We start from the raw sequence: 922,746 nt of genomic DNA on the forward strand, positions 1-922,746 counted from the left end.
GGTCCCGTGCAGGACGAGCACCGGAACGTCCAGCGCGCGCAGTGTCCCGGTGTTGTCGACGGTGCGGTAGAACAGCGCTTTGCGCACCGCGGGCGGGGTGGCGAGACTGGCCCCGAACAGGCGCTGCGCGTCCGGCCCCTTGTCCGCGCCCGGTCCGGTGTTGGCATTGCCGAACGCACCGAAAGCGCGCAGGGCCCGCCCCGCGCTCTCCTCGAAGACGCCCGGTATCGCCTCCTGCATCATGCTGCCGGTCGCCGCACCGGGCACGCCGGGGCCGATGTTCGCCATCGAGCCGGTGTAGACGACACCCGCGACGGCGTCCGTGCCGTACGCGGTCAGGTAGTCCGAGAGGACGATCCCGCCGTAGGACCAGCCGAGCAGCGCCGCGCCGGAGTCGATGCCCTCGGCGGCGAGCACGGCCGCGACGTCGGCCGCCCAGTTCTTCGGATCGTCGTAGCCCGTCGCGGGCGCGTCGGAGTAGCCGTGGCCGCGCAGGTCGACGGCGATCACCCGGAAACGCGCGGCGAGGTCGTCGGCGGCCCCGCCCCAGCAGCGCAGGTTCGCCGACCAACCGTGCAGCAGCACCAGTGGGCGCGCCTGCGCCGGACCGCTCACCCGGTAGACGATGTTCGTTCCGTCCGCGCTGACCACGTCCCGAATAGCCATGCCACTCAGGCTAACGGTGATCCGGGTGACCGCACCGGGCCCGGCAAACCTCGCGCACCTAGGATCTAACGGCATGAGCACTCGCACCGCCGTCGTCACCGGAGCCAGCTCGGGGATCGGCGAGGCCACCGCCCGTGAGCTGGCGAAGCAGGGATTTCACGTCTACGTCGGCGCTCGCAGGCTGGATCGCCTGCGCCGCCTCGCCGACGAGATCGGCGGCACCGCACTGGAACTCGACGTCACCTCGGACGAGTCGGTGCGCACGTTCGCCGAGGCGATCGAGCGGGCCGACGTGCTGGTCAACAACGCGGGCGGCGCCAAGGGCCTGGCCCCGGTCGCCGAGGCCGACCTGGACGACTGGCGCTGGATGTGGGAGACCAACGTGCTCGGCACGCTGCGCGTCACCAAAGCCCTGCTGCCCAAGTTGATCGCCTCCGGCGACGGGTTGATCGTCACCGTCACGTCGGTGGCCGCGTTCACCGCCTACGACAACGGTTCCGGCTACACCTCGGCCAAGCACGCGCAGGCCGTGTTGCACCGCACGCTGCGCGGGGAGCTGCTCGGGCAGCCGGTGCGGCTGACCGAGATCGCCCCCGGCGCAGTGGAAACCGAGTTCTCGCTGGTTCGCTTCGGCGGCGACGCGGAGCGGGCGGCGAAGGTGTACGAGGGCATCGACCCGCTGGTCGCCCAGGACATCGCGGAGGTCATCGGCTTCGTCGCGTCGCGGCCCGCGCACGTCAACCTGGACCAGATCGTCATCAAGCCGAGGGATCAGGCGGACGCGGGCCGATTCGCGCGTCGCGGCTGACCATTTCATAGCCGACGCAAATCAATCATATTTCGCGGTCGTTCCGGCCGCGAATTGCTGGGACTTCGCTGTTCGATTCGAACCGTTAGCATCCGAGATGCCGTAAGCGTAGAGACATCGGATGGGAGTGGTTCGGCTCATGTTCAAGGGCTTCAAAGAGTTCCTGATGCGCGGGAACGTCATTGATCTCGCGGTCGCCGTCGTCATGGGCACCGCGTTCACCGCCGTGGTGACATCGGTGACGAAAGGCGTCGTCAATCCGCTGCTCGCGATTTTCGGCAACAGCCACGAGCTGGGCCTCGGCGTGCAGCTCATCTCCTCCAAGCCCGCCACCTTCATCGCCGTCGGCCCGATCATCACGGCGGTCATCGATTTCGTGATGGTCGCCGCGGTGCTGTACTTCGTGCTGATGCTGCCGATGAAGACGATCAAGAACCGCTTCGGCACCCCCAAGGCCGCCGAGCCCACCGAAATCGAGCTGCTGACCGAGATCCGCGACCTGCTCGCCGAGCGGCACGAGGCGGTCCGCGCCGAACGCTCGGCCGACCGCGAGGCCGAACAAGAGGACGTGAGGGTCCGCTAGGACCGCTCAGCGCGCGCCCGCCGGCTGCGGAGGCAGCGGGGTGGCGGAGACCACGGTCGACGGCGCACCCTGCAACGCCGACATGGTTTTCCAGGTGTTCCAGTCGATGGTCCAGTCATAGAGGTCGCCGTCGGCGGCCGAGAGCGGGATCGAGGTTCCGGTCACCTCGACCGGATCGCCGTACAGGGCCGTGGGGAAGTACGCCTGCGCGTCGCCGGGAGACAGATTGATGCACCCGTTGGTGACGTTCGCCGAGCCTTGCGCCGACAGTGATTCCGGATTGGCGTGGATGAATTCGCCGTTGTTGGAGATGCGTACCGCCCAGCGTTCGCGGACGTTGGTGTAGTACGGCGGATTCGACATCATGAAGTCCTCGTACTTCTCGGTGACCACGTGGATGCCGGATCGGGTGACGTTGCGCGGCTCGTTGCCCTCGCCGTAGCTGACCGCGAAATCGAACACCGTCCGCCCGTCGCGGACCACCTGCATGCGGTGGCTCGGGGCGTTCGCCTTGACGATCTGACTGCGCCCGATGCGGAAATCCGTGGTCAGATCGGAATCGCCGTAATTGCCGCCGCCCAGGTCGAGTCCGTAGAGCCGGGCCGACACGTGCACGCTCGTGCCCGGGGCCCAGTAGTTCTTCGGACGCCAGTGCAGCCGCGAGCCGTTGTCGTCCGGGAACCAGGCCCACGCGCCTTCGGTCGGCGGGTCGGTGGTGATGGTGAGCGCCTTCTCCACCGCCGCCTTGTTCGTGACGGCGGACTTGAATTGCAGGATGATCGGCGCCGCGATGCCGACCTCCTGGTTGTCGCCGATGTTCACCGTCGCGGGAACGGTGCTCTTGGGCGCGAGCGTGTGGAACGAGCCGTCGATCGGTATCGGCTTGCCGTCGGTGCCGACCGCGGTGCCCGACCAGGTGTAGGTGGCGTCGTAGCCGAGCGGCTCGGTGATGGTGTAGCCGCGCTTGTCCGGCGCGAGCTCGCCACGCACCTGCTTGCCCGCGGCGTTGGTCAGCGCGACCTGATCGATCGCGCCGTCGCTGATCGCTACGGAGACCGGCGCGGTCGGGTTGACGTTCTCGGCGTCGTCGGCTGGGGTCAGCGTCACCTCGGCGATCGGACCGGCGTCGGAGCCCGACCGGCCCGCGTCACGGTCGATCGTGCAGCCCGCCGCCAGGGCGACGACCACGAGCAGGACAGCCGACACCACGGCAACCGATCGGTGGATCATCGGGCGGTGGTTCACTTCGTCGAATCTACGCGCGGCGCGCGGTCCGATCCGTCGCCGCTGCGTGTGGTGTCGACCTCAGCGCCTCAGAGCGTGACACCGACGGTGACCGGTTCCGGCTCCAGCGTGATCCCGAAACGCTCGGCCACGCCGTCGCGCACCGTCCTGGCCAGCGCCACCAAGTCGGCCGCTGTGGCGGCGCCGCGATTGGTCAGCGCCAGTGTGTGTTTCGTCGACAGCCGGGCGGGCGCCTCGGCGCCGGGGAAGCCCTTGGCGAAACCCGCCCGCTCGATCAGCCAGCCCGCGGAGAACTTCACCCCGTCCGGCGCCGGGTAGGTCGGCACCGTGGCCTCGCCCACGTGTGCGGCGATCGCGGCGCGCACCTGCGCCACCCGCTCCGGCGCGACCACCGGGTTGGTGAAGAACGAGCCCGCGCTCCAGGTGTCGTGGTCGGCGGCGTCGAGCACCATGCCCTTGCCCGCGCGCAACCGCAGCACCGCGTCCCTGACCTGTGCGGCAGGCCGGGACTCGCCATCCGCCGCGCCCACCGCCGAGGCGAGTTCGCCGTACCGCAGCGGCATGCTGGAACCGTCGGCGCGCAAGGCGAAGTCGACCGCGAGCACGACGGCGTCGTCGCGGTGCTTGAGCACGCTGGTGCGGTAACCGAACCCGAGTTCGCCGGGCTCGACCCAGCGGATCTCCCCACTGGCCCGGTCCAGCAGGCGCACCCGGCGCAGCAGGTTCGCCACCTCGGCGCCGTAGGCGCCCACGTTCTGCACCGGCGTCGCGCCCGCGGAGCCGGGAATGCCGGACAGGCACTCCAGTCCGCCGAGTCCGGCGGCGACTGTGGCGCCCACCACGTCGTCCCAGTTCGCCCCCGCCTCCGCGACCACACCGCCGTCGAGGATCTCGACGCCGGTGGTGGCCACCCGGACCACCACACCGTCGAAGCCGTCGTCGCCGACGAGCAGATTGGAGCCGCCCGCGAGCAGCAGCACCGGGACGCCCGCCGCGTCCAGCGTGCGCACTGTCGCGACCAGCGCTTCGGTGGTCGCGCATTCGGCGAGCAGGGCGGGGCCGCCCACCCGCAGCGTGGTCAGCTCCGCCAGCCGCACGTCGGCGCGCAGCCGCGCACCGGTGCCCGCGAGGAGGTCCGACGGCACCACTCGTGAAGTTCGCACGCCACACGGTAGCGTGCAGTGCACCGCACGAGGACGGCTGCTGCCGCTCGTGCAATTCGTGCGGCGCACGGTAGCGTGTGGAGCCATGGCTACACCGCTGGCGTACACGGCCCGCTACTCCCATCCGCCCGCCGCGGTACGCGCGGCATTCGCGAACGACCAGTTCTGGAAGGATCGGATCGCGGAGGTCGGCGGCCCCAACGCCCGGCTCGAGTCGATCACCGTCAGCGGCGACCAGGTGCGTGTCGAGATGGTTCAGGCCATCGCCGCCGAGAAGCTGCCGCCCGCGATCACCGCGGTGCGCCCCGGTGATCTGACCATCCCGCGCGTCGAGGACTGGACCGGGGATCACGCCACCTTCGAAGCCCGCGTGGACGGCGCGCCCGCCGAGGTCCGCGGGACCATCACGCTCACCGCCGACGGCTCCGGCGCCGTCGCCACGACCGAGGGCACCATCGAGGTGAAGATCCCGCTGTTCGGCAGCAAGATCGAAAAGGCGATCGCCGAGCACCTCACCGAGCTGCTGAAGAACGAGGCGGAGTTCACCGACAACTGGCTCGCGTCGCACTGATCCGGCCCGCGCGGACGCGCACTGTGCGACGTCACACCGTGCGGTCCGCGCCTTCGTGTCCCGTCCGCACTCCACCCGCCCGCCGAGGTCGGCGCCACCGGACCCAGTAACGTGTGAGCCCATGGCACGCCGATTGGACTACTCCGCCCGCTATCCGCTGCACACCACAAAAGAGCTGTACGCGGCGCTGTCGAACCGCGACTACTGGGAAGCGCGGATGGAAGAGATGCGGAAGTACTCCCCCGGCAACCAGGTGGTCCGGCTGGAGGCGGGCGACGGCGGCATCGACGTCGAACTGCACCACATCCTGCCCAGGGAGATGCTGCCGGAGATCGCCCAGACGGTCATGCGCAAGGACATGGTGATCACCCGCAAGGAGACCTACAGCCCGTTCGCCCCGGACGAGATCACCGGCAAGTACTCGGCGGCCATTCCCGCGGGGCCGGGCAGCCTCGGCGGCACCATCCGCCTGTTCCCCACCGAGACCGGCTGCACCATGCGCTTCTCCTCGGAGGCGAAGGTGTTCATCCCCATGGTCGGCCCACGCCTGGAACAGCTGATGCTGGTGAACCTGGTCGACCTTTTCCGCGGCGAGGCCGAGTTCACGGTCAAGTGGCTGGAAGAACAGCACCCCACTCGCTGACCAAACCGGTCGGCACCATCACCCGTGGCACCACCGCCGTCAACCGTCTCCGCCGCAGCGACCGCTGGCTGATCAACGACGAACTCGTCGCAGGCCTGCTGGGCGGCGCGCCCGATCCGCTGGTGGTCGACCTCGGATACGGCGCGAGCCCGTGGACCACGTTCGAGCTGGCCGCGCGGCTGCGCACAGTGCGCGCGGACGTGCGGGTGGTCGGACTCGAGATCGACCCGCAGCGCGTGGTGCCGGGCCGCGACGGCGTCACCTTCGCACGCGGCGGATTCGAGTTGGCCGGGCTGCGGCCCGTGTTGGTGCGTGCCTTCAACGTGCTGCGGCAGTATCCCGAATCAGCGGTCCCTGAGGCGTGGTCGACCGTCCTGGCCGGGCTGGCGCCGGACGGCCTGCTGATCGACGGCACCTGTGACGAACTGGGCAGACGCTGCGCGTGGGTGCTGCTCGACCGGAACGGACCGCGCTCGCTCACGCTGGCCTGGGATCCGTTCACCGTAGAGCGCCCCTCCGATCTCGCCGAACGCTTGCCGAAGGCGCTGATCCACCGAAACGTTCCCGGTGAACCCATCCACGCACTGCTCGCCGCCGCGGATCGGGCCTGGGCGCACGCCGCGCCGATGGCGCCGTTCGGTCCGCGCGTCCGCTGGCGCGCGGCGGCGCAGACGCTGCGCGCGGAAGGTTTCCCGATTCGCCACTATCGTCGCCGCCTGCGCGACAACGTGCTCTCGGTGCCGTGGCCGGCCGTCGCACCACTCGGAACGAGCTGACCCAGCGCACCTCCGAGCGTTTCGTCACGCTACGGCAAGCGCTCGGTACACCCGCTTCGCGGCACGCGGCGACAAGCGCGCCCCCGCGTCGGTGATCTCCGCGCCCGCACACCGGTGGATGGCGACCGCGTCGGCGACCACCTCGTTCAAAGCGGCCTGCCCGATGTCGCCCTCGGCCAGGTCGAGCACCGTGCGCACCGGTGTCGTCACCAGGAAGGGGCCCGCCGACTCCACCTCGGCGCCGGCCAGCGCACGGCGCACGATCACCAGCCGCGGCGTCACCGGCGGACGTCCCGCGCGCACCGACAGGTGCAGGAAGCGCGGGCACAGGCTGCCGAGTCCGTGCAGCTCCGCCGCGCTGTGATGGGAGACCACCGACGCGCCGTCGAACCAGGCCGCCCACATCGCGTATTCGTCGAGCGGACCTTCCGGCCACCCGGCGAACCGCAGCATGCCGACCCCGGCCCTGGTCACCGAACCGTCGCCGAGGGCCGCCCGGACGCGCGCCCCGCACCCCGTGCGCAGCACCTGCCGAGTCGTGAAGAAACCGGCGTGCCGACCGGCCCAGCGGCGCAGAACGCGCCATCCTTGTTCCGCGGATCCGATCGCGCGGCTTGCCACATCGCCAGCCATGGGCATCAGGCTACGCTCGGTTTTTGTGCCTCATGTCACATTCGAACCCCTCACTGCCTCCACAGAGACGGCTCAGAAAGGTCGGGAAGAATTTTCGCCATGAGTACGAACGCAACCTCCACCTCGACGATCAACCGGCGGCCCCTGCTGATCGCCCTGACCGTGGTAGCGGTTCTGCTCGCCACGGTCCTGGTCGGCGGCGAGGCATACGCCAGGCACACGGTGTCGAACTGCATCAGCTCGCAGTTCGAGAAAGAGATGGGGTCGAAGATCGACGTGAGCTTCGGTCCCAAGCCGATGCTGGTCACCTGGATCGATGGCAAGGTGCCCTCGGTGCGGGTGAACAGCGACGACACCAAGTTCGGCCCTGCCGTCGGCATGGTGGTGCACGCCGACTTCCGCGACGTCGACGTCGCCGACTCCAACGGGACCGTGATCGGCCATTCCTCCGCCGACGTCACGTGGAGCAACGAAGGCATCAAGGAGACCCTCGGCGGGATGGTCAGCAGCGTGAGCTCCTCGGCGAGTTCGGGCATGCTCACCCTGTCGGTGCTCGGCGGCCTCGCCGAGCTCCAGCTGAAGCCGCAGATCGTGAACGGGGCGGTGCAGGTGGAGACGATGTCGGCCGAGCTGCTCGGCATCGGCCTGCCCTCCGACCTGGTGCAGAGCATCGTCGACGTCTTCACCGAGAGCCTGCAGAGCTACCCCCTCGGCATGACGGCGACGAAGCTCGAGGTCACCGACTCCGGCGTCGCGGTTCAGCTGGCGGGTGGACGTACCCAGCTCGAGCCCGCGAACAACAGCTCCGACGCGCGCTGCTGAACGCGCACCGGCGCAACGGCTTCGAACCTCGCGCGGGCGCTGGGGGGCGAACCGGATGCCCGTCAACGGATTCCGGCTGGCGGTCAGGACGGGAAACCGTCGAGCACCTCGCGAGATTTCGACAGCCCGAGCCGGGTCGCGCCCGCGGCGATCAGCTCCGCCGCGGCCTCGGCGGTCCGGATGCCACCGCTGGCCTTGACGCCGAGCCGGGCACCGACGGTCTCGGCCATCAGCCGCACCGCGTGCACGCTCGCTCCGCCCGCGGGATGAAATCCCGTGGAGGTCTTCACGAACTCGGCTCCCGCGCGCTCGGCGACCCGGCACACCTGCACGATCGCCTCGTCCGGCAGCGCGGCGGATTCGATGATCACTTTCAACAGCGCCCGATCGCCGATCGCTTCGCGCACGGTGACGATGTCGGCGAGCACCGCCGTGTAATCGCCCGCGCGGGCCGCTCCGACGTCGATGACCATGTCCACCTCGGCGGCGCCCTGGTCCACCGCGAGCCGCGCCTCGGCGCCCTTCACCAGCGAATGATGTTTCCCCGAGGGGAATCCGGCGACCGTCGCGACCACGAGCCCGGGCGCGCGCACCGGCAACATGGACGGCGACACACAGATCGCGAGCACGCCCATCGCTCGCGCGTCCTCGATCAGCGTCTCGACCTCGGCGCGGGACGCCTCCGGGGCGAGCAGGGTGTGATCGATCATGGCGGCCACTTCGGCCCTGGTCAGCGACGTGGAACTTGCCATGGGGTGAGAGTCTGGCACACCGGACGCGAATTCCGTTGCGCGCCTGGCTGCACTTCCCGCACACTCGTAGCTGATGGCGCATCGGAGAACGTGACGCCACGGTCGACCGACCGACCGACGTGTGCGGATGGGCCTACTTCGTTCGGGAGGAGACGACCGTGCTGATCCGTCGCGAACGCGCCGACGACACCGCTGCGATTTCGGCGGTGCATCGCAGCGCATTCGCACCGCACTATGCCCGTGCCGACCACCCCGACGGCGCCGGCGTGTCCGGCGACCGCGGCAGCGCGGATCCGCCGGAGGTGGGTCTCGTCGCGCAGTTGCGCAGTGACGAGGGCTGGATTCCGACTCTGTCGCTGGTCGCGATCGAGCACGACAGCGTGGTCGGCCACCTGTGCCTGACCCGGGCCACGGTCGGCCCGTTCCCCGTACTGGCGCTCGGCCCGATCGGCGTCCTCGCCGACCATCAAGGCGCCGGAGTCGGCTCAGCTCTCATGCACGCGGCCCTCGGCGCCGCCGACGCGCTCGACGAACCGCTGATCGGCCTGCTCGGCAGCCTGGAGTTCTATCCACGCTTCGGTTTCGTCCCCGCCGCCCGCCTGGGCATCACACCGGACGATCCCGCCTGGATCAGCCACTTCCAGGTCCGGTCCCTGTCGGCCTACGACTCCCAGATCGCCGGCGAATTCCATTACGCGGAGCCGTTCTACCACCTCTGAGCGCTACCGCCGGGCACTGATCGCGGGCCGCCCGGCCGGTCGGCGTCGCGGACGGCCCGACCGTGCGTTCCCTCGGCGCCTCCCGAGCGTGCGCGAAGGTGCGGCAAACGCCGCGCAGCGCACCTGGGAGGATGAGCTCATGAGTTCCGCTCCACCCGTTCAGGACGACCGCCGCTACGTGCTGACTCTCGGCTGCCCGGACCGTCCCGGCATCATCGCCGGGATCACGTCGTTCATCGCCGAGTTCGGCGGCTCGATCGTGGAGGCGGGATATCACTCGGACCCGGATACCGGCTGGTTCTTCACTCGCCAGGCGATCAAGGCGGGCACGGTGCCGTTCGGGCTCGCGGAACTGCGCGACCGGTTCGCCGCGGTGGCGGCCGACCTCGGTCCGGCGACCGAATGGCAGCTATTGGACTCCGGGGCGCGCCGACGCGCGGTCCTGCTGGTCAGCAAGGACGGTCACTGCCTGCACGACCTGCTCGGACGCGCCGCCAGCGGTGAGCTGCCCGCCACCATCGAGGCGGTGATCGGCAACCACCCGGACCTGGCGGCGATGACGGAGGCGCACGGGGTGAAGTTCCATCACGTGCCGTTCCCGAAGGACCCCGCCGAGCGCGGTCCCGCCTTCGAGGAGGTCCGCGCCCTGGTGGACGCGCACGACCCCGACGCGGTGGTGCTGGCGCGGTTCATGCAGGTACTGCCCGCCGAACTGTGCGAGCACTGGGCGGGAAAGGCGATCAACATCCACCACAGCTTCTTGCCCTCGTTCGTCGGCGCTCGCCCGTATCACCAGGCGTTCGCCCGCGGCGTGAAACTGATCGGGGCCACCTGCCACTACGTGACCGCGGAGCTGGACGCGGGCCCGATCATCGAGCAGGACGTGATCCGCATCGATCACGCGGACGAAGTGCGCGACATGGTCCGCCAGGGCCGCGACATCGAGCGGGTGGTCCTGGCGCGCGGGCTGCGCTGGCACCTGGAGGGCCGCGTTCTTGTGCACGGCCGCCGGACGGTCGTCTTCTCCTGACCGGCGTGCGAACGCGGCGGCGGCCGGTCAGGCGGCGGCCGGTCAGCCCGCGAGGTCGGCGCGGGAGCGCTCGCCCACCGCGGTGAGCAGGCGCCCGAGTTCCTCGTTGAACCGCTCGTAGGCCTCGACATTGCCGAGATGGCCGGTCGGCAGCACCTGGTAGCGCACGAGATTGCCGTTCTGCCGGAGCAGGTCGACGATCCGCTCGGAGTGGACCGGCGGCGTCATGTCGTCGAACTGTCCCGACAGCACCGTCGTGGGGACCACGATGTTGCGCGCCGACTCCCCCACATCCATCGTGGCGAGCAGGAAGCCGAACTTGGAGCGCACCCAGGCGGGGCACGACCGCACGATGGCCATGCTGAATTCCAGCAGCTCGCCCTTGGCCGCGGTGCTGAGGATCTGGCGCGCGAACAGCCACCGCACCGGCGCGATGGGCGGGAAGACGATCGGTGCGCCCAGCCCCAGCCTGCCGAACAGGAACGGCAGCGGCACCTTCAGCTGCAACAACCGCCACGGCCGGTTCAGCAGCGGCACCACCGTGGTCTCCAGGATCAGCCGGTCGGCCGCGGTATTGGTGAGCAGCATCGCGAGCGCCTGCCGCGCGACCCGCTCGGGATAGCGTCCGGCCCACGCCTGCAGGGTCATGCCGCCGAGACTGTGGCCGACCAGCACGGCCCGCTGTCCGGGCGCGAGCGCGGCGTCGAGCACCGCGGCCAGGTCGTCGGCCAGCAGGTCCGTGGTCAACTCGCTCGAACCGTATTCGCTCTCCCCGTGGCCGCGCTGATCGTAGGCGATCACCCGGTAGTCGCCGGCGAACGCGTTGATCTGCGGATTCCAGTATTCGAGGCAGCAGGTCCAGCCGTGGACGAGCACGATGACCGGGCGATCGGACGGCCCGTAGGCATGTACGCGCAGCTGGGCTCCGTCACCGGTCCGGACCGGGATCACCTCGCGCGGCGCGGTCGGGGGATTGAACGCCGCGGTCCGGTAGGTACGGGAACGCAGGTCGGCGCTGTGCGCGTCGCGCAAGCTCCGGAGCAGTCCCGGGAAGCTCGTCAACGCGGTCGGCAGCAGGGCACGCATCGGACACTCCTTTGTGTTACTGCTAGATACAGTAACCCCGATTCGCGCCGCTTGCTAGTGCAAGCACCCTTACATGACGACGAACTACGCCCTCACCAGCGCGGACCCCGCTGCACCTCGTCCACCTTCGGCCGGACGTCGGCCAGGTAGACGCCCGTCGCGATGATGGCCGCGAAGGAGAGCAGGCCCAGACCCGCGGGGAAGAGGACGAGCACGAGCACAGCCGCCCCGAGAATTCCCAGCCAGATCGGCTTGGTCAGCTTGTCCACCGCGGTAAACGCGTCCGGACGCTGACGCACGGCGTGGATCAGCGCGAAAATCGTCGCACCGAGCGCCGCCAGCCACAGCACCAGCAGGATCATCCCGGTCAATCCGTGCACCATATTCACCCCACCCATCATAGAAGCAACGCCCCCGCACACCAGGGGTGTACGGGGGCGTCGGGCAGCGTCAGCCGCGGACGGTTCAGGCCTTCTTGGGAGCGGCCTTCTTCGCGGGAGCCTTCTTGGCGGCGGTGGGGGCGGCCTTCTTGGCCGGAGCCTTCTTCGCCGCGCCGTTCGTGTCGGGAGCCGGGGTGGACTCGGTGGTCACCTCGACGACCTCGGCCTCGACGACCGGCGCCGGGACGACCTGCGCCTCGGTCTCGGTCTCGACCTTGGCCGGGCGGCCGAGCAGCCCGTTGACGCGCTCGAACACGTCCTCGGCGCGACTCACCGCGTCGCCGTAGATGGTCTCGACCTTGCCGATCCGATCCTCGACGAGGTGGTTGGCGCGCAGCCGCTCGATGGCCTCCTCACCGCGCACGGCGAGGTCGGCGTAGATGTCGAGCGCCTGGCGGTAGTACTTCTCGGCCAGCGTCCGCAGCTCCTCGGCGGTGAACTTCTCGCGCAGCTCGGCGAGGTCGTCGGGAAGCTCCGACGGCAGCCCGGCCAGCCGCTCGCGCAGCGACTCGAACTGGGCCTGGACGTCGGCGGGAACGTTGGCGAAGCGCTCGCGCGCCTCTTCCACCCTGGTCTGCACCTCGGTCGCGGCGGCACGCTCGCGCACCTGCGCGACGACGTCGTTCACGGCGGTGTAGAGAGCGTCACCCGCGCCGACGGTGGCGAGCAAGGGCTTGGTGACGGTGGCGTTCTTCTCGGTCATGGTGTTTCGTTCTCCTGGCGTGGCGGAGTTTCGGTTGTCGTGCGCGGAACGTCGCTGTCCCATACGTCCCCCCCTGCCTCGTTTCCTCCGTTTTCCCGGCGAAACGATTCATAGATGTCCAGCAGCACCTGCTTCTGCCGCTCACTGATCGATGTGTCGGCAAGCAGGGCGTCCCGGACCGGACTGTGCGGCCGCTGCTCGAGATAGCCAGCCCGTACGTACAAGACCTCCGAGGAGACCCGCAGCGCTTTCGCGATCTGCGTGAGCACTTCGGCGGACGGATTGCGCAGTCCGCGCTCGATCTGACTGAGGTACGGATTGCTCACCCCCGCCAGTTGTGCGAGCTGACGCAACGAGACCTGCGCGGCTTCTCGCTGCGCCCTGATGAAGCCTCCGATGTCGTGCGCCGCACTGACGACGCGACCTCCTCGTTCGCCGACTCCGGACGAGTACTCGTCCGGTCTGTCGGTGTACTCGGCGGAAACCTCGGGCTGGTCTGCCATCACTCACCTTCTGGCGGTTGTACGGGTTCGAGTCTAGGTCAGGGTGCTAGCTATTGCAAGCAGTCTGCTAGCAGTGTTTCGGCAAACGTTCCGCGCGCCGGAGATCAGCCGCCGAACATGAGATGGGAAATCGTGTAGATCGCCAGTCCGGCAAGCGAACCGACGACCGTTCCGTTGATCCGGATGAATTGCAGATCGCGGCCCACTTGCAATTCGATCTTCTTGCTGGCTTCCTCGGCATCCCATCGGGCAACCGTGTCGGTGACCAGGGTGCTGATCTCACCCGCGTAGTTTTCCACCAGGTAGCGAGCACCACGGTCGATCCAGCCGTCGACTTTGGCGCGCATGTCCGCGTCGTCGCGCAATCGCTCGCCGAGCTGCTGGACGTTTTCGGCGACCTTGCGCCGCAGCGTGCTGTTCGGGTCGTCGGCGGATTCCAGGATCAGTCGCTTCGCCGCGCGCCAAGTGGCCGAGGCCAGTCCGGTGATCTCCTCACGACCCATGATCTGCGCTTTGATGCGCTCGGCCTTCTTGATCATGGCGTCGTCGAATTGCAGGTCCTCGGCGAATTCCTCCAGGAACCGATTCGCGGCGAGGCGGACCTCGTGCTCCGGATCGGACCGGACTTTCCAGGTGAATTCGACCAGTTCCCGGTAGATCCGTTCGGAGAGCAGAATGTTGACGAATTTCGGTGCCCATTGCGGCGCGTCCCGCAACACGATCCGATCGATGGTCTCCTGTGAGCCGAGCGCCCACTGGTGCGCGCGCTCGGCCAGCAGATCCAGCAGCGCCAGTTGCCGGTTGTCGGCGAGCAGCTCCGCCAGCACCCGGCCGATCGGCGGGCCCCACAGCGGCTCGGCGATCCGCTTGACGATGGTGTTGTCGATGACCTGCTCGACGTCCTCGTCGCGCAGCACCCCGACGACGGCGCGCAGAATCGTCGAACTCTCCTGCGCCACCCGCGCGGCATGACCGGGATCGGCCATCCACCGCCCGACCCGCCAGGAGACCTGCGCGGAGTTCACCTTGGCCGACACCACTTCCGGCGCGAGGAAGTTCGTGCCGACGAAGGTGCCGAGACTGGCGCCGAGCTGATCTTTCTTGCGGCGGATGATCGCCGTGTGCGGAATCGGCAGGCCGAGCGGGTGCCGGAACAGGGCGGTCACCGCGAACCAGTCCGCCAGCGCGCCGACCATGCCCGCCTCGGAGGCGGCGCGCACGTAGCCGACCCAGTCGCCGCCCGCGCCGCGCGATTCGATCCAGCGGCAGAACAGGTAGATCGCGGTGGCGAGGGCGAGCAGGCCGGTCGCGAGCGCCTTCATCCGCCAGAGGTCACGACGCTTGGCCGCCTCGTCGAGCACGGCGGACAAGCCGAAGGGCGCGGCGGCAGGCGCGGCCGGGGCGTCCAGCACCGCGGTGTTGCCGGGAGCTTTCTCCATACCTCCCATTCTGCTGTGCGCGGCGAAGTGGGCGAGCGGGCGAGTGGATATGGACACACCCGACGCGCCCCGCGCTGTGGTTCCTACCGCATCCGGGCTCAAACGCGCATATCACGGGTAGCGGGGACCTAAGCTGGTAGCCACCGGAGAAAAACATACGAACGAGGGAGCCCACGCTGTCCACCGAAGACCTTGTCGATATCGGCGAGCGACCGTCGGCGGTGCGCGGCGGCCGGATGGACGGCCGCAAGCGCCGGTGGCGGCAACACAAGATCGATCGGCGCGAAGAACTCGTCGACGGCACCCTGGCCGCGGTGCGCGCCCGGGGCAGCAACGCGGGCATGGACGAGATCGCCGCGGAGATCGGCGTGTCCAAGACCGTGCTCTACCGCTACTTCTCCGACAAGAACGACCTGGTCCACGCGACGATGCAGCGGTTCATCGAGACCACGCTGATGCCCCGGGTGTACGGCGCGATCAGCCTGGACGCCGACGAGTACCAGCTGGTGCGCTCGGCGCTGGCCGAGTACGTCGGCACGGTGGACGAGGACCCCGAGGTCTACCGGTTCATCATGGGCAACGGCTCGGCGGACCAGTCCTCGCTCGCGGAGTTCGAGAAACTCTTCGCCGAGGTGGTGTGCGCGGTGATCACCGAGCGCGCCAAGGAGCGGGGCGTCGAGACCGAGGGTGCTGCGCTGGCCTCGTACGTGCTGGTCGGCGGCATCCAGCTGGCTACGCACTGGTGGACCACGAACAAGTCGATGTCGCGCGAGCACGTGATCGACTACCTCACCATGCTCGCCTGGAGCGCCATCGAGGGCATGGCCCGCGCCGGCGGCTCTCCCGCGGTGTTCAACGCGCAGACGCATGTGCTGCCCGACCCCGAGGCGCCCGCGCAAGGCTGATCCGGCCCACGGGCACGGGTGCTAGCTGGACTGCTTGCAGAAGTTCACGCGCGCTCTCGACTTTGCCGAAACGTTGGTTAGTCTGAACCCGAGCGGTGCGCCGAGTGCGCTGCGTCACCGCAGGCGCCGTACGCACGGCGGTCCACGCCGGACCTCATGGTCGGCGCAGGCCACCGCCCGCGCGTCCGTCGCTCCGACCGCGGCACCAACGGAGGTACCTCGATGGCGAAGCAAGTACCGACCTCTCGGCTTGCTCGTGGCACCAAGCTGGGTGCGGTAGCAGCCAGTTCCGTGCTTCGCACCCAGCGCACGCGGTTGACCATGCGGGGCAGATCCGAGGCCGTCCGGGCGAAGATGGCCGAGGAATCGATGATTCGCACCACCGAACAGGTGGTCATGGTGCTGGGCACCATGAAGGGCGTCGCCATGAAGCTCGGCCAGATGATGTCGGTGCTCGACCTGGACCTGGTGCCCGAGGACCACCGGGAGCGTTTCCAGAAGCGCCTGGCAGTACTGCGCAACGCGGCGCCGACGGTCTCCTTCGCGGCCATGCGCCAGGTGATCGAGGAGGATTTCGGCAAACCGCTGGACGTGATCTTCGCCGAATTCGACGCCGAGCCGGTCGCCGCCGCCTCGATCGGGCAGGTCTATCGGGCACGGCTGCACGACGGCCGCCAGGTCGCGGTAAAGGTGCAGTACCCGGGCATCGACGTCGCCGTGCGCGCGGATCTGAAGAACCTCGCCATGTTCCGGCGCGTGCTGCAGTCCGCGATGCCGTGGGTGACGCCCGCGGTGCTGGACGAACTGCGGCTGAACATGGAGGCCGAACTCGACTACCGGGCCGAGGCGGCCACCCAGTTGCAGATAGCCGAGATCTACGCAGCGCACCCGTTCGTCATCGTGCCGCGCTCGCTGCCGGAGTTGTCCACCACGCGGGTGCTGGTCACCGAGTACGTGGAGGGCAAGGGCTTCGAGGAGATCCGGCAGTTGCCCCAAGAGCAGCGCAACCGGATCGGCGAGATCATCTACCGGTTCTACGTGGGGTCGCTGTTCACCTTCAACGAGTTCTGCGGCGACCCGCACCCCGGTAACGTGCTGCTGGCCGCGGACGGCCGGGTGGGCTTCCTGGATTTCGGGTTGTTCAACCGGATGGACCCCGAGCACGTGCAGTTCGAGCTGGTCTGCCTGCGCGCCGCCGCGGAAGATCGGGCAGAGGATCTGCGCGAGTTGATGATCCAGCGCGGCGTGATCGATTCGCCGCAGGAGATCGGCGCCGAGGAGTGCCTGGAATACGTGCTGGCCGCCTCGGAGTGGTGTCTGGTCGACGAGGAACTGACCATCACCCCCGAGCTGGCCAGCGGCGCGTTCCTGCTCGCGGTGGACCCGAGGGCCAGCGAGTTCACCGGCATGAAGCAGCAGAATCTGCCGCCCGAGCACCTCTTCTCCCGCCGCGCCGATTTCCTGACCTTCGGCATGCTCGGCCAGCTCGGCTGCACCGCGAACTGGCATCGCATCTCCCGGGAATGGCTCTACGACGAACCACCGGTCACCGAGCTGGGCCGCGCGCATCACGCGTGGCTCGCCGACCGGCCGCGGGCCGCGCCGCAACGAGCGCGCAAGAAGACCACGAAGTAGCCGCCGACCGGCGACACGACCGCAGAACGGAAGACCATGGCAGACACTCGGGAATTCGACCTAGTCCTCTTCGGCGCCACCGGCTTCGTCGGCAAGCTGACCGCGCAGTATCTCGCCGGGGCCGCACCGGAATCCGCGCGGATCGCGCTGGCGGGACGGTCGCTGGACAAACTGACCGCCGTGCGCGACGGGCTCGGGCCGAAGGCAGCGAGCTGGGGCCTGGTGGTAGCCGATTCGACCGACCGGACCGCGCTGGACGCGCTGGCCGCGCGCACCAAGGTCGTCGTCACCACCGTGGGCCCCTACCTGCGCTACGGGATGCCGCTGGTGGCGGCCTGCGCCGCGAAGGGCACCCACTACGCCGACCTCACCGGTGAGCCGCTGTTCATCCGGGACGCCATCGACGCCCATCACGAACAGGCCGCCGCGACCGGCGCGAAGATCGTGAATTCCTGCGGTTACGACTCGATTCCGTCCGATCTGAGCGTCTACCGGCTCTACCGCCGCACGGTCGAGGACAACACCGGTGAGCTCGTCGACACCACGCTGGTGGCTTCGCTCAAGGGCGGCGTCAGCGGCGGCACCATCGATTCCGGCCGCGCCATGATGGAGGCGATCGCCGCCGACCCGGCCAAGGGCGCCGTGCTGTCGCACCCGTATTCACTGAGCCCGGACAAGTCGATGGATCCCGACGTCGGCCGCCAGTCCGATCAGGCGTTGTCCCGGGCGAGTGCCATCGACCCGAGTCTGGACGGGTGGGTGAGCACGTTCGTCATGGCCGCGCACAACACCAAGATCGTGCGCCGCACCAACGGGCTGCTCGGCTGGGTGTACGGCAAGAACTTCCGCTACCGCGAAGTGATGAGCGCGGGGAGGTCGCGGGTGGCTCCGCTGGTCGCGGCGGGCATGGCGGGCGGCATCGTGGCGGGCCTGACCGCGGGCGCGCTGCTGTCGCGGGCGTCGGCGGGCCGCAAGCTGCTGGACCGCGTGCTGCCCAAGCCGGGCACCGGGCCCAGCGAAAAGGCCCGCACCAGTGGCTGGTTCAGTATGAAGACCTTCGCCCACACCACCTCGGGCGCGAAGTACGTGGCCACCTTCGCGGGTACCGGTGACCCGGGCTACCAGGCCACCGCGGTACTGCTCGGCGAGAGCGGCCTGTGCCTGGCATTCGACACCGACAAGCAACCCGAGCTCGCGGGCGTGCTCACCCCCGCCGCGGCGATGGGCGACGCGCTCACCGACCGGCTGCGCGCGGCGGGCATGACCATCACGGTCGATCGCGCCTGAGCAACGCGATGCCGGTGAACCTCGCACGGAAGACGATGAACGCCCCGGCGCTCGCCGCGGTGTACGAACGAGCCTGGCGGCCGACGCTGTTCTATCTCGCCAGCGGCCGCACCACCGCGGCGGACCGGCGCGACGCGGTCGCCACCCTGCGGCTCGGCGGCGCGCAGAAGGTGCTCGACATCGCCTGCGGGCCGGGCAATTTCACCAGGCACCTGAGCGAAGCGCTGTCCGGCGACGGCTACGCGATCGGCTTGGACTACTCCGAGCCGATGCTGGCGCGCGCCGTCGCCGACAACGCCGGACCGCGCGTCGGGTATCTGCGCGGCGACGCGCGCACCCTCCCGTTCGCGGATGGGACCTTCGACGCGGTCTGCTGTTTCGGCGCGCTCTACCTCATTCCCGACCCGCTCGTCGCCGCCCGCGAGATGATCCGCGTGCTCGCCCCCGGTGGCCGCATCGCGATCACCACCAGCCACCGGGCCGCCAACCCGTTCGGCGACGTCAGCCGCGTCGTCGGCGGGTGGAGCGGACTGCGGGTGTTCGGCACCCGCACTTTCCCGGCCCTCTTCGCCGAGCACGGCTTGGTGGAGATCGACCAGCGGGTCCATCGCCTGCTCCAGTACGTCAGCGCGACGAAACCCGCTGCCACGACCGGGCACTGAGCTGTCGCACGCGATCGGTCCGCTCGGGCGCACCCGATCCGGGGGATGATCAGCCCGCGGTGACGGCCCGGATCAAGAATTCGAGTCTGTCCACGGTCTGATCGAGCGGGCGGGTGCTGCGTTCGGCGCGGCACATCGCCACCGTGCCCTCCACCGCGGCCACGATCAGGGTGGCGGTCTGCTCGGCGTCGATGTCGCTCGCGCCGTGCTCGCGCAGCGACCGCGCCAGCAGCCCGGTCCAGTTCTCGAACGCGGCAGCGGCGGCCCGCTGCGGCCGGTCGTCGTCACCCGGGTCTTCGACCGCGACGGCGAGCACCGGGCAGCCCGCCTGGAAATCGCTGTCCAGCACGATTTTTCGCCACATGTCCGCGAACGACCGCAGCCCGGCGACCGGCCCGGCCGACAGGCCCTTGGCGAGTTTGCGGGCGGCCAGCGCGTCGGCGAACCGCACGGCTTCGGCGGCCAGCTGCGCTTTGCCGCCCGGGAAGTAGTGGTAGGTGGAGCCCAGCGGCGCCTGGGCGTGCTTGGCCAGCTCCCGCACACTGGTCGCGTTCAGGCCGCGGCGGCGGATCATGTCGGCCGCGCCTGCCACCATCCGCTCCCGCGCCTGCGGCGTCTCGGCCATCGCTTCTCCTCCCTTGCTCATGACGACTGTCATAGCGTACCGTGCAGGACTTATAACAGTCGTTATAGACGCCGGTTTCCGTTCCCGAATGGAGTTCGACATGCCGATGATCCAGCTGACCCTGCCCGCCGGGGTTCTGCCCGCCGATACCCGTGCCGCACTGCGCAAGACGCTCGCGGCCACCTTGCTGAAGTGGGAGGGAGCGCCCGACACGGCCTTCTTCCGCGCGCTGGCGTGGACCCGCATCGATGAGGTCCCCGCGGATGCTTTCGGCAGCGCCGAGGACGAGTTGCCCCGATTCCGGGTCGACGTCACCGTGCCCGCGGGCGCGCTGTCCGATCGCCGCAAAGCGGGCCTGATCCAGGAGGTGACGGCCGACGTCTCGGCTGCGGCGGGACTCGGCGATACCGAAGGCTTGCGGGTGTGGGTGCTCGTCCACGAACAGCCCGAAGGCACCTGGGGCGCGGCCGGGAACGTAGTTCGCTTCGCGGAGCTGGCCGCCTTGGCGAAGGGACAACACGCCGATGCGTGAGCTGCATCCTCCGCGCCTGACGGCTGGAATGGCGGGAACGCGCGGAGATCCGGTGCTGCGGGACGCGCGAGACGCCCTGGTTCGCCCGTTCGTCGCCGGGCGCTGCGACGGTGACACCCTGCCCATCCACCGGCATGTCTCCCGGGCGATGCAGATCGGGATGCGAGCCGGCCTCGTCGATCCGGTGGTCGCCTCGATCTGCGGGCCGGTGCCGTTTTCAGCGTCTCCCGTCCGCCGCACCGGCTTCCCCGCCGAACAAGTCACCACCCTGCTCGCCGACTGGGAAAACGCTCCGGCGGCCTATACCGCCCACACCACGAAACTGGTCCTGCACCGCCCACCTGTCACAGTCGGCTGACAACGCCGGTCCGGAAATAGTCTTGGAGCATCTCTGTGGATAACGGCGTTCGTGGGAATCGTTGGTGTCTCGGTCGGCCACGCGAACATGTCGAACGGCTGAGTCAAAGCGCGAAGAAAACGAGCGCCGATAGAAGCACTACAGCACCGAAGAACCCAACGGCAATGGATGTGAAGAGCTTACCGAGATCCTCATCACCATAGAGGTCGTCTTCGTTTATGAGATCCGTATCCACGATCTCTGCTTCGACAGACTTGCGAGGGGTTCCGTCGATCATGACGGTGAAGGCGTATCGCTGGCCCCTCTCGAGCCGTCTCGGGCCGATATCGAGGCCGGATCCCTCCGAACGACCGTCGACGATCTGGGCTGGATGAACGCTCAGCAGGTGCAGAATCGGCATACCGAACTCCACTCGCAAAGGCTTACCGTCATCGAAATCTGCGGCTTTGATGTCCTTGGGGCCACGGTTGACCAAGGACACGTGCACAAGGCAGGGACTCTCGGTCCACGGCTTGCCGGAGCGGATCTTCTCATGCCCTTCGCGATAGGTCAGTGTCGCGTCTATTCGCTCCCAAGAGAACCTGTACAGCAGTATCCGCCGCCGATGGTTGACTCGATAGTAGAAATAGATGGTCGCCAAGAGGCTCAGAACACCGGTGGCGAATGCGCCGATCTTGATCCAGTCCATGGCCTTCAAGTGTGGCGCATCCCGGCCCACATCGCAGCGCCACACGCCTGCAACATATTTCGCATCCGAACCCGTATATGGGCACATCGCGAGACAGCGTTCGGAAACGTCAAGATGCCGGCGGGGCGGAGCCGAGGTCGACCATGCGATGGAGGATTGCGGGGGCCAGGGCCAATTCGAATTCCGTACCGCTGCTTTCGAAGACGAAAGCGAGGTAGTCGTTATGCGGTAGCGGGGCCCGGCGGACCGAGCAGTGCTCCCCCACGATCACCCAGCCGCCGATGGTCAACTGATCGGACATCGCCACTCCCCACCCCTTCGACACTTCCGACAAGTGGACTATGCCAGTCGCGGCCGAGCGGTGTCAACGGCGGAAATCGGCCGCTGAGCTGGTGAAATACTCCTGCTGGATGGTTCCGTGGCCGGGCGGGTGGACGATCTCGCGGTACTCGAGCGCGGCGCCGCGGGCATCCAACCCGACGCGGTGCACGATCAGCACCGCCGATGGACTCGAGAGCCCGAGATGGCGGCGCTCGTCGGCGGCGGCCAGCCGAGCGCCGACGCTCTCGCGCACGACCGCTGTGGCGCGTCCGATCGCGGCTTCCACGTATCGCGAGACTCCACCGGGTACTGGCTCCGAGCGGAGCAAGGGGGCGGCGGCCTCGGCGAACGCGCCGGGCAACCAGCAGGTGATGAGCCTTGCCGACCGAGAACCCGCCGCGCACAGCGTCTTTCGCACGATCACCGGGCTCGCCTCGGGTAGGCCGAGCGCGTCGGTCACCTCCCGCGGTCCTTCGACCATCTCCGCTCGCAGCACGGTAACCGATTCGCCTGCGGCAGAAGGCGCTCCGTATCGCGGGGCGCGCTCCCGGATCAGCGCGGAACGTTCGGCCACATAGGTGCCCGATCCACGACGCGACCGCACGATTCCTTCCTGGCGCAACGCATTCAGCGCCTTGGCCGCGGTGGGGCGGGCCACCTTCCAGCGTGCGGCGAGTTCGCGCTCGGACGGCACCTCGGCGCCGGGAGCCAGCTCGCCGCGCTCGATCAGCTCGCGCAGATGTCCCGAGATCTGCAGGTATTTCGGCACTGCGCCGGGGATTTCGGTCACCGGTCGCCCCTTCCCCCGCGGACACCGCCCCTCGGACCGCCGGTCAGTGTAACAACGGCAGGCCGGGTCACCGGGGATGCCACACAACCCTGCGCCGACGCGGTCCGCCGTCTTGTACCGACCGGTAAAGTGCGAGTCCAGTACAGCGCGGTACGAACAGGACCGAGCGGAAGGGGGCTTCCACGTGGCGGTACCGGATACCGGACAGGGGACGGCACGAGAGCTGTACGCGGCGGCGGTCGGAGCGGGCGGGGGCGAACCGTTCGAACTGGACACCGCGGTCGCGGAGAACCTCGCCGCCGCCTGCGACAAACTGGTCGACGATCTGCGCCGCGCGATGACCGGCGAACATCTGGTCACCGAGGTGACCGGCTTTCCCGACCTACCCACCGGCCACGGGCTCACCCGCGGGTTCGCCGACAAGGGACGGCAATACCTGGACACCCTCACCGCCTTCCAGGAGACCGCACTGCTGTTCAAAGCCGCGTATCTCGCCGCGGCCAACCGGCTGGCCGACGCCGAGGCGGCCAATCAGGCCGCGCTACGGCTGATCACCGAGTACCTGGAGCCCCGGTGAGCACATGCCCGCGCGCCGGGACCGACTGAGGGGGGCGAGGATGGCAGACTCCGCGGCACGCGCAGCCGCCGATGGCATCCGGCAGGAGCTGGCCGGTTTCACCGACGGGGCGACCGATCCCGCTTACGCACCGGACCGGGAGCTGTTCGGCGCCTATACCCATCAGCAGATCTGGGACCTGGTGCACGAAACGCTCGATCCGGCCGCACTCGGCCGGATCGCCGAGGCCTGGCAGGCCAACGCCATCGCGGTGGCCGAAGCGTTCCAAGCCTTCTCCGATGCCACCAACCGGGAATTCGCCCGCTGGTCGGGCCGGGCAGCCGACGCGGCGGTGGGCGCGACCAGGCAGTTCGTCCGCGCGGGCGGCGACGCGCAGGACGTGTGCCGGGTGGTGGCGCGGCTGATGGAGTTGAATAGCGATGCCGCGCAAACGGTCCGGGGCGCTATCGCGCCGCCGCAGCGGTACCGGCCGCTCGCTGATCCGGCCGCCGAAGCGGTTTACGGTGGAAAACGTAGGATGGAACACGACAGTGCGGCGGCAGACATCGAGGCGGATGTCCGGGACACGATGACCTACGTCTACACCCCGACTATGCCCGCCACCGGCGATCACGTACCCCAGTTCCCCCGGCCGCGCGAAGGTTCGGCGGCCGAGGATGCCACACCGGCCGACCCGGACTCCGTCCGCGGAGGCGGCGCGCGGTGAAATGGGTGCTCAGCCCGGACGAGTTCACGCATGTCTGGACGAACGAAACGAGCCTGGACCGCAGGCCCTACCCGGTCAATATGGTCCCCTCGGCCACGGTGCGCACCGAATCGGAGCACCACGCCCTCCGTCTGCCGCAGCGCTTCGCCCGGCAAGCCGATCCGGACCTGGCCGCCGCGCTGATGCTGTGCGCGCGCAACGACGCCACCACCATCACCGTCTCCGGCGAGCGCACCGCGCTCCCGCGCATCGGCAGCGACCCGGAAACCGAACGGATTCTCGCCTTCGCCGCGGTGGTGCACAATCACGCGGGCATCCTGGTGGCCACCCCCGACCGGGTGACCGTGCAGATGTGCCACGCCCGCGCCGTGGGCGAACGCCTGGTGCACATCATCGGGTCCGCGCGGCCGGGCAAGCTCGCCCCGATGCGCGAGCCGCAGGATGCCGTGCTGAGTCCGGACCGCACCGAGCCGTTCGTCACCAATGGTCACCGCGGCGCGGCGAAATTCCGCCAAACCCTGCGCAAGCCGGTGGACGGACGCGGCTTCATCACCGTCACGGTGGAGCCGGAGAATCCCATGTCCCCGCCCACCCGCCACCGCACCTGGCTGGACTTCACCGGCGACGGGCGCTACCTGCTCACCACCGCGCACGATCTCACCCTCGCCCCCGTGTCGGACGAGGAGTTCGCCGCCCACCTACTACGCCTCGCACAAGTCTGACCACCGGGAAGTGTCGCGTGGTTAGGTTTACGGCATGCCGAAGCACTGGACCGTCCCGCCTACCGAGGCGCTGAGAGCCGACGGCCTGCGGGTCGCCGAGCTGGACACCTCCGCGATGCCGGGATTCACCGGCGCCAAGAAGGCGGGGGCCGCACTGCTGGCCGAACGCAGCATGGTGCTGTCGGATCTCCAGGAGAAGCTGTACGCCAACGGCCGCTCCGGCGGTGACCGGCGCAGCGTGCTGCTGGTACTGCAGGGCATGGACACGGCGGGCAAGGGCGGCATCGTCCGGCACGTCATCGGTTCGGTCGACCCGCAGGGTGTCGACCACGCCGCGTTCGGCGTGCCGACGCCGGAGGAACGACGGCATCACTTCCTGTGGCGCATCCGCAAGGCACTGCCGCGCGCGGGTCAGATCGGTGTCTTCGATCGCTCGCACTACGAGGACGTCCTGGTGGTGCGGGTGCACAACCTCGTGGCGACCACGGTGTGGGGGCCGCGCTACGACGAGATCAACGCGTTCGAGCGCGAATTGGTGGACGAGGGCACCACGCTGGTGAAGGTGGCCATGTTCGTCTCGCTCGGCGAACAGAAGAGACGCCTTGCCGAGCGACTGGAACGACCGGACAAATTCTGGAAGTTCAACCCGTCCGACATCGACGAGCGCGCGTTCTGGCCCGCCTACCAGGAGGCGTACCAGGCGATGCTGGACCGCACGTCCACCGAGTACGCACCCTGGTACGTCGTGCCCGCCGACCGCAAGTGGTTCACTCGCCTCGCGGTCACCGAACTGCTGATCACGGCGCTGGAGCGGCTCGAACTCGACTGGCCCCCGCCGCGGTTCGACGTCGCGGAGCAGCAGCGGCGCCTGGCCGAGGCCTAGGTGGCCGCCGCGCCGCGCGCTCAGGAGACCAGGGGCCGGACTCGCTCGGCGACGAACCGGAGATAGGCGGCGGGATCCGGATCGTCGGCGGTGGTCTGCAAGACGACGGTGTCGGCGCCCGCTTCGGCCAGCATGGTGACGGCCGCGGCGATCGCGTGCGCGTCACCCGCCACGCCCGCCCCCGGCGCATGCGCGGGGGTGCGTTCGGCGGCCAGGCGGGCCTCGGCATCCGGGCCGGTGACCGCGAGCAGGTTCGCCACCACGTGGTGGCGGTCGGTGCGCCCGGCCGCGGCGCGCCCCTCATCGATCAGGGTGCGTGCGGCCCGGACGCCGTCGGCGTCGGTGATCGAATCGAGCAGCGTGCCGTCGGCGTGCTCACCGGACAGCCGGATCGAGCGCGGACCGCGCGCGCCCGCGTAGACCTTCGGCGGGGCCGCGGGCGGCCAGTCCAGCGCGACGGCGTCGAGATGCACGTAGCGGCCCGACACGGTGACCTGCTCACCGGCCAAGAGAGCACGCAACGCGGCAAGGTGCTCACTCAGCAAGGTCACCGGCGACTCGACGCGCGCCCCGACCTGTGCCATCCAGCTCTGCACGCCGTGTCCGACGCCGAGGATCAACCGGTCGGGAAACAGACGATGCAGCGTGGCCGCCTCCATGGCGGTGAGCGCGACATTGCGCAGCGGCACGGGAAGCAGCCCGATACCGACGCGCACCCGGTCGGTCCAGGCGAGTGCGGCCGCGGCGGAGGCGATCCCGCTCTCCAGAAAGCAGTCCTCCCACAGCCACAGCTCCTCCAGTCCCGTCGCTTCGGCCACCTCGGCCGCCGCACGCAGCAGTTCGGGCGGATTCTGCGGACGGAACACGGCGCCGAGAACAGTCATCCCACCTTCCTACCCGCTGCGCTCGGCGGATGCGGATCCATCGCGCGAGGACGTCCGGCGCCACGCCGGAAGTCGTCCCGGGCGCCGCGCGGCCGGTGCCGCACAGCTCGCCCGCCTCCTACGAGACGGCCCGCGCCGACGAGCCGGGCCGACGGAGGGGCGCGCTCAGGGCAGCTGCCGGACCGAACGCGAACCCGGCCGGTGCGGCGTCCAATCGCCGTCGGCGATCTGTCCGGTGCGCACGAATTCGCCCCAGTAGCCGCGGGTCCGGCGGCCGAGCGCGTCGATCTCCGCCGCCGTGAGGGGCGCGAGCATCGGGGCGGTGTGCCAAGTGTGCCCGTCGGCGAACAGCAGCGGCAGATCGATGCAGTGGCAGGCGCCGTACGGATTCGCCGGATGAAGCTGCCCCATCCGATAGCAGTACACGCGCGCCCCGGCATCGACCAGTTCGTCGGCGAAGCGGAACAGCCCGTGCTCGAACGCCTTTCGCCCGATCAGGCGCTGCACCGCCACGTCGAGCCGGGCGCCGAGCACCGGCAGCCGCCGCAGTCTGCCGAAGACCGGATGCGGGCCGCCGTAGAACGCCCGCGCCTCCTCGGCCGTGCACCCGAGCAGCACCGGCAGATCGGTGGCCGCGTCCCGGACCGCTGCCCGCCACGCGTGCTCGCCGGGCAGCGGTCCCTCGTCGGCCACGGGCAAGAAGGGGGGCGCCGGGTTCACCGCGCCGGGCCCGGCGGACCGCCGCGCCGTGCGGCCCTGCGCGGCGAGTAGTTCGGGCACCGGCGCGGTGAAAGGATCGGCGTCGAGTTCGGCGAGGAACATCGCGCCCACCCGCTCGGCCTGCCGGTGACTGCGGAATCCGACGCCGAACGGCGCGCTCTGCACGATCGCCCCGGCGAACAGCGGCCGCGCCTCCGTGATCCCCAGCAGCGCGACGACCGACTGCGCGCCCGCCGACTGTCCCGACACGGTGACGCGCCCGGAATCGCCGCCGAACTCGGCGATGTGCTCGCGCACCCAGCGCAGCGCCGCGATCTGGTCGCGCAGGCCGAGATTGCCCGCCGAGACGCCCGGTGCACGCAGGTATCCGAGCACGCCCAGCCGATAGCTCACCGAGACCACGACGACGCCGGTCTCGCCGACGAGCCGGTCCGCGTCGTACAGATTCCATTGCCCGCTGCCCGCCAGATAGGCGCCGCCGTGCAACCACACCAGCACCGGGCAAGTGCCCGGCTGCGCGCCCACGGGGGTGGTGACGGTGAGCGCGAGGCAGTCCTCCGACTGCTCCAGCGGCTCCGCCCGACCCATCACGCTTTCCAGCCGCCCCGGCGACTGCGGCGCCATCGCGTACCGGCGCGTCGCGTCGTACACCCCGTCGGGCGCCGCGACGGGCTCCGGCGCGGCGAATCGCTTCGCCCGCGCGTAAGGAATCCCGCGAAATACCGCGACCTCGCCACGGGCTTCGCCCCGCCAGCGTCCGGAGACCACGTACTCCATGCACTCCCCTCTCACATCGCAAGTGAACTTGCGATATCGCCACGCTAGAGGCCGGGCCGACGCAACGCAAGAGGAGTTGCGATAATTGCCGGATGGGTGACTCTCCCGCACAGATCCGCGGCGCACGTCTGCGCAAAGCCGTACTCGACGCGACCCTGGCCCGCATCGAGTCGGCGGGCATCGCCACCGTGCGGGTCGCCGATGTCGCCGCGGACGCGGGCGTGCACGAGACCTCGATCTATAGGCGGTGGAAGACGCTGCCCCGATTGCTGCTGGACGCACTGCTGTCCCGGGTGGCCGAGGAGATCCCGCTACCGGACACCGGGTCGTTGCGCGGCGATCTGGAGCGGTTCATGACCGATCTCATCCGTTTCGCCCGGACGCCGTCCGGCCGGGCCCTGATCCGCGGCACCGTGATCGCCGAGTCCGACCCCGAGGTCGATGCGATCCGGCGCGAATTCTGGGTGCGGCGGCTGTCATCGTCGGAAGAGATCGTCCGGCGCGCCATCGCCCGCGGCGACGTGGCGGCGACGGTGGATCCCCGGCTGACCATGCTGACCCTGGGCGGCCTGGTCCATCTGCACGTCACGCAACTGGGCGCGGAACTGCCGCCCGGCCTGGCCCGCGACGCCGTCGATCTGGTCCTCACCGGCATCACACCGCGCTGAACGTGTCGCCGCCGCCTGCGACGCGGCCGAAATCATCGGCGGCGGCCCGGATGTTTCGGAATCTCTCAGGTAGGCCGACCATGATGACCCGTGTGGCCCGATCACGCGGGGACGTGGTCGGCGGATCTACGATCGTGGCGGCAGGAACCGTCCGGCGAGCGAAAGGCGTGGTGAACGCACGGTGAGCAAAAACCAGGGTGGGAAGTCGAACCCGCTGCTGGCGGCGGAACGCGCCGACCGCAACCGCAAGATCTTGATCCAGGTGGCCGTCGCCGCCGTGCTCGTCGCGTTGATCGCGGCCATCGGCATCGGCATCGCGGTGCAGAAGGCCCGCAAGGACGATCCCGGCGCCGCTCCGTCCATCGCCGCGACCACGAACGCGGGCGCAGTGCCCGCCTCGATCACCGAGAACGGCGCCGTCCGGATCGGCAAGCCGGACGCGAAGGTCAGCGTGCGCGTGGTCGCCGACCTCCAGTGCCCCGCCTGCAAGGCCTTCGAGGCGGCCAACGGCCAGGTGCTCGAAGACGCGGTGAACAACGGCACCGCGGTGGTCGAGTACAACGTGATCGCGTTCCTGGACAAGGCGTCCACCACGCGGTACTCCTCGCGCGCGGGCAGCGCCTCCTACTGCGTCGCCGAGGCCGACCCGTCGAAGTACCAGGCCTGGCTGAACACGATGTTCGCGCAGCAGCCTCCGGAGGGCGGCGCGGGCCTGTCCGACGACCAGCTGGTCCAGATCGCCAAGAGCGCAGGCTACACCGACGAAGCGGTCGCCAAGTGCATCACCGACCACAAGTACGACAAGTACATCCAGGCCCGCACCAAGGAAGTGCTGGACAGCGGCATCCAGTCGACCCCCTCGGTGTTCGTCGACGGCAAGAAGGTCGAGTCCAGCCAGGAGATCTTCGGCCCCGGCGGCCTCGCACCCGTGATCAGCGCCGCCGCGGGCCAGTGATCACCGCGGGGCCCAGGGCCGCCTGGGTCCTGTTGATCAGCGGGCTGGCCGGCTGGCTGGCCGCGGTGGCCCTGACCGTGGAACGGTTCAAGCTGTTCACCGATCCGGGCTACACCCCGTCGTGCAGCATCAACCCGATCCTGTCCTGCGGGTCGGTGATGGTGACCGACCAGGCCTCGGTCTTCGGGTTCCCGAACCCGCTGATGGGCGTCGTCGGGTTCTCCGTCGTCGTCACGCTCGGCGTGCTCTCGGTGGCCGGGGTCGGCTTCCCGCGCTGGATCTGGGGCGGAGTGTGGCTGGGTACCCTGTTGGGCGTCGGCTTCGTCTGCTGGCTGATCTTCGAAAGCCTGTACCGGATCAACGCGCTGTGCCCGTACTGCATGGTGGTCTGGGCGATCATCACGCCGCTGCTCGCGGTGGTCACCGACCAGCTGTGGGGCCGCTCCCGAGGCCCGCTCGGTGTGCTCGCCGAGTGGCGCTGGACGATCGTCGCGCTGTTCTTCGCGGTGGTGCTGCTGCTGGTGTTCCTGCGCTTCCAGGACTACTGGCTGTCGCTGGTCTGATCCCCGCTCCGATCAGTTCGGCGGCCCTGCGACCAGCACCACCGGCACCGTTCGCTCGCCGCCCGCGCCGGTGACGCCCAATCGCACGGTGTCGTTCGGCTTGCGCGTGTTCAACGCCGCCCGCAGCGACTGCGCGCTGGTGACGACGTGGTCGTCGAGCGAGGTGATCACGTCGCCCGCGGCCAGCCCGGCGGCATAGGCGGGCATGCCGTAGAGCGCCACGTCCACGCGGGCGCCGGTGCCGACGGGCAGGGCGTTGGAGATGAGCACGCCCAGCGTGGCCGTCGGGCCGACGTGCACCGTGTCGGTCGGGGTGCCGGAGCGTATCTGCTGGACCACCCGCATCGCCGCGTCGATCGGCACCGCGTAGCCGTTCGCCGGCTGGTCGTCCGTCCGTGTCCCGTCGCCCGACGCCGCGGCGATGACACCGACCACGGACGCGTTCCGGTCCACCAGCGGCCCGCCGGACTGTCCCGGCGTAACCGCGGCCGCGACCTCCAGCATGCCGCTGAGCGCCTTGCGGGACAGATCGGCGGCGTTGACCGCCACGATCGCGCTGTCCAGGTCGGTGAGGGGGCCGTGCACGGCGGTCGGCGTACCGCCGGTCCCGCCCGCGTTGCCGATCGCCAGGACCTCCTCCCGCAGGCGCAGCCCGGCCGAACTGCCGATGGTCGCGGTCGGCAGCTCGGCGGCCGCGGCCAAGTCCAGCAGCGCGATGTCGGCCTCGGAGTCGTAACCGAGCACCACAGCGTTGTAGACGTTGCCGTTGCCGACGTCGGTGACGGTCACGGTGTCCGCGCCCTTGACCACGTGATGGCTGGTGAGCACCTCGCCGTCAGCGGTCAGGACGATGCCGGACCCGGCCGCGCCGGGCCCGGACCGCTCGGCCGAGGCGTTGATGTTGACCAGTGCGGGTCGCACCGCCGCGGTGACCAGGCCGGGATCGAGCGGCGCGGGTGGAGCGAATCCGACCGAGGCGACGGTCTCGGCGGGATCGGGCCGGTCGCGGGCCGGTAGCTCGCCGCGGTACCCGAGAAAAGCGGCCATCGCGAGCACGAGGGTGACCACCAGGATGAACGCTCGGCCGCGCCCCGGCCTGCGTCGCACCCCGGTCCACTGCTGCCGTTCTTCGTCCATGGCTCTCCCGCCTCGGCCGAACCGCTCACCGACTCCCGCAACTCCATTGTCGCCAAGAACGCCGCCGAAGATCATCGAACCGGTGACCGCGCCGGAAAAATAGCCTGTGAGCATGTCTTTTTCGTGTCGCAGTTGGCAACGGCACCCATGCGACGGTAGGCATGTCCTCATGAGCACCGCCGCCGCCTACGCCCTGTCCGCCTCCGATGGCTCGTTCGAGAAGATCACGATCCAGCGCAGGGAGCTGGGGCCGCGCGACGTGCTGATCGACATCAAGTTCGCGGGCATCTGCCACTCCGACATCCACACCGCGCGCAACGAGTGGGGCAGGACCAGCTACCCCTGCGTGCCGGGCCACGAGATCGCGGGCGTGGTCGCCGCGGTCGGGTCCGCGGTGAGCAGGTATCGGGTCGGCGACCAGGTCGGCGTCGGCTGCATGGTCGGTTCCTGCGGGGTGTGCGCGCCGTGCCTGGCCGACGAGGAGCAGTACTGCACCGCGGGCGCGACCATGACCTACAACACCGTGGTCGACCCGGCGGTGCAGCCCGGCGGCCACACCCTCGGCGGATACTCCACGCAGATCGTGGTGACCGAGAACTTCGTGGTCGCCATTCCCGAAGGGATCGGCCTGGACGTCGCCGCGCCGCTGCTGTGCGCGGGCGTCACGTTGTACTCGCCGCTGCGGCACTGGGGCGCCGGACCGGGCAAGAAGGTCGCGATCATCGGCATGGGCGGGCTCGGCCACGTGGGGGTGAAGCTCGCGGCCGCGATGGGCGCCGAGGTCACCGTGCTGAGCCACTCGCTGAGCAAGCAGGAGGACGGCAGGCTCTTCGGCGCCAGCGGCTACTACGCGACCAGCGACAAGCAGACTTTCCGCGAGCTGCGCGGCCGGTTCGACCTGATCCTCAACACGGTTTCGGCCGACCTGCCGGTGGACGACTATCTGCGCCTGCTGAACCTGGACGGCACCCTGGTGATTCTCGGTCTTCCCGAGAACCCGGTGAGCGTCAAGCCGTTCAACCTCGCCGGGTACCGCCGCTCGCTGGCGGGTTCGATGATCGGCGGCGTCGCGCAGACCCAGGAGATGTTGAACTTCTGCGCCGAGCACGGCATCGGCGCCGAGATCGAGCTGATCGCCGCCGACGAGATCGACGGCGCCTACGACCGGGTCGTGGCCAGCGACGTGCGCTACCGGTTCGTCATCGACGTCTCGACCATGTGAGCCTGCTCGCCGGGCGGCACGGTCGCGCGGTGTCCACCCGCTAACCGGTCGTGGCGTGGGTACCTTGACCTTGTGTCTGCGGAGGACGAAGACGAGACGCCGGATCCGGCCAGCGCCGCGCGCGGCATGCCGCCGTGGCTGCCGCGCGCATTCCTGCTCGCCGCGGCGACGATCACCGGGCTGCTGGCGGCCTTCTGGGTGCTCGAGCGCCTGCAGGGCCTGCTGACGGTTCTGCTGGTCTCCCTGTTCCTCGCCTTCGCGATCGAGCCCGCGGTGAACTGGCTGGCGCGGCGCGGTATGCGCCGCGGTCCCGCCACCGGATCGGTGTTCCTCGTCCTGACCGCTCTGGTCGTCGCCTTCCTCTGGACGCTCGGCGCGCTGCTGGTCGAGCAGGTCACCACGTTGGTCAAGAACGCTCCCGAATACGCCGATCGAGGCGTGGAGTGGATCAACAACACCTTTCACCAGGACCTGTCCAGTACCGACATCCAGAAGTACGCCACCGACTGGAGTTCGACCCTGGAGGGCTATCTCACCGGACTGGCGGGCAACGTCTGGGGCATCGGCACGGCCGCGATCGGCGCGATCTTCCAAGGTCTCGGCATCCTGCTGTTCACCTACTACTTCGCCGCCGACGGCCCCCGGATCCGCACCGCCGTCTGCTCGCTGCTGCCGCCGCGGCGCCAGCGACATATATTGCGCGCCTGGGACATAGCGGTGGAGAAGACCGGCGGCTACATCTATTCACGCGGACTGCTCGCGCTCGCCTCGACGCTGGCGCACTACGTGGTCCTGCGGATTCTGGACGTGCCATCGGCGTTCGCGCTCGCGCTGTGGGTCGGCGTGGTCTCCCAGTTCATCCCCACGGTCGGCACCTATCTCGCCGGCGCGCTCCCGGTGATCGTCGGGCTGGTGCACGGCCCGAGCACGGCGTTGTGGATTCTCGGCTTCATCCTGCTCTACCAGCAATTCGAGAACTATGTGCTGCAACCGCGGATCACCGCGACCACCCTGGACATGCATCCGGCCGTGGCCTTCGGCGCCGTACTGGCCGGCGCCGCGCTGCTCGGCCCGACCGGCGCACTGCTCGCCATTCCGGTGACCGCGACGGTGCAGGCGTTCTCGGGCGCCTACATCCGCCGCTACGACGTGGAGGCCGACCTCGACCGCACCGGCACGCCCAAGCGCCGCCGGAAGTTGGCCAGGCAGTTGACCCTTCGTCTGGCCGGCCGCCACAACCCGCCGCCGGATTGACGTGCGCGGTCACGCGGCGTGCACGGAGGTCAGCGCCCCGGTCAGTGCCTGTCGCACCGCGCCGAGCTGGTCCCTGCTGTGCAGCGCGGTGTCGTACTCCACCTGAATGGTCATCCTGCCGCCGACCGTGAACACGGTCAGCTTGGGCGGCATGCCCGCCGACATGGCGAATATGTCGTCCCGGATGATCCGCACGCCCGGCGGCGTCGAATGCGCGGGCACGCGGCCGATATTGGAGATGGCGAACGTGTTCTGCGCCGACATCAGCGCGGCCGTCGCCGGGTCGGTGGCCCGCTGGGCGGCGAGCATCATCCCCAGTGCTTCCTTGCGATCGACCGAGGCCCGCATGCCCGCCGCTACCGTCCGCGCGAGCGCTATCGGGTCCGCCCCGGCCTCGACCAGCGCGAACGTGCCCACTCCCGACACGCAGTTGAGCACGGTGTTCGCGGGCAGCGGCGGCACCAGATCCGCGCGGACGTCCACCGCGTGGCCGCACACCATCGGCAGCGCGCCCGCCGCCGGCGCCAACTGCGTGCGGAAGGCGGCGAACGCCGCCCCACCGAGCAGGCTGTTCACCGAGAGACCATGGGTGCGGGCCGCCGCGATCACCGCGGCGGTCTCCGCGCTGTCGAGTTCGATTCGGTCCAGGGTCAACCGGCCCGGCGGGTACGCGCCGACGCCGTCGCCGAACTGGGGCAGGTGCCGTGGCGCGAGCTCCGGGCTCATCATCGCGGCGCCCGCCCGGATCAGGTCGAGCAGCGCCTCGACCTCCGCGTCGGAGACGATCCGCGCCAGCCGGGTGTCCATCGCCTCGGGCAGGCTCTGATCCGGTTCCGTTTGCGGCGCGGGCGAATTCGTCACCTGCGCGGTGTAGCGTGCCCACAGCTCGGCGAGCAGCGCGAAAGCGGATCTGCCGTCGGCGATTCCGTGGTGCAAGACCAGCACGATTCGATCGCGGTCGCCTTCACGCAGCAGACACGCGTGGAAGAGCCCGTCGTTCCAGTCCTGCGGGGTATTCACCAATGCCGCGTACTCGGGCTCCCCGCCCTCGGCGATCGCCAGGCGCGGTAGGTAGGAATCGTCACGCCGGAAACACCTCACCCCCTCGCTGTTCACCACCTGCCTGCTGCGCAGCAACGGATGCGCGGCAGCGAGTTCCCCGAGCACCCGGCGCAGAGCGGGGACGTCGAGGGCACCCTCGACGGTCGAACCGATGAACAGCGGCATGCCGCCGACCGGAATGCTGCCGATTCTGGTCTCGGAGCCGAAGTAGTTGGTTTCGAAGGGCGACAGGGCGCGCAGCGCAGTCATCATCTCGTTCTTTCCTCGTGGGGGCGACGACCCCGAACATACGCGCGTTTCAAACGCTTGTCACATACAAATGTTTGAAACAGACGTAAGAAACATGTGTATGCCGCGCTGCTAAGGTGCTGGAGTGGGAACCCGGGAAGACCTCCTCGCCGCGGCCAAGCAGTGCCTTGCCGAGCGCGGCTACGCACGGACCACCGTGCGCGAGATCGTCGCCGCTTCCGGCAGCAATCTGGCGGCGATCAACTACCACTTCGGTACCCGCGACAAGCTGCTCAACCAGGCGATGATCGAGTCCAGCTCGGAAGCGGTGCAGCGGATCGCCGCGGCGCTGCCGAGCGACGACTCCGCTGCCGCGGCGACGCGCCTGGAAGCGTTCTGGCGCGAGCTCATCGCATCGTTCACCGCGGATCGGCCGCTCTGGTCGGCGAACATCGAAGGCATGGCGCAGGCGCTGCACTCCCCCGAGGTGCGCGCGGAATTGGCGATCGCCCAAAGACGCGCGCGCGAGGAGATCTGGCAACTCGTCGGCCCCAGCCGCGGCGCCGAAGCCGACCGCGCCATCGGTGCGGTCTTGCACGCGCTCATCGGTGGTCTCATGGCCCAGTGGCTGATCGATCCCGAGCAGGCCCCCTCGTCCGACGACCTGATCGCCGGGCTGCGCGCACTCGCCACCGAGAGCGGCACCGACTGAATTCCAGCGCCGGGGTGCGGGTCTTCGCCTTCCGCAAGTCGGCCCGCGACATGGCCTATCCCACGGTATGGGTAGCCATGGGTCGCGCGCCGATGTAGAACTCTCGGAAAACGATTCGCACCACTCGGTGCCGAGGCTGGATGGGAACAATGCTGAAGCGGCCGCCGGATCTGGCCTTCGACCTCGGCAAGATGCACCGCAGGCGAAACGACGTGGTAGCCGCGCGCGAGGCGTTCCAGATCGCCATCGCCTCCGGTCATCCGAACTGGGCGCCGCTGGCCGCCGCGGAGCTGGGCGGACTGCTCAGCGCGGCGGGTGACAAGCCGGCCGCGGAAGGCGCCTACCACGTGGCGGTCGATTCCGGCCACGAAGACGCCGCGCCGCGCGCCGCCTACAATCTCGGCCTGCTGCTGGCCGAGCGCGGCGACATCGCGGCGGCCGAAGCGATGTACGAGCGCGCCGCCGAGTCCGGGCATCCCGATGCCGCGCCCAGGGCCTGGATCAATCTCGGCTACTCGCGAGCCAAGCGCGGCGACTCGGACGCGGCGCGCACGGCCTACGAGCACGCGATCGGCTCCGGTCCCGGCGACATCGCCCGGCTCGCCCTGTCCAACCTGGCCTACCTCCTGCGCACCGAGGGCGACCTGGACGGTGTGAAGGCCGCCTACCGCGCCGTCATCGACGGCTGGCCCGGGGATCAGTCCCTGGTCGCCGCGGGCGATCTGGTCCAGCATCTCAGCGAGGCCGGTGATCTGGTCGGCGCCAGGGAGGTCAGCCGGTCGATGGCCGAATCGGACGATCCCGCGGTCGCCGCTCGGGCCAGTTTCGACGTCGGGGTGTTCAGCGACCGACTAGGCGAGCCGGAGGTGGCGCTGGCGGCCTTCCAACGCGCGCTCGATTCGATCGATGCCGAAGCCCGCACGCGGGCGGCGGCCGCCCTCGCCCCGATCTACCACGAGCGCGCCGCGACCGTGCTGCGCGAGACGGACTGGGCGGGGCTGGCGCACGCCCACGGATCCGCGGGCGACGCTCCCGCCATGCTCGCCGACCTGATCAGCGCGGCCGTCGAGGATCAGGCGCGCGGCACAGTCTTCCTGTTCTCCTCGGTCCTGCACCAGGGGTCGATCTACTCCGTCACCGCGCCCGCCGCCGAGGTCGTGCTCGGCGCCCTGCTGCACGAGCGCACCGACGTGAGTTACACCCGCGCTTGGCTGCGCGAGCCGCAACCGCTGCGCTTGGAGTTGCTGAACTGGCTGCACGAGGTGATCGCCACCGCCGCATGGCAATCCGCCGCGCAGGACGACGCGGAGCTCACCCGGGCCGATCGTGCCGCCACGGCGGCCTGCTTGGCGCTGGTGCCGCATGTGCGTGCCGCGACGTCCGCCGCGCTGGCGATGGCCGAGGTCGACGCGGTCGCCGATGCCGCCACCGAGGTGCTCGCGACGCTCAGCACCTTGGCCGCCGTCACCGAGTGATCGCGCTCAACACCCCCGTCACCGAGTGATCGCGCTCAGCACCGCCGTGACCGACTGCTCGGCGAGTTCGTCCGACAGCGGCAGGTGCCCGAACAGGGCCCGGTAGTAGATCGGCGCGGCGATCGAGTCCAAGACGAAATCGACATCGATGCCGGGATCCACTTCACCGCGTGCGATGGCCGATCGCAGCGCCGCGGCCGTGGTCCGCCTCCGCGGTTCGAACACGGTGGCCAGGAAGTGGGCGCGCAACCGCTCGTCGCTCGCCAAGTCCGCGACCAGCGCGGGCAGCACCCGGTGCAGCGAGGTATCGCGCAGTGCGGCGACGAGTTCGCGCATCGCGCGCACCAGGTCGGCGCGCAGGTCGCCGGTGTCCGGGGTCGGCCGCAGGCCGAGCAGGTCGGCGACGACGTCGACCACCAAGTGCCGCTTGGACGGCCATCGGCGGTAGATGGCGGGACGGTGCAGGCCCGCCCTGGTCGCGACCCGGCCGATGGACAGGTCGGCGTATCCGACCTCGTCGAGCAGTTCACGCGCGGCGCTCAGCACAGCGGCGTCGATCCGGTCGTCGCGGGTTCGTCCCGCCATCAGAAGACCGGCCGCGGCATCAGGACGACCCGCCAGCCGTCCGGGTCGGGAAAGGTCAGGCCGCCGTTGGCCGCCCAGAACGGATTCTCGGCTTCCACCGGTTCGACGCCGAACTCACCGAGCCGCTGCGCCGCGTCGTACATGTGCGACTCGCCCTCGAAGTAGAGCACCAACAGGTTCTCCGCGCTCGGCGCATCGCCGGGGCTGCCGTCCACGTGCGTGGTGAATTCCAAGTGGTATCCGGCCCCGGGCAATCCGAGCATCACCCCGTCGTACCCCGCGTGGTCGTGGAATCGGTAGAGCTCGCGCAGGCCCAGCCCTTCGACATAGAACCGCACCACCTCATCGAGCCGGTCGGTCGGGCGAGCGATCCGGACCTGCGCGACGCGCAGCGCGTCCGGCCAGCCGTTCTCGATGTCCATAACCTCAACGATACAGTACGTACTGTACCGAAATCGTGACGGTGGACAGCCCGAGGGCCGCCCCCGTTCGGTCGAACGAGGACGGCCCTCGGTGCGCTGATCCCGCCCTACCTCACTCGGCGGACTCCGCCCGCCTGCGGATGCGTCGAGCCGCGGCGACCAAGTTGCGCAGCGACGGCTCGAGCTGCCAATAGTGGCGAGTCTTCAGGCCGCCGTCCGGATTGGCCCACAACCGCTGCGGCGTCACCGCTTCCGCGGCCGCGGTGAGCAATTCGTCCAGCTCGTCGATGTCGGGGATGCGCGCGGACCGGCTCTCGTACACACCGGGACCGACGCCATGGCTCAGGCCGTGCCCGGAGGCGCAGTCCTCCTTCAGCGCCCGCAGCACCCACTCGATGGAGCGGGTCGCCACGATGGCGGTGACGTCGGCGTCGAGTTGCTCGATCGCCTCGACCACTTCGGCGCGGCCGGAATAGCCGATGTGCGTGTGGATCTGCGTCTCGGCCTGCACGCCCGAGGTGGCCAGCCGGAACGCGCCGATCGCCCAGCGCAGGTACTCCGCGCGGCCTTCCGGGCGCAGCGGCAGCATCTCCCGGATCGCGGGCTCGTCGACCTGGATGATCGAGATGCCCGCCTTCTCCAGGTCCACCACCTCGTCGCGGATGGCCAGCGCCACCTGGTCGGCGGTCTCGTGCAGCGGCTGGTCCTGCCGGACGAAGGACCGGGCGATCATGGTGACCGGCCCGGTGACCATGCCCTTGACCGGCTTGTCGGTGAGCGACTGCGCGTAGCTGATCCACTCCACCGACATCGGCGCGGGGCGCGACACGTCGCCGTAGATGATCGGCGGTCGCACACAACGGGATCCGTACACCTGCACCCAGCCGAAGTGGGTGGTCGCGAAGCCGTCGAGCAGCTCGGCGAAGTACTGGATCATGTCGTTGCGCTCATGCTCGCCGTGCACCAGCACGTCCAGGCCGATGTCCTCCTGCAGCCGGATCGTCGCCTCGATCTCGGCCTCGATCCGCTTGCGGTACTCCTCGTAGGACAACCGGCCCTCACCGAGTTCGTAGCGCGCCTGGCGGATCCGGGCGGTCTGCGGGAAGGACCCGAGCGTGGTCGCGGGCACCGGCGGCAGGTTCAGCTTGCGCTGCTGAGCTTCGCGGCGCACCTCGTAGGGCTCCCGCGAGCGCATGTCCGGGGTGATCGCGTAGACCCGCTGCCGCACCGCGTGCTTCTGCTTGAAGTGCACCTCGGTCGGCCGCTTGCGCCACTTGTCGGACGGGCCCTCGGTGAGCGCCTTGGCGAGCGAGACCACCTCGCCCACCTTCTGCTTCGCGAAAGCGAGCCGATCGGCGACATGCCCCTCGATGTCGTATTCGATCAGCAGGTCGTAGGGCACGTGCAGCAGCGTCGTCCCGGTCGAGACGACCAGGTCCGGGCACACCTTGGCCAGCTCGTTGAGGTATTCCAGCGTGACGTAGCGGTCCGCGCGCCACACGTTGCGGCCGCTGATCACGCCCGCGTACAGGCGCTTGCGGCGGATGCCGGGCACCGCGGCCAGATCCTCGGGACGCATCCGGTAGCTGGCCAGATCGAGGCCGATCGCCTCGACGTTGGTGCTCGCGAGAATGGTCAGCGCCTCACCGAAATCGCCGTACTGTCCGGTGACCAGGATGCGCGGGCGCAGCGGAGCCTTGCTCAATCGGTGATAGGCGGCCTCGAACGCGGCCAGCTCGGCGGGCGTGCGCTCGCTGGTGAACGCGGGCTCGTCCAGCTGCACGCAGGTCGCGCCGCGCTTGGCGAGGATCTCGAACAGTTCCTCGTAGACCGGTAGCAGCTTGTCCAGCAGGCTCAATGTGTCGAATCCGCCCGACTCACCGGGGATGTGCCCGGCCTTGGACAGCAGCAGCAGCGACACCGGCCCGAGGACGACCGGACGCAGTTCGATGTCGACCGCCTTCGCGCGGTCGAACTCGTCGAGCAGGGCCTCGGGGTGCAGCGAGAACTCGGTCTCGGCGTCCACCTCCGGCTGGCGGTAGTGGTAGTTCGTGCCGAAGAACCGGACCAGCTCGAGCGGCGGCAGGTCCGGGCGGCCGCGCGCCATCAGGAAGTAGAAGTCCAGCGGGTGCAGGTCGTCGCGGTAGGGCTCGAACCGGCGGGGCACCGCGCCGAACAGCAGCGCGTTGTCCAGGACGTGGTCGTAGAACGAGAAGGTGTTGCCGGGCACCTGGGTCAGGCCGGTGGCGGCCAGCTCGTTGAACTGGGTCTCCTGGATCTCGCGACCGACCGCCAGCAGTTCCTCGCGGTCGAGCGAACCGTGCCAGTAGGCCTCCAACGCCCGCTTGAGCTCGCGGTGCGGTCCGATCCTGGGATAGCCGAGAATGCTCGACCCGTAGCCGTCGGTCACGTTCACCATGAGCGGGATACCTTCTTTCGATCACCTGCGCGGCCGGCCGAGATCGACTGGTCGATTCAGCGCTGCGCTCTGGATACCCAGCCGAGCCGTCGACATGGCCCGGCTGTTGTGCAGCTTATGCCGATCGCCGTCACCGGCTCGGCAACACCAACTTCTGGTCGATTCTCCGCATCGAAGGTCGGCCGCCGTCTACCGCGTGCGAGTATTGCCGCACCTTGATGGCAATCGTCGGGTGCTCGCCTCTCGCAGCCCGTCGAGTGCGAGTCTTACGAGCACCGTTCGCGGCCCGTCTCACGCCCGAGTGTCCGTTGCGCATGCGCCCGCAAGGCGCGAGCAGCGGACGCTCGGACGCGAGACTCCCAGCGGCCGCGAACACGCAGCGCCGCAGGCGCTGCGGATCAGGCCCTGTACTGGTAGAAGCCCGCTCCGGTCTTCTTGCCGAGCAAGCCTGCCTCGACCATGCGCATGAGCAGCGGCGGCGCCGAGTACAGCGGCTCCTTGAACTCGCCGTACATCGAGTCCGCGATGGACTTCACGGTGTCCAGGCCGACCAGGTCGGTCAGCGCCAGCGGGCCCATCGGGTGGGCGCAGCCGAGCACCATCGCCTTGTCCACGTCCTCCTTGGTCGCGAAGCCGGACTCGACCATGCGGATCGCCGACAGCAGATACGGCACCAGCAGTGCGTTGACCACGAAGCCGGAGCGGTCCGCCGACCGCACGACCTGCTTGCCGAGCACGTCGCCCGCGAAGGCCTCGGCCCGCACGGAGACCGACTCACTGGTCTTGAGCGTGGTGACCAGCTCGACCAGCGGCAGCACCGGGACGGGGTTGAAGAAGTGCATGCCGACCACGCGCTCGGGGTTCGCCGTGGCGACCGCGATCTTCATGATCGGGATGGAAGAGGTGTTGGAGGCCAGCACCGCCGAGGGGTCGGTGACGACCTTGTCGAGCTCGGCGAAGATGCTCGTCTTCACCTTCTCGTCCTCGAGCACCGCCTCGACCACCAGCTGGCGGTCGGCGAAGTCGCCGAGATCGGAGGTGAACCGCAGACGCCACGCGGCCTGTTCGCGTTCGCGCTCGGTGATCTTCCCGCTGCTCACGCCGCGATCGAGGGACCGGAGGATGCGGGCGCGGCCCGCAGCGGCCAGTTCCCGGGTCTGCTCGAACACCAGCACGTCGATGTGCGCCCTGGCACACACCTCCGCGATTCCGGCGCCCATCTGGCCGGCGCCGATAACACCGACGCGTTGGATCTTTTCGCTGCTCACGTCCCGCTCCTGCTGGGTTGTCTGGCTCTGGGGTGGCTGGTCTGCAAAGGTGTCGCTCCGGTGTGAGCGTGGCCTTCGATGGTCCAAGGTATAGGGATGCCCTCCCCGCCGGGGCTGTTCAGCGGGGAGGGCAGTACACCCCTACCGGAGTAGAGGAATGTCGGTTTTCACGTCGGGAACCTCACTTCCCTCGGCAAGCACCTGATGAGGTTTTCAGTGGAACTGGCCTTCTTCGGTCGAGCCCTTGAGCGCGGCCGTCGAGGTGTTCGGGTCCACGGTGGTGGCGATGGTGTCGAAGTAGCCTGCGCCGACCTCACGCTGGTGCTTGATGGCGGTGAAGCCACGCTCGGCGGCGGCCTTGAACTCGCGCTCCTGCAGGTCGACGAAGGCGGTCATGCCCTCGCGGGCGTAGCCGTAGGCCAGGTCGAACATGCCGTAGTTGAGCGAGTGGAAGCCGGCCAGGGTGATGAACTGGAACTTGAAGCCCATCGCGCCGAGCTCACGCTGGAACTTCGCGATGGTCGCGTCGTCCAGGTGGGCCTTCCAGTTGAAGGACGGCGAGCAGTTGTAGGCCAGCAGCTGGTCCGGGAACTCGCCACGGACGGCCTCGGCGAACTTGCGCGCGACCTCGAGGTCCGGCACGCCGGTCTCCATCCAGATGAGGTCGGCGTAGGGGGCGTAGGCCTTGGCACGCGCGATGCAGGGCTCGATGCCGTTCTTCACACCGAAGAAGCCCTCGGGGGTGCGGGTGCCGTCCAGGAACTCACGGTCGCGCTCGTCCACGTCCGAGGTGATCAGGGTGGCGGCCTCGGCGTCGGTGCGGGCGATGATCACCGACGGCACGTCGGCGACGTCGGACGCCAGACGCGCGGAGGTCAGGGTGCGGATGTGCTGCTGGGTGGGGATCAGCACCTTGCCGCCCAGGTGGCCGCACTTCTTCTCGGAGGCGAGCTGGTCCTCCCAGTGCACGCCGGCGGCGCCGGCGGCGATCATGGCCTTCTGCAGCTCGTAGGCGTTCAGCGCGCCACCGAAGCCGGCTTCGGCGTCGGCGACGATCGGGGCCAACCAGTTGGAGACGGCGGTGTCGCCCTCGACCTTGGCGATCTCGTCGGCGCGCAGCAGCGCGTTGTTGATGCGGCGGACCACGGCCGGAACCGAGTTGGCCGGGTACAGCGACTGGTCCGGGTAGGTGTGGCCGGACAGGTTCGCGTCACCGGCGACCTGCCAACCCGACAGGTAGATGGCCTTCAGGCCGGCGCGGACCTGCTGGACCGCCTGGTTGCCGGTGAGGGCGCCGAGGGAGTTGATGTAGTCCTCGTTGTTGACGAGATCCCACAGGATCTCCGAGCCGCGGCGGGCGAGGGTGGCCTCCTCGACGACGGTGCCCTGGAGCTTCGACACCTGCTCCGCGGTGTAGTTACGGGTGACGCCCTTCCAGCGGGGGTTGGTGTCCCAATCCTGCTGGATTTCCGCGGCGGTCCTCGGGGTGCCGGTGGTCGACATCTGTGACTCCACTTCTTCGTTCGGGATACCGCCCGGTCGAGCTACGAGGCAGCTCGTACTGCTGGAGCGGCAATTTGCAGGCTTGCTAGGCCCTTGGGGTGTACTTCCACACGATGGCACACGAAGAAATGGCCGTCTACCTGTTGTTAGTGTGAATCTAAGCTAGGTTTTCAGCGCTCTTTGCTAACCCTGCAAAATTTGCCACTTAATTGCAAAGGTGCAATCTACTGACCGGTAGTCCTGACGTGCGGTTTTAGCGTAACGCTTGTACTGTTAGCGGCCGCGGCCGGGCCGCCCGCCACCCACCCCGGCCATTCCCAACTGTGAGGACCTTCACAACTCCTGGCAGCCGCCTTTCGTGTGGGCCACGACACCGGGGCTGCCCACGAGCGACCGCCTCCACGCGTGCTTCGCCCCCGACGCGAGTGGCACATCGGCGAGAGCCCCTCCCGCGTTTTGCCACAGCCTTGTGCCACTCGCCTACGGGGCTCAGGGGGTGGGGGGCGGGTGTACCGCGCGCCAGTGTTCGGCGATTTCGATGCGGCGGGTGATCCAGACTTGGTCGTAGGACTGGATGTGGTCGAGTAGGCGCTCCAGGGCGGCGGTGCGGGCCGGGCGGCCGATGAGGCGGCAGTGCAAGCCGATGGACAGCATTTTCGGGCTGCCTTCGGCGCCTTCCCGGTAGAGGACGTCGAAGGCGTCGCGCACGTGCGTGAAGAATTGGTCGCCGGTCGGGAAACCCGCGGGTGAGGCGAATCGCATGTCGTTGGTGTCCAGGGTGTAGGGCACCACCAGGTGGTCGTGGCCGTGTACGCCCACCCAATAGGGCAGGTCGTCGGCGTAGGAGTCCGCGTCGTAGACGAAGCCGCCGTGCTCGACCACCAGTTCCCTGGTGTTCGGCGAATCGCGGCCGGTGTACCAACCCCGCGGCGCGGCGCCGGTCAGGCCGGTCAGGATTCGCACCGCCTCGGCCATGTGCGCGCGCTCGGTGTCGCGATCGGTGAGCTGGTAGGACTTCCAGCGCAGACCGTGGCAGGCGATCTCGTGGTCCAGTTCCCGGAAGGCCGCCACCGCCTCCGGGTTCCGCTGCAGGGCGCGGGCGACGGCGAAGATCGTCAGCGGCAACCCGCGTCGCTCGAAGACGCGCAGTACTCGCCACAGCCCGGCGCGCGAGCCGTACTCGTAGAGCGACTCCATGCTCATATGGCGGTTCGGGAACGCTTCGGCGGGCGTCATCTCCGACAGGAACGTCTCGGAGAACTCGTCGCCGTCGAGGACGTTGTTCTCGCCGCCCTCTTCGTAGTTGAGCACGAACTGGACCGCGATCCGCGCCTGCCCCGGCCATTTCGGATCCGGCGGCCGGGAGCCGTAACCGACGAAATCCCGTGAGCCTTTCGACGCGCTCATGCGCCGAGCTCGCCGTACAGTCGCAGTCGCGCCAGTCCGCCGTCCGGGAAGATGTCCAGGCGGACCTCTTCCACCGACGCGGCCATCGGCGCGATCGGGAACCGGTGCCTGGTATCGGGCTGTAGCGCGGTGCGCGGTAACAGCTCCAGTTCCGTGCCGTCGTTGGTGCGGCCGGTGAGCCGGGCCGCGCCGGGACTGTTGCCCAGGAAGTAGGAGGTGTCGAGTTCGGCCAGGCGGATCAGTCCCGGTCCGGCCAGGCGAATGCGCACCCAGTCGTTGCCGTCGTCCCTGCGCCGGGCGGTCTCCCAGCCCTCGCCCATGGACCGGGCCCAGCCGGGATAGAGCAGCTGGTTGGGCGAGCTGTAGAAGCGGTTGGAGCAGTCCAGCACCAGCGCGCCGTTCTCCAGCGCGGCCAGATCCAGCGGGCCGAGGCCGAGCAGCCGCGGATCCGGCCGCCCCTCGCCGTGCACTCGCAGCCTGGCCACGCCGCCGTCCGGGTGTATGGTGAGCTTCACGTGTGTCCAGCGCTTCTCGTTCTCGACGGCGAACAGGTTGCGGCTGTCGCCGGCCACCGGAGAGCGATCGACCAGCATCACCCAATCATCGCGCGCGGCAATGGTTTCCGCGGGCGGATAGTCTTCGATCTCCAGCGCGGACACCGAGACGGCCGGTGGGTAGTTGCCCTTGAACCACGCCGTGTCCACGACGATCCCGCGGATCACGCCCGGCACACCCAGCCGCACGATCGCGGAGTCGTCGCCTGGCTGCCCGCGGTGCCTGCGTGTCTCCCAGCCGTCGTAGATCTGGCCCTTGTGCCCGAAGCTGGACGGTTGATACTGGGCGGGGCCGGGGTTGATCAAATTCTCCTTCTCCGCGAAGAATTCGTCGTTCGCCCAGATCACCGAGCCGCCGAGCGGCCGGACCGCCAGATCCGGCAGCAGCGTGAACTCCTCGTCGTCGCCCCGGTCGCGCATCGCGCCTCCTGTGTCTTTCGGAACCGCGTCTTCCGGAACCGCCCCGTTCGGATGACCGATCACGTCACCTCCGTCGGGATCGGCGCGCGTGCCGCCAGCGCGCGCAGGACCGCCTCGGTCAGTTCCGGAGCCCCTGAGTCCGGGCGGGCGCCGCAGTCGATCCCGCGCAGCACGGTGACGGCCAGCGCTTCCGCGGTGGCGGGCTCGTCGACGACGTCGCCGCCGCGCCTTGCCAGATAGTCGCGCAAGCGCGGCACCGCCACATCGATCGCCCGGCGGAAGAAGTCGTAGGTGGCGAGCCAGCGTGTGACCAGGTGACCCGGATGCATGTCCCAGCCCTGGTAGTACCCCCGCCGCAATGCCCTGGCGACCAGCCGGTGGTGGTTGCGCAGCGCGCCCTCCGGGTCTGCGCCGGGCACGATCTGGGTGGAGCCGTCACACAGCCACACCCCGGTCTGCGCGGCCGCCACCTGCATGACCGCCTTCGCGTAATCGGCGGCCGGGTGGTCGAGCGCTTGGTCCGGCGCGGCGACGCCACAGGCGGCGGTGTAGTCGTAGGTACCGAAATGCAAGGCACTACAGCGGCCTTCGGAAACAGTGAGCATAGGGGCCACCGGAGCGGTGCCGTCCGCCGCCAGGATCGCCTGCGGGCTCTCGATCTGCAGTTCGAAGCGCAGGCTGCCCTCCGCTATGCCGTACGCGCGTTCCAGCCCGACGCACAGCTGAACCAGAGCCGTAACCTGGGGCACAGCACGAATTTTCGGCACGGTGAAGACGAACCCCTCCGGCACTCCGCCCGCGCTCTCCAGCACGAGGTCGAGCGTGCGCAGCGCACGACGACGCTCGCCGCCTGCCAATCCCTTCATCCGGATGCCACTGCGGGCCGGGCCTTCGCAGCGCCGCGCCCAGGTCGCGAGCACGGCGCCCGCCGCCGAGGCCGCGCGATCCTCCTCGGCGTCGGCGCGGATGCCGTAGCCGTCCTCGAAGTCGATACGCAAGTCCTGGACCGGGTCCGCTTCCAGCCGCTTGCGCACGTCGGGCAGCGAGCCGGTCTCGTCCAGCGTGGCCAGCAGATCGTGGTGGCGGTCGAGCAGTTCGACCGCGGTCGCGCCCCATTCCCACGGCGTCTCCTCGGCGACCCGGTCGGCCGGGACGTACACGGTATGGATCGGCTGCGACCGGCCATTCGATCCGGGATATCTACGGCGCAGCTCGGCGTCGACCGCGTCGAGCGTCGACTCGATCCGCGCGCGAACGTTCTCCGGAACCTTCATCGTGACCCCTTCTCCCGCAGCGCGGCCCAGACCCGGTCCGCGGTCATCGGCAAGCGGTCCAGCCGCACGCCCACCGCGTCGCGGATCGCGTTGGCCAACGCGGGTGCGACCGGGTTGTACGGCGACTCGCTCATCGACTTGGCGCCCAGCGGGCCGAGCGCGTCGGCCGTCTCGGCGAAGTACACCTCCGTGCGCGGCACGTCGGCGAACTGCGGCACGTGGTAGTGCCGCAGGATTCGCGCACCCACCACCCCGTGCGCACTGCGCATGTCCTCGTACAGCGCCGTGCCGATGGCCTGCGCGGCACCGCCCTCCACCTGCCCGCGACACTGCACCGGGTTGAGCACCGTGCCCGCGTCGGCGGCCTGGATCGACTGGAGGATGCGCACCGAACCGGTGCCGGGGTGCACGGCGACGCGGAAGGCGTGCACGTTGAAGCTCACCGACCTGGGGCTGCCCCCGTGCTCGGCGTGGGCGGTGAGCTCGCCGCCGGTCAGCAGTTCCGCCGCGCCCAGCAGCCGGTCACCGCAGTACACGCCGTCGGCGGCGAGCACGCAGTCCCGCTCCGGAACGCCCGCCAGCTCGGCCGCTCTGGCCAGCACGAGCCCGCGCAACGCGCACGCCGCCGCGTACACGGCTTTGCCCGCGACCACGATGCCGGTGGAGCCGAAGGCGCCGGTGTCGTAGTCCACCAAGTCGGTGTCGGCGTGCCGGATCACGATGCGGGCGACCTCGGTGTCCAGCGCGGTGGCCGCGAGCTGCGCGTGCACCGTCGTCGTTCCGTTGCCGAATTCCGCCGTGCCGACCCGGATCTCGTAGCGGCCGTCGGGCAGCAGCGACACCGCCGCCGCCGACCGGTGCCCGCGCGGCGGGACGGTCGCGATCATCGCGGCGGCCATGCCGGTGCCGACCCGCCACTCCGGGCCGGGCGCGTGCACGTCGTTGCCGCGCAGCAGTGCCCGCTCGGCGAGATCGAGACACTGGTCCAGGCCGTAGCTGCCGAAGATCAGGTCGCCTTCGTTCACCGCGGCGCCGACGAACCGGTCGCCGGGCGCCACCACGTTGCGGCGGCGCAGTTCGAACGGGTCCATGCCGATCGCGTGCGCGAGCTCGTCCAAAGCCGACTCGACTCCGAAGATCACCTGGCCGAGGCCGTAACCGCGGAACGCGCCGGAGGGAACGTTGTTGGTGTAGACCGCCTGCGCGTCGACCCGCTTGTTGGCACAGCGATACAGCTCGACGGACTCACCGACGCCGTGATACATCACCCCGCCGCTGTGATTGCCGTAGGCGCCGGTGTCGGCGAGCACGTCGACGGCCAAGGCGGTCAGCACACCGTGGGCGTCGGCTCCCGCCGTCACCGCGACCCGCATCGGATGCCTGCACGTCGCGGAGGTGAACTCGTCGGAGCGAGAGAACTCGTACTGCACGGGACGGCCGGTCCGCAGCACCGCCAGCGCGATCAGGTCCTCGGCCAGCATCTCCTGCTTCGCGCCGAATCCGCCGCCGACCCTGGCCGCGAACACCCGCACCTGTGCCGAGGACAAGCCGAACAGGCGGCACAGTTCGTCGCGCACCAGGAACGGCACCTGGGTGCTGCACCGGATGACCAGCCGCCCGGCGTCGTCCAGCCATCCGACTCCGCCGTGCGTCTCCAGGTGCACGTGCTGTGCGCGCGGCGAATACCAGACGCCGCGCACCACGTGGGCGGCGGCGGCCAGGCCGGCCGCGACGTCGCCCACCTCGCCGTGCAGCTCGGCGACCAGGTTGCGGCCGGGATCGGTGATCCGGGCCGAGGCCGGTTTGTCGCCGTGCAGTTTCGGGGCATCGGCGCGCAGCGCGTCCTGCGGATCGAACACCGCGGGCAGGGTCTCGTAGTCGACGACCAGCAGACGGCATGCCTCGCGCGCGATCGCCACGCTGTCGGCCACCACCGCGGCCACCCGCTGCCCGACGAATCGGACGGTCCGGTCGAGCACGTAGGTGTCGTCCGGGTCGTCGGTGCGCAGTTCGTGCCGCGCGGTGGAGAACGGCACGTCCGGCACGTCGGCATAGGTGAGTACCGCGTGTACGCCGGGCAGTGCCTCGGCGGCGGCGGTGCCGATCGCGCGGATGCGCGCATGGGGGTGCGGACTCGTCAGCACCGCGAGGTGCAGCGGGGCGGTCGGCGGCGCGGAGGCTTCGCCCGATCGCGGTCCGCCCTCCTCGCGGGATTCGACCGGCGGCAGGTCCAGAGTGAACGGCTCGCTACCGCAGACGATGCGCGGCCCGGCCGGAGCGCCGACACCGGCGCCCGCGGCGGTCGTCTCGGCTCGTTCGGGGGCGACGGCGGCAGGATCGTCCGGGGTGATCGGCTCGCCCAGCGCGGCGCGGATGGCGCGGTACCCCGTGCAGCGGCAGAGATTTCCCTTCATGAGTTCGGCGAGTTCGTCGCCGGACATACCGGCCTGCTCACCGGCGGCGCATCCCAGCCCGGCCGCCGTGACCACCATGCCCGCGGTACAGAACCCACATTGGAACGCGGCCTTGTCGACGAATCGGCGCTGCACCGGGTGCGGGTGCTCGGGGGTGCCCAGCCCGGCCGCGGTGGTGACGGAACGTCCGGCGGCGCGATAGGCGGGGAAGACGCAGGAGTGCACGGTCATTCCGTCCACCAGCACCGAGCAGGCCCCGCAATCGCCTGTGTCGCATCCTTTCTTCACCGCCAGGGCGCCGCTGTCACGCAGCGCGGTACGCAGGCATTGACCCGGCCGCGCGTCGATCTCGACGGACCTGCCGTCCACCTCGAATCGCATCACGGCCCCCGCAGTTCCCCGGCGACCTCACCGGCGAGCCGCCCCGCGACGTGGCTGCGCCACTGCGGCGACCCGTGCGGATCGTCGAACCAGAGCGCGGGATCGATCGTGGCCATGGCGTCGCGCAGCGCGCCCTCGCTCGGCGGCGCGGCGAAGTCCAGCACAACGGGCCTCGTGGTGGCGGCCGTGATGGTGATCGCGCTGCGGCCGCCGCGTTCGCGCCGCCCCATCACCACGGCGCCGGAGCGGCCGAGCGGAGCGAGCGCGATCTTCCGGAAGCTGGTGTGCGCCAGCAGGCTCGACCGCGGCAGGCGAATCGATCGCAACACCTCCCCGGGCCGCAGCACCGTGCGCCCGGCACCGATGACGAACTCGCGCAACGGGATATTCCGATCGCCCCCGCCCGCTGCCCACACCACCGCCATCCCGTCCAGCGCGACCAGCGCGCCGAGCACCGCGCCGGCGGGCAACGCGAGACAGACGTTGCCCCCGACGGTGGCGGTGCGCCAGATCTTGTGCGAGGCCAGCAGTGCCCGGCAGGACTGCGCGAACAGCGCGGTCCCCGGCCACAGCTCGCGCAACACCGGCATCCCCAGCTCACGTCCCGGTCCGGCCCCGGCGAACTCGGCCAGGGTGCAGGTGGCGGCGATCTCCAGTCCGTCGTCCACGATCTCGAACGCGGGCCACCCCAGGCCGGTGATGTCGACCAGGCGCACCAGCTGCTCCTGCGGCTCGGAGAACAGGAAGGTCCCTCCGGCGAGCACCGCGGTCGAAGGGCCGAGCACCGCCAGGTCGTCGCGCTCGCGCGCGAGCACCACCTCGCGAATCGTGTCCAGGTCCACGTCTCACCTCGTTCCTGCCTCTCCGTCACCGTAGAGCCAGTCGGTTGCCGCTGTATTGCGCGCGACGCATGTCAGATTGCGCGGCCGTTACCTCGCCGCACGACGACCACCCGCGGCCCGGAACCATCCCGGCCGACCGCTCCGCGGGCGGTGCCGTCCACAACACCACGGCTCCCGCCCGCCTCGACGGGCAGTGCGAGCCGACACCGCTTCAGTATTGCGCGTCCCGCCTGACCAGGCACGACACCTCGCCCACATCCGGAAGCACGATCTTCGGCCATGCCGACCGGAGCGGCGGCGCGCGATTCGCCGCCCAGTTCGCCCGCGCTCTGCGATCGGCTTCGAGCACGCCGACCGCGGTCGAGTCGCTCACCCCGCTTTCGCGAGCAACGCCGCCTGGGCCCGTGCCACCTCGGCGGCGACCACGTCCGTGTCGACCGTCCTGACCTCGCCGTCGCGCACCACCTCGCGCCCGTTGACCAGCAGCGCGGCCAGCGGCGGGGCCGAGCCGAGCACCAGGGCGGTCACCGGATCCTCGATCCCGGCGTGCGCGGCCGTGTCCAGCCGCCACAGCGCCAGATCCGCCAGCTTGCCCGCCTCGATCGAACCGATCTCGGCCGCCCGGCCCAGCACTCGCGCGCCGCCCATGGTGGCCAGTTCCAGCGCGGTGCGCACGGTCATCGCCCGCGGTCCGCCCCGGTTGCGCGCCCACAGCAGCGCGTGGCGTGGCTCCTCGATCATCGAACCGGCCTCGTTGCTCGCCGCTCCGTCGACGCCGAGCCCCACCGGGACGCCCGCGCGCACCAGATCGGCGGTGCGGGCGACGCCCGCGCCCAGCCGCGCGTTCGAGGTGGGGCAATGCGCCACACCGGTACCGGTTCGCGCCAGCGCGTCGATCGCGTCGTCGTCCAGGTGGACGGCGTGCGCGTACCAGACGTCCGGACCGAACCAGCCGAGCCGCTCCAGGTATTGCGCGGGCGTGCAGCCGAAAGTCGCCGCGCAGTAGTCCTGCTCGTCGACGGTCTCGGCGAGGTGGGTGTGCAGCCGGACCCCGGTGGCGCGGGCCAGCGCCGCCGACTCGCGCAGCAGTTCCGGCGTGACCGAGAACGGCGAGCAGGGCGCGAGCGCGATCCGCAGCATGGCGTCGAACGACGGGTCGTGCCAGCGTGCGACGGCCTCCGCGCTCGCGGCGAGGATGTCGTCGAGACGCTCCACCAGGTGATCGGGCGGCAACCCGCCCGCGCTCACCCCCAGGTCCATCGATCCGCGACAGGGGTGGAAGCGCAGGCCGACCTGCGCCGCCGCGGCGATCTCGGCCGCGAGCGGGTCACCGCCGTCGCGGGGGAACACGTAGTGGTGATCGGTGGTGGTGGTGCACCCGGTGCGCGCGAGCGCGGCGAGCGCACCCGTGGCGGCCACGCGCACCCCGTCCTCATCGATGCCCGCCCAGGCCGGGTAGAGCGTGGTGAGCCATTCGAACAGTGTGTGGTCGGTGGCCAGGCCGCGGGTGATCCATTGATAGAGATGGTGGTGGGTGTTCACCAGCCCGGGCGTCAGCAGGCAGCCGCGCCCGTCCACACGCCGCGCAGCCGGGTCGAGTTCCGGCGCGTCGCCCGCGCCGACCGCGTCGATCCGGTTGCCCCGCAGCACGACGTAGCCGCGGTCGTACTCGGTCCCGTGCGCGTCGACGGTCGCGACGGCGCAGTCCGCGATGACGGTCACCTGGTCCACGCGGGACCCGCTTCCGGCGCGTCGGCACGCGCCACGGTGGCGTGGATCAGCCCGTAGGGCCGGTCGTCGGCGTGGTAGACCTCGCCGCGGTTCTCGATACCGAAGCGGGCGAGGTCGTAGTCGAAGTGGTGCTTGTTCGGCGCCGCGAGCCGGATCTCGGCCAGCACCGGGCACGCCGTCAGCGCGGCCTTGCCCATCTCGAACAGCGTCTGCTGCAGCGCCTTCGAGTGCAGCGTGGCGAAGGTCTCCACCAACCGGGCCCGCACGCCGGTGTAGACCTCGTCCCAGTCGACGCTTTCGCTGCCCGCGAAGCGCCACTCGGCGATCAGCGAGGTGGCCAGCATTCGATCGTGGGTCGGCGCGAGCACGGTGAACTCGTCGGTCAAGAAGTCCGCGAACTCCGAGCCGGTCGACTTCAAGATGGTCAGGTCCTTCACCCCACCGACCACCCAGGCCCGCCGATCGACGCCGCTACCGGCCACGGTGACCGCGGCGGTGCGCACCTCGGGCCCTCGGCGCACCCAGGTGTGGTCGTGCTCGACGCCGCCGACCGACACCCGCTCCCAGGCGTACTCGTCGACCTCGACGCGCGCGCTGCGCACCGGCTCGATCTCGGCGACGAAATGATCGGCCAGCGCCAGCGCGTAGTCCTCGATGCTCCGCAGGCCGGCCTGCTTCGCGAAGGCGTAGGCAGTCTGCTTCTGCGAGTCGGTGGGCAGCACCTTCGCCTGGTCGCCCGTGACATACGCGTCGGCGAAGTCGCCGCGCAGCACCGTGGAGACGTTCACGTCACGGATCTCGTGCCGCGCGCCCTCCCGGTGGATCCGGACGATCCGGTTCTCCGCCTTGCCGTATCGGTGGTCGGTCAGCACGATCGGCCCGGTCAGTTCCATGCTCGGCTCAGCTCCCTCGATAGGTGGAAAAAGCGAAGGGCGACAACAGCAACGGGACGTGATAGTGCCGCTCCTCGGTGACGGCGAACGCGATGGCCACCTCGGGATAGAAGGTTTCGACATCCCGGCCCGCGAAGTAGGCGCCGGTGTCGAACACCAGGCGATAGGTTCCGGGTGCGAGCGCATCGCCCAACGCCCCGACCCGGCCGTCGACATCCGTTTCGCCCGAATCGAGTCGCCGATCCTGCCGGTACAACGTCACCGTGACGCCCGCGGCGGGCGCACCGAGCACCGCGTCCAGCACGTGGGTGCTCAGCGTGCTCATGACCGCTGCTCCAGCAGCGCGCGCAGCCGGATGCGGTTGATCTTTCCCAGTTCTGTTCGCACGACACGCCTTTCGGTCTCGGGATCATTGCGCAGCCGGGCGTCGAGCAGCGCGAGCAACTCCTCGGCCGACTTTCCGCTCGCACACACCAGGTAGATGTGCCCGAACCGTTCCTCATACGCGCGGTTGCCCGCGGCGAGCGCCGCGCGTACCGCGTCCGCCGCTCCCGCCACCCCCGCCTGCTCCCGGGCCGAAGCGGCGGAGTGCGGCCGCTCCCCGATCCGGGGATGCCCCGCGAGCGCCAGGTCGAGTTCGGCCTCCGGCAGTCGCGCCGACGCCGCGTCCGCCGCGTCGAGCAGCGCCGCCACGCTGCGGTACGGACGGCCCTCGACCAGCGACCGCGCGAAGCCCGGCGACGAGCAGCAGCCGAGCACCGCCCGGTAGGCCGCGTCGTCGGACAGCGCGTCGAACGCCGCGATTCCGGCTCGCTGATCCGTCATCGGACCAGCATCGAATACGACCCGGTGAGCCGCCACCGGAACGGGATGGATCACCATCGGCGTGTCGCGCACGCCGACACGACGGAACCACGCCTGAGCACCGGATTTCCATCGTGCGGCGCAGACCGCCCGGTATTACCTTCTTAGCTATGGCTGACCCTGATCGCCCGGTCGTCGCACCGTGCGCGGGCATCGTGCTCGCCGCAGGCGCCGGGACCCGCTACGGACGACCCAAAGTGCTCGCCGAGGGCGGCGCCTGGCTGCGCGCGACGGTCGCCGCGCTGCGCGACGGGGGCTGCGATCCGGTCATCGTGGTTCTCGGTGCGACCGGCCCGAAACCACAGATCGTCGACCTGCCGCCGAACGTGCGGCATGTGTGGGCAGCCGACTGGGCCACCGGGCTGAGCGCCTCACTGCGGGCGGGGCTGATCGCCGCGGCGAGCACCCCCGCCCGCTACGCCGCGATCATGCCGGTGGACACCCCCGATGTCGGCGCCGACGTGGTCGCCCGGGTGCTCGCCGCCGCGCTCGGGGCCCCGAGCGGTCTGGCACGCGCTGTGTTCCACAACACACCAGGGCACCCCGTTGTTATAGCCCACAAGCATTGGAATGCGATTTCTGGGTCGGCAGCAGGAGATTCCGGAGCCCGCACCTATTTGACCGGCAGAAACGATATGGTGTGCGTCACGTGCGACGATTTGGCGACGGGCGTCGATCGTGACTTCCCGGCCACGACCGCACGGTGATCGGAGCTAGCTGATGCGGGACATCGTCGACGACCTGTTGCGGGTGTGGCACTCGGGCCGGACCGGCGGACTCGGCACCGTTGTGCGCACCGTGGGCGCCGCCCCCTTGCCGGTGGGCTCGGCGATGCTGGTCGACCCGGAAGGGGGCGTCTACGGCTCGGTGGCCGCGGGCGGGCTGGAGGAGATCGCGTACGAGGCGGTGCTGCAGGCAGCGCGCACCGGCCGTCGCGCGATGCACCGCTTCGGCGTGGCCAGCGGCCTGGAGTCGGGCGCGAACGGCGAGGGGATGATGGACGTCTTCACCGAACCGTTCTCTCGAAGACACTTCCCGGAGTTCCCGGATGTCGCCGCCGAGATCGCGGCACACCGTAGGGTCACCGTCTTCACGGTGGTGTGGAACTCCGATGCCGACCTGATCGGCCAGCACCTGATCACCGACAAGAAGCACGCCACCGAACTGGTGGCGCTACCGGATTCGGACGTCTTCGTCTCCTCCTTCGCCCCGCCGCCGCGACTGATCATCTTCGGCGCCAATTCTTTCGCCGCCGCACTGACCGTGCAGGCCGAGTTGCTCGGCTACCGGGTGACGATCTGCGACTCGCGCCCCAATTTCGCTACGCCGGAGTCGTTCCCCGGCGCCGAGGTCGTGGTCGACTGGCCGCACCGCTACCTCAACACGCTGTCCGCGGCCGGTGAAATCGACAGCAGCACGGCCATAGTCCTGCTATCGCACGATCCCATGTTCGAGATCCCCCTGCTCACCGTGGCGCTGCGACTACCCGAGCTCGGCTATCTCGGCGCGATGGGCTCACGTCAGGTGCACATCCGGCGCATGGAGGATCTCCAGGCAGGCGGTTTCGGCGCGGAGACGCTCGCGCGGCTGCATTCGCCCGCGGGACTCGACATCGGCGCGCGCACCGCGCCCGAGATGGCGGTCGCGATCGCGGCGGAACTGCTGGCCGCCCGCGCCGCGCAACCGGTGCGAGCGGCCGACCCGTACAGCGGCGAAATCCCGATCACGCCGAAAACCGCTGTGGGCATCTAGTCATTTCAGGCCGGGGTTCTCGGCATACACCTCGCGCAGCACGGACAGGTCGAACAGCTGCGCGGCTTCGATATCTATCTTCGCGGTGCGCAGCGCGGCGATATTCTGCTCGATCAGCGCGTCGGTCATGGAGAGCAAACCGCCCGTGGCCGTGTCCGCCGAGACCACTAGATCGTTCTGCGCTATCGCCTCTTTCGTCTGCTCGGCGAGATCGAGCTTCTGATCCTTGCCGTACACCTCGACCGCGAGCCGGGCCGACTCGGCCGGGTCCGCCACCGCGTCCTTCCAGCCCTTGATCTCGGCGGTCAAGAACGCCTTCAATTTGTCGCGCTCATTGTCGATGGTGGACTGCGCGACCGTGAGTGTCTCCGCGACCAGCGGCAAGTTGAAGTCGGCGAACAGGAAGTGCGTGTTCTGGAATCCCTTTGCCGCCAGCGTGATCGGCTCGTTGGTCACATAACTCACCCACCCGTCGACCTCGCCGTTGGCCAGCGGGGTCGGGTCGAATTGCGCGGGCACGACGGTGACGTCGCCGGGCTTCATCCCGTTGGCCGTGAGCAGCGCGTTGAAGATCAGCTGATTGGTGTCCTGCACACCGATCTTGCGGCCCTTCATGTCCGCGGGCGTCTTGATCGGTCTCGCCGCGGAGGAGACGATCGCGAACGGATTCTTCTGATACGTGGTGGCGACGATCTTGGCCGGAAGCCCCTCCAATATCGCCGGTGCGGTGGTCTGCGGGGCGGACAGCCCCAGCCACACCTTCCCGGTGTCCAATCCGGCCTCCACCGACGTACTGGCCGCGCCACCCGCGATCAGGTCGACCGAGCCGAAACCGGCCTCCCGGAAATACCCTTTCGCGTCGGCGAAGTATTCGCCCGCGAATTCGATGTTCTTCAGCCAGGACAGCTGCACCGCGACCCTGCCGTATTTCGAACCGTCCGCGGTGGTGCCGCCCGAGGAGTCGCCGGAGTTCCCGCCGCAGGCGGCCAGCGCCCCCGCGCCGCCCAGCGCAGCGCCGGCGAGCGCGGAGTAACGGAAAAACGAGCGTCGGTTCAGGTGCCCGAACGTGGAGCGTTGCACGGGTGTCATGGGCCGAATCTAGGTGCAGCGCGTTTCATTTTCTTTACTTTGACGTTCCGAGCGCGGATTCGCGCGATTTCGCCTGCACCGGCGGTGCGATCACAGCGCTGCGATCACAGTCGTCCGGCTTCCGGTCCGAACCGGGCGAGCACCAGGTTCTCGATGACACCGACAATCGCGTAGAGCACCACCGAAACCAGCGTGACGAGCACGATCGAGGCCCACAGCTTGCTGTATTGGAAGGTGGGGATGGCCCGGATCAAACTGGCTCCCAGTCCCGTTCCGCTGCCGAGCCACTCGCCGAGCAACGCGCCGATCAGCGCGCCCGGCACCGAGATCCGCGCGGCGGCGAACACCGAAGGCAGCGCCGCGGGCACGGCCACCATGCGCAACCCGGTCCACCGGGACCCGCCGTAGGCGGCCACCAGCTCCAGCGCCTGCCGCGGCGCGGCGCGCAGTCCCGCCATGATCATGACCAGGGCGGGGAAGAACACCACGATCGCGGCGAGCACCGCGACCCCGGCCAGGCCACGGCCGAACACCAGCACGATGATCGGCGTCAGCGCGACCAGCGGCACCGAGCGCAACAGCATCGCCACCGGCAGGAAGGTCTGCTCGACCGCGGCGAACGACACGAACAGCGCCGCCACCATCAGCGCGGCCAGCATGCCCGCGCCGAATCCGATGGCCGCGTCGCGCAACGTGATCTGCAGGTCGTCCAGGATCGCCTGCCGCGCGGTGGCGGCGTTCGGCGCCGTCACCAAATAGGTCCAGATATCGCCGGGTGTCTTACCGACCCGTGGACCGACCTGTGGGAACGCCTTCAGGAAGACGTACCAGATCACCAGCATCAGCAGCAGCGAGGTGCCCAGCGGGAACAGGAAGATCCCGATCCGGCGCAGGAGTTTCATCGGGCCTCCTCGACCTGGTTGCGCGCGACCCGCTTCGTCCCGGAGCTTCTCATCGCGCCTCCCGCGCGGTCCACGGGGCCGCGAACCGCGCGGCCAGCGCCACCAGCGCGTATCCGAGTCCGGCCAGCGCCGCGGCGGCCAGCGCCATCCCCCAGGTGCGCGGCACGTTGTAGGAGGTCTGCGCGGCGGTCAGGGCCACCCCGATGCCACTGTCCACGCCGCCGAGGTACTCACCGATGATCGCGCCGAGCACGGCCGAGGGCGCGGCGATCTTCAAGGCCGCGAAGGTGCTCGGCAGCGCCGAGATCGCCTGCACTCGGTACAGCTGCTGCCAGCGTCCGCCGCCGTAGGCGCGCACCAAGTCCAGGCTGGTCCGGTCGGCCGAGCGCAATCCGGCGACGGTGCCGACCATCGTGGTGAAGAAGCAGTACATCGCGGCCAGGAACACCGTCGGCGTGCGTCCGCCGAAGACCACCAGGATGATCGGGCCCAGCGCGAGCAGCGGCGTGCAATAGCTCAGGATCGCCAGCTGGGTGGCCAGCGACTCGATCGGCGGGACCAGCATGATCAAGACGGCCAGCGCGATGGCGAGACCGTTGCCCCAGACGAATCCCTGCAGCGCGCCGAGCGCGGTGATCCGGAAATTGGGGCCGTAGAGGTCCCATCCGTCGGTGTGCATGGTGTGCAGCACCTGCCAGGGGCTGGGTATGGTGCCGCCCGCCACCTCGAACGCCGCCAGCGCCCACCACACCGCGACGAGCCCGAGGACGCCGAGCACGCCGCCGAAGCGCTTCACTCCTCACCTCCGGACCGACGGACCCCGCATGCGAACGCGCGCCGCCGCACCGGCCCGGTGCGTGCGCTCGACCGCCGGCTCGGCTTGCAGCGCGGGCAACGTTCCGGGTGTGACGCGTTCATGCGACGCCTCCTTTCCCCGAGGTCCCGAACAGTAGCTCCGACAGGTAGTCGTGCAGCTTGTGGAACTCCGGCGTTCGCATCATCTCCGGCAGCCGCGGGCGCGGCAGGTCGATCTCGACCAGCTCCAGCACCCGGCCCGGCCGCGGGCTCAGCACCGCCACCACGTCGGACAGGAACACCGCCTCCGCGATGCCGTGGGTCACCATCAGCGTGGTCGCGGGCTTCTCGGTCCAGATTCGCAGCAACTCCAGATTGAGCCGCTGCCTGGTCATGTCGTCGAGCGCGCCGAACGGTTCGTCCAGCAGCAGCACGGTCGGCTTCACCACCAGCGCCCGCGCGATCGAGACGCGCTGGCGCATACCGCCGGACAGCTGAGCGGGCTTGGCCTTCTCGAAACCCTCCAGCCCGACCAGCCGGATCAGCTCATCGATCTGGCCCGGTTCCGGGGCGATGCCCGCGACTTGCAGCGGCAGCTTGATATTCGACTCCACCGATCGCCACGGCAGCAGCGCCGAATCCTGGAACGCGATACCCAGCGCGTGGTGGCCGCGCAGTTCGGCGGGCGTGGCGCCATCGATCAGCGCCGTACCGGCGGTCGGGGTCTCCAACCCGGCGAGTATGCGCAGCACCGTCGACTTGCCACAACCGGACGGGCCGAGCAGCGACAGGAACGCGCCCTGCTCGGTGTGCAGATCGACGCTCGCCAACGCCTGCACGGTTTTCCGTCCGACCCGGAAGGTCTTGGTCAATCCGCTGAGATGAATTCCGGTCCCCCCGGCGGTACCGCTCTCCGTCCTCATGACGGCCACGATAAGAGCACCCCATTGCACGGACATTGCGAATCGCGTCGCCAGATTGCGCAATCGTTACGGTCCGCACCGCGGCGGCGGCGTGGATTTCGAATCGCGGCGAGCCGATCGGATGAGATACGCCCCGCCGCGGGTTACACGACAGGTGAACCCGATCCTCACGCTGCTCGACGCCAAGCTGCACATCGCGGGCTCGGAGATCCTCTGGCGCGAAGTGATCGGCAACGGCTTCGGCTTGGCCTCCGCGATCGGCGGCATGCGGCGGCGTGTCTGGGCGTGGCCGGTCGGCATCGCCGGGAACGCGCTGCTGTTCACCGTGTTTGTCGGCGGCGTGTTCCACACGCCACAGCAGCTCAATATGGCCGGACAGGCCGGTCGGCAGCTGATGTTCGTCGCGGTCAGTGTGTACGGGTGGTGGAGCTGGCATCGCCACTCCGCGCGCGAGACCGGACTCGAGCATCGCGGCGTCGACCCGCGCTGGGCGGGTCCGCGCGAACGCGTCGTCCTCGTGGTGGCGATGCTCGCGGGCACGGCGGTGTTCGCCCAGCTGTTCGCGTGGCTCGGCTCCTACGGTCCGTGGGCCGAGGCGTGGATCTTCACCGGATCGGTGCTGGCCACCTACGGCATGGCCCGGGGGCTGGCCGAGTTCTGGTTGATCTGGATCGCCGTCGACCTCGTGGGCATTCCGCTGCTGGTACGAGCGGGGTACTACCCGTCGGCCGCTTTGTATCTCGTCTACGCGGGCTTCGTGGCCTGGGGCTTCCTCGTGTGGACCCGCAGCATGCGGCCGGAAGCAGGGATCCCGCGGCCGCTGGAACCGGCCGCCGCGGAGTAGCTCCGGCACACGCGGTCCGGCGTGCCTACACCACGTCGACCCGCACGCCCGCGGCTCGGATCTTCTCCACCGCGGCCGGATCGGCTTCGGTGTCGGTGACCAGCACCTGCACCTGCTCGATGCCGCAGATGCGGGCCAGCGCCGTGCGCTCGAGCTTGTCCCCCGTGGCCACCACCAGCACCCGCCCGGAACGCCGCACCATCTCGGTGGTCACCCCGGCCTCGTCGATGTGCCTGCACTGTGCCCCGCCCTCGGCGGAGATCGCGTTCACGCCGAGCACGAGATCGTCGAGCCGCAATTGCGCCAGCGCCCGTTCGGCCAGCGGCCCGTGCAACTCGTAGGACTCCCGCCGCGCTACCCCACCGAGGACGATGGTGCGCATGTGCGGCCGCAACACCATCTCGCCCGCGATGTTCAGCGCGTTGGTGACGATGGTCAGCTGTTCGTCACCGGCGGGTCCGAGGTCGGTGCGCCCGGCCAGCGCCCTGGCCACCGCCGTGGTGGTGGTGCCGCCGTTCATCCCCACCACCGCGTGCGGATCGACCAGCGACGCGGCGTGTTCGGCGATGCGCTGCTTGGCCTCGCCTCCGGACTGCCGGTACCGCGCGGGCAGGTCGTAGGCCACCGCGGTCGCCACCACGCCGCCGTGCGTCCTGGTCGCCAACTGCTGTTCGGCGAGGGCGGTGAAATCGCGGCGCACCGTCGCGGCGGACACGCCGAGCCGCTCGGCGGCCTCCTCCACCGAGAGCCGCCCGGATTCGGCGAGCAGTTCCAGCAACCGGTTCCATCGTTGCGGACGATCCGTCGGTCCGGTCATCTCACACCGCCCGTTCGCCGCACACGGCGGACGTCGTGCGGGAAACCTGCTGTTTCGGCGAGCACGCGAACAATATGAACACACGCACCCGCCGACCGTAGAGATTCCCCACGTCCGATGCCAAGCCGGGCCGGGTCAGGACACATCGGCCTCTGCTGTCGGTCTCGGCAGCAGCCGCGGTGTCCCGTTTCCGCGCCCTGCCTCTTCCTCCGTCCCCAGGTCGAGGCGCGTATGGGACAGACCGGAATTCACGAAATACGCGATTTCCTCGCAGATTTCGTCCAGCCCCACCACCGAATCCGGCGCTGTGCTCTGCACGGTTTCCTGGGCGAGGGAGGTGACCGCGCCGATCACGGCCAGCGCGAAGAGATCGAAACGCCGGGGTTCGGTCTCGCCGCGGCCGACGGCGCGTTCGGCCTCGCTGATCAGCAGCGCCGACAGCAAGCGGCGCTGCTGCCTGCGCCACTCCTCCACCGCGGCGCTCACGCCGACCACCTCGACGTAGCACACTCGGGCGCACCGGGCGTCGGCACACGTGACGCCCAGATACGCGCGGAAACTCGCCACCACGCGCGTGGGCAGAGGCTCGTTCTCGGTGGCCGCCAGCGCCGCGAGCGCGCGCTCGAGGGCACGGGAGGTGATGCGATTGGCCAAGGCGATGAGCAGCGCCTCGCGACTGCCCATGTCCTCGTAGAAGCTGCGTGTGGAGACGTTCGCCACGGTGCAGAGGCGTTCGATGGAGGTGGCCGCGTAACCCTGGGTGCCGAATAGTTCGAGGGCGGCGTCGATCAACCGGGTCTGCCGCTGGGCCACCCGCTGTTCCTTGGACAGCCCGCCGTAGCTGCGACCGTCCTTGGGTCCGTGATCCCGCAGTGTCACCGTTCGATGCTACCGCGCGGCTACCTTCCGGCAGCGCGCCGAACGGCGGTTGCCGGACGATTCGATCGCGCCGGCGCTCCTGCGCTCGGGTCATGGGCGGCAACGGATTCGATCGTGTCCGAGCTATTTCACACTGCCCGCCGTCAGTCCGGCCACCAGACGCTTCTCGATGACAGCGAACAGCAGCACCACCGGAATGATGCCGACGGTGGAGATCGCGAACACGTACTGCCATGCCGTGTCGTACTGGCCGACGAACTTGGTCAGCGCCACCGACAGCGGCTGATTCTCCGGTGTGGTCAGCACGACCAGGCTCGCGGCGAATTCGTTCCAGCACGCCACCACGACGAAGATGGTGGCGGTGACGATGCCGGGCCAGACCAGCGGCAGGCTCACCCGGGTCAGCGTCTGCCAGCGGCCGAGTCCGTCGAGCATGGCGGCCTCCTCGATCTCCACCGGGATCGCGGCGAAGAAACTGTGCAGGATCCACACCGCGAAGGACAGGTTGAACGCGGCGTTCACCAGAATCATCGCCAGCCAGGTGTCGTTGATGCCGAGCACGAAGAACTCCCGGATCAACCCGGTGACCAGCACCGTGGGCTGCAACATCTGGGTCACGAGCACCACGCCGAGAAACGCACCGCGCCCCGGAAAGCGGTGCCGCGCCGTGTAGTACCCCGCCGGAATCGCCACGACCAGCACCAGCGCTGTGGCGCAGACCGCGATGATGATCGTGCTGGCCAGATTGAACGGCAGCGGCGTCTCCGGGGTGTCCCACATCGTCGCGTAGTTGTCCGGATGCCAGGTCTGCGGCAGATACGTCGGCGGAATGCGCAGGATCTCGGCCCTGCTCTTCAGCGAACCGAGCACCATCACGACGAACGGCAGCAGGAACACCACGGCGAGCACCACGCCTACCGCGGTGAGTTCCCAGCGCCGTCGTCCGGCGCGTTCGGACGACGGCGCGGCGGCCGAGGTGCCCTGCTCGAGTACCTCGGGCTGCGCGGTCATCGGTCGACCTCCCTGGTCGGGCGGACCAGCTTCACGTAGATCGCGATGATCACCACGATCAGCCCGAAGTTCAGCACGCTCATCGCGGCGGCCGTGTCGATCTGCTGGTTCTGCCGGATCAGCTTGAACGTGAGCGTCGTGGTGGTGTCCGCCGAGAATCCGGCGATGCTGCCCGTGATCACCTGCAGGATGGGCAGCGAGTTGAACACGTTGATGATGTTGATGATGGTCGCCACCGCGATCGCCGGACGCAGCTGCGGCAAGGTGAGATGGCGGTAGCGCTGCCACGGGCCCGCTCCGTCGACGCGACCCGCCTCATCGATCTCGGCCGGAATGGATTGCAGTCCCGCCAGAATCGTGTAGGTCGTGAACGGCACCGAGACGAACACCGCGACGCCCATCGCCACGAGGAACGCCTGCGTGGGCTGTTTGGTGAAGCCGTAGCCGCGGTCGAGCAGGCCGATGTCCACCAGGAACCGGTTGGCGATGCCCACGTCCGGATCGAGCATGTAGTAGAAGATCGTCGTCGTCATCACCACCGACGCCGCCCACGGCACCAGGATCGCCATCCGCACCGCGGTGCGTCCGGGGAAGTCCTTGTTCAGGAACTGCGCCAGCGCCGCGGACAGCACCAGGGTGAGCAGCACGACGCCGACCACCCAGACCACGGTGTGGGCCAGCACCGAGCCGAGTTCGGAGATCCCGAACAGGGTGCGGTAGTTGGCCAGTCCGGCGCTGCCCCGGTCCTGGCCGTAGGCGCTGAGGTCCCTGGTGCTGGTCCACACCATGTAGCAGGCCGGGAAGGCGACGATGGCCGCGATCAGGACCAGCGAGGGCCCGATCCACGGCAACGCCGCCAGTATTCCTCTGCGCCGCACGTCAATTCGCGGCTTCCTGGATTCGGCGCAATACCTGCGCCGGGTCCGCGCCCTGCCCGATGGTGCCCATCTGCTGGCGGATGGCGCCCTGCGCCGCGGCCCACTTCGGGTTGTTGCTCGGGTAGAACCGCGCCACCGGCAGCGTGGCGGCGAACGCCTTGGTGACCGGGTCTTCGGCGAGCGTCGTCGCCGCGCTGAGGGTGATCGGGATGAAGCCCTCGTGCTTGACGAAGTCGGCGTACACCGCGGCCGAGTAGAAGTAGTCGAGGAACTTCTTGATCGACTCGGCCTTCGTGCCGTCCTTCTTGAACGCCATCAGGTGATCGGCCACGCCGAGGGTGACCGGCGTGCCGGTCTTGGTGGGCGAGGGCGCGGTCGCGTACCGCAGACCGGGGTTCTTCGCGGTGATCTGGCCGATGGTGGGCGGCAGCGCCTCGATCATGCCGATCTTGCCCTGGATGAAGGCGTTGATCACGTCCTTGCGGTCGGTCGCGCCCGGATTCGGTTGGGTCGCACCGGTATCGATGAGCTCACGCATGGCGCGCACCCCCTCCAGGTTCTGCGGGGTGTCCACGGTGATCCGGTCGCCGTCGGCCCAGGAGCCGCCCGCGCCGAAGGTCCAGATGGAGGTTTCGCCCTGCGCCTCCTCGCTGCCCAGCGGCAGGCCGTACCCGGAGACGCCGCCGCCGAGCGCCTGGATCTTCTTCGCCGCGTCGGTCAGCTCGGCCCAGTTCTTCGGCGGCCGGACGATGCCCGCCTTCTCGAACAACTCGGTGTTGTAGAACAGGGTGCGGGTGGAGGCGAACAGCGGCAGCGCGTACTGCGTACCGTTGAGCGCCGCGTTCTGCGCGAAGGCAGGCTGGATGTCGGCCAGCACCGGCGCGGAGACGATCTCGGTGGCCGGGTAGAGCAGGCCGTCACTGGCGAAGCCTGCGTAGGCGTCGATGTTGAGGATGTCCGGGGTGGTCGACTTCGACTGCAGTTTGGTGCGCACCACGTCGTTGATCGAGTTCCACGACTCCATCTGCACATTGACGGTGATTCCCGGATTCTGCTTCTGGAACTCGGCGACGATGCCTTCCCACAGCGCCTTGGTGCCCGTGGCACCGTCGCTGTAGACCGGGGCGAGGAAATTGATCGTGGTATCGGAGTCCGCGGCGTCTTTCGAACCGAACCCGCAGGACGAGACGGCCAGCACGACGCCGGTGACCATCGCGACTCCGGCAAGCACGCGGTGGAATGGTCTTTTCACGAGCGAAACCTTTCAGATTTACCCACCCCGCGCCAGCGCAGGCGCCGATGATGGGAGGACGCACCGTCCGTGCAGCTGAATGTAGCTCGAATCGTGATCATATGTGACCGATTTGATCGTAAATTTGACATGAACGATCACATGGGGTGAAGCTGTTCCGGTGCCAACGCCTGCCGACCACACGCCGGAACCGCATCTGGCCACCGAGGTAGCCACCCAGCCGGACGACTGGACGCACGCCGCGACCGTCGCCGCCGACCACCACGCCGCACTGCCGAGACCGGGCGAGCGAGTAGCCGTGATCGGCTGCGGCACCTCCTATTTCATGGCCAGCGCGATCGCGGCGCTGCGCGAGGGCGCCGGCCTGGGAATCACCGACGCCTGGCCCGCCAGCGCGGTCCGCGATCGCGGATACGACCGCTACCTGGTGATCTGCCGCTCCGGCACGACCACCGAAGTGGTGCGTGCCATGCGGGACATCCCGGCGCGCACGCCGCGCGCGGTGATCTGTTCCAGCCCCGGCACACCCGTCCTCGAACTGGGCGATCCGATCCTCATCGACCAGGTCGACGAGCGATCGGTGGTGCAGACCCGCTTCGCGACGACCACCCTGGCCATCCTGCGCAGTCACCTGGGTGAGGACCTGACGCCGGTGATCGCCCAGGCGCGCGCGGTGCTCGCCGAGGATCCCGCCGAGTCACTGGCCGCGGTTCGCGGCGCCGAGCAGATCAGCTTCGTCGGCATGGGATTCGCGGCGGCCATCGCCGAGGAGGCCGCGCTCAAGCTGCGCGAATCCTGCCAGTCCTGGACCGAGGCGTACCCGGCGACCGAGTACCGCCACGGGCCGATCGCCATCTCGGCGCCCGGCCGCGCGGTCTGGGCCTTCGGCCCCCTGGAGCCGGACTTCGCCGACGACGTCGCCGCAACGGGAGCGCATCTGGAACACCGCGACATCGACCCGATGGCGGACCTGCTCCGGGTGCACCGGCTCTGCCTGCTGCGTTCCGCCGACCTGCGACTCGACCCCGACCACCCACGCGGCCTGAATCGCTCGGTGGTCCTGAAGTCGTGATCGCGGGCGTGCGGTGAATACCGGTCGGGGCTCGCCCGCCACCACACCAAAAGCCACCACCACACCGAACACGGCCGACACCGCCCCCACATCGGGGCCGACCACCCTGGCCAACACGGCTGGCATCGCCGCGACCCCATGGATCGCGGACCGATCCGAGCTCGTAGCTGCCCTGGACACGGCGGAGCCCCAGCCCTGTGGCACGACATCACCGCAGGCCGCGCGTGCACCGGCGCGGGAGTTGCCACGAACTACTGTGCCGAGAATGGGAATCGAACAGCCGCGGACGCCGCCTGGTTCCGGCGGATCCGGACCGCGCGCCGCGGGAACGGACTGCGCGTGCCGCGACGACCGCCCGGCCGCGCACCAGGGGTCGACGGTGCAGTCCGCGGCCGCGCTGGGCACAGCGGCGATCCCGGAGGCGCTGCCGGACGACGCGCTCGTCCTCGGCTTGGATGTCGGCGGAACCACCATCAAAGGCGAGGTCACCGACGCCACGGGCGCGGCGCTGACCGTGGCCGCGGTCGCCACGCCGTACGGCCCGGCCGCGTTCGACGCGATGGGCGAGCTGGGTGAGCGGTTGCTCGCCGAACTGCCGGAATCCGACCGGTGTCGCGTCCGCCGCGCGGCCGTCGTGCTGCCCGGCATCGTCGACACCGCCCGATCGATCGCGGTGTTCAGCAGCAATGTCGGTTGGCGGGACGTGCACGTCGGCGACCGCTTCACCCACCGCTGGGGTCTGCCGACGCTGATCGAACACGACGTCGCCGTGGCCGGTTGGGCGGAGTGGCGGTACGGCGCCGGTCGGGGCTTCGACAATGTGTGCGTCGTCATTCTGGGCACCGGCATTTCGGGGACCCTGTCGGTCGGCGGAAGGTTGGTGCGCAGCAGCTACGGGCAGGTCGGCGAGTACGGGCACGTGCCGGTGCGGCGTGCGGGCGGGTTGCCCTGCCCCTGCGGCAATACCGGGTGCGTCGAGACGGTCGCGTCGGGCGCGGCCATCGCACGGGCCTACACGCGCCGCACCGGCCGCGAGATCGCGGGCGCCGCGGACGTTTTCGCACTGGTATCGGCAGACCCCGACGCGGCGGCCGTGGTCGAGGACGCGGTGGACGCGCTGGCCGACGGACTGGTCGGCATCGTCCACGCGGCCTGCCCGGAACTGGTCGTCCTCGGCGGCGGACTGGCCGGAGCGGGCGCGGCGCTCACCGACCCGCTGCACCGAGCACTGGCCGCCCGCCTCCGCCTGGTCCCTCCACCCCGAGTGGTGCTCGGCCGATTCGGCGCCCGCGCGGGCCTGGCGGGCGCCGCCCTGTTCGCCCGCCGAGGGGCACTGACATGACGCCGCGTGCGAAACCGCCGATCCGACGACACATCGTGCCGCCGTGCGCCATCTTCCACAGTCGCACGGCGCTGATAACCGGCACCGGCTCGATGACGTGCGATCGTCCACACGACGCCCCGCCGACAGCACAGCCGAACCGCGTACCCGCCGACCCGGAGCCGCCCGTCGGGCATCACCTCGTTCGCACCCGAGGAGGACCCGGCATGAACAGCGCGTGTGAAACCTGCGATCCGGGGACGCCTCCCGTCGGCGCGTGTGACGCTCGACGACGTGGTGACGACTCTCGCGACTCGAACCCGGGCGGTGCCATCTCGCACCCGGCGATCCACCGCCGCGGGCCCCTCGCGGCCGCCGCACTCCAGTTCACCGATCGTCGCGCACGGTGGGCGCGTCCTGCGAGCTCGCAGCCGAACCCCGTACTTGCCGACCGGTCCCGCACGGCGGGCACCCAATCTCGGGCCGGGAGGCACTGACATGACAGCAGACACCGAGCTGATGATCCGGGGCCGCATCGTCTCCGCGAGCGTCGCGTTGGACGACGGCGTGGTGATGGTCTCCGGGGACCGGATCGAGGCGGTTCGGTCGTTCCCGCAATGGCGCGCGGTGCATCCCGATTTACCTGAGCCGCCATTTTCTGGAACCGTGCTGCCGGGGCTTGTGGACATTCACAATCACGGCGGGTTCGGCTATCGGTTCGACAGCGTGCACGGCGCACAGGCCCGGAAGGCGGCGCAATCGCATCATGCGCACGGCTCGACCACGGTGGTGGCGAGCGTGGTCACCGGTCCCCCCGCGGAGATGGTGGCGCAGACGGCTGCCCTGCGCGAACTCGCCGAGGAAGGCGTGCTCGGCGGCATCCATGTCGAGGGGCCGTTCCTGTCGCAGGCGCGATGCGGGGCGCAGGACCCACGATTTCTGCGCGACCCCGATCTCGGGCTGACCGACGAGCTGCTGGCCGCGGGAGGCGCGCACCTGCGCGCGATGACGCTCGCGCCGGAGCGCCCCGGTTACGCGGCGGTCGCGCGGCGGCTGGTCGACAACGGGGTGGTGGTCGCGCTCGGCCACAGCGACACCGACTACGCCTCCTTCCGGAACGCCCTGCTACCTCGGGGATCGGGCAGCCTGGTGACGCACTTGGCGAACGGCATGCCGCCGCTGCACCATCGGCGCCCTGGCCCGGTCGCCGCGGCGCTGGTGGCCGCCGCTGCCGGGGACGCGATCGTGGAGCTGATCGGCGACGGCGTGCACGTGGATCCGGGCTTCGCCGCGCTGGTGTTCGCGACCGCGCCGGGCCGAGTCGCGCTGGTCACCGATGCCATGCAGGCGGCGGGGCTCGGCGACGGCGAATACCAGCTGGGCCCGCAGCCGGTGACGGTCCGCGACGGGGTGGCGCGGATCGCCGACGGGTCGATCGCGGGCGGCGTCAGCACCCTGCTGGAGTGCCTCGCGCGCGCGGTGCGCGTATCCGGTGTCCCGTTACGGGACGCGGTGCTCGCCGCCACCTCGGTTCCGTCCGCCGCGCTCGGGCTCACCGGCGTCGGTGACCTGCGGCCCGGTCATTTCGCCGACATATTGACAGTCAGTGACAATCTCCACTTGCGCGGGGTGCTCAGACGTGGACAGTGGTTGAGGTGATCCTCACCGTGACAATGAATCCCGCGTACGACATGACCTATCGCGTCGAACGCTTCGAACGCGGGCAGGCCCACCGTGTCCGGTCGGTGGAGCAGCGCATCGGCGGCAAGGGCATCAACGTGACCCGGGTGCTGAATCAGCTCGGCAAATACGCGAGGGCCACCGGATTCTCCGACCACGCCTTCGCAGCCGCCGCCGAACTGGAGATGCCGGTCGACTTCGTGCACGCACTGCCCTGGGTGCGCCGCACGGTGGTGATCAGCGAATCCGAGGACGGCACGGCCACCGCACTGTGGGAGCCGGGCGCCCGCGTCTCCAATCCACACGCGGCCGAGCAGTTGGCGGTGCGGGTGGCGGGGCTGCTGCCCGATATCGCCGGTCTGGTCATCTCCGGTTCGCTACCCGGCGGCATCGAACCCTCGCTGCCCGCCGAGATCGCGCGCACCGCCATCGCGGCCGATGTGCCGACCATCTGCGACATCGACGGCGAGGCGCTGCGGTTGGCAGCCCAGGTGCCGGGCATCGTGCTCATGCCGAACGAGGCCGAATTGCAGTGCCTCACCGGCGCGGAGCCCGAGACCGCCGACGAGATCGTCGCCGCCGCGAATGCGGTCGTCGAGAACGGGGCGCGCGCCGTGATCGCGACACGTGGTCACGAGGGAATCACCGCGGTGACCGCCGAGGGCGCGTGGTCGGCGGCGCTGCCCGAACCGCTCGCCGGGAATCCCACCGGCGCGGGCGATGCCGCGGTGGCGGCGGTGATCGCCGCCCTCTCGTCCGATCCGCGCGCGGATTGGCCCGCCCTGCTCGCCGACGCGGTCGCCACGTCCGCGGCGGCCGTGGTCGTCCCGGTGGCCGGTGAGATCGACCGCTGTCTGCGCACCCGCCTCACCCCGACGGTCCGGGTTCGAGAACTGGATTTACCTACACCGCAGAAGGCTTCCCCATGACTGTCGCCCACCACACCGAGCCGGTCGGCCGCCGTTGCGGTCCACCATGCAGCCCGATAACACAGCGCGCGACCGGGCGGGATGCCCGGATGTCACGGCCGGGCCGCGGGTTCCAGCCGCCCTGGTCCCGAGCATCGCCCGGATGGCGAACCCGGCACAACGTCGACATTCCGACGGCCACCGTCGCCCCAGGTGGCGAGCCGCTCATGGCAGGCGAGTCCGCACAGGTGCCGCTGCGGTTCCGTTCGACGGCGCGCAGCACCGGCCGGGTGAGCGCGAAGACCGAAGCGCTTTCCCACCCGCTCGACCGAGTTCCGCCCGACGCCGCCGGTGCCGGAAAACCCCTGTACAACAGACACATCGCGGTCTCGCGAAAGCAGTCACTATGCCGCTGACCTCGATTCCGGAGCTGATAGCCGCGGCCCGCCCGGGCGGACTCGGCGCGTTCAACGTGATAACCCTCGAGCACGCCGAGGCGATCGTGGCGGCCGCGGAATCAGCGAACCGGCCGGTGGTGCTGCAACTGTCGGAGAACACCGCGATCTATCACCGGGGCATCGCCCCTCTCGCCCTCGCCTGCCTGCGCATCGCCGCCGACAGCCGTGCCGCCGTCGCGGTCCATCTCGACCATGCCACCAGCGCCGGATTGATCCACACCGCAGTCGATCTCGGTATCGAGTCGGTCATGTACGACGGCTCCGCGCTCGATTACCCCGACAACCTCGACAGCACCGCCGCGATCACCGCTTGGTGCCACGAACGCGGCGTGCACATCGAGGCGGAACTCGGTGAGGTGGGCGGCAAGAACGGCGCGCACGCACCCGGCGCGCGCACCGATCCCGACGAGGCGGTCGAGTTCGTGCACGCCACCGGCGTCGACGCCCTCGCGGTGGCGGTCGGCTCCTCGCACGCCATGCACACCCGCACCGCCGAACTCGACAACGATCTGATCGCCCACTTGGCCGCGAAAGTCCCTGTCCCCCTCGTGCTGCACGGCTCCTCCGGCGTCCCCGATCAAGGCCTGCGCGCCGCCGTCGAGCACGGCATGACGAAGATCAACATCGCCACCCGCCTCAACATCCGGATGACAACCGCCATCCGCGCGTGCCTCACGAACGACTCCCGCCTTTCCGATCCCCGCAAGTACCTCATCCCCGCCCGCGTCGCCATCCAATCGGAAGTCGAACACTTCCTCCACCTCCTCACCTGACAAGCCGCACGCAGCCGCTGACCTACGCGGTTCGCCGCGGCCATGTGCCACTCGTGGAAGAGTTACCGGCCGGCGGCGCGTGCGAGGGTTTGCGCGCCGCCGGCCTGTGGTGGGCAGGGCAGTTGCCCACCGGTTGGGCTGTCGATGGATCGCTTCGCACCGACGGGGACACTCTTGCGAATGAAGCTGGGTGCCAGGTGTTGTGAAGCTGAGAGTCGGCTGGGAGACGCGCGCTCGCGCGTGGTTGCCGCTCGGTCAGGCGGGTTCGGAGGCGCGGATCGCGGCGGTGAACGCTGCCCACTGGGTGGGCGTGAACGCCAGGGTGGGTGATGCGTTGGGCGGACCCTGGAACTTGCTGTCTCGGACCAGCACTCGGCCGCCGTCGAAGCACACCTCTACGCACGCCTGACTGTCGCTGGAGTAGGACGACTTGAACCAGCCCGGCACAGGGAAATTCGAGCTATCCACAATCTCGAGTTTACAAGCCGCCCGTCTTGGCCTCGATCAAGGCGAGCGAATCGGTCCTGGACATGGCTTGCTCGGCAAGCGCGCTGTCGAACATCGTGTTGAGATGCCGCACCGGCTCGGCATCCTCGATCAGCCCGAGCTGGACGAGAGTCTCACTCCACGCGACGTCCGGCAGCAGTGCGCTCCCGAAGCCGAGCACGTGAAAGGTCGCCCCGCCGAGTAGAACTCCACCCGGAGCATCGAACGGGATGACCCTGATGTCCACGGTTTCCGGGTAGCGCTCGATCAGTGCTGTGAGATGGCGAAGTTGCCCCCGGAGCACCTCGACGCCACCGGTGCGCTGTGTAATCGCCGCTTCGCCGATCACGGCGACGAGGCGCAGCGGATCGGGCTCGGTCAATCTTTCCTGGCGGCGCATGCGGACCTCGACCCACCGGTCGATCTCGACCCTACGAACCCGGGCCAGGTCATTGGTGAAGACTGCGCGTGCGTACTCGCGCGTTTGCAACAACCCAGGAATCAGGACGCTTTCGTAGGTGCGGATGCGCTCGGCTCCGTGCTCCAATCCGTAGAGGCGTATCACTTCCTCCGACAGCAACCCCGCGTACTCCGACCACCAGCCGCGCCGCTTCGCGATCTCGCGCAGGCGCAGCATCTCCGCACGCTCGTCCGGGTCGAATTCGAGCAGGCTCATCAGTTTTCGCAGCTTGTCCTCGGCCAGGATTCGTTCCTTCTCCACCTTCGACCAGTACGACAGCGTGAAGCCGAGTTCCTTGGCGATGACCGACGCGGAGACGTCGAACTCGGTGCGGCGGCGCTTGATTCGGAGCATGAGCTCCCAGCGCGCGACCGTGGGCGAGAGTGGTGCCATCGTCCGATGAATCCTTCCGGCTCCGGCTGTTCGTGCAGATGACCGTACCTGCATCCACGGCGGGCCGAGTTTGTCAAATTGACTGGTCAACTTGACTTATCCAGCGTCCGGCACCTACGCTGCGTGTGCTGTGCATCACAGGCGGGGGCTATGCACTGCCCCCGCTCGGCGGGGATGGAGGGGGTTCTGATGTCCGTGCATGTCGTCGACCGGAATTGGATCGTGAGCGATCGGACGCCGCATCAGGCGCGGCGGGTCAGCGACGACGCGTGGGTGGTGTCCTATCTACGCGGCCGGATGGTCACCACGGAGCAGGCGACGGCGGCGATCCAAGCGGCGGAGATGGTTTCGCTGACGGAGGAGCTGGTGCGCCGGTTCGGGCTCACGGCGCTGGAGGCGGTCGGCCTCGTCGTCCTCGAATCGCCGTGGGACACCGGGCCGATACCCGATCGGCACCGATTGCCGCGCCCGGGCGGGCGGCATCGTCGATGATCTTCGCGTCCCGCGTGACGCCCGGTACGACCATTCGATCCAGGGGGTTATCGCAGTGGAACCACTGCCGACCAAAGAGTTCGTCCTGCACGCGTGCCGTAGCGTGCCGAGCCGCGACCACCCGATACTGGCGTCCGCCCACCTACTCGCGGGATTACACAAGCGCCGCCTGCGCTGTGAACTGGACGGGGCCGACGACATCGACCGGCAACGCGCCCGGCTCGTCCTCGCCATCGACCGCTGGGTCGCCACCGAGGCCCCACTGCCGCACGGCGGCGCGCACATGCACACCGAAACCGTGGGCATGGTGGTCGACCGGCTCGCCCAGTTCTCCGCCTGCGCGTACGAAATCCTCTCCGGCGCACCGGAATGGGCGGTGCACAACGCCTGGGAACGCCTCGCCGAACTGGCGCTCGGCTACGAGGATCTCGCGTACGAGGTTGCGGCGGGCCTGCGCCGCCTGCCCTACCTCAGCGGCCCACGCGAACACCCGTGACCCGGTCCTCACCCCGGCCTGGCCGACCATCGCCCTCGATCCGCGCGAACAGCCCCGGCTCGGGCGCGACCGACGAAGACGTCGACCGCGGCGAGGAACCGTGCTCACGCCTCATCCGGGTCCGGCCAGGCGTTGGCCTCGACGCGGGCGCGCACCCGGGCCACGTCGGCTTCGGAGGGCAGGTTGTTGGTGATCTTGGTGATCATCACCTGGATGTCGGTCGCATCGATGTCCGCCTTGGCGGAGCCGGTGAGCGCGGCGGCGATCCGGGCCACCTCCTCGTCGGAGAGACGGCGGCGCAGCAGCGCGAGCAGCGGGATGTAGTCGGATTCCGGGACGCCGTCCGGGTATCCCACCCGCAGCCAGCCGATGATCGCGTTCAGAAAGGGAGGCATCGGCGGCGGCTCGGTCAGTCGGAATCGGCGGGCGGATCGGCCAGCGGCCAGCCGCCAGCCGCCAGATGGGAGGCGACGCGGGCGACGTCCCGCTCGTCCGGCTGCTCCAGGGCGAACCGAGCGATGGCCTGCTCGATCTCGGCGTGGCTGATCTGGCTGTCCGGATTCGACGCGACCAATTCCTCCGCGATGGCGACCACTTCGTAATCGGTGAGATGCCGGTGCAGAACCGCGAACAGGGCGACGTAATCCGACTGCGGCACACCTTGCGGGTAACCCGCGCGCAGCCAGCCCACCACCTTGCCGAGCAGCTTCGGCCGGGTCGGGGCGGGTTTCACTGGATCGGTCACGCTGGCACTCCTCAGGCCTGTCCGAACAGATGGATGCCGAATCTGGCGGCGAGGAACGCCTTCGCCGTGTACAGGATTCCGCTGACGATGGCCGCCACGACCAGCACGAAGCACGTCAGCGCGATCGCGAGCGCGGGGTAGTTGCGCCGCACCGTGCCCGTACTCGCGTCGGTCGTCACGGTCATCGACCAGAACCGCACTCCGATCGCGAAGATCATCGGCAGCCCCGCTCCGAGTATCAGCCCGGCCACGGTGACTTTCCACAGCGCGTTCAGATTCGTGACGAGTGTGTGCACGGGTGATCCTCCTACACCTGGGCCGAGTGGTTCGAGTCCGCCGACGTGGCCCGGTCGCCCGGGGCGGGCGGATCGGTCCCGTCGCCCGGCCATTCGTTGACATTGCCCGTGTGCACCGGATCGCGCCGCGACCGCAGGTACATCAGTGCCGAGAGTCCGAGCAGAATGCCGAAGACCACGAGCACCCCGGCCAGCCCGCCGATCAGGTGGGCGATCGCCCAGCAGATCGCCCCGGCCACCGCGGCCAGCGGCAACGTGAGCAGCCACGCGACCACCATCCGCCCCATCACGCCCCAGCGCACCTCGGCGCCCTTGCCGATGCCCGTGCCGAGGATCGCGCCGGTCGCGGTCTGGGTGGTGGACAGCGGCAACCCGAAATGGGCCGAGGTCAGAATGATCGCGGCCGAGGCGGATTCCGCCGCCAGCCCCTGCGGCGAGTCGATCTCGACCAGGCCCTTGCCCAGCGTCCGGATGATCCGCCAGCCGCCGAGGTAGGTGCCCGCCGCGATGGCGACGGCGCACGCGGCCATCACCCACAGCGGCAGCTCGTCGTCCTTGGTGAGCGTGCCGTGCGCCACGAGCGCGAGGAAGATCACGCCCATCGTCTTCTGCGCGTCGTTCGTGCCGTGCGCCAGCGAGACCAGCGAGGCGGAGCCGATCTGACCCCAGCGGAAGCCCTCGGTGACCTTGTCCTCTTCGGCGGCGCGGGTGATCCGGTACACCAGCCAGGTGCCGATCGCCGAGACCAGTGCGGCGACGACGGGCGCGAGCACGGCGGGAAGAACGATTTTGGTGAGCACGCCGTCCGACCCGGAGGCCCAGATCACGCCACTCCAGCCGAGCGCGGCCAGCGTCGCACCGATCAGGCCGCCGAACAGCGCGTGCGAGGAACTCGACGGCAGCCCCAACAGCCAGGTGAGCAGGTTCCACAGGATCCCGCCGACCAAACCGGCGAACACGATCACGAGCAGGTCGTGGCCTCCGACGGCGTCGAGCCGCACGATCCCTTTCGCCACGGTGGCCGCCACGGCGACCGACAGGAACGCGCCGACGAGGTTCAGCACCGCCGAGAGCGCGACCGCCACGCGCGGCCGGAGCGCTCCGGTGGCGATCGAGGTCGCCATCGCGTTGGCTGTGTCGTGGAAGCCGTTCGTGAAATCGAATGCGAGCGCCGTGACGATGACGATCAGGAGAACCAGTAATTCGACGGTCACGCCTCCAGTGTGCTGTACCCTCGATCGCCACAGCCAGGCCGGTGAGCGAAGTTCCGTCGACCGGCATGGACTAGTGTGGTTCGCCCGGTATCAGCCGGATCGGGTGCAGTGCGCGGCCACCGGACGACCGGCGAACCGATCATCGATCCAGGAGTTCGCGCCGGGGATGCCGCTGAGGCCGACCAGGAAGTGTTCGCCGAGATAGACCTGGAAATCCACCGGCGTTCCGGCGCCGCACCAGTCGGCGTAGAGGTTTTCCGCGCCGGCCAGCGGCACCCACGGGTCGTGCGTGGCGTGATAGAGGAAGACCGGTACCGTCGGCGCGCTCGCGCCCAGCCGATTGGCGGCCAGGATCTCCTTGACCATCGGCAGCTCGGTGGGCGCCGCGGCCTGGGTGAGCGCCTGCACCGGGATCGGCGCGACGACACCGGCGAATTCCTCCGCGGTCATGCACAGATCCTTGCCGATCTGGGCCAGTCGCCAGCCGTTGTCGTTCATCAGGTCGAGCAGCTCGGGGTATTCGCGCGCCAACCCGAGCGTCGCGGCCAAGAAGACCCCGGAGGCGGCGTTGCGGCCGTTCATGGTGGACAGCAGCATGCCGAAGTCGGCGGGGACGCCGCCGAACGCCGCGCCCACCAGGTTCAGCTCGGGCGCGTACTCCGGCGCCAGCTGGGCGGCCCATCCGCTGGCGATCGCGCCACCGGAATATCCGGTGACCACGGTCGGCGCGTCCGGGCGCAAACCGAGGTCAGGCGTTCCCACCACGGCCCGGATCGAGTCGAGCACCGCGTGCCCGGCCATCAGTCCCGCCCCGTATGCCTGCCGCGGGCCCTGATGGTCCGGGATGAGCACCGCGTAGCCCTTGGCCAGCGGGATCTGGGCGGCCCACAACTTGGCCGACAGCTCGGTCCTGAGCTCATAGGAAGGTGCGCACCGATGCCCCAGCGAGTCGATCGCGGCGTTGAACGACAGCACCGGGCGTGGACCGGGCCCGGTCCACGGCGCGCGCGGCACGAGCAATGTCGCCACCACCGGCACCGGACGACCCTTGGCATCGGTGGACCGGATCAGCAGTTCGGTCGACTGCAACGGGAAGACGGTCAGACCGGTGCCTCCGGGGCGGGACGCGAGAATCGTTCCCGGAGGCAGGGTCTCGAATTCCGGCGGCGGCGTGTAGAACGGATCGTTCAGCGGCGTCGGCAGAATTCCCGAGTATTCGCGGGACGGCGTGAGGAACTGCTCGATCGGATTCGCCTGTGCGGGCGTACCGACCGCGCTCACCGCCAAGGCGGCGAGCAGCGCCACCATCAGCCGGACATACCGCCCGCACAGCAAAATTCGCATAATCCCACCCGCCCGCCGATTCCTTGTCCGGAAGTACGAACCGGCCGGACCATGTGCATTGTGGCGGCCATCCGGAACCTTGCGCTGCCCATACTTACAGTGGCTCGACGCGCTCCGCACGCCCGACACGCGCCCGGCGCGGGAGCGAGCGCGCTTCACATCGCTGCGCCTATTACGGCAGCAACGCGCGGACGGTGTCGATGGTGTCCGCTTCGGCGGGTTCTTTGTCCGGGCGGTAGCGCACCACGCGGGCGAAACGCAAGGCGACGCCGCCGGGATAGCGCGGGCTGACCTGTACGCCGTCCAAAGCGATTTCGACGACGAGCGCAGGCCGCAGATACACGGTGTGCTGATCGCGGGAGCGTTCGTGACGCGGGAATTCGGCCGTCTGCCATTGCAGCAGCGCGTCGGTGAGGCCCTTGAAGGTCTTGCCGACCATGACCGGCTCGCCGGTCTCCGGGTCCCGCGCGCCCAGGTGCAGGTTCGACAGGTAGCCCGTGCGGCGCCCGTAACCCCACTCCGCCCCGAGCACGATCAGATCGAGGGTGTGCGTCGGCTTGATCTTCTGCCAGGCCCTGCCCCGTCTGCCCGCGGCATACGGCGCGGTCAGCGACTTGATCATGACGCCCTCGTGCCCCGCGGCCAGCGCGCCGTCGAAGTATTCGGCGGCCGTCTCGGCGTCCGGCCGCAGCAGCGCGGGAATGGCGTGTTCGCCTGCCACCTTCGTCAGCGCGGCGCGCCGCTCGGACAGCGGAGCGTCGAGCAGGTCCCGGCCGTCCAGGTGCAGGCAGTCGAAGAAGTACGGGTGCAGCAGCAGTTCCCGGGTGGAGCTCACCTCGGCGAAGCGGCTCATGGTCTCCTGGAACGGGCGCGGGCGCCCGGAGTCGGTGAGCGCCAGCGTCTCCCCGTCCAGCACGACGCTCGTGCAGTCCAGGGCCGCGACCAGCTCGACGAGTTCCGGGACGCCCTCGGTGATCTCGCGCAGCGTCCTGGTGAACACCCGGATCCGGTCACCGTCCCGGTGCACCTGGATGCGGGCGCCGTCCAGCTTGTGCTCGACGCTCACCTCGCCCTCGAACTCGATGAGCGCCTCGTCCAGCGTCGCACCGGGTGAGGCGAGCATGGGCTGGATCGGACGGCCGACTTCGAGCCGGAACTCCGCGAGCGCGGGAGCGCCGCCGGTCAGAGCCGCGACGGCGGTGACCGGCAACCGGCCCGACAACATGTACGCCCGGCGCACCAGATCCGCCGGCACGCCCGCGGCGACCGCCACGGCTTCGGCGACCACGGCGGTGAGTGCGCCCTGACGCAATTCGCCGGTGAGCAGGCGCACCAAGAAGTTCTGCTCCTGCGCCGTCGCCGCGGACCACAGCGCCGCGAGCAGTTCCTTGCGCCGGGCCGCGGAACCGGCGCCGGAGGTACCGGCCAGATCACTCAGCGCGGCGTGCACCGCCGGAACCGACAGCGTCGCCACCGGCGCGGGCGCGCTGTCGAGCGCGGTGAGCGTGCGCCACCCCGTGCCGATCCGCCCCTGCGGTAGCTCACCGGACGCCCACGCGACCACCGGGGCGAGCTCCTCGGGCGCGGCCGAGGTCAGCAGTTGCGCCAACGTGGCGATTTTCGTCTTGCGTGACCTGGTCGCGCGCACGGTCTCCGAGGCCACGACGACATCCGAGAACAACACCCTGCCGACGGTAGCCGCCGGGTACGACACCGTGGCGGAACCGAGTGTTAATCGCCGATTGGCACAGATGTGAAAGCGCCCATAAACTGGACGCATGGCCAAGACCTACGTCGGCGCTCGGTTGCGTCAGCTGCGAACCGAACGCGGGCTGAGCCAGGTCTCCCTGGCCCAGCAGCTGGAGATCTCGGCGAGCTATCTCAACCAGATCGAGCACGACGTGCGCCCGCTCACCGTCCCGGTGCTGCTGAAGATCAGCGACGTGTTCGGCGTCGACGCCACCTTCTTCTCTGCCCAGGACGACACTCGCCTCATCGCCGAACTCCAAGAGGTGGTGATGGACCAGGAGCTGGGCATCGAGGCCGACGCCCAGGAGATCGCCGACATGGTCTCGGCGCACCCGAGCATGGCCCGCGCGCTGGTCAACATGCACAACCGCTACCGCAATACCTCCGCGCAGCTGGCCGCGGCCACCGAGGACCGGTTCGCCGACAGCGCGGGCAGCGGGGCGATCAGCAAGCCGCACGAGGAAGTGCGCGACTACTTCTACCAGCGGCAGAACTACATCCACGAGCTGGACACGGCCGCCGAGGACCTCACCGCGCGCATCCGTTTCCACGGCGGCGACGTGAACAGCGAGGTCGCCAGGATGCTGCGGTCGCACGACGTGCGGATCACCGAGCGCATCGACCTCGGCGAGGGCGTGCTGCACCGTTACGACCCGCTGACCCGGAACCTGGAGATCGCCCCGCATCTGTCCGGCGGGCAGCGGACCTTCAAGCTGGCCGCCGAGCTGGCCTACTTCGAGTGCGGCGAGCTGCTGGAAAAGCTGGTCGAGGAGGGGAATTTCGCGTCCGAGGACGCGCGCAAGCTGGCCATGCTCGGCCTGGCCAACTACTTCGCCGCCGCGACGGTGCTGCCGTACACGCATTTCCACGAGGTCGCCGAGGACTTCCGCTACGACATCGAACGGCTGTCGGCGTTCTTCACCCAGAGCTACGAGACCATTTGCCACCGGCTGTCCACGCTGCAACGACCGTCACTGCGCGGCGTTCCGTTCTCGTTCGTGCGGGTGGACCGGGCGGGCAACATGTCGAAGCGCCAGTCCGCCACCGGTTTCCACTTCTCGGCCAGCGGCGGGACGTGTCCGCTGTGGAATGTCTACGAGACCTTCGCCTATCCCGGCAAGATCATGACCCAGATCGCGCAGATGCCCGACGGCCGCAAATACCTGTGGGTGGCTCGCACGGTGGAACGTCGCGCCACCCGCTTCGGACAGCCGAGCAAGACGTTCGCCATCGGTCTCGGGTGCGAACTGCGGCACGCGGCCCGCGTGATCTACGCCGACGGCATCGATCTCGACGAAGTGCAGCCGACGCCGATCGGTGCGGGCTGCCGGGTCTGCGAACGCGCCAACTGCCCCCAGCGCGCCTTCCCGCCCTTGGGCAAGGTGCTCGACATCAGCGAACACCGCAGCTCCGTGTCGCCGTACGTGCTGAAGTAGTCGCACGGACGGTTCGCGCCCCAGCATCCTGGCCGACGGCTGACCAGAACGGCCGGCCGGTATCGGTGTACCGATACCGGCCGGAGGTCGTGTCGGTCAGGCGGCTTGCGCCCCTCGCTGCATCCGGAGACCGGCCACCGTCATCCCCAGCGCGGCAACCAGCAACAGCGCGAGTATCCAAGCGAGAGTCGCGAAGCCGTGCGGCGCCGCGGCGGCGGCGACCAGCGGGCCGATGGTCGCGCCCACATAGAAGCTGAACATGGCGACCGACATGGCGGCGGCGCGCGATTCGCCGCCCAGTTCGCCCGCGCTCTGCAGCACGGCCGGAGCGATGATGCCGAGCCCGCCGACCAGAACGGCGAGCAGGACGGCCAGCACGGCCGGGTGGGTTCCCTCGAAGGTGGCGATCACCATCGCCGTCGCGGCTATCAGCACGCCCAGCACGATCTGACCGTGCTTGGACAGCCGGGCCAGTGGCACCGCGAGCAGCGGAAGCGCGAACATCACCGGCAGCGCGCCCGCACGCAGCGCGAGCAGTTCGCCCGAACCGCGCACCACCCCGGTCAGTTCGAGGCCGGTGTACACCCCGACCATGACCGCCATGCTCATCGCGCCCGCGATCAGCATCGGCAGCAGCGCCCGGATGCGCAGCACCGCGGGAATCGCGGCGTAGCTGTGCCGCAGCGGCTGGTCCCGACCGGTGGGCGTGTCCGACAGCAGCGCGGAGCGCAGCACCAGCGCGAGCACGGCGAAGACGATCGCGGAAGCGACGAATACGGTGCGCCACGGGAACGCGCCGACCATCCACTGCGAAACGATCTGCGCGATCACTGTCGCCGCGAGGAACGACGTGGCCACCGACATCGTGGCCACGGCCCGGTGCGCAGGGGTGATGCGGGTGGCCACGTAGGCCATGATCGCGGGCGGGATGGAGCCGACCACCAGGCCTTGGGCGACCCGGAGGGCGATGGCCAGCGGCGCACTGAACGCCAAACCGGTCAATAGTGTGACCACGGAGGCCACCAGCATCCCGGTGACCAGCACCCGGCGGTGACCGTAGCGATCCGACAGCGGCCCGAACAGGACGAAGCCGCCGGCGTAGCCGAAGGCGAACGCGCTGATGATCCAGGTCATCGCGGCCGAACCGACGCCCCAATCGGCCTGCATGGCGGTGAAAAGCGGGATCGGAACGTACATCTGGCCGGTGGCCAGCAGCGCGGAGAGAACGAAGAAGGGCAGGGTGCGCCCGGTGTGAGCACGCGAAGAGGTGTCCCGGGTGCGCGTCCGGGCCGGAGCCGCGGACTGGAAGGTGGGCATTGCCATGGATCGAAGGTAGGCCCGCAGCGGTCCGATTGTCAACCAAATAGTTGGTTTAATGGAATGGTAAAGTGTTCGCCATGACGGCCACGATGAAACGCAGTGACGCGACCAGGCAGGCTCTGTTGCGCGCCGCCCGCGACGAATTCGCCCGGTACGGGCTGGCCGGCGCGCGGGTCGACCGGATCGCCGAGGCGGCGGGCGTCAACAAGGAGCGCATCTACGGCCTGTTCGGCAGCAAGGACAAGCTGTTCGACGTCATCCTGATCGACACGCTGCGCGAGTTCATCGACGTGGTGAAACCGCTGGCCGACACCGAACCGGGGGCCTACGTCGGCAAGCTGTTCGACTACCACCGGGACAACCCGCAACTGTTGCGGTTGATGCTCTGGGAGGCGCTGCACCGCGGCGCGGACGCGCACGACATCGACGGCTGGCGCGCCGCGCACTACGTGCGCAAATCCGACCGCGCCCAAGAGCAGTTCGACGTGGACTCCGCGGACGCGGGCCGCCTGCTGCTGGCGCTGTGCGGCCTGGCCAACTGGTCGCACGCCGTTCCGCAGACCACCAGGCTGCTGCTCGGCGAGGCCGCCGCCGAGGACAAGAACGCCACCCGCGCGTTCCTGATGGAGTTCGCCAGGGCGGCGATGCGGCGCGACACGGCCCCCGGCGAGCCGCAAGCATGCCTTCCGGAAGTCGAACTGGTCAATGATTTGACCGCCACCGACCAGCAGTCCGAGGTGGACCGGGCCGCTCAGCGACTCCGCGACGCCCAGGCCGCCGCCGAAGCCGCCCGCACAGAACTCGCCACCGCCCTCCGAGCAGCCCACACCGCGGGCGCGAGCGCCAACCAGCTCGCCAGGCAGGTATCCGGCACGCTGTCGCGACCAGTGGTACTCAAACTGCTGTCCGATCCCGATAGCTGACGCAGCGTCCGATAGCTGACGCGGCGTCTGCTTCCGGGCGTCGCACAGCTAGAGCGACGCCTCGTCCAGATTCATGATGTCGTTGTCGAGCGCGGCGATGATCCCGCGCACCGCGGTGAGGTTCGGTAGCACGTTTTTGGCGAAGAAGCTTGCGGCGGCGACCTTTCCGGCGTAGAAGGGGCGATCCTTCTCCGGGGCGTCGGTGGCCAGTGCGGCGGCGGCGATCTCCGCCTGCACCAGCAGCCGCCAGCCGATGAGCAGGTCGCCTACCGCGAGCAGGAAGCGCACCGAACCGAGGCCGATCTTGTAGAGCTCGGCGGGCGTCTGCTGGGCGGCCATCAGGAAGCCGGTGAGCGTGGCCGCCATGGCCTGCACGTCCTCCGCCGCCGTGCGCAGCAGTTCGCGCTCGGTGGCGAAACGACCGGTCTTCGCGTCCAGGAACGCCGCGATCCGAGCGTTGACATGGCCCAGCGCCACACCTTTGTCGCGGATGATCTTGCGGAAGAAGAAGTCCTGTGCCTGGATGGCGGTGGTGCCCTCGTAGAGCGAGTCGATCTTCGCGTCGCGGATGTACTGCTCGATCGGGTAGTCCTGCAGGAAGCCGGAACCGCCCAGGGTCTGCAGCGACTCGGTCAGGTATTGGTAGGCCCGCTCCGAGCCGACACCCTTGACGATCGGCAGCAGCAGATCGTCCACTCGATGCGCCAGATCAGGGTCGGCGCCCGAAACGAGCTGGGCCACATCGGCGTTCTGATGCGCGGCGGTGTACAGGTACACCGCGCGCAGACCCTCCGCGTACGCCTTCTGCATGGCCAGCGAACGACGAACGTCGGGATGCTGCGTGATGGGGACGCGGGGCGCGGCCTTGTCGGTCATCCTGGTCAGGTCGGCGCCCTGGACCCGCTCCTTGGCGAACTCCAGCGCGTTGAGATACCCGGTCGACAGGGTGCCCGAGGATTTGACGCCGACCATCATGCGCGCGTTCTCGATCACCTGGAACATCTGCGCGATGCCGTTGTGCACCTCGCCGACCAGCCAGCCCTTGGCGGGGACGCCGTGGCCGCCGAAGGTCAGCTCGCAGGTGGGCGAGGACTTCAGGCCCATCTTGTGCTCGACGCCGGTGACGTACACGCCGTTGCGCTCGCCGAGTTCCAAGGTCTCGGGATCGAAGAGGAATTTCGGCACGTAGAACAGCGACAGGCCCTTGGTGCCCGGTCCTGCGCCCTCGGGCCGGGCCAGCACCAGATGGAAGACGTTCTCGGCGGTGTCACCGACCTCGGCCCCGGAGATGAACCGCTTGACGCCTTCGATGTGCCAGGAGCCGTCTTCTTGGCGGATCGCCTTGGTGCGCCCTGCGCCCACGTCGGAGCCGGCATCCGGCTCGGTGAGCACCATGGTGCCCTGCCAGCCCTTCTCGAAGCCCAGCGTGGCCCAGTGCCGCTGCTGCTCGGTGCCGACGTTGTACAGCACTGACGCCATCACCGGCCCCATGTTGAAGAACGACGCCGACGGATTGGCGCAGGTGATCATCTCGGCGACCGCCCACACCACTACGGCGGGCGCCGGGGTGCCGCCCATGCCCTCCGGCATGCCGAGCCTGCTCCACTCCGCCTCGCGCACGGCGGCGACCGTCCTACGGAGCGGCTCCGGAACAGCGATCGAGAACGTGGTCGCGTCGTAGACCACCGGATCGCGATCGGCCGCCGCGAAGGAGTCCGCCACCGGGCCCTCGGCCAGGCGCTTCACTTCGGACAGGATCTCCCGGACGGTGCCGGAATCGAGATCGCCGTAAGCGCCCGTATCGAGGAGCTTGTCCAGCTCGAGCACCTCGAACAGGTTGAACTCGATATCCCTCAGGTTCGCCTTGTAGTGGCCCACCGGGTCCTCCTCGACTCGAGTCCGCGGCCCGCCGCCGCGGCATAGGACGGTTCAGGCGTCGTACGAATCGAAGCGTGCCGCATCGCGGCGACGCTACGCAACCGTAGCCACATCCGCCCCGGCCAGCGGGTTTGCCACAACCTCACAACTGTTCACCGTCCGTTTACGGAAAAGGTTCACACAAGCGAAACAGACGAAACGGACTTGTCATCGAGAGATATTCCGGCGCAACAACTTCTGTCTACCGTTCGCATCACGAATACAGCCGTTGTATACAGCCCCGTCTACAGCCGTGACCGGGGCGAAGACGGCGATATTCGATGCGGCGCCCAGCCGACGCCGCCGCAACACCTGATGAGGAGAGGGTTCGCCCCATGCCAGATTCCCGTGCCACCCATCGCTCCAGGCGCTTGATCCGAGCGGTGGCGGCGCCCACCGCGATCGCGCTCGCCGGCCTGTTGCTGACCGCATGTGGCGCCAAGGACGACGCCTCGACCACCGGATCCGCCGCCGCCTCCTGCGTCGACACGTCGAAGGACACGATCAAGATCGGTTCACTGCACTCGCTGTCCGGCACGATGGCCATCTCCGAGGTGACCGTCGCCAACTCGACCAAGCTGGCCGTCGACCAGATCAACGCCGCGGGCGGCGTGCTCGGCAAGAAGATCGATCTGGTGCTCGAGGACGGCGCCTCGGACCCGAAGACCTTCGCGGAGAAGGCGGAGAAGCTGATCAGCTCCGACTGCGTCGCCGCGGTGTTCGGCGGCTGGACCTCGTCGAGCCGCAAGGCGATGAAGCCGAAGTTCGAGAGCCTGAACTCACTGCTCTACTACCCGGTGCAGTACGAGGGCCTGGAGGACAGCAAGAACATCTTCTACACCGGCGCGACCACCAACCAGCAGATCGTCCCGGCGCTGGACTACCTCAAGCAGAAGGGCATCACCTCCCTCTACCTGGTCGGCAGCGACTACGTCTTCCCGCAGACCGCCAATCGCGAGATCAAGGCGTACGCCGCCGCCAACGGCATCGAGATCAAGGGCGAGGACTACACCCCGCTCGGGTCCACCGACTTCTCCACCATCGTGAACAAGGTCCGCACCGCCAAGGCGGGCGCGGTGTTCAACACCCTCAACGGCGACTCCAACGTCGCGTTCTTCCGCGAGTACAGCAACGCGGGCCTGAAGGCCACCGAGATGCCGGTGGTTTCGGTGTCCATCGCCGAGGAGGAGGTCGCGGGCATCGGCGCCCAGCACATCGCCGGGCAGCTCACCGCGTGGAACTACTACCAGACCGTGGACAACCCGGTGAACAGGAAGTTCGTCGCCGACTACAAGGCCGCCTTCGGCGCCGACAAACCGACCTCGGACCCGATGGAGGCGGCGTACGCGTCGGTCTACCTGTGGAAGAACACCGTCGAGAAGGCGAAGTCCTTCAAGGTGGAGGACATCCAGGCCGCCGCCGACGGCGTCAGCTTCGACGCGCCCGAGGGCCTGGTCACCATCGACGGCTCCAACCACCACATCACCAAGACCGCCCGGATCGGCGAGATCCGTCCCGACGGGCTCATCTACTCCGTATGGGACTCCGGCAAGGCCGTGACGCCGGACCCCTACCTGAAGTCCTACGACTGGGCCAAGGGCCTGAAGTAGTCCGCCGCTGTCCGCGGCCCAGCTACGGGTGTCCACCCAACGACACAGTCGCAACGGCGGTCCCCGAAGTGAGTAATGAGGGGGGCCGCGGACAGCAACGGACCAGCAGGCAACTCGGTCACGGCGCCACCGCTCGTTCAGCGTGCCGCAGACCCTGGCGAAACCCGGCTCACGCCCAGAGTGGCCGCCGAACGAACACACGGCGGCCACACCGAGCGCCCCGAACGCTCGGCACGACAGAACCCGACAACCACAACTCGACTCGAGGGGGCCGCAAAGAACCACGCACGAACACGGCCAAGCGAACCATCAGGCCACACGCACGAGCCCCCGTGCCCACCGAAACCCAGGTTTCGAGCGAAGCCAGACCGAGCATGCGCCGTTCGAGCCTCACAGGGGTCGCGAACACGCCGCGCTCGACCCGACGATCAGCCGCTCCAAGCCACCCGCACTATGTCCAGTGCTCGAAGACCAACGCGCCCGGCGCACCCCAACCCCAGGTTTCGAGCGAAGCGAGACCGAGCATGCGCCGTTCGCGGCCCGGCTCGCGTCCGAGTGGCCGACGCGTCCGCGACGAAGGAGCAAGCGGCGGTCGCTCGGACGCGAGCCACAAGGGGGCCGCGAACACGCCGCGCGAAGGCGCGGCAATTAGATACAGGAGCCTTCTCCATGGAAGTTGTGATCGGACAGCTCTTCACCGGGCTGAGTCTGGGATCGATTCTCTTGCTCGCCGCGCTCGGGCTCTCGCTGACCTTCGGTCAGATGGGCGTGATCAACATGGCGCACGGCGAGTTCATCATGGCCGGTTGCTACACGACCTACGTTGTGCAGAAGGTCATCTCGTCGGCGGGCGTCTCGCTCGTGGTCTCCCTGCTGATCGGTTTCCTCGTCGGCGGCCTGCTCGGCGCCGCGTTGGAGATGGGCCTGATCCGGTGGATGTACGACCGGCCGCTGGACACCCTGCTGGTCACCTTCGGTGTCGGGCTGGTGCTGCAGCAGCTGGCCCGCGACATGTTCGGCGCGCCGGCCAAGAACGTCATCGCGCCGGAGTGGCTCAGTGGCGGCGTCACGATCCTGGGCGCGGTGGTGCCGAAGACGCGCATCTTCATCCTCGTCCTGGCGGTCGTCGCGGTGAGCGCGCTGGCCGCGGTGCTCAAGGCGACTCCGCTCGGTCGCCGCATCCGTGCGGTGGTGCAGAACCGCGGATTGGCCGAAACCTCGGGCGTGTCCAGCCGTTTCACCGACATCGGCACGTTCTTCATCGGCTCGGGCCTGGCGGGCGTGGCAGGCGTCGCGCTCACCCTGATCGGCTCGACCAGCCCGACCATCGGGCAGAGCTACCTGATCGACGCGTTCCTCGTGGTGGTCATCGGCGGGCTCGGCCAGATCAAGGGCACCGTGATCGCGGCGTTCGCGCTCGGCCTGCTCAATTCCTACATCGAATACTCGACCACCGCGTCCATCGCGAAGGTCATCGTCTTCGTCGTCATCGTGATCTTCCTGCAGGTCCGTCCGCAGGGTCTGTTCACCGTCCGGACAAGGAGCCTGGCATGACCACGCTCGTACAACGGTGGCGCGCGCACGCATCGGTCGGCGCGCCGGCCGGATTCGCCGTCGCCGCCGTGCTGTTGTTCGCGGTCGCGCCCGCCGTGCTCAGCGATTTCCGGCTCAACCTGCTGGCGAAGTTCCTGTGCTTCGCGATCGTCGCGGTGGGCATCGGATTGGCCTGGGGCCGGGGCGGGATGCTCACCCTCGGTCAAGGCGTGTTCTTCGGGATCGGCGCCTACATCATGGCCATGCACCTACAGATGGCCGACGCCGCCCGGCTCGGCAACGACGTGCCGGAGTTCATGGAGATCGCGGGCATCCGCGAATTGCCGTCGTTCTGGACGCCTTTCGCGTCGGCTCCGGTGGCACTGCTGGGCATCCTGGTGCTGCCCGCGCTGATCGCCGCCGCGCTCGGCTACGGGGTGTTCAAGCGGCGCGTGAAGGGCGCCTACTTCGCCATCCTCAGCCAAGCGCTGGCCGCCGCGCTGGCCATTCTGCTCACCGGCCAGCAGGCCATCGGCGGCTTCACCGGCCTGTCGGACTTCCGCGCCTTCTTCGGCTTCAAACTGTCCGACCCGGTCAACCGGCGCATGCTGTTCTTCATCGCCGCGGGCACGTTGCTGGTGGTGGTCGCGTTGGTGCGGCAATTGATGCACAGCAGGTACGGCGAACTGCTCGTGGCGGTGCGCGACCAGGAGGAGCGGGTGCGCTTCCTCGGATACGACCCGGCGAACGTGAAGATCGTCGCCTACGTGGTGGCCGCCTTCTTCGCGGGCATCGCCGGTGCGCTGTTCACCCCGATCGTGGGCATCATCTCCCCCGCCGACATCGGCGTGGTTCCGTCCATCGCGTTCCTGATCGGCGTCGCGATCGGCGGCCGGACCACCCTGCTCGGGCCGGTGCTCGGCGCGATCGGCGTTGCCTGGGCGCAGACGGCTTTCTCCGAGGAATTCCCCTCGGGGTGGACGTATTTGCAAGGCGTGCTGTTCATCGTGGTGGTCGGTTTCGTCCCGGCGGGGCTGGCCGGGCTGTGGCCACTGGTGAAGGGCCTGCGGGACAACCGGTTGCGGCGTCCCGCCGCGCCCGCGGCCGTGGTGGCCGAGGCGCTGCCGGAACCCGCGACGGAGAAGGTGGAATCGCGATGACCGAGACGACGCACGAACCGAAGCTCGGCGGCAATGCCGGAATGTCCAGCGAGTACCTCGAGATCCGCGGTCTGTCGGTGAGTTTCGACGGTTTCAAGGCCGTCACCGAGGTGGATCTGACGGTGTTGCAGGGCGATCTGCGCTTCCTCATCGGTCCCAACGGCGCAGGCAAGACCACCCTCATCGACGCGATCACCGGGCTGGTCCCGGCGACCGGGTCGGCGCAGAAGACCGGCGTGGAGCTGCTCGGCAAGAAGGTGCACCAGATCGCCCGGCTCGGCGTCGGACGAACGTTCCAGACCGCGAGCGTGTTCGAGCAACTCAGCGTGCTGCAGAACCTCGACATCGCCGCGGGCGCGGGCCGCTCGGCGCTCACCATGCTGCGCCGCCGCCGATCGGTGCTGCCCGCGATCGAGGAAGCGTTGGAGATCACCGGTCTGGCCGAGCTTCGCGACCAGCCCGCCGGGGTGCTCGCGCACGGACAGAAGCAGTGGCTCGAGATCGGCATGCTGCTGGTGCAGAACGCGTCGGTGCTGCTGTTGGACGAGCCGGTGGCCGGAATGAGCGCCGAGGAGCGCGAGGAGACCGGGAACCTGTTGCGCCGCATCGGCGGCGACCGGGTGGTCGTGGTGGTCGAGCACGACATGGACTTCATGCGCGCCTTCGCCAGCTCGGTCACCGTCCTCGCGGGCGGCAAGGTGCTCAGTGAGGGGACCGTCGAACAGGTGCAGGCGGACCCGAAAGTTCAGGAGGTCTATCTCGGCACCGCCGCGGCCGTCGGCACCGAGCTGGAGGACGCCACGACCGCGCCGAGCCCGGAGTCACCCCAGAAAGGGGACAGTGATGCTTGAACTCACCGATATCCACTCCGGTTACGGCCGCACCGAGGTGATCCACGGCGTCTCGGTGACCGTCCCGGACGACAGCGTGGTCGCCGTCATGGGACACAACGGCGCCGGGAAGACCACGCTGCTGCGCACCGCCGTCGGACTGATCGGCACGAAGTCGGGACGGATCGCGTTCGACGGCGAGACCATCACCAAACTGTCGCCGTCGCGGCGGGTGCGCCGCGGGATCGCGTATGTACCGCAGGGACAGCAGAGTTTTCCGCAACTGACCACAGCGGAGAATTTGCAGGTGGTCGCGGACGGCCGTAAACGCGGCAAGGCGCTGCTCGATGAATCGCTCGATCTGTTCCCCGCGCTGCGCGAGTTGCTCGGCCGCAAAGCGGGCCTGCTGTCCGGCGGTCAGCGCCAGCAGCTCGCCATCGCGCGGGCGCTGATCACCGAGCCGAAACTGCTCATCCTCGATGAGCCGACCGAGGGCATCCAGCCGTCGGTGGTCGCCGAGATCGAACGCACCATCATCGATCTCACCCGGCGCGGCGGACTGAGCGTGCTGCTGGTCGAACAGCACATCGGCTTCGCCTTGCAGGCGGCGCAGCACTACTACGTGCTGCGATCCGGCCGAGTGAGCTCCTCGGGCGCGGGTGGCGCGGGCGCCGAGAGCGACGTCCGCTCGGCGATGGCGATCTGAGCGCCGCCATGACCCGCAACAGGGGTCGGATTCCGTTGCGCGAGCAGGTGTACGACTCCTTGCGCCGGGATCTGGCCACCGGAGCCATCGTGCCGACCGAACGGCTCGGCGAAGAACGCCTCGCCGAGGCTTACGGTGTCTCGCGTACCCCGGTGCGTGAGGCGCTGGCCCGATTGCAGGCGGACGGGTTGGTCGAACGGCTCTCCGACGGGCTCTACCCGTACCGTCCCAGGCTGGACGAACTCGATCACCTCTACGAGTTGCGGCTCGTGCTGGAGGCCAGGGGCATGCAGCGGGTGGGCCCGGCCGGCGAGGCGCCCGCGCACGATCTGGATCTCGTGGGCGCCGAACTCGAAGCCTGGCGCGCATTGCGGGACGACCCGCCCGAGCCGGGCCCCGCGCTGGTGGCCGCAGACGAACGGTTCCACACCACCTTGCTCACGGCCGCCGGCAACGCCGCACTCGCCGAGGCGCTCACCGCCGTGCACATCCGGGTTCGCCCGGTGCGCACGCTGGACATGCCGACCCCGGAGCGGATCGCCAGGATGACCGCCGAGCACATCGCGGTCGCCGAGCACCTGATGTCCGGTGCGGTGGACGCGGCGTCGGCCACGCTCACCGCCCATATCGACACGTCGCGAACGCATGTGCTGGCCCGCGCCCAGCACGCGCTGCGCCTGACCAAATTGGGCAGCGCCGTGCGGGATTGACGGGTCAGCAGTTCTGCTGGAACGGATAGCAGTCGGTGGGCCGGTACACGGGCGGCGACGGGGTCACGCTGGTCGTCGGATCGGTCGCCGGCCCCGGCTGCGCCGAGTCGTGCGCCAGCGCGGTGGCGATCACGCCGAGCACGAACAGGATCCCGATCACGCCGATCACGACGACGGACCAACCCGCGTAGGCCTGGCTCTTCGTCGCGGCGCCCGGCGTCGGCTCGACCCGCGGCTTGGGTGTGCGCGGGATGGTCGTGACCGGCTCCGGCGCGTTCTCCTCGAAGCCCGCTTCGAGCAGTTCGGCGCGGGACGGGGCGAGCTGCGCCAAACCGAGCGCGCCGCACGCCCCGATCACCCGGTCCGCGGTCCAGTTGCGCGGCCCCGCGGAGAAGCCCTCCAGGTAGATGCGCAGCTCGGTCGCGTCGGTGACGTTGCCGACGACGACGTCCAAGCCCGGTCGCAGATTCGTGCGCGCCGGGCGCACCACCGCGCCGCGGAACGGGACGAGCACGACGGCGCCACTGATGTGTCCCGGGTCCTGCAGCGCCCGCTGGAGCATGTGCTTGACCGCGTACATGCCGTGTTCCACGCGGTCGGCGGGGCTCCCGGATTCCGGATCGTCCAGTTCCACCGGCGCGTCGCTGATCTTCCACGGCCCTTCGGCCGGTGTGCTCAGAATGCCGCTCTGCCTGCGCTGGAACCCGTGCACCTCCAGCACGGTCAGGCCACGTGGCGTCCACACCACCGCGTCGACGCGCCGGTTGTCGGCCTCGAGATCGATCACGGCGAGGCCGGTCGTCGGATACGACCGCAGGCACGCGACGAATTCCTGCTCAGCGCCGGAAAGCTCCGCTCCGGGCCTGATCCTCACCAGCATCTGTTCCCCTGCCGACCTGTTGTCCACACCTGTCGCCGCGAAAGCCCACTGCGGCTGCGGCCACCCGCACCGGTACTGATGATGACGGGGTACCCGGCCGAAAACCACTCCGAAAACAAAAGAATGGTGGCCGCTGCGCGGGATACTGCCAAGTAGGCTTTTCTCTCGGTCGGCACCGACGCCGGCCGCACAGACCACGCGGAGGTGGCAACCAGCATGGTTTCAGCGCTGCAACCACGCATCTCACCCGGACGGCTCCGGGAACTCGGCCCGCTCAACTGGGTTGTCTGGCAGGTGCTTTCCCGTGCGGCGGGCACCGGCGACGCCCACTTGTTCAGCACGCTCGGCCGCACCCGCGGCCTGTTCCGCGGCTGGCTGCACTACTCGGGCAAGCTCATGCCCGGCGGGCGGCTGCCCCGCCACGAGTCCGAGCTGGTCATCATTCGCGTCGCGCATCTGCGCGACTGCGACTACGAGATGGACCACCACATCCGGCTCGGCAAGCGCGCCGGGGTGACGGCCGAGATTCTCGAGCGGGTGCGCACGGGGCCGGGAGCGGCGGGCTGGTCGGACAAACACCGCGCGCTGCTGGCCGCCGTGGATCAACTGGTGCAGAAGCGCGACCTAGACGACGACACCTGGGCGGAGCTGGCGAAGCACTACGACGAGCGCAGCCTGATCGAGATCGTCCTGCTGATCAACCAATACGACGGGCTGGCCTCCACCATCACCGCGCTGCGCATCCAGCGCGACGGCGTCTAGGCGCCGGGCCCCTCGATGCGGCGCGCCAATCCGTCCAGCACCAGCGCCAACCCGAAGTCGTAGGCGTGATCGGCGCTGTAGGCGGCGTCGTACGCCTGGCCCGCGGCCGCGCCGACGCGGGCGGCGAGCGGGTAGCGCTCGGCATCGAAGACCTGCGCCAGCACCGGTGCGGCCCGTTCCCACCACTGCCCGTCGGACATCGCGCTGTCGGACGCCGCACGCTCGCTGTCGATGGCGATGCGGGCGGCCGAGGTGACGAAGCCCAGCACGTACGTCAAGGCGGCGTCCATGGCGAGGTCGTCGAGCCCGAGGTCCGCGAAAGCACGCAACTCGTGGTCGTATTTCGCGGCCAGGCCGGGGCCCAGCGGCGGCCGGGTGGTCGGTAGATAGGCCACCCAGGGATGCCGCGCCAGCATGGCGCGGTTCTCCGCCGCGACCCGGGTGACCCGCTCGCGCCAGGGCAGACCGGTGAGGTCGGCGCGCTCCATCCGCGCGTACACCGTGTCCAGCATCAGATCGATCAGCTCGGCTTTGCCCGGCACGTAGGTGTAGGTGGCCATCGGGGTCAGGCCGAGCCGGGTGGCGACCGCGCGCATCGTGAGCGCGCCGATCCCCTCCACGTCGGCGATCTCGATCGCCGCGGTGACGACCGCCTCGACGCTGCTGCGCTGCTTCGGGCCACGGCCGGAGCCGGGCGGAATCCGCCATAGCAACTCCAGCGTGCGCACCGGATCGCCCGCACCGCTGCGTTCTTTCGGCTGTCCCACCGCCGCCTCCTCACGCCCTCGAAGCACTGATGGTATCGATGTGACCCAGCTCATAGTGCAGTCCGTCGAAAAACTCTCTACAACATACAGTGTACCTAGTACAGAGTTTCTCGCCCGAGGAGGACCATGAACATCACCGCTTCCGTCATCTCGCTCAATGTCCCCGACCCGCTCGCCTCGGCGAAGTTCCTCATCGACCACTTGGGCTTCGAGGAGAAGATGTCCGCCGACGGGTTCGTCTCGCTGGGCCGCAGCGATGCCGGACTGAACGTCGTCTACCTGCGCACCGGATTGGCGAGTTTCAAACCGAAGAGCGCGGCGGGCAGCGCGGGCGAGGGCCTGCTCGTCGCCTTCGTCGTCGATGACATCGATGCCGAATACGCCCGGCTGCAAGGCGAGGGGGTGCCGATCGTGACGCCCATCGAGACCGAAGAGTGGGGCGAGCGGTACTTCCAGATGAGCGATCCCAACGGGATCATCATCCAGCTGGTGCAGTGGGTGTGAGAACGAGCGAACGGCGCGGATCCCGGAAGGGATTCGCGCCGTTCGGTTTCGATGTCCGGCAGGCCGTCAGCCGAGCGCCGCGCGAAAGACTTCGACAGCCGAGGTAGCCGGGCGGCCGAGCAACTTCTCCAGATCCCCGGAGCGCACGTCGAGAATGCCGGTGGCGATGCCGGCATCGGCGTCGGCGAGCGCCTTCGCGTAGACCTCGGGCAGCCCCGCCTGGATCAGCGCGGCGGCGTAGTCCGCTTCCGGCAGGTCCTCGTAGCGCACCGGCTTGCCCGCGGCTTCCGAGATCGCCTGCGCCAGTTCGGCATAGGTGAGCCGTTCGCCGCCGCCCAGTTCATATACCCGGCCCGCACGACCATCGGTGATGAGCACTCGCGCGGCCGCCTCGGCATAGTCCGCGCGCGCGGCGCCCGCCACACGACCCGCGCCCGCGGCTCCGTGCAGCACGCCCGACTCCACCGCGTGCGCGAGGCCGCCCGCGTAGTTCTCCCAGTACCAGCCGTTGCGCAGCAGGACGTACGGCACCGCCGATTCGGCGAGCACCGCCTCGGTGGCCCTGTGCTCCTGCGCGAGGATCAGCGGGTTGTCGGTCGCGCTCGGAATACTGGTGTAGGCGAGCAACTCGATACCCGCGCGCTCGGCCGCGCGAATGACATTGGTGTGCTGGGCTACTCGCGCGCCGAACTCGTTGCCCGAGATCAACAACACCCGGTCGACGCCGTCGAGCGCGCGCTCCAGCGCAGCCGGGTCGCCGTAATCGGCCTGGCGGACGTCCACGCCCCCACGGTCGGCCAGGTCGGCCACCTTGCGCGGGTCACGCACGATCGCGACGACCGACGTCGTCCCCGCGCGCACCAGTTCCTCCACCACGAGTCGACCCAGCTGCCCACTGGCCCCGGTCACGGCGACGGTCATGACTACCTCCCAAAGTATGTACGAATCCACAAGCACTAACTATTCGTAAGTACTATGCATTCAGCAGCCACTGCGGTCAAGTTGGGTACGATGGCTGTCATGACCACCCAGCACACTGTCTCGGCCGAGGCCGACGACCCGACGCTGGAAGCCGACGTCTTCGCCCGTAACTGCACCTCGCGGCCGGTTCTGCAGAATGTCGCCGGTCGCTGGGGCACCCTGGCGCTGGTCGCGTTGCGCGAAGGCCCGTACCGGTTCAGCGCCCTGCGCAGGCGGGTCGACGGCGTGAGCGAGCGCATGTTGTCGCAGACCCTGCAGGCATTGGAACGCGACGGCATGGTGCATCGGGAGGTGCTGGAGACGATTCCGCCGCGGGTCGAATACACCCTCACCGAACTGGGCGCGGAGGTGGCCGCACACCTGGAGGCGCTGATCCGTCTGCTGGAGATCAACATGCCCCGTGTGCGCGAGGCGCAGGCGGCCTACCACCGCGACTGAACCGGGACCGGGAAGAGACCGGCGTCACCACGGGTTACACGGGCATGGAACTCGCCGCCGCAGTCGATTTCGCCCGCGACCACCGCAGGTCCGTGCTCACCACGATCCGCCGCAACGGACGCCCGCAACTGTCCAACGTGCTGCACGTCGTCGGCTCGGACGGCCGCATCCGCATCTCCATCACCGCCGACCGTGCGAAGTATCACAACCTCGTCCGGGATCCGTGGGCGGCGCTGCACGTCACCCGCGCGGACTTCTTCGCCTACGCCGTCCTCGAAGGCACGGTCGAACTCACCCCCGTGGCCGCCGCGCCCGACGACCCGACGGTCGACGCGCTCGTCGACTACTACCGCACCGCCACCGGCGAGCATCCCGACTGGGACGAGTACCGCAACGCGATGGTCACCGACCGCCGCGCCTTGGTGCTGTTCACACCGACCAACGCCTACGGCATGCTCCCGACCGCCGGCTGACCTCGCACAGCTGCACGGTCGCGGCACGCGGAACGAACGCCGGGCGACAACGCCCTCGCCTGGGTGGCCGGACTGCCCGGCTTTCGATCGACTCGCCGCACCGGGCGGATCAGCGCGACATCAGGTCGGAGACGGTGACGAATTCGTATCCCGCGGCCCGCAATTCGGCGACGATGCGAGGGATGGCGGCGATCGAGGGGTCGGCGTGCCCGTGCATGACGTGCAACAGGACGATCGACCCGGGGCGGACTTTGCCGAGGGTCTCGGCCACGATGTCGTCCGCGGTGGCGTCCGCCCGGCCCGAATCGGGCTCGACGTCCCACGTCACGGTGACCCGGTCGTGCTCGGCGAGATAGTGCGGCAGCGCCCACAGCTTCTTGCCGTAGGGCGGACGGAAGGTGATCGGGCCCGCGTAACCGGTTTTCCGGATTTCGGCGTCCGTGCCCTCCACTTCGTCGCGGACCGTGCCGGGCGTGACGAAGACCATCCGTCGATGCGTATAGGTGTGGTTGCCGATCTCGTGGCCCGCCGCGGCGATCGCCCTGCCGTGCTCCGGGTGCGCGGCGAGATCACGGCCGTTCAGGTAGAAGGTGGCCGGAACCTGCGCATCGGCAAGGACTTTCAGCACTTCCGGCGCCCGATCGGACGGCCCGTCGTCCAGGGTCAGCGCGACCACCCTTGCGTCGGTGTGCACCCGGCTGACCACGTGCCCGGCCAACTGGAAGGTGCGCGCTTTCATCAGGTAGAAGGTGCCCGTCCCCAGGAGCACCACCACGACGAGCACCGGCACACTTCCGATCAGCCACCTGCGAAACATGCACGCTGTATAGCAGATCGTCCGCGCCCGCGCCGACCGCCGACCGCCCTACCGGCGCGGAAACCATTGCCCGACAGACGAAAAGGGCGTGCGATCGATGATCGCACGCCCCTTCTCCGCGACCGGATCAGAAGTTGATCATGTGGCCGGCCAAGCCGTGGAAGGCTTCCTGGAGGGCCTCGCTGAGCGTCGGGTGGGTGTGCACGTTGCGCGTCAGCTCGTTGACCGTCAGGTCCCACTTCTGCGCCAGGGTGAGTTCGGGCAGCAGCTCGGAGACATCCGGGCCGATGAGGTGCCCGCCGATCAGCTCGCCGTACTTCGCGTCGGCGACGAGCTTGACGAAGCCGGTCGGATCGCCGAGGCCGTGCGCCTTGCCGTTGGCGGTGAACGGGAAGGTCGCGACCTTCACGTCGTAGCCCTCGTCGCGCGCCTGCTGCTCGGTCAGGCCGAAGCTGGCGACCTGCGGCTGGCAGAAGGTGGCGCGCGGCATCATCCGGTAGTCGCCGAGGGTGACCGTCTCCGCACCCGCGATGGTCTCGGCCGCGACCACGCCCTGCGCCTCCGCGACGTGCGCGAGCTGCAGCTTGCCGGTGACGTCGCCGATCGCGTAGATGTGCGGCACGTTGGTGCGCATGTAGTCGTCGATCCCGATCGCGCCGCGATCGGTGACCTGCACACCGGTGGACTCCAGGCCGTAGCCGTCGACGCGCGGCGCGAAGCCGACGGCCTGCAGCACCTTGTCGACGGTGACGGTCTCGACCGAGCCGGACTTGTTGTCCTTGATCGAGACGGTGACCTTGGCGCCGTCGTCCTCGATGGACTGCACGGCCGCACCGGTGGTGATGGTGATGCCGAGCTTCTTGTACTGCTTGGTGATCTCCTTGGAGACGTCCGCGTCCTCGTTCGGCAGCGCGCGGTCGAGGAACTCGACGATGCGCACGTCCACGCCGTAGTTCTTCAGGACGTAGCCGAACTCCATGCCGATCGCGCCCGCACCGACGATCAGGATCGAGCCGGGCAGGTCACGGGTGAGGATCTGCTCCTCGTAGGTGACCACGTTGGCGCTGAGCTGGGTGCCGGGCAGCAGCTTGGTGACGGTGCCCGCCGCGATGATCGCGTTGTCGAACGTGACCGTCTCGGTGCCGCCCTTGCTGAGCTCGACCGACAGCGAGTTCGGGCCGGTGAAGGTGCCCTTGCCGTCGAACTCGTCGATCTTGTTCTTCTTCATCAGGAAGTGGACGCCCTTGACCCGGCCGTCGGCGACCTTGCGGCTGCGGTCGAAGGCGACCCCGAAGTCGAAGTTCACCTCACCGGAGATGCCGAAGGTCTTCGCCTCCTTGGTGAAGATGTGGGCGAGTTCGGCGTTGCGCAGCAGCGCCTTGGACGGGATGCAGCCGACGTTCAGGCACACACCGCCCCAGTATTTCTGCTCGACGATCGCTGTTCGCAGGCCGAGTTGAGCGGCGCGGATCGCGGCGACGTATCCGCCGGGACCAGCACCGAGAACGACGACATCGTAGTGGGAAGTCACGAACCGAGCCTAACTCTGTAGCGGTAAGTTCACCCACCCATCCCCCACCACAGTGAGGCGTGGGCCACACCCGACCGGCGGACTCCCCCGAGCGGGAAGAACGGGGTGCACCTGGGCGGTTAGCATGCCCCGTGAACAGCCGTGTCGATCCGGTCTCGGAGCCGTCTTCCCGCGGCAGCGCGACGCCGCCGAACGCACTGGACGGGACCGCCTCCACGCACCTGACCCGGCTGGTCCGCGACACCGCCCGAGCCGCCGGAGTCCCGGCCGACCGGTTGGCCGCCGTCCCCGGCACCGATGACGCGGCGCTCGCGAGCGAACTGAACCGGATACCCCTGCACTCTCTGGCGCGGCTGTGGGACTTGCTCGCCGGGACGAGAACCGGACCGGGCGCCGGGCTGGCCGTCGCCGCCGCCGCACCGCTGGGCACCCTCACCACCTGGGACTACCTCATCGCCAATGGTTCGACGCTGGCGGATTCGCTGCGCACGGCACAGCCGTATCACCGCCTGGTCACCGCGGCCGAGGAGGGCTTCGACCTGGCGCACGACCGCGCCCTGACCGTCGGCTTCCGCACCACCGCGCCGGACCCGGCGGCGGTCGCGGTGATCAACGAATACGTGCTCGCCTATTACCTGCGCAGGGCCCGCGAAGCCACCGGTCGCCCCGTCATCCCGGAGCGGGTCACCTTCAGCCGCCCCGCGCCGCCCGACCACCGCGTCCTCGCCGAGGCGTTCGGCACCGACCGCATCGACTTCGGCGCCCCGGTCGACGCGATCACCTTCACCGAGGCCGACGCCACCGCACCCTTGGTCCGCGCCGATCCCCTGCTGGCCGACCTGCTGCGCAGCCACGCCGACCTGGTACTGGCCAGCGCACGAGCGATCCCAGGACCACTGGAGTCCTTCCGGCTCGCACTCGAGTCGGCGATCGCCGACGGCGAAGCCTCGCTCGGCGCCGTCGCCCGCCGACTGGCGGTGAGTCCCCGCACTTTGCAACGCCAACTGGCCGAGCAGGGCACCACGTGGCGCGAGGAATACGATCGCGCCCGCTACGAACAGGCGCGCACCTTGCTCGCAGCGGGACGATTGACCACCGCCGCGATCGCGGGGCGGCTCGGGTTCACCGACGACCGCGCATTGCGCAAGGCCTATCGACGGTGGAGCGGCTCGCCGCCGTCTCGGGCCAGAGCGCGATAGCGCCTCCTGCCGGATCCCGCGGTCGCCCGGCCGCCCCGCGACAGACCTGCCATGCCGCGCGGCGGTTCGGCGCGCCAGGACCGGTTGGTGGCGGCGCAGGACCTGGGAACGGATGCGCAGCGCTCATAGCGTCATCTGCACCGGATCGCACCCGTGCGAGTCCCGAAGAAAGTCGCTCCGCGGAGCTTCGGAAAGGCACCGTCATGACCGAGACCACCTCGACCCTCCCGATCACCTCGCGTGAGTACCAACTCGCCGCGCGGCCGGTCGGCGCACCGACCGCCGCGAACTTCGCGCTGGTCGAACGGCCGATACCCGAACTCGCCGAAGGACAGATCCTGGTGCGCAACACCTGGATGTCGGTGGACCCGTACATGCGCGGACGGATGGACGATCGTCCGTCCTACATTCCCCCGTTCCAGGTGGGCGCGGCCCTGGAGGGCTCGGCACTCGGCGAGGTGATCGCCTCGGCGTCGAGCATTCCGGTGGGCGCGACGGTGACCCATTTCGCGGGCTGGCGCGACTACGCGGTGGTCGATGCCGCCACCGCCACACCCGTGGACACCTCGCTCGCCGCACCGCAGCACTACCTCGGCGCGCTCGGCACCACCGGCCTGACCGCGTACGCGGCGCTGACCGATGTGGCGCGGGTCGAACCCGGCGACACCGTGTTCATCTCCGCGGCGGCGGGCGCGGTCGGCAGCGTCGCGGGGCAGATCGCCAAGGCGCTCGGCGCGGCACGGGTCATCGGGTCGGCGGGCGGCGCGGCCAAGACGGCGCTGCTGCTCGACGAGTTCGGCTTCGACGCCGCCATCGACTACCGCGCAGGCGACCTCGCGGGCCAGTTGACGTCGGCCGCTCCCGGCGGCATCGATGTGTATCTCGACTCCGTCGGAGGGGAACACCTGCGCGTCGCGGTGGAGGCCATGCACCCCAAGGGCCGCATCGCGCTGGTCGGCGCCATCAGCGGCTACAACGGAGCCACTGACGGCGCCGCCCCCGGCCCGGACCTGTACCTCGCCGCGACCAAGGAACTATCCCTGCGCGGCATGCTGGTCACCAGCTATTTCCCGATCTTCGGCGAGTACATCGCCAAAGCGACCGGATGGCTCGCCGACGGCACCCTGCGCACCAAGGAGACCGTCTACGACGGTCTCGACCAAGCACCCGCCGCCTTCCTCGGCGTCCTCGCCGGCGCCAACATCGGCAAGATGCTCGTACACCTGTCGTGAACGTGAGTGGCACATGGCTGTGGCAGAACGGGAGTAGACCTCTCGGCCATGTGCCACTCACGGAGGGGCTGTGGGGGTGTGGGTTCAGGGGCGCCAGACTTGTTGGGCGACGCGTAGGAAGTTTCCGCCGAATACCGCTGTTCGGTCGGCTGGGGTGAAACCGCGTCGGGCCAGCACTTCGTCGAGGCCGGGTTGATCGGCGGTGCCGGTCAGGTCCTCGGGTGGGACCCATTGCAGCGGGCCCCATTTGGTGTACGCCTCGGAGAAAGCGTCCGGGTTGTTCCGCATTTCGGCGTTGAAGTCCTCGGCGTCGAAGGAGTAGTCCGAGCCGATCCCGATGTGCTCGATCCCGACCAGCTCGGCGCCGTACTCGATGTGCCGAGCCATCGCCTCGATCCGCTCGGCGCGCTCGTGGACGGCATTGCGGCCCAGGAAGATTCCGACGCCGTTGATTCCGATCACGCCGCCGGTCGCCGCACAGGCTCGCGCCTGTTCGTCGGTGATGTTGCGCGGGTGTTCCCACAGTGCGGCGAAGTTCGAGTGGCTGTAGATCATCGGGACCACGCTCAGCTCGGCCAGCTCCAGCCCGGTGCGCCGGGAACAGTGGGAGCCGTCGGCGAACATCCCGACTTCGTTGAGGGTGTGCACGAGGTCGCGCCCGTATCCGGTGAGCCCGGTGTCCTCGGTGTCCAGGCATCCACAGCCCGCCGCGTTGGCGTGGTTGTAGGCGGGCAGCAGCGATCGCACGCCGAGGTCGTAGAACCGCGCGACGTTGTCCAGGTCGCCACCGAGCGGGCCGGAGTCCTCCAGATCGAACGCGAGCGCGATGGTGTCGGAGGCTCCGATGTCCTCGACGCCGCGGACGAGACGAAACCGACCGTCCGCCGACGCGTCATGGCGAAAACGATCCAGCAGCGCCATGGCGTCCGCGGTCGATTGACGCGAATATCCGACGTTCACCGACAGGTACGATCCGGCCGGATAGCGCGCGAGGTCGCCGATGCGCGCGGCGGGCGACAGCGGTAGACAGCAGTGCTGTTCCCAGAGAAACGGCGGCAACCTGGGACCTCCTGGTCGGATCGGCATCGGAGCAGCGATCCTACTGTCCGAGCCGTGCGGGTGTAGGAACGCAGCAAACACCGAGCCGACGAGGGCCCGTGCACTGCCCGAGTTGCCCCGCTCACCAACACTTTTCGGTGTTCCGGCGCGCGTAACAGTGCGTTCCCGGCGTGCGATGCACGTTATACATCAATCCCCTGTGCCCCGAAGGCGGTGCGGCCATGCGTCGCTTGCTTCTGCTGTTGGTTTCCTCCGTGACATTCGCCGGTCTCTGGATCGCGCCCGCTCCCGCGTCCGCCGCCCCGGACTGCGCCTCCGGATGGGGTTCGATACCCAAGGTGAGCCGGGCCCAGACGCTCGCGCCGCTGACCGGCGTGCGCGCCGGGCGGCACGACTGCTTCGACCGCCTGGTCTTCGACGTCGCCGGACCCGTGCCGGGCTACCACGTCGGCTATGTCGAGCGAGTGGTCATGGACGGCTCCGGCGCACCCGTTCCGCTGCGCGGCGGGGCGTTCCTGAGCATCACCGTCAACGCGCCCGCCTACGACGACGCGTTCACTCCGACCTATGACCCCGCGAACCGGGCCGAACTCGCCGACGTGCGGGACTACCGGACCTTCCGTCAGGTGGCCTGGGCCGGTTCCTTCGAAGGCCAGACCACGGTCGGTTTGGGCACGCGCGCCCGGTTGCCGGTCAAGGTGCACACCCTCGACGGACCGGGCGCCGGATCCCGCGTCGTCGTCGACGTAGCACACTCCTGGTGAACCCGCTGCGCGCCGCTGGGCCACAATGTGGGGATGAGCGGCGTTGAGCGGAATGTGACCGACCCCTACCTCTGGCTCGAAGAAGTGTCCGACGAGCGCGCCCTGGACTGGGCGCGCGCGCACAATGCCGTCGTGCGCGCCCGCTTCGCCGACTCCGATCGCTTCCGTGAGCTGGAGCGGCGCATCCTCGACATGCTCGACACCGACACGAAGATCGCCTACCCGGCTCGCCGCGGCCCCTGGCTCTACAACTTCTGGCGGGACGCCGGACACCCACGCGGCCTCTGGCGGCGCACCACGTTCGCCGAGTACGCCGCGGACGCCCCGAACTGGGACGTGCTGATCGACCTGGACGCGGTGGCCGCCGCCGAGGACGAGAACTGGGTGTGGGGCGGGGCCGCGGTGCTGCGTCCGGAACAGTCCCGGGCGCTGATCAGCCTGTCGCGCGGCGGTGCGGACGCGAAGGTGGTCCGTGAGTTCGACCTCGAACGCAGGGTGTTCCTCGAGCCGGCCGACGGCGGCTACTTCCTGCCCGAGGCGAAGTCCGAGATCCGCTGGATCGACATCGACGCGGTGTACGTGGGCACCGACTTCGGTCCCGGCTCACTGACCGATTCGGGCTATCCGCGAATCGCGAAACTGTGGCGCCGCGGCACCCCCTTGGACGAGGCGGAAACCGTCTTCGAGGGCCAGCCCGGCGACGTCGCGGTCTCGGCGGGCTACGACCGCACCCCGGGTTACGAACGACACTATGTCGGCCGGGCCACCGACTTCTTCAACGAAGAGGTCTACCTGCTGGCCGACGACGGCACACTGCGCCATCTCGACCTGCCCAGCGACGCCAGCGAATCCTGGTACAAGGACTGGCTGCTGGTGCGGCTGAAGTCGCCGTGGGAGATCGGTGGCGCGAGCTACCCCGCGGGTGCGTTGCTGGCCACCGACTTCGAGAAGTTCCTGGCCGGCGCACGGGATTTCGAGGTGATCTTCACCCCGGACGCGCACACCTCACTGCACGGTTACGGCTGGACCGAGAACCACCTGCTGCTGGTCACCCTCGAGGACGTGCAGACCAAGCTCTACGTGCTGACCCCCGACGCGGACGGCTGGCGTCGCGAGCCGCTGGCCGACACTCCACCGATGGCGACCACCAGTGTGCTGAATCTCGACCCGCTGGAGGGCGGCGACGAGTTCATGCTGAACACCAGCGGTTTCACCACCCCGTCCACCCTGCTGGCCAGCGCGGTCGGCGGGCGCACCGAACGACTCAAGCAGGAGCCCGGATTCTTCGACGCCGACGGGGTCGAGACCGAGCAGTTCTTCGCCCGATCCGACGACGGCACGCCGGTGCCGTACTTCGTGATCCGCCACCGCGACCGCGAGGACGGTCCGGGGCCGACGGTGATGTCCGGCTACGGCGGGTTCGAAGTGTCGCGCACCCCGGGCTACAGCGGTGCCTCGGGCATGGGCTGGCTGGAGCGCGGCGGAACCTGGGTGATGACGAACATCCGCGGCGGCGGCGAGTACGGGCCGCAATGGCACACCTCGGTGCAGAAAGCCAACCGGCACAAGGTGTACGAGGACTTCTCCTCGATCGCCGCAGATCTCGTCGCGCGCGGTATCACCACCGCCGACCAGCTCGGCGCGGTCGGGGGCAGCAACGGCGGACTGCTCATGGGCGTGATGCTGACCCGCTACCCCGAGTTGTTCGGTGCGATCGTCTGCCAGGTGCCGCTGCTGGACATGAAGCGCTACCACCTGCTGCTGGCGGGCGCGTCGTGGATGGCCGAGTACGGCGACCCCGACGAGCCGGAGGAGTGGGATTTCATCGGCAAGTACTCGCCCTACCAGAACGCTCGCGCCGACCGTGCCTACCCGCCGATCCTGCTCACCACCTCGACCAGGGACGACCGGGTGCATCCCGGCCACGCCCGAAAGATGGCGGCGCTGCTGGAGGAGCAGGGCCACGAGTTCTGGTACCACGAGAACATCGAAGGCGGCCACGGCGGCGCGGCGGACAACAAGCAGTCGGCCTTCCAGGCGGCACTGATCTATGAGTTCTTCACCCAGATGCTGATCGAGCGACGCGCCTGACTTCGACCCGCGCACGGCCGGAGCGAAGGCGGAGGGTACGCCCGGACGCGATCGGTCCTCAACGGTCCCGCAACCACTTCTCGATCTGGTCAACCGTGCTGCCGCACTGCCTGATCCAGCCGTTGTGGCCCAGCGGTTCCGGTTGCCGCCAGCGCGTCACCTCGGCGTTGGGCAGCTTCTCCAGCAGGTGCTCGGCGGAGCTGGGCGGGGTGAGGTCGTCGCCGGTCATCGTGATGGACAGCACCGGCAGCCGCAGCCGCGCGATGCGCTCCTCGTAGTCGATGTCCGCGCCGACCGGCACGAACCGGCCGGTGCGCGCCAACCGGGCCCAATCCGAGATCAGCACCTTGGACTGACGGCCGAAACCCATCGCGACCCGGTCACCGGGCCAGAAGCCGGCCAGGTTGGCCGTCAGCGACATCGCGGCGGTGCCCACCAGCATGCCCGGACTCGAAAGTCCGCGATAGCCGCGGTAATACGGGGTGCCGGACGCGATCAGGATCAGCCCGCCCAGCCTGCCCCGGATGCGCGCGGCGTACATGACGCCGAGCTGGCCGCCCATACTGTGACCGACCAGGTACGGCGTACTGTCCGGGAACTGCTCGCGGACCACCTCGAAGATCGCCGGGAAATCCACCGAGACCAGCTCGTGGTAACCGAAGGTGCTGTTGGAGCTCGGCTTCGGCCTGCTGTCGCCGTTGCCGCGCATCTCGCCGACGGCCACGTCGAACCCGCGCTTGGCCAGGGTCGACGCGAACAGTTCGTAGTAGCCCGCCGGAACGCCGAGCCCGGGCACGATCACCAGGACCGGGCGCGGTGCGTCCGGGGTGACCGGATGCCGGTGCGCGCCCTCGGCGGGGACCAACCGCACCGGAACAGTGGTGCCGTCCGGCATCTGGATCGGAACTGTCTGCATTCCCGCACGTTACCGCGCTCCCGGCGCGCGGTCCCGCAGGCCGGAGCGCTATGCGCGGACGGCGCCGATGATCACCCTGCTCAGTACCCGGATCACGTCGTCGAGCGGCGGGCGCGGGTCCGCGCCGCTCCACGAGTCCACCACGTAGTTGACCGCGCCGATGATGGCGAGCATCCGCATCTCGTAGTCGCCGGTGGGTATCTCACCGTGCAGCGCGGCGTCCTCGGCGGCCCCGGCCAGCAGCGAACCCCATTCCCGGCGCACCGCCAGGCGGAACTTCTCCACCTTCGGGCCCGCGCCGACCACTTCGACCAAGGCGACGCGCGCCTTGCGCGGATCGGATCCGATGGATTCGACGTAGGCGCGAACGGCGGCGTCGATGACCTCCAGCGACTTGGCGCCGGACTTCGCGTCCAGCGCCTTCTTCACGGCGTCCCGCGACTCCCGGTCGATCTGCTCGTAGAGCTCCAGGAGTAGGGACTCGCGACCGGTGAATTCTTCGTAGAACTGCCGCGAGGACAGTCCGGCGTCCTTGCAGATGGCGCCGACCGAACTATTGGCGTAACCGTCCCGTGCGAAGACCGTCAGGCCTGACTCCAGAAAACGCGCACGCCGCTGACGCTGCCGGTCCTCCACGGGTTGCCCGGCATACATTCGACCCGTATTCGCATCCTGTGACATTGGGGCAGACAATACAGAAGGGCCCGAACTCATCGTCATCGATCGGGCCCTTCGTTACAACCCTCGGCCGACATCGAGTTAGCCGAAAGTTGGCTGAGCAGTTGCTACCTCATTGATCGGTCGCCGGGCCGAAACCCGGCGACCATAGTAGCTTGCACACAAGCACGCTCATCAACGGATCGAGCATTCGGCAACTCCGATCTGACCGTAGGACATTACTTGTCACTGGCTATTTGCCGGAACAGACGATACCCAGGGCCCTCGTGATTACGGGCAATTTTAGAGGGAAACTGTAGAATTTTTTGTGGGGTTCCGATTCGCCGGTTACGGTAGGTTCGCCCGCTCTGTCGCGGCGGCCAGTAATTCCGGCAGCGCGGCCACCGAATCGATGACGTGATCCGGCGCGCGGTCGGCCGACGCGAGCACCGCGGGCCGGAATTTGCCGGTGCGCACCAGAACGCCGGTCAAGCCCGCGTCTTGCGCCGCAAGCACATCCGAGTACAGGTCGTCACCGATCATCAGGACCTCCGCCGGGTCCAGCCGCATCAGCGCCGCCGCGGTCCGGAAACCGGACGCCGCGGGCTTGCCCACCACCTCGATGCGCGCATTGCCCGCCGCCTCCAAGCCGGGCAGATACACGCCCGCGTCGACGAGCAGCCCCTCCGCCGTCGCCCAGGTCAGCCCGCTGTGCATGGCGACGACGGGTACACCGTCCAGCATCAGTTCCACCACCCGGCTCAGCGCCGAGTGGGTGAATTCCGGTCCGGCACCGCCGATCACGACCACGCCCGGATGATCGGCGTCGAGCGTCAACCCCGTGAGGTCGGTCTCGATGTCACCGTGATTGAGCACCCAGACCGCGGCGTCCGGGTAGCGACTGCGCACGAACTCGGCGGTGAGGCGTGCGGCAGTGACGATCTCGGCGGAGTCGACTTCGATGCCGGTGTCGCACAGGCGTTCCGCGATCTCGGCGCAGGTGCGCGAGGTGGTGTTGGTCAGGAAGGCCCGGCGCAGACCGCGCTCGCCGATCCGGCGCACCGCGGCGGCGGCGCCCTCGACCTCCTGCCAGGAGGTCACCAGGACGCCGTCGATGTCGTAGAGCACGCCTCGAATCCGACCGCGGTCAGGCATGGCTTCAGCGTACGACCGACCGGCGGCCCCGGCAGGCCGACCTAGGGTGATCCCATGCCGGAAGCGCTGCTCTATGGACTCGGAACGGCCGTGCCGCTGATCCTGGGCGCCGCGATCGGATTGCACCGGCGACTGCCGAAGGCGTTGCTCGCCTCGCTGATGCCGGAGGCCTACCGAGAAGGCGGCTGGTGGGTCGGGATGGCCACGGCCGCAGGGTTCCTCGTGGCCTTCCTCCTGCCGGGCTGACACCGCGCCCGACGGCCAGGGTCAGCGTTAAACTCCGGCGATGACGGCGTCCAGCAGGCCGGGGAAACGCTCGTTCAGGTCGGCGCGGCGCAGTTGCACCAGCCGGTTGCGGCCGGAGGCGAAAGTCGTCGTGACGCCCGCGTCGCGCAACACCTTCCAGTGGTGCGAAGCGGTGGCCGCCGTGATCTCCACGTCGAACTCTCTGACGTTGCAGCTCAGCGGTTCTCGCTCCCCGGCAAGCGCGCGCACCAGTTCCAGCCGGACCGGGTCGGCCAGGGCGCTCAGCACCCGGACCAGGTCGATGTCGGCGGTACTCGGCTGCGGCAGCGGGCGCATCTCCATTATCCGATCGTTTGACAACAATCGAATCATAACTCACGCTCATCCTATGATGCTTCGACAATCATCGAACAATCTGTACCGCTCCCTCCTTCCGCTCGCAGTGGGCACTTTCGTGCTCGGCACCGACGGCTTCGTGCTCAGCGGCCTGCTGCCGCTCATCGCCGCCGATCTGCACGTCTCGGTGCCCACCGCGGGGCAGCTGACCACGATGTTCGCTTGGACCTACGCCATCGCCTCGCCGTTGATCGCCGCCGCCACCGGGTCCTGGGATCGCCGCTGGCTACTCGGCGGCGGCGCCGTACTTTTCGTGATCGGCATGATCGGGCAGGCCGCGGGCGAAAGCTTCGCCGTCATGGCCGCCGCGCGCGTCGTCGCGGCCATCGGGGCCGCCGCCTTCCAGGCCAACGCGTTCGCCGTCGCGGGCGTGATCGCCGATGACGCGCACCGGGGACGAGCGCTGTCGATCGTGACCGCGGGTATCACGCTGTCCAGCGTCGCGGGCGTGCCGATCGGCATTTTCGCCGAGCGCTGGATCGGCTGGCGCGGCGTGCTGTGGGGCATCGCGCTGGGCGGCGCGCTCGCAGCGCTGCTGGTGCTCCTGCTACCCCGAGTGACACTGTCGAGCACAGGGCTGCGCGACCGGATCGGCGTGCTGACCCGGCCGCCGGTGCTGCGGGTACTGCTCGTGACGACACTGCAGATCACGGCGGTCTACACCACCATCGTCTATCTGCCGGTGGTCGTCGCGGCATCGGTACCGCAGAGCATGCTCGCCTGGTTGCTGCTGGCCATGGGCATCGGCCAGGTGATCGGTAACGCGCGGGCGGGCCGGGCGGTCGACCGCTACGGCCCGCAGCGCACCCTGACGGTGGGGCTGGTCGGCGCGCTACTCGGCCTCGCGCTGCTCGGCGTGGCCATCCATACCGCCTGGGCGGTATTCGTCGCGCTCGCCGTCACGGGGTTGTTCGGTTCGGCGATCCTGGTCCCCCAGCAGCATCGCCTGTTCGGCATCGCGCCCGACGCGCCGACCGTCGCGCTCGGCCTGAACGGTTCGGCCATCTACCTGGGCGCGGGAATCGGATCGATAGTCGGCGCGACCGTGCTGGATTCGTCCGGCAGCGCGTGGCTGCCGTGGACCTCCACACTCATCGCCTGCCTGGCGCTCGCCCTCGCGCTCCAGAAGGCCCAGTCCCCCAGCAAGACTCCAGCCCCCACCCCTGCTTGATCCGTGCTCACGCGGTGGCGCATCCCCGGGCAATGCGCCACTGCTCGTGCGACTCAAGCGGCCGGATCGGGACGGATCGAGTCCAGCCGGTCGGCACACCGAGTGAGCAACTCCTGCAGGGTGTCTCGCTCGGCGGCGGTGAACTCCTCGGCCAACGCGCGTTCGACGCGGATGGCGCGCGCGTCCGCATCGTGCATGAGCGCCGCGCCCTTGTCGGTCAGCGTGGTCTCCAGGACGTTCTTGTGCCACGGATGCGGTGTGCGCTCGATGAGACCGCGGTCCTGCAGATTGCCGAGCACCGTGTTCATCGACGGCGGGGTGACGCCGCAGAGCCGGGCCAGGGCGGCGGCCGAGATACCGGGGTTCTCGGCGAGGAACAGCAGCGCGGCGTACTGCGGGACGGTGACGCCCGCCGGCTTCAACGCGGCGTTCTTGGCCGTGTTGAGGGACTGCTCGGCACGTTTGAGATACGAGCCGATCCGTTCGGCGGCGGGCATCGACGTCATAAGCGCATGGTATCCGCGCGTTCACTAGTTTCAGCCTTGACTGTTATTAGAGTTCTAACATAGATTCATGCCCGTTGTTTGATGTGAACACATTTGATCGCATGATCTCGAAGAGGTGCCCGATGCCCCACGCCCTGTCCCGCCGCCTGCTGTCGAGCCTCGCCGCTGGAAGCGCCTGCCTCACGGTCGTCGCCTGCGGCACGAGCGACGCGCCCAGCACTGCCGTCCACACCGTCTACGAACTGCCGGGCGATCGCGTCTACCCCGAGGGCATCGCGGTGGACGCACGCACCGGAGACAGCTACGTCGGCTCCTACAGCACCGGCGCGGTCTACCGCGCGTCACCGAACGCGCGACGGGCCGAGGTCTTCCTGCCCGAAGGCGCCAACGACCACAAGACCGCCAACGGCTTGAAGGTCGACACGGCAGGCCGGCTCTGGGTCACCGATTCGACCACCGGGGTCGCGGTCTACGACATCGCGACGCGCGCCCTGCTCGCCGACTTCACCGTGCCGGGCACCGAGCCGCGCTTCGTGAACGATCTCGCCATCACACCGGACGGCACCGCGTACCTCACCGACAGCATTCGGGCAGTCGTCTATCGCGTCACCCCGGACCAACTCGCCGCCGCTCGGGCACAGGGCGGGCGCGGCGAACTGACCCCGCGATTCGACCTGCGCTCCGCCCTGCCGCCCATCGAGCCGGGCGCCTTCACGCTGAACGGCATCGTCGCCGATCCGGCGGGCCGTTATCTGCTCACGGTCGACATGCCGCGCGGCGAGCTGTACCGCATCGCCTTGACCCAGGAGGCGAGCCCCATCGGCAAAGTCACCCTGCGCGGCGGCGATCTGCGGCAGGGCGACGGACTCGAACTGCGCGAGGGCACCCTCTGGGCCGCGCACAACACCACCAACACGATCAGCCGCTGGACCATCTCCGACGACGGCGCCACCGCGACGCTCGCGCAGCAGCGCACCGACGAGACCCTGGCCATTCCCACGACCCTGGCCCGCGCCGGTGACCGGACCCTGATCGTCTCCTCCCAGTTCGACAAGGGCGGTCCGATGGGGCCGGGCAGCCCGGAGACGCCGTTCGCCGTCGTCACCCTCGACGGAATCTGATGCCGAAACGCCGACAGCCGGCCCACCTCGCGGTGGACCGGCTTCCGGTTCGAACTGTGCTGCCGGGTGGCCGGACTCAGAAGTCCATGCCGCCCATGCCACCGGTCGGGTCGCCGGCGGGAGCGGCGGCCTTCTCCGGCTTGTCGGCGACAACGGCCTCCGTGGTTAGGAACAGGGCCGCGATCGAAGCCGCGTTCTGCAGCGCCGAACGGGTGACCTTGACCGGGTCGGCGACGCCGGCGGCCAGCAGGTCCTCGTACTCGCCCGAGTCGGCGTTCAGGCCGTGGCCCGCGGGCAGGTTGGACACCTTCTCGGCGACCACGCCGGGCTCGAGGCCCGCGTTGAACGCGATCTGCTTCAGCGGAGCCGAAAGCGCGACCTTCACGATGTTCGCGCCGGTGGCCTCGTCACCGGAGAGCTTCAGCTCGTCCAGCGCCGGAGCCGACTGCAGCAGGGCCACGCCACCACCGGCGACGATGCCCTCCTCGACGGCCGCCTTCGCGTTGCGAACGGCGTCCTCGATGCGGTGCTTGCGCTCCTTGAGCTCCACCTCGGTGGCCGCGCCCGCCTTGATCACCGCGACACCGCCGGCCAGCTTGGCCAGACGCTCCTGCAGCTTCTCCCGGTCGTAGTCCGAGTCGGAGTTCTCGATCTCGCCACGGATCTGCTGGACCCGGCCCTTGATGGCCTCCGGGTCGCCCGCGCCCTCGACGATGGTGGTCTCGTCCTTGGTGACGACGACCTTGCGCGCCTGGCCGAGCAGCTCGAGGCCCGCGTTCTCCAGCGACAGGCCCACCTCTTCGGTGATGACCTCGCCACCGGTCAGGATGCCGATGTCGGCCAGCTGCGCCTTGCGGCGATCGCCGAAGCCGGGCGCCTTGACGGCGACGGACTTGAAGGTGCCGCGGATCTTGTTCACGACCAGGGTCGACAGGGCCTCGCCCTCGACGTCCTCGGCGATGATCAGCAGCGGCTTACCGGCCTGGATGACCTTCTCCAGCAGCGGCAGCAGGTCCTTGACGGTGGAGACCTTCGAGCCGACCAGCAGGATGTACGGGTCCTCGAGGACCGCTTCCTGACGCTCCGGGTCGGTGACGAAGTAGCCGGAGATGTACCCCTTGTCGAAGCGCATGCCCTCGGTCAGCTCCAGCTGGAGGCCGAAGGTGTTGCTCTCCTCGACGGTGATGACGCCTTCCTTGCCGACCTTGTCCATGGCCTCGGCGATCAGCTCACCGATGGACGCGTCGCCTGCCGAGATACCGGCGGTGGCGGCGATCTGCTCCTTGGTCTCGACCTCCTTGGCGGTGTCGAGCAGCTTGGCGGTGACGGCCTCGACGGCCTTCTCGATGCCACGCTTCAGGCCCAGCGGGTTCGCGCCGGCCGCGACGTTGCGCAGGCCCTCGCGCACCAGCGCCTGGGCGAGCACGGTCGCGGTGGTGGTGCCGTCGCCCGCGACGTCGTCGGTCTTCTTGGCGACTTCCTTGACCAGCTCGGCGCCGATCTTCTCGTACGGGTCCTCCAGCTCGATCTCCTTGGCGATGGACACACCATCGTTGGTGATCGTGGGGGCGCCCCACTTCTTCTCCAGGACAACGTTGCGACCCTTGGGGCCCAGCGTCACCTTGACCGCGTCGGCGAGGCTGTTGAGGCCCCGCTCGAGGCCGCGGCGGGCCTCTTCGTCATACGCAATTGTCTTGGCCATGGCGTTGTTGAGATCCTCCATGTGTATGGCTGACACACAGGACGACCGCCGGTTGGGTCGCCCCAGTTACGCTGGCCAGGTTCGGTGCCCGCGACGGACGACCGAGGGTGTCTACGGAACCCGGTCTCACCGTCCCGACCTGGCACTCACAGGTCGAGAGTGCCAAGAGCATTTTTAGCACTCAGGGGTGTCGAGTGCAAGGTCCGCCCGCGCCGCCGCGCCGCTAATGGCGGTCGTCGACGCGCAGGACCAGCGCGACGAAGGCGTCGGTGCGGCGTTCCTCGGGCGTGCGGGGCTCGCCCTCCTCGACGGTGACGAGTTCGGCGTCGTGCAGTAGCAACTCCGCCTCCACCCGCATGATGGCGCGAATGAACGGCGGCGCGACGTCCGGCGGCAGGTCGCCGTTCACCACATAGCTGCCGTCCGGTTGGGACTCGGTGGACACATACGAAAGCGCGCGCAGCAGATCTGCGCGCCGTTCCCCCGCTATTAGGTCGGAATCCATTTCATCCGCCATTGCTATAGCTTAGCCGCCAGGGGTTCACATCTTCGGCCGGAAGATTCGCCGTCTCTGGCCCGTGCGACGAAATCGCAGGTCAGCGGGTCATTTGTCGGACAGCCGGGAATTCGACGCCGCGCCACCGCGCCCGCCGGGGCGTAGATTCCGACTGGACCATGATCAACCTCATCCCGGAAGGGGACGCAGGGTGGCCGACCTGCCGTTCGATTCGCTGTACCGGCACGGCTTCGCCCGGGTGGCGGTCGCGGTGCCCCGGGTACGGGTGGCCGACCCCGCCTACAACGTGGAGCAGACCGTGGAACTGGCCGCGCAAGCCGCGGCGGCGGGCGCGGTACTGACGGTGTTCCCCGAGTTGGGCTTGTCCTCCTACACCGCCGACGACCTGTTCCAGCAGGACGCGCTGGACGCCGCGGTCGAGGCGGCGCTCGAGCGCGTTGTCGCGGCGAGCACGGACATCGACACGGTGCTCGTGGTGGGCGCTCCGGTGCGGACCCAAGGCCGGTTGTTCAACTGCGCGATCGCCATCTGCCGCGGCCTCGTGCTCGGCGTAGCGCCGAAGAGCTACCTGCCGAACTATCGGGAGTTCTACGAGACGCGCCAGTTCGCGGCGGCGCGGGAGGTGCTGGAGGACCATGTCACGGTGGCCGGGCACCGGGCGCCGTTCGGGTCCGATCTGCTGTTGCGCGCGAACAATCTCGACGACTTCGTCTTCCACCTGGAGATCTGCGAGGACGGGTGGGTGCCGTTGCCGCCGAGCGGGTTCGCCGCGCTGGCCGGGGCGACCGTGCTGGTCAACCTGTCCGCGAGCAATATCGTGATCGGGAAGGCCGACTACCGGCGGTCGCTGTGCACCTCGCATTCGGCGCGGTATCTCGCGGCCTACCTGTACTCCGCGGCGGGCCACGGCGAGTCCACCACCGACCTCGCCTGGGACGGGCAGGCGCTGATCTGCGAGAACGGCGACCTGCTCGCCGAGGGTGAGCGGTTCTGCGATCATCCCCAGCTGGTCACCGCCGACCTGGACCTGCGCCGCCTCGCCGCGGATCGCTTGCGCACCACCAGTTTCGCCGACAATGTGCACGACCACCGGGACCGGCTGGTCGCGATGCGGCGCATCGACGTCCGGCTGCCCGTCCCCGAGGTCTCGGTCCCGCTGCGCCGCGAGATCGAGCGCTTCCCCTACGTTCCCGCCGACCCGGCCGTGCGCAACGAGCGCTGCGCCGAGGTGCACCACATCCAGATCGAGGGCCTGAGCACGCGTTTGCGCGCCACCGGGCTCGAGCGGGTGGTGATCGGGGTGTCCGGCGGGCTGGACTCCACCCAGGCGCTGATCGTCGCGGCCAAGGCGATGGATCGGCTCGGCCTGCCGCGGTCGAACGTGCTGGCCTACACCATGCCCGGCTTCGCGACCAGCACCAGGACCAGAACCGACGCACACCGCCTGATGGCCGCCCTCGGCGTCACGGCGCGCGAGATCGACATCCGCCCCTCCGCCACCCAGATGCTGCGCGACCTCGGCCATCCGGCCGCCGACGGCGCACCGGTGTACGACGTCACCTACGAGAACGTGCAGGCGGGCGAGCGCACCTCGCATCTGTTCCGGCTGGCCAACCTGCACGGCGCGCTCGTGGTCGGCACCGGCGACCTCAGCGAGCTCGCGCTCGGCTGGTGCACGTTCGGCGTCGGCGACCACATGGCGCACTACAGCGTCAACGCCTCGGTGCCCAAGACGCTGATCAAATACCTGATCGCCTGGGCGGTGGACACCGAGCAGCTCGGCGCCGAAGCGGGTGAGGTGCTGTCCTCGATCCTGCGCACCGAGATCTCCCCCGAACTCGTTCCGAACGCCGATCCCTCGGCGCCGTCGCAGAGTTCGGAGGCCGCCGTCGGCCCGTACGAGTTGCAAGACTTCCACCTCTACTACGTGCTGCGCTTCGGTTACCTGCCCAGCCGCGTCGCCTATCTGGCCAGCCACGCGTGGTCCGATCCCGCGACCGGCCGCTGGCCCGACCTCGTCCCCGCCGACCAGCGCAACGCCTACGACCTCGCGACGATCAAGCACTGGCTCGGCGAGTTCCTGCTGCGCTTCGTGCAGACCAGCCAGTTCAAGCGCTCGACGCTGCCGAACGCGCCGAAGGTCGGCTCCGGCGGATCGCTGTCGCCGCGCGGCGATTGGCGCGCGCCGAGCGACGCCTCGGCGGCGGCCTGGCTGGCCGAACTCGCCCGCAATGTGCCCGATGCCTGACCCGTCCTGAGCGTCGGACGCCCTCGCGTACAGCCGGACACGCCGTGCCTATGGTGGCTGGGTGAGTGAGAAACCCGGCTGGGATGCCATCGACGGGGCATTGCGGCCGCTGTACGGCGATATCGAGCCCTTTCACTGGGCGTCCGACCACCCGTGGTCCCTGGGTGGGTCCGACCCGCTCGACGGGATCAGCGCGTACCCCCGCACCGACCCGGTGCCGCACTGGCACTACGTCAGCTACGGGATGACCGAACTGTACGAGAAGGAATGGGACAACCCGGCGGAGTCCGGCTGGGGTTTCGAATTCACCTTCCGGTTGGCGCGCGAGCCCGGCGACACCGAACCGCCCGTGTGGCCGGCGAACTTCGTGCAGAACCTCGCCCGCTACGTCTTCCAGTCCGGCAAGTGGTTCGAACCGGGACACACCATCAAAGCGAACGGGCCGATCGCGGCGGGCCACGCGGACTGCACCAATCACGCCGTCTGCTTCACGGCCGACCCGGAACTCGGCGCCATCGACAGCCCGCACGGCCGCGTGCTGTTCCTGCAGATCGTCGGGCTGACCATGCGGGAATACCGTGCCGCACAAGGCGGACGCGGCCTCGCGCTGCTCGCCGAGCTGGAACCGCGACTACCCCTGTACGTCACCGACATCCACCGTGAGTCTTTGGTCGCCGAGCCGAAGCCGCAGGCTCGGTGGCCGCGATGGGGCGGCGGCCTGGCCGGACGGGCGTGATCAGGCCGCTCGACTCGCCGGTAGGCCGGTCGTAGCGGTCCGGCGTGGCCCGGGGTTCCCCGCGCCCCGGGTGCGCAACGCCCGCCGCCGCCGCGCCCGTGCCGCCCGCGCACCGCGGAACCCGTTGACGAGGTTGTGGATACGGTGCAACGGCACCGATCGCCGAGGCAGCCCGATCACCAGCAAAGACACCGCGAAAGCGAGCGCGATCCCCGCGCGGACTCTTCCGCCGCCCATCGGGACTCAGGGTTTCCCGGTCGTGATGGACGCGAGCACCTCGACCAGATGCGTTTCGACACTGGCCTTGTCGACGCCGAGGTCGCTGAGCAGGCCCGCGCCGTTCTCCTGTTCGAGCAGGGCGAGCAGGATGTGCTCGGTGCCGATGTAGTTGTGCCCCAGCCGAAGCGCCTCGCGGAAGGTGAGCTCGAGCACCTTCTTGGCCTCCGCGCCGAACGGGATCAGCGGGGGGACTTCCCCTTCGCTCGGTGGCAGGGACGCGGAGGCCGCGGCGGAGAGCACGTCGAGGGCCACGCCACGAGCGACGAGTTCGTGCACCGCGAGACCCTGCGGTTCGGTGAGCAGGCCGAGCACCACGTGCCCGAGGGCGATTTCGCGGTTGCCCGCCGCGCGCGCGGCCTCCTGCGCCGCCATCACTACCGCCCGCGCCCGCGCGGTGAAACGAGCGAAGCCCGTGTTCGGGTCCATGGCCGCCGCGGCGCCCGGATCGGGCACTTTGGGCACGAACCGCTTCTGCGCGGCCTGCTTGGTGACGCCCATGCTTGCCCCGATGTCGGTCCACGAGGCGCCGGAGCGCCGGGCCTGGTCGACGAAGTGGCCGATCAGGTGGTCGGCCACTTCATCGAGATGATTCGCCACGACCACGGCGTCGGACAGTTGCTCGAGCACGTTGTCGGGACGGGCTTTCTTGATGCCCTCGATCAGGTCGTCGAGGCGGAATTGTGAAGTCATGCGTCAACGATAGGTTGACGATGCCCAGTCGTCAACGACTGGTTGACGTTTAGTTCAGGGGCGCGCCTGCCAGGCCGCGCCCCGCACGATGCGCTCCTTCACCCACGCCGCCGTCCGCCCGGTCAGCACCGTCCGCGCCGGTGCGTCGTCAGCCCGCACCGCCTGGACGAGCCCGTCCCGGCGCCCCAGGCTGAGGCACTGGAGCACATACCGGAACTCGAACTCTTCCGGCTCGCGACCGCGCATCCGGGCGACGACGGCATCGGCCGCGTGCTTGCCGGTGGGCAGCGCCGTGGCGCACGCCATGCGCAGATCGCGACCGCCCGGCCCTGCGATGACGGCCGCGTCACCCGCCGCGTAGACGTCCGGGTGCGACACCGAACGCAAGGTCGAGTCGGTCAGCACCCGGCCGTGCGAATCCACCGCCAGGCCGGACCGGGCGGCGAGATCGGGCACGCGAAACCCCGTGGTCCACACCGTTATCGCGGCCTCGACCAGCGAACCGTCGGCCAAGCGCGGGCCATCGGGCGAAACCTCGATCACCTTGGCGCCGGAGCGGATCTCGACTCCGAGACGCTCCAGTGTCCGCCTGATGTGCGCCTGCGCCCGCGCCGACAGCCAGGCGCCCGGCTCCTCCGACCCGAGCAGCAGCACCCGGGTGCCCGGATGCGATTCGGCCAGTTCCGCCGCCAGTTCGATGCCGGTCGCCCCGGCTCCGACGACCGCCACCGGTCCGCCCGGCACCGGCAGCGAGTTCACGTCCTCCTGCGTCGCGACCGAATAGGCGTGTGCGGCCACCCCGGGAACGCTCTCGACATCGGCGATGCTGCCGAGGGCGTAGATCAGGGCGTCGTAGTCGAGGGCCTGCGCCGCGTCGAGCACCACGCGCTTTCCGGCCGTATCGATGTCCGTCGCCCGTGCGTTCACGAACTCGATCCGCTTGCTCTCCAGCAATTCCCGCAGATCCCAAGCGGGGATGTGCTGGCCGGACGCCTGCTGGTGCAGCCGTACCCGCTCTACGAACGACGTGTGGGCGTCCACCACGGTGATCCGCGCGTCCCGCGCCGTGCGAGCCAGCCTGCGGGCCGCCGCCAATCCCGCGTACCCCGCGCCGAGCACGACGATCCGATGCTGTCCGGTCATGATGTGGCTCCTTTCGATCGGCCATCACCCTTCAGACCGGACAGGCCCCCGGAACCTGACAAATCAGGGCCGTGAAGCGCGTCACACCGGGCGTCGACGCCTGTCCGGCAGCGCGCCGACGACGCCATCCGGCCCGGTGGACCGCGCGAAATAGGACAGTTTCTCCGGATTGACGATCAACCGCAGCGCGGTGACCGCACCGTCGGCCGCCTCGATACCCACCACGAGCAGCGGCGCGCCGTCCACCCGCGCGACCGCGGCGGGGGCGCCGTTGACCTCTTCCACGAGCAACCGCATCCCGGGTACCTCCCAGCGCAACAGACCCGCCAGGTACCGCGCCACCTGGTTCGCGCCGAGCACCGGCCGCCGAGCCGCGTTGACCTGGCCGCCGCCGTCGGCGGTCGCGCTCACGTCGGCGGCGAGCATCCGCTCCAGCGCCTCGATGTCGCCGTCGCGCGCCGCCTTCAGGAACCGCTCGATCAGTTCGTGAGCGTGCCCGGCCGGAATGCTGAAGCGGGCCCGGCCTTCTCGCACGCGCCGGCCCGCCCGGCGGAAGATCTGCTGGGAGTTCGCCTCGGTCACGTCGAGCATGTCGGCGATCTCACGGTGGGCGTAGCCGAAGGCCTCGCGCAGCACGAAGACGGCGCGCTCGACCGGGGTCAGCCGCTCCAGCGCGCTCAGCAGGGCCAGCGAGACCAGTTCGCGCTCTTCCACGGTCTCCAGCGGACCGAGTTCGCCGCGCGCGGTCGGCACCGGCTCGGGCAGCCACGGGCCGACGTAGGTCTCCCGCCTGGCCCGCGCCGAAACCAACCAGGTACGGCACAGATTCACCAGCGCGGTGGTCAACCATGCCTCGGCGGAACGGATTCGGGCGCGGTCGGCGCCGTCCCAGCGCAGATAGGTCTCCTGCACCGCGTCCTCGGCCTCGGTGGCCGAGCCGAGCATCCGGTAGGCGAGCGCGAACAGCCGCGGTCGATGCCCCTCGAATTCCCGCAGGCACTCCGACCTCTCCGGGTCTTCGGGCCGTACCGGTCGGGTGACGCGAGACATGCGTCCAGGTCCCGCGTTCAGTGCCGCTGCTGGTTTGGGCGTGCCCGACGAGTTACCAGTGTGCTCCCTAAACGCATCGCCGCTGGTCATGGGGACGACAGTACCGTGTGTTGAGCGGCCAATTGCCATCTAGTTGTGCTACTGACGATGGCCCGTTGACAGTGTGGGCCTGCGTCTTCTATGCAGCCTCTCATAGGGCGTCTGCCCTGCGAGGCCGCCGTGGGGGCGGTGGAAGTCGTAGTAATCCTCCCATTCCTCGAGCTTGTCATTGAACAACCCGGTGTCGTCGATGACGACACCATCGAGGAGGCGGTAGGACTCTTCGGCGTCGATGCGGTGCGAGCGCTCCACCTTGCCGTTGAGGCGCGGGGTTGCCGGTTTGATGTAGGTGTGGCCGATGCCCTGGTCGATCACGTGCCAGTGGATGGCCGACTGGAACTCCGCACCATTGTCGGTCTGGATCTTCTCGACCTGGAACGGCAGCCGGGCGAGGACGTAGTCCAGGAACTGGATCGCGGTCTTCTGGTCCGAGCGGGGTAGACACGCAGCACCCGCAGCCGGGTGCAGTCGTCGATGGCGGTGTACTGGTAGACGCGCTTGCGCCGCCCGGCCGCGGCGGTGATCGGTTCGATGAACTTCACATCGATCTGCACATGGTGGCCGGGGCGCTGCTTCTCGTAGCGCTTCCAGCGCTGCTTGTGGCGTTTGTAGCGCTGCGAGGCCGGCAGACGGTTCATGCACACGGTCGGACCGCAATCGCCGGCGCTGCCGGGCCGCGTCTCCGCCTCCGTCATGATGTGGCGCGTCGAGGACTCCGAAATTTGTTGGAACCGTTTGGAACCCCAGCGCGTCCTACCTAGTGACCAATCAAGAATCGAGGAAGGAGCGGACCGGTAGCCTGGCGTGCGCGACCGGCGGATCGTTCCGAAACCGAGAGACTGGCGGTGGAATCCGTTGTTCCCCAAACGGAGGGCTGGACCATGCATGCCCCGAGCGGCGATTCCATCGGAACAGGAATAGCTGTTGCAACCATCGACACGATTGCGGTGCAGGGCACCGCGACGGATCTGGCCGTCTCGAGCCAAGACCGTACTGGATCTGGACTCGGCAGCGCCATTCGCTGCCGCACAGAGGAATCCGTCCCAAGTAGGCCAAAAACTATCGACAGTTCGGCGACCGCCTGTCGCTGGCGTGCTCGGATGCCGCGAGCATTCTGGCGCGTTGGGGTGCGAGCATCGGTGACTGCACAACGGCCCTCAACCGTTGCGCTACGGCCTACCAGGCGCAAAGCAGGACAATCGAACCTCGATCGTCACCTGCCGACTGAATATGGCTGCGTGATGGACACTTTCGAGCCGAGCGCCAACGCCCTTGTCCGACCGCGGCGAATCCGGACTGCAGCGACTGCCGGGAGCTCGTCGAGTCTCGGGCGTGGCAACCGGCGAAAAACGTTGTCCCTCAAGCGAACAACTACAACGCACCCTGTTGCGCAACGTCAAATTGCGTACTATGCTCACATGGGAGGCTGGGGAGGCATCATCTGCTGGGAGGGGTTCTTCAATATAGTTGCACACCGATCTGTTATCGGCATAACTACTGTTTGAGCAGTTGATAAGAAACCCGAACCGAGCGCGGTTTGGTACGTCGGTGTACTTCTATTCACATCCAATACAAAGAGGCATTTTCAGACAAGGCGCGACGCTGGGCGGCCCCGTGGTCGCTACCAGCGGCGATGCTAAGTGCCACCTGAATTAGCCTTGAGATTGACATCAACTATGCATGCGACTCGCACGAGCAAACGTCGGGGAGGGTTTCCGTGTTCGTTAAGGTTGTTGGTTTGGTTGTGATCGTTACAGCCGTTGTCACAGGAGAATCGGCTGCTGCTGCTCAGTATTTTCCGCAGCCTTCCGGGGATGAATGCGAAATCATTGCCCAAGAGCCGGAGTGCTGTATAGGAATCTCCGGCGATTGGTATCGAAATCCAAACTATCCCAATCCGTGTCCGATCTCCTGATCAAAGTGAGTCCGAGATGATCTTAGAGCAGTATTGCATGCGGGACCGTGAATTCTTCAGCACACCGTCGGAAGCCGGCGTAGACGATGCTGACAGGGTTTTCGCTGGGGAGATTCCAGGATATACATCACAAACCGGCAAATATTGGACATATTGGACTCCCGACGTTGGTCCGGACGCTCCTCATCAGGGTTGGAAAATCCATCTCAGCGCCGCACTGGGTATAGAGCGAAAAGTAGCAGAAATCGCCGCAGATCTTTGTCGAGATATGGGCTTGCACTTCAAGGTTGCTGCATCGATCGCACAGTATCGTGCGACGAACTCCAAGAATGCCGACCGGGTATCCTCCGGAAAGCTAGTGACTATATATTCCGATTCGGATCGGCTTGAGCGGGCGGTCGTCGAGTTGGGTAATCGTACTGCCGATTTCGACGGTCCGCACATTCTGACCGATCTGCGGTGGAAGCGTGGACCCGTTTTCGTCAGATACGGTGGATTCCGGCGGCTGGAGGTCGACGGAAAGCTGTGCATCATCGACCCGGATGGACGACCGGAGGAGGACCAGCGGCTGCCCTGGTTCAGCCCACCTCCCTGGTTGGAAATACCGGAATTCTTGCGGGGCGTCATGGACCGACCTCGGGGTGGACCTGTTCCATTCACTATCGAATCTGCTATCAGTCATTCCAACGCAGGCGGAGTTTACCTCGCCACGATGCTGGAAAATGGCGAGAAAGTCGTCGTCAAGGAGGGACGGCCGAACGCAGGTTACACGCCGGACGGCCGCGATGGCTATCGAAGGATACGTGATGAGGTGACGACCATCCGCCGGCTAGGCAATCCGGACCTCTTTCCGCGAGTTCTCTGGAGCGGGGAGGTGGGCGGTCATTACTTCATGGCGATGTCCCGTGCTGCCGGTATCACACTGCAATCATGGATAGTCGACAATATGCCGCTTTACGCGGCGGACGGCGCCGATTGGGATCGGTATGGGAAAGACTGCGGCGTGATTCTGGACAACGCGGAGCGTGGGGTCAAACATATACGAAAAGCAGGTCTGGTTCACGCGGATCTCCATCCCCGAAACATCATTGTCGATCCCGATACGCTGGCTGTCACAATCATTGATTTCGAAACCGCCAAGGACATCACCGGTTGGAAATCGAGCGGTATACACGCACCGGGGTTCGCCCCGCCGCCCGGTGTTGCCCCTCAGGACATAGATTCGTATGCCCTCGCGCAGACGATCACGCAGATGCTCACGGCAAGGGTGGAGCACGCCGAGATCACGTCGAATCGCTTCAATTGGGCGCTTCCAGGATTGATGGAAGTCCTGGAGCGACATAACGGTCGCGTGCCGGACGGCGTAGCCGAGAATGTGATCAAACGGGACGGCATCATGGCGGAGCTGTCCTTGCCGGCAACTATGCAACAAAAGCCTCCTCCGAAGGACTTTTTGGCTGCTCTTCGCGACGATCTCCCTGCGGTTCTCGGGGCGGCGCACGATCGGCTGAATCGATTACCCGTCCATGCCGAGGCGCTGGAGGACTCCCTCTTCGGCCTGGCCTTCGGCGCCGCGGGCCACGCACTCGCTTTGCCCGACATGTTCGGTGATTCGGCCATCCGACAAGTGGTCGCCGAGGCGGGCCGGGTCACTAGGTCCGGACTCTTCGATGGATTGTGCGGGTCGATTTATGCCCTGCTCGTCCTGAACGAGGCCGTGGCCGCGGAAAAGCTCGCGAGAGATACGAATCTGCTGGATCGCGCGGACGGATGGCGCATCTTCGACGGGAAGGCAGGCATTATGCTTGCCGCTCTGCGGATGGAGCATTTCCCCGACGTCGAGTCGGTGCTCGTTCCCGATTTGGCGGCACAGCTGGCGGATGCTGCGCAGCGATACTGCGCCGGTGTCCCGTTGCTTCCTCCTCCGGAAAGCAAGGTGATGACCAACAGATTCACCGCGCAAACATCGGGTCTGATGTACGGCCACCTGGGGCTGGCGTGGTTGTTCGCGGAGGCACACCGTCGGTTCGGTGATGATCTCTTCGTCGATGCAATGAATCATGCTCTGCTCACTGAATTGGACCATTACGAGAGAGACGACAGAAACATACTTCATTACAAGCAGGGAAAGCGGCTGATACCGTATCTTGCGACGGGATCCGCGGGATTCGGTGTGGCGTTGAACAATGTCGATGTCAAGCGACTCGACGGCAAAGTGACGTCGTGCCTAGAGGATCTCGCCAGGGTAGATTCTACGTTATTCACCGTCAATTGCAGTTTGTTCAATGGATATGCTGGTCTACTCTACGGCACAAATGGTTTGAAGATGGTGATGGACCTTCCCGTGCGGCCCGTTTCCGATCTCAATCGGATGGTCCGAAGTATGGCGGTCCGGATGTCGTCAGATACCTGGGCTATTCCTGGAGATTCGAATTTCCGCATCACAACGGATCTCGCCTCCGGCTCCAGTGGAGTGATGCACGTGGAGTCCATGATGAAACGACGCGACTATGGGCTTCTGCCTCCTATACCGGAACCAACCCAAGGACTTGGCTCGCGAACCGCGTGATCAAGGCGGCCATGCTCGGCCACAAGCGACGATTTGAAAAGAGAGGAGGATGACATGACTGTACTTGACGTTCTCGAGCTCCAGAAGCTGGAGATTCCCGAACAGTGGCTGGAAGCGGACAATCTGCGAAGCACTCTGAGCCACAACGAATGCGGCACACAAGGTACTAGCTACATCAGCTGGCACGGATGCGTCGTTCCGTCGTAGCCGAGAGGAGAACACGCTGCCGCGGTATCGTGTCGGTCAAGAATTTCAGCAGACACGATACCGCGGCAGGTTTACTCGGAGAGCATGCGGTGTGACCAGACCACTTTGTCGGTGTAACCGTCGTCTCTGTCCGAGTAAGTGGACGCCAGGTGCGCTGTCACCCCGTCAGCGATGTGGGTCAGCTGAAGGTGGATTGGGTCGTCACGGTTCTGGTTGATGACGATCCGATGATGAGTCCGTGGCCCAGCGTCCTTTCCGGGGTTCCGGGCGAACCACTCTTTGCTCAGCTCGTGTTGTTCCGGTGAAAGAGTGGTGGAAGCGATGTCGAAGGTGCCCTGTTCGGCATATGCGTCGACAATCTCTTCGACGTAGGACCGAAGGTCCTCGAACTCTTCGTCGGTGCTGAAGATCACAATCTCCAGCTTATTGAATAGGCTGGTCATTGGATTCCTTTTGTGGTCTCGGGTCGGACGGTTTCGGCATCAGAGTACCGGTTGAGCGGTTGATGAGCCACCGAAATTTCATTGGTGGGGGAGGTAACTTCGAGAATCATTCGATAAGACCTGTGCAGTTTGTTTCATATCGATCCGGTCGCAGATGACGAAAACCGTGGCCGGTTGACAAAGGGAGAACGGAATGAAATCGAAATTCGGCAGGAGCCTGGGCGCCGCTATCGTGAGTGCGGGTGTCGTGGTATCGGCGCTCGTCGGAACGGGGGTGGCGGAGGCGGCAACCGTTACCGCTAAGGTCAGGTGTGACAAGGTTGAAAACAAGGGCGGCGCCACCGTTGGCTGGCTGGAAGCAGAGGGGACCGGCAACAACGTGGGAGAGGCGCTCGCGAACGCCGAGAAGAATGTCCAGGTGCCGGAAGGCTACTACAAGCGCCACTGCCGTCCGACAAAATAACCATCCTGATGCCGGTAAGCAACAGGCCTCGGCCTTCTGAAGGCTCCGTGCTTGGTAGCGGCAGCGGCCGGTCGGAACACCGTAGGTCCGGTCGCCCGCTGCCCCGGCTGACCGGGACCATCGGAGGCGATCAAATGGTGACGCGCTGCTCTTCGGGAAGCCACAGTTTGTCGGTGGGTTGCACAGTGAAGGTGGCGTAGAACTCGGGCAGGTTGCGGACGGGCTGGTTGCAGCGGAACTCGTTGGGAGAGTGGGGATCAGTGGCCACCTGGTCGGCAGTCGCCTCGTGGCGCCGTTTCTCCCGCCAGGTGCGGGCCCAGGCCATGAAGACGGCGGTGTAATCGAGGGCAGCGCCGCGCTTCTGCATGGCGATCCGGTAGGCGGCCAGCGAGGTGGCGAAACCACGGAGATCCGCCAGGTTCTCACCGACCGTGAACTTGCCGTTGACGTGCTGATCGGGTGGGACGCCGTCCGGCACGAGCTTGTCGTACTGGGCGATGAGCATGTCGGCGCGCTCGACGAAGGCGGCGCGGTCTTCGGGGGTCCACCAGTCGTGCAGGATACCGTCACCGTCGTATCTGGAGCCCTGATCGTCGAAACCGTGGCCCAATTCGTGACCGATCATCGCGCCGATGCCGCCGTAGTTGACAGCAGGGTCGGCTTCGGGGTCAAAGAACGGCGGCTGCAGGATGCCTGCGGGGAAGACGATCATGTTCATGCTGGCCGTGTAATAGGCGTTGACGGCCTGCGGAGTCATCCCCCACTCGCCGCGGTCCACAGGTGTGCCCAACTTGGCGAGCTGACGCCTGCTTTCGAAGACGTTCGCGGCGCGGATACTGGTAACGAGCTGGTCCTTGGTGACGGAGAGATTCGAGTAGTCGCGCCACTTGTCGGGGTAGCCGATCATCGGCTGGACCTTGTCGAGCTTGGCGATGGCGGCGTCGCGAGTCGCCTTGCTCATCCATTCGGTGCGCTGGAACCGCTCGCGGTAGGCCTCGCGCAGGTTGGCGACGAGATCGAGCGCCTGCTTCTTGGCCTCAGGTGGGAAGTGCTCGGCGACATATTTCTGGCCGAGCAGCTCGCCCGCCGTGGTGTTGATCAGGCGGACCGCCAGCTTCCACCGGTCCTCCGGCTGCTCGAGTCCTTTCAGAGTCTTGCCCGCGAAGTCGAAGTCGGCGTCGGCGAAATCCTTCTTCAGGAAGGCGGCGAATGCGCGGACGATGGCCAGTGTGAAGTACTCGCGCCAGACGGCGATGTCGGTATCGACCCACAGCTGCGCAAAAGCCGTGACGTACGAGGGCTCGTCGACCACCACAGTGGCGAACTTGGCGGGGCTTTCGGATATCGCCGCGAGCCAGCTGTCCCAATCGAATCCCGGTGCCTGCGTGCGCAACTCAGCCCAGCTGCGGATATTATAGGTCCTGTCGGCGTCGCGGGTGTCGACCTGGTTCCATTGTCCTGCAGCGATTCCTGTCTCCAGGTCGAGCACGCGTTGTGCCGTGCCCACCGGGTCTGGTAGTCCCGCGCCGGCGCCGAGGCGTTGCAGGTACGTGCGATAGGCGTCGCGGATCGGGGCTTTCCGCAGGTCACGGTAGTAGGCCTCGTCCGACATGCCGAGGCCGGACTGAGCCATCCTCGGCAGGTAGCGGGTTGAGTCCTTGGGATCGACGCCGACGTACAGCTGGAGCGGAGTGGTCTGAAACTGGGTGCGGAAACCTCCCGTCATGACCAGCTGACCGGCGACGTATGCAAGGTCCGACTTGGTCACGGCGTTGTCCACGGCCGCGAGCAGGTCGGCGATCGGCTTCGTGCCCTGAAGCTCGATCGTGTCGATGTCGAGACAGCCGCGGTAGAGGTCGCGCAGCTTCTGCTCCGGTGAGCCCGGCGCAGCGTCGTCGTCGATGCCCTCGAGGATGGCGTTGAGGTTATGGCGGGCGCGCTCGTCCATCTCCTCGAATGAGCCATAGCGGGACTTGTCCGGCGGTAGCTGGTAGGTCCGCAACCAGGTGCCGTTGACGTGAAGATACAGGTCGTCCTGAGGCCGGATTGTGTTGTCAGCCTTGGACAGATCGGGCCCGTCCGGCTTCGTGGACTCCGACGTACACGCTACGGGCGCCACGCCGAGAGCGAGCAGAAAAGCGCGGCGGCCAAACGGCGTTACAGTCAAAGAATCCCCCTCATTTTACGGCCCGGCGCCCGAGCGTACCGGAGAGAGTCGTACGGCCCAATGGGGACTCACGCGCCTGGGTTCGGCTGGACGGCCGCATTACTGCGGCGGTCCAGCTGCGCCAGCGAGAATCTGGCGGACCTCAACGGTCCGCGGATCGCGGTTGCTGCGTACGCCGCCGCTACGCGCCGCAGAGGTGAGACCCCGGACCTCCGTACCCTGTTCCTCTCGTGGGCGCGCTGCTGGCGAATGAACAGAGCCGACCGTTCGCCGAATCCGCCCTTGCCGCCATCACGCAGCACGCAGCACGCAGCACGCACCCAGCAGGTTTCGGACGAATCAGGTGGTGTGCAACTTCCCCGAGTTCTACTCGGCTTTCGGCACCGCAGCAGGAGATCGGATGTTCCTGCTAGCCAGCGGCTCGAACTGTCGACGTGCCATTCGCAGACCACGCGACATGAAAGAGCCTGATACGCACACGATTACATTGAGTACCTGATCTGGCGACGAAGCAAACAACGTGGCATACCTGACGCTTAGTGGTCCTGCCCGTAGGTTTGTCGTGCTGTTTGCGTGTCCTGCCAGGACACAACCTACGACAGGGCCAACTGCAAGGGGTCGACGCCCATCCGATGGCAAAACTGCACTCTTGTCCGATCGCTCATGTCCGGCATAGTTGCTGGCCAGCCGTCGAGGCTTGTCATCGAACCCGCCATTTAATGGCTGACGTCAACCACAACACCCGCGCGCGCCAACGCTGGTAATCGATAGCACAGCCAGAACTGAGCAGAATTTCCAATATATCCGCAGTTCAGAGGTTCACTGAACCAACGACACCTGACGCCGCCAACGCTTGACAAGACACCCATCGCACGCTCGTTCGATGCGAGTACATGGAGCTACCCATGTACTCACGAAACCAGTTGTCACCCCGAAAGAGCTACCTGCGATCCGAACTCGGGGACGGATGACCGTTCTGGCGCTGTTTCGCCCCGGGTCGGCGCAATCGCAGACGAGCCGACGAGCCACGGATGGCCGGTCGCCGGATCGCGGGAAGCCGCCGGTCGGCCCGGCGTTGCGCCCGGCGTTCGGCGGGTTTGTGTGTCCAGGTCTCCGGGCGCGCGGCCACCCAGCGCTGGGAATGCCAGGCGAACGGGATATGACCCAGGTACAGCGCGACCAGCACCAGCAGCAGCACGATCGGATAGGTGACCAGCGCCGCCGCGGCGAGCGCGACCAGGAACAGCAGTCCCGCCGCCGCCTGGGGGGCCACCGACACCGACTTCATGGCGAGCGTCGGAATGGTGCTGACGCACAGCGCGGCGGCGAACACCGTCCATGCCGCGACCTCGTAGAAGCCGACCCACCAGCCGTCGCCGAACTGCACGAACAGCGCCACCGGCACCATCGCGATGAGCGCACCGGCCGGAGCGGGCACGCCGACGAAGTACTCGCGCGCCCAGTCCGGCCTGGTGTCGTCGTCCATCAGGGTGTTGAACCGGGCCAGGCGCAGCACGATGCTGACCGCGAACAGCAGCGCGACGATCCATCCCACGCTGTTGCTGCTGAGCAGGGTCACGTACAGCACGAGCGCGGGGGCGACGCCGAAGGAGATGGCATCCGACAGCGAATCCAGCTCGGCGCCCATCTTGGTGGTGGCGTCGAGCATCCTGGCCAGCCTGCCGTCGAGGGTGTCCAGCACGGCCGCCGCGCCGATCATGGCCAGCGCGATGTCGAGCTTGCCGTCGAGGCCGAACTTCACCGCCGACAGCCCGGAGCACAGCGCCAGGATGGTGACGATGCTGGGCAGCAGGCGGATGCTCCGCCGCCTGCGCCGCTGGGTGGGTACCGCCGCTTCCATCACGAGTCGGCGGTTGAGCCGAGCACGGCGAGCACGGTCTCGCCGCCGATGGTGCGCTGACCGGGCTGCACGAGTAGCTCGGTGCCCGGCGGGAAGTACGTGTCGACCCGCGAGCCGAAGCGGATCAGGCCGTAGGTGTCGCCGATGGTCAGCACGTCGCCGGCCTGGGCGTCACAGACGATGCGCCGCGCGAGTAGGCCGGCGATCTGCACCACGACGACCCGGCTGCCCTCCGGCGTCTCCAGGAGCATGGTGTTGCGCTCGTTCACCGAACTCGCCTCGGGCAGGTCCGCGGAACGGAACTGGCCGGGCTGGTGCTGCACCGTGCGCACGATGCCGGAGACCGGCGTGCGCTGCACGTGGACGTCCAGCACGGACAAGAAGATGCTGACCCTGGGCAGCGGCTCGTCGCCGAGACCGAGCTCGGCGGGGGGAGCGGCGGTGTCGACCAGGGCGATCTCGCCGTCGGCGGGCGCGACCACCACACCCGGCCGGTTCGGCGGCACGCGATGCGGATGACGGAAGAAGGTCGCGCACGCCGCCGCGGCGAACAGGCCCGTGCGCCGCACCCATCTGCGCTTGCCGCCGACGACGGCGACCGCGAGGGGCGCGGCGACGAACGGGAGCCCGGCGGGATGCAGCGGAGGGATCGCGTTGCGGACCAGGTCGACGACGTGGCCGACTCCGGTTCGTTCAGGCGTGCCGGGCGGGGTGGGACGGCGGGCCACAGGCTCCTCTTTCGTGCTCGATGCAAACGGGTTGCGCCTCCTCAACGATAGGACGGGCGCAAGCGTTCACACCTTACGGGAAAGGAGCCTGTGGCACGCGGGGTCAGGACCTGACTCGGGCCCCCGTGACCAGTCGAACCAGGAACAGCAGGATGACCGCGCCACCCAGGCAGGTGAAGAAGCTGAACCAGAGCCCGGCGCCGTCGACGTCGACTCCGAACAGCTTCAACACGAACCCACCGAGCAGACCACCGATCACCCCGACGACGATATTGAGCAGAATGCCCTGCTGGGCGTCCGTCTTCATGATCTTGCTGGCGATCCATCCGGCCAGACCGCCGATGATGATCCATCCGATAATCCCGAGACCGAGCATGGTGTCCTCGCATCCTAGTTGGGCCACGCCTCGTGCAGCAGTGGCGTGCTCCGACGAGATACCCAGCGATTGTCGGAATACGCGCGGCGAATTAGCGACTTTCGGGCTAATATGAGGAAGCCTCATGTCTATCCACCGATGGGCGGGGGCTGATGAGGGACCGATTTCGATGCTTCGGGGAACACCCGGCGGCGCCGCCGCAGGTACATAGGAGACGCAGATGGCTGCTCGAATCGCCCAGACCACCGGGGCTGAGCACACGGCGCTTCTCGGGCTCGGCGTTTACCGCCCCGCTCGAGTGGTCACCAACGACGAGGTGGCAGGTCCGATCAACTCCAGCGACGAGTGGATCCGCACCAGGTCGGGCATCAAAACCCGGCGGTTCGCCGACGAATCGGAGACGATTCAGAGCATGAGCGTCGCGGCCGCGCGCGGCGCGCTGGAATCGTCGGGCCTCGCGGTCGACCAAGTCGATTGCGTGATCGTTGCTACGTCGACCCATCTGTTGCTGACGCCGGCCGCCGCGCCGCGCATCGCCACCGAACTCGGCATGAACGGCGCCGCCGCCTTCGACGTCTCGGCCGGCTGCGCGGGCTTCTGCCACTCGATAGCGCTGGCATCGGATCTGGTCCGCGCCGGCACCGCCGCACACGTGCTCGTGATCGGCGTGGAGAAGCTGACGAACACGGTCAACCCGACCGACCGCTCCACCGCCTTCCTTTTCGCCGACGGCGCGGGCGCGGTGATCGTGGGCCCCGCCGACGAGCCGGGCATCGGCCCCACCGTGTGGGGCTCGGACGGCACCCAGCACCACGCCATCCGGCAGGACAAGGACTGGATGGAGTACTTCCACGAGATCGATGAGAAGGGCCTGGAGGCGGTGCGGCCGTATCTGGCCATGGAAGGCACCGCGGTGTTCCGGTGGGCCGCGCACTCGCTGGAGAAGGTGTGCCGCGACGCGATCGACCGCGCAGGCCTGTCCCCTGAGGACCTGGACGCGATGATCCCGCACCAGGCCAACGGCCGCATCATCGAGATCATGGCCAGGGTGCTGAAGCTGCCCGAGCACTGCGCGCTCGCCAACGACATCGAGGAGGCGGGCAACACCTCCGCCGCCTCGATCCCGCTGGCCATGGAGGCGCTGCTGCGCAAGGGCGAGTCCAAGCCCGGCGACACGGCGCTGCTCATCGCGTTCGGCGCGGGTCTGTCCTACGCGGCGCAGGTCGTGACGCTGCCCAACTGGAAGTAACGCCGCACTCGCGGTCGCTCGCCGCGGCGCTGATCACAGGCTTCCCGTGACAGCACCGCGGCGAGCACGGCTCAGGCGCCCGCCTCGACCGCCGTCTTGATCTTGCCCAGCGTCTCGTTCATGCCGCGCACCAGCTGCTCCTCGAACGAAAGCTCACCGCCGAGCACCGCCTCGATCGCCTTGCGGGAGAACCAGGTGGTGCCGTTGGGGACGTCCCGCCGCTCGATCAGCCGCGTGCCGGACTCGGTCGGCTCCAGGGTGTAGCTCCACACCGTCCGGTTCTCGGTGACCCGGAACGCGAACGCCTGGTTCGGCTCGAAACGCACGATCCGGGAGGTGGTCGGCCAGTATTTCTTGCCGTCGCGGTTGAGGTTGATCGTCCAGGCGCCGGCCCGGAGCGAGCCGAGCGCCACCATGCGCACACACTGCGGGCTGAACTCCGGCATCCGCTTCAGATCGGAGACGACCGCCCACACCCGCTCAGGGGGTGCGGCGATGTCGATGGTGGCTTCGAGATTTTTCGGCAACGCTGCCTCCGGGATACGAGCGACGGACCGATGGCCTTGGTTGTCCGAACGCGTGTGGACGATGCGCGCACATTTTAGACGGGAAGACAGTTACGTCACATTTTCGCTACCGACCCACCGGCCGCTGTAATGCGCGGCGGGCAATAACAGATAGATGAAGCAACAGACACTGCCTCCAACTTTCGGCGTCCCAACGTGAGGTGATCGGCCGTGAAACTGCGCGCCCTGCTGCATCGTCGACCCGCGGAACAGGTTCCGCTACTGCCCGCCATCGAGCCCGAGAACGGGCGAAGAACCCGCGGCGCGGCGGCATCCCCGCGCACCGCCCGCGCGGCCGCACAGGAAGAACGTCTGGAGCGCCTGCTCACTCCGCGTGAGCTCGATCTCGTCCTGCGTCATCGGCTCTGAATCATCGGCTCTGAGCCCTGGGCGAACGCCCACGACAGACCGCACCGACAGGCTCCATACTCGTCAGGTGACTTCACCCGCTGCTACGAAACCGGCCATCCTGAGCGTCGACGACGATCCGGGCGTTTCCCGGGCGGTCGTGCGCGACTTGCGCCGCCGTTACGGCGCCGACTACCGGATTCTGCGCGCGGAATCGGGTGCGCAGGCGCTGGAGGCGCTGCGCGAGATGAAGTTGCGCGGGCAGCCGGTCGCGGTGTTGATCGCCGACTATCGGATGCCGGGCATGGACGGCATCGAATTCTTGGAGCAGGCGATGGACCTGCACCCCTACGCGCGTCGCGTGCTGTTGACCGCCTACGCCGACACCAACGCCGCGATCGACGCGATCAACGTCGTCGACCTGGACCATTACCTGCTCAAGCCGTGGGACCCGCCGGAGGAGAAGCTCTACCCGGTGCTGGACGGCCTGCTGGAGGCCTGGCGCGGCAGCGAGCATCGGCCGGTGACCGAGACCAAGGTGGTCGGCAATCGCTGGTCGCCCCGGTCGTCGCAGGTACGCGAATTCCTGGCGCGTAACCAGCTGCCCTACCGGTGGTACCTGGCCGACGAGCCGGAGGGCGCGCGCCTGCTGGAGGCGGCGGGGGCCGACCCCGAGCGCTGTCCGGTGGTGATCACCTCGGCGGGCGAGGCGCTCGTGCAGCCCTCCGACAGCGAACTGGCCCAGAACGTCGGCCTGACCGTCGCTGCGGCCGGCGAGTTCTACGACCTGATCGTGGTCGGCGGCGGTCCCGCCGGTCTGGGCGCGGCGGTCTACGGCGCGTCCGAGGGCCTGCGCACCGTGCTCGTGGAACGGACCGCTACCGGCGGGCAGGCCGGGCAGAGCTCGCGCATCGAGAACTACCTCGGCTTTCCCGACGGCCTGTCCGGCGCCCAGCTGGCCGACCGGGCGCGGCGCCAAGCCGCGAAGTTCGGCGCCGAGGTGGTCACCACGCGCGAGGTGGTCGCGCTGGAGGTCAACGGGTCGGCGCGCACCGTGCGGTTCGCCGACGGCGGCAGCCTGTGCGCGCACACCGTGATCATCGCGACCGGCGTCGACTACCGCCGCCATCCGGCGCCCGGCGTCGACGATTTCACCGGACGCGGCGTGTACTACGGCTCGGCCATGACCGAGGCCTCCGAGTGCGCCGATCACGACGTCTACATCGTGGGCGGCGCGAACTCCGCGGGCCAGGCCGCGGTGTTCCTGTCGCGCAACGCGCGCACCGTGCACCTGCTGGTCCGGGCGGATTCGCTGGAGCAGTCCATGTCGCACTATCTGATCCAGCAGATCGCGCAGATCGGCAACATCGAGGTGCACACCAACACCGAGGTGGTCGCCGCCGACGGCGCCGATCACCTGCAACAGATCGTGCTGCGCGACAACCGGACCGGCGCCGAGGAAAAGGCCGACGCGGAGCGGCTGTTCCTGTTCATCGGCGCGGCGCCGCAGACCGAGTGGCTCGACGGCGTCGTCACCCGCGACGACGCGGGTTACGTGCTCGCCGGGCCGGACCTGATGGTCGACGGCGCGCGCCCCGCCGGCTGGGAGTTGTCCCGGCCACCACACCATCTGGAGACGAGCGTGCCAGGCGTGTTCGTGGCGGGCGACGTGCACGCCGAGTCGGCCAAGCGCGTCGCCTCCGCCGTCGGCGAGGGCGCGATGGCCGTCATGCTCGTCCACCGTTATCTCGCCTGATCAGGAGGCCGCAATGACTTCGAACCAGACCGCGGACCGCAGCAGCAGGCTGGTGTGCGACCCCGCCGAGCTGCGCACCCTGTTCCTGTTCGAGAAACTGAACGACGAGCAACTGGAATGGCTGTGCGCCGACGGCCGGATCGAGACCATCGAACCCGGTCTCGTCTTCCGCGAAGGCGAACCGGCCACCTGCTTCTACGTGCTGATGGACGGCGAGGTGGTGCTCACCAAGCAGTCCGCAGGCGCGGAGATCGAGCTGGTCCGCACCGAGCACCACGGCTCCTACGCGGGCGCGTGGATGTCCTACATCGGCGACAAGGTCGACCAGACCTACAGCGGCTCCATGTACGTGACGCGACCGTCGCGGTTCTACGTCCTGGACGCCGAGGTCTTCGCCCGGATGATGCACGAGTGGTTCCCGATGGCCGTGCACCTGCTCGAGGGCGTGTTCTTCGGCAACCGCAACACCAACGCGCGCATCGGTGAACGCGAACGGCTGCTCGCGCTCGGTTCGCTCTCGGCTGGTCTCACCCATGAGCTGAACAATCCGGCCGCCGCGGCGGTGCGCGCCACCGCGGGCCTGCGCGAACGGGTCGCCGGCATGCGGCACAAGCTCGCGATGATGGCGGAGGGCAAGTTCGATCCGTCCTCCCTCGGCGCCTTGGTGCGCATGCAGGAGGAGGCGGCCGCCCAGGTCGCGAAGGCGCCGGAGCTGTCGCCGATGGAGGCCGCCGACCGCGAGGACCTGCTCGGGGAGTGGCTGGAGGAGCACGGCATCGCCGACGGCTGGAACCTCGCGCCGAACTTCGTCCAGGCCGGTTTCGACACCGACTGGCTGGAACGGGTGGCCGCCACTCTGGAGGGCGCTCCGGAACAGGTGTTCCAAGGGGCCATCCGCTGGCTGAACTACACCATCGAGACCGAGTTGCTGATGAACGAGATCGGCGACTCGACCACCCGCATCTCCTCGCTGGTCGGCGCCGCGAAGCAGTACTCGCAGATGGACCGGGCGCCGTTCCAGGTGGTCGACATCCACGAACTGCTCGACAGCACGCTGGTGATGCTCAGCCGCAAGATCGGCGACGGGGTGCGCGTGGTCAAGGAGTACGACCGCACCCTGCCCCAGGTGCCCTGCTACGCCGCCGAGCTGAACCAGGTGTGGACCAACCTGATCGACAACGCGGTGTACGCGATGAACGGCGAAGGCACCCTGAGCATCCGCACCAGGCACGAGAACGACTGCGCGGTCGTGGAGATCGGCGACACCGGCTCCGGCATCTCGCCGGAGGCGCGCAACCGGATCTTCGAACCGTTCTTCACCACCAAGCCGATGGGCGAGGGCACCGGGCTCGGACTGGACATCTCGTTCCGCATCGTGGTCAACAAGCACAACGGTGACATCCGGGTGGACTCCGAGCCGGGCGACACCAGGTTCACCGTCTGGCTGCCGCTGCACCGCCCCGGCCCGGAGCAGCTCGACGGCGCCACTCCAGCGAACACGGAAGGACAGTCATGACCGAGCGACTCGCGGGCATCGATCCCGCCGTACCACCCAGCGGTCCCGGCTGCGCGGAGTGCGAGCAGAACTCCGGCTGGTGGGTGCATCTGCGCCGCTGCGCCCAGTGCGGGCACGTCGGCTGCTGCGACACCTCCCCCGCGCAGCACGCGACCGGTCACGCGAAGAGCACCGGTCACCCGTTCATCCAGAGTTTCGAGCCGGGCGAGGACTGGTACTACAACTTCGAGACCGGAGAGATGTACACCGGCGGACCGGAATTGGCGCCACCGCACAGTCATCCGGCTGATCAGGGCGTGCCTGGCCCGCGCGGCCGCGTCCCGGCGGATTGGCAGGCACACATCCACTGATCACGGGAGAACCGGTACGCTGCTGCGAACGCCGGGGCCTCCGGCACCGAGATCCACCCGGGAAAGCACGGTATGAAACGAACTTCCACCATCGTCCTGGCCGTCGGGACGGTGGGTTTCCTGCTGGCAGGCTGCGGCGGAGCGGACGAGTCCACCGACGCGAACGGATTGCGCAAGGGCTCCGCGAGCGCGACCACGTCCGCCTCGGCCGCGCGCACCACGACCGCTCCCGACACCGCGACGCCGGACACCCCGGCGGGCACGGAGGCGCAGGCCACGACGAAGCAGAGCGACCCCTCGCTCGGCCCGGCGTCCAGCACCACCTGCGGTGAGTTCCGGAAGCTGGACACCGACGGCGAGAAGGCGCTGATCGAGCAGATCCTCGCGGAGAACCCGGGCGGCCCGTTCGACGGCAGCCCGAACGTCGCGCTGGGCACCGCCAAGCTGGTGTGCCTGTCGCCGAGCGTCGCAGGCACCTCGGTCGCGATCGCCGCCGGAATCGTGAAGAAGTAGGCGGACGACCCTTCTCCACGGGCCCGGGAACGATGAACCGTGACCGATGCCGTGCCCACGCGGCAGAATGGCACAGTGGCAGAACTGGCACTCACCGCCCGCTTGAATCCCTCCGCCGCTGACGCCCGGCGCGGGGTGGTCCGGTTGCATCCGGAGGCGCTGACCGCGCTGGGGCTGCGGGAGTGGGACGGCATCATGCTGGTCGGCTCACGGCGCACGGCCGCGGTGGTCGGCGTGGCGCGCCACGGAACGCCCGCCGGTGTCGCCCTGCTCGACGACGTCACGCTGTCCAACGCCGGGTTGCGTGAAGACGCGACAGTGGTGATCTCCCCCGCCACGGTCTACGGCGCCAAACAGATCACGGTGAGCGGCTCGGTACACGCCACCCGGACGATTCCGGGCGCGACCCTGCGGCAGGCGCTGCTCGGGAAGGTCGTCACGGTCGGCGACGCGGTCTCGCTGTTGCCGCGCGACCTCGGCCCCGACATCAGCTCCACGGCGGCCACCCAGGCGCTGTCGCGGACTTTCGGCATCGCCTGGACAACGGAGTTGCTGACCGTCACCGCCACCGATCCGCGCGGGCCGGTGAGCGTGCAGCCGAATACCGCCGTCGTCTGGGGCGCGGGAGCGGTCGCCGCACGCGACGCCGCCGATCTGGCCTCGGCCGGAACCCCGATCCCGGTGGGCGAGGCCTCGCGCGGCGCCATCGAGGCCGCCGTCTTCGACACGGCCGCGGGCACCAACGGCGCCACGGTGGGCCGGATCGCGGCGCCCGGGGAGGCCACCGCGATCATCTCGGTCGAAGACCTGGCCGGCGCGCGCAGCCAGGCCGCGAAACTCGGCGAATGGCTCAGCCTCGCCTTGGACGAGCCCGAATTGCTGCGCACGCTCGGTGCGCGCCCGCACCTCGGCGTGCTGATCACCGGCCCCGCCGGTGTCGGCAAAGCGACGCTGGCCCGCTCGGTCGCGGCCCCGCGTCGCGTGGTGGAACTGGACGGCCCCACCATCGGCGCGGCTGAGAGCGGGGCGCGGCTGCGCGTGGTCGCCGAGGCGGTGGCCGATATCGGCTGCGGCAGGGGCGGCGTCCTGCTGATCACCGACATCGATGCCCTGCTGCCCGCGGCCGCCGAGCCGGTCGCCACGCTCATCCTCGACCAGTTGCGCGCCGCGATCGCCGAACCGTGCGTCGCGTTTCTCGCGACCACGGCGCACCCCGCCGGGATCGACCAGCGGCTGCGGGCGCCGGATCTGTGCGACCGCGAGCTCGCGCTGCCGCTGCCGTCGGCCGCCGTGCGCAAGGCGCTGCTCGAGCAGCTGTTGCGCCGGGTGCCGACCGCGGAGCTGAAGCTCGACGAGATCGCCGCCCGCACGCCGGGATTCGTGATGTCGGATCTGGCGGCGCTGTGCCGGGAGGCGGCGCTGCGCGCGGCGTCGCGGGCCAGGGAGCAGGGCGAGCCACAGCTCACCCAACCCGACTTGCTCGGTGCGCTCGAGGTCATCCGGCCGCTGTCGCGCTCGGGCATGGAGGAACTCGCCATCGGCAGCCTGAGCCTGGACGACGTCGGCGACATGGTGGAAACCAAGCAGGCGCTGACCGAGGCGGTGCTGTGGCCGCTGCGGCACCCGGACTCCTTCGCCCGCCTCGGCATCGAGCCGCCGCGCGGGGTGCTGCTCTACGGCCCGCCCGGTTGCGGCAAGACCTTCCTGGTGCGCGCGCTGGCCGGTACCGGTCAGCTCAGCGTGCACGCGGTCAAGGGCGCCGAACTGCTGGACCGGTGGGTCGGCTCGTCGGAGCGCGCGGTGCGCGAATTGTTCCAGCGGGCGCGCGATTCCGCGCCATCGCTGATCTTCCTGGACGAGGTGGACGCGCTGGCCCCGCGCCGCGGCCAGAGCGCCGACTCCGGTGTCGGCGACCGGGTGGTCGCGGCACTGCTCACCGAACTCGACGGCGTGGAACCGCTGCGTGACGTGGTGGTGCTGGGCGCGACCAACCGGCCGGAGTTGATCGACCCGGCGCTGCTGCGGCCGGGCAGGCTGGAACGACTGGTCTTCGTACCGCCGCCGGACGCCGCCGCCCGGCGGGAGATCCTGCGCACCGCGGGCCGCGCGGTGCCGCTGGCCGCCGACGTCGACCTGGACGCGCTCGCCGAGAAACTGGACGGCTACTCCGCGGCCGACTGCGCGGCGCTGCTGCGCGAGTCCGCTCTCACGGCGATGCGCCGGGACATGCACGCGGCCGACGTCACCGCGGCCGACGTGCTGGCCGCCCAGGCGGTGGTGCGGCCCTCGCTCGACCCGTCGCAGATCGACACGCTGCGCCGGTACGCGGACAGCCGCGGCTAGATCACGAGCAAGACGCGAGCTTCAGCCAATCCCTGGTAATTCGGCTTGAACCGCGGTTTTCCGATCGGAGACATTTACTGGCGAATTTTCGGCAATCACAAGATCGCGTGCGCACCACGGGTATGTTCGACAATCGTGCGCAAGGTCGGCGAGATTGTCGATGCGACCACGGCCTTCACGGGAGCCGCGGTCGCGGGCGTCACGCTGTTCCTGCCGGTCACCGTCAGCGCCCAGAGCCAGTCCTCGTCGTATCGGATCGTCGGCCTGCTCAACAGTGTGCCGCGCAGCGCGGCGCTGGGGGTGATCGTCGCCGTGGCGGTCGCCGTGCTGGTCTCCACCACCACACGGCCGCTGACCGGATGGGCGACGGCGACGGCCGCGGCCGCGGCGCAGCTGATCAACCACTTCGCGGGACGCGACGCGTCGACGGCCGAGATGCTCACCACGCAGAACTACATCGACTCGGTGTGCGCCGCGGTACTGCTCGGCGGACTGGGAGCCGTCGTGTTGCGCCGCCCGCTGCCCGGCGCGGCCTTCGCCGTGGGCGGAGTCGGATTCTTCGGCTTCGGCGATCTGGCGGAACTGCTGAACATCAACGTGGACGCGTACTCGGTGCTGGAGACCCCGACGCGCTGGATGCTCGGCGCGGCGCTGGCCCTGCTGGTGATCAGCACCCTGCACAACTGGAAGCGCACCGAGGAGCCGAAGACGCCGCGCATGGCGATCGCGCTGCCGGTAACGCCGATCCTCGCCGCCATGGTGCTCGCGCTGGTGGTCCTGGCCGGCACCGAGTGGCTGGGCCGCCAGTACAGCAAGCTGCCCGCCGAGAGTCACGCGGTCGAGATCGGGATCGTCGTCGCCGCCACGATCGTCAGCGCGACCGCCGCGGCCATGCTGCTGCCCGGCCGCGACGGCACCGGCGTGTACCTGGCGGTGAGCCTCACCGCGGCCGTCGACGCCGTGGGTTACGCGGTCCGGCCCGGCTGGACCTCCGCGGTGCTGATCGCCTTGACCGCCGCCGGACTCGCCATCGGCGCTCGCATGCCCTCGGCCGCCCTCGCCATCCTGCTCCTCGCGGGTATCGCGGTCTTCGCCATCGTCACCTCGACCTCCGCGGGAACCGTCGCCTTCACGGTGATCAGCGGCGTCATCGCGTTGACCGCGGGTTACTGCTGCGGCACGGCGCGACCGCACTACGCGCCGAGCGGCGTGCTCGCGATCACCGCGCTCTACCTTCCCTCGGCGGTGTCGGTGATGCCGGACAAGTTCAAGGACTGGCGCGAGGACGTGGCGGTGCACGACGCCACCCCGGGCCGCACCGCCCTGGCCATCGTCATCGGCAGCGCGATCGGACTCGTCGTACTGCGCAAATTCCGGCCGCGCAGCAAGCGTCGAGCAAAGGGGCAATCGGAAAGCGAATCATTAGCGGATATATAGCCGCTGTTCCAGGGGATGGCGGACGCCATACTTGCCGCTTCCGCGATAAATGCAGGCTTTACGTAGGATTGTCCCGGACACCCCGCCGCCCCTACCCGACGGAGTGAAGTTTGCTCGCAATCCTGCTCGCTCATGCCGCTGCCGCCTTGACGGCACCGCTGTGGGTGCGGGTACTGGGGCGCAACGCTTTCTACCTGCTGGCCTCGGTGCCGCTCGGCTGTCTCGGCTGGGTGATCGCGAATTGGTCCGAGCCGCAGCGCGTTCGCCTGAGCTGGGCGCCGAGCATCGGGCTGAACATCGATCTGCGCTTCGACACGCTCGCGGCGGTGCTGTGCGCGCTCGTGCTGGGCATCGGAGCGCTGGTCCTGGTCTACTGCGCCAGGTACTTCGAGAACGACCAGGCGCGGCTCGGGGTGTTCGCCGCCGAGCTGGTCGCCTTCGCAGGCGCCATGTTCGGCCTGGTCACCAGCGACAACATGGTGCTGCTCTATGTGTTCTGGGAAGCGACGACGGTGCTGTCGTTCCTGCTGATCGGTCACAACGCCGAGCAGGCGGCCAGCCGGAGGTCCGCGATCCAGGCCCTGCTGGTGACCGGCGCGGGCGGATTGGCGATGCTGGCGGGCATCGTCGTGCTGGGCACGGCGAACGGCAGCTATCTGCTGTCGGATCTGCTCGCGGGAACGCCGCCGAGCGGGGTCGCGGTCGACGTCGCGGTGGCGCTGCTGCTGGTGGGCGCGCTCACCAAATCCGCGGTGGTGCCGCTGCATTTCTGGCTGCCCGGCGCGATGGCCGCGCCGACGCCGGTGAGCGCCTACCTGCACGCCGCGGCGATGGTGAAGGCGGGCGTGTACCTGATCGCCCGGCTCGCACCGGTGTTCGCGCAGAACCCGGTGTGGCATCCGCTGGTGCTCACCCTCGGCCTGGCGTCGATGCTGCTGGCGGGGTTGCGATCACTCCAGGTAACCGACCTGAAACTGGTGCTGGCCTTCGGCACGGTGAGCCAGTTGGGCTTCCTGATCGTGCTGGTCGGCATCGGCACGCCCGACGCCGCGCTGGCGGGCGTGACGATGATCGTCGCGCACGCGCTGTTCAAAGCGTGCCTGTTCCTGGTGGTCGGGATCATCGATCACGGTGCGGGAACGCGCGACCTGCGCAGGCTGTCCGGCCTCGGCCGCCGCGCTCCGGTGCTGTACGGCACCGCGATCCTCGCGGCGCTCAGCATGGCGGGCATCCCGCCGCTGCTCGGTTTCGTCGGCAAAGAAAGCGCGCTGAGCGCCGTCATGGACGCGGACGTACTCACCGCGCCCGGCCGCGGCGCGGTGCTGGCCTGCGTCGTGCTCGGTTCGATACTGACGGTCGCTTACAGCATCAGGTTCGTCCAGGGCGCCTTCGCCGACAAGGGTGTCGAAGCACAGCCCGCCGCCACACCGCCGGCCCACCACCCGAGCGAACTTCCCGTCGCCGCGGGCCGGGAACCCGAGGATCGTCTCCGCTGGCATCCGCCGGGTGCGCTCTTCCTGGCGGCACCGGCGCTCCTCGCCGTCGCGGGCGTGGTGGCCGGTCTCGCGCCGTCCTGGTTGGACGCACGGTTGCGCCCCTACGCCGAAACGCTCGCAGGCACGCCGGTTTCCCATCTCGCGCTGTGGCACGGCTTCGACCCCGCCCTGGCGGTGACCCTGTTGATCGTCGTCGGCGGTGTCCTGCTGTACCGGCTGCGCGACCGCTTCCCGGAATCGGCGCACCCACGCCTGGGCAACGCCGACCGCGCCTACGACGCCACGCTGCGCGCGATGGACACCCTCTCCCTGCGGATGACCGGCGCCGTGCAGCGTGGGTCGCTGCCGCTGAGCCAGGCCACGATCCTGGTCACGCTGATCGTCCTGCCGACCGTGCTGCTCGCGCTCGGCGCCCGCACCGGAGTCACGCTGCGCCTGTGGGATTCGCCGCTGCAACCGGCCATCGGGGTGATCATGGTGGTGACGGCGATCGCCGCGACGGTGCTGCGCAACCGATTGGCGAGCGTGCTGGTCGTCGGTGTGACCGGCTACGGCAGTGGTGTGATCTTCGCGCTGCACGGCGCGCCCGACCTCGCGCTCACCCAATTCCTGGTGGAGACGCTCACGCTGGTGATCTTCGTTCTCGTGCTGCGCGCTTTCCCCGCGCGGATCGAGGCGAGCCGCAGGACCGCGTTCAAGGCGCGCAGGGCGCTGCTGGCCGTGGGAACGGGAACTGTGGTCGCGGTGCTGGCCGGGTTCGCCGTCGCGGCCCGTACCGCCGAACCCGTCTGGCCCCGGATCCCCGACGCCGCCTACGAGTTCGGCGGCGGCAAGAACGCCGTCAACGTCTTGCTCGTCGACCTGCGGGCATGGGACACCCTCGGCGAGATCTCGGTGCTCGTCGTCGCCGCGACCGGCGTGGCCTCACTGGTCTTCCGCAGCAGGCGTTTCGGCAGCGCGCCACGAGCGGCGGACTCTCCCGACTACGATCCGGCGCTGGTGAGCTGGCTGCCCGCGGGCCGGTTGGTCGACCGGGCCGAGCGGTCGATGGTCCTGCAGATCACCACGCGCCTGGTGTTCCCCACCATCATGGTGCTGTCGGTCTACTTCTTCTTCTCCGGCCACAACGCCCCCGGTGGAGGATTCGCGGGTGGGCTCACCGCCGGGCTCGCGCTGACCCTGCGATATCTCGCGGGTGGCCGCTACGAGCTGGGTGAGGCGCTCCCTGTCGACGCGGGCCATGTCCTCGGGGCGGGCCTCCTGCTGGCGGCGGGCACCGCGATGTCGTCGCTGCTGCTCGGCGCGCCTCCGCTGTCCTCGGCGATCATCGAGGTTTCGCTGCCGGTGGTCGGGCACGTCAAGGTGGTCACCGCACTGCTGTTCGATCTCGGCGTCTATCTCATCGTGGTCGGCCTGGTGCTGGACGTGCTGCGCAGTCTCGGCGCGCGGCTGGACAGTGAGCTGGCCGACGCCGAGGCCCCTTCGGCGAACGGCGGTTCCGGCGCATGACGGCCAACCTGACCTTGCTGGTGGTGATCGGCGTCCTGGTCGCCTGCGGGGTGTACCTGATCCTGGAACGCGCGGTATCGAAGATGCTGCTCGGGTTGATCCTGTTCGGCAATGCGGTGAACCTGCTGATCCTCACCGCGGGCGGCGGCGACGGTGAGCCGCCCATCCACGGCGCCGCCGACACCGAGGAGATGGCCGATCCGCTCGCCCAGGCGATGGTGCTCACCGCGATCGTGATCACCATGGGCATCGCGGCATTCGTGCTCGCCCTCGCCTACCGCGCCTACATGCTCACCACCAGCGACGACGTCGCCAACGACGAGGAAGACGCGGAGGTCGCCCGGCGGCGGGCCGGAGAGGACCCGGAGACGTGAGCCCCGCTTCCGGCCTACTGCCGATCCTCATGCCGCTGCCGGTGCTCGTTCCGCTGCTCGGCGCCGCGGCCACGCTCGTCTTCGGCCGCAGGCCCCGCATCCAGAGCGCGGTCAGCGTCGGCGCGCTGTCGTGTGTCGTCGTGATCTGTGGCCTGCTGCTGTTCCTGGCCGACCGGGACGGCACCACCGCGTTGCAGGTCGGCAACTGGGCGGCGCCGATCGGCATCACGCTGGTGGTGGACCGGCTCTCGGCGGCGATGCTGCTCGTCTCGTCCATCGTCCTGCTGTCGGTCGCGCTCTACGGCGCGGGCCAGAACATCCGCGACGGCGACGCGCGGCAGCCGACCTCCATCTACCGGCCCACGTATCTCGTTCTGACCGCCGGTGTCTCGGCCGCCTTCCTCGCCGGTGACCTGTTCAACCTCTTCGTGGGCTTCGAGATCCTGCTCGCGGCGTCGTTCGTGCTGCTCACCGTGGGCGCGACCACCGAACGCATCCGGGCGGGCGTGGCCTACGTGATGGTGTCGATGGTCTCGTCGCTGATCTTCCTCACCGGCATCGGACTGACCTACGCGGCCACCGGGACGCTGAATCTCGCCCAGCTCGCCGTCCGGTTCGGCGCCGTGCCGGAGGGCACGCGCACGGCCGTGTTCGCGGTGCTGCTGGTGGCGTTCGGCATCAAGGCAGCCGTCTTCCCGCTGTCGAACTGGCTGCCCGACTCCTACCCGACCGCCCCGGCCCCGGTCACCGCCGTGTTCGCCGGCCTGCTCACCAAGGTCGGCGTCTACGCGATCATCCGGACGCACTCGCTGCTGTTTCCCGACGGCGGCTTCGACTCGGTGCTGCTGGTGTGCGGCCTGCTCACCATGCTCGTGGGCATTTTCGGCGCCATCGCGCAGAGCGACATCCGCCGTCTGCTGTCGTTCACGCTGGTCAGCCACATCGGATACATGGTGTTCGGGGTCGGGCTGGCCAATGCGGCCGGGCTGGCGGGCGCGGTGTTCTACGTGGCGCACCACATTCTGGTGCAGACCGCGCTGTTCCTGGTGGCCGGACTGATCGAGCGGCAAGCCGGATCGACTTCGCTGCGCCGATTGGGCGGACTCGCCGCCGCCAGCCCGCTGCTGGCCGTGCTGTTCCTGGTTCCCGCGCTCAATCTCGGTGGCATCCCCCCGTTCTCGGGGTTCATCGGCAAGGTGGCGCTCCTGCAGGCGGGCGCCGAGAAGGGCAGCGTGCTGGCCTGGGTGCTGGTCGGCGGCGCCGTGCTCACCAGTCTGCTCACCCTCTACACCGTGGCCCGGGTATGGAGCAAAGTGTTCTGGCGACCGCGCGAAGACGCGCCCGAGGGGCATCTCACCGCGGCGAAGCCGCCGACGTTGATCGAGGACACGACCGACGTGCACTACGACGAACGCACCGATCCCGGCCGGATGCCGCCGCTGATGGTGCTGTCCACCGCGGCGCTGGTCGCGGTCGGTCTGTGCCTGACGGTGCTGGCGGGCCCGATCCTCGCGATCGCCGACCGGGCGGCGATCGACCTGCGTGATCCCGGCGTGTACATCGGCGCGGTGCTGGGCGGCTCGCCCGGCGATCCGGGAGGTCCGCGATGAGCGCCGAGCAGACCTGGCGGGGCCCGCGGCGCGACACGGTGATCCGGGTCGGCATTCTTTTGTGGCTCACCTTGGTCTGGCTCGCCCTGTGGGGCGACCTCAGCGTCGCGAACATCCTGGGCGGGCTGGTGGTCGGCGCACTGATCATGGTGGCGCTACCCCTGCCGAGAGTGCCGGTGACCGGTCGGTTGAATCCGCTTCCGATGGTCGAATTGATCGTGGTGAGCTCGTATTACGCGCTGAAGTCGAGTCTCCAGGTCGCGTGGTTCGCGATCCGCCCCGCCGGAACGCCGGTGTCCGGGGTACTGCGGGTGTACTCGGCCACCCGGTCGGATCTGGTGCTGGTGCTGTGGACCGACCTGCTCAACCTGATCCCCGGCACCATGGTGCTGGAGATCGACCGCGGGCGCTGCGTCGTCTACGTGCACGTCCTCGACGTGGGCAGCGACGCGGCCGTGGCCGAGTTCTACCGGACCACCCGGCGGTTGGAACGCCTGCTGATCGAAGTGTTCGAACGTCCCACCGGATGGCCGCGCTCCCGGCCGACCACGCCACCGGAGGTGGCATCGTGACCGTCGTCGCTGTCCTCGCCGCCGTCATCCTGGCCGCGGCCGCCCTGCTCACGACCTATCGCGTCGTAGTGGGACCGAGCACCCTGGACCGCGTCGTCGCCGTCGACTCGCTGATGGCCATCGCCGCCTCCGGACTGGCCGTGTGGGCGGCCTACAGCGCCGACACCACCGTGGTGCCCGCGATCGTCGTGCTGGCGCTGGTGGGCTTCCTCGGCTCGGCAGCGGTGTCCCGATTCCGAGTGCGGGACGACACATGAACCTCTGGCACGTGCTCGCGGGCGCCCTGATCCTGTTCGGTTCGACGCTCGCGCTGACCGCCGCGATCGGGATCGTGCGCTTCCCCGACACGCTGACCCGGATGCACGCCGCCACCAAGCCGCAGGTCGTCGGACTGATCCTGGTGCTGGTGGGCGCCGCGATCCAGCTGCGCGGCCACGGCAACGTCTGGGCGCTGGTACTGGTCGGGCTGTTCACCCTGCTCACCGCCCCCGTGATCGCCCACATCATCGGCCGCACGGCCTACCGGGAGCAGCGCCACCGCGACGGGCTGCTGCGCGTCAACGAGATGCGCGACGACGACGTCGATTAGCCCGCCCGACCGGCCTCAGCTCGTGGCCGGCTCGACTTCCCGTTCCACCTGGCGCGCCTCTCGCACCGTCGCGAACCACGTCGCGTGGAAGGCCGCCGCCAGTCCGGCCAGCAGCCCGAGCACGACGGTGCCCGCGAGCACCGGGTACTCGGCCATCGGCACGGCGAGGTACCGGTAGGACAGCAGCAGCGCCGCCAGCACGACCGCACCGGAGGCGACCAGCCGGACGCGGAACCATCCCCAGCCGCGCTCCGGCTCGCGCAGCGCCGATTCGACGGTGAGGCACAGCACCGCGCCCGCGACCAGGTCGACGCCGTAGTGGTAACCGAAACCGAGGGTGGCCGTCAGGGTGGCCAGCAGCCAGAACGCGCCGCCCCAGCGCAGCCAGCGCGGAGCGGGCTCGCCGTCGATGCCGCGGCGGGTGTGCAGGAATACCGACAACGCCCAGGCCGTGTGCATGGAGGGCATGCAGTTGCGCGGGATCGCCGCGTCGAACGGCAGCGGCATCGGATTCCGATCGATCGGCGGCACTACGCCCGGCCAGTAGTTGCCCAGTTGCAGCCCGTTGCCGTCGGGTCCGTAGGCGAACATCGGCCCGACGACCGGGAACAGCACATAAACGAGGGGGCCGATCAGCCCGAGCACGAGAAAGGTCCGCACCAGATAGTGCGACGGCCACCGGCCCGACGACACCACTCGGCGCAGCTGCCACACAGCCACGACGATCGCCGCCACGGGCAGCTCGATATAGACCCAGTGCAGCACCGCGTAGACCACCGGCCCCAGCGCGTCGACCGCGCGGCCGAGCACCCATGACGGGTCGCCCAGCGCATGGTCGGCGAGCATCACGTACTCGTCCAGCACCGTGGGCCTGCCGATCACGGTGACGTGCAGCCACACGTCACCGACCTTGGTGGCCAGGACGAGCAGCGCGCCGAGCGCGACCGCGTGCAGCGCGTCGCGCCGTTCGCGACCGGACCAGCGCAGCCAGGCCACCAGCGCCAGGCCGGTCAGCACGATCACCGGACCGTTGCCGACCGCGAACGGCTCCCCCGCCAGCAAGCGGGCGCCCGCCCACACCACGTCGACGGCCACCGCGACGCCGACCGCGACCCATCGCCGCCGGGCCGAAATGCCCACCAGCGCAAGCACCAGCCCGGCCCAGGGCACGGACATGGATTTGGGTGTACCGACGTAATCCCGCGCCACACTCTCCAGCGGGCCTTCGAATCCCTGCCCCACGGCGACGACCTGCAGCACGAGCAGCAGGACCGGCACCGCGGCCACCGCCGCGGCGACCCGAACCCGGGTCTGTGGCGCGCGGCGGCTCGGTGCCGCGCTTCCTACTTTGGAACCCGGGTCTTCGACTAGCATCCGACCATAGTAAACGGGGGGTGAACGCCGTCCCCCTGGCCAGCTGAACGGCAACCGACCTATCCGCGGCCGGACGTTACTGTTTCAGCTCCTCGACCAGCGCGTCCACCACCGCGACCAAATCGCCCTGCGATGCCGCGGCAACCCGGCGCTGCCGCTGATAGGAGGCGCCCCGCTTGGGGATCTCGGCCACCAGCGCGAGCTCGTCCGCGCAGTCCAGCCGCGCCGCCGTCGGCTCCAGCCGGTTCAGCAGATCGTTCAGGTCGTCGGTGACCAATCGCTCGTTGCTGTCGGCGTCGGTGATGATGATCGCGTCCAGCCCGTAGCGGGCGGCGCGCCACTTGTTCTCCTGCACATGCCACGGCGGCAGCGTCGGCAGGTCCTCGCCGTTCTCGACGCGGTGATCGAGGTCGACGATCAGGCAGTGGATGAGCGCGGCCATCGCGGCGAGCTCGGCGCGGGTGGAGATGCCGTCACAGACCCGCACCTCGATGGTGCCCCACTTCGGCGCCGGGCGGATGTCCCAGTGCATGCCGCCGAGCTGCGTGAAGACCCCGGTTTTGAGCTGATCGTGCACGAAATGCTCGAACTGGGTCCAGTTCTCGAACTGGAACGGCAGGCCCGCGGTCGGCAGCTGCTGGAACATCAGCGTCCGATTGCTGGCGTAGCCGGTGTCGGACCCGGACCACATCGGCGAGGCCGCGGAGAGCGCGAGCAGATGCGGGTACGACAGCAGCAACGAGTTGAGGATCGGAAAAACCTTGTCGCGGTGGGAGACTCCGACGTGCACGTGCACGCCCCAGATCATCATCTGGCGGCCCCACCACTGGGTGCGCTCGATCAGCTCGTCGTAGTGCTCCGACCGGGTCAGCTGCTGGGCCGACCACTGCGCGAACGGATGGGTGCCCGCGCAGAACAGGTCGACCCCGAGCGGGTCGGCGGCGCGGCGCACCGTGTTCATGGTGCCGGTCAGGTCTTCCACCGCCGCGCCCACGGTCTCGTGCACGCCGGTGACGAGTTCCACGGTGTTGCGCAGCAGCTCCTTGGTCACCTGCGGGGTGCCGTCGTGGGCACGCAGGTCACCGAGCGAATCGAAGACCTCCGCAGCGGTATTCGACAGATCGCGGGTCACCTTGTCGACCAGCGCGATCTCCCATTCGACCCCGATGGTGGGCCGGGGCGAACCTTCGAAGGGAACGTGCTCGATTCCTGCCCCGGCCATATGCCACCGCGCTACTGGATCACGCCACAGGCGACACGGCCACCCGCGTCGCCCGTCGCTAGGGTCGATTCGTCGGGGCCCGCGACGCCATCGGCACGGACGTAACGGTTGGGGATGTTGCCGAAATTGTCGGCGTCGGCGTGGATGATCAGGGCCTTGCCCTTCACGTCGTCCAGCGTGACCGTGTCGGTGGTGGTGACCAGCTTGGCGGCGCCGTCGGAGCGCACCTCCAGCGAGGTCAGATCACCGCTGGCCGGGTGCGCGTTGGCGCTGCCGACCTGCAGATGACCACCGGCGGACAAGAAGTCGCCCGCCGGGCCGCCGGTCGGCGCGACCGAGTTCGCCTCGCACTTGCCGATCTGATGCACGTGCAGGCCGTGGAAGCCGGGACGCAGCCCGCGTGCCTCGACGGTGACCTGCAGGTGGCTGCCGTCCTCGGTGAAGTTCGCGGTGCCGACCGAGGCGCCCGAGGGGTCCTTGAGCTCCACGTTCGCCCCGGACGCGGTGTGCGGCATGCCGTGCTCGGTGCTCGACTGTCCGGCCGGAGCGGGGGACCCGGTCCACACCGGCGGGGTCGTCCCCTGGACGTCACTCGACTCCTGGCTGTTCGAGCAGGCGGCGAGGCCGAAGACCGCGACCGCGAGCACCGGGGTCACAGTCCGCCAGGACGGGCGTCGGGTTGTGGACGGGGCCATCGGGGAACTCCTTTACGAGTACCGAGTTTACGAGTAAAGCTGGGTGGACACGTTCGTTACCGGACAAGATGATGCCACGACCGCCGTGTCACGCCCTCGACAGGGCGGCGCGCCCTCATCCGGTCTCGGCCGGTCCGCGCGTGCGCGGCGGCCACACGGGTCAATTACCCGTGACGATCACCGTTACACCCGGCCCGGAGTCCCCGATCCCGCTCGACTTCGGCGCGACCGACGCGCCCAGCTCGTCGGCGACGGCCTGCGCCGCCTCCTTGTCGCCGGGCGAATTGCCGTAGTACACCGTGGTTTTCGCGATGTTGGCGCCCGGGTAGTTGCCGGTTTCCGCGATCGTCCAGCCACTCGCCGAGAGCTGGTCGGCCGTCTTGGCGGCGAGACCGGGCACCATGCTGTTGTTGAGCACGCGCACCGGCACCGAACGGGCCGCGGCGGTGGTGGTGGTCGCCGCGGCGGTGGTGGTCGCCGCGGCGGTGGTGGTCGGCGTCCCGGTCGCCACCGCGGTGGACGAGGACGCGGCCGAGGTCAGCGCCTTGGGCACGGTGGTGCTCGCCGGGACCTGGGGCGCGGCCGACGCGCTCGAGGTCGGCGTTTCGCTGGTTCCCGAGGCGTCGGTATCGGCATCGGAATTCGACAGCGACATCGCGCCGAGGCCCGCGAAGACGATGGCCAACGCGATCAGCACCATCGCCAGGGCACGCAACGGTGGCCCACCGGAGGTGGGATTCGGGTAGCTCACCCTCGCGAGCCTAGTCGCACCGGGCGGGTCCGGGTCGGCATCGCCGGGTCAGACCTGGAATCCCAGTCGCCGTGCCGCCCGCGCCTTCTGTCTGCTCGCGCGCAGCCTGCGCAGCCGCTTCACCAGCATCGGGTCGGCGGCCAGCGCCTCCGGCCGGTCGACCACCGCGTTCAGCACCTGGTAGTACCTGGTCGGCGACATGGCGAACAGCTCGCGGATCGCCTCTTCCTTCGCCCCCGCGTACTTCCACCACTGTCGCTCGAAGGCCAGGATGTCGAGTTCGCGCCGGCTCAGTGCGTCGCCGTCGGCCTGCTCGGCCGCGGCGTGCTCAGCCGTGCCGTCTTCGCTCGCGGCGAGGCCGTCCTGGATCGCGGAAAGATTCCGTGCCGCTGCGCCGTCCATCTCGCTCCCTCGCCGAGTGACCACCAGACGAAAATGGTGCTTGTACGTCGCGGGATATTCAACCACGCGCACCGGGAATCGCCCGGTCCACGGCGCGGCGTGTTCGCTACCTGCCGGTAGTTTCGGTGCCCGCCCTGGCACCCGAGGCGGTGTGACGTGGCACCCACGGCAATAATTGGCCCATGGCAATCCTCCCGATCGTGATAGTCGGCGACCCGGTTCTGCACAACCCGACCGAGCGGGTCACCCAATCGCCGGAGGAATTGGCTCCGCTCATCGCGGACATGTACGAAACGCTCGACGCGGCGCACGGCGTCGGACTCGCGGCCAACCAGGTCGGCGTCGGGTTGCGCCTGTTCGTCTACGACTGCCCTGACCTCGGCCCGGACGGCACCGCGACCCGGCGCCGCGGGGCGGTGATCAATCCGGTGCTGGAGACCTCGGACATTCCGGAGACCATGCCCGACCCGGACGACGACGAGGAGGGCTGCCTGTCGGTGCCCGGCGAGCAGTTCCCCACCGGCCGCGCCGAATGGGCCAAGGTGACCGGCACCGACGAGCACGGCGAGCCGGTCGAGGTGGAGGGCAAGGGCTTCTTCGCCCGCATGCTCCAGCACGAGGTCGGGCACCTCGACGGGTTCCTCTACGTAGATGTCCTGATCGGCCGCAACGCACGGGCCGCCAAGAAGGCGATCAAACGGAACGGCTGGGGCACACCGGGTCTGAGCTGGCTGCCCGGCACCGACCCCGATCCGTTCGGGCATGACGACTGACCCCGCCGCCGGCCTGCCGGATATCCCGCTCGGCCGCCGCGTGGTGCTGCGCTATCAACTGCCCGCGGGTTATCCCCAACCGCTGACCGACGTGATCGGCGAACTGGTGTCATTGGACCCGCCGACCGTGCGCGGCGCCGACGGCGCGGTCGTCTCGGTCGCGCCGGACCGCGTGATCGCGCTGAAAGCCATCGGCCCCAGGCCGATTCGCACGAAGGAGATCCGCGCGCTGGAGGCCGCGGCCGCCTACGCCTGGCCCGGCGTCGAGCACACCTGGATCGACGGCTGGCTGGTGCGGGCCGGTCACGGGTACACCGGTCGCGCGAATTCCGCTGTGCCACTGGGCAGCTCCGGCAGCCCGGCCGTCCTGTCCGCGGAGACGCTGCACCGCATCGGCGAGTGGTACACCGCGCACGGCCTGCCGCTGCAACTCGCGTTGCCCGATCGGCTGGCCCCGGCGCCGCCCGGCTGGCACAGCTGGCGAGAGACGCTCATGCTCGCGATCGATATCGACAATTTCGTTCTGCCCCAAGGCCCTCCGATGGTGCGGATCGCGCCCGCACCGGACGCCGACTGGCTGGAGATGCACCGCTACGACGGCGAAGATTCGGCCGCGCAGGCGATTTCCGCCCCCGCGCCGCTTCCCGAGGTGCTGACGGCGGTGCTCGACGGCGAACTCGGCTTCGCCTCGCTCGGCCTACCGCGTCCCATCGCGATCGGCCGCGGCGCGCTCACCACCGCACCGGACGGCCGCCGCTGGGTCGGGCTCACCTGCGTGGCCGTCGCCGCCGCGCACCGCAGGCACGGGCTCGGCTCGCTGGTCTGCGCCGAACTGGTGCGCTGGGGCCGCGACCGCGGTGCGACGCACGCCTATCTCCAGGTGGAGGCCACCAACGAGCCGGCCCGCGCGATGTACCGGGACCTGGGTTTCGTCGAACACCACGCCTACCGCTACGCCGCGCCGGAACCCCTCGCCGGGCCCGGCGGCCTGCGGTAGAACAGACCTGTCAACAGTCCGAAGGAAGGCCGCAGTGCGTCTCGCCACCTGGAACGTCAACTCGATCCGCTCCCGGCTCGACCGTGTCGCGGACTGGCTCGACCGCCAGGACATCGACGTGCTCGCCCTCCAGGAGACCAAGTGCCGGGACGACCAGTTCCCGTTCGAGCGTTTCGACGAGCTCGGCTACGAGGTAGCCCACCTGGGGATCAACCAGTGGAACGGGGTGGCGATCGCCTCGCGGGTCGGCCTCACCGACGTCGAGTTCGCCTTCCCCGATCAGCCCGGATTCGACAAGGACGCGGGCGAGTCGCTGATCAGCACGCCGGTCGTCGAGTCCCGCGCGATCGGGGCCACCTGCGGTGGCGTGCGCGTGTGGAGCCTGTACGTGCCCAACGGCCGCACCTTGGGCGATCCGCACTACACCTACAAGCTGGAATGGCTTGCCGCGCTGCGGGACAACGGCGCGCGCTGGCTGGCCGAGGACCCGCAGGCCAAGATCGCGCTGGTCGGCGACTGGAACATCGCGCCGACCGACGACGATGTGTGGTCTGTGGAGTACTTCGCCGACAAGACGCACACTTCGCGGCCGGAGCGCGATGCCTTCCAGGCCGTCGTCGAGGCCGGGTACGCGGACGTCATGCGTCCGTTCGCACCGGGGCCGGGCGTCTACACCTACTGGGACTACACGCAGCTGCGTTTCCCGCGTAAAGAGGGGATGCGCATCGATTTCGTTCTCGCCTCCCCCGCCCTGGCCGCCACCGTGACCGACGCGATGGTCGACCGCGAGGCGCGAAAGGGCAAGGGCGCCAGCGACCACGCCCCGGTGATCGCCGAATTCGCCGACGGATCCGGGCGCCCGTGACCCGCCCGGCACAACCGCCTTTCCCCCGTCGCAGCAGTGGGAACCGGACAGCGAGCGCCAGGCTGGGCGGCCTGAACGGCGATCCGTCGGTGGGACCACGGCAGCGGGCGCAACACCTCGGCCCGGAGCGCCGCCGCCCGCAGGTACTCGACACCGCGCTCGCCATCGCCGTGGAGCACGGCGTCGCCGCGGTGACCATGGCCGCGATCGCGGAGCGGATGAAAGTGACCAGGCCGGTGGTCTACGCCTGCTTCTCCGATCGGGTCGAACTGATCGAGGCGCTGATCCAGCGCGAGGAGGGCTACCTGGTCAGCGGGGTGTTCGAGGTGGTGACGCCACGCGACGTGGACGCGGACGAGACCGTGTTCGTCGAAGGTTTTCGCGCGCTGCTGACCAAAGCAGCGAGCCGGCCCGAGGCATGGCGGCTGGTCTACGGCAATCCCGACCCCGCCGTGGCGAATTCGTTCGGTCGTGGTCGCGCGCTCGTCCTCGAGCGCTGCACCAAGCTCCTGCGTCCGACGTTGCGGGCCTGGGGCACCGTGGACGCCGAGCGCAAGCTGCCCGTGCTGGTGGAGCAGTGGGTTTCCGCCGGGGAGGGGGCCGTGCGCGCGCTGCTCGCGGACCAGGACGGCTGGACACCGGCGGATCTCGGCGCGTTCGTCGGGGCCTCGGTCTATCGCGCCCTGCGAAACGCCTGATCAAGCGGAATTCCCGCTCCGCACGGCCGGGCCGGTCACTACGATGGTGATCAACTATCCGACCACCGGCTGGCGGAGGAACGGTCATGGCGTTCTATCGGCAAGTGGGTGCGGTACCGCCGAAGCGGCACACCCAGCATCGTGACGAGCAGGGCCGGCTCTACTACGAGGAGCTGATGGGCGAGGAGGGCTTCTCGGGCGACTCCTCGCTGCTCTATCACCGCGGCCTGCCGCCCGCACTGGTCGACTCGACGGTGTGGGAGCTGCCCGATCAGCGGACGACGCCTAATCATCCACTGCGCCACCGGCATTTACGCCTGCACACCCTGTTCCCCGGCGACACCCCGGCCGAGTCCGATCCGGTCACCGGGCGGCGCCTGCTGCTCGGCAACGCGGACGTGCGCATCTCCTACGTCGTCGCCAAAGGCGGATCACCGCTGTACCGCAACGCGATCGGCGACGAGCTGGTGTACGTGGAATCCGGCTCCGCGATGGTCGAGACCGTGTTCGGCGCGCTCCCCGCGCGTCAGGGCGACCAGGTGCTCATCCCGCGTGCCACCACCCACCGCTGGCGGCCGACCGGCCCGGAACCGTTGCGGGCGTATGTGATCGAGGCGACCGGCCACATCACGCCGCCGAAGCGCTACCTGTCGAAGTTCGGCCAGTTGCTCGAGCATGCCCCGTATTGCGAGCGCGACCTGCACGGGCCGGCCGAGACGATCAACGCCTCCGGCGCCGAGGTGGAGGTACTCGTCAAGCACCGGCCCGGCGGGCAGGTCGTCGGCACCCGGATGATCTACGCCACCCACCCGTTCGACGTGGTGGGCTGGGACGGCTGTCTGTATCCGTTCACCTTCAACATCGCGGACTTCGAACCGATCACCGGGCGCATCCATCAGCCGCCGCCCGTGCATCAGGCGTTCGAGGGCGGCAACTTCGTCGTCTGCAACTTCGTTCCGCGCAAGGTGGACTACCACCCGCTATCGATCCCGGTGCCCTACTACCACTCCAACGTCGATTCCGACGAGGTCATGTTCTACTGCGGCGGGAACTACGAGGCGCGCAAAGGCTCGGGGATCACCCAGGGCTCGGTGTCGGTGCACCCCGGCGGCTACGCCCACGGCCCGCAGCCCGGCGCCTACGAGAACAGCATCGGCATCGAGTACTTCGACGAACTGGCCGTCATGGTGGACACCTTCCGCCCGCTGGAACTCGGCGAAGGAGCTCTGGCCTGCGAGGATCCGACCTACGCGTGGACCTGGTCCGGGCGGGGCCCCGAGTGAGGACCAGGGTCGAGGTACCGCCCGACTCACTGTTCGGCAGGGACAACCTGCCGTACGGGGTGTTCGCTCCGGAGGGCCGAGCCCCCCGGGTTGGGGTGCGGCTCGGTGACCAGGTCATCGACCTGGCCGCCGTACTGGATGACCCGGTGTTCGCCGCACCGAACCTGAACGCCTTCCTGGCCCAGGGGCCCGCACGCTGGCGCGCGGTCCGCGATCGGGTCCGCGAATCGGTCGATGGCGAGATCGACGTCGCCGCGGTTCACCGTCTGGCCGACGTGGCACTGCGGCTGCCCGTGCGGATCGGCGACTACGTGGATTTCTACGCGAGCATCGATCACGCGACGAACCTCGGCCGCCTGTTCCGCCCGGACGGTGACCCGCTGCTGCCGAACTGGCGTCACCTGCCGGTCGGCTATCACGGGCGGGCAGGCACCGTCGTGGTCTCCGGCACGGCAGTGGCGCGGCCCTGCGGTCAGCGCGGAACGGATTCCGGCGCACCGGATTTCGGCCCCTCGCGGCGGCTGGACATCGAGGCGGAGCTCGGCTTCGTGATCGGTGTCGGCTCGCGGCTCGGCGTACCGGTCGGGATCGACGAGTTCGGCGACCGGGTCTTCGGCGTCGCGCTGGTCAACGATTGGTCCGCACGCGACATCCAGGCTTGGGAGTACCAGCCGCTCGGCCCGTTTCTCGGGAAGTCGTTCGCTACCTCGATATCGCCGTGGATCACCCCGCTGGCCGCGCTCGAGGCCGCGCGGATACCGCTGCCCGAGCAGTCACCCGCGCCACTGCCCTACCTGCGGGGAACCGAGCCGTGGGGCCTGGACATCGAGCTCACCGTGGCGTGGAACGGTCAACCGGTCACGTACCCGCCGTACGCCCGGATGTACTGGTCACCGGCGCAGATGCTCGCCCATCTCACCGCGAACGGCGCGTCCACCCGCACCGGCGATCTGTACGCCTCCGGCACCGTCTCCGGCCCCGGGCCGGACCAGCGCGGCTCGTTCATCGAGTTGTCCTGGGGCGGCAGCCGACCGCTCCTGGTCGACGGTCGACAACGCACCTTCCTGGAGGACGGCGACGAAGTGACGATCACCGCGTCGGCTCCCGGTCCGGGTGCGGCCCGGATCGGATTGGGCGATGTCACCGGGCGCATCCTTCCCGCAGACCCCACCGAAGACCCCTGAATCGAGGGCTTCGCAGAAAATCCTACGGCCAGTAGCGTTCCCTTCCGGAGGAGAAACTTACCGGGGGCGTACTGAGAGAAGGATTATGAAGCGCTCGATAGCCGGATTCGTCGTCGCCGGTGCCCTGCTGGTTCCCGCGCAACTCGCCCCCGCGGTGGCCACCGCCGCTCCCGCGACGGTCGCCGACTCCGGATCGTCCTCGACCGGCTCGGGAGGCTGCACCTCCAGCCAGCCTCCGACCTGCAGCTCTCCCTTGGCCTACCTGATCTTCCAGCTCGTCAACGCCATCACCACCGGCTCCGCCAACGCCCGCTGACGGGTTCCGGCGAACTCGCATCTGCCGTGAACTCCTCACATCGGTGACGCCGGTGCGAGGAGTCAGCCGTCGGTGCGAAGTTCGCCGGGTCGGCGGCCGGACTCCACGACGGTCACGAAGTGGGTGAGGTCATCGATCAGGGTGCCGGGGGATGGGGCCGGGTCGGTGTGCAGCCAGTCCGCGACGAGTTCGAAGATGCCGCCGATGGTGGCCAAGGCCAGCTGCGGGCGATCGCCGGGAGACCACTGCCGATCGAGAAACGCCGCCGCCCAGCGGCGATTGGCGCGGCGTTGCCGTTCGACCTCGGGTGAGATACCGCCCGCCGCGCCGAAGGTCACTCTGCCCAACCTCGGATCGTCGGTGATGGCGTGCACGAACGCGCCGACGATCGCCTGCACGCGCTCCGGCCAGGCCGCGTCGGCGGTGGTGGCCGCGATATCCACGACGCGTTGCTGAATCTGTGCCGTCACCTGCTCGAGCAAAGCGATGTAGCACGCTTCCTTGCTCTCGAAGTGGTCGTAGAAGCCCTTGGTCCCCACGTACGCGCGCTGACAGATCTGCTCGATCGAGGTTCCGGCGAAGCCCTGTTCGGCGAAGAGTTCGGTGGCGGCGTCGAGAAGCTGGCTGCGCCGCTGGGCGCTGCGCTGCTCGGCGTCGAGTCCACGGATCCGGCGCCGCGCCGGGCTCGCGGCAGGCCGCGCGGCGGAGGTGCTGCGGGTCATGCCTCGACGATAGCCGGGAAGCGCCAGGCCGCGCCGGGCGCCGCAGCGGCCTACCGACGCTTGGGCGCGACCCTATCCGGGTACGCCGCCGCTACAGCCGCCACATATGCCGGACAAGGAGCGAGGTCATGACCGATCGCCCGGACGTTGCGCACCGCCGCCCCGACGGCGTCGACGACGCCACCGTCGCCGCCACCGGCAAACTTTCGGAAGCTCTGGAAACCGTCGAACGCGCCCGTGGCCACCTCTACGCCTTCCATCAGCTGACCGGCGGGGCCGACCTGGCGCTCGACGAAGCGGTGGAACTGTTCCGCGAGGCCGGTCACGCTCGCTTCGCCGATCGGATAGCCACCGAGCTGATCGGCCGCAACGTCCTGACCGGGCGCTGGACCTTCCAGATCGTCGAGGAATACGACGACGGTTACTACGGCCTGTTCCGCGACATCGAACGAGCCGCCCGGGACGAATTGCTCGACGGCCGCCGCCACATCTTCGAAGCCGAGATGAAGGAAGCTCGCCGCACCCACGGCGCGCCGGGTCATTCGGCTCGGCCGGAGACCACGGACAACCCGTAAAACCGCCGAGATTTCCACCCCGAGCGGCCGTGCACGTTTTCAACAAGAACTCTTGTTGGTAAACAGATGCCGTGCTGTAATCACTGTCACGTCGATGAGGAAGGACCGGGACGTGGCGGTGAGCATCGAGGAGCGCAGCGGCCACCGCGGCGTGCGCGCGCTGGCGGCGGTAGTGGTGACGGTGGTGGCGGCGGGCTACGCCCTGCTCGCGGGAATGCCACCCGCGGCGGCGGTGCCACTACCGCAATCGGATTCGTTCTACGAAACGCCGGAGGGACTCGAGTCCCGCGAACCGGGCGAGATCTTGCGCGCACGAGAGGTACGTCTGGCGGTGCTCACCGCGCTCCCGCTGAACGTGCGGTCCTGGCAATTGCTGTACCGGACCACCGATCTGTTCGGGCAACCCGCCGCGGCGGTGACCACGGTGTTGTTGCCCGCGGGGGCCGATCCGAACCGCTCCCGCCCGCTGGTCTCGCTGCAGTTCTACTACGACAGCGCGAGTCCGGATTGCGCCCCGTCGTTCGTCCTGCGCCAGGGCGCGGGTCTGCCCGGCCTCGAAGGCATCCACTCCCAGAGCGAACTGATCGCGATCGCGGCCCTGCTCAGTCAGGGCTGGGCGGTGTCCGTCCCGGACTACGAGGGGCTGGAAGGGCATCTCGCGGTGGCCGAAGAACCTGGATACATGACGCTGGACGGCATCCGCGCCGCCGAGCGCTTCGAGCCGTTGGGCTTGGACGGCCCGGACACCCCGGTCGCGCTGTGGGGGTACTCCGGCGGCGGGATGGGGTCGGGCTGGGCGGCCGAGATGCAGCCTGCCTACGCGCCCGAACTGAACGTCAAGGGCATCGCGCTCGGTGCGCCGACCTCGGACGTGGTGTCCCTGCTGCATGTCAACGGCTCGATGTTCGCGAGTCTCATCGGCATCGGCATCTCGTCGCTGCGCAAGGCGTACCCGGCGTTCCGCGCGGCATCCGACCGCTACTTGACGCCCGAGGGCAGAGCGCTGATGGACCGGACCGCGACGCAATGCCTTCCGCGCAACGCGCTCACCCAGATGTTCGTCGACTATCAGCGCGTGCTGACGATTCCGATCGCCGACTTCCTCGCCGTACCGGAGATCGCAGAGGTGTTCGACGCGACCGTGCTGGGCCGCAACATTCCCACCGCGCCGATCTTCCTCTACCACGGCGTCTTCGACGAGGCGGTGCCGATCTGGACCAACGAGCGTCTGGCACAGCAGTATTGCGCGGGCGGCGCTTCCGTGCTGTTCAAGCGCGATCACCTGAGCGAGCACCTGACGCTGCCCTCGCTCGGCATGGCGGACACCTTCAATTGGCTGAAAGAGCGCCTGGCGCCGAACGCACCGGATCAGGTCGGCTGCCGCACCGAGGACGTCGTGTCCATGCTCGCCGAGGCCGACGCGTTGGTGTCCCAGCTGGAGATCAATCTGAACGCGACCTTCGGCGCCCTCGGATTCCCGATCGGTCCGCACGAGCGCTGACGCCGCTGCCTGGGAGTTCACTCGATCCCGGCCGATCGCCGGGCACGCGTCCGGGCGGTCCGGGTATGGTCGGGCGGGAAAATTCCACAACCAACGGGGGCTCGCACCAGCGGGCTGAGAGGACGGCTAGCCGAGAGGCGTCAGGGCCGTCGACCGTATGAACCTGACCGGGTAATGCCGGCGTAGGGAGGAACAAGATGGCACTCGCCAATGCGTCCGACGGCCGATCCGCACCCGTCGACAGCGTCACCACCGGCCCCATCGAGGGCAGCGTCAAGCACTATCTAGAAGTCGACGACCTGCGCATTCCGGTGCGCCGGATCAACCTGACCAACGGGGAGCACTTCGACGTCTACGACACCTCCGGCCCGTACACCGACCAGACGGCGGCGATCGATCTCGAAGCCGGTCTACCGAAATTGCGCGACACGTGGACCAAGCCGCAGGGCGCGGGTCCGCGCACCCAGCTCGCCTGGGCCCGCGAGGGCATCGTCACGCCGGAGATGCGCTTCATCGCAGCGCGCGAAGGAGTCGCGCCCGAGGTGGTGCGCGAAGAGGTGGCCGCGGGCCGCGCGGTGATCCCGGCCAACCACAAGCACCCCGAGCTCGAGCCGACCATCATCGGCAAGAAGTTCCTGGTCAAGATCAACGCGAATATCGGCAACTCGGCCGTCTCCTCCTCGATCGCCGAGGAGGTGGAGAAGATGGTGTGGGCGACCCGCTGGGGCGCGGACACCATCATGGACTTGTCCACCGGCAAGAACATCCACGAGACCCGCGAGTGGATTCTGCGCAACTCCCCCGTCCCGGTCGGCACCGTGCCGATCTACCAGGCGCTGGAGAAGGTCAACGGCGATCCCACCGCGCTCACCTGGGAGATCTACCGCGACACCGTGATCGAGCAGTGCGAGCAGGGCGTGGACTACATGACCGTGCACGCGGGCGTGCTGCTGCGCTACGTGCCGCTGACCGCCAAGCGGGTGACCGGCATCGTCTCGCGCGGCGGTTCGATCATGGCCGCCTGGTGCCTGGCGCATCATCAGGAATCGTTCCTGTACACGCACTTCGAGGAACTCTGCGAGATCCTCGCGCGCTACGATGTCACCTTCTCCCTCGGCGACGGCCTGCGGCCCGGCTCCATCGCCGACGCCAACGACGAGGCGCAGTTCGCCGAGCTGCGCACCCTGGGCGAACTGACCAAGATCGCGAAATCGCACGGTGTGCAGGTGATGATCGAGGGCCCCGGTCACGTGCCGATGCACAAGATCGTGGAGAACGTCCGGCTCGAGGAGGAATGGTGCGAAGAGGCGCCGTTCTACACCCTCGGCCCGCTCGCCACCGACATCGCACCCGCCTACGACCACATCACCTCGGCCATCGGTGCCGCCATCATCGCGCAGGCGGGCACCGCCATGCTCTGCTACGTCACGCCGAAGGAGCATCTGGGCCTGCCCAATCGCGACGACGTGAAAGTGGGCGTGATCACCTACAAGATCGCCGCGCACGCCGCCGATCTCGCCAAGGGGCACCCGCACGCACAGCAGCGCGACGACGAGCTGTCCAAGGCGCGTTTCGAGTTCCGCTGGCGTGATCAGTTCGCGCTGTCCCTGGATCCGGACACCGCGCGGGAGTACCACGACGAGACACTGCCCGCCGAACCCGCCAAGACCGCGCACTTCTGCTCCATGTGCGGCCCCAAGTTCTGTTCGATGCGGATCTCCGCGGACGTGCGCGAGTACGCCGCGCGCCAGGGCCTGAACGAGGCCGAGGCGCTGGAAGCGGGCATGGCCGAGAAGTCCGCCGAGTTCGCCGACCGCGGCAACGCCGTCTACCTGCCCGTCGTCTCCTAGCGACCTGCCGCCGCCCGCCGCGTTCCGGCGGGCGGCGGCAGCGCTCCACTTTTCCCCTGCGCTCTACTCTTCCCCGCGCAACAAGGCGGTCACCCGCAACGACGTCTCGTGCAGCCGGTCGAACACCTCGAGCACGAGTTCCATCTGCTCAGCGGTGTAATCCGCCATGGCCGCGCCGAATTCGTTCGCCAGTACTTCGTAGTGCGGCGCGATCTGATCGATCTTCTCCTGGACCACGCTGACGATGACCCGCCGCCGGTCCTGCTCGTCGTGTTCCCGGCGGACATAGCCCGCTTTCAACAGCCGGTCGATCATCCGCGTGATGGCGCCGGTGGTCAGGCCGGTCTGGGTGGCGAGTTCGCCCGCCGTCGCCGGGCCGCCGATGCGCAGCAAGTTCAGACAACGCAGGTCGGTGACGTGCAAACCGAGTCGATCGGCCACCGCCTGATGCATCATCACGGCATCGGTGGCACTGCGCTGGGCGGCCATCGTCAGCGCGACGTCCAACTCCGCACGGTTCGACATGTTGACAACCTTGCCTTACTCGGTAAGTATCTTACTCAGTCAACTATTTACTCGATCAGTTATTGATCGATTCATCTTACGGGAGATGGCATGTCCGTGGACCAGCGCACCGACGAGCACGCAATCCGTGACCTGCTCGATCGCCAGGCGGAGGCGTGGGCCGCCGGCGACGCCGAAGCTTTCGCCGCCGTGTTCACACCGGACGCGGACTACGTCACCTGGGTCGGCACGCATTTCAAAGGCCGGGCAGACATCGCCGCCTCGCACGTATCGCTGTTCGAGAAGTTCCTGAAGGGCACACACCTGGACGGGGAGATCACCCAGCTCCATTTCCTCACCCCGGACGTCGCGGTCGTCCACGGCAAAGGCGCGGTACTCAAAGGCAAGCAGCGGCGCACTCGGCGCAACACGAAAGTGCAGACCGCCGTCGCCGTGCGGCGAGACGGCAGATGGCAGATCGCCGCCTTCCAGAACACCAAATACCACTGGCTGCTGGAAACCTTCGCGAAGAAGTTCGATTCACGCCAAACGCCGTCCACGCTGCGGAGCTGAGCGGCGCTCACCGCACCGTCTGGTCGATGAGGCGGCGGGCCGCGCGATCGGTGCGCTCGATTTCACCGGTGATCAACCGGTCCTGGAGAATGCCGCGCAGTCCCGAGACGAGCAGGGTCGCGACGACTTCTGGATCATCCACCTCCAAGCCGCGCAGCCCGTCGGCCAGCGCCGACACGAACACGGCGATGGCCGAGGTGGCGTAGTCGAGATACGGGCTGCGCGGAGCGCACGCCGCGCCGAGGACCTGGAGCATCACTTGGACGCTCGTGCGGCCGTCACCCGATGTGTTGGCGGTCCAGAAGTCCCAGAGCCGGTCGCGGAGTTCGGACGCGTCCCGGATGTCGGCGAAGAGGGCCGCGATGTCGGGGCGCTGTGTCGCCAGCGCTTGGACCAGCAACTCCTCCTTGGTCGTGAAGTAGTAGATCAACATGCGCGAGCTGGTGCCGAGCTCGGCGGCCAGCGGGCGCAGCGACAGGTCCGCGAGGCCGTGATCGGCGATGTAGCGCACGACGGCGGCGAGGAGTTCGGCGCGTTTGGCGTGGTCGAGAGGGCGAGCCATGGGTTGACTGTAGCGATTGGTACAGGTATTCATGACATCGTGACTGTAACAATCGCTTCAGAAACTCGGGATTCGGTCGTGGTCACCGGATACGCGGCGACCACGTCGCTGGCCGACGACATGGATACGACCTGGTCCGGATTGCTGGCGGGGCACAGCGGAATCGGCGCGCTGGAGGACGATTTCGTGGCCGAGTACGACCTGCCGGTCCGTATCGGCGGCAAGCTGAAGTCACAGCCGGGCGCCGAGCTGACCCGGGTCGAACAGCGCAGGCACTCCTATGTCGAGCAAATGGCGCTGGTACTCGGCCGCCGGGTGTGGCGCTCGGCGGGCGCGCCAGAGGTGGACGGCGACCGCTTGGCGGTGGCCGTCGGCACCGGGCTCGGCGGCGGTGACGCGCTGATTTCGGCGGTCGACGCGATGCGCACGGGCGGGTACCGGAAGGTGTCGCCGATGTCGGTGCCGATGGTGATGCCGAACGGGCCCGCCGCCACCGTCGGCCTCGAAATCGGGGCCAGAGCCGGGGTTTTCGCACCGGTCTCGGCGTGCTCGTCGGGATCGGAGGCGATCGCGCACGCTTGGCGGCTGATCACCACCGGCGAGGCGGACGTGGTGGTGGCGGGCGGCGTGGAAGGACACATCGACGCCGTGCCCATCGCGAGCTTCGCCATGATGCGCGCCATGAGCACCCGCAACGACGATCCGGAACGCGCGTCCCGCCCGTTCGACCGGGACCGCGACGGGTTCGTCTTCGGCGAGGCGGGCGCGCTGCTGGTGCTGGAGTCGGAGCGGCACGCACGCGCGCGGGGGGCCACCGTGCACGGGCGCGTGCTCGGCGCGGGCATCACCTCCGACGCCTATCACATCGTCGCGTCCGAGCCGGAGGGGATAGGCGCGGCTCGCGCGATGCGCAAGGCCATCGAGACCGCCGGGCTGCGGCCTTCGGACATCCAGCATGTGAACGCGCACGCCACGTCGACCTCCATCGGCGACGCCTCGGAGGCCAACGCGATAGCGTCCGTCGTGCCCGAGGCCTCGGTCTACGCCCCGAAATCCGCGCTGGGGCACTCGATCGGAGCGGTCGGCGCTCTGGAATCGCTGATCACCATGCTCACCCTGCGGGACCAGGTCGTCGCGCCCACCCTGAACCTCGACAACCGTGATCCGGCAATCGACCTGGACATCGTGGCGGGTGCGCCGCGTCCCCAGCGCATCGACTTCGCGCTGAACAACTCGTTCGGCTTCGGCGGGCACAATGTGGCCCTCGCGTTCGGGCGGGCCTGACGGCGGCGCGGCTCAGCAGCCGGGCTACCGTCGAGGAAAGACCGATCGGCCCGGAGGACGTACGGCGTGGGTGAGCACCAGCGAAGCAATCGAGGACACATTCCGTGGTCCCATACGACCGAGCCGGGCGCCGGAGAGGCACAGCTGTGAGCGACGCCTTCTACCTCCCCGACCCGGACCAGCCGGATCGCTTCCTCTCGACCGAGCTCACCCGCGGCCCCTGGTCGCCGGATGCCCAGCACGCGGGCCCGCCCTCGGCACTGCTCGGTCACGTGATCGAGCGGTGCGAGCCGCGCGCGGGGTTCCAGGTGGGCCGGGTGGCGGTCGAGATCCTCGGCCCGGTGCCGCTGGAACCGCTCACCGCGGTGGCGCGCGTCGTCCGCCCCGGCCGCAGCGTGGAACTCATCGAGGCGACGCTGTCTTCCGAGCGCGGGCCGGTGATGCGGGCGAATGCTTGGCGGTTCAAGCTGGCCGCGCCGGAATTGCCGCTGCCGGAACGTTTCTTGCCCACGGGCACGCGCCCGGGCCCCGAGCAGGCGGACGTGCCCGCGCCGTTCCCGTCCACCCAGCCGGTCGGCTTCCACACCGCCATCGAATACCGCTTCGTCAGCGGATCTTTCACCGAACCCGGCCCCGCGGTCTGCTGGATCAGGATCAAGCACCCGATCGTCGCGGGCACCGATCCCAGCCCGCTGGAGCGCACCCTCGCGGCCGCCGATTCCGGCAACGGCGTCAGCGCGATCCTGGACTGGTCGAAGTACCTGTTCATCAACACCGATCTGACGGTCACCCTGCACCGCCAGCCCGCAGGCGAATGGGTCTGCCTCGACGCCGTCACCTATCCCCAACCCCATGGCATAGGCATGGCCGAATCGGCGCTCTACGACGAAAAGGGTCCGTTGGGCCGCAGCACGCAAACCCTCTTCCTCGGCACCCGCTAGCCGAGGCAGACCCACTCGGCGTTCGTCACCGACCGGCTCGCGGACGGGTCGGGCCGTGCTGAACGCGGCCTCATCCACTCGTTCCAGCGCACCGAGGAGTTGCGGGCACCTTCTCCGTGCCCGGCGTGCTGGGGCAGGATGATCTGCGAAACGATGTGTCCAGCGTCCGGGAGGTTCCGTCGGTATGACAGTGAGTCGAGACGAACTGCTCGAAATCGCCCGTTCGGCAGTCGACGGAGGCGCCGAACTTCTACGCACCGCCGAGCGGGGAAGCATTCGGACCAAGAGCGACCGCGACTACGCCACCGACTTGGACCACCGAATTCAAGACCACATCGGACGATATCTGGCCGAAGCGACACCCGGATTCGGTTTTCTGGGTGAGGAACTGGAAGAGGTGTCGCTCGGTAGCGCTGGCCGGTACCTGTGGATTCTCGACCCGATCGACGGAACTTCCAACTTCATCCATGGGCTGCCGCTCTGTGCCGTGTCGCTGGCTCTGGTCTGCGACGGCCAACCGGTGATCGGCGTCGTCAGCGCACCGTTCCTCGGACTGGAGTACTACGCTGCGGCCGGCCAGGGCGCGTGGAGCAACGACAAGCCGATCAAGGCGAGCAACGCCGAAACGCTCGACCGAGCCATCGTTTCCGTGGGCGACTACGCGGTCGGACCGGACGCGGAGCCTGAAAACGAACGCCGCATCGCACTCACCGCTGCACTGGCGGCAACCGTCGAGCGGGTGCGAATGTTCGGATCCGCCGCGCTCGACCTCGTCTGGGTCGCCGAGGGACGGACCGATGCCTGCGTCATGCTGTCCAACAAGCCCTGGGACACGGCCGCCGGTGTGCTCATCGCCCGCGAGGCGGGGGCGGTCGTCCTCGACTCGGCCGCCCGCGGGCACAGCCTCGACTCTCCCGATACGATCGCCGCGACACCCGCCATCGCCGACCAACTCATGGTCCTGATCGACGAATCGATTCGCTGAGCGTTCACTGAGGCGACCGCAGGACCGGCCCCGGCCCTTCGGCGCCGAATCTTCTTCACCGGCTCCAGGCAGTCGGCGCTGTTGCCGGTATCAGTTCGCTCACGGGCGGGTGGAGATCTGCTGGACGCCCCAGCCGTTGCCGTCGGGGTCGGTGAAGAAGAAGAATCCGACGTTGTCCAGGGGGTCGGGCATGGGGGTCGGGTTCTCGCCGACGGATTGGATTTCGGTGACCTCGACGCCGCGGGAGGTCAGTTCCTCGTGGGCCTTGCGCAGGTCGTTGACCACCAGTTGCAGGCCCTGCAGGGAGCCGGGGGGCATATCCGGTACCGCGCCCTTGCCGATCACGATCGAACACCCGGAGCCCGGCGGGGTGAGTTGCACGATTCGCACGTTGTCGTCGATCTCGGTGTCGTGGTCGACGGCGAAGCCGAGTTGCTCGGCGTAGAACTGCTTGGCCCGGTCGATATCCGACACGGGCACGATCACTACCTCGAGTGTCCAGTTCACGGCACATCCTTTCGGTGCGGACAGCGGTATTCGTACCAGTGCGGACCGGTTGGGGCGGGGAAATTCATCGCCGCGCCCAACGCCAGCTGAACTCGTCCGGCGCGGGCGGCGGGCCGGGCAGATCACCGTCCGCGCTCGACCCGGCCACGAGCATCGCGAGCACGCGGCGACGCAGCTGGACGGTGCGCTCCGGGCTGGGCACCGCGACCGCAGCACAGGATTCCAGGATCAGGCCGAGATCCTGCGGGGTCACGTCCGGACGCAGCTTGCCGGTGGCATGGGCGCGGCGCACGATCTCCTCCGTCACCTCCGCGGCGTGCCGAACATCGGGCAGCAGCGATTCGTCGGGGGTGAAGGTGCCCGCGAGGTGCACGGTGAGCGAGTGCACGTCGGCGTCCACCACGCGCTCCAGGAAGCCGACCAGGCCGCTCCAGCCGTCCGGATCCTCCAACGCCGCATCGGCTTCCGCGTTGTACCGGCGCAGGCCGTCGTGACAGAGCGTGCGCAGCAGCACCTCTTTGCTCGGATAGCGCCGGTACAGCGCGCTGATCCCGACGCCGGCGCGTTCGGCGACGGCGGAGATCGGGGCCGTGGCGTCGGCGAGGAACACCGCACGGGCGGCCTCCAGGATCAGGCCGTCGTTGCGGGCAGCTTGGGCCTTGCGGCCGGGTAGGCCCTTCTGAGCTGGGGCTTCGGATGTCTTCGGCATGCGTCGAGAATAGCACTTGAAACGGAATAATCCGTTCTGTTACAGTTCAATCAGAACAGAGCATTCCGTTTCAAAAGGAGCAGGACATGACCGCCATCACCCCCTTCCGCATCGACGTCGACCAGGCCGACCTGGACGACCTGCGCGATCGGCTGGCCCGCACCCGCTGGGCAGAGCAGATCCCCGGCTCCGGCGACACCTACGGCGTGAGCGTCGAGCGGGTGCGGCACCTGGTCGGGTACTGGCGCGATGGGTTCGACTGGCGCGCGGTCGAGAACTCGCTGAACGCCTACCCGCAGTTCACCACCGAGATCGACGGCCAGAACGTCCACTTCCTGCACGTGAAGTCCGCGCAGGACAACGCTTTCCCGCTGATCCTCACGCATGGCTGGCCGGGCACCTTCGTCGAGTTCATCGGCGTCATCGAGCCGCTCACCGCGGCCGGATTCGATCTGGTGATCCCCTCCGTGCCGGGATACGGATTCTCCGGCCCCACCACCGAGGCGGGCTGGCACGACGGCCGCATCGCCCGCGCCTGGGCGGAGCTGATGCGGCGGCTCGGCTACACCCGCTACGGCGCGGTGGGCAACGACGGCGGAGCGCAGATCTCCCCGGAACTCGGGCGGGTGGCTCCGGACAACGTGGTCGGGGTGCACGTCACGCAGGTGTACTCGTTCCCGTCCGGTGATCCGGCCGAGTTCGCCGATCTCGACGAGGGCGAGCAGCAGTCGCTGGCCACCCTGGACTGGTTCGTGAAGAACAAGATGGGCTTCAACGTGCTGCAATCGCAGCAGCCGCAGACGTTGGCGCACGCGATCACCGACTCGCCCGCCGGATTGGTCGGCTGGAACGGGCAGCTGCTCGGCCCGGACCTGGACGACGACTTCGTGCTGACCAACATCGCGATCCACTGGCTCACCGGCACCGCGGGCTCGGCGATCCGGCACTACTTCGAGAAGGACAAAGCCGAGCACCCCTCGGCGCCGTCCACGGTTCCGCTGGCGCTGTGCGGCTCCACCGGCGATTTCCACGGCATCCGCCGCTTCGCCGAGCGCGACCACAACATCGTGTCCTGGCGCACGCACGACGTGTTCACCCACTACCTGCACCACGTCGCGCCCGCGCTGATGGCGGAGGAGATCACGGAGTTCTTCGCGAAGCTGCGCTGAGACAGTCTCTTATGTCATCGAGACTCACGGCCATGGTTCGTCTCGCTTCCCGCTGATGTACTGAATTCACCAACAACACAACAGCTTTTCGACCGGAAGAGGGAAAACCATGAGAATCGCAGTCTTCGGCGCCACCGGTACCGTCGGTCGTCTCGTCGTCGAGCAGGCTCTGCGGGAGGGGCACGAGGTCACGGCCTTCACCCGCAGCGCCGCGAGCGTCGGGCAGCGGCACGAGCGGTTGCGCGTAGTGGAAGGCGATGTGCTGGACACGAATTCGGTGCAGCGAGCGGTGGAGGGGCAGGACGCGGTGCTGATCTCGCTCGGCAACGGCCGCAAGGGCGTGGTCCGGGCGGGCGGCACCAAAGCGATCATCGACGCGATGAATCGCACCGGGGTCGAGCGGCTGATCTGCCAGACGACGCTCGGCGTCGGCGACAGCCGGGGCAACCTGAACTTCCTGTGGAAGTACGTGATGTTCGGGCTGCTGCTGCGCCCGGCCTACGCCGACCACGTCCAGCAGGAGGAGTACGTGCTGGCCAGCGACCTGGACTGGACGATCGTACGACCGAGCGCCTTCACCGACGGCCCGGCCACCGGCAGCTACCGGCGCGGGTTCCCGGCAGGCGAGCGTGGTCTCGCCCTGAAGATCGCCCGTGCCGACATCGCCGGCTTCATGATCGAGCAACTGACCGACACCACCTACCTCCGCCAGGCGGCCGGCATCTCGAACTGAGGACGGCGCACCATGCGGTGGCGCGGAAGCGGCCCACGCCCCGAAACCGGGAGCGTGGGCCGCGGCCGTTGTCGCGGGTTTCAGGCGTGCTCGTGCAATTCACCCCAGGCCGGGAAGGGGTCGGAATACTCGGCCCACGCACCGGGACCGGCGGCGAACTCCGCGTCGGTGAGCAGGGCGGCATCCAGCAACGCGCGCACCTTGTCGCAATCCAGTTTTATCCCGATGAAGACGATCTCCTGCCCCGGCGGCACTTCCAGCGACGACCACCAGGCGGCGGGTTCGAACACCAGATTCGGCCCCGCTTGCGACCACACCGCGGCCAGCGTCGACCGGCTCGCGATCCAGCAGAATCCCTTGCTGCGCAGCAGACCGCGCAACTGCTCCAGCGCCTCGGACAGGCGCAGCGGATGGAACGGCCGATCGGCGGTGTAGGTGAGGCTGCGAATGCCGTACTCCTCGGTTTCCGGCGTGTGCCCGCCGGCCAGCTCCTCCGCCCAGCCCTCGGCCTCCGCGGCGACCACCGGGTCGTAGCGCCCGGTGTCCAGGACCTCGGCCAGATCGACCACGCCGTTACTGGTGCGCAGCACCCGGGCGCGCGGATTCAGGCGGCGCACCGTGGCTTCCACCGCACCCGCCGCGGCCGCGCCGACCAGGTCGGTCTTGTTGACCAATACGACGTCGGCGAACTCCACCTGATCCACCAGCAGGTCGGCGATGGTGCGCGCGTCGCCGTCGCCCGCTTGCAGGTTCCGCTCGGCGAGCGCCTGGCCGCGCGCCACTTCCGCGAGGAAGGTCGAGGCGTCGACCACGGTCACCATGGTGTCCAACCGGGCGATGTCACCGAGCCGGAACCCGTCCTCGAACTCCCAGTCGAACGTCGCCGCCACCGGCATCGGCTCGGAGATGCCGGTCGATTCGATCACCAACTGATCGAATCGTCCCTCGCGAGCGAGCCGGGCGACGGCCTCGATCAGGTCCTCGCGCAGTGTGCAGCAGATGCAGCCGTTGGTCAGCTCGACCAGCTTCTCTTCGGTGCGGTCGAGGTGGCCCTGGCCCGCGACGAGCGCGGCATCGATGTTGACCTCGCTCATGTCGTTGACGATCACCGCCACCCTGCGCCCCTCACGGTTGGCGAGGATGTGGTTGAGCAGCGTCGTCTTGCCCGCCCCGAGAAAGCCGGACAGCACGGTGACGGGAAGCAGATCGGAGTCCATACACTAATGATAACGATTTTCATTTGCTGGCAACCGGCGGGTTCCGGTTGCCGGTGGCGAGCGAACAGAACCGCCGTAGGGTTTGTGGCGTGAAATTGCTGCCATTGCCCGCCGAGGGGCAGACCCCCGTCCGGGCGCTCACCATTGCCGGTACCGATTCCGGTGGAGGCGCCGGAATCCAAGCCGATACCCGCACCATGGCGCTGTGCGGCGTGCACGCGCTGGTGGCCGTGGCGGCGGTGACCGTGCAGAACACGGTGGGCGTCAGCGGCTTTCACGAGATTCCGCCGCAGGTCGTAGCCGATCAGGTGCGCTCGGTCGTGGGCGACATCGGGGTGGGCGCCGCGAAGACCGGCATGCTGGCCTCCACCGCGATCATCGAGGCGGTCGCGGCGGTCTGCCAGGAGGTCGGCATCGGTCGCGACGGCGACATCCCGCTGGTCGTCGATCCGGTCGCGGCCTCGATGCACGGCGATCCACTGCTGCACGCCGAGGCGCTCGACGCGGTGCGCACCACGCTGATTCCGCTCGCGACCGTGGTGACGCCGAATCTGGACGAGGTCCGCCTGCTCACCGGAATCGACGTCGACGACGACGATTCGGCGCGGCGCGCGGCCGAGGCGCTGCACAAGCTGGGGCCGCGGTGGGCGATCGTCAAGGGCGGGCACCTGCGCTCCTCCGAGTACAGCACCGACCTGCTGTTCGACGGCGACCAGTTCCTCGAGTTCTCCGCGCCGCGCATCGCGACCGGCAACGACCACGGCGGCGGCGACACGCTGGCCGCTGCCATAGCCTGCGCGTTGGCGCACGGCTATCCGGTGCCCGAAGCGGTCGAGTTCGCCAAGGAGTGGACCTACCGCTGCCTCGCGGCGGCCTACGATCTCGGCGCAGGCCACGGGCCGGTGTCCCCCCTGTGGCGGTTGCGCCAGAGCTGACCGGCAACCGCTCGGCGCACACGATTTCTTGTCGGTGGGCGCTGCCATACTGAGAACGTCGCCGACAAGGATGGCTTCAACGGCGAGGCGATCGGAACAACGACGTTCGGCGTTGTCGCGGCAAAGACCTCGGCGCCCGTCCCGGGGGGCGCTCCGGTCACAGACTGGAAAAAGCCATGTGCAGCGGAAGATCGGCCGTGATCGCGATGCCGTGCAGCCGAGCGCTCGCCGCCACCAGCGCGAAGATGATCTCGCTCAGGTAGCCGGCGAACTGTTCGACCGGCATCGCGGGCGGCTCCAGCCGGTTCGTCCCCAGCCACCAATCGGTGGCCGAGGCCACCGCGCCGAAGATCGAATAGATCACCAGTTCGGTGTCCGCCACCCGCACCGATTCGTCGTCCACCGCGCCGGCGAACAACGCGGCGGCGCGTTCGGCGGATTGCCTGGCCGATTGCAGGGCGCGGCCGGTGTCGTCGGAGCGCTGCGTGAAGTGGCTGTGCAGCATGAACCGGAAGACGTTCGGCTGCCGCGCCACCACCAGCGCGTACTCGGACGCAGCCCGGCGCACCAGTTCACCGGCCGAGTCGCCGGTCAGGTCGAAGCTGGTCATGATCTGTTCCCAGAGCATGTCGCGAACCCGGTCGACGATCGCGTTGTAGAGGTCGGCCTTGTCCTCGAAGTGGCGATACAGCTTCGGCTTGGCCGCGCCCGCCTCCTTGGCGATGTCGCCCATGCTGACGCCGGGGCCGAACTTGTCGAGCGCGCGAAACGCCGCGTCCACGAACTCTTCGCGCACCTTCTTGCGATGCTCGCGCCAGCGCTCGGTGCGCGCGTCCACACGTTTGCGCGGCAGGTCCTCCTCCGTCCCGCCGCTGAACATCACGGATCCGGATGCTACCTGTTACCTCCGGTACGACACCGCACCCGGCCGACCCGAACGAGCCGTGAATGGCGCGAACCTGTACGCAGCCGAGCTGATCGAGGCGAAATAGAGCCTACTGGCCGGCTCCAGACGAGCCGCTCGCCGCGACAACCCTGGAACTGCTTGCTACTCCCCCTGGCCGGGCCGCTGAGCGAGTGGTTCTCGCTCAGCGGCACGGTCAGCGCTTCTTGACGTCGATGACGGGATCGGCTGCGGACTTGGCCTTCTTCTCCGCTCGCTTCTCCTTGAGGGACTTCCCGGATTTCTTGGACATCGAGCTGCGCGGAGATTTGTCGGACAAACGTGGTCCTTTGCTCGGAGAACCTGAATGGTCCCGCTGCTGTCGACCGTACGCTATGGAGACCCGTCCGGGTGCGACCGCCGAATTCGGCTTCCAGGAACCTCACAGCTGAGGCCCAGCTCCGTGGCAGTGTGGCCGTCGAGGGTGGTTCGCATGACCGAGACTCTGACCGTCGCGGCGGCGGAACGAACCGAGACCACGGGTGCACCCGTGCTGGACGTGGTGATACCCGTCTACAACGAAGAGACCGACCTCGGCGTGTGCGTCCGCAGACTGCACGCCTACCTGCGCGACGGATTCCCGTTCCCGGCGCGTATCACGGTCGCCGACAACGCGAGCACCGACGACACGCTGCAAGTCGCACAGCTGCTCGCCGAGAAACTGGACGACGTGCGGGTCGTGCATCTGTCGGCCAAGGGGCGCGGGCGGGCGCTGCGAGCGGTGTGGGAACGCTCGGACGCGCAGGTGGTCGCCTATATGGATGTCGACCTGTCCACCGACCTGAACGCATTGCTTCCCCTGGTCGCACCACTGATCACCGGGCATTCCGACCTGGCGATCGGCACCCGGCTGGATTCGGCGTCCCGCGTGGTGCGCGGCCCCAAGCGGGAGATCATCTCGCGCTGCTACAACCTGCTGCTGAAAGCCTCACTGCGCGCGCACTTCTCCGACGCCCAGTGCGGCTTCAAGGCGATGCGCACCGACGTGGCGCGCCGCCTACTGCCGCTGGTACGCGACGGGGAGTGGTTCTTCGACACCGAATTGCTCGTACTCGCCGAGCGGGCCGGTCTGCGCATCCACGAGGTCCCGGTGGACTGGATCGATGATCCGGACAGCCGGGTCGACATCATCGACACCGCGCGCAAGGACTTGCTCGGCATCTGGCGACTCGGGCGGGCGCTGGCCACCGGCGCGCTGCCGCTCGACGAGCTGCGTCGCGCGGTGGGCCGGGAACCGCTGGTGGCCGGGGTGCCGCTGGGCATGGTCGGACAGCTCGTGCGTTTCGCGATCGTCGGCGTATCGAGCACGCTGGCCTATCTGCTGCTCTATGTGATGCTGCAACCATTGACCGGCGCGCAGGTGGCGAACTTCGCGGCGCTGCTGATCACCGCGGTGGGCAATACCGCGGCCAACCGGGCCTTCACCTTCGGCGTGCGCGGCTCGAACGGCGCCGTCTCGCACCAGTTCCAAGGTCTGGTGATCTTCGGGATCGGGTTGGCGCTCACCAGCGGATCGTTGTTCGCGCTGCATCGGTGGGCGCCGGACGCCTCGGTGCACCTGGAATTGTTCGTGCTGGTGGCGGCCAATCTGGTGGCGACGCTGTTGCGGTTCGTCGGGCTGCGGTGGGTGTTCCGGGAAAGCGGAGGACGCGATCGCTCGGCCGAGCCGGTGGCGTCGGCTCTCGCCCCCATCGGTCGTGAGGGGGACCGTCGATGACGGCGACACTGTCCGCGCAGCCGGTCGCGACCGAAACGCGGCCGCAGAACAGCCGGAAGTGGGAGTATCCGGCGCTGGCGACGCTACTGGTCGGCACGGCGGTGGCCTATCTGTGCAACCTGAGCGCCAACGGGTGGGCGAACTCCTTCTACTCGGCTGCCGTACAGGCGGGTTCGGTGTCGTGGAAGGCGTTCTTCTTCGGGTCTTCGGACGCGGCGAACTCGATCACCGTGGACAAACCGCCCGCCTCGCTGTGGTTGATGGAGCTGTCGGTACGGGCGTTCGGGCTCAACAGCTGGAGCATCCTGGTGCCGGAGGTGCTGCTCGGGGTGGCCACCGTGGCGCTGCTGTGGGCGACGGTGCGCAGGCCGTTCGGGCCCGCCGCCGGATTGCTCGCCGGGTTGGCGCTGGCGGTGACGCCCGTCGCGGCACTGATGTTCCGGTTCAACAATCCCGAGGCGCTGTTGGTGTTCTTGATGGTCGCCGCCGCCTGGGCGATGACGCGGGCGGTGGCGGACGGCCGCTGGCGCTGGCTGGTGCTGACCGGCGCGCTGATCGGATTCGGTTTCCTCACCAAGCAATTACAGGTGCTGCTGGTGATTCCTGCGCTCGCACTGACCTATTTGATCGCGGGTCCGCCGAAGCTCGGCAAGCGCATCGTGCAACTCTTCGCGGCGGGAGTCGCGATGGTGGTCGCCGCGGGTTGGTGGTTGCTGGCGGTGGAGTTGTGGCCCGCCTCGTCACGCCCGTGGATCGGTGGCTCGCACGAGAACTCGATCCTGGAACTGACGCTCGGCTACAACGGCCTCGGCCGGCTCAACGGCAACGAGCGCGGCAGCGTCGGACCGGGCGGTGAACTTCCGGCGGGCGGCAACGGCATGTGGGGAAGCACCGGCATCACGCGGATGTTCGAACCGGCGCAGGGCGGTCAGATCGCCTGGTTGATCCCCGCCGCGCTGGTCGCGCTCGTGGCGGGAATCCTGCTGCGCGGCAGAGCGGTTCGCACCGATCCGCGGCGCGCTTCGCTGGTCCTCTGGGGCGGCTGGCTGCTGGTGACCGGGCTGGTGTTCAGCTTCATGGCCGGCATCTTCCACCAGTACTACACCGTGGCCCTCGCTCCGGCGATCGCCGCACTCGTCGGCGCGGGCGCGGCGCTGCTGTGGCGGGCACGGCATCGGCTGTGGGTGCGGCTCGTGTCGGCACTGGCGGTGGGCCTGACCACCGCGACCGCGTGGATGCTGTTGTCCCGCAGTCCGGAGTGGCAGTCGTGGCTGCGCTGGACAGTGCTGGTCGTGGGCATCATCGCGACGCTGGCCGTGCTCTTCCCCGCACCGCGCAAGCTGGCCGTGGCGTCGGCGCTGGCGGTCGCGTTCACCTTCCTGGCCGGGCCGGTCGCCTACGCCGTGGACACGATCGCGACGTCACATGCCGGTTCGATTCCCTCGGCGGGGCCGAACGTCGGGATGCACGGACGGCCACCGTGGGGCGAGGGAATGCCCGGAACGGGCCGCCGCATGCAGGACGGCGCGGGTACCACCAACGGCGACGGGCAAGCCCCGGGCGGTACGCCACCGGGCCTCCCGCCTGGCATTGCGCCGCAGGGCAATTCACCGGGCGCGCAAGCGCCGGACGGCGCGATGTTCCCGCCCGGCACGGTGCCCGATGGGCAGACTCTCGGCACGCCGGGAGACGCCGGTGCGGGACCCGATGGCGGCGGCATCGGCGGTCTCCTGGGGGCGGGCGAGCCGAGTGCGCAAGTCGTGTCCCTGCTCGAGCAGAACGGCGGTGACTACACGTGGGTGGCCGCGGCCATCGGATCGAACAGCGCCGCGGGCTTGCAGCTGGCCACCGAACTCCCGGTGATGCCGATCGGCGGCTTCAACGGCAGCGACCCGTCGCCGACGCTGGAGCAGTTCCAGCAGTACGTCGCCGAAGGGAAGATCCACTACTTCGTCGGCGGCGGCCGTGGCGGGCCGGGTTCGTCCAGCTCCTCACCCAGCGCTCAGATCACGCAGTGGGTCCAGGAGAACTTCACCGCCATCCAGGTGGACGGGGTCACCCTGTACGACCTGACCGCCACCCACTGAAGCCGCGCGATCGGTTGCGGCGCCCTGCATCCCCGCCCACCGCATCGCCTTCCAGTGTTCAGCGCGACTCCCTGCGCCCGCTGAACACCGCATCCGCACCGACGCCCTACCTCGGCGTCGGTGCGGATCGCCTGTGCGGCCTTCGCGCGCTCCGGCGGCTCCGCACACCGATCCGATGTGCAGAGCCACCCGAGTGCGCGAAGTAGTCGATCAGGCCGAGACCTCGGCGTCGAGCCATTCGGCGAAGGTCGGACCGGCGAGCTTGGCGTGCGGGCCGGCGAGGAGCCCACCGTTCTCGAAGACGTCGCGGTCCGGGTTGTCTCGGTCGTTCACCTCGACGACGTGGGCGGGGGCACCGCGGCGGGCGGCGAGCAGTGCTGCGGCTCCGGCCATTGTTTCCGGCTGCGGACCTGCGATTTCCGGGAAGGGGGCCGCGGTGGTTTCGGGAACGGGCCCGAGTGCGAGGCGGACCAGTTCCTCGGCGACGGTGCGCGCGGCGACCAGTTGGGTACGCATCGCGGCGAGGTAGGCGGTGTCACCCTGAGTGCCCCACTGCGTCATCAGCTCGACCAGCTCGTGGAACTGCGCGGCGCGCAGGATCCGCACCGGCAGCGGACCTTCCAGCAGCGCCTGCTCGTGGGCCAGCTTGGCCGCGTTGTATCCGGCGGTGGTGCCGTCGATGCCGATGATCGACGCCACCACCAGTTGCTCGACCCCCGCCTTCCGTCCCGCCTCGTGCAGATTCCGCGCGGCGGCGGTGAAGAACGCCGTCGCGACATCCTTGTCCGGCGAAGGCGTGCTGGAGACGTCGATCACCACCCGCACACCCTCCAGCGCCTCGACCAGTCCCTGCCCGGTCTCGATGTCGATGCCGTCGGCGCGGGAGAAGGCGACCACATCGTGCCCTTGCTCGTTCAGCACATTCACTACGTGCTTGCCGAGCCGCCCGGTCGCCCCTGCCACCGCGATCTTCGTGCCGTTCGTCATGGTCCTCGCTCCTCGTGTCGCCGCGTTGTTGCGCGTTCACAGAAGAGACGACACCGGATCGGCGAGTGTGACATCGCCGCACACCCCTGTATTCGCCACCCGGCCGGAGTGATTCGGGGGCAGCCCTTGGCATCCCGCAAAACGCCAGCGATGATGATCGGGATGTGTGACGGCTCCCAGCGGGGAGCCGGGGCCCCGCCACCATCAGGTCACGCGTCCACCGCGAACATTCAGGGAAACAGTTGAACGCTTTCATGAAGCTGGCCGTGACGGTGGTCAGCGCACTGGTCGCAACCGCGCTCACCGTCGGATTCGCCGCCACCGCGTCGGCCGCCCCCGCCGACCGAGCCGAACCGATCGCCGCTGCGACCAGCGAACCCCCGCAGGTGACCTACATCAAGGCTTGCCTGCCGCCCGGCGACACGATCGAACTGCGCACGGGAATCGGCGCGGCGATCGGGGCCGCGATCGGCGCGCTCGTCGGCCTGCCGGTCTTCTTCGTCGGCGCCATCCCCGGCGCGATCATCGTCGGCCTGATCGGTGCCGCCATCGGAGCCTCCTCCTACGCCATTGATTCCGGCCGCCTCGAGCAGCAAGGACTTTGCTGATCATCGCGGTGTAGGGCGTGCCGGTAGCCGGAGGCCATTCGGCTACCGATGCCGATTCCTCGCGCCCGGCGGGCGCACCGAGCTGTGCGGGCGTGCCCGCCGAAGTACCGGCTGACGCAAAATGATTCCCGTCGAGTTGGTCGACCCGGATCCGTGACGACGCCCCTCCCGCGCCGATACCCGCCATCGACATCGCGGGCCACTCGAGTCGCCGCGGACGCCCGCGACGGACGGTCTCTCGCAGCGCGGGAAGGGACTTCGCCTCCAGAACAGGGCTCAGCGGGCCACGGTTGCACGCACGGCGGAGGCCGCCGAGCCCTCCACGAGTTCGCTTGCCGGGCACAGGATTACCGATCCCACGTCTCCCGAACCGCGTAGTCGCGTGTTCGAGGCGCTCGGGCAATGCCGGTCGACGGCGCTTCCGAGGGACGGAAGTATCCACCGGCAAGCATTCCGCTCACGTAGTGACACAGGTTACAGTTCCTTCTCCTGACACTACATTCGTAGTTTACGTATCGTAGACCCGCTTACGGTTTCAGCGTTGCCCTGGGAACCGTGCCGGTGACGTCCTCCGGCTCGGCGCCCGCCCGATTCACCCACCTGATGAAGGAAAGTTCATGGCAACTGTCGCACCGGCGACAACTGTCGTTGTCGCGCCTGCGACGGAACTATCGACCGCGCGCAGCCACCCGCGAGCCGGGCTCGCGCTGGGCGCGGCCATCGTCTGCACAGCGGCCTCGCTCGCCCTCTGGTTGCTGTTCTTGCGCCCCCACTGGGAGATGTACTGGCACCAAATAGATTTGCAGGTCTACATGTGGGGCGGCAACGCGGCGGCGCTGCACCCGGCCCAGTTGTACACAGCCCGCGGCCCACTGTTCCTGCCGTTCCTCTACCCCGTCTTCGCCGCGTGGATCTGCGCCGAATTGGCGCGATTCCCGATCAACTACGTCGGCACCGCCATGGTGGTCACGACCCTGATCGCCTTGTACGCCGGCGTGTGGTGCACCGCCGTGCTGATGCGGTATCGGCGTGGGTTCGGCATGGCCGCGGCGACATTGGCGGTCGGCAGCGTCGCGCTCTGGCTCGAGCCCGTCCAGCAGACTTTCCGCTTTGGACAGGTCAGCATGATCCTGATGGCAATGGTCCTGGCCGACCTCGCCCTTCCGAAGCAGCGCTGGAGTCGCGGCATCCTCATCGGCATCGCCACCGGCATCAAGCTCACGCCCGCGGCGTTCATCGTCTATCTGTTCGTCACGCGCCAATTCAAGGCCGCCGCCGTCGCCATGGGCGCCTTCGCGGCCACGGTCGCGGCCGGTTTCTGGTACCGGCCGACCGAGGCGGCCCAGTTCTGGATCACGACCGTGGCCTCCCAGAACCGGATCGGCTTCGCCTATGTGCAGAATCAGTCCCTCAACGGCCTGCTCGGGCGTATGCAGTGGACCACATGGGACAACCACGTGCTGTGGCTCCTCGGCGCGGGCGGGCTCGGTCTGGCCGGGCTGGCCGCGGCGCGGATCGCCCACCAGCGAGGCGACGAGATGCTCGCCATCCTGCTCGTCGCCGGTGTGACGCTGCTGTGCTCACCGATCTCCTGGACCCACTACTGGGTGTGGGTGGTGCCCGCGCTCGTCTGGGCCGTCCACGCACTGTCGCACCGATCGCGCACGGCCGCGATCGCCGTGCCCGCCGCGATCGCCCTGTTCGCCTTCGCCTGGCCGATGCAGGTCGACTCGATCGGATCATGGGATCGGGATCTACCGCTGCTACCGCAAGGCCTGATCTGGTTCGTGCCGCAGACCAACGGACGGGAATTCCATTGGACCGCCGCGCAATTCCTGATCGGCAACTCGTACGCGCTGCTCACCCTCGCCGCCATGGTCGCCGCGAGCGTCCTGCTCCTGCGCACACCACGACCGGCACTCGTGACGCTCGCGGGCTCCCGCTCAGCGGGGTGCGTGCAAGGCGGCGTGTAGCGTGGCCGCCCATTGCTCGACGATCCGCTTGCGGCGGGCCGAGTCGTCGGTGAGAACGTCGGCGAGACCGAGACCACGCGCCATGTCCAAGGTCGCCTGCACCAGGTGATGGGCGACCGGATCGGAGTCGTCGACCCGCAGCGCTTCGACCGCGCGACGGTGCGACGCGCGCCCGAAGCGGGCCTCCAGCGGAACGATGCGTTCACGCAGCACCGGATCGGCGGCGGCGTGCGTCCACACTTGCAACGCGGCCTTGAACAGCGGGCTGGTGTAGGACTCGACCAGCCCCGCAACCACCGCCTCGGTGCGGGCGATGCCGTCGCCGAGTTCCACCAGGGTCTCGGCCTCCTGCACCGCCTGCCCGCTGCGCGTGTCGAACATGTACTCCAGCGCGGCGGTGATCAGATCCTCCCTGGTCGGAAAGTGATGCTGCGCCGCGCCGCGTGACACCCCGGCCCGTTCGGCGACCACGGCGACCGTCGCGGCAGCCCAGCCCATCTCGGCCAGGCAGTCGATGGTCGCCTCGAGCAGGCGCTGCCGGGTGGCTCGGCTGCGGTCCTGCTTGGGTTCGTGGGGTGTCGCCATGGTGGTTATTCTGCCCAGCTCGGCGTGCGGCGCTGCAAAAAGGCCAGCATGCCCTCGTGGACCTCCGGGGTGCCGAAGAAGCTCGCCGAGCGCCGCGCGAGTTCCTCGGCGGAGGCGTCGAACTCGGCGAGGATGCTCGCGTTGACCAACCGCTTGGCCTCGGCCAACCCCTGCGGGGAGCCCTTGCGCACTTCCCCGCACAGTCGAGCGACCTCGGCCGCCGGATCGTCGGCGGTGACGGTGACCAGGCCGATCTCCTTCGCCACGGCGGCGTCGAACTTCTCGCCGGTCAGGTAGTACCGGCTGGCCGCGCGCGGGCTGAGCCTGGGCAACAGGGTCAGCGAGATCATGAACGGCGCCAATCCGATCCGCACTTCGGTGAGCGCGAAACTGCTGCCCGGCCCGGCCACGACCACGTCGCAACCGGCCACGATGCCCATGCCGCCGGCCCGCACGTTGCCGTCGATCCGCGCGATCACCGGTTTCGGGATCTCCACCAACCGGCGCAGCACCCCGATCATGACCCGGGTGCGCTGGTCGGCGGCCACGGCCGGATCGGCGTCGCTGGCCTCGCTGAGATCCGCGCCCGCGCAGAAGGTGTTGCCGGTGTGCGCGAGCACGATGACGCGCACCGCGTCGTCGGCGGCCGCGTCGTCGAGCCCGCGCAGCAGCTCGGCGACCAGCTTGGACGACAGCGCGTTGCGGTTGTGCGGCGAATCGAGCGTGAGCGTCGCGACGCCGCCGCCGACCTCGTAGCGGACGAACGGACCCGTCTCGGTCATGCGCGTCCTCTCAGTACGACTTGGGCAGGCCCAGCGAGTACTGGGCGACGAAGTTCAGGACCATTTCCCGGCTGACCGGCGCGATGCGGCCGATGCGCGCGGCCGCGAGCATCGCGGCCAGCCCCACGTCCCTGGTCAGGCCGGAGCCGCCGTGGGTCTGGATGGCCTGGTCGAGTGCCTTGATGCTGGCTTCCGCCGCCGCGTACTTCGCCATGTTGGCCGCCTCGGCGGCGCCCATCTCGTCACCCGTGTCGTAGAGGGTGGCGGCCTTCTGCATCATCAGCTTCGCCAGCTCCAGCTCGACCTTCACCTGCGCGAGCGGATGCGAGATGCCTTGGTGCGCGCCGATCGGCGTCTTCCACACCGTGCGCTCCTTGGCGTATTCCACCGCGCGATCGATGGCGTAGCGGGCCAGGCCGATGGCCATGGCCGCGCCCATGATGCGCTCCGGGTTCAGGCCGGCGAACAGCTGCATCAGCGCCGCGTCCTCCTTGCCGACCAGTGCGGTGGAGGGCAGCCGGACGTCGTCGAGGAACAGGTTGTACTGGTGGTCGGGCTCGATGATGTCCATCTCCTGCGCCGTCTTGGTGAAGCCTTCGGCGTCGGTCGGCACGATGAACAGGGCGGGCTTGAGCTTGCCGGTCTTGTGATCGGAGGTGCGGGACACGATCAGCACGGCCTCGGCCTGGTCCACGCCGGAGATGAAGATCTTGCGGCCGTTGAGGATCCAGTCGTCGCCGTCGCGACGCGCGGTGGTGGTGATCTGGTGGGAGTTGGAGCCCGCGTCCGGCTCGGTGATGCCGAAGACCATCTTGCCGGAGCCGTCGGCGAGCTTGGGCAGCCATTCCCGCTTCTGCTCGTCGGTGCCGTACTTGGTGATGATGGTGCCGCAGATGGCCGGGGAGACCACCATGAGCAGCAGGCCCGCACCCTGGGCGGACAGCTCCTCCATCACCAGCGCCAGCTCGTACATGCCCGCGCCGCCGCCACCGTACTCCTCGGGCAGGTTCACCCCGAGGAACCCGAGTTTGCCCGCCTCCTGCCACAACTCGTCCAGCGGCTCGTTATTGCGCGCCTTCGGCAGAACGTAGTCGCGGTAGTTGTATTTCGCGGCCAGCGCGGCGACGGCGGCCCGCAGCGCCTTCTGCTCGTCGGTCTCGATGAAGCTCATCAGTTCTCCTGTATCTTGCGGGGGCTCCCGCACCCCGTCGGCTCGATGAGCGCTGCGCGATGGCGACTCATCGCTCCTCCTGTGTTTCTTCGGGTTCGACGACCGCGAGCACGGCGCCGACGTCGACCTGCTGGCCGACGGTGACATTGACGGCGCTGAGCACGCCCGCGGCGGGCGCGGCGATGGTGTGCTCCATCTTCATCGCCTCCAGCCACAGGATCGGCTGACCCTGTTCGACATGGCTGCCGACCTCGGCGCCGAGCCGGATCACGCTCCCCGGCATGGGCGCCAGCAGCGAGCCGGTGGCCACCTGGTCGGCCGGGTCGCTGAAGCGCGGCAGCCTGCGCAGGGCCACCGGGCCGAGCGGCGAATCGACGTAGACCTGGTCGCCGTAGCGCGCGACCTCGAATCGCCTGCGCACCGGGCCGCGTTCGCCCGGCACCGACAGCACGACGCGATCGGGAGCCGACTCGACGAGTTCGAGACCGTCGTGGCCGTCCACGGTGACGCCGGTCCGGCCGAAGCGGTAACCGACCTCGTGCGTCCCGGTGGCGCGACTCTCGTAGGACTTGCGCTGCGACCGCGAGGGCAGATTCCGCCACCCGCTGGGCAGCCCGCCGCCCGCTCGCGCGCTGTCGCGGTTCGCGGCGGCGTCGGCGAGCGCGGCGGCCACGATCGACAGCGCCTCGTCGGACTCCGCCACCAGTGGCGCGGCGAGGGCGTCGAGCCCGTGCGTCGCGAAGAACGCGGTGTCGGTGTCACCGGCCAGGAACGCCGGATGACGCAACACGCGCACCAGCAGGTCCCGGTTGGTCACCAGGCCGTGGATCTTCGCCCGGTGCAGGGCGGCGGCCAGCAAACGCGCTGCCTCGCCGCGGGTCTCGGCGTAGGAGATGACCTTCGCCAGCATCGGGTCGTAGTGCACGCCGACCACCGAGCCGTCCACCACGCCGGTGTCCAGGCGCACACCCGGCCGGTCGAGCAGGTCGAATTCGGTACGCACCGCGTGGATCTCGATGCGGTGCACCGTTCCGCTCTGCGGCTGCCAGTCGTGTGCCGGGTCCTCGGCATAGAGCCGGACCTCGATCGAATGTCCGCGCATCGCGGGCGGTTCGGCGGGCAGCGCGCCGCCCGCGGCCACGTCCAGTTGCAGGCGGACCAGATCCAGGCCGGTGGTGCACTCGGTGACCGGATGCTCCACTTGCAGACGGGTGTTCATCTCCAGGAAGAAGAACTCGCCCTGCTCGTCGGCGAGGAACTCGACGGTGCCCGCGCCGGTGTAGCCGATCGCGCCCGCCGCGAGGCGCGCCGCCTCGAACAGCCGCGCCCGCATGCCGTCGGTGCGTTCCACCAGCGGCGAGGGCGCCTCCTCGATCACCTTCTGGTGGCGGCGCTGGATGGAGCACTCGCGCTCGCCCACCGCCCAGATGGCGCCGTGCGTGTCGGCCATCACCTGGACCTCGATGTGCCTGCCGGTCTCCAGGTAGCGCTCGCAGAAGACCGTCGGGTCGCCGAACGCGGACTCCGCCTCGCGCCGTGCTCCCTCGATCTGCGGGGCCAGGTCGGCCAGCTCGCGGACCACGCGCATGCCGCGCCCTCCGCCGCCCGCCGACGCCTTGATCAGCACCGGCAGGTGCGCCTCGGTGACCTCGGCCGGGTCCAGTTCGGCCAGCACCGGCACTCCGGCGGCGTCCATCATCTTCTTCGAGGCGACCTTCGAGCCCATCTGCTCGATCGCCTCCACCGGCGGGCCGATCCAGACCAGTCCGGCATCGAGCACGGCCTTGGCGAATTCGGCGTTCTCGGAGAGGAACCCGTATCCGGGATGGATCGCGTCGGCGCCCGCCGCCACCGCGGCCTCGATGATCAGCTCACCGCGCAGATAGGTTTCCGCGGGCGTGTTGCCGGGCAGGCGCACCGCGGCGTCCGCCTCGGTGACGTGCGGTGCGGCGGCATCCGCGTCGGAGTACACCGCGACGGTGCCCAGACCCATCCGGCGGCAGGTGGCGAAGACGCGCCGGGCGATCTCGCCCCGATTCGCCACTAGAACGTTCGTGATTTCCATCCGCGGCCTCACATTCGGAAGACGCCGAAGCCGTCGGCGCCTTTGATCGGGGCATTGTGAATGGCCGAGAGGGACATTCCCAATACGGTGCGGGTGTCGCGCGGGTCGATGACGCCGTCGTCGTAGAGCCGCCCGGACATGAACATCGCCAGCGATTCCGCCTCGATCTGCGCCTCCACCATCGCGCGCATCCCGGCGTCGGCCTCCTCGTCGAACGGCAGGCCCTTCGCCTCGGCGGCGGCCCTTCCGACGATCGAGATGACGCCCGCCAGCTGCGCGCCGCCCATGACGGCGGATTTCGCACTGGGCCAGGCGAAGACGAACCGCGGATCGTAGGCCCGGCCGCACATGCCGTAATGACCCGCGCCATAGGACGCGCCCATCAGCACCGAGATGTGCGGCACCTTCGAATTGGAGACGGCGTTGATCATCATCGCGCCGTGCTTGATGATGCCCTTCTGCTCGTACTCCTTGCCGACCATGTAACCGGTGGTGTTGTGCAGGAACAGCAGTGGCGTGTTCGCCTTGTTGGCCAGCTGGATGAACTGGGTGGCCTTCTGCGACTCCTCGGAGAACAGCACACCGCGGGCGTTGGCCAGGATGCCGACCGGATACCCGTGCAGCTCCGCCCATCCGGTGACCAGGCTGCTGCCGTAGAGCGGCTTGAACTCGTCGAAGTCCGAGCCGTCCACGATGCGGGCGATCACCTCGCGCGGGTCGAACGGGATCTTCAGGTCCGACGGCACGATGCCGAGCAGATCCTCCGGGTCGTAGAGCGGCTCGATCACCTCGGCGCGCGGGGCCGGGCCCTGCTTGCGCCAGTTCAGCCGCCTGACGATGGAGCGGCCGATGCGGATCGCGTCCTGCTCGTCCAGCGCGTAGTAGTCCGCGAGGCCGGACACCCGGGCGTGCATGTCGGCGCCGCCGAGCGATTCGTCGTCGGACTCCTCACCGGTGGCCATCTTGACCAGCGGCGGACCGCCGAGGAACACCTTGGAGCGCTCTTTGATCATCACCACGTGGTCGGACATGCCGGGAATGTAGGCGCCGCCCGCGGTGGAGTTGCCGAACACCAGCGCGATGGTCGGGATGCCCGCCGCCGACGCCTGGGTGAGGTCGCGGAACATCCGGCCACCGGGGACGAAGACTTCCTTCTGCGTGGGCAGATCCGCGCCGCCGGATTCCACCAGCGAGATCACCGGCAACCGGTTCTCCCGCACGATGTCGTTGATCCGCAAGGTCTTGCGCAGCGTCCACGGGTTGGAGGTGCCGCCGCGCACGGTCGGGTCGGGCGCGACGATCATGCACTCGACGCCCTCCACGATGCCGATACCGGCGATGGTGCTGCCGCCGACGTGGAATTCGCTGCCCCAGCCCGCCAGCGGGCACAGCTCCAGGAACGGCGAGTCCTCGTCGACGAGCAGTTCGATGCGCTCGCGCGCGGTCAGCTTGCCGCGCTTGCGATGCCGGGCCAGTTTGTCCGGCCCGCCACCCGCGATGGCCTTGGCGAACTCCGCCTCCACCTCGGCGAGCTTGGCCGTCATGGCATCGGCGGCCGCTTCGTACTCGGGCGCGGCGGTGTCCAGGGTGCTGCGCAGGATGGTCATGACTGGTACCCCAATCGCTTCGCCGCCAGTCCGGTGAGGATCTCGGTCGTGCCGCCGCCGATCCCGAGGATGCGCATATCCCGGTACTGGCGCTCGATTTCGGATTCGCGCATGTAGCCGAGGCCGCCGAACAGCTGGACGGCCTGGTTGGCCACCCACTCGCCCGCCTCCACCGCGGTGTTCTTGGCGAAGCACACCTCGGCGATCAGGTCGGTCTCGCCTTCGGCGCTGCGCTGCACCACGTCGCGGGTGTAGACGCGGGCGACGTCGATGCGCCGCGCCATCTCGGTGACCGTGTTCTGCACCGCCTGCCTGCTGATCAGCGGACGACCGAAGGTCTCGCGGTTGCGCACCCACTCCAGGGTCAGGTCCAGGCAGCGCTGCGCGCTGGAATACGCCTGCACCGCCAGGCCGACGCGCTCGCTGACGAACGCGCCCGCGATCTGGTAGAAGCCGGAGTTCTCCGGGCCCACCAGGTTCGCCACCGGCACCCGGACATCCACGTAGGACAGCTCGGCGGTGTCGGAGGCCAGCCAGCCCATCTTGTCCAGCTTGCGGCTGACCGTGAAGCCGGGGGTGTCCTTGTCGACGATGAGCAGCGAGATGCCGCCGGAGCCCGGTCCGCCGGTGCGCACCGCGGTGACCACGAAGTCGGCGCGGACGCCGGAGGTGATGTAGGTCTTGGCGCCGTTGACGATGTAGTGGTCGCCGTCGCGGCGCGCGGTGGTGGTGAGGTGCCCGACATCCGATCCGCCGCCGGGCTCGGTGATCGCCAGCGAGCCGATCTTCTCACCGGCCAGCGTCGGCTTCACCCAGCGCTCGATCTGCTCGGTGTCGCCCGAGGCGATGATGTGCGGCACCGAGATGCCGCAGGTGAACAGCGAGGCGAACAGTCCGCCGGACGCACCCGCCTGGTGCATCTCCTCGCAGACGATCATGGCGTCCACGCCGTCGCCCCCGGAGCCGCCCGCGGATTCGGGGAACTGCACGCCGAGCAGGCCCAGCGCACCCGCCTTCTTGTGCAGCTCGCGCGGGATCTCCCCCACGCGCTCCCAGCCGTCCAGGTAGGGCAGGATCTCGCGTTCCACGAAGCCACGAACCGTGGCACGCAATTCGCGTCGTTCCGGCGTTTCCCAGAGTTTCGTCATGCGGTGTCCTTTCTCGCATGACCGGGGGCCCTGCGTGGTGACGCGAGCTGCCGCCTCCGGGCCTGACCGGTCATGCGAAAAGCTCCACTGGAATGTCGAGGTGACGAGACCGCAGCCATTCGCCGAGTCCCTTGGCCTGCGGGTCGAAGCGGGCCTGATAGGCCACACCCTGACCGAGCAGGCCTTCGATGATGAAGTTCAGTGCCCGCAGATTGGGCAGCACATGCCGGGTGACGGTCAGCGAAGCCGCCTCCGGCAGTAGTTCTTTCACCCGTGCCACGGTGAGTGTGTGCACCAGCCAGCGCCATTGCGCGTCGGTGCGCACCCAGAGCCCGACGTTGGCGTCACCGCCTTTGTCGCCGCTGCGGGCCAGCGCGATCGTGCCCAGCGGCACGCGGCGGGTTTCCCCGGCGGGCAACGGTTCCGGAGCGGGCGGCTCGGCGACCTCGGCGAGGTCGGCCGTCTCCGAGGCGGGCGCGACGCCGACCCGGGTGCCATCGGACAGCACCGCCGTGTGCGGCACTTCGGCGGCGTCGACGAACCCGGGCGTGAATACGCCGTACGGAGATCCGTTGCCCGGCAGGGTCGTGAAACTGCATCCCGGGTAGCTGGCCAGCGCCAGTTCCACGGCGACATTGGAGAACGCGCGCCCGACCTTGTTCGGGTCCGGGTCGCGGACGACGCAGCGCAGCAGCGCGCTGGCCTGCTCCTCGGTCTCCGCGTCCGGCCGGTCCAGGCGCGCCAGCGTCCAGGTCAGCTCGGCGGGGCGGGTGGGCAGCCAGGCTTCCAGCTGGCGTTGCGCCAGTTCGGCTTTGGCTTCGATGTCCAGACCGGTGAGCACGAACTCCATCTCGTTGCGGAAACCGCCGAGGGTGTTCAGCGAGACCTTGAGCCGGGGCGGCGGGGCCTCACCGGTGACGCCGCTGATCCGCACCCGGTCCGGGCCGTCCTGGTCGAGCCGGATGGTGTCCAAGCGGGTCGTCACGTCGGGTCCGGCGTAGCGGGGCCCCTGGATCTCGTACATCAGCTGGGCCTCGACGGTGTCCACGGTGACCGCGCCGCCGGTGCCCGCGTGCTTGGTGATGACGCTGCTGCCGTCGGCGCGGATTTCCGCGATCGGGAAGCCGGGCCTGCCCAGATCGGCCAGCTCGGTGAAGAATGCGTAGTTTCCGCCGGTGGCCTGAGTGCCGCATTCGATCACGTGCCCGGCCACCACAGCGCCGGCCAGCCGATCGTAATCCGTCCGGCCCCAGCCGAAGTGGGCGGCGGCGGGACCGACGATCACCGACGCGTCGGTGACCCGGCCGGTGACCACGATGTCCGCGCCCGCGTTCAGGCATTCGACGATGCCCCACGCGCCGAGATAGGCGTTGGCGGTCAGCGGCGCGCCGAAACCGAGCTCGGCGGCGCGCGCCACCAGGTCGTCGCCTTCCACGTGCGCGATCTTCGCGTCCAGCCCGAGGTCGGCGGCGACTTTGCGCAGCTTTTCCGCCAGGCCCGCCGGGTTCAGGCCGCCCGCGTTCGCCACGATGCGCACCTTGCGCTCCAGCGCGAGGCCGAGGCATTCCTCGATCTGCTTGACGAAGGTCTTGGCGTAACCGAGGTCCGGGTCCTTCATCCGGTCCCGGCCGAGGATCAGCATGGTCAGCTCGGCCAGATAGTCGCCGGTGAGCACGTCGAGCTGCCCGCCGTCGAGCATCTCGCGCATGGCACTGAGCCGATCACCGTAGAAGCCGGAACAGTTGCCGATCCGGAGCACATCCGGGTCGGCGGCCAGCATACTCATCAGCGGGAATGCCTCCTGTACGGCGAACCGTCAGGATGAGCCGCATGCCGCACCCGTGAAGTCCGCGTTCCGCGACCAGCATCACACCGCGGCTAGAAAAAAGCAAGCATGCGTGCTTGTTAATTGACTTGTGAACGACTTACTCACCCGCAGGGCAGTGACCGAGCAGGTTGGAGCAAGATGGGCACAGTGTCCAGCGACGTGACCGTGATCATTCTGTTCGCCCTCGCAGGTTTCCTGCTCGGCGGCGCGTACACCACCTGGAAGACAGCCCGGCCGCTGTCTATAGCACTGGGCGTCTGTGCCCTCCTGGCGGCGGGCGGCGCGCTGACCTGGTGGCTCGGATAGGGGCTGCGAGCCGAGCGAGGGCGAGGCAGCCGCTCAAGCCCTCGACAGGCGGAAGATCCGCAGGTCCTCGGGGACGCCGTTGAGCGGAGCCGCGAAGAAGCTGCGGCGATACGGTTTGACCGCCAAGCCCAGTTCCGCCAGCGTCTCCGGCCGCAACCCTTGCAGCGTGGCCTCGGACAGCATGGTGTTCCCGTTGCCTCCCGCCTCCATGACTCGGGCCGCGATCGTGACGTCCACGCCGAGCCAGTCTCCCCCGATCTCCCGCGGAGAACCGGTGTGCAAACCGATCCGCATCTGCGGGGTGTAGCCACGCACCTGCACGTCGGCCAGGTTGCGCCTTGCCGTCACGGCGGCGCGTATCGCTCGGTCCGCCGAGGGGAACACGGCCATCACGCCGTCGCCCATGCGCTTGACCACTTGTCCGCCGCGCTCGGCGATCGGCGGCTCGATGGCCTTGGCCACCTTGCGCAGCAGTTCGAGAGTGGCCTCGTCACCGGCCGAGAGCGACCAGCGCGAGAAGGCCACCAGGTCGGTGAACATGACAGTTATTTCCTGGCTACCCTTGCCGCGGCCGACCCGCTCCAACGCCGCCTGCCAGACCTGCAAGGCGCCGAAACCGATCTCACGGGCCGCGCTGGGTGTATCGCCCACCAGTTTGTCCGCCGCGCGCGCGACCGCACGCGCGCCGCCCGGCCCGGAAACCGACAAGGGGTCACCGAAAGCGGGATCACCCGGCAACTGCTGGCGCGCCTTGCGCAGCATGCCGATCAGATCCGCCCGCTGATTCGCCGCGCTCACCAGCGCGGACAGCTGGCCACGACGAAAGCCGCCAGGACGGCGGGGAGGATCGAACTCGTCGGACGGCTCCAACGGAATGACCACCTCGGGCGGTACGCCTCCCTCGGCCTGCGCCCCCGACCCCGGCTCGGCGCCGCCGGAAGGTGTTTCACTCACGCCCCGAGGGTATCTCAGCCGACCAGACGTGGACGTGTTACCGATCATCACCATCTGCCACCTCCGCTGCGAACCTCCGCGAGCACATCGTCGGGCCCGGCGATGGATAACGAGCTGGTTGCTGAATCGAGGCTACTCGGACGAGAACAGGTCTCGGAACCCGCGAGCGGCATAGTTTCCTCGATGTTCACACGCACGATCGGCCCGGTGCGAGTTCTCGCACCGGGCCGATCGCAGCACCGTCCGCCGGGCAGTGGCGGGCGGTGGGCGGAGCGCCGGACCTCCCGACAAGGTCGGCGCCCCTACCACCCGAGTGGCGAGGGAGGGCGACTCGGGTAGCTGGGCGGCTGCCTCGCAGCTGGTCAGGCGTCGCGCTGGTTCACCACGACCAGGGCCGCGCCGAAGACGATCGCGACGAAGGCGGTGAAGTACAGCAGGCTGCCCCAAGGCCCCCAGTGCCAGTTGGCCGTGGACGCGGCGGAGCTGAAGAAGTGGTTCGCGTTCGCGAACGGGAGGAACGGGGTGACATTGCGGCCGAAGCTGCCGAACGCCCCGAGCAGGCCCTCGATGAGCAGCGGCCACAGCACGATCAGCGAGATCGCGGCGGCGGATTGGCGCACCAGCACGCCGACGCCGACCGCGAGCAGCACGCACAGGAACGCGTAGATCGGGATGCCGTAGACCTCGCGCCAGTCCTCCGCGCTGGACAGGGTCAGCGACGCGCCCGCTTCCGGACCGCCGAGGGCCTTGGCCACCAGGTAGGCGAGGAACACCAGGACGAAGGTCAGCACCGCACCGTACACGCCGACCAGCCCGGCCTTGGTCAGGATGACCTTGGCCCGATGCGGCGTGGCCTGGAACGTCGTGCGGATGATGCCGAAGCGATATTCGCTGGTCACGGTCAGGGTCGCCATGATCATCAGGACCATCACGCCGAAGCCGCTGATGCCGGCCACCGCGGTGGAGACGGTCAGATCGATCGCGCCGTCGGTGCCGTAGGACGCGCGCGCCACCGAGGCGAGCAGCGCGGCCATGCCGAGCGCCAAGGCGACCACGATCGCCGAGCACCACCAGGGCGACCTGGTGGAGGTGAGCTTGATTCGTTCCGCTGCCAGCACGCCCATCAGAGCGCACCTCCCATCACCTGATCGAAGCCTTCGCCGTGGTACTGCACGGCCCCACCGGTCATCCGCATGAACGCCTCTTCCAGCGAGGCGCGCTGCGGGGCCAGCTCGAACAGCGTGATCTCGTTCGCGCCCGCCAGCTTGCCGACCGCGTCACTGGTCACGTTCGCCACCACCAGCGCGGGGCCCTCCGTGCCCGCGCCGTCCTCGCGGACGGTCATGCCGTTCGAGGTGAGCACGCTGCGCAACTGGTCGAGCTGCGGGCTGCGCACCCGCACCGACTGCTCGGAGGCGCGTTCGATGAACTCCTGAGTGGTCGAGTCCGAGATCAGCTTGCCGCGCCCGATCACCACCAGGTGCTCGGCGGTCTGCGCCATCTCCGACAGCAGATGGCTGGAGACCAGCACCGTGCGGCCCTCGGCGGCCAGCCGCTGCATGAACCGGCGGATCCACAGGATGCCCTCCGGGTCGAGGCCGTTGACCGGCTCGTCGAACAGCAGCACCTGCGGGTCGCCCAGCAGCGCGCCGGCCAGGCCGAGGCGCTGCGACATGCCCAGGGAGAAGCCGCCCGCGGACTTGCCCGCCACCTCGGACAGGCCGACCAGCCGCAGCACCTCCTCCACCCGGGACTTGGCGATGTCGTTGGACGCGGCCATCCACTCCAGATGGGCGCGCGCGGAGCGGTTCGGATGCACCCACTTCGCGTCCAGCAGCGCGCCGACGGTGCGCAGCGGATGGTCCAGTTCGTGGTACGGCTTGCCCTGGATCAGCGCCGTGCCCGAGGTGGGTTTGTCCAAGCCGAGGATCATCCGCATGGTGGTCGACTTGCCCGCGCCGTTCGGCCCGAGGAACCCCGTCACCTGTCCGGGGCGAACGGTGAAGGTCAGATCCTGCACCGCTACGGTTTGCCCGTAGTGCTTGGTCAGGCCTCTCAGCTCGATCATGCCGCCCAGCATTCCGTAAATCGCGTCGGTGCGCGTCGGTAATTAGTGGCGAGTCGGATCATCCTCGAGGATGAGGGCGGCCCCCGAGTCCGCCTCCGGCGCTCCAGGGGCATCCCCCATCCGGTCAGGACTCGCCGCCGGATCCGCCACGAGAGCGAGCACGGCGCCGAGCGCCGCCGCCGCGTCGAGGAGGGCACGCGAGCGGGCCGTGATGTTCGCGTCGCGGGCTGCCAGCGCGGCGGTCACGTCCTGGGACCGCTCGCCGCGCGGCAGGCCGGGCAGCAGTCTGCGCAGCATGTCGACGCGGTATCCGGCGCTGCGGAGCTGGTGGACGATCCGGGCGTCCCGGACCTGAGCGGGCGAGTACCGCCTCGTTCCCTGGGCGGAGACACGATCCGGGACGACGAGCCCCTCGGCGTCCCAGTGCCGCAAGGTCGAAGGGCGCACGCCCAGCGCGGCGGCGAGTTCGGACACGTTCATCGCATCCGACGGGCGCACGTCGGCGAGCGGCTCGGCGGAGATCGCCGCCGCCGCCCGCCGGGCGAGTTCCAGATCGGTGCGCTCCCGGTCCAGCCGGGCGTGTGCCGCGTCGAGCAGGGCGAGCACCTGGGCGAACGGTCCTTCGTGGACGGCACGAACGATTCGCTTGGCTTCGACCGGGCCGACACCCGCTGCCAGCGCTCGGTAGGCGAGCGCGGAACGCAAGTGCGGCTCGCCGTATCTGCGATAGCCCGTGGCGGTGCGTATCGCCATAGGCAGAACGCCATCGCGCTCTAGGTTGCGTATCTGCTGCACGGAGTACCCGGCACGCCGCGCCACATCGACCGTGCGCATTGTCGAGTTGCGAGTTTCCACCTGATTTCCCTGTACATCTCGCTCGAAGTCTCCACAAGCACCTTAATGAAACGCTGGAGCACATGACCATCGACGAGATCATCGGATTCGTCTCCGCCCTCGACGGAGTCCTAACCCTCACCCCCGGCCCCGGCGACGGCTCACCGGAGATCAGCTGGGGCGATAAGTTCTTCTACTACTCACCCGACGGCGTCGTACCGACGACGACCCAACCCTTCGCGACGATCGTCACGAAGAACTACCCGGGCGACGAGGAATCCCACCTGGACCGCCCGGACACCTTCCGCGTCAACATCAATGCAGGCAAAGAAGCCTTCATCCAGTGGACCGGCCACACCCCGCGCGAACCATCCCCCCACCACGATCCGAGCGCGACAGATACGGTCATCCCCCACCCGGTCTACAAATCCGCCGGTTGGCTCGCAATCGTAAACCCGGGCCCGCGGACCACCACCCCCACCCGCGAACTCCTCCGCACCGCATACGAACTGGCGCGCTCCCGCCACAACCGACGTACCCCCACCCACCCCTGACATCCGAGACCGCGAGTGGCACATGATTGCGGCGAAGTGCGAGAAGACCTCTCCACCATGTGCCACTCGCGGGGCATTACGCGGCTGGGCGCGGGTTGTCGATTTCGTCGGGTACCGGAGTGAAGTAGCCGAGCGCAGCGCCGATGCCTGCTGCCTGGCCCGCGCGCCGCAGGCGGTACTGGTCACCCGCGTAGCTGATGTCCGCGCCGGTCGGCACGGCGGAGTTGGTCGGCTCCAGGCGACGGCCCCTCGTCGGCGACGACGGGCACCAGCGCGATCTTCTGCTCTTCGCCGCGCTTCGGTGCGGTCCCTTCCCGCCGTGCACATCGGTGACGGCATTCGCGCGGTTGACATGGAGTGCGCTCCAGGACCTAGCGTCGGGGCCGACCGAATCCGAAATGCAGGAGGTAGCAGCATGATCGATATTTCCACTCGGCAGCTGGGCGAACTGACGGTCTCCGCGCAGGGGCTCGGGTGCATGGGGATGAGTCACGCCTACGGCGCCGCGGACGACGCGCAGTCGATCGCGACGCTGCACCACGCCCTCGACCTGGGGGTGACCTTGCTGGACACCGCCGACTTCTACGGTGCCGGGCACAACGAGGAGTTGATCGGGCGGGCCATCGCGGGCCGTCGTGACGAGGTGGTCCTGGCCACGAAGTTCGGCTTCGCCAACCGCCTCGGTGAGGCCACCCGGATCCGCGGCGACGCCGCTTACGTGCGGCAGGCTTGCGAGGCATCGCTGGATCGGCTCGGTGTCGACCACATCGACCTCTACTACCTGCACCGGGTGGACCCGGAGGTGCCGATCGAGGAGACCGTCGGCGCGATGGCCGAGCTGGTCCAGGCCGGGAAGGTCCGCTACCTCGGGCTGTCGGAGGCCGGCGCGCAGACCATCCGGCGGGCGCACGCGGTGCATCCGATCGCCGCGTTGCAGAGCGAGTGGTCGCTGTGGACCCGGGATCTGGAGGCGGAGATCGCCCCGGTCTGCCGGGAACTCGGCATCGGCCTGGTCCCGTTCTCTCCGCTCGGGCGCGGATTCCTGACCGGCCGCTACAGCTCGGTCGAGGGGCTGGCGGAAACCGACGTGCGGCGCAGCCAGCCGCGTTTCGCCGAGGGCAATCTCGAACGGAACCTGGCGATCGTCGCGAAGCTGAACGAGCTGGCCGCGGCGAAGGGAGTCACCGCGGGTCAACTGGCGTTGGCGTGGGTGCAGCACCGGGGCGAGGACGTGGTGCCGATCCCCGGCACCCGGAGGCAGCGGTATCTGGAGGAGAACCTCGCGGCGTCGACCCTCGAGCTGTCCCCCGACGACCTCGCCGCCATCGAGGCCGCCGCCCCGCCCGAGCAGGTCGCGGGCACCCGCTACGACGCGACGAGCCTCACCTTCGTCAACGGCTGAGCTTGCCGTGTGACGCGGTTCGGCCCGTCACAGCGCCGGTGACGACGCCTGCGCCCAGAACCGTTTCGGGATGCGCCCGGCCAACCGGGCGGCGTATCCGGCGCGAACCGCGTCCGCCATGGCGGCGGCCATCAATTCGGGACGGTGCGCCCTGGTCACGGCGGTGGCCAGCAGCACAGCCGAGCAGCCCAGTTCCATGGCGAGCGCGGCGTCGCTCGCGGTGCCGATGCCCGCGTCCAGGATGACCGGGACCTTCGCGTCCGCGACGATCATCTCGATGTTGTGCGGATTGCCGATGCCGAGGCCGGTGCCGATGGGCGCGCCCAGCGGCATCACCGCCACGCAGCCCGCGTCCTCCAGGCGGCGGGCCAGGACCGGGTCGTCATTGGTGTAGGGCAGCACGACGAACCCGTCGTCGACGAGTTGTTCGGCGGCGGTGAGCAATTCGATCGGGTCCGGCAGCAGGGTGCGCTCGTCGGCGACCACCTCGAGCTTCACCCAGTCGGTGTCCAGCGCCTCGCGCGCCAGCTGCGCGGTGAGCACCGCCTCGGCCGCGGTGCGGCAACCCGCCGTGTTCGGCAGGGGCGCGATGTCCAGCCGCTTCAGCAGGTCGAGCACGCCGGTGCCGCCCGCGGCGTCGATGCGCCGCATGGCCACGGTGGTCAGCTCGGTGCCGGAGGCGATCAGCGCCTCCTCCAGCACCGCGAGGTTCTCCGCGCCGCCGGTGCCCATGATCAGGCGGGAACCGAACTCACGGTCGGCGATCCGCAGCGGGGCGTCGGCCCGCCCGAATGCCGTCGCTGCCTCAGCCACCTTGGACCGCCGTCAGCACCTCGATCTGCCAGCCGCGCCCGACCGGTTCGTCCCAGCGCGACTTGGGAAACACGGCGCCGTCCACCGCGAGCGCGACACCCCGGCACGGCAGGCCGAGGCGGTCCAGCAACTCGCGCACGGTGAGCGGCTCGGCGAACTCGTGCTCGTCGCCGTTCACCGTGACACCGATGGGAACGGATGACAGCGTCATCGGCTTCCTCCTACAGTCGTCGAAAAGCGTTGCGGGTCGGCTACTTCCGCTTCGGGCAGCGTTGCCCCGCCGAGCAGGCTCGCCACCGCGTCCACCGTGAGCGGCAGTGTCAACATGCCGTTGCGGCCGTGTCCGGTGGCCGCGACGATCCGGTCGGTGAGCCGGCCGATCAGCGGCAGGTTGTCCGGACTGCCCGGGCGGGAACCTGCACTCGCCTCGGCGAGTTCGTATTCGCCGATGCCTGGGAACACCGCCTCCGCGTCGGCGATCAGGTCGCGAACGCCCGCGACGGTCACCGCGGTGTCGAAACCCGCTTCGTATTGCGTGGCGCCGACGACGATCCCGTCCGCGCGCGGCACCAGATACACCGGCCGTCCGTGCACCCGTGCCCGGATCACCCTGCGCGGCGCGGGTGCGACCCCGGGCCGCTGTCGCAGGCGCAAAATCTCACCCTTGACCGGGCGGACCGGCAGCTCGGGCCACAACGCCGCCGAAGCGGCCCCGGCGGCGAGCACGACCTGGTCGTGCGGAAGTTCCGTCAGCGAGTCTACGGATTCGGCGCGCACCGTGACGCCCGCCGCCACGGCCGCCTGCCGCAGCGCGCCGACGAGCTTGCGATTGTCGACCGCGGGTTCGGTGGGTGCGAGCAGCCCCGCGCGCACCGTCCTGGCCAGGCTCGGTTCCCGCTCCCGAACTCCGGCGCGGTCCAGAACACGCAGCTCGTGCCCGTGTTCGCCGACCCAGTCGGCCACGGTGCGCAGGTCGGCGGCATCGGCCGCGTCCAGCGCGACGGTCATGGTCTCGTCGGCCACGAAGACCGGCACCGCGGTCGCGGCCTCCAGCCGGGCGGCGAACTCGGGCCAGCGGGCCAGCGAGGCGGCGCCGAACGCGAGCACCCGCTCCTCGCCGGGCCAGCCCTCCGACAGCGGTGCGAGCATGCCCCCGGCCACCCAGGAAGCGCCGGCCGCGCCGGTCGCGACGGCCGGATCGAACAGGGTGACCGACCAACCGGCCTCGGCGGCCCGCCAGGCCACGGCGAGCCCGACGGCGCCGCCACCGACGACGGCCAGAGTCCGCATCCGATCCACCTGCCTCCTGTTTCGCATCCCCACGGTAGCGCGGCTACCGTCGAAGGCGTGCAACCCTCCCACCCGAATCGACCCGCCTCGCCGCGGGAGCGTCTGGCGAACGCGCGGCTGTATCTCTGCACCGACGCACGCCGGGAGAAGGGCGATCTGGCCAAGTTCGCCGAGGCGGCGTTCGCTGGCGGAGTCGACATCATCCAGCTGAGAGACAAAGGCTCGCCGGGCGAGGCGAAATTCGGCCCGCTGGAGGCCAAGGCCGAACTCGGCGCGCTCGCCGAACTGAAGGCCGCCGCGCGCAGGCACGGCGGGCTGGTCGCGGTGAACGACCGCGCGGACATCGCGCTCGCCTCGGGCGCCGACGTGCTCCATCTCGGGCAGGGCGACCTCCCGCCCTGGTACGCGCGCCGGATCCTGGGGCCCGACGTGGTGATCGGACGATCCACACACAATCGCGCGCAGGCCGGGCTCGCCGCGATCGATGAGCACATCGATTACTTCTGCACCGGCCCCATCTGGGCCACGCCCACCAAACCCGGCAGGCAGGCGGCGGGCCCCGAACTGGTCCGCTCGACCGCGGAGGCCCATCCCACCCGGCCGTGGTTCGCCATCGGCGGGATCAACGCCGACAACCTCGCGCAACTGCTGGAAGCCGGGGCGAAGCGGGTCGTCGTGGTGCGCGCGATCACCGAGGCGCGCGATCCGGAGGCCGCGGCGCGCGAGCTGAAAACGGCGCTGCTGGCGAACGCGTGAACGCCTCGCTCAGGAAAACAGCGGTCAGGAAAGCACCTGCCCGCGGGTGAACGAAAGCGCGGTCTCCACCGCCGTGGTTCCGTTCGACGCGGGCTCCGCGACCTGCGTGCCCGGCTCGTCGACGATCCTGGCGTAATCGCCCGGCCCGGCCGGATCCGAATGCAGCCAAACGAAACCGAGGTCGGCGAGGTCGAGCGTGCGCGGCAGCGCGGCGGCCACCGCGCGGTCGTCACCGATCTCGGCGAGCAGCACCCGCGCGGGCGCGGCGCGCAGCGTCGGCCAGGACGCGGCGAAGCCGGGATGCAGCGGACGGGCCTCGACCTCCTCCTCGGGAATCCAGGCCAATTCGGTGCTCTCGCGATTGCCGGTGGTCGGGAGGGTCATGACCGCGTCGGCGACGACGGTCGTGTAGGTCCAGCCGCTCAGGGCCGACGCCGTCACCCGCTCGCCGCGGACCCGGACGTCGGCGGGCTCGATGCCCGCCTCCTCCCACGCCTCGCGGACCGCCGCGTGCACCGGCGTCTCGTGACTGTCGCGCGCCCCGCCGGGCAACGCCCAGGTACCGCCCTGATGACTCCAGGGAGCGCGGTGTTGCAGCAGCACCGCCGAGCCGCCACCGGCGAGCGGAGCGCGCAGGAGAAGTCCGGCGGCGCCGAAGCGACCCCAGTGCCGCAATCCGTCCGGGCCACGCGACCAACCGTCACCGTCACCACGCATCTCGTACCTATCCTCGTCCAGCTACGGCAGTGCCCCACCCCTGTTTCCTCCCAACCGGGGGTGTTTCACACGCCGCGGCGCCCGTACGACCACAATAAACTCCGCACCAACACGCACGGGTCGATCGGATTCTCGGTCCAGCCGTCGAGAAATCCGCGCAGGCGGCCCAAACTGGGGAGGTGGACATGGCTAGCTCCGAGCCGACGACGGCCGAAATCCGGCCGTCGTCCGCGCCCGAGCCCGCCGGTCGGGACATTCCGGGCGGGCTGAGCGTCGCGGTGGTGCGCGAACGTCTCGACCTGGCCAACCTGCGTTCGTTCGCCAATTCCTCACCGGGGCGGCTGATCGCGCTCGGCCTGCTGCTCATCGGCCTGTGCCTGGCCGCGGGTTCGGTCACCGCCGCGACGGTGGGTGACCGGCAGCAGGGCCTGGACGTGCTGCTCTACGACACCGAGCCGGACGCGCACTCGGCACATCGGCTCTACACCTCGCTGTCGATCGCCGACGCCGCCGCCAGCACCGCCTTCATCGCGGGCGGGCTGGAACCGCAGGCGGTGCGCGACCGCTACACCCAAGCCATGGGCGAGGCGGCCGCGGAGTTGGTGACCCAATCCGACCGCGCCGTCGGGCCGAACGCGGGGATGGATCCGGATGCCCGGCTGCGCACCGGCATAGTTACCGGCCTTCCGGTGTACTCGGGTCTGGTGGAAACCGCACGAACGAACAATCGCAGCGGATATCCGGTCGGGGCCGCGTATTTGAGTGAGGCGTCCAACCAGATGCAGACGACGCTGCTACCGATGGCCGAGGAATTACACAATCATCGCTCGGCGGCGGTCACCGACGCGCAGCGCAACCACGTGCGCCCACCGTGGTCCGCGATCGGCCTGCTCATCCTCACCCTCGGCGTGCTGGTCTGGGTGCAGCGGGATCTGGCGCACCGCTGGCGGCGAGTGCTCAATCCGGGCCTGCTGCTCGCGTCGGCGGCCATGCTGATCCTGCTGGCGTGGACGGTGATCGCGGGCTCGGTGTCGGCGACGTCGATGATCAGCGCCCGCGACGACGGCGCGGTGCCCTCCTCACGGCTGACCGAGAGCCGGATCCTGGCGCAGCAGGCGCGCGCCGCGGAGACGTTGAAACTGGTGCGCCGGGACGCCACCGGCGACTACGACCGCACCTACGACGCGGACATCGAGCGGCTGGCCGATCTGCTCGGCAACTATCCCGATTCCGCGCCGGCGGCGGGCGAGGTACGCAACGCCGTTCCGGCGCTGGCTCGCTGGCGGGTGGCGCATCAGCGCATGAACGACGCGCTGGCCAAGGGCGATTTCAACAGCGCGGCCGTGGTGGCGACCGGTCCCGGCGCCGCCGACGCCACCGTGCAGGTGGAGGCGCTGGACCGTTCGCTCGAGCAAGGTATCACCGCGACCAGGGACACGCTGCGCGACGAGATCTCCCAGGCGGCGCGCGTACTGGACTTCCTCGGCGCCGGAGCGATGGTGCTCGGCATCCTGGCCGCATGCTATGTGGGACTGGGCATGTGGCCCCGGCTTCGGGAGTACCGATGAGATCCGCGCGTGGCATTCTGGTGGCCGTCCTGGTGGCGACGGCGCTGGCGAGCGGCTGTACGAGCGATTCCAGCGCGCCTGCGCCGACCAAGTCGCCCGTCTACACCGATCCGCCGCTGCCCGCCAAAGCCGTTCCGGTGTTCACCGATTCGCCCGTCCCGCTGCCGCCGCCGGGCACACCGCGATGCGGAGACCCGACCGCCAGCCTGCGTCCCAGCGGAGCGGGGGCCGCCGCGCGGGGCCCGACGATCGATGCGATCCGGGCGCGCGGCCGGCTGCTCGTCGGCCTGGACACCGGCAGCAACCTGTTCAGCTACCGCGACCCGGTCTCCGGCGCCATCGTCGGCTTCGACGCCGACATCGCCAGGGAGGTGGCCCGCGACCTGCTCGGCAGCCCGGATCTGATCGAGTTCCGCAGCCTCGGCTCCGCCGAACGTGAGGCGGCGTTGCAGAACCGCACCGTCGACCTGGTCGCCAAGACCATGACGATCAATTGCGAGCGCCGCGAGAAGGTCGCCTTCTCCACCGTCTATCTGCACGCGAACCAGCGAGTGCTCGCGGTGAAGAACTCCGGTATCCGCAGTCTGGCCGATCTCGCCGGTCGACGGGTGTGCATCGTTTCCGGCACCACGTCGCTGGAGCACATTCGCCGCGACCAGCCCGCCGCGACCATCCTCACCGTGCCGAGCTGGGCCGACTGCCTGGTCGTCCTGCAGCAGCGCCAGGTGGACGCGGTCAGCACCGACGACGCCGTTCTCGCCGGCCTGGCCGCGCAGGACCCGTACACCGAATTGGTCGGCGGCAGCATCAGCGAGGAGCCGTACGGCATCGGCATCCCCAAGGGCAACGACGATCTCGTCCGTTTCGTCAACGGCACGCTGGAACGCATCCGCAATGACGGCACGTGGGTCGGTCTATACCAGCGATACCTTCCCTCGCTCGGCCCCGTTCCCGCCCCGCCCGCCCCCACCTATCAGGACTGACGGGCGAATGAGCACACGGCCCGCCCCCGAGCCCGACCCGGACGAGACCGCCACGGGACGGCCCGGTACGGCCGACGTGTTCGAGGGCGGACTCCTCGGGTCGGCCGGCCATCGCCCGGGTGGCGCCATCCCGAAAGGACCGCGCGGAGACTACGAGCCGACCGTGAGCGCGGACGACAGCCCCACCGGGCCGCCCGGCCGGAGCGAACCGAACCCGGTACCCGCGGAGGACCGGGACGCCACCCGCATGCAGGTCGGCCGCACGGAATCGTCATTCGGCACGGTCGTGTGGAACCGGGACGCCGACACGACTGGTGGGGACCAGGAACCGCGAAGGTCGGCCGACCGAGATTCCCCGAGAGCGACATCGTCCGGAGACGACGAGGCAAGCGAACCCGGCACACCGGGTAACGCCGAATCGAGCGCTCGAGCAGCGGAAGAAGACCCGGACGCGACCCGCATGCAGGTGAGGCGTACGGACACCGCCGCGGGCGCGGTCCCGGGAGCCCTCGACCCGCCCGGACGTCAGGAAACACCGCCGCCCGACGCGAACCGGGATGCCGCGGAACCGACCCGCTCCACCGGCGACGACGGTCCCGGCACGGTGGCGGCAGACGCACCGGGGACGACGTCGTACACCGAGGACGAAGAGCAGGACGGGACTCGACGAGCGACGTCCGAACCCACGTCCGCCCCATTGCGCACCTCCGGCCGCAGTGTGCGCACCGCGCGGACCCGGCCCGCGGTGCGGCGGCTCGGTGCGGGACTGGTTCCGATCCCGACCGTGACGCCGGCGGACCCTCGCGACGCCGTCCTCACCGACGCGGTGGTCTCCGAGGGCAGGCGATTCTGCTGGCGCTGCGGCAAACCGGTCGGCCGGGCGACGGCGACCAGGCCCGCGACCACGGCGGGCACCTGCGCGACCTGCGACGTGCCGTTCGACTTCCGCCCCACGCTGCACCCCGGCGAGATGGTGGCGGGACAGTACGAGATCCAAGGCTGCATCGCCCACGGCGGACTCGGTTGGATCTACTTGGCGATCGACCGCAACGTCAGCGACCGCTGGGTCGTGCTGAAAGGCCTGCTGCACAGCGGGGACGCCGAAGCGCAGGCGGTCGCCATGGCCGAGCGCCAGTTCCTCGCCGAGGTGGCGCATCCCAGCATCGTCAAGATCTACAACTTCGTCGAGCACACCGGCGCGGACGGCACACCGGTCGGCTACATCGTCATGGAGTACGTGGGCGGCCGGTCGCTGCGCGACATCCTCGACGCCTACGAACGCCCGAAGCGCATGCCGGTCCCCGAGGCGATCGCCTACCTGCTGGAGATCCTGCCCGCGCTGGACTACCTGCACTCGACCGGGCTGACCTACAACGACCTCAAGCCGGACAACATCATGGTCACCGAGGACCAGGTCAAACTCATCGACCTCGGCGCCGTCGCCACCATCGAGGCGTACGGAAACCTGTACGGCACCAGGGGCTTCCAAGCCCCGGAAGTCGCGCGTACCGGCCCGACCGTCGCCTCGGACATCTATACGGTGGGGCGCACGCTGGCCGTGCTCACGCTGAACATGCCTTCGGAGCACGGGCGCTATCTCGACGGTCTGCCCGACCCGGCCGACGAACCGGTGCTGGCGCGCTACGAGTCCTTCCACCGTCTGCTGCTCTGCGCCACCGATCCGGATCCCCAGCGCCGCTTCCCCTCCGCCCGCGCGATGTCGGCCCAGCTGTCGGGCGTGCTGCGCAAGATCCTCGCGCTGGAGACCGAGACCGAGCACCCGCAGCTGTCCACCGTATTCACTCCGCCCCGGGCGAGCTTCGGCACCGAGGAGCTGATCAGTCAGACCGACGCCTACGCCGACGGCCGGCCGCGCAGCAGCTTGCTCGACGCACTCGATGTGGTGGCGGCATTGCCGATCCCGCTGCTCGATCCGGCCGAGCCGTCCGCGCCCCTGCTCTCGGCCGCGGTGCATCCCGAGCCCGAGCACGCGCTGGAGGCACTGCGCAACGCCCGCGATCGAGCCGACACCGATCCCGCCAACGCCCCGGAAACGCTCGATCTGGAACTCACTCTCGCCGAGGCGCGCGTGCGGCTCGATCTGCGCGAGTCGGCCACGGTCCTGGATCTGCTCGCCCGGCTACCCCAACGGGAGTGGCGGGTGAGCTGGTATCGCGGTATGGCCCAATTGCTCGACCGGGAGTACGAGCGCGCGTTCACCAATTTCGATGAAGTCTTCCGGGTGCTCCCCGGCGAGCTCGCCCCCCAGCTCGCACTCGCCGCCACCGCCGAACTCGTTCTGCAGCACTGGGATTCGGCGGACCCCGAACAGTGGCGCGCCTACGCGGAAAAGGCGTACGAGACCGTCTGGCGCACCGACCGCACCGTGGTGAGCGCCGCCTTCGGGCTGGCCAGGCAACTGGCCACGGACGGCCGGGTGAACCAGGCCGTCCAGGCGCTGGACGCAGTGCCCGCCGCGTCGCGGCATTTCACCACCGCGCGGATGACCGCCGTACTGCTCATGCTCACCGCCGCGCCGGTGGCCGAACTCGACGAGGCCACCCTGCACATCTCGGCATCGCGGGTGCGCAGCCTGCCCGCGGGCGAGAGTCGCGCGGTCCAGATGCGGGTGCTGGTGCTCGGCGCCGCCTTGGCGTGGCTGCAGGCGGGCAACGTGCCGAAGCGCCCCGATGCCACGCTGTTCGGCGCGCCGTTCACCGAACGCGAACTGAGGGCGCGCACCGAGAAGAATCTGCGCACCCTGGCTCGCGGGGCGCCCGACCGCAAGCATCGATACGCCCTCGTCGACCTGGCCAATTCGATTCGCGCGAAGACCTGGATCTAGTCGAGCCGGTCGACCACCCGCCGCGCGGCACGGGCGATGGCCAGTTCCTCGTTCGTGGGCACCACGAGCACCGCGACCGGTGCGTCCGGCGGGGAGATCCGCCGTGCGGCACGGTTTTCCGCCGTGTTCGCCGCCGGGTCGACCTCGATGCCGAAGCGGGCCAGGCCCGCCAGGGCGTCGGCGCGAACCCGCGGGCTGTTCTCCCCGACCCCGGCGGTGAAGGTGATCGCGTCGACGCCACCGAGTTCGATCAGGTACGCCCCGAGATAGCGCCGCAGCCGATGGACGTACACGTCGTAGGCCAGCCGGGCGGCTTCGTCCCCGCTCTCGATGAGGCGCCGCAGTTCGCGGAAATCGTTCACGCCGGACAGGCCCTTGATGCCGGAATCCCGGTTGAGCAGCGCGTCGATCTGATCGATGTCCAGGTGCGCGGACCGCGCGAGATGCGCGACGATGCCGGGATCGAGATCACCCGGCCTGGTGCCCATCACCAGACCTTCCAAAGGGGTGAGGCCCATGCTGGTGTCCACCGGATGCCCGCCGCGGATGGCCGAAGCCGACGCGCCGTTGCCCAGATGGAAGACGATCTGGTTCAGCTCACCCGGGTCGCGCCCGAGCAGTTCGGCCACCCGGCCGGACACGTACTCGTGCGAGGTCCCGTGGAATCCGTACTTCCGGATGCCGTGCGCGGCGGCCACTTTGGCATCAATGGCGTAGGTCTTGGCAGCGGCAGGCAGCCCATGGAAGAAGGCCGTGTCGAACACGGCGACCTGCGGCACGTCCGGCAACAGCGCACGCGCGCTCTCGATTCCGGCGAGGTTGGCCGGGTTGTGCAGCGGCGCCAGCGCGGACAGGTCCGATATCGCGGCGGACACGCCGTCATCGATCAGGGTGGGCCGGTAGAACACCTCGCCGCCGTGCACCACGCGGTGCCCGACCGCCCGCACACCCTCCCGCTGCAGATCGTGGCCCGTCGCGGCGAACATCTCGAAGACCAGCCGCAACCCGGCGGTGTGGTCGGCGATCGGCTCGCGGCGCTCGGTGGTCTCGCCGTCGGCGCGATGCTGGATCACGCTGTCGTCCTCGCCGATGCGCTCCACGATCCCGGAGGCCGCCACCACACCCGAATCCGGATCCAGGAGCTGGTATTTGATGGACGAAGAGCCGGAATTGATCACCAGCACCATGCCCTCGGCCGTCTCGCTCATCACGCCTCCTGTATCCCGCGCGGCGACCGCACCCGGCGGGGCCGCCACACTCGCGCCCGCATCAGCCCTCCTGCGCCTGGATGGCGGTGATCGCCACGGTGTTGACGATGTCGGCCACCAGTGCGCCGCGGGACAGATCGTTGACCGGCTTGCGCAAGCCTTGCAGCACCGGTCCGATCGCGATAGCGCCCGCGCTGCGCTGCACCGCCTTATAGGTGTTGTTGCCGGTATTGAGATCGGGAAACACGAATACGGTCGCGCGCCCGGCGACCTCGGAATCGGGCAGCTTGGTATCGGCGACGGTCGGTTCGATCGCGGCGTCGTATTGGATCGGCCCCTCCACCGGAAGCTCCGGCGTGCGCTCCCGCACCAGCTTGGTCGCGACGCGCACCTTGTCCACGTCCGCGCCGCTGCCCGATTCACCGGTCGAATACGACAGCATCGCGACCCGGGGTTCGATGCCGAAGCGTTCGGCGGTCGCCGCGGAGGAGACCGCGATGTCGGCCAGCTGCTGTGCCGTCGGGTCCGGCACGACCGCGCAATCGCCGTACGCGAGCACCCGGTCGGCCAGGCACATGAGGAACACGCTGGAGACGGTGGCGACACCCGGCACCGTTTTGATGATCTCCAACGACGGCCGGATGGTGTGCGCCGTGGTGTGCGCCGCGCCGGAGACCATGCCGTCGGCGATCCCCTTGTACACCATCATGGTGCCGAAATACGAGATGTCGGCCACGGTTTCGCGGGCCCGCTCCACCGTCATGCCCTTGTGTTTGCGCAGTTCGGCGTACTCGGCGGCGAACTCGTCCAGGTAGCCGGAGCTGCGCGGGTCGAGCACCTCGGCGGCGGAGATGTCCACCCCGAGCTCGGCGGCGCGGGCGCGCACGGTCGTCTCGTCGCCGAGGATGACCAGATCGGCGATCTTGCGCTGGAGCACCCGTCCGGCCGCGCGCAGGATGCGGTCGTCGTCGCCTTCGGGCAGCACGATGCGCTTGCGATCGGCTCGCGCGCGCTCGATCAGCTGGTATTCGAACATCTGGGGCGTGATCACCGAGCTGGGTGGAACGTCGATGCGCCGCAACAGCTCCACCGCGTCGACGCGTTCCTCCATCAAGGCCAGCGCCGTGTCGACCTTGCGCGGGTTGCCCGCGGACATCCGGCCACGGGTGCGGTAGGCCGCGCCCGCGGTGTCGTAGGTACCGAGATCGGTGGTGAGAATCGGCAGCTTCGGCTTGAGACCGGTCATCAGCCGCGCCACCGCGGGATGCGGCAGCAGGCCACCGTTCATGATGATGCCCGACAGCGACGGAAAGCCTTCCGCCTCATGCGCGTTCACGACGCTGAGCAGCACATCGGACCGATCGCCCGGCGCGATCACCACGACGCCCTCGACCAGCCGTTCCAGGATGTGCTCGGCCGTCATGCCGCCGACCATGATCTTCAGCGCCTCGCGGTGCAGCAATTCCGGGTCGCCGCTGTACATCTCGCCGCCGATGGCGGTACACAGCTCGGCCATGGTGGGCGCGATCAGCAGGGGGACCTCGGGCAGCGTCCAGGACGGGACGTCCAGCGCGCCCAGCACCGCGGCCACCTCGTCCAAGCGCTGCGGCTCACAGCGGTTGGCGATGATCGCGACCAGCTGCGCGTGCTCGTGGGCCAGCTCGGAGGCGCACAGTTCGGCCAGTTGCCGCACCTCGTCCGGGGTGCGGTCCGCGCCGCGGACCACCAGCAGCACCGGAGCGCCCAGATTGACCGCGATCCGCGCGTTGAAACGCAGCTCGCTGGGGCTGGCCACGTCGGTGTAGTCGCTGCCGACGACGACCACCGCGTCGCACAGCTTGGCGACCTCGTGGAAGCGCAGAACGATCTCGCTGATCGCCGCGTCCGGGTCGGCGTGCACTTGCTCGTAGGTGGTGCCGATCGCCTGCGCGTAGTCGATGTCGGCCGTACTGTGCTCGAGCAGCAACTCGAGGATGTAGTCGGGCTCGGTGGTCGAGCGCGTGATCGGGCGGAACACTCCGACCCGCGCGGTCGTCGCGCACAGCATCTGCAGTACCCCGAGGGCCACCGTCGACTTACCGGTGTCGCCTTCGGGCGAGGCGATGTACACGGCGGATGGAGCGTTGTCGGCCATGTCCGAGAGCTTAGTGAACCAGGGGCAACCGAGCGGCGCGTGCGAGCCTCGTCACCGGCCGTGCGGCAGAGCGTCGCCCGGCCGCAACGCAGAGCGCGGTCTCGGCCCTCCTCGCCGCGGACAGCGGCTGAAGCCGCCGTGGCCCGTCTCCCGCGCCGCTATAGTCCGGGCATGGCTGAGCATTTTCCGGATCGGCAGTGGGGTTCGCGCACCAACCTATTCGCCCGCACGGCAAGTAGATTTGCGGCTACCAAGGCCGGGTCCCGGCTCGTCCGCGCCATCACCCCGCTGGACCGGGCGGTCCTGGAACGCACCGACGCCAAGTACACCCTGCTCGGCCCGATCGGCGCGCCGGTCATCCTGCTCACCACCATCGGCCGCAAGTCCGGGCAACCGCGCACCCAACCCTTGCTGTACGTGCACGACGGCGACACGCTCTACGTGATCGGCAGCAATTTCGGCCAAGCCCACCACCCGGCCTGGACCGCCAATCTGTTGGCGAACCCGACCGCGACGGTGGCCATCGCGGGTGAACGCATCCGAGTAACCGCCACTCCCGTCGAAGACCCCGACAAGGACGCCATCTTCGAGCGCTTCGTCGACATCACCGGCGCCTACGCCGCCTACCGCACCCGCACCACCCGCGACCTCCGCATCTTCGCCCTCCAGCGGGCGTGACCCACGAGTGGCACACCACTGCGGCATCGGTCGAGCAGACCTCTGCGTGTGTGCCAGTCGTGGACGTCAGGACAGGGCGCGCAGGCGGGGGGCCAGGTCGCGTTGGAAGAGGTCGAGGAAGCGGCGCTGGTCGTGGCCGGGGGCGTGGAAGACCAGGTGGTTGAGGCCGGCGTCGAGGTAGGGCTTGATCTGGGCGACGGCTTCGTCGGGGTCGTTGGCGACGATCCAGCGCTTGGCGATCTGCTCGATCGGCAGCGCGTCGGCGGCGGTCTCCATCTCGATCGGATCGGTGATGCTGTGCTTCTGCTCCGCGGTGAGCGAGAGCGGGGCCCAGAACCGGGTGTTCTCCCTGGCCAGTTCCGGATCGGTGTCGTAGGAGAGCTTGATCTCGATCATCCGGTCGATGCCGTCGACGCTGCGACCTGCCTTCGCCGCGCCCTCGGCGACGGCGGGCAGCAGCTTCTCGGTGTAGAGGTCCATGCCCTTGCCCGAGGTGCAGATGAACCCGTCGCCCGCACGGCCGGCGTACCGCGCGACCAGCGGACCGCCCGCGGCGACGTAGATCGGGATGCCGCCCTTGGGCACGTCGTAGATGGAGGCGCCGACGGTCTTGTAGTACTGGCCGTCGAAGTCGACGCGGTCGCCGGTCCACAGCGCGCGCATCAGGTCGACGGCCTCCCGCAGGCGCGCGAACCGCTCCTTGAATTCGGGCCATTCGCCGGTGTATCCGGTGGCGATCTCGTTGAGCGCCTCACCGGTGCCGACCCCGAGCATGACGCGGTCCGGGTACAGGCAGCCCATGGTGGCGAAGGCCTGGGCGATCACCGCCGGGTTGTAGCGGAACGTCGGGGTGAGCACCGAGGTGCCGAGCTGAATGCGCTTCGTGCGCTCGCCGACCGCGGCCAGCCAGGCCAGCGAGAAGGGCGCGTGCCCGCCTTTGTGCCGCCACGGCTGGAAGTGGTCGCTCACGGTGGCGCTGTCCAGGCCGTGTTCCTCGGCCAGCACCGCGATCTCGACGAGTTCACGGGGACCGAACTGCTCCGCCGATGCCTTGTATCCGAGCTTGAGTTCGCTCATCTGCCACGCTCCTCGCGTTTCGTTTCGCCGCCATCGCGATCCGTCCTCGACAGTAGCCAACCCTGCCGCCCTCCGCGCCGACGGCCTGGCGCGGATGATCTTCGTAGCGGCGCGGTCACGGGGCTCGCTGGACCGGCCACAGCAGGAGAACACCACCCCCGGCGGAAATGTTTCGCCGGCGCAGCAATGCGAGCGGCCACCTGCACATACCGGTCGTTCCGGTTTCGGTCACGCAGTGATAGCGGATAATGGCCGCGTGACCGCAGACGACGAGCCGATCCTGTCCTACTTGACCGATATGGACGGCGTGCTGGTGCACGAGGACCACCTCATCCCGGGCGCCGACAAGTTCCTCGCCGAACTGCGCGCCAATGAGACGCCGTTCCTCGTGCTGACCAACAATTCGATCCGCACCCCGCGCGATCTGCAGGCGCGGCTGCGCCACACCGGGCTCGACATCCCGGAAGAAGCGATCTGGACCTCCGCGCTGGCCACCGCCACCTTCCTGAACGATCAGCGTCCCAACGGAACCGCTTACGTGGTGGGCGAATCCGGGCTCACCACCGCACTGCACGAAATCGGCTACGTGCTGACCGACAGCGACCCGGACTACGTCGTCCTCGGCGAGACCCGCACGTACTCCTTCGAGGCGATCACCACCGCGATCCGGCTGGTCGAGCGCGGCGCCCGTTTCATCGCGACCAACCCGGACCCGACCGGGCCGTCCCGGGACGGCTCACTGCCCGCGACCGGCTCGGTGGCCGCGCTGATCACCCGCGCCACCGGTCGTGACCCGTACTACGTCGGCAAGCCGAACCCGCTGATGATGCGCTCGGCGCTGCGCCGTATCGGCGCCCACTCCCAGTCGACGGTGATGATCGGCGACCGGATGGACACCGACGTGATCTCCGGCCTGGAAGCGGGCATGCGCACCATCCTGGTCACTTCGGGCATCTCCACCCGCGCGTCCTTCGAGGCCTACCCCTACCGCCCGACCATGGTCGTCGACTCCGTCGCCGACCTGATCGGTAAGACGAAGTCCCCGTTCACGGACTGAGCGGGGCGTCCGCGGTGATCGCCTCCATCGCCGCGGACAGCTTGGTGAGCACCTCGACCGTGAGCGCGAGCTGCTCGAGGCCGAGTTCGTCCACGAGCCGTTCGGACATCACCTTGTGCTGCGGGTCGATGCGGCGGACCGCGGCCAGGCCCGCGTCGGTGACTGCGACGAGTTTCGCTCGGCGATGGGCTGGGTTGGGACGGTATTCGGCAAGCCCCTTGTCCACCAGCAGATCCGCGATGCGCTGCACGCTCTGACGGGTGATGCCCATCTCGCGGGCGATCCCGGCGACCGGCAACGGCGTCCGCAACACCGCGCCGAGCACCTGCCACCAAGCGGCGGTCAGACCCGCCGGTCGCGCCAGTTCCTCGGCCACCGCGAGGAACTGGCCGTTCAAACGGAACGACGTGATCGCCGCCGTGGCGAACAGCTCCTGTTCGCCGGTCATACCGCACCTCCCGAGATTCGCGTCGGTGACCCGGCCGAGCGGATCACCGACGATTCTCGCTCACGCATGCTGCGCGTCGTATTCCGCGAGCACCGCCCATCCGGCCGGGTCGGCGTGCGCGAACAACCGGTACCAGCCGTCCAGTACATGCGGCTCGTACACGCCGAGCAGGCCGAGCACCTCGCGCGCGAATTCGAACGGCGCGCTCGCGCTGGCGGTGATCACGTCGCCGTCGGTGACGGCAGGCGCCTCGACGTAGTGGTCGGCGCCCGAATACCCGCTGTAGAGCAGGAATTCCGCGACATTGCTAGTGTGCTTGCGGGTATCGAGCAACCCGGCTTTGGCCAGCCCGAACGTCGCGCCGCAGATCGCGGCGACCGGGACACCGGCGGCCACGAATTCGCGCGCCTTGTGGGTGAACGGATCCAGTTCCGCACCCTCCCAGGTCTCCGCCCCCGGCAGGATCAGCATCGCGCTGTCGGCGGGCGTGAGATCGGCGAGCACGACGTCCGGCACGATGCGCATCCCACCCATCGTGGTGATCGGCTCCGCGCTCGGGCCCACCGTCTTCACCTGCCACGTTCCCGGCTCCCGATGCCAGCTCGGCTTGTTGATGTGCGCGGTGGCCGCACCCACCTCCCAGTCGGCGAGGGTGTCGTAAACGGCCATGTGCACTGTCTTCGTGGTCATGACAGTATGCTGTCATATTTGACAGGATGCTGTCAATAGCTCGATGGCGATGCCAGGCCGACCACGAAGCGGGACGACACGGCGAAGCGGCAACTACGCTGGGGGCATGCGGATCTCGGTGGCGGCGGACGAGCGGGTCGGGGTGGCCGAGGAACTCATCGGCGAGCTGGGCAAGCGCGGTCACGAGATCGTGCTGCACGGCGCGCTGTCCGCCGAGGAGCGGGACGACTGGGCATGGGCCAGCGAAGCGGCGGCCCGTGACGTAGCCCGAGGTCACACCGACCAGGCGATCGTCTGCTGCTGGACCGGCACCGGCGCCTCGATCGCGGCCAACAAGGTCCCCGGCGTGCGCGCCGCGCTCTGTGCGGACGCCTCGACCGCGGCGGGCGCCCGCACCTGGAACGACGCCAACGTCCTGGCCCTGAGCCTGCGTTCGACCTCCAGCGCCGAACTCCGCGAAATCCTCGACGCCTGGTTCACCACCGAACCGAGCGCCAGTCCCGGCGACCGGGCCAATATCGCCCATCTCGCCGACATCGAACGCGCCACCAACGCCTGACCGAGCTGCCGGACCGAGCCGCCAAACGAAGCCGCCAGACGAAGCCGCCGGACCGAGCCGCCGGACGCTCCGCGTCCACAGCGTGTGCAGCGCGACCGGCCCGCCTGCGCTGGCGACGAAACCCGGCGATACGGTCGAGGCATGGTCGTGCAGAGCCCCGGCGGCACGTTCGGGAACTATTCTCTCGAACGCTTGCTGGGTCGCGGCGGCATGGGCGAGGTGTGGTTGGCACACGACCACGCCGGGCGCGCCGTCGCACTCAAGGTGCTGTCCGCGGCGTACACCGCCGATTCGCTCTATCGACAGCGCTTCGAGCGCGAGGCGCGATTGGGCGCCCGGGTACGCAACCCGCACATCGTGCCTCTCCACGCCTTCGGCGAGGTCGATGGCCACCTGTTCTTGGAGATGGCTTATATCGAGGGCGTCGACCTCGGCACACGCCTGAAATCGGGCGCGCTGCCACCGGATCGGGCCGTCGACGTCATCGTCCAGGCCGCCGAGGCGCTGGACGCCGCGCACGCGGCCGGACTCGTGCACCGCGATGTGAAGCCGGGCAACATCCTCCTGCACACCAGCGGTTTCGTGTATCTGATCGACTTCGGTATCGCCCGTGCCGCCGACAGCACCGCGCTCACCGCTACCGGGCTGGTGGTCGGCACGCTGGGGTACATGGCGCCGGAGCGATTCACCGGCACGGTCGACGCCCGGTCCGATATCTATTCGCTGGCCTGCGTGCTCTACGAAACCCTCACCGGGAAACCGCCCTACGGCGAAGGCGATCCGGCTCAGCAGATGCACGCGCACCTGACGAGCGAACCGCCGCGTGCCGCGCGGGTTGCCCGCGACGTCCCGGCCGCACTCGACGCCGTCATAGCCCGGGGGATGGCCAAGGAGCCGGACGCGCGCTACAGCAGCGCGGGGAATTTCGCCGCGGCGGCCTCGGCTGCCCTGGCCCGGTCCGCACCATTGCTACCGCCCCCGCCTGTCACGCGTCCCGCGGCACCGGCCGGCCACCCGGCTACTCGGATGCTGACGGCCGCCACCCCGACGCCTCCGACGGCCGAGGTTCGTGCTGTCGCTCCGGCCGGGCGACGCGATCATCGATTGCGCCGATGGATACCCGTCGCCGCCGGAGCGGCGCTCGTCGCCGCGGTGGGGTTGTGGCTGCTCGGAAGCGGCATCGACTTCGGGTCCGCACCTGTTGCGGGTCCGACGCCCAGCGAAGCCGCCACGTCGACCGATGCTTCGCTGCCCTCGACCGGCGGGCAGGCCGCGAATCCGGGTCCTGCCGTGCGCGACGGAAACTTCGCTTTCACCGTGACCGGCGTGGCCTCCGACGCGACAACCGCGGCCGGTTCCCACACGATCGTGACACTGACTGTCACCAACGTGTCCGACCGCGAACAGACCCTTGTCGTAGCCGATCAACGGCTGGTCACCACCGGCGGCCGCTCCGTCCCACCCGACGCGGCGGTCACCGCCGAACTCAACCCGCCCGGCGACGACTCCGCGCGCCTGGCTCCCGGCCGCGCCAGTACGATCCGGCTGGCCTTCGACCTGCCCGGCAAGAACAAGAACGGCAAGAAGAACGACAAGAAAGACGACGTCGCGAGCCACTTGATCCTGCACGGCGCACCGTCGTCACCCGGCGTCACCGTGCGGATCGGCTGACCGATCGCGCGCCGGTTCCGCGGTCAGGAAAGGGCGTGGTCGAGGTCTTCGAGGAGGTCTTCGACGTCTTCGAGGCCCACCGAGATGCGCACGACGCCGTCGGTCAGGCCGATGGTGGCCCGGCCTTCGGGGCCCATGGCGCGGTGGGTGGTGGTGGCCGGGTGCGTGATCAGGCTCTTGGCGTCACCGAGGTTGTTGGAGATGTCGACGATGCGCAATCTGTTCAGGACTTCGAAAGCGCGCTTCTTCGCCTCGTTTTCGGGGGCGTTCAGCTCGAAGGTGACCACGGTGCCGCCCCCGCTCATCTGACCGGTGGCCAGCGCGTGCTGCGGATGCGATTCCAGGAACGGGTATCGCACCCAGCCGACAGCCGGGTTGTTCTCCAGGAAGCGGGCGATGCGCAGGGCGGACTCCGTGGAATGGCGCACCCGCAGCGGCATCGTCTCCAGACCCTTGAGCAGCGTCCACGCGTTGAACGGGCTCAGCGCCGGACCGGTATGGCGCATCAGCGTTTTCACCGGCCCGTCGATGTAGTCCTGCGCGCCCAGGATCGCGCCGCCCAGCACCCGGCCCTGCCCATCGATGTGCTTGGTGCCCGAGTAGACCACCACGTCGGCGCCGAGCTCGAAGCCACGTTGCAGCAGCGGAGTGGCGAACACGTTGTCCAGCACGACTTTCGCACCCGCCGCGTGTGCCAGTTCGGTCACCCGGCGCACGTCGACCAACGTCTGCATCGGATTGGCGGGCGTCTCGAAGAACACCGCCTGGGTCGGCACCGACAGTGCCTGTTCCCACTGGTCGAGATCATCGCCGTCGACGAAGACGGTCTCCACGCCCCACCGCGGGAGGATCTCGTTGCACACCACGAAGCACGAGCCGAACAGGCTGCGGGCGGCGACGAGCCGGTCGCCCGCGCTCAGCAGCGCGCCCAGCGCGGTGAACACCGCGGACATGCCACTCGCGGTCGCGAAGCACGCTTCGGCGCCGTCGAGCAGACGCATCCGCTCCTCGAACATGGCCACGGTGGGGTTGCCGTAGCGGGAGTAGACGAAGTGCTCGACCTCGCCGGTGAACGCGGCCTCGGCGGCCTCGGCGCTCTCGTAGACGAAGCCGGAGGTCAGGTACAGCGCCTCGGCGGTCTCCTCGAAACCGGAGCGCCGCAGCCCGCCGCGCACGCCGAGCGTCGCGGGGCCGACGCCTTCGGGCAGCGGCTTGTCGAACGCGCCGCCGGTGATCACGACTGCCGCCAGGGCAGTCCCAGGGCACGCCAGCCCGCGCCGCCGCGATGCCCGAATTCGTCGAGCGGGCCTTCGAAGCCCTCGAGCACGTTGTAGGAGGTGCGGTAACCGGCCGACGTGGCGGCGATCGCCGCGCCCACCGAACGCTGGCCGGAGCGGCAGAGGAAGACGACGGGAGCATCGGGGTCGTGACCGTCGAGCGCCTGCTTCAACTGCTCGACGAATGCCTCGTTGCGCCCACCCGTCGAGTCGACCCACTCGATCAGCACGGTCGGCCGTTCGATCGAGCTCGTGTCGGGGACGCCGACGAACCTCCATTCCGCTTCCGTCCGCACGTCCACCAGGACGGCTTCGGGATTGTCCCGCAACAGTTCCCATGCCTGCTGCGGAGTGATGTCACCGGCATAACTCATGTGCACCTCCTGCGAATCCGCACTTGCCGCGCCCGGGACCGGGGCGCCGCCAGGTCGTCACCCGGAGCACCCCACCGCGGAGGAGGGTTGCCGACCAGTAATGCCGGGGCTTGACACTGGTTCTCATGACCTTCGACTGAGATTGCACCGACCCGGGTCACCCTGTCAAACCCTGGCGCACACTGCGCGAACACTCAGGTGCAGACCAGCCACTTGCTGCCGGACCTGGTGAGATTCCAGGTCGAGGTCGCCTCCCGCCCGTCCACCTTTGTGGTCACGGTGGCCTTGCCCCGGTCGCCGTCCACCATGGGGTTGTCGATTTTCGTGATCTCGACCGGCTTTCCGGCGCCGTCCTGGCCCGCCAGCGGCGAGCGGCTCGCGTCGAAACCTTGGCACGCGGTGCCCGGGGGCGGTACGACGTCGCTGCGGTTGGATCCGTCGACGAAGTTGCGGACGGCCGCGGTGATGCGGTCGGCTTCTGTGACATTTTTCTCAGCGGGCGACAGCACACCGCCGAGCACGATCGCGATCAGCACGATCGCCGCGACCACCGCGGCCGCGATGAACGGGGCCGCGGAGCGCTTGTCGGTCTGATCGACCCGGATGATCTCGTCCTCGCCCGGGGTCGGCTGCTGTTCGGTCATGGCTCGATGATCCCTGGTCGGCGCGGGTATCGAGCGCTCGGCCCCCTGCTCGGGACCACGGCGATCACGACACGGTCCGGGCGGCCGCGATAGGCGGCGCGCAACCGGGTAAGCGACGGATGTGGCTTGCGATGGCATCCGCCGAGTTCACGCACCGCCGCGGGATGGGATCGACCATCCCGATAGAATCGCGGGACGGCGGCCTGCTGTCATAGCGAATCGGCAGCTCCACGCCGCGGCGAACGGAGCACCGTGCAGCCACGAGCCGGCAACGCCGGCGTCCGCACCGAACGGGTGCGACCGAGCCGGTGCGTCAACTTAGCCTAAGCTAAGCCAGACGTCATTAATTGTTTCGACCATAAGGGTGCGCGTAAGAGATGACCGAACAGAGTGCAGTACCGGATGGCGGTGTTCGCGAGCCCTCCGTGGTGACGCAGGCTTCCTCCGCCGGGCTCGACGCGCACACCGCGAAGACCCGCCCGCTCCGCATCGCGATCGTGGGCGCCGGACCGGCCGGGATCTACGCCGCGGACGCGTTGATGAAGTCCGACGCCGAGGTGAGCATCGACCTGTTCGAGCGCATGCCCGCGCCGTTCGGGTTGATCCGCTACGGCGTCGCGCCCGACCACCCGCGGATCAAGGGCATCATCACCGCCCTGCACAAGGTGCTGGACAAGCCGCAGGTGCGCCTGCTGGGCAACATCGACTATGGCACCGACATCACCCTCGACGACCTGCGGGCCTTCTACGACGCGGTGATCTTCTCCACCGGCGCCAACGCCGACCGCGCCCTGCCGATCCCCGGCATCGACCTGGACGGCTCCTTCGGCGCCGCCGACTTCGTCTCCTGGTACGACGGCCACCCCGACGTGCCCCGCACCTGGCCGTTGGACGCGGAGAAAGTCGCGGTCCTCGGCGTCGGCAACGTCGCGCTGGACGTCGCCCGCGTGCTGGCCAAGACCGGCGACGAACTGCTGCCCACGGAGATCCCGCCGAACGTCTACAAGGGCCTGAAGGCCAACAAGGCCGTCGAGGTGCACGTCTTCGGCCGCCGCGGCCCGGCGCAGGCCAAGTTCACCCCGCTGGAGCTGCGCGAACTCGACCACTCGCCCACCATCGAAGTCATCGTCGACCCCGAGGACATCGATTACGACGAAGGCTCCGAAGCCGCGCGCCGCCACTCCAAGCAGGTCGACATGGTCGCCAACACCCTCGAGCAGTGGGCCATCCGCGACGCAGGCGACCGGCCGCACAAGCTGTTCCTGCACTTCTTCGAATCGCCCGCCGAGGTGCTCGGCGAGAACGGCAAGGTGGTCGGCCTGCGCACCGAGCGCACCGAGCTCGACGGCACCGGCAACGTCAAGGGCACGGGCGTGTTCAAGGACTGGGACGTGCAGGCGGTCTACCGCGCCGTCGGCTACCTGTCGCAGAACCTGACCAACCTGCCGTTCGACGACCAGGCGGGCACCGTGCCGAACGAAGCGGGTCGCGTGATCGCCGACGAGAACGCCGACGGCGCGGCGCGGTACATGCCCGCCACCTACGTCACCGGTTGGATCAAGCGCGGCCCCGTCGGCCTGATCGGTCACACCAAGGGCGACGCCAACGAGACCATCGCCTGCCTGCTGGACGACGCTCCCGACTTCGCACCGGCCGAGCGGCCCGAACCCGAGGCCGTCACCGAGTTCCTGGAGAGCAAGGGCATTCCGTTCACCACCTGGGCCGGCTGGTACCGCCTCGACGCGCACGAGCGCTCCCTCGGCGAGCCCGAGGGCCGCGAGCGGGTCAAGGTCGTGGAGCGCGAGGACATGCTGCGCGCCAGCGAACCGCACAAGGTCTGATCACCCCGGCTGCGAACGACTCCGCTGCCACCGCGGCACCCCCGCTGTGGCAGCGGAAAATCCGACACTGAGGCATTCTGTACAAGTGTTCGATGCCCACCTGCACATCTTCGACCCGCGGTTTCCGTTGGCCGAGAACGAGGGCTACCTGCCCGACCCGTTCACCATCGCCGATTACCGCAAGCGCATGTCGCGATTCGACATCGGCGGCGGCGCGGTGGTCAGCGGGTCGTTCCAGGGCACCGACCAGACCTACTTGAAGGCCGCCCTCGCCGAACTCGGTGAGGGCTGGGTCGGCGTCACCCGGCTCGACCTCGACGCCACCGACGAGGAAATCCTCGAACTGGACCGCATCGGCGTGCGCGCGCTGCGCTTCAACCTCAAGCGCGCGGCCGCCGACATCACCGGGATGACGTTGCAGGCGCTGCGCGCGTACGAATTGGCGGGCTGGCACGTCGAGGTCTACATCGACGGCACGATGCTGGCCTCGCTGCAACCCGTCATCTCCAAGCTGCCCGCGCTGTCGGTCGACCATCTGGGCATGTCCGCGGAGGGCGTGCCTTTCCTGCTCGATCTCGTCGATCGCGGCGCCAAGGTCAAAGCGACGGGTTTCGGCCGGGTCGCGATGAACGTCGCCGACACCCTGCGCCGCATCCACGCGGTGAATCCCGAAGCCCTGATGTTCGGCACCGATCTGCCCGGCACTCGCGCCGGGCGCCCGTTCGAGGACTCGGACGTCGATCTGCTCTGTGACGTCGTGGGCACCGACATGTACGCGGTCCTGGAGGACAACGCGCGCGCGTTCTACCGTCTCCCGGCCCGCGTACGCACCGTCAGCACCGACCACACCCCCACACTGCCGCTGTACCGCCCGGAACCGCCGACCCTGCGGCTGCGCCGCGACGAACTGCCCGACGAAAGCCGTGCGGGAGACACGATTCCGTTCCCCGCCATCGATCGGTAGCGCTCAGACGGCGAAGACGCCTGCCACCCAGACACCGACGGCAAGCAGCGCCCCGAAGAGCTCGATCATGATGGACAGGCCGACGCCCTTCAACGCGTGCACCGTCGCCTGCCATGCCTGCCGGTTGACGCGCAGCCGCTGGAGTTCCGAAAGGTACACGCCGAGAACGAACCCCACGAACAGGCCGACAACCGGGATCACGAAGAAGCCGACCACACCGAGTACCGCACCGAGGAAGAGCGCGCGGTTGGACACCCCCGCGTCCTTCATCCTGCGTCCGGGCCAGAGGTATTTGACGACGCCGGAGAGCACCAGCAGCACCGTGCTGATCGCGAAAACCGTCCAGGCCGTGACGCCCCCGGTCAGGAAGGCCCAGACGGCGATGGCCCCGAAGATCAGGATGACGCCCGGCAGGATCGGCACGACGACCCCGACGAGGCCGACCAGAATCACGAGGCCGGTGAGAAGGTTGTACCACCCCTGATCAGACAGCGCGTCCACACGTGCAGCCTATAGCGGCGAGCACTCCCGCGCTGTCAGGAGATTTCGCCATCGCGCAGAAACCCGGCGAGTACTTCGTTGAAGCGCTCCGGTTCCTCCGAGAACGGCGCGTGACCGCTGTGCTCGAAACGCACCACCTTCGCGTTCGGCAATTGCGCCGCGAGCCATTCGTCGAGCGGGCCGGGGAAGATCTTGCTCTGCGCCCCGTAGATCAGCAGTGCGGGCACGGTGACCTCGGGCAGGACCTGCCGGAAGTCCGCGAAGGCCATGTCGTACCAGACGGCGCAGGCCGCCGCGGTCGGCGTTTTCGCCGTCTCCGCGTAGACCGCGTCGATCACCTCCGATGGCGGGGTATCGGCGAAGCATGCCGCGATGAACGGCTTGATCACCGACGGCCGCGCATGCTTCACCGCCTGCACGAAAACTGCGAGATCACTCTGGGAGTAGCCGCCCTGGAGCGGAAAGTCCCAGCCCGGCGCGTCGAGAAACCGCGGCGACTGATCCACGAAAACCACCGAATGCAGCCGCTCGGACCCGAACTGCTGGATGTAGTCGAGGATCACCGCTGTGCCCATCGACCAGCCGACCAGGCATACGTCCTCGAGTGCGAGGTGATCGAGCAGACTGCGGACGTCCCTTGCGTACTGCGCGAGGGTATGGCCGTCGTCGGTCTTACCGGAGGCGCCGTGCCCGCGGAGGTCGAGATTGATCACCCGGTTTCCCTCCGCCAGGGCGGGCACGTTCTGTGCCCAGAAGGTGGTGTTCATGGTCCATCCGTGAATGAGCACGACGGGACGCCCGGCACCGTGATCCTCGTAGTACATCGGCACACCATCGGGCAGTTCGAAGAAGGGCATCGACAACCTCCAGTTCACGAGAAGTGGTTCGCACACGATGGCGCGCTTTCGTCGCGCGGAGAAGGCACCGAACGGGGGTTGCATGAACGTTGCAGCGCAGCGCAACTCGTTGTCAGGGCGATGCGCGATGCTTACGCTGGTCCCGACGCCGGGATGTCTCCGGGCGGTAGGACACTGCGGCCGATCGAAATATCACGAGGCACACGCTTTTGGTGACAGGGCAGACTCGCTTGACGCGCGCGGACGTCCGCGCCTCGTGGGATCGCGCCCGAGGTCGCGGCCTGCATCCGGACCGTCATCTCCCCGAAGTCGGCCTGACCGACGACGAGGTGCGCACCTGGCGCAAAGATCATCGGATGGCCTCGGTCTGGCCGGTGCTGTTCGCCAGCCTGGAGGGCGCCGCGTTCGAACCGGGCCACGTCCTGTTCGGGGCCGATGCGGACGGCCATCTGCTCTGGGTGCAGGGCGATCCCGCGACCAGACGTGCGGCGGGACGAGCCAATCTCGTCCCTGGAGCGCGCTGGCACGAAACCGAAGCGGGGACCAACGGCGTGGGCACCGCTCTGGCCCTGGGGCGCGCGTTCCAAGTCCGGGGCACCGAGCACTACCTGTCCGTCGCCGCGGACTTCACCTGCTCGGCAGCACCCATCAGGGATCCGGTGGGCGGCGCTGTGATCGGCGTTGTGGACGTCACCTGCCGACTTCGCGACACGAATTCGCTGGCGTTGCCCCTGGTCACGACGGCGGCGCGGCTGGCCGAGGCGCATCTTCGTGAACTCACCAGGCGGCGTGACGCCGAGATACGGACCCGATACCTCGATCGTCTCCTCAGCCGGGTCGGCGACCGAGGCGCTCTGCTGTCGCCCGAGGGACGGCTGTTGCATGCGTCGCCTCCGGGCTGGCTGCCCGACGTCTGGCCCGCACCATTGGTCGAGGGCGAAACCGAACTGCCCGATGGTCGTCGCGTGGTGATCGAAAGGCTCGCGCCGGGCGGACCGTTCGCCGTCTACGCTCTGCCGGGCAGCGTTTCGGACGAACGAGCGCCCCGCCTGAGCACACTGGGCCGCGCCCGCGCCCTGCTGTGGATGGACGGCATCGTCCACGAACTCAGTCCTCGGCACAGCGAGCTGGCGGTTCTTCTGCTCGACAATCCAGCTGGGCTGACCGCTGCGGTGTTGGCCGAACAGCTGTACGGCACCGGCGGAAAGGCGGTGACGGTACGAGCGGAACTGGCCCGGCTCCGGCGGATCGTCGGATATCGCCTGGTGTCGGACCCGTACCGTCTCGACCCGCGAATCCGCGCCGACTTCCGGCAGGCGGAAGCCGGTCTCGGGCAGGAATCCGTGAGCGAGCTCCGGAGCCGATATCCGGGCCCTTTGCTGCCCGGTTCCCAGGCACCCGGTATCCGGAAGATACGACAGCGATTGCACAACCGGCTGGTATCCGCTGGCCCTTGGTGACAGCCCCGGCGCTCGGCGCCTCGCGATTCCCAGTGATGAGGACCGCGCGGTAACACCAGACATCACAATTGATCTCGGCCACAGCGCTGGGCGAGAGGCGTGCCGGATGGGCTTGTGGGCATGCGGAGGTGATTGTGACCAGCGGGGAAGTGGCTCACCTCGTGGAGGAAGAGTCAGCGAGCGAGGGCGGACCCGCCGAGGACTCGACCGGCATCCCGGGGCCCGCGGCCCCGGCGCTTGAGCGGAAAGACCCCGGCACCGCTGCCCAGGCAGCCCGTGTTCTGACCGATCTGGCACGACACGCGCCCGGCGGAACCACCGGGGCGCCCACGTCGAACTCACGAGCGCAACCCGTTTCCGCACCCGCTACGACCGCTCCCGCCCCCAATGGCGCACAACCACCACCGGCTACCGGCACTGCCGTCCCCGGCGGAGCTCTGGCACCGCAGCCCGGTGGCGTGGTGGCACCGCCCGAGGGCGCCGCACCGCCGTCGAACGGCACCGCGCCACCAGCGAGCGGCGAGCCCGCCGCACCACCGCCCGGGATCGACCCGGAGATGATCGCGACGCTCGCTCCGGCTGCCATGATGGCCGGGTCGATGGCCATGATGGCGCTGCCGATGCTGGCGTCGGCGCTGTCCGGCCTCGCAGGCGGCGGATCCGGCGCGGGTTCGGGCGGGTCGAATGCCCCCACCCCCACCGCCGCCGACGGAGCCGCGCTCACACCGGAGGCGCAACAGGCACTGGAAGCGTTGCGGAAACTGGAGGCGCTGTACGGCACCGACGGCGATGCGGCGGGCACCCCAGGTCTGGGCGCACGACCCAGTGGATCGGTCGGCTCGGGCGCGGGAGCGACAGCGATCAAGGCGCGGGCGCTGTTCCAGAAGAACGCGGCGAAGGCGTTCGACAACCTGGACAACGACCTCGCGCGATACATTTCCGGCCTGGCCGGGAACAGCCGAGCCGACCGGAAAGCGGTGGTCCGGCTGATCCGGGAGGTCAACGTGCAACTCGCCGAACTCGGGCCCAGCGCCTACACCAAGGAAGGTCAGCGGAAGGTACACCAGATACTCTCCGAGGCTCTGCGGAAAGCCCAGACCATAGTCCGGGGAGGACAGGCCAAGGCGACCGAAACCGCCGCGATGGTGGACCGCCTCACCGCGCAATACCTCAACGGCATAGCCGGAAAACACACGAGGCTCGCGAGCGCGTTGCCGGGCGACGGCCGCCCCCGCTCGCCCCTCGACCCGGGGAAATACCGGATCACCTCGCACTACGGTCCCCGGGGCGGCAAGCACCACGGTGGGCTCGACCTCGCCGCCCCCTCCGGCACGCCCATCTACGCCGCCACCGGCGGCACCGTGGTCAAAGCGGGCAACTTCGGGGACGGGTACGGCTATCAGGTTCGGATCCGTTCCGCCGACGGCACCGAGACCATCTATGCCCACCAGACCCCGGGCAGCATCCGGGTCCAGACCGGCCAGCGGGTCGCCGCGGGCACCGTGATCGGCGCCGTCGGGTCCACCGGCAACTCCACCGGCCCGCACTTGCACTACGAGGTGCGGCGCAACGGCCGCGCCGTCGAGCCCGTCGCCTATCTCGCGTCGCAGGGTGTTCGAGTATGACCCGGCTCCGGCCGCAGCGTTATTGTCATACTGTCAATACACTCTCCCGGTTCCCTCCGGGAGGACGCACCGGCCAGCGGTGCGCTGGATCAACGACGAACCGAGGTAGCGCGTGAGCACTCCATCCACCGCCGAGCAGGGCCCGCTCGCGGGCATCAAGGTCATCGAGTTGGCCGGTATCGGCCCTGGCCCACACGCCGCGCTGCTGCTCGCCGATCTGGGCGCCGACGTGGTGCGGGTACAGCGGGCCGGACAGCTGCCCGGCGGGTTCGACCGGCCGCAGCTGCGTGGCCGGACCATCGTCGAGGCCAATCTCAAGGACCCGGCCGACATCGAGAAGGTGCTGGGTCTCATCGAGAAGGCGGACGTGCTGATCGAGGGCTTCCGCCCCGGCGTCACCGAGCGGATGGGCCTCGGCCCGGACGACGCGCTCGCCCGCAACCCGCGCCTGGTCTACGGACGGATGACCGGGTGGGGCCAGCAGGGCCCGCTGGCCGACCGCGCCGGGCACGACATCAACTACATCTCCATCACCGGCGTGCTGCACGCCATCGGCCGCAAGGGCGAACGCCCGGTTCCGCCGCTGAACATGGTGGGCGATTTCGGCGGCGGCTCGATGTTCCTGGTGTTCGGCATCCTCGCCGCACTGGTCGAACGGCAGCAGTCCGGCAAGGGCCAGGTGATCGACGCGGCCATGGTCGATGGCGCCCTTGCCCTTTCGCACATGATCTGGGGCATGCGCGGGGTAGGCGCCTGGTCCGATGAACGCGGGGTGAACCTGCTCGACACCGGAATGTCGTTCTACGACACCTACGAAACCGCCGACGGCAAGTACATGGCGGTCGGTGCGATCGAACCGCAGTTCTACGCACAGCTGCTCGCCGGCCTGGAGATCGACGCGGACGGCCTGCCCTTCCAGCTCGACCCCGCCGGGCAGGACACGCTGAAAAAGTTGTTCACCGAACGTTTCCGGACCAAGACCCGGGACGAGTGGGCCGAGATCTTCGTCGGCACCGACGCGTGCGTCTCGCCCGTGCTCACCTTCGAGGAGGCGACGCGCAACGAGCACATCGCCGCCCGCGGCTCCCTGGTCGAGCTGGACGGCATCACCCAGCACGCCCCCGCCCCGCGATTCTCCCGCACTCCGAACGGGATTCCGACCCCGCCGCCGACCACCGCCACGCCGATCGAGGCGGTCTGGGCCGACTGAGCACGGACCGGGGTGTCGTGGCGCACCGCCGCGGCACCCCTGGGCGCTGATTGAAAGTTGTAACAAACCAACCGGTTCGACAGTTCGGCACCGTACCTGCCATACTGTCCGCGAGCTGGCGGCCTTCGAGAACAGCGGATCTCATCGAACCCGATCCGGTCCGCCCCTTGACCGCAGCTCGAGCTGGAGGCCTCGGCGCCGTGCGAGCTTTCCGCACGCCGCCCGAGCACGACGAGGGCCAGCCCCGAGGGGTGGCCGGCCAATCGTGCCCGGCGGCGCTCGGAGGGGAAGTGCCGCCGGCGGAGGCTCTCCCCAAGCGGCGGCGAGATCCCCTCAGTAGCAGGTCAACGGCGTCAACGGGTCCGCCGCGCGCGGCGTGAGCGCCACATAGGCGGAGGCAATCGCCTTGACCGCCAGTCGCAATTCCGGTTCCCGATGGGTGAACGGCAGCCGCAGGAACCGTTCGAACGCGCCCTGCACACCGAATCGGGGCCCGGCCGCGAGCAATACACCGTGGTTGGGCGCCGTGGCGGCCAGCGCCGTTGAGACCGAGGCCGGCAGCTGCGCCCACACCGACATGCCACCCGCGCCGACGGTGACCCGCCAGTCCGGCAGTTCCTCGGCGAGCGTGTCGAGCAGAGCGGCACGCTGCGAACGCAATTGGCCGCGCCTGCGGTCGAGAATGACGTCCGCGTGCTCGAGCAGGTGCACGGTGGCCAGCTGGTCCATCACGGGGGTGCCGAGGTCGACCGTGGAGCGGATGCCGAGCAGCTTGGTGATCAGCGCCTGATTGGTCCGGATCCAGCCGACGCGCAGACCGCCCCAGAACGACTTCGAGGCCGACCCGATGGTGACGATCTCGGCGCCCTTGGCGAAGGCCGCGACCGGCGGCGGCGCGAGGTCCTCGCTCAGCCCGAGATCCGCCATGGACTCATCGATCACGACGGTCATCCTGGTATCTCGTGCGATCGCGGCCAGTTCGGCGCGGCCGTCGGCGTCGAGCAGCAGGCCGGTCGGGTTGTTGTAGTCCGGCACCAGATAGGCCAGGCTGGCCGCGGTCTGCCGGGCGGCGCTGCGGATGCCGTCGAGATCCCAGCCGCCCGCCGGGTCCTCCGGGCGCAGCGGCACCGGCACCGGCCGGGCGCCGACGTCGCGGATCGCCTCGATGGCGTTCGGATAGGTCGGATGGTCGATGAGCACGCGGGCGGCGGGCGCCGTGAGCACGTTCAGCAACAGCCGCAGGCCGTGCTGGGCGCCGAGGGTGACCAGGATCTGGTCGGGCTCGGTCGGCAGGCCGCGCGCGGTGTAGCGGCGGGCGATCGCCTCGCGCAGCGCGAGCACGCCGACCGGGTCCATGCCGTGGGTGCCGAGGTATGCCGGAATCCCTTCCAGAGCAGCCGAATACGCGTCCTGCATCTCCAGCGGGGCGGCCATGGCGGCATAGGTCATGTCGATGGTGGGCAGCTCGGGCGAGCCCATCATCGCGAGGATGCTCCTGGCCGGTTTGACGCCGTCGTGCTGCACGTCCCGGGGGAGGGCCACCGTGCTGCGCGACCCCTGACGGCTGATCAGGTAGCCGTGCTCGCGCAGCAGCGCGTAGGTGGAGGTGATGGTGGTGCGACTGACTCCGAGGGTGGCGGCGAGATCGCGTTCGCTGGGCAACGCGACACCCAGCGGCGCGCGACCGTCGTGGATCAGCAGCCGGATGCCTTCGGCGAGCGCCAGATACGCCGGGCGGGCGGACCGCCGCCCGGCCGCGTCCGCCTCGCCGTCGTCCGCGTGCCGCCAGCGGCCCAGATCGCGAGCCAGGCTGCCCGCGCCGATCACTCTCGTCGCCATGCGGTCCAGTATCGGCCGATTGGATATTTCTTGGCAAGGCCAGTGGCGCGCACGCTGACGGACATGACCGTCCTCGCCACACTGTTCCTGGTCGCCCTGTCCGGCTACCTGATCTACCGCTACGCACCGAGCCGCGACGAACGCGCGTTCCGGCTCGAACGCTTCCATCCGGGCACGCCGATGTCCGACCAAACCCTCTCCTACTACGACCACCAGCGGCGATACTCCGATCTTGCCGCGATCTACGGCCACAGCGACGTGCCGGACCCGGACTTGCCCAGCGTGACGAAGCCCACGGCGCTCGCCCCTCGGCCGCCGGCCTCCGCGCTCGGCCCGTCGTCGCGGAAAGCCGGCTCGCCGGCACCGGTCCAGTGTGGCGGCAGCACGCGCCCCGGCGCTTCCGCCCAGGTCGCCCGCCGCGCCGAACCCGCGAACGCTCGACGCGCCGAAGGCACATCAAAGGCCAGTTCGAAATAACTGGACTGCCCATTGCGAACTTGTCGGTCCGGCGGTGCAGACTTGGCTCATGAGTGACGCCACTCGCCTCACCTCCGCGACCGATCGCCCCACCACGGAGCCCGTGGCCTCCGGCCGTGCCGCGGCGGCGCTGTTCGACACCGCGATCGGCTGCTGCGCCATCGCGTGGAGCGCTGCGGGGGTGATCCGATTCCAACTCCCGGAGGCGGGCCCGGCGGCCACCCGCGCGCGCATCACCCGCCCTCGCGCAGGGGAAGAAGTCCCCGAGCGAACACCCACCGGCGCCATCGCGGAGGCAGTCGCGGGCATCCGCGCCCACCTCGCGGGCGAGCTCGATGATCTGCGCTGGATTCCTCTGGACACCAGCGGAATTCCGGAATTCCACCGCGCCGTCTACACCGTCACGCGTGCCATCGATCCCGGCCACACCCTCAGCTACGGCCAGGTCGCCGACCGGGTCGGCGCACCGGGCGGAGCCCAGGCGGTCGGACAGGCCCTGGGCCGCAATCCGATTCCGTTGATCATCCCGTGCCACCGCGTACTCGCCGCCGACCACGCGCTACACGGATTCTCCGCCCCCGGCGGAATCGATACGAAGCAACGCTTGCTGACCATCGAACGCACTTCAGGATTCGGCGAGCCCACGTTGTTCTAGCGCCGAACACACTCAGCGCCCGCAGGTGCCGGATTTCACAACACCGGATGCGCGCGGAAGAACTCGCAGGCGTCGCCGGTGATGTACCCGTCCGCGCAGCCGAAGTACGTTTGGATGCAGGCGTTGGTCGAGCAGCCGAGTTCGATCAGTTTCTGCCTGATCCGTGCGTTGCGTTCCTGTGGCGTCTCGGTCTTCGTGGCCACCGGCGCGGAGGACTGCACCGAGCTGGTGACCGGTTGCGGCTCTCCGTCCGAGCATCCGGCGGTCAAAGCCAATCCGGCCGCCAGCACACCCGCCACTATGGTCGATCGCACGGCCGTCACCCGCTCCCGGTCTCGCCGCGCATCAGCGCTCCGAGGGACTCGCGATCGGTGACGTCCATTTTGATGCAGGCCCGGTAGAGATGACCCTCGACGGTGCGCACCGAGACGGTGAGCCGGTCGGCGATCTGCCGGTTGGACAGGCCGGCGGCGACGAGGTTCGCGATCTCGCGTTCCCGGGCGGTCAGGGGCAAGGGCTGCGCGGCCTGCCGCAGTGCCGGAGTGCTCGCTCCACCGCACGCGGCGGCGAGCCGGTTCGCCGCGGCGGCGGACTCCAGCAGCCTGCGCCGATCGCCCGCTCGCTCGTGTGCCGAGGCGGCCTGCGCCGCGGCGTCGGCGGCCGACAGCGACACGCCGATGCGCTCGAATTCGGCGGCGGCCGCGTCGAGCCCCGGTCCGTCATGAGCGGCCAGTGCCACCGCGTGCCGCGCTTGCACCTGCACCAACCGCCCGTCCACCCGGGTGGCCAGCTCGGCGAGGCGTCCGGACACGGAATGGTCGCCGAAGCGGGCCGCGGTGTGCAGCGCGAAGGCCTCGATCGCGTGCTGATGCGAACGCGCTGCCGCGTCGGCCGCGTTGACCGCGATCCGGATGGCCGGGGTCACGGTTCCCTCGGCGGCGGCCAGCCAGGCGCGGGCGACTTCCAGCTGCGGCTCGTACACGGCGCTGTGCCTGCCACCCCGCGCGGTGGCGTGCGCGATCGACTCGGCGGCCTCGCCGGGGCGACCGAGCGCCGAATACGCCTCCGCCAAACGAATTCTCGCTGGGAACATCCAGGCCGCTGCGCCCTCCGCGGCGAGTGCGGCCAGCGCCTGTTCCAGATTCTCGATGCCGTCCAGGAACCGGCCCTGCGCCACGTCGACGGTGCCCTGCAAGATTTTCGACATGCCCCAGGCCAGGTACTGGCCCGGCGAGGAGTATCCGACGAACGCCCCCGCGCGGCGTCGTGCGGCCTCCAGATCGCCGGTGAAGGTCAGGGCGAGCACCTCGGCGTGCGTGGACATGAAGCGGTTGAGCCCGTCGATGTGCTCCTCCACCTCGTGCCCGCGGGCCGCGTACTGCCTGGCTGCCTCACCCTTGCCCATCAGCGCCAGCGCCAGCCCGCCGCCGAACGCCGCCCACCACACCGCCCACGGCGGGGCGCCATCGGCGGACATCACCGTTTCCGCCTCGGCGATCGCGTCGTCCACCCGGTTCTCGTTCACCAGACTCGCGGAGGCCAGACCGGTGAAGATGGCCGCGATCTTCGGATGCCGCACCTTTCCGCGCACCAACTTCAGCACCTCGTCGGCGCGGTCGGCGTCACCCATGGCCCACAGCAGATTCGCCACCCGGGTACTGCCCCAGCGCGCCAACTGCACCTCGTCGAGCTGGTCGGGGTCGAAGCTGGCCAGGGTGCGCTCGGCCTCGATCCGGTGGCCCTGCCAGAGCAGGGCACGCGCCAGCAGGTCGGCTGATTCCACGCCGCCACGCCGCTCCACCGCGGCCCGCGCGAAGCGCTCGCCCAATGGCAGGTTCGCCAATCCGATCGCGTCGGCGGCGGCCGCCTCGAACAATTCCAGATCCGCGGATTTGTCGCTGTCCAGGGCCAATTCGGCCAGCCGGATACGGTCGGCGGCGGAATTGATCCGGCGTTCCTTCAGCGACGAATACAGCCTGCCGCGCAGCCGCCGCGCCGAGGCGATACCGAGTCTGCGCCGGATCACCTCACCGAACAGCGGGTGGTTGTAGCGCACGATCAGTTCTTGGGAATTCTCCACGACGCGAATCACGCCGCGCGCTTCCGCGGCCTCGACCGCGTCCTCGCCCGCCAATTCGGCGAGGACGTCGAGATCGATCGGCTCACAGAAGGTCAGCAGTTCCAGCACCCGCAACACCGGCTCCGGCAGCTGCTCGACCCGGTCTTCCAGCAGCGCGGCCAGCTCCGAGGTCACCGCGGCGCGGCCGCGCAGCTGCCAAACCCCATTGACCTGACGCAGCGTGCCCGCCTCCAGCGCTCCCTCGACCAAATGCCTGAGGAACAGTGCGTTTCCGGCGGAGGACTCCCACATCAGATTGGCGGTGAACCCCTCGAGCTGCCCGCCGAGCATCGACTCCACCAGCTCCACGCTCTGGCGCTGGGTGAACGGGCGCAGGTCGATGCGCGTCAAATGGCCGTCTTTCCACAGTGACGTGACGGCGTCCGGCACCGGGACTCCACTGCGGACGGTCACCACGATGTGCGCGGCCTTGTCGATCGCCAGCTGTAGCAACAGCGTGGCGGAGAGCTGATCGAGCAGATGCGCGTCGTCCACGCCGATCACCGTGTCCCCGTCGGCGAGCAACGCCTCCCGCGCCGCCGACATGAACGTGACCGGATCGTGCGCCGTGTAGACACCGACCATATGCGCGAACACTCCCAGCGGGATGCTGCGCGCCGATTCGGTGCCCGCGACCCAGCGCACATTGCCACCGATAGCGGAGGTGGCATGCCTGGCCAGGGTGGTTTTACCCACCCCGGCATCGCCGGTCAGCACCACACCGACGTGCTCCGGACCGGTCAGTGCCGCGCGGATCGCCTCGAATTCGCTCTCGCGCTCGATCATCGGCCAGTTCCGAGCCATGCTCTAACTGTAGTTCTTCACCGATCATGATCGAAGCCGAGCGAGCACGATCGATGTGGCTAATTTGTGGTGATCGTGCTGAATTTCCGCTGGACCGCGCGGAATTCGAACAGGTTCTAGCCGAGTACGTCGTGCCGGACGATGGTCTGATCCCGACCGGGACCCACGCCGATGCACGAAATACGGGCGCCGGAGAGTTCCTCCAAACGCAACACGTACGCCTGGGCGTTGGCGGGCAGCTCCTCGAAGGTGCGCGCGCCGGAAATATCCTCCCACCAACCGGGCATTTGCTCGAAAATCGGCTTCGCGTGATGGAATTCGGTCTGCGTGGTCGGCATCTGCTCCACCCGCTCGCCATCGACCTCGTAGGCGACGCAGATCGGCACCGTGTCCAGACTGGATAGAACGTCCAGTTTGGTGAGGAAGTAGTCGGTGATGCCGTTGACCCGGGTGGCGTAGCGCGCGATCACCGCGTCGAACCAGCCGCAGCGGCGAGCCCGGCCGGTGGTGACGCCGACCTCGCCGCCGGTCTTGGCCAGGTAGGCGCCGAACTCGTCGAACAACTCGGTCGGGAACGGGCCGGAACCGACCCGGGTGGTGTAGCACTTCAGGATGCCGAGCACCGTGTTGATCCGGTTCGGCCCGATGCCCGCGCCGACCGCCGCGCCGCCCGATGTCGGGTTCGACGAGGTGACGTACGGATAGGTGCCGTGGTCGACGTCCAGCAGCGTGCCCTGCGAGCCCTCCAGCAGCACCGTCTCGCCGCGCTCCAACGCCAGATTCAGTTTCAGCCGGGTGTCGGCGATCCGGTGTTTGAAGCTGTCGGCCTGGGTGAGCACCTCATCGACCACCTGCTGCGGATCCAGCGCGCGGCGGTTGTAGATCTTGACCAGCACCTGGTTCTTGAACTCCAGCGCCGCCTCGACCTTCTGGGTGAGGATCTTCTCGTCGAGCACGTCCGCCACGCGCACGCCGACGCGGGCGACCTTGTCCTGGTAGCACGGCCCGATACCGCGGCCGGTGGTGCCGATCTTCTTGTTGCCGAGGAAGCGTTCGGTGACCTTATCGATGGCCACGTGGTACGGCATGATCAGGTGCGCGTCGGCCGAGAGCAGCAGGCCGGTGGTGTCGACGCCGCGCTCTTCCAGACCCGCCAGCTCGTCGAGCAGCACGCCGGGATCGACGACGACGCCGTTGCCGATGACGTTCGTCACGCCCGGGGTGAGGATGCCGGAGGGAATCAGATGCAACGCGAAGTTGTCACCGTTCGGCAACACCACGGTGTGACCGGCGTTGTTGCCGCCTTGGTAACGAACCACCCATTGCACCCGGCCGCCGAGCAGGTCGGTTGCTTTGCCCTTTCCCTCGTCACCCCACTGGGCGCCGATGAGGACGATTGCCGGCATGGTCGTTCTCCTACGTTCGACAGGCAACACTGACGTGTTGCAGCTACCTGCCGTACTGAGGCGGTGGCCGGAAGCACAGTCTAGCCGACCCATCCGCGGCGGCATCGCAGCGGATCTCGTCGTAGGCTCGACAACCGTGTGGTCGCGGCCGGGCAGGGCTATGGTTGCACGGCACGCCGAGCGGCAGCGCGGCGTGGACGGGAGAGCCCAGTGGGTTCGCCCGCGATCGTGAGGGGCCCGACGGTGTCGGCTCGAACCGAGGAGGGTGTACGGCAGCTTGAGTACCCATGTTCTCCGCTGCGACGGCGCCCCCGTACCCATCGCGCTCGCGGCACTGCCGACCACCCAGACGGCCGCCGTCCCCGATCCCACCGTGATCGACGAACTGCTTCCCGTGCTGGCCGCCGACAGCCTGCCGCGGCTGATCGTGCTGGGCGAGGACGCCGCGCTGGCCGCGGTGCTCACCCACCTGATGCGCACCGAGCGCCTGCACGTCGAGATCGGCTACGTGCCGGTCGAGAAGACCTACGCTTCGCGGGCGTACCAGACCGGTACCGGTAACGCCGCCGCCAAGCGCGCCATCGAAGGCCGTGCCGTCGAGACGCCGCTGATTCGCGACGACACCGGCAAGGTGCTCGCGGGCCGAGCGGTGATCACCGGCGTCGGCGGCGAGAAGCTGGAGGGCGAAGCGTACGTCGACGACACACTGCTGTTCTCCGGAAAGGTGACGGCCATGCTCGTCTCGCCGTGCCTCGGGCAGCCCGGCGTGCGGGCGACCGTGCGGAAAGGGTTCCGCAAACGACGCTGGGTGGAGGGACGAGCGGCACAACTCGGCACGCCCGGCGCGATCGTGACCAGGGACGGCGTCCGCGCCGATCGCCCGGTGCCGCGCTCGAGCTTCTACCGCCACCACGAACCATGGCTGCTGGTGCGATGAACGCTCCGTTCCCGATCGACCGCAGATCGCGCGCGGTCCGGCCCAGCCCGGTGTTCCTGCTCGTCATCGCCGTGACCGCGGTCGGCGGCGCGCTGGCCTGGGACGCCCCGCTGGACTCGACCAGAGCCAAGGCCGGGGTATTCGTCTTCGTGGTGGCCGGGTGGGTGGTGACGCTGTGCCTGCACGAGTTCGCGCACGCGTACACGGCCTGGCGCGCGGGTGATCGCGAGGTCGAGTTGCGCGGCTATCTGACGCTCAACCCGTTGAAGTACAGCCATCCCCTGCTGTCGATCGTGTTGCCGATGGTGTTCATCGCGCTCGGCGGCATCGGCTTGCCGGGCGGCGCGGTCTACGTGCACACGCACAATGTCGCGCCGCGCACGCAGCGGATCATCAGCGGCGCCGGTCCCGCGGTGAACGCGCTGTGCGCGGTGCTGCTCTTGGTGATCGTCCGGATCTGGGGCGGCACCGACCACCACCCCGCGTTCTGGTTCGGCGTCAGTTTCCTTGCGTTCCTGCAGATCACGGCGACGCTGCTGAACCTGATCCCGCTGCCGGGCCTGGACGGTTACGGCATCCTCGAGCCCTCGCTGAGCTACCAGACCAGGCGCTCACTCGACCAGTTCAAGCCGTTCGGCATGCTGATCCTGTTCGCGCTGCTGTTCACTCCCGCCATCAACGAGGTGTTCTTCGACGCGGTGTACGCGCTGTTCGGACTGTCCGGCGTGCCGTCGAATTGGTCGCGCTACGGCGGCTACCTGACGCGATTCTGGACCTGATCGCCGGGATCGGTTCCCGGCGAGGCGCGAAGCCGCCCGGTCGGGTCGGCCGGGCGGCCCCGCTTCTTCGCCCGCTTCGGATCCGCCCCACCCTCCAGCCACCACACCCCTTGGCCGGAGGGTCCTTTCGTCCACGAGCGAAGCGATCGACCGCGATACCCCTCGAACTCGCGGTCACATCGCAAAACTACGGCGGGCAGACGCCCGCGACACGAGTAGCGCACTACTTGAAGATCAACTTTTCGGCGTGCCGCGCCCGGCGCGGACCACGGTCCCCGGCGCGAATGTCCGAATACCGCTGAGTAGTCCGGCGTCAGACCTCCGGCCGCACGTACGGATTCTTGACCGTCGGCGGCAGCAGGGCAATCGCCGAGATACGCTGCACGCCGCACACCTGCATCAGGTCTACCAGCGTCGAACGTACCTGCGCGAAGACGACGTGCGCCGAGAGCCCCGCGCCCGCTACCAATTCCGGGCGCGCGCCCTTCGCGACCGAGCGCAGTACGCGGGCGGCCTCGGCCCGGTCGGGCTGCTCACCCGGGTCGGTCAGCATCATCCGGCGCACCACATCGACGGCCTGACCGAGCCGCTCCACCTCGTCGATCAGTCCGGGATCGAGGATTTCGTCGTCGCGCACCAGAGTCAGCGAGCGGCGCAACAGCACCCGGGTGTTGCGGATGGCGTTGTCCAACGGATCCGCCGTGGCCCTGATGCGATCGAGGCGGGGACGGGAGTTCCAGTACAGCGGTGAGATCCGGCTGATCTCGCGGCCGCCCTCGAGGGTGGCGCGCAACGAATCGATCTGCGGCTGGGTGGCGCGCATCGCGGTGAGCGCGCGGTGCAGCTTCTCCGGATCCTGTTCGAGCAGTCCGTCGGCACAGTCGGTGATCGACTTGCCCATCACGCCGAGGATGTCCGCGGCCAGCGTCCGCGCCCTGCGCACTGGGTGCAGCGGTATCGCGGCGACCACCACAACGCCGACCAGACCGCCCACCAAGGCGTCGATCATGCGGGACAGGCCGCCGCCCGCCGAAGGCGGCAGCAACGTCGCGACCAGCACGGCGGAACCCGCCGCCTGCATGGTGATGATCGAGCCGCCGTCCAGGAACACCGCCGCGGCCATGGCGACCGCGACCACCAGCGCGATCTGCCACACGCCGGTGCCCGCACGGGAGATGAACAGGTCGCCGATGCCGATGCCGACCGCGACGCCGACCACGAGTTCCACCGAGCGGCGCAGCCGGGCGCCGAAGGAGATGCCGATGGACACCACGGCGGCCGTGGGCGCGAAGAACGGCAGCGCGTGGCCGATCACGTGATGGGCGAGGAACCAGGCCAGCGCGGCGCCGACCGAGCACTGGATGATCGGCAGGACCGACCGGCGCAGCCGCGCCCACGAGGCGCGCAACCTCGCCATGCTGCTCGCGCGGGCGCTGCCGACACGGGAATCCGAGTCGAGCCCACCCGTCACCCGGCCACCACCCGTCGTCGAATCGCTACGCGGTGCTCCGATCACTACGACTCAGTCGAGGCCGAGCTCCGCGGCCGCCCGGGGGTCGCAGTCTTCCAGCAGGTCGAGGCAGCGTGCGTACTCGTCGGTCTCGCCGATCACCTTGGCGGCGCGGGCCAGCGCGCCGACGCTGCGCAGGAAGCCCCGATTCGGCTCGTGACTCCACGGCACCGGGCCGAAGCCCTTCCAGCCGTTGCGGCGCAGGAGGTCGAGGCCGCGGTGATAGCCGGTGCGGGCGAAGGCGTACGCGGCGACGATGTCGTGATTGACCGCCTCGTCCTGCGCCTCCCCGCGGGCCAGCGCCGCCTCGGCGAGGTGCGCCCAGGCGATCGAGGCGGCCGGATGATCGGCCGCGACCCGCACCGGATCGGCGTTGTCGAGGAGCGCGTCCTCGGCATCGGAGATTTCGGGTAGCAGTACCGGTTGCGGTCCGAGCAGGTCACCGAACGAGGTCATGCGCTTCATTCTGCACCGCAGGCCGCTCCGGTCGACAAGCGGCCGCCTCGCCCCGCTCGCCCCAGCGCACAACAGCAGACAGACTCCGCCCCACCGCGTTCGTTATGCAGCTGCCGACCCTCCACTTGCCCGGCGCAAATCCGAGGAGGACTTCGCACCAGCCACTGGCGTGTTGTGCGGTGTCGGGGTTCGGTTGAGAACTCGACCACGGCCTGGAAGTTGAAGTCACGGGGCGATGTGTAGCGCCCGGGCAGGCTGGCCCCCTGTGTTCGCCGAGTTCGAGGCGGCCCACCGTCTGGTGCTGCACCCCCGGTGCGCGAGCCGGTTCATGCCGCGAAATGCATGGATTTCGGGGCGGCCGCGGGTCGTCGAGCGGGGGACTCGGCGTTCGTTCGGCTCGGCGTGGGCTGATGGCGGACTTCGCCGGGCCGCGCCCATTAGGCTGGCCGTCGAGTTCAACAGTTCCGCCTTAGCGAGGGGTGTGCGTGTCCGACCCGAACGACGAGAAGAACACGGCGCGGGATAGCGCCGGACCGGCCGACGCAGCCGGGGCCGACGCACGCCCTGACGCCGCCACCGAACGTATTCCGGCAACGGGAAAGGGCGCCCCCGCTTCCTCGGCCGCCCCCACCGAGCGCATCGCCAAGGCGCAGCGGCCGGGTGAAACGACGTCCGGTGGCACCGGCCGATCCGCCTCGGGCGCAGACACTTCCGCTGCGAGCCCGAACCCGGACGCGGGCACTCGCGGTCCGGCTCCCAGCGCGCCGCGCACCGCGGAGCCGAGACAGGCCCCCGGCGGCGGTCCGGCCTCGTCGCAGGACACGAACTCGACGCCGTCGAACACGGCGGGCGCGAAACCGGCGAACGGCCCCGCAGGCAGGACGAACTCACCGACTTCCACCGCGCCGAATGCCGGCGCTTCCGCACCGGCGAAGGGCGCGGGCACCGCACCGCATCCCAGCGCGTCCAGCGGCACGAAACCCGCTGCCACGGATAACCGGACGAACTCCACGAACCAACCTGCCCCCGCGAATTCCCCGGCGGCCCGGCCCTCGAGCGCAGCTGGCACAGCAGGCGGCCCAGGCACAACCGGGGGCCCGCGCGCAGCCGGTAGCCCAGGCACAGCCAGTGGTCCCGGCATAGCCGGTAGCCCAAGCACAGCCAGTGGCCCCGGCACAGCCAGTGGCCCGGGCACAGCCGGCAGCCCAGGCGGGGCCGGTGGCCCGAGCGCGGCAGGCGGCCCGAGCGCGGCAGGTAGGCCAGGCACAACCGGGGGCCCGGGTGCGGCCGGTAGTCCGCGCGCAGCCGGTAGCCCAGGCACAGCTGGTGGTCCGCGCGCAGCCGGTAGCCCAGGCGCAGCAGCCGGTGGTCCAAGCGCGACAGGTGGTCCGGGCGCAGGAGCCGGTGGTCCAAGCGCGGTGGGTGGTCCGGGCGCAGCAGGCGCCAAGGGCACACCCTCCGGCCCGGTCGGCGGAAAGGCGCCGACGTCGAACGCGCCTGCGGGCAGCGCACCCGGCTCGGCGGCGGGCGGGGTACCGGTCGGCACCGGTAAACCGAACCCATCTGTGTCCGGCTCTGGCCCCGCCAAGACCCCGGCGCCCCAACCAGCCGGGAAATCCCCTGTTGCGCAGCCTGAAGGCAGGCCGAACACACCGCCCCCGTCCGGGCCACCCGCTTCGAACGCGCCCGGTAGCAAGGGCGCGGCACCATCCGGACCGGCCGGTCCCGGCACGGCTAGCGACGCGCGTGGGAATGCCGGCGGCGAACCGGCACGCTCCGGTGGCGGCACGTCCGAAGCAGGCCGGGGAGCCGATGCGAAGACGGCCGCGGCCGATCGGGAATCCGCACCGAAGCAGCCGGAAACCGGCGGCGGCACGCCGAAGACCGGTTCCGCACCGGAGGGGTCGGCCGCAGCGCGCACCGTGGTGATCAAGCGGGATCAGACGCCGCCCGGTACACCCCCAGGTTCCGCACCGGGCACGTCCCCGGCAGGGGGTTCCACTGCGAAAGGCTCCGGAGCGCAACCGAGCAGGCCCGCGCAAAACCGGACAGCGCCCGAATCCGGCGCACAAGCGGCCGGTGCCGCCGCAGCCGTCCCGAAGCCAGCGGAGCCGGCGGCGGGCTCCTCGCCGAAGACCATCGCGGGCGGTAAGACCCCGACGGGTGATTCCGCTGCGCCGAGCGGCACCGCCGAGACCGCCGCGATTCCACAGGACGGTCCGGCCCCGGGCGCAGAATCCGCGACCGTCGTGATGCGCAGGCCGCAGCCGCCGGCCGGACCGGGCGATGCCGAGTCGGCGACGACCGACAAGTCCACCCCGGGTGACGACCAGAATCCGCCCGGTTCGGATGACGTCACGATGGCGATGCGGGTGGTCGACGCGGACGACGCGAAGACCGTCGCGCTCCCCATCCAGCGCCCCGCCGACGGCGGCAGGCCGGGAACCGATCGCGTCGTCGCGTCACCAGCGGGACCGGTTCCGATCACGAAGCCACCGAGCACCCCGCGTCCCGCTGCCGGGCCCAAGCAGCCCGGACCGCACGGCCCGTCCGGGCCGCCGCAGCACGGTCCGGGAGTCGAGGAGACCCGCCCGTCGCCGCCGCGCGCGGCGGGCAGACCGCGTCAGGTGTCTACCGCGCCGTCCCCCGCGGACGTCCAGCAGACCGTGCCCGCGCAATCGATGGCCGGTCCGCGCGCGCCGCAGACCCGTCCCGTCCCACCCCCGCAGCGGATCGCCCCGGCGGCGCAGCCAGGCGCTGGGGCATCCGCCGCGGACACTGGTCGGCCCAACCGCAAGCTGATCCTGGTGGGCGCGGCAGGCGCGGCGGTGATCGCACTCGTCGCGGTGATCGTGGCGCTGGTCACGATGACCGGCGAGGATTCCCCCGAGACGCAGGTGCGCGGTGCGATCACCAGCTACACCGAGGCACTGCAGACCGGCGACCTGGAGGCGCTGCGCTCCTCCACCTGCGGCCCTCTGCACGACTTCTACCAGGGCATTCCGAGCGACCAGTTCGCCGGCGTGCACAAGCTGTCGGTCGAGCGCAAGAACATCCCGGTGGTGGACAGCATCGACGCCATCCGGATCACCGACGACACCGCGATCGCGCAGGCCACGGTGTACACCGAAGCCGACCCGGCGAAGCGGTCCGCACGCACCTTCGACCTGCAGCGCACCGACGACGGATGGAAGGTTTGCGACCCGCCCTCCGGCACGCAGTAAACGCCCGGCGGCGTGATAGCCGCCACGCATCGATGCCGGTCGCGCGCGTCACACTCACCTGGTCAATGGTCCGGTTCGGCAGTAGCATGGCCCGGATCATGAGCAGGGAGCAGACGATGGCGCGGCCGGATGTCGATCTCGTTCCGGTGACGCCGACCGGACAGCGATTCCGGGTCCGCGACCACTACGAGGTCGGCCGGGAAAAAGTCCGGGAGTTCGCCCGCGCGGTACAGAACCACCACGCGGCGCATCAGCGCGAGGGCGACGCACGCGCGCTCGGTCATCTCGGCATCATCGCGCCGCCGACCTTCGCCTCGGTGATCGGGATGACCGGCACAAGAGCGCTGCTCGACTCGGTGCTCACCCAGTACGACCTGTCCCAGTTCCTGCAGACCGACCAGGTCTTCGAGATCTACCGGCCGATCCTGGCCGGCGACCGGGTGCGCAGCGAGATCGTCATCGAGTCGATCCGCCAGTTCGGCGACAACGACTTCATCGTGGTGCGCTTCGCGCTGAGCAACCAGCACGGCGAGGTCGCCATCGTCGGGTCGACCACGATCGTCGCGCGCCGCGGCGTCGAGGTCGACGCGGGCCTGAACGACGTGGTCGAGAACATCATGATGCACGGGCGTCCGGTGGAATCGGCCCAGGCGAGCGCCGATCTCGCCCGGAGCGACGCGCTGGTGCCGCTCGGCGTCAGCCCGCTGGTCGAGCCGGACCGACACGAGATCGCGCCGGTGCACACGGTGCCCGCGTTCGACGAACTCGCCCCCGGCGACCAGCTGCCCGTCGGCTCCTTCCGGCTGACCCGCGGCGACCTCGCGAACTACGCGGGCGTGTCCGGTGACGCCAATCCGATCCACTTCAGCGACCACGCCGCGCAGCTGGCCGGGCTACCGACGGTGGTCGCGCACGGCATGCTGACCATGGGGCTGGCCGGCGGCTATCTCACCGACTGGCTGGGTGATCCGACCGCCATCCGGAAGTTCAGTGTGCGGTTCTCCGGTTTCGTCCCGGTCGCCGCCGACGCGGCGAGCACGGTCGAGTTCACCGGCAAGATCAAGTCGCTCGACTCGGCCACGCGCACCGCGACCGTCCTGCTCGGCGGCTCCGCCGAGGGACGCAAGCTGTTCGGTCGCGCACTGGCCGAGGTTCGGCTCCGCTAGCGCGACCGGATCACTCGGTGAAGACCGAGTGCATCAGGTAGACGTTGTAATCACTCCAGGTCGACATGGTGAAGTAGAAGTCCGATCCGGATGACCAGGGGTGGATGAACCCGCCGTACAGCTCCGGATAGTTCAGCACCGACACTGTCGGCGTGCTCTCCGACCACGCGCCCTGCGGTGTGTCCGCCTCACGGACGACGATGGCGGCCTTCGTCGTGTCCAGATAGCTCATCTGCCAGACGTTCCGTGCGGCGTCGTAGCGCACGGACAGTTCGCCTGCGGGGCCGTTTACGATCGGTGTGGCCGAAGCGAACCCACCCACCGGTGTCCACGCGCCGTCGCGCCAGTACTGGTAGGCGGTGGTGTTGAGGAGTTGCTCCTCGGGCACCCTGGCCAGGCCGACCGCGCCGAGCCGAGTGTTGGGCGTGCCGAACATGTACACATGGCCGCCGTGCGGGACCATCGCGCTCACCTGGAAATTCGCCAGGCCGAAGATGTTGTCCCAGCGGGCGTGCGGGTCCTTCGTCCAGGTCTGGCCGTGGTCGTCGGAGTAGGCGATGCCGCCGTAGTTGGTGAAGAACGTGCCGGGCAGGCTGTTCCAGGTCCGGATGGACATATAGCTCAGATACTGTCGCTCGCCGAGCGCGAAACCCGAGGTGGGAATGGTGGTGACCTCGACATTGTCCAGCTTGCGGCTGGAGAGCACCTCGGCCGCGTGACAGCGGTCGTCGGTGACCATCCGGTCGAAGGTCACCCCGTCGGCGAGTTCACGGTCGGTGCTGAAGGCGAGCACGTTGCTGCGCCAATCCAGTCCCATGCCGCCCGGTGGATGGAAGCCGCGACCGACGGTGTCGCCGAACGCGGTCGCGATCTCGCCCGGTGCGCTCTCCCACATGATCCCCAGGTCGGTGCCGTCCACCTGCCACCGCTTGTCGGTGCGGTTCACCGAGTTCGCGCCGGTCAGCTTCGCCACCTCACGGGCGGGACCGAGCCGCGGCGCAGGCCGGGCGGGCGACTGCGCCGCGGCTTCGACCGGCGGCTGCACCGGCGCGGGAGGCGGCGGCACCGGGCCGGGGTCCGGACCCGGGCCGGGAATCGCGAAGTGGAAAGGTTTGGGGTTCAACAGGATCTCCGGAATCCCCAGTTGCGCGGCGAGTCCGGGTGGCGCGCCGGGCAGGTCGGTGAGATCCGGGCAGGGATTGGTGCACGGGTCCGGTGGAAGCTCCATCCGCGTTCGCTTCGGCGCGGGTTCCGGTGCCTGCGCCGGGAGCACGGTGATCACCGGATAGGGAATCGGCACCTCCAGCGTCTTCGGCACCAACGGCTCGTGGGTCGCCACCGGATCGGTCGCGCACGGCCCCACTCCGGCAAGGCCGTCGGTCGCTTCGGGCGCGGCGGCGGCGGGCCCGTCGGCGTAGACGAGCATTCCCGCGCCGACCACGACCGCGCCCACCGCGGCCAGCATTCGCATCGCCATAGCAAACCCCTCGAAATCCGTTGCGGACACGAACCTTGCGGACACGAACCAGCGGAACGACACTACCGCGTTCGCCTTTCAGGCACCGGCAGACCGACACGCTCGATAAAGACGTCTGCTCACCGCCGCAGCGCTCACCCTCGCCCCGCCCGTGGCCACGGCGCAGCCGAACGCCACCCAGCCCAATGCCTACTACAAGAACTGTGCTGCGGTGCGCGCCGCGGGCAAAGCGCCCTTGCTGCGCGGCGAGCCGGGGTACGCCCCGCACCTGGACCGGGACGACGACGGGGTCGCCTGCGAGTGAATCTCTCCGGCGCACCGGCCGATCCGGGAGCAGGATGGAAGGCGTGACCAAGATAGTTCTCCGCGTCGTACCTGCGATCGGGGCGACGCTGCTGGCGGCCGGAGCGATCGCGCTCGTGCCGCCGGCGGCGTCCGCCGTCGCTCCCCGGGCCGCCGCGATCGCCGGACCGCACGAAGACCATCCGATCCCGCACAATCGGACCGGCCCCAAGGGCGAAAGCCAGCGGCCGGAGGAATCCGGTGAGCGGTCGCGGAAGATCTACACCGATTGCGACCAGGTGCGCGCGGAGGGGGCCGGGCCGCTGTACCGGGGACAGCCTGGCTTCAACGCGCATCTGGATCGCGACGGCGACGGGATCGCCTGCAACTAGCGCAGCGCCTGGAAGGTCAGGATCGTCCCGCCGATGCGGATCTGATCGCCGTCGGCCAGCAGTACGCCGCTGTCGATCGGATCGTCGTTGACGAAGACGCCGTTGGCCGAGTGCAGATCCTTGATGAGCAGGCCGGCACGGCTCGGCATGATGTGCGCGTGGTAGCGGCTCGCCCGCGGGTCCTCCAGGACCAGATCGTTGTCGGTCATCCGGCCGATCCGCAGACCGCCCTGCGCGATCGTCACCGCACGACCGTCCGGCAGGCGCAACTGGCCGCTGCGCACCGCGCGCGGCATCTCGGTGACCGTCTCGGTCATCGCCGCGGCCAGACGCTCGACCTGCCGGAACTCGACCGTGCTCAGCGGCTCCTGCCGCAGCACGCGCTGCTCCAGATCGACCAGCGCCGGGCCCGGGTCGATGCCCAGCTCGTCGGCCAGCACCCCGCGCACCTTCCGGCATGCCTCCAGCGCGTCCGCCTGGCGTCCGGACAGATACAGCGCGGTGATCAACTGACCCCAGAGCGGTTCGCGCAACGGGTGCTCGGTGGTCATCGCCACCAGCTCGCCGATCACCGAGGACGCACGCCCGCAGGCGATCTCGGCGTCGATCCGGGCCGAGGCGGCCAGCAGCCGCTCCTCGTCCATGGCCGTGGCGAAGCCGTCGGCGAACTGCAAACCGGCCAGATCGGCCAGCGCCCGGCCGCTCCACTCGCGCAGCGCGGAGCCGAACAACTGCGCCGCCCCGGCGTGATCGCCCGCCTCGGCGGCGCGGGCTCCCGCTTCCCGCGCCGCCTCGAAACGTCCCAGATCGCAGGCGGTCTCGTCGATCTCCAACCGATAGCCCGCGGACTCGGTGCGCAGCACCGTGGCCGGGTCGACCCCGGAATTCCGCAGCGCCTTGCGGATGTTCGAGACGAAAACCTGCAGGCTCGCGGCGTAGGAGTCGGGTGGTTCCTCGTTCCACACCAGGTCGGCGAGCGCGGCGGAGGACACCGCGCGCCGCCGATTCACCGTGAGCGCGGCGAGCAGAGCTCGCGGCTTGGGCCCGCCGACGGCCACCGGTTCACCACCGACGAGCAGTCGAACGGGCCCGAGCACACGCACATCCAGACTCATGTGCGCCAAGCCCCTGACGGGTGCACCAGGGGTCAGGCGCTGATCGAGCGCCCGGCGGAGTGCAGGTCGTTGCACGCCTCCACCACACGCGCCGCCATCGAGGCCTCGGCCTTCTTCAGGTAGCTGCGCGGGTCGTAGGCCTTCTTGTTGCCCACTTCACCGTCGATCTTCAGCACGCCGTCGTAGTTGGCGAACATGTGCCCGGCGACCGGCCGCGTGAACGCGTACTGGGTGTCGGTGTCGACATTCATCTTCACCACGCCGAACCGCAGCGAGTCCTCGATCTCCGATTTCAGCGAGCCGGAACCGCCGTGGAAGACGAAGTCGAACGGCTGCGCGTCGCCGGCGAGGCCGAGTTTGGCGGCGGCGACGCGCTGGCCCTCGGCGAGCACCTCGGGCTTGAGCACGACGTTGCCCGGCTTGTACACCCCGTGCACGTTGCCGAAGGTGGCGGCGAGCAGGTACTTGCCGTTCTCGCCCGCGCCGAGCGCGTCGATGGTCTTCTCGAAGTCCTCCGGCGAGGTGTAGAGCTTTTCGTTGATCTCGGCTTCGACGCCATCCTCTTCACCGCCGACGACACCGATCTCGACCTCGAGAATGATGTTCGCCGCGTGCGTGGCCTTCAACAGCTCCTTCGCGATCTCGAGGTTCTCGTCGATCGGGATCGCGGAGCCGTCCCACATGTGCGACTGGAACAGCGGGTTCTGGCCGGCGTTGACCCGCTCCTGAGAGATCGCCAGCAGCGGCCGGACGAAGGTGTCCAGCTTGTCCTTCGGGCAGTGGTCGGTGTGCAGCGCGATGGTCACGTCGTACCTGGCCGCGACCACGTGCGCGAACTCGGCCAGCGCCACCGCACCGGTGACCATGTCCTTCACACCCTGGCCGGAACCGAATTCCGCGCCGCCGGTGGAGAACTGGATGATGCCGTCGCTGCCCGCGTCCGCGAAACCCTTGATGGCCGCGTTGATCGTCTCCGACGACGTGCAGTTGATGGCCGGGAAGGCGAAGGAGTTGGCTTTGGCCCGACCGAGCATCTCGGCGTAGACCTCCGGAGTCGCGATGGGCACAGTAAGACCTCCGTGTTGTGCGGCAAAGACCTATTTTGTCAGCCCTTACCCTAAGGCAGCAGTGTTTCGCCTGGTATGCAGGGAGGGAGTGCGCAGGGGACCCACCGGTAATTTTGCGCACAGCGCGAGCATTCTCAGGCGGAGCCGGTACTGTGGGGCCGGTAATTTGCGCTGGCAGCTTCCGACGCGGTGGCAAGCGATGCAGGCCAGCCGTATCGGGACAGGAGGCCACGTGATTCTGCAGGCAGCGACAGAATCGGTGACGAGCAACCTCGCGCTTACCGAGTTGCTCGATCCGATGCACCTGCTCACGGAGACGTGGCTGAAGAACGCGGTGCTGCCGGCCATCCTGGTGATCGTCTTCATCGAGACCGGCCTGCTCTTCCCCATCCTGCCCGGCGACTCGCTGCTGTTCACCGGCGGCCTGCTCGCCGCGCAGCCCAATCCGCCGGTGTCGATCTGGGTGTTGGTGCCCGCCACGGTGGTGGTCGCGTTCGCCGGCGACCAGTGCGCCTACTGGATCGGACGGGCGATCGGGCCCGCGCTGTTCCACAAAGAGGACACCCGCTTCTTCAAGAAGCACTACGTCACCGAGACGCACGAATTCTTCGAGAAGCACGGGCCGAAGACGATCATCCTGGCCCGGTTCGTGCCGATCGTGCGCACCTTCATGCCGGTGCTGGCGGGCGTCTCCAAGATGGATTACCGCAAGTACGTCGCGTTCGACATCGTCGGCGCGCTGCTGTGGGGCGGCGGCGTCACGGTGCTCGGCTACTTCCTGGGCAACGTCGCGTTCATCCGGGACCACGTCGAGGCGATCTTCCTGCTCATCGTGTTCGTGTCGATTCTGCCCGGCATCACCGCGGTGGCGAAGAAGCTGCGCAACCGCGGCGGCCCTGCGGTCGAGCCCGCCGAGGCCGAGCTGACCGTTTCGACCAGCGAGCCCACCCGCTGAGCCGGTGACGACCGAATCGTCGCCCCTAGCCGTGGGCAGTTTCGATCCCCTGCTGTCGGCGGGCCCCGCGCTCGTCTGGACAGTGGTGCTGACATTCGTCTTCCTCGAATGCGCTGTGATCCTCGGGCTGTTCCTGCCCGGCGACTCGATGCTCATCACCGCGGGCATCGTGATGGCATCGCACGCCTCCGGTGAGGCGCACGTGTGGGCGCTGTCGCTGGGCGCGATGGTCGCGGCCATCGCGGGCAACCAGGTCGGCTACGTCATCGGCCACCGGGCGGGACAACACCTGGTCGCGCGGAAGAACGGCAGATACATCAACGTCCGCAACCTGCAGCGCGTCGCGGAACTGCTGCACCGGCACGGGTTCCTCGCGGTGCTGATCGCCCGCTGGATTCCCTGGGTGCGCACGCTGTGCCCCTCGGTCGCGGGCGCCGCGCGGATGGACCACCGCAAGTTCACCGTCGCCAGCACCATCGGCGCGATCGTCTGGGCGCCGGTGCTGTTGCTCATCGGCTACTACGCGGGCAGCTTCCTGCAGCGCGTGCCCTGGCTGATGCCGATCGTTATCGGCACGCTGGTGGTGGGCCTGATCATCGGGACGGTGCTGGGCGTGCGGCACTATCGGCAGGAAATGTCCCAGCCTGCCGAGGACTTCGCGTTGGAGACCAGCCCGAGCGTGATGCTCGATTCGGAGAGCTGACCCAGGTCACAGGCCCGCGGCGCTGACCTGGAAGGCCGCCTCCATGAGCAGCCAGCCCGACAGCTGCACGGACAGATCGCGTTCGGGCACTTTCGACGGGGTCACCGAGCCGCCCGCGGTGAAACGGCCCGCTCCCGCGCTGCCGCCGGGCAGTTGCGCGGGTTTGCTCCAGTCGTGCCCGAACAGCGGCTCGCCCTCGACCTGGAGCCGGTTCGCCCATGCCGCGGCGGCGGACGCGTGGACGATCGCGGCGGCCGACCGGCGGTCGGCCACCTGCTCGGCGTCCTCACCGGGCAGCATCACCGCGACCAGCGCGAGATAACGAGCCAGGATGCCGTTGAACAGGCCACCATCGCCACCACCACCGCCGCTGACGACACCGCCGGTGGTCATGTGCTGCTCGACGGCCGCCAGCAGCCGATGCACGCGTTCGGTGTGCCTGGGCTCGCCGGTCTGCACGGCCAGTTCGGTCTCCAAGGCGAGCACCACGCCCTGGCAGTAGGTGAACACCGGACGCTCGATCGCCCCGGACGGTAGATGGATACCGTCCAGGATCAAACCGGTCTCCGGGTCACGCAGTGTCGCGTCCAACCAGTCCGCCATCTCCTGGGCGCGCTGGATCCGCCCGAGCCGCAGCAACGCGATCGCGGCGGGACCGTTCGCGGGCGCGTTGAAATAGTCCGAGCCGATGCGCCAGGGCAGACCGCCCCCCGCCTGCGGCTGCCAGCCGTCGTGCAGTTCCTTCTCCAGCGCCGCGAGCGCACTGCGCACGTCGGCGCCCTGTGTGCGCTCGGCGCGTTCCAGGGCGATGGCCAGCCACGCCATATCGTCGTAGTACCGGTTGGTCCAGCCGGTGAGATTGCGGAAGCGATGCGAGCGCGCCAGCGCGGCGATTCGCCTGCGGCGCAGCGGAGTCGGCGCCCGGTTCGCGGCGTCGACCGCGCAATCGATGAGATGCGACTGCCACCAGTAGTGCCACGAACCGAAGACTCGCTCGCGCTTGGTGGCAGGCCAGCCGACCACGCCGAGTTCCGTGCCCGGCAACGCCCACAGCGCCCGCAGGTGCCGCGAGACGACCGCCGATTCGGCCATGTCGGCTCGTTCGGACCACAGCGTCGCCGAGGCGACGCCATCCCGGCCCGCCGCTGCACGGCCGGCCGGCGGACGCGGTGCCGCGGAGCCGTTTTCGGCGTGTTCCGCGCGCGGCACCTCGATATCGTCGCTCCGCGAGGTCATGAATCAATGGTGCCAGGCAAGAACGGATTTACGCGCCCGATTTGTTACGAAAGCGATGTGAAATCGTGCCGGTGCACTCCGGCACAGGAAGATCTCCTGTTCACACGGTCGACGAGTCGTCCGGCACTCACCACGCGGCGGTCAGATCGGCGTGTTGCCGGACCCAGGCGTGCATGGCGATCCCCGCGGCGACGCCCGCGTTGATACTGCGGGTGGAGCCGAACTGCGCGATCGACACCGTCATGGCCGCGGCCTGCTTGGCGTGGTCGGTGACACCAGGGCCTTCCTGGCCGAACAGCAGCAGGCACGCGCGCGGCAACGTGGCCGTCTCCAGCGGGACCGAGCCAGGCACGTTGTCCACCGCGACCACCGTCAGCCCGGCCCGCTCGCTGAACGCCAGCAGCTCGCCGATATCGGTGTGGTGACGGATGTGCTGGTAGCGGTCGGTCACCATGGCGCCGCGACGATTCCAGCGCCGCCTGCCGACGATGTGCACGGCCGCGGCGGCGAAGGCGTTGGCCGTGCGGACCACCGTGCCGATGTTGGCGTCGTGCCCGAAATTCTCGATCGCGACGTGGAACGGGTGCCTGCGCCGGTCGATGTCGGCGACGATCGCCTCGCGGCTCCAGTACCGGTAGGCATCGACCACGTTGCGGCGATCGCCGCCGGCCAGTAGCTCGGGATCCAGGCGCGGATCGTCCGGCGGCGGCTCGGCGTGCTCGCTCGCCCACGGGCCGACGCCGTTCGGGTGTTCACCCCACTCCGTCGGCCCGGGTAGGTCCTGCTCGGCCGCGTCCGGCACTGGATGACTCACCCCGATGATGCTAATTCGGGCCGCCGCGCCCGAGCCGGGTGGCTCAGTAGCTCGACGAGCTTCCCGCGAACGCGCCGACCAGGCCGAGCACCACGAACAACGCGACGAACACCAGGCTCAGGCACAACAGCGCGGTCGCGATGATGCCGCAGATGTACCCCGCGTTGACGTTCCCCCTGCCACCGATGGTTCCGCCGGAGGTGTCGATCTCGTTGAGCGCCCGCTTGCCCATCACCCAGGCGAAAGGTCCCATGAACTGGCACAGCACGAGGCTCAGGATGCCCAGGATCAGAATCGTGGTGGCTTGCGGATGGTCCGGGGATCCGTAGGCGCCATAGGCTGGGTAGCCGTACGGCGGCTGCTGCGGCGGGTAGCTCATCAGCAGGATCGTAGTGGGTGTAGCCCGCTACACCACACCTACGGTGGGCAGCTCCATCGAATTCCGGAATCGCCGCGACAACCATGGGATCCATGACCGAGACACACGCCGAAGCGACCCTCGTGCTCGACCCGCCGGGGGCGGCCGAACCGCGAGAGCACGTGCTGCGCACGGTGTTGCTCGCGCCGGTGCGCGCCCGGTTCTGGAAGGAACTCGTCTACGTTCTCACGGTTTTCGTGCTCGGCTGTCTGGCGGTGATGTACCTGTTCTTCGGCTTCGGCGGTGGGTTGTACCTCGCGATCACCATCGTCGGGCTGCCGGTACTGGCACTGGTGCTGCTGGGCGGACGAGTGTGGGGCCGCGTCTACCGCGCACTGGCCAGGGACCTGCTCGGTGTCGCCGTTACGCCGCCTCCGCCGTTCGCGCCCGCGCCCGGCCCGATCGGATTCCTCAAAAGCGCTTTCACCGATCGGGCGAGCCTGCGTGCGGTGGTTTTCCTGCTCGCCCAGGCCGTGCTCGGCGTCGCAGTCGGATATCTGGTGCTCGTGACGGTCGCGATGACGATGTTCACCGCGATCTCCCCGCTTCCGTGGGCGCTGATCCACCCGACCAACGTCGACGAGAACGGCGTCGAGCACCAGTCGATGATCCAGTTCGGCGAGTTCTACCTCGACAGCTGGCCGAAGGTGCTGGGGCTCGCGCTGGTCGGCGTGCTCGGCTGCCTGGTGTTGCCCTGGCCGCTGCGCGGCGTCTGCTGGTTGCACCGGCTGCTGACCATCGCCCTGCTGAGCGCGACGGTTCGCGACCGCCGGGTGACCGAGCTGCAGGAGAGCAGGCGCACCGCGGTCGAGGACTCCGCCGCGACGCTGCGCAGGCTGGAACGCGACCTGCACGACGGCACCCAGGCCAGATTGGTCACCATCGCGATGGCGCTGGGGCGGGCCGAGGACCGGCTCGCGGCGGGCGGGAACCCGAGCGACCTGATCGCGGACGCGCACGCGAGCTCCAAGGAGGCGCTGACCGAACTGCGTGAGCTGGTGCGCGGAATCCACCCGCCCGCACTGGAATTGGGACTCGAACCGGCCCTGGAGACGCTGACGGCGCGCTGCTCGGTGCCGGTGCAGCTGCGGGTGCACCTGCCCGAGCGGCCGAGCCCGGCCATCGAGGCGATCGCGTACTTCTCGGTGGCCGAGCTGCTGACGAACGTGGTGCGGCACGCGGAGGCCACCGGCGCGTGGGTCTCGGTGCTGCCGAGTGACCGGCGGACCATCGCGGTGACGGTGCGCGACAACGGGATCGGCGGCGTGGTCGCGCCCGTGAACGGCGCGATCGGCGCGGGTAGCGGGCTGTCCGGCCTCGCGGCACGGGCTCGCACCGTGGACGGGACGCTGACCGTGCAGAGCCCGGCGGGCGGACCGACCGTGGTGACCATCCTGCTGCCGCTGGCGGGTTCCCGATGAGCGACGGACTGCGCATCGTGATCGCCGAGGACAGCGCCATCCTGCGCGACGGCCTCGCCGGACTGCTCACCGAACGCGGCCACGAGGTGGTCGCCATGGTCGGCGACGCGACCACCCTCGCGGACGTGGTCGGCAGGCACGATCCCGACGTCGCCGTGGTGGACGTGCGGATGCCACCGAGCTACACCGACGAGGGGCTGCTCGCCGCCATCGAGCTGCGCCGCAAATACCCGATGACCGGCGTGCTGGTGTTCTCCCAGTGGGTCGAGACCCGTTACGCCACCGAGCTGTTGGCCGGTGGCGCAAGCGGCGTCGGCTACCTGCTCAAGGACCGGGTCGCCGACGTACGGGACTTCGTGGACGCGCTGCACCGCGTGGCCACCGGCGGCACCGCGCTCGACCCGGAGGTAGTGAGCCAGTTGATGGGCGCATCGCGTCAGCAGGACTCCCTGGCCCGCCTCACCCCGCGCGAACGCGAGGTGCTCGAGCTGATGGCCCAAGGTCTGTCCAACAACGCCATCGCCGCCGCCCTGACCGTCACCGAGCGCGCGGTGGAAAAGCACATCGGCAATATCTTCATCAAGCTCGACCTACCGCCCTCCGAGACCCACCACCGCCGGGTCCTGGCGGTATTGCGACTCAAGGGCTGACGACGCTGTGGTTTGTCGGCGTGCTGTGCCAGACTGGCCCCAACGCGGTATCCGTGCGGGGAGGGGAGGAAGCGATGACCGTCGACGTGACCTGGCCTGATCATCTGCTGACCCTGGAGGACTGGATCGCGCTGCCGGAGGACAGCAGCCGTAGCTACGAGCTCGTCGAGGGGGTTCTGGTCGTGTCACCGAAACCGGTGTCGCAACATCAGCGCGCTATCTTGCGGCTGGGCGCGCAGCTGGAACCGCAATTGCCCAGCACCCATGGCGTGCTGGCCGATACAGAAGTGTTGATCGATGAGGGTCCGCTGCCGACGATACGGGTCCCGGACGTTCTCGTCGTACCCGAAGCCGGCATCCAGGCCAACCTGCCGCGCTATGACGCGGCCGACGTGTTACTCGCCGTGGAGATCCTGTCGCCCGGTTCACGACGTACCGACCGGGTGACGAAATTCTTCGAGTACGCCGAGGCAGGTATCGAGTACTACTGGATGATCGACCTCGACAAGCCCACGAGCCTCGCCGCCTATTACCTCATCGGCGGGGACTACGAACTCGTCGCCGAACAGTCCGGCACGGTGACACTCGACATCGCCGGAACCCCGGTCACGGTCGACCTTGCCGCGCTGACCAGCAGTCGCGCGCACCGATAGCCCGCACCGCCGGGTGCGCTGGGCCTATCCTGGAGGTCTGGCACTCGGGGTGGAGGCTGGCATGGAACACGAGCGGATATTGCGCACGGTGCTCGGGGTGACCGCCGGGTATCTGATCCTGCTCGCGTTGTGGCTGGGATGGGTGGTGCACCGGACGCCGCCGGGAACCGTGCCGTATCAGATCGTGGCACTGGTCGGGCTGTTCGGTTCCGGTGTCGGCATCGGGATGATGCTGGCCGCCCGACCGTCCAAAGCGGATCGCCAATTGTGGCGGCACGGCTTGGAAGGCTGGGCAACGGTCGAGGGCGTGCATCCGCTGCAGCGCACCGACCATCAGACCGAACTCACCGAGCTGGATCTGGAACTGACCGTGCCCGGTTCGGAAAGCTACCGGGGCACCGTCGTTTTCGATGCCACGCCGGCCGACAAGCCCCGGCTCGCGGTCGGCGAGATCCTTTCCATCCGCGTCGACCCGGCGAACCGGGATCGCATCATTCTGGTGCTGTGATTACCGGCTTCACGTGCGCTTTCGGGTCGGCGAGCAGATACTGCGCGGCCGCGTAGGTCGCCAGGATCACGCCTTCGGTCACCCGGCGGGCCCGCTGACCGCGCGCGAACAACCGCCGCAGCACGATGAGCCCGTCGGAGACGGTGAACAGCAGTGCGCCCAGACCGAGCCGACTGCGCGAATCGGTCCCGGGAACATTAACGCCCGCAACGTTTTTCGTGGCGGGCGCCAGCGCCGGATCGGACGCCAGCACGGCCGCGGCGCCCAGGGTGACGCCGTAGGCCGTCAACGGCGTGGCCACCGACGGCGCCTTCGACCGCAGCAAGCCGGCCGCCCCCAGCCAGGCGGCCACCCGAGGCAGGGTGACCGCGGCCGTGGGCCTGCCGCCCATCCGCCACCACAGCGTGGAGTAGCCGGCCTGCATCACCGCGAACGACGACGCCCCCGCGATCAGTTTGCGATCGTCGTCCGGGTCGATGAGCAGGATGTCGCCGACAGTGGCCGCGCCGAGCGAACCGATCAGCACGGTGCGCTCGGTAGGCGGCAGCTCCCTGCCTTCGGTCGCCACGTCGGCCGCCAGCAGCGGCATCAGCAGCGGCTTCGCCATCCACTGCGCCTTCTCCCGCCCGGTGACGGCGCCGTAGACGGTGACCGCCGCCGCCGCGAGATACCCGGCTCGAAACGGGCGCATCGGCTAGAAGCTCGGCTCGGCGGGCGCGGGGGGCAGCGTGACGACCTGGCCCGCGTAGCTCAGGCCCGCGCCGAAGCCGAGCAGCAGCGCCGTCTGGCCGCCCTTCGCCTTGCCGGTGACCAGCATCTCCTCGATGGCGAGCGGAATCGACGCCGCCGAGGTGTTGCCGGTGTTCTCGATGTCGTTGGCCATCGGGATCTCGTCGGCCAGGCCGAGGTTCTTCTTCATCAGCTCGTTGATCCTGGCGTTGGCCTGGTGCGGGACGAAGACCTCGATGTCCTCCTTGGCCACGCCGGACACCTCCAGCGCCGTGGACAGCGCGCGTGGCAGGGTGACCGCGGCCCAGCGGAAGACGCGCGGACCTTCCATCCGCAGCGACATCCGGCCGACCGGGTCCACCGCCGGGTCCATCCCCTGCATGGACTGGGCGCGCTGCATGTACTCCAGGAAGTCGATGTCCTGCATGATCGCGGCGGCGTTCTCGCCGTCGCTGCCCCAGACGGTCGGAGAGATGCCGTTCTCCTCGCTCGGGCCGACCACCACGGCGCCCGCGCCGTCACCGAAGATCATCGCGGTGCCGCGGTCGGTGGGATCCAGCCCCACCGTCATCGTCTCCGCCCCGATGAGCAGGACGTACTCGGCGGAGCCGGACCGGATCATGTCGGCGGCCACACCGAGGCCGTAGCCGAAGCCGCCACAGCCGGAGGTCAGGTCGAAGGCGGGGACCCCGTTAATCCCGATGTCGTAGGCCACCTGCGGCGCACCGTGCGGGGTGAGGGTCAGCCAGCTGGACGTGGCCAGGATGACGGCGCCGATCTCGGACCGATCGACGCCGCTGTTGACGATCGCGCGCTCGCCCGCCGCCGCGGCGATCGAGCGGAGCGTTTCGTCACCGCTGATCCAGCGCCGGTTGCGGACGCCGGTGCGCTCGAAGATCCACTCGTCGGTGGAATCCAGGACCTCGCAGACCTCGGCGTTGCTGACCAGGCGCTTGGGTCGGTAAGCGCCGATTCCGAGCATCGCAACGTTTTCGCGACTTCTGTTGACTGCAATGCTCACCACTGGTGACTCACACGACCCTTCACCTTCGAAGACTTAGACCTTCATCCAGGCTATCCCAGGGCGAGATCCTTCAAGCCGAGGATCGACCGGTACTCCAGTCCCTCCGCGGCGATCACCTGGTCGGCGCCGGTCTCCCGGTCGACGACGGTGGCGACGCCGACCACGGTAGCGCCCGCCGCGCGCAGCGCGCGCACCGCGGTCAAGGGGGAATTCCCGGTCGTCGTGGTGTCCTCGACGACCAGCACCCGCTTACCCACGATGTCGGGGCCTTCGATCTGGCGCTGCATGCCGTGCGACTTCGCGGCCTTGCGCACCACGAACGCGTCGATCGGGCGGCCGGGCGCGTGCATCACGGCCAGTGCCACCGGGTCGGCGCCCATGGTCAGGCCGCCGACGGCGTCGAAATCCCAGTCCGCGACGAGCTCGCGCAGCAGCTTGCCGATCAGCGGGCCCGCGCCGTGGTGCAGGGTGGCGCGGCGCAGGTCGACGTAGTAGTCGGCCTCCTTGCCCGAGGACAGGGTCACCCGGCCGTGCACCACGGCGAGCTCGCGCACCAGGGCGGCCAACCTGTCCCTGTCGTTGGTTATCACGTCGATCATGTCTAAGTCCTTCCGCGTGCGTCGAACAGCCCGCGATTGAGCCGGGCCCCCAGGGTTCGCGGGATCAATCCGGCGACGGTGGTGAGCGCTTTGTACTGCATACCGGGCACGCTGAGCACCCGGCCCTTCTCCAGATCACGCAGTGAGCCGGCGACTACCCGGTCGACGCTCAGCCACAACGCTTTCGGCAGCGAGGACATCTCGATGCCGGCTCGCTGATGGAATTCCGTGCGGACGAATCCCGGGCACAGGGCTTGGACCCGTACTCCGGTTCCGGCCAGTCCCCCTGCCAACCCTTCGGTGAAGGATACGACGTAGGCCTTCGACGCCGAATACGTCGACCCGCGTCCGGGGATCAGACCCGCCACACTGGCCACGTTGACGACGCACCCGTTCGCCGCCGCGATCATCGGCGGCAAGGCGGCCCTGGTGAGCTGCACCACCGACGTGACGTTGACGTCCAGTTGCGCCTGGAGCTGATCGGGCGGCACGGTCCAGAACTCTCCCGAGTGCGCGAAACCCGCGTTGTTGACCAGGAATTCGACGCCGCCGGCCAGTCGCGCCACGACCTGCTCGCGGTCCTTCGCCCGGGCCAGATCCGCGACGAGTACCTGCGAGCGAGTGCCGAAGCGATGCTCCAGGTCGGTCGCGAGGGCAGCGAGACGCTGCTCGTCGCGGGCGACCAGCACCAAGTCGTAGCCGAGCGAGGCCAGGCGAGTGGCGAAGCCGTGGCCGATGCCCGAGGTCGGCCCGGTGATCAAGGCCACAGGGCGGGTGGCGCCGGGCAGCCTCGAATGTGGATGCTCGATCATGACCGCGCGATCGATCGCAGTCGCGCGGACCCGACTGCGGTGGGCGCGCGGCCGGTCACTTCGGCACGGGTCCCTGATAGGGGCGGAATCCGGGATGGAACGGTCCGCCGGGCGCGTCGGACGGCCGACGGTGCGACTCGGCGTCCGGCCGGCCTTCGGCGGCGGCACGCTCGTCGTGCTCCTCGCGCGGGCGAGCCTGTTCGTCATCGCGCACCCGGGCGCGCGCGTTCGGCACGACGGCGAGCGAGGGGCGGCGTACCGGTTCCGAGTCGTCGGCGCGATCGTGGGCGTAGGAGTCCTCGCCGGGCAGTTCGTCGTCCTCGCCCTCTTTGCGGGCCTCTTTGCGCAGTCGCGGCCGGTCGGCGTCGGCATCGACGTCCCTGGCGTTCTCGCCGCGCTGCCGATCGCGGGGCCGCGGCCGACTCGTCGAGTCGTGTGCGCCTTCCGAGCGCGGCTCACTGACCGGCGGCAGCACGTGCAGCAGGCCGGACAGGCGCAGCACCGCGTCGATCGCGCCTTCCCAGTCCTTCGAGGTGGTGCCGACCAGCAGCATGCCCAGCGTCCAGTTGCCCTCGCTCCAGAGCATCTGCACGGTGTCGGGCAGGGCCTCGATGAAGGCGACCATGCGCTGATCGACGGCGTGCCTGGCGATTTCGGGATTGGTCGCGAACACCACGCGGTCGCCGATGGCGCCGAGCAGTTCCAGATCGTGGTCCTTGGGCGGAGAGGCCGTCTTCAACCGCATGTCCACGTCGATGTCCGAACCGATCTGGCGTCGCACCGCGACCAGCGTCGCGGAATCCTCCAGGTCGAACAGCACGAACTTCTCGCCCTTACGAATGCCGGAGACCACGTCGACCGCGGAGAGATAGCCCAGTTTGGCCAGCGCGCCACGCCGCCACGTGGACGGCAGCGCGGGTTCCACGGACACGTAGGTATAGCCCTGCGACTTCGCCCAGACCTGTCGCGCGTGACCGGTCCGCTGCCGCTGGAGCCGATCGAAATACAGCAGCACGATCGCGCCCACGAGCGCGATCGCCGCCAACCCGAACCACATTGCCGTCATCGCCGCCTAGCCTAATAGGCCCGGCCGGACATGGTCCGTCATTACCCCCGCGCCAGGCCGAGCGAAAGCCGAGCGGACGTCGATCCCGCTTGACGGCCGGATGCGCGCCGCAGCGCGCACGGCCCGGCTCATCGTCCGCCGCCGGGCAGCGAGGTACCGATGATGATCTTGGCCTGGATCGAACCGTCCGGCGCCTTGTCGCCCTGGATCAGCACGAGTTCGCCGGCAGCAAGGTCGGACACCTTGCTGCCCGACAACGCGATCACCTGGGTGTTCGCGTCGGTGCGCACCGTGATGGACTCGCCCATCACCGAACTCACCGTCAGCGTGCCCGCGTCGTTGGCCGTGATGGTGCCCATCGTGGCGCCGAGTCCGTCGACATCGCCGAGACCGGGCACGCCCGGCAACCCGCTGGGCGGGGTCGGTTGCGCGCTCCTGGTTCCGGGCAGGGACCTGGTCGTGACGGGCGCGGTCGAGGCGGCCGCGGTGTCCGCCGGACCGGAATCGCTGCCGCCGAGCAGCACACCCGCGACGACCCCGATCGCCCCGATCAACAACACGACGCCGATGGCCAGGGCGATCCACAGACCGGTATTGCGCCGCGGCGGCGGCTGCGGCGGCGGGCCGGGGGGCATCGCCCCACCGGGCGGCGCCCCCGCACCCGGCCACTGACCAGCGCCGCTGTCCTGATAGGCCGCCCATTGGGAGTCGTAGGGCTGGAACTCGCGCGTCGCGTTCGGCCCCGGTGGCCCCCAGCCTCCGTACTGCTCCGTGGGCGGATACGCCGACGGCGCGCCGGTGCCGTACGCCTCCAGGTACTCCGTGGTGTGGGTCGGGTCCCCGTACCCGGACTTGCCCGGACCCAGGTGTTCGGTCGGCGCATCCTCCGGCCGCTGCCCCCATGGATCGTTCGGGTTGGTCATGCGTTCCAGCGTAGGCTCTCTTCGTTCCACCGCGCTCGCACCCGGTGCACCGGTGTGCCTTCGGTGCGAAACTCCCTCTGCCCCCGAAGGACTCTGCCCCCGAAGACCCGAGACGGGCGATGAAGAAGGTCCGCTCCGGCGCTACCCGGAGCGGACCGCTCGCCGCACACGCCCGCACGGGCGTAGGCGCGGAACATCAGCTCCGCGCGGCGCCCGCGCGGTTCATCTCCCGACGATCAGGCCGTCGCCGTCGGGGCTGACGGTCACCTTGACGCTGTCACCGTCGGAGACCTCGCCCGCGAGCAGTTCCTTGGCGAGGGTGTCGCCGATGGCCTGCTGGATCAGCCTGCGCAACGGGCGCGCGCCGTAGGCGGGGTCGTAGCCGCGCACGGCGAGCCAGAACCGGGCCGAATCGCTGACCTCCAGCTTCAGCCTGCGCTGCGCCAGCCGCTTCTGCAGCTGGTCGAGCTGGATGTCGACGATGCTCTCCAGCTGCTCCTCGTCCAGCGAGTGGAACATGACCACGTCGTCGAGGCGGTTGAGGAACTCCGGCTTGAACGCCGAACGCACCGCGTTCATGACGAACTCGCGGTCACCGCCCGCACCCAGGTTCGAGGTCAGGATGAGGATGGTGTTGCGGAAGTCCACCGTCCGGCCCTGGCTGTCGGTGAGCCTGCCCTCGTCGAGCACCTGCAACAGGATGTCGAACACGTCCGGGTGCGCCTTCTCGATCTCGTCGAACAGCACCACCGTGTAGGGCCTGCGCCGCACCGCCTCGGTGAGCTGGCCACCCTGGTCGTAACCGACGTACCCGGGCGGAGCGCCGACCAGCCGAGCCACCGAGTGCTTCTCGCTGTACTCGCTCATGTCGATGCGGACCATGGCGCGCTCGTCGTCGAACAGGAAGTCCGCCAACGCCTTCGCCAGCTCGGTCTTGCCGACGCCGGTCGGGCCGATGAACATGAACGAGCCGGTCGGGCGGTTCGGATCGGCGACACCGGCGCGCGCCCGGCGCACCGCGTCCGACACCGCCTGCACCGCCTCGGTCTGACCGACCACGCGGCGAGCCAGCTCGTCCTCCATGCGCAGCAGTTTCTGCGTCTCCCCTTCCAGCATCCGGCCCACCGGGATGCCGGTCCACGAGGACACCACCTCGGCGATGTCGTCCGGGCCGACCTCCTCTTTGAGCATGACCTCGCCGTCTCCCGCGGTGGCGGAAGTCTTTTCGGCCTCCGCGAGCTGCTTTTCCAGCGCGGGGATCCGGCCGTAGCGCAGCTCGGCCGCCTTGCCGAGGTCGCCGTCGCGCTCGGCGCGTTCGGATTCGCCGCGCAGCGATTCCAGTTCCTCTTTGAGCGTGCGCACCTGGTCGATGGCGTTCTTCTCGTTCTGCCACCGGGTGGTCAGCTGGTTGAGCTTCTCCCTGCCGTCGGCCAGTTCCGCGCGCAGCTTGTCCAGCCGCTGCTTGGATGCCTCGTCGGTCTCCTTGGCCAGGGCGACCTCTTCGATCTCCAGCCTGCGCACCGCGCGCTCCACCTCGTCGATCTCCACCGGGCGGGAGTCGATCTCCATGCGCAACCGCGACGCCGACTCGTCGACCAGGTCGATCGCCTTGTCCGGCAGGAACCGGGAGGTGATGTAGCGGTCCGACAGCGTGGCCGCGGCCACCAGCGCGGAGTCGGTGATGCGCACGCCGTGGTGCACCTCGTAGCGATCCTTGATGCCGCGCAGGATGCCGATGGTGTCCTCCACCGACGGCTCGCCGACCAGCACCTGCTGGAAGCGCCGCTCCAAGGCGGCGTCCTTCTCGATGTGCTTGCGATACTCGTCCAGCGTGGTCGCGCCGACCAGGCGCAACTCGCCGCGGGCCAGCATCGGCTTGATCATGTTGCCCGCGTCCATCGCCGATTCCCCGGTGGCGCCCGCGCCGACGATGGTGTGCAGCTCATCGATGAAGGTGATGATTTGGCCCGCGCTGTTCTTGATGTCCTCCAGCACGGCCTTGAGCCGTTCCTCGAATTCACCGCGGTACTTCGCGCCCGCGACCATCGCGCCGAGATCGAGCGCCACGACGGACTTGCCGCGCAGCGATTCCGGCACGTCGCCCGCCACGATGCGCTGGGCGAGTCCCTCGACGATCGCCGTCTTGCCGACGCCCGGCTCACCGATCAGCACCGGGTTGTTCTTGGTGCGACGGCTCAGCACCTGGACCACCCGGCGGATCTCGGTGTCGCGGCCGATGACCGGGTCGAGCTTGCCGGAGCGGGCGGCGGCGGTGAGATCGGTGGAGTACTTCTCCAGCGCCTGGTAGGTGCCCTCCGGGTCGGGGCTGGTCACGCGGGCGCTGCCGCGTACCGCGGTGAACGCCGCACGCAACGCGTCGGCGGTGGCGCCGTACTTGGTGAGCAGCATGGTCACGTCGGAGTCGCCGTCGGCGAGACCGACCATCACGTGCTCGGTGGAGACGTACTCGTCACCGAGCTCGGTGGCGAGATGTTGCGCCGCGGTGATCGCGGCGAGTGCCTCACGGCCCAGCTGCGGTGAGGTGGTGGCGCCGGTCGCCCGGGGCAGCCGGTCCACGATGTCCTGTGCCTCGCGCCGCACGGTCGCCGGATCCGTTCCGACGGCCTTGAGCAAAGGCGCGGCGATGCCGTCGGTCTGGTCCAGCAACGCCACCAGCAAGTGCGCCGGACGAATCTCCGGGTTGCCCGCGGCGGAGGCCGCCTGCAGAGCGGCCGTCAGAGCCGCCTGGGTCTTGGTGGTGGGATTGAACGAGTCCACGAGTCACCTTCCTACTAGTCGATTCGCACGGCGCCGAGCACCATCGTCCGGTGCCGTTCCTTACCGTCCAACGTCCGAAAGGTTGAGTCTGTTCCGCTCAAGTTTCAAATTCTTCGCCGCGCCCGGTCCGACACCGCCGAATCGTGTCGAACGCTACGCCCAGACACCGGCGAATGCGACGATTCGCGACACCGCCGATGCGATGATTCCGCACGTCGGCGGGCTTCGAGTGCCTACGATGACCACGGCCGTCACTTGTTGCATCACTCTTTCAGCCCGAATCAAGGAGCGAATGGATGCGCGCGATCGTGGTACGGAAGTTCGGAGCGACGCCGGAACTGGCCGAGATGCCGATGCCCGAGCCGGGGCCGGGAACCGTGCGGGTCCAACTCCAGGCGGCCGGGGTGAACCCCTTCGACCGGAAAGTGGCCTCCGGAATCCTGGACGGCAAACTGCCGCACGACTTTCCGATGATCCTCGGAGTGGACGGCGCGGGCACCGTCGCCACGATCGGCGCGGGCGTCAGCCGCTTCGCCGTCGGCGATCGGGTGGTCGGCAAGTTCCTCACCCCGCCGGTCGGCCACGGCAGCTTCGCGGAGTACGCCGTGTTACCGGAAGGCGGCACGCTGGTGCCGATCCCGCCGGGCGTGCCGACCGTCGCGGCCGCGGCACTGCCGACCGCGGGCGTCACCGCGCAGGACCTCGTGGATGCCACGCACATCCAACCGGGCCAGACCGTGCTGATCGTGGGCGCGACCGGCGGCGTCGGCTCCTTCCTGGTGCAACTGGCCAATATCGCGGGTGCGCACGTCATCGCGACGGCGCGCGGCGGCTCCGCCGATCAGATGACCCGCCTGGGCGCGGCCGAGACGGTCGACTACACCGCGGGCCCGGTACGCGACCAGGTCGCCGCCGCGCACCCGGACGGCATCGACGTCCTGTTCGACCTGGTGAGCCCGCCGGAAGCGCTCGCGGAGCTGACCACGCTGGTCCGAGACGGCGGCACCGTCTACTCCACCACCTTCGCCGCCGACGAGGACGCGTTGCGCGCTCGGTCGATCAAGGGCGGCAATATCGAATCGCAGGGCAAGGCGCCCGAGTTGGCCCGGCTGATCCAGCGGGTCGCGGCGGGTGACGTGGTCGTGCCGATCGACGCGACCGTCCCGCTCGCGCAGGGACCGGCGGTCATCGGGGCGCCCGGCGCACGCGGCAAGACCGTGCTCGCCATCTGAGCCGGCCCCGCCGGCGCAGCGTCGGTTCGGCCGTCCCCCGAGACCACCCGGAGGTGTGCGATGGGCACCCGACCGCCCGAGTTCGGCTTGTTCCTGATCCCCGAGGCCGACGACTTCCGCAGGCTCGCCGAGCTCAGCGTGTACGCGGACGTGTCCGGGCTCGACCTGATCGGCATTCAGGACCACCCCTACCAGCGTCGTTTCCTGGACACCTGGACCCTGATCACCGCTCTCACCGGGCGGACCGAACGGATCACCTTCTTCCCCGACGTGGCGAACTTGCCGCTGCGCCACCCCGCGCTGCTGGCGAAGGCGGTGGCATCGCTCGACATCATCAGTGACGGCCGAATCCAGCTCGGCCTCGGCGCGGGCGCGTTCCGGGACGCCGTCGCCGGGATGGGCGGGCCGCGCCGGACCGGCGGTGCGGCGGTGCGGGCGCTGGCCGAGGCGATCACTGTGATCCGCGCGCTGTGGTGGAGCGACGCGCGATCGGTCCGGGTGCCCGGGGACTACTACTCCCTGGCGGGCGCGCATCCCGGGCCCCGCCCGCGGCATCATCCCGGCATCTGGGTCGGCGCGAAGGGCCCGCGCATGCTCGAGCTCACCGGACGCGTCGCCGACGGCTGGGTGCCGTCGTCCGCGTGGGCGCCGCCGGAGTTCCTCGCCGAGGCGGGCAGGCGGATCGATGACGCCGCCGCGGCGGCGGACCGGGACCCGCTGTCGGTGCGGCGGGTGTTGAACGTGTCCGGGACCATCACCGCGGACGGGGCCGATCACGGCTTCCTGGAGGGCCCGCCCGAGCGCTGGGCCGACGATCTGCTGGCGCTGCACCGCGACCAGCGGATCGACGGATTCGTCTTCTGGCCGACCGAAGGGGAACCGGTCGAGCAGATCCGTCGTTATACCGAGCAGGTCGTGCCTGCGGTCCGCACCGGCGCCGGGACCTGACGGGCCGGAATCCGGCGCCTTTCCGTCCAGGATGGGTCTCCCAGTTCCGGCGCGGCTCGCCCGCGGCGCCGGCTCGTGGCGGGTCAGCGACATCCGTCGTTTGCCCACCGATTACCGTTTGGCCGGGTCTTACGGCACTGGCGGGCGCAGTCGGACGTAGTCCGTCTCCTGCCCGCGCACGGCCGCAGCGGAGGCGGAGGACGTCTTGCGCACGGCCGCAGCGGAGGCGGAGGACGTCTTGCGCACGGCCGCAGCGGAGGCGGAGGACGTCTTGCGCACGGCCGCAGCGGAGGCGGAGGACGTCTTGCGCACGGCCGCAGCGGAGGCGGAGGTACGCCTTTACCCACACGACCACGGCATTTTCGGGAATACTTGTCGGCGGGAGACCGCCGGTAACGGATATGTCCCCGGGCAGAACTGAGGGAAAGGAAGCTCCACGTCGTGGATGCGCGTTCGGCTGCGCTGGTCCGCGCCAATTTCCGTTCGGTGATCGAGTCGCCGAATGGACCCGAGCGGTTGGTCAGTGCGTTCTACGGACATTTGTTCGCCGAGAACCCACGGCTGCGCGAATTGTTCCCGCCCGCCATGGAGATGCAGGCCAAGCGGATCGCCACGGCCATTCAGTACGTGCTCGATCACCTGGAGGACTGGGATCGGGCGCAGAAGTTCTTGGAGCAACTCGCCCGCGACCATCGCAAGTACGGCGTGGAGGCCGCGCACTACGACGTGGCGGGCCGCGCGCTGCTCGCGGCGTTCCGCGCCTACAACGGCGCGGCCTGGAACCGGGGCTTGGAGGAGGGCTGGCGCGACATCACCATCCTGATCTCCGCGTCCATGGCCATCGGGGCCAACTCCGACAAGTCGCAGCCGGTGTGGGAGGCCACCGTGGTCGGCCATCGCCGCGTGCTGGAGGACCTGGCCATCGTGCGCCTGCAGTCCGACGGACCGGTGCCCTACCAGGCCGGGCAGTACGTGCCGGTCACCATTCCGCAGCGCCCCAAGATGTGGCGCTACTTCTCCCCGGCGATCCCGTCCAACCCGTACGGCGAGATCGAGTTCCACGTGCGCAAGATCCGCGGCGGCTGGGTGAGCCCGGCGATCGTCAACGAGACCAGGGTCGGCGACCGGTGGCGGATCGCGGGCCCGCTCGGCGGACTGCGCGTCGACCGGGACAGCGGCCGCGACGTGCTCATGATCGGCGCGGGCACCGGCATCGCCCCGCTGCGCGCCCAGCTGATCGAAATGGGTCAGCGCGGCATCAACCCGCGGGTGCACTTCTTCATCGGCGGCCGCTACCCCTGCGACCTGTACGACGTGGAGAACATGTGGCAGCTCTCGCAGAGCAACCCGTGGCTGACCATCGTCCCGGTCTGCGAGCAGAAGACCAACCCGTGGTGGTATCCGCATCCACCGCAGGACGCACCGTACGGCATGCACCGGCGCCTGATCGGTAACCTTGGCGCCGTGGTCGCGAGCTTCGGCGCGTGGGCGGACCGCCAGATCCAGATCGCCGGCTCAGCCCGGATGATCGCGGACACCCGGCGCGCGCTCATCGCGGTCGGCACGCCGGAGCAGAACATCAGCTGCGACCCTGTGTAACGAAGGAGGCCCCGTTGGGGGATCCGAGCATGCTCGGTAACGGTGCGCATCAGGCGCCCGAGTGGACCTCGACCGTCGTCGGTCATCATCGGCTGCGTCACGATCTCGCGGTGATCCGCCTGATCGGCGAGTTCGTGCCGTTCGCCGCGGGTCAGTCGGTCGAGGTGCGGGTGCCACAGCATCCCGGCGTGCGGCGCAGGCTTTCGCCCGCGCTGCCGCCCTCACTGGACGGCAAGCTGGAGTTCCACGTGCGCACCGTCCCGGGTGGCTGGTGCAGCGGCGCGATCGTGGCCGACACCCAGCCTGGCGACGAATGGCGGATCGGCGCTCCGCTCGGCGGGTTCTGGGTCGACCCGGACGGCGACGAGGTCGTGATGATCGCGGGCGGCACGGGATTGGCGCCCATGCGCGCGCAGATCCTGGAACTGGCGCGCAAGCCTTCGCCGCCGCCCACTTACCTCTTCGTCGGCGGGCGGTCCCCCCGCGACCTGTACGCCTCGGACATGCTGTTCCTGCTGGCCGGTGAACTGCCGTGGCTCACCGTGATTCCGGTGGTGGAGACCCCGCACGACCCGGACTGGATCGATGAGTGGTACGAGCAGTCCCGCGTCGACATCGGCTTCCCGCCCGACGACCTGCTCTACGGCACACTCGCCGACGTCCTCGGCTCGCACGGCGCGTTCCGCGAGCACCAAGTGCTCGTCTGCGGCTCCCCCGCCATGGTCCAGACCACCGTCGACCGCCTCCTCGAAACCGGAACACCCCCGGAACGAATCCAATTCGAAGGGCTCTGAACTCGAACGCGGCGGTCAGGCCCCGCCGCGTCGGCCCAACCCCGCGTTTCGACCGGACGAGACCGAGCATCCGCCGTTCGCGGCCCGGCTCGGTTCGAATGGCCGCCCAGGTATCAGGCCCCGGAAAACGCCGCCGTTCGACGGATATCCGACAACGGCGCACACCCGGCCCCACGCATACCATCCCACGCGACCACATCAGCCCAGCCACCGGTTTCGAGCGAAGCGAGACCGAGCATGCGCCGTTCGCGGCCCGGCTCGCGTCCGAGCGGCCGCCGCGTATGGCGACGAAGGAGCAAGCGGCGGTCGCTCGGACGCGAGCCATAAGGGGGCCGCGAACACCCAGCGCCGCAGGCGCTGGAAAAACAAACACAGCCGATCAGAACAGCGGGTCGTGCCGGATGTTCTTCGCGAGCGTTCCCGCCGCCATGAGGCGGAACTTGGTGGTCTGCACCATCGATGGTGATCCGACGATCTGTACGTCGCGGTCGGACCAGGCGCCGAAGCTCGCGACGATCTTGCCGATCTGGCCGGTGACGCGGGGTTCCAGGCCGGGCCACGTGGTGCGGGGCTCGTCGGGTTCGGGGTACCACCACGGGTTTTCGTCGTGCTCGCTGACCGGCGTGACGGTGAGCCAGCGGTTGGCCATCGCCAGTTTGCTCAGCGTCTCCAGGTCGTAGAGGTCGCACGGGTGGTGGCCGCCGATGAACAGGTGCACCTTCGGATTGGTCCGCCGCATCGCCATCGCCATGAGCTGCGCACGCAGCGGCGCGATTCCGGTGCCGCAGCCGACCATCAGCATCTTGCGTTTGGTGTTGCGCGGGATGCCGAGGCCACCGAGTGGTGAGCCGAGCAGCCATTGGTCGCCGACGACGGTCTGGCCGACGATGGCCGAGCTGACCCAGCCGCCCAGCACACCGCGGACGTGGAACTCGATCTCACCGTTGGCGTTCGCGGGCACGGCGGGTGAGAGGTAGCGCCACATGCGCGGCCGCGACGGGATCTGCACGCTCAGGTACTGGCCTGCGGCGTAGCGCATCGGCTGGTCCAGTTGCAGCCGGACGATGACCAGGTTGCGCAGCACTTCGCGGCGCTCGATCACGGTTCCGGTCCATGCCGAGGGCGTGGTCTCCTTCTCCGCGGCGCCGATCATGGTGTCGGCGATGATCTTCAGGCCCTCATCCCAGGCCCGGTCGACCTCGTCGGTCCACATCTCGGTGCCCGCGAAGACCTTGACGGCGGTCTTCAGCGCAGTGGACACGGCGGTGTAATGCGCGGGCTGCACGCCGTACTTGCGGTGGTCCCTACCGAGTTGCGCGAGGAACGGCAGCAGTTTGTCGGGCTCCTCCAACCGGTCCAGCGCGTAGGAGATCGCCTTGACCAGGCGATCGCGCTGGGCGTCCATCGCGGCCGGGAAGAAATCGCGGACGTGCGGGTAGTCGGTGAACAAGATCGCGTAGAACGATCTCGCCAGTTTCTCCGGCCCCCCGTCTTCCGCAGCAACCGCCTTGAACGTCGTTCTGATCAAAGCGACAGTGCGTGAATCCATTGATCTCACAACCCCATTTCGCACTCGTTCACCAACCATGCCGACGAGTGAGGTGCTGCGGGGCCACTCGACAGCAGCCGATGAGAAGGAGTGTAGGCGAGGTTTGCCAGCTACGGAATCTTTCGATCGGACATCACGCGTGTAATTTCGTCAAAACGAGGATATCCAGCGAGACACGCCAGAGAAACCGACTGCAAGACGGTAGATATCCCGCAAAATCAGTCGCGAGATCACCGAATTCGCAAGGGTTGCTTAGGAATTTACGTCCCGATTGGTCTGTTCTAGCGACATCAGGGCAACACTGCTGCGGCCGAATAGAGTTCGAACCGGGCAAACCGCGCCGATACCATCGGCCAATCTATGGTGAAAATGTCCAGTTGATTCGACAACGAAATAACCTCTGCCGTACCGCTTCCGCCAAACATGTTCCGGTTTACTGTCAGCAAATAATTGGTGGTAGCGCCCGGTGAAACGACGACGGCCCCGGCCTCGGATCGCGATGTGCGACCGGAGGCCGGGGCCGTCGTCGTCGTGCCGTTATCGCCGGTGCCGGCCGTCTTCACGACGATGGCGCGGCTGCCAGACGACCAACGCGGTACTGCGTTGCGGCGGGGCGAGATCGGGACGGTATCCGGCCCGCGTCCGCTCCAGCTCGGCGGACAGTTCCGCCACCTGCTGGCGCAGTTCCTCCACCTGATTGGTCAGTTCGATGATGCGCTTGATGCCCGCCAGGTTGACACCCTCGTCCTGGGACAGCCGCTGCACCTCGCGCAGCAGCTCCACGTCCCGGGCCGAGTAGCGCCGCCCGCCGCCCGAAGTACGTTGCGGCGTGACCAGTCCCAGACGGTCATACGTGCGCAGCGTCTGCGCGTGCATGCCGGCCAGCTGGGCCGCCACCGAGATCATGAAGAACTCGGCGCGCGCCCCGCTGGACGCGTTCTTCGGTTCCGAGGACATCACGCACCTGCCCATCCCGCACGTGGATCGAAGCCGCCGGCCCGCTCGGCCTCTTGGTAGCGCTTGAGGGCCTCGACGGCGTCGCCGTCCAGCTTCTGCGGCACCGCGACCTTCACCGTCACCAGCAGGTCTCCGGCGCCGCCCCCGCGCTTGGGCACGCCGCGGCCGCGCACCCGCAGGATGCGGCCGTCGGCGGTACCCGGAGGCACCTTGACGCCGACGCGCCCGTCCAGCGTGGGCACCGAAACCGTGGTGCCGAGGACCAGTTCACTGTAACTGACCGGAAGCACCAGGGTCAGGTCGTCGCCGTTGCGGCCGAAGACCTTGTCCTGGCTGACGTGGACGGTCACGTAGAGGTCGCCCGACGGCGCCCCGCGCAGGCCCGCCTCACCCTGACCGGCCAACCGGATCCGTTGCCCGTCACCGACTCCCGGGGGAATCCGCACTGTGATGGTGCGCGTGCGGTTCTGGATGCCGCTGCCGTGGCAGTCGACGCAAGGGTCGTCGATGATCGAACCGCTGCCCCGGCACTCGTCGCACGGCTCACTGAAGCCGAACGCGCCCTGGTTGCGGCTGACGACGCCGGTCCCGTTGCAGAGCGGGCAGACCCGCGGGCTCGTGCCCGGTTTGGCCCCGCTGCCGTGACACGTGGTGCACGGCGACGGGCTGGTCATCCGCAGCGGAACCGTGACGCCCTGGGCCGCCTCCCGGAAACCGAGCGTCGTCTCGGTCTCCACGTCGGCGCCGCGCCTGGGGCGGCTCGACGTCCGCGTGCCGCCCCGGTTGAACAGACCGCCGAGCAGGTCACCGAGGCCACCGTCGCCTGTGGTGGCGCCGCCGAAGATGTCCCCGATGTTGAATTCCTGCGAGAAGCCGCCGCCCGCACCGGTACCGAACCCACCGCGACCGTAGCCGCCACCCGCGAAGAGCTTGCGGGTGTCGTCGTACTCCTTGCGCTTGGCCGGATCCGACAGCACGGCGTGCGCCTCGCTGACGGCCTTGAACCGCTCCTCGGCTTTGGTGTCACCGGGGTTGGCGTCCGGGTGCAGGTCGCGCGCGAGCTTGCGGTAGGCCTTCTTGATCTCGTCCTGCGAGGCGCCGGAGGAAACACCCAGCTCCTTGTAGAAGTCCTTTTCGATCCACTCCCGCTGGCTCACCGAGCATCTCCTCCTCTCGCGTCCTTATTGTTCGTTCGCGCCGGCATCAACATCCGATGCCTCTTCGGTCGGTTGATCCGCGTTTTCCGTCAGATCGGCTACGCCGTCGGTTACCCCGACCAGCGCGTGCCGAAGTACCCTATCGCCGAAGCGATAGCCTTTGCGCATCACAATGCCGATCACCGGATCGTGGCCGGAGCCCTCGTGCTGCACGGCCTCGTGCAGGGTCGGGTCGAAAGGCTCGCCTTCCGAACCGAACTCCTCGAGGCCCTGCTTGAGCAGCGCGGCCGACAGCTTGTCGGCCACCGACCTCAGCGGACCGGACTCCAGATCACCATGCGCCCGCGCGCGGTCGAGATCATCGAGCACGCCGAGCAATTCGGTGACCACCGACGCCTTGGCGGAATCGATCGCGGCCTTGCGGTCGCGCTCGACCCGCCGCCGGTAGTTGGCGTACTCCGCCGTCAGCCGCTGCAGGTCGGCGGTGCGCTCGGCGAGCTCGCCGCTGATGGTGTCGGCGAGCGCCTGGGCGTCGCCGCCGTTACCGGTCTCCGCACCGTTGCCCGACTCCGGGGCCTGCGCGGCCGCGGCGCCGTTGTCCGCGGCCGGCTGGCGGATCTCACCGGTCTCCGGGTCGATCTTCCGGTTGTCGACGAAGGTGATCGGCTCCTTCTCAGAGTTGCCCTCGGTCACTTCTTCTCCGTGTCGACCGGCTCGTCCACGACCTCGGCGTCCACGACCTGGTCGTCATCCTGCGCGCTGCTGGACGCGCCGTTGCCCTGCGCCGCGGCGTCCGCGGCGGAGGCCTCGTAGATGGCCTGGCCGAGGGCCTGCGACTCGGTCGCCAGCTTCTCGACAGCCGCCTTGACCGCGGCGATGTCGGTGCCCTTGAGGGCCTCGTTCGCCTCGGCGATGGCCGCCTCGACCTTGGTCTTGACGTCCGCGGGGACCTTGTCCTCGTTCTCCTTGATGAACTTCTCGGTCTGGTGCACCAGCGACTCGGCCTGGTTGCGGGTCTCGGCCTCCTCGCGGCGGGCCTTGTCCTCGGCGGCGTGCGCCTCGGCGTCCTTGACCATCCGATCGATCTCCTCCTTGGACAGGCCGGAGCCGTCCTGGATCTTGATCGTGTTCTCCTTGCCGGTGCCCTTGTCCTTCGCGGTGACGTGCACGATGCCGTTGGCGTCGATGTCGAAGGTGACCTCGATCTGCGGCACGCCGCGCGGAGCGGGCGGGATGCCGGTCAGCTCGAACGAGCCCAGCAGCTTGTTGTGCGAGGCGATCTCGCGCTCACCCTGGAACACCTGGATCTGCACCGACGGCTGGTTGTCGTCGGCCGTGGTGAAGGTCTCCGAACGCTTGGTCGGGATGGTGGTGTTGCGCTCGATGAGCTTGGTCATCACGCCGCCCTTGGTCTCGATACCCAGCGACAGCGGGGTCACGTCGAGCAGCAGGACGTCCTTGACCTCACCCTTGAGCACACCGGCCTGCAGGGCGGCGCCGACGGCGACGACCTCGTCCGGGTTCACGCCCTTGTTGGGCTCCTTGCCACCGGTCAGTTCCTTGACCAGGTCGGACACGGCGGGCATACGGGTGGAGCCGCCGACGAGCACCACGTGGTCGATGTCGGCCACCTTGATGCCCGCGTCCTTGATCACGGACTGGAACGGCGCGCGGGTGCGGTCGAGCAGGTCCGAGGTGATCTTCTGGAACTCGGCGCGGGTCAGCTGCTCGTCCAGGAACAGCGGGTTCTTGTCCGCGTCGACGGTGATGTAGGGCAGGTTGATCGAGGTGCTCTGCGAGGAGCTCAGCTCGATCTTGGCCTTCTCGGCGGCCTCGCGCAGCCGCTGCATGGCCATCTTGTCCTTGGTCAGGTCGATGCCCGAGCTGGCCTTGAACTTGTCGACCAGCCACTGCACGACCCGCTCGTCCCAGTCGTCACCACCGAGGTGGTTGTCACCGGAGGTGGCGCGGACCTCGACGACGCCCTCGCCGATTTCCAGCAGCGAGACGTCGAAGGTGCCGCCACCGAGGTCGAAGACCAGGATCGTCTGCTCCTTGTCGCCCTTGTCCAGGCCGTAGGCGAGCGCGGCCGCGGTGGGCTCGTTGACGATGCGCAGGACGTTCAGGCCCGCGATCTGGCCTGCCTCCTTCGTGGCCTGCCGCTGGGCGTCCTCGAAGTAGGCGGGCACGGTGATGACCGCGTCGGTGATCTCCTCACCGAGGTAGGACTCGGCGTCGCGCTTGAGCTTCATCAGCACGCGCGCGCTGATCTCCTGCGGGGTGTACTTCTTGCCGTCGATGTCCACCGACCAGTCGGTGCCGATGTGCCGCTTGACGGAGCGAATGGTGCGGTCGACGTTGGTGACGGCCTGGTTCTTGGCCGGCTGGCCGACCAGCACCTCGCCGTTCTTCGCGAAGGCGACGATCGACGGGGTGGTGCGCGATCCTTCCGAGTTGGCGACGACGACCGGCTCGCCGCCTTCGAGAACGGCGACGACCGAGTTCGTGGTCCCGAGGTCGATTCCGACCGCACGAGCCATAGTGGTTCCTCCTAGTTGACGTACCGATGTGTGTAGGTGCCGGGCGAACAACCGCCCTGCGACGCCCGGTGAGGGACGCCGCGAGACCTCGCCCCTAGCACCTCACGGAGCACGGCCCCAGCAACACTGAGCGTGGTCGGCTCAATCCTGCACCGCAGGAGTCTCGGAGTCAACCGAAACTTGAGCCTTACACACTCAATCTTGTCGAAAAGCTCAACGGGCGACTCGCGCGATTAATTCCCGACAGGCGGCACGAATGTGCGCGGGCGGTTCCCCACGGTGTCGTCGGTTCCCTCTTGATACCGGCGGCTGTCCTGGCAGAATCGGCGTTCATGGACGCATCGGCGACGCCTTACCACTGCGATGGCGAGGGCGACTACGACGTTTTGCAGTGGGACACCAGAGCGGACTGTGAAGTGCGCCAGATCCTCGACCGGGTCGCCGACAAGTGGTCGCTGCTGGTGATCGCGCTGCTGGATCAGCGCAGTCTGCGGTTCACCGAACTGAAGCGTGCGATCGACGGCGTCAGCCAGCGGATGCTCACCAAGACCCTGCGGCACCTGGAACGCGACGGCCTGGTGCGGCGCACCGTGTACCCGTCCATCCCGCCGCGGGTCGACTACGCGCTCACGCCGCTGGGCGCGAGCCTGCACACCACGATCAACGCGCTGGTCACCTGGACCGAGACGCATCAGAACGAAATCGCCTCGGCCCGTTACGCCTACGACCGCCGGGCGGCAGAGGAAGCCACGGGAAGCCACGGTGGGCGTTACCGCGCAGTAGGGTGACGGCGAGCGGCCCGGCCGGGCCGCCGTGCGCCGTCGAGCCGAGGAGTCGCAATGAGGGCCGCCGTCGTCACCGCCGCCGAGTTCGAGGTCGCGGAGCTGCCCACGCCGCGGCCCGGCGCCGGTCAGCTGCTGATCGACGTGTCGCGCTGCGGTATCTGCGGCTCGGACCTGCACGCCCGCACCCACGCCGACGAACTGGCCGACCTGGCCGTGGCCACCGGCTACGAGCACTTCATGCGCTCGGCTCAGAGCGTGGTGCTCGGACACGAATTCAGCGGCACCGTCGTCGATTACGGGCCGGACTGCCGCAAGCGATGGAAGACGGGGACCGCCGTGGTTGCCCTGCCGATCGTCCGGCACGGCAAGCAACCCCACTTGGTCGGACTGTCGACCGCGGCGCCGGGCGGGTACGCCGAACAGGTGGTGGTCCAGGAGTCGATGACCATGCCGGTGCCCAACGGCTTGTCCGCCGATCATGCCGCGTTGACCGAGCCCATGGCGGTGGCCTGGCACGCCGTCCGCAAGGGCGGCGTCGGCAAGGGCCGCACCGCCTTCGTCATCGGCTGCGGGCCGATCGGCCTGGCGGTGATCAGCATGCTGAAGGCGGCAGGCGTGCGCACGGTGGTCGCGAGCGATTTCTCACCGCGCCGCCGAGAACTCGCCACCGCCTGCGGCGCCGATATCGTGGTCGACCCCGCGACGGAGTCGCCCTGGGCGGCCGCCCCGAAGAAGGGACGGATCAACGGCGTCACCGACATCCTCGGGCTCGGCTTCGACACCATGGAGCGCCTGCGGCGGGTCCCGAACCTGCCGTGGTGGTACGTCTTCCGGCTGGCGCACACGATGAACGCGGGCCCGGCCGGTCCGGTGATCTTCGAATGCGTCGGCGTACCGGGGATCATCGATCAGATCCTGGCGGCCGCACCGCCGCTGTCGCGCGTGGTCGTGGTGGGGGTGTGCATGGAAACCGACCGCTTCCATCCCGCCATGGCGATCAACAAGGAGATCGAACTGCGGTTCGCGCTCGGCTACGACCCCGGCGAGTTCCGCGACACCTTGCACATGCTCGCCGAGGGAAAGGTCGACCCGAGCCCGCTGATCACCGGGACCGTCGGGCTGGACGGCGTGGCGGACGCCTTCACCGCCCTGGGCAACCCGGAGCGGCACGCGAAAATCCTGATCGACCCGCGCGGCAGCGCCACTACGCCTACGCCGGTCTGACGGCAGCCGCTCAGGGCGCGGCGGCGAGGACCTCGTCGGCGATCTTCTCGTCCAGCGTCACCCGCACCAGGGCCGCGGCCAGCTCCGCGGTGTGATGGTCCGGTGCCAGACGCGCCAACCGGTCGGGATCCTCCGGCAACTGGACGCGCTTGGCGCCGCGCAGGGCGCGTTCGTCGAAGTGCGGCCGCACCCACGCCCAGGTGTCCTGCACCTCGCGCAGGAAGATATCGGCGCCGGTGGGGCCGATGCCGTCGAACTCCTGGAGCAGTTCAGCCGCGCGCTGGGGGTCGTTGTCCGCCTTCTTCGCCAGTTCGCGCAGGTCACCGTGATAGCGGTCGAGCACTCGCGCGGCGTTGTGGCCCAGCCTCGTGGCGGTGCTCTCGTCGTAGCGCCGATAGTTCGCCCGGCCCAGCGCGTCGACCAACTCTTGCCAGTCGGCGTCCGCGACCCGGTGCGGCGTTCGGTAGCCGCCGCCGATCAGCTCCCGTGTGGCCGCGATCGCGATCTCGGCGGCGATGCGGGTACTGAGCAGCTGGGAAAGCATGAGCAGCTGGAAAAGTGCGGCCGGTTTGTCATCGAGCGTGATACCCGCTTCCTCGGCATACCCCGTGCCCGCGCGGACGAGCAATTCGTGTACGACGTCCTCTTGGCTCATCGTTGACTCCTCTCGCTACCAAGCCGCATACCCGGGCACACGTCGCCTACACCGCCGGTGCGGCGGCGGTTCACCGCAGGTCACGACGCCGCTGGAGCAGGCGGCGGATCATTCCGGGAGCACGCTCAAGGCACCTTCGGCGCTGCGGGCCGCGGTCAGGCAGGCCGTGGCGGTGAACTGGTCGGCGAGCGGGTGGCGGGCCCTGGCGCGCCACTTGCGGACCGCGGCGACCGCGCGAGCGCGCTGCGCGGTGAGCGGCGCGTCGATCGGGAGGCCCAGACGCAGATGGGGTGCGATGCCGGAGCCGCCGATGAGGCGGTGCAGTTCGGGGAGATCGTCCGCGGGCAGCGCCAATTCGTCGGTGCGCAGGCGGCCGAGCAGACGCAGTTCCGCGAAACCGTGCACGTCCGCGAGCAGCGTGCGCACCCTGGGCAGCAGACGGTCGGCCTGGGTGCCACGGTAGGCGGTCAGCACTCGGGCCAGCGCCGTGAGCGCGGAGTGGGCTTTGAGCTGGTCGGCGCGCTGACCGAACTGCACGTCGAGTACCGAGCGCAATTCGTCCACGCCGCTGCGGCTGGTCAGTTCGGCGGCGAGCGTGGCCGAATCCCGCACGCCGAGCCGGATCAACGTGACCGCCATGCGAATGCCGAACAGCCCGAACCGCTCGGCGAGCTGCGCACGCAGTTCCGGCGGCACCGGAAGCGGCACGTCGGCGCGCGCGAAACGGTCCGCCGACAGCAGCGCGGCGCTCAGGTCGTCGACCGGGACGCGCGCCAGCGTCTCGAAAGCCGCGAACTCCTGCTGACGCAGCGTCGCCGCGGCGAACGCGAGCAGCCCGGCGACCGGGATGACGGCCTGGCACAGACCCGTTCGTTCCAGTTCCCCGGCGAATCGCGTGGCGACGTCACGGGCCGAGTGCAGCGCGTCGATGCGGCCGGCCCCGATCTCGTCGGCCCGCGAGACCACGCCGACGATACCGAGCGGGCCGGGCGCTCCAGGGCCGCCGTTGGCCGCCGCGGTTCCGGCGCCCACGCGTTCGAGGAACTGCACGTCGGTCGCGTCCAGCCTGCGCAGCAGATACACCACCGCGTCGGCGCCCGGGATGGCGATTCCTTGCTCGGAGCGCTCGTCGTCAGCGCCCGGAGTCAACAGACGCGCGGTGCGCCGGGACACCTCGCGCGAGAGCGACGACGTACCCGGGGTATCGATGATGGTGGTGTGGGCGAGCGTCGCGGCCGGCCACTCGACCTCGAGATGGTCGACCTCACGCGGGGCCGGGGCGTTCCAGTTCAGCCGGTCCAGGTCGAAGGTCAGCCCGTGCGTCCCGCTGCCGCGCCGGACCACGACGTGCGCGCGGGCGCCGTCGGGCGCGTACGCCGTCACGCTGGGTGTCGAACCGTATCGATACCAGGTGACCACCCTTGTGCACTCGGTGGCGTCGGTGGGAGCGATGTCCTGTCCGACAAGCGAATTCAGCAGGGTCGACTTGCCCGCCTTGATCGAACCGGCCAGCGCCACGCGCAACGGCTGGTCCAGTCGCCGCGCGCAGTCGGCCAGCAGAGCACGCGGGCGCGGCTCGCCCGCCAGCGCCGTCTGCGCCGCGCCGACCAGCCGATGGGCCTCGGCGACGATACCCGGCACCGGGCCACCATCACGTCTCACGGTGCTACCGTACCGGCGGGTCCCATCGGTAGTGCGGTCTGCATGGCGTCGGCGTATCGGCGCAGCTCGGCGACCACGCGCAGTTGCTGATCCAGCTGTGCGCCGCGTTCGGCGCGGCGGGTGGCGACCATGCTCGCCGCCTCCTGCGCGGCCCGCAGCGACTCATCGATCGAGCGCAGGCTGCGTTCGGCGACGCCCGCGTAGTGGTCGCGCAACGCACGATGGATGCGGTGCAGCCGGTCCTTCGACTCCTTGCCCGCCTGGAACGCCACGTCGTCGACGAAACGGCGCACCGCGGCCTTCGCCTCGTTGCGCCGTTTGGCCAGCCGGGCCTGCTTGTCGTCACGGAAGGCTTTGCCGCCCACGATCAATCCCGCGCCGATCGAGATCGGGTTGAGCAGCGCCAGCCCGGCGAACGTGCTGGCCAGCCCCACCATGAGGACGCCGCCGTAGGAGCCGCGCATGCCGACGAGCAGCTTGCTGCCGAAACCGATGTCGGGTTCCAGATCGGCGAGCGTGCCGGAGATGGCGCGGCCGGTGTCGGCTCCCGCGCCGGGGCGCACGTCCGGCAGGTCGACCGCGCCGAGTTCGGAGAAATGCTCGGCGACGCGTTCGGCGAGCTGAATCGCCCGGGAGTGGGTCCACAGCAGGTTGTCGCCGAGGGCGGTGTCGACGGTGCCGGTGAGGTGTTCGGCGATGCGGTCCCAGTGCCTGCCCGGGTCGTGCTCGTCGATCCATTCCTCGGTGCTGCGCGCGATGTTGCGCAGGCGGTCGCGCAGGTCGTGGTCGACGTCACCGGCCAGGTCGGTGATGCCGTCGGCGAGCGTCTGCTGCCAGGTGGCGGTCCTGCGGTGCAGTTCCTCGGCCGCGGAACGGGCGGATTGCAGTTCGCGCACCGCCGCCGCGCCCTGCGCGGGATCGCGGACCGCGACCAGCTCACTGCCCAGGGCCAGGGCGAGATGCTCGGCCGCGGAGCGGATATCGCGGGCCACGGCGGCGCGGGTGGCCAGCTGATCGCGCGCCACCACCTGGTCGCGCAGGAATTCGTAGAGCACGCCGAAGCCGGATTCGACGCCCAGCTGCCGGTCCTGCAACCGCATGGCGTGCCCGCGCAGCAACGAGGACACCGGGATCATCGGCACGTCGAGCCCGGCCCGCGCGAGATGGCCCAGATCGGCCTCGTGCACTTGCCGCCAGTGCGGATACAGGTCGGTCTTGGTGAGCAGCAGGGCGACCGTCGGGCACAGTTCCCGCACCTGTCGCAGGAAGGCCAGTTCCGGTTCGGTGAGTTCGGTCGACGCGTCCGACAGCACCAGCACCGCGTCCGCGGCGGGCACCAGTCCCAGCACGCCCGCGGCATGGGCATTGCCGTGCCCGCCGACGCCGGGGGTGTCGACCAGCACGATGCCGTCGGCCAGCAGCGCGTTGGGCACCTGGACCTCGAGACGCACGATCCGCCGTCCCTGGGCGTGCGGTGAGCGCGGGTCGATCGCGCCGATCTCCGCGATCGGCACCTCGACCCTGGTCTCCGCGCCGCTGGAGTCGCCGTGCGCCGCGAGCACCAACTCCGCGCGCGACTGCTGGCCGTGTGCCAGCAGCATCGGCACCACCGTGGTGGCGTCGTCCCCGACCGGGCAGACGTCCAGGTTCAGCAGCGCGTTGACGAAACGGCTCTTGCCCTGGTCGAGCTGTCCGGCGACGACGATGCGCCGACGCGGGTCGCGGACCCGGTCGGCCGCCACTTCGAGGCGGCCGACCAGATCGTTGCGACCCGCGGCGCGGGCTGCCGCGATGGTTTCACCGAGTACCGACAGCAGCGGTACCGCCGGTGGAGTGGCGTTCGGCGCGGGCGTCCCCATCGCGGTATGGACCTCTTTCCGTATTACTGGGCAACTGTCAGTGCAGGAATGTATCGCCACCCAGGTCGGCGTTCGCCGAACCGCTGAACTCGGTGCTCGCGTTGGTCTCGCCGAACAGGCCCGAGTCGGCGTGGCCGCCGGTCGTGCTGTCCAGGCCCGAACCGAAGGCGCTCGACACGTCCAGCGAGGACCAAGTGTGCGCGGTCGAGCCGACGCTGCCACCGAGACCGGCGCCCATGTCCACCGCACCGTGCGCCGCGCCGCTCGCCGAGCCCGCCAGACCGGAGGTCGCGTCCGCCGCGCCGCCGAGACCGGCCGTGGCATCGAGGCCGGAAGTCGCGTGCGAACCCGCGCTGCCGCTGATTCCGCTGTCCAGGCTCGAACCGAGGTGCGTTCCCGCGCTCGACGCGCCTTCGAGACCGGTCGACAGACCCGAACCGACGCTGCCCGCCGCGCCGAGACCGGTGGACAGGCCGGTCTCCAGGCCCGCGCCCGCGCCGACCGCGCTGTCGATTCCGGTGGAGAGGCCGGAGCCCAGTCCGGCGCCCGCCTGCGCACCGGCATCGAGTCCGGCCGAAAGACCGGAGCCGAGTCCGGCGCCCGCCTGCGCACCCGCGTCGAGACCAGCCGAAAGACCCGAACCGATCCCAGCACCCGCCTGCGCACCCGCGTCGAGACCAGCCGAAAGACCCGAACCGATCCCAGCGCCCGCCTGCGCACCCGCGTCGAGACCAGCCGAAAGACCCGAACCGATCCCAGCACCCGCCTGCGCACCGGCATCGATAGCGCCGGTGAGACCGGTACCGGCCTGCACAGCGCCGTCCACGCCGGTGGACAGGCCTCCACCGAGACCGGTGGACAAGCCCGTCTCCAATCCGGTCGTCGCCTCGATTCCGGCATCGAGTGCCGCGCCGAGACCGGTTTCCAGACCCGTGCCGAACTGCCCGCCGGTGTTCAGCGAACTCTCCAGTCCTCCACCGAGTTCCGCTCCGGTGCTCACGGCCGCGCCGAGACCGGTCGCGAGACCTGCCTCCAGGCCGGTCGCCGCTTGTGTTCCGAGGTTTCCGGCACCGCCGATGGCGGATGAGAAGTTGCCACCGAGTCCGGCGGTCAGATTGCCGGAGCCCTGTGTCGCGGTGTCGATTCCACCGGTGAGCCCGGTCGCCACCTGGCCGGTGGCGTCGAGCGCACCACCGAGGCCGGTTTCCAGACCGGAGCCGATCTGAGCACCCGCGTCAGCAGCCCCGTTCAGTCCGGTGGACAGCCCGGCACCGGCCTGCGCACCGCTGCCCACGGCTGCGTCCAAACCGGTGGTCACTCCGCCAGCTCCGTTCACCGCGCCCTCCAAACCAGCGCCCAACCCGGCACCCGCCTGGCCACCGGCACCCAGCGCCGCATCCGAACCGGCGCTCAGACCACCGGTCGCATCGAAGGCCCCGTTCAAACCCGCGCCCGCACCGGCACCGAGGCCCGCGGTCGAATCGGTCGCCGCACCGGCGGCACCCTCCAGACCTGCCCCCAAGTCCGTGGTCACACCGGCAGTGCCATCCACGGCGCCCTCCAGGCCCGCGCCGATACCCGCCGTCAGGTCATCGGTCGTACCCACCGCGCTCTGCAGACCGGCGCCCAGGCCCGTAGTCACACCGGCGGTGGCATCCAGCCCCGCTCCCAGGCCGGTTTCCAGCCCGGAGCCGATCTCAGCGCCAGCGCCGGCAGCTCCGTGCAGACCGGTGGACAGCCCGGCACCGAGATCGGCACCGGCCTGCGCACCGCTGCCCAGCGCGGCATCCAAGCCGGTAGTCACCTCACCAGCTCCGTTCACCGCACCGCCCAGCTCGGCCCCGATGCCCGTCGCCAGATCGCCGACCGCACCCGCGGCACCCTCCAGACCCGCTCCCAGGCCCGCAGTCGAATCGACCGCCGCGCCGAGACCACCCCCGAGACCGGCATCCAAGCCCGTGGTGAGGTTCGTCGCGCCGTCCACAGCGCCTTCCAGCCCTGCGCCCAAACCCGCGGTCGCGTCCAGACCCGTGGTCAGACCACCCGCCGCGTCGACAGCGCCTTCCAGACCGGCCCCGAGGCCCACTCCCGCACCAGCGCCCAGACCCGCCGTCAGATCCGTGGCCGCACCCGCGGCAGCCTCCAAACCAACGCCGAGGCCCGCGGTCGCGTCGACGGCGCCCTCCAAACCTGCGCCCAAGCCCGCAGTCGAATCGACCGCCGCGCCGAGACCACCCCCGAGACCGGTCGTCGCGTTCACAACCCCACCCAGGCCCGCGCCGAGCCCGGCGCCGAGATCAGCCCCCGCCTGCGCACCGGCGCCCAGAGCCGCGTCCACACCGGTGGTCAGTCCGGCTGCCGCGTCCACCGCGCCCTGCAGTCCCGCGCCGAGCCCGGTCGTCAGACCGGTCGTCGCGTCGACCACGCCCTCGAGGCCGGTCGTCAGCCCGGTCGCCCCGTTCACCGCGCCCTCCAGCCCGGCACCCAGTCCGGTGGTCAGGCCGGCTGCCGCGTCCACTGCGCCCTCGAGGCCTGCTCCGAGACCTGCGCCGCCACCCAGTGCCGCGTCGATGCCGGTCGAGATGCCGGTCCCCAGACCTGCGCCGATGTCTCCCGCGCCTTCGAGGTCGACGCCCGCGCCGATCCCGCTGATCACCTGGGCGCCCGCGCCGAGCAGGCCGCCAACGGCGGCGGACAGATCGGCGCCCGCGTTCACCACGGTGTCGAGGCCCGCGGCCAGTCCAGCGCCCAGCCCGGCGCCGATCTCGAGCCCGGTTTCGATAGCGGTGTTCAGGCCCGCGCCCACATCGACACCCGTGCCGAGGTCTACGCCCGTGCCGACGCCGAGGTCGACGTCGACGCCGCCACCCGCACCGGCGCCCAGATCTACTCCGAGATCCGCCCCCAGGTCGACCCCGGCGCCGGCCACCGCCGCCGCGCCCACGGTGCTCGCCGCGCCGACAGCGGCCGCCGCACCGGTCTGCGCGCCCGCCGCCACGATGGCTTGCAGCTGCGACCCGCCGGTGACCAGCGCCGACTCCGCGACCATCGGAGCGCACAGCGTGATGTCCTCGGGGGTCACCGCGCTCAGGCCCGCGGCGGCCAGCGCCTGGGTCGGGTTGGCGCAGTAAGCGACCGCGGCCTCGTGGTTCCGCAGCAGATCGAGGATGAACTCCAGAATCGCGTTGGGTGTCATGAGAATCGTCTCCTGAGTCCCGGCGGACCTCGCTGATCCGCAGTCGTTGGAATGCAAATCACGCTAGGAGCGCATCCCGTTACGCCGAAACGGGGCGAACCCCTACGACCGGCCGGGGGCACCCGATAGGGGTGGGAGCGTAATTAGGGGAATTTCCCTAAACGATCCCCTAACGAGGTAACGGCTGATGGCCAGCAACCGACAGAACGGTTGCGTCGGCAACTACAACGCCCAGCGCACCATCTCGCATACACAGCAGCGACACCGGACCAGACAGCTTTTCGAACGGGGTTCTGAATGACACAGCGCCTGGCGCTCGGCATCACTGTCGGGACGTCGAATTCGGTCGCCGTGGCGGCTACGGAAGATGGCGACGACGGCATCGGCCCGTCCGGCGGCGGTTACCTACGCTCGCATCCCAGCGTGTTGCGGCTGTCGGACGACATGGCGCCCACGCTGGGCGCGGGCGCTCGCTCCACCGGCCGCCATTCCAGTGACGTCCTGCTGGAGGGCTTCCTCGCCAGGGTCGGCGACCCGGTCGGCATCTTCGCCGAGGACGGGTCCTCGTATTCCGCGCCCGACCTGGTGGCCACCGCGATCGGCTGCCTGGTCGACGAGATCGCCGCCGAGACTGGACAAGACGCCGGCCGGGCGATGGTCGCCTGCCACCCGGCGTGGTGGTCGCGGCACACCGTCGACATCCAGCGCGACGCGCTGGAGCGAGCCGGACTCGGCGAGGTGACCCTGGTCCCGGAGCCGACCGCCGCGATCCGCTGGCTCGACGCCGCGCACGGCAGGACCGATGACGGCGCGGTGATCGTCTTCGACCTCGGGGCGAGCGGCTCGACCGTCTCGGTGGTGCGCACCGGCGAGCACGCCAGCCTGCTGGGCACGCCGCTGCGCAACACCGAGGTCGCCGGGGCGGAATTCGATCTGCTGACCATGCGCTATGTCCTGGCAAATGCCGTGCTCGCCGCGGATTTCGATCCGTTCGATCCGGTGGTGGAACGCGAATTATCGGCTTTGCGGGAGCGCTGCAGAAAAGCGAAAGAAGAGCTTTCCATAAATACCGCGACGGTTGTTCCGGTTCGGGTCGACCCCGCGGATCCGCACGGCAGCACCGTGCGGCTGGTACGCGGCGAACTGGAAGACCTGCTGCGCGGACCGCTGTTGAGCTCGATCGACCTGATCCGCGACGCGGTGCACCGGGCGGGTCTGGACATCGGCGATGTCGGCCGCGTCCTGCTGACCGGAGGCGGCGGCGCCATCCCGCTGGTCGCCGAACTGATCTCCTCCGAGTTCGGCTTGCCCGTCGTGGCGGCTCCCGACCCGGAGCACACCACGGCACGCGGCGCCGCACTGCTGGCGGCCGACCTGCTCGCCGCCGAGACCGATCAGCTCCCCATTGTCGACCCGGGCGTCGAGGACGAAACCGTGCCGCAGCCCAGAGCGCTACCCTCCTCGGGTCTGGCGGCCTTGCCCGAGGACCAACCCGCGCGCCGTCGCGCGCCGATCAGCAGGCGGCACATCGCGGTGGTGGCGGGCGTCGCGGTCGCCATCGGCCTGCTGACCACCGGAACCCTCGCCATGGGCACCGGCATCCAATCCGGCCCGAGCAGTCCCGCCTCGACCGAACAGTCCCCGACCGGCGCCGCACAGGTCGCCGCGACGACCGGAGCGCAGACGGGCGACCCGTCCGCGCCGTCCGGGGTCGCCGCCACGGACTCCGCCGGCGCCACCGGCCGACCGAAAACCGAGGCGCCTCGAAGCGGCTCGCCCTCGTCCCCGGCCCCGGGCACCACCGTGGCCGTGGCGAACAGCGAGCCGAGTGCCGATCAACCCGCCCCCGCCCCGGCGGACTCCCCGGCGCCGCAACCCGCGCCGCAGCCGCAGCCTTCTCCCGCTCCCGCTCCCGCACCGCCGCCGACCAACCCGTCGCCCCCCACCCAGCAGCAGCCGCGCCCCACGCCACCGAGCGCGCCCAGCCTGCCCACCGGCGTGCTCGGCGACCCGCTCGGCACGGTGCTGCGCGCTCCCGGGGAGATCCTGGGAGGCTCCGGTGGCTGATACCGCCTTCGACACTCTCCCGTGCGCCCGCGACATCTTCCGCGAGTTGGACTCCACCGACGACCAGCCGGTGGTCTACCTCATCCGCGGCCGCTCCCAAACCGGCAAGTCGACCTTGCTCGCGGAGATCCGGGCTCGTCTTCGCGCCCGGGGCATCCCACTACAGGACGACACCGCCGCCCTCCAGCACGCGCACGCGCGCAACGGCTCGCACACGGCGACCCGCACGCCGATCGCCGGGGCCACGGCAGGCGTGACGACCGAGACCGCCCGCCCGGCTCTGATCATCGACAACGCTCATACGCTCGGCCGGCTCGATCTGGAATACCTCTGCGCCGCCGTGGAATCCGGGCACCGCACCGTGGTGGTCGCCGCCCAGCCGCGCCCGCACGACCCGCGGCTGCGGATGCTCGCGGAGGCGGTCGCCCGGCGCGGTCGCGTCGTGGACCTGCGCCCGCTCGGCGTCGCGGACATGGCGCCGTTCGCCAGGGAGCTGGGCATGATGGTGCCGCGCCAGGTCGCTCAGCACATCCACGTGCAGACCGCGGGTATCCGCGGCGGCGTGGTGGCCGCGCTCACGGCGGCCTGCTCGGCGCGTCTGGACGCGGGCATCACGGCGGTCGACACGGCGGTCGCCGCGTGGGCGCGCGGGTTGCTGGACAACCTCGAGCCCGACCTGCTGGAGACCCTGGTCGTCGCCACCACGGGAACGGGTCTGGATTCCACCGAGCTCACCGAGGTGCTCGGCGTGGAGCATGGCGTCGCGCAAGAACTCATCGACCGCGCCAGGGCCAGTGCCCTGGTGACCGATGCCGACCTGCTGCTCGAACCCGCCGTCGCCCCGCTGCGCACGCTGCTCGGCGATCGCAGGTTCGTCGCGGTCGAGCGCCGTTTGCTCGGCGCCCGGCTGGAGGCGGGCCTGCTGCGTGACCGCACCGCACTGCAGTTGGCCGAGTCCGGCGTCCGCGACCCGCGGCTGGCCGATTTCCTCGTCACCGCCGCGGAGCAGGCCGGTCGCGAAGCGGTTCGCTACTACGCCGCCGCGGCCGCCGCGGGGGCCGAACTCGATCCGATCGCGCTGCGCTGGGCCGAGGCGGCCGCGCGGACCGGCGACGGCGACACCGCCATGCGGCTGGCCGAGCCGATGCTGGCACGTGCGGGCAGCACGGGCGCCGAGCTCGCCACAGCCGTGCGGATCTGCGCCGCGGTGCTCACCCGCCGCGGACTGGTGGGGCGCGCGGCGCAGCTGTACACCTGGCTCGGCGGCGACCGGGTGGGCCCGGACTGGGCGGTCGGCGCCACGGTGCTGTGCCTGGCGGGTGACGTGGCAGGCGCCGGGGAGATGTCGTCCTCGTCGACGCAATGGCCCCCTACCGAGGCGGGGGCGCACGCGCGGGTGATCGCGACCGCGCTCGCGGACACCATCGCACCGGGCAACAGCACCGCTGCGGCGGTATCGGCGCTGGTACAGGCCGCGCACGCGGACGCGGGCGTGGACCGTTTCCTGCCCTGCACGGCGGCCTCGATCGCCACGATGCTCTCGCTCGGCACCGGTGAGCCGCGCCGCGCCCAGGACGCCTTGCGGCGGGCCACCGCGAGCGGGCTGCGCTGCCACCAGCTCGACGTGCTGGCGGCCTGGACGGCGATGCTCGGCGGCGACGAGCGCGCCGCCGCCGCCACGGTGGCCACGCTGGACCACGACCAACTCGACGTCCGCGACCGGTTGCTCGCCCACGGTGTCGCGGTGGGCTTGGGCCGGCGCAGCGGCGACCACACCGCGCTGGCCCGCGCGTGGCAGGCGGCGTATCCGCTGTTCGACGACGTACAGGCCGACCTGCTCGCGCTGCTGCCGATCGGCGAGCTGTGGCTGGCCGGTATCCGGATGCGGGACGAACGGCGGATCGCGCCGCTGGTGGACGCCGCGCTCGCGCTGCTGCGCCGGTTGAACGATCCGCCCGCCTGGTCCAACGCCTTCCACTGGTACGGCGTGCAGGCCGCGATCGCGCACGAAAGTCCCGAGGAACTGCTGCCGCACGCGCGAGCGCTGAAAGCGGCGGCCGAAGCGGGTGACCGGCACGCCGCCGTGCTCGCCGACGCAGGCCGCACCTGGGTGCTCGTACTGCGCGGCCAGGTCGCGACCACGCCGGTGCACGCGGCGGTCGCCGCACTCACCGAGATCGGCATGACCTGGGACGGCGCCCGGCTGGCCAGCGAGGCGGCGCTCGCCGCGGCCGACTCCACGACCGCCACCGCGCTGCTCAAACTGGCCCGCACGGTCCGCGCCGACGCCCGGCCGCAGGAGCCGCAGGCCCGGCCGTCCACACCGGTCTCGCACAACGGCGACGCTCCCCCGCCGGCGCCCGCGCCGCCGCAGGCCGCGATCCTCAGCGAACGGGAACGCGAAGTCGCCGAGCTGGTTCTGCTCGGGCTCACCTATCGCGAGATCGGTGCGCGCCTGTACATTTCCGCGAAGACGGTCGAGCATCACGTGGCGCGCATTCGACGCCGGGTCGGTGCCCGTTCCCGTTCGGAGTTATTGTCGATGCTCCGCGCCATGGGACACGGCTCGCTTCTGGTGTGACCGGGTGCGGTTCCGTCAGCGGAAACGCCGAAGCGAGGTAGGTGAGATGGCCACTGGGGTTGGCCTGCGCGTCGCCGAGGACGCGTGCACTGCGGTGATCGTCACCGATGGCGACGAGGAACCGCGGTACATCGTCCGTGAGTCGATCCTGCACATGTCCGAAGACGGTGACGCCGAACTGGGCGGTCCCGCACCGGCCGGGCACGCGCATTCGATCACCGGATTCGTGCCCGCCGTCGGTGACCCGGCGGGCATCTCGGTCGACGACGGCGAGGCGTACCGCGCCGAAGACCTCGTCGCGACCGCCCTGTTCTGCCTGATCAACCTGGCCGCCGAGCATCTCAGCGGTCCGGCCGAGTTCTACGCGACGCATCCGGCCGATTGGACCGCCGAGCACGTGCGGTCACTGCGTGACGCGCTGGACTACCTCGGTCTGCGCTCGGTGCTGCTGGTCAGCGAGGGTGAGCTGCCCAGCGCCGAAACCGGTGCGGGCGGTGACTCGTTCGCCTACGACGCGGCCCGCGGCGCGCTGGCGGCCGTGCTGGCCACCCCCGCGGGCGCCACCCCGCCGGACCCGTCCACCGCGGAGAACTCGACGGTGGACACCATCGTCATCCCGGCGGTGCCGAGCACCGAGGCGCAGCCGCAGGCGTATTCGGCGGCCTTCCCGATCGCCGAGCCGATCGGGGCCGTGGCCGCGGAACCGGAGCCGTCCGAGAAGCCAACGCAGGCAGCGGTTCCCGTGAAAGATCCGAGGCGCATGCCGTTGCTGATCGCAGGCGCCGCCGTGATCGGGTTGGTGCTCGGCGGCATCGTGGTGGCCCTGCTGTTCCGCGACAGCGGCGAGACACCGGTGCCGCCGCTGCCCGACGCACAGTCCGAGCAGACGTCGGTCCCCGCCCCGCCCCTGCCTCCGGTCGCGTCCGCGACGACGCCCACCACCACCGAGCCGCCCGAGCCGCCGGTGGTGATCACCGAGACCACCACACCGGAGACCACCACGCCGCCCCCGCCCACCAGCGAGCCGCCGTCCACCACCACGACGCCGCCCACCACCACCCGTTCTTCGACGGTGCGCAGCACGACGACAACCGGGTACCCGTTCCCGCAGCTACCGCAGATTCCCACCATCCCCGGAATGGGAATACCGAGTAGTCGGTGATTAGTAGCGTCCTTCCCGGGTTTGTGGCCTAGAGTGTTGCGCTGACCGGGTTGTCGGATGAATTCCCTCACCGGTCGGTTGCTGGACGAAGACTGTGCGCCAACGGATTCTGCCCGTGGCCACGGATTTAGCTGGCACGTGCGTGCCGACGAAGGGACTTCATGCGCAAGTTGGTGGCGCGTCGCGCCGCGGTCAAGGCTGTCGCCATCGCTTCGACCGTTCTCCTGGCTCCCTTGTTCGGCACGACGACCGCAGCGGCGGTCCCGGACGCGCCCGCGCAACTCGCCGCGGACAATCTGCCACCGGAACTGGTGCAGGCCATCGCGCGGGATCTGCAGATGACCCCGACGGAATACCTCGACCGCGCCGCGCGCGCCCAGCAGCTGCGCGACTACGCGCGCGACTTCCGTTCGGAGCGACCGGATTCCTACGCGGGCGCCTGGATCGGCGCCGACGGCAAGCCCGTCGTCGCGGTCACCTCACTGGACGCCGCCAAGATCGCCGCGGCCGACGGCTACCAGACCAGGCTCGCCCCGGTGTCCGCGGACAGCTTGGAGACCTCGCTGGTGCAGCTCAACCAATGGGTCACCGGCCTGCCGCGCGAGATCTCGCAGACGATCAACTCCGTGGCCATCGACTTCCTGAACAGTCAGCTGGTGCTCAGCGTCGCCAACACCCCCGCGGGTCACATGCTCAACCTGCCGACCCTGCTGGCGAACATCAAGGTCATCCTGTCGCCGAACAACGGAGGCCCGGTCGAGCGCAGGCCGATGGGCGGCGACACCTACATCAGCGCGCCCGGCCCGCTCGCCGACTCGTCGCTGCGCGCCGTCGACGTGTGCTCGTTCGGGTTCAACAGCATCGACGCGTCCGGCAACGCGCTGAACATCAGTGCGGGCCACTGCGATCCGAACCTGGGCAAGGGCAACCAGGAGGCCGGCGTCTACCTGCCCAACGTCCGGGACATCCCGGCCAGCCCGGAGCTGGGCACCTTCGTGCGCGCCTCGCTGGGCGGGCAGTCCGCGCTGGACTACTCGGTGATCAAGCTGAACGAGCGCGCGGTGCGTGCGGGCATGGACCAGCCCTCGGTGCGCGGCGCCAACGGCACCACGCTGGCGATTACCGGCACCGCCGACCCGATCACCGGCGCCCCGGTGTGCAAGTCCGGCCAGTCGTCCACCTTCACCTGTGGCTTCGTCGTGGCCGACCGGGTGGAGACCCAGCTCTACACCGCCGAGGGCGAGAGCAAGACCGTGCGCGGGTTCGCCAGCTCGGCCTGCACGCTCGGCGGCGACAGTGGCGGCGCGATCGTGTCCGGCACGCTGGCGCTGGGCATCACCAGCGGTTCCAACGCCGCGGACGCGCCGAACTGCAACGAGGCCAATATCGCCCTCGCCCAGTACGGCGGCACCGCTTCGCTCGGCATCCCGATCCGGGCGATCCTGGCCGATGTCGACGCCTCTTCCGGGGGCGGGATCGGCAGCGGCATCGCCGTGCGCACCAGGCCGAACGCGGGCTGAGCGCGCGCCGGAAGATGTGGTGATCCGCATATCCTCGGTCGACGGGCTATGAGGGAGTCGAGAACCACTAGATGAGTAGGCATACCGCGCGAAACCCCATATAGTCTGCTCATGCTCCTGCCACGTATAGGTCCTCTTCGATCAGCTGCGCGACAGACCGGAATCCGAAAAACAGTGATCGCCGCCTCGGCGGCGATACTGCTGTTCGGGCCCACGGCGGCAGTTGCGACGGCGGAACCCGACCAGGCTCCCGGCCTCCCCGCCGAACTGGTCGCAGCGGTGACCCGCGATCTGAAGATCTCGCCCGCCGAGTACCTGCACCGCGCGGAGCTGGCGCAGCAGGTGGCCGCGTTCGCCACCACCGTGCAGCGGCAGTACCCGTCGGTGTTCGCCGGCTCCTGGCTGGACGACGCGGGCAAGGCGGTCGTGGCGCTGGCACAGGGCCCCGGCGCCGAGGAGGCGAAGAAGGCCGCCGAGTCGGCCGGTTTCGAGGTCCGCAACGTCGCCAAGAGCGAAGCGGCCCTGCGTGGCGAGAAGAGCGCCTTCGAGCGGTGGCTGGAGGGCCAGCCCGAGGCGGTGCGATCGCTGGTGCGCGGCGCGGTGGTGGACACGGTGAACAACGCGATCGCGGTGCGCGTCGACCAGGCCGGCCTGCCGATGCCGAACTTCATCGACCCGGCGCGCGTCATCGTGATGGCCCCGCCGGTGGCGGGCGAGCAGGGCACCCTGCAGGCCGGTGAGATCGCCGGTGAGGCGCGCGGCCCCCTCGCGGGCGGCGACGGCTACGCCTCGGTCGCCGGACGCAGCTCGCTGCGTTGCTCGCTCGGCTTCAACGGCACCGACCGCAACGGCAACACGGTGAACATCACCGCGGGCCACTGCAACCCCGACATCCCGTCCGCGGGCAGCGGCAACGCCGCCGGCGTCTACGAGATGAACGGCGAGCGCCTCGGCGCGCAGCTCGGCGTCTTCCAGAAGTCGGTGCTCGGCGAGCAGGACTACTCGATCATCCGGGTCAACGACCAGGCCAAGGACCGCTTCGCCAACAACGGCGTCCGGGCGCCCGGCGCGGCTCCGATCGCGGTCGACGGCGTGGCGACCCCGGTCGTCGGCGCTCCGGTGTGCAAGTCCGGTGCGCGCACCGGCTTCAGCTGCGGCGTGGTCAACGCCGTCGACCAGACCGTGCAGGTCGGCGACCGGGAGCTCACCCAGAGCTTCTCGGCCAACATCTGCGCGCTGCCCGGTGACAGCGGCGGCCCGATCGTCACCGGCCGCTTGGCCCTCGGCATCTCCAGCGCGTCGTCGGTGGCGGATTACCCGATCTGCGAGATCCCGAATCTGATCGGCGCCCTGACGGGTAACGTGCCGCAGCTGTTCGCGCAGCCGGTGCACGTGGTGCTCTCCGACAACCCGGGGCTGCGCGTACGCACCAACTGACAGCAGGAACGCGAAAGGCCGACAGCCATTGAGCTGTCGGCCTTTTCGCCGTCTCAGGGGCTTTCCACTGCCCTTACGCGGCCCCCTGTGCGGGAAACGCCGCATGCGGGGCGGTACCGGTCCGGCATGCTGGTCGGCATGTGTTTGGTGTTGATCGGCTGGCGCGCACACCCGGACTACCGGTTGATCGTGGCGGCCAACCGGGACGAGTTCTACACCCGGCCGACCGAGTCCATGCGCTGGTGGCCGGAAGCGCCCGGTCTGCTGGCCGGACGCGATACCGGCGCCGTCGGCCGTGCCGCGGGCGAGCCTCCCGGCACCTGGCTGGGGCTGAGCACCCACCCGCACGGCGACAATCGCTTCGCCGCGGTCACGAATGTGCGCAATCCCGCCGATCAACGCGCCGACGCCCGTTCCAGGGGGGCGCTGCTGATGGACTTCCTGCGCGGGGCCTCCGACCGCGGTCCGGCAGGCGAGTTCCCCGGACCGGAGAAGTACGTCCTCGACGTCGCCACCGCGCCCGACGACTACAACGGCTACAACCTGGTGGTCTCCGACCTGCGCACGCTGTGGTGGCATTCCAATCGCAGCGCCGCCGAACCACGCGAGTTGAATCCGGGCTTCCACGGCCTCTCCAACGGCACGTTCGTCACGTCCGGAGGTCCGACCCTGGCGGACGCGGATTTGACCGCGCCACAGCCCATCTGGCCCAAAGTCCGGGCCGGGGTGACGGAACTGCGCGAGGTCGTGCAGACCGAGCCCGGTGCGGTGGACCGCTACTTCGAAGTGCTGGCCGACCGCACCGAAGCCCCCGACGAGCTGTTGCCGCGGACCGGGGTCCCGGACGAGATGGAGCGGGCGCTCTCGGCGAGGTTCGTCGCGCACACCGTGCACGGCACCAGAGCGAGCACGGTGCTGGTCGTCGGTGAGGACGGGACGTTCGAGATGGTCGAGCGCTCGTTCGGCAGGCTGGGCGAGGAGCTGGGTGAGGTCGTCGTCCGCGGCCTGCTCGATCTCACCGGGTAAACGACCGGCGGCCCGCCCTCCGAGGAGAGCGGGCCGCCGATGTTCTGACGAGCAGGGTCGGACCGAAGGCTTACTTCGGCTTGTCCGCCCACTTCGTGGTGCCTTCCGGCGCCTGCAGCGTGTTGATCAGGTCGATGCCCGCGACGGCCAGCATCGGGCCACCGACGGCAACGGTGCCGAGGATGCCGCCGATACCCGCGCCCGCGATCGCGGCCGGGATGCAGCCGACGCCGAGGAACGGGAGGCCGAGGATGCAGCCGATCACCGCACCGCCGATGACACCGACGGCGGTGCCGAGGAAGCCGCCGACCGCGGTCGCGATGCCGAACTGGCTGGCGAACTCGTTCTGCGCGCGCTGGTTCTCGATCGGCGAGGCGATCGGCTGCGCGACGACGTTGACCGCGTTGGCCGGCTTGTCCTTGGGCACGGTGACGCCCTGCTCAGGCGTCAGCTCGAGCACCGTGTCGTCTTCCTTCACGACCGGCTTCACCGGAACGACGGTGTCGGCGACCTTGAAGGCGATCGGCAGCGTGAGGACCGCGTTGCCCTGCGAGTCCTTGATCCGGTAGACGTCGTCTTCCTTGACGTCCTCGGAAGACTTCGCCAGTTCGAACGTGCCCCCCTTGAGCGTCGTCACGACGGTCTTCTCCACCAGCTTGACCGAGTACCGGATGGGGTCAGCGGCCGGCTCGGCATCGGCATGGGCGGTCACCGATCCGATGGTCATCGCACCGATGACCATCGCGGCCGCCGCGGTGGTTCTGCGGAGTTTCATTCAGTTTCCAATCCATCATCAGGTCGTACGTTGCCGCTGGTCTTCAGCACGCGAGAGCTCTATCCAGCAAATCCGGGTGGTCGGCTCCGGATCCTCCCCGAGCAGTGTGAAGACAGTCGCAGCTAACAGAACGTCGTGAGCCTAATAGAACGCCGCGTTTTAAGCGAGATCCCTTATCAGCCATGGGGACTAAGCCAATCCTTACCGACTGGACGGGATGCTTGGCCGTTTACGGTGGTGATCGGCCACCCACCAGTGGGATCGGTGCGAATTACTGTGAGATTGATCACAGGTAAATAGCGGGTCAAGCCCCAGCATATGGGGCTATAGCCGAAAAGCCGATCGTACGATGGACATGGTTGTTACTGGCGGGTAACTTACCTCCGGTTAGGATACGAGCGAACCGAGCGGTAGCGAACGCAACCGCACCCGGGGTGCCTCTAAAGAAAGGTCGCGACATGAATGCCCTGACAGTGACGCTGGGCACGATTGGGGCGGCGCTCAGCCTTCTGTGTTGGGCGTCGTTCATCGGCGGCGTCCGCAATATCGCGCGCGCCATCATGATCGGACAGCCGGCGCCGGACCGTTGGCGGCCCTTCTTCCCGCGCTTCAAGCAGATGCTCGTGGAGTTTCTCGCGCATACGCGCATGAACAAATTCCGCACCGTCGGCTGGGCGCACTGGCTGGTGATGATCGGCTTCATCGGCGGCGCGATGCTGTGGTTCGAGGCGTACGGGCAGACCTTCGACCCGGCGTTCCACTGGCCGATCATCGGCGACCTCGCGATCTACCACCTGTGGGACGAGATCCTCGGCATCGGCACCGTGGTCGGCATCGTGACGCTGATCGTGCTGCGTCAGCTCAACCACCCCCGGTTGCCGGAGCGCCTTTCCCGGTTCAGCGGTTCCAAGTTCGGCCCGGCCTACGTCATCGAGGCGATCGTGCTGCTCGAGGGCCTGGGCATGGTCTTCGTGAAGGCCGGCAAGATCGCCGCCTACGGCCACGCCAACCCGGCCACCGATTTCTTCACCATGCAGGTGGCGAAGCTGCTGCCCGCGAACACCACCATGGTGGCGCTGTTCGCCTTCGTGAAGCTGATGTCCGGCATGGCGTTTCTGTACTACGTCGGCCGCAACGTCACCTGGGGCGTGGCCTGGCACCGCTTCTCGGCGTTCCCGAACATCTACTTCAAGCGGGAAGAAGACGGCGGTGTCGCGCTGGGCCCGGCCAAGCCGATGATGTCGAAGGGCAAGCCGGTCGACATGGAGACCGCCGACCCGGACACCGACACCTTCGGCGCGGGCCGGATCGAGGACTTCTCCTGGAAGGGCTGGCTGGACTTCACCACCTGCACCGAGTGCGGCCGCTGCCAGTCGCAATGCCCCGCCTGGAACACCGGCAAGCCGCTGTCGCCCAAGCTGCTGATCATGTCGCTGCGCGACCACGGCTACGCCAAGGCCCCCTACCTGCTGGCCGGCGGCCGTAAGGATATGGGCGGCGACGAGGTCGGCCTGGTCGACGCCGAGGGCAACCCGGACGAGGCGAAGCTGGCCAAGATCGCCGAGGCCGCAAAGGCCGAGGCGGAGCGCCCGCTGGTGGGCGGCGCGGACGTCAACGGCATCATCGATCCCGAGGTGCTGTGGAGCTGCACCACCTGTGGCGCGTGCGTCGAGCAGTGCCCGGTGGACATCGAGCACGTCGACCACATCATCGACATGCGCCGCTACCAGGTGCTGATCGAGTCGGAATTCCCCTCCGAGCTCGCGGGCCTGTTCAAGAACCTGGAGAACAAGGGCAACCCCTGGGGGCAGAACGCCAAGGACCGGCTCAACTGGATCAACGAGCTCGATTTCCAGATCCCGGTCTTCGGTCAGGATGCCGACAGCTTCGACGGCTACGAGTACCTGTTCTGGGTCGGCTGCGCGGGCGCCTACGAGGACCGCGCCAAGAAGACCACCAAGGCGGTCGCCGAGCTACTGGCCACCGCGGGCGTGAAGTTCATGGTGCTCGGCGCGGAGGAGACCTGCACCGGTGACTCCGCCCGCCGCGCGGGCAACGAGTTCCTGTTCCAGCAGCTGGCGCAGCAGAACATCGAGCTGCTGAACTCGGTGTTCGAAGGCGTCGAGGATCGCAAGAAGAAGATCGTCGTCACCTGTGCGCACTGCTTCAACGCGTTGAACAACGAGTACCCGCAGGTCGGCGGCAGCTACGAGGTCGTGCACCACACCCAGCTGCTCAACCGCCTGGTGCGGCAGAAGCAGCTGATCCCGGTGGCCTCGGTGTCGCAGAACGTCACCTACCACGACCCCTGCTACCTGGGTAGGCACAACAAGATCTACAACGCGCCGCGTGAGCTGATGGCCGCGTCCGGCTCGAACCTGGTCGAGATGCCGCGCCACGGCGAGCGATCCATGTGCTGTGGCGCCGGTGGCGCGCGGATGTGGATGGAAGAGCAGCTCGGCAAGCGCGTCAACATCGACCGGGTGGACGAGGCGCTGACCACCTCGCCCGCCAAGATCGCAACCGGCTGCCCGTTCTGCCGAGTGATGCTCACCGACGGCGTCACCGCGCGCCAGGAGAAGGGCGAAGGCGAAGGCGTCGAGGTGGTGGACGTCGCGCAGCTCATGCTGGACGCCATCGAACGCGTCGAGCCCGCGGTGCTGACCGAGAACCTGACCGTCATCCAGGAGCCGAAGGCGCCCGTGGCCGAACCCGAGCCGGAGCCCGAACCCGCCCCGGCCGCCGAGGCCACCGCACCGGCCAAGGCAGCCCTCACGGGTGGCGGTCTGGCCATGAAGGGCCCGGCGAAAGCGCCCGGCGGCGGTCTGGCCATGAAGGGCGCCAAGGCGCCCGGTGGCGGCGGTCTCGGTATGAAGGGCGCCGCCAAAGCGCCCGGCGCGAAGGCTCCGGCAGCGGAACCGGCGGAGACCGAGGCCACCTCGGCGCCTGCCGCTCCGGTCAAGGGCCTCGCCATGAAGGGCCCGGCCAAGGCGCCTGGTGGTCTGGGGATGAAGGGCGCGGCGAAGGCGCCCGGCGCCAAGGCCGCCGCGGCCCCGGCCGCCGAAGCCACGGCCGAGGCTCCGGCAGCCGAAGCTCCCGAGGCCAAGCCGGTCAAGGGGCTGGGCATGAAGGGTGGCGCCAAGGCGCCCGGTGGCGGTCTCGCCATGAAGGGCGCGGCGAAGGCGCCCGGCGCGAAGGCGCCGGCCGCGGACGCGGCGGCGGCCGAGGCGTCAGCGGCTCCGGCTGCGGCTGCGGCTGCGGCGATCGCCGAACCTGCCGCCGCGGAGCCGACCGAAACCGAGCCGACCGAAACCAAGCCGACGGTGCCCGCCAAGGGCTTGGCCATGAAGTCCGGCTTCAAGCGGCCCGGCCCCAAGGCGCCCGGCAAGGCGGCCCCGGCCGAACCTGCCACCACGGCTGCGGCTCCCGCGGCGGAAACTCCCGCGGCGCAGCCCGAATCCGCGGCGGAAACTCCCGCGGCCGAATCCGCGGCCGAGCCGGAGCAATCCAACGGCGAAAGCGGCAACGGCCGGCACGAGGTCGCGCCGCCCGCCGCCAAGCCGGGTGGCCTCGGCTTCAAGTCCGGCGCCAAGGCGCCGGGTCGGAAGAACTAGCCCCGACGTCGGCGATAAGAGCCCGGGTCCTTCGGACCTGGGCTCTTTCGTTTCCAGCCCTCGCAACGAGAGTCACGGCATGCGGGCGAGGCAGCGGTCGTTCCGCGGACGGTCAGCGTGTGCCGGTACGCGCCGCGGTGATCGCCACCGTCGTGTAAGGCAAGGTGAAACCGCCACCCATCGCGTCGATCGCCGCGCCGACACCGTCGAGCACTTGCGCCACATCGTCCTGCGGGAGGCGAGTGAGCGGGCCGTGCGTCGGAAGTTGATCGAGCCACTCGTCCCGGGTGTAGGTCCGCTCCCACTCGAAATTCGACTCGAGCGGGTCGTCGAATCGGCCTGCCTCCCGGATCCCGTCGGCGGTTCTGGCCAGTATCGGCCGGTAGCCGTCCAAGGCTCGGATGCTCGGCTGGATGGCGATCGGCGAGTTGGGCGCCACCCTCCGGTACACCGCGCCGTATGCTTCCGCGACCTCGGCCGGGAGGTGGAACACATGCCAGAACGCGGCCAGCAGACCCCCGGGGCGCAGCACCCGCGCCGCCTTCGCCGCCCCGGCGACCGGGTCCACCCAGTGCCAGGCTGTTCCCGCGACGACCGCATCGAAGACGCGGCCCGCGGCATCCCAGTCTTCGAAGGTCGCCACCTCGACCGCCAATCCCTGACGCCGTGCGAAATCGGCCATCCGCGGATCCGGTTCGACGCCCAGCACCGTGCAACCGGTTGCCCGGAACTGCCGAGCTTCGACACCCGTACCGCAACCGACGTCCAAGACCTCGGTCCCGGGGCAGGCGGAAACGATTTGGTCGATCATGGCTTCGGGGTAGCTGGGCCTGGCTCGGTCGTAGCGTTCGGAATCCACGCCGAACGACTCGGCGATCTGCCTCTGCCGGTGCGGCATTTCCTCGGGCGACGATATAGTGGGCATGCGCCCACCTTAAGTGGGCAGATGCCCACTATGCAACAGTGGGCTCGATCGAACGGAAAGGACGCCCGTATGCCGACAGGAGTGGCCATCCGCGACGTGCGCGAGCAGCTCTTCGAGGCCGCCGACCGGATACTGCTCCGAGATGGGGCGAGCGCGCTGACCAGCCGAGCGGTCACGACGGAGGCGGGCTGCGCCAAAGGCGTCCTGCACCGCCACTTCGCCGACTTCGACGACTTCCTCGCCGAGCTGGTGACCGCCCGGATCGCCGATGTGGAGCGCCGCGCAGCCGTGTTGCGGGAGACCGCCGGAAGCGGTGCGGTGGTCGACCACCTCACCGCCGCGCTGACGGATCTGTTCGGGCCGGTCACCACGGCTATCGTCAGCCTGATCACCTTCCGGGACGAATTGCGCGCGCGCCTGCGCCGCACGAGGCCGACCGGCATCCCCGTCCTGGCGGAAGCGACCGAGATGATCGCCGCCTACCTCACCGCCGAACGCGACCTCGGCCGGATCGCCGCCACCGCCGATATCGACGCACTCGCCCCGACGCTGATCGGGACCGCGCATCTGCTGTTCGCCGACCGGGAGTCCGGCCCGCCGGAGCGCGAAGCGGTCAGCAGCGCCGTGCGGGCGGTCGTCGCATCGGTCCTGTCCCGCTAGTGTGAGCCAGGACCGATGCCCCGCTTCACGGCCTGGTCAAGGCCGCGTACCGCGCGAGATGTTCGTCGGTCGAGCCGAATTCGTGCTCGACCACGGTGAGCCGCTTGAAGTAGTGGCCGATGGCCAGCTCCTCGGTCATGCCCATCGCGCCGTGCAGTTGCACGGCGTTCTGCCCGATGAACCGCGCCGCCCTGGCGACGGTGACCTTCGCCGCCGAGACGGCGCGCGCCCGCTCCTCGGCTGCGGCGCGCAGCGAATGGACGGCCAGATGCACCGCCGCGATGGCCTGTTCGAGTTCGATGTACATGTCGACCATGCGGTGCTGCAGTACCTGGAAGCTGCCGATCGGCTGACCGAACTGCTGGCGCTGCTTGGCGTAGTCGATGGTGTCGGCGAGCACTTTCCGCATGCAGCCGACCGCCTCGGCGCAGATCGCCGCGGTCGCCTCCGCGATGGTCGGCTCGATGACGGTCCAGCCGTCGGACTCCGTGCCGAGCAGCGCGTCGGCGGGCAGACGCAGGCCGGTGAACACGAGATCGGACGCGGTCCGGTCGTCGATGGTGCGGTAGGAATGCACTTCGACTCCGGCCGGGGGATCGCCCGCGTCGAAATCGACCCGGAACAGCGAGATGCCCGCCCTGTCCCGTCGTTCACCGGACGTCCGCGCGGTGATCAGCAGGTGGGTGGCCAGCGGGGCGCCGGTCACGACGGTCTTCGCGCCGTCGAGCACCCAGGCGTCGCCGTCGCGGCGGGCGGTGGTCGTCACGTCGTGCAGCGCGTGCCCGGAGGTCGGCTCCAGCGCGGCTAACGCGATGCGCGCGTCGCCGGAAACGATCCGCCGCAGCACGGCGTCGGCCTGTTCACCACCGGAACGCTCGAGCAATCCGGCGCCGATCACGACCGTGTCGACGAACGGCTCGACCACCAGCGCCCGGCCGAGTTCCTCGGCGATCACCATGAGCTCGACCGGACCGCCGCCGGTGCCGTCCACCCGCTCGGGCAGGGTCGCGCCGAGAATGCCCAGCTCGTCGGCGAAGCCGCGCCAGACGGCGGGCTGCCAGCCGGTCTCCGATTTCGCCGCGGCGCGGCTCTTCTCCAGGTCGTAGCGGGCGCCGAGGTATCCGGCGATCGCGGAGCGGAGCATTTCCTGCTCGTCGGTAAGCGTGAAGTCCATCAGAGCCCCAATGCTGCTTTGGCGAGGATGTTTCGCTGAATCTCGTTGCTGCCCGCGTAGATCGAGCCCGCTCGGTCGTTGAAGTACCGCAGCGGAGCGACGGCCTGCCAGTCCGCGCCACTGTGATAACCGTCGGCAGGCGGTGTGAACTGGGCGATCGGCCCGCCCGGCATCGTGACGTGCGGCTGATAGACGCGACCGCTCGGACCCGCGGCCTCGAGCGCCAGTTCGGTGAGCTTCTGGCTTAGTTCGGTCGCGAGAATCTTGAGCATGGACGACGCCGGTCCGGCGTTCTTGCCCTGCGCCATCGCGGAAATCGTGCGGAACTCCAGGATTTCCAGGACCTCGGTGCGAATCCGCAGGTCCGCCAGCTTCGCCGCGAACGTGCGGTCGTCGAGCAGCGGAGTGCCGTCCGGTCCCGGCTGCTGCGCCGCAGCGGTCGCGATGTCCTGGGCCATGACCTGTAGCCACGGGGCCGCCGCGCCGCCGCGCTCGTGCACCAGCAAATACTTCGCGACGGTCCACCCGTCATCGATCCGACCGAGCACGTTGGCCTTGGGCACCCGCACGTTGTCGAAGAAGACCTGGTTCTGCACCTGCTCGCCCGAGGTCATCACCAGCGGCCGGATCTCGATGCCCGGGGAGGTCATGTCGATCAGGAGGAACGTGATGCCCTGCTGTTTCTTGCCGGTGCGCGAGGTGCGCACGAGACAGAAGATCCAATTCGCCTCGGTGGCGTGGGTGGTCCAGATCTTGCTGCCGGTGCACACGAAGTCCTCGCCGTCGTCGACGGCGGCCATGGTGAGCGCGGCAAGGTCCGATCCGGCCTCCGGCTCGGAGTAGCCCTGGCAGAAGAAGACCTCGCCGGTGAGGATGCGCGGCAGATAGAACGCCTTCTGCTCCTCGGTGCCGAACGCGATGATCGCGGGCGCCACCATCTTGATGCCCATCGGCGACAGTGCGGGCGCGCCTGCCAGCGCCGATTCCCGCTGGAAGATGTAGTGCTGGGTCAGGCTCCAGTCGCATCCGCCGTGTTCCACCGGCCACGCGGGCGCCGCCCAGCCGCGCTCGTGCAGGATCTGCTGCCATTCCGTGCTCGCCTCGTGGTCGGGATACACGCTCGTCGCCAAGCGCCCGGCCCGCCGCAATTCCGGCGTCAGCTTCGCGGCGAGGAACTCACGCACCTCGTCCCGGAACGCCAGATCCCCCGCTGACCAGTCGTATTCCATCTGCCCTCCCAGAGGGTGTGCACCGTTGCTTCGATGGCGAACATCCCGCCACCACGAGACAGAATGTACGGCCGCTTCTCTCAGCGAGTCAAACTGACGTCATGCGCCCGCAGATCCTCGGCCTGCTGCGACCGGCGCTCCCGACAGCCGGACCCGCATCACGGACCCGGCTACCGGCCGGCACACGTCGAGCGGACCGCTCAGCAGTCCTCGAAGAAGGCTTTCGCGTAGCCCACGGATTGGTAGGCGTAGTCGTAGGCCCAGCGGGGGATGGAGAGGTTGGGTTCTGGGTCGGCGAAGAGGAGCTCTCCGTCCCAGCACTTGCGCAGGATGTAGCGGGCTCGGGAGATATGGGGAGTGAAGGTGACGACGATGACTCGGCGCCAATTGTGGGCGCGGGCGAGGCGGGCGAGTTCGCGGCCCTCGCCTCGGGTGGTGCGCGGGGACGGGTCGAAGCACAGGACCTCGAAGCTGTAGCCGCCGTGACAGATGCGGTTCAGCATGGGGCTGTTCTCATAGGGGTTGGAGAACACCACCAGAGGCGCGTACCCGTCGTGCGCCAGCCGCAGGCCCAGTTGTTCGCGTCCGTCGTGCGCCCCGCCCAGGACGAGAACGGCGTCCGCTGGCGCGGGCGGCTCGGTCCGCGGACGCACATAGACCGGCCACAGCGCGATCGTGGCGACGACGACCGCCAGACCGGCGCCGAGCGCGGTCAGAGCCCACCGATGACGTCGCACCACGCCGATGCTAGCCGGGCGCCACGAACATTCCGCCAGGTCAGCACGCCCGCTCCGGCTATGTCGCCGCATGTACATCTGCTGTTGCCCGGACCCTTGCCTCGCTGACGTGGCGTGGCCATCGGCGGGGCTTACCAATCGATCATGCGATGCACAGTCTTCGGAACCGGGTATCTCGGGGCCACGCACGCGGCGTGCATGGCCGAACTCGGGCACGACGTCATCGGGGTGGACGTGGACCCGGGCAAGGTCGCGAAGCTGTCCGACGGAGTGGTGCCGTTCTACGAACCGGGCCTCGAGGATGTGCTGCGTCGCAACCTCGATGCGGGCAGGTTGCGGTTCACCACCTCCTACGCCGAGGCGGCCGCACACGCGGACGTGCACTTCCTCGGTGTGGGCACTCCACAGAAGAAGGGCGAGTACGCCGCCGACCTGAAGTACGTGCACGCGGTGGTGGATACGCTCGCCCCGCTGCTGGAGCGTCCCTCGGTGATCATCGGCAAGTCGACGGTTCCGGTGGGCACGGCGGCCGCGCTCGGAACCCGAGCTCGCGCGCTCAGTTCCACCGATGTCGAGGTGGCCTGGAATCCGGAGTTCCTCCGGGAAGGCTTCGCGGTCAAGGACACCTTGCGGCCGGACCGGCTGGTCCTCGGGGTCGACCGCGAGCGCGCGGCCGCCGGATGGGTCGAGGATCTGGTGCGCGAGATCTACGCCGATCTCATCGCCGCCGAGGTCCCGTTCCTGCTGACCGACCTGGCCACAGCCGAATTGGTGAAAGTCTCCGCCAATGCTTTTCTGGCGACCAAGATTTCGTTCATCAACGCGGTGTCGGAGGTGTGCGAGGCCACCGGCGCCGACGTGACCATGCTGGCCGACGCCCTCGGCTACGACGCCCGGATCGGCCGCCGATTCCTGAACGCGGGACTGGGTTTCGGCGGCGGATGTCTGCCCAAGGACATCCGCGCTTTCATGGCCCGCTCCGGCGAACTCGGCGCCGACCACGCCGTCGCCTTCCTGCGCGAGGTGGACAACATCAATATGCGCCGCCGGGCGAAGGTGGTGGACATGGCCGCGCGCGCCTGCGGAGGCTCGCTGCTCGGGGCCAACGTCGCGGTGCTCGGCGCGGCGTTCAAACCGGAATCCGACGACGTCCGCGACTCCCCCGCCTTGAATGTGGCAGGCATGATCCAGCTGCACGGGGCAGTGGTGACCGTGTACGACCCCAAGGCGCTGGAGAATTCGCGCCGGGTGTTCCCCACCCTGAACTACGCGACCTCGGTCGCCGAGGCGTGTGAGCGCGCCGACGTGGTGCTCGTCCTCACCGAGTGGGACGAATTCACCGCCCTGCGCCCCCAAGACCTGGACCGCGTGGTGCGCGCCCGCTCGATCATCGACGGCCGGAACTGTCTCAATCGTGCCACTTGGAGAGCAGCCGGATGGGTGTACGCGGGACTCGGCACACCGTAGAGTTGCGGAGCGAGGCGGGCTACTGCCAGACAGACGACCAGTCCGCCTTAAGCACAGCTGATCGCCGACGGTAGGGTCCGTCCAGCGGGTCTCCGCCGACGGAGGGCGCAGGCTCGCATGTCGTGAAGTGTGAAACGAGATGGGCAGCTGATGAGTTCGGTACTGGGAGTTTCGGTGGGGGCCGGCGCTGTCCGTATGGCGCGACCACACGCCGGTAACCCCCACGGGCATGTCTCCCCGCATTCCTTCGATCTGCAGGCCATTCCTATCGTCGACCAGAGTGTGGAAGAAGTGGCTGCCGAAGCCATCGGAGTCACCCTGGAAGCCACGCCGGGGATCGGCGCCACCGCGATCGCGTACCGCAGTGAGCAGCACGCTCGCGCCATTCGCGCGGCCTTGGCCCGCCAGCAGGTGACCAATTACGAACTCGTACCCGAAGTCGCGGCCGCACTCGAGTTCGCGCAGGCCACGGGCGATATCCGGGGTATCTCGTCGCTGGTCGTCTATGACCTCGGCAGCTCGGGCCTGACGGTGAGCGTGGTCGACACGCAGACTCGTGAAGTACGGCACAGTGAGCGCACCAGCGACATCAGCGGTGACTATCTCGATTCGTTGATTCGTGAGCAGCAGATCGCGTCGGGGCGGATCGCCCACCCCCCGAACGCCGCGGGCCTGGCCGCCCTGGACGCGTTGTGCCGGGAAGCCAAGGAACAGCTGACCACCAACACCGCGGTGGCGCTGCCCAGCGAGCAGGGGTTGGTCCTGCTGGCGCAGGAGAACTTCGAATCGCTCATCATGCTGGCGATCGAGTCGTCGGCGCGGATGGCGCGTGACGTGATCGTGCGCTCGGACCGCCCGGTGCACGGCGTGCTCGCCATCGGCGGCTGCGCCCGGATCCCGTTGGTGGCCAAGGTGCTCGAACGCTGGATGGGCGTGCCGGTGGTCGTGCCGGACAGCCCCGAAACCGTGATGGCGCGCGGCGCCGCCCTGTTGGCCAGACCGGTCCGTAAAGAGGCCCCGGCCGCGAGCGCCGCGATGGACGACGATCTGTCGCCCGCATGGTTGTCGGCGCCCGCGCAAAGCGGCAAACGTGAGATCAGCGGCGCCGTGCTGACGGTCAGCGCGCTGGCCGTGGTCGCCGCGATCGGGCTCGGCCTCGGCTACGGACCGCAGGTGCTGGAACGAGATTCGCACACCAGCGAGGGCTCGCCGTCGTTATCGCCGACCACCACGCCGCGCACGACCAGCCTGGATCCGCAGATCGCGGTCGCGCCCGGCACGACGGAGTCGCCCGCGCACGAGTCGGTCGCCGCGCCGCCGCCGAACCGGCGGCAGACCACCAGCGAGACGCCGCCGCCCCCCGGCCCGAACACCATTGTGGTGCCCGGCCTCCCGCCGATCGTGGTTCCCACGATCCCGCCGGAAGTCTTCCCCTTCCCCCCGCCGCCGCCACGCTGAAGCCCGAGATGCCCAGGGGCGTCTCCCAGCGTCACGACCGAACTCAGACCCTGGCGTGCCGGGCGCGGCGCGGAGGCGGGGGCGGACTCGATTCCTTGGCCTTGAACGGGCGGGCCAGCAGCACCGCGATGCCGGTGGTCAACGGCACCGACAGGGCCAGCGCGATGCCGCCGACCGCCGAGCGCGTGATCTCGATGGCCACCGCGTCGCCGGTCAGCACGTCGCGGATGGACCGTCCCGCCACGCTGAACAGCAGCAACAGCGGCAGCGCCCCACCGGCGTAGGCGAGCACCAGGGTGTAGACGGTGCTGGCGATGTGGTCGCGCCCGACGCGCATGGCGGCGGCGAAGACTTCGCGCCGCGAGGCCGACTCGTCGAGGGCGGCCAGTTCGAACGCGGCCGACGCCTGGGTGATCGTGACGTCGTTGAGCACGCCGAGCGAACCGATGATGAACCCGGCCAGCAACAGGCCGGTGATGCTGACGTGCTCGATATAGGTGGCGACGTTCGTGTTCTGTTCCTCGGAGAGCCCGGTGAGGCTCGTCATCTCGATCGTGAGCCAGGACAGCACGGCGGCGAGCAGCATCGAGGTCAGCGTGCCGAGCAACGCCGAACTGGTGCGCAGATTCACCCCGTGCGCCAGGTACAGCACCGCGTACAGGATCAGGGAGCCCGCGACCAACGCGACCGGGATCGCGGGTTTGCCGTCCAGCAAGGCGGGCAGCAGGAACAGCACCAGGACCGCGAAGGCGAACACCAGGCCAAGCAGCGCGCGGACGCCACGCCAGCGCGCCACCGCGATGATCACCACCACGAAGGCCACGACGATCAGCGTGAGCGGCAGCCCGCGCGAGTAGTCCTCGAACGAGTACATCGGCGTTCCGCTGGGATCGGTCTGGCGCACCAGCCGCAGCTCATCGCCCGCCTGCAGGTCGGGTTGTCCTGGGCCGGGGGCGATTTCCAGCAGAGTGTGGTTGCCCTTGTGCGGACCGGACTCGATCGCGATCACGCTGCGCTGACAGGTGTAGGCATTGGAGCGCGGCGGTTCGGGCTTGTCGACGAACACTTTGCCGAGCGACGCACTGCCGCACGGCCCGATGTCCTGCAGAATCACGGTGCCGGCCTCGGTCTGCACCGCGCCGCCGCCCGCGTTCTGCATCGGCAGCGGGATATCGACGTGCTGCTTGCTCGGCCACAGCGCGATCGCCGCGATGACGACGGCGACCCCGATCACGGTGAGTAGCCCGATGACCACGCGCGCCGCGGTCGCGCCGATCGCGATCGGTCCCGAGTGATCGTGGTGATGATGGTGGTCGCTCACCGCGCTCCTACCTGTCTGATGTGTTTCCGCCCGGAGCGAGCCTAAAGGATTTCATTTTCAAGACCCGCGCGGCGGCTACCGAACACAGCGGATACACGGTCAGAGCGATCCGATCGCAAAAGAAACGGGATTTGGAGGGGGCGGCGGAGAGCAGGGGGATGTCTCCGCCGCCCGCAGGGCAGGCGGCCCAGGGGGGTAGGCGGCCTAACCCAAGGCCGGATGTGCCCAGGGGGGGTAGGCAATCCGGCCGGGCACTCAAAGTGCCGAGGACCACTGTACACAAAAGTACTTCTTTTGCGCTAGTTAGTCGCCAAACCCGACAGATATCCGTACGCCGAGTTTGTTTCCGGGCCGGAAGCGGGGCGATTATATGGCCCGCAGGTTACCTTCCCACTACTGGCGATAGCTGGCGAGGAAGTTGCCGAAGCGTTCGATGGCGACCGCGAGATCCCGCGCCCAGGGCAGGGTGACGATCCGGAGATGGTCGTGATTCGGCCAGTTGAAGCCGGTGCCCTGCACCATCAGAATCTTCTCTTGCAGCAGTAGATCCAGGATCAGCTTCGAGTCGTCGTGGATCTCGTACACGTTCGGATCCAGCTTCGGGAACGCGTACAGCGCGCCCTTCGGCTTCACACACGTCACTCCGGGGATCATGTTCAACCGCTCCCAGGCGACGTCGCGCTGTTCGAGCAACCTGCCGCCGGGCAGGATCAGATCCTCGATGCTCTGATGACCGCCGAGGGCGACCTGAATCGCGTGCTGCGCGGGCACATTCGGACACAACCGCGACGAGGCGAGCAGGTCGATGCCCTCGAGGAAACCGGCCGCGTGTTCCTTGGGGCCGGTGATCGCCAGCCAGCCAGAGCGGTAGCCCGCGACGCGGTAGGCCTTGGACAGTCCGTTGAAGGTCAGGCACAGCAGGTCGGGCGCCACGGTGGCCAGCGAGATGTGCTTGGCGTCGTCGTAGAGGATCTTGTCGTAGATCTCGTCGGCGAGCAGCAGCAGCTGATGTTTGCGCGCCAGGTCGGCGAGTTGCTGAAGCACTTCGGCCGAGTACACCGCGCCGGTGGGGTTGTTCGGGTTGATCACCAGCAACGCTTTGGTCTTGTCGGTGATCTTCGATTCGATGTCGGCGATATCGGGCTGCCAGCCGTTGGCCTCGTCACACAGGTAGTGCACGGGAGTACCGCCCGCCAGGCTGGTCATGGCGGTCCACAGCGGGTAGTCCGGCGCCGGGATCAGCACCTCGTCCCCGTTGTCCAGCAGGGCCTGCATGGTGATGGTGATCAGCTCGGAGACGCCGTTGCCGAGGTAGACGCCGTCCACGTCGAGCTCGGGGAAGCCAGGAACGAGTTCGTAGCGGGTGACGATCGCGCGCCGCGCCGAGAGGATGCCCTTGGACTCGGAGTAGCCCTGGGCGTACGGGAGCGCCGCGATGATGTCGCGCATGATCACGTCCGGCGCCTCGAACCCGAACGGCGCGGGATTGCCGATATTCAACTTGAGGATGCGGTGGCCCTCGGCTTCCAGCCGTGCCGCGTGCGCGTGTACCGGTCCACGGATCTCGTAGACGACGTTCTGCAACTTCGTGGACTGCTCCAGAACACGCGGGGGGCGGTGCGGATGATGAGGACTCACCCGTCCCATGGTGCCATCCGTCGCAACCGGATAAATCGCGTGTCCGAGCTCGTCACCGAGGCTCGTGCCCACTACGGCGGCTGCGGCGTCGCCAGGTGTGACGCGTCACTCAACCAGCCGAGCCGCCCGGTGGGATGCTCTTGGCCGCGGTGGCGCCGCAGAACTCCTCGATTCGCTCGTCCAGCCGGCGGGCCTCGATCGAGTCACGGAAGGCCGGGGCCGCGATCCGCCTGCGGACACCGGTCAGCCGTTCCTCGAGCTGCGCGATGCGCTTGTCCTCGTCGAGGCCGAGCACCGGCTGCAGCGCCTCGGCCGCGCCGTCGAGGCTGCCGTTGATCAGGTGGGCGGCCGCGCAGTCGACCCTGGCCAAGGCTTCCGCGCCGTAGGAGCGCTGGGCGGACGGCCCGTTCGAATACAGCTCGATGGCCCGCTGCGTGGCGCTGAGCGCGGGCTCGGCCTGACCGAGATGGATGTAGGTGGCGCCCGCGTAGTAGTTGGCCTTGGCGTCGTTGAACCCGAAGACGCCGCCCACCTCGTCGTGCAGGGCGTCGGTGGCGGCGATCTCGCGGGCGTCGTCGGCCGCCCGGACGCAGCGGTCGGTGTCCGCGGCGCTGCCCAGCGCGGACCAGATCCGCGCCTCGATATTGAGCAGTCGCAGGTGCGCGGTCGCGGACTCGGCGAACTCCTGCCCGCTCTGGGCGAGCTGGACCGCGCGGCGCGGGCGCTGCGACCAGTACTCGATCAGCGCGTGCATGCCACGCGTCCAGGCGCGAAGCCCGTTGTGCCCGCACAACTCCGCGTAGGCCCACGCGGCCCGGATCTGCTCACCCGCCGCGTCGTAGTGGCCGAGATCGGTGCTGGCGTTGGCGAGCAGGCCCGAGAGCGTGCCCGCCAGGAGATACAGATGACTGGTGTCGGTGGGCCGCTGATGGCCTTCCAGCAGCCGGTACACCCTGCGGCGCACCCGCACCATCTCCACCATCATCGGGACCGGCGGAATGTGCACGTAGTCGTTCGCGATGCGGGTGACATCCGCGTCGAGCTGTTCCAACGTGCTGGCACCGACATTGGTGCTCTCGGCCTTGCCGGCGTGCTCGCTGGCCTCGTGGGCAGCCGCCATGATCAGATCCCTCTCCGAAATCGCTGCTAACGCAACACCTCTCATCGCACCGGCGTCTATGAGAGCCAAAAGGTCCGCGTCGCTCGAATAATGAACGCGCTCCGGGGCGTCGGCACGCGCATCGAATTCCGGCGGGACGGCTCGATCGACCAAGGGCTGATCGATCAATGCCGCGAACCGTGCCCGCACCACATCGTCGGACCTGGCCAGCGAGGTATCCAGAGCGGCTTGGTTGATCGGTCGTGGATGGACCCGGACGCCCCCGGCTTCCCACTTCGAGACCAAGCGTTCGTGCACGCCCAAATGGGCGGCGAATTCCCTGATGCTCATCCGCTTGGCATCGCGAAGGGCGCGGGCCTCTTTGCCTGACCAATGCCTGACCACGGTGCCATCCCTTCCGAACGAACCCCTTCCAGAGTACGAGCGGTTTGTGAGCGCGGCCACAAGTGAAATGCGTTTTCTATCAAAGGCAGCGGAAGGGCAGCGCAAGGCGGGTAGGCGGGCGATGCCGAATCCGGCGGCGGGCCGAGACCATTGAATCGGAAGGCAAGGAGTTCGCCGTGAATGTCGAAAAACTCAGGACCGTGGACGATTGGGTGGCGTTCTATCGGCACGAGTTCGGGTTGCCGGTCACCGAGCGTGGCGGTTTCGCCATGCTGCCGATCACCGGACGCGTCTGCGTCGTCCACCTGCCGACCGTGCGGGCCGAGAAGGTCCGCGCCGCATTGGAACAACAGGGAACGAGGGGTCCCATGTTGGCCAGGCAGATCCGATGGAGTTTCCTCGCCGAGCCCGACAGCCGACCGGGGCCACAGGTGCTCGAGGTGCTCAATCGGCTGGATATCGGCCTGCCCGCCGTCGGCAGCGCCGTGATGTTGCCGACCGGCCTCGGCCGCTGGACCCGGGAAGGGTGCTTCTGGGTCAGCCCGCCGAACCGCGGTGACACGCTTCCGCCGCTGTCCGTCATCCTCACTACGGCGCTTGCGGTGGGAGCGGGCGGCGGGGACTGATCACCTCCGCGATCAGTTCCCGCTGCCGCCCGCCGGGTCCGCCTCTCCCCCACAGTCGACGAGGCGGACCCGGTTCAGGCTCAGCGTGATTCGGCGGCGTCGATCGCCACGGCCGGAATCGGGAAGTTGAGGTAGGACCGCGACGGGGTCGGTCCGCGCTGGCCCTGGTACTTCGAGCCCGCCACGGCACTGCCGTACGGATGCTCGGCCGGGCTGGTCAGCCTGAGCAGGCACAACTGGCCGATCTTCATACCCGGCCACAGCGTGATCGGCAGATTGGCCACGTTGGACAGCTCCAGCGTGATGTGCCCGCTGAAACCGGGATCGATGAAACCCGCGGTCGAGTGGGTCAGTAGGCCCAGTCGGCCCAGGCTGGACTTGCCCTCCAACCGTCCGGCCAGGTCGTCCGGCAGCGTGCACACCTCGAGGGTGGAGCCGAGCACGAACTCGCCGGGGTGCAGCACGAACGGCTCGCCCTCGGTCGGCTCGACCAGGCTGGTGAGTTCGTCCTGCCGCTGCGCGGGATCGATGTGGGTATAGCGGGTGTTGTTGAACACCCGGAACATCCGGTCCAGGCGCACGTCGATGCTCGACGGCTGGATCAGGTTCTCCAGCAGCGGCTCGACGCCGAGACGCCCAGCGGCGATCTCCGCACGGATGTCACGATCGGAAAGCAGCACGCGACGAGCGTAGCGCCTGCTCGGCGCGGCTCCTCAGGCGCACAGTGATAAATAGAGAGCGATATCCTCGCATTCATTCGGGCGACGTCGCCCGCCACCGAAGGGACCGACCATGACCGAGGGCTCGCTGTTCGACTTGACCGGCCACGTCGCCGTCGTCACCGGAGGAAATTCCGGCATCGGTCTCGGGTTCGCCCGCGGGCTCGCGCGGGCCGGGGCCGATCTGTGCATCGTCGGCCGCAACGCCGAACGCAACCAGGCCGCCGCCGCCGAATTGAGCGCGTTCGGCGGCCGCGTGCTCGCGCTGAGCTGCGACGTGGGCGAGGAACAGCAGGTGATCGACACCTTCGGCCGCGCGGCCGCCGAACTCGGCCGCATCGACTCCTGCTTCGTGAATGCCGGTGTCCCGCAGGGGTTCATCCCCTTCGTGGAGACCGATCTCGCGGAATTCCGCCGGGTTACCTCGATCAACCTCGACGCCGCGTTCGTGACCCTGCGCGAAGCGGCGAAGGTGCTGCTCGCGCAGGGCGAGGGCGGCAGCCTGGTCGCCACCGCGAGCCTCGCCGCCCGGCAGGGCGTTCCGCGCGGCCAATCCTATGCCGCGAGCAAGGCGGGGTTGATCGCCATGGTCAACTCGATCGCGGTGGAGCTGGCCAAGCACGGCATCCGCGCGAACTCGGTGCTGCCCGGGTGGGTCGAGACGCCGATGACCGAGGGGGCCTTCGCCTGGGACCGTTTTCGCGAACGCGTCCACCCGAGGATTCCGGTCCGCCGCTGGGGCCAGCCGAGCGATTTCGAATCCGTCGCCGTCTACCTCGCCAGCCCTGCCAGCGCCTATCACACAGGCGATACCCTCCTGATCGACGGCGGTTACAGCATGTTCTGACGTCTCCGCGCTGGTCACCGTGACGCGCGCGGACGGCCCGCGCCCGCACCGCGATGTCCGCCGCGAACGAAGTGTCATCCGGCCGCAGCGTCGTCGTCTGTCCCGCCGTGCCGTCGCCCCACCATGCGCGGCATCAGCCCACCATGCGCGCGGCATCAGCCCACCATGCGCGCGGCATCAGCGCACCATGCGCGCCGTCGCCCACCGTGCGCATCATCGCCCCACCGTGCGCGGCATCGCGCCAGCGGATCGCTGCGGCCGGTTCGGCGCCGGGGGCACCTCGCGGAGGTGGGAAGCGACGGGGGTCCACTCGTGGCCTTCGACATGGGAACGTGGAATGGTGACCTCCCTACGCATCCGGAACATCGTCGGGGTGCTCACCGCGTTGCTGGTGGTGTGCGCCGCAGTTCTCACGGCAGGCGTGGTCGGTGACGGCGGTCCCGGCAGGATCGATCGCGGCATTGCCGATTGGGCCATCGCACAGCGCAACGATGCGCTGACACCGATCGCCGTGGTGGTCAGCGTGCTGGGCGGCACGCTCGCCATGACGGCCCTGGCCACCGCGGCCTGCCTCGTGCTGTCCTGGCGGAGGCGCTGGACCTCGGCGGCGCTCGTCGCGATCACCGGGCTCGGCGGCGGGCTACTGGTCCGCGGCGGCAAACGGCTGACCGACCGCGACCGCCCGCCCGTCGAGGACCACCTGATCAGCGTGTCCAACCAGGCCTATCCCTCCGGACACGGCATGGGCTCGTTCGTCGTGGTCGGCATCGTCTTGGTGGTCGCGCTCCCCAGCATGCACGGTCCCCTGCTGCGCGCCTGGGCCACGATCGCCGCCGCGGTGTTCGTCGTCGCGGTCGGCCTGTCGCGCGTCTACCTCGGCGTCCACTGGACCACCGACGTCCTCGGCGCCTGGTGCTTCGGCGCGCTGTGGCTCATCCTCTGCCTGACCGTGTATCGCTATTTCGTACCCGCCGGTGGGCCGGTGGGCGGTCACGGCCGGCGAGATTCCACCGACGGAAGCAGTCAGGACACGACACCGGACGCGTCCGCGCCTGGTGACGCCGAAACGCCATCCGAGTACCGGCGGGCGTAGTTCGCGGAATCGACCCGGTCGTTCACACACGACGTGGTGCCGACTCACGGGCAGGCGGACCGGGTCCGGGTACCCGCCGGCGTCCGGCTGCCCGCCGAGGTCGAAGGCTTACGTCCAGCACCGGCGCGAGCCTGCTGAACGGGGCACGAGCACCGAGTTGCAAGGCGCGGACTTCCCCGGCCCGGGCGATCTGGACGCAGCTCACCGGCGTCGATACCAGCCTTGTCACGGCCTGCCTACCGCCCCGAATGCGATGCAGACTGCTCGCATGATGCGATACCGACTGTTCGGCCGAACCGGTCTGCGTGTGTCCGAACTCGTGCTCGGCACCATGGCGATCAGCGACGTCGACGAGTACCGGCGGATTCTGAACGTCTTCTCCGATGCTGGAGGCAACTTCATCGACACCGCCTCGGCCTACGGTGCGAGCGAGGAAATGCTCGGCACGGTGCTCGACCGCCGCGACCGATTCGTCATCGGCACCAAGTACACGCTGACCCGCGACGGGAGCGACCCGAATGCCTCGGGCAATCACCGCAAGAACCTGATGAAATCGCTCGAACAGAGTTTGCGACGACTGCGCACCGACTACATCGACGTGTACTGGGTGCACGTATGGGACCGGCACACCCCGATCGAGGAGACGGTCCGCGCGCTCGACGAGGTGATACGCACAGGCAAGGTGCTCTATATCGGCATCTCCGACGCCCCCGCATGGGTTGTGGCCCAGGCCAACACACTCGCCCGGTGCCGGGACCAGACACCGTTCGCCGGCTTGCAGGTGCCCTACAACCTGCTGCAACGCGACATCGAACGCGAACTGCTACCGATGGCCGAAGCGTTCGGGATGAGCGTGACCACTTGGGCGCCGCTGGCTCGGGGAGCGCTCTCCGGGGCAACGGGTCGACGCGCCGACCCCGCCCATTTCACCGATCGGGAACGCGCCGCGGCCGCAGCAGTCGACACCGTCGCGGCCGAACTCGGTGTGCCCCCGGCCCATGTGGCGCTCGCCTGGACCCGGCATCGGTCACCCGCCGTCCTGCCGCTCGTCGGCGTCAGCACCGCGGCCCAGCTCGAGCAGAATCTCGGCGCCGTCGACCTCACGTTATCCGATGAGGCGGCGGCCGTTCTCGAGGCGGCAGTCCCCTTCGAACTCGGTTTCCCCGGCGACTTCATCTCCGAATGCGACCGGTCACCCCATGTCTACGGCGACACGGTGCGGCGTGTCGATACCGACCACCGGCGCAGCGGGATACCGCGCTGACCGCCGGCACCCGGAGCCGCCCAGGGGGCGTCGGCCGTCGGCGCTCCCCATGTCTCACCCGGCATACGGCTCGGGCCGTCCCTCGGCGTCCTGTTCGATGCGGACGACTTCGATCACCCGGAACCCAGGTCTGCCCGCGCCTGCTCAGCGATCTCATCGATGCTGGTCTGGCTCACGTACTTCTCGATCGCCGCGAGGCCGACAGCCGCGACCCGACGCCATTCGTCATCGTCTGTGAGTACGCCCGGCCGTTGATCGAGGTGTTTTCTGACAACCATCAGGGAGGAGTCGGCGGGTTCGAACATCAGTGCGCTCAGCTCGCGGTCCCGGCGGGCGAGGGTGGGACCCATCTCGCTCCCCACGATCCGCACGGCAGCTTCGGCACGCATGTGCGCTCGCAGTGGTTCCTGAAGATTGCTCAGCTCCCCGGCGACGGTGGCGTGGTTGGGCGGGCGGGCCTCCAACGCGGCACGAATCCGACCCAGTTGGGCGGCGACGTCCATAAAAGACGCGACATAAGCGACATATACTTCGCGGCGATCCTTACGCACGGCCTGCGCAGCCGTGAAGCGCTCCTGTCGGTTCATCTCCGTGCTGCTCACATGGGTGGATGCCCACGCTGATACCCCAGCCGATATCACCGCCGCAGCCACTGCGGTGACCAGCGCGTATCGGCCGTTCCGTGTCGCGATTCGCAGACTGTGCTGGAGTTCTGCCAAGTCGAACGAGGACGCCGGCGCCGAAGGTCCGGCCGGCCCGGCAGCCTGTTGAAGCCTCTTCGGCGTAGAGGTCTCGTCGTCCATGAGCCCAAATTACGTGGCACGAGGTCTTCGAAGGGGTAGACGCGCAGATAGCCGAGGAGGCGCCACGCTACCGGGGAGGCAGGCTCGTGAGCGGTCGACGCCGTGGGTGCAGACCCTCGCCGACGCGGACCGGCTCTATCGTGGCGTCTCGGCTCTTTCCTCTAGAAAACGCGCGATTCCGGCCTCCGCGATCTCTTTCGCGCGCCCGATGTCGTCGGTTGTCTCGGAATACGAGCGGATCAACCGACCTGTGTCGTCGCCCAGCGTGACCCGCAACGTGCCATCGGCGTGGATGACCCGGATGACGGCACGCCCGCCATCGAATGGCTTGGTCAACCAGTGGTCCATTGCGGGGCCGCTCAGCCGCCAACCGTCGGTGGCATCGACACCGCGAATCCGGGACCACCCGGAATGCTCCATGTCAGCCCGCCATCGCGGTCGACGTATGCGAAGTGCGGGGATGCTCGCCGCCCGCCCTCGGCCGAGCGGGTGCGCCCACTGCTCCCCGCGCACGCTCGGCGACGGTCGCACTGGATGCATACGGACGCAGGCACCGTACGCAGCAGGAATCCGAGGCGTTCCGGGTGATCGGGTGAACCAGCAGCCTCGTCCCGCCGAAGTAGCACGCCATTGTCCAGACGGCGGCGGCGGCTGCCGCGACAGTGGCCATCACTGATCACCCCCGGTCGAGTAGTCATCGGGCATGGACGCTCGGGGCCGCCGCCTGCCGTGTACCTGATCAGCCCAAGCGCGCACCGCAGCGATCACCACCTGCCCCGAGGGACGAAATGGGTTGCGTGGAGGAACTATCCAGTGGCGGATCGCTCCAGCTGACGCCGTGGGCGATGGGAGCGCGATGCTCGCCCCGGTCCGTGCGACGTTGACATCCAGACGGAACATCTCGGCGAACAACTTCACGTCGCCCAGCTCGATGTCGGGGCGAATCAGGAAGGTCCACCTTCCGGACCGTGGGTGCCCCACTATCGGCCCGCCCCCGTTCCCGCGACTGTGCAAGTGAGCCTTCACCGCCTGACCGAGCCGCGGCGGCATCGTGACTCCCCACACGCTGCCCGCGCGAAGGATGATCCGGCCCAACTCGGGCGGATCGATGACGACGGGTAGATCGCAGGTCCGCCGGTAGTACTGACAACGGGACAGTGGGGTGTCCCCGAACGCTCCTTCGTCCATCAGTAGACCTCTGCTCACGTCGAAGACGGTGGGGTGCGCCGAGCCTCGGTGGACTAGCTGGAACGTGGAACCGAGGCGAGAAGTGGGGCGATCAGAACTGCCTCCCCACCGGCACAGAACTAGGAGACCACCGCGCAGATGCCGCAGGCATATCAGTTTGAAATTTTCAGGATTCCTTCATGAATCCCCAGTTCAACTCTCAATGCCGTGGCTAATATCTTTCAAACTGAAAGTCAGGAGAAACGATGAGTGGAGAAGGCACGCCCCCACCCCCGTCGCTGCCGAGGCGACGGTTCGGCAATCACATCCGCGACGCCCGGCACGCAGCGAACCTCAAGCAGCCGGATGTGGCCAAAGCGATGCGATGGAGCGTTCCGACTCAATCTCGGATCGAGCGTGGCTATCTCGGCACGTTGAACGACCGAGACGTGCGGGACCTGTGTGCCGTCCTCGGTATCGAGGACGAGGAGGAAGTCGCGGCGCTGATCGGCATGCTCGAAGAGGCGACTGCGCAACCCAAGAAGTGGTGGCAGCAGCAGTACGGCGAGGTCATGCAAGAGCGGTTCGACGTTTACGTGGGACTCGAGTACGAAGCTCGCGCGATCGACATCTACCGCTCCGAACTGGTACCCGGCTTGTTCCAGACCGCCGACTACGCACGGGTGCTGAACCACTTGTTCTTCCCACATGAATCTGAGGAACAACAAGCGCGCCGGATCGAGCTGAAGCTGAAGCGACAGGCGAGTCTGACCCGGAAGACCAAGCCCCTAGAAGCGACGATGGTTCTGGACGAAGCGATTTTGCGGAGGATCGTCGGAAGCGCGCGGATCATGGGGCCGCAACTGCGCCACCTCGCCGACATGAGTACGCGAGACAACATCACCATCCGGGTGCTGCCGTTCAGTGCTGGATATCCCACGGGAACCGCAACAGGCGCGTTCTCGATACTTTCGTTCGAAGTCGACGCGTCTGTGGTGTACGTCGAGTCCTTCACAAGCAACATGTACCTTGAGGATGAGACGGACGTCGCGACGTACCAGACCGCGTCTACGATCATCCGCCGCTCCGCATTGGATGCGGCAGCGAGCAGGAGTCTGCTGCGGCAGATGGCTAAGGAGTTTGCAAGGTGAGCGCCGATCTACCGGGGGCACGGTGGTTCAAAAGCAGCCACAGCGGCGGGCATGGCGATTGCGTTGAGGTCGCATTCCTGGACGGGGACAGGGTTGGTGTCCGAGACTCCAAAGACTCGGCCAGCGTGGCGCTCGTATTCACTCCCAGCGAGTGGGACGCTTTCACCGCGGGCGTCGCGGCGGGAGAATTCGACCGGCGCTAGCCGCCCCACACGCCCATCCATCCTGGTCACCAGCATCTAGCTGGACTTTTCCCACCCCGCGCGCGGCTCTGCTACAGTCTCGGTTGGCACATCTGCCTCTCGCCGATGTAGTTCAATGGTAGAACTTCTGCTTCCCAAGCAGACAGCGCGGGTTCGATTCCCGTCATCGGCTCCACGAGAAAGGCCCTGGACCGGCACCCGCCGATCCAGGGCCTTTCTCCTATTCCGGCCCCTAGTCACGAGTGGCACAGGGCGGAGCGAATCGCGAGAAGACCTCTCCGTCATGGGCCACTCAACGAGGTACCAGGCGGTAGAGGGAGGTTGTTTCCGCGGCGCGGGCGGTGGCGAAGGGGGAGTTCGGGTCGTTGGCTCGGGTGTGGGTGGGGCGGGTGTCGAGTTGGGCGGTGATGTGGAGACCTGCGGTGGTGATGCGGTCGAATAGTTCGCTTCGGGTGCGCAGGCCGAGGCGTTCCGGGAGGTCGGAGAGGATCAGCCAGCCTTCGCCGCCGGGCCGCAGGTGGGCGCGGAGGCCGGAGAGGAAGTCGTGCAGCATGGACGAGTTCTCGTCGTAGACACCGCTTTCCAGTGCCGAGGTCGGCGTGCCGGGGAGCCAGGGTGGATTGCAGACTATGAGGTCGGCCTCGCCGTCCGGGAAGAGAGCCGGGCCGTGCACGTCGACGGACGACAGGCCCAGTCGATCGAGATTGGCGCGGGCGCAGGTCAGTGCGCGAAGGCTGTTGTCCGTGGCGGTGATTCGACTGCATCCGCGGCGGGCCAGCAGGGCGGCGAGCACACCGGTGCCGGTGCCGAGATCGAAGGCGATATCGGCTCGTCCGGGTAGTGGCGCGGCGGCGACGAGGTCGACGTACTCGCCGCGGACCGGGGAGAACACGCCGTAGTGCGCATGAATGCGGTCATCGAGCGCGGGCACGTACACGCCCTTCTCCCGCCACTGCGCCGCACCTAGCACACCGAGCAGGCCGGTTAGCGGGATCACCGTGCTCCCCTGCGGCGCGCCATACGCCTCGGTGCACGCGCGCCGCACGTCAGGAGCGCGACGCAACGCCAGCGAGTGGTCGTCCTCGAGCAGGACGAGCAGCTTGCCGAGCACGTGCGCCCGACGACGCCGCGACGCCCGATAGCGCCGGAACGCTTCGGCCGGGTCGTCGTCCAGCGGACCCTGCCGCTCTACCCGACGCCCCATCGCACGCAATAGTTGCCGCGCATTGTGGAAGTCACCGCGCCACAGCAGGCCGGTCCCTGCGCGCGCCAACCGGCAAGCCGCGTCGGCGGTCGTCGCGTCGTTCACCACCACGATCGAATCAGGCGCCGACGCGCCGTTTTCGGAATGCCAGCGGGCGGTTCGGGATGTGTGGTCTTCGGTCCAGGAAACGGTGGACACCGCGTACTCCTCGTGATCGAACGTGCATGGGCACGACGAGCACTTCGCCGCGGAATCGCGAAAAACTGTGCGGTTATCGCACAGGGGTCAGTCGAGTTGTCTGCCTACGCCCGCGTCGAAGTGCGCGGGAAGTCACCGAGGACCATGCCGAGCGTCATGACCGGACCTTTCCGTGAGAGACCCTCCGAGTCTCCCACAACCCTGATCGACGCCGAATTCCGGTCCACGGCGATGACCGGTGCACGGCCGTGTGGATCGGCGGTCTCGAAACCGTGCACGCGTCCGCTACCTCAGGCCGCCCCGTTGGCCGGTTCGGCGTGCAACCGGCGGAAGCGGCTGCCCTGGAAGACCAGGGGGTCGACGTCGGCGCGGGTGGCGATGCGGTGGACGCGCAGGATGACGACGGCGTGGTCGCCCGCCGGGACGTGGGCTTCCTGAACGCCCTCGATCCAGGCGGACGCGCCGTCGATGAACACGGCGTCGCCCGAGCCGCGGTGCAGCTGGATATCGCGGAAACGGTCGCCGTCGCGGGTGCCGAGGGAGCGGGCGGCGGCCTGCTGGTCGGTGCCGAGCAGGCTCAGGCCGAGGTGGCTCGCGGCGGCGAGCTTCGGCCACGTGGCCGAGGAGTTCTGCACGCAGAAGGAGACCAGGGGCGGGTCGAGCGAGACGGGAACGAACGTGCTCACCGCCAGACCGTGCGGGGTTCCGTCGATTTCGGCGCACACCGCGACGACGCCGCTGGGGAAATTCGCGAACGCGCGACGCAGACCGGCTCCGTCGGCGGGAAATTCGAACAGGTCATGCATGATTCGCAGCCTTCGAGCTGTGGGCCAGTGCCTGGGCGACCGAACGCCACCGACCACTGTACCGGTCGATGACGCCGTCCTCGGCGAAAGTGCGATCGGACAGGTAGAGCCCGGGCAGCGCGGCGGTGGCCCCGATTTCGACGAGCACGGGCTTCAGCAACAGGTCGGGCGCCAGGGCATGCGCAGGTCCGGCGCCGAGCATGACCGGCACCGCGAGCACGCCCTCGAGCCCCGTTCCGCCTTCGAACTGTTCGAGGAACAGCTTCAGCAAACCGGTGTAGGTCGCCTTGAAGGTGGGGCTGGCGAAGACCACGAGTTCCGACCCGGCCACGGTTCGCACCGCCTCGGCCACGGCCGGGTCACCCCAGCTGAGCAGACCCGGACCGAACTCGACCAAGTCGATCACGGCGGGCTCCGCCTCCGGCCGCAGTCCCCGCGCGACCAGCGTGGCGGCGGTCAAGGTACGCGAGGCCGGTTTCGGATTTCCGACGACGACAGTGACCGTCATTTCGTCTCCTTTCAGATCACACCGTGCAGCGGCGGCGCGGCGTCGTGCAGCAGAGCCCGGCCGATGTGCTGGTACTTCCAGCGCACCGGGTCGTGCAGCGTGTGCGTGCGCGCGTTGCGCCAGAAGTGGTGCAGGTTCAGATCCGCGGCGACGCTGCGTGTTCCGCCGACCTCGAACAGCGCGGCGGACACGTCGTTGGCGGCGCGGTCGGCCAGCACCTTGGCGGTCGCCACGGCCAGTGACGCCTGGGCGACGCTGTCGACGCTCGGATCGACCCTGGTAGCCGCGTCCACCGCCCATCCGGCCGACGAGAGAGTCGCCTCCGCGGCGGTGACCGCGACCGACAACTCACCGAACCGCTGGATCAGCAGCGGGTCGTCCACCGCGTTCGCCACCCCCGCCTCGAACCAGGGACGACTTTTCGTGCGCACGAACTCCGTGGCCGCGCTGAGCGCGCCGCGGGCGATGCCGGTGTCGATGGCGGCGTGCAGAAGCTGCGCGAACGCGCCGTAGCCGGTCGGTGCGCGCACCGCGCCGGAGCGGGGAATCACCTGGTCGTGGTCGACCAGCACCTCCTCGAAAGACACCGTTCCGCTGCCGGTGGTGCGCTGCCCCAGCCCGTTCCAGTCGTCCACCACGCGCACGCCGGGCGTGTTCGCGGGCAGATAGGCGATGTACTCCCCGGGCTCGAGGCCACTGTGGCCCTCCGGATCGTCGAGCCGGGTGAGCACCGCGAACAGGTCGGCGAACAGCGATCCGGTGCAGTAGTACTTCACGCCGTCCACGCGGAATCGCTCGCCGACCGGTCGCAACGTGGTGGAGATGTCGGCGACGGTCGCGCCGCCGCGCTCGGACTGCGCGTTGGCGATGCGCCCACCGTCGAGCACCCGCCCGAAGTATCGCCCGCGCTGCCGCGCCGTACCCGCGAGCCGGAGCAGGTTCACATAGACGAAGTGGCTGTGCGGAATCTGCGCGATGTTGGGGTCGGCCGTGGCGAGGATTCGCGTCACTTCCGCGACCGCGCTCGGCGGCAGATCCGCGCCACCGTAGGCCGCGGGCACGGTGATCGCGAGCAGACCGCTGGCCGCCAGCCGATCGACCTCCGCGTACGGCAGCGCACGATCCCGGTCGCGCTGCGCGGCCCCCGGCGCGAACTCCGCCGCGAGCCGCTGCGCCACCGCGAACGCCTGTGCCGCCGAGAGGATGCGATCGGCGGCGACCGCGGTCATCAGTTCACCGCCGCGACAGGCCGCTGCGCGGCTTCCAGCTCACGCACCAGCGGGAGCACCTTCGCGCCGAAGTACTCGATCTCCTCCTGGAAGTGCAGGAAGCCGCCGAGGATCAGATCGACGCCGAGCTGCTTGTAGGCGACGATCCGCTCGGCCACCTGCTCCGGCGTGCCGATCAGCTGGGTGCGGAAACCGTCGTTGTACTGCACCAGGTCTTCGAACGTGGAGTCGGCCCACATGCCCTTGCGGTCCTTGGTGGACGCGCCCGCCTGCTGCACCGCGTCGCGGAAGCCCTCGACCGCGGGCTTGTTCGCCTTCTCGATGATCTCGCGCAGGGTGTCGCGGGCTTCGGTCTCGGTGTCGCGGGCGATGATGAAGCCGTTGAGCCCGAATTTCACTTCGCGGTCGTGGGCGCGGGCGATGCCGCGCAGGTCTTCGAGCTGCTCGGTGACACCGTCGAAGTCCTTGCCGTTGGAGAAGTACCAGTCGGCGTAGCGCCCACCGTTGCGCCGGGCGGCGGTCGAGTTGCCGCCCTGGAAGAGTTCGGGATTCGGGCGCTCGGGTGTGTTCAGCGGCTTCGGCTTCAGGGTGAAGTCCCGGATGCGGTAGAAGTCGCCGCCGTAGTTCACGTTGTCCTCGGTCCAGATCTTGCGGATCACCTCGAGGAATTCCGCGCTGCGCCGGTAGCGCTCGTCGTGCTCGAGCCACGGCTCCCCGAGTGCGGTGAATTCACCGGCGAACCAGCCGGAGACGACGTTGATGGCGAACCGGCCACCGGACAGGTGGTCGGCGGTGGCGCCGAACTTGGCCAGCACGGCCGGGTGCCACAGCCCGGGATGCACGGCCGCGATGACCTTCAGCCGTTCGGTGGCGCCGAGCAGCGCGAGGCTGAACGAGGTCGATTCGTGCTGGTACTCCGCGCCGTAGGAGGCGGTGTAGCGCACCTGGGAGAGCGCGTAGTCGAAGCCGTTGTTCTCCGCGGTCTGCGCGAGCTTCTTATTGTACTCGAAATCCCAGCTGGTGCGCTGCTCGATTTCGCTGGTGACCAGTCCCCCGCTGACGTTGGGCACCCAGTAGGCGAACCGGATCTGCTCGGCGATCTGCTCCGTGGTCATAGCTGCTCCATGGTTTTTCGGGGGTAGCCGTCGGATCGGAGGCCGGACGCCACGCATGCGTCCGGCGCTCCTTCCACTCCAGCACCGGGCCCCGGTGGGGACGAGGTTTTGAATCTGTGCGATTCGGATCAGGCGTCGGCGAGCGCAGGCGAGTAGCTCGACCTGGTGAACGTGCCCGCGGGCGCGAACCGGCCGAGCAGCGCGGCGGCGTCCTCGCCGGTGACCCGAGTGATGAACTCGCTCGCCGCTTCCGCTGAGTCGACCGGCAGGAACGGCTGCGGGCGATGCAGCAGGCCCACCAGCGCCGAGGCGAACGCCGGTTCCACGGCCGCCGCGGCGAAGAAGGCGTTGCCGATCTCGGCCAGCTCGGGATCGCTGAGGAACAGCCTGGTCACCTTGTTGGCCGCGTCGCCGCGCGCGGCCAGGAACGCCGCGTACTGGCGTGCGATCCACGCCTCGTCGAACGGGCCGTCGTGCACGGCGGCCGCCGCGACCAGCCGCTGCGCCTGGATCAGGCCGCTCTGCGCGCCCTGCCCCGCGATCGGGTCGTAGGCGATGGCGGTGTCACCGAGCGCGGCGACCACGTGCCCGCCCGCGGTGCGCCCGACACCGGACCGCACGACCGGCCGCACCGCGCCCTTCAACCACGAGTGCGGGTCCTCGGGGATGGTCTTCGTGGCCAGCACCTCCGGCAGGTCCCAGTCGATGTAGTCGCGGTAGAGGTCCTGCACGATCCGGTGCGCCGATTCGGCGGAGTCCGCGGCGGCGAAACGCTTCTCCCAGTCGCTGCCCGGACGCGCCCAGCCGAGGAACGCCCAGCTCGGCCCCGCGTCCTTGTGCAGGTACGGGCCCCACCACCCTTCGCCCTGGTCGGCGAGGATGGAGAAGCCGCTGTGCGCACCGCCCGCGACGCTGCGATGGGCGAAAACGTTCTCGTCGTAGCCGATTCCGGTCACGGTGACGGTGAGCAACGAGCGCTGCGGCGCGTCGTACGGGGTGCGCTGCGCGTCGACGGGGAACAGGTCCGACAGACCACCGCGACCGGTCGCGACCAAGGTGAGGTCGTTGGCGGCGGCGATGCCGTCGAGCGTCTCCGGCGTCACAGGCTCGACCACGAACCGGCCGCCGCGCTCCAGGAACGCGGTGAGCCGCTCGTCGGCCTTGAGCCGCGTGTCCACCGCGACGCCGACGAATCCGTCGAAATGACCGTCGAATTGGATCAATTCGGCGCGGTCGGGACCCGCGATGCGCACGCTCAGGCCGCTGTGCCGGGGCGCACGCGCGGTGTAGCTGTCCAATCCGAGAGCGGCCTCGGCCTGCTGGGTCTCACCGAATTCGAGCGCGGTGCCGGTGGCGGGCACGTCGTCGCGCAAGGCGCGCTGATCGCGCTCGCTGTAGAGGGTGACGTCGAAACCGGCGTCGAGAAGTCCTAGCGCCGCAGTGACGCCGGTCTGTCCGGCGCCGATGACCGCGGCCGAACGAGTGGAACGGGATACGGATTGCTGCGATGTCATGCAGGGATGATGCGATGGCCGCATGGCGCTCGCAGAGTGTTGCGATCACCGAGAATCAATGGGCAGACAGCGAATTCCCAGCGCGTACCATTCGGGCCATGTCGTTTGTCGTCGCCGATCCGACCGGAGACCGCACCGAGCAGTACCGACAGCTCGCCGCGCAGGCGCGGGCGCTGGTCACGGGCGAAACCGACCGTATCGCCAATGCCGCCAATCTCTCCGCGTTGGTCTTCCACGCGTTATCCGATGTGAATTGGGTGGGTTTCTATTTCTACGACGGGCGGGAACTGGTGGTCGGCCCCTTCCAGGGCAAACCGGCGTGCGTGCGCATAACGCTCGGAAAAGGCGTATGCGGCACCGCCGCGCAAACCAGGGAAACGCAGCTCGTGCCGGATGTGCACGCGTTCGACGGCCATATCGCCTGTGATGCCGACACACGTTCGGAAATCGTCGTACCGCTGGTTCGAGACGGTGCGCTCGTCGGGGTATTCGACCTCGACAGTCCACGCCCCGCCCGCTTCGACGAAGTCGATCGCGCGGGTTTGGAAGCGGTAGCCGAGATATTCCTCGCGGCGAGCTGATCGTTCGCCGCGCTGGAAACCGGACGGCGTCGGCGAAGTGGGCTCCGACGCCGCCCGACGATGTTACGAGTGCGCCTCGGCCGTCGCTCCGGGCCGCGAAATCGCATCCGGCAAGGCGGTCGATCCCGAGCCGCCCAGCCGATAGCTCGCGCCGCGATGCTCCGGAGGCAACCGGTCGCCCGCGCCGAACAGCGCGTTGCGCAACGTGCCGGGCGCGTACTCCTCGGCGTACGCGCCTCGGGCGGTCAACACCGGAACGACGTGCCGGACGATGTCCTCGAAGGTTCCCGGCGTGATCGCGTAGGCCACGTTGAAACCGTCCAGATCGGTTTCGGCGGCCCATTCCTGGAGCAGGTCGGCCACCGTCTCACCCGATCCGACGAATACCGGGCCCATGCCGCCGATGCCGGCCCATTTACCGATATCGCGGACCGTCCACTCCCGCCCGTCGTCGTCGAATTCCTGGAACGCCGCCACCGCCGACTGGATCGCGTTGCTCTCCACCTGACCGATCGGGGCGTCGAGGTCGTAGCGGGACAGATCGATGCCCATCCAGCCGGACATGAACACCAAGCCGCCCTCGACACTGGCGTAGGACAAGTACTGCTCGTGCTTGCGCCGCGCCGCCTCGTCGGTCGCGTCGGTGATGATCGTCGCGAGGGCGTAGACGCGCGCCGCGTCACGGCCACGGCCTGCCGCTTCGAGCGCATCCCTGATCCGGGAAACCGTCTGCGCCAGCACCCGTTTCGAGGGACCGGCGATGAAGACGGCCTCCGCGTTCTCGGCCGCGAACCGCACGCCGCGCGGTGACGCCCCCGCCTGGTAGATCACCGGCGTACGTTGCGGCGACGGCTCCGAGAGATGGATGCCCGGCACGGTGTAGTGCGTGCCGCGATGACCGATGTGGTGCACCTTGGCCGGGTCCACGTAGACGCCCGCGGCCGCGTCGCGGACCACCGCGTCGTCCTCCCACGAGCCTTCCCACAGCTTGTACAACACCTCGAGGTACTCGTCGGCCTGGTTGTAGCGCTCGTCGTGGTCGAGCTGGTCGGCCGCGCCGAAATTGCGCGCCGCCGACGGCAGGTATCCGGTCACCACGTTCCAACCGAGCCTGCCGTTGGTGAGATGGTCGAGCGTCGACAGACGCCGCGCGAACGGGTACGGGTGCTCGAATCCGGTGCCGGTGGTGATGCCGAACCCGAGATGCTCGGTGACCGCGGCCATGGCGGAGACCAGCAGCAGCGGGTCGGCCACCGGGATCTGCGCGCCCTGGCGCAGGGCGGCGATGTCGTTGCCGCCGTAGACGTCGTAGGTGCCGAGGACGTCGGCGATGAAGATGCCGTCGAAGCGGCCGCGCTCCAGCAGCTTCGCCAGCTCGGTCCAGTAGCCCAGCTCCTTGTAACGGTGCGACTGGTCGTCCGGATGCCGCCACAGCCCGGGTGACTGGTGGGCGACACAGTTCATGTCGAAGGCGTTGAAGCGGATCCGGCGGGTCACTGCGCGGCTCCGGCCGCCGGTGTGCGTTCGCCCGCGCTCCACGCGAACGGCAGATCGGCGCCGTTGAGCAGGTGATCGCCGATCGCCCGCGCCTTCTGGATCGCCGGGTTGTGCACCGAGATGGTTCGGGCGTTGCGCCAGTGCCGATCCAACCGCAACTGTTCGGAGACCACCGAAGCGCCGCCCACTTCGAACAGCAGCGTAGTGGCGGGCAGCACCAGGTCGATGACGGCGAGCTGGGCGCGAGCCGCGGCGAGTTCGGCCGCCACCAAGGCGCTCTCCTCCTGCGCGCCGCTCGCCAGCACGTCGTCGAGCACGTCGGCGACGGCGAGCACACTGGCTTCGGCGGCGAACGCGGCCGCCGACAGCCGCCCGATCACCTGCTGCACCAGCGGGTCGTGCCGGGGCAGATCGGCCGCGGAGTGGGTGTAGCCGCGGGTGCGCGCCGCGACCCAGTCCCGGACGTCGCGCTCGGCGCGCTTGGCGATGCCCGCGAGCACCGAGAGCTGGACCAGTTGCAGGTACGAGGTCGCGTAGGTCGGGCCGGGTGCGCCGTACCCGGGACCGAGAATCCGATCCTCGGTCACCACCACGTCGGTGAATTCCGTGGTGCCGCTGGCCGTCAGCCGCTGCCCGAAGCCGTCCCAGTCGTCGTGCTGGCGCACACCCTCGGCGTTCGCGTCCACCAGCACCCCGACGCGCTCGCCGTCACGGTCGGCGGCGGCCAGGATGTAGTCCGCGTACAGCGACCCAGTGCTGTAGTACTTCACGCCGTTGAGCAGCCACCGGCCGCCGTCCTCGGTCAGCGTTGTGCGGTAGCGGTCCACCGCGCCGACGCCCGGTTCGGTGATCGCGTTGCCCACCAGCGTGCCCTCGGACACCGCGCGCAGCCAGCGCTCCCGCTCCGGTCCCCGCTCCGCCAGCAACTGGTCCTCGACGAACGAGAAGTGCACGCGCAACGCCTGTGGCAGGTTCGACTCGGCCGCGGCGAGTTCGATGAGCAACCGGAACAGCTGCCGGACGGTGACGCCGTATCCGCCGAACTCGACCGGAACGCGCAGTGCGCCGAACTTCGCCGTGCGCAGCAGACCGACCTCGTCGTACGGCAAAGAGCGATCGATTTCCCGCGCTACGGCGCCCTGGGCGATCCGGTCGAAGATCGGGCCGAAGATCGCATCCAGTTCGGAGTCGGTGGTGGATTTCGCCTCGGTGGTCGTCATCAGCCCACGATCGCGCACCCCGGCCCGGGGCTCACGGGTTGCGCGCAGTGCGATCGAAAATGAGGACTCCCGTCTCCGGCCGGGCTACCGGACCGGTCGCTCAATGCTGATCGGTTCGGCAATGCTGATCGGTTCGGCCCTCCGAGGCCGGTGGGAGCCCGGCGAGGTTCTGCAGCAGAGCGAGTGCGCCGGCGTGGTCATCCGGGTCGAGAGCCTCGAACAGGATGCGCTGGACCTCATCGGCTTTCGGAAGCAGCTGCGCGTACTCGCGGCGTCCGGTGCGGGTGAGGGCGATCCGCCGTTCCCGCTTGTCGGCGGGGTTGACGGATCGCTTGATCAGATTCTTGCGTTCCAGTGAAGCGGCCGCCTGCGCCATTGTCGAGGTATCGGTCCGGACGCGGACGGAAATCTCGTGCTGCGGCGAGGGCCCGTCGGTGTAGACGACATTGAGAATGGCGAACTGGATCGGCGTGATCGAGTCTCCCACGGTGGCATGCCAGATGGAGTTGTGCCGCTGGTAGAGCAGCCTGATCAGGTGTCCCGGCGTCGCCGCGAAGACGTGCGGCGACGGCGCCGAGGTGAGTGACTCCATTCGCTGATTAGATCACGGCCCCACCGCGAGGCGGTTCGGATCGGTCGGTTGACCAGCACGGCTTCCGGCCACTGACGCTCGGTCAATAGTACGTTTACGGACTAATCTTCCCGCACCAGTGAGCGCACGAAATATGTTGTGTCCCAGCATATTTGACTGACACAGCGACGTACAGCCTCCGACCCCCTAACGTTTTGGGGTTGCCACCCCTGATCGAGCAGGGGTACTGTTCGGAATCGATCGAACTGACGCTTCCAGGTCTGAACCGGAAGCCGGAAGCACCACATAGTCGCTGTGCGACTGTGCCGCATAGATCGATTCTCGGGGGGAATGAGGGGTGGCATACCAATTTATTCGACGTGCCCTGCTCGATGAATGCGTACCGCGCATTCACGGGTAATCAAGGTCCGACTTACTGCCGTCGGCAGGCTCCGCCGCTCCGAATGAACGAGCGGCGGAAAAGCATCGCATTTATCGGTCTTCCGCGGCCGCACAACCGCGCGCCTCCAAATCAGCACAGGAACTGAGCATGACGACCATGAGCACCGCCCGGGTCGAAGCACTCGAGCCGAATCTACGTATCCATCCCCCGCAGGCAGCCACCGCACCGAAGTTGCTCGGAGTGGCCACCGCCAACCCGCCGGATCGCTACAGCCAGCGCGAACTCATCGATCTGCTGAGGATCACCGACCCCAAGATCCGTGGCGTCTTCCTCAACGGCGGTATCGAGCAACGACATCTGACCCTGCCCCCACGTGGCGACGACGGCGAATTCCGCGTCGAGACGCAAGCCGAACTCCTGGAGAAACACCGCAGCCAGGGCGTGCGCACCGGCGCCGACGCGATGCGCCGGTGCCTGCGCGACATCGGCCGCGACCTGCACGACGTGCGCTATCTGGTAGCCGTCACCACCACCGGATTCCTGACCCCCGGATTCAGCGCGCTGCTGATCAACGAGGTGGGCCTGGATCCGGATACCGCCCGGCTGGACGTCGTCGGCATGGGCTGCAACGCCGGGCTCAACGGCCTCGCGGCCGTGGCCAACTGGGCCGCCGCCCATCCGGGCGAACTCGCGCTGCTCGTCTGCTCCGAGGCCTGCTCAGCGGCTTACGTTTTCGACGGAACGATGCGCACCGCCGTGGTGAACAGCCTTTTCGGCGACGGCGCGGCGGCGCTGGCAGTACAGGCGGGCGACGGCCCCGAGCCCGATGAGCGGTCGAGGTCGAGCCTGACGCCCACGCTGTTGACCACCAGCAGCTACATGATCCGGCACGCGGTCGGCGCGATGCGCTACGACTGGGACGAGGAAGCGGGAAAGTTCAGCTTCTACCTCGACAAGGAAGTGCCCTACGAGGTCGGCGCGCACGCGGAGATCGTGATCGACAAGTTGCTGCGCGATACCGGCCTGCGGCGCAAGGACATAGCGCACTGGACCGTGCACTCGGGTGGCAAGAAGGTCATCGACGCGGTCAAGATCAACCTGGGCCTGACCTCGTACGACCTGCGCCACACCACGGGGGTGATGCGCGATTTCGGCAACCTGTCCAGTGGCTCGTTCCTCTTCTCCTACCAGCGGCTGCTCACCGAAGGCCGAGTCCGTCCCGGCGACTACGGCGTCCTCATGACGATGGGTCCGGGTTCGCAGATCGAAAGCGCTCTGCTCCGCTTCTGACTCACCTCGATCGAACTACACACAGGGGGAACGATGACTACATCCAACGGGTCCGGCACCAACGTCCTGGCCACGGTGATACCGGCCGATCAACCGTTGTCCACCGACCTGATCGACGCCGTGACGGCTATCGCCCTGCGCGCCGAAGACGCCCCACGCGACCTGCCACACGGTGTCGTGCTGTACATCTCCGGTCCGGAAGCGGGACAGAGTTTCTCGTGGCCGGGCGCCGTGGACATCGGCACCGTCGGCAAGTGGGAAGCCGCCTTGCGACGACTGGAACAGGTACCGGCGCCGATCGTCGCCGCCATCGACGGCGACGCCTATGGTCCCGCGGCCGAACTGCTGCTCGTCGCCGACTACCGGATACTGCGCTCCGGGTCTGTGCTCGGATTCGCCACCGCCGACGGAGGCACCTGGCCGGCGATGGCGCTGCATCGGCTGGTCACCCAGCACGGTGCGGGGCTCGCCAGGACACTCGCGATACAGGGCCGCAGCCTATCGGCAACCCAAGCGCTGGAGCACGGCTTGGTGGACGCGGCGATCGATGACGACGCCGAAGCCGAAACCCGCGCGGTCCAAGCAGGTCTGGCCCTGTTCGAGGCGACCGTGGGGACGGAGATCGCCATCAGCAGGCGTCTGATCCTGGACGCGGCGGTCACCCGATTCGAAGACGCGTTGGGCGCGCATCTGGCCGCCTCCGACCGAGCACTGCGGCGACTCGGGAGCGCGCTGTGACCGCACTGCCGCAGTTCATCGGCGACCTCGAATACGACCGGGCCGCGCTGCAGGCCGCTGCCGCCGAATGTGACCGCGTCCTGGACGAACTCGCCCCCGTCACGGAACGCGACGACGTGCAGGCCGCACGAGCCGCGCAAGCCCTCGACACGCTGCGAGCCCTCCGGCGGGCGTTCTTGCGCACGCATCTGTCCGCCGTGTACCGCGCCGCCACCGACAACCTGCGTGCTTCGCCACGGTTGACCGAGCTCGCCGCCGCGGTCACCACCGAGTTCCCCGGCCTGCTCCCCGAGCCCGGTCAGCTCGCCGCCGACGCCGCCGCGACGCAGGCGCACAAGGAAGGCTGGGAGATCGACCAGGGGATCTTCTTCCACGCGGTGTTCTCCGACCTGATCGCAGGCAACCATTTGCTCGACGCGATGCGCAGGCCGATCGGTCGCGCGCAGGCGCTGCTGCCGGACTTCGAGCGCACCGGCCGGATCACGCTACCCGCGGCGACGCTGACCCGCTCCGGCCACACCGCGACCATCACCATCACCAATACGCACTGCCTCAACGCCGAGGACAACCAGCACGTCGCCGACATGGAGACCGCGGTCGACCTGGTACTGCTCGACCGGCGATCCGAGGTCGGCGTCGTGCGGGGCGGTGAGATGACCCACCCGCGCTACCGCGGCAAGCGGGTGTTCAGCGCGGGCATCAATCTCACCGAACTGCACCTGGGCAAGATCTCCTACGTCGAATTCCTGCTCGGCCGGGAGACCGGATACCTCGCCAAGATCCTGCGCGGCCTCTCCACGGTCGATGATTCCGGCGATTGGCCCCCGCGGCTGCACACGAAGCCGTGGATCGCCGCGGTGGACACCTTCGCGATCGGCGGCGGGGCACAACTGCTGCTCGTCTTCGACCGCGTGATCGCCGCCGCCGACAGCTATTTCAGCCTCCCGGCGGCGCAGGAAGGAATCGTGCCCGGCGCGGGCAATCTCCGGCTCGGGCGTGGCTCGGCCCACCGGTTGTCGCGCGATGTGATCCTGTGGGGCAGGCGGATCCGCGCCACCGAACCCGACGCGCGATATGTCTTCGACAGCGTCGTCGAACCCGACGCGATGGACGTCGAAATCGACCGCGCTGCCGAGCGACTCGCCGCCGACGCGGTGGTCGCCAACAAACACATGATCGTGACCGCCGAGGAACCGCAGGACACGTTCCGCTCCTACCTGGCCGAATTCGCCCTGCACCAGGCGCTGCGCCTCTACGGCGTGGACGTGCTGGCGAAGGTGGGCAGGTTCAGCACGGGAGCGCGCCGGTGACCGCGCTGCCGGAGCCTGCCACCGTCGTCTATCGCAAGCAGGGTCGCGTCGCCACCGTGGAACTCGATCGCCCGGAAGTGTTGAACGCGATGAACTCGCGAATGCACGCCGAACTCGGGCGGGTGTGGGACGACATCGACCGCGACGACGAGATCTGGGTGGCCGTGCTCAGTGGCCGCGGCGGTCGCGCGTTCTCGGTCGGCCAGGACCTGAAGGAACTGTCCCAGCGCATCGGCAACGGCGACGGCTACTCCACGTTCGGCAGCGCGGGCAAGCCCGGGCACCCGCGGATCACCGATCGGTTCGGCTTCGCCAAGCCGCTGATAGCCAAGGTGGCCGGATACGCGCTCGGCGGTGGTTTCGAGCTCGCTCTCGCCTGCGACATCGTCATCGCCGCCGACAACGCCGAGTTCGGGCTCACCGAGGCCAAGCTCGGCCTGATTCCGGGTGCGGGAGGGGTCTTCCGGTTGCCGCGCCAGGCGCCCTATCGGATCGCGCTGGGCCATCTGCTCACCGGTCGCCGGATGACCGCGGCCCGCGCCGCCGAACTCGGCCTCGTCAACGAAGTGGTTCCCGCCGCGGACCTCGACGCGTGCACCGATGCCTGGGTCGCCGACATCCTCGCCTGCGCGCCGCTGTCGGTACGCGCCATCAAGGAAGCCGCGGCCGCGGCCCTGACCATGCCGCTGCCCGAGGCGTTCACCGCCCGGTACCACTGGGAAACCCTGCGCGCCGGCTCCGCCGACGCCCGCGAAGGGCCACGGGCGTTCGCCGAGAAACGACCACCGATCTGGACCGGCCGCTGAGCCGCGTCACGACCGGGTGCAGACCTATCGAGAAACGAAGGGCCATGACATCTACACCGCCCCGCAGGCTGGGCCGCGACATCATCTTCGACTATCTGCGTGACGTCGGCACCGAATACGCCTTCGGTGTTCCCGGCACGCACGAGATTCCGTTGCTGGACGGCACGACCATTCCCGAAAACGGCGTCGAGTACGTGCCGTGCCTGCACGAGAACATCGCGCTCGGCGCGGCCATGGGCTATGCCCGGATGTCGGGGCGGCCCGGCGCGGCGATCGTCCACATCACCCCTGGCACGGCCAACATCATCGGCAACCTGTTCAACGCCTACCGATCCAATATCCCGCTCATCGTGTTCTGCGGGCAGCAGCACAGCGAGCTACTGATCCAGGAACCGATTCTGGCCTCCGACCTGGTCCACACCGCCGAGCAGTACACGAAGTGGGCCCACGAGATCCGCAGTGTCGACGAAATGCCGCTGGTGTTGCAGCGCGCTTTCAAAGAACTCCTGGTTCCGCCGTTCCGGCCGGTATTCGTCTCGTTGCCGTGGAACTTCCTGCTCGAAGCGCCCGCCGTGCAGGAGCCGGGACGGGTGACGCGCATCGCGCACGCCGTAACCGCCGACCCGTCCGGTGTCGCCGAGGCGGCGCACCAGCTGGCGAACGCGAAGAACCCGGTGGTGCTCGTCGGGGACGGGGTAGGCGAGGCGGACGCATGGCCGGAGATCGAGCGCCTGGCCAACGTGCTCGGCGCGGCGGTGTACTCGGAGAACCAGGCCAGCCGGATGAACTATCCGAATGATCTGCCGCACTGGCAGGGCGAGCTCGTACCCACCCAGGACGGGGTGCACATGCAGCTCGCCGATTTCGACACCATCTTCCAGGTCGGGGTGAATTCCCAGGCACAGATCCTGGTGTTCCGCTGGGAGAAGGGCCCGATCATCCCGTCCACGCTCACCCAGGTGACACTGCACAACGATCCGTGGGAGATCGGAAAGAATTCCTATGCCACGGTCGGTGTGCTCGGCGACGTCAAACGCAGTCTGCCGCTGATCATCGATGCCGTCGTGGGACACGCCGCGTATGACGAAGCCGCGGCGGCACAGCGCAATCGGCGGCTGCTGGAGCTCGACGCCCGGCGCGACAAGGCATTCACCGAGGCAGGAGCCACCGCCGCCGGCCACGAGCCCGCGATTCCGGACTACATCGTGCCGATGAAGCTCGCCGAAGTGCAGAAGACGCTCGACAAGCCGCTGACCGTGATCAACGAGGACTTCGCGATCTCGGCGGCGATCCAGAAGGCGATCGCCTACGACGCACCCGACGCCTACTTCTGTACTTCCGGCGGATCCCTCGGGTTCTCGCTGCCCGCATCGATCGGCATCGCCCTAGCCCTGGGCACGCGCCGCTACGTCGTGACGATAGTCGGCGATGGTTCGGCCCTGTTCCACACCAATTCGTGGTGGACGACCAGCAAATTGGCACTGCCCGTGCTCTATCTGGTGATGAACAACCACGAGTACAAGACCCTCATGACCGGCCTTTCCGCCATAGGGCAGATCTACGGCTGGCAGCCGACCGGCGACGCCTGGTACCTGCGGTTGGGCAGGCCTACCCAGGACTTCGCGGAGATCGCCGACACCTTCGAGATCGACGGCGAAGTGGTGACCAGGACCGCGAAACTCGCCGATGCGCTGCGGCGCGGGTTCAAGGCCCTCGACAAGGGCGAGCCCTACGTGATCGACATCCGTATCGCCTCGGCGTCCGCGCCACCGATCGACATGCTGCTGGCCGAGAACCCGGACGTCGACCCGGTTCTGATCGAGCGACTCCAGTCCATGGGCCCGCCGTGATCGGCCGGACCGTCCAGCCGCGCTCGCGCGCCCGCTCGATGAGCGGGCGCACCGCACACGGAGAAAGGGAAACATGACCGAGGCAAGCCGGCATTCCTTGCAACTGAATCGCCGCACGCTGCTCGGCAGCGCCGCTGTCGCCGCGCTCGGCGCAGCGGGAATCGGAGGATTCTTGCTCACCGAGAGCGTCGTCGGGCCATGGCGGCTGACGGCGCGCAGATTGGTGGATCGTCTGCAGAACACCGCGGGCGGCTCCTTCCCCGGTTGCCGGCGCAACCACGCCAAAGGGCTCGCGGTCGCCGGGTATTTCGAAAGCAATGGCAACGGCGTCGAACTGTCGAAGGCATCGGTATTCCGGACGGGCCGCTACCGGCTCGACGGCCGGTTCTCCCTCGCAGGCGGTAACCCGCATATGCCCGACGCACCGACCGCCCCCCGCGGACTGGGGCTGCGATTGTTCCTCCCCGGTGGGGAGCAGTGGCGGATGGCGATGATCAACATCCCCGTCTTCCTCGATGCGACACCCCAGGACTTCTACGACCGCACGCTCGCTTTCGCGCCGGATCCGGCTACCGGCAAGCCCGATCCCGCCGTGATGAGCCGATACGTAGCATCGCGCCCGAAGACGGCCGCCGCGCTGAGCGTCATCGAACAGGGCGCTCCACCACCGACTTTCGCGGACACCGCGTTCTTCGGGCTGAACGCCTTCGAGTTCTCCGACGCTCGCGGCGGCACCGTACCGGTGCGGTGGCGACTGGTACCGGACAATCCACCTCGAGTCGCACCGCCCGCGACCGGCGAGAACGCGCTCTTCGACGGTTTGATCGCCGCCGTGCGGACAGCGCCGCTGCGCTGGAAATTCCTGGTGACAGTGGGCGAGCGTGGCGTCGACCCCACCGACGACGCCACGAAGGCGTGGCCGCCCGATCGGCGTGAAGTCCAGGTCGGCACCGTTGTGCTGGAACAGGTGCACACCGAATCCGGGCACAACGTGCAGAACGTGAACTTCGATCCGCTCGTGCTGCCCGACGGCATCGGGCCGTCCGATGATCCGCTCCTGCAGGCTCGTTCGGCGGCCTACGCCGAGTCCTACCGCCGCCGCGCGGGTGAAGCGAAGCCCACCGGAGCCGTCGTGGTGAGGGAGGCCTGACCCGATGGCGCTCACCGAACGCACCGCCGACACCACCCGATTCGGCGTCACCGCGCGAATCCTGCACTGGACGATGGCGGCCTTGATCGTGGCCATGATCGGCATCGGCGCGGCGATGGTCGGCTACCTCGGCCCTTACAGCCGGTTGTTGTCCTGGCACAAGACCATCGGGCTGATCATTCTGCTGCTGGCGGTCGTCCGTCTCGTCTACCGCGTCCGGCACCGGCCGCCACCGCAGATCGAAACCATGGGCCGACCCGAACGGCTCGTCGCGATCGGATCCGAGATCCTGATGTACGCGCTGTTCCTGGCGCAACCGCTCGTCGGGTGGGCACTGGTTTCGGCATCCGGGATCCCCATCCAGATCCTCGCGGGGCTGCGTGTCCCGGCGATCGCCCCGGCCGATCCCCAGCTGTACGCCACGTTGCGAACACTGCACAGCGTGCTCGCCTATCTGCTGTTGTTCGCGCTGGTGGCCCACGTCTGCGCGGTCGTCTTCCATACAGTCGTCCTGCGCGACAAACTACTGCGCCGCATGACCTTCCCTCGCAGCGATAGATGAGCAGAACGGCCGGCCAGGGAATCGTGCTCGTCGGCACGACTTTGCGTGCCCCTTTGACCTGTGTGGGACCGCTGATGCCGGTGATCACCGGCGACACCGGCCTATCGGACACCCACGCGGGGCTGCTCACGGCCCTGCCCCTACTGATCTTCGCGGTCGTCCCCGCGGCGGTGCTGCGAACCGTCCATCATGGCCTCGACCGGCTCGTGCGGCTGGCGCTGGTCGCGATGCTGGTGGGGCTGGTGGTTCGCTCGACGCCGGGCCAGCTGTGGCTTTTCACCGGAACGGTGGTGCTCGCGGTGGCGATCGGGTTCGCGAATGTGCTGCTGCCCGCGATCGTGCGCGACAGCGTCTCCTCCGCGCGGGTCACGGCGGTCACCGGCGCCTGGGTGGCCGGGATGTGCGCCGCGGCCGCGGTCTCGTCCGGAATCGCGGTTCCGCTGGCCGATCTGCTGCCCGGCGGGTGGCGCTCCGCGCTGGCCTCGGCAACGCTGCTGGTCGTGGTGGCCTTGCTGGTCTGGCAGACGCGCGAGGGACCCGTATCGGAGCCGGAGCTCACCGAGCGCCGGGTATCCGTGCGCCGGGTCTCGATGCCGTGGCGTTCGCCCTTGGCCTGGCAGGTCAGCGCGTTCATGGGCTTGCAGGCGTTGGGGTTCTACACGACGCTCGCGTGGCTGCCCACCGTCCTCCAGGACAACGGCGTGACCGCCGAGACCGCCGGTTGGTCGCTGTTCGCGTACCAGATCCTCGGTCTGCTCGTGATCAACACGATGCCGTGGCTCGTCCGCACCACCGTGGCGAAACGCCGCCTCGCCGTCGCCGCCTCGGTGCTCGCCGCCGCGGGCTTCCTGCTCCTCGCCGTCGACCCCGACTCGGCTCCCGTGGCCATCCTGCTGCTCGGCATGGGCGCCGGTGCCAGCTTGGCCCTGGCCATGGCATTTCAGAGCGAACGCGCCGGCGATGCCATCCAAGCGGCCGCGCTGGCCGCGATGGCTCAGACCGTCGGTTTCGCCATGGCCGCTCTCGGCCCACCCCTCCTGGGCATCCTGCACACCCAGACGAGCGGCTGGGCAGTAGCACTGTGCGTGCTCACGGCGCTGACCCTCCTACAGGCAGGCGCCGCGGCCGGAGCCGGTCGGCCCCACCTCGTTCGATCGGCCGAACAGGCGGTCTAGCGCGATGGCCGCCATCCCCGGTCGCGTGGGCGCGATCGAACCGCCGCCGCCTCGAGCACGGTGATCCGGTGGTCGGTGGGCTCGGCGAGGCGTTGCCGGAGCGCGGATTGCCACGTGACGGTGTGGTCACCTGCAACCGGCCGCACCACCCCGCTGCTCGCGGCTGTGAGCGCCGCCGGGCGTTCTCGGCACCGCGCCACCGAGCCCGATGCGCGCGGTGCTCGACCGGCTGCGAAGCCACGGCGGCGTGCTCGTCGTCACCGGAGCAGGATGGGCAGCGCGGACGGATCTGGAAATCCGCAGTGCGCGGTAGTGAAACGGGCCACACCCCATCACATCGTCGGGTGCTGTCTCGTCCTCTGGTCGAAGACATCCATCTGCCACGGAGTACTCATGCGATCCGAATTCCGAATCCGCCGCCTGGCCCTAGGGCTCGCCGCCACACTGTCCGCGCTGTTCGCACCGACGATTCCGGTCGCCTACGCCGGGGAGCCGCCGAGTTCGGCCCCGCCCTCGCAGTACCTGACGCGCGTCGAATCCCGGTATGTCGAAACCGATCTCGCTCGGTTCCACTACACGGTCTCGGGTAGCGGATCACCCGTAGTCCTAGTCGCCGGGGGCGGCCTGTGGGGGTACTCGTGGCGGGAGGTGGCCCCCGCGCTCGCCCAGCAGCACACCGTCTACGCGGTCGACCTGCCCAGCCAGGGCTACACCGAATTGCACGACGCCGGTTTCGCCTTCGACCTGCCCGCCATGGCGGACGCCATCGCGACCTTCCTCGACGCCGTCGGCTTGAATCGCACCGCGCTGGTCGGGCACTCGTGGGGTGGGGCCTGGAGCCTGTACTTCGCCGAACAGCATCCAGAACGCGTCGAGCGGCTCGTACTCCTGGACTCTCCCGGCCTGGACGCCGAAAAAGCCCCGATCACACCACTGTTCAAGACGCCGGTCATCGGTGAGATAGCCACCGATCTCACGACCCGGTCCTTCTACGCCGACAGTATCCGCGGCACGTTCACAAACCAGGCTCTCGTCACCGACGAACTGATCGACGAGTTCTACCAGCCGTTCTCTCGGCCCGCCAACCGCAACGGTTTCCTGGCGCTGTGGCGAAACCTCGACTACCGCCTCACCGACGCCGCACTGAACCAGGTGACCGCACCCACCCTGGTGCTCTGGGGCGGCGACGACCAATGGTTGCCGTCCTCACAGGCCACCCGACTGGCCGACCGCATCCCCCGCGCCGAAGCGGTCATCCTGCCCGGCTGCGGCCACACCGTGCACGAGGACTGCCCCGCCGCAACCATCCCCCGGATCACGACATTCCTGAACTGATCACCTGAACGAGAGCAGCCGCGCATCGAAAGCCGGGGTCCAGTTCGACCATGGTCGTTTCGGAGAGCCGCCTGGCCGCAACGCGCAGTCCTAGGTGGTGCAGCTGCACGGAATCCGGCGCTGAGCCGGTCCGGCAGCGGTTCCGAAAAAATCTTGGCCGACAGCGATGAGTTCTCGGACGGTGCTGCGTCCTATCTGTTGAACGCGCTACCAACCCGGCGCGACCGACCAGAAGGACCAGAAATGACCACTGCCAACGCCACCGCCGACTTCTCCGCCGACGTCACCGACCGTCCCGGCAAAATCCGCAACCGCGTCCTGTGGACCCTGCAGATCCTGCTCGGCCTGTTCTTCATCATCGCCTCCGGCGGACCGAAGCTCGTGATCCCGAACACCCTGGCGGACAACGCCCCCGAGAATCTGACCATCCCCCTCGGGCTGCTCATCTTCATCGGAGTCGCGGAGGTCGCCGGCGGTATCGGGCTGATGGTGCCACGGCTCAGCGCCCTGGCTGCCGCGGGTCTGTCCGTTCTCACCGTGCTCGCCGCCGGGACTCAGGCCTTCATCGCCGACAAGCCCGTGATGGGGATCTTCCCCCTGGTACTCGCCGCGATCTTCGCCTGGATCGCCTACGAGCGCCGCGCCACCATCACCGATCTGCGCAACTCGCTTTCGCGATGACCAATCCCTGAGTACGACCGGCGATCGGTGGCCCACCCACCGATCGCCGCTCGTGCGTTCCCGGATCGATCGCCCGTCGGGTTGGCGGCAATCGATCCAGCGGCCATCTGGTCCGCGGCCCCCAGACTCGGGCGCCGTGCCAGGTGGCCGTCGTCGCGTCCGTGCACAGAGGCCCGATCCGGCTGAGGAGTCAGCACAGATAGCTGTGATAGCCCCTGGGCATCTCGTCATCGACGATGTGGTTTCCAGAGGTGGGAAAGGGGAAGCGGGATGGTCGTACCGGGACGTTAGCGTGGGAATCTCCGCCCCAACGGGGGTGGTGATCCGCCTCTGGGACGGGTCAGTGGATGCGGCGCTAAGGCAAGGTGTGGATGTCGGTACCCGAGGAGCGGACTGCGCAGCGGCAGTTCGCGTTGCAGGTCTATCAGGAAATGATGAAGGCCGGCGCCACCCGAGTGTCCTATGACCCGGATGAGTTCGTCATCCGGTACAACGGCGAAATGGTGCTCAATCTGAGCAACATCTTCCAGCAGGTGCGGGATTCCCCTGCCGAGGAACGACGAGCCGAGGTGGAGCGGTTCGTCACCGCGATGATCGCTCCGGCTCCGACACTGTCGAGCTGGGACCAGGTCCGTCCGCTGTTGCGACCCGTTCTGCGGCCCTGCACCTACGGGCTCGAAGACTCCGTTTCCCAGTTGCGCCGACCGGCTTTTCCGTTTTTCGACGAGATGGTGGCGATCGATGAGCCGGGCCGGATCCGGCTCCCGGCACAACAGCAGCTGGTCGAATGGGGCGTGGACGCGGACGAGGTGTTCGACACCGCGCGGCGGAATCTCGCGGAGACGGTCATCACCACCGAGTTCGAGGAGGATGCCATAGTCCGCATCGTCGTCGACGACCCGAGCTATCTCCCGTCGTGGCTGCTGGTCCCGGGCTGGCTGGCGGCGTGCACCAGCAGCTACCGGCACCGGCCGGTGGCGTTCATTCCGGATCACACGTCGTTGATCGTCGCACCGGGTGATCCGGAACTGCTCGAGCATCTGTACCAGACCGTGGAGCAGCAAGTCCGTGAAGCCGCCCGCCCCCTGTCACCGCAGGCCTACACAGTCGACGACAACGGGAGGGTGGTCCCACTGGATCGGGCGATCACCGGACCGTTGCCGCCCGCCGTCGACCGGGCCCGTACGCTGCTGGCCTGCACGGGATACGGAGAGCAGCGGGAGTGGCTGGAGAGCAAATACGACCTGGCCGCGGACTTCGACGATGACGAGTCCGCCGATCTCTATTTCGCCGACATCATGGTGCACCAACAGGATGAGGATAGTTCGCCGCGAATGGTGACGGTGTGGGGGGAAGGGGTGCGCACGTCGCTGCCCGAGGCGGATTACATCGCTTTCGTACGTGAGGACATGGAACAGACGCTCATGGTCCCGTTCCGGACCGCGGTCGAGATCACCGGCATCATGCCGATCCGCGAGCTTCGCCCGACTCGATACCGCGCGGTCGACTGGCCCGACCGCGTTGCATGGTCCCGCCTTTCGGAGGCGGCTGTGACGCTCGAGCCGGCAGACCGAAGCTGAGGACGGGGTCACGACGACCAGACGGGCGGCCCGAAACGGCCGGATGATCGGTGTCGAGCTACGGCGCCCACACGTCGAGGCGGATCCGATGTCGGTGCCCGCCGCTACAGTCGCGGCGTGACTGGTTCGCGGTACTCGTTCACGGCGGAAGTGTGGGAACACCAGGGGGATGCCGCCTGGTACTTCGTCTCGCTGCCCGAGGACGTGGCCGACGAGATCGAGGAGCGGTACGCGCATCGTTCGGGTGGATTCGGTGCGGTGCGGGTGCACGTGGTCGTCGGCGGCAGCCGGTGGTCCACTTCGCTGTTCCCGGACAAGTCGCGGGCCACCTACGTGCTGCCGGTCAAGAAGGCGGTGCGGGTCGCCGAGGGGCTGGAGGCGGGATCGGCTGCGCGAATCGAGCTCACCGTCGCACTCTGAGGCGCGAATCCGCGGCGACATCGAACCACTTCGCTCGACGTTCGTGCGCCGGTTCGGGATTCAGTACTGGACCGTGCGCCCCGGAGGCGGCACCCATCCCGCGGCGGCACTGCGCTTGCTCGCGCTCCGCTTGACCGCCACCACCACGATCACGAGCACACCGAGCACAACGCCACCGAAACCGAGGGCGAGCGCACCGAGCAGGGTGCCGACGAACGACGAACCGAGGCCTCGGCCGACGGCGACCGTCACCTCGGAGCTACCCGCCGTGGTGACGCGGTAGGCGCCCGGCTCGGCGGCATCGAACGAGAACCCGGCCCGTCCCTCGTGCTTGCCGAAGGAATAGGTGACGGAGGCGTCGTACTTCCGCAAGTCCACGTGCTTGCCGTCCGGACCGAGCACCCGGAGGTTGACCGTGCCGGAGCTGCCCCGGGACGACGCGCCCGGGTACTCGAAGTACACGGTGTAGCCGCCGGACTCCGCCAAGTTCACCACGCCGGAGCCGGGCACCCCGACCCGCTGGAAATCATCGATCCGGCCGGAGGTCTGCAGGAAACCGACGGCCCCGAGCACGATGCCGCCGATGATTCCGAGGGCGATCAGCGCGCCGCCCAGCACGAACCAGCGGCCGGAGGGAGTGATCGGTTGCGGTGTCGGCGATCCCATCGGAATCGGCGACGTCGGGAAAGGCGGCTGTGACACGGTCGAATCCTCGGCTTTCGGTCGACTCCCGCGTCGACGTAGCGACAGCGTACGGCCTGCTCCGCCGCCCCGCTACGCGAATCGTGGACTACCCGGCCGAGACCGCCGTCCAGCGACGATCGCCTGCGCTCAGCGCGGCTGGGCCGCCGACATGCACTCGCCGGCGATGCGACCACTGGCGGCGCGCGCCTTGTCCGCGTCTTCCTTGCTCATCCCCAGCGTCTCCTGGTTGGGAGCCTTGGTGTCGTACTCGTCGCTGATCATGATCCGCAGTCCGGCCTGCGAGATTCCCTGGTCGACGAACACCTTCGCGGCGCAGTCGGCCAGTTGCTTGTTCTTGAGGCCCTTGTCCTGCAACGACTTGGCGAGATCGGCCTGCGTCACCGTGGGCGCCGCCGTGTCCTTGTCGCTGCCGCATGCCGCGAGCACCGGCAGCGCGATCAGCGCCGCGGCGATCATGCAGATCCGCACCTGACTCCTCTTCCTCGACTGACCACCGTCGGTGGCGTGGCCACCATAATGCCGCGCGGCGTCCAGCGGTAGTCGTTCCGCTCCTCAGGCATGGGATACGTTGCGGCACAGCGATTCACCAGGGAACAGATCCTAGAGGTCCATCGCGGCGCGCAACGCGGTGTCGAGCCGCTCCAGGGTGTCGGTGTCCACCACGTCGACCCGCTCGGCCAGCCACCCGCGGAAGATGCGCCCGATGTTCCCGGCATGCACCCAGCCGTGTTCCTGCACCGGAACCGCGAGGATGTCGTGCGGATCGTCCTCGATGACCTCGGCCGCGATCAGCCAAGGGCGAGGCGATTCGTTGATACCGTCACTGCTGATGAGCACGACCGTTCGGCGACGCGGCGAACCATGCGGGTTGTAGATCCACAGTTCACCCCGACGCACGCATCGCCTCCTCGGCGGCCGCCAGCTCGGCCGCGTCGGCGGCGGCCTCGGCGGTCACATCCGACACCGGACCGACCCCGGTGCGCACGGCTTCCCGTCGCGCGGCCTTCGATATCCACGCCGACGGCGACATCCCCGCGCGAGCCGCCGCCTGCTCAGCGTATGACCAGGCGGCTTCATCCAGCGAAAGGGTGACCTTACGCGTTGCCATACCAATTATCGTACCGGCGCGATCGTGCGCTGCGCCAGCCCTCGGCCCACCCCGGTTCCAGCCGCCACGACACCCGCGTGATCCCAACTGATGACAGGTGACTGCTGTTAGGGTTGGCCCATGACGACGTTGCACCATCACCGCGTCGGCGCGGGCGAGCCGCTCGTGCTGGTCCACGGAGTCGGAAGCCGGTGGCAGGTGTGGGAGCCGATCATCGCCACCCTGGCGGCGTCGTACGAGGTGATCGCGGTCGATCTGCCCGGCTTCGGCGGATCGACGCACCCGCTGGCGCACACCACGGTGCCCAACCTCACCGAGGCGCTCGCCGAATTCCTGGCCGCGCAAGGGATCGAGCGGCCACACCTCGCGGGTAATTCGATGGGCGGGCTGATCACGCTCGAACTGGGCGCTCGCGGACTGGCTCGCTCCGTCACCGCCTACTCCCCGATCGGGTTCTGGGACAACGCGGGTCGCGTGTGGTGCCAGCAGTCGCTGGGCAAGTCGCGGGCGCTCGCGCGCCTGTTGCGGCCCGCCCTGCCATCGGTCCTCGGCACCGCCGCGGGCCGGACCGCCTTCCTCTCGCTGGTCTTCGGCAAGCCGTGGGCACTGGACAAGCAGGTGGCGCTGGAGACCGCCATCGGCGCGGCGGACTCGGCCGGATTCGAGGAGGCGCTCGCCTCGTTCACCGACGTCCGGCTGCCGGAAACCGGCGCTCTGGCCGACATTCCGGTGACGATCGCCTGGGGCACCCGCGACATTCTGCTCACCTACGCGACCCAGAGCCGTAAGGCGCGCAGCGCGCTGCCGCACGCCGAACACGTCACGCTGCACGGCAGTGGGCACACGCCGTTCTTCGACGACCCGGCCGGCTGCGCCCAGGTCTTGCTCGAGACGATCACCCGCACGCGGTAGGCGTCCGCCCGTTCAGCGTGCGGGCGGATCGAGCAACGTGTCCGCGGCCGCCGTGCCGAGCAGGACGCGTACGGCGTTGCCCCACCGGTGCCGCAGGATCTGATTCCGGCTCGCGTCTCCGGTGAGCAGCACCCGCAAGGCCAAGCCGGTCATGATCTCGATGGTGAACTCGGTGATGGTCGGAACCCGTGGGTCGTCCGGGAATTCGCGACGGAAACTGTCGCGAATGCTGGTGTGCATCAGTTCGAACAGGCGGACCTCCAGCGGCAGGAACGCCGCTCGCAGTTCCGGGTCGGTGCGCGCGCCGACCCACATCTCCAACGCAGCCCAGAACGACGGCCCGCTGAGCATCCGCATGGTCAGTTCGACGGCCGTCTCCAACCGGTCCGCCTGGTCGGGGATCGCCTCGAATTCGCTGGTCAGCTGGTCGAATCGGCGCTGTGCCACATGCTCGACGGCACCGGCGAGCAAGTCGGCCCTGGTCGGGAAGTAGTGCTGCAACGTCCCGCGCGGCACGCCTGCCCGTTTCTGCACCTCGAGCGTGGTCGTGCCCGCGTAACCGACCTCGACCAGACTCTCCACCGCCGCGTCCAGCAGCCGCGTGCGCATGCGCTCCCTGCGCTGCGCCTGCGGCTGCCGGACCGGTCGCGGCACGCCCCTCAGCGTCCCTGCCACCGAGGCTCGCGCTTCTGTGCGAACGCCAGCGCACCCTCGGCGGCATCCTTGGACAGCAGCGCGGGCAGGGCGATCTCGCCCTGCTTCGCGAAGGCCTCCCCGACCGGCCAATCCGGCGACTCGTCGATGATGCGCTTGCTCGCGGCCACGGCCAGCGGTGCGGCGGCGGCGATCTCGGCCGCGAGTTCGAGCGCCGCCGACAGCGCCGCACCCGGCTCGGTGACCCGGTTGACCAGGCCGAGCTGATAGAGCCGCTCGGCGCCGATCCGCCCGCCGGTCAGCGCGAGTTCGGCGGCCGTGCTGCGCGGCAGCCGCTGGGTCAGCCGCAGCACACCACCGCCCGCCGCCACCAGACCGCGCTTGACCTCGGGGATGCCGAACTGCGCGTCGCGGGCGGCGACGATGAGGTCGCCCGACAGCGCCAGCTCGAAACCACCGGCCAGCGCGAAGCCCTCGACCGCGGAGATCATCGGTTTCGCCGGGGGCTTCGCCGAGATACCGAGTGGACCGCGGCGCTGCGTCATCGGCATCTCGCCTTTCGACGCGGCGACGAGATCCATACCCGCGCTGAAGGTTCCGCCCGCACCGGTGAGCACGAGCACGCGCGCCGCGTCGTCGGCCTCGAACGCGTCGACGGCGGCTTCGATGGCCTGCGCGGTGGCCAGATTGATCGCGTTGCGCGCCTCCGGACGGTTGACCGTCAGCACGGTGATCGCGTCGCGCCGCTCGACAAGGACGAAGTCGGGCCTGCCCGCCTCGGTCATTTGACGCTCCTCTCGGTGAGCAGGGTGAACGAGTCCGCGGCGATCTCGGCGTCCGCGCCGAGCGGATCGCCCGCGGTGAACGCCGCGAGGGTGTCGGCATCCGACGCCCGGACCAGTATGCGGGTCCCCGCCGGTGTCAACGCGCTCACCACAACGGCTTCCGGCTCGTCGGCGCGGTCCGGCGCAGGGCCCTTGCGGTAGGCGACGGTGTACGCCTCGACCGAGGCGGGGCCGGTGTACCCGGGCGCCGGTTCGCGCCGGGCCCGCGGCACTTCCGCTTCGACCGCACGGAACAGCCGCTCGGGTGGCCTGGCCGAGTACACGCCGACGCCGTGCTTGGTGCTGTACCAGCCGAGCGCCGTCGCCAGGCCGTAGGCGTCCGGGTCCGCGCGCAGGAGGCCGAACAGTGTCGCGATCGAATGGGTCGTGTAGTTGTTGCCCGGCCCGCCCGCGAAGGTGAGTCCGCCGGTGACCGACAGCGGCCGTGCCGGATCGTCGATCGGCAGGCCGAGTTCCTCGGCGGCGATCTGCACCGCGACCGGGAAGCAGGAGTAGAGGTCGATGTGGGCGACGTCGTCTATCGCGATCCCGGCCGCGCCGAGCGCCGCTTTCCCCGCCGCCGCGATGGCGGGCGAGCGGGACATGTCCATACGCTCGGAGACGAACCACTCGTCGGTCGCGGTGGCGCCGCCGTGGGGGAACACCCACCGGTCGCGCGGCACCCCGGCGGCGTCGGCGGCCGCCGCGCTGCACAGGATCAGACCGGCGCCCAGGTCGACGGTCAAGTTCGCGACCATCAGCTTCGGATACGGCGTGGACACCATTCGGTTGGCGGGCGCGGGCGTCACGAGGTCGGCGGCGGTGTGCGGGACGGGCTGCCACGCATACGGATTGCCTGCCGCGATCTGCGACAGCCGCGCCCAGAGTTCACCGATCCGCTCCCGGTGCGCCGCCTCGCTCGATCCGAGCCTGCGGCGCAACGCCGTCTCCATGAGCGCGTAGAAGTACACCGGACCCCATAGGCCGGCGGCGGTCTCCATATCCGAGTTCGGCCCCCGATCGGAGCCGATGACCTCGTCGGGGCCTACGTCCTCCGGCTGCTCCGGCCAGTCCACCGCCGCGCCGGTGCGGGTGGCGGCGTTCCAGGAGGACACCGCTTCGGCTCCGGTGAGCAGTGCGATGTCCGAGCGGCCGTCGGCGATGGCCTGCGCGACGGTGTTGAGCAGCCGCTGCGGTGCGTCGCCGCCGAAGCGCGCCGATTGCACGGTCCTTCTCGGGGTGGCGCCCACATCGGCGGCGACGAGCGCGCCCAAGTCACCGTAGGGACGGCTGACCGGGGCGACGGCGGCGATCAGATCGGCCGATCGCAGCAAACGGTCACCGACACCGCTGTCGGCGCCCGCCCGGCGCAGCGACTCGGCGGCGAGTTGGACCGGGCCGGGCAAACCGGGCTCATCCGGGCGATGTACGACCTGCCCGGCGCCGATGAGCACCGGCGTCCTCGGGTCCATTCCGGCTGGCAGCATGCGTCCTCCGCTCCATAACCGTCAGCATTGACGGTAACTAGAGTCCGATTAGAACAGAGCCCGAGTGATCGGGCAACAGCGCGCGAGCAGAACTGACTCATGAGTAAGATTCCGGAATGGGCACCAACATCGCACTGCGGTTCGACGAGCACCGCGCGTACGTCACGCTCGACCGGCCGGACAAGCACAACGGCCTGACCGTCGACATGCTCAGCGGACTGGTTGCCAGCGCTCGGACCATAGCCCGCCGCAGTGACGTACGCGCGGTCATCCTGTCCGGCAACGGCCCCAGCTTCAGCAGCGGCCTGGACATCGCCGCGGCAACTAGCAATCCATTGGCTATCGTGCAGAACTTCGTGCCACGCCCTTGGCGAGGCACCAACGCCTTCCAAGAGGCGTGCTGGGCCTGGCGCCGCCTGCCCGTGCCGGTCATCGCCGCGGTCCACGGACGCTGCTACGGCGGCGGCCTCCAGCTCGCGCTCGCCGCGGACTTCCGTTTCGCGACCCCCGACGCCGAATTCTCCGTCATGGAGACCAAGCACGGCCTCGTTCCCGACATGACCGGCGCGGCGACGCTGTCCAGACTGATCGGGATCGACAAAGCCCTCCTGCTCACGATGACCGCGGACACCGTCGACGCGGCCTACGCCGCGAAGATCGGCTTGGTCACCGAACTGACCGCGGACCCTGTCGCCGAGGCCGAGAAACTCGCCGACCATCTCGCGACGCGGTCGCCGCATGCCGTCGCCGCCGCCAAACGGCTGTTCGAGAAGTCGTGGCAGGCATCCGCTCGGCGAACCTTTGCCGTGGAACGCGCGACCCAACTCCCGCTGATCCTCCGCAAAGCGCTCGGCAGCACCACAGATAGATAGCTGAAAATTCGCCAGAATTGGGCATAAGCCCTCCGCCGACCGGTTGCGCTGTTAGCATTTGCACGATTTGCCAGCCAGTCGACTAGTGGTGCACGGCACACTGCGAAGGGTCTGTGTATCGCGGGAAGTCCGTGGTTCGCACCGCTCTCGGGAAGAAACCGGAGGGCTCACAGACAGTGATCAAAACCGCATCCTTCCTACTTTCGGCGCTGGCGGGTGTCTCGGCCCTGCTCTTCACGGCGACTACCCCCGCCATCGCCAACCCGAACGCCATCAATCCGATTCCAGTGCTCAACGGAACGACAGGGTTGCCGCATCTGCTCGGCCGCACCAAGGCGGTCTTCCAGGTGACCGGCATGGCCAGCCCGAACAACACTCAGACCTACAACGTCCTCGGCACCGATCTCGGCATCATGTGGGACAACGGGCACGGCGAAATGCTCACCGCTTTCGGCGACACCGCGGGCGTCGGCTTCCCGAATCTCCTCGCGGGCAGCATGTGGTCCTGGCGCAGCAATATCCTTCTCCGCAGCCACACCACCGATCCCGCCGAGGGCATCTTCTTCGACAGCGTGGTGCGCGATGTATTCGGCCAGGCGCGCGACCTGATTCCCAGCCCGAAGATTCCGTTCCTGGAGATCAGCCGGATCCCCACCGCGGGCATCTCGGTCGACGGCGTGCAGTACATGAGCCTGATGTCGGTGAAGACCTGGGACGACGTCGGTCAGTGGAGCACCAACTTCTCCGGTCTCGCCGTCTCCGGAGACAACGGCGAGACCTGGGCCGAACTGCCCGAAACACGGCGGACCAACGAGGGCGGGAACGCCAACTTCCAGATGAACGCGTTTCTCGCGGACGGCGGATACATCTACGAATACGGCACCCGGTCCGGACGCGATCACACCGCGCACGTGGCCCGGGTGCGCGCCCAGGACATCGGTAATCTCGCCGAGTACGAATACTGGGACGGCCGCGCGTGGCGAAAGAACGACGTGAATGCCGCCGCGCCGATCATGTGGGGCGTCGGCGAACTGTCGGTGATGTACAACGCTTATCTCGGACAATACATTTCACTCACCACCGACCGATTCAATTCCGTGGTGATGCGGCGCGCTTCCTCCCCGGTCGGCCCGTGGAGCGACCCGGAAGTACTGATCGATACCAGGGAATTGCCCACCGCCTACGCGCCTTCGATCTTCCCGTACCAGACAGGCCGGGATCTGTATTTCCTCACAACCGTGCACAGCCAGTACAACGTCGTGCTCATGCGCACGACGCTGTAGCCCGTGGCGACGATCCGACGCGGCGCTTGACCTCAACAATGGTTGATGTATGAGGCTGAGCCGCGTCGGATCTTTCACATTCACGGGAGGCACCATGCTCAGCACCACCGCCGACGTCCGCGCCTGGCTGCGCGACAACGCCGTCGCGATCGACAGCTCCGATCCGGATGCTCCCGGCCCGGAGCTCGACACCTTGATCGCGCGGCTCGGCGCCGCCGGTGTGGTGGGGCTGGGTGAGTCGACGCGGTTCTCCCGGCAGACCTTCGGTGTGCGGGAGCGGATATTCCGCGGACTCGTCGAACGGCATGGCTTCCGCGCCTTGGCGATTCAGGACAGCGCACGTTCCGGCGAGCGCTGGGACCGGTTCGTCACCACGGGTGAAAGCGACCCGGAAACAGTGCTCGCAGGCGCCTGGCGCCCGTGGCGTACCGAGGAATCGGTGGCCACCCTGCGTTGGATCCGCGGATACAACCTGGCGCATCCGGAAGACCCGGTCCGCATCTTCGGTGTCGAACCGCCCCGTGCCGAGCCGAGCGACTACGACGCGGTGCTGGACTATGTGCGCCGCGCTGCGCCCGACCGGTCCGCCGCGATCGAGGCGCACCTCGCACCGATCCGCACCGCGCACCAGGTCGACGAGCACGTCCAGCGCCACCAGGGCATCCATCCCGGCCGCCCGTTCGCCGAGCACGCCGAAGACGCCCTCACGCTGCTCGCGCAGTTGCCGGACACGAAGGAGCGCGCCGCGGCGTTCGCCCATGCCCGCCTGATCCTCGACTTCCACCGGCACAGCGTCGCGAGCCAGGGATTCGCCCGGGACGAACGGCCTTCCGCGGAGACCGTGCTGCGGTGGCGGCGCTCGACCGGCGCCAAGATCGTCTACTGGGACGGGCTGGCGCACACCACCAATCTCCCGATCGTCTACGACACGGCCGAATTCCGCGGTGCGGGAAGCCATCTTCGTGCCGACCTCGGCGACGGATACCTGTCCGTCGGCATCGGCTTCCACCACGGTGATCTCGGTACGGCCGTGGCGCCCGACCCGCTGCCCGACCTGGTGGACGCCGCGCTGGGCGAGGTCGACCTGCCCGCGTACTACGTGGACCTACGGGCCGAGGCGCCGGAGCCGGTGCGCGGCTGGCTCGACGGCCCCGCCAAGTTGCGCACCATCAGCGGCGTCTACGACCCGGCCGCGGACGCCACGGCGAACGTTCGCCTCTCCTCGCTCGCCGACGCCTTCGACGTGCTGATCCACGTGCGCGAGACCACGCCGGTGCACTGGCTGTCGCAGGTATCGGCCTAACTCGCGCAACCCCCGGGGGCGCGGGCCACGCGATCAATAGACTCGAAATATGGATGCGGCCGACTGGGACGAGCGCTACGCGCAAACGGAATTGGTCTGGGGCGCACCGCCGAACAACACCGTGGTGGAGCACGTCTACGGGTTGGAACGCCGTGCGCCGCTACCGGCCGCCACACCGGAGGGCGAGGCGCCGGAGTTCCCCCGCGCCCTCGACCTGGCCTGCGGGGAGGGGCGCAACACCCTCTGGCTCGCCACGCACGGTTGGCAGGTGCACGCCGTCGACTACTCCCAGGTGGGCATCGACAAAGGCCGCACCGTGGCCTCGCGCTTGTCCCGGTCGGTCCGTAATCGCATCACCTGGCAGTGCGCCGACGTCACCGACCTGGACGAGGCGGGGGTCACCGGACCGTTCGAGCTGGTCTTGATGGTCTTCTTGCATCTGCCCGCCGAGCAGCGCCGCGCGCTGGTGCGCAAGGCGGCGGGATTGCTGGCTCCCGAAGGCACCCTGCTCGTGCTCGGCCACGACACCACCAACATCACCAATGGCTGCGGTGGGCCGCAGGACCCGGCCATCCTTTTCACCCCCGACGACGTCGTCGCCGACCTCGGTCCCCTCGCGGCGGCGAGCCGGATCCGCGTCCGCATCGCCGACCGCGTCTACCGTCCGACGGAAACCGGCGACGCCATCGACGCTCTGGTCATCGCCACCCGGCCCGCCGAATAGGGCCGCGGTTCAGGACCAGCGCTCCAGCCACGGGGTGACGGTCTCGGCGATCAGGTCGAAACCGGCGCGGAAGGCGTGCGGCTGCCCGGGAATGACGCGCACCTCGGCGGCGTCGGCTGGATCGGGAATGCCGAAGGGGTCGTTGGCTCCATTCACGACCACCACGTCGATGTCGCCCGGGGCGAGCAGCTCGTCCCGGCGCGAGTTCTCCGGCTTGCCCGGCGGATGCAGCGGGAAGGACAACGCGAGCACGCCGCGGGCCCGCGCCGCGACCGCCGTTCGACAGGCGACCCGCGCCCCATTGCTGCGCCCGCCCTGGATCAGCGGAATGCGCTTGCGGCCGCGCAGCTGAGCGACGACCTCGAGCCAAGCCTCGTCCTGCTTGACCGCCGACCCCGGCGCACGCCGCCCGGCGACCCGATACGGCTGCACCACCCGCGCTACCGCACCCCCCAGCCGCAGCGCGACGTCACGCACCGCGAGCAGGTCCTTCGCGTCCACCCCACCCCCAGCGCCATGCGTGAGCAGCAGCAGGAACGCGGGCCTGCGCGGCTGTTCGAGCTCTACCTCAGCCGCCCCAGCACTCGTCTCGATGCGCATGTGTCGATTTTGCAGCGCCTACGGCGCTGCGCGTTCGCGGCCCTCCCGTGGCCCGCGTGTCCGAGCAACAGCTGCCGCACACCACGAGCGCCGATCGACCGGACGACCGCCCACCGAGCCACGCGCAGTTCATCCCCAGCTCATCCCCAGCGCGAATTGCCACCGCGCCCGGCGCACCCCAACCCCGACTTTCGAGCGAAGCGAGACCGAGCATGCGCCCGTTCGCGGCCCGGCTCGCGTTCGAGTGGCCGCCGCGTACGCGACGAAGAAGCAAGCGGCGCTCGCTCGGACGCGAGCCACCAGGGGGCCGCGAACCCGCCGCGCGAAGGCGCGGCCATCAAACACTGTAAAACGCGTCACATTGCCTGCTCAGCTCTTTGCGCAGTCATTACCGGCCGGTAATATGGCAGATAAGTTACCCGCGAGTAGCATGCGGAAAACCGGCACGACTACCCCGGTGGAGCGAACAACGGGCGGGAACGGCAACAACCGACCGCACCAACTCAACGGAGAGTGAGTACTGACAATGGGTCACTACAAGAGCAACGTCCGCGACCTGGAGTTCAACCTCTTCGAGGTTCTCGGCCTCGGGTCGATCCTGGACAGCGGCGCCTACGGCGATCTCGACACGGACACCGTGAAGGAGATGCTGAACGAGGTGCGTCGCCTGGCCGAAGGCCCGCTCGGCGAGTCGTTCGCCGACGCGGACCGCAACCCGCCGGTCTTCGACCCCGAGACCCACACGGTCACCCTGCCCGAATCCTTCAAGAAGAGCTACCGCACGCTCCAGGACGGCGGTTGGGACAAGCTGGGCATCGCCGAGGAGCTCGGCGGCCTGCCGATTCCCCGCGCGGCCTACTGGGCCGTCGCCGAACTGATCCTGGGCGCGCAGCCGGCCGCCTTCATGTACGCCGCAGGCCCCGGCTTCGCGAACATCTTCTACAACAACGCCACCGAAGAGCAGAAGGGCTGGGCGCAGATCGCCGCCGAGCAGGGCTGGGGCGCCACCATGGTGCTGACCGAGCCCGACGCCGGTTCCGATGTCGGCGCGGGCCGCACCAAGGCGATCAAGCAGGAAGACGGCACCTGGCACATCGAGGGTGTCAAGCGATTCATCACCTCCGCCGACTCCGACGATCTGTTCCCGAACATCATGCACCTGGTGCTGGCTCGCCCCGAGGGCGCAGGACCGGGCACCAAGGGCCTGTCGCTGTTCTTCGTGCCGAAGTTCCACTTCGACCACCAGACCGGTGAGCTGGGCGAGCGCAACGGCGTCTTCGTCACCAACGTCGAGCACAAGATGGGCCTGAAGGTCTCGGCCACCTGTGAGGTCACCTTCGGCGGCCACGGCATCCCGGCCAAGGGCTGGCTGGTCGGCGAGGTGCACAACGGCATCGCGCAGATGTTCGACGTCATCGAGCACGCTCGCATGATGGTGGGCACCAAGGCCATCGCGACCCTGTCCACCGGTTACCTGAACGCGCGGGACTACGCCAAGGAGCGGGTCCAGGGCGCCGACCTGACCAAGATGACCGACAAGGCCGCCCCTCGCGTCACCATCACCCACCACCCGGACGTCCGTCGTTCGCTGGCCACCCAGAAGGCGTACGCCGAGGGCCTGCGCGCGGTGTACCTGTACACCGCCGCCCACCAGAACGCCGATGTGGCCCAGCATGTTTCCGGCGCGGACGCCGACTTGGCCGCGCGGGTCAACGATCTGCTGCTGCCGATCGTCAAGGGCGTCGGCTCGGAGCGGGCCTACCAGTACCTGACCGAGTCGCTGCAGACCCTGGGCGGTTCCGGCTTCCTGCAGGACTACCCGATCGAGCAGTACATCCGCGACGCGAAGATCGACTCGCTCTACGAGGGCACCACCGCCATCCAGGCACAGGACTTCTTCTTCCGCAAGATCGCCCGTGACCGTGGCGTCGCGCTGGCGCACGTGGCCGGTCAGGTGCAGAAGTTCATCGACGCCGAGGCGGGCAACGGTCGCCTGAAGGCCGAGCGCAAGCTGCTGGCCACCGCGCTGGAGGACGTGCAGGCCATGGCCGCCACGCTCACCGGCCACCTGATGGGCGCCCAGGAGCAGCCGAGCGAGCTGTACAAGGTCGGCCTGGGTTCGGTGCGCTTCCTGCTCTCCGTCGGTGACCTGCTGATCGGCTGGCAGCTGCTGCGTCAGGCCGAGATCGCCATCGCGGCGCTGGACAACGGCGCGACCGGCGCCGACGAGGCGTTCTACAACGGCAAGATCGCGGTCGCGCAGTTCTTCGCGCGCAACGTCCTGCCGGAGCTGACCGCCACCCGCGCCGTGCTGTCCAACCTGGACAACGACATCATGGAGCTGGACGAAGCCGCGTTCTGATCCTCGCCCAACCACAGCCGCACAACGGCCCGGAGATCTTCTCCGGGCCGTTGTCGTCTAGATTTGTCGATTCGTGACGTTCGATCACCGCTCGACGCCGATCCTCTCCGGTAGATTGCGTGCTCCCGGGGGGCAGCAGGAACCTCCCGCTTCACACAGTTCGACACGAGAAATGTCGGCAGGGGTGCCCGAGGTGACGCGCAACGCAACTGGCATCGGCGCTTATCTGCGCGAACGACGCCTCGCCGCGGGGCTGACGCCCGCCCATCTCGCCCAGCGCGCCGATCTCACCGAGGCGATACTGGACCAGGTCGAGAGCGGTGCGATGGCGCCGAATCACGCACTGCTGCAGCAGTTGTTCGACGCGCTCGAGGTGCCGCTCTGGTACCGCAGGCACATCGTCGTGCTGAGCCTGCCGAGCTTCTGCACCGCCGCCTACGGACCGGGCCCCGCCGCGCCGACCCCGGACGACCGAGCCGATCTGCACAGCCTGCCCGACCCGGCCTGTTTTCAGCGGATGCCGACCCAGGATCTGGTGGACGCCAATTCCGCCTACGAACGCGTCTTTCCCGGGGCGGTCGCGCGGGCGAACGTGCTGGAGTGGATGTTTCTCGACGCGGCAGCCCGGCGGGTGATGGTGGACTGGGCCGTGGAGGCGCACCTGCTCGTCGACGCCTTTCGCATCCTGTCGCCGCTGGCCCCGCGTGAGCGCGTCGAGGAGATCGCCGAGCGCTGCCGCCGCTCCCCCGACTGGGACCGCATGTGGACCACCGAAGTGCGCGCCGCGGACATCCCGCGCGGCCGGTTGCAGGTGCGCGATCTGCGCACCGGCCGGGTCCGCTCGATGAGCATGCGCGTCTACAGTCCCGAACTCCCGGAACGGCCGTGGTGGCTCTACCGGCTGGTGACGATCGGCGGAACGCGCGCAGCGCACGCGTCGATGTAGGCGACATCGCGGCGGCGAGCGGGCAGAATGACCGAGCAGACTGCGTCCCAGAGGAAGGGAATGTCCGGATGACTCGCTCGCTGTCCGCACTCGCCGGAGCCGGTGCGCTCGCCGCGGTCCTGGCCTTGGCCGCGTCCGCGGCCGCGCCCGCCGGAGCCGACCCGAACAACGTCATACCGATCCCGGCGCTCAACGGCATCCACGGGCTGCCCGACCTGCCCGGGCCGACCGAAGCGGTGTTCCAGGTGACCGGGATGGACAGCCCGAATCGCACCCAGTCGGTCAATGTGCTCGGCACCGATCTCGGCATCATGTGGGACGACGGCAACGGCCGCATGATCACCGCGTTCGGCGACAGCGCGGGCATCGGCATCCCCAACCTGCTCGCGGGCAGCGTCTGGGCCTGGACCAGCAACGTGCTGTTCCGCAGCTCCTCGCACAACCCGGCCGAGGGCATCATCTTCGACGACGTGGTGCCGAATCCGTTGCCGAGCCCCAAGATTCCCGGCATCGAGATCAGCCTGATTCCCACGGCGGGCATCTCGGTGGGCGGCGTGCAGTACATGAGCATGATGTCGGTGCGCGAATGGGGCGATCACGGCAAGTGGAACACCAACTTCTCCACTCTGGCCGCCTCCGGTGACGGCGGCACCACCTGGTCGCAGCTCACCCACACTCGTCGCGCCAACGTCGACGGTCACGAGAACTTCCAGCAGAACGCCTTCCTGAAGGCAGGCGGCTACGTCTACCGCTACGGCACGCCCGCGGGCCGCAACAATGCCGGATTCGTCTCCCGCGCGAAGGAGTCCGATATCGCGAATATCGACGCCTACGAATACTGGGACGGCAAGGAGTGGAAGCCCACCGACGCCAAGACCGCGACCCCGATCGTCGGCGGCGTGGCCGAGCTCTCGGTGATGTGGAACGAATATCTGGGCCAGTACGTCATGCTGACCACCGACCCGGCCAACAGCGTCGTCCTGCGCACCGCGGCCGCCCCCGAGGGACCGTGGAGCGAGCCCCGCGTCCTCATCGAGGCCCGCTCCCTCCCCACCGCTTACGCGCCGATGATCTACCCCTACCAAACCGGCCGGGATCTCTACTTCCTGGTCACTCAGCACACCCAGTACAACGTGCTGCTGATGCGAACACCGTTGTGAGCTCGCTCGACCGGTGAGGGCCCGCCGGGGAGTTCGGCGCCGCTCACGCCCGGGATCGGGGTTCCTTCCCTACTCGCACTTCACGACTGGGATCGGGTCGTACTTCACCGTGCGGGTCTTGCGGGAGACCTCGCGGCCTGTCTTGCGGTCGGTGATGACCCGGGTGTCGGAGATCGTGAAGCCAGGTGCGCCTTCGGAGGCGATGCAGTCCTTGCCCTTGGGCAGGGTGATGGTGTTGGGTTCGGTCGGTTTGGTCTTCTCGCCGGTGATGGATTCGACGTCGACCGTCTTGGTGCCCCACAGGCGGACGGTGATCTCGGAGTCGGTCGCGAAGGTCTCGATGTAGACACCGGTTTGGCCGTTGTTGCGGAATTTCAGATCGATCGCGCCGTCGAAGACGGTGGCCTCCCGGGCAGCGGGGTAGCGGGAGATGTAGTAGCTGTGCTCGGTGTGCCCCGCGTCCTCGAGACCGGCGAAATACGCCGCGTTGTAGAGCGTGGTGGCGAACTGGCTGATGCCACCGCCGACGGCGGTGCTGGGACGGCCGTGGTCGATGATGCCGGACTCGACATATCCCTCGGCGGTGCCGCGCGGACCGGTGAACTCGTTGAGCGAGAAGGTCTCTCCCGGCTTCACGACAGCGCCGTTGACCTTCCTGGCCACGGTGCGGATGTTGACGCCGGAAGGGCCACTGAAACCGCTGGTGGTGAACGATCCGACGGTCTCGATCACGCCGAGACCCTGCGCGGCCTCGGTGGTCAGTTTCGGCTCGATCCGCTCATAGACCACCTGCGCGGTCCGCTCGCCCGGTGCGACCAGCAGCGCGGTGAACTGTTCGAAGGTCTTCGGCCAGTTGATCTTGTCACCGACCACGGCGGGCACGACCGACGGCTTACCGCCCGAGACGGCGAACGTCGCGTCCTTCGGCTCGACTTCCGTGGTGGCCAGTTGCGGCGCGAGCAGACCGATCGCGGCGTCCTGATTCACCGACATGGCCAGACCGCCCTGTCCGTCCGGCGCGAAGGTCAGCACGGACGCGATCTGCTCGGGATCGAGGCTGCCCGCGGCGCCCTTGCCCGCGAACGAGATCGGCGCCCGCACGGCGGGCTGGGCGATCTCGCGCAGCGCCGCGTCGACGGCTTCCGGACGCACGCGCAACGGCGCCGGAACGACCGGAAGATCCACCGTCGTCCCGGTGATCCAGCGGTCGGCCAATTCCGTTCGCGCGCCGGCGGCGTCGAGCACTCGTCCCGGCACCGGCGGCACCGCGACGGGGCTCGCCTTGTCGAAGGTGATGGTGCCCTCCACCGAGGGGCGGTCGTGCACCCGCAGCTCGGACAGCCGGCGGTCCAGCGCCGGCTCATCGATCGCGCTGACGATCGCCACGTCGCGCGTGGTGAAGAAGGAAGCGAGCCGGGTGAAGGGGTTGAGCGGCTGGGAACCGATCCGCGACCAGGTGGCGTCCCAGTCCACCGACAAACCGGCGGCGCTCGGCACGATGCTGGTCTGCACGTCTCCGATGCGCAGCGGCAGTTCCCGGCCCGCCCTCGGGTCGAGCTCGGCGCGCAGGCGGGCGTCGGCGGCCGAGGTATCCATGCCGCCCACGTCGACGCCCGCGACGACGGTGCCGCGCGGCACCTCACCAGAGGACAGCGCCCAGTCCACCGCGTATCCGAGACCCGCGACCGCCAGCACCGCGCCGACCGCGATACCTGCCCGGCGCACGGCGGCACTGTCCAGGCGCTTCGGCGGTGGCGTCGAGATCGGGCGACGCGCGGGCGCGCGGCGGGGTGCGGGTGGCACGGGCCTGCGTCGGGTAGTTTGCAGGGGCTGTGTGAGCTGCGCGTCGCCGCCCCATTCGACCGACCGGTCCGATTCCTGGGGTCGCTCCGACCCGAGGAGCTCGCGCCATCCGACTTCGCCACCAGGTTGTGGGCCGCGTCCTCCGGTGCTCGGCTGGCTCGTCACGAACCCGTCCTCCCCGTTCGATTGAGTTGTGGACCCGCACGATGCGAGTCCCCACCAACGATAGTGGTCCTTACCGACAGCGGTCGGCACAGCTCGGGCGTAGAGCAAATCCCGCGCGAAGAACCGGGTACACCACACAAAGAGGCCCGCGCAGTTGCCGGGTCGGGGGTCTGGCAACTGCGCGGAGCCGACCTGTTTATCGGACTACGCGCAGCCGCGTTACACGCGCACGACGAACCGTGATCGATCCCACGCGGGAGAATCGGAAGGACCACCCGCCGCAAGACTTCGCATACACGAGGGAGATGGATGGCATGCAGCTGGGAATGATCGGCCTCGGCCGGATGGGCGCCAACATCGTGCGCCGCATCGTCGGGGACGGGCACACCGCCGTCGGATACGAACGTCACTCCTCCCACATCGACGAACTCCGCGCGGAACTCGGGGACGGCTTCCGGGGAACCACCGACCTCACCGAGTTCGTGGGCATGCTGGAGACGCCGCGCGTGGTGTGGGTGATGATCCCGGCCGGCGCGACGGGGGCGGTGATCGAGCAGGTCGCCGAGCTGCTCGAACCGGGCGACATCGTGATCGACGGCGGAAACAGCCGCTACCACGAGGATCTCGCGCGCGCCGAGCAGTTGCAGCCCAAGGGCATCCACTACGTGGACATCGGCACCTCGGGCGGCGTGTTCGGCCTCACCCGCGGCTTCTGCCTGATGATCGGCGGCGAGTCCGAGCCGGTGAAGTACCTGGATCCGCTGCTGAAGTCGATCGCGCCGGGTCTCGACGCGGCGGAGCGGACGCCGGGACGCACCGGCGAACCGTCCACCGCCGAACTGGGCTATCTGCACTGCGGACCGGTCGGCGCGGGCCACTTCGTGAAGATGGTGCACAACGGCATCGAGTACGGCGCGATGGCCGCCTACGCCGAAGGTCTGAACGTGCTGCACCGAGCCAACTACGGCGCCGAGCACGCGGGCGAGTTCTCCGCCGAGGAGACACCGCTCGAGCACCCCGAGCACTACCGGTACGACCTCGACCTGCCCGAGATCACCGAGGTGTGGCGACGGGGCTCGGTGGTGGCTTCCTGGCTGCTCGACCTCACCGCGGCGGCGCTGCACGCCGACCCGAACCTGGACTCCTACAGCGGCCGGGTGTCCGATTCCGGCGAGGGCCGCTGGACGATCGATGCCGCCATCGACACCGGCGTGCCCGTACCCGTCCTGGCGTCCGCCCTGTTCGCGCGATTCTCCTCCCGAGGCGATTCGCTATACGCGGACAAGCTGCTCTCGGCGATGCGCAAAGCTTTCGGCGGACACCTCGAGCTGCCGGGCAAATAAGCGCGAAGGTGGTCCGACCGAGAATCTCGATCGGACCACCTTCTACGGTGCGACTACCTCAGCCGTCAGCGCTCGAGGATGGCGACGACGCCCTGGCCGCCCGCCGCGCAGATGGAGATGAGCGCGCGGCCGGAACCCTTTTCGGCCAGCAGCTTCGCCGTGGAGGCGACGATGCGGCCGCCGGTCGCGGCGAAGGGGTGGCCCGCGGCCAGCGACGAGCCGTTGACGTTGAGCTTGCTGCGATCGATCGAGCCGAGCGCGCCGTCGAGACCGAGGCGCTCCTTGCAGTAGGCGTCGGACTCCCACGCGGCCAGGGTGGCCAGCACCACCGAAGCGAAAGCCTCGTGGATCTCGTAGTAGTCGAAGTCCTGCAGGGTCAGGCCGTTGCGGGCGAGCAGGCGCGGCACCGCGTAGGTCGGCGCCATCAGCAGGCCGTCGGGGCCGTGGATGTAGTCGACCGCCGCGACTTCGCTGTCGACCAGGTGGGCCAGCACCGGCAGGTTGCGCTCGGCGGCCCACTCCTCGCTGGACAGCAGCACCGTCGAGGCACCGTCGGTGAGCGGGGTGGAGTTGCCCGCGGTCATGGTCGCGTCGCCCGCCTTGACCCCGAAGACCGGCTTCAGGGTGGCCAGCTTCTCGACGGTGGAGTTCGGCCGCAGATTGTCGTCGCGGGTGAGGCCGAGGAACGGGGTGATCAGATCGTCGAAGAAACCGCGGTCGTAGGCGGCCGCCATGTTCTTGTGCGACAGGTAGGCCAGCTCGTCCTGCGCCTCCCGGGCGACGGCGAATTCCTTGGCGGTGATGGCGGCGTGCTCACCCATGGACAAACCGGTGCGGGGCTCGGCGTTGCGCGGGATCTCGATGCCGAGCATGCTCGGGCGCAGCTGGCCGACCAGCTTGAGGCGCGCGGCGTTGGTCTTGGCGCGGTTGGCGTCGAGCATCCACTCGCGCATTCCCTCGCTCACGCCGATCGGGGCGTCCGACGTGGTGTCGGTGCCGCCGCCGACGCCGGCCTCGATGCGGCCCGCGGCGATCGCGTCACCGACGGTGACGATCGCCTGGAGTCCGGTGCCGCAGGCCAGCTGCAGATCGTGCGCGGGGGTGTAGGGGCTGAGCTTGCTGCCGAGCACGCTCTCCCGGATCAGGCCGTGCTCGCCGACCCGCTTCAGCACGGCGCCGCCGACGACCATGCCGAGCCGCTCGCCCTGCAGGCCGAAACGGCTGACCAGACCGTCCAGCGCGGCGGTGAACATGTCCTGGTTCGAGGCGTGCGCGTACGCCTTGTCCGAGCGGGCGAACGGAATCCGGTTACCGCCCACGATCGCGACCGGGCGGGTGGTCTTGCCGGTCTTGGCGGCGCTCTTGGCCGAACGGGCTTTGCTAGTCACTCGAGTCTCCAAGGTCTCGTGGATGGATGCCCCGGCGGCCCGGTCCGGCGCGGAATTCCACGCTGATCGGCGCCCCGTCGCGGTTGTTTACATTAAACTTACTCTGGAGTAAGTTTAATGTCGACACGTACCCCGCAAAAGTGCGCCAGCAGACCACGCCGGGGCTACCCCCAACCACCCCCAACCCGAGAGACTGAACTCAGAAAAGGTAGGAACAGTGGCAGCCAGCAAGAGTAAGGGTGCTCCCAACCTCTATGGATCGTTCGTACACTCCGCCCCTGGCGCGTTCCTGGCAGGCAAACTCGGCCTCCCGCAGCCTGCGACTCTGCGCCGCTACGTCAAAGGCGAGCCGCCGCTGTCCGGTCCGGTGCTGATCGGCGGCAAGGGCCGGGTCGCCGAGCCGGTGCGCGCCCTGCTGTCGGACTACGATTTCGCCGACGCGCTCGGCCAGGAGACCAAGTACGGCGCCCTGGTGTTCGACGCCACCGGCATCGGCACCGTCGAGGATCTCTCCCAGCTGTTCGAGTTCTTCCAGCCCGCCATGCGCAGCCTCACCCCCTCCGGGCGCATCGTGGTCATCGGCACCACGCCGGAGCTGGCTTCCGGCGTGGACGAGCAGATCGCGCAGCGCGCGCTGGAGGGCTTCACCCGCTCGGTGGCCAAGGAACTGCTGCGCGGCTCGACCGCCCAGCTGGTGTACCTGCATCCGGAGGCCTCGGCCACGGCCACCGGCTTGGAGTCCACCCTGCGCTTCCTGCTCTCGGCCAAGTCGGCGTTCGTCGACGGCCAGGTCATCCGGGTCGGCAAGGACGACGCGAGCGCACCCGCCGACTGGGACCGCCCGCTGGACGGCAAGGTCGCGGTGGTCACCGGTGCGGCGCGCGGCATCGGCGCCACCATCGCCGAGGTGTTCGCCCGCGACGGCGCCCAGGTGATCGTGGCCGACATCCCGGCCGCGGGCGAGGCGCTGTCGCAGACCGCGAACAAGGTGGGTGGCACCGCTCTCGCGCTCGACGTGACCGCGCCCGACGCGGCGGAGAAGCTGGCCGAGTTCGCCACCGAGCGTTTCGGCGGCATCGACATCATCGTGCACAACGCGGGCATCACCCGCGACAAGCTGCTGGCGAACATGGACGAGGGCCGCTGGAACTCGGTCATCAACGTCAACCTCGCAGCGCCGCACCGGATCACCGAGGGCCTGGTGGCCAGGGGCGCGCTGAAGGAGGGCGGTCGCGTGATCGACGTGTCCTCGATCGCGGGCATCGCGGGCAACCGCGGCCAGACCAACTACGGCGCGTCCAAGGCGGGCGTCATCGGCATGGTGAACGCCGAGGCGCCGAAGCTGGCGGAGAAGAACATCACCATCAACGCCGTCGCGCCCGGTTTCATCGAGACCGCGATGACCGCCGCGATCCCGCTGGCCACCCGGGAAGCGGGCCGGCTGATGAGTTCGCTGCTGCAGGGCGGCCAGACCGTCGACGTCGCCGAGACCATCGCCTACTTCGCGAGCCCGGCCTCGAACGCGGTGACCGGCAACGTCGTGCGCGTCTGCGGGCAGAGCCTGATCGGAGCATGATGACGCAGGCTCCGGGCCGGGAGAAGACACAGGTGATCACCCTCACCGAACCGCCGAAGAACAGCCGCCTGTTCGTCAAGGCCGCGCTCGGCGCGGTGCCGCTGCTGTCGGCGCGCAAGCCGACGCTGCCGGACCGGGCCGTTCGGCTCGACGGCCTGCGGGTGGATCCGGATCATCTGGCCGCCTACTGCCGGGCGACCGGTTTGCGGTTCGGTGACGCGCTGCCGCTGACCTATCCGTTCATCCTCACCTTCCCGCTGGCCATGCAGCTGGTGGTGGCGCGGGACTTCCCGTTCGTCGCGGTGGGCGCGGTGCACGCGCAGAACGTCATCGAGCGCACCCGGGACATCTCGGTGAGCGAGCCATTGGATATCCGCACGCACATCGAGAACCTGCGCGAGCACCCGAAGGGCCTGCTGGTGGACGCGATCAGCGATGTGAAGGTGGGCCGGGAGCTGGTGTGGCACCAGGTCACCACGTTCCTGCACCAGCAGCGCACCTCGCTGTCGGGCGGGCCGAAGCAGGAGCCGAAGCCGGACGAGGTCCCGCCGCCGCCGCTGCGCACCCTGCGGGTGGATCAGAAGACGATCACCCGCTACGCCGCCGCGTCCGGCGACCACAACCCCATCCACACTTCGGCACTGGGCGCCAAGGCATTCGGCTTCCCGCGATCGATCGCCCACGGCATGTGGTCGGCGGCGACCGTTCTCGGCGCCGTCGAGGGGCGCATTCCGGAGCAGACCACGTACTCGGTCAAGTTCGGTAAGCCGATTCTGCTGCCTTCCGCCGTCAACCTGTATGCCGACCAGGTCGAAGGCGGTTGGGATCTGGCGCTGCGCCACCCGAAGAAGGGGTACCCGCATCTGACGGCGACCCTGCGCTGAGCAAGCCGAAGCCGCATCCCGATTTCCGCGAATCGGGGTGCGGCTTCGCGCATTCCAGCGAGCTTCTCCGGGTGCCGGTCAGCAGTCGCAGCTACAGCAGCCGCAGTCGCCGCAATTGCAACAGCCGCAATCGCATTCGCCGCAGTCGCAATTCTTGATCCAAGCGTCCTTGCGTTCGCCGGTGCACGGTTGCGTGTGGTCGGCGCAGCACGCGTAGCCGGTGCAGTAGCCGCCCAGGATCAGCGCGAGAGACTCACCGACACCCGGGCGACGGGTCGGCCGACGGTGCCCGGTTCCGTGCCGTTGGGCGCGGACCTCGGCGCGTGGAGCTCCTTCGGTATCGGGCGACACCGAGCACGTATGGGCGGCGAAGGTTCCGAGCCCGCCGCCGAGCCGCCGCAGCACCGCGGTCAGCGGGTCGAGCAGCATCCAGCGGACGGTGGGCACCCGGCTGAGCTCGGCCTCCGCCACGGCCGCGCGCAGGCGTGAATTCGATTGCCGCAGCAGGTCATAGGCCTCGGGCACGGTGGTGCCGGTGGCTGCGAGCGGGTTGAAGCGGCCGTGAGTGGCGTCGTCGTCGTAGTCCGCGACGGCGTCGGCCAGGTGCGCGATCCGGCCGAACTGCCATCCGGCCGCACGCAACGCCTCGATATTGTCCGGGCGCTCGGCCAGCACGGCGGTGTGCGCGAAGAAGGCCGACGCGCACAGCTGAGTGGGGGCGGTCAACCGGTCCAGCGGGTCCGCCGAAGGCGCCATTGCCGAGAGCCAATGCGGCGAAGCGGCAAGCTGTTCCGGCACCAATCCGGCCGATCGCGTCCCCGCCCCGCGCGAACCGCCAACGGCGACCAGCTCTTTCGCCTCGTGCTCCAGTCGCACCTGCGCGACGAGCGCCGCGACGAGCGGGTCGACGTCGAGACCGATCCGCGCCGCGCCCGCGCGGGCCTCCCTGCCCCATCGCGCCGCGGCTTTCGCCAGCGGCCTGCGCGCGAGACCGGCCACGTCGCCATCGTCCACGTGGTCGCGAATCTTGGCCGCCGCCAACAACAGCGAGGCGGTGGTGGCGAGCTGAACGCCGGGCGAGTCGGCGGTGACCACCGACGCGCGGCGCATCCCGCGCAGCGGACACGGCGCAGCGGTGGCACGTGCGGCCGAACCGGACTGTGCCTCGGTGAGCATGCTCAGCACCAGCGCGTCCTTGTTGGTGGTGGCGCGAGCGAGCTGACCGTGCCCGTCCCGCAGCCCGAGACACAAACCGCACAGATGCGCCTGCCACTCGGCCGCATCGATTCCATACTTCTGAGCGCCGTGTGCACACGGCCTGAGCAACCCGAACACTTCCGCCCCGTTCCTCCCCGGCTCGATCGAATGAGCCGGTCCGCGCTATGCGAACTCACGCACTGTGGCAAAAGGGCGGCGCGGAAGCAACCGGGATGGGCAAAAGGCGGGTTACTCGGTTTTCTTCCGGCCCGCGAGCCCGCGCCAGGCCAAGTCGTCGAGCAGATCGACGGCCTCGGCGACCTCGATCCGGCCACTGGCCAGCCGGTCGGCGATGGCTTCGCCCGCACCGATCACGGCGACCGCGACGACGTCGAAGTTCGTTCCCGGCTCGGCGTGCTTGGCGCTGGACTCCAGCAGTTTGGCGGTCAGCTCGATGACGCGTTCGCGCGCGTTCTCGATCTCCGAGGCGAACGCCTGCTGGCCGATGGCCTGCCGGTAGAGCACCTGCCAGGAGCGCCGGTTGCGGTCGACGAAGCCGAGGAAGCCCTCCAGCGCGGTGCGTACCTGCTCATGCGGCGTCAGCAGGGGGTTTCCCGCGGGCGCGACGGATTCGATGAACCGCATCCCCTCCCGCTGGATGCACGCGCGGAACAATTCGTCCTTGGAGCCGTAGTACAGATACAGCATCGGCTTCGAGATCTTCGCCTCGGCGGCGATCGCGTCCATCGACGTGTCGTGGAAGCCTCTACGCGAGAAGACCTCCACGGCGGCGTCGAGCATCTGCTGCTCGCGTACCGCCCGCGGAAGCCGCTTCGTACCGCCCGCCATCAACACTCCTACCACAGGTGAATCTCATATATTACTCCAAGGTAAGTTCCGGCGGTCCGATTTGCTCACCAGTCGCCCGACTCGGCCGTGCGGCCCGCCTCAGCAGCGCGGTAGCGCACCCTTGTACGCGGCCACGCGCAACACCGAGGCATCCACCTGCGCCATCGGCAGTAGTCCGCTCGACACCGCCTGCTCCAGCCGGTCCAGCACCCGCGGCACCGCGTCGGTGGTGATCCACAGGGCATTGTCGGCCCCGGCGACCAGCGCGGCCTCGACGGCGTCCTCGATCGACATCCGGCTGGTGATCGCCGCCATGCCACCGAGATCGTCGGTGAAGATCGGGCCCTGGAACGGCGCGGCGCCGTAGCCGCTGCCCTCCCGCAGCAACCGCATGGCCTCCGGACTGATGCTGGCCGGGACGTTCGGAGTGGTCAGTCCGGGCACGTCCAGGTGGCCGACCATCACGGCCGCGCCCGAGCCGATCAGGTTCCGGAACGGCACCAGGTCCACTTGCTGCAACTGGTCCAGCGGCGGGGTGCGCACCGCCCCGGTGTGCGAGTCGCCCGAGCCGGAGCCGTGGCCGGGGAAGTGCTTCATCACCGTGCCGAGGCCGACCTCACGCATGGCGCGGATGTAGGCGTCCGCGTAGCGGGTGACCTTCTCCGGGTCGTCGGAGAAGGAGCGGTCGCCGATCACCGAGTCGTCCGGCTGGGAGCTGACGTCGATATCGGGGGCGAAATCCACCGTCACGCCCAGATCCTTCAGTGCACGGCCCCGGACGAGCGTCGCGCTGTAGAACTGCTCGGGACTCATGGTCTGCGCCGTCTCCCGCGCCGACGGAGCCGCGCCGATCAGGTCGCGCACCCGCGAGACGCGGCCGCCCTCCTCGTCGATGGTCACCATCAGGGGCACTTTGGCGGCCTGCTGAACCTGCGTGATCTGTCCGGAGGCGAGCAGCGCCTGGTCGGTCCATCCGCCCACGAAGATGCCGCCGATCTGCTCGTCGCGCACCACGTTCGTGGCGTCGTCGGCGCCGGTGACGCCGACCGTCAGCAGTTGGGCGAGCTTCGCGCGGGTGGTGAACTGCGCGAGATACCCGGCGTTGCAGTCCGGCGGCGCCGAACCGGTGGCCGGGATCGCGGCGGTGGTCGCTTCCCCTGTCGCGGTGGTGGGACTCGACGAGGCCGACTCGGTGGAGCCGCCGTTCGAGCAGGCGGTCGCGACGGCGGCGAGAACGGCGAGGACGAGCAGAGGCGTCTTCCGCATAGAGGCCAACCGTACTCGCAGCGACGTGCGCGACCGCAGTCGCTACGTGGCTACCGGGCGGGTAACTCACCCACCGGTATCGAATCGTTGTCTCGGGTCGGGCCGCATCGGACCGATCGCACACACGGACACGTCTGCTCGCGCCCCCGTCGCGGGCCACCGAGCCGCTCGGCGTGGTTCCGATCGCATGCGCCGGATCGGCCGCGCCGCTGGGCGCGTGCGGCCGGATCATCGGCGCCGATGGGTTCGGGCACGCTCGCCTTTGCGCAGGTCATACCCGGAAACAAGCCGGTTCGAGCGGGCTCGGGCGGGGTAATCTCGAGGTGTCGCCGTGCGTCTCCCTCAGGAGGTCATCGTGCCCTGCGATTCGATGCTCATCGCCTACGACGGCTCCGAGAACGCCAAGCGCGCCGTCGAATATGCCGGGCGCTTCCTCACCGCGAATCGAGCCGTCGTGCTGACCGCGTGGGAACCCATGGTGCGTCAAGCCGCTCGCCTGTCGGGGCTGTCGGGTGTCATGCAACCGGAATGGGTGCCGGACGACGAGATCGAGGACATCGCCTACGTCGACGCGCGCGCCACCAACGCCGAGGGGGTGCGGCTGGCCGAGCTGGCGGGCCTGCACGCCGAGGCGCGCACCGCCGAATGCACCACCACCATCTGGAACGCCATCGTCGATTGCGCCGACGAGCTGGACGTCGACATCATCGTCGCGGGCACCCGTGGCGCCACCGGGCTCCGCGCGCTCCTGCACAGCAGCGTCGCCGACGCCGTCCTCAAGCATTGTCACCGCCCGGTCCTGCTCGTCCCGCCCGGCAAGAACTCGTGACCGCGCCCCTGTGAGATATGGATCGCTCCCGCGCAGCGGGGAGCTGCGACGGGGCTAGGTTGGGGTGATGGATGGGTTCCTGCTTGCTCGGGCCGACGGGGTTGTTCGGGGTCATGGGAGCCGGGTCTGCTTCGACGACGCGCGACGAGCGGGGGCCGCGCTGCGCGAGGGCCGCGCCGACCTGATCGTCGGTGCACTGCCCTTCGATCCGCGCGAGCCCGCCGCACTGTGTGTGCCCGAGCGCGCCGAGCACACCGCCGGTCCGTGGCGGCCCGCCGCACTGCCCGACCTGCCCGAGGTGCGCGTGGTGACCGAGATACCGAGCCCGGCAGAGCATGTGGCGCGCGTGACGAAGCTCGTCGAGCAGCTCAACGACCCCGCGCAACCGCTGCGGAAGGTGGTCGCGGCGCGTTCGGTGCTGGCCGAGGCGCGTTCCGCGCTCGATCCGGAAGTCGTCGCCGGGCACCTGCTGACCAGGCATCCGCACGCGAACGTCTTCGCCGTAGACCTCACAGCCGCCGGACGCGCCGGTGCGACCCTCGTGGGCGCATCGCCGGAGGTACTGGTCGACCGGCAGGGCGAGGTCGTGACGCTGCGACCGCTGGCGGGCACCCTGCCGCGCCTGGCCGACCCGGACGCCGATGCCGCCCAAGCCCGAGAACTGCTGGCCAGCACCAAGAATCGCGACGAGCACGCGTTCGTTATCGACTGGATCCGGGAGCGGCTCGCGCCGGTGTGCGCGCAGCTGTCGATTCCCGCGAGCCCGGAACTGATCAGCACCCACGAGGTGTGGCACCTGGCGACGCCGATCCGGGGCCGCCTGCGCAACACCGAGACCACCGCGCTCGACTTGGCGCTGCTGCTGCATCCCACGCCCGCGGTCTGCGGCACTCCCACCGATCTGGCACTGGACACCATCGCGCACGTCGAGGACGACCGCGGGTTCTACGGCGGCGCCGTCGGCTGGTGTGACGCCGACGGCGACGGCGCCTGGGTGGTCGCGATCCGCTGCGCGGAACTCGCGGCCGACGGCCGAACCGTGCGGGCGTACGCGGGCGGCGGTATCGTCGCCGCCTCCGATCCGCAGGCCGAGCTGGACGAGACCACCGCGAAGCTGCGCACCCTGCTCGGTGCGCTGGCCTGCGCTCTCCCCACACGCTGAAGCTCCCACCCGCACCGGATCGACCCGCGGATCGAGTGGTCGCGAAGCTGGTCGGTGCGTGCTCGCGGGCGGCCCGCCGGAGAAAGTCGACGGGGTTTCCACGGCCTGAACGCATACAAATACCGGACGCCCTGCTAGGTTGACCGGGAACGTGCCTGCATCGACGTATTGGAGTGCCGCGATGAAGTTTGCTGTCCCGGGTGTTGCGAGTGCTGTCGCGGGCGCCGTGCTGGGCGTACTCGGAGTTTTCCTCATCACCATGGCGATCCAGCAGAACTCGCGCCCGGACATCGACCGCAGCGGCGACAAGGACTCCTCGCTGCTGAACAACGTTGAGTACGGCAGCCGCTGACCCGCTGACCTCCGCTTCACCCGCCGACTCGCTCGGATACCCAACGGCGCCGGGGCAGAGCAGCACCGCGCCGCTGGGCAGACGCTGGTTCGCCGCGACGGTCGTCGTGGCGTTCCTGCTGACCTTCGCGCAGGCGCCCGGACTCACGGTCGCCGACACGAAATACGACCTGGCGCAGAATCCGCTCGGCTTCCTCGAACGCGCGAGCCATCTGTGGAGCAGCCAGGCCCCTATGGGCCAGGTGCAGAACCAGGCCTACGGCTACTTCTTCCCGCACGGCGCGTTCTTCTCGCTCGGCCATGTGCTGGGCGTGCCCGCCTGGGTGACGCAGCGGATCTGGTGGGCGCTGCTGCTGCTCGCCGGATTCTGGGGGATTGTCCGCCTGTGCGAGGCGCTCGGCATCGGCACGCGCGGGTCGCGCGTCGTCGCCGCGCTCGCGTTCGCGCTGTCGCCGCGTGTCCTGACCACCGTCGGATCGATCTCCTCGGAGACGCTGCCGATGATGCTCGCGCCGTGGGTGCTGCTCGCGCCCGCCGCGCTCGGCGTCGCGCGGCGTAACCGGCGACCGGGCGCGGCGGCCTCGCCCGCGGTCAGCGCGCTGGCGCTGGCCCTGATGGGCTCGGTCAACGCGGTCGCAACGGTGGCCGCCTTCCTGCCCGCACTGCTGTGGTGGCTGGCCTACCGGCCGAACCCGCGCTGGTGGCGTTTCACGGCAGCGTGGATTCCGCTGCTGGTGCTGGCTACCTGCTGGTGGGTGGTGCCGCTGCTGCTGCTGGGCAAAGTGAGCCCACCGTTCCTGGACTACATCGAGTCCTCGGGCGTGACGACGCAGTGGGCCTCGCTCGGCGAAGTGCTGCGCGGCACCGACAGCTGGACGCCGTTCGTCTCGCCGGAACGCATCGCGGGCGCGGTGCTGGTGACCCAGCCCGCGGCGGTCCTCGCGACGGGCCTGGTCGCGGCGGCGGGCATGGCGGGCCTGGCGCTGCGGTCCATGCCGTACCGGGGCAGGCTGGTCCTGATCCTGTGTGTCGGGCTGGTCGGCATCTGCGCGGGGTTCGTGGGCGAGCTGGGCGGACCGTTCGCCGAGTCGGTGCGCGTCTTCCTGGACTCCGGCGGCGCCCCGCTGCGCAACGTGCACAAGCTGGAGCCGCTGATCCGCATACCGCTCGTGCTCGGCCTGGCTCAACTGCTCGCCCGGGTCCCGCTGCCCGCCTCCGCTGCGCTGCCGGTCTGGCGTGGGGCGTTCGCGCACCCGGAACGGGACCGCGCGGTCGCGGTCGCGGCGCTGATCCTCACCGCGCTCGCGCTGTCCACCTCGCTGGCCTGGACCGGGAAGCTCGCACCGCGCGGCGCCTACGATCACGTGCCCGGATACTGGCACCAGACCGCGGACTGGCTGAAGGACAATGCCGCCGACACGCGCGCCTTGGTGGTGCCCGGCGCGCCCTTCGGCAGCCAGGTCTGGGGACTCACGCGCGACGAACCGCTGCAAGCGCTGGCCGAAACCCCGTGGGCGATCCGCGACGCGGTGCCGCTGAACCCGCCCGGCACCATTCGCGCGATGGACTCGGTGCAGCGGCTCATCGCCGACGGGAGGCCCTCGGCAGGCCTGGCCGCGACGCTGTCCGCCCAGGGCATCGGCGTGGTCGTCCTGCGCAACGACCTCGACCCGGACACCTCCCGCTCGACCCGGCCGATGCTGGCCCACCAGGCGCTCGACTATTCGCCGGGCCTGCGCAAGGTGGCCGAGTTCGGCAACCCGATCGAATCGCTGGTGATCGCCGACGGCCTGGTGGCCGACGGTGACCTGCGCCCGCCGTACCCGGCGGTCGAGATCTACCGGGTGGACGCGCCGGGGCGCGGGACACCCGCCGAGGTGCGCGGCGGTACCGGCGCGCCGGAGGCGTTCCCCGGCGCGTACACCGTTCCGCTCGGGGATGTTCCGGTCATCCAGGGCGGACCCGAAGTGCTCGAGCGGATGCACCGTGATCCGGGGGCCGCCCGGACCCCCACCTTGCTCGCCGCCGACGCGACCCGGGCCGGGTTGCCGACCGGACCGGTGACCGTCACCGACACACCGATGGATCGCGAGGCCGATTTCGGCCGGGTGGACAACCACAACTCGGCGCTGCGTGCTCCCGACGACGCGCGCCGTACCCACAACCTGGTGCCCGACTATCCGGTGCCCGGCGCCGAGCTGGTGCGCGGCGAGTGGTCCGGCGCCACGATCACCGCGTCGAGTTCGGCCGCGGACGCCACCCAGCTCGGCGGCGCGGCTCCGGGCAGCTCGACCGCGGCTGTCGTCGACGGCGATCCGGCCACCGCGTGGATCAGCAACGGCACCGAACGCGCCTTGGGACAGTGGCTGCGGCTCGATCTCGATCGCCCCATCCAGACCGGGCAACTGAACCTCACCACCAGCTCGGCCGCCATCGGCGACCCGATCAAGTGGATCGAGGTGCGCACCGCCAACGGCACCGTCTCGGTCCGGGTGTCCGAACCCGGTGCGTCGGTCTCGGTTTCGCTGCCCGCCGGTCGCACCGAATGGCTGACCATCACCGCCATCCGCACCGAAAACGGTTCCGGAGGCGGGCAATTCGGCATCAGCGAACTCAGGCTGGACGACTATTCGCAGCGTAACGCGCCGGTCCGCGTCGACATCCGGCATCGGACGGTGGTGCCGGCCGCTCCGGCGGGCGCGCAGGTGCGGGGCTGGGATCTCGGCCAGGAATTCCCCGGCCGCAGTGCGTGTTTCGATGCGCCCGATCGGGTGCGGTGCAGCAAGGGGCTGGCCTTGGCGCCCGAGGAACCGGGTACGTTCCAGCGCACGCTGACGGTTCCGGAACCGATGTCGGTCACTCCGGAACTGACCGTCCGCACCAGGCAGGGCCCGGCCCTGGAGGCGCTGCTCACCGACAGCGCCCGCCCGGTGGCGCGGGGTAAGGCCGACGTCGGCGACTTGCGTGGGGCCGCTTTCGCCGCGACCGACGGCGATCCGCGCACGAGCTGGACCGCGCCGGAGGACTCGGTCCGCCAGACCACCGGCGGCAGGCCGACGCTCACCATCGAACTGCCCGAACCCACGCTGGTGACCGGCCTCGAGCTGACCCCCTCGCTCGGCGGCCTGCCCGCGGCGCCCACCTCGGTGACGGTGAATCTCGGAGAAGGCCCGCAGGTGCGGGAGCTGGACGACGAGGATCCGGGCACACCCACGCGGATCTCCCTGCACCCCACCGTGACCGACCGGATCGAACTCAGCTTGCGGACCTGGCGGCCGGTGCTCGACCAGACCGCGCTCGGCTTCGCCCAGACCCAGCCTGCCGGACTGGCCGAGGTGACGGTCCTGGGACCGGAATACCCCGCGGCCGCACCGGTGGACCGCGAGATCACCGTCCCCTGCGCACTGGGGCCGACGATCGACGCGGGCGGGCGGACGCTGCGCACCACGGTGACCGCCACGGTCGGCGAATTGCGCTCCGGCGCACCCGTTCCCGCGCGCGTCTGCGCCGACGACGCGACCGAGCCGCAGGCAGGCACACCGGACGAGCTCGCGCTGCCGCAGGGCCGGGCCGACGTGGCGGTCGGGCCCACCGACCTGTTCTTCGTGGATCGGCTCCGCTTGCACCGCGCCGGGACGGAAACTCCCGCTCCGCCCGCTTCGGATACGGGGACCCGCCTGCTCGTGCTGCCGCTGAGCACCAACGTCGGATGGCGTGCGACCAGCGCGGACGGACGCGTGCTCGAACCGGTGGTGGTCGATGGCTGGCAGCAAGCCTGGCTGCTGCCTGCCGACGTCACCGGACCGGTGACGGTCTCTTTCCCGGTCGACCGCTGGTACCGCCTCGGCATCTTCGGCGGCCTGCTGCTGCTCGTGCCACTCGTTGTCCTCGCCATTCCTCGTCGCAAGCGTCGGGATGCCGCCCATGCCGAGGCCGGCGGAGCCGATCAGCCGGATCGGCGCACCGACGTGCCCCGCACCTGGGGCAGGCGCTGGATGGGCGCCGTGGGGCTCACCGGCGCGGCCACTGTCATCGCGGGTCCGGTGGGCGCGGGCGCGACGGTGATCGCCTTGGCCGCAACCCGTTTCACGCCGTACCTCACGCCCCGGGTGCTGGTCGTCGTGGCGGGCGTGGGCACCACACTCTCCGCCGCGGCGCTGTCCACCGGTCCATGGCGCTCGGGTGACGAATATATGGGTGGGTCCGTGCTGGTGCAGTTGCCCGCGCTGATCGCGGTCATCGCGGTGGGCATCGCGGCGCTGCCGCGACGCGCCGAACGCCCCCGTTCGAACCGGTCCCACGACCCGGGTTCGATTCGCCGTGCGCCGCAATAGCACTCGTTGCTAACGTGACCACGCGTGAACACCTGTGCCGAATGCGGTTTCGTCTACGACTTGGCTTCGGCGGCCGACGTGCCGTCGCTGGCGCGGGAGCACGCCGTGGAATACGCCGACCTGCTCGGCGCCGACAGCGGCAAGTTACGACAGCGCGGCGAACCCGATGTGTGGTCGCCGCTGGAATACGCCTGCCACGTGCGGGATGTGCTGCTGGCTCAGCGGGAGCGAGTGCTCGTCGCCCGTCGCTCGGACAATCCCACCATCACGCCGATGGGCCGGGACGAGCGAGTCGAGCACGACGGCTACGCCCAGCAGAACCCCGCGGACGTGGCCCGCCAGATCCGCGACGCCGCCCTGCTGTTCGGGAACGTGCTGGAGCGACTCGGCGACGACGACTGGGAGCGGACCCTCGGCTTCCCTTACCCTGAGCCCGCGGATCGTTCCCTGCGCTGGCTGGCGGTGCACACCCTGCACGAGCTGCGCCACCACCTGCTGGACATGCACCGGCAACTCGACGGCTGACCTCGCACAGGCCGCCGATCAGGGCGCGGGCTCGGGTTCGGGAGTTCGCCGCACCCGGTCCCTGTGCCGGACCCAGCGCCGCACCGGCTCCTCCACCAGTGCGTAACTGGCCGCGGCGACCGGCAGGGTGATGGCGACCGTGAGCACCAGGACGTAACCGAAGTCCCCCTGGAAGGGCAGGATGCCGAACACCGGGAACACGATCGACAGCACCGCGAGGTGCCAGATGAAGATGCCGTACGACCAGCGTCCGAGCGTCGCGGCCACCGGCGACTCCAGCCAGCGGTGCCCGCGCGCCGCCGGGTCGCGCAGCACCAGCGGTGCGAGCAACGCGAACCCGATGACCGCGCCCAGGCCCATCTTCACCACGTACTGCCAAGGCTCGGCCCGGGTGAGCCCGGCGGGACCGGCCAGATCGGTCGCCGCGAGCAGGAACGCGACGGTCGCGACGGTCCACATCAGCGGTTGATTCGCCCCGATTTTCCACCAGCGTGATAGCCGAACGCTATGTTCGGCGAGTTCCGCGAGGAGCATGCCCGCGGCGAACCAGGGCAGATAACCCGGCAGCCAGTTGTCCGCGTGAATCGCGTCCGGAGTCGGCACCGGAATGAAATTCCAGCCGAGACAGATGACGGCCAACGCGAGCAGCACCGGCACCCGAAGGCGCGCCGCCGGTCCGCGCAGGCGCACCAGCGCGAAGGCCAGCAACGGCAGCACCAGATAGAAGGCCACCTCCACCGAGAGACTCCACATCTGGGTGAGTCCGTCGGTGAGCGTCAGCGGTACGAACACCTGGAGCAGCGCCAGGTTCGACACCCAGACCCGCAGGCCCGCGGTCCCGGCGGCGCTGGGCAGCAGCACCAGGACCGCGCACACCACGACCCAGTACGCGGGCAGGATGCGCGCCGCACGATGCCGCAGGTAGTAGCCCACGGGCGGTGCCGTGTCGAGCCCGCGCGCTGCCGCGGCGTGCGGGCGCCAGAGCAGGAATCCGGACAGTGCGAAGAACACCGCCACCGCCATGTCGAACCGCCCCCACACCCGGCCGAGGACCGGCGTGCCCGACGCGCCGGTCTGGAAGGCGACGTGGGTCAGCAGCACGCCGAGCGCGGCCATCCCGCGCATGCCTTCCAGCGCGGGCACGAACGAACGCGGGCGCACCCGTTCGGTCGCGGGCGCGGCGGTGGGCAGGGTGGCGGTCATCGATCTCCAGTCTGCCGTGCGAATCCACAGTTGATAACCCGACGTTTCAGATTTCGCGTTAGACTCGGGCGATTTCTCGGCCGTTTCCGGCCTCGACGCCGCATGGTACGACATCGGACTGTTAGTGTCGGGGCTCACGAGTGCCGCGGCATGCCCGCAGTGCTCGCCGGAGCGACCTGCTGTTCTACGACGAGGAGAGTTTGCATGGCACTGAGTGCCGGTACCAGAAGGACGGTGGCCTGCCTGCTCGTGGGTCTCGGCGCGTTGCTGATCGTCGCCGCAATCATGATCCCGACCTACACCGTCGACAAACTGGCGAAAACTCCCCTCGATCTGGAGATCACCACGATCGCGACGAACCAGCCGGGTGAGGACAGCCTCGTGCTCGACTCCAAGTCGCTGACCGCCCCGGAGGGCTCGGCCAAGGTCGACACCAACGTTCCCCTGGTCTCGCAGCGCTTCCTCACCGTCGAGGACCCGGCCGACGCCGAGCAGATGACGGTGCAGGCGGGCCAGACGCTGCGGCGCATCGACAAGCAGGGCGACACCGGCCTGCTCACCGCCACCATCGACCGGGTGACCATCGACCGCGTGACCGGCGAGCCGGTCGCGACCGACCCCAACGGCTCGATCGCGGTGTCGGCGAACCTGGAGGGCCAGAGCATCGCCGAACCGGTGCAGCACACCGGTCTGCAGTACCGGTTCCCGATCGGCACCGAGAAGAAGACCTACCCGTACTTCGATCTCAACGTGCGCAAGACCTTCGACGCCAACTTCCTCGAAGAGACCGAGATCAACAACACGAAGGTCTACCACTTCCAGATGTCGGTGCCGGCCACGAGCCTGTGGGACGTCGTGCAGGCGCCGACCAACCGGCTGAGCCTGCCCGCCGCCAAGTGGGGCGTCGAGGGCGGCGAGGCCCCGGTGACCATGACCCGCTACTACACCAACACCCGCGACCTGTGGGTGGAGCCGGAGACCGGCACGGTGGTCAAGGGTGGCGAGGCGCTGCACATCTACTACTCGCGCACCGCCGACAAGCCGGAGGTCACCGCGCTGAAATCGCACATCGTGTTCGACGAGAACACGATCGAGTCGCAGCTCGCGGTGGCCAAGGAGAACATCGACAAGCTGTCGCTGTACGGGCGGGTCATGCCGATCATCCTGGGCGTCCTCGGTGTGATCGCCCTGATCGCCGGTGTGGTCCTCGGTATCCGGGGCGGCTCGGCTCCGACGCCCGCGCGTGCGGGCGGCGCTCCGGGCCAGCGTCCGAGCGGCGCGGCTCCCTCCCGCCCGGCCCCGCGCGGCGGCGACGACGCTCCGACCGAGCAGATTCGCATCAACAAGCAGCCCTGACCGGCTGAGTGCCCCTGAATTCGGCTCCCCCGCCCTCCGGCTGGGGAGCCGAACTCGTTGCGGGGACGCTATTACTCTGCGGACGCGAACAGCAGCCAGCCCTCGCCCGCCTCGAGGTTCGGCAGGCGAAGGACGTCGCGGAAGAACGCGCGGGCCGCGTCTGGATCGTCCGCGTAGACCAGGGTGTGCACCGCGGTGATCATGCGACGATCCTAGGCGGTGCCGGTCAGCCGACCGGGCGCAACGGCTCCGGACGCGTCGAGTGGTCGGCCGCCCGCAGGACGATGACGGCCACCAGGACGGTGGTGGTGGCCGCGACCGATACGGCCGTGATGATCAGCGCCGGGACCGAGCCGGCCAGCGACAGCATCAGGGCGACTTCGACGGCCAGTCCCAGCCAGGTGACCAGCGCCAGGGATGTGCGATCGACGGCGATGGCCGAGAGCACCGCGCCCTGCAACACCGCCAGCAGCGCGCCGTGCAGCGCGAAAACCCACAGCAGGCTCTGGATCGGCGCGTAGTCCTCGCCGGCCAGCAGCGGAGCGACCGGCGCGGCGAGCGCGGCCCCGAGCACCGCGATGAGGCCGATCCCGCTGAGTACCGCCAGTGCCGCCCGGATCGCGCTCGCCGAGTGCGTCGGCTGGGCCATGCGCGGGTAGAGCACGACGCCCACCGCCTGCGGCAGCCAGAAGGCGATCTTGGTGGCGATGGTGCCGAGCGCGTAGCGGCTGGCGTCCACGTCGTCGAGCACGATCCGGACCACGATCAGGTCGGCCGACGACAGCGCCATCAGCGCCGCCTGCACCTGGGCGGCCCGCAGCACCGGCAGCACGCCGGGGGCGGCGGCAACCTCGCCCTGGTCGATCGCGGCGCGGGGGCGCGCGGACTGCGCACCGGCGACGATCCTGGCCAGCAGCGCCGCCACCGCGATCCCGCAGGCCGCCGCCCAGAGCGCGAGCGTCGCGCCGCCGCCCAGCGCCAGGACCACCAGCGCGGGCGTGACCCGGGCGATGCCCGCGGCGCCGAGCACCACACCCAACGCGCGAAACCGTTTGCCGCCCTGTAGCACTCCCTGCTCACCGGACAACAGCACCAGCGCGGGCGCCGCACCGAGCGCCGCGGCCGTGGCGGCCACGCCGACGTTCAGCGTGAGGGCTACCAGCGGCACCAGCACCGCCGCCACCGCGGCAACGATCACCGCGCACCGCCATTCAAGCCCGCGCAGCGCCGCCGTCCCCGCACCGCGCACCAGTTCCCGGGCGATCACGTTCTGCAACGCCAAGGCGGGCACCGCGCACAGCAGCTGCACCGCGAGCAGACTGGCGAACTCGCTGTACCCGGTGACGCCCAGCCATCGTCCGGCCAGCAGTTGCAGCAGGTACCCGGCGACGTTGGCGGTCATCGCTCCCGCCGTCACCCACGTCAGATCCGCCACCACAGGTAACCGACGGACAGCAGACACGCTCCCCCGCCTCTCCGGGTCTTCGGGCCGTACCGGTCGGGTGACGCTGTCGTCGGCCACTCTCGGCGCGAGGGCGGCCGGCCGCACTGTCGTCGAACCATCGACCGATGACGCCCGGCACACAATACAGCGTGAGGTCGGCGTCCTGGTAGGCCGGCTCGAGCTGGGCGAGGGCCGCCGCCGATTCATCGGGCGGGCCGGGGGCGGTTCTGAACATCCGCGTGTCGGGCCGAATCGGACTCCCTGGTCACGCTCCGCTCCGCGGCGGCGGGGATCGGGACGTACAGTGCTCAGGCGTGAGTGGGAGCGGTCGAGACCGGGCGGTAGCTGCGGGATACAGCGCGGCTGGGGCACTGCTGGTGACCGCGCCCCTGCTGGCGCCGGGATACCTGCTCCTGCGGGATGCGGTGAGCACGCCGCGCAGCTATCCGACCGACTCGGCGCTCGGTCTCGGCGACGCGGCGCCGCGGGCGGTGCCGCAGGACGCGCTGCTGGCCGTGCTGTCGGCGTTCGTCGACGGCGGACTGCTGGTCAAGGCGATTCTGGTCGTCGCGCTGTGGGCCGCGGGGTACGGGGCGGCGATGCTGGCCCGCGACCTGCTGCGCGCTTCGCTCGGGCCGCAGTTGGTCGCCGCGACGGTCGCGCTGTGGAACCCCTACGTCGCCGAGCGGCTCTTGCAGGGGCACTGGAGCCTGCTGGCCGGATATGCCGCGCTGCCGTGGACAGCGCTGGCCGCCTATCGCCTCCGATCCTCCGCCACCGCGAAACGGCGTCGGCGGACTCTGTCGAACGCACCGGTACAGCCCGGAAACGGCCTGGCCGGACCGCAGGAGGCCGAACCCTCCGAAAATGCCCCGCCGATCACCAGACAGCACGACCGGCAGGCCGGACCCACCGGCCGAGCCGAAACACCGCTGGCTACGCACGGCGCATCCGAGCCACCCGATAGCCCTGCCCCAGCCGACACTTCTGAACACCCCGGCGGCTCTACGCCAGCCGACACCCCTCAACACCGCCACGGCGCTACACCAGCCAACGCCCCTGAACACTCCCACGGCGCTACATCAGCGGACACTCCGGCCAAGGGCCAGGTAGATCAGCCCCTCGTCACCGCGCCAAACGACACACCGGGCAAGGACCAAGTAGATCAGCCCCTCGTCACGGCGGCACGGCGCAGGAGTATCCGGACGGTGTCCGCTTGGGCGGCCCTGGCCGGATCGCTCGCCGCCGCGGGACTCACGCCGACCGGAGCGCTGCTGGCGGGGATGACCGCGTTCGCCCTGGTCCATCGACGCCAGCTGGTCCCGGCGCTCGTCGTCTGGGTCGCGGCCTCCGCGCCATGGCTCGCCGCGACCGCGCTGTCGGGTGCGGGCGCCGAGCCGTCCGATCCCGCGGGCATCGCGGCCTTCGCCGCACGGGCCGAGCCCGGCCTCGGCACCCTCGGCAGTGTGGCCGGCCTCGGCGGCATCTGGAACGCGGAGGCGGTTCCCGGTTCCCGCACCACACCGCTGGCCGCGATCGCGACCCTGGCGCTGCTGGCGATCGTCGCGCTGGGCGTGCGCGCCGTCGCCACGGGCGGCGCCGACCCGGACAATCGCCACGTGCGCCGCGCACTGCTGCTGCTCGCGGCGATCGCGGTGCTGTTCCCCGCGCTCGGGGCGACGGAGTGGGGCATGCACGCACTGGAGTGGCTGGTCGCCCACGTGCCCGGTGCGGGTCTGCTGCGGGACACGCAGAAATACGTGGCCTTGGCCGTGCCCGCCTACGCCCTGTGCGCGGCGGCGGGCTGCATGGTGGCGGCCCGGCGTCTTTCGTCCGCGCCGACCGATCGGCCCGGCACGGCACACCCGGCCGTGCGGTCCGCGATCGCGGCGGTATTCGTCGCGCTTCTCGTGCTGCCGCTCTACGACCTCGCCTGGGGTGCCGGTGGAGCCGTCCGGGCGGTGCGCTACCCCGCTGGATGGCAGCGGGTCGCCGAACGGATCGACGGTCCCGGCGACGTCGCGGTGCTGCCGGGTGGGATGTTCCGCAAGTTCCGCTACAGCGGCCCGGCGCCCGTGCTCGACCCGGCGCCGCGCATGCTGCCCAACGACGTATTGCAGACCGGCGAGCTTCCGGTGCGCGGGCGTACGGTGTCCGGCGAGGGAGCACGCGCGAGAGAGGTGGAAGCCCTTCTCCTGCGGGGCGGTTCAGCTCCGGACCTGGCCCGTCTCGGAGTCGGCTGGGTGCTCGTCGAGCGGACCACTCCCGGCCCGCTCGGCGCATCGGCGACGATGTTGGCCCAGCTCGAGCGAAGCTACGAGGACGCCGACCTCACGCTGTATCGCGTGCCCGGCGTCGTCGAGCCCCGCCCATCGACGTCGGCACAGCGCTCCGTCATCGCCACGGCCCACTTGCTCTGGGGCGCGTTGCTCGTCGCGAGTCCGCTTGTCGTCTTCGGCCTTCGGGCACGAGAACGCACGAGAACGCGGCGCTGAACCGAGCGGCGCACGGCAGCCGCGCGCAGTAGTTCAGTCGACCGTCCGGGGCGCGATCAAACCGGTGACCTGTTCGCCACGGGCGGCGGCGGACAGCACCTCGTAGACGCCGATTCCGGTCTGCTCCCAAGAGAATTCGCGAGCGCGGGCGCGCGCCTTCTCGCCCATGACGGTGCGCGCGCCCGGATCGTCCAGCAGATCGCCGACGGCATCGGCCAACTGCGCGACGTCGTCGACCAGAATGCCGGTGGCGCCGTCGACGATGGAATCGGTGAGACCGCGCGAACTCCGGTAGCCGACCGTCGGCACGCCGTGCTGGGCGGCCTCGATCACCGCGAGCCCCCACCCCTCTTTCCGGGACGGAAGCACGTGCACCCAGGCGCGGGCGAGCAGTTCGTGCTTACGGCGCTCGTCCACGTGGCCGTGGAAGGTCACTGCGTCGGCGATGCCGAGTTCGCGAGCGTTGTCGCGCAGGTTGTCCGCCCACCAACCGTCGCCGATCACGTCCAGGCGCAGGCCGGGGATGCGGTCGCGCAACCGGGCGACGGCCGCGAGCGCGTCCTCGATCTGCTTGTGCGGCACCAGGCGGGACAGCACCACGACGGTGGGCGCGGAAGTGCGGGTCTCCGCGGCGCCGGTGGGCGCGCCGGCTGGAACCGGTTCGGCTCCGTTGCGGACCACCGCGATGCGCGAACCGTCCACACCGAGCGCGGCCAGCTCCTCCGCCGAGGGCAACGAAACGGTCAGATATTGGTTACGCCGGTGCACGCGGGGCGACAGCCGCGACTCGATCCACCAGCCCACGCGACCGACCAGCCTGCCCGCCACCGGCCACTGCTCGCGGTGCCCGTGGTGCACCAGCAATACCGACGGCGCCTTGGTGACGGTGGTGGCGAAGAAGGGGATGCCGTTCTGGGTGTCGATCACCGCGTCCGGGCGCACTCCGCGCAACGAGCCGAGACCGATCTTCCCGAGCAGGATCGCGGCGAGCGCCCGCGGATACACGGTGTAGCGGCCGCCCGCCCGGCTGATGTCGATGCCGTCGACGCGCTCCCGCCGCGGCGCCCCGGGGTAGCGGGCGGTGCGCAGGGTGACTTTGACCCCCCGGGCCGCGAGGTGCGCGCCGACCTGCTCGAGGTACCGCTCGCTGCCGCCGCCCTGCGGGTGCCCGGTGTCACGCCAGCAGAGCAGGAGGACTTCGCGCACGGTGGAGCTTCTCTCGGTCAGTAGGTCCCGGTGGGGAACGTCGGATGTCGCGGTACACCCTAACCCGAGCACCCGCCCGCGATGCCCAGCATCGGGGTTGTGCGAGACTCGGCGCCGTGCTCAAAGCCGAAAAGACGCCTGCACGCGGCAGCTCGCCCCGGTTCGCCCGCCGGGCGACCCTGCGCCGGTCGCTGCGACTGCTCGGCAGCTTCCGGTTCGAGCAGACCGATCCGGCGCTGTTCTACGGCGGGCTGGCCACCGACAGCGCGGCGATGATCGCCGATTTCTACGCCGACCTCACCGGCCGGTCGCTGGACGGTGCGACGATTCTCGACGTCGGCGGCGGACCGGGCTACTTCGCTGACGAGTTCGCCCGCACCGGCGCGCGCTACATCCCGGTGGAGCCCGACCCGTCGGAGATGCACGCCGCAGGCCTCTCGGTAGCCGGCGCGGTGCGCGGGTCCGGGATGGCGCTGCCGTTCCGTGACGACGCACTCGACATCTGTTTCTCGTCGAACGTCGCCGAACACGTCTCGAAGCCCTGGGTGATGGCCGACGAGATGGTGCGGGTGACCAGGCCGGGCGGGTTGATCGTGCTGTCCTACACGGTGTGGCACGGCCCGTTCGGCGGGCACGAAACCGGACCGTGGCACTACCTCGGTGGCGAGTACGCCGCGCGCCGGTACCTCCGCAAGCACGGACGCGAACCCAAGAACAGGTTCGGCAGGTCGCTGTTCGCGGTGCGGGCCGCGGACGGATTGCGCTGGGCGGCAGGCACTCCGGCCGAGGTGCACACCGTCTTCCCGCGCTACCACCCCCGCTGGGCGTGGTGGTTGGTCCGGGTACCGCTGGTGCGCGAGTTACTCGTGAGCAATCTGGTCGTTGTGGCAACTAAAAGTTAGCCGAGGTAAGGCTCCAGCCATCCCCGACGCCAGTGCCGCTTCCCGCACGGCGCGTGCACAGGCTCGCTCCACGGCGATTCCCGCATAGCCAACCCGACGGTCTCGAGCGTGGTCAGACCAACCATGTCGGCCAGCATCCCGACGGCGGCGACTGCCTCCGCAGCCTGCATAGCCGCGGTCGCCTGCTCGATCGTCAGGGTACGGCCGGGTAGGAAGGAGACCACCCATCCGCCGCTGCCGACACACTTAGCCTGATGCTCGGTTTGATCACTGGTCATCAGCGACCGGCCGATCACTTGCACCGCCATGACTCGGACTCCCCAGTTTGCGGTAACGATTCGGTAATGGAGCGAGCTGATATGTCGCTACAGCATCCCCCCTCCAGCAACAGAACGCAATAGTGCGTTCTGCGAAAAGCGAACCGAGAGGTCGGGATTCACACTGGCCAGGGCGTCGCGCGTACGCAAAACTGGAACAGGTTACAGACAGAAGGCGGGCAAAACTGTAACGTGTTCTCATGCATTACGAGAGCTTGTTCATCGGCGGCCGCTGGACCGCGCCAGCCACCGCCGAGCGCATCCAGGTCATCTCGCCGGCCACGGTCGAGCCGGTGGGCAGCGTCCCCGCGGTGAGCCGGGCCGACGTCGACGCCGCGGTCGCCGCGGCCAGGCACGCTTTCGATCACGGCCCGTGGCCCGCCACGCCGCCGAAGGAGCGCGCCGCGGTGCTCACCCGCGTTGCCCGGCTGATCGAACAGCGCTCCGCCGACCTGCTCGCCGCGCTCACCGCCGAGGTCGGCGCGCCGCAGATGATCGCGATGACGCTGAACCAGATCCCCGCGGTCGCCACGCTCGACGCCTACGCCGCCCTGGCCGAGACCTTCCCGTGGCAGGAGACCCGGGTGGGCGGGTTCGGCACCACGCGGGTCACCCGCGAGCCGCGCGGGGTCGTCGCGGCGGTCACCGCGTGGAATGTCCCGCTGTTCCTCGCGGTCAACAAGCTCGCGCCCGCCCTGCTGGCCGGCTGCACCGTGGTGCTGAAGCCCGCCCCGCTGACGCCGATCACGGCCAACATGGTCGCCGACATCTTCACCGAGGCAGGACTGCCCGAGGGCGTGCTCTCGGTGCTGCCCGCCGAGCCCGACGCGGCCGAGTACCTCGTCTCGCACCCCGGCGTGGACAAGGTGACCTTCACCGGAAGCACCGCGGTCGGCCGCAAGATCGGCGCCATCGCCACCGGTCAGCTCAAGAGCGTTTCGCTCGAACTCGGCGGCAAGTCCGCGGCGATCCTGCTGCCCGACATGGATGTCGCGGCCGGCATCCCGGTGCTCGCGTTCTCCGGCTTGATGAACAGCGGCCAGGGCTGCGTCGCGCAGACCCGCATCCTCGCCCCGCGTAGCCGGTACGACGAGATCCTCGACGCGCTGGTCGAACACGTGAAGACGATGAAGGTGGGCGACCCGAACGACCCGAGCGTGCAGCTGGGCCCGCTGATCTCCGAGCGGCAACGCGAGCGGGTCGAGGGTTACATCGCCAAGGGCAAGGCCGAGGGCGCGCGACTGGTACTCGGCGGCGGACGCCCGGAGGGCCTGGACCGAGGCTGGTTCGTCGAGCCGACGATTTTCGCCGACGTGGACAACAAGTCGACCATCGCCCAGGAGGAGATCTTCGGGCCGGTGCTGTCGGTCATCCCGTACGAAACCGAGGACGAGGCCGTGGCCATCGCCAACGACTCGGTCTACGGCCTCGCCGGCTCGGTGTGGACGGCCGACATCGAACACGGCGCCGAAATCGCGGCGCGGGTGCGCACCGGTACCTACGCGATCAATTGGTATGCGTTCGACCCGAGTTCGCCGTTCGGCGGCTACAAGGCCTCCGGGCTAGGACGCGAAAACGGCCCGGAAGGTCTCGATGCGTTCTGCGAGCAGAAGTCGCTGCTCATGCCGCTCGGCTGGACCGGGTGATCAGTCGGGTGGCATGACCACCCGCAGCAGCGGCGCGCGGTTGCCGTAGCGCCGGGGTGGCGCGTCGACGATTTCGACGCGCCATCCGGGCGGCAGCACCGCAAGCAGCCGCCCCGCGGCCCGGCGCAGCGGCGTGCTCGCGGTCCCGATCTCGAATTCGGCAACCATGGGGGCAAGGGACCTCGCCGTCTCCAGATCGGCCATGCTCCAACCACCTCTCGCGCGTCGATCTCGCCGTACGCCGCGGGCATCGCGGGTCCGATGTCGGTAGGGAAGTAGTTCAGTCGATCAGTTAACCGTTGGTAATCCGACTGTGTGATGGGAAGGGAAGAACACGCCAAGCATAAGTCACGAGTACACGAAATCTCTCGACAAGATCATTACCCCGTTCCGAACGCGGCTAAACCCATCGAGCCGTGCAAAATTCGCACATTCCCGCCGCACACTGACAAGCCCCTGCGCGGTCCCCGAAAAGCGCCCTCCCGCACGACATTCGAATGACCTGCTCCACAACGGCATTCGCCCTCGGGGACCGTTGACCCGCCGGGCTCACGTGCCGAGCGACCGGCGGTACGCGGCAGGTGTGGTGCCGGTCGCCGCGCGCAGGTGCACCCGCAGCGCGGTGACGCTGCCGAAACCTGCCTTGGCCGCAACGACTTCCACTGGCAAACGTGTGGTTTCCAGAAGTTCGCGCGCACGCGCGGTGCGCTGAGCGTCCAGCCACCGCCGCGGCGTGGTGCCCACTTTCGCCTTGAAGCGGCGGATGAAGGTGCGCTCGCTCATCAGTGCGTGCGCGGCCAGCGCCGAAACATCCGCCGCCGCAGCGGGTTCGGCGACCGCCCAGGCCAGGGTGGCGGCGAGTCCGCCGTGCTCGGCCGCAGCGCCCGGCGCGTTCGGAACGTACTGCGCCTGGCCGCCCTCTCGATGCGGCGCGGTGACGTTCCACCTGGCCAGCTCCGCCGCCGCGTGGGCGCCCAGCTCCCTGCGCACGATGTGCAGGCACAGATCGAGCCCCGCCGACAGACCGGCCGAGGTCAGCACGTCACCGTCGTCCACGTACAGCGCCGTCGGGTCCAGCCGCACCGCCGGATACAGCTGCGCGAACTCGCCGCAGTAGGCCCAGTGCGTGGTCGCCGGTCGTCCGTCCAGTAGTCCGGCCTCGGCCAGTATGAACGCGCCGACGCAGATGCTCACCATGGTCGCGCCGCGCGCCGCCGCGCCGCGCAAGGCGATCAGCGCCTCCCGCGGGGTAGGCAGCGTCGGGATGCCGATCCCGGGCACGACGACCACATCCGCCTCCGCCAGCGCCTCCAGCCCGTGCTCCACCCGCAATTCGAAGCCGTTGGGCGTCCACACCGGCCCGGGGCGCACTCCGCAGGTCCGCATCTCGAACCCGGACGGCTCGCCGGTCTTACCCGGTCCGTGCCGGAACGCCTGAACAGCACAGGCCAGGGCTTGCGTGAGTTCTGCTCGCAGGCAAGGGGCAACACGGGAGAACAGTACGCGGGACTGTTCAGCCTCACCGACGAAGGCGGCCGGCTCACGTGGGCAATTCAAGCACCCCGCGAAGGCGAACAAATTCCTGCCCGTAAAGCTCCCGTCTCCAACATTGCTGACTGGGTGCAAAAAATTGCCGAACTCGATCCACCTGCCAAATCCGGAACCGACGCTTATAAGCGTCTGGGGGGCAAGAAAGCAGATGTCATGGCCGCATTCAAGCAGTATCGCGAAATCAGTCAAGCGGCGTAGTTATGTCCTCCCGTGCGGCAATTAGTTACTTGGCCATGTTCCATTGAACCCGAGGTCCGGCCAGATTGATTCCAAGGCCCGATGAATGACGGTCTTGTGCATTTCGCTCCTGGCGTCCAAATGACGATCCGGAACCAATCAACCCATGGGCAGGGCGAAAACGAGTACACCGAGCAGGAAGCATTGGAACGACTGGCAGCGCTCAGTTTGCTGGCCCGATGGACCGATGCATGCAACGTCGAGAAAGCCGAAGGCGAGTAGACGGGCATCCGGGCATCGAGGCGTCGAGCCATTCCCGCCATTCAGCGGTTCCCCAGTTCCGGAACCGCTGTCGGGAACCGGGAACCGGTCGGCGCAAGGACCCCTCCCCCCTCTCCGCATGAATATTGGCCTGTATGCCTCAGGCGTGGGCACCCTAGAACAGGGAAGGGAGGTACCCCTACGCCTACGCGCCGGGATAGCCGTGTCCTGCCGACTCATCTGCCAGGGAGTGGACCGGGGGTTTGTACCTCGATGACGCCAAAACCCCCCTCAGCGTCGAATCTGAGGAGGTTTCTGCCGTCTCGACGGTTCACATACCCATACGTTCCAGCGCCCAGTCCGTCGCAGCATCCTCGTCGTTGGCACGGATCTTGCGCGTGTAGTGCAGGGGCGGCGTGATCCATCGAACCCCACGCCAGCCGCGCGAAGGCCGGATAGTCCAGCCTCCGAACTCCCGCCGCACGGGGTAGCTGGTGCCTGTGACCTCATGCTGACGTGGCGGCGGCAGCAGCCTAAGCAGCAGGCGGCGGAAGCGGTGCCAGTCCGATGTCCACGCGGGAAGTCGCCCGTACGCGACGAGTGGGTCTTGGCGAAGTTTCATGTTTGTCCTCAGCAGCTGAGAATGTGTGGCGGAGTCTTGTCGGTGAACTGACGCGGTTCGCCGTACTCCGTCAACCAGATCGTAGCGACAACCCGCCACGCACCGGGCTCACACGGAGCCCACGCCGCGATGTTCAGCCGAGGGTTGGGGATCCGACTGTCGCTTTCCGCGCCGCGGACCACCCAATCGCTACCCGACTTCTTGAACTCCAAAGTCAAGCTGACGTGGAACTGCTCGGGCGCGGGCACACAGTCCGCGTAACCACCACCGATGACGGCAGGTTCGCCGCGCCCCGTCTGTACCCATGGTCGGCCGTCTTGGAAAGCGAAGCTGCACGATCTGGAACGGTTGGGCTCAGCGGCGGCAGAGGGCGCTTGAACGGCCACTCCCGCGCTGACCAACGCCACCGCGGCGAGTCCCGTGGTCGCGATGTGGCGAATCTTCATAGTGTTTCTCCTTCTTCTCGATACAGAAAAAGGCGCGCACCCAGGATGGATGCACGCCATGAAATGAAGCTCAATGCGAAGGTGCGCAGGGCACGAAAAACCGCGAACCGAACACCTGTCCCCACCCCGTGATGTCACAAGCCCCCCAGCCGCGCCGTTGCCCTAGCCCGCGCCGCGATCCTCCCCCGCAAACGCCGCCATCCCCACCAGGGCCAACGCAGCGATCATGCGTTCCATGTCTCCTGCACAGGGCGCAAACGATTTTGAGCCGTCATCGCTCTAGGTACAGCCGTTCCCCCGGCAGCCTCGGTAAGTGGCCGGGGGCGCCCTTCGCTACGTACACGCCCTCCGTGTGACGCCGTTCCCCTTCGTCCTGAACGAAGATCAACGCGGCAGTCAGACATGCCGCGAAATGCAGATGTAAGCCGCGCAGCCACACGACGAGATGCACGTCCGGTTCGTTCGGCATCGGCGACGTCATCGCTCGCCCCGAGCCCGGAAATACCGGTAGTTCTCCGCGAAACGATGTCCGCGGCTACCCGCGTCGAGCACTCCAACGGGTCGCAATCCTCATGCATCATGAACGCTTGAGCGGCTGCCTTACGGCTCGACACCGGCCATGCCGGGTTGTCGTGCGCCCAGCGTCGATAGAACTCTTCTAACCCGATTTCAGCGTCGTACTTGTCGGACATGCCGCCCTGTAACAGCTTCAACCGGTGACGCATGCGAGTTCCGCTGTTACGCATACGTTCGCGCCCATCCCCGGTGCCGCGCTGCATTCTCGGCACGGATCGCGCGGATAGCTTCAACGATCACGTGACCGGATGAACCTACATGGCTGTCCGGGCGCACGATCCACGCACGGAACATGGTCCCTCGATCGGCGGGACTCGGCAGCCCGATCGTTCCGTCACGCGCAATCGACACATCCAACCGAAACATCTCAGTGAACAATGGAGTCTCGTCCGGGATGTCCGGCCGGATAATGAATGTCCACCGTTTCGACCGTGGGTGCGACAGGACCGGCCCCAGCTTGTACCCGCGCTGTTGCATCCACGCCTTCACGTGCTGCCCCAACACAGCGGGCATAGTGATCGCCCACACCGGGCCACGATCCGGCCCACGTGGGGAGGGTCCACGGTGGCGGGTATGTCGCACACGTTCCGGTAGTAGGCACAGCGGGACATCGGTGTGTCCCCGAACGCTTCTCGACGCATCGCGCTCCCCTGATCGCACTATTCGTCTGGGCTGCGCCCGGTCTCCGCCTCCGAGCGGAGTGCAGGCGTTGGGCGGCAGCCGCACCAACCGGGCACCAATCAACATCAACACGCGCAACTGCATCGGTGCAGGACTAAGCTGTTTTCAAAGCGACAGGGCCACATTTGAAAACACATGGGTGGGTGTGAGATGGCTTCAGCGAGTCAACGATTGTGCGGGATGGAACCAGACAGAACCGGCCGGACACTCAGGCAGCAACGGACCGAACGCGGAATCACCCTGCGGGAGCTTTCAGGGCAGACTTTTTGCGACTACTCCCAGCTCGCGAACATTGAAGCGGGCCGACGTTGGCCCAAAGATCGCGGATGGGCCGAACGGGTAGACCGTGCACTCAACGCAGGCGGAACACTGATCGCGGCCTGGGACGCGGACCAGGCGGAACGCGCACGGCGTGATGACACGTTGCGGATGCTGGACAAGCGCGGCGGGAGTCGGAAGCACTTCTCGCCACTCCGGACGCGGCACCGCTGGACGACGTGCAGGGCGGCATCATCGACATTGCCCGCAACGCACGGTTCGAGTCCTACGACCGCACTCTCAGCCGGGCAATGGACATTCGCGCCGAGTTGATGCGCCGTATCAAGATGGGCGCACACCGCCCGGACGAGAGTCGTACCTGACGCTCGACCTAGGGCAAGCGGACACAGCGCGCGTCCACGCACAAGCGTCGTTTCAACTGGGTGATCGTGCGGACCACGACCAGTTGAGGGCATGGGCGCGCGGCACACAGGCGTTGGCATTTCGGTTCGTGAAAGATTTCGAGCGCGCACGGGACGCCGCCACAGACGGATTGAAGTACGTCACGCATTCAACTGGCACAGCCGAACCCAGACTGTTGTGTGGTCTGGCTGCGTCCGTCGCGAACCTTGGCGACTCGACACGTGCGCTAGAACTGCTCGATCAAGCTGAGCGTGCCCGAGAGGCAGCAGGACCAGACGAGATACCCGGCCTGTTCACGTTCACGCCAGCGAAGCTGACACGAATCCGAGCATCACTGTCATTTGCGCCACTCGCCGCCGACCTCATCGCACACTTGACTCCAAGGGCACACCGATTCGATGAGAAGGAGGGCAACGTGGCAGGACCGACGGGCCTCGATTGGGCATGGGCCACCCGCACCGGTGGTGCGCTGTCGGGGGCGCAACGCCGCCGATTGGCCGTTGCGACCGCTCGCACGCTGCCCGCCATGGCGCCCAACCGGGTCCGCCTCGCGCTGGGTCGGCGGGGGCGCGGGAAATTGGAGTTCGCCGGTCTGCGATTACCGGATTCCAAGCTCGCCGTCGCGGCGGAAACCGAGGCGCGCGAGGTGCTTTCCCCGCACGTGCTGGACCATTCGCTGCGGACCTACTACTTCGGACGGGTCCTTGCCGACCTCGACGGCGCCGCCTATGACGACGAACTCGTCTACGTCTCCTGCCTGCTGCACGATCTTCAGCTCGAACACCCCACGCCGGGTAGATGTTTCGCGGTGGTGGGCGGGGAGCGGGCCGCTACCGTCGCACTCGGCGCGGGCGCCACGCCGGAACGGGCCGACGCGATCGGCGCGGCCATCGCCGCCCACATCACACCCGGCGTCGCCGACGATCTCAGCGACCCGGGGGGCTTCGTCTCCGCGGGGGCTTCAGTGGACGTGCTCGGGACGCGGCTGGCGGAGCTGGACCGGGATTGGGTCGCCGAACTGCTGCGACGTCATCCGCGCCAGAAGTTCAAGCGGCACGTCGTCGCGGCATTCCGAGCCGAAGCGAAGGCGATGCCTGCGGGCCGGATTCACTGGCTCAACCGCGCAGGCTTCCTGATGATGATCCGGATGGCCCCGTTCCCCGAATAGCGCCGGCGGATTCCGGAGCTGAGCGGAAACATTTGTCGCGCAGAACAAATCGCCCCGCACCATCTGTCAGATGGTGCGGGGCGATGCTACTTTGGGTGGAGTGTCAGCCCAGACGCTGCTTGAGCGCCTCGAACTCGTCGCGCACGCCGGACGGCAGCTTGTCGCCGACGAACTCGAACCACTCTTCGATCAGCGGGATCTCCTTGCGCCACTCCTCGGCGTTCACGGCGAGCGCCTCGTCGACGTCCGTGGGATCGACGTCCAGCCCGTCCAGGTCGAGCTGGGTGGCGGTCGGCACGTTACCGATCGCGGTCGCCTCGGCCTCGGCGGAACCCTCGATGCGGCCGACGATCCACTCCAGCACGCGGGAGTTCTCGCCGAAGCCGGGCCACAGGAAGCGGCCGTCCTCGCCGCGGCGGAACCAGTTGACGTAGAAGATCTTCGGCAGCTTGGTCGCGTCGGCGTTCTTGCCGAGGTTGATCCAGTGACCCAGGTAGTCGCCGACGTGGTAGCCCAGGAACGGCAGCATGGCCATCGGGTCACGGCGGACGGTGCCCACCTTGCCCTCGGCGGCCGCGGTCTGCTCGGAGGACAGCGTCGCGCCCATGAACACGCCGTGCTGCCAGTCGAAGGACTCGGTGACCAGCGGGACGGTGGTCTTGCGGCGACCGCCGAACAGGATCGCCGAGATCGGCACACCCTGCGGGTCGTCCCACTCGGGCGCCAGGATCGGGCACTGCGCCATCGGCGTGCAGTAGCGCGAGTTCGGGTGGGCGGCCAGCGTCTCGGTCTCCCGCAGGTACCAGTCGTTGCCCTTCCAGTCGATCAGGTGGTCGGGTTCGCCCTCCAGGCCCTCCCACCACACGTCGCCGTTGTCGGTCAGCGCGACGTTGGTGTAGACGGTGTTGCCCGCTTCCACGGTGGCCATGGCGTTGGGGTTCGAGCTGCGGTTGGTGCCAGGCGCGACGCCGAAGAAGCCGTATTCCGGGTTCACGGCGTAGAGGCGGCCGTCCTTGCCGAAGCGCATCCAGGCGATGTCGTCGCCCAGGGTCTCGGCGCGCCAGCCCGGCACGGTCGGCTGGATCATCGCGAGGTTGGTCTTGCCGCAGGCGCTCGGGAACGCGGCGGCGATGTAGTACGCCTTGTTCTCCGGGGAGATCAGCTTGAGGATCAGCATGTGCTCGGCCAGCCAGCCCTCGTCGTGGGCCATCGCCGAGGCGATCCGCAGCGAGTAGCACTTCTTGCCGAGCAGCGCGTTGCCGCCGTAGCCGGAGCCGTAGCTCCAGATCTCCCGGTCCTCGGGGAAGTGGGTGATGTACTTGGTGTCGTTGCACGGCCACGGCACGTCGGCCTGGCCATCGGCCAGCGGCGCGCCCACGGAGTGCAGCGCCTTCACGAACGGGCGGTCGGCGCCCAGCTTCTCCAGGGCGGCCGAACCCATGCGGGTCATCACGCGCATCGACACCACGACGTATTCGGAGTCGGTGATCTCGACGCCGAGCTTCGGGTCTTCGGCGCCCAGCGGGCCCATGCAGAACGGCACCACGTACATGGTGCGGCCCTTCATCGAGCCGCGGTACAGCTCGGTCATGGTGGCGCGCATCTCGGTGGGGTCGACCCAGTTGTTGGTCGGGCCCGCGTCGGCCTCGGACTTCGAACAGATGAACGTGCGGGATTCCACCCGGGCCACGTCGGAGGGATCGGAGAGGGCGAGGAAGGAGTTCGGCTTCTTCTTCTCGTCCAGGCGCTTGAACGTCCCCGCCGCCACGAGCTGCTCGGTGAGCCGCTCCCATTCCTCGTCGGAGCCGTCCGCCCACACCACACGATCCGGCTGGGTGAGTTCGGCGACTTCTTGTACCCAGGCGAGTAGTTCGCTGTGCTCGGTCGGCGCCTTGCCGTCGGATCCACGAAGACCAGGAATGGTCGCTGACGTCATGAAAACTCTCCTGAGATGGGCGACTACTCGCTGCTTCGCCGCCTGGCCCTAGGCCCATGACCAGCGCGAATGCACCGAGCGCCACCGTTGGCGGGAAGGCGCCCGCTCCGACCGGTCGAATGCGCACCCTCAGGAGGGCGGCAGATCAGGACTTAGCGGACGCCCAAGTTCCTGAATAGAGGTTAACGCGATGTGACGGCCGGTACGGTATCGGGTTCCTCACTGTGTACCCAATTGGTCGTTCGTTCCAACAGGTGAGAGCCAGCGATCGAGAACCCGGATATCGCGCTCGCATGCGGCGAGTTGACCGGGCTGCGCGGCCGTGGTCCGGCGCAATTCGGCCTCCAGCTGGGCCACCCGGCGATCGGTCTCGACCATTCGCGCGGCGCTTGCCTGGACCACGTGTTCGGCCAGAACGGTCTCGGCTTCCACGATGGCAGTCGCCACTCGCTGCTCGAGCTGGGCTTTTACGTTGACCAACGCGTCGGCCACCCATTGCCGGATGTGCGCCCGCTCGGCCAGCTGGCCGCGGGCGCGGACCACCCACGCCGCCGCACCACCGCCGAGCAGCAGGGTGACGGGCACGGTCGCGACGTCGAGAGCGGGGACGAGCGAGAACGGAGCAACCAGCAGGCGACCGAGGCCGACACCCGCCGACGCGCCGAGCGCGATCATAAGGTGATCTTCGACACCCCGATGACGGGGCTCGGGATCCGGTCCCACCCGAGGGGCCGGGTCGCGCCGTCGCGGCGGTGTACCCCGATCCGCGCCCGCGATCCGGGCGCTCAGTTCGGCGAGGCGCTGATCGATGCTGTGGTCGAAAGCGCCGGTCAGTTCTGTGACGGTGCGCTGGAGCCGTGCGGGGTAGCCGGTGATTTCGGCGGTGCGCAGCCGGTCCAGCTCGGCGCGTGCGGTGGCGTGCAATGCGCGGACTCGCGCGCCGATGTCGGTCATCAAGTCCACCCGGGCCAGGTGCAACTGCCCGCGCAGGGTGGACATCGCGGTGGCGCGTCCGCCGTCGCGGCCGGCCAGGAGAACGGCGCGTTGCTCGCGCAGCCGCGCCGGTTCGGCGCCGGAGCGCAGCGCGGCCACCTGCTCGACCACCCGCTGACGGGTGTCGGCCAAGACCCGCGCGGCGACCGCGGCCGGCTGGTCGCCTCCTGCGGCGGCCGCCGCGGTGAGCCGCGCGTGCAGATCCCCTAGACCGGAGCGATCGAGCAATCCGGCGTCGCCCGCGGTGCGTGCGGCCGCCGCCAGCCGCGCCGAGACCGGGACGATGTCCAGGTCGGCGGCACCCTGCTCGGCGAGCAGCTCCAGGTCACGCGTCCGCACCGCACGCCAGTCCCGGTAGGCGTGGATGCCGTTCATCGCCAGCAGCAAGTGGGTGCCGTCGGCGCGCAACCGGTGGATCACCCCCAGCAGGTCCGCGCCGAGGGTGGTGCCCGCGTCGAGCAGGATCAGCGCCACCGCGGGCGCGGCGGGCGCGGCGGTCTCCGCCGTGTTCGGGTCGGCGACGGGTTCGGACAGCGTGACGCGCGGTTCGAAACGGGCCAGCTCGGTGCGCAGCAGGGTCGTGTTGACGTCGGCGGGGCCGATCACCGCGACCGCGCCCGCCGCACCGGACCCGTGTACCGCGCGCAACAGCGCCATACCCTGCGGGTTCCAGCGCTCCACCACGGCCGCGAGCTCGGGCGACGCGGCGACCGCCGTCGCCAGGGCCGGGCGATCGGATCCGCCCTCGATGGCCGGGCCTCGGTGGGACATCTCAGGTCCGGCTGCCGAGACCGGATCCGCCGCGGCAGGCGCGGCCGCCGTCGATGATTCCGGTGGCTCAGAGACCGGCACTACTCATCCGTTCCCATAGTCGGACGTACCCGTTGTGCACGCGCAAGGCGGCGCGGCGGGCCGCAGGAGGCATATCGCTGGTGACGACGGCGCGCCAGCGGGATGCTCGGGTCAGCGCGTCGTCGGCGTCGGAGGGCGCGGGAGCGGGATATCCCGCCGCGAGGTGGGCCACCTCCGGCCCGGCGAGCCCCGCGCAGAGCCCGAGCCAGAGAGCGTCGTCACTGAAGAGATAGGACTCCAGGAGGTCGCGGGCGCGACCGCCCTCCTCCGGGACCGCGCGGGCCGCGAGCCGGGCCAGCTCGTCGAGCAGTTCGCCGCCGCGCAGCGCGGACACCTGCTCGTAGCGGCGCTGCAACAGCTGGTGCAGCGCATCGATGCCGCTGGCCGCGTGCAGTATCTGCAGCAGCGCCTGCGGGGTGAGGTGCGGATCATGGCGAAGGGCCGCGCACGCGCAGGCCACGCCGTACAAATCCCAGCGGCGCAGCAACTCCTCGCGCTGCTCGGCGTCCGGTCCCGGCGCGACGAACAGATCCGGGGACAGGACCAGCGCCGGGTCGGCTTCGCCGGCGAGTTTGCGCAGCAGGTCCAGTTCGGCGCCGGTCAGCACGCCAGCCCTGGTGCGCGTCGCCAGCGACGCGACCACCGGCACCACCGGAATCCGCAGTTGGCCGCCGTACTGCTCGGCCGCGGCCACCGCGTCGCCCCAGCGGGAGCCGATCGCGTCGGCCTTGTTCAACACCGCGATCGTGCGCTGCGGCGGCAGCGTGGCAAGCACCCTGCGATCGGCGGGCGAGGGCGCGGCCGACAACACGTAGACGACGATGTCGGCGTCGAGTTCCGGATCGGCCGCCCCCGGCTGGTCCACCGGATCGGTCTCCACCGCCGACATGAGCGCGAGCGCGTGCAGCACCGTGGTCCGTCCCGCGTGCGCACGCCCGGTCACCTGGATACGCGGCGGTTTGCGCCAAGCGCTGACGGCCGCTGCTGCGGCGTACCCGATCTGGGGATCGCGCCCCGTCCCGAAGCGCAGCTCGGCGAGCAGCTTGTCGAGCTGATCGTGACCGGACGTGGGAACACCGCGCTCCCGCAACGGCCCGTCGGACTCAGTGGCTGTCGGCATGCTGCACACCCCCTCTTACGGTGCGCAATTCTGTCAGAAGTCCGGTCGCGGGACAGGCTCGACCGCTCAGCTGCCGCTGAAGTACTTGTTCGCGGTGCGCACCGCCCAGTTCGGCGCGTATTTCGCCACCGTCGCCAGTACCTTCGCCTGCGTGCCCACCTCGTAGTGCACCTTCGGCAGCCGGGCGCGCTTGCGCGTGGCCTCCCAGATCCCGGTGGCGACATCCTCCGCCGACAACCGCACACCCAGCGACTTCGTCGTTCCGGTCGTCACACCGTCCACCATGGCCGTGGCCACGAACAACGGCCAGATCGCCAGCACCCGGATGTCGTAGTGCTCCCACTCCAGGTCCAGCGCCTCGGTGAGGCTCTTGACCGCCGACTTCGTCGCTCCGTAGCTCGCGAGTTCGGCTTGGCCGTAGATCGCCGAAGCCGAGCAGAGGTTGACCACCTGGGCGCCCGGGGTGTCGCGCAGGTAGCGGAACGCGCTGTGCGTTCCGGCGAGCACCCCGACCAGGTTGACCTCGACGATCGCTCGATGGGCGGCGAGGTCGAGCGACTCGAACGGCCCCGCTCGCAGGATGCCCGCGTTGTTGACCAGGATGTCCAGCCGTCCGGTTGCGGCGTGGAACTCGGCCAGCCGCTCCGCCCACTGCGTGTCGTTCGTCACATCCAGCACCCCGGTGTGCACGATGCCGCCCTTGTCGGCGATATCACCGGAGAGCCTGGTCAGGCCGACTTCGTCGATGTCGTAGGCCCCGACGTGGTACCCCTGCGCAGCGAAAAGCAAGGCCGTGGCTCGCCCGATACCGGCCGCCGCGCCGGTGATGAACACTGTCGGTCTGCTCATGCCGGGGAGTCTAGTGCCGCGGACGCCGTGTACTCCGGGGTTCCCAGACGCCCGGTCGGTCACTTACCCTGCTGAAGTGGTCGGCACCACAACCGGTGCGCAGCTTCAACTTTCGCGTGCGGCAACCGACCTCGACGATGAGGAGGTTGCGATGACCGCGAATGTCATCGGCGCTGCCGACCCGGAACCCAGCTGTCCCGCGGACCGCAAACCCTTGCTGCCCAGCCTGGACCCGTTCCATCGACCGCCGAAGGGCTTCGCGGCCAAGGCGCCCGGCACCATCCTGCGCAGCAGGAAGATCGAGGTGGCGCTGTTCGGGATAGTGCCGCAGCAGGTGTCGGCCTGGCAACTGCTGTATCGCAGCAGTGACCTGCACGGAGCCCCGGAAGCCGCGATCACCACGGTCCTGTTGCCGCTCGGTGCGGAGCCGGACGAGGATCGCCCGCTGCTGGCCTTCCAGACCGCGATGGACGCGGTGGCCGAGAAGTGCTCCCCGTCCTACGCCCTGCGCTACGGCGCGCGGGCGCTCGGGTCGGTCACCCAGCTGGAATGGCTGCTGGTCGCGAACGCGCTGCGGCGCGGCTGGGCGGTCAGCATCGCCGACCACGAAGGTCCGCACGGAAACTTCGGCGCTCCGCGGGAGCCCGGCTACCGCGCGCTCGACGGTATCCGCGCAGCGCTGCGCTTCGGCCCGCTCGGGCTCGGCCCCGAAACCCGCGTCGCGGTGTGGGGCTACTCCGGCGGCGGCATGGCCAGCTCGTGGACGGTCGAGATGGCCCCGACCTACGCCCCGGAACTCCATATCGTCGGCGCGGTGCTCGGCGCTCCGGTCGGCGACCCGCGCCAGGTCTTCGACCGGCTCAACGGCACTCCCTTCGCGGGCCTGCCCGCCATCGTGATCGCCGCCCTGCGCAGGCTGTATCCCGCGCTGAGTTCGGTGATCGATGACGAACTCGACTCCGACGGCCGCCGGTTCGTCGTCCGCGCGGAGAACGCGACGCCGCTGGGCGCGATCCTCGGGCTCGCGGGCAAGAAAGTGGACGACTTCCTCAGCCGCCCGCTCTCCGAGGTGCTCGACACCCCCGAACTGCGGGCGATGTTCGATGATCTGCGGCTCGGCAACGCGGCGCCCACCTGTCCGCTGCTGGTGGTGCAACCCATCCACGATCAGGTCATCCACATGGACGGCATCGACGGTCAGGTGGCTCGGTACCGCCGCGGCGGCGCGGCGGTGACCTACGTCCGCGACCGGCTCAGCGAGCACTTCTCCCTGCTGCCGCTGTCCACGCCCATCAGCCTGGACTGGCTGGCCGACCGGATCGCCGGGCAACCGGTGAGCGATACCGGCGACAGCACCGTCTGGTCGGTCGCCGCCTCGCCATCGGGCGTGCGCGGCCTGCTGGAAATGGCGGTGACCGCGGCCAAGGTCGCGCTGGGTCGTCCGCTGCGTCAGCAGCAGCCGACGGCCGCCAGAATCGCGCCCGCGCGCGCCGCCTGACCTCCTGCTCAGCGGTCCGTGCACAACCGCTTGCCGCACGGATCGCCGGATGCTGGACAATGGACGCCGTGAACGACGCCGCGAACCATACTGCCGAGTCAGTTCCGGGCCCGCCGTCCACAGCTTCGGCCCCGGCCGAGGGCGGGCCCAGGCACAAGACCGGCTCCCGCCTGTACCCACGAGTCACCAGCTTCCGGTCGCGCAGGGGCGCGCTGACCGCGACCCAGCAGCAATCCTGGGACCGGATGTGGCCCTCGATCGGCCGCGAGGTCGCCGACGAGCCGCTGGACGCGGCCGCCTGGTTCGGCCGCGACGCGCCGCTGGTCATCGAGATCGGCTGCGGCACAGGCACCGCGACGGCCGCCATGGCGCAGGCCGAACCGCACCTGAACCTGATCGGCATCGAGGTCTACCAACCCGGCCTCGCGCAGTTGGTGCAGCGCATCGAGCGCGAAGGGATCGACAACATCCGCCTGCTGCGCGGAGACGCGGTCGACGTGCTGGAGAACATGATTGCTGAACAGTCGCTCACGGGCGTCCGCGTATTCTTCCCCGACCCGTGGCCGAAGGCGCGCCACCACAAGCGGCGGCTGTTGCAGCCCGCGACCGTGGCGTTGATCGCCAGCCGCCTGAAGCCGGGCGGTGTGCTGCACGTCGCGACCGACCATGCCGGCTACGCCGAGCACATTCACGAGGTCGGCATGGCGGAGCCCCTGCTCAAAGGATTGAACGAGACCACGGGCGGAGTCAGCGAACAGCATCGCGCCACGGCCCCCATCGGTTTCGAACGCCCCGTCACGAAATTCGAAGGCAAGGCACATCGCGCCGGTAGCGCCATCACCGAGCTCATATGGGGGAAGATCGACCAATGAGCGTCAGTGAGATGGCCCACGAAGTGGTCGATGTTGCCGGGGAGGTGCACGGAGGCGGAGCGGAAGGTCTGGGCGGCTCGGCGCCGGACGTGCGCCGCGTCCTTTTGGTGTGGGACGCCCCGAACCTCGACATGGGTCTCGGCGCCATTCTGGGCGGTCGCCCGACCGCGGCCTACCGCCCCCGGTTCGACGCGCTCGGCCGCTGGCTGCTGGCCCGGACCGCGGAACTCTCGGTAGGCGCGGTGCATCGGGTGGAACCCGAGGCCACCGTCTTCACCAACATCGCGCCGGGCACCGCCGACGTCGTCCGGCCCTGGGTGGAGGCGCTGCGCAACGTCGGCTACGCGGTCTTCGCCAAACCCAAGATCGACGAGGACTCCGACGTCGACGCCGACATGCTGGGGCACATCGCCCTACGCAGCCGTGGCGCGGGTCTGGCAGGCATCATGGTCGCCTCGGCCGACGGTCAGGCGTTCCGCGAACCGCTGGAGGAACTGGCCGCCAAAGGAGTGCCGGTCCAGGTACTCGGGTTCCGTGAGCACGCGAGTTGGGCCGTCACATCCGATACTCTCGAATTCATCGACCTCGAGGACATTCCGGGCGTGTTCCGTGAACCACTGCCCCGCGTGAGCCTCGACTCGCTGCCCGACGAGGGTGCCTGGCTGCAGCCGTTCCGGCCGCTGTCGGCACTGCTCACCTCTCGCCCCGCCCAAGGAGTCGCTTAGTGTTCACACGCTGGGGCGATCTGGTATACCGGCTGCGTTTTGTCACCATAGGCATCGTCGTGGCCGGTCTTCTGGCTCTCGGCGGCTACGGCCTCGGGTTGGAGGACCACCTCAGCTCCAGCGGGTGGGATGACCCGACATCCGAATCGGCGCGCGCGGCGCGGATCAAAGACGCGGCCTTCGAACGCGATCACAACTCCGACGTCATCGTGTTGTACACGGCGCCGGAGGGCAAGACCATCGATGATCCGGAGTTCAGCGGCAAGATCGTCGAGAATCTCGCCGCCCTGCCCCGCGAGCACCCGGACGAGATCACCAAGATCAACGGAATCTACTGGCGCAACGACGCGAACATTCCGGTGCAGACCAGCGTTTTCGGGTCGAAGGACAAGAAGTACGCCTTCGCGTCCATCGCCATCAAGGGCGACAACGACACCGAGATGGTGCGCAACTACCGCAAGGTGAAGAACGTCTTCTTCATCCCCGGCGTCGACGTGCAGGTCACCGGGTTGCAGGCCGTCGCGGGCACGCTGAACGACACCATGGCCGACGACCAGAAGCGCATGGAGATCCTCGCCATCCCGGCCGTGGCCGTCCTGCTCTTCCTCATCTTCGGCGGCGTCGTCGCCGCCGCGCTCCCGCTGATCGTCGGCGGCCTCACCGTGGTCGGCGCCTGGGGGATCGTCCGCTTCATCACCGAGTTCACCGAGGTGAATTCGTTCGTCTCACCGGTCGTCTCGATGATCGGCCTCGGCCTGGCCATCGACTACGGCCTGTTCATCGTCAGCCGGTTCCGCGAGGAACTGGCCGAGGGATACGACACCAGGGCGGCCGTCCGCCGATCGGTGATGACGGCAGGCCGCACCGTGGTGTTCTCCGCGACGATGATCGTCGCCAGCCTCGGCGGCATGCTGCTGTTCCCGCAGGGCTTCCTGAAATCGGTCGCCTACGGCGCCATCGCGACGGTGACCCTCGCGGCGCTGACCTCGATCACCGTGTTGCCCGCGATGCTGGCGGTGCTGGGCAAGCGCGTCGACATGCTCGGCCTGAAGTGGTTCCGCAAGACCAAGACCGCCGACGAGGTGGAGAGCGGTTTCTGGGGGCAGTCCACCCGGTGGGTGATGAAGCACCCGCTCAAGATCGCGATCCCGCTGTGCATCGTTCTGCTGCTGCTGATCATCCCGGTCAAGAACCTCAGTTTCGGCGGCATCAACGAGCGGTATCTGCCGCCGGACAACCCCACCCGGCTGGCGCAGAAAGAGTTCGACACGGTCTTTCCGTTGCGCAAATCGGACCCGATCGAGCTGGTTTTCGTGGTCGACGATCCCAGTCTCGCTCCCGCCGTGGGCAAGGTGGTGAAAGAGGCGAGCCAAGCGCCCGGCCTGGCCGGCGAATTCGCTTACCCCCCGAGCACGGCGCCCAACGACAAGACCATCTTCAAGACTTCCACCCCGTTGGCCGATTCGGAGGACTACGACCCGACCATCGACTTCCTCCGCGCGATGGAGGTACCCGACGGCGTCACGATGCTCGTGGGCGGTCAGCCGACGATTCAGAAGGACAGCATCGACGCGCTGCTGAGCCGGATGCCTTTGATGATCGCGCTGGTGCTGTTCGTCACGACGCTGCTGATGTTCCTGACCTTCGGCTCGCTGGTGCTGCCGATCAAGGCCGCGCTGATGAGCGCCCTCGGTCTCGGGTCGACGCTGGGCATCTTGACCTGGATCTTCATCGAGGGCCACGGCGCCGGTCTGTTGAACTTCACTCCGCAGCCGATCATGTCGCCGGTGCTGGTGCTGATCATCGCGATCATCTACGGTCTGTCGACCGACTACGAGGTCTTCCTGATGTCGCGCATGGTCGAGGCGCGTGCCCAGGGCGCGAGCACCACCGAAGCCGTCCGGATCGGTACCGCGCAGACCGGCCGGATCATCACCGCGGCCGCGTTGATCCTGCTCGTCGTCACCGGCGCGTTCGCCTTCTCGGACTTGGTGATGATGCAGTACATCGCCTACGGCATGATCGCCGCGCTGTTCATCGACGCGACGGTGCTGCGCATGCTGCTCGTCCCGGCCACCATGAAGCTCCTCGGCGACGACTGCTGGTGGGCGCCGGCCTGGATGAAGAAGGTGCAGGAGAAGGTCGGGCTCGGCGAACCCATCCTCGATGACGAGCGCGTCGGCGGCGGCGACGTCGTCGACCTGGTCAAGACCACCCCGATCACCGACCCGGTGACCATGCAGATCCCCGCCATCGCCGCCGCCAACAAGGTGCCGCGCAGGCGCAAGCCGCGCACGGTCGCCGAGATCGAGGCCGAGGCGCCGACCAGGCGGCTGGACCGGCTCCCGCCGTCACCCGCACCGCAGGCGACGCCCGCACCGCCGCCGCTCGATCCGACCAGGCAGCGCCCGGAACCGCCGAGGAATTCCACTCCTCCGCAGGGTGAGCCGATTCGTCCGCGGCGAATTTCGCAGCCGCCGAATACGCCCCGTCCGGACCAGGCGGAGCTGTGGCCACAGTCGAATCCCTCGCTCCCGCAAGATCCCCCGGCGCCGCGACCGGCGCCGCCCACGGGTCTCCCTCCGGAGCAGAACGCGCCGCACGTCAGTGTGCCGTCGGTGATCTTTCCCGAGCACAGCCCGGGAGCCGCCGTCTCGCCGGTTACGCCGCCCGCGCCGCGACCGACTCACACTCCGGAAGTCCGCCCACTGTCCGCCATTTCGCAGGACCCGACCGTCGACCTGGCTCAGCAGCCCGCTGCGTCCCGCGAGGCGCGGTACTTGCCGCCCGAAGCGCCGGTCGCTCCCGCGCATCGCGCGCCCGAGCCCGAGCCGCACGTCGAGCCGAACAACGGACCGGACACCACGAATCGCAGCAGTATCGAAAGCTGGATGGCCGAACTGCGCTCCTCCCGTCGCCACATCGGCAGACCCGAGGAAGGCAGGCACCACGGCGGCGACGGCCGCACGGTGAGCGTGAACGAACTCCTGCGCCGCCGCGACCGCGAGTGAACGCTCGCCACTGACCCACGAAAAGCCGCCGCACCAAGTCGGATTCATCGAATCGACCGCGGTGCGGCGGCTTTTCTCACTCAGCTCGTTCCCGCGTCGGCGAAAGCGCGGGCGTAGCGGGTTCCGGCCAGGAGCAGCAGGATGCCGACGACGAGGAAGGCGGCGACGCGAACCAGGCCGTCCAGGGTGGCCAGGTCGAAGAGGAACAGCTTGGCCAGAGCGGCTGCCGTGACCGGTAATCCCGAACCCAGGGCGAGTTTGGCTACGGCGGGTGCGGCGGCGAGCCTGCGCAGTCCGAAAAGGAGGGCGCCGGTCGCGGCGGCCATCCACAGGATGGTCGCGGCGCTGTGGCCGATGACGAACCCGTTCGGCGTACCGGTCGCGACGCCGATGGAGACGGTCGTCGCGGTCACCGCGTAGAGCCCGGCGACGCTCGCGGTGATCCATTGCCACTCGGTGCCTGCGGCCGAACCGGCCAGTCGTCGCGCGCACCACAGCGCGACCGCGACCACCCCGAGCGCGAGCACCGCGCCGAGCACGGTCGCCACACCCAGGTTCGCCTCCGAGCGATGCTGCGAGGCGAGGACTTCCGGGCCTGCGATATTCAGCAGCGCGAAGCCACCGAGCACTGCGAACGCGGCGCCGATGCCCGCCGCCGGGCGGGAGATCCGCTGGCCCGCGACGCCGAGGAAGGTCAACGCGACCAGGAACAGCGCCGTGGGCAGCGTCCGGGTCTCGGTCGCGCCGACGCACGCCTCGAGCAAGGCGATCGAGCCCGCGACGGCGGCCACGAGTGCGGTGTGCCCGGGAATGCGCGCGGCGGCATTCAGTTTCGGCACCGTGCTCACCGCGGCGACCAGGATGAGCACCGCGGCGGCGATCGACGCCACCGCTACCGCGACGGCCCGTTCCTCGAACATCCCCGGGGCGATCAGCACCGGCACGAGCGCTGCCGCCATCGTCAGTGCGGCGGTGAGATCGTCCGGCCGGTGCCGGACGACAACGATCGTCCCGGCGAGTCCGACCAGCGCGACCGCCGCCGCGGCCACGAGCAGCGTGGCGCGCTCCCCGGCATCGGGTGTACCGACGACCGCTGCGGTGATGAACGCGAACGTCGCCAGCACGGCGGGCAAGGTCCGCGCCACATGCAGATACGGCCAATTCCTGGTCAACTGCACCGGCACGCAGGCCGACTGCAACACGATCAAGAACGCGAGCAGCACCAGCCGTGTGGTCAACACCGGGGACAGCGCCGCCGCGGCGAGCACCACCAGCACCGCGAAAGGCTGTGAGCGCCACTGCATCGCCAACGCGACGCCCGTTGCCGCGACACCGAACGCGACGGCGAGCCCGAGCACCGGATGCAGCCAGTGGTAGATGGCGGTCACCGCGACGACATCGAGATAGGCGCCCGCGATGCCGGTGGCCGCCAGTGCGATACCGCCGACCCGCCCGCCGGACCGCCCGAAGACCCGCATGCCCGCACCCACCAGCGCCACCGAGAAAACCGCCCCGGCCACCACTCTCGGCACCGGCCCGAAGAACCCCGCCTGCGCGGCCAGGACCAGCAGCATCGCGACGCCGATCAGCGTCACCCCGACACCGGCCAGTGCCAGGATCCGGCTGATCACCCCGTCGCGCTGCCACCATGGAGTGTGCGGCGCCGATGGCGTCGCGCGCGGGGGGACGGGCGGACGCGGCGGCACCGCTCCCGGCATCGGCCCCTGCGCGTTCGGCGGCCACGGAGCGCCACCCCATGCGCCGCCGGGTGGGGCGAAACGTGGTGCGTAGGCGGGTTGTGGCGGGGGAACGGGCATGCCACCGGTCGGTGAATGACCGGGCCAAGGTGGCATGACCGGTGGTACGGCGCCGGAGGGCGCGGGCTCCGATCCTGCGAACTCGCCGCGCGCGGGCGAATCGGGCGCACCCGTCGACGGCCCCGCGACGGGGCGGCCGGTCGCACCGGATGCCGACTCCCCAGGCACACCCCACGCCCCGCCGCTCTTACCTGGTACCGAACTCCCCGCGACCGGGGCGCCACCGCCCGCGCCGGATGCCGATTCCACAGGCACACCCGACGCCCCGCTGACACTCCCGCCAGGTATCGAACCGCCCGCAACCGCAGCACCACCGGATGGCGATTCCGCAGGCGCACCCGACGCCCGGATACCGCCCCCACCTGGTACCGAGCCGCCCGCAACCGCAGCGTCCGTGGCACCGGATGCCGAACCGCGTGCTTCCCCGGTCCCGAACGCACCGGACGCCACCGATGGGCCGGAATCCCTGCGGACGCCGGCCGAATCCGCGGCCACCTGCTCACGCAGCAGCTCCAGATCCCGCCCGAGCACGCCCAGCTGTGTCCCCAGGGTGGTGAACTCACCGGAGAGCCGCGCGAGCAGCACCGGATCGATGGAGGTAGTCATGACTCAATGCTGGTTTCCGCGCCGCGCACGAGCATGAGTAGTTACCCCTGGTAGACAGCCGAGTTCTACCCGGCTGTCCAGGTCGCCCCGCCCGACCGGCCCGCACCCGTGCAGTCGGATGCGGGCCGGCCGCGCCAGGTGGTCAGTGAGCGCGCAAACCGATGACCTCGTGGACGGCGTCGATCACCGCCGAACGAGGGGGCATGCGCAGGACGCCCGGCGCGGGCTCGCCCGCCCAGTGCCAGCCGAGTGCCGAATCGGAGCTCGGAAGCAGGACGATGCGACCGCCGGGGATCACGGTGACCTCGTGGCTCGCGAGGCAGCGCCGGACCGGGACCTCGACCGGCCGAGCGGGGCTCGGTGGCGTGACGAGAAAGGTCCACGTGCGTTCGCCGGGGTCGGCGATCACGGGTGCGGTGTGGGTGCGGCCCAACTGGGACAGAACCTTCCGCCCCAGTTCCGGCGGCATGACGATCGCCCCGATGATCGAACCGGTGGTGACGGTCGGGCGTCCGGCGAGAAGCTGGACCGGCAGCCCGTAGGTATGCCGCAGCAGATGCGCGATTTCATGCGGAGTGTGACAGCCTTCGAACATCGCCCTACTCCGCATCGCAGAAGCCGAATTCGGTCGAGACGACGGGCTTTCGGCGTAGCAACCCGCGCTGGTCGCGCACCGGTGTTCTGGTGTTCGCGGACAGAGCGCTGACCTGGGTTAGCGATCGAACAGCGCGGTGGCGCGCCGGTCGCGTGGTCTGTGCACCGGGCCGCCACGCGCGATCGGCGCGCCCGGCCTGCACGGTGGTATTCGGCATGATTTTCATCGCCGCCGCCCTTTGCAGTCAAAGTTGCAGAAAGGCAACGGTATTCCAACCAGCAGCGAACGAGTCGTACGCAATGTCCCACTTCGTTCGTACCGGATAACATAGCGTCGTACTCTGAAACCCAGATTTAACAAAAGGACTTGGGTATGGACGAATCGTCGATCGGAGTTCGGATCCGCCAGTTCCGCGGCAAGGCGCTGACCCAGCGCCAGCTCGCCGACCAGGCCGGAGTCAGTGTGGATCTGGTGCGCAAGCTCGAGCAGGGCGGCCGCCAAACCGCCTCCATCGCCAGCTTGCAGAAGATCGCGCGGGCCCTGGACGTGGATATAGCCGATCTGATCGGCAAGCGCCACGGCGTGCCGTCCGCCAATCCGGCCGCGGGCATCGTGGCCATCCGCCGCGCCCTGACGCCGGTCGACGACCTGCTCGGCGAGACCAAGGAGGAGGCGGCGGTCAGCCTCGACGACGGTCGCCGCGCCGTCGAATACGCCTGGGGCGCCTACTGGTCGGGTCGCTACGAACTGCTGACCTCGATCCTTCCGCCCGGATTGACCCAGCTGCGCGCCACCGTGCACGCCGCGCGCAACGGCTCGGTCGCGCCCGCCAACGAGTTGCTGGCCAGGATGTACTGGGTGACCGGCTGCACGCTGGTGCATCTCGGGCAGACCGATCCGGCGTTCCTGGCGATCCGGGAGGCGCTCGCCGCAGCCGAGCTGGGCAACGACCCGCTGCTGCTGGCCACCATCCGCGGATCGGTCGCCTGGCAGTTGCTGATACAGGGCCGCTACGACGAGTCGCGCGGCGTCGCGTTGAACGCTGCCGCGACCCTGGAGCCCTCCGGCGAGGTCACGCCGTCGCACCTGTCCGCCTACGGCTCACTGGTGCTGCAAGGCGCGACCGCGGCGGGCCGGGCGCAGGACGTGCACGACGCGCTGTCGCTGGTCGAGACGGCGAGCGAGGTCGCCCTGCGAATCGGCGCGGATCGGCAGGATTACGAAACCTATTTCGGCCCTTCCCAGGTCGTCATGCAGACGGTGGATGTCAACGTCTCCTCCGAGCGCTACCCGGAGGCGCTGGCCGCCGCCAAGGACATGCCGGTCAACGGCAGTCTCCCGCAGGCGTCGCGGGCACGACACCTGGCCGACACGGCGGTCGCACTCACCCGCACCGGAAGGCACCAGCGCGCGCTGGACGCCTTGCTGACCGCGGAACGGGTGGGCGGCGCGGACTGGTTGAAATACCAGACGCTGCCCCGCCATATCGTCACCGAACTGCTCGACCACGACCGGAAGGTGCCGCTGCGCGCGTTCGCCCGCCGGATCGGGGTCAACACCTAGGTCGCCGGCCGGTCGCCGGCGCGTTCGATCACCTCGTCCAGCACCTCGCGCGACCGCACGAGATCGGCGATGGTGCGGGTGATCCGCTCCCGCTCGGTCCGCAGCTCGGTGACCAGTGCGGGCGTGGCGTACTCGTTCGGACCGCCGTCCGCGTCGCGCATGCAGGGCAGAATCCGCGCGATCTTCTTGCTGGTGAGCCCCGCCGCGAGCAGCTCCTGAATGTGGATGACCCGGTCCACCGCCCGCTCCGGATAGTCGCGATGACCGCCGGGCGTGCGCTGGGAGGCGAGCATGCCCTGCTCCTCGTAGTAGCGCAGCGACCGCTCACTCACCCCGGTACGCTCGGCAAGCTCTCCGATCCGCATCTGTGACCTGGCCTTTCACGTCCGGGCTCGAATCTCACATCTATGTCAAGTTTTACCGTATGGCCCATGACGAACGCAGCGGACTCCGCCCTTTCCATCCCGCGCGGCTCCCTCGAGCTGCCGCACCGTCTCGTGATGGCGCCGATGACCCGCAACCGCGCGGCGGCCGACGGCACGCCGACCCGCTCATGGCGACCTACTACGCACAGCGCGCGAGCGCGGGCCTGATCATCGCCCAGGCGACCACGCCGAACCGAGTCGGTCGGATTCGCCGACGCGGATCATGCGCTGTTCCAGCGCATTCGGGCGCTGTGGCGGGGCGTCCTGATCGCCGACCGAATCTCGGCCGGGGCGTTCCCTGCCCGAGGACGGCGGCAGGTAAGCCGCCCAGCGCTGGATACACCGACCCTCGGCACTCGCTACGGTCCCCGCGGCGGGCTGATTCCCGGGCTCAGCGCCCTATCAACCGGCGCCACTGCGCGATGAACGGATGCTTCGCGGTGACCGATCCGAATCGCATCCGGCCGTGCACCACCAGGTGCAGCGGGCCGAGCGGTGGCCCGGTGCGGACCTTGTTGTTCACGCTGGAACCGATCAGCTCCAGCCCGTTCAGGTCGACGGTGGCCTCCGCGGGCACGATCAGGGTGATCGATCCGCAGAAATCGTCGACGCGGATCTCCACCACCTGGGTCGACATGATCGCCTCGGTGAAGTCCAAGGTGACCCCGGACATCCAGTTGTTCAGATACAGCGTGGGCGCCACCTGCCACGGACCGCGGCGGTTCACCCCCGACATGCGCGAACGGATCACGTTGCCCGCGGAGTTCGCGCCGGGCGCCGGATGGGCGCGCGCGGCGAAAGCGGGCGCGGCGTTCACGAACGTCGATCGCGGTGCGGCGGGCTGCCCGACCAGGCGGACGCCGGGCAGATCTATGAGTACGGCGTTCAGTTCGCCACGGGTCTTGGCGGCCAGCGCGGTGTCCATCCGCTCGGTGAACTCGCCGAGCGAGAGCATGCCGAGGCCGACCGCGCGCTGCAACAGCTGACCGACGTGTTCGCGCTCGGCGTCGGACACGCGCAGTTCCCGGTCGCCCACCGCGCCGCCGGAGCCGACCGCATTGGATACCGATTCGGGGCCGCCCATGCGATCGAGGTTACCGAGCGCGCGGCTCCGGCCGCATCAGGGCGATCCCTGATTCGGGGTGCTCGCCCGGGCTACTCCAGCCCCTGTTCGATGGCGTAGCGGGTCAATTCGACCCGGTTCGCCAGCTGCAGTTTGCGCAGCGTCGCCTGCACATGATTCTCCACCGTGCGATGGCTCAGACCCAGCCGCGCCGCGATCTGCTTCGCGGACAGCCCTTTCGCCACCATGCGCAGGACGTCGGTCTCGCGCTCGGTGAGCGCGGGCCGGTGCGGCTCGTCGGGTCGCGCGGGCGTGGTCGCCATTCGCCGGTACTCGCCGAGCACCAGGCCGGCCAGGCCCGGCGTGAACACCGCTTGACCGGCGGCGGTGGCGTGCACGGCATCGATCAGCTCGGCCGCCGACGCGCTTTTGACCAGGTAACCCGAGGCGCCCGCCTTGATCGCGTCGAGCACGTCGTCGCGTTCGGCCGACGCCGACAGCACCAGCACTCGGCTCTGCGGCGACACCCGCAGCACCTCGGCGGTGGCCTGCGCCCCGTTGCCGTCGGGCAATTGCATGTCCATCAGCACCACGTCCGGGCGCACGGCCGCGGCGCGCCTGGCCGCCGCGCCGACCCCGTCGGCCGTGGCCGTCACCTGGAATCCGGCCTCGGTGAGATCGCGGGAGACGCCGTCCCGCCACATCGGGTGGTCGTCCACCACCATCACCGAAATGGACCCGGCCGCTCGGTCCGTCATCCGCGCCTCCCGTCTGCGCTCATCTCGGCACCCGGAATTCCCATTCGGTGCCGAACCCGACCCCGCCGTCGATCTCGGTGAGCAGGTCCGCGCTGCCGCCCAGGGCCGCGATCCGCCCGACGATGGACCGGGAAACCCCCATCCGTCCTTCGGCTTCCGCCTCGGCCAAGCGGCCGGGCGGGATGCCGACGCCGTCGTCGCGCACACTGATCACCAATTCGTCGCCGGTGTCCTCCAACAGCACATATGCTCTCGCATCCGGCCCGGCGTGCAGTGCCACATTGGACAGCGCCGTGGCCACGGCCGAGGCGATCTCGTTCGCCATCCAGCGGCCGACCGGTACCGGGTCGCCCGGCGTGGACACCGACACGGTGGGCGTGGACTGCGCGGTCAACAGTGGCCGCAGGTCGACCTCGGCTCCGCCCGCGTCCCGGTGATCGGCCTGCTCGGTGATCAGCACGCGCAGCGCCACCTCCTGCTCACCGGCGCGCAGGGCCAATTCCTCGGTGGGGCCGCCGATCTCGCTGCCACGGCGCTTGATGTAGCTGAGCACCTGCAACACCCCGTCGTGCACCTCGCGGGAGAGTCGTTCGCGCTCCTCGGCCGCCGCGGTCAGGCGCACCGCCTGCTCCAGCTGGTCCTGGGCTCGGCGCGCGGTGTTGGCGGCCAAACCGAGCGCCAGACCCACCGAGACGAGCACCGGCACCGTCGCATCCGCCCACACGTCCTCACCCCACTGATCGCGCACGGTCAACGACACCGCGGCGATGATCGCGCCGGACAGCACGCCCGCGAACGGTCCGCGCAGGATCGCCGCGCCGATCACCGCGTTGGTGGCCCACAGCGTGGTCGGCAGCGTCTGATGCCCGTGATACCAGCCGTAATCGGCGACCAGGCGCGTAGCGGCCATCAACCCGATCACGACCACGTGGTCGCCGATCACCACCCAGGTGCGCAGCCGGGCCACCTCGGGGAAACGCCACTGCGAGAGCATGATCGCCGAAGCGCCCGACCACACCGCCATCAGGGCGACGAGCACCCAGCTCAACCGCTGATTCGTGTAGTACGGCACCGAGGCGATCTGCTGACCGACCGCGTACAGCAGCGTGACCAGCCGCAGCGCCTGCGCGGCCCGCCACAGCGGGGTGGTCGCCACGTCGGCCGAGCGCAGCTCAGTCCTTCGCCGTGCCGTCGTCGGCTTGCGCGTCGTCATCGGCCTCCGCTTTCTGCTGCGCCGCTTTCCGCTCGACCGCCCGCTTGTGGGAGGCCTCCATGAGCGTCGCGGCCAGGTCGAACCGGCCGGGATCGGGTCGATCCGGAGCGGCCGAATACAGCCCGCGATGGTCGTCGCCGGTCTGTAGTTCCTCGTACAACTCCTCGGGACCTTCCAGCAATGACCGGATCGCCGTGTTCATCACCGCGACGATCGGCACCGCGAGCAGACCGCCCGCGATCCCGCCGATCACCAGGCCCGCCGTGATCGCCAGCACCACGGCGAGCGGATGGATGCTGACCGCCCGTCCGAGCAGCAGCGGTTGCAGCACATGGCCCTCGAGCTGCATCACCGCGATGATGATGCCGAGCACGATCAGCGCGGTGACGAGCCCTTTGGTCACCAGCGCGATGAACACCGCGATGAACCCGGCCAGAAACGCGCCGATGATCGGGATGAACGCGCCGATGAACACCAGCGAGGCCAGCGGAAGCGCCAAGGGCACCCCGAGAATGGCCAGCCCGGCGCCGATGCCGATGGCGTCCACCGCGGCGACCACGACGGTCGCGCGGACGAATCCGACCAGCGTGCCGAACCCGAGCTGCCCGGCGGTGCGCACCCGCTCCCGGTGGTCGGTGGGCACGATCCTGGTGACGAACTCCCAGATCTGGTCGCCGCCGTAGAGGAAGAAGATCAGGATGAACAGCGTCAGGAAGGTGCCGGTGAGCAGTTCGCCGATCACGGTGGCCGTGGTGAGCGCCCCGCTGGTCAAGCTGTCCTGATTGGACTGGATCGCTTTGACGATGGCGTCGCCCGCGTTGCGGATCTGCTCGTTGCTCAGATGCAGCCTGCCGTTGATCAGCCAGTCCTGGATCTGATGGATGCTGTCGGTGAACTTGTTCGACAGCTGCGGCACACCGGCGACGAACTGTTCGACGACGAAGGTCATGATGCCCGCGACCACGCCGATCGACCCGACCAGCGCCACGAAGACACCCACCCCGCGCGGCACGCCCAGGCGCTGCATCCAGTCCACCAGCGGTGCGAGCAGGGCCGCCGCCAGCAGCGCGATGGCCAGCGGGATGACCACGGTCGCCAGCTTCTGCACGATCGCGGTCACCGCGATCGCCAGCGCGAACAGGACGAGCAGCCGCCAGCCCCACTCCGCCGACACCCGGACGATGGGATGCACCGTATCCGCGGCGGGCCGTGCCAGCGTGATTTTCCGCTCTGGACTTGACTTCGGGTCGGTCACCTTCGTGAGCCTAACCGGCTCGGCCGGAGCCCGTCCGCGATCAGCGGCGGCGCGACCGGCGGCCAGCGCCCCGGACATGCCGACATGATCGAAACGCTAGATTGGACCCCGTGTCGGCGCCTCTGGAAGCGGTCAAACAGACCATGCGAACGCGCTGGCCGCTGTACCTGACATCGATGCTGCTGGCGAACGCTTTCGGCGCGGTTCTGTTGTGGGCCTTCATCCAATACGGACTACCCGTCCCCGAGGGCGAGCCCTCCGGTGCCAGGCGCGCCGGCCTGCTCATCCCGGCCGTGGTCTTCGTGACCGGCGGCCTGCTCAGTATGGCCGCGTCCGCGTTGATGCTGCGCCCGGTGATGCGCTGGCAGATGCGTGGCGGACCGCCGAGTCGCCAGGAGCAGATGGCCGCGCTGCACGCACCGCTGCGCCAGGCGATCCTGCATCTGGCGTTGTGGCTGATCGGCGGGGCCGTGCTGGCCACCCTGATCATCAAGGACACTCCCGCGCTCGCGGGCGCGGTCATCGTCACCGAATGCATGGCCGCGACCATCGTGTTCGGTTTCACGTACATGCTGGGCGAACGCATCCTGCGTCCGGTCGCGGCCCAGGCGCTGACCGAAGGCACCTTCGACCACACCCTCACCCCCGGCGTCGGCACCAGGATGGCGATGACCTGGGGCATGGGCACCTTCGCGCCCACCATCGCCATCGTGCTGCTGTGCGTCACCCAGATCTCCTCGGACGTGAAGTTCTCCGCGCAGTCGCTGGCCATCTCCATCCTGCTGCTGTGCGGCGTGGTGATCATGCAGGCCCTCGCGCTGTCCATGCTCACCGGCTCGAGCATCTCCGACCCGGTGCGCCAGCTCAGCCAAGCCATCGACCGGGTCCAGGCCGGGGCGCGCGACGTGCAGGTCGAGGTCTTCGACGGCAGCGAGATCGGCCTGCTGCAGGTCGGCTTCAACCGGATGATGGAGGAGGCGGCCAAGCGCCGCCAGCTGCAGGAGCTGTTCGGCCAGCACGTCGGCGAGGAGGTGGCGCAGCGGGCGCTGGACTACGGCACCGAACTCGGCGGCGAGACCCGGTTCGTCGCGGTGCTGTTCGTCGACATGGTCGGGTCGACCGCCGCCGCCGCGGAGCGGCCGCCCACCGAGGTGGTGAGCCTGCTCAACGAGTTCTTCCGCATCGTGGTCGACGTGATCGACCGCCACCACGGCTTCGTGAACAAATTCGTCGGTGACGCGGCACTGGCCATCTTCGGCGCCCCGCTGGACCGGCCGGACGCACCGACCGCCGCGCTCGCCGCCGCGCGCGAACTGCGCGAAACCCTCCGAGAAGTGCCCGGCCTCGACATCGGAATCGGCGTTTCCGCGGGCTTGGCCGTCGCGGGAAACATCGGCGCCGCCAACCGCTTCGAATACACCGTGATCGGAGATCCGGTCAACGAGGCGTCCCGCCTCACCGAACTGGCCAAAGAACGTCCCGGACGGACGCTTGCCTCCGGCAGCGCGCTGTATTTCGCCGAGGAAAGCGAGCAGGACCAGTGGGAGACCGGCGACGAGGTGCAACTGCGCGGCAGACGCAGGAAAACGCTCCTGGCCTGGCCACGGGAACGGGCCGACGCGCCCGACGATACCGATGTCGAAACGGCGCGTTCGTTAGGCTGACCGCGTGACGGCCGACGGGGAACTGGCAGGAGATCCTGCGCCGCCGCCCACGGCGGGTTCCCGCCGTGGCAGATTCCGCTGGCTGAAATGGGTGCTGGGGGCCGCTCTGCTGGCCCTGCTGATCGCCGAGGGCGTGTATCTCTGGCCCCGCCTGCACGAATCCTGGCGCAAGCTCACCGAGATCCACTGGGGCTGGCTCGCGGTCGCGATCTGGCTGCAGGCGTTGTCGATGAGCGGCTTCGCCAGGGTGCAGAAACAGCTGCTCAGCGCGGGCGGCGTCGCGGTGGGTCAGCGCAAGTCCGTCGCGGTGGTCTACGGCGCGACGGCGATGTCGGTGACGCTGCCCGCCGGACAGGTGTTCTCCACCGCGTTCACCTATAGGCAGACCAGGCGCTGGGGCGCCAGTCCGATCGTCGCCTCCTGGCAGCTGGTGTTCTCCGGCGTGGTCGCCGCGGTGGGGCTGGCGCTGCTCGGCGTCGGCGGCACGCTGCTGGCGGGCGGGCGGGTCGGCCCGCTGAAGCTGATCCTCTCGCTGGCCGCCGTCGTCGCCCTGGTGTGGGCGGGCAATCACGTCTCGCGCAACCCCGGTTCGCTCGAGGCGCTGCTGCGCAAACTGCTGGCGCTCGCCAACCGGTTGCGCAAACGCCCGCCCGACCACGGCGTGAACAAGATCGCCGACGTGCTCGACCAGCTGGAGTCGGTAGAGCTCGGCAAGCGCGACGGCGTCTTGGTCACGCTCTGGGCGCTGGTGCACCGTTTCGCCGACGTGGCCTGTCTCGGCGCGGCCTGTTACGCGGTCGGCGCCGATCCACGCATCGCCGGTCTGCTGCTCGCGTTCGCCGTCGGCAAGGCGGTCGGATCCATCCCGTTCGCGCCCGGCGGCATCGTCTACGTCGACGCGACGCTGATCTACGGTCTCACCGCCGCGGCGGGCCTGCCCGCCGCGCAAGCGGTCGCGGCGGCGTTCGTCTATCGGGGGGTGAGCTTCATCCTGGTCGCGATCGTCGGCTGGATCGTCTTCCTGTTCCTGTTCCGCACCCCGCAGGCCGACGACGCGGAGTTCGAGAAGGAATTCGAGCAGCGGCGGCTGTGACCGAGGCCGCGCCGCCGGCTCCCGTTACGCTGGCCCGCGTGAGGAAACTGTGGCCGTTCCTGGTCGATGCGCTGCTCGTCGTCGTGTTCTGCGCGATCGGCAGGCGCAGTCACGACGAGGCGGTGCTGGCCGGACTGCTGCGCACCGTGTGGCCGTTCGCGGTGGGATCGGTGGCAGGCTGGCTCGTCGTCGTGTCACTCAGGTCCCGCGCCGCCGTGGGCGACGCGCGGTTCGACATCACCGCCCTGTGGCCCAGCGGGGTCGTGGTCTGGGCCTGCACCCTGGTCGTGGGCATGCTGCTGCGCCTGGTCAGCGGTCAGGGCACGGCGGTCAGCTTCGTGCTGGTCGCCGGGGTGGTGCTGGCCGTGTTCCTGCTCGGCTGGCGCGCGGTGTACAAAGCCGTGCGGTGATCACGGTTCCGGAGTCGCCAGCGCCTGCAGCATCCTGGCCGCCATCCGCGCCGTCGCGTCCTTGCTGTCCACGTCGTTGATGTGGATCGCGAAGACCAGATCGCCCATCGACCCGATCAGCCACCCGTCCGGGCCCGCCGTCGCGGCGAACGCGTCGACGTCCCGATAGCGACGCACGCTCGCCAGTTCCGGCGCGTTCGTGGCGTCGCGCAGCATGCCGCGCAACCGGTCGGCGGTCTGCGGTGGCAGCGGGTCGAGCTTGGCATCGGTGGCGCTCGGGCGTCCGGCTTCGATCATCGGCGGCGGCACCGCACCACGCACGATCGTCGCCGCGGCGATGGCCATGCCGAACGGGCTGGCCAGCACGGCGTCCGAGCCACCGCCCTGGAGTACCTGCTCGGCGCTACGCCCCGCGGTGGCCAGGCGGCCCGTCACCTCGTCCAGCCCGGGCACCTTGAAGTCGATGCCGACGCCGAGCGCGGTCGCCGCCTCGGTCACGTCCTGCACGGAGACGTCCTGCGGAGCCTTGCCTTTCGCCGACGCCGCGACGGCGCGGAACAGCTCCATGTTGCCGCCCACCGGATACAGGCCGGTGAACGCCACCGAGCCGTGCTCGCTGGCCTGGCTGTTCTGCGCGACCGCGACCACCGCTCCGCTGGACGGCTGGATCGCCACGATGGAGGCCTGCGTGGCCACGCTGACCACCGCGTCCTCGGCGGCACGCTGTAAGCGCTGGTCCATCGTGCCCGCGATGTCCGGTCCCGGCGGCCCCTGCTGACCGGCGAGCTGGGTGATGAATCGCCCGTCCTGCTCGAACAGCTGGACGCCCCATCCGGAATGCGCCTCCTGGCTCTCCTGCTGCACCTTGCGCAGCGCGTCCAGCATCGGCGACCAGACCCGGCGGTCGGCGGAGATCAGTCGCGGTTGCTTCTCCATCACCACACCGGGAATCGGCGCCATCCGCGGTTCCAGGATCGCGAAGTCGCCCTCGCGCAGATTCACCGCGACGATCGGCTTGCCCTGCGAGGTGGCCAGCTGCTGCATCAACGCGGGCCCGGTGATCAGCGGCGCGACCGGTTCGATGGCCTTGGCCAGCGCGTCGGTCGACGCGACCGGGTCCGGCATTTTGGTGGGATCGAGCTTGACGACGTTGATCACCTGCTCGGTCATCAACGGCCCACCGGCGATGTCGTTGACTCGTGGCGCGGGCGTCGGGTACGTGCGGGCCAGCCGCACCGTCCGGTTGTGCGCGAGCTGCGGCATCACGACCGCGGGCTCCCAGGAGATCCGCCAGCCGATGGCCAGCTTGCGCACATTGCCCTGCACGCTGTAGTTCCAGTTCTTCCGCTCGCCGAAGCTCCACTCGACGTCCATGCTGAAGATCGCCGACTGCGCGTCCAGACCGATGAACTGGGTCTTGCGGTAGTCGACCTTGCCGCTCTGCAGGCCACTGAACATTTGCTTGAGGGTTGCCGAGGCCGCAGTGGGGTACGACGTCAGGTCTGCCGCCTTTGTGTAGTCCTGATCGTCGAGCAGATCCGTGAAGCGCTCTACCACCGCTTCGGCTTCATTCTGCTTCTCGTGTATCCCGCACGACCCGATCCCGAGCGCGAGCGCCGCCACCCCCATGAGTGCCATTGCGCCGCGAACACGAAAGCGGCGGGATCCCCACACGTCCATGTCGCCCACTCTTCACTCTTGTCACTCCAGTAACAAGACCACCGTACCCGAAAAAGACCAGACCGCGATGCCTCCGTAGCGAGGACGTTACCCATGCTCAGCATCCCAATTGTGCCCCGGGATCTCGCATCTCGGGTGGCCTTTCATGATCATCGTCCAGCCGGTCGGCGGCAACCGGCGCCGCTACCGTACCGGCCTTCACGAAAAGTCGCGCGGTTACCACCGCAGTCGACGTTTCGAATCAATAAATACCCCGAAGCGTGCGGATCGAAGCAATCGGACCCCTGTTCGCACACAGCGGAACCGGCGTACCGGGTTGCGACGTAATCTTGTAATCAATGAAAGCAACGCACCACAGTAAGTAGGTGACCCATCATGAGAAACGCACACCGCGGCGGCCGGGGTTTCGGGCGCACAGGCGGCTGGCAGCAGGCCGACCTGCCGGACCCCTCGGACGTGCCCGACTGGTTCGCCGGAAGATTGCCAAATGACTGGTTCACCGGTCCGCCGGTGATCGAGATCGACCGGGACGAAATCGTCGTCATCGGCGAGCTGCCGATCCCGCAACCGGAGAAGCAGGCCACCGACGACGCCGAGGCCCCGACCGACGAAGTGCCACGCGCGACCAAGGAGGGCGCGGTGGCCCGGTTCCGCGAGTCCACCCGGGCCGCCCGGATGCAGATCGCGAACGAAGCGCAGCACCGCTACCGGCGCAATGTGGCCTGGGGCGTCTCCGTGGACGGGGAACGGATCCTGTTCACCCACCTGGCCGTCCCCGTCATGACCCGCCTGCGCCAGCCGGAACGCAAGGTCCTCGACACCTTGGTCGACGCCGGCGTGGCCCGTTCCCGCGCCGACGCGCTGGCCTGGACCGTGAAGCTGGCGGGCAAGCACGCGGAGACGTGGCTGGAGGAATTGCGCGAAGCCATGCGCAAGGTCGACGACCTGCGCTCGGAAGGTCCGCAGGGACTGTAGGCCGGTCGGGCCCGGTCGAGGCGGCGCGGTACGGCGCGGTATCTTGCCGTGCATGGCTGTGACCGCGGACGCGACGCCGGGCCCGATCCTGGTTCTGAACGGCCCGAACCTCAACATGCTCGGCACCCGGCAACCGGAGGTGTACGGGTCGGCCACCCTGGACGACGTCGTGGAGTTGTGCGAGCAGACCGCGGCGAGGTTCGACCGGGAGATCGTCGCCTTCCAGTCCAATTCCGAGGGCGCGCTGATCGATCGCATCCATCGAGCGCGCGGCGCCGAGTCGGGCATCGTCATCAATCCCGGCGGCCTCACCCACACCTCGGTGGCGCTACGGGACGCGCTGGTGATCCCGGAACTTCCCATCGTGGAGGTGCACATCAGCAACGTGCACGCCCGCGAGGAGTTCCGGCACCACTCCTACATCTCTCCGATCGCGACCGCGGTGGTCGCGGGAATGGGCATCCAGGGTTACGCCGCCGCCGTCGAATTCCTGGCCCGCTCGGCCTGAGTTCACCGCAGCTGGAAGACCGGAAACCCCGGCGCGATGGCGGCGAGTTCCTCGTCGGTGGCGTCCTTGGTCACGCCCTCGAAGAATCTGCCGACCTCCCAGCCCCATTTCTGCAGGTAGAGGCGCAGCAGCGGCACCTTGTCGGCATCGGCCACCTCGGTGGCGGTGAACGTCTCGACCTTGCGCCCGAGCCGCAACTCGCCCCCGCCCGCCGCGCGGAGGTTGCGCACCCACTGCGTGTGCCCACGCGGCGCGACGAGGAAGCGCTCACCGTCTTCCCGCACCATCAGGTTGACCATCGTCGTGCGCCACTCCCCGCTCTTGCGCCCGCGCACCGCCAGCAGTCGTGACCCCATCACACTGATGCCCAGCTTGGGCAGCAGATTGGCGATCCGGTTGAAGATCGGGTCGAATCCGGCGGGGCCGATGTAGCGGGTGCTGAGGTCCATGACAACTCCTTTGTGAGCACTGCTCTCTTTGGAGAGAAGTGTTCCACGGAGTGTGCGATGAAGTCAAGAGCAGTGCTCTCTGAAACCGACCTCGCGAAGGCGGTGAGTTCCGCACTTGCGTGCGAGGAACCGACCGGCTTTGCGAGGTCGGACTGCCGGGATCGGATCAGGGGTTGCGAAGGAGGGCGTAGGTGGAAACGGGGGTTCCGGCCTCCTCGCTGGCGGCGATGGCTTTACGCCAGAGCGCCTGGGCGGCGTGCGAGAGGACGGCGTCGACGCCGACTTCTTCACTCGCGTCGATGACGTGCTGCGCGCCCGCGTCCATCATCTTCAGGCTGGCCAGCGAAGCCCAGCCGCCGTTCTGGTTGGCGACCGAGAACTCCTCCATGAAGTAGGGGAAGGCCGCGGCCGAGCGGATCGCGAACGGGACGAACGCGGCGATGTCGTGACCTGCGCGGTCGATCATCGCGGTGGCCTGGTCGAAGGCGAGCAACCAGGGATGGAAGATGGTCAGCAGCCCCTGGTAGAAGACCTGCGCCAAACCGTCGTCCGCGCCGAGGTATTCCTGCGGGCTCAACGGCCGCAGCAGCTCGGCGTGCGCGTCGAAGACCTCGCGAGGACCGCTGTAGAAGATGTAGGACGCCGGGTGCACGATATTGTCCCCCGCCGACATGACGCCGCCGGAAAGGAACTGCGCGCCGTGCGAGCGAACCCACTGCGCACCCTTGCGCGCCTTCTCCGGCGAATCGGAGGACAGGTTCGCGATCACCTTGCCCTTCAGGTGGCCGGTGGCCTGGCCGAGCACGTCGTACATGGCCGCGTAGTGGGTGAGGCTGAGCACGGTGACCTCGTTGGCGTCGAGCGCGTCGGCGACGGTCGCGGCGCGCCGGGCGCCGAGTTCGACCATGGCGTCGACCTTTTCGGGGCTGCGGTTCCACACCGTCACCTCGACGCCGGCGTCCAGGAAGGCTCGGACCATCGCCTGACCCATCGGCCCCAGGCCGACGACGGAGACAGCACGGGCGGTGGTCTGCTCGGACATGATGGGTCCCTTCGGTTCTCGTTCGATATTTGTGTCGGCGCCGGAATCCATCGTCGTTCTCGCAGGTAGAGTCGGGAAGACCGAACGTCGAGGTGCGGTTGCTTACCTCGAGGTTCGAAACGAGGTCAAAGGAGCGCGGTGGGCATGAACGGTGACGCGGATCACGATGTATGTGGCATGACGGTCGCTATCGATGTCGTCGGCGGCAAGTGGAAGATGCACCTGATGTGGGTGCTCGGCACCGGCCCCCAGCGCTTCGGGCAGATCCGCAGGCTGCTCGACGGAGTCAGCGAGAAGGTTCTCGCCGAGAACCTGCGCCAGCTGGAGTCCAGCGGCGTGGTGCACCGCGAGGTCTATCCCGAGGTCCCGCCCCGGGTCGAGTACTCGCTCACGCCGCTCGGCAAGGAGCTGGCGGTGGCGCTGCGCCCGCTCGAGGAATGGGGCGATCGGCACCGGCACGAACTGGCCGCGAACCTCTTGGCGTCGGCGAGCTAATCCACCCACTCGGCGGCGATTCGCACGCCCACCCGCTCGAGCAGCGCCGCCGCCTCCGCCATCGAGCGTTCCGGGTCGGGTTCCAGCTCGGCGAGCGCATAGCAGTCCGCGAAGCCCGCGGCCCGGATCTCGTCGGGCACGAGCAACGTGCGGCCCGCCACGGCGACCACGGGCACGTCCGCCTTGCGAGCCGCCGCGCATACGCCGATCGGCGCCTTGCCGTGCAGGCTCTGCCGATCGAGTGAACCTTCACCGGTGACCACGAGGGTGGCGTCGGCGAGCAGGGTGGGGAAATCGAGCAATTCGATTACCACCTCGATGCCGCTGCGCACCTGCGCGCCCAGCGCGGCGAGCGCGCCGAACCCGGTACCGCCCGCCGCGCCCGCGCCGGGGTACCGCGCGAACTCGGGGCCGACGAGTTCCGCCCAGGTCGCGAGCGCGGATTCGAGGACGCCGACTTCGGCGGGCCCCGCGCCCTTCTGCGGCGCGTACACCGCCGCCGCTCCGGTCGGCCCGAGCAGCGGATTGTCGACATCGCAGGCCAGCGTGAACCTCGTACCGGCGACAGCTGGGTGCAGTGCCGAACGGTCCAGTCGCGCGGCACGGGACAGAACCACTCCGCCGCGCGGCAGCTCCTGTCCCTCGGCATCCGAAATACCGACGCCGAGTGCCTGCAACATGCCCGCGCCCCCGTCGGTGGAGGCGCTGCCACCCAGACCGAGCACGATCTCGGTGGCCCCGTGGTCCATCGCGTGCGCCAGCACGACCCCGAGCCCGAACGTGCTCGCGTGCAATGGATCGAGCCGCCCCTCCGGCAGGATCGCCAATCCGACGACGACGGCCAGTTCGACGACCGCGGTCGCACCGTGCCGGGCATACGACGTGCGGCGCGGCACGCCGGTCGGTCCAGGAGCCGTCAGCTCCACGCGCGTCCAACCGGCCGCGACGAACGCCTCGACCGTGCCGTCCCCACCATCGGCGACCGGCACCTGCCGGATCTCCGCATCCGGTGCGCTCCGCCGCAATCCCGCCGCCAGAGCCGCCGCCACTTCCGGCGCGGCGAGCGACCCCTTGAACTTGTCCGGAGCGAGGATCACTCGCGCAGTGGATGCCCGCGTCATCCCCACATTGTCGGCCGTGACCGGACCCGCCGCACCACGACACATCCGCCACGAGCTGCCCTCATGCAAGCCGCTGGCCTCCGGCGACCGCGGAATCCACACCCAGCCTCAGGAGGAGGGCCCAGTCCGCTCAGCTCGCGGGCAGTGGAGCCTGGGCGGCCTGGGTGATCGCGACCTTTCCGGTCCGCAGGTAGGTGACCACGGCCTCGTCCACCGCCGGGTTGCCGCGACCGAACGTACCGTGGTCGCCGCCCTCGACGACGACCAGCGCGCCGCCCAGCACCGCGGCCATGGCGGGACCGCCCTCGTACTTGGTCAGCGCGTCGTGGCGGCTCTGTAGAACCAACGGCGGCGTGCGCAGCCCGACGCCGGTGATCGGCACCGGCTTCGTCACGGGTTTCCACGACCCGCACGCCATTCCGGAGCGCACCAGATCGGCCCGCGCGTCCATGGCGTTGCCGCCGGAGGCGATGGTGCCGACCGCGGCGCCGAGCAGCTCCGGCCTTCCCGCCACGGCGTTCTCGTTGCAGGTGATGGCGCTGAATACGAAGCGGCCAGTGGGATCGGTCGAGGTCGCGCCCTCGATGGCCCGCAGGCGCTGCACGTTCGCCGGATCGGCCGCGGCGTCGGCCATCGCACGGGCGAAGGTGGGCCAGAACGTGCGGGTGTAGGTGGCCACGGTGGTCGCGCCGAGCAACGGCACCTGCGCGGAGACGCCGCCGCTCACCAAGGTGCGCAACAGGTTCTGCACTTTACCGAGTTGCTCGACGCTGCCGGTGTAGCCGTCCCGCGCGATCTCGGCCAGCGGCTCGGGCAGCGCGCCGGGCAGGTCGGCGAGGCTGGCGGGCGGTGGGGTCAGGTTGGCGTACCAGCCGCCACCCTGGGCGGCCGCCAGCCGGACCCAGTTGCGATAGACCTGCAGGGCGGTGTCGCCGAGGTGGTATTCGTCGTCGTGTTCGGCGATCCAGGCGAACAGATCGTCCAAGCGCTGTTTGCCCGCGGCCTGCTGCTGGGCGAATTCCTCGGTCCACACCCAGTCCGGGTTGACGTTGGAGTCCAGGATCATTCGGTCCACCCGGTCGCCGAACAGCGCCGCGTACACCGCGCCGAGGTAGGTGCCGTAGGACGTGCCGAGGTAGCCGATCCGCTCCAGACCGAGCGCGGCGCGCACCGCGTCGAGGTCGCGCGCGGTGTTCTCGGTGGTGATGGTGTCCAGGTAGCCGGGCTGCGCCGCGTCACAGGCCTTCTTGATCTCGTCGCGGTTTCCGCCGCCCAGCGAGACCTGTTGGCCCTCCTGGTTCTTCGTGCTCCCGCATGCCAGCGGCGTCGCCCAGCGCAATCCACGCGGCTGGACGGCGATGCGGTCGTAATGCTCGGCGAGCGCCGCGGGGAACACCTCCACCCGGCGCGCCCAGAAGTCCAGAGCGTCCGCACCGGGGCCGCCGGGGTTGGCGAACAGGACACCCTCCCGCTCGCCCGTCGCCGCGATCCGGCTGACGGTCAGCTCGATCTCGGCGCCGTTCGGGTCGGCGTAGTTCATGGGCACGCTGACGACGGCGCACTGCACGCCCCGATCGGCGGGCACGGCGCCCTCGGGACACTTACCGAAGACGACTCCCGGCGCGGCCTCCGCGACGCCGGTGACGATCGATCCCCCGAGCAGGCCGACGGCGACGACGGTGGCCGCGACCCGCGAAACCCGCAGTGTCCTCATCATGTTCCGTACCTCCCCGAGCCTGCCCACTCGCGCGCGACGACGGACCCGACCAAGAGCATTCTGCGCAGGCCCGCCGGGACAGACAAGTCGGTGGCGGGATTCCGCCCCGACCGGAGTGGGATTTACCGGGACAACGGCGCACAGAGTAGCGTCGAGTCATGTCGACCGAGGTCAGCAACAACACCGCCCTGGAACGCTTCGAGATCTACGTCGACGGTGCGATCGCCGGCTACGCCGAATACCAGGACACGGCCTCCGAGCGCGCGTTCGTACACACCGAGATCTACCCCCGGTACGAGGGCCAGGGCTATGCGCGGCTCCTGGTGGAGACCGCACTCAACAGCACTCGCGACGACAAGCTCGGCGCGCTGCCCATGTGCCGGACGGTCCATCACTTCATCGAGACCCGCCCCGAATACCTCGAGATGGTGCCGCACTGGGCGCGCGACCGGCTGAACCTGCCGCAGTAGCCGTTCAGTACGCCGCGACGGCGCCGTCGAGCGCTTTCTGCAGATCGGTGCGCACCAGCCGGGCGATGTCGCCGGGCCGGGGCGGCAGCTCGAGCACGGGAACACCGAAGTGGAAACTGGCCCCCTTCGCCTCCTCTTTCGTCGGCTGCACCGTCGGGTCCGTCCGCGGTCCGTAACTCAGCGCCATGGAGACCAACACGGGCTCGGCGCCGAGCTTCATCGCGCGGAACGCGATGTGCCCGATACCGCTGCCCACCGTCTGCACGCGGGCCGGGTCCACGTCGTTGCAGGTGCCCTCGGGGAAGACCGCGATGCCGTCGCCGCGAGCCATCCGCTCCGCGCAGACGTCCATCATGCGCTGGCCCGCGGCGTTCACCGCGCGGATGCCGTGGTCCTTGCCACGGAACACCGGGATGCCGCCCATCATGTCGATCTTGCGCCGCTGGTCGGGGTCGACGAACAGTTCGTCCTTGGCCAGCACGCGCACCCGGCCGATCACCCGCCGTAGTCCGCTGCGCCACGCCGCCGCGGCCACGGTGTAGGGATCGCTCTCGGAGAGATGGTTGATCGCGAGCAGCAGCGGCCTGCCCTGCGCGACCACCGCGCGGAGCGCTTCGCGGGCGCCATCGGCGTAGGTGACGCGCGGGTGGTAGCGGCGGCCGAGAATGGCGTAAGCCCCCCATGCCTTCAGGCGGTTCTGGCGATGATCGCGGTAGAAGTCGTACACGGTGTCGCTGTTCTCGAGGCGCACCTCGGGCGGTTCCATGACCTGGACTCTACGATGTCGCGCCGGTAGCGCAACGGGGCCTCCGGTGTCCGGTCCGCGCTGCGGCTCGGCAAATCCGGAACACAGAAGTGGGCCGCAGAAGGCGCATTGTGAGCGAACAGCTGCGATGATGTCGGAGTGGCACGCGCAGAAGACCCGGACGATCGGAAGACTCGCGGCGGGCACGGCGACCGCAGGCGGCGCGATTCCCGGCACGGCGAACAGGTGGTTCGTGCCGGAACGCTGCTGGTGTCGGCCACCGAATTGGTCGAACCGACCTTCCGGCGCACCGTCGTCTACATCATCGAGCACAACGAGGCGGGCAGTCTCGGCGTCGTGCTCAATCGCCCGAGCGACACGGCGGTGCACGAGGTGCTGCCCCGCTGGACGGACGCCGTCGCGGCGCCACGCACGCTGTTCATCGGCGGCCCGGTGAAACGGGACGCCGCGCTGTGCCTGGGCACCGTCCGGGTGGGCGCCCGGATCGAGGGCGTGCCGGGGCTGCGCCGCATCGACGGACGCGTCGTCCTGGTCGATCTGGACGCCGATCCCGAGCAGGTCGCTCCGCTCGTCGAGGGCATCCGGATCTTCGCGGGCTACGCGGGCTGGACCTTCGGGCAACTGGAGGGGGAGCTGGAGAACAACGACTGGATCGTGCTGTCGGCCCTGCCGTCCGACCCGATCAGCACGGGCCGTCCCGACCTGTGGGCGCACGTACTGCGCCGCCAGCCGCTCCCGCTGTCCCTGCTCGCGACACACCCGATTGAACTCGAACGCAACTGAGACCGTGTACTCCTCGAAGGGACCGAAGGAGACACGGCATGAGACACGACAACTGAACCGGCGAGAGCATGGGTGACTCATCGGGTGCGCCCACCGACCGGCCCCGCAACTCGAGCGGAGAGGTATCCAGTTGTGCGCAAGATACGCGGCGAGACGGGCCAGCCCGACGACCAGTCCGACGAATTGATGCGGGCTCTCTATCGCGAACACGCCACCCCGCTGTGGCGGTACACGCTCGGCTTGGTTCGGGACCGGGGCCGGGCAGAGGACATCGTGCAGGAAACATTGCTGCGAGCCTGGCAACGCCCGAACGTCTTGGATCAGTCCACCACGTCGGCGCGGGCGTGGTTGTTCACCGTGGCGCGCAATCTCGCCGTGGATGAGCACCGCAGCGCCCGCAGCAGGCGCGAGTTCCGCACCGACAGCCCGCCCGAACGGGCGGCCCCGGACCAGTCCGATCGCGCGCTGGACGGCTGGCTGGTCGCGGACGCCCTCGGCAGGCTCAGCGCCGACCACCGCGAGGTGATCGTGCGGGCCTACTACCGGGGACTGTCCACCCAGCAGATCGCCGAGGAGCTCGACGTCCCGGCGGGCACGGTGAAATCCCGGATGCACTACGGCATGCGCGCATTGCGCCTGGCACTACAGGAGATGGGGGTGACGAACCAATGACGGATATCACCGACGACTACACCACGTGGGACGCGGCGTACGTGCTCGGCTCCCTCACCCGCGACGAGCGCCTCCAGTACGAGAGCCACCTCGCGGGCTGCCCCGACTGCCGGGCTGCCGTAGCCGAACTCGCGGGCCTGCCGGGCATGCTCGCCCTCGTGGAGACCGACATCGCGAACGCGATGATCGAGCCGCCCGCCCCATCGGGCGAGTTCGCGGCGGAATCGGCTCCACCGCCGATGCCTTCGCTCCCACCGCCCCCGCGGCTCGCCGACGCGGCCGAACGACGCCGCCGCCGCAGCGGGTGGACGTCGGTCGGCATCGCGGTGGCCTCGGCCGCGGCCGCCGCGGCGATAGCGGTGCCGATCGCCGTCTCGCTGTCCGGATCGGATGATTCGCCGGGGCCGGGCACCAGCGAGCAGGCGTTCGTCGAACGTCAGATGACTCCGCTGGAACCGACGCCGGTCTCGGCGAGCTTCAAACTCGTCCCGGCGGGTGATCGCACGCGGGTCGTGATGTCCTGCAGCTATCCCCCGGGGGAGCAGCTGCGCTACAACTGGGATCTCGCGCTGTACGTCACCAGCACCAGCGGTCAGCAGCAGAAACTCGACGAGTGGCCGGCCGGCCCCGGCACCGAGCTGACCATCGACCGGACCATCGACGGCACGCCCGACCAGGTCCGCTCGGTCGAGATCCGCGCGGCGAACACCGGGAAGGTGCTGCTCACCGGCACGATCTGAGCGGACGGACGATCCCCCGCCGGGCACTGCCCGCGGGGGATCATTCGCGCACGCCGAGATGTTCAGCGCGCCTGCCGCCGGAAGATCGAGGACGACCACAAGTAGCCGACCACCGTGAGGCCGACGCACCAGGCGAGCGAGATGACGCCGTTGTTGCCGATCTCGGTGCCCATCAGCAGACCGCGAATGGTCTCGGTGAACGGCGTGAAGGGCTGGTACTCGGCGAACTGGCGCAACCCGGCGGGCATGGTGTCGGTGCCGACCAGGCCGCTGCCGAGGAACGGCAGCATCACCAGCGGGAAGGGTGTGTTGCTCGCGCTCTCCGGGTTCGGCGCGAGCAGGCCGAGCGCCACCGACAGCCAGGTGAGCGCGAACATCACCAGCGCGAGCAGACCGAATACGGCGAGCCACTCGACCGGATTCGCATTCGGGCGGAAGCCGATGAGCAGGGCGACGCCCGTCATCCCCGCGATGCCGAGCAGCGCCTGGATCAGCGCGCCGACCACGTGACCGGTCAGCATGGCCGACTGCGTGATGTCCATGGTGCGGAACCGGTTCACGATGCCCTTGGTCGCGTCGGTGGCGACCGACACCGCGACCGAGACCGTCATGTACGCCGGAATCATCAACAACATGCCGGGCGCGAGGTAGTCGATGTAGTTACCACCGGAAGACTTCTCCAGCGCGCCGCCGAAGACGAAGTTGAACACCAGCATCAGCACCGTAGGCATCAGGATGACGCCGAAGGTCATGCTCGGATAGCGCTTGGCGTGTACGAGATTGCGCCGCAGCATGGTCGCCGAATCGGCGAGCGCGTAGGACATGGTGCTCATCGCACGGTTTCCTTTTCGGTGGTCGGGTGTCCGGTCAGGGTCAGGAAGACGTCGTCGAGGTTGGGGGTGTGCACGGAAAGGCCCTCGACCTCGATCTGCTCGTAGTCGAGCCGATCGAGCACGGCGCGCAGCGATTTCACGCCGCCGTCGCTCGGCACCGCGAGGGTGAGCTTCTCCTCGTCGTCCGGCGGCGCGGCGACGGCGCCGAGCGCGTCGGCCGCCGCGGTCAGAGCGGCGCGGTCGGCGAACTCCAGGCGGATGTGCCCGCCGGGGACCAGTCGCTTCAGTTCCGCCGCGGTGCCTTCCGCGACGATCTTCCCGCGGTCGAGCACCGCGATGCGATCGGCGAGCTGGTCGGCCTCCTCCAGGTACTGGGTGGTGAGGAAGACCGTGACGCGGTAGTCGTCGACCAGCCCGCGAATGATCTCCCAGATCGCTCGCCTGCTGCGCGGGTCGAGGCCGGTGGTCGGCTCGTCGAGGAAGATGATGCGCGGATCGCCGACCAGCGTCATGGCCAGATCGAGCCGCCTGGTCATGCCTCCGGAGTAGGTGGACGCCGTCTTGTCCGCCGCGTCGACCAGGTCGAAGCGCTCCAGCAGATCCGCTGCCAGCCTGCGGCTCTCGCGCCGCGGCAGATGGTGCAGATCGGCCATCAGCTGGAGGTTCTCCCGGCCGGTGAGCAGTTCGTCGACCGCGGAGAACTGCCCGGTCACCCCGATCTGCCCGCGTACCTGCTCGCGCTCTGCCCCGAGATCGTGACCGCCGACCCGCACTTCGCCCGCGTCCGGATGGATCAGCGTGGTCAGGATCTGCACGGTGGTGGTCTTGCCCGCCCCGTTCGGCCCGAGCAGCGAGAAGACGGTGCCCTCCGCGACGGTGAGGTCGATCCCGTCGAGCACCACCTGCTCACCGAATGATTTACGCAGGCCCCGTGCCGAAACGGCGGGTGCGCGATGGCCGTTGACCATGGTTTTCCCTTTCTGAAATACATTTCAATATGCGAATGTGAGCATGTTTTATCTACACCGCCCCCAGGGGTGCGGTGCCAGTCGGATTTCGGTTGTCGCGCCCGAGCGCGGCGGTTAGATGTCCAGGTCCTCGATCTTCGGCCCCTCGGCCAAGTCGGCCACCCGTCGATAGAGCTTGTCGGGCAGCTTCCCCTTCAACTCTTCGAGGGAATCCACCACCACGAAGATGAAGTCACCCCAGTCCTGCTGCCCGACGCCGAGCAGGCGGCGCCAGCTCTTCGGGTCCTTCCAGTCCTTCAACCAACTCGAACCCGCGTCGGCGGGATATTCGTCCCAGTTCGAATACTGGGCGTGCATCACGTACTTACCCTTGCGGCTGCGATACACCTTGACGTGCTCGATCCGCGTATCGTTGACGTCGTGCCATTCCCCGAGCAGGGCGCCGGAGAAGCGCACCTGCCGCACACCATCGCGACCGACATTGAGCACAATCTCGTCGTGGCCCTCCAGCCGGCCCTCCTCGAGTTCGATGAACCGGCGCAGCGCCGTGACCACCGCCCCCGAGAGGTTGCCGCCGACCAGTTCCTGCGCTCGCTGAAAAAGCGGCAGATCGTCGTCGGCTACGTAGATCGTCTTGTTGGGCATGTTCTAACTATACGTAGATGTATACGTACATGCAACACCTAGGGTGAATCTTCAGCCACCCTTGAACCGTTTGACGGCCGACGACGTATATCACAGGTGTACGCAGTCGAATTTCGTCAGCGGAAGGGAGGGCCGATGCGGACTCGGGCCGTGGACTATCTGGTGCGAGCGGTTTCGGCACTGGGGGTGCGACACATCTTCGGAGTGGACGGCGCCAACATCGAGGACCTCTACGACGCGATCTTCGACGCGCCGGACCACGTGACCGGGGTGATCGCCAAACACGAGTTCTCCGCGGCCACCATGGCCGACGGTTACGCCCGTACCACCGGCGGACTCGGCGTGGTCGCGGCGACCTCGGGCGGTGGCGCGATGAATCTGGTCGCCGGACTCGCCGAATCTTTCGCTTCGCGGGTGCCGGTCCTCGCACTGGTCGGGCAGCCCCCGACCCTCCTGGAGGGCAACGGCGCGTTCCAGGACACCAGCGGACGCGCGGGCGCCATCGATGCCGTCCGCCTCTTCGGCGCGGTCAGCAACTTCTGCGCCCGCGTGGAATCGGCCGCCGACCTGCCGGATCAGCTGGACCGCGCGGTGCACGCCGCCCGGCGCGGCGGCCCGGGGGTACTGCTGCTGCCCAAAGACGTCCAGCAGGCCGATCTGAGCGGCGTCGCGCCGCTGCGTCCGGCCCCGGGAAGGCATCGGTCCGACCAGGCCGCGATCGGGCGCGTTCGCGCCGCGCTGAGCACCGCCCGGCAGACCGGGAAGATCGTGATCGTCGCGGGCGATCAGGTCGCGCGCGACGACGCGCGCGCCGAGCTGGCTCGCCTGGCCACCGCACTGAACGCCGCCGTGGGTGTCGCGCCGGACGCGAAGGACACCTACGACAACACCGATCCGGGCTTCTGCGGTGTCGCGGGCACCATGGGTCACCCCGAACTGGCCGCGGCCATCCGGTCCTCGGCCCTGTGCCTGCTGGTCGGCACCCGAATGCCGGTCCCCACCCGCGCCGGCTTGGAGACTTCGCTCGCCGACCGCACGGTGGCGAGCATCGGCGTGGCGCCGCCGTACCTGCCCGCCATCCACGCGACCAGCACCGATCTGTCGCGGACGCTCGCCGACCTCGCCGACGCCCTGGACGACGGCAGCACCGGATCCGAACACGTCCGTGCGGCGCAACCACCGACCTCCCTGCGCGTGCCCGCCTCCACCGGTCCCGGTCTGCGCTACCGGGAGGTCGTCGAGACGATCGATGCCGCGCTGCCGGAAGGCACCGATGTCTTCGCCGACGCGGGCAATACCGGCGCGGCCGTCGTGCACCATCTCCGGGTCCCACGGGACGGGCGGTTCGTGGTCGCGCTCGGCATGGGCGGAATGGGTTACGCGTTCGGCGCGGGCATCGGGTCCGCGTTCGCGCGGCACGCGAGAACAAATGGCGTGCGACGCACGGTCGTCATCGCCGGTGACGGCGCGTTCTATATGCACGGGATGGAGTTGCACACCGCGATCGAGCACGCCCTGCCGGTCACCTTCGTCGTGCTGAACAACAACGCGCATGCCATGTGCGTGACCAGGGAGCAGCTGTACTACCGGGATCGCTACAGCTTCAACCGATTCCGTCCGGCGCACTTGGGCTCGGGCGTCGCCGCGATGTTCCCCGGCCTGCCCGCGTTCTCGGCGCACACCGTCAGCGATCTCGACGCCCTGCTGCGCCGCTGCCTGGAAACCGAAGGGCCGTCGTTCCTTTCGATCGAATGCGACCCGGACGAGATCCCTCCGTTCCTGCCGTTCCTGACCACCGTCGAGCAATCCCGGAACCCCAGATGACCGCCCGCTTCGCCGGCAACGGTGCCGCGACCATGCCTGCCAAGAGGAGTACCACCATGACCACGAATTCCCTCCCCGCCCTCGGCGACATTCCGGAAGGAGGGTTGCCGGGCGTGCTCCGCATCGAGAACTCCGACAAGGAAGCCACCGAGCCGATCATCATCGACAGGCTGCGGTCGGTGTATCCGCACGACCAGATCTACGGCGAATACTGTCCGGTGCAGGGATACATCAACGCGCCGCCGCGGGAGGTCTACGAATACCTCGCCGATCCCCGGTCGATGGAGGAGTGGACCTACGGCTTGCGCGAATTCGTCGAGACCGACGAGCCCGGGCTCTGGTTGGCCTACGACCGGCTGGGCGCGGATACCAAGATCTACACCCGCACCGTCGCGAATCCCGACGCGATGACGGTCGACTACCACTGCGCGTGGGACCAGTCGAAGCACCTGTGGATGATCTACCTGCTGCGCGTGATCGATGCGCAAGTGGTGTTCGACAAGCCGGGTTCGGTGGTGCTGTGGGTGAACTGCAAGCACCCCTTCTACGACGAGAACCCCTATCCCGAGACCGCGCCGCCGCAGCGGCCGGAGTGGGTCGGCGACTTCTGGGAGATGTTCTCCGCGGGTCACCAGCTGGAGATGGACAACCTCGAGGCCATCTGCGAGTACCGGGCCGCGCACGGCCTGCCCGTCAAGCCCGACTGGATGAAGTGAGAAGCGAGTGATTCCTCCGATGCACCAGAACATCCCCGGCTTGCCGCAGGTCAGCCTCGTCGACGTGGCCTCCTACCTGCCCGGCGAACCGGTCGGCACCGAATATTTCACCCAGTTCGCCCGCTCGGACCGGATGGCGAAGAACGTCATGTTCCGCGCGCCCAAGGGCCGCCACCACATGGCGCGCGACGAGACCGCGGTGGACATGGTCGAACGCGCCGTCGCCCCGCTGATCGAGCGCAACGGCGCCGACGCGATCGCCGAAGTCGACGTTCTCATCACCCACACCCAACTGCCGGACAATCCGGTGCTCGGCTGCGGGCCCGAGGTGGCGCGACGGCTCGGCATCCGTCCCACGTTCGTCTACGACGTGCACAACGGCGGGTGCGCGGCGTTCGTGCACATGCTGGCGATGGCCCGCATGATCCTGCAGACCACCGCCGCCCGCACCGCGCTGATCGCGGCCACCCAGAACTGCGCGGGGCCGGTGTTCACCCAGACCGAGATCCGCAAGCTGGCCCAGGCGCCGGTGCCCGGCGACGGCTGCGGTGTGGGACTGCTCCGCAAGGACGACAGCGCGCCGATTCTCGACCTCGAATGCCGCACCTATCCCGAATTCGCCGGAGACATGGCATTTTCCACCCACGGCGAGCGCAAGTACTGGGAGCCGGGCGAGGGCCAAGCGTGCGTCAGCTTCACCGAATCCAAGGTCAGCAAGGTGTTCGCCCGCGGCAACCGGCTGGTTCCGGAAGTAGCCCTCGCGGTATGCGATCGGATCGGCGTCCGGGGACGCGACGTCGACACGTTCGTCACCAACCAGCCGAACCGGCTGTTCCTGCGCAACTGGCACGACGCGCTCGAGCTGCCGCCCGAGCGGCACCCGGACACCTTCGACTCCTGCGGGAACCTGTTCGCCGCCGGCATCCCGGTGACCCTGGACGTGGAGAACCGGGCGGGACGGCTGCCCAACGGATCGCTGGTCCTGATGGCGGCGTTCGCGCACGCGGGCGACTTCGCGGGCGCGGCCGCCGTCCGCTGGGGGGCCGCGCGATGAGTCTGCTCGTCGACGGCACCCGGCCCTCCCGCAGGCTCCGAGCGCCCCGGGTGCCGCCGCGGTTCGACCTCACCCTGAGCGAGAATCCGTTCCCGCCGCTGCCGTCGGTGCTGCGGGCCGTGCACATGACGCTGGCCCACGCCAACCGGTATCCGGAGTTCCTGCCGCGTCGGCTGCCGTTGCTGATCGCTCGGCAGGTGGGTGTGCGGGCGGATCAGGTGGTGGTCGGCTCGGGCGCGACCGGCGTGGCACTGCAGATCATGCAGACGCTGGCCGCCCCGGGAGCGGAGATCGTCTACAGCGCGCCGACATTCGACGGGTATCCGATCATGGCCGAGATGGCCGGCGTCGAAGCCGTGCCGGTGCCGCTGGACGCGGCGGGCAACCAGGATTTGCGGGCGATGCGCCGCGCCATCGACCGGCGCACCGCACTGGTCGTGGTGTGCCGTCCGCACAATCCCACCGGAACGGTGATCACGGCGGACGAGTTGAAGGCGTTCCTGTCCGACATGCCCGCCCGGATTCCGGTGATCCTCGATGAGGCGTACGTGGAATTCCTCGGCGCCGCCGAGTGCGTCGACCCGCTGGCCCTCATCGCCAGACACCCGAACCTGCTGATCCTGCGTACCTTCTCGAAGGCGTACGGCTTGGCCGGGCTGCGGATCGGTTACGCCTTCGGCAGGCCCGAGCTGATCGCGCGGGTGGGCAAACTGCAACTGCCGTTCGGGCTGAGCGCCGCGGCGGTGGCCGCGGTCACCGCCTCCTACGCCGCCCAGCCCGAACTCGCCGCACGGACCCTCCGCATCACCGAGGAGCGAGACGCGCTCCGTGGCGCACTGGTGGCTCGCGGATTCGCGATACCGGAGAGCCGCGCGAACTTCCTCTACATTCCCGGGCCCGGCACGAGCACCGCCCTGCGCCGCGCGGGCATCGCCGCGAAGTCCTATCCCGACGGCAGCGCCCGGATCGCTGTCGGCGACCCCTCCGCCGACGATGCGGTCCTCCAGGCGCTCACATCAGGTCCGGCTGTCGGAACGTCATAACCGCGCCCCGTCGAACAGGCGGGCAACCATCGGGGTTCCGCTCGACATGTCTCGATCCGCAGTGCGGTACCGGCACGATGTCGGCGTGCACCAGAGCGGCCCGCTGAGTGATCGGACACATGAGCAGCGGGCCTCGGGTTGCCCCGTGCCGGGGCGGCGCTGGTGAACGTCGCGGTCAGCAGCCCGACCGACGCGACCACGGCGGCCCGTGGCACGAGCGTCGAATGGGTGGTTCGATCGAAGGGATGTGGCCCGAATTCGAGGTGAACGCGGCGCCCGCCCGGGGGACCGCGAGCCGAGTGCTGTTCCGGTTCGCGCTGGGGCGGCGAGCGTTCGTGCTGCGCCAGACGATCATCGAGCCCGGCGGCAGCAGTGGCTGGCACTATCACGACGGGACGCTGTTCGTGCTGGTCGCGCGGGGCATGCTCGACCATCCCGGCGCGGATTGCACGCCGGTCACCTATCGGCGCCTGCGAGTCTTCCGAGAGCCGAGCGGGCCGCGCTACCCGCACGTGGCTCGCAACGTCGCGGCGGTGCCGGTGCTGCTGTGGGTGCTCTACATCACTCCGGTGGGCAGTCCGCTGTCGCACAGCGTCGCGCCGCCGCCCTGCGCTGCCGACATGCGGTGACCTGCGTTTCGCTCGAGTGCAGGCAGTAGTTCAGGCGCAGGTCGAACGCGGACGCGGCGTGGTCAGGGGAGCGGCGAGGTCAGAGGAGCAGAGCGTGAACGCGCGCCAGAGGAACCGCGGCGATCGACTTCAGCTCGCGGGCTGGCAGGCGTCACGGAGTGAGCAGGCGCCACAGGAGCTGCCGCAACCGCCGATCTCGGGAGGCGGGGCGATGGCGTCGGCCGCTTGCGCGGCGGCATTCGCGCCCGCGCCGAGGGTGAACAGCGCGACCACCACGGCGCCCGCCGCGACAACGAGCGCGACGATCCCGCTGGCGGCCAGCGCGACGAGACCACCGGCGAACAGCAAGGCGCCTGCCGCGATCGACGTGGGCGCGGCGACCCGGTTGGCGACGCGGAACGTGTCGTCGGTGGACAGCGCGGCCTCGGTGTGGACCCCGAAGAAACGATTGCGGGGCAACCGCCCGGTCAGCCCGAGCGCGCCGGTTGTGACGGCCACGACAGCCGGCACGAACAGGACGAGAGCGACGACGAACACCCATGCAGGCTAGCGCATCGGCGCCGAGCGGCCGCCGACGGGCGGCCCCGGCGGGGAACCGGGTCCAAGTCCAGGCCAGCCCGATTTTCGGTCCTGCAGCGGGGACGTTCTACCCTGATAGACGAAGTTTGTCGGGGATCGGCGACCACAAGAAGGCAGGACCGTGCAGGACACACGTGCAACCGAAAGCGATGTACCAGAGCACCGGTACAACGCGGAGCTTGCCGGCCGCATCGAGCGCCGGTGGCAGCGGGCGTGGGACGAGCGCGGAACCTTCCATGCGCCGAACCCGGTCGGGCCGCTGTCGGGCCCCACTCCGGCCGACAAGTTGTTCATCCAGGACATGTTCCCGTACCCGTCGGGCGCGGGCCTGCACGTCGGGCATCCGCTCGGCTACATCGCCACGGACGTCTTCGCGCGCTACCACCGGATGCACGGCCGCAACGTGCTGCACGCCCTGGGTTACGACGCCTTCGGCCTGCCCGCCGAGCAGTACGCGGTGCAGACCGGCGCGCACCCGCGCGACACCACCGAGTCCAACATCGCCACGATGCAGCGCCAGCTGGACCGCCTCGGCCTCGGTCACGACCGCCGCCGCTCGTTCTCGACCACCGATCCGGAGTACTACCGCTGGACGCAGTGGATCTTCCTGCGGATCTACAACGCCTGGTACGACACGGAACTGAACCGGGCGCGCACGATCGCCGAGCTGGCGGCCGAATTCACGTCCGGCGCACGGGCCGTCCCCGGCGGCAAGTCCTGGGACACGATGTCGCCCGCCGAGCGTGGCGCGCTGCTGGACTCGTATCGCCTGGTGTATCAGACCGATTCGGTGGTCAACTGGTGTCCCGGTCTCGGCACCGTGCTGGCCAACGAAGAAGTCACCGCCGACGGCCGCAGCGAACGCGGCAACTTCCCGGTGTTCCGTAAGCGGCTGCGGCAGTGGATGATGCGCATCACCGCCTATTCCGATCGACTGGTGGACGACCTGGACCGGTTGGACTGGCCGGAGAACGTGAAGGCCATGCAGCGCAACTGGATCGGACGATCCCGCGGCGCGCAGGTGAAGTTCGACGCCGACGGCGAGCAGATCGAGGTATTCACCACCCGGCCCGACACCTTGTTCGGCGCCACCTACGTGGTGCTCGCCCCCGAACACGAGTTGGTCGACAAGCTGACCGCGGCCGCGTGGCCTGCGGGCACCGACCCGCGGTGGACCAACGAGGGCGCCGCCACACCGGCCGATGCCGTGGCCGCCTACCGCAAGTCGATCGCGGCCAAGTCCGATCTGGAGCGCCAGGAGAACAAGGAGAAGACCGGCGTCTTCCTGGGCAACTACGCGATCAACCCGGCCAACGGCAAGGCCGTGCCCATCTTCATCGCCGACTACGTGCTCAGCAGCTACGGCACCGGCGCGATCATGGCCGTGCCCGGCCACGATCACCGCGACTGGGAATTCGCGACCGTCCTCGGCCTGCCGATCATCGAGGTCATCAGCGGGGGCGACCTGGAGAAGGGTGCGCATGCCGGCGAGGGCGCGCTGGTGAACTCCGACTACCTCGACGGCATGCCCGTCGAGGAGGCCAAAGCGGCGATGATCGCCCGGCTCGAGGCCGACGGCCACGGCAAGGGCACCATCCAGTACAAGCTGCGCGACTGGTTGTTCGCGCGCCAGCGCTACTGGGGTGAGCCGTTCCCGATCGTGTACGACGAGCATGGCGCCCCCCACGCGTTGCCGGAGTCCATGCTGCCGGTGTCGCTGCCGGAGCTGGACGATTTCGCCCCGGTGACCTTCGATCCCGACGACGCGGATTCCGAGCCGTCCCCGCCGCTGGCCAAGGCGACCGACTGGGTGGAAGTCGAACTGGACCTGGGCGACGGGCCGAAGCGCTACCGCAGGGACACCAATGTCATGCCGCAGTGGGCGGGCAGTTCCTGGTACGAGATCCGCTACGCCGACCCGACGAACGCGGACACCTTCTGCGCCAAGGAGAACGAGGCGTACTGGCTGGGCCCGCGCCCGGAGGTCGGTGGGGAGAACGATCCGGGCGGCGTCGACCTGTACGTCGGCGGCGTCGAGCACGCGGTGCTGCACCTGCTGTATGCCCGCTTCTGGCAGAAGGTGCTCTACGACCTGGGTGACGTCTCCGCGAGCGAGCCGTACCGGCGGCTGTTCAACCAGGGCTACATCCAGGCGCACGCCTACACCGACGAGCGCGGCGCGTACGTGCCCGCCGCCGAGGTGCTCGAGCGCGACGGCAAGTTCTTCTGGACCGACGCCACCGGCAGCGAGATCCCGGTGTTCCAGGAATACGGCAAGATCGGGAAGTCGCTGAAGAACGCCATCTCGCCGGACGAGATGTGCGATCTGTACGGCGCGGACACCTTCCGCTTCTACGAGATGGCGATGGGTCCGCTGGACACTTCGCGGCCGTGGGCGACCAAGGACGTCGTCGGGGCGCACCGGTTCCTGCAGCGCGCATGGCGCCTGGTGGTGAACGAGGAGACCGGCGCGCTGCGGGTCACCGACGCCACGCCTAGGGAGGAGACGCTGCGCCTGCTGCACAAGACGATCGCGGGCGTGGACGAGGATTTCGCCGCGCTGCGCGACAACACGGCGGGCGCCAAGCTGATCGAGCTGACCAACCACCTGACCAAGAGCTACCCCGACGGCGCGCCGCGCTCGGTGGTGGAGCCGCTGGTGCTGATGCTGGCGCCGCTGGCCCCGCACATCGCCGAGGAGCTGTGGGAGCGGCTGGGCCACACCAAGTCCCTGGCGCACGGCCCGTTCCCGGTCGCCGATCCCGCGCTGCTGGTGGACGAGTCGGTGGAATACCCGATCCAGATGAACGGCAAGGTGCGCAGCCGGATTCAGGTGCCCGCGGACGCCGACAACGCGACGATCGAGGCGGCCGCACTGGCGGACGAGAAGATCGCCGCGCTGCTGAACGGCGCCGCGCCGCGCAAGCTGATCGTGGTACCGGGGCGGTTGGTGAATATCGTCGCCTGAGGGCGAATCACACGGCCTGAGGGCGAATCACACGGCCTGAGGCGGATCCCTTGCTCGCTCGTCCCTCCCCGTGCCGTACGGGGACGGGGAGGGACGGTAACGAGCGAACTCGACCGGGATCTGAACCGGTGTGGTCGCTCCGGCGAAGCACAGGTAGAAGGCGACGTCCGTGAGCCGGAGGCCGGACGCGACCGGATCGATCCGAGCGACGAATACGACGGCGACCGGATATCGCCGCAGCACGCACGTGTGGGCGGAGTTGGGTGCGAGGCGCTCAGTAGGGCCGGAGCACGACCTCGGTGGGGTGCGCGTCACGCGGGGTGTCGATGGCGGAACGCACCGTGTAAGCCACCGTTTCGGGGGTGAGGAACTCCTCGGCTCGGTATTCGCGTCCCTCCCCCGCGATGATCTCCCGCTGCATGTCGGTGTCGATGCGGCCCGGATGGATCGAGGTCACCCGCAGCTGCGGCTCTTCCAGCCGCAGCGCGTCACCGAAGGCGCGCAGCCCGAACTTGCTCGCGGCGTACGAGGCCCAGCCCGCGTTCGCGCGCAACCCCGCACCCGAGTTGATCAGCACCACATGACCTTGCCCTGCCCGCAGCGCGGGCAGCAGCAACCTGGTGAGTTCGGCCACCGCGATGAGGTTCGCTTCCAAAGTATTCCGCCACTGCTCCACCGTGGAACCGGCGATCGTGCCGAGATCGGCGATGCCCGCGTTGTGCACCAGGACGTTCAGGCTCCGGATCGGCGCGACCGCCGCGGCGACAGTGGCGTAATCGGTCAGCTCGACCGGCCAGCCCTGCGCACCGGGCAGCTCCGCCAGAATGTCGCGCAGCGACTCCCCCGATCGCGCGCCGAGCAGCAGGTCGTGCGTGGGTGCGAGTTCGCGGGCTATCGCGGCGCCGAGGCCGCGGCTGGCACCGGTGATCAGGGCGGTCGGTTTCGGGGTCGCGGCCGAAGTCATGGGCCCCACCGTAACCGGCTGTGTGAGTAAGGCGTAAAAACCCGTAGCACTGGACGAACGACTGGCGATGCGGGCTGAATCGAGGTGAGAATCTCGAGCAGCGAATCACGGACGGGGTATTCGAGAGTGCGAACCGCCGAACACGAACCGGCCACGGGCCGATGGGATGGGGACGAAACGGATGCCGCTGAGCGGGCATATCTGCGAGTGACATCGCAGAATAGGGGGATGGCACATCCGGGCTTCACCCCGACCCAGCTCGCGGCCCGCGCTGCCTACCTGCTGCGCGGGAACGATCTGGGCACGATGACCAGCGCGGCGCCGCGGCTGTACCCGCACATGTGGAGCTGGGACGCGGCCTTCGTCGCGGTCGGGCTGGCGCCGCTGAGCGTGGAGCGGGCGGTGGTCGAGCTGGACACCCTGCTCTCGGCGCAGTGGAAGAACGGCATGATCCCGCACATCGTCTTCGCCAACGGTGTGGACGGCTACTTCCCCGGCCCGGCCCGCTGGGAGTGCCGCAGGCTTGCCGCCAACGCGCCGGACGGCCCGGACACCTCGGGAATCACCCAACCGCCCGTGCATGCCATCGCGGTGCAGCGGATTCTGGATCATTCGCGCAGGCACGGCCGCAGTACCAGGGCCGTGGCCGAAGAGTTCCTCAACCGGCGGTGGCCGGATCTGGTGCGCTGGCACCGCTGGCTGGCGCATGCCCGCGATCCCAAGGAGACCGGCCGGATCACGCTGTATCACGGCTGGGAGTCCGGGATGGACAACTCACCGCGCTGGGATCGCGCCTACGAGCACGTGGTCCCTGGCGACCTGCCGCCCTACCGTCGCGAGGACGTGCTGGTGGTGTCCGATCCGACCCAGCGCCCCACCGACCGCGAGTACGACCGCTACCTGTGGCTGGTCGAGCAGATGCGCCGGGCAGGCTACGACGACTACCAGCTGGCCTCGACCATGAGTTTCGCCGTCGAGGACGTGTTCGTCACCGGGATCTTCGCGCTGGCCTGCGAGGTCCTGGCCAATATCGGCGAGGAGTACAAGCAGCCCCATGCCGACGTGCGCGATCTCTACACGTGGGCCGACCGTTTCCGCGCGGGCGTCGTCGCGACCGCAGACGCCCGCACCGGCGCGGCCCGCGACTTCGACGTGCGGTTGCAACGGTGGATCAACACCGAGACGCTCTCGATGTTCGCGCCGTTGCTGTGCGGTGGCCTCCCGCGCGACACCGAGCGCAGCTTGCTGCGGTTGTTCGAGGGCCCGCGCTTCTGCGGGCACCCGGACCTGCGCTACGCGCTACCGCCCTCGACCTCCCCGGTGTCCAAGGATTTTCGCTCCCGGGAGTATTGGCGCGGGCCGGTCTGGCCGGTGATGAGCTGGCTGTTCTCCTGGGTCTTCGCCAGGCGCGGCTGGGCGGAGCGCTCGTTCATGCTGCGCGCGGAGGGCTTGCGCCAGGCCAGTGACGGCAGCTTCGCCGAGTACTACGAGCCGTTCACGGGCGAACCGCTCGGCAGCATGCAGCAGTCGTGGACGGCGGCGTCGGTGCTGGATTGGCTGGGGTGAGCTCCGCGGATAGTTCTGACACCCCATTTGTCACACTGGTAACAATCAGAGCGAATGGCTATCGTCGTCCGGCATGGACACCTGGAGGTCGACCACCCGCCGCGTTGCGGCGCTGTCACTGATCACGCTGTCCGGTATCCTCGTCGCCACGCCCGCGGCCGCCGCTCCGACCGGCCCGGACGTCTCCTCCTGGCAGCACACCGGCGGAAGCATGATCGACTGGTTCGCGGTCAAGCGTTCCGGCCACGGCTTCGCCATGGTCAAAGCCACCGAGGGGCTCAGCTATGTCAACCCGTACTTCGTGCCCGACAGCCTGCTGATGCGCGCGGCGGGCCTGGCGCGCGGCACCTACCACTACGCCCGGCCCAACCTGCCGCCCGAACCGCAGGCCGCGATGTACGCGGCGGTGGTGCTGGGCCAGAACGGACCACTCGACCTGCCGCCGGTCCTGGACTTGGAGGACTCCGGCGGTCTCGGCCCAGCCGCCCTGATCGACTGGACCCGCCGCTACCTGACCACCGTGCGAACGCTCACCGGGCGCGTCCCGATCGTCTACACCTATCCCAACTTCTGGCGCACCGCGATGGCCGACACCGCCGAGTTCGCCGACTACCCCCTCTGGATCGCCGACTACCGCGGCAACGATCGACCCGAGGTCCCCGGCGGATGGTCCACCTGGACGTTCTGGCAGACCACCGACAGCGGCAGCATCCCCGGCATCGCGGGTCGCGTCGACGTCAACGTATACAGCGGCGCCCAAGGCGATTTCGCCCGATTCGCGAACATGAGCGGCGTCACCGGCAGCGGCTGACCGCCTGCCACACGAGTGGAGCCGCTACCCGCCCAGTCGGGTAGCGGCTCCACTGTGGGAAGAGCCGCGGATCGGTGTCGGCCGTGGTTGCAGGGGCCGGTCGGGCGCCGCGGCTGTGGTATCAGGCCCCGATGCGACCGCCGGCCTTCTTCCACACCGCCACGACCGAGGCGCGCGGCTGGGACGTGCCGCCGTCGGGCCAGTGCGACAACGGGTTGTCGGGAGTGGCGTCGTCGGCCTCGCCGGGGTGCTGCACGCACACCAGCACACGCGACTCGGTGACCACCGGGCCGCAGGTCTCCGCGCCGCGCGGAACGGTGAGGAACTGTTTGGTCTGGCCACGGTTCGGACCGTCGAGCACCACGGCGAACAAGCCGTCGTTCGACTTCAGGGCATTGCCGTCGGTGGAGATCCACAGGTTGCCGTACGGATCGAAGGCCAGGTTGTCCGGGCAGGAGATCGGGCTGACCTTGGTCTTGTCGTATCCGGCGAAGTAGGTGTCCGCCGCATTGGGATCGCCGCAGACCAGCAGCAGCGACCAGGTGAACGTGGTGCCGATGTGGTTGTCGTCGATCTCCAGGACCTGGCCGTTCTTGTTGAGCTTGCGCGGGTTCGCCTCGTCCGGCCCCTGCTTGCCCTCCGCGCCGCGGTTGTCGTTGTTGGTCAGCGCCACGTACACCTTGCCGGTGTAGGGGTTGGCCTCGAAGTCCTCCGGGCGGTCCATCTTGGTGGCGCCCACCTTGTCGGCGGCCAGACGGGTGAAGACCGCGACCTCTTCCGCGCTCATGCCGTCGACCAGCGACTTGCCCTTGCCGTCCGCGCCGGTTTCCAGCAGCGGGATCCACTGGCCGGTGCCGGTGAAGCCCTTGTCCGACGGCTCGGCGCCGGTGCCGTCGATCTTGTCCGCGTGATCGCCGGTGAGCTTGGCGACGTACAGGGTGCCCGCGTCCAGGATGGTCAGGTTGTGCCGCATGCTGGCCGCACCGGTGCCCGACTGGATCTTGCGCGAGGACACGAACTTGTACATGTAGTCGAACTTCTCGTCGTCACCGGTGTAGGAGACGACGTCGCCGTTCTCGGTGACGTAGATGTTGGCGCCCTCGTGCTTGAGCCGCCCCATCGCGGTGTGCTTGATCGGCGTCGAGTTCGGGTCCCACGGGTCGACCTCGACCACGTAGCCGAATCGGTTGGCCTCGTTGGGTTCCTGGGCCAGATCGAAACGCTTGTCCGCGCGCTCCCACAAGTTGGCGGTCTTGCCGGTGGGGAAGCCGTAGCGCTTGAGCCGTGCGGCGGCGACCGGGTCGGTCACCTTGTCGCCGTTGGCGAAGTAACCGTTGAAGTTCTCCTCGCCGGATAGCACGGTGCCCCAAGGCGTCACGCCACCGGCACAGTTGGCGATGGTGCCCAGCACCTTGGTGCCGGTCGGATCGGCCGAAGTCTTCACGAAGTCGCTACCCGCGGCGGGACCGGTCAGCTTGAACTCGGTGGTCGCGGTGATCCTGCGGTTGTACTTGCCGAAGGCGGGAACCAGCTTGCCCGAACCGGCTTCGCCGTGAACCTCCACGACGGTCAAGCCGTGGGCGGCCATGGTGACCGCCAGCTGCTCCTCGGTCGGCGCGTCCTTGTTGTAGCCCCGGAACATGTGCGGGCCGGTGGTGTACTCGTGATTGACCACGAGCAGGTAGCCGTTGGCCTGGCCCTCGATCGGCAGCAGAGCGGCGAAGTCGTTGTTGTAGCCGAACTGCTTGGCCTGCGCGGCGGCGGTCTGCTTGTCGAAGTCGAAAGCGGGCGCGTCCGGGAACAGCGGATCGCCCCAGCGGATGACGACGGACTGCTCGTAGCCGTCCGGGATCACCACGGCGTCTTCCTTGTTCGGCGCTACGGCGGTGAAATCGGTGCCGGTTCCGGGCGGGCCCGCGGGCGTGGTGGACACCACGGCGGTCGGCTCGTCGTCACCGCAGGCCGCCAGCACGCTGCCCGCGCCGACCGCGAGCACGGCGGCCGCGCCGCCCTTGATCAGCCCGCGCCGGTTCAGCGAGCTGACGATGTCACCGAAATAGGCGCCAGCGGAGGTATTCGGCGCTTCGTGGAAGCACGCGTTCGCGCACTTGTACTCACAGGTGACGGCGGCGCGCGACGACTGTCCGTCGTGCTGCACGAAAAGGGCGAGTGGCTGAAGACTCACGGTGACTCCTGGGTTGGGCCGACGGCCGCACGGTAAACCATCCGGACAATGCGGAAAAGACGGCAAAGTGAACAGCCGCCCAATTAGGTAACCCTCAAATTGCCCGGCCGCCAGACCTGGGAACAACGAATGCCGCGCCGACTCGATGATCTCGAATCGACGCGGCATTTGTGTCTCCCGGCGGTTGCCTCGTTTCCGGTCGGCCGTGCGCGGAGTTCGTCCGGCTCGCCCATCAGGCGTTGACCGGAAGGGCGATGACGACCTCGCTCTCGTTCTCCGGCAGGTAGTGCGCCCGCAGCACGCGGCCCACCTGCACTTGGCCGACGCTGGCGGGTGCGAGGAACTTCGTTACCCGGGTCGCGAAGGTCGATCCGTCCGGCCGGGTGACCACCAGGCCGAGTTCGACCTCGGAGTGCCCCTCGCGAATCGTGCCGGTGACCGACAGCGACTGCACCACCGCCTGGGTGGCGATGCCGCGCTCGGCGATGTCGAGCTTGTGCCGGGTGGTCATGCCCTTGCGGATGAGGGACTCGTTCATCGCGCGCTGCGCGGCGGACGCGTCGCCGGACAGGTCGACCTCGACCCGGTCGGTCCGGCCGGGCAGGTAACGCACCGGAAGCACGACTCCGGCACGCAGCAGGGCCAGCTCGGTGAACGGCACGATCATCTTCGCCGAGGAGTGGAAGATCTTGCCGTCCGCGCCTTCGACGCTGAACTCGATGTGGACCTGCGGCTGGTCGTTGACGGTGACGCCGGTCTGCCGCACCGATCGGACCGTCCCGAGGCCGGTGAGCCCGTCACGGAACTCCGCGCTGTTGCGGCCGGTCAACGCGCTCATGATGCCTTCGCCGGTGAAGGCGAAGACCATGGGCACCAGGGTGAGCGCCATGATCGGCAGCGCCATCTCGAAGCCGAGCCAGCCCATTCCGGAGGGCTCCCATTCGCTGGTGGGGACGTAGGTCACCGCGTGGTAGACGTAGTAGCCGATCGCCGCGGCGGCGAGGGCGAGGGTGAGCAGGCGGATCTTCTTCACGACATTTCCTTTTCGGTGCGTAGGTTCGAGGTTCGCCGCGCCCCGTCATCCCTGAGGTTCGTGCGGGATGACGGGGGCGGAGCGGGGGACATGCGGCGATCAGGCGCCGACGATGGACGAGCAGGCGAAGGTGATCTCGAACTTCGAGGACTTCGGCCCGGCCAGCGGGTTGGTCAGGTCGGGAGCGCTCACGCCCTCGCCGGTGACCTTGTAGGTGTTGCCGTCCTTGACCACCGTGGCGGAGCCGCCCGGCATGCCGTTGCCGAAGCCGACCGCGTAGGGCAAGCCATTGTCGCCGCCCTTGCTGCCCGCGATCCCGACCGCCTGCACGGTGTTCGCGTCCGTGATGGTCGCGCTCACCGAGAGGTTGCCGTAGGCGGCGTTCTCGGTGTCGGTCAGCGCCAGCGCGAGGGTGCCGCCCTGCTTGGCGCAGGTGGTGGTGAACTCGGCGTCGAAGGCCTTGCCGTCGACCGATGCGATCGACTTGCCCGCCGGTGCGGACGGCTGCGCCGAGGACGGCGCGGGCGCGGCGGGCGAGCTGCCCTTGCTGTCACCGCATCCGGTGAGCACCGCGACGGCGGCGGTGGCGGCGAAAGCGGCGGCGGCGAAGCGGAGCGAAGTGGCGTTCATGGTGTGTGTCCTTGTCGTTCGCGGGGCGGCGCCCCTGGTCCTTGTTTCTTCCGGCCCCTCCGTGTGGGGCCGATGAGAAAAAGGTAGGAACGATTCGCGCCCTACCGATCCCAGGTTTTCCGCATTTGCGCAGGTAGAGAACGTGCGACCACCGCAATGGGACCGACTGCCGCTCTCGAACGCGACGACACCTGCCTATCCGCAGGCCCAGGCCAGAACGCAGAGGGGCCGGTCCGTTTGGACCGGCCCCTCTGGATTCACTGATACAACGAAAACGGCCCGGCCCCTGTCCATTCGAGGACAGGGGCCGGGCCGCGGTAGTCGTACTGCTACGGGCGCTTGAACTCGCCGTCGTTCATGCCAGCGGTGAACGCGTCCCACTCACCGGGGGTGAACACCAGCGCCGGGCCGGTCGGGTTCTTCGAGTCACGCACGCCGACGTGGCCACCGGCAAGAAACGCCACCTCTACGCATTCCTTGCCTCCCGAGCTGCGGCCGCTCTTGAACCAACTTGCCTCGGACGAATCAACGGTCACTGCGAAACCCCCTCGCCACCCGTCGGAGCATGTTCCGGCTAGTCACGGCGTCCAACGCAGCACGTTGGACCTTGTAGACGCCTCACGGCATATCTTCTCACGCTCAAGTCTTCTCACGCTCAAGGTACATGTCCATAGTGAAAGTTCTCGATGTGAGATCACAGTCGGTGAACGCCTATGCATCACTCGGCGATACGACGAAACGGCCCGGTCTCTGTCTATCAGGAAACCTTGCACATAGACCACGGGTGGCACCGTCAAATCTGCGGTCGGGTGGCGCGGAAACTCCAACAGCACGAACATGCCGACCAGAAGATCGCGGTACGCGCCAACTGTCGCCGGAACAACGCGGATCGATACGTTCGGCAACTCTCCAACCTCCAACAAGTGTCGGAGCTGGGCAGTCATGATTTCGGTGTTTCCTGTCGTGCGTCGAAGCACACTCGCCGCCTGCCTCACCTCGGCACTATGGTTCCTCCAAGAGCAGCACCGGCGGCCGTTCGTCGACTCCGTCGAGGTAATCCCGGGCGACACGACCGGCTTACGGCGATTGCCGAACGAGAGACTGTACGACGGGCCGTGAAAACCAGCTACTCACACTTTCTGGTTCCATCCTCTCGGTTGCTGACACGGCAGTGCCGCTTGTGATACCCCCGCGGCATCATATTGTCGACGTCATGCTCGGCGAGCTTCTCGGCGTCTTTGCGGTTGAAGGCCCGGCCGATCCCCTCGATCTCCTCGCCGAAGTGCCCATTGGGGGCGTGCCGTTCTTGGCTATTCCTATGCCGCTCCCAGCCGTCCCTCTTGTGGCTCGGGGCTATTCGGGTGCGTAGAGCTCGCGCTCGAACAGCGCTTCGGCGCCGGCGCGGGTGTGAAGTTTCCGTTGCAGGGAGCGCAGGATTGTGATCGCTTCGGTGTCGCGTATCGCGTTGACGAGTTGGAACTCGACGCCCGCGCCGAACAGGTCGCTGCCGAAGGCCAGTTCGCTGAGGAACAGCACTCTGGCGGTCTCGACCTCGCTCAGCACGGCTCCGTCGTGGACCGCACGACGGAGCCTGATGGTCTCCTCCTTGAACCGGTCACGGTCGGGAAAACCCAGTGCGAGCACAGGGATCGGCGCGCTTGCCGACACCCCGACCCAGCTGGCCAGAGCCCCGTCCACGAAATCGCGTTCCGCGGGCGTCAGCGTCGACATATCGAATTCCAACGGTATCTCTCCTGAATCGGAGTACTGAGCCGCCTCGACTACGGCTGAGCTGGTCGGACTTCGCTTGCCTTGCGGAACTTTCCGTGTCGGCCCTCGCCGATGAGCCATGTCACCGGCATGCCCGGCGCGATGCGTTGTTCGTCGCCCTGGTATTGCCAGATGGAGAACCATACGTCGCCGGACTGGCTGGCGATGAGGCCGTCGTAGCTGTGGGGAAGCCACCATCGGACCACTCCGTCGAGCATCGGATCGGGGTCCTTCACCGCCTTGACCTGCCCGTACGGTATCGAGCCGCCCGGCCCGCGCCATCCGTCATAGGTGGGGAGCAACGGTTGGTCCCCGCCGTCAGGGTCGGCAGGCCAGATCATTCCGCTGCGAGCCAAGACATCGTCGTGGATGCGCTGGGCGAGTCCGCACGCCACACCGCTGGGGGTGTGCTCGCCGGGGGTACAGCCGACAAGGACGTTCAAGGCCGGGATGGTTAATTCGATCCACCACCCCGGTGGGGAATTTTGTCGAAGGAGGTGCTCGGGGATCGTTTCATCGATGTGTACCTCGAAGCCGAGAGCGGACTCGATGTCGGTCGCCAGCAGGTCGGCGCCTTGCCTCGATGTCTCCTGATCCATGTAGCCATCCTGCCGAACAGGGGGACGGCGCAACCGTTGAACGCAGAGGGGCCGGTCCGTTTGGACCGGCCCCTCTGGGCGTTCACTCGACAGAGACAACGAAACGGCCCGGCCGGCGGCGAGCGAGACCCACTATGTACCCGGACATTCTGTGTCGCGGACCACCAAGCCGCTATTTCACCTGCCCTAGTTGGTGACGAACGCCTGTAAATGTGATGCATTTCACGTCCGATTTGTCCGATTACCGGTGTCCGCGGGTCAGCGATGATGCCGTCACGTATTCGATCCACGAGACGGAGGGCATGTGACGACAAAGCGAAAAGCTACGTCCTGGAAAGACTTTCGCGATCATCTCGGTGTGGTGAGCGTGATGGCGGGCGGAGTGCTCGTCGGTGCGATCAACATCTATCTGGTAGGGAGCTTGTTGCCGAGCGCGGTCGCCGACATCGGCGGCGAACGACTATATGCGTGGAGTACAACGGTCTTCTCGATCGCGCAGGTGGCCGGCACGCTGGCGGTGAGCCGGATGCTGTCTCTTCGCGGCACGGTCGGCTCGTATCTGATCGGATTCGGGGTATTTGCGACCGGTTCGGGGGTGTGTGCGGTGAGTCCTGTCATGGCGGTGTTCCTGATGGGCCGCGGGGTACAGGGGCTGGGCGCTGGGCTGCTCACCGGATTGGGTTTCGCGGCAGTGTATGTGGCACTGCCACAGTCGCTGTGGGTACGCGGGACCGCATTGATCTCGGCCATGTTCGGCGTAGGCACTATCGTCGGCCCGGCTATGGGGGGATTGTTCGCCCAGTTCGGTGTGTGGCGGGTCGCGTTCGTTGTCCTCGCCGTTGCGGGCGTGGCGGCAGCGAGTTACGCACCGCGGGTCCTGCCGAAGAGTGACGGCCGCCAGACTCCGGCACCTGTTCCGGTCGTGTCGCTGGTGCTGGTGGTCGGTGCAGCCACGGCGGTGAGTGTGGCCGGGGTTGTCTCGGATGCCGCGGCGATGGCGCTCGCGCTCGCGGTGGCCGTGGCGTCCGTGCTCATGTTCCTGGCATGGGAAAGGCGTGCGAGGCAGCGAATTCTCCCGCTGGCTACGTATCGGTCCGGCAGTTCGTTGCGGTGGGTGTATCTGACGATCGTCGTGCTGTCGGCCGGTGTGGGCGTGGAGATGTTCCTGCCCTTGTTCGGGCAGCGCCTGGCGAGCTTGCCTCCGGTCGTGGCCGGATTCTTCGGTGCCGCCCTGTCTCTGGGCTGGCCGGTGAGTCAGATGCTCGTCGCCTCGGTGCAGCAGGAAGCCACGATCCGGCGGCTTCGAATTGCCGGTCCGCTGCTGCTGGCGATCGGCTTCCTGAGTTTGGCGCTGCTACAACGCGCCCACGTCTCTCTGCCGATGGTTTTGGCCTGGTTGCCGCTGCTTTTCCTCGCCGGGGCCGGCATCGGCATTGCCTGGCCACACCTGTCGGTAGCCGCGATGACCAGCGCGCCGGATCCAGAAGAAGGCCAGAAGGCCGCGGCGGCGATAGCAACGATCCTGACCATGTCGACAGCCTTCGGAGCCGCCGTCGCCGGTCTGCTGGTCAACCTCGGTGGATCCGTGCTGGTCGATTCCGCCCGCTACCTACTGGTGGGATTCACCGCCATCGCCGCACTCGGCGTCCTGACCGCTGTTCGCGTGAACCACACGACGCACATTCCGGACCTCCGCAAAGACACCACAGCGTTATAGCCCAGCACAACGCGGACCCCCTAGAGGTTCGGCGCGTCGGTTGGTCTCCTTGCCCCTGCCGACCTGCATAGCTCGTTCGGCAGAAGCGATTCGTTACCCCGGATAACGTGCGGTTATCCGGGGTGATCTCGCCTGCGGCGATCCCGCCAGGGCGGTGCAGTGTGCAGGGTTCGCTGGAAGGCCGGCGTATTTCACCTGCCCTGGTTGGCGACGAACGCCTGTACGGCGTCGAGGAACTCCGGGCCGCCCATGGCGTAGCCGCCGACGGTTCCACCGATCAGCGCACCCACGGGGACGCTGACCCCCCAAATCAGGGGCATGCACGCCCCGAGGAGGCCGCCCACGACGGCACCGCCGACGACGCCGGGCAGGTTCTTGTTGATCTGCTCCTTCAGCCGGTCGTAGGAGCTGATGTCCTCCAGTTGCGGCACTTCGGTCATTACCACCGCGTCGCCGGACCCGAGCGCCACCGCACCGTTCTGCGTGATCTCGAACTGGCCGTTCTCGGCGGCGGTGGCAAGGACCCTGTCCCCCACGGTCACCACGGTCGGCTGCTCCGTCACGGCCGATTCTGCGTGGGCGGTTGCCGCGGTGATACCCACGGCCGAGATGGCCATGAAAACGGCAGCGGTGATTTTCTCGAACTTCATTTCGAATCCCTTCACTCAGCTGCCCCTGATGGGCGGACCGATTCCGACCTTAGGCGCGAAGTTCGACATATCCCCTGCTGCGCAGACGTCCGCGACAGCGTGTCGCCGGTCAACTCGGTTGAGCTTCTCGACAGAGGCAGAGCCGCCTTCGGCGATCAGGGCCGTGAACACGCCGGGAGTAAGTCGCGGCAAATACACTGCACCCATGCGACGACCGCGCGCCATGGTGCTCGATGAGGTGTGGCGCAGGCTCGATGGCGTGGAGCCGCTCAGCGGCCCGCACGGCGGTCCGCTGCGCCGGACCGTGAAGCTCCTGCTCGACCCGCTGGTGATCCGCCCCGTGCAGCATCCTTCGTGCGCGGGGCCCATCCTGACGGCCGACGGCGCGGTGCTGCTCGAGGCGCGTATCCAGGCCGCGGCCGACGTGCTGCGCGCGACGGCGGCGTGGTTCACAGTCCTCAAGCAGGTGCGGCGGACGCTGCGGATCACCGAGGGGCACCCGCAGGACCTGTACTTCCAGCGCTGTTTCGAGCTGGCGACCACTTCGGGTATGCCCGACCAGGCGCGGGCGCGCACGGTCGCGGAGGACGCACTGCGCGAGATCCACGAGTACACCGCGGGGCGCACCACCCAGGCGTTGAAGGAATACCTGACCGACCGCGCCCGGGAGCGCGAGCTGGCCGGGCTGCTCGAGCTGGCCTGGCGGCGACGCCCGCCGACCGGGCCGCAGGGCGCCGACCATGCCGTTGAGGTGGACGCGCTGCTGGAAGCCTGCGCCGCGGCACGACTGGGCCGAGACGGCGCCGATGGACAGCCCGCGCTGGATCGGCTGGTCGACGCCCATGCCGGTACCCACGCGGGAATCCGGTTGTGGCAGGACACCTCCGGTCATTCGGCCCAGGAACTCGGGCTGACCACGCACCCGGTGCCGCTGCGTCCGGCGATCGGCTCCTCGGCCTCGAAATCGACCCTCGGGCTTCCGTTCGATCGCACCGTCTACGAGCGTGTGTTCACCGTGCTGCAGGCATCCGCCGACCGGGCGGAGCTGCCGCCGATCCCCGAGCTGGTCGACGCCGAGATCGCCAGGAGTTGCGCGCCATGGGCGCTGCTGGAGGAGTCGCTGCGCGTGGCCGCGACGGCGGGGACCGCACTGGCGACCGGATTGTCGCCCATCGAGCACGGTCGCGGTCGGGGGGTCCGACCGCGGCTGCGTCTGGCCGAAACGGATTCGGAGGCGACAGGTTCCACGGCGCATCACGTGGTCAACAGCCGCTGGCAGCGAGAGGCTTACGTGCTGCAGGCGCGACGGCTGGTGGTGAGCGCCGACGCCACGGAATCACCCACGGGTCCATTGGCCGCGATCGCAGCCGAGTTGATCACGCCTTGGCGGCCGTACCTGCGCCGATTGTGGGTTCGCCTGCACGGCAGGGATGTCCGGGAGTTCGCGATCCACGATCCGGACGAACTGTGGGACCTGCTCGACGGTGTGGCGCGGTCGGTCATCCTCGACCATCGCACGCGGGTCAAGCGGGCGCTCAATGTGCGCGCGAGCGCGATTGAGCCGGACGCGGCGGAATCGAGGGCGAGCTGATGAGCACGACCGTACGCATCCGCAGGCGCGACGATCTGTGGATCATCGCGCCGGACGACGCTCCGACCGTGGTGGACGACACGGCCGGGGTGGACGTACTCGTGCTCGAGGTGGCGGGCGGACACTTGACCTGGAGCCTGCTCGCCGGGCAGGTGACACCGGCGGCGGTGATCGATGATCTCGCCCTCGCGCAGGAGTGGATCTGGGCGGTGTACGGCCCGGAGGTGTCCGTCGCACTCGACGAATCCGCCGCGAGCGAGGGGGAATTCCCGTCCGAGCCCGCGCTGCCGGACCTCGCCGCCCGCGCGTGGCGGCTCGGCTACGCCCGCTGGGCGGCGCGCTGGTGGCCCGCGTCGACCTTGGACGGCATCGCCCCGCTGGACGAGAGCCTGCTGGACGACGAAATCGCCACGTTGAGCGAGGAATGCGACCTGATCGTCGACGGGGCCGACGCGGTGGCCGAGCAGCGCACGCCCGCCGCGGCGCTCGGCCGCGCGGAGGACTACGCGCTGGCAGCGGGACCGGCCACGATCGTCGCGCCCGGCGCCCTCGTTATGGCCAGAGGCACTGCGGGCTGGGACTGGAATCGCTGCCCGCCCGGTTTGCTCGACGCCTCCGAACGCGCTGTGTCCTGGGAGGTGGTGCGCGAGGCGGGCACGACGATCGTGCGGGTGAGCGCGGTCGCCGCGCCGCTGTCGGCCGAGGACGTCCCGGCACACCTGCATCCTCGTGTCGCGATCGGCACCGCGGCCGATGCCACGGACGTGCCGCTGATCCGCGAGGGCGACCTGTGGCAGGCCGAGACCACGGCGCCGGCCGGTGCGGAAGCGGGCGTCACCGTGCGCGTCTACGTGCCGGGCGTCGGCGTGGACGAGCAGGAGCCGGACGCCGCGGCCCGCCGCGCGCGGATCCGCGAGCTGGTCACGGCACGACTGCGACGCACCTCAGACACACCCGACACACCCGACACCCCCGTCGACGCGCCGCTGCTGGCGGAAATCGCCGCCGCCGCCTCGGATTCGGACTTCTGAGATGGCCGACGAGACCGCGGACGACGGCCGTGAACTGCTCGCCGTAGGCGCCGACGCGTACGCCCGAGGGGACACGGTCGAAGCGAAGCGCCTCTTCGAAGATGCCGCCGAACGAACCACTGGCGACATCCGGCTCGGCGCGATCATCAATGCCGCTAGCATGGCCGACGAACTCGGCGACCACGCCGCCTCGCTCGCGCTCTACCGCTCGGCGCTGGCCGAAATGTCGGACGACGCACCGCGATTGCGTCCGAATGCCCTGGTCAACATGTCGCAGGCGCTTCAGCATCTCGGTGAGCTCGACGAAGCGCAAGCGGCTCTGGAGCAGGCGCGGGCCTTGCTCGCCGACAACACCGACAGCGATCTGGGCGTGCTGCGGGTGGCTTGCCTGCTCTCCCTGACCGCCGTCGCGCTGCACCGGCAGAACTGGGCCTACGCCGCCGAGCTGGCCACCGAATCGCTGGAGGCGGCACGGCGTTTCGCGCCGCAGCTGGCCGGCCATCCGCTGATGAATCTCGCCGCCACCTATTTCGAGACCGGACGCCGCGACTTGGCCGTGGATTTCGCGCGGCAGGCACTGGCCGCGTTCGAGGACGCGGGCGATCGGAACGCGGTCGCCGAGACCGAACAGAACCTCGCCATCATGCTCGTTCGCATCGAGCGGTACGACGAGGCGGAGGCGCCGCTGCGATCGAGTCAGCAGTATTTCGAGCGGGCCGGTCTGGGGCACCGAGCCGGAGTCGGCCTCAAGACCATGGGTTTTCTCGCCGAGGGGCGAGGCGATTTGGCGGTCGCCGAGGACTGCTACGGACGGAGTCTGGCGTATTTCGTCGCGTCCGGCGCCGTGCTCGACGCGGCCGACCTGCGCATCCGGTTGGCTACGGTGGCATTCCGGACCGGCCGGGCCGGCGAATCCGAGCAACTGCTCGCCGCGGCGTTCGCGACCTATGCCGAGCGTGGGCTCGGCCTGCACTGCGCTCAGCTCGATTTCTGGCACGCGACGCTCTTGGAAGGCGCGATCAGCGCGACCGAGTCGCCACCCGCGCAAATGCTCGCGCAGGCGGTCGGGATCGCCGTTCCGGCGGCTCTGGCCATCGACGCCGTGCGCTACACCCTGCCGAACGGCACGCAACGCGAGCAGTGGAACCGGCAGATCGCCGACCCTGCCATGCGGCTGGCGTTTCGCTTCGCCTACCTGGCCGGCAATGGCGTGCTAGTCGCCGATTTGATCGAAACACAGTGCGCTGGGACTACTTTGGCCATCGATAGAGCCGAGCGGGATACTCCTGCGCGACTTCCGCTCGATTTACTGGACGCACCGGAGGATTTCACCGATCATCCCGGCAGCGCCGCCCTGCAATTGGGCGCCGCCCTGGCCGAGGTCGCGGCCGGAGCGGGACTGCCGGTCGCGCCGCCGCCGCGCTTGGCGTTGGCCGCGGAAGGCCGGATCGCGCTCGCGCCGTTCATCGTCGCCGCCGAACAGCGCTACGGCCGGGTGATCCGTGACGATCGGGTGCTGACGGTATGACGCGACCGACCGTGCTCGTCCGCATGGCGGACGCGGGAGACGTCTACGTGTCGTGGCGGTGGGTCGATGACAGCGCACCCCGCGGCGCGGGCGTGCTTCCGGAAGACGCGGCCGTGCGGGCGGTGGGACTGCTCGCCGAGGCGCTCCCGCGGCCCGCCGAGACCGGTGGTCTCACGCACGCCCTCACCACCGGCGCGTTCGCCGACTACGAGCGGGAATACGCCGTCGCGCAAGCACTTTCCCAGGCACTGTTGCCGTACGGACTGGCCGCACAACTCTACGAGCTGTGGCAGGGCGGCGTGCGCCCGCATATCCGGCTGCAACCGTCACCGCGTCTGGCGCAGGTGCCGTGGGAACTCATCGCGCCGGACCGCGAGGTCCGGCTGATCGACATCGCCGACGTCAGCCTGCTCGCACCGGCGAGTGTCGTGCAAGCGCCGGGACGGATCGCGCGCGCATGGACCGAGAGCGCCGCCCTTCCGGTCGTCGCGGTGCTGGACCCGCGCATACCCGGCTTCCGCGCCGATTCGACGCTCGGTTCGGTCCTGGGCCGGATGACCGCCGAAGCCCCGCTCGCGCAACGGATCGCGACTTACGCCGCGGAGGACCGATTGCGTCCGGCGGTACCGAATCCGGTGGACGCCTTCCGGCGCACCGATGTGGACCGCGCCTGGCTCGGCGCCACCCTGCGGGCGGGCGCGAGCCGCCTGGTCTACGTCGGGCACGTCACCGCCGCCGCGCCCGAATCCGGCCGTAGCGAGGACGCCGAGTTGCACCTCGCCTGCACCGCCGACGCCGTCGGCTTCGCCGAGCCGTCCCGCACGCACCGGCCGCTCTCGGCCAAAGACCTACTGCTGGGCACGCACACCATCGACGCGGATCCCGTTGCCGGACCGCAACTGTGGCCGATGCCGAGCCGGGTCGCGCTGATCGCCTGCGAGAGCGGGGGCGACCTGCGGTTCAGCGAGGCGCTCGGTTTGACCGCCGCGATGATCACCGGCGGTGCGGAACTGGTCACCGCGAGCAGGTGGGCGCTGCCCACCGATTTCGCCTTCCAGCGCGTCGCGGGCGCGCCGCCGCAGGCCCAACCGCTACAGCAGGCCGTCTGCGCCATCGACGGCGCGCACGAACAGCCCGACCCGGTGACCGCACTCGCCGAATGGCAGCGCGAACGCCTGAGCGCTTGGCGCGACACCGGCCGGATCGAGCATTCCCCGGTGTTGTGGGCGGCATTCGCGACCGTGTGCACCTGACCCCGGCAAATCCCGCTCCACAGTCTCCATACACCGCTCTACGTGCGGCGATGCCGAGAGATTCGCGGAAAAACGGGTAACGCTACTCCTGCGCAAACCGACACTCAGCATCGAACGTATGGATAAGCTCGAACGCCGTCGGCCATTACGAGTTCTGAGCAGGAGACGTAGCTACACCAGTCGGATCACCGCCTCGACCGGCCTCTGAGGAGCCCATCAATGCGCTACTACGCCGTCTACGACAACGACGGAAACCTCGCCACCATCCTCGGACAACCTGACGACGCGCCGCCGCTGCGCCCCGCCGCCTTTCATCGGGGGCAACGGCTCACCGAATTGGCCCTACCGGAAGGGGCCCTCGACCCCACCGACCCGGACAACCTGAACGCCCTGCTCGACCTGGTCGCCGACCGCCGAGTCGACGCGACGACTTCCCGCACCGACACGGCTGCCCGCTGATCGGTCACCGGTCGGGTAGCGCGGTGCCGGACCGCATCCTCACGCCCGCGTGAGGGCGACCACCGGAATGACTCGGGCGGTGTTCATTTCGTGCTCGGCGAAGAACGGATAGGTGTTCTTCAGCATCGCCCAGGTGCCCGCACGGTCGTCGCCGGTCAGCGGGGTGGCCAGCGCCGGATAGGTCTCCTCGCCCACCTCGACGGTGACGTGCGGGTCTTTCCGCAGGTTCAGGTACCAGTCGGGGTGTCTGGGTGCGCCGATGTTGGAAGCGACGATCAACAGCCGGTCGCCGTCACGGTGGAACATCATCGGAGTGGTGTAGGGGGCGCCGGTGCTGCGGCCGGTCGTGGTCAGCAAGATCAGGCGGTCGCGCTGCATGCCGTCGATCTCGCCGCCCGCTCGGAACTGCGCGATGGTTCGCCGATTGATTTCCTTGACGTCCACGGTTCACCTCCCTCGGATGTGTGGACGAGCCTCAGCTTTCTCTCTGCTCGCACACCCTGTCCGGGAAACGCCGGGATCGGCGGCGGCGCCGACGCATTCAGTCGCGATGGGAGAGCAGGTGCTGGATCAGCAGCCGGGTGAGCGCCTCGGGCGCCTCCTCCGGGATCCAATGCGAGACGTCCTCGAGCATCTCGAATCGGTACGGGCCGGATACGTATTTCTGGGTGGCCAGCGCCGCGGTGGATCCGACGGTCGCGTCCTCGGTCCCCCACACGTACAGGGTGGGAACGTCCACCGGGCCGATCGGACCCGCGAGACGCATGCCGCGGTACCAGTTCAGCGCCGCGGTGAGCGCACCGGGCTCGGCCAGCCTGCGCGCATAGTCCTCGACGCGTTCCTCCGGAACCTTCCACTCGAAGATCCGGCGCAGCGCGGCCCCGTCGTCGGCGAGCAAGATCCGCTCCGCGGTACGCGGCTCACGCAGCGTGGTCAGGTGGTGCGAGCGCTGCGCTTGGTCCTCGTCCTCGGCCATCGCCTGCGCGAGCGCGGCGGGATGCGGATGCGACACCGCGCTGAAGGTGCGGACCCGCTCCGGCAGCTCCGCGGCCACCGCCCACCCGACCATCGCCCCGCAGTCGTGGCCGATCAGGTCGAAGCGCTCCCACCCCAGCGCGTCGGCGATCGCCACCACGTCGCCGACCAACTCCTCGAGCCGGTACTCGGCGGCCCGCTCGGGCCGCACTCCCGGTGAATATCCGCGCTGGTCGGGTGCGACGGCACGGCAACCGCCGCCGCCCAGCACGCCGAGCTGGAACTCCCACTCGCGCGCGCCCTGCGGAAACCCGTGCAGCAACAGCACCTCACGGTCGCCGGGAGCCCCGGCGGCCAGTACGTCGAAGGCGCCCGCCCCGGTGCGAATCTCGAGTTCTTCGATCACCCGCTCGACTCTAGAACCGGGTACCGACGCGATCAGTGCTCGTCGAAGTGTCCGTCGTGGGCGGCGTGGCGGTGTCCGTCGTGCAGGTAGTCGACGTGGTCGCCGTGCTGGACGGCCTCGTGGCCGCAGTTGGGACCGTGCTGATGCGGATGATCGGCGCACTCGGTGTGCCCCGCCCGCTCGCATTCGTCGTAGTGCCCCTGGTGTTCGCGGTGCAGATGACCATCGTGGGCGTAGTCGATGTGATCGCCGTGCTGGAACGCCGCGTGCCCGCAGTCCGGGCCGTGCACATGGTCGTGGCCGGTGTGCTGCGCGTGTGCTGTGGTCATCGAGTTTCCCTCTTTCCTTGATCGGATAGCTGGAATCGTGATGATCGATACATTAGCAGATGCGCATCAATCGAGATTGCCCTGCGTGTGCTGGACTGTCCCCCGCGGTTCAGAGCACCTGGGAGAGGAACCTCTGCAAGCGCGGCGTCCGCGCGTCGTCGAACAAAGCGTCCGGCGTGCCGGTCTCCACGACCTGCCCTTGGTCCATGAACACCACGCTGTCGGACACCGAGCGGGCGAAGCCCATCTCATGGGTCACCACGACCATCGACATGCCACCGGAGGCGAGGTCGGCCATCAGCGCGAGCACCCCCTTCACCAACTCGGGGTCCAGCGCCGAGGTGGCCTCGTCGAAGAACATGATCTCCGGCTGCATCGCCAACGCCCGCGCGATGGCGACGCGCTGCTGCTGCCCTCCGGACAGGTTGGCCGGCCGGGTGTCGGCCTTGTCCGCCAGACCGACGATCTCCAACTGCTCGACGGCCAGCGCCCGCGCCCGATCCTTGCTCAGCCCACGCAGCTTGCGCGGACCCAGCGCGACGTTCTCCGCGACGGTCTTGTGCGGGAACAAGTTGAAGTGCTGGAACACCATGCCGATGCGCTGGCGCAGCCGGTCCGGATTCTCGGTGAGCACGGACTTGCCGTCCAGCAGCACGTCGCCCTGGTCCGGCTCGTACAGCCGGTTCAGCACCCGCAGCAGGGTCGATTTACCCGAGCCGGACGGCCCGATGACGGTGGCGGTCTTGCCCGCGTCGACGTGGATGTCGATCCCGCGCAGCACGTGATTGTGCCCCAGCGTCAAATGCAGTCCGGTACCGGTGAGGGAGGCACTCATCTATCCGCGCCCTTCCGTGATCGTGGCCGCCTCGACCTGGTCGATCGGCCGGTCCGGCCGGCCGGTCCGCATCCGGCGGTCGATGTAGTTCACCAGGTGGGTGAGCGGGATGGTGAGGATCAAATAGACCAGTCCGGCGGCCACCAGCGGCGACAGATTCCCGGTCTGCGCGTTGAGATCGCGGCCGACGGCGAACAGCTCGCGCTGGGTGGCGAGCAGGCCGAGGAAGTAGATCAGCGACGAGTCCTTGATCAGCGCGATGAACTGGTTCATCAGCGCCGGCAGCACCCGGCGCACGCCTTGCGGGATCACCACCAGCGTCATCGCCTGGCGGTAACCGAAACCGATCGCGCGCGCCGCCTCCAGCTGCCCGGCCTCGACCGATTGGATGCCGGAGCGGAAGATCTCGCCGATATAGGCCGACGCGAGCAATGCCAGCGCCACCGCACCGAGCCAATACGGGTTGTTGCCGGTGAGGTTGCGCACCACCGGGCCGACCCCGAGACCGATCAGCAGGATGATCACCACGGCGGGCAAGCCGCGGAAGATATCGGTGTACACCCTTGCCGGCCAGCGTAACCAGCGGGTCCGTGAGATCCCGGCGACCGCGAGCAGCATGCCGAGGACGGTGCCGAGCGCACCCGAGACCACCGCGAGGATCAAGGTATTCGGCAGACCGGTCTTGAACAGGTCAGGGAATGCCTTGCGGTACAGCGACCAGTCGAAGAACGTGTCCTTCAACTGCTGCACGGTGGATTTCGGCGCGTTCTGCTCCGACTCGCCCGTTTGCTTGCCCGCGGCCAGCGCGGCGAAGTCCGGCAGCTGCGGGGCGGGCGCGGCCTTGGAGCCCGGCTTCCAGCCCGGCGGCAGCTGCCGGGGCACCCACTGGGCGTAGAGCTCGGCGTAGGTGCCGTCCGCGATCACCGCGTCCAGACCGCTGTTGAGCGCGTCGATGAGCGGCTGGTTGTTCTTGGCGACCGCGTAGCCGACGAAGTTGTCCAGGCTGAAGGTGTTCTGCGACACCGATGTTCCGTCACCCGGCTTGATCGCGCCTTCCGCTTGAGCGGACGGGGCGACCCAGGCGTCCACCTGGCCGGACTTCAGGTTGGCGTAGGCGGTGTTGTAGTCCGGGAACTTCACCGGGTCCAGCCGCAGCTGGTTCACCACGAATTCGTCCTGCACCGTGCCCTGCACCACGGCGATGCGAGTGCCCCGGTTCAGGTCGGAAAACCCTTTGATCGGACTGCCGTTCGGCACGACCAGGGAGAAATAGCCGAAGTCGTAGCCATTGGTGAAGCCGACCAGCTGGCGGCGCGCGTCCGTAGTGGTGATGTTGGACGAACCCACGTCGAAACGGCCACCGGACACCTGGGCGAGCAGCCCGGCGAACTCGGTGCCGGAGAACTCCACCTGGAGGCCGAGCTTGGCGGCGATCACCTTCAGCAGCTCGTTGTCGAAGCCGGTGAACGTGCCCTGCTGGTCGACGCAGATGCTCGGCGGGGCGTCGGAGAGCGTGCCGACGCTGAGCTTGCCGGGGGTGATCAAGCCGAGCTTCGAGACGTCGATCGATGCCGGCGCCGCGGTGGTCGCGGTGGTGTAGCGGTCGCTGCCCGCGGCGGCCGATTCGGCCAGGTTGGTGGGTGCGGCGGAGGCGGCGGCCAGGCCGGGCGGTGCGCAGAGGTTGCGCTCGGTGGCCGCGTCGTCGGAGCCGGTACCGCACGCCGTCGCGCTGAGACCGACGGCAAGCAATAGCACGGCGATCAACGCACGAGACCGCACAGCGGGCAGAACAGCCATGACGGACAACCCTAGCCGCGAGAATCTGCTAATTCACAGCTACCCCGAGGCGGGCGGCCCGCGCGGCCATGCCCGGCCTGCGGTCGAGATTTCGATCAGCCTGATCCTAATTCCGCGCCATGGTGCGACGGCCGCCAGGCAATCCCGGCTCAGGCCAGTCCGCTGACCGGCTCCGGGTTGACCTCGTCGCGCCACCGGACGGCCGTCGCGACCTCGCTCAGGTCGTAGTCCGGCCCGCTGACCCCGATGGTGAAGGTCGTCACGCCCGCCTCGACGAAGGCCGGGGCCTTCGCCAGGCCCGGCCACTGCACCGAGCGCTCGATGCGCGCCTGGTCGGTACCGACGGCGGCGCAGTGCTCGGCGAGCACCTTGTTCTTGTGCGCGAGCACGTCCAGGTCGGCGAAGGTGTGCCACATGTCGGCGTACTGCGCGACCAACCGCAACGTCTTCTTCTCGCCACCTCCGCCGATCAGGATCGGAAGGTCGCGGGTGGGCCGCGGATTCAGCTTCGGCAGCCGGGCGCTGATCCGGGCCAGGTTCTCCTTCAGCAGCTCGAGCCTGCTGCCCGGCGTGCCGAAGTCGTAGCCGTACTCGTCGTAGTCCTTCTGGAACCAGCCCGCGCCGATACCGAGGATGAGCCGGCCGCCGCTGATGTGGTCGACGGTGCGCGCCATATCGGCCAGCAGGTCGGGATTGCGGTAACCGCCACCGGTGACCAGCGCGCCGATCTCCACCCGCTCGGTCTGCTCGGCGAACGCGCCCAGCATCGTCCAGCACTCGAAGTGCGCACCGTCGGGGTCTCCCGTGAGCGGGTAGAAGTGATCCCAGTTGAACACGATGTCGACACCCGCGTCCTCACAGCGCAGCACGGCGTCGCGGATGAGCCCGTATTCCGGCGCGTGCTGCGGCTGCAGCTGAACTCCGATACGAACTGGACGACTCATGACATGCTCCTCGTCGCTCGGCCTGCCCCCGCTCCGAGGCTACCGGCGCGGTCGGATGCCCGCAGGTAGCCGCTCGGTGCGAGCTAGGTTGGGGCGCGTGCCGAGGTGGCGGATGGAGGTGTCGGTGTGGCCGACGGCGACGACGAGGTGGTTCGCGCGGTCGTCTCGGCGATCCTGCGCGATCGCGACCAGCTGATCGCCGAGCTGTCGGCGGTCATCCGCGCGCAGGTGACCGCGCTCGACCTGGACGCCCGCCTGCGGGGCTTGTTCGAAGCGGGCACCACCGACAACCTGATGGCGGTGCTCGACTTCGTACAGAACGACGCCGCCGAGCACGACGTGCACGCCCCGGCCCGGGCGCTGGTGTACGCGCGCACGCTCGCCCAGCGTGACGTACCGCTGTCGGCGTTGATTCGCGCGTACCGCGTCGGACACGCCGGTTTCCTCGAACTCGCGATGCGCTACGCGGTGGACCTGGGCGGTTCCGGCAGCGCGGCGGCCATCATCCGGCTCGTCAATCGCAGCGCCGTGTACATCGACCAGGTGTGCGAGCACGTCGGCGTGGCCTACGAACAGGAGCGCGACCGGTGGGTGGGCAGTCGCAGCGGGCTGCGGCAGGAGTGGGTGGCACGGGTACTCGACGGCACGGTCGAAGACATCGGCCAGGCCGAGCGAGTGCTGCGCTATCCCCTGACCGGGCGCCACGTCGCGGTGAATGCCTGGACCGATCCGCATATCTCGGCGCGAGCCGCGGTGGACGTCCTCGATGCCGTTCGGGCGGCGCTGGTCCCGCTGTTCGGCAACCCGCGCAGGGCGTTGCTGGTGCCGACCGACGAACGCGAAGTCCGGCTGTGGTTCGCCATTTCCCGTGACACGAAGATCGACGTCGACGCCGTCGAGCGCGCGCTGTCGGCCTTGTCGCTACCGGCGCGGGTCGCGATCGGCGGGTGCGGCGCGGGCGTCGCGGGATTCCGTCGAAGCCTGCGCCGAGCCGACCGGGTACGCGAACTCGTGCTGCTCGCCGGACCGGAGGCGCCGCGGGCGGTGTCGCACGACCAGGTGGCGGCCATCGCGCTGCTGGGCGGCGACATCGATGAACTGCGCCACTACGTGGCCGATTACCTGGGTGCACTCGCCACCGACACCCAGCGCAATCTCTGGCTGCGCGAAACCCTGCGCGTCTTCATTGCCAACAACCGCGGTTACGCCGCGGCCGCGCAGGAACTTGCCGTGCACCGCAACACCGTTCAGTACCGAGTGGCGCAGGCGCTCGACCTGATCGGCCACGCCTTCGACGATCACGACCGCACGCTGCACCTGCACCTGGCGTTGGAAGCCGCGCGCTGGCTGGGGCCCGCGGTGCTGCGGCCGGGCCCGTCGGTCTGAGCAACCGATTGTGCGCTCCGCACGAAAGTTGTACGAAGTTTCAGCCTCGCCGAATATGGCCCACCTCACATTCCGGTTCGTAGCATTCCCCCGAATGTGGAGCTCAGATGAGGAGAAACCGCTGTGGCACAGCTGGAAACCGCGCGCGGCCCGATCGACACCGCTGATATCGGAGTGACATTGATGCACGAGCACGTTTTCGTGCTCACGGGGGACATCCAGCAGAACTATCCGGCCGAATGGGGGTCCGAGGACGAACGCGTCGCCGACGCCGTACGGCGGTTGCGCGTCGCGTACGACGCTGGTGTGCGCACGGTCGTCGACCTCACGGTGGTCGGGCTGGGCCGCTACATCCCGCGGATTCAGCGGATCGCCGAGCAGTTGCCGCTGAACCTGGTGGTGGCCACCGGGGTCTACACCTACGGCGACGTCCCGTTCTTCTTCCACTACCGTGGCCCCGCCTTGAACGAGATCGTCGGCGCGCAGGTCCCCGACCCGATGGTCGACATGTTCGTCGGCGACATCCGCGACGGCATCGCCGGCACCGGGGTGAAGGCGGGGATGCTCAAATGCGCCATCGACCGGCAAGGGCTGACTCCGGGCGTCGAACGGGTGATGCGCGCGGTCGCCGCAGCCCATCTCGAGACCGGCGTCCCGATCACCGTGCACACTCATCCGGAGTCCCGCACCGGGCTCGACGTGAAGCGCGTGATGTGCGACGAGGAAGGCGTCGATCCCGGCCGCATCGTGCTCGGTCACAGCGGCGACACCACCGATTGCGATCACCTCGCCGAACTCGCCGACGCCGGATTCGTGCTCGGCATGGACCGCTTCGGCATCAACCTCGACACCACCTTCGAAGCCCGTGCGGACACCCTGATCGAAATGGTGCGCCGCGGCTACACCGACCGGATGGTGCTCTCCCAGGACGCGAGCTGCTACCTCGACTGGATCGAGCCGGCCGCCATGGCCGCCCTGCCGCAGTGGCACTACACCCATCTGTTCGACGACGTGTTTCCCTACGCGCTACGACAGGGCGTCACCGAGGAGCAGATCGACACCATGCTCGTCGAAGTCCCGCGCGCGTTCTTCGAGGTTCGAACACGCTGACGTGGCTCATCCTCGCCCGGCCGGATAGGATCGCCGCTCAACCCTTACTCGGATCGTCCGGCACGTTCCTGCCGGGATGGGATGTGAATTCGGCATGGCCACGGTGACCTTCGACAACGCGACGCGGCTCTACTCCGGCTCCGCCAAACCCGCGGTGGATCGGTTGAATCTGGAGATCGAGGACGGCGAGTTCCTCGTGCTGGTCGGCCCGTCCGGCTGCGGAAAATCGACCTCGCTGCGCATGCTCGCCGGACTGGAGGAAGTCAACGGCGGCCGCATCCTGATCGGCGACAACGATGTGACGCACGCCGAGCCGAAGGAACGCGATATCGCCATGGTGTTCCAGAACTACGCGCTCTATCCGCACATGACCGTCGCGGAGAACATGGGCTTCGCGCTGAAACTGGCCAAGGTCGCCAAGGCGGAGAAGCAGAAGCGGGTCCTGGAGGCCGCCAAACTGCTCGACCTGGAGCCCTACCTGGATCGCAAACCGAAGGCGCTGTCCGGCGGTCAGCGCCAGCGGGTCGCGATGGGCCGCGCCATCGTGCGCCAGCCGCAGGTGTTCCTGATGGACGAGCCGCTGTCCAACCTGGACGCCAAGCTGCGCGTGCAGACCCGCACGCAGATCGCCCAGTTGCAGCGCAGGCTCGCCACCACGACGGTGTACGTCACCCACGACCAAGTCGAGGCGATGACCATGGGTGATCGCGTCGCGGTGCTGAAGGACGGTCTGCTCCAGCAGTGCGCCACGCCGCGCGACCTCTACCGCGATCCGGCCAACGTGTTCGTCGCGGGTTTCATGGGCTCACCGGCCATGAACCTGTTCACGCTCCCCGTGGCCGATGGCCGGGTGGAACTGGGCGGGCACGCACTCGCGCTGCCGCGGACGGTCGCGGATGCCGCGGGGGCCACCGTGACGGTCGGCATCCGGCCGGAGCACTTCGAGCTCGGCGAAGGCTCCGGCATCGAGATGGAGGTGGACGTGGTGGAGGAACTCGGTTCCGACGCCTACATCTACGGCCGCACCGTCGCCGAGGGCGCGACCAACGGCGCCGGGGAAACCATTGTGGCGCGCGCGGATTGGCGCAACCCGCCGGCGAAGGGTACGCGCCTGCGGCTGTCCACCGACGCCGAGCACATCTACTTCTTCAGCACCGACGGGAGCAGGCTCAACTAGCTCACCGCCGGGCCGGCGCGCCGATGGCGCTGAGCTCGGCGGTCTCGCCGCCCGCACTCCGGCCGGGGTGCGCCGCGGCTCGGCGCCTGCGTCCGGCTCGCGCCGTGCGCGGGCCCGGCGCGATCAGTCCGTCGCGTTCGATCGGCGGCGTTCGCGCCGCCGGTGCCCATACTCCTCGTTGAGCCGCACGCCCAGTTCCTCCAGTTCGATCTCGCGGCCGGATGCGCTGCGCACCTGCACCCGCACCGGAGCGCCGGTCGCCTCCTCGACCAAGAGCAGCGGCGCGGGGCCCGGTTGCAGGTAGGCGTCACCCCACTGCATGAGCGCGAGCACGGCGGGCAGCAGATCCCGTCCCATCCGGGTGAGCACGTATTCGTGCCGGGTGCGTTTGCCTTCCTCCTGGTAGGGCTGTTTCGTCAGCAAGCCCGCCTCGGTGAGCTTGCGCAACTGCGCCGCGGCGGCCGCGTCGGTGATGCCGACCCGGCTGGCGAACCCGTCGAAGCGTCGGGTCCCGTAGTACGCCTCGCGCAGGATGAGCACCGCCGAGCGCGTGCCGACGATGTCCATCGCCTTCGCGATCGAGCATTCATCGGCCTTCCACGCGCTGAGATCGGCCAACGGTCCTTCCATCACGGCTGCCATGACGAACATCATACCGATGCTGACTTGCCTCAACTATTGTCAGATGTAATCTGACTATGTGTTGATAGAGCCAGGCATGGCGGCCGGGCTCTCGGTCCGGAAGGAAGCACCATGAGAGACGCGGTGATCGTCGAAGCGGTACGCACCCCGATCGGCAAAGGCAAGCCGAACGGCGCACTGCACAATGTCAACGCGGTGGATCTGCTTGCCCACAGCCTGCGCGAGGTGGTGGAGCGCAGCGGGATCGATCCCGCCCTCATCGACGACGTGATCGGCGGCGTCGTCACCCAATTCGGCGAGCAGGGCGCGAATATGACCAGGCGGGCCGCGCTGGCCGCCGGATACCCCGAATCCGTTCCCGCCACCACCGTCGACCGGCAGTGCGGCAGCAGCCAGCAGGCGATCCACTTCGCCGCGCAAGGCGTGATCGCGGGCGCCTACGACATCGTGGTCGCCGCGGGCGTGGAGTCGATGGGCCGGATTCCCATGGGCGCCAATCTGGTCGGCTCGGACGACATCTCCGGCGTCGGTTTCACCGAGCGATACCCGGAGGGCTTGGTGTCGCAGGGCATCAGCGCCGAGCTGATCGCGGCCGAGTGGGGGCTCACCCGTACCCAACTGGACGAGTTCGCGCTCGCCAGCCACGAGAAAGCGGCACTCGCCACCAAGAACGGCTTGTTCGCCAAGGAACTCGCGCCGATCAACGGACTCGCCACCGACGAGGGCATCCGGGTCGGCAGCACGCTGGAGACCCTGGGCGCACTCCGTCCCGCCTACTACGATCCGGCCATGGCCGCCCGCTTCCCGCAGATCGGCTGGGCGATCACGGCGGCGACGGCCAGCCAGGTCAGCGACGGCAGCGCGGCGGTGCTCATCATGACCAGCGAGCGCGCGAAGGAACTCGGCTTACGACCGCTGGCCCGGCTGCACAGCTTCGCGGTGGCCGGTGACGACCCGTTGCTGATGCTCACCGCCGTGATCCCGGCGACCGCCAAGGTGTTGCGGCGCGCCGGTTTGCAGCTGTCCGACATCGATCTGATCGAGATCAACGAGGCCTTCTCGCCGGTGGTGCTGGCCTGGGCGCAGGACACCGGCGCGGATCTGGCGAAGGTCAACGTCAACGGCGGCGCGATCGCCATCGGCCACCCGCTCGGCGCGTCCGGCGCACGCCTGATGACCACGCTGGTACACGCCATGCAGGAACGCGGCGCCCGCTACGGCCTGCAAACCATGTGCGAAGCAGGCGGATTGGCGAACGCCACCATCATCGAAAGGTTGTGATCCCGACGCCACCGGCGTGTGTTCGTCGAGCTCCCAGACGAACACATGACGGACGGCGGGCATCAGCACACCGAGTACTACGAGGACTTCGGCTATCTGCGGAAGGGTTCGGCGCCTCTGGTGCTCAACAGTCCGCACGGGGGCATGCCGCAGCCGTAGAGCCACCCGGGGCCGCTCCGCGCTTCCCCGGGGCGGTCAGGTTTTCGAGGTGCGAGCTGGGCGGTGAACACGCCGCGACGAAGTCGCGGCCGATCAAAGCGACACGAGCACCACCGCGATCAGAAGGCCGACCAACCACGACTCGATGATCAAAGGGACTGCGATGAGCGGAGTCCAGGCGATCGGCCTTTTGTCGCGTACTCTCTCCAGCACCGCGGCGACCGCCGCGAGCACCGACGCCGCGATGCCGGTCCACGCGATGACCTGTGCCCACGGCAGATACTCGACGCCGCGGCCGTCGCGGCCGTCGCGCGCGAGCACTTCGTAGAGCGGGACGAAAGAGGCGATCAGCCAGCCGAATCCGAGGACGATCACCGAACCCAGCGCCACGCGCAAGGCATCGGTCATTCGCCGCCGGAACCGCCACGCCATACCTTCAGCATGACCGCAGCGAGGCCGTCCGGCATTTCGACGGATCAGGCTCCCGGGTAGACCTCGGACGCGAGCGCGAGGCCGCCGCAGAACGAGGCGATGATCAGCGCCATCGCCAGCACCGGCCAGTACCACATGTACCAGCGCTTGACGGCGGCCAGGATGAGCATCCCGGTCGCGCCGACGATCGCGAACGCGGTCCCGCCCCACGACACCGCGAAGGCCCAGCCCAAGTAGTCGGTGCGGCAGTTGTCCGGCCCACACGGATCGGTGGCGAAGGCGAAGAAAACGGTGAAGTAGGCGGCGGCCAGGCCGAGCACGGCCGCGACGCAATACAGCACGACGGCGAGCACGACGTCCCAAGTCCGCACCGGCCGCTGCCCCACGGGCCCCGTGGGCGTGCCGTAGGGCGGCCAGGGCTGTGCGGTACCGGTCTGGATCATGCCTCGACGATCCCGCTCCGGCCGCCATCCCGACTCCGGGAAACTACTCGAGTCCGCATGCGCAATCCCCCGATCGGTTGCGGCGGCCGAATAAGCTGGGCGGCGATGAGCGACTCCGCAGAGCAGAACGTCGTCTACGCCATCCCGATGCGCACCCGTTTCCGTGGCATCACGGTGCGCGAGGGAATGCTGATCCAGGGACCGCTCGGGTGGGGCGAGTTCTGTCCGTTCCCCGAGTACGACGACCGGGAGTCCGCCGCCTGGCTGGCCACCGCCATGGAGCAAGTGACGACAGGCTGGCCCGAACCGGTGCGGGATCGCATTCCGATCAATTGCACCGTGCCCGCCGTCGAGGCGGAGCAGGCGCACGCGATCGTCGCTCGATCCGGCTGCCGCACCGCCAAGGTGAAGGTCGCCGACCACCCCGAATCGCTCGCGGAGGATCTGGCCAGGGTGGAGGCGGTGCGCGACGCGCTCGGCCCGAACGGCGCGATCCGGGTCGATGCCAACGCGGTCTGGGATGTCGACACCGCCGTGCGCCACATCGAGCGCATCGACAAGGCCGCGGGCGGCTTGGAGTACGTCGAACAGCCGTGCCGGACCATCGAGGAACTCGCCGCGGTGCGCCGCCGCGTGAACGTGCGCATCGCCGCCGACGAATCCATCCGCCGGGCCGAGGACCCGCTGCGAGTCGCGGTCGCCGGTGCCGCCGACATCGCCGTCCTCAAGTGCACGCCGCTCGGCGGCGTCCGCCGCGCCCTCCAGGTAGCGGAGGCGGCGGGACTGCCCTGCGTGGTGTCCTCCGCCTTGGAGACCAGCGTCGGCCTCGCCGCGCAACTGGCTCTGGCGGGCGCGCTCCCGGAACTCGACTTCGCCTGCGGTCTCGGCACTTTGAGCCTGCTCACCGGCGACGTGACGCCGGGCTCCCTGCGCCCGTCGGACGGTTATCTCCCGGTCCTGCGCACCCCGCCCGCACCGGACCCGGACCTGCTGGAACGCCACCGCCACCCCGACCCCGAACGTACCGAGTGGTGGCAGGAGCGGCTGGCCCGCGTCACCGCCCTGCTCTGACAGCCCGGCGCCGTAGCGCGCGGACCGCTGCCATCCGCACCGGCAACCGCACGCGCGGCACTCCATCGCGATAGACCACGCCGCAACCGGCGGCACTGCCGCGCGTACATATCGGCAACTCACCCGATCCGAACACCACAGCCCAGCATGGTGGTGCGCAAGAGCAACGCCGCCTCGGGACCGACGACGCCGTCGACCAGTTCCAGATATCGATCGCAGAATTCCGGGCCGTGCGCGGCCACCGATCCGGGCGCGGGCTCCAGGTGATGCGCGAGTTCGTGCAGGATCACCAGTTCCCGCAGCGCCCAGGCGGTGCCGCCGGTGTGCAACGGAACCGCGAGGACGGCCTCGGCCGCCTCGTAGTGCGCCGCCGTGGTCCCGACGCGCGAGCGAACGCGCACCGAGACGGCGGCCCGATCCCAGCGCGCCCGTACCCAATTGAGGCCCAGCACCTTGTCCGTATAACTCTGTACGGATTCCACTGACGCGAAGCGGCGCTCGATCGGCAGTGTGAGATGCGAACCGTAGAGCTCGACGGTGCGCGTTCCGTGCTCGTCGGCGCGATCGAACACCCCGCGCACCAACTGCTCGGCGTCGTACACCTTGGCGCGCTGACCATCGCGCACCGTCATCGCCGCGACGCCGATCGCACCGCGGCGAGGACCGGCCGGCTGTCGACCCGCGCCGCCACGACGGCCGGCCGGACCCGGTCGTGGCGACCCACCCGCACCGGACAGTCCGCGATGCGCACGTCGATCAGCCGCCCTCGGAGGTCAATTTCGCACGGGCGGCCGGGAGTTCGGGTGACGTCCCGATCCGCGCGGCCCGGCCCGCGCGATCACCCGCCGCCCGCGCCGCCGCCGAATGTCCCGTCGACGCCTGCGGCCCGCGCCAGGTGCCACGTGCCTCCGACGTACGAGCGTAGAAATCCGTGAGCTCGATCTCTTTGTCGCGCAATGCCAGCGCGGTGCCGCTCGCGCGCCCGGCCTCGGGCAACACCTCGGCTTCGACCTCTGCCTTCACCTCGGCCAGCCGCCGCCCGATCCGCGCCGCGAACGCCATCTGAAAGTTCAGCCGCGCCGTCACGCCCGCCACCGGCGCCTGCACCCGCCGCCGGACCTGGCGGCCCCACCGCTTCTCCACCACGATCTTCTCCACGGTGGCCGATCGATAGGCGCCGGACTTGATGTACTGATCGGACGCGCGCACCATCTGCACGATCAGACTGGCGTAGAGCGCCTCGCAGGTATCGATGTCGGAGTCGAAACCGTAGGCGTAGACCTGCGTCGATGTCCTGGCAACGTCGCAGCGTACGTCGTTGGCCGTGGCGATCGCGACGAACAACTGGACGTAGGTGCGCAACCCGCGTTTGCCCGGCTCGCCGATCGGGATGATCCGCTGCACGGGGGTGGGCCTGCGCTCGCGTCCCGCGATGTGCGCCCGTGCCACGGCGAGGTCGATGGACGACTTTGTCGCCAGTCGCTGAGCCGCGGCGAGGAACGCTTCGGCCTCGTGTTCGTTGTCCGTGGATTCGGCCTTGCGCAGCAGCCCACCGATGCGTGTGAGCATCCGATCGGGAACCGCGTTCGGCGAAGTCATCGCGGTCAGCCTAATGGGCGACTTCGCGCCACTGTCCCGCACGCCGGATCGACACCATGTATCTTGCCTTGTGCACCGGCAGGGTGTGCTGCCGCTCACGAACGATCCTGGAGTGTTTGCGATGGCTGTGAAGAAGGTGTCGTCCCTACGTGCGACGCTCGTGCCACGGGCCGCGGTCGCGGTCGCGTCGGTCGGGCTGCTGACCGCGACGTTCACCAGTGCCTGCTCCAGCGACAGCGGCGGCAGCCCCACCAGCCAGAATCTCACCGGACGTGGTCCGATCACCTACGTCGAGGGCAAGGACACCACCGAGACCGGCGCGGTCAAGCAGCTGATCGAGCGCTGGAACGCCGCGCACCCGGACGAGCAGGTGACGTTCAAGGAGCAGTCGAACGACGCCTCGCAGCAGTACGACGACCTGGTCGAGCACATGCGTTCCAAGCAGTCCAACTACGACGTGGTCGCCTTGGACGTGCCCTGGACCGCCGAGTTCGCCGCCAAGGGCTGGATCCAGCCGCTGAAGGACTCCTTCGCCATCGACACCAGCGCGCTGCTCTCGCCGCCGGTCGCGAGCGCCACCTACAACAACACGCTCTACGCCGCACCCCGGAACACCAACGGCGGCCTGCTGTTCTACCGCAAGGACCTGGTGCCGAACCCGCCCAAGACCTGGAACGAACTGCTGGCCCAGTGCCCCATCGCACGCCAGCAGAACATCGGTTGCTACGCGGGCCAGTTCGCGCCCTACGAGGGCCTGACCGTGAACGCGGCCGAGGTCATCAACGCCTACGGCGGCAGCTTCGTCGGCGCCGACGGCAAGACCCCGACGGTGAACAGCCCGCAGTCGCGCGCCGGACTGAAGGTGCTGGTCGACGCGTTCAACAACGGCGACATCCCGAAGGAAGCGATCACGTTCAAGGAGCCGGAGTCCAGCAACGCCTTCGCTCAGGGCAAGCTGCTGTTCCTGCGCTCGTGGCCGTCCACCTTCGGTGACGTCGGCGGCGAGGCCTCCGCCGTGAAGGACAAGTTCGCGGTCGCTCCGCTGCCCGGGGACAACGGCGTCGGCGCCTCCACCCTCGGCGGCTACAACGCGGCGATCAGCTCGTACTCCAAGAACAAGGCCACCGCGCTGGACTTCCTGCGCTTCCTGATCAGCGAGGACGCGCAGCACATCGTCGCCTCCGGCGCGCTGCCCTCGGTGCGCGCGTCCATGTACGACGACCCGGCGCTGATCGCGAAGATGCCCTACCTGCCCGCGCTCAAGGACTCCATCGCCAGCGCGGTCCCGCGCCCGGTGACACCCTTCTATCCAGCGGTGAGCAAGGCCATCCAAGACAACGCCTATGCTGCGTTGAACGGAACCAAGTCCGTCGACGACGCGATCACCGGTATGCAAAAGGGCATCGAGACCGCCGGATCGTAAGTGATCGAGCGCGATGGACCCGACGAACCCGCAGGAGAGAGAAACGGTGTCGGATCCTTCGGGAACGGCGACTAGCGTGCCGAAAGACGACGAAGTTGTTCCGGCCCAGCGCGGCTTCGCCGCACGGCTGGCCCTGGACCTGCGACGCTCCGGGAAAGCCTGGGTGTTCGTCACGCCGGTGCTGATCGCGCTAGCGGTCGTCATCGGGTATCCGGTGTTCCGGGCCCTGTGGATGTCCTTCCAGAAGGATCCCGGGCTCGACCCGGCGACCGGCATGTTCGTGGAAGGCGGCAGCGCCGGGTTCTCGAACTACACGCACTGGCTGCTGCAGCAGTGCCAGATCGTGACCGGTGAGACGGTGCCGTGCCCGACCGGCAACCTCGGCTCGCAATTCTGGATGGCCATCGGGGTCACGCTGTTCTTCACGGTCGTGACCGTCGCGCTGGAGGCGACGCTCGGCCTCGGCATGGCCATGGTGATGGGCAAGACCTTCCGCGGCAGGGCGCTGCTGCGCGCGGCCGTGCTGATTCCGTGGGCCATCCCCACCGCCGTCACCGCACGGTTGTGGGAGTTCATGTTCCAGTACGACGGCGTGGTCAACCGCGTTCTCGGCACGCACATCCTGTGGACCTCCGACGCCTGGCCTGCCCGCTTCGCGGTGATCGCGGCCGACGTCTGGAAGACCACGCCGTTCATGGCGCTGCTGCTGCTGGCCGGTCTGCAAGTGATCCCGGCCGACGTGTACGAGGCGGCTCGCGTCGACGGCGCGTCGGCCTGGCAGCGGTTCACCCAGATCACGCTGCCGCTGCTGAAGCCGGCCCTGCTGGTCGCGGTGCTGTTCCGCACCATGGACGCGCTGCGCATGTACGACCTGCCCGCGATCATGACGCTGGGCAATCCGTCCACCCGCACGGTGTCGATCCTGGTGGTCGACCAGGTCCGGCAAGGCCCCAACAGTGCGGCCGCGTTGTCCACCATCACCTTCCTTTTGATCTTCGCGGTGGCGTTCGTGCTGGTGAAGATCCTCGGGGCCAACGCCGTTCGCACCCAGGAAGAACAGCGGGAGGCGCACTGATGTCCGTGCAGACAGCGGAAAAGCCCGTGACCGGGCAGCCTGCCGCGCAGCCGGTTCCGTGGACCAAGCGCCTCGGCTCGGTACGGCTGTACCTCGGCGCGCTGATCGTGCTCGTGTGGGGCCTCGCGCCGTTCTACTGGATGGCGGTCACCGCGTTCCGCGACCCCGACTACACCTTCGAGAACACCCCGTGGCCGACGCACGTCACGCTGGAGAACTTCCGCAACGCGTTCGACACCAGCCGCGGCAACAACTTCGGCAAGGCGCTGGTCAACAGCATCGTCATCGGCTCGATCACCACGGTGATCGCACTGGCGGTCGGGGTGCTGGCCGCGTACGCGCTCGCCCGGCTCACCTTCCGCGGCAAGTACGTGGTGTCCGGGCTGATCCTCAGCGCCTCGATGTTCCCCGTCGTCGTCCTGGTCACCCCGCTGTTCCAGCTGTTCACCAACCTCGGCTGGATCGGCGAGTACCAGGCGATGATCATCCCGAACATCTCGTTCGTGCTGCCGATGACGGTCTACATCCTGGCGTCCTTCTTCGCCGAACTGCCGTGGGAACTCGAAGAAGCCGCGCGGATCGACGGCGCCACCAAGATGCAGGCGTTCCGCTTGGTGATGCTGCCCTTGGCCGCCCCCGCCGTGTTCACCACCGCGATTCTCGCGTTCATCGCGGCGGTCAACGAATACTTGCTGGCCCGTTTGCTTTCCAGCGACAAGACCGAACCGGTCACCGTCGCGATCGCCCGCTTCTCCGGCAACAACCCGCTGGTGCAGCCCTACGCGGCGATCATGGCGGCCGGCACGATCGTCACCATCCCGCTGGTCGTCATGGTGCTGCTCTTCCAGCGCCGGATCATCTCGGGCCTCACCGCGGGCGGCGTGAAGAGCTGAATCATTGGCAGCGCCTGCGGCGCTGCGTGTTCGCGGCCCCCTTGTGGCTCGCGGGGCCGCGAACGGACAATGCTCGGTCTCGCTTCGCTCGGAACCGGGAGTTGAGCTGGTGTGGTGGCGTTGCCGAGGAAGCACCGGCATGGGGTTTCGCCGTCCTTTCGCAGTACCCGGCCCAGCGGCCCACGTGCTCCGGCAGATGTCGGGGCCACGCGCGGGTAGAGCGACTGTGTCGGACGGCCGGAAGTGGAAAGCCGCTTGTGAACGAACGCGGTAAACTCTGGCTTTCGATGCTCTTTTCCGTTCGTTCGTGCAGGTGAGTTCGTCCGGCGCTCCGGGAGGAGATGATCGTGAGCTCGTTCCGCGGATCGCGAGAACGTAGGCGCGGCGGCAAGGGGGCTCCCCCGCCCGCACCGTATGCCTCGATCGCGGGCTGGACCGAGCGGCCGGAAGCGGCGAAACGCGACTCGCGGAGCCGACGCGAACGCATGGCGGACCGCAGGAAGACGCGACCGCCCGTGCCGCGACCGGCGCCGGAGGAGAATCGGCCACCGCGCAGCAGAGCCGAACGTATCCGCCGCCTGCTGCTCGCCTTGTTCATCCTCTTCGGCGTGGTGCCCGCGCTGCTGTCGGTCCTGGCGTACTGGAGTGCCGAGATCCCGGATCCGAGTGCGGTGCAGACGAATAAGATCGCGACCATCCTGGCGGCCGACGGCAGGACGGTGATCGCGAAGATCGTGCCGCCGGACGGCAATCGCATGCCGGTGCCGCTGTCGGATGTGCCGCAGCCGGTGCGCGACGCGGTGCTGTCGGCCGAGGATCGGAATTTCTACACCAATCCCGGCTATTCGACTTCCGGCTTCTTGCGGGCCGTGCGAGACAACTTGCTCGGCAAGGACAACGCGGGCGGCGGCTCCACGATCACCCAGCAGTACGTCAAGAACGCGTTCCTCGGCTCCGAGCGCACGGTCACCCGCAAGATGCGCGAGCTGATCATCGCGGCGAAGATGGCGCGGCAGTGGAGCAAAGACGACATCCTCGCCGCCTACCTCAACACCATCTACTACGGCCGGGGGTCGTACGGCATCGCCGCGGCGGCCAAGGTCTACTTCGACAAACAGGTGAACCAGCTGACCCTCGCGGAGGGCGCGGTACTCGCCGCGCTGATCCGGACGCCCTCGATCCTGGACCCGGAAACCCATCTCGCGGAGTTGAAAGCGCGCTGGCGCTACGTGCTCGACGGGATGGTCGAGATGGGCGTGCTCGCGCCGGGTGATCGTGACGCGACCACCTTTCCGCTGATCATCCCGCTCACCCAGATCCCGGACGACGACGTGGCCCGCGGCCCGGAGGGACTGATCCGCAACCAGGTGGTGCGCGAGCTGCGCGACTCCGGCATCAGCGAGCGCGACCTGAACAAGGGCGCGCTGCAGATCACCACCACCATCGACGCCAGGGCCCAGCAGGCGGTTCTGGGCGCGGTGCGCGACCGGCTCGGTGCCCAGCCACCGGAATTGCGCGCCGCGGTGGTGTCGATCGATCCGCGCTCCGGCGCGGTGCGCGCGTATTTCGGCGGCTACGACGGCATCGGCTTCGACTTCGCCCAGGCGCCGTTGCAGACCGGATCGGCGTTCAAGGTCTTCGCGGCGATCGCCGCGCAGCAGCAGAGCATCCCGCTGTCGCGCGTGCTGGACAGCTCCCCGGTGACCGACCGCGGTACCCGGATCACCAACGTGGACGGCGAATCGTGCGGCAAGTGCACCATGGCCGAGGCGCTGAAGCGCTCACTGAACACCAGCTTCTACCGATTGACCATGACGATGTTCGACGGGCCGCAAGCCATCGCGGACGCGGCGCACGCAGCCGGTATCCCGGAAGAGCTGCCGGGCGTCGCGGGCAAGACCCTCAGTGAGGACGGCGGTAAACCGCTGAACGGGATCGTCCTCGGGCAGTATGTCGTTCGGCCCATCGACATGGCCTCGGCCTACGCCACGATCGGTGCGGCGGGTGTGCACCACCAGCCCTACTTCGTGCAGCGGGTGGTGACCGGCGACGGGCGGGTGCTCCTGGATCGCGGCGGCGACCCCGACCAGCAGGTCGGCGAACAGCTGCCCAAGGGGCAGCAGCGCATCCCGAGGAAGATCGCGGAGAACACCACCGAGGCGATGCTCCCGATCGCGGCCTACTCCAACGGGCACGCGCTGAAGAACAACCGCCCCTCGGCCGCCAAGACCGGCACCACACAGCTCGGCGAGAGCGATTTCAACAAGGACGCCTGGATGATCGGCTTCACCCCGTCGCTGTCCACGGCGGTGTGGATCGGCACCGAGCAGTCACAACCGATCCGCACCGCGCGCGGCGCCGACATCTACGGCTCCGGCCTGCCCGCCGACATCTGGAAACAGGTCATGGACGACGCCCTCGACAGCACCCCGATCGAACAGTTCTCGGGCACGCGGGCCCCGGCCGGGCCGAATCAGAGCAAGCCACCCTCCGGCGGGCCCTACGACATCCTGAATCCACCGCAGCCGTCGCCGCAGCGCGAACCCGCCGTCGTCATCCCGCCCAGCGCGCAACCGCCCAGGGAGGTGGAGATTTTTCCGGGGCTGAGCATTCCGGTTCCTGGATAGCGATGATGCTGTGACCTTCCGTCGCCCGGTGGAACGCATGACGTGGCAGCATCGTTTGCCAGAGTGAGAGCGAACAGCGAGTGCGTCGGTACGGGCCGACGCCGAAACCGCGGAAACGATGCGGAAGGATATGCGCTCGAGCGACGGCAGCGCGGCGCGAGCGACGGGCCCGGAGGCGGTAGCCTGCGTCACCATGGAGGGCACCGGGAGCGACGCCGATTGAAGACAGACGAGACATAGGGGCTACGCCGGTGGATTTCAATGTCGTTGACCAACCCGAGACGCTGGTGGCGGGAACAGTGCTTCGCAGCCCCGCGCTCGCGGTCGAAGGACCGCGCCGCGCGAAAGTCGAAGAGGCGTGGAAGCGCAACCTGGCCCGCAAGCTGCCCGGACCGCCGACCACGGCGTACGTCGACCACGCGCCGGAGATCAATTCGTACCTGACCCACATCGTCGGCTACCGCTGCCACAGCCTGGCCGACCTGCTGCCCGGCGACGTGCTCGCCCGGGTGCCCGCCGGGCGCTTCGCCCGGTTCATCGCCAGCGGCGACAATCTCGGCGACACCATCGTGAGCATCTGGCGAGCGGTGTGGGACGCGGAGGCCGCGGGGCGGCTCGTGCGCGCCTACACCGGCGACTGGGAACACTATCCGGACGCACGGACGGTGGAAGTCTTCGTGGCATTGGCAGACGATCAGGGCAACGGGTAGGAACAGACAGTGGACTTCGAGATCGTCACTTTGCCGCAGAGCATGGTCGCGGGCCTGACCGTGCCGCTGGCCGGCCGCGAGGTGACCGCGCGTGACCTCGACCTGGTGAACTTCACCTGGGATCGGTACCTGGCACGGGAGAAGAACGTGCAGCGAGTGGCCGCCTACATCGGCCAGAACGATCACGCCGTCGCCGTGCTGGGCTACGAGATCGGCGCGATGGGCGAACTGGACCCCGGCGACGTGCTGACCATCATCCCGCAGGGCCGCTACGCCAAATTCGTCGTGGCCGACAAGCCCTACGACCTGCTGCGCACCGCATGGGCACAGGTGGCGAAGGCCGAGAGCGCGGGGACCATCACCCGCTCACACACCGCCGAGGTGGAGCGCTATACCGGCCCCGCGTCGGTCGAGGTCTACGTCTCGCTGGACTAGCGGATCGCGCGGAAAACCCGGTAGGTGTCGTTCGCAGCCCGGCTCGTGTCCGAGCGGCCGACGCGTATGCGACGAAGTCGCAAGCGGCGGTCGCTCGGACACACGAGCCACAGAGGGGCCGCGAACACGCAGCGCCGAAGAGCGCTGCCGATCGGATCAAGCCCCGATGATGAAGGCTTCCAGCTGGGTGCGCGCGATGTCGTCGGCCAGCTGCTGCGGCGGGGACTTCATCAGGTAGGCCGAGGCCGGGATGACCGGTCCGCCGATACCGCGGTCCTTGGCGATCTTCGCCGCGCGCACCGCGTCGATGATGATGCCCGCGGAGTTCGGCGAGTCCCACACCTCGAGCTTGTACTCGAGGTTCAGCGGCACGTCGCCGAACGCGCGACCCTCCAGGCGGACGTAGGCCCACTTGCGGTCGTCGAGCCAGCCGACGTGGTCGGACGGGCCGATGTGCACGTCGTTGGCGCCGAGCTCCTTCTTCAGGTTGCTGGTGACGGCCTGGGTCTTGGAGATCTTCTTGGACTCCAGGCGCTCGCGCTCGAGCATGTTCTTGAAGTCCATGTTGCCGCCGACGTTCAGCTGCATGGTGCGGTCGAGCTGCACACCGCGATCCTCGAACAGCTTGGCCATCACGCGGTGGGTGATGGTCGCGCCGACCTGGCTCTTGATGTCGTCGCCGACGATCGGCACGCCCGCCTTGGTGAACTTCTCCGCCCAGACCGGGTCGGAGGCGATGAACACCGGCAGCGCGTTGACGAACGCGACACCGGCGTCGATGGCGCACTGCGCGTAGAACTTGTCGGCCTCCTCCGAGCCCACCGGCAGGTAGGACACCAGCACGTCGACCTTGTTGTCCTTCAGCACCCGGACCACGTCGACCGGCTCGGCCTCGGACAGCTCGATGGTCTCCGCGTAGTACTTGCCGATGCCGTCGAGGGTCGGGCCGCGCTGCACGACGACATCGCTGGGCGGCACGTCGGAGATCTTGATCGTGTTGTTCTCGCTGGCGAAGATCGCCTCGGCCAGATCGAAGCCGACCTTCTTCGCGTCCACGTCGAACGCGGCGACGAACTTGACGTCGCGAACGTGGTAGGGCCCGAACTTCACGTGCATCAGGCCGGGAACGGTCGAGGTCTCGTCCGCGTCCCGGTAGTACTGCACGCCCTGGACCAGCGAGGAGGCGCAGTTGCCCACACCTACGATGGCGACGCGTACTTCTGTGGCGTTGTCAGCCTTGTCGATGTCACTCATGGCCGATATTTCCCTCTTTCTGTGGTGCCGCCTTCGTCGATTGCTCCGCCGCAATCAACTCGTTGAGCCAGCGCACTTCGCGCTCGCTTGATTCGAGTCCGAGTTGATGGAGCTGCCGGGTGTAGCGATCCAACGACCCGCTGGCCTTCTTGATCGCCTCCCGGAGCCCCTCTCGGCGCTCCTCGACCTGACGCCGCCTGCCCTCCAGGATCCGCATCCGCGCTTCCGCGGGGGTGCGGCTGAAGAAGGCCAGATGAACGCCGAAGCCGTCGTCGGTGTAGTTCTGCGGTCCGGTGTCGGCGAGCAGCTCGCTGAACCGCTCCCGCCCGGCCGGAGTCAGTTGGTAGACCCGTCGCGCACGGCGTGTCGTCGCGCCCGCGGGGATCTCCTCGGCGATCAACCCGTCCGCCTGCATGCGGCGCAGGGTGGGATAGAGCGACCCGTAGGAGAAGGCCCGAAACGCCCCGAGCAGGCCGGTCAGCCGCTTACGCAGCTCGTACCCGTGCATGGGCGCTTCGAGGAGCAGCCCGAGGATTGCCAGTTCGAGCACCGGGCTTCACCCCCTGACTGTGTACAGACCTAACCGATGGATGCGACTTTCCACTATATCGGAGCGATACATCTGTGCACAGTCGTCGGCCGGTTACGGTCGACCTGTGGATGCGGTATCTCAGCGGGAGGGCGGATAGACCGCGAGCGGCTCGCCCGCGAACGTGATCACCGAGTACCCCGACGAGCCGCCTTTGTCCTTGACGTGAACATGCAGCACAGGACCGCGGTCGACCGGGCCGTACGACTCGAATCGCACGATGACATGGGTGATCGTGCCGTTCGGGAGTCGCACCGTCTGCGGCGCACCGGCCAGAAGTCGGGCGATCACCGGCACGTCGACCGTCGCGAGATCGAAGGCGCGCGTATCGGACTTGCGCTCGGACGTCGTCGAGGTGCGGAAGTCGCCGTCGTAGTGATAGTCGCTGGTCCGCGTGGAATTACCGGGCGTCTGCCGGTCCGCCAGGGCGTATGTCGGATACAGCGTGACCTCGTCGGCGAGCAGGTCGCCGAACTCGGCCCGGTACTCCTCGAGGAAGTAAGCCAGGCCCGCACCGGTGGTCATATCGGGAACGTTCTCCGACGACCCGGGCAGATCGATGCCGCAACGGCTGAGCGCGCCCACCATCGCACCTACTACCAAAGCCGCGACGACGGTCGAGACCGGCGGGAGCCAGCGCCGGGGACGACGCCGGTCCACTCGGACCACGGGGGCGTTCACCAGTTCTTCCGGAATTTGCAGGTCGCCGATCAGCGCGTCGAGTTCGCCGAAGGACTTGGCGCGCATCGCCGTGGCGGTCCGCGCGGCGTGCTCGGCGGCGGTCAGCTGGCCTTCGGAGAGCGCGGTGTCGAGCAGTCCGCACACGTCGGCGCGGTCCGTGTCACGGGCGCGGATGCCGCTGTATCGGGTTGCCGCCATTGCCTCATCCCTCGAACGGCCAGACACGGCGTACCTCGCCGGCCGGGGTCATCAGGAAGTGGCCGTTCTCCTTGACGGAGTTGCTCACGTGAACCTCGACTATGGGTTGCCCGGCGGGAATGCCGTATTGGGCGTAGAAATTGACGTCGTTCACGCTCACCGCGAAATGCGTCACGGCGCCGCCGGGAACTCGGGTGATGGTGGCCGCGTCGGCGAGCGCCCGGCCGATCGCCTCCACATTCAAGCCGCCCAGATCCACCGACGGGGTCTCGGCCTTGCGAGTGGTGATCTCGCGGGACTGCGTGAAACCCCCGCGGTAGTCGTACTCGACCTTCCGGTTCGGCTGGCCGGGCACCGCCCGGGCGAACGAGGCATGCTCGGCATGCATGGTCAGTTCGTCTACTCGGAGGTCCCCGAATTTCCGCTGATAATTCCGCAGGAACGTAGCGACTCCGTCGGCGGTGACCAGACTCGGCGTGGGGACCACCAACGGCTGTACCACGCCGAGGTCCATCACGGGCGCGGCTTGCGCCGCGTGTGGCGGTTCTTCCGCCACCCGGGTGACCGCGAGAAACCCCGCACAGGCGGCCACCACCGCGGCCGCGGTGACCGCGCCCAGGTACCACTGGCGGCGGCGCGAGCGTGGCGGACGCGGTGCGGGGGCGACGTTGCCGGGCCGCTGCAAGTCCGCGACAAGATCGTCCAGGTCTCCCAGGGTGCGCGCCTCCGCGACGAGTTCGGTGAGCGTGTCGTGCTCGTCTTCGGACAGCTGGCCGTCGGCGCGGGCGCGGTCCAATAGCTCCCGCGTAGTGGCGCGATCGGCATCGCGGGCCCGCGTGTGAGCAGGATAACTTCCACCGGATCCCGCGCGGCGCAAGGCTTTTCGCCTCGCCGACGATCGGTCCGCGGTGAACCCCCGCGTAACGGCGGAGGTTTGCAGATCGGCGGTTTGGGCGGCCAACTCGCCGAGCGTTTTCGCCGCCGCGGCCTGCGCGATTCGGTCGTGATACTCGTCGGCGCCGAGCTGGCCCTCGGCGTAGGCGGCATCCAGCACACTGGACGCGGCGGCGCGGTCGAGGTCACGCGCTCGCGTGCGCCCGGATGCTGCGGTGGACACAGACGGATCGTAATCGGGATAACGGCGCGGCGCGCTGGTTCGGGCACTGATCCGGACCGGTCAATCCGCACAGCCCGGGGCGGCGGGATTCCAACACCGCTACTCTGGTTCTCGTGCGAATTCAGCGGCAAGTTGTCGACTACGCCCTCCGGCGCCGGTCGCTGCTGGCTGACGTCTATGCGGGCCGGGTCGATGTCGCCGAGGTGTGTGATGCAAATCCTTATCTCTTGCGTGCGGCGAAGTTCCACGGCCGGGGGAGCGAGGTCACATGCCCCATCTGCCGGAAAGAACAACTGACCCTCGTATCCTGGGTCTTCGGCGACGGCCTCGGGCCGGTCGCCGGATCGGCTCGCACGCCCGAGGAGCTGGTGCGCCTCGCCGAGACTCGCGAAGAGTTCTCGGTCCATGTCGTCGAGGTATGCCGGACCTGCAGCTGGAATCATCTGGTGCAGTCCTATGTGCTCGGTTCCGCGCCGGCGCCGCCGCGCCGTCGCACCGGGACACGCGCGAACCGGCGCACTGCCGCCGAATGAAGTGCCTGGTCATCTGCCCGTCGGGTGACTCACGGAGCCGGCCCGCGTCCGCTCCGGCGACGACTACCGCTGATCGCCACCTGGACCGCTACGAGTTATGGAGATCTTGTCAGTGAATTCGCCCTACGAGACTTCCCCCTACGGCGATGAGCCACATGGCGGCCGTCCTCCACGGAGTTCACGTCCAAGTCCCAACCCGTACCAGAATCCTCGCCCCGGCCCTCCGCCGGGCGCCCGTCCGGTCCCGCCGCCCGGTGCGCGGCCCGGCGCGCCCTTCCCGGGCGAACCGCGCGGTCCCCAGCCGCCACGCCGTCCCGGCCCCCCGCCGCAAGGCCCCCAGCCGCAAGGCCGACCGCCGCAGCAAGGCGGCCGTCCGTCCCAGCCTGGCCGACCGCCGCAGCCGAACCGTGGCGCGCCCAACGGCAGCGCCCCGCAGTCGACCCAGAAGATCCAGCGCCCCGGCTCACTGACCGAGGCGGTGGCCGAGCGCAACCGCCGCGGTCCGGCGACCGGGCCGCGTCCGGTTACGGGCGCCCGCCCGGCCGTGGACCGGGAGGGCCGTCGCGTCCCCGGCAGCGGACCCACCACCGGCGAGCGCAGGCAGACCGCGGGCGGCCCGCCGTCCGGCCCGCCGCCGCGCCGTGGCGGCGGCAACGGCGACGGATCCGACGGACCCGGCCGCCGCAGGCCCGCCCAGCAGAAGAAGTCGCCGTGGCGCATCGTGCGCCGCACCCTCTACGTCCTGGTCGCGTTGGCCATCCTGGTGCCCAGCGGCATCTTCCTTGCCGCGTACACCACGGTGTCGGTGCCGCAGCCGGGCGATCTGAAGACCAACCAGGTCGCGACCATCCTGGCCGCCGACGGCACCACGGTGCTCAGCAAGGTGGTTCCACCGGAGGGCAACCGGACCGACGTCACCATCGAGCAGATCCCGCCGCACGTGCGCAACGCGGTGATGGCGGCCGAGGACCGGGACTTCTACACCAACCCCGGCTTCTCGATCTCCGGCTTCGCGCGCGCGGCCAGGGACAACGTCCTCGGCAAGGAGAGCGCGGGCGGTGGCTCGACGATCACCCAGCAGTACGTGAAGAACGCGCTGGTCGGTGACGAACGCTCGTTGACGCGCAAGATGCACGAGCTGGTCATCTCCGCGAAGATGGCGCGGCAGTGGAGCAAGGACGAGATCCTCGCCGCGTACCTCAACACCATCTACTTCGGTCGCGGCGCCTACGGCATCGACGCGGCGGCCAAGGCGTACTTCGGCAAGCCGGTGCAGGAACTGACCGTCGCCGAGGGCGCGGTGCTCGCCGCCACCATCCAGCTGCCGTCCAGCCTGGACCCGGAGAAGAACCCGGAGGGCGCGAAGACCCGCTGGAACTACGTGCTCGACGGCATGGTCTCCGGCGGCAGCTTGAACGCCGCCGAGCGCCAAGGCCTGCAGTACCCGCAGGTCGTCCCGCTCGCCTCGACCCGGGACAAGGAGCAGGACTCCGGCCCGGAAGGCCTGGTCAAGACGCAGGTGCTCAAGGAACTCGCCGCGGCGGGCATCAGCGAGCAGCAGCTGAACACCTCGGGCCTGCAGATCACCACCACAATCGACCCGAAGGCGCAGCAGGCGGCGGTCGACGCCGCGACGCAGAAGATGCAGGGCGAGCCTGAGCAGCTGCGCACCGCCGTCGTCTCGATCGATCCGCGCACCGGCGCAGTGCGCGCCTACTACGGGGGCCCGGACGGCCAAGGCTATGACTACGCCAACGCAGGACTGCAGACCGGTTCCTCGTTCAAGGTCATCGGCCTCGCGGCCAACCTGGAGCAGGGGATCCCGCTGTCGCAGCTGTACGACAGCTCGCCGCTCACCGTGAACGGCATCAAGATCACCAACGTCGAAGGCGAGCAGTGCGGCATGTGCACCATCGCCGAGGCGCTGAAGCGATCGCTGAACACCAGCTTCTACCGCATGCAGCTGGACATGCAGAACGGTCCGCAGAAGATCGCCGAGATGGGTCACAAGCTGGGCATCCCGGAAAGCATCCCGGGCGTCGGCAAGACGCTCACCGAATCGGACGGCTCCGGCCCCAACAACGGCATCGTGCTCGGTCAGTACCAGGCCCGGCCGCTGGACATGGCCTCCACCTACGCGACGCTCGCCGCGTCCGGCGTCTACCACGCGCCGCACTTCGTGTCGAAGGTGGTGACCGCCGACGGCCAGGTCCTGCTCGATCGCGGTGAGGTGGCCGGCGAGCAGCGTGTCTCGGCCGCCGTGGCCGACAACGTCACCGCCGCGATGAAGCCGATCGCCGGCTACTCCCGCAACCACGGGCTGGCCAACGGGCGCGAATCGGCGGCCAAGACCGGTACCGCGCAGCTGCTGGACACCGGCGAGAACAAGGACGCCTGGATGGTCGGCTACACGCCGTCGCTGTCGACCGCGGTGTGGGTGGGCAGCGTCGACAACTCGCCGCTGCGCAACTACAGCGGCGGCATGATCTACGGCTCGGGTCTGCCCTCCGACATCTGGAAGGCGACCATGGACGGCGCGTTGTCGGGCACCCGCAACGAGACGTTCCCGAAGCCCGCCCCGATCAAGGGCCAGGCCGGTGTCCCCGAATGGTCGGCGCCCTACACGCCGCCGTCCACCGTCGACTCCCCGCTCCTGCCGCCGGTCGTGGTCGCGCCGACGCAGGTGGAGATCCTGCCCGGCATCACCATTCCGGTACCCGGCGTCCAGCCCGCGCCGCAGCAGCAGCGCCCGCAGCAGCAGCGTGAGTCGGATGCGGGCCCGCTGCCCGGCCAGCCGGTCGCACCGACCGACGGTTCGTCCCCCACAGTCACCAACGCGCCACGCGCGGGCAACAACGGGAACGGCAACGACTCGGGAACGACCGGAGCACCCCCGACCCGAGGCCGGTAGCCTTCGGAATCCGTGATCGATAGGGCAGTCGGCGAAGAACGAAATTCGCCGACTGCCCTATCGGTCCAGATCGGCGAATCCATATCCAGCCCGAACTCACTCTCTGCGGCGGGCATATGTTCACCGCACTTCGGCGGCACTTTGCGAGACCAGAATTTTCTTCGCTCGCGAGTGCGCGGCAGACCGAGCCGACTCGATCCGAACGAGCAGCCACATCCCAGGTAGCCTCGGGTTCCGTGACCGATCAGCAGCTGGTGGAGCTACGGAGGAGCGGGAGGGCGCCGCTGTCGGACCAGGCGGGGCCCGGTGGGGCGTACTACGCCGCACCTGCCCCGCTCGCGTCCGATCTCCGCTCGGCGGATGCGCGAGACCGGCCGAGTCGCAACGATTCCCTCGCGGCGCAACTGTCGACGGTGATCGGGGGGCCGGTCGGGGATCACGCCTTGATCGGGCGAGTGCGGTTCTGGACGCCCATGCGGGTGCTGCTGGCGTTCACGGTGATATTCCTGGCGCTGGGCTGGTTCGGCAAGGCGGGGTGCATCCAGCAGACCGACGGCGCGGACGGCCCGACCCTCGACTGGAACAACGGCCGCCAGTACGTGGCGATGTGCTATTCGGACACTGTGCCGCTCTACGGCGCGGAACGACTGAACGAAGGCGCCTTCCCGTACAAGAAGCAGTGGACCGAGCAGACTCCCGACGGTGGCCGGGAGACGCGATACATGGAGTATCCGGTGCTCTCGGGCCTGTACCAGTACTTCGCGATGCGGATCGCCAAGAGCTGGGACGCGTCGCCGCTGCCAGGCGCGTTGCAGGTGGTGATCTACTTCAACGTAGTCGCGTTCGGTCTCGCGCTGGCCTGGCTGACCACTGTGTGGGCGTCGGCGCTGCTGGCAGGCCGCCGGGTATGGGACGCGGCGCTGATCGCCTGTTCGCCGCTGGTGATCGTGCACGCGTTCACCAATTTCGACGCGCTCGCGACGGCCTTCGCCGCGACCGGCCTGCTCGCCTGGGCCCGGCGCAAACCCGTGCTCGCGGGCATCCTGCTCGGGCTCGGCGGCGCGGCCAAACTGTATCCACTGCTGCTGCTCGGCCCCATCGTCGTGCTCTGCCTGCGTACCGAGACCATGCAGCGCACCCCGCGCACGCATCTCGGCCTGCGGATGCGCGACATCGACGGCTGGCCGGCCTTCCTGGCGTGGGTGCGCGAGACGCCCTACCGCATCCAGTTCCTCGGTGCCCGTCCGCTCGGCGCCGCGTTCGTCACGGTGTGCGCCGCGCTCGCGACCTGGCTCGCGGTGAACCTGCCGATCGCCGCGCTGTATCCGAACGGCTGGCGAGAGTTCTTCCGGCTGAACACCACCCGGCATGCCGACCCGGACTCGATCTACAACGTGATCTCCTCGTTCACCGGCTGGCCCGGCTTCGACGGCGTGCTCGCGCACGGGGAGCAGCCCGCCATCCTGAACGCCGTCTCGCTGCTGGCGTTCGTCGCGGCGTGCGCGGTGATCGCCTACATCGGCCTCACCGCGCCGCGGCGGCCGCGGCTGGCGCAACTGTGCTTCCTCGTGGTCGCGGCGTTCCTGCTGACGAACAAGGTGTGGAGTCCGCAGTATTCGCTGTGGCTGGTTCCGCTCGCCGTGCTGGCGCTGCCGCACCGGCGCATCCTGCTGGCCTGGATGACCATCGACGCGCTGGTCTGGGTGCCGCGCATGTTCTACTACCTCGGCTTGGACCGCAAAGGCCTGCCCGAAGAGTGGTTCACCGGCACTGTGGCGCTGCGTGACCTGGCGGTGCTGGGGCTGTGCGCGCTGATCGTGCGCCAGATCTACCGCCCGGAGGAGGACCTGGTGCGCCGCGACTTCGTCGACGATCCCGTCGGTGGGATCGTCGACCGCATGCCCGATCCCCTGCTGGCCTGGCTGCCGGAGCCGCTGCGGCCGCGCGTGGCGGTCGCACGCGGCTGACCGGCCGCTGCGGGGGATTCAGGCGCTCACCTGGTGCGCAGGAAGCGCGCCTGGCGTTCCGGCTCGTGCGGCAAGAGATCCAGATCGAGCTCCCACGCGCTACCGGTCCACGGGTCGAACAGCGGCATGCCGCCGACGGTCGGGAGGTGGCGGCACGACTGCGACAGCATCGCCACGGTGGTGTCGGCCGAATCGGATTCGTTGGCGCCCACGATCACGATGGACAGTCCGATCAACTCCCCACGCGTGATCAGCACCCCGATCCGCTGCGCGTCCGAACTCTGGTAGCCGTGCGGGAAATCCGCGGCCAACAGCACCCGATGCTCGCTGGGCGGGCTGAACGCTCCGCTCGCGTAGGCCAATTCGGCCAGCTCGGCCGCGTCCACCAGGGTTTGCAGCCGCGCGGAGATGTCGGCGTGGTCGGTGATCGGCGGGCCGTTCAGCACGGGAGCGAGCAGGCCGGTGATGCCGCTGAACGCGTCGGTCAGATCGATGATGTCGACCAGCGTCCTGCGCTGCGGCGCCGCGGCGAGCAAACGAGCCAGTAGCGCGCCCACGACGGGCGCGACCGCACGGGTCGATTCGGCATCGATCCACAGCGGTCTGTTCAGCGGAACCGGAACGCAATACGGGATTCGCAACCGACCACGGTCGAGCGCGTACAGCTCGCCGAGCCGGATGCCGTCGCTGGGCGCGGGCGGCTTGTCCCAGGCGGGCGAGTCCCAGGACGCCAAGGCGGGCGGCAGCACCTGGTCGGCCTCGGCGAGTTCGCGCATCAGCTGTTCGGCGTCGCGCTCGTGGTTGTGCTCGGCGGTGCCGACCAGTTCGTCGTGCCGTTGCTGCGCGGCACGACGAGCCTGCTCTGCTTCCGGAGTATTCCTGGTCGCGGGATCGGAGACGGCCTGCGACAGTTCGTGATCCAACCGCTTGGCCGCGTACTCGCGCGCCGAGACCAGCGCGGCGGCCGACCGCGCGGCGTCCTCGAACACCATCCACAGCCGTTCCAGGCCGTGACCGACCTCCAGCGGCGCGCCTGCGGTCGCGATCTGCGCGTCACCCGCCAGAGGACCGGCCATGGTGTGCGTACCGGGCTGGGCAGCCTGATCCTCACCGTCCACCTCGACGCCGTGCGCCGTGAGCAGTACGGCGAGCCCGCCCGCGTAACCCTGGCCGACCGCGCGCAACTTCCAGGCCGGGCCGCGCCGGTAGACCTCGAAACAGATCAGCGCCGTCTCGCCGGACAACGGGGTGATCGCGAATTCCGCGGTCACGCTGTCGTTCTCGGACATCGTGGCGGTGACCGGACCCAGCCCGTCGGCCCGTGCGGGGGCGGCCGGGTCGGCGCTGACCACCAGGAGCACGGCCTTCGCGTCGGCGCGTACCTCGGCGAGGGTGATCGTGACCCCGTCGGCGGCCAGGGCGACCCCGGCCGCGGCGGGCTGGTTGTAGAACACGAAATCGTCGCTGGAGAACACCTTCAGGTTCTCGGCGACCACCAGCGCGGAAACGTCGAGGGCAGCCTCGGCTTTCGCGCTGAAACGAACGACCTCACCGGTCAACGGAATGTTCTGACCGGCCTGCAGTTGAATCACGATGTCCGCCCCGCTGTCCCGCCGCCGGTCAACCGTTGACGAGGAACCGGCCGAGCTGCGGCACCGCCTCACCCGGATGCTTGGCCTGGAAGCCCTCGCCGAGCGCCTGCAATTTCCAGTCGTTGCCCACCCGGTACAGCTTGGACATCGCCATCGCGGTGAACGGCATGCCACCGGCGAGGGTGTACCTGGCCAGCTCGCCATTGTTGGTCCCGTCCACCAAGCGACAGAACGCGTTCTGCACCTGCTCGAAGGTGTGGCCCTTGTAGGAGGTCACGATGAACACCAACGTGGTGATGTGGACGGGGATGCGGGTCAGGTCGACCAGGATCATCTCGTCGTCGCCCTCGCCCTCGCCGGTGAGGTTGTCGCCCTGGTGACGGATGGAGCCGTCCTTGGAGGTCAGTTGGCCGTAATAGGCGACGTCGACCGGGTTCATGTCGGCGAACAGGATGACCGACGCGTCCAGGTCGATATCGACCGTGCGGCTGCCGAACATGCCGCGGCTGCGCACCGGATCCCAGCCAAGGCCCATCTTGACGAAGGTCAGCGCGGCGCCTTCCTTCCGCAGGGTGACCCGCTGGCCCTTGACCAGGCTGACCGGACGGTCCTTGCTCAAGCTGACCTCGGCCGGCGGCTGCTGCGGCTGCGGCGGCGCGGGCTGGCCGGGCGGCGGATAACCGGCCTCGGGACCGGGCGGCGGCGGGTAACCGGGGCCGGGCGGGGGGTAACCTGGGCCGCCCTGCGGCGGTTGACCGGGAGCGCCCTGCGGCGGGTGACCGGGGCCGGGCGGCGGGTAGCCACCCGTCGGCGCGTACTGCGGCGCCTGCTGCTGGGTCGGGTACGCCGGGGTGGTGGGCGGCGGGTAGTTCGGCGGCTGCTGCTGAACCGGCTGCTGCGGCGGCGGTGGCGGAGCCTGCGCGGGCTGTGGGGCTTGCGCGGGCTGGGCGGGCGCGTCGTCGACCGAGACCCCGTGGTCGGTGACCAGCGCGGCGAAACCGCCCGCGTAGCCCTGTCCGACCGCACGCACCTTCCACGCGCCCTGGCGGCGGTAGAGCTCGAGCGCGATCACGATCGACTCGGTGTTCAGCCCGTCGATCCGGTACTCGTACAACTGGTTACCGGCCCCGTCCGACACGATCGCGGTCGGAGCGGGGAACCTGCCGAAATTGCTGTTCGCGTCGTCCAGCGTGATCACCGCGCGGATCTGGTCGATGTCCGCGGGCACGGCATTCAACGACACCGCCAGCGACGCGGGCTGACCGGCCGGTGCGGGCTGCAGATTGACGCCGGGACCGCTGGGCTGGTTGAAGAAGACGAAGTCGGCATCGGAACGGACCTTGCCCCGCTCGGTGACCAGTAGTGCCGACAGATCCGCCGGCGCCGAGAGCTGGACGGAAATCACCACGTCGTTGGTGGCCAGCGGACCGTTCTGGCCCTTGGCGAGAGTTGCGGACAAGTTCGACCCTTCGCTTGTCGGTGCGTTCGCCTGACACTCTACGAGAAACGCGCTCGGCGCCGCTCGGACTGAACGGACGCGCTGCCCCGACACCCCCGCGAGCATCGGTTAGGGTGACGGCACGCAGATGGAATGCGGCGATCCCACCGTGTTCCCGAACGAGACAGCAGGCAAACTCCATGGCGCAACTGTTCGAGCAATCGAAGAAGGTGATCGAGGCCCATCTGGCCGGCACCAGCCTCCGCGCGATCTCCGGCTCGATGATCGCCTACGAAGGCAATGTGCAGTTCAAGGCGGCCGGTTTCGGCGGTGGCGACGGTGTGCTCGCCGGGCTGAAGCGCCGGGCCACCGGCGAGAAACTGTCGCTGATGGAGTGCGCCGGGCACGGCCGGGTGTTCTTCGCGGTCAACGGCCAGCACGTCACCGTCGTGAACCTGAACAACGAGACGTTGCAGGTGGAGTCGCAACAATTGCTCGCGTTCGCCGGAAACCTGCGCACCGACGTGCGTTTCGCCGGGTTGCGCGGCGCGTCCAGCGGGCAGGGCCTGTTCACCACGACCGTCTCCGGCCAGGGCCAGGTCGCGCTGCTCTCGGCGGGCGGTCCGCTCATCCACCTGGAGGTCTCCCCGCAGTACCCGCTGACCGTGGATCCGGACGCGTTCGTCGCGGCGCGCGGCAACCTCAACCAGTCCTTCGTCTCCGATGTGTCGTGGCGCAGTTTCGTCGGCCAGGACGCGGGAGAGGCGTTCTCGCTGCGCTGGGACGGCCAAGGCGTGGTGTTGATCCAACCGGCGGAACGGTAGGGGCGAGCGGTGTTCGAGAAGGTCAACGGCAAAGTCGTCAAGGTCAACGTCGGGATGGCGGGCGGAGTGGTCGCCCGCAACGGCGCGATGCTGTTCTACACCGGCGACGTTTCCTTTGCCCCCCACCAGATTCCGGGCGCACAGGGGATGGGCGGTATGGGCGGGCTGATGGGTCTCGCGGGCCGGGCGATGGCGGGTGAGCACGAGCGCACCATGCTGGCGCAGGGCAACGGCGAGGTGCACTACGGTTTCGCGGGCCTGGAGGTCCACGTGGTGCAGATGCAGCCGGGCGCGGCGCTGCGCGTCGAGGCTTCGCGGTTGCTGGCCAATACCGCCGGGTTGCAGAGTTCGGTTGTCTCGGTGATGAGTTCGGGCGGTGGAGGCGGCGGTGGCGGCGGCCTGATGGGTGCGCTGCGTGGCGCCGCCTCGGGCGCGTTGACCGGCCAGGGCATGTTCACCACCCAGCTGTCCGGGCAGGGCGCCGCGGTGCTGCTCGCGCACGGCGGATTCCTGGAATTGCAGGTGGGCGGCCCGAATCCGATCGTGGTCGATCCGCAGGCGTTCGTCGCCGCCTACGGCAACGTGCAGACCGAACTGAAGTCGGCGTTGAGCTGGCGCGACGCCGTCGGGCGCGGTTCCGGGGAGGCGATGCAGCTGCATTGCGTCGGGCAGGGCGTCGTCTACGTGCAGGCCTCCGAAGAGAAGTTGTGAGATGTCCCAGATCCTCAATCCCATGAATCTCGGTGAGAGCGACAACATCCCGGGAAACAGCTACGCGTACTGCATCGACCTGAACAAGCCGTGGTTCATGCGCAAGGGCGCGATGATCGCCTACTACGGCGACATGCGGTTCCAGACGCTCACCCACGGGTTGCACGGCGGGCTGCTGCACATGGTGTCGCAGCAGTTCTCGGCGCCGCTGTTCACCGGCGACTACGTCGTCGCGGAGGGACACGGCAAGCTGATCATCGGCGACCGCGGCTACGACATCAATTCCTACGACCTCGAGGACAACGGCAACCTGACCATCCGGGCGGCGAACCTGCTGGCCTTCGAGCCGGGCCTGTCGCTCAACCAGTCCATCGTGCCGGGATTCCTCACCCTCATCGGCACCGGCAAGTTCCTCGCCTCGTCCAACGGGCCGGTCATGTTCGCCGAGCCGCCGCTGCGCGTGGACCCGGAATCGCTGGTCGGATGGGCGGATTGCCCCTCCCCCAGCCACCACTACGACCAGCGGTGGGTCACCGATTTCCTCGCCGCCGGTGCGGCGCGCCTCGGCGTCAACTCCGGTGAGGAGCGTCAGTTCGACTTCACCGGCGCGGGCACGGTGCTGATCCAGTCCAGCGAGAAGGTGCTCAGCGACTCCGCGCTGGTGCGCACCATCGAAGGACAGATCCAGAGCGGCATCACCGTCGGCGGCCTGCAACGGCTGCAAGGGCTCATCGCGCAGCAATTGGCCGGGCAGCAGCAGTACTGATCCCGCGCAATCACTCGCGTGGTCGGCTGGCGTCGATGCGCGAACCGGGCAAACCGCGTCAGGGCAACTCGGGGTGACGGGCGAATCGCGTACGGACAGCGAAGGATTCGCGACAGTACGGTGAACTCGTATCGATGTGTGCAGGCGCCGGTACACGGTCGGCGCAGAATCGGGTCATGGCTGACTTGGCGCTCTCGCCGCAGCGTCGCACGGCGCTGACGAACCTGCTCCAGGACGAATCCACCTTCGCGACAGCGTATCCGCGGGTGGCCGACTACTGGTCCACCGCGTGCCGGTTGCCCGGCACCGGAGACGACATCGCCGATGCCACGTTCGACCTACACCTGCTGCACTATTTGACCGGCGGCGCCAGCACGAATCCCTACTGGGACATCGTCGCCGGCGCGGTCTCGCCCGGGCCGCGCGAGCGCGCCAACCGTCCCGAGGTGAACGGCGGAAACCCGAAAGGCAGTGCGCGACTGGCCTATGCGCAGATCGTGCTGCAAGCAGCCTACGCCTACGCGATTCCCTCCCCTGCGACGCTGCGTTGGGTGGCGGATGCCGCGCAGGGCAGGCCGGTGCTGGAAGTGGGTTCGGGCCGCGGCTACTGGGCGCATCAGCTCACCCGAATCGGCGTTCCGACAACCGCTTTCGACTCGCATCCACCCGATCGGGCGACCAACGCGGCGTTCCCGGCCGCCGCCGGGCAAACCGCGACGTGGCATCCCACCGCCACGCCGCCTTCCTCCACAGCCGATCTGGTCGCCGCCCACGGCGAGGACGTCTTGTTTCTCTGCTGGCCGCCCGGCTGGGAGAACCCGATGGCCTCGACCACTCTCGCCGCCTATCAGGAGGCAGGCGGCTCGTCGCTGGTCTACATCGGCGAACCGCGCGGCGGGCGCACGGCCGACAGCACGTTCTTCGACACGCTGGAGGCCGGATGGACGCTGCTCGACCAAGACCCGGACTACGTCTCGTGGTGGAATCTCGGCGACACAGCGCAGTGCTGGCAGCGGCGATGATCCTGCGGCTCAGCGAAAGCGCTCGAATTCCCAGGGATCGTGCGCGCTGAGCAAGGTGACTTCGTGACCGTGGTCGCGGTGTAGTTCGCGCAACCGCGCCTGGGTGCCCACTCGCAGATCGTGATGGACCTCGGAGGAGGTTTGCACGATGTCCAGGAGCGGGTGCGGCTGCGGCTGCGGGTCGAGTTCGCGATGGTAGTAGTAGGCATCGCCACAGTGCAGCAGCCACCGTTCACCATCGCGGACGGCGACCCCGGTGTGGCCCGCGGTGTGTCCGCCCAGCGGGATCAGTTGGAAGTCCTCCGGCAGGTCTTTCGGTTGGATCGCGTCGAAGCCGAACCACTTCCCGGTCGGGTCCGACGGGTAGGTGACCCAGTGCGGATCGTGTGCCCAGTGCGCTGAGCGGTAACGGAAACTCGGGGCCTCGGCCTGCGCCGCCGCGAGTTCGGCGGCGAGGACATGGACCCGCGCGTGCGGAAAGTCGGGCAGTCCGCCGCAGTGATCCACGTCGAGGTGGGTGAGGATGACGTGCCGTACGTCCGCGGGGTCGTAGCCGAGGCGTCGCACCTGCCGGACAGCGGTCTCGTCCTCCGACAGGACCGGCTGCGATATGGCGACCCAGTCGGCGCCGAGCGTGCCCGCCGGGTCGCGAACGTCATCGAGCCCGATGCCCGTCTCGACCAGGACCAGCCCGTCGGATGCCGTCTCGACCAGCAGGCAGTGGTTCACGGCATGGGCCGGCGCGAGTCCGTCGTAGGTGGCTTCGATCTGCCGCACCGAGCCGCAATTGAGGTGATGAACTGTCATGCGAGCTAGTCTGTGACTTGAAGCGCGGTTCAAGTCAAGGAGACGAAATGACCGACCTGCTCGATATCGCCGAGGTGGCCGAGCACGCCGGCCTCGCCCCCTCCGCGCTGCGTTTCTACGAGAAGCGCGGCCTCATCGCCGCGACCGGCCGCAACGGCCTGCGCCGCACCTACCACCCCGACATCCTCGGCCGCCTCGCCCTCATCACCTGCGCCCGCGGCGCCGGTTTCACCCTCGCCGAAATCGCCCGCTTCCTGCGCGCCTCCCCCACCGACGCCGAACTACGCACCCGCATGGCGGAAAAAGCCCGCCAACTCGACGACGACATCACCCGCCTCATCCGCATGCGCGACAGCCTCCGCCACGCCTCCACCTGCACCCACGACCCCCTGGTCGAATGCCCGGACTTCAAATCCACCTTCGAACCCGCCACCGACCCGGTATGAGTTCCCGAAGTACAGGATCGATGGACGGATGCGCCCCTATTCGCCAATCGAGTCGATCGGGAATGCCTTCCCATCGATGACTATGAAGGGCTCGCTGGCGAATCCGTACTCATCAACGACCGACCACGTCCCGTCAAGGTGCTCCATCCATGCTGCAGGAGCATCTCGAACGTCCCGTCCCTGCCTGCACATCGCTAATCCTCCGCCAATCCGGAGCTATAGGCCGAGGCAGACAAGTACTGCTTGCAGCCAGGGCCGTGGCAGGACTGGACATCCGCAACGAAGCGAGCTTGCTCCAGTGATCGAAATGAGCCGTCCGTCGCACAATCTCGGTGCACCATGCGCCATTGATCGGTGTCGGCCGGCGAGATGGTCATCGATCGGTCTCCCGCTCGACGCGCCGGATGATCTCGTACGCATCGACCGATTCATCAGCTCCGCATTCACGGTCGATGAGCCACGGTAGGACGAACCAGATGATCCATAGTCCGAACAGGACTGCGACAACAACGACAGCGGTGGTAGCGAGATCTGCGAGCATCACACAACCTCTCGGCGGACTGGTAGTTGTCACCGCCCGTTCGACATAGCCGTAGGCAGAGCGACGATTACAAGGAGATTGTGGTTTCGGCGGTGTCCTTCACTCGATATCTCGACGGGTATCTCATTGTGAGATATAGGGTTAACGCCATGGCGACCGAGTACGGGGGAATCGAGGTCCCTGCGGCGGTCTGGCACAAGCCCGAAGTGGGCGCGCTCCTGCGGCGACGTGATGTATCGGCGCTACTCCGCTCAGTTCAGCGGTACACCGGGGCGAGCCAAGCACGCATCGCGGCGGCAGTAGGACTCGGCCAAGGTCGGGTCAACGAGATCATCAACAGCAGGCGCACTGTCACACGCTTCGATGTGTTCGAACGGATCGCGGACGGCGTCTCGATGCCGGACCACGCACGAGTCTTGTTCGGTCTCGCTCCACGTCACGCGCAGACGCTCACCGGCCACGCCGAGATCGCGCAAGCATTTACGGTTCAGGCCGAGGCCGATGCCGAGCTGCGCCGACAGTCGCTGATCGCAGATCGAATCGATCTGTTGGCTGTGCGCGGCCTGGGGCTGCTCGCGCTCAATGAATCGTTGCTGCGTGGCACACTGCTGCAGCGAACCGACAGGGTCGGTGTCCGAGCCCTCCTACTGGATCCGGATTCCGAGGCCACAGGGATCCGCGCAGCAGAAATCGGCGAATCGAAGCAGTCCTTCGCTGCGGGAATCAAGCTCGCCCTGGCGCGAGTATCGGAGTTCCACGATCATCCCTGTGTCGAACTGCAAGTCGCTGTTTACAACACTCTGCCGACATGGCGGATGCTGGTTTTCGACCAGACGTTGTATCTGTCCGCTTTCGGCTCGTCCGCGGAAGGCCATCGCTCGGGAATGTACAAACTCACGGCAGCGACCAACGGCGTCTTGCATGCCGGATTCCTACGGCAGTTCGAGCAGATGTGGCTCCAGGCGCGTGTGCTCGAGAGAGGATCGGTCACATGATCGAGGCCGAACTGAAGGCTCGTGTGCAGGACGTCGAGTCCGTGCAAGCTGCGCTGTCGGCGCGAACCGCGGGTAAGCGCTCGAACTATGAAGACACGTACTACGACCTGGCCAATGGTCGATTATCGTCGGAAGGCCGCGAGCTGCGTTTGCGGACGATCACGGCGAATGACGAGCGGCGATCCCTGCTGACCTATAAGGAACCCGCAGTCGACGCGGCCAGCGGGTCCAAACCGGAACAAGAGACCGAAGTGGCCGACGCTGCGGTGATCGATTCGGTGCTGCGCGGTCTCGGGCTCACGTACCTGGTCCGCTTCGAAAAACATTGCGTCAATTATCGATTCGCATCGCAGGGACACGAGCTGCTGGCCACGCTGGTGACGGTTCCTGAATTGGACGGCACGTTCATCGAGCTGGAGACCATGGTTCCCGAATCGGAGCTGGCAGAGGCGCTGGAGATCGTTCGGACCACGCTCTACCAGCTCGGCATCGCAGATGGTGATCTCACCACCGAGCAGTACACGGATGCCGTGCTGGCTACTCGGAGGACGGTGGGGCTCCCTTGATGAACCAGTTGATGATTTCCTCGCCTGCCAGGATGCCGGTGGCTCGGGTGATGGTGAGGTTCGGGTGGGTCCAGTTGAGTTGTTCGAGTTCGCCGTGGCGGGGGCGGATGGCCGAGTCGGCCGCGCGGAGCATCTCGGCGTCGAGGGCGCCGTCGCCCGCGGCGAGGGTGCGGGCGTCGTCGGCGAGTTCGCCGCTTTCCCAGAGGCGCTTGCGCACCTCGGCGACCGCGCGGCTCTTGCAGACCGCGAGCGGCATCGTGTAGATCTTGCGGCCTTGCTGTGAGGCCGACCAGCCCCGGGGACGGCACCAGTCGTCCCACTCGGCCAGGAATCCCTCGGGGACATCCTTGGGCTTCACCACCAGGTAGCAGAACAGATGGTCGGCCACGCGGAACTTGGTGACCCACGAGTCATCGATGCGTTCGTGCAGTTCCTTGGTCACTTCGGAGAGGGTGGCGCCGCCCGCGCGGACCTCGGCATCGATGTCGATGCGCCAGCTCAGGTCGGGCACGCCGTCTACCAGGATGTTCCCGCCGTTACTGGTGATCGCGTAGCGCCACGGCGCCCCGGGTAGTCGAATACGGTCGAACTGTTTGATGGTGCGGGTGGTGGTGGGAACGACGGCGGCGGGTTCGGTCAGGGTCTGCATCCGCAGGGCCGCGGTGGTGGTCATGAACGACAGCGGCGCCCCCTCCAGATGCTCCACGCAGACCGTCGGCACGTCGGCGGTGGTGCTGAAGGCGTTACGCGAGTAGATCATCGTCCGGTCCAGGTCGGTCGCGATCAGCGCATGTCTTCGGTGTGCTCTCGGAGATAGGTTCACTGCTGCACGTCCTTGATCAATCCCATGCACGAATATGCCAGGTCGGCGACGACCTCGACCGGGACACCCCGGGCCGCGGCGAGCATCCGGATGTGCGCGTGCTCGGGCGCGTCCGCCTCGCGCACCAGCACCATCCACGGCACCCGCCGCAGCAGCACCCGCGTGGTCTCGCCGACGCCGGGCTTCACGAAGTTCACCCCGGCGATGCCGTACTGCTCCCGCACCTGCTCTACCGACGCCCATCCGGTCCAGGTGGGCGTCCGGTCACTCGCGCGGATCGCGGCAACTTCGGCGGGCACCTGTTCGCGGATCGCGTCGAAAGCGCCGCTCACGGTGTCCAGCAGACGCCCGGACACGTCGTCACCGGCCAGTTCGCGGTAGAACTTCGCACCGTGGAAATCGCCGGGGCCGATCAGCGTGTCGTTCAGGACAGTGCGCGAGATCAGTCCGGAGACGGTCGAATTGAGACAAGCCGAGGCGATCAGGAAGTCGTCGCGGGTGCCGTAGGTGCGCACGCAGTGCCCGGGATCGGCCAGCACCACCAGTTCGTCGTCGAACCTGGCGCCACCGGCCGCGTGATAGGCGTCCAGCGCCTCGGTCAGTTCGCGGGTGATCGCGCCTTTGCCGGTCCATCCGTCCACGAACACGACGGAGGCCGGGTCGTGCTGCTCGGCCAGGTAGTCCAGCGCCACCGCGTCGATGCCGCGATCCCGCACGATCGACACCGCGTAGTGCGGCACCTCGAGGCTCGGGCGCCGCGACCGCAGCCAGCGGCGCATCAGAATGCCGACCGGCGTACCCGCCCGCGCCAGCGACACCAGGACGACGTCCTCGCCGCGTTCGGCGACGACCAGTTCCGAGACGGTCGCCACGGCGAGCGCGAGCCGCTCGGCGCTGGCGGCGAGCACCTCGTCGAACAGCGCCCGGTACGCCGTGTCCGGCTGATACTCGATCGGCAGCGACTCCGCGTAGTGCGCTTTTCCGGCCTGGATCTCGCGTTCCCGCTCGGCGACATCGGCCTCGAGGTCGACGTCCGACAGGTCCTTGAGCAACCAGGAGACCTCGTCGGCCGCGTATGACCCGAACGCCGGACCGTGCAGCGGGGTGGGTAGCGCACCCACTGTCCTACTCCTCACACCGCACTCCCGTCCGTTGCCTGCGGCGACGCGGCGCGTTCGGCGTGCAGCCGCCGCGGGTCGGCCCCCGGCAGCACGGCGAGCAGCACGTCGGCGCCGGAAGCGGTCAAGACGTCGATCAGTCCGTGCTCGGCCATCAGCTCCGTCGTGTCGGCGGGCGAGTCGACCACGACGACGAGCACCGGATCGGCCGGCCGACTGTCCGCCGCATCGCCGCCGTCGTCCTCGGCGATCGTGCCGACGGCATCACGCGCCGCGGCGGCCGGTCCGCCCACCTCGGCCTGGAGCAGGTCGAGTGGATCGACAGGCCAATGCGCGTTGTACAGGTAGCGCGGCGCGACGTCGTCCGGCTCCGGCGCGACGAACCGGAACCCGCGCCGCAACGGATAACCCGGCTCGTCCAGCACGTACGCGGGCGATCGCGTGGTGGTCTGGAACCGCGTGGGGGTCCCCGACTCGGCGAGCAGCGCCGCCAACCGCAGTGGCAGGTACATCAGCTCCTCGTGCCCGAGCACGATGGCGGCCCGGCCCGGGAAATCGGCGGCGAGCCGCGCGGCCAGCACCTGCCCCGCGTCCAGCAGCGCGGCCTCGAACGCGCCGGTCTCGGAGGCGAGTATGCCGTGCCTGCCGCCCTCCGGAACGAAGTCCGGCCAGGGAAGTTCCATTCGGCGGAACGAACCGGGATATCCGGCGGTCGGATTCAACCGCGGCTCGGGAAGAGCGCCGACGGCCTCGACCAATTCCTCCGGCAGCGACGCCCGGCCGGTGGCGAGACAGACCGTGTCGATGCGCGCCCCGAGTTTCGCCGCGGCAGCGTCGAATTCGGCGCGATCGGCCTCGTTGCGCAGGTCGACCAGCGACGCCAGCACGTAATGGGCGCGCGGCGAGAACGCGTGCAGCGCACGCACCGCATCGATCGCGGTGGCGCCGGTGGAGATCTCGTCGTCGACCAGCACCAGCGGCAGGTCGTTGACGAAGATGTCGGCCGGCGCGGGTTGCAGCAGGTGCGAGGTGGCGTGCGAATGCCCCTCCTCGAACCCGGCGAGCGTCTGCGCGTGCGGCACCTCGCGCCGGGTCGAGTGCAGATAGCAACTCGCGCCGATCCGCGCCGCCACGCAGTGACCGAGCCCCGTGGCGGTCTCGGCGAACCCGAGCACGACGGCTTCGCGCTCACCGAGCACCGCGCGCACCAGATCGCCCAGCTGATCGCCCGCGCCGAGCACGACCCGCGGATCGGTCGGCAGGTGCTTGCCGAGCACGGTGGACACCAACAGGTGCGCCCGGCGCGGATTGTTGTGCCGGATACCCGGCCGCACCAGGGCCGTGATCGGCAGCTGAGCCGAACGCAGACGATCCGAATCGCGTTCACGCACCGGATCACGATGCAGCGCTATACCGAGATTTCTTGTCGCCCACGGAATTTCGTTGTTGTCGAGTTCGGTAGCTCGCCCGCTCATACGGTGACCAACGCCGTCAGCAGATCCACGAACGACACTCCCTTGTTGGCCACACCGAACACCCGCGCGCGCAACAGGGTCTGACGCGCCCAGCTGCGATGCGGCCGCATCTCGTTCATCTTGTTCCGGTACCCCGAGGCCGCAACGCCGCCGACATCCTCCCGGAGGATGTCCAGCGCGTCGGAGTACTCCTCGTGCGTCACCACCGACAGCGCATGCACGGCGGCCACGTGCGACGGATGGATCACCGTCTTGCCCTGGATGCCGTTGGCACGGTCCAGCGTGATCTCGCGCAGCAAGCCGTCCAGATCCCGGCTGACCAGGTATTGCCGGAACGGCACCGCGTCGGACTCCTCGAACGGCGCGGTCCGCAGCAACGGCCGGAACATCCGCTCGTGATCGGCGAAGTACTCCCACACCGGCCCGGTGATCACGAAACCCGTTCCGTCCGCACGCCCCAGGTAGTTCACGATGTCGGCGATGACATCGGCGACCACGCGCACGTCGTAGATGGTCAGGTCGCGGTCGCGCCGGATACCGAAGGTCGAGCACATATCGGTCGCACCGACCCGTACCGCGAGCACCCGGTCCCGGTGCGCGGCCAGCAGCGCCGCGATCTGAGTGAGTTCGTAATCGCGAGTCTCCCGGTGTACGAGCCCCGGCGACTCCAGCACCGGCATCCCGTACAGCGGCCGCTCCACCCGTTGGGCCGCCACGTTCAGCGCGTTGAGGTACTTCGGCCCGGTGACGCTGTCGAACTTCGGGAACACGAACCCGGTCAGCACCTTGGCGCCCGGTCCGAGCTGCTCGATGAGTTCGGTGACCGTGTCCGCGTCGCGCACCCGGACGAACAGCAGCGGGTTGGCGTCGTGACTGCTCGCGAGCAGATCGAGAGCGGCGACGGTCTGCTGCTTGGCGTACTCCACCTCGTGATCGGCGACGGCGTCCTCCAGGTCGATCACCATCGAACACACACCGTGCGCGGCGCGCCTGCCGATCGTCAGCGCGAGGTCGGGCCTGGTCGCGGGCGCGTACAGCGTCGCGCCGAGCCCGATCGCGAGCAGCTCGCGGTCGGTGTGGTCGTCACCGAACGGCTCCGGCTCCCGGTGGAAAAGTCGCCTCGCCTCTGGGCCGTGCAACTGCCGGAAGTGGCGCAGCGGCATTCGCTTCCGCAGGGAAACCTCCTGCTGGACGGCGATGCCTGCGGTCATCGTTGCCCCATCCTCATTCTCGTCGTGGTCCTGCTTGTTTTCTCATTCGATCCACTACCCCGGCTATGAATTCGGTGACGGCATCCAGTTCCGCCACATAGGCCCAGTAGTCGGGGTGACGCCCCGACAGTGTTTCGCTGATTCGGTCGATCCGTGCTGCTTGCGCGTCGAGCACCGAACCCCATTCGGCGACCAGCCCGCGGCTCACCGCGAGCATCTGCGCGTCCCGCAGCCGGAATCGTACGGCCTTGGCCTGTTCTTGCGGGTCGGACCGGATCGCACGCAGCAGGGCGAGCCGCTTGGTCACGGCGTCGACCCGCTGCTCGGCCTCGGTGAGGGACCCGCGCGCGGATGTGGTCAGATCAAGTGCAAACTCCGGATTGTTCTCGGCCGCCGCCGCACGCGCCCTGCCCAGGGCCGCGTCCGCGGCCTCGATGGCTCGCTGACTTTCCCGCTCATTGTTAGCCAGATCGGCCGAACTCGCAGCATTGAACTCACGCAGCAGCGCCGAGAACGCGGGCGCAACTCCTTCGGCCCTGGTCCGGACGGCGGCAAGGCGGGTTGTCACCGACGAGATCGCGGTGTTTGCGGCCGCGGCCCGAGATGGAGCTTGCGCCAACGCATCAGCCAGCTCCTTGGTCAGCGCCGCCAGCCGGTTGGCAGCCGCCCGCACCGTGCCCGCGGGCGTGTCCGCCCCCGCCGCCTCCAGTGTGACCAGCGCCTCATCGACCGCGGCGGCGCCTGCGCGCACCGAGGGATAGTTCGCGAACTCCGACTCGGCGGCCTGGGTGCGCACCCCCGCCGCGGCGACCTTCACCTGCTGAACCAACTGGGGCACCGCGCCGAGCACGGCCACCGCCTCTTCGAGCCTGCTCTGGTCGCCGCGATAGAACTCGTCGACGGCGTGCGCCGCGGCGGTCAGTTGGCCGACCGCGGCGTCGACGCGTTGCCGCCCCTGCGGAATCGGCGGGCCGCCACGCTGGGCGGCCTCCAGCTCCGCGCTCAGCGTCAGGTAGACCTCCGCCGCGCCATAACATCTGTGCCGCACCGGTTCCCAGCGCGCGCCCGTGCCCCGCTCCGGGAAGACCTGATCGGCGGCATGCACCGCCGCGTCGGCCGCGCTCTGACGACGGTCCATGTCGAGGAACGCGGTGGCCAGCCTCGCGCGGGCATGCTCGATCCACTCGTCGTTTCCCGACGAACGGAACCATCCGCGCCTCCGGCCTGCCACGCTGCGATGGTAGGAGATCTTCCTGTTCGGCGAGGGTTACGCCGGTTCCTACGCAAGTTCGCGGAAACCTACTACTGTCGTATGACGTACCCGGCGATTCGGACATGCTGGGAACCAATGACGGACTATTGAAAGGGAATCCCGCATGGGTGTCAGTTTGTCCAAGGGCGGCAATGTCTCGCTGACCAAGGCGGCGCCTAACCTCACTGCTGTTGCAGTCGGCCTCGGCTGGGACGTCCGGACCACCACCGGCACCGACTTCGACCTCGACGCGAGCGCCATCGCGACCGGCGCGGACAAGAAGGTCGTGTCCGACCAGCACTTCGTCTTCTTCAACAACCTGCGTTCCCCCGAGGGCTCGATCGAGCACGCGGGCGACAACCGGACCGGCGAGGGTGAGGGCGACGACGAGGTCATCAACGTCGACCTGGCGAACACCCCGCCCACGATCGAGAGCATCTTCTTCCCGGTCTCGATCTACGACGCCGACTCCCGGTCGCAGTCCTTCGGGCAGGTCCGCAATGCCTACATCCGCGTCGTGGACCGCAGCAACGGCGAGGAGCTGGCTCGCTACGACCTCAGCGAGGACGCCTCGACCGAGACCGCCATGGTCTTCGGCGAGCTGTACCGCAACGGCGCGGAGTGGAAGTTCCGCGCGATCGGCCAAGGCTATGCCTCCGGTCTGTCCGGCATCGCCCGTGACTACGGCGTGAACGTCTGAAAACACTTCGCTGTTCGCGGGGGGCCCGGCGACGGGCCCCTCGTCGTGTGGCCCAGGCATGCCGGGCGCCCCGGGGGGCAGCGTTGGACAACCGGCGATTCAGCAGCCACGCTGGTAGCAACCGTCGCCGCCTCGTCTTCACTTCATGAAAGGTCCCAGCGTGGTCCTGCGCATATTCGGCATGTCCTTCATCGTCACGGTGGTCTCCCTCGTCGTGGCGGTGTTGTACGGCGGACCGACCGCCCTCGCGCTCGCCGCGATCCTCGGCATCCTCGAGGTGTCGCTGTCGTTCGACAACGCGGTGATCAACGCCACCGTGCTCGAACGTATGAGCGCGTTCTGGCAGCGGATCTTCCTCACCATCGGCGTGTTGATCGCCGTGTTCGGCATGCGGCTGGTCTTCCCGCTCGCCATCGTGTGGATCACAGCCGGACTGAACCCGGTGGAAGCCTTCGACCTGGCCCTCAACCCGCCGCCCGGCGACGCCCTGACCTTCCCGGACGGCAGCCCGAGCTATGAGAAACTGCTCACCGACGCGCATCCGCAGATCGCGTCGTTCGGTGGCATGTTCCTGGCGCTGCTGTTCCTCAACTTCATCTTCGAAGAGCGCGACATCACCTGGCTGAGCTGGCTGGAGCGGCCCCTGGCCAAGGCGGGCAAGCTGGACATGCTCTCGGTGGTGGTCGCGGGCACCGGCCTGATCCTCACCGCGGAGTTCCTCGCCGACGAGGCGCACCGCTCGACCGTCCTGGTGGCCGGCCTGCTCGGCATGATCACCTACATCGCGGTGGACGGGCTCGGCTCCATGTTCCACACCGAGGAGTACACCGAAGGCGGCCCGTCCGAGCTGGCCAAGGCCACCGGTAAGGCGGGCTTCTTCCTGTTCCTCTACCTGGAAGTGCTCGACGCGTCGTTCTCCTTCGACGGCGTGATCGGCGCGTTCGCCATCACCTCCGACCCGATCATCATCGCGCTGGGCCTCGGCCTGATCGGCGCCATGTTCGTCCGATCGATCACGGTGTACCTGGTGCGCAAGGGCACCCTGGCGGAGTACGTCTACCTGGAGCACGGCGCGCACTGGGCGATCGGCGCACTGGCGGCGATCCTGCTCGTCTCGATCGGCGTGCACGTCAACGAACTCATCACCGGCATGATCGGCGTCGCGTTCATCGGTGCGGCGTTCGTCACCAGCATCCTGCGCAACCGCGGAGCGGACGAAGAGGAACTGGACAGCGAACGGGAACCCACGCCGGTAGGCTGATCCACGGCAAGCAGCCGAAGACCTGTTGCGGCAGCGGCCCCATCCCGACGGATGGCCGCTGCCGCTCTCGTTTCCACAGAGGGGGGATCGCGCCCATGGCGATCGACGGCAACCCCGGCGGCGTCAACCTGTCCAAGGTGACCCTGTCGAAAGCGACACCGAGCATCAACCTGACCAAGCCGGGTGAGCAGCAGGGCACCATGCGGGTCAACCTGAACTGGTCGAGCGGATCCCGGGGATTCTTCCGCCGCTCCAAGCCCGTCGACCTGGACCTCGGCTGCCTCTACGAACTCGCGAACGGCGCCAAGGGCGTCGTCCAGTCGATCGGCGGCAATTTCGGCGCCCTGGACGCCGAGCCGTACATCGTGCTGGACGGCGACGATCGCAGCGGTTCGGGCACGACCGGCGAGAACATGCACATCAACCTCGCCAGGCCCGAACTGTTCAAGCGCATTCTGATCTTCGCCTTCATCTACGAGGGCGTGCCCAACTGGGCTGCCGCGGACGGCGTGGTGACGCTGTACCCGACCTCGGGCCCGCAGATCGAGGTCCGCCTCGACTCGCCGGTGGACGGCGCCCGTTCGTGCGCCATCGCGCTGCTGCAGAACCAGGGGGCCGGCATCACCGTGCACCGGGAAGTGCACTACGTCCACGGCGCCCAGCGCGAACTCGACCAGGCCTACCAGTGGGGCATGCAGTGGCACAGCGCGCGCAAGTAGGTCAGCGCACCGCGGGTACCGGCTGCGGCGCCGCGACCGCGCGTCGCGCCGGGGCGCCAGCGGCGAACACCAGACCGACCAGGCCGATACCGAGCCCCGCGACCGTCGGCAACCGCAACGGCTGATCGATCAGCAGCCAGGCCAGCAGCGCCGTCACGGCGGGCGTCGCGAAGAACAGCTTGCCCACCCTGGTCGCGTCCCACCGCCGCAACATCGCGTTGAGCAGCAGGAACGCGGCCATGGAGTTGACCAGCACCATCCAGGTGAGCGACCCGGCGAATCGGCTCACATCCGACACGTATACCTGGCCGGAGAGCAAGGCCAGCGCGCCCGCGATCGGTGCGCTGACCATCACGTGCAGCGCTGTGGAGGCCCGGGGATCGACGGCGGGTACGAACCGTTTCTGGTACACGGTGCCCACGCTCAGGCCAAGCAGCCCCACCACGCACAGCAGCAATCCGGTCAGCGAGAAGTGCGATCGGTCGAAGACCGCCAGCATCACGCCGATTCCGCCGATGCCGAAACCGAACCACTGCCGCACAGTGACGGTTTCGCCGATCAGTCCGGCCAGCAGCGCGATGACCACCGGATTCAAGCCCTGGACCAGTGCGATCACCGCGGCGGGCACGTGCTCGGCCATCGCCGTGTAGAAGGCGCCGAACTGGACCGCCTGCATAGCCAGTCCGGCGACGAGCACATGGCGCAGCTCGCCTCCCCGCGGCCAGGTGACCCGCGCCGCGAGGGCGTAGGCCGTGAGCAGAACTGCTGCGATGGCGAAACGGGCGAACAACACCAGTAGCGGCGGCGCGGCACCGACCCCGATCACCCCGGCGATGAACGCACTGCTCCACAACATGACGAAAAGCGGCTGAGCGGCCACCATCGCGAATCGACTCTGCACGGGACCTCCCAGAAGTAACCGCCTCGGGTGGTTATCACGGTGGCATCTACCCAACTAACCTGTCAAGGCAGTTACTATGTGGACGTGTTCACCTTCGTGAGCGGCAACCTCGCCTTGGATTTCGCCGGCACCGTCAAGGCGCGCTCGACCACGTTCGACGACGTCCTCACCACTCCCGCCGCGCTGGCCGACTGGATCGTCGCCGCACGGCTGCTCGACGATCCCCCGCCCAGCGACGCGGAGACCCTCGCGCGGGCGGTGCGCCTGCGCGAGGCGGCCTATCGCATGGCGCTCGCCACCGCACAGGCAAGCAACGGCACCGACACCGACCGCCGGACCGTCAACGAGTTCGCCGAGGGCGCACCGCCCTCGGTCTGCCTGCGCGCCGACGGCACGATCGTCCGTTCCGGCGGCGCGGACGCGGCCTTGGCCGCTGTCGCCCGTTCCGCGATCGAGTTACTGGGCGGCCCGGCGCTGGTCAAGGAGTGCGGGCGCCCCGCATGCACCCGGCTGTACGTGGACACCTCGCGCGGCGGCTCGCGCCGCTGGTGCGATATGACGCTGTGCGGGAACCGCGCCAAGAGCGCCGCCTTCCGCGCCCGGCACGGAGGTCTCTAGACCACCGGGACCAGATCGGCGGGGTCGGATCGCCGCACCGGCGGCGACGCCGAGCGATACCCGCGCGGCAACGCCCACAGGAACACGAAGAACAGCACGATCAGCAGGGTCGCGCGCCCCCACACCCCGAACAGGACGATGTTCTCCATCAGCTCGACCGAGTTACCCGACCCCATCGAGTAGAAGTAGCGGAACACGCCGACCCCGATGGCCGCGTCGGCGACGAGATAGCTGCCGATCAGCCACCAGGGCACCTCCAGCAGCACCAGGAACGGCACCAGCCAGAGGGTGTACTGCGGCGAATGCACCTTGTGGAACAAGAGGAATCCACACAGCATCGCACCGCTCACACCTACCCACGGGAAGGCGCCGGTCGTCAGGTAGCGCCGCCAGCCGAGCCACATGGCCAGCGCGAACGCCACGAGCACGAGCACGGGCGAGGCGATCGAGACCAACTGCTGGAACGCCGCCTCACTGTGCGCATCCGGACCGAACATCGGCCGAATTCCCCAGTACCAGACGGAATTCGTGGTGATGTCGGCCTGCCGCAATTGCTGGAAGGTGATCGACGCGCGCCAGCCCTCGTACCCCAGCAGAGCGAACGGCAGGTTCACCGCGACGACGGTGCCGATCGCCGCGGCCGCGGTGAGCAGAGCGCCGCGCACGTCCAGTGCCCGATCCTCGGGATCACGCTCGACGCCTCCGGTCAGCACATACGCCAGCAACGGCAGCACGAAGATGCCCGGGTACAGCTTCAGACAGAACCCGAGACCGAGCAGCACCGCGGCCACGATCCCTCTGGTGCGCACGGAGTAGCGAGTGAGCGCCGCCATCACGTAAACGGCGGCGACCGCGGTGCACACCACCGGGAGCTCCCAGTTGTGGAAGGCGTAGAGCACCAGCGGAGTTCCGGCCGCCCACAGCAGCGCGGCGGGGCCGGCCAGACGAGCGAGCATCCAGGCGGTCAGCAGCGCGAACGGCGCGAGCAGCAGCGCGGAGTACCGCAGGAAATCGGCGTCGTTGTCCGCCTCGACCGCGCCGAGCCACATCAGCACGCCGGTGAGCACCGGATACTCCACCGCGCCGCCGACCAGCGCGCCGTCTTCGGTGATACCGCCGCTCACATACGGAAAGACGTGCTCATTGATGTCCCGGCCGAGCCATAGGAATTGGATGTCCGAATAACAGACGTCCGAATCCTTGATGACATCGAAAACCGTACTGCGGCCGTCCCCGTCGAACGGCTCCCCCGCACAGCGCGCCTTGTTCGCGTATGCCAGCGCCAAGACCACGGCACAGAGCAACACCACCACCGCGGCCAGCGCCGCGCGGCGTCGCACACGGCCTGCGGGCAGGTCGCGGGCGGCGAGTCCGGTCGGCATGGATCCACCCTAAGCCGACCGGCCGGGCGATGCCGCCGTTCCCCTCCCTACGAAGGCGAACCCGAGGGCCGAATCTCGTGCGCGCACGACTGGCCGCCGGGGCGATTTCTCTGCTCAGGTGCCGCTCATGTAGCCTGTTCGGGTTGCTGACGCAACGACCCTCCTGCCACGGACCGTCCGTGGCCGTTTCCTAGTCCACAGGAGGTGATTGGTCCGTGCGTCATTACGAAGTGATGGTCATCCTCGATCCGAGCCTGGACGAGCGCACTGTAGGTCCGTCGCTGGACAACCTGCTCAGTGTCGTTCGCACCGAGGGCGGCAAGATCGACAAGGTCGATATCTGGGGCCGCCGCCGGCTCGCCTACGAGATCGCCAAGCACGCCGAGGGCATCTACGCCGTGGTCGATCTGACCGCCGAGCCCGCCACCGTGAGCGAACTCGACCGCCAGCTCGGTCTCAACGAGTCGGTGCTGCGCACCAAGGTTCTGCGCCACGACAAGTAGTCCGGCAACCCTCGTTTGCGTCGGAGCCTGTGCCTAGGCTCTAGCGCAACAGCGAGACGCGGACTGCACACCGAGCAGGAGGAACCACATGGCAGGCGATACGGTCATCACCGTCATCGGCAATCTGACGGCCGACCCGGAGCTTCGATTCACACCAGCGGGAGCGGCGGTGGCGAATTTCACCGTCGCGTCGACGCCTCGTGTATTCGACCGTAATTCGAACGAATGGAAAGACGGCGAAGCGCTGTTCCTGCGCTGCAATATCTGGCGCGAGGCCGCGGAGAATGTCGCCGAAAGCCTGACCAGAGGTTCCCGTGTCATCGTGAGCGGACGACTCAAGCAGCGCTCCTACGAAACCCGCGAGGGTGAGAAGCGCACGGTCGTCGAGCTCGAGGTCGACGAGGTCGGTCCCTCGCTGCGCTACGCCACCGCGAAGGTCAACAAGACCAGTCGCGGTAGCGGTGGCGGCGGCTTCGGGTCCGGATCCGGATCGGGCAGCGGTGGCAACTACGCCTCCTCCGGTAACAGCGGTGGGCGTTCCGGCGGTGCCGAGGACGACCCTTGGGGCAGTGCGCCCGCGGCCGGCTCCTTCGGGGGCGGCGGCCGCATGGATGACGAACCGCCGTTCTGAGAACGGCCACAACGGCCCTCGATCAGGGCCATCACTGATTACGGAGTACAAGACCATGCCTAAAGCGCCCGCGCGCGAAAAGGTGCTCAAGAAGAAGGCCTGCTCGTTCTGCAAGGAGAGCAAGACCGGAACCGTCACGATCGATTACAAGGACACGGCGTTGCTGCGCAAGTACGTCAGCGACCGCGGCAAGATCCGCGCCCGCCGCGTCACCGGCAACTGCGTGCAGCACCAGCGCGATGTCGCGGTTGCCGTCAAGAACTCGCGTGAGGTCGCGCTGCTGCCTTACGTGTCGACGGCTCGCTGAGAAAGGGAGGCACGCAAATGAAGTTGATTCTGACTGCTGATGTGGACAACCTCGGTGCCCCCGGCGACACCGTAGAGGTCAAGGACGGCTACGGCCGTAACTACCTGCTGCCGCGCGGCCTGGCGATCGCGGCCAGCCGTGGCGCGCAGAAGCAGGTCGAGGGCATCCGCCGGGCGCAGGAAGCCCGTCGGGTCCGCGACCTCGACCACGCCAACGAGCTGAAGCAGGCCATCGAGAGCCTGGATGCGGTCACGCTGTCGGTCAAGACCGCGGGCACCGGCAAGCTGTTCGGCTCTGTGACCCAGTCGGACGTGGCGGCGGCCGTCAAGGCTGCGGGTGGCCCCGTGGTCGACAAGCGCAGCATCGAGCTGCCGAAGGCGCACATCAAGACGACCGGCAAGCACGCCATCGTGGTGCACCTGCACCCGGATGTGGTGGCGAAGTTCGACCTCACCGTCGACGCCGCCTGATTCGAGCACCGCGTCGAGGACCGCTCCCGCCTCCTGTCGGGAGTGGTCCTCGGCTGTGCTCTGTTGCCTCGGGCCGAACTAATTGCCAATTGTTTGCCGAATGACGGAGAGCGTCATTCGGGACAATTCGAGCGTTTCACCGCCCGCAATGGCGCCACATTTCCCAAGCCTGTGGATTACCGGCCAAACCGACCGACCGCAATGTGATTCACGTCATATGCGGCTCACGTGCTGTTAACCCAACACGCCCGGCTGTTCAACTTGGCCGACACGCCGGAACTTCATTAATCCACACGTGGAAAACTGCGGAAGCTGCTATCTATCTGCGGCTTTGACCCCGCCGACCTGGGTTTTCCCCAAGTTGTACACAGGGGCTGCACACGGTTGGGTGAACTCTCCCCAAGTTATCCACAGCTGTGTGCACAGCACGGTTTGGCGCATCCCCATGGGGTCGCCTAGGTTCGTCGCAGTGCCGTGCGCGGGCCGCTCCCAACGGTGTGCACGAGCGGGTGCCGCGCTGGTAGCTGAGCCCCTGGCCACCGGTTATGCCGAAGGTGTCGGTACCAGGGAGTAGAACGAGTCAACAGGGTGGAACCCGGTCGTGGGGTAGAGAGGACGGTCGAGTCTGGTGACAGCCACCGATGACCGCGGGCACACGAATTTCCCACCCGAACCTCCCGGTGAAGACTTCGGCCGCCAGCCCCCGCACGACATGGCGGCCGAGCAGTCGGTGCTCGGCGGCATGCTGTTGAGCAAGGACGCCATCGCCGATGTCGTCGAAGTGATTCGTCCCGGCGATTTCTACCGTCCCGCCCATCAGGCGGTCTACGACACGATCCTCGATCTCTACGGTCGTGGGGAACCCGCCGACCCGGTCACCGTCGCCGCAGGCCTCGACCGCCGCGGCGAACTCAAGCGCATCGGCGGCGCGCCGTACCTGGTGACGCTCACCCAGACCGTGCCGACCGCGGCCAACGCCAGCTACTACGCCGAAATCGTCGCGGAGAAAGCCATTCTGCGCCGCCTCGTCGAGGCGGGCACCCGCATCGTCCAGTACGGCTACGCAGGCGCCGACGGCCAGGACATCGCCGAGGTCGTCGACCGCGCCCAGGCCGAGGTCTACGAGGTCACCGAACGCCGCACGAGCGAAGACTTCCTCCCCCTCGAAGAATTGCTCCAGCCGACGATGGACGAGATCGACTCCATCGCCAGCCGCGGCGGCATATCCCTCGGCGTCCCTACCGGTTTCACCGAACTCGACGAAATCACCAACGGCCTTCATCCAGGCCAGATGATCATCGTCGCCGCGCGCCCTGGTGTGGGCAAGGCGCTGGCCCTGGACACTCCGCTGCCCACGCCCACCGGATGGACCACTATGGGAGAGGTCCGGGTAGGCGATGAATTGCTGGATGCCCATGGCCATCCCACCCGTGTGGTGGCCGCCACCGAGGTCATGTCGGGACGTCCCTGCTATGAAGTCGAGTTCTCCGATGGCGCCGTACTCGTCGCGGACGAACAGCATCAATGGCTTACGGAGACGAGAGCGTCTCGCCGATCCAAGCGCGCACGCGCCGAAGTGCGTACCACCGTGCAGATCGCGAAGACGCTGCGATGCGACACCGCTGATCGCAGACTGAACCACTCGGTCACCAATACCGCCCCCCTTCAGCTGCCTCCACGCACGTTGCCCGTGCCGCCCTACACGCTGGGCGCCTGGCTCGGCGACGGCACCTCGGCTGCCGCACAGCTCACCTGCGCCGATCCGGAGATCGTCGCGCGGATCGAAGCCGAGGGGATCGTCGCGGTCCCGTCGCGCTCGGCTCGGCTGCGTTACCAGCTCAGACTGCCCGCCGACGAGCCGATCGCCGCACGCGAGTGCGTGATCTGCGGGAAGGAATTCGTTCCCTTCACCAGCGAGGTCCGCACCTGTGGACGGTCCTGCGGCGGAAAGGCCCGGTTCCATTCGGCTCCGGTACCACCGCCGCACTGCCCGAATTGCGGCGAGCGTTCGATCGGTCTTCGCCTGTGCCAGAAATGCCGGAGCACCGTCGGGAGCGTGCAGGCGCGTCTCCGGTCGCTCGGCGTGCTCGGTGACAAGCACATCCCGACCGACTATTTGCGGGCATCCGAACAGCAGCGCCGCTCCCTCCTGGCCGGCCTGTTGGACACCGACGGAACTGTGACACACGGCGGCTCCGTCCAGTTCTCTGTCACCAACGCCCGGCTCGTCCGAGACGTGCACGAGCTGATCGTCAGCCTCGGCTACCGCTGCCAGATCTCCACCAAGCGAGCTGCCGGTCGCTCCGAGGAATCGTCCACCGCGTACACCATCACGTTCGCCACCGACGACGTAGTGTTCGGTCTGCATCGAAAGGCCGTACTGCAGAAGGAGCGGCGGGCCGGCCGCAGCACCGTGCGATCGGACTCGCGGTTCATCGCCGACGTGCGCCGGATCGACAGCGTGCCGGTGCGTTGCCTCGAAGTGGACAACGCCGAGCACCTGTATCTGGCCGGACGCTCGATGATCCCGACGCACAATTCCACCCTGGGCATGGATTTCATGCGCAGTTGCTCGATCAAGCATGGCTTGGCGAGCGTTATCTTCTCCTTGGAGATGAGCCGGACCGAGATCGTCATGCGGTTGTTGTCGGCGGAGGCGAAGATCAAGCTCGGGGATATGCGCTCCGGGCGGATGAGCGATGACGACTGGACCAAGCTGGCGCGGCGGATGAGTGAGATCAGCGAGGCGCCGCTGTTCGTGGACGATTCGCCGAACCTGACCATGATGGAGATCCGCGCCAAAGCACGGCGTCTCAAGCAGCGCCACGATCTGAAACTCGTCGTGGTGGACTACCTCCAGCTGATGACCTCCGGAAAGAAAGTCGAATCTCGCCAGCAGGAAGTCTCGGACTTCTCCCGGAATCTGAAGCTGCTGGCCAAAGAGCTCGAAGTGCCGGTGGTAGCGATCAGCCAGCTCAACCGCGGTCCCGAACAGCGAACCGACAAGCGGCCCATGGTGTCCGATCTCCGCGAGTCGGGAAGTTTGGAGCAAGATGCGGACATGGTCATCCTGCTGCATCGTCCCGATGCCTTCGAACGCGACGACCCGCGCGGCGGTGAGGCGGACCTGATTCTCGGCAAGCACCGTAACGGTCCGACGGCCACGATCACCGTCGCCCATCAGCTGCACTTGTCGCGCTTCGTAGACATGGCCCGCGGGTGATGTGCCGCTCCTGATCGATCTGCCCGAGTAACGCTCGGGTCCCCAACTGCGACGTCCTCGGTGACGTATGGCCCGTCGGGGGGCTTGTCCGTCCACTTTGTCGGTGTATGGAATGGGGATCAGGACATGGCTCTTCGCGAGTTCTTCGCGCGGCATCGCATCGCTTCGGCGGTCGCCGCGCCGGCAGTGCTGGGGGTGGCGGCGGTCGTCGCCGCCTCACTGGCACTGACAGCTACGCCGGAAACCAGGGATACGCAGCTCACTTCGTCGGTCACGGAATGCCACGACATGGTGACCATCTCGGTGGCCGGTCGTAATGACACTCCTGTGGCGGGGACCACGAAGATGCTCGTCGACGCCAACGGGCAACCGTTGCCCGCCGCGCTGTCCGGTGACCACAGCAGTGAATGGGTGGATCCGGTCGTGAACGCACCGGCCGACGACGTCGATCCCGGCGCGTACGCCGCGGTCTACATCGCGTACCCGGCGAACATGGCCACCTACGAGGACGCCGTCAACGCGGGTGTCGCGAACACCGAGCAGGTGATGCGGGAGATCGCGCAGGCTTGCCCCGACACCAAGTTCTCCATCGTCGGTTACAGCGAGGGCGCCGACGTGGTTCGTCGCGTCGCGATGAAGATCGGCCATCAGGAGCCGGGCCAGGACGGGGAGTACGGGATCGTCGATCCGGAGGATGTCGTCGGTGTCGTCATCCTCGCGGACTCGGGTCGCTCGGCCGGAGACGGGCCGTTCCCCGGATCGAAGGATCCTTTCGGCAACCCCGACGGCTTCGACCAGCAATATCAGAACGGCACGAAACCGGTTCCCGGTCAGGGTGCGGTGCAGGGGACCAGCGGTGACTTCGGTGCGTTGAACGGCAAGATCGCCTCATTCTGCTCCGACGGGGACCTCACCTGCTCGGCGCCGGAGAACATCTCGCTGCTGCAACTGGTGGTCAACGTGGGCAGGCAGTTGAACGTCGACGCGCTGGAACGAGACGGGCTCACGCCTGCGACCGGGCAGGACGTCGCCGTGGTCCTCAGCCGGATCGCGTTGGCGGCGTTCGCGGACATCCAGTCGCAGCCGAACTGGATGCAGAGCGACGAGACCTTCCTGCAAGTACTGCTGAGGGTGTCGGATCCGGCGTACAAACCGGGCGGGCAGCCGAAGACCCCGGCGAAGGCGGACTCGATTTCGACCGAGCAGATGTCGCCGCTGGCCTACCTGCCGCAGAAGGTGCTCAACGAGATCATCGGCCTCATCGTGACCAACCAGAACACGATCCCCGTGATCTTGAGCGATCCCTACAATCTCACGCTCGGCCCGAACCACACCGGTCACCACTTCGACTACTGGCACGACGCCGACCCCGACGCGGGCAAGCCGCTGACCTCCGCCGAGTACGCGGCCGCTTGGCTCACCCACCTGGCGAAGCAGGCGCAGGCCGGTAAGCAGGTCGACCCGACGTCCAAGCCGCAGGAGGCCGACCTCGCCGCGGTGTACAAGGCGGTGACGACCTCCTCGGCGGCGCCGACCACCGAACCCGCCAAGGAATCGACCACGGCACCGAGGACCACGAGCGCCGCGCCCACGACCACCGGCGGCGCGACGACTGCGACGCCGCCGTCGGAAACCTCGAGTGCGACGACGACACCGCAGGTCACCACCACCACGCCTGCGCCGTCTTCGGTCGCGGCGCCGGTCGAGGCCCCGAAGACGACCACCGCCGAGCCGACCACCACGACAACGCAATCCGCGGCGGCGAGCACCAGTTCCACCGCGAAGGCATCGAACTGATCGACCCACAGGCTCGCGATCACCGCCGAGGGGGGTGATCGCGAGCCGCGGTGTCGTCGGTCAGACCAGGCCGCCGTTGGCCCGAATGATCTGGCCGTTTATCCAGTGACCGTGCGGGCTCGCCAGAAATGCCACCACGGCGGCGATGTCGGCGGGTGTGCCGAGTCGCTGCAGAGGTACGGCGTCGGCGAGTCGCTGAATGGTGGCGTCGTCTTTTCCGTGCAGGAAGAGGTCGGTGGCCGTCGGTCCGGGCGCCACCGCGTTGACGGTCACGTCCCGGCCGCGCAATTCGCGGGCCAGGATCATGGTCAGCGCCTCGACGGCGCCTTTGCCTGCCGCGTAGGCGCCGTAGGTCGGAAATGCCGCGCCGACCACCGACGTGGAGAAATTGACGATCGCCCCACCCGGTCGCAGGCGCCGCGCCGCCTGTTGGTCCACGACGAAGGTGCCGCGAATATTGGTCCGGTACATGCTGTCGAGCACCGCCAGGTCCAGATCGACCAGCGGCGCGAGCTGCATCCGGCCCGCGGCGTGTACCACCACGTCGACACCGCCGAATTCGCTTTCCGCTCGATCGAATACCGCCGCCATCGCGGACTCGTCGGCGACGTCCCCCTGAGCGGTCACCGCTATGCCCCCCGCGCCGCGGATGGCTTCAGTGGTGTTGTCGGCTTCCGCGGCATTCGAGGCGAAGTTCAGGACCACCGCGAACCCGTCACCGGCGAGCTTTTCGGCGCACGCGCGGCCGATGCCACGAGAACCGCCGGTTACCACCGCTACCCGCGCAGACCCACCGTTTGTGGTTGCCACAGGATGCTGTTCCTTCCGTTCGTCGAAGTAACTCCTGAGCTGCTGAACCTATCGCGACGATCCGAGTTCGCCGGATACGGCCGAAGGCAAGCGACCATCCCTATCTCAGCACCAGCGTCGCATTCCGTTGAAGTGGCCGGCCATAGCCGCGCGCATTCGTCGGCCATCGACCGGTGAGCAGCAGCCTGATCGAGTACCGCCGAGAGCGGGAGTCCGGCAGCGAGTCCGGTCGCGCCGTCAGGAATGCGCGCCGCGCAGATGGCGCTCCAGCACTTCGATGCGGCGGCGCTGCAGGTCGGTGAATTCCTCGGGGTGGTGGATCTCCACGCTCAGCCGTCCGTCGAAGGTGCTGATGACGCAGGTGCCGCCGCCCGGTTGCTGGGGACGGCGGCCGGTCAGGTCCGGTTTCGCGAGCATGGTGGAGTGGAAGTCGTCGATGCGCAGCGCGTCCTGCTCGGGTAGCGGCGGGATGTTGCCCCAGTTGGTCGCGATGACCACACCGGGCAGGGCGGGCCTCGGCGCGGCCGCCATGTCCGGGATGCTCAGGGGAGTGCGTTGCACGATGCCCGCGGTCAAGCCCGCGTGCAGCGCTTCGCTGATGCCGCGGGCCGATTCCACCAGCGTCACGTCGGCCGCGGGGGAGAGGTAGTTGGCGAAACCGAGGACGTTCGTCCCTTCGGTGGCGGCGATTTCGGGGCTCACCCTGGTCCGCAGGTCCACGGAGTACAGGTAGAGCAGTCCGGTCAGCGGCAGTTCACGAATCTCGGCTTCGGTCCGCAGCAGAGCCGCCGACACCAGACCGTGCACCGTCACGTTCTCGCGATGCCCCAGTGCGACCAGCGCCGCGGTCTCTTCCTGGGTGAGCAGACAACGGGTGGTGCGCAGTATCGGGTACTCGTCGTCGCGCGGCTGTGGAATCGGCGTCTCGGTGGCGGAGGTCTCAGCGGCGGGCACGGAGCCGGGCAGCGCCATCTTCTCGATGCCCCGCGCCGCGAGCAGGTGCTCCACCGGTTCGGGGAACGCGTGCACCGGCAGCTCGAGCGCACGACCGCCGAGCACGTCCCGGTACCCCGTCCAGAGTTCGGCGACGATGGCGAAGGCGTGATAGGCGTCGGCGATGCTGTGATGGATCATCAACGTGACACCGGCGGTATCGCCGTCACGCACCACGCACAGCGCGCAGACACCCGCGCGCTGGTCGAATTTGGCGCCGGTGAGCGGGAATTCGGGATCGGCGTCGGTGACGAACATCTCGGGCGTGGCGTCCGTGACGGCGAAGACGTGACCGCCCTCGCCCGACACCTCGATGCGGGCGCGCAGGATCGGATGCGCCCGGGCGACGGCCTCGAAAGCGGCCGTCAAGGCGGGCAGGTCCAGCCGACCGGATACCCGGGCCGAATAACCGATGAAGACCTCGCCCGCGGCGAACATTTCCTCGCTCGGGGCAAGCCGGCGGATGACGTCGACCACGATGATGCATTCCCTTCGCTCCCGGCGAGACTAGCCCGAACATCTTGCCCGCGCGGATCATTCGTCGAAATCGGGCGAACAGGACAGGTTCAACCGTCCAGAATCGGCCTTGTCACCTGCGGGAACTGGATCTGTCGGATGATCGGATCACTTGGATAGGCTCCGAACGGTGGGAAGCGAGCGGAGTATGTCCCGAACCGAGCAGATCCAGTCCGGGCCGGCCGGTGCGCGCCGAACGGCGGTCCGGCGATGACGCGCCGGGGGTGGACGCTGTTCCTGGCGATGGGCGTGATCTGGGGCGTGCCGTACGCGATGATCCGGATCGCGGTGGAGGATCTCGACCCGATCGTGGTGGCGTTCGGCCGCACACTGATCGGCGGCCTGCTGCTGTTGCCGATCGCGCTCTACCGCGACGTGCTGACCCCGGTGCTGCGGCGGTGGCGGCCGCTGTTGCTCTACACGCTGGTGGAGATCACCGGTCCGTGGTTCCTGATCGGATACGCCGAGACCACGCTGAACAGCTCGACCGTCGGCTTGCTGATCGCGGCGGTGCCGCTGATCGCGGTGGTGATCGTGACCGTGCTCGGCCACGACCGGTTCGACGCACGCCGGGTGGTCGGCTTGCTCGTCGGATTCGCGGGTGTCACCGCGCTCGTCGGCTTGGACGTCGACCTGGGTAATCCGGCGGCCATCGCCGCGATCGGTTTGACCACGATCGGATACGCGGTGGGTCCGATCGTCATCAGTCGCGCGCTGGCCGATCTGCCTCCGCTGGGCGTGGTGACCGGGTCGCTGCTGCTGGCGGCTGCGATCTACGCGCCGTTCGCGGGCTGGCTGTGGCCCGCGCACATCACCGCCGATGCGGCCTGGTCGGTACTCGGCCTCGCGGTGATCTGCACGGCCGCGGCATTCCTGTTCTTCTTCGCGCTGATCGCCGAGGTCGGCCCCGCCCGCGCGACGGTGATCACCTACATCAATCCCGCGGTGGCGATCCTGCTCGGCGTCACGGCACTCGACGAGCCACTGACCGCGGGCATGGCGATCGGCTTCCCGCTGGTCATTCTCGGTTCGGTGCTCGGGACCGCGCGCAGCCGCGAGGAGCGGGTGGCCGCGGACCGGCCCGCGCCGCCCACACCGGAGGCGGCCGTCCAATTACCCGAGAGGTAATCGCCACGGGGCACGCGCACACCGAGAATGGGGAACGCGCCGCACGATCGCGCGGCAGAGCTTCGAAAGGACCCCTCGTGTCAGTCACCGTGCCCGCCACTCGAGCGGTGGTCGAAGAGTTGTTGCGGCGAATCGGTTCCGGTGACGCGGAAGCGGTGGCCGAGTTGTACGCCGAACACACTGATTGGCAGCTCAATTGGCCGGAGGCGGAACACGGCCGGACGGCGACGCCGTGGATCCGGCACCGTCGCACCCGCGCCGAAGCCGCTGAGCATTTCCGCTCGATCGCCGAACACCATGTGCCGGAGGAGGTGGCCACGCGGGTCGACCGCGTGCTCGTCGACGGTGCCGACGCCGTGGTGCTCGGGGAGATCCGGCAGACCGCGCGCCGCACCGGCCGCGCCTATCGCGCGCGGTTCGCTCTGCACCTCACGGTGCAAGGCGGTCTGATCACCCGGCACCACGTCTACGAGGACAGTCTCGCCGTCGCCCAGGCATTCGATCCGGGAGTATGAGCGCGTAATACGCTGTTCAGGGTGCTGGATTCAACCGAAGACTTCGCAGACGAACTCGCCGATGTGGCCGCCACCCGCGCCGCCTACGACGACATCGCCGAGCTCTATACCGAGCTTTTCCGGCACCACCTCGCAGGCGCGACGCTCGACCGGGCGATGCTCGGCGCGTTCACGGAATCGGTGGCGGGCAACGGTTCCGGGCCGATCGCCGATCTCGGCTGCGGGCCCGGACGGATCACCGGCCATCTCGCATCGTTGGGTGCGCGGGTGTTCGGCATCGATCTCTCGCCGCGAATGGTGGAGCTGGCTCGCGTTGACTATCCACAGCTGTTCTTCGCGCAGGGTTCTGTGGAACAGCTACCACTGGGCAATGAGGTGCTCGGCGGCATAGTGGCGTGGTATTCGTTGATCCATACTCCACCGGAGCGCGTGCCGCACGTGTTGAACGAGTTCTACCGGGTACTCGCGAGCAAAGGGCACGTATTGCTGGCTTTCCAAACGGCCGACCTGCCCGATGCGGTGGAAGCTTTCGACCATAAGGTGGTTCGCGCGTACCGGTGGGCGCCCAAACGGCTCGCGCGGCTGCTCGGCGCCGCCGGGTTCACGATGATCGCTCGCATGGTGCGCGAGCCGGGACCCGAGGAGCGGTTCGGGCAGGCCTACCTGCTGGCTTCGAAGGATCGGTGATTCACCGAACACGGTCCATCCCGTCCGGGTAAGTTCGTCGTGTCGCGGCGGTTTCCTGGCTGCACGAGCCCACCGACAACGTGGTCGATCTGAAATCCAACACTTGCACCATGTCGTCAGGGGGCGACTCATCATGGAATTCATCGCGCCGGTCGATGCCGTCTTCTTACTCGCCGAATCCCGCGAACAGCCGATGCACGTCGGAGCGCTGCAACTATTCGAGCCACCAGAGGGCGCCGGAGACGACTTCGCCGCGCAGGTCCACGACAAACTCTTGGGCAGCACGGACGTCGATCAGAGGTTCCGCAAGCATCCGGCAACGATCTTCGGAGCGCCACAGATGGCGTGGACATATGCCGAAGAGGTCGAGCTCGACTACCACGTGCGGCGGCTGGCCCTGCCCGGGCCAGGGCGGATGCACCAGCTCGTCGATCTGGCCTCCGGGCTGCACAGCACTTTGCTCGACCGGCATCGCCCGCTGTGGGAGTTCCATCTGATCGAGGGCCTCGCCGACGGCAGGTTCGCGCTGTACTCGAAGATGCATCACGCGCTGATCGACGGCGTCTCCGCACAGCGCCTGCTGCGCCGCACGCTGACCAGCGATCCGGCCTCCAGCGCCACCCGGGTGCCGTGGCATCTGCCGCATGGCAGGCGCAGGGCGGCGACCGGCGCCGGGGGCGCGGCCCGGAATCTGGTCTCCGCGGCGGCGTCCGGCGCCTCGCTGCTGCGCGCTGCCCGTACCGCTCTGCTGCGGCAGCAGCTGAGCTTGCCGTTCGCGGCTCCGCGCACGATGTTCAACGTGCCGATCGGGGGCGCGCGCCGATCGGCGGTCCGGTCCTGGTCGCTGGATCGGCTGCAGCAGGTCAAGAAGGCGACCGGCTCGACGCTCAACGATGTGGTGCTCACCATGTCGGCGGGCGCGTTGCGGCGGTACCTGATCGAGCGAGACGCCCTGCCCGACAAGCCGTTGATCGCGATGGTGCCGATGTCGCTGCGCGCCGAGGACGACGACGACACCAACGGCGTGAAGGTCGGGGCGGTGCTGTGCAACCTCGGCACCGACATCGCCGATCCGCTCGACCGCCTGCAGGTGGTCAGCGCGTCGATGCGGGACGGCAAGGACGTCTACCGCACGCTGTCGTCCAACCAGACGATGGCGCTGTCGGCGCTGATGCTCAGCCCGCTCGCCCTCAATCTCGTGCCCGCGCTGATTCCGTGGACCAATCCGACCTTCAACATCGTCATCTCGAACGTACCGGGGCCGCGCGAACCGATGTACTGGAACGGCGCCCGGCTCGACGCGAGCTATCCGCTGTCGATCCCGTTCGACGGCCAGGCGGTGAACATCACGCTGACCTCCAACGCGGATAATCTCGACTTCGGCCTGGTCGGCTGCCGCCGCAGTGTGCCGCAACTGCCCCGCCTGCTCGATCACCTGGAGTCCTCGCTGGCCGAGCTGGAGCGCGCCGCCGTCTGACACTCGACGCATTCCGCAGAAAACTAGAACGTGTTACTGTCGATGCATGGTGCGCAGGCCCGTTGCGGACGCCGCAGCCGCTTCATGGCGATATCAGCGGCTCGCGGCGAACTCGACGTGTAGCGGCCCCGTCGTACCCACCGGCAATTATGCAACTCGTTCTAGTACACCTGCGCCGCGCCGTTCGCGGCGGAGCAGTTAGGGAGACCAGCACGCCATGCGTACCGAAATCTGCGAACGGCTCGGGATCGAATTCCCCATCTTCGCCTTCACCCACTGCCGCGACGTGGCGGCCGCGGTCAGCAACGCGGGCGGACTCGGCGTGCTCGGCGCCGTCGGCTTCACCGCCGAGCAGCTCGAGGTCGAACTGGCCTGGCTGGACGAGCACGTACAGGGCGTGTACGGCGTCGACCTGGTGATCCCCTCCAAGTACGAAGGCAAGGGCATCGACGGCCTGTCGCCCGAGGAACTGGAAGCCAAGCTGGCCGAGATGGTCCCGCAGGGACACCGTGATTTCGCCGAGAAGATCCTCGCCGACCACGGCGTGCCCCAGCTGCCGGACGGCGAACACCACAACCAACTGCTCGGCTGGACCTCCACCACGGCGGGGCCGCAGGTGGAGGTGATTCTCCGGCATCCGAAGGCGAAGCTGGTCGCCAATGCCCTCGGCACCCCGCCCGAGGACGTGGTCAAGCAGGTGCAGGACTCCGGCAGGCTGATCGGCGCGCTGTGCGGTTCGGTCAAGCACGCGCTCAACCACAAGCGAGCGGGCCTGGACTTCGTGGTCTGCCAGGGCACCGAGGGCGGCGGCCACTGCGGCGAGGTCTCCTCGCTGGTGCTGTGGCCCCAGGTCATCGACGCAGTCGGCGACCTGCCTGTGCTGGCCGCGGGAGGTATCGGCAACGGCCGCCAGGTGGCCGCCGCGATGGCGATGGGCGCCGCGGGCGCGTGGACCGGTTCGGTCTGGCTGACGGTGGAGGAGGCCAACGTGCCGCCCGCGCAGATGCAGACCTACATCGACGCCACCAGCCACGACACCGTTCGTTCGCGCGCGTGGACCGGCAAGCCCGCCCGCATGCTGCGCAACGACTGGACCGAGGCGTGGGAGCAGGCCGACACCCCCGATCCGCTGCCGATGCCGCTGCAGATGATGGTCGCGCTGGACGGTGTGAAGCGTGGCCACCGCTACCCGGAGGCCGCCAAGGACGTGAACTTCAATCCGGTCGGCCAGATCGTCGGCATGATGAACCGGGTCGAGCGCTCCGCCGACGTGGTCAATCGGCTGATCCAGGAGTACGTCGAGGCGTGCGAGCGCCTGAACAAGCTCAACGGCGGGATCTGAGGCCCGAGCGCCGAGTCCGGGGCGGCGATGCCATGCGGGACGCCCGCAGGCATCCCACCTGGTTCCCTCGCTCTGCTCGTGCGATCACCGACCTTCACCGTCGGCGTGATTTCGCGGCAGCGCAGGTGAATTCGCTGGGGCCGGAATCGATCTGGGCAGCGCGGCCACCCGTGGGTCGCCCACCGTCGCATCCGGGTTTCGACCGGCATTGTCTGGGACAGACGATGCCGACGAACTATGCGGCCATGTCGACTTCCTGGCATCGCCTGGACAGATCACGGACAACTGACCAAAACCGTCTCAGACGCACTGTGCGGTGTACGAGAGCTACGCGGTGGCGGCGTGGGACCGGCCGTCGCCCTCCTCGGCCGCGGCCACCAATTCGTCGAACCGCGCGATGACCTTCTCGTGGTACATGCCGAACAGATCCTCGAACAGCGCCAACTGCGCCTCGCTCGGGCCGGAGCCGGAATCCCACACCGCGGCCAGTGCCCGCCAGACCAGCACGTGCAGGTCCGGCGCGCCCGCGAAGTACGCCTCGACCGCCTCCGGCACCTCGAGCACCATCTCGCCGATCGAGTTCATGATCGCGCGCTGCATAGGAAGACCGAGCACGGTAAGCAACCTGCGTACCAGCGCGACCTCGAGCGCCAGAATCTGACGCAGGTCCGGAACATCTTGACGAGCAATCGATTCGAGTTCGTCGATGATGGCTTTCATTTCGGCCGAATCGATCCGCTGCGCGTGACCGGTGTAACCGAGCAGCGCCTCGAGCACGAGATTGCGCTCGACGTCGACGATGTCGCGGAACATCTCTATCGCGATGTCCGGCATGGGAATCGAGAACCGGAACAGCTGGCGGTACACCTCGACGCCGCCCGCCTCCCGGACATCACGAATCGTGAATCCCTTGCCGCGCCGGGCTTCGACGAAGCCGTACGACTCCAGCCGGCCCAAGGTCAGCTGCGCGGTCGCGCGGTTCATGTCGAATTCCTCGGCTACCTGACGAACCGACGGCATGAGATCCCCCGGCTGATATTCCCCAGCGGCAACCCGGCGCGCCAACTCGTCGGCAACGTCGGCGACCACCGTTTGGGATCCCATCGAAGTCACCTTTCGACTGCTTTCGAACACGTCCCAGACAGTCTAGGCCCTACTGTGCAGTACTGCACGTGTGTCACACTGGTCCGCGCGACTGTGAGGTGAGTCATGACCATCCGGCCCTTCGGAGAGCGCCCCGAGGAGGGGGCGACGGGGAGGCGATCCCGGCTTTTCGCGTCGCGGTCGCACGGTAAACCTCCTGTTCACGGCGTTGTTCGTGGCGCGAAGCTCGCCGCGCTGCCGATGGCGTTCGCCGGGCGGCAGGCCGCGGGCGTCGGCAAACGCGCCCTCGGCAGATCGGCCGAAGAAGTCAATCGCGACATCCAGCTCCGCACCGCACAGCACATTTTCGAGGTGCTCGGCGAGCTGAAAGGCTGCGCCGCGAAGCTAGGGCAGCTGTTGGCCATCTACGAGCTGGCGCTGCCGCCGGACCTGGCCGAGCCGTACCGGATCGCGCTCAGCAGGCTGCAGGACGCCGCGCCCGCCATGCTGCCGCACACGGTGCATGCCGCGATGGCCGACAGCATGGGCGCCCAATGGCGTTCCCGTTTCCGCGAATTCGACGATCGCCGCGCCGCCTCGGCCTCGCTCGGGCAGGTGCACAGAGCGGTGTGGCACGACGGCAGGCCGGTCGCGGTCAAGGTGATGTACCCCGGCGGCAGGCAGGCGGTGGAGCGCGATCTGGACCACCTGCGCCGGATCTCCTATCTCGCATCGGTATTCCTGCCCGGCGCGGACGTGAAATCGGTGACCGAAGCCATCTGCGCGTCGGTCACCGGGGAACTCGATTACGCGGCCGAGGCCGATCATCAGAGAGCTTTCGCCGCCGCCTATGCCGGCGATCCGGACCTCTATGTGCCCGATGTCGTTGCCCAGCACGGTGACGTCCTGATCAGCGAATGGATCGACGGCACGCCGGTGCCCCGCATCGTCGCCTCCGGCACGCAGGCCGAGCGCGACCGGGTGGGCATGCTCATGGTCCGCTTCGTGACCTCGGGCTGGGGCAGGCACGGGCTGCTGTACGCCGATCCGCATCCGGGCAACTTCCGCGTGCTGCCCGACGGCAGGCTCGGCGTAATGGATTTCGGCGCGTGCTGTGCGTGGCCGCCCGCGGGTTTCGACGAACTGACGCTCGACTGCTGCAAGGCGATCTTCCGGGGTGGGCCAGGGGATCTGGCGGCGGCCACGCGCAGGCACGGCTTCGTGGAAACGGGGCGGGCCTTCGACAGCGAGGCGCTCTACGCCGCGATCACCCCGTGCGGTGAGCCGCTCCGGCACACGACCTATCGGCTCACCACGCGCTGGCTACGCCGACAGGTGCTGCGCACCACGAACCCTCGCCTGACCAACGTGATCCGGCAGATGACCATGCCCGCCTATTTCACGCCGTTCGCGCGCTCGTTCCTCACGCTGGTCGGCGTGCTCGGCCAACTGGAGACCGAAGGCTCCTTTCGCGACGAAATCGTGCGCTGGCTACCGCAATTGAGCGAAGCGCTCACCGTGGTCGAGGAGCCGGATACCACCCCGCCGACGGTTGACCTGGCCGCCGTACGGAGGCAGCGGCTCGATACGGGCGAGCGGGAGCTGCCGATCGGGTGACCCCGATCAGCAAGGCAGGCAAGCGTATTCGATATGCTGCGTAGCGAGCGGGATGAACACTGGAAAGATCACCGTCCCATACCGTCCCAGACAGTTGACTCCGGCTGACTCCGGCTGTCTACGCTGGTCCGGCGCAGGCGCGTCACCGCGACAACCACGCGTGCCAATCCGGCGCGATGAGCGCCGCCATCTCGTCATAGCCCGCGGCCCCCGGATGCGCACCGTCGCCCGCGCGTACCTCCGCACACCACACCGGATTGCCGCGCAGTGGCTGGTGCACGCGCACGTACGGCACGTCCGCCGCCGCGCACACCCGCGCGAACCGCTCGTCCAGCGCCGCGGTCCGGGCATTGTGCTCGGCGTCCGCGATCGGCGGCGGAGCGACCAGCAACACCCGCCAGTTTCGTTCGACCGCCTGCGCGAGCAGCTCGCTCAGGTTGGCCAGCGATTCCTCGGGACCCACCCTCGGGCCGCCGTTCTCGTGCATGGCGTCGTTCACTCCGAACGACAGCACGACCCTGGCGTCCACACCCTCCGGCAGCCTGGGCGAGCATTCGGCCCTGAAACGCGCCAGGATCTCGGCCGAGGTCTGCCTGCGCACCCCGAGGTTGTAGGCGGTCGACGGCACGCCCCGCGCATACGCGGCGGACGTGAGCCGGCCCGCCCAGCCCAGGCCGCGCGGGTCGCCGACACCGGCGACGAACGAGTCTCCGACAAAGCACACACGCAGATCACGGCTCACCCGCACGATCCTCGCAGCGCCGAGACCGGACCGCGCGCACCGCCCGCGGGCAATATGATCGCGGAGGGTTCGACCGGGAGGGAGTTATGGTGACAAGCGAGCCGGGACTCGCGACGCCGCCGCAGTGGTTCGCGGAGTTGTTCGCCCATCGGCGCTGGATCCGCCGCACCCACCCGTTCCCGCACGTTTACGCCAGGGACGTCTTCGTTCCCGAGTTCTACCAGCGGATGGCCGATGAACTGGAGCGGGTACGCCGGGAGCGCCCCGGCCTGTTCGACACCGTCGCCGCCGGCTACAGCGCCGACGGCATCCGGTTCGCCGACCTGCGCGACGGTCCGCTCGGGGTGTTCGGCTCGCGGGAGTGGCACGACCTGGTCGCCCGGCTCGGCGGAGTGGAAGCGACCGGCGACGTCGAAGGCTCGGTGCACCATCACGGGCCGGGCAGCCCGTTCGGCTGGCCGCACAACGATCTCAACCCGGCCTGGTTTCCCGGGCCGCCGCCTGGTTGCGACGAGGTGCGCTTGCCCGACAGCACGGTCGACACCAAGACCGGGGCGCGGGCGGCGGGCGTCCTCGCCCGCGAGACCGTGCGGGCCGTGGCGGTGCTGTTCTATCTCGGCAATCCTGGGTGGCAGCCGGGCGACGGCGGCGAGACCGCGCTCTACGACCACGTCGCCGACGCATCCGCGCTGCCGTCGGTGGTTCTCGTCCCGCCGCTGGACAATTCGCTGCTGCTGTTCGAGGTCACACCGCGCAGCTGGCATACCTTCGCGGGCAACAACGTCCGCGACCGCAACTGCGTGGTGATGTGGGTGCATCGCACGAGGGCGGATGCCGAAGGGCGCTGGGGAGGAGACAAGATTGTCCACTGGTGAACGCCGTGTCTGCCTGCTCACCGGCGCGAGCGGCACCCTGGGCGACGCCTTCTGCCAGGCCTACTACCGCGACTACGACATCGTCGCGGTGTGCCGCACGCGCACACCCGCGGTGCCCTCGCAGCTGGAGTGGTACGTCGATCCGCTGGCGCCGGAGGCCGCGGTGCCGGAGAACGACGCACGCGTCTTCGTGGTCCGGTCCGATCTGACCGAGCCGGACGAAGTGGAACGGGTGGTGGACCTGGCGCTGGCCCGGTTCGGCCGGGTCGACCTGCTGGTGAACAACGCGGCGCACGTTCGGCTGCATCCGCGCGGCATCGTCGACGGCGACGCGGCGCTGGACGACTTCGATCCCCATTTCAGGCTGAACGTCGCGGTGCCGCTGCGTCTTTCGGCGCGACTGGCACAGCGCTGCTGGTTGCACGCGGGCTCCGAGAATCGCGCGCGCAACCGCAACATCGTCAACGTCTCCAGCATTTCCGGGTCCGAGGTCTACCCGGGCCAGACCCTGTACTCCGCATCGAAAGCCGCGCTCAACCAGCTGACCCGCTCGATCGCCGCCGAGTTCGCCGAGTTCGGCGTGCGCGTCAACGCCATCGCGCCGACGACGTTCCCCGTCCTGGTCCCCACCGAACTGGTCGCGCGGGCGATCGTGGAACTCGACGCGAGCGACCGATCCGGTGGGGTGTACGGCGTCGGCGTCGAGCTGGACCGGGCGGACGGCTCCTCGTTGCGGCTCGACGACGCCGAACCCTAGCCGCGGGCTATTCGCTCGCGTCCAGCCCCGTGGCTCGCTCGGACAGCGTCCACAGCCGCCGGGCGAGATCGGCGTCGGTCGCTTGCTTGTTGCGCGGCGGCTCCAGCTCGAAACGATGGAAGTACTGGCCGTTGATCGCCGCACCGTCGGCGGTGGTGGCCAGGTGCACCAGCGGTTCGGCGCCCTTGTCCGGGCGGATGAAGAACGGGCGCGACAGCGGAGACCGGATGAACCAGCCGAGGCCGAGCGGGGCTCGGTCGTAGACGTGGGTGGCGACGGCCCCGGGATGGAAAGCCGCAGTGGTGATCCCGGTGCCGGCGGTGCGCCGGGCCAGCTCCCTGGTGAACAGGATGTTGGCCAGCTTCGACGTGCCGTACGCTCCGAGCTGGCTGAACGAGCCCGTCGCCGCGTTGGCCGTGTCCAGGTTCAGCTTGGCCATCCGGTAGGTCATGCTCGCGGTGTTGACCACCCTGGCTTCGGACCGGGTCAAACGCTCCAGCAGCAGGTTGGTCAGCAGGAACGGCGCCAGGTGGTTGACCTGGAAGGTGAGTTCGTTGCCGTCGTCGGTGACCGTGCGCTTCGGCCACGCGCCGCCTGCGTTGTTGGCCAGCACATCGATCCGGGGGTACCGGTCGAGCAGCTGATCGGCCAGCTTGCGCACGTCGTCGAGCCGGGCGAAGTCGGCGACGAACGGCTCAGCGCCCGCCTTCGCGGCCACCTCGGCCGTCCGCTCCGGCGATCGCCCGACGACCGCGACGGTGGCGCCGCGTGCCGCGAGCCGCTGCGCCGCAGCGGCGCCGATACCCGAGCTCGCACCGGTCACCACCACCGTCTTGCCGGTGAGGTCCTTCTCCTGTACCTGGTCCTGCGCTGCCATTCCTGCCTCCCGAGCATCGGTTACGTGACCCGATCGTCTTCGGCTCGCGCCTGTTCGGCAAGTATCGACGCGTCCGAGTAGTGCTCGGCGATCTCGTCACTGGTGGTCAGCCATACTCCCGGGTGGGCGGCCACGTACTCGAGCGCTTGATCCAGGTATTTGATCCGGAAGGCCTGCCCGATCACGAACGGGTGCAGGGCCAGCGCCATGACCCGCCCGCTGTCGGCCGACTCGGCGTAGAGCTGGTCGAGCTGATCGCGGACGATCCGCACGAAGTCCGGGCCGCTGGTGGCTTTGCCGAGGAAAAGCGTGTTGTCGTTGAGCTCTACCGAATAGGGGACGCTGAGCAGGCCGGGTACCGACAGGGGATAGGGCTGGTCGTCGTTGGTCCAGTCGAGGACGTAGCCGAGGCCGAGTTCGGCCAGCAGCGCGGGGGTTCGGAAGGACTCGGTGAGCGCGGGCCCCATCCAGCCGCGCGGCCTGCGGCCGGTCGCGCGCTCGATGGTCGCGACCACGTCGGCGAGATACGCGCGCTCCTCGTCCGCGGGCAGGTCCGCCTGGAAGACGGAGTTGTTCTTCCCATGCGCGAGCCACGCCCAGTTCCGGCGCACCCCCGCCGTCACGATCTGCGGATTGTGTTCGACGACGTCGGAATTGAGCAGCGCGCTGGCGCGGATGCCGTGCCGGTCGAGCGCCTCGATGATCCGCCAGATGCCGACGCGCGGCCCGTAGTCGCGCCAGCCGTAGTTCAGCGGGTCGGGCGCGAGCCCTGCGGTGCCGGGAAAGATGCTCGTGGACGGTCGGTCCACCTGGTAGTGCTCGACGTTCAGCCCGACATAGAACGCGACCCGGGCGCCGCCGGGCCACCGCAGCGGCGGGCGGTCGACGATCGGGCTGTAGTCGAAGAGTTCGTTGTCCATGCCCCCATGCTCGAACTTGACACTAATGTGAGGATCAACCTCGAGAAGAGTGAGATAGGGCACACCAGGGTGGCCGATGCCCGACACCACGGGCAACTCGTCGAGCGCATCGGCCGGTATCGTGCAGCGAACGTACCAACTGATTTCGTACGCACATGGGTAACTCACCGGGTACGCCCAGAACAGGAGTGGCGCGCAACGCAGGACCTGCGTCTCGGTCCGGCGCCACCCGACCAGTACGGCCTAGATACCCGGAGAGGCGGGCGAGCATGCGAGTGGACGGGCGGGAGATCCCGGTCACGGGCAGCCTGCTACAGCCACTGATCCGGCGGACCAGTGACATCGTCCGGGTAGTCCTCGCATCGCTGTGGGTGGCGGTCGTGATCGCGGCCTCGCTGATCACCCGCCCGGAATGGCTGGCCTTGGAGAGCTCGGTCTCCACCATCGTCAATTTCCTCAATCCGGACCAGGCGAACCTGGTGTACCTGGTCTACGGCATGGCGATTCTCGCGCTGCCGTTCGCGATCCTGATCGAGCTGATCATCGGCAGGCAGTGGAAGCTGCTGGCAGGCTACGCCGCGGCCGGGGCCGTCGCCGGACTGCTGCTGTCCATCACCGGCACCGGGCTGTCCGCGCCGAAATGGCATCTGCAGGTGCCGGATCGGCTGGACACTTTCCTGTCCCAGTTCCTCGATGACCCGCGCTGGATCGCGATGATCGCCGCGATGCTCACGGTCGCCAGCCCGTGGCTGCCCATCCGCCCGCGCCGCTGGCTGTGGTTCCTGTTGCTCGCGTTCGCTCCGATCCATCTCGTGGTCAGCACGGTGGTGCCCGCGCGAGCGATGTTCGGCCTTGCGGTCGGGTGGTTGGTCGGCGCGGTGATCGTGCTCGTGGTGGGCACGCCCGCGCTGGAGGTTCCCCTCGATGCCGCCGTCCGTCTGCTCGCGAGACGCGGTCACACGGTCACCGGTATCACGGTGGTGCATCCGGCGGGCCGGGGGCCGCTGGTGCTCGCCGCCGCCACCGAAGGGCCGGAACGCGAGCTGGTGATCGAGATGTTCGGCAAGAACCAGCGCAGTTTCGGCGCGCTGCGGCAGCTGTGGCGCTGGCTCACGTTCCGCTCCAGTGAAACCGCGGCCATGCACGGTTCCATGCACCGTGCGGTCGAGCACCGTGCGCTGATGACGGTCGCCGTCGGCGACCTCGGGCTCGCCAGTTGCGCCCCCGTCGCGGTCGCCGCGCTGTCGCGTGGCTGGATGTTGTACGCGCGCACCCAGCCCTGCGGTACGGCGATCACCGACCAGTCCGCCGACGTGCTGCCCGAGGTGTGGCGAGCACTCGACACCTTGCAGCAGAAGCAGATCGCGCACGGCGACCTGCGGCCGGCCGACATCCGCGTCGCGGACGGCGCGACGCTGTTCGGCGGCTTCGGCAACGCCGAGTACGGAGCGTCCGAGGCGCAGCTGCAGTCCGACATCGCCCAGTTGCTCGTGACGACCACCGCGACTTTCGGCAAGGAACCCGCGGTTCGGGCGGCGATCGAAACCCTCGGCGAAGCGCGGGTGCTCGCCGCGGCGAGGCGATTGACCAAGTCGGCCATACCGACCGGGATCCGCAAAGCGGTCCCGGAATGGAAGTCCGCGCTGTCCGACGCCCGCGACGAGGTGCGCAAACAGACCGGTCAGGATCGGATCGCGGCCGAGCAGATCACCCGGTTCTCCCGCAACCAGATCATCCAGCTGGTCCTGCTGATCGCGCTGGTGTACGTCGCCTATCCGTTCATCAGCGCCGTGCCCACCTTCTTCACCCAGTTGCGAACGGCGAACTGGTGGTGGGCGCTGCTCGGGCTCATGGTCTCGGCCCTGACCTACGTGGGCGCGGCGGCGGCGCTGTGGGCTTGTGCGTCCGGCGCGGTCAGCTTCCGCAACCTGGTGATCATGCAGATCGCGAACACCTTCGCCGCGACGACGACCCCCGCGCGGGTGGGTGGGCTCGCGTTGAGCGTGCGCTTCCTGCAGAAGGGCGGGGTAGGCGCGGTGCGCGCCACGGCAGCGGTGGCGCTGCAACAGGCCGTGCAGGTGATCACCCACGTCAGCCTGCTGCTCGCGTTCAGCATCTTGGCGGGCACCTCGACGGACCTGTCGCACTTCGTCCCGGACGCCACGGTGCTGTATCTGCTCGCCGGTGTCGGCGTCGGCATCGTCGGCACGTTCATGTTCGTGCCGAAACTGCGCCGCTGGCTGAACAACGCGGTCCGGCCGCAGCTGCAGGAAGTTCTCGGCGAGCTCGCCGCCCTCGCTCGCGACCCCAAGCGGTTCGCGGTGATCGTGCTCGGTTGCGCGGCGATCACCCTCGGTCTCGCCGGTGCGCTGTGGGCCAGCGTGGAGGCGTTCGGCGGCGGCACCACCTTCATCACTGTCACCATCGTCACCATGATCGGCGGCACCCTGGCCTCGGCCGCGCCGACCCCGGGCGGTGTCGGCGCGGTCGAGGCCGCGCTGATCGGCGGTCTGGCCGCCTTCGGCCTGCCCGCGAACATCGCCGTGCCCTCGGTGCTGCTCTACCGGGTGCTGACCTGCTGGCTCCCGGTGTTCTGCGGGTGGGCCACCATGCGCTGGATGGCGAAGAGGGATCTCATCTAGGCGGCTGCCTCGCCTTGGCTCGGCCCGGCGCGGGTCGTGGACGGGCTTCGTCCTTCATGGCTTGGTTGCCAGGAGGACAGCGGTCGCGGGACGCACCGTGACGAATCGGACGTCCTCGAATCCGGTCGCGCACAGCAAGTCTCGATACCGTCGGATGTCGATGGCCGCCAGGGGATCGTCGTGCGCGGTGTCGCGGGTGCGGTGGGCCGCGAACCGCGCCATGACGCGCACGGCGGCGGAGAGCAACGGGTCGGTCGGATGCGTGTCGGCGAGCAACAGCCGACCGCCCGGCCGCAGCACCCGGAACATCTGCGCGACGGCATCGCCACGATGTGCCGCGGGAATGTGGTGCATCACGAAGGTCGAGGTCACCAGATCGGCGGAGGTGTCGGGCAGGGGAAGCGCCTGCGCCGTACCGAGTTCGAATCGGCAGTTCGCCAGGTCGCGGGAGCGTGCGTTCGCGTAATCGATCATCTGCGGCGACGGATCGACACCGGTCACCCGGCCGACGCGGCGCGCCAGCACGCGAGCGAGGTCGCCAGGACCGCAACCGATATCGACGACGTCGGCGCCGGGCGCCGGATCGGTCAGGGCGGCGAGCCGGGCGTTCAGACGACCCGCGCGGCCGAGCAGGAAGGCGGACTTGAACGCGCGGTAGCGGCGCGGCTGGGTGAGCAGCACACCGACGTCGGTGTGCGAATCGGTGGCAGACTGGGGTTCGTTTCCGGACATGAGTTCAGGATCGGCCGGTATCCCGCCGCCGACCAGGGCCAATGCGACGGAATTCGTCCGAAACCGGACGCATACGAGACATTTGTCCGGGAGGCACCGTGCCGGAAGAACAGGACACCGCCGATCGCCGGGTCCGGCGCACCAGAGCCCTGCTGCACCGGGCGCTGATCGAGCTCATGGTCGAACGCGCCTACGACCGGATCACCGTCCGCGACATCCTGGACCGCGCGGACGTCGGACGGTCGACCTTCTACGCGCACTACCGGGACAAAGACGACCTGCTGTTGCGCAGCAGCACCGACTACCTGCGCGCGGCCATGACCGCCGCGCAGACCGATGCAGGCGCCTCCGAATTGCTCGCGCCGGTGCGCACGCTGTTCCAACTGGCGGCCGATCATCCCGATATCTACCGAGCATTGCTGGGCCGCAAGAGTGGCACCGTGCTGCTGCGCACCACACGGGTGATGGTCGCGCAGATCCTCGCCGAGCGGCTGCGCGACCGGCTGGCGATGCCGGAGGAGGAGTTCGCCACCACCGTGACGTTCCTGTCCTGGGGCACCGTCGGCCTGCTCGGTGCCATCGCGGAGGGGCAGCCACCGCTCTCGGCCGAGGAGGCTTACCGCCGTGTGATCGGCCTGGTCGGCCAAGGGTTGACCGATCGGACCGATGACTGAGCCGGGCCCCCGCCGGTTACGCGTTCGAGTCGTCGGTGCGGACCACGCTATCGACGGCCACGCCGAGTTCCCCTCAAACGCTGACCAGTTCCAGCGCCTGTGCGGCGCTCACACTGCCCGCCGTGACGAGTTCGAGGTTGGCCAGCGCGGCTTCGTGCGCTTCCGGGGTGGCAGCGGCCACGCAGTCGACCACGGGATGCACCGTGAACCCCAGATCGGTGCCGTGCCGGGCGGTCTGCTCGACGGTGAGGTTGGTCGCGACGCCCGTGACGAAGAGCGTCTCGATGCCCTGATCCGCCAGCCACTCCGGCAGTTTGCCGCCCGCGAGGCCGGAGAGCTTCTGATTGTCGAAGACTTCCGACGGCTGCGCCGACATCTCCGGAATGATCGCGGTGCCGGGCGAATCGGGCCGGAACTCGGTCTGCGCCGCGCCCACCGAGCGCATGAATCCGGTATTGCGCACCAGCTCACCCTCGCCGACCGGGATGGTGAACCGGGTGAAGATCACCGGCAGCTGCGCGGCGAGCGCCGCGGCGTGAAAGTCCGCCGCCCGCGCCACCACACCGCTCGCCGCCACGGGCGCGGCCAGCATGGGACCGAAAAAGCCCTCGGGCCGAATGACATTCACCTGCCAGTGCAGCGCCAGCACGGCGGCGCGGATGCGTCGGATCGCCATGCGACGACCTTACGCACCCGCGCCCGCGCGCACTGTCCGATTCACGTGAAACGAACGCACTCGACGTTCAGGACGAATAGTCCTTGCGCAACTGGACTTTCACTACCTTGCCGCTGGCGTTGCGGGGCAGCTCGGGCACCAGCACCAGGTCCTTGGGGTGCTTGTAGCGCGCCAGGTTCTCGTTGAGGAACGGTTCCAGCTCGGCGAGGGTCAGCTCGTCGTCCGGGTTGTGCAGGGCGACCACCGCGACCGGCACTTCGCCCCACTTCTCGTCCGCGCGGCCCAGCACCGCCGCCTCCCGGATCTTCGGGTGCGCGAACAGGACGTTCTCCACTTCGGCGCAGTAGATGTTCTCGCCGCCGGAGATGATCATGTCCTTCTTGCGGTCGACCACATAGACGAATCCCTCTTCGTCCTGGCGGACCAGGTCGCCGGAGTGGAACCAGCCGCCCGCGAACGCCTCGGCGGTGGCCTCCGGCTTGTTCCAGTAGCCCTGCATGAGCGTCGGCCCGCGGTAAACGATCTCACCCACCTCGCCGGGGGCGACATCGTTCATCTCGTCGTCGACGATGCGCGCCTGGATGGTCGGGATGGGCTTGCCCACCGAGCCGATCTTGCGGATCGCGTCCTTGCCCTCCAGCACACAGGTGATCGGCGACATCTCCGTCTGCCCGAACACCGCTACGTTGAACGCGTTCGGGAAGGACTCGGCCATCGCGCGCAGCACCGTGTCCGAGGCGGGCGCGGCGCCCCAGCTGAGCACCTCCAGCGCGAGCTTGCGGTCCTTCACGGAAGGGTGGTCGCAGACCAGCTGCCACTGCGCGGGCACGCAGAAGGCGGAGGTGGCCTGCTCGCTCTCCAGCGCGTCCAGGAACTCGCCCGCGTCGAAGGCGCCCAGCGGGTGCAGCACCGTCTTCGAGCCGAGCAGGAAAGCCGGTGCGAGGCTGCCGAGTCCGGCGATGTGGAACAGCGGCGAGGTGCACAGCCCGATCGACTCCGGTTGCAGCGCCAGCGCGCGGATGCAGGTCAGCGCCTGGGCGTTCATGTTCGCGTAGGTGAGCACCGCGCCTTTCGGGCTGCCCGTGGTGCCCGAGGTGTACATGATGAGGCTGGGGGTGTCCTCGGGGATGTCCAGCGGGATGTGCGGATCGCCCGGTTCGGCGAGCAGGTCGTCGAAGCCGACCACGCCGTCGCCGGAGGCGCCGCCGATCACCACGCAGGTCTCCAGGGCGGGCGCCTGCGCCTGCACCGCGGTGGCCAGCGGCTGCAGCACGGTGTCGGTGACGACCGCCTTGGCTCCGCTGTCGCCGACGATGTAGGCGACCTCCGGCGGCGTGAGCCGGAAGTTGACCGGGACCGCGATCGCGCCGAGCGCGTTGATGCCGAACACGGCTTCGAGGTATTCCGGGTAGTTCAGCGCCAGGATCAGCACCCGGTCGCCGAACCCGACACCCCGGCGCGCCAATCCGTCGGCGAACTTCAGCGACCGCTCGTGCAGCTGCCGCCAGGTGGTGTCCACGCCGCGGAACCGCACCGCGACCGCGTCCGGGCGCATCTGCGCGTGCACGGCGATCTGGTTGTTCCAGTGGTTGCGCCGCGACCTGATCGGCTCGTCGAGCGCTACTGCCCCGGTGGTCATTGCCACGAACTCCTCTCGGACCGCCATCGGCCCGCCGGGATGTCCGACGGCGGCGACGGGCTGAATCGCGTGCAGAATAGCAACTAACTTAAATGCCCGGCAAGAGATTGCGGAATGAATCCGGGTTAATCAGCCCGGTTCGGCACTTCCAGCTGCGGATCGGCTTTCTAGCAGTACATTTACACTCATTGGCAGAGCTCGCGAAGCGGAAACGGGACCGGTGAAGATCATCAGATATGCGAACCTCGGCTCACTTATGAGTTGAATACGAGGCGATCCTCATGTCACCATCGACCCCAACGGGCGAACCGGCACGCCCGCGCGAGGTATAGGAGAAGCGCATGCTGCGGACCAGGTTCACCGAGAAGTTCGGCGTCCAACACCCGATCGTGCAGGGCGGCATGATGTGGGTCGGGCGGGCCGAACTCGTCGCGGCCGTGGCCAACGCGGGCGGGCTCGGCTTCATCACGGCCCTGACCCAGCCGACCCCGGACGACCTGCGCCGCGAGATCGAGCGCACCAAGGAGCTGACCGACAAGCCGTTCGGCGTGAACGTCACCATCCTGCCGTCGATCAACCCGCCGCCGTACGCGGAATACGTGCAGGCGATCATCGACAGCGGCGTCAAGATCGTCGAGACGGCCGGCAGCAACCCGGAGCCGTTCCTGCCCTACTACAAGGACGCGGGCATCAAGGTGCTGCACAAGTGCACCAGCGTGCGGCACGCGCTGAAGGCCGAGCGGATCGGCGTGGACGGCGTGAGCATCGACGGCTTCGAGTGCGCGGGCCATCCCGGTGAGGACGACGTCCCCGGCCTCGTGCTCATCCCGGCCGCCGCCCGCGAGCTGAGCATCCCGATGATCGCCTCCGGCGGCATCGCCGACGCCCGCGGCCTGGTCGCCGCGCTCGCCCTCGGCGCGGACGGCGTCAACATGGGCACCCGGTTCCTGTGCACCCAGGAGTCCTCGATCGATCAGAAGGTCAAGGAGAAGATCGTCGCGAATTCCGAGCGCGACACCCAGCTCATCTTCCGCACCATGCGCAACACGGCGCGGGTCGCGGACAACGAGATCAGCCGCAAGGTCGTCGAGATCGAGAAGGCCGGCGGCACCTTCGACGACGTGCGGGATCTGGTCGCGGGAGCGCGGGGTCGCCGGGTGTTCGAGGAGGGCGATCTGGACGCGGGCATCTGGTCGGTCGGTCTGTGCCAGGGCTTGATCCACGACATCCCGACCTGCGCGGAGCTGATCGGCCGGATGGTCACCGAAGCCGAGCAGCTGATCACGGCCCGGCTGGCCGAGACCGTGGTGGTCGGCTGACCGGAGTCACTTGGCCGCGCGGGCGGTGACGGCCGCGTAGTCGTGGCTCGCGACGAGTTCGATGCCGTCGGGCAAGGCGTGCAGGCGGTGGATCGTGGTGAAGGCGGCGTCCCGGTCGGCGTCGAACAGCTTGCCCGGCATCGGCGCCTTCTCCCGCAGCAGATCGACCTGCAACTTGCTCCACACGGCGTCGCCCGCGAACAGCACGCGGCTGCCGTCGTCCACCGCGAGCAGCACGCCGATACTGCCGGGTGTATGACCCGCGAGATCGACCAGCAGCACCGAGCCGTCGCCGAACAGGTCCTTGCTGCGCGGAAAGGTCAGTACCGGCGGTCCGTCCAGCTCGAAGCGGTCGAAGCCGCGGCCCCGCAGCGGGCCGCGCGCCACACCGGCCGGTGCGTGCGGACCGCCCATCGCCCAGTCGTATTCGACTCCGGGCAGACGGATCTGCACCGAGGCGGGCAATTCCAGCAGGCCCGAGACGTGATCCCAGTGCAGGTGCGTGGGGATCACGAAATCGATGTCCTCGCCCGCGATGTCGTGCGCGGCGAGTGCGTCGGACAGACCGAGCACCGGCTTGTCGGGCGCGACGAGCAGCGGGATCGGGAAGGGCAGTTCGGGCAGCACGCGCTCGTGCACGCCCGCGCACAGGGCCGGATCGATCAGGAAACGCGCCTTCGGATGCTCGACCAGGAACGCGGCCATCGACAGCCGCATCTCCTTCAGGCTGCGCACGCCCTCGGCCACGATGGTGGTCGGCGCGGACATGGTGGCCTGGGTCAGCACGGTCAACCGCACCGCGGCGCTCGCGGCGGGCGGCGGCAGCACTTCGAGGTTCGCCAGCAGTGCGGTGTCGGGGCGGCGCGGCCGTAGCAACCGGCCCGGCGTGGCCGCCAGCGCGGCGCAGCAGCGCAGCAAGGTGGGCAGAGTCGGCGTGCGCTCGGCACGGGTTGCGGCACCGCTGTCCGGTTCGGTCACGATGCCACGGTATGTGATCGCCGCCGGTTCGCGAAAGAGCCGGGCAGGCAGCGGAAACGCGACCTTGCTCCGGCCGATTTCTCCGGCATAATCGCGTGGGTACCGTTCTTCAGTGTGGGGTAACAGCAGCCGGGAGACGGGGAGGGAGGACGCGATGCGGCCCAGTCTTCCGGACGGGGACAGCGGTGCGCGGGAGAACGAAGGTTCGCTCGGCTATCGCCGGCGCACCGCGCTCACTTGTGCCGCCGTTCTGGCTGTCGCGGATCTACTAGGCGTCGACGCCGCCGCGGTGTCGACCAGCTCGCCCTTTACCGATCTCGGCCTCAGTTCCACTCAGCTTGCGAGGCTGACCGCCCAACTCGAGGATGCCATGGGAGTCGAGGTTCCGCTGACCGCGATCTACGACCATCCGGACATCGAACAGCTTGTCGAGTATCTCGCGATGCGATGAGCAGCGCGCCTACTGATTCCGTCGGCTCGCATCCACCCGTCTCCATCATCGGCATCGGCTGCCGACTGCCCGGAGCGGCGAGCGTCGCCGAGTTCTGGCAGCTGCTGGTCGAGGGCCGGGACGCGACGTCCACCCCGCCCACCGGGCGGCTGGGCTCCCGGCGCGGCGGGTACATCGACGACGTCGAGTCCTTCGACAACGACTGGTTCGCCATCTCCGACCGCGAGGCCGCGGTCATGGATCCGCAGCAGCGCCTCGCGCTGGAAGTCGCGGTCGAGGCGCTCGACGACGCCGGAATCGGTTATCGCGCCCGCGGTTGCGGCGCCGCGGTCGTGTTCGGCGCGTCGGGATACGACCACGGCATCGCGGTGCTCGGCCGGGCGGGCCACGACGCGCCGTACGCGGTGACCGGGTCGGCGCTCAGCATCATCGCCAACCGGTTGTCGTACGTGCTCGATCTGCACGGGCCGAGCCTGGTGCTCGACAGCGCCTGCTCGTCCTCGCTGGCCGCGGTGGACCTCGCGGTCCGTCTCCTCGCCGACGGCACGGTCCCGTTCGCCATCGTGGGCGGCGTCAATCTCGTATTGCTGGAGCACACCTCGGACTACTTGGCCGAGGGCGGTTTCCTCTCACCCGGCGGACGATCGGCGCCGTTCGACGTCACCGCGGACGGCTACACCCGCGGCGACGGCTGCGCCGTGGTGATCCTGCAGCGCAGCGCGGACGCGGTGCGTGAGGGCAACCGGGTGTACGCGGAGATCGTCGGAACCGCCGTCGGGTCCGACGGCCGCTCGAACGGCTTGTACGCGCCCAATGGCCGCGCGCAGCAGGAGACGCTGCGCAGCGCGTGGTCGCGGGCCGGATACGCGCCGAGCAGCGCGGGCTACATCGAATGCCACGGCACTGGAACGCCGCTGGGCGACGCGGTGGAAGTCGGCGCGCTCGCCGCCGCGCTCGGCGACGGTGCGGACGATCCGGTCTGGATCGGCTCGGTGAAGTCCAACATCGGGCATCTCGAGGCCGCGGCCGGAGTCACCGGGATGGTGAAGACCGCGCTGTCCATTCACCACGGGATGATCGCTCCGACGATCAACGTCCACACCGAGCATCCGCTGCTGCACTTGGCCGAACGTGGACTGCGCGTGCCGACCGAGCCGGTGAACTGGACCCCGGTGCCCGCGCCGCGACGGATGGCGGGCGTCAGCTCGTTCGGGTTCGGCGGCACGATAGCGCACATCGTGCTGCGCGGCGTGACGCCGACACTGTCCGAGATGGGTGAACACTTCCCGGTGCTACTGCCGCTCACCGCGCGCGACGACGAGGAGCTGCGTGAGCGCGCGCTGCGGCTGGCCGACGCGGTGGACGAGGCGCGGCCGTCGTCGCGTGCGCTGGTTTCGGCGACGGCCCGGTTGCTGCCCGAACCGGCCCGGGCGGCGATCCTCGCGCACGACCACGGCGACGCGGTGCACCGGCTGCGCGCCCTCGGCCGCGGCGATGCCGATGCGGCGCTCGGCCCTGTGGCGCACCGCCGCCGTGGTGGTCTGTTGTTCCTGTTCTCCGGGCAGGGTGGCCAGCATCCGAGGATGGGCCGCGCGCTGGCGGCGCGGTATCCGGTGTTCGCCGCCGCGCTCGCCGAGACGACCGACGCGATCGTGGCGGCGGGCGGGCCGCGGATCTGGACCCCGCGGCACGGCTTCACCTCCGCGGGCGACGCGCAGGCCACCGATCTGGTGCAGCCCGCGTTGTTCGCGTTCCAGGTGGCGCTGGTGAAACTGCTGGCGGCGTGGGGGATTCGTCCCGACGCGGTGGCCGGCCACAGCCTCGGCGAGATCGCCGCGGCGGCCGTGAGCGGCGCGTTGTCCCTGGCGGACGCGGCGCGGGTGGTGGTGCTGCGCAGCGCGACCCTGGCCCATCTGGACGGGCACGGCGCGATGGCGGTGCTGGAGGCGGCCCCGGACGAAGCGGCGAAACTCGTGGAGCCGATGCGCGCGGAGGTGGCCGTCGCCGCGGTGAACGGCCCGAGGTCGGTGGTCGTGTCGGGCACGCCACGCTATGTCGACACACTGGTACGCCGAGCCACCCGGCGCAACATGTTCGCGCGCAGGCTCGCGGTGGACTTCGCCGCGCACAGCCCGCAGGTGGTCACCGTGCTCCCGCCCTTCGTCGCGGCGTTGACCGAGATCACCCCGTTGGCGCCGCGCGTGCCGGTGTACTCGACGGTCCGGCGTGGCGCGAAGCTGACCACGGCGGCCATGGACCGCGAGTACTGGGCCCGCAACGCCGCGGACACCGTGGAATTGGCCGCGGCGATGGAGCGCGCGGCCGAAGACGGAATCGCCACGGTGGTCGAGATCGGCCCGCATCCGGTGTTGCTCTCGGCGGTGCGGGAGTATCCCGACTTCCGCGACGGCACGCATGCCGTGGCGCTGCGCGACGACGAGGCGAGCGGCTTTCTCACCGGCTTGGCGCGGCTGTACCTGGAGGGGCGGCCGGTCGACTGGTCGGCACTCGGCCCGTTCGGCACGCCCACACCGCGAAAGTGGCGCAAGCGAAAGTTCCCGCTGCTGGTGGCCGGACCCGCGAGCGCCCACATCCCCGAGTCCGCTTTCGCCGCCGAGGATCTCACCCAGCACGTGGTGCGGGGCGAGGGGACGGTTCCCGCCGTCTTCTGGCTGCGGCGGCTGCTGCACCTCGCCAGGGACACCGCCGGTGCGGCAGCCCTGGCCGACTTCGCCGTGCACGAGAGGACCGATCCGGACGTGCTGCCCGAGGTCGTCTATCGCGGCCCTGGAGCGGAGGAAAGCATGCGGGCGGAGGTCACGGGCACCGGGACGCTGGCTTCGGCCCGGCCCGCCGGTGACCCCACACCCGCGGATATCGTCGCATGGATGCGGGTGGTCGACGCAAATCGGGCTGCCCGGCATCACATGCGCGTCATCACCATCGGCGCCTTCTACCAGGAATTGCGCCGCAGGCGGCTGGAGTACGGTCCGCGATTCCGTGCGCTGCGCGGCATCGCCGCGGGCACCGGGCGGGCACTCGGCCTGTTCGACGCCGCCGAATTGCATCGCACGGCAACGCTGGACGGCTGCCTGCACGTGCTCGCCGCGGCGGTGTTCGACGAATTGCCCACGACATCGATTCCGCTGCCGATCGGCATGGACTCGGCCTGGCTTTCGCACGAGCCGAATCGCCACGTGCTCGAGGTGCACGCGCTGATCCGGGAGCGCGGCGACACCGGACTGGTGGGCGATGTCATCGCGACCGATCAGCACGGTGTGCCCTGTCTGGCCTTCTCGGGCGTGCGCATCCGCTACGCCGACCCCGGCGCCGAGGAGGAACTCGGCGCGGTTCGCGCGACACGTGCCGAGCACGACGCGCACTTCCGTCAGGAGGCATGGGCCGCGCGTGACCCCGAAACACTCGGGCTCGGCGATGCCTCCGTGGACCAGACCCGCGTGCGGCGCGCGGTCGTGGTCGGCGCCTCCGACCTCGCGGTCCGGCTCGCCCGCGCACTGGACGCCGAGGTGCCGACCGAACGCATCGCCCGCGAACCGGACGACGCGCGCCCGCTCGTCGACGCGGTACTGACCGGGCGTGGCGGCGGCCACGCCGTCGCGCTGGTCTGGCCCACGGATTCCGCGGTTGGCGAGGGCAACAGCGCCGCCCCGGCGACCGGTCGGGTCCTGGAGCTGCTGCAACTGATCTCCGCCCACGACGCCACCGCGTCCGTGACGGTCGTTCTGCCGCAGGAACACGCGGCTCGTGCACACTCGCGGCCCACGGAAGCAGGCCCGCCGACCTCGGTCGAGGCCGCGGCGATCGCGGGGCTGGTTCGCTCACTCCAGCTGGAGACCGGCCGGACGGTGCGGTTGATCTGGACCGATGCCGACCCCAGGAACGTGTCGCTGTTGACCAGCCTGGTGACGGCCACCGACAGTGCGATTCCCGACGAGCTGCGGCTGTCGGCGGGCGAGGTCGCCGTCCGGCGCTTCACGCCGGCGCGTGCGCGAGCGCTGCCGGTCGCGGCGGTCGACGCGAGCGGAACCTACGTCGTCACCGGCGGACTGGGCACCCTCGGGTCGGTCGCCGTGCGCTGGTTGCTCGACGCGGGCGCGCGCGACGTCGTGGTGCTGACCCGCGCGCCCCGCCCCGTGCCCGCGCTGCTGGACGGGCTGGAGGACCGCATCGTCGTGGTCCGCTGCGACGCGGCCGACCGGGACGACCTGGCCAACGCGCTCAGCGATATCCGCGCCTCCGACTCGGCGATCCGCGGCGTCGTGCACGCGGCGGGCACGCTGGAGGACGCCGCGTTCGACGCGGTCACGGCGGGACAGCTGGCCAGGATGTTCTTGCCCAAACCCACCGCGGCGGCCAATCTGATCGAGCTCACCGCGACCGACGCCACCGACTTCGTCCTGCTGTTCTCCTCGGCCACCGGCGCGCTCGGAGCGCCGGGGCAGGCCGCCTATGCCGCCGCCAACGCGGCGATGGACGCCCTGGCACAGCGAGATCCGGGCAGACGCATTCTCAGCATCGGCTGGGGGCTCTGGGATTCCGGCCTCGCCGCGGCGGCCGGCGGGGCAAGCCATCTGCGGCGAGCGGGCATCGGGGCATTCGACCTGCGCCGCGGCAGCACCGTACTGGCGCAGGCTCTGCGCTACGACGGGCCGTACCTGCTCGCGCTGGAGCACACACCGACCGCCGACACGTCGCCGGTCGCGGTGCGCTTGGCGAATCTACTCGTGCCGATGCTCGATCCGAGCCCCGCTCCCAGCAGGAACGCCGCGCCCGCGCCGCCGGAGCCTGCCGAACCGTTGACCACGATCATCCGCCGCGTACTGGCGAGCACACTCGATCTGCCCGCCGAGCACATCGACCCCGCGGCCGACTTCAACGACCTCGGGCTCAGCTCACTGCTCGCGATCGAGATGCGACGCAATCTCGAATCCCGGCTGCGCGTCCGGATCGCCACCGCGGAGCTGTTCAAGCATCCGACCATCACCGCCCTCGGCGCCGCCCTGCTCGATCGGGTCGCCGCGAACACCGAAGAGACCTCGTGACCACCGCCGACCACCCGGCAGGCGATTGTCTCGCGACCTCCGTGGCCGCATGGGCTGCCACCCATCCGCACGAGCCCGCCTTCACCGAACTGCGCTTCCGCGTGCGGGAACCCGTGCCCGTCACGCTGACCTACGCGGAGCTGCACGCCGCGGCGGGCGCGCTGGCCGCGCGACTGCGTCAGGAAAGCGCGCTCGGCGACCGGGTGGCCATTCTCTGCGCCCACGGAGTCGACTACGCGGTGGCCTTTCTCGCCTGCCTGTACAGCAATCGGGTCGCCGTGCCGTTGTTCCCGGCGGCGGGCGCACGCAACCGCGACCGCCTGCATGCCGTTCTGGCCGACGCCCGGCCCACGCTCAGCCTGCTCTCGGCCCACGACGAGACCACCGCACCGGCCCTCGGGCCCGCACTGGGCCGGATACTCGCCTTGCCGGCTCGTCTGGCGGCACCTGAATGGAACGCGGCCGGGCAGATCGTGCCGACCGCACAATCCGTGCCGGCGGCGGCGGGCGTCACCGATCCGGCCGCGCGGTACGGGGGATCAGGGCCTGCGCGTTTCGTCGCGCCGGGCACGGGTTCTCTCGCGCTCGACGGCGCGGTCATTGATCCGGTGTCCCATGAGCCGGCCTATTTGCAGTACACGTCCGGGTCGACCAAGTCCCCCGCAGGCGTCCGGGTCACGCACGAGAACCTCGCGACGGCGCTGACACAACTCGGGAACGCCGTGTCGACCGCAGCCGATCGACCCATCGTGACCTGGCTGCCTTTCTTCCACGACATGGGATTGATCCTCGGCCTGTCGCTACCGTTGTTCCTGGGCGTGCACGGCATCACGCTGGCGCCTGCGGAGTTCGTGAAGCGCCCGGTCCGCTGGTTGCGCGCGATCTCCGACTACCGGGCCGGTACCACCGGGTGCCCCAATTTCGGCTTGAAGCTCGCGGTTACGGGCACCACCCCCGCCGAGCGGGCCGGCCTCAACCTGGCCGGACTGGATATCGTGCTCAACGGCTCCGAGCCGGTCCGCGCGGACGCGCTCACCGAATTCACCGAGACCTTCGGCCCGTACGGTTTCCGCCATCACGCGCACACCCCGGGCTTCGGCTTGGCCGAGGCCACCCTCACGGTCACCGTCTGCGACCAGAACGAGGCCCCGGTGTGGCACCGCTTCGACCGGGCGGCTCTGGCCGAAGGGCGCGCGGTCGCGCTACCCGAGGAGGCGCCGGACTCCCGCGGCGGTGTGGCGCTGGTCGGGTGCGGCGCACCTGTCGGACAGGAGCTGCGGATCGTCGATCCGGTGAACGGGACCGTGCTGCCCGCAGGCCACGTCGGCGAGATCTGGGTGTCCGGAAGCAATGTGTGCGACGGATATTTCGGCAGGCCGGATGCCACCGAGGAGATCTTCGGCGCCACGCTGCCGGGCAGCGTCGTTCGCTGGCTGCGCACCGGGGATCTCGGTTTCCAGCACGAGGATCAGCTCTACATCGCCGGACGCCGCAAGGACGTCATCGTGGTCGACGGACGCAATCACTATCCAGCCGACATCGAGGCCACGGTGCAGGCATGTGCCGCGGAGGTCAGGCCGGGTCATGTGACGGCGTTCGGGCACGACGACGGGCTGCGCGAAGACCTCGTCGTGGTCGCCGAACTCGTCACGACCGGCGGCTGCGACCCCACCGAACTCTTCGCCCTGGCCCGCCGCATCCGCACCGCGGTCGCGTCCATACACGAGGTGATGCCCGGTGCGGTGCTGCTCGTGGAGCCGGGACGCATCCCGAAGACCAGCAGCGGGAAACTCCGCCGCGGTGAGTGCCGAGCCCGTTATCTCGCAGGCCATCTGCGCCCGGTCGCCATGATCTGACACCGACCGCATCACGCGAATCGCGCCCGCGGCACGGTTTCGTGCGACGCGAACGGACCCGACGGCTGGTTCAGGACTCTTCCCGGCCCATCAGACGATCGGTCTCGCGGCGCTCTCGCTTGGTGGGTCGTCCCGCCCCGCGATCCCGGCGCGGCATGCTCGCCAGGATTTCCCGGGGCGGCGGAGGGGGACTGCGATCGATCAGGCATTGCGCGGCGATCGGGGCACCCACGCGCTTGGTGACGATTCGTTCCACGATGACGATGCGCTCGATGCCGCTCGCCCGGATACGTACCTCGTCACCTGGGCGCACAGGCTGCGCGGGTTTGGCCGGTGCGCCGTTCACTCGAACGTGCCCACCGCGACATGCTTCCGCAGCAGCGGATCTTGTTTTGAACAGACGCACCGCCCAGGTCCACGAATCGACGCGGGCCTGGGTCGCGGTGTTCTGGATGCCGGATTCGGCGCGGGCCACTCGTTAGACGATACGGCGTGCGGTGACCACCATGTCGGGGCGCAGCGGCGTGTAGGACACCGGCGTACCCGACTGCACCGCATTCAGGAGCTTGTTGTCGCCGGCGTAGATGCCGACGTGACCGCCGCCGTTGGTGATGACGATGTCACCCGGCTGCAGGTCGTGGTAGGCGACCGGAGCGCCGACGTGCGACTGCTCGAAGCTGGTGCGGGGGAGTTCGACACCCGCCTGGCGGAACGCCCACTGGACGAGACCGGAGCAGTCGAAGGCGCGGGGACCCGCAGCACCCCAGGAGTACTGGGCGCCGACCTTGGTCCTGGCGGCGTCGAGGGCGATGTCGCCCGCGCTGTTCTGCTGCTGGCCGAACAGGCCCGGCAGCATCGGCGCGAAATTGGGAGCCTGCGGAGCGACCGCCTGCGGCGCCTGGGGGGCAGGGGCGGCGGGAACAGCCGCAAGCGCCTGCTGGATCTGCGTGTTGAGCTGCTGGACCGGCTGTTCCCATTCCTGCGGAACATCGAAGTTGCCGACACCGGGAACGTTGATGGTTGCGGCCATGGCCGGAATCGCGGGCATGGCGCCGGTCGCGGCTACCGCACCCATGACTATCGCACCCTTGACGGAATTCGGTACCCGAGAATCCCGCTGCAAGCTGTGTTTACCCACCGAGCTACGTCTCCGATCTTGCTGCTCTTCCGCCGACCGGGTTAGCTGACGGGTTCGGGCCGGGAGAGCGGCCCTACCTCACGACCGAAATGGCCGCGAAGATTCACCCCAGACGAACCTGTGGGTCCCCGGCACGACAGCCGAGACCAGTTGGCCCCGACAGCCGTTAAGGCGGTAACTAGTGGCGTCGTTTCTCTTACGAAGCGACTGGTTCCACTAAGTCACGAGAAGATTACGGTGCCGACGCGATGTTGTCCAGCGCACAGAGCTGCATCTTTTCCATCACCGGCGTACCCGTCGGCCGATCAGCGGAAAAACGGTCGTGCGCACTCGGTCACGGACCGATCTCGTCCTGCGGCGACAGATCACCGAACGGACACTGACCTCCCTGGTACGGCGCGGCACTCAGGATTGCGCGCCGTGCACCGCTCGCTCGAGCTCCTCGATCCTGCGGCGCGCTTCGATCAGTTCGACCTCGAGCCTGCCCAGCGCCATGACCAGCGGACCGACCGCGAGATCGGCCACCAGTTGGGGATCGTCGTAGCCGCGTTCGATCGCGACGAGGATGTTGGACCGGATGCGCTGGGCCACCGTGGCGCCGGCCGGAACGTTCCAGGACCCGACCACTTCGGCGATACTGGCGGCAGTCGGTTCTTCGGACATGCCCCTCCGTTCCCGCGCGCCGTGACGCGCGACCATTCTGGCGAACCGCCACCGGCCTGAAGAACCGACGGCGAGAGCCATAGTGCAATACCGGCCGCTAAGGCTCTCTAGGACGCGCCGTAGATGTGCCCAGATTATCCGGACGAAACACGCTACGGTGTCGGGGCATGGACCCCGTGCGCAATCCATATGCCCCCGGCGCGGGACAGCGCCCGCCCGAATTGGCCGGGCGCGACAAGCAACTCACGGCTTTCGACATCGTGCTCGAACGCGTCGCGCGCGGCCGTCCGGAACGCAGCGTCGTGCTCACCGGCCTGCGGGGGGTGGGAAAGACGGTGTTGCTCAATCAACTTCGCTCGGCGGCGATATCGCGCGGCTGGGGCACCGGCAAGATCGAAGCGCGGCCGGACCAGGAACTGCGCCGCCCGCTGTCCTCGGCGCTGCACATGGCGGCGCGGGCGATCGCCACGTCGCACCGCAATCCGGAACGGGTGGACGATTTCCTGGGCATCCTCAAGGCTTTCGCGTTGCGGGCCACCGCGGACAAGGGCATGCGGGAACGCTGGCAACCGGGCATCGACGTTCCCGCGGTGAGCGGCCGGGCCGATTCCGGCGACATCGAGATCGATCTGGTGGAACTGCTGGTCGAGGCCGCGGCGCTGGCCGGTGACATCGGCGTCGGCATCGCGATCTTCATCGATGAGATGCAGGATCTCGGGCCCGCGGACATCTCGGCGATCTGCGGCGCGTGCCACGAACTGAGCCAGGACGCCGCGCCGCTGATCGTGGTCGGCGCGGGTCTGCCGCATCTTCCCGCCGTGCTGTCCGCCTCGAAGAGCTACTCCGAGCGACTATTCAGCTATCACCGCATCGATCGGTTGGACCGGGAATCGGCGGACCAGGCGCTGATCGCGCCCGCCCAACGGGAAGACGTGAAGTTCACCGACGACGCGCTGGACGCGCTGTACCGCAAGGCCGATGGCTACCCGTATTTCGTTCAGGCGTACGGCAAAGCCACCTGGGATCAGGCGCCCGAGAGCCCGATCACGGCCGAGGACGTCGAGGTGGCCTCGCCCGCTGCCGAAGAGGAGTTGGCCGTCGGATTCTTCGGCTCCCGTTATGAGCGGGCAACACCGGCCGAACGTGAGTACATGCGCGCCATGGCCGACCTGTCCGGCGACGACGGCCCGGTGGCGACCGCGGCGGTGGCCAACGAACTCGGCCGCAAACCGGCCTCCCTCTCACCCGCCCGCGACGGCCTGATCAAGAAGGGTCTCATCTACTCCGCCGAGCGCGGCACGATCGGCTTCACCGTGCCGCACTTCGGCCGCTATCTGCGCTCGGTCTGACCACCGCTCGACCGAACAGGGTGGATTGCTCAGTATTCGCTTGTCTTACAAGATCACTAGATATTCGTAGATATCCGTCGACCAGCAGGGCTACCGGTGGGTAACAAACCCTCCTACACTCGGATGTGACCCTGATCACGTCCGAGGGAGGACATCATGGCGACAGCCGCGAAAGTCGACGCCACCGAAGAGCAGGCCCGCGCACTGGTCGAGGAGTCCCGCGAAACGAGCTGGGCCAAGCCGTCGTTCGCCAAGGAGATGTTCCTGGGACGGTTCCGGCTCGACCTGATCCACCCGTACCCCCAGCCGGGGCCGGAGGACACCGAGCGGACCGAGGCGTTTCTGGCCCGGCTGCGGACGCTGTGCGAGTCCATGGACGGTTCGGTGATCGAAGCGGAGGGCCGGATACCGGAGGAATACGTGAAGGGCCTGGCCGAACTCGGCTGCTTCGGCCTGAAGATCCCGCAATCGTATGGCGGCCAGGGGCTTTCCCAGTTCGGCTACAACCGCGCGCTGATGATGGTCGGCTCGACGCACCCCAGTCTGGGCGTCCTGCTCTCGGCGCACCAGTCCATCGGGGTGCCGGAACCGCTCAAGCTGGCGGGCACCGACGAGCAGAAGGCCGAGTTCCTGCCGCGCTGCGCGGCCGGAGCGGTCAGCGCGTTCCTGCTCACCGAGCCCGACGTCGGCTCCGACCCGGCGCGGATGGCCAGCACCGCGACGCCGACCGAGGACGGCGAGGCCTACGTGCTCAACGGCGTGAAGCTGTGGACCACCAACGGTGTGGTCGCCGAACTGCTGGTGGTGATGGCGCGGGTGCCCAAGAGCGAGGGTCATCGCGGCGGCATCTCGGCCTTCGTGGTCGAGGCCGATTCACCGGGCATCACCGTGGAGCGGCGCAACTCGTTCATGGGCCTGCGCGGCATCGAGAACGGCCTGACCCGGATGCACGAGGTCCGGGTGCCGAAGCGCAACCTGATCGGACGGGAGGGCGACGGGCTCAAGATCGCGCTCACCACGCTGAACGCGGGCAGGCTCGCCATTCCCGCGCTGTGCACCGCCGCCGCCAAGTGGTCGTTGAAGATCGCGCGGGAGTGGAGCACCCAGCGCGTGCAGTGGGGCAGGCCCGTCGGCGAGCACGCCGCCGTCGGCCAGAAGATCTCGTTCATCGCGGCCACCACGTTCGCGCTGGAAGCGGCACTCGACCTGTCGGCCAGCATGTCCGACGAGGGGCGCAACGACATCCGCATCGAGGCGGCGCTGGCCAAGCTGTGGGCCAGCGAGATGAGCTGTCAGATCGCCGACGAACTCGTGCAGATCCGCGGCGGCCGCGGCTACGAGACGGCGGCCTCGCTCGCGGCGCGGGGCGAGCGGGCCGTACCCGCCGAGCAGCTGGTGCGTGACCTGCGGATCAACCGCATCTTCGAGGGTTCGAGCGAGATCATGCGGCTGCTGATCGCCAGGGAGATGGCCGACGCCCACATGGCGGCCGCGGGTGCGCTGGTCGACCGCAAGGCCGAGTTCAAGGACAAGGCGAAGGCGGCGGTCGGCGCGACGGGGTTCTACGCCAAGTGGTTCCCGCAGCTGGCGGTGGGAGCGGGTACCGTGCCCGCGGCCTACACCGAGTTCGGCGTGCTGGCCCGGCACCTGCGGTTCGTCGAGCGCAGTGCGCGCAAGCAGGCGCGGTCGCTGATGTACGCGATGGGCCGCTGGCAGGCGGGCTTGGAATACCGGCAGAATTTCCTCGGCCGGATCGTCGACATCGGCGCCGAGCTGTTCGCCATGTCGGCGGCCTGCATGCGGGCCGAGGCATTGCGCGCCGCCGACGCGCCGGAGAGCAAGGCGGCCGAGGAGCTGGCCGACACCTTCTGCAGGCAGGCGCGGCTGCGCGTGCGCAAGCTGTTCGACGCGCTGTGGGAGAACACCGATGACGACGACCGCACGCTCACTCGCGGCGTGCTCGACGGCCGGTACGAGTGGCTGGAGGACGGCGTGCTCGATCCGAGCGAGGGAACCGGGCCGTGGATCGCCGAGTGGCAGGTGGGTCCCTCGACCGAGGAGAACCTCTTGCGCCCGTTCCTGCCTTCGACCCGCACCCGTGCGGAGGCCTGACGCACGCCGCTTGCGCAGTATCAGCCAATATCGGTTTTCTCCTAGAAAGCCGCAGATTCGCCCCGCGACCCGACCGGGGCGAAGCCTGCACGGACCTCGACAGGGAAATCTAAAGGAATCTACTGTCCTAGCTATCTTCCCGTAGATTTTCCGGACGAATGCGGGGACGACTGCTGGATCGACCGGCAGCCTCAGTTGGGCAACGTGTCCATAACGGCAGGTGTGGAGCGTTAACGACATGGAAATCCAGCTCGACAACCGGGCAAGAAGCGCCTACCCGGCGCCTCGCCCCAGGAGAGCGCCATGTCCCCGACCATCGCCCGCCGCGCCGCCGATCACGACGGCCACCGCGTCACGGTGTCGGCCGCAGACGGTGTCCCCCTCGCGGTCCGCGTCTTCGGCGCCGAGGAAGCCCCCGCGACCGTCGTCTTCGTCCACGGCCATTGCCTGCACACCGAATCCTGGTCCTACCTGCGCGAGCACCTGCTGCGACAGTGGGGAGACGACACCAGGATGGTGTTCTACGACCACCGCGGCCACGGCGCGTCCGGGGCGGCGCATCCGTCGACCTACACCATCGAGCAGCTCGCCCACGACCTGGACACCGTGCTGCGGACGGTGGCGCCGACCGGGCCGGTGATCCTGGTCGGCCACTCGATGGGCGCGATGGTGGTGCTCGCCTACGCCCGGCTCCACCCGGAGGCGATCGGCACCCGCATCGCCGGCGTCGGACTGCTCGCGGGCGCGGCCAACGCGATCACCGAGGTCGGGCTCGCGCGCCTGCTGAACCGGCGGACGGTGACCTCGTTGCAAGCCGCCGTCACCCGCGCTCCGCGTGCGATGCGGGCGTCCCAGCGCCTGACCCGTCACCTGTTGGCGCCGCTGCTGCGCGAAGCAGGCTTCGGGACCAGGAAGGTGAACCCGAGAATGGCCGCGCTGGCCACCGCGATGCTGAGCGACACGCCCCTGCTCACCATGGCCGGCTTCCTGCACTCGCTGATCACCTTCGACGAGACTGCGACACTGCACCGGCTCGGAGCCATCCCCGCGTTGGTGCTGGCGGGCTCGGCGGACCTCATCGTGCCGTTCGCGCACTCGGTGGCGCTGGCCTCCCAGCTGGCCGGTTCCGAACTGGTGCGCCTGGAAGGCGCTGGTCACAGCGTGATGCTCGAGCGGGCCGAAGAGGTTGCGCTGTCCATCGTCGCGCTTGTCGAACGCGCCTTCGCCACGGTGCGCTCCCACACCGGTTACGCCGCCGCTGGCTGATGCTCGGCAATCAGGCGGCAATTATCGGATTTCGATCCGATACGAGCCACCAGCGGATTCTTTCGGTACTGTGTTAAAGATCACGTTGTGTGGTGGGTCACACGACTCGGTGTCGCGCGGTCCAAGGCAGGACGGGCAACCGCGCGACACGGCACCGAGTTCGCATGCCCGCCAGGGAATTCAGGAGGATCGATGACTCGCAGCGAATTCGCGGAACTACGCTACGCGGTCGGCCAGCTCCGGCAATCCATCGGCGTACTGCGCACCCAGTTCGGCGACGCCAGCACGGTGCGCCGGTTGGAGAACGATCTCGAGCGCCTCGTCATCGACGCCGACGAACTCGAGCAGTCTCCGCCGCCGGAGGTACAACGCCGCCCCCAGGACGTCATCTACGTACCCGACAGCAAGTCCGACGAGGCCGCCTGGATGGGTGCGCAGGACGAAGGGCTCGGCTTCCACTCCCGGCCGCGGACGAAGTAACCCGGATGGGCGGCAGGCGCCGCCCATCCCGGTGCGTTCCGACCAGCCTGGGCCGCCCACTGCGGCGACGAGCGCCGTGCCGTGCCGTGCCGTCCGCACCCTGCGGTGACGAGCCCCGCCCCGCGACAGCCGGGCCTGCGGCGACCGCCGACTCGCACACCACCGCGGTCGGGCCCGCGGAGGATTTCCCAGTTCTTGCGCGGGGCACGGCAGCCCTGGACTCCCGGCAGGTGTTCCGCCGGCTGCACACATGCGGCGGTCCCGCGAATTGCCACGGCGGCAACCCACGGTGGCGCGGTGCCGCACCCGACAGCGGTTCTCCAAGGCCATCACGGCCGGGCAGTCGCGACCGAGTGCACACCGGCCCCGCCGCCGGGCGCTCAAAGCTCGCTTCGCTCCCCTCGACGAGCAGCGCCCTTCCCCCACGCGCCTCTGCGCTGACCGGCCGGCCGACGACGTCACTCGGATCCAGGAGCCCCGTTCCGCCCGTCTGCCGTCCCACTCGAAACTCGTTCCGCTCGAGTCGAGTTCGAAAAGTCCGGTTGGCCCGCTACCCGGCGTAAGCAATCAGGCGGCACACCGAGATGTGGCGCAAATCATACGGTTGACCGTGGGGCGGTTTTGCCGAGACGCCGCTCGATCAATAGCGGACGTGTCGTATGGTGCTCAGCATCACATTCGATTGCGGAGGTAACGATGACCACCCGCACACAAGATCAGCGAGGCATCCACCTGTGAGTGCCGCACCGACCGCCGCCCCGGAAGAGGGCACCGGCGTATTCAGCAGAACGAGGGCCCGAATCTCGGAACGCACATTGCGCACCGACCGATGGTGGATCCCCCCACTCGTCACGGTGCTCGGCCTGGGCGCGTTCCTTGTCTACGGCCTGATCAGATCGTATGTGCGCACGGCATATTGGGTTCCGGACTACCACTACCTGACGCCCTTCTACTCGCCGTGCCTGAGCACCTCGTGCGTGGCGGGTTCGAGTCATTTCGGGACGCCGTTCGGTGAGCTGCCCGCGATTCTGCCACTCGGCTTCGTGGTGCTGCCCTTCCTGCTCGGCTTCCGCCTGACCTGCTACTACTACCGCAAGGCCTACTACCGGTCGGTGTGGTTCTCCCCGCCCGCCTGCGCCGTGGCCGAGCCGCACGCCAAATACACCGGCGAGACCAGGCTGCCGCTGATCGTCCAGAACGCGCACCGCTACTTCTTCTATGTGGCCTTGGTGGTTTCGGTGATCAACACCTATGACGCCATCATCGCGTTCCACGGCAAATCCGGCGGCTTCGGCTTCGGCCTCGGCAATATCGTGCTGCTCGGCAACGTCATCCTGCTCTGGGCGTACACGCTGTCCTGCCACTCGTGCAGGCATATCGCCGGCGGACGGTTGAAGAACTTCTCCGCGCATCCGGTGCGCTACTGGTTCTGGACCCAGGTCTCCAAGCTGAACACCCGGCACATGACGCTGGCCTGGACCACCCTCGGCACGCTCGTGCTGACCGACTTCTACGTCATGTTGGTGGCCAGCAACACGATTTCGGACCTGCGGTTCATCGACTGACCGCCTCATCGAGGAGTTTCTCTGCATGGCAGAAGTGGAACGGCACAACTACGACGTCGTCGTGATCGGAGCGGGCGGCGCCGGACTGCGGGCGGTCATCGAAGCCAGGGAGCACGGGCTGTCGGTCGCGGTGGTGTGCAAATCGCTGTTCGGCAAGGCCCACACCGTGATGGCCGAAGGCGGCTGCGCGGCGTCGATGGGCAACGCCAACGAGAAGGACAACTGGCAGGTTCATTTCCGCGACACGATGCGGGGCGGCAAGTTTCTCAACAACTGGCGCATGGCCGAATTGCATGCGCAGGAGGCGCCCGACCGGGTCTGGGAACTGGAAACCTATGGGGCGCTGTTCGACCGCACCGCGGACGGCCGCATCAGCCAGCGCAATTTCGGTGGTCACACCTACCCGCGGCTCGCGCACGTCGGTGACCGGACCGGCCTCGAGATCATCCGCACCATGCAGCAGAAGATCGTCTCGCTGCAGCAGGAGGATTTCGCCGAGACCGGCGACTACGAAAAGCGCATCAAGGTCTTCGCCGAGTGCACCATCACCGAATTACTCAAGGACGGCGACCGCATCTCCGGCGCGTTCGGCTACTGGCGCGAATCCGGCCGCTTCATCCTGTTCGAGACTCCCGCGGTGGTGCTGGCGACCGGCGGCATCGGCAAGTCGTACAAGGTGACCTCGAACTCTTGGGAGTACACCGGCGACGGTCACGCACTGGCGCTGCGCGCGGGCGCGACGCTGATCAACATGGAGTTCCTGCAGTTCCACCCGACCGGCATGGTCTGGCCGCCCAGCGTGAAGGGCATCCTGGTCACCGAGGGCGTGCGCGGCGACGGCGGGGTGCTGAAGAACACCGAGGGCAAGCGGTTCATGTTCGACTACATTCCGCCGGTCTTCAAAGGGCAGTACGCCGAGACCGAGGAAGAGGCCGACCAATGGCTGCGGGACAACGATTCCGCGCGCCGCACGCCGGATCTACTGCCGCGTGACGAGGTCGCCCGCGCGATCAACGAAGAAGTGAAGGCCGGACGCGGCACCGAACACGGTGGCGTCTACCTGGACATAGCCTCCCGGATGCCCGCCGACGAGATCGTGCGGCGGCTGCCCTCGATGCACCACCAGTTCAAAGAACTCGCGGACGTGGACATCACCAAAGAGCCGATGGAGGTCGGGCCGACCTGTCACTACGTGATGGGTGGCGTCGAGGTCGATCCGGACACCGGTGCGGCCATGGTGCCCGGGCTGTTCGCCGCGGGCGAGTGCTCCGGCGGTATGCACGGGTCGAATCGGCTGGGCGGTAACTCGCTGTCGGATTTGCTGGTGTTCGGCCGCCGTGCCGGACTGGGCGCCGCTGCCTATGTGGAACAGCTCGGCGCGCGGCCGTCGGTCTCGGAGGACGACGTCTCGAAGGCCGCGAAGGCCGCGGTAGCGCCGTTCGATCCGCCCGGCGACGGCAAGGGGGAGAACCCCTACACCTTGCATACCGATCTGCAGCAGACGATGAACGACCTGGTCGGCATCATCCGCAAGGAACATGAGGTCCGCGAGGCGATCGACAAGCTCAGCGAGCTGCGCGCGCGATTCCGTCACGTGACAGTTGAGGGTCATCGCCAGTTCAATCCCGGCTGGCATCTCGCACTCGACCTGCAGAACATGCTGTTGGTCAGCGAATGCGTGGCACACGCTGCGCTGTTGCGGACCGAGAGCCGCGGCGGGCACACCAGGGACGACCACCCGTCGATGGATCCGGATTGGCGGAACAGCCTGTTGGTCTGCGCCGTGGATCCGGGCACGATCGGCGACCCGATCCCCGACGTCACGGTGACGCGCAAGGAACAACAACCGATGCGATCGGACCTGCTCGCCCTCTTCGATCTCGGCGAGCTCGAAAAGTACTACACCCCGGACGAACTCGCCGGGCACCCGGCCGCGGCCGGACATTCGACGGAGCGAGAGGCGTAACGATGGGTTACGACGCCAAATTCCGCGTATGGCGCGGCGATCTCGACGGCGGAGAGCTGCACGATTTCACCGTGCTGGTGAACGAGGGCGAGGTGGTGCTCGACATCATCCACCGGCTACAGGCCACGCAGGCGCCCGACCTGGCGGTGCGCTGGAACTGTAAGGCGGGCAAGTGCGGTTCTTGTTCGGCCGAAGTGAACGGGCGGCCGCGTCTGCTGTGCATGACACGAATGTCCACCTTCGGCCAGGACGAAGTGATCACGGTGACGCCGATGCGCACGTTCCCGGTGATCAAGGACCTCGTGACGGACGTGTCGTTCAATTACGAAAAGGCGCGACAGATACCGTCTTTCACGCCGCCCGCCGATCTCAAACCGGGCGAGTACCGGATGAAGCAGATCGACGTGGAGCGTTCGCAGGAATTCCGCAAATGCATCGAGTGCTTCCTGTGCCAGAACACCTGTCACGTGGTGCGTGACCACGAGGAGAACAAGACGGCGTTCGCGGGACCGCGCTATCTGATGCGGATCACCGAATTGGAGATGCATCCGCTGGACGTCGGCGATCGGACCGAGCTCGCCCAGGACGAGCAGGGACTCGGTCTGTGCAACATCACCAAGTGCTGCACCGAGGTCTGCCCGGAACATATCAAGATCACCGACAACGCCCTGATTCCGCTGAAGGAACGAGTGGCCGATCGCAAATACGATCCGGTGGTGTGGTTGGGCAACAAGCTGTTTCGGCGTTAGGTGACAGAGACGACCGGCCGGGACGATACCCGGCCGGTCGGCGCACCCCTACAGCATTGCCACTACACCGAGGGCGACGATCCACACCAGCAGGCCGACGAGCAGCGCCGACAACAGCGAGTTGGTGAGGACGAAGACTCCGACCGCCGACACCGCGAACAACAGTGCGACGATCAGCCATTCCACCCAATCGTCCGGAAACAATTTCTTGTACCGGGGATGGGAGCTCTTGAGCCCACGGTCCACGAATAGAGAGCTACCCGTAATTCAGCTGCGGCAAACGTCTTTTCGTTGTCGAATATCTGTCATTTCGTGATCTTCGGAGCGCCCTAGCGCGGACGATCGAACTCACCGTCGTGTACCCCGGCCGTGAAAGCGGCCCACTCTCCGGGGGTGAAGACCAGCACCGGCCCGTCGGGGTCCTTCCCGTTGCGCAGGCCGACGTGTCCGTCGGCGAGCAGCGCCACCTCCACGCTGTCGTTGCCCGGCCCTTCTCCGGCCTTCCGCCACGTGGCGCCGGTCAGGTCGATGTTCGCGTTGCCTTGAATGCTCACGAATCAGACTCCTTAGCTGTCTGCCGGGGCAGACGTGTACGGACCGAGAATCCAGCACAACTGCTGGACGCATTCACGCGCGCCCGATAGTACCGCCGCTGACCGGCACTGTCGGGCGAACAACGAGGCCGGATGATCGCGCCGGTGACACCGGCCCGCCACGACGATTCCGGCGCGATACTCAGCGGGATCGCGAGCTCTCAGCGGCGTCGCTGCGCCGGCTCGGCCCACGCGCGGATAGCCGCGACCACCTCCCGGCCGGAAGGGCGAAACCGGTTGCGCGGCGGCACGATCCACCGGCGGATGGCGCCGACCGACGCGGTGGGAGACGGCAACGCGATGGTCGATCCGGTGCGGGAGACCGACACGTCCAGCCGGAACAGCTCCGCGAACAGTCGCGTATCGCTTTCGGGCAGGTCCGGTGCGATCAGAAAGGTCCACCGGTTCGAGCGCGGGTGCGCCAGGATCGGACCGAGCCGAACTCTCTTGCTCTGCATGTGTGCCTTGACCGCCTGCCCCAGGCTGCTCGGCATGGTCAACGCCCAGACCGATCCGGCGCGCATCACGATGCGGCCGAGTTCTGGTGGGTCGACAACGGCGGGCAGGTCACATTCCCGCCGATAGAACTGACATCTGGACCGTGGTGTATCTCCAAGTGGCCTCTGCTGCACCGACAACCCCCTGCAGTTGTGTGGTTCGACAATTAGGTGAGCGCCATACCGAAAGCCCCTGCGATCCGACTGCGCCCCCGCTCGTGCCGAGATGCATACGGAGATGGTGCTACCTTCAGTTTCGCGTTGCCGCCGCCCGGATTAAGGGATAAAGACAGTGCAAAAGTGGGGAAAATACGTTTGATCCGGGACGTATGTGAAAGCTGTGACTCAGTGCCGGCTGTGGTCGGTGAGCGGAGTGCGGGGGCCGAACTTCGGTTTGTGGAATTGGCCGCTGATTTCGAGCAGGCGGATCGCCCGGTAGCGGTGCGGGCGCAGCGGTTCCAGATATTCCACCATCGCCTCGTCGTCCATCGGACGGCCGAGCAGGGTCCAGCCGACCGCGGCGGCGAGGTGGAAATCGCCGACCGACAGCGCGTCCGCGTCGCCGAATGCCCGCTGCGCGATCTCCGCGGCGGTCCACACCCCGATACCGGGGACACTGCACAGCATGCGCGCCGCCTCGGCCGGATCGACCCGCGCCGCACGCTCCAGCGAGTCGGCGAGCCGCGCCGCGCGCACGATGGTTTGCGCGCGTTGTGGTCCGACATTGGCCCGGTGATAGACCCAGGAGGGGATGCGTCGCCAGGCATCGGCGTCCGGAGGCAGCAGCATTCCGTCCGGCGCGGGGCCCGGTGCGGGTTCGCCGAACCGCCGCACCAGCTTCCGCCACGACGCGCGCGCGGAGATGGTGTGCACTTTCTGCTCCAGCACGGCGGGCACCAAAGCTTCGAAGACCAGACCCGTGCGCAGCATGCGCAGTCCGGGGAAGCGGCGATGGGCCTCGACGAGCTTCGGATGAGCCGGGAGGAACGCCGAGACGTCCTCGTCCAGGCAGAGCATGTGCTCGATACCGTCGAGGAATTCCGCCGCGCCCGGCCCCCACGCACGCGCCTGTACCGCGCACGGGCCGGACTGGGTCAATCGGTAGGTGACCGGCCCGGTCGGCAGACGGGAGGCGTGCCAGTGCGCGCCGTCGCCGGTCACTCGGTGGCACGGATCTCCGGTGCCGCGGCCGAGCGGCGCGACGGTGCACGCCAGATCGATCGGACGATCCGTGGTCACGGTCCGGCTCGCTCCCGGCTCGACCGTCACGCTGCGCACCCGCATCATTCTGCCCCGTGCGGCGCGCGGGGGCGCGTCCCCCTCGACCCGCGTGGCGCGGATTATCATCCGAGCCACACGATAAGGCTTTTCATACCCTTTGCGCATAATGAGAGTTCGTGCACTCGGCTGTAACAGCACGCGATTCACGGCGATATCGACTTCGATCGGCAAATAGCTGGCAGAGGCCATTACGGAGGTTCTGGAGATGATCACAAATCTGCTCAACTGGCTGCTCGCCGCCTGGGGCGGGGTTTCCGCGGGCAGCTCGGGTTACCAGATCCCCCCTGGCACCCTGCCGTTCGGTAGCTGAACTACGCGGCGCGCCCGCTCGCTTCCCGCGGGCGCGCGAAAGGTCACCGGCCCAAGAGGAACTGCGCGATATGCCGGGCCTGTCGCCCGGCCAGGGCAGCGGCCTGGGTGCGACAGGAGAAGCCGTCGGCGAGGAGGATCGCGTCCTCGCCCGCGGCGCGCAACGCGGGCAACATGCCGTTCTCGGCCACCGCCACCGAAATATCGTAGTGGCCCGCCTGCATTCCGAAGTTTCCCGCCAGACCGCAGCATCCGGTGATTTCCGTCACCCGCACTCCCATGCTGGCTAATAATCGGCGATCGATATCGAATCCGAGAATCGCGTGCTGGTGACAATGCGGCTGGACCACCACGGATTGTCCGGTTCGCGTCGGCGGTCGCCAGGACGGCTGTTCGGCGAGGAACTCGGCGAGGGTGCGCACCGCGGCCGCGGTCGGCGCGGCTCTCGGGTCCTCCGGCAATAGTTCGGTCAGGTCGCCACGCAGGACCGCGGTGCAGGACGGTTCCAATCCGACGACCAGACCACCTGATCGGACGTGTTCTTCCAGCGCCGTCAAGGTGGCCCGCAACCGCGCACGGGCGCCGTCGAGCTGCCCGGTGCTGATCCAGGTGAGACCGCAGCAGACGCGGCGCTCGGGGATCCGGACGCGGTAGCCCAGTGTCGTCAGCAGCCGGGCCGCGGCCAGGGCGATATCCGGATCGAACGCGTCGGTGAAGGTATCGATCCACAGCATCACCTCGCCGGAACCACCCGCCCCGGGCGGTACCTCGGGCGCATAGGACGACTCGGCCAGCCGGGCGCCCTCGTCCAGGTCGCGCCAGATCCGGCGGAAACTGCGCTGGGCCAGGCGCGGGACGTTCCGCCGCGGATCCATCCCCGCCGCTCGTAAACCGGCCCGGCGCAGCGCGGCCCGGCCCGCCAGCGCGTTGACCACACGCGGCAACCGGGCGGCCACGGACAGCCACCGGGGCAGCCAGCCGAGCGAGTAGTGATCGATGGGACGGAGCCGATGACGGTAGCGGCGATACAGCGTTTCCGACTTGTAGGTGGCCATGTCCACGCCCGCCGGGCAGTCCTTCTGGCACGCCCGGCAGGACAGGCACAGGTCCAGCGACTCGGCCACGGCATCCGAGGACCAAGGCAGCGCGCCGCGCACCACCTCCTGCAGAATCCTCGCCCGGCCGCGCGTGCTGTCCTTCTCATCCCGGGTGGCCAGATAGGACGGGCACATGAAACCGCCGTCGGCCCGGCATTTGCCGACGCCGACGCAGCGATGGACCGCGACGCCCACATCGCCGCCGTCTTCGGCGAACGCGTAACCGTTCGACGGCCGTACCCGCGGCAGTCCGGCCAGCCGCAGGTCGGCGTCGATCGGACGCGGTGCGACGAGCACGCCCGGATTCAGGACGTCACCGGGATCGAACAGCGCCTTGTACCCGGCGAAGACGTCGAGCACCGCGGGGGAGTACATCACCGAGAGCAGTTCCGAGCGGGCCCGGCCGTCGCCGTGCTCGCCGGAGAGCGAACCGCCGTGCCGGACGACCAACTCCGCGGCGTCGAGGAGGAAAGCACGGAAACGGCGCGGCGCGTCGGTGATCGGGAGATCGAGTCGGACGTGGATGCAGCCGTCGCCGATGTGCCCGTACAGCAGCCCGTCGACGCCGTGGTGGTGGGTCAGCGCGGCGAAATCACGCAGGTAGGCGCCCAGGCGCGCGGGTGGGACCGCCGCGTCCTCCCACCCTGGCCAAGCCGGCTGCCCGTCGGGAGTGCGACCGGCGAGCCCGGCGCCATCGGCCCGGATCCGCCAGAGCGCGGCGGCGGTGCCGGGATCGGTGACGATCCGGGTGTCCATCGCGCCTGCCGTCCGGCACAGCCGCTGTGCGGCGGCCAGCGCGTCGGCCTTTGTCTCGCCCGCCGTCTCCACGAAGAGCCAACCGCCGCCACGCGGCAGGTCGGGAACCAGTCCCCGATGCGCGCGGACCACGTCGACCAGCCGCGCGTCGATGCCCTCCACCGCGATCGGCGCGCAGGCCAGCACGGCGGCGACGTCGTCGGCCGCGGTGGCGATGTCCGGGTAGCCGAGCACCGTCAGCACGGTGGCCGCGGGCAACCCGACCAGCTCGACAGTCGCGTCCAGCAGCAGACCGCAGGTGCCCTCGCTGCCGACGAACGCCTTAGCCGCCGACGCGCCGCGCTCGGGCAGCAGGTGTTCCAAGCCGTAGCCGGAGGCCTGCCGGTCGAAGCGCCCGAGATCGGTACGCAGTACCGCGAGATTCGCCCGGCTGAATTCCGCGAGACCCGGGACCGCGGACAGGTCGGCGGCCAGGGTGCGTTCGGCGCCGGTGCCGTCGAGGACGCGTAACGCGCGCACGGTGTCGGAGGTGCGGCCCCACGCGACGGCGCGCGGTCCGCAGGCGTTGTTGCCGATCATGCCGCCGAGCGTGCAGCGATTCTGCGTCGATGGGTCCGGTCCGAAGCGCAGCCCGTGCGGGCGAGCCGCGCGCTGCAATTCCGAAAGCACCACGCCGGGCTGCACGGTCGCGACCCGCGCGACCGGATCGATCGCGACGATCCGGTTCATGTGCCTGCTGAAGTCGAGCACCAGCCCGGAACCGATGGCGTTGCCCGCCACCGATGTTCCCGCGCCACGGGCGGTGACCGGCAGTCCGTGGTTTCGGGCGAATTCCAGCGTGATCGCCACGTCCTCGTCGCCGCGGGGGAAGACGACCGCGGCCGGGACGACCCGATAGTTCGACGCGTCCGAGGAGTACTCCGCACGACGCCGCTCGGAGGTGTCGACCTCACCCGCGATCGTGCCGCGCAGTGCCGCCATCCGGTTGTCGGTCACCACGTAAGCCTAGGTGGGGGTTTTCGGCAGCACAGGCCCGGACCGCGCCCGTTTCGCTGTCGGCGGAAACGGCCGACATCCGGAATCAGCTTGAACTCAACCATTGTTCAGGTCTTAGTGTCGGTGGCCAGGTCTTTGATGGGTGGGGAAGCGAGAGGGAGAGCAACGTGAGCATCGAATCCGTGGCGTGGAGCCAGATGTACCGGCGGGCGAACGCGCCGCAGGAACAGCGGCCGTTCCGCCTCGCCACCGCCGAGCGCATCATCCGGTTCGCCGCGCCGCACCGCCGCAGGATCGCCTCGTTCCTGCTGTTCAGCGTCGTGTCCGCGGTGCTCGCCGTGGCGACGCCGGTGCTCGCGGGCCGGGTGGTCAACAACATCGTCGGCGGCGCCGCGCCACGGGTGGTGATCATCCTCGCGCTGGTGATCGGCGCGCTCGCGGTGTTCGACGCGGGGCTCGGGCTGGCGATCCGGTGGATGTCGGCGCGGATCGGTGAGGGGCTCATCCTCGACCTGCGTACCGCCGTGTTCGACCACGTGCAGAAGATGCCGGTCGCGTTCTTCACCCGGACCAGGACCGGCGCGCTGGTCAGCCGCTTGAACAACGACGTCATCGGCGCCCAGCGCGCGTTCAGCGACACGCTGTCCGGCGTGGTGGCGAATCTGGTGACCCTCGCGCTGACGCTCGGCGTGATGGTCAGCATCTCATGGCAGATCACGCTGCTCGCACTGCTGCTGCTCCCGGTGTTCGTGATCCCGGCGCGCCACATGGGCAACCGGCTGGCCCACATGCAGCGCGAAGCGGCCGGGTTGAACGCGGCGATGAGCACGCAGATGACCGAGCGGTTCTCCGCGCCGGGCGCGACGCTGGTCAAGCTCTTCGGCCGTCCGCAGCAGGAGTCCGACGAATTCGCCCTGCGGGCGCGCCGGGTACGGGACATCGGCGTGCGCACCGCGATGCTGCAGACCGTCTTCGTCACCTCGCTCACGCTGGTGTCCGCGCTGGCGATCGCGCTGGTGTACGGGCTCGGCGGCTGGTACGCGCTGCGCGGGCAGTTGGACGCGGGCGCGGTCGTGTCGCTGTCGTTGCTGCTGACCAGGCTCTACACGCCGCTGACCGCGCTGGCCAGCGCCCGGATGGAGATCATGTCCGCGCTGGTGAGCTTCGAGCGGGTCTTCGAAGTGCTCGACCTGAAACCGCTGATCGAGGAGGCGCCGGGCGCGCGACCGGTTCCGGCGGGTCCGGTCGCGGTGGAGTTGGACGACGTCAGCTTCGGCTACCCGTCGGCCGACAAGGTGTCGCTGGCCTCGCTGGAGGACGTGGCGACTCTGGATACCCGCGGTGGCGTGGAGGTGCTGCACAACGTGTCGCTGCGGGCCGAGCCAGGGCAGCTGGTCGCGCTGGTCGGTTCGTCCGGCGCGGGTAAGTCGACCATCGCGCAGCTGGTCTCCCGGCTCTACGACGTCGACGGTGGCGCGGTCCGGTTGAACGGCGCCGACGTGCGCGAACTGACCACGCGCTCGATCCGCGAGACGGTCGGACTCGTCACCCAGGACGGGCACCTTTTCCACGACACCATCCGGGCCAACCTGCTGCTCGCCCGGCCGGAGGCCGCCGAGGACGAGCTGTGGGACGCGCTGGAACGCGCGCGGCTGCGCGAGCTGGTCGCGTCGTTGCCGGACGGGCTGGAGACCGTGGTCGGCGAGCGCGGCTACCGACTCTCCGGCGGTGAGCGTCAGCGTCTGACCATCGCGCGCTTGCTGCTCAAGCAACCGCGCGTGGTGATCCTGGACGAGGCGACCGCGTCGCTGGACTCGACCTCGGAGGCCGCCGTGCAGGAGGCGCTGGCCGAAGCGCTGGAAGGCCGGACCGCCCTGGTGATCGCACACCGGTTGTCCACCATCCGCGCGGCCGACCAGATCCTCGTGCTGGAGGAGGGCCGCATCGTGGAGCGCGGTACGCACACGCAGCTGCTGGCCGCCGACGGCCGCTACGCGGAGCTGTACCGCACCCAGTTCGCCGAGGAGCCGGTCATCGCTGCGGCCTGACCCGCCCTTCGGCTAGCTCGCCGTCCGGTCCGCGGTACAGGTGGTGTCGGTGTCCGGGAGCGTCCCCGCACCGAAGTAGGCGTTGATCGCGTCGTTGACGCAGCTGCTCAACTCGGGCCGGAATGTCATGTGGATGCGGACATCCTGCAGGGTGACCATGCGCGACTCGGACAAGTACTGGTGCAGTCGCACGGCGTGGCCATAGGGAGTGCGCGGATCTCCCGTCGCCTGGACGATGAGGGCGGGCACCGCGTTGCGGACCACGGTCGGCGCTTCGACCGGCCGAGGCCAGAAGGCGCACGGTTGGATGTTGCCCGCCAGCGCGCCGAAGACCGGTTGCGTGGCCCGGGTCTGTTCGATGTTGCGCCAGTACCAGGTGGGATCAATCGGTGCGCCGACATCACCGCAGGCGATCTGCGCCAGGACGGAGTTCTCGTTGTCCCGCAGCGCCTGCACGATGGCGCGCAACCGGGGCGTGCGTGAGGTCGTCGGCGGACCGCCCGCGTCATCGGCGATCTCACGCACCGTCGCGGCCAACGCCTCGTTCAGCCGGAAGTTCGTCAGCAAGGCGTGCAGGATGAACGGAAACCAGTGGTCATCGATCGCGAACCCATCGATGACGATCGGTTGACGAGCGACGACGCGAACCAGCTCCTCGACCGTCGCCCGCACCTGCTGTGGCGTCGCGCCGAGCCGGAACTCGTCGTCGCGGGCCGCGGCCCACACCGCCCAATCGTCCAGCGCGATCTCGTCCGCGGGTCCCCAGTCCTGCACCAAACCCGTCCAGTACCGGTCCGGGTCGATCGCGCTGTCGAGCACGATCCGATCGGTGCGCTCGGGGAACATCTGGGTGAACACCGCGCCGAGGTACGTGCCGTAGGACAAGCCGTAGAAGTTGATCTTCTGCTCGCCCAGGGCGGCCCGGACGATATCGATGTCGCGCGCCGTGTTGCGAGTGGTCAACTGTCGCAACATGATCGGATCCCGGATGACGCAGGCCGCGGCCATGCCCGCGGACTGAACGGTGTCGTGCACGAAACCGAGCGGTTCCAGGCCCGCCGACCGGACCATCTCGCCGACCGGCCACCCGCACCGCGGAGTGCGGCCGGACTCGCCGACCCCGCGCGGATCCATCCCGATCAGGTCGTGGCTCGCCAGCACGTCCGGCGAGAGCACGTCGCCGAGCAGGTCGACACTGTCGAGTCCCGGCCCACCGGGTCCACCCGGGTTCGACAGCAGGACTCCCCGCCGCCGTGCCGGATCGCCCGCCTTCACCCGGGATATCGCGACGGTGATGGTGCGATCGCCGGGCTGCCCGTAGTCCAGGGGCACCAGGACGTCGGCGCACTCGCCGCCGGCCTTGTCCAGATTCTCGATACCGCACGGCTTCCACTCGAGCTGCTGGCGATAGAACCGGTCCAAGGCCGCCGGGTACGCCTCCTGCACCGGCTCGGCCTGACTGTAGGCGGGCACCGCCAGCAGTACGGACACCGCCATGACCGAAATCGAACGCCAGAACAGCTTCGCGGACAACAGACTTCGCCTCTCGACCGGAGCGAGCACGTGGGTGGATGCGGAAGAACCGTATCCGATCGGGGCTTGCGATGGTGGCACCCCTTCCCGCGTGCGGCGTGAGCGGAGATTCGAGTCAGGTGTCGCGGCGTGCCGCGAGCCCGTCCAGCACACAGTCCAACCCGTAGCGGAACTTCCGCTCGCGCAGCTGTTCCGGGTCCTGGTCCCACTTTTCCTGCGCGACTCGCGGGAACTCCCGTGCCGCTTCTTCGGCGACGGGCCGCAACGCGACCAGCCACTGCTTCTCCGTCTGCCCACTGCGGGCAAGCATGCTCAGATACGCCGCCTCGGTGATGCCGATGCCGACCACGTAGCTGACGACGGTGCCGATGCCGTCGGCCGCCTCCGCGGCGGGGAAGCCGCCCGCTTCGAACAGCCCCACCATGCGGTCGTTGAGCCGCATCACGTTCGGCCCCAGGTAGGACAGCCCGACCTGACCGAGGGTCGAGGCCATCCAGGGATGCCGGAGGATCATCGCGCGCAGGCTCTGCGCGCACTCCTGCGTCGCGCTGCGCCAGTTCGCCGGGTCATCGATCTCCGGAACGCTGATCTCGCCGTAGACCTCATCGACCACCAGCTCGATCAACTCGTCGCGATTGGCCACGTGGCGGTAGAGCGACGTCGCGCCCGCGTTCAGACGGGCGCCGAGCTGGCGCATGCTCAGCGCCTCCATGCCCTCCGCGTCCAGCAGCGCGACCGCCTCGGCCACGATCTGCTCCCTGGTCAGGGCCGGTTGTTCCCGGCCCCGGCGCGGGCGCGTCCACACCGATCCCACCTGCTGTTTGTCCGCGGGCATGGGCACTCCTTCCGTTGACCGCCAGCCTAGCGCACAACGTTCGCTATTGCGCACGTCCATCTGCCATGCGTACGGTGTTCGCATAATGCGAACGTCGTACGCGACACTGCTGGAAGAGGTTCTCCGATGAATACGACCCGCGCCCCGCAACGGTGGTGGATCCTGATCGTGCTGTGCCTCAGCACGCTGGTCCTGGTGATCGACAATTTCGTCCTGGCCGTCGCGGTGCCGCCGCTGGCCGCGGACCTGGACGCGACCGCCCAGGACATCCAGTGGATTCTGGATTCCTACATCCTGGTCTTCGCGGGGCTGCTGCTCACCGCGGGCGGCCTGGCCGACCGCTTCGGCCGGCGCCGGGTGATGATCGTCGGGCTCGCCCTGTTCGGACTCGCGTCTCTGGGCGCCACGCTGGCCGCGAACCCGATCGAACTGATCGTGGCCCGCGTCGTGATGGGCGTCGGCGGGGCGCTGGTGCTGCCGAGCACGCTGTCGATCCTGATCACCGTGTTCGACGACCAGGAACGCCGCAAGGCGATGAGCTTCTGGAGCGCCGCCTCGGTGCTCGGACTGGTGGGCGGGCCGGTACTCGGCGGAGTTCTCATCGCGCACTTCTGGTGGGGCGCGGCATTTCTGATCAATGTTCCGGTGGCGGCGCTCGCCATCATCGCGGCGCTGACGCTCATGCCCGAGTCCAAGGGGCCACGGACCGAACCCGACTATCCCGGCGCCGTGCTGTCCATGGTCGGCATGACCGCGCTGGTGTGGACCATCATCGAATTCCCCGGGGGCGGCTTCGGCGAAGCGACCACCCTGCTCACCCTCATCACCAGCCTCGTCGCGCTGACCGCGTTCGTGCTGTGGGAGCGCCGCGTCGCCCACCCGATGGTCCCGCTGAACTTGTTCCGCAACCGCGATTTCAGTGGCGGCAGCCTCTCGCTGACCCTGGTTCAGGTGGCCAACGGCGGCCTGCTGCTGGTGCTGACCCAGTACCTGCAGTTCGTGCTCGGCTACTCGCCGACGAAGGCGGGCCTGGCGTTCATTCCGATGATGCTCGCCTCCATCGTGTGCAACGGTCTCGGCGCCGGGCTGGGCGGCAAGGTCGGCAACCGGACGCTCGCCGTCACCGGCATGGTGATCTCCGCGGGCGGGCTCGGTCTGCTCGCCGGACTCTCGGCGGACAGCGATTTCGGCATGCTGACCCTCGCCCTGGTCGTGCTCGGCGCCGGTGCGGGTCTGGCGCAGCCCGCGGCCATCGCCGCGCTGATGGGCGCGGTACCGCAGGAGCAGGCCGGGGTCGGCTCCGCGCTGAACGACACCATCCAGCAGGCGGGCGCCGCACTGGGCATCGCCGTTCTCGGCAGCGTGCTGACCAGCACGTTTACCCGCAGCATGCCGGAATCGGCGCCGGAGTCGGCGAAACACTCGATCACCGACGCACTGGCCATCGCCGCACGGACCGGCGACACCGAACTCGTCGCCACCGCGCGGGAGGCGTTCAGCACCGCCATGTCGGCCAGCTTCCTCGCAGGTGGTGCGGGCATCCTGGCGGCGGCGATCGTCGCCCTGTTCGTCATGCGCGACACCGAGACCACACCCGCAGAGCCGATCGAGCAGTCGGCTGAGGCGGGGGCGCTTGCCGGGTAGCAGCGCGGATCCGGCCCGAGAACCGAAGAAGCCCGGCTCGAACGCAGGCGACTATCAGAATTCACCCGCGACGCGGAGAACGGTTCGGCCCGAGTGCGTGCCTTTCCGGATGCCGTGCAGCACCTTCTCCGCTTCGGTGATCGGGGAGTGCTGACGCAAGGCCGAAAGATGCTGCGGACGCAGCTCTTTGCCGAGCTGCGACCACACCTCGCGGCGGCGCTCGATCGGGAGGTTGACCGAATCGATGCCCTCGAGGGCGACACCGCGCAGGATGAACGGCATCACGGTGGTGGGCAGTTCGGCACCGCCGGTGAGGCCGCTGGCCGCGACCACGCCCCCGTAGCCGATGGCGCTCAGCACGTAGGCCAGCGAGGCGCCGCCGACGCTGTCGAGGGCCGCGGCCCACCGCGCCTTGGTGAGCGGACGCGGCTTGGCGTCCGGGTCCTCCGGCAACCGCCCGATCACCTCGTTCGCGCCGATCTCGCTGAGCAGATCGGCCGCGTCGGTCTTACCGGTGGAAGCGATGACTTCGAAGCCGAGTCCGGACAGGATGTCGATGCTCACGCTGCCGACGCCGCCCGTCGCGCCCGTGACCAGCACCGGACCCGCATCCGGGGTGAGGCCGCGCTCCAGCAGGGCCAGCACGCTCAGAGCCGCGGTGAAACCCGCGGTGCCCAGCGTGGCGGCATCGCGCAGGCTGAGGTCCTCCAGTTTGACCACCCATTCGGCGGGCACCCTGGCGTATTCGGCGAAACCGCCGTTGTGCGAGACGCCGATTTCGTATCCGTGCGCGATCACCGGGTCGCCGGGTGCGAAATCGTCGTCGGCGGACTCGACCACCTCGCCCACGAGATCGATGCCCGGCACGATCGGGTAGTTGCGGACCACCCCGCCGCCCTTGGTGATCGCCAGACCGTCTTTGTAGTTCGCGCTCGAGTAGTGCACTTTGATCGTCACGTCGCCCGGCCCGAGGAAATCCTCGCCGACCTGCTGCCGGGTAAGGACGATCCCGCTATCCGTCTCGTGTGCCACCATCGCCCAGAACTCCATGCGGACGAGCATACGAGTGTCCGGACCGGTCCGGGAGCTACTGCGGCAGGAGTTCCAACCGGACGCCGAGCAGACGAACCGGGCGGTCGAGGTCGAACCGGTCGACGATCCGCAGTGCCGTCTCGGCGATCAGCGCGACATCGATCGTCGGCTCGGAGAGTTTCTCCTGCTTGCTGCGGGTGTAGAAGGTATTGGTGCGCACCGTCACGCTGACGCGAGTGCCCACCCGGCCCGCGGCGGCCATCTCCTCGGCGACCTCGGCGGCCAGCCGCGCGACGTGGGCGCGAATCTCGCCCGGATCGGTCAGATCGTGCGGGAAGGTCTCGGACTTGCTGCGGCCCACCGGAACTCGCGGTTCGGTGGTGACATCGGTATCGCCTTTGCCGTGGCCGAGCACCCACAGATACGGGCCGGTGTTCGGCCCGAACTCCGCGGCAAGCCGATGCCGATCGGCCACCATCAGATCGCCTACGGTCCGCACGCCGAGGTCGGCGAGGCGCGCGGCGATCCGATTGCCGATGCCCCACAGCGCGTTCGTCGGGCGATGGGCCATCACTTCGGTCCAGTTCGCGGCGGTGAGCCGGAAGACGCCCGCGGCGGCGCCCGGGCCGGTGACGGGCTCGGCCGATGACTTGCCCGCGGACTTGGCGAAGCCGGTGGCGAGCTTGGCGGTGAGCTTGTTGTCGCCGATGCCGATCGAGCAGCTCAGTTCGAGTCCGGCGATGGCGGTGCGCACCTGCTGCGCGAGAGCCTCCGGGTCGTCGGTGTCGGCGGCCAGGAACGCTTCGTCCCAGCCCCACACCTCGACCCGTCCGGGGAATGTCCGCAGCAGCGCCATCACCTCGTCGGAGGCGTCCTCGTAGGCGGTCATGTCCAACGGAAGGAACACGCCCTCGGGACACCTGCGCTGGGCGCTGCGAAGCGGCATGCCCGCGCGCACGCCGAACGCGCGTGCCGGATAGGACGCGCAGGTCACCACCTTGCGCGGCTCGGTGGGATCGCCGTGCCCGCCGACGATGACCGGCAGTCCCCGCAGCTCCGGATGACGGCGGAACTCCACCGCCGCCTGGAACTGGTCGAGATCGACGTGCAACAGCCATCTGGCCACATGCCGTTCTTACCCCAGCGCTCCGACACCCTGCCGGAATTCCGGCGCGATCGACCGTCGACCGGCATTCCCTTCGCGTCGCGGGCCATGGGACGAACCGATCCGACTGCGCAGCGGCAAAGGACGGCGACGCACCCGAGCATTGCCAGGTCCGGAAAACAGAACTAAATTCTGGATATGAAGATTCGAGATCGGTTGCTGCTGGCGGCCGAGCGGCAGTTCGCCGAGCACGGGGCGCTCGACGCGACGTTGACGCAGATCCGCGACGCGGCGGGCGCCAGTGTCGGGGCGCTCTATCACCACTTCCCGGACAAGGCCGACCTGTATCGGCAGGTGTGGGCCAACGCGCTGGTGGACTACCAGCAACATTTCTGGGCGGTGGTCGGCGAGAGCACCGACGCGCACGATGGCGTCACTTCGGGTGTGCGCGAGCACCTGCGCTGGGTGAGCGAAAACCAGTACCGGGCCACCGTGCTCACCTCCGCGCGGCCGCCAGGGGTCCGGGAGAGCGAGAGCAACCGCCGCTTCATGTCCGACGTGACGCGCTGGTGGCGCACGCACGCCGGATACGGCACGGTGCGCAATCTTCCGATCGATCTGGTCTACGCGCTGTGGCTGGGCCCCGCGCAGGAATACACACGGCAGTGGCTGGGCGGCGAGATGCGCATCGCCCCGGCCGAAGTCGCGGGCGAACTCGCCGACGCCGCCTGGCTCGCCCTCGCCGCCGATCGCACCCGAGCCGCGAAAGAGGTCTCCCAGTGACAGTCGCCACGACCCTCGACATCGACAGCGCCAGGAAGGTGCTCGCCGCGCAGCCCTTCGCCGCCCTCGTCGGCACCGAGCTCACCGCGTTCGGCGACGGCGCCGCCACCCTGATCATTCCCCTGCGCCGCGAACTGACCCAGCAGTTCGGCTACGTGCACGGCGGCGTGCTCGCCTACGCCGCCGACAATGCCCTCACCTTCGCCGCCGGAACGGTTCTCGGCGCGAACGTACTCACCGGCGGTGTCACGGTCACCTACCTCCGTCCCGCCGCGGGCACGCGGTTGCGCGTCGAGGCATCCGTCACCGGCGCGACCCGGCGCCAGGCGGTTGCCCACTGTTCGATCTACGCGGAGAGCCCGGACCGCGAACCGGTCCTGTGCGCGGTGGCCCAAGGCACCACCCGGCTCGCGGAAACCGATCTGACCGGCGCCAACACCGCCCGTTGACCTATCGCGAAAGGCCGGGCACGGAAAGTGTTCCGTACCCGGCCCGTTCGGCCCAGGTCAGGCGGTCGCGGCGAAGGCAGGGCCCAACGCCGGTTCGGCGACCGGCTCGATGGCGTAGGCCAGGATGTCGGCCACGTCGGCGACCGGGCGCACATCCAGCGCGGCCAGCACTTCCGCCGGAACGTCGTCCAGATCCGGCTCGTTGCGCGCCGGGATGAACACCGTCTTCAATCCGGCCCGCTGGGCGGCGAGCAGCTTCTGCTTCACGCCGCCGATCGGCAGCACCCGGCCGTTCAGGGTGACCTCGCCGGTCATGCCGACGTCCGATCGCACCTGACGCCCCAGCGCCAGCGACACGAGTGCGGTGACCATCGTGACGCCCGCGGACGGTCCGTCCTTCGGCACCGCCCCGGCCGGGAAGTGGATGTGGATGTTGCGATCCAGAACCGACGCCTCGATGCCGATCTCCTCCAGGTGCGAGCGCACGTAGGTCAGCGCGATCTGCGCGGATTCCTTCATGACGTCGCCGAGCTGGCCGGTGAGGGTCAGCGAGCGCTCACCCTCGGCGGCGTTCGCCTCGATGTAGAGGACGTCGCCACCTGCGCCGGTCACGGCGAGGCCGGTGGCCACACCAGGCACGGCGGTGCGCTCGACCGAGTCGGGGGTGAAGCGCGGACGACCCAGGTAGTCCTTCAAGTCGCCCAGACCGATCGTCAGGGCGTCGGTGTCCACCTCGTAACCCAGTTCGGGGTCGTAACCCGATGCCGCGGGCACGGTTTCGCGCTCGGACAACCGGGTGGCCGCCTTGCGCAGCGCCTTGGCGATCAGCCGCTCCATCTGCCGGACGCCTGCCTCCCTGGTGTAGTTGGCCGCGATCTCGCGCAGCGCTTCCTCGCTGACGCTCACCTCGGCGGCGGTCAGCGCGTTGCGCTCGAGTTGCCGCGGCACCAGGAAGTCACGCGCGATGGCCACCTTGTCGTCCTCGGTGTAGCCGTCGACGGTGATCAGTTCCATCCGGTCCAGCAGCGGGCCGGGGATGGTCTCCATGACGTTCGCCGTGGCGATGAACAGCACGTCGGACAGGTCCAGGTCCAGATCGAGGTAGTGGTCGCGGAACGTGTGGTTCTGCGCCGGATCCAGCACCTCGAGCAGGGCGGCGGCCGGATCGCCGCGGAAGTCGGAGCCGACCTTGTCGATCTCGTCGAGCAGGACGACCGGGTTCATCGAACCGGCTTCCTTCATGGCGCGCACGATGCGGCCGGGCAGCGCGCCGACGTAGGTACGGCGGTGGCCGCGGATCTCGGCCTCGTCGCGCACGCCGCCCAGGGCGACGCGGACGAACTTGCGGCCGAGGGCGCGCGCCACGGACTCACCCAGCGAGGTCTTGCCGACGCCGGGCGGCCCGACCAGCACCAGCACCGCGCCGGAGCCGCGTCCGCCGACGACCTCCAGGCCGCGGGCGGCACGGCGGGCGCGGACGGCCAGGTACTCGACCATGCGGTCCTTGACCTCGTCCAGGCCGTGGTGATCGGCGTCGAGGACCGCGCGGGCGGCCGAGACGTCGGTGCTGTCGGTGGTCTTCACCGTCCACGGCAGCTCGAGCACGGTGTCCAGCCAGGTCCGGATCCAGCCGGATTCCGGGCTCTGATCGCTGGCCCGCTCCAGCCTGCCGACCTCACGCAGCGCCGCCTCGCGGACGGTGTCGGGCAGGTCGGCCTGCTCCACCCGGGTGCGGTAGTCGTCGGCGCCGTCCGGCTCGTCCTCGCCGAGTTCCTTGCGGATGGCGTTGAGCTGCTGGCGCAGCAGGAATTCGCGCTGGCTCTTCTCCATGCCCTCGCGAACGTCTTCGCTGATCTTCTCGCTGATCTCGGCCTCGGCGATGTGCGCTTTGGTCCACTCGATCAGGGTGGTGAGCCGCTCGGCCACGTCGGGGGTCTCGAGCAGTTCGCGCTTCTGCTCGAAGGTCAGGTATGTGGCGTAGCCCGCGGTGTCGGCGATGGCCGACGGGTCGGTCAGCTGGTTGACCGCGTCGATGACCTGCCAGGCCTCGCGGCGTTGCAGCACCGAGACGACCAGCTTCTTGTATTCGGCGGCCAGTTCCTTGGTGCGGCCGTCGGGTGTGGGCGTCTCGACCGGCTCGGCCTCGACCCACAGTGCGGCGCCGGGGCCGGTGACCCCGTGCCCGATCTTGGCCCGCCGTTCCGCCTTGAGGACGGCCGCCGGGGCGCCGCCGCGCATCCGGCCGACCTGCTCGATGGTCGCGACCACCCCGTAGGTGGCGTAGCCCTCGTTCAGGCGCGGCGCGAGCAGCACGGCGTCGGTCTCGGCGGCGCGCGCGGCATCGATCGCGGCCTGCGCCGATTCGTCCAGTTCGATGGGCACGACCATGCCCGGCAGCACGATCGGATCGGTCAGGAACAGCACCGGCAGGTTCTGTGGTGTAGTCACGTCTTCGACCCTTCCAAAAGTTGAGCGTTGCCTACTCAACCCACGGGTATCCGGGTTTGTTCCACTCCGATGCCTCGTTCGCTGAGGGCGAAGGCGCGACCGCTCGGCCCGCCGCGCCGGGCTGTTCGCGTTGACACCCCGTCCAAGGCAATGAGAACGTGAAGGCCTTGATATCTCATACCGGCGGTACCGCCGGATCGGCTTAGGGAGTCCCATCGATGTCGTCGCTCGCCGCCGGCGTGTTCATCGACTGGGAAGGATTGACCGGGCAGCCGAAGTTCGTGGTCGACCTGATCACGTTTCCGGTCTTCAGCGCGCTGGCGGGCTGGCTGACCAACTGGACCGGCGTGCTGATGCTGTTCTGGCCGCTTCTGTTCCGCGGGGTCCGCATCCCCGGCCTGCACGTGCTCTACCCGTACTTCCCGCGCCGGGTCCAAGTTTTGCCGACCTTCTCCGGAGACGGCCGCCGCCTCGGATTCCAGGGCTTCATCCCGGCGCGCGCGGAGAAGATGGCCAGCATCTGCGTGGACAAGGCCCTGATGCGGATCGGCAGTCCGAGGGACTTCATCCACGAACTCGATCTCGACGGCATCGCCGACTACATCGCGGTGCTCGCGCGCGAGCAGGTGCGGCCGCTGGTCGACGAGCTGATGTACCGGGAGAACCCGGACCTGTGGCGCACCGTGCCGCGGGCCGCCAAGCAGCTGATCTACCAGCGGGTGGATCGGGAACTGCCCGCCCTGTCCCGCCGTGCGTTCACCTCGCTCGGCGACAACGTCGACCAGCTGATCGACATCAAGAGCTTCGTGATCCGCTACCTGCAGGAAAACCCGACCATCCTGAAGGACCTGACCACCACCATCGCCGCGCCCGAGCTGCGCTTCATGGTGCGCATCGGCCTGCTCGGAGCGCCGTTCGGCGTGCTGCTGGCCTTGTACCTCCATGTGCACCAGGCCATTCCGGTGATCGGGTGGGTCCCGGGCTGGGTGATCGTCCTGCTCGCCTCGGCGGCGATCGGTGTGATCGTGAACGTCATCGCGGTGAAGATGGTGTTCGAGCCGGGTGACCCGCAACCGAGGTACAAGTACCTGTGGAAGCAGGCGCTGCTGGCGAAGCGGCAGCCGCAGGCGGCCACCGATCTGGCGCACATCCTGGCCTATCAGGTGCTGACGCTGCCGAACCTGTCCAAGGAACTACTGGAGGGCCCGAACGGGGACAAGACCCGGCAGCTGCTGGAGCGCTTGATCGCCGACGAGATCAGTCGTCAGCTCGGTCCGACCACCACGCTGGTGCGCGCGGCCCTGGGACGTCGCCAGTTCGACAACCTCACGGTGGGCGCGGCGGGCGCCGCGGTCGGCTTGGCGCCGACCCTGGCGGAGGACGAGGAGTTCACCCTCGAGCAGGCCAAGACCATCGATGAATTCGCGGCGCGCAAGTTGCGGGACCTCACGCCGGGGGAGTTCATGGAGATGTTCTACGCGTCCGTGGAACAGGACGCCTGGCTGCTGTATCTGCACGGCGCGGTGCTCGGTCTCGTCGTCGGAGCTTCCCACCTGGTGGTTTTCGGCTGGTAGCCGGACAGTCGCCGCCAATATAAAACAATCATGCTTGCCTTTTTTTGACCTCGCTGCGATGCTGGACCCGGCGGCGCACGAGGCGGTGTGCCCGGAACCGGCAGGGGAACAGATGGCTGACCTCGAGGCGCTACTCGGCGACTTCGCCGACGAATGCGCGGACCTGGAACGATTCGTCGGCCCGCTGGCGCCCGAGGAATGGGCGCGGGCCACACCCGCGCCCGGCTGGACCATCGCCCACCAGATCGGCCACCTGGCCTGGACCGACGAGATCGCGACGATCGCCACCGCGGATGCCGACGGCTTTCAGAAGTTGCTGGCCGAGGCCGGGCCTCGGGCGCTCACGTTCGTCGACGAGGCCGCCGAGAAAGCCGCGACCGAACCGCCCGCCGACCTGCTCGACCGGTGGCGGCGCGGACGCGCATCGCTCACGGCCGCGCTGCGCGCGACGCCCGCGGGCGTCAAACTGCCCTGGTTCGGGCCGCCGATGAGCCCCGCCTCGATGATCACCGCGCGCATCATGGAAACCTGGGCGCACGGGCAGGACGTGGCCGACGCCCTCGGCGTGCACCGCACTCCCACCGCGCGGCTGCGCACCGTGGCCCATATCGGCGTGCGTACCAGGAACTTCGCCTACACCGTGCACGGAAAGACCCCTCCCGCAGCGGAGTTCCGCGTCGAGCTGACCGCACCGGACCGCACGATCTGGGCGTGGGGTCCCGAGGATGCCGAGCAGCGTGTGTCCGGACCGGCGCTCGACTTCTGCCTGCTGGTGACCCAGCGCCGCCATCCGGACGACCTGGCGATCGTGACGCAGGGCGACGACGCCGCGGAATGGCTCGCGATCGCGCAGGCTTTCGCGGGTCCGACAGGTGTGGGGAGGACGGCGGGCCAGTTCGCCTGACCCGCCCACACCCGACCCGATCGGTGACGATTCGGGAGCGGGCGAGCGCCACACTTGGGTGCGCCGTGTTCATGTCGACGGCCGGACGCCGTTGGCCGGGTGTCTCGAGTGGCAGTCGAGAATGGCGCTCGCCAGCTAAACGAATATTTACCCCCCGGTGTGCTCACGGAAACATCGGCGCCACCAAGGCGGCTGCGCCTGATCATGCGCCCTTGACCGGGCTGTCCCATCGTGTGATCCTGCTCTCTTCGACGCGACATACCCCGCGACCGCACAGGTAACCTGGACGGGCGTACAGCTTTTCCATGATGCTGGTCCGTCGCAGGGAAGGAGCGCATCGTGACAGCACAACGACCTGCCCAGTTCGTGCGGCATGCCGCCGTCGTGCTCGCCGGTGCCGCAAGCTTGAGCCTGACCGTCGCGGCAGGCACCTACATCGTGCAGCAGATCGCCGATACGCAGCGCCCGGATAGCAGGCTCGCCGCGCCGATCGCCCCGGTCACTCCGGATGCACCCGACCGCGGACGCGAAATCGTCTCCTATCCGGTGCTGACCGGCAGCAGTTCGGTCCTACCCCCCGCGGTCCTCCCCCCCGTGGTCCTCGCTCCCCGCGCCGTCGAGCCGGAAACCGTGCAGGCACAGGTCGATTCGCCGACCGCGCCCGCGCCTCTCGGCGGTGCGGTCCGCTTCGGCGACGCCTACCTCGGCGCGCAGGTCGCGACGGGCGAGGCCGATACCGTCTCGGTCACCGTGGATACGAACGCCTTCACGGTGCTCACCGGTTTCCTGCGTTCCGGCTCCGCACCGCAGCAGCCGGGCGCCTCCACCGTGACCACGATGCGTACCGATCTCGACACCCAGAGCGGCGAAGTGCGCCTGGCTTTGTCCGACCCGAAGCTCGGCGAGCACGACCTGCGCCTGAATCGTCATGTCGCGCCCGCCGTGCCGTCGCCTCCGGCCCGCGCGGGGAAACAGGGCGCCGGCGAATCGGTGCTCGCAACCTCGCAGGGCGCAGGGGATTCCGCGGCGGTGTGACCCACCGCTTACCCTGCTCGGCATGAGCGCCTACGACTTCTGCGTCATCGGCGGCGGCATCGTCGGCGTCGCTACCGCGCACCGGATCCTGGCGCGCTATCCCGGCGCCGGCCTGGTACTGCTGGAGAAAGCCCAGCACCTGGCCGCGCATCAGACCGGGCACAACAGCGGCGTCATCCACTCCGGGATCTACTATCCGCCGAACAGCTTGAAGGCCACGCTGTGCCGCCGTGGCGCTCGCTGGACCGAAGAATTCGCGGCGGCGCACGGCATTCCGTACCGGGTCTGCGGCAAATTGCTGGTCGCCACGGACGACGTCGAGTACGGACGCATGCTCGCGCTACACGAACGTTCGATCACCAACGGCGTGGCCGTGGAGCTGATCGACGCCGCGGAACTCAGGCGGCGCGAACCGCGCGTCACCGGTGTCGGCGCACTGTTCGTTCCCGGCACCGGGGTCATCGACTTCACCCGGGTGACCGAAGCGCTCGCCGAGCAGGTGCGCGGCGCCGGTGGCGAATTCGTGCTCGGCGCCGAGGTCACCACGCTCACCGAGACCACGGACGCGGTGACGGCCGCCGGGCCGACCGGTTCGTGGACGGCACGCAGGCTGGTGGTCTGCGCGGGTCTGCAGGCCGACCGGATGGCACGAGCAGCGGGGCTGCGCACCGACTTTCGCATCGTGCCGTTCCGCGGTGAGTACTACCAGTTGCCGCAGGAGCGAAACGACCTGGTCAGAACTTTGATCTATCCCATTCCCGATCCCGAACTGCCTTTTCTCGGCGTGCATTTGAGTCCGACGATCGACGGAACGCTGACCGTGGGGCCGAACGCGGTGCTCGGCTTGGCCAGGGAGGGCTATCGCAAAGGCAGCTTCGATGTCAGGGACGCGCGAGAAGTCCTCGCGTTCCCCGGATTCCACCGGGTGGCCAAGGCGAACGTGCGCACCGGGCTGCGCGAACTGCGCAACTCGCTGTTCAAACGCGGGTACCTGGCGCAGTGCCGCCGCTACTGTCCGGATCTGACACTCACCGATCTGCTTCCGCGCGAGGCGGGTATTCGCGCGCAGGCCGTCCTGCGCGACGGAACCTTGGTGCACGACTTCATGATCGAGCGCACAGAACGCTCGGTTCATCTGCTCAATGCGCCCTCACCTGCGGCGACCTCGGCCATGCCGATCGCAGAGCACATCGTCGACCAGCTCTGAGCGGCGCCGCTTCCGAGCGACCGTCCGGTAGCGATCCGACATCACGGCACACCAAATCGTGCCGAGCCCTCGAATAAAGAGGAGAGCTGTAGTACTTTTAACGCCAGTCGTGGGACAGGGAGGGCCTATGGGCCACATCAAGTACGCGAGTGACGTCGGAGCGCCGATCGAGGTCGCTTTCAGCTACACCGACAACCATCTCTTCGTACCCGATTGGATGTTCGGCATCGCGGACTTCGTGCCGACCGGCGATCAGGACCGCGGACTCGGCGCGGTCTTCGCCGCCACCACCCGTCTCGCGCTCTTGCGGCCCACGTCGACCTGCGAGATCACCGAATACCGCCACAACGCGGTGATCGGGTACACACTGCGTGGGCACTTCTGCGGCACGCTGCGGCTGCGCTTCGACCCGCTGGGTTACGGGCGCTCGGTGCTGACCTCCGAAGCGGAATACGGTCCGCCCCGCGGAATAGTCGCGCGCCTGGGCGCCGGTCTGGTGGATGCTGCGGTCAAATCGGCGCTACGGCGTACGGAATCCCGGTTGCGGAGGGAGATAGAGGAATTTCACGGTACCGATCTTGTCGGTCGGATTGCGTAGGGTGCCATCCATGATCATCGTGAGCACCGACGGATCCTGCCTCCGTAATCCCGGCGGCGCCATCGGCTGGGCTTGGGTCAATCATCAGGGCACCTCCGCCAGCGGAGGAGCCGCTTCCGGAACCAACCAGGTCGCGGAATTGCGCGCGGTGCTGGAAGCGATCGTCGCGCATCCCGGGTCCGAACCTCTGCTCATCGAGAGCGATTCGCTCTACGCGATCAAGTGCGCGTCGGAGTGGGTGTCGGGGTGGCGGCTCAACGGCTGGCGCACCTCCACCGGCGGCGCGGTGAAGAATGTCGAACTCGTCCGGCAGATCGACCGGGCCATCGCGAGCAGGCCGGGACCGGTCCGTTTCCGCTGGGTCCGTGGTCATGTCGGCAACTACTTCAACGAGCAAGCCGATGCGCTGGCCGGAGAAGCGGCTCGGCAGGCCGCGGTCACCGCGGCTGTCGCCGAGGCGAACACCGTGGAAATGCTCGCGGTGACTGTGGAAGAAGCGTCGACGGCGCCGGAAGCGCCGAAGGACAAGGCCGCGGGGAAGGCGGCCGCGCCGTCGGCGCCACAGACTTTGACGCTGTTCTGATTCGTCCGCGAATCGCCGAAGACTGCCCGAATGACCTCCGGCGGTGGTGGCTCGGCCCACCGCCGGAGGCGCTCGGCTAGTTGCCCGGCTGCGGTGCGGGCTGACCAGACGGTGCGGGCTGCGGAGCGCCGCCCGGTGCGGGAGCGCCGGGAAGGCCGGTACCCGCACCCTTGAGCATCGGCGAATCGAGCTTCTCGACCAGCCAACTGTCGCCCGACTTCTGCAACTGGGCGATCACCACGACGAACTGCCGCTCGGGGTTGGCCTGGGTGAAGTTGGTCCGGTACTGCGTGAGGGTCACCAGCACCTTGGCCGAGGTCTTGTCACCGGACTGGTAACCGCACTGCACGTCGTCGGCCCAGGATTTGACCTGCGCCTGCACCATGGCGTCCTTGAGCGCCTTGGTCGCGTCGTCGAACTCCTTGAGGAACTCTCCGGTGGAGCCGGCCTTCACCGTGGTGAAGTAGTCATCGAGGTTCTTCGAGTAGTCGTAGACCGAGACGTCCTTGCCGAATTTGCACGCGGCGCTGGTCGAGTCGCGGATCGCGTCGAGTTTGTCGCCGCGGTCCTTGCCCTGCATGAAGAACACGACCACCGCGGTGATCGCCGCGACCGCGAGCACGCCCGCCACGAACGCGGCCACGAGCGGAATCGAGGTGGATTTCCCGGACGGCGCCGGCGCGGCCGCCGCGGGAGCGCCGCTCTTCGCTGTCGACTTCTTGCCCGCCTCGGGCTTGTCCGCCTTCTCCGCCTTGGACAGCTCGGGCTTCGCCGCGCCGGCGGCATCCTCCGACTTCTCGGCCACCTTGTCGGTGTCCTTGTCGGCGGTGGCCTTGGTCTCGGCGTCCTTGTCGTTCTCGGCGTCGTCGGTAGACATCGATAAAACCTGCACTTTCCCGGCGCGCGTCGATGCGCACCGATTGGCTTCAGGGCCCGCGAGAGCGAGCCTTACGCGTTCCACCGGCGAGTATGCCCGGCCGACGGGTCGACCGCCGGGCCGGGTACGACTCACCGCACCGGAGGCAGGGTCCGCTCGTTCGGATCCACACCCGGAGGCATGTGTGCGCCGTTGTTCGGCACGTTCGGCCGCGGCGCGTTCGCCGCACCGCGGATCTGCTGACCCGGCGGTGGGTTCTCACAGTAGTTCCACTTCGGAATCGTGCCGTCCTGCACGACCTCGTTGCGGATCTTCGGAGTGTTGTAGGTACAGAACGGCCGCGGCCAGATGTCGATCATCGCGTGGAATTCGTTCCCGTGCGCCGGGACGCCCAGCGCCTCGCCGCCGAGCGCGAGCGAGGGGAACAGCGCTCGCAGAGCGGGCAGCCGCAGCTGCGCCGCCTTGGTGATCGCCTGGAAGTTGGTTGCCAGACTGGTGATCGGGTCGGCCGTCCGGTCCACCACCGCGCCGAGGCTGGTGAGCTGGCCCGGCGCCTGATCGAGCACCCGCTGCAGTTCCGCGTTCGCGTTGTTGAACTGCTCGAACAGCACCCCGGAGTTGCGGGTCAGCGTGGCCAGATCGGGCTGCGCGTTGGACGTCGTGTTGGCGATGGTGCGCAGATTGGTGATCAGATTCGTGGTCTGCGGCAGCAACGAGTCCAGGCCGGCCATCGCCAAGCTGATCCCGTTCACCATGCCGCGCAACTGATCCGGTCCCGCGCTGAGCGCGATGTCCAGCTCGTTCAGGATGACCTGGAAGTGGTCGGGATTGATCTGCGCGATCAGTGCGCTGGAGTTGTCCAGGACCGACCACACCGGCGTCGGCGTGTGGATCTTCTCCGGATCGAACTTGATCACCGCGCCGTTGGCCAGGTACGGCCCCTGCTCGGCGTTCGGCCGGAAATCGATGTACTGCTCACCCGCACCGGACAGCGCCTGCACCGCGATCTGGGTGTCCACCGGGATCTTGTACTTCGACTCGATCTGCGCGGTGGCGGAGATGGCCTGCCCGCGATCGGTCAGCTCGATCGAGGTGACCTTGCCGATGCGCCACCCGCGCAGGGTCACGTCGTTGCCGGGCTGCAGACCGCCGGACCGGTCCAGGTTCACCGTGACGGTGTAGTCCGACCGCAGCGGGTTCACCCGCATGACGTTCACCATCAGGTACGCGGCGCCGACCAGCAGCACGAGCACCAGACCCAGGTTCGACAGGAATATCTTGCTTCCGAACAGTTTGCGCACGGAGGTCATCGGTGTCCTCCCGTCACCCTGCCCTGCACCAGCTGCAGCACTTGAAGCAGGCTGCCCGCGAAGTCCTGCAGGTCGTGGAGGTCTTGGAGCTTGCCGTGCTCCGGATCGGTGAGCGCGCTGATGTCGAGGTTGGTCGCGGTGGCGTACACCGCGAAGCTGCCGCCGCGGAAGGTCGCGTCCACCTTGGGCCGCAGCACGCGGAGCCGATCGAGCAGCACGCCGAAGTTGTCGCCGGTCTTGGCGATCGCGTCCATCAGCTGGTGAGTGTTCTCCAGCAGGCCGTTCAACTGCGCGGTGGAGGTGTCGGCGTAATTGCCCAGCGCGGCGCTGGCGATGGACAACTTGGTCAGCAGATCGCCGATGGCCCGGTTGTTCTCGGCGATGGCGCCGATCATCTGGGGCAGCGTGTCGGCCACCTCGCCGAGCTCGGACCGCCGTGCCTCGATGGTGTTGGCGAGGGAGCTGAATTCACCGAGCACGCTGTCCACCCGGGCCGAATTGGCGTTCAAACTGCCGACCACGCCGGTCATCTCGGTGATCAGGTGGGCCAGTTGCTCGCCGCGGCCGCCGACGATGGAGTCCAGCTCCGAACCCAGCCTGGACAGGCTGGCGATGCCGCCGCCGTTGAACAGCATGGACACCGAGATGAGCAACTGCTCGACGGTCGCGCCCGCGGAGGTGCTGTCGAGGGTGAGCGTGTCGCCGTCGTGCAGCATGTCCACGCCCGGCTCGGTCTTGGGTTTGGACACCGCGACGAACACGTCACCGAGCGGGGTGGCCTGCCGCAGTTCCGCCGTGCTGCCCTTGGGCAACTCGATGTCCTTGCTGATGGTCAGGTCGACGATCGCCTGGAAATTCTTCGTCTTGATGTCGGTGACCACGCCGACGTCCGAACCGCCGATCTTCACCTTCGCCTGGTCGGGCAGGTTCAGCGCGTTCTCGAACACCGCGTGGATGGTGTAGGTCTCCCCGGACATACCCGGTTTCGGCAGCGGCAGCTTCTCCACGGTGAGCCCGCAGCCGGAGGTGACCGCGACACCGGCCACCGCGGCGACGGCGACCAGCGCCCTGCGTGCCTTGATCGTCATTCGGTACGTCATTTCGTCAGTCCGAGCAGTGCGGCGGTGAGCCCGTAGTCGGGCCCGAAGTCCTGCATGTTTCCGGTGCGGCAACCGTCGGCCCTCATCTGGATGCGTTCACAGAACAGGCTGACGATCTCGCCCGACAGCGCGGTGCCGATCACCGCGTGCAGCCGGACGTACCCGTGCTCGCGGTTCACGATGCCGTCGATGTTCTGCATGACCATCGGCGCCACGTCGACGACCTCGGTGATGCCGTAGGCGTTGTCGCGCAGCTGCTGGGTCACGTTGGTCAGGCCGGTCATGGTGCCCGACAGCTGATCCTGGTACTGCGTCAGCGTGGTGCTCGTGTTCTGCAGGAAGGCGAGCAGCTGATCGAGCGTGGCCTGCAGGCCGGGCGCCTGATCGGCGAGCAGTCCGGTCATCTGGGTCACCCGGTTGCTGAAATCGCGCACCGACTGGTCGTTCTCGGCCAGCATGGTGGTGAGGTCGTTCAGCTTGATGATGATGCTGGAGATCGCGTCCTTGTTGTCCACACCGACCTTCAGCGCGCTGGACAGCGCGTTGAGGGTGTCGCGGATCTTCTCGCCGTTGCCGTTGAGCATGGGGTAGAGCACCCGGCCCGACAGCGGGCCGATGCCCTCCTGGCCCGGCTCCGGCTTGAGCGCCGCGGCGAACTGGTCGATGGTCTTGATCATCGTGTCCAGCTCGACCGGCGTCTTGGTGCGGGCTTTGGGCAGGTGCGCACCGTCGCTCAAGGCCGCGCCGCCGGTGTAGACGGGGGTGAGCTCGATGTGCCGGTCGGTGACGATGGACGGCGAGACGATCGCGGCGATCGCGTCTTTCGGGATCTTCACGTCCTTGTCGATGGACATGTGCACCTCGATCAGGGTGCCCTTGGGCACGATCTTGTCGACCTTGCCGACATCGAGCCCGAGCACCGTGATCGGATTGCCCTCGTAGATGCCCGCGATGTTGTCGAAATCGGCGGTGATCTGCAGGGTGTTGCCCAACGCGTCGTTCACCGAACTCGGCAGCAGCGAGCAGCTGCCGACGGTCAGCGCGGCGGCGCTGATCATGAGCGTCTTCGCGACGGTCCTCAGCGGAAAGCCCGTGCGGAATTTCATCCCTGGCACCCCTCGATAACTTGGGCGAAGCACAACCAGTTGTCCGGGAAGAGCCACGGCAGGCCGACGTCACCGTACGGACCGCTGCCGCCCCACGAGTTCGCCAGGTAGCGCACGGTCGGCGGCATGAGCGACAGCATCCGGTCCAGGTTGTCCTTGTTCTTCTGCAGACCCTCGGCCATGGTGTTCAGCTGCGCGATGGTCGGGCCGAGCTGATCGTTGTTCTCCGCGCCGATCGCCTCCAGCTGCTTGGTCAGCGACGCGACGTTGTCCAGCAGCTGGCGCAGCAGCGCCTGGCGCTCCATCACCCGATTGGCGATGGCCTCGCCCTGGGTGATCACCAGCAGGATGCTGTTGCGGTTGTCGCCGAGGATCCTCGTGACCCGGTCCAGATCCTTGAGCAGGGTGTCCACCTCGGCCTTGCGGCGGTCGATCACCTTCGCCAGCGCGCCGACGCTGTCCAGCGCCTGCGCGGTGAGCTGCGGTGACCCGTTCATCTGCTCGTTGATCAGGTTCAGCGAGTCGGACAGCTTCTTGGTGTCGAGCGCCTCGAACTTCGGGGTGCCGATCTGCACCACGTCGGCCAGGTTGTACGGAACCGCGGTGTTGGACACCGGGATGCGCTTGCCCTTCAGTCCCGAGCCGTCACCCGGCTCGAGGTCGACGTACCTGGCCCCGAGCAGCGTGGCCATCTTGATCGAGGCGCGGGCGTCCGGGCCGAGTTTCACGTCGTCGCTGACGCTCAGCGTGAGCATCACGTGACTGCCCTCGATCTCGGCGCCGACCACCCGACCGGAGGCCACCCCGGCGACGTTCACCTTGTCACCGACTCTGATGCCCGCGGCCTGCACGAACTCGGCTTTGATCGACTGCTCGCCGACGCCGATGAGCTTGTAGACGCTGGACACCAGCAGCAGCACCACGATGAGGGCGCCGCCGATGATGCCCAACCAGAAGTACCGGTTGCTCTCGAACCTGGACCTGAGCTTCGTCATCATGGGCGGCACACCGCCGAGTGCGAGGTGCCACCGATCTGGGAGAACAGGCCGCGCGGGAAGAGGACGCCGTAGAGCGAGAGGTCCAGCCCGCACAGGTAGGCGTTGGCGTAGCCACCCTCGGAGGTGTGCCTGCCCGCCGCCGACAGGACGTTCGGCAGGTCGATCGCCGCCTGGTCGAGCTTGGCGCCGTTGTCGATCAGCAGCGTCAGCGCCGCGCTGGTGGAGTTCTGCGCGGTGCGCAGGCTCGGCTGGATCTGGTCCATCATGCCGACCAGCGACGTGGTGGCGCTGGCGATCTGCTCGGTCGAGGAGAGCAACGACTGCCCTTGGTCGTACAGCCCGCCGATCAGGGCCCGGGTCTGGGTCACCAGGGTCTCCAATTCATCACCTCGTTTGGCCAACCCCGACATGACGCCCGACAGGTTGGTAATCACATCGGACAGGATCGCGTCCCTGCGCTGGAAATCGGTGGCCAACTGGGCGGCCTGGACGATGAACGCGCTCAACGAGACGCCGTCACCCTGCAACGCCTGGATGAAGGTCTCCGACAGCCGGTTGACCTGCTCGGGCTGCAACACCTGGAACAGCGGCTGGAATCCGTTGAGCAGACCCGACACGTCGAACGACGGCTCGGTCCGGTTGATCGGGATCGAACCGTTGTTCTTCAGCGGCGCCGGGTTCGGCTCCTTGCCCGGAGCCAGCGCCACGTACCGCTGGCCGATCAGATTCTGGTAGCGGACCAGCGCCTTGGTGTCGCTGTAGATCGTCTGGTCGCGCTGCACGACGAAGGTGACCTTCGCGACCGACTTCTTCAGATTCGCGTCGCGGGCCCGTTCGATCTTCTCGACCTTGCCCACCCGCACGCCCGCCATGCGCACGTCGTCGCCTTCGTGCAGGCCGAGCACGTCGGAGAACGTCGCGGAGTAGGTGTAGGTGTCACCGCTGACGATGCGCGCCAGCGTGTTCCAGACCACCACCGTGACCAGGACGGACACGATGGCGAAGATGCTGAATCCGATCAGCGGTTTGCGGATGCTCATCGTCGGGCACCGTTGTCGGACACCTGCATGGTTCCGCCCTTCAGAATCGAGCTCAGCAGCAGATATTCGGCGGTGGTCGGCTTGCGGCCGAGCAGCGCGGTGATCGCCGAGTCGCCTCGGTAGGAGATCGGCGCGGCCGACGGCGTGCCCTCGGGCGCGGCGGCCGGAGCCACGGGCGCCGGAGCCGGTGCCGCGGCAGGCGGGAGCAGGCCGGGCGGCAGCATCGGGAACAGGCCCTCGAGCGGGGTGCCCGCGAACGGAGCGGGCACGCCGCCGGTGGGAGCGGCCGCGGTGGCGCGGTTCGGGTCCGGGGTGGTGACGCCGGGAATCAGCGGCAGACCGGGCATCGGTACCACCGGCGGCAGTCCGGCGGCCGATTCGAGTGCCCGCGGCTTCAGCTGTTCGGGCAGCTCGCCGATGTCGGCGACAGCGGGAGCGGTGAAGCAGCTCGGGCCGGCCATCTCGCCGTAGCGCGGGCAGTCGGCCACGGTGTAGGGGCGGTACGGGGTGAGCGTGATACCGGCATCCCAGACCTGCTGCTTCTGCGGACCCCAGGTGAACGTGGTGTCCATCCGGCGCATGGTCTCGCTCAGGTTGAGCAGCGTCCTGGTGATCGCGTCCGGGTCCGCGGCGAGGGCGCCGAACATGTCGTTCGTTCCCGCCGTGACCTCGATGCCGACGTTCGGATTACGGGCGAACAGGTCGTTCACCGTGTCGATCGTCCCGCTGGTGCCGGTGATCAGGGAGACCAGCTCGCTGCGGCGGTCGGCGATGGTGCGCGCGGTCTGCACCGAGCTGCCGAGCACGTCGACCAGCTCGGGCGCGGACTGGTTGAGCGCGTTGAACGACGCGGAGAAGTCGCCGAGCAGCACGCCGAGATCGGGAATCGACTCGTCGACGGCCAGCAGCCAGCGGTCGAGCCGCTCGACGGTCGAGCCCGGCATCCGGCCGCTGCCGTCCAGCGCCTGCGACAGGGTGCCGAGCACCCGGCCGAACTGCACCGGGTCGATCTTGTCGAGGATGTTGCGGACGGTGGTCAGCGTGTCCTGCAGCGCGATGGTGCCCTTGCTGCGGTCTTCCTCGATGACCGAACCCTCGTGCAGGTACTGGTCGGCGGGGCCGTTGAAGACGAGTTCCACGGAGGTGACGGCGAACAGGTTGCTCGGCACCACGCGAGCGGTCACGTTGGCCGGGATGTCGCCGGCGAACTCCGGCTTCATCTCGATCCGGACCTTCTGCAGTTCGCCCTTGGCCGCGACGTCGACGGTCTTCACCGCGCCGACGAGCACGCCGCGGAACTTGACGTCGGCCTGCTCGGGCAGACCGTCACCGGTGGTGGTCAGGTTCGCGGTGACGTTGACCTTCTCCTGGAAGTACCCCTGGTAGCGCAGCATCAGGAAGCCGAGCACCAGCGCGAAGACGACCAGACCGCACACGCCTGCGATGAGCAGCTGTCGCATCGTGGGCCCGCGCCCACTGGGATCGATGATCATCTGCTGCCTACCCCGAGATTCGGATGCCGGGGTTGACACCCCAGATAGCCAATGTCATGAACAGGTTCGCGAATACGACCGCGATGATGCACATCTTGATCGCGCGGCCCGCGGCCACGCCGACGCCCTCGGGGCCACCGGAGGCGAAGAAGCCGTAGTAGCACTGGATGAACGTGGTGATCGCGACGAACAGGATCGCCTTGATCAGCGAATAGATGACGTCGGTCGGGATGAGGAACTGATAGAAGTAGTGCTGGTAGGTGCCGGTGGCGGTGCCGCCGATCAGCTGCACGGTGAGCGCGCAGGAGATGTAGGCCATCGTCAGCCCGAGGCAGTAGAGCGGGATGATGGCCACCATCGCCGCGAACATCCTGGTGCTGATCAGATAGGGCAGCGGCCGGATGGCGATGGATTCCAGCGCGTCGATCTCCTCGGAGATGCGCATGGCGCCCAGCTGTGCGGTGAACCGGCAGCCCGCCTGGGCGGCGAAGGCCAGTGTCGCGAGCAGCGGGCCGAGCTCACGAGTGGTCGCGAACGCCGAGATCGCACCGGTGATCGGGCTCAGGCCGAGCAGGTTCAGCGAGTTGTAGCCCTGGATGCCGACCGTCATGCCGCCGAAGGCGCTCAGGATGACGACGACGCCGATGGTGCCGCCACCGACGACCAGATTGCCGTTGCCCCAGGTGACGTCCGAGAGCAGGCGCCATACTTCCTTGGGGTAGTGCTTGAGCGCCAGCGGAATCGAGCCGATCGAGCGCAACAGGAAGAACACCTGGTGGCCGAGTCGGGCGAGTAGATCGACCGGCGCCTGCGCGGATTTGCGGAACACCTGGAGAGGCCGCAGCAGCGGCGGTACATAGGTTGATGACACCGGCTCAGACCACCTGTGACGGGAATAGTGCGTTGTAAACCTGGGTGATGATGAGGTTCACCCCGAACAGCATGATGGCGGAACTCACCACTGCGGAATTCACCGAGTTCGCGACACCACCCGGACCACCCCGGGTGTTCAATCCGGTATCGCAGGCGATGATTGCCGCGAGCAGACCGAATATCAGCGATTTCGCCAGCGCGACAAGAAGATCGGTGGTCACGGCGAACGACGAGAAGGTGCCGACATAGGAACCCGGCGTACCGTTCTGCGCGAAGATATTGAAGATGTAGCCGGTCAAGAAGCCGACGAAGACGACGAAGCCGCACAGCAGCACACTCACCAGCATCGCGGCGCCGAGGCGCGGCGCGACCAGCCTGCGCATCGGGTCGACGCCCATGACCTTCATGGCGTCGATCTCTTCGCGGATGGTGCGCGAGCCGAGGTCGGCGCAGACCGCCGAACCGACCGCGCCCGCGATCATCAGCGAGGTGACCAGCGGGGCGCCCTGCTGGATGATGCCGAGGCCGTTGGCCGCGCCGATGAACGAGGTGGCGCCGACCTGGCCCGCCACCGAGCCGACCTGGATGGAGACGATCACGCCGATCGGGATGGCGACCAGCAACGTCGGCGCCGCCGAGACGCTGGCCATGAACGCGCATTGCCGGACGAACTCGCCGAACGGAAAACGCCTGCGGAAAATCGAGACGAACAGTTCGGCGACGGCCGCGAAACCCATCGTGATCTGCCTGCCGAAGGTCTCCAGCGAACGCTTCGGATGATCTTGCCAGTAAGACCTCGTCCAATCGACCGCATCACTGAACCGTGACCCTGATGGTGGACTCTCGGTCGACTGCACTGGCTAACCCTCCTCGACGCCGGTTGGCTACCCCGGCGACTCGTTTGCTTGACGCACCTTACTACGGAGTAGTGCAGAACACACCACCGACTTGTGATCGCAGTCATAGACCTCGCTCACCGTCGCCGGAAAGGCCGCGAAACATTGGGAACGTCCCCAAAGGTAGCGACCCGACCTCTGGCACAAGTTACAGCCCCATCAGCGCGAATCCCGGATCTCCACCGGCGGTTCGGCAAATTACTTCGGAGGATTCTCATGGAAAATCGGATTTGTTTCCCAAGACCAACACAACGACTCCTTACTATCACCCGAGCACTAATGGACACGAGATTTTCACAATTGTGATAGCGGAATGCTATTGGCGCGTAAGATACGTTTGGTCACAGATGTATGAAATAGGGTTGAAGCGCGAAACCGTGGGGACAACCCGGTAGTAGGTGACGCGCCCGAGGTCGATTACTGACACGATGGGTGCGACAGATTGATATCGTGCGGGCTTCCGACGTCTGGAGGGACATGTTCAGCAAACTCGCCAAGGTGGCCAACGCCGCCTTCGCCGTCGCCCTGGGCGCGGCGCTGCTCGGCACGGGCGCTGGGGCCGCTAACGCCCAAACGGGCCCGCCGGTGTTGGGCGGTGGATCCGGCATCATCATCGACAACCAGTTCGAGTGCACGGTCACAACTGTCGGCCACGACAACGCGGGACGTCTGGTCGGACTGACCGCGGGGCACTGCGGCGACCCGGGCGCACAGGTCTACGCCGAGGCCGATCGGGGCGCGGGCGTGATCGGCCGGTTCGCCTACTCCAATCACGATCTCGACTACGCCGTCATCCAGTTCGATCCGGGCAAGATCACTCCGGTGAACCGGGTCGGCAACGTCACCATCACGGGAATCGGCGGACCGGCCACCTTCCCGCAGATCGTCTGCAAGGAAGGGCGCACCACCGGCAATACCTGCGGTATCGCCTGGGGCGACGTATTCCGGACGAACGTCGAGACCTGGAGCCAGATGTGCGTGGTGGAAGGCGACTCCGGTGCGCCGGTCGTCGTCGGCAGCACGCTGGTGGGCATGGTGAACGCCTACCTGGCCATCGCTTGCTTCGGTCCTGAGGTCGGTACCAACTTGAGCGCGATCATGGCCGACGTCAACGCACGCGGCGGCGTCGGCGCGGGTTACATCCCGATCTGATCGGACACCACCCGATGAGCGGCCCGAACGGACAGCGATCCGTTCGGGCCGCTCATTTTTCGCTCGATGCCGGTGCGAGCGCCGGACCGGCGACCGCGCACTGCGGCATGCAATCCACGTTGTCCAAGGTGGCCGGGCGCCGCTCGGGACGCAGCAGCACCGCGGCGAGCGCCGCGCCGAGCACCAGCAGTCCGACGCACAGCCACATCGCGGTGGCGAAGCCGTCGTCGAAGGCGACCGGGTCGCCCAGCGCGCCCGAGATGCCCGCCAGGCCGGGCAGCGCCGCCACCGCGAGCAGTTGCGCGGTGCGTGCCACGGCGTTGTTCACGCCCGAGGCGATGCCCGCCTCGCTCGCGGGCACCGCACCGAGCACCGCACCGGTGAGCGGAGCCACCAGCACCGCGAGCCCCAGTCCGAACACGAGGACACCGGGCAGCACGTCGGTGAGGTAGGTGGTCTCGGGCCCGATGCGCAGCAGCAGCACCAAGCCCGCCGCCGCCAGCAGCGGGCCCGCGGTCATCGGGATGCGCGGCCCGTGCACTTGCGCCCAGCGCCCGGCGGGAGCCGAGAGCAGCAGCATGATCAGCGTGACCGGAACGGTCGCGACGCCGGACATCAGCGGCGAGTATCCAGCCACCAATTGCAGTTCCAGCACCAGCAGGAAGAACACGCCACCGAGGGCGGCGTAGACCGCGAACGTCACGAGATTCGCCGCGGTGAACACCCGCGAGCCGAACAGAGCGGGCGGCACCAGCGGGTGGTCGCTGCGCAACTCGATCAGGACGAACGCACCCAGCAAGGCGACACCGGCCACGATGAGCAGGGGCATCGTGTCGATCAGTCCGAGGGTCAGCGCACCCAGTGCCAGCGCCACCACCAGCGCGCCGGGCACGTCGAGCCGGGTGGCCGCGTTCGGATCGCGGCTCTCGGGCACGTGTCGCAGCGCGACCAGCACGACGACCACGGCCAGTGGCACGTTGAGGAAGAAGATGGACCGCCACCCCGCGACCTCGATCAGCCAGCCACCGAGGAACGGTCCGAGCGCACCCGCCACACCGCCGAAGCCGGACCACAGGCCGATCGCCGCGCCTTGATCGCGCTGATCGATCGACGAGGAGATCAGGGCCAGGCTGCCCGGCGTGAGCATGGCGCCCGCGACGCCCTGCAGGATCCGGGCCGCGACCAGCATCTCGATGGTCGTCGCGGCCCCGCACAGCACCGAGGCGATCGCGAAAGCGATGGTTCCGAACACGAAGACGCGGCGGCGGCCGAGCTTGTCACCGAGCGAGCCGCCCAACAGGATGAACGAGGCCAGGGTCAGCGTGTACCCGTTCAGGGTCCACTGCAGCCCGGCGACATCGGTCTCCAGCGATTCGCCGATTCGCGGCAGCGCGATGTTCACCACCGTCGCGTCCAGCGAGGCGACCGACGATCCGAGGATGGTGGCCAGCAGAATCCAACGACCGGTGCCGGAATGCAACCGCGGTAACTCGGTGGTGCTCACCAACCCAACCTAGCGGTCTGCCCTTCGGAGGACGGCCCGCACCGGATGGGAAGTCCCGGTCAGAGTTCCTGAACGCAGACGACGAAACGGCGCTTGTCGTAGACGTATCCGGTGCCGCTGCCGCAGACACTGACGTCATCGGCGCCCTCGACGCGTTTCACCACCTTCACGCCTTTCGCGGGCGAGGAGCCGGTGCAGTCGATCCGCTTCGGGTCGTCGCCGCCGACATCCATGCAGCCGCCGATCACCCAGTCGATATCCAGGCACAGCGCACCCTGTTCGATGCCGTTGATGGTCTCGGCGTAGTAATTGTCGGCGTCGCTGCTGCACTGCGAGCTCTTCGACTTCTTGTCGATCACCTTGTAGTTCGACTCGCGGCTACCGCACGACGCTTTCTCGATGGTGGCGTTGGTGGTGGTGCCGCCGAGTTTCACGCAGTCGTTGATGGCCGCGTCGAAGTCGGTGCTGCCGCTCGGTTTGCTCGTGGTCGGCTTGCCGGTGCTCGGCGTCGGCTTGCCCGACGGCTTCGGCGTGCTGGTCACGACCGCGTCGATCGTCCCGTTGTCCACCGCGGGCTGAGCGGTGCCGCTGATCGTGGAACTGCACCCGGCCAGCGACAGTCCCGCCGCTATGGCGAGCCCGGCAAGGGCGAGACGACCCCAGGTCAGTTGACGAGACACGTACAGTCCTCCCGAGCTGTAACGCCGGCGAACTCACGCCCCCGTGATCCGAAGTTGCCATGGCTGTGCTTGAAATACCACGCCATGAATACACCATCGACCGAGCGCACGTCGAGCCGAAGCCGGAAACGATCTGCCGCCAACCGGTCTGGGTATGGTGGGTTTTCTGGTTCGAGAGGAGTTCCCGGTGAAGCTGATCAGCGCAATCGTCTGCTCGACCGCCGCGATCGGAGGCTCCCTCGTCTACCCGGGAGTGGCCGCCGCCGCCGACGTGCACTGTCGCTCGGAACACGGGACCGACGTCACCGTCATCGATGGGGAGACGGCCTGCCGTGCGGCGACCGACAGCTACGGCCGAGCCGGGGCCACCGGCATCGATGGGGTGGGCTATGCCAACGCGACGCTCGGCGCGACGGCCATCGGCATCGGCGCGGCGGGAGGCGTCGGCGCGAGCGAGGGCGCGGGCGGGATGCCCGTGGCGGTCGGCTTCGGCCCCGACGCCGTCGCGCTGACCTCGATCACCGACGATCCGCAGGCGCGGACGTTCGCGATCTCGATCGCGCTCGAAGGGTCGCGAGCGGGAGTGGCGACCGCCGAACAATCGGTCGTCTGCCTGGGCGTCGCGGCCTTCGCGTGGAACGCGACCACCGGCGACGCGTGCCTCGCCACGCCTTTCGGGCTCTGGCAGACCCACTGAACGGGTTACCCTGGTTGACCAGCCCGACTAACGGCGGTCAGGAGGTGACCCCATGGTTTCGGCAATGCCGGCGGACGGCTTCGAGCCCGGCGATTCGGCGCGCGAGAAACTGGCGGCACCGCGCGAGATGCTGGTCGACCCGCGTTTCATCCGGCTCGCCGATCAGTTCTTCGGGATCTTCGCCCAGCCCACGCGCGGCGGCGGCGCACTGGCGGTCTATCTCGACGGCAGACCGGTGGTCGACATCTGGGCAGGTTGGGCGGACAAGGAGCGCCGCTGGAACGGCGACACCGTCGCACTCACCTTCTCCACCGGCAAGGGTGTGGCCTCGACCGTCGTGCACCGCTTGGCCGAACGCGGGCTGATCGGCTACGACACGCCGGTCGCCGAATACTGGCCGGAGTTCGCCGCGCATGGCAAAGAGGACATCACCGTGCGCGACGTGCTCTCGCATCGCGCCGGATTGCACCGGGTGCGTGGCCTCGTTCCCGGCCGGGAAGGCATCCTGAACTACGACGCGGTGGTGCGGGCGCTGGCCGACAGCCCGCCGGACCCGCGCCGCATCCGTACCTCCGGCTACCACGCGATCACCTTCGGCTGGCTGGTCGCCGAGATCGTGCAGCGGGCCACCGGCACACCGTTCACCGAGGTGTTGCGCACCGAGATCGCCGAGCCGCTCGGCTTGGACGAGTACTGGTTCCGCGTCCCGGAATCCGAACGGCATCGAATCGCCAAGATCTTCCGTCCGCTCGGTCCACCGGGAATCCGCTGGAACACCGCTTCCTCGGTGCTGTCCTGGGTGCGACCCGTGCGCGGGCTCGCCGAGGCGGGCATGCCGGAGAGCTTCGACGAACTGGTCCGCGACCCTCGGGTGCACGACTCGGTGATGCCCGGTTGGAACGGGGTCTTCTCGGCACGCGCACTGGCGCGGATGTACGGCGCGCTGGCCAACGACGGGGTGGTCTACGCCGGCAGATCGGAGCGGGGCGCGAGCGGATCGGAGCGCCTCGTGCGGTTCCTGCAGCCGGAGACGATCGCGACGATCAGTCAGGCGCAGCCCGCACACAGCCGCGACTACGTGCTCGGCGTGCCGATTCGCTTCACGCTGGGCTATCACCGGCCGGTGCTGATGTCCAAGCAGCAGCCGAGAAACGCGTTCGGTCATTACGGCGTCGGCGGCTCCGGCGCGTACGCCGACCTGGATCTCGGCATGTCCATCGCGTTCGTGACCAACGGTCTCGGCAGCATGGTGACCGCGCTCGGCGACGCCAGGCTGGCGCGGCTGGCCGCCACGGCGCAGACCACGGTGCGCAAGCATAAGCAGATCGCCCACTAGCGGGTCGTCCGGCGAGGCATGTGCGGAGCCGATGATCCGTTCTGGTCTCGATCGCCGTGGTATGCGCGTGGAAGCGTCGCCCTCTCGATGCCGCGACATCGCGACCGGTCCGCATCGCGCGATTCCGGGCGGCGGGTCAGTGAGCTTTGTCACTAACAGGTTTGCGGCGAACCAACTTTCACCCTTCAGTCGATCATCGTCCGACGGTCACGCGATGGCCTGACCGGGCTGTTTCGCGGCATAGATACCCAGTGGAATCGATTGTGACCTGCGACACACAGTGATCGGGTGACGCATAACTCTGAAACGCAGGTGGCTCGACCATGCGCCGAAACGGTAGGAAGGGACGAACGGGTCGGGCCGTCAATACCTGTGGGGCGCTCTTCTGGCTCCGCGCCGAAATGAAGAATCTCGCTACGTGCGCTCTCGCGCGCGCGAGAGATGGAATGGACGAGAAACCTATGCATGCCGCTTTGCACACCGCGTCGTTGCCTGCTCACCGCAAGGGAGCTCGGCTAGCCCGTCGGTTGCGCGAGGGCGTCCTGCTGTCCGCCGCGATCGCGGCGGCCGGTGCCATGCTCGTCGCGCCCGCGCAGGCCGAACCGATCCCCGGTATCGGCACCGGCTCGGCTGCCGCGGCCACCGAGCCGGCGCCGCAGGCGAACTTCGCCCCGCCCTCGATCAACATCGCCGACGGCGAGGTCGTCGGCGTCGCGCAGCCGATCATCATCACCTTCAAGGAACCGGTGACCGACCACGCCACCGCCGAGCAGGCCATCAAGATCACCTCTTCGAAGCCCGCCCCCGGCCACTTCTACTGGCGCGGCGACAAGCAGGTCCGCTGGCGGCCGGACGAATTCTGGCCGGACAACACCGACGTGCAGGTGCAGGCGGGCGGCACCACCAGCTCGTTCCGCATCGGCGACGCGTTCGTCTCCACCGCCGACGACGAGACCCACACCATCACCGTCACTCGCAACGGCGAGGTGGTCATGGAGATGCCCACCTCGATGGGCAAGCCCAAGCACGAGACGCCGAACGGCACCTACATCGTCGGCGAGCAGCAGCGCAAGATGATCATGGACTCGTCGACCTACGGCGTGCCGATCACCGACCCCGAGGGCTACAAGCTCGAGGTCGAGTACGCCACCCGCATCTCCAACAGCGGCATCTTCGTGCACGCCGCTCCGTGGTCGGTCGCCCAGCAGGGCGTCTCCAACGCCAGCCACGGCTGCCTGAACGTGAGCACCGAGAACGCCCAGTGGTTCTTCGAGAACGTGCGCCGCGGCGACCCGGTGATCGTGCAGAACACCCAGGGCGGCACGCTCAGCGCCAGCGACGGCCTGGGCGACTGGAACTGACCTGATCCGCCTCCCCGCGTATTCAGGCCGTATCGGTCGGGTGCGCGGTGAGTCGGGCGCAGGGCCTGCGTAAGTACGTGGCCAGGCCTTGGGCGTACCCGGTGAGTTGCCCATGCGCTCGCGAAATCAGTTGGCTCGTCAGCGCCCCAACGGGGCGCTGACGAGCAAGAGTCCACCGCCGGTGTCTCCGGCTTTGCTGTGACCGAAGACCGGCTGCGCTGACTGCCGCTGGACTACCAGATCTTCACGCGCTCAGCGGGTTCCAGGTACAGCGCATCGCCGGGCTTGACGTCGAACGCCTCGTGGAAGCTGTCGATATTGCGTACGACCGCATTGCAGCGGAACTCCGGCGGCGAATGCGGATCGGTGGCGAGCCGGCGGATCGCCTCCTCCACGCGGGCTTTCGTGCGCCAGACCTGCGCCCAGCCGTAGAACACCCGTTGCAGGCCGGTCAGCCCGTCGATCACCGGCGCGGCGGCGCCGTCCAGCGAGATCTTGTACGCCTCCAGCGCGATGGACAGACCGCCGAGGTCACCGATGTTCTCGCCGATGGTGAACTGGCCGTTCACGGTGTGCTCGTCGGGCAGTGCCTTGGGTGAGAGCACGTCGTACTGTTCGATCAGTGCTGTTGTCCGCTTGCCGAATTCGGCGCGGTCCTCATCGGTCCACCAGTCCACCATGTTGCCGTCGCCGTCGTACTTCGAGCCCTGGTCGTCGAAGCCGTGTCCGATCTCGTGGCCGATCACCGCGCCGATGCCGCCGTAGTTGGCCGCGTCGTCGGCGTTCATGTCGAAGAACGGCGGACGCAGGATCGCGGCCGGGAAGACGATCTCGTTCATACCCGGGTTGTAGTACGCGTTCACCGTCTGCGGGGTCATGAACCACTCGTCCCGGTCGACCGGACCGCCGAGCTTGTTCAGGTCCCGATCGTGCTCGGCCGCGTAACCCCTGCGGTAGTTGCCGACCAGGTCGGCCGGGTCGATCACCACACCGGAGTAGTCCCGCCACTTGTCGGGGTATCCGATCTTCGGGGTGAACTTCTCCAGCTTGGCCAGCGCGGCGAGCCTGGTGCCCTGGCCCATCCACTCCAGCTCGGCGATATTGCGGCGGTATGCCTCCTGCAGGTTGGCCACCAGCTCGACCATCCGGTCCTTGGCTTCCGGCGGGAAGTGCTCGGCCACATACAGTTTGCCGACCGCCTCGCCGAGCAGATCCTGCACCAGCGAGACGCCGCGCTTCCAGCGCTCCCGGTTCTCCTCGGCGCCGGTGAGGGTGCGGCCGTAGAAGTCGAAGTTCTCCTCGACCACCGCCTCGGTCAGATACGGCGCACGCGAGCGCAGCACCCGCCAAGTCGCCCAGGCCTGCCAATCCGCGATCGGCTCCTCGGCCCACAGCCGCGCGAACGTGCGCAGATAATCCGGCTGGCGGACCACCAGCTCGGCGAACAACTCGGGACCGCCCGGGTCGACGCCGTCGGACAGCGCGGAAGTCCAAGCGGTCCAGTCGAACTCGGGATTCTCGGCGATCAAGGCATCGAACGTGATCAGGTTGTACCTGAGTTCGGCGTCGCGGCGGCGGACCACGTCCCAGTGCCCGGCGGCCAATTTCCGCTCCAGTGCGAAGACGCGGTCGCCGACGGTGTCGAGGTCGCCCGGCAACAGCCCGGCGACCTGCGGGTCGGCGGCGGCCAGGGCGAACATGCGGTTGATGTGCGCGATGTACTTCGCCCGGATCTCGGCGAACTCGTCCTGCCGGTAGTACGACTCGTCGGGCAGGCCGATCCCGGCCTGGGTGGCGTGCACCAGATAGCGGTTGGAGTCCTTGTCGTCGGTGTCGACGAAAACGGCGACGGCCCCACCGACGCCGGTGCGCTGCAACCGGCCGAGCAGCGAGGCGAACGCCTTCCTGTCGCCGACTTTCGCGATCGCGGCGAGTTCGGTGGCGATCGGCGCGAGCCCGGCCGCGGCCACCGCATCGGTGTCCATGAAGCTGGAGTACAGGTCGCCGATCTTGCGTGCGTCGCTGCCCGGCTCGGCGTCGGCGTCGGCGGCATTACGGATGATCGCCTGTACGTCCAGCTCCGCCTGGTCGTACAGCGCGCGGAAGGCTCCGTCCACCGCCCGGTCGGCCGGAATCCGGTGCTCGGCCAGCCATTTGCCGTTGACGTGCGCGAACAGGTCGTCCTGCACCCGGACGTCCTGGTCGAGGTGGGACAGATCGATACCGGAAGGACGGATCGGTTCGGAAGTCACGGTCTCCAGTATGCCGATGTACCTGTCGGCCGGGCGCCGAGCAGGGAACTCAGACGGGTGAGACGACGCGGTCGAATTCGCCGTCGTGTGCGCCGAGCAGGAAGGCGTCCCACTCCTCGGGGGTGTAGGTGAGGGTGATCTCGCCGTGGCGCAGTGCGGTGTGACCGTCGGCGGTGGTGTGCGCGCACAGTTCGCCATGCGATCGCCCATGGGTGCGCAGGGCGTCGAGGAACGCGGTCCATTCGGCTGCGGTGACGGTGATGACGGGCTCTTCGGCGGTGCGGTCGGCCGGGTTGCGGCGATACTTGCTGTCACGGATGAGCACCGCGTCACCCTCGAACCGGACCTCGACGCATTGGTTGCCATTGTTCGATCTGGTCGATGTGAACCAGCCGGTGCGTACCGGCCGTGCGGTGGTGGCCATGGGCAGGATTTTACACGCGGGAATAGCGTCTGATCAGGGCTAACGACTCCATCCGCGAGAGCGACTGCTGCACCGCGCGCTGGTATGCGAAGCGCAGATCGCGAACCAGATCCGGGTCTTCGACGGCCCCGCCGAACACCGCGCTCTCCACCCAGCCGAAGGTGGGCAACTGCTCACCGGCGAAGTCGATGAGGTGGAAGCTGGACCCGCCGAGCACCGCGCCCGCGGTGGCCGCGAACGGGATCACACGCACCTCGACGGTGTCCAGCTCCTCGATCAACTCCGCCAAATAGTCCAGCTGCCCGCGCAGCACGTCCGGACCTCCGGTCTGCTGCAACAGGGTGCCCTCGCCGAACACCGCGGTCAGCTCCACCGGCTGCGCGCCGCGCAACCGCTCTTGGCGTCGCATCCGGATCGCCACCAACTGCTCCACCTGGACGGGGCGGATCATCACGTCGGCACTGATCAGGGCGCGGGCGTAGTCCTCGGTCTGCAATAAGCCGGGCACGACGAGGCTGTCGTAGCTGCGGATGCTCTGCGCGCCGTATTCCATGCCGTAGAGCCGCTGCAACTCCGGCCCGATCAGTGCGGAGGACTTCGTCCACCATCCGCGCTGCTTGCTGGTTTCCAGCAGGGCCAGCAGCTCGGCGCGTTCCTCGGCTTCCACCTCGAGCAGTTCGAGCACCGGGCCGATGGTGTTGGTGGTGAGTACCCGCCTGCCCTTCTCGACATGGGACCAGTTGGCCGGGGTGAATCCCACTCGCCGCGCGAAGCCCGCGGAGTCGAATCCCCGCTGTTCGCGCAGTTCACGCAGCCGAAGCACCAGTTCCCAGCGGGCAACGGTGGGCGAGACGGGTGCCATGGGTGGGGATGCTACGCCCAATCGGACGCGCCGCCCCGTGACTATTGTCAAGCGACTTGCGCAGGGCTACTGTCGAGGCCAGCGATCCATATCTTCCGAGCACGCTCCACCGGCAGCGAGGCGAGGTTGTCATGAGTACGTCGCGTATCGAATCAGGCAGACAGCCCGCGTCCACGGAGTTCCCGGCGATCCAGGACGCGTTCGCTCGCTGCCGCCGCTACCGCGAGGACAACAAGCTGTACGCCCTGGTCGACCCGGTCCTCGGTCGCATCATGCTGGAAGTCGGTGCGGTCGGAGCGGTCGTGATGCCCGCAGTGTTCGGCCGGCGCGTGCGCGAACGGTTGGCCGCAGGAGCCGAGTCCCGTCCCGGACCGGTCATCGCGCATCCGCGCGCGGATCGCTGGACGTTCCTGACCGGCCCCACCGACAACTCTTATCTCGACACCGGACTGTTCGCCGATCTGTTCCGGGTCTGCGCCTCGATCGCACTGCCGGGCAGCCACATCGTGCTGCCCTCACCCGCCGACGAGCACGGCGGCTACCGAACCTGGGTCGTGGCGCCCGACGGCGACTTCCGCCGCGAATTCGCCGAGGTGATCGCCGCGACCCGGGCGTGCGCCGCGGCTACCGGGGCGTCGGTGCGGGTGGCGGAGTGAGCGTGATGCTGTACTTGTCCTGCAGCTTCTGATTCCACTCGCGCTCGCACTGCTCGATCTTGGACTGGTCGTTGCCCGCCTTGTTCACGCAGTCCACGAAGTCCTTGCCACCCGAGTCGATGAAGAAGCTGTAACCGACGATGGTGAGCAGGATGGCGCCGACGATGCCGAGCACACCGAGAACCACACCGGCGATCGCCATGCCCATGCCTCCCGCGGTGCCCGCGCGGGCCTTGACCACCGCGATGACGCCGAGGATGACGGCGAAGATGCCGCAGGCGTAGCCACCGATGATCGTCCAGAAGAACAGCAGCGCGAGGATGCCGAGCACCAAGGCGGTGATCGCCAGCCCGCGGCCTTTCGGCGATTCCTGCCAGTAGGCGGGCTGACCGGCGTACTGGCCGCCGGGGGGCGGCGGGTATTGACCCCCCGATGGCGGGTATTGCCCCGGCGGGGGGTACTGGCCGGGCGGCGGGGGCGGATATTGCGACATGGACTTCCTCTCCGTCGGTGCCTCGCGATGCTCGGTCCGGACGAGGTGATCCGGGGGTGCACGCGTCGCCTACTGATCGCGCTCCCTACGGACGGATGTTAATGCGAACCGGCTATTGGGCGCCCAGTCGCGCGTGCATCTCCCATACCAGGATTTCCGAAGGCCGCCGCGCCACCACACGTTGGCCACCCGACCTGGTCAAACGCACCGCGTCCCCCTCGTAGAGCGGGCCCACACCCTCCATGTCCACCTCGCCGCGCGCCACGAACAAGTGCAGATAGGGTGCGTCGGGTAGGTCGATCACCTGTTCGGCGCCGGGCTCAGCACTCGCAGCGCTCGTCATACGTGCCACGTGCAGCGCCGAATGGCTGCTGTTGATGGCGATGGCGGTGCGATCGCGGTAACGAGGCAGGCCCGAAGCGACCGTCACCAGACCACCGCCGGCCAGTTCGTCATCGATCTCGAGCTGCTCGTAGCCCGGGATGAGCCCCGGCTCGTCGGGCACGACCCACATCTGCACGAAATGCACGGGCTCGTCGTGTTCGGGGACCCGGCCGTCCAACCGCCACGCGTCGTTCTTCTCCGAATGCAGGATGCCGGTGCCCGCGCTCATCCGCTGGGCCAGCCCGGGATAGATGACACCGCTGTGGCCCAGGGAATCCTGGTGCACCAGGCTGCCGCCGAGCACCCAGGTGACGATCTCCATGTCGCGATGCGGGTGAGTGTCGAAGCCCTGCCCCGGGGAGACGACGTCTTCGTTGTTGACCAGCAGCAGGCCGTGGTGGGTGTTGTCGGGATCGTAGTGTTCCCCGAAGGAGAACGAGTGCTTCGAATCCAGCCAGGAGACCCGCGTCTTCATGCGGTCGCCGCCACGGTGGACATCGATGTGTGGTGTCGTGAGTGTGGACATCATGGTCCTCCTCTCGGGACCGTGCACCGATCGCCATTCAGGGTAGGAGCACTTCCGCCGCGGTACTCCGCATTCCTAGTAAATTGTGCCGCACTCGGCATTTTACGCGAGCGACCGGAAGGTGAACGGCAGGCGAGCAGAACCGACCGGTAGGTCGAAACGCTGGGTCACCTCGTCGGATATCGTGGTCCGACCCCGATTGCCAAGCGCGACAACGACAACCGGAGGTAACGACGTGCTGGACCCCGACGGCCTCGCCAGGATCGAGCAGCAACTCCGCAGCGAAGCTCGTCGCGACGGCATCGCGCATTTCGTGATCGGCGTCGCCGTGTTCCGCGAAGGCAGGCTTCTGGTGGTGCGCCGGGTCGCCGACGACTATCACGGCGGTATGTACGAACTGCCCGGCGGAGGCGTCGAATCGGGGGAGACTTTCGCCGAGTGCGTGGAGCGGGAATTGCTGGAGGAAACGGGCCTGCGGATGCGCGCCGTCACAGACTTCCTCGGCGGATTCGATTACGCCACCCGGACCAAGGCGAAGGTGCGGAAATACACCTTCGTCGTGGAGGCGCAACCAGGTGACGTCGCGCTCGCGCCAGGGGAGCACGACGCCTTCGCCTGGATCGACGCGGGCGCACTCGACGGGCTGCCGATGGCGCCGGATATGCGGGAGACGGTGAGCATGCTCGTCGACCGGGTGTGACTCGCCCGCCACCGGGTTCGTCACCGAGACGCGAGCGTGCGGCGTCGGCGGCGAACGCAGTACGCTCGCGGACGTGTCGACTGGTCACGCCGAAGGCCTCACTCCCGCAGAGCATCGGCCGGTGGGACTGCGCGTCACACTTCGGCAGAGTCCGGGCGTGTCGCGGCTGGCCGTGGTGCGTTTCGCCGGGCAATTCGGCGATGGGATGTTCCAGGCGGCGTTGTCCGGCGCGATCCTGTTCAACCCCGAGCGGCAGACCGACCCGCTGGCCATCGCGGCGGGCTTCGCCGTGCTGCTGCTGCCGTACTCGCTGATCGGACCGTACGCGGGGGCGCTGCTGGACCGATGGGACCGGCGCAATGTGCTGCTGGTGGCCAACGTGGTGCGCGCTGTTCTGATCGCGCTGGTGAGCGCGGGGCTGTCGGCGGGAGTCGGCGAGACGCCGCTGCTGTTGCTGGCTTTGGCGGTGGTGGGGGTCAGCCGATTCGTCCTGGCGGGAGTGTCTGCGGCGCTGCCGCGGGTGCTGGCGCAGGCGTGGCTGGTGCCGATGAACTCGGTGCTGGCCACGGTCGCCTCCGGGTGCGCAGGATTGGGTGCGGCCGCCGCCGTGGGTGTGATCGGGTTGATCGGAGCGGGGGACTTCGGCTCGGCGGTCGCAGTAGCGATCAGCGGCATCGGATCGGTAGTCGGCGCGGTGCTGGCGGCCGGGTTCCGGCCGCGCGCGCTCGGTCCCGCCTCCGATGCGGCGGAGGGCGAGAACACAGTGCACGCGATCGCCACCGGTCTGCGTACCGGCGCCAGGGCGGTGTGGGAATCGAGAGCGGTCACGACGGCGATGCTTGGCATCGGGACGCATCGGATCGCCTTCGGCATGAATACGCTGATCATGGTGCTGGTCCTGCGCCAGATCCCGCTGGACGGCTCCGGACTCAGCGGTGGCCTGGTCGGTTTCGGCGTCGTGATCGCCGCGACCGCGGCGGGGATGCTGGTGGCCGCCGTCGTCACGCCACTGCTCATTCCCCGGCTGGGGCGGGCGCGCACCGTGGTCGCCGGACTGATCTCCGCGATGCTGGTGCAACTGACGTTGGTCACGCCGATCGCGTTCGCCGACTCGGACGCCGCGGCGGAGCGTGCGCACGAACTCCTCTTGGTCGGCGCCTTCCTGCTCGGCCTGGCCGGACAGACGATCAAGCTGACCGGCGACGCGACCATGCAGATCGATATCGACGACGCCCGGCGCGGTCAGGTCTTCGCGTTGCAGGACACCGTCTTCAACATCGCGTTCGTGCTGGCGATCGCGGTCGCCGCGCTGGTCGTTCCGGATGACGGGCGCTCGGCCGTCGTGGTGCTGGGTGGCGCGGCGATCTACGCCGCTGGCATCGCTGCCATCGCGTTGAACATGCGCCGCGGCGCACTCAGGCGATGAAGGGCTCGTCGTCGAGGTCTCGTCCGTCGCGGCCGAGCCAGTGTGCGATGTGTTCGGGGAGCGGGCCCGCGGCCGGGCTGTCGAATGGTGCGCCCGCTTGATCCGGCTCCGGCAGCGGCGAATCCGGTAGCTGTTCGCCGCCTGGCACACGTTCCGGCCCCGGCGCGTCCGTGCGGACGATCCAGTCCAGCGGCTCGCTCGCCGCGTCGCCCGGCAGACCGGTGACGTGGTGGTTCCACGTGCCGAGGCCGGTGGGATCGGTGAAGAAGTGGTCGAGCACCCCGTCGTCGTCGAGATCCAGCGCCGCGACGTCGGCGCGGCCCGAGCCGGCCGAATCCCACAGCGCGTCGTCGGCGATGCCGTCCCCGTCGAAGTCCAGCCGCACCGCGTCGGCCGTGCCCGTGCCGCCGAGTTCCAGGTCGGCCTCGCTGGTCCAGACGTGCACGGGTCCGTCGCCGGTACCGAACACGTACTCGATCTCGTTCATATGTCCTTGGACGCGCGCGCCGCCGCTCCGGTTCCATTACGCGCGGGCTTTTCGATTCACCGTCCCGCATTCGCGACTGTCGTTCCGGTAAGTTGACCTGTCAGCGGCCGACCGACAGGAGTCAACACGACATGGGTTCTCCGGTGCACAACCCCGACGCGGTACGAGAACTGCTGGGCACGTGGAAAACTCGGTCCGCCACCGGGCGCCCGATCACCGGATAGCCGCGGCCGGGCCGACGTGACGCGCGCATTCGCAATCGCATCCCCTTGGGCACCGGCCATGGTCGGCGCACTGCTCGTCGGCGCTGTCGCCCTCCCCCTGCCCGCCGCGCAGGCCGCGCCGTTCCCGTGGGCGCCGCCGCCGGTGAACAGCTGCGGCGAGATCGGTTTCGACCCGCTGGCTCGCGAGCCCGATCCGGCACAACCCCCTCCGCCACCGCTGCCGCCGCAGATCGACATCCCGGTTCCGATTCCGGAACTCACGCCGGTTCCGGTGCCCGACCCGCCGCAGGACAACACGCGCATCGTCCCGGACCCGCTGCCCGTGAATCCGTGCGACAACCCATGCCCGGACATCAGGGACAACCCGAAGCATCCCGAGCCGGATCCCGACCCGAGCCCCACGCCCGAGACCGGCACCGACGAAGGGACCGGTTCGAGTTCCGGCTCCTCCGGCTCCGCCTCGGGACCGGGTTCGGGCAGCGGGTCAGGCTCCGGCTCTGGGTCAGGGTCCGGGTCAGGCTCCGGTGCGCCGGTCAAGCTGCCGCGCATCGAGTTCAAGCCCGAGATCGAGCCGATTCCGGTGCCGGTGCCGGGCGGACCGGGCGAGGAGCCACAGCCCGCTCCACCCCACGTGGTCCATCCGGCCGAACCGGGTCCGCTCGCGGCGCCGGTGGCCCCGCCGAGGGTCGAGTCGGTCCGGCTGGTCGAGCAGGTGACCGGGCACGGCTCGCAGAACCGCACCGACATGCGCTGGCAGGTCGACGGGACCGATCTGGGCCTGATGTGGGAGACCGCCCCCGGTGAGGTCGCCGTGGTGTTCGGCGACACCTTCGGCAAGGGCTGGGGTGGCGGCGGCGCGGGCAACGACGATCAGGACTGGCGCAGCAACGTCATCGGCTTCAGCACCGACCGCGAGCTGTCCGACGGGCTGACCCTGGACACCTTCGCACAGGACAGTCGCTGTCACGCGGCGGAGATCCTGGGCAGCCGCAAGATCAAGAACTGGGAGACCACCACCATCCCGACCTCCGGGTTCGCGGTCGGGAACCGCCAGTACCTCAGCTACATGTCGGTCAACAGGTGGAGCCGCATCCCGGGGCTGTGGTGGACCAACTACGGCGGGATCGCCTACTCCGACGACCACGGGCGAACCTGGCGGAAAGACCAGCATGCCAAGTGGGACAACCTGTTCGGCCTCGGCAAGTTCCAAGTGGCGGCGATGGTGCCGCACGACGACTACGTCTACATGTTCGGCACGCCCAACGGGCGCATCGGCATGATCGCCCTGGCCCGCGTGCCCGAACACCAGATTCTGAACAAGTCCGCCTATCAATACTGGGTGGGCGGCAGCTGGGCGCCCGCCGCCGAGAATCACGCCACCCCGTTGGTGCTGGGCATGGCCAGTGAGCTCTCGGTGCGCTACGACCGGGAGACCGAGCAGTGGCAGATGGTCTACCTGGATTCGGCCAGGGGCGCGATCGTGTTGCGTACCGCGGCGAGCCCGCAGGGCGCGTGGACCGACGCGATCCCGCTGGTCTCCACCGCCGACTACCCGAAGTCCTACGGCGGGTTCATCCATCCGTGGTCGACCGGCGAGGACCTGTACTTCATGATCTCGGCGTGGGACAGCTACAACGTGTATCTCATGCACGCCCGGCTGCATCCGAGCGCGAGCCGGGTTCAGCCCGCCCGCACGAATCGCACGGGCTGACCTGGTCGCGCCTGCGCGACCACGTCGACGTCGGCATCGAGGAGCACCGCGACCACCGGGTAACCCCCCGTGACCGGGTGGTCGGCGAGAAAGACGACCGGCTGTCCGCTCGGCGGCACCTGGATCGAGCCGAGCGCCATGCCCTCGGTCGGCAGTTCGCGGGTGACCTTGCGGGTCAGCGGTGGACCGGTACGGCGATCCAACCGGGCGCCGATCCGGTCGGTCTCGGAGGAGACCTCCCATTCGCCGTCGAACAGGGCCGCGGCATCGGAGAACCAATCGTCGCGCGGACCGAGCACGGCGCGCACGGTGACGGCCTCCGCGGGCAGCTCGGCGACCGGGGCGACGTCCACGACCGGAATCGTGTGCGGAGAAGGACCGATCGGGAGGCGATCGCCCTTCCTCAGCGGCTCCGGCCCCAGACCGGACATGGTGTCGCGGCTGCGGGAACCGAGCGTCGCCGGCACGTCGATGCCGCCGCGCACCGCGACGTAGCCGCGCAGTCCGAGGGAGGCGTAGCCGAGCCGGAGTGCCTGACCCGGCTCGAGTTCCAGGACGCTCGCGTGCCCCACCGGCCTGCCGTCCACGGTGGCGGCCGCGGGCGCGCCGGTGACCGCCAGCATGACGTGCTCTTCGGCATGCAGGCAGAGCCCGCCGAGCAGCACTTCGATCGCCGCGTGCCCCTCCGGGTTGCCGACCAGCCGATTGGCCAGCCGCAGCGACCCGCGGTCCGCCGCCCCCGCGAGGCCGACACCGGAATCGAACCAGCCCGGGCGTCCGAGATCCTGGATGGTCGCGAGTGGGCCGACCTCGTCGACGACGATCATCCCTCGCTCCTCGCATCGACGAACCGAACTGTGGCGCCCGCGCGGATCAACGCGGGCGGATCGCGCTCGACATCCCACATCCTGAGGTCGGTGGTGCCGATCAGCTGCCACCCGCCGGGCGTGCTCCGCGGATACACCGCACTGTATCCACCGGCGAGCGCCACCGCGCCCGCCGGAATCGATGTGCGCGCCTGCGCTCTACGCGGAACGGACAACCTGCCGTCGGGCGATTCCAAGTAGCCGAAGCCCGGCGCGAATCCGACGAAGGCACACCGCCACACCGTGCTCGTGTGCGCGGCGATCACCTCCGCCGTCGTGAGTTCCAGCAGACGTGCTACGTCGTCGAGGTCGGCGCCGTCGTAGCGCACCGGGATCGATACCGGTTCGAGTCCGAAAGCGTTGTCCGGCAATGTTCCACGGGAAACACCGCTGGATTGCTCGGCGTGCAGGGCGATGAGCAGCGTCGTCAGCGCACGGCGCACCGCTTCTCCATCGCGCGGCGAGTCGAGGGTCAGCAGTACGGTCTCCGCGGCCGGAAGCAGGTCCTGCACGCCGGGCACCGGGCGATCCCGCAGCGCAGCCACGAGTTTCGCGACCATGTCACGCCGCTGAGGCGTGATCAGCAGCGCCCGATCGCCCGCCGCGCGAATCGCCTCCTCGGCCGCCTGCCGCTGCGCGCGGGGCACCGTGCCCTTCGTCGCCATGTCCCCGGCCTCAGCCGAACGGCTCCACCGGCACGCCGACTTCGTCCAGCGCGGCGCGGATGGACCGGGCCATCTCCACCGCCGCGGGCGAGTCACCGTGCACGCAGATGCTGGCCGCCCGCACCGTGACCTCGCCGGAGCCGTCGGCCGCGCGCGCGGCGCCCGACTCGGCGATCGAAACCGCCTGTGCGACCGCCTCCTGCGGGCCCAACACCGCACCTGGCGTACCGCGCGCGGCCAGCGAGCCGTCGGGCGTATACGCACGGTCGGCGAAACCTTCGCCGACGAAGCGCACCCCGGCGGCCTGCGCGGCCGCCTCCAACTGGGTGCTCGCCGGTCCGAGCAGGGCCAGCCCCGAGTCGTACTCCACCATCGCGGCCAGCACCGCGTCGGCCAGCTTCCGATCGCGCGCGGCCGAGTGATACAGCGCCCCATGCGGTTTCACGTAGCGCACGCGGTCGCCCGCGGCTTTCGCGAACGCGTCGAGGCCGCCGATCTGATACAGCACCTCGTCGCGCAGTTCGCCGGGTGCGACGGCGATCTCTCGTCTGCCGAAACCGGCCAGGTCGCGATACCCCACGTGGGCGCCGATCCGCACGCCCTTCGCCACGGCGAGCGCGCAGGTCCTGCGCATGATGGCGGGGTCGCCCGCGTGGAATCCGCAGGCGATGTTCGCGCTGGTGACGATGTCGAGCATGGCGGCGTCGTCGCCCATCGTCCACGGTCCGAAGCCCTCGCCGAGGTCACTGTTCAGATCCAGCGGCATGTGCGTCCTCCAGTGTGTTGCCGACGGCATTCCGATTCTCGTGCCGGAGCGCTCTCCCGGGCAAGGACGCCCCGCCCGCGCGACCTGGGTCACAGCGCACGGATTCGGCCCGCCGCGCCAAGTACGCTCAGTTCAATCATGGCCACGTATTTCGATCCGAAGTCCTGGTCGCCGCTGCGGGCAGTCGATCTCGGAAAGCGCCTGTTCGATCAATCCTGGCTGGAGCAGTGGGTCGCGCTGAGCACCGCCTGGATGGATCCGGTCGCCGACCTCGGCGCGGGCACCGTCACGGCGCTGCTGCCCGATGTGCTGATGACCATGCTCAGCGAGGGCATCCTGAGCCGGTTCGGCGGGCAGGAGGTCAGCGCGACACTGCTCGGTCACGACCTGCACGCCACCTTGCAGGTGCTCAAGGTGCGCCGCCGCGGCGCGCACTTCCAGACCAAGACCGTGCTGTCGCGGCTGCGCTGGGACGATCACCCGATCGAGTCCGTGACCGTCATCGCGCACGGCGTCCGCCTGATACCGGGCGTGCCGACCAAGGTGCGCACCTCCCGGCTCGACCTCGACGGCACCGTCACCACCGCGGCGCTGGTCGGGTGGCTCAACACCCAGCCCCTGGACTGGGCCCTGGACGTGCACTCGAGCGGATTGATCCGAGCCCGGCACCGCCGACGACTGCTCACCGCGCTGGTGGACGCGTCGGTCCGCGACAACCGGCTGTTCATCGAGATACGCAGGGCGACGTGGTTCGGCGTCCGGATACCCAGCCGCGTGATCGACGTGCCCGCCATACCGCTCGAACACCTGCCCAAGGACGCCCGGATCGCGCACGCCGACCGGGACGGCGATCTGATCCGGTTCCGCGTGGAACTGCCGGAGATCACCGGGTCGTTCGATCTGGCCCAGATGCGCTCGGCGATCCTGGCCGGAACCACCCTGATCGTCTTCTGACCTGGTCAGCTCCGCGTCTTCCACCATTCGAGCAGCGCCGCCTCGGCTTCGTCCCGGTCCATCGGGCCGCGGTCGAGGCGCAGTTCCTTCAGATGGCGCCAAGCCCGGCCGACCTCGGGACCCGGCGGCAAACCGAGCAGCTCCATGATCGCGTTGCCGTCCAGATCCGGGCGGACCTTGGCCAGGTCCTCTTGTTCGCGCAACCGCTCGATCCGCGACTCCAGCTCGTCGTAGGTGGCGCGCAGCGCGGCGGCCCTGCGCTTGTTGCGGGTGGTGCAGTCGGCGCGGACGAGTTTGTGCAGGCGGGGGAGCAGGTCGTCGGCGTCGGTGACATAGCGGCGGACCGCGGAATCGGTCCACTGGCCTTTGCCGTAGCCGTGGAAACGCAGGTGCAGGAACACCAGCCGGGCCACGTCCTCGGTGAACTGCTTCGGGTACTTCAGCGCCCGCATCCGTTTGCGCACCATCTTCGCGCCGACCACTTCGTGGTGGTGGAAGCTGACTCCGCCGCCCGGCTCGTTGCGTTTGGTGTCGGGCTTGCCGATGTCGTGCAGCAGCGCGGCCCAGCGCAACACCAGGTCGGGGTCGCCCTCCTCCTGGTCGATGGCCTGCTCGAGCACGGTGAGCGAATGCCAGTAGACGTCCTTGTGCTGGTGGTGTTCGTCGATCTCCAGCTTCATCGCGGGCACCTCGGGCAGCACTCGCTGCGCAAGCCCGGTCTCGCACATGACGTTGATGCCGTCGATCGGATGCGCCCCCGCGATCAGCTTGTCCAGCTCGACCCGCACCCGCTCGGCGGTGATGCGGTCGATCTGGTCGGCCATCGCGGTGATCGCGGTGGTCACCCGGGGATGCGGCTCGAAGCCCAATTGGGAGACGAACCGCGCGGCGCGCAGCATGCGCAACGGGTCGTCGTTGAACGAATCCTCGGGCGCGGCAGGCGTATCGAGAACCCCCTCGAGCAGGGCAGTCATGCCGTCGAGCGGGTCGACGAACTCCAGCGCTCCGTCTGCGCCGATCTTCACGGCCATCGCGTTCACCGTGAAGTCCCTGCGCACCAGGTCCTCGGCGAGCGAGTCACCGAAGGTCACCTCGGGGTTGCGGGACACCCGGTCGTAGCTGTCCGCGCGGAACGTGGTGATCTCCAGCTGCTGACCGGCCTTGGCCGCGCTGACCGTCCCGAACGCCAGACCGCCGGTATCCCACAGATGATCGGCCCACCCGCGCAGGATGTCCTGCACCGCCTCCGGCCGCGCGTCGGTGGTGAAATCCAGATCGGTTCCGAGCCGGCCGAGCACCGCGTCCCGCACGCTCCCACCGACCAGGTACAGCTCGTGCCCCCGCGCCGCGAACATCTCGCCGAGGGGCGTCAGCACATCCGATAGCCCCCCGAGCGTCACCGCCGCCGCGGCCAGCAATCGGGTACGTCTATCCAGCGCAGTGTCCTCGGACTTCGGCGAAACCACGAATGAGCAGCTTACCGAGCCACCACAGCGAATACGGCGGCGCAGCCCCGCACAGCAGCCCCGATATATAAGGACTCCGATATCAACCCAGCCAGCGGCCTCCGAGCACGAGCCTCCACCACCAGAACCAGCCAACCACGGGCCGCTCCCGCCCCACGCCGCCATGGGCCGCCGCTCCCAGCTCCAGGGAAGCCGAGACCAATCAGCGCCGTCCGCGCCGCTCGTGGCCGAGCGACCGCAGCCACGATGCATTACGACCACCGATCGATCCCGACCATCAGCCACCCGAAGCGCACCCACATCGTCCTGACCTCGGCTGCCAGCGCACCCCCGCTCGGAATCTCGAGCAATGCGAGACCGAGCATCCGCAGTTCACAACCCCGGTCTCATCCGAGCACCCGCCGTACACCACGAATCCCCGATCGACTCGACATCCAGCCACCCGAGCCACGAGCCCTTCGCTCAGAACTCGAAGACCAACGCGCCGGCGCACCCCCAACCCCACGTGTCGAGCGAGGCGAGATCGAGCATCCACCCGCACACCCCGATCACCGATCGACCCGACGATCAGCCGCTCCGAACTGCGTGCACGATGTCCAGCGCCCGAAGACCAATGTGCCCGGCGCACCCCAACCCCAGGTTTCGAGCGAAGCTAGACCGAGCATGCGCCGTTCGCGGCCCGCGAGCCAAAAGAGGGCCGCGAACCCGCCGCGACGAAGTCGCGGCAATTCAACACAGTAGGATTGCCAGGTGTCTCCGGCCGATCGTGCGAACAGTCGACGCCGCCAGCCTCGGCGCCGCGGTTCGGCCGCCAATGCCGCGAAGCCGCGGATGCGCACGGTGCGGGAGACCTCGGCAGGTGGGCTGGTCGTCGACGGCTTGGACGGACCGCGGGAATCGCGTAGCGCCGCTCTCATCGGGCGCACAGATCGCCGTGGGCGGTTACTGTGGTCGCTGCCGAAAGGACATATCGAAGAAGGTGAGACCGCCGAGCAGACCGCGATCCGCGAGGTCGCCGAGGAGACCGGCATCAACGGTGTCGTGGTCGCCGAACTCGGCAGCATCGATTACTGGTTCGTGACAGACGGTCGGCGGGTACACAAAACGGTGCATCATTATCTGCTGCGTTCGGTCGGTGGTGAACTGTCCGACGCCGACGTGGAAGTGACCCAGGTCGCGTGGGTTCCGTTGAGTGAACTGAATTCTCGGCTGGCCTACGCCGACGAGCGGCGGCTGGCGGAGATGGCGAACAAGCTGATCGACCGGATGGAGACCGGCAAGCGATGACGCGTGGACTGTTCCGGATCTTCGTGGCGGTCCTGACCATCCTCGGCCCGGTGACGACGCTGCCACTGCTCGATTCCGCGTCGGCCGAGGCGCAACCGGCCGGGTCCGGTACCTCGTCGAGTCCCAAATTCCTCAAGCTGTCGCTCGATTCGGTGACGCCGACCACGGTGACCACCACCAGTGACTCCCTGCTGACGGTCTCGGGCACGGTCACCAATATCGGCGATCGTGTGGTGGACGACGTCAGCATCCGCCTGCAGCGGGCGGCGGCGATCACCACGCCGATCGGGTTGCGCGCCACTCTGCGCCTCGATGAGGTCAATTACGACGTGAACGGCGAGTTCGAGGACGTCGCGCAGCGACTGAATCCGGGTCAGCGCAAGCAGTTCACGCTGAGCATCCCGTTGCGTTCCGAGAGCGGCGCCACGTCGCTGCGCATCACGGAGCCGGGCGTCTACCCGCTGTTGCTGAACGTGAACGGCGAACCGGCTTACGGCACGCAGGCTCGGCTCGACGACGCCAGGTTCCTGCTCCCGGTGCTCGGCGTGCCGCCCACCAGCGAGGACGCCGGCGGCGCGGCGGCGCCGGTTTCCGCGCCCACCGACGCGCCGGTCGCGACGACGTTGCTGTGGCCGCTGGCCGACCGGCCGCGGCAGGTCGGGGGTCGTCCGGGCAGTGTGGACGGCAAAGCGGAGCTGACCGACGACGAACTGGCCGCTTCGCTCGGCAAGGGCGGCCGTCTCGATCAGCTGTTGGCCGCGCTGGAGGGGGTGTCGAGCCCGGGCGCGGGCCGCAATGCCGAGCTGACCTCGGCCGTATGCCTCGCCGTCGACCCCGACCTGCTGCTCACCGTGCGCGCGATGACCGATGGTTATCGTGTGCTGGCCAGCCCGTCCGACCCCGACGGAGCGACCAGGGCGGGCGCGGGTGCCGAACAGGCCCAGACCTGGCTGGACCGGTTGCGCGTGCTGGCCGGCTCGATGTGCACCGTGGCGCTGCCGTTCGCGCAGGTCGATCTCAGCGCGCTGGCCGCGGTCAACGATCCGGCGCTGTCGGCGCGCGCGATCACCGAACCGGCCGACATCATCGACTCGATCCTGTCCACCAGGTCGGTGCGCGGGGTCAGCCTGCCGGATTCCGGCAGCATCGACGCGGGGGCGGGTCTCCTGCTGCGCAGTCACGGTTTCGGTACCGCTGTACTCGCCTCGACGGCCGCCGTTCCGCAGGGCAGTGTGGACTGGGCGCAGTCGAGCCGTGAAAGCAGCGACACCACACCCGGTTCGAGCGAGGCAGCGGGCAGTGCGGACCCGGCGAGCCCGGAAGTGGTCCGGCTGCCCGAGATCACCGCGATCCCGCCCACCGCACCGGCCCCGGCGCCGGCGCCGCCGGTCGCGGGCAATCCGGCACCGCCCGCCGCGAGTACACCCGCACCGGCCACGGATCCGGCGCTGCACGCCGTGACGTTCGACATCTGGTCGGCGACGGCGCTCGCCGCGGTGGGCTCGAATCCGCCCACACCGCCGTTCACCCCGGCCCGGGTCCGCTACGACGTGACGAACGACTCGCGTGCGGCGCGCCTGCAGGACGCTCTCGGAGCGATCTCGTGGAGCGCACTACATCCGGAGGCGAACCGGCCGCGTTCGCTCTTGCTCGTCCCGCCACAGCAATGGGGTGCGAACCGGGACGAGGCAACGGCGCTGTTGCGCCAAGTCGACGTGCTGATGCGCGGCAATCTCGCCACCGCGCGCCCGTTCCACGATCTGGTGGCGCTGCCGCCGGACGCACAGCCCTACGAGCTGGACTATCTGCCGCAGGCGGCACAGGACGCGGTGCCCGAACGGTTCGTGCCGCCCGTGCGCGACCAGGGCCGCCGGATCACCGAGATGATGCGCGCGCTGGTGGACGTGCCGGAAGCCGAGCCGACGCCACACGATTTCTTGACGCCGCTGCGCGACGACCTGCTGCGCGTGCTCAGCCTCTCCGATCGCCGTGCGGGCGACGCGGCGCCACCGGATACGTTCGCCCAGCGGAGGCTGGATCAGAACACACGGACGATGGACAAGCTGTATCGCTCCGTCACCGTGCTTCCGCCGGGCGGGGTGTACACGCTGGCGTCCGAACAGAGCCCTTTGCTGCTGGTCGCGCGCAATGACCTGCCGGTGGCCATCCGGGTCAGGTTCCGGATCGAGTCGCCCGACCAGACGGAGATCACCGATCCGGGCGAGCAGCAACTCCCGGCGAACGGGTCGCGGTCCTTCCAGATCCCCACGGAGGTCCGTGACAGCCGCAACCTGGTCGTTCCGATCTCGCTCACCACGCCGGAGGGGGTTGCCCTGGGCAATCCCACGCAGGTCTCGGTGCGTTCGAATGCTTACGGTCAGGCCTTGGCGATAATTACCGGATGCGCCGCACTCCTGCTGCTCCTCTTGGCCGGTCGCCGTTTGTGGCGCCGGTTCCGCGGGCAGCCCGACCCGGCGGACGAGGGCTTCGATCCGGGTACCAGGCGGCGGGTCAACCGGTACCGGCGGGCACGCAGGCGGGTGCTGCAGGCGGAGGAACAACAACAGCAGCAGGAGCAGCTCCAGGAGACGCGGTGACCGAACCCGCTTCGACGGGTCTGCGCAAACCGCTTCTACCTGCGTCGATGTGGTGTATCGCGGTGTCGTGTGGCACGGTGGAGGACAATCACGGTGTTCCCGGGCCGGTCCGCTCCGGACGGGGACCACTGACAGAATGTTCGCCGATCACGGCGAACCGTTGCGGCGAGCCGCGGCTCACCGCACCGATGGGGGTGCGGATATCCCGGCTGGTACAGGAGGCATGATGAGCGACGATGACATATCGGCTCATCGCCCTCGACCAGGCGACCGGCTCGACGGCCCGCCGCTTCGTCGCGCGCCGGTCGCGCCGTGGGAACGCAACCGTGCCACACCCGAAGCCGAGAGTTCGGACGTGAACGGCGGAGCCTACGACGACGGTCAGGCGCCTCGTGTGCCGCAGATCAGTCGTCCCGCGCCCGCACCGCAGCCGCGCCCGGGTCAGCGCATGCAGCCACCGCCCGCCGCACCGCCGAGGCCGCAGCGGCCGCCGGTGCCGCCACCGCCGCGGCCCGGCCCCGCGCCGCACCCGGGCCAGCGGCAGTACCCCGCGGCCCCGCCACCGGGCCCTGGACCACAGCCGCGCCCGGTGCCGCCTGGACCCGTTCGCCCGGGGCCCGGCCAGTCCGGTCCGCCGCCGACCGGCGCGCCCCGGCAGGCGCCGCCCGGTCCGCCCCGTGCACCGCAGTCCGGCGCGACTCCGGCCGTACCGCGTCCACCTCGGTCCGGCGCCATGCCCGCAGTGCCCAGGCCCCCGCAGTCCGGTCCGATCCCGGCCACGCCGCGCCCACCCCAATCGGGCCCGATCCCGGCCGCCGTGCCGGACTCCGATCGGGTGCCCCCACCGCGCTACGCCCCGCCGCAGCCGCAGCAGTTCCCGCCACCGCCGCCGCGGCAACGGCCCGCCGCTCCGGTCCGGCACGAGCCCGCGGAACCGGATCGCCCCCGGACCAGGGAGTGGCCCGCCGCCACCAAAACCGCCGAACCGCCCAAGGCGGACGATTCGAAGCAGAGTGCGAGCTCCCGGCTGCTGAGCGACTCGGGGTCGATCGCGTTCGCGACGCTGATCAGCAGAGTCACCGGATTCGGCAAGCAACTGATGCTGCTGACCGTGCTCGGCCCCGCGATCGCCAGTGCGTTCACCGTCGCCAGCCAGATTCCGAACATGATCGCGGAACTGGTGCTCGGCGCGGTGCTCACCGCGATCGTGGTGCCGACGCTGGTGCGCGCGGAGCAGGAGGACCCCGATCGCGGGGCGGCGTTCGTCCGGCGCCTGGTGACCGCGGCTTTCGTCGTCCTGGCCACCGCCGCACTCCTGGCGACGGCTGCGGCGCCGGTGCTGACCACACACGTCTTCCTGTCCGACGACGGCAAGGTCAACACCGCGCTCACCACGGCCCTAGCCTTCCTGCTGTTGCCCGCGATCCTGTTCTACGGCATGTCGGCGCTGCTCACGGCGATCCTCAACACCCGCCAGATGTTCAAGCCCGGCGCGTGGGCCCCGGTACTGAACAACCTGGTCGTGCTGACCGTGCTCGGTTTGTACGTCCTGATGCCAGGGGAGATCACGCTCGACCCGGTCCGGATGAGCGACCCGAAGCTACTGGTGCTCGGCGTCGGCGTCACGATCGGCGTGGTGGTGCAGGCGGTCAGCCTCGTCCCGGCGATCCGCAGGGCAGGCATCGACTTGCGCCCGCTGTGGGGGATCGACGCCCGGCTCAAGCAGTTCGGCGGCATGGGCGCGGCCATCATCCTGTACGTGCTGATCAGCCAGGCGGGCTTCGTCTTCGCCACGCGGATCTCCTCGCATGCCGACGCGGCGGGTCCGGCGATCTACAACAACGCGTGGCTGCTGCTGCAACTGCCCTACGGCGTGCTCGGTGTCACCGTGCTCACCGCGATCATGCCGCGGCTGAGCCGCAATGCCGCCGCCGACGACACGCCCGCGGTGGTCGACGATCTCTCCGCCGCCACCCGGTTGACCATGATCGCGCTGGTCCCGGTGGTCACCTTCCTCACGCTGGCCGGTCCGCAGGTCGGGCAGGCGCTCTACGGCTACGGCAACTTCGGATCCGACGCCGAACGTCTCGGGCTCGCGGTCAGCTGGTCGGCGTTCGCGCTGATCCCGTACTCGCTCGTGCTGATCCACCTGCGGGTGTTCTACGCCAGGGAGCAGGCGTGGATCCCGACCTGGATCATCCTCGGCATCACCGCCGCCAAGATCGTCTTCTCGGCGCTGGCTCCGGTGCTCACCGACGCGGAGCACGTGGTGATCGCGCTCGGCGTCGCGAACGGACTCGGCTTCGCGGTCGGCGCCGTCGTGGGCGGTTACCTGCTGCACCGCAGTCTGGGTGATCTCCGGATGGCCAATGTCGGCCGCACGGTGACGCGTGTCGTACTTGCGTCGCTCGCGGGCGGCGCGGTGATGTGGATCGTGGATCGGGTACTCGGGCTGGATCGCCTGACCGCGTCCTTCCACGGACCGGGTTCGCTGATCCGGGTGGCGATCACCGCGATCGTCATGTTCGCGGTGGCCTTCGGCCTGATGCGACTCGCCGGTATCCCGGAGATCGTCGCCATCACCGTGGCCATCTCGCGGCGCCTCGGCTGGACCCCGCCCGCGCCGGATCTCGACCTGGAGAGCCCGGTCGAAGATCCCTACGTCACGCAGGTACTGCGCAGGCCCGACTCGTATCTGGACTACCCGCGGTTCGATCCGTACATGGACGCCCAGACCATGGTGCTGCCTGTGATCAGACCCGATGCCGTTGACCGCACCGGCATGGGTGAGTTCCCGTACCCTGTTCGGCAGAGAAGCACAAGTGGCGAATTCGCCGGAACCTCGACATATCAGGGCGAAGGAGGACCGAGGGTGAGCGACGACGCGGTGGGCGGCGTCCCAGCCGCCGATTCTTCTGCGACCACGCCCGGCGGACTGTTTACCGATGTACCGCCGACCGCGGGGGAGCCGTTGGATCCCGCGTACGCGAACAAGGAGCCGGGCACGGCCGCACCGGATCAGGACCCGGCGAGACCGCAGGACAACCAGCTGCCGCCGCGCGATCCGATGTACGACACCGGGATGATCCCCATCGGCTCGCCGGAGATGCCACCGATGGGTGGCGAGAACCTGGGCGGTCGGCGGATTCCACGCGGCCCCAAGCTGATTCCGGGCGCCTCGGTGGCCGGCGGGCGCTACCGCCTGCTGGCCGGTCACGGCGGCGCACGCGGTCTGAAGTTCTGGCAGGCGCTGGACATCAAACTCGATCGCGAGGTCGCGTTGACCTTCGTCGACGCCGACCAGAAGGCGACCGAGAACTCCGGCCAGGACGGCCCACAGGCGATCCTGTCCCGGACGCTGCGCCTCGGCCGGATCAACTCACCGGGCCTCGCTCGCGTTCTGGACGTGGTACGCGGCAGCTCCGGCGGCATCGTGGTGGCGGAGTGGACCCCGGGCCGTTCGCTGCGGGAGATGGCCGAGACGGTGCCGTCGCCGATCGGTGCCGCGCGCGCCATCCGCGCCCTCGCCTCGGCGGCCGAGCTGGCCCACCGCGGTGGTGGGTCGCTGTCCATCGACCATCCCGACCGGGTGCGTATCAGCGCCTCCGGTGACGCGGTGCTGGCCTTCCCCGGCACCCTGTCCGACTCCGACGCGCAGTCCGACGTGCGTGGTCTCGGTGCGATGCTCTACTCGCTGATCACCGCGCGCTGGCCGATCCGCTCCGGCGGTGTCACCGGCAACGCTGCGACGGTGGGCGGGCTGCGGCTGGCCGACTTCGGTCCGGACGGAACTCCGGTGGAGCCAAGACAGATCCGTCCGGAAGTGCCGTTCGAGATCTCCGCGGTCGCCGTGCGCTCGCTGGAGTCGAACAAGGGCGTGCGCACCGCCGCCACGGTTCAGCACGTGCTGGAGCAGGCGTCCGTGGTCGATCAGAAGACCGATTTCATCCCGGTGCTCCGGCTCGGCCAGCGCCCGCCCGCGAACATGGACGACTCGCTCGCCGATCCGGATCTGCTCGCGGCCGAACGCGAACGCTCCCAGCGCATGATGTGGATCATGGTCGGCCTCGGCATCCTCGCCGCGCTGGTGGTCGGCATCGTGATCTGGTGGATGGTCAGCGTATTCGCGCCCGGCGCTTCGGACGCGCCGCTGAACGAACAGCGCAACATCGGCCTGACCACGAACAACCAGCCCGCCCCGACGCCTGCGGCGGCGGGTCCGAACCTCACGCCGGCCGGTGTGCCGGTCCCGGTGACCGGTGTGTCGGTGTTCTCTCCGGAGGGCACCGCCGACGGCGTCGCCAATGTCCAGGCGGTGCTGGACAACGACCCGGGCACCCAGTGGCGCACCGATCAGTACTTCCAGCAGTTCCCGGCCCTCAAGAAGGGGGTCGGGCTGCTCGCGACGCTGCCCGCCCCCGCGAAGCTCACCAACGTCTCGATCAACTCGCCCAGCGCGGGCACGTCGGTGGAGATCCGCACCTCGCCCACCGGCTCGCCGACGCTGGATCAGACCCAGCTGATCGGTTCGGCCCGGCTGGACGACGGCGTCACCGACATCCCGGTGCGTGCCGACCAGGCCGCCCGCTACGTTCTCGTCTGGATCACCGGACTGGGGAATTCCGGAGGACAGTTCCAGACCGCTATCGCCGATATTCGCTTCGACGCCGCGTCTTAGGCCGGCTCCGCCCCGGCCCCGTTCGTGCGGACCGCGCACCGCGCGACGCTGACCGACGCGCATTCCGCCGTTACCGGCCTCGATCCGTTGGTTGCTGCCAAATCGTTACGGACGCTATGATCTTCGGGCGCTCTCAGCAGGGGAGCTTCCCAGGTTCCGGTGTTTTCGATCCTGGATGCTGCGAGATCTCGGTGACGGTCAAACCGTGCCCGTTGCCGCCGTGAGAGCTGTCCAAGGGGTTGGCATTTGTCGTCCGAAGTGAACGAGGAGTTCGGCGGGGGGACGTCGCGGCCGGTGGTATGTCACGAGCGTTCGTTCTCACCCGACGAGTACACCGATGTAGAACTGTTGCGAGCACATGTCCGCGGTCAGCGGCACGCGTTCGCCGAACTGCTGCGCAGACACAACGATCATCTGTGGCAGACCGCGCTGCGCACGTCCTACACGCGCGAGGACGCGGCCGATTCGCTGCAGGACGCGCTGTTGTCGGCGCATCGCACGGCTGCCTCGTTCCGCGCGCAATCGGAGGTGCGCAGCTGGTTGCACGCGATCGTGGTGAACGCCTGCCTGGACCGGATCCGGCGCAACAAGACCAGGCGCGCGCTGTCGCTGTCACCGGAGACGATGCCCGAGCCGAAGCATGAGCGCGACGAGATGGCCGAGGTGGAGACGTCGATGGTCATCGACCGCGCCCTGTTCTCGCTGCCTCCGGATCAGCGGACCGCGCTCGTCGCGGTCGATGTGGAGGGGTATAGCGTGGCCGAGGCGGCCGCCTTGCTCGGCGTGCCCGAGGGAACGATCAAGAGCCGGTGCGCTCGCGCGCGGCAGCGGTTGAAAGAGCGATTGGAATTTCTGCGTGATCCGGGGAACCGGAGGTAGTTGGGATGCGTCATTAACAGTGACGAACCACTGAACGATTCACAGGCAGCTCCCAACGGCGAGGGGCTTCCCGCGATGTCAGATGCGAACAACGGAGGTGCGATGGCGACCAGGTCCGTGCCGCAGCCCCCGTTCACGCCCGAATTGCTGGCTGACCTGCACGCCGACAATGTCACGCCGCAACAGCGCGAGCAGTTGTGGCCCGAGGTCTCGCGTGATCCGGAAGCCATGCGTTTCCTGCGCTCGCTCGACGAGGTGAGCGCCGAGTTACGCACGTTCGGCCAGGATGAGCGAATCGTTCATCCGATGCCCGAGGACGTGGCGGCCCGGCTCGCGCTGTTCGTCGACCAGCTCGAACCACCCGAGGATGCGCCGCCGCAGGAGGCCAGGGATGCCCGGGATGCTCGGGTTCACCAGCTGCCGCGTGCGTCGGTGAACGAATCCATCGGCGAAGCAAGAGATTCCGCACCCGCGCCGATCGCTCTCGATGAGCGTCGCCGCGGCAGGTTGCGCTGGTTCGCCGCGGCAGCCGCGACGATCGTCACAGTGGCGTGCGCGGGTGTGTTCGTTTCGACCATGCACGATGGGGACGCCCCCGCGCCCGCCGCGCAGCCCACCACCGGCAACGAAGATTTGGGCGAGGACCTCACCATCACCGCCGCCCTCAGCGCGCTCGGCCGCCACAACGTCACCGGCTCGCTGGCCGGCCCGGGGGCGCTCGAGCGTTGCGTCCTGGCGAACGGGCTCGACCGCACGGTGCTCGGCTCGACCGACATCCGGTTCCAGGGCAGCAACGCGGTGCTCATCCTGCTCAACGGCCCACGCCCGCCCAAGATCACCGCGCTGGTCGTCGGAACCGGTTGCGGTACAGGTGATCCACAGCGCAGGGCGCTGCAGGACATCGGCTGACGTTGCGACCTGGACCACGTGGGCGGTGTGACCCCGGCAACGCGGGAACAACAGCCATTACCCTGTTGTTGACCGACACGTCCGAACGAATCTTCCCGAAAGGGCCCCATGAGCGAGCGTAGCGAGCGAACAAGCGGCACCGGCACGCCAGTTCGCGACCTGATCATCGTCGGCTCCGGACCTGCCGGCTACACGGCCGCCGTCTACGCGGGCCGCGCCGAGCTCCAGCCGCTGCAGTTCGAGGGGACCCAGTTCGGCGGTGCGCTGATGACCACCACCGAGGTCGAGAACTTCCCCGGCTTCCGCGAGGGCATCATGGGCCCGGATCTCATGGAGGAGATGCGCGAGCAGGCCAAACGGTTCGGCGCGGAGATCCGCACCGAGGACGTGGACGCCATCGACCTGACCGGCCCGGTCAAGAAGGTCGTCGTCGGCGGCGAGACCTTCGAGGCCTATGCCGTCATCCTCGCCATGGGCTCGGCCGCGCGGTACCTGAACGTTCCGGGTGAGCAGCGGTTGCTCGGCCGCGGCGTCAGCGCCTGCGCCACCTGCGACGGCTTCTTCTTCAAGGGCCAGGACATCGTGGTGGTCGGCGGCGGCGACTCCGCGATGGAAGAGGCGACCTTCCTCACCAAGTTCGCCTCCAGCGTCACCATCGTGCACCGTCGCGAGGAATTCCGGGCCTCCCGCATCATGCTGGAGCGCGCCAAGGCGAACGAGAAGATCAAGTTCGTGCTCAACGCCGAAGTGGCCGAGGTGCACGGTGACAGCAGCGTCACCCACCTGACCCTGCGCGACACCCGCACCGGCGAGACCTCCGAGCTGCCCGCCACCGGCCTGTTCGTCGCGATCGGCCACGACCCGCGCAGCGAGCTCGTCAAGGGCCAGGTAGCGCTGGACGACGAGGGCTACGTGCTGGTGCAGCATCCGACGACCGCGACCGACATCCCGGGCGTCTTCGCCGCGGGCGATCTGGTCGACCACACCTACCGCCAGGCGATCACCGCCGCGGGCACCGGCTGCCGAGCGGCCATCGACGCCGAGCGCTGGCTGGCCGAGCAGGGCGACATCACCGCGAACACCCTCGATCACGCGGGTGAGTCGGTGGCCGTCCCCGCCAACTGAGCTCGCGCCGTACGAGCTGCTGATCTTCCGTCTCGCTGTATCGCAAGGAGAACATTCATGTCCAAGTCCGCCAACACGGTCGTCGTCACCGACGCGTCCTTCGCCGACGACGTGCTGCTGAGTGAGAAGCCCGTCCTCGTCGATTTCTGGGCCGACTGGTGCGGGCCGTGCAAGATGGTCGCGCCCGTCCTGGAGGAAATCGCGGGCACGCACTCGGACAAGCTGACCATCGCGAAGCTGGATGTGGACGCCAACCCGAGCACCGCCCGCGATTATCAAGTCCTCTCGCTGCCCACTATGATGCTGTTCCGCGGCGGTAAGCCGGTCAAGCAGATCGTCGGAGCGAAGGGCAAAGCGGCTCTTCTGCGCGAACTCGAAGACGTCATCTGACGACGCGATCCGACGACGCGCCGTAGGATGCCTGGACCCGGGATTGTCGAAACCCGGTCCGGGTCTGAGACAATCGACCGACGCTCCGGTCGTGCGAAGGTGTATCCCATCGCATGAGTGGGTACCCGCGGGTTGACGGAAGGAAAGGGCTCTCACGCATGCACCGACTTCGTCACGGCGATTCCGGTCCAGCCGTAGCAGAGGTTCGGAGCACCCTGGCAAGCCTCGGGTTCCTACACGCGCACGTCGGTACCGACCAGTCGGACACACGCGAGTACTGGAAGGACACCGAAGTCTCCTTCGATCACTACCTCGACTCCGCGGTTCGCGCTTTCCAGCAGCATCGCGGCCTGCTCGTCGATGGCGTGGTCGGCCCGGCGACCTACCGGGCACTGAAGGAGGCGTCCTACCGGCTCGGCGCCCGAACACTGATCTATCAGCTGTCCGCGCCGCTGTACGGCGACGACGTGGCCACGCTCCAGCGCAGGCTGCAGGACCTCGGCTTCTACGTGCACCGAGTGGACGGCTACTTCGGTCCGCACACCCATGACGCGCTGACCGCGTTCCAGCGCGAGATCGGGCTTTCGGCCGACGGCATCTGCGGTCCCGACACGCTCCGCTCGCTCGACCTGCTCGGCGCCAGGGTGACCGGTGGCAACCCGCACCGGATCGCCGAGGAAGAGGTCGTGCACCGCGCGGGTCCGCAGTTGACCGGCAAGCGGATCGTCATCGACCCTGGTCTCGGCGGTCCGGACAAGGGGTTCGCCGTGCCCACCGAGTACGGCGACGTCTACGAGTCGGAAATCCTGTGGGACCTCGCGAGCCGTCTGGAAGGGCGGATGGCGGCCACGGGGATGGAGACCTTCCTGTCCCGTCCGTGGGGCGCCAACCCCACCGACGCCGAACGCGCGGACACCTCCAACGCGTTCGATGCCGACCTGATGATCTCGCTGCGCTGCGCCACCAATCCGAGTCCGCTGGCCAACGGCGTCGCCGGGTTCTACTTCGGCAACTCGCACGGCTCGGTCTCCATGATCGGCCAGGTGCTGGCCGGCTTCATCCAGCGGGAAGTCGTCGCGCGAACCTCGTTGCAGGACTGCCGCACCCACGCGCGGACCTGGGATCTGTTGCGCCTCACCAAGATGCCCACCGTGCAGGTCGACATCGGTTATCTGACGAACGATTACGACGCCTCGGTGCTCACCAACCCGCGCATGCGCGACGTGATCGCCGAAGCCATTCTCATCTCGGTGAAGCGGCTGTACCTGCTCGGCCAGGACGACCAGCCCACCGGCACATACACTTTCGCGGAATTGCTGGCCGAAGAGCTGGCCGCCGCCGACCGGATGTAGCCCGGTCCTCTCCGCAACGCGAAGCGCCCCCTGCCCTTTGGAATCGGCAGGGGGCGCTTCGATATGTCCACCTCAGCGCGCCCCGATGCGGGTCGGCGCGGTCATCGATGCCGCCGCGAGCAGTTGGTCCAGCGCCCGTTCGACGTCTTCCTTCCAGCCGTGGTCGGAGTCGAGCTCCAACCGCAGCCGGGGGAAGCGGTGATGCGGCGCCACGACCTCGAAGCCCACGTCTTCCAGGAAGTCGGCCTCGATCATGCAGCCCTCGGGCGAGCATTCGGTCGCAGCACCCGCCGCACTCGCCCCCTTGATCGGAGCGACGATCCGCTCCAGCAAAGTCATCGAGCCGAACCGCTCGGCCAGCGCATGCGTCGGCGGATCGGTGCGGATACCGAATGCCTCCAATGCGCGCACGCCGCGTCGCACCAGATCGGCTACCACGGCCTGGATCAGTTGGTGGGCAACATCGGCATCATGGTAGGGGAATTCGGCCCGCAGCGTGGTCAGCAGGACCGCGTCCGGGCTCACGGGGGAGGTGGGGAAGAGCGTCGACCTCGGTACCGCACTCGGCGGTGCGTAGAGGGCACAGCCGGCCACGTTGCCGTCCACGTTCGCTACCTGCCCACACGAGCCCCACTCGAGCATGACCGTGGACAGCCAGGCTTCCTTCTCGAAGACCGGATCGCTGAAGTTGCGCGAATCCTCCGCAACCGCGGGGTCCATCTCCCAGAACACACAGCGGCGCGCATGCGCGGGAAGCTTTTCCAGTCCGCCGAGGGTTAGTGCTGTGACGCTGGTCGACACCGCTCTGCTCAGCCTCCAGCTGTCCGATTCATCCACGCTCACGTCGCATCAAAGTTTGCTCGCCAGCAAGAATAAGCGATCAACGGGAACCCGCCTCATTCCATGTCGCTGTGCTGTTGGTCAGAAGAACTTGTGTTGCTTCGCCGGGGGCGATGCGCGCTCCGCGGCCGCGCGATTCCGTGCCGTCACAGTGACGTTTCGGCCGGGTATCCGCGCCTATCGAAACCACAAGTTGAATTTCGTCACTTCTGTCACACGTTCGGTGCGTTCTGCTCCATCAGGGCGACGATGCGTTCGAGGTCTTCGACCGACCCGAACTCGACGACGATCTTGCCTTTGCGCTTGCCCATGCTCACGAGCACCCGGGTGTCGAAGGAGCCGGACAGCCGATCGGCCACGGCTTTCAAGCCGGGCATCTCGATCGGCTTGCGCCGGGCGACGGGAGAGGGCGCGGCTGCGTCCTGCTCTCGGTTCGCCAGCATGACAGCTTCCTCGGTAGCCCGGACCGAGAGTCCCTCGGCGACGATTCGGGCGGCGAGCACCTCTTGAGCGTCCGCACCCGCTTCGAGGCCGAGCAGTGCTCGCGCGTGTCCGGCGGACAGTACGCCCGCCGCGACCCGGCGCTGCACCGGGATCGGCAACTTCAGTAGACGGATCATATTCGTCACCACCGGGCGAGAGCGGCCGATTCGGGCAGCCAATTCTTCGTGGGTGACGTCGAATTCCTCCAGCAACTGCTGATAGGCCGCCGCCTCTTCGAGCGGATTCAGCTGCACCCGGTGGATGTTCTCCAGCAGGGCGTCGCGCAGCATCGACTCGTCCGCGGTCTCCCGGACGATCGCCGGGATGGCGGCCAGGCCGGCCTCCTGGCAGGCCCGCCAGCGCCGCTCACCCATGACCAGCTGATAGCGGTCTACACCCGGTTCGGTCCGGCGCACCACGATCGGCTGCATCAGACCGAATTCACGGATCGAATGCACCAGCTCGGCCAGAGCGTCTTCTTCGAAGACCGTACGCGGCTGCTTCGGGTTCGGCTCGATCTGGTCCGGCGGGATCTCCCGGTAGACGGCGCCGCCGACCTCGAGGTCGGCATTGTCCGCGGGATCGGGTACCCGATGCAGGTAGGCGGAGGGAGGCTGCGGCCCGATCGGATCCAGACCGATGACACTCGCAGCGGCGCTGCTGAGACCCGGTGTGGCCGTCGGTGTCGTCGGGATCAGCGCGGCCAGACCGCGCCCGAGCCCACCCTTCTTAGCCTGACTCATCGGTCTACCGATCCCTTCCTCGTTCCGCCACCAAACCGGACTGTGCCGAGCGTCGACTCGGCTGACCGAGTCACTCCGCCGACTTCGCCGCGGCGGCGCGCGGGGCTACCGCGCGGGCCGCCATCTCACGTCCGGCATCCAGGTAGCTCATCGCGCCCCGGGAGCCTGGATCATAATCGAGCACCGTCATGCCGTAACCCGGCGCCTCCGACACCTTTACGCTGCGTGGGATCACCGACCGCAGCACTACGTCGCCGAAGTGCCCGCGGACCTCCTCGGCGACCTGGTCGGCCAGCTTGGTGCGGCCGTCGTACATCGTGAGGATCACGGTCGAGACGTGGAGTTCCGGATTCAGGTGCGCTTGCACCAAGCCGATATTGCGGAGCAACTGGCCGACGCCCTCGAGCGCGTAGTACTCGCACTGGATCGGGATCAGCACCTCCTTCGCCGCGACGAGGGCGTTCACCGTCAGCAGCCCCAGCGAAGGCGGGCAATCGATCATCACGTAATCGATGTCGTATCCGGCGATATTCGCCTCCTGGATGGCGGCTTTCAGCCGGCCTTCCCTGGCCACCATCGACACGAGTTCGATCTCGGCGCCCGCCAGGTCGATCGTCGCCGGTATGCAGAGGAGACGGTCGCTGTGCGGACTCGTCTGGATCGCGTCCCGGACCGAGACCTCACCGATGAGCAACTCGTAGCTGGAGGGGACGCCCGAATGATGCTCGATACCCAGGGCGGTACTGGCGTTGCCTTGCGGATCGAGATCGATCACGAGAACCGTCATCCCCTGGTGCGCCAGGGCGGCCGCCAGATTCACGGCGGTGGTCGTCTTACCGACGCCGCCTTTCTGATTGGCGATGGTGATGATGCGTTGCTCGTGCGGTTTCGGCACAGTCACCTTTCCTGGGTGGAGGACCTGACTTGCACGTTGCGCTTCGGCAGCTATCGGGGTCTCACTGGGGGAGATGTGCCCGAACGGTGTGCTTCCGAATGCCTCCGCGTCGAAATTGCTGGAGTCCAGCATCCCCGGCACGCGCGACGTCGTTTCCCGTGAAACATTCGCCGGACCGCTCGACATAGACAGCTCCTAACCCGAGAAACTTCAGAACACGCGCGCCCGACGGGACGGGTCGACACCATGCCAGCAACAGCCTTTGTCGGATCGAACACGATGCACAACCGGGTCCGCGGCGCCCGATCGACCGAGCGGAGCTGCTCGCCGCTGTGACAACCAGATCCCTCCGTGGCATCCACGCTCACGCCCGACGACCACTAGCTTGCCAGCACTGAGCGCTTTACGAAAGCTGAATCGCGGCGAGGCGCAAAGCGACACGCAAAACCGCACGATTTCACTCCGACGCGCGCGCTGTTTCACATGAAACATTGCCCGTGGACCGATGTTTCCGGCGGATCGAAAGCTGAACGGACTCCACGCGGATGGTCGGATACCGGATAGCTACTCGCAGTGCCGGTTTAGTGGCGCTGCCTTTGTGCCCTCGGTTCGCGTCCTCCGGCGCAGAGACCGCGCGTCAACGTCGTTGCTGCGGCTGCACTTGGCCCCGTGCTCCGATCCGCGACCGTCCGAACGAAAGCGGTGTCCGGGGACCGTCCGGCGGCTCGGCAGCGGTGACCGTCGCGATGGCTGACATCAACGCGGTCCAATCCGATCGTGTGTACGACAGCGCCGAACGGTGGCGGTCGACGGGCAACCAGTCGGCCTCGAAAGCTAGCAACCAAGGTGACCTCAGCTGGAGGCAAGATGACATCGGCAGCCTCCGCGCCGAGGAAGCGAAAGCCGCATCCACCTTCCCAACTCTCCGGGGATAGTTCCGGCGGGCGATGTTTCACGTGAATCAGTGCGATCCTCCTGGATCGTCGAAACAGCAACGCCCAAGAAAGTCGAGCGACGTGCGATCGGACCTACTCGGTTGCACCACACGAACGGAACGCCTTCACCGTGGCTTCCGAAGCATTGAGCTTCCCGAGGCACACAGACCGCCTCCCGCTCCCATGCAGTGACGAACATCGACTCGGCCGTACGTCCACTGCGGGTGCTTCGGGGAGACCGTCCGACATGCTGATCTCGTCTGAAGAGCGCTCGCAGCAAGGTGCTGTCGAAGTAGCCCTCACACTGACTGTGTCACCTCAGCGTGATGGCTTGCCCCGATGAAATCCGGCATCTGTGCCACCCGCCGGCGCTGATGATTCCGCTGCGCGGCACCACAGGAAACGCAGCCCTCTCCGCACGACGCCATACCCAGGGAAGGGGAGGACACGAGAACCCCTACCGCTCGGTGGCACGGTTTCGTCGACCGGCTGTGCCCCGTCCCGCTGGGAGAGCCGATCTGCCCGGGCTTACCGCCCACGCGACGTTGAGCGCGGCTCCCGCAGCGCGATCGGCCGCCGCCGCTCTGATTCACGTGAAACATCCACGGCGATGTCGCTGGCGCTGGCAACTGGGCAGAGGGGGGTTTGTCGTACCGCCTATCCGCGCGACTGGAAGGTCGGGTGCGCCCGGCGGTCCAGGGGGTTCTGCGACCAGCCTGCGACTGGGGTGCAGACTGCACCCGTGATCGGACCGCACCCGTGATCGGACCGCACCGGTGATCGGTGCCCACCGGTGATCGGTGCCCGCCGGTGATGGAGCCAGCCGGTGATGGAGCCAGCCGGTGATCGGCGTACAGCTGGTGATCGGCCTAGGCCTGGGATTGTCGTGCACCGGAGTTGTCATGGGCCCGGTAGCTATGAGTGGCTCAGCTAGCGGGCATGGGCCGAGTGATCGGCCTGCGCCGGAGTCGTCCTCCGCCAATGATCGGTATTCCGGTGATCAGCGTGCGTCCGCTGATTGGCGAGCGCCAAGGGTCGCCATGAGCAGGTGAGTTCGGGACCCCCGGTGATTGTCGTGCACCAAGGTCGTGTGGCTGGGGTGAACCTGCGCCGGTGGTTGTCGTGCGTCCGGCGGTGAGCCGGTCCGGGCAGTGCGCCACAGTCCAGGCAGTGGGTGCGGTCGAGGTGGCGGGGCCACGGTGCAGGCAATCGGCCAGGGCGCAGGTGGCGGGCCACAGTCCGGGGGCAGGCCACGGTCCGGTGGCAGGCCACGGTCCAGGTGGCAGACCCCAGTCCAGGTGGCAGACCCCAGTCCAGGTGGCAGACCCCAGTCCAGGTGGCAGACCCCAGTCCAGGTGGCAGGCCGCGGTCCGAGCAGTGGGTGCGGTCGAGGTGGCGGGCCAGGTCCTGGCAGTCGGCCACGGTCCAGGTGGCAGACCCCAGTCCAGGTGGCAGGCCGCAGTCTAGGTGGCAGGCCACGGTCCGGGCAGTGAGCCACGGTCCAGGCAGTGGGTGCGGTCGAGGTGGTGGGCCACGGTCCAGGTGGCAGGCCACGGTCCAGGTGGCCCGGGGCAGTCCAGGTGGCGGGCCGCGGTCCGGGCAGTGAGCCACAGTCCAGGCAGTGAGCCACGGTCCAGGTGGTGGGGCCACAGCCCGGGCAGTGGGCCACGGTCCAGGTGATAGGGCGTCGCAAATGCTGGCGTGCGCTGGCCGGATCGCGTGGGCTAGTTCGAATGGGTCGGGTAATTGTGGTGCGCCGCAATCCCGACCTTCGCCGCAGTAGTCGGCGTGTTCTCGATCGTCAGCGTGCGTCCGGCGGTTGCTGTGCGTCTGGACGCCTCGGGTGATCTTCGTCGACTCGGTGATCGGGGTCCACGAGGACTGCGTGCGTCATGTGGTCAACAGGCGAGTTCGTACGGGCTGCGATTTGAGATTGCAGCTGTGTGGGAGCTGGGAGGCGTGCAGGCGGTAATGCGTGCCGCAGCACGGACGACGCTTGGGAACGCAGTGAAGGCGTCTCGTTCATCGGGGCAACCGAGTTGTCCGGTCGGCGTCTTCCACGGGTGTTGCTGTCACGGGGAGGAGCGATCGCACTGCGTGCTTCACGTGAAACATCGTCCGCCGGAACTGCCCTTCAAGAGAGTTGGAAGGCGGGGGTGGGTTGGCTTTCGTGACTCCGGGCTGCCGATGTCGTCTTGCCCCAGCTGAAGCCGTCGTCTTGGACCAAACTTCCGGGGGCCTGGTTGCCGACGACGAACCGGGCTGAACGACGCGGACGGGGACGGGATTATCCCGCCATGCGAGTTCCCTCGATGTCTCGTTCAATGCGATCAGCCGGAGATACAGTGCAAAGCGCCCCGGCCGGCGCGGCTGCTGGTTTACCCGGAGGGACATGTTCGGCAAACTCGCCAAGGTGGCCAACGCCGCATTCGCCGTCGCCCCTGCACGGCGCTGAACATCATCCGCATCAGCGGTGAGTCCGCGACGGAGTGGCCGACTCAGCCCGATAAATGATGATCACGCTGCGCGACTGTGGCGGACGCGCGCTGGTTGACGTGCACGCTGGCGGCATGGACTTCGCCGCTGTACTCGCGGCGTCATTCTGATCGACAGTTGCCTTGGTAGGCGGGTGCCCCTGGTGGGCGGCATGCGCTGGGTCATGGGTCTACGGCCGGAGTGTCCGTACGGCCAGGCGATGAATGTGCCACCAGATGGTCTAGCGCGCTCGGTGATCGGCCTGCGGCCAGGCGCACCAGATCACTCAGACGGGATTAGCGCGAGGCCGACCGCTTCGCCGTACTGCTCAGCCAGTCTGGATTCACGGGAAACATCCGGGGCAGGGATCGGGGCGGCGTCGGGAGCCCCTGCCGGCGTCGACGGGTCGGCGCACCTTGATTCACGTGAAACATCAAGAGGTGGTGGGCCGGTCTTCGAGGTCCCCGCAGTCACAGCGCTGGTGCGGAGCGTGTGGGACGCGTAGCCGAGGAACCCAAGCCGGTGCACTCCAGCGAGGCGAAGTTCGAGCAGGACGTGCGGAAGGCCTCCACCCGAACCGATCAACATCAAGCGGCTGCCGCCAGATCCGCAACTGCGGTTCGTGGTGTTCGGACAGGCGAACGATTTGCGATGGGCATTGCCCGAGGACCAGCCAGCCGCATCACAAGTACGCCGGGAACATCGAGGCTAAGCACAGAGCCCTTCTGGCATTGCCGCACTCGATCCACCTACATCCCCGCGACCATCATCGTCGGACAGCTGCGCGAGGCGGACAGCACAGTCGACCGACCGGCGGACAGCAGGCGCGGACAGCGAGGACAGCTGCGCGAGGTGTGACTGCAACCGGAGAATTCCGACTTGCTCACCGACCTCCACGCCCTACAGCCCCCGCCATTCCGTCAGAGTGACGAAACGATCCTAGGTCCCGGGTCGAACCCGTAACCTTCGCGATCCAGCGGGGAGAACCAGGTAGCGGGCGGTAGCTCACCAGCCCTGCGGCCCGCGCCAGCCCCGACAACCCGGCAGCTCCTACTCGGTCTTCCGCGCGGCCCTCTTCGTCGCCGCGGCTCGGGCGGCCTTCTCGCCGCGTTCGGCGCGCCGCTTCGACGTGCGCTCGGCGCGGGGGAGCCGCTCGGCGCTGATCACCATGGTCGGCGTGGACACCAGGCCGGCGCCGCATTCCAGCACAACCGCATTGCCGGCCCCGGCTTTCGCCAGGGCCTCGCCATCGCGCGCGAGTTCCTCTGCGGCACTGGCGCCCTTGAGGGCGAGCATGTGCCCGTGGTCGCGGAGGAGGGGAAGTGACCACTGGGCGAGCTTCCCGAGCGGAGCCACCGCACGGGAGGTGACCACATCCGCGCCGCCGGCTTCCTTCATCACACCGGACTGTTCGGCGCGCCCGCGCACCACGGTGACGTCCAGGCCGACGGCTTCGATGAACTCGCTCAAGAAGATGGTTCGGCGCAGCAGTGGTTCGACCAGGGTGATCCTGAGGTCCGGCCGTGCGATAGCAAGCGGGATGCCGGGCAAACCAGCGCCGCTGCCGATATCGACTACGGACGCGCCTTCGGCGATCAGCTCACCGAGTACCGCGCAGTTGAGGATGTGACGATCCCAGAGGCGAGGCACCTCGCGCGGACCGATCAGCCCGCGCTCCACGCCCGCGGTCGCGAGTGCGGTGCAATATCGACGCGCGAGATCGAGTCGGTCGCCGAAGACGGTGGCCGCCGACACGGGTGGCTCCGACTCCGCGGGCACCGCGGCGGTTCCACCGAGATCTCGTTCCACGTGAAACATCCTTCCGAACTCGGGTCGATCTACGTGCGAGCTATCGGGCACCGGACACGAACAAGGCCCCCGGTCCGAAGACCAGAGGCCCTATCCAACCACTACCCAGGCGGGCCGCGAAACATGCCGCCCGCTTCGGGAATACCGTCGCTCAGCCGGGGACGACCACCACGTGGCGGTTCGGTTCGACGCCTTCGCTCTCGCTGCTGACGCCATCCACCGCGGCCACCGCGTCGTGCACGATCTTGCGCTCGAACGGGGTCATGGGCGCCAGCGACTCCGGCTCACCAGATTCCAGCACGCGCTGTGCGGCGGCCGCGCCGAGCTCGCTCAGTTCGGACCGCCGCTTCGCCCGCCAGCCCGCCACATCCAGCATCAGCCGGCTCCGTACGCCGGTCGTCTGCTGGACGGCGAGGCGAGTCAGTTCCTGCAGAGCATCGAGCACCTCGCCGTTGCGTCCGACGAGCTTCGTCAGGTCACGGCCGCCGTCGATGCTCACCACGGCACGGTCACCCTCGACGTCGAGATCGATGTCGCCGTCGAAGTCGAGCACGTCGAGCAACTGCTCGAGGTAGTCGCCGGCGATCTCGCCTTCCTCGATGAGAGCTTCCTCGGCATCACTCACGGCATCGCCGGTGTCCGCTCCGGCGTTCACCATCGTCGTCGCCACGGTGGCGTCCCCTCCGTCGGTCTCCACAGTCATTTGATTTCCTTCATCTGCTCATCGCGCGCGCCGGGCAATCGCCGCCGGGCGGTATTCGCGATCAAGGTTGCTCAGTGCTCCAGGCGGGCGGCTCGTCCCACCGATCGTGTGGTCAGCGCCTGCGCTTCTGGTTCGCCCTGCCCCGGTTGCCCGGCCGTTTCTGGCCGGCCGGACGGCGTTGCCCCGAGGCCTGCTTCGCCGGCTTGGCGGTGCCGTTGGTCGACGGAGCAGCGGTGTCCTCGTCCGACGCGGTATCGGTAGCGGAGGCGGACGCCGGCTTCTTCTTGACGTTGACCGGCTTGGCGCCGGGCTTCGGCGCGTTCTGCGCGCGCTGCTCCAGCTTCGCCTGCTTCTTGGCTTCCTCTTCCTTCTCCATGCGGCCGAAGACGAGGTGCTGCTGCCCGTAGGTCCAGATGTTGTTGGCGACCCAGTAGAGCAGGATGGCGATCGGCAGGAACGGACCACCGACGAGCACGCCGAGCGGGAACACCCAGAGCGCGAGCTTGTTCATCATCGCGGCCTGCGGATTGGCCGCCGCTTCCGGCGTCTGCCGCGCCACGGAAGCGCGCGCGTTGAAGTGGGTGGCCAGACCCGCGATGACCATCAAGGGGATCGCGACGAGCGCGATGCTCAACCGGCTCGGCACGCCGCCGTAGTCGGCGAATGCCTGCAACTCGCTGACGGGTGTGGTGATGAACGCCGAGATCGGGGCGCCGAAGATGCGCGCGCTCAGGAAGGACTGGACGTCGGTGGCGCTGAAGACGTAGTTCGCGGTGTTCGCGTTCTGCTCGGGCGTCAGGCCCAACTGCCCGAAGCCGTGACCGGTCCGGTTGAACGAGCGCAACACATGGAAGAGCCCGAGGAAGACCGGCACCTGGGCGAGGATCGGCAGGCAACCCATCAGCGGGTTGAAGCCGTTCTCCTTCTGCAGCTTCTGCATCTCGAGCGCCATCTTCTGGCGATCGTTCTTGTACTTCTTCTGCAGCTCTTTGATCTGCGGCTGCAGTTCCTGCATCTGCTTGGTGGTGCGCACCTGCTTGACGAACGGCTTGTAGAGCACCAGGCGCAAGGTGAACACCAGGAACACCACGGCCAGTGCCCAGGTGAGACCGTTGTCCGCGCCGAACGCGAACCCGAAGACCCGATGCCAGAACCAGAGGATCCAGGACACCGGGTAATAAATGAAGTCGAGCACGGCTCTATGCACTCCCGTCGTTCGTGTCGCCGATCACCGCGTGCGGCGATCCTTTACAAGCGTTCGGCTCCGACCGAGGTCCGGCGGGCAGGCTCGGGTCCTGCGACGCCGTGTCGGTCGCTGCCCCGTCCGCCGGATCGGCGCGCACAGTGCTCCGCTTCCGCTCCGGGACGGGGTCCCACCCACCAGGGTGCCAGGGCGCGCATTTGGCCAAGCGCACGACCGTCAGTCCGAGCCCGATGACCACGCCTCGGGTGCGTAGTGCGGTCACCGCGTACTCGCTACAGGTCGGTGTGAATCGGCACACCGGCATGCGGGTGGGGGAGACGTAGGTCCGATACAGCTCGATCAGAAAGATCAGCACGTTCGCGGGCAGTCTGGCCATCGTCGCCGAGCGGCTCATGCCGAACCACCCGTTGCCACGCCCGCCGCGGCGCCGACGCCGAGCTTGCGCAGTGCGGTGCGCAGTTGGCGCAGCAGGTCCTCCGACGACGCCGTAGCCGCGCCCGGGAGCGCGCGGATCACGACATCGGTCCCGGGCGGCACTTCGTCGACCACCTGGGCGCACATATGACGCAGGCGGCGGGCCACGCGATGTCGAATCACCGCGTTGCCCACCGCCTTGCTGACGATCAACCCGAAGCGCGGTCCGCCTACGCGGACCAGCACGTCGTTCGGGATCTGATCGTGTCGTCCATTCGCGCCCACACCTCCGTCATACCCGTGCGCATACCCGTGCGCGAGCGCATGCACGACCAGATCACGCCTCCCGATTCGCTGGCCGCGGCGCACCGTCCGGGAGAAGTCGGCACGATGATGCAACCGATACGGCTCAGGCAACACCCGAGCGTCCGAGAGCGAGGATCAGGCAGTGAGGGAAGCGCGGCCCTTACGGCGACGCGCCGAAACGATGGCGCGGCCCGCACGGGTGCGCATCCGGAGGCGGAAGCCGTGAACCCGCGCCCGACGACGGTTGTTCGGCTGGAACGTCCGCTTGCCCTTGGCCACGGTCAACACTCCTCGAGTAGGCGGGCACCAGGTAGTGCCCGAAGCTTGTCGGTGATACGTGTATTGCGCGAATGAATCGCAGGTCTGGTCATCATCGGCGCGCGTCGGTCCTGGCGCACAGTCGGTCGATCACGACCTAAACGCGGTCAGCACAAGACCGCCACCGCACCAAGGGGTGACTGTACGAGGGTACTGATCGGCTCGGGTCGGGTCAAACTCGCCCCATCCCATCGGCCCGGGCCCGACGACCAGGCAGAACCGGTCCCCGCGTCACGCATTTCCGCAATGATCGTGACCTCGTCCACACCCCTAGCCATCGCGCGGCCCGGGCCACTAAGGTGCTTAGCCAGGCGATTGCTACAGAACCGCAGGTCGCGGCGTTGCTCCTCTCGCGCGTACGCGCGTTCCACAGCTCCCCAGGGTTCTCCACATCTGTGGATAATTGTGTGGAAAGACCCCTGGAGTGGCATATTCGTAGGGCCGACGGTGCCACGCCGCTGTCCAGATGGGGGACCCGGGCAGCGTCCGAACCGGTTACGGACGTACGCAGGATAACGGGACCGACCCACAGCGTCGCACTCCACGCGTGCCCCGGCCGTCTGCTCCTATCGACCTACTCCGGGGAGGAAACTGCATGGACGACGAGCAGAACGTGTTGGCCACCGTATGGCCCGAGGTTGTCACCGAGCTCACCACCGGCTCACCCGACGGCGCGATTCCTCCGGTGACCCGAGCACAGCAGGCCTGGCTGAAGCTGGTCAAGCCGCTGACGGTCGCACAGGGATTCGCCCTGCTCTCGGTGCCCTCGTCACTGGCCCAGGAGGCCATCGAACGCGATCTGCGCGAGCCCATCCTCCGTTCCCTCGCTCGTCGGCTCGGTCCCCAGGTGGAGGGACTCGGTGTCCGCATCGCCGCCCCGACCACCCCGACCGTCGACCGGCAGAACAACACGCCACGGCACGCGCGGATGACGAGCAGGCCCGAGCGCACCAGGGAAGGCCGCGGTCCCGCCGCCTATCCCGGTTCGGAATTCCCCGGCCGGGATGCCTACCCGGGGCCACGTTATGCACAGCCCGCCGAGTTCGCACAGTCGTCGCCGTATCACGACGGCTCCGACTACCCGGGCACCGAATACGGCCAGGAATTCGCACCGCCGGAGGAGTACCGCCAGCCGGATTACGCCCACGCCGACTACCCGCCGCGCGGCGAGTACTCCACGACAGCCGAGCTGCCCACGGTGTCCGGGCCGGACGTCACCCCCCGCCGCGAACCCGGACTTCCGCCGCGCCGGGAGCCGGCCATCCCGCCGGGGCAGGAGTCTTTGTTCAATCCCGAACCGTCCCCGAGCGGGATGCGCAACCCGATCCGTGCTCAAGTGCGCGAAACCACCGACGACGACACGGGTCTGGCGCACGATCCGGTGCGTGAGCCCGTGGGTGACCACCAGCGCGGCGATCACGACGACGAGCCCGTGGTGAACGTCCGCAACTCTTGGCCGACCTACTTCGCCAAATCGCAGGAAACGCCTGCTCCTTCGACGTCCTCGGCCAGCCTGAACGCGAAGTACACCTTCGAGACCTTCGTCATCGGCGCGTCCAATCGCTTCGCCCACGCTGCCGCCGTCGCCATCGCCGAAGCCCCGGCTCGCGCGTACAACCCGCTGTTCGTCTGGGGCGCTTCGGGGTTGGGCAAGACCCACCTGCTGCACGCCGCGGGCCACTACGCGCAGCGTCTGTTTCCCGGCATGCGGGTCAAATACGTTTCGACCGAAGAGTTCACCAACGACTTCATCAACAGCCTGCGCGACGACCGCAAGGTGGCGTTCAAGCGCCGCTACCGCGAGACCGACATCCTGCTGGTCGACGACATCCAGTTCATCGAGGGCAAGGAAGGCATCCAAGAGGAGTTCTTCCACACCTTCAACACCCTGCACAACGCGAACAAACAGATCGTGGTCTCCTCGGACCGTCCGCCCAAGCAGTTGGCCACGCTGGAGGAACGGCTGCGGACGCGATTCGAGTGGGGTCTCATCACCGACGTGCAGCCGCCGGAGCTGGAGACGCGCATCGCCATCCTGCGCAAGAAGGCGCGGATGGACCGGCTCGATGTGCCGCACGACGTGCTGGAGCTGATCGCCAGCCGGGTGGAGCGCAACATCCGGGAGCTGGAGGGCGCGCTGATCCGGGTGACCGCGTTCGCCTCGTTGAACGGCCAGCCTTTGGATCTGCCACTGGCGGAAGTGGTGTTGCGCGATCTGATGCCGGACACCGCGACGCTGGAGATCAACGCGGCCACCATCATGGCCGTCACGGCGGAGTACTTCAACACCACCTTGGAAGAGCTCACCGGTCCCGGCAAAGCGCGGCCGCTGGCGCAGGCCAGGCAGATCGCCATGTACCTGTGCCGTGAGCTGACCGATCTCTCCCTGCCGAAGATCGGGCAGGCGTTCGGCCGCGACCACACCACGGTGATGTACGCCGAGAAGAAGGTGCGCAAGGAGATGACCGAGCGCCGCCGCGTCTACGACCAGGTGCAGGAACTCACAGCCCGCATCAAGCAGCGCTCCCGCTGAGCTCTATACACAGCTGAGCACCGCCCCTGACCAGGGGCGGTGCTTTTTTGTGGCCTGTGGATTCCTCGAGGAATCCTTGTGGAGTCCTCGAGGAATCCCCTGGTTTGTCCACCGATTCGTGCACAGGCCACGGCGACGGTCCGCGCGAGTTCCCCCACAGGCCGAATTCAACAGTTTCCCCAGGCTCGGTTGCGCACAGGGGCTGACCAGCGGAGTGTCCGGATCGGGCCCTGTGGAATCCTCGAGGAGTCCGTGTGGAGTCCTCGAGGATTCCTCGAGCTGTCCACGATTTCGTGCACATGTGTGAACAACTGGGTGAATCCGGTGGAACAACTCGAGGAGCGCTCGAGGATGAATCTGGGACAACCTGGGAACTCCACAGACGCCTCGCGTTCATCCTCGAGACACTCCGTGGCCATCCCCACGGCACCACGCCCCCTGACCAGCGGATTCGGCCGCAGTCCACAGAATCCACAGTGCCTACTACTACTTCAGTTCTTCTCATTAGAGATCTCTCTTCAAAACGGGGTGTGTGGAAAGTCGGTCGGGCAGCGCACCTTCGGAAGCGGGCAGGGTTTCTCGCAAGGACGACAGCGCTGACACAACACGGACGGACCACGGACGGACCACGGACACAACACGGACACAACACGGACACAACACGGACTCGTCGACCCGATGAGCGATCGGGGTACGCGATCCGCGTCGGCACGGCGCATGCGCGATCCCCGCGTGGGCGCCCTCTCATCCCTGCTCCGGACGCGACCGTCCGTCACGCCGGAGGGTCGGGCTAGGTGCGCGTCCCGCGCGCGGGTACGGTTTGATGTCGGTCGCCTGTGCCAGACTGCGAAGGCGGCCGATTCGGCAGGACCCTTTCGAGCACCGACACTGACGAGCCGACAACAGATCACGGAACCGGGAGAGGACAGATCGGGCCATGGAGCTTGCAAGCATGAAGTTTCGGGTCGCCCGCGAGGATTTCGCCGAGTCCGTCGCCTGGGTGGCGCGCAGTCTTCCGTCCCGGCCTCCGGTTCCGGTGCTCGGCGGTGTGCTGCTGGTCGCCGACGAGGACGGTCTCACCGTGTCCGGCTTCGACTACGAGGTCTCCGCGCAGGTGCGGGTCGCGGCCGAGGTCGCAGGCCCCGGCCAGGTGCTCGTCTCCGGTCGTCTGCTGGCCGACATCACCAAGGCGCTGTCCAACAAGCCGGTCGACGTCTCGGTGGACGGCACCCGCGTCCTGATCGCCTGTGGCAGTGCGAAGTTCTCCCTGCCCACCATGCCGGTCGAGGACTATCCCCAGCTGCCGGAGGTGCCGCAGCAGACCGGTGAACTCAGTGTGGAGGTCTTCGCCGAGGCCGTCGGCCAGGTCGCCGTCGCCGCCGGACGGGACGACACCCTGCCCATGCTGACCGGTATCCGGGTGGAGATCGAGGGATCACAGGTCGTTCTCGCGGCGACCGACCGGTTCCGCCTCGCCGTCCGGCACATCGAATGGCAGCCCGCGCGCGCCGACATCGAGACTTCGGTGCTCATTCCGGCCAGGACGCTGTCGGAAGCCGCCAAGACGCTCGGCCCCTCCGACGCGCCCGTTCAGCTGTCCCTCGGCACCGGTGCGGGGTCGGACGGACTGCTCGGCATCGTGAACGCGGGCCGCCGGACCACCACTCGACTGCTCGACGCGGAATTCCCCAAGTTCCGCCAGTTGCTCCCCAAGGAACACACCTCGATCGCCACCCTTGCCGTCGCCGCGCTCACCGACGCGATCAAGCGCGTCGCGCTGGTCGCCGAGCGAGGCGCCCAGGTGCGGCTGGAGTTCTCCACCGACGGCCTGCTGCTGTCCGCTGGCGGTGACGACGCGGGCCGGGCCGAGGAGTGGCTGGAGGCCGATTTCCGCGGTGAATCGCTCACCATCGCGTTCAATCCCGGTTACCTCATCGACGGCTTGTCGGCGCTGCACGCGGACCGGGTCACCTTCGGATTCACCACGCCGAGTAGGCCGGCCGTGCTGCTGCCCGCCTCCGAGGAAGAGCCCGAGGTGCTCGACTCCGGGACGTTCGCGGCGCTGTCGAGTCCGTACACCTATTTGCTGATGCCGGTCCGGCTCCCGGGCTGATCGCTCGTGCACGACCGGGTATCGTGCGGATCCGCGCCGCGTGATCCGGTGCGGGTGAGCGGCCACGTCGCTGGAGAATCCCCAGCGACGTCGGATAACTCGGTTTCGGCGGGTCTGGGGGCAGACGTTATCCACAGGTGTTCCACAGGGGTGCGGCTTACCGCACGGCATTCGTCGGACGCGGTGCCGACGTGCCGTTCGGCGGAAATGTCCGCTTCGGCCCAGGCAGGGGCACGATAGCGAATGTTCGTCCGAGCTCTGTCGGTGCGTGACTTCCGCTCCTGGGAGTATGCGGAACTCGAATTATCCCCAGGTCGAACCGTTTTCTTGGGATCGAATGGCAACGGTAAGACAAACCTGCTGGAAGCGATCGGCTATCTGGCCACCCTTGGTTCGCATCGTGTCGCCACGGAAGCTCCATTGATCCGCACCGGGACCGAGCGGGCCCGGATCGGAGCCACGGTGGTCAACGCCGGCCGTGAGCTGCGCATCGATGTCGAGCTGAACCAGGGCAGCCCCAATCGCGGGCAGATCAACCGCTCACCGGTCCGCCGGACCAGGGAGATCCTGGGGATTCTGCAGACGGTGTTGTTCGCGCCGGAGGACCTCGCACTGGTGCGCGGCGATCCCGGGGAACGCCGTCGCTTCATGGACGAGTTGTGCACAACCCGGCTGCCCAGATTGGCCGCGGTCCGCGGCGACTACGACCGGGTGCTGCGCCAGCGTTCGGCGCTGCTGAAATCCGCTGGGCGCCAAGCCAGGTCGAAGGCGGATCTCAGCACCCTCGACGTCTGGGACGGGCACTTGGCCGAGCATGCCGCCGTCCTGCTCGCACAGCGGTTGCGCTTGGTCCACGATCTCGCGCCCTATCTCGCCGGGGCCTATGCCTCGATCGCTCCGGAGTCGCGGCCGGCCTCGATCGCCTATCGCAGCGCCGCGCTGCCCCCGGAGTTCCTGGATCCGGCCAGACCGCCATGCCCGGAGGACACCGGGGAACTGGAGGCGATCGTGCTGCGTGAACTTGCCGCCGCTCGGTCGAAGGAACTCGAGCGCGGGGTGTGCCTGGTCGGCCCGCATCGCGACGAACTGGACCTGATGCTCGGGGATTCCCCCGCGAAGGGATTTGCCAGCCACGGCGAATCGTGGTCGTTCGCGCTGGCCCTTCGATTGGGCGCGTTCGAACTACTGCGTGCCACCGGCGCCGAACCGGTACTGCTGCTCGACGACGTGTTCGCCGAACTCGATCGCCGTCGCCGTGCCGCGCTCGCGGCCGTCGCGGCGGAGGCGGAGCAAGTGCTGATCACGGCGGCCGTGCCGGAGGACGTGCCCGCCGAGCTGGCGGCCGTGCCGCTGCGGGTGGAAACCAAGGGCGGCCCCGATAGCCGTGTTTCGCAGATCGTCGCGCAGGGCGGGTCCTGGAGCGGCGAACCGGGGAACGACGATGCCGAGTACCCGGCACTCGAGCGAGAGGAAGATCCGCTCACCGGTGCGCCGGAATCCCGCACACCATAGTTATCCACAGGAGGAATGGACAGGTGATCCGAGCGTCGGCATCGGCCGCTCCCGTCCACTACAGTGACCTGTCATCGGGAAGACCGCTCGAGCTTTCAACAGCCGAATCCGATTCCCCAACACCTGTGGAAAACTCCTCCGGCCGTGACGGAACGATTCTGTGGAGCATGTTTCGGCAACAGTCGAGCAAGCGACCAGTGTCGTTCGGAAATACGGCCTTTTGGGCGTCGAACAGGGTATTCGGCAAGCCGGATCGGCGGTTGACCCACGCTGTAACCACCACTGGCAACCTTCTGTGCAGGCTGGGGACAACTTGAACAAAACTGGGGACAAACTACCGGCCGCGAAGGAAGAGGGGCGATGAGCGATCAGCCCGCGGAGCCCGAATCCGCAGGCCCGGAGCCTGAATTGCGCGGGATCGATCTGGCTCGGCGTGCCCTGGAGGAGGCGCGCGCCGCGGCGCGGGCGAGCGGCAAGGCGGTCGGGCAGGGGCGTTCGTCGCCCCAGCGCAGGCTGCGGGCCGGCGGCCGCAGGCGGACCGGATGGTCCGGCGCCGGCCCGGACGACCGCGATCCCCAGCCGCTGTTCAAGCTGACGGGCTCCATCGCCAAGAGCCGCGGGTGGTCGAACAAGGTGGCCGAGGGCATGGTGTTCGGCCGGTGGGCGGCAGTGGTCGGCGAGGACATCGCGGCGCACGCCACACCGGTCACCCTGAAGGACGGCGTGTTGAGCATTGCCGCCGAGTCGACCGCTTGGGCGACCCAGTTGCGCATGCTGCAGGGCCAGATCCTCGCGAAGATCAACGCCGCTGTCGGCCAGGGGGTGGTGACCTCGCTGAAGATCTCGGGGCCTGCCGCGCCGAGCTGGCGCAAGGGTGAGCGTCATATCAAAGGTCGCGGACCCCGCGACACCTACGGGTGACCACACAAAGCATTATCTGATACTTGGTGTTACGTTTATCTCCGGTCGGCGTTTCACGTGGAACGCCTCGCCCGGCGTCGCGCCCGGAACTCGCCGCGCCGGGTCGGAATCGTCCGGGCAGAAGGGGTTCGATGACCATCACCACGTCGGTCGGTCCGTTTCCGGCGACCGCGACCCGGACCGTCCGCCGGGATGACGTCGAACTCGCGGTCTACGAATGCGGCAATCCCGAGGGGGTGCCGGTCCTGTTGATCCACGGGTGGCCCGATACCCATCTGCTGTGGAGCCGGGTGGCCGCCCTGCTCGGCGGCCGATACCGGGTGATCGCCTTCGACAACCGGGGCGCGGGCGACAGTTCGACGCCCACCGCGGTCGAGGCGTACCGGATCGAGGAGCTCGCGGCCGATGTTCGTGCGGTCATCGACGCAGTAGCGCCGGGCGAACGGGTGCATGTGCTGGGACATGACTGGGGATCGGTGATCGGGTGGGAGGTGGTCGCCACCGCGGAGGCCGCCTCGGCTGTCGCGTCGTTCACCTCGGTGTCCGGTCCGAATCTGGACTTCCTCGGCGCTTACCTGCGTGGTCCTCTCACCGCGGCGCGGCTGCGGGGCGCGCTGGCCCAAGCCGTCGCCTCGGCCTATACCGTCGCGTTTCAGATCCCCAAGTTGCCGGATCCGGTGCTGTGGCTGTTGTCCGGCCGCTGGCCGCGCTTCCTCGCGTTCTTCGACGGTCTCGACCCCGCGCTGGTGGAGACGGCGCCGACGCTACGTGCCGATATGATCAACAGTCTGAAGCTCTACCGTGCGAACATCCGCTCCCACCTGCGCCATCCGCGCCCGCGTCCGATCGAGGTGCCCGTCCAGCTGATCGTCGCCACCGGCGACCGTGCGGTGCGGCCGGTGGTGAACGCCGAGGCCGACCGATGGGTCCCGCGTTTGACCCGGGTCGAGATCCCGGCGCGGCACTGGTCGCCGATCTCACACCCGGCGGAGCTGGCCCGGCACACCGCCGCCTTCGTCGCTCGGATCGACGCCGGGCGCTGATCCGGGCCGGCGACTCGCCACGCATCTCTCAGCCCACTTCTGATGGATCAAAAATGCCGCAAGGCGGATCCGAGTCATCGAAATCCGTTTTCTCGCATCCACGGCGCTGTGAGGGGTGTCGTAGGTGGGTTGTAAGTTGGGTGTACCAGTAGGATGGTGACGTAACTAGCGGCGATACCTTCGGCGCGTTCCGCACAGTCCGCGCGTGGACCCTAATTCTCGAGCAGGCAATCGGGGCCTCACGCGCGCTGTCCGATCGCTCTATGCCGGGATCAGCAAGTAAGGAGAGCTACCGACCAGTGGCTGCCAAAGACTCCAACGCATCGGGTTCGACCAGAGCGACCGGGAAGCAGGACTACGGTGCCTCCTCCATCAAGGTTCTCGAGGGACTCGAGGCGGTCCGCAAGCGTCCGGGCATGTACATCGGCTCCACCGGTGAGCGCGGTCTGCACCACCTGATCTGGGAGGTCGTCGACAACTCCGTCGATGAGGCGATGGCCGGGTACGCGACGAAGGTCGAGGTCACCCTCCTGGCCGACGGCGGCGTCGAAGTGGTCGACGACGGCCGCGGTATCCCCGTGGCGATGCACGCTCAAGGCGTGCCGACCATCGAGGTCGTCATGACCCAGCTGCACGCGGGCGGCAAGTTCGACTCGGATTCCTACGCGGTGTCCGGTGGTCTGCACGGCGTCGGTATCTCCGTGGTCAACGCACTGTCGACCCGCTTGGAAGCGGAGATCGACCATGACGGCTACCACTGGAGCCAGACCTACAAGGACGCCATTCCCGGCAAGCTGGTGCAGGGTGAGCCGACCAAGCAGACCGGCACGACCATCCGGTTCTGGGCGGACCCCGATGTCTTCGAGACCACCACCTACAACTTCGAGACGGTGTCCCGCAGGCTGCAGGAGATGGCATTCCTGAACAAGGGACTGACCATCAAACTCACCGACGAGCGCGTCAGCGATTCCGACGTCACCGACGAGGTGGTCAGCGAAACCGCCGAGGCGCCCAAGCATGCCGCCGAGGGCAGCGCGCCCGCCGAGCACAAGGTGAAGACCCGCACCTACCACTATCCGGGTGGTCTGGAGGACTTCGTCCGCCACATCAACCGGACCAAGCAGCCGATCCACAACTCGGTCGTCGGGTTCACCGGCAAGGGCACCGGCCACGAGCTCGAGGTGGCGATGCAGTGGAACTCCGGTTACTCCGAGTCGGTGCACACCTTCGCCAACACCATCAACACCCATGAGGGCGGCACGCACGAAGAGGGCTTCCGCGCGGCGTTGACCACGGTGGTCAACAAGTACGCGAAGGACAAGAAGCTCCTCAAGGAGAAGGACGGCAACCTCACCGGTGACGACATCCGCGAGGGGTTGGCCGCCATCGTGAGCGTCAAGGTCGGCGAGCCGCAGTTCGAGGGCCAGACGAAGACCAAGCTCGGCAACACCGAGGTGAAGTCGTTCGTGCAGCGCACCTGCAACGAGCACCTCACCCACTGGTTCGAGGCCAACCCGGCCGACGCGAAGACGATTGTGAACAAGGCGGTCTCCTCGGCGCAGGCCCGTGTCGCGGCGCGCAAGGCGCGCGAGCTGGTGCGGCGCAAGTCCGCCACCGACCTGGGCGGTCTGCCCGGCAAGCTGGCCGACTGCCGGTCCAAGGATCCGAGCAAGTCCGAGATCTACATCGTCGAGGGCGACTCCGCAGGCGGCTCGGCCAAGTCCGGCCGCGACTCGATGTACCAGGCGATCCTGCCGCTGCGCGGAAAGATCATCAACGTCGAGAAGGCGCGAATCGACAAGGTCCTCAAGAACAACGAGGTCCAGTCGATCATCACCGCGTTCGGCACGGGTATCCACGACGAGTTCGACATCAGCAAGCTGCGGTATCACAAGATCGTGCTGATGGCCGACGCCGACGTCGACGGCCAGCACATCTCGACGCTGCTGCTCACGCTGCTGTTCCGTTTCATGCGCCCGCTGGTGGAGCACGGGCACGTGTACCTGGCGCAGCCACCGCTCTACAAGCTCAAGTGGCAGCGCAACGATCCGGAGTTCGCCTACTCCGATCGCGAGCGGGACGGTCTGCTCGAAGCGGGGCTCGCCGCGGGCAAGAAGATCAACAAGGACGATGGCGTGCAGCGCTACAAGGGTCTCGGTGAGATGAACGCCAAGGAGCTGTGGGAGACGACCATGGATCCCGCGGTGCGGGTGCTTCGTCAAGTGACGCTCGATGACGCGGCTGCCGCGGACGAACTGTTCTCGGTCCTGATGGGCGAGGACGTCGAAGCGCGTCGCAGCTTCATCACCCGCAATGCCAAGGACGTTCGCTTCCTCGACGTATAGGCCGGGCGTGTGTTCACGCTGCACAGCCCCCTTTCACGTCAGGCCCGGTAAGGAGACCGCATGACCGAGACCACGCTGCCCCCGAACGGCGGTGCGGGCGACCGTATCGAACCGGTCGACATTCAGAACGAGATGCAGAGCAGCTACATCGATTACGCGATGAGCGTGATCGTCGGCCGCGCGCTGCCCGATGTGCGCGACGGCCTCAAGCCGGTGCACCGGCGCGTGCTCTACGCGATGTACGACAACGGCTACCGCCCGGACCGCGGTTACGTGAAGTCCGCCCGTCCGGTCGCCGAGACTATGGGTAACTATCACCCGCACGGTGACGCGTCGATCTACGACACGCTGGTCCGCATGGCCCAACCGTGGTCGCTGCGTTATCCGCTCGTCGACGGGCAGGGCAACTTCGGTTCCCGCGGCAACGACGGTGCCGCCGCGATGCGGTACACCGAGTGCCGCCTGACCCCGCTCGCGATGGAACTGCTGCGTGAGATCGACCACGAGACGGTCGATTTCACGCCCAACTACGACGGCCGTTCCCAGGAACCCGTCGTGCTTCCGAGCCGGGTGCCGAACCTGCTGATGAACGGCAGCAACGGCATCGCGGTCGGCATGGCGACCAACATCCCGCCGCACAACCTGAACGAGCTCGCGGAGGCGATCTACTGGGCTCTGGACAACTACGACGCGGACGAGGAAGCCACGCTGGCGGCTTGCATGGAGCGCGTCAAGGGGCCGGACTTCCCCACGCACGGACTGATCGTCGGCAGTCAGGGCATCCACGACGCCTACACGACCGGCCGCGGCTCGATCCGGATGCGCGGCGTCGTCGAGATCGAAGAGGACAACCGGGGCCGGACGACGATAGTCATCACCGAGCTCCCGTACCAGGTCAACACCGACAACTTCATCAACTCGATCGCCGAGCAGGTGAAAGACGGCAAGATCGCGGGCATCTCCGACATCCACGACGAGTCCTCCGACCGCGTGGGCATGCGGATCGTGGTGACGGTGAAGCGCGATGCCGTCGCCAAGGTGGTGCTGAACAATCTCTACAAGCACACCCAGCTGCAGACCAGCTTCGGCGCGAACATGCTCTCGATCGTCGATGGTGTGCCGCGGACGCTGCGACTCGACCAGATGATCCGGTTCTACGTCGAGCACCAGTTGAACGTCATCATCCGGCGGACGCGCTACTTGCTGCGCAAGGCGGAGGAGCGGGCCCACATCCTGCGCGGTCTGGTCAAGGCGCTCGACGCGCTGGACGAGGTCATCGCACTGATCCGGCGGTCGGCCAACACCGACACCGCCCGGCTCGGGCTGATGGAGCTGCTGGAGATCGATGAGATCCAGGCGACGGCGATCCTCGACATGCAGCTGCGTCGCCTCTCCGCCCTGGAGCGGCAGAAGATCATCGACGAGCTGGCCAAAATCGAGGCCGAGATCGCCGACTTGAAGGACATTCTGGAGAAGCCGGAGCGTCAGCGCGCCATCGTTCGCGACGAACTGGCCGAGATCGTCGAGAAGTACGGCGACGACCGGCGGACCCGCATCATCGCGGCGGACGGCGACGTGGCCGACGAGGATCTGATCGCCCGCGAGGACGTGGTCGTCACGATCACCGAGACCGGCTACGCCAAGCGCACCAAGACCGACCTCTACCGCAGCCAGAAGCGCGGCGGCAAGGGCGTGCAGGGCGCCGGCCTCAAGCAGGACGACATCGTCAAGCACTTCTTCATCACCTCGACGCACGACTGGCTGCTGTTCTTCACCAACAAGGGCCGGGTCTACCGCGCCAAGGCCTACGAACTGCCCGAGGCCAACCGCACCGCGCGCGGCCAGCACGTAGCGAACCTGCTGGCGTTCCAGCCGGACGAGAAGATCGCCCAGATCATCCAGATCAAGTCCTACGACGACGCCCCGTATCTGGTCCTCGCCACCAAGAACGGCCTGGTGAAGAAGAGCAAGCTCACCGACTTCGACTCCAACCGCAGCGGCGGCATCGTCGCGGTGAATCTGCGCGATGAGGACGAGTTGGTCGGCGCCGTACTCTGCTCGGCCTACGAAGACCTGCTCCTGGTTTCCGCGCTCGGACAGTCGATTCGATTCTCGGCGACCGACGAGGCGTTGCGGCCGATGGGGCGCGCCACCTCCGGCGTGCAGGGCATGCGGTTCAACACCAGCGATGAACTGCTGTCCCTCAATGTGGTTCGCGACGGCACATATCTGCTGGTCGCCACGTCCGGCGGCTATGCGAAGCGGACCGCGATCGAGGAGTACACCGCACAGGGCCGCGGCGGTAAAGGCGTATTGACCATCCAGTTCGACGCGAAACGTGGCACGCTGGTCGGGGCGCTCATCGTCGACGACGACGACGAGTTGTACGCGATCACCTCCGGGGGCGGCGTCATCCGGACGGCGGCGAAGCAGGTTCGTAAGGCTGGACGACAGACCAAGGGCGTGCGATTGATGAACCTCGCGGATGGCGATACCTTGCTTGCGATCGCGCGCAATGCCGACGAGCCCGATCCAGATCAGGTCCTCGGTGGCGGCGACACCGGCTCCTCCGAGAATTAATCCATCAGCGGCGGCAACGAACGGATCTAAGGATTCCCATTGACCACTCCGAATCAGCCGAATGACGAGCGGCACCAGACGAACGGTGTGACCGAGCGGATCGCACCGTCCCCGATCCCGCCGCGGCCGATCCCACGGCCGGTCTCCTCGGCCGAGAACGGTCAGCCCGGTGGCGGCCAGCAGAGCGGCGGTCAGCCGGGCGGTCACCCTGGTGGCGGACAACCCGGCGGCCACCCCGGTGGCGGACAACCCGGCGGCCACCCCGGTGGCGGTCAGCCGGGTAGTCACCCCGGTGGCGGTCAGCCGGGTAGTCACCCGGGTCAGCCGAACGGGCCGCAGTCCGGCGGGCATCCGGGTAACCAGCCCGGCGGCAACCAGCCGAACGCCCAGCCGCACGAGATTCGCGAGCAGCAGGGTGATTTCGCGCCGCAGCAGGGCGGGCCGAACCAGGCGCCCGATGGTGACGGCCAGGACCGTTTCGACCAGAAGACGGCACGGATCAGCAACCAGGCTCCGCAGTCCGCGCCCGAGAGCGAGGACAAGCAGCCGGTCGGCGCTGCCGCCAACGGCGGACAGCAGTCGCCGTACCAGGACGGGTGGGCGCAGCTGCCGCAAAGGGAGCCGCAGTCCAACCTTTACCGTCCCGGTCAGGCGCCGGTCACCGGCCGCCCCAACTCGACCGGCGGGGGCGGTCTCGGCGGTGGCACGTCCAACGCGCGCACTACCGCCGACTTGGCGGCCAAGGCGGCACGCAAGGAAGCTGCCATGGTGAAGTCGGTCGGCATCGACGGGCCCACCCGCAGCATCGCGCGACCGGAGCTGATCAAGGACATGCCGGACCTGTCCGAGATCCGGCATCCGCTGCCGCCGAGCGAAGCGCCCGGGAGCCCGCAGGCCGGGCCGGTCTCGCCCGCGGTTCCGGTCGCGGTGGCCGCCGCGGTCGCGTCCGGTGAGCCGCTGCGGGCCACGGTGCAGATCCGTCGCATCGACCCCTGGTCGACGCTGAAGATCTCGCTGGTCATCAGCGTGGCCATGTTCTTCGTGTGGATGCTGGCGGTCGGCCTGCTGTACATCGTGCTCGAGGGCATGGGCGTCTGGGAGCGGCTGAACAACACGTTCACCGACATGGTGTCCCAGGACAGCGGATCGGTGGGGCTGATCGACGCGGGCACCGTCTTCGGCTACGCGGGCGTGATCGGCCTGATCAACGTCGTGCTGTTCACCGCGCTCGGCACCGTCGGCACCTTCATCTACAACCAGTGCTGCGACCTCGTCGGCGGCATCCAGGTCACCCTGGCCGACCCCGACTAGTACGGCGTCACGAACGGCCGGTATCCCGCCACCACGGGGTACCGGCCGTTTCCGTCCGACCATCCGGACCGATACTGCCGCTGCTGCCGCATGTGAGAGTAAGTAGGGCTTCTACCAGCCGTTTTGGTTCAGCGGATGAGTGTTGTGTAGTCTCTACACGTTGTTGTTCACCGAGAACAACACCAGGTACGGGCCTATAGCTCAGGCGGTTAGAGCGCTTCGCTGATAACGAAGAGGTCGGAGGTTCAAGTCCTCCTAGGCCCACTCCATTCTCCCGATGTGGTCGTCGACCATTCGAAATTCTCTTTGATCCGGCGCTGAGAGCCCTGTGCGAAGCGCATCGATTCGTTCTCGACCGGTCTCATGGCCGGGAGTCGCTGGGTCTGCTTCGGGAAAACGGAAAAGGCGAGTGCTTCTGAGAAGCACTCGCCTTTTCGTTTGTGGAGCCTAGGGGAATCGAACCCCTAACCCCTGCCTTGCAAAGGCAGTGCTCTGCCAATTGAGCTAAGGCCCCGGCACCGTTGGTCACGGCTTGCGTGTACAGACGCCTCGAAAACGGTACCTTCTCGCCGTTGACATGGTCAAAACGGCTGGTTGCGGCGGTGCGGGTAGGGCCGCCTTCCGGCGATGTCGGCTGTGCGGGCGGGTTCGCCGCCTATGGTGGTCGCAGCGTCATGATCCGGTTTCTCGATGTGTCGTCGGTTGCTCGATGAGAGGACCCGCATGTCTCGGTATCTGTTCGCCCTCGGCCGTCAGGTCTCTCGGCTGCGCTGGTGGGTGCTGGCCGTGTGGCTGCTGCTGCTCGCCTGCGCGATCGCGTTCGCCGCGGTGAGTGGTGGCAAGACCACCGACAACTTCACCATTCCGAACACCGAGTCGCAGGATGCGGTTTCGCTGCTGAAGCAGCGGATGCCCGCCTACAGCGGCGCCCAGATGCAGGTGGTCTTCGCGACTCCCGGCATGGCGAAGGTGACCGACCCGCAACCGAGCGAACGAATCCAGCAGGTCATGGCGGATCTGCGCGGGTTGCCGCAGGTTGCCGCGGTGGTCGACCCGCTGGAGGCGAAGGTGATCGCGCCCGATCAGCGGGTCGCGCTGGGCAGTGTGCAGTTCTCGGTCCCGGTGGGGGAGGTCACCGAGGAGACGTTGGACGAGGTCGACCGCATCGCCGTGCCTGCGCGCGAGGCAGGTCTCGACGTGGAGTTCTCCGGAGCCGTCTACCCCGGCTTCACCGCCGAAGTGCCCGAAAAACCGGAGCTTCTCGGGATCGCCGCGGCGTTCGTCATCCTGCTGATCACGTTCGGGGCGGTGGTGGCCGCGGGCCTGCCCATCGTCACGGCGTTGGTCGGCGTGGCGATCGGCCTGACCGGAATCCTCGGCATTGCCGCGTTCGTCGACGTGCCGGCGGCAGCGACCTCACTGGCGTTGATGCTGGGATTGTCGTGCGGGATCGACTACGCGCTGTTCATCCTGTCCCGGCATCGGCACAACATCGTGCTGGGTCTGCCCGCGGAGGAGTCGATACCGCTGGCGGTCGGCACGGCGGGCAGTTCGGTCGTATTCGCCGCGGTGACCGTGATCATCGCGCTGTGCGGTCTGGCGGTGGCCGGTATTCCGTTCCTGACGGTCATGGGTCTGACGGCGGCGGGAGCCGTGCTGGTGGCGATGCTGGTGGCGCTGACGCTGCTGCCCGCGCTGCTCGGATTCGCCGGTGGCACGGTCGTCCGCTTCATCTCGCCGCCGCTGCATCCGGGACGCCCGGAAGAGGTGGCGCGGATCGCGGCGTACGAGCCGGAGCGCACGATGGGGCACACCTGGGGCCGGTTCGTCACGCGCTACCGGGTGCCGCTGCTCGTACTCGGCGTCGCGGCGCTGGTCGTCTTGGCGGTCCCGGTGACGCGCATACATCTCGGGTTACCCAGTGGCGAGTCGCAGCCGGAGTCGAGCACCGCTCACAAGGCCTACGACCTGGTCAGCCGCTCGTTCGGTCCCGGCTTCAACGGCCCCCTGTTGATGGTGACCGATCTGACCCGGGCCACCGTGCCGGACGCCGCGCAGACGCTGATGGACCGGCTGCGCGGCGAACCCGACGTCGCCGCGGTGCAGCCGGCGGGCAGCGGGGACGGTTTGGTGCTCATCCAGGTCGTTCCGAAGACCGGGCCGGACGACGAAGCGACGGCGGAACTGGTCACCCGGCTGCGCGACAACCGCGACCGCATCGAGGCGAACACCGGGGCCGCCTTTCTGATCGGCGGTACGACGGCCGCGAATATCGACACCTCCGACCGGCTGGCCGACGCGTTGCCGATCTTCCTGCTGGTCGTGGTCGGCCTGGCGCTGGTGCTCCTGACGATCGCCTTCCGCACCGTGCTGGTGCCGTTGTCCTCCATCGTCGGCTTCATGCTGTCGGTCTTCGCGGCGCTCGGCATCCAGGTCGCGGTGTTCCAATGGGGTTGGGGAGCGAATTTTTTCGATGTGACCGCGGCGCAGACGCTGAGCTTCCTGCCGATCATCATTCTCGCGATCATCTTCGGGCTCTCCAGCGACTACCAGATCTTCGTCGTCTCCCGGATCAAGGAGGAATACAGCCGTACGGGGGACGCGAACGGGTCGGTGCGGAACGGAGTCGCGCATTCGGCCCGGGTGGTGAGCGCGGCGGCGCTGATCATGTTCGCCGTTTTCGTGGCCTTCACCTGGGTCGACAATCCGGTCGTCAAGCCGCTGGCCTTCACGCTGGCGGTCGGCGTCGTCCTCGACGCTTTCGTGGTTCGCCTGACTTTGGTCCCGGCCGTCATGGCGCTGGTCGGTGAGCGGATGTGGTACCACCCGCGCTGGTTCGGGCGTTACGTCCCCGATCTCGATATCGAGGGGGCCGAACTGGAGAAGGAGTTCACCGGGAGCACCGTAGGCAGCGCGGCCGGTTGATGTCGCGGCACCCGGTCAGGCGGCGTCGCCCGGCACCTCGTCGAGGGATGGCAGGGGAAGCGAGCAGATCTCGCGCGCCTCGTCGGCGGGGACGCCGAACATGCGCAGCAGGTCCTCGGTGACCTGATCGGTGGCGGCAGCGTCGTCGCGGTCGGGGTGATCGTGGAGCAGCCGGCCGAGGCACAGCGCGGCCCCGGCCACGATCGTCATCGATAGTTCCGCGTCGCTCGTCTGGAACCGGCCCGTGCGGGCGGCTGCCTCGATATCGCGTCGAGCCCGAGGTGCGAGACCTTTCTCGGAGGCGGTGAGCGTCAGCCCGTTGTTGAGCAGCACCTTGCTCAGGGTCGGGATTCTCCGGTGCATACGGCCGGTGAGCCGGAAGCTCTGCGCGAAGACGTGGGCCGGGTCCTCGATGTCCGCGCAGAGGCGGTCGAGTACCGCGCCGTGCTGGTCGAGCGCCTCCTCGACCGCGGCCTGCAGGAGCTCTTCGCGGCTTTGGAAGTGGTTGTAGAACGACCCCATGCCGACATCGGCGGCCTGCGTGATCTCCAGGATCGGCGCGTTCGCTTTCCCAGTGGCGATGAACGACTGGGCCGCGGAGACGAGGGCCGCGCGGGTACGGGCCTTGCGACGCTGCAAACGGTTGGGCTCCGCCCCGGTCTGCGCTGTCATACCCGCTCCTTTCCCTGTCGATGCCTCGACCATGGTAGCGCCACAACTCAGTTATGACGAATTCCTCAAAGTTGCTTGACTGAATGTCGCGTCGCATGTGACGATATCGTCAGTCAATGGAGGGAGCGGTCGATGAGCGACCAGCACGACCCGCACACCGGATTGCACAGCGAACGCGGCGCGGTGGCGGGCGAGCATCCGGGGCGGGCGCGCGATCCGATCGTCAAAGTGCACGATCTGGCGTGGCTGGAGTTCGAGAAGCCGAATATGGAGCGCGCCGAGGTCTTCGGGCACGCGTTCGGCTTCTCGACTTCGCTGCGCACGGCCGATGAGCTGTACTTGCGCGGGGCAGACCCGGGGGCGCCGTGTGTGGTGATTCGCCGGGGCGCGCGCTCACGGTTCGTCGGCCCGGCCTTTCGCGCGGCGGACACCGCCGACCTGCTCCGGCTGGCGCGGGCCGGAAGCAGCAGGGTGGTGAACTTGCCCGAGAGCTTGGGCGGATCGACCGTAGAGCTGACCGACCCGAGCGGATTGCGGGTGCGGGTGGTCGCCGATACCCACACCTTGCCCGCCCTCCCCGCGCAGCCGCCGCACACACTCAACTTCGGGCACGAACTCGCCCGCGTGAACCGGACGCAACGGCCGCCCCGCGTGCCTGCACGGGTGCAGCGGCTCGGGCATGTGGTGGTGCAGACCACCAAGTACCGCGAAACGCTGGATTGGTATCTGCGGCACCTCGGCCTGATAGTCAGCGACTTCCTCTACTACCCGGGTCAACGCGAGCGCGGCCCGGTGATGAGCTTCATCCGCTGCGATCGCGGCCGGACGCCCGCCGACCATCACACACTGGCGTTGGTACTCGGGCCGGCGAACCGATACGTGCATTCGGCCTATCAGGTCGCCGATCTGGATGCCATGGCCGCGGGCGGGGAGTACCTGCGTGATCACGGTTACTACCGGTCGTGGGGGATCGGCAGGCATATCCAGGGCAGCCAACTCTTCGACTACTGGCGCGATCCGGACGGGTTGCTGGTCGAGCATTTCAGCGACGGCGACATGTTCGACTGCACGATGGAACCCGGCTGGGCGCCGTTCACCGCCTCCGGGCTGGCGCAGTGGGGGCCGCCGGCCAGCAAAGACTTCCTCGGCATAAAGCCGGGCCGGGAATCCGTTCGCGAGCTGCGCACGATGGTCGACGCGCTGCGCGAGGACAACGAATTCGATCTCCGTCGCCTACGCGGCCTGTTGAAAGTAGCCAGCTCATGAGCATTTCCGTTCTCCGTACCTCCGACGCCTGGTGGGTGTCCACACCCGCGGGCGCCGCCGAGGTCGATACCGCCGCGACCACCACCGCGCAACTGCTGGCCGACCGGCAGGCGATTCGCGCGGCGTCCGCGAGCGCCGAGGTGGTGCCGGTAGAGAGCCTGACGCTGGTCTCTCCGGTGACCGCGCCGTGCCGGGTGGTGGCGCAGATGACGAACTTCGCCTCGCACGTGAAGGATTCCGGCGGTGATCCGGCCACGGTGCCGCTGACGTTCTTCCGCAAGACATCCGGTTCGATCAGCGGCCCGCACGACGACGTCATCCGCCCGCCGCACGTGCGGTTGCTGGACTACGAAGTGGAGATCGGGCTGGTGTTCGGTCGAGAGATGCCGGTGGGCTCCGAGATCACCGAAACGAATGTCGCCGACTACATCGCCGGGCTCGTCGTCACCAACGACATCTCCGCCCGCGACGTCCAGTTGCCGAAAACCCAGTTCTACGAGGCGAAATCGTATCCGACCTTCACGCCGGTCGGGCCGGCGCTGGTGTTGCTGGAGGCGGACGAGCTGAAGCGGTTCACCGATTTGCGGCTGCGGTTGTGGGTCAACGGCGGGCTGCGGCAGGACATGACCGTCGCCGACATGATCTACCGGCCGCTGGAAACCCTGCGCGTGTTGACCGGTTTCCAGCGCATGGACGCCGGTGACCTGCTGCTCACCGGCACTCCCGTCGGTACGGCGATCAGTGCCCCGCCCAAACCGGTCGAGATCATCGGCTCGCTGCTGCCGCCCGCGACGAAGTGGAAGCTGTTCTTCAAAAGCCAGGCGAAGAATATGAAGTACCTGCACGACGGCGATGTCATCGAGGCAACGGTGTCCACCGACGACGGCGTCATCGATCTGGGCCGTCAGCGCACCACGGTGAGGTACCGGTGACCGAGGACCTCCTGTGGCCCCGCTACGCGGAACCGGCCGATCTGGCCGAGATCGAATCCGTGCCACTGGCCGAGCGCGGCCTGCCGGAGTCGACCTACGCCCTGCTGGTGCGAGCCGCGCGAGCACGGCCGGAGCGCACCGCCGTCACCGTGCTGCCGGAAGCGGCGCGGTGGCGGGAACCGTTGCGACGCAACTTCGCTGAATTGCTCGCCGATGTGCACCGATACGCGAACCTGCTGTACGAAATCGGCGTACGCCGCACCGACGCGGTGGCCTTGATCGCGCCGAACTGCGCCGAACTGATCCCGGCGACTCTCGCCGCGCAGCTCGCCGGAGTCGCCGCACCGATCAACGGTGGACTGTCCCACCGCCACATCGCCGAATTGCTCCAGCGCACCGGAGCTCGCGTGCTCGTCACCGCCGGACCCGAATTGTCCGCTGCCGCTTGGAATACCGCCCGCGCCCTGGCCGCCGACGGCATGGTGGACGCGGTGCTCGCGCTGCGGCCGACCGGCGCGGACGAGCCGGAGCCGCTGGAAACCATCGACGGCGTGCGCGTCGGCTATCTCGACGAACTGGCCGCCGCGCACGACGCGGCCGCCTTCGCCGGGAAGCCGCCGCTCGCGCGGGACCTCGCCGCGTTGTTCCACACCGGCGGCACCACCGGTGTGCCGAAGCTGGCGGCGCACACCCACGCCAACGAAGTCGCCAACGCGTGGATGATCGCCGCGAATTCTGTGCTCGACGACGACGCAGTGGTGTTCGCGGCCCTGCCGCTGTTCCACGTCAACGCGGTGGTCGTCACTCTGCTCGCGCCCTTGTTCAAGGGTCAGCCGGTGGTGTGGGCCGGACCGCTCGGCTACCGGGACCTCGCGATCTACGGCGAGTTCTGGAAGATCGTCGAGCACTACCGGCTCGCCGCGATGAGCGCGGTGCCCACCGTCTACGCGGTGCTCGCGCAGTGCCCGGTCGACGCGGACATCAGCAGTCTGCGCTACGCGATGGTGGGCGCATCGCCGCTGCCGCCCGCGGTTCGGGAGAGCTTCCAGACGCACACCGGGATCACCCTGGTCGAGGGCTACGGACTCACCGAGGCGACCTGCGCCAGCGCGCGCAGCTTCCCTGAGCTGCCCCGTCCGGGGGCGGTCGGCCAGCGTATGCCCTACCAGCGGGTGAAGGTGGTCCGAATCGGCACGGACGGTGCTCGGACGGAACTGCCCACCGGCGAAACCGGCGTGCTGACCATCGGCGGGCCCACTGTGTTCGCCGGTTACGTGACCGGCCGCGACCGGCGAGGCTACGCGCTCGACGGCATGGGCACACTGGTCGACGGCTGGCTCGACACCGGCGACCTCGCCCATATCGACGCGGACGGCTTCATTCATCTGCGCGGCCGCGCGAAGGATCTGATCATCCGCGGCGGCCACAATATCGACCCGGCCATGATCGAGGACGCTCTGCTGGCCCACCCGCAGGTGACCACCGCGGGCGCGGTCGGCCGCCCCGACGTCCATGCCGGGGAGGTTCCGGTCGTGTACGTCACCCTCGCGGTCGGCGCCGACGTCGGGGAAACCGAACTGCTCGAATGGGCAGGCAAGCGGGTACCTGAGCGTGCCGCCGCACCGAAGACGGTCACGGTGCTCGACGTGCTGCCGGTCACCGACGTGGGCAAGCCCTACAAGCTCGGGCTGCGCGCCGACGCCACGCGCCGCGAGCTCGTGGACGCACTCGGTGCGACCGCGGGGGTACGCGGCATCGCGGCCACCGTCGAGGACGGAGCGATCGTCGCCTCTGTCGAACTGGACGACACCGGCGACGAGAGCGCCGTCGCGGCGGTTCTGGGCCGGTACGCGATCGAGTGGAAGATCGAGGTGCGTCGATGAGCGTCGCATCTGTCGCGCTGGCCCTGGTCTTGGCGGTGTTCTTCGCGGCGCTCGGTGCGGCGAAGGTGCTTGCGGTGCCATCGATGCGGGAGCGCGCAGCGCACGTCGGATACACCGTCGCGGCCTACCGCGCGATCGGCGCCGCTGAGATCGCCGGTGCGCTCGGCCTGTTGCTCGGCATCGGTTGGTGGCAGCTCGGAGTCGCGGCGGGGATCGGCCTGGTGCTGCTGCTCGGCGGCGCTGTCGTCGTCCATGTGCGCACCGGCGACGGAGTGCGTGAGTTCGCCCCCGCGATCGTGAGCTGCTTGCTCACTGTCGCGTACGTCGTGACACAGTTCGGAGCGACCCGGTGAACGTTCCGGTCGTGATCGTCGGCGCAGGCCCGACCGGGCTCACCGCGGCCGTGCTGCTCGCCCGATACGGCGTCGAGTCGCTCGTGCTGGAGCGCTGGGAAGGCATCTATCCGCAACCGCGCGCGGTGCACTTGGACGGCGAAATCCGCAGGCTGCTGGCGAGGCTGGGCGTGGGAGCGGAATTCGACGCCATCTCCAGGCCCGCGCTGGGGCTGCGCCTGCTCGACCGAAACCACCGGGTGCTGGCCGAATTCCGCCGCGATCCCGCGGGCGGCCGCAACGGGCACCCGGACGCGAACATGTTCGACCAACCAGAGCTGGAGGGACTCCTGCGCACCGCTGTGCGGCGCCATCCGGAGGTGACTCTTCGCGGTGACGTCGAAGTCACGGCGGTGATCCAGGAGGCCGACTACGTCCGGGTCGAGTTCACCGACCGGACCACCGGCGCGACGGAGTCGGTCCATGCGCGATACGTGCTCGGCTGCGACGGGGCCAACAGCCTGATTCGTGCCGCCATCGGCGCTCGCATGCGCGACCTGAACTTCGAGCAACGGTGGCTGGTGATCGATGTGGCGACAACGGCGGAACTCGGAGCGTGGGAGGGCGTACATCAGGTTTGTGATCCGGTCCGCGCCGCGACCTACATGCGCATCGGCACGACGCGGCACCGGTGGGAGTTCCGGCTGCGTCCCGGCGAGGCCGCGGCGGACTACGACGGGATCGGTCGGCTCCACGAGCTGATCCGTCCCTGGACCGGCGACGTTCCGGCCGAAGAACTCCAGCTGATCCGGGTGGCCGAATACACCTTCCGCGCTCAGTTGGCCGACCGCTGGCGAGCGGGCCGGGTCTTCCTGCTGGGCGACGCGGCCCATCTCACACCGCCCTTCATCGGTCAGGGTATGGGCGCAGGACTGCGCGACGCGGCCAACCTCACCTGGAAGCTCGCCGGAGTTCTCGCCGGAAGCCTGCCGGAGCGAGTCCTGGACTCTTACGAGAGCGAACGAAAGCCGCACGCGCGGACCATGATCCGGCTTGCCAAGATCACCGGCATGGCCATGACCGACGGCGGTGAACTGGGCGATCTCCTGCGCCGCCTCCTCGCTCCGCAGCTGCGTCGCCTGCCCGGTTTTCACGCTCTCGCGACCAGCGGCCGCACACCGCCGCTGTGCCGGTCCGAACTCGTCACGCGGCGGGGTCCGTGGCACGGCCGGGCGGGCCATCTGGTTCCCAACGCGGTGCTGGACGACGGCCGTCGCTACGACGACGTCGTCGCGGGCCGGTACACGATCGTCACCACGATCGAACCGACATCCGCGCAGCGCACCCGGATCCGCGATCACGGCGCAGCGCTGGTCATCGTTGGCCGGGCGGACGAACTGGGCCGCTGGCTGCGCCGGGGCGGTACCCGTGCCGTACTCGTGCGGCCCGACGGCGCCGTTCAGTACGCCGCCCGCGAGCTGTCGGCGCTGTGTGCGGCCATGCCGCGATTCCACCCCGGTTCCCGGGGCGAGTGACCCTCAGTTCGTAACTGACGAAATGTTCAATATTCCCGGATGTCCCGCTCGCGGTCCGCTACTGCCGGCCGGGGCTGAGCCGGGCGTCCGGGCTCGGCTTCTTCTGGGCCGGCTCCCAGCAGCGCAGTAGGGTGGACACCATGAAAATTCTTCTCACCGCCGGTGTCGTGGTCCTGGTCCTCTTCGGCATCTCCAAGCTGCGCCGGCGCGGCGACGCGGACATGTGGCACGAGGTGACCACGCGCTGACCCACGGGGCCTTAGCTCAATTGGCAGAGCACTGCCTTTGCAAGGCAGGGGTTAGGGGTTCGATTCCCCTAGGCTCCACGAACACGTAGTTCAAGCTCGTTCCGTGCGTTATGACCGCTAGCTGTCGGGGACCGCGGGCGCACCACGAGGTGCCCGGTGGACTTCCCAGAGTGAGTCGGCTGTGTCTCCGACCGAGGAATCCACCTCGACACCGACGCTGGAGACCTCCTCGCGCGATTTCCAAGTCTGGGTCATCACGTCGCCGGTCGCGGCGTACACGTCACGATCGATGTTCGTCCGGCTGTGCAGGTGGCCGGACATCGACGCCGCCGCGGAACCTCCGGGTCGAGCCGGGCTACAAGACAGCAGGACCAGCGGCCCCGGCCTCGTGGCCAGCGCTTGCGCCAGATGCTTGTTCTCGGCCAGTAACTCCGCGTATGTCGCTCCATCGATCTGCACCGGTTTCGATCCCCAACGCCCCGTCTTGACCGAGACGTGGAACGTGCGGGCGTCCGCGTGCGCATGCGCGTAAACGGGATCGGTGTCCGCCCACGGCGCCGTACGCCGACGGCCGAATATCCACTTGGGCTTCTTCGCCTCCGGATCCTCCTTCCAGAACGCGTAGTGCACCTGATCGCTGGACCTGAATTTCGCGCGTGCCCATCGCTTCTTGCTCCCGGCATCGCCACTTCTCGAAGGGAACGACACACCGATGACGTTTCCTTGCGCATCTTTCAGGGGAACACTGACGACCTCGTCGGCCCGGAAGCGGACGAACTGGCCCGAACGAAGATCCGCCCCGACCAGGCGCCGGGCAACGGGTTGTGTGTCCGGATCCCGGAACGGGAGTGCGCCTTCTGCATCGGCGTGCTCCAGGCGCCCAGCAGTCGCCCGTAAGTGACCGCCGGTGCCAGTGAGTCTGCCTGCCACCGATCGCGCGGCATTCCCGACAGCCGTATCCAGACGCCCGATCACCTGGGCGATTACGGGTAACACTGTGCGCGGTCACAAATTCGGGTCGGCGTTCCGCAGAATTTCCGCGACGAGGCGGAACGGCGCCGGTCCGCCAGGATTGAACAGGATATCGGCACCCGAGGGGATGACTGAGGGAAGTTCGCTGCCCAATACCGGCCACCAGTGGCCGGAACGCACGTCCACCTTCTGGGCTTCGGCGGTGGCTACGAGCACACAGGGGACGCCGTCCGGGGAGGTGTCCACAATCGGCTGGTCCTGCTCGTCACACACGATCTCGACTACCGAGTCGCGGATCAGCTTCACCAGTTCGTCGCCGACCGGCTCGCCTGCGGCAACCGAGCGCAGCAACGCATCCGTGGGGTCGGTCGGCGTCTCGTCGTCGCCGGGAAGGTATGCCGGATTGGGTTGAAACGGACCGGCTTTGCCGTCCTCGTCCATCATCCAGCCGCCGACCACGGCTTCCGTCGGTGGTTCCGACCAGGGGGTGGCCGGCTTCCACCCGGGATCGAGTAGCAATAGCCAGTCATCACGCTGGATCGTCACCGGTTGCGGCTCCATCACGCAAACTGCCCTTCTCGACAGGGTCCCTCATCATCGAACCGCGAAAGTCGTCACCGTAATCATCGGTCTGGCACAGTTCGAGCAAACATCGCATGTTCCCAATACGGGGAAGTCTCGCTCTGGGCGGCGAGTGCCGTAACTGTGACGCGAGAGGCATGGTGATGTGAGGTGGGTTGCCTCCCGGTCGGCGCCCGGGCGGCTGGATGGATTTCTCGGTCGAGAACCTGGTGCTCTGTGTCCAATTGGACACAGAGCACAAGCGGCACAGCCGCGACAGAGCGTCCTAATCGGACGATATTCGCTCGGCTTGTGCCACACTGGCCCAGCACAGTAATGCACTCCTCACCCTGGGAGGACCGTCTATGACGAATTCTGTTGCGCCACTCGAATTGCCCGAACCCCTGGTCATCACGCTGGGGAATCTGAAGGGCGGTGTCGGAAAAACGACATCGGCGTTCTTCTTGGCGAGTTACTTCGCTTCGGTGCACGAACTGCGGGTGCTGGTGATCGACGCCGACCCGCTCAGCCAGACCGGGTACTCCTGGTATCGGCGGCTGGTCAAAGGGGGCGTCGAGGTGCCGTTCGACCTGGTCGCGTTTCCTTCCCGGCACGTGAACGACTGCATCACGGACAATGCCGCCGATTTCGACGTCATCATCGTGGATGCCGGTGGCGAGTCGGCCGAGATCTTCAAGGCCGCTATTCCGGAGAGCGACGAGCTTCTGCTGTTGACGAGTGTCAGCCCCTCCGAGGTGAAGCGAGTGCCGAGTACGTTCAAAGCCGCCGAGGAAGCGGCAGCCGGTAGCAATCGGGAAATCCGGGTGCGAGTGCTGATGACCAAAGTGCCGGTGATCATGAAGAAAGGCTTGAACGTCTCGACCGAATACCGGGCGCAGCGCGGGCACCTGGAAAGCGCGGGCTACGACGTGTTCAATTCCTATCTGAGCGCGTGGAAATGGTATCGGGAGGCGGCCGACGGGGAGGTCGGCGAGGGAGCCGAGAACCCGATCGATGATCTGGGCGAGTACCGGCAGGTGGGCGACGAGCTGGTGAACTCCTACCGCGTCCTCATGGAGGTGTCGGCCTGATGCCTCCGCAACGCAGGAAAGGTTCGATCGGCGGCGCGAATCCGCTATCCGACGGCGCCGAGCACACACCACCGGTCTCGCCGCTGCGCGATGCCGAATGGCGGCGGCCGAAAGCTGCTGTGAGCCCGAATGTTCTGACCATGCCGGTGCCGGACGCGGGTGACGGTCCGCTGAGCGATCGGGAACGGGCCCAACTGACGGTGTGCGAGTCGTCGATCGACACGCTGCGCATCGCATTCTGGGCGGCCGGGCGTGCTCTGCAGATCGTGCGGGACGGCAGGCTGTACCGCGACAGCCACGAGACCTTCGACGAGTACGTGGAACAGCGGTGGGACATGCAGCGGTCATACGCCCACAAGCTCATTCGCGCTTGGCCGCTGGCTGCCCGGCTGCATCCGGTGGCGCCTGCGATCAATGAGGGCCAGGTTCGTGAATTGCTGCCGATCGCAGCCGAATACGGCGAGGACGCGGCGGTCACCGTCTACACCACGATCGCCGCCGGCGCCGACGTGAAGGTGACGGCGGGAAAGCTCCGGCAAGCGATCGCGCTGCTTCCCGAACGCTATGACGAGGACGTGGTGGTCGAGCGCCTCCAGGCGTGGCTGCGCGGTGAACTGCCTGCGGACCCGAACGACCGTGCGGCGGATATCTTCAGCACCGTGGAATCCCGTCTCGCGGCGCTGACCAGGCGCGTCGTCAAAGGGTCGAGCGACGATCCGCGCGCGGCACGTGAATTCGCGGCGAGGCTGCGGACGATCGCGAAACAGATCGAGGAGCAGATCACCGCATGAAGTTCCCCGACGCGCAGAAGCCCCGTGGCGGGAGTCATTCCCAGCGGGGCGCTGTGCATCCCGGATGAATAATTCCGGTGAGGCGAATTGATATCCGGAAAGCTGTAGCGAAACGAGTTATTGTTTTGTTACGAAATATGGGCGTGTTGAGCTTTACGTGATGTGTTCTATGCCGAAAGGTGAACGCTCGGATCGGATCCGCTGGACTGACGAAGCACCGTGATGGTTTTCGAATCAATTCGAGGTCTTTGGTGAAGTCCGTCGCGCCGGGAATCGCGGCGACGTACGGGCCCCCCGCCGAAGGACGACGATATGAGCATCGGAGGACCGCATCATGGCATCATCGACCGACGTCCGATATACCCGCTACCTGCGACGTGCCGTCTTCTGGGCACTCACCGCCGGAGCGGCCGCCCTCATGGGCATGTTGTTCAGCGCCGCGGAGGCATCGGCTCAGCCGGTGACCATCCCCGGCGTGGGAACATTCGAGATATCCAACGAAATTTCGTTGTCCGGCCCACCGGAAGAATTGTTCCGGCACAACGCGATACTTCCGGTCATCGATGCTCCGGTGACGGCAGCGATCTACGAAATCGAGAACACCGCCGCCGCCGCGCTTCCGGAAATCGAGATAGCGCCCGCCACGCTCGGCCCGGCGATCGAATTCCCGGTTTCGGTGGTCGTCCCCGTGATCGAGGTGCCGCTGCCGACGAGCGTTCCGGCGATCGAGATCCCGCTGCTGGGCGCGCTTCCGGAGATCGAGCTACCGTTCCTCGCGGACATTCCGCAGATCATGCCCCGGGCACCCACCCCGCCCGCCACGGTGATACCGCAGAAGACCGCAGGCGAAATGGCAGTCGACGCGGCACGAACCAAACTCGGCGCCGATTACAACTACGGCGCGGTCGGCCCCGACTCCTTCGATTGCTCGGGACTGGTGCAGTGGTCATACGATCAGGCCGGGGTAGACCTCCCGCGTACCAGCTACGACCAGCTCGCCACCGGAACGCCGGTACCCCTCGACGATCTGCAACCGGGCGACATGGTCTCGTTCTACGGCGGAAGTCACTCCGCCATCTACGCCGGCGACGGCAAAGTCATCCACGCATCGACCTATGGCACCGGGGTGACCACCTCTCCGCTCTCCTCGATGCCGGTGACCGGCGCCCGCCGATTCTGACTTCCTCGAACTCGTCGACAGCCACCACAGCCGCGAGCATCGGCAGCCGCGTGGCAGCGGTTTCACTGGGTGAGGGGACCGTGCCGGTCCAGATGCAGGTAGGTGAATCCGGTGACGAGCAGGCACACGACGGTCGCGGTGATCAGCATGGCCCAGCCGGCGACCAGCAGGCTCAGCAGTCCGCCGAGCAACGCTCCGAGCGCGAAACTCGCATAGAGCAGGAAGTATCCGAGCCAGTCCGCGTAGTCGCCGCCGCTGATATGACGTTCGATGCCCTGCCCCATCTTGACCAAGGTTCCCGTGACATAGCTGAGCGGCACCGACACCTCACCGTTCTGCACGAACGATGTATTGAGCGCCCCGACGCCGAAGGCGACGAACATGATCGGCAGCAGCCCGATCGGCTCGGTGGTCGTCTGGTATTCCAAGATGTCGATGGCCGAAGCGAGCGCCAGGCAGACAGTGGTGAGCAGGGTGGCTCCGTGCGGGTGCCCGGACCAGTAGCGCCTGCGGCACCACGAGGCCACGACCACCCCGGAGAGGAACGACATCAGCAATCCGGCGGCCGCCAACGCCATGTCCGGCTCGTCGTGGAAATACCCGAGGACGGCCCGTTCGGTATTGCCCGTCATGAAGGTGACGAAGTAGCCAGCCGTATGCATGAACGCCGCGGCGCCGATCAACCCGGCGAGCGCGGCCAGCACCCAGGACAGTCTTGCCTCGCTGTCGAAAAGCGCCTCTCTGCGACTTTCTTCCAGCTCCGGCACAGGTCGAACTCCTTCCGGTAAGGGGGGCGACACCCCAGTGAAGCAGGCTGCGCAGCGGAATTCGCCAACGCAGCGCCGGTGGTTGCCGATCGATCGCCTGCGCTCTGTGGTGGCAGTCGGTTCCTGCGCGGTAACCGAGTAATTCGGAAGTGCCGTCTTCCCCTGGTCCACGACGGTGACGCAAGATCCTGTCGGTTACGAAAAGTAACTGACCGAGAAGGGATCCCGATCGTGAACGCAGGAAAGAAGGCCGTGGTAACCGGCGGCACGCACGGCATGGGGCTGGCCATCGTGGAGGCGCTGCTCGCCGAGGGGGTGGAGGTCGTGCTCACCGGCCGCAACGAGCACACGCTGGAGCAGGCGCGCGCCCGCCTGTCCGGTCGGCCGGCTCATGTCGTGCGGTCGGACGCGGCGAGTGCGGCCGATATCGCGGCGCTCGGCGAGCTCGTCGAACAGCGACTCGGCCGCGTCGACGCACTGTTCGTCAACCACGGCACCGCGGAGTTCCAGACACTGGACGCCGCCACCGAGGAGTCGTTCGACCGGCAATTCACCGTCAACACCAAAGGCGCGTTCTTCACCGTCCAGCGGTTGGCCCCGCTGCTGAGTGAGGGCGGCTCGATCGTCTTCACCACCGTCGCCAACGACGTCGTATTCCCTGGACTCAGTGCGTATTCCGGTTCGAAAGAAGCACTGCGGGCGATCGCCCAGGTGCTGGCGGCCGAGTTGCTGCCACGCCGGATCAGGGTGAACTCGGTGGCGCCCGGGTTCATCGAGACGCCGACGATGGGCGTGGTCGGGCTGACCGAACAGCAGCGGGCCGAATTCCTGGAGCAGGGTGAGCGCAGTACGCCGTTGCGGCGCAACGGAACTGTGGACGAGGTGGCGAAGGCCGCACTGTTCCTTGCCTTCGACGCCACGTTCACCACGGGCGTCGAACTTCCGGTCGACGGTGGTTGGGGGCAGGGACTCGGGGTGGCCGGGGCGGACGCCGAGGCGGCGGCATGACCCAGAAGGTGACGTCGTTCGCGGAGATCGAGGCGGAGTTCGACGCCTACGTCGGGCGGATCGTGTACTCGACCATGGTGACGGTGGACAAGCGGAACCGGCCGCGCACCAGGGTGCTGATCCCGATCTGGGAAAACGTGGACGGTCGCCCGCTCGGTTGGCTGGGAACCTATCGGACGCCGGTCAAAGCGGCGCACATCGCGAACAATCCGCATGTCAACTTCTCCTACTGGGCGCAGGGCACCAACAACTCGGTCGCGATCGACGCGACCGCGGAGTGGGTCGACACCCCCGAGATCCGGCAGCGGGTGTGGGAGTTGTACCGCAAGACGAGTCCGCGTGGCGCCGGCTACGACCTCGGGCAGTTCTGGCGATCGCCGCAGGATCCCCAACTTCAGATCCTGCGATTGGAGCCGTGGCGCGTCCAGGTGATCCGGGGCATGGATCTGCGCAGCCGGATTTGGCAGGCGCCCTCCGCGTAGGGGCGGACGCTCGGCCGAGGCCGCCCCGGTCGGTCGCCGCTCGGTTACCGTGCTGAGGTGGATACTCTGCTCGATTTCCTGGTGACCGAGCCGGTGGCGACGGCGCCGCTCGACGATGTCGCCTCGGCGTGGACGCGACACCGCGTGGCCGCGAGTCGATTCGAACAGCCGGTGGAGGTGGCGATCGCGGGCGGTTTCGGCGCCGATCGGCTCGGGTTCGCCTTCCTGTCCGGTTATCAGGAGGCGCTGCGCACGCTGATTCCGGACCTGCCGGACGACGAACTGGTCGCGATGTGCGCGACCGAGGAGGGCGGCGGTCACCCCGCCGCGATCCGCGCCACGCTCACCGAACGGGACGGCGTCTGGGTGGTCAACGGGACGAAGTCGTTCGCGACCATGGGTTCCTTCGCGCGGCGGCTGGTGGTGATAGCCGGCGTCGGCACTTCGTCCGACGGGCGAAACATGCTGCGCGCCTGCGAGATCGAGGCTCACGCTGCCGGGGTGCACCGGACCGATCACCCCGCGCTGCCGTTCGCGCCCGAGATTCCGCACGCTTCGGTCGTGCTGACCGACGTGCCCGCGCGCGTGCTTCCCGGCGACGGGTATCTGGACTACCTCAAGCCGTTCCGCACGATCGAGGACATCCACGTGCTCGCCGCCACTTTGGGCTGGCTGCTGCGGGTGGCGCGAGCGTCGGACTGGCCGCAGGCCGGCAGGCAGCGGCTGCTGACCCTGGTGGCCGCCGTACGCGGCCTGGACATCGATGCGCCGAGTTCCCCCGGTGTCCACATCGCACTCGGCGGCCTCTTCGAAATGTTCGGTGATCTGCTGGCCGAACTCGAGTCGCTGTGGCAGATGGCCGACCCGGTGATCAGGCAGCGGTGGGAGCGAGACCGGCCACTGCTCGCGACCGCTGGACGCGTGCGCGGCCAACGGCTGGCCACCGCGTGGCGTGCGGTCGAACCAGCCGGAACAGGGGCCTGACCTGGCCCGAAAATCCTGGCCCGAAAATCCTGGCCCGGAAATGGGGAGCGGGCCTCGGCGAAGGGGGGGAGTTAGCCGAGGCCCGCGTAGGGTCGGCCCGGGGGGGAGGGGCCGACGTGAACGATGCTACTCGATGATGTGCGGTTGCGTGTGCGTGGGGACTACCACTTTCCAACTTTTTTCGGGCGGGATTACTTTCCGGATCGCTGGTAGCCGACACCACCGGTTGGGCGGGCGCTCGCGCCGATCCGCACCGTTGGCCCGATATTTGCCAAAATCCTTGGCGAGCAAGCTGTTCCGTGCTGCTATGCCGACGTGACCTGCTACGGCACCGGTCGTTGTGAACCATGCCGACCGGTCGCCGTACGACAAATTCCGCGCAGGCTTCGGGCGTGTCGACCGGGTGTGCCGCGTGTCGTGACGCGGGCGCGGCATCGAAACTTGTCGGAGGCCGATGCGAACATGCGTTCGTGTCCACCATCTCGGCTGTTCGGGCGGAACGCACCGCCTCGGCGCAGCGTCGCGCGCTCGAGCTTCCTTTATCCGAGTACAGGTCTCACGTGATTCGGGTAGTCGGCTACGCACGCTTCGACCCCGAGGCACGCGGGATCATCGAACCGGTCGCATTCCGGTCCAGTACCCCCGAGCACTACTGGATCGGAATGCGGCCTTCTCGCGTGATGCGATTTCCCCGGTCGTCGGCGGCCCGCCGGAACAAATCGGATGAATTTGTCGGTGGCCGGGACAATACTGACTCGGGTATCGGCCGGTCACCCGATCCAGCGAATTGATCGGCGCCCGGAAACCCTGGCGTCGTCCGCCGACCACAGAGAACTCATCAACCTCAGGAGAATCATGCCCGACGCAATAGTCGCCGAGGGTCTGGTCAAAAGATATGGCCAGCTGGTGGCCCTCGACGGACTCGATCTGCGGGTCCCGGAAGGAACCGTCACCGCACTGCTCGGACCCAACGGCGCAGGTAAGACCACCACCGTCCGCGTGTTCACCACCCTGCTCGTGCCGGATGCCGGACACGCGACGGTCGCGGGAATCGACGTGCTGCGCGATCCGCAGGCGTTGCGCTCGCACATCGGGGCGTCGGGGCAGTACGCCGCGGTCGACGAATACCTCACCGGTTTCGAGAATTTGGAAATGGTGGGACGTCTTTATCACATGGGCGTGCAGCGGAGTAAGGAACGCGCGCGCGAATTGCTCGAACGATTCCGGCTCACCGAGGCCGCGGACCGGCCGGTCAAAGGCTACTCCGGCGGCATGCGGCGTCGCCTCGACCTGGCCGGCGCGCTGGTCGCGAATCCGCCCGTCCTGTTTCTCGACGAGCCGACCACCGGACTGGATCCCCGTGCGCGCCTGGACCTTTGGGACGTCATCGAGGAACTGGTCGCGGGCGGGACCACGTTGCTGCTCACCACCCAGTACATGGAGGAGGCCGACCGGCTCGCCGACTCCATCGCCGTGATCGACCACGGCAAGGTGATCGCCAAGGGCACCGCGGACGAACTCAAGACCATGGTCGGCGGCGACCGCATCGAGCTGACCGTTGACCGCGCGGAGAATCTCGGCACGGCCGAGGCCGCGCTGAAGAGCCTGGCCGACGGCGAGATCCATCTCGAGCCGGGATTGCGCAGGATCATCGTCCCGGTCGCCGACGGATCACAGGCGCTGGTCGAGGCGGTCGGACGGCTGGCCGAGCACAACGTGCAGATCCACGATGTCGGCCTGCGGCGCCCGTCGCTGGACGACGTCTTCCTCACCCTCACCGGTCATGAAGCGGTGACCACCGCGGACGGTGCCGGGGCGAACGACAAGCTGGAAGCTACGGAAGGAACGATCCGATGACCGCGACGGCCCCGGCCCTGGCACGGCCCTCGCTGGGCGAGCGACTGTCCATCGTGGTCAGCGACAGCGTGACCATCGCGAAACGCAATGTCATCAAGATCAAGCGGGTACCCGACGTCCTGATCTTCTCCACGCTCTCGCCGATCATGTTCGTGCTGTTGTTCGCCTACGTCTTCGGCGCGGCCATCGACGTGCCGGGTCTGTCCGGTGGCTACCGCGAGTTCCTCATCGCGGGCATCTTCGCGCAGACCGTAGTGTTCGGCGCGACGTTCACCGGCGCGGGCCTGGCCGAGGACATGCAGAAGGGCATCATCGACCGGTTCCGCTCGCTGCCGATGGCCTCGTCGGCGGTGCTGGTCGGCCGCACGATCAGCGACGTGGTGATCAATGTGGTGAGCCTGACGGTCATGTCGGTGACCGGTCTGGCCGTCGGCTGGCGGATCCGCGGATCGTTCCTGGACGCGGTGCTGGCCTACATCCTGCTGCTGTTGTTCGCCTACGCGGTGTCCTGGATCATGGCCGTGGTCGGTCTGCTGGTGCGGGCGCCCGAGGTGTTCAACAACGCCAGCTTCATGGTGATCTTCCCGCTCACCTTCATCGCCAACACGTTCGTCCCCAGCGAAAAACTGCCCACCGTACTGCGGGTTATCGCGGAATGGAACCCGGTGTCGGCACTCACTCAGGCGACCCGCGATCTGTTCGGTAACACCAATCCGCTCGCACCGACGCCGGAAGCCTGGTCGCTGCGGCATCCCGTCATCACCTCCCTGGTCTGGGTGGTGGTGATTCTGGTGGTGTTCGTGCCGCTGGCTCTGCGTCAGTACAAGAAGACCGTCAGTCGCTGACCGGCGACACTCGGATCAGCGATCGTGCTCCGCGCCGGCTTCCGCCAAAGAGGTCGGCGCGGAGCCGTTGCGGGAGTATCCGATGCGCGGTGGCGCCGGGGCAGGTTCGGGCTGCTGCGGCCTGCGGGTGCGGATCAAATAGGCCACGCCACCGGCCAGTGCGACGGCAGCCGCGACGATGAGCCGGTTACGTGAACGCGAAGAGACATGCAGGCGCCCCGAGGTCATGGGAACCACTCTATGCACAGCCCGGCGATTCGCGCAGGAGTCCCAGCTCACAGCGCGGTCCGGCCCAGTTCCGCGGCCTCGTCGCAGACCGTGGCACGATGGGCGGCGTGACCTCACCGAATCAGACATCCGTGGCAACGCTGCACACGAATCACGGCGATATCAAGCTCTCGCTCTTCGGTAACCACGCGCCCAAGACGGTCCGCAATTTCCTAGGTCTCGCCGACGGTTCGGCGCCGTACACCACCGCGAACGCCAGCGGCGGCAGTAGCGGCCCGTTCTATGACGGTGCCCTGTTCCATCGCGTGATGGCCGGCTTCATGATTCAGGGTGGCGACCCCACCGGTACCGGTCGTGGCGGCCCCGGCTACGAATTCGGTGACGAGTTCCACCCCGAGCTGCGCTTCGACCGGGGTTACCTGCTGGCGATGGCCAACGCGGGGCCGGGCACCAACGGCTCACAGTTCTTCATCACCGTCGGCCGTCAGCCGCACCTCAACCGCAAGCACACGATCTTCGGTGAAGTGGTGGACCCGGATTCCCGGAAGGTCGTCGACGCGATCGCGACCACCAAGACCGATCGCAACGACCGGCCCATGGAGCCCGTCGTCATCACCAAGATCACGATCGAATGAGACTATGAATCCCCAGCCGCCCGCACCTACGTGCGTCCGCCATCCGAATCGCCCGACCGGCCTGGCCTGCACGCGGTGCGGGCGGCCGTCCTGTGCCGAGTGCCTGCGTCCCGCGGCTGTCGGCCAGCACTGTGTCGACTGTCTGCGTGCGGATCAGCGCAGCGTCGCCCCGGTGCGGACGGTCTCGGGCGCAGCCACGGCCCGGACGGCCGCGCCCTACGTGACCTACGGGCTGATCGCGATCAATCTGGTGATCTACGCGATCACCGCGGCGCAGGCGAAGAGCCTGATGGACAACCAGCGGGGTTCCGCGCTGTTCCTGGACTGGGTGCTGTGGGCGCCGGCCGTCGCGGCCGGCGAATGGTGGCGAGTGCTCGGCTCCGGGTTCTTGCACTACGGTCCGATCCACCTGCTGCTCAACATGTTCGCCCTGTACGTGGTGGGCCGGGACGCCGAGTTGGTGCTCGGGCGGTTGCGCTATCTCGCCGTGTACCTGGTGTCGCTGCTCGGTGGATCGGCCGGAGTCATGCTGTTCGCGCAGAACAGTCTCACGGCGGGGGCGTCCGGCGCGGTGTACGGCATGTTCGGTGCGATCACAGTCATTCTCATCCGGTTGCGGCAGAACCCGAATCAGATGCTCATCCTCATCGGCATCAATGTCTTCATCAGCTTCTCGCTGCCCGGCATCTCGCTCTGGGGGCATCTCGGTGGTCTGGCCGCGGGCACGCTCGCGACGCTCGGCATCCTGTTCCTGCCTGCTTGGCTGCGGGTGAAGACTCCGGAGGCGGCACGGGCGGTCGGCTGGGTGTCCGTGGCGGTGCTCGCGATCGCGGCGCTGGCGTTGGTGTCGGTGGGCGCTATCACTTCCACTGCCTGACACCGGGATTCGCTTCACGTGAAACATTCGCGTCCGGGTGCGCCGACGACCCGGATGCGAGTCAGCGGGTCTTGTCCTCGGTGAGTCGGAGCGCTTCGACCAGGTCGTGGTACACGATCTCCGGGTTGACGCCCAGATCCCAGCGGCCGAAGATCAGCAGCCGCTCCGCGCCGTCGCGCTCGACGTCGAGCTCCAGCATGGGCATCTTGCGCCCTAGGCGCCGGTAGCTCACCACGCGGGCACGGACGATCTGATCGGGGGCGTATTCGTCGGCCCCGGTCAGCGTGCGCACCACCAAGCGAGGTCGCGCACCGGACACGACGGACAGCCGCGGGCGTTGCCGGAATCCGAGCCCGGCCAGGACGAGCAGGCCGACGGCTGCCAGCCCGACGAGCAGGCGACTGGCCGCCTCGCTGGTGAGGATCGCGGCGATGGCCAGCGCAAGGCCACCGACCATGACGGCGACGAGCGCGGCTGTGGGCGTGGTCCAGGCCAGGCTCGGCTCAGCGTGCTCTCGTGGGCCGGGGACCTCGGGCTCCGGACTCACAGCACTTTCCCATCGCTCCTCGAGTTGTCCACAGGCTCATCCACAGGTGTGCATGAATGACACGTCTGTAATCCGTGTCGCGCCACGCTCAGCGCCAGCGCATCGTCATGATCAGGCCCACCACCATCAGGCCGAAGCCGATCAGGAAGTTCCAGGCGTTGAGGTCGTTCATCCAGCTGATCTGCTCGGCCGCCAAGTAGTAGACGAGCAGCCAGACCAGCCCGGCGAGCATGAACCCGAGCATGATGGCGACGTACCAGACCGGAGACGGCCCAGCCTTCACCTTCACCGGGGTCCGGCTGGCGGGGTTGATCGTATAGTCGGTCTTCTTACGGACCTTCGACTTGGGCATGACGTCCTCGTATTCGGCGGCAGGTCGTGGTCTCTAGGCTATCCCAACAGGTAATGGATGCGACGCGGTGCCGTGCCGGGACGTAATCTCGATGCCATGCGTGTTCTGGTCGTCGACAATTACGACAGCTTCGTCTTCAACCTGGTGCAGTACCTCGGTCAGCTGGGTGTCGAGGCCGTCGTATGGCGCAACGACGATCCGAACCTCGCCGACGTGGGCGCGGTCGTGCGCGACTTCGACGGCATCCTGATCAGCCCAGGTCCCGGTACCCCGGACCGGGCGGGCGCCAGCATCCCGTTGGTGCGCGCCTGCGCCGAGCAAAATGTTCCGCTGCTCGGCGTGTGCCTCGGCCACCAGGCGATCGGCGAGGCGTTCGGCGCCACCGTCACCAGGGCTCCCGAGTTGTTGCACGGGAAGACCAGCGAGGTCTTCCACATCGGCGCAGGCGTGCTGGCCGGTCTGCCCGACCCGTTCACCGCCACGCGATACCACTCGCTCACCGTGGTCGAGGACACCTTGCCGGAGGAGATCGAGGTGCTCGGACGCACCGAGAGCGGGATCGTGATGGCTATGCGTCATCGCACGCTGCCCATCCACGGCGTGCAGTTCCATCCGGAATCGGTGCTGACCCAGGGTGGGCACCGGATGCTGGCGAACTGGCTCGGCGTGTGCGGGAAACGTCCGGCCGAGGGCTTGGTGCAGACGCTGGAGGCGGAGGTCGCCGCGCTGGTGCTGCAGTGACCCGTCCACATGTGCTGCTGTCGGTGGCGATGAGCATCGACGGGTACATCGATGACGCGAGCCCCGAGCGGCTGCGGCTGTCGGATGCGGCGGACTTCGATAGGGTCGACCAGGTCCGCGCGGACTCCGACGCCATCCTGATCGGAGCGCAGACGTTGCGCAGCGACAATCCGCGGCTGCTGGTCGACAGCGCCGATCGCAGGGCGATTCGCGTCGCGGCGGGCAAGCCGGAGTATCCGCTGAAGGTGACGGTTTCGGCGAGCGGCGACCTGGATCCCGGGCTGCGGTTCTGGCACCACGGCGGCGACAAGCTCGTCTACACCACCGAGGCAGGCGCGGCGAGACTCGCCACCCGGCTGTCCGGGCTGGCCGAAGTGGTGGCTCTCGGCGCCGAACTCGACTTCGGTGCGCTGCTGAACGATTTGGGCAGACGAGGTGTCGGCCGCCTCATGGTGGAGGGCGGCACTCGCATCCACACCGCCTTTCTCGCTGCCGATCTGGCCGACGAACTGCACCTCGCGGTCGCCCCCATCCTGGTCGGCGACGTCGCGGCCCCTCGCTTTCTCGACCCGGCCGACTTTCCGGGCGCGCCCCATCGCAGGATGCGGCTCACCGGCGTGACGCAAGTGGGCGACGTCGCGGTGTTGCGCTATCTACCGAAGGCCGAGCCGGACTGACGCCGGTGCCATACGTCGACGATCGACGTATGTGCCACGGCGCTGGAGGCGAGCGAACCGCGGACGACCGTCGGCCGTCCGCGGCCCGAACTCGCCCGGCATTCCGGCCCGGCCGCTGTGCGCCGAACGGTCCGGCCCTGCCGAGCGGGAGCCGCCTTCGGTAACGGCGCGAAGTGCTCGTGTGGACGCGGAGGGTGATCGGTGAACTACCTCCGCGCCGGTCCTGAATTCAGGGGCGTCCGTAGACGGCGGTCACGAATTCGCCGAGCTGGTTGTCGTCCAGGTGCCTGGCCAGGTCCGCCTCGCTGATCATGCCGACCAGCCGCTTGTTCTCGATCACCGGCATGCGCTTGACCCGGTTGCTTTCCATCTCATCGAGAACTTCCTCGATGTCGGCGTTGGCGTCGACCCACCGCGGCGTCGCTTCGCACAGTTCATCGACCCTGCAGGCCGATGGGGTCTTGCCCTGCGCGATGCACTTCACGACGATGTCGCGGTCGGTGACGATGCCGCACATCCGCTCGTTCTCGTCCGAGACGATCAAAGACCCGACGTTGAGTTCGGCCATGGTTCGTGCGGCCTGCTCGATGGTCGTGTCCTTCGGAATCCACTGAACGCCGGGTTTCATGATGTCCCTGGCAGTGGTCATGAGCTACCTCCTCGTGCTCAGCTGCGCTGATTGGGATGGAGCAGCATCATTCTCCCGCAATTCACACCGGATGGTCTCGTTTTCTCGATACCAGCGACATGGCCGGTCACGGCGGGCCGAGCACCCCCACACCCACCAGGATGGCGGCGTTCTTCTGGAGCGAACTGCCCGCGGACGGTTGCTGGCTGAGGATGCGGCCGACATTGCCCGCGTCGAAGGTGCCCTGTGGAGACTGGCTGATCTGGCTGGTGCTACCGGTCCACCCTTCCGCGCGCAGCTTCTCCACCGCCTGCGAAACGGTGAGACCGATCAGCGACGGCATCTTCAGATCACCCGCGGACACCTGGATGGTGACCGTGGAGCCTTTCTCCGCGTTGCTGCCGCCCGCCGGACTGGAAGCGACCACTTCGCCCTTGGGCTTGGAGGACTGCACCTCTTGGACGACCACCTTGAAGCCGTTGCCCTCGACGTTGGGCTGTGCCACGTCGATCATCTGGCCGACGACGTACGGAACGCGGACCGCTTCCGGGCCGGTGCCGATCGTGACGACGACTTCCCAGTCGACGTCGACCTTCGAACCCGGCGACGGGTTCTGCTCGATCACCTGATCCTTCTCGGCGGTGCTCGACGGTTTGCGCTCGACGTTCGGATTGATCCGCAGGCCTTTGGAGTTCAACACCTGCTCGGCTTGCTCCTGGGTCAGTCCCGTGAGCTTCGGCACCTGGACCTGCGCGGGCCCGGAGGACACCTGGACGGTGACCGTGCTGCCCTCATCGATCCGTGAGCCGCCGAGGGGCTGGGTCGCGATCACGTTGCCCGTGGCGACCTTGCTGTCTGGCTTCTGCTGGATCGCCACCGTGAAGCCGAGCTTCTGCAACGCGTCCTGCGCCTGCTGCGAGGACTTGTTGGACAAGTCGGGAACGGCGACCTGGTCCGGTCGGCTTCCCGGCCCGAGCAGCACCCAGAACAGCGCGAACACCACGGCGACCGCCGCGACGGCGCCGAGCGCGATATAGGCGGTCCGGCGTCGGCCGTTCGGCTCGGCCGGATCCTGCTCGGCGGTGTCGTCGTCGCGCTCGACGGTGCGGTAGGTGCGTGGCGCGGGTTCGTCCGAGCCCATGATGGTGGTGCGATCCTCGTCGGTCATCACCATCGGCGCGATGGGCTTCTGGCCGCCGAGCACCCGGATCAGGTCCGCGCGCATCTCGGCGGCGGTCTGGTACCGGTTGGCCGGGTTCTTGCTCATCGCCTTGAGCACCACCGAGTCCAGCTCGCGCGGTACCCCGGAGTGCACGTGCGACGGCAGCCGCGGGTCTTCCCGGACGTGCTGGTAGGCGACGGCGACCGGCGAGTCACCCGTGAAAGGCGGCTCGCCGGTGAGGATTTCGAACAGCACACAGCCGACGGAGTAGACGTCCGAACGGGCGTCCACCGTCTCGCCGCGCGCCTGTTCCGGCGAGAGGTACTGCGCGGTGCCGATCACCGCCGCGGTCTGCGTCATCGGGTTGGAGCTGTCGGCGATCGCGCGCGCGATGCCGAAGTCCATCACCTTCACCGCGCCCGCCCGGTTGATCATGATGTTCGCGGGCTTCATATCGCGATGCACGATCCCGGCCTTGTGGCTGAAATCCAGCGCCGCGCACACGTCCGCGACGACTTCCATCGCGCGGCGCGGCGGCAGCGGTCCCTTGCCGCGCACGATGTCGCGCAGGGTGTCGCCGTCCACGTACTCCATCACGATGTACGGCAGCGGGCCGCCGTCCACCTCGGCTTCGCCGGTGTCGTATACCGCGACGATGGCCGGATGGTTGAGCGCGGCGGCGTTCTGCGCTTCGCGCTTGAACCGGAGATAGAAGGTGGGGTCGCGGGCCAGGTCCGCCCGCAGCACTTTGATCGCCACGTCCCGGCTCAGCCGGATATCGCGCGCCTTGTGCACTTCGGACATACCGCCGAACCCGATGATCTCGCCAAGCTCGTAGCGAGACGAGAGATTCTTCGGGGTCGTCATGGCAGTCCTTGCGAAGAAGTAGCGGGTCCGCTGCGGGTGGCCGAAGGCCCACGGGCACCGGGAATCTCCGGGAATGGTAGGTCGAGGGTCGGAACGCGCGGCCGGGTGGTGGTGCTGGGCGCGGTGGTCGTCGGCTTCGTCGTGCTCGGTGCCGTGGTGGTGGGCGGCGGGGTGGTCGTCGTCGGCTCCGGTGTCGTGGTCTTCGGCTCGGTAGTGGGCGGTTCGTAGGTCTCGGTGTCCACCGGCGGAGGTGCGGGCTTGGGGGTGGTGGTGCTGGCCACCGGCGGGGCGGGCTTGGGGTTCGGCGCGATCGTCGTGGTGGGTGACGGCGTCGAATCCGGGTTGGTGTCCCCGCCGAACAGCAGGAAGATCGTGAGCGCGCCGAGCAGCACGGCGCCGATGCCCAGACCCGCCAACCATTTCTGTGTCGAGGTGAACCGATTGCCGTCGCCGGGCGGCAGATCGCCCGTCGCGCCACGGCTCAGCACGGTGGCCGGAGCGGCGACCGTGCCCGCGCGATTCGCCGCGCCCACCGAGCCTGCCGCGGGCGTCGAGTAGCGCACCGTCGCACCGTCGAAGTCGCTCGGCGTGGAGGGGATCACGGCGGTCGGGCCGGGCGGGAGCACCCGCGTGGCGCCGGTCAGGGGCGCGGCGGGGTGGGCGCCGCTCGGCGACGGCGGACGACGACCCGCGCGCACCGCGGCGACCGCGTCGGCGAACTCGCCACCGCTGGCGTAACGGCGCGCGGGGTCCTTCTCCATCGTGATCTCGATCAGTTCGCGCACGTTGCCGGGAAGATCGGCCGGCATCGGGGGCGGGGTCTCGCGAACGTGCTTCATCGCGACGGTGATCGCACCGTCGCCGGTGAACGGGCGCTGTCCGGCCAGCGCCTCGTAACCGACCACCGCGAGCGAGTAGACGTCGCTGGCCGCGGTGGCGTCCTCGCCGACCGCCTGTTCCGGTGCGATGTACTGGGCGGTGCCCATCACCATGCCGGTCTTGGTCACCGGGGAGGCGTCCACCGCTTTGGCGATGCCGAAGTCGGTGATCTTCACCTGGCCGGTCGGCGTGACCAGGATGTTGCCCGGTTTCACGTCGCGGTGCACGACGCCCGCGCGGTGCGCCACCTCCAGCGCGCGCCCGGTCTGCTCGAGCAGGTCGAGGCCTTGCGCCACCGACAGCCTGCCGAGCCGGTTGAGCACGGTGTTCAGCGGCTCGCCCTGCACGAATTCCATGACCAGGTAGGCGATCTCGCTGCCCTGCGGGTCGATGGTCTCGCCGTAGTCGTAGATCCCCGCGATACCGGGGTGATTCAGCTGGGCGGTGGTCTTCGCCTCGGTGCGGAATCGATGCCGGAACGTCGGGTCGGCCGAGAACTCCGACTTCAGCACCTTGACCGCGACCCTGCGGTCGAGCCTGGTGTCCAACGCTTCCCAGACCTGGCCCATGCCGCCGGTCGCGATCAACCGCTGCAGCCGGTACCGGTCGGCGATCATCGCACCGTTGTTCAGCATCGAGGTCCCCGTACCTTCACTCGCACATCCATATCGTTCAGCCCCCTCGAAGACCGGCGTTCAGGACCGCGCGAGCCACCGGCGCGGCCACCGAGCCACCGGTCGCGGCAAGCGCCCGGTCCCCGCCGTTCTCCACGATCACCGCGATGGCGATCTTCGGGTTCTGCGCGGGTGCGAACGCGATATACCAAGCGTGCGGCGGCGTGGTGCGCGGGTTGGACCCGTGCTCCGCGGTGCCGGTCTTGGACGCGATCTGATAAGGGGTCTGGCCACCTCCGGCGGTGTTGCTCTCCGACGCGATCATCAGGTTGGTCAGGGTCGACGCTACCTCGGCGCTGACGGCCTGGCCGACCGAGACCGGCTTGGTCTTGGTCAGCTCGCTCAGGTCCGGGCCCTGCAACTGATCGACCAGGTAGGGCTCCATGCGGACGCCGCCGTTGGCGATGGTCGCGGCGACGACCGCGTTCTGCAGCGGGGTCAACGCGACGTCGCGCTGCCCGATGCTGCTCTGGGCCAGCGCGGCCTCGTCGGCGATCGGGCCGACGGTGCTCTCCGCCACCGGCATCGGGATCCCGCGGTGCGGGCCGACACCGAACGCGGCCGCTTCGTCCTTGAGTTTCGCGGCGCCCACCTTCAGCCCCAGTTCGGCGAACGCGGTGTTGCACGAGCGCCGGAACGCCTCGAACAGCGAAGCGGTCGGGTTGGGACCGCACGTGGAGCCGTTGTAGTTCTCCATCGGGACGGTGGTGCCGGGCGGCGTGAAATTCGGCGCGGCGGTGAACTGGTCGTCGGGAGTCGCGAGGCCGTTGGCCAGCGCGGCGGCGGTGACCACGACCTTGAACGTGGACCCGGGCGGGTAGGTCTGGGAGATGGCGCGATTCAACATGGGATGGCGCGGATCCGCACTCAGGGTTTCCCATGCCTGGGTGCCGCGTGCGCCGTCGTGCCCGGACAACCGGTTCGGGTCGTAGCTCGGCGTGGACACCATGGTGAGGATCTTGCCGGTGCTCGGCTCGATCGCCACCACCGAGCCGGTGTAGTCCTTGCTGGTCAGCTGGTCGTAGGCGACCTGCTGCATCACCGGGTCGAGCGTGGTGAGCACGTTGCCGCCGCGCGGATCCCGGCCGGAGATCAGGTCGACGAGGCGGCTGCCGAACAACTGACTGTCGGAGCCGTTGAGCACCGAGTCCTCGGCGCGCTCCAGCCCGGTGCTGCCGTACTGCATCGAGTAGAAACCCGTCGCGGGCGCGTACGCCTCCGGCTCGGTCGGGTAGGTGCGCAGGTACTTGTAGCGGTCGTCGGTCGCGATCGAGCTGGCCAGCACGGTGCCGCCCGCCGAGATCTGCCCGCGCTGGCGGGAGTACTCGTCCAGCAGCACGCGGGAGTTGCGTGGATCGGAGCGCAGGTCGTCGGCCTTGATCACCTGCACGTACGTGGCGTTCGCCAGCAGCGCGACGACCATCACCATCACCGCGACGGCGACTCGGCGTAGTGGAGTGTTCATGTCAGGGGCCCCGCTTCCGGTCGTCCCGCATCGCGCCGCAGCAGTTCGGTCTGCGCGTCGGCGAGCGGTGCCGGCTCCTTCTTGCGCACCGGGGCGGGCGCGCGGGCGGCGTCGGAAATCTTGATCAGCAACGCCAGCAACGCGTAGTTCGCCAACAGCGAGGACCCACCGTAGGACATGAACGGGGTGGTGAGGCCGGTCAGCGGAATCAGCTTGGTCACACCGCCGACCACGACGAACAGCTGGATCGCGATGGTGAACGACAGGCCGGCCGCGAGCAGCTTGCCGAAGCTGTCACGCACGGCGAGGGCGGTGCGCAACCCGCGCACCACGAACACCAGGAACAGCACCAGCACCGCGGTGAGCCCGATCAGCCCGAGTTCCTCGCCGATGGTGGTGACGATGAAGTCGGTCTTGGCGAACGGCACCTGGTTGGGCCTGCCGCTGCCGAGGCCGGTCCCGGCAAGCCCGCCGGTGGCCAGGCCGAACAGCGACTGGGAGATCTGATAGCCGGTGTTGTTGTAGTCCTCGAACGGGTGCAGCCAGGTCTCCACCCGGACCCGCACGTGGCCGAACAGCCGGTAGGCGAACAGGAATCCGAGGGCGAGCAGTCCGCCGCCGATGACCAGCCAGCCGACCCGTTCGGTGGCGATGTAGAGCATCACCAGCACGGTGCTGAAGATCAGCAGCGAGGTGCCGAGATCCTTCTCGAACACCAGCACGCCGATGCAGACGATCCAGACGGCCAGGATCGGGCCGAGGTCGCGGCCGCGCGGGAACTCCATGCCGAGCACGTGCCGCCCGGCGGCGGTGAACAGCTCACGCTTGGCGACCAGCACCGAGGCGAAGAAGATGATCAGCAGGATCTTCGCGAACTCGCCGGGCTGAACGCTGAAACCGGGCAGCCGAATCCAGATCTTCGCGCCGTTGGTCTCGGAGAACGCGCTGGGCAGCAGAGCGGGGATGGCCAGCGCGACAAGGCCGATCAGGCCGAGGGTGTAGCTGTAGCGGGCCAGCGTGCGGTAGTCGCGCAGGGCGATCAGCAGCGTGATGAACACCAGCGTGCCCAGCGCGGTCCACAGGATCTGCTGGGTGGCGTCGGGGGAGGGGGTCGCCCACGAGTTGTAGGCGGCGGTCTGCTGGTCGGCCAGGTCGAGCCGGTGGATGAGCACCAGGCCGAGGCCGTTGAGCAGCGCGACGATGGGCAGCAGCAGCGGATCGGCGAACGGAGCGAACCGCCGGACGGCCAGGTGCGCGATCGCGAACAACGCGAGGTAGGCCAGCCCGTACTTGGCGATGTCCCAGGTGATCGACTGTTCCTGACTGGCCTCGACCAGGAACAGGGACACGGTGGTGATCACCGCCGCAGCCGCGAGCAGCAACAGTTCGACGTTTCGTCTGGTGCTCGGCGGTGGCGCGGGAGCGAAGCCGCCCGGGGGACTGGGGAAAGCTCCAGCCGACGGCGGTGCCGGCGCGGACATCAGTCCGTCACCCGGCAGCTCTCCCCCGTGGTCTGGGGGGTCGGCGATGTGCTCGACGGCGTGGCAGGAGCCTCCGACTTCGTCGGCGTCTTGATCTCGGTGCCCCTGGCGTCACCCTGCTCCGGTGCGGGCGCACCGGTGGCGGGCGGGGGCTGAGCGCCGTTTGGCGCGGGCGGTGCGGGCTCGGTGGACGGGACGACCCCGGGCTGCGGCGCCGCTTCCTTGACCGGGCAGGGCGGCAGCAGTTCGCGCTGGGCGAGGTAGGTCATCGAGTCTCTGGCCTTGTCCAGCGAACCCGGCGGCAACCCCTTGTCCACCTGATCGCGGCCGGTCTGCTTCAGATCGCTGACCCGCAGCGGCTTGCACGAGGACGGCACGTCCTGGCCGGGCTCGGACAAGGTGAGTTCACCGTTGCGGGTCACGCACCCGACCAGGTTCACGTCGTGGATGGAGTAGCCGAGGATCGACCCGGGCAGCCCGCGCAGGATGACGACCGAACCGTCGTCCGCGCCGACGTAGTAGTTGCTGCGGATCATCTTGTAGCCGACGACGAGCCCCACGCAGACCGCGACGACGAGCGCCAGCGCGAGCACGATCCAGCGCAGCCGGTGCGACTTCTTCGCGGGCGGCTCGGGCGCGGCGGCGGCTCGGCGCGGCGCGGCGCGCGGCGGACGCAGGGCGGAGGCCCGGCCCGCGGCGGTGTTCGGCGGCGGGCTGTCCTCATCGACGCCGGACGCGGCGCCCGCCACGATCGGGTGGCTCTGGCCGTAGTCCAGATCGATGACGTCGGCCACCACGACGGTCACGTTGTCGGGACCACCGCTGCGCAGCGCCAGCTCGATGAGCCGGTCGGCGCACTCGTCGGTGCTGCCCTCGCGCATCGTGTTCGCGATGGTCTCGTCGCTCACCACGTCGGAGAGACCGTCGGAGCACAGCAGGTAGCGGTCACCCGCGCGCGATTCGCGCATGATCAGCGTCGGCTCGATCTCGTTGCCGGTGAGCGCGCGCATGATCAGCGAACGCTGCGGGTGCGTGTGCGCCTGCTCCGGTGTGATCCTGCCCTCGTCGACCAGCGACTGGACGAACGTGTCGTCCCGGGTGATCTGGGTGAGCTCGCCGCCGCGCAGCAGATAGGCGCGCGAGTCGCCGATGTGCACGAGACCGAGTTTCTTGCCCGCGAACAGGATTGCGGTGAGCGTGGTGCCCATGCCGTCGAGCTCGGGCTCCTCCTCGACCTGATCGGCGATGGCGGCGTTGCCTTCTCGGGTCGCCGCGTCGAGCTTGCCGAGCAGATCGTCGCCGGGTTCGTCGTCGTCGAGATGGGCGAGCGCGGCGATCATCAACTGGGACGCGACTTCTCCCGCGGCATGGCCGCCCATGCCGTCGGCGAGCGCGAGCAGCCGTGCGCCCGCGTACACGGAGTCTTCGTTGTTGCCTCGGACGAGACCGCGGTCGCTGCGCGCTGCGTAGCGGAGAACAAGTGTCACGATCGCAGCTCGATCACTGTCTTGCCGACACGGACGGGCGTGCCGAGCGGAACTCGGACCGCGGTGGTGACTTTCGCGCGATCGAGGTAGGTGCCGTTCGTCGAGCCGAGGTCTTCCACGTACCAGTCGTCACCACGCGGCGACAGTCGCGCATGTCTGGTCGAGGCGTAATCATCGGTGAGTACCAGCGTGGAATCATCCGCACGCCCGATCAGCACCGGTTGGGTGCCGAGCGAGATGCGGGTGCCGGCGAGTGAACCCTGAGTCACCACAAGAAATTTGGCGCCCTTCTGGCCCCGGCTGAAGGATGGCAGCACCGCGGAACCGCGCGCGGCCCTGGGCTGAATCCGAATGCCGGATGCCGCGTAGATGTCGCTGCGCAACGTGCGCAGCACAGCCCACACGAACAACCACAACAGCAGCAGGAACCCCGCACGGGTCAATTGCAGGATGAGTCCCTGCACGGCGCTCCACCTCCTGTTCGACCGTGTACGTAGGTGCGGTTCGACCACCCCCACCAGCCTGCTGGTCTTGCCGGCCCCGATGTCGGCGCCGCGCGTGTGTTGGCAGCATCATAGGGCCGTCGGTCGACTTCGATCACGATAAGACCGACGAATCCCTCGAGAGCCATGTCGTGACCTGCACCGCGAGCTTACGGGATCAGACGATACGGATCAGGATCTCGGAGTGCCCGGCACGGATGACATCGCCGTCGGCGAGTTGCCAATCCTGCACCGGGGAGCCGTTCACCAGGGTGCCGTTGGTCGAGCCGAGGTCGGACAACATCGCGGTCTGTCCGTCCCAGCGGACCTCGATGTGCCTGCGCGAGACACCCGTGTCGGGCAGCCGGAAGTGCGCGTCCTGGCCGCGGCCGATGATGTTGCTGCCTTCCCGGAGCTGGTAAGTCCGGCCACTGCCGTCGTCCAGCTGGAGGGTCGCCGAGTAGCCCGAGCCGGCCTGCGGCGCGGCGCCGTAGCCTTGCCCGCCCGCGTAACCCTGCGGGGTGCCGTACCCCGGTTGCTGGGAGTACGCCTGGCCGTAGCCGCCCGGCTCCTCCTGGGCGTAGCCACCCTGGTCGGCGTAGTTCTGATCCCCGTAGTTCGGATCGGTGTAGCCCGACTGCCCGTATCCCGGCTGACCATAGCCTGGCTGGCCGTAGCCCGGCTCGGCATAGCCCTGCTGGCCGTAAGCGGCATCGCTGTAGCCCTGCTGGCCGTAGCCCGGTTCGGCGTAGCCCTGCTGGCCGTAGCCCGCTTCGCCGTAGCCTTGCTGGCCGTAAGCGCGGTCGCCGTAGCCGCTCTGCTGGCCGTAGCCCGCTTCGCCGTAGCCGCCTTGCTGGCCGTAGCCCGGTTCGGCGTAGCCCTGCTGCCCGTAGCCCTGGCCGCCCTGGCCGCCCTGCTGGTAGTCGTAACCGTTCTGGTAGTCGCCGTAACCCTGCTGCGCGTCCGGCGCCTGGTAGTCCGCCCCGTACGCGCCGCCACGGCCGTAATCGTCGCGGTACGCGCCGTTCTGCGCACCGCCGCGACCGGCAGGCGGTGGAGCGTACCCGCGGCTGCGTGGATCGGACTCCGCGGGCTCACGGCTCGGGTCGTAGCCTGAGTTCTGCGTCATGGGGCCAGCTCCTGGTTGCGGGTTTGCAGGTCGTTGTGGCGGTGATTCGGGGCCGCGAGCCGAGCCGGCTCTGTGTCCTACGTCGGGATCGACGCGGCCACTCGCCCTGAACTGTCCGGTGTGCAGCGTAGGTGATGCCTCGAACGCCACGTGTACTTCGCCGTAGGTCTGCCAGCCTTGCTCGCGGATGTAGTCCTGTAGATGTTTGGCGAACGCGCGGGTGGTGAGGTCGTGGTCGGCATCCAGCTGCTGGTGATCGGAAGAGTTGATCGTGATCACATAGCTGTTGGGTGCCAGCAGATGCCCGCCGCCCACGTCTTGGACATGATCGGCGGCCTCGCGTTGCAGCGCCGCCTCCACCTCCTGCGGTACGACACTGCCGCCGAATACTCTGGCGAACACGTCACCGACGGCGCCTTGCAGACGACGCTCGAATCGCGAAACGATGCCCATCTCGGCCTCCCTTCGGTGAGCGTCTCTTCCTGATTCGTAACAACGACACGCGTGTATGGCGTGTCGTTGATCGACCACGTTCATTGCATGATATCCACGATCGTCCACACCTGTAACTCTTGGCGACGGCCCTGGGTTCCCGTGCCTGTCCAGCCCCCCGGTCAGGCCTCTGAAATGGCGATTTCGTATCCGGCGTGACGCCGTGATACTGTCTCCCAGTCGCTCGGGCGAGTGGCGGAATGGCAGACGCGCTGGCTTCAGGTGCCAGTGTCCTTCGGGACGTGGGGGTTCAAGTCCCCCTTCGCCCACAAATTGCGGAAAGCCGCGTATCAGGTTCCTCTGATACGCGGCTTTCCTGTTTCGTTGCCCGCTGCGAAGAAGGCATTGTCCTATCGGAGCGGTCCTATCGGAGCGGTCCTATCGGAGCGGTCCTATCGGAGCGGTCCTATCGGAGCGGTCCTATCGGAGCGTCCCGATACGGCGGTAGGTCTTCTCGATGGTGGAGGGAGCGAGGGTGGGCTCAGTTCGATGCGAATGTGTGCGGCGAAGCCGGTTACCTCTGAGGTGACGTCAGCGTCGGCTTGTGCAGGTCGAAGTAGGCGACCTCGGCCATGAGGTCGTTCTCCTCCTCGAACAGCGATCGCAGATCGTCCGGTATCTCCATCTTCTCGTGTTCGCGTGCTTCGGCTTCGGACGTGAAGTACACGGTCTCGACGAATCCGTCGTCGCCGTAGGTCCCCAGCGTGCCGCCGAGGATCTCCGGGCGGACTTCGTGCAGCCGGTCGCTCGCCTGGGCCAGGATCTCGCGCATCCGGCCCGCGTTACGGGTATGGCCCGCCATGACCTGCACGAATCCGGCGCGGTCGGAGCCGCCACCCATCCACTGCGTGACATCGGCGCAGTCCATGAACGTGACCGGCCCCTCGAAGCACTTCTCGGTCTCTTCCCACCAGGCGCGCTGTTCCGGGCGCTCACTGTTGCGGCGAGCGTCCTGCTCGGATTCGAATCGGGCGAGCGCGAGGAAGGTCCCGTCGTCGCAGAGTCCGCTCGTCGTGCCGAGATAGCCGACGGCTCCCGGTTGCAGTTCCTCGTTCCACCGATCCATGCACTGACGCAGTCGGGCCGGGTCGGCGGCCTTGCCTTGAATGACTTGGATGAACATCGGTTCCTCCTGAGGCGGAGCGATCACTCCGCGGTGGCGCCGGGCCGTCACATCGTGGTCCACCGCGGGTGTGACACCGCACGGCCCGCGACCGCGGCAGGCGCACAGTCAATCGTTCGCCGCTGCGTTGCCGCACGCAAGTGCCGACAACCGGAGTCGTCGGCGAACCGATCGGTGGACGGCGTTTCCGGTCCGCTCAGGCGGCCGGGAGCGGCGTGTGCGCGCGGCAGGCGCCCTGGTCGTCGCGCTCCGCGATGCGGATGTACAGCCGGATGAGCACATCGCGCAGGGAGATGCCCAGCTCCGCGGCGCGAATGGCAGCCAGTTCGAGTGCGAGGTCGCTGGTGAGCGTGCCGGGATCGCTGAGCATCTCATCGAGCACCATCCCGCTCACGGCCTGCTCGCGGGTGAGGGTGACGGTGGGCAGCCAGCTGAGTTCCCAGGCCGCGCCGGAGGAAAAGGAAAGCAGCCGTGCGCTTTCCGGGGTGATGTCGCTGGTGATGATCGAATCGGTGATGTCGAGTGCCATGATCCGCTCTCATTCACTCTGTTTCGGGATGACGCGGACCCACCGCCGGCCGGTGTGCGGTGACCGTGCTCGGTCACGGCCCGAACGCGGTGGATTCGTCCGTGCCTGAATTGCTGGGTGCCCGAATGCTTCGGGAGATCGGCGCGAGTGGTGCGGGTGGGTTGGTCACACCCGGCCACTGGCGATGCCCGCGTGGCCCGGCTCGCGCCATGGTGAGGTATCCGTGTCCGGCACCTCCCTAGAGTTATCGGGCCACCGAGGCCGGCAGAGCGGAAAACCTCTGCGCCGACGGCGAATTGCGATGGCTTCGAGAACCAGGCTAGGTACAGCCACCTCATGCTGTCAACGAAGCTTTAGCGCTTTGTGATGATATTAAATAAGCTTTTAGGCTCTGAAATACACCAATGGCTCAGCTTCTGTCACGATTCTGCGCGGTAATCAGTTCTCACCGTTGAGAGGAGCTTGTGAAGCGCGTTTCTGAGCCTATGTGACAGCCTTGCGCTCGTGCGGCTCGGGGAGGCTGATCGCGCGCCCGGATCTCGCGTTGACAACGAAATTCTGCGAGCGCGATTCGTCAGTCGCCACTTGACACTTGATGATTAGAATGTCGCATCGTGACACTCTGTGAGCACGCGTATGCAAGGTGCAGGATGGGAGGCACGGCATGGCTGACTCGGGCTCGCACGAGCAGGTCGGCAACTTGGTTCGCAGGCTACGCCTGGAACGCGGCTACACCCAGGCGGCGCTCGCCACCAGAGCAGGCTGCTCCCGCAGTCTCATTCAGCAGATCGAGAACGGCAGCCGCATACCGCCGCTGGCGCTACGGGAACGTCTGAGCCTTGCCCTCGGGGCGGAACTGCCGACCGACGGCAGCGCCGATCCCGCGACCGATCCGACCAGCAACACCTACTACGACCTGCGGATGCGATTCAATGTCCTGCTGGGCAAGGACCCCGAATCGGTCGCGCGCGCACTGGGTATCGCGCAGAGCCTGATCGACGCCTCCGGCGCGCGAGCGGAGATCGAGCCGCTGCGCCTGATCGCGGATCGGCAGTTGGAACGGGCCGAGGAGATCCTCGCGCAGATTCCGTCGCGCAGCGCCACGGTATGGGAATGGAACACCGTCACCGACTGGCTGACGATCCTGGAGCAGGCCACCGCGTCGGTGCGCGCGATCCACACCGCGGACCTGGGCACGATCGGCGGTGACGTCGGCGACGACTATCACGCGGCGATCCTGCGCCTCGCCGACAAGGCCCACCCGCCGAAGATCGATGTGCGGCGGATGTATGTGCTGGACGACATCTCGGATGTCTGGCCCTACGACGACAAACTGTGGAAACAGGCCCGCTCGGGCGTGGAGAGCGTGCTGGTCAAGCGCGAGTACGCGCGTAACGCGCAGAGCATGCTCGTCGTCGACGACCGCTACGTCGCGGTGGGCGAGTACGACTACTCGCGCCAGGCCAGGGTCGCGACGCGCTTCTCGGTGCTCAAGCACGACGTAGCGTTCGCGGTCCGGCGGTTCGAGAAACTCTACGACCTCAGGCGCGCGGGGACGGCCATCGTGGTCGACCAGATCGTCGCGCAACCGCCGCTGGCGGAGTTCGAACGACTCACCGAAGGCAACTGCCGCAGCCTGTTCCGCGCCGCACTGCAGGAGCGGTGGAACGCCATGCTCGCACCAGGGGGCTCATCAGAAGGCGAGGTGCCGTGACTCAGAGCCAGGTGCTCACCGATCCGCTCGCCGACCTGGCGACGCTGACCAACCGCTCGGAGGCCAGGAAAAGGGAAGTGCGCGGGCACCTTTCCCGGGACGCGTGGTTCGCGGGGACCGGTGGCCGCCGCTACACGGGCGTCATCGACGCCTACCACGGCGAAACCGGCCGGGCGCCGGACGCGCACGCCGTCGCGGCGCTGGACCGAGCGTGGCGGGAGAGCCTGCACATAGCGCCGTCCGCCGAATATCTCGACGGCCGGCTCTACGACAAGCGACAGCCGCTGATCCTGCGCGAGCTGGCGGCCCGCAAACTTTTCGAGCGCCTGTCGCATCCGGTGGAGGGGGTGCCCGGGGTCCGGGTACGCGCGGAGGAGGTGATCGTCTGCCCGTATTCCAGCACCATGCTGCTCGAGGAGGCCGTCGCCACCCTGGCCAGGCCCGGCGGAGTCATCGTGTGCCCCGAGGGGTTCTACAAGAGCTCCAGCATTCACGTGGAGAAGTTCGGCTTGCGGATCGTGTCGTGCCCGGTGGCTCCGGACGACGCCTTCAAGATCGACCCGGCCCGGTTGGCCCGCTGCCTCGACGAGCTGCGTGCGACGGGCGAACTGTGCGGCGTGCTGCTCACGCTGCCGGGCAACCCGGTGGTCGCCGACTACACCGCTGCCGAGCTGGCGCAGATCGGGCGGGTGCTGCTCGACAGCGGCGTGCCCGTCATCTGCGATATGGCCTTCGACCGGCTGGTGGCCTCGCACATCCCGATCGCCGCGCTGCACGTGGAAACCGAGCAGGGCATCCGGCGGCTCTACGACGTTGTGCTGACGCTGACCGGAAACTCCAAAGGCTACAACGCCTTCGGTCCCTGCAAGATGGGCGCGGCGTGCACCGGGGACAGCGCGTGGCTGGAGCGGATCCGGGAACGGCTCACCATCTCGTTCCAGCGCGAGACCACCCACCTGGCGCGCGCGATCCTGGAGCACACCCCCGAGGACTACTTCGACCGCAACCACACGCTGATGCGCGCGCAGATCGATCGGGCCTGCGACCATATCGCCGCGATCAACGCCCGGCTCGGGGCAGATGTGCTGCGACCGCTGGGAAGGCCGGAAGGAATGTTCGTCTCGGTCGTGTTCGATCGCGCGCTCCTCGACCAGGCGGGCGTGCGCACCAGCGCGCAGGTGGAGGACATGATGCTCGCCGTGGCAGGCGTCGACAGCGTCGCGCTGGACCGGACCGGCTCGCTGCGTCCCGGCGTCCGGTTGAACATCCTTGCCCCGCGCAAAGCCCCGCGACACGAATCGCCCGCGCTGATCGAGGAATTGTTCGACCGGCTGGAGCAATTGATCCGCGATATCGCGGGCGGACTCACCTATCGCCATGCGCTCGCTACTCGGGGCCTGACCGCCGTGGCCGCCGAGCCCAGGGCGGCGCGATGATCGTCGGAGTGCTGCGCGAGACGGCTCCGCGGGAGGCCCGCGTGGCGCTCACGCCCGAGGGGGTGCGCACGCTCTCGACGGCCGGCCTGGATGTTGTCGTGGAGGAAGGCGCGGGGCAGGGCGCGGGTTTCGCCGACGCGGCCTATCGCGCGTCGGGGGCGGCCGTCGTCGCTGATCGCGCGACGGTCTTCGAGCGCGCGGGCATCGTGGTCTGGGTGAAACCGCCTGCGTTCGGACTGGATTCGATGCCGCTGCGAGCGGGGACGACGCTGGTCGGTTTCCAGGATCCGCACTATCGCCGCGACGAGATCGACCGGTTGCGCGACCGCGGCATCGAGTCGGTCGCCTTCGACTGGGTGCCGCGCGAGGCCGCGACCACCGAGTTCGATGCGCTGTCCGGCATGAGCCGGATCGCGGGCGCGGTGGGCTACGCCGAAGGCAGGCGGCTGCTGGCCGCGCCGCGGCTCACCCGCCCGGTGCGTGCTCTCGTCCTGGGGTGCGGGGTGGCCGGCCTGGCCGCGGTCGCGGCGGCGCGCACGTTCGACGACGAGAAGCCGACGGCGGTCGGCAACCGCCTCGAGCAACGGGCCGCCGCCTTCGATGCGGGGGCGGGGCATTTCGTGCCGAACCAGGACGACAACGCGGCGCTGCTGGAATCGCTCGCCGCGACGCGGCCGGATCTCGTGGTCTGCACCGCCGTGCACCGCGGATCCCGGGCGCCGCGCCTGCTCGAACAGGAGGCATTGGACCTGCTCGGCTCGGGAACCGTCGTCGTGGATCTCGTAGCCAAGGCGGGCGGCAATTGCGTGGCCACCGTGGCGGACAAGACCGTGACCCTGCCCAACGGTGTGGTGGTCACGCATCGCTCCAACTATCCGGCCAGCCGTCCGGCGGCGGCCAGTCACGCATACGGCGCGGCGACGGCCGCCATGGTGCTGCGAATCGCCCGGGCAGCGACCGAAGCGCCTTGACGCCCGACGAGAACGTGTTCTAATTTTTGGCATGCGCAGATTTGACGGACGCCGCGTGATGGTGACGGGAGCGGGCTCCGGCATCGGGCAGGGCATCGCCTTGCGGTTGCTGGACGAGGGGGCGCAGCTGGTCGCCGCCGATATCGATGCGGCGGGCTTGGCAGCTACCGCCGGCAAGGCGGGTGACGGCGCCGAACGCCTGCGCACCGTCGAGGTGGACACGGCCGATCCGGCGTCCGTGCGCACGGCGACCGGACAGGCGCTCGAGTTCCTCGGCGGGCTGGACGTGCTGGTCAACGCCGCGGGCATCCTGCGGCCCGCGCGCACCCACGAGATGCCGCTCGAAGTCTGGGACCAGGTGATCAGGGTGAATCTCACCGGCACCTTCTTGATGACCCAGGCCGCGCTGCCCGCTCTGCTGGACACCGGACGCGGCGTGGTGGTCAACATCTCCTCGACGGCGGCCTTCAGCGCGGCGCCCTACCTCGCCTCCTATGCCGCGTCCAAGGGCGGCGTGAACGCCTTCACCCACTCCATCGCCCTGGAGTACGCCAAGCAGGGGTTGCGCGCGGTGAACATCGTTCCGGCGGGCATCACCAGCGGTATCACGACGAAGTCCATCCTGGATCAGCCCGAGGGGTTCGATCCACAGCTGTTCTCCCGGCTGACCGGATGGCTCAACGGTGGCGCGCTGGGCAGCCCGGAGGACATCGCCGGAGTGGTCGCCATGGTCGCCTCCGACGACGGGCGGTACATGACCGGCACCGAGATCCGGGTGGACGGCGGCGCGCTGATGTAGTCAGCGGGGGGTCGCGACCAGCAGGTGATGCGGGATCGGCGTATTCGCCAGGCGACGGTGCTCGACATCGCAGCCCGCCTGTTCCAGCGCCGAGATCACCTCCGGCACCGGACGCAGCGTGAAGCCATAGGACGTGAACGGCAGTTTCGCCATCGCGTCCGGATCGCCGATGCCGATCACCAACCGGCCGCCCGGCCGGACCACCCGGGACAGCTCGGCGCAGGCCGCGGTCAGATCCGGCACGAAGTAGACGGTGTTGACCGTGATCGCGGCGTCCAGGCTGTCGTCCGCCAGCGGCAGCGCGGTGAGCGAACCCTCGGCCAGGCGCAGGCGACCGGAATCGAGGTCGCTCGCACGACCCGAGCGCGCCCGGGCCAGCATGTCCGCGGAGATCTCCACACCGTGCACCACGCCGTCCGCGCCGACCCGATCGAGCAGCAGGGAAAGCCCTGCGCCGCCGCCGAATCCGATGTCGGCGGCGGTGCCGCCCGGTGCGACGTCCGTGGCCTCGACCGCTCCGGCGATGGCGACTTTGTTGCCGCGATTGAGCAGAAAGGCGACACCCTTGCCGAGCACGCCGTGCGGATTGCCGAGCTGACCGGCGAGGGTGGACAGCAGGCGGGCGCGAACGGAGTTCATGGGCGTCATCGTATCGGCCCCGCCGTAGCGGACGACGCGGTGAATGTCCGAATACTGTTCCCCTGGTATCCGTTCGGATACCGCGCTGCCTAGCGAAGGACGACCGCGATGCGCCGACCGATGATCGTTTTCGCCGCCTGCGCGCTGGCTCTGCTTTCCGGTCAGCCCGCATCGGCTGCCGCGCCGTGGGGGCCGCTCGCGCCGCCGAATCCTTTCCTCGGCCCGCCCGGCACCGCGACCATGCACGGCGACGCGGGGTCCTCGGACGTGACCGCGCTGGCCGGGCCCGGAGTCCGTGCCGCGACCGTCGCGGCGTATCCGCTGGCCTCCGCGTGCCCCACGCTGCTGGAAGGGTCGGACCGTCTCGTGGTCGCCCTGTGCACCGCGATCGCGGGACAGACCCCGACGGTGCAGCTGCTCGATCCCGCGGCTCCGGGGCCGCTGGCGAGCTCGCTCGCGGCGCTGCCGTTGGCCAAAGGCAGCTTGCTCGGCGGCGTCTACGCCTACCTCGACCAGGACGACCGCCTGGTGGTCGTGGACGGCACCGACCGGCTGCTCCGGATACGGCACGAGCGGGACGTGGCGGGGGCCTGGCGGCTGATCGGCGAGGACGCCGCCGACCTCGGCTCGGTGCTCCCACCCGGGGACGATGTGACCGGTCTCGTGCCGGATTGGTCGGGCAATGTGTGGTTCGCGACCGGCCAGGGCGTGGTCGGGTTCGTCACCGCCGCCGGTCAGGTGTCGACGCTGGCGCTGCCCGCGGGAGAACGCGTGGCCAACAGCATCTCGGCGGCGCCGAGCGGGCACGTCGCGGTGGCGACGACGCACGCGCTGTACGAACTGCGCGTCGCCGCGTCCGGGGCTCCGGAGATCGTGTGGCGCGCGGCCTACGACCGGGGCTCGGCGCGCAAGCCGGGGCAGCTGAGCTGGGGCACCGGTTCCACACCCACCTACTTCGGGCCTGCGACCGGTGCGGACTATCTGACCATCGTCGACAACGCCGCCGGGCAGGTGCGCGCGCTGGTATTCCGTTCGGGGACCGGCCAATTGATCTGCGCGGCGCCGGTGCTCGGCGAAGGCGGCCCGGGCAGCGAGAACTCGCCGGTCGGGATCGGCCGCTCGGTCTTCGTGGCAGGCACATACGGATACCCGTACCCGGCGCTCCCCGAGGGCGCGGGACCTGCGGTGCCTGCGAGCGCGCCGTTCACGGGCGGGATGACGCGCGTCGATGTGACCGGTGACGGATGCCGCGTGGTGTGGGAGAACACGATTCGCAGTGCGGCCGTACCGCGCCTGTCCACCGTGGACGGGCAGCTGTACACCGTCGCGCGCGTCGGCGCCGACCACACCACGCCCCTCGACGGGTACGCGTTCACCGTCCTCGACCCGGAAACCGGGGCGGTCACCGCCTCGCATCCCCTCCCAGGCACCATCGTCGACGATCCGCTCCAGACCGCGCCGCTGATCACCCAGGACGGCCACCTGCTGCAAGGGACGATCACCGGAATCCTGCGCGTCGGCTGACCTCGTGGACGTACCAGGAGGGTGATCCGGGTCACCATTCTCGATCTGCCCTCGACCTCGCCTCCGGATCACCGTTCCGGTTGTGCCCAGAAGGACGTGTCGGGCTGTACGACGATGGTCCCGGCCAGTCGTCGGATTGTGACGCGCGTCTCTCGAACTCGGGTGTCGCGGTGTCGATTTCGCGAGGTTCCGGCCGGTGCGGAGCCGAGTGAGGCGAAGATCACATACCTCGTTACGGTTGCGGCCGAGGTGCTGAATCGAGCGGGCGAACCGGTCGGATCGGGCCCCTTTTCCCGGCCGGTTAATCCGGAGCCTGTCGGGGAACTGGCCGGTCTTCCTCGCGCGCCACTATGTCCTTACCCGGTTTATTACCGCGTAAACAAACTTGTGGTCTCTTTCTTTCGCGGAAGTGTCAGCAACTGACAATTAGTGCAAATGAACGTGCAGGTGGGAGGCCATGTCAGCAACCATGGAGAGGTCTATCTTCTGGCCCGGCTAACGCCACGGAGAGGTTCCCGAGCTATTGCGAAGCCGATTCCGGGTGGGTGTTTCGCCGGTCTCGCCGACATGGTGCCCGGCCGTCGAAACGGCGAGCGCGCGGGTCGCATGTAGTTAGCTGACCCGGGCCGGAAGAGTGGTCCCGCAAGGGTTTGCTGGAGCGCTGCTTTATACGCTTGACCTCGGCGGGGAGGGTTGCGTAGGGATAACGATTGTGTAGAGTTGACGGTAACGCTGGCCGCAGCTCGAGCGCGACTCGCTGCGGCCAGCGGAACTCAAATGGGGGAGTATTCAAGCGATCTGGAAGCCACGTAGCTGCCGATTGTCCCGACTGTGTCGCTCAGGGTGTGCTGAATGTTGGCTGCGTCACAGTGGAAAGTTCATCGCCGGTGGTCGCGGCATCCGGTTCGGCCTGCTCCGTGACCGCACGCCGTCCCACGCCGAACACGTACACCAGGAACAACGCCTCGGCGGTGAACCCGATCGCGATGCGTATCGGTGCGGGCAGCGGACTCGGCGTCACGAATCCCTCGATGAAGCCACACACCAGCAACACGCCGACCAGGCCGAGCGCCACGGTCGCGGTCGCCCGGCCCTGCCTGGCCACCGCATCGACCCGGCTGAGCCGACCGGGATCGATCAGTGTCCAGCCGAGTTTCAGGCCCGCGCCGCCCGCCACGAACACCGCGGTCAGCTCCAGCGTGCCGTGCGGAAGGATGAAGCCGAAGAACGAATCCAGCCGCCCAGCGTCGGCCATCAGCCCCGCGGTGACGCCCAGATTGAGCGCGTTCATGAACAGCAGGTAGACCGCGGGCAGGATCAGCACCCCGGTGAACAAGGCGATCGCCGCCACCCACGCGTTGTTCGTCCACACCTGCGCGGCGAAAGCTCCCTGCGGATGCTCCGAGTAGTACGTCTCGAACGCGCCGCCCGGCGCGGTGAGACTTCGTGTGTCAGTCGGAATCCCGAGCACTTCGCGAGCCGAATCGAACCGGTCCACCCAGACGGCCAAGCCGGCCGAGACGAACAGGAACACCGCCGCCACGCCGACCCACCACGGCGACGAGCGATACAGCGCCGCCGGGAAGCGGTGGCTGAAGAATCGGCCGATCTCCTGCCAGGTGTCGGCTCGCGTCCCGAGCACCCGGCCCCGCGCACGCGCCAGCAGCGCGCTGAGTCCGGCGATCAGCTCGGGGTCCGGGCTGTGCGACTGCAGCCGCGCCAGCTGCTGGGAGGTGCGGCGGTAGAGCATGACGAGTTCGTCCGCCTCCGCCCCGGTCAGCTTGCTCCGTTTGGACAAGTAGTCGAGCCGGTCCCACGCCCTGCGGTTCGCCAGGCTGTATGCGTCCACGTCCATTCGGTTGCCTCCCACTCCCGCCGGTCGCAAGAATGCTATCGACATGGCTGAGTTCACCACCGGCGAAGCAGTGGCCCTCGAACTGCCGATCGCCCGGATCCCCACGAGGGCCAGCGCGTTCCTGATCGACGTGCTGGCCCAGTGCACGCTCGGGTTCGTGCTGCTGTTCGCGATCGTCACGCTGCTGCTGCCCGCGGGCCTCGACTCGGCCTGGCTCGACGTGGTGATGCTGGTCACCATCGTGACCGTGCTGGTCGGCTACCCGGTGACCTGTGAGACCGCTTGGCGCGGACGCACACTGGGCAAACTGATGCTCGGGCTGCGCGTGGTGCGCGAGGACGGCGGGCCGATCGACTTCCGGCACGCCCTCACCCGCGGCTTGGCGGGCGCGATCGTCGATTTCTGGATGCTCGGCGGGTTCGGCGCCATCGCGGTGCTCACCTCGATGTGCTCGCCGCATGCGCGTCGGATCGGTGACGTGCTAGCCGGCACCGTGGTCGTGCACGCGCAACGACCGCTGCCGCCGCCCGCGCTGGCGATCGCGCCGCCGTGGTTGACCGGGTGGAGCGCCCAGCTGGACCTGGCCGGGCTGCCGGAGGATCTGGCGTTGGCGGTGCGGCAGTACCTGACGCGCTTCCGCACGTTGACGCCCGCGGCGCAACATCATCTGGGCACGGCGCTCGTGGCCGAGGTGTGCGGCCGGCTGCGGGTCGCGCCGCCGACCGGTTGTCCGCCGCTGCAGATCCTCGGCGCGGTGATCGCCGAACGACAGCGCCGGGTGCTGCCGCCGCCGGTGTTCCCGGTGTTCCCGCCGCGCGCAGGTCAGCCGTACGCCGCTACGTAGTCGTCGACCTCGCGGGCGAAGGCGTCCTGTCGAGCGGGCGTGATCCAGGAGGCGCGGAACGAGTTCCTGGCCAACTCGGCCAGCCGATCGATCCCGAGCCCGGCCTGCTCGGCGAGTGCGAGGTAGTTGTCGGCCACGTACGCGCCGAAGTACGCGGGGTCGTCGCTGTTGACCGTCACGGTCAGGCCGCGATCGAGCAGGCCGACGATCTCCGCCGACTTCATCTGCGCGGTGACGAACGAGTTCGACACCGGACAGCAGGTGAGCGCGATTCCCCCGGATTTCGCCAGTTCCACCAGACGGTCGTCCTCCACGATGTTCGTGCCGTGATCGAGGCGGTCGACGGCGATATCCTCCAGTGCCTGGCGGATGTGCTCGACGGAATCCGGCTGGTCGATATCGCAGTGCATGGTGAGGAGGAACCCTTCGGCACGGGCGCGCGCGAAGACGGCGGCGAACTTGCTCGGCGGGTTGCCGCGCTCGTCGGAGTCGAGCCCCACGCCGACGATCCAGCTCTTGTAAGGCAGCGCTTCCAGCAGCGTCGCCATGGCGTACTCCGCCGAATGGTCGCGCAGGAAGCACAGGATCAGCTCGGCCGAGATCCCCAGCTCGCGCCGGGCCCGTGCGATCGCCGACCGGTATCCGCTGATCACCGTGGGGAACGGAACGCCGCGCCCGGTGTGTGCCTGCGGATCGAAGAACAGTTCGACATGACGCACGCCTTGCCCGTGTGCCCGGCGCAGATAGTCGAACGCGAGATCGTGGAAATCCTCCGGCCGCTGCAGTACGCGCATCGCGGGGTAGTAGACCCGGAGGAACGACGTCAGGTCGTGGAATCGATAGGTCTGCTTGACCTCGTCCACGCTTTTCTCCGGCAGTTCGATGCCGTTGCGCCGGGCCAGGCGGAACTTCAGTTCCGGCTCCAGCGTCCCTTCCAGATGCAGGTGCAGCTCCGCTTTGGGCAATCCGCGGACGAAGGCGGCGAGATCCGAGGCCATGAGGACATGATCCTCCTCAGAGGGCGCCGGACTGCTTCAGTTCCAGGTATTCGTCCGCCAGGGCTTCCGGCAATCGCGCCGGGGACGCCGCAACGACCGCGATCCCGGTGCGGCGCAGCGATTCCTGCACCAGTGCCCGTTCGGCCAGCACGGATTCGGCCGCGGCCGCCGCGTAGAGGTCGGGCAGCGTGTCGCGCCGCACGGCGGCCGCGGCGACATCGGGGTCGGTCACCGAGACGATGAGCACCCGGTGCCGCTGCGCGAGCACCGGCAGCACGGGCAACAGGTTCTCCTCGACCGCCGCGCCGTCGAGGCTGGTGAACCAGACGACCAGGCTGCGCCGGCGGGTGCGCTGGATGGCCGCCCGCACCAGTCCGGCGCTGTCGGTGTCGACCAGGGCCGCGGTGATGCCCGCCATCGCGTGCATCAGCTTCAGCTGCAACCCTTTTCCACCCGCGCCACGGACCTCGGCGCGCGGTTGCCGGTCGAAGGCGAGCAGGTCGACCGAGTCCCCGGCAGCGGCCGCCAGACCGCCCAGCAGCAGGGCCGCCTCGATGCTCGCGTCCAAGCGCGTGCCCGCACCGACCCGGCCCGCGCTGACCCGCCCGGTGTCCAGCAGCATCAGCATGTGCCGGTTGCGCTCCGGGCGCCAGGTGCGGACCAGGACGTCGGTGGCGCGGGCGGTGGCGCGCCAGTCGATGGCGCGCACGTCGTCCCCGGCGACGTACTCGCGGAACGAGTCGAATTCGGTGCCCTGTCCGCGCAGGTTGGCCACATTGCGGCCGTCGAGATGCTGCAGCCGCTTGACTTTCGACCGCAGCAGCCGCTCGGCGCGGAACGCGGGCAGCGCGCGGATCCGGGCGGGCACGCTGCGCCTGGTCTGCCTGCCCGCCAGTCCGAGTGGGCCGAGCAGCCGCACCGTGACCTGGCCCGCGACCCGATCGCCCCGATAGGTGGGCGTGAGCGTGGTGCGCAGCCGGACCTTGGTGCCAGGAGCCAGATCCAGCCGGTGCGCGCGGGGTTCGGCGCGTGCGCTGTCGGGCCAGTCGTCCCACACCGTGCCGCGCAGCACGCGGGTTCCGGTGTTGACCGCCACGAGTTCCACCTCGGCGCTGCGCCCGAGCCGCACCGTGGTCATGGCCTCGCGGGAAAGTGTCAGCTCTCGCGCTCGCCCCGCCGCAGCGAGGTCGATGAGCAGCCCGGCCGCCAGGACGGAGGTCAGCACCACCACGCCGAGCAGGGACGGCAGGACCAGGGTGACGAACAGGGCCGCCACGCCTGCCGCGGCGGCCAGCCGACCGGTGACGACCATCGGCTACACCGGGACCGGAACCGACAGCAGCAGCGACGCCAGCACGCCCTCGGTGGTCACGCCGTCCAGCTCGGCCTCCGGACGCAGGTGCAGACGGTGCCGCAGCACGGCGACCGCGACGGCTTTCACGTCGTCCGGCGTGACGAATCCGCGACCGTTGAGCCAGGCGAACGCGCGCGAGGCCGCCATCAGCGCGGTCGCGCCACGGGTCGAGGCGCCGTGCTGCACGGCGGGCGAGGTGCGGGTGGCCCGGCACACGTCGACGGTGTAAGCGAGCACCTCCGGGCTGATCGTCGTCTGCGCGATCGCGGCGCGGGCGGCGGTGATGTGCTCGGGGCCCGCCACGGGACGCAAACCCGCGGCGGTCAGATCGCGGGGATCGAAGCCGGCGGCGTGGCGTTGCAGAATGCGGAACTCGTCGTCGCGGCCGGGCAGGTGGATGTCCACCTTGAACAGGAACCGGTCCAGTTGCGCCTCCGGCAGCGGATAGGTGCCCTCCTGCTCGATCGGATTCTGAGTGGCGACCACGACGAACGGATCGGGCAGCGGCTGCGGCTTCCCGTCCACCGAGACCTGCCGTTCCTCCATCGATTCCAGCAGCGACGACTGGGTTTTCGGCGGCGTGCGGTTGATCTCGTCGGCGAGCAGCAGGTTGGTGAACACCGGACCGTGGCGGAAGGTGAACTCCGCGGAGTGCGGATCGTAGATCTGCGACCCGGTGACGTCGCCGGGCATCAGGTCCGGGGTGAACTGCACTCGCGCGTGCTCCAGGTCCAGCGCGGTGGCCAGCGCCCGCACCAGCAGCGTCTTCGCCACCCCCGGCACGCCTTCGAGCAGCACGTGGCCACGGCACAGCAGGGCGAGCACCAGGTACATGACCGCGGAGTCGTTGCCGACCACCGCTTTGCCGATCTCGGCGCGCAGAGCGTGGAACGCCGCGCCCGCTTGCTCCGCCGTCGGGGTGGTCTCGGTGCTGGTCATTGCATCTCCTGTGGTTCGCGGGAGTTCCCGCATGCCGTGGGCCGGACAAGGGTGGGGCGAGGGCGTCTCATCCGACCTCCGATTCGATCCATTCGAGCTGCGCCGCGACTACCTGGAGCGCCCCGGGATCGGGGACCGGCCCGAACAAGGCCGCGCCGATCAGCGCGGGATCGGTTCCGAGACGCGCGGCGATCGCGGCGACGACACGGTCCGGCGGAGTGTCGGCCGTGATGCCGAGCGGAGTGCGGACGCGGCGCAGCGTGGCCGCGCGCAGCTTGCCCGCCACGTGGTCGTGGTCCTTCGAGCGGCGGTACAGGGCGGCCTGGCCGGCGAGCAGTTCGTTCGCCGCCACCTCGACCGGACGCGGCTCACGCACCAGAGCGCCACGCCTGCGGGCACGCCACCACACCACCAGCGCGGCGGCGATCAGGAACTGCACGCCGCCGTAGAAGACCGGCGCGGGCAGCCGGTCCCAGATCGCGTCGTCGCCCGGCCCGAAGCCGGGACCGTCCGGTGGAGGGACATCGGGCAGATCCGGTGGCGGTTGCGGCGTCGGAGGGGTAGGCGCGGTCGGTGCGCCGCAGGATTGCAGCGCGCCGTAGACCAGCAGCAGCAACGCGGCAGCCCCGGCGAGCACGGCCCAGAACCTGGGGTCGCGCAGCAGCTTCGGCAGCGGTGGCAGCGTGCGCCTGGTACGCGGCGCCTTCTCCACCGCCTCGACTTCGGTGGGTTCCGGTGCGGGCGGCGGCGCGGAGGCGGAGAACCGGTCGGCGTATTCCAGCCTGCGATATTCGTCCTCGGTGGCGCGGCGGCCGCCGTAGACCACCTCGTCGAAACTGTGTGCGGCGGGTTGGATCTCGGTGGCGACCTCGAGCGGCAACGCGGTCGTGACGTCGTCGGCGGTTTCCCGCGCGGTGCGCGATCGCCGGACCTCGAGCACGCCGCCCTGTTCCAGGCCGCGCAGCACGGCGCGGAAACGTTCGCGCAGGGCACGGTCGAAATCCCGGTGCTGCGCGGCCGCTTCGGCGGCGGCGCGGTGGTGGGCGGCGGCGCCGAGCCGTGGTGTGCCGGGCGCCGGATCGTGCGTCGTGGCGGGACCCTTGTTCAGCGTGACCTCGTTCGCACCGCGCGGCGGTCGTGGATCGCTCATCGCGCCTCCTGGCGGGGGACGCGAATGTCCAATCCCTCTCTGCGGCAACGGCGGTCGACGTAGCAGACCACGCGCGAATTGGCCTCGACCACTTCGCTGAATGCCGCGAGCAGCAGCACCGCCGAGGTGGTCAGCACGATCACCGGCCACTTGTGGGTACCGGAGAAGTCCGAGACGAACAGCGGAACGGCCAGCAGCGGGACCGCGAGCAGCCCGAACAGGGCGCGCTGGGCGATCCACAGCCCGGTGGTCGGCCACTCCGCGCCCTCGGTGAGCAGTTTCGCGCGGGCGATGCCGTCGCGGTGCGAGGTGCGTTCGACGAAAAGCACGGGCACCGCGACCCACCGGCGGGCGCGCAGCCAGCCCAGCCAGATCGCCGCGAGCGGCAGCGTCACGAGCGGCAGGCCGCTCACTGCCAGCACGCCGACGCCCGCCAGCGTGAACAACAGCTGGAACACCAGCAGCGGGCCGAATGCGGCGCCGAACCGGCGCAGCGCCGTCGGCAGGCCGATCGGTGCGCCGCCGACGGTCGCGACGCCCAGCGCCACCGTCGTGCCGCGTAGCGCGAACCGCAGCAACCACGCACAGCCCGCGGTGGACAGGATCGCCGCCCAGGCGGTGCCCGGGTCGGAGCCGTCGGTCAGCCCCGAGACGCCCGCGGTCACCGCGATCACCACCGCTTCGGCGACGAGCAAACCCGTCGCGCTCACCGCGGCCAAGGCGCGGATGTTCGCCTGGATCAGCGCGAACGGCACATCGAGCAGTTCACGGAAACTCAGCGGTCGGATCGGCACCGTCGTTCCAGGAGACCCCGGTACCGGATCTGTTCCCGCCCCGACGGCGCCGGCCGGTTCGGCGGCTGGCAGCACGGGGCGAGTCTAACCGTCAGCCCCGCAGCAGGCGGTCCACCACGTGGCGGTAACGGGCCGGATCGATGGGCGGAAGGCCGAGCAGCGCGCGCAGATACACGCCGTCGCCGACCAGCCGGATGATGTCGGCCTGGACCGGGTCGGCGACCTCCTCGTCCAGACCGTCCGACCACGAGTTCATCAGCTCGGCCATCGCCTGCTGCACCTCGTCGGGCTCCGGGGTGGCGTCGATGGTGCGCATGGTCGCGAGCATGGACCGGTAGAGCGCGAGTTCGACCGCGTCCGCGGCGTTGTCCGCGTTCGGCGTCTGCAGATACCACTCGGCGACCGTGGCGCCCTTCGCGGCCGCGGCGTCGAGCTGTTCGCCCGCGCGGTCGGCCAGTCGGCCGACCAGCCCCGCCAGCAGCGCGTCCTTGCTCTTGAAGTGATAGAGCAGCCCGCCCTTGGAGACGCCCGCGGTGGCCGCGACGTTCTCCAGCGTCACATGCGACATGCCCTTTTCCAGGAGCAAGGTCTCGAGCGCGTCCAGAATGCGGTCGCGGGTGTCTGCCGTCACCGGAATGACTATACCGTCTGGACGGTCGAGACGTTACTATACCGTCTGGACGGTAATAAAATCGGACGACGGAAGTCGAGAAGGCCATGACCACCGAGACCGCGCAGACCACCGCACAATCGCCTGTCGCCCCACCCCGTGCCGGAGCGCGCGAGTGGGCGGGATTGGCGGTGCTCGCGCTCGCCCTGCTGCTGCTCGCCGTCGACGCGACCGTGCTGGACCTGGCCGTGCCCGCGATCAGCGCCGATCTCGCGCCCACCACGCCGCAACTGCTGTGGATCATCGACGTGTACTCGTTCGTGCTGGCCGGATTGCTCGTCGTCATGGGCAACCTGGGCGACCGGATCGGGCGGCGCAGACTGCTGCTGCTCGGCGCGGCCGCGTTCGGCGTCGCCTCCGCGTGCGCGGCCTGGTCGGTGACGCCGGAAATGCTGATCGCGGCGCGCGTGCTGCAGGGCGTCGCCGGAGCCACGCTGATGCCCGCCACCCTGGCCCTGATCAGGTCGATGTTCCTCGACCCGCGGCAGCGCACCGTCGCCATCGCGGTGTGGAGCGCCATGGCGGGCGGCGGCGCGGCGGCGGGACCGCTGCTGGGCGGCTGGCTGCTCGAGCACTACTGGTGGGGCTCGGTGTTCCTGGTGAATCTGCCGGTCATGCTGGTGCTGATCGGGCTCGGGCCCGTCCTGATCCCGGAGTCGCGCGATCCGAAGCCCGGTCGCTTCGACCTGCCCAGCGCCGTGCTGTCGATGCTCGCGCTGGTGCCCGTCGTGTACGCGGTGAAGGAATTCACGGCGCACGGCCCGGGCATGCGACCGGTCCTGGTCGGTGCGCTCGGCGTGCTGTCGGGCGTGTGGTTCGTGCGCAGGCAGCGACGGCTCGCGCAGCCGATGCTCGATCTGAAGCTGTTCGCGCTGCCCAAGTTCCGTACGGCCGTGCTGACCAACCTGCTCTCGGTCTTCGCGCTGGCCGGTGTCCTGTTCTTCGGCTCGCAGTACCTGCAGCTGGTGCTCGGACGCTCGCCGATGCAGGCGGGCTTGCTCCTGCTGCCGGGTCTACTGGCCGGCATGATCGCCTCGCTCGCCGCGGCCTGGTTGGTGCGGCGGCTGCGGCCGGGCACGGTGCTCGGCGGCGCGTTGACCACGGCGGCGGTGGGCGCGGCGCTGTTCGGCCGGCTGGGCCCGGACGCGGCCACCAGTACGACGCCGTTCGTGCTCGGCTTCCTGTTCGTCGGGGCAGGTGTCGGCGTCGCGCTGACGGTGTCGTCGGATCTGGTGGTCGGCTCGGCGCCCGCGGAACGCGCGGGTGCGGCCGCCGCGGTGTCGGAGACCGCGTACGAGACCGGCATCGCGCTCGGCGTCGCGATCCTCGGCAGCGTGGTCATGGCGATCTTCCGTAGCGGCCTGGATCTGAGTCAGGTGCCGGGCGATCGGGCGGACGTCGTCTCGGAATCCCTCGGCGCGGCGACGGCTTTCGCCGCTGAGCTGCCGGAGGCCGCCGGGAACGCGTTCCTCGCCTCGGTGCACGAATCGTTCGTCTCCGGCATCCACTTCGCGGCCATCGGCACCACGTCGATTCTGTTGGTCGCCGCGGTGGTGGCGTTCCGGTTGCGCAGCGTCCGTGCGTGATCGGTGGTTCGCGGCTGCACTGACGACGCGATGACCAGCCGGCGTGCATCCGGCCGGGGGAGCCGACGCCTTCGGGAGACTCCATACCCAGGCGTCGGCACCCCGGCGTGACGGCTTGCATTGCTGAGCGTGCGGGGGTGCGCTCCTGGCACGTTGCAGGGCCGGCGCTATGCGGGGCGCGCGAGCCGGGTCGGCGCGAGGCGGCCGCGCAGCGTGACGGATTCGCCGAGCCGCCACTGCTCGGCTTCGGTGACGGCGGCCGCCGCGACGGTGTTGCCGGAGGCGAGCAGCAGACCCTCGTGCTTGGCGAGTTCGCACAGGCGGGCGGCCTCGTTGACCGCGTCGCCGATCACGGTGAACTCGTAGCGTTGATGAGCGCCGACATTGCCCGCGACCACCCGCCCCGCCGCCACGCCGATGGCGGCCACGAAATCGCCGCCCGCGGTGTCGAGCCGGGCCCGGATCGCGCGGGCGGTGGCCAGCGCCGCACCCGGGGCGTCGGGCAGGCGCGCGGGCGTGCCGAAGACGGCGAGGGCGGCGTCGCCCTCGAACTTGTTGACCAGCCCGCCGTGGCGCTCCACCTCGTCCACCACGATGCCGAAGAACCGGTTGAGGATGGCGACCATCTCGGGCGCCGGGATGGTCGCGGCCATGGTGGTCGAGCCGACGATGTCGATGAACAGCGCCGCCGCGTCGGTCTCCACGCCGCCGAGCGCCGGGTCGCTCGCCAGCGCCGCCGCGGCGACCTCCCGCCCGACGTGCCTGCCGAACAGGTCCCTGATCTGTTCCCGCTCGCGCAGCCCCTCCACCATGTGGTTGAAACCGCTTTGCAGCTCACCCAGTTCGGTGCCGTCGTAGACGGCCAGCGCGACATCGAGGTCGCCGTCCTCCACCTGACGCATCGCGCGCCGCACGCCGAGGACCGGGGCCACCGTGGCGGCCAGGGTCTGCGTCATCAGCAGCAGGCCGAAAACCAGGGTCGCGCCGCCGAGAGACAGCACGCAGACCGCCAGCCGGGCCTTGGTCACGTCGTCCAGCGCGAGCGCGAGCACCGCGAGCACCATCATCCCGGCCACCGGAACGCCCGAGCCGACCAGCCAGACCACCAGCGATCGTCCGAAGACGCCGATGCCGCGCCGCCGCCCGGATGCCGCCGCTTCCAGCACCCGGGCGGTGACCGGCCGCAGGGCGAACTCGATGATCAGGTAGCTGTTCGCGCACACCACGATGGCGCTGATCGCGATGCCGAAAGCCACCTTCGGCACGAGCCGCGGTTCGGCCAGGCCGTACAGCGTGGTCAACAGGACGAGCCCGCCGAACCACAGCAGCGCTTGGTCACGCACCAGCCTGCGCGGGATCGCCGTGGCCGCGGCCTGCTCCTCCTCGGTCGGCACGCGCTCCGGATCGGTGGCCCACCGCAGAGCGCGCAGGCCGCGGGTGGTGCCCCACCACAGCCCGATCAGCAGCGCGCAGGTCGCGTAGAGCGGTGCGGCGAGCACGTCGAGCAGCAGCAGATCCCGGGTGAACACCGACGGCCCCGGCAGGACGAAACCGACCAGGGCGATCGACACGACCATGCCCGTCAGATTTCCCAACAGGGTGGGCACGGTGATCAACAGCTGGACGCGGATGCGCCGCAGCCCCGACGACTCCTCAGCCGACCCGAGCAGTCGCGACCCCCACGGCGCCGCGGCGAGCGTCACCTCCCTGTGTTGCATGGGTGCAGCGTATGCCGACCGGCGACGCACCGCCCCGGGTCGTGTTGGCCCAAGGCCGCTCCGGGTCTTCGCACACGTCCAAGCAACCCACCGGAGCCGGGCGCTGGAGTCTGCCCGCAGAACGCCGACGCGGGTGGGCCATGCTCGCGGTGGTGCGAGCGCGCATCCGCGGGAGCCGGATGCGCGGCTGCGGTGGCGAAGCCTGAGCTCCGGTCAGCGCCCGGGTGGCAGTTCGCGGCGGTTGGGCTCGGGCAGTTCGGGATGGTGGTGAGCGGGCAGTTCGTCGCGGCGGGCGCCGGTGGGCAGGCCGTAACCCGCGGCGCCGGTCGGCGGAAGGGAGGAGTAGCGCGGGGCGTGCGGCGCGTTGTAGCCGGCGTCGACCACGGTGGAGGCGATGTGCTGGGCGTGCGCGATTTCCGGCGAGCCGGGCTGAAGCTGGTAGCCGACGGCCTGTGGCTGCGACGTGTGCCCGTCCACGGTGACCTTGCGCGTACGGCGCAGTGTGAAGGTGATCTCCTCGACCTCTTCGAACGCCTGCCGCGCGGTACGCAGCGGATGCGTCGCCGTATCGATCGCGTTGGCCACGAACGACGGGACCAGCGGCCGGATGAAACGCGCCGCGGTGTCGCTGAACGGCACCGTGCCGATCAGCGGCAGCTCGAGACCGCCGCCGCTCGGTGGCGGGGCAGGTGTGGCCGCGGCCGGGGGATTCACCGCTACCGGGGCGGGTAGGTGCGGCGTCACCTCGTGGGGCATGGCGCTGTCCTTTCGATCGTCCGCCGCGGCGGGAAGTTCGGGGCGGCGCGGCGGTTCGGTGATCCCGATCTCGATGCCGCCGATCGCCGCGATGATGCGAGTGCGCTGCCGTTCCCGGTCGATGGCCGTGTCCGCCTCGACGGCGAGGCGAGCGGCGGTGAGCTGCTGCTCGGCGCGCAGGGTCTCGGCCTCGGCGCGCACCTCGGCCTGCTTGACCGCGATGGCCGCGTCGGCCTCGCGTTCGGCGCGGTCGTGCACGGTGCGCGCCGCGTTGTGCCGGTCGAACGATGTCTCGCCACGCCACCAGCGCAGCACCAGCGGCAGCAGGGCCAGCGCGACGAACGCCAGGATGGTGAGAATGCGCAGCGGCAACGCCTCGCGCACGGTGTAGTCGTTCATCGCCTGCCAGCGCGCGCCGAGCCCGCGGTCGGCGTCGTCGAAGGCGGCGGTCCGCGCGGCTGTCAACGCGTCCTGACCGGCGTCGATCCGGCGGTCGGCGGCGTCAACCCGGCCCTGCGCGGTGGCGAGCTGCTTGCGGGCGTCGTCGAGCATGGCGTTGGCCGTCCGGGCCTCCGGCCCGCGGCCGGGCACGCCGGTGATCCTGGTCCGCGGGCACTCCGGGGTCGGGTTGAATTCGCAGCGGGCGACCACCAGGGCGTGATCGATATCGTTCTGGGCCATGGCGATCGCCTGTTCGAGCGCTGCCCGGTCGGCTCTCGCCCGGTCCAGGTCCGCGTGCGCCGCGACGACCCGCGGCGCCGAATCGAGCGAGCGTTGCGCCTTCTCGTCCAGCAGCCGGTCGACGGACCCGCTGAACAGGACGATCGCGGCGAGCTCGGCGATCAATCCACCGGCCAGCACAGCCAGCGCGAACCGGCCGATCAGCCCGAGCCGGTCCGGCCCACCGCTCGGCCGCGCCGTCGCCAGCGCCCGGGCGAGCGCGCCGGTCAGCGCCGCGACCACGACGCCCGCTGCCACCGCGGCGGGCCACGGCCAGGCCGACCCCGCGGCGAGGGCGCAGACCACACCGGAGATCGTCGCGAACAGCGCCACGACAGCGCCCGTGACGGCGTATCCGGCGCGCTCGTGGCGATCGGTGATCCCGCTGGTCCTGCCCCCGCCGAGCCAGGTGAACAAGCCGGTGACGGTCATCGGAATGCACATCCTTCACGTCCCAGGCGCTTTCACGGGCGCGACGAAACTGTCACGGATTCGTTGTGACAGCGTGACAGGCATCCTGGCCCGGCAGCGAGCAGGGAAGGCTGGATGTGTTCAGGCTCACAGGCCGGTCGCGCTCGTGCCCGGTGTGGCGGGCGGATGGGCCTACGCTGTCGCGGTGATTCGTTTCGGTGCGAACGATCCGAGGAGGTCCCTGCGTGCGCAGAGTGGTGTTGGTGCTCCTCGCGGCGGCGCTGCCGATGTGGCCGGTTAGCGCGGGCGCGTCCCCGGCCGACGGGTCACTGGACCGGCTGGTCGCCCTGGTGATCGAGCGCCTGGATACCGCCGACGCCGTCGCCGCGGCGAAGTGGGCGGCCGCGGGCGAGCACGGCATCGAGCCCGCCATCGACGACCCGGTCAGGGAAGCCGAGGTCTACGACGCGATGGCGCGGCTCGGCAACGGCCGTGACCTGCCGGAGAACTGGGTGCGGCAGGTTTTTCTCGGGCAGATCGAGGCGAACAAGACGGTGCAGCGGGGGCTGATGCTGCGGTGGCGCTTCGACCCGGCTGCCGCGCCCACCGCGCCCGCGGGGCTCGCGTCGGTGCGTCCGGTGATCGACCGGGTGAACGTCGAGATCCTCGACCAGCTGGCCACCCGCCGGGCGGAGCTGACCGCGCCGGATTGCGCGGAACGATTGGCGCGCAGCGTGTTCGGCGTGTTCACCACCGGTCGTGGTGACCCGCTGCACCGAGCGGCGCTGGTACGGGCAGCCGCGTCGCTCTGCCCGGCGTAGGCCCGGCCCGGCGGGGTCGGCCGGAGTGCGCCGGAAAGATGTGTCCAATACCACTTTCCAAGATTTGCTGGTTATGTGCTGAATGACACATCGGACAAAAGAGGCCGGACGGTCGGATCACATTCATGGCTTGTCACGCCCGTGTCGCAAATATCTCACCCGCCCGTTCGGCGAGTTAGCCGCCGCCGCTTGGTTTGCCGTGTCGCGAACGGGGGAAATCCTTTTCGACGCAGGTGAGGGCGGTTTCCCGGCCTAGTGAGGAAGGTCTCGGGGCAGTGTCGCGCGTCGGTTTTCCCAGCTGGCACCGGGTGCCACGGGGATCGATCGCACGGCACTCGCTGCTTTACACTGGACAACGCGCACACGTGGAGGACCGAATGCAGAAGCCCAGCTAAACCTAGTTATTAGCACAACCTAAGTTGGTTGGGCCCTGGACCTGACTTATCGTTTGCTCTTACGCCGAACACAGAACGTTCGGCTACCTCGCCCGCTCGGGCAGCCCCTAGCCAGGTGCTCAGCGTAGCGGGCGGGCACCCGCTCGGAGGTAAGGATCTTGTTAGGGATCCGTTACCGAAGGGCACCCACTACGTCACAGAAGCGGGTGGAGACAACTGCAGACCTGACTGCACGCCGAAGACCATCAGCGCGGCTGGCTTCGGAACGTACGGGCGCAGTCTTGTACGGAGGCGTTCGACGAAAGGCCGTTTTTTCTTCGAAGGCCGACTTTCTTGAAGGCAGAGGCATGACGCAACTTCCTGGCCACCGGTCACCTGGACCCATCGGGCTCTACGACCCGGCGAACGAGCACGACGCTTGCGGCGTCGCGTTCGTCGTCGACATGCACGGCCGCCGCAGCCGCGACATCGTCGACAAGGCTATTACGGCTCTGTTGAACCTGGAGCACCGTGGCGCCGCGGGCGCCGAGCCCAACAGTGGTGACGGCGCGGGCATCCTGATCCAGGTCCCGGACCGCTTCTTCCGCGCCATCGTGGACTTCGAGTTGCCGCCGGAGGGCTCCTACGCCACCGGTATCGCCTTCCTTCCGCAGGCCCGCCGCGAAGCCGCGCGCGCGGCCTACGGCGTGGAGAAGATCGTCAAGGAAGAGGGCCTCGAGGTCCTGGGCTGGCGTGAGGTGCCGATCGACGAGTCGTCGCTCGGCGCGCTGGCGCGCGACGCCATGCCGACCTTCCGGCAGATTTTCATCGCCTCGCCGAAGAACGCTTCCGATCCACTGTCGGACCTGGATCTGGAGCGTCGCGCCTACGTGGTGCGCAAGCGGGTCGAGCGCGAGCTGGGGTCGGCCGGTGCGGGTGAGGGCGCGGTCGGCAGGGAGTCGGTCTACTTCCCGAGCCTGTCCGGGCAGACCTTCGTCTACAAGGGCATGTTCACCACGCCGCAGCTGCGCGCGTTCTACCTGGACCTGCAGGATTCCCGGGTGGAGAGCGCGCTGGGCATCGTGCACTCCCGCTTCTCCACCAACACCTTCCCGTCCTGGCCGCTCGCGCACCCGTTCCGCCGGGTGGCGCACAACGGTGAGATCAACACCGTCACCGGCAACGAGAACTGGATGCGCGCCCGCGAGGCGCTGCTGCGCAGCGACGTCTTCGGCGTCGACTCCGCGGGCAAGAACCGGCTGGAGAAGATATTCCCCGTCTGTACCCCGGGGGCGAGCGACACCGCCCGGTTCGACGAGGTGCTGGAACTGCTGCACCTCGGCGGCCGCAGCTTGCCCCACGCCGTGCTCATGATGATCCCCGAGGCCTGGGAACGCAACGAGACCATGGACCCGCGTCAGCGGGCCTTCTACGAGTACCACTCGATGCTGATGGAGCCGTGGGACGGCCCCGCATCGGTGTGCTTCACCGACGGCACCGTCGTCGGCGCCGTCCTCGACCGCAACGGCCTGCGGCCCAGCCGCATCTGGGTGACCGACGACGGCCTGGTCGTGATGGCCTCCGAGGTCGGCGTGCTGGACATCGACCCGTCCAAGGTGGTCAAGAAGGCGCGTCTGCAGCCGGGCCGCATGTTCCTGGTCGACACCGCCCAGGGCCGCATCGTCGGTGACGACGAGGTCAAGTCCCAGCTCGCCGCCGAGCACCCCTACCAGGAGTGGCTGGACGCGGGCGTATCCCGCCTGGCCGACCTGCCCGACCGCCCGCACGTGCACATGTCGCACGATCGCGTGCTGATCCGTCAGCAGATCTTCGGATACACCACCGAGGAGCTCAACCTGCTGATCTCGCCGATGGCCAAGACTGGCGGCGAAGCGCTCGGCTCGATGGGCACCGACACTCCGATCGCGGTGCTCTCGGCGCGTCCGCGCCTGCTGTTCGACTACTTCTCCCAGCTGTTCGCGCAGGTCACCAACCCGCCGCTGGACGCGATCCGGGAAGAGGTGGTCACCAGCCTCAAGCGAAACATCGGCCCCGAGGCCGACCTGCTGCACCCGGGCCCGGAGTCCTGCAACATGATCGCGCTGGAGCAGCCGATCCTGGACAACGACGAGCTGGCCAAGCTCGTGCACATCAACGACGACGGATCGCACCCCGAGCTGCGCTCGGTGGTCGTGCGCGGCCTGTACCCGGTGAAGAAGGGCGGCAAGGGCCTGCGCAAGGCGCTGGAGGCGATCAACACCCAGGTGTCGGCCGCCATCGACGGCGGAGCGCGGATCATCGTGCTGTCCGACCGCGAGTCCAACGAGAAGCTGGCGCCGATCCCGTCGCTGCTGCTCACCTCTTCGGTGCACCACCACCTGGTGCGCGAGCGCACCCGCACCATGGTCGGCCTGGTCGTGGAGGCCGGTGACGCCCGCGAGGTGCACCACATGGCCACCCTGGTCGGCTTCGGCGCCGCCGCGATCAACCCGTACATGGCCTTCGAGACCATCGAGGACATGCTCGAGCGCAACGCGCTGGAGATGCCGGGCAGCACCGGCGATCTGGCCGCCGACTACCGCAAGGCGGTTGCGAACTACAACAAGGCCGCGGGCAAGGGCGTGCTGAAGGTGATGTCCAAGATGGGCATCTCCACCCTGGCCTCCTACAACGGCGCCCAGCTGTTCCAGGTGATCGGCCTGTCGCAGGACCTGGTGGACGAGTACTTCACCGGCCTGCGCTCGCACCTGGACGGCATCGGCCTGGACGAGATCGCCGACGACGTCGCGCAGCGGCACCGGATCGCGTTCCTGGAGAACCGCAACGAGCGCGCGCACCGCGAACTCGAGGTCGGCGGTGAGTACCAGTGGCGGCGCGAGGGCGAGTACCACCTGTTCAACCCGGACACGGTGTTCAAGCTGCAGCATGCCACCCGGTCCGGCCAGTACTCGATCTTCAAGGAGTACACCAAGCTGGTCGACGACCAGTCCGAGCGGCTGGCGTCGCTGCGCGGTCTGTTCAAGTTCAAGCACAAGGCGCGCAGCCCGATTCCGATCGAAGAGGTCGAGTCGGCCGCGGAGATCGTGAAGCGGTTCTCCACCGGCGCGATGAGCTACGGCTCCATCTCGGCCGAGGCGCACGAGACCCTGGCGATCGCGATGAACCGTCTCGGCGGCCGGTCGAACTCGGGTGAGGGCGGCGAGTCGCCGGCTCGCTTCGAGCCGGAGGAGAACGGCGACTGGCGGCGCAGCGCGATCAAGCAGGTGGCCTCCGGCCGCTTCGGCGTGACCGCGCACTACCTGACCAACTGCACCGACATCCAGATCAAGATGGCCCAAGGAGCGAAGCCCGGTGAGGGCGGCCAGCTTCCGGCGCACAAGGTGTACCCGTGGGTCGCCGAGGTGCGGCACTCGACGCCGGGCGTCGGCCTGATCTCGCCGCCGCCGCACCACGACATCTACTCGATCGAGGATCTGGCGCAGCTGATCCACGACCTGAAGAACGCGAACCCGCAGGCGCGCATCCACGTGAAGCTGGTCGCCGAGCCTGGCGTCGGCACCGTCGCGGCGGGCGTCTCCAAGGCGCACGCCGACGTCGTGCTGATCTCCGGTCACGACGGCGGCACCGGCGCCTCGCCGCTGACCTCGCTGAAGCACGCGGGCGGCCCCTGGGAACTCGGCCTGGCCGAGACCCAGCAGACGTTGCTGCTCAACGGGTTGCGCGACCGCATCGTCGTACAGGTCGACGGTCAGATGAAGACCGGCCGCGACGTGATGATCGCCGCGCTGCTCGGCGCCGAGGAGTACGGCTTCGCCACCGCGCCGCTGGTGGTCTCGGGCTGCATCATGATGCGCGTCTGCCACCTGGACACCTGCCCGGTCGGCGTCGCGACGCAGAACCCGGTGCTGCGCGAGCGCTTCACCGGCAAGCCGGAGTTCGTCGAGAACTTCTTCCTGTTCATCGCCGAGGAGGTCAGGGAGCTGCTGGCGCAGCTGGGCTTCCGCACCCTGGACGAGGCCATCGGCCGCGTCGACCTGCTCGACACCTCGCGGGCCAAGCAGCACTGGAAGGCCAGCAAGCTGGACCTGTCGCCGATCCTGGACGACGTCGAGACGGCGTTCATGTACCAGGACCGCCGCTGCACCAAGTCCCAGGACCACGGCCTGGACAAGGCGCTGGACCAGCAGCTGATCGTGCAGAGCCGCGACGCGCTGGAGCGGGGTCAGGCGGTGAAGTTCGAGACCAAGATCACGAACGTGAACCGCACGGTCGGCACCATGCTCGGCCACGAGGTGACCAAGCTCTACGGCGGCGCGGGCCTGCCCGACGACACCATCGACATCACCTTCACCGGGTCGGCGGGCAACAGCTTCGGCGCCTTCGTGCCCGCGGGCATCACGCTGCGCGTGCAGGGTGACGCGAACGACTATGTCGGCAAGGGTCTTTCCGGCGGCCGGCTGGTGGTGCGGCCGTCGCTGGACGCGCCCGGCGAGTTCGTGGCCGAGCAGAACATCATCGCGGGCAACGTGATCCTGTTCGGCGCGACCAGTGGCCAGGTGTTCCTCAGCGGTGTGGTCGGCGAGCGGTTCGCCGTGCGCAACTCCGGCGCCACCGCGGTGGTCGAGGGCGTGGGCGACCACGGCTGCGAGTACATGACCGGTGGCCGGGTGGTCATCCTGGGCGAGACAGGACGCAACTTCGGCGCCGGTATGTCCGGCGGTGTGGCGTTCGTCTTCGACCCGGAGGGCAGCTTCGCCGCGAAGCTCAACCCCGAACAGGCCGACGCGGTCGAGCAGCTGGCCGGTGACGACTTCACCTGGCTGCACGACATCATCACCCAGCATCGTGACCAGACGGGTTCCCCGGTGGCCGATCGCATCCTGAGCGATTGGTCGCAGCAGGTGAACCACTTCGTGAAGGTCATGCCGCGCGAATACAAGAAGGTTTTGCTCGCCATCTCCGAAGCTGAGAAGAGCGGCAAGGACGTGGACGAAGCGATTATGGAGGCCGCACGTGGCTGACCCCCAGGGATTTCTGAAGCACACCGCACGCGAACTGCCCAAGCGGCGCCCGGTGCCGCTGCGCCTGATGGACTGGAAAGAGGTCTACGAGGAGAAGTTCTCCCACGAGACCCTGCGCACCCAGGCCAGCCGGTGCATGGACTGCGGTATCCCGTTCTGCCACAACGGCTGTCCGCTGGGGAACCTGATCCCCGAGTGGAACGACCTGGTCTACAGGGACCGCTGGCGGGAAGGCATCGACCGGCTGCACGCGACCAACAACTTCCCGGAGTTCACCGGCCGGTTGTGCCCCGCGCCGTGCGAGGCGTCCTGCGTGCTCGGCATCAACCAGGATCCGGTCACGATCAAGCAGGTCGAGGTCGAGATCATCGAGAACGCCTTCGACGAGGGCTGGGTGACCCCGGTCTACCCGACCCGCCTCACCGGCAAGAAGGTCGCCGTCGTCGGTTCCGGCCCGGCCGGCCTCGCCGCGGCGCAGCAGCTGACTCGCGCCGGGCACACCGTGACCGTGTTCGAGCGCGCCGACCGCGTCGGCGGCCTGCTGCGCTACGGCATCCCGGAATTCAAGATGGAGAAGCGCTTCATCGACCGCCGCTTGGCGCAGATGGAGGCCGAGGGCACCATCTTCAAGACCGGTGTGAACGTGGGCGTCGACATCACGGCCGAGCAGCTGCGTGAGCGGTTCGACGCGATCGTGCTGGCCGGCGGCGCCACCCTGGCGCGTGACCTGCCGATCCCGGGCCGCGACCTGGACGGCATCCACCAGGCCATGGAGTTCCTGCCCTGGGCCAACCGGGTGCAGCACGGTGACGACGTCACCGATGACGAGGGCCTGCCGCCCATCCACGCGAAGGGCAAGAAGGTCGTCATCATCGGCGGTGGCGACACCGGCGCCGACTGCCTGGGCACCTCGCACCGGCAGGGCGCGGCCAGCGTGCACCAGTTCGAGATCATGCCGCGTCCGCCGGAGGAGCGGGCCGACTCGACCCCGTGGCCGACCTACCCGCTGATGTACCGGGTTTCCTCGGCGCACGAGGAGGGCGGCGAGCGGGTGTTCTCGGTGAACACCGAGCGCTTCGTCGGCGCGGACGGCAAGGTGACCGGCCTGGACGCGCACGAGGTCAAGATGGTCAACGGCCGCTTCGAGAAGGTGGAAGGCACCGACTTCACCCTCGAGGCCGACCTGGTGCTGCTGGCCATGGGCTTCGTCGGTCCCGAGAAGCCGGGTCTGCTCACCGATCTCGGCGTCGGCTACGACCAGCGCGGCAACGTCCAGCGCGACAAGAACTGGGCGACCAACGTTCCCGGCGTCTTCGTCGCCGGTGACATGGGCCGCGGCCAGTCGCTCATCGTCTGGGCCATCGCCGAGGGCCGCGCCGCGGCCGCGGGCGTGGACCGGTACCTGGAAGGCGAGACCGCGCTTCCGGCGCCGATCACGCCCACCATGGTGGCTCAGCGCTAGTCCCCTCTCTTACCGGAGCGGAAACGAAGGCGCCTGTGGACAACTTGTCCACAGGCGCCTTTTCGCGATCTGTGGGCTTGCGCACAGCGCTGCGACCGTTCTCCTGCCGGACCGGCAACGAAAATCCGACACACTACGGCGTTCGAATGGCATTGCGGCGTTCGTGGCTTTATTGTGATCTCCGGCGTGCTGGGTGATCTTGGGATGTGGTTGTGAGTGCACGTCATCCGGTTGGGTGACTTCTGTTCACCCGGCGTGCACGGGAACGACATCCGGTGAGTTCAGCATTGACGCGGCAACTCGGCGGGAAGTTCGACGAGGGCGAGGTTTGGAGCGGTATGCAGTGGAAGAAGGTCGTCGCGGCTCTGGGCGCGTCCGCGACCGTGATGTCCGGCTTGGTTTTCGGCAGTGGGTCGGCGAACGCCGCTCCCGGATGCCCGAGTTTGTACGTGGTGGCGATTCCGGGCACTTGGGAGACCGGGCGGGACAAGACCCCGCAGCCCGGCATGCTCGCGGGTGTCACTCGGGGCCTGCCCTCCTCCGTGGAAGTCGACTACGTGACCTACGCCGCCACCGCCTTCCCGTGGGAGGGTGAGGTTTACGGCAACTCCAAGAAGGAGGCGGTCGACAACGCGCGCGGCTTGATCGGGAGCATGGCGCAGCAGTGCGGCGCGACGAAGATCGCGCTGGTCGGCTACAGCCAGGGCGCGGACGCCGCAGGCGACCTCGCCGCCGAGATCGGGACCGGTCTCAGTGTCGTGCCTGCCGATCGCGTCGCCGGTGTCGGCCTGATCTCCGATCCGCGCCGTTCGCCCACCGACACCCAGGTCGGCCCGGTCGCCCCCGGTGCGGGCGCGGGCGGCCCCCGGGTCGGCGGTTTCGGCTGGGTCAGCGACCGCACCCGCACGATCTGCGCGCTCGACGACCTCTACTGCGCGACGGCGACCGACGACTTCGTCACGCGGTTCGCCGGTTTCCTCGCCCAGGCGTCGGACGCCAACCCCGCCAACATGTGGCGCTACCAGATCGAAGCGGGCAACATCATCGGCGATCTGATGACTTCCGGTGGCGTCCCGGTCCTGCAGGCGCAGCTGACCGACTCGGCCAACCAGCAGCGGGCCAAGGACCTGGAGCGCTTCTACAAGTCGCAGGCGCACACCCTGTACGGCAGCTACCCGGTGGGCGGCGGCCAGACCGCCATCTCCTGGATGCACAACTGGATCGCGGGCATGGCCTGAGCTGCCCGTCGAAACCACAGGGCCCACCTCCGAACTCGGAGGTGGGCCCTTCTCGTTGTGCTGGAACGACTAGCTCGACCCGGTCGGCGGCAAGTCGTGCCGGAAGTGCTTCAGCAGCGGTCGATCCGGCCCGGGGCCATCCTGCCCCGGGCAGTCCTGCGGCCCACGGCCCGGGCCGTCATGCCGTTCGTGACGTTCGAAATGACGGGGGCGGCCGTTGATGTCGGCGCCCTGCGGCGCATCCACCACCTGTACCTGGCCCTGGTCGGCGGGAGTTTCGGCGGACGCGGTCGCGGCGAGGGCCGCGAGCGGGACGGCGATCAGCGCACCGGCCACGGCCACCCGGGTGAGACGCCGCAGTGGCGTAACGGTCTTGGAGAGCGACACGGAATTCCTTTCTCTCGAACCGTGAGCCACTGATCGGCAGCGGCTCACCGGTCCCATCGAAGATTCCGTCACTGGGACACCGGTGCGACCGGCCTGGCAATCGGCTGTGAATGCTCAGCGCGTCTCGATATTGCGCGGCAACAGATCCCAGACGTGCCCGTTCTCGTTGACCGTTGCGGCCGTGCGACGGCCGGTGCGGGAGAACAGGAGCCGGGTGATCGAGCAGTAGTCGATGGGAAAGGTCAACGGTCGCTCCAGACCGAGGACCTCTTGCAACAGCACGTTGATCACACCGCCGTGGGCGAACGCGACCACAGTGTCGGCCGGATCGGTGGCCGCGACGATATCGGCGACGGCGGCATGCACCCTGGCCTTGAACGACTCGCCGTCGACCTGCACGGGCAGATGCCCCGCCTTGATCCGGTCGTAGGCGTCGCGGAATTCGACCTTGGCATCCTCGATCGGGATGTAAGCCGGCAGATCGCGATCGTATTCGGCGAGACCGTCGACGATCTCGACGCCGAGGCCGAGCTTCGCGGCGGTCGGCGCCGCCGTTTCCCTGGCCCGTCGCTGCGGGCTGCTCACCACCCGGGCGACCCGATGGTGACCGAGCGCCGCGGGCACCCGCTCGGCTTGCTCCAGCCCGACCGGGGCCAATTCCGGATCGGCGGGCCCACCCGAACTCAGCATCCGGACCGGCTGGGCATGACGAACGAGAATCAACTGCACCCGCCCCACTCTGCCCCATGCCCCTGACCTGTTCCATCCGGCCCCACGGACCCTACGTCCGGCACGGATGATCGTCCTGCTGTGGCTATGGGAGCGGGCTCACGCAACGGCCCGGTTCGCTTCGCGCGAGCCGGGCCGTCGATGTCTGCCTCAGTTGTTCTTCTTGCGCTTGGTCAGCAGGTAGATGCCGCCGATGATCAGCGCGACCACCAGCAGGCAGCAGATCGCGCCGATGATCAATCCGCCCTTGCTGCTCTTCTTCTTTTTCGCGGCCAGGTCGAGCGCGGAGTTCCAGGTGTCCGGGCTCGCCCACACGGTGTGGTCCAGCAGGCTCGCGTTCGTCAGCAGGTCAAGGTACATATCCAAACCCCTTAAGGTGTATCGACCTCCTCCCGGGGCCGAATCTCCAAGGGTAGCCGTCCGATCAGCTCGATGAGAAGTCTTCGGTCTGAAGGCCCCGTCAGCGTGGTTTCACCAAAGGGAACGGCAAGGTCTCGCGAATGCTGCGCCCCGTGATCAGCATGACGATCCGGTCCACGCCCATCCCGAGCCCGCCGGTCGGCGGCATCGCGTGCTCGAGCGCCTGCAGGAAGTCCTCGTCGAGTTCCATCGCCTCCGGGTCGCCGTTGGCCGCGAGCAGTGACTGCTCGGTGAGCCTGCGCCGCTGCTCCACCGGGTCGGTGAGTTCGCTGTAGGCCGTGCCGAGTTCGACGCCCCATGCGACCAGGTCCCAGCGCTCGGCGACGCCGGGGATCCGGCGATGCTGCCTGGTCAGCGGGGACACCGAGGTCGGGAAGTCGATGTAGAACGTCGGCTCCTCGGTGCGGGATTCGACCAGGTGCTCGTACATCTCCAGCACCACCTGGCCCGCGTCCCAGCCGTGCTGGAAAGGGACCTCGGCTTTTTCGCAGAGTTCGCGCAACTCCTCGACGCCGGTCTCGGAGGTGATCTCCGCGCCGATCGCCTCGGATACCGCGCCGTGCACCGTCCGCACCCGCCACTCGCCGGAGATGTCCACCTCCTCGAACGACCCGTTTCCGTTGGGCCGCAACGCCACCATCGCGCCGTTGGCCGCGATCGCGGCGTTCTGGATCAGCCTGCGGCAGGTGTGCATCATGCGCTCGTAGTCGCTGTGCGCCTCGTAGGCCTCGAGGATGGTGAACTCGGGGTTGTGGCTGAAGTCGACGCCCTCGTTGCGGAAGGTCCGCCCGATCTCGAAGACCTTCTCAATACCGCCCACACACAGCCGCTTCAAATACAGCTCCGGCGCGATCCGCAAATACAGGTCGAGGTCGTAGGCGTTGATGTGGGTGACGAACGGCGTGGCGTTGGCGCCACCGTGCACCTGTTGCAGGATCGGCGTCTCCACCTCCAGGTAGCCCAAGGAGTTCAGCGAGTCCCGCAGTGAGCGCACCACCGCACTCCGCTTGGCCAGCACCTCGCGGGTCTCGGGGTTGATCGCCATGTCGACGTAGCGCTGCCGCACCCTCGCCTCGGGATCGGCCAGCCCTTTCCACTTGTCCGGCAACGGATGCAGGCACTTGCCCAGCATCCGCCAGTCCGCCGCGAGCAGCGAGAGTTCCCCGCGCCTGCTGGCGCCGATCTGCCCGCTCACCTCGATCAGATCACCCAGATCGAAGAACTCGCCGAACTCGGCGCTGCGTTCCGCGCCGACCCGGTCGCGGTCGATCACCAGCTGGATGTCATCGGTCCAGTCGCGCAGCACCGCGAAGATCACCCCGCCGTAGTCGCGGATGCGCAGCAGCCTGCCGCAGACCCGGACCGTGGTGCCGCGCGGGGAACGCCGCGCGTCGGCGACGGTATGCGTCGGTGGATAGGCGACCGGGTAGGGATCGATGCCGGATTCGGTGAGGCGCGCCAGTTTGTCCATGCGCACGCGCACCTGCTCGGGCCTGCGCGGCAGCTGCTGCTCGCCCTCGATCTCGGCGATGTCGGGCGGACTGCCGTCGGCGTGCAGCCCCGTCACGGTCGCGGGCACGGCGGTGTGTTCGCCGGTGTGCGTCGTGGTGTCCGGTTCCTTGCCCAACCGTGGCAGGAAGCCCTCGGCCAGCGCGCTGGCCACCGCGACGCGCGGTAACTGCCTGCGCTCCTCGAACAGGAAGAACCGGGGCGCCCAGTGCGGCTGGTATTTCACGTTCGAGCGATACAGCGCCTCGAGCTGCCACCAACGCGAGAAGAACAGCAGCACGCCGCGCCACAAACGCAGCACGGGACCGGCCCCGATCCGACCGCCCTCCTCGAACACCGAACGGAACACGGCGAAGTTCAACGACACCTTGGTGACGCCGTACAGCTCGGAGTTCAGCGCGAGCTGCGAGATCATCAGCTCCATCACGCCGTTGGGCCCGCCGGGATCGCGGCGCATCAGCTCCAGCGAGACCCCGGTGCGGCCCCACGGGACCAGCGACAGCATGCCCAGCACCCGGCCCTGCGGGTTGACCGCCTCGACCAGCAAGCAGTCTCCGTCCAGCGGATCGCCCAATCTGCCCAGCGCCATGGAGAACCCGCGCTCGGTCTCGGTGTCGCGCCAGCTGTCCGCGCGGGCGATGACCCGCGGGAACTCCTCGGCGGAGATATCGCGGTGCCTGCGAATGCGGACCACGACACCGTGCTTGCGCAGCCGGTTCGCGGCTTGGCGCACCGGTTTCATCTCCGGCCCCGCCAGCGAGAAGTTCCTGGTGTCCAGAATGGCTTCGTCACCGAGGCGCAGCGCGGACAGGCCCGCGCGCCGGTACGCGGTGGCACCGACTTCGCTCGCGCCCATCACCGCGGGAGCCCAGCCGAACTGATCGGCCTGCCGCAGCCAGGCATCGATCGCCTGCGGCCACGCCTCCCGAATGCCGATCGGGTCACCGCTGGCCAGGCTGACACCCAACTCCACCCGATACGTCACCGCGGCCTTGCCGCTGGGCGCGAACACCACCGCCTTGTCCCGGCGGGTGGCGAAGTAGCCGAGCGAGTCCTCCACGTCCGAGCGCTCCAGCAATCCGCGAATCGCCGACTCGTCGGTGCCCGTCATGGCGTTCGCGGCCCGCTGCGAGCGCAGCAGGATGACCACCGCGGCCAGCAGCGCGACCGCGCCGAACAGGCCGAGCAGGAAGTTGACGAACGCAGGCGGATGCCCGTCGAAGTGCTCGTTGTCCGCCAGCACCGCGGCCGTCACGCGGTAGATCGCCCAGCCCGGTCGCTGCACGCCCGGCGGCAGGCTGCCAGGGAACAATTCCACCAGTCCCCAGCCGACCAGCGCGCCGATCGCCAGACCCCCGGCCAGCACGCCGAGCGCTTTCCACCCCGCTCCGCGGCGCACCTTGGTGTAGAACTCGGGCCATGCCGCGATGAGCACACCGATCACGGCGAGGTGCACCACCATGGCCACCAGAGCGTGGATACTGCCCCGCTCGGCGAAGGTGGCGCCGTTCACCACCGTGTAGATCGCGAGATAGCCGATCAGCAACCACCAGGCGATCCGTTTCCGGCTGGCGATCGCGCCCGCCGTCAGGCCGACGACCAGCGCCCACATCAGGTTCGTATCCGGCGCGTCGAAGTAATAGGTGTCGATATAGCGGCGCGGCACCTGGGTCAGGAAACGCAGACCGGGCGAAAGGCTCCAGAGGAAGCACAGCACCGCGAATACACCGAGCGCCAATCCCGCGATATGCGGCACTTCCGAAAGCCGTCCGTGACCCCGGTGTGGAACCGGCGGAGTCGGTTTATCCGCGGGTGGTGCGGTGTCGCGATGTTGCTGGGCTTGCGTCGAGGTCACGGAACCAGTGTGTACGTAGGTGTGTCGGATTTGCCAAGCCTGCGGTGCGCGTGTTTGTGCGGTGTTTGTCCGGCCGGGACTTCTTCGCGGCGTGTTCGTCGCCGGGTGGGAACAAAATCATACTTTCGTGATTCCGCGCTGACCTGGGCGGAGGGACCGACCGGGTCGGCGTGAATTCGATGCGTGCGATCGGTCGGCCGGATATCCGCGCGGTGCGGACGGGCGGCTCGAGTTGCTCGGTGATCGCTGGGGGTGTGGGGCGGTGTTCGGCGAGTCCAGAAGAGGCTGTAAGTATTTACTTCATGTCGGAACCAGTCGAAGTACCGATCGATGAGGACGTTATTCGGCTCGGCCAGTTTCTGAAGCTGGCCAACCTGATCGAATCCGGCTCGGAGGCGAAGACGGTGATCGCCGCCGGGTTGGTACGGGTGAACGACGAGGTCGAGCTGCGGCGCGGACGACAGCTGCACGTCGGTGACGTGGTCGCCCTGGCCGGGCACAAGGTCATCGTGTCCGCCTGACCGACCCGGCGGGCGCTCAGTCCTCGGCGCGAACGACGATGCCGTCGTGGTCGCTGTAGAGCATGTCGCCGGGCACGAAGGTAACCCCGCCGAACTCGACCGGCACGTCGCGCTCGCCGCTACCGGTCTGTGTGCTCTTGCGCGGGTTGGTGCCCAGTGCCTTGATGCCGATGTCCAGGGTGCGCAGGATGGCGGAGTCGCGGACCGCGCCGTTGACGATCACACCCGCCCAGCCGTTCTCGACGCCGCGCCCGGCGATGATGTCACCGACCAGCGCGGTGTGCACGCTCGCACCACCGTCCACCACCAGCACCTTGCCCTCGCCCGGTTCGCCGAGCGTCTGCTTCACCAGCAGATTGTCCTGGAAGCAGCGGATGGTGGTGATGCGTCCGGAGAATGCCGCACGCCCGCCGAACTGGATGAACTGCGTATCGCAGCTCCGGATCTCCGGGCCGATCTCGTCGGCCAGGTCGGCGGTGGCGATTACATTCTGCGATTCGGTCACTGGGCTATTTTGCAGCGCCTGCGGCGCTGCGTGTTCGCGGCCCCCTTGTGGCTCGCGTCCGGCGGATGCTCGGTGACTATCGGGCCGGTGCTGTTCGGTGGGCGTCGGTCAGCTGCACGCGTGGGTTGCTCGACGCGTGTACGTCTGCGGTATCGGCGGCGCTATCGGTGGCCGTAGCGCAGTTCGTAGAGGTCGCGGTCGTGGTCGGTGATCTTGCCGTGGTCGACCAGTTCGGGGTTCAGGCCGTGCTGGACCAAGCGGAAGCGGCGCCAGACGTAGCTGAGAGCCACCGTGAAGACCACCATCGGAATGATCATCATCACGATCAAGCCGATCTTCAGCGGCATCGGCCCGGGGAACAGCAGCACCAGCGCGAAGAACGGGATGATCGGCCCGAGAAAACGGACGAGATAGCGCTCCATGGCCCCGTGTCCGACGAGGTCGTGGATTACCCACTCGTGTAGCTCCTCGGGGAGCTCGCGGCCCAGATCATAGGTGATCCGTTGCCGAAACGTGGGTTTTTTCATGCTTCCAGGCTATGCCCGTGATATACGCCACGCCAGACTCTCGCGGGCTCAACCGCGCCCGTGCCTGCGCTCGTAGTCGAGGCGTTCGCGCTCGTCCCTGCGGCGGGCGTCGGCGTCCGCGAGCGCGGGATCGAGACCGTGCTTGATCAGCCGATGCCGCCGGTAGACGTACAGCAGCGCCACCGTGAAATAGATCAGCGGGATGTACAGCAGCGCCATCATCGCCAACCCCATCCACAACGGGCCGGGCAGCAAAAGAAACAGCGCGAGCACCGGAAGCACGGGCACCAGGAAACGCAGCAGATAACGCCGCGTAGCGCCCGGCCCGATCAAATCCTCCCGCACCCAATCGGACATCGATTCCGGCAGTGTGCGGCCGAAGACATAGCCGATCCGCTGTCCGAACGAGGGTTCAGCACTCACCGTTCCAGCATCCCGACCCCGCCGTCACCGGCGCAACCGGCCCCTACCGAGCGGCGTGGAATGCGGCTATCTGGGTGACCAGGTTGTGCGTGGTGTGCTGCACGGCGATCTTGACGAACGGTTCGATGGTCTTGCCGAGCGCCCGTCCGGCGAAGCCGCCGGGCACCCGGTAGTCCACGATCGCGTCGACGGTGCACAACCGGTCGCCCTTGTCGTGGAACAGGAACGTCGACTCGATCTCGAAACCCTTGATCGACTTGACGCCGATCGCGTAGTTCTCCTCCCAGCGCACCACCTCGATCCGCGACTTCAGCGAGGCGGGTCCCAGCTTCATGTGCCCGTCGAAAGTGGCGCCGACCCCTTCGGTCTGCTCGCCGACCGGGGTGAAGGACTCGATGCCGTGCAGGAAGCGCGGCAGGTTCTGATAGTCGTTCACGAAGGCGAACGCGGACTCCGCCGAGGCCACGCAATCCTCGACGATCTTCACAACGGTCATGCGGAAACCCTAACCGGGGCACGGCCGCATGCCTCAAGCGGTGACGGCCAGGGTCGCGGCGAGCCCGAAGGCGAGCGCCATCACGATCACCTCGGCGATCGCGCGACGCAGCGAGTCCTTCGCGTCCATCCGGTGGTCGGCCGCCCGCGGCACCCAGCTGCGGCGCCACCACCAGCCGAGTGCGAGCAACACGAGCAACACCACGGTTTTGGCCAGCAGGATCCGGCCGTATCCGGTGCTGACGAACGGGGCGATCCCGCCGACCCGGATCAGCCCGTTGAGCAGTCCCGTGACCGCTACGACCGCGACCAGAGGCAGCGCCACCGCCGAATACTTCGGCAGCACGACCGCCCACTCACCCCGGGTCCGCACGACCAGCGCCAGCGCGATCAGCAGTCCGAACCACGCGCCGGCCGCCAGCGCGTGCACCGCGGCGAGTACGGAACCGAATGCCTGCTGCGACATGTGCCCGGTGATCGGACGCAATGCCAGCGCGACCGCCGCGAACACCAGCACCAGGTCGGCGGAGGCGGACTCGGGCCTGCGGAAGGCCAGCGCGGATCCGCAGGCCACCGTCGCGACGCCGACCAGGATCGCGATCCCGACCTGCCCGCCGCTGACGTCCACCAGGTAGGTGCCGAATTCCGCGGCGCCGAGCTCGGTCACGGGCACACCGACCACCTCGGCCGCCTCGAAGACCAGCACGGCGAACTCGGCGGCCGCCCAGACCCCGGCGAGCGCCGCCAGCAGCCGCCACGGTGTTCGCAGGCGCGGGGAGACCCAGGGCAGCGCGGCCAATCCCAGCGCCGTCGCTCCGACGCCGTCGGCCGCCACCCGGACCACAGCCTCCCCGGGCAGCGGCCCCGGCAGGATCAGCGCCCAGGCGAGCACTACGCCGAGCAGCCCGGCCGGGACGGCGAGCAGCAGCGCCGGCCAGGGCGTTCGGCCGGGGGCGGGCCGGGTACCGCTCCGTCCGCCGATCCGCATCTCCTTCACCGCCGCGGGTTGCGGCTCCTGCCGCCGAACAAGGCGAACGCGAGCCCACCGCCGAACAGCACGACCGCGCCGACGATGAACACCCACAGCGGAATGCCGTCCGAGCCGTCGGAGCTGTCGCCGGATTTCGCATTTGGTTTCGGTCCCGGCGTGCCGTTACCCGGCTTGCCGAGCGTGAAGTGCCGTTTGCCGCTGACGGGGTGACCGTCGGCCGAGGTCACCCGGTAGGCGATGGTGTACTCGCCGACCGGGCCCAGCTCGCCCACGGCGACGCTGACCGTCTTGCCCTCGACCACCGGGTCGCCCTTGGACCACAGATTGCCGTCGGGTCCCACGACGGTGAGCGACGGGAAGCTGGGCTGGAGTTCCTCGTTGAACGTGACGCTGGCGCGCTCCGGACCGGCGTCGACGGTCGCGTTGTCGTCCGGAACACTTCCGGTGGCCGCGGAGTGCGCGGCGGCGATGCCCGTCGCGGCGATGCCGAATCCGAGCAGGAACAGGCCCGCCACGAGGGCGGCCAGGAGGCGGCGGGTCATGCGCGCCGCCCGCGGATCACGTTGCCGAGGCCGAGCGCGACACCGAGCAGTCCGAGCGCGAGGCCGATCCCGCCGAGCCAGCGGGCTGTCTCGTCGTCGTGGTCGTCGTGGTCGTCGTCCGCGGCTTCGCTGCTCACTTTGTGCCCGTCGTCCGCGTCGTCCTTGCTTGCGGACAGGGTCAGCGACGGGGCCGGATGTTCGGGTTCGTCGCCGTCCTTTCCGATCGGCTGGTCCCAGCTGACCACCTTGCCGTCGGAATAGGTCTGCTTGGCGGGGAAGCTGACCGAATCCAGTGCGGGCAGCGGGCCGACGGACACCGCGAAGCGCTGGAACTGGCCGGGCGCGATGCCCGGCGCACCCGGATCGGCGGTCCAGGTGATCGCGGTGACCTCCTTCTTGTCATTGCGTTCCACCTTGGCCGACCAGCCGGGAATCGGTTCGGTCCGAGCGGATTTCAGATTGGGCAGGGTGACGGTGAGCGCCGTGGTGCTCGCGGTGTCCGATTCGGTGGGCACCCGGAAGGTGGCGACGGCGTAGCCGCCTTGCGCGGCGCCGGGGGCGTCCACCGTGACGTGTGCCGCCGCGGTGCCGCCCGCGAGCAGAACGAGTGCTGTGGTGGAGACCGTTGTTCCGACGGCGCGCGAAATCGAGCTGTGCATGCTGATGCTCCTGTGCGAGAGGAAAGAGTGTCGGGGGATCAGGCCGACAGCGGCGGCGCGCGCGGACCGAGCGCACCCAGCGGAGCACAGCGACAGGGCAGAAAACCGGGATCCGGCCAAGTCGGCCCTGCGGGGATGCGCGCCTGCCGCGGCGGGGCGAGTATCGCGCGCAGCGCACCGGAGACGGCGGCGTAGAGCCGCTCGGCGAGCACGATCAGCGCGGCGCAGCCGGCCGTCGCCACGATGTGTGCGAGCAGCATCCAGGCGGTCGGCAGCGGGGAAATCGTTGCGACAGGGCCGGTTCCGGAGTGGTCGTGGTCGTGGTCGAGGAGGATCGACAACGCGGCGTGGCTGAGTAGCTGACCGGCGCCGAGCAGCCCGGCCGCGGCGGACGGGCGCAGGCACGCTCGCGGAGTCCCCGCGGCCGCGCCCACCCCCGCGGCGATCGACAACACCAATGTCAGTTCGGTCGAACCCGGCACACCTCCACCGGCCGACCCGTGCGCCGCGACGGCAAGCACGCCGACGAGCACGCCGACCAGGCCACCACGCAGGTGGCCGGTGATCGGGTGCGGGGACATGGGGACGAGGAAGGTCAGCGCACGCCGAGCCGGGCCAGGATGTCGGACTCGATCCCGGACAACTCGTGGGAGATCGACGCGTGCACCGAACGGCGGCGGTTGGCGGGCATCTGGTCGGAGGTGTGCACGGCGGCGGTCAGGCTGCCGAGACGGTCCTTGGTGGCGGTGACGAACTTCTGCGTCTCGCCTTTGTCCTTGCCGTTCTGCGTGCCGATCTTGGCCAGCGCCGCTTCGGCATTCGTGATGCGCGCCTGCAGCTTGGCGCCGTGCCCGGTGAAGTCACCGAGCTGGTCGATGCCCACGCCGAGTTGCTGGGCACGGCGTGTGTCGAGCTGCCCGCGCAGGAACGTCGCGCCGCGATAGGCGAGCGGGGCGAGCACCGGAATGAGCACGCGGGCCACGCCGAGGTACTTCTTCACCTGACCGGCGCTGAACGGATCGCGTTCGGCCTTGGCCGCCGCCTTCAGCGCGGCTTTCTCCTCCGCCTGGAACGCCGCGATCTGCGCTTTGGCGACCTTGCGCTGCGTGCGGGCCTCGGCGCGGCGCGCCTTGCGGTCGTTCTTCGCGGCGAGCTTGGCCTCGATCACGGCCTTGTGCTTGAGGGCTTTCGCCTCGGCCCTGCGGCTCGGTCGCCGTTTGCGCTTCGTGAACAACCCCATCGAAGGCCCTCCGTCATGCTGGTTCGCCATGGCAGTACGACGCCGGGGAAGCCCGTCCGCCCATGTCACACGCTTTGCCGTCACCCTATCGGGTCCATGGTGACAGCTGCGAGGGTAGTGCGGCCCACGCGCGCCGCACCTGGCAATCCCCGGTCTCGCTCCGAGCGAGTCAGCCTGCGGCAGGTTGTCGGCGTTCGACGAGCAGCCGCCCGATCCCCGTGCACTTCGTCCGGAACTCGAAGACCAACGCACCCGGCCCATCCAACTCAGGTGTCGAGCGACGATGTGCCGTGCCCGACCTGACTCTCCGCCGGGTAGCCGCGTGGACGGTGACCACGCTCAGGGGCTGACCTGACGGTCAGCTGCTCCGAGCCGCCTGCACTATGCCTTGCGCTCGAAGACCAACGCGCCCGGCGCACCCAACCCCAGGTTTCGAGCGAAGCGAGAACGATATCCGCCTTCACGACCCCGCTCCCATCCGAGCATCCCCCGGTACACCACGATCACCGAGCCGACCTGACGATCAGCTGCCCCGAGCCGCCCGCACTATGTCCTGCGCTCGAAGACCAACGTGCCCGGCGCACCTCAACCCTAGGTTTCGAGCGAAGCGAGACCGTGCATGCGCCGTTTGCGAGCCACAAAAGGGCCGCGAACACCCAGCGCCGCAGGCGCTGGAATTAAACACTGTCGGGGGCAGGGACCATACTGCTTAGCGTGGATTCGGACATCGGTGACCAAGACGGTCGCAAGCGCAACGGAACGGCCGTGGATCGGGCCTCCGGCGTGCCGACCGCCTTCATCGACGCCAGGGCGCTGATCGGCTGTCGTCATCGCCTGCATCTGGACGCGACGCACCCCGAGGCGCTGGTGGGGATCACCGAGGACGCGGGCGTGCGCCAGCGCCGCGATGCCGCCGCGGCGCACCGCGGCCGGGTGCGCGACGCACTGGTCGGCGCGGCTCCCGACGCCTGGGTGGTGATCGATCCTGGGCTGCGCGCCGCCGAGCGCGCCGAAGCGACGATGCGCGCGTGCGAAGAAGGCGCGCGCCACATCTGGGGCGGATTGCTGCCGCAGGAGCCGGACACCGGCAGGCGCGGGGGTTCGGAGATCCTGCTGCGCGACGCCGACCGCGGCGGCTACATCCCGATCATCGTGGTGAACCACAAGGTGACCGACCCGCGCCAACCCGAGCCGGCCGACTTCCACCCCACCACCACGGACCCCTATCACTGGAATCCGCAACCGGATCCGCACCGCAAGTTGCGACAGCAGCCCCGCGACCAACAGCGGCTCGCGCATCTGCACCGGATGCTGCAACGGCACGGTCTGGCCAGCCCCGCGCTGGTCGGCGGCGTGATCGGCTTCGACTTCGATCGGGTGCTGGTGCACGATCTGGCGCCGCTGCTGGCCGATTACGACCGCCGCTACGCCGACCGGATCGCGGTGGTGCGCGGCGAGCTGCCGACCATCCCCTCGAAGGTGCCCGAGTGCAGGCAGTGCCCGTGGTGGACGCGGGGGATCGACGGGCCGGGCTGCGAGGGCTGGCTGATCGAACATCGTGACGTCAGCCTGGTGGCGCCGGGTTCGCGCGCCGAGGTGCTGCGCAGGCACAACGTGGAGACCATCGATGAGCTCGCCGCCTGGGTGGGCGAGGAGCCCGACGACTGGCAGCGCGGCCCGTTCGACGAGGCCGTGGTCACGGCGCGGGCGTGGATCGCGGGGGCGCCGCTGGTGCGGCGGGTCGAGCGTGTGCGGGTGCGGCGGGCCGACGTGGAGGTCGACGTCGACTTGGAGAGCTTCCAGGAGTACGGCGCGTACCTGTGGGGGACGCTGCTGAACGGCGTGTACCGCCCGTTCGTCACGTGGGACCCGTTGCCCACCGAGGACGAGGGCCGCTCCTTCGGCGAGTTCTGGACCTGGCTGATGCGAGTGCGCGCCGAGGCCGCCGCGGCGGGCAAAACGTTTGCCGCCTACTGCTATTCGCGCACCGCCGAGGACAAGTGGCTGTACGAGTCGGCGCGCCGGTTCGCGGGCCGCCCCGGCGTGCCGACGGTGGAGCAGGTGCGCGCGTTCGTGGACGGGCCGCAATGGGTGGACATGTTCCAAGCCGTCTCCGACCAGTTCATCTGCCCGAACGGCAAGGGGCTCAAGAAGATCGCCCCGGTCGCCGGGTTCTCCTGGCGCGATCCCGAGGCGGGCGGCGAGGCGTCGATGAGCTGGTATCGGCTCGCGGTCGGGTACGACGGCGCCGCGCCGGATCCGACCCAGCGCACCCGGTTGCTGGAGTACAACGAGGACGACGTCCGCGCCACCCAGGTGCTGCGCGAATGGATGACCACCCGGGCCGACGAAGAGGTCCCCGGACTCGCCGACTTCCGGCCGGTCGCCGAGTCGCGGGCGGCCGGAGACCTTCCGGGTTACGCGGCGGTGCCTCCTTCGGCTCCGTAGTCCGGGCGCGGCGGTACCATCGCGTCGTGACAGAGCACGTCGAACAACTCGAGTTCCAGGCAGAGACCCATCAGCTGCTCGAGCTGATGATCCATTCCGTCTACTCCAACAAGGACACCTTCCTGCGGGAGCTGATCTCGAATTCCTCCGACGCGCTGGACAAGCTGCGGCTGGAGTCCTTCCGGGACAAGGATCTGCACGTCGATACCTCCGACCTGCACATCGAGCTGGAGGTCGACAAGGACAATCGGATCCTGACCGTCCGGGACAACGGCATCGGCATGTCGCGCGCCGAGGTCGTCGATCTGATCGGCACCCTCGCCAAATCCGGCACCGCCGAGCTGCGCAAGAAGCTGAACGAGGCCAAGTCCGAAGCGGCGGCCGAGGAGCTGATCGGCCAGTTCGGCATCGGTTTCTACTCGACCTTCATGGTCGCCGACACGGTCACGCTGACCACCCGGCGCGCGGGGGAGACCACCGGCACCCGGTGGCAGTCCAGCGCGGGCAGCTCCACCTACACGATCGAAGAACTCGACGAAGCCCCGCAGGGCACCTCGGTCGCACTGCAGCTGAAGCCGGTGGACGAGGAGGATCACCTCTTCGACTACACCCTGGAGTGGAAGCTGCGGGAGATCGTCAAGAAGTACTCCGACTTCATCGCCTGGCCGATCCGCATGCAGGTCGAGCGGACCGTCACCGAGGGCGAGGGCGAGGACGCCAAGGAGACGACGATCCTCGAGGACCAGACGCTCAACTCCATGAAGGCGCTGTGGACGCGCCCCAAGAGCGAGGTCTCCGACGAGGAGTACAAGGAGTTCTACAAGCACGTCAGCCACGGCTGGGACGATCCGCTGGAGATCATCCCGATGAAGGCCGAGGGCACCTTCGAATACCAGGCGCTGCTGTTCATCCCCTCGCACGCGCCGTTCGACCTGTTCACCCGCGAGCACAAGCGCGGTGTGCAGCTCTACGTCAAGCGGGTGTTCATCATGGACAACTGCGAAGAGCTGATGCCGGAGTACCTGCGCTTCGTCAAGGGCGTGGTGGACGCGCAGGACCTGTCGCTCAACGTCTCTCGCGAGATCCTGCAGCAGGACCGGCAGATCCAGATGATCCGCAAGCGGCTGGTGAAGAAGGTGCTGTCCACGGTCAAGGATCTGCAGGGCGCCGAGGATCAGACCAGCTACCAGACGTTCTGGAAGGAGTTCGGCCGCGTCCTGAAGGAGGGCCTGCTCTCGGACTTCGACAATCGCGAGACCATCCTGCAGGTCTCCTCGTTCGCCTCGACGAACTCCGAGACCGAGCTGACGACGCTGGCCCAGTACGTGGAGCGGATGCCCGAGGGGCAGGACACGATCTACTACATGACCGGCGAGACCCGTCAGCAGGTCGAGAGTTCCCCGCACCTGGAGGCGTTCAAGGCCAAGGGCCGCGAGGTGCTGATCCTGACCGACCCGGTCGACGAGATGTGGGTCGGTTCGGTGCCCGAGTTCGACGGCAAGGCGTTCCAGTCCATCGCCAAGGGCGAGGTCGACCTGGAGACCGAGGAGGAGAAGAAAGCCTCCGAGGCGCTGCGCGAGCAGCAGGACAAGGACTTCGCCGACGTGCTGGCGTGGCTGGGCAAGACGCTCGAGCAGAACGTCAAGGAGGTGCGCCTGACCAACCGGCTCACCACCTCTCCGGCCTGCCTGGTCGGTGACGTCTTCGACTTCACGCCGATGCTGGAGCGGATGTACCGGGCCTCGGGTCAGGCGCTGCCGGAGAGCAAGCGGATTCTGGAGCTCAACCCGGCCCATCCGTTGGTCACCGGTCTGCGCGACGCGTACGCGGCCGAGAAGGAGCAGGCCGACGCGGGCACCGCGACCGAGCTGTCGGAAACCGCCGAACTGCTGTTCGGTACGGCGGTGCTCGCCGAGGGCGGTGAGCTGAAGGATCCGGCGCACTTCGCACACATCCTGACCGATCGGCTCACGCGCACGTTGTGAACCGTCCGCGGCCGGGGGACCACGCGTCCTCCGGCCGCGGCTGCGGCGGTGCGACGTTTCGGCCATTTCCCGGTTACAAGGACCGCCGAGATGGCATATTCGCAGGACTGGGGAGTTCGCCCCTGGGTGGCGCGGTTAGATGTGGATGCCTGAAAGGATCGTCACAACATGTCCGCAAACCCGCTTGCCGTCGCCGAGCCGTGGAATCTCGTGGCCGACGGATATGCCGAGTTCGCGCCCGCCATCATGCGACCGTTCTCGGCGCGGGCGCTGGAGTTCGCCTCGCTGTCGCCGCAGGCGCGCATCGTGGACGTCGCTGCGGGACCGGGCACCCTCAGTCTGCTGGCCGCGGGCTATGTGGCCGAGGTCGAGGCGATCGATTTCTCCGAGCCGATGATCGCGCGGCTGGCGAAGGACGCCGCTGCCGCGGGGTGGACGAATGTCCGCGCGCGGGTGGGTGACGGGCAGGATCTGCCGTACGAATCCGACCGGTTCGACGCCGGGTTCTCCATGTTCGGACTGATGTTCTTCCCTGAGCGCGCCCGGGGATTCGCCGAGTTGTTCCGGGTGTTGCGGCCGGGCGGCACAGCTGTGGTGTCGAGCTGGGCGCCGATCGCGGACTCGCCGCTGATGCGGATGATGTTCGGCGCCCTGACCGCGGCCGACCCGAATATCCAGGAGCCGCAGCCGAACTTCCTGAGCCTGGAGAATCCGGAGGTCTTCGAATCCGAGATGCGCGGCGCGGGTTTCGAAGCCGTGTCCATCCAGCGGCATTCGATCGCGCTCACCTTCGACAGCCCGGAGCAGATGTGGGAGGCCATGGTGCGCAGCAGCGCCCCGCTGGAGCTCATGCGCCACAGCGTGAGCGCGGAGGTGTGGGCTCGGCGGGCCGCGCTCATGAAGGCGTTTCTGGCCGAGAAGTACCGGCCGAACTGTCCGTTGTCCACCACGGCGTACCTGGGCATCGGGCACAAGCCGCAGGGCTGACAGACAGCGGCGCGCGGCCCTTCCGGAGAAGGACCGCGCGCGGCCGGGGCATAGCAGTGCAGTTAGCGCGGGGCCATGCGCAGCGCGCCGTCCATGCGAATGGTCTCGCCGTTGAGGTAGTCGTGCTCGACGATGTACTGCGACAGCTGCGCGTACTCGTCCGGACGGCCCAGGCGGGACGGGAAGGGCACGCCCGCCTCGAGGCCCTTGCGGTACTCCTCGGTGACGCCGGCCAGCATCGGGGTGTCGATGATGCCGGGAGCGATGGTGTTCACCCGGATGCCGAACTGGGCCAGGTCGCGTGCGGCCGGAACGGTCATGCCGTGCACGCCACCCTTGGAGGCCGAGTAGGCGATCTGGCCGATCTGGCCCTCGAACGCGGCGACCGAGGCGGTGTTGATGACGACGCCACGCTGGCCGTACTCGTCCACGGCGTCGGTCTTGGCGATCGCGTCGGCGGCCAGCCGCATGACGTTGAAGGTGCCGAGCAGGTTCACCGTGATGACCGTGCGGAACAGCTCCAGATCGTGCGGGCCGTTCTTGGACAGGATGCGACCCGCCCAGCCGACACCGGCGCAGTTGACCACGATGCGCAGCGGCGCGCCCGATTCGACGACCTGCGCCACGGCGGCGGCGACCTCGTCGTTGCTGGTGACATCGGCGGGAATGAGGGTGACCCCGTCCGGCACGCTGTCGCCGGCGCGCTCGATCGACTGCGGTACGTCGAGTCCGAAGACGGTGGCACCGAGATCGGCGAAACGCTTGGCGGTGGCGGCGCCGAGGCCCGATGCGCCTCCGGTGACAATGGCGGCGGAACCCGAAATCTCCACGATGGTCCTCTCGTTCGTGACAGCCAGTTGGCCCTTCGTCAATTGCACCCTAACCGGTGCCGGGCGCGTGGCCCCGCACGGCTCCCTCGCCCCGTTGCCCGCTGGCAAACTATTTGCGAACGCGACTGTTCTCCGGTGGTACGGTCACATCGTGGGCGCTGTGCCGTCCGGGCGCGTGAGCCCGCCCCGCCGCGCACCCTGTGCACCGGATGCACAGAACCGACCGCGCAGAATGGAGCAGCCCAGTCAGCTCGACCGAACACCGGAGTCACCGTATGACCGAATCGGCCATCAGCGCACGCCTCCCCCGAGGTAGGCACGGACTCCCACGGGAGCAGGTGATCGCCTCACAGCGCGAGCGAATCCTCGTCGCGACGGCGGAGGCCATGGCCGAAAACGGTTACATCGGGACGTCGGTAGCGGCGATCCTGAAGCGGGCGGGCGTGTCGCGGGAGACCTTCTACGAGCAGTTCCGTTCCAAGGAGGACTGCTTCGAGGCCGCGTACGAGCGTGCGGTGCAGCTGTTGCTCGACCGGATCGCCGAGGCCACCGAGACGGAAGACGACGCGCCGGGCGACACGGATCCCATGGCTCGAATGGACCGGATCTTCCGCGCCTACCTCCAATACCTGGTGGACGACCCGGCCAGCGCGCGACTGTTCTTGGTCGAGGTCTTCGCGGTGGGATCCGCGGCCATCGCGCGCCGAGCCCAGCTGCAAGAACGGTTCGTCGAGCTGATCGCCGCCGTGCTCGACGCGCGGACCCAGCAGCAGCGCTTCGCCTGTCAGACTCTGGCCGCCGCGGTGGGCTCGATGGTCACCGCTCGGATCGCGGCGGGGGACTCGGCCGGTCTGCTCGCGCTGCGGGAACCGCTGCTGGATCTGTTGCGGCGGGGTGGCGGACTGTATGGAGCCGCTCTCGACTCGTTCGGCGAGCCATCCGCGTGAGCAACAGCGCCGCGCCGGCGAGTGCGGGAGCGATCGTCGCGATACCGGCGACGGCGGCGCCGCCGAGCGCGGGTGTGGCCGCGCCCAGCAGGGTGGCCGCACCGAAATAGAGGAACAGCAGGCCCGAGCCGATGCCGATCGCGTGTTCCGGCAGGTGCTTGCCGACCAGGATGCCTGCCGCGATGGCGAGTGCGTCGGCGGCGACCATGCCGATGGTCGAGCCCAGCCACACGCCCACCCAGTCGTAGTCGGTGGCCAGCGCGGCGGTCGCGAACATGGTCCGGTCGCCCAGCTCCGCGAGCAGGAACGCGGACAGCACCACGAAGAACGGCGCGCCGGCGGCCCTCGGCGTCTTCGGCGCGGGATCGTCGTCGCCGGGGCCGAAGTGCTCGCGCAGGGTCCACAGGCCGACGGCCAGGAAGGTGATGGCGGCGATCAGCGAGATCGCCGTGGTGGGCAATGCCGCACCGAGGAAATGGCCGACGCCGACCGAGATCAGATGTACCGCGGCGGAGGCCGTCGCGATGCCGCCGAGCACCACCCACCAGCGATAGCGCAGCGCGAACGTCAGCGCCATCAGCTGCGACTTGTCGCCCAGTTCGGCGAGGAAGACGATGCCGATACTCAGCAAGACGGTGGCGATCATGTGTGGCGGCTCCCAGGTCTCCGGCCTGCCGGCTGGAGATACGGGTAGCCTCCGGCCGACAACGAAATGGTTGTCCAGGCCGAAGGTCTCGCCCACCGGACGGATGCCGGTTCACACAGCCGGACCCGAGCCCGGATGAACCGGTGGGTCAGTATGTCGACTGTGCGATTGGGGGCTACTCCCCTTCGCTGCAGCCGACTCTACCCCGCCGAGTCGGCGCTTGCCAACCCGCTGTAGTCGAAATCGCAATGCGCACAATAAGTTTGGCGATCCAACCGGCGAATTTCGGTTACCCTCACGCGGCCAGCAGCATAGCCAGAACCGCGGTGTCGGGATCACTGATCGGGTCCAGTCCGACCCGGCTGACCAGCGAAGTGACCGTTCCGTCCGACTCGGCCTCGACCCAGGCGGCGCGGTGCTCGAGCCCCAGATGGGGTACGCCGGGCAGCAGGACGCAACCGGATGCCGCGCCGGTGCACTCGGGGAGCGACGGGCGGGTTTCCGACGGCGGATGCAGCATCAGCAACGCGGGTGGCACATGTTCGGCGAAACGGCCCGGTTCCACCGCTTCCTCGCCCAGCACGGGGCCTTCGGCCAGCACCAGGCCGACCGTGCCCGGGGCTGGGTCGTCGGGCAGGTCCTCACGGACTCCGAACACCGTGGAGGTGGTCAGCAGCCCGGGTAGCGTGGCCACGCGCACCGCGAGCACGAGGACTTGGGCCCATTCCTTGGTGGTGTCCGGCCAGCGGCCGGAGATCACGAAGCCCCGCAGCGACCCGCGCGAATGAAACGGCGTGATGCCGATCGGTTCGTTCGTGCGCATTTCTGCCTCCCGTTTGTCGAACCGGGGGCGACCTTGCCCGTCCCTTTGGTGTGGATTTCCCGAATATGAACCACGAGTCACCTGGCACACAAGTACCAAAGAGTGCCAATCGGACAGCCGGAGGCCGGGCAGGAAGCAATCGGGCTGCGCACGCCGCGAATCGGGCCCGACCTCCCCGAGTCCGATTCCGCGACGGGTGGGCCGGGTTCCCGGCAAAGCGCCCGCGTCGCCGGAGAACAGAACGGGCCCGCGACCCAGCCGCGCGTGGCGCGACGGATTCGCGGACCCGGTTCCGGTGTACCGAGTCGGCTCAGCCGAAGATGAGGCCCTTGGCCTGCGACGTCGCCTTGGCGAAGCGCTCCTGGACGTCGGCCCAGTTCACCACGTTCCAGAACGCGGTGACGTAGTCCGCCTTGACGTTCTTGTACTGCAGGTAGAAGGCGTGCTCCCACATGTCGACCTGCAGCAGCGGGATGATGCCCAGCGGAACGTTGGCCTGCTGGTCGTAGAGCTGGAAGGTCAGCAGCTTCTGGCCGAGGGTGTCGAAGCCGAGCACCGCCCAGCCGGAGCCCTGCAGACCGTTGGCCGCGGCGGTGAACTGCGCGCGGAACTTGTCGAACGAACCGAACTGGTCGTCGATCGCCGCGGCCAGGTCGCCGACCGGCTTGTCACCGCCGTTGGGGGAGAGGTTCTTCCACCAGATCGAGTGGTTGACGTGCCCACCCAGGTGGAACGCGAGGTTCTTCTCGTGCAGGAAGATGGCGCTGTGATCGCCCGACTCGCGAGCGGCTTCCAGCTTCTCCAACGCGGTGTTCGCACCGGCGACGTACGCGGCGTGGTGCTTGGAATGATGAAGCTCGTTGATCTGCCCGGAGATGTGGGGCTCCAGGGCGCTGTAGTCGTAATCCAGATCTGGCAGCGTGTACTCAGCCACGATGTCCCTTCCTATGTCGGGCTGGTTGTGCCCGTTGTTCCGTGCACAGCCAACCATCATTCGTACACCCGGTCGATTCCAACCTGGGCCGACCTCCGCACATTCCGGTGGCGCCGCTCACACGGGACAGGTCGCGTCCCGTCACATCACGCACATCGGCACCACAGGAAACGCACGCGTAGCATCGAACCATGTCGTGGTACGACGAACTAGTCGGGCGGCTCAGCCTTCCCGAACCCGTCATGGTCGCGCCCGAGCAGGCCCTCCCCGGCCGGGCGGAGCCGCTCGACGTGCCGGATACCCACTACGTCAACGGTCACCCGATCCGCCCGCCGTTTCCCGGCGGGCTACAGCTCGCGGTCGTCGCGATGGGGTGTTTCTGGGGCGCGGAGAAAGGCTTCTGGGAACTCGACGGCGTCTACACCACCGCGGTCGGCTACGTCGGCGGGTTCACGCCGAACCCCACCTACGAAGAGGTGTGCAGCGGGCGGACGGGTCACACCGAAGCGGTGCTCGTCGCGTTCGATCCGGCGGTGATCGACTATGCGGGCATCCTGCAGCACTTCTGGGAGAACCACGATCCCACCCAGGGCATGCGCCAGGGCAACGACCGCGGCACCCAATACCGTTCTGCGGTCTTCACCTTCGGCCCCGAGCAGGCGGCGCTGGTCCGCTCCACCGCCGAGGCCTACGGCAAGCGCCTCGCCGGGGCGGGATACGGCCGGATCACCACGGAGATCGCGCCGCTGCCCGGGTTGGCAGCCTTCTACTACGCCGAGGGATACCACCAGCAGTACCTGGCGAAGAACCCCGGAGGGTATTGCCCGGTGCACGCCACCGGAGTGAGCTGCCCGGTCGGCCTGGGCGCCTGAGCCCGGCGCGAAACCGCACGGCCGCTCCCGCGGGCGTGCGGTCCGATCGCCCAGTGTTCCCTATAGCCCGATCACAGCGGCGGAGCGATACCCGGACGGGTTGCCCGTGGATCGCCCGCATCGTGCGCCCGCCACCATCGCGCGCCGCCCGCCACGAAGTCCGTCAGCGGGATCTGCTTGCCCCGCGAATCGTGCACGACGATGTCGTCGAACCACACGCGGACATCCAGCTCGCGCGGATCGATGCCCTCCTCCTGGGAGAACTCCAGAACGTGCGTGGATTCGTGATCATCGATCCGGGTGTCGAAGCTGAGCAACTCGCTCCACAGCGCCCACCCGCTGTCATCGAGATCGATGAACTCCCAGCCGTGCAGCCGCCCGCCGCCGAAACTGCGGATGGCCTCGTCCAGGCCGTCCAGTTGCAGCGGCAGCACCTGGGGTTCCAAGTCGTCCCAGTGCTGCGTGCGCAGTGACGCGGCGACCCGGCTCACGCCGGTGAACGTCACCTGCACCCGGTAGTCCTCGGCCGCCGTCCCCTCCTCGGGGAGCGTCAGCACTTCGAGGTCGAGTCGCAGTTCGTTGGCGGTCTCGTCGACCGCGAGGCCGAGGCACGTGGCCTCGGACAGCGCGACGTTGAGACCTGCGGTGTCCATTCCGTGGCGTAGCCCCCTGCTCACGTTCATGCGCCCAGGCTACCGAGCGCCACCGCCGGATCGCGGTATTTCGGCGGCGTTCCGAAATCGATGGAACCGAACGCGCTCGCGCCCCGTCCAAGTAGATATCGGAACCTCTTCGGCCGCGGGTTCCGATGTCGGCGACGAATGGCCGCTCCGGGATGGATATGGAGGGGAGTCCCGGATCGGCCATTCGCATCGCTCGCCTGGGGGTTGATCCGTCGTCCAACCCCGATAGAGTGCTGAGTACAGACCGAAAGTCGGTTATTGCCCCAAAAAGATAGCCGAGCGGTTGCTTTGTTGGCCCGGCACTTCCGGCAAAACGCCGTCGACGGCCGCCCCTTGTGGATCAGGTTGTGGATTATGTGGATAACTTCGACCTAGTTATGCACAACCCGCATCGAGCGGGGGCTCGGTCGAGTTCCGGAGGGGAGAACATACCTGAAGTCGTAGCTCGCTGTCGAGGCTCCTCCCCGGGCATGGAACTGCACGGCCGCTCGCCGCCCATGGCAGGATCGAATCTGTGACGAGCCCCCACGTTCCGTCGGTCACGGTGGAGGACGTGCCTGCCGAATTCGACGGCAGCGCGCCCGCGTCGGCCGACACGCCGCGACCGATCCTGCTCGACGTCCGCGAGGACGACGAGTGGCAGCTCGGACACGCCCCAGGCGCGCTGCACATCCCGATGGTCGATGTGCCCGCCCGGATCGACGAGCTTTCCTACGACGCGGAACTGTATGTCGTGTGCAGGCAGGGCGGCCGCTCCCTCCAGGTGGTGGAGTACCTCACGCATATCGGCTACGAGGCCATCCAGGTCCGCGGCGGCATGGTGGCCTGGCAGCAGGCCGGCCGGCCGCTGGTCGCGGAGGGCGACCACGAGGCGAAGATCTACTGACGAAAGAACGAGGTGCGCGGGTGAGTACGGTGGTGCAACCTTGTGCGCGCTGCGGCGCGCGCTGGGCCGTGCAAGGGGCCCCGATGCACTGGTGCCCGCGCTGTCGCGGCGTGCTCCTCTCGCCTGCGCCGATCGACGCGCCCGCCGAGCGCCGCAACTACCGCTGGGTGGCCCGTAAACCCGATCACCGCGTCCGCCGGGGGCACCCGCCTGCCCGCTCGGCCGCCCAGAGCCGGACGCCCCGATACGCGCAGATGCCGCGCTGGGGCCTGGTCGACCCGCCACCGCAGCCGGAGGGCGCGGTACGCCGTCCGCTCGGCAGATTGACCGACGCGGTGGCCACGGTGCTCGTCGCGACCGCGTGCGTCTTCGCGCTCGCCTCCGTCGCCGAACTGGCGCGCTACGCGGTTCTCCTGCGCAACCGGACACGTCTGATCCACCCCGCAGTACTCTTCGCCTCCGACGCGTTCGTCATCGGCACCGGGGTGCTCGCGATCGCTGTCGCGCTGGCGGCGGCCTTGGCCACCGTCGGACGGCTGATCGCGATCAGGCGGTCGGCCTACGCCGCCGCCGGGCGGCGCGACCCGCGATCGCCGCGTGTGCTCGCGCTCGGTTGCCTGGTCCCGGTGGTCAACCTGCTGTGGCCGGGGGTCTATCTGAGCGAAGTCGCCACGCTGCAGGGTGATCCCCGGGCGCGCCGCGCGGCGCGGATCTGGTGGGCTGCGTGGGTGTTCGGCGGCCTCGTCACGGCGGCCGCGCTGCTGTGGCGGACCGCGGACTCGTTGCAGGCCAAAGCGGACGCGGTGCTGTTCACCGCGTTCACCGACGCGGTCGCCGCCGCGGTCGCGCTGGTGACCCTGTGGGTCCTGCGCACGATCGAGGGACGCGATCTGCTCGGTCGCAGCCGCACCGCGCGCCGCTGGCTGATCGCCGTCGACCCCGCCGTGCCGGTGATCGAGCCGGTGCATCCACGCGAACCCGCGGCCGAACCGGCGCACGCCGAGCCGGCCACGGCGCACGACGACAACGGTGCTGAGGACCGTGAGCAGAAGGAGGTTATGGCCAAGTGAGCCAGGGCAGTCGCGCGCCATTCGTCGTCGCGCATCGAGGCGCCTCGGCGGCGCGCCCCGAGCACACGCTCGCCGCCTACGAGCTGGCGCTGCAGGAGGGCGCCGACGGCGTCGAATGCGACGTCCGGCTGACCAGGGACGGGCATCTGGTGTGCGTGCACGATCGCACCGTCGACCGCACCTCCTCGGGCAGCGGGCTGGTCAGCGAGATGACGCTGGAGGAACTGCGAGCGCTCGATTTCGGCGCCGACGGATCGCCCGCCTCGGTGCTGACCCTCAGCGAGCTGATCAGCCTGGTGCTGGACTGGCGCAGCAGACCGACCAAGCTGTTCATCGAGACCAAGCACCCGGTGCGCTACGGCGCGCTGGTGGAGAACAAGCTGCTCGCGGAGTTGCAGCGCTTCGGTATCGCCACCCCCGCCTCGGCCGACCATTCCCGGGCGGTCGTGATGTCGTTCGCGGCCACCGCCGTCTGGCGCATCCGCCGCGCCGCGCCGCTGCTGCCCACCGTTCTGCTCGGCGAATCATCGCGCTACCTGGGCGGTTCGGCGGCCACGACGGTCGGCGCCACCGCCGTCGGCCCATCGGTGAAGACCTTGCGCGACCACCCCGAACTGGTCGACAAGGCCGCCGCCGCGGGCCGCGCCACCTACTGCTGGACCGTCGACGATCCGGACGACGTCCAACTGTGCGCCGACCTCGGTGTCAGCTGGGTCGCCACCAACCACCCCGGCCGAACCAAGTCACTGCTCCCCGCCGCCTGAACGAATTCAGCTGGGCGACAAGGATGCACGAGCGCACTCCCGCATCCGCCCACAGCGCGGGCGTAACCACACCAGCTCAACCCTCGGGCCGAGCGACGCAAGGACCGAACATGCGCCGTTCGCGGACTGGGCAACGTCCGGGTGGCTGCGGTGCGCACGGCGTGGGCGCGGAGATCGGGTGGCTCGTATCGCGGAACTGCCTCGAAATGCGAGTAGCGCGGTTCGGCGCCCCACGTCACCGGCCCACCCGAACCCCAGGTTTCGAGCGAAGCGAGACCGAGCATGCGCCGTTCCGAGCCACAAAAGGGCCGCGAACACGCCGCGCCGCAGGCGCGGCAGATTAAACACTGTGTAGGTTGACCCCTCGTGGGTAAGAGCAAGCGCAACAGTCCGAAGCCCGGCGGGAACCGGGCGCAGCGTCTCGCCGAGCGGCGGGCGGCGCAGGAGCAGGCGGCCCAGGCCGTGACGCGTCCGTTCGAGGGCCTGGCCGCGGAGTGCGATCTGGTCGCGCTGCGCGAATTCGTACCGTCGGCCACCGCGCGGTTGACGCTGTCGCCCTCGGTCGCGGCCGAACGACCGGTCGTGCTCGCCACGGTGCTGCCCGGTGCGGTGGCCGCGCTGGTGCGTGCCGGTGACGAGCCGAACGGCTATGTCGGCGCGCAGGTGCAGTTCCAGGGCGCGGACCCGGCCGCCGATCTGGCCGCGGCGATCCTGTGGACTCAATCCGCCGAGCCAGGTGACTCGCTGACCTCGGTGGAAAGCGTCGCGGGCGGGCCGCGGCTGGCCGACGTGATCGATCCCGCCGCGAGCCTGGACCTGACCGTGTACCAGGACTTCGACTGGTGGGTGCCCGAGGGTGTCGAACCGGACCCACAGGTCGCCGCCACCATCGAGCAGGCCAAGCAGGCGATCATGCCCTCGGCGCGGCTGGGGCTGGACGCGGACGCGATCGGCGCCGCCTGGTGGGTGGATGCGGGCGAGAAGGCGCACATCCGCTGGGTGCGTCCCGAAGACGAGGACGCTCTCATGCTGGCGCTGGCCCGCGTGCACGCCTCGGGCGGCCTGAACCTCGGCGAAGGTTCCCGCTTCGCGGGGTCGTTCCGCACGCACGGCGTGCTGGTTCCGGTGTTCGATCTGGACCGTGAGCGGCACCCCGACGAATGGGTGAAGCCCGCAACCGAATTCGGCGCGCGCCTGTCGGAGGCGCTGGCCGTCGACGCCCCGTTGACGGCCGACGAGCGGCGCTCCCGCGACGGTCTGCGGTCGCGTCAGGTCACATTGCGCTGAACCGGAATCGGCGGGGAATTCGGGAGAAACGATCCCCGCCGATAGCGAGCTCCGATAGCCGCCGGCCTGCTGAAGTTAGGGAAGTCTCACCGAAATGTCGTTCATGGCGAAATCGGGCAGGCGCTCGGGGCAACTCGACGGGTAAGAAACCGTTAACGGCGACAGGCCCGGTTCCGCTTGCGGAACCGGGCCTGTTCATCCTTCTCCGGCAAACGTCCTAGACGGAGCCGCCTGCCACCGAAGGCGCACCGGAGGCGTCGCTCGGGCCGCTCATTTCCCGGGCCACGAATTCCTCCAAGTCGAACAGGTTCGACCCGGCGCGATCGGCGATGGTGAGCAGGGTGGTCATGTTCGCGACTTCCTCGACCTGTTCCTTCAGGAACCACTGCATGAACTGTTCGCCGAGGTAGTCGCCCTCTTCTCGGGCCGTGCTCGCCAGCTGGATGATCTGCTCGGTGACCGTCTTCTCCTGGGCGAGCGCCAGCGCGATCGGCTCCCTGGCATTCTCGAACCGCGATTTCGCGGCGTCGATGCCGGAAATCTCGATGCTGATATCCCGGTCCAGGAAGTACTGCACGATCATCATCGCGTGATTGCGTTCTTCGACCGCCTGCTTGTAGAACCGCTTGGCCAGTTGCGGGAGGTCGGCATTGTCGAACCAGACCGCAATCGCGATGTACTGATGCTCGGCATTGAATTCATGCCGGATCTGATCGTGCAACAGGCTGTGAAATTTGCTGCGGGGGGATTCCGGATGGCTGGACATGGCATCGACATTAGCGCTGGTCAGGTCGTGTGTCATCCAAGTACAGCCTTATTGAGGCTAGTGTTGCCTAATTAATTCTTCGCTGCGCCTGCCATTTTCGGCGCCGGGATATCGGTGCGCGTCCGCCCACGCAGCTCGCGGGCGACGAACTCCTCGACGTCGAACAACTGGCCTTCGGCGCGGTCGATCACCGACAGCAACGTGGTCATCCCGGCGACGTTCTTCACCTGTTCCTCGAGAAACCACCGGACGAATCGTTCGCCAAGATAGTCACCGGAGGTGCGTGCCGCGCGAGCCAGACCGCTGATCTGGGCGCCGCGGATCTGCTCGATCTCGAGCAGTAGCGCCGTTGCCGCGCGCGGGCTTTCGAAGGTCGAGTCGATCGGCTCCAGCCCGCCGATCTGCACCGGGAGATCCCGGTCCAGCAGATACTGCACCATGCGCAGCGCATTTCCGTAGTGCTCGCGGGAGCGGCCGTAGGCGTGCCCGGCCAACTGCGGCAGTCTGCTGGCGTCGAAGTACACGGCGGCGGCGAGATACTGCTGGGCTGTGGTGAATCCATGGCGGATCTGCGTGCGCAGCAAGTCGGGGAAGGACTCGTCGGCATCGTCGGTGTCCGGCATGGCATCGACGCTACCGTGTCAGCAGGTCCTCCGGGATGGCGCGGTCCTCGGCCAGCGCGTCGAAGAACCGGCTCGCCTTGTCCTTGTCCCACAGCAGGACATTGCCGCTGTCGGTGTCGTCGAATCCGCCGACCGGCACCGCCGTGGCGACGGTTTCGCCGCGCAGAGCCCAGCCCAACCTACCGAGGTCCCAGATGTGGTCGCCGTTGTCGACCTTCAGCGACTCGGCGGTGTCGGAGGCCAGCGGCCAGAGCTTGAACGGGTTGGCCAGGGTGGCGCCGCTGGTCGCCTTCTTCAGTAGGGCGGCCATGAAGATCCGCTGGTTGTTCATTCGGTCCAGGTCGGCGAGCGAGGTCGCGCGGCTGCGGACGAAGCCCAGTGCCTGCGGTCCGTTCAGCCGCTGGCAGCCTGCGGGCAGGTCGATGCCCGCGAGCGGGTCGTCGATCGGCTTCGGCACGCAGACATCGATGCCGCCGAGGGTGTCCACCACGCTGGCGAAGCCGCCGAAACCGATCTGCGCGTAGTGGTCGATGCGCAGGCCGGTGGCGATCTCCACGGTCTGCACGAGCAGCGCGGGCCCGCCGATGGCGAACGCGGCGTTCAGCTTGTCCTTGCCCTGGCCCGGGATGCTGACGTACGAGTCGCGCGGCAGGCTGACCAGGGTGGTCTTACCCGACTTCGGCACGTGCACGAGCATGATCGTGTCGGTGCGCTCGGGGCCGACCTCGCCGCCGGTGGCGAGTTCCTGTTCCTGCTCGGGGGTCAGGCCGCCGCGGCCGTCGGAGCCGACCAGCAGCCAGTTCGTGCCGGGGGTGTCGCCGACCCGCTTGGCGTAGTTCGCCAGCGCGGGGATGCGGTTGAGCGAGTTGTCCAGCTGGATGACGGCCCCGACGGCGGCGAGCACCAGAACCAGCAGGATCACCAGAAACCAGCGGAAGGGGTGGCGCTTGCGGCGCGGTCGCGGCGCCCGGGCCGTGCGCTCGCCACGCGGCGGCACCGGAGGGGGGCCTTGGCGATAACGGCGGGACTGCTGCGGCGGCGCGTGGGGTGGTCCCTCGTTGTATGGGACCGGTCGTTGCGTAGGCGCGTGCGCCGGGCCTTCGTGATGCGGGACGGGGCGCTGGGTGGGGGCGTGCCTGCGAGGGGCGGGAGGTGGGGGCGTGCGCCGCGCGTGTTCCGGCGGGATCTGCGAATACGCCAGCGGCTGGGCGTGCGGGTCGGCTGTTCCGCCGCGGCGCATCACCTGGGTGGGCTCGATCGGCGGCGGGGCGCCCGGTCCCGGAGGGGGCATGCGCCGACCCATCGGAGGTTCGCCGGACCTGCCGGGCGGCGGCATCCGGCGCGGTCGCGCGTTGCGCTGGGGGTCGTCGCCGTTCATCACTGAGACTCTACTTATCGGGCGAGTGTGAGGTGCCGCATGCGGACACCGCGCACGCGGAAGCGGCGCTGCTTCGTAATTCGCCGGGGACGCCGCGTTGTTAGCGCTCCGAGGAGCACAGTTGCGTCACGGAAGCCATGAAACATGGCCGCGCAGAACGGTGTAGCCGAGGTAGGCGACCGCGTCGATGGTCGCGTGGGCGAGAACCAGCGGCCAGAGTCGGTTCGTGCGCTGCCAGTAACGCCCGAATATGACGCCCATCACAATATTTCCGAGCCCGCCGCCCAAGCCCTGGTACAAGTGATAGCTGCCCCGCAGCAGCGCGGAGGTGAGCAATGCCGTGTTCTCCGACCAACCGAGCCTGCGTAACCGGGTGAGCAGGAACGCCACCACGATGACCTCTTCGGCCAGCGCGTTCGCGCAGGCCGACAGGATGAGCGCGGGCAGCCGCCACCAATAGTCGCCCAGTGAGGCCGGCACGATCGTCACGCTGAAGCCCAGCGCGTGTGCGGCGAGATACAGTCCCAGCCCTGGCAGCCCGATGATCGCCGCCAGCGCCAGGCCCGGCAGCACGTCCGCGCGCCACCGGACCCGGTTCGCCAGCCCGATCAGGCGTGGCCCGATGCCGCCGCGCCACAGCAGATACAGCCCCAGCGCCGCCCATCCGACCAGTCGCAGCACGCTGAGCAGCTGAAACAGCAGGTCGATGGTGGATTGCGTGGATCGCGACGGGTTCAGTGCGACGGTTCGGCCACCGATCCCACCCGGGGCGAGCGCGCTCTCCACCAGCGAGAGCGCGGCGCTGAGCCCGCTGAGCCCGAACGTGACGAGCAGCACCACGGTGATCTCGAGTTTGATCGCCAGCCGCTCCTGATCGGTCGGCTCGGCCTCGTCCCACTGGGCACCGGACTCCGCACGCATGGGTCGAATCTATTGCGCGCGCTCGGCGCGGCACTCGGCGCGTCGGCGTCGAACTTCGCACCCGGCCGGAACCCGGCGTCTGTGCTGCCACTCCAGCCCGGTGTCACGCTTCGAGCCGTGTTCCCGGTACGCCCCGCCAGGACCGCGGCGAACTCGGTCAGATGCGGCTCAGATGCGGCGCAGGCCGTTGAGGAACGGGCAGCCTGCCAGCATGCGCACAGCCCGGCTGAGCGCCTCGATGTCGTCGGCCGGCGCGCTGAACGGCAGGCGGAAGTCGTGGTCGCCGTCGTGCCCTTCCACCCGCAGGGTGAGTCCAAAGCGGTCGATGGCAAGCGGGTGCACGATGCCGCGTTGCAGGCGCGGCGGCAGGTGCCTGGCCAGCTGGGCGACGACGTCGGCGTGGTCGGCCACCATGTGCTGTAACCAAGCGGATTCCATGGCGCAGAACGGATCCGGCTGGGCCAGCCGCAGATCTTCGCTGCTCACCGATTCCGCGCCGGTCGAGTCGGCCACCACCGCCGAGTTGATCACCAGCCGCAGCAGGGTGGCGCCGAAGCCGATGTCGAGCAGCCCGGGGTGGGGGTGCTCTTTGGCCACCTCGGTGGCCAAGGCGCGCTGCGCCTGTGTGGGCACCGCGCGCACCCAGCCGCGCAACCAGACCAGTGCGCGCACCGGCTCGCGCAGCGGCAGCGGGGCGTGGTCGGTGAGCTCGAGCACCGCGGGTGCGCCGTGCTCTCCCGAGTTGCCCGCCAGTACCGCGGCGACCGAAGCGGTGGGCACCGCGATCACTGCGTCGCCGCACTGCCGTACATGGTGCACGGACGCGGGCGTCGGATCGATGCCCGGCATGGCCAGCACCGCATGCTCCGCGTGAGCGCACGCGCTGCGCACCCGCTCGGCGGTGGACGGTGCGACGGTCAGGGACGGACGCGGCATACAAACCTCCGTGGAGCGGGCGGCGCTTCAGCGTGCGGATTAGGTTACCCTAAGCTAAGTGACGACGTCTGGTTCCGCAAGCATTTCGATCGAGTCGAGCGAAGCGAACTGGCTCGATTCCGGCCGAACGGGCTTGTTACGGTGTGGGCGTGTCGGAAGGGACGGAATCCGGGCAACCGGTGCTGGTGACGTTGTCCGCGCCCCCGCGGCGGGGCCTGGCCGACGGCTTGGTCCGCAACATCGGCGCAAGCCCCGCCGCGCCGATCTTGGAGTTGGACGCTCCGGATGCCGAGATCGCCGACTTCCTCGCGCACGTGGCCCACTCCGATACCGGTTTCGTCGCGCGCACCTCCTCCGGGGAGCGTGCGGTGGCGATCGTCGCGGCCACGGCGGCCGCCCTGTGCGGTGACGACATCGGCGCCGCCTTGCGCAACCCCGATATCGCCTTTCTGACCTCGTTGAAACCCCCGGCCGTGGAAGCGGTGAGATCCGTTCTGCTCGCCGTGGAAACCGAAGCGCCCGACCGGGTGAACGACGCGTTGCGGGTGCTCAACGGAGGTTGAACGGTGCTCGTGCAGCCGTGGAACAGCGGCCGTGCGGGGGCCGGGCACTTGCAATTGGTGGGGAGCCGGGGCAGCGCGCAAGTAATCTCGTAACCGTGCCGCGAATCGCGTACTTCGGGCCGTCCGGAACCTTCACCGAGATGGCCCTCGCTCAACTCGAATCCTCGGGGACCTTCGAAGGACCCGTGGAGCGGATTGCCGCGCCCAGCCAAGGGGCCGCGCTCGACCTGATCCGCTCCGGCGACGTGGACGGTGCGGTGGTGCCGATCGAGAGCTCCGTCGAGGGGTCGATCTCGGCGACGCTGGACTCGCTGGCAATCGGCCCGCGTCTGCAGATCGTCGCCGAGACCGAACTCGAGGTGAGCTTCACGATCCTCGGCAAGCCGGGTACCACGCTGTCGGACGTGCGCACCCTCGCCGCGTACCCCGTGGCCGCCGCCCAGGTACGGATGTGGGTGGCCCGGCACCTCCCGCAGGCGCAGCCCTACACTTCGGCGTCCAACGCCGCGGCCGCCGAAGATGTTGTGGCGGGCCATGCCGACGCCGCCGTGTCGACCGCCCTGGCGGGTGAACGGCTCGGGCTGATCGCACTGGCATCCGGCGTCGCCGACCATGAGCAGGCGATCACGCGTTTCGTCCTGTGCACCCGGCCGACGGTGGCGCCGCCCCCCACCGGAGCCGACCGCACCTCGATCGTGCTGGAGTTGCCGAACATACCGGGCTCGCTGATGCGCGCTTTCGCAGAATTCGCGACGCGCGGTATCGATCTCACCAGGATCGAGTCGCGTCCCACCCGAACCGGCATGGGCACCTACCGTTTTTATCTCGACTGCGTCGGGCACATCGATGACACGGCGGTGGCCGAGGCGCTCAAGGCGCTGCACCGCACCGCGCGGATCCGCTTTCTCGGATCGTGGCCCGCGACTTCGGCCACCGGCACGCCGCCGCCATCGGACGAAGCCGCGGCGGAGTGGTTGATCCAGTTGAGAAAGGGGATGGCGGACCTATGACCGGAAGGTTGATCCTGGTCCGGCACGGGGAGACCGAAGGCAACGTCGCCAAGCTGCTGGACACGAGGATTCCGGGTTTGCCGCTGACCGAACGCGGTGCGGCACAGGCGAAGACGTTCGGCGAGGGCCTGCTGCGCCCGCCGAAGGTGCTGTTCTCCTCGGCGGCGCTGCGCGCGCGACAGACCGCGAGCTACATCGAGGCGGCGACCGGTGTGGCCGCCATGGTGCTCGACGGATTACACGAGGTACAAGCCGGTGACCTGGAGGGGCAGCACGGCGAGGAGGCCCACCGGACCTTCCAGCAGATCTATCGTGCCTGGCACGAAGGGGATCTCACGCTGCGGGTGCCCGGTGGGGAATCCGCCCAGGATGTCCTGGACCGGTTTCTGCCCGTGATCGCGGAATTGCGGAACACGTACCTGACGCCCGACGACGAGGGCCATGGCGACGTGATGGTGGTCAGCCACGGAGCCGCCATGCGGCTCGTGGGCCGCACCCTCGCGGATGTACGTCCGCCGTTCACCACGAACAACCACTTGGACAACACCGAGACCATCGAGTTGGTCCCGGTGCCGGACGGTGGTTGGGAGTGCATTCGCTGGGGCCGGTTCACGCCGCCGTTCGGATACGACGTCGCGCCGACCTCCGACGACCCGATGGGCTAGCGTCGCCAGCCCGGTGCGCTCAGGAGAGCTTCGGATTCCGGGGGAAATCTTCCCGTTCCGGCAGGGAGCTGATCAGATCCTGCACCGCCGTGCGCAGGCGTGCGGGAGTACCGCTGCTGAGTGACGTCCACTTCACGCCGTCGTCGGACTTGCTCGCGGTCGCGATGAATCGCCCTGCGCGCGTGTTGAAGACGGCTATGTGGTTGTCCGCCACGTCTCTGCTGCCGTCGCCGTACACCACGCCGACGATCTCGGCGTACGAGTGGATCTCGACCAGTGCCGCGGCCAAGGTCTTCGCATCGTGACCGGGGTTGCCCACCTTCGTCAGCCGCTCCGCGGTGGCCGCGGCATCGCCGGTGTCGCCGAAGATCGTGGCCAGCTCTTCGGTCGGGGCGTTCATGCCGTACAGCTCGAGCGGCTCGGCGTAGCCGAGTGCCGCGAGAACTGTGCCGGGTAGGTCGGTTCCTGCCTCATCGATGACATAGGAGTCCTGCCCCCGCAGGGCGACGACCGGAAGGTCGACGCCCTGCGCCAGACAAAAGCGGCTGACCCACCCGTCGACGACCAACCGCAGCGCGATGATCCAGTGGGGCCGGTTCAGCGCGCACAGCCGATTCTCCAGATCGCGATGCACGACACCGTCGATGAGGAGGTTGCGCTGGGCGAGCGACTCGACGGCCGCGTCCATCGCCGCTTTGTGGTCGGTCAGGTTGTCGTAGCGTGCCCGCGCGTTCAGGACGACGGGGACTTCGATCTGCAGTTTCTCCACGAGAAACTGCATCTCGTCGAGCGACAACACGACCGCCTCGAGCGTCGACGGGTCGCGGCCCGCACCGAGTACGGTCACCTAGCCGTCCCGCTGGTGTCACCACCGATGACGCCGTCGGCGGTGAACCGGCCGTCGTTGAAGTGCTCGGTCGACCGCAGGTAGTCCCGGCCGTTGTGCTCGGACTCGTCGTCCTCGTCGCTGCGAGCCTGGTTACCGAGCAGCGGGTTGCCGTTGCCGCTGTTCGCCGACCGGACCGGCGCCGCCTCGGGGGCCTTCACGGCGACGGTCTCCTGCACCTGAGCGGCGCCGCCGCCGATCGTGCCGCTCGAGCCCCAGCCTTCCGGAAGCTTGAGCGAGCCGTTGCTGATGCCCGTCGCCGACCCGAGGCCGGAGAACGACACCGCGCGAGTCGAGGCGCCGGCCGCGGTGGCCGCCGCACCGACGCCCATGGCCATCGGAGCCATGCTGGAGAAGGTGGGCGCGGAGGTGCTGGTCGCCGCCGCGATCGCGCTGCCCGCGACATTTCCGACGGTGGAGACGCCCGTGGTCGCGATCGAGCCGACGGCCTGAGCGGCCTGGGTGGCAGCGCTCGCCACACCGGGGTTGCTCAAGAACGCCTGGGTGGCGGCGACGGCGGCCTGGATCGGATCGGCCGGGACCTCACTCGCCGATTCCGCCGCCTGTTCGGGGGTAGCCGTGCCCGCGCCCTTGGCGATCGCCGGGGGCTGCAGGAACTCGGCCGGGGTCGCGACCATGGCACTGGTCGCGGCCTCGTAGGTCTCCATCACCAGCGCGGCACGGATGTCCATGGCGTGCCTGGCCACTTCCGCGACCTCGAACGCGCCGCTCAACACGCCGGGCGGGTTCGCCGACGCGGCCAAAGCGGTGTTGACGGCCGCGATCTCGGGCGGGCTCGGCATCGCCAGCGCGGCGACGGTGTACGCGGTGGCGTTGGCCGCGGCCTTCGCGCCCATCGCGGCCGCTTGCACGCCCTGCTGCTCGGACCAGCCGAGGAAGCCCGTGAGCTTGCTCAGCGCGGCGATACCGTTGATGCCCTGCATCCCGACGCCGAGTTCGGCCATCACGCGGGCGACGGTCGTCGTAGCGTCGACCCAGGCGGCGGTGAGCCCGCCCCATGCGGTGGCGGCGGCCGAGATCGGGATCGCGTGCGCGCCCGCGTGAAGGGTGGCCGAATTGATCTCCGATGGGCGCGCAGCCCAGATCACCCCGGTGACTCCTGCAACCATGTGTGACTTCTCCCCTGCTCGAACGTTGCTGACTGGTCTCGGAACTACACCTGGATGGCGCTGATGCTCGCGGCGCGCACCACATCACCTGCGACGTGCTGGGCCAATTGCGTGCGCAGCGTCGCCGCCGCGTGATGGCATTCCAGAATCGCCTGCGCGATCGCCCGGTCGTGCGACATCGCGCCCTGGTTGAAATGGCTCGCGCTGAGGAACGAGACTTCCTCGGCGCCGGAGGGCAGCACGTGCGTCGCGGGCGCGGTGATCGCCGCGGCGGCGGCCAGGCGTTCGGCGACGAGGTCGAGTTCGGCCGCGGCGGCGAGAATGGCTTCGGGTGCGATCAGTACATGTCCAACCATGACTCGACTCCTTCTAGTGGCTGTGGGGCGGAACCACGAGAATTCCCCCTTCGAGTGATAGGACGCGACAGCAACGCGATCGGTTCCATCGAATCCCCAATTTTTCGATCTCCCTGCCGATTACACACCCACGGCTGGGGGTACGCAATACAGCTCGGTCCAGACTATCCCCATCCCAGCTGATGCAGGCGGTCTTCGTCAATGCCGAAATAGTGTGCGATCTCGTGGATCACGGTGATCGCCACCTCTTCCACCACTTCAGCCTCGTCGGAACAGAGTTCGAGAATGGCTTCGCGGTAGATGGTCACCGTGTCCGGAAGCGCTCCGCCGTACTGACTGTCGCGTTCGGTGAGGGCGATGCCGTGATACAGGCCGAGCAGATGTGGATCCTCCGGATTGCGCGGCTCGATCAGCACCACCACATTGTCGATCGCGCGGGTCAGCTCGGGCGGAATGAGATCCAGTGCGTCGCCGACCAATTCCTCGAACCGGTCGTCGGACATCGAGACGGGCATCGGCGCTCGGCTACCTCGGCTGGGGCTGCGGCGGCAGCGGCGCGGCGCCGGGCAGCGGTGCGGGCGTGGAACGTCCGCTGTTCGGCGGCGGCACCGGAGCCTGGCCGTTGATCAGGATGTCGCCCTTGGCCGACCCGGTGATCGGCGCGAAGCCCTCCCGATCGGCGCCCTTGCCGATCATGCAGTCCAGCTTGCGGCTGCCCGCCATCCAACTGCGGGCGTCGATGTAGTCGAAGAACAGCGTGAGCGTCTTGTTGCGGATGACGTCCGGCGCGCCCAGGTACTCGGTCGAGGTGCGGGAGCACTCCTCTTCCACGAACTTGTCCTGCGCCTCTTTCGCGGGCGGGCCGCCGGTGAAGTGGGTGCCGAGGTCGACGGTGGCGACGATCTCCACGGCGTGCGGCTGGGCGCAGTCCACCGGATCGGTGGGCAGGTTCTGGTTGATGCCGAGGCACACGCCCGGCTCGTACACCCTGGACTGATCGTGCTCGGTGGCGCTGCCGACCGACGGCGGCGTGCCGACGCTGGCCGCGACCTGCAATCCGCAGCGCAGCGTGCGGTCTCCGTGCTGCCAGCCGTCCGGGCTCGGGTACATCAGCCCGACGATGTACTTGCCGCGCGGGTCGAAGCGACCCGACATGTACCTCTGCACGGCGGGCACGCAGTGCTCTTCCTTCAGTTCGGTGAGCCGCAGCGAGTCCGGGAACCGCGAGCCGGGGCCGAACTCCTTGCCCGGATACCTGCTCATGTCGATGTCGGCCGCGACCTCGAACATGTGCTTGCTCGCACAGTTCACCTTGACCAGGTCGGACCGGTCGGGCTTGGTCCAGCTCAGGCAGTCGCCCTTGGCCGCCGTACCGAACTCCTTGTCCAGCACGGGTTGTGCCGGGGAGCCGGGGTTGTGGGCCTCCAGGCCCTTCTCGTTCTCGAAGCCGGTCACGAACAACGTCACCAAGGCCGCGACCACGGCGCCGACGGCTACCGCGAGCAGGCCCCAGCGCAATGTGCGCGCCGACAGACGCACGTCGCGCAGATCGCTGTCGGCGAGCGCCGCCTTGGCCGAGTCGAACGAGCGGCGTACCGCGTCGGCGCGCGACGACGCGCCGCGCTTGGGCGCCTTCGGGGACCGGGACACATGTTCGGAGGACATCGCGGTCCATCATGGCAGCGTCGGTGCCCTGGTGCCACGACCTGCCCCGATCGGCGCGGCACGAGCCGCGGGCGGTTCAGCCGCGCAGGGCCGACAGGAAGACCCCGGGCAGCCGGGCCGGATTGGCGCCGGAATAGAACTCGGTGAGCCTGCGCCCGGTGACAGCGGCCGTCTCGTTGCCGACGAACCACGGCGGCTTCGGGGAGAGGGCGAGTTCGCGGCCCAGCAGCGAGCGGGGCGCGGGACGGAACGGGCCGCGCACCACCGTGCGTTCCACGTCGTCGAGCAGCAGGGCGTTGTGCACCACGCCGATCCCGCTCTGCACGTCGTCCAGGGTGTGCCCGGGGAACGCGCCCCAGGCGGCCCGCGGCGCTAGGAAGGCGAGGCCGGTCCAGGTGTTCACCGCGATCGCGCCGTAGCGCAGCCGCTCGATGGCGCGGTCGAAGGCGATGCCGAGCCTGCGGATGGTCGTCGGATGGGCGATGACGTTCGCGCCGAGCGTCCCGGTCAGCTCCGCGTTCGCGAAGTCCACCGCACGCTGCAGGAACTCGCCGCCCCCGTAGGGCAGCTCGACCACGCCGAGCACGGGGGAGAAGTACTCCGTGTGCAGCAGCGGTGTGTCGGTTCGCGGCAACCCGTCGACCAGCACTCGCCCGGAGCCGAGCCGCTCGGCCTGCGGGTACGAGGCCAGCGCGCCGGCGACGCGCGTGTCGCTGCCCGGGTAGTAGGCGGTGCGCTGTGGCGCCCGCTGCATGGCCAGGCGCAGCTCCGCGAGGAACTCGTCCCTGCGGTCCCACTCGGCGGCGATCACCACCGCCTGCGCCGCGACGCAGTTGTAGCCGCCGTTGTGCAGCCGCTGGGTCGCCACGTGTTCGGCCTGGTAGCGCAGGTCGGCGGCGGACCAGTCGCCCGGTACGACGATGGTCGGTGAGACGCCGCCCAGCTCGCTGGTGATCGGCTTGTCCAGCAGCGGCCGGTTGTCCTTCTTGCGCTCCGAGCCCTCCGGACCGGGACCCCACACGATCGCGTCGTGGGTCTGCGCGCTGCCGGTCATGTGCACGTGGGCGACATCGGGGTGGCGCACCAGGTAGCCGCCCTGCTGCGCGCCGCCGGTGAGGATGCGCAGCACGCCGAGTTCCAGCAGCGGCTCGAACACCATCTCGAACACGGTGAACAGCGGGTCGGTGATCGGGTTGAGTTTCAGCGCGACCACCCGGTTGTGCGCGAAAAGCTCGTAGAGCGCGTCCAGCGGTGGAATCGACGTGATGTTGCCCGCGCCGAGCACGGCGCCGATGCCGCCGGTCGCGGTGGGATCCAGCTGGGCGAGTCCGGCTCGCCTGCGCGCGGTGTCGGCGTCGACGCCGGGCCGCAGCCACACCTCGCCGTGGAAACCGTTGAGCAGTAGCCGGTCGTAGACGCCGAACGGCAGGATCGGCACCGCGACCCGTCCGCCCGGCGCTTCCCGCAGTGTGATGCCGGTGAGCGGGCTGCGCCCCGTATCCAGCGCCGCGAGGGTGGCCGACAGCGCGTCGGTGGCCTGCAGCATGGTGAGCGGGCCGGACATCCATTCCTCGCCGACCAGCGGAGAGTCCTCGGGAAGGTCCTTGACGACGCACGCGGCCCGCACCCAGTCCTCGGCGAAGCGGCCGGTTCTGGCATGGATCCGGTCGAGCAGTTCGCGGCGTCGGCGCAGCGGGGTCGTGGCCCACACTTTCTCGCCCGCCGCTAGGTCGGCCAGCGCGTTGTCGATGGCTGTCTCGTCGAAAGCAGTGCCCACCAGCCCACTATGCGCGCGATCCGGGGCCGATGGACCGCATCCTGGGATATCGGCGTGAAACGGCAACACACCGACCACTAGGCTGGTGGCCCATGATCGACCTCCGATTCCTGCGGGACGACCCCGACGCGGTCCGCGCCTCGCAGCGCGCCCGCGGCGAAGACCCCGCCCTCGTCGACGCGTTGCTCGAGGCGGACGCGGCGCGGCGCGCCGCGGTGGCCACCGCGGACAACCTGCGCGCCGAGCACAAGGCGATGGGCAAGCTGATCGGAAAGGCGAGCAAGGAGGAGCGCTCCGGCCTGCTGGCGCAGGCGTCGGAGATGTCGGTCAAGGTCAAGGAGGCCGAGGCCGCGCAGCACGCCGCCGACGCGGATCTGGACGCCGCGCACCGCGCTATCTCGAACGTGGTGCAGGAGGGCGCGCCCGCGGGTGGCGAGGACGACTACGTCGTGCTGCAGACCGTCGGCACGCCAAGGGAATTCGACTTCGAGCCGAAGGACCATCTGGAGCTCGGCGAGTCGCTCGGCCTGATCGACATGGAGCGCGGCGCGAAGGTTTCCGGCGCCCGCTTCTATTTCCTGACCGGCTACGGCGCGCTGCTGCAGCTGGGTCTGTTGCAGCTGGCCGCGCAGAAGGCCGTGGCCAACGGCTTCACCATGATGATCCCGCCGGTGCTGGTGCGTCCCGAGGTCATGGCGGGCACCGGATTCCTCGGGCAGCACTCCGCCGAGGTCTACCACCTCGCGGACGACGACCTCTACCTGGTCGGCACCTCGGAGGTGCCGCTGGCGGGCTACCACTCGGACGAGATCCTCGACCTCAGCGGCGGGCCCAAACGGTATGCGGGCTGGTCGTCGTGTTTCCGCAGGGAGGCGGGCAGCTACGGCAAGGACACCCGCGGCATCATCCGGGTGCACCAGTTCGACAAGGTGGAGATGTTCGTCTTCACCACCCCGGACCAGGCCGAGGCCGAGCACCAGCGCCTGCTCGCCTGGGAACAGGAGATGCTCGCGGCGGTCGAGGTGCCCTACCGGGTGATCGACGTCGCGGCGGGCGATCTCGGCAGCTCGGCCGCGCGAAAATTCGATTGCGAGGCGTGGGTGCCCACCCAGCGGACCTATCGGGAGCTGACCTCGACCTCCAACTGCACCACGTACCAGGCTCGCAGGCTCTCGGTGCGCTATCGCGACGAGAACGGAAAGCCCCAGATCGCCGCCACGCTGAACGGCACCCTGGCGACCACCCGCTGGATCGTGGCCATCCTGGAGAACCACCAGCAAGCCGACGGGTCGGTCCGCGTTCCGTCCGCGCTGGTTCCATTCGTCGGTACCGACGTGCTCCGACCGTCGAACTGACTACGCGCGAATGACGTTCAGGTGAATAGCTACTGGTTCGCCATGCCGGATTCCCGGGATGTGGCAACCGGCGGGATTCCTTGTGTCTAGGCTGTTCATCGTGCGAGGAATCGGGTCTCGCGGCGATACCCGAACCCGGGTGCGGGCCGCGTCTGCGCTGGCGACGGCTATGGTCATGGCTCGGACCACCGGGGCGTTCTACGTCATGGGCGGGGTGCTCGGTCTGCTGATCACCGCTGTCGCCCCTGGTGAGGAGGGTAATCGGCCGCTGGTAGGCGGGGCAGCAGCGATAGCGCTGGTGCTCGGTCTCACGCTGCTCGCGTGGGGGCCGCGGCTGCCGCATTCGATCCACCACGTCTACGTCGCGATCGCGACGGTGCTGGTGACGATCGCGGTGCACTCCTTCCCGAACACGGTGGGCGCGATCAGCCTCGCCGCGTTCTACGTGTTCATCGCGTGCGACGCCGCCCTGTTCTTCGCCTGGTCGCAGGCCGCCGCCCATATCGCGTTCGCCTTGGCGCTGTGCCTGTGGGTGCTGCCCGCGCGGCCGGTGACGCCCGGGCTGCCGTGGTGGTCGGGCCTGATCCCGGCCGGCGTGACGTTCGGCGTCGGCGTCGTCGTCGGGATCCTGACCAGGATGGCGTCCGAAGCCGACATCGACGTGCTCACCGGCCTGCTCAACCGCCGCGGCTTCGACCGCGCCCTGAACACCGCGATCCAGCAGGCCACCAGGTCCGGACACGGGCTTGCGCTGGTACTGGTCGACCTGGACCGCTTCCAGAAGATCAACGACCATCTCGGGCACCGCGCCGGTGACGCGGTCCTGCAGCGGGTGGCCGACACCTGGTCGAAGCTGCTGGCCCCCGACCAGCGCCTGGCGCGCTACGGCGGCGACGCGTTCGCCTTGCTGCTGCCGAACACCACCGAGCAGGCCGCGATCCTGCTCACCGAGCAACTGCGCGCGGCGGTGACCACCGGCTGTTCGGCAGGCGTGACCTCCTGGCAGCCGGGCGAATCCGGATCGCTGCTGGTCAGCCGTGCCGATGTGGGCCTGTACCGGGCCAAGCAGGCCGGACGCAACCGGACGGTGCTCGAGTCATCCCGGCAGCTGCCGCTGGCGGTGGAGCTGCGCGAGGCGATCGACCGCGGCGCCCTCGACGTGCACTACCAGCCGATCGTCAGCCTCACCGAAGGCGGCGGCAAGGCGGTCGGCGTGGAGGCGCTGCTGCGCTGGTCGTCCAGCGCGCAGCCGGATGTCACCACCGAGGGCTTGATCCGCGTCGCCGAGGAGTACGACCTCATCGCCGATCTGGACGAGCTGGTGTTGCGCCGGGCCTGTGCGGACGCCGCGCGCTTGCAGGACACCTTCGCTCAGCTGGATCTGACGCTGAACGTGAACGTCAGCGGGCTGGAGCTGGCCGAGGCCGGCTACGCCGATCGGGTGGCGGGCATCCTGGCCGCCACGGGGTGGCCCGCCGATCAGTTGGTGCTCGAGGTGACCGAGAGCGAGCTGGCCGCCGAATCGCAGACCGCGATCGAGAATCTGCACACGCTGCGCGACCGGGGCGTGCGCATCGCCATCGATGACTTCGGCACCGGTTACTCCTCGCTCAGCAGGCTGGCCACGCTGCCGAGCGACATTCTCAAGGTCGATCAGTCCTTCGTCGCCGCGATCCGCTCGGATTCGCCCGCGCCGCCGTTGCTCGGCGTGATCGCGGCCCTGTCCAACGCGCTGGATCTGCAGGTCATCGCCGAGGGCGTGGAGACCGAGTACCAGGCCGCGGTGCTCACCGAACTGGGTTTCGCGCTCGCGCAGGGCTATCACTACAGCGACTCGCACCCGGTCTCGGAGCTGATCAGCGACCTCAACGAGAACAAGGGCCGGGTCGGTCCCGGCGTCACGGACCGGGAACTCGGCGACGGGGACTCGGTGACGGCCAACGGCTGGGTGCCGCTGCCGTAATTCGCTTGACGGCGTGTGCCGGTCGTGAGCATGCTGATCGACATGCGTTTGCTCATCTACGGCTGTTGATTCGCCGAAGCGCTGCGTGCCCGTAGGGCGGGTAGCGCGCACTCCATCGGCCTGCGCTCGCTGACGGTTCGGGCGGTGCTCTTCAAGAGCATCGGTGAACTGATTCCGCTGTACGCGCTGTACGCCCTGCTTTTCGCCGACCACGGCATGAGCACGGGGCAGATCTCGTTGCTGTTCGCGATCTGGTCGACGACCGCGTTCCTGCTCGAGGTGCCCTCCGGGGCGTGGGCGGACACGGTGTCGCGGCGTGGACTGCTCGTGCTCAGCGGTGTATTGCTCACGGCCGGATTCGCGCTGTGGACCGCCGCGCCCTCGTTCGCGGGTTTCGCCGCAGGATTCGTGCTGTGGGGCACTTCGGGCGCCTTGGCCTCCGGCACCTTCGAGGCGCTGCTCTACGACGACCTGGCCGCCCGCGGTGAGTCCGGGTCATACCCGCGCATCCTCGGTTACACCCGTGCCGGTGCGGAGGCGGCCGTCGTCGTCGCGATCGTCGCCGCGACACCCCTGTACCTCTACGGTGGCTATGCCCTGGTCGGCTGGTCCAGCGTCGTGATCGCGGCCGTGCACACGCTGGTCGCGCTGTCGCTGCCCACCGCGCCCAAAGCGGTGTCCGCGGCGGATGTGGACGACCTGGAAGAAGAGTCGCCGTCGGACGCTCAGCCCTTGGCGGACGCCTCCGACCTCACATCCGCGAATATCGGACCGGACTCGGGCGTGCGTGCCGCCTGCGAGGGCGATGCCGACGCCCGCGCCGTGGATTCGCGTATCGCTCTCGTGTCGGAGGCCGATGGTGTCGGGCCGGGAGACGTTGCGGCGCAGCCGCGGCCGTTCGCGCGATACCTCGGCATGCTGAAGGCCGGTGTGGGCGAGGCTGTTCGCGTGCGAGCCGTGCGTTATGGCGTGCTGCTGGAGGCGCTGCTGTTCGGGATCACGGCGTTCGACGAGTATTTCGCCCTGCTGGCGGAGGAATCGGGCGTCTCGACAGCCGTGGTGCCCCTGCTGGTCGGTCTCACCGTGCTCGGCTCGCTGACCGGTTCGCTGCTGGCGGGGCGTACCGAAGGGATGTCGGGCCGGACGATGTCGAAGGCGGTGGGTGTCGCGGGCGTGCTGTTCCTCGGCGGTGCGGTGATCGCCGGCCTCGCCACCGGGCGTCCGGAGGCGGTGTACCTGCTGACCGGCTTCAGATTCGCCTCGATCGGAGTCTCCTACGGCATCGTCTACAACGCCGCGATCGTCGCGGGCGCTCGCCTTCAGGACGCCATCGAGGGGCCCGCCCGTGCCACGGTCACCTCGGTCTCGGGGTTGCTCGGCGAGGTGATCGCCCTCGCGGTCTTCGGCTTGGCCGCCCTCGTCACGCTCTGGTCGTCCATGTCCACCCTCCTGGCCCTCCTCGGCGCATCGATCCTCGCCATAGCCGCCCTCACCCCCCGCTGGCTGCCCCAACGCGGTGACTGACCGGGCGTGGCACACCGTTCAGAGCTTGTCTCGAACGCCGCTACTCGTGGCCGGTAGCGTGCGGGAGGTGAGTAGGCAGGTGCGGGTGGGGGTGGTTTTCGGGTTTTCGATCGGTGCGGGGGTTGCGGTGCAGGGACGGATCAACGGTGCGCTCGGTGCTCGGTTGGAGGATGGGGTTGCGGCGGCGGCCATCAGTTTCGGGACGGGGCTTGTCGCGCTGGCGATCGTTTTCGCGTTCAGTGGGCGGGTGCGGGACGGCGCGCGGCGGGTGCGAGAGGCGTTGTCCGAGGGCGCGCTGCGGCCGTGGCAGTTGCTCGGAGGCCTGTGCGGCGCGTTCTTCGTCGCGTGCCAGGGCCTGACCGTCGCGGCCATCGGCGTCACCGCGTTCACCGTGGCGACCGTCGCGGGACAACTGCTGAGCAGTCTGGTCGTCGACCGCCTCGGGCTCGGCCCGAGCGGACGCACGCCGATCACCGTGGTACGTCTGGCCGGTGCGGCGCTCGGCGTGGTCGCGGTGCTGATCGCCGGGTTCGGACATACTCGCGCCACCGGTGGTCTCTCCGTGCCCGACGCGCTGCGCGGCACTCCGACCGCTCTGCTGATCGTCCTGCCCGCGCTGGCCGGCATCGGCCTGGCTTGGCAACAAGCGGTGAACGGCAAGGTCGGCGCGGTCGGGGGAGCCGTATCGGCGGCCACGGTCAATTTCTGTGTCGGCCTGGCCGCGCTCTCGATCCTCGCGGCCGCGATCATCGTGACCTCTGGAGGTCCGGCGACATTTCCCACCGAGCCGTGGCTGTATCTCGGCGGACTGATCGGCGTCGGATTCATCGCGCTGGCCGCGCTGACGGTCCGCTGGATCGGCGTCCTGCTCCTCGGCCTCACCTCGGTGGCGGGACAACTGCTTGCCTCCCTGATCCTCGACGTGCTCACCCCGACCAGTGCGGGCCTCACCGCCACCGCGATCGTCGGCTGTGCGCTGACCCTCGTCGCGGTCGCCGTCGCTACGCGATCGCACTCCTGAGGACACTCGCCCGATCGGTCATGTTCTGAGCGCATAAGTGTGGGATGGTGCGCTCATGCTGATCGAATACGGGGTGTGGGTTTCGCGGCTGGGTCTGTGTGTCGTGTTCGGGCTGTCGGCGTGGGGCAAGCTGGTGGATCGGAGCGCGACGCGGCAGGCGGTGGCGGATTTCGGGGTGCCGCTGCGCTGGGCGCCCGCGGTGGCCTGGGGGTTGCCGATCATCGAGGCGACGATCGCGGTCACCGTGCTGCTTCCCTGGATTTCCGGGCTTGCCGCGGTGGCGGCGCTGGCGTTGCTCGCCGTGTTCACGGGCGCGATCGTGCGTTTGCTGCGCCGCGGCGAGCGGCCCTCGTGCTCGTGTTTCGGCGGTGCGAGTGCCGCGCCGATCGGGCCGAAGACCCTGGTGCGCAATGGTGTGCTCGCTGCGCTGGCCTTGGTTGTCGATGTCGGCGCGCTGACGTACCCGGGCGTGCCGATAGGCTTGCCCGCCGACCACGCGATCGGCTGTGCGGTGGTGGCCGCGCTGGTAGCGGTGCTGGTGTGGGTGGCGGGGCAGTTGCGTTCCCTGCGCCGTCGGATGGACGAGCAGGCGCTGTCCACGCTGGGCGCGGAAGGACTGCCCGTGGGTGCGGTGGCGCCTGAGTTCGAATTGTTCGACGTCGCGGGAGCGAAGACCACGCTCGAGGACCTGCTGGCCGATGGATGTTGGGTGCTGCTGGTCTTCGTGCACCCGGGGTGCGAGCTGTGCGCGGCGCTGGCCAGGGAATTGCCCCGCTGGCACGCGCGTACCGGCGACGCGCTGGCGATCGTGGCGGTCGGCAACGGCGACGCGGCCGAACAAGCCGCGTGGGGTGTCGAGAACGGGCTGCGCGCGATTCCCTCGCTCGTGCAACAGGGCAACGAGGCGGCCCTGCGCTACCGCGTGCGCGGCACCCCGTCCGCAGTGCTCGTCGACCCTGACGGACGCGTCGCCGCGCCGGTGGCCAGGGGCGGTATCGCGATCCGGGAGTTGATCAGCACGGTGAAGGCGGTGCGCCGCACGCCGACCCCTGCGCACAACGGGATTCCGGCTGGGATCTCCCACTGAGTTTCGGGACTTACCTCTTTTCGCCGTCCAGATCGTCCTCGGACCCGTTATGTGCCGGTTAGCAAATTCTTGGCAAATATCCGGCGGCGCGCCGATAGGATCGAGTCGCACCGGTGCGGAATTCGTCATCCATCGACCAGAGGACCCACCGACAAGAGGGGAAGACATGGCGCTCTTCGCGTTCACCGACTACTCAGGCAAAGAGTTCGTCATCCAGTTGAACAACCAACAGCGGATCGAGGAAGCCCGCCGCATCCTGTCCGGCGACGAGCAGATGTCGATCCACGTCATGGGTCGGATCCGGAAGATCCCGGCGCCCTACAACCCGGGCTGGGACTTCCATCTGGACCCTGACACCATCACCTTCTTCACCATGGCGATCGAGGTCTGCGACGCCAGCATCATGTACGTCAACGAGCACCTGGACGAGGCCTGTGGCGCGTTCCTGCCGGGCTGTATGTGGTGCCCGTGGTCGTCGCGGCTTACCCGCGAGGTCGCCGAAAAGTAGCAATCGGTCGGCAACCGCTTCCGGCTGGTGTCGATACGCCGGCCGGAAGTCGGGGCCTCAGTCCAGCTTGCGCGAGCGCAGTTCGTGTCCCTTGGACGTCTTGCACCGCCCCGACTCCAGGTCCCACTGCCAGCCGTGCAGGTTGCAGGTGAGGGTGTTGCCTTCCACCACACCGAATTTCGACAGGTCCGCCTTCAGGTGCGGGCAGCGGCGCTGCACCTCCCAGCCGCTGAGTTCGGTGGAGGCGGAATCGTCGTGCGCCTCGGCGAACCAGCCGTCGGCGTAGGCGATCCGCTCGTCGGTGAGGCACTTGAAGAACGTGTAGAGGAACTCGTTGTACCCGCCGATGCGCCAGGCCTGGAAGCGGGTGGACAGGAAGATCGTGTTCACCCAGTCGGGCTCTTGGTCGCGCAGCACGGTGCGCACCAGTTCCGGGGCGATGCGGAAGCCGTAGCGGTAGCGACCCTCGCCCTCGACCGGCTCGCGCACGGCGCGCTTGGGGAAGTCCAGCACGATGGTTTCCTCGCCGATCACCAAGCCGACCGGGTAGCCGATGCCGTCGCAGATCACATTGCTCTGCGCCATGATCGGCTCGAACAGCTTCCGCAGCGGCTCCAGCAGGGAGCCGTCGCCGCGTTCCCAGGTCGCCTTCTCGGCCTCCAGCACCGGTGCGAGGCGCTGCGCCATCCGCTCGATGTACTCGGCTTTGTTGTCGTAGATCTCGCCCGGGTCGCTCGGATGGGTCAGGGTCAGCGCGGCACCGCGTACGTCGGCCACCGAACCCGGAATCATCAGGACTCCGCCCGCGTTCCCGTGGATCTCCATCTGCTCCAGGAACACCTTCTGGTCCGGGAAGATGTTGCCCTCGTCGCCGCGATCGTCGTTGAGGTAGCGCAGCTCGTCATCCAGGAACACCGGCGGACCGGCGGAGGGCACCACCCAGGTCGCGCCGACCTGCTCGATGTAGCTGCGGGCCCGGTCCATGCCGCGCTGACGCTTCTGCTTGCCGAAATTCGACTTGGTGCGGGCCGGGATGTCGTAGACCATCGGGTACCAGATCGCGCCCGAGTACTGCAGCAGGTGGATGTCCACATGGCCGAAGGCGTCGTGCAGCACGTCCATGTCGACCGGGCGGGCGTCGTTCATGTTGAAGCAGGTGGTCTCGCCGTCGGAGACGACCAGGCCGGAGTCGCCGATCGGGCCGTCGGCGGGGGCGCGCAGCGCGATGATCATGATGTCCAGGTCGCCACCCGGTCCGGTCACCGTGTGCTTGACCGAGTCCTCGGTCTCGAAGAACTTGTGGAAGCCCAGTTGTTCGAGTTCTCGCCGCAGGTCCGGCACGGGATAGTCCGGCAGCAGCACGGTCGCGTCCTTGTCGACGTGCTCGGTCAGCGTCTTCGCGTCGAAGTGGTCGCGGTGCAGGTGCGAGACGTACAGGAAGTCGCATGCGCCCAGCTCGTCCCAGTCCAGCTGAGTGTTGTCGGGGAACGGGAACCACGAACCGAAGTACGCGGGGTTCACCCAGGGATCGCAAAGGATCGACCCGGCCGCGGTACGGATGTGGAATCCGGCGTGTCCGACGCTGGTGATCTGCACTAGCTGCTCCTCCTGCTGTTTACCAGCCAACCAGGGTAGTAGTTACGGCGAGATGTCGCCGATGCAGTAGCCCTCCGGCCCGGATCGCAAGGTGAAGGTGCGGGTCTGCGTCACACCGGCGGAGTTGGTCACCGGCACGAGCACCGCGATGTACTCGGTGTTCACCTGCTCCGACCGGATCTGCTGGTCGGCGAACTCGGTGGCCCCGGTGAGCACGCCCTGGTTGTTCGCCAGCGGCGCGGGGCTCGGACGCCCGGTGCCTTTGGGGTCCCAGGTCGCCGGGGACGCCTTACAGATCAGAGGGTAGTCGCCCTCCTTGTCGGCGGGGTCGAGCGGAGTGCCGACGAAGCGCGACAGGTACCGGCGCACGGTGTGACGGGCGTCGGCGTCGTTGTAGGCGATCTCCGCGCCCGCCGTGGCGACGCGCGGACAGGCGTAGCCGGTCACGACCTCGGCGCGATCGATCGCGACCGTGGTGGTCGCGTTCGTCCACGCGACGGTGTTGTCGGTCGCCGTCCCGGGCTGCGCTAAGGCGGCGAGGATCGCCTGCGGGTTGGCGTACATGTCGGCGACGTTCTTCGGCGCGATCGTCCAGCACTTCTCTTGCAGTTCCGCGATGGTGCGCGACTGCAAGTCGGCTGCCCAGCGCTGCACCGCGGGCGCGGCCGCGGGCAATCCGGCGACCGCGCCGACCGGTGGGGCGTCGGCCGGGACGGGCGGCAACGCCGAGGTGCTGGGCGGGGCCGCCGCCGGGACCGCGGCCGGGGGCGTGGTGCGCACGGCTGCCTGCGGCGCGCTCTCGTCGGGAATGCCGACGACCGAATCGCAGCCGGTCACCGCGACCGCCGCGAACAGGGCGAGGCCGCCGATCAGCGCGGCGCGCGTGCGCCGGGTCACCGACGCCCGATTCCGATCGCGTGCGGTGCGGTCGTATTCACGCGATTCCGGCCGGGCGCGTTCCACTTCGACGATCCCTCTTCTCTCAGGCTTGCGGTTGGGGCTGGTCAGCTGTCCTCGCTCCGGCGCGGCGCACGACGGCGGCGAACTGCCGGTGGGACGATCAGCGACTACGCTAGCGGACTTGTGGAACCCGTCTATCGGACGATCATCGGGCTGGCCCGTACCGTCTTCTTCGTCGAAGGTCTGAAGTTCACCGTCAAGGGCGATGAACACATCCCCGCGCAGGGTGGCGCCGTGCTGGCGGTGAACCACACCGGCTACATGGACTTCACCTATGCGGGCCTGCCGGTGCGCACCCCGAAGCGCTACATCCGGTTCATGGCCAAGAAAGAGGTCTTCGACGACAAGATCTCCGGGCCGATCATGCGCGCGCTCAAGCACATCCCGGTGGACCGTTCGGCGGGCGCGGACTCCTACAAGGCGGCCGTGGACTATCTGCGTCGCGGCGAGCTCGTCGGCGTGTACCCCGAGGCGACGATCAGCCGCAGCTTCGAGATCAAGGAGTTCAAGTCCGGCGCGGCGCGCATGGCGATCGAGGCGGAGGTGCCGATCATCCCGATCGTCATCTGGGGTGCGCAGCGGGTTTGGACAAAGGGTTTCCCGAAGCGGCTCGGTCGCACCAACACGCCCATCTCGATCGCGGTCGGCGAACCGATCCAGCCGTTCGAGCCGGCCGCCGAACTCACCGCGAAGCTGCGCTCGACCATGCAGGACATGCTGCTGGACCTGCAGAAGGACTACGTGCACGAGCCCGGCGCGTACTGGGTTCCGGCCCGGCTCGGCGGCAGCGCTCCTACCCTGGAAGAGGCGGACGCGATGGATGCCGCCGAAGCGGAGGCCAAGGCCGCGCGCAAGAACGCGGCGGGGCAGTAACGGGAGCTGTGATGGCGCGCGAACCGGTCTACGACATCCTCACCGGCTTGGCCCGCGCCATCTTCTTCGCCCAGGGTCTGCGGATCGATATCGAAGGGCAAGAGCATTTCCCGCGTTCCGGAGGCGCGGTGCTCGCCGTGAACCACACGGCCTACCTCGATTTCATGGAGGTCGGGTTGGTCGGGCGGAAGTCGGGGCGCAACGTCCGGTTCATGATGAAGGCCGAGCTCGAGCACGGCATCGTCGGCTTTCTCATGAAGCACTGCAAGGCGATCGGCGTCGATCGCACGGCCGGGGCGCAGTCGTACGCCCGCGCGGTGACCGCGCTGCGCGACGGCGAGGTGGTGGTGGTGTATCCCGAGGCGACGATCAGCCGCAGCTTCGAACTGAAGGAATTCAAGTCCGGGGCGGCGCGGATGGCTGTGGAAGCCGATGTCCCGATCGTCCCCATGATCATTTGGGGCGCGCACCGGATCTGGACCAAGGACATCCCGAAGCAGCTCGGCCGCCATCGTTTCCCGATCAATATCCGTATCGGCGCACCGATCCGGCCCGGCGAACCGGCCGAGCAACTCACCGCCACTCTGCGGACTCGGATGAGCGAGCTGCTGGAAGGCGCGCAACGCGACTATCCGATGGTGAAAGGCGCCCGCTGGGTGCCCGCACGGCTCGGCGGAACCGCCCCGACCCTCGCGGAGGCGGCTGTGCTGGAACGCGAGGAGATGGAGAGGCGGCGGCGCGCGAAGGCGCGGTGATGCCGCGTCCTTCGCTGTGGCGATGGTCGGGACTTCGCGACCATCGCCCGCGGCGTCATCAGTACGCTCCGTCGCCTCGCGCCACGACACCGACCGTGCGCGCGATCAGCCGCAGGTCCATCCTCATGGACACGTTCTCCACGTAGGACAGGTCGAGTCGCACCGCGTCCTCGAGCGGAAGGTCCGACCTGCCGCTGACCTGCCACAAGCCGGTCAGCCCCGGCTTCACGAGCAGGCGTCGGCCCATCATGTGGTCGTAGGTGTCGACTTCCCGCCGCACCTGCGGTCGCGGCCCGACGACGCTCATATCGCCACGCAGCACGTTGAGGAACTGCGGCAGTTCGTCGAGACTGTACTTGCGCAGGAACCGCCCGACCGGCGTGACCCGGGGGTCGACCTTCATCTTGAAGAAGACCGGATTTCCACCCTGCTGTGCGATCAAAGCTTCGGCATACCGGTCGGCATCGTCGTACATACTGCGAAACTTGATCATGCGGAAGGGCAGGCCGTATCGGCCGATGCGTTCGGACAGGTAGAAGACCGGGCCGCGGCTGGTGGTCTTCACCGCGATCGCGATCGCCAGGAACACCGGCAGGAGCAGCAGTAGGCACACTGTCGCGAAGCCGATGTCGAAGGCCGTTTTGCTGACCGACCGAGCCCGCTCATACTGCGGTTCGGCGATGTGCATCATCGGCATCCCCGCGACCTGCCGATTGGTGAGCCGGGAGATGGCGATGTCGATCGCCCCTGGCGCCAGCATGAACTCGACTCCCAGCGCGTCCAGTTCCCAAGCGAGCCTGCGAAGTTCGGTCGGGCCGAGATGCCGTGTGGGACCGATGGCGACGGTGTCGGCGTGGGTGTGCAGGACCGCCCGCAGCACGGCGCTGTCGTCACCGACCACCGCGACCGTACCGCCGGCGAAGGCCAGCGGCGCATCGCCCGATTGCCCACCCGGCACGCAGGCGCCCACGACGTCGTAACCGGCGCCCGGGTCCGCGGCGAACGCCGCGAACATCGCCGCGGCCGCTTCGGCAGTGCCGACCACGAGTACGGCCGAACGGTGGCGTCCCCGGCGGCGTTCCCTAGCAAGCTGGTGGCGCCACCACAGTCGTCCACCGATCACCGCAAGGAGGCCGGCCGGAAAGGCGATCGCGAGATAACCTCGCGCTAAGTCGATTTCGAGTGCCAGCGACATGAGTGCCAGGACGCCGAACAGGTGCATGGTCGCCGACATCAGCCGCCGGAATTCCTCGACACCGCTGCCGACCAGTTGCGGCGCACGGCTACCCGCGCTGCCGAGAATCGCGAACCAGCCCATGGCGAGCACGCCCGATACCACCGTGTAACCGACCCGGTAGGGCAGCTCCCAGGCCAGCGGCGGAGCGCCGCTCCCGTTGAAACGGATCAGCTGCGCACTCCCCACAGCGATGCAAACGGCGGCGAAATCGGTGATGGCGAGACGACGCACGTACTCCGATCGCCAGGCCTTACGGCTCGAATTGTCAACCGGCAGAGCCGCGAAGGATCGTAGGGATTCGGCGGTCCCATTCCATTTCGGGACAGCCTTGGATTTCATCAAGAGAACACCCCTCCTGGGGCAACGGTGGAATTGCTACCAGATCCGGAGATCGTCTTTCCCGGCAGCGTCCCGACCGCCTCTACCGAGCGCTTCATCGGCACTTGATCGGCAAGTGTCACAACATCTCTCGCCGGCCAGATGGTATGCGCGAAGCAGCGTGATCGGGATGTTAACTGCTCCGGATCAACCCGGCGACCGATCTCGATACGCATCGGGAATAACACCATGAAGGTAAATATGAAATGTGCTCTATATCACAGTTTGTAACGCGGATGTGGAATCCGGCCGATATTGCCGTCGGTACGCTGACGGTCGCAACAGTGCGGCCCGTACGACGAATGACGTTCTCGTCATGCGCATCTCGTGATGCGCCGGGCAGCTGATGCTTCCGTGCGCCGCGACAGGCGTTCCGACGGGCCGGGACGCTTCGAGCAAAGGATCGGATCTGTGCGCTGTCGACTCTGTGACTCCGGCAGACTGTCCAGCATTCTGGATCTCGGCGCCACGCCGCCGTGCGAATCGTTCCTCACCGCCGACCAGCTCGATCTGCCCGAGCCGACCTACCCCTTGCATCTGCGGGTGTGCGCCGACTGCCTGCTGCTGCAGATTCCGGCACTGATCACACCGGAGGACACCTTCACCGAATACGCCTACTTCTCCTCCTACTCCGACAGCTGGGTCCGCCACGCGGGCGAGTTCGTCGACACCGCGGCCGCACGGCTGGGGCTCAGCAGGGACTCCTTCGTGGTCGAAGTCGCCAGTAACGACGGCTACCTGCTGCGCCACATCGTCGACCGCGGCATCCGATGCCTGGGCATCGAGCCCTCGGTCAACGTCGGAGCGGCGGCTCGCGAGTCGGGCGTACCCACCGAAACCACCTTCCTCGACGAGCATTCCGCGCGCCGGATCCGTGCCGAACACGGTCCCGCGGATCTCGTGATCGCCAACAACGTCTACGCCCACATCCCGGATCTACGCGGATTCACCCGTGCGCTACGTACCTTGCTGGCGGACGACGGCATGCTGACCATCGAGGTGCACCATGCGCTGAACCTGGTCGGGCTCGGCCAGTTCGACACCATCTACCACGAGCATTTCCAGTACTACACCGTGCTGTCGGCGCAACGTGCGCTCGCTGTCGCGGGATTGACCGTGGTCGATGTCGATCGGCTGCCGACGCACGGCGGATCGATCCGGCTGTGGGTGCGCCCCGATGCCGCCACGGCGGCGGTGAGCGACCGTGTGCGGGAGGTGCTCGACCTCGAGCGGTCCGCGGGACTGCACTCGGCGGACGGCTACGCATCGCTGCGGCGGCGCGCCGAGTCCGTGCGGCACGAGCTGCTGAGCTTCCTGCTCGACTGCCGGCGCCAGCGCAAACGCGTCGTCGGATACGGTGCGCCGGGCAAGGGCAACACGCTGCTCAACTACTGCGGGATCCGGCCTGATCTGCTCGAGTACACCGTCGACCGCAACCCCTACAAGCACGGCAGATTCACGCCAGGAACGCGAATCCCGATCCACCCGCCGGACCGGCTCGACGCCGATCGTCCGGACGTGGTCGTGGTGCTGCCCTGGAATCTCGAGCACGAAATCACCGCGCAGCTGCGGCATGTCGCCGAGTGGGGCGGTCAGCTCGCCTATGCCTTGCCCGAGCTGCACCTGGTCGACCCGGCGTCGCAGTCCCCGGCCGAGTCGACAGGAAACCGGCGCTGATGAAAGTCGTTCTGTTCTGCGGTGGCTACGGCATGCGCATGCGCGGCGGCACCGATGACATGGTGCCCAAGCCGATGCAACTCGTCGGCCCGCGTCCCTTGCTCTGGCACGTGATGCGGTACTACGCGCACTACGGTCACACCGAATTCATCCTGTGTCTCGGATACGGCGCTGAGCACATCAAGAATTTCTTCCTCAGCTACCGGGAGTCGGCGTCCAACGACTTCGTGATCCGCAACGGCCGGGTCGAACTGCTCGGCAGCGATATCGACGACTGGACGATCACTTTCGTCGATACCGGTGTGGAGTCGGCCATCGGCGAGCGATTGCGCCGGGTGCGCGAGCACCTCGGCGACGACCAGTACTTCCTGGCCAACTACGCCGACGTCCTCACCGACGCTCCCCTGGACGAGATGATCACCCAGTTCCACGCTTCGGGGGCCGCGGCATCTCTGCTGGTGGTGCCACCGCAATCGTCGTTCCACTGCGTGGACCTCAGTGCTACCGGCGAGGTCAAGGAAATCGTTCCCGTCGCGCGTATGCCCCTGTGGGAGAACGGCGGCTACTTCGTGCTCGGCCGGGAGGTATTCGACCTGCTGCCACCCGGTGGCGATCTGGTGGAGGACGCCTGTGGGACGCTCGCGGGCCAGGGCCGGTTGTTCGGCTACCGCCACGACGGATTCTGGAAGCCCGCAGATACTTTCAAGGAGCGCGCCGAACTCGACGCGGCCTACCGCAGCGGACACCGGCCATGGATGGTGTGGGAGCAGTGATCGCGCTGCTTTCCCCGCGGCCCGCCGAGATCGCCCTGCTCGGCGCGCATTGCGATGACATCCCGATCGGCATGGGAGCCACGCTGCTGTCGCTGACCCGCGCCCATCCGGGTATGCGGGTGCGCGCGTTGGTCCTTTCCGGTGCGGGCACGGAGCGCGAACAGGAGGAGCGGGCGGCGCTCACCGCCTTCTGCTCGGGACGGACACCGGAATTGACGGTGCTCGACGTCCCGGACGGACGCGCACCGGCGCACTGGGACCGGATCAAGACGGCCGTAGCAGAGTTTCGCCGGGCGGGTGAACCGGATCTTGTGTTCGCCCCGCAACCGGGCGACGCGCACCAGGATCACCGCACGCTCGCGGAGCTGGTGCCGACCGAGTTCCGCGACCACCTGATCCTCGGCTACGAAATTCTCAAGGCGGAGGTCGACACACCGGCGCCGACCGTATTCCATCCGGTCGATGCGGACCTGATCCGGCGCAAATCGCAACTGCTGCACCGGCATTACCCGTCCCAGACCGGTCGCGACTGGTTCGACGAGACCGCGTTCCTGGCGTCCGCGCGGGTCCGCGGCGTGCAGTGCCGCACCGAGTACGCCGAAGCCTTCGTGGTGGGCAAGGCCGTCATCGCATGGGAAAAGGAGTGACAACGATGCGAGTCCTGGTCACCGGGCATCAGGGATACCTGGGCACCGTCATGGTCCCGATACTGCGAGCCGCCGGGCACGAAGTCGTCGGGCTCGACACCGGCTGGTTCGCCGACTGCCTGCTCGGTGAGTTCTCCGGCGACCCGGCGGGCCTGTGCCTCGACCTGCGATCGGTGGAGATCGATGCCCTTCGCGGCATCGATGCGGTCGTCCATCTCGCCGCGCTGTCCAATGATCCCCTGGGCGCGCTGGCGCCGGAAGTCACCCACGAGATCAACCATCGCGCCTCGGTGCGTCTGGCTCGGCTCGCGAAAGAAGCCGGTGTGTCCCGGTTCCTGTACGCCTCCACCTGCTCGGTGTATGGCGCCGCCGGAGACGAGCTGGTGACCGAGTCGGCGCCGCTGCGGCCGATCACCCCGTACGCCGAGTCGAAGGTGCGGGTCGAAGACGATGTCGCGGCGCTGGCCGACGACGACTTCGTTCCCGTCTTCCTGCGCAATGCCACCGCATTCGGATTCTCGCCTCGTCCTCGCGCTGACATCGTGCTCAACAACCTCGTCGGACACGCCGTCCTCACCGGTGCGGTCAAGGTGCTCTCCGACGGCACGCCCTGGCGGCCGCTGGTCCACGCCCGCGACATCGCGGCGGCGTTCGAACGCTGCCTCACCGCACCGGCGACGGCCGTCGCGGGCCGGGCGTTCAACATCGGCACGGAGCGAAACAACCTCACCGTGGCCGAGATCGCCGAGTCGGTGGTGGCCACCGTGCCGGGTTCGCGACTGCTGATCACCGGGGAGACCGGGGCCGACCCCCGCTCCTACCGGGTCGACTTCTCCGCCGCCCGCGCAGTGCTCGGTTTCGAGGCGCAGTGGTCGGTGTCCGACGGCGCCGCCGAACTCTACCGCGAATACACCGAGCGTGGCCTCACCCAAGAGGACTTCGTCCAGCGATTCACCCGGCTCGCGCGGCTGCAACGGCTGCGAGCGTCCGGCGCACTGGACCCGGGACTGCGCGCGGTCACCACGCCGGTGACAGGGTAGCCCGCAGATGGCTCCATCGTCCGGCGTTCGCGTCGCGATCCGACACCACCGTCACCGGCAGCGGCCAGGCGATCCCCAAGTCCGGATCGTCGAAGGCGACGCTGAGATCTTCGGCGGGATCGTGCGGCCGATCGATGCGGTAGCACACATCGGCGGTGTCGGTGAGCGCTTGGAATCCGTGCAGAAAGCCCGGTGGCACGTACAGGTGCCGGAACTCCTCGTCATCGAGCCGGAACGACTGCGTCCGGCCGAACGTCGGCGACGACGGCCGGATGTCGACCAGCACGTCATACACCGCGCCGTGTGCGCAGCGGACCAGTTTGGCCTCCCCACGCCCGGACCGGCCGTGCATGCCCCGCACCACCCCACGGCGCGACCGGGATTGCGAGTCCTGCACGAAACCGGCCGAGATCCCCGGAATCCCCAGATGGGAGTCGAATTCGGCGGCATCGAAGGTCCGAGTGAACAGGCCACGGTCGTCCCGGACGGGCTCTGGGACCAGCGCCACCACGCCGACCAGGCCGGTCTGCTCGATACGCACACCGACATCGTGCCATGACCGGCCGCTGCCGCGCCTGCTCCGGCGCCGTTCTGCACACCGTCCTCGATCTGGGGACGGTGCCCGCAGCCGATGATTTCCCGCCCGCGGTCCGGCCGGTGACACCGGCGGAGACCACGCATCCGCTGCGGATGGTGCGGTGCCCCCACTGCGAGCTGGCGCAGCTCGCCGAAGACGACACCGTGGCCGCCGAGCCCCGCGGCATGGAGCCGCGGGCCCTCCGCGATCAAGCGGCCGATGCGATTGCCCGGGTCGACGCCGCCGGCCTGCTGCGCGGCCGCACGGTCATCGAGTTCGGCAGTCCGCACGGTGGTTCTTGGCTGCCGTTGCTGGCCCAGCGTGGCTGCACCGAAGCGGACGCGGCGCACGCGGACCTGGTCGTGGACTGTTTCGGCATCATGCACGAACCCGACCAGCGGGCCGCATTCGCCGCACGCGCCACGGCCACCGCACCGCACGGGCTGCTCCTGCTGCAGTACCACTCGCTGGCCGCCATCGTGGCACAGCGGCAGTGGAACGCGTTGCGGCACGGGCATTTCGCGTACTACTCCCTGCATGCGCTGACCATGGCGCTCGCCGCCGCGGGCATGGGCGTGACCACCGCGTGGGAGTTCGACCTCTACGGCGGGACGGTGCTGGTGGCAGCTCGGCGCGGCCCTACCGAGCCCGACCACACCGTGCGCGAGATCCTGGCCCGCGAACGCGAACTCATCACCCCGGAATCGCTGCGTCGGCTCCAGCGATTCGTGGACGATCACGTGCGCGCGCTGCGGAACTGGCTGATCGATGCGGCCGCGGCACAGCAGCGCGTCTACGCCTACGGCGCCGCGTCCCGAGCGGTTGCCCTGCTGTCGCTGGCGGGCGCGCACCAGGGACTTGTCGCCGGAGTCGCCGACGCCGCGCCCGCCAAGCGGGGACGCCGGATGCCCGGCACCGACATCCCGATCATCAGCCCGCAGGACCTGATCGCGGCAGCGCCCGACCGAGTGCTGTTGACGCTGCCCGACCTACTGGATGAAGTGTCGACCGGACTTCCGGAACTCGACGGTCGCTGGTACGTCGACGATCCCCGCGGACCGAGAGAAGGGGGGCGTGGATGACGGGCCCCCGACCCGGTGATTCCTACCCGACAGCGACAATCTCCGGGCCGCACCCGGCCAGCAGATCCCGAGCGAGGACAGCCGTACCGATGAACACCACCCCTCGGATGCGCCGACTTCAGCCGTATTCGCCGGCCTGCTCGGTCGCACCGGCCACGGCCTCGATGGTGTGATCGGTGGTGGCCACTTCCGGACAGCAGCAACCGCGGTCTTGTTCAGCGGCCGACCGCGGCCCGCGCGCGCACCCGCAGCCGCGTCCCCAACGCGCGGACCAGGCGCAGGTCACCGGCCAGCACGTCGGACGGACCGACGAGTTCCGGGTGATCTACGCCCAGCCGATGGTGGAATCGCAGCTGTTCGGTGAGCTTGCTGCGGGTCGATGTGCGACTGCACAGGTTGAACGTGGAGTTCCGCCAGGCGGCCACGATGTCGCCGAGCCCGACGAAACCGCCGCGGCTGCCGACGCGGGCGAACAGGTCCACATCCATCGGGAATACGAGGTCGCCGCGCAGTCCGCCGACGGCGTCGTAGTCGGTACGCCGGAACATGGCGGCTGCGGTGGGGCCGAATTCGGCCGCCCCGCGACGCACGATCACCCGGGCCAGATGGCGGCTGCCGTGCCGGCCGATCAGCTGCGGCAGCCCCAGCCCGGTCTCGAGGATGTCGCCGGACTCGTCGATCACGTCGAACTTGCCCGCGCACAACGCGATCGCGTTGTCGTCGAACACCGCCGACTGCGCGGCGAGGGCGCCGGGACGCAGAACGTCGTCGGCACAGACCACTTTCACGAGGTCCCCGGTGGATTCCCGGATCGCCCGGTCCCAATTCGCGCCGATCGGCAGTACGCGATCATTGCGCAGGACACGCACCCGCGGATCGCGCCGCGCCCGCGCGATGTCACCGGTGCGGTCGGTGCTCGCGTTGTCGAGGATCACGACCTCGAAATCGAGATCTTGGGCCAGTACCGAATCCAGGGTCGCGGACAGCGTTCGTTCCGCGTTGTAGGCCGGCACGCACACCGACAGTTTCCGCATCGCCAGCCGCCCCTTTGTCAGAATCGCAATCGGACATTGCCTCGTAATTGCCCAGACTATGCCATATTTCGCTCCGAGACGGCATCGGGGCTCGTAATGTCCGGTGCTGAATATCGGATACCGCGCGTCTGCGTGAGAAGGTCGAATCCGGTGGTCGACCCGATACCTCCCGGCCGCGAACGAGTTCGGCAGACGGCTCCACGGTGCGGCCCGCTGGATGCGGGGATCGGGTCATGAACAGCGCTTCCGGCGCGGTGAAGGTGCACATGACCGGATCGGAATGGTTCGGCGCCGCACCCGGCGGCCTGGGCCGATACTTCATGGACTTGCACGGCGCATTGCTGGACGTTCCCGGGATTTCGTTGTCCGCCGCCGCATTCGGCCGGCCCGACCGGACGGTTGCCGGTGCCCGGTCCTGGGGGCCGGTCGGCGGGTCGACACTGCGCCGCGCACGCACCGCGTTCGGCGCTCGCGACGCGTTGGACCCCGGCACCATCGTGGATCGCCACTTCTGCCTCTACGGCCCGGCGGCCAGGGACCGGCGTGGTCGTCGGCTACCACTGGTCGTGCATTTCCACGGTCCGTGGGCAGCGGAAAGCCGAATGCATGGACAACATCCCGCCGCGGCCTTCGCCAAATACCTCATCGAACGTTTGCGGTACGTTCGCGCGGATCGTTTCGTCGTGCTTTCCGAACACTTCCGCGCTTTGTTGTCCGACGACTACCGCATCGCGTCCGATCGCATCGAGGTGATCGCGCCCGGAGTCGATCTCGCCCGGTTCCGAGCTGCCCCGGTCCCCGCGGCCCCGCCGGTCGTCCTGTGTGTGCGGCGGCTGGAGCGCCGGATGGGGATCGATGTGTTGCTGCGCGCGTGGCCCGGGGTGCTCGCCGAGCACCCGGAGGCTCGTCTGGTCATCGTCGGAACCGGCAGCGCGGAGGCGGATCTCCGGCGCGCCACCGAGGGCGGGCTCGACGGCAGTGTCGAGTTCACCGGCCGAATTCCCGACCATGAGCTCGCCGCCCGATACACCTCCGCCGCGCTCACGGTGGTGCCGACGGTGGCCCTGGAGGGATTCGGCCTGATCGCCCTCGAGTCGCTCGCCGCGGGCCGGGCGCCGGTGGTCACCCGGTGCGGTGGTCTGCCCGACGCCGTGCGGGGCCTGGACCCCTCGCTGATCGTGCCGCCCGGCGACCCCACGGCGCTCGCGGCTCGGATCAGCGCGGCGATCTCCGGCCGTCGGCCGACGCCGGAGCAGTGCCGCGCCCACGCGGAGACCTTCAGCTGGCATGCCGCCGCACAGCGGCACGCCGCGCTGTATCGGGAGCTCGCATGACTGGGCCCGCCGTCTTCCTCGGCCACACCGCCGCGCCGTCCGGAGCCGAATTGGCCACCCTGCGGCTGCTGCGCACGCTGCGCGCGCATGGCACCGACGTGGCGCTGGTGTGCACCGAGGACGGCCCGGTGATGGCACGCGCCCGCGACGCGGGGATCGACACCCGCGTCGTGACAGGGCGATTCGACAGCCGGGCGATGACCACCGGGTCCGGCCCGCTGCGGCTGATCACCGGGTTTCTCGCGTTACTGCGGCTGGGCTGGACGGTCGGGGCCACGGTCCGCGACTTGGGCGCTCGGGTGCTGGTCGCCGAGAGCACCAAGGCGCTGGTGCTGGGAGCGGTCGCGGCCCGCCGCGCCCGGGTGCCGCTCGTCTGGCAGGTCCACGACCGAGTGTCCCGGGACTACTTCGGCCTGCTCCCTGCCACCACTATCCGGCTGCTGGCCGCTTTGTTCTGCCGGGGATTGCTCGCCAACAGTCACGGCACCCGTGCCACACTGCCCGCGCGCATCCCGGTGGTCGTCGCCTACCCGGGTGTCGCCCTGCCCGCCACACCACCGCCGCCCCGAACTCGCGCGGCCGCCGAGGCGGTCGTGGTCGTCGTGGGACGGCTGAGCCCTTGGAAAGGCCAGGACGTGTTCCTGCGTGCCCTGGCGGCGGTGCCGACCCGGCCTGCGGCGGTGTATATCGTCGGCGGGACGTTCTTCGATGAACAACCGTTCCGGCAGCACTTGGAACAACTCGCTGCCGAACTCGGTCTGGCCGTGACATTCACCGGTCACGTCGACGACCCAGACCGGTATCTCGCCGAGGCCGACATGCTCGTGCACTGCTCGGTGCTGCCCGAGCCGTTCGGGCAGGTGGTGGTGGAAGGCATGGCCGCGGGCTGCGCGGTGATCGCGACGGCGCCCGGCGGCCCGGCCGAGATCATCGCCGACGGGCGTACCGGCCGACTGGTGCCCGCCGGCGACGAAGCCGCTCTCACCGCGGCTCTCACCGAACTGCTCGGCGATCCGGCCGCGCGCGCCGAGATCGCCGCCGCAGGCGCCGACCGCGCCCGCGACTTCGACCTCGGCACCACGGCACGGGTGGTCGCCCGCTTCCTCGACGAGGTGGCGCCGCCGTGACCGAACCCGATTACCTCGCCACGCTGACCACAGACGTCTTCCCCCGGGTCGAACTGCCCCGGCGTCCCGGCGGGGTGCACCGTCGCGCCGACGGGGCTCGCGGGCCGGGAGGCGGTGGCGCGCACAGCAAGCCGAGCCGATTCGAGGTACTCGGCGATATCGCGCTGGTGAGTTTCGGCAGGTACGGGCAGTACATCGTCACGGTCGTCACCGTGCCGCTGATCGCCCGGGTACTCGGCGCCCACGGCCTCGGCCTGCTCGCCATCGGCATGTCGGCCTACTTCATCGGCTCGCTCGTCGTGGATCTGGGAGTCACGCAGTTCCTATCCGCCCGCGTGCCGGAGATCAACGCCCGCAGGGACACCCGGTTGCGGGAGATCAACCAGCTGCGTGGCGACTATCTGGCCATCCGTCTCGCCACGGCGACGCTGTTCGGTGTCGCGTTCGCCGTAACCTCGGCCCTACGCGCGCCCGAAGCCGCGCAGATGGTGCTGCTCGGCCTGTTCGCCGGTGGCTTCTGGTCCCTGTCGGAGGACTGGCTGCTGATCGGTGAGGGGCGGTTCGGCACCTCCACCGCGTATCAGACCATCGGCCGGCTGTGCTATCTCGGGCTGCTGGTGGGTCTGCTTCCTCAGCTGCCGAACCCGCACATCGCCCTGCTGTGCCTTTTGCTGTCCTCCGTGCCGACGGTGGCACTGACATGGTGGGATGCCTGGCGCCGGTACGGGTCGCCGGCCCGTCCCCGCTACTACGGCGTCGTGCTGCGCCGCAGCGCGCCGGTGTTCGTCTCCCGGTTGCTGGTCACCGGCTACGGACAGGGCGCGGCGACGCTGTACGCGGCCGTGCTCGACGCCGTCTCGCTGGGCCTGTACTCGGCCGGCGACCGCCTGGTGCGCGCGGTCCAATCCCTGCTCGACGCCATCGGCTTCGCGCTGCTGCCACGGATGGCCAGGCGCGGCGACCATCTCGGGTTCTGGCGGCACAGCATGCAGGCGCTGGCCGTGACCGTCGCCGTCGCCGCCCTCGCCGCGGCGGGCATCTGGCTGGCCGCGCCCCTGCTGATCCGGCTGGTCTTCGGTACCGAATTCGCCGCGTCCACCGGCCTGTTGCGGATCGAGGTGCTGATTCTGCCCGCCACGACGGTCACCTCGTTCATCACCACGGCCATTCTGCCGGTGCGCCAGGACACCACCGGGGTCCTGATCGGCGCGCTGCTCGGGACGCTCGTCGCCATCGGCGCACTGCTGCTGACCGTCTGGACCCGCTCGGTGCACACCTTGGTCTACGGCCTGCTACTGGCCGAAATCACCGTCGCCACCTGGCATCTGCTGCGAGTGCGGTTCCTGGCCCACCGCGACCGCGCCGAAGCCGACACCGTACCGCTGCCTGTCGTGCCCCGGAGGGAGAACTGACCATGAGAATTCTGTTCGTCGGCGACGACTGGTTCGGCAGCAACGCACGTTCGCTGGCCGACGGTTTCCGTCAGGCAGGCCACGACGTGCTGGTGGTCGACTCCACACCGGTGACGCTCCCGGCCAGGCTCTCGCCCCCGTGGGTGTACGCGAAGGCGACCGGTCGGCGCGACCGGCGCACGGTCGAACGAGTACACACCCAGATCGAACGCAACGCCGCCACGTTCCGGCCCGACATGCTGTTCGTGTTCAAGGGAATCCATCTCGATCAGCAGCGACTGCTCGATGTGCCCGCCGCACTGCGCGTGCACTACAGCCCCGACGACGTGTCCAACCCTGAGAACCTCACCGATGCCTACCTGGCCGCGGAAGCGGGCTGGGACCTGATCGTCACCACCAAACAGCACAACGTGCCGGAGCTGCGGGCGCGTGGCGCCCGTGCCGCCGAGTTCGTGCTCAGCGCTTACGACCCGGCCTGGCATCATCCGGCTGCGCGCCGCGGCGCGGGTGACTATCTGGTCGGCTTCATCGGAGTGTGCAGGCCCGACCGCCGCGCCGAACTGGTGTCCCTGGCACGCCGCTACGGACCGCGTCTGCTGGTTCGCGGCCCCGGCTGGCGCCGCGTTCCGGAGTTGCGCGCCACCCGCGCCGTCGTCGGCGGCGCGGTGTACGGCCCCGGGTATTCGGCCGCGATCGCCGCGGTGACAGCCAATCTGGTGCTGCTCAACTCCGGCAATCGCGACACCCACACCTGCCGTACCTTCGAGGTGCCCGCGGCCGGAGGATTGTTCGTCGGTGAACGCACCGGCGAACACACCGAACTGCTGCGCGACACCGTCGAGTGCTTCCTGTTCGACGAGACCGACGAACTGATCTCGATACTCGACTGGGTCGCCGCCCATCCCGAGCGGGCGGCCTCGGTCGCGGCGGCCGGGCACCGGCGGATCACCGATGAGGGGCACCGTTACGTGGATCGCGCCCGGCAAATCGTCGGCCTCGCCGCGGAGGTACGGCGCTGAACGCCTACACCGATATCGCCGCCGTCGCGGCCGCGCTGCTCACGGTTGTCGTGGCGGCACTGTGGATTCCCGGCATCGCCCGGGTGTTCTTCATCGCGCAGGCTCTGTTCTGGTCGCTGTCCTACGTGGCGCGGCCGCTGGTGCTGCTCGCGGTGCGGCCGGACCCGCACTACGGCGACAACATCTCCGATCCTCGGTTGGCCGATCTGGGATACGACCGCGGGATCGGTCTGGTGCTCGACCACGTCGTGTTCGGCTTGTGGTGCTATGCGCTGCTGGTGCTCGGTTACGCGCTCTGGCGGCGGCGGCACCCGCCTCGCCCCGTCCCGGCCGCGGTCGCGGACCTCGACGTGATGCCGACGCTGCTGGTGCTCTACGCGCTCGGGCTGTTGGGTCGGGCGGCCTCGGTGGCCACCGGATCGCTGGGCACTGCGGGTGAGGTCAGCAGCGGCAACCCCCTGCTCAGTTTTGTCGCCACGTTCGCCGGGATCGCGGCGCTCGGGATGATCGTCTTCCTCCGACCGGCCCGGCCGCAGACCACGGCGCTGGTGCTCGGCGCGCTGCTCGCGGGCGAGCTGTACTGGTCGTCGGCCGTGCAGTCCAAGACACCGATCCTCGCCGCCGCCCTCGCGCTGGCCGTCCGGTTTTCGATGCTCGGCTGGAACCGGCGCACCACGATCGGTGTGGCACTGATCGGCGTGCTCGGCGTCGCCGGATTCGGCTGGCTGCAGTCGTTCAAGAATTCCGGTACGGCCGTGCTGGACGCTACCGTCGTCGACTCCCGCTACCCGGAGAACGTCCGGCCGTTCCTGAGTATCCTGCGGCGCTTCGACCTGCTCGAAGCCGCCACCGACGCCTACTTCGTCGGCCCCGGCGGCTGGCTGTCACCCGGCGAAGTAGTGCACCACGCGAGCCTCAGCCTGATCCCGGCGCAGGTGCTCGGCGCCGAGAAGCTCCAATCCGGCACGGCTTGGGCGAACGACGTGCGTGGCGCGTCAGTGGATATGAGCACCGTGTCGGTGTCCCTCGCGGAGGGCAACGTGAACGAAGGCTATCTGCTCGGCGGCGAGGCGGGCGTGTTCGTCGCCGTCTTGTTCACCTTCGTACTGCTGCTCGCCTGGGAGCGATCGCTGTACTCCCGGTTCTTCCCGGTCCTGGTGCTGGGGCTTGCGGTCACCGGCGCCTCCACCCTGTTCGAACGCGGCATCCTCGGCAGCTTCGAGAATCTCGGCAAGTTCGCCCAGTCGGCCGTGTTCGCCTGGTTGCTCCATCTGATGGTCACGGAATTCCGCCGCCGCCCGACGCCGCTCCCGGCACCGGCGCACGCTTCAGCAGTTACGAAGACATGGGGTCGCAGTTCATGGGTTTGATCGACATCTGGCACATCGTTCGGCGGCGGTGGGTGCTGATCGCCGCGCTCGCGCTGACCGTCGCGGCGGCCGCCGTCTGGTACGCCTCGTCGCGGGCGGCGACGTACGTGGCCAGCAGCACCATGTACGTCTCGATGGCCACCGGTACCTCGGTCAACGACTCCTACCAGGGCGGCCTGGCGGCCCAGCAGCGCGTGCGGTCCTATCTCGAACTGGCCACCAGCGCCGCGGTCGCGGAGCGGGTCGTCCACGATCAAGGACTCAGCGAATCCCCGGACGAGTTCCGCGGCCGGATCACCGCGTCGTCGCCGCCCGCCAGCACGATCCTCGAGATCGCGGTCTCCGCGCCCAGCGCACAGGCCGCGCGTGATCTCACCGACGCCACGGTCGCCCAGTTCCGGGCCTTGGTCGACGGACTCGAGTCCATCGAATCCGGCGCTGCTCCCGCCGCCCGCGTCTCGGTCGTCGACCGTGCCCGACTACCGGCCGCTCCGGCCGGTCCCGGGGCGAGCCGGTTCGTCGCTCTCGGCCTGTTCGGCGGACTGTTACTCGGCTTCGCCGCCGCATTCCTGCGGGAACGCACCGACCGGCGCATTCGCACCAGCGGCGACCTCGCCGATGTCGCGCCGGTTCCGGTGTTCGCCGCCTTCGACGACGGTGAATCCGCCGCCGAGACAGCCCGGCGGCTGCGCAATCACCTGCGGGGCGCTCAGACCATCGAATGCACCAGCATCACCGATCGATCACGCTCGGAGGTGGCGCACACTCTGGCACTGGCCTTCGCGGATGCCGGTCATCCGGTGATCCTCGTGGACGCCGACACCTCCGGCGATGGAAGCTCCGGCGCGATGCCCGGTCCGGGCCTGACGACACTGTTGCGCGGTGGCGTACCCCTGGACCGGGCGATCACCGACGACTGGGGCGGGACCGGGGTCGCGGTGCTGCCGATCGGGCACATCGAGCGGGACACCTCCGACCTGATCGCTTCGGAGCACTTCGCTCATCTCATCGCCGATCTGCGAGAGCGTTACTACCGCGTGGTCATCGAGACCGCACCGGTCGGCTACGCCGCCGATGCGGTCGCCGTGGCGCCGCTGTCCGACGCCGTCCTCGGCGTCGCCGATCTCGGCAGACTCACCGGACCGCAGTTGCGTGCCGCCCTGACCGCGTTCGGCACGGCCGGGCCGACCGGCGTGGTCAGCCACCGCACACCCGGTTCGGCGGTGGACCGGCTGGTGGGAAGGATGAAGGTATGAGCGACGACTTTCTCCGGCGGCGCCGCTTGCTCGCCGCGACTCTGGGTGCGGCGGCCGCGATTCCGCTCACCGCCGCCTGCGCCACAGCCGAGCCGGACGACCCGCAGTTCCGATCGCCCACCACCGATGCGCCCGCGGCACGCAACGTCCGGGACTTCGGAGCCGTCGGAGACGGTATCGCCGACGACACCAAGGCCTTGGCCGCAGCCGTGGCCGCGGACCCGAACGGGCCGCTGGTGCTCTACCTGCCCGCTGGGCACTACCGGGTCGAGTCGCTACCCGATCTGCCGGACTACGCCACGATTCTCGGCGACGGCGCCGACGTCACCACGATCGTCTACGCGGGCAACGACACTCTGGTGCGGTTGCGCAAGCGCAGCCGGGTCCGTTTCACCAGGCTGGGCATCTTCACCACAGGTCCCGGCTCGACCGCGGTCGACCTGTCGGAATGCTTCCGCTGCTCCTTCGACGCGGTGGTACTGCGCGGCAACCATCTCAGCGACAACCATCCGCAGTACCTGAACCAGCGCGGCGTCGTGTTGCGCGACAACACCGGCGGCACCGCCTTCATCAACTGCGATATCAACAACTTCGGAATCGGGCTGACCACATCCTGTATCCAGAACTACGTCACCTCCTCGAAGTTCACCAGCAATCACACCGGCGTCCTCGGCACCGGCAACGACCACAACGCCGGGCTGGCACTCACCAACGTCGAATTCGTCTCCGACCAGAACCCGCTCACCACCGACCGCCACCTGCGGATCGACGGCGCCGCAAACGACTGGTGGCTGACCAACGTGTGGTTCGAAGGAGCCGAGGTCGCCCTGTCGGTCGGCGAGAACGGGCGCGGTGGACCCGCGCAGTTCGGCATGGTCAACGCGAAGGTCGCGGCCCGCTCGGTCGGGCTCGAACTGAACTACTGCCGACAGCCGTATCTGGCGAACGTGATCTTCGACGCGGAGTCGCAGCCGCCAGGCATCCCGGTGCGCGTCGATCCGGCCGGCTGTCCGGAAGGCACCGCGCTCGGATTGATCTCCGGCGTCACCGACGACATTCCCGGCGGGGTCTTTCCGGCCGGGTGGACCGTCATCGGCCGCAAGGGCATGCGCACTCCGCGCTTCACCGGCACCTTGGTGTCCCAAGCGGGGCCGCACGGCGCGGACATGTTCCAGGCACAGAGCAGCGACGGCGCTGTCCGCGCGGCGGTGACCGCCGACGGAAGCTGGGTTTGCGAGCACGCCGACAACGGTCCCGTGCTCAAGGCGCCCGACGGCGGCTACTGGCGGCTCACCGTCTCCGACGACGGGAAGCTGGGCACCGTAGCGCTCGGCAGGAAGCGTCCCGGCGGATGACCCGACGACGGCACCGCCGCACCGAAGCGCAGCCCACCATCACCGGTCCCCTCGGAACGGCGATCCGGTTGCGGCCGCCGCGTTTCGACGACTTCGCCGAGTGGCGGCGGATCCGGCTGCGTGATCGCGCGATCATCGAGCCCTACTGGGTCAGTTCGGCGCAGGACTGGCACGCCCGCCACACCGCCCGCCACTGGGCGCGGAAATGCCTCGACAACCGGGCCGGGGCTCGCGCCGGGCGGTCGGTGAGCATGGTCGTCGAGGTAGCCGGTCGATTCGCCGGGCAGGTCGAACTGTCCTCGATCGATGCGACGGCCCGCAGCGCGGAGCTCGGGATCTGGATAGGCTCCGCCGTCGCCGGCGGCGGCATCGGTGGCCTCGTGCTGGCCATGATGGTGGACTTCGGATTCGACAGTCTCGGTCTCATGCGGGTCACCGCACCGATCGCACCCGGCAACATCGCCGCCGCCAAGATCGCGGCCGCGGTGGGCCTGCGGTACGAAGCCCGGATGAGCACCTATTTCGATGCCGGTGGTGCACGCCGCGACCACGAATTGTGGGCGGTGATCCGCGCCGATCGGCCCGAATGCGGGTTCGCGGCCGCGTATCTGGCCCGGCAACGCATCCGCCCGAAGACGACGCAACTGCCCGCCGCCCCTGCCGTCCCGCGCAGGCCGCCCCTCTCGAGCGTCGCAGCCGCGCATCTGCGGTTCCAGTTGTCCCGATCGCGCCGGGTGGTCAGGTGGCTGCGTGGCAGCGCCGTCATCGCCCTCACCGGCTCCGACGCCCACGGCCGGGTGCTGATGCGATCCCGCCGGGCCTCCGACTACCGGCGCTGCCGCGCGGCCCGCATCCGCAATCGCGCGACGCTGGCACGTGACCCGCATATGTCGCCCGCCGCCTGGCTGCGCCGACATTCCCTGCGCCAGTGGCTGGCCGAACTCGCCGAAGCCAGGACCGGCCTGCGTTCCCGGCCAGGACTGACGCTGACGATCCTCGATGACGGCCGCTTCGTCGGGGAAGCCCGGCTGCACGGGCTGGACATGTTCGATCACAACATCCGGCTCAGCGTCTGGACCGATGCCTCGGCCCGCCCGGAACTCCGCGCCGAGGTGCTCCGCCTGCTGGTGCGCCATGCGACCGAACGGCTCGGAATCCTCCGCATCGCCACCGCGATCCCGGTATCCGACCTCGCCGCCGCGGCTGCGGTCGCCGCGGCCGGGTTCACCGAGGAGGGGCGGATGCGCGGGCACCTCGATGTGTTCGGCCCCCGCGGCGATCACGACCTCTGGGCGTACAGTCATTCGCCCGGCCCGGCCGCCGCCGGATGACGCGCCGACCCGGCACCGCTGTGCTATCCCGGCTTCCCCGACCGCACCGCGAACGGAGCACCAGATGAACCCGCACCCCGACGTCCCACCGCACCACGGGTTCGCCCGCAGCAATGCGCTGCAGCGTCGGTTGCACGAGCTGGTGCCCGGCGGCGCTCACACCTACGCCCGCGGAGCCGACCAGTATCCCGAGCAGATGGCGCCGATACTGGTGCGCGGCAACGGATGCAGAGTGTGGGACGCCGACGGCAACCAGTACGTCGAATACGGAATGGGCCTGCGTTCGGTCACCCTCGGTCATGCCTACGCACCGGTCCTCGACGCCGTGACGACCGCCATCGCCGACGGAGTGAACTTCAGCAGGCCTACCGAGCTGGAGCTGCTCGCGGCCGAGGACTTCCTGGACCTCGTCCCCGGTGCGGACATGGTCAAGTTCGCCAAGAACGGCTCCGATGCCACCACCGCCGCCGTTCGGCTGGCCCGGGCCGTGTCCGGCCGCCAGCGGATCGCCGTCTGCGAGCAGCCGTTCTTCTCGGTCGACGACTGGTTCATCGCGACGACACCGATGTCGGCAGGCATCCCCGATCACGTCGGCGCCGAAACGGTTCGCTTTCCCTACAACGACATCGACTCTCTCGCCGCTCTCCTGGCGGGCGACACCGTGGCCGCGGTCGTCATGGAAGCGGCTACCGCGACGGCGGAACCCGAGATCGGCTACCTCCAGGCGGTGCGCGCCCTGTGCGATCGGCACGGCACCTTGCTGGTATTCGATGAGATGATCACCGGATTCCGCTGGGCCCCTGGCGGCGCCCAGTCCGTCTATGGCGTGACTCCCGACCTGTCTTGCTGGGGCAAGGCCATGGGTAACGGATTCCCCATCTCGGCGCTCGCCGGACGACGCGAATACCTCGAGCGGGGCGGCCTGCGCACCGGCGCCGACCGCGTATTTCTGCTGTCCACCACGCACGGCCCGGAAACCAGCGGGCTCGCGGCCTTCCGTGCGGTGGCCGCGGCCTACCGGACCGGCGATCCGATCTCCCGCATGGAAGCGGCAGGCGCCGCGCTGGCGGCCGGATTCGCGGCATTGGCAGACGAACTCGGCATCGGCGATCACCTCCGGGTCCGCGGTCGCTCCTCGTGCCTGATCTTCGAAACCCTCGATTCCCACGGAAAACCCTCCCAGGCATTCCGCACGCTGTTTCTGCAAGAACTGCTTCAACGCGGAGTGCTCGGGCAATCCTTCGTCACCTCGGCGGCACACGACCACGACGCGATCGCCGCCACCTTGTCGGCTTGCGCGGACGCGGCCCAGGTGTATCGGACCGCCCTCGAACGCGGCACCGTCGACGGACTGCTGCGCGGACGATCGGTCGCTCCCGCACTTCGCCGCACCGCCGCACCCCGACAGATCGAAGCGAGCACATCTCGATGACCGCACCCCGCATCGCCATCGTCCACGAACGGTTCACCGAATTCGGCGGGTCCGAAGCCGTGGTGGGCGAGTTCGCCCGCACCTGGCCTGGCGCGGACATCTACGCGCCGATCGTCATGCCGAGCGGAATCCGCCTGCCCGTCCAGCACGTTCACGACACCTGGCTCTCCCGCGCCCACGCGCTGACCCGTGGCCGGCACGCCCCTCTGCTCCCGCTCGTCCCCCGGTCCCTGCGCCGGATGCCGTTGCGAGGCTATGACGCCGTGGTCGTCAGCCACCACTCCTTCGCCACTCAGGCCGCACTGGCCACCGACGCCCCCGTGATCGCCTATGTGCACAGCCCCGCCCGATGGGCCTGGGATCGAGAGTTCCGCATCCGCGAAGCCGGTGGACGGGCCGGCCAGTTCGCCCTCGGTGCCGTGGGCGCACTGGCCCGCCATGCCGAGCTGCGCGCCGCCCCGCGCCTGGCCCGGGTGATCGCCAACTCGACCGCCGTCGCCGACCGGATCCGCGACTGGTGGGGCTTGACCGCCACCGTGATCAATCCCCCCGTCGATGTCGACCGTTTCACCCCCGATCCCGCACGTGCCCGGGAGGACTTCTTTCTCTACGCCGGTCGCCTCGTTCCCTACAAGCGCGCCGATCTTGCCATCCGAGCCGCTCGACTCGCCGGGAAACGGCTGGTCGTGCTGGGCGACGGGCGCTTCCGGTCTCAGCTCGAAGCTCTCGCCGGGCCCGAGACGACGTTTCTGGGCGCCACCTCCACCGACACGCTGCGGGAGATGTACCAACGCTGCCGAGCCCTGCTCATGCCCGGCGTGGAAGACTTCGGCATCGTCCCGGTCGAAGCCATGGCCTGCGGTACCCCGGTGATCGCCCTCGGTGCCGGCGGCGCACTCGACACGGTACGACCTGGCACGACAGGCGAACACATCGCTCCGGGCGCCGACCCGGACGTCGTCACCCGCCTGGCCGCGGCGATGGCGGACTTCGACAACGCCCACTACGACCCCCACGTCATCCGCGCCCACGCGGAAACGTTCGCACCACCCGCATTCCGGGCACGAATGGCCGCATGCGTCGATGTGTGATCGGCCTCGTATCGAATGGCCGGACGCTGGCTCGGCAAAAGTGATATGCCTAGCCGCATGGTGATCGAGGCGATCAGTGAGACCCGCTCGCATGGCTGTGGGAGCCGGTGAGCATTCCCCGTACTTCGGCGATCCGCCGATCCAACCGCGCCGAGTGGGCGGTGGCGGCTGCCGTCTCCGCCTCTCGAATGGTGGCGCGTGCTGCGTCCAGTTCCCGCTTCTTCAAGAAGGACTCCGCGAGCCAGGTGCGATACAGGGCAACTTCACGGGCTCGGTCGGCCGAAAGTTGCCCGATCGCACGGGAAAGCAGTGCGCTCGCCTTGGCCGGTTGGCCCAGCTCGACGAAGCACCTGCCCGCCATGACGTCTATCTCGGTGCGGTCCATCCAGTACACCCACTCGGGCTCGGAAATGTCGGATGACCTGCGATCATACGATTCATCGACCGCATCGAGCGCCCGTTCGGCTCCCTCGCGATCTCGCGAGCGCGCGCATGCCCACGCCAAGCGATCCGTCAGCAAGGAGCGGACTACCGGGGGCGCGTCCGTCGCGCCTTTGACGGCGGTGCGAGCGAGCAGCGTCGCCTCGCTGGGATTCCCGACATTGGCGATCTGGTAGCTCAGACTCGACAGAAGTTGCGCCGTCAACACCCGGTCTCCGGCATCATCGGCGGCGGATGCGCCGCTCAGATAAAGCCGCTGCGCGTCGTCGTATCTGCCCGCGTCGCTGGCCACCCACCCGGCGAGTTGTGCCAGTTCACCCGCGACCGTCAGCAGCCGCTTCCCGACTCGATCGGAATAACTGCATTCCGTGATGATCTTCCGAGCGCTTTCGAACTCCTGCAATACCAGCGGGAACAAGTCCTCGCCACCCACGCTGTCATCCAGATGCCGAAGTTCGACCACACGTCGTTCCATCTCGGTCGCCAGCTCGTCCCCGACGCGCCGACCAGCGGAGGCATGTGTCTTGGGTGCGGATTCTCCCACCAGCCATTCGTGTGCGACTCGGATCGGGTCCGGTGATGGTGCCATCAGGGCGCTGATCGGAATGTTCAGCGCTCGCGAGTAGCTGATGATGTGCTCGTGCTTCACATCGCGCTGCCCGTTCTCCAACATCCCGAGCAGAGACTTGCTGTAATTGGTCTTCGCGGCGAGCGCCGCAAGGCTCACTCCTCGGCTCAGCCGGGCAGTTCGAAGCAGAAATCCAGGATTTTCCATCGAGCCGACGCACCCCCGCTTCTGTGGACGCTTGTGGACCGCAAACCGATTCCGCGCCTGACCTATTGGTCCGAGACTACTACGTAGCGCCTGGTAGAGGCCGGTCCGAATCGTGAGAGCGGGGGTTATCGATGGAAACGCATGGAGACACACCACGGTCACGGTGCCTGTTCTACCGGCGGGAGTGCGGCCTCCCCGCTGTGGTCGACCCGCCGGAACTCGGGTCGATCGTCATGCGAGCGGGGTCGGTGTGGGCGATGACGATGCCTACTCGCCTCGGGCAGTCGGTGAAAGCGCACATGCAGAACAGAGGCGTTGCGTTGGGACCGATCGTGGGGCATCCGCGTTCGGGGCGGTGGACCTTCCTCATCCAGCCTGATCTGCCCGATGACGTGCGGTTGTTCGCCGAGTTGTTCCGCATGGACGTGGCGGTCGCGCGGGCCGGAGCGACGATCGCGCTGCCTTCGCCTACGGCCTCGGCCGGGGCCATCCGGCAGTGGATAGTCCCGCCGCGCAACGCCTTCAAGCCATCAGGCGCGGCTGTGGTCGAGGCCGTTCGGGCGTGGGCGGATCAAATGCCGCGTACTCGGCGCGGGTCGGGGACATCTCATGTCGGATGACTTCTCTCGCGCTCGGCGGTTCCTCCGCGTGGAGGAGTTGCGGTCCCGGCTGGCGCATGACAACCCGAAGTGGGTGGTTACCAATCCCGCGAATGCCAGGAAGGCGCTCGAACTGCACTACAACTGCGACTACTCATCGTGCGCGACGCTCGTCGCGGCGGTGATCGTCAGCCGCGAGGACTACCGGTACTTCCGCCGCACTGAGACGAATGCCGCTGTGACCGTGGGCGATTTCGCGACTCACTCCTTGGGGTCAGGTGCGTGATGTGCGGCGATCCCTGCGCGAATCCATCGGACGACGTGCACGTGAGTGTGTTCCTGCACGGTCTGCGAATGGATTTCGCCGCATGCGTCACGGCGGCGATGACATTCGCGCGCGAATGGCGGCACGCCCATTACCCCGACGCGGTCGAAATCCTTCCGGACGGCGCAGAAGGCTTACCCCGCCTCCCTTGCGAACGTCTATATTGCGAGCGAGCGGCACGCCAGGTCAGTGGAGGCAGGTAAGTGCACTGCCCTCGACGGGAAACGAACGCGATGTTGCCCCGATCAGCGCAAACGGGTGAGTGCGCGGCACGGAGAAGGGGCCGGGACCTCACCTCGGAGGTAGGAGGTGGGTGGGACGCCCATCAGGTTGCGGAAGTCGGCTGTCATGTGGGACTGGTCGTAATAGCCCGTGCCGGTGGCGATATCGGCCAACGACGCGTCGTCGGTCCGGGACAGGACCCGGCGCACTCGATCGATGCGCGCGAAGTGTTTGGGGGAAACGCCTATTCCGTTGGTGAACAGATTGCGGAGTTGGCGTTCGCTGACGGAGAGTCGCGCGGCCAGCTCGGTGACCGAGAGTGGGTGGTCGGCGGCGATGGCGGCTACGGCGGTGGTGAGCAGTCCCCGGCGGGCACGCTGGGCCGGATCGTCGGGGATGCGGCGCGGCAGCTCGTTCTCCAGGTATGACACGACCTCGTCGTGGTCGAGTTCGATCAGCTCGGCGGCCAGGTGCGCGACCGGGCCGGGCAGGTCGTCCAGTCGCAGTACGCGATCGGTGAGGTCGGCCGCCGAAACGCCGAGCAGCGCGGGGACCGCACCGGGGGCCAGCCGCAAGCGGACACAGCCCGCGGGTTTGCTCGCGCGCGAGTAGCTCGCCTTGGTCTGCGGCCCGACGACCAGCGCGACACGATGGTCGCCGCCCGCTCCGCGCTCGGTGCGCAGCACGATCGTGGTGGCCGTCTGCGGCACATGCGCGAACGGCTCCGACAGGTCGAGCACGGTCGGGATGCGGCCGAGCTCGGCCAGCCACGGCCGCAGCGACTCCGGCGCTGGCTCGGACGTCTCGACCAGCTCGGCCGTCACGACTGGCGGGCGCAGCAGGGTGGTCACCGCATCCACTGTAGGCAGCCGCACGCTCCGCAGGTGTGCCGGAATTTCCTAGAGACCTGCGCGAACGCCCGGCACCGTGGTCCACATGATCGTGATCACCGGTGCTACCGGCACCATCGGGAGTGAAATCATCCGGCAGCTGAGCGCGCGCGGGACCGCAATCCGTGCCGTCACCCGCGACCCGGACCGAGCCGAGGTCCCAGCAGGGGTCGAAGTGGTGCGCGGCGACTACACCGACCTCGCGTCCATGGCGAAGGCGATGGCCGGTGCGGAGGCCGCGTTCGTAGTCGGCGTGCTGGGGCCGGAGTATGTGGAACTCGACCGTGCGCTGATCGCCACGGCGCGGGACGCGGGAGTCGGGCGAATCGTCAAACTTTCCGCCATCGGCACCGGCGACAGCGGCCTCGGCCGCGTCGGCACCTGGCATCTGCCCGGTGAGCAGGCCACGCGCGAGAGCGGGGTCGACTGGACCGTTCTGCGCCCCAGCTCCTTTGCCTCCAACACCCTGAGCTGGGCCGCCGCGATCCGGGCCGGACAACCGGTGCCGAACATGACCGGCGACGCCGCTCAGGGTGTCATCGATCCCCGTGACGTCGCCGGAGTCGCCGTCGAGGCGCTGATTTCCGCCGACCACGCCGGCCGCGTCTACACCCTCACCGGGCCGGAATTGCTTACCACGCACGACCTGGCCGCGACTTTGGCTACCGTCACCGGCCGCCCGGTGGATGTGACCGATATTCCCGAAACCGAAGCGCGGGCACATATGCTCGCGTCCGGAATGTCCGTCGAATTCATCGAGGGTGCGCTGGCGGGGCAAGCATATGTGCGCGCCGGGCACAATGCGATCGTCACCGCCGACGTAATCGAAATTCTCGGCCGTGCGCGAACTTTCGCCGAATGGGCCGCCGATCACGCGAGTACGTTCGCGGCCGCCGACAGCACACCGTAGGCTGCATGTGATCAGTGCCACATCGAATTGCCGAACGATGCCCGCTCGGCAAAGGTGACATGACCGGCTGAACGGCCGGTGTGCTTACACGAAAAGGACATTCGGATGCGTCAACGGGTCATGACGGTCTTGGTAGCGGTTGTGGCAGGCGGGTCTGCCGCCGCGTTCGGCGGGGCGAGCGCGTCCGCCGTGGCGGTGAACCCTTTCCCGGGCGGCACGGAGGTCTACTTCGACAACAATGAATCCGCGGCGATCGCGAACCTGAATCTCGGACCGGCGCTGAGCCAGGTGGCCGTCGCTTGGTCGCCGGGCGCGAAAGCGCTGCTCGGCGAAGGGATCACCGAGCATGCCCGGTGGGCGGGCGAATCCCCGACCGGCGGAGTGTCGATCGAGGTTTACGGGTCGTTCCTCCAGCCCTCGCTGGTCACGGTCACCACCCTGCGCGGCTGACCTTTCCGTTTCGGATTTGGTGTGCCAGGGGTATGCTCGCCCATGGCATTATGCGCATGCGTTGCCGGAATTCGCTGTGCTCGAGCGTAGGGCTCGGCCGGCGGCGGCGAGCAAGCACGCGGCGAGACATCTGGTCACCGGATGCCGCGCGAGCCGCGCCGCGCCTTCGGTGATTGCCGACATGGAGACCTCCTGGCGGATGCCCGGACGGGACGACACTACGTGTGCCGTCCCGTCCGGTGTTTCGTCATCATTCTGAGTAAGCCGGGGACTGAGCGGCCATTTCCTGGGCGATTGCCGCTGCGAAGGCGTCCACATCGGCCTCGGTGGTGTCGAACGAGCACATCCAACGGACCTCACCGGTGCGCTCATCCCAGATGTGGAAGCGGAACCGCGTCCGCAGTCGCTCGGTGACCTCCCGGGGTAGTACGGCGAAAACGGCGTTCGCCCGGACCGGCCGCACGATCGGGCGTTGTTGTCGCTGGCGAATCCGCGGAGCGGCTCGCCCTCGTGGCCGGGCTCGGGAACGCTGTCGCTTACCGGTCCTCCTCGGTCAGCAGCGGGAAGGCGCCGTTCTCGTCGTGGACCTCGCGGCCGGTGAGGGGCGGGTTGAACACGCAGACCGCGCGGAACCGGGTATGGGCGCGCAGGGTGTGCCGCTGGTGAGCGTCGACGAGGTACATCACGCCGGGCTCCAAGCGGTGCGTCTCCCCGGTCTCGTCGTCGACCACTTCACCTTGTCCCTCGATCACGTAGACGGCTTCGATGTGGTTGGCATACCACATCTCGAGCTCGGCGCCCGCGTCGACCACGGTGTCGTTCACGGAGAAGCCGATCCTCTCGCGGGCGAGCACCAGGCGACGGCTGTTCCACCCAGGGCCCTGCACGTCGCGCTCGGTGCCGATGATCTCTTGCAGTGAACGGACGATCATGGATTTCCTTTGTTCGTGCTCGGCCGGTGGCTCGGCGCGGAGCGTTTCCTGCGAACACCACAGATCATGGCTGCCTACGCGACCCGCCCGACAGTGGCAGAAATGCCCCGTATCGTAAAAATGGCGCCATGAGAGGTTCTCCACTGACGCACGGACGGGACGACAACTACGTGTGCCGTCCCGTCCGGTGTTCAGTTAGCCGTCGAGCGAAAACCGCGCAACCGCAGGCTGTTGCTCACCACGAAGACCGAGGAGAACGCCATCGCCGCGCCCGCGAGCATCGGGTTCAGCAGACCCGCCATGGCCAGTGGGATCGCGGCCACGTTGTAGGCGAAGGCCCAGAACAGATTGCCCTTGATGGTCGCGAGGGTGCGGCGGGACAGGCGGATCGCGTCCGCCGCCGCCCGCAGGTCGCCGCGCACCAGGGTCAGATCGCCCGCCTCGATGGCCACGTCGGTGCCGGTGCCCATGGCCAGGCCCAGGTCGGCCTGGGCCAGCGCCGCGGCGTCGTTCACACCGTCGCCCACCATCGCGACCACTTTGCCCTCGGCCTGCAACCGTTTGACGGTGTCGACCTTGTCCTGTGGCAGCACCTCCGCGATCACCTCATCGATGCCCACCTGCGCGGCGATCGCGTCTGCGGCCGCCTGGTTGTCGCCGGTCAGCATGATCGGGGTGAGACCGAGGGCACGCAGCTGGGCGATCGCTTCGGCGGAGGTCGGTTTCACCGCGTCCGCCACCACGAGCACACCGCGCGCCTTACCGTCCCAGCCCACCGCGACGGCGGTCTTGCCTTCGGCTTCGGCCGCACGGATCGCCTGGGACAGATCGTCGTCGAGGTGCTGCGACCAGTCGGCGAGCAACCGGGCGCGCCCGACCAGCACCGCGTGGCCGTCCACCATGCCCTGCACGCCGAGACCCGCCACGTTCGCGAAGTCGTCGACCGGCTTCAGCTCGCCCACTCGCTCCCTGGCGCCTTTGGCGATGGCCTGGGCGATCGGGTGCTCGGACGAATCCTCCAGCGCTCCCGCCAGTTCCAGAATCCGCGTGACCTGCTCGCCTTCGGCGGGCACCACGTCGAGCAGGGTCATCTTCCCCGCGGTGACCGTGCCGGTCTTGTCCAGCACGATCGTGTCCACGCGCCGGGTCGACTCCAGCACTTCGGGACCCTTGATCAGGATGCCCAGTTGCGCGCCGCGTCCGGTGCCGACCATCAGCGCGGTCGGCGTGGCCAGCCCCAGCGCGCACGGGCAGGCGATGATCAGCACCGCCACCGCCGCGGTGAACGCCGCGGCCACCGAACCGCCGGTGCCGAGCCAGAATCCGAGCGTCGCGACCGACAGTGCGATCACGATCGGCACGAAGAACCCGGAGATCCGATCGGCCAGCCGCTGTGCCTGCGCTTTGCCGGTCTGCGCGTCTTCGACCAGCTTCGCCATCTGCGCCAGCTGGGTGTCCGATCCGATCCTGGTGGCGCGTACTACGAGCCGCCCGCCCACGTTGACGGTCGCACCAACCACGGCGTCGTCCTCGCCGACCTCCACCGGCACCGACTCGCCGGTGAGCATCGAGGCGTCGACCGCCGAGGAACCTTCCACCACGACGCCGTCGGTGGCGATCTTCTCGCCGGGCCGCACCACGAACCGATCGCCGACCGTCAGCTGCTCCACCGGGATGCGCCGTTCGGTCCCGTTGCGCAGCACCGAGACTTCCTTGGCGCCCAGCTCCAGCAGAGCACGCAGCGCGGCACCGGCCCGCCGTTTGGCGCGCGCTTCGAAAAAGCGCCCGGCCAGGAGGAACGTGGTGACGCCTGCCGCGGCCTCGAGGTAGATGCTGCCGGTGCCGTCCATCCGGGAGATGGTGAACTCGAACGGATGCGTCATGCCAGGCGTGCCCGCGGTGCCCCAGAACAGCGCGTACAGCGACCAGCCCAGCGCGGCCAGCGTCCCCATCGAGATCAGGGTGTCCATGGTCGCGGCGCCGTGACGCAGATTGGTCCACGCCGCGCGGTGGAACGGCAGCGCACCCCACACCACCACCGGCGCGGCCAGGGTGAGCGAGAGCCACTGCCAATTGGTGAACTGCAGAGCCGGGATCATCGCCATGGCGATCACCGGCACCGACAGCACCAGCGAGACAAGCAGGCGAGTGCGCAGGGCGGCGGCGGGGTCCTCTTCGGGGGCGGAGGTTTCCTGCGGCTTCGGCGCGGCGGGTAGCGCGGCGGTGTAGCCGGCCTGTTCGACGGTGGCGATCAGCTCGTCCGGCGAGACCTCGCCGGTGACCTCGACCCTGGCCTTCTCCGTCGCGTAGTTCACGGTGGCGGTGACACCGTCGAGCTTGTTGAGTTTCTTCTCGATGCGTGCGGCGCAGGACGCGCAGGTCATTCCACCGATCACGAGTTCGACCTGCCCGGAGGGCGGCGGTTGTGTCGCGGTGGTCATCGTGGGTGCTCCGTTTCTGTGCGGCGCGGTGCGGACGTCGGATCAGTGGCCGTGGCCGTGACCGTGGCCATCCGGCGCCTGCTGCTGACCAGTGTGTTCGTTGTGGGTCGAGGCGTCCACGTCGGGGGTGCCCGGCGCGACGGTCAGGGTGAATTCGGCGGTGCGGACCACGCCCGCGTGCTGGAAGTCGAGGAACAGGCGATAGTCGCCCGCGCTCGACGCCGTGACGGCGAAGGTGATGCCCGGCCCGGCCGCAGTCACGCCGTCACCGGGGTGGCCTTCCGGGTGGACGTGCAGGTAGCCCAGGTCGGCGGCGCGCAGCGCCACCAAGTGGCCGTAGGCGCCGAGGTAGGGCTGCAAGTCGGTCACCGGTTTCCCGGCGCGGCTCACCGACAGCGTCACTTTCGAGGTCCGGCCGGGGGCGACAGTGCCGTCCAGTGTGACGGTGTAGTCGCCGACAGTGGCGGTGCGTGTGGGGGCGGGCAATCGCTGCGGGTCGTAACCTCCCGCTACCCGGAGGTCCGCGCCCAGCGTCAGGTTGTCGCCGCCCTCGGGTGTGAAGTCGGCGAACACCCGGTAGTCGCCCGCACGGGTGAGATCGAGCGGGACGCTCCAGGTTCCGTTGCCGTCGAGCACCGGGTGCACGTGCTGGTAGGCGGCCATGTCGCGGCGCACGACGATCAAGTGGAGATCCTTGTCGTGGCTGCGCACGTAGCGGGTGACGGGTTTCGCGTCCCGGTCGAGGATGGTGAAACGCAGCGGCACGTTCGTCGCGGCGGCGGTCTGGGTGGTGTCGAGCCGCAAGGTGTAGCCGCGGTCGGTCGCCATCATTCCTCCAGGTAGAGCGTCTGAGGGGGTTTCGTCCTCGGCGGCGTGAGCAGTCGAGTCGTGGGTGGCGGGTTCGGTGGGTTCCGGTCCGAGGACCGAACCGGCCACGAGGGCGATCCCGAAGACCGCGGCGAGGCCGAGGGCGAAGCCGCCGAACTTGGTGGACGCGTTCATCGCCGTGCTCCTCGTCAGTCGGCGACCGTGTAGCCGGCGCGGGCCACCGCGGCGGCAACGTCGGTGCGCTCGATCGGGCTCGCGCTCTCGACGGTCACCAGTCCGTCGGCGAGATCGATCGCCACGGAGCCGACGCCGGAGATGCGGCCGATCTCGGTGCGGACCGAGGCGGCGCAGCCGCCGCAGGTCATGCCGGTCACGGTGACGGTTGTGGTGCTCATGGTGGTCCTCCTCGGGTAACTGCTTCGTCAGTTACGGTACCCCCCTAGGGTATATGGGTGTCAAGTGTGGCCTTCGGCGCATGCGAGAAAGCCCGGTCCGCAGCGGACTGCGGACCGGGCTCGGGGTGGATCGCTCAGGACGAGCGGTAGGTCACGAGCGCGACGGCGGGAGCCGAGACGATCTGTACTTCGGCGGAATCGGAGACCTCGACGTGCAAGAACCCGCCCTCGATCGCGATGCGCACGTCGGCGACGGTGCGTGCGGGCTGTCCGTCCCGGTCCAGCAGGGAATAGCCCTCGACCAGGGTGACCTCGGTCGCGGGCCGCCATTTCGCATCCATTGCGGTGCCTTTCGCCGGTGCCGCGGGCGGGAAGTCGAGTTCCGGCTCGGCGACGTGATTGAAGTAGTTGGACAGGACGTTCAGCGCGACATGGCCGACGATCTCGCTCAGTTCGGCGTCGCTCACGCCCACCGCGCGCGCCGAGGCGAGAGTGGCGTCATCGATCCGTCCGCGGGTGCGGAGCATGTCACGGGCGAGGCGCAGGATCGCGTCGGTGTGTGGGTCAGCGGCGCGCGCCGCGCGGGTGTCGATGATCGCCTGCTCGGTCAAGCCCATTCGGTTCGCGCGCATGGTGTGCGCGGCTGTGCAGTAGTCGCAGCCGTTCTCCCTCGCGACCAGCAGGGCGAGCTGTTCGCGAATGCGGGCCGAGAGTTTCCCTCGGCCCAGCGCTTCGCGCAGGTTCAGGTAGCCGCGCAGGGTTGCCGGGCTGTTCGCCATGGCGGCATAGAGATTCGGGACGCGGCCCAGTTGGCGCTCCACCTCGGTGAGCAGCTCGGTCTGCTCGGCATCGGCGGAGTTGGTGGGCACAAGGGTCAGGCGGGACATCGAAGCCTCCAGCTCGGACAACTCGGATAACTCGGATAACTCTGATAACGCGGACAAGATGGTACCGATCGGTGCCGATTCGAGACGGTACTGACCGGTTCCATATCGGTCAAGCTGGACGGTACCGATCAGTTCCGTTCTGCTACCGTGGCAGCATGGCAACCCGGGCCAAGCAGCGCTTGCTCACCACGGCGGAAGACCTGTTCTACGCCGAGGGCATCCGTGCCGTCGGCATCGACCGCCTGCTCCAGGAGTCGGGCGTGGGCCGCGCTTCCTTCTATCGCCATTTCGCGAGCAAGGACGACCTGATCGTCGCGGTGCTGGAGGACCGCGACCGCCGCTGGCTGGGCTGGTTGCGGGAATCGGTCGAGGCGAAGACCGACGACCCGGCCGCCCGCCCGCTCGCCGTCTTCGACGCCTTGGCGGACCGGTTCGCCCGCAAGGATTTCCGCGGCTGCGCCTTCATCAACACCATGGTCGAGGTCGCCGATCGCGCGAGCGCCGCGCATCAGGTCGCCGATCGGCACAAGCGCCGTGTCATCGCTTATCTGAGCGAACTTCTCACCGAGGCGGGGAGATCGGACGCCACCGAACTGGCCGCCGAACTCGCGCTCCTGGTCGACGGTGCGATCGTCACCGCCGTCCGCGAGGGAACCCCGGACGCCGCGAACCGTGCGCGAACCATCGCCCAGCGTTTGCTAGCCGCGCAGTAGACCGCTTCGAGACCGGGGTGCGGTGACGCGAGGCCGCGATGCGTCTCCCAGAGTGATGGCTCGGCGCACGGATTCGCTGTCGCGTGACGGCGGCACCCCCGCGGATCAGGCGGAGTGCAGGTTGCGCGCGGTGGGTGAGGTCTCGGTGGTGGCCGGGTCGGGGTAGGTGCCGAAGAGGCGGTCGGCGGTGCCCGAGCTGGTGACCGTGAACCAGTAGTGCTCGTTCTTGTAGTGGTGGTGGCGATGGTTGCGCCAGACCGCCCGGTAGAGCGAGCCTTTCGGCTTGTAGTCGGTGTGGACGAGGTAGTGCGTCCACTCGTAACCGAGGCCGAGCAGGGTGATGGTGATCAGGAAGGTCAGCCCGAGACCCAGGCGGGGGAAGGCGAACAGCGCCAGCGCGGCCAGGACCACGACCAGCACCGACAGTGTTCTCGTCGGGATGAAGATCAGCGGGATGTCGCGCGGGTCCACGTGGTGCTCGCGGTGCTTGCGGGCCAGTTCGCTGTCCAACGCGATCGGGCCGAGCCGCCGTGGCCGCCAATGCAACACGGTGACGTGCACGATCCATTCGAAGACCGGGAACAACGCCAGCATCACGGCTGGAACCAGCAGGTCGGTCGGCTGCCAGTCACCGACGACGATCCGGGCGATCACCGCGCCCACCAGCGCGGTCCCGATCATCCACGGCGATGGATGGCGGAGGAATTCTTCGAAGGCCTGTCCGAGGGTGAGTCCGCGGCGCAGTGCCCGCTCGTCTCTGCGTACCCGCGCCCGCGCGTCGGTCTCGATCGAATCGCGTTCGGATGCCTTGGATTTGGTCATGTTCGTTCCTAGCTGTGCGTGACCGGTGGTCCGCCGAGGACCTCGATCAGAGCGGTGGTCGCCGGCTCGAGCAGCGCCCGAGCGGTGGTGGCGGCCTTCTGCGGCCGGCCCGCCGCGATGGCGGCGGCCAGTTCGCGGTATGCCTCGACATTGCCCACCTCGGCGGACATGATCGGGGCCAGCGCCGCGAGCGCCGGTTCATAGGCGGCGCGCAACATGTTGAACATCAACCGGAAGACGATCGAGTCGGCCGCGTCCACGACGTGATCCCAGAACTCCATCGCGTGCCGCTGCTGGACGATCGGATCCTGTTCGACGGCAAGCGCTTCGACCGACGCCTCCAGTAGGGGGCGGACCTCGCCTGCGCCGATCGCGCCGACCCGGCACGCGGCCAACTCCGCCACCTTCGGCCCGTTGTGCAGCCGGGCCTCCAGAATGCTGCGAGCGACGGCCGGGTCCAGCTCCCCGGCCTGCACCAGCAGCCTGGGCAGAACCTCGAGCCCCGCGCCGCGCCGATAGTCCAGCACGGTCGTCGCGTCACCCTGTCGCACGGATACCAACCCCGCCGCGGCCAGCCGCTGTAGCGCTTCCCGCACCGCGGGCCGGGACACCCCCAGCGCCTCCGCCAACTGCCGCTCACTGGGCAAGGTCGCCCCCGGCGCCAGCTCTCCACTGAGCACATCCGCGGCGATCTGCTCGAACACGTCCGCCGACACCGACCGCTTGACCACTGGTTGCAACGCCATGCGTCCACTGTGCGCCTTGTTGGTCAGGAGGTCAAGTGGTCAGACCAATTGCCCAGAGATTGCCGACCCAGTCGGAGCGGTGCGGACAGATGTACTCGCCCGCTCCTCGCGAAGCGAAAATCGGTTCGGAGAACGGCTACACCTCGGTAGTGTGTGCAGTCGGGGCTTCATGGGGACTTTCCGCAAGATCGCTTCCGCTCCGCTGGCTGCGATCCGAGGGACCGGCGAGTTCGTGACAAGGGGAGATGTACTCGGTGCCGGAAATATCACTGCGCTCGGCCGGCGCCGCCGATCTGTCCTTCATCGGGGAACTCTGCGCGCGCAGTACGTCCATACGCGCTGAGGGAATCGGATATCCCCGCTGTGCGGACGAGCACGAACTGATGGCCGAGCTCGCACTTTACGACAACGAACTGGAACGGCACCTGCTCATCGTGTGCGATGCGGCAGGCACAGCGGTCGGCTGCACCGGTTTGCTGGTGTCCGACACCGATGCGGTCTGCTATCTGATCGGGCCGCTGCTCCATGGGGCATGGCGAACCGTCGAAACCGCAGAGCGGACGCTGGAACTGGTCCTCGCGCAGCGGGTCGCGCCCAGCGCACTGGTCGGCTACATCGAGGATGACAACGTCGTCCTGGCGGAGGCGCTGCGGCGCAACGGCTGGCGTCGCGGCGCGGCGCAGCTGGAGATGAGCTGCGAGATTCCGGCGACCGGAACCGGCTGCCGGACGGTTGCCGGGCAGCCTCCCATTCGGCAACTGTCGAGCAGCGGTGATCCGGGATTCCCGGCCGTCGCGGAAATGCTCGGCAGACACCATCATTGGTCATCCGACCCGCGAGCGCGGCTCGCCGACTACCTCGATGACGGCTATCAGGTCGCTGTCCTGGAGTCGGCCGGGCATCTCGCTGGTTGTGCGGTCTGGATCCATGTCAGCGGTACCGACTTCGGCCGCCTCGACTATCTGTCGGTGTCGGAGGAGTTTCGGGGCAGATCGTATGGCACGGCCCTGACCCGGCATGTGCTGGCCGAAGCGGCACACACCGACGCGATCGAGCGCATCTATCTCAGTGTCGACCCGGGCAACGAGGCCGCGCGTCGCGTGTACCGTGCCTGCGGCTTCGAGGAGGGGATCATCTCGCGGCAGTACTCGTACTCGCGCTGGTAGCGCGGTGGTGCAGACTGAGAGGTCATCTGGGGTCGCACCCCCGGCTCGCTGTTGCCGATCGCCTGGGCCTCGACCGGGGCCTGAGCCTGCGCGGGAGCGACGGACATCAGCACCGCGCCGGCCAGCAGGGCGCCCGCCACGATGGGTGATCGACTCGAATCGCCGGTACTGCCACAAGCCCTCGCGAACCACCCGCAGACTTCGAAGCTCACGTGTCCGGTCCGGACACCTGAGCTGTCCGGACCGGACGCCAGCTTTTGGGCTATGACCTGCGTGTTGGGCGTGGCCTGCACGTTGGCCCGCAGTCTTGCTCGAGTTGGCAAGCTGCCGGATCCGTACTGTAGAGGGCGGCCGACCAGTCCGAGGACGCGCAGCAGCGGGCTGGCGCCGAATGCTCTTGCCGAGCTGTAAGTCGAGTCACGGGGGTACGGGGAGATGCGCACGAATGATTGATGAGGACCGAAGTTCCGGACGAGCAGAAGACCGCAATGAGCTCGACGATCTGTTGAGCCGTCAGGTGGCAGCCGAAACAGTTGAGGTTCCGTTGTCCCGGTTACGGCTGGGCTTATCGCCGCGGAAAGACGGTGAGAGCGAAGCTCATGTGAGGGCATTGGCGGAAGCAGCGGACCAATGGCCGCCAATTGTTGTGCACCGCTCAACGATGCGGGTGGTGGACGGTGCTCATCGGCTGCGTGCTGCAGAATGGCGCGGTGACGCGACAATTCGGGTGCGCTTCTTCGAGGGTCGCGAGATCGACGCATTCGTGTTGGCCGTCAAGGGCAATGTAGCCCACGGCCTGCCCTTGACTCGGGCTGAACGTCTCGCGGCGGCGGTTCGGATCATTGAGAGTCACCCGCAATGGTCGGACCGGTTGGTGGCGTCGGCAAGCGGCGTCAGCCCACGGACAGTGGCGACATTACGAAGTTCAACCGGCGACGAGCAGCAGTTGAACGCGCGACATGGCCGCGACGGCAAGATACGGCCGCTGCACAGTGCCGAAGCGCGGCTACGAGCAAAAGAACTGCTGGAGTCGGATGGGAACCGGTCGCTGCGTGAAATTGCCGAACAGGTCGGCCTGTCTCCGGCGACAGTCGCAGACGTGCGCCGCAGGCTGGCGTGCGGCGAGGACGCAGTACCCGACGGGGCGCGGCCCCGGCGCAGCCGAGGCACATCTGGACGAGACCTTGTCGACTACGGTCGGGTTGTAGGACTGCTGCAACGCGATCCCGCCCTGCGGGCGAGCCAACTCGGCCGCACGCTGCTGCCAGTGCTGAGCCTCGATCTGTCCGATCTTTCGGCTAGAGACAGTGTGCTCGGACGTCTGCCCGCACATACCGTGATGTTGATCGCCAAGGCAGCAGGCGGATGGGCGCAAGTATGGAAAAACCTCGCCGAAGAACTTGCTGCCGACATCGATCAGGTTCCCCCTGCTGCTCGAGGCGGAACTTGAACCACTTGAATGTCATCCATTCACAAGTTTGAAAGCACTTCGATGCCAGCGGCGCAGACCGACTGCGAAATATAGCGATCTGTAGATTTACGATTCAGCTCGAATTATAAGCAGTAGGACGCTCCCGACACCGATGCCGACGGACGGCTTGTGGCGGCAGCCTCAGGTGGCGTAGCTCTCTGATCCGGACGAGGCTTCACCATGCTGACTCGATTCTACCCTTTCGAAGTCGTCAGTCCATTTCATGCCTGTTGAGCGGACAATTCAGAAATCTTGACAGACTCATTGGCCCATGTAATCGTAAAGTTCCTGTGCTGCATTGAAGTACAGGACGCCATTTACTCGAGGATTTAAGGGGGTGTTAATATGAGCCAGAACAAGAGCGATCTGCAGGCCACTCAGGAACGCGCTAACTTCGCAAAATTCATGGAAGCGATGCGCGATTCCGATCCGGTCTGGCAGGATCGAGTGGTTACAGCCTTCACGTCTAGCGTTTCGACGCGGGACTGGGCGTTGCTGACCGACGAGATGCGCGATCAGGATTGACGCACATAGTTGGCACGGGGGTGATTCATCCATCCCCGTGCCAACCATCGGTCCCTCTTCCCGGGCGCCGGGAAACATCGAATTCCAGCCAGTGAGAGCGAGTAAGAGATGAAGTCGTTCACAGTGAAACCTGTGCCTGTGGAGATACACCATGACGACAATTCCGTAATCGCTATTCTCAAGCTGGTAGGTCAGGCCTGCAATATCGATTGTTCGTATTGCTACGAGCGGCGAAAGCCCGACCAGGCAGGTGCCTTGAATGCCGAACAGGTTCAGCATTTTCTCGATCGGCTGGGCTCCAGAAGTGTGCACTGCATCCTGCACGGTGGAGAACCGCTCCTGCTCGGGAAGCGAAGGATGACACCGATTCTCGAAGTCTTGAGAGATTGCCCGACCGTGGAATCGGTGGCGATCCAGACCAATGCCGTCCGACTCGACGCCTCCTGGCTTCAGCTCTTCGACGAGTACTGCCCCGGCTTGACCTGGGGGGTGAGCTTCGACGGCGTGGGGCCGCAGTCGAAATACCGCATCGATTACAGCGGAAGATCGACCGATGCGGCCACGCTGGCCGGCATCAGGCTGCTCGGCGAAACAGGTCATTCCTTCGGCCTGATCTGTGTTGTCACCACAGCTCATGTCGGTGGCGGCCGCGAGTTCATGGATTCGGTGAAGGACTTCGAAGGCCTCGCATCAGTCAAGCTCCTGCCCTGCTATGACGAGGACGTGTCTGTGCGCCCGCGTGCCACGGTCAGCGGAAAGCTTATGGAGCTGTACGCGAGCGAGGGGGGTGGTCGCGACGGCCGGCCGGGCTGGACTATCAGTCCCACCGACTACGCGCAGTTCGTCGAGGATGCCCAAGATGCATGGATCTCTTCAGGCGCGTGGCGGTCGTTCTCGTTGGAGCCCACGGTGTCGATAGCCAACAATCTGTCGGGCCTGGAAGGTACGTACACCGACTACTCGATGACGAAGGACGGGCAACTCCTCACGCTCTACCCTGGCGGCAGGGTCGCGGGGCATGACCGCGGACATGAGTTCGTCCTCAACGAGACCACGACCGACCAGATAGACAAATTCCTCGAGACGCAGTCGAATCAGGCCGTTGCCGAGTGGGCCCCATTTCTCGAAGAGTGCAAGGCATGTTCTGCCTGGGCCGGCTGCCGGGGCAGTGAACTGTTCATGCGCAAAGTCATGCGTGATGCGGGCCTCTCAGAGGAATTCTGTGATGCTCGCCGCACAATCGTGGGCAGTGTGGATCGGTTGCTTCAGAGGAGCGAAGAATGAGTGAAATCAGCTGCTTTCTTACAGTGGACGAAGAAATTCGGAAATTTCGTACCCGGCGGGCCCACCTCGTTCGGAACGGGCTCGAGAGTCTCGGACTCGACCACCCCATAATTCGTGGAGATGAACTCGCCGACTACGCGATCGCGAACGAAGTTGCCTTCCACCTCAGGGAATCCATCGAGAAGTCCCAGGGCAGCGAAATCGAGTTGCGCGCATCTGCCCATGAGCTCTTGGAGGACGGCGCTAGGGCCCTGGTCGCGGTGGATTCGGTCAAGGCGTTGCAGTGTGCAGGTCTCGACGAGGATCAGTGCATGTTCTCCCATGGGCTCGCCATCGCCAGCCCTTCCTCGCGGGAACGGGAGCTGTTGACGAGTGCCGTGCGGGTGCTCGAGCGAACCGGAAACCTGCGGTGCTTCAGCGACACAGTTGGCGTTGTGGCGGTTCTCGGTATTGCAACCCCAGGAGCGCCGACGGCTACGTGGGCAACGGGAGGGCTTCCGTATGTCGTTCACCTGCACCTCATGCCACGAGCCGAGCTTGTCGCTCGTGACTTGATTCACGAGGCGACACATGCGTACTTGAACGACTGGCTGGCATCACGGGGCCTGCGTCTCGACCCGTACACGCCCATCTTCTGGTCGCCGTGGAAGGACGCGAAGCGGCCACTGTTCGGGTTTGTTCACTCGATCATGGCCTTCTCGGTTGTGACCGCATTCCTGGCGAGCGTGATGTCGGACGACAGCTCGGACTGGTTCTGGCTGAGTCCGTTCCACAGTGCGGAGAGGGATCGGCTGCGCAGCTGCGAAGAGTCCGTGGCATCCGCTGTGTCAATGCTGCCCGACGACCTCGGCAAGCGCGTCGCGGCCATCTATGCGCTGGCGGTGGAGTAGGACATGTCCGTCGTGGTTTCGCCGTGGGGCGAGTTCAAGCCGGAGTACGGCTATGCCTGTGCAGAGTACGGGCCAGGTGGCGCCGAGCAGGCCAGCGCGGACGGCCTGGCCAACCTGGCAGGCAGCGAAAGGTTCACCCTTCAGACCAGGGTGAACTGTGGATCCATCGCGAAGCTGGTGACCGCGCACTTCGTGACGCGACTCTGGAGCAGCCGAGATGAGCGTGAGCAACTCCGCATCGGCACTCTGCTCCCTGGAGTCCCCAGCCCCTTGCGCGACGTCACTGTCGAGAGATGTTTGACGCATACGACAGGACTGTGGGATTTTCGGTCCCTGATCCCGCTGTTCGGCGAGAGGTCGACCTTCGCCTACGGGGTGTCGGACGCATTCGAGCTCGCGATCAAGCAGACGCATCTGGTGCCAGGCTTCGAGCGGCAATACAGCAACACCAACTATCTTCTGCTCGGGGTGGCAGTCGAACGGGAGACCGGCGCTCTGCTCCAAGATCTCGTGGTGGATTGGCTGGGCTCGGACGTCGGCAACTTTGTTACCAACCCACGTGCAGTTGTGCCTGCGCGGGCTCGCGGTTACGAGGTCGGAGCGAATGAGGATGTACTCGAATTCGGTTCGTTCGTCGATGGGAGGGGTTCGACCAACTTCTGGGCGAACACCCAAGAGTTGGCCACGCTCATCGAGCGCGTAACGAACGGCTTCGAGACCCGGCCGGTGTATGGAGGCCTGGCCCTGAGCAGCGATACGTTCTATGTTGCCGGCCAGGACGGCGGATTCCGGGCTGCGGCCGTCATCGACGCGAACAACAGGCGCTGCCATGTCGCTCTGACGAACGACCCTGCACTAACTCCGCTGGATATCATGGCTACGCACACGGGCCTTCGGGTCCAAGGAACAGAAACGACAAGCCGTGCGCGCGAGCATGTATCCGGCGATCGGACTGAATTCGAGGGAACGTTCGCCTCAGCTTCCCTCGGTGTTCAGCTATCCCTTGCAGGAGCGCCCGACGGCGCACTTGTCGTGAGCGTGGGTGACCGAGTGCTCGGCAAACTCGAGCGCGAGACCTCCGGCTCGTTCTCCGATGGCCATCTGGAGATCGTCGAACGGAACGACACGATCTACCTGTCGATAAACCATGCGCGGGGTATACCGCTCGATCGTGTATTCCCCTAACAGCAAGCGGGCCGTCGAGCTCGGCAGTGATTTGATTCAGTGGAACGGAAGTGGATGGGCGTGGCGGAAGTGCAGGTCTCCGCGGATTCGATCATGTCATTGGAGAGGGAGCCTCTTCCGGCCGCCCTACGCGAGCTGGGAGTTAGTCTGCTCCGCGAGCATTCCAACACGATTGATCGCGATCGATTGTTGTCAGTATATGGGGAACTGATGGCCAGTCTCTCGCGGACCGAGAACGGCGCGGTCGTCGAGCTGGGATGCTACAAAGGCGCGATGTCCGCATGGATGCGGGCGCTTCTGGACTTTTGTCGATCGACGCGCGAGATTCACGTCTTCGATTCTTTCGAAGGTCTGCCACGGCCGTCCGAGATCGATGGTGACCATCTGAAGGAAGGCGACGTGCGAGCGTCCCGAGAAGACGTGCTGGACCTTCACGAGCGGCTGGAACTGAGGCCCCCGATTGTTCACCCCGGCTGGTTCGAAGACACACTCGGAGAATTGCCGGATAAGATCGCTTTTGCGTATATTGACGCAGACTTCTACGAGTCGATGGCATGCGCGTTGAGGGCGGTGCTTCCACGGCTGGTACCCGGCGCCACAGTGATTATGGACGACTATGCGGACTTGGCCAGGAATCCCCATGCATGGGCCGAGATGGCGGGGGTCAAGAAAGCCTGGGATGACGTCACCGACGGCCGCCTGGAGCTCGATGTGATTCTCGGCTTCGGTGATCTGGCTTTCGGGGTGCACCGTGCCAGCTGCGACTCGCCTCTGGACCGAAGGACCGTATAGCCATGGCTCGTAGCCACGTTCTCGTCGTGGGTGCCGCCCTTGCCGCCGACTTCGCGTCTGCGCATCCAGAGGTCCACACATCGGTTCTCTGCCACAGGCCTGCCGAGCCCAAGTCGCCCGGCGTTTTCCTACGCGAAATTAATGTTGAACGTAATAGCGCACCGGAGGCGTGGCTCGACAGCGCGAGAGAGATCAGTAATACATGTCCTGTCGACCGCGTGGTCGCCTTCGGCGAGAACGAGCAGATAATAGCTGCGACCATTGCCACGCATCTGGGGCTCGACGGCCATCACAGCATAGATGTTGCAAGAGCAGTGGCCGATAAGATCGAGATGCGCAAGCGGCTGTTAGCCTGCGGGCTGGGCACCGTAGGTTTTGCGGAGGCTCCGGATTTCCACGCGATTGAACGTTTCGCCCACGGACAATCGGAGAACCGCTGCCTTGTCAAACCGGCTATGGGTACGGGGAGTCGCGGGATTTCGGAGCTCGTAGACCTTCGCCAGTGTGAGACGGCCTTCAATCGGGCACGCGACGTGGCGCACCCTATCGCCGGCACACAGCGCGTGATGGTCGAGCAGTTCAAGCCAGGGCGTCAGTTGAGCGTGGAGTGCATCTCCGAGGCGGGCGAGCACCGCCCAGTGGCCATTACGCAGAAATACACTGACGAGCGGACGTTCGCCGAGGTAGGGCACTGCGTCCCCGCCGATCTGTCGACTGCGGAGGTCAGTGCGGTCGTGACGGGCACGGTTGCCGCGCTCGACGCCCTGGGAGTGCGGTACGGCCCGACCCATACCGAACTCGTTCTCGGGAAAGCCGGTCGAGTCGATCTCATCGAGACGCACACTCGCCTCGGCGGTCACGGAATCCCTGATCTTGTAGCGGATGCCATTGGTATCGACCTGTATGACCTCACATTTGCTCAGGTGGCGGGCGCCTCGGTGATTTCGCGCGTATCCGAGATACTGCCCCGCGCGGGATCCAGCCGGGCAGTCTGGTTCGGGTATTCGCCGGTTGGCGGGCGTGTCCGCTCTGTCCGGAGTGCGGTTCAGTCTGAGGCCCAGGTCGAGGTGCTGGTCAATCGCGGCGACCTGGTTACTGCGGACATGACTCGTTCCTCGCGGGTTGTAGCTGCACGAGCGTCCGGCCCGACTGAAGCGGACGCAATGAGAAAGGCCGCGCAAGCCGTCTCGGAAGTGACATTGGTAATCGAGTGCTCGATGACTGCACAGCTTCTGGGCTACTGATGTTCAGCCTCGACCCAGGCCCGATAGCAGGCCGTGGTTCGGTCACGAAACGGGCCGGGCCGAAGCCCGGCGCAAGTTGCGCAGTTGCCTTCCGGTCCCGCGGATGTATGGATTCAATAGGGTCGAACCTGAGGAGGGGAGGATAGGTGTCGAGTTCGGGGCAGGAAATACACAGCGTCGAGCAAGCGTGCACACCGTCGGAGGCTGCCGAGCTGTTGTATCGCATGGAAGATTTTCTCGGAGCCTCAAAAGGAATGTATGTGGCCGGCGGCCGCAGAATCGTCTCGGTACACGAAATTCCGGGTCATACAGGCAGGGAAGCTGCGGCGATATATGAGCCGAGTGGACGCGTCGAGTGCACAGAGATCCCTCCGGACGTGGAGGAGATCCTCGAAGGCATCTTCGGTAGAAACCTACCGTCGATTCAATATGTCTACCCAGAAGCCGTCCGTAACAATGGGTGGTTCTATGTCGAATACGGCGTCGGTCAGTTCGTTAATCCTCACGTCGACTATCATGGACGGATAGGAGACCCTTGGCCAGGTGTACTGGCGACTGTCTCTCTATCGGTTAGCAATGCAGACATCGGCGGGCAGTTCTTTGTCGAATCGAGCGGTGACAGTTCTGTATGGGAAGAGCCACGCCGCGCGCGGCGCGGGTTGGACTGGAGTACTCCATCCTTCCGCGCCCAGCGCCGCGTTCGCTGGACGGCCCAGCACGAGCCTGGGGACATGCTGATCTGGGGTTCTCAAGTCGTTCATGGAACGGTGCCGGTGCAGGAGGGCCGCTCGTGTAAGTTCCTGACGCAACTACTGACCGCAGAAACAGAGGCAATAGATGTCTGACAAGGTACCACTGTGCATCGTCATCAATGGGCCATCCGCCGCCGGGAAAACGACGCTTACAGCAGCAATCCAGGATCGTCTCGAGGAACCGTTGCTGCGGTTCGGAGTGGACGAACTCTATCGTATGATTCCAGATCAGTGGGCTGGTGGCGTGGCCAACGCACGTTACGCCGACCGAGGTTTCACCTATCAGGATGTGCCCTCCATGCCAGGCGCGCGCCGCATTCATAACGGTGTCGACGCCATGTCCATGCTTTATGCGATGAATTCGGCTATTCTGGGGATTCTCAGTGCCCGCGTAGGCGTGATCGTCGATGGTCAAGCCTTCGAGCCCAGCGTTAACCAGGATCTGGAGAATCGCCTCCGTGACCTGGAGGCCAAGGGAGAAGCGCGGGTCGCGATCATCGAAATCGCCGCGGCTGACGAGCAGTTGGCGGACCGGCAGCGACGTCATGCGCATCCCGTTGGCCTGTCCCTTCATCACAATATTCTTCCTAAGCAAGCCGCCCGGCCCGATCTGGTCGTGGAGACGTCTCACATGACACCTGATGAGGTAGCGGATCTAGTGTGCGACTGGATCGAAAAGGAATGTTCCGAGCGTTCGTAGGGGTACTTGGGGCGGGCACCCGCATACGGCGGATGATCTAGATCGCTAAGATCAGGCGGTCCTTTATGGACTGAACGGCACTGATTACAAGTAAGGACGTACCTTCCGCCCGGCGTTGATACGCCGGACAATCGAACCTATTGAGTTCAGATTCTCCGGGAAGGTATGTCCTTCCGTAACAATAAACAATGCATGGCTACCGGATGTGCAGACCGTCTATCGCGGACCGTTCACGGGAGCAATTAAGAACATTTTTCGGGGGGAACTTCATAATGTCAACCATTGGATACCCATTCATACTTTCGTCGGAAATCGCTGGCTCGCGGCCGGAAAAAGTTACACGGAGCATATCCTCGGAGGCCAGCGCAAAGGCCAAGTATTATATGATGGAAAATGGGTTGACCATCATTGGAGAAAACAGTCGAAATCATGTAATGGGGTGTGGCCCGGATACCTTTTGCAAGTCGATGACTCCCGACTCGGCGCACCGTATGGAGAACTTTTACCCGCTGTTGGACCGTGCTGCGCTGACAACCGGATTCGTGCCGAGGCTCCTGGCTATCGACTGCATCGACGAGGAGGTCAGTATCGCATGCTTCGAGTATGTCCACGGTAGAGGTGGAATCGCGCGCGATACAAAGGATTGCCTCAGTATGTACGCGGAATTGCAGGCATCAGCTGTGCGGCACGGAACCGAAGCGACGAAGATACTGATCGATGCCTGCCACAACGAAGTTTCCACATGGAGCGAAGAACTTCTACATTCATGGGACCCAGTCCACTGGACCGATCCCAAAATTCTGCACTGGGCTGGAGTCGATGCTCGAGCTATGACCGAAATCGGCCTTCCGGCGCTCCGATCTGTCGGGAGTCTGCTGACTGCGCTCTCACCCGATGGGATATGCTCGCCCGTGCACGCTGATTTGTACGTAGGAAACTATCTGCGCACTTCCACGAACCAGGCCGTTATCTTCGATTGGGATGAAGGTTACTGGGGGCTTCCCGGTATGGGATTGCAGATTCTTGTTCGCGAAGCGATGGACAGCAGCATCGATGGCCTCGAATACAAGGACCTCCTCGAGCTTGCGCCGCCTTTGGTCGAGATGGGAATCAGTGAGTCCGACTTGGCAGTCAGAACGCTCGCCAGCGCAGTCGTCGAGATCGCCGGCGTGAGGCAATCGCTGACAGAGCTCCAAAGGCCGCGCGAGCGACATGCCGCGTACCTGGCGGCTTGGGCGTGCCGGTACGAGTGGGTCATCAAGAGGGCACAGCTCTGCTGAGCCTGGCCGGAACTCCGCTCATTGGACGGTCGGCAAGATGAGACCAGCCGCGACGTGCCCGCCACGCCGGCCGCTCCGATGCGGGAACCTGGCGTAGCGGGCGAAGCAACCACGACCTACTGATCAGCCTTCAACTCGAGTACGCAGTTGCGGCGATAGTCGGTGAGCAAAATCTTGTTCCTGTGGTCCATGAGCAAGTCACGCGGAGCATCAGGCACTTCGAAATCCTCGCCACGCCCGCAGGCGGGAGCAAGGCTGCTGTTCCAGGTCCACCGCACCAGCCAATCCGCGCCCAGGGCGACTACTTGGCTGTCTGCGTCGACGATCAAGACGCAGTCGAATGCTGAGTGGACAACGCGCGGCTTGTGCAGGCTGTAGGGGTTCCCCGCCGAGTCGAAGAACTTGTTCCTCCGCCACAGCACGGCGCCGGACGCAGCGTCCACCAGTAGCACGGTGTCCATTTCGGGATCCACGATGACTACCCGATCATCGAAGATCGCTGCCTGATGCGGATCGTTCAGACCCGTGACAACCCAGGCGGCAACGCCGTCACAGCGGACCCTGGCTACCCAGCCGGAAGCGCTGTCGACTACGAGTAACTCATCGTCGCCCAGCCATCGGCCATCATGAGGGTCCGAGACGGCGAAAGAGTCATTGCCCGAGCGCACGACGCCGAACTCATTCTCGATCGAGCCGTCTTGACCGACAACAACGAACCGCGAATTCAAGCTGTCCGAGATAATGAGACGACCGCGGTTCGAAATGCGAGCGCTCCGCGGCCACCTCAGCTCCTCGCTTCGCCCGTCGACGCGTTTCACCTCGCGAAGCTGCCAGCGCAGGCCACCGTCATCGTCCACGCCGATGACTCGGTTGTTGTTCGTGTCCGCGATGACCAGCTCTCCGGTCGCCGCCCGATCAATGGAGCGGGGCCTGGAAAGCACCAGTCCGGTGGCTTCCGGCCCGCCCCACCGCGCTTGCATGGTCCGCAGGTCAGGACCTAGTTCCACCACAGAGCGTGCACCTAGATCCGCGACATACACCTTGCCTTCGGCACCGAGGGCGTGCCGGGGATCAATGAGGCGCGCACCCTCCTCAGTACCGCCGCAACGTCCCAAAACGCTTCCATCTCGGTCCAACAGCAGGACACGGTGGTTTCCGCTGTCCGTTACCAGGTAACGGCCCTCGGATGCGGTCAACCCGGTAGGGGTGTTCAGACTGCGCAAGTCTGAATCCGGTTGCCCGAACTGTCCGGTCACGCACTCGAGCCGGCCATCCGGGACCAGCCGCATGAGCGCATGTCTGCTCGTGTGCACGAACAGGACTGCACCGGCATCCCAACAGATACCGGACGGGACGAAGTGCTCTCCCTCGGGCGGGCGATACAGCCAATGGATGGACCTGTTCCGCGGGGAGAACGAAGCGATTCCGCCGCCTAACTGTCGGCCGCCGGGACCTTCGACCGAGGCGACGCCGAGGAGTAGATCCCCATCCCCTGTACAACACAGCGACATAACGGCGATGTCGGCTGGTGCCCCCACGTCTTGGGCCGAACCATCCGCACAAACCTGAAGCAATGCCCATGAGCCGCGGTTGTGGGTTCGACCGAATGCGAAGAACTGGCCGTAATCCGGGTGCCACGTCACGTCGAATATGTAGCTGCCAGGAGGGCCCTTCACCTGCCAGCCTGGTCCGGCCGCCAACGGTGTAACCCACTGCCTGGTGACATCTATGGCGAAAACACGGCGGGACAGCGGTTCTTCGAGAAGCCGCCCGAATCGCGGCAAAGAGCTGTCGGCAACCCACCCCACGATCGGCTTGCCCACAAAACTTCGCTGCCTCATTCATCGACCTCCGTCGCGCAGGTACATCTCCAGCGATGCGACGCCGCGAAGCACGAGGTTGGTGCGGAACCGGACAGGAGCAGCGCTGACGGGCTCGAGCCGGGACCAGAGCGGAAGCATCGCCGCGAAGAGAATCTGGGCCTCGAGCCGAGCAAGTGGCGCACCGAGGCAGTAGTGGATTCCGGTGGAGAAGCTGAGTGGGGGGCCCTCGTCTCGCGTGATCGAGAATCGGTCCGGATCACTGAAGCGGGTCGGATCCCTGTTCGCAGCACCTAGAAACAGCAGAACCTGTTCCCCCTTCCGGACGACCTGTCCGGAAATCTGCGCGTCCTCGAGCGCTACGCGGCCGACCAGTTGAACCGGTGCGTCCCAGCGGAGCATCTCCTCGACGGCGAGCGGAACAATACCGGGGTCGCGGTGGAGCAGTTCTACCGATTCCGGGTGGGACAGCAACGCGTGGAAGCCATTGGATACCAGGTTCGTGCTGGATTCATAGCCGGCGACGAACAAGAGCAGAAGCATCGAGATCAGTTCTGCCTGGGAGAGCTTCCCGCCCGAATCATGAACCCCGACAAGGTCACTGATCAGATCCTCCTCCGGGTGCGCCCGCTTGCTGCGGATGATGGAGGCGAAGTACTCTTCGACCGATTCAGTCGCCCGGTAGATCTCGTCCAGATTCTGCGAACGCGGTAGCGGTGTATCGAACGCCTGGATGATTCTGCGAATGTGCGGAATCACGTAGTCATGGCCATCGCGTGGGAGCCCCAACAGCTCGCTGATGACGAGCGCCGGAAGCGGTATTGCCAGATCGGACACCACATCGAACTTGTCGGTAAGGCCTCGCAACAGCTCGTCCACGATGGCTGATATTCGCGGCCGCAGATTCTCGACAACCTTGCGTGTGAATACATTCGAGACCAGTCCGCGCAACCGCGAATGCTCCGGGGGATTCAGCTCCAACATAACGGGAGCACGCTGCGCCACTCGTGGATACCGCTGTATGAATGCCTCGCGCTGTTCCGGAGTCGTGAAATCAGCGGGAGTCGTGGCGGGCGCATGTCCGAACCGCCGGTTCTTGAGGATGCCCTCACAGTCGAGAAAGCGTGTCGCCACGAGCGACCCCATCGCACTGCGGTGCAGGCCCGGCTCGGCCAAGAGCTCGGCATACGACGGGTATGGGTCCTGGCGTCCGCGCTCGGTGGACAGCAAGACAGCGAGTGCTCTATCCAGCGGGTCAAGATCAAATTCGTCAAGATTCACAACTGGTGCGATCCCATCTCGTGCAGACTGGTTCTGTCGCTGAAGGTCGGCCGCGTGTGCGACCCTGTCGGCCACCGCCGATCGACAATCTGCATCAGCACCCGGCCTCAACCATCACCGTCGCGGCGAACGACTCGAGCACGCGCCGGCCTCCGTCTGGCCAAGTGCACACCAGGTAGTCCCACCCGGACTCCTGCCAATCCGACACGCTGCGACGGACGTCGTCCAGGGGTTCGGCAACAGACAGCGTTGAGGCACGGAGGATCTCGGACGGCTTCCTGTCGGCGGCCGTTGCAAGCTCGTCGAGGCGGCGCATGTAAGGCTCCAACGAGGTGGGCGTGCCGTAGGCGTGCCATCCGTCGGCGTACCAGGCCGTCAGGGGGAGTGTGCGCCGTGGCCCCGTGCCGCCGATCCAAAGCGGTGGCCGTGGCAGCTGCACAGGTCTAGGAAGCATGCGGGCTTCGCTGAGCGACGCGCCGACACCATCGAAGGAGACCCGCGCACCGGAGAACAGCCGATTGAGAACCTCGATCGTATCCGCGAGCAACTCGAATCGCTCAGCGACGCGTGGGAAAGGTATCCCCAACGACCTGTGCTCATCGCCGTTCCAGGCGGCGCCCAGCGCCAGGTTCAAGCGACCACCCGACGCGTGGTCCACCGTTAACGCCTGCGCGGCGAGCAGTGCGGGTCGACGATAGGTGACGGCAGTTACGAGCAGACCGAGCCTGATTCGATCAGTCAGGCCGGACAACGCGGCCAACGTCGTCATTCCCTCGAATGTCGCATCTACTTGTTCCTCCGGATTCGAGGCAAGGTGATCGAATCCCCATGCGCAGTCGAACCCGAGCTCCTCGGCAAACCTGACCCGCGACACCACTTCGCTCCACGGCATGTTCTTCTGGGCGATATCGATCCCAAATCGCATTCCGTCCTCGTCTCACACAATCCACGGCCGCTGTCCGGCTCATGCCACCAGCCACATGGCGAGCGCCAACTGTCGATGTCGACTACTCGCAGGAGGGAATTAGTCAACGGGCAAATTGGCAGCGTGCATCGCAGAAGACCCCCTGGGTGATCGGGTTGGCCCCGTCCTCATCTGATCAGACCAAATCCGCGGTCCGACAGTCAACGTAGTCGCGGTCGGCCTCTCTGGTCGGGAGTCGGGGTGACACCCAAGGGTTGGTGCGCGAAGGGACGGGTCTCGGTGATCACCGTTTGTCGGATAGTGTCCTCCCACGTCGGCTGTTCAACCGCTGGTGGTCAGCAGTTGAACAGGTGACGGAGCTGTCCGGACCGGACGTTGGCCAACCGTCCACGTGGCCGCTGCCATGTTGGCTCGACCCTGTGCGACGCAGGTGGCGAGCGCGGACCGACTCCGAGATCGACCGGGCGCGCCGAAGATGTTCATGTAAGACAAACCGTTGCGCACAACAGCTCTCCAATATCGCTCTAATTCTCACTCTGTTGACACCGAGCGCTCAGCTATGTACTTTTCTGGTAGTACGGGGGAGGTCTGATAATATATGTCCCGCCAATTGGCGCCACTTTTTATTCACGAACTCGTTGCCAACGCTGCCGCACGGGATCCGGATACGGTCGCGGTCGCGGATCGGAACGGTTCATGGACTTATGCGCAGTTGAACAGCCACGCTGTGGAATACGCGACAACCATTGCTGCAGCCGGTGTGCGCCGCGGAGACCGGGTCCTGATCCGCGCCACCGCCGAGCGCTGGGTGCTCGCAGCGATTTATGCCTGCTCCCGTATCGGCGCGATGGCCGTCCCGCTCAATTCCGATCTGCGACCGACGCAATGGGAGCAGATCAGCTCGGACGCGGAACCAGCACTCGTGATGGGTGGTCCCCTTCCGACCGCCGGCCCGGCGACGGCATGCGAGTCCGCGTCGCCGGAGGACGCCGATCCCGACGCGGCCGCGCTCCTCCTGTACACCTCCGGCAGCACCGCCGCACCAAAGGCCGTGGTGTGCGCTCACCGCTCGGTACTGTTCGCGACGACTGCAATCGCCGCTCGGCTGAATTACCGGTCGGACGATGTGGTGCTGTGCCGGCTCCCGCTCTCCTTCGACTACGGCCTCTACCAAGCCTTTCTGACAGCCTTCTGCGGCGCGACGCTGGTACTGTCCGGGCCCGGCGACGACGCCGGTCTGCTCGGGGTCATGCGCCGCCACGGCGTGACTGTGGTGCCAGTGGTGCCATCGCTCGCGACGATGCTCGCGCGGCTCGCGGTACGCGGCACGGTCCCTACCATTCGCCTGTTCACCAACACGGGCCAGGAGCTGACGCCGCCACAAATCGATGCGCTGCGCCAGGCCTTTCCGTCGGCAGCCGTTCAATTGATGTACGGCACTACCGAATGCAAACGGATCACGATCGGGCAACCCGACGAAGATCTGGCCCTGCCCGGCTCGGTGGGATCGCCGCTACCCGGCACCAGCGTGCGGATCGTCGACAACGATGCTCGTCCGGTGCCGCCCGGAGTGGAGGGCCAGATCACAGTTGCCGGACCGCATTTGATGAACGGCTATTGGCGGGACGAGGAGCTCACCGCACGGATATACCGGAAAGACGCCGTCACCGGCGAGCGGGTGCTCCACACCGGTGACTACGGCCACGTCGATGAGGGCGGCAACCTGTTCTTTCACGGTCGCCGTGACGAGTTGTTCAAACACCATGGCGTACGGACGAGTGTCGCGGAGATCGAGGCGGCGGCATGTGCGGTGCCGGATGTCGATGAAGCCGCCGTGGTGCCACCGCGCGGTGATGACGAGGCGGTCCTGTTCGCGGTCACCGTTCTGGCGCCTTCTGAAGTGCTCCGTCGGCTGCGCGACCGGCTGGACCCGCTCAAAGTGCCGACGCACTGCCGGACATTGGCGCGACTTCCGCTAGGCCCGAGGGGCAAGATCGACCGGACGGCGTTGGCCGCCTTGGTCGATGGTGAGAAAGTGCGAGCCGCTCGTGATTGATCTCGTGACTGATATTGCCAGCCTGATCAGGCAGTACGGGAGCCCGCTCTATGTCTACCAACTTGATGCGGTAACACGGGCACTCGCGGATTTGCGGGCCGCCCTGCCGACGCAGTCGGTTGTCTACTACTCGCTCAAGGCAAATCCGCACGTCGCGGTTGCCCGCGAACTGCGGCGGTCCGGCTGCCGAGCGGAGATCAGCTCATCGGGTGAGCTCGCGGCCGCCCGGTGTGCCGGCTTCCGCGGCGAGGACTGTCTCTATACCGGCCCGGGCAAGACCGACTCCGAGATCGATCACGCGATCGCCGAAGGGGTGCGACGCTTCTCCGTCGAATCTGCCGGTGAACTCGACCGCATCGGTCGGGCTGCGCTGGCGCACCGCGCCGAAGTGACGGTCTTGTTGCGTGTCAACGGCAGCTCCGTGGGAGCGAGCGGGCTTCGGATGACCGGAGCCGAGTCCCAGTTCGGAGTGGACGAGGAGCAGGTGATCGCAGATCCTGAACGCTTCAGGAATGTGCCAGGAGCCCGCCTGGTGGGATTGCATCTGTTCCCTCTCAGCAACGCGCGTGACGAGAACAGCCTGATCGCAGCCTTCCGCGAGAACATCGCCCTCGCCGCGCGGTTGCGCGACCGGGCCGGGCTGCCGCTGCTCGTCGTCGACCTGGGTGGCGGATTCGCTACGCCGTACGCGCGGCCAGGGGATCGGCCGGTGTATCCCGGTCTGCGCAAAGCTTTGGATGCCGCGCTGGACGAAGGTCTGCCCGGATGGCGCCATCAGGACGTCGAAATAGCCTTCGAATCCGGCCGGTACCTGGTCGGCGACAGTGGTCGTTTGATCACAACCGTCCAGGAGGTCAAGACGAGCGGAAACAGCACATTTGTGGTGCTGGACTCCGGGATCAACCACCTCGGCGGGATGACCGGGCTGGGCAGACTTGCTCGGCCGTCGGCCACCCCGGACCATACCGGCGGTGACACCGCGACAGTGACGCTGGTCGGGCCGCTATGCACCCCCGCCGATGTACTCGGTCGCAATGTGGAGGTGTCCGCCCTGGTTCCGGGCGATTTGCTGGTGGTGCCCAACGTGGGCGCGTACGGGTTGAGTGCAAGCCTGGTGGCATTCCTGGGACGGCCGACACCCGCGGAGGTCGTGCTGGCGCACGACAAGGTTGTGGAAGTGAGGCGGATGCGCCTGACGTACGAAAGCTTTCCGGTGGAGAAATCGGCAGAGGAGGCGTCGTGACGAAAGCCGCTGCGCTCGCCGCCGAGCTGGTTCCGGTGCTGGCTCGGCACTCGGCGAAGGCCGACGCCGACGCCGAATTCCCCCGAGACAGTGTCGAGGCGCTCCGCAAGGCGGGCCTTTTCGGCCTGCTGGTCCCGACCGAGTACGGCGGAATGGGTGGTGACCTCGGCGACATGGTCGAGGCGGCGACCCTGCTGGCGGGCGGTTGTCTGTCCACCGCCATGATCTGGGCGATGCACTGCCAGCAGGTCGACGCCGTTGTCCGCCACGCAGGCGGCGCGCTGCGGGCGGTTCTCCTTCCCCGCATCGCCGTAGACGGGTACTACCTCGCCTCGGTGACCACCGAACCCGGCAAGGGGGCACACCTGCTGACCGCAAGTTCCGCACTTGTCAGCGAGGACCAGCAGCTGTTGGTGCGGCGCGATGCGCCGGTGGTGACCGGCGGTGAGTTCGCCGACGGATTCTTGGTCACCATGCGCGCGGGCGCCGACGAACCACCCAACCGGGTCAGTCTCGTATATCTGGACCGCAGCCAGGTCGAGGCTCGAACGGTGCGTGACTGGAACGCGATGGGCATGCGCGGCACACGTAGCGTTGCAATGGCGCTCTCTGGCACCGCCTCCGCCGATCAGTTGATCGGAGCCGCGGGCGGGTTCCGAGCGGTGGCTGTGGACAGCATGATCCCGGCCGGCCATCTCGCCTGGTCGGCGTGCTGGCTGGGGGCGGCTCGGGCAGCGCTGGACTCCTTGGCTTCGCTCATCAGATCCTCGGACCGTCCGGCGAGCATCAATATCGACAGCGATCTCGTTCGGCACCGACTCGCCCGCACCCGTGTCGAACTCGAGCTTTGCGGTGCCTATCTACTGCACATTCGGAACGAGGTGATGAATCGAAGGCGCGTCGAGCGCGGAATGGATGAGTTTGCCTTTCAGATAAAACTCGACACGCTCAAAGTTGCCTGCTCGGAGTTGACGTTCTCGGCGGTAGACCGCTTGGTCCAGCTCGGTGGCGCAATGACCGGCTATCAGCGCGATGCACCGGTGCCGCTGGAGCGGCATTTCCGCGACCTGCGGTCGGCCAGTCTCAACTACTCCAACGACCGTCTACTTACCGCCATCGGCACCCTGACCTTGCTGGACGGAGCCGGCTCCCTCTCTGACGGTGCCGAACCGGGCACATGCCTATGTCACGGGGAGGGCGCGTGACCCCGGCGGCCGATCCAACTACCGGTAACAAAGGAGTTCATATGAGTCGGCAGCTATGGGCCGAACCGTTCGAGATGATTTTGCGCACCTATCTACCTTTCCTGTCGGTGGACGAAAAGGTGACTCCGGATATGAACCTCGCTGATCAGGGCCTTGACTCGATGGCCACCGTGAGGCTACTGCTCCATCTCGAAGAAACTTTCGATGTGATGGTGCCCGACCATCTGCTCTCCGTGAACACCTTCGCTACGCCTGCCGGGCTCTGGGCGGTCATTGATGGTCTCCGAGATGGAGATGCAGTCCAGTGACGCGTCGCAGCGGCCTGACCCAGTGACACGCTCGGTGTCGCCTGAAGCAAACCGTAAGGCATGATCCGGCCTGCCCAGACGGACTGCCCAGTGGGCTGGGAGAAATGGGCCTCCGATGTCTGGTGACCAGGGCCGGCCACCGCCCAGCCGGCTTTCCTGAATCAAGGCAAACGCCGAAATAACCCGGTGTTTCGCTGTTTCCCAGCGCCCCGGCGCGATGATTCCGGTCAATCTGGTCCTGCTCTACCGCGAACACGGACGAGCACCTGATAGCGACACACCTTTATCCCGAAAAATCAAGGAGGGCCGTGGCTGTCATCGGAAGCGATCGGGCTGTGGCATTTGACGGCGCTTCGCGATTTATGTCTGAATATCGTCAGAGCGATGTCCGGTCCGGACAGTTGTTTCACGCCGTTGTCCTTCGGTTATCCCGCTTCGGGGCGGCAACTAGATTGCCATCTATTCGGTGCGTGCCTAAAGTCGGACTCGAGGGGTAGCTCGTAAGAATCCCTTGTCCGCTCAGTGGTCGATCGGAGGTTGGCTATCGGCATGGATCGTGCTGCTGGCCCGCTGGATTCGCTTTTATGGCGGCTGCGCTCAATATACAGTTGATACTGAGATGAAACGAGTGTCTGCTTTCGATTCGAAATCGCTCGGGCGGCGAGGTGGAATTCCGCAGCGTCGCCTAAGGCAGGTTTTCGGAACGTCCGCCGGGCGTGACGAAAGGGCCCTTTCCTACAACAGCATCGGAAGGAGGTGAAACATTATGCAGATCGACTTCAAGAAAGTGAGCATCGAGACCATCGATGATCTCGACCTCGACGACATCGTCGGGGGCGTGGTACGACCTTGCGTCGGCATCTAGTGCCGTCCGCCAGGGGCCTCAGACATATGTCTGAGGCCCCTCGCGCTCCGTTCGGCCGCCTAATATTCGTCGACTCGAGGTCATGTATGAAATTTCCCGTTCTCGCTGGTCAGGCAGACTTGTTATCGTGGCAGGAGATTGCGGAGCATTCCAGCACCCCCTTCGGATTCACGATGACGTTCCCGGCTCAGGTGCGGCCGGAGCATATTGTCGTAGGAATACAAGCAGTTGTCCGTGGATTCTCGGCACTGCGGCTGCGATTCTCGGGGTCGGCGTCGCATGGGTATCTCCAAGAGGTCGAGCCTTTCGACCGACATGAGCTGGCGGTTGAATTCCATGATGTTTCGGATGCTACCGCCGATAAGCAATCGCGCTACGCCCGTAGCATTCTTTACCGAGATGCCGTCGAGTGGGATTGGGCCCGTCGCGGCGTCTATCGATTCGTGGTTGTGAAAGCTTCGGAACGCAAATATCAGCTGGTGATTTCGTTGCAGCATATCGCCATCGACCGGACCTCGATCGTGCTGGTGCTGAACGCTCTCCGATCGACTGTGCTCACTGCCGCACAAGGCGACGATCCAGTCATGCCCCGCGATCGATACGAATCCGCCGTCGGTGAGGTGCTTCTGACGCCTGCGGCCGAAAGGGCAGCAAGGCGTCACTGGGAACGAGAACTAGATCTGCCCGCTGAGGCATTCAGCGGGTGCCTGGATCTTCCTCCGGCACGCCCGCGAACCCACAAGGCAATCCTTGCCGGTGAGACATATGCCGAGCTCAAGCGCACGACCGCAGCAGGGGCATGGGGTGCATCGGTGATGTTTCTCGATCGGCTGATTTCCGTGTGGCGGAGGCACCAGCCCCGGACAACTTTGATCGATGTCGTCTGCACGAGCCGTTCGGGGAGCCTGACACACCAAGTCGGGATGTTTTCGGCGATTCGTCCAATTATAGTCGACTTCGGCGGACAGTCCTGGCGAAACAGAATAGCAGGTCAGCTGATTCGTACGGCTGCGCACCAGCAGATCGACAGCCGGGAACTGCGCAACCTCGAGCTACGACAAGGCATACCGCGGCGTCCCTTTCCGGTGTTCAACTACATCGATGCCTCCAGGCCCAGCAGCCGGAGCAGACAAGCCGACGTCGTGCCCACGGAGAGATTCAATCCGCCGTATGCACTGGCCAGGCCGATGTCTCTCGACGTCAGCGACACAGGTGAGGCTTTCAATATCACTTTGCAGACGAACTCCGCTAAATTCTCCGTGGAAGAGTCTGCGTACCTTTTCAGCCAATTGGCGGGACAATGACACGGGACATACTCGCGGAGAAGGATGAAAAACGTCCGGGTCGACCCCGGTTTCGCAAGCCTTCCCTCGACCGGTACGGCCGCTCGAGCCTTTTCGGAGCCGTAGCGTTCCGCGCCGGCCGCGATCCGAATAGGCTAGGTCTCGTCCTCCGGGCTGTCGAGTCCGATAGTGTGCCCTTCTACCCACAAATGACGGCAGCGGACTGCGGCCCGGCATGTCTGCGGATGGTCCTTGCCAGCCGTGGCGTCCACGTACCTGCTCAGCAGCTTCGAGAGGAAGCGGGCAGCGGCCGAAACGGGGTGTCTGCATCGAGGTTGCTGGAGCTCGGTCGGCGGCACGGGCTGGATGGCCGCGGAGTGCGCACCAACCTGGCCGGGCTCGCGCATCTGGCACCCGGTTCTATCCTGTTCTGGCGCTTCAACCATTTTGTCGTTCTGGTGAAAGCTACCCGGTCTCGAGTTGTGATCATCGATCCGGCCGTTGGGCGTCGAGGTATCAGCTGGAGTGAGGCCGACACCGATTTCACCGGGTTGGCTTTGGAGTTCACAAGCCAGCCCACCACCGACCGACCTGATACCCACGAAGCGGGTGAAAACAGTAGCATCGCCGTAGCGAAAGCATTCCTGCCTCGAACTCTCAAGTGGCTGGCCGCCCTGATCGTATCCGCCTTGCTCCTTGTTTACGCGCTGACCTTTCCATTTGTTCTGGCACACATAATCACCGCTGGTGCGGATGCGGTGCATGGCCCTTCAGCTCAGCTGCGATGGGCTGCCGTGCTGATTTGCGCGGTTATTTCTTTCGGAATATTGCACTTCACACGCTCGCGGTTGATCGTCTCGATACAAAGCCTTCTCGAGGAGCGTGCGGCACACCAACTCATGGGACGTCTCAGCCGACTCCCGCTGGACTTCTTTCACGCACGACACCCGGGCGACCTGGCCCAGCGGGTCCGGTCCACTGCACGACTCAGGCAGATCGTGTCGGTTACCACGGTCGGCGCTGTGCTCGACGCACTACTGGTCATCGGGTACGTGCTGATCATCGGCTACAGAGAATTCTGGTTGTCCCTCGCGATAATCATCTGCATCGTCGGCTTCGTGCTCGTGACGGCACTGTCGTGGCAGCGACACCGGCAGCTGTCCTCGGATCTGCTCGAGGCTCGCACCAAGTCGTCCAACGAGCTTCACGAGATCCTCACCAACATGACGACCGTAAAATCCTTGGGTGCCGAGACCATCGTGCATGCTCGATGGCTGAATTCGTTCGCGAACGAACTGACATCCGGGACGAGGCAGCGACGGCATGCGGGAACGGTCTCGTCATTCATGGCGACCCTGCAGTTTGCTGCGCCTCTGTTGGTCTTGCTCATAGGTGTGTCCGCTAGCGTACGTAGCGGTGCGAGTTTGTCCGCTGCGGTCTCGTTGGGGGCCCTGAGTTCAGGGTTGTTCGCCTCGCTGTCGAATCTGTCTCTGGCATCGGCTGCACTCGTGGAATTGCTGCCCGACCTGTATCGGATCGATGACGTGCTGACGAGCCCTGTCGAGCGGCGCGGCGTACGGGCCATGGCGCAGGACGATCGGCCGCCGTGCATCCGGTTGGAAAGCGTCTCGTTCGCCTATGACGGCGCGACCACGGCATCGGTCCGTGAGGCGACGGCTGAGATTTCGTCCGGGCGGCTACTGGCGATCATCGGACCATCGGGATCCGGGAAATCTACGTTGGGAATGCTCATCAGCGGTCTGCTGAGTCCGACATCGGGGCGGATATTGATCGATGGGGTCGATCTGGCCGAAATCGACCCGACCGAGTATCGCAGACACATCGGATATGTCGACCAGAACAGTTCCTTGATGTCGGGGAGCATTCTGGACAATATCAGGTTCAGCTGCCCGGACGCTTCGCTCGATGATGTCCGCGCTGCGGCACGTCTCGCGGAGATCGATGATTTTATTTGTACCTTGCCGATGAAATATGAGACTCTACTCGGCGCCGGTGGCGCCGGAGTGTCCGGCGGTCAGCGGCAGCGCATGGCTTTGGCGAGAGCACTGGTGAAGAAACCTTCTCTACTGATTCTGGACGAATCCACCAGTGCCGTCGATCCCGACACCGAGAGCGCGATCCTCCGCAATATTCAGGGTCTCGGAATCACGACGATAGTTCTCGGTCACCGGGCAGCGCTGACAGTCGGCGCAGCCAGAATCCTGAGGTTGACGGACGGCGTCGGCGAATTGATGGATCTTCCCGGGAATCATTTGCCAGAGCAATGCACGTCGCATCGGCCGTAACGGAGGTGGCGACGCGATGAGGAGCCTGAACCCGGTCGCCGAGTGGCGTGGAATGCGCGTTGAGACCCCCGGAAGGCGCGCTGTATCTGCGCCGATTCGTCCGCACGGTGCCGTACGCGAAGAGGCCTGTTTCCGGCGACGAAGTGCGCCGGCCGCAGATTGTCAATATCTGAAAGGTTGTATCCGATGAGTGTGCTCTCTGGCGATCTCGCCGATGATGTCGAATGGCGGATGTTGAAGCGGTTGTGTGTCATGACTATCTCTCGCAGCCCGGAAGGATGGATAGAGGAATGGCTCTCTCCGCTTGCTTCAGGACAAGCCGACAGCATGACCCTTGTAAATATGGCCGTGCGACAGAAGCTGGCCGGTACTCTCGCCACGGTGATTGACTCAACGAAATCAAAAGATGTTTTCGACCCTATGGTGCGCGAATTCCTCAGGACAAATCTGAACGCCAACCGTGTTCGGAACCGCGTACTGACTTCAGAAGCATTGCGGATTGCCGGCCGGATGCAGGAGCAAGGCTTTCCGGCCTTGGCGACAAAAGGCGCCGTGCTGCAATATCTAGTGTATAATGGCGACGGGTCGCGTCGGCTGTCGGATATCGACTTCATGATCCACCCCGACCGCAGGCGGGAAGCCGCTTCGGTATTGGGAGATCTCGGATTCGAGTTCGGGACCTATGACCGATCCAATCATAGGATCAACCCGATCAGAAGAGAAGACGAGTTGCTCTATCGGATGTATCCCGATCATTTGCCTCATGCGCTGAAACTGAGGCATGACCCCTTGGTGTCCTATGTCCTGGTTGATTTCGCGTTCAGTCTGACCTGGTTTCAGGCTCCGTGGCAGATCGATATGGATCGCGCACTGGATAATCCGATCTCGGTCCATCCGGAAGAAGATTTTCCCTGTGCTCAACCCTTTTCCGGTCCTATTCGTTCACTCTCCGTCCCTTTCCTCTGGTTGTTTACCGTTCTTCACCTGTTCAGGGAGACATGGATCGAACGAGACGCCCTGCAAGGGGGGTCTACACTTGCGCAGTATCGAGATATCATTCAGCTGTGGAACATTATGAGTCCCGAGACCAAGTCCGAGGCTCGCCTCATAATCGCGGACAATAGAACGGTGTTTCCCGTCAGATGGATTTGTGAACACGCTGATAGGATTTTCGGAACATCGATCTGCGATGAACTGGGCATCGGTGATCCACTGCCCGAGCATCTTCTCGAAACCGGCCTGGGCCCGAGCGGCACAGTCCTGACCTGGCCCGGTACTTTGGAGCAGCGGTTATTCTCGGGCCGCGCGCCAAAATTTGTCCCCAGCGGAGAAATTCGTCTTGAAGATCTCGCATGGTAATCCTGAAGGCGACCTGCCAGAGGCCCGGCACCGACTTGTCCTTTCGATTTGCTCATCGGTGACGTGTGCGGGACTGCGCGCCGCCGCGATGGGTTGAGCATTCTCGGCGACGGCGAACTCCGCTCGGCAATCCGATCCGCAATCGTCGGACCGCCGGACCGCGGCACAGCCATCATCCGGACGCGGACCGACCCCCCGCGCGCCGGTCAGCTCGGCCCCAAGCGCGCCCATCGTTGTCATACAGCGAAACGAGTCGTATGTGAGTGGGACCCTCAGGTCGGGTCGGAGCCCTGGATGGCGGAGAGCCAGATCGCCGTGGCGGCGGCGACGGTAGCGGCGGCGAGGAAAGCGGGCAGGCCGCCGTCATCGATGTAGACCCACAAGAGGGCGGCTATGGGCGCGGCGACGGTGGATTGGGCGTCGAGCAGGAGGCGGCGGCGCAGGCGCATGGCCCTCGCGGTGTGGGCGGCGGCCTCGAGGTCGGGGCGGCTGGGGTTGTCGATCAGGCGGCCGGGAGGTTCGACGTCGCGGATCCGTCCGGAGGGGTAGAGGCGTTGTTCGCCGAGGTGAATCGTGCGGCCGGTGAGCTTCGCCTCGGCTTCGGTGAGGGTGGCCAGCGCCGGGTCGAAGTAGACGGGAAGCCAGTGCGGACGCTCCGTTCCTTCGATCTGTATCCACGACCGGCTGATCAGGCGGTGCTGTTGCCGTACGCGTGTGACTCGTACGGTCTGCGGTGAGCCGGAGCGCCGGAACGGCAGCAGGCCGAATGCGAGGCCGAGTCGGTATCCCGTGTAGCAGATGATGCCGACCATGACGGCCGCGATCCCCGCCACCTGATCCAGAGTGCCGAACGGCGCCCACGCGACACAGATCGCGAGGGCGCCGATCGTCACGATGAGGGGATAGGCCAGCGGGCCCGATCCGACTCTCACTTCAGGAAGCCGACCTTGGTGTAGTCCCGCGAGGCGAGGCCGAACGCACCATAGTTCGCCAGGTCGGTGCGGGCGGCATAGGTGCCCGCCGCCTGGTGCAACGGGATGGAGTAGCCCTCTTCGAAGATCATTCGATCGCATTGGTTGGCCAGCTGAATGGCCTTGTCCGGGTCCAGTTCCGAGAGGGTCTGATCGATCAGCGCGTTGAGTTCCGGGGTGCCGATCCGCGCCTTGTTGCCCTGCAGGTTGTCGGGATCGTAGTAGTAGATCTGCCGCAACGCGCCGAGCGGAAGGACGCTACCGCCCCAACTGAACTGGGCCAGATCGAAATTGCCCGGGTCGATGACGTTGGTGAACAGTCCGGTGCCGGGCACCGTCTGAATGTTCAGCTTCACCCCGACCCGCGCGAGGTTCTGCTGCACGATCTGCGCGGTCTGCACCCACTGATCTTGCTGGTACATCACGTCACGGAGTTCCAGCTTGCGGCCGTCCTTCTCGCGGACATCGCCGTTGAGTTTCCAGCCGAGCGCGTCCAGCATTCGAGCCGCCTCGTCGGGGTCGTAGGCGATGGGCGCCGCATTGTCCTGGTAGCCCTTCTGTCCCGCGACGAAGACATGATTGTTCAGTGGCTTGGGCTCGTCGACGACGCCGTTCTGCGAGGCGGTGACCACTCCCTGCCGGTCGATCGCCTTGGAGATGGCGATCCGCAGCTGCGGATCGGCGAGCAGCGAACCGGGTGCACCGTTGAACGTGATGTGGGACCAGGTCGGCTCCGGCGTGCGCCGGATGACCACGTCCTTGGCATTGCGCGCCGCGCTCACGTTCTCGATGCCGGACATGTAGGCGATATCGAGCTCGTTGTTCTGGATCGCCGGCAGCCAGGCCGAGTGATCCAGCACGCTGAAGGTGACGGAATCCAGCTTCGGCGTATCACCCCACCACCGCGGATTGCGCCCCAGCACGATGCGATTCTGGCTGCGATCGATGGAGGTGACCGCGAAGGGGCCCGCGCTGAGTGGCAGCCCGTTCTTGGCCGCGTTGGTGAAGGTGTCGGGGGTCGCGGTGACCGACTTCGGGTACAGCGGGTTGAACAGTCCCTGCCATTCGCCGTACGGCTGGTCGAAGGTCACCACGGCCTGCCGGTCGTCGGCGCCGCGCTCGACCTTGCCGACCCGTTCGAAACCGGCGGTGCCCGAGACGAGGAACGCGTTGTCCTTGCCACTGAGGGCGTTCGCCTGAGACCGCAGATCTTCCCAGGTGATCGGCGAGCCATCGGACCATACGGCCTTCGGATTGATGGTGTACTCCACCCGCTGCGGGTTGGTTCCGGTCAGCTTGATATCGGTGAAGAAATCGTGGTCGACGCTCAGCTGCCCGGCCGCATCGCTGACGAAGGCGGTGGGCATTGTCGCTTCGACTATGTAGAAGACGGTCTGTGTTCCGCCGTCCACATGCAGATAGTTGAAGCTCTCCGGAAAGTTGGACAGTGCCAGCCGCAGGTTGCCGCCGTCGCGCAATTCGCTCGGGTCCCTCGGATTGATGTCGTTGGTGCTGCCGATCGTGCTGGTGCCGGGCGCGGCGTCGTTGGCGCCGCCGCATCCCGTGAGCGTCAGCCCCACGACGACCAGCGACAAGGCCAGCCGGGCACACGCAGAGGTAATCCGCATGGTGATCCTTCCTGCTCGTTGCGTCCTACCGACCGGGCCTCACTTCACGAAGCCCACCCGGAGGTAGTTCGGGAACGCCAGCCCGAAAGCGCCGAAGTTGGCCAGTTCCGCACGGACGGCCACATTGCCGGACGACTGCGCGACGGGCACCGAATGACCCAGTTCGAAGATCATCCGGTCGGCCTTGTTCGCCAGCTCGATCGCCCGCTGGGGGTCGAGCTCGGAGATGGTCTGCTCGATCAGCTCGTTCAGCTCGGGCGAGCCGATTCGCCCTTTGTTGCTGAGCGTGTTCGCCGGATCGTAGGCGTAGATCTGGGGCAGCGCGCCGAGCGGGAAGATACTCCTCTGCCAGCTGAACTGGGCGATGTCGAAGTTGCCCGGGTCGATGACATCAGTGAACAGGCCATTGCCGGGGTAGGTCTCGATCACCAGTTTCACTCCGATCCGCGCCAGGTTCTGCTGCATGATCTGAGCCATCTGCACCCAGGTGTCCTGTTGGAACATCACATCCCGGATCACCAGCTGACGTCCGTCCTTCTCGCGGACCTCGCCATTGAGCTTCCAGCCGAGTTCGTCCAGCATGCGGGCGGCCTCGTCCGGGTTGTAGGCGATCACCGCGGAGTTGTCCTGGTAGCCCTTCTGTCCGTCGAGGTAGATGTGGTTGTTGAGCGGCCGGGGATTCTCCACGATCCCGTTCTGCAGCGCGGTGACGATGCCCTGGCGATCGATGCCCTTCGCGATCGCGACGCGCAGGCGCGGATCCGCGAGAATCGACCCTGGCGCGCCGTTGAACGTGATGTGCGAGTTGTACGGACGCGAGGCGCGACGCACGATGATGCCCGGTGAGTTGGTCGCGGCTTTGACCTCCTCGATGCCCGAGACATCAATGGCGTCGAGTTCGTTGTTCTGCAGAGCGTTGAGGCGGGCCGCATAATCGAGCACGCTGTAGGTGACGGTTTCGAGCTTCGGTGTGTCGCCCCACCATTTCGGGTTGCGGCTGAGGACGATTCGCTGCTGCGCCCGGTCGACAGAGGTGATCATGAACGGTCCGGCGGACTTGGCGAGACCGCTGCGGTCACGCTCGTTGAACGCCTGCGGCGTCTCGGTCGACTCCTTCGGATACAGCTGGCTGAACAGGCCGCGCCACTCGGCGTAATGCTGCGCGAAAGTGGCGACCGCTTGCCGGTCGTCGGCGCCGCGCTCGACCTTGGCCAGGCGGCTGTAGCCTTGCGTCGCGGCGACTCGGTACTCGGTATTCCGGCCGCTCAGCGCCTCTGCTTGGGACCGCAGGTCTTCCCAGGTGATCGGGGTGCCGTCCGACCAGACCGCTTTCGGGTTGATGGTGTAGACCACTCGCTGCGGGTCGGTCTCGGTCAGCTGGATGTCGGTGAAGAAGTTGTGGTCGATCGACAGCTCGCCGGCGGCGTCGGCGGTGATCGGTCCCGGCAATGTCCAATCGACCACCTCGTTGAGGTCGCCGTCGGAGTCCACGTGATGTGAATTGAACGTCGCGGGGAAACCCGTGATGGCGAGGCGCAGGTTTCCGCCGTCGCGCAATTCGCTCGGGTCTCGTGGATTGATGTCGTTGGTGGAGCCGATCGCGCTGGATCCCGACTTCACCTCGCTGCCGCCCGAGCCACAACCGACCAGCAGCGCGAGCGCCGTGCCCACGGTGAGAGCCCGAACTAACACGGTGCGTGCCCGCCTCCGGCGGTTGCGGGTCGGCTGTGCTGGTCTCATTTCACGAATCCGATCTTGGTGTAGTCGTAGGACGCCAGGCCGGGCGAGCCGATATTGGCGAGGTCCGTGCGGGCGCCGAAACTGCCGTCGGACTGGGTCAGCGGCAGGGAATGTCCTTCCTCGAACACCTTTCGGTCGACCTCGTTGGCCAATTCGATCGCCTTCTTCGGATCGAGTTCGGTCAGGGTGCGCTCGATCAGGGCATTGAGTTCGGGCGAACCGATGCGGCCGAAGTTGCCTTGCAGGTCGTTCGGGTCGTAGTAGTAGATCTGCCGGATATCGCTCATCGCGAAGGCGTCTCCGGAGAAGATGAACTGCGCGGCGTCGAAATCACCTGGGATGATGACGTCGGTGAAATAGCCCGCACCGGGTTTGGTATCGATGGTCAGCTGCACGCCGATCCGAGCGAGGTTCTGCTGAATGATCTGCGCGATCTGGATCCACAGCGGGTCGTTGTACATGACGTCGCGGATGGCCAGCTTGCGACCGTCCTTTTCCCGGACGTCGCCGTTGAGCTTCCAGCCCAGCGCGTCGAGTTCCCGTGCCGCTTGGTCGGGATCGTATGCCACCGGCGCCGAATTGTCCTGGTAGCCCTCTTGCCCCTGGAGGAAGATGTGGTTGTTCAACGGCTTCGGGTTCTCGACCAGACCGTTCTGGGTCGCGGTCGCGATGCCCTGCCGGTCGATGGCCTTCGCGATCGCGACGCGCAGTCGGGGATCAGCGAGAATGGAACCGGGCGCGCCGTTGAAGGTGATGTGCCGCCAGCGGTTGCCCGGCGCACGGCGAATCACCAGCCCGTCGGTATTGCGGACCGTCTTCACCTCGTCGATCGAGGCCAGCCGGGCGAGGTCGAGCTCATTGTTCTGCAGGGCGCCCACCCAAGCCGCGTGATCGAGCACGCTGTAGGTGATGGTGTCCAATTTCGGCGTCTCGCCCCACCATTTCGGGTTACGGCTCAGCACGATGCGGCCCTGGGTGCGGTCGGTGGATTGCACAACGAACGGGCCGGCACTGGGGCCGAGCCGGTCCACCAGGCCCTTGTTGAACGACTCGGGATCCGCCGTCACGGACTTCGGGAAAAGGGCGGTGTCGCCGGCGAACTGGCCGCGCCATTCACCGAAGGGATGGTTGAAGGTGAGTACGGCCTGCCGGTCGTCCACGCCGCGCTCGACCTTTTCGACGAACTCGAAGCCGTTGGTGATCGCGATCAAGAAGCGCTTGTCGCGACCGCTGAGCGCGTGTGCTTGCGCGGCGATGTCCTCCCAGGTGATGGGATTGCCATCGGACCAGACCGCTTTCGGGTTGATGGTGTAGGTGACCTGTTGCGGATTGGTGCCGGTCAGCGCTACATCGGTGAAGAAGTCCTTGTCGACGGAGAGGTTGCCCGCCGCGTCGACGTCGAACGCGCGGGGCATGAGCGGGCGCTCGATGTCGCCGATCTCGCCGTCGTTGCCGTCGGTGGACAGAGTGTTCCAGTTCGCCGGGAAGCTGGTGACCGCCAGGCGTAGGTTGCCGCCCTCGCGTACCTCGTCGCGGTTCTTGGGATTGATGTCGCTGGTGGTGCCGAGCGCGTCGGACAGGCCGGTCGCCGACTCGCCGTCGTTCGCCCCGCACCCGGCGACCACCAGTCCGAGGGCGACGACGGGGACCGCCCAGCGCGCCGAGCGTCGCCGGATGCAGCCTCGGGTGGACCGGATTCGCATCGTGCTCCCTTCCCTACCGGTTCACGGCCGGCACCGGCACGGCGTCGATCAGCGCCCGCGTGTATTCGTGCGTCGGCGCCGCGAAGATCTGCTCGGCGGAGCCGTATTCCACGATTTTGCCCCGATACATCACGGCGATGTGGTGTGCGAGGTTGCGCACCACCGACAGATCGTGCGAGACGAACAGGTAGGACAGCCCGCGCTCGGTCTGTAGATCGCGCAACAGGTTCAGCACACCGGCCTGGATCGAGACGTCCAGCGAGGAAACCGGTTCGTCGAGCACCAGCAGTTCCGGGTCCAGCGCGAGCGCGCGGGCGATGCTGATGCGCTGCTTCTGGCCGCCGGAGAAGTCGGCGGGATAGCGGTCGGCATGTTCGGGGCGCAGGCCGACCTGCTCGAGCAGTTGCGGGACACGGCGTGCGATTTCGGCCTTCGGACGCCCGTCGATGCGCAACGGCTCGGCCACCGCGTCGAAGATCGGCAGGCGCGGGTCGAGCGAGGCGGTGGGGTCCTGGAAGACGATCTGCATCTTGCGGCGGATCTCCCGCTTGCGCGCCTTGCCCAGCGACGCGACGTCGCTGCCCATGATCTCGATCGCGCCCGCCTGCGGGGTGACCAGATCGAGGATCTGGGTGAGCGTGGTGGACTTGCCCGAGCCGGACTCGCCGACCAGCGCCAAGGTGCGCCCACGGCGCACCTCGAAACTGATGCCGTCGACCGCCCTGATCTCGCCGGTGCGGCGGCGCAGCACCACGCCCGAGGTGATCGGGAAAACCTTCACCAGGTCCGAGACCCGCAGCACCACGTCCGACTCCACCTCGGCCTCGGCGTCCGGCTCGGAGATCTCGCTGCGGTAGGCCTCGAACAGCGCGTCGGTGCCGACCTCGGCGGTCCGGATGCAGGCGGCGGCGTGCCCGGGTTCGATCGGCTCCAGCGGGGGTTCCGCGGCGGTGCATTCCTCGATCGAGACCGGGCAGCGCGGCGCGAACGAGCATCCCGGCGGCAGCGCGTGCATGGCGGGCGGTGCGCCGACGATCGGGATCAGCGGGCGCCGGGCCGGGCCGTCCATGCGCGGAATCGAGCCGAGCAGTCCCACGGTGTAGGGCATCCGCGGTGCGTTGAACAGGTCCGCGGTGGTGGCGGTTTCGACGATCCTGCCCGCGTACATGACGGCTACGCGGTCGGCCAGCGTCGCGGCGATGCCCATGTCGTGGGTGATCATGATGACGCCCGCGCCGGTGATGTCGCGTGCCTTGCGCAGCAGGTTCAGGATCTGCTTCTGCACCGTCACGTCCAGCGCGGTGGTCGGCTCGTCGCAGATGATCAGCGCCGGATCGTTCGCGATCGCCATCGCGATGACCACGCGCTGACGCTGACCGCCGGAGAACTCGTGCGGAAACGCCTTGGCCCGCACCTCCGGATCCGGGATGCCGACCAGGTCGAGCAGCTCAACCGCGCGCTTCGCGGCTTCGCTCCTGCCCATCTTGCCGTGGGCCAGCAGGGCTTCGGCGATCTGATCGCCCACCCGGTACACCGGCGTGAGCGCGGAGAGTGGGTCCTGGAACACCATGCTGATGGCGCTGCCGCGCAGCTTGGACAGTTCGCGATCGCCGAGCCCGAGCAGTTCGCGTCCGCGGAACCGGATGGAACCGGTGATCCGCGCCTGCTCCGGCAGCAACCCCATCACGGCCAGCGAGGACACCGACTTGCCCGAACCGGACTCACCGACGATGGCGAGCACCTCGCCGTCGGACACCGTGTAGGTGACACCGCGGACGGCGTCGATCCGGCCCTCCTCGCTGGGGAAGGACACCCGCAGATCGGTGATCTCCAGCAGCGGCACGGTCGAGGCCGTCTGCCCGGTTGCTCCTGCGCTCGTCATGCTTTCGCCTTCTTCTTCGACCGAGCCCGCTTCGCGCCGGGGTCGAACGCATCGCGCAGTCCGTCACCCACGAGGTTCGCGCACAGCACGGTGATGATCAGCAGACCACCCGCGAACAGGAACAGCCAGGGATAGGTCAACGCTGATTTGGTGCCCGCGGCGATCAGCGAGCCGAGCGACACATCCGGCGGCTGGACACCGAACCCGAGGAAGCTCAGCCCTGTTTCGGCCATGATCGCCGAGCCGACGGTGAGGGTGGTGTCGATGATCAGGATCGAGGCGATGTTCGGGATGACGTGACTGAGGATCACCGTGCGGGTGGGCGCGCCCATGTACCGTGCGGCCCGGACGAATTCGCGATCACGCAGGCTCAAAGTCAGGCCGCGCACGATCCGCGCCGAGATCATCCAGCCGAAGCAGGACAGCAGGACGATCAGCAGCAGGATGGAGCCGCTGCCCTTGGTGCGCGGCGCGAACAGCGCGATGATGATGAAGCTCGGAACCACCAGCAGCAGATCGACCAGCCACATGATCGCGCGGTCGGTCCACCCGCCGAGCAATCCGGCCAGCGAACCGGCGGTGGCCGCGATGGTGGTGGACAACAATGCGACGCACAGGCCGATGACCAGGGACTTCTGCAATCCGCGCAGGGTTTGCGCGAGCACGTCCTGACCGATCTGGGTGGTGCCGAACGGATGCTCCAGGCTCGGCGGTTTCAGCAGGGCGGTGTAGTCCAGTTGCTGGTAGTCATAGGGCAGCAGGGGCGGGAGCACGAAGCTCGCGACGAACAGCGCGATGAGAATCGCGCCACCCGCGACGGCCGGCTTGTTGCGCAGGAAGCGCCGCAGGACCAGCTTGCGCCGTCCGGTCGCGGTGACCTCGGGGGCGCCTTGGACGATGATTTCGGCTTCGGTCATCCCACACGCACCCTCGGGTCGAGAATCGCGTACACGATGTCGGACAGCAGACCCGACACCAGCACGACCAGGCCGGCGAACGCGGTCACCGTCACCACCACATACAGATCCTGGGCGTTGATCGAGTCGACCAGCCACTCGCCGACGCCGTGCCAGCCGAAGATCTTCTCGGTGAACGTGGCGCCGGTGATCAGCCCGCCGAGACTGTAGGCGAACAGCGTGGCCATCGGAATCAGCGCCGTGCGCAGGCCGTGCTTGTACAGCGCCTTGCTGCGGGTGAGACCTTTCGCTCGGGCGGTGCGGATGAAATCGCTCTGCAGCACGTCGAGCATGGCGTTGCGCTGGTAGCGGCTGTAACCGGCCATGGCCCCGAGGGCCAGCGCGGTGGTGGGCAGCACCAGGTGCTGGATGCGGTCGAGCAACTGCGGCCAGAACCCTTCGATCCTGTTCGCCGACGTCTCGCCGGTATAGAGGAATATCTGCGATCCGGTGAGCGAATTGATCTCCAGCGCACCGTATTTCAACAGCGTCGCGAGCAAGAACACCGGCGTGCTCAGCACCAGCAGTGAGATCACCGTGGTGAAATAGTCGCTGAACTTGTATTGCCGGATCGCACCCGCCGCACCGATCAGCACGCCGAGCACCGTGCCGACCAGCGAGCCGACGATCAGCAGCCGCAGACTCACCGCCACCCGCCGCGGCAACTCCTCGCTCACCGGCTGACCGGCCAGCGTGGTGCCGAAGTCGCCCTGCGGAATGCCCTTCAGCCAGGTGAGATAGCGCTGCGGGATCGGATCGTTGAGATGCAACTCCTCGGCCTTGGCGTCGATCACTGCCTGTGGCGGGCGCGGGTTGCGTTGTTCGAGACTGTCCAGCGGCCGGAACGTCAGTGACGCCAGACTGAACGTCAGGAACGAAGCCAGCAGCAACAGCACGACATAGTTGAGCGCGCGTCGTAGCAGGAAGCCGGTCATCAGTCCTCTGGTCTTTCGGCTGGGCGGGCCAGCGTCGGTATTAGCCCCCGATCATAAGGACGTGGTCGGCGGCGCGCGTGCCACACGACATCCGGGCATGTCCGGGGCATGGCCGCACACGGGGCCGGGGACGATGCGGGAGTCGTCCGGCAGGATGGAATGGGTGACGCCCCTGCACCTGCCCAAGCCGAAGATGGTCGCCACCGATGTGGACGGCACGCTCATCGATCACGACGAGCGGGTCACCGCGCGGACCAAGGCGGCGGTAGGCGCCCTCATCGCCGACGGTGTGCCGTTCGTGCTGGCCACGGGGCGTCCGCCGCGCTGGATCGATCCGGTGGTGCAGGGCTTGGGGTACGCGCCGCTGTGCGTGTGCGGCAACGGTGCGGTGATCTACGACAGCGCCGCCGACCGGGTACTGGCCAGCATGACGTTGGACGTGCCGACGCTCGCTTGGCTCGCCGACGTCGCCGAGCGGGCGCTGCCCGGCTGCGGTCTCGCGGCCGAACGCGTCGGCGAGAGCGCGCACGACGCGGTGACCCCGCAGTTCGTCAGCTCGCCGCAGTACGAGCACGCCTGGCTGAACCCCGACGACACCTCGGTGGCCCGCGAGGAGGTCATCGACGCGCCCGCCATCAAGATGCTGATCCGCCTGCCGGGCGCGCGCAGCTCGGACATGCGCACGGTGCTCGCTCCGCTGATCGGTGAACGAGCCGACATCACCTACTCGACCGAGCACGGACTCATCGAACTGTCCGCGCCCGGCATCACCAAAGCCGCGGGCCTGTCCGTGGTCGCCCAGCGACTCGGCGTGGACGAGGCCACCATCGTCGCGTTCGGCGACATGCCCAACGACGTCCCCATGCTCACCATGGCCGGCCACGGCGTCGCTATGCGCAACGCCCACCCCGAAGCCCTCGCCGCGGCCGACGAGATCGCCGAATCGAATTCCGACGACGGAGTCGCACGCGTCCTCGAACGCTGGTGGGCGTGAGGTGACTTTGCGTTGCAGCGCCGCGAACGGGCGATGCGCGGCGCCTTGGTCGACAAGGAATGCGGCTCGCGCGGGCGGTGAAGCGTCCGGAACGACCCGGAGCCCGCGCACGGTGCGCGGGCTCCGGATCAGGTCGGGTCGTTCGCGATCAACCTTCGGGAGATGGCGATGAGTTGGAGAACGTGTCTCCGGCAGGGGCGGCGACCTCGGGTGCCGGAACGTGCGGTCGCGGGACGGCATCCGGCTTGTGCGCGCCTGTCGGGGACGGACCGAGCGAGCCTGGAGCGCCTGCCTCTGCGGGTTCTCGGGTGAGCGGGGCCTGTGCCTCGGGACCGATCGGAGTTCGGGTGCCTGCCTCTGCCGACCCTTCGGTGAGTGGCGTCTGTGCCTCGGGACCTACCGGTGTCGGGGTGCCTGCCTCTGCGAGTCCTTGGGTGAGTGGGGTTTGCGCCTGGGGACCTACCGGAGTCGGGCCGCCTGCCTCTGCCGAGCCTTGGGTGAGCGGGGTCTGTCCCTCGGGACCTACCGGAGTCGGAGCGCCCGCCGGAGCTTGGCCGAGTGGGGTTCGTGCCTCGGGAGCAGCGCCGATCGAGGGTGCGGGGGCACCAACCGGAACCTGCGCACTGCCCGGAGCCGGTGCACGACCCGGAACCGGGGCGCTCACCTGGGCCGCGACGGGGTTGCGGCTCATTTCCGCCTGATAGGTGTCGTTGTAGGTCTTCCACACCGTTGTGACGATGCCGGTGAGCTGGTTGAGGATCAGTGAGCCGTGCTCGAAGTCGGCGCGCAGGCCGTCCGGGACCGGGTAGGCGTTGCGCAGCGGGAGGCCGAGGACGCCCGCGTCGGCGCCGAGTTGCAGGAAGCGGTCCAGAATGGTGCCGAGCACCTCGACGACCTGCCCGTCCGCCGCGGTGTAGACGAAGCCGTTGGAGAATTGCGCGTACTGCTGGCCGTGCACGGCGGGCAGCACGTCGGATCGCACCGGTCCGAGCGGTCCGTTCGGCCCCCCGGACTGCGACCAATGCCGGGCGATGATGTTGTCGTGCACCATGTTCAGCAGCTTGGTGGTGAGCGCTGCGAGGGCCGCCACGTCGGATTCGCTGGGTGCGAGGGGTTGGCTGTCGTGTGTGCCGGGCGCGCCCGGCGCACCGGCGGCGATGTCGCGGATCCGATCCATCAGCGCGTACGCGGCATCGCCGGGGCAGGTGGTGTTGCCGACGTCGCGATGCGCGAAGACGATCGGCAACCGCACCGCTTCGCCTTGGGCGTACGGGGTGAAAGAAGTGCCCTCGGAGTACATCGTGGTGTGGCCTTTGGGATCGAGTCCGGCCACCTTGGCGCGCCAGCCCACGAAAGTCCCGAGCGCCTCGATCGACGCCTCGGTCGGTTGCTCGGACTCGTAGTTGCCCATCAGGGCCACGCCCGAAGTGTTCTCGTTGAACCCACCCGCGTGCGCACCCTGCACCGGGCGGTCGAGGCCGCCGAAGCGTCCCTCGAAGACCTGGCCGTACTTGTCCACCAGAGCGTTGTAGCCGATGTCGCACCAGCCCAACGTTTTCGCGTGGTAGGTGTAGATCGCGCGGACGATCCCCGCCGACTCGGACTTGCTGTAGTCGTTGCGGCCCGCCGTGTGGTGCACCGTGACGCCGCCGATGTGGTCGTCGTAGGTCGGCTGATCGCAGCGGATGGATTCGTCGGCGCCCCATTGGGCGCGGGTGATCACGCTCGGCCCGCCGGGCAGCTCCGCGGCGACGTTGTGCAACGCGCCGTCGCCGGCGCCGCGGCCCGGATCGATGAGCACGGCGGTCAGGTCGGCGGGCTGCTGGGCAGCGTCGTCGGAGCGCGGGACGGGTTGCCGGGCCGGGTCACCCGCCTGCGCGGCCGGGTCGTCCACGATGGGGGCGGTCCCGGCCACCGGCCGGATCGTCCCTGCCGCCGCCTGCTTGCGCGTGACGAGGACCTGGACCGCGTTGGTGTCGCCGACATAGATCGGTTCGGTGCCGTTGGTCGCGCCCGGGCCGGAGCGGTCGGTGCGATGAGTGTCGACCGGTTCGGCGTCGTACCAGGGCCCCCACGTGCCGTCGGGCTGCCTTGCGCGGATCGTGGCCGTGGTGTCGGCCAACTCCTTGGCGGTGAGCGCGACCATGCTGAAGGGAGTCTCACTGGAGAGTTCCTTCACCTGCGCCCCAACTTGGCTCATCAGTTGGGGGGTCACGGCGCCGGGAGACAGCGCGGGCGTGTCGGGCGTAGTGCCTGGCTGGAGCCGGGCGGGATCCGCGATGAAGCGCACACTGCCCGGTGCGCGTTCGGGAATCGGCTGAGCAGGGGAATTCGGCCTGTCCGATGTCCGGCTCGAAATGTTCGGGCCGGAGGTTTGGACGGAATGGGAACTGGGTAGTCGCATTTCTTCCGGCCGCGGCACGCCCGGTGCCGGGGGTGATCCGTCGGCAATCGGAATGGACTCCGGAATCGGCAGCATGCGCAGATCGGAAAGACGCAGATCAGGCAGGCTCAGCCCGGTGAGTTCACGCAGCGGCAGCACGATATCCGGCGCGTGCGTGAGCGCGACCTCGGCGAGTTCGGCCGGTACGGCGGCCGGTCCGGTGTTGGTGGCGCTGCGGTAGTCGGTCGAATCGGCGAGCGCGAGGGTGGCGAGCGGGGCCGCTACCGCGAGGGTCGTGACTACCGGGAGCACGTAGGAGCGTTTCGGTTTGCGGTACCGCACGAGCGTCTCCAATCAGGTCGAACCGGCGATCACCTGCGATTCAGGTTGCTTCCTGATGTATCAATGATCACAATAGCCACAATTGTCACATAACTAAACCTCTTGTTGAGGATTATGTGATTGCTTGAATGTAACTCTTGGATTGCTACCGCATCTACATACCTGCCGGATCGATCCGCACCGGAAACCGTGGGAGTGAACGCATGCGCCGTGATCCGAACGCCAGGGGGCATTAAAATGCTGGTGAGAGGTATTTTTGGGAGACCTGTACGCGGGGTGCCGCGTCTGCGGTCGAGTGTCAGGTCGATGGCTCACCCCTTGTTGCTCTTTGGAGTCCTGCTAATTGCTACTGCGGGGGTGGCGCTGTCTGCTGTGCCAAATGATGTCCCGTTTCGGACACTGGCTGGTCCCGGACATGGGCGGGGCATGAGCCAGCTGGGCGCGTTCGAGAACGCTCGTGAGGGGTGGTCGGCCGAACGCATCCTCGCGCATTTCTACCCCGGCGCGGCGCTCGCCACCATCGTGCCGACGGCCGTTCGCGTCCGGCTCATGGAGCGGGACGACTCGTCTCTCGACGTCTTCGCCGCTGCCGGTCTGCGCGCGGGCGGTCGGGAGGTCGCGCCCGGCCAGGTAGCGCATCTGACGCCGCTGCCGGGTGGCGGCGCGAACGTGGCGGTGACGGTCGGCTGCGACGGTGACCTGCTGTGGCAGGCGCAGACCGATGATCCGTGGATACATCCGATCGATTCGCGGCCGAATCGGCCTGCGGCAGAACATCTCACGCTGTGCGGCGGCTCGGCCTACCGCGGTGCGCTCGGGGTGGCGCTCGAGGAAGGCGCGGCCCGCACGATCAACCAGGTGGACGTCGAGGACTATCTGCTCGGCGTGGTTCCGGCCGAGGTGCAGCCCAACTGGGCGGACAAGGGCGCGCAAGAGGCGCTGCGCGCCCAGGCTATCGCGGCGCGCTCGTATGCCCTTGCCGAACAACGTTATCCATACGCTCAGACCTGCGATACCACCGCGTGTCAGAGGTACCCCGGTACCGCGCAGGAGGATCCGCGCACGGCAGCCGCCGTCGCTGCCACGGCGGGCGCAGTCCTGTTGCGCGAAGGCCGGATCCTGCGGACGGAGTACTCCGCCGCACCCGGTGGCGGGGAACCCGCGGACATCCAGACCATGGCCGTCGGACCCGCGCCCGCCGAGCTGGTCACCACCGCGGCCCCCGACGATCCGCGCGAGCAGGCCGCCGCCGAGTCCGCCATCGACGCCGAGTACCGCCGGATCGGCGGCGCGAACAGCGCCATCGGTACGCCGCTCGGGCCGGAGATGATCCTGCCCCGGCGCGCGGGCACCTACCGGCTCTACACCAACGGCGTCATCATCGTGACTCCCACGCTGGGCGCACAGGTCGTGGACTACTCCCGCATGCTGCAGCCGGTGCCGGAAGCCACTGAGGGGCAGGACATTCCGTCTGCGCCGTTACCTGGCAGTGTGCCTTCTCCGGTCGCGGTCACGCCTGGCGTGGCCCAGCCCGGTGCCACCGCACCCGGCGGTGCGTCCACGCCCGGCGGTGCTACCGCGTTCGACGGTGCGGCTCAGCTCGGCGACGAGGCTCTGCCCGACGGTGCGGCTGCACCCGATGCTGCGGCTCAGCCAGGTGGTGGGGCTCGGCCTGGCGGTGCGGCTCAGCAAGGTGGTGTGGCTCAGCCAGGTGGTGCGGACCAGCAAGGTGGTCTAGCTCAGCGCGGTGGTCCGGCTCGGTCTGGCGGTGTGGTTTTGCCTGGTGGTGCGGCTCAGCTCGGCGGTGCTGCTGCACCCGGTGGAGTGGCTACGCCGGGCGGTGGGGCTACGCCTGGTGGCGCTACTACGCCTGGCGGTGCGGCTCAGCCTGGCGGTGCGGCTTAGCCACGTCATCGGGCTCAGCCTGGTGGTGTGGCTCAGCGACCTGACGCGATGACCCCAGGCTGAGGCGCAGCAACCAGGCTGAGCCGCACTCCCGAGCTGGAGCCGGACCCCAAGGCTGAGCCGGATCAGTGTGGTTTCGCCTGGTGGTGCGGCTCAGATCGGTGGTGCTGCTGCACTCGGTGGAGTGGCTCAGGCCGGCGGTGGATACGTGGTTGGTGGCATCGCGCCTCTCCGGGTTTCATCACGGAGTGGGCAGTCGCCCGCCGGTGCGGCTCTCCCTTCGCCTGTGGAGCCTGCTGGCTCGTCACGATCCGCAGGAGCTGTGGCCCGTCTCTCCGCCTGTCTCGTAGGCTGCCGTCCCGCTAGTGCGGTGCCATAGGGGCGTCGGCCGTGGACGGTTGCCGGGGCGGCACACGCCGATGTGCGGGCCCGCCGAGTCATCCGGCCGACACAGCGCCGCTGGGTACCTCGATCGTGAGGCCGATGCCAGGCGACGCGAGTTTCGCGGCGATGGCTCGGGCGCACGTGATAATCGCGTCGGGGCCGCCACTCCCTCGTAGTCGCGAGAACGGTGTGGATTGGCCCGCCTCATCGAGACGAGCGGTGCATGGGCGCAGGCTGTCTCGATCCTCGTCGCGGATGCTCACTCCGGACATATGTTGCCGAGTGACTCAGCCGACGCGCAGCAAACCGGTCAATCGCTGACGGGAGGTGCGGTGCAACGGCCGTGAGCAACCGCTGCCCGTTCGCCATGGGCGGCGCACTGCTCGGCCAAGCAGTCGGCGCGCTGCTTGGTCAAGCGGTCGGCGCGCTGCTTGGTCTAGCGGTCGGCGCGCCGCAGGCGCCGGCTCGTCCCGTACCGTCGCGCGCCCTCGTCGGCCCTGCTCCGGCACTGCGCTGAGCGTCGAAAAGTTCCTGCTGAACAGGGGTTGACCTTGACGTAACGTCAACTTGCAAGCTGGTTACACCGACGAGAGAGAAGGGAGGACAGGTCGTGGAAACCGGGGAATGGTCCATTCAGGATCTGGCGAAGGCGGCCGGTACCACCAGCCGCACGCTGCGCCACTACGGGCAGCTGGGGTTGTTGCCGCCCAGCCGGATCGGCGCCAACGGTTACCGCTATTACGACCAGGACTCCCTTGTGCGGTTGCAACGCATCCTGCTGCTGCGGGAACTCGGCCTCGGCCTTCCGGTCATCGCCGAAGTCCTCGCCGGAGAGCAGGGCACCGCCGCCGCGCTGCGCACGCACCTAAAACTGCTGCGGCAGGAACAGGATCGGATCCGGCGGCAGATCGAGTCGGTGCAAACCACGCTGCACAAGACGGAAAGAGGTGAACAACTCGTGGCAGCAGAAGTTTTCGACGGCTTCGACCACACGAAGTACAAGGACGAGGTGATCGAACGCTGGGGCAAGGAGGCCTACGAGAGCGGCGACCGCTGGTGGCGCTCGATGTCCGACGCGGACAAGAAAGCTTTCCAGCAGACCCATCTCGACATCGCCGCCGACTACGGTCGCGCACGTGCCGGCGGGCTCGCGCCCGACGCGGACGAGGTGCAGGCCATCGTCCAGCGCCACTACGAGTGGATCGGCATCGGCTGGCAGGGCCGTCCGGTCGTGAAGGAGGCCTTCGTCAACTTGGGCGAGATGTACGTGGCCGACCCACGTTTCGCGGTCAACTACGACGTGCACGGCGCGGGCACCGCCGAGTTCGTGCGCGACGCGATGAAGGTCTACGCCGAGCAGCGGCTGTAGAGCACAACCATCCGACGGCCGGTACAAGTGCACGTGTACCGGCCGTCATCCGTGCGGCAATCGAACGCCGCCCATTCCACTGCACGAGTCGCTTTCTAGTCGGTAATGGGTCGGGCGGCACGGTAAGGTTCGATGCCAAGGGGGCTCGATGAGCAATTCATACATTCAGCCTGGGTTACCGGGCGGCAGCGGAGCGCCGTCGACGTGGCACGGGGCGGTGGCGGTGATCGCGGCCTGTCTCGGCGGCGGCGGAATCTGCGTCGGTGCATTGTTCGGCATCAAGCAACTCAACCGTTCGGCCGGCGGAATCCCGGACGCGACCAAGGATTTGCACGCCTGGTGGGTCGCGTCCCGTATTCGTGATGTGCAGGAGATCTTGCTCGCGGTATCCGCGCTGCTGGCGGTGATCCTGGTCGCCGGTGCGATCCTGCTGCTGCTCGGCAAGTCGGCTGGGCGGCCCGCGGTGCTGATCGGCTCCACATGGGGATTCTTGGGCGGCCTGATCGCGGCGACCTATGGCGGAGAGCACGGTTTGGCGGCGCAGTCGGCTGCCTCGCCCTTCTACCTGATCATCGGGGCGGCTCTCTGCTTGGTCGCGCTCGTCACGATCGCGACGAGTCCGCCCGGCCGCCCCACGGCTTCACCCGTGCGCGTGCCGCCGCTGTCCGGTCACGAACCGCCGGCGTCGCTGTCAGGTCACCAATCACCTGCGTCGCTGTCTGGTCACGAACCGCCAGCGTGGCTGTCTGGTCACCAACCGCCGGCGTCGCTGTCTGGTCACGAACCGCCGGCGTCGCTGTCAGGTCACCAATCACCTGCGCCGCAGTTCGGTCGCCAGCCGCTGACGCCGCAGTTCGGCCAACACCCACCTGCACCCCAGTCGCGACCGCCCCACTGACGCGCGGTCCGCCCGCTCGACGCGACACCGGTCATGCCATCACTAGGCCCGCTCGTCGTCGCGCCCGAGCGCCTGCATCAATTGGTCTTCGGTGATCGGCGGCACCGGAAGAGGATGAGCGGCCTCCGCGCGAAGGCCGTCGAGTATCAGGCCGAGGTTGCGGCGCCAGGCTTCGGGCGCGATCTGACTCGTCGCCTCCACGATCCTGGTGTGCGACCAGGTGATGAAGGCGATGTCCTCCAGTACCCAGTCGGTGCGCAGAACTCCGGCTTCCTGTGCGCGGGTGATGATCCGGCGCATCAGGCCGTGGCCGTATTCCTGGGCTCGAGCGATGGCGTGGCTGGGTGCCGCCCGTACGGCGAGTTCGCTGAGCAGCCGGTCGGCGGCTTGCAGCGCGCAGACCTGTTCCACCAGGTAGACGAACGACTCCCAGGGGTCGTCGATGGCCAGCGCGGCTTCGGCGATGCGGCTGCCGGCTTCGATCCGGTCCTCGACCGCTGCCGCGATGAGGTCGTCGCGGGTGGGGAAGCGGTTGTAGAGCGTGCCGATGGCGACCCCGGCGCGGGCGGCGATCTCCTTCAGCGGTGCGTCCAGGCCGCGTTCGGTGAAGACGGCGCGGGCGGCGGTCACGAGCGCGTCCCGGTTGCGCTGGGCATCGCTGCGTAACGGCTTGTCCACGGGCCGATCCTACAAATCGGGAGCTGCGAATATGTTGAGCATAGGTTCAACTTAGGCTAACGTCGAGAGCGAACTTGAACCATTGCTCAACTTATCCGGGAGTGGAAATGACCAAGACCATCGCGATCTTCGGGTACGGCCCCGGCCTCGGGGTCGGCACCGGGCGCAGATTCGGACGCGAAGGGTTCCGTGTGGCTGTCATCGGGCGCGATCCGGAGAAGGCGCGGCGGCATGCCGAGGACTTGACGGCCGAAGGGATCGAGGCCGCCGCCTTCCCCGCGGACGTGACCGTCGCCGCGCAGGTCACGGGCGTGATCGAGAAGATCGAGGCGACCCTCGGGCCGATCGACGTGGCGATGCACGGCGCGGCAGGCGAGATGAGCGACCGGCGGCCCTCCACCCTGGAGGTGGACATCCCCTCCCTCGACGCACCCTTCACGCTGAAGCTGCACTCACCGATCCTGATGACGAGGGCGCTGGCGCCGGGCATGGTGGCGCGAGGCGACGGCGCGCTGTTGTTCTCGTCGGGCTCGTCCGAGCATTTCGTGGCGCCCTACCTGGCGAACTTCGGCATCGCGCTGGCCGCGCAGCGCGGTTACCTGCGCCAGCTCGAGGTGGAACTGCGCGGCACCGGCGTCTACGTCGGGCTGCTCAATATCGGCGCGCTGATCGACCGCAGCAAAGCCGCGCAGATCGTCGACGAGCACCCGGAAGTGATTCCCGAGGGCCTCGAGATCGTCCGGATGAGCGGCGACGAACTCGGTGACCACTACTGGCGGCTGTACACCGAGCGGGACAAGGTCGAACTCGACGTAGGTTTCCCGGCCTGAGCGCGGCCGACGCGAGGGAAGGCCCCTGGATCGCGTCGGGTCGGTGGCGACCGATGGAAACGGAGTACACCGTCGAACGGGTGCGATCGTTCGGCCAGGGGAGTAAACAGCCCGTCGGTTGCCGACGGAGCCCATTTCGGCAAACATCGGGCGAAATCGGGAGGTCGGAGGCGTGAAATCGGGTGCGGTGAGCGGTGCCGCTCAGCGCACTTCCGACTCCACCCGGACGCGGCCAGGACTTCCGATACTCTGGGCTCCCGTGACCGTCGCATCGTCCCCGGGTAACTCCGTCCATTCCGCCTCACAGTTCGATCTGATCGTCGTCGGCTCCGGATTCTTCGGGCTGACCGTTGCCGAACGCGCCGCCACCGTGCTGGGTAAACGGGTTCTGGTGATCGAACGGCGCCACCACCTCGGTGGCAACGCCTATTCCGAGCCGGATCCGGAAACCGGGATCGAGATCCACAAGTACGGCGCCCACCTGTTCCACACGTCGAACAAGCGGGTGTGGGATTACGTCACGCAGTTCACCGAGTTCACCGGCTACCAGCACCGTGTCTTCGCGATGCACAAGGGTCAGGCCTACCAGTTCCCGATGGGCCTCGGTCTGGTCTCCCAGTTCTTCGGCCGCTACTTCTCGCCGGAAGAAGCCCGCGAGCTGATCGCGGAGCAGGCCGCGGAGATCGAGACGAAGGACGCGCAGAACCTCGAGGAGAAGGCCATCTCGCTGATCGGCCGCCCGCTCTATGAGGCGTTCGTGCGCGACTACACCGCCAAGCAGTGGCAGACCGACCCGAAGGAGCTGCCCGCGGGCAACATCACCCGGCTCCCGGTCCGCTACACCTTCGACAACCGCTACTTCAACGACACCTACGAGGGCCTGCCCCGCGAGGGCTACACGAAGTGGCTGGAGAACATGGCCGCCTCCGACCTGATCGAGGTGCGGCTGAACACCGACTGGTTCGAGGTGCGCGAGCAGTTGCGCGCCGAGAGCCCGGACGCGCCCGTCGTCTACACCGGCCCGCTGGATCGCTACTTCGACTACCGCGAGGGCGAGCTGGGCTGGCGCACCATCGATTTCGAGACCGAGGTGCTGCCGGTCGGCGACTTCCAGGGCACCTCGGTGATGAACTACAACGACGCGGACGTGCCCTACACCCGCATCATCGAGCCGCGCCACTTCCACCCGGAGCGCGAATACCCCACCGACAAGACGGTCATCATGCGGGAGTACTCGCGCTTCGCGCAGACCGGTGACGAGCCGTACTACCCGATCAACACGCCGGAGGACCGGTCCAAGCTGCTGGCCTACCGCGAGCTGGCCAAGCAGGAGACCGCCGCGGCGAAGGTCGTCTTCGGCGGCCGGCTCGGCACCTACCAGTACCTGGATATGCACATGGCGATCGGCAGCGCGCTGAGCATGTTCGACAACGTGCTGCGGCCGCACCTGGCCGACGGCGCGCCGCTCGTGGACCAGGAGGCTTAGAACGCCGATGACCTCCCAATCCATTTTGGAAGACATGACCACCGAAACCCGCGCGAAGTCGCTGCTGCAGCGCATCATCCTGCCCCGGCCGGGCGAGCCGCTGGACGTGCGCACGCTCTACGTCGAGGAGTCGCAGACCAACGCCCGGCGCGCGCACGCGACCACCCGCACGTCGCTGTCGATCGGCGCGGAGTCCGAGGTCTCGTTCTGCACCTACTTCAACGCGCTGCCCGCGAGCTACTGGCGGCGCTGGAGCGTCCTGCCCTCGGTGGTGCTGCGGCTGGAACTGGCCGGTCACGGCCGGGTGGACGTGTACCGCTCGAAGGCCGACGGCTCGCGAATCCACGTGCAGGGCAAGGAATTCGCCGTCGCGACCGGCGCCGATTCGGTGATCGTGGAATTCGAGACCGACCTGGGCCCGTTCGAGGACGGCGGCTGGATCTGGTTCGACATCACCACCGACACGGCGGTCACGCTGCTGTCCGGCGGCTGGTACGCGCCGGTCGAGGCGCCCGGCGAGGGCAGCATCGCGGTCGGCATGCCCACCTTCAACCGGCCCACCGACGCGGTGAAAACCCTCGCCGCCCTCGGCTCGGATCCGCTGGTGCTGGAGAAGATCAAGGCCGTCATCATCCCGGACCAGGGCACCAAGAAGGTCGTCGACGAGCCCGGCTTCGCGGAGTCCTCGGCGGCGCTGGGTGATCGCCTGTCCATTCACGACCAGCCCAACCTCGGCGGCTCCGGCGGCTACAGCCGGGTCATGTACGAGGCGCTCAAGACCACCGACGCCGAGTACATCGTCTACATGGACGACGACATCGAGATCGAGCCGGACTCGATCCTGCGCGCGCTGGCCTTCGCCCGGTTCGCCAAGTCGCCGGTGCTGGTCGGCGGCCAGATGCTCAACCTGCAGGAGCGCTCGCACCTGCACGTCATGGGCGAGGTCGTCGACCGCGGCATCTTCATGTGGACCGCGGCGCCGAACGTCGAGTACGACCACGATTTCTCGAAGTACCCGCTCAAGGACCGGGACAACTCGAAGCTGCTGCACCGGCGCATCGATGTCGACTTCAACGGCTGGTGGACCTGCGTCATCCCGCGTAGCGTCGCCGAGGAGCTCGGCCAGCCGCTCCCGCTGTTCCTCAAGTGGGACGACGCGGAGTACGGCCTGCGCGCCCGTGCCGCCGGGTACCCGACCGTCACCCTGCCCGGCGCGGCGGTGTGGCACATGGCCTGGAGCGACAAGGACGACGCCATCGACTGGCAGGCCTACTTCCACCTGCGCAATCGCCTGGTGGTCGCCTCGCTGCACCTGCCGGGCAACGGGCGCGGCATGGTCGTCAACACGATCAAGGCCACCCTGAAGCACCTGCTCTGCCTGGAGTACTCGACCGTCGCGATCCAGAACCTGGCCATCCGCGACTTCCTCGCAGGCCCGGAACGGCTGTTCCAGCTGCTGCCGAGCGCGCTCGGCGCGGTGCACGAACTGCGCAGGCAGTACCCGGACGCGGTGATCCTGCCCTCGTCCACCGAACTGCCGCTGGCCAGCCACATCGGCGTCGGAGCGGTCGGTGAGCCGGCCAACCCGATCGCCAAGGTGGTGCGGTTGGCCAAGGGCGTGGTGCGCAACTTCCGCCCCGCGCACACCGAACACCACGAGACCCCCCAGCTGAACGTGCCGACGCTGGACGCGCGCTGGTTCCTGCTCTCGCAGGTCGACGGCGTCACCGTCACCACGGCCGACGGCCGCGGCGTCGTCTACCGCAAGCGCGATCCGCGTCAGGCGCTCGGCCTGTTCAAGGAGGCCATGCGCCTGCGCAAGGAGCTGGCCGCCCGCTTCCCGGAGATGCAGCAGCGCTACCGCGCCGCTCACCCGCAGCTGACCAGCACCGCGGCGTGGGAGAAGGTCTTCGGCATCGACACGAAGGATGGGCAGCAGTGAGTCTCGGAGCGAGCGCCGCCGACGACGCGGCGGTGCAGCCGCCCCTGCACAGCGCGAACGGTCACGGCGGCCCGGTGTCGGCGCGACCGGCGGCTGCCGAGCAGGCGCCGCCGGAGGTCGCGATCATCAACGCCGTGCAGGCCACCCTCGGCGGCAAGCCCGCCGTGGTGTCCGCGGCGCGCGGGCTGTCGCACTTCGGTGAGCACGCGCTCGGCTGGGTCGGTATCGCCGCCGCGGGCTGGCTGGTGGACAAGCCGCGGCGCAGACAGTGGGCCGGGGTCGCGGTGGGGGCCGTCGGCGCGCACGCTGCCTCGATCGTCATCAAGCGCGTGGTCCGCCGTCCGCGGCCGAACGATCCGTCGGTGCAGGTCAACGTGGGGACGCCGAGCAAACTCAGCTTCCCGTCCTCGCACGCGACCTCCACGACGGCGGCGGCCGTGTTGCTCGGCAGACTGACCGGGCTACCCTTGCCTGCGGTGCTCGTCCCCCCGATGCTGCTTTCCCGGGTGGTCCTCGGGGTGCACTATCCCTCCGACGTGCTCGCCGGTTCCGCGCTCGGCGCCGCGTCCGCCGCCGCCCTGCTCGCCGCCGAAAAGAGACTCGACAGTGACCGCACAAGAAAGAGCCTTGGTTGACATGAGTGAAGAGCCGACCGGCGCCGACCTCGCCGAGGCGGTAGTCAAGGGTCCGCCCAAGACGCTGGCCGGCGGTCTGTTCAAGGCAGTCCGTCCGCGGCAGTGGGTCAAGAACGTCCTGGTGCTCGCCGCCCCGCTGGCCGCGGGCACGGCCACCGACGTGCACGTGCTCGCGCCGGTCGGCATCGCCTTCGTGGTGTTCTGCATGGCGGCCTCGGGCATCTACCTGGTGAACGACGCGCTCGACGTGGAGGCCGACCGGGCGCACCCGACCAAGCGGTTCCGGCCGATCGCCGCGGGCGTCGTCCCGGTGAACCTGGCCTACCTGCTGTCGGCGGCGCTGCTCGCCGGATCGATCGCGGGGTCGTTCCTCGCGTCGTGGCACCTGGCCGTGGTGATGGCGATCTACATCGGTATCCAGCTGGCCTACTGCTTCGGCCTGAAGCATCAGGCCGTGCTGGACATCTGCATCGTCTCCTCGGGCTTCCTGCTGCGCGCCGTGGCCGGTGGCGCCGCCGCGAACATCGTGCTGTCACAGTGGTTCCTGCTGATCATGGCCTTCGGCTCGTTGTTCATGGCGGCGGGCAAGCGCTACGCGGAACTGCAGATCGCGCTGGGCACCGGCGCCAAGATCCGCAAGTCGCTGGAGTACTACACGCCCACCTACCTGCGTTTCATCTGGACCCTGGCCGCTACGGCGGTCGTGGTGTTCTACGGGCTCTGGGCGTTTCAGCAGGACGGCATCAAGGACACCAACTGGTTCGCGATCTCGATGATCCCGTTTACCATCGCAATCCTGCGTTACGCGGTCGACGTCGATGGCGGCGAGGCCGGGGAACCCGAAGAGATCGCGCTGGGGGACCGCATCCTCCAGTTCCTCGCAATCGCCTGGATCGGAGCGGTAGGTGTCGCTGTCTATCTCACCTGACGAGATGCTGGTAGCGGAGCGAACGGAATACGCGGCGCAGCGGCAGGCCGATGAGCACAGCCGCTCCGCATCGCGGTTCGCGCGTCTATCCAAAACCACGTTCGTCGGTGGGATCGCGCTCACCGTTGTCCTTTTCGCGATCGGAGGCTGGCAGCGGCGGTGGATCGCCGACGACGGCCTCATCGTGTTGCGCACCGTGCGCAACCTGTTGGCGGGCAACGGACCCGTCTTCAACGAGGGCGAGCGCGTCGAAACCAACACCAGCACCGCGTGGACCTATCTGGTCTGGTTCTTCAGCTGGCTGACCCAGTCGCGGCTCGAGTACGTGGTGCTCGGTGTCGCGCTCACGGTGTCGCTGGCCGCGGTGGTGTTCGCCATGCTCGGTTCCGCGCGGCTGTGGGGCGGTGCGGGCGCCGGGCTGTTGCTGCCCGCGGGTGTGCTGGTCTACATCGCACTGCCCCCGGCCCGCGACTACGTCACCTCCGGCTTGGAAAGCGGTCTGGTGATCTGCTGGATCGGCCTGCTGTGGTGGCAGCTGATGCGCTGGAGCCAGGCGAAGTCGGTGCGCGTGCCAGGCCTGCTCGGGCTGGTCTTCCTCGCCGGTCTCGCGCCGCTGATCCGTCCCGAGATGACGCTGGTCGGCGCGCTGGCGCTGTTGATGATCTTCTGTGCTCCCATGCCGGAGAGCAGGCTGCGGCCGATCGTGCTGCGCGCGGTGATCGTCGCGGTGGCGGGGCTGGTTCCGCTGGGCTATCAGATCTGGCGGATGGGCTACTACGGCCTGCCCTACCCGAACACCGCCGTCGCGAAGGACGCGGGCGGCGCCAAGTGGGGGCAGGGCTTCACCTACCTCTGGGACCTGGTCGGTCCGTACTTCCTGTGGGCGCCGCTGCTGGTGCTGCTGATCGCGGGTGTGCTCGCCGCGCGCACGCGGGCACGCCGGACCGCCCCCGCCGATCGAGACGAGGCGCAAGGCTGGTCGGTCGGCCGAGTCCGGCAGTGGCTGCGCTCGCCGGGCGCGGTGGTCACTTTGGTCTTGGTCAGCGGATTCCTGCTGACCCTGTACGCGCTGCGGGTCGGCGGCGACTTCATGCACGGCCGGATGCTGCTGCCGCAGCTGTTCCTGCTGCTGCTTCCCGTCGCCGTCCTTCCGATCCGGGTGCCACACGGTGGCCTGCGCGCGGCGAGAGCCGCCGACTGGCCTCTCGCGGCGCTCGCGGTGGCCTTCGTCGCCGTCACCGGCTGGGCGCTGTTCGCGGCCGACACCACGGCGATCAAGACCGGCACCAAGATCACCTCGACCGGCATCGTCGACGAGCGCGTCTACTACGTCCTCAACACCGGGCACGACCACCCGATCCTCGCCGAGGACTACCTGGACTACCCGCGCATCCGCGCGATGGTCAACGACATCACCAACACCCCGAACGGCGGCCTGCTGCTCAACTCGCCGTCGTTCATGTTCTGGTACATCGCTCCGCCGCCGCAGCCCATCCCGGATGGCGGCGCCGGACACACGGTCTACTTCCTGAATCTCGGAATGACCAGCATGAACGTCCCGCTGGACGTGCCGGTGATCGATCCGATGGGCCTGGCCTATCCACTGGCGGCGCACACCGACCGGCTCACCGACGGCCGGATCGGGCACGACAAGAGCCTCTACCCGGACTGGGTCGTCGTCGACACCGGCATGGTGGACAAGAAGCCGTGGATGCCCTGGTACCTGGACGAGAAGTGGGTCACCCAGGCGCGCACCGCGATGTCCTGTCCCGACACCCAGGCGCTGATGATCTCTCACCGTGATCCGCTCACCTTCGAGCGGTTCCGGCACAATCTGCGCAACGCGCTGCGGTTCGCGAAGTACCGCATCGACCGGGTGCCGAAGTACGAGATCCAGCGTTGCGGGCTGGTCGATCCGTTCCCCCAGCCGCTCGCGCCGCGCTGATGCCGAGATCACACCGGGCCCATCCGTCGCGATGGGCCCAGTGATCTCGATGTGCGAGGTAGATTGAGTGACGTACGCCGCTTTATCTCTTTTTGGTAACGCCACCGTGTCGATACCGATATACGCTACGACCGTATGCCCGGCCTGGCGTTCACCGGTTGTGGGCATCGGCGGGTTACCGTGTGGACGGCTTGCCGCTGTCGCTTGTGCAAACGAAAGGTTGAAACTGATGCGAGGCGTGATCGGGCGTCGTCTTAAAACTCGAAGAGCAGGTTCCTGGCTCAAGCGGTCCATGCTGGTTTCGCTGGCTGTTCTGCTACCGCTCGGGGTGTCGGTGGCAGGTCCTGCCGCCCCGGCGTCCGCCGCGTTCAATCCGGACGGTTTCGACTTCTGGGTCGATTCCGAGATGGGGCCGATCAAGTCGCGCGTTTTCCGCGCCGCCGACGGCAACACCGGTCGCGTGGTCTACGCGCTGGACGGTATGCGGGCGCGCACCGACCTGAGCGGTTGGGAGATCGATACCGAGGTCGTCCGCGAGCTGACCAAGTGGAACATCAACGTGGTCATGCCGGTCGGCGGCCCGTCCAGCTTCTACGCCGACTGGAACGGTCCGAGCGATTTCTTCGGCCTGGGCAGTGCGGGCTCGTCCTCCACCGGTTCGGCGAACTCGGGCTCCGGCCTGCTGACCGGTTCCGCGGGCGGGCCGGGCAAGACCAGCACGTACAAGTGGGAGACCTTCCTCACCAACAACCTGCGCTGGGCGCTGCGCGACCGGCTCGGGTTCAATCCGAACGGCAATGGTGTGTTCGGTCTGTCCATGGGCGGCAGCGCCGCGCTCACCCTGGCGGCCTACCACCCCGACCAGTTCCGTTACGCCGGTTCGTACTCCGGGTACCTGAACATATCCGCGCCGGGCATGCGCGAGGCGCTGCGCGTGGCGATGCTGGACGCGGGCGGCTACAACATCGACGCGATGGCGCCGCCGTGGGGCCCGCAGTGGCTGCGGATGGACCCGTTCGTGTTCGCGCCGCGGCTGAAGGCCAACAACACCCGCCTGTGGGTCTCCGCCGGTAGCGGTCTGCCGAGCGCGGTCGACGGCCTGAGTTTCAACACCATCAACGCGATGGGTCTGGAAGCTCTGGCTCTGGCCAACACCCGGGCCTTCCAGGTCCGCATGCTCACCCTTGGCGCGAACAACGTCACCTACGACTTCCCGGCCGTGGGTGTGCACAACTGGAACTACTGGGCCGATGAGGTCTACCGGATGATCCCGGACCTGTCCGCGAACATCGGGTAACAGCCCGGACGATCTCGGCGAAAGACCGCTCCGCGTCAATTGGCGCGAAGCGGTCTTTCGGCGTTTCCAGGGTCGTCCGGGGGTACACGGGGCAACGAATACAAGAGAAAACGGCTTCGGTAGTTGTGGTCTGGATCACCATCCAGCAACATGAAGGCATTCGCTTCCGATTGATACGCGTACAACATGCACCGAGGTCGACCCGTACGAGTATTAGCGGAAGTCGAGCCCGGTGCCTGATGAGGGTACCGGTATGGATCGCTACATGTTTGCTGATCAGGCCGCCCGAGGGAAAGGTCGAATGTGATGCGAAGTGCGCCCGGCAAGCGCGGGCCCGATAGGTCGCCAACACCCGGTTCCTGGTTGCGAAGGTCCGTCCTCGGCGTCGCCGTTGCGATGCTGCTGCCGCTCGGCACGGCCGTCGCGGGCGCGGGCGCCACGGCATCGGCCGCGTTCAACCCCGCGGCCTTCGACTTCTGGGTCGACTCCGCCATGGGGCCGATCAAGACCCGGATCCTGCGTGCCGCGGACGGCAACACCAATCGCGTCGTCTACGTGCTGGACGGCATGCGGGCGCCGGAGACGCTGAACGGCTGGGAGATCGAGACCAACATCCCCGACGTTCTGGCCGCTCAGAACATGAACGTGGTGATGCCGGTCGGCGGCATGTCGAGCTTCTACGCCGATTGGAACTCGGCCAGCGAGTTCTTCGGCGTCCCGGCGGGCAGCGGCTCCAGCACCGGCTCCGGCGGGCTGGACGGGTTCGCCGGCGGACCGGGCAAGAGCTACCGCTACCAGTGGGAGACCTTCCTGACCAACAACCTGCGCTGGGCGCTGCGCGACCGGCTGGGCTTCAACCCGAACCGCAACGGCGCCTTCGGCTTGTCGATGGGTGGCAGCGCGGCGCTGACCCTGGCGGCCTACCACCCGGACCAGTTCAGCTTCGCAGGCTCGTTCTCCGGCTACCTGAACAACTCGGCGCCCGGCATGCGTGAGGCGATCCGCGCCGCCATGCTGGACGCGGGCGGCTACAACGTCGACTCGATGGCCCCGCCGTGGAGCCCGCAGTGGCTGCACATGGACCCGTTCGTGTTCGCGCCCAACCTGGTACGCAACGGCACCCGCCTGTGGATCGCCGCCGCCAGCGGCCTGCCCTCCGCCACCGACCCGCCCAGCTTCGGCACCCTCAACGGCATGGGGCTGGAGACGCTGGCGCTGGCGAACACCCGCGCGTTCCAGGTCCGGATGGGCAGCCTGGGCGGCGGCAACGCGGTCTACTCCTTCCCGCCGTTCGGCATCCACGCCTGGAACAACTGGGCGGACGAGGCCATGCGGATGATTCCGGATATGTCGGCGCACATCGGCTGAGATTTTGGCAGCGACTTCGTCGCTGCGTGTTCGCGGCCCCCTTATCGCTCGTGTCCGAGCGGGCGAGACTCGCGCCTGCGGCGCATGCGCTTCGCCCACTCGGACACGAGCCGGGCTGTGTTTGTTTTTGCAGCACCTGCGGTGCTGCGTGTTCGCGGCCCCTTTATGGCTCGTGTCCGAGCGGGGCGAGACTCGCGCCTGCGGCGCATGCGCTTCGCCCACTCGGACACGAGCCGGGCCGCGGACGGTGCTCGTAAGACTCGCACCCGACGGTGTTAGGGGGTTGGGGGTGCGGTTTTATGGCTCAGGGGTGGTTAGGGGAGAACATTTGTTCGTTTTTGTTCGGTGGCTTCCTTGTTGGGGAGTCGTGCGGGGGTTGGGGGAGTCGTGTGGGGGTGGGGGAGCCGGGGATGGTGGGCCTCGGTGCTGGGTGGGGTTGAGGGGGTGCGGCGCGCTGGTGGTGGGGTGGACTCCCTCTGGGCGTTTGCTGCTTGATCGCTGATGTATGGTCATCGGTGATGGGAGCTGTTTGCTCGAGATTATTTCCGGTGTTATCACGGTAGATCTCGGTCCCGATCACGGTCCGGTTACGGGCTCGGGCGGGAAGTAGCGCCGGAGCCTCCGGAGGATCCGGTTGCGGGTCGAGGCTGCGGCAGTGCCGGGATTGCGAAGATCTCGGGTCGGTGACAGTTCCCGCCAGGAGCGCAAATATCTTGCGATCCAACACGACATCACCGCGAGAACGCGATAAGGTCACCGCATCATTACCTTGCGCAAACGGACGGATTTCGGCCAGTGGAAAGACCCGGATCTTGCTAAAGCGAAGGGCGTCGAATATCGTCCAGCGAGCGCAAGTGTGACCAGATCGTTGTAGCGCCGTCACGGGTATCGGATTGTCGGGACCCATGTCCGTGACGCGCGTCTCGTTGGCAACACGGGTGCCGCTTCGCCCTTCGGGTGGCGAGGTGGCACCACAACAGCAGAAAGAGAGCAGGATTCATGCGTTTCGGCAGGGCGGCCGCGCCGAAGAGAACACAGTCGGGGCGGCGAGGCGCGCCTCGCGGTTGGCGTAGTCGAGTTCTGGCTGTCGGTGCCGCCGTACTGGCGCTACCGATCGCTGCAGGCATGGCGACCCCGACTCTCGCCACCGCGGCGCCGTCGGCGCACGCGCCGGTGTTACGGGCGCCCGCGGGTGGCTTCGAGGACCTGATGGTCCCCTCCAGCATGGGCCCCATCAAGGTCCAGGTGCAGTGGGCCTCGCGCGGCGGCAACGCGGCGCTCTACCTGCTCGACGGTCTGCGCGCACGCGACGACCGCAACGCCTGGTCGTTCGAGACCAACGCGTTGCAGCAGTTCGGCAACGACAACATCACCCTGGTGATGCCGGTCGGCGGCCAGTCGAGCTTCTACACCGACTGGTACGCGCCGTCGAACCTGAACGGCCAGAAGACCACCTACAAGTGGGAGACCTTCCTCACCAAGGAACTCCCGGCCTTCCTGGAGGGCTACGGCGTCTCGCGCACGAACAACGCGGTCGTCGGCCTGTCCATGGGCGGTAGCGCGGCGCTGGCTCTCGCGGCCTACCACCGCGATCAGTTCAAGTTCGCGGCCTCCTACTCGGGCTACCTGAACATCTCCGCGCCGGGCATGCGCGAGGCGATCCGCATCGCGATGCTGGACGCCGGACGCTACAACGTGGACTCGATGGCCGCGCCGTGGAGCTCGCAGTGGCTGCGGATGGACCCGTTCGTGTTCGCGCCGCAGCTGCGCGGCCTGCCGATGTACATCTCGGCGGCCAGCGGTCTGCCCGGTCAGTTCGACCAGCCGAACTCGGCGGTCGGCGTGTTCAACACCGGCAACGCGATGGCGCTGGAAGCTCTTTCGCTGGTGAACACCCGCGCGTTCCAGGCTCGCCTGAGTTCGCTGGGCATCCCCGCCCGGTTCGACTTCCCGGCCGCGGGCACCCACTCCTGGAAGTACTGGGAGGGCCAGCTGTTCGCCTCCCGCAACATGATCCTGGACGCCACCGGCGCCTGGTGACCTGATTCGCTCGACGCATTCGGGCCGCACCGATTCGGTGCGGCCCGAATTGCGTTCGGGGGCAGTCCCGATCGCGCGGCAGCGAACATAGTTTGCTGCGCAGCGCGTGTCGCCCGTAAACCTTGCTATAACGGGAGTACAAAGCTTCTGTGGCAGGGATTACGCGCGGTAGCTGTGGCATACGCGGGCGTCTCGGCGCTCGTTCGGCACGCGAGCGGCTGATGCTGCTCGCCACCGCACTGGTGGTCCCCCTAGCCGCGAGCCTGTCCGTCGCGGCGCCCGCCACCGCGCAACCGACGGCGGCCGTGGTCGCGCCCGTGCTGGAGAAGGTCCAGTGGCTCAGCGAGCGTCGTGTGGCGCTGTGGGTGACCTCGCCTGCCATGGGTGTGCCGATCCAAGTGCAGTTGCTGCTGGCCAGGGACTGGAACGCCCGCCCGGAGGCCCGCTTCCCCGTCCTGTACCTGCTCGACGGTCTGCGCGCGACCGACGACGAGAACGGCTGGACGAAGGAGGCGGGGGCGGTCGATTTCTTCGCCGACAAGAACGTCACCGTGGTGCTGCCGGTCGGCGGGCAGTCCAGTTTCTACTCCGACTGGCTGGAACCGAACAACGGCCGCACCTACAAGTGGGAGACCTTCCTGACCAAGGAGCTGCCGCCCCTGCTGGAGAGCCACTGGCGCGCGACGAGCGTGCGGGGCGTGGAGGGGCTGTCGATGGGTGGCACGGCCGCGATGTTCCTGGCCGCCCGCAATCCCGGCTTCGCGCGGCACGCCGCGTCGTACTCCGGCTTCTTGACCACCACGACGCTGGGCATGCCGCAGGCCATCGAGTTCGCGATGCGCGACGCGGGCGGTTTCGACTCCGCCGCCATGTGGGGCCCGCAGACGGGCCCGGCGTGGGAGGCGCACGATCCGTACGCGCTGGCCGACAAGCTGCGGGGCGTCAGTCTCTATGTCTCCAGCGGCAGCGGGGCGATCGGTCCCTACGACCAGGCCCTCGGTATTCCCGGAGTGAGCACCAACGTCGCGGGCATGGGTCTGGAGATCCTCTCCCGGCTCACTTCGCAGAACTTCGTGACCAAACTGTCCAAGCTGGCCATTCCGGCGCAGGTGAACTATCGCCCGTCCGGCACCCACTCCTGGCCGTACTGGGACTTCGAGATGCGTCAGTCCTGGACCCAGGCTGCGGCGGCCCTCGGCACCGACCGGGACAAGCCCGCTTGCCAGCCAGGGGGCGCGATCGGCCCGGTGGCCGCCGCGACCGGCTGGCTCGGCGAATGCCTCACCGGGGAGTACGCGGTCGCCGGGGGCACCGCTCAGGACTTCAAGGGTGGCCGGGTGTTCTTCACGCCCGGCAGCGGCGCGTATCCGGTCGGCGGCGTGTTCGCCACCGGTTACCAGGCGGCCGGTGGGCCCGCCGGACCGCTGGGCTTGCCGACCGGTGAGGAACGCGCGCTGGAGGACGGCCGCGGCAGGTTGCAGACTTTTCAGCACGGCTCGCTCTACTGGACGCCGCAGACCGGCGCCCAACCCGTCCGCGGCGCGATCCTGGACGAGTGGGGCAAGCAAGGGTTCGAGCGTGGCCCAGCGGGCTACCCCGTCGCACCGGAGATCAAGACGCCGAGCCGTGACGGTGCGGTGCAGGCGTTCGAGAACGGTCCCTTTTACTACAGCCAGGCCACCGGCGTGCACCGTGTCCAAGGCCTCATCCTCGGTAAATACGCCGAGTTGGGCTTCGAGAACAGTCCGCTCGGCTTCCCGGTCGCCGGAGAGCAGGAGCTCAGGGATATGGGCCGGTTCAGCCGATTCGAGGGCGGCAACATCTACTGGAGCCCGGTGTCGGGCGCCTGGGCGGTGCGCAACGGCCCGGTGCTGGACGCCTGGCGCGAGATGGGTTACGAGAACGGCAAACTCGGCTACCCCACCGGCGACGAGTTCCCCATCTCGGACGGAGTGCAGCAGAACTTCCAGGGCGGCTTCATCACGCTGCGCGACGGCAAGCCGGAAGTGCACGCCCTGTGAGAAGCGAAGGTTGTGTTCGCGGAGAAGTCGGTGGCCCAGGTAGGCCGACCCGCACGAATGAGGGTGCGCATACGGGCGGACGCGAGCCACAAGAGGGCCGCGAACACGCAGCGCCGCAGGCGCTGCAAATTAGACCCAGCTAGCCTGGTGGGCGACCCGACCCCCGCTCAGCGACAGATCGAGGACAAGAATTCATGCATCGGACCCGTGGAAAGGTATTCGGCGTGGTAGCGGCGATCGCCGCGACCGGCCTGCTCGCCGCGTGCGGCGACAATGATTCGACGGCGACGAGCACGCCGACGCCGACCCGCACCACGACGGTGACGACGACGTCGCCGGCCGCACCGCCGCCCGCCGATACCGGGCAGCCCGCTCCCGCGCCCGAGCAGCCCACGACGACGGTGGCGCCCGAACGTCCGCAGCCGGTGCCGACCGAAGCCGTCCCGCCCGCGGACACCTCCAAGCTCACCGACAAGGACAAGCGGTTCCTGGACGAGCTGGCCAAGCAGGGGATCACCCCGTCCACCCCGGACATCGCGCTGAGCATCGGCGCGTATGTCTGCCAGGGCACCGCCGCGGGCGCGTCCGATCAGGATCTGATGACCTTCGTCAACGCCATGGCAGGTTCCGATCCGTCCTTCGACCCGGCCAAGATGCCGGTGGAGAAGGCCGGGCAGATCTACATCTCGACCGCTCGCGCCACGTACTGCCAGTGAGTTCGCGTATCCGTTCGACCTCCCGCCGGTCCAAGCCGGCGGGATGTCTGCTCGTGATCGGCGTCGTCCTGCTGATCGTCCTGGTCGTCGTGCTGCTGTGGTATCTGCTCGCGGGCCGTCTGCGCCCGCCCGGCCCGGGGCCCAAGCCGCCGGAACGGCCGACCTCGCAGCCGGCCAGCTGTCCGGACGTGCAGATGATGTCGGTGCCGGGCACCTGGGAGTCCAACAGCTTCGACGATCCGCACAATCCGGCCGCCAACCCGGTGTCGCTGATGCTGAATGTCTCCGGCCCGGTCGCCCAGCGGTTCCCGAGCGAACGGGTGGATGTGTACACGGTTCCGTACGTCGCGCAGTTCTCCAATCCGATCGCGATCCCGCCGGATGGCCAGCAGTCCTACAACAACAGCCGGTCGGAGGGCACGCGCCGGATGATCGACGTCATGGCCGCCCGCCATCAGGAGTGCCCGCTGACCACCTACGTGCTCGCTGGGTTCTCCCAGGGCGCGGTGATCGCGGGTGACGTGGCCGCGCAGATCGGCGCAGGCGACGGCCCCGTGCCCGCCGATCTTGTGCTCGGCGTGACGTTGATCGCCGACGGACGCCGCACCGGCGAGACCGGCCCCGGCCAGGCCATCCCGATCGGGACGCCGCCGCCCGGGGTAGGTGCCGAAGTCGCGCTGAAGGGGTTGAACGTGCCCGGCATCACGATGACCGGTCCGCGTCAAGGGGGCTTCGGCGCACTGGCCGACCGCACCTACACCATCTGCGCGCCCGGCGATCTGATCTGCGACGCGCCACGGGAGGCCCTGAGTCCGTGGAACATAGTGGGCAGCGTGAATGCGCTGGTCCGTGCGGCCGGGAACCCGGTGCACGCCCTTTACAACGGCTTCGTCGTCGACGGCAACGGCACCACCGCCACACAGTGGACGGCGGCTTGGGCCCAAGGCCTCGTCGAGGCAGCGCCGCATCCCGCGCATTCGTGAGAATTCACAGGCCGTGAGATACCCCGCACCCGATTGGCGTGACAAGCGCAACTCGAGTTGGGTAGCACGCTGTAAAGTGCGCTGGTGATCGCGACGCCGGGCACCGCCGCAGCGCAGACCTCGGGCGGGCGTCGCGCCCGTAATTCCTTACAGCCAGGAGCATGAGTTCATGACAGAAGCCGCCGCACCGGCCACCACGGCGAGCCGTGACGCGGATGCTGCGTTGACCGCGCTGGGCACTCCGTTGCGCCCGTTCCGCTTCGCGGCGGCCGGCGAAGGAAACAAGCAGGAGGGTGGTGCGCGCAAGTTCGTGCAGACCGCTCAGCAGGCCGAGGAGTACGGCTTCGACACCTTCGTGGTGCCCGACCACCTCGGCGAGCAGATCGGTCCGATCGCCGCGCTCGGCGCGCTGACCCAGGCCACCGAGAAGATCCGGCTCGGCACCTCGGTGCTGGCCAACGGTTTCCGCCACCCCGTGGTGCTGGCCAAGGATCTGGCGACCATCGACGTGCTGTCCAAGGGCAGGCTCGAGGTCGGTCTCGGCGCGGGCTGGATCAAGGAGGAGTTCGAGAACGCGGGCATCTCCTACGAGTCGCCCGGTGTCCGGCTGGAGAAGCTGGACGAGGCGCTGACCATTCTCGACGTGCTGCTGCGCGGCCAGGAGTGCACCTTCGAGGGCAAGCACTACCAGGTCCGCGGCGTCAAGGGGACGCCACGGCCGCGGCAGGGCCCGCGCCCGCCGATCTGCACCGGCGGCGGCGGTCCGAAGATGCTGCGCTTGGCGGCCAAGCACGCCGACATCGTCTCCGTCGTTCCGGTCACCACCAAGAACGGCAAGGGCCTGCTCTCCGGCATCACCATCGAGAAGGCCGTGGAAAAGGTGAATCTGATCAAGGAGGCCGCCGGTGACCGGTTCGCCGACATCGAGCTGAACTGGGCCATCACCGCCGTCGTGATCACCGACGATCGCGAGAAGACCGCGGAGATGGCTCTGTCGGCGTTGGACCGGGGACTGCACCCGAACCTGGAGGTCGATGTCCAGCTGTCCGTCGAGGACATCCTGAACTCGCCCTACGTGGCGATCGGTACTTTCGAGGAGATCGCCGAGCAGATCCGACGTGTGCGGCAACTCACCTCGATGTCCTACGTCGGTGTATTCCCCACCCAGATGGACGCGTTCGCCCCCGTTATTCCCCTGCTGCGGGACGAGTGAGCCGGTCTTCTCTGTAACATGACTCTGGTTTGAGTACATCTAGCCGATAGCGGTCACCGCGCAGACCGCACAAAATCTGCAGGCTGGCTCTGCACTTGGAGCACCCGCGGGCGAAAGCGAGTCGGGGCCTCACAGGTAAAAGCGGCGATCTCGCCGTATTGCTGCGTGTGCCTCGGAGGAGAAGAAGGAATGGAAGAGACTTTCGACGACTACCTGGACGAAACCGGGAACATCCGCATTCCCGAGGATCACACCCTGGTTGATCACGTCGAGAAGCACACCCGGAACGACGCGAACACCCTGGCGTATCGCTACATCGACTACTCGCGCGAGCGCGACGGCGAGGCGCAGGAGCTGACGTGGCGTGAGTTCGGTATTCGGCTGCGCGCGGTGGCCGCTCGACTGCAGCAGGTGACCAACCCGGGCGACCGGGTCGCGATCCTCGCGCCGCAGGGCTTGGATTACGTGATCTCCTTCTTCGCCGCGATCTACGCGGGCACCATCTCGGTCCCGCTGTTCGACCCGGACGAGCCCGGCCACACCGATCGCCTGCACGCGGTGCTCGGCGACTGTGAGCCCTCGGCCATCCTGACCGCGAGCTCCTCCGCGGCCGGGGTCCGGCAGTTCTTCCGCTCGCTGCCCGCCGCCCAGCGCCCGCGCATCATCGCGGTGGACGCGATCCCGGACAGCGTCGGCGAGAGCTGGGTGCGTCCGGACATCGCGATCGATGACATCGCCTACCTGCAGTACACCTCGGGTTCCACCCGGGTGCCCGCCGGTGTCGAGATCACCCACCGCGCGGTGGGCACCAACCTGTTGCAGATGGTCGACGCGATCAATCTGGACTGGAACTCGCGCGGCGTCACCTGGCTGCCGCTGTTCCACGACATGGGCCTGCTGACGGTGATCCTGCCCGCGGTGGGCGGCAAGTACATCACCATCATGTCGCCGAGCGCGTTCGTGCGCCGTCCCTATCGCTGGATCAAGGAACTGGCCGCGGTCTCCGACGGCGCCGGAACCTTCGCCGCCGCGCCGAACTTCGCGTTCGAGCACGCCGCGGCGCGTGGTCTGCCGAAGAACGGCGAGTCGCTGGACCTGTCGAACGTCATCGGCCTGATCAACGGCAGCGAGCCGGTGACCACCTCGTCGATGAAGAAGTTCAACGAGGCGTTCGCCCCGTACGGCCTGCCCAAGACCGCCATCAAGCCGTGCTACGGCATGGCCGAGGCGACGCTGTTCGTCTCCGCTACCAAGGCCGAGGACGAGGCCAAGGTCACCTACGTCGACCGCAAGGAGCTCAACGCGGGCCGCATGGTGAAGGTCGATCCCGGCCACGAGGACGCGATCGCGCAGGTGTCCTGCGGTTACGTCGCGCTCTCGCAGTGGGCGACGATCGTCGATCCGGACTCCGTCGAGTCCGGCGGCGGCCGCGAGCTGCCCGACGGGCACGTCGGCGAGATCTGGCTGCACGGCAACAACATGGGCATCGGCTACTGGGGTCGTCCGGACGAGACGGCGGCGACGTTCCAGAACAAGGTGACCGAGCGCCTGCCCGAGGGCAGCCACGCCGAGGGCACCGAGCCGGATTCGAACTGGATGCGCACCGGCGACTACGGCGTGTACTTCGAGGGCGAGCTCTACATCACCGGCCGGGTCAAGGACCTGGTGATCGTGGACGGCCGCAACCACTACCCGCAGGACCTGGAGTTCTCCGCGCAGGAGGCAAGCACCGCGCTGCGGCCCGGCTTCGTTGCGGCGTTCTCGGTGCCCGCCAACCAGCTCCCGGCCGAGGTGTTCGAGCAGGGCAGCCATTCCGGCCTGCAGTTCGACGCCGACGACGCCTCCGAGCAGCTGGTCATCGTCGGCGAGCGGGGCCCGGGTGCGGGCAAGGCCGATCCGCTGCCCATCGCCGACGCGGTGCGCGCCGCGGTCTCGCAGCGCCACGGCGTGACCGTTCGGGACGTGCTGCTGGTGCCGGCGGGTTCGATCCCGCGCACCTCCAGCGGCAAGATCGCCCGACGTGCCTGCCGGGCGGCCTATCTGGAGGGAACGCTGCGGGGTGGTTACACCCAGCAGGCTTTCCCCGATGCACCGGAAGAGTAATTGCCAGGGGCGGCCTCGGACCGACCATCGACGCTCGGCGCCGACCTTCCCACGCGCCGGGCGTCAATACACGGTACGCCCGGTACGCAGACAGGTAGCTTGAGGAATTGATGGCTGACAACGAGGGCACGCCCACCCAGACGACCGACACCCCGCCCGTGGAGACCGTCGCCGACGCGGCGGCCCCGGCCGAGTCCGCGAAGGGCGGTGGCGCGCAGACCGACATATCGGTGGCGGAGCTGCGCGAGTGGCTGCGGCGCTGGGTCTCCGAGGCGACCGGGCAACCGATCGAGCAGATCACCGTGGACCGGCCGATGGAGGAGTTCGGGCTCGCCTCGCGTGACGCCATCGCTCTCGGCGGGGACATCGAGGAACTGACCGGCGTGATGCTGAACGCGACCATCGTGTATCAGCATCCGACCATCGCCTCGCTGGCCGAGCGGATCGTCAACGGCGAGCCGGAGGCGCCCGCGGAGTCCGGGGACGGCGCGTTCTACACCGCGGGCTACCGTCCCGGCGAGGCGCACGACATCGCGATCGTGGGTCTGTCGACCCGCCTGCCCGGCGCCGGTGACACCCCGGACTCGACGTGGGAATTCCTCATCGGCCGCGGTGACGGCATCCGGGAGCGGCCGGAAGGACGCTGGTCGGAGTTCCTGGGCGAGCCGCAGCTGGCCGAGGCGATCGAGAAGGCCAACACCAGGGGCGGCTACCTCGATCAGGAGGTCGTCAAAGGTTTCGACGCCGAGTTCTTCGCCATGTCGCCGGTGGAGGTCGAGCGGGTCGATCCGCAGCAGCGCCTGGCGATGGAGCTGACCTGGGAGGCGTTGGAGCACGCCAGGATTCCGGCCAGCGATCTCAAAGGCGAGCCGGTCGGCGTGTTCATCGGCTCGTCGGGCAACGACTTCATGCTGCTCGCGGCGCTCGGGCTGGGCGGCGACCGGGATCCGAACGTGCCGGTCTCGGCCGAGGCCTACGCGATCATGGGAAGCGTCACGTCCATCATCCCGAACCGGGTCTCCTACTTCTTCGACTTCCGCGGTCCGTCGATTGCGGTCGACACCGCCTGCTCCTCGACGCTGGTGGCGGTGCACGAGGCGGTGCAGGCGCTGCGCGGCGGTGAGGCCGACCTGGCGCTGGCCGGCGGTGTGAACATGCTGCTCGCGCCGATGGCCACGCTCGGCTTCGACGCCAACGGCGGCCTCGCCAAGGACGGGCACATCAAGGCGTTCTCCAGTGACGCCGACGGCATGATCCGCTCCGAGGGCGGCGGTCTGGTGGTGCTCAAGCGCCTGGCCGACGCCGAGCGCGACGGCGACACGATCTACGCCGTGATCAAGGGTTCGGCGGTCAACAACGACGGGCGGTCCAACGGCCTGCTCGCCCCGAATCCCGACGCGCAGGCGGAGGTGCTGCGACGCGCCTACCGCGACGCGGGCATCGCTCCGTCCACGGTCGACTACATCGAGGCGCACGGCACCGGCACCTTGATCGGCGACCCGATCGAGGCGGACGCGTTGGGCCGGGTCGTCGGCCGTGGCCGCGAGGCGGACAAGCCCGCGTTGCTCGGTTCGGCCAAGACCAACTTCGGTCACCTGGAGTCGGGCGCCGGTGCGGCGAGCCTGGCGAAGGTGGTCATGTCGTTGCAGCACAACGTCATCCCGCCGAACATCGGCTACGCCGGTCCGAACCCGTACATTCCGTGGGACCAGGCGCGCCTGAAGATTGTCGACGAGCCGACGGAGTTCCCGCGCTACAGCGGCAAGGCCACCATCGGCGTCTCCGGCTTCGGCTTCGGCGGCACGAACGCGCACCTCGTCGTGCAGGAGTACGCGCCCAGCGTCGAGACCCGAGCCCCGTTCTCCGAGCTCGAGTCCCAGCTGGACGAGGACGCGGTGGACGAGAACACCGAGGCGGCCGCGGAATCCGACGCCCTGGACGAGGTGGCGAAGGCGGCGGCCGAAGCCGCGTCCGTCGCCGAGTGGACCGCCGAGCGCGCCGAGCCGCTGCCACAGATCCTGCCGGTGTCGGGCTACCTGCCCTCGCGCCGCCGCCGCGCCGCCGCCGAGCTGGCCGACTGGCTGGAGTCCGAGGCGGGCGCGCAAACCCCGCTCGCCGACGTGGCGCGGTCGCTGGCCAAGCGCAGCCACTGGCGTTCGCGCGGTGTGGTGCTCGCCAAGACGCACGAAGAGGCGGTCGCCGGACTGCGTGCCATCGCGGCGGGCAAGCCGGGCACCGGTGTCTTCACCGCCGACGCGCCCGCGGCGATGGGCCCGATGTGGGTGTTCGCCGGTTTCGGCGCGCAGCACCGCAAGATGGGCAAGCAGCTCTACCTGGAGAACTCGATCTTCGCCAGGGCCGTCGACGAGGTCGACGAGCTGGTGCAGGACGAGGCCGGATACTCCGTGCGCGAGCTGTTCCTGGACGACAGCCAGGACTACAACGTAGGCACCTCGCAGGTCGGCATCTTCACCATCCAGATCGGCCTGGCCGCGCTGCTGCGCGCGCACGGGGCGGAACCCGAAGCGGTGGTGGGTCATTCCATGGGCGAGGTCGCGGGCGCGTACATCGCCGGTGGTCTCCCGCTCGAGGACGCGGTCCGCGTCATCTGCGCCCGTTCCCGCCTGATGGGCGAGGGCGAGCAGATGATCAGCGACGACGACGTGCGCAACATGGCGCTCATCGAGTACAGCGCCGAGGATGTCGCGAACCTGCTGCCGGACTACCCGGACGTCGAGGTCGCGGTGTACGCGGCGCCGACCAACACGGTGATCGGCGGCCCGCAGGAGCAGGTCGCGGCGATCGTCGCGCGGGTGGAGGCGGAGGGCAAGTTCGCCCGCGTGCTGCAGACCCGCGGCGCGGGCCACACCTCGCAGATGGATCCGCTGCTCGGCGAGCTGGCCGCGGAACTGGCCGGCATCGAGCCGACGAAGCTGAAGGCCGGTCTGTACTCGACGGTGCACAAGGAGGAGTACTTCCGCGCCGGCAGCGATCCGATCCACGACGAGGACTACTGGGTCAAGAACATGCGCCACAGCGTGTACTTCACCAACGCGGTGAAGCTCGCGGTGGACGCGGGCCACACCACGTTCCTGGAGCTGGCGCCGAATTCCGTTGCGCTGATGCAGGTCCTGGGCACCACCTTCGCCGCGGGCGTGCACGACGCGCAGCTCATCCCCACGCTCAAGCGCAAGGAGGACGAGTCCGCGGGTGTGATCGCCGCGCTCGCCCAGCTCTACGTGCACGGGCACAAGGTGGACCTGTTCTCGCTGCTCGGGCCGGGCGACTACGCCGACATCCCGCGCACCACGTTCCTGCGCAAGGAGTACTGGCCGAAGGTCCAGCTGTCCACGGGCGGCAACGGCCGGGTTCCGGGTGCGCACGTGGCGCTGCCGGACGGCAGGCACGTCTGGGAAGTGCAGGCGTCCTCGGTGACCGATCTCGCCGGATTGGTGCGCGCCGCCGCGGCGCAGGTGCTCAGCGACGTCTCGCTCGGCGCGTCCGTTCCGCATGCGCCGATCCCGGGCGCGGGCACACTCACCACCACGCTCACCCCGCATCCCGGTGGCGCTTCGGTGCAGGTCCACGCCAAGGAGGGCAACGCCTTCCGGCTGGTGTTCGACGCCGTGGTGACCTCGAGTCAGCCCGCCCACTCCGCGCCGGAACCCGTCGCGGCCGAGCCGATCCCGGCGATCGCCGCGCAGACGCAGAGCGACGCCGATATCGAGGTCGTGGAGACCTTCGGTGACCGCTGGGACCCGAACGGCACGCAGACCGTCGAGGAGCGGCTCGCGCTGATCGTCGCGGAGTCCATGGGTTACGCGGTCGAGGATCTCCCGATGGAGATCCCGCTGATGGAACTCGGCTTGGACTCGCTGATGGCCATGCGCATCAAGAACCGGGTCGAGTACGAGTTCGACATCCCGCAGTTGCAGGTGCAGGCCGTGCGCGACGCGAGCCTGCACGAGGTCGGCAAGGTGCTGCGGTACGCGATCGAGCACCGCGACGAGGTGCAGGCGATGGCCGATCAGCAGGCTGCCGACAAAGCGGCGGGCGGCGGGGGCGAGCTGACCGTCGATGCCGACTTCATCGCCACGGCGCGTGCTGCCCTGGCCACCGGCGCCGACCCGGTTGCCGCGGTGGCGGGCGCGTCGCCGGACGCCGGTACGGCCGGGGAGGTCGACGCCACACCGGAAAGTGCTGTACCAGAGGCCGATTCGGCTCCCGCGGCAGCGACTGCACCGGCTGCGGACAAGGTGGCCGAAGGTGACACTGCTCCCTCTGCGGCACCGGTCGCGGCGGCTCCGGCCGCTGTCTTCGGTGGCGCGCAGCAGCCCGCCGACGAGGACGACGTCCCGCCGCGCGACGCCGCCGAGCGCCTGACCTTCGCCACCTGGGCGGTGGTGACCGGTAAGTCGGCCGGAGGCATCTTCAACACGCTGCCGATCCTCGACGAGGACACCGCGGAGAAGCTGGCCGCGCGCCTGACCGAACGGGTCAAGGCCGAGGTCACCATCGACGACGTGCTCGACTGCGAGACCATCGAGCAGCTCGCCGACATCGTCCGCGAACTCCAGGACAGCGGTGCGGATGTGGACGGTTTCGTCCGTCCGTTGCGACCGCGCGCGGAGGGCTCGAACGCCGTGCCGGTCTTCGTGTTCCATCCGTCGGGCGGGAACACGCTGGTGTACGAACCGCTGTTGAAGCGGCTGCCCGCCGAGACGCCGATGTACGGCTTCGAGCGGGTCGACGGTTCGATCGAGGAACGGGCGCGCCAGTACCTGCCCGAGCTGCGCAAGCTTCAGGGCGACGGTCCGTTCGTGCTGTACGGCTGGTCGCTGGGTGCGGTGCTGGCCATGCAGACCGCGCAGTTGCTTCGTGCCGAGGGCGCGGACGTGCGCGTGGTCGGCCTGATCGACCTGGCCATCCCGACCCAGGACGAGGACAACAGTCCCGAGGAGCGGGTGCGCCGGATCGAGCGCTATCAGACGTTCGCCAAGAAGACCTACGGTGTCGACGGCGAGCTGGACCGCGATCAGTTGGAGACGCTGGCAGCGGCCTCCGACGAAGAGCAGTTCAAGATGATCAGCGACCTGATCAAGATCAGTGGCGCGAAGATTCCCGGTGGCGTCTTGGAACACCAGCGCACCTCGTGGATCGATAGTCGCCACCTCGCCCGGACCCAGCCGTCGCACTACGACGGCAACGTTGTGCTCTACCTCGCCGATCGCTATCACGACGGGATGATCGAGCTCGAGCCACGCTTCGCCGATCGAGTGCCGAACGGCGGCTGGGACGAGTACATCCCGAATTTGGAGGTCGTCCACATCGCCGGCGACCACCTGCAGATCATCGACGAACCGCGGATCGGGAAGATCGGAGCCGACCTGACCGCGAAGCTCGCCGCGATCGAGGCGAAAGGGGCCAAGTGAGCACTACTGCCGAAAAACTCGCCGACCTGCGCAAGCGACTGGAACTAGCGCAGGAACCGGCGGGTGAAGCGGGGGTGACCAAGCGGGCGAGGAAAGGTATCCCCAGCGCCCGCGACCGGATCAACATGCTGCTCGATCCGGGCACCTTCGTGGAAATCGGTGCGCTGGTGCGCAAACCGGGTGATCCCGCCGCCCTCTACGGCGACGGCGTCGTCACCGGGCACGGCCTGGTCGAAGGCAGGCCCGTGGCGGTGTTCTCGCACGACCAGACCGTCTACGGCGGTTCGGTCGGGGAGATGTTCGGCCGCAAGGTGGCCGGGATCCTGGAGTACGCGGCCAAGGTCGGGTGCCCGGTGGTCGGCATCAACGACTCCGGCGGCGCGCGCGTGCAGGAGGCGGTGACGTCGCTGGCCTGGTACGCCGAGCTGGGGCGGCGGCAGGAGCCGCTGTCGGGCCTGGTCCCGCAGATCTCGATGATCCTCGGCAAGTGCGCGGGTGGCGCCGTCTACGCCCCGATCAACACCGACGTGGTGGTGGCGACCGAAGAGGCGTACATGTTCGTCACCGGCCCCAAGGTGATCCGTGAGGTCACCGGCGAGGACGTGAGCCTCGAGGAACTCGGCGGCGCGCGCAGCCAGGCCGAATACGGCAACATCCACCACGTGGCCAAGGACGAGACGTCCGCGTTCGAGTGGGTGCGCGAGTACCTGGGCTACCTGCCGACCAGCTGCCAGGAACTGGCGCCGATCGTGAACCCCGGCCTGGAGCCGGAGACCACCGACAGCGACCTGGAGCTGAACTCGATCGTCCCGGACTCCGACAACGCCGGGTACGACATGCACGAGATCCTGCTGCGCATCTTCGACGACGGCGCCTTCCACGAGGTGGGCGCGTCGGCGGGCCGCAACGTCATCACCGGATTCGCCCGCGTCGACGGGCGCAGCGTCGGTGTGGTCGCCAACCAGCCGATGGTGTACGCGGGCGCGCTGGACGCCAGGGCTTCGGACAAGGCCGCGCATTTCGTGCGCCTGTGCGACGCGTTCGAGATCCCGCTGGTGTTCGTCGTCGACACGCCCGGGTTCCTGCCCGGTGTGGAACAGGAGAAGATCGGCGTCATCAAGCGGGGTGGACGCTTCCTGTTCTCCTATGTCGAGGCGACGGTGCCGAAGGTCACCGTGGTGATCCGCAAGTCCTACGGCGGCGGTTACGCCGTGATGGGCTCCAAGCAGCTGGGCGCGGACGTGAACCTGGCCTGGCCGACCGCGCGGATCGCGGTCATGGGCGCGGAGAGCGCGGTCAGCCTGATCGGGGCCAAGCAGATCGACGCCGCGCCGGAGGACCAGCGCGCCGCGATCCGACAGCAGATGATCGACTTCTACAACGCCACCGTGGCGACGCCGTGGGTGGCCGCCGAGCGCGGATACATCGACGCGGTGATCGAGCCGGCGAAGACCCGGCTCGAACTTCGTCGCGCGCTACAGCTGTTGCGGGACAAGTCACTTGCCCGCAATCCCCGCAAGCACCACCTGCTGCCGCTGTAGCCACCCCCGGAGCACGATCGGGCCGTACCCCTCGAGGCGCGGCCCGATTCGCGTCGCCGGTACGAAAGATCAGCTGACGGTGGCGGATTCGATGACGACGTCGTCGACCGGCACGTCCTGGTGCATGCCTGCCGATGACGTGGCGACACCGGCGATCTTGTCGACCACGTCGGTGCCCTCGGTCACCGCGCCGAACACGGCGTAGCCCCAGCCCGCCGCGTTGGGCGCGGAGTGGTTGAGGAAATCGTTGTCGGAGACGTTGATGAAGAACTGCGCGGTGGCCGAGTGCGGGTCGTTGGTGCGGGCCATCGCGACGGTGTATTTGGCGTTCTTCAGACCGTTGTCGGCTTCGTTCTGGATCGGGGCGTTGGTGCCCTTCTGGCGCAGGCCGGGCTCGAACCCGCCGCCCTGGATCATGAAGCCGGGAATGACGCGGTGGAAGATCGTGCCGTTGTAGTGGCCCGCGTTCACGTAGTCCACGAAATTGCGCACCGTGTTCGGAGCTTTCTGATCATCCAGTTCGAGGACGATCGGTCCGTAGTTCGTCGAGAGATTCACCTTGGTCATAAGCCCCACCTTTCCATCCCTCCGTAAACCGGTGCGTCATACGGGTCCTTTTTTCAGGTGCGCGGGGTCGGATACGGACAACTGATTTCGTATGCACACAGGCAACTCGCTGGAAACGCCCAGAACACGAGCGGCGGCCGACGCAGGACCGGTCCGGAAATCCCGCGATGCCCGACTAGCACGGCCTTAAGACCCGGAGATGCGGGGGAGCCAGATAGCATTGCGAACCGTGCCCGACGCCGCTACCGCTGTTCTTACGAAACCCCCCGCCGCCCCGGTGGTGACCAGGAACGATTTCCGCACCGCCCGGCTCATCGCATTGGTCGCCGGGTTGCTCGGCGCGCTGTTCGCACTGGCGACGCCGTTCTTGCCGGTCACGCAGACGACGGCGGTGCTGAACTGGCCGCAGGGCGGGACGCTCGGCAACGTTCAGGCCCCGCTGATGTCGCAGGTCCCGATCGACCTGAAGGCGACTATTCCGTGCGAGACGATCGCCCAGCTGCCCGAGCGGGGCGGCATGCTGCTGGCTACCGCGCCGCCGCAGGGCGACCGGGCCGCGCTGGAGGCGATGTTCGTGCGGGTGTCGGAGACCTCGGTGGACGTGGTGGACCGCAACGCGGTCGTCGTGTCGGCCGACCGCAGCCGCATGGGCGAGTGCGCCGCGCTGAGCATCAGCTCCGACAGCGAGCGCACCTACGCCGTCTTCACCGGGCTCACCAAGCAGGTGGAGCGGCCGGTCGAGGGTGGGGCGCCCGGGGCGACCGAACTGGCCACCGTACCGGTGGAGGGGCAGCTGGGCGGCGATCTGCGGCCCCAGGTAGTCGGGGTGTTCTCCGACCTCAAGGGCGCGGCGCCCGCCGGGTTGGCGTTCGACATGACCGTGGACACCCGCTTCTCGTCCAGCCCGACCGCGATCAAGCTGGTCGCGATGATCGCGGCGGTGCTGTGCACGCTGATCGCGCTGGCGGCGCTGGCCCGGCTCGACGGCAGTGACGGGCGCGGGCACCGCCGGTTCCTGCCGGCGAACTGGCTGAAGCCGACCTGGGCGGACGGCGCGGTGGCCGGCACGCTGCTGCTGTGGCATTTCGCGGGCGCGAACACCTCCGACGACGGTTACATCCTCAGCATGGTGCGGGTCGCCCCGCACGCGGGCTACATGGCCAACTACTTCCGCTGGTACGGCGTGCCGGAGGCCCCGTTCGGCTGGTACTACTACGTGATCCAGGTCTTCTCCGAGATCTCCACCGCCAGCCCCTGGGTGCGGTTGCCCGCGCTGGCTTGCGCGATCCTCTGCTGGCTGGTGATCAGTCGCGAGGTCGTGCCTCGCCTCGGCCGGGGCGTGCGCACCAGCAAGGTGGCGCTGTGGACCGGCGGACTGGTGTTCCTGGCGTTCTGGCTGCCGTTCGACAACGGTCTGCGCTCCGAGCCGATCGTCGCGCTCGGCGCCCTGCTGACCTGGGTGTCGATCGAGCGGGCCATCGCGACCGGTCGCCTGCTGCCCGCCGCGGTGGCCATCCTGGTGGCGGCGTTCACCCTGGCGGCCGCGCCGACGGGCCTGATGTGCGTGGCGGCGTTGCTGGCAGGCATCCGTCCACTGGTGCGCATCGTGGTGCGCAAGCATCGGCAGTTCGCGGCGCTGGGCGCCGGGCGGTGGGGTTCGACGTTGCCGCTGCTCGCCCCGATCGCCGCGGCCGGTGTGCTCGTGCTGACGGTGGTCTACAGCGACCAGACCTTCGCGGGCATCCAGGAGGCCAACCGGGTGCGCCAGGTGACCGGGCCGAACCTGGCCTGGTACGAGGACTACCTGCGCTACTACTACCTGTTCGTGGAGACCGTCGACGGCTCGCTGTCGCGCCGTTTCGCCTTCCTGGTGATGCTGCTGTGCCTGTTCACCACCATGCTGGTGCTGTTGCGGCGCAGGCAGGTGCCCGGCATCGCGAGCGGGCCGACCTGGCGGCTGATGGGCGTGGTGTTCGGGACGATCTTCTTCATGATGTTCAACCCGACCAAGTGGACCCACCACTTCGGCGCGTACGCGGGCATCGCGGGTTCGCTGGCGGCGGTCACCGCGGTCGCGGTCTCGGCCAGCGCGCTGCGGGCCCGCAAGAACCGGGCGATCTTCCTGGCCGGGTTGCTGTTCGTGCTCGCGGTCGCGTTCTCCGGGATCAACGGCTACTGGTACGTGTCCAGCTTCGGTGTTCCGTGGTTCGACAAGCGGATCTCGCTGCAGGGCTACCAGTCGAACACCGTCATGCTCATGCTGTTCGGCCTGGCGCTGGCACTGGTCGGCTGGTACGCGCTGCGTGAGGACTACACCAAACCGCAGCCGTCCGCGAAGACGGCGCGCGGCAGGCGGATCCGCCGGTTCGCCGCGATCCCGCTCACCGTGGTCGCCGCGCTGATGGTCGCGCTCGAGGTGCTCTCGCTGGTCAAGGGCGCCGTCTCGCAGTACCCGGCCTATTCGCTGGCCCGGTCGAACATCGACGCCCTCGGCGGCAGCACCTGCGGCCTGGCCAACGACGTGCTGGTGGAGCCGGACCCGAACGGCGGCAGGCTGGAGCCGATCATCGATCCGGCGCGTCCGCTGACCGATCCGCTCGCGGGCGTCGATTCGGTCGGATTCGACCCGAACGGCGTGCCCAACGATCTGTCCGCCGACAGCGTCGAGGTGAAGCCGGGCACCGGCAACACCTCCACCCAGTCGGTCGGCGCGGCGTTCGCGGAAGGCCAGAGCGCGGGCACCGGCGGTGGTCAGGGCGCGCTCGGCGTCAACGGCTCCACCGTCGCGCTGCCGTTCGGCCTCGACCCGGCGTCCACGCCGATCCTCGGCAGCTACCAGAACGGTATGCAGCAGCCCGCGAACGTCACCTCGAGCTGGTACCAGCTGCCCGCCCGTTCGGCGGACAAGCCGCTGGTGGTGATCTCGGCCGCCGGTCGCATCCTCTCCTTCGACGACACCGGCGCGATGAAGTACGGCCAGTCGCTCACCGTGGACTACGGCAAGCACCTGCCCGACGGCACCGTGCAGAAGCTCGGCACCTACCTGCCGCGCGACATCGGCCCCTTCCCGTCCTGGCGCAACCTGCGGGTGCCGCTGGACGAGATCGCCCCCGACGCCGACGCGGTGCGCATCGTCGCCAACGACCCGATCCTGATCGGGGACCAGTGGCTGGCGTTCACGCCGCCGCGGATGCCGAAGTTGCAGACGCTCAACAGCCTGCTCGGCTCCCAGCAGCCGATCCTGCTGGACTGGGCGGTGGGCCTGCAGTTCCCGTGCCAGCGTCCGTTCGACCACGAGAACGGCGTGGCCGAGGTGCCCGGCTACCGCATCCTGCCGGACCGTCCGCTGGCGATCAGTTCGACGAACACCTGGCAGGCCGAGGAATTCGGCGGTCCGCTCGGCTTCGCCCAGATGCTGGCCAAGTCGACCACGGTGCCCACTTACCTGAAGCACGACTGGGCACGCGACTGGGGCTCCCTGGAGCGCTACGACCAGTACGACCGCAACGCGGTCCCGGCGAAGCTGGACACCGGCACCACTACGCGCTCCGGCCTCTGGTCGCCTGGCAACCTGCGGGTGTTCTGATCCCACCGGGTGAGCCCGGACAGCGCAGGGCCGTCGCGTCGAACCAACGATGCGACGGCCCTTTGCGTCTCCCTCGACCGACGGCGGACGTGCCGATACCCGTCGACGTCACTTTCGGCGAGCCGACCAGGGAGGGCACCGAACACAGGGCCGCCGCGCAGGGAAAATCCTGCGCGGCGGCCCTGCCGTTCGTTTACCGGTGCGGAACCGGGGCTCAGACCTTCAACCGAAGGCCGAGCTCGCGCCGGAGCACCTCTTGCGAAGGGAGGCGGCCGAGCACGCGCAGCACCGCAGGCCGCAGCTCCCGTTGTTCCTCTTCGCTGAGCAGTCCGACAAGATCGCGCAGATCCATTTCATCGAATGCCGTTGTCATGGAAATCAGATTAAGGCCAGCGGGCCGATTCGTCCTGCGATGCTTCGCCACAGGTGGGAGCATATTTTTCAGACCGGACAACCGGTTTACTGCCCGGTGCTGTCGTAGCGCTCCCGCGCGGCGATCACGTCGTCCATGCGCGTTTCCGCCCAGGCTTTGACGGCGCTCATGACCGGTTGCAGGCTGTGCCCGAGCGGGGTGAGTTCGTAGTCGACTCGCACCGGCACTTCCGCGGTGATCCGCCGCTCCACCAAGCCGTCGCGTTCCAAGCCGCGCAGCGTCTGGGTGAGCATCTTGGGGCTCACGCCCGCGATGACCCGATTCAGCTCGGCGTAGCGCAGTGGGCCGTCGGCGAGCGCGGCCAGCACGAGGCTCACCCACTTGTCGCTGATCCGGTCCAGCAGCTGTCGCGTCGGGCACTCGGCGATGTACGCGTCGTACCGCTGTTTGGCCAGGTCGCGGCGCTGCGCCGCGGTGGTGGTCGCCATCGAAGTACCTCGCTACCTCTAACGCACTTTCGGGTAACTACTACCCGAGGGATAGTACGCCTCCTAGGTTGGGCGATGTCTTGGAGGAAGGAAATCTCATGCGTGCAGTAGTGGTACGTCGCCCCGGTCTGGTGGAGATCCTGGAAGTGCCGACCCCGCAGCCGGGGCCGGGCACGATCCGTATCGCGGTCGCGGCGGCGACGGTGAATCCGGTGGATCTGATGGTGCGCGCGGGTGTCGGCGGCACGCCGTTCGCCGCGCCGCGTGATCAGTGGGGCGTCGGCTGGGACGTCGCGGGGACGGTGGACGCGATCGGCGCGGGCGTCACCGAATTCACCATCGGGCAGGCCGTGATCGGCATCAGCGACCGGCTCGACGTCTCGCTCGGCGCCCAGGCCGACTTCGTGGTCCTGGAGGCCGGAAACGTCGCGCCCGCCCCGGTTTCGGTCTCGCCGGTGCAGGCGGCCACCATTCCGCTCAACGGTCTCACCGCCGTCCAGGCGCTCGACGCGCTCGATCTCGCGTCCACCGACACGCTGCTGGTCACCGGCGCGGCAGGCGCCGTCGGCGGCTTCGCCGTCGAACTGGCCGCGGCGCGCGGGCTACGGGTGATCGCCTCCGCCTCGCCCGCCGACGAGGACGCGGTGCGTGCGCTCGGCGCCACCGATTTCGTCCCGCGCCACGCGCCGCTCCCGGATGCCGTACGCGCCTTGTTCCCCGGCGGCGTGGACGCCGCCCTGGACGCCGCCGCACTCGGCCCCGCGACGCTCGCCGCGGTGCGCGGCGGCGGGCATTTCGTTTCCATCAGCGTCCCGAACACCCCGATCCCGCTGCGCGGCACCGACGTACGCACGGTTCTGGTCCGCGCCGACCGCGCCCAGCTCGACGAGTTGGTCGCGCGGGTCGACGCGGGCGCACTCACCCTCCGCGTGGCCGAGACCTTGCCGTTGACCTCCGTGGCCGTTGCGCAGAAACAGCTGGCGGCCGGTGGCGTACGCGGCCGGTTGGTGCTGGTGCCCTGACGCGGAAGGCCGTCGCTCTGTCAGCGGATGCGGATCGGGTCGTCGGTGGCGAGGCCGCCGGTGGTCTCGACGGTTACGCCGATAGTGGCCGGGGTGACGTTCGGGGCGTACGGGGTGAATTTTTCGAGGGAGCCCCAGTCACGTGCCCAGTCGTGGCCGAGGTAGCTGGGGACGGTCTGGGATTTCAACAGCAGGCCGGTCCAGCCGAGGGGGCCGCCGCCGATGTCGTCCTGCCATGCGTTGGAGGCGTCGGAGCCGACCCGGTCGGGCAGGATGCGCCACCGCGGGATCTCCGCGACGCCGTCCTTGTGGTCGAACGGACGCTGGCACGGGAACGCCAGGCCGACGTGCCAGTCGAGCAGTACCGGATCCTTCGACCCGACCAGGGAGTTCAGCGTCGTCAGCTTGGGCAGCCGGGGCGGGGTCACGGCCAGCCACTGCTTGGGCGTGATGTCGTTGTCGATCGCGACCAGCCGCACCGCGTTCACTTCCCCGGGCAGTCGATCCAGCGGCACCCGCAGGTTGCGCCAGGACGGCGCGGGGCCGATGTCCAGCGGATCGATCGAGCCGAGCGTGCTGACCTCGCCGTCCGCGCCCCGGACGCCGTACTCCAGGTGCAGTTCCTGCCCGTAGGTGAGCACACCGTCGGCGTCGATCGAGCGGATCCGGCCCGCCGCGGTGATCGCGAGCACCTGGTAGGCGGGGTCGTGGCGCATGCTGTCGGTCAGATCGAGGCGGTACCACTGGGTGGTCAGCTTCGCCTGCTGCTGTTCGCCCTCCTGGTAGCTGCCGAGCACCGGGGTCTTCGCCGGGTCCAAGCCGAACGGCAGCGCGACCGTGCTGCCGTTGATGCCCGCCTGCTCGGTGGTGCCGCCTCCGGTGCCCGCGCCGGTGGTCTTGGTGGTCTTGTTCTCGGAGTCCTTGTCCACCGAGTTCGCGCCGCCGGTGACCGTCTCCTCGGCGTCGGCGGTGAGGTCGCCCGCTACCCCGTTCGGGGTGAAACCCTTGTTCTGCGCGGCCGATCCGTCCGCGGGCGATCCGGTGAAGGGTTGCAGCAGCGAATCGGCGGTATCGGTCTCCACCAGCACCTCGTTCGCCAGCGCGCACGAATCCCCGCGGATCGATTCCACGTTCGACTTGGTGATCGAGTAGGCGGGGTACTGCGTGGCTGCGGCCTTGGCCAGCGAGGCCACCTCGAAGATCACCAGCAGGGCGGCGGCGACGGTGAGCGGCGCCGAGGCCCATCGGTCGAAACGCCGTGGCGCGCCGCGGCTCTCGCGCCGGTACGGCTCGCGGTAGTGCTGCCAGATGGCGATCAGCAACGCGACGCCGCTGAGTCCGAGGAACAGCGTGGACAGCCCCTTGCCCGCCAGCAGCGGAGCTTTGTCCCACCACGGGACACCGTAGCTGGACACGTACCACCACCCGTTGGAGCCGGTGAAGGTCACGGCGAGCAGGAAAAGCACCGCGGCGGCGAACAGCGCGCGGTTGCGCGGTGAGCGAATGCCGGTGGTGCCCACCGCGACCGCCGCCAGCGCGGCCAGCGATCCGGCCAGTCCGGCGTACACGCCGAAGTGGTGGGTCCATTTGGTGGGGGTGAACATCATCAGGAACAGCGACGCGAACACGATGCCGAGAATGCGCACCGAAGGGCCGCGCGAGGTGCCGGGAATCCGCCCCTTGCGCAGCACTTGCAGCACGCAGACCAGCAGGCACAGCAGCATCACCAGCACGCCGAACCGCCGCGCCAATGAACCGTCGGGCGAGAGCATGAGCAGCGAATCCCAGCGGGTGCGCTCGTCGAACCACGCGACGTTCGGGCCGACGATCGTGCGGACCCGGGTGGCTTCCAGCACCGTCGCCAGCGTCTGGTCGGCGAAGATCACCACGAGCACCAGCGTGCCCGCGGCCAAGCCGGGCGCGAGCAGCGCGGCGAACCGGAACGCCGCGGCGGCCCGGGACGGCTTGCGCACGTCCGTGGGGGCGTTCACCGCGGCCGCGGCTTCGGCGGAGCCCGCGGCGGCCGCGTCCGCGTCGGGCCCGGTGCGGGCCGGGACGACCCCGCGGGCCCGTTTGACGATGATCAGCAGCACCGGTCGCGAACCGGCGATCAGCGCCGCGATGCAGATCAGGCCGGTGGGGCCTGCCGCGAGCGAGAACGCGGCGATCAGGACGGCCACCGCGGCGGGCAGCAGCCGTCCGGTCGCGACGGCGCGTTCGATCGAGCACCAGGTGAGCAACGCGCCCGCCGCGATCAGCGGCTCGGGACGCAGACCGTTGTCGTAGGGCAGCCAGAACGCGAGGAACACCAGCCCCGCCGTCCACAGCGCCACCTTGTTGCGCCGCACCCGGGCGCCCAGGCGCGGCAGCACTTCCCGGCTGATCACCAGCCAGCAGACGATGCCGGCCAGGAGGGTGGGCAGCCGCATCCACAGGCTGGCGTCGGAGACCCGGGCCATCCAGGCCAGCACCTCGTAGGACCAGCCGAACGGGGCCTCGGGCACCGCGAACCAGCGGTAGTAGTTCGCCATGTAGCCCGCGTGCTCGGAGGCCCGCGCCATGTTCAGGATGTAACCGTCGTCGGAGGTGTTCGCCCCGATGACGTGCCACAGCGCCAGAATGCCCAGCACCACGCCGTCGGCGGGGGTGACCCGCCACCAGTGGGCGGGCAGGAAGCGCCGCGGTTTACGCCCGTCGGTGGTGTCCAGCAGATGCAGTGCGACCAGTGCGATCAGCGTGAACACGGCGGCGGCGATCATGGCGGCCAGCTTCAGCGGCGTCGGCGTCGAGGAGAAACGCGAGTCGATGTCCGCGTGCACCTGCGCCCCGGCGAGCCGGCCCGCGTCCAGATCGGTGAAGACGCCCACCATCTGCGGCCTGATGTCCCGGCCGACCGTGGACCGGAACGGCGTGCCGTCCTGCCTGGTCACCCCGGTCAGTTCAGCGGTCGTCGCGGCGGCGTCCGACTCGACGCGGATCGTCGCGCAGGACCCGACCTCGTTCAGCGGCGCCGACAGCAGCGGGATGTCCCGCAGCACCACCGAGAGGACTCCGTCGCCGACCGAGACCACCAGCCCCTTGGTCGCCGCTTGGCCGGAGGACACCGGAGCGGTGGACAGCAGTGTGCCCGTCGCGCCGAGTTCTCCCACCAGCGAGCAGGGCAGCGTCGCGCGCAACCGCAGCGGCTCGTAGGACACCAGCGGCGCCGCGACGCTCGCGGGGCCGGGCTGGGGCCAGTCCAGGGTCGCCCGGTCCTGTCGCACCGGCAACAGCGGGGTCAGCAACGCCAGCAGGAATCCGAGAAGCCCGGAGAGGAGGGCGATCAAGCGGATACGGGTGAACGCTCGAGTAGATCGGTCCGGTCGCACGGTGGTTGATGCTAGCTACCGCCCGGTGTGATGCCGACTGCCCCCGACGACCGCAGCGTATGAACGTCCCACAGCCAGACGTCCTCGACCCGGGTGGGCGCGAAGCCGAGCAGTTGGGTGACGGTTTCCCGGAGCGCCTCGCCGTTCTTCGTCGCGGGCAGCACCAGCACGTCGGCCTGCCAGAACCGCAGGTCCGTCAGCGCGCGGGTGCGCACGTCGGCGTCGATCGGGGGGACCACCCCGGTGTCCTGCGCCTGCACCAGCAGTGTGGTGGTCGGGCGGGCCTCGGGGCCGTAGATCCCCTTCTTGGTCGTACCGGTCGGGCCGACGAAGTAACCACCGGCCAGTGGGAAGGAGAAACCGGCGTCGGCCTGCCAGCGCAGCGCTCGCGCGTCGGGCGGCCGTGGCGGCGGCACCATGACCACCGAGCCGTCGCCGACATAGCCGCGGACGGTGCCGTCGGCGAAGAAATCCGGTGTCGGCGCCCGCTCCACCACGGGGAGGATGGTCGGGGTCAGCGGCAGCAGCGCGCAGATGACCGCGGCGAACCAAGCGAGCGGCTTCCAGTCCACCGCCGACTGCGTCCAGCTGGTCACCGCCCGCTCGGTGGCCAGCGCGAGCACCACCGCGATGGCCGGGATCGCGGCCATGCTGAGCCTGCTCTCCAGCACGGTGTTCAGCAGCGGCACCTGTTCGGCCCAGCGCCACGGCAGTTCGATGCCGGTCGGCCGCTTGCCGATCGTGGCGACCGCGCCCAGCGAAAGCACGCCGAAGACGGCGATCACCACGCCCGCGGCCCGCACGACGCGGTCGCGCCACAGCAGTCCCACCGTGAAGACCACCAGGAACAGCAGCGGCCAGCCGAAGTAGGCGTTCTGCTCGGTCGGGTTGATCGCCACGTTCTCGCCGGGCGCGAATACCCCGCCCAGCGATTCGGAGGGGAACTGCACCAGCGCTCGCAGGTCGTTGCCCATCGGCCCGTGGTCGATCGAGCGATAGCTCTGTGGTCCGAAGAACTGCCACCACAGCGGAATCTCGGTGAGCGCCAGCGTGATCACCGCGGCCAGCAGCACGGTCGGGGCGAGCGCCCGTGTCACGCGCAGTGCGACGCCCGGAACATGCAGGTAGTAGACGAGCGCGAACAGTCCGAACGCGAGGGCGAAGATCAACAGCGGCTCCTCGCCGAGCGCGATCTGCAGGGCGACCAGCAGGCCGAGTGTGACGGCATCGCGCACCCGTCCGCGCGGCCGATCCGGTTCCGCCCCGGCGGCTCGCCGCGCCATCCCGATCAGCTGGCCCGCGATGATCGGAAGCAGAAGCAACACGACGAAATTCGGGTGTGCGTTGGCGTGCGAGATCATCCCGGGCGCGAAACCGCAGAACAGGCCGCCGATCACCGCCGCGACCCGGGAACGGACGAGCGTACGGGCGAACAGGAGATACCAGGCGAAGGCGGTACCGGCCAGCCCGAGGGTGAGTACCAGCACGAATGTGACGGTGGGACCGAACAGCAGGGTGACCGGCGTCAGCGGCACGCCGACGCCGAACATGGCCGTATTGGCCATCATGTTCACTCCGGCCGGGAAGTTCTGCAGATCGGTGCCGAGCGGATTCCGCAGCGTGGCCACCGAATGCGCGGTGACCGCGAAGAACCACTCCCACATCGTTTGGTCCTGACCGCTCTTGATCAGGTATCCGCTGCCGGTATTACGCCACTGGCCCGAGAGCACCGCCGCGGCCAGCGCCAGGTAACCCATGCCGACGAGCAGATCGGCGCCACCGATCCGGAAGATCCGGCGCGTGCGCGCGGGGCTGCTGAGCACTCCGGCCGCTGTCGTCTCCCTCGCCGCGACTGCGACCGCCGCCGATTCCGCTTGTTCACCGGTATCGACGTCCTGTGGCCATGCCACCTGCGCATCACTCCTCGCCAGCGCTGAATCAGCCGCCTTCCGTACCAACCACGCTGTGCGCGGACCGACAAACGGAAGGGTTATCCATTCGGCGCGAGTTCAATCACCCGTGTTTCGGGCGAGATCGCTCAGCGGTGCACGGTGACGAGCGTGAACGGCCCGATGTCGGTGGTGGTGAAACGTGGGTCGGCGAACAGCTCCTTGGGGAAACTCACCGTGTAGCGCTCGACGTTCGGGTCGTTCGGGTAGACGTCTTTGGCCAGCCGCAGCGTGTAGGCGTCGCCGCTGCGCCGGAACAGGAACGCGTCCGGCGCGCGCCACGGGCTCGCCGCCAGCGCGTCGAGCAGCTCCTGCGGCGTCTTCAGTTCGCTCCAGCGCTCGATGGTCGCCGCACGGCCCGCGAAATCGGCGAGCGGGTTGGCGTAGTGCGAGGTGAGGGCCTGGAAGCCGAGGTAGGGATAGAAGGAGAGGAAGCTGGTGTCGGCGGTGAGCACCACCGTGTCCGAACGGGGGCGTCCGATCTGTGCGATGAGCGCCGCGTCCACCTTGGCATAGGACGACACCGCCGAGGCAGCCCGCTGGTCGGCCCGATGTCCGTCGCCGTCGGTGTCGGTGTAAGCGGTGGTGATCTCCGAAGACAGGATGTGCGTGATGTTCTGGGTGAAGGCCAACGCGCCGACCGTCGCGACGACGATCGCGACGAGCCGGAACCGGGCGGGCTCGTTCAACGCCTGGTAGATCGCCCGCGCGCCCTCCACGAACCCGAACGCGCCCGCCACCGACAGCAGCACCAGCAGCACCGGCTCCAGGCGGAACGACAGCAGCGTGGTGCCCGCGGCGGTCGCCGCCATGGACAGCAGCGTCCACAGGTAGATCGCCGCCACGCCGATCCCCAGCGCCTGCGCCCGTCGCGACGACGCGGCGCGCAGCACCAGCCAGATCGTGCCGATCAGGCACAGCGCACCCAGCAGGGAGAAGTGGAACATCGGCAGCGGCAGCTCCGCTCCCGCTTCCGGTAGGTAGTGCAGAGCGGTTCCGGAACTCGCCGTGGTGCTGCGCAGCGCCTTCGCCAGGTACGGCCCCCACACGATGAGCGCGATCAGACCGGAAAGCGCTCCGATCACCACCAGCCGCGTGAGCGGCGCAACCGCGGCGCGCCAGGCGGGACGGCCGGTGTCCACGGCCGCACGGGTACGGCGCGGATGGTTCGTTCGGCGCTGTCGACGAACCGCGAGCACGGCCGACAGCAGACCCATCAACGCCACCGCGAAGGCGGCCACCAGGAAGTAGAGGGTGTAGAAGGTGGCTGCCCAGCCGAGGAACAGTCCGGTGCCGACGACCGCGCCCCAGCCGCCCGCAGTGCGGTCGGCCGACCCGGATCGCACGTCCTCCAGAGGCCGGTACAGCGCGCCCCAGGCGAGCACGAGCGCGGGCGGAAGCAGTAGCACGATGACGGCGCTGTACGCCTCGGGCGCGGCGTAGGCCAGCGTGACCGCCGTGCTCGCCGCCGTGACGCCGACGGCCCAGTCCGCGCGGATCAGCTTCGACCACAGCACCAGCGCGACGACCGCGGCTACCGCGAGGAAGCCGATCGCGTACGGCTTGAACACTTCCCAGCCGTCCATGCCGAGCAGGTTCGCCACCCGCCCGCCGATCCAGAACCAGCCCGCGGGGTAGAACGACGGCAGATCCGCGTACGTCATGTCGCGCAGCGCGGCGGAATCGGTGAGCCGGGTGAGGAATTCGGTGCGGAACTCCTGATCCACCGAGACGCCGAACAGGTACAGCTTCGTCGCCGCCAGCGGCATGCCGAGGGTGAACGTGACGAACGTCGAAAGACCGGCCCAGGACAGCGGTTTCGCCAGCCAGGGCGACTTGCGCAGCCGCAGCAGCGCGATGGCGACCGCGAGCAGCGCCGCCGCACCGACCTGCCCCACCGTGGTCAGCGCGCGCGTCACGTTGGAGGAGTTGAAGGCGGGCCACTGCACCATGGAGAACGCGACGAGCCCGACGGCGGCCACCACCGCGGCCACGAGGGCGGCGAGCGCGGCCTCTCCGACCCCGGAGGCGATCTGCCGCACCACGAGCGCCTTGCGTCCCGGCGCCGGGGCCGGATCGACGGGACGCGGCGGCGCTTCGCCGGTCGCGGTCACCGTGCTCAACGGACCGCTCCGCGCACGTCGCATGGGGTTACTCGCATGGCGCCTCCGGGTTCACAGGATCCACTCCGTCAGACGATAGGTGCCCGCGCGATCACCGATCACGCGGGCACGGGGTCCGAGCTCGTTCGCCGAAGGTCAGATCGGCAGTCTGCGGAAGATCGAGCGCGGGATGTGCCGCAGGACCATCATCACGAAGCGGAAGGCTCCCGGCGCCCAGACCAGTTCCTTCCCCTTCTGCGACGCCGACACCGCCAGCACCGCGATGTCTTCCTTGTCGACGGTGAGCGGAGCCTCTTTGACGTGCGCGGAGAACCTGGTCCGCACCATGCCGGGCCGGATCACCAGCACACGGGGCCCGTGCGGGCGCAGCGCTTCGCCGAGTCCGAGGTAGAAGCCGTCCAGGCCGGCCTTTGTCGACCCGTAGACGAAGTTCGAGCGGCGCACCCGTTCACCGGCGACGGAGGACAGGGCGATGATCCGCCCGAAGCCCTGCGCCTTCATCTTCTCGCCGACCAGCACGCCGACCGACACCGCCGCGGTGTAGTTGACCTGGGCGACCAGCACCGCCTTGCGCTGGTTCTGCCACAACTCCTCAGCGTCGCCGTCGAGCGCGAAGGCGACGATGGCGACGTCCACGTCGCCGGAGTCCCACGCCGCGTCGATCACCTTGGCGTGGCCGTCGGTGTCGAGTGCGTCGAAGTCGATGACGTCGACCTCGCTCGCGCCCGCGGCCTTCATCTGGGCGACCGCGTCCTCACGCAGCGGATCACCGGGCAGCGCCGCGAGGGTGATGCGCGCGGGGCCCTTCTTCAGGTACTCCGCGCAGATTGCCAAGCCGATCTCCGAGGTGCCACCCAGCAGCAGAATCGACTGCGGGTTGCCAACGGCATTGATCACTGCAGCTCCAGCCTTCTCGCCATATCGGACATGAAAACACCGGTGGGATCGACGCTGCGGCGGACCTTGATCCACTCGTCGATCCGGGGATACATCCGGTGGAACGTCTCGGCGGTGGTCCGCGAATCCTTCGCGGTGTACAGCCGCCCGCCGAACTCGAGCACCCGCCGGTCCAGTTCGCCAACGAGTTCGTTGAGGCCCGGCTTGATCGGGAAGTCGACGCAGATGTTCCAGCCGGGCATCGGGAAGCTCAGCGGGGCCTGGTTGCCCGGGCCGAACAGCTTGAACACGTTCAGCGCGGAGTAGTGCCCGGACGCCTGGATGTCGACGATGATCCGCTTGAACTCCTCGACCGCCTCGGTCGGCACCACGAACTGGTACTGCAGGAAGCCGTTGGAGCCGTAGCCGCGGTTCCATTCCGCGATCATGTCCAGCGGGTGATAGAACTGCGTCAGGTTCTGCACCTTGCCGGTGTAGTTGCCGCCCATCCGGTAGTACGCCTCGCCGATGGACATCAGCGTCAGCTTGTTCATCGTCCAGTTCGGGAAGATGTCCGGGACGGTCATCAGCTGCGGCGCGTCGAACTTCAGCGGCTTGCTGCGCAGCCGCTTGGGCAGCTCGTCGAGTTTCGCGAGCCTGCCCCGGGTGATGGTGGCCCTGCCCAGCTTGGGCAGCGGGCTGATCACGTCGAACCAGGCGCTCGAGTAGGTGTAGTTCGACTCGCTGCCGTCGCTGTGCGCGGCGATGGTCTCCTCGAGGGTCGTGGTCTTCACGCCGTCGTTGAGGAAGTAGGCGGTCTCCGTCGGCACCATCTCGATGGTGGCGCGCAGGATGATGCCGGTGAGTCCGTTGCCGCCGACGGTCGCCCAGAACAGCTTGGTGTTGCGCTTCGGTGTGATGTGCTGCACCTGCCCGTCGGCGGTGAGCAGATCGATCGAGCGCACGTGGTTGCCGAAGCTGCCTTCGCTGTGATGGTTCTTGCCGTGGATGTCGGAGGCGATCGCGCCGCCGATGGTCACCTGGCGGGTGCCGGGGAGCACCGGCACCCAGAGGCCGAACGGTAGCGCGGCCTTCATGAGCTGGTCCAGGCTGACGCCGCCGTCCACGTCCACGATCCGGGTGTCGCGATCGATGCGGTGGATGTTGTTCAGCGCGGTCATATCGATGACCAGGCCGCCTGCGTTCTGCGCGTGGTCGCCGTAGGAGCGGCCGAGGCCGCGTGCGATCACGCCGCGCCGCAGGTGGGCGGGCTTGCCGTCGTTGTCCTCGGCGACCATGGCGACTGCCTTGGCGATCAGTTCGGGATCGCTGGTCGAGAGCACTTCGGAAGAGGTAGGCGCGGTGCGACCCCACCCGGTCAACGTGCGGGTGCGCGTCGGAAGAGTGAACGCGGTACCCGCGGCCGGGTCGTCATTCATGACGCCGGCGCCGTTCCCGGTTGTCTTGGTGGCGGTCGGAGCTTTCGTGGACATCGGCATAGAGGCTACAGGTATGACGCCAGATGGGGACGGGGTCGCTCTACCCCTGAGTAGTGACGTACGCGTCGTTTGAGACCGAATCCGCCGCTCGCCCCGGTCGGCGCTACGCTCGTCGGCGTGCCAGCCGAACCCCACTTGCCGCTTCCGACCGAGTTGCCACTGGTCGACGAGCCCGCCGGCGCGAGCGACGGGCCCGAAGGAGGCAGCGTGCGTAACCACGCAGGGTCCCGGGAGCGCCGAATCGAACCCAGCACCGAGGTCGACCTCAAGACGCAGATCATCCGGTTCACCCTCACCGGCGGGTTCTCGGCCGTGGTCGACTACGGGCTCTACAGCCTGCTGCTCAACCTGGTCGGCCTCCCGGTCGGCGTCGCCAAGTCGATCGGCTTCGTGGCGGGCACCACGACGGCCTACCTGATCAATCGCCGCTGGACCTTCCAGGCCCCGCCCAGCCGCGTCCGCTTCTTCGCGGTGGTCGCGCTCTACGCGGTGACCTTCGCGGTGCAGGTCGGCATCAACAACCTGCTCTACTTCGCCCTCCCCGGCGAGTGGTGGCGGCAGCCGCTGGCCTTCGTCGTCGCCCAGGGCACCGCGACGGTCATCAATTTCGTCGTCCAGCGCTTGGTGATCTTCAAGATCCGCTGAGCGATGAGCCGAACGGGAGGCCCCGGACCATGTGGTCTGGGCCTCCCGCTTTGCTGCTCGGATCGCGGCGTTCTGGCCTGAGGGTTGGGAGTAGTCGTGGGAGAGGTCGGGACGGCCCGTTCCTCAGCGCCCAGCCGGCTGTACCCAGCGCCGTAGGGCGTCGATGGTGGTCTCCGGTGAGGTGTTGAAACACAAGCGTATTCCGGGCGCGATCTCGGTGACCACGTTCACGAGACGTTCGAACAGCAGGGTGTGCTCGGCCGCCATGCGTACGCCCGCGCCGATCATGGCGACACCGAACGACCCGCCCGCAGCGCATTCGCGCAGTTTCGTCTCTGCCGCATCGGGATCCGCGGGCACCTGGCAGGACACGATGTCGAATCCGGCCGCACGGAGCGCGGCCTCGCCCGCCTCGATGCGCGCGGTGAGGGTCGCTTCATCGATAGCCGGATAGCGGCTGTAGTCGACGGCGCTGGGATGCAGTCCGATCGACAGCACGGTCGTGCTGCTGGAATTCCGTCGTTCCACTGAATGATCCTCCGGTCTCACCATGAATACGAACAGTGCCACGCACAGGCCCAGCAGCGCGACGACCATCCCCGCCGCCCTCACCACGAGGTGGTGCCATTCCTGTCGAAGAACCCGCCGGTGGGTCCGTCGGGACCTACGGAAGCCAGCTCGATGATCGCGTCGGTGCCCTCGGTGACGGTCTGGAAACCGGTATGGCCGTTGAGGTCGGTGGCCGTGAAACCGGGATCCACCGCATTGACACGGATGTCGTCCAGGGCGAGGGCATACATGGTTGTGAGCATGTTCAGGGCGGCTTTGGTCGTCGGGTAGCCCAGCGCGAGCGGTAGCTGGCCCTGCCACTTCGGGTCGGTGACGGTCGCGATCGAACCCATGCCGCTGGAGACCATGACGATGCGTGGGTGGTCGGACGCGCGCAGCAGCGGCAGAAAGGCGTGAATCACCCGGATCGGGCCGAAGACATTGGTTTCGAACGCCCCGCGCACCACGTCGACGCGCGTATCGGCCGGATGAGTACGCGGGCCGCCGATAGCGGCATTGTTGATCAGCACGTCGAGGCGGCCTGCATAAGCCTTCACGGCGTCGGCCGCCGCGGCCACGGATTCGTCCGACGTCACGTCCAGTTGGACGAAGCGGGTCCGCAAACCCTCCTCGGCCAGCTCGACCACCGCCCTGGTGCCGCGCGTGGTGTCGCGGGCGGCGAGGAACACCTCCCAGCCCGATCCGGCCAGTCGGCGTACGGTTTCCCGTCCGAGTCCTTTGTTCGCTCCGGTCACCAGGGCGATCGTCGTTGTCGTCATCCTCGTAGCCTCGCGCCGGTCACCCGCCGACTCCAGGGCCTACGAGTCATGGGACGGCCGGTACCACCCCGGACCGCCGGTCCTACGGCAGGATATGAAGGTGGACAGAGTCGAATTGGCCATGGTGCTGCGCACCGCGCGCTCGCGCATCCAACCCGCCGCCGCGGGGCTGCCTGCTGGATCCCGCAGACAGGTTCCCGGGCTGCGGCGCGAGGAAGTCGCTCAGCTGGCCGGGCTCAGCGTCGACTACATCATCCGGCTCGAGCAAGGGCGCGGCCCCAAACCCTCCGATCAGGTGCTGGACGCCCTGTCCAGGGCGCTGCGATTGACCGACTCCGACCGCGATCTGATCTTCCGGCTCGCCGGATCCGATCCTCCGCAGGCCGGGCGCATTCCGCTGCTCATCCGGCCCAGCGTCATGCGCCTACTGGACCGCATGGCGGATCTGCCCGCCCTGGTGCTGTCCGCCAAATCCGATGTGCTGGCCTGGAATCCGCTGGCGGCGGCGCTGTTCGGTGACTTCTCCGAGCGGCCACCGGTCCAGCGCAACATCATGTGGCAGCGCTTCCTCGGCGCAGGGCTCGACCGGCTGGTCATGACGCCGGAGGAGGAAGCGGCCAATGCCGTCGACTGCGTCGGCTGTCTGCGCACGGTACAGGCCAAGTACCCGAAGGATCCCGGCCTCGCTCAGCTGATCGACGAACTCCGATTCGGCAGTGCGCGATTCGATGAGCTGTGGCGGGCTGGACGTTCCGGACGGCTGCGTAGCCTCACCACAACCCTCGCACACCCAGACCTGGGCACCCTCACCCTCGACTGCGACGCCCTGCTGGTGGCCGAGGCAGATCAGAACGTCGTCGTCTACTCGGCCGCCCCAGGCACTCCCACGGCCTCGGCCCTCGAACTGCTCCGTGTCACCGGCCTCGAACGATTCGAGCCGACCGGCTGATGTGCCGTGGCCGCCCTCGCGGCGAGATAGGTGGCAACCGAGGCTGATTCCGCGGCCAAGTGGGTCGGGTTGGTCGCGATGAACAGTGAGTCGGCGGCCAGATTGCCGACCACGTGCCAGGTGGGGTCCGGGTGTCCGTCGACGAGAAGGCGACGGGTGCCGGGCTGAGCCCGTAGGCCTCCGGTCGGTGCGAGTTCCGCCGTGCCGGCCGCGAGCAGCGACTCCAGCAAAGGCTCGGTTGCCTGAGGTGTCGTGTAGGCAGGCGGATTGACCGCGTTGACGACGATATCGGCGGTCCACACCGTCTCGTCGGTGATCTGGAAACCGCCTCCGTCACCGGCTTCGATCGCGGTGACGCCACGATGCAAGCGCAGCTGCCCCGAGTTCAGCAAGTCGAGGACGATAGTGGCATTGTGCGGAACCATAGGTGAGGTCAGGCTGTTGATCGTGCGGAAGTATTCGGCGCGCAGCATCTGCTGGTGTCGGACCGGGAGCGCGGGCCACAGAATGGGCCCCACCATCCGGGTCACCATGACCAACAACCGGCGGCCGAGCTCTGGGGAGTCGATCTCGGCGATTTGGCGCTTCAATCGGGTGGCGGGCTCGTCGGCTCCGGTGTCCAGAATCTCCGCCGCGAACCTGTCGAAGTCTTCGCCCAGGTCGTCGAGTTCGGCGCGCATGAGCGCGACCACATCATCGAGGCCCGCGCCCGCTGCCGCGAGGCGCATCGCGTTGGGCGGGACGAGGTGACGCGGCGCCAACGGCGCGGGACGCTGCATCACAAAGGGAAGGACACCGCTTCGAGACAGGAAGCTGATCGGGCCGATGTGGCCGTTCGCCTTCAGCGATGCCGCGATATCCACCGCCGTGAGACCGCTGCCGATCACCGCGACATGCGCATCCCGGTGCACGTGAGTCAGGGTGTCCGCCAGCGGATACGGCTCGACGAAGAACCCGGCGGTTCCGGTGAGTCCGTAATGGTCGCGAGGGCTGCCGCTACCGACGCAGAGAACGGCATGGTCCACGTGGTAGCGACCGCCGCTGCCGGTGACCAGAACATTCGAGTCGCCGCCCACGAATCCTGTGACCGGCTCGTTCACTACCTCGATCCGCCAACCTTCACCGCGCAGTCGTGCGATCGCTGTCCGGGCAGTCTCTTCGAGGTAATCGCCGTACACCCTGCGGGGGACGATGGGCACGCCCAATCCCTCATCGTGGAATGCGCTCCAGTCACCGTGGTCCCGCAGCCAACGTTCGAAGTGTCCCGCGTCATCGAGGCGCATCGACATCCGTGCGGGTGGGGCGTTCACGCGCACCGCATCGAGGTCCGGCTGGTACGGGCGGCCCCGCCATGAGGCGGGCGAGCCATCGAAGACCGTGATGTCGCCGGGCGGTGGGTCCAGTCGGGCGAGTGCGTCGAGCAGGCCCACACCTGCGACGCCTGCTCCGACGATGCCGATCTTCATGGTTTCTCCATCCTGTGGTCGGTTCGCGGAAGGTGGGGCCCAGGACCCCAGCGAACTCTGCGCTGTATCTGCGCAGCCAGCGTCGCTCGGCGAGTTCACGAGTGGAATCCCGCGATTGCGGGGACATGGTCGACACGTAGGGCGTATGCGGGCCGGACGACGGTGGTGGTGAGAGTGTGGCGAGACCGGCCTTCCCGAAACTGCGGGAAGCGATCCCTCGATTGCGGGATGGTCGGCCTCCCCAGGCGAGACCAGAATGGTCGATATGAGCGCGTCCGGCCATACGATCGAGGCCCTGTTCACCAGCATCGATCGGGCGTCCGACGCACATGCGCTGTTCGCCGTCGCGTCCACCCGGTTGCGCGAGATATCTCCGTTCGACGCTGCGGTCTGGGTGGCGACCGACCCGCTCAACGGCTTGACGACCGCACCGGTGCGGGTGGAGAACCTGCCCGAGGGAGGATGCGGGGACTACTGGGAAACCGAGCTCTCAGCCGAACATGTGAACACGTTCCGCGACCTGGCACGCGCTTCGGTGCCCGTGGCGGGGCTGCGCGAGGCAACCGGGGACCGCCCTGCATCGAGCTCCCTGTACCGAAAATTCATGTGTCCACGCGGTTTCGATGATGAGCTGCGGGCAGTTCTGCGGGTCGACGGCCAACGATGGGGACACCTCAGCCTGTTTCGCGAGCGAGGGCGACATCCGTTCCGCGACGAAGACATCGCGCTTGTCCACGCGATCTCCGTTCCGATGGCGCGGCGACTCCGGAGCTTCGCGCGGCCGGTAGCCGGCGCTCCCCGCGATCTGGCCGCGACTCCCGGCATGCTGCTGTTCGACACAGCAGGCTCGCTCGTATCGATCAACGACGAGGCACGCCATCTACTCGCCGAAATGCCTGTCGGCCCCGCCCTTCCGACTGAGCAGGGGATCGCCCTGCCCCTACCGACCTGGGTCCTCACCACCGCGGGCCACACTCGGATGACCGGAGAGAACGCACGTATTCGCGTCCGGACGAGAACCGGACGCTGGTTGGTGTGTCACGCGTCCAGCCTGCGGGACAGCGCTGACGCAGCGGCCATGACCGCACTCGTTCTCGCACCGGCCAGACCCACGGACGTGGCATCGCTGATCGTGGCGGCCTACGCCCTGACCGATCGAGAAGTGGATGTCACCGAACTGATCGCCCGAGGTCTGTCCACCGCGCAGATCGCCGCGCAACTGTTTCTGTCGGCACACACCGTCCGCGACCACGTGAAAGCCATTTTCGAGAAGGTCGGCGTCACCAGCCGCGGCGAACTCGTCGCCAAACTCTTCACCGACCATTACGAACCCACCGCCGCCCGAAACACACTGCGCATCATGGACGGCGATATGGACCAGCGACTCATCTGATGCGGGCCCAGCGAAAGCACGCAGAACGGCCCGGCCTGACCTTTCGAATCAGACCGGGCCGTGTTGATCGGCGTGGCTAGGAGTGGTTGAATTCGCCGTCCGTCACGCCTGCGGTGAAGGCGTCCCATTCGCTGGGGGTGAACACCAGTGCGGGGCCGGTCGGATTCTTCGAGTCGCGGACACCGACCATGCCCCCGTCGAGATGTGCAACCTCAACGCAGTCACCGCTTGGTTGGCTGCGGGTGCTCTTGAACCAATTCGCCCCGGACAAGTCCCTGGTCACGCGGCATACTCCTCTGCAATATTCTGCACCAAAACTCTGGTGTCATCCTCGCTCAACGCTACCTGGAGGAGGTTCGCCACTGTCGCCCTGTGGCGCTCGATCACACTATCCTCTTCCAGGAACAACGCTCCCGTGAAGCCTTCTACGAACACGACAGGTGGCTCGTTCATTCGACTGACGTGCAGGGGTGGGAAGTCGAACAGAGTGAACGACTGGACTATCAGTCCAAGGTGGCCTCCGGCATCGAAGGGAATCATGCGAACAGACACGTTCGGTAGGCTCCCGATTTCGGCGAGGTGGCGCGATTGCTCGCCCATTACGTCCCGGCCGCCGACTTGGTGACGGAGCACCGATTCCGACAGCAGCACTTCCACTGAAAAGTCGGGATCTTCGACGAGCCTGCGCTGTCGCCGCGCGGCCAGTTCGAGTCTTCGCTCCACGTCGACAGCTGACATTGCTGGGTCGGCTGTCTTGACGAGCCATCTGCGATACGCGGGCGTTTGCAGCAAGCCAGGCAGCAAAGTCAGGTGGAAGCTCGTCATCCGGCGGCATGCTTGCTCGAGGCTCATGAAGTGATCGAAATGCGGATTCACCACATCGGCGTATGCGCGCCACCAGCCGCTTGACGGGTCGCCCTTGGCGGCCTTGACCTCCTGAAGAAGGCCGAGCAGTTCCGTACGGGCGGCTTCGTCGGCCTCGTAGAAGTCCAGCAGATCACGGAATTGTGCAGTGCTGATCCTTGCCGGCCGACCGTCCTCGACTCTGCCGATCGTCTGCTTGGAGACCTCGATCGCCAGCCCTGCTGCGAGCTGGCTTTTTCCGGCGCTGTTGCGTAGCTCGCGCAGCAGTCGCCCGAGTGCCCGCCGCGGGAGCGTGGAACCTGTCATTCCTTAGCCTCGCTATCTGGTTTGGCTCGTACTGGACCGAGTTCTGGTGGGCCGCAACACGATGGTTCGCGCCACTATGGAACGGCCCGTATTGGCCGCCCAGTGTAATTGATGAGATGTCCGCAATGGACCGTCCATATCGACAAACCTGTTGTGTACTGAACATGCGCCCGGCGGCCAGAGTTGATGTGTCAACGCGTTTTTCGGCTCTCGCACCCCGGCCGTTCCCGACGCCAACCGGTCGGGGCCGGGCGCACTCCACACGACTTTCGATGTGAGTAGGGGGCTTTCGAGATGGACCATGAACCGTTCGAGGACACTCCGGTGTCGCGGTGCCAGTTCTACCGGCGGGCATGCGGTTTGCCCGCTGTCATCGACCCGCCTGAACTGGGGCGGATCGTCGTGCACGCGGGCAGCGTCTGGGGTATCACGATGCCTGCTCGGCTGGGGCAGGTCGTGCGGGCTCATCTGCACGGTCAGGGGAATTCGGCCGGACCGATCGTCGGCCATCCGCGTTCGGGCCGATGGACGTTCTTGATCCGGCCCGATCTCGGCGAGGCCGACGATATGCGCCTGTTCGCCGAGTTGTTCCGGCTGGATGTGTCCGTCGCTCGCGCGGGGGCGGCTATCGCGCTGCCGTCGCCCACCGCGTCGGCCGGGGCGATTCGGCAGTGGATCGAGCCGCCCGCCAACTGCTTTCGCCCATCCGGGGCGGCTGTCGTGCAGGCAATTCGGGCGTGGGCCGATCAGATGACGTATCGCGGCCCGCGACCGGTGACGCGAAGCGCTGACCTGCCGTTCGGGATCGCCGAGGTACGCCGGTGATGGTCGCGAGCGTCATCGCCGGATGCGCCGTTTTGTGGGTCATGGCGAACTTCTTCGTCGCCATGGCGGTGCTGGAGCGCGCCGGTTGCGAAAGCGTGTGCCGCGCGCGTCCTGCCGTTACCTCTGCCGAGGTGGCGGGGACCGTGACCTGGATGCAGGCGCGAACGTTGCCGACCACCTGCCCGCTGGTGGTCGAGCGTCGGGTGTCGGCGTGAGCTGATGTTGGGCGCGCTCGGCCGCGTACCGACCTTCAGGGACCGCTGACCAGTGTGTCGGCCAGCTCGTTCTTCTGCGCCTTCGCTCCGAAGTAGTCGCCGCCCTTGGCGCGCGTGTTGTCGGTGCCCCACTCGCGTTGTTCGCGCGGGGCGGGCACCAGATGCGGAATGTGTTTCCGGCAGTGGATGTACGCCTCTTCCACGTCGACCACTACCCAGTGTTCGGCGACGCGGCCCTTGTGGTTGACGGGAAGGTCGGTTACGACGCTGCGGAGGACGGGATCGGGGACGAGGTGTGCCGAACCGTTGATGTGCAGCCCGATGAGGTCGCGCACGAAATCGATGAGCAGAATCCCGACGTGCGGGTTCTCCAGGATATTGCCGAGGCTGGCCATCACGCCGTTGCCACGATATTCCGGGTAGGCGATCCTGCGTTCGTCGATGACGTGTAGGAAACCGGGAACCCCGGCTCGGAAACTCGAGTCGCATTCGCCGTGTTTGTCCGCCGTGGCGATGAACGCCATATCCATCCGTCCGATGAATTCGATCATCGTCGGGTTGAGCCGATCGAGCACTTGATCGTCGTAGAAGCGCTGGGCTCGATCCTGTGTTCCATACCGTTCCTGCAGCTCACGCTCGCCGTCGCTGCCGTTGCGTGTACCGGGCATTGCCGCCCCTTCTGGTCGCCGGAATCCGGGGTCCACCAGGCTCGACGTTGAACCGCGGTCGTACCGAGATCGCGACAATTTTAGATGAGAAGCACGCGGCAAAACGTCGGAATCCAGGTAGATCATGCCTGTGATTCGCGTGCGGCGCAGGGATTTCCGTAGATTAGCTAAGAGCCGACCGGCCGGAATAATTTCCGGCCGGTCGGGATTTGCGGAGTGATGTGCGGTGCCTCAGGCAGGGGTCAGCGTGACCGGTACCCCGTTGAACACGGCGTTTCCGGAAGGCGCGTCGACCACCGAATCATCGGTGAGCACATTGGCGTTGACGCCCGCGTGCGCGCGGGCCACGGTCTGCGTGCTGTCGACATGTCCCCATCCGTGCGGCAGGCTCACCACGCCGGGCATGATGGCCTCGGTCGGCTCCAGCGGAACCGTCAGCGTGCCGGCGGCGGACTTGACCACCGCTCGGTCGCCGAGTCCGAGCCGCGCCACGTCCGCCGGATTGATGTGCAGTGTGCAGCGATTCGATCCGCTCACCAGCGGTGCGATGTTGTGCATCCAGCTGTTGTTGGACCGCAGCTGCCGCCGCCCGATCAGCACGATCTCCGGTGCGGCGTCGGACAGTCGCGCCCGCATCCGCGCCACGTCGTCGAGCAGCGGCTGCGGGGCCAGGTCCACCTTCGCGGTCGCGGTGCGGAGCACGCCGGGCAGCCGTGGCTGCAAGGGGCCGAGGTCGATGCCGTGCGGGTTGTCCAGCAGCACCTGCAGATTGAGCGTGCCGCCGTTCCATTCCCCGTACGGCCCGAGGCGCAGCATCAGGTCGATGCGCTGCTCGGTGCTGTTCTCGCCGATCAGGTCCCCGCGCCGCTGCGCGAACCCGGCCTTGTGCAGCAGGCCCGCGATGACGAGTTCGTCCACGGCGGTGAGCGGATCGACCCCGTCGGAGCCGTTGTGCGGCCTGCCGGTCAGCGCCGCGGCCAGACGAGCCAGGACGGCGGGCTCGGACGGCCGGTCACCCAGCGGCACCAGCGGGCGCGAGTAGCGGGTGTAGTTCCGCACGGCGAATTGCAGAAGCGCGAAATCGTAATGCGCCGACTGGGTGGGGCGCGGGGGAGGCAGGATCACATCGGCGTGCTTGGTGGTTTCGTTCAGGTACCTGTCCACGCTCACCATGAAGTCGAGCTGGGCGAACGCCTCGTCCAGGCGCGCGCCGCTCGGCGCGGACAGCACCGGATTACCGGCGACCGTCACCAGCGCGCGGATCTGCCCCGTGCCGGGCGTGGTGATCTCGTCGGCGAGCGTCGCGACGGGCAGTTCGCCCATCGCCTCGGGCAGTTCGCGTACCCGGCTGGTCCAGCGTCCGATGCGGAACGGCCTGGTACGCGGGATGCCGCCCGCGGCGGCGGTGGCGAACATCGCGCCGCCGGGGGAATCGAGGTTGCCGGTCAGCGCGTTGATCGCGTCGACGAGCCACTGCGTGATCGTGCCGAACTCGGCGGTGCAGGTGCCGATGCGGGCGTACACCGCCGCGGTCGGCGCTGCCGCGAGCTCCCGGGCCAGGCGCACGATCGTGGACGCGGGGACGCCGGTGCGGGCCGCGACCGTATCCGGGTCGAAGGCAGCGGCGGCGGTGCGCAATTCGTCCAGGCCGGTGACCTCGACGCGCAGATCGGTCAGCTGCTCGGCGAACAGTGTGTGCACGATGCCGAAAAGCAGGTAGGCATCGCTGCCCGGCCGGATGAACAGGTGCTCGTCGGCCAGTTTCGCGGTGCGGGTCACCCGCGGGTCGACCACCACGAAGCGGCCGCCCCTGCCGCGCAGCGCCTTCAGCCTGCCCGGGAAATCGGGTGCGGTGCACAGCGAGCCGTTCGATTCCAGCGGATTCGCCCCGAGCATCAGCAGATAATCGGTGCGGTCCAGGTCGGGCACGGGCACGGTCAGCGGATCGCCGAACATCAGCCCACTGGCCACCTGCTTGGGCATCTGGTCGGCGGTGCTGGCCGAGAAGATGTTCTTGGTGCCCAGCGCGCGCAGCAGGATGGGCAGGTACAGGGCGCCGGCCACGGTGTGCGCGTTGGGGTTGCCCAAGTAGGCCGCGGCCGACTGGTTTCCGTGCTCGGCGACGACGGCGGGGAAGCGCTCGGCGATGTAGTCGAAGGCTTCGTCCCAGGTCGCGCTACGCCAGGTGCCGGTCGCGCGATCGCGGATCAGCGGTTCGGTCACCCGGTCCGGGTCCTCGTCGAGGTGGCCCAGGCTGGCCCCCTTCGGGCAGATGAAGCCCTTGCTGAAGGGATCGCTGCGGTCGCCGCGAACCGAGGTCACGTGGTCGTCGGGGTCCAGGGTGATTTCCAGGCCGCAGACCGCCTCGCAGAGTGGGCAGGTCCGCAGCAGATTGCGCGATTGCGTGATCGGGGCCATACCCCATCTTGTCGTCCGCGGGTGAAACTGAAAAGAGAACGCTCGACATTCGCAAACGCCAACGCCAAACGACCGGTACCCGGCGGCGCTCCGGGGTGGGGAGCCGGAGCGGCAGGACGGATACCGGTCGCAAACAGGCCGGGTAGCGCGGCCCCGGCCCGCGATCAGCAGGTGAACTCGATCAGGGGCGCGTTGCTCAGCAGGCGATGGTCAGCTTCGCGCGGCGCGACGCGGTGGCCGCGCGCACGGCCGCGGCGATCGCGACGACCGGCGGCACCCAGCGGGCCTCGGCGGGCGCGACGCCCCAGCAGGCCGAACCGGCCGAGAGCTGGGTGGGCGGCAGCGGGATGCCCGCGCCGTCGGTGTACAGGGTGGCGCCGGCCTCGCGCAGCGCCTGCAGCGCCATGGCGGCCTTGCGAACGCCGGTGACCAGGTGGATCTCGCGACGCTCCGGGCCGGGGATCTCGATCACCGCGCCGGACAGGTTGTTCGCGCGCAGGAAGCGGCGGACCTCGCCGGCCAGTTCGCCGGAGACCTCGATGCCGGACAGGTCGTCGTCGGTGATCAGGCTCAGACCGTTGGCCGTTTCGGCGACCGTCCACCCGCGCTGGTTGTAGTCCTGCGCAGCGGCGGTCAGCTCGGCCGCCGTGACGGAAGTCGGAAACGTGGTGCGCACTGTCTTCTCCATTCCCCGGTAGATCTCTGGGTCCTGCATTCATGGGTCGTATCGGCGGGGGCAGCCATGGGCGTTACGGGTTCTCCGAAAGAATTTCCGGAGTGTCGCCTACGTCTCATTTTCGAGGGGTTCGTACGCGTTCCGCCGGGCATCCCGAAGTGGCTCGCCACGGTTGCCACGCAGCTACTTTCAGCCGCGCACCTGGCCTCTCGCTGTGCCGAAGCTGCGAGATCGCTGTGGATGGTCGGGAACGATGTTGCCGGTGCGAAAACATCCCGGTCCCGTGCGTTTCCGGGCTGGATCCGTACGCGCCGAGCAGGGAGGATTCCGGCATGAGCGTCAGGCCCGGAGGCGGCAGCTTGCGTGACCACGTAGGGCCCGCGCATGCCGAGGAGGACAGAGCATGAGCGTCAGGCCCGGAGGAGGACACGGTATGAGTGACGAATCCAACGGCACCGGCGCGCCCGCCGGTGCGCCGGTGGACGAGGAGGAGTTCGAGGCCGAATCGCGCTGGATCGCGTGGAAGGAGTCGGCGGCCAAGCGGTTGTCCGGGGCCGCCGACGAGGATCAGCCCGCCGAGCCGTTCCGTAGCCCGCGCGCGTTCGCGCAGTGGAGCGGCGCGGCCGCGCGCGCCTTGGTCGACGTGCAGTTCCACCGCCCGGCCACCCGCACATTGTTGCCGCTGGCGTACATCCTCGGACTGGTGTTCGCCTTCGCCGTCCCCATCACGCTGACGGTGTCGGCGTGGCGGGTGTCGGCGGTGCTCGGCGTGCTCGCCGCGATGCTGGGCGTCCCGCTGGGCCTGACCATCGCGGCCGCCGTCCGCCTGATGCTCGAGTTCCTGGTGAACGCCTCGCGTCTGGCGACCAGGGTGGAGCACATCAGCGAGCTGGCCGACGACCTGTTCCAGGCGCTGTCGGACGTGGCCGAGCCGGTCAACCAGCTGTCCGAAGACGTTCGGGCGGTGCAGTTCTGGCGCTTCCGCAAGCGAAACCCGCGCAGGTAGGGGACGAAAACGCGTCGCGCGGAAGTAGTTTGACTCCCTGGGGCCATCGGCCTAGCTGAGACACGCACCGTGACCGGTGTGAGTTTCACTGTGAACAATGCTGTTCGGATACCCCGCACAACCACCACGGGTGTCCGGAAAGGCGGCCGCGTCGCAGACCCAGCACGGATCACGGTGCGGCCGGTGTACGGCGAAACAGGGGGGAAGCATGGCTCTACCACAGGGGACGACCGGATCGACGATGCCGCGACGGCAGCTCGGCAGGCAGCTGCGCGATCTGCGCAACCGGGCCGGGATGACCACGCGGGTGGCCGCGCAGCAGCTGGAGTGGTCGGAGGCGAAGATCTGGCGGATCGAGACCGGGCAGACCTCGCTGCGCGGTCTCGATGTCGAGGCGATGTGCAAGGTCTACGGCGCGCCGCCCGACCTGATCGAACCGCTGCGCGCGTTGGCCCGCGACACCAAGGCGAAGGGGTGGTGGACCGCATACGGCGACGTGATCCCGGAGGGCTTCGACGTCTACATCGGACTGGAAGAGGCGGCCACTCGGCTGTCCACCTACGAGAACGAACTCGTCCCGGGACTGCTGCAAACCGAGGGGTACACCCGCGCGGTGTTCGCCGCGGCGTACCCGGAGCTGTCCGCCGACGAACTCGACCGCAGAGTCCGCTTACGGCAGGCCAGGCAGACGCTGGTCTTGCGGAACGACGCACCGCTGCGGCTGGACGCGCTGATCGGCGAGGGCGTGCTGCGGCGGCGGATCGGCGACCCGGCGGTGGTCGCCGAGCAACTCGACCAGCTGCACCGCATGGCCGAGTTGCCGAACGTCCGGGTCCGGCTGGTGCCGATGGACTCCGACTATCACGACGGGATGACCTCGGGCCGGTTCGTGCTGCTCGATTTCCCGGAGGCGCCTTCCGGCGAGCCGTCCGAACCGCCGGTGGTCTATGTGGAGGCGTTCACCGGACCGATCTACGTGGACAAAGAGCACGAGATCGCGCGCTTCCGCGCGGCGTTCGCGAGCATCGAGGCGGTGGCGGTCGACGCGAGCGCGGGTATCGAGGCCGCCCGCCGGGCCCTGTGACCTGCGGACTTTCTCGCGCTGATCAGCACTTCGGCGGGCCGGGCAACTCCCAGGTGTCGCTCAGGACGGCCCGGTGGGTGGGCAGAGCCTGTTCGTAGACCTCGCGGCCCTTCTCGGTGAGGCAGACGAACACGGCGCGGCGATCCTCCGCGCACATGGTGCGCCGGACGAGGCCGTCGCGCTCCAGCCGGGCCACGGCCCGGGACAGCGCGCTCTGACTCAGGTAGATGTCGTTGGCCAGGTCGCTCATGCGGTAGTCGCCGCAGTCCGCGTCCACCAGCCGGTCCAGCGTCTCGAATTCGCTGAGCCCGATGTCATGGCCGTTCTGGAGCGCCTTCTCGAGCGCGCAACTCACCGTCGCGTGCCGGTCGAGCAGCTCGCGCCACTCTCCAACCAGCCCGGTGGGCGCGAGGGCGCGCCGGGCCGTGCTCACGGTGGTCGGCTTCGACATGGCCCCATCTTAGTGGCCCGGGCATGCCCATGCAACTGCATTAAATGTGTTGGCATTTAATGCACGCGCATGTAATGTTCCCCGCATGACTTCACCAGCCACGCTTTCGGCCGCCGCGGCGACCGATCCGACCAGATGGTCAGTCCGGCTTTGGGGCATGCTGATCACGCTGTGCATCGTGCTGTTCCTCGACGGTCTCGACGTTTCGATGATCGGTGTCGCGCTGCCGTCCATCGGCGCCGAACTCGATCTGTCCACCTCCACCCTGCAGTGGCTGGTCAGCGGCTACGTGCTCGGATACGGCGGTCTGTTGCTGCTCGGCGGCCGCACCGCCGACCTGCTCGGGCGGCGCAAGGTCTTCCTGATCGCGCTCGCGGTCTTCGCGGTCGCCTCGCTCGCCGGTGGTCTGGTCAGCTCCGGTCCGCTGCTGATCCTCACCCGATTCGTCAAGGGCCTCGCCGCCGCGTTCACCGCGCCGACCGGCCTGTCCATCATCACCACGAACTTCCCCGAGGGACCGGCCAGGAACAAGGCGCTGTCCATCTACACGGTGTTCGGCGCGGGCGGCTACTCCATGGGCCTGCTGTTCGGCGGCCTGATGACCGGTGTCGGCTGGCGCTGGACGTTCCTGCTCCCGGTGCCGATCGCGCTCGCCGCGCTGGCCGCCGCCTACGTGCTGGTGCCCAAGGACAAGCCCGCCGAGGAAGGCGGACACGACCTGCTGGGTGCGCTGCTGTCCACCGCCGCCATGCTGCTGCTGGTCTACACCGTGGTCGCCGCGCCCGAAGCGGGCTGGGCCTCGGCGCGCACCATCGGCTCGTTCGTCGCGGTCGTCGCGCTGTTCGCCGGATTCGTCGCGGTGGAGAAGCGGGTGCGCTATCCGCTGGTGCGCCTGGGCATCCTGCGCAAGTCCTCGCTGGTCCGCGCCAGCCTCGCGATCGTCGCGGTGGCGGGCTCCTACTTCAGCTGGCAGTTCATCGTGACGCTGTACATGCAGGACACGCTCGGCTGGTCGCCGCTGAAGCTGTCCATGGCGCTGCTGCCGGTCGGTCTGCTCGTCGTGCTGTCGGCGTTCTTCTCCGACAAGCTGGTGGATCGTTTCGGCACCGGGCCGGTGATCGCGGTCACCATGGTCGTGATGGCCGTCGGTTACCTGCTGTTCCTGCGGCTGGACACCGCGCCCTCCTACCTGACGATGCTGCTGCCCGCGGTGCTGCTGATCGGCATCGGCTGGGTCGGCTTCCCGGCCATCAACATCCAGGCCACCAACGGCATCGAGGACGAGGAGCAGGGTCTCGCCGCCGGCGTGCTGCAGACCTCCATGCAGGTCGGCGCGGCCATCGTGCTCGCGGTGACCACGGCGATCATCTCTTCCGGTGCGCACGCCGACATCTCGGCCGCCGGGATGCTCGACACCTACCGGCCGGGCCTGGAGTTCGCCGCGGGCGTATCCATCGTCGGCGCGCTCGTCGCCCTGCTGGCCTTCGCGCCGCGCTTCCGCGCCAAGCAGCGGACGGCGGACGAGGCGAAGGAGAAGGAGTTGGAACTCGTCGCCTGACCCGTCTGACCGTCGAGCGCCGTCACCGCATCGGGTGGCGGCGCTCGGCATATGCGCTGCCGAGCCTTCGCTCGGCCCGGCGCGGGCTCGGGGCGGACTGCGTTGGAGCTGCGCCTTTTCATGCGGCTGCCTAGGCTTCGCAGGCCCGGCGCGGGCTCCGGAGGGGAGTGCGCCCAGTGTGACTACGCGTAGCGGGAGAACGGCGGGGCCGCGGTGTCTTTCGCGGAGCGGACGAAGGTGAGCTCGCTGCCGTTCCGCCCCACCCGCGGCCACTCGATGCCCAGTGTGGGATCGAACGCATCGAGGTCGTGGTCGAATTCGGGCTGGTATTCCAGCGAGCACAGGTAGGTGACCGTCGATCCGTCCTCCAGGGAGAGGATCGCGTGGCCCAGCCCTTCGGACAGGAAGACCGAGCGCCGGTCGACGTCGTCGAGCAGCACGCTGTCCCAGCGCCCGTAGGTCGGTGAGCCGGGGCGCAGGTCCACCACCACGTCGAGGAACGCGCCGCGCACGCAGGTCACGTACTTGGCCTGACCGGGCGGGTCCTCGGTGTAGTGGATGCCGCGCAGCACACCGGCCGCGGAGACCGAGCAGTTCACCTGCCGCAGGTCGAACGACCGGCCGGTCGCCTTCTCGAACTCCGAGGCCTTGAACCCCTCGAGGAACATGCCGCGATCGTCGCCGTGCTGACGCGGAGTGATCACCCAGGCGCCGGGCACGGCGAGTTCCCGGAACTCCATGCTCACCAGTCCCGTCCGCGTTCGAGCAGATCGAGCAGGTAGCGGCCGTAACCGGAGCGGACCAGCGGTTCGGCGAGCGCGCACAGCTGCTCGTCATCGATGTAGCCCATCCGCCAGGCCACCTCCTCGGGGACGCCGATCTTCAGGCCCTGCCGCTCTTCGATGGTGCGCACGTAATTGGCCGCGTCCAGCAGGGAATCGAAGGTGCCGGTGTCCAGCCAGGCCGTGCCGCGGGCGAGCACGTCCACGCTCAGCCGATCCTGTTGCAGGTAGGCGCGATTGATGTCGGTGATCTCGTATTCACCGCGCGCCGACGGCCGCAGCGAGCGGGCGATCTCCACCACGTCGTTGTCGTAGAAGTACAGCCCGGGAATGGCGTAATTGGACCGCGGCGCCTTGGGCTTCTCCTCGATGGACACCGCGCGCCCCTCGGTGAACTCCACGACGCCGTAGGCGGTCGGGTCCGACACCCAGTAGGCGAACACCGCGCCGCCGTCGATCTCGTGGAAGCGGTGCAGGCTGGTGCCGAGACCGGGCCCGTGAAAGATGTTGTCGCCGAGCACCAGTGCGGCGCTATCGGTGCCGATGTGGTCGGCGCCGAGGACGAATGCCCTGGCCAAGCCGTCCGGCTCGGGCTGGACCACGTAGCTGAGCGACAGGCCGAACTGCGCGCCGTCGCCGAGCAGCCGCCGGAACGCCGCGGCGTCCTCGGGCGTGGTGATCACCAGGATGTCCCTGATCCCCGCGAGCATCAGCGTGGAGAGGGGGTAGTAGACCATGGGTTTGTCGTATACCGGGACCAGCTGCTTGCTCACCCCGCGCGTGATCGGGTGCAACCGGGAGCCGGTGCCGCCCGCCAAGATGATTCCGCGCATGCATGGAGTCTGCCAGTTTCACGGCGCCGGGATTCGGTGAGGTTCCGACTAGTCCTCGATTCGGTCACGGGCGTTTCGCTACGGCCGGTATCGAGCGATTCTGTTGCGTAGGTCACGATGCGCATGGTGTTCTGAAAGGACACTGTGTGAGATGTCAGCGCCGACACCTCGCCTGGGCGACCTCGGTCCGGTCGTGAATCGGCGCGCCAGTTGAGGTAGGTGCGCGATGGCGACCAGACACGGCGAGCCCGGCGTGGTGATGAATCCGAAGGGCCCCAGCGCGCAATCGCGCCTGCTGCTGGCCACCTGTATGGGCGTGGTGCGGCCGGTGCTGCGCACGTTCCCGGTCACCAGGACGACCATTCCCTTCGGCGCCGCCACGGTGAACGGGCTGGCGCGATTGCGTCCGCGGCCACAGGGCATCGATCGGGAGCAGGTTTCGCTGCACGGTATCCGCCTGGAGATCATCCGTCCGGCCGGTGCGGCGCGGGCGCTGCGGCATGGCGCCGTGCTGTACATGCACGGCGGTGGCTTCGCGATCTGCGACACCTGCAGCCACCGTCCGGTCGCGGCGAGCCTGGCCCGCCGTACCGGGCTGCCCGTGATCAACGTGGAATACCGCCAGCTGCCCGGCACCCGCATCACCCAGTCGGTGCAGGACTGCCTGTCGGCCTACCGCTGGCTGCTGCGCCACGGCGCCGACCCGGCGCGGATCGTCTTCGCGGGCGACTCGGCGGGCGGATTCCTCGCCTTCGCGACCGCACTGCTGGCCAGGGAGTCGGGACTGCCCGCACCGGCCGGGTTGGTCGGTCTGAGCCCGCTGCTGGACCTGGACTACGGGGCGAAGCGGGACTACGTGAACGTCACGCGCGATCCGTACATCCCGCTGTCGGCATTGGAGGCGGTGGTGCGCATCGGCGCCGAGGTCGACGGGATGCTCGATCCGGGGCTGTCGCCGGTCAACGCGGCCCTGGCCGGGCTGCCTCCGGTGCTGTTGATCGCCGCCGAGGACGAGGTGCTGCGGTTCGACTCCGAGTTGATGGCACAGCGGCTCACCGCGGCGGGCGTCCCGAACACGCTGGAGCTGTGGCGCGGTCAGGTGCACGCCTTCATGAGTATCGCGCCGGGCCTGCCGGAGAGCAGGGCGGCGCTGGCGCGGGTCTCGCGGTTCGTGCGGGCCCGCATCGAGGACGACCAGCAGGCACGGACGGCTTGACCGTCCGGCCTTCCGAGGCGAGCCTCGTTCCGCAGTCAGCCGGGACGGGGCTCGCGTCCTGTGTGGGGTACGCCGACTTACCCCGGACGACGACGATGGCGGCGGGCCGCATCCCGTCGCCGAGCGCTGTTTCGACGCATGCCGCTCCAAGCGACCATGGTTGATCAATTCCGAACCGAAGTTATCTGCCCTTGATAGTGCAGGTCAGCCCCGAGCAAAGTTTATAAGTTGAATTTTGTTCAGCGTGTGTTCACCTTTCGATAGGCAAGTGGAATAACGCCGAGCCCCGTCCGCGGTTCGCGCGGACGGGGCTCGGCTTTGTTCGATTCAGTTGTATGCGTTCAGCCGTGAATTACTTGGCGGGCGTGAACGGCTGGTTGATCGTGGTGAAGTACTGGATCGCAGCACCGATCGCGACCGGCGCGGTGATCAGCAGCTGCCCCGCGAGGGTGCCGAGGGCGCCGACGGCGAGAATGCCGCCGAGGCAGCCGATGGCCGCGGCCGGGATGAACGCGCCGAACAGGCCGATGATCGCGGCCGAGGCGACGGTGGCGCCTGCGATGCCGCCGAGCACGCAACCGACGGCGCCGCCGCCGATGCCGCCGACCAGGGTGCCGATGGCGGCGCCGGTCGAGATGGTGTCCTTCATACGGTTGAAGGCGGCCACCTCACGGTCGTACTCGGACTTCCACGGCGCCTTTTCCTCGAACGGGAGGGCGACCGGCTTGTAGGTCGCGTGCGCCATGTCGAACTGCGGGGTCAGGGTGGCGGTGCGGTCCGCGATCTCGGCAGCGATCGGGAACTCGAAGTCGTCGACCCGGAAGGTCAGCGGCATGCCGGTCAGCACGTCGCCGTTGGCGGCCTTGACCTTGAAGGTGCCATCCTCGACGACCATGGAACCGGCATCGGTCGTGATGATGGACTGGGTGTCGGTCGCGTGAGCGGTGAAGTTCACCGCGCCGTTGTCGGCTTCGGTGGCCGGAGCCGCGTTCACGGTGCCGGCGGTGACGCCGAGAGCGGCGATCAGCAGTGCCGACGTCGCGGCGAATTTCCTCATCAGCATTTTGTTTGGAACCTCGATTGGAACGTTCGGAGGGGACTAGATGAGCAAAATCTAGACCAGCTAACGCGTGGTGAACCCGTTGTGACTGTTTATTCAAATTTTGTTCACCGTCGAGACTTACGGCTCGGTGGGGTCGCGGAAATGTAGGCGCTGACCGGGCTTTTCCCCGACAAACCGATCCGGTAGTTCTTCTGGCTGGGAAGTCAATGAGACGAAGGTCACAGATCGAAAACCTGGAGTGGTCCTCGGCCGCACGGGATTTCGAGTCCGTCGCCGGGGCGCACCGGCCCCACGTAGAGTCATGGGGTGCGATTGCTCGTCACCGGTGGCGCCGGTTTCATCGGCGCGAACTTCGTCCAGCAGACCGTGTCCGACCAGCCGGATACGACCGTCACCGTCCTCGACGCCCTGACCTACGCGGGGAACCGGGCCTCGCTCGCCCCGGTGGCCGACCGCGTCGACTTCGTGCACGGGGACATCGCCGACCTGGACCTGGTCGACGAACTGGTCAGCGGCGTGGACGCGGTGGTGCACTTCGCCGCCGAGTCGCACAACGACAACTCCCTCGCCGAGCCGTGGCCGTTCGTGCAGACCAATATCATCGGCACCTATTCGCTGCTGCAGGCCGTGCGCAGGCACGACGTGCGCTACCACCACGTCTCGACCGACGAGGTCTACGGCGACCTGACCCCGGACGACCCGGCGTTCACCGAGTCCACCCCGTACAACCCGTCCAGCCCCTACTCGGCCACCAAGGCCTCGAGCGATCTGCTGGTGCGTGCCTGGACCCGCTCGTTCGGCGTGCGGGCCACCATCTCCAATTGCAGCAATAACTACGGGCCCTACCAGCACGTGGAGAAGTTCATCCCGCGTCAGATCACCAACCTGATCGACGGGGTGCGTCCCCGCCTCTACGGCGCGGGACATCAGGTGCGCGACTGGATTCACGTCGAGGACCACAATCGCGCCGTGTGGGAGATCCTGCGGCGCGGCCGGATCGGGCAGACCTACCTGATCGGCGCCGACGGCGAACTCGACAACAAGTCCGTGGTGCGGATGATCCTCGCGGAGTTCGGCCGCGACCCCGACGATTTCGACCACGTCACCGACCGGCCCGGTCACGACCAGCGCTACGCGATCGACGCGTCCCTGCTGCGTGCCGAACTCGGCTGGCGCCCGCGCTACGCCGACTTCCGCGCCGGTCTCGCGGCGACCGTCCAGTGGTACCGGGACAACGAAGACTGGTGGCGCCCGTACAAGGCCGACACCGAGCGGGCCTATCTCGCGGCCGGCGAGCGGACGCTCAGCGCGGCGGGGGACTGAGACGGCGGCGGCGCCCCGGGGAGCCCCGCGGCGCCGCGACCGAATTCCTTCTCGCTCAACCCCAGACGATGGTGTAGTACTTCGCCGCCGCCGCGACCAAGGCCACACTCGATGCCACGAGCACCGTGACGGCCGGGCCCACCGACGGGGTCTTCCCCGCGGAATCGGTGAGCCGCAAGGGCATCCAGCGCAGCAGCACCGCGAGCGTGACGATCGCCAGCGGCACGAAGTAGCGGCCCTGCACGCCGTCGACGATGTAGTAGCCGACCGGCGTGAACGACATGTAGAGCGTCACGTAGATCATCGCGACGCTCGCGGCCATGGTGAGCGCGACGATCAGCGTGCGACGGAAATCGGGGGCGGTCATCCGCTCGGCGACGCCGAGGCTCACCGCGAACGCGAGCAGGCAGGCCAGCATCGAGAGGGCGGGCACGTCGACGTAGGCGAAGCCGAGTTCGCCGAAGAACTGGCTGAACCAGCGCTGGTCGCGCAGCGCGATGCTCTCGCCGAACACGTGCGCGAACTCCGGCGGATCGCGCAGGATGCCGCTGAGCTGATCGCCGGGACGCACCGAGTGCCACTGGTGCTGCGGCCGCATCAGACCCATGCCGTCACCGGTCGGCGACGCGATCTTCATCCACACCGCGAAGGCGAGCGCACCGGTCGCGGCGAAGGCCCAGGGAATCCCGCGCCGCCAGCCGCTGAACCCGAACCGGTCCGCCGGCACCAAGGCGACCAGCAGTGCGAGCAGCACGTAGGTCGGCTTGCTCACCGGCAGCAGGATCGTCGCGGCCAGCAGCGCGCCGATCTCCACCCGGGCCAGGCGCTCGCCCAGGAACACGGCCTTCACCAGCAGCGCGGAGACCAGGATGGCCAGCGCGTTGGTCATCGTGTCGGCGGTGACGGTGCCCGCCTGGAACACCGCGATCGGTAGCACGGCGACGGTGAACGCCAGCCATTGCACCCGGTGCGCGCGCAGTGCGTACAGGCCGAACCCGACCACCGCGAGGTAGGCGAGAAGTCCGGCGAGCCGGGTGAGCAGGAGCAGCCCGCCCACGTCGAGCCCGAAGAGTTCGCCGAGACGAATGCCGATGGCCGCCGGGATATAGGGGACCGGCGAGTAGGCGGCGGTATTGGTGAACCAGACCGGTTCGGTGGCGTCCGAGACCGCGGCGCTGGTCAACTGGTCGTAGCGGGCCGGGTCGCCGAGCATCGGGTCCGGCTCGTCCGGGTTGGTGGTGTAGTCCTTCAGCGCGTAGCCCATCACGGCGGTGATGCTGGACGGGACGTCGCCGCCGTAGGCGATGCCGCGATCGTCGTGGATCCGCTGGGGTAGGAATCCGCCGTGCGCGACCTGGTAGGCGCGGCCGAACTGGGTGATCTCGTCATGCCCCCAGAACGGCGGGGTGAGGACGGTGAACAGCGCGCCGAAGATGGTCGCCAGCAGAGTGAAGGCGATCGTCGCCCCACCCAGCCGCGCCACCGCGCGGCCCGCGAAGCCTTTCGCGGCCCGATCCGTGCCGGGAGCAGTCCCCGCGTCGGCGTCGACCGCGAGTAGCGGGGCGGTGTCGGTGGCAGGTAGCGGTGCGGTGTTCGCGGGCTCGTCCAGATCCTTGTCCGGCGTCGCGGTCGGATCCGCCGAGGTCGTCAACGCCCGGCCTCGGCGTCACGGGCGGCGCCGTCGCCGGTGATCCGCGGGTCGTCCGCGCCCACCGCGGTGTAGCGCAGGTAGACCAGGCGCGCGGCCTCGTGGCGGGAGCGCCGGATGCCGTCGAGGATCAGGCCCGCGGTCCAGGCGAGGCTGCCCAGCAGCAGCAGGGTGAAGCCGAGGAACAGCGTCGGGAAGCGGGGCACCTCATGGGTGTTGTAGAACTCGACGACGATCGGAATGGTCAGGATGATCGAGACCAGCCAGCTCAGCGTGCCGAACAGACCGTAGAACGCGACCGGCCGCTCGTGCCGGGCCAGTCCGACGATCAGGGCCAGGATCTTGAACCCGTCGTGGTAGGTGCGCAGCTTGCTCTCGCTGCCCGCCGGGCGATCCCGGAAGCCGACCGGCACCGCGGTCTGCGGCACCCGCAGGTGCAGCGAGTGCACGGTGAGCTCGGTCTCGATCTCGAACTCGCGGGACACGGCGGGGAAGCTTTTCACGAAACGGCGGGAGAACACCCGGAAGCCGGAGAGCATGTCCTCGACGTTCTCACCGAACACCTTCCCGACCACGCCGTTGAGCACCCGGTTGCCGGTTTCGTGTCCCGTGCGGTAGGCCGAGCCGCCCTCGTCCTGCTTGCGCACGCCGAGCACATGATCGTAGGGACCGTCCAGCAGCGTCTTGATCATCAGCGGCGCGGCGGACGCCTCATAGGTGTCGTCGCCGTCGATCATCAAGTACACGTCGGCCTCGATGTCGGCGAAGGCGCGGCGCACCACATTGCCCTTGCCTTTGGTGTGCTCGTGCCGCACGATCGCTCCGGCCTCGCGGGCCCGTTCGGCGGTCTTGTCCGTGCTCAGATTGTCGTAGACGTAGACGACGATTCCCGGCACGGCGGCCTGCAGATCGGCCACGACCTTGGCGACCGAAGCCTCTTCGTTGTGACACGGAACGACGGCGGCAATACGGAGCTCGGTGGAGTCCACCCGGGTCAATCCTCGCGATCGGTGAATGTGGGAACACGGGGAGGGTACAGGGAACTCACAGCTGGCGCGTGGCCGACCTCACCGTGCGCGGGAGCGGTTTTTCCCGTCGTGGGCGGTTCCCCGGGCCTGCGGTACCGTCGGGCGGTGCCATCCAGTGAGTCCACCGCATCCGCGGGCGAGTCAGTGACGCAGGAGACCGGAACGGTCGTTCGCAGAGTGCTCACCGCGCTGCGCAGAGGCGGGGCTTTCCTGGTGGTCGGCGCGATCGGGTTCCTGGTGGACGCGGGCACGTACAACCTCCTGGTCTTCTGGGGTGGCGAGGGCGTGCTCTATCACTACCCACTACCGGCCAAAATCATCGCGATCGCGGTGGCGACGGTGGTGACCTATTTCGGCAACAAATGGTGGACCTTCGCGCACAAACAGACCGGCAATCCCGGGCGCGAGTACCTCCTGTACGCCGTGTTCAACGTCGTGGCGATCGGCCTGCAACTGGGCTGTCTCGGCTTCTCCCGCTACGTGCTCGACCTGTCCAGTCCGCTGTCGGACAACATCTCCGGTACGTTGATCGGGCAGATCGTGGCCGTGGTGTTCCGGTACTGGGCCTACGACAAATTCGTCTTCACCGGGGCACGCGCGGGCAATGACAGAGCCACCGACAACGAATCGGCGAACGTTTAGCAATGGTTCGACCACACGACGGCGTGGCCGCACGGCGGGCAAGCGCACACAGCGGTTGATATCCTCACCCCCGCCGTGAAGGCATCGAGGGGCGTGTCCGTCCCGTCCGGCACAATGAGAATTTCGAGGATTTCATGGATCAGTCGGCTATCGAGGCCGTTACCGAAACAAACGATCGCTCGACGGCCGCTGAGGCGCCTGCCGCGCTGCGCGCCGACCATCGGGCGCCGGACCGGCTCGTCTTACAGCGCGGTATCTTCACCGGGCCGTCGGCGAAGGTGAGCGACGAGCTGTACGCCGTGGTGAAGGGCGGCGCGCACCGGGAACGCCAGACGCTGCGGTTGGACAAAGGCGCGACCGCGCACACCAATACCTACTTCGGCCGGTTCGCCGCCAGTTACTGGCAGCGCTGGACCACGGTCACCGAAGTCCGGGTCACCATGGTGCTCGACGTGGTCGCCAAGGCGAAGATCCGGCTAGTGGCCTCCGACATCGCGGGTCACCGGCGGATCATCGATACCGCGCGGGTCGACGCAGGCGGCTCGGTGACGCTGACCGCCCCGCTCGACCAGTACGTCGACGGTGGCGCGCTGTGGCTGGAATTCGACGCCATCGGCGGCGCGCTCGGCATCGCGGAGCTGACCTGGACCGCCGTCGCGCCGGAGCGGGTGCGCCCGGTCGCCATCGCCATCTGCACCTTCAACCGCGCCCAGGACTGCGCCGAGACGGTCGCGGCGCTGTCCTCCGATCCCACCGTGCTGGCCGCGATCGACGCGGTGTACGTCGTCGACCAGGGCACCGATCTGGTGGAGAACCGGCCGCGCTACCAGGAGGTCGCCCCGGTCTTCGGCGAGAAGCTGCGCTACCTGCGCCAGCCGAACCTCGGCGGTGCGGGCGGCTTCACTCGCGGGCTCTACGAGGTGTCCGCGGTGAACGAGCACGCCGACGTCATCCTGATGGACGACGACATTCTGTGCGAACCGGAGACCGTGCTGCGGCTCAACGCGTTCGCCAACCTGACGGTGGAACCGACCCTGGTCGGCGCGCAGATGCTGTTCCTGCTCAACCCCGACTACCTGAACGTCGGCGCCGAGGAGGTGCATCTGCACCGGCTGCGGCACGGCCAGAAGGTGCCGAAGGCGCTGCGCAACACGAGCATGTTGAAGAAGAACCAGGAGCGCCGCGTGGACGCGGGCTACAACGCCTGGTGGACCTGCCTGATCCCGGCCGAGGTGGTCGCGAAGATCGGCCTGCCGATCCCGATCTTCTTCCAGTGGGACGACGTGGAGTACGGCATCCGGGCGCGGGAGCACGGTTTCGTCACCGTCACCCTGCCCAACGCCGCGGTGTGGCACGCGGACTTCTACTGGAAGGACTACGACGACTGGGCGCGCTACTTCAGCACGCGCAACTCGCTGATCGTCGGTTCGCTGCACGCGGAGCTGGACGGGAAGGAGATCACCCGCAAACTGTTCCGGGAGATGTCCGAACAGCTGGTCGCGATGCAGTACGGTCTGGTGCACACCACGTTGCAGGGCATCGAGGACTTCTTGAAGGGCCCGCAGGTGTTGCGGGACGGCGGTATCGAAGCGCTGGCCGCCGCGCGCACCAGCCGGGCCGACTACCCCGAGACGATCAAGCACCCCGCGGCGACGCCGCCGGTGCGCTCGTCGGACATCCAATTGCGCCGCGCCGGTGGGGAGCCCAGCCGCGTGCTACTGGTGCTGATCAAGCGCGCGATCAATCAGTGGCTGGGCCGCACCCAGCACGGCATCATCGGCGTGACCAGGGAAGACGCCTACTGGTGGCACGTCTCGCTGTTCGACCACGTGGTGGTCACCGACGCCTCGCAATCCGGCGTCCGGGTGCGCAGGCGCGACAAGGCCCGCGCGCGTCAGCTGCTGCGCCGGATGGTGCGGGTGCTGCGGCAATTGCGCCGGGAACTGCCCACCTTGCAGGCGCAGTACCGCGCCGCCATGCCGGAACTGACCAGCCGCGAGAACTGGGAGCGGTTGTACGGGATCGAAAATCTCGAGCGCGACAGCTGATTTCGTCGGTACATGGGTAACTCGTGGGGGACGGGCCAACTGGCCCGCCCCCCACTTCCAGCCGCCAACGCTGCCGTCGCGGCACATGAGTCTGGCCTAAAGACGCGGAGAGGCGGACAGAAACAGGTCGGTGGTCAGTTCGCCGTCGCCCGGGGTGACGCGGTACTTGTCCAGATCGGTGATGCCGTGGGCGGCCAGCACGTCGTCATCGATGAAGAAATTGCCGCTGGTCTCCTTGGCTGGTGAGGTGAGCACCAGGTAGGCGGCGTCGGCGTAGATGTCGGGGGTGCGCGAGGTGGAGATCATCTCCTCGCCACCGAGCAGGTTCTTCACCGCGGCCGTGGCGATGGTGGTGCGCGGCCACAGCGAGTTGACGCCGATGCCGTCGCCCTTGAGTTCCTCGGCCAGCCCCAGCGTGGTCAGCGACATGCCGTACTTGGCGATGGTGTAGCCCAGCGCCATACCCGCCCACTTTGGGTCCAGGTTCAACGGCGGGGACAGGGTGAGGATGTGCGGGTTGCGCCCGGCCTTCGCCGATTCGCGCAGATGCGGGATGCTCAGCTTGGACAGCAGGAAGCTGCCCCGGCAGTTGATGTCCTGCATCAGGTCGTATTTCTTCATCGGCAGTGCGTCCGTGGGGGACAGGTCGATCGCGGAGGCGTTGTTCACCACGATGTCGATGCCGCCGAAGCGCTCGACCGTCCGGCGCACCGCCTCGGCCACCGACTCGTCGATGCGGACATCGCCCACGAACGGCAACACCTGCCCGCCCGCCGCCTCGAGTTCCGCGGCGGCGGTGTGAATCGTGCCGGGCAGCTTGGGGTGCGGTTGGTCGGTCTTCGCGATCAGGGTGATGTTGGCGCCGTCGGCCGCGGCCCGCTTGGCGATCTCCAGCCCGATGCCGCGGCTGCCGCCGGACATGATCATCGTCCGGCCCGCTAGCGGTTTGGATCCCGGTTCCGTCATGTGACCTGCTCCTTCGTTTCCGCCACAGGCAGCAGCCCGCGGCTGTACGCGCTTGCAGACTAAGCGTAAACCCCGTCCCTATGCAACCAGTTGCATAGGGTGTGCGAAGAGAGGGCACCGGCGTGCCCGGTGCCCTCTCACCGATTCAGATCGTGGCGATGAGCAGGATGTTCAGCAGGAACATCAGTCCGACCAGGGCCCAGACGATGTACAGGAACAGCATGCCCGGCGCCTTCTGCGGAACCGGTCCGATCGCGCCGTTGAGGAAGATCACCACGGGGGCCTTGTAGTAGAACCGGGTGGCCTGTCCGTCGGCGATCGGCACGGTCACGTTCGCCGGACCCATGTCGAACAACCACGGAGTGGTGACCCGGACGTGGTACTGCCCGGGGCCGACCGGGATGTGGTTGGCTCCCCAGCGGGCGTTGGGCACCCGCTGGCCGTTGACCAGGATCTTCGGCTTGGTCAGCGCGAGCAGGAACGTCCAGACCGAGTACGAGGCATCGATGGTGATGCCAGGCGGGTCGGCGGGCTGACCGTAGCCCTGCTGCGGAGCGAACTGCTGCGGCTGCCCGTACGGTTGCGGCTGCCCGAACTGCTGCGGCGCACCGTACGGCTGCGGCTGGCCGTATTGCGGTGCGGGCTGGCCGAGTTGGGGCTGCCCGTACGGCTGCTGGCCGACCTGGGGCTGGGCGAGATGCGGTTGGCTCGGATGCTGCCCCGCGGGCGGCGCGTACTGCGCGGGCGCCTGCGGAGGCGGGTACTGACCGACGGGCGGTTGCTGACCGAACGCCGGCTGCCCAGGCCATTGCCCGGGTTGCTGGCCGTGTGGCGGGTACCCGCCTGGATGACTCATCTATCCCTCCCAGATAGCGAACGATGCGAGGGGCACCCTACCGTGCCCCCGCTCGGTCAGCGTCGCGAGTTCCGCTCCCGGAACATCTTGCGGTGCTGCTTGGTGACGTCCCGCCAGGCCCGTTCGCGTTCGGCCTGCAGCCGCTTGTCGGTGCGGGCCCGCATCCACTCGTTCTCCCGCGCCAGCTTGTTGTAGCTGTCGAGCCTACGCTGGGTGAGCTCGCCGTCCTCGATCGCCGCCCGCACCGCGCAGCCCGGTTCGCCACGGTGCGCGCAGTCGCCGAAACGGCACTGCGCGGCAAGGGATTCGATGTCACTGAAGGTCTTCTCGATGCCTTCGGTGGCATCCCACAGCCCGACGCCGCGCAGCCCTGGCGTATCGATCAGGGTGCCGCCCCCCGGCAGCGGGCGCAGTTCCCGGTGCACCGTGGTGTGCCTGCCTTTCTTGTCCGCGTCGCGGACCGTATTGGTGGCGAATATCTCCGCGCCGAGCAGCGCGTTGGCGAGAGTGGACTTCCCAGCACCGGAGGGCCCGAGCAGCGCGACGGTGCCGTCGAGCATCGCGGTGAGCACCTCGAGTCCCAGGCCGGTGTTCGCGCTCACCTCCAGCACGGCGGCGCCCGGTGCGACGGCGCGCACCTCGCCGAGCGGGAGATCGGTCGCCGCGTCGGCCTTGGTGAGCAGCACGATCGGCTGGGCGTTGCTCTCCCAGACCAGCGTGAGCATGCGCTCGATGCGCCCGAGGTCCACATCGCCGTCGGCGGCGGTGCAGATCAGGACGGTGTCGACGTTGACGGCGAGGACCTGGCCGTGCGAGCGGCCGGAGGCCGACGACCGCACGATCGCCGATCGGCGCGGAAGCAGGCTGCGCACCGCCGAAGCGGCGTCGACGGTCACCCAGTCGCCGGTGCACAGACCGCTGACTTCGGCATCCGGGCGCGGGCAGCGGGCGCGGGCGAGCCCGTTCGGCGTGGCCACGTCGCATTCACTGCGATCCATGCGGATCACTCGCGCGGGCACGCAGCCTTCCTCGATCATCGAGGCGTAACGGGCGGAAACGGCTTCGGTCCAGCCGTAAGGGACGAGCAGGTCGTGGTCGACCATGGGGGATGGAATCCTTCGTCGGGCGCTGAACCCGACCAGGGTTCAGCGAGCGGAGAGTGAGGTGGAGTTTCGTGTGGCGGCGCGACTGAGGTCAGCTCGCCCGGACACGACAATCCGCACGTTCCTCGTCACGGTCCACACCTCCTTCCGCTCTCGCAGTCCACCCACCCTCGCACTTGTCCCCCGTTCCGCACAACCGAATTTCCGCCTCACGGATTCGGACGCGCGCGTCGCCCGTCTCCGCGCGGACGAACCGGCTGCGACTAGTCGGGTTTGCCGAACTGTTCGTGGCGGCCGAGGGAGCGTAGGTGGAACCATTCGCGCAGGCCGGCCGGGTCGCGGCGGGTGACAAGGAAGAACCAGGAGAAGCGAATCCATTCCTGGGGAAGCAGTTTCCGCATGCCCGGCTGGGACATCAGGTAGCCACGGTTGCGGTAGGTGAAGTAGCGCTTCACCGGGTCGTCGGGGTACTGGGTGTGCATCCGGCCGCCGAGGATCGGCTTGAACTCGGCCGCGCCGTTGGGATGCAGGTACGCCGTTTGCAGGCAGGTGCCGAACGGCAGCCCGGAGCGCACCAGCCTGCGATGCACCTCGACCTCGTCGCCGCGCACGAACAGGCGCAGGTCCGGCACGCCGATCACGTCGACCGCCTGCGCGGAGATCAGCGCGCCGTTGAACAGCGAGGCGATACCGGGCAGGAAGTCCTCGTCGCCGAGTTCCGAGCGCAGCCTGCGCCAGACCACGCCACGGCGCAGCGGGAAGGCCAAGCGGTCGGGTTCATCGATATCGCAGACCACCGGCGATACCTCGACCAGGCCGTACCGGTTCGCGCAGTCCAGCAGCGTGGACAGCACGTCGGGGCCTTCGGGCCTGCCGTCGTCGTCGGCGAGCCACACCCAGTCCGCGCCGATGCTCAACGCGTGCAGCATGCCGAGCGCGAACCCGCCCGCGCCGCCGAGGTTGTGCGCCGAGCCCAGGTAGGTGGCTTCCACCGGCTGGTCGCGCACCAGGTCGGCGACCTCCTGCTCGTTGCCGTTGTCGACCACGATCAGGTGATCCACCGGCCGAGACTGGGAGGTGACGACTTTCAGCGACTCGGCGAGCAGTTCGCGGCGCTTGTGCGTGACCACGACGGCCACTACGCGCGGCTGCGAATCGGAGTCCGCCGCAGTGGATTTCGCCGCGAGCGAGGCGGCGGGGGCGTCGAGCTCGACGGCCTCCTCCGGCGCGGAGCCGATCCGGGCTTTCGCCCCTTCGTCGATCGGGGTGTCCTGCCCGGTCGGCTCACTCATGCTGCGGCCTTTCCGGCAGGAGCGGGGCCCTCCATGGTCACGCTTCGCTGCCGCCTCCGGGCCTGACCGCTCATGCTGTGTCGGCTGTCGGCAGGAGCGGGGCCCTGCGTGGTCACGCTTCGCTGCCGCCTCCGGGCCTGACCGCTCATGCTGTGTCGGCTGTCGGCATGAGCGGAGCCCTGCGTGGTCACGCTTCGCTGCCGCCTCCGGGCCTGACCGCTCATGCCTTGTTCCGCTCCAATTCTCGTTCCGTTCCACCGGCCCGTTCGGCTTCCATTTCGCGCAGCACCGTCGCGACGTGATTCCCCGCGTCCGGCCCCTCATAGGCTCGCACCACTTCTTCGATGCCGCCACGCAAGCGGATCTGGCCGTGGTCGATCCACAGCGCCGTGTCGCACAGCTGCGCGAGGAATTCGTTGGAATGGCTGGCGAAAACCAGGATGCCGGAACGCGCCACCAAGGACTGCAACCGCAGCCGGGCCTTCTTCATGAATTCCGCGTCCACCGCGCCGATACCCTCGTCGAGCAGCAGGATCTCCGGATCGATCGAGGTGACCACGCCCATCGCCAGGCGCACCCGCATACCGGTGGAATAGGTGCGCAGCGGCATGGACAGGTATTCGCCGAGTTCGGTGAAATCGGCGATCTCATCGATCTTCGCCAGCATCTGCTTGCGCGTCTGCCCGAGGAACAGGCCGCGGATGATGATGTTCTCGTAGCCGGAGATCTCCGGATCCATGCCGACGCCGAGATCGAACACCGGCGCCACCCGCCCGCGAATGCGCGCACTGCCGCGCGAGGGTTCGTAGATACCCGAGAGCAGGCGCAGCAGCGTCGACTTGCCCGCGCCGTTGTGCCCGACCAGGCCGACCCGATCGCCTTCTTTGAGCGAGAGATTGATGTCGCGCAGTGCCTCGACCACGACGACGTCGGACTGATTGCGCCCGATCGCGCCGCCCGCTTTACCGAGGAACGCTTTTTTCAACGACCGGGATTTGGCGTCGAAGATCGGGAATTCGACCCACGCTTGCTGGGTCTCGATACTCACACGACTCATCGGGGCGCTCCTATACCCAGTACGGTACGCGCGAACGGTACTGCTTCATGGCGAAGATAGCCACGATCCAGCCGACCAGGGTGATCGTGCCGACGATCACCCAATGGCGCAGTTCCTGCGGCTCGCCGAGCAGCGGCGCCCGGACGATTTCGAGATAGTGGAACGTCGGCACGAGTTCGGCCAATTTCGCGCGGTCGCCGGTGCCGACCTGGGATTCCAGGGTCTTGGTCGTCCACATCACCGGGGTGAGCACGAAAAGCATCAGCGTGGTGCTGCCGAGAATCGGCGCGATATCGCGGTAGCGGGTGCTGAAAATGCCGAACACGATCGCGACCCACATGGAGTTCAGGAAGATCAGCGCGATCGCCGGTATGGCCATCAGGCTGGCCACGCCGAGGTGGCGCCAGACGCCGAACGCGGCGAGCATCACCAGGTAGATGACCATGTTGTGGGCGAAGAACAGCAGTTGCCGCCACACCAGCCGATAGACGTGCACGCTCAGCGCCGAGGGAAGCTGTTTGATCAGGCCCTCGTTGGCGATGAAGACCTCCGAGCCCTCCAGGATGCTCGCGCTGATCACGTTCCAGATGATCAGCCCGACCGTCACGTACGGCAGGTACTCGCGCAGCGGCTGGCCGAGCAGGGCCGCGTACAGCACGCCCATCGCGATGGCCTGCAAGCCGGTGGCGATGGTGATCCAGAACGGGCCGAGCACCGAGCGGCGGTACCGCTGCTTGATGTCCTGCCAGCCCAGCGACAGCCACAGCTCGCGCTGGGCGAGCCCGACCGCGAAGTCCTGGAACGCGCGCCGGAACGTCTGGGAGTCCGGCACGATCTTCGCCACGGTGGCGCCGGAGTGCAGCGTCTGCGCCTCCGGCGTGGCCGCGCTCACCGGAGGCTCCTGCGAGTCGTCGCCCGAAGGCGCCGTGTCCTCGGCCGAGGAGGTCGGTGAGCTGTCATCTGAACGCGCTTGGTCATCGGAACCAACTGAGCTCTCTTCAGGACGCACCGCACTAGGTTCGGAGACCGAGTCGGAGCGAGCGGCAGCGGCGGGCACGGTGCACGAGACTACCCCTGCGGCTTCCCGCCACCGTGTGGCACACGCGCGTCGACGGTCTCACAGGTACTGGCCGGAACCGCCGGTGACGTGACTCGTCTGTCCGCCCCGCGGGTCGGCGGCGTGGATGCCGGGCGGCAAGGCGCCCTGACGCATCTGTTCGAGCTGGGCGCGTGCGGCCATCTGCTGGGCGAACAGCGCGGTCTGGATGCCGTGGAACAGGCCCTCCAGCCAGCCGACCAGCTGCGCCTGCGCGATCCGCAGCTCGGCGTCGGTCGGAACGCCGTCGTCGGTGAACGGCAGGGTGAGCCGTTCGAGCTCCTCCCGCAGTTCGGGGGCGAGGCCCTGCTCCAGCTCCCGCACCGAGGACTTGTGGATCTCCTTCAGCCGGTTGCGGCTGGCCTCGTCCAACGGAGCCGCCCGCACTTCCTCGAGCAGCTGCTTGATCATGGTGCCGATCCGCATCACCTTCGCGGGCTGCTCGACCATGTCGGCGAGCGATTCGCCGGAGTCGTCGCGGTCGTCCGACTTGTCCTTATTATCGTCGTCGGTCACCACCTGCGCGGTGAAGGGCGCCTCCGAGCCGGCTGTCGCCGGGATGGCCAACGGCCTGCCGTCGGGTCCGACAACGACGATGTGGTCCGGTGCCTCATCCGAGTGCGTCATGGTCCCTATCATGTCGTGTTCGGTTCGAACGCGCTAAGCCGGTGGTCCGAGGGCGGGTGCGGCGGCGGGGTACGGCGCGCGCCGCCGGTCCACGCCGCCGGAGGGGGTCGGCGTTCTATTCTGTTCGGGTCGTGTGGTTCGGATTTGTCGAAAGTCGGTCACCATGCTGAGTCCCAGGTCGCTGTGCTCCCGCCACGATGTGGAGGGGAACGCGGTTACACAGGCTCGCCCGCTGCCCTTAGAGTGGCCAGCATGACTTACGACGTCGCGAGGGTTCGGGGCCTGATACCGTCCCTGGGCGACGGCTGGATCCACTTCGACCCGCAAGCGGGCATGCTGATTCCGGACGCGGTATCCCGCGCGGTGTCAACGGGTTTTCGAACCTCTTCCTTTTCGCATATCGGTCGTAACGGCGCCGCCGTGCGCAGCGCGGCGATTCTGGACGCGGCCCGCGAGGCGGTGGCCGACCTGGTCGGCGGTGACCCGGCGGGTGTCGTCCTCGGCCCCGACCGCGCGGTCCTGCTGGCCTGGCTCGCCGAATCGCTGAGCTCCCGCCTCGGCCTCGGCACCGGCATCGTGCTGTCCCGGCTGGACGACGAGGCCAACGTCGCGCCCTGGCTGCGCATCGCCAACCGCTACGGCGCGCACGTGCGCTGGGCCGAGGTGGAGATCGAGACCTGCGAGATGCCGTCCTGGCAGTTCGAGGAGCTGATCGGGCCCACCGCGCGCCTGGTCGCGCTCACCGCCGCCTCGCCCATCGTCGGCTCGGCGCCCGCGGTGCGGGTGGCCGCGGACCGGGTGCACGAGGTGGGCGGCCTCTTGGTGGCCGACGCGTTCGGCGCCGCGCCTTACGCCCTGATCGACATCGATGAACTGAACGCCGACGTCGTCGCGCTGAGCGCACCGGCATGGGGTGGTCCGCAGATCGGCGCGCTGGTCTTCCGTGACCCGGCGTTCCTGGACCGGATCCCGTCCATGTCGTTGAACCCCTATGCGAAGGGCGCCGAACGACTGGAGGTCGGCGGGCACCAGTACGCGCTGCTTGCGGGCCTGACCACCTCGATCGACTTCTTGGCCGGGCTGGACGAGCGGGCGCACGGCACCCGGCGTGAGCGCCTGGAGATGTCGATCACCTCGTTGCAGGACTACCACGACCAGCTGTTCGAGCACTTGATGAGCATGCTGGACTCGATCCCCAGCCTCACCGTGATCGGCCGCGCGTCCACCCGCATTCCCACGGTCAGCTTCACGCTCGCGGGGATGCAGGCGGAGAAGGTCGCGGCCAAGCTCGCCGACAACCGGATCGGCACGGTGAGCGGCGTGCACGGCGGCAGCAGGCTGCTGGACGCGCTGGGCGTCAACGACGAGGGCGGCGCGGTGACCATTGGCCTCGCGCCCTACACCACGAAGTTCGAGATCGATCAACTCGGCAGGGCACTGCTGGCTCTGGAGTGAGCGGCGCGGCCGGGCTCAGAGTTCCCGCACGCGCAGCACCACCTTGCCGAACACCTCGCCGGAGTCCAGCAGTCGATGCGCCTCGGCGGCCTCCTCGATCGGCAGTTCGGCGGCGATGATCGGCGCTACCGTGCCCTCGGCGAGCAACGGCCACAGTCGGCCGCGCACTTCGGCGACGATCTCGGCCTTGCTGCCTGCGCCGGTCGCGGGCCGCGCCCGCACGTTCGTGGCGTGGACCGTGCCCCACTTGCGCAGCAGGGCGCCCAGATGCAGCTCGGCGTTCACGCCACCCTGCATGCCGATCACCACGATGCGGCCGTGCTCGGCCAGCGCCTCGACGTTACGTCCCAGGTAGGCCGCGCCCATGTTGTCGAGGATCACGTCCGCGCCGGAGCTGCCCGCCCCCGATCGCTCGGCGCGCACGACGGCGACGAAGTCTTCCGCTTTGTAGTTGATCAGCACGTCCGCCCCGAGCTCCGCGCAGCGCGCCAGCTTCTCGGCCGATCCGGCGGTCACCGCGACGCGCGCGCCGATGGCTTTGGCGACCTGGATGGCGTGTGTGCCGATCCCGCTGCCGCCGCCGTGGATCAACAGCAGCTGACCGGCCCGCAGATCGGCGGTCATCACCAGATTCGACCAGACGGTGGCCGCCACTTCGGGCAGCCCGGCCGCCGCGCCCAGGTCGAGGCCGTCCGGGACCGGAAGCACCTGGGTCGCGGGCACCGCGACCCGTTCGGCGTAACCTCCGCCGGACAGCAGCGCGCAGACCCGATCGCCGACCGCCCACTCCCGCACACCGTCGCCGAGTTCGGCGATGACTCCCGAGCATTCGAGGCCCAGGAGCGGGCTGGCTCCTTGCGGGGGCGGGTAATGGCCCTGGCGCTGCAACAGATCGGCGCGGTTGACGCCCGCCGCGGCCACCTCGATCAGTACTTCGCCGTGTCCGGGCTTCGGATCCGGCGCCTCGGCCAAGGACATGACCTCGGGTCCGCCGAAACCGTTCAGATCTATCGCACGCACTGTGCCATAGTGCTCCGCCGGGACGGACGGCTGCGCGCGGCCCCCTCGAGTCGCTCTCGGTGCCGGAGGTGCGCTGAGCCCAATCTGGCAAGCTGCCTGCGGTGACCGGCGGCACGGACTACCGTTCCGGTGGTGAGCGGCGGCTTCATCGATTTTCAGAACGAGATCTACCTGGGCGGCCTGGGTGGCGTGCGACCCGAATTGCCCATGACCACCGCGGGTTTGGAGTCGCTGGCGCGGGAGCGGCTGGATCCGGCCGCCTTCGCCTATGTCGCGGGGAGCGCGTCCGCGGAGCGCACCGCCGCCGCCAACCGGTCCGCGTTCGAGCGCTACCGCCTCCTGCCGCGCATGCTGCGCGGCTCCACCGGGCCCGGCGCTCGCGATCTGTCGGTTGAGGTACTCGGCACGAAGCTGGCCGCTCCGGTGCTCACCGCGCCGATCGGCGTCCTCGAACTGCTGCACGAGGGCGGCGAGGTGATCGTGGCAGAGGTGACCAAGGAATTGGGCATCGGCACGGTGCTGTCCACCGCGGCCTCCTCGACCATCGAAGACGTCGGCGCGGCGGCCGGTGCGTGGTGGTACCAGCTGTATTGGCCCGCGGACGACGAACTGGCCTGCTCCTTCGTCCGGCGCGCCGAGCGGGCCGGGGCTTCGGCGATCGTGGTCACCGTCGACACCCCGAGCCTCGGGTGGCGGCCGCGCGATCTCGAGCAGGCGCACCTGCCGTTCCTGCACGGCAAGGGCCTCGCCAACTACCTGTCCGATGCGGTGTTCCTGGCCAAGCTGCCCGCGGCGCCGGAGGAGAGCGACGATGCGATGCGCACGGCCATCCTCACCTGGGTCGGACTGTTCGGCAACCACACGCTGCGGCCCGCCGACCTGGCGCGTCTGCGCGAATGGACCGATCTGCCGATAGCGGTGAAAGGCGTCCTGCATCCCGACGACGCGCGCCAGGTGGTGGATGCCGGCGCCGACGCGGTGGTGGTGAGCAATCACGGCGGCCGCCAGGTGGACGGCTCCATCGCGGCGCTGGACGCGCTACCCGCGGTGGTGGCCACCATCGGCGACCGCGCCGACGTGCTGTTCGACTCCGGTGTGCGCACCGGTTCGGACGTGCTCGTCGCGCTGGCCTTGGGCGCGAAGGCGGTGCTCTACGGGCGGCCGTGGGCCTACGGCCTCGGTCTCGCGGGCGCTGCGGGAGCCAGGCACGCGCTGCGGGCGCTGCTCGCCGATTTCGACTCCGCGCTGGGCCTGTCCGGGTGCTCGAACCCGGCCGCGGTGAGTCGGGCACTCTTGTCCACGGTGCGCTGACCTGCGAGACCTGCCCATTTCCGCAGTTCGCCGCGCATAGAATGACCATCGTGCATCCCGAACCGAGCGGTCGCGTCGTGGCCGAGCCCCGCTGGCTCACCCCGGCACAGCAGCGCGCCTGGCGCGCCTACATGGACGGCCACCAGCGCCTGATGACGGCCCTGAATCGTCAACTACAGCGCGACAGCGACCTGACCGTCGCCGAATACCGGATCCTGGTCCTGCTCTCCGAGGCTCCCGACCACTCGTTGCGGATGAGCGAGCTGGCCGACGGCGTGCTGTCCTCGCGCAGCAAGCTGACCCATCAGATCCGGCGGCTGGAGGCCCAGCAGATGGTCCGGCGCAACACCTGCCTGGAGGACGGCCGCGGCGTGCTCGCCGAACTCACCGAGGAGGGCATGCGCCGCCTGGAAGCCGCGGCCCCCGGCCACGTCGAAGCCGTCCGCCGTCACTTCATCGATCTGCTGGCCCCGGCCCAGCTCGAGGTGATCGGCGAAGTCTTCGGGCGCGTCGACGAGGAAATCGGCAAGCACTCCGGCTGAGGCGTCCGCTACGATCAGGTCCCTGGAGACGTGGCAGAGCGGCCGAATGCACTCGCCTTGAAAGCGAGCGTCGCGAGAGCGACCGGGGGTTCAAATCCCTCCGTCTCCGCTTCCCCGCCGGTCACAGTGCCGCGTCCGCGCCGAAGTCCCTTCGGACGAAGTTGGGCCGGATGTCCAGGTCGGGCGGGTCGTAGTAGCGGTGGAAGGTGGGGGTCAGCCCGGAGGAAATGGGCGGGTTGATCCAGGACCAGTCGGTGGGGCAGGCCCGGCCGGCGGCCTCCTCGCGCTTGACGTGATCGCAGAACTGCTTGGCCACGGTGTGGTGGTCGACGATGTACACGCCCGCCTTCCGGAAGCTGTGCAGCACCGCGCGGTTCAGCTCGACCAGGGCTCGATCCCGCCACAGGCTGCGCTCGGATCTGGTGTCCAGGCACATCATCTCGGCGATCAGCGGCAGCATGTTGTAGCGGTTCGCGTCGCTGAGGTTGCGCGCACCGATCTCCGCCCCGAGGTACCAGCCGTTGAACGGCGCGAACGGGTACGTCATGCCGCCGATCTCGAGGTTCATGTTGGACACCGCGGGCAGCGCGTGCCAGCGCAGGCCCAGTCCGGCGAACCACTCGAACTCGGGGTGCTCGAGTTCCACCTCGCGCGCCAGCTCGGGTGGAATGTCGAACCAGCGCATCGGCTCGTCGGGCGTGCTGATCAACAGCGGAAGGATGTCGAAAGGCGTTCCTGCGCCGCGCCACCCGAGCTCGGTCGCGAATTCGGTGAGCTCGATATTGGCGGCGTCGCCGGTGACCGTGCCGTCCCCGTTGCGATAGCCCGCGTAGCGGATGATCTGCGGGCTGACGATGCGGAACTCGCGCCCGTCCGGCTGCCGCGGCGGGCCGACGGTGATCATCGACTGGATGGCGCCGCCGTTGGTGGCCATGTGCAGGTGCTGCCAGCAGACCTCGGCCAGATCGCGGGCCGAGCGCACACGCCGGGCGTCGAGCAATTTCAGGGAGCGCCAATGTTTCCGACCCACGCATCGGGCGTGATTACGCCAGGCGAGTTTGGCTCCGATCAGGATCTCCTCGGCGGTCTGCAGATACGCGCCGGTCTGTTCGAGCTGTTCCAGCGCGCCGCGCCTGCGGTGGGCGTTCAGGTGCGCCAGTTCGGGCAGCCGGAAGAATTCGTCGCACTCGCGCATCCGGCGTTGCAGATCGGACAGGAAAGGCTTCGTATCCGATTCGTTCTCGATCGAGGCGACTGGTGACACTGGATTCACGGTTTTCTCCGGTCGGGCATAGGTGCTGCGATGAAACAGGAGAGTCGAGCAGAGAATTCGCGCGCGAGGGTAGCGGGCACCGGCTGTCCCGGGGTGGCCCGCGCAGGCGCGCCGGGCAGATGCCAGGAAATAGCCTCCGCCCGATTATTATCCGATCGCCGAACGGGCTGTCGCGACTGCGAACCGAGCGGCCGGTCCGCTCGGCGTGCCGAAGCACAGCGCGGTGACCTCGGCGCCAGTGCGGTGGATACGCGATCATGCCCGTCCTAGTTCGATACCCCGGAAAGGACCGACGCTCAGCGTACGGCGGGTGTGCTGACGGTGTGCCATCATTTGCTGGATTTGCTGGATCGCCCGAAGAGTCGGAGCGGAATCGGCGCTGTCGAGTATCGTTGACCCGATCTGCTTTTCGAGGGTTGAGGGGTTCGCTCGTGCGCAGTGTCATCGGTATGTCGGTCGCCGTCGTCGCGCTTCATATCCTCGGCTGGGGCACGCTCCTGCTGTTCGTTGCGCCGGGGCACTACGTGATCGAGGGCTCCGTCTTCGGAGTCGGTCTCGGCGTGACGGCGTACACGCTCGGCATGCGGCACGCGTTCGACGCCGACCATATCGCCGCGATCGACAACACCACGCGGAAGCTGGTGGCGGAGAACGGGAAGCAGAAGGT

At 68.4% G+C, this 922,746-nt stretch carries 833 protein-coding genes, 6 tRNA genes, 3 pseudogenes and 3 riboswitches (2 of these 845 running past the window's edge); of the genes and pseudogenes, 433 read left to right on the plus strand and 409 right to left on the minus strand.

Going from position 1 to position 922,746, the window contains the following annotated elements; genetic code table 11:
- A protein-coding gene (locus IU450_RS00600) for an alpha/beta fold hydrolase (protein WP_195147828.1) crosses the window boundary here: on the minus strand, window positions 1-666 show its 5' portion. 156 nt of this gene lie to the left of the window's left edge; the window shows 666 of its 822 coding nt (coding positions 1-666); its start codon is at window positions 664-666; its stop codon lies beyond the left edge, outside the window.
- Window positions 667-739: 73 nt separating this feature from the next.
- Between IU450_RS00600 and IU450_RS00605 the strand changes: the two genes are divergently transcribed.
- Window positions 740-1,474, plus strand: coding sequence for an SDR family NAD(P)-dependent oxidoreductase (locus IU450_RS00605; protein ID WP_195147829.1), 735 nt, complete (start codon window positions 740-742; stop codon window positions 1,472-1,474).
- A 139-nt stretch (window positions 1,475-1,613) separates the two neighbouring features.
- Window positions 1,614-2,057, plus strand: coding sequence for a large conductance mechanosensitive channel protein MscL (gene mscL / locus IU450_RS00610; protein ID WP_195148602.1), 444 nt, complete (start codon window positions 1,614-1,616; stop codon window positions 2,055-2,057).
- A gap of 6 nt (window positions 2,058-2,063) precedes the next feature.
- Here mscL and IU450_RS00615 read toward each other — a convergent pair whose 3' ends face one another.
- Together IU450_RS00615 and IU450_RS00620 are read right to left on the minus strand one after the other, a co-directional pair.
- Window positions 2,064-3,287 carry a L,D-transpeptidase gene (locus IU450_RS00615; RefSeq protein WP_195148603.1) on the minus strand — a complete coding sequence of 408 codons (1,224 nt, stop codon included), beginning with the start codon at window positions 3,285-3,287 and terminating at the stop codon, window positions 2,064-2,066.
- An 83-nt stretch (window positions 3,288-3,370) separates the two neighbouring features.
- Entirely contained in the window at window positions 3,371-4,450 is a 1,080-nt protein-coding gene (locus tag IU450_RS00620) for a UDP-N-acetylmuramate dehydrogenase (RefSeq protein ID WP_416382838.1), read from the minus strand.
- A 100-nt stretch (window positions 4,451-4,550) separates the two neighbouring features.
- Here IU450_RS00620 and IU450_RS00625 point away from each other — a divergent pair, with 100 nt between their 5' ends.
- The 3 genes from IU450_RS00625 to IU450_RS00635 all read left to right on the plus strand — a co-directional run bounded on the left by IU450_RS00625 (window position 4,551) and on the right by IU450_RS00635 (window position 6,455).
- Window positions 4,551-5,036 carry a DUF2505 domain-containing protein gene (locus tag IU450_RS00625; protein ID WP_195147831.1) on the plus strand — a complete coding sequence of 162 codons (486 nt, stop codon included), beginning with the start codon at window positions 4,551-4,553 and terminating at the stop codon, window positions 5,034-5,036.
- A 121-nt stretch (window positions 5,037-5,157) separates the two neighbouring features.
- Entirely contained in the window at window positions 5,158-5,679 is a 522-nt protein-coding gene (locus tag IU450_RS00630) for a DUF2505 domain-containing protein (RefSeq protein WP_195147832.1), read from the plus strand.
- A complete protein-coding gene (locus IU450_RS00635; RefSeq protein ID WP_324197482.1) occupies window positions 5,649-6,455 on the plus strand; it encodes a class I SAM-dependent methyltransferase in 807 nt (268 codons plus the stop codon). The genes IU450_RS00630 and IU450_RS00635 overlap by 31 nt, the downstream gene beginning before the upstream one ends.
- A 24-nt stretch (window positions 6,456-6,479) precedes the next feature.
- Here the strand turns inward: IU450_RS00635 and IU450_RS00640 are convergent, their stop codons facing one another.
- The gene (locus tag IU450_RS00640; RefSeq protein WP_195147833.1) at window positions 6,480-7,088 is read right to left on the minus strand and encodes a hypothetical protein; all 609 of its coding nucleotides are present in this window, start codon (window positions 7,086-7,088) and stop codon (window positions 6,480-6,482) included.
- A gap of 99 nt (window positions 7,089-7,187) precedes the next feature.
- Between IU450_RS00640 and IU450_RS00645 the strand changes: the two genes are divergently transcribed.
- On the plus strand, window positions 7,188-7,910 hold the full coding sequence (locus IU450_RS00645) for a DUF2993 domain-containing protein (RefSeq protein ID WP_195147834.1): 723 nt from the start codon (window positions 7,188-7,190) through the stop codon (window positions 7,908-7,910).
- An 83-nt stretch (window positions 7,911-7,993) separates the two neighbouring features.
- On the opposite strand, the gene deoC is transcribed toward IU450_RS00645, so the two are convergent.
- Window positions 7,994-8,662, minus strand: coding sequence for a deoxyribose-phosphate aldolase (gene deoC / locus IU450_RS00650; protein WP_195147835.1), 669 nt, complete (start codon window positions 8,660-8,662; stop codon window positions 7,994-7,996).
- A 158-nt stretch (window positions 8,663-8,820) separates the two neighbouring features.
- Between deoC and IU450_RS00655 the strand changes: the two genes are divergently transcribed.
- Together IU450_RS00655 and purU are read left to right on the plus strand one after the other, a co-directional pair.
- Window positions 8,821-9,381 carry a GNAT family N-acetyltransferase gene (locus IU450_RS00655; protein WP_195147836.1) on the plus strand — a complete coding sequence of 187 codons (561 nt, stop codon included), beginning with the start codon at window positions 8,821-8,823 and terminating at the stop codon, window positions 9,379-9,381.
- Between the two features lie 139 nt (window positions 9,382-9,520).
- On the plus strand, window positions 9,521-10,411 hold the full coding sequence (purU, locus tag IU450_RS00660; RefSeq protein WP_195147837.1) for a formyltetrahydrofolate deformylase: 891 nt from the start codon (window positions 9,521-9,523) through the stop codon (window positions 10,409-10,411).
- Window positions 10,412-10,453: 42 nt separating this feature from the next.
- Here the strand turns inward: purU and IU450_RS00665 are convergent, their stop codons facing one another.
- The 5 genes from IU450_RS00665 to IU450_RS00685 form a co-directional block, all read right to left on the minus strand.
- Window positions 10,454-11,497, minus strand: a complete 1,044-nt coding sequence (locus tag IU450_RS00665) for an alpha/beta fold hydrolase (protein WP_195147838.1) — start codon at window positions 11,495-11,497, stop codon at window positions 10,454-10,456.
- Between the two features lie 92 nt (window positions 11,498-11,589).
- Window positions 11,590-11,895: a DUF2516 family protein gene (locus IU450_RS00670; RefSeq protein ID WP_195097673.1), complete on the minus strand. Its 306-nt coding sequence runs from the start codon at window positions 11,893-11,895 to the stop codon at window positions 11,590-11,592.
- A gap of 67 nt (window positions 11,896-11,962) precedes the next feature.
- Window positions 11,963-12,640 carry a heparin-binding hemagglutinin gene (locus IU450_RS00675; protein ID WP_195147839.1) on the minus strand — a complete coding sequence of 226 codons (678 nt, stop codon included), beginning with the start codon at window positions 12,638-12,640 and terminating at the stop codon, window positions 11,963-11,965.
- Window positions 12,637-13,143: a helix-turn-helix domain-containing protein gene (locus tag IU450_RS00680; protein WP_228833883.1), complete on the minus strand. Its 507-nt coding sequence runs from the start codon at window positions 13,141-13,143 to the stop codon at window positions 12,637-12,639. The genes IU450_RS00675 and IU450_RS00680 overlap by 4 nt, the downstream gene beginning before the upstream one ends.
- A 104-nt stretch (window positions 13,144-13,247) precedes the next feature.
- On the minus strand, window positions 13,248-14,582 hold the full coding sequence (locus tag IU450_RS00685; protein ID WP_195147840.1) for a DUF445 domain-containing protein: 1,335 nt from the start codon (window positions 14,580-14,582) through the stop codon (window positions 13,248-13,250).
- Between the two features lie 221 nt (window positions 14,583-14,803).
- Between IU450_RS00685 and IU450_RS00690 the strand changes: the two genes are divergently transcribed.
- The 4 genes from IU450_RS00690 (at window position 14,804) to IU450_RS00705 (ending at window position 19,071) form a co-directional block, all read left to right on the plus strand.
- Entirely contained in the window at window positions 14,804-15,487 is a 684-nt protein-coding gene (locus IU450_RS00690) for a TetR/AcrR family transcriptional regulator (RefSeq protein ID WP_195147841.1), read from the plus strand.
- A gap of 222 nt (window positions 15,488-15,709) precedes the next feature.
- Entirely contained in the window at window positions 15,710-17,122 is a 1,413-nt protein-coding gene (locus IU450_RS00695) for an ABC1 kinase family protein (RefSeq protein WP_195147842.1), read from the plus strand.
- A gap of 36 nt (window positions 17,123-17,158) precedes the next feature.
- Window positions 17,159-18,409: a saccharopine dehydrogenase family protein gene (locus IU450_RS00700; RefSeq protein WP_195147843.1), complete on the plus strand. Its 1,251-nt coding sequence runs from the start codon at window positions 17,159-17,161 to the stop codon at window positions 18,407-18,409.
- A gap of 14 nt (window positions 18,410-18,423) precedes the next feature.
- Window positions 18,424-19,071 (plus strand): class I SAM-dependent methyltransferase, encoded by a 648-nt coding sequence (locus IU450_RS00705; RefSeq protein WP_195147844.1) that lies wholly within the window; start codon window positions 18,424-18,426, stop codon window positions 19,069-19,071.
- A gap of 49 nt (window positions 19,072-19,120) precedes the next feature.
- On the opposite strand, the gene IU450_RS00710 is transcribed toward IU450_RS00705, so the two are convergent.
- Window positions 19,121-19,696 (minus strand): TetR/AcrR family transcriptional regulator, encoded by a 576-nt coding sequence (locus IU450_RS00710; protein ID WP_195148605.1) that lies wholly within the window; start codon window positions 19,694-19,696, stop codon window positions 19,121-19,123.
- 88 nt (window positions 19,697-19,784) lie between these two features.
- Between IU450_RS00710 and IU450_RS00715 the strand changes: the two genes are divergently transcribed.
- Both IU450_RS00715 and IU450_RS39435 read left to right on the plus strand, forming a co-directional pair.
- Window positions 19,785-20,228, plus strand: a complete 444-nt coding sequence (locus IU450_RS00715; protein ID WP_324197483.1) for a tautomerase family protein — start codon at window positions 19,785-19,787, stop codon at window positions 20,226-20,228.
- Window positions 20,221-20,586 carry a hypothetical protein gene (locus IU450_RS39435; RefSeq protein ID WP_228833886.1) on the plus strand — a complete coding sequence of 122 codons (366 nt, stop codon included), beginning with the start codon at window positions 20,221-20,223 and terminating at the stop codon, window positions 20,584-20,586. Before IU450_RS00715 ends, IU450_RS39435 begins: the two co-directional genes overlap by 8 nt.
- Before the next feature lie 103 nt (window positions 20,587-20,689).
- Here IU450_RS39435 and IU450_RS00725 read toward each other — a convergent pair whose 3' ends face one another.
- The 3 genes from IU450_RS00725 to IU450_RS00735 form a co-directional block, all read right to left on the minus strand.
- Window positions 20,690-21,274: a hypothetical protein gene (locus IU450_RS00725; RefSeq protein WP_195147845.1), complete on the minus strand. Its 585-nt coding sequence runs from the start codon at window positions 21,272-21,274 to the stop codon at window positions 20,690-20,692.
- A gap of 109 nt (window positions 21,275-21,383) precedes the next feature.
- Complete coding sequence (locus tag IU450_RS00730) at window positions 21,384-21,575, minus strand: hypothetical protein (protein ID WP_195147846.1); 192 nt, start codon at window positions 21,573-21,575, stop codon at window positions 21,384-21,386.
- Between the two features lie 63 nt (window positions 21,576-21,638).
- Window positions 21,639-22,385, minus strand: a complete 747-nt coding sequence (locus tag IU450_RS00735; protein WP_195147847.1) for a GntR family transcriptional regulator — start codon at window positions 22,383-22,385, stop codon at window positions 21,639-21,641.
- Window positions 22,386-22,569: 184 nt separating this feature from the next.
- Here IU450_RS00735 and IU450_RS00740 point away from each other — a divergent pair, with 184 nt between their 5' ends.
- From IU450_RS00740 to IU450_RS00755, 4 genes are read left to right on the plus strand one after another with little or no spacing between them, the layout of a single operon-like run.
- Entirely contained in the window at window positions 22,570-22,962 is a 393-nt protein-coding gene (locus IU450_RS00740) for a hypothetical protein (RefSeq protein WP_195147848.1), read from the plus strand.
- 40 nt (window positions 22,963-23,002) lie between these two features.
- A complete protein-coding gene (locus IU450_RS00745; protein WP_228833888.1) occupies window positions 23,003-23,668 on the plus strand; it encodes a hypothetical protein in 666 nt (221 codons plus the stop codon).
- Window positions 23,665-24,390, plus strand: coding sequence for an ESX secretion-associated protein EspG (locus IU450_RS00750; protein ID WP_195147849.1), 726 nt, complete (start codon window positions 23,665-23,667; stop codon window positions 24,388-24,390). The genes IU450_RS00745 and IU450_RS00750 overlap by 4 nt, the downstream gene beginning before the upstream one ends.
- Before the next feature lie 34 nt (window positions 24,391-24,424).
- Complete coding sequence (locus IU450_RS00755) at window positions 24,425-25,273, plus strand: polyphosphate kinase 2 family protein (protein WP_195147850.1); 849 nt, start codon at window positions 24,425-24,427, stop codon at window positions 25,271-25,273.
- 20 nt (window positions 25,274-25,293) lie between these two features.
- Here the strand turns inward: IU450_RS00755 and IU450_RS00760 are convergent, their stop codons facing one another.
- Both IU450_RS00760 and IU450_RS00765 read right to left on the minus strand, forming a co-directional pair.
- Window positions 25,294-26,157 carry an LLM class flavin-dependent oxidoreductase gene (locus IU450_RS00760; RefSeq protein ID WP_195147851.1) on the minus strand — a complete coding sequence of 288 codons (864 nt, stop codon included), beginning with the start codon at window positions 26,155-26,157 and terminating at the stop codon, window positions 25,294-25,296.
- 165 nt (window positions 26,158-26,322) lie between these two features.
- A complete protein-coding gene (locus IU450_RS00765; protein WP_195147852.1) occupies window positions 26,323-27,654 on the minus strand; it encodes a carboxylesterase family protein in 1,332 nt (443 codons plus the stop codon).
- A 92-nt stretch (window positions 27,655-27,746) separates the two neighbouring features.
- Between IU450_RS00765 and IU450_RS00770 the strand changes: the two genes are divergently transcribed.
- From IU450_RS00770 to IU450_RS00780, 3 genes are all read left to right on the plus strand, one after another.
- The gene (locus IU450_RS00770; protein ID WP_195147853.1) at window positions 27,747-28,322 is read left to right on the plus strand and encodes a TetR-like C-terminal domain-containing protein; all 576 of its coding nucleotides are present in this window, start codon (window positions 27,747-27,749) and stop codon (window positions 28,320-28,322) included.
- A 181-nt stretch (window positions 28,323-28,503) separates the two neighbouring features.
- Window positions 28,504-29,277 (plus strand): DsbA family protein, encoded by a 774-nt coding sequence (locus IU450_RS00775; RefSeq protein ID WP_195147854.1) that lies wholly within the window; start codon window positions 28,504-28,506, stop codon window positions 29,275-29,277.
- Window positions 29,274-29,840: a vitamin K epoxide reductase family protein gene (locus IU450_RS00780; protein ID WP_195147855.1), complete on the plus strand. Its 567-nt coding sequence runs from the start codon at window positions 29,274-29,276 to the stop codon at window positions 29,838-29,840. The genes IU450_RS00775 and IU450_RS00780 overlap by 4 nt, the downstream gene beginning before the upstream one ends.
- Before the next feature lie 12 nt (window positions 29,841-29,852).
- On the opposite strand, the gene IU450_RS00785 is transcribed toward IU450_RS00780, so the two are convergent.
- Window positions 29,853-30,977 (minus strand): S1C family serine protease, encoded by a 1,125-nt coding sequence (locus IU450_RS00785; RefSeq protein WP_195147856.1) that lies wholly within the window; start codon window positions 30,975-30,977, stop codon window positions 29,853-29,855.
- A gap of 169 nt (window positions 30,978-31,146) precedes the next feature.
- On the opposite strand from IU450_RS00785, the gene IU450_RS00790 reads away from it, so the two are divergent.
- Together IU450_RS00790 and IU450_RS00795 are read left to right on the plus strand one after the other, a co-directional pair.
- Window positions 31,147-32,199, plus strand: a complete 1,053-nt coding sequence (locus IU450_RS00790) for an NAD(P)-dependent alcohol dehydrogenase (RefSeq protein ID WP_195147857.1) — start codon at window positions 31,147-31,149, stop codon at window positions 32,197-32,199.
- A gap of 72 nt (window positions 32,200-32,271) precedes the next feature.
- Window positions 32,272-33,453: an AI-2E family transporter gene (locus IU450_RS00795; RefSeq protein ID WP_324197484.1), complete on the plus strand. Its 1,182-nt coding sequence runs from the start codon at window positions 32,272-32,274 to the stop codon at window positions 33,451-33,453.
- Between the two features lie 9 nt (window positions 33,454-33,462).
- On the opposite strand, the gene IU450_RS00800 is transcribed toward IU450_RS00795, so the two are convergent.
- On the minus strand, window positions 33,463-34,767 hold the full coding sequence (locus IU450_RS00800; RefSeq protein ID WP_195147858.1) for a phthiocerol/phthiodiolone dimycocerosyl transferase family protein: 1,305 nt from the start codon (window positions 34,765-34,767) through the stop codon (window positions 33,463-33,465).
- A 121-nt stretch (window positions 34,768-34,888) separates the two neighbouring features.
- On the opposite strand from IU450_RS00800, the gene IU450_RS00805 reads away from it, so the two are divergent.
- Entirely contained in the window at window positions 34,889-35,455 is a 567-nt protein-coding gene (locus IU450_RS00805) for a TetR/AcrR family transcriptional regulator (RefSeq protein ID WP_195147859.1), read from the plus strand.
- A 149-nt stretch (window positions 35,456-35,604) separates the two neighbouring features.
- Window positions 35,605-36,930 carry a tetratricopeptide repeat protein gene (locus tag IU450_RS00810; protein WP_195147860.1) on the plus strand — a complete coding sequence of 442 codons (1,326 nt, stop codon included), beginning with the start codon at window positions 35,605-35,607 and terminating at the stop codon, window positions 36,928-36,930.
- Window positions 36,931-36,948: 18 nt separating this feature from the next.
- Here IU450_RS00810 and IU450_RS00815 read toward each other — a convergent pair whose 3' ends face one another.
- The 14 genes from IU450_RS00815 to uraD all read right to left on the minus strand — a co-directional run bounded on the left by IU450_RS00815 (window position 36,949) and on the right by uraD (window position 53,868).
- Window positions 36,949-37,515, minus strand: a complete 567-nt coding sequence (locus tag IU450_RS00815; RefSeq protein WP_195147861.1) for a TetR/AcrR family transcriptional regulator — start codon at window positions 37,513-37,515, stop codon at window positions 36,949-36,951.
- On the minus strand, window positions 37,515-37,937 hold the full coding sequence (locus tag IU450_RS00820) for a VOC family protein (RefSeq protein ID WP_195147862.1): 423 nt from the start codon (window positions 37,935-37,937) through the stop codon (window positions 37,515-37,517). Before IU450_RS00820 ends, IU450_RS00815 begins: the two co-directional genes overlap by 1 nt.
- Before the next feature lie 112 nt (window positions 37,938-38,049).
- Window positions 38,050-40,356 (minus strand): 5-methyltetrahydropteroyltriglutamate--homocysteine S-methyltransferase, encoded by a 2,307-nt coding sequence (gene metE / locus IU450_RS00825; RefSeq protein WP_195147863.1) that lies wholly within the window; start codon window positions 40,354-40,356, stop codon window positions 38,050-38,052.
- Between the two features lie 398 nt (window positions 40,357-40,754).
- Window positions 40,755-41,624 carry a 3-hydroxybutyryl-CoA dehydrogenase gene (locus tag IU450_RS00830; RefSeq protein WP_043699132.1) on the minus strand — a complete coding sequence of 290 codons (870 nt, stop codon included), beginning with the start codon at window positions 41,622-41,624 and terminating at the stop codon, window positions 40,755-40,757.
- Window positions 41,625-41,837: 213 nt separating this feature from the next.
- A complete protein-coding gene (aceA, locus tag IU450_RS00835) occupies window positions 41,838-43,127 on the minus strand; it encodes an isocitrate lyase (protein WP_195066410.1) in 1,290 nt (429 codons plus the stop codon).
- 489 nt (window positions 43,128-43,616) lie between these two features.
- Window positions 43,617-44,534, minus strand: a complete 918-nt coding sequence (gene puuE, locus IU450_RS00840) for an allantoinase PuuE (protein ID WP_195147864.1) — start codon at window positions 44,532-44,534, stop codon at window positions 43,617-43,619.
- Window positions 44,531-45,508 (minus strand): allantoicase, encoded by a 978-nt coding sequence (gene alc, locus IU450_RS00845; RefSeq protein WP_195147865.1) that lies wholly within the window; start codon window positions 45,506-45,508, stop codon window positions 44,531-44,533. The genes puuE and alc overlap by 4 nt, the downstream gene beginning before the upstream one ends.
- A gap of 59 nt (window positions 45,509-45,567) precedes the next feature.
- Window positions 45,568-46,782, minus strand: a complete 1,215-nt coding sequence (locus tag IU450_RS00850) for a DUF6986 family protein (RefSeq protein WP_195147866.1) — start codon at window positions 46,780-46,782, stop codon at window positions 45,568-45,570.
- A complete protein-coding gene (locus tag IU450_RS00855; protein WP_195147867.1) occupies window positions 46,779-49,577 on the minus strand; it encodes a molybdopterin-dependent oxidoreductase in 2,799 nt (932 codons plus the stop codon). Before IU450_RS00855 ends, IU450_RS00850 begins: the two co-directional genes overlap by 4 nt.
- Window positions 49,577-50,419 (minus strand): FAD binding domain-containing protein, encoded by an 843-nt coding sequence (locus IU450_RS00860; RefSeq protein WP_195147868.1) that lies wholly within the window; start codon window positions 50,417-50,419, stop codon window positions 49,577-49,579. The genes IU450_RS00855 and IU450_RS00860 overlap by 1 nt, the downstream gene beginning before the upstream one ends.
- Before the next feature lie 369 nt (window positions 50,420-50,788).
- Window positions 50,789-52,150 (minus strand): 8-oxoguanine deaminase, encoded by a 1,362-nt coding sequence (locus tag IU450_RS00865; protein WP_195147869.1) that lies wholly within the window; start codon window positions 52,148-52,150, stop codon window positions 50,789-50,791.
- Window positions 52,138-53,043, minus strand: coding sequence for a factor-independent urate hydroxylase (pucL, locus tag IU450_RS00870; RefSeq protein ID WP_195147870.1), 906 nt, complete (start codon window positions 53,041-53,043; stop codon window positions 52,138-52,140). The genes IU450_RS00865 and pucL overlap by 13 nt, the downstream gene beginning before the upstream one ends.
- A gap of 7 nt (window positions 53,044-53,050) precedes the next feature.
- On the minus strand, window positions 53,051-53,368 hold the full coding sequence (uraH, locus tag IU450_RS00875; protein ID WP_195147871.1) for a hydroxyisourate hydrolase: 318 nt from the start codon (window positions 53,366-53,368) through the stop codon (window positions 53,051-53,053).
- The gene (gene uraD, locus IU450_RS00880) at window positions 53,365-53,868 is read right to left on the minus strand and encodes a 2-oxo-4-hydroxy-4-carboxy-5-ureidoimidazoline decarboxylase (RefSeq protein ID WP_195147872.1); all 504 of its coding nucleotides are present in this window, start codon (window positions 53,866-53,868) and stop codon (window positions 53,365-53,367) included. Before uraD ends, uraH begins: the two co-directional genes overlap by 4 nt.
- A 149-nt stretch (window positions 53,869-54,017) precedes the next feature.
- Here uraD and IU450_RS00885 point away from each other — a divergent pair, with 149 nt between their 5' ends.
- Together IU450_RS00885 and IU450_RS00890 are read left to right on the plus strand one after the other, a co-directional pair.
- Entirely contained in the window at window positions 54,018-54,614 is a 597-nt protein-coding gene (locus IU450_RS00885; RefSeq protein WP_195147873.1) for a nucleotidyltransferase family protein, read from the plus strand.
- 13 nt (window positions 54,615-54,627) lie between these two features.
- Entirely contained in the window at window positions 54,628-55,659 is a 1,032-nt protein-coding gene (locus IU450_RS00890) for an XdhC family protein (protein WP_195147874.1), read from the plus strand.
- Here the strand turns inward: IU450_RS00890 and IU450_RS00895 are convergent, their stop codons facing one another.
- The 4 genes from IU450_RS00895 to IU450_RS00910 all read right to left on the minus strand — a co-directional run bounded on the left by IU450_RS00895 (window position 55,660) and on the right by IU450_RS00910 (window position 59,368).
- Complete coding sequence (locus IU450_RS00895; RefSeq protein WP_195147875.1) at window positions 55,660-56,748, minus strand: ABC transporter substrate-binding protein; 1,089 nt, start codon at window positions 56,746-56,748, stop codon at window positions 55,660-55,662.
- Between the two features lie 104 nt (window positions 56,749-56,852).
- The gene (locus tag IU450_RS00900; RefSeq protein ID WP_195147876.1) at window positions 56,853-57,650 is read right to left on the minus strand and encodes an ABC transporter permease; all 798 of its coding nucleotides are present in this window, start codon (window positions 57,648-57,650) and stop codon (window positions 56,853-56,855) included.
- A 49-nt stretch (window positions 57,651-57,699) separates the two neighbouring features.
- Window positions 57,700-58,446: an ABC transporter permease gene (locus tag IU450_RS00905; protein ID WP_195147877.1), complete on the minus strand. Its 747-nt coding sequence runs from the start codon at window positions 58,444-58,446 to the stop codon at window positions 57,700-57,702.
- A gap of 118 nt (window positions 58,447-58,564) precedes the next feature.
- Complete coding sequence (locus IU450_RS00910) at window positions 58,565-59,368, minus strand: ABC transporter ATP-binding protein (RefSeq protein ID WP_195147878.1); 804 nt, start codon at window positions 59,366-59,368, stop codon at window positions 58,565-58,567.
- Window positions 59,369-59,522: 154 nt separating this feature from the next.
- Between IU450_RS00910 and pnuC the strand changes: the two genes are divergently transcribed.
- Complete coding sequence (gene pnuC / locus IU450_RS00915) at window positions 59,523-60,212, plus strand: nicotinamide riboside transporter PnuC (RefSeq protein WP_195147879.1); 690 nt, start codon at window positions 59,523-59,525, stop codon at window positions 60,210-60,212.
- A gap of 25 nt (window positions 60,213-60,237) precedes the next feature.
- Here pnuC and IU450_RS00920 read toward each other — a convergent pair whose 3' ends face one another.
- The 5 genes from IU450_RS00920 to IU450_RS00940 form a co-directional block, all read right to left on the minus strand.
- Window positions 60,238-61,029 carry a DeoR/GlpR family DNA-binding transcription regulator gene (locus IU450_RS00920; protein WP_195147880.1) on the minus strand — a complete coding sequence of 264 codons (792 nt, stop codon included), beginning with the start codon at window positions 61,027-61,029 and terminating at the stop codon, window positions 60,238-60,240.
- A gap of 135 nt (window positions 61,030-61,164) precedes the next feature.
- On the minus strand, window positions 61,165-61,908 hold the full coding sequence (locus IU450_RS00925; RefSeq protein WP_195147881.1) for a TetR/AcrR family transcriptional regulator: 744 nt from the start codon (window positions 61,906-61,908) through the stop codon (window positions 61,165-61,167).
- A gap of 123 nt (window positions 61,909-62,031) precedes the next feature.
- Entirely contained in the window at window positions 62,032-62,919 is an 888-nt protein-coding gene (locus IU450_RS00930; protein ID WP_195147882.1) for a carbohydrate ABC transporter permease, read from the minus strand.
- Window positions 62,916-63,770 (minus strand): carbohydrate ABC transporter permease, encoded by an 855-nt coding sequence (locus tag IU450_RS00935; RefSeq protein ID WP_228833890.1) that lies wholly within the window; start codon window positions 63,768-63,770, stop codon window positions 62,916-62,918. The genes IU450_RS00930 and IU450_RS00935 overlap by 4 nt, the downstream gene beginning before the upstream one ends.
- A 28-nt stretch (window positions 63,771-63,798) precedes the next feature.
- A complete protein-coding gene (locus IU450_RS00940; RefSeq protein ID WP_324197485.1) occupies window positions 63,799-65,049 on the minus strand; it encodes an extracellular solute-binding protein in 1,251 nt (416 codons plus the stop codon).
- Between the two features lie 160 nt (window positions 65,050-65,209).
- Here IU450_RS00940 and IU450_RS00945 point away from each other — a divergent pair, with 160 nt between their 5' ends.
- From IU450_RS00945 to IU450_RS00965, 5 genes are all read left to right on the plus strand, one after another.
- On the plus strand, window positions 65,210-66,121 hold the full coding sequence (locus IU450_RS00945) for an SIS domain-containing protein (protein ID WP_195147884.1): 912 nt from the start codon (window positions 65,210-65,212) through the stop codon (window positions 66,119-66,121).
- Window positions 66,122-66,386: 265 nt separating this feature from the next.
- Window positions 66,387-67,463, plus strand: a complete 1,077-nt coding sequence (locus tag IU450_RS00950; RefSeq protein ID WP_195147885.1) for an ROK family protein — start codon at window positions 66,387-66,389, stop codon at window positions 67,461-67,463.
- Between the two features lie 477 nt (window positions 67,464-67,940).
- Window positions 67,941-69,101 carry an N-acetylglucosamine-6-phosphate deacetylase gene (locus tag IU450_RS00955; RefSeq protein ID WP_195147886.1) on the plus strand — a complete coding sequence of 387 codons (1,161 nt, stop codon included), beginning with the start codon at window positions 67,941-67,943 and terminating at the stop codon, window positions 69,099-69,101.
- Between the two features lie 8 nt (window positions 69,102-69,109).
- Window positions 69,110-70,051, plus strand: a complete 942-nt coding sequence (locus tag IU450_RS00960; RefSeq protein WP_324197486.1) for a hexose kinase — start codon at window positions 69,110-69,112, stop codon at window positions 70,049-70,051.
- 385 nt (window positions 70,052-70,436) lie between these two features.
- Complete coding sequence (locus tag IU450_RS00965; protein ID WP_195147887.1) at window positions 70,437-71,261, plus strand: class II fructose-bisphosphate aldolase; 825 nt, start codon at window positions 70,437-70,439, stop codon at window positions 71,259-71,261.
- Window positions 71,262-71,516: 255 nt separating this feature from the next.
- Here the strand turns inward: IU450_RS00965 and IU450_RS00970 are convergent, their stop codons facing one another.
- A complete protein-coding gene (locus tag IU450_RS00970) occupies window positions 71,517-71,729 on the minus strand; it encodes a DUF397 domain-containing protein (RefSeq protein WP_324197487.1) in 213 nt (70 codons plus the stop codon).
- 10 nt (window positions 71,730-71,739) lie between these two features.
- Window positions 71,740-72,600 (minus strand): helix-turn-helix domain-containing protein, encoded by an 861-nt coding sequence (locus IU450_RS00975; RefSeq protein ID WP_195147888.1) that lies wholly within the window; start codon window positions 72,598-72,600, stop codon window positions 71,740-71,742.
- Between the two features lie 189 nt (window positions 72,601-72,789).
- On the opposite strand from IU450_RS00975, the gene IU450_RS00980 reads away from it, so the two are divergent.
- Complete coding sequence (locus IU450_RS00980; RefSeq protein WP_195147889.1) at window positions 72,790-73,092, plus strand: hypothetical protein; 303 nt, start codon at window positions 72,790-72,792, stop codon at window positions 73,090-73,092.
- Window positions 73,093-73,147: 55 nt separating this feature from the next.
- Complete coding sequence (locus IU450_RS00985; RefSeq protein WP_195147890.1) at window positions 73,148-73,588, plus strand: DUF4254 domain-containing protein; 441 nt, start codon at window positions 73,148-73,150, stop codon at window positions 73,586-73,588.
- A 104-nt stretch (window positions 73,589-73,692) separates the two neighbouring features.
- Here IU450_RS00985 and IU450_RS00990 read toward each other — a convergent pair whose 3' ends face one another.
- The 6 genes from IU450_RS00990 to IU450_RS01015 all read right to left on the minus strand — a co-directional run bounded on the left by IU450_RS00990 (window position 73,693) and on the right by IU450_RS01015 (window position 78,871).
- Window positions 73,693-73,983, minus strand: coding sequence for a DUF3349 domain-containing protein (locus IU450_RS00990; RefSeq protein WP_195147891.1), 291 nt, complete (start codon window positions 73,981-73,983; stop codon window positions 73,693-73,695).
- Window positions 73,984-73,997: 14 nt separating this feature from the next.
- Window positions 73,998-74,333, minus strand: a complete 336-nt coding sequence (locus IU450_RS00995; RefSeq protein WP_195147892.1) for a DUF3349 domain-containing protein — start codon at window positions 74,331-74,333, stop codon at window positions 73,998-74,000.
- 11 nt (window positions 74,334-74,344) lie between these two features.
- Complete coding sequence (locus IU450_RS01000; protein ID WP_195147893.1) at window positions 74,345-74,629, minus strand: hypothetical protein; 285 nt, start codon at window positions 74,627-74,629, stop codon at window positions 74,345-74,347.
- Between the two features lie 11 nt (window positions 74,630-74,640).
- Window positions 74,641-75,843 carry an inorganic phosphate transporter gene (locus IU450_RS01005; RefSeq protein WP_195147894.1) on the minus strand — a complete coding sequence of 401 codons (1,203 nt, stop codon included), beginning with the start codon at window positions 75,841-75,843 and terminating at the stop codon, window positions 74,641-74,643.
- Between the two features lie 90 nt (window positions 75,844-75,933).
- Window positions 75,934-77,187 carry a lipase family protein gene (locus IU450_RS01010; RefSeq protein WP_195147895.1) on the minus strand — a complete coding sequence of 418 codons (1,254 nt, stop codon included), beginning with the start codon at window positions 77,185-77,187 and terminating at the stop codon, window positions 75,934-75,936.
- Window positions 77,188-77,359: 172 nt separating this feature from the next.
- Complete coding sequence (locus tag IU450_RS01015; protein WP_195147896.1) at window positions 77,360-78,871, minus strand: ATP-dependent DNA ligase; 1,512 nt, start codon at window positions 78,869-78,871, stop codon at window positions 77,360-77,362.
- Window positions 78,872-78,965: 94 nt separating this feature from the next.
- Here IU450_RS01015 and ramB point away from each other — a divergent pair, with 94 nt between their 5' ends.
- Window positions 78,966-80,372, plus strand: coding sequence for an acetate metabolism transcriptional regulator RamB (ramB, locus tag IU450_RS01020; protein ID WP_195147897.1), 1,407 nt, complete (start codon window positions 78,966-78,968; stop codon window positions 80,370-80,372).
- A gap of 96 nt (window positions 80,373-80,468) precedes the next feature.
- Here ramB and IU450_RS01025 read toward each other — a convergent pair whose 3' ends face one another.
- Window positions 80,469-81,695, minus strand: a complete 1,227-nt coding sequence (locus tag IU450_RS01025) for an MFS transporter (RefSeq protein WP_195147898.1) — start codon at window positions 81,693-81,695, stop codon at window positions 80,469-80,471.
- 74 nt (window positions 81,696-81,769) lie between these two features.
- On the opposite strand from IU450_RS01025, the gene IU450_RS01030 reads away from it, so the two are divergent.
- On the plus strand, window positions 81,770-82,615 hold the full coding sequence (locus IU450_RS01030; RefSeq protein ID WP_228833891.1) for a TetR/AcrR family transcriptional regulator: 846 nt from the start codon (window positions 81,770-81,772) through the stop codon (window positions 82,613-82,615).
- A gap of 48 nt (window positions 82,616-82,663) precedes the next feature.
- Here the strand turns inward: IU450_RS01030 and IU450_RS01035 are convergent, their stop codons facing one another.
- Window positions 82,664-84,493: an acyl-CoA dehydrogenase gene (locus IU450_RS01035; RefSeq protein ID WP_195147899.1), complete on the minus strand. Its 1,830-nt coding sequence runs from the start codon at window positions 84,491-84,493 to the stop codon at window positions 82,664-82,666.
- Window positions 84,494-84,867: 374 nt separating this feature from the next.
- On the opposite strand from IU450_RS01035, the gene urtA reads away from it, so the two are divergent.
- The 6 genes from urtA to IU450_RS01065 all read left to right on the plus strand — a co-directional run bounded on the left by urtA (window position 84,868) and on the right by IU450_RS01065 (window position 91,081).
- On the plus strand, window positions 84,868-86,142 hold the full coding sequence (gene urtA, locus IU450_RS01040) for an urea ABC transporter substrate-binding protein (RefSeq protein WP_195147900.1): 1,275 nt from the start codon (window positions 84,868-84,870) through the stop codon (window positions 86,140-86,142).
- 669 nt (window positions 86,143-86,811) lie between these two features.
- Window positions 86,812-87,696, plus strand: coding sequence for an urea ABC transporter permease subunit UrtB (urtB, locus tag IU450_RS01045; protein WP_195147901.1), 885 nt, complete (start codon window positions 86,812-86,814; stop codon window positions 87,694-87,696).
- Window positions 87,693-88,835: an urea ABC transporter permease subunit UrtC gene (urtC, locus tag IU450_RS01050; protein WP_195147902.1), complete on the plus strand. Its 1,143-nt coding sequence runs from the start codon at window positions 87,693-87,695 to the stop codon at window positions 88,833-88,835. The genes urtB and urtC overlap by 4 nt, the downstream gene beginning before the upstream one ends.
- On the plus strand, window positions 88,832-89,686 hold the full coding sequence (urtD, locus tag IU450_RS01055) for an urea ABC transporter ATP-binding protein UrtD (RefSeq protein ID WP_195147903.1): 855 nt from the start codon (window positions 88,832-88,834) through the stop codon (window positions 89,684-89,686). The genes urtC and urtD overlap by 4 nt, the downstream gene beginning before the upstream one ends.
- A complete protein-coding gene (gene urtE, locus IU450_RS01060; protein ID WP_195147904.1) occupies window positions 89,679-90,371 on the plus strand; it encodes an urea ABC transporter ATP-binding subunit UrtE in 693 nt (230 codons plus the stop codon). Before urtD ends, urtE begins: the two co-directional genes overlap by 8 nt.
- An 8-nt stretch (window positions 90,372-90,379) precedes the next feature.
- A complete protein-coding gene (locus tag IU450_RS01065) occupies window positions 90,380-91,081 on the plus strand; it encodes a GntR family transcriptional regulator (protein WP_195147905.1) in 702 nt (233 codons plus the stop codon).
- 4 nt (window positions 91,082-91,085) lie between these two features.
- On the opposite strand, the gene IU450_RS01070 is transcribed toward IU450_RS01065, so the two are convergent.
- On the minus strand, window positions 91,086-91,961 hold the full coding sequence (locus IU450_RS01070; RefSeq protein WP_195147906.1) for an NERD domain-containing protein: 876 nt from the start codon (window positions 91,959-91,961) through the stop codon (window positions 91,086-91,088).
- A gap of 228 nt (window positions 91,962-92,189) precedes the next feature.
- Between IU450_RS01070 and IU450_RS01075 the strand changes: the two genes are divergently transcribed.
- Window positions 92,190-92,723 carry a carboxymuconolactone decarboxylase family protein gene (locus tag IU450_RS01075; protein ID WP_195148612.1) on the plus strand — a complete coding sequence of 178 codons (534 nt, stop codon included), beginning with the start codon at window positions 92,190-92,192 and terminating at the stop codon, window positions 92,721-92,723.
- On the opposite strand, the gene IU450_RS01080 is transcribed toward IU450_RS01075, so the two are convergent.
- Window positions 92,720-93,490, minus strand: a complete 771-nt coding sequence (locus tag IU450_RS01080) for a TetR/AcrR family transcriptional regulator (protein ID WP_324197488.1) — start codon at window positions 93,488-93,490, stop codon at window positions 92,720-92,722. The two genes, IU450_RS01075 and IU450_RS01080, sit on opposite strands and share 4 nt — an antisense overlap.
- A gap of 126 nt (window positions 93,491-93,616) precedes the next feature.
- Between IU450_RS01080 and IU450_RS01085 the strand changes: the two genes are divergently transcribed.
- Window positions 93,617-93,994, plus strand: coding sequence for a VOC family protein (locus IU450_RS01085; RefSeq protein WP_195147908.1), 378 nt, complete (start codon window positions 93,617-93,619; stop codon window positions 93,992-93,994).
- 66 nt (window positions 93,995-94,060) lie between these two features.
- Here IU450_RS01085 and IU450_RS01090 read toward each other — a convergent pair whose 3' ends face one another.
- Entirely contained in the window at window positions 94,061-94,915 is an 855-nt protein-coding gene (locus tag IU450_RS01090) for an SDR family oxidoreductase (protein ID WP_195147909.1), read from the minus strand.
- 99 nt (window positions 94,916-95,014) lie between these two features.
- Here IU450_RS01090 and IU450_RS01095 point away from each other — a divergent pair, with 99 nt between their 5' ends.
- Together IU450_RS01095 and IU450_RS01100 are read left to right on the plus strand one after the other, a co-directional pair.
- On the plus strand, window positions 95,015-95,413 hold the full coding sequence (locus IU450_RS01095) for a winged helix-turn-helix transcriptional regulator (RefSeq protein ID WP_195147910.1): 399 nt from the start codon (window positions 95,015-95,017) through the stop codon (window positions 95,411-95,413).
- Window positions 95,414-95,457: 44 nt separating this feature from the next.
- Entirely contained in the window at window positions 95,458-95,886 is a 429-nt protein-coding gene (locus IU450_RS01100) for a PPOX class F420-dependent oxidoreductase (protein ID WP_195147911.1), read from the plus strand.
- A gap of 109 nt (window positions 95,887-95,995) precedes the next feature.
- On the opposite strand, the gene IU450_RS01105 is transcribed toward IU450_RS01100, so the two are convergent.
- Window positions 95,996-96,703, minus strand: coding sequence for a polysaccharide deacetylase family protein (locus IU450_RS01105; protein WP_195066370.1), 708 nt, complete (start codon window positions 96,701-96,703; stop codon window positions 95,996-95,998).
- Window positions 96,704-96,830: 127 nt separating this feature from the next.
- A complete protein-coding gene (lpdA, locus tag IU450_RS01110; protein ID WP_195147912.1) occupies window positions 96,831-98,234 on the minus strand; it encodes a dihydrolipoyl dehydrogenase in 1,404 nt (467 codons plus the stop codon).
- Window positions 98,235-98,365: 131 nt separating this feature from the next.
- On the opposite strand from lpdA, the gene IU450_RS01115 reads away from it, so the two are divergent.
- Both IU450_RS01115 and IU450_RS01120 read left to right on the plus strand, forming a co-directional pair.
- Window positions 98,366-99,433: a helix-turn-helix domain-containing protein gene (locus IU450_RS01115; RefSeq protein ID WP_195147913.1), complete on the plus strand. Its 1,068-nt coding sequence runs from the start codon at window positions 98,366-98,368 to the stop codon at window positions 99,431-99,433.
- 203 nt (window positions 99,434-99,636) lie between these two features.
- Window positions 99,637-100,665: an NADP-dependent oxidoreductase gene (locus IU450_RS01120; RefSeq protein ID WP_195147914.1), complete on the plus strand. Its 1,029-nt coding sequence runs from the start codon at window positions 99,637-99,639 to the stop codon at window positions 100,663-100,665.
- A gap of 84 nt (window positions 100,666-100,749) precedes the next feature.
- Here the strand turns inward: IU450_RS01120 and IU450_RS01125 are convergent, their stop codons facing one another.
- Window positions 100,750-101,751, minus strand: a complete 1,002-nt coding sequence (locus IU450_RS01125; RefSeq protein WP_195147915.1) for a membrane dipeptidase — start codon at window positions 101,749-101,751, stop codon at window positions 100,750-100,752.
- Window positions 101,752-101,945: 194 nt separating this feature from the next.
- Here IU450_RS01125 and IU450_RS01130 point away from each other — a divergent pair, with 194 nt between their 5' ends.
- Both IU450_RS01130 and IU450_RS01135 read left to right on the plus strand, forming a co-directional pair.
- On the plus strand, window positions 101,946-102,488 hold the full coding sequence (locus tag IU450_RS01130) for a hypothetical protein (RefSeq protein WP_195147916.1): 543 nt from the start codon (window positions 101,946-101,948) through the stop codon (window positions 102,486-102,488).
- Window positions 102,489-102,521: 33 nt separating this feature from the next.
- The gene (locus tag IU450_RS01135) at window positions 102,522-104,579 is read left to right on the plus strand and encodes a prolyl oligopeptidase family serine peptidase (protein WP_195147917.1); all 2,058 of its coding nucleotides are present in this window, start codon (window positions 102,522-102,524) and stop codon (window positions 104,577-104,579) included.
- 58 nt (window positions 104,580-104,637) lie between these two features.
- Here IU450_RS01135 and IU450_RS01140 read toward each other — a convergent pair whose 3' ends face one another.
- The 3 genes from IU450_RS01140 to IU450_RS01150 all read right to left on the minus strand — a co-directional run bounded on the left by IU450_RS01140 (window position 104,638) and on the right by IU450_RS01150 (window position 107,307).
- The gene (locus tag IU450_RS01140) at window positions 104,638-105,495 is read right to left on the minus strand and encodes an alpha/beta fold hydrolase (RefSeq protein WP_195147918.1); all 858 of its coding nucleotides are present in this window, start codon (window positions 105,493-105,495) and stop codon (window positions 104,638-104,640) included.
- 48 nt (window positions 105,496-105,543) lie between these two features.
- A complete protein-coding gene (locus IU450_RS01145; RefSeq protein ID WP_043699260.1) occupies window positions 105,544-106,176 on the minus strand; it encodes a TetR/AcrR family transcriptional regulator in 633 nt (210 codons plus the stop codon).
- 324 nt (window positions 106,177-106,500) lie between these two features.
- Complete coding sequence (locus tag IU450_RS01150; protein ID WP_195147919.1) at window positions 106,501-107,307, minus strand: HAD-IIA family hydrolase; 807 nt, start codon at window positions 107,305-107,307, stop codon at window positions 106,501-106,503.
- A gap of 144 nt (window positions 107,308-107,451) precedes the next feature.
- On the opposite strand from IU450_RS01150, the pseudogene IU450_RS01155 reads away from it, so the two are divergent.
- Window positions 107,452-107,553: pseudogene (locus tag IU450_RS01155) on the plus strand (ZIP family metal transporter); the annotation flags it as partial.
- Window positions 107,554-107,580: 27 nt separating this feature from the next.
- On the opposite strand, the gene IU450_RS01160 reads toward IU450_RS01155, so the two are convergent.
- Entirely contained in the window at window positions 107,581-107,895 is a 315-nt protein-coding gene (locus IU450_RS01160) for an ArsR/SmtB family transcription factor (protein WP_228833893.1), read from the minus strand.
- A 46-nt stretch (window positions 107,896-107,941) separates the two neighbouring features.
- Here IU450_RS01160 and IU450_RS01165 point away from each other — a divergent pair, with 46 nt between their 5' ends.
- Window positions 107,942-109,120 carry an MFS transporter gene (locus tag IU450_RS01165; RefSeq protein ID WP_195147920.1) on the plus strand — a complete coding sequence of 393 codons (1,179 nt, stop codon included), beginning with the start codon at window positions 107,942-107,944 and terminating at the stop codon, window positions 109,118-109,120.
- A 53-nt stretch (window positions 109,121-109,173) separates the two neighbouring features.
- On the opposite strand, the gene IU450_RS01170 is transcribed toward IU450_RS01165, so the two are convergent.
- On the minus strand, window positions 109,174-109,626 hold the full coding sequence (locus IU450_RS01170) for a MarR family winged helix-turn-helix transcriptional regulator (RefSeq protein ID WP_228833894.1): 453 nt from the start codon (window positions 109,624-109,626) through the stop codon (window positions 109,174-109,176).
- A gap of 122 nt (window positions 109,627-109,748) precedes the next feature.
- On the opposite strand from IU450_RS01170, the gene IU450_RS01175 reads away from it, so the two are divergent.
- A complete protein-coding gene (locus IU450_RS01175) occupies window positions 109,749-110,747 on the plus strand; it encodes an SMP-30/gluconolactonase/LRE family protein (protein ID WP_195147921.1) in 999 nt (332 codons plus the stop codon).
- Window positions 110,748-110,823: 76 nt separating this feature from the next.
- Here the strand turns inward: IU450_RS01175 and groL are convergent, their stop codons facing one another.
- Both groL and IU450_RS01185 read right to left on the minus strand, forming a co-directional pair.
- Window positions 110,824-112,449, minus strand: coding sequence for a chaperonin GroEL (gene groL, locus IU450_RS01180; protein WP_174183369.1), 1,626 nt, complete (start codon window positions 112,447-112,449; stop codon window positions 110,824-110,826).
- A gap of 223 nt (window positions 112,450-112,672) precedes the next feature.
- Complete coding sequence (locus tag IU450_RS01185) at window positions 112,673-112,966, minus strand: hypothetical protein (protein WP_043733678.1); 294 nt, start codon at window positions 112,964-112,966, stop codon at window positions 112,673-112,675.
- A gap of 190 nt (window positions 112,967-113,156) precedes the next feature.
- Between IU450_RS01185 and IU450_RS01190 the strand changes: the two genes are divergently transcribed.
- Window positions 113,157-115,214: an NAD(+) synthase gene (locus IU450_RS01190; protein ID WP_195147922.1), complete on the plus strand. Its 2,058-nt coding sequence runs from the start codon at window positions 113,157-113,159 to the stop codon at window positions 115,212-115,214.
- A gap of 61 nt (window positions 115,215-115,275) precedes the next feature.
- Window positions 115,276-115,950 carry a suppressor of fused domain protein gene (locus IU450_RS01195; protein ID WP_195147923.1) on the plus strand — a complete coding sequence of 225 codons (675 nt, stop codon included), beginning with the start codon at window positions 115,276-115,278 and terminating at the stop codon, window positions 115,948-115,950.
- A 243-nt stretch (window positions 115,951-116,193) separates the two neighbouring features.
- On the opposite strand, the gene IU450_RS01200 is transcribed toward IU450_RS01195, so the two are convergent.
- From IU450_RS01200 to IU450_RS39450, 5 genes are all read right to left on the minus strand, one after another.
- Window positions 116,194-116,919, minus strand: coding sequence for a Clp protease N-terminal domain-containing protein (locus IU450_RS01200; protein ID WP_195147924.1), 726 nt, complete (start codon window positions 116,917-116,919; stop codon window positions 116,194-116,196).
- Between the two features lie 54 nt (window positions 116,920-116,973).
- Window positions 116,974-118,062, minus strand: a complete 1,089-nt coding sequence (locus tag IU450_RS01205; RefSeq protein WP_195147925.1) for an NAD(P)/FAD-dependent oxidoreductase — start codon at window positions 118,060-118,062, stop codon at window positions 116,974-116,976.
- A gap of 81 nt (window positions 118,063-118,143) precedes the next feature.
- Window positions 118,144-119,112, minus strand: a complete 969-nt coding sequence (locus IU450_RS01210) for an RNA polymerase sigma-70 factor (protein WP_195147926.1) — start codon at window positions 119,110-119,112, stop codon at window positions 118,144-118,146.
- Window positions 119,113-119,250: 138 nt separating this feature from the next.
- Complete coding sequence (locus tag IU450_RS39445) at window positions 119,251-119,526, minus strand: integrase core domain-containing protein (RefSeq protein ID WP_324197489.1); 276 nt, start codon at window positions 119,524-119,526, stop codon at window positions 119,251-119,253.
- A complete protein-coding gene (locus tag IU450_RS39450) occupies window positions 119,523-119,906 on the minus strand; it encodes a hypothetical protein (protein ID WP_228834154.1) in 384 nt (127 codons plus the stop codon). The genes IU450_RS39445 and IU450_RS39450 overlap by 4 nt, the downstream gene beginning before the upstream one ends.
- 1,236 nt (window positions 119,907-121,142) lie before the next feature.
- On the opposite strand from IU450_RS39450, the gene IU450_RS01220 reads away from it, so the two are divergent.
- Window positions 121,143-123,695: a protein kinase domain-containing protein gene (locus IU450_RS01220; RefSeq protein WP_195147927.1), complete on the plus strand. Its 2,553-nt coding sequence runs from the start codon at window positions 121,143-121,145 to the stop codon at window positions 123,693-123,695.
- Between the two features lie 278 nt (window positions 123,696-123,973).
- Here the strand turns inward: IU450_RS01220 and IU450_RS01225 are convergent, their stop codons facing one another.
- Window positions 123,974-124,345, minus strand: coding sequence for a hypothetical protein (locus IU450_RS01225; protein WP_195147928.1), 372 nt, complete (start codon window positions 124,343-124,345; stop codon window positions 123,974-123,976).
- A 193-nt stretch (window positions 124,346-124,538) separates the two neighbouring features.
- Between IU450_RS01225 and IU450_RS01230 the strand changes: the two genes are divergently transcribed.
- Window positions 124,539-124,808, plus strand: coding sequence for a hypothetical protein (locus tag IU450_RS01230; RefSeq protein ID WP_043699293.1), 270 nt, complete (start codon window positions 124,539-124,541; stop codon window positions 124,806-124,808).
- Between the two features lie 130 nt (window positions 124,809-124,938).
- Here IU450_RS01230 and IU450_RS01235 read toward each other — a convergent pair whose 3' ends face one another.
- A complete protein-coding gene (locus IU450_RS01235; RefSeq protein WP_195147929.1) occupies window positions 124,939-126,975 on the minus strand; it encodes a M13 family metallopeptidase in 2,037 nt (678 codons plus the stop codon).
- Window positions 126,976-127,249: 274 nt separating this feature from the next.
- Here IU450_RS01235 and IU450_RS41235 point away from each other — a divergent pair, with 274 nt between their 5' ends.
- The gene (locus tag IU450_RS41235; protein ID WP_195148615.1) at window positions 127,250-127,474 is read left to right on the plus strand and encodes a M13-type metalloendopeptidase; all 225 of its coding nucleotides are present in this window, start codon (window positions 127,250-127,252) and stop codon (window positions 127,472-127,474) included.
- Window positions 127,475-127,915: 441 nt separating this feature from the next.
- Here the strand turns inward: IU450_RS41235 and IU450_RS01245 are convergent, their stop codons facing one another.
- From IU450_RS01245 to IU450_RS01255, 3 genes are all read right to left on the minus strand, one after another.
- Entirely contained in the window at window positions 127,916-128,836 is a 921-nt protein-coding gene (locus IU450_RS01245; protein ID WP_195148616.1) for a CDP-alcohol phosphatidyltransferase family protein, read from the minus strand.
- Window positions 128,836-129,564 carry a phosphatidylserine decarboxylase gene (locus tag IU450_RS01250; RefSeq protein ID WP_195147930.1) on the minus strand — a complete coding sequence of 243 codons (729 nt, stop codon included), beginning with the start codon at window positions 129,562-129,564 and terminating at the stop codon, window positions 128,836-128,838. Before IU450_RS01250 ends, IU450_RS01245 begins: the two co-directional genes overlap by 1 nt.
- A 103-nt stretch (window positions 129,565-129,667) precedes the next feature.
- On the minus strand, window positions 129,668-129,940 hold the full coding sequence (locus IU450_RS01255; protein WP_195148617.1) for a GlsB/YeaQ/YmgE family stress response membrane protein: 273 nt from the start codon (window positions 129,938-129,940) through the stop codon (window positions 129,668-129,670).
- Window positions 129,941-130,160: 220 nt separating this feature from the next.
- On the opposite strand from IU450_RS01255, the gene IU450_RS01260 reads away from it, so the two are divergent.
- Complete coding sequence (locus IU450_RS01260; protein WP_195147931.1) at window positions 130,161-131,189, plus strand: beta-ketoacyl-ACP synthase III; 1,029 nt, start codon at window positions 130,161-130,163, stop codon at window positions 131,187-131,189.
- A 71-nt stretch (window positions 131,190-131,260) separates the two neighbouring features.
- Here the strand turns inward: IU450_RS01260 and IU450_RS01265 are convergent, their stop codons facing one another.
- The gene (locus IU450_RS01265; RefSeq protein ID WP_195147932.1) at window positions 131,261-131,716 is read right to left on the minus strand and encodes an SRPBCC family protein; all 456 of its coding nucleotides are present in this window, start codon (window positions 131,714-131,716) and stop codon (window positions 131,261-131,263) included.
- 210 nt (window positions 131,717-131,926) lie between these two features.
- Here IU450_RS01265 and IU450_RS01270 point away from each other — a divergent pair, with 210 nt between their 5' ends.
- The 13 genes from IU450_RS01270 (at window position 131,927) to mnhG (ending at window position 146,168) form a co-directional block, all read left to right on the plus strand.
- The gene (locus IU450_RS01270) at window positions 131,927-132,124 is read left to right on the plus strand and encodes a hypothetical protein (RefSeq protein ID WP_195147933.1); all 198 of its coding nucleotides are present in this window, start codon (window positions 131,927-131,929) and stop codon (window positions 132,122-132,124) included.
- 67 nt (window positions 132,125-132,191) lie between these two features.
- On the plus strand, window positions 132,192-133,859 hold the full coding sequence (locus tag IU450_RS01275) for an FAD-dependent oxidoreductase (RefSeq protein WP_195147934.1): 1,668 nt from the start codon (window positions 132,192-132,194) through the stop codon (window positions 133,857-133,859).
- Between the two features lie 13 nt (window positions 133,860-133,872).
- The gene (locus IU450_RS01280) at window positions 133,873-135,375 is read left to right on the plus strand and encodes an ATP-binding protein (protein WP_195147935.1); all 1,503 of its coding nucleotides are present in this window, start codon (window positions 133,873-133,875) and stop codon (window positions 135,373-135,375) included.
- Window positions 135,372-135,725, plus strand: coding sequence for a UBP-type zinc finger domain-containing protein (locus IU450_RS01285; protein WP_195147936.1), 354 nt, complete (start codon window positions 135,372-135,374; stop codon window positions 135,723-135,725). The genes IU450_RS01280 and IU450_RS01285 overlap by 4 nt, the downstream gene beginning before the upstream one ends.
- A gap of 72 nt (window positions 135,726-135,797) precedes the next feature.
- The gene (locus IU450_RS01290) at window positions 135,798-136,238 is read left to right on the plus strand and encodes a hypothetical protein (RefSeq protein ID WP_195147937.1); all 441 of its coding nucleotides are present in this window, start codon (window positions 135,798-135,800) and stop codon (window positions 136,236-136,238) included.
- Between the two features lie 75 nt (window positions 136,239-136,313).
- Complete coding sequence (locus IU450_RS01295; protein ID WP_195147938.1) at window positions 136,314-138,581, plus strand: AAA family ATPase; 2,268 nt, start codon at window positions 136,314-136,316, stop codon at window positions 138,579-138,581.
- A gap of 135 nt (window positions 138,582-138,716) precedes the next feature.
- Window positions 138,717-140,018 (plus strand): hypothetical protein, encoded by a 1,302-nt coding sequence (locus IU450_RS01300; RefSeq protein ID WP_195147939.1) that lies wholly within the window; start codon window positions 138,717-138,719, stop codon window positions 140,016-140,018.
- Between the two features lie 110 nt (window positions 140,019-140,128).
- Window positions 140,129-143,023, plus strand: coding sequence for a Na+/H+ antiporter subunit A (locus IU450_RS01305; RefSeq protein ID WP_195147940.1), 2,895 nt, complete (start codon window positions 140,129-140,131; stop codon window positions 143,021-143,023).
- On the plus strand, window positions 143,020-143,397 hold the full coding sequence (locus IU450_RS01310; protein WP_181720752.1) for a Na(+)/H(+) antiporter subunit C: 378 nt from the start codon (window positions 143,020-143,022) through the stop codon (window positions 143,395-143,397). Before IU450_RS01305 ends, IU450_RS01310 begins: the two co-directional genes overlap by 4 nt.
- Window positions 143,394-145,007 (plus strand): Na+/H+ antiporter subunit D, encoded by a 1,614-nt coding sequence (locus IU450_RS01315; RefSeq protein ID WP_195147941.1) that lies wholly within the window; start codon window positions 143,394-143,396, stop codon window positions 145,005-145,007. The genes IU450_RS01310 and IU450_RS01315 overlap by 4 nt, the downstream gene beginning before the upstream one ends.
- Window positions 145,004-145,579 (plus strand): Na+/H+ antiporter subunit E, encoded by a 576-nt coding sequence (locus tag IU450_RS01320; protein ID WP_195147942.1) that lies wholly within the window; start codon window positions 145,004-145,006, stop codon window positions 145,577-145,579. Before IU450_RS01315 ends, IU450_RS01320 begins: the two co-directional genes overlap by 4 nt.
- Window positions 145,576-145,836 carry a monovalent cation/H+ antiporter complex subunit F gene (locus IU450_RS01325; protein ID WP_181720755.1) on the plus strand — a complete coding sequence of 87 codons (261 nt, stop codon included), beginning with the start codon at window positions 145,576-145,578 and terminating at the stop codon, window positions 145,834-145,836. The genes IU450_RS01320 and IU450_RS01325 overlap by 4 nt, the downstream gene beginning before the upstream one ends.
- Window positions 145,833-146,168, plus strand: coding sequence for a monovalent cation/H(+) antiporter subunit G (mnhG, locus tag IU450_RS01330; RefSeq protein ID WP_195147943.1), 336 nt, complete (start codon window positions 145,833-145,835; stop codon window positions 146,166-146,168). Before IU450_RS01325 ends, mnhG begins: the two co-directional genes overlap by 4 nt.
- A gap of 15 nt (window positions 146,169-146,183) precedes the next feature.
- On the opposite strand, the gene IU450_RS01335 is transcribed toward mnhG, so the two are convergent.
- The 5 genes from IU450_RS01335 to IU450_RS01355 all read right to left on the minus strand — a co-directional run bounded on the left by IU450_RS01335 (window position 146,184) and on the right by IU450_RS01355 (window position 150,612).
- The gene (locus tag IU450_RS01335) at window positions 146,184-147,542 is read right to left on the minus strand and encodes a phosphatase PAP2 family protein (RefSeq protein ID WP_195147944.1); all 1,359 of its coding nucleotides are present in this window, start codon (window positions 147,540-147,542) and stop codon (window positions 146,184-146,186) included.
- A gap of 76 nt (window positions 147,543-147,618) precedes the next feature.
- On the minus strand, window positions 147,619-148,764 hold the full coding sequence (locus IU450_RS01340) for a glutamate--cysteine ligase (RefSeq protein ID WP_195147945.1): 1,146 nt from the start codon (window positions 148,762-148,764) through the stop codon (window positions 147,619-147,621).
- Window positions 148,765-148,775: 11 nt separating this feature from the next.
- Window positions 148,776-149,459, minus strand: coding sequence for a superoxide dismutase[Cu-Zn] (gene sodC / locus IU450_RS01345; RefSeq protein WP_195147946.1), 684 nt, complete (start codon window positions 149,457-149,459; stop codon window positions 148,776-148,778).
- A gap of 160 nt (window positions 149,460-149,619) precedes the next feature.
- On the minus strand, window positions 149,620-150,210 hold the full coding sequence (locus tag IU450_RS01350; RefSeq protein ID WP_195147947.1) for a LytR C-terminal domain-containing protein: 591 nt from the start codon (window positions 150,208-150,210) through the stop codon (window positions 149,620-149,622).
- A gap of 48 nt (window positions 150,211-150,258) precedes the next feature.
- Window positions 150,259-150,612 carry a DUF3263 domain-containing protein gene (locus IU450_RS01355; protein WP_195147948.1) on the minus strand — a complete coding sequence of 118 codons (354 nt, stop codon included), beginning with the start codon at window positions 150,610-150,612 and terminating at the stop codon, window positions 150,259-150,261.
- 182 nt (window positions 150,613-150,794) lie between these two features.
- Between IU450_RS01355 and IU450_RS01360 the strand changes: the two genes are divergently transcribed.
- The 7 genes from IU450_RS01360 (at window position 150,795) to IU450_RS01390 (ending at window position 156,728) form a co-directional block, all read left to right on the plus strand.
- On the plus strand, window positions 150,795-151,385 hold the full coding sequence (locus tag IU450_RS01360) for a peptide deformylase (protein ID WP_195147949.1): 591 nt from the start codon (window positions 150,795-150,797) through the stop codon (window positions 151,383-151,385).
- Window positions 151,375-152,382 (plus strand): GNAT family N-acetyltransferase, encoded by a 1,008-nt coding sequence (locus IU450_RS01365; protein WP_195147950.1) that lies wholly within the window; start codon window positions 151,375-151,377, stop codon window positions 152,380-152,382. Before IU450_RS01360 ends, IU450_RS01365 begins: the two co-directional genes overlap by 11 nt.
- A gap of 34 nt (window positions 152,383-152,416) precedes the next feature.
- The gene (locus IU450_RS01370) at window positions 152,417-153,247 is read left to right on the plus strand and encodes an exodeoxyribonuclease III (protein WP_195147951.1); all 831 of its coding nucleotides are present in this window, start codon (window positions 152,417-152,419) and stop codon (window positions 153,245-153,247) included.
- Window positions 153,248-153,336: 89 nt separating this feature from the next.
- Window positions 153,337-153,945 carry a TetR/AcrR family transcriptional regulator gene (locus IU450_RS01375; RefSeq protein ID WP_324197536.1) on the plus strand — a complete coding sequence of 203 codons (609 nt, stop codon included), beginning with the start codon at window positions 153,337-153,339 and terminating at the stop codon, window positions 153,943-153,945.
- An 86-nt stretch (window positions 153,946-154,031) separates the two neighbouring features.
- Window positions 154,032-155,228, plus strand: coding sequence for a homogentisate 1,2-dioxygenase (locus IU450_RS01380; RefSeq protein ID WP_195147952.1), 1,197 nt, complete (start codon window positions 154,032-154,034; stop codon window positions 155,226-155,228).
- Window positions 155,225-156,412 (plus strand): fumarylacetoacetase, encoded by a 1,188-nt coding sequence (gene fahA, locus IU450_RS01385; protein WP_324197490.1) that lies wholly within the window; start codon window positions 155,225-155,227, stop codon window positions 156,410-156,412. The genes IU450_RS01380 and fahA overlap by 4 nt, the downstream gene beginning before the upstream one ends.
- Window positions 156,413-156,497: 85 nt before the next feature.
- Complete coding sequence (locus IU450_RS01390; RefSeq protein WP_195097283.1) at window positions 156,498-156,728, plus strand: hypothetical protein; 231 nt, start codon at window positions 156,498-156,500, stop codon at window positions 156,726-156,728.
- A gap of 62 nt (window positions 156,729-156,790) precedes the next feature.
- Here the strand turns inward: IU450_RS01390 and IU450_RS01395 are convergent, their stop codons facing one another.
- Window positions 156,791-157,450, minus strand: a complete 660-nt coding sequence (locus IU450_RS01395) for a TetR/AcrR family transcriptional regulator (RefSeq protein ID WP_195147954.1) — start codon at window positions 157,448-157,450, stop codon at window positions 156,791-156,793.
- A 128-nt stretch (window positions 157,451-157,578) separates the two neighbouring features.
- On the opposite strand from IU450_RS01395, the gene IU450_RS01400 reads away from it, so the two are divergent.
- From IU450_RS01400 to thiC, 3 genes are all read left to right on the plus strand, one after another.
- The gene (locus tag IU450_RS01400; protein ID WP_195147955.1) at window positions 157,579-158,025 is read left to right on the plus strand and encodes a hypothetical protein; all 447 of its coding nucleotides are present in this window, start codon (window positions 157,579-157,581) and stop codon (window positions 158,023-158,025) included.
- Window positions 158,026-158,119: 94 nt separating this feature from the next.
- A complete protein-coding gene (locus IU450_RS01405) occupies window positions 158,120-159,526 on the plus strand; it encodes a lipase family protein (RefSeq protein WP_195147956.1) in 1,407 nt (468 codons plus the stop codon).
- Window positions 159,527-159,609: 83 nt separating this feature from the next.
- Window positions 159,610-159,732: riboswitch (TPP riboswitch) on the plus strand.
- The gene (gene thiC / locus IU450_RS01410; protein WP_228833896.1) at window positions 159,724-161,376 is read left to right on the plus strand and encodes a phosphomethylpyrimidine synthase ThiC; all 1,653 of its coding nucleotides are present in this window, start codon (window positions 159,724-159,726) and stop codon (window positions 161,374-161,376) included. Its footprint overlaps the riboswitch before it by 9 nt.
- 63 nt (window positions 161,377-161,439) lie before the next feature.
- Here the strand turns inward: thiC and IU450_RS01415 are convergent, their stop codons facing one another.
- Complete coding sequence (locus tag IU450_RS01415; RefSeq protein WP_195147957.1) at window positions 161,440-161,901, minus strand: MarR family transcriptional regulator; 462 nt, start codon at window positions 161,899-161,901, stop codon at window positions 161,440-161,442.
- Window positions 161,902-161,991: 90 nt separating this feature from the next.
- Between IU450_RS01415 and IU450_RS01420 the strand changes: the two genes are divergently transcribed.
- Window positions 161,992-162,453 (plus strand): SgcJ/EcaC family oxidoreductase, encoded by a 462-nt coding sequence (locus tag IU450_RS01420; RefSeq protein ID WP_195147958.1) that lies wholly within the window; start codon window positions 161,992-161,994, stop codon window positions 162,451-162,453.
- Window positions 162,454-162,460: 7 nt separating this feature from the next.
- Here IU450_RS01420 and IU450_RS01425 read toward each other — a convergent pair whose 3' ends face one another.
- Window positions 162,461-163,015: a TetR/AcrR family transcriptional regulator gene (locus tag IU450_RS01425; protein WP_195147959.1), complete on the minus strand. Its 555-nt coding sequence runs from the start codon at window positions 163,013-163,015 to the stop codon at window positions 162,461-162,463.
- 39 nt (window positions 163,016-163,054) lie between these two features.
- Here IU450_RS01425 and IU450_RS01430 point away from each other — a divergent pair, with 39 nt between their 5' ends.
- The 3 genes from IU450_RS01430 to IU450_RS01440 all read left to right on the plus strand — a co-directional run bounded on the left by IU450_RS01430 (window position 163,055) and on the right by IU450_RS01440 (window position 166,225).
- On the plus strand, window positions 163,055-164,299 hold the full coding sequence (locus tag IU450_RS01430; protein ID WP_195147960.1) for a KasA/KasB family beta-ketoacyl-ACP synthase: 1,245 nt from the start codon (window positions 163,055-163,057) through the stop codon (window positions 164,297-164,299).
- A gap of 146 nt (window positions 164,300-164,445) precedes the next feature.
- Window positions 164,446-165,240, plus strand: coding sequence for a thioesterase family protein (locus tag IU450_RS01435; protein ID WP_195147961.1), 795 nt, complete (start codon window positions 164,446-164,448; stop codon window positions 165,238-165,240).
- A 184-nt stretch (window positions 165,241-165,424) separates the two neighbouring features.
- Window positions 165,425-166,225, plus strand: a complete 801-nt coding sequence (locus tag IU450_RS01440; protein WP_195147962.1) for an inositol monophosphatase family protein — start codon at window positions 165,425-165,427, stop codon at window positions 166,223-166,225.
- A gap of 99 nt (window positions 166,226-166,324) precedes the next feature.
- Here IU450_RS01440 and IU450_RS01445 read toward each other — a convergent pair whose 3' ends face one another.
- Both IU450_RS01445 and IU450_RS01450 read right to left on the minus strand, forming a co-directional pair.
- The gene (locus IU450_RS01445; RefSeq protein ID WP_195147963.1) at window positions 166,325-166,732 is read right to left on the minus strand and encodes a VOC family protein; all 408 of its coding nucleotides are present in this window, start codon (window positions 166,730-166,732) and stop codon (window positions 166,325-166,327) included.
- Window positions 166,733-166,796: 64 nt separating this feature from the next.
- A complete protein-coding gene (locus IU450_RS01450) occupies window positions 166,797-167,441 on the minus strand; it encodes a TetR/AcrR family transcriptional regulator (RefSeq protein WP_195147964.1) in 645 nt (214 codons plus the stop codon).
- Between the two features lie 86 nt (window positions 167,442-167,527).
- On the opposite strand from IU450_RS01450, the gene IU450_RS01455 reads away from it, so the two are divergent.
- Both IU450_RS01455 and IU450_RS01460 read left to right on the plus strand, forming a co-directional pair.
- Window positions 167,528-168,610, plus strand: coding sequence for an epoxide hydrolase family protein (locus tag IU450_RS01455; protein WP_195147965.1), 1,083 nt, complete (start codon window positions 167,528-167,530; stop codon window positions 168,608-168,610).
- Between the two features lie 109 nt (window positions 168,611-168,719).
- Window positions 168,720-169,343, plus strand: coding sequence for an NAD(P)-dependent oxidoreductase (locus IU450_RS01460; RefSeq protein WP_195147966.1), 624 nt, complete (start codon window positions 168,720-168,722; stop codon window positions 169,341-169,343).
- Between the two features lie 80 nt (window positions 169,344-169,423).
- On the opposite strand, the gene IU450_RS01465 is transcribed toward IU450_RS01460, so the two are convergent.
- Entirely contained in the window at window positions 169,424-170,560 is a 1,137-nt protein-coding gene (locus IU450_RS01465; protein ID WP_195147967.1) for a GTP-binding protein, read from the minus strand.
- An 89-nt stretch (window positions 170,561-170,649) separates the two neighbouring features.
- Between IU450_RS01465 and thiD the strand changes: the two genes are divergently transcribed.
- The gene (thiD, locus tag IU450_RS01470; RefSeq protein ID WP_195147968.1) at window positions 170,650-171,495 is read left to right on the plus strand and encodes a bifunctional hydroxymethylpyrimidine kinase/phosphomethylpyrimidine kinase; all 846 of its coding nucleotides are present in this window, start codon (window positions 170,650-170,652) and stop codon (window positions 171,493-171,495) included.
- 157 nt (window positions 171,496-171,652) lie between these two features.
- Here thiD and IU450_RS01475 read toward each other — a convergent pair whose 3' ends face one another.
- Window positions 171,653-172,375: a TetR/AcrR family transcriptional regulator gene (locus IU450_RS01475; protein WP_195148620.1), complete on the minus strand. Its 723-nt coding sequence runs from the start codon at window positions 172,373-172,375 to the stop codon at window positions 171,653-171,655.
- 220 nt (window positions 172,376-172,595) lie between these two features.
- Window positions 172,596-172,718 carry a hypothetical protein gene (locus IU450_RS40510; RefSeq protein WP_267470488.1) on the minus strand — a complete coding sequence of 41 codons (123 nt, stop codon included), beginning with the start codon at window positions 172,716-172,718 and terminating at the stop codon, window positions 172,596-172,598.
- Window positions 172,719-172,871: 153 nt separating this feature from the next.
- Here IU450_RS40510 and IU450_RS01480 point away from each other — a divergent pair, with 153 nt between their 5' ends.
- Both IU450_RS01480 and IU450_RS01485 read left to right on the plus strand, forming a co-directional pair.
- Complete coding sequence (locus tag IU450_RS01480; RefSeq protein ID WP_195147969.1) at window positions 172,872-174,155, plus strand: bifunctional glycosyltransferase family 2/GtrA family protein; 1,284 nt, start codon at window positions 172,872-172,874, stop codon at window positions 174,153-174,155.
- Complete coding sequence (locus tag IU450_RS01485; RefSeq protein WP_195147970.1) at window positions 174,152-176,242, plus strand: glycosyltransferase family 39 protein; 2,091 nt, start codon at window positions 174,152-174,154, stop codon at window positions 176,240-176,242. The genes IU450_RS01480 and IU450_RS01485 overlap by 4 nt, the downstream gene beginning before the upstream one ends.
- A 210-nt stretch (window positions 176,243-176,452) precedes the next feature.
- On the opposite strand, the gene IU450_RS01490 is transcribed toward IU450_RS01485, so the two are convergent.
- Complete coding sequence (locus IU450_RS01490) at window positions 176,453-177,229, minus strand: SDR family oxidoreductase (protein WP_195147971.1); 777 nt, start codon at window positions 177,227-177,229, stop codon at window positions 176,453-176,455.
- Between the two features lie 242 nt (window positions 177,230-177,471).
- Between IU450_RS01490 and IU450_RS01495 the strand changes: the two genes are divergently transcribed.
- Both IU450_RS01495 and IU450_RS01500 read left to right on the plus strand, forming a co-directional pair.
- Window positions 177,472-177,837, plus strand: a complete 366-nt coding sequence (locus IU450_RS01495; protein ID WP_157114530.1) for a hypothetical protein — start codon at window positions 177,472-177,474, stop codon at window positions 177,835-177,837.
- A gap of 617 nt (window positions 177,838-178,454) precedes the next feature.
- Complete coding sequence (locus tag IU450_RS01500) at window positions 178,455-179,810, plus strand: glycosyltransferase 87 family protein (RefSeq protein ID WP_195147972.1); 1,356 nt, start codon at window positions 178,455-178,457, stop codon at window positions 179,808-179,810.
- Here the strand turns inward: IU450_RS01500 and IU450_RS01505 are convergent.
- The 7 genes from IU450_RS01505 to IU450_RS01535 form a co-directional block, all read right to left on the minus strand.
- Complete coding sequence (locus IU450_RS01505) at window positions 179,781-180,395, minus strand: TetR/AcrR family transcriptional regulator (protein ID WP_195147973.1); 615 nt, start codon at window positions 180,393-180,395, stop codon at window positions 179,781-179,783. The genes IU450_RS01500 and IU450_RS01505 overlap by 30 nt on opposite strands.
- 5 nt (window positions 180,396-180,400) lie before the next feature.
- On the minus strand, window positions 180,401-181,177 hold the full coding sequence (locus IU450_RS01510; protein ID WP_195147974.1) for an enoyl-CoA hydratase family protein: 777 nt from the start codon (window positions 181,175-181,177) through the stop codon (window positions 180,401-180,403).
- 10 nt (window positions 181,178-181,187) lie between these two features.
- Entirely contained in the window at window positions 181,188-182,348 is a 1,161-nt protein-coding gene (locus tag IU450_RS01515; protein ID WP_195147975.1) for an acyl-CoA dehydrogenase family protein, read from the minus strand.
- 67 nt (window positions 182,349-182,415) lie between these two features.
- The gene (locus IU450_RS01520; protein ID WP_195147976.1) at window positions 182,416-184,413 is read right to left on the minus strand and encodes an acetyl/propionyl/methylcrotonyl-CoA carboxylase subunit alpha; all 1,998 of its coding nucleotides are present in this window, start codon (window positions 184,411-184,413) and stop codon (window positions 182,416-182,418) included.
- 8 nt (window positions 184,414-184,421) lie between these two features.
- Window positions 184,422-186,020: an acyl-CoA carboxylase subunit beta gene (locus tag IU450_RS01525; RefSeq protein WP_195097330.1), complete on the minus strand. Its 1,599-nt coding sequence runs from the start codon at window positions 186,018-186,020 to the stop codon at window positions 184,422-184,424.
- A complete protein-coding gene (locus IU450_RS01530; protein ID WP_195147977.1) occupies window positions 186,017-187,168 on the minus strand; it encodes an acyl-CoA dehydrogenase family protein in 1,152 nt (383 codons plus the stop codon). The genes IU450_RS01525 and IU450_RS01530 overlap by 4 nt, the downstream gene beginning before the upstream one ends.
- A gap of 70 nt (window positions 187,169-187,238) precedes the next feature.
- Entirely contained in the window at window positions 187,239-188,954 is a 1,716-nt protein-coding gene (locus IU450_RS01535; protein ID WP_195147978.1) for an acyclic terpene utilization AtuA family protein, read from the minus strand.
- 180 nt (window positions 188,955-189,134) lie between these two features.
- Here IU450_RS01535 and IU450_RS01540 point away from each other — a divergent pair, with 180 nt between their 5' ends.
- Window positions 189,135-189,302, plus strand: coding sequence for a hypothetical protein (locus IU450_RS01540; protein WP_195147979.1), 168 nt, complete (start codon window positions 189,135-189,137; stop codon window positions 189,300-189,302).
- Window positions 189,303-189,335: 33 nt separating this feature from the next.
- Here the strand turns inward: IU450_RS01540 and IU450_RS01545 are convergent, their stop codons facing one another.
- From IU450_RS01545 to IU450_RS01560, 4 genes are all read right to left on the minus strand, one after another.
- Complete coding sequence (locus tag IU450_RS01545) at window positions 189,336-190,256, minus strand: adenylate/guanylate cyclase domain-containing protein (protein ID WP_416382824.1); 921 nt, start codon at window positions 190,254-190,256, stop codon at window positions 189,336-189,338.
- A gap of 362 nt (window positions 190,257-190,618) precedes the next feature.
- Entirely contained in the window at window positions 190,619-191,380 is a 762-nt protein-coding gene (locus IU450_RS01550) for an ABC transporter permease (RefSeq protein WP_195147980.1), read from the minus strand.
- A complete protein-coding gene (locus IU450_RS01555) occupies window positions 191,380-192,324 on the minus strand; it encodes an ABC transporter ATP-binding protein (protein WP_195147981.1) in 945 nt (314 codons plus the stop codon). Before IU450_RS01555 ends, IU450_RS01550 begins: the two co-directional genes overlap by 1 nt.
- Window positions 192,325-192,366: 42 nt before the next feature.
- Window positions 192,367-193,158 (minus strand): MerR family transcriptional regulator, encoded by a 792-nt coding sequence (locus IU450_RS01560; RefSeq protein WP_195148622.1) that lies wholly within the window; start codon window positions 193,156-193,158, stop codon window positions 192,367-192,369.
- An 83-nt stretch (window positions 193,159-193,241) separates the two neighbouring features.
- Between IU450_RS01560 and IU450_RS01565 the strand changes: the two genes are divergently transcribed.
- Window positions 193,242-193,712 carry a DUF6194 family protein gene (locus IU450_RS01565; RefSeq protein WP_195147982.1) on the plus strand — a complete coding sequence of 157 codons (471 nt, stop codon included), beginning with the start codon at window positions 193,242-193,244 and terminating at the stop codon, window positions 193,710-193,712.
- 76 nt (window positions 193,713-193,788) lie between these two features.
- Here IU450_RS01565 and IU450_RS01570 read toward each other — a convergent pair whose 3' ends face one another.
- Window positions 193,789-193,929, minus strand: coding sequence for a hypothetical protein (locus tag IU450_RS01570; protein ID WP_195147983.1), 141 nt, complete (start codon window positions 193,927-193,929; stop codon window positions 193,789-193,791).
- A 198-nt stretch (window positions 193,930-194,127) separates the two neighbouring features.
- On the opposite strand from IU450_RS01570, the gene IU450_RS01575 reads away from it, so the two are divergent.
- The gene (locus tag IU450_RS01575; protein WP_195147984.1) at window positions 194,128-195,114 is read left to right on the plus strand and encodes an aldo/keto reductase; all 987 of its coding nucleotides are present in this window, start codon (window positions 194,128-194,130) and stop codon (window positions 195,112-195,114) included.
- Window positions 195,115-195,141: 27 nt separating this feature from the next.
- Here IU450_RS01575 and IU450_RS01580 read toward each other — a convergent pair whose 3' ends face one another.
- The 3 genes from IU450_RS01580 to thiO are packed head-to-tail and all read right to left on the minus strand — an operon-like array spanning window position 195,142 to window position 197,217.
- Complete coding sequence (locus IU450_RS01580; protein WP_195147985.1) at window positions 195,142-195,927, minus strand: thiazole synthase; 786 nt, start codon at window positions 195,925-195,927, stop codon at window positions 195,142-195,144.
- Window positions 195,920-196,138: a sulfur carrier protein ThiS gene (gene thiS / locus IU450_RS01585; protein WP_195147986.1), complete on the minus strand. Its 219-nt coding sequence runs from the start codon at window positions 196,136-196,138 to the stop codon at window positions 195,920-195,922. Before thiS ends, IU450_RS01580 begins: the two co-directional genes overlap by 8 nt.
- Window positions 196,135-197,217: a glycine oxidase ThiO gene (gene thiO, locus IU450_RS01590; RefSeq protein ID WP_195147987.1), complete on the minus strand. Its 1,083-nt coding sequence runs from the start codon at window positions 197,215-197,217 to the stop codon at window positions 196,135-196,137. The genes thiS and thiO overlap by 4 nt, the downstream gene beginning before the upstream one ends.
- A 57-nt stretch (window positions 197,218-197,274) precedes the next feature.
- Between thiO and thiE the strand changes: the two genes are divergently transcribed.
- Window positions 197,275-197,973: a thiamine phosphate synthase gene (thiE, locus tag IU450_RS01595; RefSeq protein ID WP_195147988.1), complete on the plus strand. Its 699-nt coding sequence runs from the start codon at window positions 197,275-197,277 to the stop codon at window positions 197,971-197,973.
- A gap of 24 nt (window positions 197,974-197,997) precedes the next feature.
- On the opposite strand, the gene IU450_RS01600 is transcribed toward thiE, so the two are convergent.
- Window positions 197,998-198,690: an NUDIX hydrolase gene (locus tag IU450_RS01600; RefSeq protein WP_195147989.1), complete on the minus strand. Its 693-nt coding sequence runs from the start codon at window positions 198,688-198,690 to the stop codon at window positions 197,998-198,000.
- Between the two features lie 185 nt (window positions 198,691-198,875).
- Here IU450_RS01600 and IU450_RS01605 point away from each other — a divergent pair, with 185 nt between their 5' ends.
- From IU450_RS01605 to IU450_RS01615, 3 genes are read left to right on the plus strand one after another with little or no spacing between them, the layout of a single operon-like run.
- A complete protein-coding gene (locus IU450_RS01605) occupies window positions 198,876-200,258 on the plus strand; it encodes a hypothetical protein (protein WP_195147990.1) in 1,383 nt (460 codons plus the stop codon).
- Window positions 200,255-201,241, plus strand: coding sequence for a glutamate ABC transporter substrate-binding protein (locus IU450_RS01610; RefSeq protein WP_195147991.1), 987 nt, complete (start codon window positions 200,255-200,257; stop codon window positions 201,239-201,241). Before IU450_RS01605 ends, IU450_RS01610 begins: the two co-directional genes overlap by 4 nt.
- A gap of 7 nt (window positions 201,242-201,248) precedes the next feature.
- A complete protein-coding gene (locus IU450_RS01615; RefSeq protein WP_228833897.1) occupies window positions 201,249-204,086 on the plus strand; it encodes a serine/threonine-protein kinase in 2,838 nt (945 codons plus the stop codon).
- Here IU450_RS01615 and IU450_RS01620 read toward each other — a convergent pair.
- Complete coding sequence (locus IU450_RS01620; RefSeq protein ID WP_195147992.1) at window positions 204,083-205,294, minus strand: acetate kinase; 1,212 nt, start codon at window positions 205,292-205,294, stop codon at window positions 204,083-204,085. The two genes, IU450_RS01615 and IU450_RS01620, sit on opposite strands and share 4 nt — an antisense overlap.
- A gap of 61 nt (window positions 205,295-205,355) precedes the next feature.
- The gene (gene pta, locus IU450_RS01625) at window positions 205,356-207,428 is read right to left on the minus strand and encodes a phosphate acetyltransferase (protein ID WP_195147993.1); all 2,073 of its coding nucleotides are present in this window, start codon (window positions 207,426-207,428) and stop codon (window positions 205,356-205,358) included.
- 171 nt (window positions 207,429-207,599) lie between these two features.
- On the opposite strand from pta, the gene IU450_RS01630 reads away from it, so the two are divergent.
- Window positions 207,600-208,106 carry a nitroreductase/quinone reductase family protein gene (locus tag IU450_RS01630; protein ID WP_195147994.1) on the plus strand — a complete coding sequence of 169 codons (507 nt, stop codon included), beginning with the start codon at window positions 207,600-207,602 and terminating at the stop codon, window positions 208,104-208,106.
- A gap of 66 nt (window positions 208,107-208,172) precedes the next feature.
- On the opposite strand, the gene fgd is transcribed toward IU450_RS01630, so the two are convergent.
- Window positions 208,173-209,183, minus strand: coding sequence for a glucose-6-phosphate dehydrogenase (coenzyme-F420) (gene fgd, locus IU450_RS01635; protein WP_195147995.1), 1,011 nt, complete (start codon window positions 209,181-209,183; stop codon window positions 208,173-208,175).
- A gap of 298 nt (window positions 209,184-209,481) precedes the next feature.
- Between fgd and IU450_RS01640 the strand changes: the two genes are divergently transcribed.
- On the plus strand, window positions 209,482-210,240 hold the full coding sequence (locus IU450_RS01640; protein WP_195097703.1) for an HAD-IIA family hydrolase: 759 nt from the start codon (window positions 209,482-209,484) through the stop codon (window positions 210,238-210,240).
- On the opposite strand, the gene IU450_RS01645 is transcribed toward IU450_RS01640, so the two are convergent.
- Both IU450_RS01645 and IU450_RS01650 read right to left on the minus strand, forming a co-directional pair.
- Window positions 210,230-210,688, minus strand: a complete 459-nt coding sequence (locus IU450_RS01645; protein ID WP_195147996.1) for a MarR family winged helix-turn-helix transcriptional regulator — start codon at window positions 210,686-210,688, stop codon at window positions 210,230-210,232. The two genes, IU450_RS01640 and IU450_RS01645, sit on opposite strands and share 11 nt — an antisense overlap.
- A 60-nt stretch (window positions 210,689-210,748) precedes the next feature.
- Window positions 210,749-211,378, minus strand: coding sequence for a type 1 glutamine amidotransferase family protein (locus IU450_RS01650; protein WP_195147997.1), 630 nt, complete (start codon window positions 211,376-211,378; stop codon window positions 210,749-210,751).
- 106 nt (window positions 211,379-211,484) lie between these two features.
- On the opposite strand from IU450_RS01650, the gene IU450_RS01655 reads away from it, so the two are divergent.
- Together IU450_RS01655 and IU450_RS01660 are read left to right on the plus strand one after the other, a co-directional pair.
- Window positions 211,485-211,937, plus strand: a complete 453-nt coding sequence (locus tag IU450_RS01655) for an RpiB/LacA/LacB family sugar-phosphate isomerase (RefSeq protein WP_195147998.1) — start codon at window positions 211,485-211,487, stop codon at window positions 211,935-211,937.
- A gap of 141 nt (window positions 211,938-212,078) precedes the next feature.
- Window positions 212,079-213,608, plus strand: a complete 1,530-nt coding sequence (locus IU450_RS01660; RefSeq protein ID WP_195147999.1) for a serine/threonine-protein kinase — start codon at window positions 212,079-212,081, stop codon at window positions 213,606-213,608.
- A gap of 23 nt (window positions 213,609-213,631) precedes the next feature.
- Here IU450_RS01660 and IU450_RS01665 read toward each other — a convergent pair whose 3' ends face one another.
- The 3 genes from IU450_RS01665 to IU450_RS01675 all read right to left on the minus strand — a co-directional run bounded on the left by IU450_RS01665 (window position 213,632) and on the right by IU450_RS01675 (window position 215,903).
- Entirely contained in the window at window positions 213,632-214,846 is a 1,215-nt protein-coding gene (locus IU450_RS01665; RefSeq protein ID WP_195148000.1) for an O-succinylhomoserine sulfhydrylase, read from the minus strand.
- Window positions 214,843-215,259, minus strand: coding sequence for a rhodanese-like domain-containing protein (locus IU450_RS01670; protein ID WP_174189312.1), 417 nt, complete (start codon window positions 215,257-215,259; stop codon window positions 214,843-214,845). Before IU450_RS01670 ends, IU450_RS01665 begins: the two co-directional genes overlap by 4 nt.
- A gap of 14 nt (window positions 215,260-215,273) precedes the next feature.
- Window positions 215,274-215,390, minus strand: a riboswitch (SAM riboswitch).
- A 63-nt stretch (window positions 215,391-215,453) separates the two neighbouring features.
- Complete coding sequence (locus IU450_RS01675) at window positions 215,454-215,903, minus strand: hypothetical protein (protein WP_195148001.1); 450 nt, start codon at window positions 215,901-215,903, stop codon at window positions 215,454-215,456.
- A 377-nt stretch (window positions 215,904-216,280) separates the two neighbouring features.
- Here IU450_RS01675 and IU450_RS01680 point away from each other — a divergent pair, with 377 nt between their 5' ends.
- Together IU450_RS01680 and IU450_RS01685 are read left to right on the plus strand one after the other, a co-directional pair.
- Window positions 216,281-217,744 (plus strand): FAD-dependent oxidoreductase, encoded by a 1,464-nt coding sequence (locus IU450_RS01680; protein WP_228833898.1) that lies wholly within the window; start codon window positions 216,281-216,283, stop codon window positions 217,742-217,744.
- A gap of 85 nt (window positions 217,745-217,829) precedes the next feature.
- Entirely contained in the window at window positions 217,830-218,708 is an 879-nt protein-coding gene (locus IU450_RS01685; RefSeq protein ID WP_195148002.1) for an amidohydrolase family protein, read from the plus strand.
- Window positions 218,709-218,711: 3 nt separating this feature from the next.
- Here IU450_RS01685 and IU450_RS01690 read toward each other — a convergent pair whose 3' ends face one another.
- Window positions 218,712-219,209 (minus strand): DUF456 domain-containing protein, encoded by a 498-nt coding sequence (locus IU450_RS01690; protein ID WP_324197491.1) that lies wholly within the window; start codon window positions 219,207-219,209, stop codon window positions 218,712-218,714.
- 35 nt (window positions 219,210-219,244) lie between these two features.
- Window positions 219,245-220,066 carry an alpha/beta fold hydrolase gene (locus IU450_RS01695; protein ID WP_195148003.1) on the minus strand — a complete coding sequence of 274 codons (822 nt, stop codon included), beginning with the start codon at window positions 220,064-220,066 and terminating at the stop codon, window positions 219,245-219,247.
- Window positions 220,067-220,278: 212 nt separating this feature from the next.
- Here IU450_RS01695 and IU450_RS01700 point away from each other — a divergent pair, with 212 nt between their 5' ends.
- The 3 genes from IU450_RS01700 to IU450_RS01710 all read left to right on the plus strand — a co-directional run bounded on the left by IU450_RS01700 (window position 220,279) and on the right by IU450_RS01710 (window position 224,361).
- Window positions 220,279-221,526, plus strand: a complete 1,248-nt coding sequence (locus tag IU450_RS01700) for a GAF domain-containing protein (RefSeq protein ID WP_195148004.1) — start codon at window positions 220,279-220,281, stop codon at window positions 221,524-221,526.
- A 461-nt stretch (window positions 221,527-221,987) separates the two neighbouring features.
- Complete coding sequence (locus tag IU450_RS01705; RefSeq protein WP_195148005.1) at window positions 221,988-223,151, plus strand: peptidoglycan DD-metalloendopeptidase family protein; 1,164 nt, start codon at window positions 221,988-221,990, stop codon at window positions 223,149-223,151.
- A 112-nt stretch (window positions 223,152-223,263) separates the two neighbouring features.
- Entirely contained in the window at window positions 223,264-224,361 is a 1,098-nt protein-coding gene (locus IU450_RS01710) for a CaiB/BaiF CoA transferase family protein (protein WP_195148006.1), read from the plus strand.
- Between the two features lie 333 nt (window positions 224,362-224,694).
- On the opposite strand, the gene IU450_RS01715 is transcribed toward IU450_RS01710, so the two are convergent.
- Window positions 224,695-226,200: a PLP-dependent aminotransferase family protein gene (locus tag IU450_RS01715; protein ID WP_195148007.1), complete on the minus strand. Its 1,506-nt coding sequence runs from the start codon at window positions 226,198-226,200 to the stop codon at window positions 224,695-224,697.
- A gap of 63 nt (window positions 226,201-226,263) precedes the next feature.
- Between IU450_RS01715 and IU450_RS01720 the strand changes: the two genes are divergently transcribed.
- Window positions 226,264-226,677, plus strand: a complete 414-nt coding sequence (locus IU450_RS01720) for a hypothetical protein (protein WP_195148008.1) — start codon at window positions 226,264-226,266, stop codon at window positions 226,675-226,677.
- 49 nt (window positions 226,678-226,726) lie between these two features.
- Window positions 226,727-227,332, plus strand: a complete 606-nt coding sequence (locus tag IU450_RS01725; RefSeq protein WP_195148009.1) for a methylated-DNA--[protein]-cysteine S-methyltransferase — start codon at window positions 226,727-226,729, stop codon at window positions 227,330-227,332.
- Window positions 227,333-227,367: 35 nt separating this feature from the next.
- Here the strand turns inward: IU450_RS01725 and IU450_RS01730 are convergent, their stop codons facing one another.
- The 3 genes from IU450_RS01730 to IU450_RS01740 form a co-directional block, all read right to left on the minus strand.
- On the minus strand, window positions 227,368-227,646 hold the full coding sequence (locus IU450_RS01730; protein WP_195148010.1) for a hypothetical protein: 279 nt from the start codon (window positions 227,644-227,646) through the stop codon (window positions 227,368-227,370).
- A 5-nt stretch (window positions 227,647-227,651) separates the two neighbouring features.
- Window positions 227,652-230,255, minus strand: a complete 2,604-nt coding sequence (locus IU450_RS01735) for a helix-turn-helix transcriptional regulator (protein ID WP_195148011.1) — start codon at window positions 230,253-230,255, stop codon at window positions 227,652-227,654.
- Window positions 230,256-230,371: 116 nt separating this feature from the next.
- The gene (locus IU450_RS01740) at window positions 230,372-231,661 is read right to left on the minus strand and encodes an adenylosuccinate synthase (RefSeq protein ID WP_195148012.1); all 1,290 of its coding nucleotides are present in this window, start codon (window positions 231,659-231,661) and stop codon (window positions 230,372-230,374) included.
- A 277-nt stretch (window positions 231,662-231,938) separates the two neighbouring features.
- Here IU450_RS01740 and IU450_RS01745 point away from each other — a divergent pair, with 277 nt between their 5' ends.
- The gene (locus tag IU450_RS01745; RefSeq protein WP_228833899.1) at window positions 231,939-232,598 is read left to right on the plus strand and encodes a hypothetical protein; all 660 of its coding nucleotides are present in this window, start codon (window positions 231,939-231,941) and stop codon (window positions 232,596-232,598) included.
- Window positions 232,595-233,377 carry a site-2 protease family protein gene (locus IU450_RS01750; protein ID WP_195148014.1) on the plus strand — a complete coding sequence of 261 codons (783 nt, stop codon included), beginning with the start codon at window positions 232,595-232,597 and terminating at the stop codon, window positions 233,375-233,377. Before IU450_RS01745 ends, IU450_RS01750 begins: the two co-directional genes overlap by 4 nt.
- A gap of 313 nt (window positions 233,378-233,690) precedes the next feature.
- Here IU450_RS01750 and IU450_RS01755 read toward each other — a convergent pair whose 3' ends face one another.
- From IU450_RS01755 to IU450_RS01765, 3 genes are all read right to left on the minus strand, one after another.
- Complete coding sequence (locus IU450_RS01755) at window positions 233,691-234,794, minus strand: FUSC family protein (RefSeq protein WP_195148626.1); 1,104 nt, start codon at window positions 234,792-234,794, stop codon at window positions 233,691-233,693.
- Between the two features lie 105 nt (window positions 234,795-234,899).
- Window positions 234,900-235,343, minus strand: coding sequence for a DUF3151 domain-containing protein (locus IU450_RS01760; protein ID WP_043733992.1), 444 nt, complete (start codon window positions 235,341-235,343; stop codon window positions 234,900-234,902).
- A gap of 469 nt (window positions 235,344-235,812) precedes the next feature.
- Entirely contained in the window at window positions 235,813-236,355 is a 543-nt protein-coding gene (locus tag IU450_RS01765) for a hypothetical protein (RefSeq protein ID WP_195148015.1), read from the minus strand.
- A 1,240-nt stretch (window positions 236,356-237,595) separates the two neighbouring features.
- On the opposite strand from IU450_RS01765, the gene IU450_RS01770 reads away from it, so the two are divergent.
- Together IU450_RS01770 and IU450_RS01775 are read left to right on the plus strand one after the other, a co-directional pair.
- The gene (locus IU450_RS01770; RefSeq protein WP_228833900.1) at window positions 237,596-238,567 is read left to right on the plus strand and encodes a hypothetical protein; all 972 of its coding nucleotides are present in this window, start codon (window positions 237,596-237,598) and stop codon (window positions 238,565-238,567) included.
- Between the two features lie 98 nt (window positions 238,568-238,665).
- Complete coding sequence (locus IU450_RS01775; RefSeq protein WP_195148016.1) at window positions 238,666-239,733, plus strand: fused (3R)-hydroxyacyl-ACP dehydratase subunits HadA/HadB; 1,068 nt, start codon at window positions 238,666-238,668, stop codon at window positions 239,731-239,733.
- A gap of 10 nt (window positions 239,734-239,743) precedes the next feature.
- On the opposite strand, the gene IU450_RS01780 is transcribed toward IU450_RS01775, so the two are convergent.
- Window positions 239,744-241,210 carry a DUF4185 domain-containing protein gene (locus tag IU450_RS01780; protein WP_195148017.1) on the minus strand — a complete coding sequence of 489 codons (1,467 nt, stop codon included), beginning with the start codon at window positions 241,208-241,210 and terminating at the stop codon, window positions 239,744-239,746.
- Window positions 241,211-241,361: 151 nt separating this feature from the next.
- On the opposite strand from IU450_RS01780, the gene IU450_RS01785 reads away from it, so the two are divergent.
- Window positions 241,362-241,514 (plus strand): excalibur calcium-binding domain-containing protein, encoded by a 153-nt coding sequence (locus tag IU450_RS01785; RefSeq protein WP_416382825.1) that lies wholly within the window; start codon window positions 241,362-241,364, stop codon window positions 241,512-241,514.
- 43 nt (window positions 241,515-241,557) lie between these two features.
- Window positions 241,558-241,884 (plus strand): excalibur calcium-binding domain-containing protein, encoded by a 327-nt coding sequence (locus IU450_RS01790; protein WP_195148720.1) that lies wholly within the window; start codon window positions 241,558-241,560, stop codon window positions 241,882-241,884.
- On the opposite strand, the gene IU450_RS01795 is transcribed toward IU450_RS01790, so the two are convergent.
- Both IU450_RS01795 and fbaA read right to left on the minus strand, forming a co-directional pair.
- Window positions 241,881-242,999: a BTAD domain-containing putative transcriptional regulator gene (locus IU450_RS01795; RefSeq protein ID WP_195148018.1), complete on the minus strand. Its 1,119-nt coding sequence runs from the start codon at window positions 242,997-242,999 to the stop codon at window positions 241,881-241,883. The genes IU450_RS01790 and IU450_RS01795 overlap by 4 nt on opposite strands.
- A gap of 32 nt (window positions 243,000-243,031) precedes the next feature.
- Window positions 243,032-244,066 (minus strand): class II fructose-bisphosphate aldolase, encoded by a 1,035-nt coding sequence (fbaA, locus tag IU450_RS01800; RefSeq protein WP_195148019.1) that lies wholly within the window; start codon window positions 244,064-244,066, stop codon window positions 243,032-243,034.
- 298 nt (window positions 244,067-244,364) lie between these two features.
- Between fbaA and IU450_RS01805 the strand changes: the two genes are divergently transcribed.
- Window positions 244,365-245,021, plus strand: a complete 657-nt coding sequence (locus tag IU450_RS01805; RefSeq protein WP_228834009.1) for a DedA family protein — start codon at window positions 244,365-244,367, stop codon at window positions 245,019-245,021.
- Between the two features lie 4 nt (window positions 245,022-245,025).
- Window positions 245,026-245,724 carry a DedA family protein gene (locus tag IU450_RS01810; protein ID WP_195148021.1) on the plus strand — a complete coding sequence of 233 codons (699 nt, stop codon included), beginning with the start codon at window positions 245,026-245,028 and terminating at the stop codon, window positions 245,722-245,724.
- A gap of 6 nt (window positions 245,725-245,730) precedes the next feature.
- Here the strand turns inward: IU450_RS01810 and IU450_RS01815 are convergent, their stop codons facing one another.
- The 3 genes from IU450_RS01815 to IU450_RS01825 form a co-directional block, all read right to left on the minus strand.
- A complete protein-coding gene (locus tag IU450_RS01815) occupies window positions 245,731-246,816 on the minus strand; it encodes a glycoside hydrolase family 76 protein (RefSeq protein ID WP_195148628.1) in 1,086 nt (361 codons plus the stop codon).
- Between the two features lie 271 nt (window positions 246,817-247,087).
- Window positions 247,088-247,774 carry a TrmH family RNA methyltransferase gene (locus tag IU450_RS01820; RefSeq protein ID WP_195148022.1) on the minus strand — a complete coding sequence of 229 codons (687 nt, stop codon included), beginning with the start codon at window positions 247,772-247,774 and terminating at the stop codon, window positions 247,088-247,090.
- A 43-nt stretch (window positions 247,775-247,817) separates the two neighbouring features.
- Complete coding sequence (locus tag IU450_RS01825; protein WP_195148023.1) at window positions 247,818-248,153, minus strand: DUF4190 domain-containing protein; 336 nt, start codon at window positions 248,151-248,153, stop codon at window positions 247,818-247,820.
- Between the two features lie 92 nt (window positions 248,154-248,245).
- Here IU450_RS01825 and IU450_RS01830 point away from each other — a divergent pair, with 92 nt between their 5' ends.
- The 4 genes from IU450_RS01830 (at window position 248,246) to IU450_RS01845 (ending at window position 251,424) form a co-directional block, all read left to right on the plus strand.
- Window positions 248,246-249,613: a sensor histidine kinase gene (locus IU450_RS01830; protein ID WP_195148024.1), complete on the plus strand. Its 1,368-nt coding sequence runs from the start codon at window positions 248,246-248,248 to the stop codon at window positions 249,611-249,613.
- Window positions 249,610-250,263 (plus strand): LuxR C-terminal-related transcriptional regulator, encoded by a 654-nt coding sequence (locus tag IU450_RS01835; RefSeq protein ID WP_195148025.1) that lies wholly within the window; start codon window positions 249,610-249,612, stop codon window positions 250,261-250,263. The genes IU450_RS01830 and IU450_RS01835 overlap by 4 nt, the downstream gene beginning before the upstream one ends.
- A 74-nt stretch (window positions 250,264-250,337) precedes the next feature.
- Window positions 250,338-250,916 (plus strand): Uma2 family endonuclease, encoded by a 579-nt coding sequence (locus IU450_RS01840; RefSeq protein ID WP_195148026.1) that lies wholly within the window; start codon window positions 250,338-250,340, stop codon window positions 250,914-250,916.
- Window positions 250,917-250,977: 61 nt separating this feature from the next.
- A complete protein-coding gene (locus IU450_RS01845) occupies window positions 250,978-251,424 on the plus strand; it encodes a hypothetical protein (protein ID WP_195148027.1) in 447 nt (148 codons plus the stop codon).
- On the opposite strand, the gene IU450_RS01850 is transcribed toward IU450_RS01845, so the two are convergent.
- The 7 genes from IU450_RS01850 to clpB all read right to left on the minus strand — a co-directional run bounded on the left by IU450_RS01850 (window position 251,408) and on the right by clpB (window position 259,355).
- A complete protein-coding gene (locus IU450_RS01850; RefSeq protein ID WP_195148028.1) occupies window positions 251,408-252,115 on the minus strand; it encodes a lysoplasmalogenase in 708 nt (235 codons plus the stop codon). The genes IU450_RS01845 and IU450_RS01850 overlap by 17 nt on opposite strands.
- Before the next feature lie 3 nt (window positions 252,116-252,118).
- On the minus strand, window positions 252,119-253,177 hold the full coding sequence (locus tag IU450_RS01855) for a beta-ketoacyl-ACP synthase 3 (RefSeq protein WP_195148029.1): 1,059 nt from the start codon (window positions 253,175-253,177) through the stop codon (window positions 252,119-252,121).
- Between the two features lie 50 nt (window positions 253,178-253,227).
- Window positions 253,228-253,776 carry an orotate phosphoribosyltransferase gene (gene pyrE, locus IU450_RS01860; RefSeq protein ID WP_040870748.1) on the minus strand — a complete coding sequence of 183 codons (549 nt, stop codon included), beginning with the start codon at window positions 253,774-253,776 and terminating at the stop codon, window positions 253,228-253,230.
- Window positions 253,777-253,778: 2 nt separating this feature from the next.
- On the minus strand, window positions 253,779-254,588 hold the full coding sequence (locus tag IU450_RS01865) for an SDR family NAD(P)-dependent oxidoreductase (RefSeq protein ID WP_195148030.1): 810 nt from the start codon (window positions 254,586-254,588) through the stop codon (window positions 253,779-253,781).
- Window positions 254,589-254,643: 55 nt separating this feature from the next.
- Window positions 254,644-255,654 carry a hypothetical protein gene (locus tag IU450_RS01870; protein WP_416382826.1) on the minus strand — a complete coding sequence of 337 codons (1,011 nt, stop codon included), beginning with the start codon at window positions 255,652-255,654 and terminating at the stop codon, window positions 254,644-254,646.
- Between the two features lie 128 nt (window positions 255,655-255,782).
- On the minus strand, window positions 255,783-256,577 hold the full coding sequence (locus IU450_RS01875) for a DUF5666 domain-containing protein (RefSeq protein ID WP_195148031.1): 795 nt from the start codon (window positions 256,575-256,577) through the stop codon (window positions 255,783-255,785).
- Window positions 256,578-256,799: 222 nt separating this feature from the next.
- Complete coding sequence (gene clpB, locus IU450_RS01880) at window positions 256,800-259,355, minus strand: ATP-dependent chaperone ClpB (RefSeq protein WP_195148032.1); 2,556 nt, start codon at window positions 259,353-259,355, stop codon at window positions 256,800-256,802.
- Window positions 259,356-259,651: 296 nt separating this feature from the next.
- Here clpB and IU450_RS01885 point away from each other — a divergent pair, with 296 nt between their 5' ends.
- Window positions 259,652-260,587 (plus strand): NADP-dependent oxidoreductase, encoded by a 936-nt coding sequence (locus IU450_RS01885; protein ID WP_195148033.1) that lies wholly within the window; start codon window positions 259,652-259,654, stop codon window positions 260,585-260,587.
- 60 nt (window positions 260,588-260,647) lie between these two features.
- Window positions 260,648-261,535 carry an LLM class flavin-dependent oxidoreductase gene (locus IU450_RS01890; RefSeq protein ID WP_195148034.1) on the plus strand — a complete coding sequence of 296 codons (888 nt, stop codon included), beginning with the start codon at window positions 260,648-260,650 and terminating at the stop codon, window positions 261,533-261,535.
- A 129-nt stretch (window positions 261,536-261,664) separates the two neighbouring features.
- On the opposite strand, the gene IU450_RS01895 is transcribed toward IU450_RS01890, so the two are convergent.
- Window positions 261,665-261,847: a hypothetical protein gene (locus IU450_RS01895; protein WP_195148035.1), complete on the minus strand. Its 183-nt coding sequence runs from the start codon at window positions 261,845-261,847 to the stop codon at window positions 261,665-261,667.
- Window positions 261,848-261,976: 129 nt separating this feature from the next.
- Between IU450_RS01895 and IU450_RS01900 the strand changes: the two genes are divergently transcribed.
- Together IU450_RS01900 and IU450_RS01905 are read left to right on the plus strand one after the other, a co-directional pair.
- The gene (locus IU450_RS01900) at window positions 261,977-263,134 is read left to right on the plus strand and encodes an FAD-binding oxidoreductase (protein WP_195032179.1); all 1,158 of its coding nucleotides are present in this window, start codon (window positions 261,977-261,979) and stop codon (window positions 263,132-263,134) included.
- 29 nt (window positions 263,135-263,163) lie between these two features.
- Complete coding sequence (locus IU450_RS01905) at window positions 263,164-263,928, plus strand: FAD-binding oxidoreductase (protein ID WP_195148630.1); 765 nt, start codon at window positions 263,164-263,166, stop codon at window positions 263,926-263,928.
- 379 nt (window positions 263,929-264,307) lie between these two features.
- Here IU450_RS01905 and IU450_RS01910 read toward each other — a convergent pair whose 3' ends face one another.
- The 5 genes from IU450_RS01910 to dnaK form a co-directional block, all read right to left on the minus strand.
- A complete protein-coding gene (locus IU450_RS01910; protein ID WP_195148036.1) occupies window positions 264,308-265,477 on the minus strand; it encodes a globin domain-containing protein in 1,170 nt (389 codons plus the stop codon).
- Between the two features lie 537 nt (window positions 265,478-266,014).
- Entirely contained in the window at window positions 266,015-266,434 is a 420-nt protein-coding gene (locus IU450_RS01915) for a heat shock protein transcriptional repressor HspR (RefSeq protein ID WP_195148037.1), read from the minus strand.
- Complete coding sequence (gene dnaJ, locus IU450_RS01920; RefSeq protein WP_195148038.1) at window positions 266,434-267,591, minus strand: molecular chaperone DnaJ; 1,158 nt, start codon at window positions 267,589-267,591, stop codon at window positions 266,434-266,436. Before dnaJ ends, IU450_RS01915 begins: the two co-directional genes overlap by 1 nt.
- A gap of 24 nt (window positions 267,592-267,615) precedes the next feature.
- On the minus strand, window positions 267,616-268,284 hold the full coding sequence (grpE, locus tag IU450_RS01925) for a nucleotide exchange factor GrpE (RefSeq protein ID WP_195148039.1): 669 nt from the start codon (window positions 268,282-268,284) through the stop codon (window positions 267,616-267,618).
- Entirely contained in the window at window positions 268,281-270,131 is a 1,851-nt protein-coding gene (gene dnaK / locus IU450_RS01930) for a molecular chaperone DnaK (RefSeq protein WP_195148040.1), read from the minus strand. The genes grpE and dnaK overlap by 4 nt, the downstream gene beginning before the upstream one ends.
- 332 nt (window positions 270,132-270,463) lie before the next feature.
- Between dnaK and IU450_RS01935 the strand changes: the two genes are divergently transcribed.
- Both IU450_RS01935 and IU450_RS01940 read left to right on the plus strand, forming a co-directional pair.
- On the plus strand, window positions 270,464-270,919 hold the full coding sequence (locus tag IU450_RS01935; RefSeq protein ID WP_195148041.1) for a winged helix-turn-helix transcriptional regulator: 456 nt from the start codon (window positions 270,464-270,466) through the stop codon (window positions 270,917-270,919).
- 51 nt (window positions 270,920-270,970) lie between these two features.
- Window positions 270,971-272,140, plus strand: coding sequence for a zinc-binding dehydrogenase (locus IU450_RS01940; protein ID WP_195148042.1), 1,170 nt, complete (start codon window positions 270,971-270,973; stop codon window positions 272,138-272,140).
- A gap of 10 nt (window positions 272,141-272,150) precedes the next feature.
- Here IU450_RS01940 and IU450_RS01945 read toward each other — a convergent pair whose 3' ends face one another.
- The 4 genes from IU450_RS01945 to IU450_RS01960 all read right to left on the minus strand — a co-directional run bounded on the left by IU450_RS01945 (window position 272,151) and on the right by IU450_RS01960 (window position 279,512).
- Window positions 272,151-272,795: an endonuclease gene (locus tag IU450_RS01945; RefSeq protein ID WP_195148043.1), complete on the minus strand. Its 645-nt coding sequence runs from the start codon at window positions 272,793-272,795 to the stop codon at window positions 272,151-272,153.
- Between the two features lie 108 nt (window positions 272,796-272,903).
- Window positions 272,904-274,457 carry a dynamin family protein gene (locus IU450_RS01950; protein WP_416382827.1) on the minus strand — a complete coding sequence of 518 codons (1,554 nt, stop codon included), beginning with the start codon at window positions 274,455-274,457 and terminating at the stop codon, window positions 272,904-272,906.
- Window positions 274,454-276,316 (minus strand): dynamin family protein, encoded by a 1,863-nt coding sequence (locus IU450_RS01955; protein WP_195148044.1) that lies wholly within the window; start codon window positions 276,314-276,316, stop codon window positions 274,454-274,456. Before IU450_RS01955 ends, IU450_RS01950 begins: the two co-directional genes overlap by 4 nt.
- Window positions 276,317-276,353: 37 nt before the next feature.
- Window positions 276,354-279,512 (minus strand): IniB N-terminal domain-containing protein, encoded by a 3,159-nt coding sequence (locus IU450_RS01960; protein WP_195148045.1) that lies wholly within the window; start codon window positions 279,510-279,512, stop codon window positions 276,354-276,356.
- 297 nt (window positions 279,513-279,809) lie between these two features.
- On the opposite strand from IU450_RS01960, the gene IU450_RS01965 reads away from it, so the two are divergent.
- The 6 genes from IU450_RS01965 (at window position 279,810) to IU450_RS01990 (ending at window position 289,305) form a co-directional block, all read left to right on the plus strand.
- Window positions 279,810-281,579: an Hsp70 family protein gene (locus tag IU450_RS01965; RefSeq protein WP_195148046.1), complete on the plus strand. Its 1,770-nt coding sequence runs from the start codon at window positions 279,810-279,812 to the stop codon at window positions 281,577-281,579.
- A complete protein-coding gene (locus IU450_RS01970; RefSeq protein ID WP_195148047.1) occupies window positions 281,572-284,160 on the plus strand; it encodes a LuxR C-terminal-related transcriptional regulator in 2,589 nt (862 codons plus the stop codon). Before IU450_RS01965 ends, IU450_RS01970 begins: the two co-directional genes overlap by 8 nt.
- 46 nt (window positions 284,161-284,206) lie before the next feature.
- Window positions 284,207-285,322, plus strand: coding sequence for a hypothetical protein (locus tag IU450_RS01975; protein ID WP_195148048.1), 1,116 nt, complete (start codon window positions 284,207-284,209; stop codon window positions 285,320-285,322).
- Between the two features lie 161 nt (window positions 285,323-285,483).
- Window positions 285,484-286,842 (plus strand): S1 family peptidase, encoded by a 1,359-nt coding sequence (locus tag IU450_RS01980; protein WP_195148049.1) that lies wholly within the window; start codon window positions 285,484-285,486, stop codon window positions 286,840-286,842.
- A gap of 174 nt (window positions 286,843-287,016) precedes the next feature.
- Window positions 287,017-288,279 (plus strand): S1 family peptidase, encoded by a 1,263-nt coding sequence (locus IU450_RS01985; protein ID WP_324197492.1) that lies wholly within the window; start codon window positions 287,017-287,019, stop codon window positions 288,277-288,279.
- 138 nt (window positions 288,280-288,417) lie between these two features.
- On the plus strand, window positions 288,418-289,305 hold the full coding sequence (locus IU450_RS01990) for an NRDE family protein (protein ID WP_195148051.1): 888 nt from the start codon (window positions 288,418-288,420) through the stop codon (window positions 289,303-289,305).
- Window positions 289,306-289,375: 70 nt separating this feature from the next.
- Here IU450_RS01990 and IU450_RS01995 read toward each other — a convergent pair whose 3' ends face one another.
- Window positions 289,376-290,080, minus strand: a complete 705-nt coding sequence (locus tag IU450_RS01995) for a hypothetical protein (protein WP_195148052.1) — start codon at window positions 290,078-290,080, stop codon at window positions 289,376-289,378.
- A gap of 458 nt (window positions 290,081-290,538) precedes the next feature.
- Here IU450_RS01995 and IU450_RS02000 point away from each other — a divergent pair, with 458 nt between their 5' ends.
- Window positions 290,539-293,694 (plus strand): (Fe-S)-binding protein, encoded by a 3,156-nt coding sequence (locus tag IU450_RS02000; protein ID WP_195148053.1) that lies wholly within the window; start codon window positions 290,539-290,541, stop codon window positions 293,692-293,694.
- A 112-nt stretch (window positions 293,695-293,806) separates the two neighbouring features.
- Here IU450_RS02000 and IU450_RS02005 read toward each other — a convergent pair whose 3' ends face one another.
- A complete protein-coding gene (locus IU450_RS02005) occupies window positions 293,807-294,619 on the minus strand; it encodes a class I SAM-dependent methyltransferase (RefSeq protein ID WP_195148054.1) in 813 nt (270 codons plus the stop codon).
- A gap of 69 nt (window positions 294,620-294,688) precedes the next feature.
- On the opposite strand from IU450_RS02005, the gene IU450_RS02010 reads away from it, so the two are divergent.
- Window positions 294,689-295,279 (plus strand): TetR/AcrR family transcriptional regulator, encoded by a 591-nt coding sequence (locus tag IU450_RS02010; protein ID WP_195148055.1) that lies wholly within the window; start codon window positions 294,689-294,691, stop codon window positions 295,277-295,279.
- 25 nt (window positions 295,280-295,304) lie between these two features.
- On the opposite strand, the gene IU450_RS02015 is transcribed toward IU450_RS02010, so the two are convergent.
- The 3 genes from IU450_RS02015 to IU450_RS02025 all read right to left on the minus strand — a co-directional run bounded on the left by IU450_RS02015 (window position 295,305) and on the right by IU450_RS02025 (window position 298,419).
- Complete coding sequence (locus IU450_RS02015; RefSeq protein WP_195148056.1) at window positions 295,305-296,453, minus strand: acyl-CoA dehydrogenase family protein; 1,149 nt, start codon at window positions 296,451-296,453, stop codon at window positions 295,305-295,307.
- On the minus strand, window positions 296,453-297,682 hold the full coding sequence (locus IU450_RS02020) for an acyl-CoA dehydrogenase family protein (RefSeq protein WP_195148057.1): 1,230 nt from the start codon (window positions 297,680-297,682) through the stop codon (window positions 296,453-296,455). Before IU450_RS02020 ends, IU450_RS02015 begins: the two co-directional genes overlap by 1 nt.
- Before the next feature lie 200 nt (window positions 297,683-297,882).
- Window positions 297,883-298,419: a YdcF family protein gene (locus IU450_RS02025; RefSeq protein ID WP_324197493.1), complete on the minus strand. Its 537-nt coding sequence runs from the start codon at window positions 298,417-298,419 to the stop codon at window positions 297,883-297,885.
- 144 nt (window positions 298,420-298,563) lie between these two features.
- On the opposite strand from IU450_RS02025, the gene IU450_RS02030 reads away from it, so the two are divergent.
- Together IU450_RS02030 and IU450_RS02035 are read left to right on the plus strand one after the other, a co-directional pair.
- Window positions 298,564-299,886: a UDP-glucose dehydrogenase family protein gene (locus IU450_RS02030; RefSeq protein WP_195148059.1), complete on the plus strand. Its 1,323-nt coding sequence runs from the start codon at window positions 298,564-298,566 to the stop codon at window positions 299,884-299,886.
- A gap of 195 nt (window positions 299,887-300,081) precedes the next feature.
- Window positions 300,082-301,344: an Hsp70 family protein gene (locus IU450_RS02035; protein ID WP_195148060.1), complete on the plus strand. Its 1,263-nt coding sequence runs from the start codon at window positions 300,082-300,084 to the stop codon at window positions 301,342-301,344.
- A gap of 43 nt (window positions 301,345-301,387) precedes the next feature.
- Here the strand turns inward: IU450_RS02035 and IU450_RS02040 are convergent, their stop codons facing one another.
- The 3 genes from IU450_RS02040 to IU450_RS02050 form a co-directional block, all read right to left on the minus strand.
- Entirely contained in the window at window positions 301,388-302,665 is a 1,278-nt protein-coding gene (locus tag IU450_RS02040) for a YibE/F family protein (RefSeq protein WP_195148061.1), read from the minus strand.
- Window positions 302,666-303,058: 393 nt separating this feature from the next.
- Window positions 303,059-304,312 (minus strand): pyridoxal phosphate-dependent aminotransferase, encoded by a 1,254-nt coding sequence (locus IU450_RS02045; RefSeq protein ID WP_195148062.1) that lies wholly within the window; start codon window positions 304,310-304,312, stop codon window positions 303,059-303,061.
- A gap of 100 nt (window positions 304,313-304,412) precedes the next feature.
- Window positions 304,413-305,423 (minus strand): XRE family transcriptional regulator, encoded by a 1,011-nt coding sequence (locus IU450_RS02050; RefSeq protein ID WP_228833903.1) that lies wholly within the window; start codon window positions 305,421-305,423, stop codon window positions 304,413-304,415.
- 90 nt (window positions 305,424-305,513) lie between these two features.
- Between IU450_RS02050 and IU450_RS39455 the strand changes: the two genes are divergently transcribed.
- Window positions 305,514-305,792: a hypothetical protein gene (locus IU450_RS39455; protein ID WP_228833904.1), complete on the plus strand. Its 279-nt coding sequence runs from the start codon at window positions 305,514-305,516 to the stop codon at window positions 305,790-305,792.
- Between the two features lie 191 nt (window positions 305,793-305,983).
- Window positions 305,984-306,433, plus strand: a complete 450-nt coding sequence (locus tag IU450_RS02055) for a hypothetical protein (RefSeq protein WP_181723011.1) — start codon at window positions 305,984-305,986, stop codon at window positions 306,431-306,433.
- 80 nt (window positions 306,434-306,513) lie between these two features.
- Here IU450_RS02055 and dcd read toward each other — a convergent pair whose 3' ends face one another.
- Window positions 306,514-307,113: a dCTP deaminase gene (gene dcd / locus IU450_RS02060; protein WP_195148064.1), complete on the minus strand. Its 600-nt coding sequence runs from the start codon at window positions 307,111-307,113 to the stop codon at window positions 306,514-306,516.
- Window positions 307,114-307,225: 112 nt separating this feature from the next.
- On the opposite strand from dcd, the gene IU450_RS02065 reads away from it, so the two are divergent.
- From IU450_RS02065 to IU450_RS02075, 3 genes are all read left to right on the plus strand, one after another.
- Window positions 307,226-307,999 (plus strand): SDR family NAD(P)-dependent oxidoreductase, encoded by a 774-nt coding sequence (locus tag IU450_RS02065; protein WP_195148065.1) that lies wholly within the window; start codon window positions 307,226-307,228, stop codon window positions 307,997-307,999.
- A gap of 337 nt (window positions 308,000-308,336) precedes the next feature.
- The gene (locus IU450_RS02070) at window positions 308,337-309,092 is read left to right on the plus strand and encodes a phosphatase PAP2 family protein (RefSeq protein ID WP_195148066.1); all 756 of its coding nucleotides are present in this window, start codon (window positions 308,337-308,339) and stop codon (window positions 309,090-309,092) included.
- Between the two features lie 268 nt (window positions 309,093-309,360).
- A complete protein-coding gene (locus tag IU450_RS02075) occupies window positions 309,361-310,356 on the plus strand; it encodes an aldo/keto reductase (protein WP_228833905.1) in 996 nt (331 codons plus the stop codon).
- Between the two features lie 113 nt (window positions 310,357-310,469).
- On the opposite strand, the gene IU450_RS02080 is transcribed toward IU450_RS02075, so the two are convergent.
- The 3 genes from IU450_RS02080 to IU450_RS02090 all read right to left on the minus strand — a co-directional run bounded on the left by IU450_RS02080 (window position 310,470) and on the right by IU450_RS02090 (window position 312,365).
- Complete coding sequence (locus IU450_RS02080; protein WP_195148067.1) at window positions 310,470-311,159, minus strand: hypothetical protein; 690 nt, start codon at window positions 311,157-311,159, stop codon at window positions 310,470-310,472.
- Between the two features lie 135 nt (window positions 311,160-311,294).
- Window positions 311,295-311,495 (minus strand): hypothetical protein, encoded by a 201-nt coding sequence (locus IU450_RS02085; RefSeq protein ID WP_195148068.1) that lies wholly within the window; start codon window positions 311,493-311,495, stop codon window positions 311,295-311,297.
- 333 nt (window positions 311,496-311,828) lie between these two features.
- Window positions 311,829-312,365 (minus strand): DNA-directed RNA polymerase subunit beta, encoded by a 537-nt coding sequence (locus IU450_RS02090; RefSeq protein ID WP_195148069.1) that lies wholly within the window; start codon window positions 312,363-312,365, stop codon window positions 311,829-311,831.
- A gap of 227 nt (window positions 312,366-312,592) precedes the next feature.
- Between IU450_RS02090 and IU450_RS02095 the strand changes: the two genes are divergently transcribed.
- The 3 genes from IU450_RS02095 (at window position 312,593) to IU450_RS02105 (ending at window position 313,855) form a co-directional block, all read left to right on the plus strand.
- On the plus strand, window positions 312,593-313,477 hold the full coding sequence (locus IU450_RS02095; protein WP_195148070.1) for a helix-turn-helix domain-containing protein: 885 nt from the start codon (window positions 312,593-312,595) through the stop codon (window positions 313,475-313,477).
- Window positions 313,474-313,680, plus strand: a complete 207-nt coding sequence (locus IU450_RS02100; RefSeq protein WP_195097462.1) for a DUF397 domain-containing protein — start codon at window positions 313,474-313,476, stop codon at window positions 313,678-313,680. The genes IU450_RS02095 and IU450_RS02100 overlap by 4 nt, the downstream gene beginning before the upstream one ends.
- Before the next feature lie 101 nt (window positions 313,681-313,781).
- Window positions 313,782-313,855: transfer RNA gene (locus IU450_RS02105), tRNA-Gly, on the plus strand.
- A gap of 117 nt (window positions 313,856-313,972) precedes the next feature.
- Here the strand turns inward: IU450_RS02105 and IU450_RS02110 are convergent.
- From IU450_RS02110 to IU450_RS02135, 6 genes are all read right to left on the minus strand, one after another.
- The gene (locus IU450_RS02110; RefSeq protein ID WP_195148071.1) at window positions 313,973-315,082 is read right to left on the minus strand and encodes a methyltransferase; all 1,110 of its coding nucleotides are present in this window, start codon (window positions 315,080-315,082) and stop codon (window positions 313,973-313,975) included.
- 290 nt (window positions 315,083-315,372) lie between these two features.
- Window positions 315,373-315,888 carry a flavin reductase family protein gene (locus IU450_RS02115; protein WP_195148072.1) on the minus strand — a complete coding sequence of 172 codons (516 nt, stop codon included), beginning with the start codon at window positions 315,886-315,888 and terminating at the stop codon, window positions 315,373-315,375.
- Window positions 315,881-316,396: an NADPH-dependent FMN reductase gene (locus IU450_RS02120; protein ID WP_195148073.1), complete on the minus strand. Its 516-nt coding sequence runs from the start codon at window positions 316,394-316,396 to the stop codon at window positions 315,881-315,883. Before IU450_RS02120 ends, IU450_RS02115 begins: the two co-directional genes overlap by 8 nt.
- Before the next feature lie 11 nt (window positions 316,397-316,407).
- Entirely contained in the window at window positions 316,408-317,625 is a 1,218-nt protein-coding gene (locus IU450_RS02125; RefSeq protein ID WP_195148074.1) for an SfnB family sulfur acquisition oxidoreductase, read from the minus strand.
- Window positions 317,625-318,740: a dimethylsulfone monooxygenase SfnG gene (gene sfnG / locus IU450_RS02130; RefSeq protein WP_195148075.1), complete on the minus strand. Its 1,116-nt coding sequence runs from the start codon at window positions 318,738-318,740 to the stop codon at window positions 317,625-317,627. The genes IU450_RS02125 and sfnG overlap by 1 nt, the downstream gene beginning before the upstream one ends.
- Before the next feature lie 128 nt (window positions 318,741-318,868).
- Complete coding sequence (locus IU450_RS02135) at window positions 318,869-320,254, minus strand: styrene monooxygenase/indole monooxygenase family protein (protein WP_195148076.1); 1,386 nt, start codon at window positions 320,252-320,254, stop codon at window positions 318,869-318,871.
- Window positions 320,255-320,352: 98 nt separating this feature from the next.
- Between IU450_RS02135 and IU450_RS02140 the strand changes: the two genes are divergently transcribed.
- Window positions 320,353-320,835: a GAF domain-containing protein gene (locus IU450_RS02140; RefSeq protein WP_195148633.1), complete on the plus strand. Its 483-nt coding sequence runs from the start codon at window positions 320,353-320,355 to the stop codon at window positions 320,833-320,835.
- 63 nt (window positions 320,836-320,898) lie between these two features.
- On the opposite strand, the gene IU450_RS02145 is transcribed toward IU450_RS02140, so the two are convergent.
- The 3 genes from IU450_RS02145 to IU450_RS02155 form a co-directional block, all read right to left on the minus strand.
- Window positions 320,899-322,332: an LLM class flavin-dependent oxidoreductase gene (locus tag IU450_RS02145; protein ID WP_195148077.1), complete on the minus strand. Its 1,434-nt coding sequence runs from the start codon at window positions 322,330-322,332 to the stop codon at window positions 320,899-320,901.
- Complete coding sequence (locus IU450_RS02150) at window positions 322,329-323,552, minus strand: acyl-CoA dehydrogenase family protein (RefSeq protein ID WP_195148078.1); 1,224 nt, start codon at window positions 323,550-323,552, stop codon at window positions 322,329-322,331. Before IU450_RS02150 ends, IU450_RS02145 begins: the two co-directional genes overlap by 4 nt.
- Before the next feature lie 100 nt (window positions 323,553-323,652).
- Window positions 323,653-324,144 carry a MarR family winged helix-turn-helix transcriptional regulator gene (locus tag IU450_RS02155; RefSeq protein WP_195148079.1) on the minus strand — a complete coding sequence of 164 codons (492 nt, stop codon included), beginning with the start codon at window positions 324,142-324,144 and terminating at the stop codon, window positions 323,653-323,655.
- 529 nt (window positions 324,145-324,673) lie between these two features.
- Between IU450_RS02155 and dpgA the strand changes: the two genes are divergently transcribed.
- From dpgA to IU450_RS02215, 12 genes are all read left to right on the plus strand, one after another.
- Window positions 324,674-325,816 carry a 3,5-dihydroxyphenylacetyl-CoA synthase DpgA gene (gene dpgA, locus IU450_RS02160; RefSeq protein WP_228833906.1) on the plus strand — a complete coding sequence of 381 codons (1,143 nt, stop codon included), beginning with the start codon at window positions 324,674-324,676 and terminating at the stop codon, window positions 325,814-325,816.
- Window positions 325,817-325,849: 33 nt separating this feature from the next.
- Complete coding sequence (gene dpgB, locus IU450_RS02165; RefSeq protein ID WP_195148080.1) at window positions 325,850-326,554, plus strand: enoyl-CoA-hydratase DpgB; 705 nt, start codon at window positions 325,850-325,852, stop codon at window positions 326,552-326,554.
- The gene (dpgC, locus tag IU450_RS02170) at window positions 326,551-327,864 is read left to right on the plus strand and encodes a (3,5-dihydroxyphenyl)acetyl-CoA 1,2-dioxygenase DpgC (protein WP_195148081.1); all 1,314 of its coding nucleotides are present in this window, start codon (window positions 326,551-326,553) and stop codon (window positions 327,862-327,864) included. The genes dpgB and dpgC overlap by 4 nt, the downstream gene beginning before the upstream one ends.
- Entirely contained in the window at window positions 327,861-328,670 is an 810-nt protein-coding gene (gene dpgD / locus IU450_RS02175) for an enoyl-CoA-hydratase DpgD (protein WP_324197494.1), read from the plus strand. The genes dpgC and dpgD overlap by 4 nt, the downstream gene beginning before the upstream one ends.
- 44 nt (window positions 328,671-328,714) lie before the next feature.
- Entirely contained in the window at window positions 328,715-330,520 is a 1,806-nt protein-coding gene (locus IU450_RS02180) for a thiamine pyrophosphate-binding protein (protein WP_195148082.1), read from the plus strand.
- Between the two features lie 73 nt (window positions 330,521-330,593).
- On the plus strand, window positions 330,594-331,670 hold the full coding sequence (locus IU450_RS02185; RefSeq protein WP_195148083.1) for a catalase family peroxidase: 1,077 nt from the start codon (window positions 330,594-330,596) through the stop codon (window positions 331,668-331,670).
- Between the two features lie 4 nt (window positions 331,671-331,674).
- A complete protein-coding gene (locus IU450_RS02190; RefSeq protein ID WP_195148084.1) occupies window positions 331,675-332,232 on the plus strand; it encodes a cytochrome b in 558 nt (185 codons plus the stop codon).
- Window positions 332,229-333,407 carry an MFS transporter gene (locus IU450_RS02195; RefSeq protein ID WP_195148085.1) on the plus strand — a complete coding sequence of 393 codons (1,179 nt, stop codon included), beginning with the start codon at window positions 332,229-332,231 and terminating at the stop codon, window positions 333,405-333,407. The genes IU450_RS02190 and IU450_RS02195 overlap by 4 nt, the downstream gene beginning before the upstream one ends.
- Before the next feature lie 393 nt (window positions 333,408-333,800).
- Complete coding sequence (locus IU450_RS02200; RefSeq protein ID WP_195148086.1) at window positions 333,801-334,742, plus strand: alpha/beta fold hydrolase; 942 nt, start codon at window positions 333,801-333,803, stop codon at window positions 334,740-334,742.
- A 243-nt stretch (window positions 334,743-334,985) separates the two neighbouring features.
- Window positions 334,986-335,423: a DoxX family protein gene (locus IU450_RS02205; protein ID WP_195148087.1), complete on the plus strand. Its 438-nt coding sequence runs from the start codon at window positions 334,986-334,988 to the stop codon at window positions 335,421-335,423.
- Window positions 335,424-335,794: 371 nt separating this feature from the next.
- Window positions 335,795-337,003, plus strand: coding sequence for a hypothetical protein (locus tag IU450_RS02210; RefSeq protein WP_195148088.1), 1,209 nt, complete (start codon window positions 335,795-335,797; stop codon window positions 337,001-337,003).
- Between the two features lie 117 nt (window positions 337,004-337,120).
- Window positions 337,121-337,423, plus strand: coding sequence for a DUF1905 domain-containing protein (locus IU450_RS02215; RefSeq protein WP_195148089.1), 303 nt, complete (start codon window positions 337,121-337,123; stop codon window positions 337,421-337,423).
- 60 nt (window positions 337,424-337,483) lie between these two features.
- Here the strand turns inward: IU450_RS02215 and IU450_RS02220 are convergent, their stop codons facing one another.
- The 4 genes from IU450_RS02220 to IU450_RS02235 all read right to left on the minus strand — a co-directional run bounded on the left by IU450_RS02220 (window position 337,484) and on the right by IU450_RS02235 (window position 339,236).
- Complete coding sequence (locus tag IU450_RS02220; RefSeq protein ID WP_195148090.1) at window positions 337,484-338,125, minus strand: hypothetical protein; 642 nt, start codon at window positions 338,123-338,125, stop codon at window positions 337,484-337,486.
- Between the two features lie 129 nt (window positions 338,126-338,254).
- Window positions 338,255-338,584, minus strand: coding sequence for a hypothetical protein (locus IU450_RS02225; RefSeq protein ID WP_228833907.1), 330 nt, complete (start codon window positions 338,582-338,584; stop codon window positions 338,255-338,257).
- 144 nt (window positions 338,585-338,728) lie between these two features.
- Window positions 338,729-339,025 (minus strand): hypothetical protein, encoded by a 297-nt coding sequence (locus IU450_RS02230; protein WP_195148092.1) that lies wholly within the window; start codon window positions 339,023-339,025, stop codon window positions 338,729-338,731.
- Window positions 339,012-339,236, minus strand: coding sequence for a hypothetical protein (locus IU450_RS02235; protein WP_063016531.1), 225 nt, complete (start codon window positions 339,234-339,236; stop codon window positions 339,012-339,014). Before IU450_RS02235 ends, IU450_RS02230 begins: the two co-directional genes overlap by 14 nt.
- Before the next feature lie 120 nt (window positions 339,237-339,356).
- Here IU450_RS02235 and IU450_RS02240 point away from each other — a divergent pair, with 120 nt between their 5' ends.
- Window positions 339,357-340,148, plus strand: coding sequence for an alpha/beta fold hydrolase (locus IU450_RS02240; protein ID WP_195148093.1), 792 nt, complete (start codon window positions 339,357-339,359; stop codon window positions 340,146-340,148).
- 12 nt (window positions 340,149-340,160) lie between these two features.
- Here IU450_RS02240 and IU450_RS02245 read toward each other — a convergent pair whose 3' ends face one another.
- From IU450_RS02245 to IU450_RS02255, 3 genes are read right to left on the minus strand one after another with little or no spacing between them, the layout of a single operon-like run.
- Window positions 340,161-340,802: a TetR/AcrR family transcriptional regulator gene (locus IU450_RS02245; protein ID WP_233066332.1), complete on the minus strand. Its 642-nt coding sequence runs from the start codon at window positions 340,800-340,802 to the stop codon at window positions 340,161-340,163.
- Window positions 340,803-340,807: 5 nt separating this feature from the next.
- Complete coding sequence (locus IU450_RS02250) at window positions 340,808-341,587, minus strand: crotonase/enoyl-CoA hydratase family protein (RefSeq protein WP_195148094.1); 780 nt, start codon at window positions 341,585-341,587, stop codon at window positions 340,808-340,810.
- Complete coding sequence (locus tag IU450_RS02255; RefSeq protein WP_195148095.1) at window positions 341,584-343,113, minus strand: acetyl-CoA acetyltransferase; 1,530 nt, start codon at window positions 343,111-343,113, stop codon at window positions 341,584-341,586. The genes IU450_RS02250 and IU450_RS02255 overlap by 4 nt, the downstream gene beginning before the upstream one ends.
- A 116-nt stretch (window positions 343,114-343,229) precedes the next feature.
- On the opposite strand from IU450_RS02255, the gene IU450_RS02260 reads away from it, so the two are divergent.
- The 4 genes from IU450_RS02260 to IU450_RS02275 all read left to right on the plus strand — a co-directional run bounded on the left by IU450_RS02260 (window position 343,230) and on the right by IU450_RS02275 (window position 347,295).
- The gene (locus IU450_RS02260; RefSeq protein ID WP_195148096.1) at window positions 343,230-343,985 is read left to right on the plus strand and encodes a crotonase/enoyl-CoA hydratase family protein; all 756 of its coding nucleotides are present in this window, start codon (window positions 343,230-343,232) and stop codon (window positions 343,983-343,985) included.
- Window positions 343,986-344,161: 176 nt separating this feature from the next.
- Window positions 344,162-345,268, plus strand: coding sequence for a DUF4185 domain-containing protein (locus tag IU450_RS02265; RefSeq protein ID WP_195148097.1), 1,107 nt, complete (start codon window positions 344,162-344,164; stop codon window positions 345,266-345,268).
- Window positions 345,269-345,362: 94 nt separating this feature from the next.
- A complete protein-coding gene (locus IU450_RS02270; protein ID WP_195148098.1) occupies window positions 345,363-346,571 on the plus strand; it encodes an erythromycin esterase family protein in 1,209 nt (402 codons plus the stop codon).
- A gap of 49 nt (window positions 346,572-346,620) precedes the next feature.
- Window positions 346,621-347,295: a class I SAM-dependent methyltransferase gene (locus tag IU450_RS02275; RefSeq protein ID WP_195148099.1), complete on the plus strand. Its 675-nt coding sequence runs from the start codon at window positions 346,621-346,623 to the stop codon at window positions 347,293-347,295.
- A 9-nt stretch (window positions 347,296-347,304) separates the two neighbouring features.
- Here IU450_RS02275 and IU450_RS02280 read toward each other — a convergent pair whose 3' ends face one another.
- On the minus strand, window positions 347,305-347,895 hold the full coding sequence (locus tag IU450_RS02280; RefSeq protein WP_195148100.1) for an alpha/beta family hydrolase: 591 nt from the start codon (window positions 347,893-347,895) through the stop codon (window positions 347,305-347,307).
- A 526-nt stretch (window positions 347,896-348,421) separates the two neighbouring features.
- Here IU450_RS02280 and IU450_RS02285 point away from each other — a divergent pair.
- The 3 genes from IU450_RS02285 (at window position 348,422) to IU450_RS02295 (ending at window position 352,363) form a co-directional block, all read left to right on the plus strand.
- Window positions 348,422-350,257 (plus strand): acyl-CoA dehydrogenase, encoded by a 1,836-nt coding sequence (locus IU450_RS02285; protein WP_195148101.1) that lies wholly within the window; start codon window positions 348,422-348,424, stop codon window positions 350,255-350,257.
- Between the two features lie 193 nt (window positions 350,258-350,450).
- Window positions 350,451-351,203 (plus strand): helix-turn-helix domain-containing protein, encoded by a 753-nt coding sequence (locus tag IU450_RS02290; RefSeq protein ID WP_324197495.1) that lies wholly within the window; start codon window positions 350,451-350,453, stop codon window positions 351,201-351,203.
- A 68-nt stretch (window positions 351,204-351,271) separates the two neighbouring features.
- On the plus strand, window positions 351,272-352,363 hold the full coding sequence (locus IU450_RS02295; protein ID WP_195148103.1) for a DUF4185 domain-containing protein: 1,092 nt from the start codon (window positions 351,272-351,274) through the stop codon (window positions 352,361-352,363).
- A gap of 69 nt (window positions 352,364-352,432) precedes the next feature.
- Here IU450_RS02295 and IU450_RS02300 read toward each other — a convergent pair whose 3' ends face one another.
- Window positions 352,433-354,088: a VanW family protein gene (locus tag IU450_RS02300; RefSeq protein ID WP_324197496.1), complete on the minus strand. Its 1,656-nt coding sequence runs from the start codon at window positions 354,086-354,088 to the stop codon at window positions 352,433-352,435.
- A 557-nt stretch (window positions 354,089-354,645) separates the two neighbouring features.
- On the opposite strand from IU450_RS02300, the gene gnd reads away from it, so the two are divergent.
- Window positions 354,646-355,674, plus strand: a complete 1,029-nt coding sequence (gene gnd / locus IU450_RS02305) for a phosphogluconate dehydrogenase (NAD(+)-dependent, decarboxylating) (RefSeq protein WP_195148637.1) — start codon at window positions 354,646-354,648, stop codon at window positions 355,672-355,674.
- A gap of 65 nt (window positions 355,675-355,739) precedes the next feature.
- On the opposite strand, the gene IU450_RS02310 is transcribed toward gnd, so the two are convergent.
- Complete coding sequence (locus IU450_RS02310; protein WP_195148105.1) at window positions 355,740-357,062, minus strand: acetyl-CoA C-acetyltransferase; 1,323 nt, start codon at window positions 357,060-357,062, stop codon at window positions 355,740-355,742.
- A gap of 217 nt (window positions 357,063-357,279) precedes the next feature.
- Here IU450_RS02310 and IU450_RS02315 point away from each other — a divergent pair, with 217 nt between their 5' ends.
- On the plus strand, window positions 357,280-358,638 hold the full coding sequence (locus IU450_RS02315; protein ID WP_195148106.1) for a 3-oxoacyl-ACP reductase: 1,359 nt from the start codon (window positions 357,280-357,282) through the stop codon (window positions 358,636-358,638).
- Window positions 358,635-359,522: a MaoC/PaaZ C-terminal domain-containing protein gene (locus IU450_RS02320; RefSeq protein WP_228833909.1), complete on the plus strand. Its 888-nt coding sequence runs from the start codon at window positions 358,635-358,637 to the stop codon at window positions 359,520-359,522. The genes IU450_RS02315 and IU450_RS02320 overlap by 4 nt, the downstream gene beginning before the upstream one ends.
- A gap of 78 nt (window positions 359,523-359,600) precedes the next feature.
- Here IU450_RS02320 and IU450_RS02325 read toward each other — a convergent pair whose 3' ends face one another.
- The 3 genes from IU450_RS02325 to IU450_RS02335 all read right to left on the minus strand — a co-directional run bounded on the left by IU450_RS02325 (window position 359,601) and on the right by IU450_RS02335 (window position 362,834).
- Window positions 359,601-360,857 (minus strand): DUF5685 family protein, encoded by a 1,257-nt coding sequence (locus IU450_RS02325; RefSeq protein WP_195148107.1) that lies wholly within the window; start codon window positions 360,855-360,857, stop codon window positions 359,601-359,603.
- 111 nt (window positions 360,858-360,968) lie between these two features.
- A complete protein-coding gene (locus tag IU450_RS02330) occupies window positions 360,969-361,568 on the minus strand; it encodes a TetR/AcrR family transcriptional regulator (RefSeq protein ID WP_195148108.1) in 600 nt (199 codons plus the stop codon).
- Window positions 361,569-361,667: 99 nt separating this feature from the next.
- The gene (locus IU450_RS02335; RefSeq protein ID WP_195148109.1) at window positions 361,668-362,834 is read right to left on the minus strand and encodes a glycoside hydrolase family 3 N-terminal domain-containing protein; all 1,167 of its coding nucleotides are present in this window, start codon (window positions 362,832-362,834) and stop codon (window positions 361,668-361,670) included.
- A gap of 370 nt (window positions 362,835-363,204) precedes the next feature.
- Between IU450_RS02335 and IU450_RS02340 the strand changes: the two genes are divergently transcribed.
- From IU450_RS02340 to IU450_RS02360, 5 genes are all read left to right on the plus strand, one after another.
- Window positions 363,205-363,663: a universal stress protein gene (locus tag IU450_RS02340; RefSeq protein ID WP_228834027.1), complete on the plus strand. Its 459-nt coding sequence runs from the start codon at window positions 363,205-363,207 to the stop codon at window positions 363,661-363,663.
- Between the two features lie 67 nt (window positions 363,664-363,730).
- Window positions 363,731-364,825: an isochorismate synthase gene (locus IU450_RS02345; RefSeq protein ID WP_195148110.1), complete on the plus strand. Its 1,095-nt coding sequence runs from the start codon at window positions 363,731-363,733 to the stop codon at window positions 364,823-364,825.
- Between the two features lie 181 nt (window positions 364,826-365,006).
- The gene (locus IU450_RS02350; RefSeq protein ID WP_083887841.1) at window positions 365,007-365,177 is read left to right on the plus strand and encodes a DUF2613 domain-containing protein; all 171 of its coding nucleotides are present in this window, start codon (window positions 365,007-365,009) and stop codon (window positions 365,175-365,177) included.
- Between the two features lie 4 nt (window positions 365,178-365,181).
- The gene (locus IU450_RS02355) at window positions 365,182-369,510 is read left to right on the plus strand and encodes an alpha-(1->3)-arabinofuranosyltransferase (RefSeq protein ID WP_416382839.1); all 4,329 of its coding nucleotides are present in this window, start codon (window positions 365,182-365,184) and stop codon (window positions 369,508-369,510) included.
- 24 nt (window positions 369,511-369,534) lie between these two features.
- The gene (locus tag IU450_RS02360; protein ID WP_195148111.1) at window positions 369,535-370,035 is read left to right on the plus strand and encodes a DinB family protein; all 501 of its coding nucleotides are present in this window, start codon (window positions 369,535-369,537) and stop codon (window positions 370,033-370,035) included.
- 18 nt (window positions 370,036-370,053) lie between these two features.
- Here IU450_RS02360 and IU450_RS02365 read toward each other — a convergent pair whose 3' ends face one another.
- A complete protein-coding gene (locus IU450_RS02365) occupies window positions 370,054-371,238 on the minus strand; it encodes an acyltransferase family protein (protein WP_195148112.1) in 1,185 nt (394 codons plus the stop codon).
- A 204-nt stretch (window positions 371,239-371,442) separates the two neighbouring features.
- Here IU450_RS02365 and IU450_RS02370 point away from each other — a divergent pair, with 204 nt between their 5' ends.
- Complete coding sequence (locus IU450_RS02370; RefSeq protein WP_195148113.1) at window positions 371,443-372,594, plus strand: DUF3068 domain-containing protein; 1,152 nt, start codon at window positions 371,443-371,445, stop codon at window positions 372,592-372,594.
- Window positions 372,595-372,665: 71 nt separating this feature from the next.
- Here the strand turns inward: IU450_RS02370 and IU450_RS39460 are convergent, their stop codons facing one another.
- On the minus strand, window positions 372,666-372,797 hold the full coding sequence (locus IU450_RS39460; protein WP_416382828.1) for a hypothetical protein: 132 nt from the start codon (window positions 372,795-372,797) through the stop codon (window positions 372,666-372,668).
- A gap of 23 nt (window positions 372,798-372,820) precedes the next feature.
- A complete protein-coding gene (locus tag IU450_RS02375; RefSeq protein WP_228833910.1) occupies window positions 372,821-373,996 on the minus strand; it encodes a polysaccharide biosynthesis protein in 1,176 nt (391 codons plus the stop codon).
- 356 nt (window positions 373,997-374,352) lie between these two features.
- On the opposite strand from IU450_RS02375, the gene IU450_RS39465 reads away from it, so the two are divergent.
- Window positions 374,353-376,533, plus strand: a complete 2,181-nt coding sequence (locus IU450_RS39465) for a hypothetical protein (protein WP_324197497.1) — start codon at window positions 374,353-374,355, stop codon at window positions 376,531-376,533.
- A gap of 33 nt (window positions 376,534-376,566) precedes the next feature.
- Here the strand turns inward: IU450_RS39465 and IU450_RS02385 are convergent, their stop codons facing one another.
- Complete coding sequence (locus tag IU450_RS02385; protein WP_195148115.1) at window positions 376,567-377,739, minus strand: glycosyltransferase family 4 protein; 1,173 nt, start codon at window positions 377,737-377,739, stop codon at window positions 376,567-376,569.
- A gap of 116 nt (window positions 377,740-377,855) precedes the next feature.
- On the opposite strand from IU450_RS02385, the gene IU450_RS02390 reads away from it, so the two are divergent.
- Window positions 377,856-378,641: a class I SAM-dependent methyltransferase gene (locus IU450_RS02390; protein ID WP_195148116.1), complete on the plus strand. Its 786-nt coding sequence runs from the start codon at window positions 377,856-377,858 to the stop codon at window positions 378,639-378,641.
- Here IU450_RS02390 and IU450_RS02395 read toward each other — a convergent pair.
- Window positions 378,638-378,949: a hypothetical protein gene (locus IU450_RS02395; RefSeq protein ID WP_159923239.1), complete on the minus strand. Its 312-nt coding sequence runs from the start codon at window positions 378,947-378,949 to the stop codon at window positions 378,638-378,640. The genes IU450_RS02390 and IU450_RS02395 overlap by 4 nt on opposite strands.
- A gap of 209 nt (window positions 378,950-379,158) precedes the next feature.
- On the opposite strand from IU450_RS02395, the gene IU450_RS02400 reads away from it, so the two are divergent.
- Window positions 379,159-380,604 carry an aldehyde dehydrogenase gene (locus IU450_RS02400; protein ID WP_195148117.1) on the plus strand — a complete coding sequence of 482 codons (1,446 nt, stop codon included), beginning with the start codon at window positions 379,159-379,161 and terminating at the stop codon, window positions 380,602-380,604.
- Here IU450_RS02400 and IU450_RS02405 read toward each other — a convergent pair whose 3' ends face one another.
- Together IU450_RS02405 and IU450_RS02410 are read right to left on the minus strand one after the other, a co-directional pair.
- Window positions 380,605-380,808 carry a hypothetical protein gene (locus IU450_RS02405; RefSeq protein ID WP_195148721.1) on the minus strand — a complete coding sequence of 68 codons (204 nt, stop codon included), beginning with the start codon at window positions 380,806-380,808 and terminating at the stop codon, window positions 380,605-380,607.
- A gap of 345 nt (window positions 380,809-381,153) precedes the next feature.
- Window positions 381,154-381,990: a GlxA family transcriptional regulator gene (locus tag IU450_RS02410; protein ID WP_195148118.1), complete on the minus strand. Its 837-nt coding sequence runs from the start codon at window positions 381,988-381,990 to the stop codon at window positions 381,154-381,156.
- A 36-nt stretch (window positions 381,991-382,026) separates the two neighbouring features.
- On the opposite strand from IU450_RS02410, the gene IU450_RS02415 reads away from it, so the two are divergent.
- Together IU450_RS02415 and IU450_RS41240 are read left to right on the plus strand one after the other, a co-directional pair.
- Entirely contained in the window at window positions 382,027-382,353 is a 327-nt protein-coding gene (locus IU450_RS02415; RefSeq protein ID WP_195148119.1) for a hypothetical protein, read from the plus strand.
- An 81-nt stretch (window positions 382,354-382,434) separates the two neighbouring features.
- A complete protein-coding gene (locus tag IU450_RS41240) occupies window positions 382,435-382,614 on the plus strand; it encodes a TIGR02391 family protein (protein WP_195148120.1) in 180 nt (59 codons plus the stop codon).
- Window positions 382,615-383,223: 609 nt separating this feature from the next.
- Here the strand turns inward: IU450_RS41240 and IU450_RS02425 are convergent.
- Entirely contained in the window at window positions 383,224-383,661 is a 438-nt protein-coding gene (locus IU450_RS02425; protein ID WP_195148121.1) for a hypothetical protein, read from the minus strand.
- Window positions 383,662-385,098: 1,437 nt separating this feature from the next.
- On the opposite strand from IU450_RS02425, the pseudogene IU450_RS41245 reads away from it, so the two are divergent.
- The 3 genes and pseudogenes from IU450_RS41245 to IU450_RS02435 form a co-directional block, all read left to right on the plus strand.
- Window positions 385,099-385,290, plus strand: a pseudogene (locus tag IU450_RS41245) (helix-turn-helix domain-containing protein); the annotation flags it as partial.
- Window positions 385,291-385,415: 125 nt separating this feature from the next.
- Complete coding sequence (locus IU450_RS39470; protein ID WP_228833911.1) at window positions 385,416-385,559, plus strand: hypothetical protein; 144 nt, start codon at window positions 385,416-385,418, stop codon at window positions 385,557-385,559.
- 455 nt (window positions 385,560-386,014) lie between these two features.
- Window positions 386,015-386,767: a phosphohydrolase gene (locus IU450_RS02435; RefSeq protein ID WP_195148123.1), complete on the plus strand. Its 753-nt coding sequence runs from the start codon at window positions 386,015-386,017 to the stop codon at window positions 386,765-386,767.
- A 103-nt stretch (window positions 386,768-386,870) separates the two neighbouring features.
- Here IU450_RS02435 and IU450_RS02440 read toward each other — a convergent pair whose 3' ends face one another.
- The 4 genes from IU450_RS02440 to IU450_RS02455 form a co-directional block, all read right to left on the minus strand.
- Window positions 386,871-388,703 (minus strand): phosphoenolpyruvate carboxykinase (GTP), encoded by a 1,833-nt coding sequence (locus tag IU450_RS02440; RefSeq protein ID WP_195148124.1) that lies wholly within the window; start codon window positions 388,701-388,703, stop codon window positions 386,871-386,873.
- A 219-nt stretch (window positions 388,704-388,922) separates the two neighbouring features.
- The gene (locus tag IU450_RS02445; protein ID WP_228833912.1) at window positions 388,923-390,467 is read right to left on the minus strand and encodes a hypothetical protein; all 1,545 of its coding nucleotides are present in this window, start codon (window positions 390,465-390,467) and stop codon (window positions 388,923-388,925) included.
- 67 nt (window positions 390,468-390,534) lie between these two features.
- A complete protein-coding gene (locus IU450_RS02450) occupies window positions 390,535-391,668 on the minus strand; it encodes a hypothetical protein (RefSeq protein WP_195148125.1) in 1,134 nt (377 codons plus the stop codon).
- A 66-nt stretch (window positions 391,669-391,734) separates the two neighbouring features.
- Window positions 391,735-392,517 carry an SDR family oxidoreductase gene (locus IU450_RS02455; RefSeq protein ID WP_195148126.1) on the minus strand — a complete coding sequence of 261 codons (783 nt, stop codon included), beginning with the start codon at window positions 392,515-392,517 and terminating at the stop codon, window positions 391,735-391,737.
- Window positions 392,518-392,668: 151 nt separating this feature from the next.
- Between IU450_RS02455 and IU450_RS02460 the strand changes: the two genes are divergently transcribed.
- From IU450_RS02460 to IU450_RS02475, 4 genes are read left to right on the plus strand one after another with little or no spacing between them, the layout of a single operon-like run.
- Window positions 392,669-394,015 (plus strand): lipase family protein, encoded by a 1,347-nt coding sequence (locus IU450_RS02460; RefSeq protein ID WP_195148127.1) that lies wholly within the window; start codon window positions 392,669-392,671, stop codon window positions 394,013-394,015.
- 59 nt (window positions 394,016-394,074) lie between these two features.
- A complete protein-coding gene (trmB, locus tag IU450_RS02465; RefSeq protein WP_195148128.1) occupies window positions 394,075-394,887 on the plus strand; it encodes a tRNA (guanosine(46)-N7)-methyltransferase TrmB in 813 nt (270 codons plus the stop codon).
- Entirely contained in the window at window positions 394,884-395,612 is a 729-nt protein-coding gene (locus IU450_RS02470) for an NYN domain-containing protein (RefSeq protein ID WP_174189172.1), read from the plus strand. The genes trmB and IU450_RS02470 overlap by 4 nt, the downstream gene beginning before the upstream one ends.
- On the plus strand, window positions 395,612-398,623 hold the full coding sequence (locus IU450_RS02475) for an MMPL family transporter (protein WP_195148129.1): 3,012 nt from the start codon (window positions 395,612-395,614) through the stop codon (window positions 398,621-398,623). Before IU450_RS02470 ends, IU450_RS02475 begins: the two co-directional genes overlap by 1 nt.
- A gap of 80 nt (window positions 398,624-398,703) precedes the next feature.
- Here the strand turns inward: IU450_RS02475 and IU450_RS02480 are convergent, their stop codons facing one another.
- Both IU450_RS02480 and IU450_RS02485 read right to left on the minus strand, forming a co-directional pair.
- On the minus strand, window positions 398,704-401,046 hold the full coding sequence (locus IU450_RS02480; RefSeq protein ID WP_228833913.1) for a DUF2339 domain-containing protein: 2,343 nt from the start codon (window positions 401,044-401,046) through the stop codon (window positions 398,704-398,706).
- A gap of 142 nt (window positions 401,047-401,188) precedes the next feature.
- Window positions 401,189-401,641: a hypothetical protein gene (locus tag IU450_RS02485; RefSeq protein WP_195148130.1), complete on the minus strand. Its 453-nt coding sequence runs from the start codon at window positions 401,639-401,641 to the stop codon at window positions 401,189-401,191.
- 372 nt (window positions 401,642-402,013) lie between these two features.
- Here IU450_RS02485 and IU450_RS02490 point away from each other — a divergent pair, with 372 nt between their 5' ends.
- A complete protein-coding gene (locus IU450_RS02490; RefSeq protein ID WP_195148131.1) occupies window positions 402,014-403,204 on the plus strand; it encodes a helix-turn-helix domain-containing protein in 1,191 nt (396 codons plus the stop codon).
- Here IU450_RS02490 and IU450_RS02495 read toward each other — a convergent pair.
- Entirely contained in the window at window positions 403,201-403,569 is a 369-nt protein-coding gene (locus IU450_RS02495) for a MerR family transcriptional regulator (protein ID WP_195148132.1), read from the minus strand. The two genes, IU450_RS02490 and IU450_RS02495, sit on opposite strands and share 4 nt — an antisense overlap.
- 66 nt (window positions 403,570-403,635) lie before the next feature.
- On the opposite strand from IU450_RS02495, the gene IU450_RS02500 reads away from it, so the two are divergent.
- Window positions 403,636-403,797 (plus strand): hypothetical protein, encoded by a 162-nt coding sequence (locus IU450_RS02500; protein ID WP_228833914.1) that lies wholly within the window; start codon window positions 403,636-403,638, stop codon window positions 403,795-403,797.
- Between the two features lie 223 nt (window positions 403,798-404,020).
- On the opposite strand, the gene IU450_RS02505 is transcribed toward IU450_RS02500, so the two are convergent.
- The 4 genes from IU450_RS02505 to IU450_RS02520 all read right to left on the minus strand — a co-directional run bounded on the left by IU450_RS02505 (window position 404,021) and on the right by IU450_RS02520 (window position 407,918).
- Window positions 404,021-404,713, minus strand: coding sequence for a DUF1707 SHOCT-like domain-containing protein (locus tag IU450_RS02505; RefSeq protein WP_228833915.1), 693 nt, complete (start codon window positions 404,711-404,713; stop codon window positions 404,021-404,023).
- A gap of 71 nt (window positions 404,714-404,784) precedes the next feature.
- Window positions 404,785-405,450, minus strand: coding sequence for a response regulator (locus IU450_RS02510; protein ID WP_195148133.1), 666 nt, complete (start codon window positions 405,448-405,450; stop codon window positions 404,785-404,787).
- Between the two features lie 19 nt (window positions 405,451-405,469).
- On the minus strand, window positions 405,470-406,663 hold the full coding sequence (gene macS / locus IU450_RS02515; protein ID WP_195148134.1) for a MacS family sensor histidine kinase: 1,194 nt from the start codon (window positions 406,661-406,663) through the stop codon (window positions 405,470-405,472).
- Complete coding sequence (locus tag IU450_RS02520; protein ID WP_416382829.1) at window positions 406,623-407,918, minus strand: AI-2E family transporter; 1,296 nt, start codon at window positions 407,916-407,918, stop codon at window positions 406,623-406,625. Before IU450_RS02520 ends, macS begins: the two co-directional genes overlap by 41 nt.
- 143 nt (window positions 407,919-408,061) lie before the next feature.
- Here IU450_RS02520 and IU450_RS02525 point away from each other — a divergent pair, with 143 nt between their 5' ends.
- Genes IU450_RS02525 through IU450_RS02535 form a run of 3 tightly spaced genes read left to right on the plus strand, consistent with a single transcriptional unit; the run spans window position 408,062 to window position 411,085 of the window.
- A complete protein-coding gene (locus IU450_RS02525; protein ID WP_181722373.1) occupies window positions 408,062-409,582 on the plus strand; it encodes an adenylate/guanylate cyclase domain-containing protein in 1,521 nt (506 codons plus the stop codon).
- Between the two features lie 4 nt (window positions 409,583-409,586).
- A complete protein-coding gene (locus IU450_RS02530) occupies window positions 409,587-410,675 on the plus strand; it encodes a lysylphosphatidylglycerol synthase transmembrane domain-containing protein (RefSeq protein WP_195148136.1) in 1,089 nt (362 codons plus the stop codon).
- Between the two features lie 38 nt (window positions 410,676-410,713).
- Window positions 410,714-411,085 carry a DUF3054 domain-containing protein gene (locus tag IU450_RS02535; protein ID WP_195148137.1) on the plus strand — a complete coding sequence of 124 codons (372 nt, stop codon included), beginning with the start codon at window positions 410,714-410,716 and terminating at the stop codon, window positions 411,083-411,085.
- Here IU450_RS02535 and IU450_RS02540 read toward each other — a convergent pair whose 3' ends face one another.
- Window positions 411,086-412,765, minus strand: a complete 1,680-nt coding sequence (locus IU450_RS02540; protein WP_228833916.1) for an NTF2-like N-terminal transpeptidase domain-containing protein — start codon at window positions 412,763-412,765, stop codon at window positions 411,086-411,088.
- A gap of 375 nt (window positions 412,766-413,140) precedes the next feature.
- Here IU450_RS02540 and IU450_RS02545 point away from each other — a divergent pair, with 375 nt between their 5' ends.
- Together IU450_RS02545 and aroQ are read left to right on the plus strand one after the other, a co-directional pair.
- The gene (locus tag IU450_RS02545) at window positions 413,141-413,740 is read left to right on the plus strand and encodes a hypothetical protein (protein ID WP_195148138.1); all 600 of its coding nucleotides are present in this window, start codon (window positions 413,141-413,143) and stop codon (window positions 413,738-413,740) included.
- A gap of 52 nt (window positions 413,741-413,792) precedes the next feature.
- Window positions 413,793-414,248: a type II 3-dehydroquinate dehydratase gene (aroQ, locus tag IU450_RS02550; protein WP_195148139.1), complete on the plus strand. Its 456-nt coding sequence runs from the start codon at window positions 413,793-413,795 to the stop codon at window positions 414,246-414,248.
- A 2-nt stretch (window positions 414,249-414,250) separates the two neighbouring features.
- Here the strand turns inward: aroQ and IU450_RS02555 are convergent, their stop codons facing one another.
- Both IU450_RS02555 and IU450_RS02560 read right to left on the minus strand, forming a co-directional pair.
- Complete coding sequence (locus IU450_RS02555; RefSeq protein WP_195148140.1) at window positions 414,251-414,697, minus strand: nitroreductase family deazaflavin-dependent oxidoreductase; 447 nt, start codon at window positions 414,695-414,697, stop codon at window positions 414,251-414,253.
- A gap of 166 nt (window positions 414,698-414,863) precedes the next feature.
- Window positions 414,864-415,739 (minus strand): NAD(P)-dependent oxidoreductase, encoded by an 876-nt coding sequence (locus IU450_RS02560; protein WP_195148141.1) that lies wholly within the window; start codon window positions 415,737-415,739, stop codon window positions 414,864-414,866.
- 144 nt (window positions 415,740-415,883) lie between these two features.
- On the opposite strand from IU450_RS02560, the gene IU450_RS02565 reads away from it, so the two are divergent.
- Entirely contained in the window at window positions 415,884-416,234 is a 351-nt protein-coding gene (locus tag IU450_RS02565) for a winged helix-turn-helix transcriptional regulator (protein ID WP_195148142.1), read from the plus strand.
- Here IU450_RS02565 and IU450_RS02570 read toward each other — a convergent pair.
- Together IU450_RS02570 and IU450_RS02575 are read right to left on the minus strand one after the other, a co-directional pair.
- Window positions 416,231-417,355, minus strand: coding sequence for a glycerate kinase (locus IU450_RS02570; protein WP_195148143.1), 1,125 nt, complete (start codon window positions 417,353-417,355; stop codon window positions 416,231-416,233). The two genes, IU450_RS02565 and IU450_RS02570, sit on opposite strands and share 4 nt — an antisense overlap.
- 130 nt (window positions 417,356-417,485) lie before the next feature.
- Window positions 417,486-419,072, minus strand: a complete 1,587-nt coding sequence (locus IU450_RS02575) for an alpha/beta hydrolase (protein WP_195148144.1) — start codon at window positions 419,070-419,072, stop codon at window positions 417,486-417,488.
- Between the two features lie 158 nt (window positions 419,073-419,230).
- On the opposite strand from IU450_RS02575, the gene IU450_RS02580 reads away from it, so the two are divergent.
- Window positions 419,231-419,542 carry a GNAT family N-acetyltransferase gene (locus tag IU450_RS02580; RefSeq protein WP_195148145.1) on the plus strand — a complete coding sequence of 104 codons (312 nt, stop codon included), beginning with the start codon at window positions 419,231-419,233 and terminating at the stop codon, window positions 419,540-419,542.
- A gap of 4 nt (window positions 419,543-419,546) precedes the next feature.
- On the opposite strand, the gene IU450_RS02585 is transcribed toward IU450_RS02580, so the two are convergent.
- Window positions 419,547-420,308, minus strand: a complete 762-nt coding sequence (locus IU450_RS02585) for a lysophospholipid acyltransferase family protein (RefSeq protein ID WP_195148146.1) — start codon at window positions 420,306-420,308, stop codon at window positions 419,547-419,549.
- A gap of 138 nt (window positions 420,309-420,446) precedes the next feature.
- Here IU450_RS02585 and IU450_RS02590 point away from each other — a divergent pair, with 138 nt between their 5' ends.
- The 3 genes from IU450_RS02590 to IU450_RS02600 all read left to right on the plus strand — a co-directional run bounded on the left by IU450_RS02590 (window position 420,447) and on the right by IU450_RS02600 (window position 422,503).
- On the plus strand, window positions 420,447-421,091 hold the full coding sequence (locus tag IU450_RS02590) for a YqgE/AlgH family protein (protein ID WP_195148147.1): 645 nt from the start codon (window positions 420,447-420,449) through the stop codon (window positions 421,089-421,091).
- 132 nt (window positions 421,092-421,223) lie between these two features.
- Window positions 421,224-421,763, plus strand: coding sequence for a sigma-70 family RNA polymerase sigma factor (locus IU450_RS02595; RefSeq protein WP_324197498.1), 540 nt, complete (start codon window positions 421,224-421,226; stop codon window positions 421,761-421,763).
- Window positions 421,760-422,503, plus strand: a complete 744-nt coding sequence (locus IU450_RS02600; protein WP_195148148.1) for an anti-sigma factor family protein — start codon at window positions 421,760-421,762, stop codon at window positions 422,501-422,503. The genes IU450_RS02595 and IU450_RS02600 overlap by 4 nt, the downstream gene beginning before the upstream one ends.
- A 62-nt stretch (window positions 422,504-422,565) precedes the next feature.
- Here the strand turns inward: IU450_RS02600 and IU450_RS02605 are convergent, their stop codons facing one another.
- The 3 genes from IU450_RS02605 to IU450_RS02615 all read right to left on the minus strand — a co-directional run bounded on the left by IU450_RS02605 (window position 422,566) and on the right by IU450_RS02615 (window position 424,949).
- Window positions 422,566-423,336, minus strand: a complete 771-nt coding sequence (locus tag IU450_RS02605; RefSeq protein WP_195032080.1) for an ABC transporter permease — start codon at window positions 423,334-423,336, stop codon at window positions 422,566-422,568.
- Complete coding sequence (locus IU450_RS02610) at window positions 423,333-424,304, minus strand: ATP-binding cassette domain-containing protein (protein WP_195148149.1); 972 nt, start codon at window positions 424,302-424,304, stop codon at window positions 423,333-423,335. The genes IU450_RS02605 and IU450_RS02610 overlap by 4 nt, the downstream gene beginning before the upstream one ends.
- 114 nt (window positions 424,305-424,418) lie before the next feature.
- Window positions 424,419-424,949 carry an EXLDI protein gene (locus IU450_RS02615; protein ID WP_195148150.1) on the minus strand — a complete coding sequence of 177 codons (531 nt, stop codon included), beginning with the start codon at window positions 424,947-424,949 and terminating at the stop codon, window positions 424,419-424,421.
- A gap of 135 nt (window positions 424,950-425,084) precedes the next feature.
- On the opposite strand from IU450_RS02615, the gene IU450_RS02620 reads away from it, so the two are divergent.
- The 5 genes from IU450_RS02620 to IU450_RS02640 all read left to right on the plus strand — a co-directional run bounded on the left by IU450_RS02620 (window position 425,085) and on the right by IU450_RS02640 (window position 430,215).
- Window positions 425,085-426,773, plus strand: a complete 1,689-nt coding sequence (locus tag IU450_RS02620) for a thiamine pyrophosphate-binding protein (RefSeq protein ID WP_195148151.1) — start codon at window positions 425,085-425,087, stop codon at window positions 426,771-426,773.
- A 56-nt stretch (window positions 426,774-426,829) separates the two neighbouring features.
- Window positions 426,830-427,489: an SRPBCC family protein gene (locus tag IU450_RS02625; RefSeq protein ID WP_195148152.1), complete on the plus strand. Its 660-nt coding sequence runs from the start codon at window positions 426,830-426,832 to the stop codon at window positions 427,487-427,489.
- Between the two features lie 19 nt (window positions 427,490-427,508).
- Entirely contained in the window at window positions 427,509-428,543 is a 1,035-nt protein-coding gene (locus IU450_RS02630) for a 3-oxoacyl-ACP synthase III family protein (RefSeq protein WP_195148153.1), read from the plus strand.
- On the plus strand, window positions 428,540-429,586 hold the full coding sequence (locus tag IU450_RS02635) for an aminotransferase class I/II-fold pyridoxal phosphate-dependent enzyme (RefSeq protein WP_195148154.1): 1,047 nt from the start codon (window positions 428,540-428,542) through the stop codon (window positions 429,584-429,586). Before IU450_RS02630 ends, IU450_RS02635 begins: the two co-directional genes overlap by 4 nt.
- A gap of 224 nt (window positions 429,587-429,810) precedes the next feature.
- A complete protein-coding gene (locus IU450_RS02640) occupies window positions 429,811-430,215 on the plus strand; it encodes a cupin domain-containing protein (RefSeq protein ID WP_228833917.1) in 405 nt (134 codons plus the stop codon).
- A gap of 129 nt (window positions 430,216-430,344) precedes the next feature.
- Here IU450_RS02640 and IU450_RS02645 read toward each other — a convergent pair whose 3' ends face one another.
- A complete protein-coding gene (locus IU450_RS02645) occupies window positions 430,345-430,752 on the minus strand; it encodes an SdpI family protein (protein ID WP_195148155.1) in 408 nt (135 codons plus the stop codon).
- Window positions 430,753-430,915: 163 nt separating this feature from the next.
- On the opposite strand from IU450_RS02645, the gene leuS reads away from it, so the two are divergent.
- On the plus strand, window positions 430,916-433,762 hold the full coding sequence (leuS, locus tag IU450_RS02650; protein WP_195148156.1) for a leucine--tRNA ligase: 2,847 nt from the start codon (window positions 430,916-430,918) through the stop codon (window positions 433,760-433,762).
- A 274-nt stretch (window positions 433,763-434,036) separates the two neighbouring features.
- On the opposite strand, the gene IU450_RS02655 is transcribed toward leuS, so the two are convergent.
- Entirely contained in the window at window positions 434,037-434,726 is a 690-nt protein-coding gene (locus tag IU450_RS02655) for an SDR family oxidoreductase (RefSeq protein ID WP_195148157.1), read from the minus strand.
- Between the two features lie 228 nt (window positions 434,727-434,954).
- Between IU450_RS02655 and ggh the strand changes: the two genes are divergently transcribed.
- Both ggh and IU450_RS02665 read left to right on the plus strand, forming a co-directional pair.
- Window positions 434,955-436,292 (plus strand): glucosylglycerate hydrolase, encoded by a 1,338-nt coding sequence (ggh, locus tag IU450_RS02660; RefSeq protein WP_195148158.1) that lies wholly within the window; start codon window positions 434,955-434,957, stop codon window positions 436,290-436,292.
- Between the two features lie 73 nt (window positions 436,293-436,365).
- Entirely contained in the window at window positions 436,366-437,103 is a 738-nt protein-coding gene (locus tag IU450_RS02665) for a glycoside hydrolase family 25 protein (protein ID WP_195148159.1), read from the plus strand.
- A 121-nt stretch (window positions 437,104-437,224) separates the two neighbouring features.
- On the opposite strand, the gene IU450_RS02670 is transcribed toward IU450_RS02665, so the two are convergent.
- The 7 genes from IU450_RS02670 to IU450_RS02695 form a co-directional block, all read right to left on the minus strand.
- On the minus strand, window positions 437,225-439,288 hold the full coding sequence (locus IU450_RS02670; RefSeq protein ID WP_195148160.1) for a PhoX family protein: 2,064 nt from the start codon (window positions 439,286-439,288) through the stop codon (window positions 437,225-437,227).
- A gap of 232 nt (window positions 439,289-439,520) precedes the next feature.
- Window positions 439,521-440,321, minus strand: a complete 801-nt coding sequence (locus IU450_RS02675; protein WP_195148161.1) for a hypothetical protein — start codon at window positions 440,319-440,321, stop codon at window positions 439,521-439,523.
- Between the two features lie 99 nt (window positions 440,322-440,420).
- Window positions 440,421-440,951 (minus strand): lipoprotein LpqH, encoded by a 531-nt coding sequence (locus IU450_RS02680; RefSeq protein WP_195148162.1) that lies wholly within the window; start codon window positions 440,949-440,951, stop codon window positions 440,421-440,423.
- Between the two features lie 329 nt (window positions 440,952-441,280).
- Window positions 441,281-441,487 (minus strand): DUF397 domain-containing protein, encoded by a 207-nt coding sequence (locus IU450_RS02685; protein WP_195148163.1) that lies wholly within the window; start codon window positions 441,485-441,487, stop codon window positions 441,281-441,283.
- 42 nt (window positions 441,488-441,529) lie between these two features.
- Window positions 441,530-442,021 carry a Scr1 family TA system antitoxin-like transcriptional regulator gene (locus tag IU450_RS39475; RefSeq protein WP_324197499.1) on the minus strand — a complete coding sequence of 164 codons (492 nt, stop codon included), beginning with the start codon at window positions 442,019-442,021 and terminating at the stop codon, window positions 441,530-441,532.
- Between the two features lie 283 nt (window positions 442,022-442,304).
- Complete coding sequence (locus IU450_RS02690) at window positions 442,305-442,682, minus strand: hypothetical protein (protein WP_195148164.1); 378 nt, start codon at window positions 442,680-442,682, stop codon at window positions 442,305-442,307.
- 50 nt (window positions 442,683-442,732) lie between these two features.
- Complete coding sequence (locus IU450_RS02695; protein ID WP_195148165.1) at window positions 442,733-443,320, minus strand: hypothetical protein; 588 nt, start codon at window positions 443,318-443,320, stop codon at window positions 442,733-442,735.
- Window positions 443,321-443,624: 304 nt separating this feature from the next.
- On the opposite strand from IU450_RS02695, the gene IU450_RS02700 reads away from it, so the two are divergent.
- Complete coding sequence (locus IU450_RS02700) at window positions 443,625-445,037, plus strand: MFS transporter (protein ID WP_324197500.1); 1,413 nt, start codon at window positions 443,625-443,627, stop codon at window positions 445,035-445,037.
- A gap of 191 nt (window positions 445,038-445,228) precedes the next feature.
- Here the strand turns inward: IU450_RS02700 and IU450_RS02705 are convergent, their stop codons facing one another.
- Window positions 445,229-445,687 (minus strand): hypothetical protein, encoded by a 459-nt coding sequence (locus tag IU450_RS02705; RefSeq protein WP_195148166.1) that lies wholly within the window; start codon window positions 445,685-445,687, stop codon window positions 445,229-445,231.
- Between the two features lie 223 nt (window positions 445,688-445,910).
- Here IU450_RS02705 and IU450_RS02710 point away from each other — a divergent pair, with 223 nt between their 5' ends.
- From IU450_RS02710 to IU450_RS02730, 5 genes are all read left to right on the plus strand, one after another.
- A complete protein-coding gene (locus tag IU450_RS02710) occupies window positions 445,911-447,278 on the plus strand; it encodes a hypothetical protein (RefSeq protein WP_195148648.1) in 1,368 nt (455 codons plus the stop codon).
- The gene (locus tag IU450_RS02715; RefSeq protein WP_228833919.1) at window positions 447,278-448,309 is read left to right on the plus strand and encodes a hypothetical protein; all 1,032 of its coding nucleotides are present in this window, start codon (window positions 447,278-447,280) and stop codon (window positions 448,307-448,309) included. The genes IU450_RS02710 and IU450_RS02715 overlap by 1 nt, the downstream gene beginning before the upstream one ends.
- A gap of 1 nt (window position 448,310) precedes the next feature.
- Window positions 448,311-449,837 (plus strand): tetratricopeptide repeat protein, encoded by a 1,527-nt coding sequence (locus IU450_RS02720; protein ID WP_195148167.1) that lies wholly within the window; start codon window positions 448,311-448,313, stop codon window positions 449,835-449,837.
- A complete protein-coding gene (locus tag IU450_RS02725) occupies window positions 449,834-451,090 on the plus strand; it encodes a CHAT domain-containing protein (protein WP_195148168.1) in 1,257 nt (418 codons plus the stop codon). The genes IU450_RS02720 and IU450_RS02725 overlap by 4 nt, the downstream gene beginning before the upstream one ends.
- 219 nt (window positions 451,091-451,309) lie before the next feature.
- The gene (locus IU450_RS02730; RefSeq protein WP_195148169.1) at window positions 451,310-451,549 is read left to right on the plus strand and encodes a hypothetical protein; all 240 of its coding nucleotides are present in this window, start codon (window positions 451,310-451,312) and stop codon (window positions 451,547-451,549) included.
- A 39-nt stretch (window positions 451,550-451,588) separates the two neighbouring features.
- Here the strand turns inward: IU450_RS02730 and IU450_RS02735 are convergent, their stop codons facing one another.
- From IU450_RS02735 to IU450_RS02760, 6 genes are all read right to left on the minus strand, one after another.
- A complete protein-coding gene (locus IU450_RS02735) occupies window positions 451,589-451,993 on the minus strand; it encodes a nitroreductase family deazaflavin-dependent oxidoreductase (protein ID WP_324197501.1) in 405 nt (134 codons plus the stop codon).
- Between the two features lie 97 nt (window positions 451,994-452,090).
- Entirely contained in the window at window positions 452,091-452,930 is an 840-nt protein-coding gene (locus IU450_RS02740) for an alpha/beta fold hydrolase (protein ID WP_195148170.1), read from the minus strand.
- A 32-nt stretch (window positions 452,931-452,962) separates the two neighbouring features.
- Window positions 452,963-453,259 (minus strand): hypothetical protein, encoded by a 297-nt coding sequence (locus IU450_RS02745; RefSeq protein ID WP_195148171.1) that lies wholly within the window; start codon window positions 453,257-453,259, stop codon window positions 452,963-452,965.
- Window positions 453,260-453,368: 109 nt separating this feature from the next.
- Window positions 453,369-454,094 carry an amino acid ABC transporter ATP-binding protein gene (locus IU450_RS02750; protein ID WP_195148172.1) on the minus strand — a complete coding sequence of 242 codons (726 nt, stop codon included), beginning with the start codon at window positions 454,092-454,094 and terminating at the stop codon, window positions 453,369-453,371.
- On the minus strand, window positions 454,095-455,891 hold the full coding sequence (locus IU450_RS02755) for an ABC transporter substrate-binding protein/permease (protein ID WP_195148173.1): 1,797 nt from the start codon (window positions 455,889-455,891) through the stop codon (window positions 454,095-454,097). It abuts the gene before it with no gap.
- 149 nt (window positions 455,892-456,040) lie between these two features.
- Window positions 456,041-456,835, minus strand: coding sequence for an LLM class F420-dependent oxidoreductase (locus IU450_RS02760; RefSeq protein WP_195148174.1), 795 nt, complete (start codon window positions 456,833-456,835; stop codon window positions 456,041-456,043).
- 126 nt (window positions 456,836-456,961) lie between these two features.
- Here IU450_RS02760 and IU450_RS02765 point away from each other — a divergent pair, with 126 nt between their 5' ends.
- From IU450_RS02765 to IU450_RS02775, 3 genes are all read left to right on the plus strand, one after another.
- On the plus strand, window positions 456,962-458,221 hold the full coding sequence (locus IU450_RS02765) for a PucR family transcriptional regulator (RefSeq protein ID WP_195148175.1): 1,260 nt from the start codon (window positions 456,962-456,964) through the stop codon (window positions 458,219-458,221).
- A 123-nt stretch (window positions 458,222-458,344) separates the two neighbouring features.
- Window positions 458,345-459,331: a phosphotriesterase family protein gene (locus tag IU450_RS02770; RefSeq protein ID WP_195148176.1), complete on the plus strand. Its 987-nt coding sequence runs from the start codon at window positions 458,345-458,347 to the stop codon at window positions 459,329-459,331.
- A gap of 94 nt (window positions 459,332-459,425) precedes the next feature.
- On the plus strand, window positions 459,426-460,508 hold the full coding sequence (locus IU450_RS02775) for an ABC transporter ATP-binding protein (RefSeq protein WP_195148177.1): 1,083 nt from the start codon (window positions 459,426-459,428) through the stop codon (window positions 460,506-460,508).
- Between the two features lie 123 nt (window positions 460,509-460,631).
- Here IU450_RS02775 and IU450_RS02780 read toward each other — a convergent pair whose 3' ends face one another.
- Entirely contained in the window at window positions 460,632-461,162 is a 531-nt protein-coding gene (locus IU450_RS02780; protein WP_195148178.1) for a winged helix-turn-helix transcriptional regulator, read from the minus strand.
- Window positions 461,163-461,261: 99 nt separating this feature from the next.
- On the opposite strand from IU450_RS02780, the gene IU450_RS02785 reads away from it, so the two are divergent.
- A complete protein-coding gene (locus tag IU450_RS02785) occupies window positions 461,262-462,431 on the plus strand; it encodes a thiolase family protein (protein ID WP_195148179.1) in 1,170 nt (389 codons plus the stop codon).
- A gap of 252 nt (window positions 462,432-462,683) precedes the next feature.
- On the opposite strand, the gene IU450_RS02790 is transcribed toward IU450_RS02785, so the two are convergent.
- Window positions 462,684-463,022, minus strand: coding sequence for a hypothetical protein (locus tag IU450_RS02790; protein ID WP_195148180.1), 339 nt, complete (start codon window positions 463,020-463,022; stop codon window positions 462,684-462,686).
- A 44-nt stretch (window positions 463,023-463,066) separates the two neighbouring features.
- Window positions 463,067-463,465 (minus strand): hypothetical protein, encoded by a 399-nt coding sequence (locus IU450_RS02795; RefSeq protein ID WP_195148181.1) that lies wholly within the window; start codon window positions 463,463-463,465, stop codon window positions 463,067-463,069.
- 105 nt (window positions 463,466-463,570) lie between these two features.
- On the opposite strand from IU450_RS02795, the gene IU450_RS02800 reads away from it, so the two are divergent.
- A complete protein-coding gene (locus IU450_RS02800; RefSeq protein WP_195148182.1) occupies window positions 463,571-464,536 on the plus strand; it encodes an o-succinylbenzoate synthase in 966 nt (321 codons plus the stop codon).
- Window positions 464,537-464,655: 119 nt separating this feature from the next.
- Here IU450_RS02800 and IU450_RS02805 read toward each other — a convergent pair whose 3' ends face one another.
- Together IU450_RS02805 and IU450_RS02810 are read right to left on the minus strand one after the other, a co-directional pair.
- Window positions 464,656-465,168, minus strand: coding sequence for a TIGR04338 family metallohydrolase (locus IU450_RS02805; RefSeq protein WP_195148183.1), 513 nt, complete (start codon window positions 465,166-465,168; stop codon window positions 464,656-464,658).
- A 124-nt stretch (window positions 465,169-465,292) separates the two neighbouring features.
- On the minus strand, window positions 465,293-466,135 hold the full coding sequence (locus tag IU450_RS02810) for a DUF2786 domain-containing protein (protein WP_228833921.1): 843 nt from the start codon (window positions 466,133-466,135) through the stop codon (window positions 465,293-465,295).
- Window positions 466,136-466,256: 121 nt separating this feature from the next.
- On the opposite strand from IU450_RS02810, the gene IU450_RS02815 reads away from it, so the two are divergent.
- The 6 genes from IU450_RS02815 to IU450_RS02840 all read left to right on the plus strand — a co-directional run bounded on the left by IU450_RS02815 (window position 466,257) and on the right by IU450_RS02840 (window position 473,298).
- Window positions 466,257-467,558 carry an ABC transporter substrate-binding protein gene (locus tag IU450_RS02815; protein ID WP_195148184.1) on the plus strand — a complete coding sequence of 434 codons (1,302 nt, stop codon included), beginning with the start codon at window positions 466,257-466,259 and terminating at the stop codon, window positions 467,556-467,558.
- Between the two features lie 46 nt (window positions 467,559-467,604).
- On the plus strand, window positions 467,605-468,633 hold the full coding sequence (locus IU450_RS02820) for a sugar ABC transporter permease (protein WP_324197502.1): 1,029 nt from the start codon (window positions 467,605-467,607) through the stop codon (window positions 468,631-468,633).
- On the plus strand, window positions 468,633-469,526 hold the full coding sequence (locus tag IU450_RS02825; RefSeq protein WP_228833922.1) for a carbohydrate ABC transporter permease: 894 nt from the start codon (window positions 468,633-468,635) through the stop codon (window positions 469,524-469,526). Before IU450_RS02820 ends, IU450_RS02825 begins: the two co-directional genes overlap by 1 nt.
- 341 nt (window positions 469,527-469,867) lie before the next feature.
- Complete coding sequence (locus IU450_RS02830; RefSeq protein ID WP_195148186.1) at window positions 469,868-472,153, plus strand: transglycosylase domain-containing protein; 2,286 nt, start codon at window positions 469,868-469,870, stop codon at window positions 472,151-472,153.
- A 251-nt stretch (window positions 472,154-472,404) separates the two neighbouring features.
- Window positions 472,405-472,863, plus strand: coding sequence for a GyrI-like domain-containing protein (locus tag IU450_RS02835; protein WP_043734309.1), 459 nt, complete (start codon window positions 472,405-472,407; stop codon window positions 472,861-472,863).
- 9 nt (window positions 472,864-472,872) lie between these two features.
- Window positions 472,873-473,298 (plus strand): GyrI-like domain-containing protein, encoded by a 426-nt coding sequence (locus IU450_RS02840; protein ID WP_043700307.1) that lies wholly within the window; start codon window positions 472,873-472,875, stop codon window positions 473,296-473,298.
- 156 nt (window positions 473,299-473,454) lie between these two features.
- Here IU450_RS02840 and IU450_RS02845 read toward each other — a convergent pair whose 3' ends face one another.
- From IU450_RS02845 to IU450_RS02860, 4 genes are all read right to left on the minus strand, one after another.
- Window positions 473,455-474,552 carry an inositol-3-phosphate synthase gene (locus tag IU450_RS02845; protein ID WP_195148187.1) on the minus strand — a complete coding sequence of 366 codons (1,098 nt, stop codon included), beginning with the start codon at window positions 474,550-474,552 and terminating at the stop codon, window positions 473,455-473,457.
- Window positions 474,545-475,102 carry a PadR family transcriptional regulator gene (locus IU450_RS02850; RefSeq protein ID WP_039803160.1) on the minus strand — a complete coding sequence of 186 codons (558 nt, stop codon included), beginning with the start codon at window positions 475,100-475,102 and terminating at the stop codon, window positions 474,545-474,547. The genes IU450_RS02845 and IU450_RS02850 overlap by 8 nt, the downstream gene beginning before the upstream one ends.
- 120 nt (window positions 475,103-475,222) lie before the next feature.
- On the minus strand, window positions 475,223-476,020 hold the full coding sequence (locus IU450_RS02855) for a DUF1707 SHOCT-like domain-containing protein (protein ID WP_195148188.1): 798 nt from the start codon (window positions 476,018-476,020) through the stop codon (window positions 475,223-475,225).
- A gap of 4 nt (window positions 476,021-476,024) precedes the next feature.
- Window positions 476,025-477,137 (minus strand): DUF1707 SHOCT-like domain-containing protein, encoded by a 1,113-nt coding sequence (locus tag IU450_RS02860; RefSeq protein WP_195148189.1) that lies wholly within the window; start codon window positions 477,135-477,137, stop codon window positions 476,025-476,027.
- Window positions 477,138-477,250: 113 nt separating this feature from the next.
- Between IU450_RS02860 and IU450_RS02865 the strand changes: the two genes are divergently transcribed.
- The 3 genes from IU450_RS02865 to IU450_RS02875 all read left to right on the plus strand — a co-directional run bounded on the left by IU450_RS02865 (window position 477,251) and on the right by IU450_RS02875 (window position 482,548).
- Window positions 477,251-477,670 carry a DUF5318 domain-containing protein gene (locus IU450_RS02865; RefSeq protein WP_043734321.1) on the plus strand — a complete coding sequence of 140 codons (420 nt, stop codon included), beginning with the start codon at window positions 477,251-477,253 and terminating at the stop codon, window positions 477,668-477,670.
- 478 nt (window positions 477,671-478,148) lie between these two features.
- Entirely contained in the window at window positions 478,149-480,581 is a 2,433-nt protein-coding gene (locus IU450_RS02870) for a transglycosylase domain-containing protein (RefSeq protein WP_416382830.1), read from the plus strand.
- A 236-nt stretch (window positions 480,582-480,817) separates the two neighbouring features.
- Window positions 480,818-482,548: a glycosyltransferase 87 family protein gene (locus IU450_RS02875; RefSeq protein ID WP_195148190.1), complete on the plus strand. Its 1,731-nt coding sequence runs from the start codon at window positions 480,818-480,820 to the stop codon at window positions 482,546-482,548.
- Window positions 482,549-482,574: 26 nt separating this feature from the next.
- On the opposite strand, the gene IU450_RS02880 is transcribed toward IU450_RS02875, so the two are convergent.
- Both IU450_RS02880 and IU450_RS02885 read right to left on the minus strand, forming a co-directional pair.
- Window positions 482,575-484,140 (minus strand): TerD family protein, encoded by a 1,566-nt coding sequence (locus IU450_RS02880; protein WP_195148191.1) that lies wholly within the window; start codon window positions 484,138-484,140, stop codon window positions 482,575-482,577.
- A 28-nt stretch (window positions 484,141-484,168) separates the two neighbouring features.
- On the minus strand, window positions 484,169-485,599 hold the full coding sequence (locus IU450_RS02885; RefSeq protein ID WP_195148192.1) for a TerD family protein: 1,431 nt from the start codon (window positions 485,597-485,599) through the stop codon (window positions 484,169-484,171).
- 179 nt (window positions 485,600-485,778) lie between these two features.
- Between IU450_RS02885 and IU450_RS02890 the strand changes: the two genes are divergently transcribed.
- The 4 genes from IU450_RS02890 to IU450_RS02905 all read left to right on the plus strand — a co-directional run bounded on the left by IU450_RS02890 (window position 485,779) and on the right by IU450_RS02905 (window position 488,901).
- The gene (locus IU450_RS02890; protein ID WP_195030994.1) at window positions 485,779-486,402 is read left to right on the plus strand and encodes an AIM24 family protein; all 624 of its coding nucleotides are present in this window, start codon (window positions 485,779-485,781) and stop codon (window positions 486,400-486,402) included.
- A gap of 9 nt (window positions 486,403-486,411) precedes the next feature.
- Window positions 486,412-487,113 (plus strand): AIM24 family protein, encoded by a 702-nt coding sequence (locus IU450_RS02895; RefSeq protein WP_195148193.1) that lies wholly within the window; start codon window positions 486,412-486,414, stop codon window positions 487,111-487,113.
- A 1-nt stretch (window position 487,114) separates the two neighbouring features.
- Entirely contained in the window at window positions 487,115-487,879 is a 765-nt protein-coding gene (locus tag IU450_RS02900) for an AIM24 family protein (RefSeq protein WP_043734331.1), read from the plus strand.
- A gap of 176 nt (window positions 487,880-488,055) precedes the next feature.
- Window positions 488,056-488,901 (plus strand): hypothetical protein, encoded by an 846-nt coding sequence (locus IU450_RS02905; protein WP_195148194.1) that lies wholly within the window; start codon window positions 488,056-488,058, stop codon window positions 488,899-488,901.
- Window positions 488,902-488,910: 9 nt separating this feature from the next.
- Here the strand turns inward: IU450_RS02905 and IU450_RS02910 are convergent, their stop codons facing one another.
- Complete coding sequence (locus IU450_RS02910; protein WP_195148195.1) at window positions 488,911-489,708, minus strand: MBL fold metallo-hydrolase; 798 nt, start codon at window positions 489,706-489,708, stop codon at window positions 488,911-488,913.
- A gap of 47 nt (window positions 489,709-489,755) precedes the next feature.
- On the opposite strand from IU450_RS02910, the gene IU450_RS02915 reads away from it, so the two are divergent.
- From IU450_RS02915 to IU450_RS02925, 3 genes are all read left to right on the plus strand, one after another.
- Complete coding sequence (locus IU450_RS02915) at window positions 489,756-490,154, plus strand: MerR family transcriptional regulator (protein ID WP_195148196.1); 399 nt, start codon at window positions 489,756-489,758, stop codon at window positions 490,152-490,154.
- 690 nt (window positions 490,155-490,844) lie between these two features.
- Entirely contained in the window at window positions 490,845-491,690 is an 846-nt protein-coding gene (locus IU450_RS02920; protein ID WP_195148197.1) for an XRE family transcriptional regulator, read from the plus strand.
- On the plus strand, window positions 491,687-492,256 hold the full coding sequence (locus IU450_RS02925) for a class IV adenylate cyclase (protein WP_195148198.1): 570 nt from the start codon (window positions 491,687-491,689) through the stop codon (window positions 492,254-492,256). The genes IU450_RS02920 and IU450_RS02925 overlap by 4 nt, the downstream gene beginning before the upstream one ends.
- On the opposite strand, the gene IU450_RS02930 is transcribed toward IU450_RS02925, so the two are convergent.
- The 5 genes from IU450_RS02930 to IU450_RS02950 are packed head-to-tail and all read right to left on the minus strand — an operon-like array spanning window position 492,228 to window position 498,114.
- Complete coding sequence (locus IU450_RS02930) at window positions 492,228-493,016, minus strand: HAD family hydrolase (protein ID WP_195148199.1); 789 nt, start codon at window positions 493,014-493,016, stop codon at window positions 492,228-492,230. The genes IU450_RS02925 and IU450_RS02930 overlap by 29 nt on opposite strands.
- 59 nt (window positions 493,017-493,075) lie before the next feature.
- Window positions 493,076-494,200: a cysteine protease StiP family protein gene (locus tag IU450_RS02935; protein ID WP_195148200.1), complete on the minus strand. Its 1,125-nt coding sequence runs from the start codon at window positions 494,198-494,200 to the stop codon at window positions 493,076-493,078.
- 11 nt (window positions 494,201-494,211) lie between these two features.
- On the minus strand, window positions 494,212-495,672 hold the full coding sequence (locus tag IU450_RS02940) for a phosphoribosyltransferase domain-containing protein (RefSeq protein ID WP_195148201.1): 1,461 nt from the start codon (window positions 495,670-495,672) through the stop codon (window positions 494,212-494,214).
- Window positions 495,669-496,883 (minus strand): HpcH/HpaI aldolase/citrate lyase family protein, encoded by a 1,215-nt coding sequence (locus IU450_RS02945; protein ID WP_195148202.1) that lies wholly within the window; start codon window positions 496,881-496,883, stop codon window positions 495,669-495,671. The genes IU450_RS02940 and IU450_RS02945 overlap by 4 nt, the downstream gene beginning before the upstream one ends.
- Before the next feature lie 13 nt (window positions 496,884-496,896).
- Complete coding sequence (locus tag IU450_RS02950; RefSeq protein WP_195148203.1) at window positions 496,897-498,114, minus strand: hypothetical protein; 1,218 nt, start codon at window positions 498,112-498,114, stop codon at window positions 496,897-496,899.
- A gap of 145 nt (window positions 498,115-498,259) precedes the next feature.
- On the opposite strand from IU450_RS02950, the gene IU450_RS02955 reads away from it, so the two are divergent.
- The 3 genes from IU450_RS02955 (at window position 498,260) to IU450_RS02965 (ending at window position 500,815) form a co-directional block, all read left to right on the plus strand.
- Window positions 498,260-498,835 (plus strand): TerD family protein, encoded by a 576-nt coding sequence (locus tag IU450_RS02955; RefSeq protein WP_043734335.1) that lies wholly within the window; start codon window positions 498,260-498,262, stop codon window positions 498,833-498,835.
- Window positions 498,836-498,995: 160 nt separating this feature from the next.
- Window positions 498,996-500,096, plus strand: coding sequence for a DUF475 domain-containing protein (locus IU450_RS02960; protein ID WP_195068751.1), 1,101 nt, complete (start codon window positions 498,996-498,998; stop codon window positions 500,094-500,096).
- Window positions 500,097-500,191: 95 nt separating this feature from the next.
- Window positions 500,192-500,815 (plus strand): TerD family protein, encoded by a 624-nt coding sequence (locus tag IU450_RS02965; protein ID WP_195148204.1) that lies wholly within the window; start codon window positions 500,192-500,194, stop codon window positions 500,813-500,815.
- Between the two features lies 1 nt (window position 500,816).
- Here IU450_RS02965 and IU450_RS02970 read toward each other — a convergent pair whose 3' ends face one another.
- A complete protein-coding gene (locus IU450_RS02970) occupies window positions 500,817-501,716 on the minus strand; it encodes a DMT family transporter (RefSeq protein WP_324197503.1) in 900 nt (299 codons plus the stop codon).
- Window positions 501,717-501,800: 84 nt separating this feature from the next.
- On the opposite strand from IU450_RS02970, the gene IU450_RS02975 reads away from it, so the two are divergent.
- Window positions 501,801-502,334: a CGNR zinc finger domain-containing protein gene (locus tag IU450_RS02975; protein WP_195148205.1), complete on the plus strand. Its 534-nt coding sequence runs from the start codon at window positions 501,801-501,803 to the stop codon at window positions 502,332-502,334.
- Here IU450_RS02975 and IU450_RS02980 read toward each other — a convergent pair.
- The gene (locus IU450_RS02980; protein WP_195148206.1) at window positions 502,331-503,716 is read right to left on the minus strand and encodes a glycosyltransferase family 87 protein; all 1,386 of its coding nucleotides are present in this window, start codon (window positions 503,714-503,716) and stop codon (window positions 502,331-502,333) included. The two genes, IU450_RS02975 and IU450_RS02980, sit on opposite strands and share 4 nt — an antisense overlap.
- 215 nt (window positions 503,717-503,931) lie before the next feature.
- On the opposite strand from IU450_RS02980, the gene rpsF reads away from it, so the two are divergent.
- From rpsF to IU450_RS03010, 6 genes are all read left to right on the plus strand, one after another.
- On the plus strand, window positions 503,932-504,219 hold the full coding sequence (gene rpsF / locus IU450_RS02985; protein ID WP_039803204.1) for a 30S ribosomal protein S6: 288 nt from the start codon (window positions 503,932-503,934) through the stop codon (window positions 504,217-504,219).
- Between the two features lie 88 nt (window positions 504,220-504,307).
- Complete coding sequence (locus tag IU450_RS02990) at window positions 504,308-504,850, plus strand: single-stranded DNA-binding protein (protein WP_195148207.1); 543 nt, start codon at window positions 504,308-504,310, stop codon at window positions 504,848-504,850.
- A gap of 55 nt (window positions 504,851-504,905) precedes the next feature.
- Window positions 504,906-505,157, plus strand: a complete 252-nt coding sequence (gene rpsR, locus IU450_RS02995; protein WP_043700357.1) for a 30S ribosomal protein S18 — start codon at window positions 504,906-504,908, stop codon at window positions 505,155-505,157.
- Window positions 505,158-505,174: 17 nt separating this feature from the next.
- Window positions 505,175-505,627, plus strand: a complete 453-nt coding sequence (rplI, locus tag IU450_RS03000) for a 50S ribosomal protein L9 (RefSeq protein WP_195148208.1) — start codon at window positions 505,175-505,177, stop codon at window positions 505,625-505,627.
- Window positions 505,628-506,255: 628 nt separating this feature from the next.
- Window positions 506,256-508,850: a replicative DNA helicase gene (gene dnaB / locus IU450_RS03005; RefSeq protein WP_324197504.1), complete on the plus strand. Its 2,595-nt coding sequence runs from the start codon at window positions 506,256-506,258 to the stop codon at window positions 508,848-508,850.
- A gap of 126 nt (window positions 508,851-508,976) precedes the next feature.
- A complete protein-coding gene (locus IU450_RS03010; RefSeq protein WP_195148209.1) occupies window positions 508,977-510,647 on the plus strand; it encodes a cutinase family protein in 1,671 nt (556 codons plus the stop codon).
- A 60-nt stretch (window positions 510,648-510,707) separates the two neighbouring features.
- Here IU450_RS03010 and IU450_RS03015 read toward each other — a convergent pair whose 3' ends face one another.
- Entirely contained in the window at window positions 510,708-511,457 is a 750-nt protein-coding gene (locus IU450_RS03015; protein WP_195148210.1) for an SDR family oxidoreductase, read from the minus strand.
- 237 nt (window positions 511,458-511,694) lie between these two features.
- Window positions 511,695-512,927, minus strand: a complete 1,233-nt coding sequence (locus IU450_RS40855; RefSeq protein WP_195148211.1) for a phthiocerol/phthiodiolone dimycocerosyl transferase family protein — start codon at window positions 512,925-512,927, stop codon at window positions 511,695-511,697.
- 249 nt (window positions 512,928-513,176) lie between these two features.
- Between IU450_RS40855 and IU450_RS03025 the strand changes: the two genes are divergently transcribed.
- From IU450_RS03025 to IU450_RS03045, 5 genes are all read left to right on the plus strand, one after another.
- Complete coding sequence (locus IU450_RS03025) at window positions 513,177-514,094, plus strand: DMT family transporter (RefSeq protein WP_195148212.1); 918 nt, start codon at window positions 513,177-513,179, stop codon at window positions 514,092-514,094.
- A gap of 77 nt (window positions 514,095-514,171) precedes the next feature.
- A complete protein-coding gene (locus IU450_RS03030; protein ID WP_195148213.1) occupies window positions 514,172-514,609 on the plus strand; it encodes a nuclear transport factor 2 family protein in 438 nt (145 codons plus the stop codon).
- Between the two features lie 21 nt (window positions 514,610-514,630).
- Window positions 514,631-515,296, plus strand: a complete 666-nt coding sequence (locus IU450_RS03035) for a class I SAM-dependent methyltransferase (protein ID WP_324197505.1) — start codon at window positions 514,631-514,633, stop codon at window positions 515,294-515,296.
- 133 nt (window positions 515,297-515,429) lie between these two features.
- Window positions 515,430-516,773 carry a WS/DGAT/MGAT family O-acyltransferase gene (locus tag IU450_RS03040; RefSeq protein ID WP_195148214.1) on the plus strand — a complete coding sequence of 448 codons (1,344 nt, stop codon included), beginning with the start codon at window positions 515,430-515,432 and terminating at the stop codon, window positions 516,771-516,773.
- A gap of 217 nt (window positions 516,774-516,990) precedes the next feature.
- A complete protein-coding gene (locus tag IU450_RS03045) occupies window positions 516,991-518,115 on the plus strand; it encodes an NAD(P)H-dependent flavin oxidoreductase (protein WP_195148215.1) in 1,125 nt (374 codons plus the stop codon).
- 327 nt (window positions 518,116-518,442) lie between these two features.
- Here the strand turns inward: IU450_RS03045 and IU450_RS03050 are convergent, their stop codons facing one another.
- The gene (locus IU450_RS03050; RefSeq protein ID WP_195148216.1) at window positions 518,443-519,219 is read right to left on the minus strand and encodes a GntR family transcriptional regulator; all 777 of its coding nucleotides are present in this window, start codon (window positions 519,217-519,219) and stop codon (window positions 518,443-518,445) included.
- Window positions 519,220-519,324: 105 nt separating this feature from the next.
- Between IU450_RS03050 and IU450_RS03055 the strand changes: the two genes are divergently transcribed.
- A complete protein-coding gene (locus IU450_RS03055; protein ID WP_228833923.1) occupies window positions 519,325-520,815 on the plus strand; it encodes an ABC1 kinase family protein in 1,491 nt (496 codons plus the stop codon).
- A gap of 142 nt (window positions 520,816-520,957) precedes the next feature.
- Here IU450_RS03055 and IU450_RS03060 read toward each other — a convergent pair whose 3' ends face one another.
- Window positions 520,958-521,557, minus strand: coding sequence for a GDSL-type esterase/lipase family protein (locus IU450_RS03060; protein WP_195148217.1), 600 nt, complete (start codon window positions 521,555-521,557; stop codon window positions 520,958-520,960).
- Between the two features lie 86 nt (window positions 521,558-521,643).
- On the opposite strand from IU450_RS03060, the gene IU450_RS03065 reads away from it, so the two are divergent.
- Entirely contained in the window at window positions 521,644-522,432 is a 789-nt protein-coding gene (locus IU450_RS03065) for a 2OG-Fe(II) oxygenase (protein WP_195148218.1), read from the plus strand.
- A complete protein-coding gene (locus tag IU450_RS03070) occupies window positions 522,419-523,189 on the plus strand; it encodes an SDR family NAD(P)-dependent oxidoreductase (protein WP_228833924.1) in 771 nt (256 codons plus the stop codon). Before IU450_RS03065 ends, IU450_RS03070 begins: the two co-directional genes overlap by 14 nt.
- A 7-nt stretch (window positions 523,190-523,196) precedes the next feature.
- On the opposite strand, the gene IU450_RS03075 is transcribed toward IU450_RS03070, so the two are convergent.
- Both IU450_RS03075 and IU450_RS03080 read right to left on the minus strand, forming a co-directional pair.
- Window positions 523,197-524,066: an SDR family NAD(P)-dependent oxidoreductase gene (locus IU450_RS03075; protein WP_195148220.1), complete on the minus strand. Its 870-nt coding sequence runs from the start codon at window positions 524,064-524,066 to the stop codon at window positions 523,197-523,199.
- 20 nt (window positions 524,067-524,086) lie between these two features.
- A complete protein-coding gene (locus tag IU450_RS03080) occupies window positions 524,087-524,986 on the minus strand; it encodes a polysaccharide deacetylase family protein (protein WP_195148221.1) in 900 nt (299 codons plus the stop codon).
- A 269-nt stretch (window positions 524,987-525,255) separates the two neighbouring features.
- Here IU450_RS03080 and IU450_RS03085 point away from each other — a divergent pair, with 269 nt between their 5' ends.
- Entirely contained in the window at window positions 525,256-527,628 is a 2,373-nt protein-coding gene (locus IU450_RS03085; RefSeq protein ID WP_195148222.1) for a lysylphosphatidylglycerol synthase transmembrane domain-containing protein, read from the plus strand.
- Window positions 527,629-527,682: 54 nt separating this feature from the next.
- On the opposite strand, the gene IU450_RS03090 is transcribed toward IU450_RS03085, so the two are convergent.
- Entirely contained in the window at window positions 527,683-528,360 is a 678-nt protein-coding gene (locus IU450_RS03090) for a class I SAM-dependent methyltransferase (RefSeq protein ID WP_195148223.1), read from the minus strand.
- A 98-nt stretch (window positions 528,361-528,458) separates the two neighbouring features.
- Here IU450_RS03090 and IU450_RS03095 point away from each other — a divergent pair, with 98 nt between their 5' ends.
- Window positions 528,459-529,034 (plus strand): TetR/AcrR family transcriptional regulator, encoded by a 576-nt coding sequence (locus IU450_RS03095; protein ID WP_324197506.1) that lies wholly within the window; start codon window positions 528,459-528,461, stop codon window positions 529,032-529,034.
- Between the two features lie 73 nt (window positions 529,035-529,107).
- Here IU450_RS03095 and IU450_RS03100 read toward each other — a convergent pair whose 3' ends face one another.
- The gene (locus IU450_RS03100) at window positions 529,108-529,710 is read right to left on the minus strand and encodes a cysteine hydrolase (RefSeq protein WP_195148225.1); all 603 of its coding nucleotides are present in this window, start codon (window positions 529,708-529,710) and stop codon (window positions 529,108-529,110) included.
- 67 nt (window positions 529,711-529,777) lie between these two features.
- Window positions 529,778-531,349, minus strand: coding sequence for a fatty-acid--CoA ligase FadD5 (gene fadD5, locus IU450_RS03105; RefSeq protein ID WP_195148226.1), 1,572 nt, complete (start codon window positions 531,347-531,349; stop codon window positions 529,778-529,780).
- Window positions 531,350-531,690: 341 nt separating this feature from the next.
- Between fadD5 and IU450_RS03110 the strand changes: the two genes are divergently transcribed.
- The gene (locus tag IU450_RS03110) at window positions 531,691-532,668 is read left to right on the plus strand and encodes an NAD(P)H-dependent flavin oxidoreductase (protein ID WP_195148227.1); all 978 of its coding nucleotides are present in this window, start codon (window positions 531,691-531,693) and stop codon (window positions 532,666-532,668) included.
- Between the two features lie 6 nt (window positions 532,669-532,674).
- Here the strand turns inward: IU450_RS03110 and IU450_RS03115 are convergent, their stop codons facing one another.
- Window positions 532,675-533,646, minus strand: a complete 972-nt coding sequence (locus IU450_RS03115; RefSeq protein ID WP_324197507.1) for an MBL fold metallo-hydrolase — start codon at window positions 533,644-533,646, stop codon at window positions 532,675-532,677.
- A 154-nt stretch (window positions 533,647-533,800) separates the two neighbouring features.
- Here IU450_RS03115 and IU450_RS03120 point away from each other — a divergent pair, with 154 nt between their 5' ends.
- The 3 genes from IU450_RS03120 to IU450_RS03130 are packed head-to-tail and all read left to right on the plus strand — an operon-like array spanning window position 533,801 to window position 541,016.
- Complete coding sequence (locus IU450_RS03120) at window positions 533,801-534,097, plus strand: acyl carrier protein (protein ID WP_195148228.1); 297 nt, start codon at window positions 533,801-533,803, stop codon at window positions 534,095-534,097.
- The gene (locus IU450_RS03125; RefSeq protein WP_195148229.1) at window positions 534,094-539,160 is read left to right on the plus strand and encodes a type I polyketide synthase; all 5,067 of its coding nucleotides are present in this window, start codon (window positions 534,094-534,096) and stop codon (window positions 539,158-539,160) included. The genes IU450_RS03120 and IU450_RS03125 overlap by 4 nt, the downstream gene beginning before the upstream one ends.
- Window positions 539,157-541,016 carry a fatty acyl-AMP ligase gene (locus tag IU450_RS03130; protein ID WP_324197508.1) on the plus strand — a complete coding sequence of 620 codons (1,860 nt, stop codon included), beginning with the start codon at window positions 539,157-539,159 and terminating at the stop codon, window positions 541,014-541,016. Before IU450_RS03125 ends, IU450_RS03130 begins: the two co-directional genes overlap by 4 nt.
- Window positions 541,017-541,086: 70 nt before the next feature.
- Here IU450_RS03130 and IU450_RS03135 read toward each other — a convergent pair whose 3' ends face one another.
- From IU450_RS03135 to IU450_RS03145, 3 genes are all read right to left on the minus strand, one after another.
- Window positions 541,087-541,491, minus strand: a complete 405-nt coding sequence (locus tag IU450_RS03135) for an RNA-binding S4 domain-containing protein (protein WP_324197509.1) — start codon at window positions 541,489-541,491, stop codon at window positions 541,087-541,089.
- A gap of 3 nt (window positions 541,492-541,494) precedes the next feature.
- Window positions 541,495-542,091 (minus strand): C40 family peptidase, encoded by a 597-nt coding sequence (locus tag IU450_RS03140; protein ID WP_195148230.1) that lies wholly within the window; start codon window positions 542,089-542,091, stop codon window positions 541,495-541,497.
- Window positions 542,092-542,169: 78 nt separating this feature from the next.
- Window positions 542,170-542,338: riboswitch (cyclic di-AMP (ydaO/yuaA leader) on the minus strand.
- A gap of 221 nt (window positions 542,339-542,559) precedes the next feature.
- Window positions 542,560-542,817, minus strand: coding sequence for a hypothetical protein (locus IU450_RS03145; protein WP_195148231.1), 258 nt, complete (start codon window positions 542,815-542,817; stop codon window positions 542,560-542,562).
- Between the two features lie 167 nt (window positions 542,818-542,984).
- Between IU450_RS03145 and IU450_RS03150 the strand changes: the two genes are divergently transcribed.
- From IU450_RS03150 to IU450_RS03180, 7 genes are all read left to right on the plus strand, one after another.
- Window positions 542,985-544,166: an ATP-binding protein gene (locus IU450_RS03150; RefSeq protein ID WP_181721408.1), complete on the plus strand. Its 1,182-nt coding sequence runs from the start codon at window positions 542,985-542,987 to the stop codon at window positions 544,164-544,166.
- A gap of 156 nt (window positions 544,167-544,322) precedes the next feature.
- Window positions 544,323-546,278, plus strand: a complete 1,956-nt coding sequence (locus IU450_RS03155) for an acyl-CoA dehydrogenase family protein (protein ID WP_195148232.1) — start codon at window positions 544,323-544,325, stop codon at window positions 546,276-546,278.
- A gap of 303 nt (window positions 546,279-546,581) precedes the next feature.
- On the plus strand, window positions 546,582-547,544 hold the full coding sequence (locus tag IU450_RS03160; protein WP_195148233.1) for an alpha/beta fold hydrolase: 963 nt from the start codon (window positions 546,582-546,584) through the stop codon (window positions 547,542-547,544).
- A gap of 192 nt (window positions 547,545-547,736) precedes the next feature.
- Window positions 547,737-548,024 (plus strand): hypothetical protein, encoded by a 288-nt coding sequence (locus tag IU450_RS03165; protein WP_043700481.1) that lies wholly within the window; start codon window positions 547,737-547,739, stop codon window positions 548,022-548,024.
- A gap of 734 nt (window positions 548,025-548,758) precedes the next feature.
- Window positions 548,759-549,589, plus strand: coding sequence for a hypothetical protein (locus tag IU450_RS03170; RefSeq protein WP_195148234.1), 831 nt, complete (start codon window positions 548,759-548,761; stop codon window positions 549,587-549,589).
- Between the two features lie 25 nt (window positions 549,590-549,614).
- Complete coding sequence (locus IU450_RS03175; RefSeq protein ID WP_195148235.1) at window positions 549,615-551,555, plus strand: fumarate reductase/succinate dehydrogenase flavoprotein subunit; 1,941 nt, start codon at window positions 549,615-549,617, stop codon at window positions 551,553-551,555.
- A gap of 2 nt (window positions 551,556-551,557) precedes the next feature.
- Window positions 551,558-552,304: a succinate dehydrogenase/fumarate reductase iron-sulfur subunit gene (locus IU450_RS03180; RefSeq protein ID WP_195148236.1), complete on the plus strand. Its 747-nt coding sequence runs from the start codon at window positions 551,558-551,560 to the stop codon at window positions 552,302-552,304.
- A 48-nt stretch (window positions 552,305-552,352) separates the two neighbouring features.
- On the opposite strand, the gene IU450_RS03185 is transcribed toward IU450_RS03180, so the two are convergent.
- The 5 genes from IU450_RS03185 to IU450_RS03205 all read right to left on the minus strand — a co-directional run bounded on the left by IU450_RS03185 (window position 552,353) and on the right by IU450_RS03205 (window position 557,818).
- The gene (locus tag IU450_RS03185) at window positions 552,353-552,550 is read right to left on the minus strand and encodes a hypothetical protein (protein WP_195148237.1); all 198 of its coding nucleotides are present in this window, start codon (window positions 552,548-552,550) and stop codon (window positions 552,353-552,355) included.
- An 83-nt stretch (window positions 552,551-552,633) separates the two neighbouring features.
- Entirely contained in the window at window positions 552,634-552,858 is a 225-nt protein-coding gene (locus tag IU450_RS03190; RefSeq protein ID WP_195031033.1) for a DUF397 domain-containing protein, read from the minus strand.
- Between the two features lie 200 nt (window positions 552,859-553,058).
- Window positions 553,059-553,391, minus strand: a complete 333-nt coding sequence (locus tag IU450_RS03195; protein WP_228833925.1) for a DUF1616 domain-containing protein — start codon at window positions 553,389-553,391, stop codon at window positions 553,059-553,061.
- A gap of 348 nt (window positions 553,392-553,739) precedes the next feature.
- Window positions 553,740-554,681: a DNA-3-methyladenine glycosylase family protein gene (locus IU450_RS03200; RefSeq protein WP_416382840.1), complete on the minus strand. Its 942-nt coding sequence runs from the start codon at window positions 554,679-554,681 to the stop codon at window positions 553,740-553,742.
- Between the two features lie 347 nt (window positions 554,682-555,028).
- Window positions 555,029-557,818, minus strand: a complete 2,790-nt coding sequence (locus IU450_RS03205; protein WP_195148662.1) for an FAD-binding and (Fe-S)-binding domain-containing protein — start codon at window positions 557,816-557,818, stop codon at window positions 555,029-555,031.
- Between the two features lie 182 nt (window positions 557,819-558,000).
- Between IU450_RS03205 and IU450_RS03210 the strand changes: the two genes are divergently transcribed.
- Window positions 558,001-559,881: an ABC transporter ATP-binding protein gene (locus IU450_RS03210; RefSeq protein ID WP_195148239.1), complete on the plus strand. Its 1,881-nt coding sequence runs from the start codon at window positions 558,001-558,003 to the stop codon at window positions 559,879-559,881.
- Window positions 559,882-559,893: 12 nt separating this feature from the next.
- Here IU450_RS03210 and IU450_RS03215 read toward each other — a convergent pair whose 3' ends face one another.
- Both IU450_RS03215 and IU450_RS03220 read right to left on the minus strand, forming a co-directional pair.
- Window positions 559,894-561,378, minus strand: coding sequence for an alpha/beta hydrolase (locus IU450_RS03215; RefSeq protein ID WP_195148240.1), 1,485 nt, complete (start codon window positions 561,376-561,378; stop codon window positions 559,894-559,896).
- A gap of 151 nt (window positions 561,379-561,529) precedes the next feature.
- Window positions 561,530-562,249 (minus strand): TetR/AcrR family transcriptional regulator, encoded by a 720-nt coding sequence (locus tag IU450_RS03220; RefSeq protein WP_195148241.1) that lies wholly within the window; start codon window positions 562,247-562,249, stop codon window positions 561,530-561,532.
- A gap of 126 nt (window positions 562,250-562,375) precedes the next feature.
- Here IU450_RS03220 and IU450_RS03225 point away from each other — a divergent pair, with 126 nt between their 5' ends.
- Window positions 562,376-563,893, plus strand: coding sequence for an MFS transporter (locus tag IU450_RS03225; RefSeq protein WP_195148242.1), 1,518 nt, complete (start codon window positions 562,376-562,378; stop codon window positions 563,891-563,893).
- A 54-nt stretch (window positions 563,894-563,947) separates the two neighbouring features.
- On the opposite strand, the gene IU450_RS03230 is transcribed toward IU450_RS03225, so the two are convergent.
- Together IU450_RS03230 and IU450_RS03235 are read right to left on the minus strand one after the other, a co-directional pair.
- Entirely contained in the window at window positions 563,948-564,943 is a 996-nt protein-coding gene (locus IU450_RS03230; protein ID WP_195148243.1) for an oxidoreductase, read from the minus strand.
- A gap of 37 nt (window positions 564,944-564,980) precedes the next feature.
- Window positions 564,981-566,051 carry a DNA polymerase IV gene (locus tag IU450_RS03235; RefSeq protein ID WP_195148244.1) on the minus strand — a complete coding sequence of 357 codons (1,071 nt, stop codon included), beginning with the start codon at window positions 566,049-566,051 and terminating at the stop codon, window positions 564,981-564,983.
- Window positions 566,052-566,228: 177 nt separating this feature from the next.
- Here IU450_RS03235 and IU450_RS03240 point away from each other — a divergent pair, with 177 nt between their 5' ends.
- Both IU450_RS03240 and IU450_RS03245 read left to right on the plus strand, forming a co-directional pair.
- Window positions 566,229-566,813: a TetR/AcrR family transcriptional regulator gene (locus tag IU450_RS03240; protein WP_195148245.1), complete on the plus strand. Its 585-nt coding sequence runs from the start codon at window positions 566,229-566,231 to the stop codon at window positions 566,811-566,813.
- Window positions 566,810-567,262 (plus strand): PaaI family thioesterase, encoded by a 453-nt coding sequence (locus IU450_RS03245; RefSeq protein ID WP_195148246.1) that lies wholly within the window; start codon window positions 566,810-566,812, stop codon window positions 567,260-567,262. Before IU450_RS03240 ends, IU450_RS03245 begins: the two co-directional genes overlap by 4 nt.
- A gap of 57 nt (window positions 567,263-567,319) precedes the next feature.
- Here IU450_RS03245 and lon read toward each other — a convergent pair whose 3' ends face one another.
- Window positions 567,320-569,650, minus strand: a complete 2,331-nt coding sequence (lon, locus tag IU450_RS03250; protein WP_228834063.1) for an endopeptidase La — start codon at window positions 569,648-569,650, stop codon at window positions 567,320-567,322.
- A 278-nt stretch (window positions 569,651-569,928) separates the two neighbouring features.
- Between lon and IU450_RS03255 the strand changes: the two genes are divergently transcribed.
- The 6 genes from IU450_RS03255 to IU450_RS03280 all read left to right on the plus strand — a co-directional run bounded on the left by IU450_RS03255 (window position 569,929) and on the right by IU450_RS03280 (window position 575,611).
- Window positions 569,929-571,284 (plus strand): hypothetical protein, encoded by a 1,356-nt coding sequence (locus tag IU450_RS03255; protein ID WP_195148247.1) that lies wholly within the window; start codon window positions 569,929-569,931, stop codon window positions 571,282-571,284.
- A gap of 112 nt (window positions 571,285-571,396) precedes the next feature.
- A complete protein-coding gene (locus IU450_RS03260; protein ID WP_195148248.1) occupies window positions 571,397-572,188 on the plus strand; it encodes a TIGR03084 family metal-binding protein in 792 nt (263 codons plus the stop codon).
- 339 nt (window positions 572,189-572,527) lie between these two features.
- On the plus strand, window positions 572,528-573,223 hold the full coding sequence (locus IU450_RS03265; RefSeq protein ID WP_195148249.1) for a hypothetical protein: 696 nt from the start codon (window positions 572,528-572,530) through the stop codon (window positions 573,221-573,223).
- A 22-nt stretch (window positions 573,224-573,245) separates the two neighbouring features.
- A complete protein-coding gene (gene lhgO, locus IU450_RS03270; RefSeq protein WP_195148250.1) occupies window positions 573,246-574,430 on the plus strand; it encodes an L-2-hydroxyglutarate oxidase in 1,185 nt (394 codons plus the stop codon).
- A gap of 127 nt (window positions 574,431-574,557) precedes the next feature.
- Window positions 574,558-575,028, plus strand: coding sequence for an SRPBCC family protein (locus IU450_RS03275; protein WP_195148251.1), 471 nt, complete (start codon window positions 574,558-574,560; stop codon window positions 575,026-575,028).
- A gap of 10 nt (window positions 575,029-575,038) precedes the next feature.
- Complete coding sequence (locus IU450_RS03280) at window positions 575,039-575,611, plus strand: ribonuclease H family protein (RefSeq protein WP_195148252.1); 573 nt, start codon at window positions 575,039-575,041, stop codon at window positions 575,609-575,611.
- A 76-nt stretch (window positions 575,612-575,687) separates the two neighbouring features.
- Here IU450_RS03280 and IU450_RS03285 read toward each other — a convergent pair whose 3' ends face one another.
- From IU450_RS03285 to IU450_RS03325, 9 genes are all read right to left on the minus strand, one after another.
- On the minus strand, window positions 575,688-576,488 hold the full coding sequence (locus tag IU450_RS03285; RefSeq protein ID WP_195148253.1) for a hypothetical protein: 801 nt from the start codon (window positions 576,486-576,488) through the stop codon (window positions 575,688-575,690).
- 131 nt (window positions 576,489-576,619) lie between these two features.
- Complete coding sequence (locus IU450_RS03290; RefSeq protein WP_195148254.1) at window positions 576,620-577,798, minus strand: MlaD family protein; 1,179 nt, start codon at window positions 577,796-577,798, stop codon at window positions 576,620-576,622.
- Window positions 577,795-578,886, minus strand: a complete 1,092-nt coding sequence (locus IU450_RS03295; RefSeq protein WP_195148255.1) for an MCE family protein — start codon at window positions 578,884-578,886, stop codon at window positions 577,795-577,797. The genes IU450_RS03290 and IU450_RS03295 overlap by 4 nt, the downstream gene beginning before the upstream one ends.
- Window positions 578,887-578,894: 8 nt before the next feature.
- Entirely contained in the window at window positions 578,895-580,004 is a 1,110-nt protein-coding gene (locus IU450_RS03300; RefSeq protein ID WP_195148256.1) for an MCE family protein, read from the minus strand.
- Window positions 580,001-581,002: an MCE family protein gene (locus IU450_RS03305; RefSeq protein ID WP_416382831.1), complete on the minus strand. Its 1,002-nt coding sequence runs from the start codon at window positions 581,000-581,002 to the stop codon at window positions 580,001-580,003. The genes IU450_RS03300 and IU450_RS03305 overlap by 4 nt, the downstream gene beginning before the upstream one ends.
- A complete protein-coding gene (locus IU450_RS03310) occupies window positions 580,999-582,042 on the minus strand; it encodes an MCE family protein (RefSeq protein ID WP_195148257.1) in 1,044 nt (347 codons plus the stop codon). The genes IU450_RS03305 and IU450_RS03310 overlap by 4 nt, the downstream gene beginning before the upstream one ends.
- Window positions 582,039-583,535, minus strand: a complete 1,497-nt coding sequence (locus IU450_RS03315; RefSeq protein ID WP_195148258.1) for an MlaD family protein — start codon at window positions 583,533-583,535, stop codon at window positions 582,039-582,041. Before IU450_RS03315 ends, IU450_RS03310 begins: the two co-directional genes overlap by 4 nt.
- 7 nt (window positions 583,536-583,542) lie before the next feature.
- Window positions 583,543-584,406 (minus strand): ABC transporter permease, encoded by an 864-nt coding sequence (locus IU450_RS03320; RefSeq protein ID WP_195148259.1) that lies wholly within the window; start codon window positions 584,404-584,406, stop codon window positions 583,543-583,545.
- Window positions 584,407-584,410: 4 nt separating this feature from the next.
- On the minus strand, window positions 584,411-585,265 hold the full coding sequence (locus IU450_RS03325) for an MlaE family ABC transporter permease (RefSeq protein WP_195148260.1): 855 nt from the start codon (window positions 585,263-585,265) through the stop codon (window positions 584,411-584,413).
- A 516-nt stretch (window positions 585,266-585,781) separates the two neighbouring features.
- On the opposite strand from IU450_RS03325, the gene IU450_RS03330 reads away from it, so the two are divergent.
- On the plus strand, window positions 585,782-586,456 hold the full coding sequence (locus IU450_RS03330) for a S1 family peptidase (RefSeq protein ID WP_195148261.1): 675 nt from the start codon (window positions 585,782-585,784) through the stop codon (window positions 586,454-586,456).
- A gap of 52 nt (window positions 586,457-586,508) precedes the next feature.
- Here IU450_RS03330 and IU450_RS03335 read toward each other — a convergent pair whose 3' ends face one another.
- Window positions 586,509-587,960 carry an MFS transporter gene (locus tag IU450_RS03335; RefSeq protein WP_195148262.1) on the minus strand — a complete coding sequence of 484 codons (1,452 nt, stop codon included), beginning with the start codon at window positions 587,958-587,960 and terminating at the stop codon, window positions 586,509-586,511.
- Window positions 587,961-588,019: 59 nt separating this feature from the next.
- Entirely contained in the window at window positions 588,020-588,640 is a 621-nt protein-coding gene (lppU, locus tag IU450_RS03340; RefSeq protein WP_195148263.1) for an LppU family putative lipoprotein, read from the minus strand.
- A gap of 187 nt (window positions 588,641-588,827) precedes the next feature.
- Between lppU and IU450_RS03345 the strand changes: the two genes are divergently transcribed.
- The 3 genes from IU450_RS03345 to IU450_RS03355 all read left to right on the plus strand — a co-directional run bounded on the left by IU450_RS03345 (window position 588,828) and on the right by IU450_RS03355 (window position 592,034).
- Window positions 588,828-589,337: a DUF6764 family protein gene (locus IU450_RS03345; protein ID WP_195148264.1), complete on the plus strand. Its 510-nt coding sequence runs from the start codon at window positions 588,828-588,830 to the stop codon at window positions 589,335-589,337.
- Between the two features lie 64 nt (window positions 589,338-589,401).
- Window positions 589,402-590,673 carry a serine hydrolase domain-containing protein gene (locus IU450_RS03350; protein ID WP_195148665.1) on the plus strand — a complete coding sequence of 424 codons (1,272 nt, stop codon included), beginning with the start codon at window positions 589,402-589,404 and terminating at the stop codon, window positions 590,671-590,673.
- Between the two features lie 461 nt (window positions 590,674-591,134).
- Complete coding sequence (locus tag IU450_RS03355) at window positions 591,135-592,034, plus strand: L,D-transpeptidase (RefSeq protein ID WP_228833926.1); 900 nt, start codon at window positions 591,135-591,137, stop codon at window positions 592,032-592,034.
- 233 nt (window positions 592,035-592,267) lie between these two features.
- On the opposite strand, the gene IU450_RS03360 is transcribed toward IU450_RS03355, so the two are convergent.
- Genes IU450_RS03360 through IU450_RS03370 form a run of 3 tightly spaced genes read right to left on the minus strand, consistent with a single transcriptional unit; the run spans window position 592,268 to window position 595,572 of the window.
- Window positions 592,268-594,286 carry a M13 family metallopeptidase gene (locus IU450_RS03360; RefSeq protein ID WP_195148266.1) on the minus strand — a complete coding sequence of 673 codons (2,019 nt, stop codon included), beginning with the start codon at window positions 594,284-594,286 and terminating at the stop codon, window positions 592,268-592,270.
- A gap of 49 nt (window positions 594,287-594,335) precedes the next feature.
- Entirely contained in the window at window positions 594,336-594,710 is a 375-nt protein-coding gene (locus tag IU450_RS03365; RefSeq protein WP_195148267.1) for a DUF397 domain-containing protein, read from the minus strand.
- A gap of 10 nt (window positions 594,711-594,720) precedes the next feature.
- Entirely contained in the window at window positions 594,721-595,572 is an 852-nt protein-coding gene (locus IU450_RS03370; protein WP_195148268.1) for a Scr1 family TA system antitoxin-like transcriptional regulator, read from the minus strand.
- Window positions 595,573-595,703: 131 nt separating this feature from the next.
- Between IU450_RS03370 and IU450_RS03375 the strand changes: the two genes are divergently transcribed.
- On the plus strand, window positions 595,704-596,228 hold the full coding sequence (locus IU450_RS03375; protein WP_195148269.1) for a hypothetical protein: 525 nt from the start codon (window positions 595,704-595,706) through the stop codon (window positions 596,226-596,228).
- Here the strand turns inward: IU450_RS03375 and IU450_RS03380 are convergent.
- Both IU450_RS03380 and IU450_RS03385 read right to left on the minus strand, forming a co-directional pair.
- Window positions 596,197-596,721 carry a DUF4190 domain-containing protein gene (locus tag IU450_RS03380; protein ID WP_195148270.1) on the minus strand — a complete coding sequence of 175 codons (525 nt, stop codon included), beginning with the start codon at window positions 596,719-596,721 and terminating at the stop codon, window positions 596,197-596,199. The two genes, IU450_RS03375 and IU450_RS03380, sit on opposite strands and share 32 nt — an antisense overlap.
- Before the next feature lie 112 nt (window positions 596,722-596,833).
- A complete protein-coding gene (locus IU450_RS03385; protein WP_195148666.1) occupies window positions 596,834-597,631 on the minus strand; it encodes a pirin family protein in 798 nt (265 codons plus the stop codon).
- Between the two features lie 235 nt (window positions 597,632-597,866).
- On the opposite strand from IU450_RS03385, the gene IU450_RS03390 reads away from it, so the two are divergent.
- Both IU450_RS03390 and IU450_RS03395 read left to right on the plus strand, forming a co-directional pair.
- Window positions 597,867-598,331: an NUDIX hydrolase gene (locus IU450_RS03390; protein ID WP_324197510.1), complete on the plus strand. Its 465-nt coding sequence runs from the start codon at window positions 597,867-597,869 to the stop codon at window positions 598,329-598,331.
- A 121-nt stretch (window positions 598,332-598,452) separates the two neighbouring features.
- Window positions 598,453-599,757: an MFS transporter gene (locus tag IU450_RS03395; RefSeq protein ID WP_324197540.1), complete on the plus strand. Its 1,305-nt coding sequence runs from the start codon at window positions 598,453-598,455 to the stop codon at window positions 599,755-599,757.
- Here IU450_RS03395 and IU450_RS03400 read toward each other — a convergent pair.
- Window positions 599,747-600,244 (minus strand): hypothetical protein, encoded by a 498-nt coding sequence (locus tag IU450_RS03400; protein ID WP_195148272.1) that lies wholly within the window; start codon window positions 600,242-600,244, stop codon window positions 599,747-599,749. The genes IU450_RS03395 and IU450_RS03400 overlap by 11 nt on opposite strands.
- Before the next feature lie 282 nt (window positions 600,245-600,526).
- Here IU450_RS03400 and IU450_RS03405 point away from each other — a divergent pair, with 282 nt between their 5' ends.
- Complete coding sequence (locus tag IU450_RS03405; RefSeq protein WP_195148273.1) at window positions 600,527-602,179, plus strand: DUF4185 domain-containing protein; 1,653 nt, start codon at window positions 600,527-600,529, stop codon at window positions 602,177-602,179.
- On the opposite strand, the gene IU450_RS03410 is transcribed toward IU450_RS03405, so the two are convergent.
- Genes IU450_RS03410 through IU450_RS03420 form a run of 3 tightly spaced genes read right to left on the minus strand, consistent with a single transcriptional unit; the run spans window position 602,149 to window position 604,476 of the window.
- Entirely contained in the window at window positions 602,149-603,006 is an 858-nt protein-coding gene (locus IU450_RS03410) for a biotin-dependent carboxyltransferase family protein (protein ID WP_195148274.1), read from the minus strand. The genes IU450_RS03405 and IU450_RS03410 overlap by 31 nt on opposite strands.
- Window positions 603,003-603,710, minus strand: a complete 708-nt coding sequence (locus tag IU450_RS03415; RefSeq protein WP_195148275.1) for a 5-oxoprolinase subunit B family protein — start codon at window positions 603,708-603,710, stop codon at window positions 603,003-603,005. The genes IU450_RS03410 and IU450_RS03415 overlap by 4 nt, the downstream gene beginning before the upstream one ends.
- 10 nt (window positions 603,711-603,720) lie before the next feature.
- Complete coding sequence (locus tag IU450_RS03420; protein WP_195148276.1) at window positions 603,721-604,476, minus strand: LamB/YcsF family protein; 756 nt, start codon at window positions 604,474-604,476, stop codon at window positions 603,721-603,723.
- Between the two features lie 138 nt (window positions 604,477-604,614).
- On the opposite strand from IU450_RS03420, the gene IU450_RS03425 reads away from it, so the two are divergent.
- Entirely contained in the window at window positions 604,615-605,430 is an 816-nt protein-coding gene (locus IU450_RS03425; protein WP_195148277.1) for a hypothetical protein, read from the plus strand.
- 5 nt (window positions 605,431-605,435) lie between these two features.
- Here IU450_RS03425 and IU450_RS03430 read toward each other — a convergent pair whose 3' ends face one another.
- The gene (locus IU450_RS03430; protein ID WP_324197511.1) at window positions 605,436-606,896 is read right to left on the minus strand and encodes a CCA tRNA nucleotidyltransferase; all 1,461 of its coding nucleotides are present in this window, start codon (window positions 606,894-606,896) and stop codon (window positions 605,436-605,438) included.
- 750 nt (window positions 606,897-607,646) lie between these two features.
- Here IU450_RS03430 and IU450_RS03435 point away from each other — a divergent pair.
- From IU450_RS03435 to IU450_RS03470, 8 genes are all read left to right on the plus strand, one after another.
- Window positions 607,647-608,183: an NUDIX hydrolase gene (locus tag IU450_RS03435; protein ID WP_043700556.1), complete on the plus strand. Its 537-nt coding sequence runs from the start codon at window positions 607,647-607,649 to the stop codon at window positions 608,181-608,183.
- On the plus strand, window positions 608,180-610,780 hold the full coding sequence (locus IU450_RS03440; protein ID WP_195148278.1) for a DUF6049 family protein: 2,601 nt from the start codon (window positions 608,180-608,182) through the stop codon (window positions 610,778-610,780). The genes IU450_RS03435 and IU450_RS03440 overlap by 4 nt, the downstream gene beginning before the upstream one ends.
- Window positions 610,781-611,513: 733 nt before the next feature.
- On the plus strand, window positions 611,514-615,458 hold the full coding sequence (locus tag IU450_RS03445; RefSeq protein WP_228833927.1) for a murein biosynthesis integral membrane protein MurJ: 3,945 nt from the start codon (window positions 611,514-611,516) through the stop codon (window positions 615,456-615,458).
- A gap of 294 nt (window positions 615,459-615,752) precedes the next feature.
- Complete coding sequence (gene sigM / locus IU450_RS03450) at window positions 615,753-616,337, plus strand: RNA polymerase sigma factor SigM (protein ID WP_324197541.1); 585 nt, start codon at window positions 615,753-615,755, stop codon at window positions 616,335-616,337.
- A 102-nt stretch (window positions 616,338-616,439) separates the two neighbouring features.
- A complete protein-coding gene (locus IU450_RS03455) occupies window positions 616,440-617,246 on the plus strand; it encodes a hypothetical protein (protein WP_195148279.1) in 807 nt (268 codons plus the stop codon).
- A 108-nt stretch (window positions 617,247-617,354) separates the two neighbouring features.
- Window positions 617,355-618,371, plus strand: a complete 1,017-nt coding sequence (gene trxB / locus IU450_RS03460; RefSeq protein WP_195148280.1) for a thioredoxin-disulfide reductase — start codon at window positions 617,355-617,357, stop codon at window positions 618,369-618,371.
- A 57-nt stretch (window positions 618,372-618,428) separates the two neighbouring features.
- Entirely contained in the window at window positions 618,429-618,761 is a 333-nt protein-coding gene (gene trxA, locus IU450_RS03465) for a thioredoxin (protein ID WP_195148281.1), read from the plus strand.
- 158 nt (window positions 618,762-618,919) lie between these two features.
- Window positions 618,920-620,113 carry an N-acetylmuramoyl-L-alanine amidase gene (locus tag IU450_RS03470; RefSeq protein WP_195148282.1) on the plus strand — a complete coding sequence of 398 codons (1,194 nt, stop codon included), beginning with the start codon at window positions 618,920-618,922 and terminating at the stop codon, window positions 620,111-620,113.
- A gap of 72 nt (window positions 620,114-620,185) precedes the next feature.
- Here IU450_RS03470 and IU450_RS03475 read toward each other — a convergent pair whose 3' ends face one another.
- From IU450_RS03475 to rpmH, 9 genes are all read right to left on the minus strand, one after another.
- The gene (locus tag IU450_RS03475) at window positions 620,186-620,914 is read right to left on the minus strand and encodes a GNAT family N-acetyltransferase (RefSeq protein WP_195148671.1); all 729 of its coding nucleotides are present in this window, start codon (window positions 620,912-620,914) and stop codon (window positions 620,186-620,188) included.
- 251 nt (window positions 620,915-621,165) lie between these two features.
- Window positions 621,166-622,179: a ParB/RepB/Spo0J family partition protein gene (locus tag IU450_RS03480; RefSeq protein ID WP_195148283.1), complete on the minus strand. Its 1,014-nt coding sequence runs from the start codon at window positions 622,177-622,179 to the stop codon at window positions 621,166-621,168.
- A gap of 70 nt (window positions 622,180-622,249) precedes the next feature.
- Entirely contained in the window at window positions 622,250-623,206 is a 957-nt protein-coding gene (locus IU450_RS03485) for a ParA family protein (protein ID WP_228834074.1), read from the minus strand.
- 4,328 nt (window positions 623,207-627,534) lie between these two features.
- Complete coding sequence (gene rsmG, locus IU450_RS03490; protein ID WP_195148284.1) at window positions 627,535-628,302, minus strand: 16S rRNA (guanine(527)-N(7))-methyltransferase RsmG; 768 nt, start codon at window positions 628,300-628,302, stop codon at window positions 627,535-627,537.
- Between the two features lie 142 nt (window positions 628,303-628,444).
- Window positions 628,445-628,951, minus strand: a complete 507-nt coding sequence (locus IU450_RS03495; protein ID WP_195148673.1) for a protein jag — start codon at window positions 628,949-628,951, stop codon at window positions 628,445-628,447.
- Window positions 628,952-629,108: 157 nt separating this feature from the next.
- Window positions 629,109-630,191 carry a membrane protein insertase YidC gene (gene yidC, locus IU450_RS03500; RefSeq protein ID WP_195148285.1) on the minus strand — a complete coding sequence of 361 codons (1,083 nt, stop codon included), beginning with the start codon at window positions 630,189-630,191 and terminating at the stop codon, window positions 629,109-629,111.
- Between the two features lie 4 nt (window positions 630,192-630,195).
- On the minus strand, window positions 630,196-630,594 hold the full coding sequence (gene yidD, locus IU450_RS03505) for a membrane protein insertion efficiency factor YidD (protein WP_195148286.1): 399 nt from the start codon (window positions 630,592-630,594) through the stop codon (window positions 630,196-630,198).
- Window positions 630,591-631,034, minus strand: a complete 444-nt coding sequence (rnpA, locus tag IU450_RS03510) for a ribonuclease P protein component (protein WP_195148287.1) — start codon at window positions 631,032-631,034, stop codon at window positions 630,591-630,593. Before rnpA ends, yidD begins: the two co-directional genes overlap by 4 nt.
- Before the next feature lie 21 nt (window positions 631,035-631,055).
- Window positions 631,056-631,199 carry a 50S ribosomal protein L34 gene (gene rpmH / locus IU450_RS03515; RefSeq protein ID WP_006550910.1) on the minus strand — a complete coding sequence of 48 codons (144 nt, stop codon included), beginning with the start codon at window positions 631,197-631,199 and terminating at the stop codon, window positions 631,056-631,058.
- A gap of 634 nt (window positions 631,200-631,833) precedes the next feature.
- Between rpmH and dnaA the strand changes: the two genes are divergently transcribed.
- From dnaA to IU450_RS03560, 9 genes are all read left to right on the plus strand, one after another.
- Complete coding sequence (dnaA, locus tag IU450_RS03520; RefSeq protein ID WP_195148288.1) at window positions 631,834-633,771, plus strand: chromosomal replication initiator protein DnaA; 1,938 nt, start codon at window positions 631,834-631,836, stop codon at window positions 633,769-633,771.
- Window positions 633,772-634,708: 937 nt separating this feature from the next.
- Entirely contained in the window at window positions 634,709-635,884 is a 1,176-nt protein-coding gene (gene dnaN, locus IU450_RS03525; protein WP_195148289.1) for a DNA polymerase III subunit beta, read from the plus strand.
- Window positions 635,885-636,127: 243 nt separating this feature from the next.
- Entirely contained in the window at window positions 636,128-637,396 is a 1,269-nt protein-coding gene (recF, locus tag IU450_RS03530) for a DNA replication/repair protein RecF (RefSeq protein ID WP_195148290.1), read from the plus strand.
- 360 nt (window positions 637,397-637,756) lie between these two features.
- Window positions 637,757-638,317 carry a DUF721 family protein gene (locus IU450_RS03535; RefSeq protein ID WP_195148291.1) on the plus strand — a complete coding sequence of 187 codons (561 nt, stop codon included), beginning with the start codon at window positions 637,757-637,759 and terminating at the stop codon, window positions 638,315-638,317.
- Window positions 638,318-638,448: 131 nt separating this feature from the next.
- Complete coding sequence (locus IU450_RS03540; protein WP_195148292.1) at window positions 638,449-639,360, plus strand: alpha/beta fold hydrolase; 912 nt, start codon at window positions 638,449-638,451, stop codon at window positions 639,358-639,360.
- Window positions 639,361-639,659: 299 nt separating this feature from the next.
- Window positions 639,660-641,705 (plus strand): DNA topoisomerase (ATP-hydrolyzing) subunit B, encoded by a 2,046-nt coding sequence (gene gyrB, locus IU450_RS03545; protein WP_195148293.1) that lies wholly within the window; start codon window positions 639,660-639,662, stop codon window positions 641,703-641,705.
- 60 nt (window positions 641,706-641,765) lie between these two features.
- The gene (gene gyrA, locus IU450_RS03550; protein WP_195148294.1) at window positions 641,766-644,285 is read left to right on the plus strand and encodes a DNA gyrase subunit A; all 2,520 of its coding nucleotides are present in this window, start codon (window positions 641,766-641,768) and stop codon (window positions 644,283-644,285) included.
- A gap of 39 nt (window positions 644,286-644,324) precedes the next feature.
- A complete protein-coding gene (locus IU450_RS03555) occupies window positions 644,325-645,596 on the plus strand; it encodes a DUF3566 domain-containing protein (protein WP_228833930.1) in 1,272 nt (423 codons plus the stop codon).
- 190 nt (window positions 645,597-645,786) lie between these two features.
- A tRNA-Ile gene (locus IU450_RS03560) sits at window positions 645,787-645,860 on the plus strand.
- A 177-nt stretch (window positions 645,861-646,037) separates the two neighbouring features.
- Here IU450_RS03560 and IU450_RS03565 read toward each other — a convergent pair.
- A tRNA-Ala gene (locus IU450_RS03565) sits at window positions 646,038-646,110 on the minus strand.
- A gap of 209 nt (window positions 646,111-646,319) precedes the next feature.
- On the opposite strand from IU450_RS03565, the gene IU450_RS03570 reads away from it, so the two are divergent.
- Window positions 646,320-648,521: an MMPL family transporter gene (locus IU450_RS03570; protein WP_195148295.1), complete on the plus strand. Its 2,202-nt coding sequence runs from the start codon at window positions 646,320-646,322 to the stop codon at window positions 648,519-648,521.
- Window positions 648,522-648,536: 15 nt separating this feature from the next.
- On the opposite strand, the gene IU450_RS03575 is transcribed toward IU450_RS03570, so the two are convergent.
- Window positions 648,537-649,193 (minus strand): TetR/AcrR family transcriptional regulator, encoded by a 657-nt coding sequence (locus IU450_RS03575; RefSeq protein ID WP_195148296.1) that lies wholly within the window; start codon window positions 649,191-649,193, stop codon window positions 648,537-648,539.
- Window positions 649,194-649,325: 132 nt separating this feature from the next.
- Here IU450_RS03575 and IU450_RS03580 point away from each other — a divergent pair, with 132 nt between their 5' ends.
- The 6 genes from IU450_RS03580 to IU450_RS03605 all read left to right on the plus strand — a co-directional run bounded on the left by IU450_RS03580 (window position 649,326) and on the right by IU450_RS03605 (window position 655,467).
- On the plus strand, window positions 649,326-650,459 hold the full coding sequence (locus IU450_RS03580; protein ID WP_195148297.1) for a VOC family protein: 1,134 nt from the start codon (window positions 649,326-649,328) through the stop codon (window positions 650,457-650,459).
- Window positions 650,456-651,391: a fumarylacetoacetate hydrolase family protein gene (locus IU450_RS03585; RefSeq protein ID WP_195148298.1), complete on the plus strand. Its 936-nt coding sequence runs from the start codon at window positions 650,456-650,458 to the stop codon at window positions 651,389-651,391. The genes IU450_RS03580 and IU450_RS03585 overlap by 4 nt, the downstream gene beginning before the upstream one ends.
- Window positions 651,388-653,274, plus strand: coding sequence for an acyl-CoA synthetase (locus tag IU450_RS03590; RefSeq protein WP_195148299.1), 1,887 nt, complete (start codon window positions 651,388-651,390; stop codon window positions 653,272-653,274). Before IU450_RS03585 ends, IU450_RS03590 begins: the two co-directional genes overlap by 4 nt.
- Window positions 653,271-653,627, plus strand: a complete 357-nt coding sequence (locus IU450_RS03595) for a DoxX family protein (protein WP_195148300.1) — start codon at window positions 653,271-653,273, stop codon at window positions 653,625-653,627. The genes IU450_RS03590 and IU450_RS03595 overlap by 4 nt, the downstream gene beginning before the upstream one ends.
- Entirely contained in the window at window positions 653,624-655,141 is a 1,518-nt protein-coding gene (locus IU450_RS03600) for a bifunctional 3-(3-hydroxy-phenyl)propionate/3-hydroxycinnamic acid hydroxylase (RefSeq protein WP_324197513.1), read from the plus strand. The genes IU450_RS03595 and IU450_RS03600 overlap by 4 nt, the downstream gene beginning before the upstream one ends.
- Window positions 655,142-655,394: 253 nt before the next feature.
- Window positions 655,395-655,467 (plus strand) — tRNA-Ala (locus IU450_RS03605).
- Between the two features lie 39 nt (window positions 655,468-655,506).
- Here IU450_RS03605 and IU450_RS03610 read toward each other — a convergent pair.
- Entirely contained in the window at window positions 655,507-656,097 is a 591-nt protein-coding gene (locus IU450_RS03610; protein ID WP_195148301.1) for a hypothetical protein, read from the minus strand.
- 297 nt (window positions 656,098-656,394) lie between these two features.
- Window positions 656,395-656,922, minus strand: a complete 528-nt coding sequence (locus IU450_RS03615) for a type VII secretion system-associated protein (RefSeq protein ID WP_195148302.1) — start codon at window positions 656,920-656,922, stop codon at window positions 656,395-656,397.
- A gap of 365 nt (window positions 656,923-657,287) precedes the next feature.
- On the opposite strand from IU450_RS03615, the gene IU450_RS03620 reads away from it, so the two are divergent.
- The 3 genes from IU450_RS03620 to IU450_RS41250 all read left to right on the plus strand — a co-directional run bounded on the left by IU450_RS03620 (window position 657,288) and on the right by IU450_RS41250 (window position 659,984).
- Window positions 657,288-658,013 carry a ParA family protein gene (locus tag IU450_RS03620; protein WP_195148303.1) on the plus strand — a complete coding sequence of 242 codons (726 nt, stop codon included), beginning with the start codon at window positions 657,288-657,290 and terminating at the stop codon, window positions 658,011-658,013.
- A complete protein-coding gene (locus IU450_RS03625) occupies window positions 658,013-658,804 on the plus strand; it encodes a hypothetical protein (RefSeq protein ID WP_195148304.1) in 792 nt (263 codons plus the stop codon). The genes IU450_RS03620 and IU450_RS03625 overlap by 1 nt, the downstream gene beginning before the upstream one ends.
- Window positions 658,805-659,138: 334 nt before the next feature.
- Window positions 659,139-659,984, plus strand: a complete 846-nt coding sequence (locus IU450_RS41250; RefSeq protein ID WP_416382832.1) for a C40 family peptidase — start codon at window positions 659,139-659,141, stop codon at window positions 659,982-659,984.
- 62 nt (window positions 659,985-660,046) lie between these two features.
- Here IU450_RS41250 and IU450_RS03635 read toward each other — a convergent pair whose 3' ends face one another.
- Window positions 660,047-660,751, minus strand: a complete 705-nt coding sequence (locus IU450_RS03635) for a YoaK family protein (protein WP_324197514.1) — start codon at window positions 660,749-660,751, stop codon at window positions 660,047-660,049.
- A gap of 231 nt (window positions 660,752-660,982) precedes the next feature.
- Here IU450_RS03635 and IU450_RS03640 point away from each other — a divergent pair, with 231 nt between their 5' ends.
- From IU450_RS03640 to IU450_RS03660, 5 genes are all read left to right on the plus strand, one after another.
- A complete protein-coding gene (locus IU450_RS03640) occupies window positions 660,983-661,759 on the plus strand; it encodes an SDR family oxidoreductase (protein ID WP_324197515.1) in 777 nt (258 codons plus the stop codon).
- A complete protein-coding gene (locus IU450_RS03645) occupies window positions 661,756-662,241 on the plus strand; it encodes a pyridoxamine 5'-phosphate oxidase family protein (RefSeq protein WP_195148305.1) in 486 nt (161 codons plus the stop codon). Before IU450_RS03640 ends, IU450_RS03645 begins: the two co-directional genes overlap by 4 nt.
- Window positions 662,242-662,298: 57 nt before the next feature.
- Complete coding sequence (locus tag IU450_RS03650) at window positions 662,299-663,225, plus strand: acyl-CoA dehydrogenase family protein (RefSeq protein ID WP_195148306.1); 927 nt, start codon at window positions 662,299-662,301, stop codon at window positions 663,223-663,225.
- Window positions 663,226-664,080: 855 nt separating this feature from the next.
- Window positions 664,081-665,082, plus strand: coding sequence for an ATP-binding cassette domain-containing protein (locus IU450_RS03655; RefSeq protein WP_195148307.1), 1,002 nt, complete (start codon window positions 664,081-664,083; stop codon window positions 665,080-665,082).
- Window positions 665,079-665,927, plus strand: coding sequence for an ABC transporter permease (locus IU450_RS03660; protein ID WP_195148308.1), 849 nt, complete (start codon window positions 665,079-665,081; stop codon window positions 665,925-665,927). Before IU450_RS03655 ends, IU450_RS03660 begins: the two co-directional genes overlap by 4 nt.
- 15 nt (window positions 665,928-665,942) lie before the next feature.
- Here IU450_RS03660 and IU450_RS03665 read toward each other — a convergent pair whose 3' ends face one another.
- Entirely contained in the window at window positions 665,943-666,155 is a 213-nt protein-coding gene (locus tag IU450_RS03665) for a hypothetical protein (protein WP_195148309.1), read from the minus strand.
- Between the two features lie 107 nt (window positions 666,156-666,262).
- Between IU450_RS03665 and IU450_RS03670 the strand changes: the two genes are divergently transcribed.
- On the plus strand, window positions 666,263-666,790 hold the full coding sequence (locus IU450_RS03670) for a peptidylprolyl isomerase (RefSeq protein ID WP_324197516.1): 528 nt from the start codon (window positions 666,263-666,265) through the stop codon (window positions 666,788-666,790).
- A gap of 4 nt (window positions 666,791-666,794) precedes the next feature.
- Window positions 666,795-667,667 carry a rhomboid family intramembrane serine protease gene (locus IU450_RS03675; RefSeq protein ID WP_195148311.1) on the plus strand — a complete coding sequence of 291 codons (873 nt, stop codon included), beginning with the start codon at window positions 666,795-666,797 and terminating at the stop codon, window positions 667,665-667,667.
- 61 nt (window positions 667,668-667,728) lie between these two features.
- On the opposite strand, the gene IU450_RS03680 is transcribed toward IU450_RS03675, so the two are convergent.
- Together IU450_RS03680 and crgA are read right to left on the minus strand one after the other, a co-directional pair.
- Window positions 667,729-668,124 carry a PH domain-containing protein gene (locus IU450_RS03680; protein ID WP_195148679.1) on the minus strand — a complete coding sequence of 132 codons (396 nt, stop codon included), beginning with the start codon at window positions 668,122-668,124 and terminating at the stop codon, window positions 667,729-667,731.
- A gap of 178 nt (window positions 668,125-668,302) precedes the next feature.
- On the minus strand, window positions 668,303-668,566 hold the full coding sequence (crgA, locus tag IU450_RS03685; protein WP_040871406.1) for a cell division protein CrgA: 264 nt from the start codon (window positions 668,564-668,566) through the stop codon (window positions 668,303-668,305).
- 96 nt (window positions 668,567-668,662) lie between these two features.
- Between crgA and IU450_RS03690 the strand changes: the two genes are divergently transcribed.
- The gene (locus tag IU450_RS03690) at window positions 668,663-669,307 is read left to right on the plus strand and encodes an aminodeoxychorismate/anthranilate synthase component II (protein WP_195148312.1); all 645 of its coding nucleotides are present in this window, start codon (window positions 668,663-668,665) and stop codon (window positions 669,305-669,307) included.
- Complete coding sequence (locus IU450_RS03695; protein ID WP_195148313.1) at window positions 669,304-669,984, plus strand: RibD family protein; 681 nt, start codon at window positions 669,304-669,306, stop codon at window positions 669,982-669,984. Before IU450_RS03690 ends, IU450_RS03695 begins: the two co-directional genes overlap by 4 nt.
- A 229-nt stretch (window positions 669,985-670,213) precedes the next feature.
- On the opposite strand, the gene IU450_RS03700 is transcribed toward IU450_RS03695, so the two are convergent.
- The 8 genes from IU450_RS03700 to IU450_RS03735 form a co-directional block, all read right to left on the minus strand.
- Complete coding sequence (locus tag IU450_RS03700; protein ID WP_195148314.1) at window positions 670,214-670,633, minus strand: CBS domain-containing protein; 420 nt, start codon at window positions 670,631-670,633, stop codon at window positions 670,214-670,216.
- 106 nt (window positions 670,634-670,739) lie between these two features.
- The gene (gene pknB / locus IU450_RS03705; RefSeq protein ID WP_195148315.1) at window positions 670,740-672,641 is read right to left on the minus strand and encodes a Stk1 family PASTA domain-containing Ser/Thr kinase; all 1,902 of its coding nucleotides are present in this window, start codon (window positions 672,639-672,641) and stop codon (window positions 670,740-670,742) included.
- Window positions 672,638-674,155, minus strand: coding sequence for a protein kinase domain-containing protein (locus IU450_RS03710; RefSeq protein ID WP_195148316.1), 1,518 nt, complete (start codon window positions 674,153-674,155; stop codon window positions 672,638-672,640). The genes pknB and IU450_RS03710 overlap by 4 nt, the downstream gene beginning before the upstream one ends.
- Window positions 674,156-674,192: 37 nt before the next feature.
- Window positions 674,193-675,659 carry a peptidoglycan D,D-transpeptidase FtsI family protein gene (locus IU450_RS03715; protein ID WP_195148317.1) on the minus strand — a complete coding sequence of 489 codons (1,467 nt, stop codon included), beginning with the start codon at window positions 675,657-675,659 and terminating at the stop codon, window positions 674,193-674,195.
- Window positions 675,656-677,140 carry an FtsW/RodA/SpoVE family cell cycle protein gene (locus tag IU450_RS03720; protein ID WP_195148318.1) on the minus strand — a complete coding sequence of 495 codons (1,485 nt, stop codon included), beginning with the start codon at window positions 677,138-677,140 and terminating at the stop codon, window positions 675,656-675,658. Before IU450_RS03720 ends, IU450_RS03715 begins: the two co-directional genes overlap by 4 nt.
- On the minus strand, window positions 677,140-678,627 hold the full coding sequence (locus IU450_RS03725; protein WP_195148319.1) for a PP2C family protein-serine/threonine phosphatase: 1,488 nt from the start codon (window positions 678,625-678,627) through the stop codon (window positions 677,140-677,142). The genes IU450_RS03720 and IU450_RS03725 overlap by 1 nt, the downstream gene beginning before the upstream one ends.
- Window positions 678,624-679,091, minus strand: coding sequence for an FHA domain-containing protein FhaB/FipA (locus IU450_RS03730; RefSeq protein ID WP_014980860.1), 468 nt, complete (start codon window positions 679,089-679,091; stop codon window positions 678,624-678,626). The genes IU450_RS03725 and IU450_RS03730 overlap by 4 nt, the downstream gene beginning before the upstream one ends.
- A 196-nt stretch (window positions 679,092-679,287) precedes the next feature.
- Window positions 679,288-680,691: a DUF3662 and FHA domain-containing protein gene (locus IU450_RS03735; protein WP_195148320.1), complete on the minus strand. Its 1,404-nt coding sequence runs from the start codon at window positions 680,689-680,691 to the stop codon at window positions 679,288-679,290.
- Between the two features lie 225 nt (window positions 680,692-680,916).
- Between IU450_RS03735 and IU450_RS03740 the strand changes: the two genes are divergently transcribed.
- Window positions 680,917-680,999: transfer RNA gene (locus tag IU450_RS03740), tRNA-Leu, on the plus strand.
- Window positions 681,000-681,244: 245 nt separating this feature from the next.
- Here IU450_RS03740 and IU450_RS03745 read toward each other — a convergent pair.
- Complete coding sequence (locus IU450_RS03745) at window positions 681,245-681,853, minus strand: hypothetical protein (protein WP_195148321.1); 609 nt, start codon at window positions 681,851-681,853, stop codon at window positions 681,245-681,247.
- 196 nt (window positions 681,854-682,049) lie between these two features.
- Window positions 682,050-682,382 carry a hypothetical protein gene (locus tag IU450_RS03750; RefSeq protein WP_195148322.1) on the minus strand — a complete coding sequence of 111 codons (333 nt, stop codon included), beginning with the start codon at window positions 682,380-682,382 and terminating at the stop codon, window positions 682,050-682,052.
- Window positions 682,383-683,046: 664 nt separating this feature from the next.
- On the opposite strand from IU450_RS03750, the gene IU450_RS03755 reads away from it, so the two are divergent.
- The 4 genes from IU450_RS03755 to IU450_RS03770 are packed head-to-tail and all read left to right on the plus strand — an operon-like array spanning window position 683,047 to window position 687,302.
- Window positions 683,047-684,096, plus strand: a complete 1,050-nt coding sequence (locus IU450_RS03755; RefSeq protein WP_195148323.1) for a helix-turn-helix transcriptional regulator — start codon at window positions 683,047-683,049, stop codon at window positions 684,094-684,096.
- Window positions 684,093-685,532, plus strand: coding sequence for a pyridoxal phosphate-dependent aminotransferase (locus IU450_RS03760; RefSeq protein WP_195148324.1), 1,440 nt, complete (start codon window positions 684,093-684,095; stop codon window positions 685,530-685,532). Before IU450_RS03755 ends, IU450_RS03760 begins: the two co-directional genes overlap by 4 nt.
- Window positions 685,529-686,503, plus strand: coding sequence for a hypothetical protein (locus IU450_RS03765; RefSeq protein WP_195148325.1), 975 nt, complete (start codon window positions 685,529-685,531; stop codon window positions 686,501-686,503). Before IU450_RS03760 ends, IU450_RS03765 begins: the two co-directional genes overlap by 4 nt.
- A 31-nt stretch (window positions 686,504-686,534) precedes the next feature.
- Window positions 686,535-687,302 carry an SDR family NAD(P)-dependent oxidoreductase gene (locus IU450_RS03770; protein ID WP_195148326.1) on the plus strand — a complete coding sequence of 256 codons (768 nt, stop codon included), beginning with the start codon at window positions 686,535-686,537 and terminating at the stop codon, window positions 687,300-687,302.
- Here IU450_RS03770 and IU450_RS03775 read toward each other — a convergent pair whose 3' ends face one another.
- Window positions 687,303-687,941, minus strand: a complete 639-nt coding sequence (locus IU450_RS03775; protein ID WP_195148327.1) for a methyltransferase domain-containing protein — start codon at window positions 687,939-687,941, stop codon at window positions 687,303-687,305.
- 108 nt (window positions 687,942-688,049) lie between these two features.
- Between IU450_RS03775 and IU450_RS03780 the strand changes: the two genes are divergently transcribed.
- Window positions 688,050-689,465, plus strand: coding sequence for a hypothetical protein (locus IU450_RS03780; protein ID WP_195148328.1), 1,416 nt, complete (start codon window positions 688,050-688,052; stop codon window positions 689,463-689,465).
- 838 nt (window positions 689,466-690,303) lie between these two features.
- Here IU450_RS03780 and IU450_RS03785 read toward each other — a convergent pair.
- Window positions 690,304-691,320, minus strand: coding sequence for a stage II sporulation protein M (locus tag IU450_RS03785; RefSeq protein WP_195148329.1), 1,017 nt, complete (start codon window positions 691,318-691,320; stop codon window positions 690,304-690,306).
- Between the two features lie 43 nt (window positions 691,321-691,363).
- Between IU450_RS03785 and IU450_RS03790 the strand changes: the two genes are divergently transcribed.
- Window positions 691,364-692,164 (plus strand): RDD family protein, encoded by an 801-nt coding sequence (locus tag IU450_RS03790; protein ID WP_195148330.1) that lies wholly within the window; start codon window positions 691,364-691,366, stop codon window positions 692,162-692,164.
- Here IU450_RS03790 and add read toward each other — a convergent pair.
- The 6 genes from add to IU450_RS03820 form a co-directional block, all read right to left on the minus strand.
- Window positions 692,143-693,162: an adenosine deaminase gene (gene add / locus IU450_RS03795; protein ID WP_195148331.1), complete on the minus strand. Its 1,020-nt coding sequence runs from the start codon at window positions 693,160-693,162 to the stop codon at window positions 692,143-692,145. The genes IU450_RS03790 and add overlap by 22 nt on opposite strands.
- Window positions 693,163-693,178: 16 nt before the next feature.
- On the minus strand, window positions 693,179-694,474 hold the full coding sequence (locus IU450_RS03800) for a DUF58 domain-containing protein (RefSeq protein WP_195148332.1): 1,296 nt from the start codon (window positions 694,472-694,474) through the stop codon (window positions 693,179-693,181).
- 3 nt (window positions 694,475-694,477) lie between these two features.
- On the minus strand, window positions 694,478-695,488 hold the full coding sequence (locus IU450_RS03805; RefSeq protein WP_416382833.1) for an AAA family ATPase: 1,011 nt from the start codon (window positions 695,486-695,488) through the stop codon (window positions 694,478-694,480).
- A gap of 34 nt (window positions 695,489-695,522) precedes the next feature.
- Entirely contained in the window at window positions 695,523-696,605 is a 1,083-nt protein-coding gene (locus IU450_RS03810) for a DUF4129 domain-containing protein (RefSeq protein ID WP_195148334.1), read from the minus strand.
- Entirely contained in the window at window positions 696,602-697,399 is a 798-nt protein-coding gene (locus IU450_RS03815; RefSeq protein ID WP_324197517.1) for a hypothetical protein, read from the minus strand. The genes IU450_RS03810 and IU450_RS03815 overlap by 4 nt, the downstream gene beginning before the upstream one ends.
- A 91-nt stretch (window positions 697,400-697,490) precedes the next feature.
- Window positions 697,491-698,030, minus strand: a complete 540-nt coding sequence (locus IU450_RS03820) for a TetR/AcrR family transcriptional regulator (RefSeq protein ID WP_195148335.1) — start codon at window positions 698,028-698,030, stop codon at window positions 697,491-697,493.
- A gap of 86 nt (window positions 698,031-698,116) precedes the next feature.
- On the opposite strand from IU450_RS03820, the gene IU450_RS03825 reads away from it, so the two are divergent.
- Window positions 698,117-699,655, plus strand: a complete 1,539-nt coding sequence (locus tag IU450_RS03825) for an MFS transporter (RefSeq protein WP_195148336.1) — start codon at window positions 698,117-698,119, stop codon at window positions 699,653-699,655.
- A 167-nt stretch (window positions 699,656-699,822) separates the two neighbouring features.
- On the opposite strand, the gene IU450_RS03830 is transcribed toward IU450_RS03825, so the two are convergent.
- Both IU450_RS03830 and IU450_RS03835 read right to left on the minus strand, forming a co-directional pair.
- Complete coding sequence (locus IU450_RS03830) at window positions 699,823-701,373, minus strand: adenylate/guanylate cyclase domain-containing protein (RefSeq protein ID WP_195148337.1); 1,551 nt, start codon at window positions 701,371-701,373, stop codon at window positions 699,823-699,825.
- Between the two features lie 213 nt (window positions 701,374-701,586).
- On the minus strand, window positions 701,587-703,281 hold the full coding sequence (locus IU450_RS03835; RefSeq protein ID WP_195148338.1) for a DUF4407 domain-containing protein: 1,695 nt from the start codon (window positions 703,279-703,281) through the stop codon (window positions 701,587-701,589).
- A gap of 224 nt (window positions 703,282-703,505) precedes the next feature.
- Between IU450_RS03835 and IU450_RS03840 the strand changes: the two genes are divergently transcribed.
- The 4 genes from IU450_RS03840 to IU450_RS03855 all read left to right on the plus strand — a co-directional run bounded on the left by IU450_RS03840 (window position 703,506) and on the right by IU450_RS03855 (window position 712,176).
- Complete coding sequence (locus IU450_RS03840) at window positions 703,506-704,081, plus strand: chorismate mutase (protein ID WP_195148339.1); 576 nt, start codon at window positions 703,506-703,508, stop codon at window positions 704,079-704,081.
- Between the two features lie 742 nt (window positions 704,082-704,823).
- Window positions 704,824-709,476: a glutamate synthase large subunit gene (gltB, locus tag IU450_RS03845; protein WP_195148340.1), complete on the plus strand. Its 4,653-nt coding sequence runs from the start codon at window positions 704,824-704,826 to the stop codon at window positions 709,474-709,476.
- Window positions 709,469-710,938, plus strand: a complete 1,470-nt coding sequence (locus IU450_RS03850) for a glutamate synthase subunit beta (protein ID WP_195148341.1) — start codon at window positions 709,469-709,471, stop codon at window positions 710,936-710,938. The genes gltB and IU450_RS03850 overlap by 8 nt, the downstream gene beginning before the upstream one ends.
- 338 nt (window positions 710,939-711,276) lie before the next feature.
- Entirely contained in the window at window positions 711,277-712,176 is a 900-nt protein-coding gene (locus IU450_RS03855) for a cutinase family protein (RefSeq protein ID WP_195148681.1), read from the plus strand.
- A 69-nt stretch (window positions 712,177-712,245) separates the two neighbouring features.
- Here IU450_RS03855 and IU450_RS03860 read toward each other — a convergent pair whose 3' ends face one another.
- From IU450_RS03860 to lysX, 4 genes are all read right to left on the minus strand, one after another.
- Window positions 712,246-712,563, minus strand: coding sequence for a hypothetical protein (locus tag IU450_RS03860; protein ID WP_195148342.1), 318 nt, complete (start codon window positions 712,561-712,563; stop codon window positions 712,246-712,248).
- Window positions 712,564-712,677: 114 nt separating this feature from the next.
- The gene (locus IU450_RS03865; RefSeq protein WP_195148343.1) at window positions 712,678-713,292 is read right to left on the minus strand and encodes a histidine phosphatase family protein; all 615 of its coding nucleotides are present in this window, start codon (window positions 713,290-713,292) and stop codon (window positions 712,678-712,680) included.
- Window positions 713,293-713,442: 150 nt separating this feature from the next.
- Window positions 713,443-713,652 (minus strand): hypothetical protein, encoded by a 210-nt coding sequence (locus IU450_RS03870; protein WP_195148344.1) that lies wholly within the window; start codon window positions 713,650-713,652, stop codon window positions 713,443-713,445.
- A 100-nt stretch (window positions 713,653-713,752) separates the two neighbouring features.
- On the minus strand, window positions 713,753-717,076 hold the full coding sequence (gene lysX / locus IU450_RS03875) for a bifunctional lysylphosphatidylglycerol synthetase/lysine--tRNA ligase LysX (RefSeq protein WP_195148345.1): 3,324 nt from the start codon (window positions 717,074-717,076) through the stop codon (window positions 713,753-713,755).
- Between the two features lie 302 nt (window positions 717,077-717,378).
- Between lysX and IU450_RS03880 the strand changes: the two genes are divergently transcribed.
- A complete protein-coding gene (locus tag IU450_RS03880; RefSeq protein ID WP_174185940.1) occupies window positions 717,379-717,597 on the plus strand; it encodes an RNA-binding S4 domain-containing protein in 219 nt (72 codons plus the stop codon).
- Window positions 717,598-717,613: 16 nt separating this feature from the next.
- On the opposite strand, the gene rraA is transcribed toward IU450_RS03880, so the two are convergent.
- The 9 genes from rraA to IU450_RS03925 all read right to left on the minus strand — a co-directional run bounded on the left by rraA (window position 717,614) and on the right by IU450_RS03925 (window position 722,979).
- Entirely contained in the window at window positions 717,614-718,102 is a 489-nt protein-coding gene (gene rraA / locus IU450_RS03885) for a ribonuclease E activity regulator RraA (protein ID WP_195148346.1), read from the minus strand.
- A 161-nt stretch (window positions 718,103-718,263) separates the two neighbouring features.
- Window positions 718,264-718,629: a DUF5313 family protein gene (locus IU450_RS03890; RefSeq protein WP_043684630.1), complete on the minus strand. Its 366-nt coding sequence runs from the start codon at window positions 718,627-718,629 to the stop codon at window positions 718,264-718,266.
- Between the two features lie 48 nt (window positions 718,630-718,677).
- Window positions 718,678-719,052: a DUF5313 family protein gene (locus IU450_RS03895; protein WP_195148347.1), complete on the minus strand. Its 375-nt coding sequence runs from the start codon at window positions 719,050-719,052 to the stop codon at window positions 718,678-718,680.
- 43 nt (window positions 719,053-719,095) lie between these two features.
- Window positions 719,096-719,548 (minus strand): SRPBCC family protein, encoded by a 453-nt coding sequence (locus IU450_RS03900; RefSeq protein ID WP_195148348.1) that lies wholly within the window; start codon window positions 719,546-719,548, stop codon window positions 719,096-719,098.
- 33 nt (window positions 719,549-719,581) lie between these two features.
- Complete coding sequence (locus IU450_RS03905) at window positions 719,582-720,535, minus strand: CopD family protein (RefSeq protein ID WP_195148349.1); 954 nt, start codon at window positions 720,533-720,535, stop codon at window positions 719,582-719,584.
- A gap of 5 nt (window positions 720,536-720,540) precedes the next feature.
- The gene (locus tag IU450_RS03910; RefSeq protein ID WP_195148350.1) at window positions 720,541-721,080 is read right to left on the minus strand and encodes a copper resistance CopC family protein; all 540 of its coding nucleotides are present in this window, start codon (window positions 721,078-721,080) and stop codon (window positions 720,541-720,543) included.
- Window positions 721,077-721,739: a YcnI family protein gene (locus tag IU450_RS03915; RefSeq protein WP_195148351.1), complete on the minus strand. Its 663-nt coding sequence runs from the start codon at window positions 721,737-721,739 to the stop codon at window positions 721,077-721,079. Before IU450_RS03915 ends, IU450_RS03910 begins: the two co-directional genes overlap by 4 nt.
- A 38-nt stretch (window positions 721,740-721,777) precedes the next feature.
- Complete coding sequence (locus tag IU450_RS03920) at window positions 721,778-722,320, minus strand: hypothetical protein (protein ID WP_195148352.1); 543 nt, start codon at window positions 722,318-722,320, stop codon at window positions 721,778-721,780.
- A gap of 14 nt (window positions 722,321-722,334) precedes the next feature.
- Entirely contained in the window at window positions 722,335-722,979 is a 645-nt protein-coding gene (locus IU450_RS03925) for a DUF6474 family protein (RefSeq protein ID WP_195148353.1), read from the minus strand.
- A 783-nt stretch (window positions 722,980-723,762) separates the two neighbouring features.
- Here IU450_RS03925 and IU450_RS03930 point away from each other — a divergent pair.
- From IU450_RS03930 to IU450_RS03940, 3 genes are all read left to right on the plus strand, one after another.
- Window positions 723,763-725,427 carry a TM0106 family RecB-like putative nuclease gene (locus IU450_RS03930; protein WP_416382841.1) on the plus strand — a complete coding sequence of 555 codons (1,665 nt, stop codon included), beginning with the start codon at window positions 723,763-723,765 and terminating at the stop codon, window positions 725,425-725,427.
- Between the two features lie 26 nt (window positions 725,428-725,453).
- Window positions 725,454-727,412, plus strand: coding sequence for a molecular chaperone HtpG (htpG, locus tag IU450_RS03935; RefSeq protein WP_195148354.1), 1,959 nt, complete (start codon window positions 725,454-725,456; stop codon window positions 727,410-727,412).
- Between the two features lie 168 nt (window positions 727,413-727,580).
- On the plus strand, window positions 727,581-728,399 hold the full coding sequence (locus IU450_RS03940) for a class I SAM-dependent methyltransferase (protein WP_195148355.1): 819 nt from the start codon (window positions 727,581-727,583) through the stop codon (window positions 728,397-728,399).
- A gap of 62 nt (window positions 728,400-728,461) precedes the next feature.
- Here IU450_RS03940 and IU450_RS03945 read toward each other — a convergent pair whose 3' ends face one another.
- A complete protein-coding gene (locus IU450_RS03945) occupies window positions 728,462-729,229 on the minus strand; it encodes an SDR family NAD(P)-dependent oxidoreductase (protein ID WP_195148356.1) in 768 nt (255 codons plus the stop codon).
- A 275-nt stretch (window positions 729,230-729,504) separates the two neighbouring features.
- Here IU450_RS03945 and IU450_RS40520 point away from each other — a divergent pair.
- A pseudogene (locus IU450_RS40520) lies at window positions 729,505-729,720 on the plus strand (helix-turn-helix domain-containing protein); the annotation flags it as partial.
- Between the two features lie 325 nt (window positions 729,721-730,045).
- On the opposite strand, the gene IU450_RS03950 reads toward IU450_RS40520, so the two are convergent.
- From IU450_RS03950 to IU450_RS03960, 3 genes are all read right to left on the minus strand, one after another.
- On the minus strand, window positions 730,046-730,822 hold the full coding sequence (locus IU450_RS03950; RefSeq protein ID WP_195148357.1) for a TMEM165/GDT1 family protein: 777 nt from the start codon (window positions 730,820-730,822) through the stop codon (window positions 730,046-730,048).
- 295 nt (window positions 730,823-731,117) lie between these two features.
- On the minus strand, window positions 731,118-731,645 hold the full coding sequence (locus IU450_RS03955) for a peptidase (RefSeq protein WP_195031157.1): 528 nt from the start codon (window positions 731,643-731,645) through the stop codon (window positions 731,118-731,120).
- A 310-nt stretch (window positions 731,646-731,955) separates the two neighbouring features.
- Window positions 731,956-732,579 carry a superoxide dismutase gene (locus tag IU450_RS03960; protein ID WP_195148358.1) on the minus strand — a complete coding sequence of 208 codons (624 nt, stop codon included), beginning with the start codon at window positions 732,577-732,579 and terminating at the stop codon, window positions 731,956-731,958.
- A 191-nt stretch (window positions 732,580-732,770) separates the two neighbouring features.
- Between IU450_RS03960 and msrA the strand changes: the two genes are divergently transcribed.
- Window positions 732,771-733,451, plus strand: coding sequence for a peptide-methionine (S)-S-oxide reductase MsrA (gene msrA / locus IU450_RS03965; RefSeq protein WP_195148359.1), 681 nt, complete (start codon window positions 732,771-732,773; stop codon window positions 733,449-733,451).
- A 71-nt stretch (window positions 733,452-733,522) separates the two neighbouring features.
- Here the strand turns inward: msrA and IU450_RS03970 are convergent, their stop codons facing one another.
- A complete protein-coding gene (locus IU450_RS03970) occupies window positions 733,523-734,134 on the minus strand; it encodes a hypothetical protein (protein WP_228826284.1) in 612 nt (203 codons plus the stop codon).
- Window positions 734,135-734,648: 514 nt separating this feature from the next.
- Between IU450_RS03970 and IU450_RS03975 the strand changes: the two genes are divergently transcribed.
- The 4 genes from IU450_RS03975 (at window position 734,649) to IU450_RS03990 (ending at window position 738,141) form a co-directional block, all read left to right on the plus strand.
- On the plus strand, window positions 734,649-735,020 hold the full coding sequence (locus IU450_RS03975) for a rhodanese-like domain-containing protein (protein WP_181724597.1): 372 nt from the start codon (window positions 734,649-734,651) through the stop codon (window positions 735,018-735,020).
- 83 nt (window positions 735,021-735,103) lie between these two features.
- Complete coding sequence (locus IU450_RS03980; RefSeq protein WP_195148360.1) at window positions 735,104-736,090, plus strand: DUF4328 domain-containing protein; 987 nt, start codon at window positions 735,104-735,106, stop codon at window positions 736,088-736,090.
- Window positions 736,087-736,854, plus strand: coding sequence for a glycerophosphodiester phosphodiesterase (locus tag IU450_RS03985; RefSeq protein ID WP_195148361.1), 768 nt, complete (start codon window positions 736,087-736,089; stop codon window positions 736,852-736,854). The genes IU450_RS03980 and IU450_RS03985 overlap by 4 nt, the downstream gene beginning before the upstream one ends.
- 366 nt (window positions 736,855-737,220) lie before the next feature.
- On the plus strand, window positions 737,221-738,141 hold the full coding sequence (locus IU450_RS03990; protein ID WP_195148362.1) for a DUF5926 family protein: 921 nt from the start codon (window positions 737,221-737,223) through the stop codon (window positions 738,139-738,141).
- Window positions 738,142-738,358: 217 nt separating this feature from the next.
- Here the strand turns inward: IU450_RS03990 and IU450_RS03995 are convergent, their stop codons facing one another.
- The 5 genes from IU450_RS03995 to IU450_RS04015 all read right to left on the minus strand — a co-directional run bounded on the left by IU450_RS03995 (window position 738,359) and on the right by IU450_RS04015 (window position 742,765).
- Window positions 738,359-738,907 (minus strand): ferritin, encoded by a 549-nt coding sequence (locus IU450_RS03995; RefSeq protein ID WP_043717673.1) that lies wholly within the window; start codon window positions 738,905-738,907, stop codon window positions 738,359-738,361.
- A gap of 71 nt (window positions 738,908-738,978) precedes the next feature.
- The gene (locus IU450_RS04000; protein ID WP_195148363.1) at window positions 738,979-739,530 is read right to left on the minus strand and encodes a ferritin; all 552 of its coding nucleotides are present in this window, start codon (window positions 739,528-739,530) and stop codon (window positions 738,979-738,981) included.
- Window positions 739,531-739,540: 10 nt separating this feature from the next.
- The gene (locus tag IU450_RS04005; protein ID WP_228833931.1) at window positions 739,541-740,908 is read right to left on the minus strand and encodes an LCP family protein; all 1,368 of its coding nucleotides are present in this window, start codon (window positions 740,906-740,908) and stop codon (window positions 739,541-739,543) included.
- Window positions 740,909-741,034: 126 nt separating this feature from the next.
- Window positions 741,035-741,829, minus strand: coding sequence for a CPBP family intramembrane glutamic endopeptidase (locus tag IU450_RS04010; RefSeq protein ID WP_195148364.1), 795 nt, complete (start codon window positions 741,827-741,829; stop codon window positions 741,035-741,037).
- Between the two features lie 168 nt (window positions 741,830-741,997).
- Window positions 741,998-742,765, minus strand: a complete 768-nt coding sequence (locus IU450_RS04015) for a DUF2470 domain-containing protein (protein WP_195148365.1) — start codon at window positions 742,763-742,765, stop codon at window positions 741,998-742,000.
- Between the two features lie 149 nt (window positions 742,766-742,914).
- Between IU450_RS04015 and IU450_RS04020 the strand changes: the two genes are divergently transcribed.
- The 3 genes from IU450_RS04020 to IU450_RS04030 all read left to right on the plus strand — a co-directional run bounded on the left by IU450_RS04020 (window position 742,915) and on the right by IU450_RS04030 (window position 745,003).
- Window positions 742,915-743,328 carry a hypothetical protein gene (locus IU450_RS04020; protein ID WP_195148366.1) on the plus strand — a complete coding sequence of 138 codons (414 nt, stop codon included), beginning with the start codon at window positions 742,915-742,917 and terminating at the stop codon, window positions 743,326-743,328.
- Window positions 743,329-743,423: 95 nt separating this feature from the next.
- Window positions 743,424-744,338 carry a prephenate dehydratase gene (gene pheA, locus IU450_RS04025; RefSeq protein ID WP_195148367.1) on the plus strand — a complete coding sequence of 305 codons (915 nt, stop codon included), beginning with the start codon at window positions 743,424-743,426 and terminating at the stop codon, window positions 744,336-744,338.
- A complete protein-coding gene (locus tag IU450_RS04030; protein ID WP_195067035.1) occupies window positions 744,335-745,003 on the plus strand; it encodes a histidine phosphatase family protein in 669 nt (222 codons plus the stop codon). Before pheA ends, IU450_RS04030 begins: the two co-directional genes overlap by 4 nt.
- Window positions 745,004-745,022: 19 nt before the next feature.
- Here IU450_RS04030 and IU450_RS04035 read toward each other — a convergent pair whose 3' ends face one another.
- The 6 genes from IU450_RS04035 to IU450_RS04060 all read right to left on the minus strand — a co-directional run bounded on the left by IU450_RS04035 (window position 745,023) and on the right by IU450_RS04060 (window position 750,817).
- Window positions 745,023-745,850 carry an ESX secretion-associated protein EspG gene (locus IU450_RS04035; protein ID WP_195148368.1) on the minus strand — a complete coding sequence of 276 codons (828 nt, stop codon included), beginning with the start codon at window positions 745,848-745,850 and terminating at the stop codon, window positions 745,023-745,025.
- The gene (locus tag IU450_RS04040) at window positions 745,847-747,019 is read right to left on the minus strand and encodes a PPE domain-containing protein (RefSeq protein ID WP_195148369.1); all 1,173 of its coding nucleotides are present in this window, start codon (window positions 747,017-747,019) and stop codon (window positions 745,847-745,849) included. Before IU450_RS04040 ends, IU450_RS04035 begins: the two co-directional genes overlap by 4 nt.
- Before the next feature lie 44 nt (window positions 747,020-747,063).
- Complete coding sequence (locus IU450_RS04045) at window positions 747,064-747,375, minus strand: PE domain-containing protein (protein WP_174188264.1); 312 nt, start codon at window positions 747,373-747,375, stop codon at window positions 747,064-747,066.
- A gap of 164 nt (window positions 747,376-747,539) precedes the next feature.
- Window positions 747,540-747,890 carry a metallopeptidase family protein gene (locus IU450_RS04050; protein ID WP_195148370.1) on the minus strand — a complete coding sequence of 117 codons (351 nt, stop codon included), beginning with the start codon at window positions 747,888-747,890 and terminating at the stop codon, window positions 747,540-747,542.
- A 10-nt stretch (window positions 747,891-747,900) separates the two neighbouring features.
- Window positions 747,901-749,040, minus strand: a complete 1,140-nt coding sequence (locus tag IU450_RS04055; RefSeq protein WP_195148371.1) for a septum formation family protein — start codon at window positions 749,038-749,040, stop codon at window positions 747,901-747,903.
- Between the two features lie 76 nt (window positions 749,041-749,116).
- Window positions 749,117-750,817, minus strand: a complete 1,701-nt coding sequence (locus IU450_RS04060; protein ID WP_195148372.1) for an aldehyde dehydrogenase family protein — start codon at window positions 750,815-750,817, stop codon at window positions 749,117-749,119.
- Window positions 750,818-750,909: 92 nt separating this feature from the next.
- On the opposite strand from IU450_RS04060, the gene serS reads away from it, so the two are divergent.
- The 6 genes from serS to IU450_RS04090 all read left to right on the plus strand — a co-directional run bounded on the left by serS (window position 750,910) and on the right by IU450_RS04090 (window position 758,275).
- Window positions 750,910-752,172, plus strand: a complete 1,263-nt coding sequence (gene serS, locus IU450_RS04065; RefSeq protein ID WP_195148373.1) for a serine--tRNA ligase — start codon at window positions 750,910-750,912, stop codon at window positions 752,170-752,172.
- Window positions 752,173-752,347: 175 nt separating this feature from the next.
- Window positions 752,348-754,135, plus strand: coding sequence for a putative bifunctional diguanylate cyclase/phosphodiesterase (locus IU450_RS04070; RefSeq protein WP_228833932.1), 1,788 nt, complete (start codon window positions 752,348-752,350; stop codon window positions 754,133-754,135).
- 144 nt (window positions 754,136-754,279) lie between these two features.
- Entirely contained in the window at window positions 754,280-755,659 is a 1,380-nt protein-coding gene (locus IU450_RS04075; protein ID WP_324197518.1) for an MFS transporter, read from the plus strand.
- Between the two features lie 67 nt (window positions 755,660-755,726).
- On the plus strand, window positions 755,727-756,680 hold the full coding sequence (locus IU450_RS04080) for a DMT family transporter (RefSeq protein WP_324197519.1): 954 nt from the start codon (window positions 755,727-755,729) through the stop codon (window positions 756,678-756,680).
- Between the two features lie 55 nt (window positions 756,681-756,735).
- On the plus strand, window positions 756,736-757,767 hold the full coding sequence (locus IU450_RS04085; RefSeq protein WP_195148374.1) for a TlpA family protein disulfide reductase: 1,032 nt from the start codon (window positions 756,736-756,738) through the stop codon (window positions 757,765-757,767).
- A 166-nt stretch (window positions 757,768-757,933) separates the two neighbouring features.
- Window positions 757,934-758,275 carry a calmodulin gene (locus IU450_RS04090; RefSeq protein WP_195148375.1) on the plus strand — a complete coding sequence of 114 codons (342 nt, stop codon included), beginning with the start codon at window positions 757,934-757,936 and terminating at the stop codon, window positions 758,273-758,275.
- A gap of 57 nt (window positions 758,276-758,332) precedes the next feature.
- Here the strand turns inward: IU450_RS04090 and IU450_RS04095 are convergent, their stop codons facing one another.
- Window positions 758,333-759,871, minus strand: coding sequence for a Rieske 2Fe-2S domain-containing protein (locus IU450_RS04095; protein WP_195148376.1), 1,539 nt, complete (start codon window positions 759,869-759,871; stop codon window positions 758,333-758,335).
- A 42-nt stretch (window positions 759,872-759,913) separates the two neighbouring features.
- Window positions 759,914-760,834: a hypothetical protein gene (locus IU450_RS04100; protein WP_324197520.1), complete on the minus strand. Its 921-nt coding sequence runs from the start codon at window positions 760,832-760,834 to the stop codon at window positions 759,914-759,916.
- Window positions 760,835-760,954: 120 nt separating this feature from the next.
- On the opposite strand from IU450_RS04100, the gene IU450_RS04105 reads away from it, so the two are divergent.
- Window positions 760,955-761,704 (plus strand): lysophospholipid acyltransferase family protein, encoded by a 750-nt coding sequence (locus IU450_RS04105; RefSeq protein WP_195148377.1) that lies wholly within the window; start codon window positions 760,955-760,957, stop codon window positions 761,702-761,704.
- An 11-nt stretch (window positions 761,705-761,715) separates the two neighbouring features.
- The gene (locus IU450_RS04110; protein WP_195148378.1) at window positions 761,716-762,459 is read left to right on the plus strand and encodes a lysophospholipid acyltransferase family protein; all 744 of its coding nucleotides are present in this window, start codon (window positions 761,716-761,718) and stop codon (window positions 762,457-762,459) included.
- A 58-nt stretch (window positions 762,460-762,517) separates the two neighbouring features.
- Here IU450_RS04110 and IU450_RS04115 read toward each other — a convergent pair whose 3' ends face one another.
- Window positions 762,518-764,035, minus strand: coding sequence for a sugar transferase (locus tag IU450_RS04115; protein WP_195148379.1), 1,518 nt, complete (start codon window positions 764,033-764,035; stop codon window positions 762,518-762,520).
- A gap of 450 nt (window positions 764,036-764,485) precedes the next feature.
- On the opposite strand from IU450_RS04115, the gene IU450_RS04120 reads away from it, so the two are divergent.
- Genes IU450_RS04120 through IU450_RS04135 form a run of 4 tightly spaced genes read left to right on the plus strand, consistent with a single transcriptional unit; the run spans window position 764,486 to window position 768,211 of the window.
- Window positions 764,486-765,751, plus strand: a complete 1,266-nt coding sequence (locus IU450_RS04120) for a methyltransferase domain-containing protein (RefSeq protein WP_195148380.1) — start codon at window positions 764,486-764,488, stop codon at window positions 765,749-765,751.
- Window positions 765,751-766,524, plus strand: coding sequence for a glucose-1-phosphate cytidylyltransferase (locus IU450_RS04125; protein ID WP_195148381.1), 774 nt, complete (start codon window positions 765,751-765,753; stop codon window positions 766,522-766,524). Before IU450_RS04120 ends, IU450_RS04125 begins: the two co-directional genes overlap by 1 nt.
- Window positions 766,503-767,171 (plus strand): PIG-L deacetylase family protein, encoded by a 669-nt coding sequence (locus IU450_RS04130; protein ID WP_195148382.1) that lies wholly within the window; start codon window positions 766,503-766,505, stop codon window positions 767,169-767,171. Before IU450_RS04125 ends, IU450_RS04130 begins: the two co-directional genes overlap by 22 nt.
- 5 nt (window positions 767,172-767,176) lie before the next feature.
- A complete protein-coding gene (locus tag IU450_RS04135; RefSeq protein ID WP_195148383.1) occupies window positions 767,177-768,211 on the plus strand; it encodes an NAD-dependent epimerase/dehydratase family protein in 1,035 nt (344 codons plus the stop codon).
- Here IU450_RS04135 and IU450_RS04140 read toward each other — a convergent pair.
- Window positions 768,189-768,752, minus strand: coding sequence for a dTDP-4-dehydrorhamnose 3,5-epimerase family protein (locus tag IU450_RS04140; protein WP_195148384.1), 564 nt, complete (start codon window positions 768,750-768,752; stop codon window positions 768,189-768,191). The two genes, IU450_RS04135 and IU450_RS04140, sit on opposite strands and share 23 nt — an antisense overlap.
- Before the next feature lie 14 nt (window positions 768,753-768,766).
- Between IU450_RS04140 and IU450_RS04145 the strand changes: the two genes are divergently transcribed.
- Window positions 768,767-769,870 carry a class I SAM-dependent methyltransferase gene (locus IU450_RS04145; protein WP_195148385.1) on the plus strand — a complete coding sequence of 368 codons (1,104 nt, stop codon included), beginning with the start codon at window positions 768,767-768,769 and terminating at the stop codon, window positions 769,868-769,870.
- A 215-nt stretch (window positions 769,871-770,085) separates the two neighbouring features.
- On the opposite strand, the gene IU450_RS04150 is transcribed toward IU450_RS04145, so the two are convergent.
- Entirely contained in the window at window positions 770,086-770,904 is an 819-nt protein-coding gene (locus tag IU450_RS04150; RefSeq protein WP_195148386.1) for a glycosyltransferase family 2 protein, read from the minus strand.
- A gap of 260 nt (window positions 770,905-771,164) precedes the next feature.
- Here IU450_RS04150 and IU450_RS04155 point away from each other — a divergent pair, with 260 nt between their 5' ends.
- The 10 genes from IU450_RS04155 (at window position 771,165) to IU450_RS04200 (ending at window position 783,631) form a co-directional block, all read left to right on the plus strand.
- Complete coding sequence (locus tag IU450_RS04155) at window positions 771,165-772,238, plus strand: glycosyltransferase family 4 protein (protein WP_324197543.1); 1,074 nt, start codon at window positions 771,165-771,167, stop codon at window positions 772,236-772,238.
- Complete coding sequence (locus IU450_RS04160; RefSeq protein WP_195148387.1) at window positions 772,235-773,365, plus strand: glycosyltransferase family 4 protein; 1,131 nt, start codon at window positions 772,235-772,237, stop codon at window positions 773,363-773,365. Before IU450_RS04155 ends, IU450_RS04160 begins: the two co-directional genes overlap by 4 nt.
- A gap of 158 nt (window positions 773,366-773,523) precedes the next feature.
- Window positions 773,524-774,777 (plus strand): lipopolysaccharide biosynthesis protein, encoded by a 1,254-nt coding sequence (locus IU450_RS04165; RefSeq protein WP_324197544.1) that lies wholly within the window; start codon window positions 773,524-773,526, stop codon window positions 774,775-774,777.
- A gap of 2 nt (window positions 774,778-774,779) precedes the next feature.
- Entirely contained in the window at window positions 774,780-775,796 is a 1,017-nt protein-coding gene (locus IU450_RS04170; protein ID WP_195148388.1) for a CgeB family protein, read from the plus strand.
- Between the two features lie 50 nt (window positions 775,797-775,846).
- On the plus strand, window positions 775,847-777,166 hold the full coding sequence (locus tag IU450_RS04175; RefSeq protein ID WP_195148389.1) for a hypothetical protein: 1,320 nt from the start codon (window positions 775,847-775,849) through the stop codon (window positions 777,164-777,166).
- Window positions 777,142-778,422, plus strand: a complete 1,281-nt coding sequence (locus tag IU450_RS04180; protein ID WP_195148390.1) for a Wzz/FepE/Etk N-terminal domain-containing protein — start codon at window positions 777,142-777,144, stop codon at window positions 778,420-778,422. Before IU450_RS04175 ends, IU450_RS04180 begins: the two co-directional genes overlap by 25 nt.
- Window positions 778,419-779,777 (plus strand): glycosyl hydrolase family 28-related protein, encoded by a 1,359-nt coding sequence (locus IU450_RS04185; RefSeq protein ID WP_195148391.1) that lies wholly within the window; start codon window positions 778,419-778,421, stop codon window positions 779,775-779,777. The genes IU450_RS04180 and IU450_RS04185 overlap by 4 nt, the downstream gene beginning before the upstream one ends.
- Window positions 779,774-781,108, plus strand: a complete 1,335-nt coding sequence (locus IU450_RS04190) for a GNAT family N-acetyltransferase (protein WP_195148392.1) — start codon at window positions 779,774-779,776, stop codon at window positions 781,106-781,108. The genes IU450_RS04185 and IU450_RS04190 overlap by 4 nt, the downstream gene beginning before the upstream one ends.
- 64 nt (window positions 781,109-781,172) lie before the next feature.
- Complete coding sequence (locus IU450_RS04195) at window positions 781,173-782,540, plus strand: glutamate-1-semialdehyde 2,1-aminomutase (protein ID WP_195148393.1); 1,368 nt, start codon at window positions 781,173-781,175, stop codon at window positions 782,538-782,540.
- Window positions 782,537-783,631 (plus strand): glycosyltransferase, encoded by a 1,095-nt coding sequence (locus tag IU450_RS04200; protein ID WP_195148394.1) that lies wholly within the window; start codon window positions 782,537-782,539, stop codon window positions 783,629-783,631. The genes IU450_RS04195 and IU450_RS04200 overlap by 4 nt, the downstream gene beginning before the upstream one ends.
- Window positions 783,632-783,704: 73 nt before the next feature.
- Here the strand turns inward: IU450_RS04200 and IU450_RS04205 are convergent, their stop codons facing one another.
- On the minus strand, window positions 783,705-785,009 hold the full coding sequence (locus IU450_RS04205; RefSeq protein ID WP_324197522.1) for a helix-turn-helix transcriptional regulator: 1,305 nt from the start codon (window positions 785,007-785,009) through the stop codon (window positions 783,705-783,707).
- Window positions 785,010-785,104: 95 nt separating this feature from the next.
- Here IU450_RS04205 and IU450_RS04210 point away from each other — a divergent pair, with 95 nt between their 5' ends.
- The gene (locus tag IU450_RS04210) at window positions 785,105-785,467 is read left to right on the plus strand and encodes a hypothetical protein (RefSeq protein ID WP_228833934.1); all 363 of its coding nucleotides are present in this window, start codon (window positions 785,105-785,107) and stop codon (window positions 785,465-785,467) included.
- A gap of 28 nt (window positions 785,468-785,495) precedes the next feature.
- Window positions 785,496-785,732: a hypothetical protein gene (locus tag IU450_RS04215; protein ID WP_195148396.1), complete on the plus strand. Its 237-nt coding sequence runs from the start codon at window positions 785,496-785,498 to the stop codon at window positions 785,730-785,732.
- 284 nt (window positions 785,733-786,016) lie between these two features.
- On the opposite strand, the gene IU450_RS04220 is transcribed toward IU450_RS04215, so the two are convergent.
- Entirely contained in the window at window positions 786,017-786,844 is an 828-nt protein-coding gene (locus IU450_RS04220) for a helix-turn-helix domain-containing protein (protein WP_324197523.1), read from the minus strand.
- An 85-nt stretch (window positions 786,845-786,929) separates the two neighbouring features.
- Between IU450_RS04220 and IU450_RS04225 the strand changes: the two genes are divergently transcribed.
- Window positions 786,930-787,793: an NAD(P)H-binding protein gene (locus IU450_RS04225; RefSeq protein ID WP_195148397.1), complete on the plus strand. Its 864-nt coding sequence runs from the start codon at window positions 786,930-786,932 to the stop codon at window positions 787,791-787,793.
- A 105-nt stretch (window positions 787,794-787,898) separates the two neighbouring features.
- Window positions 787,899-788,243, plus strand: coding sequence for a hypothetical protein (locus IU450_RS04230; RefSeq protein WP_157114654.1), 345 nt, complete (start codon window positions 787,899-787,901; stop codon window positions 788,241-788,243).
- A gap of 536 nt (window positions 788,244-788,779) precedes the next feature.
- Here the strand turns inward: IU450_RS04230 and IU450_RS04235 are convergent.
- The 5 genes from IU450_RS04235 to IU450_RS04255 form a co-directional block, all read right to left on the minus strand.
- Window positions 788,780-789,175, minus strand: coding sequence for an ectoine synthase (locus IU450_RS04235; protein ID WP_195148398.1), 396 nt, complete (start codon window positions 789,173-789,175; stop codon window positions 788,780-788,782).
- 191 nt (window positions 789,176-789,366) lie between these two features.
- On the minus strand, window positions 789,367-791,616 hold the full coding sequence (locus tag IU450_RS04240; RefSeq protein ID WP_195148399.1) for a heavy metal translocating P-type ATPase: 2,250 nt from the start codon (window positions 791,614-791,616) through the stop codon (window positions 789,367-789,369).
- A gap of 42 nt (window positions 791,617-791,658) precedes the next feature.
- Entirely contained in the window at window positions 791,659-792,618 is a 960-nt protein-coding gene (locus IU450_RS04245) for a hypothetical protein (protein ID WP_228833935.1), read from the minus strand.
- Window positions 792,619-792,632: 14 nt separating this feature from the next.
- Complete coding sequence (locus IU450_RS04250; RefSeq protein ID WP_195148400.1) at window positions 792,633-792,839, minus strand: heavy-metal-associated domain-containing protein; 207 nt, start codon at window positions 792,837-792,839, stop codon at window positions 792,633-792,635.
- A gap of 134 nt (window positions 792,840-792,973) precedes the next feature.
- Window positions 792,974-793,726: a carboxymuconolactone decarboxylase family protein gene (locus IU450_RS04255; RefSeq protein WP_195148401.1), complete on the minus strand. Its 753-nt coding sequence runs from the start codon at window positions 793,724-793,726 to the stop codon at window positions 792,974-792,976.
- 155 nt (window positions 793,727-793,881) lie between these two features.
- Here IU450_RS04255 and IU450_RS04260 point away from each other — a divergent pair, with 155 nt between their 5' ends.
- Complete coding sequence (locus IU450_RS04260; RefSeq protein WP_195148402.1) at window positions 793,882-794,439, plus strand: TetR/AcrR family transcriptional regulator; 558 nt, start codon at window positions 793,882-793,884, stop codon at window positions 794,437-794,439.
- A 105-nt stretch (window positions 794,440-794,544) separates the two neighbouring features.
- Here the strand turns inward: IU450_RS04260 and IU450_RS04265 are convergent, their stop codons facing one another.
- Together IU450_RS04265 and IU450_RS04270 are read right to left on the minus strand one after the other, a co-directional pair.
- Entirely contained in the window at window positions 794,545-795,261 is a 717-nt protein-coding gene (locus tag IU450_RS04265) for a sterol desaturase family protein (RefSeq protein ID WP_195148403.1), read from the minus strand.
- Window positions 795,262-795,269: 8 nt separating this feature from the next.
- Complete coding sequence (locus IU450_RS04270) at window positions 795,270-796,007, minus strand: FadR/GntR family transcriptional regulator (RefSeq protein WP_195148404.1); 738 nt, start codon at window positions 796,005-796,007, stop codon at window positions 795,270-795,272.
- Between the two features lie 383 nt (window positions 796,008-796,390).
- Between IU450_RS04270 and IU450_RS04275 the strand changes: the two genes are divergently transcribed.
- From IU450_RS04275 to IU450_RS04325, 11 genes are all read left to right on the plus strand, one after another.
- On the plus strand, window positions 796,391-797,173 hold the full coding sequence (locus IU450_RS04275) for a GNAT family N-acetyltransferase (protein WP_195148405.1): 783 nt from the start codon (window positions 796,391-796,393) through the stop codon (window positions 797,171-797,173).
- A 445-nt stretch (window positions 797,174-797,618) separates the two neighbouring features.
- The gene (locus tag IU450_RS04280; RefSeq protein ID WP_195148406.1) at window positions 797,619-798,623 is read left to right on the plus strand and encodes a ParB N-terminal domain-containing protein; all 1,005 of its coding nucleotides are present in this window, start codon (window positions 797,619-797,621) and stop codon (window positions 798,621-798,623) included.
- 366 nt (window positions 798,624-798,989) lie between these two features.
- Window positions 798,990-799,169, plus strand: coding sequence for a hypothetical protein (locus tag IU450_RS04285; RefSeq protein ID WP_195148407.1), 180 nt, complete (start codon window positions 798,990-798,992; stop codon window positions 799,167-799,169).
- Between the two features lie 108 nt (window positions 799,170-799,277).
- Window positions 799,278-800,453 carry a radical SAM protein gene (locus IU450_RS04290; protein WP_195148408.1) on the plus strand — a complete coding sequence of 392 codons (1,176 nt, stop codon included), beginning with the start codon at window positions 799,278-799,280 and terminating at the stop codon, window positions 800,451-800,453.
- Window positions 800,450-801,343 (plus strand): aKG-HExxH-type peptide beta-hydroxylase, encoded by an 894-nt coding sequence (locus IU450_RS04295; protein ID WP_195148409.1) that lies wholly within the window; start codon window positions 800,450-800,452, stop codon window positions 801,341-801,343. Before IU450_RS04290 ends, IU450_RS04295 begins: the two co-directional genes overlap by 4 nt.
- Window positions 801,344-801,346: 3 nt before the next feature.
- A complete protein-coding gene (locus IU450_RS04300) occupies window positions 801,347-802,528 on the plus strand; it encodes a serine hydrolase domain-containing protein (RefSeq protein ID WP_195148410.1) in 1,182 nt (393 codons plus the stop codon).
- 54 nt (window positions 802,529-802,582) lie between these two features.
- Window positions 802,583-803,320 (plus strand): TylF/MycF/NovP-related O-methyltransferase, encoded by a 738-nt coding sequence (locus IU450_RS04305; protein WP_195148411.1) that lies wholly within the window; start codon window positions 802,583-802,585, stop codon window positions 803,318-803,320.
- A gap of 2 nt (window positions 803,321-803,322) precedes the next feature.
- Entirely contained in the window at window positions 803,323-804,564 is a 1,242-nt protein-coding gene (locus IU450_RS04310) for an ATP-grasp domain-containing protein (protein ID WP_195148412.1), read from the plus strand.
- Between the two features lie 146 nt (window positions 804,565-804,710).
- Window positions 804,711-805,409, plus strand: coding sequence for a hypothetical protein (locus IU450_RS04315; protein ID WP_195148413.1), 699 nt, complete (start codon window positions 804,711-804,713; stop codon window positions 805,407-805,409).
- Window positions 805,402-806,016 (plus strand): phosphotransferase-like protein, encoded by a 615-nt coding sequence (locus IU450_RS04320; protein ID WP_195148414.1) that lies wholly within the window; start codon window positions 805,402-805,404, stop codon window positions 806,014-806,016. The genes IU450_RS04315 and IU450_RS04320 overlap by 8 nt, the downstream gene beginning before the upstream one ends.
- A 398-nt stretch (window positions 806,017-806,414) precedes the next feature.
- Complete coding sequence (locus IU450_RS04325) at window positions 806,415-807,296, plus strand: phosphotransferase (RefSeq protein ID WP_195148415.1); 882 nt, start codon at window positions 806,415-806,417, stop codon at window positions 807,294-807,296.
- 116 nt (window positions 807,297-807,412) lie between these two features.
- Here the strand turns inward: IU450_RS04325 and IU450_RS04330 are convergent, their stop codons facing one another.
- From IU450_RS04330 to IU450_RS04340, 3 genes are all read right to left on the minus strand, one after another.
- Window positions 807,413-808,552, minus strand: coding sequence for an NHL repeat-containing protein (locus IU450_RS04330; RefSeq protein WP_195148416.1), 1,140 nt, complete (start codon window positions 808,550-808,552; stop codon window positions 807,413-807,415).
- A 585-nt stretch (window positions 808,553-809,137) separates the two neighbouring features.
- Window positions 809,138-810,397, minus strand: a complete 1,260-nt coding sequence (locus tag IU450_RS40860; RefSeq protein ID WP_195148417.1) for a cytochrome P450 — start codon at window positions 810,395-810,397, stop codon at window positions 809,138-809,140.
- Window positions 810,398-810,491: 94 nt separating this feature from the next.
- Complete coding sequence (locus IU450_RS04340; protein ID WP_195148418.1) at window positions 810,492-811,322, minus strand: LLM class flavin-dependent oxidoreductase; 831 nt, start codon at window positions 811,320-811,322, stop codon at window positions 810,492-810,494.
- 598 nt (window positions 811,323-811,920) lie between these two features.
- On the opposite strand from IU450_RS04340, the gene IU450_RS04345 reads away from it, so the two are divergent.
- The 7 genes from IU450_RS04345 (at window position 811,921) to IU450_RS04370 (ending at window position 821,947) form a co-directional block, all read left to right on the plus strand.
- Window positions 811,921-813,378, plus strand: a complete 1,458-nt coding sequence (locus IU450_RS04345) for a class I adenylate-forming enzyme family protein (RefSeq protein ID WP_195148419.1) — start codon at window positions 811,921-811,923, stop codon at window positions 813,376-813,378.
- Window positions 813,371-814,621: a type III PLP-dependent enzyme gene (locus IU450_RS39500; protein WP_324197524.1), complete on the plus strand. Its 1,251-nt coding sequence runs from the start codon at window positions 813,371-813,373 to the stop codon at window positions 814,619-814,621. Before IU450_RS04345 ends, IU450_RS39500 begins: the two co-directional genes overlap by 8 nt.
- Before the next feature lie 35 nt (window positions 814,622-814,656).
- Window positions 814,657-815,826 carry an acyl-CoA dehydrogenase family protein gene (locus IU450_RS04350; RefSeq protein ID WP_324197545.1) on the plus strand — a complete coding sequence of 390 codons (1,170 nt, stop codon included), beginning with the start codon at window positions 814,657-814,659 and terminating at the stop codon, window positions 815,824-815,826.
- Window positions 815,827-815,867: 41 nt separating this feature from the next.
- Window positions 815,868-816,134 (plus strand): phosphopantetheine-binding protein, encoded by a 267-nt coding sequence (locus IU450_RS04355; RefSeq protein WP_195148421.1) that lies wholly within the window; start codon window positions 815,868-815,870, stop codon window positions 816,132-816,134.
- Window positions 816,135-817,085: 951 nt separating this feature from the next.
- Window positions 817,086-818,303 carry a condensation domain-containing protein gene (locus tag IU450_RS04360; RefSeq protein WP_195148422.1) on the plus strand — a complete coding sequence of 406 codons (1,218 nt, stop codon included), beginning with the start codon at window positions 817,086-817,088 and terminating at the stop codon, window positions 818,301-818,303.
- Window positions 818,300-820,588 carry a peptidase domain-containing ABC transporter gene (locus IU450_RS04365; RefSeq protein WP_267470490.1) on the plus strand — a complete coding sequence of 763 codons (2,289 nt, stop codon included), beginning with the start codon at window positions 818,300-818,302 and terminating at the stop codon, window positions 820,586-820,588. The genes IU450_RS04360 and IU450_RS04365 overlap by 4 nt, the downstream gene beginning before the upstream one ends.
- A 186-nt stretch (window positions 820,589-820,774) precedes the next feature.
- A complete protein-coding gene (locus IU450_RS04370; RefSeq protein WP_195148424.1) occupies window positions 820,775-821,947 on the plus strand; it encodes a nucleotidyltransferase family protein in 1,173 nt (390 codons plus the stop codon).
- Window positions 821,948-822,219: 272 nt separating this feature from the next.
- Here IU450_RS04370 and IU450_RS04375 read toward each other — a convergent pair whose 3' ends face one another.
- From IU450_RS04375 to IU450_RS04405, 7 genes are read right to left on the minus strand one after another with little or no spacing between them, the layout of a single operon-like run.
- Window positions 822,220-822,879: a hypothetical protein gene (locus tag IU450_RS04375; protein ID WP_195148425.1), complete on the minus strand. Its 660-nt coding sequence runs from the start codon at window positions 822,877-822,879 to the stop codon at window positions 822,220-822,222.
- Window positions 822,876-824,546, minus strand: a complete 1,671-nt coding sequence (locus IU450_RS04380; RefSeq protein ID WP_195148426.1) for an ABC transporter family substrate-binding protein — start codon at window positions 824,544-824,546, stop codon at window positions 822,876-822,878. Before IU450_RS04380 ends, IU450_RS04375 begins: the two co-directional genes overlap by 4 nt.
- Window positions 824,547-824,585: 39 nt before the next feature.
- Complete coding sequence (locus IU450_RS04385) at window positions 824,586-826,286, minus strand: ABC transporter family substrate-binding protein (RefSeq protein ID WP_195148427.1); 1,701 nt, start codon at window positions 826,284-826,286, stop codon at window positions 824,586-824,588.
- Window positions 826,283-827,989, minus strand: coding sequence for an ABC transporter family substrate-binding protein (locus IU450_RS04390; RefSeq protein ID WP_195148428.1), 1,707 nt, complete (start codon window positions 827,987-827,989; stop codon window positions 826,283-826,285). Before IU450_RS04390 ends, IU450_RS04385 begins: the two co-directional genes overlap by 4 nt.
- Window positions 827,990-828,002: 13 nt before the next feature.
- Window positions 828,003-829,871 (minus strand): ABC transporter ATP-binding protein, encoded by a 1,869-nt coding sequence (locus IU450_RS04395; RefSeq protein ID WP_195148429.1) that lies wholly within the window; start codon window positions 829,869-829,871, stop codon window positions 828,003-828,005.
- Window positions 829,868-830,788: an ABC transporter permease gene (locus IU450_RS04400; RefSeq protein ID WP_195148430.1), complete on the minus strand. Its 921-nt coding sequence runs from the start codon at window positions 830,786-830,788 to the stop codon at window positions 829,868-829,870. The genes IU450_RS04395 and IU450_RS04400 overlap by 4 nt, the downstream gene beginning before the upstream one ends.
- Window positions 830,785-831,762 (minus strand): ABC transporter permease, encoded by a 978-nt coding sequence (locus tag IU450_RS04405; protein WP_195148431.1) that lies wholly within the window; start codon window positions 831,760-831,762, stop codon window positions 830,785-830,787. The genes IU450_RS04400 and IU450_RS04405 overlap by 4 nt, the downstream gene beginning before the upstream one ends.
- 154 nt (window positions 831,763-831,916) lie before the next feature.
- On the opposite strand from IU450_RS04405, the gene IU450_RS04410 reads away from it, so the two are divergent.
- Window positions 831,917-832,756, plus strand: coding sequence for an HAD family hydrolase (locus IU450_RS04410; protein ID WP_181723818.1), 840 nt, complete (start codon window positions 831,917-831,919; stop codon window positions 832,754-832,756).
- A 148-nt stretch (window positions 832,757-832,904) separates the two neighbouring features.
- Here the strand turns inward: IU450_RS04410 and IU450_RS04415 are convergent, their stop codons facing one another.
- On the minus strand, window positions 832,905-835,481 hold the full coding sequence (locus IU450_RS04415; RefSeq protein ID WP_195148432.1) for an N-acetylmuramoyl-L-alanine amidase: 2,577 nt from the start codon (window positions 835,479-835,481) through the stop codon (window positions 832,905-832,907).
- 426 nt (window positions 835,482-835,907) lie between these two features.
- Between IU450_RS04415 and IU450_RS04420 the strand changes: the two genes are divergently transcribed.
- The 3 genes from IU450_RS04420 (at window position 835,908) to IU450_RS04430 (ending at window position 840,037) form a co-directional block, all read left to right on the plus strand.
- Window positions 835,908-837,386 carry a SpoIID/LytB domain-containing protein gene (locus tag IU450_RS04420; RefSeq protein ID WP_228833938.1) on the plus strand — a complete coding sequence of 493 codons (1,479 nt, stop codon included), beginning with the start codon at window positions 835,908-835,910 and terminating at the stop codon, window positions 837,384-837,386.
- 994 nt (window positions 837,387-838,380) lie between these two features.
- On the plus strand, window positions 838,381-839,139 hold the full coding sequence (locus IU450_RS04425) for a MerR family transcriptional regulator (protein ID WP_195148433.1): 759 nt from the start codon (window positions 838,381-838,383) through the stop codon (window positions 839,137-839,139).
- Between the two features lie 217 nt (window positions 839,140-839,356).
- Window positions 839,357-840,037, plus strand: a complete 681-nt coding sequence (locus tag IU450_RS04430; RefSeq protein WP_195148434.1) for a hypothetical protein — start codon at window positions 839,357-839,359, stop codon at window positions 840,035-840,037.
- Between the two features lie 42 nt (window positions 840,038-840,079).
- Here the strand turns inward: IU450_RS04430 and IU450_RS04435 are convergent, their stop codons facing one another.
- Window positions 840,080-840,715, minus strand: a complete 636-nt coding sequence (locus tag IU450_RS04435; RefSeq protein WP_195148435.1) for a TetR/AcrR family transcriptional regulator — start codon at window positions 840,713-840,715, stop codon at window positions 840,080-840,082.
- Between the two features lie 107 nt (window positions 840,716-840,822).
- Here IU450_RS04435 and IU450_RS04440 point away from each other — a divergent pair, with 107 nt between their 5' ends.
- From IU450_RS04440 to IU450_RS04515, 16 genes are all read left to right on the plus strand, one after another.
- Complete coding sequence (locus IU450_RS04440) at window positions 840,823-841,545, plus strand: SDR family NAD(P)-dependent oxidoreductase (RefSeq protein WP_195148436.1); 723 nt, start codon at window positions 840,823-840,825, stop codon at window positions 841,543-841,545.
- 259 nt (window positions 841,546-841,804) lie between these two features.
- A complete protein-coding gene (gene glf, locus IU450_RS04445; RefSeq protein WP_195148437.1) occupies window positions 841,805-843,031 on the plus strand; it encodes a UDP-galactopyranose mutase in 1,227 nt (408 codons plus the stop codon).
- Between the two features lie 7 nt (window positions 843,032-843,038).
- Entirely contained in the window at window positions 843,039-844,973 is a 1,935-nt protein-coding gene (locus tag IU450_RS04450; RefSeq protein WP_195148438.1) for a glycosyltransferase, read from the plus strand.
- A gap of 74 nt (window positions 844,974-845,047) precedes the next feature.
- Window positions 845,048-845,608, plus strand: coding sequence for a phosphatase PAP2 family protein (locus IU450_RS04455; RefSeq protein WP_195067135.1), 561 nt, complete (start codon window positions 845,048-845,050; stop codon window positions 845,606-845,608).
- 1 nt (window position 845,609) lies between these two features.
- On the plus strand, window positions 845,610-846,536 hold the full coding sequence (locus IU450_RS04460; protein ID WP_195067002.1) for a decaprenyl-phosphate phosphoribosyltransferase: 927 nt from the start codon (window positions 845,610-845,612) through the stop codon (window positions 846,534-846,536).
- A 4-nt stretch (window positions 846,537-846,540) separates the two neighbouring features.
- Entirely contained in the window at window positions 846,541-848,481 is a 1,941-nt protein-coding gene (gene zomB / locus IU450_RS04465; protein ID WP_228834110.1) for a flagellar motor control protein ZomB, read from the plus strand.
- 229 nt (window positions 848,482-848,710) lie between these two features.
- Window positions 848,711-849,778: an alpha/beta hydrolase gene (locus IU450_RS04470; RefSeq protein WP_228781534.1), complete on the plus strand. Its 1,068-nt coding sequence runs from the start codon at window positions 848,711-848,713 to the stop codon at window positions 849,776-849,778.
- Between the two features lie 306 nt (window positions 849,779-850,084).
- Window positions 850,085-851,146: an alpha/beta hydrolase gene (locus IU450_RS04475; RefSeq protein ID WP_195148439.1), complete on the plus strand. Its 1,062-nt coding sequence runs from the start codon at window positions 850,085-850,087 to the stop codon at window positions 851,144-851,146.
- 999 nt (window positions 851,147-852,145) lie between these two features.
- A complete protein-coding gene (locus tag IU450_RS04480; protein WP_416382834.1) occupies window positions 852,146-853,186 on the plus strand; it encodes an alpha/beta hydrolase in 1,041 nt (346 codons plus the stop codon).
- Window positions 853,187-853,407: 221 nt separating this feature from the next.
- The gene (locus tag IU450_RS04485; RefSeq protein ID WP_195148693.1) at window positions 853,408-855,207 is read left to right on the plus strand and encodes an alpha/beta hydrolase-fold protein; all 1,800 of its coding nucleotides are present in this window, start codon (window positions 853,408-853,410) and stop codon (window positions 855,205-855,207) included.
- A gap of 194 nt (window positions 855,208-855,401) precedes the next feature.
- The gene (locus IU450_RS04490; protein WP_195148440.1) at window positions 855,402-855,923 is read left to right on the plus strand and encodes a DUF732 domain-containing protein; all 522 of its coding nucleotides are present in this window, start codon (window positions 855,402-855,404) and stop codon (window positions 855,921-855,923) included.
- Window positions 855,920-856,906, plus strand: a complete 987-nt coding sequence (locus IU450_RS04495; protein ID WP_195148441.1) for a cutinase family protein — start codon at window positions 855,920-855,922, stop codon at window positions 856,904-856,906. Before IU450_RS04490 ends, IU450_RS04495 begins: the two co-directional genes overlap by 4 nt.
- A 169-nt stretch (window positions 856,907-857,075) precedes the next feature.
- Window positions 857,076-858,119 (plus strand): LLM class F420-dependent oxidoreductase, encoded by a 1,044-nt coding sequence (locus IU450_RS04500; RefSeq protein WP_228820324.1) that lies wholly within the window; start codon window positions 857,076-857,078, stop codon window positions 858,117-858,119.
- Window positions 858,120-858,308: 189 nt separating this feature from the next.
- Window positions 858,309-860,222: a long-chain-fatty-acid--AMP ligase FadD32 gene (gene fadD32, locus IU450_RS04505; RefSeq protein ID WP_195148442.1), complete on the plus strand. Its 1,914-nt coding sequence runs from the start codon at window positions 858,309-858,311 to the stop codon at window positions 860,220-860,222.
- 110 nt (window positions 860,223-860,332) lie between these two features.
- Window positions 860,333-865,654: a polyketide synthase Pks13 gene (gene pks13 / locus IU450_RS04510; protein ID WP_195148443.1), complete on the plus strand. Its 5,322-nt coding sequence runs from the start codon at window positions 860,333-860,335 to the stop codon at window positions 865,652-865,654.
- Window positions 865,651-867,195 carry an acyl-CoA carboxylase subunit beta gene (locus tag IU450_RS04515; protein WP_195148444.1) on the plus strand — a complete coding sequence of 515 codons (1,545 nt, stop codon included), beginning with the start codon at window positions 865,651-865,653 and terminating at the stop codon, window positions 867,193-867,195. Before pks13 ends, IU450_RS04515 begins: the two co-directional genes overlap by 4 nt.
- Window positions 867,196-867,264: 69 nt before the next feature.
- On the opposite strand, the gene IU450_RS04520 is transcribed toward IU450_RS04515, so the two are convergent.
- Window positions 867,265-867,762, minus strand: coding sequence for a peptidylprolyl isomerase (locus IU450_RS04520; RefSeq protein WP_195148445.1), 498 nt, complete (start codon window positions 867,760-867,762; stop codon window positions 867,265-867,267).
- A gap of 229 nt (window positions 867,763-867,991) precedes the next feature.
- Here IU450_RS04520 and IU450_RS04525 point away from each other — a divergent pair, with 229 nt between their 5' ends.
- Entirely contained in the window at window positions 867,992-871,348 is a 3,357-nt protein-coding gene (locus tag IU450_RS04525) for an arabinosyltransferase domain-containing protein (RefSeq protein ID WP_416382835.1), read from the plus strand.
- 214 nt (window positions 871,349-871,562) lie between these two features.
- Here the strand turns inward: IU450_RS04525 and IU450_RS04530 are convergent, their stop codons facing one another.
- Window positions 871,563-871,721, minus strand: coding sequence for a hypothetical protein (locus IU450_RS04530; protein WP_168434190.1), 159 nt, complete (start codon window positions 871,719-871,721; stop codon window positions 871,563-871,565).
- A gap of 86 nt (window positions 871,722-871,807) precedes the next feature.
- A complete protein-coding gene (locus IU450_RS04535; RefSeq protein ID WP_043684905.1) occupies window positions 871,808-872,209 on the minus strand; it encodes a winged helix-turn-helix transcriptional regulator in 402 nt (133 codons plus the stop codon).
- A 98-nt stretch (window positions 872,210-872,307) separates the two neighbouring features.
- Between IU450_RS04535 and IU450_RS04540 the strand changes: the two genes are divergently transcribed.
- Complete coding sequence (locus IU450_RS04540) at window positions 872,308-873,231, plus strand: NADP-dependent oxidoreductase (protein WP_195148447.1); 924 nt, start codon at window positions 872,308-872,310, stop codon at window positions 873,229-873,231.
- A gap of 20 nt (window positions 873,232-873,251) precedes the next feature.
- Here IU450_RS04540 and IU450_RS04545 read toward each other — a convergent pair whose 3' ends face one another.
- From IU450_RS04545 to IU450_RS04565, 5 genes are all read right to left on the minus strand, one after another.
- On the minus strand, window positions 873,252-876,599 hold the full coding sequence (locus IU450_RS04545; RefSeq protein WP_195148448.1) for an arabinosyltransferase domain-containing protein: 3,348 nt from the start codon (window positions 876,597-876,599) through the stop codon (window positions 873,252-873,254).
- An 11-nt stretch (window positions 876,600-876,610) separates the two neighbouring features.
- Window positions 876,611-878,422, minus strand: a complete 1,812-nt coding sequence (locus IU450_RS04550; protein ID WP_416382842.1) for a glycosyl transferase — start codon at window positions 878,420-878,422, stop codon at window positions 876,611-876,613.
- A gap of 215 nt (window positions 878,423-878,637) precedes the next feature.
- Window positions 878,638-880,695: a galactan 5-O-arabinofuranosyltransferase gene (locus IU450_RS04555; protein WP_195148450.1), complete on the minus strand. Its 2,058-nt coding sequence runs from the start codon at window positions 880,693-880,695 to the stop codon at window positions 878,638-878,640.
- Between the two features lie 111 nt (window positions 880,696-880,806).
- On the minus strand, window positions 880,807-881,568 hold the full coding sequence (locus IU450_RS04560; RefSeq protein ID WP_195148451.1) for a decaprenylphospho-beta-D-erythro-pentofuranosid-2-ulose 2-reductase: 762 nt from the start codon (window positions 881,566-881,568) through the stop codon (window positions 880,807-880,809).
- Complete coding sequence (locus tag IU450_RS04565; protein ID WP_195148694.1) at window positions 881,565-882,986, minus strand: FAD-binding oxidoreductase; 1,422 nt, start codon at window positions 882,984-882,986, stop codon at window positions 881,565-881,567. Before IU450_RS04565 ends, IU450_RS04560 begins: the two co-directional genes overlap by 4 nt.
- Before the next feature lie 267 nt (window positions 882,987-883,253).
- Between IU450_RS04565 and IU450_RS39505 the strand changes: the two genes are divergently transcribed.
- Window positions 883,254-883,691 carry a GtrA family protein gene (locus tag IU450_RS39505; protein WP_324197525.1) on the plus strand — a complete coding sequence of 146 codons (438 nt, stop codon included), beginning with the start codon at window positions 883,254-883,256 and terminating at the stop codon, window positions 883,689-883,691.
- A 123-nt stretch (window positions 883,692-883,814) separates the two neighbouring features.
- On the opposite strand, the gene IU450_RS04575 is transcribed toward IU450_RS39505, so the two are convergent.
- Both IU450_RS04575 and IU450_RS04580 read right to left on the minus strand, forming a co-directional pair.
- Entirely contained in the window at window positions 883,815-884,219 is a 405-nt protein-coding gene (locus tag IU450_RS04575; protein ID WP_228833941.1) for a hypothetical protein, read from the minus strand.
- Window positions 884,220-884,299: 80 nt separating this feature from the next.
- Entirely contained in the window at window positions 884,300-885,019 is a 720-nt protein-coding gene (locus tag IU450_RS04580) for an SDR family oxidoreductase (protein ID WP_195148452.1), read from the minus strand.
- 94 nt (window positions 885,020-885,113) lie between these two features.
- Between IU450_RS04580 and IU450_RS04585 the strand changes: the two genes are divergently transcribed.
- Window positions 885,114-885,968: a helix-turn-helix transcriptional regulator gene (locus tag IU450_RS04585; protein ID WP_195148453.1), complete on the plus strand. Its 855-nt coding sequence runs from the start codon at window positions 885,114-885,116 to the stop codon at window positions 885,966-885,968.
- Here IU450_RS04585 and IU450_RS04590 read toward each other — a convergent pair.
- Window positions 885,881-887,434 carry an FAD/NAD(P)-binding protein gene (locus IU450_RS04590; protein ID WP_195148454.1) on the minus strand — a complete coding sequence of 518 codons (1,554 nt, stop codon included), beginning with the start codon at window positions 887,432-887,434 and terminating at the stop codon, window positions 885,881-885,883. The two genes, IU450_RS04585 and IU450_RS04590, sit on opposite strands and share 88 nt — an antisense overlap.
- Window positions 887,435-887,699: 265 nt before the next feature.
- On the opposite strand from IU450_RS04590, the gene IU450_RS04595 reads away from it, so the two are divergent.
- Window positions 887,700-888,827 (plus strand): helix-turn-helix domain-containing protein, encoded by a 1,128-nt coding sequence (locus tag IU450_RS04595; RefSeq protein ID WP_195148455.1) that lies wholly within the window; start codon window positions 887,700-887,702, stop codon window positions 888,825-888,827.
- 76 nt (window positions 888,828-888,903) lie between these two features.
- Here the strand turns inward: IU450_RS04595 and IU450_RS04600 are convergent, their stop codons facing one another.
- Together IU450_RS04600 and IU450_RS04605 are read right to left on the minus strand one after the other, a co-directional pair.
- On the minus strand, window positions 888,904-889,110 hold the full coding sequence (locus IU450_RS04600; protein ID WP_195148456.1) for a DUF397 domain-containing protein: 207 nt from the start codon (window positions 889,108-889,110) through the stop codon (window positions 888,904-888,906).
- The gene (locus IU450_RS04605; protein WP_195148457.1) at window positions 889,107-889,997 is read right to left on the minus strand and encodes a helix-turn-helix domain-containing protein; all 891 of its coding nucleotides are present in this window, start codon (window positions 889,995-889,997) and stop codon (window positions 889,107-889,109) included. The genes IU450_RS04600 and IU450_RS04605 overlap by 4 nt, the downstream gene beginning before the upstream one ends.
- A gap of 294 nt (window positions 889,998-890,291) precedes the next feature.
- Here IU450_RS04605 and IU450_RS04610 point away from each other — a divergent pair, with 294 nt between their 5' ends.
- Both IU450_RS04610 and IU450_RS04615 read left to right on the plus strand, forming a co-directional pair.
- Window positions 890,292-890,822, plus strand: coding sequence for a DNA-directed RNA polymerase subunit beta (locus IU450_RS04610; RefSeq protein ID WP_228833942.1), 531 nt, complete (start codon window positions 890,292-890,294; stop codon window positions 890,820-890,822).
- Complete coding sequence (locus IU450_RS04615; RefSeq protein ID WP_195148458.1) at window positions 890,819-891,037, plus strand: hypothetical protein; 219 nt, start codon at window positions 890,819-890,821, stop codon at window positions 891,035-891,037. Before IU450_RS04610 ends, IU450_RS04615 begins: the two co-directional genes overlap by 4 nt.
- Window positions 891,038-891,072: 35 nt before the next feature.
- Here the strand turns inward: IU450_RS04615 and IU450_RS04620 are convergent, their stop codons facing one another.
- The 3 genes from IU450_RS04620 to IU450_RS04630 form a co-directional block, all read right to left on the minus strand.
- Window positions 891,073-891,705, minus strand: coding sequence for a pyridoxamine 5'-phosphate oxidase family protein (locus IU450_RS04620; protein ID WP_195148459.1), 633 nt, complete (start codon window positions 891,703-891,705; stop codon window positions 891,073-891,075).
- A gap of 231 nt (window positions 891,706-891,936) precedes the next feature.
- A complete protein-coding gene (locus tag IU450_RS04625; protein ID WP_195148460.1) occupies window positions 891,937-894,123 on the minus strand; it encodes a molybdopterin-dependent oxidoreductase in 2,187 nt (728 codons plus the stop codon).
- A gap of 196 nt (window positions 894,124-894,319) precedes the next feature.
- Window positions 894,320-894,838 carry a hypothetical protein gene (locus IU450_RS04630; RefSeq protein ID WP_228820319.1) on the minus strand — a complete coding sequence of 173 codons (519 nt, stop codon included), beginning with the start codon at window positions 894,836-894,838 and terminating at the stop codon, window positions 894,320-894,322.
- 394 nt (window positions 894,839-895,232) lie between these two features.
- On the opposite strand from IU450_RS04630, the gene IU450_RS04635 reads away from it, so the two are divergent.
- Window positions 895,233-895,805: a DUF4282 domain-containing protein gene (locus IU450_RS04635; protein WP_195148461.1), complete on the plus strand. Its 573-nt coding sequence runs from the start codon at window positions 895,233-895,235 to the stop codon at window positions 895,803-895,805.
- A gap of 208 nt (window positions 895,806-896,013) precedes the next feature.
- Window positions 896,014-896,889: a helix-turn-helix domain-containing protein gene (locus tag IU450_RS04640; protein WP_195148462.1), complete on the plus strand. Its 876-nt coding sequence runs from the start codon at window positions 896,014-896,016 to the stop codon at window positions 896,887-896,889.
- Window positions 896,890-896,911: 22 nt separating this feature from the next.
- Here IU450_RS04640 and IU450_RS04645 read toward each other — a convergent pair whose 3' ends face one another.
- Entirely contained in the window at window positions 896,912-897,340 is a 429-nt protein-coding gene (locus IU450_RS04645; protein ID WP_195148463.1) for a MarR family winged helix-turn-helix transcriptional regulator, read from the minus strand.
- Window positions 897,341-897,425: 85 nt separating this feature from the next.
- Between IU450_RS04645 and IU450_RS04650 the strand changes: the two genes are divergently transcribed.
- Window positions 897,426-898,898 (plus strand): MFS transporter, encoded by a 1,473-nt coding sequence (locus IU450_RS04650; protein ID WP_195148464.1) that lies wholly within the window; start codon window positions 897,426-897,428, stop codon window positions 898,896-898,898.
- Window positions 898,899-899,080: 182 nt separating this feature from the next.
- Here the strand turns inward: IU450_RS04650 and IU450_RS04655 are convergent, their stop codons facing one another.
- Together IU450_RS04655 and rfbA are read right to left on the minus strand one after the other, a co-directional pair.
- Window positions 899,081-899,638, minus strand: coding sequence for a dTDP-4-dehydrorhamnose 3,5-epimerase family protein (locus IU450_RS04655; protein ID WP_195148697.1), 558 nt, complete (start codon window positions 899,636-899,638; stop codon window positions 899,081-899,083).
- A 2-nt stretch (window positions 899,639-899,640) separates the two neighbouring features.
- Window positions 899,641-900,513: a glucose-1-phosphate thymidylyltransferase RfbA gene (rfbA, locus tag IU450_RS04660; RefSeq protein ID WP_195148465.1), complete on the minus strand. Its 873-nt coding sequence runs from the start codon at window positions 900,511-900,513 to the stop codon at window positions 899,641-899,643.
- Window positions 900,514-900,739: 226 nt separating this feature from the next.
- Between rfbA and IU450_RS04665 the strand changes: the two genes are divergently transcribed.
- Window positions 900,740-901,729, plus strand: a complete 990-nt coding sequence (locus tag IU450_RS04665) for an alpha/beta hydrolase (RefSeq protein WP_195148466.1) — start codon at window positions 900,740-900,742, stop codon at window positions 901,727-901,729.
- A gap of 352 nt (window positions 901,730-902,081) precedes the next feature.
- On the opposite strand, the gene IU450_RS04670 is transcribed toward IU450_RS04665, so the two are convergent.
- A complete protein-coding gene (locus IU450_RS04670) occupies window positions 902,082-902,792 on the minus strand; it encodes a hypothetical protein (protein WP_195148467.1) in 711 nt (236 codons plus the stop codon).
- A 306-nt stretch (window positions 902,793-903,098) separates the two neighbouring features.
- Between IU450_RS04670 and rfbB the strand changes: the two genes are divergently transcribed.
- Window positions 903,099-904,115: a dTDP-glucose 4,6-dehydratase gene (gene rfbB / locus IU450_RS04675; RefSeq protein WP_195148468.1), complete on the plus strand. Its 1,017-nt coding sequence runs from the start codon at window positions 903,099-903,101 to the stop codon at window positions 904,113-904,115.
- Between the two features lie 55 nt (window positions 904,116-904,170).
- Here the strand turns inward: rfbB and IU450_RS04680 are convergent, their stop codons facing one another.
- Together IU450_RS04680 and IU450_RS04685 are read right to left on the minus strand one after the other, a co-directional pair.
- A complete protein-coding gene (locus IU450_RS04680; RefSeq protein ID WP_228833943.1) occupies window positions 904,171-905,766 on the minus strand; it encodes a DUF2142 domain-containing protein in 1,596 nt (531 codons plus the stop codon).
- Window positions 905,763-906,752, minus strand: coding sequence for a glycosyltransferase (locus IU450_RS04685; protein WP_195148469.1), 990 nt, complete (start codon window positions 906,750-906,752; stop codon window positions 905,763-905,765). Before IU450_RS04685 ends, IU450_RS04680 begins: the two co-directional genes overlap by 4 nt.
- A 144-nt stretch (window positions 906,753-906,896) precedes the next feature.
- Here IU450_RS04685 and IU450_RS04690 point away from each other — a divergent pair, with 144 nt between their 5' ends.
- Both IU450_RS04690 and IU450_RS04695 read left to right on the plus strand, forming a co-directional pair.
- The gene (locus tag IU450_RS04690) at window positions 906,897-907,433 is read left to right on the plus strand and encodes a GtrA family protein (protein WP_195148470.1); all 537 of its coding nucleotides are present in this window, start codon (window positions 906,897-906,899) and stop codon (window positions 907,431-907,433) included.
- A 134-nt stretch (window positions 907,434-907,567) separates the two neighbouring features.
- A complete protein-coding gene (locus IU450_RS04695) occupies window positions 907,568-909,481 on the plus strand; it encodes a glycosyltransferase (RefSeq protein ID WP_195148471.1) in 1,914 nt (637 codons plus the stop codon).
- A 96-nt stretch (window positions 909,482-909,577) separates the two neighbouring features.
- Here IU450_RS04695 and IU450_RS04700 read toward each other — a convergent pair whose 3' ends face one another.
- The 7 genes from IU450_RS04700 to IU450_RS04730 form a co-directional block, all read right to left on the minus strand.
- On the minus strand, window positions 909,578-910,447 hold the full coding sequence (locus IU450_RS04700; protein WP_195148472.1) for an SDR family oxidoreductase: 870 nt from the start codon (window positions 910,445-910,447) through the stop codon (window positions 909,578-909,580).
- Window positions 910,448-910,592: 145 nt separating this feature from the next.
- The gene (locus IU450_RS39510) at window positions 910,593-911,303 is read right to left on the minus strand and encodes a hypothetical protein (RefSeq protein WP_228834155.1); all 711 of its coding nucleotides are present in this window, start codon (window positions 911,301-911,303) and stop codon (window positions 910,593-910,595) included.
- Window positions 911,304-911,359: 56 nt separating this feature from the next.
- On the minus strand, window positions 911,360-912,406 hold the full coding sequence (gene rsgA, locus IU450_RS04710; RefSeq protein WP_195148473.1) for a ribosome small subunit-dependent GTPase A: 1,047 nt from the start codon (window positions 912,404-912,406) through the stop codon (window positions 911,360-911,362).
- Between the two features lie 263 nt (window positions 912,407-912,669).
- Entirely contained in the window at window positions 912,670-913,698 is a 1,029-nt protein-coding gene (locus IU450_RS04715; RefSeq protein WP_228833945.1) for a glycosyltransferase, read from the minus strand.
- Between the two features lie 220 nt (window positions 913,699-913,918).
- Window positions 913,919-914,755, minus strand: coding sequence for an ABC transporter ATP-binding protein (locus IU450_RS04720; protein ID WP_195148474.1), 837 nt, complete (start codon window positions 914,753-914,755; stop codon window positions 913,919-913,921).
- 10 nt (window positions 914,756-914,765) lie between these two features.
- Window positions 914,766-915,647: an ABC transporter permease gene (locus IU450_RS04725; protein WP_195148475.1), complete on the minus strand. Its 882-nt coding sequence runs from the start codon at window positions 915,645-915,647 to the stop codon at window positions 914,766-914,768.
- Between the two features lie 225 nt (window positions 915,648-915,872).
- On the minus strand, window positions 915,873-916,478 hold the full coding sequence (locus IU450_RS04730) for a bacterial proteasome activator family protein (protein WP_195148476.1): 606 nt from the start codon (window positions 916,476-916,478) through the stop codon (window positions 915,873-915,875).
- 252 nt (window positions 916,479-916,730) lie between these two features.
- On the opposite strand from IU450_RS04730, the gene IU450_RS04735 reads away from it, so the two are divergent.
- Window positions 916,731-917,933, plus strand: a complete 1,203-nt coding sequence (locus IU450_RS04735) for a cysteine desulfurase-like protein (RefSeq protein ID WP_195148477.1) — start codon at window positions 916,731-916,733, stop codon at window positions 917,931-917,933.
- A 15-nt stretch (window positions 917,934-917,948) separates the two neighbouring features.
- Here IU450_RS04735 and IU450_RS04740 read toward each other — a convergent pair whose 3' ends face one another.
- Window positions 917,949-918,953, minus strand: a complete 1,005-nt coding sequence (locus IU450_RS04740) for an NAD(P)H-quinone oxidoreductase (RefSeq protein ID WP_195148478.1) — start codon at window positions 918,951-918,953, stop codon at window positions 917,949-917,951.
- 132 nt (window positions 918,954-919,085) lie between these two features.
- Here IU450_RS04740 and IU450_RS04745 point away from each other — a divergent pair, with 132 nt between their 5' ends.
- From IU450_RS04745 to IU450_RS04755, 3 genes are all read left to right on the plus strand, one after another.
- The gene (locus IU450_RS04745) at window positions 919,086-920,264 is read left to right on the plus strand and encodes an alpha-hydroxy-acid oxidizing protein (RefSeq protein WP_324197526.1); all 1,179 of its coding nucleotides are present in this window, start codon (window positions 919,086-919,088) and stop codon (window positions 920,262-920,264) included.
- A gap of 41 nt (window positions 920,265-920,305) precedes the next feature.
- The gene (locus IU450_RS04750) at window positions 920,306-920,806 is read left to right on the plus strand and encodes a MarR family winged helix-turn-helix transcriptional regulator (protein WP_416382836.1); all 501 of its coding nucleotides are present in this window, start codon (window positions 920,306-920,308) and stop codon (window positions 920,804-920,806) included.
- A gap of 24 nt (window positions 920,807-920,830) precedes the next feature.
- Window positions 920,831-920,915: transfer RNA gene (locus IU450_RS04755), tRNA-Ser, on the plus strand.
- 12 nt (window positions 920,916-920,927) lie between these two features.
- Here the strand turns inward: IU450_RS04755 and IU450_RS04760 are convergent.
- Window positions 920,928-922,001: a nitric oxide synthase oxygenase gene (locus tag IU450_RS04760; RefSeq protein WP_195148702.1), complete on the minus strand. Its 1,074-nt coding sequence runs from the start codon at window positions 921,999-922,001 to the stop codon at window positions 920,928-920,930.
- A gap of 527 nt (window positions 922,002-922,528) precedes the next feature.
- Between IU450_RS04760 and IU450_RS04765 the strand changes: the two genes are divergently transcribed.
- Window positions 922,529-922,746: the start of a HoxN/HupN/NixA family nickel/cobalt transporter gene (locus IU450_RS04765; protein WP_195148703.1), read on the plus strand. The gene runs 814 nt beyond the window's last position; the window shows 218 of its 1,032 coding nt (coding positions 1-218); the start codon lies at window positions 922,529-922,531; the stop codon falls past the right edge of the window.

Source organism: Nocardia abscessus (assembly GCF_015477775.1).
Taxonomy (GTDB): Bacteria; Actinomycetota; Actinomycetes; order Mycobacteriales; family Mycobacteriaceae; genus Nocardia; species Nocardia abscessus_A.

Excerpts from the sequence above, each read along its gene's own strand:
- IU450_RS00605 (WP_195147829.1), top strand. The coding sequence starts at position 740 with ATGAGCACTCGCACCGCCGTCGTCACCGGAGCCAGCTCGGGGATCGGC.
- mscL (WP_195148602.1), top strand. The coding sequence starts at position 1,614 with ATGTTCAAGGGCTTCAAAGAGTTCCTGATGCGCGGGAACGTCATTGAT.
- IU450_RS00615 (WP_195148603.1), bottom strand. The coding sequence starts at position 3,287 with ATGATCCACCGATCGGTTGCCGTGGTGTCGGCTGTCCTGCTCGTGGTC.
- IU450_RS00625 (WP_195147831.1), top strand. The coding sequence starts at position 4,551 with ATGGCTACACCGCTGGCGTACACGGCCCGCTACTCCCATCCGCCCGCC.
- IU450_RS00630 (WP_195147832.1), top strand. The coding sequence starts at position 5,158 with ATGGCACGCCGATTGGACTACTCCGCCCGCTATCCGCTGCACACCACA.
- IU450_RS00640 (WP_195147833.1), bottom strand. The coding sequence starts at position 7,088 with ATGGCTGGCGATGTGGCAAGCCGCGCGATCGGATCCGCGGAACAAGGA.
- IU450_RS00645 (WP_195147834.1), top strand. The coding sequence starts at position 7,188 with ATGAGTACGAACGCAACCTCCACCTCGACGATCAACCGGCGGCCCCTG.
- deoC (WP_195147835.1), bottom strand. The coding sequence starts at position 8,662 with ATGGCAAGTTCCACGTCGCTGACCAGGGCCGAAGTGGCCGCCATGATC.
- purU (WP_195147837.1), top strand. The coding sequence starts at position 9,521 with ATGAGTTCCGCTCCACCCGTTCAGGACGACCGCCGCTACGTGCTGACT.
- IU450_RS00665 (WP_195147838.1), bottom strand. The coding sequence starts at position 11,497 with ATGCGTGCCCTGCTGCCGACCGCGTTGACGAGCTTCCCGGGACTGCTC.
- IU450_RS00670 (WP_195097673.1), bottom strand. The coding sequence starts at position 11,895 with ATGGGTGGGGTGAATATGGTGCACGGATTGACCGGGATGATCCTGCTG.
- IU450_RS00675 (WP_195147839.1), bottom strand. The coding sequence starts at position 12,640 with ATGACCGAGAAGAACGCCACCGTCACCAAGCCCTTGCTCGCCACCGTC.
- IU450_RS00680 (WP_228833883.1), bottom strand. The coding sequence starts at position 13,143 with ATGGCAGACCAGCCCGAGGTTTCCGCCGAGTACACCGACAGACCGGAC.
- IU450_RS00685 (WP_195147840.1), bottom strand. The coding sequence starts at position 14,582 with ATGGAGAAAGCTCCCGGCAACACCGCGGTGCTGGACGCCCCGGCCGCG.
- IU450_RS00695 (WP_195147842.1), top strand. The coding sequence starts at position 15,710 with ATGGCGAAGCAAGTACCGACCTCTCGGCTTGCTCGTGGCACCAAGCTG.
- IU450_RS00700 (WP_195147843.1), top strand. The coding sequence starts at position 17,159 with ATGGCAGACACTCGGGAATTCGACCTAGTCCTCTTCGGCGCCACCGGC.
- IU450_RS00710 (WP_195148605.1), bottom strand. The coding sequence starts at position 19,696 with ATGGCCGAGACGCCGCAGGCGCGGGAGCGGATGGTGGCAGGCGCGGCC.
- IU450_RS00715 (WP_324197483.1), top strand. The coding sequence starts at position 19,785 with ATGGAGTTCGACATGCCGATGATCCAGCTGACCCTGCCCGCCGGGGTT.
- IU450_RS39435 (WP_228833886.1), top strand. The coding sequence starts at position 20,221 with ATGCGTGAGCTGCATCCTCCGCGCCTGACGGCTGGAATGGCGGGAACG.
- IU450_RS00725 (WP_195147845.1), bottom strand. The coding sequence starts at position 21,274 with ATGGACTGGATCAAGATCGGCGCATTCGCCACCGGTGTTCTGAGCCTC.
- IU450_RS00730 (WP_195147846.1), bottom strand. The coding sequence starts at position 21,575 with ATGTCCGATCAGTTGACCATCGGCGGCTGGGTGATCGTGGGGGAGCAC.
- IU450_RS00745 (WP_228833888.1), top strand. The coding sequence starts at position 23,003 with ATGGCAGACTCCGCGGCACGCGCAGCCGCCGATGGCATCCGGCAGGAG.
- IU450_RS00755 (WP_195147850.1), top strand. The coding sequence starts at position 24,425 with ATGCCGAAGCACTGGACCGTCCCGCCTACCGAGGCGCTGAGAGCCGAC.
- IU450_RS00760 (WP_195147851.1), bottom strand. The coding sequence starts at position 26,157 with ATGACTGTTCTCGGCGCCGTGTTCCGTCCGCAGAATCCGCCCGAACTG.
- IU450_RS00765 (WP_195147852.1), bottom strand. The coding sequence starts at position 27,654 with ATGGAGTACGTGGTCTCCGGACGCTGGCGGGGCGAAGCCCGTGGCGAG.
- IU450_RS00770 (WP_195147853.1), top strand. The coding sequence starts at position 27,747 with ATGGGTGACTCTCCCGCACAGATCCGCGGCGCACGTCTGCGCAAAGCC.
- IU450_RS00785 (WP_195147856.1), bottom strand. The coding sequence starts at position 30,977 with ATGGACGAAGAACGGCAGCAGTGGACCGGGGTGCGACGCAGGCCGGGG.
- IU450_RS00790 (WP_195147857.1), top strand. The coding sequence starts at position 31,147 with ATGAGCACCGCCGCCGCCTACGCCCTGTCCGCCTCCGATGGCTCGTTC.
- IU450_RS00800 (WP_195147858.1), bottom strand. The coding sequence starts at position 34,767 with ATGATGACTGCGCTGCGCGCCCTGTCGCCCTTCGAAACCAACTACTTC.
- IU450_RS00810 (WP_195147860.1), top strand. The coding sequence starts at position 35,605 with ATGCTGAAGCGGCCGCCGGATCTGGCCTTCGACCTCGGCAAGATGCAC.
- IU450_RS00815 (WP_195147861.1), bottom strand. The coding sequence starts at position 37,515 with ATGGCGGGACGAACCCGCGACGACCGGATCGACGCCGCTGTGCTGAGC.
- IU450_RS00820 (WP_195147862.1), bottom strand. The coding sequence starts at position 37,937 with ATGGACATCGAGAACGGCTGGCCGGACGCGCTGCGCGTCGCGCAGGTC.
- metE (WP_195147863.1), bottom strand. The coding sequence starts at position 40,356 with ATGGTGAACGTGACCGACGGCTACGGGTCGAGCATTCTCGGCTATCCC.
- aceA (WP_195066410.1), bottom strand. The coding sequence starts at position 43,127 with ATGTCGACCACCGGCACCCCGAGGACCGCCGCGGAAATCCAGCAGGAT.
- puuE (WP_195147864.1), bottom strand. The coding sequence starts at position 44,534 with ATGAGCGCGTCGAAAGGCTCACGGGATTTCGTCGGTTACGGCTCCCGG.
- alc (WP_195147865.1), bottom strand. The coding sequence starts at position 45,508 with ATGCGCGACCGGGGCGACGACGAGGAGTTCACGCTGCTGCCGGATCTG.
- IU450_RS00850 (WP_195147866.1), bottom strand. The coding sequence starts at position 46,782 with ATGAAGGTTCCGGAGAACGTTCGCGCGCGGATCGAGTCGACGCTCGAC.
- IU450_RS00855 (WP_195147867.1), bottom strand. The coding sequence starts at position 49,577 with ATGCGATTCGAGGTGGACGGCAGGTCCGTCGAGATCGACGCGCGGCCG.
- pucL (WP_195147870.1), bottom strand. The coding sequence starts at position 53,043 with ATGGAACTGACCGGGCCGATCGTGCTGACCGACCACCGATACGGCAAG.
- uraH (WP_195147871.1), bottom strand. The coding sequence starts at position 53,368 with ATGAGCACGCTGAGCACCCACGTGCTGGACGCGGTGCTCGGTGCGCCC.
- uraD (WP_195147872.1), bottom strand. The coding sequence starts at position 53,868 with ATGACGGATCAGCGAGCCGGAATCGCGGCGTTCGACGCGCTGTCCGAC.
- IU450_RS00885 (WP_195147873.1), top strand. The coding sequence starts at position 54,018 with ATGGCTGACCCTGATCGCCCGGTCGTCGCACCGTGCGCGGGCATCGTG.
- IU450_RS00890 (WP_195147874.1), top strand. The coding sequence starts at position 54,628 with ATGCGGGACATCGTCGACGACCTGTTGCGGGTGTGGCACTCGGGCCGG.
- IU450_RS00895 (WP_195147875.1), bottom strand. The coding sequence starts at position 56,748 with ATGACACCCGTGCAACGCTCCACGTTCGGGCACCTGAACCGACGCTCG.
- IU450_RS00900 (WP_195147876.1), bottom strand. The coding sequence starts at position 57,650 with ATGAAACTCCTGCGCCGGATCGGGATCTTCCTGTTCCCGCTGGGCACC.
- IU450_RS00910 (WP_195147878.1), bottom strand. The coding sequence starts at position 59,368 with ATGAGGACGGAGAGCGGTACCGCCGGGGGGACCGGAATTCATCTCAGC.
- IU450_RS00920 (WP_195147880.1), bottom strand. The coding sequence starts at position 61,029 with ATGACCGGACCGACGGATCGTCCGCAACGATGGAACCGGTTGCTGGAA.
- IU450_RS00930 (WP_195147882.1), bottom strand. The coding sequence starts at position 62,919 with ATGACCGCGCAGCCCGAGGTACTCGAGCAGGGCACCTCGGCCGCCGCG.
- IU450_RS00950 (WP_195147885.1), top strand. The coding sequence starts at position 66,387 with ATGGGAATCGAACAGCCGCGGACGCCGCCTGGTTCCGGCGGATCCGGA.
- IU450_RS00955 (WP_195147886.1), top strand. The coding sequence starts at position 67,941 with ATGACAGCAGACACCGAGCTGATGATCCGGGGCCGCATCGTCTCCGCG.
- IU450_RS00965 (WP_195147887.1), top strand. The coding sequence starts at position 70,437 with ATGCCGCTGACCTCGATTCCGGAGCTGATAGCCGCGGCCCGCCCGGGC.
- IU450_RS00975 (WP_195147888.1), bottom strand. The coding sequence starts at position 72,600 with ATGGCACCACTCTCGCCCACGGTCGCGCGCTGGGAGCTCATGCTCCGA.
- IU450_RS00980 (WP_195147889.1), top strand. The coding sequence starts at position 72,790 with ATGTCCGTGCATGTCGTCGACCGGAATTGGATCGTGAGCGATCGGACG.
- IU450_RS00990 (WP_195147891.1), bottom strand. The coding sequence starts at position 73,983 with ATGCCTCCCTTTCTGAACGCGATCATCGGCTGGCTGCGGGTGGGATAC.
- IU450_RS01010 (WP_195147895.1), bottom strand. The coding sequence starts at position 77,187 with ATGCGAATTTTGCTGTGCGGGCGGTATGTCCGGCTGATGGTGGCGCTG.
- ramB (WP_195147897.1), top strand. The coding sequence starts at position 78,966 with ATGGCCAAGACCTACGTCGGCGCTCGGTTGCGTCAGCTGCGAACCGAA.
- IU450_RS01025 (WP_195147898.1), bottom strand. The coding sequence starts at position 81,695 with ATGGCAATGCCCACCTTCCAGTCCGCGGCTCCGGCCCGGACGCGCACC.
- IU450_RS01030 (WP_228833891.1), top strand. The coding sequence starts at position 81,770 with ATGACGGCCACGATGAAACGCAGTGACGCGACCAGGCAGGCTCTGTTG.
- urtA (WP_195147900.1), top strand. The coding sequence starts at position 84,868 with ATGCCAGATTCCCGTGCCACCCATCGCTCCAGGCGCTTGATCCGAGCG.
- urtB (WP_195147901.1), top strand. The coding sequence starts at position 86,812 with ATGGAAGTTGTGATCGGACAGCTCTTCACCGGGCTGAGTCTGGGATCG.
- urtC (WP_195147902.1), top strand. The coding sequence starts at position 87,693 with ATGACCACGCTCGTACAACGGTGGCGCGCGCACGCATCGGTCGGCGCG.
- urtD (WP_195147903.1), top strand. The coding sequence starts at position 88,832 with ATGACCGAGACGACGCACGAACCGAAGCTCGGCGGCAATGCCGGAATG.
- urtE (WP_195147904.1), top strand. The coding sequence starts at position 89,679 with ATGCTTGAACTCACCGATATCCACTCCGGTTACGGCCGCACCGAGGTG.
- IU450_RS01065 (WP_195147905.1), top strand. The coding sequence starts at position 90,380 with ATGACCCGCAACAGGGGTCGGATTCCGTTGCGCGAGCAGGTGTACGAC.
- IU450_RS01070 (WP_195147906.1), bottom strand. The coding sequence starts at position 91,961 with ATGCTGGTGAGGATCAGGCCCGGAGCGGAGCTTTCCGGCGCTGAGCAG.
- IU450_RS01085 (WP_195147908.1), top strand. The coding sequence starts at position 93,617 with ATGAACATCACCGCTTCCGTCATCTCGCTCAATGTCCCCGACCCGCTC.
- IU450_RS01090 (WP_195147909.1), bottom strand. The coding sequence starts at position 94,915 with ATGACCGTCGCCGTGACCGGGGCCAGTGGGCAGCTGGGTCGACTCGTG.
- IU450_RS01095 (WP_195147910.1), top strand. The coding sequence starts at position 95,015 with ATGACCACCCAGCACACTGTCTCGGCCGAGGCCGACGACCCGACGCTG.
- IU450_RS01100 (WP_195147911.1), top strand. The coding sequence starts at position 95,458 with ATGGAACTCGCCGCCGCAGTCGATTTCGCCCGCGACCACCGCAGGTCC.
- IU450_RS01105 (WP_195066370.1), bottom strand. The coding sequence starts at position 96,703 with ATGTTTCGCAGGTGGCTGATCGGAAGTGTGCCGGTGCTCGTCGTGGTG.
- IU450_RS01120 (WP_195147914.1), top strand. The coding sequence starts at position 99,637 with ATGACCGAGACCACCTCGACCCTCCCGATCACCTCGCGTGAGTACCAA.
- IU450_RS01125 (WP_195147915.1), bottom strand. The coding sequence starts at position 101,751 with ATGCCGATCCGACCAGGAGGTCCCAGGTTGCCGCCGTTTCTCTGGGAA.
- IU450_RS01130 (WP_195147916.1), top strand. The coding sequence starts at position 101,946 with ATGCGTCGCTTGCTTCTGCTGTTGGTTTCCTCCGTGACATTCGCCGGT.
- IU450_RS01135 (WP_195147917.1), top strand. The coding sequence starts at position 102,522 with ATGAGCGGCGTTGAGCGGAATGTGACCGACCCCTACCTCTGGCTCGAA.
- IU450_RS01140 (WP_195147918.1), bottom strand. The coding sequence starts at position 105,495 with ATGCAGACAGTTCCGATCCAGATGCCGGACGGCACCACTGTTCCGGTG.
- IU450_RS01145 (WP_043699260.1), bottom strand. The coding sequence starts at position 106,176 with ATGTCACAGGATGCGAATACGGGTCGAATGTATGCCGGGCAACCCGTG.
- IU450_RS01150 (WP_195147919.1), bottom strand. The coding sequence starts at position 107,307 with ATGCCTGACCGCGGTCGGATTCGAGGCGTGCTCTACGACATCGACGGC.
- IU450_RS01160 (WP_228833893.1), bottom strand. The coding sequence starts at position 107,895 with ATGGAGATGCGCCCGCTGCCGCAGCCGAGTACCGCCGACATCGACCTG.
- IU450_RS01165 (WP_195147920.1), top strand. The coding sequence starts at position 107,942 with ATGATGCTTCGACAATCATCGAACAATCTGTACCGCTCCCTCCTTCCG.
- IU450_RS01170 (WP_228833894.1), bottom strand. The coding sequence starts at position 109,626 with ATGACGTCGATGCCCGCCGCCGAACGGATCGGCTCGTATCTCAAACGT.
- IU450_RS01175 (WP_195147921.1), top strand. The coding sequence starts at position 109,749 with ATGCCCCACGCCCTGTCCCGCCGCCTGCTGTCGAGCCTCGCCGCTGGA.
- groL (WP_174183369.1), bottom strand. The coding sequence starts at position 112,449 with ATGGCCAAGACAATTGCGTATGACGAAGAGGCCCGCCGCGGCCTCGAG.
- IU450_RS01185 (WP_043733678.1), bottom strand. The coding sequence starts at position 112,966 with ATGGCGGATGAAATGGATTCCGACCTAATAGCGGGGGAACGGCGCGCA.
- IU450_RS01200 (WP_195147924.1), bottom strand. The coding sequence starts at position 116,919 with ATGACTTCACAATTCCGCCTCGACGACCTGATCGAGGGCATCAAGAAA.
- IU450_RS01205 (WP_195147925.1), bottom strand. The coding sequence starts at position 118,062 with ATGACCGGACAGCATCGGATCGTCGTGCTCGGCGCGGGGTACGCGGGA.
- IU450_RS01210 (WP_195147926.1), bottom strand. The coding sequence starts at position 119,112 with ATGTCTCGCGTCACCCGACCGGTACGGCCCGAAGACCCGGAGAGGTCG.
- IU450_RS39450 (WP_228834154.1), bottom strand. The coding sequence starts at position 119,906 with ATGACGGAGGCGGAGACGCGGCCCGGCAGCGCCGGCGATTGCGGTCCG.
- IU450_RS01220 (WP_195147927.1), top strand. The coding sequence starts at position 121,143 with ATGATCTTAGAGCAGTATTGCATGCGGGACCGTGAATTCTTCAGCACA.
- IU450_RS01225 (WP_195147928.1), bottom strand. The coding sequence starts at position 124,345 with ATGACCAGCCTATTCAATAAGCTGGAGATTGTGATCTTCAGCACCGAC.
- IU450_RS01230 (WP_043699293.1), top strand. The coding sequence starts at position 124,539 with ATGAAATCGAAATTCGGCAGGAGCCTGGGCGCCGCTATCGTGAGTGCG.
- IU450_RS01245 (WP_195148616.1), bottom strand. The coding sequence starts at position 128,836 with ATGGAAGCGGCGGTACCCACCCAGCGGCGCAGGCGGCGGAGCATCCGC.
- IU450_RS01255 (WP_195148617.1), bottom strand. The coding sequence starts at position 129,940 with ATGCTCGGTCTCGGGATTATCGGATGGATCATCATCGGCGGTCTGGCC.
- IU450_RS01260 (WP_195147931.1), top strand. The coding sequence starts at position 130,161 with ATGGCTGCTCGAATCGCCCAGACCACCGGGGCTGAGCACACGGCGCTT.
- IU450_RS01280 (WP_195147935.1), top strand. The coding sequence starts at position 133,873 with ATGACTTCGAACCAGACCGCGGACCGCAGCAGCAGGCTGGTGTGCGAC.
- IU450_RS01285 (WP_195147936.1), top strand. The coding sequence starts at position 135,372 with ATGACCGAGCGACTCGCGGGCATCGATCCCGCCGTACCACCCAGCGGT.
- IU450_RS01290 (WP_195147937.1), top strand. The coding sequence starts at position 135,798 with ATGAAACGAACTTCCACCATCGTCCTGGCCGTCGGGACGGTGGGTTTC.
- IU450_RS01310 (WP_181720752.1), top strand. The coding sequence starts at position 143,020 with ATGACGGCCAACCTGACCTTGCTGGTGGTGATCGGCGTCCTGGTCGCC.
- IU450_RS01320 (WP_195147942.1), top strand. The coding sequence starts at position 145,004 with ATGAGCGCCGAGCAGACCTGGCGGGGCCCGCGGCGCGACACGGTGATC.
- mnhG (WP_195147943.1), top strand. The coding sequence starts at position 145,833 with ATGAACCTCTGGCACGTGCTCGCGGGCGCCCTGATCCTGTTCGGTTCG.
- IU450_RS01335 (WP_195147944.1), bottom strand. The coding sequence starts at position 147,542 with ATGCTAGTCGAAGACCCGGGTTCCAAAGTAGGAAGCGCGGCACCGAGC.
- IU450_RS01340 (WP_195147945.1), bottom strand. The coding sequence starts at position 148,764 with ATGGCCGGGGCAGGAATCGAGCACGTTCCCTTCGAAGGTTCGCCCCGG.
- sodC (WP_195147946.1), bottom strand. The coding sequence starts at position 149,459 with ATGGCCCCGTCCACAACCCGACGCCCGTCCTGGCGGACTGTGACCCCG.
- IU450_RS01355 (WP_195147948.1), bottom strand. The coding sequence starts at position 150,612 with ATGGACGGCGCAGCGGCACGGAATCTTTCCGCGATCCAGGACGGCCTC.
- IU450_RS01360 (WP_195147949.1), top strand. The coding sequence starts at position 150,795 with ATGGCAATCCTCCCGATCGTGATAGTCGGCGACCCGGTTCTGCACAAC.
- IU450_RS01365 (WP_195147950.1), top strand. The coding sequence starts at position 151,375 with ATGACGACTGACCCCGCCGCCGGCCTGCCGGATATCCCGCTCGGCCGC.
- IU450_RS01380 (WP_195147952.1), top strand. The coding sequence starts at position 154,032 with ATGGCGTTCTATCGGCAAGTGGGTGCGGTACCGCCGAAGCGGCACACC.
- IU450_RS01390 (WP_195097283.1), top strand. The coding sequence starts at position 156,498 with ATGAAGCGCTCGATAGCCGGATTCGTCGTCGCCGGTGCCCTGCTGGTT.
- IU450_RS01395 (WP_195147954.1), bottom strand. The coding sequence starts at position 157,450 with ATGACCCGCAGCACCTCCGCCGCGCGGCCTGCCGCGAGCCCGGCGCGG.
- IU450_RS01400 (WP_195147955.1), top strand. The coding sequence starts at position 157,579 with ATGACCGATCGCCCGGACGTTGCGCACCGCCGCCCCGACGGCGTCGAC.
- IU450_RS01405 (WP_195147956.1), top strand. The coding sequence starts at position 158,120 with ATGAGGAAGGACCGGGACGTGGCGGTGAGCATCGAGGAGCGCAGCGGC.
- thiC (WP_228833896.1), top strand. The coding sequence starts at position 159,724 with ATGGCACTCGCCAATGCGTCCGACGGCCGATCCGCACCCGTCGACAGC.
- IU450_RS01415 (WP_195147957.1), bottom strand. The coding sequence starts at position 161,901 with ATGTCGAACCGTGCGGAGTTGGACGTCGCGCTGACGATGGCCGCCCAG.
- IU450_RS01420 (WP_195147958.1), top strand. The coding sequence starts at position 161,992 with ATGTCCGTGGACCAGCGCACCGACGAGCACGCAATCCGTGACCTGCTC.
- IU450_RS01425 (WP_195147959.1), bottom strand. The coding sequence starts at position 163,015 with ATGGCTCGCCCTCTCGACCACGCCAAACGCGCCGAACTCCTCGCCGCC.
- IU450_RS01440 (WP_195147962.1), top strand. The coding sequence starts at position 165,425 with ATGACAGTGAGTCGAGACGAACTGCTCGAAATCGCCCGTTCGGCAGTC.
- IU450_RS01450 (WP_195147964.1), bottom strand. The coding sequence starts at position 167,441 with ATGCCGAAGACATCCGAAGCCCCAGCTCAGAAGGGCCTACCCGGCCGC.
- IU450_RS01455 (WP_195147965.1), top strand. The coding sequence starts at position 167,528 with ATGACCGCCATCACCCCCTTCCGCATCGACGTCGACCAGGCCGACCTG.
- IU450_RS01460 (WP_195147966.1), top strand. The coding sequence starts at position 168,720 with ATGAGAATCGCAGTCTTCGGCGCCACCGGTACCGTCGGTCGTCTCGTC.
- IU450_RS01465 (WP_195147967.1), bottom strand. The coding sequence starts at position 170,560 with ATGGACTCCGATCTGCTTCCCGTCACCGTGCTGTCCGGCTTTCTCGGG.
- IU450_RS01475 (WP_195148620.1), bottom strand. The coding sequence starts at position 172,375 with ATGTTCAGCGGCGGGACGGAGGAGGACCTGCCGCGCAAACGTGTGGAC.
- IU450_RS01480 (WP_195147969.1), top strand. The coding sequence starts at position 172,872 with ATGACCGAGACTCTGACCGTCGCGGCGGCGGAACGAACCGAGACCACG.
- IU450_RS01485 (WP_195147970.1), top strand. The coding sequence starts at position 174,152 with ATGACGGCGACACTGTCCGCGCAGCCGGTCGCGACCGAAACGCGGCCG.
- IU450_RS01490 (WP_195147971.1), bottom strand. The coding sequence starts at position 177,229 with ATGACGAACGGCACGAAGATCGCGGTGGCAGGGGCGACCGGGCGGCTC.
- IU450_RS01500 (WP_195147972.1), top strand. The coding sequence starts at position 178,455 with ATGGCAACTGTCGCACCGGCGACAACTGTCGTTGTCGCGCCTGCGACG.
- IU450_RS01505 (WP_195147973.1), bottom strand. The coding sequence starts at position 180,395 with ATGGCGACACCCCACGAACCCAAGCAGGACCGCAGCCGAGCCACCCGG.
- IU450_RS01510 (WP_195147974.1), bottom strand. The coding sequence starts at position 181,177 with ATGACCGAGACGGGTCCGTTCGTCCGCTACGAGGTCGGCGGCGGCGTC.
- IU450_RS01515 (WP_195147975.1), bottom strand. The coding sequence starts at position 182,348 with ATGAGCTTCATCGAGACCGACGAGCAGAAGGCGCTGCGGGCCGCCGTC.
- IU450_RS01520 (WP_195147976.1), bottom strand. The coding sequence starts at position 184,413 with ATGGAAATCACGAACGTTCTAGTGGCGAATCGGGGCGAGATCGCCCGG.
- IU450_RS01525 (WP_195097330.1), bottom strand. The coding sequence starts at position 186,020 with ATGACCATCCTGCGCAGCACCCTGGACACCGCCGCGCCCGAGTACGAA.
- IU450_RS01530 (WP_195147977.1), bottom strand. The coding sequence starts at position 187,168 with ATGACGAAACTCTGGGAAACGCCGGAACGACGCGAATTGCGTGCCACG.
- IU450_RS01535 (WP_195147978.1), bottom strand. The coding sequence starts at position 188,954 with ATGAGTATGCTGGCCGCCGACCCGGATGTGCTCCGGATCGGCAACTGT.
- IU450_RS01540 (WP_195147979.1), top strand. The coding sequence starts at position 189,135 with ATGGGCACAGTGTCCAGCGACGTGACCGTGATCATTCTGTTCGCCCTC.
- IU450_RS01550 (WP_195147980.1), bottom strand. The coding sequence starts at position 191,380 with ATGGGCGTGCTGGCAGCGGAACGAATCAAGCTCACCTCCACCAGGTCG.
- IU450_RS01555 (WP_195147981.1), bottom strand. The coding sequence starts at position 192,324 with ATGATCGAGCTGAGAGGCCTGACCAAGCACTACGGGCAAACCGTAGCG.
- IU450_RS01560 (WP_195148622.1), bottom strand. The coding sequence starts at position 193,158 with ATGCGCACGGTCGATGTGGCGCGGCGTGCCGGGTACTCCGTGCAGCAG.
- IU450_RS01565 (WP_195147982.1), top strand. The coding sequence starts at position 193,242 with ATGACCATCGACGAGATCATCGGATTCGTCTCCGCCCTCGACGGAGTC.
- IU450_RS01575 (WP_195147984.1), top strand. The coding sequence starts at position 194,128 with ATGATCGATATTTCCACTCGGCAGCTGGGCGAACTGACGGTCTCCGCG.
- thiS (WP_195147986.1), bottom strand. The coding sequence starts at position 196,138 with ATGACGCTGTCATCCGTTCCCATCGGTGTCACGGTGAACGGCGACGAG.
- thiO (WP_195147987.1), bottom strand. The coding sequence starts at position 197,217 with ATGCGGACTCTGGCCGTCGTCGGTGGCGGCGCCGTCGGGCTCGCCGTG.
- IU450_RS01600 (WP_195147989.1), bottom strand. The coding sequence starts at position 198,690 with ATGCGTGGTGACGGTGACGGTTGGTCGCGTGGCCCGGACGGATTGCGG.
- IU450_RS01605 (WP_195147990.1), top strand. The coding sequence starts at position 198,876 with ATGGCTAGCTCCGAGCCGACGACGGCCGAAATCCGGCCGTCGTCCGCG.
- IU450_RS01610 (WP_195147991.1), top strand. The coding sequence starts at position 200,255 with ATGAGATCCGCGCGTGGCATTCTGGTGGCCGTCCTGGTGGCGACGGCG.
- IU450_RS01615 (WP_228833897.1), top strand. The coding sequence starts at position 201,249 with ATGAGCACACGGCCCGCCCCCGAGCCCGACCCGGACGAGACCGCCACG.
- IU450_RS01620 (WP_195147992.1), bottom strand. The coding sequence starts at position 205,294 with ATGAGCGAGACGGCCGAGGGCATGGTGCTGGTGATCAATTCCGGCTCT.
- pta (WP_195147993.1), bottom strand. The coding sequence starts at position 207,428 with ATGGCCGACAACGCTCCATCCGCCGTGTACATCGCCTCGCCCGAAGGC.
- IU450_RS01630 (WP_195147994.1), top strand. The coding sequence starts at position 207,600 with ATGGCTGAGCATTTTCCGGATCGGCAGTGGGGTTCGCGCACCAACCTA.
- fgd (WP_195147995.1), bottom strand. The coding sequence starts at position 209,183 with ATGAGCGAACTCAAGCTCGGATACAAGGCATCGGCGGAGCAGTTCGGT.
- IU450_RS01640 (WP_195097703.1), top strand. The coding sequence starts at position 209,482 with ATGGACGGCGTGCTGGTGCACGAGGACCACCTCATCCCGGGCGCCGAC.
- IU450_RS01645 (WP_195147996.1), bottom strand. The coding sequence starts at position 210,688 with ATGACCGGCGAACAGGAGCTGTTCGCCACGGCGGCGATCACGTCGTTC.
- IU450_RS01650 (WP_195147997.1), bottom strand. The coding sequence starts at position 211,378 with ATGACCACGAAGACAGTGCACATGGCCGTTTACGACACCCTCGCCGAC.
- IU450_RS01655 (WP_195147998.1), top strand. The coding sequence starts at position 211,485 with ATGCGGATCTCGGTGGCGGCGGACGAGCGGGTCGGGGTGGCCGAGGAA.
- IU450_RS01660 (WP_195147999.1), top strand. The coding sequence starts at position 212,079 with ATGGTCGTGCAGAGCCCCGGCGGCACGTTCGGGAACTATTCTCTCGAA.
- IU450_RS01670 (WP_174189312.1), bottom strand. The coding sequence starts at position 215,259 with ATGAGTTATGCCGGTGACATCACTCCGCAGCAGGCATGGGAACTGTTG.
- IU450_RS01675 (WP_195148001.1), bottom strand. The coding sequence starts at position 215,903 with ATGACCGAACAGCAGCCGACCCCGGGCGAGGACGAGATCATCCGGGTC.
- IU450_RS01680 (WP_228833898.1), top strand. The coding sequence starts at position 216,281 with ATGACCGAACAGAGTGCAGTACCGGATGGCGGTGTTCGCGAGCCCTCC.
- IU450_RS01695 (WP_195148003.1), bottom strand. The coding sequence starts at position 220,066 with ATGCCCTTCTTCGAACTGCCCGATGGTGTGCCGATGTACTACGAGGAT.
- IU450_RS01715 (WP_195148007.1), bottom strand. The coding sequence starts at position 226,200 with ATGGCGACGAGAGTGATCGGCGCGGGCAGCCTGGCTCGCGATCTGGGC.
- IU450_RS01720 (WP_195148008.1), top strand. The coding sequence starts at position 226,264 with ATGACCGTCCTCGCCACACTGTTCCTGGTCGCCCTGTCCGGCTACCTG.
- IU450_RS01725 (WP_195148009.1), top strand. The coding sequence starts at position 226,727 with ATGAGTGACGCCACTCGCCTCACCTCCGCGACCGATCGCCCCACCACG.
- IU450_RS01735 (WP_195148011.1), bottom strand. The coding sequence starts at position 230,255 with ATGGCTCGGAACTGGCCGATGATCGAGCGCGAGAGCGAATTCGAGGCG.
- IU450_RS01740 (WP_195148012.1), bottom strand. The coding sequence starts at position 231,661 with ATGCCGGCAATCGTCCTCATCGGCGCCCAGTGGGGTGACGAGGGAAAG.
- IU450_RS01750 (WP_195148014.1), top strand. The coding sequence starts at position 232,595 with ATGAACGCTCCGTTCCCGATCGACCGCAGATCGCGCGCGGTCCGGCCC.
- IU450_RS01755 (WP_195148626.1), bottom strand. The coding sequence starts at position 234,794 with ATGGCGAGGTTGCGCGCCTCGTGGGCGCGGCTGCGCCGGTCGGTCCTG.
- IU450_RS01760 (WP_043733992.1), bottom strand. The coding sequence starts at position 235,343 with ATGACCTCGTTCGGTGACCTGCTCGGACCGCAACCGGTACTGCTACCC.
- IU450_RS01770 (WP_228833900.1), top strand. The coding sequence starts at position 237,596 with ATGCGCAGGCCGCAGCCGCCGGCCGGACCGGGCGATGCCGAGTCGGCG.
- IU450_RS01775 (WP_195148016.1), top strand. The coding sequence starts at position 238,666 with ATGAGCAGGGAGCAGACGATGGCGCGGCCGGATGTCGATCTCGTTCCG.
- IU450_RS01780 (WP_195148017.1), bottom strand. The coding sequence starts at position 241,210 with ATGGCGATGCGAATGCTGGCCGCGGTGGGCGCGGTCGTGGTCGGCGCG.
- IU450_RS01795 (WP_195148018.1), bottom strand. The coding sequence starts at position 242,999 with ATGAGTCTGGATGTGCGTGTGCTCGGGCCCGTTCGACTGCTCGTCGGT.
- IU450_RS01805 (WP_228834009.1), top strand. The coding sequence starts at position 244,365 with ATGCACCTGCTCACGGAGACGTGGCTGAAGAACGCGGTGCTGCCGGCC.
- IU450_RS01815 (WP_195148628.1), bottom strand. The coding sequence starts at position 246,816 with ATGGCCGAATCGGCGGTCGTCTCGCGGCACCTGCGGGCGCTGTGGGCG.
- IU450_RS01825 (WP_195148023.1), bottom strand. The coding sequence starts at position 248,153 with ATGAGCTACCCGCCGCAGCAGCCGCCGTACGGCTACCCAGCCTATGGC.
- IU450_RS01830 (WP_195148024.1), top strand. The coding sequence starts at position 248,246 with ATGACCGAGACACACGCCGAAGCGACCCTCGTGCTCGACCCGCCGGGG.
- IU450_RS01835 (WP_195148025.1), top strand. The coding sequence starts at position 249,610 with ATGAGCGACGGACTGCGCATCGTGATCGCCGAGGACAGCGCCATCCTG.
- IU450_RS01840 (WP_195148026.1), top strand. The coding sequence starts at position 250,338 with ATGACCGTCGACGTGACCTGGCCTGATCATCTGCTGACCCTGGAGGAC.
- IU450_RS01845 (WP_195148027.1), top strand. The coding sequence starts at position 250,978 with ATGGAACACGAGCGGATATTGCGCACGGTGCTCGGGGTGACCGCCGGG.
- IU450_RS01850 (WP_195148028.1), bottom strand. The coding sequence starts at position 252,115 with ATGCGCCCGTTTCGAGCCGGGTATCTCGCGGCGGCGGCGGTCACCGTC.
- pyrE (WP_040870748.1), bottom strand. The coding sequence starts at position 253,776 with ATGATCGACGTGATAACCAACGACAGGGACAGGTTGGCCGCCCTGGTG.
- IU450_RS01865 (WP_195148030.1), bottom strand. The coding sequence starts at position 254,588 with ATGATCGAGCATCCACATTCGAGGCTGCCCGGCGCCACCCGCCCTGTG.
- IU450_RS01870 (WP_416382826.1), bottom strand. The coding sequence starts at position 255,654 with ATGACGGCAATGTGGTTCGGGTTGGCGGCGATCGCGCTCGTGGGCGCG.
- IU450_RS01875 (WP_195148031.1), bottom strand. The coding sequence starts at position 256,577 with ATGACCAACCCGAACGATCCATGGGGGCAGCGGCCGGAGGATGCGCCG.
- IU450_RS01885 (WP_195148033.1), top strand. The coding sequence starts at position 259,652 with ATGCGCGCGATCGTGGTACGGAAGTTCGGAGCGACGCCGGAACTGGCC.
- IU450_RS01890 (WP_195148034.1), top strand. The coding sequence starts at position 260,648 with ATGGGCACCCGACCGCCCGAGTTCGGCTTGTTCCTGATCCCCGAGGCC.
- IU450_RS01905 (WP_195148630.1), top strand. The coding sequence starts at position 263,164 with ATGCTCGGTAACGGTGCGCATCAGGCGCCCGAGTGGACCTCGACCGTC.
- IU450_RS01910 (WP_195148036.1), bottom strand. The coding sequence starts at position 265,477 with ATGGATTCACGCACTGTCGCTTTGATCAGAACGACGTTCAAGGCGGTT.
- IU450_RS01915 (WP_195148037.1), bottom strand. The coding sequence starts at position 266,434 with ATGTCCTCGGAACCGAAGAACGCGTCCAGCGGGGCGCGCGCCGAGTTC.
- dnaK (WP_195148040.1), bottom strand. The coding sequence starts at position 270,131 with ATGGCTCGTGCGGTCGGAATCGACCTCGGGACCACGAACTCGGTCGTC.
- IU450_RS01935 (WP_195148041.1), top strand. The coding sequence starts at position 270,464 with ATGGACGCATCGGCGACGCCTTACCACTGCGATGGCGAGGGCGACTAC.
- IU450_RS01940 (WP_195148042.1), top strand. The coding sequence starts at position 270,971 with ATGAGGGCCGCCGTCGTCACCGCCGCCGAGTTCGAGGTCGCGGAGCTG.
- IU450_RS01945 (WP_195148043.1), bottom strand. The coding sequence starts at position 272,795 with ATGAGCCAAGAGGACGTCGTACACGAATTGCTCGTCCGCGCGGGCACG.
- IU450_RS01955 (WP_195148044.1), bottom strand. The coding sequence starts at position 276,316 with ATGGGGACGCCCGCGCCGAACGCCACTCCACCGGCGGTACCGCTGCTG.
- IU450_RS01960 (WP_195148045.1), bottom strand. The coding sequence starts at position 279,512 with ATGACACCCAACGCGATTCTGGAGTTCATCCTCGATCTGCTGCGGAAC.
- IU450_RS01965 (WP_195148046.1), top strand. The coding sequence starts at position 279,810 with ATGACACAGCGCCTGGCGCTCGGCATCACTGTCGGGACGTCGAATTCG.
- IU450_RS01975 (WP_195148048.1), top strand. The coding sequence starts at position 284,207 with ATGGCCACTGGGGTTGGCCTGCGCGTCGCCGAGGACGCGTGCACTGCG.
- IU450_RS01980 (WP_195148049.1), top strand. The coding sequence starts at position 285,484 with ATGCGCAAGTTGGTGGCGCGTCGCGCCGCGGTCAAGGCTGTCGCCATC.
- IU450_RS01990 (WP_195148051.1), top strand. The coding sequence starts at position 288,418 with ATGTGTTTGGTGTTGATCGGCTGGCGCGCACACCCGGACTACCGGTTG.
- IU450_RS01995 (WP_195148052.1), bottom strand. The coding sequence starts at position 290,080 with ATGAAACTCCGCAGAACCACCGCGGCGGCCGCGATGGTCATCGGTGCG.
- IU450_RS02000 (WP_195148053.1), top strand. The coding sequence starts at position 290,539 with ATGAATGCCCTGACAGTGACGCTGGGCACGATTGGGGCGGCGCTCAGC.
- IU450_RS02005 (WP_195148054.1), bottom strand. The coding sequence starts at position 294,619 with ATGCCCACTATATCGTCGCCCGAGGAAATGCCGCACCGGCAGAGGCAG.
- IU450_RS02010 (WP_195148055.1), top strand. The coding sequence starts at position 294,689 with ATGCCGACAGGAGTGGCCATCCGCGACGTGCGCGAGCAGCTCTTCGAG.
- IU450_RS02015 (WP_195148056.1), bottom strand. The coding sequence starts at position 296,453 with ATGGACTTCACGCTTACCGACGAGCAGGAAATGCTCCGCTCCGCGATC.
- IU450_RS02020 (WP_195148057.1), bottom strand. The coding sequence starts at position 297,682 with ATGGAATACGACTGGTCAGCGGGGGATCTGGCGTTCCGGGACGAGGTG.
- IU450_RS02030 (WP_195148059.1), top strand. The coding sequence starts at position 298,564 with ATGCGATGCACAGTCTTCGGAACCGGGTATCTCGGGGCCACGCACGCG.
- IU450_RS02035 (WP_195148060.1), top strand. The coding sequence starts at position 300,082 with ATGGCGCGACCACACGCCGGTAACCCCCACGGGCATGTCTCCCCGCAT.
- IU450_RS02045 (WP_195148062.1), bottom strand. The coding sequence starts at position 304,312 with ATGGGACGGGTGAGTCCTCATCATCCGCACCGCCCCCCGCGTGTTCTG.
- IU450_RS02050 (WP_228833903.1), bottom strand. The coding sequence starts at position 305,423 with ATGGCGGCTGCCCACGAGGCCAGCGAGCACGCCGGCAAGGCCGAGAGC.
- IU450_RS39455 (WP_228833904.1), top strand. The coding sequence starts at position 305,514 with ATGAACGCGCTCCGGGGCGTCGGCACGCGCATCGAATTCCGGCGGGAC.
- IU450_RS02065 (WP_195148065.1), top strand. The coding sequence starts at position 307,226 with ATGACCGAGGGCTCGCTGTTCGACTTGACCGGCCACGTCGCCGTCGTC.
- IU450_RS02070 (WP_195148066.1), top strand. The coding sequence starts at position 308,337 with ATGGTGACCTCCCTACGCATCCGGAACATCGTCGGGGTGCTCACCGCG.
- IU450_RS02075 (WP_228833905.1), top strand. The coding sequence starts at position 309,361 with ATGATGCGATACCGACTGTTCGGCCGAACCGGTCTGCGTGTGTCCGAA.
- IU450_RS02080 (WP_195148067.1), bottom strand. The coding sequence starts at position 311,159 with ATGGACGACGAGACCTCTACGCCGAAGAGGCTTCAACAGGCTGCCGGG.
- IU450_RS02095 (WP_195148070.1), top strand. The coding sequence starts at position 312,593 with ATGAGTGGAGAAGGCACGCCCCCACCCCCGTCGCTGCCGAGGCGACGG.
- IU450_RS02115 (WP_195148072.1), bottom strand. The coding sequence starts at position 315,888 with ATGCATGACCTGTTCGAATTTCCCGCCGACGGAGCCGGTCTGCGTCGC.
- IU450_RS02120 (WP_195148073.1), bottom strand. The coding sequence starts at position 316,396 with ATGACGGTCACTGTCGTCGTCGGAAATCCGAAACCGGCCTCGCGTACC.
- IU450_RS02125 (WP_195148074.1), bottom strand. The coding sequence starts at position 317,625 with ATGACCGCGGTCGCCGCCGATCGCATCCTCTCGGCGGCACAGGCGTTC.
- sfnG (WP_195148075.1), bottom strand. The coding sequence starts at position 318,740 with ATGACCACGGAGCAGATCGCCGAGCAGATCCGGTTCGCCTACTGGGTG.
- IU450_RS02135 (WP_195148076.1), bottom strand. The coding sequence starts at position 320,254 with ATGACATCGCAGCAATCCGTATCCCGTTCCACTCGTTCGGCCGCGGTC.
- IU450_RS02140 (WP_195148633.1), top strand. The coding sequence starts at position 320,353 with ATGTCGTTTGTCGTCGCCGATCCGACCGGAGACCGCACCGAGCAGTAC.
- IU450_RS02150 (WP_195148078.1), bottom strand. The coding sequence starts at position 323,552 with ATGACGACCACCGAGGCGAAATCCACCACCGACTCCGAACTGGATGCG.
- IU450_RS02155 (WP_195148079.1), bottom strand. The coding sequence starts at position 324,144 with ATGGAGTCACTCACCTCGGCGCCGTCGCCGCACGTCTTCGCGGCGACG.
- dpgA (WP_228833906.1), top strand. The coding sequence starts at position 324,674 with ATGACGACCATGAGCACCGCCCGGGTCGAAGCACTCGAGCCGAATCTA.
- dpgB (WP_195148080.1), top strand. The coding sequence starts at position 325,850 with ATGACTACATCCAACGGGTCCGGCACCAACGTCCTGGCCACGGTGATA.
- IU450_RS02180 (WP_195148082.1), top strand. The coding sequence starts at position 328,715 with ATGACATCTACACCGCCCCGCAGGCTGGGCCGCGACATCATCTTCGAC.
- IU450_RS02185 (WP_195148083.1), top strand. The coding sequence starts at position 330,594 with ATGACCGAGGCAAGCCGGCATTCCTTGCAACTGAATCGCCGCACGCTG.
- IU450_RS02190 (WP_195148084.1), top strand. The coding sequence starts at position 331,675 with ATGGCGCTCACCGAACGCACCGCCGACACCACCCGATTCGGCGTCACC.
- IU450_RS02195 (WP_195148085.1), top strand. The coding sequence starts at position 332,229 with ATGAGCAGAACGGCCGGCCAGGGAATCGTGCTCGTCGGCACGACTTTG.
- IU450_RS02200 (WP_195148086.1), top strand. The coding sequence starts at position 333,801 with ATGCGATCCGAATTCCGAATCCGCCGCCTGGCCCTAGGGCTCGCCGCC.
- IU450_RS02205 (WP_195148087.1), top strand. The coding sequence starts at position 334,986 with ATGACCACTGCCAACGCCACCGCCGACTTCTCCGCCGACGTCACCGAC.
- IU450_RS02210 (WP_195148088.1), top strand. The coding sequence starts at position 335,795 with ATGTCGGTACCCGAGGAGCGGACTGCGCAGCGGCAGTTCGCGTTGCAG.
- IU450_RS02225 (WP_228833907.1), bottom strand. The coding sequence starts at position 338,584 with ATGATCGCCGCGGCGCTGATCGCGCTGCCGGTGCTCGCGGCATGCGGC.
- IU450_RS02235 (WP_063016531.1), bottom strand. The coding sequence starts at position 339,236 with ATGGCAACGCGTAAGGTCACCCTTTCGCTGGATGAAGCCGCCTGGTCA.
- IU450_RS02240 (WP_195148093.1), top strand. The coding sequence starts at position 339,357 with ATGACGACGTTGCACCATCACCGCGTCGGCGCGGGCGAGCCGCTCGTG.
- IU450_RS02250 (WP_195148094.1), bottom strand. The coding sequence starts at position 341,587 with ATGACCGAGGCGGGCAGGCCCGACTTCGTCCTTGTCGAGCGGCGCGAC.
- IU450_RS02255 (WP_195148095.1), bottom strand. The coding sequence starts at position 343,113 with ATGCTGCCAGCCGGAATGGACCCGAGGACGCCGGTGCTCATCGGCGCC.
- IU450_RS02260 (WP_195148096.1), top strand. The coding sequence starts at position 343,230 with ATGGGCACCAACATCGCACTGCGGTTCGACGAGCACCGCGCGTACGTC.
- IU450_RS02270 (WP_195148098.1), top strand. The coding sequence starts at position 345,363 with ATGCTCAGCACCACCGCCGACGTCCGCGCCTGGCTGCGCGACAACGCC.
- IU450_RS02275 (WP_195148099.1), top strand. The coding sequence starts at position 346,621 with ATGGATGCGGCCGACTGGGACGAGCGCTACGCGCAAACGGAATTGGTC.
- IU450_RS02280 (WP_195148100.1), bottom strand. The coding sequence starts at position 347,895 with ATGCGCATCGAGACGAGTGCTGGGGCGGCTGAGGTAGAGCTCGAACAG.
- IU450_RS02285 (WP_195148101.1), top strand. The coding sequence starts at position 348,422 with ATGGGTCACTACAAGAGCAACGTCCGCGACCTGGAGTTCAACCTCTTC.
- IU450_RS02295 (WP_195148103.1), top strand. The coding sequence starts at position 351,272 with ATGACTCGCTCGCTGTCCGCACTCGCCGGAGCCGGTGCGCTCGCCGCG.
- gnd (WP_195148637.1), top strand. The coding sequence starts at position 354,646 with ATGCAGCTGGGAATGATCGGCCTCGGCCGGATGGGCGCCAACATCGTG.
- IU450_RS02320 (WP_228833909.1), top strand. The coding sequence starts at position 358,635 with ATGATGACGCAGGCTCCGGGCCGGGAGAAGACACAGGTGATCACCCTC.
- IU450_RS02330 (WP_195148108.1), bottom strand. The coding sequence starts at position 361,568 with ATGGCGGGCGGTACGAAGCGGCTTCCGCGGGCGGTACGCGAGCAGCAG.
- IU450_RS02335 (WP_195148109.1), bottom strand. The coding sequence starts at position 362,834 with ATGCGGAAGACGCCTCTGCTCGTCCTCGCCGTTCTCGCCGCCGTCGCG.
- IU450_RS02340 (WP_228834027.1), top strand. The coding sequence starts at position 363,205 with ATGCTCATCGCCTACGACGGCTCCGAGAACGCCAAGCGCGCCGTCGAA.
- IU450_RS02345 (WP_195148110.1), top strand. The coding sequence starts at position 363,731 with ATGGATGGGTTCCTGCTTGCTCGGGCCGACGGGGTTGTTCGGGGTCAT.
- IU450_RS02350 (WP_083887841.1), top strand. The coding sequence starts at position 365,007 with ATGAAGTTTGCTGTCCCGGGTGTTGCGAGTGCTGTCGCGGGCGCCGTG.
- IU450_RS02365 (WP_195148112.1), bottom strand. The coding sequence starts at position 371,238 with ATGACCGCCACCCTGCCCACCGCCGCGCCCGCGACCGAACGGGTGCGC.
- IU450_RS02370 (WP_195148113.1), top strand. The coding sequence starts at position 371,443 with ATGGCACTGAGTGCCGGTACCAGAAGGACGGTGGCCTGCCTGCTCGTG.
- IU450_RS39460 (WP_416382828.1), bottom strand. The coding sequence starts at position 372,797 with ATGATCACCGCGGTGCACACCCTGGTCTACGCGGACGATCCAGACGCG.
- IU450_RS02375 (WP_228833910.1), bottom strand. The coding sequence starts at position 373,996 with ATGACCGCCAACGTCGCCGGGTACCTGCTGCAACTGCTGGCCGGACGA.
- IU450_RS02395 (WP_159923239.1), bottom strand. The coding sequence starts at position 378,949 with ATGGCGGTGCAAGTGATCGGCCGGTCGCTGATGACCAGTGATCAAACC.
- IU450_RS02400 (WP_195148117.1), top strand. The coding sequence starts at position 379,159 with ATGCATTACGAGAGCTTGTTCATCGGCGGCCGCTGGACCGCGCCAGCC.
- IU450_RS02405 (WP_195148721.1), bottom strand. The coding sequence starts at position 380,808 with ATGGCCGATCTGGAGACGGCGAGGTCCCTTGCCCCCATGGTTGCCGAA.
- IU450_RS02410 (WP_195148118.1), bottom strand. The coding sequence starts at position 381,990 with ATGCGGACCTGCGGAGTGCGCCCCGGGCCGGTGTGGACGCCCAACGGC.
- IU450_RS41240 (WP_195148120.1), top strand. The coding sequence starts at position 382,435 with ATGAATGACGGTCTTGTGCATTTCGCTCCTGGCGTCCAAATGACGATC.
- IU450_RS02425 (WP_195148121.1), bottom strand. The coding sequence starts at position 383,661 with ATGAAGATTCGCCACATCGCGACCACGGGACTCGCCGCGGTGGCGTTG.
- IU450_RS02440 (WP_195148124.1), bottom strand. The coding sequence starts at position 388,703 with ATGACGTCAGCGACCATTCCTGGTCTTCGTGGATCCGACGGCAAGGCG.
- IU450_RS02445 (WP_228833912.1), bottom strand. The coding sequence starts at position 390,467 with ATGTCCCACCGAGGCCCGGCCATCGAGGGCGGATCCGATCGCCCGGCC.
- IU450_RS02450 (WP_195148125.1), bottom strand. The coding sequence starts at position 391,668 with ATGCCGACAGCCACTGAGTCCGACGGGCCGTTGCGGGAGCGCGGTGTT.
- IU450_RS02455 (WP_195148126.1), bottom strand. The coding sequence starts at position 392,517 with ATGAGCAGACCGACAGTGTTCATCACCGGCGCGGCGGCCGGTATCGGG.
- IU450_RS02460 (WP_195148127.1), top strand. The coding sequence starts at position 392,669 with ATGACCGCGAATGTCATCGGCGCTGCCGACCCGGAACCCAGCTGTCCC.
- trmB (WP_195148128.1), top strand. The coding sequence starts at position 394,075 with ATGGACGCCGTGAACGACGCCGCGAACCATACTGCCGAGTCAGTTCCG.
- IU450_RS02470 (WP_174189172.1), top strand. The coding sequence starts at position 394,884 with ATGAGCGTCAGTGAGATGGCCCACGAAGTGGTCGATGTTGCCGGGGAG.
- IU450_RS02480 (WP_228833913.1), bottom strand. The coding sequence starts at position 401,046 with ATGACTACCTCCATCGATCCGGTGCTGCTCGCGCGGCTCTCCGGTGAG.
- IU450_RS02485 (WP_195148130.1), bottom strand. The coding sequence starts at position 401,641 with ATGTTCGAAGGCTGTCACACTCCGCATGAAATCGCGCATCTGCTGCGG.
- IU450_RS02490 (WP_195148131.1), top strand. The coding sequence starts at position 402,014 with ATGGACGAATCGTCGATCGGAGTTCGGATCCGCCAGTTCCGCGGCAAG.
- IU450_RS02495 (WP_195148132.1), bottom strand. The coding sequence starts at position 403,569 with ATGCGGATCGGAGAGCTTGCCGAGCGTACCGGGGTGAGTGAGCGGTCG.
- IU450_RS02500 (WP_228833914.1), top strand. The coding sequence starts at position 403,636 with ATGACGAACGCAGCGGACTCCGCCCTTTCCATCCCGCGCGGCTCCCTC.
- IU450_RS02505 (WP_228833915.1), bottom strand. The coding sequence starts at position 404,713 with ATGGGCGGCCCCGAATCGGTATCCAATGCGGTCGGCTCCGGCGGCGCG.
- IU450_RS02510 (WP_195148133.1), bottom strand. The coding sequence starts at position 405,450 with ATGACGGACCGAGCGGCCGGGTCCATTTCGGTGATGGTGGTGGACGAC.
- macS (WP_195148134.1), bottom strand. The coding sequence starts at position 406,663 with ATGACGACGCGCAAGCCGACGACGGCACGGCGAAGGACTGAGCTGCGC.
- IU450_RS02525 (WP_181722373.1), top strand. The coding sequence starts at position 408,062 with ATGCGAACGCGCTGGCCGCTGTACCTGACATCGATGCTGCTGGCGAAC.
- IU450_RS02540 (WP_228833916.1), bottom strand. The coding sequence starts at position 412,765 with ATGGACGTGTGGGGATCCCGCCGCTTTCGTGTTCGCGGCGCAATGGCA.
- IU450_RS02545 (WP_195148138.1), top strand. The coding sequence starts at position 413,141 with ATGAGAAACGCACACCGCGGCGGCCGGGGTTTCGGGCGCACAGGCGGC.
- aroQ (WP_195148139.1), top strand. The coding sequence starts at position 413,793 with ATGGCTGTGACCGCGGACGCGACGCCGGGCCCGATCCTGGTTCTGAAC.
- IU450_RS02555 (WP_195148140.1), bottom strand. The coding sequence starts at position 414,697 with ATGGACCTCAGCACCCGCTACATCGGCCCCGCCGGATTCGACCCGATC.
- IU450_RS02560 (WP_195148141.1), bottom strand. The coding sequence starts at position 415,739 with ATGTCCGAGCAGACCACCGCCCGTGCTGTCTCCGTCGTCGGCCTGGGG.
- IU450_RS02565 (WP_195148142.1), top strand. The coding sequence starts at position 415,884 with ATGAACGGTGACGCGGATCACGATGTATGTGGCATGACGGTCGCTATC.
- IU450_RS02570 (WP_195148143.1), bottom strand. The coding sequence starts at position 417,355 with ATGACGCGGGCATCCACTGCGCGAGTGATCCTCGCTCCGGACAAGTTC.
- IU450_RS02575 (WP_195148144.1), bottom strand. The coding sequence starts at position 419,072 with ATGATGAGGACACTGCGGGTTTCGCGGGTCGCGGCCACCGTCGTCGCC.
- IU450_RS02580 (WP_195148145.1), top strand. The coding sequence starts at position 419,231 with ATGTCGACCGAGGTCAGCAACAACACCGCCCTGGAACGCTTCGAGATC.
- IU450_RS02585 (WP_195148146.1), bottom strand. The coding sequence starts at position 420,308 with ATGGAACCGCCCGAGGTGCGCCTCGAGAACAGCGACACCGTGTACGAC.
- IU450_RS02600 (WP_195148148.1), top strand. The coding sequence starts at position 421,760 with ATGACGGATATCACCGACGACTACACCACGTGGGACGCGGCGTACGTG.
- IU450_RS02605 (WP_195032080.1), bottom strand. The coding sequence starts at position 423,336 with ATGAGCACCATGTCCTACGCGCTCGCCGATTCGGCGACCATGCTGCGG.
- IU450_RS02610 (WP_195148149.1), bottom strand. The coding sequence starts at position 424,304 with ATGGTCAACGGCCATCGCGCACCCGCCGTTTCGGCACGGGGCCTGCGT.
- IU450_RS02615 (WP_195148150.1), bottom strand. The coding sequence starts at position 424,949 with ATGCCCAACAAGACGATCTACGTAGCCGACGACGATCTGCCGCTTTTT.
- IU450_RS02620 (WP_195148151.1), top strand. The coding sequence starts at position 425,085 with ATGCGGACTCGGGCCGTGGACTATCTGGTGCGAGCGGTTTCGGCACTG.
- IU450_RS02625 (WP_195148152.1), top strand. The coding sequence starts at position 426,830 with ATGACCACGAATTCCCTCCCCGCCCTCGGCGACATTCCGGAAGGAGGG.
- IU450_RS02630 (WP_195148153.1), top strand. The coding sequence starts at position 427,509 with ATGCACCAGAACATCCCCGGCTTGCCGCAGGTCAGCCTCGTCGACGTG.
- IU450_RS02635 (WP_195148154.1), top strand. The coding sequence starts at position 428,540 with ATGAGTCTGCTCGTCGACGGCACCCGGCCCTCCCGCAGGCTCCGAGCG.
- IU450_RS02640 (WP_228833917.1), top strand. The coding sequence starts at position 429,811 with ATGGGTGGTTCGATCGAAGGGATGTGGCCCGAATTCGAGGTGAACGCG.
- IU450_RS02655 (WP_195148157.1), bottom strand. The coding sequence starts at position 434,726 with ATGACTTCGGCCGCGACCCCGAAACCGACCGCCCTGATCACCGGTGCC.
- ggh (WP_195148158.1), top strand. The coding sequence starts at position 434,955 with ATGGCACATCCGGGCTTCACCCCGACCCAGCTCGCGGCCCGCGCTGCC.
- IU450_RS02665 (WP_195148159.1), top strand. The coding sequence starts at position 436,366 with ATGGACACCTGGAGGTCGACCACCCGCCGCGTTGCGGCGCTGTCACTG.
- IU450_RS02680 (WP_195148162.1), bottom strand. The coding sequence starts at position 440,951 with ATGAACGCCACTTCGCTCCGCTTCGCCGCCGCCGCTTTCGCCGCCACC.
- IU450_RS02690 (WP_195148164.1), bottom strand. The coding sequence starts at position 442,682 with ATGTCGACGCTGACGCCCGCGGAACGCGATTTCGTGGACGGGGCTCTG.
- IU450_RS02695 (WP_195148165.1), bottom strand. The coding sequence starts at position 443,320 with ATGGATCAGGAGACATCGAGGCAAGGCGCCGACCTGCTGGCGACCGAC.
- IU450_RS02705 (WP_195148166.1), bottom strand. The coding sequence starts at position 445,687 with ATGAAGTTCGAGAAAATCACCGCTGCCGTTTTCATGGCCATCTCGGCC.
- IU450_RS02710 (WP_195148648.1), top strand. The coding sequence starts at position 445,911 with ATGGTGCTCGATGAGGTGTGGCGCAGGCTCGATGGCGTGGAGCCGCTC.
- IU450_RS02715 (WP_228833919.1), top strand. The coding sequence starts at position 447,278 with ATGAGCACGACCGTACGCATCCGCAGGCGCGACGATCTGTGGATCATC.
- IU450_RS02720 (WP_195148167.1), top strand. The coding sequence starts at position 448,311 with ATGGCCGACGAGACCGCGGACGACGGCCGTGAACTGCTCGCCGTAGGC.
- IU450_RS02725 (WP_195148168.1), top strand. The coding sequence starts at position 449,834 with ATGACGCGACCGACCGTGCTCGTCCGCATGGCGGACGCGGGAGACGTC.
- IU450_RS02730 (WP_195148169.1), top strand. The coding sequence starts at position 451,310 with ATGCGCTACTACGCCGTCTACGACAACGACGGAAACCTCGCCACCATC.
- IU450_RS02745 (WP_195148171.1), bottom strand. The coding sequence starts at position 453,259 with ATGACCACAGCACACGCGCAGCACACCGGCCACGACCATGTGCACGGC.
- IU450_RS02750 (WP_195148172.1), bottom strand. The coding sequence starts at position 454,094 with ATGAGTGCCTCCCTCACCGGTACCGGACTGCATTTGACGCTGGGGCAC.
- IU450_RS02755 (WP_195148173.1), bottom strand. The coding sequence starts at position 455,891 with ATGGCTGTTCTGCCCGCTGTGCGGTCTCGTGCGTTGATCGCCGTGCTA.
- IU450_RS02760 (WP_195148174.1), bottom strand. The coding sequence starts at position 456,835 with ATGAGTCGTCCAGTTCGTATCGGAGTTCAGCTGCAGCCGCAGCACGCG.
- IU450_RS02775 (WP_195148177.1), top strand. The coding sequence starts at position 459,426 with ATGGCCACGGTGACCTTCGACAACGCGACGCGGCTCTACTCCGGCTCC.
- IU450_RS02780 (WP_195148178.1), bottom strand. The coding sequence starts at position 461,162 with ATGATGTTCGTCATGGCAGCCGTGATGGAAGGACCGTTGGCCGATCTC.
- IU450_RS02785 (WP_195148179.1), top strand. The coding sequence starts at position 461,262 with ATGAGAGACGCGGTGATCGTCGAAGCGGTACGCACCCCGATCGGCAAA.
- IU450_RS02790 (WP_195148180.1), bottom strand. The coding sequence starts at position 463,022 with ATGGCGTGGCGGTTCCGGCGGCGAATGACCGATGCCTTGCGCGTGGCG.
- IU450_RS02795 (WP_195148181.1), bottom strand. The coding sequence starts at position 463,465 with ATGATCCAGACCGGTACCGCACAGCCCTGGCCGCCCTACGGCACGCCC.
- IU450_RS02800 (WP_195148182.1), top strand. The coding sequence starts at position 463,571 with ATGAGCGACTCCGCAGAGCAGAACGTCGTCTACGCCATCCCGATGCGC.
- IU450_RS02805 (WP_195148183.1), bottom strand. The coding sequence starts at position 465,168 with ATGACGGTGCGCGATGGTCAGCGCGCCAAGGTGTACGACGCCGAGCAG.
- IU450_RS02810 (WP_228833921.1), bottom strand. The coding sequence starts at position 466,135 with ATGACTTCGCCGAACGCGGTTCCCGATCGGATGCTCACACGCATCGGT.
- IU450_RS02815 (WP_195148184.1), top strand. The coding sequence starts at position 466,257 with ATGGCTGTGAAGAAGGTGTCGTCCCTACGTGCGACGCTCGTGCCACGG.
- IU450_RS02825 (WP_228833922.1), top strand. The coding sequence starts at position 468,633 with ATGTCCGTGCAGACAGCGGAAAAGCCCGTGACCGGGCAGCCTGCCGCG.
- IU450_RS02830 (WP_195148186.1), top strand. The coding sequence starts at position 469,868 with ATGATCGTGAGCTCGTTCCGCGGATCGCGAGAACGTAGGCGCGGCGGC.
- IU450_RS02845 (WP_195148187.1), bottom strand. The coding sequence starts at position 474,552 with ATGAGTGACATCGACAAGGCTGACAACGCCACAGAAGTACGCGTCGCC.
- IU450_RS02855 (WP_195148188.1), bottom strand. The coding sequence starts at position 476,020 with ATGGCGGCAACCCGATACAGCGGCATCCGCGCCCGTGACACGGACCGC.
- IU450_RS02890 (WP_195030994.1), top strand. The coding sequence starts at position 485,779 with ATGGCGCAACTGTTCGAGCAATCGAAGAAGGTGATCGAGGCCCATCTG.
- IU450_RS02900 (WP_043734331.1), top strand. The coding sequence starts at position 487,115 with ATGTCCCAGATCCTCAATCCCATGAATCTCGGTGAGAGCGACAACATC.
- IU450_RS02905 (WP_195148194.1), top strand. The coding sequence starts at position 488,056 with ATGGCTGACTTGGCGCTCTCGCCGCAGCGTCGCACGGCGCTGACGAAC.
- IU450_RS02910 (WP_195148195.1), bottom strand. The coding sequence starts at position 489,708 with ATGACAGTTCATCACCTCAATTGCGGCTCGGTGCGGCAGATCGAAGCC.
- IU450_RS02915 (WP_195148196.1), top strand. The coding sequence starts at position 489,756 with ATGACCGACCTGCTCGATATCGCCGAGGTGGCCGAGCACGCCGGCCTC.
- IU450_RS02920 (WP_195148197.1), top strand. The coding sequence starts at position 490,845 with ATGGCGACCGAGTACGGGGGAATCGAGGTCCCTGCGGCGGTCTGGCAC.
- IU450_RS02925 (WP_195148198.1), top strand. The coding sequence starts at position 491,687 with ATGATCGAGGCCGAACTGAAGGCTCGTGTGCAGGACGTCGAGTCCGTG.
- IU450_RS02930 (WP_195148199.1), bottom strand. The coding sequence starts at position 493,016 with ATGATCTACTCGCGTAACGCCTTCAGCACCACCGCCGACGTGCCGACG.
- IU450_RS02940 (WP_195148201.1), bottom strand. The coding sequence starts at position 495,672 with ATGAGCGGGCGAGCTACCGAACTCGACAACAACGAAATTCCGTGGGCG.
- IU450_RS02945 (WP_195148202.1), bottom strand. The coding sequence starts at position 496,883 with ATGACCGCAGGCATCGCCGTCCAGCAGGAGGTTTCCCTGCGGAAGCGA.
- IU450_RS02955 (WP_043734335.1), top strand. The coding sequence starts at position 498,260 with ATGGGTGTCAGTTTGTCCAAGGGCGGCAATGTCTCGCTGACCAAGGCG.
- IU450_RS02965 (WP_195148204.1), top strand. The coding sequence starts at position 500,192 with ATGGCGATCGACGGCAACCCCGGCGGCGTCAACCTGTCCAAGGTGACC.
- IU450_RS02980 (WP_195148206.1), bottom strand. The coding sequence starts at position 503,716 with ATGCCGACCGGACTCGCCGCCCGCGACCTGCCCGCAGGCCGTGTGCGA.
- IU450_RS02990 (WP_195148207.1), top strand. The coding sequence starts at position 504,308 with ATGGCAGGCGATACGGTCATCACCGTCATCGGCAATCTGACGGCCGAC.
- rpsR (WP_043700357.1), top strand. The coding sequence starts at position 504,906 with ATGCCTAAAGCGCCCGCGCGCGAAAAGGTGCTCAAGAAGAAGGCCTGC.
- rplI (WP_195148208.1), top strand. The coding sequence starts at position 505,175 with ATGAAGTTGATTCTGACTGCTGATGTGGACAACCTCGGTGCCCCCGGC.
- IU450_RS03010 (WP_195148209.1), top strand. The coding sequence starts at position 508,977 with ATGGCTCTTCGCGAGTTCTTCGCGCGGCATCGCATCGCTTCGGCGGTC.
- IU450_RS03025 (WP_195148212.1), top strand. The coding sequence starts at position 513,177 with ATGACGCGCCGGGGGTGGACGCTGTTCCTGGCGATGGGCGTGATCTGG.
- IU450_RS03040 (WP_195148214.1), top strand. The coding sequence starts at position 515,430 with ATGGAATTCATCGCGCCGGTCGATGCCGTCTTCTTACTCGCCGAATCC.
- IU450_RS03045 (WP_195148215.1), top strand. The coding sequence starts at position 516,991 with ATGCGTACCGAAATCTGCGAACGGCTCGGGATCGAATTCCCCATCTTC.
- IU450_RS03050 (WP_195148216.1), bottom strand. The coding sequence starts at position 519,219 with ATGGGATCCCAAACGGTGGTCGCCGACGTTGCCGACGAGTTGGCGCGC.
- IU450_RS03055 (WP_228833923.1), top strand. The coding sequence starts at position 519,325 with ATGACCATCCGGCCCTTCGGAGAGCGCCCCGAGGAGGGGGCGACGGGG.
- IU450_RS03065 (WP_195148218.1), top strand. The coding sequence starts at position 521,644 with ATGGTGACAAGCGAGCCGGGACTCGCGACGCCGCCGCAGTGGTTCGCG.
- IU450_RS03075 (WP_195148220.1), bottom strand. The coding sequence starts at position 524,066 with ATGGCAGCGCAGGACCAGGTACAGGAGAAGGACCTCACCGGCAAGACG.
- IU450_RS03080 (WP_195148221.1), bottom strand. The coding sequence starts at position 524,986 with ATGGACAACGAACTCTTCGACTACAGCCCGATCGTCGACCGCCCGCCG.
- IU450_RS03085 (WP_195148222.1), top strand. The coding sequence starts at position 525,256 with ATGCGAGTGGACGGGCGGGAGATCCCGGTCACGGGCAGCCTGCTACAG.
- IU450_RS03090 (WP_195148223.1), bottom strand. The coding sequence starts at position 528,360 with ATGTCCGGAAACGAACCCCAGTCTGCCACCGATTCGCACACCGACGTC.
- IU450_RS03100 (WP_195148225.1), bottom strand. The coding sequence starts at position 529,710 with ATGGCGATCCGACGCATCCGCGCCGCCGTGCTGGCGCTGCACTGGCAG.
- fadD5 (WP_195148226.1), bottom strand. The coding sequence starts at position 531,349 with ATGACCACCGGGGCAGTAGCGCTCGACGAGCCGATCAGGTCGCGGCGC.
- IU450_RS03110 (WP_195148227.1), top strand. The coding sequence starts at position 531,691 with ATGCTGCGGACCAGGTTCACCGAGAAGTTCGGCGTCCAACACCCGATC.
- IU450_RS03120 (WP_195148228.1), top strand. The coding sequence starts at position 533,801 with ATGCGGCCCAGTCTTCCGGACGGGGACAGCGGTGCGCGGGAGAACGAA.
- IU450_RS03125 (WP_195148229.1), top strand. The coding sequence starts at position 534,094 with ATGAGCAGCGCGCCTACTGATTCCGTCGGCTCGCATCCACCCGTCTCC.
- IU450_RS03140 (WP_195148230.1), bottom strand. The coding sequence starts at position 542,091 with ATGGGTGCGGTAGCCGCGACCGGCGCCATGCCCGCGATTCCGGCCATG.
- IU450_RS03145 (WP_195148231.1), bottom strand. The coding sequence starts at position 542,817 with ATGTCCGAAGAACCGACTGCCGCCAGTATCGCCGAAGTGGTCGGGTCC.
- IU450_RS03150 (WP_181721408.1), top strand. The coding sequence starts at position 542,985 with ATGGACCCCGTGCGCAATCCATATGCCCCCGGCGCGGGACAGCGCCCG.
- IU450_RS03155 (WP_195148232.1), top strand. The coding sequence starts at position 544,323 with ATGGCGACAGCCGCGAAAGTCGACGCCACCGAAGAGCAGGCCCGCGCA.
- IU450_RS03160 (WP_195148233.1), top strand. The coding sequence starts at position 546,582 with ATGTCCCCGACCATCGCCCGCCGCGCCGCCGATCACGACGGCCACCGC.
- IU450_RS03165 (WP_043700481.1), top strand. The coding sequence starts at position 547,737 with ATGACTCGCAGCGAATTCGCGGAACTACGCTACGCGGTCGGCCAGCTC.
- IU450_RS03175 (WP_195148235.1), top strand. The coding sequence starts at position 549,615 with ATGGCAGAAGTGGAACGGCACAACTACGACGTCGTCGTGATCGGAGCG.
- IU450_RS03180 (WP_195148236.1), top strand. The coding sequence starts at position 551,558 with ATGGGTTACGACGCCAAATTCCGCGTATGGCGCGGCGATCTCGACGGC.
- IU450_RS03195 (WP_228833925.1), bottom strand. The coding sequence starts at position 553,391 with ATGCCGAGCAGCCTGGGGCAGGCGGTCAAGGCACACATGCAGAGCAAG.
- IU450_RS03200 (WP_416382840.1), bottom strand. The coding sequence starts at position 554,681 with ATGATGCGGGTGCGCAGCGTGACGGTCGAGCCGGGAGCGAGCCGGACC.
- IU450_RS03205 (WP_195148662.1), bottom strand. The coding sequence starts at position 557,818 with ATGGCGGCACTGCGCGGCACGATCGCGGGTGAGGTCGACACCTCCGAG.
- IU450_RS03215 (WP_195148240.1), bottom strand. The coding sequence starts at position 561,378 with ATGGCGGTGTCCGTACTGCTGGCGGTGCCCGCCTACAGTCAGGCCGAG.
- IU450_RS03220 (WP_195148241.1), bottom strand. The coding sequence starts at position 562,249 with ATGCCCGCGGACAAACAGCAGGTGGGATCGGTGTGGACGCGCCCGCGC.
- IU450_RS03225 (WP_195148242.1), top strand. The coding sequence starts at position 562,376 with ATGAATACGACCCGCGCCCCGCAACGGTGGTGGATCCTGATCGTGCTG.
- IU450_RS03230 (WP_195148243.1), bottom strand. The coding sequence starts at position 564,943 with ATGGAGTTCTGGGCGATGGTGGCACACGAGACGGATAGCGGGATCGTC.
- IU450_RS03240 (WP_195148245.1), top strand. The coding sequence starts at position 566,229 with ATGAAGATTCGAGATCGGTTGCTGCTGGCGGCCGAGCGGCAGTTCGCC.
- lon (WP_228834063.1), bottom strand. The coding sequence starts at position 569,650 with ATGGTCGTGCCCATCGAACTGGACGAATCGGCGCAGGCCGCGATCGAT.
- IU450_RS03255 (WP_195148247.1), top strand. The coding sequence starts at position 569,929 with ATGTCGTCGCTCGCCGCCGGCGTGTTCATCGACTGGGAAGGATTGACC.
- IU450_RS03260 (WP_195148248.1), top strand. The coding sequence starts at position 571,397 with ATGGCTGACCTCGAGGCGCTACTCGGCGACTTCGCCGACGAATGCGCG.
- lhgO (WP_195148250.1), top strand. The coding sequence starts at position 573,246 with ATGAGCGCCTACGACTTCTGCGTCATCGGCGGCGGCATCGTCGGCGTC.
- IU450_RS03275 (WP_195148251.1), top strand. The coding sequence starts at position 574,558 with ATGGGCCACATCAAGTACGCGAGTGACGTCGGAGCGCCGATCGAGGTC.
- IU450_RS03280 (WP_195148252.1), top strand. The coding sequence starts at position 575,039 with ATGATCATCGTGAGCACCGACGGATCCTGCCTCCGTAATCCCGGCGGC.
- IU450_RS03285 (WP_195148253.1), bottom strand. The coding sequence starts at position 576,488 with ATGTCTACCGACGACGCCGAGAACGACAAGGACGCCGAGACCAAGGCC.
- IU450_RS03290 (WP_195148254.1), bottom strand. The coding sequence starts at position 577,798 with ATGACCTCCGTGCGCAAACTGTTCGGAAGCAAGATATTCCTGTCGAAC.
- IU450_RS03295 (WP_195148255.1), bottom strand. The coding sequence starts at position 578,886 with ATGACGATCAAGGCACGCAGGGCGCTGGTCGCCGTCGCCGCGGTGGCC.
- IU450_RS03300 (WP_195148256.1), bottom strand. The coding sequence starts at position 580,004 with ATGAAATTCCGCACGGGCTTTCCGCTGAGGACCGTCGCGAAGACGCTC.
- IU450_RS03305 (WP_416382831.1), bottom strand. The coding sequence starts at position 581,002 with ATGATGACGAAGCTCAGGTCCAGGTTCGAGAGCAACCGGTACTTCTGG.
- IU450_RS03310 (WP_195148257.1), bottom strand. The coding sequence starts at position 582,042 with ATGAGCATCCGCAAACCGCTGATCGGATTCAGCATCTTCGCCATCGTG.
- IU450_RS03315 (WP_195148258.1), bottom strand. The coding sequence starts at position 583,535 with ATGATCATCGATCCCAGTGGGCGCGGGCCCACGATGCGACAGCTGCTC.
- IU450_RS03330 (WP_195148261.1), top strand. The coding sequence starts at position 585,782 with ATGTTCAGCAAACTCGCCAAGGTGGCCAACGCCGCCTTCGCCGTCGCC.
- IU450_RS03350 (WP_195148665.1), top strand. The coding sequence starts at position 589,402 with ATGCCGGCGGACGGCTTCGAGCCCGGCGATTCGGCGCGCGAGAAACTG.
- IU450_RS03355 (WP_228833926.1), top strand. The coding sequence starts at position 591,135 with ATGCATGCCGCTTTGCACACCGCGTCGTTGCCTGCTCACCGCAAGGGA.
- IU450_RS03365 (WP_195148267.1), bottom strand. The coding sequence starts at position 594,710 with ATGGCCACCACCGCACGGCCGGTACGCACCGGCTGGTTCACATCGACC.
- IU450_RS03370 (WP_195148268.1), bottom strand. The coding sequence starts at position 595,572 with ATGGCACCCGTCTCGCCCACCGTTGCCCGCTGGGAACTGGTGCTTCGG.
- IU450_RS03375 (WP_195148269.1), top strand. The coding sequence starts at position 595,704 with ATGAGTACGTCGCGTATCGAATCAGGCAGACAGCCCGCGTCCACGGAG.
- IU450_RS03380 (WP_195148270.1), bottom strand. The coding sequence starts at position 596,721 with ATGTCGCAATATCCGCCCCCGCCGCCCGGCCAGTACCCCCCGCCGGGG.
- IU450_RS03385 (WP_195148666.1), bottom strand. The coding sequence starts at position 597,631 with ATGTCCACACTCACGACACCACACATCGATGTCCACCGTGGCGGCGAC.
- IU450_RS03400 (WP_195148272.1), bottom strand. The coding sequence starts at position 600,244 with ATGAACGAGATCGAGTACGTGTTCGGTACCGGCGACGGACCCGTGCAC.
- IU450_RS03405 (WP_195148273.1), top strand. The coding sequence starts at position 600,527 with ATGGTCGGCGCACTGCTCGTCGGCGCTGTCGCCCTCCCCCTGCCCGCC.
- IU450_RS03410 (WP_195148274.1), bottom strand. The coding sequence starts at position 603,006 with ATGATCGTCGTCGACGAGGTCGGCCCACTCGCGACCATCCAGGATCTC.
- IU450_RS03415 (WP_195148275.1), bottom strand. The coding sequence starts at position 603,710 with ATGGCGACGAAGGGCACGGTGCCCCGCGCGCAGCGGCAGGCGGCCGAG.
- IU450_RS03420 (WP_195148276.1), bottom strand. The coding sequence starts at position 604,476 with ATGCCGCTGGATCTGAACAGTGACCTCGGCGAGGGCTTCGGACCGTGG.
- IU450_RS03425 (WP_195148277.1), top strand. The coding sequence starts at position 604,615 with ATGGCCACGTATTTCGATCCGAAGTCCTGGTCGCCGCTGCGGGCAGTC.
- IU450_RS03440 (WP_195148278.1), top strand. The coding sequence starts at position 608,180 with ATGACGCGTGGACTGTTCCGGATCTTCGTGGCGGTCCTGACCATCCTC.
- IU450_RS03445 (WP_228833927.1), top strand. The coding sequence starts at position 611,514 with ATGCCCGCAGTGCCCAGGCCCCCGCAGTCCGGTCCGATCCCGGCCACG.
- IU450_RS03455 (WP_195148279.1), top strand. The coding sequence starts at position 616,440 with ATGGCGACCAGGTCCGTGCCGCAGCCCCCGTTCACGCCCGAATTGCTG.
- trxB (WP_195148280.1), top strand. The coding sequence starts at position 617,355 with ATGAGCGAGCGTAGCGAGCGAACAAGCGGCACCGGCACGCCAGTTCGC.
- trxA (WP_195148281.1), top strand. The coding sequence starts at position 618,429 with ATGTCCAAGTCCGCCAACACGGTCGTCGTCACCGACGCGTCCTTCGCC.
- IU450_RS03470 (WP_195148282.1), top strand. The coding sequence starts at position 618,920 with ATGCACCGACTTCGTCACGGCGATTCCGGTCCAGCCGTAGCAGAGGTT.
- IU450_RS03480 (WP_195148283.1), bottom strand. The coding sequence starts at position 622,179 with ATGAGTCAGGCTAAGAAGGGTGGGCTCGGGCGCGGTCTGGCCGCGCTG.
- IU450_RS03485 (WP_228834074.1), bottom strand. The coding sequence starts at position 623,206 with ATGCTGGACTCCAGCAATTTCGACGCGGAGGCATTCGGAAGCACACCG.
- rsmG (WP_195148284.1), bottom strand. The coding sequence starts at position 628,302 with ATGTTTCACGTGGAACGAGATCTCGGTGGAACCGCCGCGGTGCCCGCG.
- IU450_RS03495 (WP_195148673.1), bottom strand. The coding sequence starts at position 628,951 with ATGGTGAACGCCGGAGCGGACACCGGCGATGCCGTGAGTGATGCCGAG.
- yidD (WP_195148286.1), bottom strand. The coding sequence starts at position 630,594 with ATGAGCCGCTCGGCGACGATGGCCAGACTGCCCGCGAACGTGCTGATC.
- dnaA (WP_195148288.1), top strand. The coding sequence starts at position 631,834 with ATGGACGACGAGCAGAACGTGTTGGCCACCGTATGGCCCGAGGTTGTC.
- dnaN (WP_195148289.1), top strand. The coding sequence starts at position 634,709 with ATGGAGCTTGCAAGCATGAAGTTTCGGGTCGCCCGCGAGGATTTCGCC.
- recF (WP_195148290.1), top strand. The coding sequence starts at position 636,128 with ATGTTCGTCCGAGCTCTGTCGGTGCGTGACTTCCGCTCCTGGGAGTAT.
- IU450_RS03535 (WP_195148291.1), top strand. The coding sequence starts at position 637,757 with ATGAGCGATCAGCCCGCGGAGCCCGAATCCGCAGGCCCGGAGCCTGAA.
- IU450_RS03540 (WP_195148292.1), top strand. The coding sequence starts at position 638,449 with ATGACCATCACCACGTCGGTCGGTCCGTTTCCGGCGACCGCGACCCGG.
- gyrA (WP_195148294.1), top strand. The coding sequence starts at position 641,766 with ATGACCGAGACCACGCTGCCCCCGAACGGCGGTGCGGGCGACCGTATC.
- IU450_RS03570 (WP_195148295.1), top strand. The coding sequence starts at position 646,320 with ATGTCTCGGTATCTGTTCGCCCTCGGCCGTCAGGTCTCTCGGCTGCGC.
- IU450_RS03575 (WP_195148296.1), bottom strand. The coding sequence starts at position 649,193 with ATGACAGCGCAGACCGGGGCGGAGCCCAACCGTTTGCAGCGTCGCAAG.
- IU450_RS03580 (WP_195148297.1), top strand. The coding sequence starts at position 649,326 with ATGAGCGACCAGCACGACCCGCACACCGGATTGCACAGCGAACGCGGC.
- IU450_RS03585 (WP_195148298.1), top strand. The coding sequence starts at position 650,456 with ATGAGCATTTCCGTTCTCCGTACCTCCGACGCCTGGTGGGTGTCCACA.
- IU450_RS03595 (WP_195148300.1), top strand. The coding sequence starts at position 653,271 with ATGAGCGTCGCATCTGTCGCGCTGGCCCTGGTCTTGGCGGTGTTCTTC.
- IU450_RS03615 (WP_195148302.1), bottom strand. The coding sequence starts at position 656,922 with ATGGAGCCGCAACCGGTGACGATCCAGCGTGATGACTGGCTATTGCTA.
- IU450_RS03620 (WP_195148303.1), top strand. The coding sequence starts at position 657,288 with ATGACGAATTCTGTTGCGCCACTCGAATTGCCCGAACCCCTGGTCATC.
- IU450_RS03625 (WP_195148304.1), top strand. The coding sequence starts at position 658,013 with ATGCCTCCGCAACGCAGGAAAGGTTCGATCGGCGGCGCGAATCCGCTA.
- IU450_RS41250 (WP_416382832.1), top strand. The coding sequence starts at position 659,139 with ATGGCATCATCGACCGACGTCCGATATACCCGCTACCTGCGACGTGCC.
- IU450_RS03645 (WP_195148305.1), top strand. The coding sequence starts at position 661,756 with ATGACCCAGAAGGTGACGTCGTTCGCGGAGATCGAGGCGGAGTTCGAC.
- IU450_RS03655 (WP_195148307.1), top strand. The coding sequence starts at position 664,081 with ATGCCCGACGCAATAGTCGCCGAGGGTCTGGTCAAAAGATATGGCCAG.
- IU450_RS03660 (WP_195148308.1), top strand. The coding sequence starts at position 665,079 with ATGACCGCGACGGCCCCGGCCCTGGCACGGCCCTCGCTGGGCGAGCGA.
- IU450_RS03665 (WP_195148309.1), bottom strand. The coding sequence starts at position 666,155 with ATGACCTCGGGGCGCCTGCATGTCTCTTCGCGTTCACGTAACCGGCTC.
- IU450_RS03675 (WP_195148311.1), top strand. The coding sequence starts at position 666,795 with ATGAATCCCCAGCCGCCCGCACCTACGTGCGTCCGCCATCCGAATCGC.
- IU450_RS03680 (WP_195148679.1), bottom strand. The coding sequence starts at position 668,124 with ATGGTCGGTGGCCTTGCGCTGGCCATCGCCGCGATCCTCACCAGCGAG.
- crgA (WP_040871406.1), bottom strand. The coding sequence starts at position 668,566 with ATGCCCAAGTCGAAGGTCCGTAAGAAGACCGACTATACGATCAACCCC.
- IU450_RS03690 (WP_195148312.1), top strand. The coding sequence starts at position 668,663 with ATGCGTGTTCTGGTCGTCGACAATTACGACAGCTTCGTCTTCAACCTG.
- IU450_RS03700 (WP_195148314.1), bottom strand. The coding sequence starts at position 670,633 with ATGACCACTGCCAGGGACATCATGAAACCCGGCGTTCAGTGGATTCCG.
- pknB (WP_195148315.1), bottom strand. The coding sequence starts at position 672,641 with ATGACGACCCCGAAGAATCTCTCGTCTCGCTACGAGCTTGGCGAGATC.
- IU450_RS03710 (WP_195148316.1), bottom strand. The coding sequence starts at position 674,155 with ATGCTGAACAACGGTGCGATGATCGCCGACCGGTACCGGCTGCAGCGG.
- IU450_RS03715 (WP_195148317.1), bottom strand. The coding sequence starts at position 675,659 with ATGAACACTCCACTACGCCGAGTCGCCGTCGCGGTGATGGTGATGGTC.
- IU450_RS03720 (WP_195148318.1), bottom strand. The coding sequence starts at position 677,140 with ATGTCCGCGCCGGCACCGCCGTCGGCTGGAGCTTTCCCCAGTCCCCCG.
- IU450_RS03735 (WP_195148320.1), bottom strand. The coding sequence starts at position 680,691 with ATGGGCATCGTTTCGCGATTCGAGCGTCGTCTGCAAGGCGCCGTCGGT.
- IU450_RS03745 (WP_195148321.1), bottom strand. The coding sequence starts at position 681,853 with ATGTTCATCCAAGTCATTCAAGGCAAGGCCGCCGACCCGGCCCGACTG.
- IU450_RS03750 (WP_195148322.1), bottom strand. The coding sequence starts at position 682,382 with ATGGCACTCGACATCACCGATTCGATCATCACCAGCGACATCACCCCG.
- IU450_RS03755 (WP_195148323.1), top strand. The coding sequence starts at position 683,047 with ATGGCTGACTCGGGCTCGCACGAGCAGGTCGGCAACTTGGTTCGCAGG.
- IU450_RS03765 (WP_195148325.1), top strand. The coding sequence starts at position 685,529 with ATGATCGTCGGAGTGCTGCGCGAGACGGCTCCGCGGGAGGCCCGCGTG.
- IU450_RS03770 (WP_195148326.1), top strand. The coding sequence starts at position 686,535 with ATGCGCAGATTTGACGGACGCCGCGTGATGGTGACGGGAGCGGGCTCC.
- IU450_RS03775 (WP_195148327.1), bottom strand. The coding sequence starts at position 687,941 with ATGAACTCCGTTCGCGCCCGCCTGCTGTCCACCCTCGCCGGTCAGCTC.
- IU450_RS03780 (WP_195148328.1), top strand. The coding sequence starts at position 688,050 with ATGCGCCGACCGATGATCGTTTTCGCCGCCTGCGCGCTGGCTCTGCTT.
- IU450_RS03785 (WP_195148329.1), bottom strand. The coding sequence starts at position 691,320 with ATGGACGTGGACGCATACAGCCTGGCGAACCGCAGGGCGTGGGACCGG.
- IU450_RS03790 (WP_195148330.1), top strand. The coding sequence starts at position 691,364 with ATGGCTGAGTTCACCACCGGCGAAGCAGTGGCCCTCGAACTGCCGATC.
- add (WP_195148331.1), bottom strand. The coding sequence starts at position 693,162 with ATGGCCTCGGATCTCGCCGCCTTCGTCCGCGGATTGCCCAAAGCGGAG.
- IU450_RS03800 (WP_195148332.1), bottom strand. The coding sequence starts at position 694,474 with ATGGTCGTCACCGGTCGGCTGGCCGCCGCGGCAGGCGTGGCGGCCCTG.
- IU450_RS03805 (WP_416382833.1), bottom strand. The coding sequence starts at position 695,488 with ATGCGGGAACTCCCGCGAACCACAGGAGATGCAATGACCAGCACCGAG.
- IU450_RS03810 (WP_195148334.1), bottom strand. The coding sequence starts at position 696,605 with ATGAGCGATCCACGACCGCCGCGCGGTGCGAACGAGGTCACGCTGAAC.
- IU450_RS03825 (WP_195148336.1), top strand. The coding sequence starts at position 698,117 with ATGACCACCGAGACCGCGCAGACCACCGCACAATCGCCTGTCGCCCCA.
- IU450_RS03830 (WP_195148337.1), bottom strand. The coding sequence starts at position 701,373 with ATGCAACACAGGGAGGTGACGCTCGCCGCGGCGCCGTGGGGGTCGCGA.
- IU450_RS03835 (WP_195148338.1), bottom strand. The coding sequence starts at position 703,281 with ATGACCGTCACCGGCTTGTTCACCTGGCTCGGCGGGGGCAGGACCAGC.
- gltB (WP_195148340.1), top strand. The coding sequence starts at position 704,824 with ATGACGCAACTTCCTGGCCACCGGTCACCTGGACCCATCGGGCTCTAC.
- IU450_RS03855 (WP_195148681.1), top strand. The coding sequence starts at position 711,277 with ATGCAGTGGAAGAAGGTCGTCGCGGCTCTGGGCGCGTCCGCGACCGTG.
- IU450_RS03870 (WP_195148344.1), bottom strand. The coding sequence starts at position 713,652 with ATGTACCTTGACCTGCTGACGAACGCGAGCCTGCTGGACCACACCGTG.
- IU450_RS03880 (WP_174185940.1), top strand. The coding sequence starts at position 717,379 with ATGTCGGAACCAGTCGAAGTACCGATCGATGAGGACGTTATTCGGCTC.
- IU450_RS03890 (WP_043684630.1), bottom strand. The coding sequence starts at position 718,629 with ATGAAAAAACCCACGTTTCGGCAACGGATCACCTATGATCTGGGCCGC.
- IU450_RS03900 (WP_195148348.1), bottom strand. The coding sequence starts at position 719,548 with ATGACCGTTGTGAAGATCGTCGAGGATTGCGTGGCCTCGGCGGAGTCC.
- IU450_RS03905 (WP_195148349.1), bottom strand. The coding sequence starts at position 720,535 with ATGCGGATCGGCGGACGGAGCGGTACCCGGCCCGCCCCCGGCCGAACG.
- IU450_RS03910 (WP_195148350.1), bottom strand. The coding sequence starts at position 721,080 with ATGACCCGCCGCCTCCTGGCCGCCCTCGTGGCGGGCCTGTTCCTGCTC.
- IU450_RS03915 (WP_195148351.1), bottom strand. The coding sequence starts at position 721,739 with ATGCACAGCTCGATTTCGCGCGCCGTCGGAACAACGGTCTCCACCACA.
- IU450_RS03920 (WP_195148352.1), bottom strand. The coding sequence starts at position 722,320 with ATGTCCCCGCACCCGATCACCGGCCACCTGCGTGGTGGCCTGGTCGGC.
- IU450_RS03925 (WP_195148353.1), bottom strand. The coding sequence starts at position 722,979 with ATGGGGTTGTTCACGAAGCGCAAACGGCGACCGAGCCGCAGGGCCGAG.
- IU450_RS03940 (WP_195148355.1), top strand. The coding sequence starts at position 727,581 with ATGTCCGCAAACCCGCTTGCCGTCGCCGAGCCGTGGAATCTCGTGGCC.
- IU450_RS03950 (WP_195148357.1), bottom strand. The coding sequence starts at position 730,822 with ATGATCGCCACCGTCTTGCTGAGTATCGGCATCGTCTTCCTCGCCGAA.
- IU450_RS03955 (WP_195031157.1), bottom strand. The coding sequence starts at position 731,645 with ATGCGCACGAACGAACCGATCGGCATCACGCCGTTTCATTCGCGCGGG.
- msrA (WP_195148359.1), top strand. The coding sequence starts at position 732,771 with ATGTCGTGGTACGACGAACTAGTCGGGCGGCTCAGCCTTCCCGAACCC.
- IU450_RS03970 (WP_228826284.1), bottom strand. The coding sequence starts at position 734,134 with ATGAACGTGAGCAGGGGGCTACGCCACGGAATGGACACCGCAGGTCTC.
- IU450_RS03980 (WP_195148360.1), top strand. The coding sequence starts at position 735,104 with ATGCACTGGTGCCCGCGCTGTCGCGGCGTGCTCCTCTCGCCTGCGCCG.
- IU450_RS03995 (WP_043717673.1), bottom strand. The coding sequence starts at position 738,907 with ATGTCCAGCCATCCGGAATCCCCCCGCAGCAAATTTCACAGCCTGTTG.
- IU450_RS04000 (WP_195148363.1), bottom strand. The coding sequence starts at position 739,530 with ATGCCGGACACCGACGATGCCGACGAGTCCTTCCCCGACTTGCTGCGC.
- IU450_RS04005 (WP_228833931.1), bottom strand. The coding sequence starts at position 740,908 with ATGAACGGCGACGACCCCCAGCGCAACGCGCGACCGCGCCGGATGCCG.
- IU450_RS04010 (WP_195148364.1), bottom strand. The coding sequence starts at position 741,829 with ATGCGTGCGGAGTCCGGTGCCCAGTGGGACGAGGCCGAGCCGACCGAT.
- IU450_RS04015 (WP_195148365.1), bottom strand. The coding sequence starts at position 742,765 with ATGCCGCGTCCGTCCCTGACCGTCGCACCGTCCACCGCCGAGCGGGTG.
- IU450_RS04030 (WP_195067035.1), top strand. The coding sequence starts at position 744,335 with ATGACCGGAAGGTTGATCCTGGTCCGGCACGGGGAGACCGAAGGCAAC.
- IU450_RS04040 (WP_195148369.1), bottom strand. The coding sequence starts at position 747,019 with ATGGTTGCAGGAGTCACCGGGGTGATCTGGGCTGCGCGCCCATCGGAG.
- IU450_RS04045 (WP_174188264.1), bottom strand. The coding sequence starts at position 747,375 with ATGGTTGGACATGTACTGATCGCACCCGAAGCCATTCTCGCCGCCGCG.
- IU450_RS04050 (WP_195148370.1), bottom strand. The coding sequence starts at position 747,890 with ATGCCCGTCTCGATGTCCGACGACCGGTTCGAGGAATTGGTCGGCGAC.
- IU450_RS04055 (WP_195148371.1), bottom strand. The coding sequence starts at position 749,040 with ATGTCCTCCGAACATGTGTCCCGGTCCCCGAAGGCGCCCAAGCGCGGC.
- serS (WP_195148373.1), top strand. The coding sequence starts at position 750,910 with ATGATCGACCTCCGATTCCTGCGGGACGACCCCGACGCGGTCCGCGCC.
- IU450_RS04070 (WP_228833932.1), top strand. The coding sequence starts at position 752,348 with ATGGCTCGGACCACCGGGGCGTTCTACGTCATGGGCGGGGTGCTCGGT.
- IU450_RS04085 (WP_195148374.1), top strand. The coding sequence starts at position 756,736 with ATGCTGATCGAATACGGGGTGTGGGTTTCGCGGCTGGGTCTGTGTGTC.
- IU450_RS04090 (WP_195148375.1), top strand. The coding sequence starts at position 757,934 with ATGGCGCTCTTCGCGTTCACCGACTACTCAGGCAAAGAGTTCGTCATC.
- IU450_RS04110 (WP_195148378.1), top strand. The coding sequence starts at position 761,716 with ATGGCGCGCGAACCGGTCTACGACATCCTCACCGGCTTGGCCCGCGCC.
- IU450_RS04115 (WP_195148379.1), bottom strand. The coding sequence starts at position 764,035 with ATGAAATCCAAGGCTGTCCCGAAATGGAATGGGACCGCCGAATCCCTA.
- IU450_RS04125 (WP_195148381.1), top strand. The coding sequence starts at position 765,751 with ATGAAAGTCGTTCTGTTCTGCGGTGGCTACGGCATGCGCATGCGCGGC.
- IU450_RS04130 (WP_195148382.1), top strand. The coding sequence starts at position 766,503 with ATGGATGGTGTGGGAGCAGTGATCGCGCTGCTTTCCCCGCGGCCCGCC.
- IU450_RS04135 (WP_195148383.1), top strand. The coding sequence starts at position 767,177 with ATGCGAGTCCTGGTCACCGGGCATCAGGGATACCTGGGCACCGTCATG.
- IU450_RS04145 (WP_195148385.1), top strand. The coding sequence starts at position 768,767 with ATGACCGGCCGCTGCCGCGCCTGCTCCGGCGCCGTTCTGCACACCGTC.
- IU450_RS04150 (WP_195148386.1), bottom strand. The coding sequence starts at position 770,904 with ATGCGGAAACTGTCGGTGTGCGTGCCGGCCTACAACGCGGAACGAACG.
- IU450_RS04160 (WP_195148387.1), top strand. The coding sequence starts at position 772,235 with ATGACTGGGCCCGCCGTCTTCCTCGGCCACACCGCCGCGCCGTCCGGA.
- IU450_RS04170 (WP_195148388.1), top strand. The coding sequence starts at position 774,780 with ATGAGAATTCTGTTCGTCGGCGACGACTGGTTCGGCAGCAACGCACGT.
- IU450_RS04180 (WP_195148390.1), top strand. The coding sequence starts at position 777,142 with ATGGGGTCGCAGTTCATGGGTTTGATCGACATCTGGCACATCGTTCGG.
- IU450_RS04185 (WP_195148391.1), top strand. The coding sequence starts at position 778,419 with ATGAGCGACGACTTTCTCCGGCGGCGCCGCTTGCTCGCCGCGACTCTG.
- IU450_RS04190 (WP_195148392.1), top strand. The coding sequence starts at position 779,774 with ATGACCCGACGACGGCACCGCCGCACCGAAGCGCAGCCCACCATCACC.
- IU450_RS04195 (WP_195148393.1), top strand. The coding sequence starts at position 781,173 with ATGAACCCGCACCCCGACGTCCCACCGCACCACGGGTTCGCCCGCAGC.
- IU450_RS04200 (WP_195148394.1), top strand. The coding sequence starts at position 782,537 with ATGACCGCACCCCGCATCGCCATCGTCCACGAACGGTTCACCGAATTC.
- IU450_RS04210 (WP_228833934.1), top strand. The coding sequence starts at position 785,105 with ATGACGATGCCTACTCGCCTCGGGCAGTCGGTGAAAGCGCACATGCAG.
- IU450_RS04225 (WP_195148397.1), top strand. The coding sequence starts at position 786,930 with ATGATCGTGATCACCGGTGCTACCGGCACCATCGGGAGTGAAATCATC.
- IU450_RS04230 (WP_157114654.1), top strand. The coding sequence starts at position 787,899 with ATGCGTCAACGGGTCATGACGGTCTTGGTAGCGGTTGTGGCAGGCGGG.
- IU450_RS04235 (WP_195148398.1), bottom strand. The coding sequence starts at position 789,175 with ATGATCGTCCGTTCACTGCAAGAGATCATCGGCACCGAGCGCGACGTG.
- IU450_RS04240 (WP_195148399.1), bottom strand. The coding sequence starts at position 791,616 with ATGACCACCGCGACACAACCGCCGCCCTCCGGGCAGGTCGAACTCGTG.
- IU450_RS04245 (WP_228833935.1), bottom strand. The coding sequence starts at position 792,618 with ATGAACGCGTCCACCAAGTTCGGCGGCTTCGCCCTCGGCCTCGCCGCG.
- IU450_RS04250 (WP_195148400.1), bottom strand. The coding sequence starts at position 792,839 with ATGAGCACCACAACCGTCACCGTGACCGGCATGACCTGCGGCGGCTGC.
- IU450_RS04255 (WP_195148401.1), bottom strand. The coding sequence starts at position 793,726 with ATGTCCCGCCTGACCCTTGTGCCCACCAACTCCGCCGATGCCGAGCAG.
- IU450_RS04260 (WP_195148402.1), top strand. The coding sequence starts at position 793,882 with ATGGCAACCCGGGCCAAGCAGCGCTTGCTCACCACGGCGGAAGACCTG.
- IU450_RS04265 (WP_195148403.1), bottom strand. The coding sequence starts at position 795,261 with ATGACCAAATCCAAGGCATCCGAACGCGATTCGATCGAGACCGACGCG.
- IU450_RS04270 (WP_195148404.1), bottom strand. The coding sequence starts at position 796,007 with ATGGCGTTGCAACCAGTGGTCAAGCGGTCGGTGTCGGCGGACGTGTTC.
- IU450_RS04275 (WP_195148405.1), top strand. The coding sequence starts at position 796,391 with ATGGCCGAGCTCGCACTTTACGACAACGAACTGGAACGGCACCTGCTC.
- IU450_RS04280 (WP_195148406.1), top strand. The coding sequence starts at position 797,619 with ATGATTGATGAGGACCGAAGTTCCGGACGAGCAGAAGACCGCAATGAG.
- IU450_RS04285 (WP_195148407.1), top strand. The coding sequence starts at position 798,990 with ATGAGCCAGAACAAGAGCGATCTGCAGGCCACTCAGGAACGCGCTAAC.
- IU450_RS04290 (WP_195148408.1), top strand. The coding sequence starts at position 799,278 with ATGAAGTCGTTCACAGTGAAACCTGTGCCTGTGGAGATACACCATGAC.
- IU450_RS04295 (WP_195148409.1), top strand. The coding sequence starts at position 800,450 with ATGAGTGAAATCAGCTGCTTTCTTACAGTGGACGAAGAAATTCGGAAA.
- IU450_RS04300 (WP_195148410.1), top strand. The coding sequence starts at position 801,347 with ATGTCCGTCGTGGTTTCGCCGTGGGGCGAGTTCAAGCCGGAGTACGGC.
- IU450_RS04305 (WP_195148411.1), top strand. The coding sequence starts at position 802,583 with ATGGGCGTGGCGGAAGTGCAGGTCTCCGCGGATTCGATCATGTCATTG.
- IU450_RS04310 (WP_195148412.1), top strand. The coding sequence starts at position 803,323 with ATGGCTCGTAGCCACGTTCTCGTCGTGGGTGCCGCCCTTGCCGCCGAC.
- IU450_RS04320 (WP_195148414.1), top strand. The coding sequence starts at position 805,402 with ATGTCTGACAAGGTACCACTGTGCATCGTCATCAATGGGCCATCCGCC.
- IU450_RS04340 (WP_195148418.1), bottom strand. The coding sequence starts at position 811,322 with ATGCGATTTGGGATCGATATCGCCCAGAAGAACATGCCGTGGAGCGAA.
- IU450_RS04345 (WP_195148419.1), top strand. The coding sequence starts at position 811,921 with ATGTCCCGCCAATTGGCGCCACTTTTTATTCACGAACTCGTTGCCAAC.
- IU450_RS04355 (WP_195148421.1), top strand. The coding sequence starts at position 815,868 with ATGAGTCGGCAGCTATGGGCCGAACCGTTCGAGATGATTTTGCGCACC.
- IU450_RS04360 (WP_195148422.1), top strand. The coding sequence starts at position 817,086 with ATGAAATTTCCCGTTCTCGCTGGTCAGGCAGACTTGTTATCGTGGCAG.
- IU450_RS04365 (WP_267470490.1), top strand. The coding sequence starts at position 818,300 with ATGACACGGGACATACTCGCGGAGAAGGATGAAAAACGTCCGGGTCGA.
- IU450_RS04370 (WP_195148424.1), top strand. The coding sequence starts at position 820,775 with ATGAGTGTGCTCTCTGGCGATCTCGCCGATGATGTCGAATGGCGGATG.
- IU450_RS04380 (WP_195148426.1), bottom strand. The coding sequence starts at position 824,546 with ATGCGGATTACCTCTGCGTGTGCCCGGCTGGCCTTGTCGCTGGTCGTC.
- IU450_RS04385 (WP_195148427.1), bottom strand. The coding sequence starts at position 826,286 with ATGAGACCAGCACAGCCGACCCGCAACCGCCGGAGGCGGGCACGCACC.
- IU450_RS04390 (WP_195148428.1), bottom strand. The coding sequence starts at position 827,989 with ATGCGAATCCGGTCCACCCGAGGCTGCATCCGGCGACGCTCGGCGCGC.
- IU450_RS04395 (WP_195148429.1), bottom strand. The coding sequence starts at position 829,871 with ATGACGAGCGCAGGAGCAACCGGGCAGACGGCCTCGACCGTGCCGCTG.
- IU450_RS04400 (WP_195148430.1), bottom strand. The coding sequence starts at position 830,788 with ATGACCGAAGCCGAAATCATCGTCCAAGGCGCCCCCGAGGTCACCGCG.
- IU450_RS04405 (WP_195148431.1), bottom strand. The coding sequence starts at position 831,762 with ATGACCGGCTTCCTGCTACGACGCGCGCTCAACTATGTCGTGCTGTTG.
- IU450_RS04410 (WP_181723818.1), top strand. The coding sequence starts at position 831,917 with ATGGAATGGGTGACGCCCCTGCACCTGCCCAAGCCGAAGATGGTCGCC.
- IU450_RS04420 (WP_228833938.1), top strand. The coding sequence starts at position 835,908 with ATGAGCCAGCTGGGCGCGTTCGAGAACGCTCGTGAGGGGTGGTCGGCC.
- IU450_RS04440 (WP_195148436.1), top strand. The coding sequence starts at position 840,823 with ATGACCAAGACCATCGCGATCTTCGGGTACGGCCCCGGCCTCGGGGTC.
- IU450_RS04450 (WP_195148438.1), top strand. The coding sequence starts at position 843,039 with ATGACCTCCCAATCCATTTTGGAAGACATGACCACCGAAACCCGCGCG.
- IU450_RS04460 (WP_195067002.1), top strand. The coding sequence starts at position 845,610 with ATGAGTGAAGAGCCGACCGGCGCCGACCTCGCCGAGGCGGTAGTCAAG.
- zomB (WP_228834110.1), top strand. The coding sequence starts at position 846,541 with ATGCTGGTAGCGGAGCGAACGGAATACGCGGCGCAGCGGCAGGCCGAT.
- IU450_RS04470 (WP_228781534.1), top strand. The coding sequence starts at position 848,711 with ATGCGAGGCGTGATCGGGCGTCGTCTTAAAACTCGAAGAGCAGGTTCC.
- IU450_RS04475 (WP_195148439.1), top strand. The coding sequence starts at position 850,085 with ATGCGAAGTGCGCCCGGCAAGCGCGGGCCCGATAGGTCGCCAACACCC.
- IU450_RS04480 (WP_416382834.1), top strand. The coding sequence starts at position 852,146 with ATGCGTTTCGGCAGGGCGGCCGCGCCGAAGAGAACACAGTCGGGGCGG.
- IU450_RS04485 (WP_195148693.1), top strand. The coding sequence starts at position 853,408 with ATGCTGCTCGCCACCGCACTGGTGGTCCCCCTAGCCGCGAGCCTGTCC.
- IU450_RS04490 (WP_195148440.1), top strand. The coding sequence starts at position 855,402 with ATGCATCGGACCCGTGGAAAGGTATTCGGCGTGGTAGCGGCGATCGCC.
- IU450_RS04500 (WP_228820324.1), top strand. The coding sequence starts at position 857,076 with ATGACAGAAGCCGCCGCACCGGCCACCACGGCGAGCCGTGACGCGGAT.
- fadD32 (WP_195148442.1), top strand. The coding sequence starts at position 858,309 with ATGGAAGAGACTTTCGACGACTACCTGGACGAAACCGGGAACATCCGC.
- pks13 (WP_195148443.1), top strand. The coding sequence starts at position 860,333 with ATGGCTGACAACGAGGGCACGCCCACCCAGACGACCGACACCCCGCCC.
- IU450_RS04520 (WP_195148445.1), bottom strand. The coding sequence starts at position 867,762 with ATGACCAAGGTGAATCTCTCGACGAACTACGGACCGATCGTCCTCGAA.
- IU450_RS04530 (WP_168434190.1), bottom strand. The coding sequence starts at position 871,721 with ATGACAACGGCATTCGATGAAATGGATCTGCGCGATCTTGTCGGACTG.
- IU450_RS04535 (WP_043684905.1), bottom strand. The coding sequence starts at position 872,209 with ATGGCGACCACCACCGCGGCGCAGCGCCGCGACCTGGCCAAACAGCGG.
- IU450_RS04540 (WP_195148447.1), top strand. The coding sequence starts at position 872,308 with ATGCGTGCAGTAGTGGTACGTCGCCCCGGTCTGGTGGAGATCCTGGAA.
- IU450_RS04555 (WP_195148450.1), bottom strand. The coding sequence starts at position 880,695 with ATGCGACGTGCGCGGAGCGGTCCGTTGAGCACGGTGACCGCGACCGGC.
- IU450_RS04565 (WP_195148694.1), bottom strand. The coding sequence starts at position 882,986 with ATGAATGACGACCCGGCCGCGGGTACCGCGTTCACTCTTCCGACGCGC.
- IU450_RS04580 (WP_195148452.1), bottom strand. The coding sequence starts at position 885,019 with ATGACGACAACGACGATCGCCCTGGTGACCGGAGCGAACAAAGGACTC.
- IU450_RS04585 (WP_195148453.1), top strand. The coding sequence starts at position 885,114 with ATGAAGGTGGACAGAGTCGAATTGGCCATGGTGCTGCGCACCGCGCGC.
- IU450_RS04590 (WP_195148454.1), bottom strand. The coding sequence starts at position 887,434 with ATGAAGATCGGCATCGTCGGAGCAGGCGTCGCAGGTGTGGGCCTGCTC.
- IU450_RS04595 (WP_195148455.1), top strand. The coding sequence starts at position 887,700 with ATGAGCGCGTCCGGCCATACGATCGAGGCCCTGTTCACCAGCATCGAT.
- IU450_RS04605 (WP_195148457.1), bottom strand. The coding sequence starts at position 889,997 with ATGACAGGTTCCACGCTCCCGCGGCGGGCACTCGGGCGACTGCTGCGC.
- IU450_RS04610 (WP_228833942.1), top strand. The coding sequence starts at position 890,292 with ATGGACCATGAACCGTTCGAGGACACTCCGGTGTCGCGGTGCCAGTTC.
- IU450_RS04620 (WP_195148459.1), bottom strand. The coding sequence starts at position 891,705 with ATGCCCGGTACACGCAACGGCAGCGACGGCGAGCGTGAGCTGCAGGAA.
- IU450_RS04625 (WP_195148460.1), bottom strand. The coding sequence starts at position 894,123 with ATGGCCCCGATCACGCAATCGCGCAATCTGCTGCGGACCTGCCCACTC.
- IU450_RS04630 (WP_228820319.1), bottom strand. The coding sequence starts at position 894,838 with ATGCAGGACCCAGAGATCTACCGGGGAATGGAGAAGACAGTGCGCACC.
- IU450_RS04635 (WP_195148461.1), top strand. The coding sequence starts at position 895,233 with ATGAGTGACGAATCCAACGGCACCGGCGCGCCCGCCGGTGCGCCGGTG.
- IU450_RS04640 (WP_195148462.1), top strand. The coding sequence starts at position 896,014 with ATGGCTCTACCACAGGGGACGACCGGATCGACGATGCCGCGACGGCAG.
- IU450_RS04645 (WP_195148463.1), bottom strand. The coding sequence starts at position 897,340 with ATGTCGAAGCCGACCACCGTGAGCACGGCCCGGCGCGCCCTCGCGCCC.
- IU450_RS04650 (WP_195148464.1), top strand. The coding sequence starts at position 897,426 with ATGACTTCACCAGCCACGCTTTCGGCCGCCGCGGCGACCGATCCGACC.
- IU450_RS04655 (WP_195148697.1), bottom strand. The coding sequence starts at position 899,638 with ATGGAGTTCCGGGAACTCGCCGTGCCCGGCGCCTGGGTGATCACTCCG.
- rfbA (WP_195148465.1), bottom strand. The coding sequence starts at position 900,513 with ATGCGCGGAATCATCTTGGCGGGCGGCACCGGCTCCCGGTTGCACCCG.
- IU450_RS04665 (WP_195148466.1), top strand. The coding sequence starts at position 900,740 with ATGGCGACCAGACACGGCGAGCCCGGCGTGGTGATGAATCCGAAGGGC.
- IU450_RS04670 (WP_195148467.1), bottom strand. The coding sequence starts at position 902,792 with ATGCTGATGAGGAAATTCGCCGCGACGTCGGCACTGCTGATCGCCGCT.
- IU450_RS04695 (WP_195148471.1), top strand. The coding sequence starts at position 907,568 with ATGGATCAGTCGGCTATCGAGGCCGTTACCGAAACAAACGATCGCTCG.
- IU450_RS04700 (WP_195148472.1), bottom strand. The coding sequence starts at position 910,447 with ATGACGGAACCGGGATCCAAACCGCTAGCGGGCCGGACGATGATCATG.
- IU450_RS39510 (WP_228834155.1), bottom strand. The coding sequence starts at position 911,303 with ATGAGTCATCCAGGCGGGTACCCGCCACACGGCCAGCAACCCGGGCAA.
- rsgA (WP_195148473.1), bottom strand. The coding sequence starts at position 912,406 with ATGGTCGACCACGACCTGCTCGTCCCTTACGGCTGGACCGAAGCCGTT.
- IU450_RS04715 (WP_228833945.1), bottom strand. The coding sequence starts at position 913,698 with ATGAGTGAGCCGACCGGGCAGGACACCCCGATCGACGAAGGGGCGAAA.
- IU450_RS04720 (WP_195148474.1), bottom strand. The coding sequence starts at position 914,755 with ATGAGTCGTGTGAGTATCGAGACCCAGCAAGCGTGGGTCGAATTCCCG.
- IU450_RS04730 (WP_195148476.1), bottom strand. The coding sequence starts at position 916,478 with ATGACGCACTCGGATGAGGCACCGGACCACATCGTCGTTGTCGGACCC.
- IU450_RS04735 (WP_195148477.1), top strand. The coding sequence starts at position 916,731 with ATGACTTACGACGTCGCGAGGGTTCGGGGCCTGATACCGTCCCTGGGC.
- IU450_RS04750 (WP_416382836.1), top strand. The coding sequence starts at position 920,306 with ATGACCATCGTGCATCCCGAACCGAGCGGTCGCGTCGTGGCCGAGCCC.
- IU450_RS04760 (WP_195148702.1), bottom strand. The coding sequence starts at position 922,001 with ATGCGCGAGTGCGACGAATTCTTCCGGCTGCCCGAACTGGCGCACCTG.